This is a genomic window from Aliamphritea spongicola (assembly GCF_017051665.1).
GTDB lineage: Bacteria > Pseudomonadota > Gammaproteobacteria > Pseudomonadales > Balneatricaceae > Amphritea > Amphritea spongicola.
In genome coordinates, this window is sequence record NZ_JAFIDL010000001.1 from 55,370 (window position 1) to 978,115 (window position 922,746).

832 protein-coding genes, 11 tRNA genes, 3 pseudogenes and 1 riboswitch (2 of these 847 only partly in view) are annotated in these 922,746 nt (G+C 51.1%); of the genes and pseudogenes, 423 read left to right on the top strand and 423 right to left on the bottom strand.

Annotated elements, in window-relative coordinates:
- The 5 genes from JYB63_RS00315 to JYB63_RS00335 all read left to right on the top strand — a co-directional run.
- Positions 1–200, top strand: the final stretch of a protein-coding gene (locus tag JYB63_RS00315) for a TetR/AcrR family transcriptional regulator (RefSeq protein ID WP_205655750.1). It extends 460 nt beyond the left edge of the window; 200 of the gene's 660 nt are visible here — the last part of the coding sequence; the start codon falls outside the window, past its left edge; the stop codon is at positions 198–200.
- 1 nt (position 201) lies between these two features.
- Positions 202–681 (top strand): L,D-transpeptidase, encoded by a 480-nt coding sequence (locus JYB63_RS00320; RefSeq protein ID WP_205655751.1) that lies wholly within the window; start codon positions 202–204, stop codon positions 679–681.
- Between the two features lie 108 nt (positions 682–789).
- Positions 790–1,806 (top strand): beta-N-acetylhexosaminidase, encoded by a 1,017-nt coding sequence (nagZ, locus tag JYB63_RS00325; RefSeq protein WP_243431763.1) that lies wholly within the window; start codon positions 790–792, stop codon positions 1,804–1,806.
- Positions 1,807–1,841: 35 nt separating this feature from the next.
- Positions 1,842–2,951 (top strand): mechanosensitive ion channel family protein, encoded by a 1,110-nt coding sequence (locus tag JYB63_RS00330; RefSeq protein ID WP_205655752.1) that lies wholly within the window; start codon positions 1,842–1,844, stop codon positions 2,949–2,951.
- Between the two features lie 233 nt (positions 2,952–3,184).
- Entirely contained in the window at positions 3,185–3,712 is a 528-nt protein-coding gene (locus JYB63_RS00335; protein WP_205655753.1) for a hypothetical protein, read from the top strand.
- A gap of 75 nt (positions 3,713–3,787) precedes the next feature.
- Here JYB63_RS00335 and yddG read toward each other — a convergent pair whose 3' ends face one another.
- The 5 genes from yddG to mfd form a co-directional block, all read right to left on the bottom strand.
- Positions 3,788–4,669 carry an aromatic amino acid exporter YddG gene (yddG, locus tag JYB63_RS00340; RefSeq protein WP_205655754.1) on the bottom strand — a complete coding sequence of 294 codons (882 nt, stop codon included), beginning with the start codon at positions 4,667–4,669 and terminating at the stop codon, positions 3,788–3,790.
- A gap of 97 nt (positions 4,670–4,766) precedes the next feature.
- On the bottom strand, positions 4,767–5,543 hold the full coding sequence (locus JYB63_RS00345; protein ID WP_205655755.1) for a helix-turn-helix domain-containing protein: 777 nt from the start codon (positions 5,541–5,543) through the stop codon (positions 4,767–4,769).
- Positions 5,544–5,588: 45 nt separating this feature from the next.
- Positions 5,589–6,146 (bottom strand): gamma-glutamylcyclotransferase family protein, encoded by a 558-nt coding sequence (locus JYB63_RS00350; protein WP_205655756.1) that lies wholly within the window; start codon positions 6,144–6,146, stop codon positions 5,589–5,591.
- 137 nt (positions 6,147–6,283) lie between these two features.
- Positions 6,284–7,030 carry a CsiV family protein gene (locus tag JYB63_RS00355; protein ID WP_205655757.1) on the bottom strand — a complete coding sequence of 249 codons (747 nt, stop codon included), beginning with the start codon at positions 7,028–7,030 and terminating at the stop codon, positions 6,284–6,286.
- A complete protein-coding gene (gene mfd / locus JYB63_RS00360; protein ID WP_205655758.1) occupies positions 7,027–10,473 on the bottom strand; it encodes a transcription-repair coupling factor in 3,447 nt (1,148 codons plus the stop codon). The genes JYB63_RS00355 and mfd overlap by 4 nt, the downstream gene beginning before the upstream one ends.
- Positions 10,474–10,772: 299 nt before the next feature.
- Between mfd and JYB63_RS00365 the strand changes: the two genes are divergently transcribed.
- The 10 genes from JYB63_RS00365 (at position 10,773) to sthA (ending at position 21,316) form a co-directional block, all read left to right on the top strand.
- The gene (locus JYB63_RS00365; protein WP_205655759.1) at positions 10,773–12,221 is read left to right on the top strand and encodes a glyceraldehyde-3-phosphate dehydrogenase; all 1,449 of its coding nucleotides are present in this window, start codon (positions 10,773–10,775) and stop codon (positions 12,219–12,221) included.
- Between the two features lie 330 nt (positions 12,222–12,551).
- On the top strand, positions 12,552–13,883 hold the full coding sequence (locus tag JYB63_RS00370; RefSeq protein ID WP_205655760.1) for a Na(+)-translocating NADH-quinone reductase subunit A: 1,332 nt from the start codon (positions 12,552–12,554) through the stop codon (positions 13,881–13,883).
- A gap of 2 nt (positions 13,884–13,885) precedes the next feature.
- Positions 13,886–15,091 (top strand): NADH:ubiquinone reductase (Na(+)-transporting) subunit B, encoded by a 1,206-nt coding sequence (locus tag JYB63_RS00375; protein WP_205655761.1) that lies wholly within the window; start codon positions 13,886–13,888, stop codon positions 15,089–15,091.
- On the top strand, positions 15,084–15,863 hold the full coding sequence (locus JYB63_RS00380) for a Na(+)-translocating NADH-quinone reductase subunit C (protein ID WP_205655762.1): 780 nt from the start codon (positions 15,084–15,086) through the stop codon (positions 15,861–15,863). Before JYB63_RS00375 ends, JYB63_RS00380 begins: the two co-directional genes overlap by 8 nt.
- Before the next feature lie 2 nt (positions 15,864–15,865).
- Positions 15,866–16,525, top strand: coding sequence for an NADH:ubiquinone reductase (Na(+)-transporting) subunit D (locus JYB63_RS00385; RefSeq protein ID WP_205655763.1), 660 nt, complete (start codon positions 15,866–15,868; stop codon positions 16,523–16,525).
- The gene (gene nqrE / locus JYB63_RS00390; RefSeq protein WP_205655764.1) at positions 16,525–17,133 is read left to right on the top strand and encodes an NADH:ubiquinone reductase (Na(+)-transporting) subunit E; all 609 of its coding nucleotides are present in this window, start codon (positions 16,525–16,527) and stop codon (positions 17,131–17,133) included. The genes JYB63_RS00385 and nqrE overlap by 1 nt, the downstream gene beginning before the upstream one ends.
- A 33-nt stretch (positions 17,134–17,166) precedes the next feature.
- A complete protein-coding gene (gene nqrF, locus JYB63_RS00395) occupies positions 17,167–18,399 on the top strand; it encodes an NADH:ubiquinone reductase (Na(+)-transporting) subunit F (RefSeq protein ID WP_205655765.1) in 1,233 nt (410 codons plus the stop codon).
- Between the two features lie 6 nt (positions 18,400–18,405).
- Positions 18,406–19,461, top strand: a complete 1,056-nt coding sequence (locus JYB63_RS00400) for an FAD:protein FMN transferase (RefSeq protein ID WP_243431764.1) — start codon at positions 18,406–18,408, stop codon at positions 19,459–19,461.
- Positions 19,462–19,544: 83 nt separating this feature from the next.
- Entirely contained in the window at positions 19,545–19,778 is a 234-nt protein-coding gene (gene nqrM, locus JYB63_RS00405; RefSeq protein ID WP_205655766.1) for a (Na+)-NQR maturation NqrM, read from the top strand.
- Positions 19,779–19,915: 137 nt separating this feature from the next.
- Positions 19,916–21,316, top strand: coding sequence for a Si-specific NAD(P)(+) transhydrogenase (gene sthA / locus JYB63_RS00410; RefSeq protein ID WP_205655767.1), 1,401 nt, complete (start codon positions 19,916–19,918; stop codon positions 21,314–21,316).
- Positions 21,317–21,388: 72 nt separating this feature from the next.
- Here the strand turns inward: sthA and JYB63_RS00415 are convergent, their stop codons facing one another.
- From JYB63_RS00415 to JYB63_RS00425, 3 genes are read right to left on the bottom strand one after another with little or no spacing between them, the layout of a single operon-like run.
- Entirely contained in the window at positions 21,389–21,691 is a 303-nt protein-coding gene (locus JYB63_RS00415; RefSeq protein ID WP_205657054.1) for a hypothetical protein, read from the bottom strand.
- Positions 21,692–21,702: 11 nt separating this feature from the next.
- Positions 21,703–22,548: a DNA replication terminus site-binding protein gene (locus JYB63_RS00420; RefSeq protein ID WP_205655768.1), complete on the bottom strand. Its 846-nt coding sequence runs from the start codon at positions 22,546–22,548 to the stop codon at positions 21,703–21,705.
- A complete protein-coding gene (locus tag JYB63_RS00425; RefSeq protein ID WP_205655769.1) occupies positions 22,548–23,129 on the bottom strand; it encodes a PilZ domain-containing protein in 582 nt (193 codons plus the stop codon). Before JYB63_RS00425 ends, JYB63_RS00420 begins: the two co-directional genes overlap by 1 nt.
- Positions 23,130–23,225: 96 nt before the next feature.
- Between JYB63_RS00425 and JYB63_RS00430 the strand changes: the two genes are divergently transcribed.
- Positions 23,226–24,470 carry a lipoprotein-releasing ABC transporter permease subunit gene (locus JYB63_RS00430; RefSeq protein WP_205655770.1) on the top strand — a complete coding sequence of 415 codons (1,245 nt, stop codon included), beginning with the start codon at positions 23,226–23,228 and terminating at the stop codon, positions 24,468–24,470.
- Positions 24,463–25,152: a lipoprotein-releasing ABC transporter ATP-binding protein LolD gene (gene lolD, locus JYB63_RS00435; RefSeq protein ID WP_205655771.1), complete on the top strand. Its 690-nt coding sequence runs from the start codon at positions 24,463–24,465 to the stop codon at positions 25,150–25,152. The genes JYB63_RS00430 and lolD overlap by 8 nt, the downstream gene beginning before the upstream one ends.
- Positions 25,153–25,188: 36 nt before the next feature.
- Here the strand turns inward: lolD and JYB63_RS00440 are convergent, their stop codons facing one another.
- Positions 25,189–25,713 (bottom strand): DUF2062 domain-containing protein, encoded by a 525-nt coding sequence (locus tag JYB63_RS00440; RefSeq protein WP_205655772.1) that lies wholly within the window; start codon positions 25,711–25,713, stop codon positions 25,189–25,191.
- 79 nt (positions 25,714–25,792) lie between these two features.
- Here JYB63_RS00440 and JYB63_RS00445 point away from each other — a divergent pair, with 79 nt between their 5' ends.
- The 6 genes from JYB63_RS00445 to kdsB (JYB63_RS00470) all read left to right on the top strand — a co-directional run bounded on the left by JYB63_RS00445 (position 25,793) and on the right by kdsB (JYB63_RS00470) (position 31,236).
- Positions 25,793–28,120 (top strand): DNA internalization-related competence protein ComEC/Rec2, encoded by a 2,328-nt coding sequence (locus JYB63_RS00445; protein ID WP_243431765.1) that lies wholly within the window; start codon positions 25,793–25,795, stop codon positions 28,118–28,120.
- 79 nt (positions 28,121–28,199) lie between these two features.
- Positions 28,200–28,820 (top strand): MotA/TolQ/ExbB proton channel family protein, encoded by a 621-nt coding sequence (locus JYB63_RS00450; protein WP_205655774.1) that lies wholly within the window; start codon positions 28,200–28,202, stop codon positions 28,818–28,820.
- A gap of 9 nt (positions 28,821–28,829) precedes the next feature.
- On the top strand, positions 28,830–29,252 hold the full coding sequence (locus JYB63_RS00455) for a biopolymer transporter ExbD (protein ID WP_205655775.1): 423 nt from the start codon (positions 28,830–28,832) through the stop codon (positions 29,250–29,252).
- A gap of 1 nt (position 29,253) precedes the next feature.
- A complete protein-coding gene (gene lpxK, locus JYB63_RS00460) occupies positions 29,254–30,261 on the top strand; it encodes a tetraacyldisaccharide 4'-kinase (RefSeq protein ID WP_205655776.1) in 1,008 nt (335 codons plus the stop codon).
- A 9-nt stretch (positions 30,262–30,270) separates the two neighbouring features.
- On the top strand, positions 30,271–30,456 hold the full coding sequence (locus JYB63_RS00465; RefSeq protein ID WP_205655777.1) for a Trm112 family protein: 186 nt from the start codon (positions 30,271–30,273) through the stop codon (positions 30,454–30,456).
- Positions 30,457–30,468: 12 nt separating this feature from the next.
- Positions 30,469–31,236 (top strand): 3-deoxy-manno-octulosonate cytidylyltransferase, encoded by a 768-nt coding sequence (gene kdsB / locus JYB63_RS00470; protein ID WP_205655778.1) that lies wholly within the window; start codon positions 30,469–30,471, stop codon positions 31,234–31,236.
- Positions 31,237–31,303: 67 nt separating this feature from the next.
- Here the strand turns inward: kdsB (JYB63_RS00470) and JYB63_RS00475 are convergent, their stop codons facing one another.
- Positions 31,304–31,612: a DUF1272 domain-containing protein gene (locus JYB63_RS00475; protein ID WP_205655779.1), complete on the bottom strand. Its 309-nt coding sequence runs from the start codon at positions 31,610–31,612 to the stop codon at positions 31,304–31,306.
- Positions 31,613–31,758: 146 nt separating this feature from the next.
- On the opposite strand from JYB63_RS00475, the gene JYB63_RS00480 reads away from it, so the two are divergent.
- Both JYB63_RS00480 and murB read left to right on the top strand, forming a co-directional pair.
- Positions 31,759–32,247 (top strand): low molecular weight protein-tyrosine-phosphatase, encoded by a 489-nt coding sequence (locus tag JYB63_RS00480; protein WP_205655780.1) that lies wholly within the window; start codon positions 31,759–31,761, stop codon positions 32,245–32,247.
- Positions 32,247–33,272: a UDP-N-acetylmuramate dehydrogenase gene (gene murB, locus JYB63_RS00485; protein ID WP_205655781.1), complete on the top strand. Its 1,026-nt coding sequence runs from the start codon at positions 32,247–32,249 to the stop codon at positions 33,270–33,272. The genes JYB63_RS00480 and murB overlap by 1 nt, the downstream gene beginning before the upstream one ends.
- Positions 33,273–33,369: 97 nt before the next feature.
- On the opposite strand, the gene rne is transcribed toward murB, so the two are convergent.
- Positions 33,370–36,441 carry a ribonuclease E gene (gene rne / locus JYB63_RS00490; protein ID WP_205655782.1) on the bottom strand — a complete coding sequence of 1,024 codons (3,072 nt, stop codon included), beginning with the start codon at positions 36,439–36,441 and terminating at the stop codon, positions 33,370–33,372.
- A 769-nt stretch (positions 36,442–37,210) separates the two neighbouring features.
- Here rne and rluC point away from each other — a divergent pair.
- The 4 genes from rluC to JYB63_RS00510 all read left to right on the top strand — a co-directional run bounded on the left by rluC (position 37,211) and on the right by JYB63_RS00510 (position 41,300).
- Complete coding sequence (rluC, locus tag JYB63_RS00495; protein ID WP_205655783.1) at positions 37,211–38,203, top strand: 23S rRNA pseudouridine(955/2504/2580) synthase RluC; 993 nt, start codon at positions 37,211–37,213, stop codon at positions 38,201–38,203.
- Between the two features lie 61 nt (positions 38,204–38,264).
- The gene (locus JYB63_RS00500; protein WP_205655784.1) at positions 38,265–39,368 is read left to right on the top strand and encodes a DNA-binding protein; all 1,104 of its coding nucleotides are present in this window, start codon (positions 38,265–38,267) and stop codon (positions 39,366–39,368) included.
- Positions 39,369–39,549: 181 nt separating this feature from the next.
- Positions 39,550–40,524: an HTH-type transcriptional regulator CysB gene (gene cysB, locus JYB63_RS00505; RefSeq protein ID WP_205655785.1), complete on the top strand. Its 975-nt coding sequence runs from the start codon at positions 39,550–39,552 to the stop codon at positions 40,522–40,524.
- A gap of 29 nt (positions 40,525–40,553) precedes the next feature.
- Complete coding sequence (locus JYB63_RS00510) at positions 40,554–41,300, top strand: SDR family NAD(P)-dependent oxidoreductase (protein WP_205655786.1); 747 nt, start codon at positions 40,554–40,556, stop codon at positions 41,298–41,300.
- A gap of 9 nt (positions 41,301–41,309) precedes the next feature.
- On the opposite strand, the gene JYB63_RS00515 is transcribed toward JYB63_RS00510, so the two are convergent.
- Positions 41,310–41,885: an acyl-CoA thioesterase gene (locus tag JYB63_RS00515; RefSeq protein ID WP_205655787.1), complete on the bottom strand. Its 576-nt coding sequence runs from the start codon at positions 41,883–41,885 to the stop codon at positions 41,310–41,312.
- 179 nt (positions 41,886–42,064) lie between these two features.
- Positions 42,065–43,456: an aminodeoxychorismate synthase component I gene (gene pabB / locus JYB63_RS00520; RefSeq protein ID WP_336510831.1), complete on the bottom strand. Its 1,392-nt coding sequence runs from the start codon at positions 43,454–43,456 to the stop codon at positions 42,065–42,067.
- Positions 43,457–43,708: 252 nt separating this feature from the next.
- Here pabB and JYB63_RS00525 point away from each other — a divergent pair, with 252 nt between their 5' ends.
- The 6 genes from JYB63_RS00525 to prpF all read left to right on the top strand — a co-directional run bounded on the left by JYB63_RS00525 (position 43,709) and on the right by prpF (position 51,703).
- Positions 43,709–44,569 carry an alpha/beta fold hydrolase gene (locus tag JYB63_RS00525; protein WP_205655789.1) on the top strand — a complete coding sequence of 287 codons (861 nt, stop codon included), beginning with the start codon at positions 43,709–43,711 and terminating at the stop codon, positions 44,567–44,569.
- Positions 44,570–44,900: 331 nt separating this feature from the next.
- Positions 44,901–45,611, top strand: coding sequence for a GntR family transcriptional regulator (locus JYB63_RS00530; RefSeq protein WP_205655790.1), 711 nt, complete (start codon positions 44,901–44,903; stop codon positions 45,609–45,611).
- Between the two features lie 36 nt (positions 45,612–45,647).
- Positions 45,648–46,541 carry a methylisocitrate lyase gene (gene prpB, locus JYB63_RS00535; protein ID WP_205655791.1) on the top strand — a complete coding sequence of 298 codons (894 nt, stop codon included), beginning with the start codon at positions 45,648–45,650 and terminating at the stop codon, positions 46,539–46,541.
- A gap of 53 nt (positions 46,542–46,594) precedes the next feature.
- Positions 46,595–47,725 (top strand): bifunctional 2-methylcitrate synthase/citrate synthase, encoded by a 1,131-nt coding sequence (gene prpC, locus JYB63_RS00540; RefSeq protein WP_205655792.1) that lies wholly within the window; start codon positions 46,595–46,597, stop codon positions 47,723–47,725.
- Between the two features lie 141 nt (positions 47,726–47,866).
- Entirely contained in the window at positions 47,867–50,455 is a 2,589-nt protein-coding gene (gene acnD, locus JYB63_RS00545) for a Fe/S-dependent 2-methylisocitrate dehydratase AcnD (RefSeq protein ID WP_205655793.1), read from the top strand.
- 69 nt (positions 50,456–50,524) lie between these two features.
- A complete protein-coding gene (prpF, locus tag JYB63_RS00550) occupies positions 50,525–51,703 on the top strand; it encodes a 2-methylaconitate cis-trans isomerase PrpF (protein ID WP_205655794.1) in 1,179 nt (392 codons plus the stop codon).
- Positions 51,704–51,778: 75 nt separating this feature from the next.
- Here prpF and metA read toward each other — a convergent pair whose 3' ends face one another.
- The 3 genes from metA to JYB63_RS00565 form a co-directional block, all read right to left on the bottom strand.
- On the bottom strand, positions 51,779–52,861 hold the full coding sequence (gene metA, locus JYB63_RS00555) for a homoserine O-succinyltransferase MetA (RefSeq protein WP_205655795.1): 1,083 nt from the start codon (positions 52,859–52,861) through the stop codon (positions 51,779–51,781).
- 9 nt (positions 52,862–52,870) lie between these two features.
- Positions 52,871–53,707, bottom strand: a complete 837-nt coding sequence (locus tag JYB63_RS00560) for a hypothetical protein (protein WP_205655796.1) — start codon at positions 53,705–53,707, stop codon at positions 52,871–52,873.
- A 195-nt stretch (positions 53,708–53,902) separates the two neighbouring features.
- Positions 53,903–54,367, bottom strand: a complete 465-nt coding sequence (locus JYB63_RS00565; protein ID WP_205655797.1) for a hypothetical protein — start codon at positions 54,365–54,367, stop codon at positions 53,903–53,905.
- Positions 54,368–54,568: 201 nt separating this feature from the next.
- Between JYB63_RS00565 and JYB63_RS00570 the strand changes: the two genes are divergently transcribed.
- Positions 54,569–55,378: a sterol desaturase family protein gene (locus JYB63_RS00570; RefSeq protein WP_205655798.1), complete on the top strand. Its 810-nt coding sequence runs from the start codon at positions 54,569–54,571 to the stop codon at positions 55,376–55,378.
- On the opposite strand, the gene phaC is transcribed toward JYB63_RS00570, so the two are convergent.
- The 3 genes from phaC to JYB63_RS00585 are packed head-to-tail and all read right to left on the bottom strand — an operon-like array spanning position 55,372 to position 58,314.
- Positions 55,372–56,439, bottom strand: coding sequence for a class III poly(R)-hydroxyalkanoic acid synthase subunit PhaC (gene phaC, locus JYB63_RS00575; RefSeq protein WP_205655799.1), 1,068 nt, complete (start codon positions 56,437–56,439; stop codon positions 55,372–55,374). The two genes, JYB63_RS00570 and phaC, sit on opposite strands and share 7 nt — an antisense overlap.
- Positions 56,429–57,382, bottom strand: coding sequence for a poly(R)-hydroxyalkanoic acid synthase subunit PhaE (locus JYB63_RS00580; RefSeq protein WP_205655800.1), 954 nt, complete (start codon positions 57,380–57,382; stop codon positions 56,429–56,431). Before JYB63_RS00580 ends, phaC begins: the two co-directional genes overlap by 11 nt.
- Before the next feature lie 56 nt (positions 57,383–57,438).
- The gene (locus JYB63_RS00585) at positions 57,439–58,314 is read right to left on the bottom strand and encodes a LysR family transcriptional regulator (protein ID WP_205655801.1); all 876 of its coding nucleotides are present in this window, start codon (positions 58,312–58,314) and stop codon (positions 57,439–57,441) included.
- Positions 58,315–58,575: 261 nt separating this feature from the next.
- Between JYB63_RS00585 and leuC the strand changes: the two genes are divergently transcribed.
- From leuC to asd, 4 genes are all read left to right on the top strand, one after another.
- Entirely contained in the window at positions 58,576–59,997 is a 1,422-nt protein-coding gene (gene leuC / locus JYB63_RS00590) for a 3-isopropylmalate dehydratase large subunit (protein WP_205655802.1), read from the top strand.
- A 12-nt stretch (positions 59,998–60,009) separates the two neighbouring features.
- Positions 60,010–60,657 carry a 3-isopropylmalate dehydratase small subunit gene (leuD, locus tag JYB63_RS00595; RefSeq protein WP_205655803.1) on the top strand — a complete coding sequence of 216 codons (648 nt, stop codon included), beginning with the start codon at positions 60,010–60,012 and terminating at the stop codon, positions 60,655–60,657.
- A 56-nt stretch (positions 60,658–60,713) separates the two neighbouring features.
- Positions 60,714–61,796: a 3-isopropylmalate dehydrogenase gene (gene leuB, locus JYB63_RS00600; protein ID WP_205655804.1), complete on the top strand. Its 1,083-nt coding sequence runs from the start codon at positions 60,714–60,716 to the stop codon at positions 61,794–61,796.
- A 309-nt stretch (positions 61,797–62,105) separates the two neighbouring features.
- Positions 62,106–63,218, top strand: a complete 1,113-nt coding sequence (gene asd / locus JYB63_RS00605; RefSeq protein ID WP_205655805.1) for an aspartate-semialdehyde dehydrogenase — start codon at positions 62,106–62,108, stop codon at positions 63,216–63,218.
- 52 nt (positions 63,219–63,270) lie between these two features.
- Here asd and JYB63_RS00610 read toward each other — a convergent pair whose 3' ends face one another.
- The gene (locus JYB63_RS00610) at positions 63,271–64,155 is read right to left on the bottom strand and encodes a DMT family transporter (protein ID WP_205655806.1); all 885 of its coding nucleotides are present in this window, start codon (positions 64,153–64,155) and stop codon (positions 63,271–63,273) included.
- Between the two features lie 26 nt (positions 64,156–64,181).
- The gene (locus tag JYB63_RS00615) at positions 64,182–64,643 is read right to left on the bottom strand and encodes an Lrp/AsnC family transcriptional regulator (protein WP_205655807.1); all 462 of its coding nucleotides are present in this window, start codon (positions 64,641–64,643) and stop codon (positions 64,182–64,184) included.
- Between the two features lie 384 nt (positions 64,644–65,027).
- Between JYB63_RS00615 and JYB63_RS00620 the strand changes: the two genes are divergently transcribed.
- The 4 genes from JYB63_RS00620 (at position 65,028) to JYB63_RS00635 (ending at position 75,847) form a co-directional block, all read left to right on the top strand.
- Positions 65,028–69,836, top strand: a complete 4,809-nt coding sequence (locus JYB63_RS00620; protein WP_205655808.1) for an NAD-glutamate dehydrogenase — start codon at positions 65,028–65,030, stop codon at positions 69,834–69,836.
- A gap of 167 nt (positions 69,837–70,003) precedes the next feature.
- Positions 70,004–71,470 (top strand): sodium/proline symporter PutP, encoded by a 1,467-nt coding sequence (putP, locus tag JYB63_RS00625; RefSeq protein ID WP_205655809.1) that lies wholly within the window; start codon positions 70,004–70,006, stop codon positions 71,468–71,470.
- A 171-nt stretch (positions 71,471–71,641) separates the two neighbouring features.
- Complete coding sequence (gene putA / locus JYB63_RS00630) at positions 71,642–75,253, top strand: bifunctional proline dehydrogenase/L-glutamate gamma-semialdehyde dehydrogenase PutA (RefSeq protein WP_205655810.1); 3,612 nt, start codon at positions 71,642–71,644, stop codon at positions 75,251–75,253.
- Positions 75,254–75,619: 366 nt separating this feature from the next.
- The gene (locus JYB63_RS00635; RefSeq protein WP_205655811.1) at positions 75,620–75,847 is read left to right on the top strand and encodes a DUF1127 domain-containing protein; all 228 of its coding nucleotides are present in this window, start codon (positions 75,620–75,622) and stop codon (positions 75,845–75,847) included.
- A gap of 112 nt (positions 75,848–75,959) precedes the next feature.
- Here JYB63_RS00635 and csiR read toward each other — a convergent pair whose 3' ends face one another.
- The gene (gene csiR, locus JYB63_RS00640; protein ID WP_205655812.1) at positions 75,960–76,643 is read right to left on the bottom strand and encodes a DNA-binding transcriptional regulator CsiR; all 684 of its coding nucleotides are present in this window, start codon (positions 76,641–76,643) and stop codon (positions 75,960–75,962) included.
- 155 nt (positions 76,644–76,798) lie between these two features.
- Here csiR and glaH point away from each other — a divergent pair, with 155 nt between their 5' ends.
- The 3 genes from glaH to JYB63_RS00655 all read left to right on the top strand — a co-directional run bounded on the left by glaH (position 76,799) and on the right by JYB63_RS00655 (position 79,584).
- Positions 76,799–77,752 (top strand): glutarate dioxygenase GlaH, encoded by a 954-nt coding sequence (gene glaH / locus JYB63_RS00645; protein WP_205655813.1) that lies wholly within the window; start codon positions 76,799–76,801, stop codon positions 77,750–77,752.
- Positions 77,753–77,777: 25 nt separating this feature from the next.
- Positions 77,778–79,001, top strand: coding sequence for an L-2-hydroxyglutarate dehydrogenase (gene lhgD, locus JYB63_RS00650; protein WP_205655814.1), 1,224 nt, complete (start codon positions 77,778–77,780; stop codon positions 78,999–79,001).
- A gap of 76 nt (positions 79,002–79,077) precedes the next feature.
- Complete coding sequence (locus tag JYB63_RS00655; protein WP_205655815.1) at positions 79,078–79,584, top strand: invasion associated locus B family protein; 507 nt, start codon at positions 79,078–79,080, stop codon at positions 79,582–79,584.
- 2 nt (positions 79,585–79,586) lie between these two features.
- Here JYB63_RS00655 and JYB63_RS00660 read toward each other — a convergent pair whose 3' ends face one another.
- Entirely contained in the window at positions 79,587–79,901 is a 315-nt protein-coding gene (locus JYB63_RS00660) for a hypothetical protein (RefSeq protein ID WP_205655816.1), read from the bottom strand.
- A gap of 288 nt (positions 79,902–80,189) precedes the next feature.
- Here JYB63_RS00660 and JYB63_RS00665 point away from each other — a divergent pair, with 288 nt between their 5' ends.
- The 3 genes from JYB63_RS00665 to JYB63_RS00675 all read left to right on the top strand — a co-directional run bounded on the left by JYB63_RS00665 (position 80,190) and on the right by JYB63_RS00675 (position 85,811).
- A complete protein-coding gene (locus JYB63_RS00665) occupies positions 80,190–80,885 on the top strand; it encodes a M48 family metallopeptidase (protein ID WP_205655817.1) in 696 nt (231 codons plus the stop codon).
- A gap of 200 nt (positions 80,886–81,085) precedes the next feature.
- Positions 81,086–82,735 (top strand): methyl-accepting chemotaxis protein, encoded by a 1,650-nt coding sequence (locus JYB63_RS00670; protein WP_243431766.1) that lies wholly within the window; start codon positions 81,086–81,088, stop codon positions 82,733–82,735.
- Positions 82,736–82,976: 241 nt separating this feature from the next.
- Entirely contained in the window at positions 82,977–85,811 is a 2,835-nt protein-coding gene (locus tag JYB63_RS00675; protein ID WP_205655819.1) for a bifunctional diguanylate cyclase/phosphodiesterase, read from the top strand.
- Between the two features lie 87 nt (positions 85,812–85,898).
- Here JYB63_RS00675 and JYB63_RS00680 read toward each other — a convergent pair whose 3' ends face one another.
- Positions 85,899–87,629 (bottom strand): DEAD/DEAH box helicase, encoded by a 1,731-nt coding sequence (locus JYB63_RS00680; RefSeq protein ID WP_205655820.1) that lies wholly within the window; start codon positions 87,627–87,629, stop codon positions 85,899–85,901.
- 190 nt (positions 87,630–87,819) lie between these two features.
- Here JYB63_RS00680 and JYB63_RS00685 point away from each other — a divergent pair, with 190 nt between their 5' ends.
- Positions 87,820–88,131, top strand: coding sequence for an MGMT family protein (locus tag JYB63_RS00685; protein ID WP_205655821.1), 312 nt, complete (start codon positions 87,820–87,822; stop codon positions 88,129–88,131).
- Between the two features lie 28 nt (positions 88,132–88,159).
- Here the strand turns inward: JYB63_RS00685 and JYB63_RS00690 are convergent, their stop codons facing one another.
- The 4 genes from JYB63_RS00690 to purM are packed head-to-tail and all read right to left on the bottom strand — an operon-like array spanning position 88,160 to position 90,922.
- Entirely contained in the window at positions 88,160–88,423 is a 264-nt protein-coding gene (locus tag JYB63_RS00690) for a YfcL family protein (protein WP_205655822.1), read from the bottom strand.
- A 46-nt stretch (positions 88,424–88,469) separates the two neighbouring features.
- Complete coding sequence (locus JYB63_RS00695) at positions 88,470–89,195, bottom strand: DUF3108 domain-containing protein (protein ID WP_205655823.1); 726 nt, start codon at positions 89,193–89,195, stop codon at positions 88,470–88,472.
- Positions 89,196–89,197: 2 nt separating this feature from the next.
- The gene (gene purN, locus JYB63_RS00700) at positions 89,198–89,863 is read right to left on the bottom strand and encodes a phosphoribosylglycinamide formyltransferase (protein ID WP_205655824.1); all 666 of its coding nucleotides are present in this window, start codon (positions 89,861–89,863) and stop codon (positions 89,198–89,200) included.
- Positions 89,864–89,866: 3 nt separating this feature from the next.
- On the bottom strand, positions 89,867–90,922 hold the full coding sequence (gene purM / locus JYB63_RS00705; protein ID WP_205655825.1) for a phosphoribosylformylglycinamidine cyclo-ligase: 1,056 nt from the start codon (positions 90,920–90,922) through the stop codon (positions 89,867–89,869).
- Positions 90,923–91,090: 168 nt separating this feature from the next.
- On the opposite strand from purM, the gene JYB63_RS00710 reads away from it, so the two are divergent.
- The 8 genes from JYB63_RS00710 (at position 91,091) to JYB63_RS00745 (ending at position 97,650) form a co-directional block, all read left to right on the top strand.
- A complete protein-coding gene (locus JYB63_RS00710; protein ID WP_205655826.1) occupies positions 91,091–92,161 on the top strand; it encodes a DUF2066 domain-containing protein in 1,071 nt (356 codons plus the stop codon).
- A 29-nt stretch (positions 92,162–92,190) separates the two neighbouring features.
- Positions 92,191–93,321, top strand: a complete 1,131-nt coding sequence (locus JYB63_RS00715) for an AI-2E family transporter (protein WP_205655827.1) — start codon at positions 92,191–92,193, stop codon at positions 93,319–93,321.
- 157 nt (positions 93,322–93,478) lie between these two features.
- On the top strand, positions 93,479–94,183 hold the full coding sequence (gene hda, locus JYB63_RS00720; protein WP_205655828.1) for a DnaA regulatory inactivator Hda: 705 nt from the start codon (positions 93,479–93,481) through the stop codon (positions 94,181–94,183).
- A gap of 39 nt (positions 94,184–94,222) precedes the next feature.
- Complete coding sequence (locus tag JYB63_RS00725) at positions 94,223–94,471, top strand: RNA-binding protein (protein WP_205655829.1); 249 nt, start codon at positions 94,223–94,225, stop codon at positions 94,469–94,471.
- A 5-nt stretch (positions 94,472–94,476) separates the two neighbouring features.
- Positions 94,477–95,211, top strand: a complete 735-nt coding sequence (locus tag JYB63_RS00730) for a TIGR01621 family pseudouridine synthase (RefSeq protein ID WP_205655830.1) — start codon at positions 94,477–94,479, stop codon at positions 95,209–95,211.
- The gene (locus JYB63_RS00735; RefSeq protein ID WP_205655831.1) at positions 95,208–95,423 is read left to right on the top strand and encodes a hypothetical protein; all 216 of its coding nucleotides are present in this window, start codon (positions 95,208–95,210) and stop codon (positions 95,421–95,423) included. The genes JYB63_RS00730 and JYB63_RS00735 overlap by 4 nt, the downstream gene beginning before the upstream one ends.
- 16 nt (positions 95,424–95,439) lie before the next feature.
- Complete coding sequence (gene tcdA / locus JYB63_RS00740) at positions 95,440–96,240, top strand: tRNA cyclic N6-threonylcarbamoyladenosine(37) synthase TcdA (protein ID WP_205655832.1); 801 nt, start codon at positions 95,440–95,442, stop codon at positions 96,238–96,240.
- Between the two features lie 138 nt (positions 96,241–96,378).
- Positions 96,379–97,650, top strand: coding sequence for a diguanylate cyclase (locus JYB63_RS00745; protein ID WP_205655833.1), 1,272 nt, complete (start codon positions 96,379–96,381; stop codon positions 97,648–97,650).
- Here JYB63_RS00745 and JYB63_RS00750 read toward each other — a convergent pair.
- Positions 97,642–98,508 (bottom strand): LysR family transcriptional regulator, encoded by an 867-nt coding sequence (locus JYB63_RS00750; RefSeq protein ID WP_205655834.1) that lies wholly within the window; start codon positions 98,506–98,508, stop codon positions 97,642–97,644. The genes JYB63_RS00745 and JYB63_RS00750 overlap by 9 nt on opposite strands.
- 173 nt (positions 98,509–98,681) lie before the next feature.
- Here JYB63_RS00750 and JYB63_RS00755 point away from each other — a divergent pair, with 173 nt between their 5' ends.
- Complete coding sequence (locus tag JYB63_RS00755) at positions 98,682–99,557, top strand: HalD/BesD family halogenase (protein ID WP_205655835.1); 876 nt, start codon at positions 98,682–98,684, stop codon at positions 99,555–99,557.
- Between the two features lie 62 nt (positions 99,558–99,619).
- On the opposite strand, the gene JYB63_RS00760 is transcribed toward JYB63_RS00755, so the two are convergent.
- The 4 genes from JYB63_RS00760 to arsC all read right to left on the bottom strand — a co-directional run bounded on the left by JYB63_RS00760 (position 99,620) and on the right by arsC (position 102,747).
- Positions 99,620–101,296: a SufS family cysteine desulfurase gene (locus JYB63_RS00760; protein WP_205655836.1), complete on the bottom strand. Its 1,677-nt coding sequence runs from the start codon at positions 101,294–101,296 to the stop codon at positions 99,620–99,622.
- An 85-nt stretch (positions 101,297–101,381) separates the two neighbouring features.
- Positions 101,382–101,774 (bottom strand): DUF2069 domain-containing protein, encoded by a 393-nt coding sequence (locus JYB63_RS00765; protein ID WP_205655837.1) that lies wholly within the window; start codon positions 101,772–101,774, stop codon positions 101,382–101,384.
- Positions 101,775–101,799: 25 nt separating this feature from the next.
- Positions 101,800–102,399, bottom strand: a complete 600-nt coding sequence (gene wrbA / locus JYB63_RS00770) for an NAD(P)H:quinone oxidoreductase (protein WP_205655838.1) — start codon at positions 102,397–102,399, stop codon at positions 101,800–101,802.
- Positions 102,400–102,747, bottom strand: a complete 348-nt coding sequence (gene arsC, locus JYB63_RS00775; RefSeq protein ID WP_205655839.1) for an arsenate reductase (glutaredoxin) — start codon at positions 102,745–102,747, stop codon at positions 102,400–102,402.
- A gap of 196 nt (positions 102,748–102,943) precedes the next feature.
- Between arsC and JYB63_RS00780 the strand changes: the two genes are divergently transcribed.
- A complete protein-coding gene (locus JYB63_RS00780; protein WP_205655840.1) occupies positions 102,944–104,239 on the top strand; it encodes a virulence factor BrkB family protein in 1,296 nt (431 codons plus the stop codon).
- A gap of 50 nt (positions 104,240–104,289) precedes the next feature.
- Positions 104,290–104,742: a hypothetical protein gene (locus tag JYB63_RS00785; protein ID WP_205655841.1), complete on the top strand. Its 453-nt coding sequence runs from the start codon at positions 104,290–104,292 to the stop codon at positions 104,740–104,742.
- 12 nt (positions 104,743–104,754) lie between these two features.
- On the opposite strand, the gene JYB63_RS00790 is transcribed toward JYB63_RS00785, so the two are convergent.
- The 11 genes from JYB63_RS00790 to JYB63_RS00840 form a co-directional block, all read right to left on the bottom strand.
- Complete coding sequence (locus tag JYB63_RS00790; protein WP_205655842.1) at positions 104,755–105,747, bottom strand: adenosine deaminase; 993 nt, start codon at positions 105,745–105,747, stop codon at positions 104,755–104,757.
- Positions 105,748–105,898: 151 nt separating this feature from the next.
- The gene (locus JYB63_RS00795) at positions 105,899–106,861 is read right to left on the bottom strand and encodes an isopenicillin N synthase family dioxygenase (RefSeq protein ID WP_205655843.1); all 963 of its coding nucleotides are present in this window, start codon (positions 106,859–106,861) and stop codon (positions 105,899–105,901) included.
- Positions 106,862–106,991: 130 nt separating this feature from the next.
- The gene (locus tag JYB63_RS00800) at positions 106,992–108,071 is read right to left on the bottom strand and encodes a BMP family ABC transporter substrate-binding protein (protein ID WP_205655844.1); all 1,080 of its coding nucleotides are present in this window, start codon (positions 108,069–108,071) and stop codon (positions 106,992–106,994) included.
- Between the two features lie 74 nt (positions 108,072–108,145).
- Positions 108,146–108,631 carry a xanthine phosphoribosyltransferase gene (gpt, locus tag JYB63_RS00805; protein ID WP_205655845.1) on the bottom strand — a complete coding sequence of 162 codons (486 nt, stop codon included), beginning with the start codon at positions 108,629–108,631 and terminating at the stop codon, positions 108,146–108,148.
- 38 nt (positions 108,632–108,669) lie between these two features.
- The gene (locus JYB63_RS00810) at positions 108,670–109,251 is read right to left on the bottom strand and encodes a DUF3750 domain-containing protein (RefSeq protein ID WP_315983220.1); all 582 of its coding nucleotides are present in this window, start codon (positions 109,249–109,251) and stop codon (positions 108,670–108,672) included.
- 5 nt (positions 109,252–109,256) lie between these two features.
- Positions 109,257–110,183 (bottom strand): ABC transporter permease subunit, encoded by a 927-nt coding sequence (locus JYB63_RS00815; RefSeq protein ID WP_205655846.1) that lies wholly within the window; start codon positions 110,181–110,183, stop codon positions 109,257–109,259.
- Between the two features lie 2 nt (positions 110,184–110,185).
- Positions 110,186–111,271, bottom strand: coding sequence for an ABC transporter permease (locus tag JYB63_RS00820; RefSeq protein ID WP_205655847.1), 1,086 nt, complete (start codon positions 111,269–111,271; stop codon positions 110,186–110,188).
- Entirely contained in the window at positions 111,268–112,833 is a 1,566-nt protein-coding gene (locus JYB63_RS00825; RefSeq protein WP_205655848.1) for an ABC transporter ATP-binding protein, read from the bottom strand. The genes JYB63_RS00820 and JYB63_RS00825 overlap by 4 nt, the downstream gene beginning before the upstream one ends.
- A gap of 154 nt (positions 112,834–112,987) precedes the next feature.
- The gene (locus JYB63_RS00830; RefSeq protein ID WP_336510832.1) at positions 112,988–113,575 is read right to left on the bottom strand and encodes a lytic transglycosylase domain-containing protein; all 588 of its coding nucleotides are present in this window, start codon (positions 113,573–113,575) and stop codon (positions 112,988–112,990) included.
- A 10-nt stretch (positions 113,576–113,585) separates the two neighbouring features.
- On the bottom strand, positions 113,586–113,894 hold the full coding sequence (gene hmuQ / locus JYB63_RS00835; protein ID WP_205655849.1) for a heme-degrading protein HmuQ: 309 nt from the start codon (positions 113,892–113,894) through the stop codon (positions 113,586–113,588).
- Between the two features lie 106 nt (positions 113,895–114,000).
- On the bottom strand, positions 114,001–115,722 hold the full coding sequence (locus tag JYB63_RS00840) for a proline--tRNA ligase (RefSeq protein WP_205655850.1): 1,722 nt from the start codon (positions 115,720–115,722) through the stop codon (positions 114,001–114,003).
- Between the two features lie 191 nt (positions 115,723–115,913).
- On the opposite strand from JYB63_RS00840, the gene JYB63_RS00845 reads away from it, so the two are divergent.
- Complete coding sequence (locus JYB63_RS00845; RefSeq protein ID WP_205655851.1) at positions 115,914–116,420, top strand: DUF3087 domain-containing protein; 507 nt, start codon at positions 115,914–115,916, stop codon at positions 116,418–116,420.
- An 18-nt stretch (positions 116,421–116,438) separates the two neighbouring features.
- On the opposite strand, the gene JYB63_RS00850 is transcribed toward JYB63_RS00845, so the two are convergent.
- The gene (locus tag JYB63_RS00850) at positions 116,439–116,963 is read right to left on the bottom strand and encodes a 2-thiouracil desulfurase family protein (protein ID WP_205655852.1); all 525 of its coding nucleotides are present in this window, start codon (positions 116,961–116,963) and stop codon (positions 116,439–116,441) included.
- A 366-nt stretch (positions 116,964–117,329) separates the two neighbouring features.
- Here JYB63_RS00850 and JYB63_RS00855 point away from each other — a divergent pair, with 366 nt between their 5' ends.
- The 4 genes from JYB63_RS00855 to JYB63_RS00870 all read left to right on the top strand — a co-directional run bounded on the left by JYB63_RS00855 (position 117,330) and on the right by JYB63_RS00870 (position 121,682).
- Positions 117,330–118,499: an acyl-CoA dehydrogenase family protein gene (locus JYB63_RS00855; protein ID WP_205655853.1), complete on the top strand. Its 1,170-nt coding sequence runs from the start codon at positions 117,330–117,332 to the stop codon at positions 118,497–118,499.
- 136 nt (positions 118,500–118,635) lie between these two features.
- Entirely contained in the window at positions 118,636–120,288 is a 1,653-nt protein-coding gene (locus tag JYB63_RS00860; protein WP_205655854.1) for an AMP-binding protein, read from the top strand.
- Positions 120,289–120,387: 99 nt separating this feature from the next.
- Positions 120,388–120,810, top strand: coding sequence for a PaaI family thioesterase (locus JYB63_RS00865; RefSeq protein ID WP_431193905.1), 423 nt, complete (start codon positions 120,388–120,390; stop codon positions 120,808–120,810).
- Positions 120,807–121,682 carry an alpha/beta fold hydrolase gene (locus JYB63_RS00870; RefSeq protein WP_205655856.1) on the top strand — a complete coding sequence of 292 codons (876 nt, stop codon included), beginning with the start codon at positions 120,807–120,809 and terminating at the stop codon, positions 121,680–121,682. The genes JYB63_RS00865 and JYB63_RS00870 overlap by 4 nt, the downstream gene beginning before the upstream one ends.
- Here the strand turns inward: JYB63_RS00870 and JYB63_RS00875 are convergent.
- On the bottom strand, positions 121,669–122,280 hold the full coding sequence (locus JYB63_RS00875) for a response regulator transcription factor (protein WP_205655857.1): 612 nt from the start codon (positions 122,278–122,280) through the stop codon (positions 121,669–121,671). The two genes, JYB63_RS00870 and JYB63_RS00875, sit on opposite strands and share 14 nt — an antisense overlap.
- Before the next feature lie 11 nt (positions 122,281–122,291).
- The gene (locus JYB63_RS00880; RefSeq protein ID WP_205655858.1) at positions 122,292–123,803 is read right to left on the bottom strand and encodes a PAS domain-containing sensor histidine kinase; all 1,512 of its coding nucleotides are present in this window, start codon (positions 123,801–123,803) and stop codon (positions 122,292–122,294) included.
- A 208-nt stretch (positions 123,804–124,011) separates the two neighbouring features.
- Between JYB63_RS00880 and JYB63_RS00885 the strand changes: the two genes are divergently transcribed.
- Together JYB63_RS00885 and JYB63_RS00890 are read left to right on the top strand one after the other, a co-directional pair.
- A complete protein-coding gene (locus JYB63_RS00885) occupies positions 124,012–125,640 on the top strand; it encodes an acyl-CoA synthetase (RefSeq protein ID WP_205655859.1) in 1,629 nt (542 codons plus the stop codon).
- Between the two features lie 97 nt (positions 125,641–125,737).
- Positions 125,738–126,202, top strand: a complete 465-nt coding sequence (locus JYB63_RS00890; RefSeq protein ID WP_205655860.1) for a DUF302 domain-containing protein — start codon at positions 125,738–125,740, stop codon at positions 126,200–126,202.
- Positions 126,203–126,290: 88 nt separating this feature from the next.
- Here JYB63_RS00890 and JYB63_RS00895 read toward each other — a convergent pair whose 3' ends face one another.
- Positions 126,291–127,730, bottom strand: coding sequence for a M48 family metalloprotease (locus tag JYB63_RS00895; RefSeq protein WP_205655861.1), 1,440 nt, complete (start codon positions 127,728–127,730; stop codon positions 126,291–126,293).
- Between the two features lie 230 nt (positions 127,731–127,960).
- On the opposite strand from JYB63_RS00895, the gene JYB63_RS00900 reads away from it, so the two are divergent.
- Both JYB63_RS00900 and JYB63_RS00905 read left to right on the top strand, forming a co-directional pair.
- On the top strand, positions 127,961–128,197 hold the full coding sequence (locus tag JYB63_RS00900; RefSeq protein WP_205655862.1) for a sulfurtransferase TusA family protein: 237 nt from the start codon (positions 127,961–127,963) through the stop codon (positions 128,195–128,197).
- Positions 128,198–128,217: 20 nt separating this feature from the next.
- The gene (locus tag JYB63_RS00905) at positions 128,218–129,291 is read left to right on the top strand and encodes an AI-2E family transporter (protein ID WP_205655863.1); all 1,074 of its coding nucleotides are present in this window, start codon (positions 128,218–128,220) and stop codon (positions 129,289–129,291) included.
- 70 nt (positions 129,292–129,361) lie between these two features.
- On the opposite strand, the gene JYB63_RS00910 is transcribed toward JYB63_RS00905, so the two are convergent.
- Positions 129,362–130,288 (bottom strand): DMT family transporter, encoded by a 927-nt coding sequence (locus JYB63_RS00910; RefSeq protein ID WP_205655864.1) that lies wholly within the window; start codon positions 130,286–130,288, stop codon positions 129,362–129,364.
- 145 nt (positions 130,289–130,433) lie between these two features.
- Between JYB63_RS00910 and JYB63_RS00915 the strand changes: the two genes are divergently transcribed.
- Positions 130,434–131,342 (top strand): LysR family transcriptional regulator, encoded by a 909-nt coding sequence (locus JYB63_RS00915; protein WP_243431767.1) that lies wholly within the window; start codon positions 130,434–130,436, stop codon positions 131,340–131,342.
- Between the two features lie 14 nt (positions 131,343–131,356).
- Here the strand turns inward: JYB63_RS00915 and JYB63_RS00920 are convergent, their stop codons facing one another.
- Positions 131,357–131,824, bottom strand: coding sequence for a peroxiredoxin (locus tag JYB63_RS00920; RefSeq protein ID WP_205655865.1), 468 nt, complete (start codon positions 131,822–131,824; stop codon positions 131,357–131,359).
- Between the two features lie 517 nt (positions 131,825–132,341).
- Here JYB63_RS00920 and bamC point away from each other — a divergent pair.
- The 3 genes from bamC (at position 132,342) to JYB63_RS00935 (ending at position 135,131) form a co-directional block, all read left to right on the top strand.
- Positions 132,342–133,724, top strand: a complete 1,383-nt coding sequence (gene bamC, locus JYB63_RS00925) for an NlpB/DapX family lipoprotein (RefSeq protein WP_205655866.1) — start codon at positions 132,342–132,344, stop codon at positions 133,722–133,724.
- A 77-nt stretch (positions 133,725–133,801) separates the two neighbouring features.
- On the top strand, positions 133,802–134,752 hold the full coding sequence (locus JYB63_RS00930) for a 2-hydroxyacid dehydrogenase (protein WP_205655867.1): 951 nt from the start codon (positions 133,802–133,804) through the stop codon (positions 134,750–134,752).
- 19 nt (positions 134,753–134,771) lie between these two features.
- A complete protein-coding gene (locus JYB63_RS00935) occupies positions 134,772–135,131 on the top strand; it encodes a thiol-disulfide oxidoreductase DCC family protein (RefSeq protein ID WP_205655868.1) in 360 nt (119 codons plus the stop codon).
- Here JYB63_RS00935 and JYB63_RS00940 read toward each other — a convergent pair.
- The 4 genes from JYB63_RS00940 to JYB63_RS00955 form a co-directional block, all read right to left on the bottom strand.
- Positions 135,128–135,517: a YacL family protein gene (locus JYB63_RS00940; RefSeq protein WP_205655869.1), complete on the bottom strand. Its 390-nt coding sequence runs from the start codon at positions 135,515–135,517 to the stop codon at positions 135,128–135,130. The two genes, JYB63_RS00935 and JYB63_RS00940, sit on opposite strands and share 4 nt — an antisense overlap.
- Positions 135,518–135,542: 25 nt before the next feature.
- On the bottom strand, positions 135,543–136,184 hold the full coding sequence (locus tag JYB63_RS00945; protein WP_205655870.1) for an RluA family pseudouridine synthase: 642 nt from the start codon (positions 136,182–136,184) through the stop codon (positions 135,543–135,545).
- Positions 136,184–137,623, bottom strand: a complete 1,440-nt coding sequence (gene rlmD / locus JYB63_RS00950) for a 23S rRNA (uracil(1939)-C(5))-methyltransferase RlmD (RefSeq protein ID WP_205655871.1) — start codon at positions 137,621–137,623, stop codon at positions 136,184–136,186. The genes JYB63_RS00945 and rlmD overlap by 1 nt, the downstream gene beginning before the upstream one ends.
- A gap of 132 nt (positions 137,624–137,755) precedes the next feature.
- A complete protein-coding gene (locus JYB63_RS00955) occupies positions 137,756–138,535 on the bottom strand; it encodes an adenosylcobinamide-GDP ribazoletransferase (RefSeq protein WP_205655872.1) in 780 nt (259 codons plus the stop codon).
- A gap of 194 nt (positions 138,536–138,729) precedes the next feature.
- Between JYB63_RS00955 and JYB63_RS00960 the strand changes: the two genes are divergently transcribed.
- On the top strand, positions 138,730–139,731 hold the full coding sequence (locus JYB63_RS00960) for a glycosyl transferase family protein (protein ID WP_205655873.1): 1,002 nt from the start codon (positions 138,730–138,732) through the stop codon (positions 139,729–139,731).
- 22 nt (positions 139,732–139,753) lie between these two features.
- Here the strand turns inward: JYB63_RS00960 and JYB63_RS00965 are convergent, their stop codons facing one another.
- Positions 139,754–140,923: a cation:proton antiporter domain-containing protein gene (locus JYB63_RS00965; protein ID WP_205655874.1), complete on the bottom strand. Its 1,170-nt coding sequence runs from the start codon at positions 140,921–140,923 to the stop codon at positions 139,754–139,756.
- Positions 140,924–141,117: 194 nt separating this feature from the next.
- Here JYB63_RS00965 and nfuA point away from each other — a divergent pair, with 194 nt between their 5' ends.
- From nfuA to JYB63_RS00990, 5 genes are all read left to right on the top strand, one after another.
- Positions 141,118–141,711: a Fe-S biogenesis protein NfuA gene (gene nfuA / locus JYB63_RS00970; protein ID WP_205655875.1), complete on the top strand. Its 594-nt coding sequence runs from the start codon at positions 141,118–141,120 to the stop codon at positions 141,709–141,711.
- Between the two features lie 393 nt (positions 141,712–142,104).
- On the top strand, positions 142,105–144,531 hold the full coding sequence (gene lon, locus JYB63_RS00975) for an endopeptidase La (protein ID WP_205655876.1): 2,427 nt from the start codon (positions 142,105–142,107) through the stop codon (positions 144,529–144,531).
- Between the two features lie 129 nt (positions 144,532–144,660).
- Positions 144,661–144,936: an HU family DNA-binding protein gene (locus tag JYB63_RS00980; RefSeq protein ID WP_205655877.1), complete on the top strand. Its 276-nt coding sequence runs from the start codon at positions 144,661–144,663 to the stop codon at positions 144,934–144,936.
- A 141-nt stretch (positions 144,937–145,077) separates the two neighbouring features.
- A tRNA-Asp gene (locus JYB63_RS00985) sits at positions 145,078–145,154 on the top strand.
- 68 nt (positions 145,155–145,222) lie between these two features.
- The gene (locus tag JYB63_RS00990) at positions 145,223–147,100 is read left to right on the top strand and encodes a SurA N-terminal domain-containing protein (protein WP_205655878.1); all 1,878 of its coding nucleotides are present in this window, start codon (positions 145,223–145,225) and stop codon (positions 147,098–147,100) included.
- 108 nt (positions 147,101–147,208) lie between these two features.
- On the opposite strand, the gene JYB63_RS00995 is transcribed toward JYB63_RS00990, so the two are convergent.
- Positions 147,209–148,102 (bottom strand): LysR family transcriptional regulator, encoded by an 894-nt coding sequence (locus JYB63_RS00995; RefSeq protein WP_205655879.1) that lies wholly within the window; start codon positions 148,100–148,102, stop codon positions 147,209–147,211.
- Between the two features lie 106 nt (positions 148,103–148,208).
- Here JYB63_RS00995 and JYB63_RS01000 point away from each other — a divergent pair, with 106 nt between their 5' ends.
- A complete protein-coding gene (locus JYB63_RS01000; RefSeq protein ID WP_205655880.1) occupies positions 148,209–148,934 on the top strand; it encodes a TSUP family transporter in 726 nt (241 codons plus the stop codon).
- Between the two features lie 125 nt (positions 148,935–149,059).
- Here the strand turns inward: JYB63_RS01000 and acnB are convergent, their stop codons facing one another.
- Positions 149,060–151,654: a bifunctional aconitate hydratase 2/2-methylisocitrate dehydratase gene (gene acnB / locus JYB63_RS01005; RefSeq protein WP_205655881.1), complete on the bottom strand. Its 2,595-nt coding sequence runs from the start codon at positions 151,652–151,654 to the stop codon at positions 149,060–149,062.
- A gap of 642 nt (positions 151,655–152,296) precedes the next feature.
- Between acnB and JYB63_RS01010 the strand changes: the two genes are divergently transcribed.
- Complete coding sequence (locus JYB63_RS01010; protein ID WP_205655882.1) at positions 152,297–153,019, top strand: YebC/PmpR family DNA-binding transcriptional regulator; 723 nt, start codon at positions 152,297–152,299, stop codon at positions 153,017–153,019.
- Between the two features lie 73 nt (positions 153,020–153,092).
- Here JYB63_RS01010 and JYB63_RS01015 read toward each other — a convergent pair whose 3' ends face one another.
- Positions 153,093–153,704, bottom strand: coding sequence for a LysE family translocator (locus JYB63_RS01015; RefSeq protein WP_205655883.1), 612 nt, complete (start codon positions 153,702–153,704; stop codon positions 153,093–153,095).
- A gap of 172 nt (positions 153,705–153,876) precedes the next feature.
- On the opposite strand from JYB63_RS01015, the gene JYB63_RS01020 reads away from it, so the two are divergent.
- From JYB63_RS01020 to JYB63_RS01055, 8 genes are all read left to right on the top strand, one after another.
- The gene (locus JYB63_RS01020) at positions 153,877–154,578 is read left to right on the top strand and encodes an aspartate/glutamate racemase family protein (protein ID WP_205655884.1); all 702 of its coding nucleotides are present in this window, start codon (positions 153,877–153,879) and stop codon (positions 154,576–154,578) included.
- 75 nt (positions 154,579–154,653) lie between these two features.
- Positions 154,654–155,091, top strand: a complete 438-nt coding sequence (locus JYB63_RS01025) for an SRPBCC family protein (protein WP_205655885.1) — start codon at positions 154,654–154,656, stop codon at positions 155,089–155,091.
- A 5-nt stretch (positions 155,092–155,096) separates the two neighbouring features.
- A complete protein-coding gene (locus JYB63_RS01030; protein WP_205655886.1) occupies positions 155,097–155,288 on the top strand; it encodes a CPXCG motif-containing cysteine-rich protein in 192 nt (63 codons plus the stop codon).
- Positions 155,289–155,355: 67 nt separating this feature from the next.
- Positions 155,356–156,537, top strand: coding sequence for an aminoacetone oxidase family FAD-binding enzyme (locus JYB63_RS01035; protein ID WP_205655887.1), 1,182 nt, complete (start codon positions 155,356–155,358; stop codon positions 156,535–156,537).
- Between the two features lie 487 nt (positions 156,538–157,024).
- Positions 157,025–158,116 (top strand): DUF3800 domain-containing protein, encoded by a 1,092-nt coding sequence (locus JYB63_RS01040; RefSeq protein WP_205655888.1) that lies wholly within the window; start codon positions 157,025–157,027, stop codon positions 158,114–158,116.
- 233 nt (positions 158,117–158,349) lie between these two features.
- Complete coding sequence (locus JYB63_RS01045) at positions 158,350–159,069, top strand: hypothetical protein (protein WP_205655889.1); 720 nt, start codon at positions 158,350–158,352, stop codon at positions 159,067–159,069.
- A gap of 7 nt (positions 159,070–159,076) precedes the next feature.
- On the top strand, positions 159,077–159,772 hold the full coding sequence (locus JYB63_RS01050) for a hypothetical protein (RefSeq protein WP_205655890.1): 696 nt from the start codon (positions 159,077–159,079) through the stop codon (positions 159,770–159,772).
- 223 nt (positions 159,773–159,995) lie between these two features.
- Positions 159,996–160,454, top strand: coding sequence for a hypothetical protein (locus JYB63_RS01055; RefSeq protein ID WP_205655891.1), 459 nt, complete (start codon positions 159,996–159,998; stop codon positions 160,452–160,454).
- Positions 160,455–160,614: 160 nt separating this feature from the next.
- Here JYB63_RS01055 and JYB63_RS01060 read toward each other — a convergent pair whose 3' ends face one another.
- Positions 160,615–161,547 (bottom strand): hydrogen peroxide-inducible genes activator, encoded by a 933-nt coding sequence (locus JYB63_RS01060; RefSeq protein ID WP_205655892.1) that lies wholly within the window; start codon positions 161,545–161,547, stop codon positions 160,615–160,617.
- 323 nt (positions 161,548–161,870) lie between these two features.
- On the opposite strand from JYB63_RS01060, the gene JYB63_RS01065 reads away from it, so the two are divergent.
- The 11 genes from JYB63_RS01065 (at position 161,871) to JYB63_RS01115 (ending at position 172,059) form a co-directional block, all read left to right on the top strand.
- The gene (locus tag JYB63_RS01065) at positions 161,871–162,353 is read left to right on the top strand and encodes a Na+/H+ antiporter subunit E (RefSeq protein ID WP_205655893.1); all 483 of its coding nucleotides are present in this window, start codon (positions 161,871–161,873) and stop codon (positions 162,351–162,353) included.
- The gene (locus JYB63_RS01070) at positions 162,350–162,616 is read left to right on the top strand and encodes an MrpF/PhaF family protein (RefSeq protein WP_205655894.1); all 267 of its coding nucleotides are present in this window, start codon (positions 162,350–162,352) and stop codon (positions 162,614–162,616) included. The genes JYB63_RS01065 and JYB63_RS01070 overlap by 4 nt, the downstream gene beginning before the upstream one ends.
- A gap of 23 nt (positions 162,617–162,639) precedes the next feature.
- Positions 162,640–162,972 carry a monovalent cation/H(+) antiporter subunit G gene (gene mnhG, locus JYB63_RS01075; protein ID WP_205655895.1) on the top strand — a complete coding sequence of 111 codons (333 nt, stop codon included), beginning with the start codon at positions 162,640–162,642 and terminating at the stop codon, positions 162,970–162,972.
- Positions 162,972–163,955 carry a DUF4040 domain-containing protein gene (locus tag JYB63_RS01080; RefSeq protein WP_205655896.1) on the top strand — a complete coding sequence of 328 codons (984 nt, stop codon included), beginning with the start codon at positions 162,972–162,974 and terminating at the stop codon, positions 163,953–163,955. The genes mnhG and JYB63_RS01080 overlap by 1 nt, the downstream gene beginning before the upstream one ends.
- The gene (locus JYB63_RS01085; protein WP_205655897.1) at positions 163,952–164,311 is read left to right on the top strand and encodes a cation:proton antiporter subunit C; all 360 of its coding nucleotides are present in this window, start codon (positions 163,952–163,954) and stop codon (positions 164,309–164,311) included. The genes JYB63_RS01080 and JYB63_RS01085 overlap by 4 nt, the downstream gene beginning before the upstream one ends.
- Entirely contained in the window at positions 164,311–165,861 is a 1,551-nt protein-coding gene (locus tag JYB63_RS01090; RefSeq protein ID WP_243431768.1) for a monovalent cation/H+ antiporter subunit D family protein, read from the top strand. Before JYB63_RS01085 ends, JYB63_RS01090 begins: the two co-directional genes overlap by 1 nt.
- Complete coding sequence (locus tag JYB63_RS01095) at positions 165,858–167,387, top strand: monovalent cation/H+ antiporter subunit D family protein (protein WP_205655898.1); 1,530 nt, start codon at positions 165,858–165,860, stop codon at positions 167,385–167,387. Before JYB63_RS01090 ends, JYB63_RS01095 begins: the two co-directional genes overlap by 4 nt.
- Positions 167,388–167,642 (top strand): hypothetical protein, encoded by a 255-nt coding sequence (locus tag JYB63_RS01100; protein ID WP_205655899.1) that lies wholly within the window; start codon positions 167,388–167,390, stop codon positions 167,640–167,642.
- Positions 167,635–169,350 carry a Na(+)/H(+) antiporter subunit D gene (locus JYB63_RS01105; protein ID WP_205655900.1) on the top strand — a complete coding sequence of 572 codons (1,716 nt, stop codon included), beginning with the start codon at positions 167,635–167,637 and terminating at the stop codon, positions 169,348–169,350. Before JYB63_RS01100 ends, JYB63_RS01105 begins: the two co-directional genes overlap by 8 nt.
- A gap of 243 nt (positions 169,351–169,593) precedes the next feature.
- Positions 169,594–171,318, top strand: a complete 1,725-nt coding sequence (locus JYB63_RS01110; RefSeq protein WP_205655901.1) for a protein adenylyltransferase SelO — start codon at positions 169,594–169,596, stop codon at positions 171,316–171,318.
- 159 nt (positions 171,319–171,477) lie between these two features.
- Complete coding sequence (locus JYB63_RS01115) at positions 171,478–172,059, top strand: restriction endonuclease (RefSeq protein ID WP_205655902.1); 582 nt, start codon at positions 171,478–171,480, stop codon at positions 172,057–172,059.
- A gap of 65 nt (positions 172,060–172,124) precedes the next feature.
- On the opposite strand, the gene JYB63_RS01120 is transcribed toward JYB63_RS01115, so the two are convergent.
- Positions 172,125–172,358, bottom strand: a complete 234-nt coding sequence (locus JYB63_RS01120) for a YecH family metal-binding protein (protein ID WP_205655903.1) — start codon at positions 172,356–172,358, stop codon at positions 172,125–172,127.
- Positions 172,359–172,645: 287 nt separating this feature from the next.
- Between JYB63_RS01120 and JYB63_RS01125 the strand changes: the two genes are divergently transcribed.
- Positions 172,646–172,864 (top strand): hypothetical protein, encoded by a 219-nt coding sequence (locus tag JYB63_RS01125; RefSeq protein WP_205655904.1) that lies wholly within the window; start codon positions 172,646–172,648, stop codon positions 172,862–172,864.
- A 130-nt stretch (positions 172,865–172,994) separates the two neighbouring features.
- Here JYB63_RS01125 and aotJ read toward each other — a convergent pair whose 3' ends face one another.
- A complete protein-coding gene (aotJ, locus tag JYB63_RS01130; protein WP_205655905.1) occupies positions 172,995–173,771 on the bottom strand; it encodes an L-arginine-binding protein AotJ in 777 nt (258 codons plus the stop codon).
- 147 nt (positions 173,772–173,918) lie between these two features.
- Positions 173,919–174,878, bottom strand: coding sequence for an arginase family protein (locus JYB63_RS01135; RefSeq protein WP_205655906.1), 960 nt, complete (start codon positions 174,876–174,878; stop codon positions 173,919–173,921).
- Positions 174,879–174,997: 119 nt separating this feature from the next.
- On the opposite strand from JYB63_RS01135, the gene JYB63_RS01140 reads away from it, so the two are divergent.
- Positions 174,998–175,882, top strand: a complete 885-nt coding sequence (locus JYB63_RS01140; protein WP_205655907.1) for an ArgP/LysG family DNA-binding transcriptional regulator — start codon at positions 174,998–175,000, stop codon at positions 175,880–175,882.
- A gap of 134 nt (positions 175,883–176,016) precedes the next feature.
- On the top strand, positions 176,017–176,640 hold the full coding sequence (locus JYB63_RS01145; protein WP_205656986.1) for a LysE family translocator: 624 nt from the start codon (positions 176,017–176,019) through the stop codon (positions 176,638–176,640).
- Positions 176,641–176,866: 226 nt separating this feature from the next.
- Here the strand turns inward: JYB63_RS01145 and JYB63_RS01150 are convergent, their stop codons facing one another.
- The 3 genes from JYB63_RS01150 to JYB63_RS01160 form a co-directional block, all read right to left on the bottom strand.
- Complete coding sequence (locus JYB63_RS01150) at positions 176,867–177,427, bottom strand: LbetaH domain-containing protein (protein ID WP_205655908.1); 561 nt, start codon at positions 177,425–177,427, stop codon at positions 176,867–176,869.
- Between the two features lie 149 nt (positions 177,428–177,576).
- Positions 177,577–179,526: a threonine--tRNA ligase gene (gene thrS, locus JYB63_RS01155; RefSeq protein ID WP_205655909.1), complete on the bottom strand. Its 1,950-nt coding sequence runs from the start codon at positions 179,524–179,526 to the stop codon at positions 177,577–177,579.
- A 143-nt stretch (positions 179,527–179,669) separates the two neighbouring features.
- Positions 179,670–181,022: a dihydroorotase gene (locus JYB63_RS01160; RefSeq protein WP_205655910.1), complete on the bottom strand. Its 1,353-nt coding sequence runs from the start codon at positions 181,020–181,022 to the stop codon at positions 179,670–179,672.
- Between the two features lie 521 nt (positions 181,023–181,543).
- Here JYB63_RS01160 and JYB63_RS01165 point away from each other — a divergent pair.
- Positions 181,544–182,335: a formate/nitrite transporter family protein gene (locus tag JYB63_RS01165; RefSeq protein WP_205655911.1), complete on the top strand. Its 792-nt coding sequence runs from the start codon at positions 181,544–181,546 to the stop codon at positions 182,333–182,335.
- A 100-nt stretch (positions 182,336–182,435) separates the two neighbouring features.
- Here JYB63_RS01165 and JYB63_RS01170 read toward each other — a convergent pair whose 3' ends face one another.
- The 3 genes from JYB63_RS01170 to JYB63_RS01180 all read right to left on the bottom strand — a co-directional run bounded on the left by JYB63_RS01170 (position 182,436) and on the right by JYB63_RS01180 (position 185,616).
- The gene (locus JYB63_RS01170) at positions 182,436–182,603 is read right to left on the bottom strand and encodes a hypothetical protein (protein WP_205655912.1); all 168 of its coding nucleotides are present in this window, start codon (positions 182,601–182,603) and stop codon (positions 182,436–182,438) included.
- A gap of 116 nt (positions 182,604–182,719) precedes the next feature.
- Complete coding sequence (locus JYB63_RS01175) at positions 182,720–184,489, bottom strand: sensor domain-containing diguanylate cyclase (RefSeq protein WP_205655913.1); 1,770 nt, start codon at positions 184,487–184,489, stop codon at positions 182,720–182,722.
- A gap of 224 nt (positions 184,490–184,713) precedes the next feature.
- Entirely contained in the window at positions 184,714–185,616 is a 903-nt protein-coding gene (locus JYB63_RS01180) for a LysR substrate-binding domain-containing protein (RefSeq protein WP_205655914.1), read from the bottom strand.
- A gap of 104 nt (positions 185,617–185,720) precedes the next feature.
- Here JYB63_RS01180 and JYB63_RS01185 point away from each other — a divergent pair, with 104 nt between their 5' ends.
- Both JYB63_RS01185 and JYB63_RS01190 read left to right on the top strand, forming a co-directional pair.
- Entirely contained in the window at positions 185,721–186,887 is a 1,167-nt protein-coding gene (locus JYB63_RS01185) for a DSD1 family PLP-dependent enzyme (protein WP_205655915.1), read from the top strand.
- A gap of 1 nt (position 186,888) precedes the next feature.
- Positions 186,889–187,803 (top strand): ornithine cyclodeaminase family protein, encoded by a 915-nt coding sequence (locus JYB63_RS01190; protein ID WP_205655916.1) that lies wholly within the window; start codon positions 186,889–186,891, stop codon positions 187,801–187,803.
- A 39-nt stretch (positions 187,804–187,842) separates the two neighbouring features.
- Here the strand turns inward: JYB63_RS01190 and JYB63_RS01195 are convergent, their stop codons facing one another.
- Positions 187,843–189,405, bottom strand: coding sequence for a right-handed parallel beta-helix repeat-containing protein (locus JYB63_RS01195; RefSeq protein WP_205655917.1), 1,563 nt, complete (start codon positions 189,403–189,405; stop codon positions 187,843–187,845).
- A gap of 215 nt (positions 189,406–189,620) precedes the next feature.
- Here JYB63_RS01195 and JYB63_RS01200 point away from each other — a divergent pair, with 215 nt between their 5' ends.
- Complete coding sequence (locus JYB63_RS01200; protein ID WP_205655918.1) at positions 189,621–191,804, top strand: OsmC domain/YcaO domain-containing protein; 2,184 nt, start codon at positions 189,621–189,623, stop codon at positions 191,802–191,804.
- Between the two features lie 135 nt (positions 191,805–191,939).
- Here the strand turns inward: JYB63_RS01200 and JYB63_RS01205 are convergent, their stop codons facing one another.
- Complete coding sequence (locus tag JYB63_RS01205; RefSeq protein ID WP_205655919.1) at positions 191,940–192,845, bottom strand: LysR family transcriptional regulator; 906 nt, start codon at positions 192,843–192,845, stop codon at positions 191,940–191,942.
- A gap of 120 nt (positions 192,846–192,965) precedes the next feature.
- Here JYB63_RS01205 and JYB63_RS01210 point away from each other — a divergent pair, with 120 nt between their 5' ends.
- Complete coding sequence (locus JYB63_RS01210; RefSeq protein WP_205655920.1) at positions 192,966–193,913, top strand: NAD(P)H-dependent oxidoreductase; 948 nt, start codon at positions 192,966–192,968, stop codon at positions 193,911–193,913.
- Positions 193,914–193,995: 82 nt separating this feature from the next.
- On the opposite strand, the gene JYB63_RS01215 is transcribed toward JYB63_RS01210, so the two are convergent.
- Positions 193,996–194,865, bottom strand: a complete 870-nt coding sequence (locus JYB63_RS01215; RefSeq protein WP_205655921.1) for a LysR family transcriptional regulator — start codon at positions 194,863–194,865, stop codon at positions 193,996–193,998.
- Positions 194,866–194,959: 94 nt separating this feature from the next.
- Here JYB63_RS01215 and JYB63_RS01220 point away from each other — a divergent pair, with 94 nt between their 5' ends.
- From JYB63_RS01220 to JYB63_RS01235, 4 genes are read left to right on the top strand one after another with little or no spacing between them, the layout of a single operon-like run.
- Positions 194,960–195,718 (top strand): SDR family NAD(P)-dependent oxidoreductase, encoded by a 759-nt coding sequence (locus JYB63_RS01220; protein ID WP_205655922.1) that lies wholly within the window; start codon positions 194,960–194,962, stop codon positions 195,716–195,718.
- Complete coding sequence (locus tag JYB63_RS01225; RefSeq protein ID WP_205655923.1) at positions 195,715–196,170, top strand: RidA family protein; 456 nt, start codon at positions 195,715–195,717, stop codon at positions 196,168–196,170. Before JYB63_RS01220 ends, JYB63_RS01225 begins: the two co-directional genes overlap by 4 nt.
- Positions 196,171–196,228: 58 nt before the next feature.
- Positions 196,229–197,182 carry an LLM class oxidoreductase gene (locus JYB63_RS01230; protein ID WP_243431770.1) on the top strand — a complete coding sequence of 318 codons (954 nt, stop codon included), beginning with the start codon at positions 196,229–196,231 and terminating at the stop codon, positions 197,180–197,182.
- Complete coding sequence (locus JYB63_RS01235) at positions 197,175–198,092, top strand: nitronate monooxygenase (RefSeq protein WP_205655924.1); 918 nt, start codon at positions 197,175–197,177, stop codon at positions 198,090–198,092. Before JYB63_RS01230 ends, JYB63_RS01235 begins: the two co-directional genes overlap by 8 nt.
- 68 nt (positions 198,093–198,160) lie before the next feature.
- On the opposite strand, the gene grxB is transcribed toward JYB63_RS01235, so the two are convergent.
- From grxB to JYB63_RS01250, 3 genes are read right to left on the bottom strand one after another with little or no spacing between them, the layout of a single operon-like run.
- Positions 198,161–198,832, bottom strand: coding sequence for a glutaredoxin 2 (gene grxB / locus JYB63_RS01240; RefSeq protein WP_205655925.1), 672 nt, complete (start codon positions 198,830–198,832; stop codon positions 198,161–198,163).
- 8 nt (positions 198,833–198,840) lie between these two features.
- Positions 198,841–199,716, bottom strand: a complete 876-nt coding sequence (locus JYB63_RS01245; protein WP_205655926.1) for an MBL fold metallo-hydrolase — start codon at positions 199,714–199,716, stop codon at positions 198,841–198,843.
- Positions 199,717–199,746: 30 nt separating this feature from the next.
- Entirely contained in the window at positions 199,747–200,196 is a 450-nt protein-coding gene (locus JYB63_RS01250; RefSeq protein ID WP_205655927.1) for a cupin domain-containing protein, read from the bottom strand.
- A 106-nt stretch (positions 200,197–200,302) separates the two neighbouring features.
- On the opposite strand from JYB63_RS01250, the gene JYB63_RS01255 reads away from it, so the two are divergent.
- On the top strand, positions 200,303–201,205 hold the full coding sequence (locus tag JYB63_RS01255; protein ID WP_205655928.1) for a LysR family transcriptional regulator: 903 nt from the start codon (positions 200,303–200,305) through the stop codon (positions 201,203–201,205).
- A gap of 42 nt (positions 201,206–201,247) precedes the next feature.
- On the opposite strand, the gene pdxR (JYB63_RS01260) is transcribed toward JYB63_RS01255, so the two are convergent.
- Complete coding sequence (pdxR, locus tag JYB63_RS01260) at positions 201,248–202,732, bottom strand: MocR-like pyridoxine biosynthesis transcription factor PdxR (protein WP_205655929.1); 1,485 nt, start codon at positions 202,730–202,732, stop codon at positions 201,248–201,250.
- A 255-nt stretch (positions 202,733–202,987) separates the two neighbouring features.
- Between pdxR (JYB63_RS01260) and JYB63_RS01265 the strand changes: the two genes are divergently transcribed.
- From JYB63_RS01265 to JYB63_RS01310, 10 genes are all read left to right on the top strand, one after another.
- On the top strand, positions 202,988–203,725 hold the full coding sequence (locus JYB63_RS01265) for an enoyl-CoA hydratase/isomerase family protein (protein ID WP_205655930.1): 738 nt from the start codon (positions 202,988–202,990) through the stop codon (positions 203,723–203,725).
- A gap of 20 nt (positions 203,726–203,745) precedes the next feature.
- Positions 203,746–205,326, top strand: coding sequence for an acyl CoA:acetate/3-ketoacid CoA transferase (locus tag JYB63_RS01270; protein WP_205655931.1), 1,581 nt, complete (start codon positions 203,746–203,748; stop codon positions 205,324–205,326).
- A 47-nt stretch (positions 205,327–205,373) separates the two neighbouring features.
- A complete protein-coding gene (gene dctP / locus JYB63_RS01275) occupies positions 205,374–206,414 on the top strand; it encodes a TRAP transporter substrate-binding protein DctP (protein ID WP_243431771.1) in 1,041 nt (346 codons plus the stop codon).
- A 71-nt stretch (positions 206,415–206,485) separates the two neighbouring features.
- The gene (locus tag JYB63_RS01280) at positions 206,486–207,100 is read left to right on the top strand and encodes a TRAP transporter small permease (protein ID WP_205655932.1); all 615 of its coding nucleotides are present in this window, start codon (positions 206,486–206,488) and stop codon (positions 207,098–207,100) included.
- A gap of 4 nt (positions 207,101–207,104) precedes the next feature.
- Entirely contained in the window at positions 207,105–208,409 is a 1,305-nt protein-coding gene (locus JYB63_RS01285) for a TRAP transporter large permease (RefSeq protein ID WP_205655933.1), read from the top strand.
- Between the two features lie 526 nt (positions 208,410–208,935).
- Positions 208,936–210,303, top strand: coding sequence for a molecular chaperone (gene yegD, locus JYB63_RS01290; RefSeq protein WP_205655934.1), 1,368 nt, complete (start codon positions 208,936–208,938; stop codon positions 210,301–210,303).
- 117 nt (positions 210,304–210,420) lie between these two features.
- A complete protein-coding gene (locus tag JYB63_RS01295) occupies positions 210,421–211,335 on the top strand; it encodes a DMT family transporter (protein ID WP_243431772.1) in 915 nt (304 codons plus the stop codon).
- Positions 211,328–212,038, top strand: coding sequence for an AzlC family ABC transporter permease (locus JYB63_RS01300; RefSeq protein ID WP_205655935.1), 711 nt, complete (start codon positions 211,328–211,330; stop codon positions 212,036–212,038). The genes JYB63_RS01295 and JYB63_RS01300 overlap by 8 nt, the downstream gene beginning before the upstream one ends.
- Positions 212,028–212,321 (top strand): AzlD family protein, encoded by a 294-nt coding sequence (locus JYB63_RS01305; protein ID WP_205655936.1) that lies wholly within the window; start codon positions 212,028–212,030, stop codon positions 212,319–212,321. Before JYB63_RS01300 ends, JYB63_RS01305 begins: the two co-directional genes overlap by 11 nt.
- A 102-nt stretch (positions 212,322–212,423) precedes the next feature.
- Positions 212,424–212,954 (top strand): hypothetical protein, encoded by a 531-nt coding sequence (locus JYB63_RS01310; protein WP_205655937.1) that lies wholly within the window; start codon positions 212,424–212,426, stop codon positions 212,952–212,954.
- A 47-nt stretch (positions 212,955–213,001) separates the two neighbouring features.
- On the opposite strand, the gene JYB63_RS01315 is transcribed toward JYB63_RS01310, so the two are convergent.
- Positions 213,002–213,886 (bottom strand): U32 family peptidase, encoded by an 885-nt coding sequence (locus tag JYB63_RS01315; protein WP_205655938.1) that lies wholly within the window; start codon positions 213,884–213,886, stop codon positions 213,002–213,004.
- A gap of 11 nt (positions 213,887–213,897) precedes the next feature.
- Positions 213,898–214,893 (bottom strand): ubiquinone anaerobic biosynthesis protein UbiU, encoded by a 996-nt coding sequence (gene ubiU, locus JYB63_RS01320; protein WP_205655939.1) that lies wholly within the window; start codon positions 214,891–214,893, stop codon positions 213,898–213,900.
- 183 nt (positions 214,894–215,076) lie between these two features.
- On the opposite strand from ubiU, the gene ubiT reads away from it, so the two are divergent.
- A complete protein-coding gene (gene ubiT, locus JYB63_RS01325; RefSeq protein WP_205655940.1) occupies positions 215,077–215,604 on the top strand; it encodes a ubiquinone anaerobic biosynthesis accessory factor UbiT in 528 nt (175 codons plus the stop codon).
- 115 nt (positions 215,605–215,719) lie between these two features.
- Here the strand turns inward: ubiT and JYB63_RS01330 are convergent, their stop codons facing one another.
- Positions 215,720–216,589 carry an MBL fold metallo-hydrolase gene (locus JYB63_RS01330; RefSeq protein ID WP_205655941.1) on the bottom strand — a complete coding sequence of 290 codons (870 nt, stop codon included), beginning with the start codon at positions 216,587–216,589 and terminating at the stop codon, positions 215,720–215,722.
- Between the two features lie 123 nt (positions 216,590–216,712).
- On the opposite strand from JYB63_RS01330, the gene JYB63_RS01335 reads away from it, so the two are divergent.
- Positions 216,713–217,165: a MarR family winged helix-turn-helix transcriptional regulator gene (locus JYB63_RS01335; RefSeq protein ID WP_205655942.1), complete on the top strand. Its 453-nt coding sequence runs from the start codon at positions 216,713–216,715 to the stop codon at positions 217,163–217,165.
- A 34-nt stretch (positions 217,166–217,199) separates the two neighbouring features.
- Here the strand turns inward: JYB63_RS01335 and JYB63_RS01340 are convergent, their stop codons facing one another.
- The 7 genes from JYB63_RS01340 to JYB63_RS01370 form a co-directional block, all read right to left on the bottom strand.
- Positions 217,200–217,799, bottom strand: coding sequence for a MarR family winged helix-turn-helix transcriptional regulator (locus tag JYB63_RS01340; RefSeq protein WP_205655943.1), 600 nt, complete (start codon positions 217,797–217,799; stop codon positions 217,200–217,202).
- Positions 217,800–217,889: 90 nt separating this feature from the next.
- Positions 217,890–218,360, bottom strand: coding sequence for a peroxiredoxin family protein (locus JYB63_RS01345; RefSeq protein WP_205655944.1), 471 nt, complete (start codon positions 218,358–218,360; stop codon positions 217,890–217,892).
- Positions 218,357–218,638 (bottom strand): DUF2024 family protein, encoded by a 282-nt coding sequence (locus JYB63_RS01350; protein ID WP_205655945.1) that lies wholly within the window; start codon positions 218,636–218,638, stop codon positions 218,357–218,359. The genes JYB63_RS01345 and JYB63_RS01350 overlap by 4 nt, the downstream gene beginning before the upstream one ends.
- Before the next feature lie 74 nt (positions 218,639–218,712).
- Positions 218,713–219,462, bottom strand: a complete 750-nt coding sequence (locus JYB63_RS01355; protein WP_205655946.1) for a hypothetical protein — start codon at positions 219,460–219,462, stop codon at positions 218,713–218,715.
- Between the two features lie 61 nt (positions 219,463–219,523).
- Complete coding sequence (locus JYB63_RS01360) at positions 219,524–219,766, bottom strand: thioredoxin family protein (RefSeq protein WP_205655947.1); 243 nt, start codon at positions 219,764–219,766, stop codon at positions 219,524–219,526.
- Between the two features lie 377 nt (positions 219,767–220,143).
- Positions 220,144–220,728: a YceI family protein gene (locus JYB63_RS01365; RefSeq protein ID WP_205655948.1), complete on the bottom strand. Its 585-nt coding sequence runs from the start codon at positions 220,726–220,728 to the stop codon at positions 220,144–220,146.
- Positions 220,729–220,773: 45 nt separating this feature from the next.
- The gene (locus tag JYB63_RS01370; RefSeq protein WP_205655949.1) at positions 220,774–221,622 is read right to left on the bottom strand and encodes a hypothetical protein; all 849 of its coding nucleotides are present in this window, start codon (positions 221,620–221,622) and stop codon (positions 220,774–220,776) included.
- Positions 221,623–221,836: 214 nt separating this feature from the next.
- Between JYB63_RS01370 and JYB63_RS01375 the strand changes: the two genes are divergently transcribed.
- From JYB63_RS01375 to JYB63_RS01410, 8 genes are all read left to right on the top strand, one after another.
- The gene (locus JYB63_RS01375; protein ID WP_205655950.1) at positions 221,837–222,562 is read left to right on the top strand and encodes a response regulator; all 726 of its coding nucleotides are present in this window, start codon (positions 221,837–221,839) and stop codon (positions 222,560–222,562) included.
- A gap of 3 nt (positions 222,563–222,565) precedes the next feature.
- Positions 222,566–223,939, top strand: coding sequence for an ATP-binding protein (locus tag JYB63_RS01380; protein ID WP_205655951.1), 1,374 nt, complete (start codon positions 222,566–222,568; stop codon positions 223,937–223,939).
- A 241-nt stretch (positions 223,940–224,180) separates the two neighbouring features.
- Entirely contained in the window at positions 224,181–224,942 is a 762-nt protein-coding gene (locus JYB63_RS01385) for a hypothetical protein (protein WP_205655952.1), read from the top strand.
- Between the two features lie 54 nt (positions 224,943–224,996).
- Positions 224,997–225,476 (top strand): hypothetical protein, encoded by a 480-nt coding sequence (locus JYB63_RS01390; protein ID WP_205655953.1) that lies wholly within the window; start codon positions 224,997–224,999, stop codon positions 225,474–225,476.
- On the top strand, positions 225,476–226,186 hold the full coding sequence (locus JYB63_RS01395) for an SDR family NAD(P)-dependent oxidoreductase (RefSeq protein ID WP_205655954.1): 711 nt from the start codon (positions 225,476–225,478) through the stop codon (positions 226,184–226,186). Before JYB63_RS01390 ends, JYB63_RS01395 begins: the two co-directional genes overlap by 1 nt.
- A 157-nt stretch (positions 226,187–226,343) precedes the next feature.
- Positions 226,344–226,949 carry a cytochrome b/b6 domain-containing protein gene (locus JYB63_RS01400; protein WP_205655955.1) on the top strand — a complete coding sequence of 202 codons (606 nt, stop codon included), beginning with the start codon at positions 226,344–226,346 and terminating at the stop codon, positions 226,947–226,949.
- A 35-nt stretch (positions 226,950–226,984) separates the two neighbouring features.
- Complete coding sequence (locus JYB63_RS01405; protein WP_205655956.1) at positions 226,985–227,380, top strand: DUF1924 domain-containing protein; 396 nt, start codon at positions 226,985–226,987, stop codon at positions 227,378–227,380.
- A 3-nt stretch (positions 227,381–227,383) separates the two neighbouring features.
- A complete protein-coding gene (locus JYB63_RS01410; RefSeq protein ID WP_205655957.1) occupies positions 227,384–227,926 on the top strand; it encodes a hypothetical protein in 543 nt (180 codons plus the stop codon).
- Positions 227,927–227,980: 54 nt separating this feature from the next.
- On the opposite strand, the gene JYB63_RS01415 is transcribed toward JYB63_RS01410, so the two are convergent.
- Positions 227,981–228,577, bottom strand: a complete 597-nt coding sequence (locus JYB63_RS01415) for a short chain dehydrogenase (RefSeq protein WP_205655958.1) — start codon at positions 228,575–228,577, stop codon at positions 227,981–227,983.
- 124 nt (positions 228,578–228,701) lie between these two features.
- Between JYB63_RS01415 and JYB63_RS01420 the strand changes: the two genes are divergently transcribed.
- Positions 228,702–229,604, top strand: coding sequence for a LysR family transcriptional regulator (locus JYB63_RS01420; RefSeq protein ID WP_336510833.1), 903 nt, complete (start codon positions 228,702–228,704; stop codon positions 229,602–229,604).
- 3 nt (positions 229,605–229,607) lie between these two features.
- Here the strand turns inward: JYB63_RS01420 and JYB63_RS01425 are convergent, their stop codons facing one another.
- Positions 229,608–230,426, bottom strand: coding sequence for a helix-turn-helix domain-containing protein (locus tag JYB63_RS01425; protein ID WP_205655959.1), 819 nt, complete (start codon positions 230,424–230,426; stop codon positions 229,608–229,610).
- A gap of 190 nt (positions 230,427–230,616) precedes the next feature.
- Here JYB63_RS01425 and JYB63_RS01430 point away from each other — a divergent pair, with 190 nt between their 5' ends.
- The 8 genes from JYB63_RS01430 (at position 230,617) to JYB63_RS01465 (ending at position 239,720) form a co-directional block, all read left to right on the top strand.
- Positions 230,617–231,990, top strand: a complete 1,374-nt coding sequence (locus tag JYB63_RS01430; protein ID WP_205655960.1) for a glutamine synthetase family protein — start codon at positions 230,617–230,619, stop codon at positions 231,988–231,990.
- Positions 231,990–233,279 (top strand): NAD(P)/FAD-dependent oxidoreductase, encoded by a 1,290-nt coding sequence (locus JYB63_RS01435; RefSeq protein ID WP_205655961.1) that lies wholly within the window; start codon positions 231,990–231,992, stop codon positions 233,277–233,279. The genes JYB63_RS01430 and JYB63_RS01435 overlap by 1 nt, the downstream gene beginning before the upstream one ends.
- Positions 233,280–233,423: 144 nt before the next feature.
- The gene (locus JYB63_RS01440; RefSeq protein WP_205655962.1) at positions 233,424–234,161 is read left to right on the top strand and encodes a DNA/RNA non-specific endonuclease; all 738 of its coding nucleotides are present in this window, start codon (positions 233,424–233,426) and stop codon (positions 234,159–234,161) included.
- Positions 234,162–234,348: 187 nt separating this feature from the next.
- Positions 234,349–235,308: a tripartite tricarboxylate transporter substrate binding protein gene (locus JYB63_RS01445; RefSeq protein ID WP_205655963.1), complete on the top strand. Its 960-nt coding sequence runs from the start codon at positions 234,349–234,351 to the stop codon at positions 235,306–235,308.
- Positions 235,308–235,856, top strand: coding sequence for a tripartite tricarboxylate transporter TctB family protein (locus tag JYB63_RS01450; protein ID WP_205655964.1), 549 nt, complete (start codon positions 235,308–235,310; stop codon positions 235,854–235,856). Before JYB63_RS01445 ends, JYB63_RS01450 begins: the two co-directional genes overlap by 1 nt.
- Before the next feature lie 24 nt (positions 235,857–235,880).
- On the top strand, positions 235,881–237,398 hold the full coding sequence (locus JYB63_RS01455) for a tripartite tricarboxylate transporter permease (protein WP_205655965.1): 1,518 nt from the start codon (positions 235,881–235,883) through the stop codon (positions 237,396–237,398).
- Between the two features lie 142 nt (positions 237,399–237,540).
- Positions 237,541–238,977, top strand: coding sequence for a sulfatase family protein (locus tag JYB63_RS01460; protein WP_205655966.1), 1,437 nt, complete (start codon positions 237,541–237,543; stop codon positions 238,975–238,977).
- Positions 238,974–239,720 (top strand): sulfite exporter TauE/SafE family protein, encoded by a 747-nt coding sequence (locus JYB63_RS01465; RefSeq protein WP_205655967.1) that lies wholly within the window; start codon positions 238,974–238,976, stop codon positions 239,718–239,720. The genes JYB63_RS01460 and JYB63_RS01465 overlap by 4 nt, the downstream gene beginning before the upstream one ends.
- A gap of 164 nt (positions 239,721–239,884) precedes the next feature.
- Here JYB63_RS01465 and JYB63_RS01470 read toward each other — a convergent pair whose 3' ends face one another.
- The 7 genes from JYB63_RS01470 to JYB63_RS01500 all read right to left on the bottom strand — a co-directional run bounded on the left by JYB63_RS01470 (position 239,885) and on the right by JYB63_RS01500 (position 247,953).
- Positions 239,885–240,298 carry an aconitase X swivel domain-containing protein gene (locus tag JYB63_RS01470; protein ID WP_205655968.1) on the bottom strand — a complete coding sequence of 138 codons (414 nt, stop codon included), beginning with the start codon at positions 240,296–240,298 and terminating at the stop codon, positions 239,885–239,887.
- Positions 240,299–240,308: 10 nt separating this feature from the next.
- Positions 240,309–241,559 (bottom strand): aconitase X, encoded by a 1,251-nt coding sequence (locus JYB63_RS01475; RefSeq protein ID WP_205655969.1) that lies wholly within the window; start codon positions 241,557–241,559, stop codon positions 240,309–240,311.
- Positions 241,560–241,598: 39 nt separating this feature from the next.
- Positions 241,599–242,498 carry an amidohydrolase family protein gene (locus JYB63_RS01480; protein WP_205655970.1) on the bottom strand — a complete coding sequence of 300 codons (900 nt, stop codon included), beginning with the start codon at positions 242,496–242,498 and terminating at the stop codon, positions 241,599–241,601.
- 264 nt (positions 242,499–242,762) lie between these two features.
- On the bottom strand, positions 242,763–243,971 hold the full coding sequence (pcaF, locus tag JYB63_RS01485) for a 3-oxoadipyl-CoA thiolase (RefSeq protein ID WP_205655971.1): 1,209 nt from the start codon (positions 243,969–243,971) through the stop codon (positions 242,763–242,765).
- 11 nt (positions 243,972–243,982) lie between these two features.
- Complete coding sequence (locus tag JYB63_RS01490; RefSeq protein WP_205655972.1) at positions 243,983–245,164, bottom strand: CaiB/BaiF CoA transferase family protein; 1,182 nt, start codon at positions 245,162–245,164, stop codon at positions 243,983–243,985.
- A 3-nt stretch (positions 245,165–245,167) separates the two neighbouring features.
- A complete protein-coding gene (locus tag JYB63_RS01495; protein ID WP_205655973.1) occupies positions 245,168–246,388 on the bottom strand; it encodes an acyl-CoA dehydrogenase family protein in 1,221 nt (406 codons plus the stop codon).
- 23 nt (positions 246,389–246,411) lie between these two features.
- Positions 246,412–247,953: a class I adenylate-forming enzyme family protein gene (locus tag JYB63_RS01500; protein ID WP_205655974.1), complete on the bottom strand. Its 1,542-nt coding sequence runs from the start codon at positions 247,951–247,953 to the stop codon at positions 246,412–246,414.
- A 281-nt stretch (positions 247,954–248,234) separates the two neighbouring features.
- Here JYB63_RS01500 and JYB63_RS01505 point away from each other — a divergent pair, with 281 nt between their 5' ends.
- Positions 248,235–250,337, top strand: a complete 2,103-nt coding sequence (locus tag JYB63_RS01505) for a 3-hydroxyacyl-CoA dehydrogenase NAD-binding domain-containing protein (protein ID WP_205655975.1) — start codon at positions 248,235–248,237, stop codon at positions 250,335–250,337.
- 18 nt (positions 250,338–250,355) lie between these two features.
- Here the strand turns inward: JYB63_RS01505 and JYB63_RS01510 are convergent, their stop codons facing one another.
- Positions 250,356–251,330 carry a LysR family transcriptional regulator gene (locus tag JYB63_RS01510; RefSeq protein WP_205655976.1) on the bottom strand — a complete coding sequence of 325 codons (975 nt, stop codon included), beginning with the start codon at positions 251,328–251,330 and terminating at the stop codon, positions 250,356–250,358.
- A gap of 142 nt (positions 251,331–251,472) precedes the next feature.
- Here JYB63_RS01510 and JYB63_RS01515 point away from each other — a divergent pair, with 142 nt between their 5' ends.
- The gene (locus tag JYB63_RS01515; protein WP_205655977.1) at positions 251,473–252,075 is read left to right on the top strand and encodes a hypothetical protein; all 603 of its coding nucleotides are present in this window, start codon (positions 251,473–251,475) and stop codon (positions 252,073–252,075) included.
- Between the two features lie 133 nt (positions 252,076–252,208).
- Positions 252,209–253,198, top strand: a complete 990-nt coding sequence (locus JYB63_RS01520) for an aldo/keto reductase (RefSeq protein WP_205655978.1) — start codon at positions 252,209–252,211, stop codon at positions 253,196–253,198.
- On the opposite strand, the gene JYB63_RS01525 is transcribed toward JYB63_RS01520, so the two are convergent.
- Together JYB63_RS01525 and JYB63_RS01530 are read right to left on the bottom strand one after the other, a co-directional pair.
- Complete coding sequence (locus JYB63_RS01525) at positions 253,195–254,268, bottom strand: sterol desaturase family protein (protein WP_205655979.1); 1,074 nt, start codon at positions 254,266–254,268, stop codon at positions 253,195–253,197. The genes JYB63_RS01520 and JYB63_RS01525 overlap by 4 nt on opposite strands.
- Positions 254,269–254,385: 117 nt before the next feature.
- Positions 254,386–255,267 (bottom strand): AraC family transcriptional regulator N-terminal domain-containing protein, encoded by an 882-nt coding sequence (locus JYB63_RS01530; protein ID WP_205655980.1) that lies wholly within the window; start codon positions 255,265–255,267, stop codon positions 254,386–254,388.
- A 217-nt stretch (positions 255,268–255,484) separates the two neighbouring features.
- Here JYB63_RS01530 and JYB63_RS01535 point away from each other — a divergent pair, with 217 nt between their 5' ends.
- The 5 genes from JYB63_RS01535 to JYB63_RS01555 all read left to right on the top strand — a co-directional run bounded on the left by JYB63_RS01535 (position 255,485) and on the right by JYB63_RS01555 (position 260,838).
- Entirely contained in the window at positions 255,485–255,943 is a 459-nt protein-coding gene (locus JYB63_RS01535) for a (2Fe-2S)-binding protein (protein WP_205655981.1), read from the top strand.
- A gap of 6 nt (positions 255,944–255,949) precedes the next feature.
- Positions 255,950–258,151, top strand: a complete 2,202-nt coding sequence (locus JYB63_RS01540) for a xanthine dehydrogenase family protein molybdopterin-binding subunit (protein WP_243431773.1) — start codon at positions 255,950–255,952, stop codon at positions 258,149–258,151.
- A 68-nt stretch (positions 258,152–258,219) separates the two neighbouring features.
- Entirely contained in the window at positions 258,220–259,251 is a 1,032-nt protein-coding gene (locus JYB63_RS01545) for an XdhC family protein (RefSeq protein WP_205655982.1), read from the top strand.
- Positions 259,241–259,849 carry a nucleotidyltransferase family protein gene (locus tag JYB63_RS01550; protein WP_205655983.1) on the top strand — a complete coding sequence of 203 codons (609 nt, stop codon included), beginning with the start codon at positions 259,241–259,243 and terminating at the stop codon, positions 259,847–259,849. The genes JYB63_RS01545 and JYB63_RS01550 overlap by 11 nt, the downstream gene beginning before the upstream one ends.
- Before the next feature lie 152 nt (positions 259,850–260,001).
- A complete protein-coding gene (locus tag JYB63_RS01555) occupies positions 260,002–260,838 on the top strand; it encodes a response regulator (protein WP_205655984.1) in 837 nt (278 codons plus the stop codon).
- A gap of 71 nt (positions 260,839–260,909) precedes the next feature.
- Here the strand turns inward: JYB63_RS01555 and JYB63_RS01560 are convergent, their stop codons facing one another.
- On the bottom strand, positions 260,910–263,738 hold the full coding sequence (locus tag JYB63_RS01560; protein ID WP_205655985.1) for a bifunctional diguanylate cyclase/phosphodiesterase: 2,829 nt from the start codon (positions 263,736–263,738) through the stop codon (positions 260,910–260,912).
- 522 nt (positions 263,739–264,260) lie between these two features.
- Positions 264,261–265,742 carry a sigma-54-dependent transcriptional regulator gene (locus JYB63_RS01565; protein ID WP_336510834.1) on the bottom strand — a complete coding sequence of 494 codons (1,482 nt, stop codon included), beginning with the start codon at positions 265,740–265,742 and terminating at the stop codon, positions 264,261–264,263.
- 243 nt (positions 265,743–265,985) lie between these two features.
- Between JYB63_RS01565 and JYB63_RS01570 the strand changes: the two genes are divergently transcribed.
- On the top strand, positions 265,986–267,512 hold the full coding sequence (locus JYB63_RS01570; RefSeq protein ID WP_205655986.1) for a SpoIIE family protein phosphatase: 1,527 nt from the start codon (positions 265,986–265,988) through the stop codon (positions 267,510–267,512).
- A 15-nt stretch (positions 267,513–267,527) separates the two neighbouring features.
- Here the strand turns inward: JYB63_RS01570 and JYB63_RS01575 are convergent, their stop codons facing one another.
- The 9 genes from JYB63_RS01575 to JYB63_RS01615 form a co-directional block, all read right to left on the bottom strand.
- Positions 267,528–268,244 (bottom strand): CpsD/CapB family tyrosine-protein kinase, encoded by a 717-nt coding sequence (locus JYB63_RS01575; RefSeq protein WP_205655987.1) that lies wholly within the window; start codon positions 268,242–268,244, stop codon positions 267,528–267,530.
- A 43-nt stretch (positions 268,245–268,287) separates the two neighbouring features.
- A complete protein-coding gene (locus JYB63_RS01580) occupies positions 268,288–270,405 on the bottom strand; it encodes an SLBB domain-containing protein (protein ID WP_243431774.1) in 2,118 nt (705 codons plus the stop codon).
- Positions 270,402–270,923, bottom strand: a complete 522-nt coding sequence (locus JYB63_RS01585; protein ID WP_205655988.1) for a hypothetical protein — start codon at positions 270,921–270,923, stop codon at positions 270,402–270,404. The genes JYB63_RS01580 and JYB63_RS01585 overlap by 4 nt, the downstream gene beginning before the upstream one ends.
- Positions 270,924–270,954: 31 nt before the next feature.
- Complete coding sequence (locus tag JYB63_RS01590) at positions 270,955–271,269, bottom strand: STAS domain-containing protein (RefSeq protein WP_205655989.1); 315 nt, start codon at positions 271,267–271,269, stop codon at positions 270,955–270,957.
- Positions 271,270–271,518: 249 nt separating this feature from the next.
- Entirely contained in the window at positions 271,519–272,223 is a 705-nt protein-coding gene (locus tag JYB63_RS01595; protein ID WP_243431775.1) for a sugar transferase, read from the bottom strand.
- A 70-nt stretch (positions 272,224–272,293) separates the two neighbouring features.
- Positions 272,294–273,493 (bottom strand): glycosyltransferase family 2 protein, encoded by a 1,200-nt coding sequence (locus tag JYB63_RS01600; protein WP_205655990.1) that lies wholly within the window; start codon positions 273,491–273,493, stop codon positions 272,294–272,296.
- Positions 273,490–274,593: a glycosyltransferase gene (locus tag JYB63_RS01605; RefSeq protein WP_205655991.1), complete on the bottom strand. Its 1,104-nt coding sequence runs from the start codon at positions 274,591–274,593 to the stop codon at positions 273,490–273,492. Before JYB63_RS01605 ends, JYB63_RS01600 begins: the two co-directional genes overlap by 4 nt.
- Before the next feature lie 25 nt (positions 274,594–274,618).
- Complete coding sequence (locus JYB63_RS01610) at positions 274,619–276,115, bottom strand: GumC family protein (protein ID WP_205655992.1); 1,497 nt, start codon at positions 276,113–276,115, stop codon at positions 274,619–274,621.
- A 28-nt stretch (positions 276,116–276,143) separates the two neighbouring features.
- The gene (locus tag JYB63_RS01615; protein WP_205655993.1) at positions 276,144–276,620 is read right to left on the bottom strand and encodes a hypothetical protein; all 477 of its coding nucleotides are present in this window, start codon (positions 276,618–276,620) and stop codon (positions 276,144–276,146) included.
- 332 nt (positions 276,621–276,952) lie between these two features.
- Here JYB63_RS01615 and JYB63_RS01620 point away from each other — a divergent pair, with 332 nt between their 5' ends.
- Positions 276,953–277,285 (top strand): hypothetical protein, encoded by a 333-nt coding sequence (locus tag JYB63_RS01620; protein WP_205655994.1) that lies wholly within the window; start codon positions 276,953–276,955, stop codon positions 277,283–277,285.
- Positions 277,286–277,312: 27 nt separating this feature from the next.
- Here JYB63_RS01620 and JYB63_RS01625 read toward each other — a convergent pair whose 3' ends face one another.
- The 8 genes from JYB63_RS01625 to JYB63_RS01660 all read right to left on the bottom strand — a co-directional run bounded on the left by JYB63_RS01625 (position 277,313) and on the right by JYB63_RS01660 (position 288,288).
- The gene (locus JYB63_RS01625; protein ID WP_205655995.1) at positions 277,313–278,482 is read right to left on the bottom strand and encodes a glycosyltransferase; all 1,170 of its coding nucleotides are present in this window, start codon (positions 278,480–278,482) and stop codon (positions 277,313–277,315) included.
- Positions 278,479–279,294: an acyltransferase gene (locus tag JYB63_RS01630; RefSeq protein ID WP_205655996.1), complete on the bottom strand. Its 816-nt coding sequence runs from the start codon at positions 279,292–279,294 to the stop codon at positions 278,479–278,481. Before JYB63_RS01630 ends, JYB63_RS01625 begins: the two co-directional genes overlap by 4 nt.
- Before the next feature lie 61 nt (positions 279,295–279,355).
- The gene (glmS, locus tag JYB63_RS01635; protein WP_205655997.1) at positions 279,356–281,161 is read right to left on the bottom strand and encodes a glutamine--fructose-6-phosphate transaminase (isomerizing); all 1,806 of its coding nucleotides are present in this window, start codon (positions 281,159–281,161) and stop codon (positions 279,356–279,358) included.
- A 170-nt stretch (positions 281,162–281,331) separates the two neighbouring features.
- Complete coding sequence (locus JYB63_RS01640; RefSeq protein WP_205655998.1) at positions 281,332–282,708, bottom strand: O-antigen ligase family protein; 1,377 nt, start codon at positions 282,706–282,708, stop codon at positions 281,332–281,334.
- A 2-nt stretch (positions 282,709–282,710) separates the two neighbouring features.
- Positions 282,711–284,222, bottom strand: coding sequence for a lipopolysaccharide biosynthesis protein (locus JYB63_RS01645; protein WP_205655999.1), 1,512 nt, complete (start codon positions 284,220–284,222; stop codon positions 282,711–282,713).
- 291 nt (positions 284,223–284,513) lie between these two features.
- Positions 284,514–285,575 (bottom strand): DUF4114 domain-containing protein, encoded by a 1,062-nt coding sequence (locus JYB63_RS01650; RefSeq protein WP_243431776.1) that lies wholly within the window; start codon positions 285,573–285,575, stop codon positions 284,514–284,516.
- Between the two features lie 203 nt (positions 285,576–285,778).
- Positions 285,779–287,239 (bottom strand): archaeosortase/exosortase family protein, encoded by a 1,461-nt coding sequence (locus JYB63_RS01655; protein ID WP_205656000.1) that lies wholly within the window; start codon positions 287,237–287,239, stop codon positions 285,779–285,781.
- The gene (locus JYB63_RS01660) at positions 287,236–288,288 is read right to left on the bottom strand and encodes a glycosyltransferase family 4 protein (RefSeq protein WP_205656001.1); all 1,053 of its coding nucleotides are present in this window, start codon (positions 288,286–288,288) and stop codon (positions 287,236–287,238) included. The genes JYB63_RS01655 and JYB63_RS01660 overlap by 4 nt, the downstream gene beginning before the upstream one ends.
- A gap of 392 nt (positions 288,289–288,680) precedes the next feature.
- On the opposite strand from JYB63_RS01660, the gene JYB63_RS01665 reads away from it, so the two are divergent.
- The 5 genes from JYB63_RS01665 (at position 288,681) to JYB63_RS23475 (ending at position 295,945) form a co-directional block, all read left to right on the top strand.
- Complete coding sequence (locus JYB63_RS01665) at positions 288,681–289,673, top strand: NAD-dependent epimerase/dehydratase family protein (RefSeq protein WP_205656002.1); 993 nt, start codon at positions 288,681–288,683, stop codon at positions 289,671–289,673.
- 196 nt (positions 289,674–289,869) lie between these two features.
- Positions 289,870–291,876, top strand: a complete 2,007-nt coding sequence (locus JYB63_RS01670; protein WP_205656003.1) for an EAL domain-containing protein — start codon at positions 289,870–289,872, stop codon at positions 291,874–291,876.
- A 140-nt stretch (positions 291,877–292,016) separates the two neighbouring features.
- Positions 292,017–293,294, top strand: a complete 1,278-nt coding sequence (gene nosR, locus JYB63_RS01675) for a response regulator c-di-GMP phosphodiesterase, NosR family (protein ID WP_205656004.1) — start codon at positions 292,017–292,019, stop codon at positions 293,292–293,294.
- Between the two features lie 80 nt (positions 293,295–293,374).
- Positions 293,375–294,193, top strand: a complete 819-nt coding sequence (locus JYB63_RS01680; RefSeq protein ID WP_205656005.1) for a phosphate/phosphite/phosphonate ABC transporter substrate-binding protein — start codon at positions 293,375–293,377, stop codon at positions 294,191–294,193.
- 30 nt (positions 294,194–294,223) lie between these two features.
- Entirely contained in the window at positions 294,224–295,945 is a 1,722-nt protein-coding gene (locus tag JYB63_RS23475) for an ATP-binding protein (protein WP_205656006.1), read from the top strand.
- 198 nt (positions 295,946–296,143) lie between these two features.
- Here JYB63_RS23475 and JYB63_RS01690 read toward each other — a convergent pair whose 3' ends face one another.
- Positions 296,144–296,506 carry a winged helix-turn-helix transcriptional regulator gene (locus JYB63_RS01690; protein WP_205656007.1) on the bottom strand — a complete coding sequence of 121 codons (363 nt, stop codon included), beginning with the start codon at positions 296,504–296,506 and terminating at the stop codon, positions 296,144–296,146.
- A 155-nt stretch (positions 296,507–296,661) separates the two neighbouring features.
- On the opposite strand from JYB63_RS01690, the gene JYB63_RS01695 reads away from it, so the two are divergent.
- From JYB63_RS01695 to JYB63_RS01710, 4 genes are all read left to right on the top strand, one after another.
- Entirely contained in the window at positions 296,662–297,072 is a 411-nt protein-coding gene (locus tag JYB63_RS01695; RefSeq protein WP_205656008.1) for a GFA family protein, read from the top strand.
- Positions 297,073–297,218: 146 nt separating this feature from the next.
- Positions 297,219–298,259, top strand: a complete 1,041-nt coding sequence (locus JYB63_RS01700) for a PLP-dependent cysteine synthase family protein (RefSeq protein WP_205656009.1) — start codon at positions 297,219–297,221, stop codon at positions 298,257–298,259.
- Between the two features lie 109 nt (positions 298,260–298,368).
- Positions 298,369–299,790 (top strand): mannose-1-phosphate guanylyltransferase/mannose-6-phosphate isomerase, encoded by a 1,422-nt coding sequence (locus JYB63_RS01705; protein WP_205656010.1) that lies wholly within the window; start codon positions 298,369–298,371, stop codon positions 299,788–299,790.
- Between the two features lie 81 nt (positions 299,791–299,871).
- Positions 299,872–300,774, top strand: coding sequence for an MBL fold metallo-hydrolase (locus JYB63_RS01710; protein WP_205656011.1), 903 nt, complete (start codon positions 299,872–299,874; stop codon positions 300,772–300,774).
- Between the two features lie 48 nt (positions 300,775–300,822).
- On the opposite strand, the gene JYB63_RS01715 is transcribed toward JYB63_RS01710, so the two are convergent.
- The 10 genes from JYB63_RS01715 to JYB63_RS01760 all read right to left on the bottom strand — a co-directional run bounded on the left by JYB63_RS01715 (position 300,823) and on the right by JYB63_RS01760 (position 312,009).
- Positions 300,823–301,236 carry a VOC family protein gene (locus tag JYB63_RS01715; protein ID WP_205656012.1) on the bottom strand — a complete coding sequence of 138 codons (414 nt, stop codon included), beginning with the start codon at positions 301,234–301,236 and terminating at the stop codon, positions 300,823–300,825.
- A 13-nt stretch (positions 301,237–301,249) separates the two neighbouring features.
- Positions 301,250–302,476 (bottom strand): cation:proton antiporter, encoded by a 1,227-nt coding sequence (locus JYB63_RS01720; protein ID WP_205656013.1) that lies wholly within the window; start codon positions 302,474–302,476, stop codon positions 301,250–301,252.
- Between the two features lie 80 nt (positions 302,477–302,556).
- Positions 302,557–303,534, bottom strand: coding sequence for a 2-oxoglutarate and iron-dependent oxygenase domain-containing protein (locus JYB63_RS23590; protein ID WP_205656014.1), 978 nt, complete (start codon positions 303,532–303,534; stop codon positions 302,557–302,559).
- A gap of 105 nt (positions 303,535–303,639) precedes the next feature.
- Positions 303,640–304,632 carry a GlxA family transcriptional regulator gene (locus tag JYB63_RS01730; RefSeq protein ID WP_205656015.1) on the bottom strand — a complete coding sequence of 331 codons (993 nt, stop codon included), beginning with the start codon at positions 304,630–304,632 and terminating at the stop codon, positions 303,640–303,642.
- A 52-nt stretch (positions 304,633–304,684) separates the two neighbouring features.
- Positions 304,685–306,016 (bottom strand): MmgE/PrpD family protein, encoded by a 1,332-nt coding sequence (locus tag JYB63_RS01735; RefSeq protein WP_205656016.1) that lies wholly within the window; start codon positions 306,014–306,016, stop codon positions 304,685–304,687.
- Between the two features lie 66 nt (positions 306,017–306,082).
- Positions 306,083–307,105: a glycine betaine/L-proline ABC transporter substrate-binding protein ProX gene (gene proX / locus JYB63_RS01740; RefSeq protein ID WP_205656017.1), complete on the bottom strand. Its 1,023-nt coding sequence runs from the start codon at positions 307,103–307,105 to the stop codon at positions 306,083–306,085.
- Between the two features lie 61 nt (positions 307,106–307,166).
- Complete coding sequence (gene proW / locus JYB63_RS01745; protein WP_205656018.1) at positions 307,167–308,102, bottom strand: glycine betaine/L-proline ABC transporter permease ProW; 936 nt, start codon at positions 308,100–308,102, stop codon at positions 307,167–307,169.
- Between the two features lie 52 nt (positions 308,103–308,154).
- On the bottom strand, positions 308,155–309,333 hold the full coding sequence (gene proV, locus JYB63_RS01750) for a glycine betaine/L-proline ABC transporter ATP-binding protein ProV (protein WP_205656019.1): 1,179 nt from the start codon (positions 309,331–309,333) through the stop codon (positions 308,155–308,157).
- A gap of 410 nt (positions 309,334–309,743) precedes the next feature.
- Positions 309,744–310,646, bottom strand: coding sequence for a DMT family transporter (locus JYB63_RS01755; RefSeq protein ID WP_205656020.1), 903 nt, complete (start codon positions 310,644–310,646; stop codon positions 309,744–309,746).
- A gap of 136 nt (positions 310,647–310,782) precedes the next feature.
- Positions 310,783–312,009 (bottom strand): aromatic ring-hydroxylating oxygenase subunit alpha, encoded by a 1,227-nt coding sequence (locus JYB63_RS01760; protein ID WP_205656021.1) that lies wholly within the window; start codon positions 312,007–312,009, stop codon positions 310,783–310,785.
- A gap of 306 nt (positions 312,010–312,315) precedes the next feature.
- On the opposite strand from JYB63_RS01760, the gene JYB63_RS01765 reads away from it, so the two are divergent.
- The 6 genes from JYB63_RS01765 to JYB63_RS01790 all read left to right on the top strand — a co-directional run bounded on the left by JYB63_RS01765 (position 312,316) and on the right by JYB63_RS01790 (position 319,739).
- Positions 312,316–313,314: a LysR family transcriptional regulator gene (locus JYB63_RS01765; protein WP_205656022.1), complete on the top strand. Its 999-nt coding sequence runs from the start codon at positions 312,316–312,318 to the stop codon at positions 313,312–313,314.
- A gap of 255 nt (positions 313,315–313,569) precedes the next feature.
- The gene (locus tag JYB63_RS01770) at positions 313,570–314,502 is read left to right on the top strand and encodes a dihydrodipicolinate synthase family protein (RefSeq protein ID WP_243431777.1); all 933 of its coding nucleotides are present in this window, start codon (positions 313,570–313,572) and stop codon (positions 314,500–314,502) included.
- A gap of 3 nt (positions 314,503–314,505) precedes the next feature.
- Positions 314,506–316,023, top strand: a complete 1,518-nt coding sequence (locus tag JYB63_RS01775; protein ID WP_205656023.1) for an aldehyde dehydrogenase — start codon at positions 314,506–314,508, stop codon at positions 316,021–316,023.
- A 114-nt stretch (positions 316,024–316,137) separates the two neighbouring features.
- Positions 316,138–317,481 carry an NAD(P)/FAD-dependent oxidoreductase gene (locus JYB63_RS01780; protein ID WP_205656024.1) on the top strand — a complete coding sequence of 448 codons (1,344 nt, stop codon included), beginning with the start codon at positions 316,138–316,140 and terminating at the stop codon, positions 317,479–317,481.
- A 130-nt stretch (positions 317,482–317,611) separates the two neighbouring features.
- A complete protein-coding gene (gbcB, locus tag JYB63_RS01785; RefSeq protein WP_205656025.1) occupies positions 317,612–318,718 on the top strand; it encodes a glycine betaine monooxygenase reductase subunit in 1,107 nt (368 codons plus the stop codon).
- A gap of 91 nt (positions 318,719–318,809) precedes the next feature.
- The gene (locus JYB63_RS01790; RefSeq protein ID WP_205656026.1) at positions 318,810–319,739 is read left to right on the top strand and encodes a LysR substrate-binding domain-containing protein; all 930 of its coding nucleotides are present in this window, start codon (positions 318,810–318,812) and stop codon (positions 319,737–319,739) included.
- A 90-nt stretch (positions 319,740–319,829) separates the two neighbouring features.
- Here JYB63_RS01790 and JYB63_RS01795 read toward each other — a convergent pair whose 3' ends face one another.
- Complete coding sequence (locus tag JYB63_RS01795) at positions 319,830–320,735, bottom strand: LysR family transcriptional regulator (RefSeq protein ID WP_205656027.1); 906 nt, start codon at positions 320,733–320,735, stop codon at positions 319,830–319,832.
- Between the two features lie 121 nt (positions 320,736–320,856).
- Between JYB63_RS01795 and JYB63_RS01800 the strand changes: the two genes are divergently transcribed.
- On the top strand, positions 320,857–323,688 hold the full coding sequence (locus tag JYB63_RS01800) for an FAD-binding and (Fe-S)-binding domain-containing protein (protein WP_243431778.1): 2,832 nt from the start codon (positions 320,857–320,859) through the stop codon (positions 323,686–323,688).
- A gap of 85 nt (positions 323,689–323,773) precedes the next feature.
- Here JYB63_RS01800 and JYB63_RS01805 read toward each other — a convergent pair whose 3' ends face one another.
- Together JYB63_RS01805 and JYB63_RS01810 are read right to left on the bottom strand one after the other, a co-directional pair.
- The gene (locus JYB63_RS01805; protein ID WP_205656028.1) at positions 323,774–324,532 is read right to left on the bottom strand and encodes an SDR family NAD(P)-dependent oxidoreductase; all 759 of its coding nucleotides are present in this window, start codon (positions 324,530–324,532) and stop codon (positions 323,774–323,776) included.
- Positions 324,533–324,544: 12 nt separating this feature from the next.
- Positions 324,545–325,321 (bottom strand): SDR family NAD(P)-dependent oxidoreductase, encoded by a 777-nt coding sequence (locus JYB63_RS01810; RefSeq protein ID WP_205656029.1) that lies wholly within the window; start codon positions 325,319–325,321, stop codon positions 324,545–324,547.
- Between the two features lie 258 nt (positions 325,322–325,579).
- On the opposite strand from JYB63_RS01810, the gene JYB63_RS01815 reads away from it, so the two are divergent.
- A complete protein-coding gene (locus tag JYB63_RS01815) occupies positions 325,580–325,972 on the top strand; it encodes a YybH family protein (RefSeq protein ID WP_205656031.1) in 393 nt (130 codons plus the stop codon).
- Positions 325,973–326,081: 109 nt separating this feature from the next.
- Here the strand turns inward: JYB63_RS01815 and JYB63_RS01820 are convergent, their stop codons facing one another.
- Positions 326,082–327,428, bottom strand: coding sequence for an aspartate aminotransferase family protein (locus JYB63_RS01820; protein ID WP_205656033.1), 1,347 nt, complete (start codon positions 327,426–327,428; stop codon positions 326,082–326,084).
- A gap of 227 nt (positions 327,429–327,655) precedes the next feature.
- On the opposite strand from JYB63_RS01820, the gene tyrS reads away from it, so the two are divergent.
- Entirely contained in the window at positions 327,656–328,945 is a 1,290-nt protein-coding gene (gene tyrS / locus JYB63_RS01825) for a tyrosine--tRNA ligase (RefSeq protein ID WP_205656035.1), read from the top strand.
- A gap of 21 nt (positions 328,946–328,966) precedes the next feature.
- Here the strand turns inward: tyrS and JYB63_RS01830 are convergent, their stop codons facing one another.
- Positions 328,967–329,683, bottom strand: a complete 717-nt coding sequence (locus tag JYB63_RS01830; RefSeq protein ID WP_205656037.1) for a helix-turn-helix transcriptional regulator — start codon at positions 329,681–329,683, stop codon at positions 328,967–328,969.
- Between the two features lie 662 nt (positions 329,684–330,345).
- Here JYB63_RS01830 and JYB63_RS01835 point away from each other — a divergent pair.
- From JYB63_RS01835 to JYB63_RS01860, 6 genes are read left to right on the top strand one after another with little or no spacing between them, the layout of a single operon-like run.
- Positions 330,346–337,728, top strand: a complete 7,383-nt coding sequence (locus tag JYB63_RS01835) for a DUF642 domain-containing protein (RefSeq protein ID WP_205656038.1) — start codon at positions 330,346–330,348, stop codon at positions 337,726–337,728.
- Positions 337,729–337,781: 53 nt separating this feature from the next.
- Positions 337,782–338,312, top strand: coding sequence for a toxin-activating lysine-acyltransferase (locus tag JYB63_RS01840; protein ID WP_205656040.1), 531 nt, complete (start codon positions 337,782–337,784; stop codon positions 338,310–338,312).
- 54 nt (positions 338,313–338,366) lie between these two features.
- On the top strand, positions 338,367–340,097 hold the full coding sequence (locus JYB63_RS01845) for a type I secretion system permease/ATPase (RefSeq protein WP_205656042.1): 1,731 nt from the start codon (positions 338,367–338,369) through the stop codon (positions 340,095–340,097).
- Positions 340,090–341,388: an HlyD family type I secretion periplasmic adaptor subunit gene (locus tag JYB63_RS01850; protein ID WP_205656043.1), complete on the top strand. Its 1,299-nt coding sequence runs from the start codon at positions 340,090–340,092 to the stop codon at positions 341,386–341,388. Before JYB63_RS01845 ends, JYB63_RS01850 begins: the two co-directional genes overlap by 8 nt.
- Positions 341,389–341,446: 58 nt before the next feature.
- The gene (locus JYB63_RS01855; RefSeq protein ID WP_336510836.1) at positions 341,447–341,866 is read left to right on the top strand and encodes an ester cyclase; all 420 of its coding nucleotides are present in this window, start codon (positions 341,447–341,449) and stop codon (positions 341,864–341,866) included.
- Positions 341,867–341,899: 33 nt separating this feature from the next.
- Entirely contained in the window at positions 341,900–342,397 is a 498-nt protein-coding gene (locus JYB63_RS01860; protein WP_205656048.1) for an MEKHLA domain-containing protein, read from the top strand.
- 33 nt (positions 342,398–342,430) lie between these two features.
- On the opposite strand, the gene JYB63_RS01865 is transcribed toward JYB63_RS01860, so the two are convergent.
- The 13 genes from JYB63_RS01865 to hpaA form a co-directional block, all read right to left on the bottom strand.
- Positions 342,431–343,921, bottom strand: a complete 1,491-nt coding sequence (locus tag JYB63_RS01865) for a tripartite tricarboxylate transporter permease (protein ID WP_243431779.1) — start codon at positions 343,919–343,921, stop codon at positions 342,431–342,433.
- Between the two features lie 14 nt (positions 343,922–343,935).
- On the bottom strand, positions 343,936–344,547 hold the full coding sequence (locus JYB63_RS01870) for a hypothetical protein (protein WP_243431780.1): 612 nt from the start codon (positions 344,545–344,547) through the stop codon (positions 343,936–343,938).
- A 103-nt stretch (positions 344,548–344,650) separates the two neighbouring features.
- Positions 344,651–345,610: a tripartite tricarboxylate transporter substrate binding protein gene (locus tag JYB63_RS01875; RefSeq protein ID WP_205656050.1), complete on the bottom strand. Its 960-nt coding sequence runs from the start codon at positions 345,608–345,610 to the stop codon at positions 344,651–344,653.
- A 57-nt stretch (positions 345,611–345,667) separates the two neighbouring features.
- Positions 345,668–346,159 carry a universal stress protein gene (locus JYB63_RS01880; protein ID WP_205656052.1) on the bottom strand — a complete coding sequence of 164 codons (492 nt, stop codon included), beginning with the start codon at positions 346,157–346,159 and terminating at the stop codon, positions 345,668–345,670.
- Positions 346,160–346,527: 368 nt separating this feature from the next.
- The gene (locus JYB63_RS01885; RefSeq protein ID WP_205656054.1) at positions 346,528–347,940 is read right to left on the bottom strand and encodes an aldehyde dehydrogenase family protein; all 1,413 of its coding nucleotides are present in this window, start codon (positions 347,938–347,940) and stop codon (positions 346,528–346,530) included.
- A gap of 81 nt (positions 347,941–348,021) precedes the next feature.
- Positions 348,022–349,311, bottom strand: a complete 1,290-nt coding sequence (locus JYB63_RS01890; protein ID WP_205656056.1) for an alginate export family protein — start codon at positions 349,309–349,311, stop codon at positions 348,022–348,024.
- A gap of 218 nt (positions 349,312–349,529) precedes the next feature.
- Positions 349,530–350,444, bottom strand: coding sequence for a PDC sensor domain-containing protein (locus JYB63_RS01895; RefSeq protein ID WP_205656058.1), 915 nt, complete (start codon positions 350,442–350,444; stop codon positions 349,530–349,532).
- 497 nt (positions 350,445–350,941) lie between these two features.
- Positions 350,942–351,220, bottom strand: coding sequence for a hypothetical protein (locus JYB63_RS01900; protein WP_205656060.1), 279 nt, complete (start codon positions 351,218–351,220; stop codon positions 350,942–350,944).
- A 309-nt stretch (positions 351,221–351,529) separates the two neighbouring features.
- On the bottom strand, positions 351,530–352,552 hold the full coding sequence (locus JYB63_RS01905; RefSeq protein ID WP_205656061.1) for a phosphotransferase enzyme family protein: 1,023 nt from the start codon (positions 352,550–352,552) through the stop codon (positions 351,530–351,532).
- A complete protein-coding gene (locus JYB63_RS01910; RefSeq protein WP_205656063.1) occupies positions 352,545–353,867 on the bottom strand; it encodes an aspartate aminotransferase family protein in 1,323 nt (440 codons plus the stop codon). Before JYB63_RS01910 ends, JYB63_RS01905 begins: the two co-directional genes overlap by 8 nt.
- A 111-nt stretch (positions 353,868–353,978) precedes the next feature.
- The gene (locus tag JYB63_RS01915) at positions 353,979–354,683 is read right to left on the bottom strand and encodes a helix-turn-helix transcriptional regulator (RefSeq protein WP_205656065.1); all 705 of its coding nucleotides are present in this window, start codon (positions 354,681–354,683) and stop codon (positions 353,979–353,981) included.
- Between the two features lie 139 nt (positions 354,684–354,822).
- On the bottom strand, positions 354,823–355,761 hold the full coding sequence (locus JYB63_RS01920; protein ID WP_205656067.1) for a flavin reductase: 939 nt from the start codon (positions 355,759–355,761) through the stop codon (positions 354,823–354,825).
- Between the two features lie 230 nt (positions 355,762–355,991).
- Positions 355,992–356,915, bottom strand: a complete 924-nt coding sequence (gene hpaA, locus JYB63_RS01925) for a 4-hydroxyphenylacetate catabolism regulatory protein HpaA (RefSeq protein WP_205656068.1) — start codon at positions 356,913–356,915, stop codon at positions 355,992–355,994.
- Positions 356,916–357,216: 301 nt separating this feature from the next.
- On the opposite strand from hpaA, the gene JYB63_RS01930 reads away from it, so the two are divergent.
- From JYB63_RS01930 to JYB63_RS02000, 15 genes and pseudogenes are all read left to right on the top strand, one after another.
- On the top strand, positions 357,217–358,389 hold the full coding sequence (locus JYB63_RS01930) for a p-hydroxyphenylacetate 3-hydroxylase oxygenase component (RefSeq protein ID WP_205656070.1): 1,173 nt from the start codon (positions 357,217–357,219) through the stop codon (positions 358,387–358,389).
- Between the two features lie 84 nt (positions 358,390–358,473).
- Entirely contained in the window at positions 358,474–359,424 is a 951-nt protein-coding gene (locus JYB63_RS01935) for an AEC family transporter (RefSeq protein ID WP_205656071.1), read from the top strand.
- 160 nt (positions 359,425–359,584) lie between these two features.
- Entirely contained in the window at positions 359,585–361,045 is a 1,461-nt protein-coding gene (locus JYB63_RS01940) for an NAD-dependent succinate-semialdehyde dehydrogenase (protein WP_205656073.1), read from the top strand.
- A gap of 277 nt (positions 361,046–361,322) precedes the next feature.
- A complete protein-coding gene (hpaH, locus tag JYB63_RS01945) occupies positions 361,323–362,126 on the top strand; it encodes a 2-oxo-hept-4-ene-1,7-dioate hydratase (RefSeq protein WP_205656074.1) in 804 nt (267 codons plus the stop codon).
- A 10-nt stretch (positions 362,127–362,136) separates the two neighbouring features.
- Positions 362,137–362,976: a 4-hydroxy-2-oxoheptanedioate aldolase gene (hpaI, locus tag JYB63_RS01950; protein WP_205656075.1), complete on the top strand. Its 840-nt coding sequence runs from the start codon at positions 362,137–362,139 to the stop codon at positions 362,974–362,976.
- A gap of 15 nt (positions 362,977–362,991) precedes the next feature.
- The gene (locus JYB63_RS01955; protein ID WP_205656078.1) at positions 362,992–363,642 is read left to right on the top strand and encodes a fumarylacetoacetate hydrolase family protein; all 651 of its coding nucleotides are present in this window, start codon (positions 362,992–362,994) and stop codon (positions 363,640–363,642) included.
- Between the two features lie 10 nt (positions 363,643–363,652).
- A complete protein-coding gene (locus tag JYB63_RS01960; protein ID WP_205656085.1) occupies positions 363,653–364,423 on the top strand; it encodes a fumarylacetoacetate hydrolase family protein in 771 nt (256 codons plus the stop codon).
- A gap of 21 nt (positions 364,424–364,444) precedes the next feature.
- A complete protein-coding gene (gene hpaE / locus JYB63_RS01965; protein WP_205656087.1) occupies positions 364,445–365,968 on the top strand; it encodes a 5-carboxymethyl-2-hydroxymuconate semialdehyde dehydrogenase in 1,524 nt (507 codons plus the stop codon).
- A gap of 94 nt (positions 365,969–366,062) precedes the next feature.
- A complete protein-coding gene (locus tag JYB63_RS01970; RefSeq protein WP_205656089.1) occupies positions 366,063–366,449 on the top strand; it encodes a 5-carboxymethyl-2-hydroxymuconate Delta-isomerase in 387 nt (128 codons plus the stop codon).
- 235 nt (positions 366,450–366,684) lie between these two features.
- Positions 366,685–367,695 carry a TRAP transporter substrate-binding protein gene (locus JYB63_RS01975; protein ID WP_205656091.1) on the top strand — a complete coding sequence of 337 codons (1,011 nt, stop codon included), beginning with the start codon at positions 366,685–366,687 and terminating at the stop codon, positions 367,693–367,695.
- Positions 367,696–367,727: 32 nt separating this feature from the next.
- Positions 367,728–368,243 carry a TRAP transporter small permease gene (locus tag JYB63_RS01980; RefSeq protein WP_205656094.1) on the top strand — a complete coding sequence of 172 codons (516 nt, stop codon included), beginning with the start codon at positions 367,728–367,730 and terminating at the stop codon, positions 368,241–368,243.
- Positions 368,244–368,302: 59 nt separating this feature from the next.
- A pseudogene (locus tag JYB63_RS01985) lies at positions 368,303–369,631 on the top strand (TRAP transporter large permease).
- A 20-nt stretch (positions 369,632–369,651) separates the two neighbouring features.
- Entirely contained in the window at positions 369,652–370,134 is a 483-nt protein-coding gene (locus JYB63_RS01990) for a universal stress protein (protein WP_205656096.1), read from the top strand.
- 109 nt (positions 370,135–370,243) lie between these two features.
- Positions 370,244–371,062 carry a hypothetical protein gene (locus tag JYB63_RS01995; protein WP_205656097.1) on the top strand — a complete coding sequence of 273 codons (819 nt, stop codon included), beginning with the start codon at positions 370,244–370,246 and terminating at the stop codon, positions 371,060–371,062.
- Between the two features lie 150 nt (positions 371,063–371,212).
- Positions 371,213–372,010 (top strand): hypothetical protein, encoded by a 798-nt coding sequence (locus JYB63_RS02000; RefSeq protein WP_205656099.1) that lies wholly within the window; start codon positions 371,213–371,215, stop codon positions 372,008–372,010.
- Here JYB63_RS02000 and JYB63_RS02005 read toward each other — a convergent pair.
- From JYB63_RS02005 to hpaR, 4 genes are all read right to left on the bottom strand, one after another.
- A complete protein-coding gene (locus JYB63_RS02005) occupies positions 372,007–373,209 on the bottom strand; it encodes a multidrug effflux MFS transporter (protein ID WP_205656101.1) in 1,203 nt (400 codons plus the stop codon). The two genes, JYB63_RS02000 and JYB63_RS02005, sit on opposite strands and share 4 nt — an antisense overlap.
- Position 373,210: 1 nt before the next feature.
- Positions 373,211–373,639 (bottom strand): GlcG/HbpS family heme-binding protein, encoded by a 429-nt coding sequence (locus JYB63_RS02010; protein WP_205656103.1) that lies wholly within the window; start codon positions 373,637–373,639, stop codon positions 373,211–373,213.
- 65 nt (positions 373,640–373,704) lie between these two features.
- Positions 373,705–374,556, bottom strand: a complete 852-nt coding sequence (gene hpaD / locus JYB63_RS02015) for a 3,4-dihydroxyphenylacetate 2,3-dioxygenase (protein WP_205656105.1) — start codon at positions 374,554–374,556, stop codon at positions 373,705–373,707.
- Positions 374,557–374,830: 274 nt separating this feature from the next.
- Positions 374,831–375,253, bottom strand: coding sequence for a homoprotocatechuate degradation operon regulator HpaR (gene hpaR / locus JYB63_RS02020; protein WP_205656106.1), 423 nt, complete (start codon positions 375,251–375,253; stop codon positions 374,831–374,833).
- A gap of 232 nt (positions 375,254–375,485) precedes the next feature.
- Here hpaR and ygiD point away from each other — a divergent pair, with 232 nt between their 5' ends.
- Positions 375,486–376,418, top strand: a complete 933-nt coding sequence (gene ygiD / locus JYB63_RS02025; RefSeq protein WP_205656107.1) for a 4,5-DOPA-extradiol-dioxygenase — start codon at positions 375,486–375,488, stop codon at positions 376,416–376,418.
- 75 nt (positions 376,419–376,493) lie between these two features.
- On the opposite strand, the gene JYB63_RS02030 is transcribed toward ygiD, so the two are convergent.
- From JYB63_RS02030 to JYB63_RS02050, 5 genes are all read right to left on the bottom strand, one after another.
- The gene (locus JYB63_RS02030; protein WP_205656108.1) at positions 376,494–377,249 is read right to left on the bottom strand and encodes a hypothetical protein; all 756 of its coding nucleotides are present in this window, start codon (positions 377,247–377,249) and stop codon (positions 376,494–376,496) included.
- A 53-nt stretch (positions 377,250–377,302) separates the two neighbouring features.
- Entirely contained in the window at positions 377,303–378,022 is a 720-nt protein-coding gene (locus JYB63_RS02035) for a tyrosine-protein phosphatase (protein ID WP_205656109.1), read from the bottom strand.
- Positions 378,023–378,058: 36 nt separating this feature from the next.
- Positions 378,059–380,278, bottom strand: a complete 2,220-nt coding sequence (locus JYB63_RS02040) for a GumC family protein (RefSeq protein WP_243431781.1) — start codon at positions 380,276–380,278, stop codon at positions 378,059–378,061.
- Positions 380,279–380,371: 93 nt separating this feature from the next.
- Positions 380,372–380,905 (bottom strand): polysaccharide biosynthesis/export family protein, encoded by a 534-nt coding sequence (locus JYB63_RS02045; RefSeq protein ID WP_243431782.1) that lies wholly within the window; start codon positions 380,903–380,905, stop codon positions 380,372–380,374.
- Positions 380,906–380,924: 19 nt separating this feature from the next.
- Positions 380,925–382,121: an outer membrane beta-barrel protein gene (locus JYB63_RS02050; RefSeq protein ID WP_205656112.1), complete on the bottom strand. Its 1,197-nt coding sequence runs from the start codon at positions 382,119–382,121 to the stop codon at positions 380,925–380,927.
- Between the two features lie 383 nt (positions 382,122–382,504).
- Between JYB63_RS02050 and JYB63_RS23595 the strand changes: the two genes are divergently transcribed.
- The gene (locus JYB63_RS23595; RefSeq protein ID WP_205656113.1) at positions 382,505–383,032 is read left to right on the top strand and encodes an SH3 domain-containing protein; all 528 of its coding nucleotides are present in this window, start codon (positions 382,505–382,507) and stop codon (positions 383,030–383,032) included.
- A gap of 64 nt (positions 383,033–383,096) precedes the next feature.
- On the opposite strand, the gene JYB63_RS02060 is transcribed toward JYB63_RS23595, so the two are convergent.
- Together JYB63_RS02060 and JYB63_RS02065 are read right to left on the bottom strand one after the other, a co-directional pair.
- Positions 383,097–383,987 (bottom strand): O-antigen ligase family protein, encoded by an 891-nt coding sequence (locus tag JYB63_RS02060; RefSeq protein WP_243431783.1) that lies wholly within the window; start codon positions 383,985–383,987, stop codon positions 383,097–383,099.
- Between the two features lie 523 nt (positions 383,988–384,510).
- Positions 384,511–385,029, bottom strand: coding sequence for a RodZ family helix-turn-helix domain-containing protein (locus tag JYB63_RS02065; protein ID WP_205656116.1), 519 nt, complete (start codon positions 385,027–385,029; stop codon positions 384,511–384,513).
- Positions 385,030–385,541: 512 nt separating this feature from the next.
- Between JYB63_RS02065 and JYB63_RS02070 the strand changes: the two genes are divergently transcribed.
- The 10 genes from JYB63_RS02070 to JYB63_RS02115 are packed head-to-tail and all read left to right on the top strand — an operon-like array spanning position 385,542 to position 395,736.
- Positions 385,542–386,987, top strand: a complete 1,446-nt coding sequence (locus JYB63_RS02070; protein ID WP_205656123.1) for an undecaprenyl-phosphate glucose phosphotransferase — start codon at positions 385,542–385,544, stop codon at positions 386,985–386,987.
- 1 nt (position 386,988) lies between these two features.
- Positions 386,989–388,134 (top strand): hypothetical protein, encoded by a 1,146-nt coding sequence (locus JYB63_RS02075; RefSeq protein WP_205656125.1) that lies wholly within the window; start codon positions 386,989–386,991, stop codon positions 388,132–388,134.
- On the top strand, positions 388,109–389,296 hold the full coding sequence (locus JYB63_RS02080) for a capsular polysaccharide export protein, LipB/KpsS family (RefSeq protein ID WP_205656127.1): 1,188 nt from the start codon (positions 388,109–388,111) through the stop codon (positions 389,294–389,296). Before JYB63_RS02075 ends, JYB63_RS02080 begins: the two co-directional genes overlap by 26 nt.
- Positions 389,297–389,308: 12 nt before the next feature.
- On the top strand, positions 389,309–390,382 hold the full coding sequence (locus JYB63_RS02085) for a glycosyltransferase family 4 protein (RefSeq protein ID WP_205656129.1): 1,074 nt from the start codon (positions 389,309–389,311) through the stop codon (positions 390,380–390,382).
- 2 nt (positions 390,383–390,384) lie between these two features.
- Entirely contained in the window at positions 390,385–391,401 is a 1,017-nt protein-coding gene (locus JYB63_RS02090; RefSeq protein WP_205656131.1) for an NAD-dependent epimerase/dehydratase family protein, read from the top strand.
- A complete protein-coding gene (kdsA, locus tag JYB63_RS02095; protein WP_205656133.1) occupies positions 391,392–392,237 on the top strand; it encodes a 3-deoxy-8-phosphooctulonate synthase in 846 nt (281 codons plus the stop codon). The genes JYB63_RS02090 and kdsA overlap by 10 nt, the downstream gene beginning before the upstream one ends.
- Complete coding sequence (locus tag JYB63_RS02100; protein ID WP_205656134.1) at positions 392,237–392,779, top strand: KdsC family phosphatase; 543 nt, start codon at positions 392,237–392,239, stop codon at positions 392,777–392,779. Before kdsA ends, JYB63_RS02100 begins: the two co-directional genes overlap by 1 nt.
- Positions 392,776–393,540, top strand: a complete 765-nt coding sequence (gene kdsB / locus JYB63_RS02105) for a 3-deoxy-manno-octulosonate cytidylyltransferase (protein WP_205656135.1) — start codon at positions 392,776–392,778, stop codon at positions 393,538–393,540. The genes JYB63_RS02100 and kdsB (JYB63_RS02105) overlap by 4 nt, the downstream gene beginning before the upstream one ends.
- An 8-nt stretch (positions 393,541–393,548) precedes the next feature.
- A complete protein-coding gene (locus tag JYB63_RS02110) occupies positions 393,549–394,475 on the top strand; it encodes a KpsF/GutQ family sugar-phosphate isomerase (protein WP_205656137.1) in 927 nt (308 codons plus the stop codon).
- Between the two features lies 1 nt (position 394,476).
- On the top strand, positions 394,477–395,736 hold the full coding sequence (locus tag JYB63_RS02115; protein WP_205656139.1) for an oligosaccharide flippase family protein: 1,260 nt from the start codon (positions 394,477–394,479) through the stop codon (positions 395,734–395,736).
- A gap of 19 nt (positions 395,737–395,755) precedes the next feature.
- On the opposite strand, the gene galE is transcribed toward JYB63_RS02115, so the two are convergent.
- Both galE and JYB63_RS02125 read right to left on the bottom strand, forming a co-directional pair.
- The gene (gene galE, locus JYB63_RS02120; RefSeq protein ID WP_205656141.1) at positions 395,756–396,772 is read right to left on the bottom strand and encodes a UDP-glucose 4-epimerase GalE; all 1,017 of its coding nucleotides are present in this window, start codon (positions 396,770–396,772) and stop codon (positions 395,756–395,758) included.
- A 79-nt stretch (positions 396,773–396,851) separates the two neighbouring features.
- Positions 396,852–397,748 (bottom strand): LysR substrate-binding domain-containing protein, encoded by an 897-nt coding sequence (locus tag JYB63_RS02125; RefSeq protein ID WP_205656143.1) that lies wholly within the window; start codon positions 397,746–397,748, stop codon positions 396,852–396,854.
- A gap of 359 nt (positions 397,749–398,107) precedes the next feature.
- On the opposite strand from JYB63_RS02125, the gene JYB63_RS02130 reads away from it, so the two are divergent.
- From JYB63_RS02130 to JYB63_RS02150, 6 genes and pseudogenes are all read left to right on the top strand, one after another.
- Positions 398,108–399,289, top strand: a complete 1,182-nt coding sequence (locus JYB63_RS02130) for an aromatic ring-hydroxylating oxygenase subunit alpha (RefSeq protein WP_205656144.1) — start codon at positions 398,108–398,110, stop codon at positions 399,287–399,289.
- Positions 399,290–399,310: 21 nt separating this feature from the next.
- Entirely contained in the window at positions 399,311–400,744 is a 1,434-nt protein-coding gene (locus JYB63_RS02135) for an aldehyde dehydrogenase family protein (RefSeq protein WP_205656146.1), read from the top strand.
- A 143-nt stretch (positions 400,745–400,887) separates the two neighbouring features.
- Positions 400,888–401,049: pseudogene (locus JYB63_RS23600) on the top strand (rubredoxin); the annotation flags it as partial.
- Positions 401,050–401,106: 57 nt separating this feature from the next.
- Entirely contained in the window at positions 401,107–402,261 is a 1,155-nt protein-coding gene (locus tag JYB63_RS02140) for an NAD(P)/FAD-dependent oxidoreductase (protein WP_243431826.1), read from the top strand.
- Between the two features lie 256 nt (positions 402,262–402,517).
- Positions 402,518–403,696, top strand: coding sequence for a porin family protein (locus JYB63_RS02145; RefSeq protein ID WP_205656150.1), 1,179 nt, complete (start codon positions 402,518–402,520; stop codon positions 403,694–403,696).
- A 9-nt stretch (positions 403,697–403,705) separates the two neighbouring features.
- Positions 403,706–405,706, top strand: a complete 2,001-nt coding sequence (locus tag JYB63_RS02150) for a FecR family protein (protein ID WP_205656152.1) — start codon at positions 403,706–403,708, stop codon at positions 405,704–405,706.
- A 13-nt stretch (positions 405,707–405,719) separates the two neighbouring features.
- On the opposite strand, the gene JYB63_RS02155 is transcribed toward JYB63_RS02150, so the two are convergent.
- Entirely contained in the window at positions 405,720–406,484 is a 765-nt protein-coding gene (locus JYB63_RS02155) for an MBL fold metallo-hydrolase (protein ID WP_205656154.1), read from the bottom strand.
- 167 nt (positions 406,485–406,651) lie between these two features.
- Here JYB63_RS02155 and JYB63_RS02160 point away from each other — a divergent pair, with 167 nt between their 5' ends.
- Positions 406,652–408,856, top strand: coding sequence for a CHASE2 domain-containing protein (locus JYB63_RS02160; protein WP_205657000.1), 2,205 nt, complete (start codon positions 406,652–406,654; stop codon positions 408,854–408,856).
- Positions 408,857–408,900: 44 nt separating this feature from the next.
- On the opposite strand, the gene JYB63_RS02165 is transcribed toward JYB63_RS02160, so the two are convergent.
- The 5 genes from JYB63_RS02165 to JYB63_RS02185 all read right to left on the bottom strand — a co-directional run bounded on the left by JYB63_RS02165 (position 408,901) and on the right by JYB63_RS02185 (position 415,313).
- Entirely contained in the window at positions 408,901–410,493 is a 1,593-nt protein-coding gene (locus JYB63_RS02165; protein WP_205656156.1) for an HD domain-containing phosphohydrolase, read from the bottom strand.
- A gap of 19 nt (positions 410,494–410,512) precedes the next feature.
- Positions 410,513–412,489: a bifunctional diguanylate cyclase/phosphodiesterase gene (locus tag JYB63_RS02170; RefSeq protein ID WP_205656157.1), complete on the bottom strand. Its 1,977-nt coding sequence runs from the start codon at positions 412,487–412,489 to the stop codon at positions 410,513–410,515.
- Between the two features lie 235 nt (positions 412,490–412,724).
- On the bottom strand, positions 412,725–413,486 hold the full coding sequence (locus JYB63_RS02175; RefSeq protein ID WP_205656158.1) for an ABC transporter permease: 762 nt from the start codon (positions 413,484–413,486) through the stop codon (positions 412,725–412,727).
- A complete protein-coding gene (locus JYB63_RS02180; RefSeq protein WP_205656159.1) occupies positions 413,483–414,436 on the bottom strand; it encodes an ATP-binding cassette domain-containing protein in 954 nt (317 codons plus the stop codon). The genes JYB63_RS02175 and JYB63_RS02180 overlap by 4 nt, the downstream gene beginning before the upstream one ends.
- A 229-nt stretch (positions 414,437–414,665) precedes the next feature.
- Positions 414,666–415,313, bottom strand: a complete 648-nt coding sequence (locus JYB63_RS02185; RefSeq protein WP_205656160.1) for a glutathione S-transferase family protein — start codon at positions 415,311–415,313, stop codon at positions 414,666–414,668.
- A 120-nt stretch (positions 415,314–415,433) separates the two neighbouring features.
- Between JYB63_RS02185 and JYB63_RS02190 the strand changes: the two genes are divergently transcribed.
- Entirely contained in the window at positions 415,434–416,027 is a 594-nt protein-coding gene (locus JYB63_RS02190) for a TetR/AcrR family transcriptional regulator (RefSeq protein WP_205656161.1), read from the top strand.
- Between the two features lie 37 nt (positions 416,028–416,064).
- Here the strand turns inward: JYB63_RS02190 and JYB63_RS02195 are convergent, their stop codons facing one another.
- From JYB63_RS02195 to dctP (JYB63_RS02205), 3 genes are all read right to left on the bottom strand, one after another.
- Positions 416,065–417,366 carry a TRAP transporter large permease gene (locus tag JYB63_RS02195; RefSeq protein ID WP_205656162.1) on the bottom strand — a complete coding sequence of 434 codons (1,302 nt, stop codon included), beginning with the start codon at positions 417,364–417,366 and terminating at the stop codon, positions 416,065–416,067.
- A complete protein-coding gene (locus JYB63_RS02200; protein WP_205656163.1) occupies positions 417,366–417,908 on the bottom strand; it encodes a TRAP transporter small permease in 543 nt (180 codons plus the stop codon). The genes JYB63_RS02195 and JYB63_RS02200 overlap by 1 nt, the downstream gene beginning before the upstream one ends.
- Positions 417,909–417,970: 62 nt before the next feature.
- Positions 417,971–419,014: a TRAP transporter substrate-binding protein DctP gene (gene dctP, locus JYB63_RS02205; protein ID WP_205656165.1), complete on the bottom strand. Its 1,044-nt coding sequence runs from the start codon at positions 419,012–419,014 to the stop codon at positions 417,971–417,973.
- Positions 419,015–419,238: 224 nt separating this feature from the next.
- Here dctP (JYB63_RS02205) and JYB63_RS02210 point away from each other — a divergent pair, with 224 nt between their 5' ends.
- From JYB63_RS02210 to JYB63_RS02240, 7 genes are all read left to right on the top strand, one after another.
- Positions 419,239–419,802 (top strand): flavodoxin family protein, encoded by a 564-nt coding sequence (locus JYB63_RS02210; protein WP_205657001.1) that lies wholly within the window; start codon positions 419,239–419,241, stop codon positions 419,800–419,802.
- The gene (locus JYB63_RS02215) at positions 419,802–420,068 is read left to right on the top strand and encodes a hypothetical protein (protein WP_205656167.1); all 267 of its coding nucleotides are present in this window, start codon (positions 419,802–419,804) and stop codon (positions 420,066–420,068) included. Before JYB63_RS02210 ends, JYB63_RS02215 begins: the two co-directional genes overlap by 1 nt.
- 24 nt (positions 420,069–420,092) lie before the next feature.
- Positions 420,093–420,782: a class I SAM-dependent methyltransferase gene (locus tag JYB63_RS02220; protein WP_205656169.1), complete on the top strand. Its 690-nt coding sequence runs from the start codon at positions 420,093–420,095 to the stop codon at positions 420,780–420,782.
- Positions 420,779–421,183, top strand: coding sequence for a DUF1801 domain-containing protein (locus tag JYB63_RS02225; protein WP_205656171.1), 405 nt, complete (start codon positions 420,779–420,781; stop codon positions 421,181–421,183). Before JYB63_RS02220 ends, JYB63_RS02225 begins: the two co-directional genes overlap by 4 nt.
- A gap of 450 nt (positions 421,184–421,633) precedes the next feature.
- Complete coding sequence (locus tag JYB63_RS02230; protein ID WP_205656173.1) at positions 421,634–422,521, top strand: hypothetical protein; 888 nt, start codon at positions 421,634–421,636, stop codon at positions 422,519–422,521.
- A 147-nt stretch (positions 422,522–422,668) separates the two neighbouring features.
- Positions 422,669–423,259 (top strand): hypothetical protein, encoded by a 591-nt coding sequence (locus JYB63_RS02235; RefSeq protein WP_205656175.1) that lies wholly within the window; start codon positions 422,669–422,671, stop codon positions 423,257–423,259.
- A 137-nt stretch (positions 423,260–423,396) separates the two neighbouring features.
- Positions 423,397–424,650, top strand: coding sequence for a hypothetical protein (locus JYB63_RS02240; protein WP_205656177.1), 1,254 nt, complete (start codon positions 423,397–423,399; stop codon positions 424,648–424,650).
- A 279-nt stretch (positions 424,651–424,929) separates the two neighbouring features.
- On the opposite strand, the gene JYB63_RS02245 is transcribed toward JYB63_RS02240, so the two are convergent.
- Entirely contained in the window at positions 424,930–426,594 is a 1,665-nt protein-coding gene (locus JYB63_RS02245; protein WP_205656179.1) for an alkaline phosphatase D family protein, read from the bottom strand.
- A 275-nt stretch (positions 426,595–426,869) separates the two neighbouring features.
- Here JYB63_RS02245 and JYB63_RS02250 point away from each other — a divergent pair, with 275 nt between their 5' ends.
- Together JYB63_RS02250 and JYB63_RS02255 are read left to right on the top strand one after the other, a co-directional pair.
- Positions 426,870–427,202, top strand: coding sequence for a PBPRA1643 family SWIM/SEC-C metal-binding motif protein (locus JYB63_RS02250; protein WP_336510838.1), 333 nt, complete (start codon positions 426,870–426,872; stop codon positions 427,200–427,202).
- Positions 427,203–427,297: 95 nt separating this feature from the next.
- The gene (locus JYB63_RS02255) at positions 427,298–427,747 is read left to right on the top strand and encodes a class I SAM-dependent methyltransferase (RefSeq protein ID WP_243431784.1); all 450 of its coding nucleotides are present in this window, start codon (positions 427,298–427,300) and stop codon (positions 427,745–427,747) included.
- A gap of 89 nt (positions 427,748–427,836) precedes the next feature.
- Here JYB63_RS02255 and JYB63_RS02260 read toward each other — a convergent pair whose 3' ends face one another.
- A complete protein-coding gene (locus JYB63_RS02260) occupies positions 427,837–428,436 on the bottom strand; it encodes a DUF4253 domain-containing protein (protein WP_205656183.1) in 600 nt (199 codons plus the stop codon).
- Positions 428,437–428,903: 467 nt separating this feature from the next.
- On the opposite strand from JYB63_RS02260, the gene JYB63_RS02265 reads away from it, so the two are divergent.
- From JYB63_RS02265 to JYB63_RS02345, 16 genes and pseudogenes are all read left to right on the top strand, one after another.
- Complete coding sequence (locus tag JYB63_RS02265) at positions 428,904–429,299, top strand: hypothetical protein (protein WP_205656184.1); 396 nt, start codon at positions 428,904–428,906, stop codon at positions 429,297–429,299.
- A 594-nt stretch (positions 429,300–429,893) separates the two neighbouring features.
- A pseudogene (locus JYB63_RS02275) lies at positions 429,894–433,351 on the top strand (YobI family P-loop NTPase).
- 124 nt (positions 433,352–433,475) lie between these two features.
- The gene (locus JYB63_RS02280) at positions 433,476–434,201 is read left to right on the top strand and encodes a hypothetical protein (RefSeq protein ID WP_205656187.1); all 726 of its coding nucleotides are present in this window, start codon (positions 433,476–433,478) and stop codon (positions 434,199–434,201) included.
- Between the two features lie 229 nt (positions 434,202–434,430).
- Positions 434,431–435,309 carry an NAD(P)-dependent oxidoreductase gene (locus JYB63_RS02285; protein WP_205656188.1) on the top strand — a complete coding sequence of 293 codons (879 nt, stop codon included), beginning with the start codon at positions 434,431–434,433 and terminating at the stop codon, positions 435,307–435,309.
- 2 nt (positions 435,310–435,311) lie between these two features.
- Complete coding sequence (locus JYB63_RS02290; protein ID WP_205656189.1) at positions 435,312–436,877, top strand: aldehyde dehydrogenase family protein; 1,566 nt, start codon at positions 435,312–435,314, stop codon at positions 436,875–436,877.
- Positions 436,878–436,954: 77 nt separating this feature from the next.
- Positions 436,955–437,737, top strand: a complete 783-nt coding sequence (gene epsC, locus JYB63_RS02295) for a serine O-acetyltransferase EpsC (RefSeq protein WP_205656190.1) — start codon at positions 436,955–436,957, stop codon at positions 437,735–437,737.
- A 4-nt stretch (positions 437,738–437,741) separates the two neighbouring features.
- The gene (locus JYB63_RS02300) at positions 437,742–438,644 is read left to right on the top strand and encodes a VOC family protein (RefSeq protein WP_205656191.1); all 903 of its coding nucleotides are present in this window, start codon (positions 437,742–437,744) and stop codon (positions 438,642–438,644) included.
- A 27-nt stretch (positions 438,645–438,671) separates the two neighbouring features.
- A complete protein-coding gene (locus JYB63_RS02305; protein ID WP_205656192.1) occupies positions 438,672–439,838 on the top strand; it encodes a M20 aminoacylase family protein in 1,167 nt (388 codons plus the stop codon).
- Positions 439,839–439,865: 27 nt separating this feature from the next.
- Entirely contained in the window at positions 439,866–440,789 is a 924-nt protein-coding gene (locus tag JYB63_RS02310; RefSeq protein WP_205656193.1) for a LysR family transcriptional regulator, read from the top strand.
- A gap of 60 nt (positions 440,790–440,849) precedes the next feature.
- Positions 440,850–441,461, top strand: a complete 612-nt coding sequence (locus tag JYB63_RS02315) for a LysE family translocator (RefSeq protein ID WP_205656194.1) — start codon at positions 440,850–440,852, stop codon at positions 441,459–441,461.
- Between the two features lie 256 nt (positions 441,462–441,717).
- Complete coding sequence (gene yafN / locus JYB63_RS02320; protein WP_205656195.1) at positions 441,718–442,017, top strand: type I toxin-antitoxin system antitoxin YafN; 300 nt, start codon at positions 441,718–441,720, stop codon at positions 442,015–442,017.
- Entirely contained in the window at positions 442,017–442,412 is a 396-nt protein-coding gene (locus JYB63_RS02325) for a type II toxin-antitoxin system YafO family toxin (RefSeq protein WP_205656196.1), read from the top strand. Before yafN ends, JYB63_RS02325 begins: the two co-directional genes overlap by 1 nt.
- Before the next feature lie 219 nt (positions 442,413–442,631).
- Positions 442,632–443,333 (top strand): MOSC domain-containing protein, encoded by a 702-nt coding sequence (locus JYB63_RS02330; protein ID WP_205656197.1) that lies wholly within the window; start codon positions 442,632–442,634, stop codon positions 443,331–443,333.
- A 14-nt stretch (positions 443,334–443,347) separates the two neighbouring features.
- The gene (locus JYB63_RS02335) at positions 443,348–444,238 is read left to right on the top strand and encodes a LysR family transcriptional regulator (protein WP_205656198.1); all 891 of its coding nucleotides are present in this window, start codon (positions 443,348–443,350) and stop codon (positions 444,236–444,238) included.
- Positions 444,239–444,357: 119 nt separating this feature from the next.
- Entirely contained in the window at positions 444,358–445,287 is a 930-nt protein-coding gene (locus JYB63_RS02340) for an AEC family transporter (protein ID WP_205656199.1), read from the top strand.
- A 133-nt stretch (positions 445,288–445,420) separates the two neighbouring features.
- Positions 445,421–446,110, top strand: coding sequence for a hypothetical protein (locus JYB63_RS02345; RefSeq protein WP_205656200.1), 690 nt, complete (start codon positions 445,421–445,423; stop codon positions 446,108–446,110).
- A 31-nt stretch (positions 446,111–446,141) separates the two neighbouring features.
- Here JYB63_RS02345 and JYB63_RS02350 read toward each other — a convergent pair whose 3' ends face one another.
- Positions 446,142–447,068, bottom strand: a complete 927-nt coding sequence (locus tag JYB63_RS02350) for an EamA family transporter (protein WP_205656201.1) — start codon at positions 447,066–447,068, stop codon at positions 446,142–446,144.
- Positions 447,069–447,222: 154 nt separating this feature from the next.
- On the opposite strand from JYB63_RS02350, the gene JYB63_RS02355 reads away from it, so the two are divergent.
- The 4 genes from JYB63_RS02355 to JYB63_RS02370 all read left to right on the top strand — a co-directional run bounded on the left by JYB63_RS02355 (position 447,223) and on the right by JYB63_RS02370 (position 449,414).
- Positions 447,223–447,441, top strand: a complete 219-nt coding sequence (locus JYB63_RS02355; protein ID WP_205656202.1) for a hypothetical protein — start codon at positions 447,223–447,225, stop codon at positions 447,439–447,441.
- 40 nt (positions 447,442–447,481) lie between these two features.
- Positions 447,482–447,880: a fosfomycin resistance glutathione transferase gene (gene fos / locus JYB63_RS02360; RefSeq protein WP_205656203.1), complete on the top strand. Its 399-nt coding sequence runs from the start codon at positions 447,482–447,484 to the stop codon at positions 447,878–447,880.
- 148 nt (positions 447,881–448,028) lie between these two features.
- Positions 448,029–448,325, top strand: coding sequence for an ArsR/SmtB family transcription factor (locus tag JYB63_RS02365; protein ID WP_205656204.1), 297 nt, complete (start codon positions 448,029–448,031; stop codon positions 448,323–448,325).
- Between the two features lie 117 nt (positions 448,326–448,442).
- A complete protein-coding gene (locus JYB63_RS02370) occupies positions 448,443–449,414 on the top strand; it encodes a permease (RefSeq protein ID WP_243431786.1) in 972 nt (323 codons plus the stop codon).
- Positions 449,415–449,485: 71 nt separating this feature from the next.
- On the opposite strand, the gene hmpA is transcribed toward JYB63_RS02370, so the two are convergent.
- The gene (gene hmpA, locus JYB63_RS02375; protein ID WP_205656205.1) at positions 449,486–450,673 is read right to left on the bottom strand and encodes an NO-inducible flavohemoprotein; all 1,188 of its coding nucleotides are present in this window, start codon (positions 450,671–450,673) and stop codon (positions 449,486–449,488) included.
- 50 nt (positions 450,674–450,723) lie between these two features.
- Positions 450,724–451,083, bottom strand: coding sequence for a hypothetical protein (locus JYB63_RS02380; RefSeq protein ID WP_205656206.1), 360 nt, complete (start codon positions 451,081–451,083; stop codon positions 450,724–450,726).
- A gap of 320 nt (positions 451,084–451,403) precedes the next feature.
- Between JYB63_RS02380 and norR the strand changes: the two genes are divergently transcribed.
- Together norR and chrA are read left to right on the top strand one after the other, a co-directional pair.
- Positions 451,404–453,011 carry a nitric oxide reductase transcriptional regulator NorR gene (gene norR, locus JYB63_RS02385; RefSeq protein ID WP_205656207.1) on the top strand — a complete coding sequence of 536 codons (1,608 nt, stop codon included), beginning with the start codon at positions 451,404–451,406 and terminating at the stop codon, positions 453,009–453,011.
- Between the two features lie 216 nt (positions 453,012–453,227).
- Positions 453,228–454,451 (top strand): chromate efflux transporter, encoded by a 1,224-nt coding sequence (gene chrA, locus JYB63_RS02390; protein WP_243431787.1) that lies wholly within the window; start codon positions 453,228–453,230, stop codon positions 454,449–454,451.
- 107 nt (positions 454,452–454,558) lie between these two features.
- Here the strand turns inward: chrA and JYB63_RS02395 are convergent, their stop codons facing one another.
- Positions 454,559–455,251: an outer membrane protein gene (locus JYB63_RS02395; RefSeq protein ID WP_205656208.1), complete on the bottom strand. Its 693-nt coding sequence runs from the start codon at positions 455,249–455,251 to the stop codon at positions 454,559–454,561.
- Positions 455,252–455,672: 421 nt separating this feature from the next.
- On the opposite strand from JYB63_RS02395, the gene JYB63_RS02400 reads away from it, so the two are divergent.
- The 6 genes from JYB63_RS02400 (at position 455,673) to JYB63_RS02425 (ending at position 461,158) form a co-directional block, all read left to right on the top strand.
- Positions 455,673–456,767, top strand: a complete 1,095-nt coding sequence (locus JYB63_RS02400) for a TRAP transporter substrate-binding protein (RefSeq protein ID WP_243431788.1) — start codon at positions 455,673–455,675, stop codon at positions 456,765–456,767.
- Between the two features lie 63 nt (positions 456,768–456,830).
- Positions 456,831–457,367, top strand: a complete 537-nt coding sequence (locus tag JYB63_RS02405) for a TRAP transporter small permease subunit (RefSeq protein ID WP_205656209.1) — start codon at positions 456,831–456,833, stop codon at positions 457,365–457,367.
- Positions 457,368–457,379: 12 nt separating this feature from the next.
- Entirely contained in the window at positions 457,380–458,669 is a 1,290-nt protein-coding gene (locus JYB63_RS02410; protein ID WP_205656210.1) for a TRAP transporter large permease, read from the top strand.
- Positions 458,670–458,797: 128 nt separating this feature from the next.
- On the top strand, positions 458,798–460,162 hold the full coding sequence (locus tag JYB63_RS02415) for a cache domain-containing protein (RefSeq protein WP_205656211.1): 1,365 nt from the start codon (positions 458,798–458,800) through the stop codon (positions 460,160–460,162).
- A gap of 23 nt (positions 460,163–460,185) precedes the next feature.
- On the top strand, positions 460,186–460,836 hold the full coding sequence (locus JYB63_RS02420; RefSeq protein ID WP_205656212.1) for a response regulator transcription factor: 651 nt from the start codon (positions 460,186–460,188) through the stop codon (positions 460,834–460,836).
- Positions 460,837–460,873: 37 nt separating this feature from the next.
- Complete coding sequence (locus JYB63_RS02425; protein WP_205656213.1) at positions 460,874–461,158, top strand: hypothetical protein; 285 nt, start codon at positions 460,874–460,876, stop codon at positions 461,156–461,158.
- Between the two features lie 38 nt (positions 461,159–461,196).
- Here JYB63_RS02425 and JYB63_RS02430 read toward each other — a convergent pair whose 3' ends face one another.
- Both JYB63_RS02430 and JYB63_RS02435 read right to left on the bottom strand, forming a co-directional pair.
- Positions 461,197–461,628 (bottom strand): TrmO family methyltransferase domain-containing protein, encoded by a 432-nt coding sequence (locus JYB63_RS02430; protein WP_205656214.1) that lies wholly within the window; start codon positions 461,626–461,628, stop codon positions 461,197–461,199.
- Positions 461,629–461,651: 23 nt separating this feature from the next.
- A complete protein-coding gene (locus JYB63_RS02435) occupies positions 461,652–462,539 on the bottom strand; it encodes a DMT family transporter (protein ID WP_205656215.1) in 888 nt (295 codons plus the stop codon).
- A 104-nt stretch (positions 462,540–462,643) separates the two neighbouring features.
- Here JYB63_RS02435 and JYB63_RS02440 point away from each other — a divergent pair, with 104 nt between their 5' ends.
- Positions 462,644–463,246 (top strand): TetR/AcrR family transcriptional regulator, encoded by a 603-nt coding sequence (locus JYB63_RS02440; RefSeq protein ID WP_205656216.1) that lies wholly within the window; start codon positions 462,644–462,646, stop codon positions 463,244–463,246.
- Between the two features lie 54 nt (positions 463,247–463,300).
- On the opposite strand, the gene JYB63_RS02445 is transcribed toward JYB63_RS02440, so the two are convergent.
- From JYB63_RS02445 to JYB63_RS02465, 5 genes are all read right to left on the bottom strand, one after another.
- The gene (locus JYB63_RS02445; protein WP_336510839.1) at positions 463,301–465,130 is read right to left on the bottom strand and encodes an ABC transporter ATP-binding protein; all 1,830 of its coding nucleotides are present in this window, start codon (positions 465,128–465,130) and stop codon (positions 463,301–463,303) included.
- Between the two features lie 54 nt (positions 465,131–465,184).
- Positions 465,185–466,402 carry a bifunctional alpha/beta hydrolase/OsmC family protein gene (locus JYB63_RS02450; RefSeq protein ID WP_205656217.1) on the bottom strand — a complete coding sequence of 406 codons (1,218 nt, stop codon included), beginning with the start codon at positions 466,400–466,402 and terminating at the stop codon, positions 465,185–465,187.
- 208 nt (positions 466,403–466,610) lie between these two features.
- Positions 466,611–468,197 (bottom strand): alkyl hydroperoxide reductase subunit F, encoded by a 1,587-nt coding sequence (gene ahpF, locus JYB63_RS02455; RefSeq protein WP_205656218.1) that lies wholly within the window; start codon positions 468,195–468,197, stop codon positions 466,611–466,613.
- A gap of 92 nt (positions 468,198–468,289) precedes the next feature.
- Positions 468,290–468,847 (bottom strand): alkyl hydroperoxide reductase subunit C, encoded by a 558-nt coding sequence (gene ahpC / locus JYB63_RS02460; RefSeq protein ID WP_431193906.1) that lies wholly within the window; start codon positions 468,845–468,847, stop codon positions 468,290–468,292.
- 314 nt (positions 468,848–469,161) lie between these two features.
- Positions 469,162–470,577, bottom strand: a complete 1,416-nt coding sequence (locus tag JYB63_RS02465; protein WP_205656220.1) for an aminotransferase-like domain-containing protein — start codon at positions 470,575–470,577, stop codon at positions 469,162–469,164.
- A 347-nt stretch (positions 470,578–470,924) separates the two neighbouring features.
- On the opposite strand from JYB63_RS02465, the gene JYB63_RS02470 reads away from it, so the two are divergent.
- The gene (locus tag JYB63_RS02470) at positions 470,925–471,821 is read left to right on the top strand and encodes an EamA family transporter (protein ID WP_205656221.1); all 897 of its coding nucleotides are present in this window, start codon (positions 470,925–470,927) and stop codon (positions 471,819–471,821) included.
- Positions 471,822–471,846: 25 nt separating this feature from the next.
- Positions 471,847–472,308: a GNAT family N-acetyltransferase gene (locus JYB63_RS02475; RefSeq protein WP_205656222.1), complete on the top strand. Its 462-nt coding sequence runs from the start codon at positions 471,847–471,849 to the stop codon at positions 472,306–472,308.
- A gap of 42 nt (positions 472,309–472,350) precedes the next feature.
- On the opposite strand, the gene JYB63_RS02480 is transcribed toward JYB63_RS02475, so the two are convergent.
- Positions 472,351–473,136 (bottom strand): PhzF family phenazine biosynthesis protein, encoded by a 786-nt coding sequence (locus JYB63_RS02480; RefSeq protein WP_205656223.1) that lies wholly within the window; start codon positions 473,134–473,136, stop codon positions 472,351–472,353.
- Positions 473,137–473,385: 249 nt separating this feature from the next.
- Between JYB63_RS02480 and JYB63_RS02485 the strand changes: the two genes are divergently transcribed.
- Positions 473,386–474,810, top strand: a complete 1,425-nt coding sequence (locus tag JYB63_RS02485; RefSeq protein WP_205656224.1) for an aminotransferase-like domain-containing protein — start codon at positions 473,386–473,388, stop codon at positions 474,808–474,810.
- A gap of 25 nt (positions 474,811–474,835) precedes the next feature.
- On the opposite strand, the gene JYB63_RS02490 is transcribed toward JYB63_RS02485, so the two are convergent.
- The 7 genes from JYB63_RS02490 to JYB63_RS02520 all read right to left on the bottom strand — a co-directional run bounded on the left by JYB63_RS02490 (position 474,836) and on the right by JYB63_RS02520 (position 481,470).
- A complete protein-coding gene (locus JYB63_RS02490) occupies positions 474,836–476,083 on the bottom strand; it encodes an NAD(P)/FAD-dependent oxidoreductase (RefSeq protein WP_205656225.1) in 1,248 nt (415 codons plus the stop codon).
- A 102-nt stretch (positions 476,084–476,185) separates the two neighbouring features.
- Positions 476,186–476,623, bottom strand: coding sequence for a hypothetical protein (locus JYB63_RS02495; protein WP_205656226.1), 438 nt, complete (start codon positions 476,621–476,623; stop codon positions 476,186–476,188).
- Positions 476,624–476,906: 283 nt separating this feature from the next.
- Positions 476,907–477,899: a TRAP transporter substrate-binding protein gene (locus tag JYB63_RS02500; RefSeq protein ID WP_205656227.1), complete on the bottom strand. Its 993-nt coding sequence runs from the start codon at positions 477,897–477,899 to the stop codon at positions 476,907–476,909.
- A gap of 83 nt (positions 477,900–477,982) precedes the next feature.
- Complete coding sequence (locus tag JYB63_RS02505) at positions 477,983–478,330, bottom strand: transposase (protein WP_205656228.1); 348 nt, start codon at positions 478,328–478,330, stop codon at positions 477,983–477,985.
- Positions 478,330–479,772 (bottom strand): aldehyde dehydrogenase, encoded by a 1,443-nt coding sequence (gene aldA / locus JYB63_RS02510; protein WP_205656229.1) that lies wholly within the window; start codon positions 479,770–479,772, stop codon positions 478,330–478,332. The genes JYB63_RS02505 and aldA overlap by 1 nt, the downstream gene beginning before the upstream one ends.
- A 70-nt stretch (positions 479,773–479,842) precedes the next feature.
- Positions 479,843–480,103: a cupin domain-containing protein gene (locus JYB63_RS02515; protein ID WP_205656230.1), complete on the bottom strand. Its 261-nt coding sequence runs from the start codon at positions 480,101–480,103 to the stop codon at positions 479,843–479,845.
- A gap of 74 nt (positions 480,104–480,177) precedes the next feature.
- Positions 480,178–481,470: an NAD(P)/FAD-dependent oxidoreductase gene (locus JYB63_RS02520; protein WP_205656231.1), complete on the bottom strand. Its 1,293-nt coding sequence runs from the start codon at positions 481,468–481,470 to the stop codon at positions 480,178–480,180.
- A gap of 318 nt (positions 481,471–481,788) precedes the next feature.
- Between JYB63_RS02520 and JYB63_RS02525 the strand changes: the two genes are divergently transcribed.
- From JYB63_RS02525 to JYB63_RS02535, 3 genes are all read left to right on the top strand, one after another.
- Positions 481,789–482,625 carry a helix-turn-helix domain-containing protein gene (locus JYB63_RS02525; RefSeq protein WP_243431829.1) on the top strand — a complete coding sequence of 279 codons (837 nt, stop codon included), beginning with the start codon at positions 481,789–481,791 and terminating at the stop codon, positions 482,623–482,625.
- Positions 482,626–482,832: 207 nt separating this feature from the next.
- Positions 482,833–484,101 carry a glycosyltransferase gene (locus tag JYB63_RS02530; protein ID WP_205656233.1) on the top strand — a complete coding sequence of 423 codons (1,269 nt, stop codon included), beginning with the start codon at positions 482,833–482,835 and terminating at the stop codon, positions 484,099–484,101.
- A 32-nt stretch (positions 484,102–484,133) separates the two neighbouring features.
- Complete coding sequence (locus JYB63_RS02535) at positions 484,134–485,048, top strand: AEC family transporter (protein WP_205656234.1); 915 nt, start codon at positions 484,134–484,136, stop codon at positions 485,046–485,048.
- 23 nt (positions 485,049–485,071) lie between these two features.
- Here the strand turns inward: JYB63_RS02535 and JYB63_RS02540 are convergent, their stop codons facing one another.
- Positions 485,072–485,977, bottom strand: coding sequence for a DNA-3-methyladenine glycosylase family protein (locus JYB63_RS02540; protein ID WP_205656235.1), 906 nt, complete (start codon positions 485,975–485,977; stop codon positions 485,072–485,074).
- 239 nt (positions 485,978–486,216) lie between these two features.
- Between JYB63_RS02540 and JYB63_RS02545 the strand changes: the two genes are divergently transcribed.
- Complete coding sequence (locus JYB63_RS02545; RefSeq protein ID WP_205656236.1) at positions 486,217–487,161, top strand: LysR family transcriptional regulator; 945 nt, start codon at positions 486,217–486,219, stop codon at positions 487,159–487,161.
- Here the strand turns inward: JYB63_RS02545 and JYB63_RS02550 are convergent.
- The 5 genes from JYB63_RS02550 to JYB63_RS02570 all read right to left on the bottom strand — a co-directional run bounded on the left by JYB63_RS02550 (position 487,143) and on the right by JYB63_RS02570 (position 492,839).
- Positions 487,143–488,678, bottom strand: a complete 1,536-nt coding sequence (locus JYB63_RS02550) for a tripartite tricarboxylate transporter permease (protein WP_205656237.1) — start codon at positions 488,676–488,678, stop codon at positions 487,143–487,145. The two genes, JYB63_RS02545 and JYB63_RS02550, sit on opposite strands and share 19 nt — an antisense overlap.
- Before the next feature lie 65 nt (positions 488,679–488,743).
- Complete coding sequence (locus tag JYB63_RS02555) at positions 488,744–489,265, bottom strand: tripartite tricarboxylate transporter TctB family protein (RefSeq protein WP_205656238.1); 522 nt, start codon at positions 489,263–489,265, stop codon at positions 488,744–488,746.
- 14 nt (positions 489,266–489,279) lie between these two features.
- Positions 489,280–490,224 (bottom strand): Bug family tripartite tricarboxylate transporter substrate binding protein, encoded by a 945-nt coding sequence (locus JYB63_RS02560; RefSeq protein WP_205656239.1) that lies wholly within the window; start codon positions 490,222–490,224, stop codon positions 489,280–489,282.
- 57 nt (positions 490,225–490,281) lie between these two features.
- A complete protein-coding gene (locus JYB63_RS02565; protein ID WP_205656240.1) occupies positions 490,282–491,745 on the bottom strand; it encodes a sulfatase family protein in 1,464 nt (487 codons plus the stop codon).
- Between the two features lie 179 nt (positions 491,746–491,924).
- Positions 491,925–492,839, bottom strand: a complete 915-nt coding sequence (locus JYB63_RS02570; RefSeq protein WP_205656241.1) for a LysR family transcriptional regulator — start codon at positions 492,837–492,839, stop codon at positions 491,925–491,927.
- Positions 492,840–493,023: 184 nt separating this feature from the next.
- Here JYB63_RS02570 and aspA point away from each other — a divergent pair, with 184 nt between their 5' ends.
- Together aspA and JYB63_RS02580 are read left to right on the top strand one after the other, a co-directional pair.
- Positions 493,024–494,868, top strand: a complete 1,845-nt coding sequence (gene aspA / locus JYB63_RS02575; protein ID WP_205656242.1) for an aspartate ammonia-lyase — start codon at positions 493,024–493,026, stop codon at positions 494,866–494,868.
- 14 nt (positions 494,869–494,882) lie between these two features.
- Positions 494,883–496,367 (top strand): aldehyde dehydrogenase, encoded by a 1,485-nt coding sequence (locus tag JYB63_RS02580; protein ID WP_205656243.1) that lies wholly within the window; start codon positions 494,883–494,885, stop codon positions 496,365–496,367.
- Positions 496,368–496,469: 102 nt separating this feature from the next.
- Here JYB63_RS02580 and JYB63_RS02585 read toward each other — a convergent pair whose 3' ends face one another.
- The gene (locus JYB63_RS02585) at positions 496,470–497,432 is read right to left on the bottom strand and encodes a DMT family transporter (RefSeq protein WP_205656244.1); all 963 of its coding nucleotides are present in this window, start codon (positions 497,430–497,432) and stop codon (positions 496,470–496,472) included.
- A gap of 186 nt (positions 497,433–497,618) precedes the next feature.
- Here JYB63_RS02585 and JYB63_RS02590 point away from each other — a divergent pair, with 186 nt between their 5' ends.
- A complete protein-coding gene (locus tag JYB63_RS02590) occupies positions 497,619–498,581 on the top strand; it encodes a LysR substrate-binding domain-containing protein (protein ID WP_205656245.1) in 963 nt (320 codons plus the stop codon).
- Positions 498,578–499,921, top strand: coding sequence for a histidinol dehydrogenase (gene hisD / locus JYB63_RS02595; protein WP_205656246.1), 1,344 nt, complete (start codon positions 498,578–498,580; stop codon positions 499,919–499,921). The genes JYB63_RS02590 and hisD overlap by 4 nt, the downstream gene beginning before the upstream one ends.
- Before the next feature lies 1 nt (position 499,922).
- Here hisD and JYB63_RS02600 read toward each other — a convergent pair whose 3' ends face one another.
- Complete coding sequence (locus tag JYB63_RS02600) at positions 499,923–500,816, bottom strand: LysR family transcriptional regulator (RefSeq protein ID WP_205656247.1); 894 nt, start codon at positions 500,814–500,816, stop codon at positions 499,923–499,925.
- 138 nt (positions 500,817–500,954) lie between these two features.
- On the opposite strand from JYB63_RS02600, the gene JYB63_RS02605 reads away from it, so the two are divergent.
- Positions 500,955–501,509, top strand: coding sequence for an NADPH-dependent FMN reductase (locus JYB63_RS02605; RefSeq protein ID WP_205656248.1), 555 nt, complete (start codon positions 500,955–500,957; stop codon positions 501,507–501,509).
- Positions 501,510–501,550: 41 nt separating this feature from the next.
- Here JYB63_RS02605 and JYB63_RS02610 read toward each other — a convergent pair whose 3' ends face one another.
- Positions 501,551–502,606: an MBL fold metallo-hydrolase gene (locus JYB63_RS02610; protein ID WP_205656249.1), complete on the bottom strand. Its 1,056-nt coding sequence runs from the start codon at positions 502,604–502,606 to the stop codon at positions 501,551–501,553.
- A gap of 157 nt (positions 502,607–502,763) precedes the next feature.
- Between JYB63_RS02610 and JYB63_RS02615 the strand changes: the two genes are divergently transcribed.
- The 3 genes from JYB63_RS02615 to JYB63_RS02625 all read left to right on the top strand — a co-directional run bounded on the left by JYB63_RS02615 (position 502,764) and on the right by JYB63_RS02625 (position 505,391).
- Positions 502,764–503,369, top strand: a complete 606-nt coding sequence (locus tag JYB63_RS02615) for a TetR/AcrR family transcriptional regulator (RefSeq protein WP_205656250.1) — start codon at positions 502,764–502,766, stop codon at positions 503,367–503,369.
- Positions 503,370–503,471: 102 nt separating this feature from the next.
- Positions 503,472–504,140 carry a class I SAM-dependent methyltransferase gene (locus JYB63_RS02620; protein ID WP_205656251.1) on the top strand — a complete coding sequence of 223 codons (669 nt, stop codon included), beginning with the start codon at positions 503,472–503,474 and terminating at the stop codon, positions 504,138–504,140.
- A 168-nt stretch (positions 504,141–504,308) separates the two neighbouring features.
- Complete coding sequence (locus tag JYB63_RS02625; protein ID WP_205656252.1) at positions 504,309–505,391, top strand: mandelate racemase/muconate lactonizing enzyme family protein; 1,083 nt, start codon at positions 504,309–504,311, stop codon at positions 505,389–505,391.
- Between the two features lie 234 nt (positions 505,392–505,625).
- On the opposite strand, the gene JYB63_RS02630 is transcribed toward JYB63_RS02625, so the two are convergent.
- Entirely contained in the window at positions 505,626–507,017 is a 1,392-nt protein-coding gene (locus JYB63_RS02630) for an aminotransferase (RefSeq protein ID WP_205656253.1), read from the bottom strand.
- Positions 507,018–507,318: 301 nt separating this feature from the next.
- Here JYB63_RS02630 and JYB63_RS02635 point away from each other — a divergent pair, with 301 nt between their 5' ends.
- Complete coding sequence (locus JYB63_RS02635) at positions 507,319–507,714, top strand: DUF1761 domain-containing protein (protein ID WP_205656254.1); 396 nt, start codon at positions 507,319–507,321, stop codon at positions 507,712–507,714.
- A 35-nt stretch (positions 507,715–507,749) separates the two neighbouring features.
- Here the strand turns inward: JYB63_RS02635 and JYB63_RS02640 are convergent, their stop codons facing one another.
- Positions 507,750–508,526 (bottom strand): substrate-binding periplasmic protein, encoded by a 777-nt coding sequence (locus JYB63_RS02640; protein WP_205656255.1) that lies wholly within the window; start codon positions 508,524–508,526, stop codon positions 507,750–507,752.
- Positions 508,527–508,548: 22 nt separating this feature from the next.
- Positions 508,549–509,310 (bottom strand): dimethylarginine dimethylaminohydrolase family protein, encoded by a 762-nt coding sequence (locus tag JYB63_RS02645; protein WP_205656256.1) that lies wholly within the window; start codon positions 509,308–509,310, stop codon positions 508,549–508,551.
- A 276-nt stretch (positions 509,311–509,586) separates the two neighbouring features.
- Between JYB63_RS02645 and JYB63_RS02650 the strand changes: the two genes are divergently transcribed.
- Genes JYB63_RS02650 through JYB63_RS02665 form a run of 4 tightly spaced genes read left to right on the top strand, consistent with a single transcriptional unit; the run spans position 509,587 to position 513,217 of the window.
- Positions 509,587–510,462, top strand: a complete 876-nt coding sequence (locus tag JYB63_RS02650) for a DMT family transporter (protein ID WP_336510840.1) — start codon at positions 509,587–509,589, stop codon at positions 510,460–510,462.
- Between the two features lie 21 nt (positions 510,463–510,483).
- Positions 510,484–510,759, top strand: a complete 276-nt coding sequence (locus tag JYB63_RS02655) for a TMEM165/GDT1 family protein (RefSeq protein WP_205656257.1) — start codon at positions 510,484–510,486, stop codon at positions 510,757–510,759.
- A 44-nt stretch (positions 510,760–510,803) separates the two neighbouring features.
- On the top strand, positions 510,804–512,015 hold the full coding sequence (locus JYB63_RS02660) for an MFS transporter (RefSeq protein WP_205656258.1): 1,212 nt from the start codon (positions 510,804–510,806) through the stop codon (positions 512,013–512,015).
- Between the two features lie 17 nt (positions 512,016–512,032).
- Positions 512,033–513,217 carry a D-alanyl-D-alanine carboxypeptidase gene (locus JYB63_RS02665; RefSeq protein ID WP_205656259.1) on the top strand — a complete coding sequence of 395 codons (1,185 nt, stop codon included), beginning with the start codon at positions 512,033–512,035 and terminating at the stop codon, positions 513,215–513,217.
- 110 nt (positions 513,218–513,327) lie between these two features.
- Here the strand turns inward: JYB63_RS02665 and JYB63_RS02670 are convergent, their stop codons facing one another.
- From JYB63_RS02670 to pdxR (JYB63_RS02690), 5 genes are all read right to left on the bottom strand, one after another.
- Positions 513,328–514,230, bottom strand: a complete 903-nt coding sequence (locus tag JYB63_RS02670) for an ABC transporter permease (protein WP_205656260.1) — start codon at positions 514,228–514,230, stop codon at positions 513,328–513,330.
- 11 nt (positions 514,231–514,241) lie between these two features.
- Positions 514,242–515,108 (bottom strand): ABC transporter permease, encoded by an 867-nt coding sequence (locus tag JYB63_RS02675; protein ID WP_205656261.1) that lies wholly within the window; start codon positions 515,106–515,108, stop codon positions 514,242–514,244.
- A gap of 2 nt (positions 515,109–515,110) precedes the next feature.
- Positions 515,111–516,217 carry an ABC transporter ATP-binding protein gene (locus JYB63_RS02680; RefSeq protein ID WP_205656262.1) on the bottom strand — a complete coding sequence of 369 codons (1,107 nt, stop codon included), beginning with the start codon at positions 516,215–516,217 and terminating at the stop codon, positions 515,111–515,113.
- A 139-nt stretch (positions 516,218–516,356) separates the two neighbouring features.
- On the bottom strand, positions 516,357–517,439 hold the full coding sequence (locus tag JYB63_RS02685; protein WP_205656263.1) for an extracellular solute-binding protein: 1,083 nt from the start codon (positions 517,437–517,439) through the stop codon (positions 516,357–516,359).
- Positions 517,440–517,704: 265 nt separating this feature from the next.
- Positions 517,705–519,231, bottom strand: coding sequence for a MocR-like pyridoxine biosynthesis transcription factor PdxR (pdxR, locus tag JYB63_RS02690; RefSeq protein WP_205656264.1), 1,527 nt, complete (start codon positions 519,229–519,231; stop codon positions 517,705–517,707).
- A gap of 210 nt (positions 519,232–519,441) precedes the next feature.
- On the opposite strand from pdxR (JYB63_RS02690), the gene JYB63_RS02695 reads away from it, so the two are divergent.
- From JYB63_RS02695 to JYB63_RS02710, 4 genes are read left to right on the top strand one after another with little or no spacing between them, the layout of a single operon-like run.
- Positions 519,442–520,554 (top strand): mandelate racemase/muconate lactonizing enzyme family protein, encoded by a 1,113-nt coding sequence (locus JYB63_RS02695; protein ID WP_205656265.1) that lies wholly within the window; start codon positions 519,442–519,444, stop codon positions 520,552–520,554.
- Between the two features lies 1 nt (position 520,555).
- On the top strand, positions 520,556–522,058 hold the full coding sequence (locus tag JYB63_RS02700; RefSeq protein WP_205656266.1) for an aldehyde dehydrogenase family protein: 1,503 nt from the start codon (positions 520,556–520,558) through the stop codon (positions 522,056–522,058).
- A gap of 42 nt (positions 522,059–522,100) precedes the next feature.
- Positions 522,101–523,417, top strand: coding sequence for an NAD(P)/FAD-dependent oxidoreductase (locus JYB63_RS02705; protein WP_205656267.1), 1,317 nt, complete (start codon positions 522,101–522,103; stop codon positions 523,415–523,417).
- A gap of 49 nt (positions 523,418–523,466) precedes the next feature.
- Positions 523,467–525,119: a GMC family oxidoreductase gene (locus tag JYB63_RS02710; protein WP_336510841.1), complete on the top strand. Its 1,653-nt coding sequence runs from the start codon at positions 523,467–523,469 to the stop codon at positions 525,117–525,119.
- 163 nt (positions 525,120–525,282) lie between these two features.
- Here JYB63_RS02710 and JYB63_RS02715 read toward each other — a convergent pair whose 3' ends face one another.
- Entirely contained in the window at positions 525,283–525,789 is a 507-nt protein-coding gene (locus JYB63_RS02715; protein ID WP_205656268.1) for an ester cyclase, read from the bottom strand.
- A 130-nt stretch (positions 525,790–525,919) separates the two neighbouring features.
- Between JYB63_RS02715 and JYB63_RS02720 the strand changes: the two genes are divergently transcribed.
- The gene (locus JYB63_RS02720) at positions 525,920–526,813 is read left to right on the top strand and encodes a LysR family transcriptional regulator (RefSeq protein WP_205656269.1); all 894 of its coding nucleotides are present in this window, start codon (positions 525,920–525,922) and stop codon (positions 526,811–526,813) included.
- Positions 526,814–526,880: 67 nt separating this feature from the next.
- Here the strand turns inward: JYB63_RS02720 and JYB63_RS02725 are convergent, their stop codons facing one another.
- From JYB63_RS02725 to JYB63_RS02735, 3 genes are read right to left on the bottom strand one after another with little or no spacing between them, the layout of a single operon-like run.
- Positions 526,881–527,882: a cytochrome d ubiquinol oxidase subunit II gene (locus JYB63_RS02725; protein ID WP_205656270.1), complete on the bottom strand. Its 1,002-nt coding sequence runs from the start codon at positions 527,880–527,882 to the stop codon at positions 526,881–526,883.
- Positions 527,879–529,300: a cytochrome ubiquinol oxidase subunit I gene (locus JYB63_RS02730; protein ID WP_205656271.1), complete on the bottom strand. Its 1,422-nt coding sequence runs from the start codon at positions 529,298–529,300 to the stop codon at positions 527,879–527,881. Before JYB63_RS02730 ends, JYB63_RS02725 begins: the two co-directional genes overlap by 4 nt.
- Before the next feature lie 51 nt (positions 529,301–529,351).
- A complete protein-coding gene (locus JYB63_RS02735; RefSeq protein ID WP_205656272.1) occupies positions 529,352–529,894 on the bottom strand; it encodes a GbsR/MarR family transcriptional regulator in 543 nt (180 codons plus the stop codon).
- 135 nt (positions 529,895–530,029) lie between these two features.
- Between JYB63_RS02735 and JYB63_RS02740 the strand changes: the two genes are divergently transcribed.
- The 5 genes from JYB63_RS02740 to JYB63_RS02760 all read left to right on the top strand — a co-directional run bounded on the left by JYB63_RS02740 (position 530,030) and on the right by JYB63_RS02760 (position 532,300).
- Positions 530,030–530,437, top strand: a complete 408-nt coding sequence (locus JYB63_RS02740; protein WP_205656273.1) for a VOC family protein — start codon at positions 530,030–530,032, stop codon at positions 530,435–530,437.
- Between the two features lie 31 nt (positions 530,438–530,468).
- Positions 530,469–531,185, top strand: a complete 717-nt coding sequence (locus JYB63_RS02745; protein ID WP_205656274.1) for a pseudouridine synthase — start codon at positions 530,469–530,471, stop codon at positions 531,183–531,185.
- Positions 531,175–531,591 carry a GNAT family N-acetyltransferase gene (locus JYB63_RS02750; RefSeq protein ID WP_205656275.1) on the top strand — a complete coding sequence of 139 codons (417 nt, stop codon included), beginning with the start codon at positions 531,175–531,177 and terminating at the stop codon, positions 531,589–531,591. Before JYB63_RS02745 ends, JYB63_RS02750 begins: the two co-directional genes overlap by 11 nt.
- A gap of 79 nt (positions 531,592–531,670) precedes the next feature.
- Positions 531,671–531,967 (top strand): DUF1330 domain-containing protein, encoded by a 297-nt coding sequence (locus JYB63_RS02755; RefSeq protein ID WP_205656276.1) that lies wholly within the window; start codon positions 531,671–531,673, stop codon positions 531,965–531,967.
- A 3-nt stretch (positions 531,968–531,970) separates the two neighbouring features.
- Positions 531,971–532,300, top strand: a complete 330-nt coding sequence (locus tag JYB63_RS02760; protein ID WP_205656277.1) for a hypothetical protein — start codon at positions 531,971–531,973, stop codon at positions 532,298–532,300.
- A 43-nt stretch (positions 532,301–532,343) separates the two neighbouring features.
- Here the strand turns inward: JYB63_RS02760 and JYB63_RS02765 are convergent, their stop codons facing one another.
- Together JYB63_RS02765 and JYB63_RS02770 are read right to left on the bottom strand one after the other, a co-directional pair.
- A complete protein-coding gene (locus JYB63_RS02765; protein ID WP_205656278.1) occupies positions 532,344–533,018 on the bottom strand; it encodes a DJ-1/PfpI family protein in 675 nt (224 codons plus the stop codon).
- A 22-nt stretch (positions 533,019–533,040) separates the two neighbouring features.
- Positions 533,041–533,475, bottom strand: a complete 435-nt coding sequence (locus JYB63_RS02770) for a carboxymuconolactone decarboxylase family protein (protein WP_205656279.1) — start codon at positions 533,473–533,475, stop codon at positions 533,041–533,043.
- A 106-nt stretch (positions 533,476–533,581) separates the two neighbouring features.
- Between JYB63_RS02770 and JYB63_RS02775 the strand changes: the two genes are divergently transcribed.
- From JYB63_RS02775 to JYB63_RS02785, 3 genes are all read left to right on the top strand, one after another.
- Positions 533,582–534,529 carry a LysR family transcriptional regulator gene (locus JYB63_RS02775; RefSeq protein WP_205656280.1) on the top strand — a complete coding sequence of 316 codons (948 nt, stop codon included), beginning with the start codon at positions 533,582–533,584 and terminating at the stop codon, positions 534,527–534,529.
- Between the two features lie 160 nt (positions 534,530–534,689).
- A complete protein-coding gene (mtnK, locus tag JYB63_RS02780) occupies positions 534,690–535,904 on the top strand; it encodes an S-methyl-5-thioribose kinase (protein WP_205656281.1) in 1,215 nt (404 codons plus the stop codon).
- A 50-nt stretch (positions 535,905–535,954) separates the two neighbouring features.
- Entirely contained in the window at positions 535,955–536,743 is a 789-nt protein-coding gene (locus tag JYB63_RS02785; RefSeq protein WP_205656282.1) for an autoinducer binding domain-containing protein, read from the top strand.
- Positions 536,744–536,971: 228 nt separating this feature from the next.
- On the opposite strand, the gene JYB63_RS02790 is transcribed toward JYB63_RS02785, so the two are convergent.
- From JYB63_RS02790 to trmJ, 7 genes are all read right to left on the bottom strand, one after another.
- On the bottom strand, positions 536,972–538,111 hold the full coding sequence (locus tag JYB63_RS02790; RefSeq protein WP_205656283.1) for an HlyD family secretion protein: 1,140 nt from the start codon (positions 538,109–538,111) through the stop codon (positions 536,972–536,974).
- A gap of 2 nt (positions 538,112–538,113) precedes the next feature.
- On the bottom strand, positions 538,114–538,461 hold the full coding sequence (locus tag JYB63_RS02795; RefSeq protein WP_205656284.1) for a DUF3302 domain-containing protein: 348 nt from the start codon (positions 538,459–538,461) through the stop codon (positions 538,114–538,116).
- 26 nt (positions 538,462–538,487) lie between these two features.
- Positions 538,488–539,165, bottom strand: a complete 678-nt coding sequence (locus JYB63_RS02800; RefSeq protein ID WP_205656285.1) for a DUF3313 domain-containing protein — start codon at positions 539,163–539,165, stop codon at positions 538,488–538,490.
- Between the two features lie 224 nt (positions 539,166–539,389).
- Positions 539,390–539,953 (bottom strand): hypothetical protein, encoded by a 564-nt coding sequence (locus JYB63_RS02805; protein ID WP_205656286.1) that lies wholly within the window; start codon positions 539,951–539,953, stop codon positions 539,390–539,392.
- 192 nt (positions 539,954–540,145) lie between these two features.
- Positions 540,146–541,741 (bottom strand): isocitrate lyase, encoded by a 1,596-nt coding sequence (locus JYB63_RS02810; RefSeq protein WP_205656287.1) that lies wholly within the window; start codon positions 541,739–541,741, stop codon positions 540,146–540,148.
- 681 nt (positions 541,742–542,422) lie between these two features.
- On the bottom strand, positions 542,423–543,583 hold the full coding sequence (locus JYB63_RS02815; protein ID WP_205656288.1) for a cupin domain-containing protein: 1,161 nt from the start codon (positions 543,581–543,583) through the stop codon (positions 542,423–542,425).
- Positions 543,580–544,374, bottom strand: a complete 795-nt coding sequence (gene trmJ, locus JYB63_RS02820; protein ID WP_205656289.1) for a tRNA (cytosine(32)/uridine(32)-2'-O)-methyltransferase TrmJ — start codon at positions 544,372–544,374, stop codon at positions 543,580–543,582. The genes JYB63_RS02815 and trmJ overlap by 4 nt, the downstream gene beginning before the upstream one ends.
- A 233-nt stretch (positions 544,375–544,607) precedes the next feature.
- On the opposite strand from trmJ, the gene JYB63_RS02825 reads away from it, so the two are divergent.
- Positions 544,608–545,558, top strand: a complete 951-nt coding sequence (locus JYB63_RS02825) for a hypothetical protein (protein ID WP_205656290.1) — start codon at positions 544,608–544,610, stop codon at positions 545,556–545,558.
- Positions 545,559–545,651: 93 nt separating this feature from the next.
- Here the strand turns inward: JYB63_RS02825 and JYB63_RS02830 are convergent, their stop codons facing one another.
- From JYB63_RS02830 to JYB63_RS02845, 4 genes are all read right to left on the bottom strand, one after another.
- Entirely contained in the window at positions 545,652–547,253 is a 1,602-nt protein-coding gene (locus JYB63_RS02830; protein ID WP_205656291.1) for a methyl-accepting chemotaxis protein, read from the bottom strand.
- A gap of 15 nt (positions 547,254–547,268) precedes the next feature.
- Positions 547,269–548,213, bottom strand: coding sequence for a cytochrome-c peroxidase (locus JYB63_RS02835; RefSeq protein ID WP_205656292.1), 945 nt, complete (start codon positions 548,211–548,213; stop codon positions 547,269–547,271).
- Positions 548,214–548,681: 468 nt separating this feature from the next.
- Positions 548,682–550,910, bottom strand: a complete 2,229-nt coding sequence (locus tag JYB63_RS02840) for an NADP-dependent isocitrate dehydrogenase (RefSeq protein WP_205656293.1) — start codon at positions 550,908–550,910, stop codon at positions 548,682–548,684.
- 289 nt (positions 550,911–551,199) lie between these two features.
- On the bottom strand, positions 551,200–552,267 hold the full coding sequence (locus tag JYB63_RS02845; RefSeq protein ID WP_205656294.1) for a 3-deoxy-7-phosphoheptulonate synthase: 1,068 nt from the start codon (positions 552,265–552,267) through the stop codon (positions 551,200–551,202).
- 393 nt (positions 552,268–552,660) lie between these two features.
- Between JYB63_RS02845 and dsbD the strand changes: the two genes are divergently transcribed.
- The 8 genes from dsbD (at position 552,661) to JYB63_RS02880 (ending at position 560,007) form a co-directional block, all read left to right on the top strand.
- The gene (gene dsbD / locus JYB63_RS02850; protein WP_336510842.1) at positions 552,661–554,553 is read left to right on the top strand and encodes a protein-disulfide reductase DsbD; all 1,893 of its coding nucleotides are present in this window, start codon (positions 552,661–552,663) and stop codon (positions 554,551–554,553) included.
- Positions 554,554–554,759: 206 nt separating this feature from the next.
- Positions 554,760–554,927 carry a hypothetical protein gene (locus JYB63_RS02855; RefSeq protein WP_205656295.1) on the top strand — a complete coding sequence of 56 codons (168 nt, stop codon included), beginning with the start codon at positions 554,760–554,762 and terminating at the stop codon, positions 554,925–554,927.
- 37 nt (positions 554,928–554,964) lie between these two features.
- Positions 554,965–555,393, top strand: a complete 429-nt coding sequence (locus JYB63_RS02860) for a MerR family transcriptional regulator (RefSeq protein ID WP_205656296.1) — start codon at positions 554,965–554,967, stop codon at positions 555,391–555,393.
- Between the two features lie 198 nt (positions 555,394–555,591).
- On the top strand, positions 555,592–556,002 hold the full coding sequence (merC, locus tag JYB63_RS02865; RefSeq protein WP_205656297.1) for an organomercurial transporter MerC: 411 nt from the start codon (positions 555,592–555,594) through the stop codon (positions 556,000–556,002).
- Positions 556,002–556,217 (top strand): GDCCVxC domain-containing (seleno)protein, encoded by a 216-nt coding sequence (locus JYB63_RS23485; protein ID WP_272873530.1) that lies wholly within the window; start codon positions 556,002–556,004, stop codon positions 556,215–556,217. Before merC ends, JYB63_RS23485 begins: the two co-directional genes overlap by 1 nt.
- Before the next feature lie 585 nt (positions 556,218–556,802).
- Complete coding sequence (locus tag JYB63_RS02870) at positions 556,803–557,927, top strand: ATP-grasp domain-containing protein (RefSeq protein WP_205656298.1); 1,125 nt, start codon at positions 556,803–556,805, stop codon at positions 557,925–557,927.
- A 65-nt stretch (positions 557,928–557,992) separates the two neighbouring features.
- The gene (locus JYB63_RS02875; protein WP_205656299.1) at positions 557,993–559,297 is read left to right on the top strand and encodes an S-methyl thiohydantoin desulfurase domain-containing protein; all 1,305 of its coding nucleotides are present in this window, start codon (positions 557,993–557,995) and stop codon (positions 559,295–559,297) included.
- Positions 559,294–560,007 (top strand): aspartate/glutamate racemase family protein, encoded by a 714-nt coding sequence (locus JYB63_RS02880; protein WP_205656300.1) that lies wholly within the window; start codon positions 559,294–559,296, stop codon positions 560,005–560,007. Before JYB63_RS02875 ends, JYB63_RS02880 begins: the two co-directional genes overlap by 4 nt.
- 80 nt (positions 560,008–560,087) lie before the next feature.
- On the opposite strand, the gene JYB63_RS02885 is transcribed toward JYB63_RS02880, so the two are convergent.
- The 5 genes from JYB63_RS02885 to JYB63_RS02905 all read right to left on the bottom strand — a co-directional run bounded on the left by JYB63_RS02885 (position 560,088) and on the right by JYB63_RS02905 (position 566,685).
- Entirely contained in the window at positions 560,088–561,491 is a 1,404-nt protein-coding gene (locus JYB63_RS02885) for a TRAP transporter large permease (RefSeq protein ID WP_205656301.1), read from the bottom strand.
- Positions 561,488–562,123: a TRAP transporter small permease subunit gene (locus tag JYB63_RS02890; protein WP_205656302.1), complete on the bottom strand. Its 636-nt coding sequence runs from the start codon at positions 562,121–562,123 to the stop codon at positions 561,488–561,490. The genes JYB63_RS02885 and JYB63_RS02890 overlap by 4 nt, the downstream gene beginning before the upstream one ends.
- A gap of 75 nt (positions 562,124–562,198) precedes the next feature.
- Positions 562,199–563,206 (bottom strand): C4-dicarboxylate TRAP transporter substrate-binding protein, encoded by a 1,008-nt coding sequence (locus JYB63_RS02895; protein WP_205656303.1) that lies wholly within the window; start codon positions 563,204–563,206, stop codon positions 562,199–562,201.
- 272 nt (positions 563,207–563,478) lie between these two features.
- A complete protein-coding gene (locus JYB63_RS02900; protein ID WP_205656304.1) occupies positions 563,479–564,381 on the bottom strand; it encodes a methylenetetrahydrofolate reductase in 903 nt (300 codons plus the stop codon).
- A 339-nt stretch (positions 564,382–564,720) separates the two neighbouring features.
- On the bottom strand, positions 564,721–566,685 hold the full coding sequence (locus JYB63_RS02905) for an acetoacetate--CoA ligase (protein ID WP_205656305.1): 1,965 nt from the start codon (positions 566,683–566,685) through the stop codon (positions 564,721–564,723).
- 137 nt (positions 566,686–566,822) lie between these two features.
- Between JYB63_RS02905 and JYB63_RS02910 the strand changes: the two genes are divergently transcribed.
- Together JYB63_RS02910 and JYB63_RS02915 are read left to right on the top strand one after the other, a co-directional pair.
- Entirely contained in the window at positions 566,823–567,731 is a 909-nt protein-coding gene (locus tag JYB63_RS02910; protein WP_205656306.1) for a LysR family transcriptional regulator, read from the top strand.
- Between the two features lie 269 nt (positions 567,732–568,000).
- Positions 568,001–569,707: a methyl-accepting chemotaxis protein gene (locus JYB63_RS02915; RefSeq protein WP_205656307.1), complete on the top strand. Its 1,707-nt coding sequence runs from the start codon at positions 568,001–568,003 to the stop codon at positions 569,705–569,707.
- A gap of 100 nt (positions 569,708–569,807) precedes the next feature.
- Here JYB63_RS02915 and JYB63_RS02920 read toward each other — a convergent pair whose 3' ends face one another.
- Positions 569,808–570,383, bottom strand: coding sequence for a TetR/AcrR family transcriptional regulator (locus JYB63_RS02920; RefSeq protein WP_205656308.1), 576 nt, complete (start codon positions 570,381–570,383; stop codon positions 569,808–569,810).
- A 132-nt stretch (positions 570,384–570,515) separates the two neighbouring features.
- On the opposite strand from JYB63_RS02920, the gene JYB63_RS02925 reads away from it, so the two are divergent.
- The gene (locus JYB63_RS02925; RefSeq protein WP_205656309.1) at positions 570,516–570,962 is read left to right on the top strand and encodes an HPP family protein; all 447 of its coding nucleotides are present in this window, start codon (positions 570,516–570,518) and stop codon (positions 570,960–570,962) included.
- Positions 570,963–571,032: 70 nt separating this feature from the next.
- Here JYB63_RS02925 and JYB63_RS02930 read toward each other — a convergent pair whose 3' ends face one another.
- Both JYB63_RS02930 and JYB63_RS02935 read right to left on the bottom strand, forming a co-directional pair.
- A complete protein-coding gene (locus tag JYB63_RS02930) occupies positions 571,033–571,638 on the bottom strand; it encodes a DUF2889 domain-containing protein (RefSeq protein WP_205656310.1) in 606 nt (201 codons plus the stop codon).
- A gap of 169 nt (positions 571,639–571,807) precedes the next feature.
- The gene (locus JYB63_RS02935; protein ID WP_205656311.1) at positions 571,808–573,028 is read right to left on the bottom strand and encodes an EAL and HDOD domain-containing protein; all 1,221 of its coding nucleotides are present in this window, start codon (positions 573,026–573,028) and stop codon (positions 571,808–571,810) included.
- Positions 573,029–573,225: 197 nt separating this feature from the next.
- On the opposite strand from JYB63_RS02935, the gene ylqF reads away from it, so the two are divergent.
- From ylqF to JYB63_RS02950, 3 genes are all read left to right on the top strand, one after another.
- Positions 573,226–574,167, top strand: coding sequence for a ribosome biogenesis GTPase YlqF (gene ylqF / locus JYB63_RS02940; RefSeq protein ID WP_205656312.1), 942 nt, complete (start codon positions 573,226–573,228; stop codon positions 574,165–574,167).
- A 26-nt stretch (positions 574,168–574,193) separates the two neighbouring features.
- Positions 574,194–574,442, top strand: coding sequence for a hypothetical protein (locus JYB63_RS02945; protein WP_205656313.1), 249 nt, complete (start codon positions 574,194–574,196; stop codon positions 574,440–574,442).
- 163 nt (positions 574,443–574,605) lie between these two features.
- Entirely contained in the window at positions 574,606–574,866 is a 261-nt protein-coding gene (locus JYB63_RS02950) for a CDGSH iron-sulfur domain-containing protein (RefSeq protein ID WP_205656314.1), read from the top strand.
- A gap of 99 nt (positions 574,867–574,965) precedes the next feature.
- Here JYB63_RS02950 and JYB63_RS02955 read toward each other — a convergent pair whose 3' ends face one another.
- Positions 574,966–576,069, bottom strand: coding sequence for a phosphoribosylaminoimidazolesuccinocarboxamide synthase (locus tag JYB63_RS02955; RefSeq protein WP_205656315.1), 1,104 nt, complete (start codon positions 576,067–576,069; stop codon positions 574,966–574,968).
- A gap of 413 nt (positions 576,070–576,482) precedes the next feature.
- Between JYB63_RS02955 and JYB63_RS02960 the strand changes: the two genes are divergently transcribed.
- The gene (locus tag JYB63_RS02960) at positions 576,483–576,950 is read left to right on the top strand and encodes a DM13 domain-containing protein (protein WP_205656316.1); all 468 of its coding nucleotides are present in this window, start codon (positions 576,483–576,485) and stop codon (positions 576,948–576,950) included.
- Between the two features lie 222 nt (positions 576,951–577,172).
- Entirely contained in the window at positions 577,173–578,570 is a 1,398-nt protein-coding gene (locus JYB63_RS02965; RefSeq protein WP_205656317.1) for an MFS transporter, read from the top strand.
- Between the two features lie 24 nt (positions 578,571–578,594).
- On the opposite strand, the gene ppsR is transcribed toward JYB63_RS02965, so the two are convergent.
- A complete protein-coding gene (ppsR, locus tag JYB63_RS02970) occupies positions 578,595–579,413 on the bottom strand; it encodes a posphoenolpyruvate synthetase regulatory kinase/phosphorylase PpsR (RefSeq protein ID WP_205656318.1) in 819 nt (272 codons plus the stop codon).
- Between the two features lie 510 nt (positions 579,414–579,923).
- Here ppsR and ppsA point away from each other — a divergent pair.
- From ppsA to JYB63_RS02985, 3 genes are all read left to right on the top strand, one after another.
- Entirely contained in the window at positions 579,924–582,323 is a 2,400-nt protein-coding gene (gene ppsA, locus JYB63_RS02975; protein ID WP_243431790.1) for a phosphoenolpyruvate synthase, read from the top strand.
- A gap of 103 nt (positions 582,324–582,426) precedes the next feature.
- Entirely contained in the window at positions 582,427–582,897 is a 471-nt protein-coding gene (locus JYB63_RS02980; protein WP_205656320.1) for a hypothetical protein, read from the top strand.
- A 579-nt stretch (positions 582,898–583,476) separates the two neighbouring features.
- On the top strand, positions 583,477–583,794 hold the full coding sequence (locus JYB63_RS02985) for a hypothetical protein (RefSeq protein ID WP_205656321.1): 318 nt from the start codon (positions 583,477–583,479) through the stop codon (positions 583,792–583,794).
- 169 nt (positions 583,795–583,963) lie between these two features.
- Here JYB63_RS02985 and JYB63_RS02990 read toward each other — a convergent pair whose 3' ends face one another.
- Positions 583,964–584,665 (bottom strand): endonuclease, encoded by a 702-nt coding sequence (locus tag JYB63_RS02990; RefSeq protein WP_205656322.1) that lies wholly within the window; start codon positions 584,663–584,665, stop codon positions 583,964–583,966.
- A gap of 424 nt (positions 584,666–585,089) precedes the next feature.
- Here JYB63_RS02990 and JYB63_RS02995 point away from each other — a divergent pair, with 424 nt between their 5' ends.
- From JYB63_RS02995 to JYB63_RS03035, 9 genes are all read left to right on the top strand, one after another.
- On the top strand, positions 585,090–585,425 hold the full coding sequence (locus JYB63_RS02995; RefSeq protein ID WP_205657055.1) for a DUF1499 domain-containing protein: 336 nt from the start codon (positions 585,090–585,092) through the stop codon (positions 585,423–585,425).
- A complete protein-coding gene (locus JYB63_RS03000; RefSeq protein WP_205656323.1) occupies positions 585,307–585,561 on the top strand; it encodes a DUF1499 domain-containing protein in 255 nt (84 codons plus the stop codon). The genes JYB63_RS02995 and JYB63_RS03000 overlap by 119 nt, the downstream gene beginning before the upstream one ends.
- Positions 585,561–586,067 carry a M48 metallopeptidase family protein gene (locus JYB63_RS03005; RefSeq protein ID WP_205656324.1) on the top strand — a complete coding sequence of 169 codons (507 nt, stop codon included), beginning with the start codon at positions 585,561–585,563 and terminating at the stop codon, positions 586,065–586,067. Before JYB63_RS03000 ends, JYB63_RS03005 begins: the two co-directional genes overlap by 1 nt.
- 235 nt (positions 586,068–586,302) lie before the next feature.
- The gene (locus tag JYB63_RS03010; RefSeq protein ID WP_205656325.1) at positions 586,303–587,883 is read left to right on the top strand and encodes a BCCT family transporter; all 1,581 of its coding nucleotides are present in this window, start codon (positions 586,303–586,305) and stop codon (positions 587,881–587,883) included.
- A 672-nt stretch (positions 587,884–588,555) separates the two neighbouring features.
- A complete protein-coding gene (locus JYB63_RS03015) occupies positions 588,556–591,543 on the top strand; it encodes an MFS transporter (RefSeq protein ID WP_205656326.1) in 2,988 nt (995 codons plus the stop codon).
- Positions 591,544–591,652: 109 nt separating this feature from the next.
- Positions 591,653–592,210: a hypothetical protein gene (locus JYB63_RS03020; RefSeq protein WP_205656327.1), complete on the top strand. Its 558-nt coding sequence runs from the start codon at positions 591,653–591,655 to the stop codon at positions 592,208–592,210.
- 805 nt (positions 592,211–593,015) lie between these two features.
- Positions 593,016–594,134, top strand: coding sequence for a choline metabolism transcriptional regulator GbdR (gene gbdR / locus JYB63_RS03025; protein WP_205656328.1), 1,119 nt, complete (start codon positions 593,016–593,018; stop codon positions 594,132–594,134).
- A 119-nt stretch (positions 594,135–594,253) separates the two neighbouring features.
- Positions 594,254–594,607, top strand: coding sequence for a 5-carboxymethyl-2-hydroxymuconate Delta-isomerase (locus tag JYB63_RS03030; RefSeq protein WP_205656329.1), 354 nt, complete (start codon positions 594,254–594,256; stop codon positions 594,605–594,607).
- A 61-nt stretch (positions 594,608–594,668) separates the two neighbouring features.
- Complete coding sequence (locus JYB63_RS03035) at positions 594,669–595,139, top strand: CreA family protein (RefSeq protein ID WP_205656330.1); 471 nt, start codon at positions 594,669–594,671, stop codon at positions 595,137–595,139.
- A 51-nt stretch (positions 595,140–595,190) separates the two neighbouring features.
- On the opposite strand, the gene JYB63_RS03040 is transcribed toward JYB63_RS03035, so the two are convergent.
- The 7 genes from JYB63_RS03040 to JYB63_RS03070 all read right to left on the bottom strand — a co-directional run bounded on the left by JYB63_RS03040 (position 595,191) and on the right by JYB63_RS03070 (position 605,292).
- Entirely contained in the window at positions 595,191–596,768 is a 1,578-nt protein-coding gene (locus JYB63_RS03040; protein ID WP_205656331.1) for an alkaline phosphatase family protein, read from the bottom strand.
- 146 nt (positions 596,769–596,914) lie between these two features.
- Complete coding sequence (locus JYB63_RS03045; protein WP_205656332.1) at positions 596,915–597,772, bottom strand: LysR family transcriptional regulator; 858 nt, start codon at positions 597,770–597,772, stop codon at positions 596,915–596,917.
- Between the two features lie 218 nt (positions 597,773–597,990).
- Positions 597,991–599,199, bottom strand: a complete 1,209-nt coding sequence (locus tag JYB63_RS03050) for an MFS transporter (protein ID WP_205656333.1) — start codon at positions 599,197–599,199, stop codon at positions 597,991–597,993.
- A complete protein-coding gene (locus JYB63_RS03055; protein WP_205656334.1) occupies positions 599,200–601,050 on the bottom strand; it encodes an IucA/IucC family protein in 1,851 nt (616 codons plus the stop codon).
- Positions 601,047–602,246, bottom strand: coding sequence for a type III PLP-dependent enzyme domain-containing protein (locus JYB63_RS03060; RefSeq protein ID WP_205656335.1), 1,200 nt, complete (start codon positions 602,244–602,246; stop codon positions 601,047–601,049). Before JYB63_RS03060 ends, JYB63_RS03055 begins: the two co-directional genes overlap by 4 nt.
- Before the next feature lie 8 nt (positions 602,247–602,254).
- Positions 602,255–604,072: an IucA/IucC family protein gene (locus tag JYB63_RS03065; protein ID WP_205656336.1), complete on the bottom strand. Its 1,818-nt coding sequence runs from the start codon at positions 604,070–604,072 to the stop codon at positions 602,255–602,257.
- Positions 604,069–605,292, bottom strand: a complete 1,224-nt coding sequence (locus tag JYB63_RS03070) for an ATP-grasp domain-containing protein (RefSeq protein WP_205656337.1) — start codon at positions 605,290–605,292, stop codon at positions 604,069–604,071. Before JYB63_RS03070 ends, JYB63_RS03065 begins: the two co-directional genes overlap by 4 nt.
- A 125-nt stretch (positions 605,293–605,417) precedes the next feature.
- Between JYB63_RS03070 and JYB63_RS03075 the strand changes: the two genes are divergently transcribed.
- From JYB63_RS03075 to fecE, 7 genes are all read left to right on the top strand, one after another.
- Entirely contained in the window at positions 605,418–606,005 is a 588-nt protein-coding gene (locus JYB63_RS03075) for an RNA polymerase sigma factor (RefSeq protein WP_205656338.1), read from the top strand.
- A gap of 13 nt (positions 606,006–606,018) precedes the next feature.
- Positions 606,019–607,017: a FecR family protein gene (locus JYB63_RS03080; RefSeq protein WP_205656339.1), complete on the top strand. Its 999-nt coding sequence runs from the start codon at positions 606,019–606,021 to the stop codon at positions 607,015–607,017.
- A gap of 114 nt (positions 607,018–607,131) precedes the next feature.
- Entirely contained in the window at positions 607,132–609,549 is a 2,418-nt protein-coding gene (locus tag JYB63_RS03085) for a TonB-dependent siderophore receptor (RefSeq protein ID WP_205656340.1), read from the top strand.
- A gap of 81 nt (positions 609,550–609,630) precedes the next feature.
- A complete protein-coding gene (locus tag JYB63_RS03090) occupies positions 609,631–610,569 on the top strand; it encodes a Fe(3+) dicitrate ABC transporter substrate-binding protein (RefSeq protein ID WP_205656341.1) in 939 nt (312 codons plus the stop codon).
- On the top strand, positions 610,566–611,594 hold the full coding sequence (locus tag JYB63_RS03095; RefSeq protein ID WP_205656342.1) for a FecCD family ABC transporter permease: 1,029 nt from the start codon (positions 610,566–610,568) through the stop codon (positions 611,592–611,594). Before JYB63_RS03090 ends, JYB63_RS03095 begins: the two co-directional genes overlap by 4 nt.
- On the top strand, positions 611,591–612,541 hold the full coding sequence (locus JYB63_RS03100) for a FecCD family ABC transporter permease (RefSeq protein ID WP_205656343.1): 951 nt from the start codon (positions 611,591–611,593) through the stop codon (positions 612,539–612,541). The genes JYB63_RS03095 and JYB63_RS03100 overlap by 4 nt, the downstream gene beginning before the upstream one ends.
- A complete protein-coding gene (fecE, locus tag JYB63_RS03105) occupies positions 612,541–613,311 on the top strand; it encodes a Fe(3+) dicitrate ABC transporter ATP-binding protein FecE (RefSeq protein WP_205656344.1) in 771 nt (256 codons plus the stop codon). The genes JYB63_RS03100 and fecE overlap by 1 nt, the downstream gene beginning before the upstream one ends.
- Before the next feature lie 184 nt (positions 613,312–613,495).
- On the opposite strand, the gene JYB63_RS03110 is transcribed toward fecE, so the two are convergent.
- Positions 613,496–614,398 carry a helix-turn-helix domain-containing protein gene (locus tag JYB63_RS03110; protein WP_205656345.1) on the bottom strand — a complete coding sequence of 301 codons (903 nt, stop codon included), beginning with the start codon at positions 614,396–614,398 and terminating at the stop codon, positions 613,496–613,498.
- Between the two features lie 173 nt (positions 614,399–614,571).
- Positions 614,572–615,462: an alpha/beta hydrolase gene (locus JYB63_RS03115; RefSeq protein ID WP_205656346.1), complete on the bottom strand. Its 891-nt coding sequence runs from the start codon at positions 615,460–615,462 to the stop codon at positions 614,572–614,574.
- 398 nt (positions 615,463–615,860) lie between these two features.
- On the opposite strand from JYB63_RS03115, the gene JYB63_RS03120 reads away from it, so the two are divergent.
- From JYB63_RS03120 to JYB63_RS03155, 8 genes are all read left to right on the top strand, one after another.
- Positions 615,861–616,286: a DUF1761 domain-containing protein gene (locus tag JYB63_RS03120; protein WP_205656347.1), complete on the top strand. Its 426-nt coding sequence runs from the start codon at positions 615,861–615,863 to the stop codon at positions 616,284–616,286.
- Between the two features lie 487 nt (positions 616,287–616,773).
- A complete protein-coding gene (locus tag JYB63_RS03125; protein WP_205656348.1) occupies positions 616,774–618,141 on the top strand; it encodes a penicillin-insensitive murein endopeptidase in 1,368 nt (455 codons plus the stop codon).
- A 415-nt stretch (positions 618,142–618,556) separates the two neighbouring features.
- The gene (locus JYB63_RS03130) at positions 618,557–619,711 is read left to right on the top strand and encodes a dimethylsulfoniopropionate demethylase (RefSeq protein WP_205656349.1); all 1,155 of its coding nucleotides are present in this window, start codon (positions 618,557–618,559) and stop codon (positions 619,709–619,711) included.
- A complete protein-coding gene (locus tag JYB63_RS03135) occupies positions 619,711–621,039 on the top strand; it encodes an O-acetylhomoserine aminocarboxypropyltransferase (RefSeq protein ID WP_243431791.1) in 1,329 nt (442 codons plus the stop codon). Before JYB63_RS03130 ends, JYB63_RS03135 begins: the two co-directional genes overlap by 1 nt.
- Before the next feature lies 1 nt (position 621,040).
- Complete coding sequence (locus JYB63_RS03140; protein ID WP_205656350.1) at positions 621,041–621,823, top strand: alpha/beta fold hydrolase; 783 nt, start codon at positions 621,041–621,043, stop codon at positions 621,821–621,823.
- Between the two features lie 29 nt (positions 621,824–621,852).
- Entirely contained in the window at positions 621,853–624,171 is a 2,319-nt protein-coding gene (locus JYB63_RS03145; RefSeq protein WP_205656351.1) for a 3-hydroxyacyl-CoA dehydrogenase/enoyl-CoA hydratase family protein, read from the top strand.
- A gap of 80 nt (positions 624,172–624,251) precedes the next feature.
- Positions 624,252–625,880 (top strand): long-chain-fatty-acid--CoA ligase, encoded by a 1,629-nt coding sequence (locus tag JYB63_RS03150; protein WP_205656352.1) that lies wholly within the window; start codon positions 624,252–624,254, stop codon positions 625,878–625,880.
- 10 nt (positions 625,881–625,890) lie between these two features.
- Positions 625,891–627,255, top strand: coding sequence for a malonyl-CoA decarboxylase (locus JYB63_RS03155; RefSeq protein WP_336510843.1), 1,365 nt, complete (start codon positions 625,891–625,893; stop codon positions 627,253–627,255).
- Positions 627,256–627,310: 55 nt separating this feature from the next.
- On the opposite strand, the gene JYB63_RS03160 is transcribed toward JYB63_RS03155, so the two are convergent.
- Positions 627,311–628,513: an NADH:flavin oxidoreductase/NADH oxidase family protein gene (locus tag JYB63_RS03160; protein WP_205656353.1), complete on the bottom strand. Its 1,203-nt coding sequence runs from the start codon at positions 628,511–628,513 to the stop codon at positions 627,311–627,313.
- 160 nt (positions 628,514–628,673) lie between these two features.
- Between JYB63_RS03160 and JYB63_RS03165 the strand changes: the two genes are divergently transcribed.
- Positions 628,674–629,564, top strand: a complete 891-nt coding sequence (locus tag JYB63_RS03165; RefSeq protein WP_205656354.1) for a LysR family transcriptional regulator — start codon at positions 628,674–628,676, stop codon at positions 629,562–629,564.
- A gap of 265 nt (positions 629,565–629,829) precedes the next feature.
- Entirely contained in the window at positions 629,830–630,810 is a 981-nt protein-coding gene (locus tag JYB63_RS03170; protein ID WP_205656355.1) for a cytochrome-c peroxidase, read from the top strand.
- A 77-nt stretch (positions 630,811–630,887) separates the two neighbouring features.
- Here the strand turns inward: JYB63_RS03170 and JYB63_RS03175 are convergent, their stop codons facing one another.
- The gene (locus JYB63_RS03175) at positions 630,888–631,292 is read right to left on the bottom strand and encodes a Cif family virulence factor (protein ID WP_205656356.1); all 405 of its coding nucleotides are present in this window, start codon (positions 631,290–631,292) and stop codon (positions 630,888–630,890) included.
- Between the two features lie 147 nt (positions 631,293–631,439).
- On the opposite strand from JYB63_RS03175, the gene JYB63_RS03180 reads away from it, so the two are divergent.
- A complete protein-coding gene (locus JYB63_RS03180; protein ID WP_205656357.1) occupies positions 631,440–632,333 on the top strand; it encodes a LysR family transcriptional regulator in 894 nt (297 codons plus the stop codon).
- A 119-nt stretch (positions 632,334–632,452) separates the two neighbouring features.
- On the opposite strand, the gene JYB63_RS03185 is transcribed toward JYB63_RS03180, so the two are convergent.
- Positions 632,453–633,055 carry a LysE family translocator gene (locus JYB63_RS03185; protein ID WP_205656358.1) on the bottom strand — a complete coding sequence of 201 codons (603 nt, stop codon included), beginning with the start codon at positions 633,053–633,055 and terminating at the stop codon, positions 632,453–632,455.
- A 168-nt stretch (positions 633,056–633,223) separates the two neighbouring features.
- Between JYB63_RS03185 and JYB63_RS03190 the strand changes: the two genes are divergently transcribed.
- Positions 633,224–634,675: an aminotransferase-like domain-containing protein gene (locus JYB63_RS03190; protein ID WP_205656359.1), complete on the top strand. Its 1,452-nt coding sequence runs from the start codon at positions 633,224–633,226 to the stop codon at positions 634,673–634,675.
- Here the strand turns inward: JYB63_RS03190 and JYB63_RS03195 are convergent.
- From JYB63_RS03195 to JYB63_RS03215, 5 genes are all read right to left on the bottom strand, one after another.
- Entirely contained in the window at positions 634,672–635,430 is a 759-nt protein-coding gene (locus tag JYB63_RS03195) for a spermidine synthase (protein ID WP_205656360.1), read from the bottom strand. The two genes, JYB63_RS03190 and JYB63_RS03195, sit on opposite strands and share 4 nt — an antisense overlap.
- Positions 635,431–635,510: 80 nt before the next feature.
- Complete coding sequence (locus JYB63_RS03200) at positions 635,511–636,896, bottom strand: TRAP transporter large permease (protein ID WP_205656361.1); 1,386 nt, start codon at positions 636,894–636,896, stop codon at positions 635,511–635,513.
- Positions 636,896–637,426 (bottom strand): TRAP transporter small permease subunit, encoded by a 531-nt coding sequence (locus JYB63_RS03205; protein ID WP_374730433.1) that lies wholly within the window; start codon positions 637,424–637,426, stop codon positions 636,896–636,898. The genes JYB63_RS03200 and JYB63_RS03205 overlap by 1 nt, the downstream gene beginning before the upstream one ends.
- Before the next feature lie 105 nt (positions 637,427–637,531).
- Positions 637,532–638,599 carry a TRAP transporter substrate-binding protein gene (locus JYB63_RS03210; RefSeq protein WP_205656363.1) on the bottom strand — a complete coding sequence of 356 codons (1,068 nt, stop codon included), beginning with the start codon at positions 638,597–638,599 and terminating at the stop codon, positions 637,532–637,534.
- Between the two features lie 79 nt (positions 638,600–638,678).
- Entirely contained in the window at positions 638,679–639,455 is a 777-nt protein-coding gene (locus tag JYB63_RS03215) for a 3-hydroxybutyrate dehydrogenase (protein WP_205656364.1), read from the bottom strand.
- A 276-nt stretch (positions 639,456–639,731) separates the two neighbouring features.
- Here JYB63_RS03215 and JYB63_RS03220 point away from each other — a divergent pair, with 276 nt between their 5' ends.
- A complete protein-coding gene (locus tag JYB63_RS03220; protein WP_207758284.1) occupies positions 639,732–641,147 on the top strand; it encodes a sigma-54 interaction domain-containing protein in 1,416 nt (471 codons plus the stop codon).
- Here the strand turns inward: JYB63_RS03220 and JYB63_RS03225 are convergent.
- Positions 641,144–642,019 carry a LysR family transcriptional regulator gene (locus JYB63_RS03225; RefSeq protein ID WP_205656365.1) on the bottom strand — a complete coding sequence of 292 codons (876 nt, stop codon included), beginning with the start codon at positions 642,017–642,019 and terminating at the stop codon, positions 641,144–641,146. The two genes, JYB63_RS03220 and JYB63_RS03225, sit on opposite strands and share 4 nt — an antisense overlap.
- A gap of 144 nt (positions 642,020–642,163) precedes the next feature.
- Here JYB63_RS03225 and JYB63_RS03230 point away from each other — a divergent pair, with 144 nt between their 5' ends.
- A complete protein-coding gene (locus JYB63_RS03230; protein ID WP_205656366.1) occupies positions 642,164–643,276 on the top strand; it encodes an alcohol dehydrogenase family protein in 1,113 nt (370 codons plus the stop codon).
- Between the two features lie 35 nt (positions 643,277–643,311).
- On the top strand, positions 643,312–644,421 hold the full coding sequence (locus JYB63_RS03235; protein ID WP_205656367.1) for a mandelate racemase/muconate lactonizing enzyme family protein: 1,110 nt from the start codon (positions 643,312–643,314) through the stop codon (positions 644,419–644,421).
- 8 nt (positions 644,422–644,429) lie between these two features.
- On the opposite strand, the gene JYB63_RS03240 is transcribed toward JYB63_RS03235, so the two are convergent.
- Together JYB63_RS03240 and JYB63_RS03245 are read right to left on the bottom strand one after the other, a co-directional pair.
- Positions 644,430–645,665 (bottom strand): M24 family metallopeptidase, encoded by a 1,236-nt coding sequence (locus JYB63_RS03240; protein ID WP_205656368.1) that lies wholly within the window; start codon positions 645,663–645,665, stop codon positions 644,430–644,432.
- 84 nt (positions 645,666–645,749) lie between these two features.
- The gene (locus JYB63_RS03245; protein WP_205656369.1) at positions 645,750–646,634 is read right to left on the bottom strand and encodes a LysR substrate-binding domain-containing protein; all 885 of its coding nucleotides are present in this window, start codon (positions 646,632–646,634) and stop codon (positions 645,750–645,752) included.
- 155 nt (positions 646,635–646,789) lie between these two features.
- Here JYB63_RS03245 and JYB63_RS03250 point away from each other — a divergent pair, with 155 nt between their 5' ends.
- Entirely contained in the window at positions 646,790–647,185 is a 396-nt protein-coding gene (locus JYB63_RS03250; RefSeq protein WP_205656370.1) for a GFA family protein, read from the top strand.
- Between the two features lie 59 nt (positions 647,186–647,244).
- Here JYB63_RS03250 and JYB63_RS03255 read toward each other — a convergent pair whose 3' ends face one another.
- Entirely contained in the window at positions 647,245–649,782 is a 2,538-nt protein-coding gene (locus tag JYB63_RS03255) for an EAL domain-containing protein (RefSeq protein WP_205656371.1), read from the bottom strand.
- Positions 649,783–650,322: 540 nt separating this feature from the next.
- On the opposite strand from JYB63_RS03255, the gene JYB63_RS03260 reads away from it, so the two are divergent.
- Together JYB63_RS03260 and JYB63_RS03265 are read left to right on the top strand one after the other, a co-directional pair.
- Positions 650,323–653,946 carry an EAL domain-containing protein gene (locus JYB63_RS03260; RefSeq protein WP_205656372.1) on the top strand — a complete coding sequence of 1,208 codons (3,624 nt, stop codon included), beginning with the start codon at positions 650,323–650,325 and terminating at the stop codon, positions 653,944–653,946.
- A 629-nt stretch (positions 653,947–654,575) separates the two neighbouring features.
- Positions 654,576–655,421 carry a substrate-binding periplasmic protein gene (locus JYB63_RS03265; protein ID WP_205656373.1) on the top strand — a complete coding sequence of 282 codons (846 nt, stop codon included), beginning with the start codon at positions 654,576–654,578 and terminating at the stop codon, positions 655,419–655,421.
- A 3-nt stretch (positions 655,422–655,424) separates the two neighbouring features.
- Here JYB63_RS03265 and JYB63_RS03270 read toward each other — a convergent pair whose 3' ends face one another.
- Positions 655,425–657,062 carry a diguanylate cyclase domain-containing protein gene (locus JYB63_RS03270; protein WP_205656374.1) on the bottom strand — a complete coding sequence of 546 codons (1,638 nt, stop codon included), beginning with the start codon at positions 657,060–657,062 and terminating at the stop codon, positions 655,425–655,427.
- Between the two features lie 279 nt (positions 657,063–657,341).
- Between JYB63_RS03270 and JYB63_RS03275 the strand changes: the two genes are divergently transcribed.
- Complete coding sequence (locus JYB63_RS03275) at positions 657,342–658,448, top strand: adenosylhomocysteinase (RefSeq protein WP_205656375.1); 1,107 nt, start codon at positions 657,342–657,344, stop codon at positions 658,446–658,448.
- Between the two features lie 240 nt (positions 658,449–658,688).
- Here JYB63_RS03275 and JYB63_RS03280 read toward each other — a convergent pair whose 3' ends face one another.
- Positions 658,689–659,729 (bottom strand): hypothetical protein, encoded by a 1,041-nt coding sequence (locus JYB63_RS03280; protein WP_205656376.1) that lies wholly within the window; start codon positions 659,727–659,729, stop codon positions 658,689–658,691.
- Positions 659,730–659,914: 185 nt separating this feature from the next.
- Between JYB63_RS03280 and JYB63_RS03285 the strand changes: the two genes are divergently transcribed.
- On the top strand, positions 659,915–660,445 hold the full coding sequence (locus JYB63_RS03285) for an SRPBCC family protein (RefSeq protein WP_205656377.1): 531 nt from the start codon (positions 659,915–659,917) through the stop codon (positions 660,443–660,445).
- A gap of 20 nt (positions 660,446–660,465) precedes the next feature.
- Positions 660,466–661,344 (top strand): AraC family transcriptional regulator, encoded by an 879-nt coding sequence (locus JYB63_RS03290; protein WP_205656378.1) that lies wholly within the window; start codon positions 660,466–660,468, stop codon positions 661,342–661,344.
- On the opposite strand, the gene JYB63_RS03295 is transcribed toward JYB63_RS03290, so the two are convergent.
- Positions 661,345–661,722: a VOC family protein gene (locus JYB63_RS03295; RefSeq protein ID WP_205656379.1), complete on the bottom strand. Its 378-nt coding sequence runs from the start codon at positions 661,720–661,722 to the stop codon at positions 661,345–661,347.
- Positions 661,723–661,862: 140 nt separating this feature from the next.
- Here JYB63_RS03295 and JYB63_RS03300 point away from each other — a divergent pair, with 140 nt between their 5' ends.
- Positions 661,863–663,509: an amidohydrolase gene (locus JYB63_RS03300; protein ID WP_205656380.1), complete on the top strand. Its 1,647-nt coding sequence runs from the start codon at positions 661,863–661,865 to the stop codon at positions 663,507–663,509.
- 18 nt (positions 663,510–663,527) lie between these two features.
- On the opposite strand, the gene JYB63_RS03305 is transcribed toward JYB63_RS03300, so the two are convergent.
- Complete coding sequence (locus tag JYB63_RS03305) at positions 663,528–664,427, bottom strand: LysR family transcriptional regulator (RefSeq protein ID WP_205656381.1); 900 nt, start codon at positions 664,425–664,427, stop codon at positions 663,528–663,530.
- A 107-nt stretch (positions 664,428–664,534) separates the two neighbouring features.
- Here JYB63_RS03305 and JYB63_RS03310 point away from each other — a divergent pair, with 107 nt between their 5' ends.
- From JYB63_RS03310 to JYB63_RS03325, 4 genes are all read left to right on the top strand, one after another.
- Entirely contained in the window at positions 664,535–665,527 is a 993-nt protein-coding gene (locus tag JYB63_RS03310; protein WP_205656382.1) for a zinc-dependent alcohol dehydrogenase family protein, read from the top strand.
- Positions 665,528–665,548: 21 nt separating this feature from the next.
- Positions 665,549–666,526, top strand: coding sequence for an LLM class oxidoreductase (locus tag JYB63_RS03315; RefSeq protein WP_243431792.1), 978 nt, complete (start codon positions 665,549–665,551; stop codon positions 666,524–666,526).
- 2 nt (positions 666,527–666,528) lie between these two features.
- Positions 666,529–667,332, top strand: a complete 804-nt coding sequence (locus JYB63_RS03320; protein ID WP_205656383.1) for an SDR family NAD(P)-dependent oxidoreductase — start codon at positions 666,529–666,531, stop codon at positions 667,330–667,332.
- A 194-nt stretch (positions 667,333–667,526) separates the two neighbouring features.
- On the top strand, positions 667,527–668,942 hold the full coding sequence (locus tag JYB63_RS03325; RefSeq protein WP_205656384.1) for a multicopper oxidase family protein: 1,416 nt from the start codon (positions 667,527–667,529) through the stop codon (positions 668,940–668,942).
- A gap of 72 nt (positions 668,943–669,014) precedes the next feature.
- On the opposite strand, the gene JYB63_RS03330 is transcribed toward JYB63_RS03325, so the two are convergent.
- The 6 genes from JYB63_RS03330 to JYB63_RS03355 form a co-directional block, all read right to left on the bottom strand.
- The gene (locus JYB63_RS03330) at positions 669,015–670,013 is read right to left on the bottom strand and encodes a YncE family protein (RefSeq protein ID WP_205656385.1); all 999 of its coding nucleotides are present in this window, start codon (positions 670,011–670,013) and stop codon (positions 669,015–669,017) included.
- Between the two features lie 26 nt (positions 670,014–670,039).
- On the bottom strand, positions 670,040–670,306 hold the full coding sequence (locus JYB63_RS03335) for a DUF2933 domain-containing protein (protein ID WP_205656386.1): 267 nt from the start codon (positions 670,304–670,306) through the stop codon (positions 670,040–670,042).
- Positions 670,307–670,370: 64 nt separating this feature from the next.
- Positions 670,371–670,769, bottom strand: a complete 399-nt coding sequence (locus JYB63_RS03340) for a hypothetical protein (RefSeq protein WP_205656387.1) — start codon at positions 670,767–670,769, stop codon at positions 670,371–670,373.
- A gap of 94 nt (positions 670,770–670,863) precedes the next feature.
- Complete coding sequence (locus tag JYB63_RS03345; protein WP_205656388.1) at positions 670,864–671,415, bottom strand: c-type cytochrome; 552 nt, start codon at positions 671,413–671,415, stop codon at positions 670,864–670,866.
- On the bottom strand, positions 671,405–672,664 hold the full coding sequence (gene soxC, locus JYB63_RS03350; RefSeq protein ID WP_205656389.1) for a sulfite dehydrogenase: 1,260 nt from the start codon (positions 672,662–672,664) through the stop codon (positions 671,405–671,407). The genes JYB63_RS03345 and soxC overlap by 11 nt, the downstream gene beginning before the upstream one ends.
- 183 nt (positions 672,665–672,847) lie before the next feature.
- Positions 672,848–674,071: a MalY/PatB family protein gene (locus JYB63_RS03355; RefSeq protein ID WP_205656390.1), complete on the bottom strand. Its 1,224-nt coding sequence runs from the start codon at positions 674,069–674,071 to the stop codon at positions 672,848–672,850.
- A 196-nt stretch (positions 674,072–674,267) separates the two neighbouring features.
- Between JYB63_RS03355 and JYB63_RS03360 the strand changes: the two genes are divergently transcribed.
- Positions 674,268–674,675, top strand: coding sequence for a rhodanese-like domain-containing protein (locus JYB63_RS03360; protein WP_205656391.1), 408 nt, complete (start codon positions 674,268–674,270; stop codon positions 674,673–674,675).
- On the opposite strand, the gene JYB63_RS03365 is transcribed toward JYB63_RS03360, so the two are convergent.
- Complete coding sequence (locus JYB63_RS03365; protein WP_205656392.1) at positions 674,651–675,238, bottom strand: sigma-70 family RNA polymerase sigma factor; 588 nt, start codon at positions 675,236–675,238, stop codon at positions 674,651–674,653. The two genes, JYB63_RS03360 and JYB63_RS03365, sit on opposite strands and share 25 nt — an antisense overlap.
- 66 nt (positions 675,239–675,304) lie before the next feature.
- Positions 675,305–676,294: a permease gene (locus JYB63_RS03370; protein WP_243431793.1), complete on the bottom strand. Its 990-nt coding sequence runs from the start codon at positions 676,292–676,294 to the stop codon at positions 675,305–675,307.
- Between the two features lie 279 nt (positions 676,295–676,573).
- Between JYB63_RS03370 and JYB63_RS03375 the strand changes: the two genes are divergently transcribed.
- The gene (locus tag JYB63_RS03375) at positions 676,574–676,885 is read left to right on the top strand and encodes an ArsR/SmtB family transcription factor (RefSeq protein ID WP_205656393.1); all 312 of its coding nucleotides are present in this window, start codon (positions 676,574–676,576) and stop codon (positions 676,883–676,885) included.
- A 590-nt stretch (positions 676,886–677,475) separates the two neighbouring features.
- On the opposite strand, the gene JYB63_RS03380 is transcribed toward JYB63_RS03375, so the two are convergent.
- The 19 genes from JYB63_RS03380 to JYB63_RS03470 form a co-directional block, all read right to left on the bottom strand.
- Entirely contained in the window at positions 677,476–678,081 is a 606-nt protein-coding gene (locus tag JYB63_RS03380) for a hypothetical protein (protein WP_205656394.1), read from the bottom strand.
- A complete protein-coding gene (locus tag JYB63_RS03385; protein WP_336510844.1) occupies positions 678,081–683,885 on the bottom strand; it encodes an RHS repeat-associated core domain-containing protein in 5,805 nt (1,934 codons plus the stop codon). The genes JYB63_RS03380 and JYB63_RS03385 overlap by 1 nt, the downstream gene beginning before the upstream one ends.
- Before the next feature lie 56 nt (positions 683,886–683,941).
- Positions 683,942–684,322 carry a hypothetical protein gene (locus tag JYB63_RS03390; RefSeq protein ID WP_205656396.1) on the bottom strand — a complete coding sequence of 127 codons (381 nt, stop codon included), beginning with the start codon at positions 684,320–684,322 and terminating at the stop codon, positions 683,942–683,944.
- Between the two features lie 288 nt (positions 684,323–684,610).
- The gene (gene gspD / locus JYB63_RS03395) at positions 684,611–686,638 is read right to left on the bottom strand and encodes a type II secretion system secretin GspD (RefSeq protein WP_205656397.1); all 2,028 of its coding nucleotides are present in this window, start codon (positions 686,636–686,638) and stop codon (positions 684,611–684,613) included.
- Positions 686,639–686,672: 34 nt separating this feature from the next.
- Positions 686,673–687,224, bottom strand: a complete 552-nt coding sequence (locus JYB63_RS03400; RefSeq protein ID WP_205656398.1) for a hypothetical protein — start codon at positions 687,222–687,224, stop codon at positions 686,673–686,675.
- Entirely contained in the window at positions 687,221–687,817 is a 597-nt protein-coding gene (gene gspM, locus JYB63_RS03405) for a type II secretion system protein GspM (RefSeq protein WP_205656399.1), read from the bottom strand. Before gspM ends, JYB63_RS03400 begins: the two co-directional genes overlap by 4 nt.
- Complete coding sequence (locus tag JYB63_RS03410) at positions 687,807–688,691, bottom strand: PilN domain-containing protein (RefSeq protein WP_205656400.1); 885 nt, start codon at positions 688,689–688,691, stop codon at positions 687,807–687,809. The genes gspM and JYB63_RS03410 overlap by 11 nt, the downstream gene beginning before the upstream one ends.
- Positions 688,692–688,890: 199 nt before the next feature.
- Positions 688,891–689,721 carry a type II secretion system minor pseudopilin gene (locus JYB63_RS03415; RefSeq protein WP_205656401.1) on the bottom strand — a complete coding sequence of 277 codons (831 nt, stop codon included), beginning with the start codon at positions 689,719–689,721 and terminating at the stop codon, positions 688,891–688,893.
- The gene (locus JYB63_RS03420) at positions 689,711–690,292 is read right to left on the bottom strand and encodes a prepilin-type N-terminal cleavage/methylation domain-containing protein (RefSeq protein WP_205656402.1); all 582 of its coding nucleotides are present in this window, start codon (positions 690,290–690,292) and stop codon (positions 689,711–689,713) included. The genes JYB63_RS03415 and JYB63_RS03420 overlap by 11 nt, the downstream gene beginning before the upstream one ends.
- The gene (locus JYB63_RS03425) at positions 690,282–690,665 is read right to left on the bottom strand and encodes a type IV pilus modification PilV family protein (protein ID WP_205656403.1); all 384 of its coding nucleotides are present in this window, start codon (positions 690,663–690,665) and stop codon (positions 690,282–690,284) included. The genes JYB63_RS03420 and JYB63_RS03425 overlap by 11 nt, the downstream gene beginning before the upstream one ends.
- Entirely contained in the window at positions 690,652–691,110 is a 459-nt protein-coding gene (locus JYB63_RS03430; RefSeq protein ID WP_205656404.1) for a prepilin-type N-terminal cleavage/methylation domain-containing protein, read from the bottom strand. The genes JYB63_RS03425 and JYB63_RS03430 overlap by 14 nt, the downstream gene beginning before the upstream one ends.
- A 19-nt stretch (positions 691,111–691,129) precedes the next feature.
- A complete protein-coding gene (gene gspG, locus JYB63_RS03435; protein ID WP_205656405.1) occupies positions 691,130–691,561 on the bottom strand; it encodes a type II secretion system major pseudopilin GspG in 432 nt (143 codons plus the stop codon).
- A 13-nt stretch (positions 691,562–691,574) separates the two neighbouring features.
- Positions 691,575–692,786, bottom strand: a complete 1,212-nt coding sequence (locus tag JYB63_RS03440; RefSeq protein ID WP_205656406.1) for a type II secretion system F family protein — start codon at positions 692,784–692,786, stop codon at positions 691,575–691,577.
- 1 nt (position 692,787) lies between these two features.
- Positions 692,788–694,521, bottom strand: a complete 1,734-nt coding sequence (locus tag JYB63_RS03445) for a GspE/PulE family protein (protein ID WP_205656407.1) — start codon at positions 694,519–694,521, stop codon at positions 692,788–692,790.
- Between the two features lie 183 nt (positions 694,522–694,704).
- Complete coding sequence (locus JYB63_RS23605) at positions 694,705–695,931, bottom strand: tyrosine-type recombinase/integrase (RefSeq protein ID WP_205656408.1); 1,227 nt, start codon at positions 695,929–695,931, stop codon at positions 694,705–694,707.
- Between the two features lie 1,556 nt (positions 695,932–697,487).
- Positions 697,488–697,772 (bottom strand): hypothetical protein, encoded by a 285-nt coding sequence (locus tag JYB63_RS03455; RefSeq protein ID WP_205656409.1) that lies wholly within the window; start codon positions 697,770–697,772, stop codon positions 697,488–697,490.
- Between the two features lie 110 nt (positions 697,773–697,882).
- Positions 697,883–698,551, bottom strand: coding sequence for a response regulator (locus tag JYB63_RS03460; protein WP_205656410.1), 669 nt, complete (start codon positions 698,549–698,551; stop codon positions 697,883–697,885).
- Positions 698,552–698,661: 110 nt separating this feature from the next.
- On the bottom strand, positions 698,662–699,102 hold the full coding sequence (locus JYB63_RS03465) for a response regulator (protein WP_205656411.1): 441 nt from the start codon (positions 699,100–699,102) through the stop codon (positions 698,662–698,664).
- A gap of 56 nt (positions 699,103–699,158) precedes the next feature.
- Positions 699,159–699,764: a DNA-binding protein gene (locus tag JYB63_RS03470; RefSeq protein ID WP_205656412.1), complete on the bottom strand. Its 606-nt coding sequence runs from the start codon at positions 699,762–699,764 to the stop codon at positions 699,159–699,161.
- Between the two features lie 168 nt (positions 699,765–699,932).
- On the opposite strand from JYB63_RS03470, the gene gap reads away from it, so the two are divergent.
- Positions 699,933–700,937: a type I glyceraldehyde-3-phosphate dehydrogenase gene (gap, locus tag JYB63_RS03475; protein ID WP_205656413.1), complete on the top strand. Its 1,005-nt coding sequence runs from the start codon at positions 699,933–699,935 to the stop codon at positions 700,935–700,937.
- Positions 700,938–700,981: 44 nt separating this feature from the next.
- On the opposite strand, the gene JYB63_RS03480 is transcribed toward gap, so the two are convergent.
- From JYB63_RS03480 to thiB, 3 genes are read right to left on the bottom strand one after another with little or no spacing between them, the layout of a single operon-like run.
- Positions 700,982–701,581, bottom strand: a complete 600-nt coding sequence (locus JYB63_RS03480; protein WP_205656414.1) for an ATP-binding cassette domain-containing protein — start codon at positions 701,579–701,581, stop codon at positions 700,982–700,984.
- Positions 701,582–701,589: 8 nt separating this feature from the next.
- The gene (locus JYB63_RS03485) at positions 701,590–703,155 is read right to left on the bottom strand and encodes an ABC transporter permease subunit (RefSeq protein ID WP_205656415.1); all 1,566 of its coding nucleotides are present in this window, start codon (positions 703,153–703,155) and stop codon (positions 701,590–701,592) included.
- A 42-nt stretch (positions 703,156–703,197) separates the two neighbouring features.
- A complete protein-coding gene (gene thiB / locus JYB63_RS03490; protein ID WP_205656416.1) occupies positions 703,198–704,202 on the bottom strand; it encodes a thiamine ABC transporter substrate binding subunit in 1,005 nt (334 codons plus the stop codon).
- Positions 704,203–704,391: 189 nt separating this feature from the next.
- Between thiB and JYB63_RS03495 the strand changes: the two genes are divergently transcribed.
- The gene (locus JYB63_RS03495) at positions 704,392–705,201 is read left to right on the top strand and encodes a phosphotransferase (RefSeq protein ID WP_205656417.1); all 810 of its coding nucleotides are present in this window, start codon (positions 704,392–704,394) and stop codon (positions 705,199–705,201) included.
- A gap of 38 nt (positions 705,202–705,239) precedes the next feature.
- On the opposite strand, the gene JYB63_RS03500 is transcribed toward JYB63_RS03495, so the two are convergent.
- The 11 genes from JYB63_RS03500 to JYB63_RS03550 form a co-directional block, all read right to left on the bottom strand.
- Positions 705,240–705,313 (bottom strand) — tRNA-Cys (locus JYB63_RS03500).
- Between the two features lie 18 nt (positions 705,314–705,331).
- Positions 705,332–705,407 (bottom strand) — tRNA-Gly (locus JYB63_RS03505).
- A gap of 58 nt (positions 705,408–705,465) precedes the next feature.
- Positions 705,466–705,541 (bottom strand) — tRNA-Gly (locus JYB63_RS03510).
- Positions 705,542–706,120: 579 nt separating this feature from the next.
- Positions 706,121–707,755 (bottom strand): P-loop NTPase fold protein, encoded by a 1,635-nt coding sequence (locus JYB63_RS03515; protein ID WP_205656418.1) that lies wholly within the window; start codon positions 707,753–707,755, stop codon positions 706,121–706,123.
- Positions 707,756–708,257: 502 nt separating this feature from the next.
- Complete coding sequence (locus JYB63_RS03520; RefSeq protein ID WP_205656419.1) at positions 708,258–708,755, bottom strand: hypothetical protein; 498 nt, start codon at positions 708,753–708,755, stop codon at positions 708,258–708,260.
- Positions 708,756–709,029: 274 nt separating this feature from the next.
- Positions 709,030–709,116, bottom strand: a tRNA-Leu gene (locus JYB63_RS03525).
- A 6-nt stretch (positions 709,117–709,122) separates the two neighbouring features.
- Positions 709,123–709,196: transfer RNA gene (locus JYB63_RS03530), tRNA-Cys, on the bottom strand.
- Between the two features lie 40 nt (positions 709,197–709,236).
- A tRNA-Gly gene (locus tag JYB63_RS03535) sits at positions 709,237–709,312 on the bottom strand.
- 177 nt (positions 709,313–709,489) lie between these two features.
- Positions 709,490–710,038 carry a CDP-diacylglycerol--glycerol-3-phosphate 3-phosphatidyltransferase gene (pgsA, locus tag JYB63_RS03540; protein WP_205656420.1) on the bottom strand — a complete coding sequence of 183 codons (549 nt, stop codon included), beginning with the start codon at positions 710,036–710,038 and terminating at the stop codon, positions 709,490–709,492.
- A 77-nt stretch (positions 710,039–710,115) separates the two neighbouring features.
- Positions 710,116–712,005 carry an excinuclease ABC subunit UvrC gene (gene uvrC, locus JYB63_RS03545; RefSeq protein ID WP_205656421.1) on the bottom strand — a complete coding sequence of 630 codons (1,890 nt, stop codon included), beginning with the start codon at positions 712,003–712,005 and terminating at the stop codon, positions 710,116–710,118.
- 117 nt (positions 712,006–712,122) lie between these two features.
- Positions 712,123–712,434 (bottom strand): excinuclease ABC subunit C, encoded by a 312-nt coding sequence (locus JYB63_RS03550; RefSeq protein WP_205656422.1) that lies wholly within the window; start codon positions 712,432–712,434, stop codon positions 712,123–712,125.
- Positions 712,435–712,591: 157 nt separating this feature from the next.
- Here JYB63_RS03550 and JYB63_RS03555 point away from each other — a divergent pair, with 157 nt between their 5' ends.
- Positions 712,592–713,533 (top strand): DUF1853 family protein, encoded by a 942-nt coding sequence (locus JYB63_RS03555; protein WP_205656423.1) that lies wholly within the window; start codon positions 712,592–712,594, stop codon positions 713,531–713,533.
- 70 nt (positions 713,534–713,603) lie between these two features.
- Here the strand turns inward: JYB63_RS03555 and JYB63_RS03560 are convergent, their stop codons facing one another.
- Positions 713,604–713,741 (bottom strand): hypothetical protein, encoded by a 138-nt coding sequence (locus JYB63_RS03560; protein WP_205656424.1) that lies wholly within the window; start codon positions 713,739–713,741, stop codon positions 713,604–713,606.
- A 123-nt stretch (positions 713,742–713,864) separates the two neighbouring features.
- Positions 713,865–714,740 (bottom strand): NAD(P)-dependent oxidoreductase, encoded by an 876-nt coding sequence (locus JYB63_RS03565; RefSeq protein ID WP_205656425.1) that lies wholly within the window; start codon positions 714,738–714,740, stop codon positions 713,865–713,867.
- 139 nt (positions 714,741–714,879) lie between these two features.
- Here JYB63_RS03565 and JYB63_RS03570 point away from each other — a divergent pair, with 139 nt between their 5' ends.
- Positions 714,880–715,416, top strand: coding sequence for a TlpA disulfide reductase family protein (locus JYB63_RS03570; protein ID WP_205656426.1), 537 nt, complete (start codon positions 714,880–714,882; stop codon positions 715,414–715,416).
- Positions 715,417–715,482: 66 nt separating this feature from the next.
- On the opposite strand, the gene mtnN is transcribed toward JYB63_RS03570, so the two are convergent.
- The 3 genes from mtnN to JYB63_RS03585 form a co-directional block, all read right to left on the bottom strand.
- Entirely contained in the window at positions 715,483–716,235 is a 753-nt protein-coding gene (gene mtnN / locus JYB63_RS03575) for a 5'-methylthioadenosine/S-adenosylhomocysteine nucleosidase (RefSeq protein WP_205656427.1), read from the bottom strand.
- A gap of 52 nt (positions 716,236–716,287) precedes the next feature.
- The gene (locus tag JYB63_RS03580) at positions 716,288–717,295 is read right to left on the bottom strand and encodes a thioredoxin fold domain-containing protein (protein WP_205656428.1); all 1,008 of its coding nucleotides are present in this window, start codon (positions 717,293–717,295) and stop codon (positions 716,288–716,290) included.
- A gap of 70 nt (positions 717,296–717,365) precedes the next feature.
- Positions 717,366–718,121 carry a pseudouridine synthase gene (locus tag JYB63_RS03585; protein ID WP_205656429.1) on the bottom strand — a complete coding sequence of 252 codons (756 nt, stop codon included), beginning with the start codon at positions 718,119–718,121 and terminating at the stop codon, positions 717,366–717,368.
- Positions 718,122–718,349: 228 nt separating this feature from the next.
- Here JYB63_RS03585 and JYB63_RS03590 point away from each other — a divergent pair, with 228 nt between their 5' ends.
- From JYB63_RS03590 to JYB63_RS03630, 9 genes are all read left to right on the top strand, one after another.
- On the top strand, positions 718,350–719,033 hold the full coding sequence (locus tag JYB63_RS03590) for a Bax inhibitor-1/YccA family protein (protein ID WP_205656430.1): 684 nt from the start codon (positions 718,350–718,352) through the stop codon (positions 719,031–719,033).
- 165 nt (positions 719,034–719,198) lie between these two features.
- A complete protein-coding gene (gene tusD, locus JYB63_RS03595) occupies positions 719,199–719,591 on the top strand; it encodes a sulfurtransferase complex subunit TusD (RefSeq protein ID WP_205656431.1) in 393 nt (130 codons plus the stop codon).
- A 23-nt stretch (positions 719,592–719,614) separates the two neighbouring features.
- Entirely contained in the window at positions 719,615–719,983 is a 369-nt protein-coding gene (gene tusC, locus JYB63_RS03600; RefSeq protein ID WP_205656432.1) for a sulfurtransferase complex subunit TusC, read from the top strand.
- A gap of 1 nt (position 719,984) precedes the next feature.
- Complete coding sequence (gene tusB, locus JYB63_RS03605; protein ID WP_205656433.1) at positions 719,985–720,281, top strand: sulfurtransferase complex subunit TusB; 297 nt, start codon at positions 719,985–719,987, stop codon at positions 720,279–720,281.
- A 12-nt stretch (positions 720,282–720,293) separates the two neighbouring features.
- Positions 720,294–720,629 carry a TusE/DsrC/DsvC family sulfur relay protein gene (locus JYB63_RS03610; protein WP_205656434.1) on the top strand — a complete coding sequence of 112 codons (336 nt, stop codon included), beginning with the start codon at positions 720,294–720,296 and terminating at the stop codon, positions 720,627–720,629.
- A 28-nt stretch (positions 720,630–720,657) separates the two neighbouring features.
- A complete protein-coding gene (locus JYB63_RS03615) occupies positions 720,658–721,596 on the top strand; it encodes an NAD(P)-dependent oxidoreductase (RefSeq protein ID WP_205656435.1) in 939 nt (312 codons plus the stop codon).
- Positions 721,589–722,365 carry a hydroxypyruvate isomerase family protein gene (locus tag JYB63_RS03620; protein ID WP_205656436.1) on the top strand — a complete coding sequence of 259 codons (777 nt, stop codon included), beginning with the start codon at positions 721,589–721,591 and terminating at the stop codon, positions 722,363–722,365. Before JYB63_RS03615 ends, JYB63_RS03620 begins: the two co-directional genes overlap by 8 nt.
- Before the next feature lie 15 nt (positions 722,366–722,380).
- Entirely contained in the window at positions 722,381–722,920 is a 540-nt protein-coding gene (locus JYB63_RS03625) for a chemotaxis protein CheW (protein ID WP_205656437.1), read from the top strand.
- Between the two features lie 283 nt (positions 722,921–723,203).
- Positions 723,204–724,748 carry a methyl-accepting chemotaxis protein gene (locus JYB63_RS03630; protein ID WP_205656438.1) on the top strand — a complete coding sequence of 515 codons (1,545 nt, stop codon included), beginning with the start codon at positions 723,204–723,206 and terminating at the stop codon, positions 724,746–724,748.
- A 61-nt stretch (positions 724,749–724,809) separates the two neighbouring features.
- Here the strand turns inward: JYB63_RS03630 and JYB63_RS03635 are convergent, their stop codons facing one another.
- Together JYB63_RS03635 and JYB63_RS03640 are read right to left on the bottom strand one after the other, a co-directional pair.
- Positions 724,810–725,217, bottom strand: coding sequence for a secondary thiamine-phosphate synthase enzyme YjbQ (locus JYB63_RS03635; RefSeq protein ID WP_205656439.1), 408 nt, complete (start codon positions 725,215–725,217; stop codon positions 724,810–724,812).
- A gap of 43 nt (positions 725,218–725,260) precedes the next feature.
- A complete protein-coding gene (locus JYB63_RS03640) occupies positions 725,261–726,205 on the bottom strand; it encodes a DMT family transporter (RefSeq protein ID WP_205656440.1) in 945 nt (314 codons plus the stop codon).
- 117 nt (positions 726,206–726,322) lie between these two features.
- Here JYB63_RS03640 and JYB63_RS03645 point away from each other — a divergent pair, with 117 nt between their 5' ends.
- Complete coding sequence (locus tag JYB63_RS03645) at positions 726,323–727,231, top strand: LysR family transcriptional regulator (RefSeq protein ID WP_205656441.1); 909 nt, start codon at positions 726,323–726,325, stop codon at positions 727,229–727,231.
- A gap of 26 nt (positions 727,232–727,257) precedes the next feature.
- Here the strand turns inward: JYB63_RS03645 and JYB63_RS03650 are convergent, their stop codons facing one another.
- The 13 genes from JYB63_RS03650 to JYB63_RS03710 form a co-directional block, all read right to left on the bottom strand.
- Positions 727,258–728,034: a TatD family hydrolase gene (locus JYB63_RS03650; protein ID WP_205656442.1), complete on the bottom strand. Its 777-nt coding sequence runs from the start codon at positions 728,032–728,034 to the stop codon at positions 727,258–727,260.
- Positions 728,035–728,153: 119 nt separating this feature from the next.
- Entirely contained in the window at positions 728,154–728,504 is a 351-nt protein-coding gene (locus tag JYB63_RS03655; protein ID WP_205656443.1) for a PilZ domain-containing protein, read from the bottom strand.
- A 116-nt stretch (positions 728,505–728,620) separates the two neighbouring features.
- Positions 728,621–729,631, bottom strand: coding sequence for a DNA polymerase III subunit delta' (locus JYB63_RS03660; protein ID WP_205656444.1), 1,011 nt, complete (start codon positions 729,629–729,631; stop codon positions 728,621–728,623).
- A gap of 24 nt (positions 729,632–729,655) precedes the next feature.
- Positions 729,656–730,300 (bottom strand): dTMP kinase, encoded by a 645-nt coding sequence (gene tmk, locus JYB63_RS03665; RefSeq protein WP_205656445.1) that lies wholly within the window; start codon positions 730,298–730,300, stop codon positions 729,656–729,658.
- A gap of 13 nt (positions 730,301–730,313) precedes the next feature.
- Positions 730,314–731,360 (bottom strand): endolytic transglycosylase MltG, encoded by a 1,047-nt coding sequence (gene mltG / locus JYB63_RS03670; RefSeq protein WP_205656446.1) that lies wholly within the window; start codon positions 731,358–731,360, stop codon positions 730,314–730,316.
- Between the two features lie 16 nt (positions 731,361–731,376).
- Positions 731,377–732,222, bottom strand: a complete 846-nt coding sequence (gene pabC, locus JYB63_RS03675) for an aminodeoxychorismate lyase (RefSeq protein ID WP_205656447.1) — start codon at positions 732,220–732,222, stop codon at positions 731,377–731,379.
- An 84-nt stretch (positions 732,223–732,306) separates the two neighbouring features.
- Positions 732,307–733,548: a beta-ketoacyl-ACP synthase II gene (gene fabF, locus JYB63_RS03680; RefSeq protein WP_205656448.1), complete on the bottom strand. Its 1,242-nt coding sequence runs from the start codon at positions 733,546–733,548 to the stop codon at positions 732,307–732,309.
- An 86-nt stretch (positions 733,549–733,634) separates the two neighbouring features.
- Positions 733,635–733,868, bottom strand: a complete 234-nt coding sequence (gene acpP, locus JYB63_RS03685) for an acyl carrier protein (RefSeq protein ID WP_205656449.1) — start codon at positions 733,866–733,868, stop codon at positions 733,635–733,637.
- Positions 733,869–734,026: 158 nt separating this feature from the next.
- Positions 734,027–734,770 carry a 3-oxoacyl-ACP reductase FabG gene (gene fabG / locus JYB63_RS03690; RefSeq protein WP_205656450.1) on the bottom strand — a complete coding sequence of 248 codons (744 nt, stop codon included), beginning with the start codon at positions 734,768–734,770 and terminating at the stop codon, positions 734,027–734,029.
- Positions 734,771–734,807: 37 nt separating this feature from the next.
- Positions 734,808–735,737 (bottom strand): ACP S-malonyltransferase, encoded by a 930-nt coding sequence (gene fabD, locus JYB63_RS03695; protein ID WP_205656451.1) that lies wholly within the window; start codon positions 735,735–735,737, stop codon positions 734,808–734,810.
- Between the two features lie 142 nt (positions 735,738–735,879).
- Complete coding sequence (plsX, locus tag JYB63_RS03700) at positions 735,880–736,890, bottom strand: phosphate acyltransferase PlsX (RefSeq protein WP_205656452.1); 1,011 nt, start codon at positions 736,888–736,890, stop codon at positions 735,880–735,882.
- 17 nt (positions 736,891–736,907) lie between these two features.
- A complete protein-coding gene (gene rpmF / locus JYB63_RS03705; protein ID WP_205656453.1) occupies positions 736,908–737,090 on the bottom strand; it encodes a 50S ribosomal protein L32 in 183 nt (60 codons plus the stop codon).
- Between the two features lie 25 nt (positions 737,091–737,115).
- The gene (locus JYB63_RS03710; protein ID WP_205656454.1) at positions 737,116–737,646 is read right to left on the bottom strand and encodes a YceD family protein; all 531 of its coding nucleotides are present in this window, start codon (positions 737,644–737,646) and stop codon (positions 737,116–737,118) included.
- Positions 737,647–737,768: 122 nt separating this feature from the next.
- On the opposite strand from JYB63_RS03710, the gene JYB63_RS03715 reads away from it, so the two are divergent.
- Positions 737,769–738,347 (top strand): Maf family protein, encoded by a 579-nt coding sequence (locus JYB63_RS03715; protein ID WP_205656455.1) that lies wholly within the window; start codon positions 737,769–737,771, stop codon positions 738,345–738,347.
- Here JYB63_RS03715 and JYB63_RS03720 read toward each other — a convergent pair.
- The 3 genes from JYB63_RS03720 to JYB63_RS03730 all read right to left on the bottom strand — a co-directional run bounded on the left by JYB63_RS03720 (position 738,344) and on the right by JYB63_RS03730 (position 740,647).
- Positions 738,344–738,751, bottom strand: a complete 408-nt coding sequence (locus JYB63_RS03720; RefSeq protein WP_205656456.1) for a GFA family protein — start codon at positions 738,749–738,751, stop codon at positions 738,344–738,346. The genes JYB63_RS03715 and JYB63_RS03720 overlap by 4 nt on opposite strands.
- A 4-nt stretch (positions 738,752–738,755) precedes the next feature.
- Entirely contained in the window at positions 738,756–739,862 is a 1,107-nt protein-coding gene (gene sppA / locus JYB63_RS03725; protein WP_336510845.1) for a signal peptide peptidase SppA, read from the bottom strand.
- A 104-nt stretch (positions 739,863–739,966) separates the two neighbouring features.
- Positions 739,967–740,647: an HAD-IA family hydrolase gene (locus JYB63_RS03730; RefSeq protein WP_336510846.1), complete on the bottom strand. Its 681-nt coding sequence runs from the start codon at positions 740,645–740,647 to the stop codon at positions 739,967–739,969.
- Between the two features lie 261 nt (positions 740,648–740,908).
- Here JYB63_RS03730 and JYB63_RS03735 point away from each other — a divergent pair, with 261 nt between their 5' ends.
- Entirely contained in the window at positions 740,909–741,337 is a 429-nt protein-coding gene (locus JYB63_RS03735) for an RrF2 family transcriptional regulator (protein WP_205656458.1), read from the top strand.
- A 1-nt stretch (position 741,338) separates the two neighbouring features.
- Here JYB63_RS03735 and rraA read toward each other — a convergent pair whose 3' ends face one another.
- The 4 genes from rraA to ydiJ form a co-directional block, all read right to left on the bottom strand.
- Positions 741,339–741,827, bottom strand: coding sequence for a ribonuclease E activity regulator RraA (rraA, locus tag JYB63_RS03740; RefSeq protein ID WP_205656459.1), 489 nt, complete (start codon positions 741,825–741,827; stop codon positions 741,339–741,341).
- A gap of 100 nt (positions 741,828–741,927) precedes the next feature.
- Positions 741,928–742,506, bottom strand: coding sequence for a class I SAM-dependent methyltransferase (locus JYB63_RS03745; protein WP_205656460.1), 579 nt, complete (start codon positions 742,504–742,506; stop codon positions 741,928–741,930).
- An 84-nt stretch (positions 742,507–742,590) separates the two neighbouring features.
- Positions 742,591–742,815, bottom strand: a complete 225-nt coding sequence (locus JYB63_RS03750) for a hypothetical protein (RefSeq protein ID WP_205656461.1) — start codon at positions 742,813–742,815, stop codon at positions 742,591–742,593.
- 15 nt (positions 742,816–742,830) lie between these two features.
- Positions 742,831–745,890 carry a D-2-hydroxyglutarate dehydrogenase YdiJ gene (ydiJ, locus tag JYB63_RS03755; protein ID WP_205656462.1) on the bottom strand — a complete coding sequence of 1,020 codons (3,060 nt, stop codon included), beginning with the start codon at positions 745,888–745,890 and terminating at the stop codon, positions 742,831–742,833.
- A gap of 191 nt (positions 745,891–746,081) precedes the next feature.
- On the opposite strand from ydiJ, the gene JYB63_RS03760 reads away from it, so the two are divergent.
- Together JYB63_RS03760 and JYB63_RS03765 are read left to right on the top strand one after the other, a co-directional pair.
- A complete protein-coding gene (locus JYB63_RS03760) occupies positions 746,082–747,014 on the top strand; it encodes a LysR family transcriptional regulator (protein WP_205656463.1) in 933 nt (310 codons plus the stop codon).
- Positions 747,015–747,192: 178 nt separating this feature from the next.
- Positions 747,193–748,794: a methyl-accepting chemotaxis protein gene (locus JYB63_RS03765; protein WP_205656464.1), complete on the top strand. Its 1,602-nt coding sequence runs from the start codon at positions 747,193–747,195 to the stop codon at positions 748,792–748,794.
- A 53-nt stretch (positions 748,795–748,847) separates the two neighbouring features.
- Here the strand turns inward: JYB63_RS03765 and JYB63_RS03770 are convergent, their stop codons facing one another.
- Entirely contained in the window at positions 748,848–749,717 is an 870-nt protein-coding gene (locus tag JYB63_RS03770) for a DMT family transporter (protein WP_205656465.1), read from the bottom strand.
- A 330-nt stretch (positions 749,718–750,047) separates the two neighbouring features.
- On the opposite strand from JYB63_RS03770, the gene JYB63_RS03775 reads away from it, so the two are divergent.
- Complete coding sequence (locus JYB63_RS03775) at positions 750,048–750,965, top strand: hypothetical protein (RefSeq protein WP_205656466.1); 918 nt, start codon at positions 750,048–750,050, stop codon at positions 750,963–750,965.
- Position 750,966: 1 nt separating this feature from the next.
- Entirely contained in the window at positions 750,967–751,374 is a 408-nt protein-coding gene (locus tag JYB63_RS03780) for a hypothetical protein (protein ID WP_205656467.1), read from the top strand.
- A gap of 6 nt (positions 751,375–751,380) precedes the next feature.
- On the opposite strand, the gene JYB63_RS03785 is transcribed toward JYB63_RS03780, so the two are convergent.
- Entirely contained in the window at positions 751,381–751,617 is a 237-nt protein-coding gene (locus JYB63_RS03785; protein WP_205656468.1) for a VF530 family protein, read from the bottom strand.
- A 206-nt stretch (positions 751,618–751,823) separates the two neighbouring features.
- On the opposite strand from JYB63_RS03785, the gene JYB63_RS03790 reads away from it, so the two are divergent.
- On the top strand, positions 751,824–752,633 hold the full coding sequence (locus JYB63_RS03790; protein ID WP_205656469.1) for an ion transporter: 810 nt from the start codon (positions 751,824–751,826) through the stop codon (positions 752,631–752,633).
- Between the two features lie 58 nt (positions 752,634–752,691).
- Here the strand turns inward: JYB63_RS03790 and JYB63_RS03795 are convergent, their stop codons facing one another.
- A complete protein-coding gene (locus tag JYB63_RS03795; RefSeq protein ID WP_205656470.1) occupies positions 752,692–753,471 on the bottom strand; it encodes a substrate-binding periplasmic protein in 780 nt (259 codons plus the stop codon).
- 1,141 nt (positions 753,472–754,612) lie between these two features.
- On the opposite strand from JYB63_RS03795, the gene JYB63_RS03805 reads away from it, so the two are divergent.
- Positions 754,613–755,503 carry a hypothetical protein gene (locus tag JYB63_RS03805; protein WP_205656471.1) on the top strand — a complete coding sequence of 297 codons (891 nt, stop codon included), beginning with the start codon at positions 754,613–754,615 and terminating at the stop codon, positions 755,501–755,503.
- A gap of 80 nt (positions 755,504–755,583) precedes the next feature.
- Positions 755,584–756,054: a hypothetical protein gene (locus tag JYB63_RS03810; protein WP_205656472.1), complete on the top strand. Its 471-nt coding sequence runs from the start codon at positions 755,584–755,586 to the stop codon at positions 756,052–756,054.
- A gap of 233 nt (positions 756,055–756,287) precedes the next feature.
- Here the strand turns inward: JYB63_RS03810 and JYB63_RS03815 are convergent, their stop codons facing one another.
- The 7 genes from JYB63_RS03815 to JYB63_RS03845 all read right to left on the bottom strand — a co-directional run bounded on the left by JYB63_RS03815 (position 756,288) and on the right by JYB63_RS03845 (position 762,541).
- Positions 756,288–757,079, bottom strand: coding sequence for a hypothetical protein (locus JYB63_RS03815; protein WP_205656473.1), 792 nt, complete (start codon positions 757,077–757,079; stop codon positions 756,288–756,290).
- Positions 757,080–757,396: 317 nt separating this feature from the next.
- Positions 757,397–757,939 carry a hypothetical protein gene (locus JYB63_RS03820; RefSeq protein WP_205656474.1) on the bottom strand — a complete coding sequence of 181 codons (543 nt, stop codon included), beginning with the start codon at positions 757,937–757,939 and terminating at the stop codon, positions 757,397–757,399.
- An 80-nt stretch (positions 757,940–758,019) separates the two neighbouring features.
- Positions 758,020–758,598, bottom strand: coding sequence for a hypothetical protein (locus JYB63_RS03825; RefSeq protein WP_205656475.1), 579 nt, complete (start codon positions 758,596–758,598; stop codon positions 758,020–758,022).
- A 78-nt stretch (positions 758,599–758,676) separates the two neighbouring features.
- Positions 758,677–759,192: a hypothetical protein gene (locus tag JYB63_RS03830; RefSeq protein WP_205656476.1), complete on the bottom strand. Its 516-nt coding sequence runs from the start codon at positions 759,190–759,192 to the stop codon at positions 758,677–758,679.
- 857 nt (positions 759,193–760,049) lie between these two features.
- Entirely contained in the window at positions 760,050–760,313 is a 264-nt protein-coding gene (locus JYB63_RS03835; RefSeq protein ID WP_205656477.1) for a helix-turn-helix domain-containing protein, read from the bottom strand.
- A gap of 561 nt (positions 760,314–760,874) precedes the next feature.
- Positions 760,875–762,134, bottom strand: coding sequence for a Y-family DNA polymerase (locus JYB63_RS03840; protein WP_336510847.1), 1,260 nt, complete (start codon positions 762,132–762,134; stop codon positions 760,875–760,877).
- A gap of 2 nt (positions 762,135–762,136) precedes the next feature.
- On the bottom strand, positions 762,137–762,541 hold the full coding sequence (locus JYB63_RS03845; RefSeq protein ID WP_205656479.1) for a LexA family protein: 405 nt from the start codon (positions 762,539–762,541) through the stop codon (positions 762,137–762,139).
- 494 nt (positions 762,542–763,035) lie between these two features.
- Here JYB63_RS03845 and JYB63_RS03850 point away from each other — a divergent pair, with 494 nt between their 5' ends.
- The 3 genes from JYB63_RS03850 to hyoA all read left to right on the top strand — a co-directional run bounded on the left by JYB63_RS03850 (position 763,036) and on the right by hyoA (position 769,316).
- The gene (locus tag JYB63_RS03850) at positions 763,036–763,836 is read left to right on the top strand and encodes an endonuclease I family protein (protein ID WP_205656480.1); all 801 of its coding nucleotides are present in this window, start codon (positions 763,036–763,038) and stop codon (positions 763,834–763,836) included.
- Between the two features lie 621 nt (positions 763,837–764,457).
- Positions 764,458–764,859, top strand: coding sequence for a hypothetical protein (locus tag JYB63_RS03855; protein ID WP_205656481.1), 402 nt, complete (start codon positions 764,458–764,460; stop codon positions 764,857–764,859).
- Positions 764,860–765,035: 176 nt separating this feature from the next.
- Entirely contained in the window at positions 765,036–769,316 is a 4,281-nt protein-coding gene (hyoA, locus tag JYB63_RS03860; RefSeq protein ID WP_205656482.1) for an NACHT domain-containing antiphage protein HyoA, read from the top strand.
- Positions 769,317–769,447: 131 nt separating this feature from the next.
- Here hyoA and JYB63_RS03865 read toward each other — a convergent pair whose 3' ends face one another.
- The 5 genes from JYB63_RS03865 to JYB63_RS03885 form a co-directional block, all read right to left on the bottom strand.
- Entirely contained in the window at positions 769,448–770,575 is a 1,128-nt protein-coding gene (locus tag JYB63_RS03865) for a hypothetical protein (protein ID WP_205656483.1), read from the bottom strand.
- A gap of 186 nt (positions 770,576–770,761) precedes the next feature.
- A complete protein-coding gene (locus JYB63_RS03870; protein WP_205656484.1) occupies positions 770,762–771,934 on the bottom strand; it encodes a hypothetical protein in 1,173 nt (390 codons plus the stop codon).
- Between the two features lie 121 nt (positions 771,935–772,055).
- The gene (locus tag JYB63_RS03875) at positions 772,056–772,844 is read right to left on the bottom strand and encodes a hypothetical protein (RefSeq protein ID WP_205656485.1); all 789 of its coding nucleotides are present in this window, start codon (positions 772,842–772,844) and stop codon (positions 772,056–772,058) included.
- Positions 772,844–776,719 (bottom strand): VPA1269 family protein, encoded by a 3,876-nt coding sequence (locus JYB63_RS03880; protein WP_205656486.1) that lies wholly within the window; start codon positions 776,717–776,719, stop codon positions 772,844–772,846. The genes JYB63_RS03875 and JYB63_RS03880 overlap by 1 nt, the downstream gene beginning before the upstream one ends.
- Entirely contained in the window at positions 776,716–778,404 is a 1,689-nt protein-coding gene (locus JYB63_RS03885) for a tyrosine-type recombinase/integrase (RefSeq protein WP_205656487.1), read from the bottom strand. The genes JYB63_RS03880 and JYB63_RS03885 overlap by 4 nt, the downstream gene beginning before the upstream one ends.
- A gap of 93 nt (positions 778,405–778,497) precedes the next feature.
- Between JYB63_RS03885 and JYB63_RS03890 the strand changes: the two genes are divergently transcribed.
- A complete protein-coding gene (locus JYB63_RS03890) occupies positions 778,498–778,794 on the top strand; it encodes a S24 family peptidase (protein WP_336510858.1) in 297 nt (98 codons plus the stop codon).
- Between the two features lie 5 nt (positions 778,795–778,799).
- The gene (umuC, locus tag JYB63_RS03895; protein WP_205656489.1) at positions 778,800–780,074 is read left to right on the top strand and encodes a translesion error-prone DNA polymerase V subunit UmuC; all 1,275 of its coding nucleotides are present in this window, start codon (positions 778,800–778,802) and stop codon (positions 780,072–780,074) included.
- A gap of 33 nt (positions 780,075–780,107) precedes the next feature.
- Here the strand turns inward: umuC and JYB63_RS03900 are convergent, their stop codons facing one another.
- On the bottom strand, positions 780,108–780,758 hold the full coding sequence (locus tag JYB63_RS03900; protein WP_205656490.1) for a glutathione S-transferase: 651 nt from the start codon (positions 780,756–780,758) through the stop codon (positions 780,108–780,110).
- 115 nt (positions 780,759–780,873) lie between these two features.
- On the opposite strand from JYB63_RS03900, the gene JYB63_RS03905 reads away from it, so the two are divergent.
- Together JYB63_RS03905 and JYB63_RS03910 are read left to right on the top strand one after the other, a co-directional pair.
- Positions 780,874–781,959 carry a site-2 protease family protein gene (locus JYB63_RS03905; RefSeq protein WP_205656491.1) on the top strand — a complete coding sequence of 362 codons (1,086 nt, stop codon included), beginning with the start codon at positions 780,874–780,876 and terminating at the stop codon, positions 781,957–781,959.
- A gap of 47 nt (positions 781,960–782,006) precedes the next feature.
- The gene (locus JYB63_RS03910; protein ID WP_205656492.1) at positions 782,007–782,183 is read left to right on the top strand and encodes a hypothetical protein; all 177 of its coding nucleotides are present in this window, start codon (positions 782,007–782,009) and stop codon (positions 782,181–782,183) included.
- 77 nt (positions 782,184–782,260) lie between these two features.
- On the opposite strand, the gene JYB63_RS03915 is transcribed toward JYB63_RS03910, so the two are convergent.
- The 3 genes from JYB63_RS03915 to JYB63_RS03925 all read right to left on the bottom strand — a co-directional run bounded on the left by JYB63_RS03915 (position 782,261) and on the right by JYB63_RS03925 (position 784,106).
- Positions 782,261–782,722, bottom strand: coding sequence for a flavodoxin family protein (locus JYB63_RS03915; protein WP_205656493.1), 462 nt, complete (start codon positions 782,720–782,722; stop codon positions 782,261–782,263).
- Between the two features lie 290 nt (positions 782,723–783,012).
- Complete coding sequence (locus JYB63_RS03920; RefSeq protein ID WP_205656494.1) at positions 783,013–783,615, bottom strand: FMN-dependent NADH-azoreductase; 603 nt, start codon at positions 783,613–783,615, stop codon at positions 783,013–783,015.
- A gap of 107 nt (positions 783,616–783,722) precedes the next feature.
- Entirely contained in the window at positions 783,723–784,106 is a 384-nt protein-coding gene (locus JYB63_RS03925; protein ID WP_205656495.1) for a VOC family protein, read from the bottom strand.
- 106 nt (positions 784,107–784,212) lie between these two features.
- Between JYB63_RS03925 and JYB63_RS03930 the strand changes: the two genes are divergently transcribed.
- Together JYB63_RS03930 and JYB63_RS03935 are read left to right on the top strand one after the other, a co-directional pair.
- Complete coding sequence (locus JYB63_RS03930) at positions 784,213–785,061, top strand: SDR family oxidoreductase (protein ID WP_205656496.1); 849 nt, start codon at positions 784,213–784,215, stop codon at positions 785,059–785,061.
- Positions 785,062–785,096: 35 nt separating this feature from the next.
- The gene (locus JYB63_RS03935; protein WP_205656497.1) at positions 785,097–785,399 is read left to right on the top strand and encodes an antibiotic biosynthesis monooxygenase family protein; all 303 of its coding nucleotides are present in this window, start codon (positions 785,097–785,099) and stop codon (positions 785,397–785,399) included.
- 45 nt (positions 785,400–785,444) lie between these two features.
- On the opposite strand, the gene panD is transcribed toward JYB63_RS03935, so the two are convergent.
- Positions 785,445–785,885 (bottom strand): aspartate 1-decarboxylase, encoded by a 441-nt coding sequence (gene panD, locus JYB63_RS03940; protein WP_205656498.1) that lies wholly within the window; start codon positions 785,883–785,885, stop codon positions 785,445–785,447.
- Positions 785,886–786,345: 460 nt separating this feature from the next.
- Between panD and metH the strand changes: the two genes are divergently transcribed.
- Positions 786,346–790,074, top strand: a complete 3,729-nt coding sequence (gene metH, locus JYB63_RS03945) for a methionine synthase (protein ID WP_205656499.1) — start codon at positions 786,346–786,348, stop codon at positions 790,072–790,074.
- Between the two features lie 143 nt (positions 790,075–790,217).
- Here the strand turns inward: metH and katG are convergent, their stop codons facing one another.
- Positions 790,218–792,413, bottom strand: a complete 2,196-nt coding sequence (katG, locus tag JYB63_RS03950; protein WP_205656500.1) for a catalase/peroxidase HPI — start codon at positions 792,411–792,413, stop codon at positions 790,218–790,220.
- 208 nt (positions 792,414–792,621) lie between these two features.
- Between katG and JYB63_RS03955 the strand changes: the two genes are divergently transcribed.
- Positions 792,622–792,981 (top strand): DUF2750 domain-containing protein, encoded by a 360-nt coding sequence (locus JYB63_RS03955; RefSeq protein WP_205656501.1) that lies wholly within the window; start codon positions 792,622–792,624, stop codon positions 792,979–792,981.
- A 31-nt stretch (positions 792,982–793,012) separates the two neighbouring features.
- On the opposite strand, the gene mtgA is transcribed toward JYB63_RS03955, so the two are convergent.
- The 3 genes from mtgA to JYB63_RS03970 all read right to left on the bottom strand — a co-directional run bounded on the left by mtgA (position 793,013) and on the right by JYB63_RS03970 (position 797,694).
- Entirely contained in the window at positions 793,013–793,747 is a 735-nt protein-coding gene (mtgA, locus tag JYB63_RS03960; RefSeq protein ID WP_336510848.1) for a monofunctional biosynthetic peptidoglycan transglycosylase, read from the bottom strand.
- A gap of 78 nt (positions 793,748–793,825) precedes the next feature.
- Positions 793,826–794,704: a DMT family transporter gene (locus tag JYB63_RS03965; protein WP_205656502.1), complete on the bottom strand. Its 879-nt coding sequence runs from the start codon at positions 794,702–794,704 to the stop codon at positions 793,826–793,828.
- A 68-nt stretch (positions 794,705–794,772) separates the two neighbouring features.
- Positions 794,773–797,694, bottom strand: coding sequence for an insulinase family protein (locus tag JYB63_RS03970; RefSeq protein ID WP_205656503.1), 2,922 nt, complete (start codon positions 797,692–797,694; stop codon positions 794,773–794,775).
- Positions 797,695–798,013: 319 nt separating this feature from the next.
- Here JYB63_RS03970 and JYB63_RS03975 point away from each other — a divergent pair, with 319 nt between their 5' ends.
- Positions 798,014–798,751: a phasin family protein gene (locus JYB63_RS03975; protein WP_205656504.1), complete on the top strand. Its 738-nt coding sequence runs from the start codon at positions 798,014–798,016 to the stop codon at positions 798,749–798,751.
- A gap of 174 nt (positions 798,752–798,925) precedes the next feature.
- Here JYB63_RS03975 and JYB63_RS03980 read toward each other — a convergent pair whose 3' ends face one another.
- The 6 genes from JYB63_RS03980 to JYB63_RS23610 all read right to left on the bottom strand — a co-directional run bounded on the left by JYB63_RS03980 (position 798,926) and on the right by JYB63_RS23610 (position 806,931).
- Positions 798,926–800,134 carry a UbiH/UbiF/VisC/COQ6 family ubiquinone biosynthesis hydroxylase gene (locus JYB63_RS03980; RefSeq protein ID WP_205656505.1) on the bottom strand — a complete coding sequence of 403 codons (1,209 nt, stop codon included), beginning with the start codon at positions 800,132–800,134 and terminating at the stop codon, positions 798,926–798,928.
- 112 nt (positions 800,135–800,246) lie between these two features.
- The gene (gene serS / locus JYB63_RS03985) at positions 800,247–801,518 is read right to left on the bottom strand and encodes a serine--tRNA ligase (RefSeq protein WP_205656506.1); all 1,272 of its coding nucleotides are present in this window, start codon (positions 801,516–801,518) and stop codon (positions 800,247–800,249) included.
- Between the two features lie 20 nt (positions 801,519–801,538).
- A complete protein-coding gene (crcB, locus tag JYB63_RS03990; RefSeq protein ID WP_205656507.1) occupies positions 801,539–801,913 on the bottom strand; it encodes a fluoride efflux transporter CrcB in 375 nt (124 codons plus the stop codon).
- A 9-nt stretch (positions 801,914–801,922) separates the two neighbouring features.
- Positions 801,923–803,266 carry a replication-associated recombination protein A gene (locus JYB63_RS03995; RefSeq protein ID WP_205656508.1) on the bottom strand — a complete coding sequence of 448 codons (1,344 nt, stop codon included), beginning with the start codon at positions 803,264–803,266 and terminating at the stop codon, positions 801,923–801,925.
- Positions 803,266–803,955 (bottom strand): outer membrane lipoprotein periplasmic chaperone LolA, encoded by a 690-nt coding sequence (gene lolA / locus JYB63_RS04000; RefSeq protein ID WP_243431796.1) that lies wholly within the window; start codon positions 803,953–803,955, stop codon positions 803,266–803,268. The genes JYB63_RS03995 and lolA overlap by 1 nt, the downstream gene beginning before the upstream one ends.
- A gap of 3 nt (positions 803,956–803,958) precedes the next feature.
- Positions 803,959–806,931, bottom strand: a complete 2,973-nt coding sequence (locus JYB63_RS23610; protein WP_336510849.1) for a DNA translocase FtsK — start codon at positions 806,929–806,931, stop codon at positions 803,959–803,961.
- A gap of 301 nt (positions 806,932–807,232) precedes the next feature.
- Here JYB63_RS23610 and trxB point away from each other — a divergent pair, with 301 nt between their 5' ends.
- From trxB to infA, 4 genes are all read left to right on the top strand, one after another.
- Positions 807,233–808,180: a thioredoxin-disulfide reductase gene (gene trxB, locus JYB63_RS04010; protein WP_205656509.1), complete on the top strand. Its 948-nt coding sequence runs from the start codon at positions 807,233–807,235 to the stop codon at positions 808,178–808,180.
- An 80-nt stretch (positions 808,181–808,260) separates the two neighbouring features.
- Positions 808,261–808,971 (top strand): leucyl/phenylalanyl-tRNA--protein transferase, encoded by a 711-nt coding sequence (gene aat, locus JYB63_RS04015; protein ID WP_205656510.1) that lies wholly within the window; start codon positions 808,261–808,263, stop codon positions 808,969–808,971.
- The gene (locus tag JYB63_RS04020) at positions 808,968–809,681 is read left to right on the top strand and encodes an arginyltransferase (RefSeq protein ID WP_205656511.1); all 714 of its coding nucleotides are present in this window, start codon (positions 808,968–808,970) and stop codon (positions 809,679–809,681) included. Before aat ends, JYB63_RS04020 begins: the two co-directional genes overlap by 4 nt.
- A gap of 106 nt (positions 809,682–809,787) precedes the next feature.
- A complete protein-coding gene (gene infA, locus JYB63_RS04025) occupies positions 809,788–810,006 on the top strand; it encodes a translation initiation factor IF-1 (RefSeq protein WP_205656512.1) in 219 nt (72 codons plus the stop codon).
- A gap of 150 nt (positions 810,007–810,156) precedes the next feature.
- Here infA and clpA read toward each other — a convergent pair whose 3' ends face one another.
- The gene (gene clpA, locus JYB63_RS04030; RefSeq protein ID WP_205656513.1) at positions 810,157–812,418 is read right to left on the bottom strand and encodes an ATP-dependent Clp protease ATP-binding subunit ClpA; all 2,262 of its coding nucleotides are present in this window, start codon (positions 812,416–812,418) and stop codon (positions 810,157–810,159) included.
- A 13-nt stretch (positions 812,419–812,431) separates the two neighbouring features.
- Entirely contained in the window at positions 812,432–812,785 is a 354-nt protein-coding gene (gene clpS / locus JYB63_RS04035) for an ATP-dependent Clp protease adapter ClpS (RefSeq protein ID WP_205656514.1), read from the bottom strand.
- 253 nt (positions 812,786–813,038) lie between these two features.
- Here clpS and JYB63_RS04040 point away from each other — a divergent pair, with 253 nt between their 5' ends.
- On the top strand, positions 813,039–813,275 hold the full coding sequence (locus JYB63_RS04040) for a cold shock domain-containing protein (protein WP_205656515.1): 237 nt from the start codon (positions 813,039–813,041) through the stop codon (positions 813,273–813,275).
- 84 nt (positions 813,276–813,359) lie between these two features.
- On the opposite strand, the gene icd is transcribed toward JYB63_RS04040, so the two are convergent.
- A complete protein-coding gene (gene icd, locus JYB63_RS04045) occupies positions 813,360–814,616 on the bottom strand; it encodes an NADP-dependent isocitrate dehydrogenase (RefSeq protein WP_205656516.1) in 1,257 nt (418 codons plus the stop codon).
- A gap of 143 nt (positions 814,617–814,759) precedes the next feature.
- On the opposite strand from icd, the gene JYB63_RS04050 reads away from it, so the two are divergent.
- A complete protein-coding gene (locus JYB63_RS04050; RefSeq protein ID WP_205656517.1) occupies positions 814,760–815,431 on the top strand; it encodes an rRNA large subunit pseudouridine synthase E in 672 nt (223 codons plus the stop codon).
- Positions 815,432–815,443: 12 nt separating this feature from the next.
- Here the strand turns inward: JYB63_RS04050 and JYB63_RS04055 are convergent, their stop codons facing one another.
- Complete coding sequence (locus JYB63_RS04055; protein WP_205656518.1) at positions 815,444–815,905, bottom strand: molybdenum cofactor biosynthesis protein MoaE; 462 nt, start codon at positions 815,903–815,905, stop codon at positions 815,444–815,446.
- Positions 815,906–816,021: 116 nt separating this feature from the next.
- Between JYB63_RS04055 and JYB63_RS04060 the strand changes: the two genes are divergently transcribed.
- The 4 genes from JYB63_RS04060 (at position 816,022) to purB (ending at position 819,805) form a co-directional block, all read left to right on the top strand.
- On the top strand, positions 816,022–816,468 hold the full coding sequence (locus JYB63_RS04060) for an NUDIX hydrolase (protein WP_205656519.1): 447 nt from the start codon (positions 816,022–816,024) through the stop codon (positions 816,466–816,468).
- Between the two features lie 69 nt (positions 816,469–816,537).
- Positions 816,538–817,641, top strand: a complete 1,104-nt coding sequence (gene mnmA / locus JYB63_RS04065; RefSeq protein WP_205656520.1) for a tRNA 2-thiouridine(34) synthase MnmA — start codon at positions 816,538–816,540, stop codon at positions 817,639–817,641.
- 7 nt (positions 817,642–817,648) lie between these two features.
- Positions 817,649–818,314, top strand: a complete 666-nt coding sequence (hflD, locus tag JYB63_RS04070; RefSeq protein ID WP_205656521.1) for a high frequency lysogenization protein HflD — start codon at positions 817,649–817,651, stop codon at positions 818,312–818,314.
- 126 nt (positions 818,315–818,440) lie between these two features.
- On the top strand, positions 818,441–819,805 hold the full coding sequence (purB, locus tag JYB63_RS04075; RefSeq protein ID WP_205656522.1) for an adenylosuccinate lyase: 1,365 nt from the start codon (positions 818,441–818,443) through the stop codon (positions 819,803–819,805).
- 104 nt (positions 819,806–819,909) lie between these two features.
- On the opposite strand, the gene JYB63_RS04080 is transcribed toward purB, so the two are convergent.
- From JYB63_RS04080 to JYB63_RS04135, 12 genes are all read right to left on the bottom strand, one after another.
- Positions 819,910–821,154: a hypothetical protein gene (locus tag JYB63_RS04080; RefSeq protein WP_205656523.1), complete on the bottom strand. Its 1,245-nt coding sequence runs from the start codon at positions 821,152–821,154 to the stop codon at positions 819,910–819,912.
- Positions 821,148–823,493 (bottom strand): EAL domain-containing protein, encoded by a 2,346-nt coding sequence (locus tag JYB63_RS04085; RefSeq protein ID WP_205656524.1) that lies wholly within the window; start codon positions 823,491–823,493, stop codon positions 821,148–821,150. The genes JYB63_RS04080 and JYB63_RS04085 overlap by 7 nt, the downstream gene beginning before the upstream one ends.
- Before the next feature lie 10 nt (positions 823,494–823,503).
- A complete protein-coding gene (locus JYB63_RS04090; RefSeq protein ID WP_205656525.1) occupies positions 823,504–824,178 on the bottom strand; it encodes a cupredoxin domain-containing protein in 675 nt (224 codons plus the stop codon).
- A 275-nt stretch (positions 824,179–824,453) separates the two neighbouring features.
- Complete coding sequence (locus tag JYB63_RS04095) at positions 824,454–825,743, bottom strand: NAD(P)/FAD-dependent oxidoreductase (protein WP_205656526.1); 1,290 nt, start codon at positions 825,741–825,743, stop codon at positions 824,454–824,456.
- Positions 825,744–825,932: 189 nt separating this feature from the next.
- Positions 825,933–826,271 (bottom strand): hypothetical protein, encoded by a 339-nt coding sequence (locus tag JYB63_RS04100; protein WP_205656527.1) that lies wholly within the window; start codon positions 826,269–826,271, stop codon positions 825,933–825,935.
- Positions 826,272–826,410: 139 nt separating this feature from the next.
- Positions 826,411–827,703 (bottom strand): ATP-dependent Clp protease ATP-binding subunit ClpX, encoded by a 1,293-nt coding sequence (clpX, locus tag JYB63_RS04105; RefSeq protein WP_205656528.1) that lies wholly within the window; start codon positions 827,701–827,703, stop codon positions 826,411–826,413.
- A 167-nt stretch (positions 827,704–827,870) separates the two neighbouring features.
- Complete coding sequence (gene clpP, locus JYB63_RS04110; RefSeq protein ID WP_205656529.1) at positions 827,871–828,491, bottom strand: ATP-dependent Clp endopeptidase proteolytic subunit ClpP; 621 nt, start codon at positions 828,489–828,491, stop codon at positions 827,871–827,873.
- Positions 828,492–828,621: 130 nt separating this feature from the next.
- Positions 828,622–829,962, bottom strand: coding sequence for a trigger factor (tig, locus tag JYB63_RS04115; protein WP_205656530.1), 1,341 nt, complete (start codon positions 829,960–829,962; stop codon positions 828,622–828,624).
- A gap of 243 nt (positions 829,963–830,205) precedes the next feature.
- A tRNA-His gene (locus JYB63_RS04120) sits at positions 830,206–830,281 on the bottom strand.
- A 31-nt stretch (positions 830,282–830,312) separates the two neighbouring features.
- Positions 830,313–830,397 (bottom strand) — tRNA-Leu (locus tag JYB63_RS04125).
- A 10-nt stretch (positions 830,398–830,407) separates the two neighbouring features.
- Positions 830,408–830,483, bottom strand: a tRNA-His gene (locus JYB63_RS04130).
- A gap of 26 nt (positions 830,484–830,509) precedes the next feature.
- Positions 830,510–830,586, bottom strand: a tRNA-Arg gene (locus JYB63_RS04135).
- A 441-nt stretch (positions 830,587–831,027) separates the two neighbouring features.
- Between JYB63_RS04135 and JYB63_RS04140 the strand changes: the two genes are divergently transcribed.
- From JYB63_RS04140 to JYB63_RS04150, 3 genes are all read left to right on the top strand, one after another.
- On the top strand, positions 831,028–833,163 hold the full coding sequence (locus tag JYB63_RS04140) for a dihydrolipoyl dehydrogenase family protein (protein WP_205656531.1): 2,136 nt from the start codon (positions 831,028–831,030) through the stop codon (positions 833,161–833,163).
- A gap of 395 nt (positions 833,164–833,558) precedes the next feature.
- Entirely contained in the window at positions 833,559–835,943 is a 2,385-nt protein-coding gene (locus JYB63_RS04145; RefSeq protein WP_205656532.1) for a bifunctional diguanylate cyclase/phosphodiesterase, read from the top strand.
- Positions 835,944–836,027: 84 nt separating this feature from the next.
- Entirely contained in the window at positions 836,028–836,828 is an 801-nt protein-coding gene (locus JYB63_RS04150) for a substrate-binding periplasmic protein (protein ID WP_205656533.1), read from the top strand.
- Here the strand turns inward: JYB63_RS04150 and JYB63_RS04155 are convergent.
- The 4 genes from JYB63_RS04155 to cysS form a co-directional block, all read right to left on the bottom strand.
- A complete protein-coding gene (locus tag JYB63_RS04155; RefSeq protein ID WP_205656534.1) occupies positions 836,805–837,521 on the bottom strand; it encodes a glycosyltransferase in 717 nt (238 codons plus the stop codon). The two genes, JYB63_RS04150 and JYB63_RS04155, sit on opposite strands and share 24 nt — an antisense overlap.
- Before the next feature lie 14 nt (positions 837,522–837,535).
- Positions 837,536–838,447, bottom strand: a complete 912-nt coding sequence (locus JYB63_RS04160) for a radical SAM protein (RefSeq protein WP_205656535.1) — start codon at positions 838,445–838,447, stop codon at positions 837,536–837,538.
- Positions 838,438–839,121, bottom strand: coding sequence for a TIGR04282 family arsenosugar biosynthesis glycosyltransferase (locus JYB63_RS04165; protein WP_205656536.1), 684 nt, complete (start codon positions 839,119–839,121; stop codon positions 838,438–838,440). The genes JYB63_RS04160 and JYB63_RS04165 overlap by 10 nt, the downstream gene beginning before the upstream one ends.
- Positions 839,122–839,185: 64 nt before the next feature.
- Positions 839,186–840,571 (bottom strand): cysteine--tRNA ligase, encoded by a 1,386-nt coding sequence (gene cysS, locus JYB63_RS04170; protein WP_205656537.1) that lies wholly within the window; start codon positions 840,569–840,571, stop codon positions 839,186–839,188.
- A gap of 433 nt (positions 840,572–841,004) precedes the next feature.
- On the opposite strand from cysS, the gene ftnA reads away from it, so the two are divergent.
- The gene (gene ftnA / locus JYB63_RS04175; protein WP_205656538.1) at positions 841,005–841,538 is read left to right on the top strand and encodes a non-heme ferritin; all 534 of its coding nucleotides are present in this window, start codon (positions 841,005–841,007) and stop codon (positions 841,536–841,538) included.
- A gap of 78 nt (positions 841,539–841,616) precedes the next feature.
- Here ftnA and JYB63_RS04180 read toward each other — a convergent pair whose 3' ends face one another.
- The 3 genes from JYB63_RS04180 to JYB63_RS04190 all read right to left on the bottom strand — a co-directional run bounded on the left by JYB63_RS04180 (position 841,617) and on the right by JYB63_RS04190 (position 844,695).
- Positions 841,617–841,991, bottom strand: coding sequence for an acyl-CoA thioesterase (locus JYB63_RS04180; RefSeq protein WP_205657019.1), 375 nt, complete (start codon positions 841,989–841,991; stop codon positions 841,617–841,619).
- A 173-nt stretch (positions 841,992–842,164) separates the two neighbouring features.
- The gene (bluB, locus tag JYB63_RS04185) at positions 842,165–842,905 is read right to left on the bottom strand and encodes a 5,6-dimethylbenzimidazole synthase (RefSeq protein WP_336510850.1); all 741 of its coding nucleotides are present in this window, start codon (positions 842,903–842,905) and stop codon (positions 842,165–842,167) included.
- Between the two features lie 104 nt (positions 842,906–843,009).
- Positions 843,010–844,695 carry a glutamine--tRNA ligase/YqeY domain fusion protein gene (locus tag JYB63_RS04190; protein ID WP_205656539.1) on the bottom strand — a complete coding sequence of 562 codons (1,686 nt, stop codon included), beginning with the start codon at positions 844,693–844,695 and terminating at the stop codon, positions 843,010–843,012.
- 192 nt (positions 844,696–844,887) lie between these two features.
- On the opposite strand from JYB63_RS04190, the gene JYB63_RS04195 reads away from it, so the two are divergent.
- The gene (locus JYB63_RS04195) at positions 844,888–845,415 is read left to right on the top strand and encodes a peptidylprolyl isomerase (protein WP_205656540.1); all 528 of its coding nucleotides are present in this window, start codon (positions 844,888–844,890) and stop codon (positions 845,413–845,415) included.
- 1 nt (position 845,416) lies between these two features.
- The gene (locus JYB63_RS04200) at positions 845,417–846,139 is read left to right on the top strand and encodes a UDP-2,3-diacylglucosamine diphosphatase (RefSeq protein WP_205656541.1); all 723 of its coding nucleotides are present in this window, start codon (positions 845,417–845,419) and stop codon (positions 846,137–846,139) included.
- Between the two features lie 51 nt (positions 846,140–846,190).
- Here the strand turns inward: JYB63_RS04200 and JYB63_RS04205 are convergent, their stop codons facing one another.
- The gene (locus JYB63_RS04205; RefSeq protein ID WP_205656542.1) at positions 846,191–846,799 is read right to left on the bottom strand and encodes a MiaE family protein; all 609 of its coding nucleotides are present in this window, start codon (positions 846,797–846,799) and stop codon (positions 846,191–846,193) included.
- Positions 846,800–846,901: 102 nt separating this feature from the next.
- On the bottom strand, positions 846,902–847,345 hold the full coding sequence (locus JYB63_RS04210) for a YbaN family protein (RefSeq protein WP_205656543.1): 444 nt from the start codon (positions 847,343–847,345) through the stop codon (positions 846,902–846,904).
- A gap of 169 nt (positions 847,346–847,514) precedes the next feature.
- On the opposite strand from JYB63_RS04210, the gene JYB63_RS04215 reads away from it, so the two are divergent.
- Positions 847,515–847,928 (top strand): immunity protein Imm33 domain-containing protein, encoded by a 414-nt coding sequence (locus JYB63_RS04215; protein ID WP_205656544.1) that lies wholly within the window; start codon positions 847,515–847,517, stop codon positions 847,926–847,928.
- Positions 847,929–847,989: 61 nt separating this feature from the next.
- Here the strand turns inward: JYB63_RS04215 and JYB63_RS04220 are convergent, their stop codons facing one another.
- From JYB63_RS04220 to JYB63_RS04285, 14 genes are all read right to left on the bottom strand, one after another.
- Positions 847,990–849,870 carry a methyl-accepting chemotaxis protein gene (locus JYB63_RS04220; RefSeq protein WP_205656545.1) on the bottom strand — a complete coding sequence of 627 codons (1,881 nt, stop codon included), beginning with the start codon at positions 849,868–849,870 and terminating at the stop codon, positions 847,990–847,992.
- A 294-nt stretch (positions 849,871–850,164) separates the two neighbouring features.
- On the bottom strand, positions 850,165–851,124 hold the full coding sequence (locus tag JYB63_RS04225; RefSeq protein ID WP_205656546.1) for a tRNA dihydrouridine synthase: 960 nt from the start codon (positions 851,122–851,124) through the stop codon (positions 850,165–850,167).
- 129 nt (positions 851,125–851,253) lie between these two features.
- A complete protein-coding gene (gene purF / locus JYB63_RS04230) occupies positions 851,254–852,771 on the bottom strand; it encodes an amidophosphoribosyltransferase (protein WP_205656547.1) in 1,518 nt (505 codons plus the stop codon).
- A gap of 33 nt (positions 852,772–852,804) precedes the next feature.
- The gene (locus JYB63_RS04235) at positions 852,805–853,323 is read right to left on the bottom strand and encodes a CvpA family protein (protein WP_205656548.1); all 519 of its coding nucleotides are present in this window, start codon (positions 853,321–853,323) and stop codon (positions 852,805–852,807) included.
- A 106-nt stretch (positions 853,324–853,429) separates the two neighbouring features.
- Complete coding sequence (locus tag JYB63_RS04240) at positions 853,430–853,981, bottom strand: SPOR domain-containing protein (RefSeq protein WP_205656549.1); 552 nt, start codon at positions 853,979–853,981, stop codon at positions 853,430–853,432.
- Between the two features lies 1 nt (position 853,982).
- Positions 853,983–855,275, bottom strand: a complete 1,293-nt coding sequence (gene folC, locus JYB63_RS04245) for a bifunctional tetrahydrofolate synthase/dihydrofolate synthase (protein WP_205656550.1) — start codon at positions 855,273–855,275, stop codon at positions 853,983–853,985.
- Between the two features lie 114 nt (positions 855,276–855,389).
- On the bottom strand, positions 855,390–856,253 hold the full coding sequence (accD, locus tag JYB63_RS04250) for an acetyl-CoA carboxylase, carboxyltransferase subunit beta (protein WP_205656551.1): 864 nt from the start codon (positions 856,251–856,253) through the stop codon (positions 855,390–855,392).
- Positions 856,254–856,286: 33 nt separating this feature from the next.
- Positions 856,287–857,090 (bottom strand): tryptophan synthase subunit alpha, encoded by an 804-nt coding sequence (gene trpA / locus JYB63_RS04255; RefSeq protein WP_205656552.1) that lies wholly within the window; start codon positions 857,088–857,090, stop codon positions 856,287–856,289.
- A 38-nt stretch (positions 857,091–857,128) separates the two neighbouring features.
- Positions 857,129–858,313: a tryptophan synthase subunit beta gene (gene trpB, locus JYB63_RS04260; RefSeq protein ID WP_205657021.1), complete on the bottom strand. Its 1,185-nt coding sequence runs from the start codon at positions 858,311–858,313 to the stop codon at positions 857,129–857,131.
- A gap of 19 nt (positions 858,314–858,332) precedes the next feature.
- A complete protein-coding gene (locus tag JYB63_RS04265; protein ID WP_205656553.1) occupies positions 858,333–859,013 on the bottom strand; it encodes a phosphoribosylanthranilate isomerase in 681 nt (226 codons plus the stop codon).
- A gap of 224 nt (positions 859,014–859,237) precedes the next feature.
- Positions 859,238–860,080 carry a tRNA pseudouridine(38-40) synthase TruA gene (truA, locus tag JYB63_RS04270; protein ID WP_205656554.1) on the bottom strand — a complete coding sequence of 281 codons (843 nt, stop codon included), beginning with the start codon at positions 860,078–860,080 and terminating at the stop codon, positions 859,238–859,240.
- A gap of 40 nt (positions 860,081–860,120) precedes the next feature.
- Positions 860,121–862,892: a motility hub landmark protein FimV gene (locus JYB63_RS04275; RefSeq protein WP_205656555.1), complete on the bottom strand. Its 2,772-nt coding sequence runs from the start codon at positions 862,890–862,892 to the stop codon at positions 860,121–860,123.
- A 491-nt stretch (positions 862,893–863,383) separates the two neighbouring features.
- A complete protein-coding gene (locus JYB63_RS04280) occupies positions 863,384–863,956 on the bottom strand; it encodes an HD domain-containing protein (RefSeq protein ID WP_207758286.1) in 573 nt (190 codons plus the stop codon).
- Between the two features lie 61 nt (positions 863,957–864,017).
- A complete protein-coding gene (locus JYB63_RS04285; protein ID WP_205656556.1) occupies positions 864,018–864,809 on the bottom strand; it encodes a helix-turn-helix transcriptional regulator in 792 nt (263 codons plus the stop codon).
- 184 nt (positions 864,810–864,993) lie between these two features.
- Between JYB63_RS04285 and JYB63_RS04290 the strand changes: the two genes are divergently transcribed.
- From JYB63_RS04290 to JYB63_RS04305, 4 genes are all read left to right on the top strand, one after another.
- Positions 864,994–866,067, top strand: coding sequence for a TauD/TfdA family dioxygenase (locus JYB63_RS04290; protein ID WP_205656557.1), 1,074 nt, complete (start codon positions 864,994–864,996; stop codon positions 866,065–866,067).
- Positions 866,068–866,244: 177 nt separating this feature from the next.
- The gene (locus JYB63_RS04295; protein ID WP_205656558.1) at positions 866,245–867,120 is read left to right on the top strand and encodes a putative selenate ABC transporter substrate-binding protein; all 876 of its coding nucleotides are present in this window, start codon (positions 866,245–866,247) and stop codon (positions 867,118–867,120) included.
- Complete coding sequence (locus tag JYB63_RS04300) at positions 867,120–867,776, top strand: ATP-binding cassette domain-containing protein (RefSeq protein WP_205656559.1); 657 nt, start codon at positions 867,120–867,122, stop codon at positions 867,774–867,776. The genes JYB63_RS04295 and JYB63_RS04300 overlap by 1 nt, the downstream gene beginning before the upstream one ends.
- A 7-nt stretch (positions 867,777–867,783) precedes the next feature.
- Positions 867,784–869,316 (top strand): PhnE/PtxC family ABC transporter permease, encoded by a 1,533-nt coding sequence (locus JYB63_RS04305; RefSeq protein WP_205656560.1) that lies wholly within the window; start codon positions 867,784–867,786, stop codon positions 869,314–869,316.
- 1 nt (position 869,317) lies between these two features.
- Here the strand turns inward: JYB63_RS04305 and JYB63_RS04310 are convergent, their stop codons facing one another.
- From JYB63_RS04310 to JYB63_RS04375, 14 genes are all read right to left on the bottom strand, one after another.
- Positions 869,318–870,118: a substrate-binding periplasmic protein gene (locus JYB63_RS04310; RefSeq protein WP_205656561.1), complete on the bottom strand. Its 801-nt coding sequence runs from the start codon at positions 870,116–870,118 to the stop codon at positions 869,318–869,320.
- 153 nt (positions 870,119–870,271) lie between these two features.
- A complete protein-coding gene (locus tag JYB63_RS04315; RefSeq protein WP_205656562.1) occupies positions 870,272–872,290 on the bottom strand; it encodes a methyl-accepting chemotaxis protein in 2,019 nt (672 codons plus the stop codon).
- Between the two features lie 280 nt (positions 872,291–872,570).
- Positions 872,571–873,770 carry a hypothetical protein gene (locus JYB63_RS04320; RefSeq protein ID WP_243431797.1) on the bottom strand — a complete coding sequence of 400 codons (1,200 nt, stop codon included), beginning with the start codon at positions 873,768–873,770 and terminating at the stop codon, positions 872,571–872,573.
- 2 nt (positions 873,771–873,772) lie between these two features.
- The gene (locus JYB63_RS04325) at positions 873,773–874,579 is read right to left on the bottom strand and encodes an outer membrane lipoprotein-sorting protein (RefSeq protein ID WP_205656563.1); all 807 of its coding nucleotides are present in this window, start codon (positions 874,577–874,579) and stop codon (positions 873,773–873,775) included.
- On the bottom strand, positions 874,566–876,944 hold the full coding sequence (locus JYB63_RS04330; RefSeq protein ID WP_205656564.1) for an efflux RND transporter permease subunit: 2,379 nt from the start codon (positions 876,942–876,944) through the stop codon (positions 874,566–874,568). Before JYB63_RS04330 ends, JYB63_RS04325 begins: the two co-directional genes overlap by 14 nt.
- A gap of 95 nt (positions 876,945–877,039) precedes the next feature.
- A complete protein-coding gene (locus JYB63_RS04335) occupies positions 877,040–877,783 on the bottom strand; it encodes a TetR/AcrR family transcriptional regulator (protein WP_205656565.1) in 744 nt (247 codons plus the stop codon).
- 164 nt (positions 877,784–877,947) lie between these two features.
- Entirely contained in the window at positions 877,948–878,421 is a 474-nt protein-coding gene (locus tag JYB63_RS04340) for a LabA-like NYN domain-containing protein (protein ID WP_205657024.1), read from the bottom strand.
- 32 nt (positions 878,422–878,453) lie between these two features.
- A complete protein-coding gene (locus JYB63_RS04345; protein WP_205656566.1) occupies positions 878,454–880,034 on the bottom strand; it encodes a DEAD/DEAH box helicase in 1,581 nt (526 codons plus the stop codon).
- Between the two features lie 152 nt (positions 880,035–880,186).
- Positions 880,187–880,555: a DOPA 4,5-dioxygenase family protein gene (locus JYB63_RS04350; RefSeq protein ID WP_336510851.1), complete on the bottom strand. Its 369-nt coding sequence runs from the start codon at positions 880,553–880,555 to the stop codon at positions 880,187–880,189.
- A gap of 58 nt (positions 880,556–880,613) precedes the next feature.
- Entirely contained in the window at positions 880,614–880,919 is a 306-nt protein-coding gene (locus JYB63_RS04355) for a S24/S26 family peptidase (RefSeq protein WP_205656567.1), read from the bottom strand.
- Between the two features lie 49 nt (positions 880,920–880,968).
- Positions 880,969–881,469 carry a superoxide dismutase, Ni gene (gene sodN, locus JYB63_RS04360; RefSeq protein WP_205656568.1) on the bottom strand — a complete coding sequence of 167 codons (501 nt, stop codon included), beginning with the start codon at positions 881,467–881,469 and terminating at the stop codon, positions 880,969–880,971.
- 104 nt (positions 881,470–881,573) lie between these two features.
- Positions 881,574–882,002 (bottom strand): DUF2753 family protein, encoded by a 429-nt coding sequence (locus JYB63_RS04365; protein ID WP_205656569.1) that lies wholly within the window; start codon positions 882,000–882,002, stop codon positions 881,574–881,576.
- Positions 882,003–882,012: 10 nt separating this feature from the next.
- Positions 882,013–883,389 carry a class II fumarate hydratase gene (locus JYB63_RS04370; protein ID WP_205656570.1) on the bottom strand — a complete coding sequence of 459 codons (1,377 nt, stop codon included), beginning with the start codon at positions 883,387–883,389 and terminating at the stop codon, positions 882,013–882,015.
- Positions 883,390–883,415: 26 nt separating this feature from the next.
- Positions 883,416–883,769, bottom strand: a complete 354-nt coding sequence (locus tag JYB63_RS04375) for a hypothetical protein (protein WP_205656571.1) — start codon at positions 883,767–883,769, stop codon at positions 883,416–883,418.
- Between the two features lie 315 nt (positions 883,770–884,084).
- Positions 884,085–884,305: riboswitch (FMN riboswitch) on the top strand.
- 147 nt (positions 884,306–884,452) lie between these two features.
- On the opposite strand from JYB63_RS04375, the gene ribB reads away from it, so the two are divergent.
- Positions 884,453–885,118, top strand: a complete 666-nt coding sequence (gene ribB, locus JYB63_RS04380; protein WP_205656572.1) for a 3,4-dihydroxy-2-butanone-4-phosphate synthase — start codon at positions 884,453–884,455, stop codon at positions 885,116–885,118.
- Positions 885,119–885,166: 48 nt separating this feature from the next.
- Here the strand turns inward: ribB and JYB63_RS04385 are convergent, their stop codons facing one another.
- From JYB63_RS04385 to speB, 6 genes are all read right to left on the bottom strand, one after another.
- A complete protein-coding gene (locus tag JYB63_RS04385; protein ID WP_205656573.1) occupies positions 885,167–888,619 on the bottom strand; it encodes an EAL domain-containing protein in 3,453 nt (1,150 codons plus the stop codon).
- Between the two features lie 292 nt (positions 888,620–888,911).
- Entirely contained in the window at positions 888,912–889,946 is a 1,035-nt protein-coding gene (locus JYB63_RS04390; protein ID WP_243431798.1) for an extracellular solute-binding protein, read from the bottom strand.
- Between the two features lie 20 nt (positions 889,947–889,966).
- Positions 889,967–892,720, bottom strand: a complete 2,754-nt coding sequence (locus JYB63_RS04395; RefSeq protein ID WP_205656574.1) for an EAL domain-containing protein — start codon at positions 892,718–892,720, stop codon at positions 889,967–889,969.
- A 172-nt stretch (positions 892,721–892,892) separates the two neighbouring features.
- Positions 892,893–893,579 (bottom strand): hypothetical protein, encoded by a 687-nt coding sequence (locus JYB63_RS04400; RefSeq protein WP_205656575.1) that lies wholly within the window; start codon positions 893,577–893,579, stop codon positions 892,893–892,895.
- A 183-nt stretch (positions 893,580–893,762) separates the two neighbouring features.
- Positions 893,763–894,881 (bottom strand): polyamine ABC transporter substrate-binding protein, encoded by a 1,119-nt coding sequence (locus tag JYB63_RS04405; protein WP_205656576.1) that lies wholly within the window; start codon positions 894,879–894,881, stop codon positions 893,763–893,765.
- Between the two features lie 157 nt (positions 894,882–895,038).
- Positions 895,039–895,974, bottom strand: coding sequence for an agmatinase (gene speB, locus JYB63_RS04410; RefSeq protein ID WP_205656577.1), 936 nt, complete (start codon positions 895,972–895,974; stop codon positions 895,039–895,041).
- Positions 895,975–896,113: 139 nt separating this feature from the next.
- Between speB and JYB63_RS04415 the strand changes: the two genes are divergently transcribed.
- From JYB63_RS04415 to JYB63_RS04425, 3 genes are read left to right on the top strand one after another with little or no spacing between them, the layout of a single operon-like run.
- Positions 896,114–897,028 carry a LysR family transcriptional regulator gene (locus JYB63_RS04415; RefSeq protein WP_205656578.1) on the top strand — a complete coding sequence of 305 codons (915 nt, stop codon included), beginning with the start codon at positions 896,114–896,116 and terminating at the stop codon, positions 897,026–897,028.
- A 30-nt stretch (positions 897,029–897,058) separates the two neighbouring features.
- Positions 897,059–897,346, top strand: a complete 288-nt coding sequence (locus JYB63_RS04420; RefSeq protein WP_205656579.1) for a BrnT family toxin — start codon at positions 897,059–897,061, stop codon at positions 897,344–897,346.
- The gene (locus JYB63_RS04425) at positions 897,343–897,567 is read left to right on the top strand and encodes a BrnA antitoxin family protein (RefSeq protein WP_205656580.1); all 225 of its coding nucleotides are present in this window, start codon (positions 897,343–897,345) and stop codon (positions 897,565–897,567) included. Before JYB63_RS04420 ends, JYB63_RS04425 begins: the two co-directional genes overlap by 4 nt.
- Positions 897,568–897,625: 58 nt before the next feature.
- On the opposite strand, the gene JYB63_RS04430 is transcribed toward JYB63_RS04425, so the two are convergent.
- On the bottom strand, positions 897,626–898,678 hold the full coding sequence (locus JYB63_RS04430) for a GlxA family transcriptional regulator (RefSeq protein ID WP_205656581.1): 1,053 nt from the start codon (positions 898,676–898,678) through the stop codon (positions 897,626–897,628).
- A gap of 283 nt (positions 898,679–898,961) precedes the next feature.
- Here JYB63_RS04430 and JYB63_RS04435 point away from each other — a divergent pair, with 283 nt between their 5' ends.
- From JYB63_RS04435 to JYB63_RS04480, 10 genes are all read left to right on the top strand, one after another.
- On the top strand, positions 898,962–900,191 hold the full coding sequence (locus tag JYB63_RS04435) for an aspartate aminotransferase family protein (protein WP_205656582.1): 1,230 nt from the start codon (positions 898,962–898,964) through the stop codon (positions 900,189–900,191).
- Positions 900,192–900,200: 9 nt separating this feature from the next.
- The gene (locus tag JYB63_RS04440) at positions 900,201–901,454 is read left to right on the top strand and encodes a hydrolase (RefSeq protein WP_205656583.1); all 1,254 of its coding nucleotides are present in this window, start codon (positions 900,201–900,203) and stop codon (positions 901,452–901,454) included.
- Positions 901,454–902,470 carry an arginine N-succinyltransferase gene (astA, locus tag JYB63_RS04445; protein WP_205656584.1) on the top strand — a complete coding sequence of 339 codons (1,017 nt, stop codon included), beginning with the start codon at positions 901,454–901,456 and terminating at the stop codon, positions 902,468–902,470. Before JYB63_RS04440 ends, astA (JYB63_RS04445) begins: the two co-directional genes overlap by 1 nt.
- A gap of 58 nt (positions 902,471–902,528) precedes the next feature.
- Positions 902,529–903,557 (top strand): arginine N-succinyltransferase, encoded by a 1,029-nt coding sequence (gene astA / locus JYB63_RS04450; protein WP_205656585.1) that lies wholly within the window; start codon positions 902,529–902,531, stop codon positions 903,555–903,557.
- A gap of 1 nt (position 903,558) precedes the next feature.
- Positions 903,559–905,028 carry a succinylglutamate-semialdehyde dehydrogenase gene (gene astD, locus JYB63_RS04455; protein WP_205656586.1) on the top strand — a complete coding sequence of 490 codons (1,470 nt, stop codon included), beginning with the start codon at positions 903,559–903,561 and terminating at the stop codon, positions 905,026–905,028.
- 134 nt (positions 905,029–905,162) lie between these two features.
- Positions 905,163–906,515 (top strand): N-succinylarginine dihydrolase, encoded by a 1,353-nt coding sequence (astB, locus tag JYB63_RS04460; RefSeq protein ID WP_205656587.1) that lies wholly within the window; start codon positions 905,163–905,165, stop codon positions 906,513–906,515.
- A 74-nt stretch (positions 906,516–906,589) separates the two neighbouring features.
- Complete coding sequence (locus JYB63_RS04465) at positions 906,590–907,474, top strand: PhzF family phenazine biosynthesis protein (protein WP_205656588.1); 885 nt, start codon at positions 906,590–906,592, stop codon at positions 907,472–907,474.
- A 146-nt stretch (positions 907,475–907,620) separates the two neighbouring features.
- A complete protein-coding gene (locus tag JYB63_RS04470; RefSeq protein WP_205656589.1) occupies positions 907,621–909,108 on the top strand; it encodes an SPM autocatalytic domain-containing protein in 1,488 nt (495 codons plus the stop codon).
- A 188-nt stretch (positions 909,109–909,296) separates the two neighbouring features.
- Positions 909,297–910,256, top strand: a complete 960-nt coding sequence (locus JYB63_RS04475) for a helix-turn-helix transcriptional regulator (RefSeq protein WP_205656590.1) — start codon at positions 909,297–909,299, stop codon at positions 910,254–910,256.
- 111 nt (positions 910,257–910,367) lie between these two features.
- Positions 910,368–911,000 (top strand): cytochrome P460 family protein, encoded by a 633-nt coding sequence (locus JYB63_RS04480; RefSeq protein ID WP_205656591.1) that lies wholly within the window; start codon positions 910,368–910,370, stop codon positions 910,998–911,000.
- A 1-nt stretch (position 911,001) separates the two neighbouring features.
- Here JYB63_RS04480 and JYB63_RS04485 read toward each other — a convergent pair whose 3' ends face one another.
- Both JYB63_RS04485 and JYB63_RS04490 read right to left on the bottom strand, forming a co-directional pair.
- Positions 911,002–911,421 carry a GNAT family N-acetyltransferase gene (locus tag JYB63_RS04485; protein WP_205656592.1) on the bottom strand — a complete coding sequence of 140 codons (420 nt, stop codon included), beginning with the start codon at positions 911,419–911,421 and terminating at the stop codon, positions 911,002–911,004.
- Positions 911,421–911,903, bottom strand: coding sequence for an Lrp/AsnC family transcriptional regulator (locus JYB63_RS04490; RefSeq protein ID WP_205656593.1), 483 nt, complete (start codon positions 911,901–911,903; stop codon positions 911,421–911,423). Before JYB63_RS04490 ends, JYB63_RS04485 begins: the two co-directional genes overlap by 1 nt.
- A 329-nt stretch (positions 911,904–912,232) precedes the next feature.
- Here JYB63_RS04490 and astA (JYB63_RS04495) point away from each other — a divergent pair, with 329 nt between their 5' ends.
- Positions 912,233–913,285 carry an arginine N-succinyltransferase gene (astA, locus tag JYB63_RS04495; protein WP_205656594.1) on the top strand — a complete coding sequence of 351 codons (1,053 nt, stop codon included), beginning with the start codon at positions 912,233–912,235 and terminating at the stop codon, positions 913,283–913,285.
- A 75-nt stretch (positions 913,286–913,360) separates the two neighbouring features.
- Here the strand turns inward: astA (JYB63_RS04495) and JYB63_RS04500 are convergent, their stop codons facing one another.
- The 3 genes from JYB63_RS04500 to JYB63_RS04510 all read right to left on the bottom strand — a co-directional run bounded on the left by JYB63_RS04500 (position 913,361) and on the right by JYB63_RS04510 (position 915,673).
- Positions 913,361–914,191, bottom strand: coding sequence for a hypothetical protein (locus JYB63_RS04500; protein WP_205656595.1), 831 nt, complete (start codon positions 914,189–914,191; stop codon positions 913,361–913,363).
- 124 nt (positions 914,192–914,315) lie between these two features.
- The gene (locus tag JYB63_RS04505) at positions 914,316–915,107 is read right to left on the bottom strand and encodes a DUF1338 domain-containing protein (protein ID WP_205656596.1); all 792 of its coding nucleotides are present in this window, start codon (positions 915,105–915,107) and stop codon (positions 914,316–914,318) included.
- A gap of 146 nt (positions 915,108–915,253) precedes the next feature.
- Positions 915,254–915,673, bottom strand: a complete 420-nt coding sequence (locus JYB63_RS04510; protein WP_205656597.1) for an Lrp/AsnC family transcriptional regulator — start codon at positions 915,671–915,673, stop codon at positions 915,254–915,256.
- A gap of 197 nt (positions 915,674–915,870) precedes the next feature.
- On the opposite strand from JYB63_RS04510, the gene lysA reads away from it, so the two are divergent.
- The gene (gene lysA / locus JYB63_RS04515) at positions 915,871–917,142 is read left to right on the top strand and encodes a diaminopimelate decarboxylase (protein ID WP_205656598.1); all 1,272 of its coding nucleotides are present in this window, start codon (positions 915,871–915,873) and stop codon (positions 917,140–917,142) included.
- An 82-nt stretch (positions 917,143–917,224) separates the two neighbouring features.
- Here lysA and JYB63_RS04520 read toward each other — a convergent pair whose 3' ends face one another.
- Positions 917,225–918,172, bottom strand: a complete 948-nt coding sequence (locus tag JYB63_RS04520) for a DMT family transporter (protein ID WP_205656599.1) — start codon at positions 918,170–918,172, stop codon at positions 917,225–917,227.
- Positions 918,173–918,353: 181 nt separating this feature from the next.
- Between JYB63_RS04520 and JYB63_RS04525 the strand changes: the two genes are divergently transcribed.
- From JYB63_RS04525 to JYB63_RS04535, 3 genes are all read left to right on the top strand, one after another.
- Positions 918,354–919,277, top strand: coding sequence for a LysR substrate-binding domain-containing protein (locus tag JYB63_RS04525; RefSeq protein ID WP_205656600.1), 924 nt, complete (start codon positions 918,354–918,356; stop codon positions 919,275–919,277).
- A 197-nt stretch (positions 919,278–919,474) separates the two neighbouring features.
- Positions 919,475–920,221 (top strand): HDOD domain-containing protein, encoded by a 747-nt coding sequence (locus tag JYB63_RS04530; RefSeq protein WP_205656601.1) that lies wholly within the window; start codon positions 919,475–919,477, stop codon positions 920,219–920,221.
- A gap of 282 nt (positions 920,222–920,503) precedes the next feature.
- A complete protein-coding gene (locus tag JYB63_RS04535; protein ID WP_205656602.1) occupies positions 920,504–922,156 on the top strand; it encodes a methyl-accepting chemotaxis protein in 1,653 nt (550 codons plus the stop codon).
- A gap of 137 nt (positions 922,157–922,293) precedes the next feature.
- Here the strand turns inward: JYB63_RS04535 and JYB63_RS04540 are convergent, their stop codons facing one another.
- Positions 922,294–922,746, bottom strand: partial view of a LysR substrate-binding domain-containing protein gene (locus JYB63_RS04540; protein WP_205656603.1) — the 3' end only. The gene runs 546 nt beyond the window's last position; 453 of the gene's 999 nt are visible here — the last part of the coding sequence; its start codon lies off the right edge, out of view; it ends in the stop codon at positions 922,294–922,296.

The following is a 922,746-nucleotide window of genomic DNA, read 5'->3' on the forward strand; positions in this document are numbered from 1 at the left end:
ACAGTGAGTTCTTCTGGCGTCTGCACTTCCTGCTGGGTTCTGTCGTCTTTACCCTTTCTAATTTCCAGACACTGGTTGCCATTGAGATGCGTGAATATGAGCGCACCGCTGAGATTGAGAAAACCCTGCACCGGATGATTCCTGTGCTGGTTGCCGGTTTCAGTGCCCGGGCAGACAGTGCACCTTTCACCCGTATCTGATATGAAGCTCAGTGTATCCGTTGCTATGCAGACTCTGGGTCTGTATAGCGATACCGGCACGTTGTTGGCTGAATATCCTGTATCAACCGCACTGAATGGTGTCGGTGAATTAAAAAACACCGGTCAGACACCCAGAGGTGCGCATTATATCCGGGCAAAAATCGGTGACGGCCTGCCTGATAACGCGGTGTTTGTTGGTCGCCGTTTTACCCGGGAGCTTTATACGCCTGAACTGGCTGAAAGTTACCCCGGCCGTGACTGGATACTCGGCCGTATCCTCTGGTTATGTGGTCGGGAACCGGGAAAAAACCGGCTTGGCGATGTCGATACTATGCAGCGCTATATTTATATTCACGGTACACCTGATACTGAACCAATGGGAATTCCGTTGTCCCATGGCTGTATCCGGATGCGTTGTGCTGATGTGGTTGATCTCTTCTCAAAAGTGCCTTCCGGTACACCTGTAAATATCCTTGAATAACAGCTGTTAAGCCGTTCCGGCTTTGTTAGTATGCTGTTTTAAATCTGTATCTGTTCCGGCCTGGCAGCTGTCTGGTCCGTATTGTCTGTGTAAATAAGAGAGAGTTATATGTCTGGTTGTTTAATGCTTGATGTTGAAGGTCTGAGCCTGACCGATGAAGATCGTCAGTTGCTTAAAGATCCTCAGGTAGGCGGTTTGATTCTGTTTGCCCGTAACTTTGAATCATGTGAACAGCTGGATGCACTGGTGAAGGATATTCGTCGTTGTAATCCTGGGATTCTGATTGCAGTGGATCAGGAAGGTGGCCGGGTGCAGCGTTTCCGGGAAGGCTTCATCCGTATTCCGCCAATGGGGAAGCTGGGCAAGGTATATGTAACCGAGCCTGAACGCGCCTGTGGTATGGCTGAGCAACTGGGCTGGCTGATGGCCAGTGAATTGCTGGTCTACGGTGTGGATATCAGTTTTGCACCGGTGCTTGATCTGGACTTTGGACGCAGTGAAGTGATCGGTGACCGTGCTTTTGCGGCGTCAAAGGACGATGTGACTGCGTTGAGTACGGCGTTTATAAAGGGCATGCACACAGCAGGTATGGCGGCAACAGGTAAACACTTCCCCGGGCACGGCTGGGTAGTGGCGGATTCCCATCATGAGATTCCCCGGGATGAGCGGGGTATGGCTGAGATTGATGACCAGGATATGGCTGTTTTCCGGGCGCTGGCTGCACAGGGGCTTGATGCGGTAATGCCTGCCCATGTTATTTATTCTCAGATAGATGAACAGCCGGCCGGTTTTTCTGAGCACTGGCTACAGCAGGTTTTACGGGCGGATCTTAACTTTGACGGGGTTATTTTCAGTGATGACCTGACGATGGAAGGGGCCAGTGTTGCCGGTGATTATCGTCAGCGGGCGGAGCGGGCGCTGGAAGCTGGCTGTGATATGTTGTTGGTTTGTAACGACCGGGTAGCGGCGCTGCAGGTTTTGGATTATCTGAATGAAATCCAGCATCAGGGATCTGAGCGTATTGCTAAAATGCTGGCCCGTCAGAAACCTGAGCAGGAAGCTTTGCGTGCAGATCCCCGCTGGCAGACTGCCTCGCAGACGGCAAAGTTACTGATGGAAAGCTAAGTCTGAGATTACAGTGAGTCATGATGGAGAATAAGATGATTGCGTTTGAGCAGTGGTGGCAAAACCTGATTGCCGGCCATGTTGATAACAGCTGGATTGTGGTTGTTTTCAGTATCGTTTTTCTCACAATGCTGGCCAATTTTTTCTCAAACCGGATGTTTAACCGTCTGGCTGAACAGCTGGCTAAAACCCGTAATATCTGGGATGACATTTTGTTGCTGGCTGCCAGGAAACCGGTTGCCCTTATGATTTGGGTAATTGGCGGCAGCTGGGCGCTGAATGTGGTGGATCGCAGCACAGGCTCTGATTTTATGAGCGTTGCAGATCCTGCCCGCCGGGTACTGGTTATTGTCACGATTGCATGGTTTCTGATTCGCTTTATTCGCCGGGCAGAAATTGCGCTGGTCAGCCCTGAAAAAACCACTAAGCCTATGGACCAGACCACGGTTGGCGCCATGGGTAAGCTGTTAAGAGCGTCGATTTTTGTGACGTCTGCGCTGGTGGTCTTGCAGAGCTTCGGCTACAGCATTTCCGGGGTGCTGGCGTTTGGTGGTATCGGTGGTCTGGCCATCGGTTTTGCAGCCAAAGATCTGCTGGCGAACTTCTTTGGTGGGTTGATGATATATCTGGACAGGCCGTTCAAGGTAGGGGACTGGATCCGTTCACCTGATCAGGAAATCGAAGGTACTGTTGAGGATATTGGCTGGCGGCAGACCTGTATCCGTACCTTTGATAAGCGTCCGCTGTACGTACCGAATGCCACGTTTACCAATATTTCTGTAGAAAACCCTTCCCGGATGACTAACCGGCGTATCTATGAAAATATTGGTCTGCGCTATGAAGATGCGCCTAAGGTGGCGGCTGTGATTGCTGATATTAAAGCGATGTTGCAGCAGCATCCGGATATTGATGCTAATCAGACGCTGATTGTGAATCTGAACAGCTTTGGTGCTTCATCGCTGGATTTCTTTATTTATACCTTTACCCGCACGACTGACTGGGTTCAGTATCATGAGATTAAGCAGGATGTGCTGAGCAGGGTGATTGACATTGTTCAGTCCAATGAGGCGGATTTTGCCTTTCCCACTCAGACGGTACATATTCCGGACGCTGTACGCCTGGCGGAAGCTTCCGGGCCGGAGTAAGCAGGCAGGTTTTGGCGGCTCGGTTGTTGAGTGTATCGTTACTTCAGTGGAAGTAGTGCTGGTTGAATATTAATACGTGCTACTGTAGATTATTGCGATAATGCCGTGCCGGTATACATATGGATTAGCCGGTTTGATCGATACGCGATTGCAAGGATAGTGTTATCGATGGTGTGTTAAGTCGCTACCGTTTTTGGTAGCGGTTCTGAAATACAGTCATACAGGGATGTGATATGGCGAATTATACAGGCATGGATTTGCCTAAAAAAATGCATGTTAAACGCAGATATAATCAGGTAGAGATTGCTTATAACTGGTTCCGGTTAAGTAATATTCTGTTCAGTATACTGATTTTAGCTGTTCTCTATGGGGCCGGTTCTTTTCTTGGTTTTCCATTTCCTGTCTGGGTTGTCCTGGTTCTTCTCTGGGCTTATTTCTTTATCGTTGGCTGCGTCAACAAAACCAATATTCTGATAACGGATCAGCATATTAGTGTTGGCTATTCTCCGCTTCCCTGGGTTGGGGTTAAGCAGGTGGAGACACGTGATATCAAGCAGTTGTATGTGCTGAAGAAAAAGGCATTTTCTGCCAGTGGCTATTCAGTTTTATTCGTGGTGTACGCTGTACCTCATACCGGTGAAGATATCCCTTTAACAGAGGGTTTTGCCGAGAAAAAGCAGGCGCTGTATATCCGGCAGGAAGTTGAAAAGTACCTGGGGATCGACACCAAAGACTGGCTCACCCGTGAGATCTTCCAGTAATCGCTGAGCCTGCTGTCAGCCAGTGGCCAGATATAATGTGGTCAGCTGGCTGAGCTGAAGTTTGAGGTGCGGGCTTCAGGTGGTTTTTATTCGACCTTTTTTGGCGGTGCCGGCAATCAGTGATCCGGCAACAATGGTCAGGCTGGCAATGGCAAGCGTCCAACTGGCGTCTGCTAAGCCGGCAGCGACCAGTAGCAAGGTTGATATAAGCGGTGCGGCATACGCCAGTACGCCGAGTAACTGAAGGTTGCCCCGTTTGATACCATAATCCCATGTAAAAAATGCGATGCCTACCGGGCCAATGCCCAGGCCGATAATGCCTGCCCAGTGGCTGGCTTTTTCCGGCCAGACGGTGGTTTCCAGCGTGAGGTGGCAAAGCAGTGCAAGTATGGAAGTTGCTGCGCAAAACCAGGCAACCGTATCGGTTGATACCTGGCTGATCAGTCGACTTAGTACTGAGTAGCCTGACCAGATAAAGGCACAGCTTAATGCCAGTAAGTAGCCGTTGATATAACGGCTGTCGAAGCCGCTATCCGGTTTACTGATCAGCAGCCAGCAACCCAGCAGTGCCAGCAAGGCCCCACCGATATGTTTCAGTGTCAGGGATTCCCCAGGCAGCATACCTGCCAGTAAAACGATCAGTAATGGCCACAGATAGGCGAGAAGGCTGACTTCGACTGCCGGCGCCAGTTGCATCGCGCTGAAAAAGCAAAAGTGGTAGCCGAAATATCCACCGATTCCCAACAGCCATACCCGTTTAGGCTGTTTCAGGTGCCGCAGGCCTAGGTGCCCCTGGAATATAAACCGGCTCAGCATAAGCAGGAAGGCAATTCCAAAGCTCATTGCCATGAGCTGAAACGGCGGGATAAGTCCGTCAGTCAGTCGCGTGAAGAGGGCGAGGGTTCCCCAGAGCAGTATCGCACTGAAGCCAATCAGTGTGGCCTGGTGTTGTTTCATAGCATTACCTGATAAGGATGATTAAGTACTGCCAGTGTATGTGAATGTATTTGCTGCGGCTTTGTCGTAACGGAGGAATATTTTGCTGCGATGGAGTTTATTCGCCGTGCAGGCGGAAGTAACGGGGTGAATGACCGAAATGTTTACGGAAGCGGTCGCTGAATGCAGCCAGGTTCCGGTAGCCGACTTTGTCTGCAATGATCTGTATCGGTTCCTGTGTGTTACTGAGCAGCAACCAGGCAGTTTGCATGCGTTTTTCCAGCAAGTATTGTTGGGGTGTCATGCCCGTTTCAGCTTTAAATATCTGGCCCAGCTGTCGTGGGCTGAGGTTAGCTGTTGCTGCAAGTTGCTCGGCTGTTACGGCTTCGGCGTAATGGGTATCTATATAGTGTTTAACCGCAGTAATTCGGGCGTCAGGGTTAATCTTTGTGTTGGCGAACCGTTCGTTCAGCAGCTGGATCAGCAGCAATAACATTTGTTGCTGGCTGGATGGCGGCTGCTGCGTTTGCTGGCTGGTAATCTGGCTGTGCAGGAACTGCACGTAGTGGCTGAGGCTGTCATCCAGCTCAATAAAGGCGGGCAGTTGTTCGAGTTGTCTGGCAAGGGAGTAAGGGATATCTGCCACCAGAAAGTGATTGCTTCCTTCAGCTGCGAATTCATGAGCAGCGCCGGCGGCAATAATAGCCCCCTGGCAGGTATCTACCTGACCGCTGGTGTTGTCTATCCGGATATCCAGATTGCCGGATACGGGTAACACCAACTGGTGATAGTCATGGCTGTGGGATTTGGAATCAGCAGTATAGCTGCGTACATCCAGCTGTAAACCTGTCAGTACGCTGGTATCAAAGCTGGCAGGTTTTTCTGTGTTATCCATAGGGGCGTTATACCTTAACGCCCCTATTACAGGCAACTGGCCGTTTTAAAAGCTTTCTTCCAGGCGCTCTTCAGGTGTGTGGTTATCAGGCAGAGTGTTGGCTGATAACCGGGATTTTTGAGTCTGGTTTTCTTTTACCAGCTGTTGCCAGATGACATCAGCTTCATCAATGGTCATGGTGCCATACAGCGCCATATAGCGTTCACACATGCTCATGAAGGTTGGTTTTTCATCCCTTTGCCAGCATGTCAGGTTCCATTCGGGTGTGTTGGCTTCAATGGGTTCTGAACGGTTGTAAATGGCGGTAATCAGTGAGCCGTCGGTCAGTTCGGCCTGTAGCTCTCCAAAGCCGTATTCATCCCCCTCGTAAAAATTAATCCGGTCAAAATCGGTTTCTGTCAGTCCGTATACAACTTCCCCGGTGGCAAAGTTGCCGGGGCTGGACTTGAGCAGGGGAAAGCTTTCGTTGGGGTACGTGTGAGTTGCAAAGTCAGCCAGACGGGCAGGGCAGACCATATCGGGGTCGATCTCACGGCCAAGCACGCAGCTGAGGATGTCTTTGTCCAGCAAGCTGCCGTAAATGAAGAGTGGATGTGGCTGCATAGTGATACCTGTCTGTAAATGGTTCAGCCGGACAATTGTACTTGATGATATTTTGAGCAGGTAGTCGGATGTCGCAAATGGAACAGTGGGGGCCTTGTCCGCCGACAGCTGTCGGCGGAAAGTATCAGAGGGGGGGATCAGTTGCCCGGTTCGTAGCGGGTAATGTAAACAAGAATGCCCATCAGTGGGTGATCAATATAATGAACTTCATCACGACGCATGCGTCGGCCACTTTCCATCTGGGCCGTCAGAAAGTCTGCGACTATGTTGTTGGTTGGAATGTCGTTAATGATGGTGGTTTCGGGTGAATCACCAAATACAGTAGAAATAGCTGGCTGTTCCGGTTCAGTGACTGCCTCAGGAGCTGGCTGATTCATGCGGATCAGGCGCTGGCTCTGAGCGGGTGTTAGCTGGCGGTTGATAAACAGATTGTTACGGAAGTGCAGGTACCGGCCTTTATCAACAGAGATGTAGCCATCCAGCTCGTATAAGCCGTTGTCCAGAATGCTGCCACCGGTAATGCGGATTGTATGACGGCCTTTGGTGCTGCCAACCGGTTGAATCCAGGCTTCATGAAACAGTACCCGATAATCAGGGCTGTTGCTCAGTGCGGCCTGGCGGCGGGTCATGCTGAGTGAGTTGCGGCCAAGGCGGGTAAAGTAGCCGCTGCCATTTTCCCGGTAGCCAAGGCTGCGGGCATTAGGAACTTCCGGGATGCTGGTGATTTCAGGCCAGGCTTCGTCGTCCAGTGTATCGCTTCCTTCATAGCTGAATACCATGACTTCTACTTTATAGTTTGAAGTGGCTGCCCAGGCCTGGCTGGCAGCCAGTGATACTGTCAGGCTTAGGGTGATGAGAATGTGGCGTAATGTGTTACTTATCATGATTGTTTGGCCAGTTGTGTAAGCAGTTGTTCTATAAAGTTAAAACGTTGCTCTATTTTATCCATGTTCGAGGTGAACTTTAGCTGACTGGCACCTTCCAGTCGGTACTTTTGCGGGTGTTTCTGTACCATGGTGACCAGTGTGAACGGGTCGACCCTGGTGTCTGTCGCAAACTCAATACGTCCAGTTTCGCTGCCTGCATCAATTTTTACAATACCCAAGTTGTCGGCCTGAAGTTTAAGCAGGGTCTGACGGAACAGGTTCTTGCTCTGTTCAGGCAGGATGCCGAAACGGTCGATCATTTCGATCTGCAGTTCTTTGAGCTCAATGTCGTTGCGGGCATTAGCAATCCGTTTATACATGATCAGCCGGGTGTGAACGTCTGGCAGGTAGTCATCCGGTATTAGCGCCGGCAGTCTCAGATTGATTTCCACGCCCTGTTTCAGAGGCTGTTCAAGATTCGGAGTCTTGCCTTCTTTAATGGATTCAACCGCCTGTTCAAGCATTTCCATATACAAAGAGAAGCCGATGCTCTGAATCTGTCCGCTCTGGCCTTCACCCAGCAGTTCGCCGGCACCGCGGATTTCCATGTCATGGGTTGCCAGCGTGAAGCCGGCGCCAAGATCGTGGGCCGACTCGATGGCCTCGAGGCGTTTGTGTGCGTCGCTGGTCATGGCTTTTGGATGGGGGGTCATCAGGTAAGCATATGCCTGGTGATGTGACCGTCCGACACGGCCACGTAACTGGTGCAGCTGCGCAAGGCCGAATTTATCCGCCCGGTCGATAACGATGGTATTGGCATTCGGAACGTCGATGCCGGTTTCAATAATGGTGGTGCAGACCAGTACGTTATAGCGCTTGTGGTAGAAGTCAGTCATGACCTGTTCAAGTTCACGTTCACGCATCTGACCGTGACCAACGCCAACCCGGGCTTCAGGAATCATTGCGCGGATCTCTTCAGCGGTCTGTTCGATGGTTTTAACTTCGTTATGCAGGTAGTACACCTGGCCGCCACGCATAAGCTCCCGGAGAATGGCTTCTTTTTTCAGCGGTGTATCTGCCTGGCGCACAAAGGTTTTGACTGACAGGCGTTTCGCCGGTGGGGTGGCGATAATCGACAGGTCGCGGATACCGGACATTGCCATGTTCAGGGTGCGCGGGATCGGGGTGGCGGTCAGGGTCAGAATGTCCACCTGTGAACGCAGTGACTTGAGGCGTTCTTTTTGCTGCACCCCGAAGCGGTGTTCTTCATCGATGATGACCAGTCCGAGGTCGGCAAATTTAATATCGTTCTGGATCAGTTTGTGGGTACCGATAACAATATCGATTTTACCTTCTGCCATTTTATCCAGTACGGCATTGGTCTGTTTGCCGCTGCGAAAGCGCGAGATCAGTTCCACATTGACCGGCCAGTCGGCGAAGCGGTCTTTAAAGTTTTCATAGTGTTGCTGGGCAAGCAGGGTCGTAGGTACCAGTACTGCGACCTGTTTACTGCTTTGTACGGCCATGAAGGCAGCCCGCATGGCTACTTCAGTTTTACCGAAGCCAACATCACCGCATACCAGGCGGTCCATTGGCTGTTTGGCGGTCATGTCTTTGACGACCGACTGGATAGCATTGGCCTGATCGACAGTTTCTTCGAACGGGAAGGCTGCGCTGAAGCTGGCGTAGTGTTCATCCGGTGCACTGAAGCGGAAGCCTTTTCTGGCGGCGCGACGGGCGTATATATCCAGTAGTTCGGCGGCGGTATCGCGAACTTTTTCGGCGGCTTTGCGACGGGCTTTGCTCCACTGCTCGGTTCCCAGGCGGTGCAGCGGGGCCAGATCATCACCGGCACCGCTGTAACGGCTGATTAGGTGCAGGGAGGCAACCGGTACGTACAGTTTTGATTCATTGGCATATTCCAGCATCAGGAATTCTGAAGTCTGGGCATCCAGTTCCAGTGTTATCAGACCCTGATAGCGGCCGACACCATGATCGATGTGCACCACTGGTGAGCCAATGTTCAGTTCGGTCAGGTTACGGATGACCTGATCAGACTGTTCCTGGTCCCGGCTACGGCGTCTGCGCTGGAATACTTGTTGGCCAAACAGCTGGTTTTCACTGATCAGCTGAAATTTGCCGGGCAGTGACAGGCCTTTTTCGAGTGGATATATAGTGATGCAAATGGTGTCGTCCGCAGCGACAAAGGTTTCCAGGCTTTCTGTGATGACCGGTTTAATGTCGATCCGTGCCAGTAATTCCAGCAGTGCTTCCCGGCGTCCGGCGGATTCGGCACAGAACAGAATCCGTTCCTGGCAGCTGTCGAGAAATGCTTTGAGATCTGCCAGTGGCTGGCTGTGCTGGGCATTGATCGTCAGGGTTGGTGGCTCAGCGCAGCTCAGGTTGTAGCGGCCGGCTTTGTCAGTCAGGTCGTCTGTTTGTAGCTGAACCCGGCGGGCAGGCTTAAGTGTGCTGAACAGATCCTGGCTGGAAAGAAACAGTTGCTGCGGTGGTAAAATCGGTTTTTCGATGTCGTAGCGGCGTTCTTCGTAACGGTTGCCTACTTCCTGCCAGAAATGTTCTGCGTGCTGTTCAAGATCATGTTCGGCAAGCACTAAGGTGTTATTCGGCAGGTAGTCGAACAGCGTGGCGCTGTCGCCAAAAAACAGTGGGTGATAGTACTCAATACCTGGAGGCGTGATACCCGCGCTGACATCCTGATAAGTCGGGCAGTGTTTGTAGTCCACGTCAAAGGTTTCCCGCCAGTGCTGTTTAAAGGCTCTGATGGCGTCAGCATCAAACGGGAATTCTTTGGCCGGCAACAGACGAATGCTGTCTACTTTATCCAGTGAGCGCTGGGTTTCCGGGTCAAAGGTGCGCAGTGTATCTATTTCGTCATCGAAAAGGTCAATCCGGTAGGGTAGCTGGCTGCCCATCGGAAAGATGTCGATGATTGAGCCACGGATAGTAAATTCGCCGTGTTCATAAACGTTATCGCTTTGCCGGTAGCCCGCATCGGTCAGCTGATGACGCATTTTGTCGGTGTCCAACGTCTGGCCGGTATCCAGCATCAGTGCGTTACCTGCAAGAAAGCGCGGCGGCGCAATCCGGTGCATCAGTGTGCTTAACGGGACAATCAACACGCCTTTTGTCTGTTGGGGCAGGCTGTAAAGGGTGCTGATACGCTGGGATATAATGTCCTGATGAGGGGAAAAGCTGTCGTAGGGCAGGGTTTCCCAATCGGCAAACAGGAGGGGAGCAGGTGTGTTCTCCGGACTGAAGAAACGTATTTCGCTTTCCAGCCGGGTGGCGGTATCGGTGTCGTTCGTGATGCACAGCAGTAAACCGTCATGCTGGCGGGCGATATCGGCAATGAGTAATCCACGGGCGCTGCCGTAAAGGGAGCCTATGCGGCGGATATCGCCATCTTTTTCCGGTAGCTGGTATTCTGCGGCAAACACGTGCACTGATGTCCTGTTAAATCTGCTAAAAGGCTGCTTATGTTACGGTGGAATTCCAAAATGTACATATGTTGTTGTCAGCGTAGCGGAAAAGCTTTGTATTTTTACTACAAAAATTGCTGAAAACGTTTTTTTGCCGGGGTTTCATCAGAGTTGCTCAATTATGACAAGTCTACCTTTTGACGATAAAAATTCCCGATTGGTATTTGCCCGCAGCCTGAGAAAAGAGGATAATGCCGGCCAGCAAACATTGCTGCTATTTTGACTACCTTCTATATTGCCTATTTTTGGAGCAAGCCGTGAGCCAAGAACAAGTGTTAGCTGACTGGAAAGGTCGCGAAGCATTAGCTGAAGAGATGATCCCGCTGATCGGACGTCTGTACCGTGATAAAAACATTGAATCGTCTGTGTACGGTCGCCTGCTTATCAAGCGTTCAGTCGTGAATGTGTTGAAGGCCCACCGTTTTGTACGTCAGGTTGAAGATCAGGAACTGTCTGTTTTTGATACTTTCCCGGTACTTCAGGCACTGGACAAGATGGATGTAAACAGCGCTCACGTTGACGTGGGTAAGCTGGCTGTTAAATTCCGTAAGGAAGGTAACGGTGCGTCTCTGGAAGACTTCCTGGCTGAAGAGCTGGCTCCGGTAATCGGTGCTGAAGCATCTCAGGGTACTGATGTTGTGCTGTACGGTTTTGGCCGTATCGGTCGTCTGCTGGCGCGTTTGCTGATCGAACGTACCGGTGGTGGTCAGTCACTGCGTTTACGTGCAATTGTTGTACGTAAAGGTAAGGCTGCCAAAGATCTTGAGAAGCGTGCCAGCCTGCTGCGCCGTGACTCTGTGCACGGTTCTTTCCGCGGTACTATCCGTGTTGATGAAGAAAACCAGGCAATCATTGCTAACGGTAACATGATCAAGGTTATCTACTCTGACGGTCCTGATCAGGTTGATTACACCGCTCATGGTATTAACAACGCGCTGGTTCTGGATAACACCGGTATCTGGCGTGACAAAGAAGGTCTGTCTCTGCACCTGAAATCCAAGGGTGTTGCCAAGGTTGCTCTGACTGCACCGGGTAAAGGCGTTAAGAATATCGTTATGGGTGTTAACCACGGCGATATCGAAGACAGCGATACAGTTCTGTCTGCAGCTTCATGTACAACTAACGCTATTTCTCCGGTACTGAAAGCTATCGACGCTGAGTACGGCGTAACTAACGGTCACGTTGAGACTGTTCACGCGTACACCAACGACCAGAACCTGATTGATAACTACCACAAAGGTGACCGTCGCGGCCGTGCTGCGGGTCTGAACATGGTTATCACTGAGACAGGTGCGGCGAAAGCGGTATCCAAGGCGCTGCCACAGCTGGAAGGTAAGCTGACCGGTAATGCGATCCGTGTACCTACGCCAAACGTTTCTATGGCTATCCTGAACCTGAACCTGGATAAGCCGACTGATAAAGAAACGCTGAACGCGTTCCTGCGTCACCAGGCGCTGCACTCTCCACTGCAGAAGCAGATTGATTACAGCAATTCTCCTGAAGCGGTATCCAGCGACTTTGTCGGTTCCCGTGCAGCCGGTGTTGTTGATTCTCTGGCGACAATTGCTGAAGGTAACCGTTGCGTACTGTACGTTTGGTACGATAACGAGTTCGGTTACAGCTGTCAGGTTATCCGCATGGCGCACCGCATGGCTCAGTGCACATTGCCGGCATTCCCTAAGGCGACCCGTCACCCTGACGCTTAATTGTCTAAAAAATATACGAAAAACCGTCCTTTTGGGCGGTTTTTTTTGGTTTTTAATTTATATATCATTTTGGAATATATCTATTCCTTATTGATATATGAGAGTTACTCATTTCTTGATCTAAAACCGTCGTTTATAGGACGGTTTTGTAGAAAATTTACCGCCTGAACCTTATACTAGACCAGTTTTAAGGTTGGGATAGCTCCACCCGAATTCAGAGCCTGGCATACGGCTATTTTTTTGCCTGAAAAGTGAACAAATAGTTGTGCGTCAGACCCCTGATGAAGGGCCGGAGTCCTGAAAAATTATAATAGAAATTGGGTGAGGCGGATGATCAAGATCAACAAGGGTCTGGATCTACCTATAACGGGCGCGCCTGAACAGTCTGTATCTGCAGCTGTTGAGGCAAAGACCGTCGCCGTGATCGGCTTCGATTACATAGGTATGAAACCTACGATGCAGGTCAAGGCGGGAGACCGGGTTAAACTCGGTCAAGTGATCTTTACCGACAAAAAAACGGTTGGTGTTAATTACACAGCCCCTGCGGCAGGTGTGGTTAAAGCAATTAACCGTGGTGAGAAAAGGGCTTTGCAGTCTGTTGTGATCGAAGTCGATGGCGATGAAGCTGTAGAGTTTGCAAAATTTGATGCCAGTGAGCTGGCGTCAGTGACGGCGGAACAGGTTGAAGAAAACCTGGTTGCGTCTGGTCAGTGGACCGCGCTGCGGACACGACCGTTCAGTAAAGTACCGGCTCCCGGTACAAAACCATCATCAATCTTTGTGACAGCGATGGATACTAATCCGCTGGCGGCAGACCCTGCCGTGATTATCGCTGAGCAGAAAGAAGCATTCAGTCACGGTCTGACACTGCTGGGTAAGCTGGCAAAGGTTCACCTGTGTAAAGCATCAGGTGCTGATGTGCCGTCTGCTGATGGTGTTAATGTTGCCGAGTTCTCAGGTGTACATCCGGCGGGTAATGCCGGTACGCATATTCACTTCCTGGATCCGGCTTCTGAAAAGAAAACTGTCTGGACGATCGGTTACCAGGATGTCATCGCAGTCGGTAAATTGTTTACTACAGGTAAATTATTTACAGACCGTGTCGTGGCACTGGCGGGACCTCAGGTAAGTGCTCCGACTCTGTTGCGTACCCGTGTAGGCGCAGATCTGGAAGAGCTGACTGCAGGCCGTCTGGTAAGCGGTGATAACCGTGTGATCAGTGGTTCAGTCCTGAACGGCCGTAATGCCAAGGGTGCGTTTGCATACCTGGGCCGTTATGCCAACCAGGTTTCTGTGCTGCTGGAAGGCCGTGAGCGTGAGTTCATGGGCTGGGTTGCACCAGGCAGTGAGAAGTTCTCTGTCCTGAATATGTTTGCTTCGATGTTCTCGAAAGGCAAAAAGTTTGCATTCACCACAACCACTAACGGTTCTGAGCGTGCAATGTTGCCTGTAGGTCAGTTTGAAGAACTGATGCCACTGGATATCCTGCCAACTCAGTTGCTGCGTGCGCTGGTTGTCGGTGATATGGAGAACGCGATTGCGCTGGGTTGTCTGGAGCTAGATGAAGAAGATCTGGCACTGATGACGTTCGCTTGCCCTGGCAAATATGAGTATGGCCCGATCTTGCGGGATAACCTGACAACGATCGAGAAAGAGGGCTGAAGATGAGCTTACGTAATATTCTCGACAAGATGGAACCTCACTTCCATAAAGGCGGTAAGTACGAAAACTGGTACGCCCTTTATGAGGCTGCGGATACTATCTTCTACACGCCGGGTCACGTCACCAAGGCAGCTGCGCACATCCGTGATGCGGTTGACCTGAAGCGTATGATGATCCTGGTATGGATGTGTACTTTTCCAGCGATTTTAATCGGTCTTTACAATGTTGGTCTGCAGGCCAATATGGGTATGGCTGAGCTGGGTATGACCGAAGTTGAAGGTTGGCGTGGAGCAATTGCTGGCGCTCTGACCGGATTCGATGCAAACAGCATCTGGGATAACATTATCCACGGTGCGGTTTACTGGTTGCCTATCTATGCGGTTACCTTTGTTGTGGGCGGCTTCTGGGAAGTCCTGTTCGCCATGAAGCGTGGCCATGAAGTAAATGAAGGTTTCTTCGTAACTTCTATTCTGTTTTCCTTGATTCTGCCAGCAACTATCCCGCTGTGGCAGGTTGCTCTGGGTATTTCTTTCGGTGTTGTTATCGGTAAGGAAGTATTCGGCGGCACAGGTAAAAACTTCCTGAACCCTGCACTGACTGGCCGTGCATTCCTGTTCTTCGCATATCCTGCGCAGATGTCAGGTGATGCAATCTGGACTGCAGTTGACGGTTTCTCCGGCGCTACCCCTCTGGGTCTGGCTGCACTGGGTGGCGTTGATGCGATCATGGCACAGGGTGTTAGCTGGATGGATGCCTTCCTGGGCTTCATTCCGGGTTCTGTTGGTGAAACGTCTACCCTGGCAATTCTGATTGGCGGTGCGGTTATTCTGTTCGCCCGTATTGCGGCCTGGCGCATTGTTGCCGGTGTCTTCCTGGGTATGGTTGCAACCTCTACGCTGCTGAACGTGATCGGTTCTGATTCGAACCCAATGTTCGCGATGCCTTTCTACTGGCACTTCGTACTGGGTGGTTTCGCCTTCGGTATGATGTTCATGGCTACAGATCCTGTATCTTCTTCCATGACTAACGTGGGTAAGTGGTACTTTGGTGCGCTGGTGGGCATCATGGTTGTACTGATCCGTGTAGTTAACCCTGCGTTCCCGGAAGGTATGATGCTGGCGATTCTGTTCGCTAACCTTTTTGCGCCGCTGATCGATAACTTCGTCATGCAGGCTAACATCAAGCGGAGGATTGCACGCAATGGCTAGTAATAACGATACCATTGGTAAGACGCTTACCGTTGCCGTTTCGCTGTGTGTGGTCTGTTCGATCATTGTATCTGCGGCGGCTGTTATGTTGCGTCCTGCTCAGCAGGCCAACAAAGACCTTGACCGTAAATCCAACATCCTGGCAGCTGCCGGTATCTCTGACAGCAGCAAATCGGTAGATGAACTGTTCGAGCAGATTTCTACCCGCATGCTGGATATGGAAACCGGCAAGTTCACCGATGCTGTTGAGGCTGAAGGTTACGATGCCCGTCAGGCAGCTAAAGATCCGTCTCAGTCTATTCAGCTGACCGCTGATCAGGATATCGCCAGTATTCGCCGTCAGGCCCGCTATATGCCGGTTTACATGGTTGAAAACCAGGGCGAGATTGAGAAATTGATTCTGCCGATTCACGGCTATGGCCTGTGGTCTACACTGTACGGTTTCATCTCTCTTGAAGGTGACCTGAACACCGTTGGTGGTTTTGGCTTCTATGAGCACGCTGAAACACCGGGTCTGGGTGGTGAAGTAGATAATCCTGTCTGGAAGAGTCTGTGGCAGGGTAAGTCTGTTTATGCAGAAGGTTCTTACACCCCTAAACTTGCTGTGATCAAGGGTAAGGTTGGTGCCGGTACCGCTGATGCAGAGTACAAGGTCGACGGACTTTCCGGTGCGACTCTGACCAGCGTAGGTGTGTCGAATCTGGTGCAGTTCTGGATGGGCGAGAATGGTTATGCACCATTCCTGGCTAATCTGAAAGCGGGAGGTGCTTAAGCATGTCTAAGACGAATGAAGTGGTTATAACACCAATCTTCAAGAACAACCCGATTGCTTTGCAGATTCTGGGTGTATGTTCTGCCCTGGCGGTAACCAGCAGCATGTCTGTTACCGTGGTTATGTGTCTGGCACTGACCAGTGTAACAGCGTTTTCTAACCTGTTTATTTCCAGTATCCGTAACCATGTACCCGGTAACATCCGTATTATCGTACAGATGACCATCATTGCCTCTCTGGTAATCGTGGTTGACCAGGTACTGAAGGCATTTGCCTATGAGATTTCCAAGCAGCTGTCGGTATTCGTTGGTCTGATTATTACCAACTGTATCGTAATGGGCCGTGCGGAAGCCTTTGCTATGAAGAACCCTCCGGGCATTTCGTTCCTGGACGGTATCGGTAATGGTCTGGGTTATTCTGTGGTTCTGCTGAGTGTTGGTTTCGTCCGTGAACTGTTCGGGTCCGGTAAGCTGTTTGGCATTGAGATTCTGCCACTGGTTACCGATGGCGGCTGGTACTACAGCAATGGTCTGTTGCTGTTGCCACCAAGCGCCTTCTTCCTGATCGGTATTTTCATCTGGATTCTGCGTACTGCGTATCCTGACCAGGTTGAAAAGCCAGAGTTCGAAATGGCGCCTAACACTAAGAAGGAGGCAGCGTAATGGAACATTATATTAGCCTGCTGGTTAAAGCCATTTTCGTTGAGAACATGGCGCTGGCCTTCTTCCTGGGTATGTGTACATTCCTGGCGATTTCCAAGAAGGTACAGACAGCAATTGGTCTGGGTATCGCGGTAATTGTTGTACTGACAATTACAGTGCCGGTAAACAACCTGATTTATAACTACCTGCTGAAAGACGGCGCGCTGGCGTGGGCCGGTATGCCGGATGTGGATCTGAGCTTCTTGGGTCTGATCTCGTACATCGGTGTAATTGCAGCGATGGTACAGGTCCTGGAGATGTTCCTGGATAAGTATGTACCGGCGCTGTATAACGCACTGGGCGTATTCCTGCCGCTGATTACTGTAAACTGTGCAATCCTTGGTGCTGCACTGTTCATGGTAGAGCGTGACTACAACTTCGGTGAAAGTGTGGTTTACGGTGCAGGTGCAGGTGTCGGCTGGGCGCTGGCAATTGCGACGCTGGCAGGTATCCGTGAGAAGTTGCGTTATAGCGATGTACCGCATGGTCTGCGTGGTCTGGGTATCACCTTCATTACTGTTGGTCTGATGTCTCTTGGCTTCATGTCTTTCTCAGGTGTTCAGCTTTAACAGGCTGCATGAACAACGAAAGGAATTAATGCGATGAATGCAGAAATTATTCTTGGTGTTGTCATGTTTACCGCAGTGGTGCTTGCACTGGTTGCGGTAATCCTGGCAGCCCGTGCCAAGCTGGTAAACAGCGGTAATGTGACCATCGAAATTAACGGTGATCCGGAAAAGACAATTCAGGTGCCAGCAGGTGATAAGCTGCTGCAAACACTGGCGGGTCAGGGTGTATTCCTGGCATCAGCCTGTGGTGGTGGCGGTACCTGTGCACAGTGCTCATGTATTGTTGAAGAAGGTGGCGGCGGTATGCTGCCAACTGAAGAACCTCACTTCACTAAAGGCCAGGCCCGTGAAGGCTGGCGTCTGTCATGTCAGGTTGCTGTTAAGCAGGACATGAAGATTGAAGTTGAAGATGACGTCTTCGGTGTTAAGAAGTGGGAATGTACAGTTGATTCTAACCCGAACGTTGCAACGTTCATCAAAGAGCTGACTCTGCGTCTGCCTGAAGGTGAAAACGTTGACTTCCGTGCCGGTGGTTATGTACAGCTGGAATGTCCTCCGCACGAAGTACACTACAAGGATTTTGATATCCAGGAAGAGTACCGTGAAGACTGGGACCGTTTCGACCAGTGGCGCTATGTGTCTAAGGTTGATGAAACCACTATCCGTGCTTACTCCATGGCTAACTATCCGGAAGAGAAGGGTATTGTTAAGTTCAATATCCGTATCGCGTCTCCACCTCCTGGTGGTCCGGAAGGTATTCCGCCGGGTAAGATGTCTTCTTACGTGTTCAGCCTTAAAGAAGGTGACAAGATCAATGTATACGGTCCGTTTGGTGAGTTCTTCGCCAAGGATACCGATGCAGAGATGGTGTTCATCGGTGGTGGTGCAGGTATGGCGCCTATGCGTTCCCATATCTTTGACCAGCTGAAGCGTCTGCACTCTACCCGTAAGATGTCTTTCTGGTACGGTGCCCGTAGTCTGCGTGAAGCTTTCTACAATGAAGAGTACGATGCACTGGCTGCTGAAAACGATAACTTCGTTTGGCACCTGGCGCTGTCTGACCCTCAGCCAGAAGATAACTGGGAAGGTTATACCGGTTTCATCCATAACGTACTGTATGAAAACTATCTGCGGGATCATGAAGCCCCTGAAGATTGTGAGTACTACATGTGTGGACCGCCAATGATGAACTCAGCGGTTATCAAAATGCTGGAAGATCTGGGTGTTGAGCCTGAGAACATCCTGCTTGATGACTTCGGTGGATAAGCATTAATGATGCACGATTATCATAAGGTAATCATACGGCTGGCAGCTTCGCTGCTGGCCGTTTTGTTTTTAACTGCCTGTGAAAAAACGCCTCAGCCAGAGGTGGTTGGTTTTACCGGCGGTACGATGGGTACCAGCTACAGTGTTAAATGGCTGGCGGCTGACAGTGCTGGCTCTGATCAGGTTATCAAGCAAACTGCAGCACTGAGCAGTGCGGCTGAAGCAATGCTGGCAGATGTGAATCAGTCGATGTCGACGTATATTGCTGATTCTGAGCTGTCATTGTTAAACCGGGCTTCGGGCACGGTGACACAGCAACTGTCTGAACCGTTATTCCAAGTGCTGGAATTGTCCCAGCAGATCAGCCATGGCAGTAATGGTGCATTTGATGTCACCGTTGGGCCGCTGGTTAATTTGTGGGGTTTTGGCCCGGATGGTCGGGTAACGAAAGCGCCATCACCGGCTGATATTCAGGCGTTACGGCAGAGCATTGGTTATCAGAAAGTGAAGCTTGACGCTGAGCGTTCAACGGTAGAGCGTGCTGAAGGGGTGTATATTGACCTGTCAGCAGTGGCGAAAGGTTATGGTGTTGATCGGCTGGCTGAGCTGATGGAATCTCACGGTATCACTGATTATCTGGTTGAAATCGGTGGTGAGTTACGGGCCAGTGGATTAAAGCTCAATGATGAGCCCTGGCTGATTGCCATTGAGAGCCCTGTTTCCGGTAAGCGGGCGATTCAGCGAATTATTGCTGTTAATGATGTGGCAGTCGCAACGTCCGGTGATTACCGAAATTATTTTGAGGAAAACGGTATCCGTTTTTCGCATACAATAGATCCTGCAACAGGCCGGCCGATCAGTCATAAACTGGCGTCGGTTACAGTGTTGCGTCCTACCTGTGCCGAAGCGGATGCACTGGCAACTGCGTTTACGGTCATGGGTGAGGAAAAGGCTTACGAATATGCGATAGCCAATGGCATTGAGGCCATGTTTATCGTGAAAAGTGATACTGGTTTTGTTGAGAAACAAACCCCGGGATTTGCTGCTTATTTAGTAGAGTGATCCTGGTCAGTGTCAGATGTTATGAAGTTAAGTACAATGCGTGCTGCAGTAGACAAGCGCGTATCTATTTCAGGTGAGTGAAAATGACTGAATTGATTTTTGCCATAGTGATAATGTTGTTGCTGGTTGCCGGAATGGCAATTGGTGTAATTCTCAAAGGTAAGCCTATCACCGGTTCCTGTGGTGGTATGAGTGCGCTGGGCATGGATACTGCCTGTGATGTATGCGGTGGTAATCAGGAAATCTGTGAGACTGAACAGCAGAAGAAGCAGTCTGCCTCTGCTGACGCGGCTGATCTGGGTTACCAGGCTAAGTAAACCGTCATCATCACGAAGCTTTTATGTCGCAGTTAGTGTGTCAGGGTTTAGCTCTGACAGGTTTTGCCGTAGCATAAGCTAACTTGTTGTTAAGTATTAATTTACGGTGTTGAAGTAAATCAGAATAGGGGAATGTAATGGCTGTATATGACTACGATGTCATTGTAATAGGCTCAGGTCCTGCCGGCGAAGGTGCGGCGATGAACTCCGCAAAAAAAGGACGCCGGGTAGCGGTTATTGAAGTACAGGATTCTGTGGGTGGTAACTGTACTCACAAGGGTACTATTCCTTCTAAAGCGTTGCGTCACTCTGTTAAACAGATCATTGAATTCAACACCAACCCGATGTTCCGTGATATCGGTGAGCCACGCTGGTTCTCTTTCCCTAAGGTACTTAAGCGTGCTGAGAAGGTTATCTCTAACCAGGTAATGATGCGGACCAACTTTTATGCCCGTAACCGGGTAGATCTGTTCTTTGGTCAGGCAGAGTTTGAAGACAAGAATACTGTTCTGGTGAAGGGAACTGTGAAGGGTGATGAGCGCCTGCGTGCCAAGAATGTGGTAATTGCCACCGGTTCACGTCCTTATTCACCGACGGATATTGATTTCAGCCATCCTCGGATTTACAACAGCGATACTGTTCTGAATCTGGAGCACACTCCCAAGACAATGATCATTTACGGTGCCGGCGTAATCGGTTCTGAATATGCATCTATCTTCAGTGGCCTGGGTGTAAAGGTTGACCTGATTGATTCCCAGAGTCGTCTGCTGTCCTTCCTGGATGCAGAAATTTCTGACAGCCTGAGCTATCACTTGCGTAACAGCGCGGTGAAGATCCGTCATAATGAAACCTATGAAACAGTTGAAGCGGACGAGCGCGGTGTAACGCTGACGCTGCAATCCGGTAAGAAAGTCCGTGCGGATGCGTTCCTGTGGTGTAACGGCCGTACCGGCAACACTGACATGCTGAAGCTGGAAAATATCGGTCTTCAGGCAAACGGCCGTGGTCAGATTAAGGTTGATGAGTTCTATCGCACCGAGTGTGAAGGCATTTATGCCTGTGGTGACGTCATTGGCTGGCCGGCGCTGGCTTCAGCGGCGATTGATCAGGGGCGTTCTGCATCTTCTGATATGCTGGATGCGGATGACTTCCGTTTCATCAACGACGTGCCAACCGGTATTTATACCATTCCTGAAATCAGCTCAATCGGTAAAACGGAAGAGCAGCTGACGGAAGAGAAAGTACCTTATGATGTTGGGCAGGCATTCTTTAAAGATACCGCCCGTGCCCAGATTTCCGGCGAGCCTGTTGGTATGCTGAAAATTCTGTTCCACCGGGAAACCCTGCAGATTCTGGGTATTCACTGTTTCGGTGACCAGTCGTCTGAGATCGTACACATCGGTCAGGCGATCATGAATCAGAAAGGCGAAGCAAACACGATTAACTACTTCGTGAATACTACCTTTAACTACCCAACCATGGCTGAAGCCTACCGTGTAGCGGCTATTGCTGGTCTGAACCGGGTGGCGAATCTGTAATTTTGCAGGTCTTGCAGTATAAAAAAAACACGCCTTCTGGCGTGTTTTTTTGTATCCGGGTTTAGAAAAAGATCAGTTACTTTTTTCTGTATCGTCTTCTTTCTTATAGAAGCTGTCTTCGTAATAAATACCTTTGATCGCCAGTCGGCGTTCCAGAAAGCGGTTGTAGTATTTCCAAAGCAGAAAGGCCGGGGTCATGCTGACCATGATGCCTACCATCAGCGCAGAACCGGTATATTCTTCATCAACCAGGCTGGTCGCCCATTCCAGAAAGCCTGATGCGTCGATAATCAGGTAATACGCGCCGAGGCCGGTCAGGCCCAGTGCCACGCCAATATGGTGCAGCATTTTTTGCCGCTTTTCAGGTTTAGTCATGGTATATCAGATCAGTTGATGTATTTGTGGACACGCAGGCTGGGCAGGAATGGTACAGGATCAATTTTAAGGTCGCTGCGCAAACTGCGGCTGCGTTGTTCAGGGGGAGATGATAGCGGTTGGTTATGCTCGGGTAAAGTTTCCCCGGGCTGAAGGGGAATCAGCATAGGTAAAGATACGTTTTGCGCTTTACGGATCATCTGATCATTTTGTTTCCAGAGCAGATTGGCTCGCATCACCGGTACCTGCGACTGTAGCTGAGCCAGCATATCGCCGGGCATCAGGTGTCCCAGTGCATCAATCTGCATCTGGATGTGTGTCTGGCTGGTATCCATTTTCTGTAAACGCTGCAATGCCTGCTCCGGCGTCAGCTGTTTAATGCTCCGGCCGCTGGTATACCAGCTGAAGCCAATCTTGACCGGTCTGCCTTCGATGATGGGGATCTGCCGGTAACACTGCCGCAGATGTATTCTTGAATAGCCGTGATGCTGAAGCGTTTCGGCCAGCAGAGATTCCCGCCGGGTAAGTTGATTCTGTAAATCACTGTCCTGGCTCAGCCGGTGGTGGGTGGCCAGCGTCTGAAAAGCCTGTTTAGCGGCATTGACGCTAAGGGCTTTTTCAATCAGTGATTTGTCAGCCCCGATTAGGCCGTGCTGGGTACGTGTGACCCTGCCATCCTGGCCGTCCCGGTACCAGATATCGTTAAATAATGCTGCACAGCTGGGCAGGTCGCAGATCTGTTCGTCAGGTAGCCAGAAGGGAAGTTTGCTGTGGCAGAGTTGTGCGGAAAAAGCATTCAGGCGCCGGAGCAGGGTGTCCAGCGCTTCTATTAATTCGTAGGCAGGTGTCTGAGCCATCAGTCCAGATCGATGTTGCCCTGCAGCTGCAGTTCCTTGGATTGCAGTGCAATAATGTGGCGGGCAATGATCATACGGCTGCTTTCCGGCATACGGCAGAACTGAATACCGACATTGCTGCTGTCTGAGCCATCTTCATTGGCGGTTGAATAGAGTACTTTGCCGTAAAGTAGCAGGCCGATGCAGGCTTCCTGAAAAACCAGCTTAAGGGCCAGGTATTCGCCGCTGCTGACCTGGCGATGTGTGTCAAAACTCAGTCCGCCTTCGCTCAAGTTGATTTCCTGAGTTTTAATGTCGTCAAATTCCACACCGTGACTGGCGATTGTTTTGGCAATTGCATCGATCTTATTGGTGGTGACTTCCAGAAAAGTCCCCATGGTTGGATCTTTTTGTGCAATTTTGCGCAACAAATGAGTTGTATCGGTGTCAAGTTCCTGTAGCTGACTTAACAGAGTAAAGAAAGGCGAGACCTTAAACTGCGTTGGCAGAGAGCTGGCCTGCATTTCCTGTTCGCTGATAACTTGAAAATCCAGGGATACGTTCTCGCTGATACGATAGTACTCACGGCGTTCGGGATTCAAAGCATGCTCCTGAGCAAGTTAATACAAGTTTGAGTATAGCGAATATTATTCTGATTTTGTTAGAGAATTTTTCGAGTCTATGATTTAATCCGAGCCATGTTTAGACCATTTTCTATTTATGTAGGTTTGCGCTACACCGCAGCCAAACGCAGCAATCATTTTATTTCCTTCATTTCATTGGTTTCTATGCTCGGGCTGACACTTGGTGTCGCAGCGCTGATCCTTGTTTTGTCGGTTATGAATGGTTTTGACCGTGAACTTAAAGGCCGTATTTTAGGGATGGTGCCTCATGCCACTATTACCGATTATGGCCAGCCTCTGCTTGACTGGGAAACACTGGCCAGTCAGGTTGAACAGGAGCCGGATGTTAAGGGTACCGCACCCTTTATTCAGGCGCAGGGTATGCTGACAAACCGTGGTGTGGTTCGCGGTGTTGTGATCAACGGTATTAATCCTGAGCTGGAACAGAAAGTTTCTATTATCGATGATCATATGAAAGCGGGCAGTCTGGATGCTCTGCAGCCGCGTAAATATGGCATTGTGCTGGGGGCTTTACTGGCTCGCTCAATGGGCGCATCCATTGGTGACAAGGTGACGGTGGTTCTGCCAGAGGCGTCTATCAGTGTGGCCGGTGTTGTTCCCCGCTTAAAGCGTTTTGAGGTTGTCGGTTTATTTGAAGTAGGTGCTGAGCTGGATGCCAGCCTGGCATATATTCATATTGATGATGCTGCACGTATTAAGCGAATTGCGGAAGGTGTGGATGGTCTGCGCCTGGAGTTTACGGATCTGTTTGATGCGCCGCGGCGGATGACTCAGATCGTTTCAGCGACAGGTAACTATTACCGTGCCAGTGACTGGACCCGGACCCACGGAAACCTGTTCCAGGCGATTCAGCTGGAAAAGCGTATGATCGGTCTGCTGCTGTTTCTGATTGTTTTTGTAGCGGCGTTTAACATTGTGTCGACATTAGTAATGGTGGTGACTGACAAGAAGGCTGACATTGCTATCCTGCGTACGCTGGGCGCAACGCCTGGCCGGATTATGCGAATATTTATGGTGCAGGGCACAGTGATCGGTGTTATCGGCACGCTGCTGGGGACTGCTCTGGGTGTTTTGCTGGCCCTGACCGTGACGGATCTGGTGGCATGGGTTGAACGAACCTTTGGTATTCAGTTCCTCAGTGCTGATGTTTACTTTATCAGTTATTTGCCTTCACAACTTCAGATGAGTGATGTCTGGGTGATTGTGACGACAGCTTTATCAATCAGCTTCCTGGCGACCTTATATCCGGCGTACCGGGCTTCAAAAACTCAACCTGCGGAGGCGCTGCGTTATGAATAATCCGGCGGATCTGGTTCTGCAGTGTGTATCGGTTAAGAAGGTCTATGGTGACGGCGACGCACAGGTAGAGGTTCTGAAAGATGTCAATCTGGATGTGGCTAAAGGCGAGCAGCTGGCTATTATCGGTACCTCAGGTTCCGGTAAAAGTACTCTCCTGAACTTGCTGGGTGGACTGGATGTTCCCACTTCAGGTGAGGTGAAGGTCGCTAATAAGCCACTGTATCTGATTAATGAAAAACAGCGGGCAGAGTTGCGAAATAATGCGCTGGGCTTTGTTTATCAGTTTCATCATTTGCTGCCGGAATTTAATGCGCTGGAAAATGTTGCCATGCCGCTGCTGATTCGCGGCGAGCCAATCAGCAGTATTAAAACCAAAGCCAGAGAGTTGTTGGTGGCTGTGGGTCTTGAGCATCGTATCGAACACAAACCTTCCATGCTCAGTGGTGGTGAGCGTCAGCGGGTAGCGATTGCCCGGGCGCTGGTCGCGAACCCAGCCTGTGTGCTGATGGATGAGCCGACTGGTAACCTGGACCGTAATACTGCTGAAGATATTCAGGCACTGATGCAGCGGTTGAATGAAGAGCTGGAAACTTCCTTTGTGGTGGTAACGCACGATCCTCAGCTGGCGCATAAACAAGGCCGAGTGCTGGAGTTACGAGACGGTTGTTTACAGCCGGTATAAAGTTAAAAAAGCCGCGTTTATCGCGGCTTTTTTATATCAGGGCTTCTTATTGTTGTTCTTGCGACGGTGTTTCCAGCTGCGGTTTACCTGCCAAACCCAGAATGCCTGCATTAGAAAATAACCCAGAATGCCGGCAACAATGCCACAAATGACAGAACCAAGCAGCAGTGGTTGCCATATGTGGTTCAGGCCACTCGACAGCCAGTCCACACTGAGTTCAAACTCAATTGCCTGCGCCGGTAAATCCATTAGCCAGACACCTACCAGATAAGCAAAGTAGAAAATCGGCGGCATGGTGATCGGGTTGGTGATCCAGACTAGGCCGACAGATATAGGCAAATTACTGCGTACGAAAAGCGCTAAAACCGCGGCAACAAGCATCTGGGCAGGGATCGGCAGAAAGGCGCAGAAAAGCCCGACCATGAATGCCCTGCAGACTGACTTGCGTGTCAGGTGCCACAGGTTAGGGTTGTGTATGTGATTACCCAGCCAGCTAAGATGCCGGTTTTGCTTGAGCTTTGCCTCGTCGGGCATGTACTTGCGAATTAATTTGCGCGGCATTCGTGACGCACTTATATTGTCGAATGGGAGCGTCATTATGCCTACTCCCGTTGCTTAAGCCAACACTGTGAGATCAAGGATGATCGGTTTTTCTATCGCTATAATTCTGAGCAACTATTCTTTTCTGCCCGCTGCCGGTTGGTTATGGCCTGTGGCAGCGCTTTTCTGTGCTGCTTTTCCTGTTTTTCGCCGTTTCGGTTTGTTCGCCTTCTGCCTGGGAATGGCTTATGTGTTTTTCTGGGGACAGTGGCAGTTAAGTCATCGTCTGCCTTTGGACGACAGCCCTTATGATGGCATTGTCAGCGGTGTGGTGGTGGGCTTGCCGGATGAATTTCCGGACCGGGTCCGGTTTGAGTTGTTGCTGGATGCGTCACCTGTTGGCGCTGATTCGCTGAGAAAGATCCGTTTAACCTGGTACAGGCATACACAGAATATTAGCCCCGGGCAGCGCTGGCGTTTCTCTGTTCGCCTTAAGACACCGCGAAGTCTGGTTAATCCGGCGGGATTTGATTTTGCGGCCTGGCATTTGTCCCGGGGAATAGATGCTCGTGGGTATGTCCGGTCTGACTTGTCACCTGAGTTATTGGCTGATGATGCTAAAGGCTTGGTACGGCTTGACCGGCAACGCTATAGGCTGAGCAAGTGGTTGGAAGGGGTTGGTTTTAGCAAACTAACATTGGCGACCTTACAGGCGCTGTTGCTGGGGGATAAGCGTTTTCTTTCTGATACGCAGTGGCAGCTTTTGCAGGATACCGGCACTGTGCATCTGGTGGTTATCAGCGGATTGCATATCGGCATAGTGTGTCTGCTGGGTTACTGGCTTGCAGCACTGTTACAGCTGCCACTGGTTATGCGTCGGATTCAGGTAGCAGATCTTCGGCGTGGAAGAATAGTGCTTGCTTTAGTGTTTGCCACTGTTTATGCCTTTTTGGCCGGCTTCACAATACCGACTCAGCGTGCACTGATCATGGCGGCTGCATTATTGCTGCCGCCGATTTTAGGGGTTGTCATATCTGTTTGGCAGCGGTGGTGGCTTGCTATGCTGCTGGTTTTACTGATTCAGCCACTTAGTCCTTTACAGGCCGGGTTCTGGCTATCCTTTTTTGCGGTGGCGGTTTTGCTGACGGTGGCGACCGGAGAAACTGGTCAGGGGCGTTGGGGTGTATTCAGGCGGATGTTGCTTTCTCAGCTGGCCATTTTTGTAGGGCTTTTTCCGATACTGCTGATTTTTACCGGTAATGTTTCGCTGATTTCTCCGCTGGTGAATATTGTCGCTATTCCTTATATCAGCCTTATCGTGTTGCCGGCTTTGGTCGTGATCATAATGCTGGTAGCGCTTGGGCTTACCGGGTTGTCGGTAATGCTTGCTGAAGAGTTGCTGTCATTGTTCTGGCGGGGCCTGGCATGGGGAGATGATCTGTTAAATCAGTCTGGCTTTATTGTTCAGGCAGAAGAAAAGCTGACTGAACACTTTACGCCGGAGCCCGAATATCTGCTGTTGGCAGTTGTGGGTATTGGTCTGCTGCTGTTGCCGCAGGTGTTTCCGTTCAGAATCATTGGTGCAGTGTTGTGTCTGCCTCTGTTGTTTGGCCGGGGGGATACTGTTCAGCAGGGAGATTTCAAAGCCTGGGTGCTGGATGTGGGGCAGGGGCTGGCTGTACTGGTTAAAACCTCCGAGCATTCTCTGCTATTTGATACCGGCGCCAGCTATCCCGGTGGCAGCGTTGCTCAGAGTTTTGTTATTCCGTCTGCGGGAAGGTCCGGTGTGAATAAGCTGAACTGGCTGGTGGTGAGTCATGGAGATAATGATCATTCCGGCGGGTTTGCGGATGTAAACAGGCAGCTTAAGCCCGGTGAAGTATTTTTTGGCAGCGCTGAATGGCAGGCGCGTGTGGAAAGTGACAGCGGGAAGATACTTGCCTGCGGCGCCGTAAAGGAATTGCAGGCGGACGGGGTGCGGTTCAGGTTTGTTCAGCCGGATAGTAAGTGGTCGGTAAATGAGAATAATAAATCCTGTGTGCTGCTGGTTGAGAATGATAGCTGCCGGCTGGTATTGCCGGGGGATGCTGAGGCAATTATTGAAGAGCAGATTGTAAGAGAAAACGACCCGTTAGCGGCTAAGCATACCTGGCTGGTGGCGGGGCATCACGGCAGTCAGACATCAACCGGTGATCTGTGGCTGGAATGGTTGCAACCCCGACAGGTGATTTTCAGCAGTGGTTATAAAAACCGCTATGGGCATCCTTCTGAAAAGGTTATCGAGCGGCTGGAGCACCGTTTGGTACCATGGTTGGATACAGGCCAGCATGGGGCGGTGGCGTTATCAGCGCAGAATAATAACTGCAGTGCCTTGGCAGCGCGTCAAGTTAAGTGGCGATATTGGTTAGTGGATTCTATTCGCCAATGAGTCGCTATGTTACAGTAGCCCAGCTCTAATTTAGCGGCTTGGTTTTAGCCTGTATCTGCAAGTTTCTGGGAGGCAGTAGGTGTTTGAATTACTTCAGTCCGGCGGTTGGTTAATGATTCCGATCATCGGTTGTTCTGTGATTGCTCTGGCGATATGTCTGGAGCGCTTGTGGGTACTGCAAAAGGACCGGGTTGCGCCGGCTAACCTGTTAGCACGGGTCTGGGAGCTGGCACGTAAAAAAGAACTGGGTGCTGAGCAGCTGAACCAGATTCGCAACGAAAGCGCATTGGGTAAGATTATTGTTGCCGGTCTGAACAGTTCTTCCCATGGCCGGGAGATTATGAAAGAGAGTATTCAGGAAGCTGCCAGTCATGTTGTGCATGAGCTGGAGCGTTTTCTGAGTGCGCTGGGTACCATTGCCTCAATTGCACCTCTGCTGGGCTTACTGGGTACGGTTATAGGAATGATTAAGGTGTTTTCTGAAATCATGCTGCAGGGAACCGGTAACGCTAACGTGCTTGCCGGAGGTATTTCGGAAGCTTTGATTACGACAGCCGCTGGTCTGGCTGTAGCCATTCCGGCGCTCATGTTCCACCGCTACTTCCAGCGTAAGGTCGATACCCTGCTGGTGGAGATGGAACAGGAAGCGATCAAACTGGTTGAAATCGTCCACGGCGACCGTGCCGTTGATTATGAATAAGGCTGTCCTGTGAAGTTTAGACGTAACCGGCCCGCTGATGTAGATGTCAATCTGACCCCTTTGATTGATGTGGTATTTTTGCTGCTGATCTTTTTTATGGTCACCACAACCTTTACTAAAGAAACGCATCTGGCGGTTGAATTGCCGGAAGCGGATGGTCTGGTCGCAGAAGCACCTCTGGATATTCTGGAAGTAGTCGTCAGTGAAGCTGGCAGCTACAGTGTTAACGGCTTGGCGCTGATTAACAGCCAGGCGGATACTTTACGCCGGGCATTGCTCAAGGCTGCCGGTGAAAACCGGGCGTTACCTTTTGTGGTCACTGCTGATGCCAATACGCCCCATCAGGCTGTTGTAACGGTGATGGATGTGGCCGGCAAAATGGGTTTCTCCAGCCTGAGTATCACGACCCAGAAACCACCGGCGGAGCAATAGCTTGGCACTTGAGCAGGCGTGGTACCGGAAGGCCTCCTGGCTGATTATGCTGCGGCCGTTATCTGCTGTGTTTACGGCGCTGGCAGATCGTCGGCGTCGTCAGTACCTGAACGGCAGTAAACCGGTCTGGCGCGCATCTGTCCCGGTGATTGTTGTTGGCAATATTTCTGTCGGCGGAACGGGTAAGTCTCCACTGGTGATCTGGCTGGTTAACTGGTTACGCCAGCAGGGCTATAAGCCGGGTGTTGTCAGTCGGGGCTATGGTGCGAAACCTCCCGCTTTTCCTTTTATTGTCACCCCCGCGACCCTGCCTTCTGAAGGAGGGGATGAGCCGGTCATGATTGCCCGGCGAACGTCTGTACCTCTGGTAATTGATCCGGATCGCCCTGCAGCGGTCAGGCACCTTCAGCAAAGCTTTGATTGCGACATAATTATCAGCGACGATGGCATGCAGCATTATGCCCTGGGGCGTGATATTGAGATTGCTGTTATTGATGGGCAGAGGGGGGTTGCGAACGGTCGCTGTTTACCGGAAGGGCCTTTACGTGAGCCGGTAGAACGCCTTGCAAGTGTTGATCTGATCGTGGTCAATGGCAAAGCAGCGCAGCCCTCTGGCTATTCCTATAGTGAAATGCATTTGCAGCCGGGCAGGGTGCATTCTGTTGATGTAAATAATGGTGTATTACCTGATTTTCTGCATAATTTTGCTGAAACGCATCCGAGCGTGCACGGTGTTGCTGCGATCGGTAACCCTGAGCGGTTTTTCAGTGTGCTTGAAGGGCACGGGTTAACGGTTGAGCGACACGCGTTTTCTGATCACCACGCCTACCAAATGGAGGATTTTTCATTTGTCGGTGGGGAAAGCATTATCATGACTGAGAAAGACGCTGTAAAATGCGCACATCTTCCACTTAAAAATGCCTGGTATCTGCCGGTCGATGCACAACTTGATGACGGGTTTGCAGAACAGTTGACAGAGCGTTTACAGGCGTTGAAATACGACAAATAAGGTTATTACATGGATAAGAAGCTGCTTGATATTCTGGTGTGTCCGGTATCCAAGGCACCGGTTGAATATAATGCCGAGACGAATGAGCTGATCTGCCGTGCCAGTGGTCTGGCATATCCGATACGTGATGACATTCCGGTTATGCTGGAAAATGAAGCGCGTACGCTGAGTGCTGAAGAACGTCTGGAAAAGTAAGGCGGACTTATCATGGGTTTTTCTATTATTATCCCTGCGCGTTACGCTTCATCTCGTTTGCCGGGTAAGCCGTTGGCGGATATTGCCGGTATGCCGATGATTCAGCGGGTGTATCAGCAGGCGCTGAAAAGTGAAGCCCAGCGGGTAGTGATTGCCACTGATGATCAGCGTATCTACGATGTTGCCACAGGCTTTGGGGCAGAAGTATGTATGACCCGCGAAGATCATCCTTCCGGCACTGACCGTTTGCAGGAAGTGGTTCAGCAGCTGGGTTTCTATGCGGATGATATCGTTGTAAATGTGCAGGGGGATGAGCCACTGATCCCGCCCCGGGTGATTAACCAGGTCGCACATAACCTGATGGCCAATCTGGATGCTAGCATAGCGACGCTGAGCGAACCGGTCAGTGATATCGAAGCGGTGCTGAATCCGAATGTTGTTAAAGTGGTCAGCGATACACAGGGGAAGGCGCTGTATTTCAGCCGTGCGCCAATTCCGTGGCCGCGGGATGAGTTTGCTGATCCCCAGGCACGTAATGTGTTACCTGAAGGGGTTAATTTCCAGCGTCATATCGGTATTTATGCTTACCGGGTAAAGTTGCTGAATGACTTTGTACGCTGGGAACCCGCGCCGCTTGAGACAGTTGAGTGTCTGGAGCAGCTCCGGGCTATGTATAACGGTGCGGTAATCCATGTTGATGTGGCGGACGAACTGCCGCCTGCCGGAGTAGATACCGAAGCTGATCTGGAGCGGATACGGGCGCTGTTCAGTGCATCCTGACCGTTATTGAAGCTGTGATCCGAAGCGCTTTATCTGAAGAAGATACAGCGCTTTTTTTATACCCGCTTCAGCGTTCCTGAGGTGTCAGGTGTTTGGTGGTGGCTGAAAATGCACGGATTTCCGCTTCGCTGTAAGGAGTATGCTTTCGGTTTGTGCCGGCAGGGTGGTGTTTAAGGCTGACACCCTCCCGGTGGGCAGTCACCGGCCGGATAGGGCGGGGGCAGAAATTACCGCCGCAATTCGGGCATACGTTTTCCAGTACAGATTCAACGCACTGCCTGCAGAAGGTGCATTCATAGGTGCAGATGCAGGCATCTGCCGAGTCTGGTGGCAGGTCTTTATCGCAGTTCTCACAGTTAGGACGCAGTTCAAGCATAATTTCAGTTCCTGTATAGAATAAATCTGTCAGAAGATGGCCATGCAGCGTATATAATGGCGATATTCATTGGGCTGCATAGCGGCTATTTTTGCAAGATTGTTTACAGTGTTCTGGTAGGTTCTTGTGCTTTTTCAGAGGTATAAATGGAACAGAAAAAAACGAAGGTTCTTTTTGTTTGCCTGGGTAATATTTGTCGCTCGCCAACGGCGCATGGTGTGTTCCGACAGCTGGTTGAGGATCGGGGCCTGTCTCACCTTATCGAAACGGATTCAGCCGGCACCGGTGCTTATCATGTTGGTGAGCCGCCGGATCACCGGGCCACTGCAGAGGCGGCAAAGCGCGGTTATGATCTGAGTGATTTGCGTGCTCGTCAGGCGGTTGCGGCGGATTTTGGATATTACGATTATGTAATCGCGATGGATGTGCAGAACCTGGGTGGCTTGCGCAGCATTTGCCCTGCGGATTATTCCGGTTACCTGGGAATGATGACAGATTTCACCGATAACTATGAGGGTGATGTACCGGACCCGTATTTTGGCGGTGCTGCAGGTTTTACCCATGTGCTGGATATGCTTGAAGATGCCTGTGGTGCTTTGCTGGATCAGATTGCTGCCCGGGGAGTGTCCGGTTAATGGAGTTTTCAGAAAACTATTCCCTGAAAGGTGTTAACAGTTTTGGCTTTGATGTGTCAGCTGAGTACTGCTGTGAGGTAACCAGTCTGGAGGAGCTTCGCGAGGCGCTGGCATTTGCAGACAGTAAAGGTCTTGATGTGCTGGTACTTGGTGGTGGCAGTAACCTGATCTTGGTGGATGATATACCGGGTCTGGTGATTTTGAATCGCTTACAGGGTATTACGGTTAAAGCTGATGCGGATGATCCGGCGAAGGTATGTGTGACAGCTGCGGCCGGTGAAAACTGGCATGATTTCGTACGGTACACACTTGAGAGTGGCGCTTATGGCTTGGAAAATCTGTCGCTGATTCCGGGGACTGTGGGTGCTGCGCCTATGCAGAACATCGGTGCTTACGGTATTGAGATCAAAGACCGTATGCTTAGTCTCAGGGCGCTGGACAGGGAAACCGGAGAGCTGTGTGAATTTACCACTGAAGCCTGTGAGTTTGGTTACCGGGACAGTATTTTTAAGCAGCGTGCTGCAGGGCGTTACATCATTACCGAAGTAACTTTTATGCTTAGTCGGAAGTGTCAGCCAGTGCTGGCATATGCCGGTCTGGCGGATCATTTTGCCGGCTTGGGTATTGAGTCGCCTGACGGTTTGCAGGTCAGTGATTATATCTGTCAGGTTCGTCGTGCTAAGTTGCCTGACCCGGCAGATATCGGTAACGCGGGCAGCTTCTTTAAAAACCCTGTTGTGTCAGCGGCGCGGCGGGAGGCGATTCTGAAGGACTATCCTGATCTGGTCAGTTTTGCAGACGGTGACGGCTATAAGCTGGCCGCTGGCTGGCTGATCGACCGTCTGGGCTGGAAAGGCCGGAGCCAGGGAGATGCCGGTGTGTATGATAAGCAGGCGCTGGTGCTGGTGAATCATGGCGCGGCGAGTGGTGCTGATATTCTGCGGTTAGCCGGGGCGATTCAGGAGGATGTGTTTAGCCACTTTAATGTGCGCCTGGAGATTGAGCCGCGTACTTTTCCTCAATAACAGGAAGGACAGCAAAAAGTGTGAAAATAAAAAAGCCAGCTCTTTAGCTGGCTTTTTTGTGTGCTGACACCGGGCTGGCCGGTGTCGTTACGCGGTATCAAACTTCAGTGGTTTCACTGTCCGTCTGATTGTTTGCCGGTGTTGCCTGCTGGCGGCTGCGCGGGTCATTCGGCGCGCGACGCTGGCGACGCTGGCGTGGAGCAGAGTCCTGATCAGCAACAAGCGGTGCCGGACGGCGTGGTGCGACTGGCTGCGGCTCGATAATTGCTGATGTTGCCGGTTTTGCCTTGCGGGCAGGGCGCTGGCGTCCACGACGCTTGCTGGCAGAAGGTGCTTCTTCTGCTGGCTTGGCGTTGTCTTCAGCAGCGGTTTCCGGCTGATCAGCTTCTTCTGCTGTTTCCGGCTGTGCTTCAGTCGCAGGTGCTTCTTCAGCGACAGGTTCTGCTTCAGCTTCTTCAGTAGTGGTTTCTTCAGTAGCAGCTTCTTCAGTTACTTCTGTTTCGGCCTGCTCAGCTGCTGGCTCCTCAGTAGTAGCTTCTTCAGTAGCAGCTTCTTCAGTAGCAGTTTCTTCGGCTACTGCTTCTTCAGCAGCAGGTGCTTCAGTAACTGTTTCTTCGGAAGCAACCGTTTCGGCTGTTTCTTCAGCAGCTTCAGCAGCTTCAGCTTCCGCTGCAGGCGCTTCAGATGCAGTTGCTTCTTCAGCCGCTTGCGGAGCTGCTTCTTCAGCGACGGCTTCAGTCACTTCTGCAGCAGGAGCTTCTTCAGTTGCAGCCTGTGTTACTTCAGCTACCGGTGTTTCTGCCTTTGGTGCTTCCGCTGCGGCTTCTGCTGGCTCAGCATTTTCAGCTGCAGCAGTTGCGGTTGCTGTTTCAGCATTTTCAGCGACTGCTTCAGTTGTCTCTTCGCGCTTGCGATCCTTACGCGGACGGCGCTGGCGACGCTTACGTTTTGGTTGCTCTTCGTCAGAGGCTGTTGCTGCAGTATCTGGCTTAGGTGCATCAATGGCTGCTTTAGCCGCACTTTCAGTCTGAGCATCTTCAGCATTTGCTACAGGCTGTTCAGTGTTCAGTGCGTTTTCCTGTTGCTCTGAACCGCTGCGACGGGCGTTACGCTCACCGCGACGACGACGTCCACGACGGCGTTCACCGCGGTTGCGGCCATCTTCCTGAACTTCATTTTCCTGTTGCTGCAGGTTTTCTTCCTGAGCTTCAGGCTTGTTGCGTTTCTGATCGCGGTCACGGTCATTGCGACGACGGTTACGTGAACGGCCTTCGCCACGTGGCTTATCGCTGCGGGACTCCTGCTGTTCATCCTTGCTGGCATTCTGCGACTTGTTTTCACCGCGTTCGCGGTCGTCTTTGCGGCGACGGTTACGGCGGTTGTTAGAGCGCTTACGCTCACCGTTATCTTTGTTACGCGGTTTCTTTTCCTGTTCTTTCTTGTCTTCTTCAGGGCTGCTGAACAGGCCAGTAATGGCGGAGATCAGGCCGGACAGGAAAGATTTCTCTTCGCTTTTAGCTGGCTTGCTGGCAGGCGCTGCAGTTGTTTCAGTGCTGACCGGTGCCGGTGTTGGCGGCGCGACGGTACGTACGGCTGCTTTTTCCCGGGCAGGGGTGTTAGTAACTGTATCCGGCTCAGCGATGTCTTCAGGCTCAGGCTGCATTGTATAGCTGGCGTCATTAGTGTTGATCACGGTGTGATCATCACGCAAACGGACAACTTCGTAGTGCGGTGTTTCCATGTTCGGGTTAGGAACAATGACTACCCGTACGTTCTGACGCTGTTCGATATCATGAACTTCGCTACGCTTTTCGTTCAGCAGGAAGGTGGCGACAGAGACCGGCAGAATTGCACGGATCTGTGCGGTCCGTTCCTTAGCAGACTCTTCTTCGATCAGACGCAGAATAGACAGTGCTAGAGACTCGGTGTCACGGATGGTGCCCTGACCGTTACAGCGTGGGCATACAGAGCCGCGGCTTTCGATCAGTGACGGACGCAGACGCTGACGGGACATTTCCATCAGACCAAAGCGAGAGATGCGACCCAGTTGTACGCGGGCGCGGTCGATCTTCATCGCATCGCGCATGCGGTTTTCAACTTCACGCTGGTTCTTGATCGGTGTCATATCGATGAAATCGATAACGATCAGACCGCCGATATCACGTAAGCGCAACTGGCGGCCGATTTCTTCAGCGGCTTCCAGGTTGGTGTGCAGAGCGGTTTCTTCGATGTCGCTGCCGCGGGTTGCCCGTGCGGAGTTGATGTCGATAGACACCAGTGCTTCAGTCGGGTCAATAACAATTGAGCCACCGGAAGGCAGTTGTACTTCACGCTGGAAAGCAGTTTCGATCTGAGTTTCGATCTGGAAACGGTTAAACAGCGGTACCTGTTCGGTATACAGCTTGATCTTCTGTTCGTAGCTAGGCATTACCTGCTTAACGAAGTTCAGTGCGTCCTGGTGGACTTCTTCACTGTCGATCAGTACTTCGCCGATGTCCTGGCGCAGGTAGTCGCGGATCGCGCGGATAACAACGTTGCTTTCCTGGTAGATCAGGAAAGGTGCCGGGCGTTCGCTGGATGCTTTAGTGATGGATTCCCACAGGATCAGCAGGTAATCAAGGTCCCATTGCAGTTCTTCAGAGCTGCGGCCAACACCTGCAGTCCGGACGATAACGCCGGTTTTCTGCGGAATTGTTACGCCGTCCATTGCTTCTTTCAGCTGTTTACGGTCGTCGCCTTCGATGCGGCGGGAGATGCCGCCGGCACGTGGGTTATTAGGCATCAGAACCAGATAACGGCCCGCCAGGCTGATAAAGGTGGTCAGGGCTGCACCCTTGTTGCCACGCTCTTCTTTGTCTACCTGAACGATAACCTCGGTACCTTCAGCAACAACGTCTTTGATGCTTGGGCGGCCGCCTTTGTCGCTGCCTTTGATGAAGTATTCGCGGGAGATTTCTTTCAGTGGCAGGAAGCCGTGACGCTCTGCACCGTAGTCGACGAAAGCGGCTTCCAGGCTTGGTTCTACGCGGGTAATTTTACCCTTGTAGATGTTGGCTTTTTTCTGTTCGCGGGAACCTGACTCAATGTCCAGGTCATACAGGCGCTGGCCATCGACCAGTGCGACGCGCAACTCTTCGGGCTGAGTTGCATTAATGAGCATTCTTTTCATGTTGTGTTAGCGTTCTCTTATAACACTAACGTATTTCATCGCTATGGCTGTTTACGTATGGGGACAGGGCATACCCTGTCACGTGAGTCCAATCTTCGTAACGACATCAATAGTTCAGTTTTTTGCCTGTCTGGTGTGTATTACAGCGCAGACGGGTCTTATCGACGGTGGAGGAAACAGCAGCCTCTATCAGTTTTAGTATCTGATCGTAGCTGTTACTGCGGATCTTTCAGTCCGGTTCAGGCAGTCAGGTTACTTAATCTCTGACTGTTTTCCGTTCTGATGGCACGCAGGTTCCGGGCTGGCGACATCTCCACCTCCAACTGGCCAAAACAGTACCAGAAGGATGAAATACGTAGTTAATTCTGTTGTTTTGATGTTGGTCTTTACGTGTCTGCCTCTGGCAGTGTCTCCGTAGCTGGCTTCTGGCAACCGGTTCGCTTTATGACGTCAGCCTGTGTTTGGTAACAGTGCTGTTTAGCGGGGGTTGCGGAAGCTTTTCGGGCCTTTACTCTGGCTGCTTCGGGATAAAAATACGTAAATATTTCATCATCTTCTGTGCAGGCTGTTGAATAAATCCCTGATTTGGTTATTGACATCAGGTTATTTATCCATAAAAGCAAATTAGCTAAAGCCAAAGGCCTGCAGCAGCGCTAGAATATAGCAGCTATTAACAGGTGCATCAATTCATAGATGTGTCTGAATCTGTCTCATTCAGACAGTTTTGAATAATTTACTTCAGTATCTGTACGAGTGCCGAATTTTAAAGATGTCCGAAAATAATGATGCCCCGAAAAGCCAGGTTCAGTGGTTTGATGTTGATGCTGATCTTGCAGGGCAGCGCATTGATAACTTTTTGCGTACCAAATTAAAAGGCGCCCCTAAGACGCTGGTGTACCGAATCCTGCGCAAAGGTGAGGTAAGGGTTAATAAAAAGCGTATTAAACCGGATTACCGGTTGCAGGAAGGTGATCTTGTCCGGGTACCGCCGCTGCGCCTGACAGAAGCGCGTCAGGCACCGGTGGCCAGTGCCGGCCTTGCTGCCAGCCTGGAAGAGGCTGTGCTTTACGAAGATGCAGATATGATGGTGATCAATAAGCCCAGCGGCCTTGCTGTGCATGGCGGCAGTGGTATCAGTCTCGGGTTGATAGAGACGCTGCGTCAGATTCGTCCTCAGGCTAAGTTTCTTGAACTGGTGCACCGTTTAGACCGTGATACTTCCGGTTGTATTATGGTGGCCAAAAAACGCAGTGCCTTACGTTTCCTGCATGAAGCATTGCGCCAGAAGAAGGTTACCAAGATTTATAATGCTTTGGTGGATGGTAAATGGTCGACCCGTAAAACCAAGGTTGATGCACCACTGCAGAAAAATGAACTTAAGTCCGGGGAGCGCGTCGTAAAGGCACACCCGATGGGTAAGGAGTCCCTGACAGAGTTTAAGGTGCTGCAGCGTTTTGCTGGTTATGCAACCCTGGTTGAGGCCCGTCCGGTGACGGGAAGAACCCATCAGATTCGTGTACACAGTCAGTTTGCCGGCCATCCGATTATCGGAGATGATAAGTACGGCGTGGATGATACAAATAAATTTATGCGCCAGTTTGGCCTTAAGCGTTTATTTCTGCATGCGGTTGAGTTACGCATGCCGCTGCCTTCCGGTGGTCGCAAAGTGATAAAAGCCCCCCTGGGGGATGTGTTACAAAAAGGTATGAGTAATTTGCAGCAACACCTCGCTGAGCGTAATCAGGCGAAGGATGCTGAGTAGTTAGCTGTTATATAATATTAACCTGCAGGTGCGCAGGTGTGGTTTCTATCAGGATGTATCAATGAGTGACAGGGTTGACCCGACTATTTTTAATCTGACTGCAGACAGCATGTTGCAGCGGGGGGTAATTCCAACAACTGAGCTGATCGCTGCTGAGTTAAATACTGAGCCGGATTGCCTTGCGGATATGCTGGCTGAGTGGTGGGACAGCCTCTCCGGCCGCTTACAGGCAGTGAACGGTGACATGATTGCGATCCCGGATGTGCCAAGTAGCCTGAACAAGTCTTTCCAGACTTTATGGAATCAGGCGCTGCAGGAAGCTCAGGCACTGGTTATGAGCGATAAGGAAGACCAGATTCTTGCCGGTGAAGAATCTCGTAAGCACAGCGAGCAGGAATTAAAGCGTCTCTACGAAGATCAGACTGAGCAGGAGAATAAGTACCGTCACCTGCGGGCGAAGCTGGAATCCGAAACCAGTCAGATTCAGGCACTGGAAGCTGAAATTTCTGTGCTGAAAATTAATCTTGGTGCAGTCACGTCAGATCTGAAAACTGCTGAACAACGTTATCATAACGTTGAGCAGGAGATGGCGTTATTGCAGAAGAAGCTGGATGATTCCAAGCGTACTTTCGATCAGCGGGTTAAAGATGAACAGCGTCACAGCCTTGAGCAGGTAAGTAAGGCCGAGGCGGATGTCCGTTATTACCGCGGCTCACTGGATAAGATCCGTGATGAAAGTGGCCGTAAAGAGTCCGCGCTTACCAAAGAGATTCATGATCTGCAGGCCGTGGTGGCCAAGCGGGACGTGAAACTGGATTCCCAGAAGAATCAGGTCAAAATTCTTGAAGATGAGCTGAAGCGTTATAAAACAGATGTTGATCTGGGTTCCCGTCAGCTGAATAAGGTGTCTGGTTCGATTTTGTCTGAGCAGAATAAGAACAAGCGTCTGTCTGATAAAGTAAAAGAGCTGACTGAAGAGACTAAGCGTCTGAATCAGAAGCAGCTGGCTGCAGCCAATGAGGCTACCCGCCGTGAAAGCGCCCTGCGTGGCCAGGTTAAACTGAAAGATGATGAGCTGATCCGTGCGATTGGCCGGGTGACCGGTCTGGAGAAGCGTATCACCTCTCAGGAAGAAGAAATCCGCCGTTTAAAATCCCGTCTGTAAGCCTTTCCTTAAAATAGCCCCTGCAGTTGACTGCAGGGGCTGGCAACCACACGAATTCTGTGTGAATATACGTCCTATATAATTATTAGTTATTAATAATGCTTTTGTTACTTCTGTTTTGCTGATTTTCGAGCGGGGTGCGTTCAGCGGGACAGTTTTTGATCCGAGTCTGGAGGTTTGCATGAAGTTGCAACAGTTGCGCTATATCTGGGAAGTTGCCCGCCATGATCTGAATGTTTCAGCAACAGCTCAGAGTTTATATACATCGCAGCCGGGTATCAGTAAGCAGATTCGCTTACTGGAAGATGAGTTAGGGGTAGAAGTTTTTGCCCGCAGTGGTAAACACCTGACCCGGGTAACGCCGGCGGGTGAAAAAATTCTGGAAGTGGCCGGTGATATTCTGCGTAAGGTAGAGAGTATTAAGCAGGTTGCGCAAGAGTTCAGTGATGAGAAGATGGGGAGCCTGGATGTTGCCACGACCCATACTCAGGCACGTTATGCATTACCGGAAACGATAAACGGTTTTATGCAGTCTTACCCGGATGTGTCTTTGCATATGCATCAGGGTACGCCTATGCAGATTGCTGAAATGGCGGCAGACGGTACCGTGGATTTCTGTATCGCCACAGAAGCCATGAGTCACTTTAATGATTTGATCATGATGCCCTGTTACCGCTGGAACCGTTCGGTTGTGGTGCCTAAGGACCATCCGCTGGCGCAGGTGTCACGTCTGACCCTGAAAGATATCGCTGATTATCCGATCGTTACTTACGTATTTGGCTTTACCGGCCGTTCCAAGCTGGATGATGCCTTCATCCGTGAAGGGCTGGACCCGCGGGTCGTCTTTACGGCGGTAGATTCAGATGTGATCAAAACCTATGTCCGTTTAGGGCTGGGGATCGGCATTATTGCTACGATGGCATTTGATGAGGCGGCAGATCACGGTCTGGTGTGTCTGGATGCCAGTCATCTGTTTGAAGCCAGTTATACTAAGATCGGCTTCCGTAAAGGTACCTTCCTGCGTGGTTATATGTATGACTTCATTCAAAAGTTTGCCCCGCACCTGACGCCGGACGTTGTCCGTGAAGTTCAGGCCTGCAATAACCGGGCTGAGGTGGAAGAGATGTTTGCCAATCAGGTGTTGCCTGAGCTCTGATACCTGAGGCATTCGTACGGAGAATATTGATGGAGTTATTTGATCTGACCGGTAAAGTGGCGCTGGTGACCGGTGCTACCTCGGGGATTGGCCAGCAGCAGGTTATAGCGCTGCGCAGTGCCGGTGCCTCGGTTGTTGCGCTGGGGCGCCGCCGGGAGCGGCTAGATCAGTTAGCGGCAGGCGACTCTCAGGTGGTGCCAGTGGTGGCAGATCTGGCGGACACTGACCAGTTGGATGAAGTTGTCACGCAATGCCTGCAGGTATTTGGCCGCATTGATATTCTCTGTAACACCGCCGGGGTAAACCTTCGTCAGCATGCGGATGATGTTTCCCCTGAAGATTGGGATCTGACTCAGGATCTTAATCTGAAGATTCCTTTCTTTCTGGCGCAGAAGCTGGTGCCACAAATGGCAGAGCGGGGCTGGGGAAAGATAATCAACGTGGCTTCTTTGCAGTCCCGTCGTGCATTTGCCAATGGCATTGCTTATGGTGCCTCAAAGGGTGGTGTGGAGCAGCTTACCCGGGCCATGGCGGAAGCCTGGTCGTCACGGGGTATAAGCTGTAATGCAATTGCGCCGGGATTCTTTCCGACTGAGCTCACGCAGGCAGTATTTGACAATGATTCGCTGAGTGAGCAGCTGGCGCAGCAAACGGCTATTGGCCGCAATGGCCAGCTTGAAGACCTTAATGGTGTGTGTATTTTTCTGGCCAGTCACGGGTCGGATTACATCACCGGCCAGACAATCTTTATCGATGGCGGTTTTACTGCCAAGTAAAGCCGCGTCTTACATCGAATCATTTTCCAGCATATCTTTTAACCGGGCATCGATTTCTTCACTGGAAAGGTCATCGACGTGCTCGGTCCATTTATCATGAATTTCTGCCAGACGCTGATCATGTTCGTTGCGCAGTTGCTTACGCAGTGCGGCAGCAATGTAACGGGCTTTGCGTTGCGGCGTGTTCAGTTCCAGGCGGGGAACGGTGGTTGATTTGCCGTCATCGTCCACGGCAACCATGGTGAAGTAGCAACTGTTTGTATGCCGTTCTTCGCCGCTGTGAATATCTTCAGCAATTACCTTTACCCCGACTTCCATAGTAGAACGGCCGACATGATTAATTGAGGAGTAGAAGGTGACCAGTTCACCTACTCTCACCGGCTGTTTGAAGTGTACCTGATCAACAGACAGGGTGACGACGTAGTGTTTGCTGAAGTGGCTGGCACAGGCATAGGCTACCTGATCAAGAATTTTAAGCAGGGCGCCGCCGTGGACGTTGCCGGAAAAGTTGGCCATGTCCGGGGTCATCAGCATGGTCATGGAGATCGAATCTTTGCTCTTACTACCGGTGAAATTGCTGCTCATAGCCTACCTCTTGGGTCAGTTTCGAGATCGATGAGCACCAGTATAGGCAGTGATTCTGAAGAAAGTATATCCGGATCAGAGGCTTGCGAGGGGTATAGCAATCAAAACGGGTAGTAAGCCTCAGCCTGGCAGTGCAGGCTGAGTTTCAGGGCGTTATGTGAATAGCGAAGAGGCAGTGCTCAGTTCAGGCCGTCTTCCAGTGCCTGTAACAGGTTGTTTACCTTGTTATAGGTTTCCTGATATTCATCGGCAGTTTCTGAATCGGCAACGATGCCACCGCCAGCCCAGCAGTGAATCTGGTTGTCATGGCAGAGCAGTGTGCGAATGGTAATGCTGCTGTCAAACCGGCCGGAGAAGCTCAGGTAGCCGATAGAGCCGCAGTAAATGGAACGGCGGTTATGCTCCAGTTCTTCAATGATTTCCATCGCGCGGATTTTAGGTGCGCCGGTGATGGAGCCTCCCGGGAAGCTGTGTTCCAGCAGGTCCAGAGGCGTTTTGTCTGTATCCAGCATGCCGGTCACCGTGCTCACCAGGTGGTGTACATTGGCGTAGGATTCAATATCAAACAGCTTCGGGACTCGTACAGTGCCATGCTGGCACACCTTGCTGATATCGTTACGCAGCAGATCAACGATCATCAGGTTTTCGGCGCGGTCTTTTTCGCTGTCGAACAGTTCCTGCGCCAGATTCTGATCTTCTTCAGGGGTTTTGCCCCGTGGTCGGGTGCCTTTAATTGGCTTGGTGGTGACCTTGCCGTTGTCTACTTCCAGAAACTGTTCCGGTGACAGGGACAGAATGCTGCCCTGCGGGGTTTCAATATAAGCCGAGTAAGGAGTCGGAGCCTTGGCACGCAGTTTCAGGTATGCCTGCCAGGTGTCACCTTCGTAACCGGCTTTAAAGCGTTGGGCAAAGTTCACCTGATAGCAGTCGCCAGCCTGAATATAGTCACTGACTTTGTCCAGTGCGTCGTAATAGTCCTGTTCCGTCAGGTTGCTGCTGAAACGGTTGGTCAGAGTAAATTCACCTGCAGCGGCCGGTGCTTCAAGTGCTGCTTCGATCTGTGTTTTGATGGCTTCGGCAGAAGGCTGGTCAATCAGCGGTGTGGTAACCAGCTGGGTGCGTTTTTTCTGATGGTCGACGATGACCGCCCAGGGATAAATGGCAGCCTGCATATCCGGCAGTTCCTGATCCTGCGGGTTTAGCTCCGGCAGGTCTTCGAGGCTGCGTCCCAGATCGTAGGAGAAATAGCCGATCATGCCGCCACAAAACGGCAGCTGGCCGATTGTTTCGTCGGCAGGCGGCTGACAATGTTCAGCGTAGGCCTGATACATGGCTTGCAAGTGGCTGAACGGATTGCCGCTGAGAGATTCTGTATTGTCGGCTTTGGTCAGTGTCGTGATGCCATGCTGGTAGCTCAGCTGAGCGACCGGTGAGGCTGCAATGATATCGTAACGGCCAAAACCTGAGCGGGGCTTACCGCTATCAAGAAAAACCGGCGCATTGTGCTCACGGATTGCTGCAAAGTAAGGGCAGGCATCATCTAGATAGGGAAGAGGGAACAGTCTGTACACCGGGTAAGCCTTTTGTTGTAGCTGCAAGATATAGTTACTGCTTAACGGACAGACTAGCCCTTGTGGGGCGCTGTGTCCGGTTAAAGAGGGCGATTGTAACCATCTGGCCCTATGAATGCGAGTATATTGGCGGGAATAAGGCACAATATTACGCATCCAGAGCAGTTTGCAGGCTTTAGCAGAACCGGACCTGTTTCGTGTACACTTATCAGGCTGATTTTGCGTGATTTTTCTGAGTGTTAATGAGTCATTATGAAGTTTCCCTATACCCTGCATACCGATATTTTCCCACAGCCTGATCAACAGATTTTTTACCGGCTTTACCGTCACCGGGATAATCTGACAGGCCGGCGGCTGGTATTGCTGCACGGTGCCGGTGTGGCGGGTGAAGATACCTGGCAGGCGCTGCTGGCTCAGCTGGATATGTGGTCAGAGGTACTGGTACCTGATTTGCGGGGAATGGGGCAGACGGTTTCCCCGGATGGCATTGAGTATCCCTATACTGCTCAGGAGGTTGTGACAGATGTGGCTCAGTTGCTTAATCATCTGGGCTGGCAGTGTTTTGACCTGGCTGGGTATTCTATGGGTGGACTGATTTCGATGCTATATAAGCAGCAGTACAGCCAGCATGTTGAAAAGCAGTTTTTGCTGGAGTCTGCAGCGGTTGACCGTGGCGACTGGCAGGCCAGTCTTGAGTTGCGGGCGCAGTATATGCAGGCGGCTGAGCATCTGGGTACTGACGCTGAGAAAGGTGTGCGGCAGTTTCTGGATACAATCTCACCTAACCGCAAAGTGTCACCGCTGGTGGAGAAGGTCACAATTGAACGTCTTGCCAGCCGTCCCCTGGGATTTGCCCATGCACTTAAATGTGTCACCGATGCATTGCATGACGTGGACCGGGAAGCGCTGCTGGCGGCTCAGGGAGATGTCAGCAGTTTTATCGGTGGCAACAGTGTGGCAGCGATGCATGAATACCAGCGTGCATTAGCGGAACGCCTGCCTAACTGGCATTATTTTATGGTGGCCGGGACGGATCATTCCCTGCCATTCCAGAAACCGCGGCAGATTGCTCAGGTGATGCAGGTTGAGCTGGAGCGCTATCTGGCTGGCTGAAATCTTTTCATAAAGTGTCGACAGTTTTGGTTTTTGTTAAGATTGTCGACAATTTTGTTTTTCTATCCTTTCGTCTTTACTTATCTTTTAACGGTTTTTCCCTTTATTGCTGCAGGCCTTTATTTGTAAGGGATTGTGGCTTTTTGATGTATTGCTTTTAACCTGTGTTGAAGGATTTGTTCCGGTTAATTACAGGGTGAAAATCTCCTAGGGATTACCCTTATACTTTTGTATCATGTTGACAAATCGCCCTTAAAACCGTCTTGACGGGCTATAATATGGACTGTATCGTTAGTTCACAATTTAGATTGTCGACAATCTGGAAAATAATATGACTGAAGTCTCTGAAGTTGAAGTAACAGAGCAACCAATCAGCAACAGCGAATTGCGCACGCTGGCTGATAAGGTTTGCGAGCAGTTAGTAACTGCCATTGTTAAGGGTGATATTCCGCCGGGCCATAAAATCAGCGAGCCGGAACTGGCACGTACTTATGGCATCAGTCGGGGGCCGTTGCGGGAGGCGATTCGCCGCCTGGAGGGTTTACGGCTGGTGGTGCGTGTACCTCATGTGGGTGCGCGGGTAGTGTCCCTTAATACGGATGAGTTACTGGAAATTTATCACGTACGTGAAGCCCTTGAAGGCATGGCAAGCCGCCTGGCGGCGGTGAAAATGTCGCAGGCAGAAATCGACAGCGTACGGGAGTTATTGCATGAGCATGAAGCCAGTATCGAGAAGATCGACGGCCATGCGTATTTTCAGAAAGAAGGGGATCTGGATTTCCATTTCCGGATCGTGCAGGGCAGTCACAATGACAAGCTGATGGAACTGTTAGGCGGTGAGCTTTATCACCTGGTGCGTATGTACCGCTATCAGTTCAGTGTGTCCAAGTCCCGTCCGCAACGTGCCCTGAAAGAACATCACAGGATTCTGGATGCCATCGAAGAGGGTGATGGTGAACTGGCCGAAATCCTGATGCGTCGCCATATCAGTACTGCGCGGCGCAATATAGAAGTTAAGTTGACCGATCAGCAAAAAGACTGACCGGTCTGAATCGAGTACCTACATAGGGAGTCACTTATGTCGCAGCAACTGACCGCCGGCGGACGTTTCCGTCAGGCTCTGGCCGAGACCAAACCACTACAGATTCTGGGCACCGTGAATGCCTACCATGCAATGATGGCGGAGCGGGTTGGTCATAAAGCTATTTACCTTTCCGGTGGCGGTGTTGCGAATGCGTCTTATGGATTACCTGATCTGGGTATGACTTCGCTGAACGATGTGCTGGAAGATGTTCGCCGTATTACCGATGCGGTTGAAACCCCGTTGCTGGTGGATATTGATACTGGCTGGGGCGGTGCATTCAACATCGCGAAGACCGTGCGCAATATGACCAAGGCTGGTGCCGCTGCGGTTCATATTGAAGATCAGGTGGCTCAGAAACGCTGCGGCCACCGGCCAAATAAAGAAATCGTCAGCCTGGAAGAAATGGTTGACCGGGTGAAAGCGGCGGTTGATGCCAAAACTGACGATGACTTTTTCATCATCGCTCGTACCGATGCATTTCAGCAGGACGGTCTGAATGCCGCGGTAGAGCGGGCGCAGGCCTGTCTGGAAGCCGGCGCTGACGGTATTTTCGCTGAAGCGGTTCATACCCTGAGTGATTACCGGGCGTTTGCGGAAGGCATTAATGGTGCTCATCTGCTGGCGAATATTACCGAGTTTGGTGCAACGCCGCTGTTTAATAAGCAGGAGCTGGCTGAGAACGGTGCCACCATGGTGCTGTATCCGTTATCGGCGTTCCGTGCAGCCAATAAAGCCGCGCTGAATGTCTATGAAGCGATCCTGCGGGATGGCGATCAGAAAGCGGTTGTCGACAGCATGCAGACCCGGATGGAGCTTTATGATTTCCTGAATTACCACGACTTTGAGCAGAAGCTTGATGCGTTGTTTCAGGAAGGCAAAAACAAATAAAAATCAGTGTGTTTTGGCCGGTGTGATTCCGGCCCGGTGTGAGGAGACATATCATGGCTGAAGCGAAGAAGTTGGGCGGTGCCGGTCTGCGGGGGCAGTCTGCCGGTGAAACGGCACTGTGTACAGTAGGTCAGTCCGGTGCAGGGCTTACCTACCGTGGTTATGACATTAAAGAACTGGCGGATAAAGCGCAGTTTGAAGAAGTGGCTTATCTGTTGCTGTACGGTAAGTTGCCAAATATGGGCGAGCTGGAAATGTACAAGGCTCGCCTTAAAGAGATGCGCAGCCTGCCTCAGGCGCTGCTGACGGTACTGGAAAATATTCCGGCGGATGCCCATCCGATGGATGTGATGCGTACCGGCTGTTCAATGCTGGGTAACCTGGAAACCGAGCATGACTTTGCGGAACAGCATCACCATATCGACCGTATGCTGGCTACATTCCCGGGGATTATCAACTACTGGTACAACTACAGCCACCATGGCAAGCGGATCAATGTAGAAACTGATGCAGATTCCATTGCTGAACAGTTCCTGTGGACCCTGCATGATGAAAAGCCGGAGCCACTGCACGTTCAGGTTATGCATGCTTCCCTGATTCTTTACGCAGAACATGAGTTCAATGCTTCAACGTTTACAGCAAGAGTATGTGCGTCCACCCTGTCAGACATTCACAGTTGTGTGACTGCGGCGATTGGTTCGCTGCGTGGGCCGCTGCACGGCGGTGCCAACGAAGCTGCGATGGCGATGATCGAAAACTGGCGCAGTGCTGATGAAGCGGAAGCAGAAGTCATGGGCATGCTGGCCCGTAAAGACAAGATCATGGGCTTTGGTCACGCGATCTACCGTGAATCTGATCCCCGTAATGCGATCATCAAGGAATGGTCGAAGAAACTGTCAGAACAGGTCGGCGATGAATATCTGTATGCGGTTTCTGAGCGGGTTGAGGCGGTTATGTGGCGCGAGAAGAAACTGTTCTGTAATGCGGATTTCTTCCATGCGTCTGCCTATAACTTCATGGGCATTCCGACCAAGCTGTTTACGCCAATTTTCGTTTGTTCCCGTGTTGCTGGCTGGACGGCACACGTGATGGAGCAAAGAGCGAATAACCGGATTATCCGCCCGTCGGCGGACTATACCGGTCCTGATTCCGCTGACTGGGTAGCGATCGAAGATCGTCCATAACCCGGACTGAGCTGAGTCACCGTTACTCTGGCCGTATATGCCGGGGTAACGGACCACTTCTAATAACAAAGGGGAGCCGGCACCGAGTTTCTCGTGTGCAAGGCTTCGCTCGTGTAAAAAATACTGACGGGTCCTGATGCTATGAATACTGCAAACCGTAAACCCCTTCCGGGGACGCAGCTGGATTACTTTGATACGCGTGCTGCGATCGAAGCCATTCAGCCAGGCGCTTATGCCAGCCTTCCTTATACCTCCCGTGTGTTAGCGGAACAGCTGGTACGCCGCTGTGATCCGGCGGTGCTGACCGACTCTCTGAAACAGATTATTGAGCGTAAGCGGGATCTGGATTTTCCATGGTATCCGGCCCGGGTTGTATGTCATGACATTCTGGGTCAGACCGCGCTGGTGGATCTGGCGGGCCTGCGGGATGCGATTGCAGATCAGGGCGGTGACCCGGCGAAGGTTAACCCGGTGGTACCTACCCAGTTAATCGTCGATCACTCGCTGGCGGTTGAACACGGTGGTTTTGATCCTGAAGCGTTTGAGAAAAACCGCGCCATTGAAGACCGTCGTAATGAAGACCGTTTCCATTTTATTGAGTGGACTAAAACTGCATTTGAAAATGTAGATGTGATTCCGGCCGGTAACGGCATCATGCACCAGATTAACCTGGAGAAAATGTCACCAGTGATTCAGGCCCGTGATGGCATTGCCTTCCCGGATACCTGTGTCGGGACCGACAGCCATACCCCACACGTCGATGCACTGGGTGTCATCGCCATCGGTGTAGGTGGTCTGGAAGCAGAAAACGTGATGCTTGGCCGTGCGTCTATGATGCGTCTGCCGGATATTATCGGTGTAGAGCTGACCGGTAAACGTCAGCCGGGCATTACTGCCACCGATATCGTACTGGCACTGACTGAGTTCCTGCGTAAAGAGCGGGTAGTCTCGGCTTACCTTGAGTTCTTTGGTGAAGGTGCCCGGGATCTGACCATCGGTGACCGTGCGACCATTGCCAATATGACGCCTGAGTTCGGTGCCTCTGCCGGTATGTTCTATATCGATGAGCAGACCATTGATTATCTGAAACTGACCGGCCGCGAACCGGAGCAGGTAGCGCTGGTTGAGAATTACGCGAAAACCACCGGCCTGTGGGCGGATGATCTGGTTGCTGCTGAATACGAACGGGTACTGACCTTTGATCTCTCTTCGGTATGCCGCAACATGGCCGGTCCGTCTAACCCACACCGCCGTCTGCCTACGTCCGAACTTGCTGAACGGGGCGTTGCTGGCAGCTGGGAAGAAAAGCCTGGTGAAATGCCGGACGGTGCAGTCATCATCGCAGCGATTACCAGCTGTACCAATACCAGTAACCCGCGCAACGTAGTGGCTGCCGGTTTGGTGGCCCGCAAGGCCAATGAATTAGGTCTGCTGCGTAAGCCCTGGGTGAAATCTTCTTTTGCGCCGGGCTCTAAAGTTGCCCGTCTGTATCTTGAAGAAGCTGGTCTGTTATCTGAGCTGGAAGCCCTTGGTTTCGGCATTGTCGCCTATGCCTGCACCACCTGTAACGGCATGAGCGGTGCGCTTGATCCGGCAATTCAGCAGGAAGTGATTGACCGCGACCTGTATGCCACAGCGGTGCTGTCCGGTAACCGTAACTTTGATGGCCGGATTCACCCGTATGCCAAACAGGCATTCCTGGCATCCCCACCACTGGTGGTGGCTTACGCCATCGCCGGTACAGTACGCTTTGATATCGAAAAAGATGTACTGGGGACAGATAAGAACGGTAACCCGGTTACCCTGAAAGATATCTGGCCAAGTGACGAAGAGATTGATGCGATTGTCGCTTCCAGTGTGAAGCCGGAGCAGTTCAAGCAGGTATACATTCCAATGTTTGATCTGGGTAAGGCGGAGCAGGCAGAAAGCCCGTTGTATGACTGGCGTCCGCAGAGCACATACATCCGCCGTCCGCCGTACTGGGAAGGTGCCCTGGCCGGGGCCCGTGGCCTTAAGGGTATGCGTCCGCTGGCGGTACTGGGGGATAACATTACGACGGACCATCTGTCGCCTTCCAACGCGATTCTGGCCAGCAGCGCGGCCGGTGAGTATCTGGCGCACATGGGGCTGCCGGAAGAAGACTTTAACTCCTACGCAACCCACCGTGGTGATCACCTGACGGCGCAGCGGGCAACATTTGCTAACCCTAAGCTGCTCAATGAGATGTGCCGGGATGATGCCGGTGAGATTATTCAGGGTTCTTTGGCACGGGTTGAGCCGGAAGGGCAGCAGACCCGTATGTGGGAAGCCATCGAAACCTACATGGAGCGCAGCCAGCCGCTGATCATTGTGGCCGGCGCGGATTATGGTCAGGGGTCATCCCGTGACTGGGCGGCGAAGGGTGTTCGTCTGGCCGGTGTTGAAGCCATTGTTGCGGAAGGTTTCGAGCGTATTCACCGTACTAACCTGGTGGGTATGGGGGTTCTGCCGCTGGAGTTTAAGGCTGGTGAAACCCGCGAGACCTATGGCATTGACGGTACCGAGACATTTGATGTGCTGGGTGAGCGTAAGCCGCGTGCCGAGCTGACTCTGCTGATTCACCGTGCCAATGGTGAGACCGTTGAAGTGCCAGTCACCTGCCGTCTGGATACCGCAGAAGAGGTATCGGTCTATGAAGCTGGCGGTGTGCTGCAGCGCTTTGCCAAGGACTTCCTTGAAGGTAACGCGTAACGCGTAACAGCTAATGTAAACGGCCCGCTGCGGTTTAACCGTGGCGGGCATTCAATCAGGAATTGAATTATGGCGCATGTTCCTCAGATCAGAATACCGGCAACCTATATCCGTGGTGGTACCAGTAAAGGGGTGTTTTTCAGCCTTGAAGAATTGCCGGAAGTGGCTCAGGTACCGGGGCCTGCACGGGATGCGTTGCTCCAGCGGGTGATCGGCAGCCCGGATCCTTACGGAAAGCAAACCGACGGTATGGGCGGTGCAACCTCCAGTACCAGTAAAACGGTCATCCTGGCGAAGAGCAACCAGCCGAATCATGATGTGGATTACCTGTTTGGTCAGGTGGCCATTGATAAGCCTTTCGTGGACTGGAGCGGTAACTGCGGCAACCTGTCGGCGGCGGTAGGGGCGTTTGCCATCAGCAAAGGGCTGGTGGATGCTTCGCGGGTGCCGGAGAATGGTGTTGCTGTCGTCAGAATCTGGCAGGCGAATATTCAGAAAACCATTATTGCCCATGTACCTATGACCGCCGGTGAGGTACAGGAAACCGGTGATTTTGAGCTCGATGGTGTGACCTTTCCTGCGGCAGAAGTACAGGTGGAATTTATGTCCCCGGCGGACGGTGAAGGGGCAATGTTCCCTACCGGAAATCTGGTGGACGAACTGGTTGTGCCGGGTGTCGGTAACTTGTCCGCCACCATGATCAATGCAGGTATTCCTACTATTTTCGTCAATGCAGAAGAGATTGGTTATACCGGCTCGGAACTTCAGGATGACATCAATAACGATGAAGCTGCACTGGCGAAGTTTGAGGCCATTCGTGCTCACGGCGCAGTACGCATGGGGCTGATCAGTGATATCAGTGAGGCGGCGGGCCGTCAGCATACCCCTAAGGTGGCTTTTGTGGCCCCCCCGTCTGATTACGTTTCTTCCAGCGGTAAATCGATTACTGCAGGGGAGATTGACCTCCAGGTGCGGGCGCTGTCGATGGGTAAGTTACACCATGCCATGATGGGCACGGCTGCGGTGGCAATCGGCACGGCCGCGGCGATTCCCGGTACACTGGTGAATCTTGCTGCCGGCGGCGGTGAGCGCAGTGCGGTCCGCTTTGGACATCCTTCCGGAACCTTGCGGGTTGGTGCAGAAGCTGCCTGTGAAAACGGCGAGTGGACTGCGACCAAGGCGGTAATGAGCCGCAGTGCACGGCTGCTAATGGAAGGCTGGGTAAGGGTTCCCGGTGACTGTTTCTGATATGAACTGTTTAGTTACCTGATAATAAAAAAGGACTCATGTGAGTCCTTTTTTTGTGTCTTTTGCTGATGTCTTTTACTTGCCGGAATAGAGCCCCAACGGATCGTTCGGGTCCAGTTGGTCTTCGAACTGCTTGGTGCGGTCGACGTTGGTGGTCTGGTAAACCTGACCCAGCCAGCGGTTGGTAAAGGCGTTAGCCGTATCTTGCCAGCTGTTGTGTACCAGTGGTGTGACATGCTTTTCCGGGAATTCCGGCAGTTCAGTACCATTGGTCATCGCGTTGGTCAGGCGCAGCTGGTACTCCTCCAGAATCGCCTGGGACTGCAGCGACAGGTAGTTCGACGGGAATGGCGGATAGTCGCCACGGTCACCGCTGACATAACGCATGACTTCACGTTTATATTCTTTCAGCAGGCTGATGGTGTCATATTCCGGGTGCCCCTGCAGGAAGATAATCCGGAAACCGTCTTCACTGACGGCCAGATGCGGGCCGGCTTCTTCCGATTCCACCAGTACCTTCAGACCGGCTTTACGCATCGCATCACTGGACACTTCATTGTGTCGCGAGTGACAGGCATCAAACCGGCTGTTCATGCCGTGTACCAGCGGGTGAGTAGGGTCGCTGACCGTATGGTTGAACAGGCCCCAACATTTTTCAGGCAGCGGCTGGCGGTCGATGTCGTACTTTATTTTCAGCAGTGCATGGGATGCCAGGCACGAACAAAAAATAGAAGTGACGTTGTCGTACGCCCAGTCGACTACTTCTTTCAGCGGTTCCCAGAAGTCTTCGTCCTGAATGTTTTTATTGGCTACGTTTGCACCGGTAATGACCAGCGCGTCCAGGCCTTCCAGTTTCAGCTGTTCAAAGTCGTCGTAGTAATCCGCCACGTATTGCTGGATTTCCGGACTGCGCTTTTCCACGTTGATCGTAAATGGGTGGAAAATAAACTGGGCGATCTGGTTACTGCTGGCGATAAGACGCAGGAACTGCCGCTCGGTTGCGGTGAAAGCCGCATCCGGCATCATGTTAAGGAAGCCGATATGCAGTTCACGAATATCCTGAGTGGTGGCGCGTTCATGGGTGAGAATCGCGAAACCTTCAGCTGCTAATTTTGAATAGCTGGGTAAGACCCGGCTTGAAGGGGTAATAATCGGCATAATAAATTCCTAGCGGCGGGCGCTGGCAGTAATAATATCAATAAAGTCTGCTTCAGATTTGCAGGTGGCCAGTTCGCTTGCCTGAACAGTATAACCATAGTTATCTGCAATGTGCTGGTAGCGCGGCAAACGGGAGTGGAACAGGTTCGGGAAAACCCAGCGGATAAAGTCGTCCGGTTCCATCATGGCCAGGTAGTCAAGATTCCGCTCTTCCTGATACTTCGCCAGCTGTTCCAGAATGAAGGCCTGACGGTAGTACAGGGGCTTCGGGCTTTTCTGCGCCCGCTCGATCAGCTTGATCTCATCTTCCGGAGAGGTCTTGATGTACAGAATCAGCGTGTTCTTCGCCAGTACTTCAAATACTCCCGGTTCATCAATTTCACACAGGCTGCCGGTGGAATCATTGATAAAGTGGTTGTGGCCTTCTGCATGGGCTTTTTCAATGAATTTCGGTACGTCGTAGGCGGATGCGATTTCTGCTTCCAGGTAGAGTTTCTGGCGACGTAAAAACTCTGGCAGAGCCAGGCCCTCTTTCTCCGGGTTACCCAGCTTGCCCAGAAATGCAGATACCGAACTCAGGTTATTGATGGTGACGTTGTTACTGATACTGATTGAGTCATTTTCAAGCAGTTCACGCAGAAACGGCACGGTCATGGCCTTGTCGCGCAGGTTGGCTTCTATATCGCTGTTCAGGTACTTGTGGCCAATCCGGTAGTCTGCTGAAAAGTGGTACCAGTTTTTCTCTTCCAGAATGTTGGATATGTAGGTTTTACCTACTCCGGACATCCCCATCAGGGTAACTGCTTTATTCGGGCTGGCGAGAAATTCGTCAATGTTCATACGCATAAAGATCGTGCTCGGTTGATAGGGTTGACGGTGAACCGGAAGTGACAGATAACGCAGTAAACAGTGGTGTTAAGTATCTGACGGACCGGCAAATACTATACCAAAGCGAGGATCTGAAAAAGGGGTGAATGCGACCTGCTGACCGGATTAAATAAGGGCAACAGGTGTATCTGTACGGTAACCGCTGGAGAGATGTCAGCTGGCCTGTAACTTAAGCGCCAGCTTATTAAAGGCAAGCTTTCCTTTCTGGATACTGTCCACTGCACGGCCATGGTAGCGTTCGTCGTTATCGTTCATGGCTTTTTTCAGATCCAGGCCAATCTTAAGAACGTTCTCGAACAGGGTGAAAAGTGGCAGCAGCCGTTTACGGGCCAGATACGGTTTGTTCTGGTGGAGTACAGCGGCGTAATGGTTTTTCAGATCAATGTAGGCCGGCGTCCAGGTCAGGTTACGGTAAGCGACATAACCGTCCGGGTCATTTTTTGATTTGTGTTCATCGTAAGCGTTTTCAATGTCATTGAGGCTGCGTTCGTAATCCTCTTTAAACACGCTGACAAATTCTTTGATATTCAGATCAGATAGCTGGGGGATCGGACGCACAACTTTTGCTTCCGGTTCTTCATTACTACAACCGTGTAACAGCAGAACCAGACATGTCATGAAGATGCCTGCGAGAAGGCGATACGGCTGAAGCATAATTGGTTTTCCTTGTACCCCGTGATATACCCATTTTTATCGAGTGGTAAAGAAATGAAAAGCAGCAGATTGCCCAAACTGAGTTTTGCCGGCAGTGAACGGTATGATCTGTTGATTCAGCGCAGGGTTGACCGGGGACTGCTTTATGTGTGAAACAGGTGTGGAATGATGGACTGGCTGAGTGCTGAGCCTCTGTTGCGTATCGCTTTCCCCGGATTGTTATTCATTCTGATGGGGTTCTGGGAGTGCTTTCACCCTGCCAGAAAGCTTACTTTTAGCCGACGCTACCGCTGGAGTCATAATCTACTCCTGGTTACCCTGAATACGCTGCTGGTCCGGTTGTTAATGCCGGTGCTTCCGGTGACTGCTGCGCTGTATGCTGCCCAGGAACAAAGCGGTGTGTTTCATGTGCTGGGTCTGTCTTACATTGTCAGTTTGATTGCCGGGTTGGTTTTGCTGGACCTGACCCTGTATTTACAGCACCGTATTTTTCACCGGGTGCCTGTGTTGTGGCGTTTGCACCGGATGCATCATGCGGATCAGGATGTGGATGTCAGCACCGGGTTACGCTTTCATCCGCTTGAAATTGTGCTGTCTGTATTGATTAAGGTGCTGGTGGTCTGGTTGCTGGGCGTGCCGGCCGAAGCTGTTATTGCTTTTGAGGTGCTGCTCAGCACCATGGCGGTTTTTAATCATGCCAATGTGACATTGCCCCAGCCGTTTGAACGATGGCTTCGCTGGTTGGTGGTGACGCCGGACATGCACCGGATACATCATTCTGCTGACCTGCGTGAAACCCATACAAATTTTGGCTTTAATCTGTCCTGCTGGGACCGCTGGCTGGGGAGTTATTGCAATGATGCCCATTCACCGTTGCGGATCGGTGTGAACGGACTGACAGAATCCGGGGAACAGCGCATTGACAGGCTGCTTACCCAGCCGTTCAGGAATGTATCGCAAAGCAGTGATCAGTGATCGCGGTCGGTCAGCCACTGGCTGATGGCCGGTGCCAGGGTTTTCCGTGACTTCTGTGAGACAAACACACCGATGTGGCCGGACTTTATTTCCAGTTCCCGGTAGTCGCTGCTGGCAGTCAGGTCTTTCAGTGCTTTTGATGCAGCCGGCGGGACCAGGTGATCATAGCTGCCGTATACATTGAGAATGGGTTGCTGAATTTGTTGCAGGTTTACCTGTCGGTCACCGACCCGGACTGAGTCCTGTATAAAGCCGTTACCTTTGAAAAACTGAGTCACAAACTCCCGAAACATTTCACCGGCCTGATCCGGGCTGTCATTAATCCATTTTTCCATTCTGAGAAAACCGGCGGCCTGTTCTTCAGTGGCGCACTGAGCGGGCATATTGAGGTATTTCTGCAGGCTGAGGCGCATGGGCATCAGGGCGGCGTAAGCGTCATTGAGCATCTGCCCGGGAATGTTGCCCAGAGTATCTACCATCAGATCTACGTCGGTTTGCTGAATCAGGTGGCTGAGCATGTTTCCCGGGGTGTGGAAGTCCACCGGGGTGACCATCGTGATAAGGTTTTTGATATTGTCCGGCTGCAGGGCGGTATAGCTCAGGCTCAGGCAACCACCCTGGCAGATGCCCAGCAGGTTTATCCGGGGCTGGCCGCTGTGCTGTTTAACCTGTTCAACGCAGTTATGCAGATAGCCGTTTATATAGTCATCCATATCCAGAAAACAGTCGGCCGCATCCGGGTAACCCCAGTCGATCAGATAAACCGGAATACCACTGGCAGTCAGCCGGGCAATGAAAGAGCGCTGTTCATCCAGATCCAGCATATAGGGCCGGTTGACCAGTGCATAGCAAATCAGAAGTGGTGTCTGGCAACTGTCTGCCACCTGCGAACGGTATTTATACAGGCGGAGTTTATCTTCCTTATATATACAGTCTTTTGGGGTAGGGCCTACTTCACAGTCTGTCAGTGATTGCAGGGTACGGTAGCTGTCCGCCAGTTGCTGGTTAAACTGGCTGATTTCAGCGGCTATCTGCCGGAGCGTAAAAGGTTTATCGCTCATGATCGCCTCCGGAAGTCTGCTCCCCTGAGGTGTTCTTCAGCTGTGATTCTAACTGGCTGAGCCGTTGCTCCAGTTTTGCGATTGTCTGTGCCTGAGTTTTCACCTGTTTACGTAACAGATGTTGTTGCTTAAGGCTTTGCCGGTAATCCTGCTGGCTGACAAATCCTGACTGTAATGGCAGCGCCTTGTCTGGCTGGCAAAGTGATTGCTGCAGATTAATCAGTTTTAACAGGTTGTTATTAAAAGCCGCGTGTGTGCTTTGGTATTCAGATGTGAAAACCTGTTGGGAGTATGCCTGTTCGTAACAGTCAGTCCATTGATCCAGTAGCTGCTTTAGGCTTTCCGGTGGCTGGCTCTGCAGTTGTTCGCGGAGGCTTTCGGTGGTGCTTTCCAGAATGGCCTGATGTTGCGTATTCAGACTGGTAAAGGCATCCCGGCAGGACTTGCAGTGTTCTTGGAATGTTTTCAGCTGGTCTTTGTGGGTCTGGCTGATCAGGTTGTCGGGCAGGCTGGCTGCCTGTTCGCTAAGCTGCCGGAAATAATCGTCCAGTGCCTGTTGCCATGCCTGCAGTGATTGCTGGCTTTGGGGTTTCAGCAGGCTGCTCAGTTGCCAGTTTTTTGCAAACAGGCTGCCGGCTTTATCTTCCAGTAATGTCTGTAAACCGTTAATCAGCGTCTGTAACGAAGCGTTGCTGTTGTCTGCGCTGGCCTGACGGGTTGCGAAGTTTCTGTAGAGGTCTGCAAATTCGGCAGCCAGTTGCTGATTCTGGCTGAGCAGTTGTGTGAGGTTGTCGTTTTGCGCTTCAGCTCTGAAAGGATTAGCCTGCATAAACGTCTGCCAGTCTGAAACCGGAGGAGCAGGCTGGCCTGCCTGCAATGCTTCCCAGAACGCCTGTTGCTGTTCCAGCCAGAGGTCGGTGGGCGTTTGGCCTGGTTTGGTCATTACAGGGCTTCCTTTTAAGCACGGATGATTGTTTAGCTTAACGAATTCAGCGGGGCTTAGGTACCGCTGTTCGCTTCCAGCATTTCAATGAAACGCTGGGCGGCTTTGCTCAGGGTGCGTTCTTTATGACTTATATATCCCAGCTGGCGGCTGACCGGCGGTGCATCAACGTTCAGAACGCTGAGGTCTTTATTGATCATGGTGTCCGGGAGCAGGCTCCAGCCAAGACCGATGGTGACCATCATACGGATGGTGTCCAGATAGTTGGTGGACATAGCTGTTTTCAACCTCAGTTCCGGATGGCTGAACTGCTGGGCGGCAATTTGCCGGGTGAAGGTCGCTGAGCCGGACAGAATCGCATTATAGGCGGTCAGTTCTTCCAGGCTGACGCTGGACTTGCCGGCCAGAGGGTGGTCCGGGCTGACCACATAGCGTAGCGGGTCATCCCAGACTTTTTGTGCATGGATCTGCTTATGGGGCTGGGGGGATAATGTAATAAGGGCCAGTTCAAGGTCGCCTTTCAGTACGCCTTCGTAGGCGATTTCTGAAGCATCAAAGCGCAGGTCCAGATCCACTTCCGGGCATTCTTTGGTGAAACGGCGCAGTACCGGGGGCAGTCTGTGCAGGCTGATATGGTGGCTGGCGGCCATCGACAGGTTACCGCTGACCTGACCCTGCAGGTCGTGCAGCGAGCGTTTGGCATCCTGCAGCTGGCGCAATATCTGCCGGGCCTGGGGCAGCAAAGTGTTGCCAGCTTCTGTGAGGCTGACTTTGCGGCCGATCCGGTCGAACAGTTTGCTGTCCAGTTGCTCTTCCAGCAGGGCGATGCGTTTGCTGATCGCTGACTGGGTCAGAAAAAGCTGTTCAGCCGCCAGAGAAAATGATTCGTTGTCGGCGACGGTGACAAAGGCTTGCAGGCTGTTACTGTCCATAGGCGTTCCGGCAGAAAAAAGATGGTCATGGGATCAGTATTTTCTATTCCTGATTGGAATGCAATCTATAAAAAATATGAATTTGTTTTATCAGAAACCTTGCACTAGGATATGCGCTATCCAAGGAGTCTTTCCCACAGTGCTGGTCCTGAATCAGGGCGTTTTCTGTGCTGTAGAAAAGACTTTTTAAAGCCCGCAGCAGACGGGCAGCAATAACATTATTAGGTTCGGAAGTGAGCCTGATGCCGACAGGAGCTAAAAATGGCTGGCAAGACGTTATATGACAAGTTGTTCGAGCAACATCTGGTCCGCATGAATGAAGACGGCAGTGCGTTAATTTATATTGACCGTCAGGTATTGCACGAGGTGACTTCACCGCAGGCATTTGAAGGGCTGCGCATCGCAGGCCGTCAGCCTTGGCGGATTGATGCGAACATCGCAACCCCGGACCATAACGTACCGACCACGGAACGTTCCGGTGGTGTGGAAGAGATTGTTGATCCGGTTTCCAAGATTCAGGTGAAAACCCTGGATGAGAACTGTGATGATTTCGGCATTCTGGAATTCAAAATGAACGATCAGCGTCAGGGTATCGTTCACGTCATGGCACCTGAGCAGGGTGCTATTTTACCGGGTGTAACCGCCGTTTGCGGTGACTCCCACACAGCAACCCTGGGTGCACTGGGTGCGCTGGCGCACGGTATCGGTACGTCTGAAGTTGAGCACGTTCTGGCAACCCAGTGTCTGATCACCAAGAAAATGAAGAACATGCTGGTTCGCGTTGATGGCGAGCTGGGCATCGGTGTGACGCCTAAGGATGTCATCCTGCACATCATTGGTGTGATTGGCACCGCAGGTGGTACCGGTTATGCGATTGAGTTCGGCGGTGACGTATTCCGCAACATGACGATGGAAGGCCGTATGACGGTCAGTAACATGGCCATTGAAGCCGGTGCCCGTGTAGGTCTGGTGGCGGTTGACCAGACCACGATTGATTACGTTGAAGGCCGTCCGTTTGCGCCGAAAGGTGAGCAGTGGGATGCCGCAGTTACTGCCTGGCAGGATCTGGTGTCTGATGCGGATGCTGAGTTTGATGCAGTGGTTGAAATCAACGCTGCTGATATTGAACCACAGGTTACCTGGGGTACTTCACCGGAAATGGTGGTTGGCGTTTCTGAGCTGGTGCCGAATCCTTCAAATGAAGCGGATCCGGTTAAAGTTGACGGCATTGAGCGTGCACTGAAGTACATGGGGCTGGAGGCGGATCAGAAGATTACGGATATTCAGCTGGACCGTGTGTTTATCGGTTCGTGCACCAACTCCCGGATCGAAGATTTACGGGATGCTGCGAAGGTTGTTGAAGGCCGTAAAGTCGCCGGCAACATTATTCAGGCGCTGGTGGTACCGGGTTCCGGTCTGGTTAAAGAGCAGGCGGAAGCGGAAGGTCTGGATAAGATCTTTACGGAAGCGGGTCTGGAATGGCGTGAGCCTGGTTGCTCTATGTGTCTGGCGATGAACCCGGATAAGTTAGGTGCCGGTGAGCATTGCGCTTCTACCTCTAACCGTAACTTTGAAGGCCGTCAGGGCTTCGGTGGCCGTACCCATCTGGTGAGCCCGGCAATGGCAGCAGCGGCAGCGATTGCAGGTCACTTTGTAGATGTTCGTGAAATGGTTAAGGCATAAGGGGAAGCAATCATGAAAAAGTTTAATCAGCACAGCGGGATTGCCGTACCTTTAGACCGTGCCAACGTTGACACGGATATGATCATCCCGAAGCAGTTTCTGAAGTCTATCAAGCGTTCCGGTTTTGGCCCGAATCTGTTTGATGAGTTGCGTTATCTGGATGAAGGTTTGCCGGATCAGGATTGCAGCGGCCGTCCTGTAAATGAAGAGTTTGTCCTGAACCTGCCCCGTTATAATGGTGCCAGCGTGTTACTGGCCCGGGAAAACTTTGGTTGTGGTTCCAGCCGTGAGCACGCGCCGTGGGCGCTGGATGACTACGGCTTCCGTTCGGTGATTGCACCGAGCTTTGCGGAAATTTTCTACAACAACTGCTTCAAGAACGGTTTATTACCAATCGTCCTGAGCGAAGCAGAGGTTGATCAGCTGTTCACAGAAGTGGCGGCGAACGAAGGTTATGAACTGACAATCGATCTTGAGCGTCAGGTGGTTGTTACCCCGTCCGGTGCGGAAATGTCATTTGAAATCGATGACTTCCGTAAGCACTGCTTACAGAATGGCCTTGATGATATCGGTCTGACGTTACAGCATGCGGACGATATCCGTGCTTATGAAGAGAAGGCCCGTGCGGCAAGCCCGTGGTTGTTTGACGCGATTCGCTAACAGGATTTATAAGCAGCTGAGGTGTCGGCTGCTTTCGATATTAGAAGGGTTTAAGAATGTCTAAGAATGTTTTGATTTTGCCAGGTGACGGCATCGGTCCTGAAATTGTTGCTGAAGCCCGCCGTGTGCTGGAGCTGGTAAATGAGCAGGATAATCTGGCACTGGAGCTGTCTGAAGCGCGTGTAGGCGGTTGTGCGATTGATGCGGACGGTGTACCACTGCCGGAAGCGACACTGAATGCGGCTAAAGATGCCGATGCAATCCTACTGGGTGCCGTGGGTGGCCCGAAGTGGGATACTAATCCTGATTTTCAGATCCGTCCGGAAAAAGGTCTGCTGGGGATCCGTTCTAATCTGGAGTTGTTCGGTAACCTTCGTCCGGCGATTCTGTATCCGCAACTGGCGGATGCCTCTTCCCTGAAGCCTGAGATTGTTGCCGGCCTGGATATTCTGATTGTCCGTGAACTGACTGGCGGTATCTATTTCGGTCAGCCACGGGGTGTGCGCGAGAAGGAAGGTGGTATCCGTGAAGGTTACAACACTTATGTATACGACGAGAATGAAATCCGCCGCATTGGCCGGGTAGCATTCGAAGCGGCCCGTGCCCGTAACAAGCGTCTGTGCTCTGTCGATAAGGCTAACGTACTGGAAGTAACCGTACTGTGGCGTGAAATTATGGATGAGCTGTCCAAAGAATATCCGGATGTTGAACTGAGCCACATGTACGTGGATAACGCTGCCATGCAGCTGGTTCGCGCGCCGAAGCAGTTTGACGTAATGGTGACCGGTAATATGTTCGGTGACATTCTGTCTGATGCGGCGGCAATGCTGACCGGTTCAATCGGTATGCTGCCATCTGCATCTCTGGATGAGAGTGGCAAGGGTATGTATGAGCCATGCCACGGTTCTGCACCGGATATCGCCGGTCAGGGTATTGCGAACCCGCTGGCAACGATTCTGTCTGCGGCAATGATGCTGCGTTACTCCCTGAATGCAGGTGAAACGGCGGACCGTATTGAAGCTGCTGTCAGCACCGTGCTGGATCAGAATCTGCGTACCGCTGATATCTGGTCTGAAGGCATGACTAAAGTAAGCACCAGCGAAATGGGTGATGCGGTTGTAGCTGCGCTGCAGGCATAAAACATCATCTGTGCCTGTTTTCAGGTACAGAAACGGCACCCGTTGCCAGGTTACGACCTTGGTATGAGTGCCGTCTTGACCCGGAGATGGCTTTTGATGGATCTTGATCCGGGTCAGCGTTATGTAAAAGTCGTATGAAGCTATATAGTTTATGTATTAGAAATATTGCATAATACTGAGTTCGCTTACTGCGATTGGGTAAGTAAGTTTCTTCTGTACTTAATAAAACAGAAGGGCAGACAGGCTGGTGTAGCAATACAGGCACCGGCTTTTGTCGTTTTTTAAATCCTTAATTTGGTGATTAATACAATGAAGCGTGTAGGTTTTGTTGGTTGGCGCGGAATGGTTGGTTCTGTGCTGATGCAACGCATGATGGAAGAGCGGGATTTCGATCACATCGAAGAGCCGGTCTTTTTCACGACATCCCAAGTAGGTCAGGCCGGTCCGGATATTGGTAAGACGATTCCGGCGCTGAAAGATGCGACATCCATTGAAGATTTAAAACAGATGGATGCCATTATTTCCTGCCAGGGTGGCGACTACACGAAACAGGTTTATGCTGATCTGCGTAAGGCAGGCTGGCAGGGGTACTGGATTGATGCGGCTTCTTCCCTGCGTATGGAAGATGATGCCATCATCGTCCTTGATCCGGTAAACATGAATGTCATCAAAGATGGTCTGAGCAAAGGCGTAAAGACTTTCGTTGGCGGTAACTGCACCGTATCCCTGATGCTGATGGGCCTGGGCGGCCTGTTCAACGCCGGTCTGATCGAATGGATGACTTCCATGACCTATCAGGCTGCTTCCGGTGGCGGCGCCCGTCACATGCGTGAGCTGATTACTCAGATGGGTATGATCAAAGAGTCTGTGGCGACTGATCTGGCGAATCCTGCCAGCGCAATCCTGGATATCGATCGTCAGGTAGCTGACATCATCCGTGAAGGTCTGCCGACTGATAACTTCGGCGCACCGCTGGCTGGCTCCCTGATCCCGTGGATCGACAGCCCGGTTGATAACGGTCAGAGCCGTGAAGAGTGGAAGGCATACGCGGAAACCAACAAGATTCTGGGGCTGAACGACAGCCCGATCCCAATCGATGGTACCTGTGTACGTATCGGAGCCATGCGTTGTCACAGCCAGGCGTTCACCATCAAGCTGAAGCAGAACGTACCGATGGATGAAATTAACGCCATGCTGGCAGAAGCCAACGACTGGGTTAAGGTTATCCCGAACGAGCGTGATATCACTGCAGCTGAGCTGACGCCTGCGAAAGTGACCGGCACCCTGAGTGTACCTGTAGGTCGTCTGCGTAAGATGAACCTGGGCGATGAGTACCTGAATGCATTCAGCGTGGGTGACCAGCTGTTGTGGGGTGCTGCTGAGCCGCTGCGCCGTATGCTGCGAATCCTGATGCAGGGTTAAGCACTACGGATTAAAAAAACCGCCTTTATGGCGGTTTTTTTGTGGTTTGGATTTATGCCGAAGAGGGACGCTGTCTGATTTGCTGGAGCAGCACGCCGCTGATAATCAGCGCAAAACCGATCAGGGTTGAGTAGAGCACTTCTTCACCCACGACTACCGCCAGCAGTACCAGCGAAATTGGCGGTGCCAGATACACCAGGTTACTGAGCTGGGCGGTATTGGTTGCCAGGCGCAAAGCACTCATCCAGCACAGAAAGGCAAAACTCATCTCGAAAGCACCGATGTAAATACCGCCGGCGATTGCCGCCAGTGGAATATCAGTGAAGCCGTTCTGCCAGAGCATCATGCCGGATAGCATTGGCAGGCTCAGGCCGAAACACAGTAGCAGGGTGATTACCGGGTCATGGGGATATTTGGTGTTCAGAATCCAGTAGCTGGAGAAAAATATTGAACTGCCCAGCCCCAGAGCAACACCTAATGGCTGCTTGAAATCCAGTGCCATCAACTCTCCCTGAGTGGCAATGACCAGTACGCCGGAATAGGCGATGATGATGCTGAACAGGTTTACCCGGGTGAAGGTCTGGCCCAGAAAGGGAACCGCAAGCATGCTCAGCATAACCGCCCAGGTATAATTCAGTGCCTGTGCCTGCTGAGCGGGCAGAATGTCATAAGCCGCAAACAGGATCAGGTAATAGGCGGTTGGATTAAGAAACGCCAGTAACAGAAAAAAGCCTGGAGATTGCTTCAGTAATTGCCAGGCCGGTTGCAGCTTTTGTTGCTTCCAGGCAGCAGCGCCTAAAATCACCACCCCGGTAGCGACTGCCAGCCAGAGCATTTGCAGCGGTGTTACCAGCGACAGGGTCAGCTTAAACGCGCTGGCTACTGTGGACCACATCAGTACGACACACATCGCCAGCAGAAATGCTTTGCGGTTCATGTTTTCTCTTCCTTAAGTGTGCCGGGTTAAACCAGTTTGGCTTCGATATCTTTAACGTCTTCCATGACCACGAAGGTGCTGGTCTGGGTGACAAAGGGTAATGAGGATATCTTTTCGCCCAGTACCGCCCGGTAGGATTCCATGTCGGCGGTACGGACTTTCAGCAGGTAGTCAAAATTAGCGGCAATCATATGGCACTGTTCGATTTCCGGAATGCTCCGTACAGCATCATTAAATGCCTGCAGTGCTTTGGTGCGGGTATCGCTCAGGGATACCTGAACAAAGGCTACGTGTTTGGTGCCAAGTTTCTTCTGATCAACCAGAGCAATGTAACCCAGGATATAGCCCTGATCTTCCAGCCGGCGCATGCGGATCTGGCAGGGAGTCTTTGAAAGGCCAACCCGTGAAGCGAGTTCGGTGATAGTGATCCGGGCGTTTTTTTGCAGTTCACGGAGAATTGCAATGTCTAATTTATCCAAATTGTCCATGTGTAGGCTTCTTTTTATGTTTTTGTAATTCTATGCTGCAATAGCGAAAAGGATACGCCTATATTTTCTCAGATTACAGGGAAAAAGACTTGTTACTTTTTCATATAATTTCCTGCTTTAGTGTCACATGACAAAAATTGTTGGCCGGAAAAAGTCGCTTTTGGTACCAAAGCCGTCGACACAAGGGTGCCAAATCTGATTTTTTTCCTATAAAAGCCAATAAAAACCAAATACTCAGCCTAAGCGTCTTTAATCGTCCAGACGACTTAGGTAGAGTGGCGCTAGGAATAATAATAAAAAAGCTCCGGTTCGGAGATCGCATTTCCTGACCAGGGCTTTAAAGCAAGTTCGCGCGACGTAATTGCTATCTGGAGTCAAAAAAATATGCATCAACTCGCTGGTCTGACCAAGGCACAGATCATGGATCTGTTGACCGAAAAATTATGTGCACAGGTCGATTCATCCCTCGCACAGTCCATTACTCACTATGCTCACCAGTTTTTCAGTGTTTCACCCCCCTCAGATTTGCAGCGCAAATCTCTAGAAGATCTTTACTCTACTGCTTATTCATACTGGCAGGTTATTCAGAACTATGACGGTACCAAGCCGGAAGTGCGGGTGTTTAACCCGGATTTTGAACATTATGGCTGGCACTCAAACCACACAGTTGTACAGATTCATAACGTAGATATGCCATTCCTGGTTGATTCAGTTCGCATGGAACTGAACCGCCGCGAAGTGGCTATTCATAATATCAACAACTGCGTGATGGCGGTTGAACGGGATAAAAAGCATCAGCTGGTCAATGTGACTACGCCTAAAGAGCGCAGTGATGCAGCGCGTATGGAATCGGTGATTTGCCTGGAAATAGACCGGGATTCTGATCCGGCAATGCTGGATGAATTGCGCGACACCCTGGCCAGTGTGCTGGAAGATGTACAGTATGTGGTTCAGGACTTCCGTGAATTGCAGGATCAGGTACAGGTTGTTAAAGAGCAGTTGAAAGAGACCGATGCCAACAACCCGGAAATTAAGGAAGCCCGTAAATTACTCGACTGGATGCTGGATGAACATTTCATCTTCCTGGGTTATGAGAATGTAAGTTACAAGCATGCTGGCGAGAAAGTCACAGAAAACGCCGATGTGAAGAGCCGTCTGGGTATTCGTCGGCTGGCGGCCGATAAGAAGGCCAGCCATGTGCTGACTGACTGTGAGCGTGATTTTGCCTGCAACAGTGATCTGGTTAGCTTCAGTAAAGATACCATCCGTTCCACGGTTCACCGTCCGGCATACCGTGACCTGGTCATCGTTAAACAGTTTGATGCCAAGGGTAAGGTGACCGGTGCGCACCGTTTCTATGGTTTGTACACCTCTTCAGTATTCTTCGCCAAGCCGATGAGTATTCCGATGGTTCGCCGCAAGGTTATTCAGACGCTGTCTGAGTGCGGTTTTGAGCCTGGCGGTCACAGTCATAAGGCGCTGGTACAGCACCTGATTGATATGCCCCGTGAAGAACTGATGCTGGCAAGTGCTCAGGAACTGCAAGACACTGCGATGGGCATCTTTAACCTGCAGGAGCGTCGCAAGGCTTGCCTGTTTGTGCGTCAGGATTCCAGTAAGCGTTTCTATTCATGCCTGTATTACATTCCCCGCGATCTGTACACCACTCAGTTACGTCGCCGGATTCACAAGCTGCTGGTTGACGGTTTCCATGCGCTGGACTCTGAGGTTAACGCCCAGGTATCTGAGTCGATCCTGTCCCGTACCCATTTCGTACTCTATGTGGATCCTGAACAGCAGAAAGATGTTGATATCAAGACCATTGAAGCGCGCATTCTGGAAATGTCCCGTTCATGGCCGGATGATCTGCAGGCCAATCTGATTGAAGCCTTCGGTGAAGAGCAAGGCAGCCGTTATAACACTAATTTCCGCAGTGCATTCCCGTCGTCCTATATGGAGAACTTCTCAACGGGCAATGCTGTATCGGATATCCAGCATCTGGACAGCCTGAGTGATGACCGTCAGATTTCCATGAGCTTCTACCGCTCGTTTGAGGAATCCAGCGGTATCCTGAAGTTCAAGCTTTACAGTGCGAACGAGTCTCTGATTCTGTCCGATGTGATTCCGGTTCTGGAAGATCTGGGGCTGCGGGTACTGAATGAGCATCCGTACCAGATTAAAGCGGCTGACGGTAACACGTACTGGGTGAGTGACTTCCTGGTGAGCTATGGCCAGGAAGATGCGATTGAACTGGAACAGGTTAAGACCATTCTGCAGGACACCTTTATCAGTGTCTGGGAAGGCCGTGCTGCCAGTGATAAATTTAACCGTCTGGTTATCGGCGGTAACCTTGCGTGGCGTGAAGTGGCGATGCTGCGTGCCATCGCCCGTTACATTAAGCAGCTGCGTTTTGGTTATTCCCAGCCGTTTATGGCAGAAGTACTGCACCGGAACATTGCGATTACCCGTCAGCTGACTGAGCTGTTCCATGCCCGTCTGAATCCGGAAAAATCCGGTGACGAAAGCCGTGTTGAAGCCATTGAAGCAAGCATTCTGGAAGCGCTGGAAGGTGTGGCGAGTCTGGATGATGATAAGATTCTGCGCCGCTTCCTGGTGGTGATTCAGGCGATTCTGCGGACTAACTTCTTCCAGATGGCGGAAGACGGTAAGCCGAAGTCTTATTACTCATACAAGATTGATTCCCAGTCGATTCCGGATATCCCTCTGCCTAAGCCTGCATACGAGGTGTATGTCTACTCACCGCGGATGGAAGGTGTACACCTGCGGTTTGGTAAGGTTGCCCGTGGTGGTTTGCGCTGGTCGGACCGTACCGAGGATTACCGTACCGAAGTACTGGGTCTGGTAAAAGCACAGCAGGTGAAGAACTCAGTTATCGTACCGGTGGGTGCGAAGGGCTGCTTTATCTGTAAGAAGATGCCGGTTAACGGTAGCCGTGAAGAGATTCAGGCAGAAGGTATCGAGTGTTACAAACTGTATATCCGCGGCCTGCTGGATATCACCGATAATCTGGTGGGCTCTGATGTGGTGTACCCGCCGCACGTTGTCCGTCGTGATGAAGACGATCCGTATCTGGTAGTTGCAGCGGATAAAGGTACTGCGACTTTCTCTGATATCGCTAACTCGATTTCTGAAGAGTATAACTTCTGGCTGGGGGATGCTTTTGCGTCCGGCGGTAGCCAGGGTTACGACCACAAGGGCATGGGTATTACCGCCCGTGGTGCGTGGGAGTCTGTGAAGCGTCACTTCCGTGAGAAAGATATCAACACCCAGAAAGAAGAGTTCTCGGTGATTGGTATCGGTGACATGGCCGGGGACGTATTCGGTAACGGCATGCTGTTGTCTGAGACCATCAGTCTGGTGGCTGCTTTCAACCATATGCATATCTTTATCGATCCGAATCCGGACGTTGCACCGGCATTTGCCGAGCGTAAGCGGATGTTTGAACTGCCACGTTCTTCCTGGACCGATTACAACGCCAAGCTGATCAGCGAAGGCGGCGGTATTTTTGAGCGCAGTGCGAAGTGGATCAAGATCAGCCCGCAGATGAAAGCGCGCTTTGATATTGAAGAAGACCGTCTGGCGCCGACCGATCTGTTAAACCGCCTGCTGAAAGCGCCGGTGGATATGATCTGGAACGGCGGTATCGGAACCTACGTGAAAGCGACCCAGGAAAGCCATGCTGATGTGGGCGATAAGGCCAACGACAGTCTGCGGGTGAACGGTAATGAGCTGCGCTGTAAGGTGCTGGGTGAAGGCGGTAACTTAGGTTTCACACAGCTGGGCCGGATCGAATTTGGTCTGAACGGCGGTTCTTCCAACACTGACTTCATCGATAACGCGGGTGGCGTAGACTGTTCCGACCATGAGGTAAACATCAAGATCCTGCTGAACGAGCTGGTCAGTCAGGGTGATATGACGGTTAAGCAGCGTAACCAGCTGTTACGTGATATGACCGACGATGTTGCTGATCTGGTACTGAAGAACAACTACCGTCAGGCTCAGGCGCTGAACATTGCTGAACTGCATGCAACCGGTGCGATGGATGATTACATCCGTCTGATCCGCCGTCTGGAGGCAGAAGGTAAGCTGGATCCGCAGCTGGAATTCCTGCCGAGCGAAGATGAGCTGCAGGAGCGTAAAGAGAAAGGGCTGGGCTTCACCCGTCCGGAACTGTCTGTACTGATTTCCTATGCGAAGATCGAGCTGAAGCAGGCGCTGATTAATTCCTGGATCACTGACGACCCAAGCTTCTCCCGTGAAATGGAAACCGCTTTCCCGCAACGTCTGCTGGAAGCCTTCCCTGAAGCGGTACGTAATCACCGTCTGCGCCGTGAAATTACGGCGACTCAGATTGCCAACGATCTGGTTAACCGTATGGGTATTGTTTACGTCAACAACCTGCGTACGGCAACAGGCCTGGATTACAGCGATATTGCTGCGGCGTATATGATTGTTCGTGAGCTTTACGACATCGATACCATGTGGGGTGAAGTTGAGTCTCTGGATTATCAGGTACCATGTGATACTCAGGTCACCATGATGCGTGACATGATTCAGCTGCTGACCCGCGGTAGCCACTGGCTGTTACGTAACCGCCGTGACGGCTTGCGTCTGGAGCCTTGTCTGGAAAGCTACAAAGCAGCAATCGATGATGTGGTTTCCAGTGCTGAGAAGATCAGCAGCACTGTACCGGATAACCGTATGTCTGAACGCTATGAGGATTATAAGACCGCAGGTGTGCCTGAGCGTCTGGCCGCGTTTGCTGCGGCCACAGAAAGCCTCTACTGGTTGCTGGATGTGATCGATGTGGCCTCTGAGCTGGATGAAAGTGTGGAAGTGGTTGCACGGACATACTTCGGTCTGGGTACCCGTCTGAACCTGGTAGGGCTTGACCGTAAGATCCGTGAGTTCAAAGCGGCTAACCACTGGCAGGCACTGGCGAAGAACAGCTACCGTATTGAGCTGGACACCCAGCAACGTGGGCTGACACTCAGTGTGCTGCGCAGCAGTGAATCTGATCAGACAGTTGAAGAGCGTCTGACCCAGTGGAGCGAATCCCATAAGGATCTGCTGACCCGTTGGAACAATACGCTGGCAGACATTGAAAACACCAAGCTGGTGGACTGTGCCATCTTCTCTGTGGCGCTCAGCGTTCTGCTTGAGCTGGCATAACCGGTGTTTCTGATCCGTTGAATCAAAGCCCCTGCTTCGGCAGGGGCTTTTTTGTTTCTGCCGGATATCTGTGATTAAAACAGCTCCAGGTTAGCTAAATGCTTGAATCTGTAGTGGGAAATTTGTCATATTAATAAGCAGTATTAAGAATAATAACGAGGGCAAATATGCTGGCAGTGGCATATGCAGTGTACCTGGCGCTATTGGTGCTGATTGGCTATCTGGCGTTCCGGCGTAACGAAGATCTGTCGGACTATCTTCTGGGTGGCCGGAGCCTGGGTGCCTGGTCCTGCGGGTTAAGTGCCGGCGCCAGTGATATGGGCGCCTGGCTGGTATTGAGTTTGCCCGGGCTGGCGATGACCACCGGGTTCCATGTGCTCTGGCTGGTAGCAGGTTTGCTGGTGGGCATGTGGCTCAACTGGGTGTTTGTGGCTCGCCGCTTGCGGGTTTACTCTGAACTGGCAGGGGATACCCTGACGATTCCCGCGTATCTTGATAATCGCTTTGAAGATAACAGCCGGCTGATCCGGCTGATTGCCGCGATATTTATTCTTGGCTTTATGTTGCTCTATACCAGCGCAGGTTTGCTGGCGGTAGGGCAATTGCTGGCCGCTGTTTTTGGCTGGGATTCACGTATTGCGATCATCATTGCCGGACTGGTGGTTGCTTCATATGCGCTGTTGGGTGGATTTCTGGCGGTGTCATGGAGCGATGTTTTTCAGGCATTGCTGGTACTGGCTGCCTTGCTGGCGGTGCCGCTGACACTGATCGAAGATCCGGATCATCTGGCAGCAAGTTTCAGCGCCCTGCAGGCGGCTAATCCTGCTATGGTGGATATGTTCAGTAATCCTGAAGGGCAGGCGATTTCAGCGATTGGTATCATTTCCCTGACGGTGTGGGGGCTTGGGTATTTTGGTCAGCCTCATGTGCTGGCGCGCTTTCAGGCGATCTCTTCAAAAAACAAAATCATCTGGGCACGATATATTGCTGTGAGCTGGGCAGCACTGGTAATGGTAGGCGCCTGTCTGACCGGTTTGCTGGCCCTGATTACCTTGCCGGATACATTTACGGATTCTGACGGAGTGCTGACAGCGATGCTGAATGCACTGTTCAGCCCCTGGGTGGCCGCTTTGCTGTCACTGGCGGTATTGGCAGCCATTATGAGCAGTGTGGATTCTCAGTTAATGGTGGCGGCATCGACCGTTGCTGAGGACTGTAATGCCCTGTTTTTTGACCGTGAGGCCGAAGACGGCCTGAGTGCTGATATTGGCCGCTTTGCGGTATTGCTGCTAGTAGCAATGGCCGTCTGGCTGGCGATCGATAAACAGGCGGATATTCTTGAATATGTTGCCTATGCCTGGGCCGGGCTGGGGGCTACTTTCGGGCCGGTGATGTTGCTGTCTCTTTACTGGCCGCTGATGAACCGTGTCGGGGCTGTCGCCGGGATGCTGGCCGGGGGGATTACGGTTGTGGTCTGGCGGCAGATGGAAGGTGGCTGGTTTGAGCTGTATGAATTGCTGCCGGGAATCGTAGCAGCGACGCTGGCTGCGGTTATGATGAGTAAGTTGTTTGGTCCCCCCAGTAAGTCGGTACGCTGGATGTTTGCTAAAGTTCAGGTAAAGCTGCGGGACTGATAGAAACAGATCGTTTTTTAAGTTATTCCTATATTTGGTCTTTAAAATTAGTTTTTGTCTTCTCTTTAGCTTTGAAGTTAGATGTAAGATGGTGCTTATCTTTATAATTTAGAGAAAGCGTCTTTCGTGTTGCAGCTAGAATGATTGCATAATAATTTTAGAGGTGACCCTATGCATCCGCGTATTCAATCTTGCCGCGAAGCTATCCGTGAACATTACCTGGCTGATGAGGCCGGGGTGATTTCAGACCTTATTGCCAATGCCCGTCTGACTGCCGGTGACCGTGAGGTTATTTCCCGTAATGCTGCTGATCTGGTGCGTAAGGTGCGTACCGAGAGCAGCCCGTCAATGATGGAAAAGTTTCTCGCGGAATACGGCCTGACCACTAAAGAAGGTGTTGCCCTGATGTGTCTGGCAGAAGCACTGCTGCGGGTGCCGGATACTGTCACGATTGATGCGCTGATTGAAGATAAGGTTGCGACCGGTAACTGGCGCGAGCATCTGGGTCATTCTAATTCCTCTTTGGTGAATACTTCTACCTGGGCGTTACTGGTTACCGGCAAGCTGCTGGCACCCAGTGAAAGCCGTTCACTGGGGCAGACCGTCAAGGGAATGGTTAAGCGTTTAGGTGAGCCTCTGGTCCGGACTGCAGTTGCACAGGCAATGAAAGAACTGGGGCGTCAGTTTGTGCTGGGCCGGGATATTCAGGAAGCCACCCGCCGGGCGGCGAAGCTGGAAGCTCAGGGCTACTCTTATTCTTACGATATGCTGGGCGAAGCTGCCCGTACCGATGCCGATGCGCTGCGTTACCACCGTGCATACAGCGATGCTATCAGCGCGCTTGCACAGGCATGCGTACATGATGATATTCGCATGAATCCTGGCATTTCAGTGAAGCTGTCGGCCTTACATCCCCGTTATGAGTTCGCCAAGCGCGAACGGGTGATGGAAGAGCTGGTTGAACGTACACTGAGTCTGGCTGTTCAGGCCAAAGAAGCCAACATGGGCTTTAACATTGATGCTGAAGAAGCGGACCGTCTGGATCTGTCGCTGGATGTTATCTACGCCGTGCTGGCCCGTCCTGAGCTGAAAGGCTGGAGTGGCTTTGGTGTAGTGGTACAGGCATTTGGCCAGCGGGCATCCTTTGTGCTGGACTGGCTGTATAACTGCGCCGAAGAACTGGACCGTAAGATTATGGTGCGTCTGGTGAAAGGTGCTTACTGGGATGCTGAAATCAAGCGGGCTCAGGTATTGGGCCTGGATGGCTTTCCGGTCTTTACCCGTAAGCTGAACTCTGATGTTTCCTACATGTGCTGTGCAGAAAAGCTGCTGGGCATGACCGACCGGATTTACCCACAGTTCGCCACCCATAATGCTCACTCAGTGGCGGCAATCCTGCACCTTGCCCGGGATATCTCTAACGATCAGTTTGAGTTCCAGCGGCTTCACGGCATGGGTGAGTCTCTGCATGACACTGTTCTGAAAAGCCAAAATACCCGTTGCCGGATTTATGCACCGGTAGGCGCACACCAGGATCTGCTGGCCTATCTGGTTCGCCGCTTGCTGGAGAACGGTGCCAACAGTTCTTTTGTGAATCAGATCGTTGATACCCGGATTCAGCCGGAAGACATTGCGGCGGACCCTTTTACAGCGGTTGCTGCGCTGGAAGGAAAAATTGCCAGCCAGACCATTTCTAAACCTGCAGATATTTACGGTGCAGAGCGCAAGAATGCAATGGGTTGGGATATCACAGATCCGTTGGTGGTAGCTGCACTGGATGAACAGCGTGCCGCTTTTAAACAGCACCAGTGGAGCGCCGGACCGATGATTGCTGGCGCTGAAGCTGCCGGTAATGCGGCGGCCGTTATGAATCCTGCACTGGAAGCAGATCAGGTGGGTACTGTTATCAGTGCAACTTCTGAAGATGTGCAGCAGGCAATTGCTGCTGCCCGTGAAGGTTTCAGTGAGTGGTCGGCTTTTTCTGCTCAGGAACGTGCCGCAGTACTGAATAAGATTGCAGATGTGTATGAAGCGAATGCGGCTGAGTTTTTCGCACTGGTTTGCCGGGAAGCCGGTAAGACCATGCTGGATGCCGTTGGTGAGGTCCGTGAAGCGGTCGACTTTGCCCGTTTTTATGCGAACGAAGCGATCCGTATCGGTGATCAGCAGCCTGGCCGCGGTGTGCTGACCTGTATTTCGCCGTGGAACTTCCCGTTAGCCATTTTCTCCGGTCAGGTGCTGGCCTGTCTGGCGGCAGGTAATGCGGTGCTGGCTAAGCCGGCGGATCAGACGCCGCTGATTGCAGCCCGGGCGGTTGAATTGATGCGTCAGGCTGGCGTACCGGCGGCAGCTTTACAGCTGTTGCCTGGCAGTGGCCTGGAAGTGGGTGTACCGCTGACATCTGACAGTCGGATCGACGGTGTTTGCTTTACCGGTTCAACTGCAACTGCTCAGTCCATTAACCGTATGATGGCGAAAACCATGTCACCTGAAGCGCCGCTGGTTGCTGAGACCGGTGGCCTGAATGCCATGATTGTGGATTCAACGGCGCTGCCAGAACAGGTGGTGCGTGACGTACTGATTTCCTCATTCCAGAGTGCCGGTCAGCGCTGTTCTGCATTGCGGGTTCTGTATCTGCAGGAAGACATCGCTGAAGAGCTGTTAGAAATGCTCTATGGCGCAATGGATGAGCTGACACTGGCTGATCCGTGGGAGCTATCTTCGGATATCGGACCGGTGATTGATCTGGCTGCAAAGCAGAAGATCGATGCTCATTGTCAGGCATTTGCGGATCAGGGCCGTGTACTTAAGCGTCTGCCAGTACCATCTGAAGGACGTTTTGTTGCACCCACTGTTATCCGTCTGGATTCGATTGCTGAATTGCCGGAAGAAATCTTCGGGCCGGTGCTGCACGTGGTTACCTTCAATGCAGAACAGCTGGATGCAGTGGTTGATGAAATTAATGCTCAGGGTTATGGCCTGACGTTCGGCCTGCACACCCGGGTGAATAACCGTGTCGAGCAGGTGGTCAGCCGTATTCAGGCAGGCAATATGTATGTTAACCGTAACCAGATCGGTGCGGTGGTCGGTTCACAGCCATTCGGCGGTGAAGGTATGTCCGGCACCGGGCCTAAAGCCGGTGGGCCGCAATATGTACAGCGTTTTAAGCAGGTAGCGCAGTATACCGGTGTTGCTGAACAGTCGGTTGAAACGGTTTCGGCTCAGACGCTTCAGGCCATGATAACAGACGTTAAGCAGCTGCCTGCTGTAGTCCCTTCAGCTGATCAGCTGGCAGCCCTTGCTGATGTGTGTCAGCTACCGTTGCCTGAACTGGACGCTGAACACAATATGCCGGGGCCGACCGGTGAACTTAATTTGCTGACCAACCATGCCCGTGGTGTGGTGCTGTGTCTGGGACCGGATCTGGCTAGCCTGCGTGAGCAGTTACTGATGGCGCTGTCGCAGGGGAATGCGGCCATTGCTGTGGCCGCCGGTGCTGCTCAGTTGGTAGACAGTCTGCCGGAAGGTTTTGCTGTGAAAGGTATTAATGGCAGTCTGGATGACGTTGCCCTGATCGGCTGTGAAGGGTTTGCCGCGGTTGCCAGTCAGGCGAAGCCGGCTAAGTTGCAGGCATACCGTCAGGCGCTGGCTGAGCGCAGCGGTGCGTTACTGCCGCTGCTGACTGAACCGGGTGCCGTGGAACGTTACGTGATTGAGCGTCATTTGTGTGTTGATACAACAGCAGCGGGGGGGAATGCCAGCCTTATCGCTCAGGTCGAATAAGGCGGATATTGCTGTTGCCAAGCCCTCCCTGTGAGGGCTTTTTTGTGTCTGTTTAATAAAGTTACTTGATCTGTTGTACAAAAGAGATTTAAATGTCTGCTGCTGACATCCGTTCAGCAGTTTCTTTTTTGTTTATTTTGAATTGGAATCCGGCCGCAATGAAAATGCAACGTTGCTTTAACGTCATTTCATACCGACAAGTCAACCGCCACATTATGTGGAATCCGGTTGCGTGTCTGCGTGCCTGTACTCTGATTACTGAATAAATCATTTTACAGTTGCCGCGGGACATGAAGCGGCGCTGTAAAACCTTTCTTAAAGATTTTCCTGCTTTTGCTTTTTGTCTCCGGCTAAAAGGAGATAGTCATGTTGTTAATTACTGTTCTGGCCGGTATTACCGAAAAAGTTAACGGGTTTTTCTCTGCGCGTATTAATGCCCAGCGCCTGGAATACCTTGATGATCACTTGTTGCGTGATATTGGTCTGGCCCGTGAGTTTGGCCGTATCGTTAGCTACGATTTCCGTGATGATGAATTAAGTAAGTCCTACGCGGAGAAGGTACCGGAAGATGATCTCAAGGGCGGTGGCGGCTGAAGCCAGCTGTCGGCAAAGGAGTTTGCCGGCAGGGTAAATACTCAGGGGCGGGTTGATCCTGCCCCTGTAGCAGGCGGTCTTTTATCCGCCAGGGTGTGGCCGTCTGTGACGGCTACACTGTTTTATCCGGGATTATCTGACTTGCCAGCAATGCTTTGCTGGGGCTTAGCAAGTGATGCTCAATAAGTTGGCACGCGGTGTCTCGGTCACGCTTCAGCAGTGCATCTGTAAGCAGGTCGTGTTCTTTGCGGTTGGCGTCAAAGAAATCAGTCTGCTGCATATTGTCAGTCAGCCACAGGTTACGGTAACGGGAGGCTTTCTCGTACAGTGAGCGTCTGACAGCCAGAAGTGTGGGGGAGTTACAGCCAGCAACGATCGCACTGTGAAACTCATGGTGACGGCGTTCCCATTCCTGCGGATCCGCTTCCATAGCGGAACTGAACTTATGCATTTTATGGGCAGCAGCAAGAATGCTGGCTTCCCATTCATCGTCACCCTGGTCAACAGCCAGGCCAACACATAATGCTTCGATCCGGGCCCTGGTCTGATAGATGTCCAGCATTTCTTCTTTGCTGATGGGATGTACCCGGAAGCCACGCTGATTCTCAACCACCACCAGTTGTTCGATTAAAAGCTGCGAAAGGGCTTCTCTGAGGGGGCTTACCCCAACGTTATAGCGCGCTTTCAGGCGTGCCATTGCCAGTTTTTCCCCGGGGGCAAAGAAACCCTGCAAAATATCCTTTTTCAGGTCGCCAACTACACGACCGGCACTGTTGTCTTTGTTATCACTTTGCATGCTGTCTGATCACTGAAAATGTCAGACTGAAGTTTACGGGATGTATGGCGTGAATCAAATATATTAATCGTAAATGTTGACGCAAACTAAAAATGTCGACATTATTGTGATTCGTCGACAAAAATAATGTCAGTTTTGCTACCGGAGGAAAGAGTATGAATGCCGTACTGCCAGATATGATCACTACGCAGGAGTGTTGCGGGTTTACCACCAAACCGTTTGCGGATAATCCGCGACTGCAGGTTGTCACTTTACAGGCTGATGTAATGCAGCGATTTGCGGAAGGATCGGAGCACTGGCCATTACAGGCACTTGAATACAAACCTTTCCTGCGTTTTGCAATCGCGGACTTTCTGGATGAGCTGACTGAAAACAGCCTGGCTCTACTGCTGAATGCCATCATGCGCAGCCGGGATACCGGTGCTTTCCTGCTGAATTATGCTGCGCCTGTTGAAGGGCTGGATGCTGAGCAGGCAACCGAGCTGGATATTAAACTGTCCACGGCGGTGTCACACCTGATCGGCGTGCCGAACCATGACGCGATGTATGGTAAGTTTTATGCCCGTTTCACGGTAAAGAATACTGATAACTCAGACAGTTACCTGCGTCAGGCCCACCGGCGGATGGAGTTGCATAATGATGGTACCTATGTGGATGAGCGGACGGACTTTGTGCTGATGCAAAAGCTGGCTGAAGTCAACATGGAAGGGGGAGATTCCCTGTTACTGCATGTGGATGAGTGGCAGGAGCTGGAAAAGTTCTATCATCACCCGCTGGCCAAACAGGATATTCTCTGGGGGGCGCCAAAGTCCAAGAACGTCAGCACAAAGGTTCAGCATCCGGTATTCTTCGAAGAGGATGCGCAGGGTAAACCGCATATGTTATTTATCGATCAGTTTGCAGAACCGCAGAATATGGCGCAGGGGCGCTATCTCTATGAAATGGGCGAGTCGCTGGAAGCTGATCCGAATTTTGTCAGAGTGCCGTTGCCGGTTGGTTCAATGCTGGTTGTGCAGAATCATTGCTGGCTGCACGGCCGGGATAAGTTTGTCGCCCATCCGGAGCTGAGTCGCGAGTTGCTGCGCCAGCGTGGCCATTTTTACCAGTAACGGCGTGTTATATACAGAGAAACAGATGAAATACGATTACATTGTTATCGGCGGCGGAATCGTCGGCGTATCCACTGCCTGGCAACTGCAGCAGCGCTTTCCTGATAAGCAAATAGTGTTGCTGGAAAAAGAAGCGGCGTATTCACAGCATCAGACCGGTCATAACAGCGGTGTGATTCATGCCGGGGTCTATTATGCCCCCGGCAGCCTGAAAGCAAAGTTCTGCAAAGCAGGTGTGGCCGCGACACTGGCGTTCTGTCGGGAGAATGATATTCCTTTTCAGCAGTGTGGCAAGTTACTGGTTGCCACCACACCGCTGGAAGTGGAGCGGATGCAGGTGCTGTACAAGCGTTGCCATGACAATGGTATTGATGTGCAACTGCTTGATGCTGCTCAGTTAAAAGCTGAGGAGCCGAATATCGTCGGTCTCGGCGCTATTCTGGTGAATGATACGGCAATTGTTGATTATCGCCTAGTCACAACCCGTATGGCTGAGCGGTTTCAGGCGTTGGGCGGGCACATCCGTTTATCCCATGAGGTCGTTGCTCTGGAAGAAACTTCTGAATATGTCAGGGCGACCGCAAAGTATAACGGGCAGCGTGTGACTTTTGACGGTGAGTTTCTGATTGCCTGCTCAGGTCTGATGGCAGACCGGACTACCCGAATGCTGGGGATTGAAACGGATTTTCAGATCATTCCGTTCCGTGGTGAGTATTATCAGTTACCGGAAAAATATAATGATGTGGTTAAACATCTGATTTACCCGATTCCTGATCCGGATTTGCCGTTTCTCGGGGTGCATCTGACCCGGATGATTGATGGCACAGTCACAGTCGGGCCAAATGCCGTACAGGGGTGGAAGCGTGAAGGTTACGGCCGGTTCAATTTCAGCTTCCGGGACGTTGCAGATATGGTTCGCTTCGGAGGTTTCTGGCGGGTACTTAAAAAGCATTTCCGCACCGGTCTGGTGGAAACGAAAAATTCTCTGTGGAAACCCGGCTATCTTAAATTGGTGCAGAAGTATTGCCCGCAAATCCGCGTAGAAGATTTGCAGCCTTATCCGGCAGGTATCCGCGCTCAGGCAGTGATGTCCAACGGTGATCTGGTGCATGACTTCCTGTTTGCAGGCAGTCCGCGCAGTCTCCATGTGTGTAATGCGCCGTCTCCGGCGGCAACGTCTGCAATCCCGATCGGGGATTACATCTGTGAGCAGGTTTTATCCCGACAGTCTTCTGGCGGGCATGAATAAAACCTGCCATACATACCGGTTTGTGTTTGAATAAGGCTACAATAGGAGTATCTGAATAACTTACCAGGGTGGTGTGATGCTTAGATCAGGTTGGACGCAAATGTTGCTGTTGGCGGTAAGTCTGGGGCTGGTGTTGTCAGCTGTGACGGTTCGGGCAGGTGAGATTGACGGAAAAACGTTCAGGGACTGGCGGGGGCAGTGTGAGACTGCTCCGGATGGCCGGGAGTATTGTTATATCCTCCAGCGTCTGCAGCGGGTTGATAATGAACGAACGCTAATGATCACCCAGGTTGGTTATCATCTGGAAACAAAAGAAGCGCTGGTGATGTTCCATTTACCACCGGTGCTGGACCCAAAAGAAATGTTGCTGTTTAAAACCGATGATAATACAGCCATCAGCGTTGGCTACAGTTGTGATTCACAGCGGTGCCGTGGCGATATGGTTCTGGATGATCGTCTGTTGTCAGAGTTGAAAAAAGGACGGCAGGGAGTGGTTGCTTTTGTTCATAGTGATAATGGCAAACAGGTTTTGTTTCCACTGTCTCTGATGGGGTTTACGGCAGGTTTTAAGTCTCTGCAGTAGGCTTACTCTTCTGTCCAGATAACCCGTAGTGGCTCGCCGAAATCATCATAAATGACTTTCTTGCGGTTGCGGGGGCGGCGTACGGTTGCCGGTGCCTGTTTCTGAGAGCGTCGGGCGTCCATCGTAGCCATTACGCTTGTTAACGGCGTGCGTTCCTGACGGGGCTCCGTGAAATTAAAATTGCGGGTGTTATATGCGCCGTCAATCAGCCCGGATGCACCACTGTTTACTTCACTCACCACACCGCCCTGGCTAAGGAATGCCTGGGTATGCTGTGCAAGCTGCGCACGTATTTCGGCTTTTGTCGGTCGCTTCATGACTGTCTCACAGGGTGTACTTATTCTGAAGGTATTACATAACTGGCTAATTATGCACCAGCTACCGGGCTGACTGCAAAGATCTGTTACCCGGTTTGTGGCTCAAAAGCAGCTCTTTGGTCGGGGTGTGTCACTGAAGTTCGCAGTTACCCTTTGTTTTTGCTCATGAAGCTTTGTGGCGAATCGCAGAGCTTGCCGGTAAAAGTTTTTCCGTAAATATGTGGTGCCTGTTGGAAAAGAGGTACAATTTCCTGCCATTATTATCAGCGGTTAGCGGAGACAGGCGGTTTGGATTATCAGTTGCGGCGCAGCAACCGACGCAAGACAGTGGAGATACAGGTTCGCCCGGAAGGGGTGCGTGTGCTTGCGCCTCAGCATATCAGCCAGCGCTGGATTGACAATTTTGTGGCATCTCGCCGGGTTTGGATTGAAACACGTCATGCCGAACTGCAGCGTCAGCTGCAGCTGATTGAAGCGCATAAGGCTGAAATAACTGAGGCCAGCCAGGTTTTATACCGGGGCAGCGCTTATCCTCTTAAGGTTTTGTCTGATGCAGATCAAAGCCAGGTCTGCTTTTCGGACGGTGTGGTGACCATTCAGATCTCCCGCCGTGTTCGTAAGAGTAAGGAAGAAGCCTGCCGGCAGTTACTTGAAACGTGGCTCAGGCAGCAGGCTGTCGCGATTTTCGAAGAAAGAGTCGCTGAATGGTCGGGCCGTATGGCACTTTTTCCTGCATCAATCAAGGTAAAAAGCTTTCGACGAAAGTGGGGTTGTTGCGATTCAAGGGCTGAAGTACGGTTTAACTGGCTGCTGATTATGGCCCCGGATGAAGTGCTTAATTACGTGGTAATTCACGAGTTGGCTCACTTAAAGCATATGAATCATTCCGCTGCATTCTGGATACTGGTGTCCCGGTACTGTCCGGATTATAAGCGCTGGCAAAACTGGCTGAAGCAACAGGGCGCTACGCTGGTTCTGCCCTGAAAATACCGGCTCAGCAGCGAGAGCTGTCATGATCAGTGAACATTCCATGGTCTGTTTGTGAACTGATATCTATGAATCTGTATGATGCTGTTGAACGAAACTGCTTTTTCACGCTTACCCGAAAGATTATCGGAAACGTCCTTTTTCTGATCTCTCCCGCCGTTCTGCTTTGTCTGTTCGTTGTCTATTATATGGCCGGGATGCAGCAGCAGACGCTACCTGCCGAGGCCCGGGTTCTACTGGATGAAATGTTGCTGGTGATCTGGGGGGTTGTGGGTTTTACAGTATTTGTTGCGGTGTTTTCGGTCTTTTTTATGCGCCACCTCTTTCTTCGTCCGATTAAGGAAATGATTGTGGTGCTCAGCGCTATCCGTAATCAGGATGGTGATATTTCTGCCCGCTTACCGGCATTTACCCATGATGAAATTTCCCAGATGGCCAGTGATTACAATGGTTTCTCGGACAGCCTTAAGCGGATTATTTCCAATACTCGGCATAAGAGCGTCAATGTTGCACTGAGTGCAACCCGGTTGCAGCAGGTGTTGCTGTCAGCCTATGAAGCGACCAGTATTCAGCAGGCTCAGGCGCAGCAGGTGCTGGAGGCGAGTGCTGAGTCAACCGCGGCAATCGATGAGGTGGCGAAGAATACGCTGAATATTTCTGAGTTTACGGCAACCAATCTGGAGGAGATACGTCAGTCTTCGGCGGAGCTGACCGGCGTGCTTGATCAGGTGCACAGCATCACTGAGCTTTCACAGGGGTTTCAGTCCACCTTGCAACAGCTGAGTGCCAGTTCGAATAATATTACTGAAATCCTGGTGATGGTTAAACAGTTTTCTGAGCAGACTAACCTGCTGGCACTGAATGCTTCTATTGAGGCTGCCCGGGCGGGTGAGGCCGGACGGGGATTTGCAGTCGTTGCTGATGAAGTAAGAGGGCTTTCCCTGCAGGTTAATCAGGCAACTGATGCAATTGACGAGAATATTTCGCAGATGGCCCGGCTGATGGGGCAGACCCAGAAAGGGGCGGAAGATATTCTTGAAAATATTGAGCATGCTGAGAGTTTTATCGGCAATACCAACCAGCATTTTCAGCGTCTGGTGAATGATTTTGAAGAGGTGAATGGTCAGCTCGGTAATATCAGCAACAGCCTGGATCAGCTGTCTCACGTCAACCGGGATGCCCATGAGAATGTGGAAAAAATTGCTGAGGTCAGCTGCGATATCCGCGAAGGCATGGAGTCTTCAAGGGTGTATTCAGGGGATCTGGAATCTGCCACAGAAGATACTCAGGAACTGCTTTCGCGATTTAAAATCGGTTATGGCAGCTTTGAAACCATCATTGATGCCGGTAAGCGCTGGAGTCATGATTTGCAAACCGCGCTGGAAGCGATGGCTGATGAAGGGCTGAATGTATTTGATCAGCAGTATCAGCGGCTTAATAAAGGTCAGGAGCCGGCTAAGTTTGATCTGAGTTACACCGATATCTACGAAAAACGGCTTCAGCCTGTCATGGATGGTTTTCTTGAAGAGTTGCCGGATGTTATCTACGCCATCGGCGTAAATAGCCAGGGATATGCGCCGGCACATCATGCGAAGGTTTCCAAACCGCTGACCGGTAATTTTGAGACGGATAATCTGCAGAGTCGTCACCGCCGTATTTTCTTTGCCTCCCGGGCTGAACAGCGCCGGGCAACCCATGATTCCAATTTCCTGTTACAGACGTTCATCCGGGATACCGGTGAAGTACTGAACGACTTATCGTTCCCTGTGTATGTGAAGGGTAAGCGATGGGGCAGTCTTATTATGGGCTTCAATGCTGAGCTGCTACTGGATGAGACCGGGGACTGATTCCATATTTTAGGCAGCAAATCACCGCTTCAGGCTAACAGGCTGATAATTTTGAGCTATGGTTGTTTATTGTAACCTTCGTGTTACAGAAATGGATTTCTGCATGGCAATGCAAAGCATGCAGACCGGGCTCAAGGTTGTATGTTCTCTGTGGGATGTTTAATAACTGTCTTTCAGTTTGCTGGCAGCCGGGCTGCTTTCCTGGTGCTCAGGGGCAGTCCTATGACTACGGGCGGTGGGTATGGCAGTAGTGTGGCGGCTTATATGGATAATGCTTTGTTTTGGAATGCTCAGTCAGCAGGCTGCGCTGGGGCATGTTCCGGATACTGCCGGGCCGGAGCAACTGGTCACATTCCTGCTCAATCAGCCAGAATCCTCCCAGGTTATTAATCCGTCTCCTTCCTGGCATATTCACTGGGAAGCGCTGAGCGGTTATCTTTTAATTTTTGCAGGCCTTACCGGGTTTGTTTTTCTTCTCGTTTTACTCTGGAATACCCGTCTCAGAAGGGAGGTCAGCCGTCGCCGTCAGACGGAAGCTGCACTGCGTGAAAGTGAGCAGAATTTACTGCATTCCCAGCGGATAGCGGCAATTGGCTCGTGGCAGCTTTCGGTGACTGACCGGGTGATGACCTGCAGTGATGAAATGCACCGGATACTGGGAGTAGAGCCTGCTGATGCCGGAGATTGTTATAAGCAGTTTCTGAATACCATTCATTGTGACGACCGGCTGCGGGTCGAAAACTACTTTTATACTACTTTGCGTTATCAGAATGAGCTGGACTGTCAGTTCCGGGTAACCGGTGATGATGGGGCAGTACGCTATGTGAAATGCCAGGGTAAAGTAACCGCCGAAACGGTGCACGGTACCCTTCAGGATATTACTGAGCGGCATTTATCAGATTTGTTCTTCCAAGGGTTTGCCCGTCAGGTAACCGGGCATCATGGCACGGATTATTTTAATGCGCTGGCCGGTTTGCTGGCGGAAACATTTAACGTGGCTTATGTACTGATTGGTGTCATCAGTAAAACCGAGCCCGGGCGGGTAGACAGTTTATGTCTCATTGCTAAGGGGAAGATTGTTAAAGACTTTTACTATTATCTGGCGGACACTCCCTGTCAGAAGGTAATAGAAAATCATGTCTGTTTTTATGCCAGGGATCTGTTATTACATTTTCCTGATGTTGAAGTCTTGCAGCAGATGGAAGTGGAAAGCTACGCAGGCATTCCGATGTTCAGTTCGGAAGGTACATGCAGCGGTCTGATAGTGATGCTGGATCAGAAACCTATGCTCAACGAGCAGGCTGTTCTTTCGCTGTTGCAGGTGGCGGCCAGCCGGGCCAGTTCTGAGTTGCAGGAACTGGAAGCAGAGCGGCAGCTGAAGCTTACATCTCTGGTGTTTGAAAATACCCAGGAAGGCATCATCATTGCGGATGCCAATGGTTGTATTATCCGGGTGAACAGAGCGTTTACCCGGATGTCAGGCTTTTCAGAATCCGATGTGCTGGAAAAGCGTCCGGAGTTTCTCTACAGCCGGGCCCATCATGATCATCACTTTGTTTTTCATTTACGCCAGGTGCTGAATAAGCAGGGGCGCTGGCAGGGGGAATTATGGAATCAGCGTAAAGACGGTTCTGTTTTTCCAGCGCTGCAGAGCATTGAGCGAATCTGTGACAACAGTGGCAAGGTGCAGCATTACATCAGTGTTTTTACAGATATCACGGAAAAGAAAGCTGATGAGGAGCGGATTCAGTATCTGGCCCATTTTGATGCTGTGACCGGGCTGCCAAACCGGGTGTTGTTCAATGACCGGTTACAGCAGTCAATTCAGCGGGCCAGGCGTTTTAAGCGTCAGGTAGGCCTGATGTTTCTTGACCTCGATCGCTTTAAATATATTAACGATACCCTGGGGCATCCTGTTGGAGACTTACTGCTGGAGCTGGTGGCCAAGCGCCTGCAGGACAGCATTCGCCAGTCTGATACGGTAGCAAGGCTCGGCGGTGATGAGTTTGTTGTGATTGTGGAAGATCTGGATGGGCAGGACACCCTGCGAGTGCTTGCCGGGAAAATCATGAAGTCCCTTTCTTTACCGGTTCAGCTTGAGTCCCACCGGGTCAATGTGCATTGCAGTATTGGTATGAGCGTTTTTCCTGAACATGGCAATGATGCGGACCAGTTGGTTAAACATGCCGATATCGCTATGTACCATGCCAAAGAATCCGGGCGGAATCAGGCAGTGCTGTACCTACCGGAGCTGAGTGTCCGGACCTATGCGAACTATTCACTGGAGCGTAGCCTGCGTCATGCGATTGATACTGCCCAGCTGCGTTTGCATTACCAGCCGCAGGTGCGGCTCTCCAGTGGCAGGCTGGACAGTATCGAAGCGCTGGTCCGCTGGCAAAAAGAAGACGGGCAACTGGTTGAACCGGACCAGTTTATCCCCCTGGCGGAGGACAGCGGTCTTATTGTTCCGCTGGGTAAGTGGGTATTGCAACAGGCGTGCAGGCAAATGAAATGCTGGCTCGATCAGGGGCTGACGATGCGTGTGGCTGTGAATATTTCCGGTTTGCAGATAATCAACAGTAACTGGCCCGGAACGGTTAAGGATGTGCTTGAAGAAACCGGTTTACCGGCCCGGCATCTGGAACTGGAAATTACGGAAAGCTACGTGATTCAGCATCTTGATCAGGTGGCTGAGGTTCTGGAACAACTGCGTGAGCTGGGGATTCGCATCAGTATTGATGATTTCGGTACCGGGTATTCTTCGTTGAGTTATCTCAAACGGCTGCCGGTTGACGCGCTGAAGGTTGACCGCTCCTTCATCCGGGATGTGCCGAAGAGTCCGAGTGATGGCAAAATTATTTCAGCGATCATCGCGATGGCGGCACAGCTGGGGCTGGAGGTAGTGGCTGAAGGGGTTGAGAATGCTGCTCAGCTCAGTTTTCTGTCACAGCGGGACTGTGATCTGGTGCAGGGATATCTGATCGCATCACCTCAGTCTGCAAGTGAACTGAATGAATGGATTGTGCGCCATTACCGGCAGGAATCTGAACCTGCCGGAAGGTTGCTGGTGAAGTAGTTTCAGTCTGTGCTTAAAAGATAAGTTTTAAGACAAATTTAGAAGGCAAAAAAAGCCCTGCATGTGCAGGGCTTTTTAATATTTATCTTACTCGCCGCGGTCGTCACGACGGCGCGGGCGGCTCTTGTCGTGATGACGTGGCTTGTTACCTGAGCGAGGCTTGCGTGGTGCGCGCGCAGGCAGTTCGCCTTCGAAAAGTGTGATATTGGTTTTCTTACGGCAGATGTAAACATTCTGCAGATGCTTCAACGTTTCAGCAGGCATGCCTTTTGGCAGCTGAACAGTACTGAAGTCATCGTTCAGGCGGATATCACCGATGTGGCGGCTGTTGATGTCCGCTTCATTAGCAATAGCGCCGACAATGTTCTTCACCTGTACACCGTCATTGCGGCCTACATCCAGACGGTATACGTCCATATCGGCGCTTGGCATGCGCTCACGACGCTTTCCGTCACGTTCAGGACGGTCACCGCGCTCACGGCGAGGGCGTGGTTCCGGCTCAGGCGGCAGGATCAGTGGTTTTTCTTTTTGTGCCATGTACAGCAGGGCAGAGGCCAGGTCCAGTGTTTCCAGTTCAGTATCAGACGCCAGCTGATCAACCAGCTCACGGTAAACCGACATGTCTTCATTGCTGAAGATGTTGGCAATCTGTTCACGGAATGATTCCAGACGCTTGTTCTGGACCATATCGCGGGATGGCAGATCCATAGTCTGAATTGGCTGGCGGGTAGCCCGTTCAATCTGCTTCAGCAGGCGGCGCTCGCGAGGAGCAACGAACAGAATCGCTTTACCTTCACGGCCCGCACGGCCAGTACGGCCAATACGGTGTACGTAAGCTTCGGTGTCGTAAGGGATGTCGTAGTTAACAACCAGACCAACACGTTCAACGTCCAGACCACGGGCAGCAACATCAGTGGCAACCAGGATGTCCAGCTTGGCGTCTTTCAGGCGTTGTACAGTACGTTCACGTAACTGTTGGTTCATGTCGCCGTTCAGGGCAGCAGCAGCGTAACCGCGGGCTTCTAGTTTCTCTGCCAGTTCGGTGGTGGCTGTCTTGGTACGGGCGAAGATGATAACGCCGCCGTACTCATCGGTTTCAAGAATCCGCGCCAGCGCGTCCAGCTTGTTCACCCCGGAAACAATCCAGCACTTCTGCTCGATGTTTTCCATGGTAGTGGTTTTGGAAGCAATTTTAACTTCCTGAGGGTCGTTCATGTAGCGCTTGGTAATGCGGCGGATCTGTTCCGGCATGGTTGCTGAGAACAGCGCTGTCTGACGGCCTTCCGGTGTTTTCGCCATGATGGTTTCAACATCATCGATGAAGCCCATGCGCAGCATTTCGTCGGCTTCATCCAGAACCATGGCTTTCAGGGTGTCCAGTTTCAGGGTGCCACGGTCAAGGTGGTCCATGATACGTCCCGGCGTACCTACAACAACGTGTGGGCCACGGCGCAGCTGCTTGAGCTGGATGTTGTAGTTCTGACCGCCGTAAATTGGCAGTACGTGGAATCCCGGAATGTGGCGGGCATACGCCTGGAATGCTTCTGCAACCTGTACAGCCAGTTCGCGGGTAGGTGCCAGCACCAGTACCTGAGGCTTGCTGACGGATAAGTCGATACGGCTCAGCAGCGGCAGTGCAAAAGCAGCGGTTTTACCTGTCCCCGTTTGCGCCATACCCAGTACGTCCTTGCCGGACTGTAACAGCGGGATACAGCTGGCTTGAATCGGAGACGGCGTTTCGTAACCGAGTTCGGTAATAGATTTAAGGACGGCAGCAGGTAGATCAAGATCGCTAAAGGCGACTGGGGTATCGGACATATCAGGTAACACCGGGGGAGTTTTCGAAAGAGGCAGTATTATACGCATGAAAGTAAATAAAAGCCCGTACTATTTATGATTATTATAGGTTTTTCGCAGCCTCCGGGGAATTTTGGCAGCACAGTGTTGTCGTGATTGTGTGCCGCTCAGTATGATGCGGGTTAAAAATGTGGCAGATCGGATAAGAAGAATGGCTGTAAATGAAATGCATCAGCGTATCTGGCAGGTACTGGGACAGATTCCGCCGGGAAAAGTAGTCACCTATGGTCAGGTGGCTGAGCTGGCCGGGCTGGCCGGTAAGTCCAGAATGGTTGGCCGTTGTCTGGGGCAGTTGCCGGAAGGTTCCCGTCTGCCCTGGCACCGGGTCATTAATGCCCAGGGAAAAATTTCTCTGCCGGTGGGCAGTGAAGGATACGACCGTCAGGTAGGCCGTTTACAGGAAGAGGGGGTGGTGGTGCTGAATGGCAGGGTGAAGCTGTCTGAGTTTCGCTGGCAGCCCTGATACAGCTCCGGGCCACCTGCGTGCTGGTTTAGCCAGCGGTATTCAGTTGCTGCCAGACGCTGAGAATATCGGCTTTATCTTCGTCTTCCAGATAATCAACCTTAAAAGCGTCTTCCAGGCTTTGTTCAACACTGCTGATAAACTCTTCTGAGGTGTTGCCTTCTGCGCTGCTGATCAGGCTGATGTGGCCTAGCAGGTAGCTGTAGGTAAACAGCTGTTCGCTGCTGGCATTGGCTTCCATGTTCAGCAGTTGCTGATACACAGTTTCGGCGTAAGTATGGTAATCGGTCATAGTTGTAACGGATGTCGTTTACGTTAAATGGGCTGGCTGGTCCGGATTATTTTAGTTCTTTTAGAACCAGAGAATATTGTTTGCCGTCCTTTTCGCTTTGCAGCAACTTAACTAACTGATAGTTAAGTTCAGGCGCGAACCAGATCCAGGTTTGCCGTTTGCTGTTTGTGCCACGGTCACGGCGCAGCTTTACGGCTTTGAACGTGCCAAGTTCCGTAGTGATGTCTTCCTCACCTTCACGTACAAAACGGTAGGTCTTCAGCTTGCCGTCGTCCGCAACTTTGTATTCAAGTGCTTCCCGCCCGTTGATCAGGTCGAGGCGTAGCTGCAGCTGATAGCTGAGCTTATCCAGTGCGCCGGTAGGAACGTCCAGTTGCCAGGGGTCATCTGTGATCTGGCTGTTGGCCTGATGGTTTTGCCAGTCAAAGCTCAGCGCTTCACGGGTCTTTTTGCCCAGCACTTTGCGCTGGTAGCTGTAGCTGCGGGGTTCGACACCTTCAGGGCTGAAGCGAAGCTTGCTGCTTTCGCTCAGGCTGGCGACCATGGCGCTGGCATCCAGGCTCAGTTGCCAGCCATTGTCCAATCGTTGCAGTTGCCGCACGGCTTCTCCGTTGAGTGAAAAGCCTAAATCCCATTCAGAGGCATAGACGGCCTTGTAAGGCTCAACCTGTACACCGGCGCTCTGAGCTGCTGAAACGGGTAACAGCAACAGGCACAGTGCGGCTGTCTGTCTGGCGGTTTTCTGGAAGGTGTGGCGAATGCTCAGAGGCATATTTACTCCGTGAACTGATAACCCTGGCTGTCCAGACTGGAGCCGTCGAGCTGAACCTGTCCTGAAACAAGCTGCAGGCGGTCATTACAGAACCATTCAACAGCCAGTGGGTAAATCTTATGTTCCTGAGTGTGAACCCGCTGTTGCAGGCTATCGGCAGTGTCGTCCGGCAGAATGTCCACGGCAGCCTGAACGGCCAGTGGTCCGCCATCCAGTTCTTCTGTGACAAAGTGTACGGTACAGCCATGACGGGCTTCACCGTCTTCAATGGCGCGCTGATGGGTATTCAGGCCTTTGTACTTAGGCAGCAGAGAAGGGTGGATATTCAGCATCCGGTCGGAATAGCGGTTTACGAATTCCGGGGTGAATATACGCATGAAGCCGGCCAGAATAACCAGATCCGGTGAATGACTGTCGATTTCGGCAATCAGTGCCTGATCGAAGCTGTCACGGTCGCTGTAGTCAGTATGGCGGATGACGCAGCCAGGAATATCGGCCTGACGGGCCCGTTCGAGACCGTAGGCGTCATCCTTATTGCTGATGACCATTTCGATTTTGCCGTTAATGCGTCCGGCATTAACGGCATCAATGATGGCTTGCAGGTTAGAACCGCTGCCCGAGATCAGGACAACGATTCGTTTTGCTGCAGCCGGCACAGGGCTTGTCATGTATTATGCTTCCACGCCCAGCAGTTCTACCTGTTCTTCATTGGCGTCTGCCGCTGCAATGTGACCGATAACCCATGGGCTTTCACCGGCATCCTGCAGAATCTGCAGTGCAGAGTCTGCCTGATCAGCAGGTACAACGACAACCATGCCTACACCGCAGTTCAGGGTGCGGTACATTTCGCGGTTTTCAACGTTGCCCAGCTGCTGAATCCAGCGGAAGACTTCAGGCATGTTCCATGACTGGGTGTCAATCACGGCTTTAGCGCTTTCAGGCAGAACGCGCGGAATGTTTTCCAGCAGGCCGCCACCGGTGATGTGAGACAGGGCATTGACCTGGCTCTTCTTGATCAGTTCCAGTAATGGCTTCACATAAATGCGGGTTGGTTCCAGCAGGGCTTCGGTCAGTGGCTTACCGTCCACTTCACCGCTCAGGTCAGCGCCGCGAACTTCGATGATCTTACGGATCAGTGAGTAGCCGTTTGAATGCGGGCCTGAAGATGGCAGACCAATGATGGCATCGCCGATGCTTACTTTAGAACCGTCGATGATTTCAGATTTTTCAACCACACCGGTGCAGAAACCGGCCAGATCGTAGTCTTCACCTTCGTACATGCCTGGCATTTCTGCGGTTTCACCGCCAACCAGTGCCGCACCGGCCAGTTCACAGCCTTTGCCGATACCGGCAACCACGTCAGCTGCTATGTCTATGTTCAGCTTGCCAGTGGCATAGTAGTCCAGGAAGAACAGGGGTTCAGCACCGGCAACAACCAGATCGTTAACACACATGGCTACCAGATCGATACCGATGGTGTCATGTTTGTTCAGATCCATCGCCAGACGCAGTTTGGTGCCAACACCGTCAGTGCCGGAAACCAGTACTGGCTGTTTGTAGCCAGCAGGGATTTCACACAGGGCTCCGAAGCCGCCCAGGCCACCCATTACTTCAGGTCGGGCTGTGCGTTTTGCAACGCCCTTAATGCGGTCAACCAGGGCGTTACCTGCGTCGATATCAACGCCGGCATCTTTGTAGCTGATAGAGGTATTGTCAGTGGTAGACATAGTGTGTGAAAACCCATTCTAGGAGGTTACTGAAAAAATGTGGCGGTATTCTATCAGGTTGCTTTAAGGGGAGCTATGTGTGGTAGAGTTTGAAGCCTGTTTTTTTGGTACTTATTTTTAATCGTTATCTGCCGGGCGCGGGCGTCAGGTTAAGGATGAATTTTGTTCATGAAAGGTTTTTTTAGCAGTACCGTACTTACTTTATTGCTGTTGGCGGGCAGTCTCGTGCAGGCTGCGGTCGTCGATAATCTTTACCGTTCGGAGTTGCTGGTGCCTGAGCAGTTGGCTCAGCCAACCGATGCACAGCTGAGTAAAGCGCTTCAGGGCGTGCTGGTTAAAGTCTCCGGGCGCAGTCAGGTAGCGGGGAATGCACGGATCAGCGAAGCCTTGCAGACACCGGCTGCGTATTTACAGGGGTTCTCTTATGAGTCGACCCAGACTCCTGTAGCAGCAGGAGATGGCCGGGAAGTGCTGGGGCTGCGGTTACAGCTGACATTTGATGAGCAGGCGATCAGCCGGTTACTGAACGAGGCCGGTTTATCCGCAGCTGGTTCCGGGCGGCCGGGAGTATTGGTATGGCTGGTAGCAGAAGGTCCGGAACGTCCCCGGGATTTTGTGGCTGCAGAAAGCGAGATTGTTACGGAGCTGCAGGGCCTTGCGCAGTTGCGGGCTTTACCTGTGATGCTGCCATTGCTTGATCTTGATGACCAGCAGGCAGTTACGCCAGGTGATATCTGGGGAGCATTTCAGGAGCCTGTGACCCGGGCCTCAGCCCGTTACCGTGCTGATGCGGTTTTAGTCGGACGGTTGCAGCGTCAGGCCAGTGGGGCCTGGCAAACCCGCTGGCAACTGACGTATCAGGAGCGAAACCATAATCTGGCTCCGGCAGGTAATCTTGGAGAACAACTGAAGACTGTGGTGGATTCCGTTGCTGATCAGTTGTTAGGTAAAACAGCCGTGGTTGAGAATACTTATGTTGAAGAGGGCATCGTGCTGGAGATCAGTAAGCTTGATTCAATTGATGACTACTTGCAGTTACTGACATATATGCGTGAACTGCAGCCCGTTGAAAAGGTCTTACCTGCTCAGCTGGAAAATGACCGCGTAACCCTGCGGGTGAAAGTGCAGGGTGGCGTACCGGCACTTGTTGAAGCTATCCGGCTGAATCCCCGTATGCAGTCTGATTCTGTTCTGCCCTCTGCGCAGGCGGCAGGGCCGCTGTATTATCGCTGGCAGTAACCGATTGTTGATAAAGGAATGACAATATAATGCAACTGACTGATTCACAGCGCTGGATGTTTATCTGTGTGCTGGCGGTGACCGGCGGGCTGGTGTATCTGCTTCAGCCGATTCTTTCACCCTTTATGGTGGCAGCACTGCTGGCGTATATGTTTGATCCGCTGGCTGACCGGCTGGAAGATAAAGGTATGTCACGTACCGGTGCGGTGATCATTGTCTTCGGCATTATCAGTGCGCTGGTGATGTTTCTGTTGTTATTGCTGTTACCGAAACTGGGGCATCAGATCCAGGTGATGGTGAAGACCATTCCGGCGGTGATTACCTTATTTGAGACCAAAGTTGTTCCCTGGATGGAAGTGAATCTGGGCATTTCACTGGCCAGTTTTGACTGGCAGAGCGTGCGGCAGATTCTCAGTGGTAACTGGCAACAGACCGGCAATGTATTAAAGGATGTAATGAACAGCATCGGGCAGTCCGGTATGGCGGTTGCTGCCTGGCTGGCGAATCTGGTGCTGATCCCGGTGGTGATGTTTTATCTGTTACGTGACTGGGATGTCATGATTGAAAAAATCGGTCACCTACTGCCCCGTAACGTTGAGCCCAGAGTCAGTCTGTGGGCCAGCGAATGTGATGAAGTACTCGGTGCCTTTGTTAAAGGTCAGTTACTGGTAATGACAGCGCTGGGTGCGATTTACGCAATTGGCCTGTGGCTGGTAGGGCTTGATCTTGCGCTGCTGGTGGGCATGATTGCTGGTCTGGCCAGTATCGTGCCGTACATGGGTTTCATTATCGGCATTGTGGCGGCAATTATCGCGGCAATGCTGCAGTTCAATGACCCTACCGTACTGGCCTGGGTCGGGCTGGTATTTATTATCGGACAGATGCTGGAAGGCATGGTGCTGACCCCGTTACTGGTAGGGGACCGGATCGGTCTGCACCCTGTGGCAGTTATTTTTGCCATTATGGCGGGTGGCCAGTTATTCGGTTTTGTCGGGATTCTGATAGCCCTGCCTGTTGCTGCAGTGATCATGGTGCTGCTGCGCCATTTACATGACGGGTATCAGCGAAGCAGCCTCTACGGTGAAGCGAAAACGGCTGAAGCGCCTCCCGGTGATACAGAGAGTGTTACCGATAGCCAAAAGGATCTTGCCGGGGATTGAACAGGTACCTTTTTTTGCGTATCGAGGCGTAGTAAGATACGCCAAATTTTTTGACAGGCCGGTCCGGAATTGATTGATTGCTGGATAGTATTTCACCGGCAGGCCTGTTGAGTCCGATCTGATTTAACTGGATTTGCCAGCTCCGATTGTTGAATACATGAATAACCCTGTACCTATCCAATTACCTTTAGGCATTGCGTTACGTGATGATGCCAGGTTCGAGACTTATCTCAGCCGGGGTAATGAGCTTGTCTGTAACTGCCTGGCACAGGTGGCAATCGGGGAAGGTGACATTTTCCTGTATCTCTGGGGAACCCCGGGCGTTGGATGCTCGCATTTGCTGCAGGGCGCCTGTCATGCCAGTGATCCTGCCGGACGTACGGCGGTGTATTTGCCGCTGGATGAACTGACCGATCTGGGGCCGGGCGTACTGGATGGTATGGAGCATCTGGATCTGGTGTGTCTGGATAACCTCCAGGCCATTGCCGGTAACCGTGAATGGGAAGAGGCGCTGTTCCATTTCTTCAACCGTATTCGCAGTGAAAATAATTTCCTGGTGGTTGCCGCTGACCGTCCGCCGCGTCAGTTAGGTATTCAATTACCGGATCTGGCGTCACGGTTTACCTGGGGCATGGTCTTTCAGGTTCAGGGTTTGGATGATGATGGCAAGGTGATTGCGCTTCAGGTACGTGCACAGAGCCGCGGATTTGAACTGTCTGAAGAAGTTGCACGCTTCCTTATTCACCGGGCCAGCCGCAGCATGCAGGACTTGTTTGACCTTCTTGATCAGCTGGACAATGCCTCCCTCAGTGCGCAGCGCAAAGTCACAATTCCTTTCGTAAAGCAGGTACTTGGCTGGTAGTCGCTATACTGTGTGTTAGCAAACATACCAGGAGGGGCTGTGAAAATAATTCTGGAAGACTTACCCCGTGACGTTTCTGATGATGACATCAGAGAATTTCTGAAAGGTTATGTGGAAGTGCTGGATGTTGAGATTTACACCAGCGAACAGCGGGATCATGCCAGTGCCTGGGTGACCATTGCTGCCACTCACGCAGAAGCACACTGGGCAATTGGCCGTCTTAATGGCCGTTACTGGCGGGAATGCACAGTAAACGTCTATATTTCTCTTTTTTCGGATAACCGCTGACCTTGATGCCAGACATTCTGCCAAATGAAGCCTGCTCTGCAGATATTACTACCGTCGCGGAGACGGATGATTTTCTGTTGATTAATAAACCTCCCGGAATCTCTGTTCATAAAGATGATCAGGATGCCGGATTGGTGATGCTGTTACAGTCTCAGTTGCAGCTGCAGGAGTTATATCTGGTGCACCGGCTGGACCGGATGACCTCGGGCTTGTTATTGCTGGCTAAGCGCAAAGCTGTGGCCGCCGAGTTGGGGCGGCAGTTTGCTGAACGGCGCATGGTAAAGTTTTATATGGCGCTGAGTCAGGCAAAACCGAAAAAGAAACAGGGGCTGATCAGTGGCGATATGCTCAAAGCCCGCCGGGGGAGCTGGAAGTTAGCACCTTCGGCAGAAAATCCGGCCCGGACCCAGTTTTTCAGTCATGGTCTTGGCGGTGGTTTGAGAGTGTTTCTGCTCCGGCCGGTGACCGGCAAGACCCATCAGTTACGGGTGGCCCTTAAGAGCATCGGTGCGCCGATTCTGGGTGACAGTCGTTATGCCGGTGCGGAGGCTGAAAGGGGCTTCCTGCATGCCTGGTATCTGGGGTTTGAGCTGGAAGGTAAGTCTTACCGGTACAGTTTTCTACCGGAAGAGGCCCGGTGGAGACAGGAAGACTGGCCCGCTGAATGGGCAGAGCCGGAAGCGTTACCCTGGCCTGAAATAAAGAAACAGCACGTGAAAAGCAGTAAGGAACTCCCATGAGTGATGAGCGGATTGAACGGGACTTTATGGCCCGTGATGAACAGGAGCGTCAGGCGTTTCTGGAGCAAACCTGGTGTGATAAATGTTTGCAAGAAAATCTGGGCATGAATACCCCGCTGGAATATGAGTTTAAAGGCATTGTATTCATTGAGGGTAAGTGCAATCAGTGTGGCGAAGTTGTGCTGACTGAGCTGACGGACGAAGAGTTTTAGCAGGAGAGTTGACGGCGTGACGAATCAGACTGATCCGCGGTTTGGCGGTATTGAGCGGTTGTATGGCGCGGCAGGTTTGCGGTTGTTTCAGCGGGTAAATATCTGTGTAATCGGGATCGGCGGCGTCGGCTCCTGGGTAGCGGAAGCGCTGGTTCGTTCAGGTGTTGCAAAGATCACTCTGATCGATCTGGATGATATCTGCATAACCAATGTTAACCGTCAGATTCATGCGCTCACCGATACTGTCGGAGAGTCCAAGGTTGAGGTGATGGCACAGCGGCTTAAAGAAATAAACCCGGCCTGTGAAGTAACTGAGATTGATGATTTTATTACCCGGGAGAATATTCCTGAGCTGATCGGTGAACAGTTTGATTATGTGATCGACGCTATCGATAGTGTGAAAGAAAAAGCAGCCCTGATTGCACACTGTAAGCGGCGTAAGCTGGGTATTATTACCGTCGGTGGTGCCGGCGGGCAGATGGACCCGACCCGGATTGAGATCTGTGATCTGAGTAAAACCAATCATGATCCGCTGGCGGCTAAGGTGCGCAGCTTGCTGCGCCGGGAATACAATTTCAGTAAGAGCGGCCGCCGTTTTGCGGTCGACTGTGTCTATTCCACAGAACAGCTTGTTTATCCTCAGCCGGACGGTTCAGTGTGCCAGATGAAGTCCGTTCAGGATGGTAATACCCGTCTGGACTGCAGCGGTGGTTTCGGCGCATCAACCTGTGTCACCGCCAGTTTTGCCTTTGCAGCGGTATCGCGGGTATTACAAAAGCTGATTGAAAAAGCCCGCCGCGAAAACACTTTAGTGTAAGTTTCCCCTCTGATTTTTTGTTATTTACGTTCGTCCGGCGAGTAATGCCGGACGAATGGTGTTTGAGTTTTATACAGTTATGTGGTCTAAATAACGTTCACTGCCAGTGGTTTTTTGTGAATGTTCAGGGCCCTTACTGTGTGCGATACCTTTCCGGATACTGAGTTCTATACTGCGATGCTGAATCATAGCAGTGACGGCCTGTGTCTGATTGACCGGAAAGAGGGTACCGTTCGGCTGGTGAATGAGCCTTTATGCCAGTTGCTTAACCGTGTATCTGACAGCCTGAAGGGGAAGTCTTTCGGGGCTATTTTCAGCTATGACTGGTCCGGTGAGCCGGATACCCGTCAGGTGCAATACCTGGGAGGGCTCCAGCCACTTTCACTGGAAATAAGTATTCAGCCGTTTTCCTGGCAGGGTGAGTGTTACGGTGTCGTCAGCGTCCGGGATATAACCGCTCAGCTGCACAGCCGTGAAGCGCTGGTGGAAACTGGCCTGCAACGTAACTTTGCTCTGAACGATATTCTTGATGGTTTGTGGGAAATAAATCTGCAAACCAACGAGGTATATATCTCTTCTGAATTTAAACGCATCATGGATTTTCCTGCTGAAAAGACCCATTTTGGTTTGGGGGAGTGGCAGCAGCAGATACATCTGGATGACTGTGTGGCGGTCATGGATATCATGAATGCCCATTTGCGGGGCGAGATTCCCCGTTTTGATGCTGAATACCGGTTGCAGACTTTTTCCGGTGAATATGTCTGGGTACATGATCAGGGGCGGGTATACGAACGGGATGCCCAACAACAGCCTCTGAGAATGGTGGGTATGGTGCAGGATATCAGTGCCGCCAAGGCGCAGGAGGTTCTGTTACGGCGCCAGGCCAGCCATGATTATCTGACGGATCTGCTGAACCGCCGTGCCGGTTATATGCATTTTCGTAAACAGCTCAGCTATGCGCAGCGCTACGGGCGGCAGTTCAGTGTCAGCCTGATCGATCTTGATCACTTCAAAAGCATCAATGACACCTATGGTCATCAGGTTGGTGACCAGGTCCTTAAGCATCTGGTGGCCGGTATTTCTGCACAGCTGAGACAGTCCGATACACTGATGCGCTGGGGCGGTGAAGAATTCCTGTTGCTGCTCCCCAATACTGATTCAGACGGTGCTTTTCAGTTAGTCGAGCAGTTGCGTAAACGTGTGGCGGAGCAGCCTATGCCATTGTCCGACGGTGAAGTGCAATACACATTCAGCGCCGGGGTTGCCAGTTTTCCACAACATGCTGAACAGATGGATATGCTGATTAAAGCGGCAGATGATGCGTTGTATGTCGCAAAATCTGCCGGCAGAAATCAGGTCAGCGTCAGTGATGAAGTGACCGGGATTGCTCAGGGAGAGCTGTCAGTCTGATTCAGTTGGCTGTTGTTGCGCAATTGCTTTCAGGCCTTTCAGGGTCGTTTCAATCAGTTCACTGTCGCTGGGTGATTCCTGATACACCAGATACGTCGGGCGCTGGAAGACCGGTGCCTCCTCAACCCTGTACAATTTTCCTTCCCTGATTAGTGGTTCAACCGAGCTGGCGATAAAGTACCCGGACCCGCCGTGGTTAAGAATGTGTTGTAAACCGACGCTGCTCAGGCCAACGGTTAGTTTGGGCACCGGAACATCGGCGAATGCCAGGCTGTGTTGGGCCCGGAAGCTGTCGCCCCAGTCGACAAAGATATAGCCCGGCACTCTGCCGGGCACCACTTCACGGGGTTCAGTAGACACCAGAATCAGCGGTTCACTCATATAAGGTTCAATGGTCAGTTCAGGACGCTGTTGCGGATCGTAAAGAATAGCGACATCCAGCAGCCGGTCCCGCAGACGTTCCATGAGTGTGGTTGAATACTCTGCCAGTACATGGGTCGCAACGTTGGGCGCTTCCTGTTCCATCCAGGCCAGCCAGGGCGGGGCGATCTGCTCCCAGTGGTTGAGCTGCAGGCCAAGATTCACAATGGCTTTAAGGTCGTCGGGTAGGGCAATTTCCTGACGGGCCCGGTCCCAGGCCCGCACGGATGTCAGCGCATGACGCCGGAAATGATGACCGGCGGCGGTCAGTTCGGCACCGTTACGTCGGCGCAGAAACAGCTCCCGGTTAAGGCGGTCTTCCAGTGCTTTGATTCTTGCGCTGATAGTCGACTGAGTGACGCAGAGTTTGTCTGCTGCCAACTGGAAACTGCCGGTTGCTGTCACCTCCAGAAAGGCGCGCATGTGCTCTATGTTCATAACACCTCTTAAACAGGGCTTGCCGGTGCTGTTACCGGACTGAAATGATATCGGTTATTTCGATATTAACATTAGATTATATTTGTTTGTTTTATGGAAGCGGTTGTTTGATATTTATGTAAACGGCATGGGGATGCCGCTATATAAAACATCAGATGTGGAGTTAGAAGATCATGAACGGGCAAACGGTGATTCAGGCAGAAGGTATGCAGCTGGGAGACATTGTTGATCTGCAAAAGTATCCGATTGATCAGTTGGAACACCCTGAAATCCAGGCGTTGTTAGCACACTGCCGTAAAGAGCTGGATGAAATCGGCTGTGTGGTTATCCGTAATTTTGTGAAGCCGGAATCCCTGCAACGGATGACCGCAGAGGCAAAACGTCTGCTGCCGGAAACGTTCTGGTCACAGGGGAGCCATAATCCCTATTTCACACCGGATGATGAAAGCCTTCCAGCAGACCATCCCAAGCGCTTTTTTGAACGCCGTGAGAGCGGTTATATCAATTCCGATGTACTGGAAGAGAGTTCGGACCTGCGTGCGATTTATGAAGACCCGCAAATGCTGCGCTTTGTAGGCGAGTGCCTGAATATCTGGCCGCTGTATTGCTGGGCAGATCCGCTGGGACGTAATCCGTATTCAGTCATGGATTCAGGGCATTATTTCCCATGGCATTTTGACGGCAATGAATTCACCGTGAGTATTCTGGTGCAGGAGTCTGAAGCCGGCGGTTGCTTTGAATTCGCCCCGGATATCCGTAATCCTGAAGACGAGCGCTTTGATGATGTAAAGGAAGTGCTGGCCGGTAACAGTGATAAGGTGCATCAGTTACAGTTACGCCCGGGGGATCTGCAATTGTTCAAGGGGCGTTTTTCCATGCACCGGGTCACCCGTATCGAAGGGGATACCATGCGTATTATCGCGTTGCCGACTTATTCAACCGATCCGTTTACGGTTAACCGGCCTAAGCATTCAGAGCATTTATATGGCCGTGCGATGCCGATTCATTATGAGCGGGAAAACATGCGGGTGGATAGTCTGACTGACTAGCCACTGTTTGTTAAAACCCAGTTAACGTAAATAGCCTGCCTTCCCGGTCCCGTCCGGGAAGGTCAGGCAGATGCGATCTCCCGGATACGTGCGATGATCGCCAGTAAGCCGTTGCCCCGGGAAGGGCTGAGATGTTTCATCAGCTGCAGACGCTTTAAATACCCTTCAATATCAAACTGCAAAATATCTTCAGCGGTTTTACCGTTAACGGCTGCCAGTACCAGGGCAATCAGCCCGCGGATAACCCTGGCATCCGCATCGGCACTGAACCAGTAGTGGCCATCAGCATCTTTCTGATAGTCCAGCCAGGCAGAGCTTTCGCAGCCTTTTACCAGATGTTCGCTGACTTTTGCTTCACTGGTCATGTGAGGCAGTTGTTTGCCCAGCAGCATGATTTCCCGGTAACGGTCATTCCAGCTGGTCAGAGGCTCAAGCTTGCCGAGTATGGCGTCTGAGTCTATATCTTTGCCGAACGGGTTATCGGTAAAGGCTTTGTCACTGCTGACGGTTTCAGCTACGGGAAAGAAGCCGCTGGAGGTTAGCTGTTGCAGGATTTCAGCAAAACGTTCCACGTCTTCCGTGGTGTTATAGGCTGCAAATGAGGCACGGATCGTACCGGGTAGCCCAAGCTTGTTCATCAGTGGCATTGCACAATGATGACCAGTTCGTACTGCAACACCGTGCTGATCAAGGATAAGTCCTACATCCTGCTGGTGGTGGCTGGTTAGTTGAAATGACAAAATGGCCGCGTTGGCGGTTGGGGCACCGATCCGGGTAAAGCCTTTTACCTGTTCACAGCACTTTATTGCATGCTGTAACAGTGTCTGTTCGTGACTGGCAACAGCACGGCGGTCCAAACTGTTAAGCCAGTTAACCGTAGCCATCAGGCCAACAGCACCGGCGATATTCGGGGTGCCGGCTTCAAACTTAAAAGGCAGGTCGTTGTATTCGGTGTGGTCAAAGCTGACGCTGCGGATCATCTCACCGCCACCCTGCCAGGGAGGCATTGCTTCCAGTAAGGCCTGGCGGCCGTAGAGTACGCCGGTACCGGTTGGGCCATACATTTTGTGGCCGGAGAAAACATAAAAATCACAGCCCAGACGCTGCACATCAATGTTCATGTGCGCGACGGCCTGAGCACCGTCGACAATGACAGTTGCACCAGCTGCCTTGGCCTGTCGGACCATGGCGGCCAGTGGGTTCACTGTTCCCAGCGCATTGGATACATGGGTCAGCGAGACAATTTTTGTCCGGCTGTTAAGCAGGCTGCCAAAAGCTTGCTGATCGAGATCGCCGTTTGCCAGAATCGGAACAACTCTGATCACTGCGCCGGTGCGCTGGGCCAGCATTTGCCATGGGACGATATTGGCGTGGTGTTCCAGTTCGGTAAGCAGGATTTCATCATTTTTATGAATCTGGCCAGTGAGGCATTGGGCGATCAGGTTAAGGCTTTCTGTGGTGCCCCGGGTCCAGATGATCTCTTTTTCACTGGCGGCATTGATGAACTGCCTGACGCTTTGTCTGGCCGCTTCAAACTGCAGGGTTGCCCGTTCGCTTAAATGATGTGCGCCACGGTGGACGTTGGCGTTATCTGAACCGTAATAGTTGTTGATTGCCTGAATGACGGCCGCCGGTTTCTGGGTGGTGGCGGCATTATCCAGATAGACCAGTGGCTGGTCATGAATCTGCTGATCCAGCAGCGGAAACTGCTGGCGAATGTCGGCAACTGAAAAACTCAACGTCACAACTCCGGGGCCTGAATTTTATGGTTTGGAAATCGCCGGCGCTTTCTTCTGCGGAAAGCGCCTGAATATCTGTCGCGGTTTAGTCTGCTTTTGCAGCAGACAGTAATTTATTCAGTTTACTCTGCCAGCGGGTGAACATCATGGCCGCTGTAAACAGGCTGGCAACCAGTAAGCTTTCGGCCAGTGCCAGTAAGCTGTTAGGGCCGCCAGCCATGGCAGTTTGTACCGCATGCATAAAATAGATGCTGAGGAAGAAACATAGCCAGATGTGGCCGCGCAGGTTTTTCTTGATAACAACCGGGTAAAACAGCGCCAGAGGCACCGTCTGTACCGCCCAGATAACATAGGGATTGGCAGTCGGTGGTGGAGAAATCAGAAGATACCAGGCGGTCAGTAACAGGATCAGTCCAAAGTAACTGAGCAGTGTGGCAGCCCGGCTGATATTTACCAGACGCTGAAGTTTTGCTTGCATGGGAAAGTTCTCGTCCAGTGGTTAATTAGCGGCCGTTCTGCAGCTGCGTGGCCAGTCGGCCCAGACGCTTGCCCTGTGCCAGGCAAAGGTTGCGTTCAGCGGTGTCCAGCTCCTGGCCATCCTGTCCGGCCACATGGGTTGCGCCGTAAGGGGTGCCGCCCCGGGTTGTGCTGAGCAGCTCAGATTCAGAATAAGGAATACCCGCCATCAGCATGCCGTGGTGCATTAATGGCAGCATCATGCTCAGCAGGGTAGTTTCCTGGCCACCGTGTAAGCTGGCGGTGGAGCTGAACACGCAGGCTGGTTTGTCGATCAGTGCGCCACTCAGCCACAGGCTGCTGGTACTGTCGATGAAGTATTTAAGCGGTGAGGCCATGTTGCCAAAACGGGTCGGGCTGCCCAGTGCCAGACCTGCGCAGTTCGCCAGATCCGCTTCGGTGCAGTAGATATCGCCCTCTGCAGGGATAGCTGGTGCAGACTGTTCACATTCGGCAGAAACTTCCGGGACCGTACGCAGACGGGCGTCAATGCCGCTGGCTTCGATGCCCCGGGCGATAAGCTCAGCCATGGTGCGGGTAGCACCATGGCGGCTGTAGTAGAGAACCAGTACGTAAGGTGAGCTCACTCAGAGGATCTCCAGTACGGATTCCGGCGGACGGCCAATACGTGCCTGGCCATCTTTGATGACGATCGGGCGCTCAATCAGTTTCGGGTATTCAGCCATCAGTTCAATAATCTGGTCTTCGCTGAGGGTTTCATCCGCCAGGTTATTATCTGCATATTCAGCTTCACCGGTACGCAGCAAGTCACGCGCGCTGATGCCCAGTTGAGTGATAACTTCCTTGAGTTCCATTTCGGTAGGTGGGTTCTCAAGATACAGGCGAATTTCCGGTGTGATACCGTTTTCTTCCAGCAGGGCAAGAGTGGCCCGGGATTTGGAGCAGCGTGGGTTGTGGTAGATTTCTGCAGACATAGCACCATACCTTTTAAAGACAGTGAGCAAACAGGCCGTTACTTTTGCAACGGCGCAATTATAATAATGATGCGTCAGGCCTATGATATATATGTTTAAACAGGTGGCGCTGACAGGGCTTATTGTATACAGCTTGGCGTTGGGTCTAAAGCGTCAGAAGCGATGATTTGGCAGTTTTTAACGGGGTAAACAGAAGATGTCCGGCAGAAATATTCCTGATGAAAATAAACCCTTCATCAAGTTACGTGCAGCGGCAGCATTTGTGCGCTATCTGTTTGTGCAGTTTATCGAAAATAAAGGCATGCTGAATGCCTCTGCACTGACCTATACCACCCTGTTTGCCGTGGTGCCGCTGATGACTGTGACTTATGCCATGCTGGCAATTGTTTCTCCGTTTCAGGGGGCTGGTGAGGAACTGCAAAGCTGGATTTTCGATAACTTTGTACCGGCAACCGGCAATGTGGTGCAGGAATATCTGAACAGCTTTGCGGCCCAGGCCCGGCAACTGACAGTGGTTGGTATTGTGTTTCTGGTGGTCACGTCGATCATGATGATGAAAAACATCGAGGCGGCGTTTAATCGTATCTGGCGGGTAGGGGAGCCCCGCAAGGGGCTATCCAGCTTTTTGCTGTACTGGGCGGTGCTGAGTCTGGGGCCGATCCTCATCGGTGTGGGTCTGTTTGTTACCTCCTATGTGGCATCCCTGTCACTGTTTACCAGCGCGACTGAGCTGGTGGGGCGGGGGCGCTTACTGTCGATGCTGCCGATGCTGTTGTCAGCGGCTGCTTTTACCTTACTGTATGCGGCGGTGCCTAACTGTAAAGTACCGCTGAGAAATGCATTGATCGGCGGCATTGTGGTGGCGCTGTTATTTGAAACAGCCAAGCGAAGTTTTGCTTTTTTTGTTACCCAGTCACCTTCGTATCAGTTAATTTACGGTGCTTTTGCGGCGGTGCCTCTGTTTCTGCTGTGGATCTATATCAGTTGGGTAATAATTCTGATCGGAGCTGAGCTGACCCGGGCCCTGAGTGTATACCGGCAGGAACTGGAGCCGGCAGAGTATTCAAAACTGCATACGCTGCTGGCGGTACTTCACCGGCTCTGGCAGGCGCAGCAGCGTGGGAAGTCTGTGGATGAGCGGATTCTCCTGCGGCAGGTAGAAGGGCTGGATCAGAGCCGCTGGGATGAGTTTGTCAGGTTGCTGACCCCCGGTATTCTGCGGCGTACAGATCAGGGGGAGTATCTGCTGGCCCGGGATCTGGGCAGTCTGACACTGGATCAGCTGCAACAGCGTTTACCCTGGCCTTTGCCTGATGCTGCCGCCGTGGCGGCGATGGAAACCTGGCAGCGGCGACTGAACGGCCGGCTTGATGATGTGACCGAGCACCGTAAAGTTGCGCTGGATGTCAGTCTGGAGGCGTTGTTTGCTGAAGCAGTAACAGACGGGACAGATACGAAATCTGCGGCTAAGCTGAATAGCCCCGGTAATTAATACTGTTTTTTAGTTTTTTATTAAAGTCAGGCTATTGCTAAGGAAGTTGTATGGCGCGCACCACCAATTATGTTCTGGAAAACGATGATTTACCTTTTGCCCGGGATTTCGTCCGTAAGCATATTACCCAGGCGGGTGGGCTTAACGATGGCCAGTTGGTGAACGCAATCGATGAGATGGATACCGTGCTGCAGCGTCGGGAAGTGCGCCTGCTGAGCAAAGAAGAAGCCGTAGAAGTGTTTGCCAGGAATCTGCAGTGCTTTGATGTGCATCCGGAATTTACTGGGGTCATGGGTAAGTTGCGTAATGCATTAAGGGTACGTAACTACCGCCGCCGTAACGGTTCCCGGAAGGCATCTCAGAAAACTATAACCATCAGTCACGAGGCCTGGGCGGTGCTGAAGACCATGGTAAAGCACAGTGACGCGACGAACCTTTCCGAGGCGATTCTGAAGCTGGATATTCCTGCTGATGTGGTTGCCAGTATCAGCAGGAAGTCCTGATCCTCTGTTTACTTACAGGGCGTTAATTTTTTCCAGATGCTGTGCTTGCTGCTCCTCAGGCAGGAAGCTGGCGGTAATACTGTTAACGGCCAGTTGCTTTAGCTGAGCTTCGTTCATGTTGAGCGAGTCTGCCAGCGCCTGGTAATTCGCATTTACATATCCACCGAAATAAGCTGGATCATCGGAATTAACCGTTACCCGGACGCCTTTTTCCAGTAATTCCAGAATATTGTGTTCAGCCATATCATTGAAGACTTTCAGCTTGGTATTGGACAGTGGGCATACCGTGAGTGGGATACGGTGCTGTACCAGATAGCTCACCAGCTGCGGGTCCTGAGTGGCGGTTACCCCGTGATCAATCCGGCAGACATTGAGCAGGCTGATCGCATTCCAGATATTTTCCGGCGGGCCTTCTTCACCTGCGTGGGCGACGGTTCGCAGACCGGCTTCCCGGGCGGCGGCAAAGACCCGTTCAAATTTCTCCGGGGGATGCCCCAGTTCGGAGCTGTCCAGCCCAACGGCGATAAAGTGTTCTTTATAGGGCAGTGCATCCCGCAGGGTATTGAAGGCATCCTCTTCACTCAGATGGCGGAGGAAGGACAGTATCAGGTAACTGGTAATGCGCAGTTGTTTTTCGCCGTCAGCCAGTGCCCGGCTGATGCCCTGAATGACCGTACCCATAGGAATGCCCCGTTCCGTATGGGTCTGGGGGTCAAAGAAGGGTTCGGTATGTACCACACCGTCTGCCTGACAGCGAAGTAAATAGGTCCAGGTCAGATCGTAAAAATCTTCTTCGGTCTGTAATACGTTGGCCCCCTGATAATAAATGTCGAGGAAGTCCTGCAGATTGCTGAATTCGTAGGCGGCCCGAATGTCTTCAACGGTTTCGTAAGGCAGGGTAATGTTGTTGCGTCTGGCCAGCTCAAACATCAGTTCCGGCTCAAGGCTGCCTTCAAGGTGGAGGTGTAATTCGGCTTTGGGAATGGCTTGGATTAATTGCTGCATCTGATCTCCTTTCGGCTGCGTTCCGGTGTCTGTTACTGCAGCTCTCTTTGTGTTCAGCGCTGTTGTGTATGAGAACTCTTTGTTTTTACAGATTTTGTTTTAAGGAACTATAGCAGGCCAGGGCCTATGAAGCTGGCCTGCTAAACCGTTTTTATTCAAATTTTTCCCTGTATTCATAGGTGGCTGCAAAGCGCGACAGCAGGTATTCCCCGGCGCTGATCTCCGGATACCTGATCGGATTTTCATCGCTGTAACACCCTTCCAGTGCGCTGATTTGGGTATCAAAGTTAGGTTCGACGAAAAATGGCATGGAGTACCGTTCCTTGCCGCTGGGGTTGATCACCCGGTGGGGGGTAGAGGTGTAACGGTCGTTACTCCAGCGGGCCATCATGTCACCGATGTTGATGACAAAACTGCCTTCTACCGGCGTGGCGTCCAGCCATTCACCGTCACGGTTTTTGACCTGCAGGCCGCCCACCTGATCCTGATGCAGAATTGTGATGCAACCGTAATCCGTGTGTGCTCCGGCACCGATTTGTTCAGCGTCCGGTTTCAGTTCGATTTCCGGGTAGTGAATAAAGCGCAGTACACTTATCGGTGCAGTGAATTTGTCGGCAAAAAAATCCGGGTCAATTTTCAGGGCGATGGCCAGTCCACGTAAAATGGTTTTGCCCAGTTCGATCATGTCCCAGTAATGGGTTTCCATGAGTTCTTTAAAGCCGTCAATATTTGGGTAGCGGTTCGGGCCATGCAGGGGCTTTTCAGCGAGTACATCCGGATGGTCTTCCGGCAGGTTGCGGCCCATGTCGAAGGTTTCTTTAAAGTCTCCCGGGCGTTCGGGGTCCAGCTGTTCGGTGCCGAAGCTGCCATAGCCACGATGGTAAGGGGTGGCGGTTATGTCAATTTTCAGTTTTTCTTCGTGGGGCAGGGCGAAGAAGGTTTCGCTCAGCTGGCGCAGTTGGGCTATTCGTTCCGGACTGATGTTATGGCCGGTGATATAAAAGAAACCGCTGTTCTGGCAGGCGGTATCTATCTGGGTGGCGACTGTCTGCCAGTCGGCCGGATCAGAGGAGTAAAGCGGGGAAATATCAATTTGAGGGATATAGGGTGTCATGTAACACACCTCCTGATTAAAAGAGTTGGCACCCGGCCGGAATGCGCCGGGTGCCAGTGTGTTATTTGTGAGGGCCGCACCACAGCCCTGCTTTTCAGCTTTTTGCCGGCTGATGATTCAGCCGCGGGTGTTATTTAGGGATATCGCCCTGAACACCTTCAACATACCAGTTAATGCCCAGCAGGTCTTTAATTGGCATACGCTCGCCAGCAGCGACCATCACTTCACCTTTCTGGTTCTTGATCGGGCCTGTCCACGGGAAGAACTTGCCACTGGTGATATCAGCAATGATCTGATTACCTTCGGCTTTTACTTCGTCAGAAACATTGTTGATTTCCGGTACGACAATATCGCCTTCGGCCATGCCGCCCCAGTAGCTTTCAGGCTTCCAGGTACCGTCCATGACTTCCTGTACACGCTTGATGTACAGTGGGCCCCATTCGTCCACAACCGACATCAGGTGAGCATTCGGGCCGAAGCTGGACATGTCAGATGCCTGACCCACGGCGAATTTGCCGCGACGTTCAGCGGCCTGCATAGCTGCAGGGCTGTCAGTGTGTTGCAGGATAACGTCTACGCCCTGGTCCATCATAACGTTGGCGGCATCCGCTTCTTTACCCGGATCGAACCAGCTGTTAACCCAGACGATCTTCATTTCCGCTTCAGGGTTATATTTGTTCAGTGCCAGCTGTACGGTGTTGATGTCGCGGATAACTTCCGGAATCGGGAAGGAGGCGATGTAACCGATTTTGTTGGTTTTGGTTTTCTTCGCAGCAACAAAGCCTGCTACATAGCGGCCTTCGAAGGTCTTGGACAGGTAGTTACCGGCGTTCTTTGAGGTTTTGTAACCGGTAGCGTGCTCGAATTTCACCTTAGGAAACTGTTTGGCAACCTTGATCGTCGGGTTCATGTAACCGAAAGACGTGGTGAAAATCAGGTCGTTACCGGCTTTTGCCAGGTTACGGATAACCCGTTCTGCATCCGCACCTTCCGGCACTGATTCAACATAGGTTGTCTCGACCTTATCACCGAAGTGCTTTTCGATAGACAGACGTCCCTGATCGTGCTGATAACTCCAGCCATGATCTCCAATCGGACCCACATACACAAAGCCAACCTTAAGCGGTTCTTCTGCCTGTGCGAGCGGTGCGCTGGCGATTCCCACGCCAACCGCAACAGAGGCGATAAGATGTTTGATGCTGTGTTTCATTTCAGCTTCCTCATTGGTTTTTAGTGTTCTTATTTAGTGCGCTTGTTTGTCGAGCTTACCGGCAAAGCCGGCAATTATTTACGGTCTGCCAGTGGGGTAGAGAAGGAGTATTCCATATCCCACGGGAACCGGATCCAGGTGTCCTGGCTGACTTCGGTGACAAAGGTGTCAACCAGTGGCCGGCCGGAAGGTTTGGCATAGATTGTAGCAAAGTGAGCTTTGGGCAGAAGTTCACGGACATACTGGGCGGTTTTGCCGGTGTCCACCAGATCATCAACCAGCAACATGCCTTCGCCGTCACCGGCGGCGCCTTTAATCAGCTCCAGTTCGCCACGGGCTTTGTCGCCATCGCCTTCAGTGGAGCTGTAGCTTGAAATGCAGACTGTATCGATCATGCGGATGTCCATTTCCCGGGCCAGAATCGCAGCCGGCACCAGACCGCCACGGGTGATGGCGATGATGCCTTTCCATTTCTGCATATCCAGCAGGCGCCAGGCCAGTGCCCGGGAATCGCGGTGAAGTTCGGCCCAGGAGACCGGGAAATCCTTGTTATATGACATGTGAGTCCTCGTTGTTCAAAAATTCCGGGATCACCCGGTTAATTCTGTGCCTCTGGTGCGGGTTTATACTTGCTGATGTAACCGCTGCCAATGGCGGAAAATGGCATTTTGAGATTCAGTTCCGGTACCTGACTGGCGACCCAGGCAACAAAGGTGTTGCTGTTTGGTCCGGGAAAAACCTTGTACTCATGTTTCCAGGGATAGCTCAGGGCTGCCTGGCGGATTTTTGCGATCATTGCCTCAGCCTGGGGGCCGGTATGGGAGACGAGCAGTTCAGGTTTCGCGCCGAACCAGTGACGGTCAGGCACGTCCTGATAAATACCCAGAACCGGGCGGCCGTTGCCGCCCCGCCAGCCAATGACATCATAGATGGTATAGCGGCTTTCACCGCTCTGTTTGGTGGCGATCCATGGGTGAGTGGCAAACCAGCCCCGCCAGCCCCAGGCGTCGGCTGTATACACATGCACCACTGCTTCGCTGAAACGGGCAGGATCCGGTGCCAATCCGGCGGATTCCCGGCTGGCGGTTCGCCAGTCAGTATCAGTGGAGCAGGCGCTGACTAAAACTGCCATCAGGGGCAGTAATAATCGGTATTTGCCGGACATCCACTGAAATGACACGGTTTTTAGCCTCCCGGATGGAACGGTTTACCCAGCCACATTGGGGTGTGCATTTTACTTTTAACCACGTTACTGGACAGCATGACCAGTACCATAACCGTAGCAGCGTACGGCATCATGGCGAGGATATTTGGTGACACCGGGTAACCCAGCCCCTGGGCCACCAGGTTAAGGATGCTGGCCAGACCAAACAGGTAAGCCCCCAGAATGATACGTTCTGCACGCCAGGTGGCAAAGACAACCAGTGCCAGTGCAATCCAGCCCCGGCCGGCGGTCATGTTCTCGGTCCACAGCGGTGTGTATGCCAGTGACAGATAGCCGCCGGCCAGACCCGCCATGGCGCCACCAAAGGCCACTGCCAGATAACGGGTACGCATCACCGGCAGGCCGATAACATTTGCAGCATGGGGATTTTCCCCCACGGCTTTAACGGTTAAGCCGGCACGGCTGGATTTAAAGAACCAGTAAATCGCAGCAAACAGGCCAAAAGAGAGATAGACAATCAGATCCTGGGCAAACAGCATTTTACCGATCAGCGGAATATCGCTGAGGAAAGGGATCGCGTAAGGATTCAGGCCTTCAATTGGCTGGCCAACAAAGTCCGCACCGATAAAGGCGGACAGCCCGGTACCAAAAATCGTCAGCGCCAGACCGGTAGCGACCTGGTTGGCGTTCAGCCCCAGTGCAATGCCGGCAAACAGCATGGACATAACGACACCGCTGAGAATGGCCAGAATAAAGCCCAGCAACAGGCTGCCGGTGGTCAGGGTGGCAATAAAGCCGATAACCGCGCCCATCAGCATCATACCTTCCTGACCGAGGTTCAGAACGCCGGACTTCTCACAGACCATTTCCCCCAGTGCAACAATCAGCAGGGGGGTACCGGTACGTACCATGGCATAGAGTATATTGGTGATCAGATCGATATCCACGCTCAGTTCCCCATTGCAGCGTTATTGGCGGTGGCCGTTTTCAGCCGGATCCGGAAATTGATTAATACATCGCATGCCAGCAGATAAAACAGCAACATCCCCTGGAACAGTGCAGTCACCGCCAGTGGCAGGTTCAGTTCAATTTGGGCAAGCTCACCGCCCATATAAATCAGGGCCATCAGAATACTGGCAAACAGGATGCCGATCGGATGCAGCCGGCCCAGAAAGGCAACAATGATCGCTGCGTAACCATATCCTGGTGAAATGGACGGAATCAGCTGGCCAATCGGGCCGGTGACTTCGCTGGCACCGGCCAGACCTGCCAGTGCGGCACTGATTACCATGGCAATCCAGACCAGGTGTTTGTGTTTGAAGCCTGCCAGTTTGGCGGCATTAGCGTCCGCACCCAGAACCTTGATCTGGAAACCGATGAAGCTGCGCTGCATCAGTACCCAGATGCTGACGGAGGCCAGCAGGGCAAACAGAATGCCGATATGGATACGGGTGTCTTCGATCAGAATCGGCAGCGTCGCGGCATCGCTGAACAGGGCGGATTCCGGGAATCCATAGCCATCCGGATCCTTCAGTGCACCGTGTACGAAGTAAAGCAGCAGGTATAGGGCGATGTAGTTAAACATGATAGTGGTGAGGATTTCATTGGCGTTAAACCGGGTTTTCAGCCAGGCCGCCAGTAACCCCCACAGGCCACCACCAATCATGCCGCTGATCAGTACGGTGGGTAAAATCCAGAAGCCCTCGGCTTCGCCAAACTGCAGGGCAACCGCACTGCCGACCAAACCGCCCATTAACAGCTGACCTTCAGCACCGATGTTCCATACCTGGGCTTTAAAGGCAACCGCCAGGCCGACGGCACAGAGCATGATCGGTGCTGCTTTTACGCAAAGTTCAGCAATGCCATAGATATCGGAGACCGGAGCAATCAGGAATACTCCTAAGGCATGCAGTGGGTCGAGGCCCAGTGCAGCAAAGAAAATACCGCCGGTGAAAAGGGTAAGCAGGCCGGCAAGCACCGGTGACATATAGGCCATGGCACGGGACTGTTCACCACGGGGGACTAACTTAATCATACGGACTCCTGTGGTGCAGCGGGTGCTTCAGTGTCGAAAATACCGGTCATCCAGCGGCCCACTTCTTCAATGCTGGTTTGTTGCGTCGGTTTGGAAGGCGATACTTCACCGTTACAGATGGCGCACAAACGGTCACTGATCAGGAACAGCTCATCAATGTCTTCTGAAATGACCAGAATGGCTGCACCTGCATCCCGCAGTCGGATCAACGCTTCATGGATGGCGGTGGCGGCGCCGATATCCACACCCCAGGTCGGGTGGGCGGCAACCAGCAATTTCGGGTTCTGCAGGATTTCCCGGCCAATAATGAATTTCTGCAGGTTACCCCCGGAAAGGCTTTGTGCAGCGGTGTGCTGATTCGGGGTTTTGACGTTGAAGTCATCAATGATTTTGTCTGCAAACCGGCTGGTGGCTTGTCGGTTAATGAAGCCGTTACTGACGAGCCCTTGCAGGAAACCTGTCAACAGACCGTTATCCTTCAGGCTCATTTCCGGTACCGCGCCCCGGCCAAGCCGTTCTTCCGGGACGAAGCCCAGACCGCGCTGACGGCGCTGTTTCGGGTCAAGGTGGCCAACCGGTTCACCGGCAAACAGAATCTCTTCTGCCCGGGCTTCCAGGGTTTCACCGCTGAGGGCTGCCAGCAGCTCTTCCTGACCGTTACCCGCAACACCGGCAACCCCCAGAATTTCACCGCTGCGTACTTCAAAATCAACGTTTTTCAGATTGATACCAAAGGGGTCATCCGTTACCTGAGATAAACCATGTACCTTCAGGAAAATGTCGTTGCCTTCGGCTTTCGGATAATCCGTGCTGATAGGGGTGTCATCACCCACCATCATCCGGGCCATGTTAGTAGCACCCGCTTCGGCAGGAATACAGTCACCGGTGACTTGGCCGGCACGCAATATTGTTGCGCTGTGGCACAGGTCCTGAACTTCTTTGAGTTTATGGCTGATAAACAGAATGCTGCAGCCTTCTTCAGCCAGCTGACGCAGGGTAACAAACAGGGTGTCTACTTCCTGCGGGGTCAGTACTGACGTGGGTTCATCCAGAATCAACAGCTGGATGTCCTGTACCAGGCAGCGAACAATTTCTACCCGCTGGCGTTCACCCACAGAAAGTGAATGTATATGTCGTTCAGGGTTAAGTTCCATACCGTAACGTTGTGAAACGGTACGGATCTTGTCGGCAAGTGCTTTCAGGTCACCGGCATCTTCACCTAATGCCAGGGCGATATTTTCGGTAACCGTCAGGGTTTCAAACAGTGAGAAGTGCTGGAAAACCATGCCGATGCCCATACGGCGGGCGGTGGCCGGGTCTTTAATGGTGACCGGGTTTCCCTGCCAGTAGACCTGGCCGGCATCAGGCTTGGTGACGCCATAGATGATCTTCATCAGGGTGCTTTTGCCGGCGCCGTTTTCCCCCAGCAGGGCATGTATTTCGCCGGGCTCGATCGCCAGATTGATCCGGTCATTGGCCAGACAGCCGGGATATTGTTTGGTAATCCCCTGCAGCCGCAACCGTAAATTCAGGTTGTTGCCGGCATCATGGTGCGTGTCCATTGGTGGAGTGTCCTCATCAACGGAGGCATGCTGACATGCATCCGGAATGGTCATAATGACCAGAGTGTTATTATTTTTTTACACGAGGCAAAAATATATTCAAAAACTGATTCAAAAGACAGGTTTTTCTTGTTTGTCGTGTAAATTGAAAGAGTTATTCCATGTAACGTTTCTGATTCTTAAATACTTTTTCCGGATACCAGGTTTTACCGTAGCTGCCGTTGTAGCGGGCCAGCGCTTCGGTGAGGTTACCTTTGGAGCGTTCCAGATAGTGCTTCAGTATGGTGGAGCCGTAACGGATATTGGTCTGAATGTTCATCAGATTGTCCTGCTCGCGGCCAATTTCTTTCTTCCAGAAAGGCATGATCTGCATGAGTCCCTGGGCACCGACGACTGATACCGCAAAACGGTCGAACAGACTTTCGGTATGCATCAGACCCATCAGCAGGGATGGAGGCAAATCAACCCGGCGGGCTTCAGCATGCAGGGTGCGCAGGATTTCAATCCGTTCCAGTTCGTCTTCCACGTAGCGGGCAGTACGGCCGGACATGTCTGTCAGCCAGACTTCTGCATCGAAGCGGTCATCAAAACTGTCACTCTCAGCAAAGGCGTCCTTCAGTGCCTGACGCAGTAAAGGGTCAGGTTCCGTTTCCTGAGCTATGGCGCTCAGTGGTAACAGGCAGGCAAGTATGAAACCGGTCAGTAACTGCCGGATTATTTTGGCGGGTACGGGAGCAGTCACGGTGTGCTACTCAGAGTACGCTGTTGAAACCTTCAAACTGCGGCGGCCCCAGATACAGGCCTTCCGGTCGGCTTTTGCCGGCGTTGGCATGGGCCTGTTTAAAGGCATCGGATTTCAGCCAGGCATCAAAGGCGGCTTTGTCGCGCCAGATGACGTGAGAGGCCATCAGGGTATAGGTTTCGTTGCGTTCACCCTGAACCAGCCTGAAAGATTCAAAGCCGTCAACTGTATGTAGCTGGCTGTCACGGTTGCGCCAGATATCGATAAACTCCTGCTCTCTGCCAACGGCTATTTTGAAGCGGTTCATGGCGATATACATGCGTGTTCTCCCTGGTCCCTGTACGTATCTCTGAGCATAGCAAAGTGCATTAAACGGCGGTCAGCCAAAACAAACACCCCGGCGCATGGCCGGGGTGTGAGGGGTATCAGACAGACAGAGCGTTCAGAATAAAGGCTTCTGCCTGATCTGCTGCGATTTCCTGTTTGTCGGCATCACGGCGGGCCTTGTACTCATAGGTACCGGCACCGATACCGCGGTCTGAAATGACGATACGGTGTGGGATACCCATCAGTTCCATATCGGCCATTTTAGCGCCCGGGCTAACCTTAGGACGGTCATCCAGAATCACTTCAACGCCTGCGGCGGTCAGGCTTTCGTACAGGGCGTCTGCCTGTTGCTGAACCGCTTCGGATTTTTCATATTTCAGCGCCACAATAGCAACTGTGAACGGCGCGATTGCTTCCGGCCAGATGATGCCCTTGTCGTCGTTGTTCTGCTCAATAGCAGCGGCAACGACACGGGTAACACCGATACCGTAGCAACCCATGTCCAGAATGGCAGCTTTACCGTTCTCGTCCAGAACAGTGGCATTCATTGCTTCGGCATACTTCTTGCCCAGCTGGAAGATGTGACCCACTTCAATGCCGCGCTTGATGCTGATGGTACCGTTGCCGCAAGGGCTCGGATCACCTTCAACCACGTTTCGGATATCCGCTACTTTAGGCAGTGGCAGGTCACGTTCCCAGTTAATGCCGAAGTAGTGCTTGCCTTCGATGTTGGCACCGGCGCCAAAGTCAGCCATTTTCTCAACGGTACGGTCGATAATAACCGGGATTGGCAGGTTAACAGGACCCAGAGAGCCCGGGCCGGCACCAACCAGTTTACGGATGCTGTCTTCATCAGCCATCACCAGCGGTGCAGTAACTTCCGGCAGTTTCTCTGCCTTGATTTCGTTCAGGTCGTGATCACCCCGTACCATCAGCGCGACAAAATCGGCTTCGCATTCTTCTGAGGCAACCACAAACAGGGTCTTAACGGTTTTCTCGATATCCAGACCGTGTTGCTCAACCAGCTGTGCAATGGTTTTGGCGTTAGGCGTATCAACCAGGGTCATTTCCTGAGTGGCAGCGCCACGTTCGCAGGCAGGGGCCAGGGCTTCGGCTTTTTCAATGTTTGCGGCGAAGTCGCTGCCGGTTGAGAAAGCGATGTCATCTTCACCGGAAGACGCCAGCACATGGAATTCGTGTGAAGAATTGCCACCGATTGAACCGTTGTCGGCCAGTACCGGACGGTAGTCCAGACCGATGCGGTCAAAAATTTTGCAGTAGGTGCTGTGCATCAGATCATAGGTCTGTTGCAGGGATTCCAGTGAATTATGGAATGAGTAAGCATCCTTCATGATGAATTCACGGGAGCGCATCACACCGAAGCGCGGACGAACTTCGTCACGGAATTTCGTCTGAATCTGATACAGGTTCGTCGGCAGTTGCTTGTAGCTCTGGATTTCGTTGCGGATCAGATCGGTGATCACTTCTTCATGGGTCGGGCCCACGCAGAATTCACGTTCGTGACGGTCTTTCACCCGCAGCAGTTCAGGGCCGTACTGTTCCCAGCGACCGGATTCCTGCCACAGCTCAGAAGGCTGAATGGCTGGCATCAGTACTTCCTGAGCGCCGGACTTGTCCATTTCTTCACGCACAATGCGTTCTACTTTGCGCAGGGTACGCAGACCCAGGGGTAACCAGTTATATAAACCGGCAGCAACTTTACGAACCATACCGGCACGCAGCATCAGCTGATGGCTGATGACTTCGGCGTCAGATGGGGTTTCTTTCAGTGTGGCTATCAGATATTGACTGGCGCGCATAGGATACTCTAGTGATCAACAATGAAATAAAAGCCGATATTTTAGGGGGGCGGGGCGTTCGGGACAAGTAAATAATCATTGCTCTGTCGCTATCCGCCCGGCGGCCGTATAATTCGCGCTGTGTTTTTAAACCGTTTTATTGTCCCGGAGCTGAGCAGCTCAGGTATACCGTTAAGTTTTCAGGAAAAATCATGCAGTTACAGGAAATTGATAAAGCACGTTACAGCAAGCATTTTAAAATGGTCTTCGTGGCTGTTGCGGTGGTATTGCTGGTGGTATCGCTGGCGGTGTCGACGCCACTGATTTATTTCCTGACTGACGGTGAGGGCAGCCATTTCTGGCTGAATCTGACGGGGGTAGTGGTTGCTGCGCTGGTTACCGGCAGCCTGCTGCGACATTACCGCCAGCATCCGTTTATGTATGAAGTAATGTATGTCTGGGATCTGAAGCAGGTACTGAATAAGATTTACCGCAAGCAGAAACAGGTTAAAGCAGCGATGGCTGAGGGCAATGCGGATGCTATGCAGATTATGTACTTCAGTTATCAGGGCTCAAGACAGCTGTATCTGCTGGATAATAATACCCTGACCATGGATGAACTGAATAAGTCGGCCGCTGAACTGGATGCCCTGGCTGAAAGTTTTAATGTGTCACTTGATACCGCCCGCTTCAGCCCGGCCATGCTGGATGCATTCTGAGCCGGGCAGCTAAGTGTTTCAGGCGCTGTGGGGAAGGTCTTCTGCGGCGTCTTCAGATACTGAGTTATCAAAGTTTTCCATAAAGTCGATCAGCTGTTCCAGCTGCCGTTCATTGAAAACCGGAACGCCGTTGCGCATCAGCTCATCGGCCGTTGCACCGGAACCGGGCACAATCGTGCCGTTGAAATGGCCATCATAAATTTCCACATTACCGCATGAAGGGCTGCGTGATTTAAGCAATGCACAGCAGCATCCCTGTTGTTGGGCCAGCTTAACGGAATGCTCAGCCCCGGCAAGGAATTCCGGAGTCACGTCTTCGCCACCATCCGTCACGATGTGCAGTGGAAATTTATTGAGAATTTCAGCAGGGGCGCGGGGTGTCGGTAAACCGCCGGCTATTTCAGGGCAAACTGGAACCATTCTGCCTTCTTCCTGCCAGCGATGAATAACCGGGTGGTCCAGCAGGTTGTCGCGACCGTCATATCTTACTTTGTTGCCCAACAGGCAGGCGCTGATAAGGATCTTATTGTTCTGTGCTTGCATCGTGGTTGTACCGTTTTCTGAATGCCTGAGAACGGCAAATCTTCATTGTCTTCAGGCAGTGTAAAAGTCCGTTTACTACAGCGCGGCTATTCTAGGTTAAATCACTCTTAAGTGACAGGTGAAGATCATTACCTGGGTCAGTTTTATGGTCTTTTTATGCGGCTGATCACGTATTTTTGCTGCTCTACGCTGAGTATTCCGTAACAGGGCTGATCGGCAGAGTATTAGACTAAGTGTGTATGCGCAGAGTTTCAGTGAGACTTTACCTTTACTGTTTTGTTAGGGTATATAATTAGGGGTATACCCTTATGTCTGTGATTGTTTTATCGTCATAGGTATACCACCGGTAACAGACAGGAATACGTAATGGATTTAAGTCTCACTGAAGAACAGCTGATGATTCAGGAAACAGCCCGGCGCTTCGCAGATGCTGAGCTGGCGCCCCATGCCGCTGAGCTGGATCTTACTAAAGATTACAGCAGGCTTGCGGCTAACTGTCGCAAGCTGGCGGAACTGGGGTTTATGGGACTGAATATCCAGGGCGAATACGGTGGCAGTGAAGCAGGTACCGTTGCATTCAGTCTGGCGATTACCGAGGTCGCTCGGCGTTGCGCATCCACTGCGGTGACTATGTCTGTGACGAACATGGTGGCCGAAGTCATACAGGCGATGGGGACTGAAGCCCAGAAGCAGCAGTACTTACCAGAGTTGTGTAGCGGAGCGTTTACCGCCGGCAGTTTTTGCCTGACAGAATCCAGTGCCGGTTCTGACCCTGCCGCTATGCGCAGCCGGGCGGATGCGGTTGAAGGTGGCTGGCGTCTCAGCGGCACCAAACAGTGGATTACCAGTGCTGAACTGGCCGGTGTGTTTGTGGTGTGGGCGGTGACTGATCCCGAAGCGCCTAAAGGGAAAGGCATCAGCTGTTTTCTGATACCCGCAGATGCTGATGGTATCACCATTGCCCCGGCGGAAAAAAAAATGGGCCAGCACGGTTCGCCGACCAATGAAGTGCACTTCGATAATTGCTTTGTGCCTGCCGATGCTCTGCTGGGCAAGCTCAATGACGGTTTCCGTATCGCCGTGGGGGAGCTGGCCGGCGGGCGTATCGGCATTGGTTCGCTGGCGCTGGGCATTGGTCTGGCGGCAATGGAGTATGCGTCTGCTTATTTGCTGGAGCGCCAGCAGTTTGGCAAACCGCTGGCGGATTTTCAGGGGTTGCAGTGGATGCTGGCGGACTGTATGACCGAGCTTGAAGCTGCAAGGTTGCTGTTAATGAGTGCCGCCTGGCAAAAGGACAGTGGCCAGGCATTTTCAAAGCAGGCGTCTATGGCGAAGCTGTTCAGCAGTGAGAAGGCCAATCATGCCTGTTACACCGCATTACAGATGCTGGGTGGTTATGGCTATATGCAGGAGTATCCGCTGGAACGGCTCAGCCGTGATGTGCGGATTACCACCATCTATGAAGGGACCAGTGAGGTTCAGCGCATCATCATTGCCAGAGATCTGCTCAAGGAGGCAGCCTCACAGCAGACCTGATTTCTTTTGACGTGCCTGATTGACCGACTTACTGACAGGCACGTGCTTACACCGATTTTTTATCCGATATGTCGTGAGCACAGGGATGTAACCCGGAATGTGCCCGCAGAAATAATAAATATAAGAGGCAATTAACATGGAAAACTATGGGGCGTTTTACGGTGATTTCAGTGCGGATACAGTTGAAACGCAACTGATAGGTAATCTAAAAGACGGTTTTAATGTCTGCAGTGAAATATGTGACCGCTGGGCTGATGAAGACCGGATAGCGCTGTATTACGAAGGGGTTAACCGGACTGCATCGAAGCACAGTTTTGCAGAATTGCAGGCGGCTGCGGCGCAGTTTGCTAACTTCCTCACCGGACAGGGCATCGGCCGTGGTGACCGGGTAGCCTGCATGCTGCCCCGCACACCGGAATTGTTGATCGTTGTATTAGGCGTTTTGCGGGCGGGTGCAGTGTATCAGCCCCTGTTTACCGCATTTGGCAGCGGTGCGATTGAGTACCGTTTGACCCGGGCGGAAACCAAACTGGTGGTGACCGACGGAGATAACCGACACAAATTTGATGCGGTGAATGCCTGCCCGCCGGTATTACTGGTTAATCGTGATAATGCTGCTGCCGAATATCAGCAGGATATGGATTTTCAGCAACAGCTTGATCAGCAAAGCGATGAGTTCACGCCGGTTGTTATCGGTGCGGATGAACCGTTTCTGCAGATGTTTACCTCCGGAACCGTCGGTAAGGCGAAAGGGGTGGCGGTACCTGCCAGAGCATTGTTGTCGTTTTATGTATACATGCGTTATGCCATCGGTTTGCGGCCTGAAGATAAGTACTGGAATGTGGCTGATCCGGGCTGGGCGTATGGGTTGTATTACGCAGTGGTCGGGCCGTTATTGCTGGGCAATGCAACCCATTTCAATGAGCACGGGTTTACCCCGGAAACCACCTACGCAATGCTGCGCAAATATGACATTACCAATCTGGCCGCTGCGCCGACCGCATACCGGATGCTGATGGCCCATGATGATGTGCTGGATGGCGAAGAGCCGTTTAATCTGCGGGTGGCCAGTAGTGCCGGTGAGCCGCTTAATCCTGAGGTGATTGGCTGGGTCGGTCGCCGGCTGGGTTGCCCGGTGATGGATCATTACGGGCAGACTGAAACCGGGATGACAGCCTGTAACCACCATGAACTGGAGCAGACGGTGGTGCGCATTGGTTCGATGGGCTTTTCGATGCCCGGTCACCGGGTGGTGGCACTTAATCCGGATCTTCAGGAAATTGGCGAAGGTGAAGTAGGGGAGCTGGCCATTGATATGGAAAACTCGCCGCTGTTCTTTTTCCCCGGCTATACCTGGGGAGAAAAGAATCCGTTCCGGGGCAAGTATTATCTCACCGGGGACGTGGTGGTCAGCCATGGGGATGACAGTTATTCCTTTAATGGCCGGGATGATGACATTATTACCACTGCCGGGTACCGCGTCGGCCCGGCGGATGTGGAAAGCACGTTGCTGGAGCATGAGGCGGTGGCCGAGAGTGGAGTTGTCGGTAAGCCTGATTCAGAACGGGGGGCAATTCTGAAGGCCTATGTGGTGATTAAGGCCGGTTTTGAACCGGATGAGGGGTTGGTCGCGCAGCTGAAAACCCTGGTGCGTGAGCGGCTCTCAACCCATGCGTTTCCCCGGGAAATTGAGTTTGTCGCGGATTTGCCGAAAACCCCAAGTGGCAAAATTCAGCGGTTTATTTTACGTAACCGGGCCAAAGAAGAGGCGGATGCCCTGACGGTTTAAGTCAGGTCTGCTCTGTTGAATTGTGCTTGTATGCCAGTGTTTGTGATGCGTGCATATGTGAGTATCTCTGACTGAATGAGACTGTATAAGGAGTCGTCTGTGCAGCCAGTAATGTCGATTGCAGATTTAAACGGTTTTCTTACCGAACATTTTCCCCAGGGTGAGCGCTTCGGTGTGCTCACCGGACTGGGGGATGGCTGGGCGGAAATGACCCTGCAGGTGGGCGATGAACACCTGCGTCCCGGAGGCACCGTGTCCGGCCCGGTGATGATGGCACTGGCAGATGTGGCTATGTACGCCGCTTTGCTGGGCCAGATTGGCACGGTGGCGCTGGCGGTGACCACCAATCTGAATATCAACTTTATGCAAAAGCCTTTGCCGGACTGTGACCTGGTGGCGCGCTGCCAGATCATGAAACTCGGCAAACGGCTGGCGGTGGGCGAGGTCTGGATCCGTTCCGCCGGCTCAGACGATGTGGTGGCCCACAGTACCCTGACATATTCGATTCCGGAGCGTACATGAGTGAGTATCTGAATGCAGAGCGGCGGCAGCATTATTACGCAGCTGCGCTGAACTGGCAGGAAGGTTATCTGACCCCGGAAGCGGGTGGGCGGATTCATTACATTCACGGTCGCCATGGCAGCGAATATCAGCCGGATAAGCCTGTGCTGGTGTTATTGCATGAAGCGCTGGGCCATCTGGATATGTGGAAGGACTTTCCCTCCCGGCTGGCATTGGCTACCGGGCTGGATGTGTTTGCGTATGAGCGCCAGGGCTATGGCGGTTCCGGTAAACCGGATGATGTTCGCCCCGATGATTACCTGCAGCGTGAAGCGCTGCAACGGCTCGGGCCGGTTCTGAATGCTGCCGGGCTGGAGTCAGTCATTCTGGTGGGTCATAGTGATGGCGGTTCAATTGCCCTGGTGGGGGCTGCAGAATTGCCGGACAGAGTAAAAGCGATTGTGACGATGGCGGCCCATGTACGGGTAGACCCGCTTACCCGGCGGGGCGTTCTGGCGGCCCGCAGGCTGTATAAGGAAACTGATTTACCGGAACGTCTGGCCCGCTATCACGGAGATCATACTGATCAGCTGTTCTGGCTGTGGAATGATACCTGGCTGCGGGATTCTTTTCAGGGGCTGGATCTGAGTGGCTGGCTGAGCCGGGTTGAGTGCCCGGCGTTGATTATGCAAGGGGTTGATGATCAGTACGGAGAGCCCGCTCAGGTTGATGAGATTTGTACCGGCATTAACAGTAGTGGGAATAGCGGCGGTGGGGTTCAGGCTGAAGCACTGATGCTGGAGGATTGCCGGCATATTCCCCACCTGGAAGCCAAAGATGCCTGTGTGGCGGCGATCAGTGACTTTGTAACGTGCCGGCTCAGTTCAGGCTAAGTTGTTCTGCCTGTTTTACCAGTTCCGGCAGGCTGCCGGCACGCATCTTACTCATTACCCGGGAACGGTGAACTTCCACGGTTTTCGGGCTGATGCCCAGTTCTTCCGCAATTTCCCGGTTAGCCCGGCCGGCAACCACTAATGCCATAACCTGCTTTTCACGGCGGCTCAGGCTGTCGTGCAGGTCCTGAATTTGCTGTTGTTGCTGCTGGTTTTCGAACAGGGTGCTGCTGTGGGCAAGGGCGTTTTCCACCAGAGGTAGCAGTACTTCGTCATCGAACGGTTTTTCCAGAAAGTCCAGCGCGCCGTTTTTCATCGCCGTAACAGCCATCGGGATATCACCGTGGCCACTCAGTACAACGATTGGCAGGCGGATATCCCGCTCTTTCATGATTTGCTGCAGGGCCAGGCCGTTGATTTCCGGCATGCGCACATCCAGCAGCATGCAGCCGGCTTCGCCCTTGTAGCTGCTCAGAAAATCCCGGGCCGAGGCGAAACTGCTGACGTTCAGATCAGCACTTTCCAGCAGCCATTGCATGGAGTCACGGAAGTCATCGTCATCGTCTACTATGAATACGTTGCCAGGGTGTTTCTGCATGGTACTTGCCTTCAGGTTTTTGCCGGTAATTTAATGTAAAACCGGGTGCCGGTTTTACCATCACTCTCTGCCCAGAGCTGTCCGCCGTGGGTTTCTATTATGGTTCTCGATATCGATAATCCCATCCCGAGCCCGGTGGCTTTGGAGGTGAAAAACGGTTCAAAAAGCTTGCCCAGTACGTCTTTGGAGATACCTTTTGCCTCATCCGATACCGAAATGTATATGCATTCATTTTGCTGTCGGGTGGCGATAATAACGGGTCGGTGATTTTTTTGACAGCCGTTATATGCCTCAATGGCGTTACGGAACAGGTTCAGCAGTACCTGTTCGATCTGTATTTTATCGGCAAGAATCTGCAGGTCATCGTCTGCCAGCTGAAATTCAAATACAGTACCGTGGTCAATGGCTTCCTGTTTGAGGAATTCGGCAATCTCATGACAGCTGTCATTCAGTGAGAAGGTCATACGCTGATATTCAGTCTTTTTCACAAAGCTGCGCATACGTTTAACAATTTCTGCGGCCCGTTTGGCCTGCCGGGTAATCAGCTCCATAGATTTACCCACTTCACTGATACTTTTAAAACGGCCTTCTTCGATCCGGCGCATTGAGCCCCGGCAGTAGTTGAGAATGGCTGCCAGTGGCTGGTTGATCTCATGGGCGAGGCCGGAGGCCATTTCTCCCACCGACAGTAGCCGGGAGATATGGGCCATTTCCAGCTGGTGGCGCTTCATTTCTTCTTCCGCTTTGCGGCGCAGGGTGATGTCCCGACCGATAATCGAGTAATACTCAACGGACATATCATCGTTCAGGTTACGGTGGGCGATAATCTCCCGTACTTCAGCGTTGCGGGGCTGGTTATTGGGCAGTTTCAGAGGGATGCTGCCGTACCAGGTGCCGTGTTCTGCTGCGTGACAAAGGGCGTCGTGTAGCAGACTGCTGTACACCTGAGGTTCGAACAGTTGCTCCAGATAGAACACCACCGGGTTTTCTTTTTCGGTACCAAAGGTGATGTAGCTGGCCTCATTCATGTAGGTCAGTTGCCGGGTGTTGTGGTTACAGAACATGATCATATCCGAAGAGGCTTCCACCACTCTGGCCAGCCGGCGGGTAGCCTGCTGGGCCAGGGTCTGTTCGGTGACATCTCGGGATACACAGATAATTTCAATGGGCTTTCCGTCTTCGTCCCGCAGAGTCCGGCTGGTGGTTTCCAGCCAGATATAGTGGCCCTGCTTATGTTTGTAACGGTAAACGTTAGTGTACATACCCCGGCGGTAGCGCACGGAGGCGGACCGTTTAATCAGATTATCCGCATCTTCCGGGTGAAACAGGTCGTAGCCCCGGGTACCAATCATTTCTTCCACGGTGTAGCCGAGCATCCGCTCAACCGCCGGGCTGACATCCAGAAAGGTCCAGTCCTGGCTGGGGGAGTGACGGGAGATCATGTCGGTGGATTGCTCCACCAGAAAACGGAAGCGCTCGGCTTCGTCGATGTCATCCAGATGTCGGAGTTTACTGTCGGTCATATGTTCGCTATCCGGTAATTGATGCCCTGATCCTAGGATAAACCCTGATAAAAAATCAATTCTTAATGCGGTCAGGCCGGGTATGACTTTAGGATAGTATCCCGTATAGGTAATTACCCTTAATATCAGGCGATGTTCTGTTATCGGACTTTGTTGTCAGATTTTGTTATCAGATATAAGTCCCGTGCGTTTTGAGAAGGAGATCCCTATGCCGACCCCAAGCAGCCCTTACAGTTTTGGTCTGGATAAAAATGTTGCCAATTTCGCCGCGCTCAGTCCGCTTGGGTTCATTGAGCGGGCGGCCAGCGTGTTTCCTGACTATCCGGCGGTGGTGCATCAGCAAACCCGCCGCAGCTGGTCGGAAACCTATCGCCGTTGCCGGCAGCTGGCCGGCGCGTTGCATAGCCGGGGTATCGGGAAAGGGGATACGGTGGCGGTAATGGCGCCGAATATTCCGGCAATGTTTGAGGTGCACTTCGGGGTGCCGATGTCCGGTGCGGTGCTCAATGCACTGAATATCCGTTTAGATGCTGAGGCGCTGGCGTTTATTCTGCAGCATGCTGAAGCAAAGGTCGTCATTGTTGACCGGGAGTTCTCAGGGGTTATTGAGCGGGCGCTGAATATGCTGGAACACCGGCCGCTGGTGATTGATATTGATGACCCGTATTACGAAGGCGGGCAGCTGATCGGCGAGTGTGATTATGAGGCACTGCTGGCGGAAGGCAGCGAAGACTTCGACTGGCAAATGCCTGACGACGAGTGGGATGCGATCAGTCTGAACTATACCTCCGGTACCACCGGTAACCCGAAGGGAGTGGTATATCACCATCGCGGCGCGTATCTGAATGCGATGAGCAATATTGTTTCCTGGAATATGGGACAGCATCCGGTGTATCTGTGGACCCTGCCGATGTTCCACTGTAATGGCTGGTGTTTTCCCTGGTCGGTGGCGGCTGCGGCAGGCGTTAATGTGTGCCTGAGGCATGTGCGGGATGATGCTATCTATACGGCCATCAGGAAAGATAAGGTCAGCCATTTCTGTGGCGCGCCGATTGTGCTGAATATGCTGAATAATGCCTCTGCTGAACTGAAGGCAGGCATTGATCATCCGGTGAATGTGATGACTGCCGGGGCTGCGCCGCCAGCGGCGGTGATTCAGAATATGGAAGCAATGGGCTTTACCGTGACACATGTGTACGGCCTGACTGAAACCTATGGGCCGTCGGTTGTGTGTGAGTGGCATGACGCCTGGAATGAACGGGAGCAGGATGAGATAGCCCGGCTTAAAGCCCGACAGGGGGTAAGGGCACCCATGCTGGATGGGCTGATGGTGGCTAACCCGGATACCCTCGAACCTGTTCCTCGGGATGGCCAGACCATGGGGGAAATCTTCATGCGCGGTAATCTGGTAATGAAAGGGTATCTGAAAAATCCTACCACCACTGAGGCTAGCTTTTCGGGTGGATGGTTCCATTCCGGTGATCTGGCGGTCTGGCACCCGGATGGTTATATCGAAATTAAGGACCGCTCCAAAGACATCATTATTTCTGGCGGTGAGAACATTTCCAGCATTGAAGTGGAAGATGTGCTTTATCGGCACCCTAAGGTGATGGAAGCTGCTGTGGTGGCTAAAAATGATGAAAAATGGGGAGAGGTGCCCTGTGCTTTTATTACCCTGAAAGAGACCGCTGATATCAGCGAAGCTGACATCATTGCATTCTGCCGGGACAACATGGCGCATTTTAAAGTGCCGAAGTGTGTGATCTTTGGACCATTACCGAAGACCTCCACGGGTAAAATTCAGAAGTTTGTGCTGCGGGAAAAGGTCAGCCTTTAGTCGGTTGTTTTATGTGTCTGAGGAATCTTCCGGGCAAAAATGTGGTCAGAGTATTGCCAGGTGAACCACATTAATTACCCAGATATAAAGGATTATCATGAAGAAGTTTCCTCAGGTTGCCGCAATTGCCGGCAGCATTTTACTTGCGACTGTCGCGCTGAGTGCCCATGCCGATGACGGCCTGATCCGGCTGAAGAGTGCATCATCTGTAGCGCAGACTGCCGATAAACTTGAAGCGGTATTGAAAGCAAAAGGGATGACGGTATTTACCCGGATCAATCATACAAAAGGGGCGGAAAGTGTCGGCCTCTCGCTGCGCCCGACAGAGGTTGTGGTGTTTGGTAATCCGAAGATCGGTACCCTGCTGATGAACTGCAGCCCGCAGATGGCGATTGATTTGCCGCAGAAAACGCTGATTCAGGAAGATGAGCAGGGGCAGGTCTGGCTGAGCTATAACGATCCGCAATACCTTGCCGAGCGGCATGATATTCAGGGTTGTGAGAAGCCACTTAAAAAGGTTGCCGGTGCACTGAATGCATTTGCTCAGAAAGCAACGCAATAGTTTATCGGAGTGGGCAAACGCCTTTCGGTTAAATTAACAGCTAAAAAAGGCGCCGGTTGGCGCCTTTTTTGATTGCGGGTGGAAATCGTTACAGGGCTTTAATCTGTTCGCGGATTTCTTCAGCAGACTGTTTGCGAAGATTCAGGTTGGTAATTTCATGGCTGCTGAGCCCCGGGTTCTTCAGTGCGATCTCGATCTGTTGCATCGCTCTGTCTACCTGACCGACGGCCAGAAAGTATTCGATCCGGGCCAGGTGCAGGCCTTTGGTATCCCCGGCCAGACCATAGAGTTCAGCCAGTTCATACCAGAGACGGCTGTTCTGTGGCTGTGATTCGGTCAGGCTTTCGTAAAAGCTGACTGCTTTTTGATATTTACCTGCATTCATCAGTGCCCGGCCATAAAACAGGCGTACCGGATAGCTGTCAGGGTAGAGCTGGTACAGGCTGTCGAGTTTTGCCAGTGCCGCAGGATAGTCTTTTTTAGCCAGCTGCAGTTCCACATAACCGATGTTGACGGCCAGTTCGTTTTTGAAGCTGGCCGGCAGTTTGTTGTAGGCCTGCATTGCTTTATCGAACTGCAGATTTCGGGTTGCCGCCAGCATGATGCCGTACTGGCTTAAAGGGTCCTGACTCTGGGCTTCATATTCTTTGATCAGATCCGCTGGCTGTTTGCTGTAGCTGACTCTGATGCGGGTTTTAATCAGGCCGAATTCCGGGGTGTAAGTCCGGTGTCCGTTGGAGGCCAGTTGCTTGGCGCGGTTTTTGGCATCGGCAATCCGTGATTCGGTGACCGGGTGCGTCAGCAAAAACTCCGGCGGACGCTGGCCAAGAAAGCGGCTGGAACGCTGCAGCTGGCCGAACATCTGGTGCATGGCGTTAGGATCGTAACCTGAGGCAACCAGGTTGAGCATGCCGATGCGGTCGGCTTCCTGCTCGTTACGGCGGCTGAAGTTCAGACTGAGCTGTTTGCCGGCAGCGATACTGGTGGAAAGACCTGCAACGCCGGCCTGACCACCGGAGGCGGCACCGGCAACAATGCTGGCCAGCACGCCAGCCAGTATCAGTGGCTGATTAATCCGTTGCTGTTCCAGTTGCTGGGCATAATGCCGCTGTGATAGGTGCGCCAGTTCGTGGGCCACCACGGAAGCCAGCTGTTGTTCGTTTTCTGCCGCAAGTACAAGTCCGGCATTAATGCCGACAATGCCGCCGGGAACCGCAAAGGCGTTAAGGGTCGGGTTATCCAGAACGATCAGTTGCAGCCGGCGGTCAACTAACTGGCTGGTTGCTGCCAGGTTCCACAGGGTATCGGACAGGTAGTTATAGACAACCGGGTCGTGATATTCACGGGTGCTGCCACGCAGGAGTCGGGCCCAGGTACGGCCTAACTGGTATTCCTGTTGCAGTGAAATCACCGAAGATGTGGTGTCGCCAATCGTTGGCAACTGGTTGCTGGCAGGAACACTCACCGGTAGCAGGCAGAGGGCTGCGCTGCCGGCGGTGATCAGGCCGCGCTGAAAAATCTTTTTCATGGTCACAACTTTTTTTATCACAACATTTACCGTCACAGCTTAACGCCTTTATTGCTGCTTTAATGATATCTGTCAGGCAGTGTATAGCAGCACGCAGAAAATAACTTTGGTGTCATAGGTTATTGAGGCTTTTTATTATATATTGCTCAACTTGTTATTAGCATTATGGTTTTAACCGCCACTGTGGTTTTGTTATCCGGGTGTTGGCGAGTGTTATTCTGAGAGTATGTATGATGTCTGAGTTAGTTGATCAACACCTTGATGCCCGCGGTCTGAATTGTCCGCTACCGTTACTGAAAGCCAAACAGGCTTTACATGCTTTAACACCGGGGCAGGTGCTGCGGGTGGTCGCGACAGATGCCGGCTCAGTACGGGATTTTAAAGCCTATACAGATCAGTCCGACCATGAATTGCTGGAAGCGTTCACCGAGGATGATGAATATATTTACGTGATTCGCCGCGGTTAACGGCTGAGGAGCTCCCGGGTTTGAAGAAGATTTTTTCTAAATGGATTGAAAGTTACTTCTCCAATGAAGAAGTAATGTTGCTGCTGGTGCTTCTGGTGGCGTCTTTTGGCGTCATTATTTATCTGGGGCAGGCACTGGCACCGGTATTTACCAGTATCATACTGGCGTTCCTGATGCAGGGGATTATTGTCTGGCTTAAGGAAAAAAACGTCCCGCATCTGGTTTCGGTTGTATCAGTGTTTCTGGTGTTTGTCGGGGTGCTGCTATCGGTCATTCTGTTTATTCTGCCGCTGGCGTGGAAGCAGTCGGTTAATCTGTTCAATGAGCTGCCGAGGATGGTCACTGAGGCACAGCATGTATTGCTGTTGTTGCCGCAGCAGTATCCGGAGATATTCTCTGAGCACCAGATCACCCAGATCATTGATATTGCTACCACAGAGCTGAGTAAGGCAGGGCAGTGGGTAGTTACCTTCTCGCTTAACTCTATTACCGGCCTGATTGCATTACTGATTTATCTGGTTCTGGTACCTATTCTGGTATTTTTCTTCCTTAAAGATGGCGGTGGTCTGGCCCGCTGGTGGGTGTCTTTCCTGCCGGAAAAGAAAGAGATGCTGACCAATGTCTGGCACGAAATGGATGATCAGATTGCCAACTATGTGCGCGGTAAGGTGATTGAGATCATCATTGTTGGCGGGGTCACGTATGTGGTGTTTGTCTTCCTGGGCATTAACTATGCAGCACTGCTGGCCATTATGGTTGGCCTGTCGGTATTAATTCCCTATATCGGAGCAGCGTTAGTGACGCTGCCGGTTGCGTTGATTGGTTTTGTACAGTGGGGCTGGACGAACGAGTTCTGGTACCTGATGGTGGCGTACGGCATTATCCAGGCGCTGGACGGTAACGTACTGGTACCTTTACTGTTTTCCGAAGCGGTGAATTTACACCCGGTATCCATCATTGTGGCGGTGCTGGTATTTGGTACCGTATGGGGGTTCTGGGGTGTGTTCTTTGCTATTCCGCTGGCGACCCTGATTAAAGCCATTCTCAATGCCTGGCCGAAGAGTCATGCCCTCGGATCGGGGGCGACAGAGTAGACCGGGTTCAGTGATTAAGAACCGCATCGGGTGAAGCCTGATGCGGTTTTTTTACGCCTTTTGAAAATGTTCAGGCCGGGGCCTGTACCTCTTTGCGGGTACGGATCATCAGGGCGATACAGATAAGCAGCATGGCGGTGATTTCCGGCTGGCCCAGCGGTTGCTGCATAAACCAGGTGCCGGTCAGCATGGCGATAATCAGTTCACTGGCGCCGATAATGGCTACTTGCTCAGGGGCGGTGCGTTTTACGCCGGCCAGAAACATAAACTGAGGAATGGTTGCCGCAATGATTGAAATTCCCAGCAATCCATATAATCCACTGATGCTTTGTGGCAGCAGCTGCTCAGGGGGTGACAGCAACATCATGGGGATGAGAATCACCAGATGACCGGCAGAGCTCCAGGCAATACGGCCGGTAGCAGGGATATGCTGCGCCGGTTTTGCCAGATACTGAATGTGACCGGCAAATACCAGAGGAGCGATGGCACAGCTGAGGATTGCACTGGCAGGTACGCCGCGCAGTGTTTCCGGCGTGGCGACCAGTGATACTGCTATCAGGATCAGCATGGCAGCCAGTGATGCGTTACGGCAGGGGCGGCGCTTACGCCAGCCCCAGCCGATGATCACGCAAAATACCGGGTAGGTGTAATAAATCAGGATTGCCAGGCTGACAGGGATTGTCTGCAGGGCATCAAAGTAACAGTAAGCGCCGATGCCATTGAGCATACCCAGCCCGAGCATCCGGACGGCTTCCGGCCACAGTGCTCGGGCAAGGGGCAAAAATGCGGCGCAAATAAGTCCGGGAATGGCGAAGCGATAGAAAGTTGTGGTCAGGGTGTCGAAGCCTTCCTGAGCCAGAAACTGTACGAACAGCGGGTTGAGCCCGAAGCCGCAGGCGGAAGCAAAGATCATTAGCGGTCCCGCCAGTTGAGAGAGGTTACTGTGCTGCGGGCTGCCGTGCAGTTTACAGGTTATTTCCGGTGCAGAGCTTTGCATGATGTTGTCAGAGTCCTTTTACTGCATGCCTGTGTTGATGGAATGCCTGCATCCTAGTTATAAAATGATGAATTAAATATTGAATAATTCTGCTAATTGATTAGTTTGATGCATGTGTTAGATTTTTAAATTTGGGAGGCTGCTTATGATGCGGCTGGATATGCGTCACTGGGAGATGCTTCATCAGGTTTGCCAGTGCGGCACGTTGCGTCAGGCTGCGCAGGTAATGGGAATCAGTCAGTCGGCGCTGAGTCATCGTCTGGCCGAAGCCGAACGGCGCCTGGGAGGCGCGGTTTTTGAACGTCAGGGGCGGGTGCTGAAATTAACCCCCGCCGGTGAGGTGCTGGTACAACAGATGCAGCAGGTTTTGCCGGTGCTGCAACGTGCCGAGCAGGACTTCATACAGCGTCAGCAGAATGATGGTGTGACCCTGCGAATCGGTGTGGCTGCTTATAACTGCTATCACTGGCTGGCGGATTTTATGGCTGTGTTAAGGCAGCAGGCCCCCGGAATTGAAATCGAACTGATTGCTGCTGCTACTCACCGCCCGCTGCAGAGTTTGCTGGAAAGTGAAGTGGATATGGTGCTTGCGCCTGGCCATATGACCACACCGGGGGTTGAAGCGATAGCCCTGTTTGAGGATTGTCTGGAACTGATTGTGCCGGTTAATCATCCGCTGGCTTCAAGGGACAGGATACAGCCGCAGGATTTACAGACTGAGAACTACCTGACCTATAGCCGGACCACTTTGCCGGGCTTTGAGTATGAGCGGTTTATTCGGCCTGCGGGGGTGGTGCCGGGCCGGCTCAGTGTGGTGGAAATGACGGACGCCATTGTTGAGCTGATCGCTGCCGGTTTTGGGGTGAGCATTCTGTCCCGCTGGGCAGTATCGGAAGCGCTTAGCAGAGGTAAGGTTGTGGCGGTTACGCCGGGGAGTGGCTTGTCTTTACAGTGGTCTGCACTGGTCAGGCGGAATGAGAAATCTTCGTCTGAGGTACGGCAACTGGCCGGTATGCTGCAAACCTGGTTTCAGGCTGGCAGCCACACCGGCTGAGGAGGCAGAGCTGCTTACAGGGCTTTAACGGCTTCCAGTACTTCGTCGGCGTGACCGGCAACTTTCAGTTTGCGCCATTCGTTACGCAGGACGCCTTCAGCATCGATCAGGAAGGTGCTGCGCTCAATGCCCAGGTGTTCTTTGCCGTACATCTTTTTCAGCTTGATAACATCAAACAGCTTACACAGATCTTCTTCTTTATCGCTGATCAGCTCAAACGGGAAGGATTGCTTGGCTTTAAAGTTTTCATGGGCGCGCATACCGTCACGGGATATACCGAAAATTTCAGTGTTGGCTGCCTGAAACTCCGGGTACAGATCCCGGAAGTTCTGGCCTTCTGTGGTGCAACCCGGGGTACTGTCTTTCGGGTAGAAATAAATCACCACGTTTTTGCCTTTCAGCTCACTCAGGGTGACAGTGGTTTCGCTGGTGGCGGCAGCGGTAAAATTGGTAACGGCTTCGCCGATAACTGGCAGGCTCATAGTTGGCTCCTTTCAAAAGACAGGCGGTGCTTGAATCAGGCGGTTTTCAGTAAGGTAAACCACCGACCGTAAAAATCAGGCGTACATTCAAACAAAGTATGGATACGAAGAAAATCCCCGGATGGATTTTTTCACCGTGAAACAGCTTGTTAGTCGGGTCATTGTGCGACTGAATCCGGCGGGTCATGATGCTTTGTGTAAAAAGCAGGTTTTTATGTAAAAAGTGCTGAACTATTAAGCCTTTAAATACACAAAGGTTAGTCAGTTATGACTTTTTGTTATTTTACTGGTCAGAGGCGTTGAGTGATCTTCGTTGGCCAAGTAGTATTAGGCACTTTCATTTACATCTGTAGCTGTCGTGGTGGCCGGAAACTGTACCGGTAACCGGACAATGTCGGGTTAAGGCACGAATAACCGCAACGGTTTTCGGTGAGTGATCCGGTCGTCATATCTGCAGGGGTAAAGGGCGTCTCGAACGATGTATGTGGTTGCCTTTAATTTTAGAACGGAATTAAACATGCGAAATATTGTGTTGTTGCCACTAGCGGCAGCTGTACTGACTTTGACTGGATGTGGCACATCGAATCCCATCTATGGTGAGAACGGTCTGATCAAAGACCGCAGCCAGGACTATGAAAAGTCTCAGACCAGTCAGCGGCTGGAAATTCCGCCAAGCCTGCGTGACGATACAATTCAGATGAGTGACCGTCTTGAAGTGCCGACCGTAGGTCAGACATCTGTCGCCCGAAAGCAGGAATTTACGGTGCCGCGCCCTGAGTTCTTCTATGCGGAAGCAGGCGGCGAAAACGTTGCCATGAAACGTGACGGCCTGGATAAAGTGTTAATTGTTGATGAGCCGATTGCTGATGTCTGGACCCGGGTGCAAAGCTACTGGGCCAGCCGTGGTATCAAACTCAGCGAATCTTCCCCCCGTGAAGGTGTGATGGAAACCGAGTGGGTAGATACCGCCGGTAAAGATTACAGTTTCTTAGACAGCGTGGTGAATACGGTGACGTTCCGCGACGTGGAAGGTGACGTGAGTGATAAGATCCGTGTCAGCCTGCGTCCGGTGGAAGATGATTACCAGCGTACCGAGATTGTAATGGATCATAGCCGTGTGCCCCAGGAAGCACGTCCGGCTACAGTTGACTGGGAAACGAGCACGGATAACGCCTACAAAGCGAATCAGATGTTTGAGATGCTGCGTTTCCTGAGCCGTCCGGCGCACAAGCCGACCACTCAGCGTGAGCTGGCGGTTGAAGCGCAGCGCGTTAAGCGTCCGCAACTGGGTCGTGATGCCAACGGTTTCCCTGCACTGAAAATTTCCGGCACTATCGATCAGGCATGGGGTGAAGTTAACCGGGCACTGGATAACGCCGGTCTGGACATCGGTACCCGTGATCAGCAGTTGGGTGTGATTTACATGACCTACGCGACCACCACACCATTTGAGGAAGGTCCGACACTGGGCTTCTTCGAGTGGCTGCACTCCGACCGTGAGGAAATTAAGCTGGATACCAGTGGGTTGACTGAAGTTCTGGGTCTGGGTGAGGGTGAGCAGGACGATAATATCGAATACTCATCTGTCGCCGAAGGCTTCCAGCCGGGCAGCCGTAAAGGTGAAGAAAAGCCGTGGACCGACCCGAACGATCTTTCCAAGCGTAAAGGCTATAAGATCTGGTTAGGTAACAAAGTTATCTACGTGTTTGGCGATAATGAAGGTGTGATTAACGAAAATACCGGTGACTATGAACACATCGGCCGTTATCAGCTGCAGCTGCGCCGTACCAATGATGGTGCCTTCCTGGTGGTTAAGACAGATAAAGATGTATCTGCTCCGAAAACCATTGCTGAGGAAATCCTCTGGGAAGTTAAGGATAACCTGAATCAGGCCGGTTAATGCCCGGTAAGATTATGCTTAGAAAAAGGGCCTGAGAGAGGCCCTTTTTTTGTATCTGTCACAGGGAGAGAATCCTGATGAATGTTGTATTTCTGGATCTGGCGACATTGGACTTTGATGATTTAAATCTGGCTTCGTTACAGCAAGGTGACTGGCATTTCAGCAGTTATACGTCCACCGAGCCGTCACAGGTTGCCGGGCGTATCCGTGATGCAGATGTGGTTATCGTCAATAAGGTGGTGCTCAGTGAAGCCTTGCTGGCCGGTGCTGAAAAGCTGCAACTGGTCTGCATTGCTGCAACCGGGACCAATAATGTGGACCTGGCCGCCGCGCGGCAACTTGGCATAACCGTGACCAATTGTCAGGCTTACGGTACCCGTTCAGTGACCCAGCATGTGATGGCGATGATGCTGGGGCTGCATACTAATCTGATTGCATATGACCGGGCGGTGAAGCAGGGTGACTGGGGCCGTTCAGAACAGTTTTGTCTGCTGGATTATCCGGTTTCAGAACTGGCAGGTAAAACCCTGGGATTAGTCGGTTATGGTGAGCTTGGACAGGAAGTTGGCCGGTTGGCTGAAGCCTTTGGTATGCAGGTATTGATTGCACAGCGTGCCGGAAAGGAGCAGCCCGGACGATTGTCTCTGGACGATCTGCTTAGGCAGGCGGATGTGCTCAGTCTGCATTGCCCACTCACGAAAGATACCCGGGACCTGATAGATGCCGCCGCACTGGCTAAAATGAAACCGGGTAGCTTTTTAATCAACACTGCCCGTGGTGGCATTGTGAACGAAGCGGCGCTGGCAGATGCGTTGCGTTCGGGGCATCTTGCCGGCGCGGCAACGGATGTACTCAGTGTGGAGCCGCCAAAAGAGGGTAATGTGTTACTGGCTGATGATATTCCTAATCTGATTATTACGCCCCACAGTGCCTGGGGTAGCCTGCAGGCCCGGCAGCGGATTGCAGATCAGGTGGTGGAAAATATTAATGCACATGTATCAGGAGATTTGTTACGGGTGGTTAACTGAGCTTTCAGGAGATCAATGTATGGCCAGATTAAAAGTGTTTTATGATGGCAGTTGTCCCCGGTGTCGGCGGGATCGGGCTGATTATGAACGCCTCGATCCCGATCCTGCGGGAGTGGAGTGGTTTGATATTACCGGTCAGGATGCGTATCTGATTGCTCTGGGGATCGATCCTTATCTGGCGCTGACCGAACTCCATCTGCAGGCTGAGGACGGGCGGGTGCTCAGGGAGCTGGATGCCTACATCGTGTTGTTGCAAAGGATTCCCCGGTACCGCTGGCTCAGCTGGCTGATAGGGTTGCCGGGGATCAGGCAGATGCTGTCGTGGTTGTATCGCTGGTCGGTAAAGCGTCGGTTGCGGCGGGAAGGGCGGCTGGATTAGCCGCTGTTTTCACGGACGAAGCTTTGCCAGTCTTGCAGTGCGTCAATAAAGTCTTCCAGCCCACAGTGGCTGTCTGCTTCTTCATCGTAGAAGTCGAAATCTTTTTCCAGGCCGGCGTCGGCCAGACCGTAATCGTCAGCGAGACTCTGGTGACGAATCCGGGCGCTGCCGTCTTCCAGTGTTAGCTGATATTCGTCAGATGTATGCTCCCAGTTCATTCGGGCACCGGCCAGCACTGATTCCGCCTGGCTGATAATCTGGCTTAGTTCAGCGTCGTGTTGTGGCTGATTAAGGCCGGCGTTCAGCCAGTGGCCGAAAGCTTCATGGGGCATTGCAAAGGTTGCCTGGCAACCGAGAATGTAATCCTGATTAAACTGATAATCCACGTGTGTTCCGTTATGGCGGTTGGCGTCAGAAATCCGCGGGGGCGGTAAATGTCAGTGATTCGCCACTGACCGGGTGGCTGAACGTCAGTTGTTCAGCGTGCAAGAGCAGGCGGGGAGCCATTGCCTGCTGGGCTTCGCTGGCATAGAAGCGGTCGCCGAGAATCGGGTGACCGAGTGCCAGCATGTGTACCCGCAGCTGGTGTGAGCGGCCGGTAATCGGATAGAGATTTACGTGGCACCGGTCGTCCATCCGCTGTGTGATTTCCCAGCGGGTCTGGGCTGGCTTCCCCTGTTCATGGTCGACCATCTGCAACGGACGGTTATCCCAGTCACAGCGCAGGGGCAGGTCGACCAGCCCCTGATCGTCAGCAGGTGAGCCGGCAATGACTGCCCGGTAATATTTATCAGTTTCGCGGTTCTGAAACTGCATGCTCAGATGGCGGTGGCTTTCGGCCGTCAGGGCGATCACCATTACGCCGGAAGTGGCATAGTCGAGACGGTGTACGATACGGGCCGTTGGGAAATCTGTCTGGGCACGCCGCCACAGGCAGTCCTGTTTGTCTTCACCCTTACCCGGTACAGAGAGCAGATCGGCAGGTTTATTCACGACGATCAGCTGATCGTCGCTGTACAGTATCCGTTCTGCTGCCAATGACGGGTAAATCATTACCGGCGTCTCCACAGGCCCTGTTTCACCGGCTTGCTGCTGCTTTTACGTTTTTTCTGGGAATCTTCCCGCAGGTGGCTGTGCTTGCCCAGCAGCTTTTCCTGCTGTTCGGGTTTAAAGTCCGGGTCCCGCTCGAACAGTGCAACGGATTCAATATGATGGGTCTGGGGGAACATATCCGCCAGCATAAAGCGGCTCAGCTTATAGCCGTGGCGTTGCAGCTGGCCACCGTCGCGGGCCAGTGCCCCCGGGTTGCAGGCAATGTAGAGAATCTTTTCTGCCTTCAGCTTGCATACCTGTTCGATAATGTTTTCTGCACCTGCACGGGGCGGGTCCAGCAGAACTTTATCGTAGCTGTCTTTGTACCACTGGGTATGAATGATGGTATCGGCCAGGTTCGCGCGGAAAAAACGGCAGTTCTCAATGTTGTTGGCTGCCGCGTTTGCGGATGCCTGTTCAACCATGGCATCGCTGCCTTCCACGCCGGTTACCTGCGCGGCTTTGCGGGCCAGCGGTAATGAGAAGTTACCCAGCCCGCAGAACAGATCGAGCACCTTGTCTTCAGACTGAATGTCCAGCAGGGTCAGGGCCTGATCTACCATCTGGCGGTTGATGTCCCCGTTGACCTGAATAAAGTCGCCGCTGTGGAAGTCCAGGTTTACATCACCGACCTGGTAGCTGGCACTGTGACGGTCGCTTTTTTCGTACTGCAGTGTCAGGCCGTAGGCATCACACACCGAAGTAAAAATGGTCAGTTCTTCTTCGTTGAGCGGTTTAACATGGCGAACACTGAACAGTCCGCCAGTATCTCCAAGGCTGATATCCAGGTGCGTCAGGTGTTTAACGGTCGGCAGTACCTCAAGGGCATCGCGAAGGCTGGCGCAGATGTTATCCAGCCGGGAGTCCAGAACCGGGCAGTTATCGATCTGGGTCAGCAGGTTGGATGAACGGCGACGGAAGCCGATAATCACTTCTCCGTCGGCCCGCTGATTGATGCCGATGCGGGCGCTGCGGCGGTAATTTTGTGCAGGTCCCTGTAATGCCGGCAGCGTTTCTTCCGGCGTCAGGTTGCCGATGCGGGAAAGTTGCTCCAGTACCTGGGTTTGTTTGTGGCTGACTTGAGCTTCCTGGCTGAGGTGTTGCAGGTCGCAGCCGCCGCAGGTGTGGTAATGCTCGCAAAAAGGCTCCACTCTGTCAGCGCTGGCGCTGAGCACTTCCAGGCAGTCAGCTTCATTAAACTTTGATTTGGCGTTGTGCAGCTTGGCAATAACAGTTTCACCGGGCAGCGCATTGCTGACAAAGGTCGCTTTGCCGCTGAGGCGTCCGACACCACGGCCATCGTGGCTGAGTGAGTCGATAACCAGCTCGGCCGGTTCGCTGGAAACGGGCTTGTTTGGCTGGCTTGATTTGGAACGGTGACGTTGATTGGCTCGGCGCATGACGGGGCTCTGGTCAGGAAAAGTTTGGCTAGGCCCGTAGTTGTTGCTTTAGAGCAATCTGATCGTTAACCGGCGTCTTTCCGGCAGGCCTTCTGGACGGCGGATTTTACCAGTGTCAGGCGGGAAAGCAATTTATGTGAGCAGCCAGCAGAAATAGAGATAGATGCTCAGCTCGGACAGTTGCTGGCAGGCACCCAGGCAATCACCGGTATAGCCGCCGATTCGTTTCAGGAAATAACGCCGGCAGGCCAGTGCAGTGATAACAGCCGGTAACAGGGATAGCCAGATGCCAGAAACTGAGTATGCATCACTGAAAATGGCGCTGATGATCAGAATCAGTATGACTGGCAGGGCAGCAAAGCTCAGTCCACCAATACTGATTCCCCGGCTCATGGTACGGGCTTTACTGCTGTTATCTGCCCGCACGTACTGGTCCATGTAGATCAGCAGCAGCGGGCTGAAGCGGCTCAGGGTATGGGCAAGGATCATGACCAGAATGATATCTGTCAGGGTTGTGAGAGTCAGAAATTTCAGGCCCAGTGCCAGCAGCAAAGCGATACAGCCGTAGCTGCCCAGTTGCGAATCTTTCATGATGGCCAGTACCTGGGACTTTTCCCAGCCACCGCCAAAACCGTCGGCGCAGTCAGCCAGGCCGTCTTCGTGAAGTGCGCCGGTCAGCAGAATGCCGGTGGCGATCGCAAACAGAATGCCGATAGTATTACCGAACAGATAACCGGTGATGGCAAAGCTCAGAGCGCAGGCACTGCCGATCAGCAGGCCTATTACAGGCAGGTAACGGTTAGCCAGCTGACTGTTTTTCTGGCTGTATTCGATACCGTCAGGGGCGGGCAGGCGGGTAAAAAACACTAGTGCGTTGAAGAATAAATGGTAATGCTGTTGCAGAGTTTTCATGTGCACGCCATGCCGGGTCGGTGACAGGCAATTGTGCCGGTCAACAAATGTTAATTTATACCTTTGCGCTGTGCATTCCAGCCTTTAGAATTCAACAATATGTGGCGTCGCTGTTTCAGGCTGATAATTACTGAAAAATGTGCCGGCGCTTGCGGTAACTCCGCGCACTTTAATTTAATCAATCGAGAAGGTCTATGTCCCTGGAACATCCTTTTGCTCAATATGTACGTATTCTTGGTAAAGGTAAGAAAGGCTCCCGTTCACTGACTCAGGAAGAAGCCCATGATGCCATGCAGATGATCATCCGGGGTGAGGTTGAGCCGGAACAGCTCGGGGCATTTATGATGTTGCTGCGGGTGAAGGAAGAAGCACCGGAAGAGCTGGCGGGTTTTGTATCGGCAGTACGCTCTGAAATGCATCCGCCACAGGATTTGCGGGTGGATATCGACTGGTCAACCTATGCCGGTAAAAAGCGTCAGCTGCCGTGGTTCCTGCTCAGTGCACTGGCGCTGGCGGATGCCGGTTACCGGGTATTCATGCATGGTGCCCGTGGTCATACCCATGGCCGGATGTACACTCAGGAAATGCTGGCGATGTTTGGTCTGGAGGCCTGTCAGGACTGGCAGCAGAGTGCTGCTGCGCTGGACCGTGATAACTTCGCGTTTATGTCTATTGAACAGCTCAGCCCGAAAATGTCGAAGATTATCAACCTGCGCAACATTATGGGCTTACGCTCGCCGGTACATACCCTGTGCCGCCTGCTGAACCCATTGCATGCTGAACATACTGTGGACGGGGTGTTTCACCCGGCGTACGGACCGATGCACCAGAAAACAGCTATGTTGCTGGGCGTTAAGCGCGGACTGACCATCAAGGGTGATGGTGGTGAAGCGGAGATCAAGCCGGACAGCGATTGTGATCTGCAGTGGACTTTTGACGGTGAATATCAGGCGACTCAGTGGCCACGTTATTACCCACGCCGGCTGGTGAAGCAGGATCTGAATCTGGAAGAACTGCTTGGCCTGTGGCGGGGTGAGGTTGAGCATGAGTACGGTGAAGGTGCGGTGATATCCACTCTGGCAACGGTATTGCAGTTGCTCAGTGATAAGGCGCCGGAACAGTCTGATGCGGCGGATTATATTGCCAAAGCTGAACAGATCTGGGCGAACCGCAATAAACAGAAATTTAACGGTTAAGCATCAGGACGCACGCCGGGCATCAGTCCCGGCGTAACTTATCGGATACCGCAATGGGGTTCGGGAAGTTGAAAATAACCACATAGGTGGACAGCAGGAAGGTCAGAATGGCTGTGGCCTGAATAACATGAGACGCCGCCTGACCAATCAGCGCTGTGCTGGTGGCCAGATAAGCAATCAGCAATGAAAACTCACTGATCTGCCCTAATCGGAAACCCACCTCCCACGCAAGTTGTTTGCTCTCACTGATACGGCGCAGCAGTACCCGGAAAACCAGCGGCTTGAGCGCCAGTACCAGAACTGCCAGTACCAGGGCAGGCACCAGAATTTCACCCAGCAGGGCCAGGTTGAAGCTGGCGCCGATTGAGAAGAAGAACAAAATCAGGAAGAAATCCCGCAGGGGTTTCAGACTGGTTGCGATGTACTGTGCGATGGGGCTGGTTGCTACTGCTACGCCACCGATAAATGCACCGATCTCGGCGGATAATCCGGTCAGCTGAGCAATTTCAGCCATGCCCAGACACCAGCCAATGGCCACCAGGAAGATGTATTCGTGAAAGCGGTCAAAGTGATGAATCAGCGGTAACAGGCAGAAGCGTACGAAGAGGAACGCTGCGACGATAATTGCAGGCAGGGCAAAGGCTGTTTGCACGAACATCATCGGATCACTTTCTTCTGCGCCGGTGCTGTTCAGAACCAGCAGGACCATAATGGCGATAATATCCTGCAGCAGCAGTAAACCGACTACAAGTTCACCGGTATGTTTGTGATGCAGTACGGTGGTGGGCAGTAACTTGATGCCAATAATCGTACTGGAAAACATCAAAGCGACACCTATGATGATGGCTTCGGTCTGGGTGAAGCCGAAGGCGATACCGACCACATAGCCAATGGCCATAAATATAAGTGCGCTGAGTATGGCCACAAGGGTAGCTTTGCGAAGCATCTGCACCAGATGGGAAGGTTGCATATCCAGCCCGAGCAGAAACAGCAAAAAGATAATGCCGATATGGGAAATGTCGGCCAGCAACTTGGTATCGCCGATAAATTCGAAGCCGTAAGGGCCGAGCAGTGCGCCCAGGACAATATAGGCGACCAGCAGAGGCTGACGGGTATACAGAGCAATAGATGCCAGAACCGCCGCACCGGTGAAAATCAGGAAAAACGAAAATACCAAGCTTTGTTCTGCCATTTGCCGGTGGGCCCTCGGGTGAACGGGTCAAAAATCAACAGTTTAATCAATCGTCGCTGACTTATGAAGCGCCCTGCTGATTTAAAGCGGGAATAAAGACAGAGAACCGTTGTCTAATAACTGATCAATTTACTCGGGTATAGAATGGGTGTATCCTGCACGCCACAAGAGTTGTATTTGCCACAGGAATATACATGAATATTACGGTTACTGAGTCGGCCGAGAGCTATCTGGCCGAACTGTTGGAAAAGCAGAACGTTGAAGGCATTGCCGTGCGTATGTTTGTGACCCAGCCAGGTACCCCATACGCTGAAACCTGTCTTGCTTACTGCCGGCCGGAAGAAGTTGTTGCCGACGATGAATTATTAGAGCTGAGCAAGGTTAATTTTTACTTTGAACATAACAGCCTGCCTTATCTTGAAGAAGCGACTGTTGATTATGCCACTGACCGTATGGGCGGCCAGTTAACGATTAAAGCGCCAAATGCCAAGGTACCTAAGGTATCTGCAGACAGCCCGATGGACGAGCAGATTACATATGTACTGTATGCAGACATCAACCCGGGTCTGGCGTCTCACGGCGGTGAAGTGAAACTGGTTGAACTGGTAGAAGAAGAAGCAGGGCACATTGCTATTCTACAGTTTGGTGGCGGTTGCCAGGGCTGCAGTGCTGTTGATATGACCCTGAAGGACGGCGTTGAGAAGACGCTGATTGAGCGTGTGCCGGGTCTGATCGGTGTACGTGACGTGACCGACCACTCGGTACGTGACAACGCTTACTACAAGTAAGCAACATGAAGTTGAAGAAAAAAGGTTCCTGAGGGAGCCTTTTTTATTGCCGGGAAACCCTGTCTGAAAGGCGATTCTGTATGCTTTTTAAACAGTTTTGGCTGTCGCTTCCCCGGATGAGAATTATTCCCATAATGGTAGATTGTATCGCTGTGTCTGAGCTGATATAAACTGAATGGCCTGATTTTGTTGAATAATAATCAGGTTGAACCGTTGGGGCACACAACATATTGACCTTGAAAAAGAATTTCAGATTATTTTTATTTTCAGTGCTTGTAATCTGAATTGCGGCCCCCATCTAGATTTTAAACGTTTTGTTGCACATCTATCTAACCTGCCTTTTGGTTTCCGGCAGAGTTTCATAGGCAGTATCTGAAGAAGGAGAGGGTCCCCATGGCACCACTCGAGAATAATACTGAGATCACTACCACGCTGCCGGTTTTACCCCTGCGCGATGTTGTTGTTTATCCGCATATGGTTATCCCACTGTTTGTGGGGCGCGAAAAATCTATTAAAGCCCTTGAGTCTGCCATGGAGCAGAACAAAGAAATTCTGTTAGTGGCGCAAAAGAATGCCTCTGACGATGAGCCGGTGGGCAGTGACCTGTTTTCTGTCGGTACTGTCGCCAGCGTATTACAAATGCTGAAACTGCCGGACGGTACAGTAAAAGTACTGGTCGAAGGTGATTACCGGGCCAAAGTTGAAACCCTGAGCGAAGACGGTGAGTTCTTTACCGCTGACATTTCTGTACTGCCGGTTGCTGAACTGAATCCGGCGGAAGGTGACATTTATAAGCGTACGGCGCTGGATCAGTTTGAACGTTTTGTGCAGGTAAACAAGAAGATCCCGTCTGAAGTACTGAGCTCTCTGTCCAGCATTGATGAAGTGGGCCGTCTGGCGGATACCATTGCTGCACACATGGCGCTGAAGCTGGATGAAAAGCAGAGCATCCTGGAAATGCTGGATGACCGGGCCCGTCTGGAACACCTGATGGCGCTGATGGAAGCGGAAATTGACCTGGTTGAGGTTGAAAAGCGCATCCGTGGCCGGGTTAAGAAACAGATGGAAAAGAGCCAGCGTGAGTACTATCTGAATGAGCAAATGAAGGCCATTCAGAAAGAGCTGGGCGATCTGGACGAAAACGGCACCACCGACATCGAAGAGCTGAAAAAGCGCATCGATGAAGCGGGCATGCCAAAAGAAGCTTACGACAAGACCATCAATGAGTTTAATAAGCTGAAGATGATGTCGCCGATGTCTGCTGAAGCAACGGTTGTTCGTAGCTACGTGGACTGGATGCTGCAGATTCCGTGGGCGAAGCGCAGCAAAGTTCGCCACGATATGAAGCGGGCGGAAAAAATCCTTAACGAAGATCACTACGGCCTGGAAGAAGTTAAAGACCGTATCCTTGAGTACTTAGCCGTACAGAAACGGGTACGTAAGCTTAAAGGGCCAATTCTGTGTCTGGTCGGACCACCGGGTGTAGGTAAAACCTCACTGGGCCGTTCCATTGCCCGCGCCACTAACCGTGAATATGTCCGTATGGCACTGGGCGGCGTACGTGATGAAGCTGAAATCCGTGGTCACCGCCGTACTTACATTGGCTCGCTGCCGGGTAAGTTAATTCAGAAAATGGCGAAAGTAGGCGTGCGTAACCCACTGTTCCTGCTGGATGAAATCGACAAGATGGGTATGGATCAGCGTGGTGATCCGGCGTCTGCATTACTGGAAGTACTGGATCCGGAGCAGAACAGCACCTTCAACGATCACTATCTGGAAGTGGACTACGATCTTTCCGATGTGATGTTCGTCTGTACATCCAACTCCATGAACATTCCGGGTCCGTTGTTGGACCGTATGGAAATCATCCGTATTCCGGGTTACACCGAAGATGAAAAGCTCAACATCGCGAAGAAGTATCTGACGCCTAAACAGATGAAGACCAACGGTCTGAAAGCGAAAGAGCTGGAAATCGAAGATGAAGCGGTTCTGGATCTGGTGCGTTACTACACCCGTGAAGCCGGTGTTCGTGGTCTGGAACGTGAGATTTCCAAAGTTTGCCGTAAGGTCATTAAAGAGATCACTCTGGAAGATAAAAAAGACGCCAATATCGTTGTGAATTCAGAGAACCTGGAACAGTACAGCGGTGTGCGTAAGTTCAACTTCGGCATTGCTGAAGAAGAGGATCGTATCGGTCAGGTGACCGGCCTGGCGTGGACCTCTGTTGGTGGTGATATTCTCACCATAGAATCCGCTGTGGTACCGGGTAAAGGCCGTCAGGTGCATACAGGCTCTCTGGGTGATGTGATGAAAGAGTCCATCCAGGCAGCGCTGACAGTGGTTCGTAACCGTGCTGAGGCTCTGGGCATTGCGGCTGACTTCCACGAAGAGAGCGATATCCATATTCACGTACCGGAAGGGGCAACGCCGAAAGACGGTCCGAGTGCCGGTATCGGTATGTGTACTGCGCTGGTGTCTGTGCTGACCAATATTCCGGTTAAGTCGGACGTAGCAATGACCGGTGAGATCACTCTGCGTGGTCAGGTGCTGCCGATCGGTGGTCTGAAAGAGAAACTGCTGGCTGCTCACCGTGGTGGTATCAAGACAGTTATCATTCCGCACGAGAATACCCGTGACCTGAAAGAGATTCCGGACAACATTAAGGCTGATTTAAGGATCTGCCCGGTTAAATGGATCGACGAAGTACTTGAAGTTGCACTGAAATATCAGCCTGAACCGTTAAAAAAGGCTGAAAAACCAAGCGTAACGACAAAGAAAAAGCAAGCAAAAACTGAGCGCGGACAAATAAAAACGCATTAATGGCAAATATGGGTAAAAGTGGCTGAAAGCCGCTTGACACCTGAATCTGCCACTTGGTATAAATTGTCCGACTATATTGCTGGGCATGGATTAAGAACATATAAAAATGATTGGTAAAAGGGGAACAATGTGAATAAATCTGAACTGATTGATGCAATCGCGGCTTCTGCTGATATTCCTAAAGCGGCTGCTGGTCGCGCACTGGACGCAACTCTGGAATCTATCTCTGGCGCTTTGCAGAAGAACGATTCTGTTGCTCTGGTTGGTTTTGGCACATTCAGTGTTAAAGAGCGTGCAGCACGTACTGGTCGTAATCCACAGACTGGTCAGCCAATTGAAATTGCTGCTGCTACTCTGCCTACTTTCAAGCCTGGTAAGGCTCTGAAGGACGCTGTAAACAAGTAAGATTTCTGTTATTCCGGTTCGTTAATTCGTCTGCTTCCTGGTGTGACTGTTCAGCCTTTGCTTAGCACTGAACATTTACGGTTTGTAAACAGAGAATCAACGAACCAGCTTAACTGCTTGTAGTAAAGGCGAGTGATTAAAGGAGCGGTAGTTCAGTTGGTTAGAATACCTGCCTGTCACGCAGGGGGTCGCGGGTTCGAGTCCCGTCCGTTCCGCCAATATCAAAGGCGCATTCTATAAGGATGCGCTTTTTTTTATCTGAAATTATTAGAGGTCCGGGAGGATCATGCTTCAGAGTATCCGAGATAATTCAAAAGGCATTGTCGCTAAAATCATCGTAGGCCTGATTGCCGTGACCTTTGCTTTGTTTGGTGTTGAGTCTTTAGTTAGCCTGACCGGTGGCTCCAACGCGCCGGCAACTGTTAATGGCGAAGAGATCAGCGAGCGTGATGTGCTTCAGGGCGCAGATTTACAGCGTCGGCAGCTGCTGACCCAAATGGGTGAAAATGCCGATCCTACCTTATTAGATGACAATCTGATCCGTAAGGCTGTACTTGAAGGGCTGATTGAGCAGGAAGTGCTGCGCCAGTCTGCAGTGAGCCAGGATATGACCATTTCCGATCAGCAGCTTGATCAGCTGATTGTGAGCACACCGGATTTCCAGGTTGATGGTCAGTTTAACCGTCAGCAATATGAAGCTGTGTTACGTAACGCCGGTTTCTCACCGCTGCTGTACAAGCAACTGCTGCTTAAAGATAAGCTAATTGAGCAGGAGCGTGCAGGTTATGTACTGTCTGCATTCACGCTTGAAGATGAAGCTGAGCAGGTTGTTGCGCTGGACCGTCAGACCCGTGATTTTGCAGTCATCACCCTGTCTGCTGAAGACTACAAAGCGCAGCAGAATGTAACCGCAGAAGACATCACTGCGTATTACGAAGACAACAAGTCCGATTTCATGACTGAAGAGCAGGTTGTCATTGAATACCTGTTGCTGAATAAAGCGGATCTGCGTGGCGACGTTGAAGTCGATGAAGCTGAGCTGCAGTCACAGTTTGATCAGCGTCTGGCGGCTTTCCAGGCACAGGAAGAGCGTCGGATTTCGCACATCCTGATTGAGCTGGGCGACGATGACGCGGCAGCTGAAGCCAAGGCAAATGAGCTTTATGCTCAGCTGCAGGGCGGTGCTGATTTTGCTGAACTGGCCCGTGCTGAATCTGATGACCCGGGTTCTGCTGATGCCGGTGGTGATCTGGGTGTTTATTTCCAGGGTATGATCCCGGGTGCATTTGATGACACCGTTAACAGCCTGACTGAAGGCGAGCTGTCTGCGCCTGTACGTACTGACTTCGGTTATCACCTGGTGAAAGTGAATGAGATCACTAACTCAGAGCCGCCAAGCTTTGAGTCGCTGAAAGATCAGCTGATTGAAGAGCAGGTCGCTAACAAGGTTGAGTCTCTGTATGTAGAGAAGCTGGAGCAACTGGCTGACCTGACATTCTCTGCCGGTGATCTGCAGGATCCGTCTGAAGAACTGCAAATGGAAATCATGACCGCACCGGCATTTGGCCGTAACGGTGGTTCTGATGAGCTGACAAGCAACCAGCGTGTACTGCGTCAGGCATTTGATCAGGAGCTGATTCAGGACGGCATCAACAGCACGCCGATTGAGCTGGATTCAGGCCGTACCATGGTGCTGCGTGTTAAGGAACATATCCGTCCGCGTCAGGAAGCTGAAGAAGAAGTGGCTGCGGTTATCCGTACCCGTCTGATTGACCAGGGCGCTGCTGATGCACTGCAGTCAGATATCGATTCTGAGCTGGCTAAGCTGCGTAACGGTGCTGAGCGTACTAGTATTCAGGGTGCTGACTGGGTTGTTGCGGATCAGGTAAACCGCGCTAACCGTGAACAGCAGCCACAGGTTGTACAGCAGGTCTTCAAGATGGCTCAGCCGTCCGGTGATGTTGCGACTTACGCCAGCCTTGATCTGATCGATGGTAATAAAGCTATCATTGCGCTGACCAAGGTTAATAATGCTGATATCGCAGAGCTGACTGAAGAAGAGCGTGCTGCAATGCAGGCAATGCTGGCACAGCGTATTGGACAGTTTGATTATCAGGCACTGCTGAAAGCCCGTCAGGCAGCTGCTGAAATCGAACGTCTGTAAAAAAGTTTTTCAACTGCATGTGCTTAATGCAGACCCGCTGCTGATTATCAGCAAAGCGATATAGTCAAAAACGCCCCAATTAAGGGGCGTTTTTTTTGCCTGTAAAATTTAAGAAGACTCAGAAGTTAGCAACTCCCAGAGTTTCACGGCCTGAGGGCTGTGCAGCCGGTCTTTAAGGCGAATCAGATAGATCGGATTCAGCAACCGGGACGGGTAATTGCTGATATCCAGCTGTTGTAATTCCCCGGATTCCAGCTCTGCTTCAATCATATGTCTGGGCATACGGGCCCAGCCCATGCCTGCCATCAGCAGGGTCTTCTTCATGTGATAGTCGTTTACATACCAGGCCTGGCCGCCCGGAATAACGTGGCGGTGCGGTATCGGTGCCACCGAGCCGCTGTCGGTGATCAGAATGTGTGGGCGGTTGCGCAATACGCTCTGGCTGATCGGTTGCCCTGATGCAGGCAAATCAGCGTCGCTGATAAAGCCTCTGGTCGCCACTGTCAGGGTCTCTGTCTGGTCGATCACCGTAAATTCAAAACGTTCGTCCAGCCCTGTATGGGGGCCAATGGCGAGGTCGGAGATTTCAGTATGCAGTTGTTCGGGAACCCCGGATAAGTGTTCAGTATTGATGGTCAGACGCAGATCTGGCCGCTGCAGACAGAACTGACGGATGGTTTCCAGCTTAGGCAGCTGGCTGAAGTTAGCGCTGATACTGATGTGCAGGGTGGGTGTGCTGCGGTGCGCCAGCTGATGGCCCAGTTGTTCCAGTTCTTCGCTTTGCTTTATCAGTTGTCTGGCTTGCCGATAGAAAGCGCGGCCGGCTTCTGTCAGGCCTGGCCGGTAGCTGTCCCGGTCCAGCAGTTGTAAATCAAACTGGCTTTCAAGATTCCGGACCGCTGCGCTGACGCTGGGCTGGGTTTTAAAGATTGCGTTCGCTGCCGCGCGGAAGCTGCCGTGTTCGACCACCGCGATAAATGCTTTTAGCTGATCATGGGTCATGAAAGTAAATTCCTTTCATTTTGATAAAAAGATGAAATTATTTTACTTTCGAATTTAGGCGTAAGCTATACCCCGTTCTGAAGTTGCTGAAGGGGAGAAAGTCTTAGTGGGATTCGAGCTGATTATTCTGACGGTGGCCGGTTTTCTGACCGGATTTTCTAAATTCTCTGTAGGTGGCATGGGGTTGCTGATTTTACCGGTGCTGATGCTGGCATTTCCCGGCACGGCGGCGCTGGGAATCATTGTTCCTCTGTTTATGATGACCGACGCGCTAACGATGTGGCCTTACCGTAAAGGGGCTGACTGGCGTTTTATCAGCCGGCTGGTACCAATGATGCTGCTGGGTATTCTGGCGGGCAGTGTGTTGCTGGCAGACATTGATGTGCAGCTGTTTTCATTGCTGCTGGGCGGGCTGATTCTGCTGGCGCTGATGCTTGGGTTTGTGTTCGATCGCATGGGTGCTGGCTGGTTGCGAAAGCCGTCTGTGGTGGCGGTGATGGGATTTTCTACCGGCATTGTGGGTTTGCTGGCAAATGCGGCAGGTCCGTTGGTGAGTCTGTTTTTGCTGGAGCAGAAGCTGAGTAAGCATAGCTATGTATCCACCCGGTGCTGGATGGCAACCCTGACCAATCTGGCTAAGGTACCGGTGCTGATGTATCTGGGCATTCTCACCCAGGATTCACTGGAAGTGAGTTTGCAGGCGGTGCCAGGGCTATTGCTGGGTGGTTTGATCGGTTACTGTTTTTTAGGTGTGCTGAGTGCGGCGCAGTTTAAGTGGATTATTCGCGGGCTGGCAGCTGTAGCTGCAACAAAATTACTGTTGTTCAGTTAAGTCTGAAGGTTGTTCTGCAGGTTTTGATATTCGGAATTAATAAGATATATCAGGCAATAAAAAACCCCGCATCAGCGGGGTTTTTTTATGGCTCTTTTTTATGAGCCTGTGTCAGTGCAAAGCGTTTACGCGGTAGCGATTACGCTTGAAGCTGCATTGGTGTAAGAGTCGATCTGGTCGAAGTTCAGGTAACGGTAAACATCTTCAGCCATGCTGTCGATCTTAGTCGCGTATTCCATGTACTCTTCAACAGTCGGGATCTTACCCAGCAGAGCAGCAACTGCAGCCAGTTCCGCAGAAGACAGGTAAACGTTAGCACCTGTACCCAGACGGTTCGGGAAGTTACGTGTAGAGGTGGAAACAACAGTGGTGTTGTCGCCTACACGTGCCTGGTTACCCATACACAGGGAGCAGCCTGGCATTTCCATACGGGCGCCGGCTTTACCGAAGATGTTGTAGTAACCTTCTTCAGTCAGCTGAGCGGCATCCATCTTGGTTGGTGGAGCAATCCACATGCGGGTTGGCAGAGTAGTGCCTGCCGCATCCAGCAGTTTACCTGCTGCACGGAAGTGACCGATGTTGGTCATGCAGGAACCCAGGAATACTTCGTCGATCTGTACGCCGGCAACTTCAGACAGAGTCTTAACGTCATCCGGATCGTTCGGGCAAGCCAGGATAGGCTCTTTAACGTCAGCCAGATCGATTTCGATAACAGCTGCGTATTCAGCGTCTGCATCGCCTTCCATCAGTTCTGGGTTTGCCAGCCATGCTTCCATGTTACCGATACGACGCTCGATCGTGCGTGGGTCACCGTAACCTTCAGACAGCATCCACTTCAGCATGGTGATGTTGGAGTTTAGGTATTCACGGATAGGCGCTTCATTCAGCTTGATAGAACAAGCCGCTGCAGAACGTTCTGCGGCAGAGTCAGACAGTTCGAATGCCTGCTCAACTTTCAGATCCGGCAGACCTTCGATTTCCAGAATACGGCCAGAGAAGATGTTCTTCTTACCGGCTTTAGCAACGGTCAGCAGGCCTTGCTTGATCGCGTAGTAAGGAATCGCGTTAACCAGGTCACGCAGAGTAACGCCAGGCTGCAGGGTATCGCCCTTGAAGCGAACCAGTACAGATTCAGGCATATCCAGTGGCATAACACCAGTCGCTGCAGCGAATGCAACCAGACCGGAACCGGCAGGGAAAGAAATACCGATTGGGAAACGGGTGTGAGAGTCACCGCCGGTACCGACTGTGTCAGGCAGCAGCATACGGTTCAGCCAGGAGTGGATTACACCGTCACCAGGGCGCAGGGAAACGCCGCCGCGGTTCATGATGAAGTCTGGCAGAGTGTGGTGAGTCTGAACGTCAACCGGCTTAGGATAAGCAGCAGTGTGACAGAAAGACTGCATGGTCAGGTCGGCAGAGAAGCCCAGGCAAGCCAGGTCTTTCAGCTCGTCACGGGTCATCGGGCCGGTAGTGTCCTGAGAGCCTACGGTAGTCATCTTAGGCTCGCAGTAAGTACCAGGGCGAACACCTTTAACGCCGCACGCTTTACCAACCATCTTCTGTGCCAGGGAGTAGCCCTTGCCAGTGTCAGCAGGTTGCTCTGGCTTACGGAACAGGTCAGATGCACCCAGACCCAGTGCTTCACGGGCACGTTCAGTCAGGCCACGACCGATGATCAGTGGGATACGGCCGCCGGCACGGACTTCGTCCAGCAGTACAGGTGTCTTCAGACCGAATTCACACAGGGTTTCACCGGTTTCAGCGTTCTTGGCAACACCTTCGTACGGGTAAACGTCTACTACGTCGCCCATGTTCATCTTGGAAACATCCATTTCGATTGGCAGGGCGCCAGCATCTTCCATGGTGTTGAAGAAGATTGGTGCAATCTTGCCGCCGAAGCAGTAACCGCCGGCACGCTTGTTCGGTACGTTCGGGATGTCATCACCGAAGAACCACAGTACAGAGTTAGTTGCAGACTTACGGGAAGAACCTGTACCTACAACGTCACCTACGTATGCAACAGGGTGGCCTTTAGCTTTAACTTCTTCGATTTGCTTCAGAGGACCAACGCTGCCGTTGTTAACCGGCTCGATGCCTTCACGTTCCATTTTCAGCATGGCATTCGCGTGCAGCGGGATATCAGGGCGGGTGAACGCATCCGGTGCAGGAGACAGGTCATCAGTGTTGGTTTCGCCCGGTACCTTGAATACGGTAACGGTGATTTTTTCAGCCAGTTCAGGCTTGCTGGTGAACCACTCGCCGGCAGCCCATGATTCCAGGATCTGCTTCGCGTAAGCGTTGCCTGCATCAGCCTTGTCTTTTACGTCATAGAACGCATCAAACATCAGCAGGGTGTGGGATAGCGCTTTAACGGCAGTCGGTGCCAGTGCGTCATTGTCCAGAGATGCGATCAGTGGTTCGATGTTGTAACCGCCCAGCATGGTGCCCAGCAGTTCAACCGCTTTAACCTGATCAACCAGTGGTGAAGTCGCTTCACCTTTAGCAACTGCAGCCAGGAAACCGGCTTTTACATAAGCTGCCTGGTCAACACCGGCAGGTACACGGTTTTCCAGCAGATCAAGGATAAATGCTTCTTCGCCAGCTGGCGGATTCTTCAGCAACTCAACCAGTGCCGCTGTCTGATCAGCGTCCAGTGGTTTTGCCGGCACGCCTTCCTGGGCGCGTTCTTCTACATGTTTACGGTAAGCTTCAAGCACGATATAGCCCTCATCTGTTGTCTCTTTCCGGCTCCATAGAACAGCCGGTGGTCGAATGGCCCGTATTTCGGACGATTCTTGAATTTGGCGCGTGAATTCTAGCTCAAACCGGTGAAAAAGTTAAGTTTTGTCAACAATGTTTATGTTAATACTTTCAGCTTAGACTGATTCTGCCCTGACAGGCGAACCGTCAGGGCTTTGGCACGGATAATATAGGGTTAGTGATATTTAACTATTTGTAATATAAGAACTTTAACTAAGCGTGTTTGCTGTTTAAAGGATCTTTTTTTATCTAGAAAGGGATCACTTTAAAGAAATAGCTTGTCAGTGTGCGACATCGGTCAGAATGCAAAAGTGTAGACAGTCAGGGCAAAAATGGTTTTTCTACAGGGGTTTTAGGGCTGGATTGTCGACAATGTGAGTGATCAAAAGGTTTTTTAAAATTTTTATGAATTTTTTAGAACAGGCAGGTGACGATCCGGTGTTTTGTCAGCAAACCAGCTCTCTAATGCGATAAACTGTCATCTGAATCAGTTTAATACCTAAGAATCAGGCATATTTGCCTGTCGGGGTAGTGATAATTGCCGTCAGGCATTAGAATCCCTGTCATTGCTTTGAGTATCGGATGAAAGAGTATTTCTAATGGGAAGAAGTTTTGAAAATCGTAAAGCATCTATGGCGAAAACCCAGGGTGCTAAATCTAAGTTATATGCCAAGTACGGGAAAGAGCTTTATGTTTGCGCAAAAAGTGGTGGCGTAGACCCGGACGGCAACTTGTCTCTGCGACGTTTGATCGAAAAAGCAAAAAAAGATCAGGTTCCGGCCCACGTAATTGAAAAAGCGATGGACAAAGCCAGCGGTGGCGGCGGTGAAGACTACGCTCACGCCCGCTATGAAGGCTTTGGCCCGGGTGGCTGCATGGTGATTGTTGACTGTCTGACGGATAACAACAACCGTACCTTCGGTGATGTGCGTACTGCATTTAACAAAGGTAAGGCGAAGCTGGGTGGTCAGGGCGCGGTTGCGCACATGTTTGATCACCGTGCAGTGCTGGTATTTCCACACGGCGACGAAGATGAAATTCTTGAACTGCTGATGATGGCAGACGTAGACGTGGCGGACATCGAAAGCGAAGACGGTAAGATCACTGTTTACGCACCGCACACTGAATTCTTTAAAGCGAAAACCGCGCTGCATGAAGCACTGCCGGACGTTGAGTTCGAAGTGGAGGAAATCACCTTTGTTCCTCAGACCATCAGCGAACTGAGCGGTGAAGATGTAGAACAGTTCGAGAAGTTTATGGATCTGCTGAACGACTGCGATGACGTTCAGGAAATCTACCATAACGCTGAAATTGCTGAGTGATATAAGCAATCACGTTCGTTAAAGTAAAAAAGCCCTGCAATGCAGGGCTTTTTTGTGTCTGTCAGTTTTGTTGCTAGAGGGTAACCACCCGGATTGCCAGTGCCAGCAATACCAGCCCGGTGATCCGGTTAATCCACTGGCTGTTGCGCTGTAAGCGGGTTAATACCGTGCTTCTGGAAAGCACCAGACACACCAGTGTGTACCACAGGCCATCAACCAGGGTGGCGGTAGCAATCAGAATCAGTTTATCGGCCTGGCTGGCATCGGCAGAAACGAACTGGGAAAACAGCGCAATGAAGAAAATCGCCAGCTTTGGATTCAGTAATGAAATCAGCAGACCTTCCTGACCGGCCTGTAACAGAGACATCTGGCGGCTCGCGGCGACATTCAATGCGCCGGCAGCACCTGCTCTGATCGCCTGTACACCAATCCATGCCAGATAGGCAGCACCCGCCCAGGTAATCAGGGTAAACAGCTGGCCGGACTGGCTGATCAAAAGAGATAAGCCCGTGACGGTGGCAAACGCCCATAATCCAACGCCAGCTGCATGGGTCCAGCTGGTAAGTAAACCGTGCTGCCGGCTGTTATTGACGGTTTGTTTCAGCACGACGGCCAGGCTGGGGCCGGGTGACATTGCACCCAGACAACAGACCAGAAAAAGTGAAAGCCAGGCGGTGAAAGTCATGTACTGATCCTTAGACGGTAAAGGTTCCTTAGGGAGCTGCATTTAAGCCTTATGGCACGTGGAATGCAACTGCCGGATGCGGCGTTATTGTATGTCAGGCAATAAATAAATTGTGTCATTCAATGCGCCGTGCCAGACTTTTTTTTGCACTGAATCAAAGCAGGGAGGTGTTATGAAAACAATCGGTATGCTGGGTGGCATGAGCTGGGAGTCCAGTGCGGACTATTACGCAGCCCTTAACCGGGGTGTTAAGCAGAAGCTGGGCGGCCTGCATTCTGCCAAGGTCTGTATGCTGAGCGTGGACTTTGCTGAGATCGAGCAGTTACAGCACGCCGGGGACTGGCAGCAACTGGCAGATATACTGGCCCGGCAGGCGGCAGCAACCGAACGGGGCGGTGCCGACTTTCTGCTGATTGCCACTAACACAATGCATAAGGTGGCTGATGAAGTGGAAGCCGCCATCAGTATTCCTTTATTACATATTGCTGATGTGACCGCTGAAAAACTCCTGGCGGACGGTGTTAAAACCATCGGTTTATTGGGCACCCGTTTCACCATGGCAGAAGACTTTTACAAAGGCCGGCTAACCGACAAGTTTGGCCTGCAGGTGCTGGTACCCGATGCTGATCAGCAGGATGATGTTCACCGCATTATTTACGAAGAGCTGTGTCAGGGTGAGGTGCATGATTCTTCGCGGCAGGTGTATCTGAAAATTATCGATGATCTGTTTGCCCGTGGCGCCGAAGGGGTGATTCTTGGCTGTACTGAAATCGCCATGCTGGTGAAGCCGGAGCATACATCTGTATCGCTATATGACACCACCGCACTGCATGCCGAAGGTGCCGTTAAGCTCGCACTGGCAGAGGATTTTTAGCAGGCCGCCCAGAGGCTGACTAAACTGTAATTCAGACAGCATCTGAAAAACAGTTACAGTCAGCAGGAGGCGGTTATGATCATCAACCATCAGGTGGGAATTGCCGGCAGTGCCACGGACATCTATGAAGCACTCACCACCAATGAAGGGTTAATGGACTGGTGGACCAGTGATGTCACCGGTGCCGGCGAAGTGGGCTCAGTTATACAGTTCAGGTTTAACGGTGGCGGGCCGGATTTTCAGGTCACCGAACTGATACCGGATCAAAAGGTGGTCTGGCGGCATCATGGCAATATGCCGGAAGCCTGGGTCGGCACAGAAGTCAGCTTCGATCTGATCCCTCGGGATAATCAGGTGATGGTGCGTTTCAGGCACGCCAACTGGGAAGAAGCGACCGACTTTATGGCCCATTGCACCACCAAGTGGGCAGTGTTTCTCCTCAGCCTTAAAGCTCTTATCGAGACCGGCACCGGACAGCCGTTTCCCGATGACATTCACATCGACCACAGCTGATCATTATGCAGTGCCTTGAAGAACGGCGGGTGGAGTGTCCTTATTGTGGTGCAGGTTTTACCTGCCTGCTGGATTGCAGCGCCGGCAGCCAGCAATACATTGAAGACTGTCAAGTGTGCTGTCAGCCCATTGTCTTTGATCTGTTTATTACGGACGGAGAAGCGGAGATACAGCTGCGCCGTGAAGATGAAGCCTGAAACACTGTTTCAGGTTCCCGTATCTGTGTACACTACGCGCCTTTCAGATTGACAGAGACAACACACAGTGGAAAGCCGCGACGTAGTAATTATTGGTGCCGGAGCCTCAGGATTAATGACGGCTGCAACTGCCGGATACCGGGGCAGGGACGTGCTGGTTTTGGAGCACACCAAAAAGGTTGGCCGTAAGATCCTTATGTCCGGCGGTGGTCGCTGTAACTTCACCAATATCTATAACGGCCCGGATAACTTTCTCTCTACCAATAAGCACTTTTCCAAGTCTGCCCTGAGCCGTTATAAAGCCGCTGATTTTATCGAATTGGTGGAACGTCACGGGGTGGAATTCCACGAGAAAACCCTGGGTCAGCTGTTCTGTAATGAATCCAGTAAAGAAATCCTGCAACTGCTGCTCACTGAATGTGACTGGGCCGGGACGGAAATCCGCACTGAAACCAGCGTAAACAAGGTTGAAGCTCTCGCTGACGGCGGCTACCGGCTGGAAACTACCTCCGGTGAGTTGCAATGTCAGTCGCTGGTGATTGCCACCGGCGGGCTGTCGATTCCTAACGGCGGTGCAACCTCCTTTGCCTATGATCTGGCCCGCCAGTTCGGTATGGAAGTCACTGAACTGCAGGCGGCACTGGTGCCGTTTACCCTGCAGCCGAAAGATCTGGAACACTTTAAACCGCTGTCCGGCGTATCCCATCCGGTAACCGCCCGCATCGGTAAAGTCAGCTTTCGCGAGAACATGCTGTTCACCCACCGGGGCATCAGCGGTCCGGCGATTCTGCAGATCTCTTCATACTGGCAGCCGGGCACGGAAGTAACCATCGACCTGTTCCCGGAACTGGACCTCACCGACTGGCTGATTCAGGCAAAAGCCCAGCACGGCAAAGCGGATATAGTAAACCAGCTTGCGCAACTGATGAGTAAGCGGATGTCGCAGACCTTCTGTGAACTCTGGAATATCAGCGGCCCGATGAATCAGTTCGATAATAAAAAGCTGGCGGCCATTGCTGATCAGTTTCATAACTGGACTGTTAAGCCCAGCGGCACAGAAGGCTACCGCACCGCCGAAGTCACCCTTGGCGGTATCGTCACGGATGAAGTGTCTTCAAAAACCTTTGAAGCCAAAAAAGCCCCGGGTATGTACTTCGTGGGTGAGTGCCTGGACGTAACCGGCCACCTGGGCGGCCACAACTTCCAGTGGGCCTGGGCCTGCGGCTTTGCAGCAGGGCAGTTTGTGTGATGTTTGAGCGTATTTAACGTTCGCGCAAAAGATAGTTGAGAGTCAGATAAACGGGAGGTTGTCTGACTTTTTAGTGTTAGCTGAGTTATTTATCAGCTGCTCTCTTAACAGGGAGATTGCCCGTATCTCAAGTTGCTGCTTAGTGCCAAAAGCGGACATGCCGGTTCAGGCTCTCACCAGTAATAAGCATCCCGAATCAGCCTGCATCCTGATAACTCTCATTTATAAGTTTGCTGTCTATCAATGACAGCCACATTTCAGTCTTGCCTTTTCCATTAACTGGTTACATATTAAGCACTTAGGGATTTTATTGTACTGGCCTATGTTCACAGGCAATTATCGAAATACGCATTTGCATTTTTTCTGAGAAAATTGAAAGTGTCGTTTAAAATAATTCAGATTAAATTTTTTACAGCTAATTCTGTATTCTGGGTTGAGAGAAAAATTCCCACGCTCGTTATTAAAATATTTGCTCCAAAGGATAACTATGATACTAAATTATTATATTGATGAGAGTGGTAATTCTGGAGATGTATTGAGCACAGGTGAGGATTTTGATTTTTATGGACAACCTGTTTTTTCTTTAGCTTGCATTGGTATAAATGATACTCGAACTCTGGATGAGTTAGTTTTGGAATTAAGAAAAAAACATCGGATTCAAGGCTCTGAATTGAAGTCATCAAAGATATATCGGAAGAAGCCGAGGTTTATTAGTGATCTTGTAAATTTATTAGATAGAGAAAATATTCCTATATTTATCGAAGTAGTGGATAAAAAGTACTTTATTGCTGCGAATCTTGTTAATTGCCATGTAATGCCAGCTTATTCTTCTCCTCCAGAAACTCCTGAGTCACAGATGGCGAGAAATCATTGTGCGGACTTCATATATGAACATGCACCAAACTCTGTGTTTAATAAGTTTATTGTTGCCTGTGAAAATCCCTCAAACGAAACATTGTTAGAATCATTCAATGAGATTCGTAGTTTTACTGAGAACTATTTGCCTAGAAGTTATCTTTCTGATTTTATATCGAATAATATTGATGATAGCATCAAGGATTACGACGAGTTAAGATCAATCAATGAAAAGGAGGCCTATTTAAAATTTATTCCTATTTCAGATACTAGTAAAAAAGGGAAATGTATATGGATGCTTCCAAACTTAAGTTCGTTTACAAATATATATGCTAGGATTAATTTGTACTTGAATGGAGATATATCTGAAGCAAGTATTGTTCATGATGAACAAGCTCATTTTGATGAAATTATCGCTATCAATAAAAAGCTCGTGGAAGAACTAGATACGACTAATACAATAGCAGTAAGGACAGCGAAGTATACTTTCTCAGATTCAGCTTCTTTGGAATTCTCAGAATCACATAAGCATAGCTCGATACAAGTTGCAGATATATTAGCCGGAATGGCAATGAGATATGTGCAGGAGAAGATTGAGGGTGTTAGAAGTAAGCCAGAAATAGCTAATGCATATGATAGTATCTTGCGCATGTCCAACCCGTATCGTGGTGTTGGAGTGAATTTGGTGACAACAGCCAAGGTTCACTATGAATTGCATTTCTGAATTGAGAACTAACTAGTGCGTCAAATACGCACTCTTTACGCGGGTATTAATCCGCTTCGTGTCGGAAGAAGACCTGAGTCAAGTCTCAAACTGTCTGAAGAACCGCTGCGGATACACTTAGGGCCAGGTCTTGTTTTTTGCCAGCTTATCAATATATGCAAAAGGAAAGACCTGACCCTGCGACCCGAGGGCAAGGTTGTGCTCGTTTATGGGGTTTAGAATAGGAAAGCGTTATGAAACTTAGTAAGTTTCTTCGAGAAAATAAGAAAAATCTAACTGACTATAGTCTAAGTGGATTGGGGAGCTTGGTTGAGGATTTTTTTACAGAGCCTGAATCTCTTCTACATAAAGCTGAAAAAAAATTGGTAGAAAATGACGATTTAGCCGGCGCTCATGAGTTATTAACTAAATCAATAGAGACTCAAACAGTTACCCTGTTAAATAAGCTGGGAATAAAAGCATCACATGTTTTTAGTGAACAGATTTCATTAGTAAATCAGCTGGGGATTTTAGCTCCAAGAATTTTATTGAAAATTGAATGCTTACATAACAGTTTAGAAGCTCATGCCGAATATGAAAAAAAAGAAAAGCTGGAAAACCAATTAGATATAGCTAGCCTATATATAAAGATCACAAAAAGGTTTATGAATAATTTCTTTCAAGACTTTGAGATGAGCTTTCATGAAAATAACCCAAACTGGAATAAAATCAATGAATGTAGCTGGCTAGGAAGTGCCAAACACGGTTTCAAAATTTTATTTCATGAAAAAGGGAGGCCCCACATACAAGTTATAGGCGTTGTCGATTATTTAGAAATCATGAATTATAGAATTAACAGTTCAAAGCGTGACTTCATCCCTTTACTTCGAGCCTTTGTAAAGCTCAGTTTATGGGATATTCACCCTGATTCTGTTTTTGATGAATTATGCCGCGAGGTTCTAGAAGAAGCTTAAGGTTATTATGCGTTTAAAAGAGTTTTTAATAAATTACAATCAACCATTAGATTGCTATGAAAGGATGTCGTTTACTGACCTAGAGTTTCCATTTGAAATACATGCGCAACACTTCCTTGATATTGCAGAGGAAGATCTTTTAACGAATGATCTTCGTGGTAACATCAATGCCTTGACTAATGCTAAAAGAGCTATTGATTGTCAAGTTGAAGCAGTTATTGAAGTTTTGTCGCTTAAGAAGGCTAGGCAGTTTCCCGTAAAGTTAGAAAAAATTAATGAAATAGGGTTGGTAGCGCCTAGGGTTCTCAAAAGGTTAAACAAATTAAGAAATTCACTTGAGCATGATTTTGTATCTCCATCAAGAGATGAAGTAGAAGATTTTATTGATGTGGCAAGTTTATTTATAGAGCTATCAAACGGATTATTTAGAATGTATGCATGGCAGTTTGCTGTTTATGATAAACAAACATATGGAGACAAAAATGGGTTTCAGGTTAACTTAAATAGAGATGATAACTCCATGGAAGTAAATATGTATAAAACAAACGGCAAAGTGACTACATATGTAGTTAGACCTGGTGAACATGAATACATCCCCCTAGTAAGACTCGCAATCAAAACCGACTGGGGGGACTCGATTGAAACTGATGAGCAGCTGATACAAAACATGATTGAGAGTATAACCTCACCAGAACAAGACTAAAGACAAAGCTAACAAGTTGTTTAAATGGACAATAAAACAGTTGGCGTTTGTTCGAAAAGTATATGGGGTCAAAAGTACATGGGGTCAGGTCTTGTCTTTTGCCAGTCTAATAGAAAAGCAAAAAGAAAGGTCTGACCCCAAAACACTTAAAAAGAAAGACCTGACCCTAAAATACTTATGACCCCAAAATAATTACCTTGGCTTTATATTTCTTGAGGTGTTTATGAGTAAGTATCTTTTTATGTCATGGGCGCTTATAGTTTTGTTTTCGTCAAGCGCGTATTCCGAGCCCACAAAACCAGGTACATACAACAATTTAGAAGCAGAGAAGTCAGGAAAGGTTGGGGAATTACGACTCCATCCTGTAAAGGATAATTACTTTTTATTTAGCCTAAAACTAAATAGAGGTAAGCCTTCCTATAATTCTGGAAATTTATATGGCGAATTGAAATTTAAAAATAATATTGGTGTATATGAGAGCGCTGAATATAAATTTAAAGATAAAATATGCACTTTAAAATTTGAAAATAAAGGCGATTTAATATCAATTGTAACTGTTAACTTTAATAAACAATGTGGTTTTGGTTTTGGTGTGTATGCGGATGGTATTTATCAGCTTACTTCAGAGAAAGTTCCAGAGAATTACGTGGATATATTGGGCAATACTGTGAATTTCCCGTAAAAACATACATTACAGAAGGGGCAGGCCCTTGTCTTTTGCCAGCTTAATTAGGAAAGCAAAAAGAAAGACCTGACTCTATCAACCTTGCCACACCGCCGCAGCGACTCTGGGCGGTATCCTCACTAATGAAGTGTCTTCGCAATCCTTTGCAGTCGTGTGTTCAAAAACTTAATTTGGCTTCAGCCAGATTGGTTTTCACCAATGAGCGGATCAGCTCGGCTAATTGTCTGTAAAAGCCCCGGTTCGGTGAGTTCTGCCGCCATGCCAGTACGTGGGTGCGGTGCAGATTGAGGTCTTCTATATCCCTGACGACCAACCCCTGAGGCTGGTGAATTTCAGAATACATATAAAGGGAGGGTAAGAAGGTTAATCCCATCTGCATGATCACCATCTGTCGGAGGGCATCCAGACTGCTTCCTTCGTAATCCCGGGCGATTGTCGCACCCAGTTCGGAACAGAGGATTTCCATCTGCTGATAGCTACCGTACTGTTTTTCCAGTGTCAGTATATTCTGGCCTTCCAGATTCTCGGATCGGACTTTTTTCAGCTTAGCCAGCGGATGATCATCCGGTGTGATCAGTTTCATGGGTTCGTCAAACAGCACTTCTGTGGTCAGGCGAGGGTTGCCAAAGGGTTTTGGAATCAGTACCAGGTCCAGTCGCCCTTCAAGCAGGTCAAGCTCTAAGGCCTTAGGTGTGTTTTCCCGTACGAAGAGTTTAAGGGATGCATAGGTGTGATGTAGCCCCGGCAGGATATGCGGCAGCAGGTAGGGGCCGACGGTGGGGGATACCCCCATGCGGAAGGTACCTCCGGGCCCGTGATTTATCATGGCTGCTTGATCCAGCAGGCCATTCATTTCCTCAAGCACCTGACGGGCGTTCAGCAGTATATCCCTGCCTGCCGGGGTCAGGGTAGCGCCGCTGCGGCTGCGTTCAATTAAGGTCAGGTTTAACGTTTTTTCCAGATTATAGATCTGCGCTGTCAGCGTTGGCTGACTGATTTTGAGCTGTTCTGCAGCGCTGCGGAACGTCGTGGATTCGGCCAGACATACAAAGTATTCCAACTGCTTAATGGTAGGTGTTTTCACGGCCATAGTTGTGGTTCTTTAGTATCATAACTTTTATATTGATAGGATTATCCTATCAATAAAATTAAATAATCTCTATTGAGCTATCAGTTGTTGGATCGCAATATTACGGCCCTTAGTTGATCTGGACTAACGAATAAGTCGCAATTTATTGATAGATTGAGGCTTTATGAGGTTCCGGAGAACTTCGTGTGCGAAATGTAAAAGTCTGCCTGCTTGGTTCCATTTATGGTTAACAGCCATTAAGCTTGGGCGTCTGCAGGCTTGACCCCGGTTACCCTAGCCGGACAAAACAAGAATAATTTCGGGAAAAATTGGAGCGATATTACATGCATATCGTTAAGTGGGCGGGAGTACTATCAGTATTCTGGTTGTTACTATCCGGCTTCATCGAACCTTTATTACTGAGCTTCGGTGTCATTTCAGTTGTTATCGTACTCTTTGTACTGAAACGAATGGATGATGTCGAAACTGAGTCTGCGCCGATCGGCACAAGCCTTCGGCTCATCCGCTATCTTCCCTGGCTGATTGGGCAAATCATCAGTTCCAGTGTCCATGTCACGAAACTCATCTGGGGTTCACCGGATAAGCTTTCGCCAGCTATCGCAAAAATAAGCTCAAAAGAGATTCCGTTAAGCAGCCGTGTCCTTTATGCAAACTCAATCACACTGACTCCCGGTACGTTGAGTGTGGACATTGAAGATAAAGATGATGAAGTAATCGTCCATGCACTGCACAAATCTTCTATTGATGATTTGAAAGAAGGTGAAATGGAAAGAAAGATTACGGGCATCTGGGGCAAAAACAAATGACAGGTATTCTGGCAGCAGTATGTGTTGCGATTCTGGTCGTCATGGGGATTGCCCTGGCCAGAGCATTTAAATCACCTACGGTTTACGACCGTATCCTTGGGGTCAATATGTTTGGCACCAAGACCGTTCTGTTTATCGCGGTTTTAGGATTTTTGATGGGACGCCCGGACTTTCTGGACATCGCCATTGTATATGCGCTGATAAATTTTATTGGGATGGTCGCGGTGCTTCGATTCTTCGAATATACCTCACCAATTGAATAACAACTGAGTATAAGTGGTAAGCCATGCTTTTAATTGACATTGTCAGTAGCATACTGCTTCTCGCAGGCATCTTTTTTGGGCTGAGCGGCGCTGTCGGACTGTTCAGATTTCCTGACTTTTTCACCCGGGTACACGCCGCCAGTGTCACCGATTCTATCGCCGCCGTGTTAATTATTGGCGGTTTACTGTTACAGACTTCATTCGATCTGAATACCGCCAAGTTAGGGTTTATTTTACTGTTTTTAATGGTAACCAGCCCCACAGCATCCCATGCACTGGCAAAGTCTGCCCGTCATGGCGGTTTGCTTACGCTGGCAGAAACCCGACCTAAAGATAAACAGGAGCATACTCAGTAATGGCAGAGTTTATTGATCTGGTGCTGCTGGCAATGCTTGCACTGACCGCCTTATGGATCATTTTCTTAAAAGATCTGTTTGCCGTGGTAATGTTGTTCGGTATCTACAGTTTCCTTTCCGCATTGATTTTTGTGAACCTTGATGCGGTTGATGTTGCCTTCACTGAAGCGTCAGTAGGGGCGGGTATATCGACCGTTCTGATGCTCGGTACGCTGGCGCTGACCGGCCGGCAGGAGAAAGAGCGACTGAGCACCCGCTCTAAGCTGTTGCCGCTGTTTGTGGTCACACTGACAGGTGCAGCGTTAATTTATGGCACGCTCGATATGCCTCCTTTCGGGCATCCTGATAACCCGGTGCATCAGCATGTCGCACCCCGTTATATAGAAGAGTCACCGAAAGAAGTTGGCTTGCCGAATATGGTTACGTCGGTGCTGGCGAGTTATCGCGGTTTCGATACGCTGGGCGAAACGGTCGTAGTATTCTCGGCATTCATAGGCGTTTTCTCCCTGCTGGGCGTAAGACGTAAGAAGAAGAAAGACCTGGAGTCGGGTCTGGAATCACACCGGGTGCTGCAAGTCATTGCAAAAGTCATTATCCCTCTGGTGATCCTGTTTGCCTTATACGTCCAGTTCCATGGTGACTTCGGCCCTGGCGGCGGTTTCCAGGCAGGCGTCATTGCGGCAGCGGCTTTCATTTTGTATGCCCTGGTGTTCGGCCTGCCCAAAGCATTTGCCGTCGTTGGGCCAAAGTTCTTACAGTGGATGGCTGCTTTTGGCGTGCTGCTCTATGCCAGTGTCGGTTTGTACAGCATGTATAAGGGCGGTAATTTCCTCGATTACAACCAACTCGCCGCAGACCCGATAGCTGGCCAGCACTATGGCATCATCATTATCGAGCTTGGGGTGGGCTTTACCGTGTTTGCGGTCATGCTGAATATTTTCTATGCCTTTGGCAGTCAGGCTGAGAGGTCAAACGTCCAGTGAACTTTATCCTCGACTATTACAACTACTGGATCGTCGTTTTTCTGATGATGGCCGGTTTTTACATTGTTATTTCTGCGAACAATCTGGTTAAGAAAATTGTTGGCCTGAACGTTTTTCAGACCTCTGTTTTCATGCTCTATATATCTATGGGTAAAGTGACCGGAGGTACCGCACCTATCGTGGTTGAAGGAGTTACTCAATACTCCAATCCGCTTCCTCACGTACTTATTCTTACCGCCATTGTTGTAGGTGTTGCCACAACAGCGGTGGGTCTTTCATTGATTGTCCGGATTAAACGCGCTTATGGCACCGTTGAAGAGAATGAATTTGATAATAAGAAGGATGATGCAATCTGATGCTTGAACAACATTTGGCTGCGCTTCCTATCATACTGCCCCTGATCGCAGCACCTATTGCACTTATTCTGGGCCGCTCAGTACTTTCCTGGGGTTTTGCCACCCTGGTCAGTGGTCTGGCATTCATATTCTCCTGGCAACTGCTGGCAGCAGCGCTGTCTGATGGTGTGCTTAGCTACGCCGTTGGCGGCTGGGCGCCACCCTGGGGAATCGAGTTACGGGTTGATGTTGCTAATGCCTTTGTCTTATTAGCAGTAACGGCCATCTCCACACTGGTGCTGGTGTATTCGAAAGACAGCATCGAGAAAGAGGTGAAAGTTGCCAATCACTCGCTTTTCTACACCGCACACCTGCTATGCCTTGCAGGCCTTTCAGGCATTCTGATTACCGGCGATGCGTTTAACTTGTTCGTGTTCCTGGAAGTCTCTTCACTGGCGACCTACGCCTTAGTGAGTCTGGCTTCGGACCGCCGTTGTCTGACAGCAGCATTCCGTTATCTGGTCATGGGTACTATCGGTGCGACCTTTATCCTGATCGGTGTTGGTTTGCTCTACATGAAAACCGGCACCCTGAACATGCTGGATCTGGCGGTCAGAATGGATGCTTACGAGAGCAGCCGTACGATCAATACCGGTCTTGCGTTCATTATGGTGGGTGTCAGTCTCAAGCTTGCACTGTTCCCGTTACACATGTGGTTGCCGCCGGCATATACCCATGCGCCTTCGGCAGTGACAGCATTCCTGGCCAGTACGGCTACGAAAGTGGCTGTCTACGTGATGATCCGCTTTATCTTCACTGTTTTCGGCATTGACCATGTCTTTGTAGATATGGGAATGGGCCTGATTCTGATGGTGCTGGCGGTTGTTGCTATCTTCCAGTGCTCTTATTCGGCAACGGTACAGAGTAACGTTAAGAGCATCCTTGCTTACAGTAGTGTTGCTCAGATTGGCTATATGATTCTTGGCCTTAGCCTGGTCAGTGTGGCGGGGCTCATGGCCGGTATGATTCATATCTTTAACCACGCGCTGATGAAGGGAGCCTTGTTTATGGCTGTGGGTGCCGTGTTCTACCGCGTTGGCTCTGTTGATATCAAAGCGTTTGCCGGGCTTGGTAAGAGAATGCCTCTGACAATGGCGGCGTTTACCATTGCTGGCCTGAGTATTATTGGTGTACCGCTTACCGCTGGTTTTGTCAGTAAATGGTATTTAGTGACAGCAGCACTGGAGCAGGATAACTGGCTTGTAGCAGCGCTGGTGTTGCTCGGTTCTCTGTTTGCGGTTGTCTATATTGGCCGGGTTATTGAAGCGGCGTATTTCCAGAAACTGCCTGACTCACAGGGTTCGAAAAACATCAAAGAAGTGTCCTGGCTGATGCTGGCTCCGATGTGGGCACTTGTGATTGCCAATGTCTACTTCGGCATTGATACGTCCCTGACGACCGAAGCGGCGAACAGCGCTGCAGAGTGGCTTTTCCAGGCTGACGCCATGTCAGTCAGTAATACACAGGAAGGTCAGATGTCAGATGTAGTTGTGCAGGAGGTTTCATCATGAATCTCTGGCAGGCATTCGAACCGGCGCAGTTAATTGCGCTATCTATCTGCGTTCCTTTTATTGGTGCGCTACTGGTTGTCGCGACGGGGAAATTCCCTAATCTGCGTGAAGCGGTGACGCTGACAACCGCCGTTATATTGTTCACGATTGTGCTGGCAATTACGGATTACACCTTCAGCGGAGTTGCTCTCCAGTCCACTGTGGTTGGGATGTTCCCGGGGCTTGGTATCAGCTTTAATGTTGAACCTTTGGGCGTGCTGTTTGCGATTGTAGCCAGCTTCCTGTGGATCGTTACCAGCATCTATGCCATTGGCTATATGCGCGGCCATAATGAAGATAACCAGACGCGTTTCTTCTGCTGTTTTGCATTATCAATCAGTTCAGTGATGGGTATCTGTTTTTCAGGCAACCTGCTGACGCTGTTCATTTTCTATGAGGTACTGACGCTTTCAACTTACCCTCTGGTCACCCATGCCGGCAACGATGCGGCGAAGCAGGGTGGACGGGTCTATCTGGGCATTTTGCTGAGTACTTCAATTGCATTCCTGCTATTCGCGGTGCTTGGTACCTATGCTCTGACCGGCACGCTGGATTTCCGGGCTGGTGGTATCTTTGATGACTCCCATAATAAGGTGGTTCTCAGTGTGCTGCTGGTGCTGTTCTGCTACGGCGTAGGTAAAGCGGCTATCATGCCTTTCCATCGCTGGTTGCCCGCGGCGATGGTTGCACCTACTCCGGTAAGTGCCTTACTGCACGCGGTTGCGGTGGTAAAAGCCGGTGTGTTCAGCATTCTGAAGATTGTTATCTATATCTTCGGCATTGACAGCCTTAAGGAGCTGGCGACAACTGATATTATGTTATACATCGGTGCGGCGACTATCGTGCTGTCATCCTGTATCGCCATGACCAAGGATAACCTGAAGGCCCGTCTGGCTTACTCAACAGTGAGTCAGCTGAGTTACATCGTGGTCGGTGCTTTGCTGGCATCTTCCATCGCCAGTGCCGGTGCTGCCCTGCACATTGCGACCCATGCGGTCGGTAAGATCACGCTGTTCTTCTGTGCCGGTGCCATCATGGTCGCCAGCCATAAGAAAAATATCAGCGATATGGTGGGTCTGGGCCGTAAAATGCCGATTACTTTTGCCGCATTTACTATCGGTGCCATCAGTATTATTGGCTTGCCGCCGATGGCAGGCACCTGGAGTAAATGGTATCTGGCCATTGGTGCGTTAGAGACGGATAAACTTATCATCGTGGCAGTGCTGATGGTCAGTTCCCTGCTGAACATTGCTTACCTGTTACCGATTCCGATCAAGGCGTTCTTCACCAAGCCTGCTGAAGGTGCACAGCCATGGTCCTGGTCAGAAACCAAGGAAGCACCGTTACCAATTCTGATTGCGCTGACGATCACGTCTGTTGGTTGTCTGGCACTGTTTTTCTATATGCAGCCCCTGGTCGATCTTATTAATATGATTCCGGGAGTCTCAACCGATATGACAGCTGCAACGAATATGGGGGAGGGCTAGATGTCTGATAAGCATGATTCAGATGGCTGGTTTGATAAGCCGGAAAACATTAAAAAAATGTTAAAAGTTTTCTATGTTATCTGCGGCCTGTTAGTTCTGGTTGATTTTATGGTACACCGGCATATCTATCATGACTGGGAGAACATCCCGGCATTTTATGCCATCTATGGTTTTATTGGTTGTGTTGTTCTGGTGCTTATCGCAAAAGAGATGCGTAAGTTCCTGATGCGTGGGGAAGATTACTACGATGAATAGTGTTATACCGTTTCTTCCTTTGCTGCTGGGTGCACTGGCGGCGATTTTTCTGCGGGGCTGGCTGCGCAATCTGATAATGATTGCGGCACCAATTCTGGGAGCTATAAACCTGATGGGGATGGACCATGGTGTGTTCTGGTCCCTTGAGTTTATGGGCTATGCCCTGGAACCGGTAAAGGTAGACAAACTCAGCCTGATGTTTGGTTACCTGTTCCATCTCGCTTCGCTGATAGCTGTTATCTATGCGCTGCATGTTAAAGATACCGTGCAGCATGTGGCTGGCCTGGCTTATGCAGCAAGCGCAGTAGGTGCGGTGTTTGCAGGCGACCTGCTGACGCTGTTTATCTTCTGGGAACTGCTGGCGCTGACGTCGGTATTCCTGATCTGGGCCCGCCGGACAGACCGTGCTTACTCCTCTGGCGTTCGCTACCTGATCATTCAGGTATTGTCTGGCGTCCTGTTGCTCGTGGGCCTGTTGATTTTCGCCCAGGTAAATAACAGCCTGCTGTTCACTCAGATCGGCTTGCAACATGAAGGTATTGCTCAGATCGGAGCCTGGTTGATTTTCTTTGGCTTCGGTATCAAGTGTGCGTTCCCGTTTATGCACAACTGGCTGACCGATGCGTATCCTGAGGCTACCCCAAGCGGTACAATTTTCTTAGCGTCATTCACAACGAAGGTAGCAGTATACGCCTTTGCCCGAGGTTTTCCGGGTGAGGAAATACTGGTCTGGATCGGCGTCACAATGGCGTGTTTCCCAATCTTCTTTGCGGTAATTGAGAATGATCTGCGACGGGTACTGGCCTACAGTCTGATTAACCAGATCGGCTTTATGATCGTGGGTATTGGTATCGGTACTGCTATCGCGTTGAATGGTGCCGTCGCACACGCCTTTAATGACGTTATCTTTAAAGGCCTGCTGATGATGACCATGGGTGCGGTATTGCACATGACCGGTAAGATCAACGGCTCCGAGCTGGGTGGCTTATATAAAAGCATGCCTAAAACCACGGTGCTCTGTATTGTCGGTGCTGCCTCTATCTCGGCTTTCCCGCTGTTCAGCGGTTTCGTATCCAAGTCGATGATTATGGCTGCCGCGGTTGCCGAAGGCTATGATGTGGTCTGGCTGTTGCTGTTGTTTGCTGCTGCAGGTGTATTCCATCACGCGGGCATCAAGATCCCTTACTTTGCATTCTTTGCTCACGATTCAGGTATCCGTACCACTGAGCCGCCTAAAAACATGCTGGTCGCCATGACGCTGGCAGCCGTAGCATGTGTTGTTTTAGGTACTTTCCCGGCCCAGACGGTTTATGCCCTGTTGCCGTGGGAGCATAGCTATCAGCCTTATGATGTGACCCACGTGTTAACTCAGCTGCAGTTGCTGTTCTTCTCGGCGCTGGCGTTTGTATGGCTGAACCTGAAGAATATGTATCCGCCTGAGCTGCCATCGACCAATCTGGATGCAGACTGGTTCTACCGTAAGCTTGCGCCGGCTGTGGTGAAACGGGTGGCGAGCACAACCTACGGTGCTTATGTCAGCGTTGAAAATTCTGTCATCCTTTCAGTGAAGCGAATGGTTCAGAATTCATATGATGCCGAGGCAGGCGAGCCAAAGGGTTACTTTGCCAAGCTATGGCCAACTGAAACCATGGTTGTCTGGGTAGCGATATTGCTGGTGGTCTATCTGCTGTTTTATTACCTGCACTGATTATCCTGAGTACTGTTCAGCTTCAGATAGCAGTTTCAGATAGAAAAATTGCGGATTAAACGCCATTCTGGCGTTACCCCGGCTCTCCGGGTAGCCAGTAAAGAACCTCTCAGTCTATTCTTAGGCTGAGAGGTTTATTTTCTGGAAGGCTTATTTCCTCAAAAGAAGTACCATTTTCGTTTTGCTGATTTTACGGGCAAAATTCGCAGTCTTCGTTCATTCATTCCCGTGTGAGGCTCCACCATGATAAAGCCATTGTCCTCAGATACTTCTTCAGGCATTACGACGCTTGATGAGTTGTCTAACCTGGCTGATTACTCGTTTCTGGAGACACTTAATTGTGATCCGGATGCGGACGAAAACGGGGCTGAACAGGCTCCGCGGCAGGTCTTTACCGGGCATTATGTGCCTGTCACTCCTACACCTATTCAGGATCCTGAGTACGTTGCTCACAGCACAAGCTTTTTCCGGGAACTTGGCTTTGCCGACAACCTGGCGCAGTCGGCTGAGTTTATGCAGATGTTCTCCGGTGATATGGCGCAGGTACCTGCGCCAATGCGCAATACTGGCTGGGCGACAGGGTATGCGCTTTCTATTTATGGCACTGAATATTATCAGCAGTGTCCGTTTGGCACCGGTAACGGTTACGGCGATGGCCGTGCACTTTCTGTACTGGAAGCGGTTCTTAACGGGCAGCGCTGGGAGATGCAGTTAAAAGGTGCGGGTCGCACACCTTATTGCCGTGGGGCAGACGGGCGTGCGGTTCTGCGTTCCAGTGTCCGGGAGTTTCTGGCACAGGAGCATATGCAGGCACTGGGTGTTCCTACGTCCCGTTCACTGAGTTTGTATGTGTCTAAAACGGAGACAGTTAACCGGCAGTGGTACTCAGAAGGCTCCCGGTCGCAGAATCCGGATCGGGTTATCGCTGAACCGGTTGCGATTTCGACACGGGTGGCACCTTCATTTATTAGGGTTGGTCAGTTAGAGCTGTTTGGGCGCCGCGCCCGCAAAGAAGAGCATCCTGAAGCGCTGAAGGAGCTTGAAATGCTCGTCTTACACCTGATTGATCGTGAGTACGCGGATGTTATTGACAGCCAGTTAGAGACGGAAGAGAAGTTACTGCTGCTGGCACAGGCGTTTCGTGATCGCTTGAGCTCACTGGTGGCGAACTGGATCCGTGTAGGTTATTGCCAGGGTAACTTCAACAGTGATAACTGTGCAGTGGGCGGTTTTACACTCGACTACGGTCCGTTTGGATTTTGCGAACTGTTTAATCCGCGCTTTCAGCCCTGGACCGGTGGTGGACTGCACTTTTCATTTTACAATCAGCCTGTGGCCGCAGAGGCCAATTTCCATATGTTCTGCAGCGCGCTGAAGCCTTTGCTTGCTTCACATCCAACCGCGTTACAGCAGCTGGACGAGATTCAGGTGGGTTTTGCTCAAACAATACAGGCGAAAATGGAACAGATGTGGGCGAGTAAGCTGGGTCTTGAGCATTTTGATGGTGCTTTATTAGACGAGCTGCAAACACTCATGCTGGAAACCGCCGTGGATTACACGATTTTCTTCCGTGAGCTCTCGGGGATTCCCGAAGATATTGAACCACTCAAAAAGAGCTTCTACAGAGGGCCTGCTTACAGAGAAGATCCTGATGCAATGGATCTGCGCTGGTCACAGTGGCTGACAAAATGGCGCTCGCTTATTGAAGCAGCTGAGTCTTACAACAGAGACTCGCTTTCTGCGCAGATGAAACAAGTCAACCCCAAATACAGCTGGCGGGAGTGGCTGGTTGTGCCAGCTTATCAGCAGGCCAGCATGGGTAATTACGAGCTGGTGCGCGAGCTTCAGGAAGTAATGACGCAGCCATATGCGGAGCAGTCACAGGAAGTAGAGGACAAGTACTACAGGCTTAAGCCGTTTGAACATTTTGAAGTCGGTGGCATGTCGCATTACAGCTGTTCATCGTGATGCTTTAAAAACTTATTCCCGTAACGGCTCACTACTGGGCTGTCCTTTATTTGTCCGGATGTTTCAGAGATTGAGGAAAGTGCGGGCTACAGCCGCATATTTAAGTTACTTATAGTCTGCTCCGTCAGGGGGCAGCAGAACACAAAAGGTAATCAGTTTATGGCGTTTAAAATGGCTAAAGGGTCGTTGTTTGCAGTGTTGTTGCGATCCAGCTGGTGGTACAGTGTATCAATTGGTCTGTTCATTCTGGTGGTCAGTCTGGCCCTTACAGACGCCAAGTATGTGGTTTTAAGTCTCACAGGTTCGCTGCCATTTTTTATCATCGGTGCGATTGCTGCCTATAAACAGCTTCAGCAACCTTCTCAAAAGCGGGTGTTGGAAGTGGTTCAGCAAGCTAAAAAAATGCCGGCCGGAGTTATCTCCGAGAAAATAGCCGCTAATTATATAAAAAGTGGTTTCGAGACCAGCGTGTTTAAAGGCAATGGCGCTGATCTGGCGCTGACGCACGGCAGTAAAAAGCTATTGCTGAGCAGCAAGCGGTTTAAAGCGGCGAATACAGGAATAGAGCCGCTGAAGTTATTAGTTGCCGCAGGGCAAAATACCGAAGCAACGGGGTTTCTCTACGTGACCTTAGGTGAGGTTTCCGATGCCGCTGTTAAATATGCACAAGAGCATAATATTGAGCTGGTTCAGCCGGGCAGGCTTGCGGTGCTGTTTGATGGCAAGGCGAAGGTTAGCTGATTTTTGCTGAATAAAAACCGGCTGTTGTAATTATCAGCCGGTTCCTGAGGTGTTCTGCTATTTGCTTAACCGCCGCAGCCGCCACAGCAGGGGGAACCTGACTGTTGTGGAACGAACTTGCCACGCTGCACCAGGAATTCGATCGCCTGGGCTGCACTCATATCGTTGATTGAGCAGGAATTAAAAACGGTATCTTCACTGAAGTGACTGATAACCGCTTCCTGCAGCTCTGCAACAGAATATGCCTTATCAGACGCATGTATCATTTCTAAAATTTCATGCACATGTGCTTTGAACATAACAACTCCGGTTTAATGTGTTGGGAGGGGCATTTGAGCACGTAATCTGTGCTTAAACATTGAGGATGATCAAGTCCGCAGTGACTCCTGATTCGCTTCTTTTTCATTTTATGATTAGTGTTAAAATGCCTGCCGAATTATTGTGGCTATAAACGTGTTTTATCTGGCTGGGTCTCCCGGCAGATGCTTGCAGGAAAGGCGCACAGCGATACCTGCAACTGCATCCCTTGGTATGTAAGAGAAGCAGGCACAGCGTCCACCGACGTATATTTTTTAGGAGGTTTCAGATGGTGTTGTTCTTTCCTATTCAGCAAGAGCTGGATTGCATCAGCAGTAGCGGTCGCATTCTTGGGAAGATTAAGTTTGATGGCTCTGTATCCGAATACAAGTTCTGCCCTGACGACGAGTCAGTGGAGCTGACCGGTGTGGAAGAAGCGAGCATTGTGGAACGGCTGACGGGCCTTGCTTCCGGTAAGTATTCACTGGCGATGGAAGATGACGACTGATTCATTCAGCGAGAATAGACAAGGGGAGGGAGCAGATCTTATCACTGCATTTCTCTGTTAACCGCAATGGTTAACAAAGAAAAAGAAAGACCTGCTCCTGCAAGCTGTGTAGATGTGATTCGGTGTTTACTTAATTCCCGTAAACATCGAAGTTAAAGTATTTGTCGTTAATTGCTTTATAAACGCCGTTTGTGCGGATGGTTTTCAGTGCCTGATTGAATTTGTCTTTCAGGTGAACGTCATTCTTTCTGATGGCAATGCTGGCCCCTTCGCCAAACCAGCGGGGGTCTGTCAGGCCCGGCCCCACAAACTCATAATCTTCACCGCCTTCAACATCCAGGAACCCTGAGGCAGCGTTTACCGAATCAGCCAGTAACAGGTCCAGACGGCCTGCTTTCATGTCCAGATAAGCATCGGTCTGGGTGCCGTAGCGCTTAATGGTGATGAGGTCACCGTAGTTATCTGAAAGGTAAGTATCGAAGATGGTTGAACGCTGCACACCGATACTTTTGCCTGTCAGCCCTGATTTGGAAATTTCAATGCCGGCACCTTTTTTAGCGATAAACTTGGCCGGTGCATGATGGTATTTATCCGTAAATGCTACCTGCTTTTTACGTTCTTCAGTGGCGTTCATTGAGGCAATAATGGCATCAAACTTGCGGATCATCAGTGCCGGGATCATGCCGTCCCAGTCCTGTGAAACCAGCGTACATTCCACTTTCATTTCATGGCACAGGGCGTTGGCAATATCGATATCGAAACCTTCGATATCACCGCTGGGGGTTGCATAGCTGAAGGGTGGGTAGGCACCTTCCACGCCTATGCGCAGCTTGGTTATTTCGTCTGCAGCTGCGGTGCCTGCAAAAACCACCGTTGCCAGCATCAGTGCCAGAGCATTCTTTTTCATTGGAAGCCTCCTGAAAAACGCTTGTTGTTATTTTAGTGTGATCGGGTCTCACCGGAAGAATTGCCGGGTGGAATTCTTCCCTTTGTGTTCCGGTGCAGACTGTCAGGCGCCCGGAACAGCGAAAATGCAGGTATTACTTTTTGAGGTTTATTTGTCCCGGCCCGGTCCCCAGGTTGCACCGATGGCGTTAATGATCAGGCGCCCGGCGGTGATGCTGGTGATGTTATTTGGCAGGTCAATTGACGGTGCTATCTCGACGATATCCATGCCCACTAACTGATTGTTTCTGGCGATTGCATGAATCAGCGCAGTAACCTGTTCGGTATACAGACCGCCGGGAACCGGGCCGAGTACTGCGGGCATGTGGGAAGGGTCCAGCCCGTCGGCATCAATGGTCAGATAAACCAGCTGATCTTTAGGCAGCTGCTGAATGACCGCTTCAACGCCGTCTCTGTGTACCTGAGCTGCGGTGATGATGTTGGAACCCCAGGCCCGCGCTGCTTCCACTTCAGGCTGGCGGGCACTGCCGGTGCCGCGCATGCCAATCTGGGTCATGCCGGAGATCCAGGGCAGTTCACTGGCCCGTTTCAGTGGGCTGCTGTAACCGCCTTTTACGCCCTGTACGTCGTCCCGCCAGTCGAGATGGGCATCTATATGCACGACATGTACGTCTTTATTGAGTACGCCCAGTGCCTGCAGGGCCGGCGTAGTAATGCCGTGATCACCACCCAGGGCAAATACCTGCATGTTGTTTTTCCAGAGCGTTTCGAAAACGCTTTTCTGCCAGGCGGCGAAGGGTTCGTAGTCTCTGCCGTCATAGGTCAGGTTGCCACAGTCGACGGTTTGTAGATCCAGTGATGAAAGTGTGGTGCCGATATCAAAATCCCAGTGGGTTGCACCGTCACAGAACTGACCGGACTGAAGGCGGATAGCATCAGGTGCATTGGCCTGATCATTCGGCACAGGGTTGCCCGGATACACTTCACTCTGGGCAACGCCCACTACGGCAACATTGCCTTGCCACTGTTTGGGATCAGTAACAACCGGCCAGTTGAGAAAGCTTCTGACGGGCAGTGAGGTTGGTTTCATCTGGGCTGATTGGGACATCGTTATTCTCCGGGTTTGTCTTTAACCAGATGCTAGTGTCAGGTATATTTTTAATAAACCTAAAAATTTTTAATTAAGTTTAATTTAGCTAAAGATGTAACGGCCGGGGGCAAAACGTCATGTTTGATCATCGTGAGCTTGTGACACTCATTGCCATTTTCGATGAGGGCAGTTTCGAGGCTGCAGCAAAAGTTCTGCACGTCACCACGGGGGCGGTTTCCCAGCGAATCAAAAGTCTGGAAAACTACATCGGAAAACCGGTTTTAATCCGCAGCAATCCGCTGCAACTGACCGGTGAAGGCGAGAACATCATGCAGTTAGCACGGAAGATAAAGTTACTGCAGGATGAAGCCATGGCGGTGATCGCTGGCAATGATCATTCAGAGGTGCAAACACTGCCGGTTGCTGTGAATCATGACTCTCTGACCTGCTGGTTTTCAGAAGCAGCCAGTAATATCGCGACCGGTTTAGACGGGGTACTGATTGATATTAAAACCACGGATAAGGTGTCGACCAATCAGGTGTTAAAAAGTGGCAATGTGATTGCAGCAATTACCGCACTGGATAATCCTGTACCGGGGTGTAAAGTGCGCCGGCTGGGGGCGTTGGAGTACTTTGTGGTTTGTTCCAGAGAGGTGTATTCAAATAGTCTGGCGGAGAAGGTCAGTGTTCGGAGTCTCAGTACCGTACCGCTTATTCTGTTTGATCATGATGATCATTTGGATGAACAGTTTTTTAAAAGGTTAGACGGCTCACCTGAGGGTATAAAGAAGCACTTCATTCCGGATTCCCGTGAGCAACTGAAAGCTGTTCTGAAAGGTGTTGGCTGGGGAATCGTACCCCGGCAAATTATTGAAGAGTATCAGGGAGATGAATTGGTTTACTTGAGTAGAGAGCCCGTTTATGTCGACCTTTACTGGAAGGCCTGGGATGTTTCTTCGCAACTGGTTGCTGAAGTAGAAAGGCAGGTAGTGAATGAAGCGCTGAGGCAGCTACACCAGTAAGACAGAAAAGGACCCGGAACGTTTTGCCTGATGGTGCGTTGCTGGCTGAAAATAGCGGGTGAGAATAAACTGGGAATGCTGTTTCAGGCCGCTTATCATTGTTGGCTTTATACCCGTTCTGCAGGGATGTGATGATGGATTTCATAGCTTTTTTAATCTTTATACCGGCATGTTTTGCTTTAAACATGTCTCCGGGGCCAAACAACCTTCTCTCCATGAGTAATGCCAAGCGTTACGGGCTGAAAGTAGCCGTGGCAGCAGGCTTAGGCAGGCTGACGGCGTTTGCCGGCATGATTATGCTGGCGGCATCCGGTCTGGCTGTGATTCTTTATGCATCTGAAAAGATTTTCTTTACCATCAAGGTTGCGGGTGCCTGTTATCTGTTCTGGCTGGCTTATAAGCTTTGGGTAGCAGATACGTCAGGTGCTGATGAGCAGATCTCTGCAGACAGTAAAGGTATTTTGAGCCTTGCCCGACAAGAATTTTTACTGGCGGCGGGTAATCCTAAAGCTATTCTGATTTTTACCGCGTTTTTGCCGCAATTTATCAATCCTGACGGGCAGATAGGCTTTCAGTTTTTTATTCTGGGCAGTGCTTTTCTGGTGCTGGAATGGATAGCAATCGCAGCTTACGCTTGCTTTGGTGTCTATCTGCGAAAGTGGTTTTCTGCACCCCAAAAAAGAAAGCTGTTTAATCGTGGCTGTTCTGCCATGCTGGCCAGCGCCGGTGTCGGTTTGCTGGTGGCCCGCAGAGGCTGATTCAGTTTTTCCATCTCCAGGGATTTGGGCTGTTAGTCTGGCATGGGTGGTAGCAGCCTGGTCTTACCGTTTTTGTCTGTCCTGAATTGCCCTGAACTCCCTGCAATTGCAGCTGAGTTCAAGGCATTGTTTGGGAGCAGTCGTGGTTTTTGTGTCTGATATGTCCGGATGGCTTTTACCTTTGAATGCACCGGGTAAATGGATGCCAGAATCCGGATATAGCAGCTTACAGTTCGTTAGCCAGGGTTTTATACCCCTCTACCAGCGCATGGTTCGCGGATACCACTGATTCCGAAAACGAAGAGTATTCCGGCGGGACTTTATCGATTGTATTCAGATCGAAATCAGGCCCGATCGCAGTGACTGGCGGAACGTGGAAAGCTTCGGGCAGATCCAGGCCGTCGATCACGCAGTTATGCCGGATGACACTGCCATTACCGATATGGGTGCGGAATACGACGCTGTTAAAACCGATGAATACATCGTCACCTACGCTGCACGGACCATGCACGATGGAGCGGTGCGCAATGGATGTGCGGGCACCAATGGTAACGGCGGCACCGCCTTTGGAATGGATGACCACGCCGTCCTGAATGTTCGAGCCTTCCTGAATGATGATCGGCTGCATATTGCCGTCTTCATCCACTTCATCTGCACGTATCACTGCATAGGGGCCGACAAAAACATTGTCCTGAATAGTTACCCGGCCACAGATGATGGCGGTCGGGTCGATGAAGGCTTTTTCTGATACGTCCGGGTAATAGCCTGCGGGGCATTTTCTGAGCATGTTCACTCCTGATGGTAAATGGGTTATGTCCGGTTTGCCTGCTGGCACCACTTACGGTGCCGGGGTTTATAAATGGCTGCCTGTGTGCTTCCTGTCGCGTGTGCTATGTTGTGACGGAAAGGACCTGTCTGTTTACTTATAGTTTGCGGTTAGCATTTTTGCCGGGTGTTTTGAGTGGGGCGGGTGGCCGCGTTTTTCAGGAATTCTGTTGCTTCTTCAAGCGTCAGATCCGTGATGTTTTCACCGTTTAACAGCCGTAAACTGATCCGCTTTGTTTCGCTTTCCTGTGCACCGATAACCACCATAAATGGCACTTTGCTGAGCGTATGCTGACGGATCTTATGACCGATCTTTTCCCGGCCGGCATCAAATTCTGTTCGCAGTCCTGCCTGCCTGAAGGTTTGATACACCTCTTCTGCATAGGTGTTTGATTTATCAGATATCGGCAATACAGCAACTTGCACCGGTGCCAGCCAGGCAGGCAGTTTGCCGGCGTAGTGTTCAATCAGAATGCCGGTAAAGCGTTCCAGCGAGCCAAACAGTGCCCGGTGCAGCATGACCGGGGTTTGCTGTTCACCCTGTTCGTCAATGTACGAAAGTCCGAAACGCTCCGGCAGGTTCATATCTACCTGAAGGGTGCCGCATTGCCAGTCGCGGCCAATGGAGTCCCGTAGGGTGAATTCCAGTTTAGGTCCGTAGAATGCACCTTCACCTTCATTCAGAGCGTAGGGTAGCGACAGGCTTTGCAATGATGTGATCAGCGCAGATTCCAGGGTATCCCAGGTGGCATCATCGCCAATGCGGTTATCCGGCCGGGTGGAAAGTTTGATGTGCACATCATCAAAGCCAAAATCCCGGTAGATGGACAGCACCAGTTCAATCACTTTGATGCATTCTTCCTGTACCTGATTCAGCGTGCAGTAAATGTGTGCATCGTCCTGGGTAAAGTGGCGTACCCGGAGCAGGCCATGTAACGCACCGGAGGGTTCATAGCGGTGTACTTTACCGAATTCAGCCATGCGTATTGGCAGGTCCCGGTAGCTTTTCAGACCGTGATCATACATCAGTACACTGCCGGGACAGCTCATGGGTTTGAGGGCCATGGTGCGGCCGTCCGGGGTTGTGTTGGTATACATGTGGTCCCGGTAGTTTTGCCAGTGGCCGGACTTTTCCCACAGGTTACGGTCCATCAGATCCGGGGTATTAACTTCCTCGTAGCCCTCGTTCTGTTGCTGGTCTCGCATATAGCCAAGCAGTTGCTGAAACAGTGTCCAGCCTTTGGGGTGCCAGAAAACAGCACCGGGAGCGGCATCAGAAAAGTGGAACAGATCCAGTGCTTTCCCCAGGCGGCGGTGGTCACGTTTTTCGGCTTCTTCCATCATGGTCAGGTAAGCCTGCAGGGCTTTTTTATCTTCCCAGGCGATGCCATAAATCCTTTGCAACTGCTCATTATTGGCGTCTCCCCGCCAGTAAGCACCGGATATTTTTGTCAGTTTAAAATGCTTCAGAAAGCGGGTGTTCGGGACATGCGGGCCGCGGCACATGTCGATATATTCCTGATGATGGTAGAGCGCCATCGACGGCACATCCGGCATGTCTTCAATGAGCTGAACTTTGTAACTTTCTTCCCGGGCGGAGAAGACTTTTATGGCTTCATCCCGTGGCACGATTTCTTTTTTAACTGGGTAATTAGTGTCGATCAGCGCTTTCATCCGCTGCTCAATTGCTTCCAGATCGGCCGGTGTAAACGGGCGCTCGGCACTGATGTCATAGTAAAAGCCGTTGTCTATGACAGGGCCAATGACCATTTTTGCGGTTGGAAAAAGTTGTTTAACAGCCTGCCCAAGCATGTGGGCACATGAGTGCCGGATAATTGCCTGACCTTCCGAATCTTTAGGGGTAATAATGCGTACCCGGGCGTCAGCGGTAATCAGGTCGCAGGTATCGTAAAGCTGACCGTTGACTTCACCTACCAGGGTGTTTTTGGCAAGGCCGGGGCCGATGCTTTCAGCGATCTCCATAACGGTTACCGGGCCAGGAAAGTGGCGGACCGATTCATCCGGAAGGGTTACAGATACAGTGGTGTTAAGGTTTGTCATTGTCAGGTCTTAGTCTTTTTTTGAAGCGTGTCAGTGTGGTTTGATCCGGTTTTTGGCTGTCATCCGGCCGATGTTTGTAAGGCCTGTAGGAATCAGGGGCATGTTTGTATGATTCTGTTCAGGCCTTACCGGTATTCCAAAAGTTAATAAGTCTTGTGCAGGTTAGCCGCGTCTGAAAACTGCAGTGGCATTGCACTGTTGCTCAGAGGAAGCACCTGATTTCCGTCAAATACTTGCTGGCCATTCACCCAGGTGCCGCAGATCCGGGATGAGAAGGTAGTGCCATCAAAGGGTGTCCACTGGCAGTGATACAGGGAATTGCGGTGTGAAACCGATGTGTTCTGTTGCGGGTCGACCAGTACCAGATCCGCATAATAGCCTTCGCGGATATAGCCCCGTTCTGCAACCCGGTAGCGTATTGCCGGGTTATGAGCGACTTTCTCAACAACCTGTTCGACGGACAAACGGTTCTGCTGTACGTGTTCCAGCAGGCTGAGCAGCGCGTGCTGTACCAGTGGTAAACCTGCCGGAGCTTGCGGGTAGGGCTGTTGTTTTTCCGCCAGGGTGTGCGGGGCGTGATCGGTGGCAATGATGTCGATCTGGCCGGTATGCAAGGCGTGAATCAGTGCATTGCGGTCCTGTGTTGTTTTGACCGCCGGGTTGCATTTAATCAGATTGCCTCGTGACTCATAATCCTGATCGCTGAACCACAGATGGTGCACGCAGGCTTCAGCAGTAATCTGTTTTTGATGGACAGGTCCCGGGCTAAACAGGCTGAGTTCTTTTTCAGTGGTGATGTGCAGCACGTGGAGCTGGCTGTTGTATTTTTTGGCAAGCTCAACAGCATAAGAAGAGGATGCATAGCAGGCTTGTGCATCACGGATTACCGGATGATCCTGAATCGTTGCTTCATAGCCCGGAGGAAACTTTTTTAAGTTATCCGCAATCACCGGGCCACTTTCACAATGGGTAGCGATTAACACCGGGCATTCCCGGAAAATAGCTTCCAGCGCAACCGGGTTTTCAACCAGAAGGTTTCCTGTGGATGCCCCCATGAATACTTTTACGCCGCAAGACGTTGTTGGGTCCAGCGCTTTGATTTCATCCAGATTATCTTCCGTTGCACCCAGATAGAATGCGTAGTTTGCAAATGAATGCTGCCGGGCAATCAGGCTTTTTTCCCGAATGGCACTTTGGGTGGTCGTGGCTGGGTTTACGTTGGGCATTTCCATATAGCTTGTAATGCCACCGGCGACAGCAGCCCGTGATTCACTGGCAATGCTTCCTTTGTGGGTGAGTCCGGGTTCACGGAAATGAACCTGATCATCAATCATGCCCGGTAAAAGCCAGCGGCCCTGCGCATCTATGATGGTTTCACTCGGACGGGCGGGGATGTCTTTTCCGATCAGGTCAATCCGCTGACCGTCAATCCGCAGGTCGGCTTCGCGTACTTCTCCTTCGTTAACGATGCGTGCGTTTTTAATCAGTGTTGTCATTTTATGAGGTGTCTGGCCTGTGTGAGTTTAGCTTGCAAGAGATCATAGCATGATAATTATGTTATAATATAACATTTGTTTAATCTGCTATTGAGAAAAGCCACTCATGCCCGCACCGGCCAGTTTCAGGTAAATAGAAATCGTCCTTTTGCTGTGTTGCTCAGGTTGTTTTTGATGGTGATGTTAATGTTCTGAAACGATCAGTTGAGCCTGTTCTGATCACTGATTTACCTGAGCGACTCAGTTTTCTGAAAGAACTGATAAAAGATCAGTTAAATCTGAAGCTTATGGCGGGATCAGTTCTGTTTTCGTCGCAGATAATAGCGTTTATTTTCCGTGCTACTACTTTATAATGCGAGTGAGAATGATGCTCATTCTCTCTGTTGGCAGAATTGTGTTTCGGTTACTTTGTGCCCCGTTTCTGGAATGCCTCTGCTGTATTTGATTTTCAGGACTTATACCTGAGCAGACTGCCTTTGCAGCATATTTACCTGCTGAAGGGCGTTATTGGAGAAACACTATTGTCTGAGTTAGCACCTACGGGAATGGATGCACATAAACCCGCAGAAATTACCCGCCGCATTCGCCTTACCGGCATTGCTAAGGCCGAAATGGCACTTGTTCCGCTAATTACCCTGTCGATTCTGGCGGGCATTTTTATCGGTTTCGGGGCACTTTTTTATACAAAAACTACCTCCGGTCTGGATGTTTTGTATCCACCGATTGTACTGCTCGGAGGACTGGCGTTTTCGCTGGGGCTGATACTGGTTGTGGTATCCGGTGCTGAGTTATTTACCGGTAACACGATGATCGTCATGGCGGTGGTGGACGGAAAAGTCAGCCTCGCTAAGCTGTTGCGTAACTGGTCAATTGTGCTGCTTGGGAATCTGATCGGCAGCATGGTGATTCTGGCGCTGGTCTACTGGGCCGGTTTGTTTAAGGGGGATGTTGCCGAACGGGCGATGCAGGTGGCGATCGGGAAAACATCACTTACCTGGGTTGAGGCATTTTGCCGGGGGGTTTTGTGTAATGCTCTGGTGTGTCTGGCGGTCTGGATGACTGTTTCTGCACGGACCACTTCCGGCATGATCATGGCGATTGTCTGGCCGATTACCGGCTTTGTGGCCATGGGCATGGAGCATTCGGTCGCGAATATGTACATGATTCCGGCAGGTATCCTGTCCGGTGCGGATATCAGTTTCAGCGCTGTGCTGAATAATATTTTCCCGGTGTTACTGGGGAATATTGTGGGTGGTGCCGGCGGTGTCGCGCTGTTCTACCGCATCGCCTATGGAAATACTGCTGCAGAGTGATTATGACCGACCGGTGAAGGGAACCGGTTTACGCTTGCTGGCTGAAGGTGAGAGGTATTTCGGCCAGCAATGTTAGCTGTTGGATGTTAGCCGGTTCCGGTTACTGATCTTCTCTTGGCGGTACAAAAACGATGATGGATACAACGATCAGAATAATTGCGCCGGCGATGTAACCGAGGCGTTCAAGGCTCAGGCCAGGCATATCGTGCGCCTGATAGAATAAAAACAGTGCCAGACAGACGGCGACTACCGCTCCCAAAATTTTCATATAAATTCCAGTTAGTTGTGATGATTGTCTTAACAGCATGTTACTGAATTCACCGGCGCTGGCAATATGCTTTGTACAATGGCAGTTCAGTTTCTTTTGCCGGTCTACCGGCAGTGTCAGCTTGCTGATCTTTCTTCTGCTTCCTGACACTCGCTGCAGTCGCCGGTTCCACTGATCTGATTGCGGCCCCGTGACTTGGCCCGGTACAACGCCTGATCAGCCTGATCAAACAATACTTCAGGGGATATCTGCTTTAAGTGCCGGCTGACGGCATAGCCAACGCTGATGGTAAGGATCTTTTCAGGCACAGCCGAGGCCTGATGGGTTATTTCCAGCGCAGAGATATGTTCACGCAAGCGTTCGGCCGTCTGGCTGACATAGGTGCAGCTGGGGGCTGAAAGAATGATGGCAAATTCTTCCCCGCCATAACGGGCGATGAGATCACCCGGCCGGCGCAGAACACCGGCATCCTGCAGGGCCTGAGCAACGTGGCGCAGACATTCGTCTCCCTGTAGGTGGCCATAATGGTCGTTATATTCCTTAAAGTGATCAATGTCGATCAGCAGAATCGCCAGTGGTTTCTTGTCCCGGCTGCATTGCAGCCATTCACCTTGCAGGTGAGCATCAAAGCTGCGGCGGTTTGCCAGTTGGGTCAGACTGTCTGTGGTGGCCTGTATTTCCAGTTCGCGATTGGCTGATTCCAGTTGTTTCCGGGTGGCATCCAGTTCAGCGGTGCGCTGTTCAACCAACTGTTCCAGTATGTCCTTGGACTGCTCTAAGTAGCGTTTTTTCGCCTGCTGGCTGCGAATAATATAGACCAACAGCAGTAAAGCCATGAGTGTGATGAGGCTCAGTACTCCGAGTACGGTCTGACGGGTTTGATAGTAAGATGTCAGGCCTTCCTCAACGTCTATTTCTGTGGTGATTCCAAAGCCCAGGTCGTGATCCCACAGCCAGGCTCCGAATACAGGGACGCCGCGGTAATCCCGGTAGCCATCCACATTAATGCCGGATATTCCACGGGTAGCCTGCGCGGCCATTAAGGTCAGGGGCTGTTGCCGCGGTGGCATATCCGGTACATGGCCTTCCAGCAGATTCCCGCCGGGGTCAGTTATCCGGATATTCAGAATGCTGTTGCTGTCCGGGCTGATCAGGTTCTTTTTACGTAACTGATGTTCAAAGCGGCTTTCGGTGATCATCATGCCCCGTTCATCGAAGGCATAGGTCTCGCCGGTATCCCCCAGACGGGCCAGGCCGGAGACATGGTTAAACAACGTGTTCAGATTAATCCGCAGGGCCAGTACTGCAATGATTTCGTCTCCCTGCCTGATAGGAGAAACCACAAAGATAGTCAGGGAGCGTTGCTTGTCATTGGCGGCTCTGCCTGACAGCGGCACATCTGAGAACAGGGTTGGGATAAACAGTGTTTCACCGTTAAAAGCCCGGTTCAGGTAGCCGGGTCTTTGCATGTGAATCAGGTTCAGACTGTCCAGATTATTGTCACGCATGGAACCGATGTTCAGACGGGCAGGAGAAATAACAAAGAATCCCAGATCATTTTCTTTGTGCAGCTTGGGTGCCAGATACTCACGCATACGGGTCAGTGCCAGTGACTGTTCTTCAGTGTTACCTTCGAGGAGTTCTGTCGTCAGGTTAACGATAGCAGGGGTTGTTGCCAGTTCCTTAACGTCTCTTTTACGGTACTGAATCCAGACCTGATACGTCGTAACGGTGGTTTGCAGAACCGTTTTCAGGGAGGTACGGATCTGTTGCTTGGTGGCCTGTTCGATATTATTGATGGCGTAACTGGTGATACCGGTTACGACTGCCAGGAACAGCAGTGTCAGCAGGGAGATAAACAAAGGATATTGCGCAATTCTGGGCATTCTGGCAGATTCCGGAAAGACTGACTTTCCTGCCAGTCAGAATGATGCCATACCTTGGCTATATCAATGGGCGTAGTATACCGTGTTGCGGCCCACTCATTCCAACGAAAAGTGTTAAAAAAATGCAACTCAGGGTCGGGTTTGTATTCTGTGTGCTTTTCTTGTCGTACCTGAGTGCTGAAGTGATGCTGCAGCATCAATTACCGGCCCTGATTTTTCAGAATTCAAACAGATATTGCTAACCGATCTTTCAGTAAAGACAGAAAACCTGCCACCCGTGCTGAGCGTTTGGTTTCCGGGGTGCTGAGCAGGGCCACAATGTTTGCATCCGGCAGACTGTAATCGGGCAGTAGGCGCATCAGTTCGCCACTGTCCAGTTGCGGCTGAACATCCCACTCAGAGCGCATAATGATGCCTAAACCGGACAGCGCCCAGTCCTTAATAACCCGGCCTTCATTGCAGGCGAGGGTGGGTGTTACCCGGACCGTTGTTTCTTTACCGGATTCCCGGTGGGTAAATTGCCACAGGGTGACGTCTTCATTGTTTTCCCGCAGTGCAATGCACTGGTGTCTGATCAGATCCCGTGGTGTTTCGGGGCAGCCCATTGCCTCAATGTATTGTGGAGAGGCACAGAGAAAACGCTGATTAGCCCGCAGGGTGACCATCTTTAAGGATGAGTCATTTAACGCGCCGATATAAATAATGATGTCCCATTTATGGTGGCTGGCCCAGTTAGGGTTGTCGGAGAGCTCCAGTTCTATATCCAGTTGCGGATACTGCTGTTTGTATTCGCCAAGGAGTGGGGCGATATGGTCATTACCAAAGCCTAACGGCGCCAGAATTCTTAATTTTCCCCGTACTTCCTGTTTGCGTTCGTCGAGCTGGTCCCGGAGTTCATCCAGTTCCTGCAGAATTGACATACCTTTATCCAGCAGCAGCTGGCCTTCTTCCGTCAGACTGACCGTTCTGGATGGGCGCTGAATCAGAGTAACAGACAGTTTTTTCTCGATATGCTGAATTCGCTGCGTCACCGAAGGAGGGGTAATGTTCAGTGCTCTGGCGGCGTCAGCCAGCGTTCTGTGGCTGGCGATATTCATGATGAAGCGCAGATCTTCAGTGGTAATCATTAGGTTGTGTGTTAATTAGTTTGTTAGTAAAGATTAATGTACAGCTAAATATGGTTTTTAGATACTGAGGATTACATATTCAACTGATCTGCAGGAACGTGATCATGCTCAATATCAGCCACCTCAACGCAACACAGTCAGACACTTATCAGCATTTGGATACGCCCTTTCTTTGTGTAAATAAGCAGACGTTTCTGAAGAATCTGGACCATCTGCGTACCAGAACTGAAGCGCTTGGGGCCAGTTTAAGGCCGCACTTTAAAACAGTGAGGGCCGCAGAGGCTTTACAGTATTTGTTGACGGATAAGTCATCCCCGATCACGGTCTCGACGGTTAAAGAAGCCGAAGCGTTAATGGACGCAGGCTATACCGATGTTATTTATGCCGTGGGTATTTCTGCAGCAAAACTGCCGAGGATAAAAAAATTGCTCAACCGGGGCCAGAATATCCGGGTACTGGCGGATACCCCTGAACAGGCGGAACAGGTGAACCGGTTCTGCGAAGAGAATCACTGTTCAGTACCGGTATTACTGGAGGTTGACTGTGACGGGCATCGTGGTGGTGTGCGGCCGAAAGATCCGAAACTGATTGAAATTGCACAAGCACTGCATAGCGGCGCAGCGGACTTTAAAGGGGTCTTAGCCCATGCCGGCGAGTCTTACCATTGCTTAACCACTGAGACTTTGCGGGAAGCGGCAGCAAACGAAGTCCGTGCTGTGCTGGAGGCCGTGACGCGATTACAGGCAGCGAACATCCCGTGTGAGATTGTCAGTACAGGCTCCACGCCCACCGCGCACCACTATGAAAATCTGCAAGGGGTCACGGAAGTCAGGGCTGGCGTATACGGTTTTTTTGACCTGGTTATGACCGGCATTGGTATCTGCGATCTGAATCAGATAGCAGCAACGGTTGTGGCTACAGTTATTGGTCATAATCATGAAAAAGGCTGGGTGTTTGTGGACGCGGGCTGGATGGCATTATCCGGAGACAGGGGGACGGCTAAACAACCACATGACTGCGGTTATGGTCTGGTAAGCGACGAAGCCGGTCAGTTGCTGGAAGGGATGCAGGTTAGTACGGTCAATCAGGAACACGGCATTATCACCATGACAAATGGCCGGACACTGGAGCCGGAGAATTTTCCTGTTGGCTCCCGGCTGAATATTTTGCCGAACCATGCCTGCGCGACAGCTGCAATGCACAGCCAGTACCATGTTTTTGATACGCAGGCTGAAACCCATGAAGTATGGAACCGGATTCAGGGGTGGTGAAATGATGTATTTAAGCGAAGCACAAACAGCACAGTTGATTTCACATGAGTTGGCGTATCAAGCCGTGAAGGAAGCTTTTGTGGCCGCCATCGGCGATCAGGCTGAACTATTTCCGGTGGTGAATGCATCCGGTCCGCAAGCGGGCTCGGTGTTTTCTCTGAAATCTGCATCTACGCCGTCACTGGTTGGCTGGAAAACCGGTTCCTACTGGCCCGGTAATCAGGCGAAAAATATACCTTGCCATGGCTCTACCGTATTTTTACTCAGCCCTGAAACCGGTGAGCTGGTGGCGGCCGTTGCTGCAACAAAGGTTAACGCTTATCGCACGGCAGCTGCCGATGCTGTCGCGGTTGATTATCTGGCCCGAAAGAACGCTTCGGTCCTGACGGTCTTTGGTACCGGCCATCAGGCTGAGTACGAAGTGCTGGCGGTTGCACAGGTACGGAATCTCAGCCGGGTAATCGTCGTCGGAAGAAGTGAAAATAAGGTACAAAAGTTTACTGAAAAACTGATAAAACAAGGGGTTAACGCCGAAGCTGGCAGTGCCCGTGAAGGGTGTGAACAGGCTGATATCATCGTGACGGCAACAACCGCTACCGAGCCATTATTTCAGGCAGACTGGGTGCAGCCGGGTACGCATATATCTGCAATGGGCGCCGATAAAGCAGGGAAACAGGAATTACCTGTAGAGCTTTATGCGAATGCTGCACTGTTTTGCGATTATCAGCCGCAATCGGAAGTGATTGGGGAGTTTCAGCACGCCGGTAATGTTCATCTCACTGAGATGGGCAAGGTCATTACCGGGCAGGCTACAGGCAGAAATTCTGATGATGCCATTACCATTTTTGACAGTTCCGGCATTGCGATTCAGGACCTGTTCGTTGCTGAAAAAATACTGGCAAAAGCATCCGCCTGATCCGAGGGGGATGCTCAGTTAAAGATCAGTGTTCATGCACTACGGATAGGCTTTAAACTCAGGGCCTTTGACAAGCTCATCTCCCTGATATGCACCGATAATCACTTTACAGTGCTTACTCTGCTTGCCGGCTTTGTCGACGACCCAGGGAAGGCTGAATATATCTTTCAGTGATTTGCCCTCAACTTGCCTGGACTTCTTCAGCCTGAGGTTGCCTTTTTGAGGGTTCTTAAACCTAAAGTCGGGGTCGTACTTTCCTTCTTTTTCCTGATGATGTGATTCGCACAGCTCGCCAAAGCGGGAGGTGGAAATATCATGATCAAAGTAAAGCTTGCAGGGCCATTCGCCGTTTTCCGGGAATTTCTTCGTCAGGGTTTTCCGTGTAACGCACAGGCAAGGCTGTTCGTCGTAGCTCTGCGGCTCACAAAACTGGTAGGCATTGTTGTAGTGATGAAAGTGGTCAATGTTGCTTTTCTTAATCACAAACGAGCGGGTATACCAACTGTTATTGAAGATGTAGCTGTCTTTGGTGGTCGTAGCTTTTTTGCCGAACTTGAAAATCTTACCGCCACGGCCGGTTTGGTAAGGCCGGCCTGGCTGATCATCAAACCAGCCGATATTGCCGTAAATCAGCCAGTGGCCGCCGCTGACATTATCAAATGAGAAGGGCGCGTGGTTGTTAAAAAAACGGTTGTGGTACATATGCCAGTTCAGGGCATGGCCTTCCGGTTCGATGGCGTTATCCCGTATGTAGCTGAAGCGGTTGCTGTACACCTGCACATTGCGGTTAAAGGCTGATGCATCGTCGCTGTCGATGGCCATCCGCAGACCATTAAAGGCATATTCGATTTCGTTGTTACTGAAAATGAGGCCGGTGGTGAAATTCAGGCTGCCAAAGAAACCACCGTTCATATAGGCGTACTGGGTGTGATGGGTGTACAGCCAGTCGATGTCCTGCCAGATTGCTTGTGTCGGATCCTGTTTCCAGTAATTGTTATCAACGGTGAAATCACTGCAGCCCGGCCCCGCAAAAATCGGATAGCGGCCATCTTCCACATGGAGTTTTTCTATGCGGATATGCTGGCTGTTTTCTGCGATCAGAAAGCTGGGCCAGCAGCCCTGAACACTCAGGTTGCGGATGGTGACGCCTTCGGTATCTTTTATCTTGAAAAAGGCAAAGTCCTGCATATCCGGCAGGTCGGGGTAAATCTTCCCTGGCTGGTTGGTGCCGCAAAGTATAGTTTTGCTGCCCATGCCACTGATGGTCAGTGGTGTATCCTTGCGGGTATGGTCTTTGCTGATGGTGACCGGGCGGTAGTACTTCCCCGGTAACAGCTGAATACGGGTGCCTTTGCCGGCAAAGCGCATGGCTTCTTCAAGGGTATATGTCTGGCAGGGGAGCTGGTCAGCACTGTTCAGTGGCCGGGTCGGAAACTCATCGGGATTGCCGGTGGCAATGAAGGCTTTGGGTAAGACGCGGGTATCTCCTTCGGGGCTGCAGAAAATCAGCCAGGGCACTTCCCGTTCACCATCACAAAACAGCATGCCGCGGTGAACCATCGGGGCGATTTCTTCCAGTGCATCACAACTGTTCTCTGACATCCTTTTCTCCTGCGCCTGTTGAATACGAACTCCTGCAACCTTAGCGCAGTGAAATGCAATGATTCAAGGGAGTATCAGGTGTTTATGTCGTGTAATGAGGGGCTATGATTGCTCCGGCATCATGCACAGTGTAAAGTCTGCCCATCTGAGAAACGTATCAATCTGCCTGTACTTCTCCCCCATATTGCATTCACCGACGCCGGAAAGACTATCCCATGGAAATCAAAGTTAATTTTTTAGAAAACCTCAGACTTGAAGCAAAGTTTGATGATTTCACTGTGACTGCAGACCAGCCGATTCGCTACAAAGGCGACGGTTCTGCGCCGAGTCCGTTTGATTACTTTTTGGCATCTTCCGCGTTGTGCGCAGCGTACTTTGTAAAGGTGTACTGTAAGGCACGGGATATCCCGACAGAAGATATCCGTCTGTCGCAAAACAACATTGTTGATCCGGAAAACCGTTATAACCAGATTTTCCAGATTCAGGTTGAGTTACCGGACGATATTTCTGAGAAAGACCGTGCCGGTATCCTGCGTTCGATCGATCGCTGTACGGTGAAGAAGGTGGTCCAGACGGAGCCTGAATTTAAGATTGAGACCGTCGAAAACCTGGATGAAGATGCATCCATTATGGCCATGGGGATCGATGCGGATCATGAAACCCGGATTCTGGGTAAAGATTTACCGCTGGAACAAACCATTGAGAACATGACCGGCATGCTGGAATCTCTGGGTATGAAGATCGAAATCTCATCCTGGCGGAATATCGTGCCGAATGTTTGGTCCCTGCATATCCGGGATGCGGCTTCTCCGATGTGTTTCACCAACGGTAAAGGGGCCTCGAAAGAGAGCGCCCTGTGTTCGGCGCTGGGTGAGTTTATTGAGCGGGCCAGCTGTAACTTCTTCTATAACGACCAGTATTTCGGTGAAGAGATCGCCAACAGCGAGTTTGTGCACTACCCGAATGAAAAGTGGTTTGAACTGACCGAAGATGATGCTATTCCTGAAGGCTTGATGGATGATTACTGTCTGGAGATTTATAACCCGGACGGCGAATTGCACGGTTCTAACCTGATCGATACTAACTCCGGTAACTTTGAGCGGGGTATCTGCGCATTACCTTACGTGCGTCAGTCCGATGAAGAGACTGTGTACATTCCTTCGAACCTGCTGGAAAATCTGTTCCTGAGTAACGGCATGAGTGCCGGTAACAACATTCATGAAGCCAAGGTGCAGTGTTTATCCGAGATTTTTGAGCGGGCGGTGAAGCGTCAGATCATTGAAGACGAAATTGTTCTGCCGGATGTACCTGAAGAGGTACTGGCGAAGTACCCGGGTATTCAGGCGGGCATTGCCGGTCTGGAAGAGCAAGGCTTCCCGGTACTTGTTAAGGATGCTTCCCTGGGCGGTCAGTTCCCGGTGATGTGTGTGACGCTGATGAATCCGCGCACCGGCGGGGTGTTTGCTTCCTTCGGTGCTCACCCGAGTTTTGAAGTGGCGCTGGAGCGCAGCCTGACAGAACTGTTGCAGGGCCGCAGCTTTGAAGGCCTGAATGATGTGCCGGCGCCGACTTTCAGCAGCGAAGCGGTGTCTGAGCCGAATAACTTTGTCGAGCACTTTATTGATTCTACCGGTGTGGTGTCCTGGCGTTTCTTCAGTGCGGCCAATGAGTATGAATTCTGTGAGTGGGATTTCTCCGGCACCAATGAAGAAGAAGCTGCCGGTCTGATGGCGATTCTGGAAGAGATGGGCAAGGAAGTGTATGTGGCGACCTTTGATGACTTTGGCGCATCTGCTTGTCGGATCATCGTGCCGGGCTACTCCGAAGTGTATCCCGTGGAAGATCTGGTGTGGGATAACACCAACAAGGCGATTCACTTCCGGGAAGAGATTCTCAACATTCATAAGTTGAATGAAGAACAACTGGCTGATCTGGTGGAACGTCTGGAAGAGAGCGAAGAAGATAACTACACAGAGATTAAAACCTTTATCGGTATTGAGTTTGATGAGAATACCGTCTGGGGACAACTGACCATTCTGGAGCTGAAGATCCTGATTTATCTGGCGCTGCAGCAGCACGAAGAAGCCCGTGAGCTGGTGGAGAACTTCCTGCAGTACAATGACAATACCGTTGAACGGGGGCTGTTCTATCAGGCTATGAATGCGGTGCTGGAAATCGTGCTGAATGACGACTTGGAACTGGATGATTACCTGTACAACCTGCGCCGGATGTTCGGTGAAGAAGTAATGAACAACGTAGTGGGCTCGGTAACCGGCGAAGTCACTTTCCACGGTTTAACCCCGACCAGCATGAAGCTGGAAGGTCTGGACCGTCACCTGCGCCTGATTGAAAGCTATCAGAAGCTCCATGCTGCACGGGCGGCCAGAGCTGCAGGCTGATATGAAGCAAGTTGAAAAACCGGCCCTTAGTGGCCGGTTTTTTTGTATAGAAAACGTTGTCGGGAATGGTGCGAGTTATCAGCACTCCCCGGTATTTCACTGATACATACCTGGAAGTGCGGTTCAGTTGAGGGCTTAACCGGAACGGGATTTTTCCAGCAGGAAGTCAATCAGCACCCTGACGCGCCGGGCTTTCTGACTGTTCTGAAGAAAGTACAGATACATACCCGGATAGGTGGGCCAGTAATCCTGCAGAACAGGTATCAGGCGGCCATCATCCAGATATTCCTGTACCAGCGGTACTAACATCCGGCCAACTCCAAGGCCATTCAGTGCACCATCAATCAGGGCATTGGTGTCATTCACGATCAGTCCGCAGGGCATGTTAACGGCAATGCTCTGGCCGTTATGATTCAGTTCCAGTGGCGCCAGCTGATTAGATGCGATGAAGCGGTATTGCACCAGTTTATGTTGTTGGAGGTCTTCAGGCGTTAGTGGCTTTCCAAAACGTTGCAGATAGTCTGGTGACACAAACAGCGCCTCAAGGCCGGGAGGAATCAGTTGGTGAGCCACCATGCCCGGCTCCACAAGATTACCAAAGCGAATGCCCAGATCATGGCCACTGTTCAGAATATTGATGCTTTCATCAGACACTGATATTTCCAGCTGGATATCTGGATAACGGCGACAGAACTCCGGGTAAATCTGACGGAAATAACTCTGATACATAAAGTGCGGCAGGGTGATGCTTACCTTGCCGGAGGGCTTCTGGCGAAGATCCTGCACGCTTTCCAGCGCATAATCCAGCTCCTGCATGGTGCTGCAGGTTGTTTCGTAAAGTTGCTGGCCAGCTTCGGTCAGCTCTATGCGTCGGGTGGTTCTGCTGAACAGGGGAAGCCCCAGATGTGCTTCAAGCTGTTTAAGTGCCAGGCTGACAGAAGGTGCGGCCATTTCCAGTTGGCGTGCTGCGCCACGGATACTGCCGGAGCGGACAATCATCTGAAAGATATGAAGCTTGTTGTATGCCGAACCTTTATTCATAGAAAATACTATTGTTAGCTTTTATCTAACAGTTATTGAGATATTGCTGTACTAAAACATACTTATAAGCAGGCGTAAACTTTTTGCATTCCATCAACCAATCAGATTTACGGAGTGCTTATGAGCCGGGTAGTAGTGATTTCAGGTCACCCTGATTTAAAAAAGTCGAATGCGAATACTGTTGTGCTGGAGGCGTTACACAGTGGGCTGGAAAGTACCGATATTCGCCGTCTGGACAGCCTGTATCCGGATTATCGTATTGATGTAGCCGCTGAACAGCAGGCTTTGTTAGAGGCTGAAGTGATTATTCTGCAGTTCCCGTTTTACTGGTATTCGGTGCCGGCTTTACTGAAGAAATGGCTGGACGATGTATTAGCCTATGATTTTGCTTACGGTGCCAACGGCGACAAACTTAAAGGTAAGGATTTAGTGTTATCTTTTACCATCGGAGGCCCGGAGGAGGCCTATGACCCTCAGGGGTATAACCATTTTCCAATCGCTGAACTGATTAAGCCTTTGCAGCAGACAGCCTATCTGGCGGGAATGAACTTTCAGCCCCCGGTATACAGCCATCGCATGGTGTACATCCCGGGAGTTTACAACAAACTGGAAGATGTTCAGCAACAGGCCGAAGACCACGGCAAGCGGCTTGTTGACACGGTTCAGGCCAGACTGGACTCAGGGGACAGCCAACTGAAAAACTTCGTTACCCAGTGGTTTGCCACTTTCGACCAGTTGCCGGAAGATCCGCAGTATTTCCTTAAGCACCTGGCACAGGATGTTCACTGGGTTATGCCTGAAGGTTCATACCAGGGCCATCAGGGGTTTCTTGACTGGTACACAGAGATCCGGAAAAGCATTAAGCCCGGCTGTGTCCATCAGGTAGAGCAGGTGAGTATTCAGAAAGAAGGCGCTGATGTACAGATTGAGCTGCGGATCAGACTGCTTGCGGAAAGATTTGAAGATGGCCAGCCAATAAATATGCTGGTTAACGAATACTGGCAGGTAAATCACACAGATGATCATTTGATTATCAATGACTACCAGGTAGAACAAATTAACGGCTGATACCGGTTTTTGTAACAATATCGCCCATGCAAGTAAGTAAAAACCGGCCCTTGGTGGCCGGTTTTTTGTGTATGGGGAATTGTTAATTCTGTTTTCGTGGCTGGTAGTTTTTATACTGATTCAGCAGGGTCTGATAAAAGGTTGCCACATGGTCGGACGGCGCTGTGTCGGTGATAGCGACGCCAATACTGCGGTGAATCCCGATTTCTTTTAGCGGGATAAATGCGACCGGGTAGGGAGTGCGGCGGTTTGTAATGACAGACACGCCAAGATTGGCAGCAACCAGTGACAGTACAAATTCGTCACTGTCGGACTGCATAACCGTATGTGGGCTGATCTGCTGTTCGGTGAAAACCCTGTTTACATCCTGCCAGAAACTGCAGTTAACCCGTTCGATAAACAACTCGTCACTGAGCACATTCAAATCGACAGACTTTTCCTGTGCCAGCCGGTGATCCCGGGGGACTACCAGACAGAGTTCTTCTGCAAACAGCGGTGTAAAGTTGCTGACACCCGTGCTGCTGTTGGCGATGATCAGGTCTACCGTTTGCTGTTGCAGCATATCTTTCAGTGCCTGACTGTCCGCCACGACCAGCTCAATCAGAACGTGAGGATGGCTGGCACGGTGAGCGCGGATAATGCTCGCTACGTGATCCATATGGATGTTGGTCAGCACGCCGATGACTATTTTGTGTGGATCTTCCCTGAGCCGGGATTTAATACTGTGTAACTGATTAAACGCCTGGCGGGCCGGTTCCAGAAACTGTTTTCCGGCGGTTGTGAGTGTGGCCGCGCGGCTGCCGCGGTTGAACAGCGTGACATCCAGAGATTCTTCCAGTTTACGGATACCTGCTGAAAGTGTCGGTTGGCTGACATGCACATTGTGGGCCGCCGCAAGGAAGGTACCGCTGTCGACGACTGCCAGAAAGTACTTGATCTGTTGTAAATCCATATAGATATCTTCTATATAATTTAAAGAAAAAAACAGTTATTTCTATATTTTAAATCTTATTAATATGATTTCTCAACTTAATGAGGAATTTCATATGCACATCAATAAGACGGTTATCATCACCGGAGCATCTTCCGGTATGGGCAAAGCAATCGCGCAGGCATTAGTGGAGGCCGGCGCCAATGTGGTGATCAATGCCCGTAGTAAAGAAAAGCTGGAAGCCTTCATAGCCGCTAATCAGGCCTATGCAGATCAGATCAGAACAGTGGTCGGGGATATCTCGCAGCCCTCAACAGGTAAGGCTTTGCAGCAGACTGCGCTGGAAGCATTCGGTGCTATCGATGTACTGATTAATAATGCCGGTACCTTTGTACCCAAGCCATTCCTGGAAGTAACGGAAGATGAGTTGGACGGGTATTACGGTACAACTGTGAAGGGCAGCTTTATGACCGCACAGGCGGTGATTCCGGCGATGCAAAATCAGGGAGGCGGCAGCATTATCAATATCGGTTCCATGTGGGTTGAGAATCCTATCGAAGTAACGCCGGCTGCAGCCTCACAGGTTGCTAAAGGTGCGATGCATACCCTGACGCGCCATTTGGCTATCGAGTTTGCCAAAGACAACATCCGGGTGAATACCATTGCGCCGGCGGTGATTGATACCCCTCTGTACGATCAACTGATGGATAAGGAAAAGCTTCAGCAACTGGCCGGATTACACCCGCTGCGCAAGCTTGGTCAGTTGGAAGATATTATCGCCTGGGTACTGCATCTGATCGGGACCGGCGGTAATTTTGTGACCGGCCAGACGCTGTTTGTGGACGGTGGTATTACAGCAGGTTCCCACGCATGAATATCCGGCAGTTGACTGAACAGGCAGGCTACCGGTTACCTGCTGCGCCGCAGCCAGTGGGTAACTACCGGGCTGTTATCGAGGTTGGCAAATTGGTTTATGTTTCCGGACAGATGCCGCTGCTGGACGGCGAGCTGATGTTTCGGGGAGCTCTGGGAACAGATCTGAGTGTTCAGCAGGGGCAGCAGGCGGCTCAGTTGTCAGCACTCAACCTGCTCAGCCAGCTGGATCAGGCACTTAACGGACGCCGCATCCGTTCTCTGGTTAAGGTTGAAGGTTACATCTGTGCCAGTGACACCTTTACGGAACATGCGGCGGTACTCAATGGTGCATCGGATCTGCTTTTTCAGGTGTTGGGTGAACATGCCGGGCATATCCGTACAGTGATTGGCTGCAGCAGTTTGCCGCTGGGTGCTGCGACCAAAGTATCGTTAATTGCTGAATTGGATTAACGGGTATTTTAGGGGGCTTTACTGCCGGTTTGGCCCCTCTGTCTGAAGGGTGAATCCTATGACTGATTTTAACGCCGGATATCAGGCTATGTTTAAGCAGGGCCACCTGACACTGGGCCTTTTCATGCCACTGGAATCGTATGCCGGGGATGTGCCAGTGATGGCAGATCAGGAACAGCTCGCTGCGCTGGCAGAAGAATATAAGTTCGCTGCCCTCTGGTTCCGCGATGTGCCGCTGCGTGATCCGACTTTCGGAGATGTGGGACAGATTTTTGATGTCTGGGTGTATTTGGCATGGATCGCCGCTCACACACGGAAAATAGCACTGGCAACGGGTTCCGTTGTTTTACCGTTGCGCCATCCGCTGCATGTGGCAAAGGCTGCGGCATCCGTCGACAGATTGTCCGGCAGCCGTCTGGTGCTGGGGTTAGCATCCGGAGACCGTCCGGTCGAGTTTCCGGCCTTTGGTATTGAGCGAGACCACCGGGGTGAACTGTTCCGGGAATATTTCTTGGGGCTGCGGCAGGCCTTAACTGAGGACTTTCCTCATTTTTACGCCAGCTACGGTCGTCTTAACGGCTCGGCTGATACATTGCCGAAACCGGAAGCTTGTGTGCCGATGCTGGTGACAGGGAATAGTCAGCAAAGCCCTGACTGGATAGCTGAACATGCGGATGGCTGGATTACTTACCCCCGATCACCTGCTCATCAGGAACAGTTGCTCAGAGGATGGAATACTGCCGTTGCAGAACAGGGGCAGGGGCCGTTCAAACCGTTTGCCCAGTCACTCTATATTGATCTGAGTGAAAACCCGGAAGAACCATCCCGGCCAATCCACCTTGGTTTCAGAAGCGGTCGCAATGAGTTGCTGCGTTTTCTGCTTAAGCTGGAGCAGATTGGTGTGAATCATGTTGTTCTCAATCTGAAGTATGGCCGCCGGCCGGCTAAGGACGTTATTCAGGAACTGGGTGAAGAGGTGCTGCCCCTGTTATCAGGAACGTGTAATGACTGAACAGATTCCTTACATGCTGGGCTGCAGAATATCGGAGTTAAGCGGTACCCGGGTGCCCGTCTTTCAGGGAGCATTGCCAGGGTTTTCCGGCCCTGAGCTGGCCGCCGCGGTATCAGATGCCGGCGGTTTGGGCCACATCGGCGGCTGTTTCTCACAAGCTGAAGATGTTCGCTTGGCAATAGAACAAGTCCGCCGGTTAACTGCAAAGCCGTTCGGTGTCTATCTGATTCCGCAACACAGCGACCATACAACGTTCAGGACCTGTCTGAAGGAGGTAATTAAGGAGCGTCCTCAAATACTGACCCTGTGTTACGGTTATTATGGTGACGCCATTCGTAAGGCCCGGGCTGCCGGGATCTGTGTCGCGGTTCAGGTGCGATCTCAGGCAGAAGCCCGTATGGCGCTGCGTGACGGAGCACAGATTTTGATTGCACAGGGAGAGGAAGCGGCCGGCTACATTCCGGGGCAGATCGGGCTGATGGCATTACTGCCGGAGCTGATTGCGCTGGCCGGCGATGTGCCGGTGATGGCTGCGGGATCGGTTCATGACTGCCACAGTGTTCGTGGGCTGATGGCAATGGGGGCTGCAGGGGTATGGTGTACTGCGGGATTTGCTGTTTGCCATGAGAGCAGTGCTGGCAAGAAAGTAAAGCAGAGGCTGCTGTCTGCTGAAACTGGCTCAGAGCGTTTATGCTGCGAACCGGTGCCTGATGTTGAGCAGCAAGCCCCATCGCCGCATAAAACTCTGCGCCAGAATAGTCTTCTGCGCCGGTTCTTATCCTCGTCAGCGGAAAAAAATCATACGGATCAGCATCCCTTACGCTTTTACTGGGGGCAGGGGCTTGGACAGATAAGCAAAGCGCAGCCCGCAGCTCAACTGGTCGCTGAGCTGGCGAAAGGTTTCCGTTAAGGCGTGTGAGCCTGGTTAAGATGAACCCTGAATGATGCTGTTCTATTCATTTGACTGATTTGCGGTGCTTATCCGGGTGGCCTGTTACCGGAAAAGAGGTGGATACCGGTGGCCTCCGCCATTTTGTGAAGATAGGCTGATATCAATTCCGGGAAGCAGAGCGTCTCTACCATCGTCAGGTTGCGCAGTTCTGCAAAGGCACACAGATCATCAATGCTGACTGGTCGGCGGTTTTGCAGATACGCCGGAACATCAATGATGGCTAAGAGTTCCTGAAGCTGTTGGTTGACGTGTGGCAGAATATCTCCGGTCAGCGCCAGTGCCTGTGGCAGGGGCATGCCGAGCCGGTCGCTGATCATGTTGTTAAAATGTACTCTTGCCTGCGTCGTTGCCAGTTCCGGCAGATTCATCTCCTGCATGCGTGGATAGCACAGCAGGGCTGTATTCGGCTTCATGTTGCTCAGCCAGCAGGTGATCACTTCACCTGGGTTATGATCCTGTAGCAGGGGGTGTCCGTTCAGGCTATCCAGATAACGGATGATGTCGGCGCTGTCCTGCAGCAATATACCGTTGGCCGGATCTTCCAGTACCGGCACAGTTGTGCCGGTGAGTTGCTGTTGCAGGTGCTTCGGAAAATCGCCTACGGTGATATAGGTAATTTCACAGGGAATATTTTTAAGACCGAGCAGAGCAATGACCCGGACAGAAAAGGGACAGCTGTTGAATGCATACAGTTTCATGTGAGCCCCTAATTACCATGCCAGATGGAATAGGCCATGCGCTCAATGTGACCCGGCAGATTTTCCTTATAGCCACGCCAGTGTGAGAATTCTGGCAACCGGATGCTCTGTTTAAGTTCTTCGGTGGTTTTGCCAGCCTGCATACCTGCCCAAACCGCATCGAACAGGGCCTGGACAAAGCGGTAATCTTCTTCGAACTGTTCCGGTGAGGATGTTGGCGTATGGCCGCTGATGACGGTGTCGTATTCCAGTTCTGCCCGTACCTTTTTGAAGGTGTTGAGAATGCCCACGTAGTTGTGTGCCGGCAGGCGGTGGGTCTCGTTAACATAGCCGGGCAGATGCCAGTCGATGCCCACTAAGACTTTTTCTTCCGGCAGATGGATAACGCTCATGCAGCTGCCGTCATTAGGCCCGTAGTAGTGCAGGTCGATGGTTTTGCTGCCAGACCTGATACGCATCTGATCCTTATAGGTAAGATCCGGCTGGATGACCTTGTTTTCTAAATCCCGGCCTAACAATTCCTGACAGCCTTCTTGCGTAATGAATTGTGCGCCTTCATCCTTAAAAATCCGGCCGCCGCGACTGTGATCGAAATGGTCATGGGAGTAGATAACCTTCGTGACCGGCAGCTCGGTCAGCTTGCTGATTTCAGCGCGCATATCGGCGGCCCGTTTAGCCCCGGAAGGGTCGGTGATTACAACCCCTTCTTCGGAGATGACAATAAGGCTGTTGTAGAAAAACTGGCTGTACTGATAAACACCCTCTTTCAGTTTGGTCATGACGGGCTTAGCCGGGTTGAATCCGGTTTCGGCAGCGTGTATCTGGCTGGTTACCAGCCCCATACTGAGGCTCAGCGCAGCAACGGTGGTGATCAGTTTTTTCATGGGAATTGCCCTGTAAAGTTGTGTGAGTTTTCAGTCCTGTGGTGACAGTTTCGGGCCAATAATTTTGACGCCAAACTGCTCAGCTATTTCTGTGAGCTCAGCCATTGGCATACCGGCCTGTTCTGCCTGAGGCACATTACGGATAAAGCCGTCATGGATGCCCGGGGTAAGTACGCTGATTAACTGGCCGTTGCTTTCTTTCCCTTCGTAGAGAAAACAATGGGGCGTGTTTTTCGGGATATGAACCGTGAAGCCCGGGCCACCGGTGAGCTCGTCATCACCGGCACGGAAACGGAAAGCACCGCTGATAACATGGAAGGTTTCAGCCTGTTCCGTATGTATGTGCAGGGGTGTTCCTTCGCCGGGTTTTACTTCTTGCACTCTCAGGGATAACTGGCCGGAGGTTTCTTCTCCGAGCAGGGCAACGTTGTAGCGTGCCCGGGTCTCTTCAGCCTGGGTGACGATAATCTGGTTACTCATGATGGGCTCCGTGTGTGCTTGTAAGATCAATGGATTTATCTTAATTTTGATATTTATGATTAACAATTGGTCTGAATGTATGCTCAGAATATATTTGGAGTATTGAATGGATAGGCTCAGAGACATGCAGTTGTTTGTGAAGGCTGTTGAGAAGGGCAGTTTTTCTCAGGCAGCTAAAGTGGTTGGTTTAACACCGGCGATGGTCGGACGGCGGATTGCTGCACTAGAAACCGAGCTGGGATTTATGCTGTTTAACCGGACAACCCGGCGGATGGAGCTGACGCCCGGCGGCCGGAATTACTATGAAGGCTGCACTGCCATTCTCAGGGATGTTTCTGAGCTGGAGGCATCGGTTACTAGTGCGCATCAGAGCAATCCGCAGGGCCAGATTCGCTTATCAGCCCCTGACGGGCTGGGCAGCCCGTTTCTGATTGAAGCCATGAAGCTGTTCCGTCACCGGTATCCGCAGGTCAGTTTTGACCTTGATCTTAGCAGTGAACCGCTGGATCTGATTAAGGAGCAGATTGATCTGTCGGTCCGGCTGGCATTTGAACTGAACGATTCTTCAATGGTTGCCAGTCGGCTGGGGCGCACCTCCTTTGGTTTATATGCATCACCGGACTATATCCGCGAGCGGGGAAGGCCCGTCACTCTGGAAGACCTGAAGCAGCATGATTGCCTGCATATGGGCCGCAGCAAATACGGTGATTACTGGAATATTCTCAATGATGGGAAAGTGGTAAGTTTTCGTCTGCAGTGGGCTCTGACCGTGCCAAATACCGAATGCCTGATTCAGGCGGCAGCTGAAGGGATGGGAGTCGCTATGATTCCAAAACTGTTTGCTCATGAGGCCGTTAACGCCGGAAAAATAGTGCTGCTTGAAGGGATTGCAGAGTTTCCCGCGCTCAGCATTTATGCCATGTATCCAACCCGAAAACACCTGCCGTACCGGGTGAATCTGTTCCTGGATTTTCTTAAAGAGTGGGCGCCGGATAAGTTAATGGGGTGAAGTCGGTTGTCGAGTAAAAATTGCTGATGCCTGAATCACCGTTCAGGCATTCAGCAAGTTGTTAACGTGCTTACTGATGATCGCGATACCTTCCGGAATCAGTGACTGATTGATTGAGGAGTAGCCAAGACGAAGGTAATTCTTGTTCTGCTCTGAATCTGCAAACATTGCGCCGCCCGGTTCAAACCAGACACTGTCCTGCTTACATAAACGCTGCAATTCCAACGCGTCGATTGGTTCAGGCAGTTTTACCCAGAAGCTGCCACCTCCAAAACTGGGGGCAACGGCGCTGCCCGGCAGATAGTGCTCCAGGGATTGAGCCATTATCTGGCTCCGTTGTTTATATTCCCGGGTCAGCTTGGTGACAAAACGGTCAAAGTATCCCCGTTGCATGAACAGGGCGACACTGCGCTGATTGTTCACCGGCGGATGGCGAATAATATGATGGCGCAAGGCTTTGGCTTCACGAATAAAATCTCTGTCTCCCACCATGTATCCGATGCGAAGCCCCGGCAGCAGGGATTTCGACAGGCTTCCTGTGTAAATTACATTCCCCCAGTTATCCAGGCTTTTGAGTGCCGGCGGTGGGGTATCGTTAAAGCTGATTTCTGCTTCGTAATCGTCTTCAATAATGAAGGTGTTACTTTGCCGGGTCAGTTCCAGCAGTGCCTGACGCCTTTCCAGTGGCATGGTTACTGTGGTGGGAAAGTGGTGGCTGGGGGTCGTGTAAATGCAGTCACAGTCTTTGATCTCATCCGAGATGATCAGCCCTTTATGGTCCACCGGGAGGGTTCGGATGTTCATGGATTCCATGAGTGCAATGTTCATAACGTCCGGGTAACCCGGATCTTCCATTGCAAAAGTACTGCCTTCACGGAGCAGTGTTTTTATCGCGATGTACAGTGCCTGCTGGCCACCGATTGTGATCAGAACCTCATCCGGATGTGCAACTAATCCCCGTTTTGAAAGGACGCGCTGAACCAGTTGTTCCAGCAGAAGTGGATCATCGATGCGGGAAAAATCAGCCGCCCAGTTTTTAACTTCAATGACATTGACTGAATCACGGATACATTCCCGCCAGCTTGCGATGGGAAACAGCGTCGGATCGACCAGCCCGCAGATAAAAGGATAGTTGTAACGGACCAGGCAGTCACTGGGCTTGGATATGCGCGGCAGATTATAGGAACGGCTGAGAAAGAAGTTTTGGTAGTCGAAACTGTTTTCTTTGTTCGGGGGGATCAGGTCAGCGTATTTTTCTGACGGACTGTGTTCCTGATATATATCCTGATTGATAAAAAATCCGGAACGGTCACGGCTGCAGATGAAACCGTCCTGCTTCAGCGCTTCATAGGCCAGTGCCAGCGTATTGATACTGACATTGAGTTCACCAGCCAGTTTGCGGATAGATGGCAGTGGCTGATGTAAAGGCAGCTGCCGGTTAATGATGGCGATCGCAATCTGACGGCGTATCTGTTTCTGCAAACTTTCATGTGAGTTGCGGTCAACCCTGAACATATTTTCGTACATAGCCCGCTCCGTAATTTCCTGCTTTTTATGCTAGCGGCTGACTGCTTAAAGACAACCGAATTACCTAACTGTACTCACAGTTAATCCGGTTTGTATCTACTTGATCCCCGAACCTCTTCATATAGTGGCTGCACAGCTGGTTACTTTTTTCTGTTTGCTGCACCCAGACAAAGAGATGCCACCAGACCTGTGTATTTAACATCGCTCCTGATACGTGAGTGATAAGAAGAGCTAACAATAAAAGAAGGTAACTCTATGATTCTGTTTGAAATTGTTCAGAACGTAGCCTGGATTACTCTGAACCGGCCGCAATGCCGTAACGCCATGAACAGTGAAATGCTGGGGCATCTGGAAGAGGCTGTTGCCCGCTGTGCCGAAGACTCAGACATTAAAGTTGTGGTCATCAGAGGCATGTCGCCGGCGTTCTGTGCCGGCAGTGATCTGAATGAGCTGGGTCAGCTGAATATGGATCAGATCTGTGCGCTGGAAGCCCGTAAAGCTGCTTTTTTACGCAGCATTGCGCTGCTTGAAAAACCGGTTATTGCCAGTGTTGAAGGGGCTGCTGTTGGGGGCGGTGGTTTCCTTGCCGCGACCTGTGACGTGGTTATCGCCACAGAAACCTCCCGTTTCCAGTGTATGGAAGTGCCTAACGGCTGGATTACGCCATGGGGGTTGTTTTCACTGGATGCCCGTATGCCTGCCCAAACCGCTAAGAGAGTTGCTTGGGGTTACGAGCCAGTTTACGGGCCGGAAGCACTGGCGCTGGGGCTGGCGGATTATCTGGTGGCCGATGATTTACTGCATGCGAAAACAGAAGAGCTGGCCGGACAGCTGGCATCAATACCTGCAGTCAGTGTGCAGGCAACCAAGCGCTGGTATCAAAATGCCTGCCTTGGTGATGCGGCAGTTCAGGATGCCCACCTTAACAGTCTGTTTCGCGAGCATTGTATGAGCGAAGAATCCCAGGCGACCCTGCGTCGTTTCACTAAATAAGTGTTTGCACGAGATAAATCATGAACAAGTTTTATAGCTTACAGGATGCCGTTGCGGATATTCCTGATCAGGCCACTGTTGCCTCTACCGGTGTGATTGGCTGGATTACGCCGGATGCATTGTTAAAAGCCATCGGTGACCGTTTTGAAGCAACTCAGGCGCCCCGGAACCTGACGTTTTATTTCCCGTGCGGTACCGGAGATGCCATGTACATCGGCGGTATGGACCGGGTCGCGAAAAAAGGGCTGATGAAGCGGCTGATTGCCGGTTCGTATATCAACCCGCGTCATCCGGAAACCGGGGAAAGACCCAAGGTCATGCAAATGATCCATAAGGATGAAATGGAAGCCTATACCTGGCCGATTGCAACGTCGATGCAGTGGCTTCGGGAAGTGGCCCGCCGCAGCCCCGGTTATCTGACCAAAACCGGTCTGGGGACGTTTATTGATCCGGATGTGACCGGCGGCCGGTTTACACCTTCCGCTACCGACGACCTGGTTGAAAAGGTGTCGTTTAAAGGCGAGGACTATCTGTTCTATCCGACCTGGGATCTGAACTACGGCATTATCCGCGCCACCAGTGCAGACGCGAATGGCAACCTGTCCTTCGAGAATGAAGCGCTGGTGTCTTCCAATCTGGCCATTGCCATTGCCGTAAAAGCCAGCGGCGGAACCGTGATCGCGCAGGTGGAGCGGGAGGTGCCAAGAGGCTCCCGGAATATCCACGATGTACAGCTGCCGGGCAGTCTGGTTGACCGGATTGTCGTGGTCGAGGATCAGGCGTTTTGTACTGAACTGGAGCGGGACCCTAATTACCTGGGTGAACAGCGGATTCCTGTGTCTGATTTACCTAAGCCACCACCGGGTGCTGACAAGATCATTGCTGCCCGGGCTGCTGAAGCGGTGCGTAAACATGAGCTGACTATCTTTGGTTTCGGCGCCTCCGGTGACATTCCTCTGGTGATGGCTGAACAGGGGTTGTTAGCCGGTGATCAGGTCTATGACTACGAATTTACCACCGAGCACGGTTCCTATGGCGGTGTGGTCATGAGTGGCTGGCAGTTCTCCGCAAATATTAATCCTGAAGCGGTGATAGACGGCATAACCCAGTTCGATGTGATCGAAGGCGGCCTGTGTAAGCTGGCGGCACTGGCGTTCGCTGAATTTGATGAAGGCGGCACGGTGAATGTCAGTAAGTTTGGTACGGCTAATCCGGGATCAGGCGGCTTCGTCAATATCGCGCATAACGCAGAGCGGCTGGTATTCACCGGTACGTTTACGACCGGCGGCCTGCGTACCTCTGTGGCCAACGGCAAGTTGTGCATTGAGCAGGAAGGCAAAGTTAAGAAGTTTGTTAAACAGGCACAACACATCACCTATCAGGTTAAGGAGGGGATTAAGGAAAGAAACCAGCAGGTCTTCCTGGTGACAGAACGGGCGGTTTTCGAGGTGGACGAACAGGGACTGGCACTGATCGAAATTGCGCCGGGTATCGAGCTTGAAAAGGACATTTTGCAGCAGATGGAATTCAGGCCTTACAGAATTGCTGAGCCTTTACCGCTCATGGATGCCAGCCTGTTCCGGGAAGATTACGTCGAATAATTTTATTTCCAACAACACAACCAATAAAAATAACTAAGGAGACAGTTATGTCTATCTCTCATATTTGGCAGGGCATGAACAAGCTTGGCCGGACCTCCGTAGCCGTTGGTGCGCTTACCCTGGGTAGCCTGTTTGCCGGCGTTTCTTCTGAAGCGGTGGCGGGTAAATTTACCCTGGCACATCCGGGGAATCAGGATCACATCTACAGTCAGATGTCGGAACGCTTTCTGGATAGCCTGGATGCAGCCGGCGCCGAGCACCTGAAAGTAAATTACCAGCCCGGCGGTACGTTGGGTGACTGGACGTCAATCTTCGAACAAACCATGCAGGGCGCGATTCCTATGTCCCTGACCTGGGGTGCCTCTGAATTTGATGGCCGTCTGGATGTCCTGTATCTGGCTTACGTGGTTGATAACTGGGCCAAAGCCACCGACGTTTACGGTCCGGGCGGGCAGATGCTGGATGTGTATAACGAAATCCTGGCGGATCTGGGGCTGGTGGCCATCGGCACGATTCCGACTGATTTTGGCAGCATTGCGATTCGTAAAGGGGTGAACAAGTTACCGCTGAATTATCCTGAAGATGCCGCCGGGATCAAAATCCGGGTACCGGGGTTACCGGTAGCCGTAGAGCGTTTTAACGCGCTGGGTTTCAGCCCTGTGCCAATGCCTTTATCGGAAGTGCATACCGCGTTACAGCTGGGCACAGTGGATGCAAGGACCTTTGCGCCACCGGTAGAGGTGTGGCAGATGCGTGATGTTCTGGAATCTTACATTCTGACCCGTGATTACTTTGAGCATGGCTTCTGGCTGGTGAACAAAGACTGGTGGGATGGCCTGAGCCAGGAAGATCAGACCCTGATCAACACCGCTGCCAACGATGCTATCAGCTGGGCCTGGCAGGATGCCGAGAAACTGGGCGAAGAGTTTTTGCAGAAGATCAAAGGCGCCGGTATCAACGTTGTTGAGCTGAGCCCTGAACAACTGGCAAACACTAAGCGGCTGGTATACGAAAACGAGTGGCCGTTCATGGAAGAAAAGCTGGGTAAGAAAATCATGGCTGATTTACGGGCGATTTCCGGACAGTAAGTTGCACCTGTGATGCTAAGGAGGCTGCCTGCAGCCTCCGTTATTACAACTATAAAAAATCCGGAAGCCCTATGAATAAGCACACGCAATTATCGGCGCAAAGCCAGTCGGAACATACCTTCAGTTTTGATCCGGAAGTCAGCGAAACCTCTGTAACAGCACATGCGGAAATCGCCTCTACCGGACATCCTCTGTTACTGGCGCTGGAAAAAAAGTTAAGCCGGACGCTGGAAGTCATCGCCTTTACCGCGATGGCTGTTCTGGCGGTCTCAATGTTTACGCAGGTGATACTGCGCTACGTCTTTAATAACCCGTTTTTAGGTATAGAAGAAACCTCGATCCTGCTTGGCGTCTGGATCTATTTTGTCGGTATGGCGCTGTCTGTACGCCGCAGGGAAAGTATTCACGGCGGTATTCTTACTCTGGTAACCCGTAACGCAACGGTGATCCGGGCGGTCCGGCTGACCGGTTCAGTGATCTGTCTGGCGGCTGTTTTTATCTTTGGCTGGATGGCTATTGAATATGTTCTGTTCGCTTTCAAAGTCGGCAAGCTGAGTCTCTATCTGGGCTGGCCCAAGTCTATCTGGTCGCTGAGTATGGCAACCGGTTTCTGCGCAGCATTTATCTATTTTATGTTTCAGGTACACGCTGAATATCTGGACCTGAAAAATAATAACAAGGTTTAATCTTATGGTGTTTTTTCTCATTTCGATGCTGGCCATCGTCGGCATGCTGTTGTCTGAAATACCGGTGGCGTTTGCATTTGGTCTGGGGGCGTTGCTCTTTGCCGTGCTGACTGAAAGCAACATCAGCTTTCTTATGCCTCATGGTTTTCAGACTTCCAGTGGTTTTGCTCTATTGGCGTTACCCCTGTTCATCATGGCCGGCACTCTGATGGGTAAAGGCGGTATTACCGAACGCTTACTGAATTTTATTAATGCCTTTGTCGGCCGTACCAAGGGGGGCTTAGGTGCCGTAACGGTGCTGGCCTGTGCAATGTTCGGGGCGATTTCAGGCAGTGCGACTGCAGCGATTGCGGCGATTGGCCAGATCATGGTGCCGCGGATGGTCAAGGAAGGCTATCCGGAAGGGCATGCGACTGCACTGGTGGCTTGCTCATCGGTGCTGGCGATTATGATTCCGCCAAGTATCCCGATGATTGTCTTTGCCATTGCCGGCGGCATTTCGGTGGGAGCGGCGTTTTTGTCGACCCTGATTCCCGGCTTGATGCTGACGACCATCTACTGTTTGCTGAACTTTGTGTTCCTGCGCAATAACGACACCATTGTGATTGCGCCCAAACAGCCTTTTACTGAGACTGCCCGGGAAATTGCGACAACCGGTTCCCAGGCATTCTTCTCTCTGCTGATGCCGCTGATCATTTTGGGCGGGATTTACAGTGGCGTATTTACGCCCACTGAAGCGGCAGCGGTCGCGGTGATTTATTCAGCGGTGGTGGCAATGTTTATCTACCGGGGAATGACGCTGGCAGGTCTGTACCAGGCGATTGTCAGCTCAGCGGTGATTACCGGTTCTATCATGGCGGTGCTGTTCTTCCTGTTCATCATGAGCCGCACTATGGTACTCGAACAGATTCCGAATCAGCTGGCGGATCTGCTGATATCCATTTCGGACAACAAAATTATTATCCTGCTGATGATCAACGTGCTGTTGCTCCTGATCGGCATGATCGTTGATGACGTTTCCGGCGGTATTCTGGCAGCAGTTATCTTCCTGCCGGTGATTAAGGCGATCGGTGTGGATCCGGTGCATTTCGCTGCCATTGTCGGTACCAATCTGGGTCTTGGTAATATTTCTCCACCCTGTGCACCGTTGCTCTATATGGCGGGGGCGATTAATAAGCTTTCGTTAGATAAGTACCTGAAACCCACTTTAAAGTTTTTGGTATTTGGTCATTTACCCATGGTGTTTATTGTCACCTACATTCCTGAAATCTCACTGTTCCTGCCTGAACTGGTACTTGGAAAGTTCTGATTTCGGATGCTGGCGGTCAGCTTACTTAGCGTGATGAAAGCTGGGTAAGCTGCCTTGTCAGCCTGTATCTGATATCTGTTCGGCCGTCATGCTGAGCTGGATATGAAATAACGGGAAACCGGGAGTACAGCGATGAAATGCAACCTTTGTGGTGCTTACACCAGTATTAATTATTCCGACAGCGATTGTGTTAAATGTTTGTTCTGTATGGATACAGAGGGATCTAAGCCTGTTTCAGAAACGTTCCGGGAGTCTCTGGAAGAGGGGACTTCTGACCTTGAAAATGAGCTCGTACCTTTAGCAGCACCGGAAGCGACTACCGGGAAAAAGGGCTAAAACTGCTGTTGACTGACCCGTATGGGACACTCATAAAAATATATCCACCTCTTAGCGGTTTTCCGTTATACTCCGCCGCCGTTTTTTAATTGGCCTCCTGTAGCATTCTGCTGCTTGACCTGACTAAAGGTTCAGGGCTGAACATAGCGGGTTTCGGTGATTCAACCGGTCATATCAAAAGAGGTGAGTGATGGCGATTGGCTTTGATTTCGGAACATCCAACTGTTCTGTGGCACATGTAGTGAATAAAGGCGCGACCGGTGCCCAGGTTGAAACCATACCCCTGACAGATAACGGGCCACTAATGTTATCTGCTATGTGTGCACCAACCCGTGAGTCGGTGCCGGAATATCTGTTCAGTTGTCTGGATATCAAGCCCCTGAGCAGTGTCGGGGAAGATCTGCTGCGCCGGGCGATTGCTGAAAACCGGGCCGAAGGGCTTAAGGTAAAAGCAGAAGATGTGTTTTTTGGTCAGCAGGCCCGGGACCTGTACCTGGAAGATCCGGATTTTGTCTATTACGTAAAGTCTCCTAAGTCGTTCCTCGGTACTCTGCAACTTCGAGAAGCGCAGTTGGTCATGTTCGAAGACATCGTCTGCGCCATGATGGCCAATGTTAAACGCCGGGCAGAAGCACATCTGCAGCAGGAAGTAGCGGAAACCGTGATTGGCCGGCCGGTTAACTTCAACAACCGTGGCGGTGAACAGTCAAATATTCAGGCAGAAGGGATCTTGCGTCGGGCAGCGACCCGGGCGGGCTTTAAGCATATTGAGTTTCAGTTTGAGCCGGTGGCCGCCGGGCTGGATTTTGAATCCGGCCTGACAGAAGAACAGAACGTGCTGGTGGTGGATATCGGTGGTGGTACCTCAGACTGCTCAATGATCCGTATGGGGCCGCAATGGCTGCAGAAAAAGGACCGCTCTGAAACCCTGCTGGGCCATGCGGGCCGTTCTGTGGGCGGGAACAATCTGGATATTGCCATTGCCTTCCAGCGGTTTATGCCGGAGTTCGGTAAAGATGGTCAGACGGTTTCTGGCACAACATTGCCTTCTATGGCGTTCTGGAATCCGGTGGCCACCAATGACGTGAATGCCCAGCGCAGCTTTTATTCCTATGAGAATCTTGATGCACTTAAACAGCTCAAAATTGAAGCCCGTCATCCGGAAAAAATTGCCCGTCTGATTCAGGTGTATCAGAAGTCGCTGGGGCACCTTGTCGTGGGGGAGGCTGAAAAAGCCAAGATTGCCCTGTCGGATGCGCAACAGTGTACCGCCAGCATTAACCTGCTGAATGAAGTGCTCGAGGTGCCGGTATTGCTTGAGCAGATGGAGCAGGCCATCACTGAGCCCATGCGACAGGTGAACGGCCTGATTAAAGATATTCTCGCGCAGAGTGAGGTAAAACCGGATGTGGTGTACATCACCGGCGGTTCGTCTCGCTCTCCGGTGATCCGCAAAGCGGTTAAAAACCTGTTGCCTGATACACCGATCGTCAGTGGTAATTATATGGGCTCCGTCACCGAAGGGCTGGCCCGCTGGGCGGATCTTTGTTTCCGATAAACGATACGCTGTGTAACGTTTAATCGAAGTGTTCAAATTCCTGACTGAGCAGCCTTGACCTGTCTATTGGTTCATACCTGATGATGGCGTATTCGTTTACGTAAGAGGTGTGAAATGATGAGTTCAATGTTGGCCAGAGGTAACAGGTTTAAGACGCTGTTGCAGGGGAGCATCCCTGCGCCTCTGCAGGGCATTCTTCTGGCGCTGGTATCGACAGCGTTGTTTGTCTGGGTGGGCGTGATCGTCCGGATTCTGAGTGATAGCGTTGATCTCTTCCAGATATTGCTGGTTCGGCAGGTCGTTTTTCTAATTGTACTGATCCCGGCGATTGCCGTGTCTTTGGATGTATTGCTGAAGCCCCGGCGGATGCACTTACATCTGTTACGTATCAGTGGGGCGTTCGCGGCACTGTACCTCGGTTTTTTAACTGTCAGCAATATTCCACTCGCTGATGCAACGGCACTGGGGTTTACACAGGTTCTTTTTGTTGCGTTGATTTCCCGGCTGGCGTTATCTGAAACAGTGGGTATAAACCGTCAGATCACCGTTATTGTCGGGTTCATAGGTGTGATGTTGGTGGTACAGCCCAGTTTTTCCGATACCTCCTGGATATTTAGCCTGACGGGATTAGGCGGTGCTCTGGGGGCTGCGGTCGCGGTGGTGTGTGTCAGGTGTATGTCACAGACCGAATCACGGATTGTGTTACTGACCTATCAGGCGGTATTCGTGGGGTTACTGGCACTGGTGCCGAGTATTTACAACTGGCAGTGGCCGACATTATATGAATGGGGATTGCTGGCCGGGGTCGGGGTTATATCTTCTGTCGCACAATGGATCGGTGTAACCGCCTATAAGCTTGGCGAGGCAAATGTGATTGCTAATGTTGAGTATGCCAAGATCATTTACTCACTGATATTTGGCTATTGGCTGTTTGCAGAAGTACCTGACTTTATGGCGATTATTGGTGTTGTAGTCATTGTTTTCAGTGCCTGTCTGCCGTTTGTGTTTAAAGCTGGACGTCAGCGTGTTTAGGTCGTTTTTTTATCCCGGAGAATGCACCGGGTCATTTCTGTGTGGCGCCCGTGAAGTGCTGCCGCTGGCATTAGGAGCGGCGGTTTATGGGCTGGCCTTTGGTTTGTTAGCAACGCAGGCCCGCATGACTGAGCTTGAAGCAGGCCTGATGGGCGGTTTTGTGTTTGCCGGTTCTGCGCAAATTATCGCGCTGGAACGTTTGATTGCCGGTGCCGGAGCAGCAGTGGCTGTTATTGCCGGTATCGCGCTGAATCTCAGGTTGTTGCTGATTACAGCGTCGCTCCGGGATGTATTCGCTGGCCGGCCGTGGTGGCAGGTGGCGTTAGGGGTGCATCTTACGGTGGATGAGAACTGGGCACTTATTTTATCCGCCAGAGCAAAGGGGCAGAATGCCGGTTACAGTTATCTGATCGGGGCGGGAATAACGGTATTGCTCGCCTGGTGTTGGGCTTCCGTTGCAGGGGTATTTTTTGCCACAGCATTGCCTGAGCCGACTGCTATAGGAATGGATTTTGCGTTTGTTGCTGCGTTTATCGCAATTTGCCGTTCTCTGTGGCGGGGTAAGCAGGATATAGCCCCCTGGTTTGTCGCCTTTATTGTGGTGTTTTGCAGCATTCGTCTGGTGGAAGTTGATCCGTCCTGGGCACTGATTCTGGGCGGGTTATCTGGAGCGTGTATGGCGGGCGTGTGTAATGATGAGTGATATTGGCTGGGTGACTCTGGGGCTGGCCTGTGCAACGTTCGGTATCCGGATAAGCGGTATTTTATTGGGGCGACGTATTCCACAAACCGGTTTTTGGGCCAGGGCGCTGCAGGGGTTACCCGGAAGCCTGATTGTCGCGCTGGTAACGATGTCCTTAATGAGCGGCAGCATTGAAGAATGGCTGGCATCAGGGGTTGCCTTACTGGTGGCGATCAGAACCCGCAGTCTGCCGCTGGTTATGCTCTGTGGCATCGTCACAATATGTGTGCTGAGAGCGATCTAATCAGATTATCTGTAAAGTATGTCATTCCGGCTTGACCTGTCTATAGCTTCATCCCTGAGCATTGGTTTTTCTTTCTGAAGTAATTAAAAACCGGAGTAATCAATGAATACAGTTTTGTCAGATAAAAAAGTGGCTGAAATGCAGCAGGCAGGGCCACAGTATCTGCGTCGGGTTATTACCCATCGTCAGACGTTTCAGACAACACCTGAAAAGCTATTTCCCTTGCTGTGCCCGACGACTGAATTTGACTGGATGGATGGTTGGCACTGTGAGCTGATTTATTCTAAGTCTCTGTACCATGAATATAATGCAATTTTTAAAACCAGCTATTTTAATCTGGATGAAACCTGGGTCGTTTCTCATTTTGAACCCTGCCGGGTCATTGAGTTCGTGCGGGTATCTGAACACGTTTCAATTAAGGTCGATGCACGTATTTGCGATAATCTGGATGGTACCTGTACCGGTAGCTGGATTGTCAATGCGACTGCATTAACGGCTCAGGGGAATGATGCGCTGGCGCAGATGAATCCTGAAAATGAACCGATTGGTATCCTGATTGATGCGCTGGATCATTACATTAATCACGATGAAATCAAGCCGTTACCGGATGGCATTTTCAATAAGAAAGGCTAAGGAACAGGCACCATAGTATTGTTCTCACTATGGTGCTTGCGTACCTGTTAAGTGCTCTGCATGCTCATACCGGCAATCTGATGCCAGTAACCGTTACATTCCAGATCCTTTGTCAGCGGGGTATAAACCGGATTTGTCAGCTGTTCGCGGAAGGCTTCCAGCTGTTGCAGTGTGTCTGTGGATTCCGGGCTGAGCCGCATGACATCAACCCCGAGCTTTTCCATAGCGCCCACTTCATTGATCAGGTTATAGCAGTAACCGGACATGGTCTGGATACCGTTCAGACGGAAGACTTTTTCCGCTTCTCTTGATTTCATCATTAACCCGTTAGGGTGGTTGATGCAGCAGTAACGGCAGTCATCCTTGGGCCGGTTTTCCGCCCGGGCAGTGAAGCAGCGGGCTGAATAGGCCAGCGGCATGTGGCCATAGCTGAAAACCTCTGTTTCGAACTGATCACGGATGCCGGCTTCCTTCGCTTCCTGTAACAGCCGGCCAAGCCAGTCACCGGATAATTCCACCGGCATTACCCAGCGGCGCATGCCCTGATTTAGCAGTACCTTCAGGGTGGCCAGGTTGTAACAGTTGATGGCCGGGCCCACCACAAAGGGCAGCTTCTTCTGCCTGGCCAGTTCAACGGCAGACAGGTCATTGGCTTCGATCATAATGTCATGATTGTCTACCAGCTTTCGCAGGGTGTTCAGTTCGGTGGGGGATTCCAGTAAAGCCATGGTTGAGAGCACCACTTTTTTGCCACATTCGCTGACTTCCCGTGCGAGGTTAATCCAGTCGTCGGCCTTTAATTCCCGGCGTTTTGAACAGACGGTTTCACCCAGATAAATGATGTCGGCGCTGCTGCTGACTGCCTGTTCATAGAAGTGGCGGATATCGTCTTTGGTCCAGAAGAACAGCACCGGGCCTAATGAAAACTGCATAAAATTCTCTCCTATTGCCAGCTGCGGTGGTATGCGCCCAGGGTGGTCTGGCTGCCTTCAGACAGGTTTGCCAGGGTTTTATGCCACTGTTCGGTGACGCTGAAGTTGTCAGGGTTTTGCTGATAACTGTCGATGGCCTGACGCCAGGTGCGGGTGATCTGCTCCACGTAGGCGGGGCTGCGCTGACGGCCTTCAATCTTGAATGACACGATGCCGGCGGCCGCCAGTTTTGGCAGTAATTCCAGTGTGTTCAGGCTGGTGGGTTCTTCCAGTGCATGGTAGGTGTTGCCTTCTACTTCAAAGCGGCCTTTACACAGGGTGGGGTATCCGGCGGATTCGTCCGGGGCGTACACATCAATCAGTACTTCGTTAAGGCGGGCTTCGGTGCCCTGATCCGTTTCCTGCCAGCGGACATATTTTGCCGGGGAGCAGGCACCGGCGGTATTTGGGGATTCACCGGTCATATAAGAAGAAAGATAACAGCGGCCTTCGGCCATGATACACAGGCTGCCAAAGGCAAAGACTTCCAGCGCCACCGGGCTGTTTTTAGCCAGTTGCATAACCTGCTGAATCGACAATACCCGGGGCAGGACGACGCGGTCGACGGCAAAGTTGTTATGGTAATAGTTGATGGCTTCCAGATTGGTGCATGAGGCCTGTACGGATAAATGGCGCTCAACATGCGGATAGGTATTAGCGGCGTACTCCAGCACGCCGATGTCAGAAATGATCAGCGCATCGCAGCCGATATCCACGGCCTGATCCACCGCATGCTGCCAGCGTGACCAACTGTTTGGCTGGGCAAAGGTATTGATTGCGACGTGGAGTTTTTTACCGTGCTGGTGGACGTAGTCAGAGGCTTTTATCAGTTTCTTGTCGTTAAAGTTTAAACCGGCGAAATGACGGGCGTTGGTGTCATCTTTCAGGCCGATATAAACCGCATCAGCGCCATTATCGATGGCGGACTTCAGTGCGGGCAGGTTACCCGCAGGACAAAGTAATTCCATGCTGTTACCTGAGTCAGAGAATGAGTAAGTGGGGGAACGGGGGCACATCTTAAGCAGGGTTTGGCGGTTACTCCTTGATAAATGACAAGTTACGGATACCCGTGAGGGGGCAAAAGCCGGTTGATGCATATCAAGTGTGCTTGCAGAGCAGTGGGTATAATGGATTTTTTTGCCAGAGGATTGATGATGCTTCTAACCCTGCAACAGCATCTGTCTGCGGCCGGTGCCGGCTTGCCTAACCCTGTGTCATGGCTGCGCCCCGGGCATTTTAAACCGGCTTTAAAAGTCGTTCCGTTTGCCGTCATTAAAACCGGCCTGCAGGCCACGCTGGAACGGTTATTTGCCGAAGCACTGGAGGACGGTGATTTTGAGTGCCTGACGGATCAGTGGCTGCGCATTGATATTACCGATCTGGGACTGAGCTGGTTGATTACCTATCGTGATGGTCGTTTAGTGGTGGCGGATGCCCTGCGTGAAAGCACGGTGGCAAAGGTGACGTTCCGGGCCAGCAGTGAAGATCTGTTACTGATTGCTGCCCGTTATGAAGATCCGGACAGTCTGTTCTTTCAGCGCCGGCTGATTATAGAAGGGGATACGGAACTGGGGCTGGAAATTAAGAACATTATCGACAGCGCTGATCTGGATTGTCTGCCGGGGCCTGTTAGCCGGATGGTGAACTTTGCGGCCGGGCAAATCAGTCCGCAGGCTTAGTCTGCGGTTATTATTCAAATTCCGGAGCCGTTACACAGGCATTTGCTGATACCTGTGTAACGGTTGCTTTATCACCGTCAGCTGATAAATCGTCCGTGGTTAAACTTTTTACCGTTTAACCACCGTGGAAGATTGAGAAAATCATCCGTTCCACATGAGCCGGCAGGTGGTCGTAGTTTTTGAAGTCTTTGTACTTATCCAGTTTTACCTGTTCCGGCAAAGTAGACATCAGCGCTATAACTGCCGGGTAGCCTTCCGCCATTGCCTTGCTCAGTGCCGGTTCGACCGCCGCATACAGGTCGTTATAAAAATCGGCTGCCAGTTGCAGCTGCTCCGGGTCCAGTTCTGCCGAATGGGTGGTGATGGCATATTCAGGCTTGAACTCAGTAAGGGCATTCAGCAGTTTACGGCTGCCCAGATAGTTTGAGTCTGCTAACCAGCGCTGGTCGGTTAACTGGTTGGTTTCGTACAGGTCAGCCGTAAAAACAACTTTCTCTGCAGGCAGGTGCAGTGCCAGCATGCCAACGCCATCCGCAGCCCCGTAGTGCAACAGGTCTACTTGAGTTTTACCTATCTTTAAGGTGGTGTTGTCCTGCACGTACTGATCGACGCTGGCCGGTGCCTGGCCTGTTGTATCAATTCTGAATACCGGGCGGGTCGCCTGATGGGCATAGATCGTTGCGTCTTGGAATACTTCGGTACCGCCAACATGATCGTAGTGTTCATGGCTGAGTACTACCTGAGTGACGGGCAGGTCGGTCAGCTTAGCGATTTCAGCCTGTAATGCTTCTGCCCGGGCCGGGTTGGCCGGGTCTGTGATGAGTACACCTTTGTCACCAACCACTACCAGCGAATGGTAGTAATCCAGGAAGACTGCGTACACGTTTTCAGAGATCTGAGTGACTTTAGCGTTACTGGCCGCCATGGTGAGCGGGCTGAGTAACAGGGTGAGCAGTACAAAGACCGCTGTGCTGATTTTTTTCATGGGAACGCCTTTCTGATTGATTTGTGAATAACTACATGCAAGTGCATCTATATTAATCTACATGCAGTTGCATCTATAATCAATGTATATGCACCTGCATGTTTTTTAATTTATAATCCGGCCATGAGTGAAAAGATTGAAGAATATGTTGTAGATGCCTGGATAGCCTTGCTCAGAGCAAAGGATTCCTCGCTTGCCTACGTGGAAAAATCCCTGAAAGACAACGGCTTGCCGCCTTTTGCCTGGTATGACGTGCTGTGGGAACTGGATAAAGCCGGTGAAGCAGGATTAAGGCCTTTCGAGATTGAGCAGCAAAAGCTGCTGTCTCAGTACAGCCTGTCCCGTTTGCTGGGCAGGCTGGAAAAAGCAGGCTATCTGGTGAAAACCCAGTGCGAGACGGACGGTCGTGGTCATCTGGTGACCATTACCCCGCAGGGACGGGAAATTCGGGAAAAGATGTGGGCGGTGTATTCCCGGGGAATACAGACGACAATCGGTGACAGGCTGGATGAAAAGCAGTGTCGTCAGTTACGGCAAATACTGGGGCCACTGATGCATGAAATTACCGACAGTTAAGCCGGGCAGCGATACGGATATTTTCCGGGACTGATCAGTGCTTGTCCTTAGCAAGATGTTCCGGGCAGTCCAGACGTAAGTCCTGTGGTGGCAGGGGAACCTGCATCAGTTTGCAGAAACTCTCTTTATCTCCTTCAGCCGGCTGATAATACTGACAGCTGTAGCACATCCGTACCGGAATATCAGACGGGTTCAGCGCTTTGAACAGGGTCAGAATACCCTGCCAGATGATCAGGCAGTCTGCTTCCGAGAGCTTATCCAGTGCCAGGTCGAAGGTTTGTGTCAGGGGATGAAACGCCTGTAGCTGTTGCTTCCCTTCAGCGGTCAGGCATACCGAAAATTTACGGGCATCCAGAGAGTCCTGTATTTTTTCAGCCAACCCTTTTGCTATCAGGGTTTTAATGGCATCGCTGACGGTGGCCCGGGTCAGGGCAAATTCTTCTGCAATCGCTGAGGGAGAACTTGGCCGGGGGTGAAAACCAATAAACAGAATGATCTGCACCTGCAGCGGGGTCAGATGATGCTTCTTAGCCTGATCCTGTAAGCCAAAGCGAAATAATGTTGCAAGCCGCTCAATTCCCACGATGATCTTCGTGTGAATATTTTGCTGCGAGCTGTCAAAGCCATTATTCATAAGGCACTCATGTTTCGGGCGTTGTACTGATTTTCGGCGGCCAGTGTGTCATAAGTTCTCCGGATGCTCAAACGGACATACCTTGAAATCCTACTCTTCAGCAACCAGCGCCATGATCTCAGAACCCAGCTGCAAATCAGGAATATGGCCAAGATGTTGCCGGGTAATCAGCCCCTGTTTACTGATCAGTATTGTCGTCGGGGTTCCCTGTAAATTATAGGTCTGCATGGTTTTCGGTATCGGTGAGTTTTCACCGGGCCGGTCAAGGCCGACGGGGAAACGGATCCGGTTTTCATACAGAAAGGCTTCCAGCGTCGCCTTTGTGACCGCACTGTGGTGTTCAAACAGAGTATGCAGGCCCAGCACCACTAAATCCTGTTCTGCAAACAGTGCCCGGACCCGTTTTGCCTGGGGTAACCCCAGCTCAACGCAGGCGGGGCAGAGCATCTGAAAGGCGCAGATCATCACTGCACGCCCCTGCAGTGCAGAAAGGCTGATACCGTGCTGGCTGTTAAGCCATTCGCTGACCTCTAACGGTGGTGCAGGCATTAACGGGGTCATTTGGGGCCTCCGTAAGGATTAGGGCAACCTTCCATTTGCAGGATGAAATGGCCGTGTTCGGCAATTTCTGCAGCAATTCGCGGGTTGGTAATTTCGGAATGACAGAAGTTACACAGTTGCTGGTTAAGATTGCTGTGTTTTTCTTCCAGTGTAGCTAAAAATGCATTGGCAAAATTAACAGCGGTTGCCTTGTTTTCGCCACTTGGAATAAACACATCAAAGTGAACCATTTTGCCTGTGGAAAGGGTGGCGTAAGTATCATAAACATCGATTTTCATAATGACCTCATGGGGCTGGCAGAACATATCCGCCCCGGGGCGGATATGTTCCGGTGTCAGAGTAACAGTGTGTTTTACTGGACAGTGCCGGGTAAGCTCAGGTCACCTGACGCGATATCCCAGACATTGGAGATACAGGCCAGCGGTGCGTGAACGTTCTCGTTAATTTTCAGCACCGAAGTGACTGCATCAAACTTAAAGTCCTTCGACAGGCCAACCTCTTTAAGCGGCACCCGGATCAGCGCTTCACCGTTATGCAGCGCCCAGTCGTAGCCCGGACTATCGATATAGATTGGCAGCTCCGGCCAGGTTGCCGGCATTTTCGGTGAGGTTCCTTCCGGAATATCCCGGATCTTCAGCCCGCCCTGGCCACAGCTGTCGTCCTGTGTCAGAACGACCCAGTGGCTGTGCCATTTGTCGCCGTCATTATTTTTGTCACCATCATTGTCTTCGTCATAAAGTGGGGTATCGTCAAAGTCCGGATGGATGGTTAATGCCAGTGCTAGGATGCCTTTATCCGCTTCAAAACCAACGGTGCTGCTGTCCAGTGTGGTTGGCCATACGTAGGTGTAGATTTCTGAACCACCGAGCTGGCCAACTTTTTTCGGTACTGATTCGCCAGCGGTACCGCGGGCTTCCTGATGAAAGATCAGATGTGAACCGTCGGTAACAACACGGGCTTTCAGAATGTCAAAACTGGGGTCAATCTCATTACTGGCCGGTGAATCAATGTGGGTTCCGCCGGCCAGTGTCAGGGTTGAAGCGGCCAGTGTCAGTGCACAGGCGGCTGCCAGTAATGTGTTCGTTCCGTTTTTTGCATTCATTGTTATAAACCTTTTAATTCAATGCTTACTTAATGTTGTGGGTCTGTCTGAACTCAGGTGGTCAGCCGTTTTTAACGTCTTCCATGCTGGCGCCAAAGTTGATGTGTAAAACCTCACCGTCGATAACCAGAGCAGGCACTGATTTAACGCCGTGAGCTTCAGCTTCCGGGATGCGGTTAGCCTGACCTTTACCAAAGTGAACGATTTCAAGATTCACCTTATTATGGTCGATGACGTCCAGAATCCGGGATTCAGCAGACACGCATACCGGGCAGCCGGCGTGATAGAAAATGGCATTACTCATAACGTACTCTCCGTGTGATTGATTTGTTTTTAGTAAGGAGTCCTAACTATTGTTTCGATAGTAATTCATGAATCAGTATCTGGCTGTTTTATCTTTTCTATCGGCGTTGTAGTTTTTAGCTATAACTAGTTAGTAGTCCTTATTTGTTTGCAAGCGGTTACGCATCAGAAAGCCACGTGGATGGGACGTAAAAGAGAACAGAGAAAGAAGACCGGAGAGAGAAGAGCAGCCAGAGAAAATGGAGAAGAAGAAAACGGAACGGAGCAGAGAAGGAGCTAGCGCAAAATTATGGGAGGGCTATTACCCGGATCCGGTTGCTGCGGGGAACCGATACCGGTAACGGAAACGCCGGGGATGGCGTTTCCGCTGATGCCGGATTACTGGCGGATGCCTTCCAGTTCCAGGCGCAGGGCGATATCGTCGCCGATCATTGGTGCGCCGTATTTCATGCCGAAATCGCTGCGCTTGATCGTGCCGGTGGCGGTAAATCCTGCTACCTGCTTTTTATTGAACGGGTGCGGACCAACCTTGTTGACGGTCAGGTCCAACGTAACCGGCTGTGTTACGCCGAGTAATGTCAGTTCACCTTTCAGTTGAGCGGTGTTTGCGTCCAGCTTGGTGACGGAAGTGCTGTTAAAAGTCATTTCCGGGAATTCAAGGGTGTTGAAAAAGTCCGGTGAACGCAGGTGATCATCGCGTTTTTCATGGAAGGTGTTAATCGAGGCGGTCTGTACTGTCACTGATACAGTGGAGTTCTCGATGTTGTCTTCATCAAACATCAGGGTGCCGGCAACGTCGCCGAAACGGCCGATCATAGTGCTCAGGCCAAGGTGGTTGACGTCGAACAGAACATTAGTGTGTGACATATCAATGTCATAGCCGACCGGGGCTGCCTGGCTGAGTGGGGCAGTGATCATGGCAGCGGTAAGAGCAGATGCTGTTAATAGCGATTTCAGGTACATGTCTGGATTCTCCGGGAGAGGTTACAGGGATGAAAAAAAGGTATTTCAGTACGCCATACCGGCAGGCTCTGCCAATAGGACGGCGCTGCCGATTGCCAGTGGCAGCAGGGCAGCGGCAAGAATGCTCAGGCACACAGGCCGTGCGGCCGGGCTGTTATAGGATCTGATAAAGGTGATTTTTTGCTGGATACTGTCAGTAAACAGTAACGGCAGTAACAGCAGCAGGGCGATGCCGCTGGCCTTGGTAAAAAACAGGGCCTGCGCCAGCAGGGCTGTTAGTACGGTAATGATGACCAGCTGTGCCGTGGCACCGAATGTAAAACGTTGTTTTGGCCAGTTAAGCAGCAGAAATCCGCCGATAGCAGCACTCAGTGCAAATGCGGTCTGACCGATCAGGGCAGAGGCACCGATAATGGTCACGGCCCCTAAACCGATGCTGACAAAGAGCAACTTAACAGCACCGTTGATGCCTGCATTGCTAGCGGCACACTGGCGCCGGGCAACGACTGCCGCGAGAATGATGGCGGCAAAGTAGCCCCAGCCAGGGGCGTCAATGCTGCTGATCCGGCCACCGAACAGCCAGGCCAGTACGGTGACCGGCATAATCACCGACATGGTTTGCAACATTCTGCTGCGGGTGTTCAGTGTATCGATCAGTAATCCGGCAAAGCCGGCGATCATAATCAGATAGGGCAGTTTTTGTGAGGCAGACCGGGGCATGGCGGAAAATCCCTGAATCTGAATAATGCTGATCAGCAGGCTGGCAGCGATCGACACAGCGGCAATTTTCTTCCCGGCATCGCAGCTGAAGCCGATGGCGGCGGTCAGTGCAAGGCTTAGGAGCAGGGGCAGTAAAGAGCTTTGAATCAGCGGGTTATTCAGCAGTGTTTCCATAGTAAATCTCTTACGTGACAGGTCGGCTTAACAGTGAATGCGCCAGTTATTTCAGCGTTAAAATGTCACCAGAGTTTTTCAGTTCAGGCATATTTTGTCGCAAGTCTTATCAGACAGATCGACTGATACAATTTGATACATTTTTTTCATTGTTGTGTGCCCCCCGGAACCGATATCCTTGCAGCAGTGATAACCCCTGTGGACCCGCCCGGCTATGCAAAACACCTCTCATATTCTCGTCGTTGATGATCATCAGGACATCCGTGATCTGGTGGCACGTTATCTGACGGAGCATGGCTACCGGGTCACAACCGCCAAAGACGGCAAGTCGATGAAAGCCGTGCTTAACAGCAGTGCGGTGGACCTGGTGATTCTGGATGTCATGATGCCCGGAGAGGACGGTTTAAGCCTGTGCCGCCATTTACGTGAACAGGGCCAGTTACCGGTGATAATGCTGACCGCCATGACGGAACAGACAGACCGGGTCGTGGGGCTTGAAATGGGGGCAGACGATTACCTGACCAAACCTTTCTTCCCCCGGGAGTTGCTGGCACGGATTAAAGCGGTATTACGCAGAACCGCTGCGTTGCCGCCACAGAAAGAAGCGCTGGCGTCGCAAACCCTGAAATTTGACCGCTGGTTATTGGATGTCAGCCGCCGGGAGTTACTGGATTCTGACGGCGTGGCGGTGCCCCTGAGTACCGCAGAATTTAAACTCTTGTCGACCTTTCTCGCCCATCCTCATCATGTGCTGAGCCGGGAGCAATTGCTGGATCTTACCCAGGGCCGGCAGGCGGATGTGTTTGACCGCAGTATCGATAATCAGGTCAGCCGGCTGCGCCGCAAGGTGGAACAGAATCCCTCCAAACCCAGCCTGATAAAAACCGTCTGGGGTGGCGGCTACACCCTGACGGCAGATGTATCGAAGTATGAGCAGTAAGTGATGATTGAATATCTCAGAAAGAGCCTGCCGGGCCGGGTAATCGGCCTGCTGATTTTAGGCTTTGGCCTGCTGAATGCAGCGACTGTGTACGTATTCTATGAGGAGCGGGGCCGGGCAGTCCGGTTAAGTCAGATGGAAGATCTGGTGGCACGCAGCGTATCGATGGGCCGGTTGCTGGATGAAACGCCGTCTGAATTACACGGGCAGATACTGGCAGCTATCTCCACAGAACGGCTGCAATTTACGCTGGATCACACCTCCAGAGTGAATCCGGATAATATGGCAGCGCCGGACCATCCGCTGTTTCAGCAGCTGCTGGCGTCCAGCCCGGTAAATGATGCGGATAACAGTTTGTCGATCAGCCCCCGTTATTACTGGTGCTACAGCTGGATTAAAAACCTTACTGTGCCGGATTTTACTTTTGGTGAAAATGAGGGGCGCCGGCCGATTGCTATTGTCTCTATTCAGCGGGAGCCGGGTAACTGGCTCAACGGGGTTCTGATGACGCCCAGCTCTTTTCCCGGCTGGATTGCGGCAGTGTTGGTGGCGTTAGCGCTGTTTACCCTGTCGGTGGTGATGGTGGTGCTGATTGTACGGCGGGTCACCCGTCCGCTGGCGGAACTGATTGATGCCACCGATAAGATTGGCCGGGGTGAGCTGGATGCCTCCATTCCCCTGCGGGGCCCTGAAGACGTTCGCCGCACAACCCGGGCGTTTAACCGCATGCGTGACCGGATAGAACGCTTTGTGCAAAACCGTACTCAGATGCTGGCCGCCGTTTCCCACGATTTACGTACCCCGATGACATCCTTACGGCTGCAGGCTGAGTTTGTGCCGGATCAGGCTGTTCGAGAAAAAATTATCCATACGCTGGATGAAATGCAGGAAATGACGGAAGCCACCCTGGCATTTACCCGGGAAGATGCCACCCGGGAAGAAAGCCGGCTGGTGGATTTGTCGGCACTGATTGGCAGCCTCTGCGATGACCTGCAGGATATTGGCCTGAATATAGAGTGCAGTGTGACAGAGCGTTTACCCTATGTTTGCCGGCCGGTGGGGCTGAAACGGGCGGTGAATAATCTGCTGGAAAATGCCTGTTATTACGGTGGCGTGGCGAAAATCCATGTCCGGCAGGCGGCAGATGAAGTCATTATCAGTATTCGGGATAACGGCCCTGGCATTCCGGAGAAGGATTGGCAGCGGGTGTTTGATCCCTTTGTGCGCCTTGAGGATTCCCGTAACCGTAATACCGGTGGCATCGGGTTAGGGATGGCCATTGCCCGTTCCATTGTCCATGCCCACGGTGGCGATATATATCTGCAGAATTTAACCCCACAGGGTTTTGAGGTGCAGTTACGGTTACCTCTTCAATAAATCACAGGCTGTCAGATTGGGGATTAGAGTATAAAACAGGGTTGCTTTTGTGTGTTACAGCTGAAAAAATCCACGCATATTCAATTTGTTAGCTTATTCGGGGCAGGTAACGGAACGTACTTGTCCGTGATTGTTTAATCAGGTTTCTTTCTTACACGTCAGAAACCACAGTTGTCGCCAGGGAAAAGGTCCGTTCATGCATTATTTCCGCTGTTTTTCTGTTTTTCGTCTGTTATCTGTTATGGGCCTTCTTCTTTTGCTGGCCGGCTGTAACAGCCAGAATGAAAAGCCCCGTACCTACGACATCATGTCCTTATATTCAGAACAGGATATACAGGATGTGATTGAAATCTCTGCCTCAGAAATAGAACGCCAGTCTGGCCATGAGCTGGTACTGCCGGAGATTAATTTCGTGACCGTTACCGAGCTTACGGACATGTTCCTCAAAGATGACGGAGAGGAAACGGCTGATCAGGAGTTACTGCACTATGTCCGTTCTGTGGGGGCAATCTATGATGATGACCGTAAAGCCGTATTCATTGTTGCAGAGAACTTTAATATCACAGCAAGCAACGAACGGGGCGCCAGAGATGAAGCTTACTATCATTTGCTGGGGACCATGACCCATGAACTGGTACATGCGTTACAGGATCAGCTTTACGGGCTGAAATACAGCGAAGAAGACTACAGCACTCCGGATGCCAGAGCAGCGCTGCGCATGACCATTGAAGGTCATACTGAGCTGATCACTGCACTGGTATTACAGCAAATGGGTGTCATAGGTGAACTGGAAGATTATCACTCAGAAGCTGAGCATGATGTCGATCCCAGTGACCCTCAGGCGGTCTATGAAAACGACATGAGTGATATTTACCGCACCGGCTATGCCTTCTTCATGTATCAGCATGGAATTGGCGGCACTGCGCGCGCCTGGAAAATTCTCCGTAACCCGCCAGACCGGACAGAAGTTTTACGCAAACCTGAACTGTTTGAGTTTCAATAATTTAGAACGGTACAGCGTGAAGCTGTATTGACTGTCGATAAGGATATTTAACTGATGAAATTAACGTTTGCCAGAGCCGCTGTTGGCGCTTACCTGAGTATTGCATTATCCGGTTGTGTTGCGACCAAACCTGTCGTGGATTATACCCCTGAACAGCTTGAGGTATTAGAGATCGCGCTGGACGGTGAAGGTATGGTCAGGGCCGGGGTTTATACGGATAACATTAATGATCTGATCTGGACCTGCCAGCGGGAATTTCCGGTCCATCTGGATGTAGATGTTAAGGATATGAAGGCTAAGGTGAAGCTGCAGGTCAGCGGAAGATATGTCCGTTCAGAAGCCCGTATGAATCACCTGGGTGAAATCACCACGGTGGCTAATGTGACGTCCTATGAAGAAGACGGCACCAATGCATACAGTTTTAAAACTGAGGTACAGCTGCGTCAGCAACGGGCGCGGGTTACTGTGGGACGCGGAGGCTCTACACTGGCAGGGTGCCCAACAGGCTGGTTTGATCTGGCGAAGGCTGAGTGATGAAACTGGCCATCATAACTGGTGGTTCCCGTGGCCTGGGGGCGGCACTTGTTCAGCAACTGGCTGATGATGGCTGGCACATTGCGGAGCTGTCCCGTTCCGGAAAGGGTGAATGGCATCACGACTGTGATCTGGCGGATACCGCTGCCGTCACGGCACTGGCTGCAGAGCTGTTACCGGCACTGGCGAAGCGTTCATGGGATGAAGTGCTGTTTGTAAATAATGCAGGGTATTTGCAGCCCATCAGTTCGGTGCAGCGCCTGACACCGGAACAGATCCGTAACAGCATTACGGTGAATCAGGTATCACCCATGATACTGATGGCGGGGTTTGTTACTGCATTCCGTCGTTTTAGTGGCCGCAAAACGTTGGTGAACCTGTCATCCGGGGCGGCACTGAAAGGCTATGCCGGCTGGTCCATGTACTGTGCTTCCAAAGCGGCGGCAGAAAACTTTATTCATGCAATGGTGGATGAGGAACAGCATCAGGCTGAGCGGTTCACTGCAGTGAATTATGATCCGGGGGTGATGGATACCGCCATGCAGACCGAGATTCGTCAGGCCGATGAGGCGGATTTTCCTGCTATTCAGCGTTTTCATGATTACCATACCGACGGTGTGCTGCGGCCTGCCGAAGCGGTTGCCACGGATCTGCTGACTAAATACCGGCGGGGCTTCAGTAACGGCATTCGCTATTCCGTGGCGGACTGACTCTTTTTTCTTTCCCACTGCTCCGAGAGGGTTCGGGGCAGTGCTTTCTACAAGTAAGCCCTTCATCCATAAGCTTTTCGAAAATTAATTTTTCTTAAGATTGCCTTAAGTATTCAAATTTAGTCTGGCATCAGATCGAATTTACAGGGCAATTCTGATGCAGAACCTTTCCAAATCTTATTACCAAACCCAGGCGGCTGAGCCTGCGGGGCAGATTAAAGTCTGGGATCCGCTGGTACGTATTTTTCACTGGTCGCTGGTGGTTTTGTTTTTCACGGCGTATATCTCCGAAGATGATCTGCAAACCGTGCATTTCTATGCCGGCTACGGGGTCGCATTTTTGATTACCTTTCGTCTTTTATGGGGGCTGATCGGCAGCCGCTATGCACGCTTCAGCAACTTTGTGACCTCTTACGCTGAGTTAAAAGCCTATCTGAAAAGCCTGTTGTCCCTGCGGGTAAAACACTATACCGGCCACAATCCTGCCGGTGGTTGGATGGTTGTACTGCTGTTAGTGACGCTGACTTTACTGAGCGTCTCCGGTTTGCTGCTGGCGGCTGCAGAAGGTGAAGGCCCGCTGGCGAGCTGGTATGTGGCAGGGCACTGGCTGATGTCGGAGTCTGTCATGGAACCGCTCCATGAGTTTGCCGCTAACTTTATGATTTCACTGATCGTTATTCACATCGCCGGTGTTCTGTTCAGCTCTGTCCTGCATAAGGAAAACCTGATCCGGGCGATGATTACCGGCAACAAAAAACACTGATTATTCAAACGAATCTGGAACACGTGGTGACCGTTATGATGACTGCAAACCGTTTAAGCCTGACCTTTGGTTGTATTGGTATTCTGTTGTTGAGCAGCAGTGTTTTCGCTGCCCCGGCCGATGATCTGCTGAGCAAATATAAGGGCCAGGGGGTTAATACCGTCAGTGCTGAAGCGGGAAAGGCGCTGTGGTTTAACAAATTTGCCGGTCGCAGCTGTACGGATTGCCATGGGGAAAGCCTCACAGAAGCTGGCCAGCATAACCGTACTGCTAAGCCAATTGCGCCAATGGCACCTTCAGTGAACGCGTTGCGGTTAACGGATGAGAAAAAGATCGAAAAGTGGTTTCTGCGTAACTGTAAATCAACCCTGAAGCGGGCGTGCAGCCTGCAGGAAAAAGCCGATGTACTGGCCTGGTTAAAGGAGCAATAAAATATGCGTACAGTACTGTTCCGAACCGGCTGGCTGGCGGCCAGTGGCCTTTTACTTTGCGGTGTGTATTTTGGTGTCAGTGCGCTGGCATCTGTGGCCACGGCATCTGATAAAAGCGCAATGGTTATGAAAGGACCGGTTCCGCCGGGGTACGAAAGGGCCTGTGGGGACTGTCATATGGCCTATCCTCCGGTGTTGCTGCCCGCCAGAAGCTGGGAAAAACTGATGGCCGGTCTGGAAAATCATTTTGATGACAATGCTGAACTGTTACCGGATGAACACGCGAAAGTACTTAAATATCTGATCAGCAATGCTGGCTTCGAAGGGCAGGGGTTATTACAGGATATGCAGGGCAAAGCGCCGTTGCGCATTACACATTTACCTGAATTCAGATACGAGCATGATGAACTGTCTGCAGCGATGACCACTGAAAATTCGGGTGTGATTAGCATGAGTAACTGCGATGCCTGTCATCAGGATACGGCACTGGCCCGGTTTGAAGAGGACATGATTAACATTCCCGGCTTTGGTTCCTGGGAGGACTGAAGACTCTGCACTGGCAGAGGCCCGCAGCAGCTGGCTGCTGCGGGCGCTTATCTGTCAGAGGTAATCCCGTACATCCAGAGTTTCCCCGTGGTGGCCGGTCAGCGCTGCAATGTAGCCGCTGGCCGTGTCCGCCGCACTGATGCCGGTGCTGCTGTCCATGCCCATCATTTCCATGGTTTCCTTCACGAAGGCAGGAGCGACAACATTGAGGTTAATACGGGTTTCTTCCAGCGCGGCTGCCAGAACAAAGCTTTGCAGCGCACCGTTGGCCATGGCAATGCTGGCACTGCCTGGCATAGGTTCTTTGGCAAGAATCCCTGAGGTCAGCGTGACTGAGCCGCCATCGTTGATGAACTCGCTGCCCAGGCGAATCAGGTTAATCTGGCCCATCAGTTTATTATTAAGTGCTAACTGGTAATCGCTGTCCTGCAGTTGTGTCAGCGGTGCGAAATTAGCCAGGCCGGCGGTGGAAATGACTGCGTCGACAGGACCTGTGGTTGCAAACATTTCACGGATGCTGGCCGGATTGCCCAGATCGACCTGAATATCGCCGCCACTGTAGGCCGCCCGGATCACCTGATGCTCTGCTGAAAGCTTGTCTGCAAGTGCTTTGCCGATAGTACCTGTCGCGCCAATGATAAGAATTTTCATGTGTCTTTCTCCGTTAAAAATCTGAATATTGATCGGTTGATTGTTATGCTAGTGTTGTGCGTTAATCAGAAAAACAGTGTGTTTGTGAAAAGATATTTCTCTAAATCAGAATAATGGTGCTGAAGTGGATCTGTTAAAGGCAATGCATACCTTCCGGACGGTGGTTGAACAGGAAAGCTTTTCGGCGGCTGCCAGGAAACTTAATGTGGTTACTTCGGCGGTCAGCCGGCAGATTAATGACCTGGAAGCACATTTTGGTTGCCGGTTATTACAGCGGACAACCCGTTCCATGACCTTAACGGAAGAAGGCCGGGAATATCTGGCGGGTTTCAGTGAGATCCTCGACCGGCTGGCATCATTGCAGGACGATATGAGCGAGCGGCAGCAAGTCGTGGCGGGAGAGTTACGGATCACTTCCCCGATGCATTCACTGTGTTTTGGCTTACAGCCGCTGATCAGCCGTTATATCCGTGAATATCCGCAGGTGAAAGTCTCCTGGACGATCATGAACCGTTTTGTCAATTTAGTGGAAGAGGGCATCGATCTGGCTATCCGGGTAGGGGATCTGCCGGATTCCGGACTGGTCGCCCGGCGAATCGGAACCATGGCTGTTTATTGCGTGGCAAATCCGGATTATCTGGTAAAACACGGTGTGCCTGAGCATCCGAAGCAACTGGCGGATCATCACTGTATTCTCGATGCATCTATCCGCCAGCCGGGCCGTTGGCGCTTTCAGGTGGATAACACAACCCGTTATTTCAGTGTCCGTCCGGTGCTTGAGGTGAACGGCGGAGAGCCGGCAGCAGAGTTTGCCGCAGACGGGCTGGGCATCGCGCTGTTACCGGACTTCCTTGTACGCAAGTATCTGGATAGCGGACGGCTGGTCAGAATACTGGATGACTATCTGATGCCGCCGTCTCCGGTGTCGGTTGTTTACCCGGCGAACCGGGTGATGAAGGCAAGCCAGCGGGCCATGATTGATTTTCTGGTGGCCAATCCGCTTTCGGAAACGCCGGAAACATCTTGAAGCTCAGAAACGGGGCGTAAACAGCTGTTCAGTGTCAGTCATATCATTACCGATGCCCTGCTCCACAAAGGTCGGCAGCGATTCCTGCTGACGGTCCACCACGCCACATTTTGCCAGTGCCTGTCGCAGGTCCGGTGTTTTACCAAGGTACTCCCAGACGGTACGGATACAGCTGATTTGCTGACTTCCCTCTGCAGAGAAGCCGACCAGCAGGCCGGGTAAATAACGTGGCTCACTGTGCTCGGAGGGGTACAGAAATGTAGCGTTCAGGCTACGCCCCTGACCCTGTTCCCGCTCGTAGATAGCGATACGGTTACAGCCTTCCATAATGATCCCGGAGTATTTAAGGGTGGCCGGCAGCATAAAAAGTTTATCCATTTGCCGTTCCACGGTTTTCACCAGCCATTTGCCATCTTCCTGATAGATTCTCGACAGCGAGCGGATGCAGTGCCCCTTTACCGGGTCCGGAATGATGTAGGCGTGATAATACCCTTCGTGTCGCTCAAAGAAGCCCGCTGTGGTGTGTTCGCTGGTTGTGAGGTCTTCAACAATGCGCTGAAAACGGTTTTTGCGCTGATTAAACCGGGGAGGCCTTAAACGGATAATTTCCCGGAAACTGTCGGCGCTGAGCAGAATTTCATGTTCTTCTACACCGAAAAAATCACAAATTTTTCTCAGACTCGCCAGCGAAGGTTCGGAATGCCCGTTAAGGTATTTACTGAATTGCTGCCGGTTAATGCCTGCCCGGCGGCAGATGTCGGATATGGAGTGGCCGTAGCTGCACAGCAGGCGGATATTTTCAGACAGCGCTGACAGAGGCATAACAGGTCATCCTGTAAATTAACTGTATTTATATCGTATTTATGCCAGTTTATGCTCTTAGCGTTCAGTTAGCATCAGTTATTTGCTGCTTAACCCATATCAAATTCGAATGATGCTTCATATCATAGATACATCTGCCGGTACTTATTAAAGCAGCCGGCGCTGATAACCAATATTCGGGAAGTGTTCTATGTCTGCTGATTCATCTGCAAAACCTTCGTATAGCGCTGAGCTGGACTGGCTGGCCGCCAATCCGGAAATTAAACATATCACCGCCGGGGTAACTGATCTTAACGGTGTGCTCAGGGGGAAGCGGTTGCCGGTATCGCAGGCCGGTAAAATTCTCAGTGGCAGCTTGCGTATGCCGCCGTCCAGCCTGTCCAGTGATATCTGGGGGGGCGATATCGAAGATAATCAGTATGCGGATCTGACCGGCGATGGCGACGGCATTTGCCAGTACACCGGCCGTGGAGTGTTACCGGTGAACTGGACCGCGGCTCCCCATGCATTTATCCCTTTGTGGATGACCGATGAACAGGGAGAACCGTTTCCCGGTGATCCCCGTGGCGCACTGGCTGCGGTGCAGAAAGCCTATGCTGATCTGGGACTGACCCCGGTGGTTGCCACCGAACTGGAGTTTTACCTGTACAGCCTTGAAGACGGCCAGCCGGTGGCACCGTATTCGCCGGACGGGCAGCGCCAGTTTGATACCAGCGGGCTGCTTTCCATCGATGAAATGGATCAGATGGAAGTGCTGTTTAATAAAATATATGAAGCCTGTGAAGCACAGGATATACCGGCGGATGCGGCCATTTCCGAAGGCGGGGCGGGGCAGTACGAAATTAACCTTAACCACCTGGCAGACCCGCTGAAAGCAGCGGATAACACCGTCCTGTTCAAGCGTATTATCAAAGGGGTGGCCCGCCAGCTGGGCTATGGCGCAACCTTTATGGCGAAGCCTTACGGTGACCGGGCCGGTAACAGTATGCATGTACATTTCAGTGTGCTGGATGCTGACGGCAATAATATTTTTAACGACGGCACGGAAAAGGGCAGCGACAGCCTGTTGCATGCCGTCGGTGGTTTACTGGAAGCCCTGCCACAGCTGACCCTGATTTTTGCACCCCATTACAACTCTTACCGCCGGTTGCGGCCCCATTCACTGGCCCCGACCAGCGTGACCTGGGGCTATGAAAACCGTACCGCTGCCATCCGTATTCCCGGTGGCCCAGCAGTTGCCCGCCGGATTGAACAGCGGGCTGCCGGTGCGGATGCTAATCCTTATCTGGTACTGGCTGCACACTTGGGTGCTGCGCTGGAAGGCATGCAGCAAAAGCTCGATCCGGGTGCGCCGGTGGAAGGGTGGAACTATGAAGCAGAGGCACCGAAAATTCCAACGGAATGGGCCAATGCGATTGATCTGTTTGAGCAGGGCACCATGGCACAGAAGGTATTCCATCCGGCGTTGCACAAGCAGTTTATCAGCCTGAAGCGGCATGAGCTGGTGGCCTTTAAGCAGCGGGTATCGGAATTTGAATATGCCAGCTATCTGGAGGACGTGTGATGACACCGGCATCCGGCGGATATCCTCACAGTTACTATGCAGACAGCGTTGACCTGCCACCCCGGCGGGCTGCGCTGGAAGGGAGTCAGGAAGCGGATATCTGTATTGTCGGTGCCGGTTTCAGCGGGCTTGCTGCCGGGCTGTTTCTCCGGGAACGGGGTTATCGGGTCATCCTGCTTGAGGGCGAGCGGGTTGGCTGGGGCGCATCCGGCCGTAACGGTGGTCAGCTGATTAATGGTTTCAACGGTGGCATTGATTTTCTGCATGACTACTTTTCTGACTGCGGCACTTCAGTGGCAGAGCTGCACCTGGCCGGAGGGGATATTCTCAGAGAGGTAACAGAGCGTCACCGGATCGACTGTGATTACCGACCCGGTCATGTGACGGTGGCCTACACCCAAAAACACATGCAGGGGCTGGCTGAAGAAGCAAAGCTGTGTCAGCGGCATGACATCCCCGGCTATCAGCTGCTGGATAAAGACCAGCTGCAGGAATATGTGGGCTCCGGCGTGTATGCCGGTGGTTTACTGGATGGCCGTGGCGGACACTTACATCCGCTGAAGCTGGCGCTGGGTGAGGCCCGGGTGCTGGAGCAACTGGGCGGACAGATCTTTGAACACTCACCGGTTACAGGGATTGAAGAGAAGGGGGATCGTCAGGTGGTGAAGACCGCCAAGGGACAGGTGATCGCCCGTCAGGTGATCCTTTGTGGCAATGCCTATTTGGGAGAATTGTCCAAACCGCTGGCGAAGCGGGTCATGCCTGCCGCCACTCAGGTGATGGCCACCGAGCCGCTACCGGAAGCCCTGGCAAAGCAGCTGTTGCCGGCGGATATGTGCATCGCAGATTGCCGGTACATTCTGGACTATTACCGCCTCTCTGCTGACCGGCGGCTGTTATTCGGCGGCGGCACTGTATATGGCGGTGTGGCCCCGGATGACATTATCGGTAAACTGCGGCCCAACATGCTGAAAGTGTTCCCGCAACTGGCAGATGTCAAAATCGATTATGCCTGGAGCGGCAACATTGCCATTACCAATAACCGCCATGCTCAGTTGGGTAAGCTGCGGCACAATCTGTATTTTGCCCACGGTTATTGCGGTCATGGTGTCAATGTCACCCATCTGTTCGGCAAACTACTGGCGGATGCCATTGATGGTGATACTGAACTGTTTGATATTTTTGCCGGTGTGCCTTGGTCGGGTTTCCCCGGCGGTCAGCGCTTTCGGGTACCTTACTCGGTAGCCGGTTCCTGGTGGTACGGCCTGCGGGACCGGATCGGAGTTTAAGTTTTCCGGTGGCTGATCACAGCTGCTGAGTTTGCAACCAGGGAGAGTGCTCCTCCCCGGGTGGCTTATTTCTCTTACAGGGCCTTGAATTTATTTGATGTAGCACGGATTATTCGTGGCGATGATCAATCAGGAAAGATCGCTATGAAAACCTCCGTATTTGTTTCTGTCCTTATGTTCAGCAGCCTGGCATCTGCTGAAATTCTTTCGGTTCACTGTCCTGTGGGCTGTCCGGAAAGCCCCGCCGGCAATGATATGCTGTTCGGCCATTTATACGCCTTATCGAATAATCCCGACACCAAGTTTGCCGACTGGGTTGCCTATGAAGTGGATGTGGTGAACTTTGGTACCTCGCCGGGCCGGGAATGGGCCACTGATCCTCTGCTGGATGAAAACGAGACCCTGGAAGCCAAAGACTACACCGGAGCCCGTAACAGTGATCTGGAAGCAGACCGGGGCCATCAGGCACCGCTGGCGTCCTTTGCCGGTTCCCGTTACTGGCCGGAGCTGAACTATTTCAGCAATATCACCCCGCAGGATAAACACCTCAATCAGGGGCCGTGGAAGGCGCTGGAAGATGCGGTGCGTGCCGGGGTCAGCTATGGCAACTCTTTATATGTGATGACCGGCCCACTGTATGATCAGAACATGCCGGCCCTGCCAAAAGCCGATGAACCCCATCAGGTGCCCTCCGGCTATTTCAAGCTGGTGTATAACCTGAAAGGGGAGTCCGCAGGTTTCATTATGCAGCAGAGTGCCGGCCGTAAAGATGACTTCTGTGCCAGTGCAGTCAGTTTTACAAAAATTCAGGCGCAAACGCCATTTGAACTGCCAGCCCTTAAAGATTCAGCGGTGATTGCCAAACGGCTGGGATGCCAGTAAAGCCGCTGCTTGTGTCTGTTCAGTATATGATTTTTCCTGGAATTTTTTAGATATATAAAAAAACGATAGTTTTGATATTTATATAGTATTTCATTAGTTCTCTTCCGCTTTGCTATGGTTATCCGTATCGGGTGTTAAAGTTATCTCAGAACGCTCGGGATATCAGAACAATAAGAGAGGACCCATTATGAAATTTCGTTCCCGGATTGCTTCACTGGTTGCAGGTACTGCCCTGGCACTGTCTGCAACGGCTACCACAGCCGTTGCGGCTGATTTTCCAGACCGTCCGATCAACCTGATCGTGGGCTATAAAGCCGGCGGTGGTGTGGATACCTATGCCCGTGCGCTGGCAAAAGTTGCCCCGCAGTACCTGAATGACCAGCCGGTCGTGGTGGTGAATAAGCCCGGTGGCGGTGGCCTGATTGGCGGTCGTTTCGTGGCAGATCAGCCACCAACCGGTTATTCCCTGTACCTTTCATCTGCCGGTTCCATGGTGTTGCGTAATCTGGCCAAGCGTCAGGTGGTGTCCAGTCAGGACTTTAAACAGGTCGCCACCATCGGTGAGCTGACGGCAGGTGTGTTCGTGCCGGCCAGTTCCGAAATTAAGACCCTGGATGAACTGATTGCCAAACTGCAAAGCAGCGATACTAAATTACGCTGGGGCCACACCGGCCGGGGTAATGTCTGGCATGTGGCCGGTGTAGGGCTGCTGGATAAAAATGGCCTGAAAGCCAAAGATGTACCCTTTAAAGGGGGTTCCGGGGTACGTTCTGCGGTAATTAGCGGTCAGGTGGATTTTGCCGTGATCGGTGCCCATCTGGGCCGTGGTTTTGAAAAGGATATCCGTCAGTTGGCGGTATTGTCTGATAGCCGTCATCCGGCGGTACCGGAAATCCCGACTGCAGCTGAGCTGAATGTTGAATACACCAAGGTATCCAGCCCGATTGTGGTGATGGCACCAAAGCGGGTCAGTGATGCGACTGTCGGTAAACTGTCTGAGGCGATTACTGCCATTGCCAAAGATGCCAGGTTCGCTGAAGTACTGTCCAATGCCGGTTTGCCGACTGTCAGCCTGGATGCGTCTGAAAGTCAGGACCTGATCGATAATGCCCGGGCTAACTGGAAGCCTTTGCTGGGTGCTAAGTAATGAGTACTCAACCAGACATGCAAACTGAAGCTCAGGCTTCGTCGCAGTCCGGTGCCGGCGCGTCCCCCCGGGGACGCGCAGACCTTGTTACCGGTCTGGTGATTATGGCGCTGGCGGCGTTCTTCTTTAATGAAACCTTTGCCATTCCTTTTGACCCTGAAGAAGGGGATATCAGCCCGCGTTTTTTCCCGCAGAGTATCTGTCTGATGCTTGGCTTGCTGGGAGGCATTCTGGCCTTTCAGGGCGGCCGGGGGATCACCGCACCGGATGATAACTGCAGCTTTGATATGCAGGACTTTCTGTTCAAAGTGCTGCCGTTGTCGGTGCTGAGCTTTGTTTACGTCTGGCTGTTTCAGGGTTTCGGTTACATTCTGGCGACCATCGTGACGCTGGCAATCGCCTGTTATCTGTTTGGTGTGCGCGGCTTGCGTCTGCTGATTTTGCCACCGGTGGTGTCGGTAATCTTTTATTACCTGTTCTTCGGTCTTATGGGGGTGTTCGAGCCTCCGGCAGAGATCTTTGATCTGCTGGCCATATTCAGATCGTAAATGAACAGTGTGAGGGTATAAAAGATGGAATTAATTAACGGTTTTATAACCATTTTCTCCCAGCCTGTAACGATGCTGTTCATCGTCTGCGGTGCGTTTCTCGGGGTCGTTGTCGGCGCAGTGCCTGGCCTGACGGCGTCTGCTGCAATCGCCATGCTGGTTCCGATTACCTACTACATTGATCCGCTGTCAGCGCTGGCGTTTCTCTATGTGATCGGTAAAGCCGGCCGTTTTGGCGGATCTATTTCTGCGATTCTGTTTAACACGCCGGGTACAACGGCAGCTGCTGCGACGGTACTGGACGGCCACCCGATGACCCGCAAAGGTCAGGCGGGTAAGGCGCTGAAAACTGCTTCGCTGGCATCAGCCATTGGTGATTTCACCGGTGAAATCCTGCTGATCTGCGGGGCGCTGTTCATTGCCACCTATACCCGTCAGCTCGGGCCGCCGGAATATTTCGCCATTTATGTCTGTGCATTTCTGATTATCGGCAGTGTGATTTCCAGCTCTGTGCTGAAGGGCATTATTTCCACACTGCTTGGAGGTTTGCTGGCGATGGTAGGGCTTGACCCGATCACCTCGGAACCCCGTTTTGATCTGGGTATGATTGAGCTGTACAACGGTTTGTCGCTGGTGCCGTTACTGATTGGTCTGTTCGTGATTTCTGAGGTATTTACTCAGGCTGCACGGGGGCTGGATCAGGGGCACCATGACACCATTAAGGCGAAAAAACCGGAAGATGACCAGTTATCGTTCGCCGAGGTAAAACGTTGCTTGCCGTTTATCGGTAAAGGCTCAGTCATTGGTTCTGTCGTCGGTCTGTTACCGGGCGTCGGTTCTGCTGTCGCCTGCTTTGTGGCCTACGGTGAAGGTCGCCGTAAGGCACATAATGCCGAGCAGTGGGGCACCGGGGTAGTGGAAGGTATTGCAGCACCGGAAGCGGCGAATAACGCAGTATCTGGCCCGAGTATGATTCCGCTGCTGGCCTTAGGCGTGCCGGGCAGTACCATTGCTGCAATGTTGCTGGGGGTCTTTATGATTCACGGTATTCAGGTGGGGCCACAGATCTTTGAAACATCCGGCGACATTGTGTACGGGCTGTTTGCCTCCGGTCTGATCGGCATTGCCCTGTACTTTGTCATTGGCTGGTATGGCTCTGCTTTTATTGGCCGGGTGATCGATAAGATTCCTGCCAACCTGATTTATCCGTCCATCATGGCGGTGGCCTGTATTTCTGCCTATACCGCCCGTTCCAGCCTGTTTGATGTGGGGCTGGCCTGTCTGTTTGGACTGGTGGGTTACCTGATGAAAGTGATGAACCTCAGTGCGGCGGCCACGGTTATTGCCTTTGTGCTTGCTCCTGGAGCAGAACAGGCGCTGCGCCAGTCACTGCTGCTGACCGATGATGGCTTTGGCATCTTCCTGGACCGTCCGGTGGCGTTGGTGTTCTTTGCCATTCCTGTGCTGGCCATTGGTATGCGGCTTTACAATCGCCGACGGCAGGCGAAAGCCGCCGGGGTGCAGGTGCCGGATACCGCCTGACTCGGTACCTTTCTGCCCCGGTTCATTCCGGGGCTTACCTTTCTGTCTTCTTTCAAATCTCAGTAAACGGCGCCGGCTGAACGGCTGCTGCGGTCGTTTACGTCCTCAGTAAGTGCCTTTTATACAGGGCAAGGTGAGTGTTATGTCTAAGAAAAATATTCTGGTGATAATGTCCGATGAGCACAGCAATAAGTTGCTCAGTTGTTATGGACACCCTCTGGCGAAAACCCCTCATCTGGATGCACTGGCTGCCCGTGGTTGCCGCTTCAGTTCTGCGTACAGTAATTCGCCGATTTGTCTGCCTGCCCGGGCCGCTTTTGCCACCGGTAAACATGTTCATGAGACCCGCTACTGGGATAACGCCCACCCTTATGAAGGCGCTGTCGACAGCTGGGGGCATGTTATCCGCCGTGAAGGTGTTCGCTCGGCATCGGTTGGCAAGTTGCATTACCGCAATGAAACCGATGACGTGGGGTTTGATGAACAGATCCTGCCAATGCATGTGGTTGGCGGGCAGGGGGATGTTTTAGGGTCCGTCAGGGATGAGCTGCCCCGGCGGATGCGCTGTAAATCACTGGCGGATAATATTGGTCCGGGTGAAAGTACCTACACCGAATATGACCGGAACATTACCCGGCTGAGTTGTAACTGGCTGCAGGAAAATGCCACAGACGGCCCATGGGTACTGTATGTGGGGCTGGTGGCACCGCATTTTCCTCTGATTGCTCCGCAGCAGTTTTACGACCTGTATGCGGATCTGGATATAGCGTTACCGAAAATGTATGCCGACGATGACCGACCGGATCATCAGTGGCTGCAGCAGTGGCGCAATTGCTGGATTCACAATGAGTTCTTCACTGAAGATAAAGTGAAAATTGCCCTGAAAAGCTATCTGGGCCTGTGTTCTTTCATGGATGACAATGTCGGTCAGATTTTACAGGCACTGGAAGCCACCGGTGTGGCTGCTGATACGCAAATCATTTATACCTCGGATCACGGTGATAACTTAGGGGCGCGAGGCTTGTGGGGCAAGTCGACCTTCTTTGAAGAAGCGGTGGCCATTCCAACGATTATCGCCGGTGAAGGCGTCGCGCCGGGAACCGTTTGCGATACCCCGGTAGCACTGACCGATGTCGCCGCGACCATCGTGAAAGAAGCGGGTGCGGATATACCTGATGGCTGGGCCGGGGAGTCGTTATGGGATATTGCGGCTGCGGACTATGATCCGCAACGGACTGTGTTTGGTGAATACCATGCGGCCGGTGCCATCAGTGGTGCCTTTATGCTGCGCAAGGGGCGTTATAAGTACATCTACTATGTAGGCTTTGAGCCTCAGCTGTTTGATTTGCAGGTAGATCCTGAAGAGCTGACAGATGTTGCCGGTATGGCTGAACATCAGCCGTTACTGGCGGAGTTTGAGGCTGAACTGCGCAAGATCTGTGATCCTGAAGCGGTGGACCGGTTGGCGAAAAGCGACCAGAAGAAACTGGTGGATGCCAACGGTGGTCGCGAGGAAGTGGTTGCCAAAGGGGGCTTTGGCGCAACGCCGGCACCGGGTACCCAGGCAGAATACAGTTGATCAGTTCACTGTTAGCGGGTCAGCAGGAGTGGTTTATTCTGCTGTATCCGCTGGTGAGTCTGTTTGCCGCACTGGCCTCTGCGCTGGTGGGTTTTGGCGGCGGCATCATTATGCTGGTGCTGTTGTCACCTTTCACCGAGCTCAAAGTGCTGGTTGCCCTCGTTGCGATGGTACAGCTGGCATCATTGGTTTTCCGTTTTTACATTTACCGGCAGGGGATCGATTACCGGCTCACGGGGTTATATCTGCTGGGGTCTTTTCCCGGTATTGTCTTGGCTGCCTGGTTATTTGAGGCGGTGAACAGTCAGCAACTGGGCATTGTCCTGGGGATTTATCTGATGTATTCCGCCTGGCGGCCGGACGGTCTTCCTTTGGCGAATTCACGTCTGGGCATTCCTTTAAGTGCTTCAGTGATGGCATTTGTCTCTTTCTTCGTGGGAGCGCCAGGGCCTGCCATTGCCAGCCTGATGTCCCAGTTAAATCTGGCCAAAATTGCCTTTCTTGGCACGCTTTCCGCCTGTCTGCTCGGGCAGACGCTCATGCGTCTGGGGGCTTTTTTTTCCGTCGGTGTTCAGCTTGAAAACTGGCTGGTGATTTCCGGCCTGATGGTCATGACCAGTCTGGCCGGGAGTCTGGCGGGCCAGCGCCTGGTCACCTATCTGGATACCGAAACCGTGTTCAGACTGGTACGTATTCTGATGTTGCTCGCCGGGCTGAATTTGCTGTACAGGAATCTTTGGTAAATCAAAGGACGGTGCCTCCGGGAAACCCGTCGATAATTTCCCGGAGGCACCTGTTGGCTGGCATGATGAGGTGTCGATTGTCTGATGGCTGTGCGAAGTAGAAGTGCAGCATGATAAGCGTGCTGCCACGTTTCGCCGTAACAGGCCTGCAATCGGCCGGGCGGTCAGCCCGGCACTGTCAGTTGGCCGGTTACCGGGTCGAGAGTAACCCTGCAACCGGAGTTCAGCTGACGGGTAATATCCTCATTAAAGCCATCCAATAAGGGAATGCCGGCGAACGCTGCTGCCTGCACCATAACGGGACCTGCATTGTTAAAAACCAGCGCCGCCGGCGCGGTGCCCCGGCGTGTCATTTCGTTCAGCAGCCAGGAGGTGGCAACGCCGCCCTTCGCGCGGTCGGCGATCAGAATGCAGCCCTTTACACTGGTGCCCGGTTCCGCAATGCCGGGGCGAAGAAATTCACCGGTGGTGATATCCAGGTCGTACCGGGCGGAAAATGCTGACTGCAAAACCAGTGCGGGACCGCTGACAGGCTGTCCTAATCCGGTTTTAGTGCTCTGAATGCTGAAGTTAGACATAATTTCTCTCTTATTTTTGTGTCAGTGGCTGGTCAACAACCCGGCCGGCAATGGCTGACGCGATACAGGTATCCAGTGATGCTGCACTGGCCTGATAGCCTGCCCCGTTAAGGATGTTGCCCAGCTTGGGGGACGGGGTGAGGGCGGTTTTCCAGCCGTTATTTTTGCGCATCGGTTCGGAACCGGACTGGAAGAAGTCGATTCCGTCCAGTAAACGGCACCCGGATGCCCGAAGTTCCGAAGTTACTCCCAGTGAGGTGGCGCAATCCAGGCTGCCCTTGTCAGTGAAGGCAAGAAAGGTGACATCCGGGTGTATCAGCTTGTTTGCAAGCTTCTCATGCAGTTCCAGTACTTCGCTCCAGCACATTTGCGGTGCGCCGGTAACCACCAGGTCAAGTGGCTGCTCTGCAATGTTATCGGGGGTGAGAATCTGTAACAGATCTGCCCGGCTGATCTGATCTTCCGGAAGTTGTAAGTCGTGATACAGATGGGCTTCCGGGGTTACACCGGCGATATGGAACAGGCCCACTGCGCCGTAGCTGGCCATGGCTGCGCCCAGGTGGCTTAGCGCCAGTGCCCCCGGATGAGCACTGATGCCTGAGATCAGTGGGATGTCATCTATATTTTTCAGCATACCGCCGATCACAGCCCCCAGGGCGCCCCATTCGGTCAGGGTTTGCGGCGCATCAGTAAGATGAAAACGGCGTTTTGGCCGACGCATCCCGGGTAAGTGCAGCCCCCAGCAGGGCACGAATCCGGTCAGGGCTGCGGCCAGCCCCGCAGGGCCGGCTTCAAAGTTAGTACGGGCACCCAGTGCTGAATTTGCATAAATCGCCGAAGGGGTTGAGCCCATGGCGATGGATTCCCCAAAACAGGGAGCCGGCACGGAGTGATGGTTAATATGGTTGTAATCCATATGACAGCCCAGCCGGGCAATGGCATTCAGGCGGCGCTGATCCAGCGCCATAAACCAGTCTGGCAGGCCGTATTGTTGCAGCTCACTGGCGGTATGACGGCTTTCCAGATAGAAGTTGGCCAATGGCTGGCGTTCGGCCGCCGGTGCTTCGGCCAGTTCTTCCAGAAAGCGGATACCGGCTTCCCCCATGGCGTCGGTGTCGGCCATAAAGAATGCATAGCGGATTGGCGTCAGGGATTCGGCACTCAGCACCCGGCCGGTGTCCAGTTGGAATTGCATGGCCCAGGCACGGCTTGCGCCCATCTCACCTTTGAGCATGCGCTCCTGATAAGCGTTTAACTGCATAGTGTTTCCTTCTTATTCTTCACGTGGCTTGGGCGGCTGTTACGCAGGAAAGTCATAGAGCCTGGCCGGGTTATCGGCCAGGATTTTCTGCCGCAGGTGTGCGTCCGGTGCCCAGTCGGGCAGCATGTTCAGCAGCGCGCCGTCTTCGGGCATCGGAATATCAAAATGTGGGTGGGGCCAGTCACTGCCGTATACCACCTGATCCGGGTTGGCGGCGATGATTGTCCGGGCAAAAGCAGTGACATCGCTGTAGGGGGCTTCCTGTTGCCCGGTAAAACGGTAACTGCCGGACAGTTTCGCCCAGGATTTGCCTTCGCTTATCAGGCGCAGCATGGCCTGAAACCCCGGCTGGTTAATACCTTGCTGAACCGGCATGTGCCCCATGTGATCGAATACGGTTGGCACCGGTAAATCCGTCAGCGCACTGTACAGATCGGCGAACTGGCTGACATCAATCAGCAGTTGCAGGTGCCAGCCCAGTTCAGCCAGCTTGGCTGCCAGGCTTTTCAGGTTGCTGATCTGCATATTGTTGATTTGGGCGCTGCTGCGGAACAGTAAGTTGACCCGTGCGCCCCGGGCACCGGCAGCATGCATAGCACGCAGTTCAGTCATGCTGATGTCTTCACCGACGACAACAACCGCACGGAAGTTGTCACCGCCGTCGGCAACGGCATTCAGGGTGACTGAGTTATCTGTGCCGTAAACGCTTGGCTGAACAATCACACCGCGGCTAAAACCAAGTGTACTGAGCAGGTGCCGGTATGCTCCCAGGCTGGCCGGAGGCGGCGTATAGCTGCGGTCAGATACCAGCGATGCTTCACGGGCCTGGGTGAAAACATGGGCATGGCAGTCACAGGCGTGCGCCGGCATGGTAAACCCGGTGTTGGTAATATCTGTTCTTGCCGGGGCACACAGGGGAATGGTTTCGGTGACAGGCATAGTGATTGCTCTCGTTATATGACACGTACTTTGGCAATCAAAAAAAACGGCAGTCAGCATCTGTCAGGGCAAGGTTGGAATCTGTTCATGACAGGAGGCTCATGGGCTGACTGCCGGATAAGTAATGATTGACCTGTTCAGAGTAGCAAGCAGTTTTGTGATTAGAAAATACTATATAAATATACGCATTATCGTATTTTTATATTGCATGATTGCAGTTGGAGTCTGCCCGGCACTGGCCGTGCCGGGAAAGTCTGCCGGGGTTTAAACCCGTTCAATGATGATGGCGATACCCTGGCCGACGCCGATGCACATGCTGCACAGCGCGTAACGACCGCCGGTTGCTTCCAGCTGGTGGAGGGCGGTGAGTACCAGCCGGGCACCGCTGGCCCCCAGTGGATGGCCCAGTGCGATTGCACCGCCATTGGGGTTAACCCGCGGATCATCGTCTGACAGGCCCAGCCCGCGAAGGCAGGCCAGCCCCTGAGCGGCAAAGGCTTCGTTCAGTTCGATCACATCCATCTGTTCAAGAGTCAGGCCGGTTCTGTTCAGCAGTTTGCTGATTGCCGGTACCGGGCCATAGCCCATGATGCGTGGTTGCAGGCCGGCGGTGGCCATGCCAACGATCCGTGCCCGGCATTCAAGACCGTGCTGTTCGGCTGCAGTTTTGCTGGCAATCAGCAGGGCAGCAGCACCGTCGTTGACGCCGGATGCGTTGCCGGCTGTGACACTGCCACCCTCACGGAAGGGGGCACGAAGCTTGGCCAGATTTTCCAGCCGGGTATCCGGGCGTGGATGTTCATCCTGACAGACAACCACCGGATCCCCTTTTCGCCGGGGAATTTCCACCGGCACGATTTCCCGCTCAAAGCGGCCGGCTTCCAGTGCCGCAGCGGTTTTTTGCTGACTGCGCAGGGCAAACAGATCCTGATCTTCCCGGCTGATGTTATAGGCTTCAGCGACGTTTTCGGCGGTTTCCGGCATGCTGTCTACGCCAAACTCAGCCTGCATTTTCGGGTTGATAAACCGCCAGCCAATGGTGGTGTCCTGCAGACCGTTGGGTTCACGGGAGAAGGCGGTTTCTGCTTTACCCATAACGAACGGTGCCCGGGACATGGATTCACAGCCACCGGCAATCAGCAGGTCTGTTTCGCCGGACTTGATGGCCCGGGCAGCAATGCCGATGGCATCAATGCCGGAGCCGCACAGGCGGTTGACAGTATTGCCCGGTACGTCACAGGGCAGGCCCGCCAGCAGGGCGGACATTCGTGCGACATTACGGTTGTCTTCTCCGGCCTGATTGGCGTTACCGTAAATAACATCGTCCAGTTGCTGCCAGTCTACCTGAGGGTTACGCTGCATCAGCGCCCGCAGGGGAATGGCTCCCAGATCATCCGCCCGGACGCTGGCCAGGCTGCCGGCATAGCGACCAAAGGGAGTACGGATACCGTCGCAGATATAGGCTTCAGTCATGGTGTTACTCCTCAGATGATGTCCCGGTTACGCAGCGTTGTGATCGCTTCGTTGCTCATGCCCAGCCCGCCGAGTATTTCGTCGGTATGTTCACCTTTATCCGGCGGTGGCAGGCGCAGATCATCCAGCCCGGCGGAGAATTTCACCGGATAGCGGACCTGAAAGCTTTCCGGCTGATCGTCATTGCCCGGTAGGGTGTGCATCAGATCCCGGGCCCTGATGTGCGGGTCTTCAAAGAAGCGCATATCGCGAAGTACCGGTGCCCATGGCAGGTCGGTCGGGCCGAACAGGGCATCCCATTGGTCCAGAGTCTTGCTGGCGAAGACTTCTGCCAGCAGATCATTCACTTCCTGCTTACGCTGATTGCGCAGTTTAGTGGTGGCGTATTTTTCTTCGCTCAGTTGCGGGAATTCACCGGACAGCATCTCAGCCATCTGTTTCCAGAACTTGTTCTCGAACAGGCCGATTGCCAGGTGTTCGCCGTCGGCGGTGGCGAAGATGTCATTGTCCGGCATGACGAAAGGCATGCGGTCCGGGTCGCTGTCGCATACTTCGTGTGCCACCCGCAGCAGTGGTGCAGACCATGCAGTCATGGCATCCAGAATGGCAACATCCAGATACTGACCAACTTTAGATTGTTTGGCGCTGGCAATGGCAACGCTCAGCGACAGCGCGGCATACATTGAACCGGCGTAGTCACTCAGACGCACCTTCGGGCGGGCGATTTTGTCGTTCACCTGTGAAGGCACACCAAAGTAGCCGGACAGGGCCAGAAAATCGATATCGTGACCGGCACGGTTCGCGTACGGACCAGTCTGGCCGTAACCGCTCAGGGAGCAGTACACCAGCGCCGGGTTGATGGCTTTTACGTCTTCGTAAGAGAAGCCCAGACGCTCCATAGCTCCGGGGCGGAAGCTTTCCACCAGACAGTCAGCACTGGCCAGCAGTTCGCGGAGAATCTGCTTACCTTCTTCGGTTTTCAGGTTTACCGTCAGGGATTTCTTATTGCGGTTCAGGCGGGCAAACATGTCTTTGCCCAGTACCCGGCCAGTATCACCTTCTTTCGGTTCTTCAATCTTGATGACTTCAGCGCCAAGATCCGCCAGTAGCTGAGTGGTCATCGGACCCGGCAGCAGGCGGGACATATCGATGATGCGTACATCATTCAGAAACGACCAGTTGTTAGCAGTCATTGATCAGGCCTCCCCGGCAGTGTTATTGGCGTTTTCGGTTTTCCAGATTTTATTGATGCCCTTAGCGATGGTGTTGCGCTGCACTTCACTGGAACCGGTTAATACCCGGAACATACGCAGACGGCGAAATACCCATTCCACAGGATCACCCTGAGTCATGCCTACGGAGCCGTGAATCTGGATGGATTTATCAGCAATCTGGAACGCGTTTTCGCCAACGAAAACCTTACACATGGAGGCTTCGTTGCGGATGTCTTCGCCCCGGTCAGCTTTGGCCGCGGCGGATTCGATTATGCTCTGGCAGGCGAACAGGCTGGTTTTCATGTCTGCCAGCATGTGCTGGATCGCCTGAAAACGGGCAATCGGGCCGCCGAACTGTTCCCGGCGGTTGGCGTAATCCACCGCCCGTTCAAAGGCGAACCTGGCGTGGCCAAGCATTGTCGGGCACTGCAGCAGGCGGTTGATGTTGATCCGTCCCATGCCCAGTTTAAAGCCGTTACCCAGGCCGCCGAGAATGTTGCGGGCCGGTACGCGAACGTCTTTCAGGTAGATGTCGTTATCAATGTGCTGGCCGGACATCGGCAGGTAATCCCCGGCGATTTCGTAGCCTTCGGAAGCGGCATCCACCAGAAATGCGGTGACGCCGTCGGTACCGGCTTCAGGATCAGTCACGGCCATCACGATGGCGTAATCTGCCGTACGGGAGGCAGTAATAAAACGCTTGTGGCCGTTCAGTACGTAGTCGTCGCCATCTTTTACCGCAGAGGTCTGAATGCGGGTGGCATCAGAGCCTGCCTGGGGTTCTGTGAGTGCAAAGCAACCGGCACGCTCACCGCGGGCGGTGGGCAGGAAGTATTCTTCCAGCTGGCCTTCGGTGGCCTGACCGAGGATATAGCCTATGCGCATCGGCCCGCCGTTTTCACCCAGTACACAGCCATACAGCGCAGCGTTGGAGTAGGTGGCATCGGTTTTCAGGATGCACAGCTGGCTGATGGACAGACCCAGCCCACCGTATTCTTTCGGCAGGTTACAGCCGTAGATGCCCAGTTCGTAAGAACGGCGCCAGATGCTTTCCAGCAGTTCGCGGGAGAAACAGGTTTCGTGCGTCAGGCCCTGTTCTTGCTCCAGCGGGATCAGCTCATCGTAAATGAAGTGATGAATTTTCTCTCGCAGGGCAGCGAATTCTTCCGCTGGCAGGCCTGCATTTTGTTGATTCAGTTGCATAATAAATTACCTCTCAGCCAGGTTTAAACCTGACGGTCCTGACCGGCCCAGTATGGATCGCGGACAGCTTTACGCTGGATCTTGCCGCTGTTGTTCTTTGGCAGTTCAGCGACGAAATCTACGGAATGCGGGCGCTTGAACTTGCCCAGTTCTTTACCGCACTGTTCGACTAATTCTTCCTGGGTTGCCTGCTGGTTATCTTTCAGGACGACGACTGCCTTGATGGCTTCGCCCATATCGGCGTCTGGTACACCGACAACACAGGCTTCGAAGACGGCAGGATGGTGATAGAGGGCGTTTTCCACTTCATTCGGGTAGATGTTGAAACCGCCGGAAACGATCATTTCTTTCTTACGGTCCACGATGAACAGGTAGCCTTCGTCGTCGGCATACGCGATATCGCCGGTGTGGTAGTAGCCGTCGATTAATACGGCTTCGGTCAGATCCGGGGCATTCCAGTAGCCCTGCATGATGTCCTGACCGCGAACCACCAGTTCGCCATGCTCGCCAACAGGCAGTTCATTGCCCTGTTCATCGACCACCTTAACTTCAGTATCGAACAGTGGGCGGCCGCAGGATTGCAGCAGCGCTGGCTTATCACCAACCGCGCGGGCATGGTCCGTTTCGGTGAGCATCGTCACGGAAGAACACATTTCACCGCCGCCGTAAGCCTGGTTCATGATCGGGCCGAAGAACTCAATGGCTTCGCGCAGACGGGCCGGAGAGATTGGTGCGGCCCCGTAACGGATCATCTTCAGGGTGCTGATGTCGTAGTTGTGGCGGTTTTCTGCAGTCACAATGCGGTTGATCATGGTGGGCACCAGATAGGTCTGGGTAGCCTTCTCGTCCTGTACGGTTTGCAGGAAATTATCAGCATCAAAGCGGGGCAGAATGATGCTGGTGTGACCCAGCGACATCAGCGGCAACAGGGACATGCCGGATACGTGAGTGATCGGGCCAACATGTACGCATATTTCGTGGTTATCAGCCGTCAGCTTGTTACGGAAAATCAGTTTGCGCAGCATGGTCTGGCGGTTACCCACTGAGTGAACCGCGGCTTTCAGCACCCCGGAAGAACCGGACGTATAGTGGTGCACAGCGATATCAGAAGGATCCATATCCGGCAGTTTCAGATCAGCGCTGGCGTTAAACAGTGCCTGTTCGTAGCTGTTGTCGTCGCCCATGACCAGAATGTGCTCTACGTATTCCGATTCGCTCAGGGCCTGCCTGGCTGCTGCTTCATGCTCCGGGTCAACGATGATGACTTTTGCGAAAGAGTCGTTGCTGACGTGAACCGCTTCCTGAGCGGATAAGCGGGCATTCATCGGTACACGTACAAAGCCGCCTTTCAGCAGGGCGACTTCCACTTCAGCAATTTCACTGCGGTTCCAGGCAAATACTGCAACCCGTTCACCTTGCTTCACACCCAGATCAGACAGGGCGTTCACCAGACGGTCAGTGCGCTCGTCCAGCTGGCGGAAGGTTACTGTGGTACGCGGGTCTTTTAGCGCAATGCGGTCGCCCCAGAAACGGGCGCTGCGGCTGACTAAGCTGCCTAGATTCATGACAAGTGTCTCCATGATGTTGCGGTTTACCGCAGGCCCGGCAATACAAAGCACAGACAGCGGCGTGTTGTATGACAGGCTAATAGAGAAGCTTGTATAAGAAAAATATTGAATATGTCTGTGTGATATAGGATTTAAATATATCTTCAGTGATGTTTCAGGAATTTATGAAGGTATATGTAATAGTGATAGCGGGAAGATGGAAATAGTATTTTTTGCAACCTGATCTGCTTTGCTACTCTGCCGGTAATCACGATTCAAAGTGTTAAGAAGAGGTTTATATGTCTGAAGTGACGGCAGCAGTAAATGTACAGGTAACAGCCGGGATAGCGCTGGTCAGTGTCTGCAATCCACCGGTTAATGCAATTTCCCAACGGGTACGTGCTGGCTTGCTGGCGGCTGTCAGAACAATAGAAACCGATGACAGTATTACTGCTGCAGTGATTTACTGCCCGGGCAGAACCTTTATGGCCGGTGCTGATGTACGTGAATTCGGTAAACCGGCACTGGACCCGTCATTACCGGAAGTGACCGCTGCAATCGCGGCGTGTAGTAAGCCTGTCATCGCAGCTATCCACGGCCAGGCGCTGGGCGGCGGGCTGGAAATTGCGCTGGCCTGCAGCCATCGGCTGGCGGTGGCTGGCGCTAAATTAGGTTTACCGGAAGTGAAGCTGGGCCTGATTCCCGGTGCTGGCGGCACTCAGCGGTTGCCGGAAGTTGTCGGGTTAAATAAAGCGATTGAGATGATTACGTCCGGTAAGCCGGTGACTGCTGAAACAGCGCTGGAACTGGGGCTGATCGACAGTGTTCTGGAAACCGATGGCAGCGACAGTGATGCACTGGCGGCACAGGCGGCAGCGTATGTACGTTACATCAGTGATGCTGCAAATACACTGCAGAAAGAACGTTTTACCCCGGAGCAGCTGGCAGCGGAATGTACAGAGGAACTGATTGCCGGCTGGCAGGCTAAACTGAGCATGGGCAGTGCCGGCAAGCCGGCACCGTTAGCGGCCTTGCATGCCATTCAGACCGGTGTGCAACAGGGCATTGCTGCAGGCCTTAAAGCAGAGCGGTCAGCCTTTCTTGAATTACGTGAATCCAGCCAGGCAAAAGCTTTACAGCATCTGTTCTTCGCCGAAAAACAGGCGGCTAAGCTCAGTGAAAAGCCAACCGGTCCGGTGACCGAAATCCGCACGGTTGCAGTTGTGGGGGCCGGTACCATGGGTAGCGGCATCGCACTGGCATTCGCCGGTGCGGGGGTAAATGTACTGTTACTGGAAAACTCGGAAGACGCCCTGCAGCGTGGCCTGAGCAGCATTGCTGCCAGCGTTGATAAGGCGGTGGGCCGCGGCATCTTTACCCCGGCGAAAGCAGAGACAATTCTGGCGGCCATCCAGCCAATGCGGGATAAGTCTGAACTGCAAAGCGTGGATATGCTGATCGAAGCGGTCTTCGAAGATATGCAGGTGAAGCAGAAGCTGTTCGCCGGGTATCAGCAGCATTGCCGTGACAATGTTATCTGGGCAACGAACACCTCGTATCTGGATATCAATGAAATCGCGACGGCGGTTGAGCGTCCTGAAAATCTGCTGGGCGTACATTTCTTCAGCCCGGCGAATATCATGCCGCTGGTAGAAGTTGTTGACGCTGATAAAACCTCAACAGAAACCCTGTCGACAGTGATGAACCTGCTGAAGAAAATGCGCAAGATCAGCGTGATCAGCGGTGTTTGCCACGGCTTTATCGGTAACCGGATGTATCAGGCCTATCAGCGTGAAGCTGGCTTGCTGCTGATGAACGGTGCAACACCACGTCAGATCGACAAAGCCCTGACTGATTTTGGTATGGCGATGGGGCCGTTTGCGGTCGTCGATATGTCCGGTATCGATATCGGTTACATGATGCGTCAGTCGCTGGCGGAAGGTGCTTATGAAAAGCATGCTTTTCTGGTTCATGACCGCTTAGTGGAAACCGGACGTAAGGGCCGTAAGACCGGTGCCGGTTTCTATAACTACGACGATGGCGGCCATTTACAGGATGATCCTGCTGTACTGGAACTGATTGAACAGATCGCAGCTGAGCAGGGCGCTGAGCGCCGGGAAATCAGCGATGCAGAAATTATCGATCGCTGTATTCTGGCGTTGATGAACGAAGCCGGACACATCCTGGATGAAGGCATTGCCCGCAGTGCAGCGGATGTGGATGTGGTCTTCGTTAATGGTTATGGCTTTCCACGGGCTAAAGGTGGCCCGATGTTTTATGCCCAGAGCCGCGGTTTGTCCGCTTGTGCAAAGAAAGTAGCTGAATTTGCCAGCACTCAGGGGCCGCGCTGGTGGCGGCCCTCACAGGCACTGGCTGCAGCGGCCGAAGCCGGGCGCTGGTAAACCGTTCAGTACTGTTCTTCAGCTGACCGGCTGGTGTTCCTCGGAAGGGTCGGTCAGCTTATCACCAAGAATGATGCCCTCATCGTAGAGGGTATCAATTTCTGCTTTCAGTAAGTCTTTCACGATGGTGGATGCAGTGTTCAGCGGGTAATTTTTTGACCAGGCAATAAAGATGGTTCGGCGGATATCCGGCTGAATGATCGGCCGGGCAATAATCTCCCCCTGTTTCCACATATGATGGATAGACGGCCAGGGCATTACGGAACCCGCAACGCCGTAACGGGTATAACTGCGGATCAGGGAAGAGGACTCGGTTTCCAGCTTTATATTCAGCGGCAGTTTCTTCTTCGCAGAAATCTCTTCGAGAATCGACCGTACCGCATGCTGTTTCTGACTCAGTGCCAGTGGTGTTTTGGATATTTCCCGGAAGCTGATCGGCTGCATATCGAGCTGATCCTTCATCGCAGCATCAACCGCTTTTGTGACAAAAAACAGTGGCTCCTGGTAGAGCTGGAAGCTGTGCAGTTGTCTGGGCGGGGTGTCACTGGCACTGGCAATCAGCCCCAGATCCGCCCGGCCACTTTCAACCAGGGTGTAACTTTTCAGGCTACGGGCTTCAATGATCCGAAGCTGAATCTGGGGATACAGCTCACCGATCCGCATCACCATCCGGGGCGCCAGATAACCGGACAACATCGGCGGCAGCACCAGTGCCACATCTCCTTTGGGCGTATTCGCCTCAAGCCGCACATCATCTTTAGCATGTTTTAACTGGGCAGAAATCTTGCGGGCATGCATCAGTAGCACTTCACCGGCACTGGTCGGCGTCACCCCACGGGGTGTCCGGATCAGCAAATGGGTGCCCAGCTCATCTTCAAGATTGGCAATATGCTGGCTCAGCGCCGGCTGGGCAATCCGCAAAACCTTGGCCGCTTTTAAAAAACTGCCCTGTTCAACAATGGCGATGAAGTAGGTGAGCTGACGCAGATTCATGGCGACTTCCAAGTTATATGTAATTGTGATGATGGTAGATCAGGACTTTGAATAAACTATAACACCTGTCTGCTGAAAACCCTATCCGGAAGTTCTTCAGGTCAATGCTTAACAAAGGAATTTTCAGGTCTACACTTAAGGGATGGATGATTTACATGACTGGAAGATGGATAAAGAAAAGGAACAGGCAATCGCCGCTTCGATGAAAGAAGCCAGAGAAAAGGCCAGAGGCTATGCCGATTTTTTCGGCTGGGCAATTGACAGAGATTGTGAAGAGCTGGGGGTTGTTTACAGCCTGAATGAATCACTGGAAATGTCTGGCGGTCTGGCTTTTGCGGATATTCAGTCCAGAGGCCGGGGCAATGATCCGCCTGATTGTGAAGCGGTTGTATCCGGACAGCGGGTTGCTATAGAAATTACCGAGTTAGTCAGCGGTGATGCAATACGCGCTTATAAAGCAGGCCTGACGTATAAATGGGCCCGGTGGAGTAAAACCAGTTTTCAGGCTGCCGTGTCTGAACTGATCGCCAGGAAGAATTCAAGATTTCCTGCGTTACAGGGAGCCCCTTATACCGGCGGCTATGTACTGGTAATTTTTACCGATGAGCCCTTGTTAGACCGGAATACCGTTGCGGATTATTTACAGGATTTTGAGCTCCGGGACAGCGATAATCTGACCGATATCTATTTTCTTATTTCCTATGATACTGAACTGGAACGGTGCCCGTTTTTCAAACTTAAATAGTTGTCCGGGTTAAACCGGGTAGGCCTCACTTGCTGATTCTTGCGATTTGGCAGGCTGGCTCATATAGTTGTTCGCTTTCTGTCTCTCCTGACGTTAACTTACTCCGGTACTCTCTTACATTTAAGGAAGCCCAATGACAACCCGCCGCATCGGTTCACTGACTGTTTCACCTATTGGCTACGGCTGTATGAGTTTGTCCCATGCGTACGGTACGCCGCCGTCCCGTGAGTATGCAGAACAGATGCTGAACCGAGCACTGGATGCGGGTTATACCTTTCTGGATACCGCTGCCCTGTATGGCTTTGGTGCTAATGAAACCCTGATAGGAGAGGTGCTGAAGGGGCGTCGACAAGAGTTTGTGCTGGCCAGTAAGTGCGGCATGTTCCGCAATGATGCCGGTGTGCGTGAGATTAACGGGCGGCCTGAGGCGATCCGTAAGGTCTGTGAAGCCAGCCTGAAACGTTTACAGACCGATGTCATCGACCTGTATTATCTGCACCGCTGGGATCGTAACGTACCCATTGAAGAGAGTGTTGGTACCCTGGGGGAACTGGTGAGGGAAGGGAAGATCCGTGAGGTAGGGCTGTCGGAAGTATCCGCGGAAACCCTGCTTAAAGCCCATAAGGAATACCCCATTGCAGCGGTGCAGAGTGAGTATTCCCTGTGGAGCCGTAACGTGGAAATTGCCGTACTGGATGCCTGTAAAGAACTGGGTACCACGCTGGTGGCGTTCAGTCCGCTGGCCCGCAAGTTTCTCACCAATACCCTGCGGGATCTGAAGCAGCTGGAAGAGAATGATTTTCGCAGCAATATGCCACGCTTCAGCCCGGAAAATTATGCCCGCAATTTACAGTTACTGGATGACTATTTGCCGCTGGCAGAAGAAGCTGGCTGTACACCGGGCCAGTTGGCACTGGCCTGGCTGCTGAAGAAGGCTGAACACATTGTGCCAATTCCGGGAACGGCGGTGCTGGCGCATCTGGAAGAGAATATTGCAGCGGCTGAAGTGAACATCAGTGAAGATCTGTTTACCCGGATTGATGCGGTTATTAATCAGCAGACTGTGGTGGGAGAACGTTACCCTGCACAGGCCCAGTCTGAAGTGGATACCGAACGCTTTTAATCTTTGTTTAAAGGGTGCTGAGTGTCGGTGCTGATAGTGTTTTGCGATCTTTTTAAATGTTTAACAACCGGTGCGAATGCAAACTTAAACGGCAGCAGATACAGCGCCATGCAGGTGGTGTAAATATTGGGTTTTGTTTTGCTGATGCCAAAATGCACATCTTTGTTTGTTTGTGGCACTTCGTAGGTTTTGAACAATACATCCCAGAGGGGAAACATAAAGGCAAAGTTTTTGTCGATATGATCCGGATGGCAGCTGTGATGAATCTGATGGTGGGCCGGAGAGCCGAAAATCATGGCCCACTTACCCGGCCAGCGCAGCCAGATATGTGAATGGCGCAGGTTATAGCCCAGCAGATTGAACATAAACATCAGCACGGGCACACCCAGCAAAACCGGCATACTGGGCAGATATCCCAGCAGTTTATAGCTCAGTCCCATGAACAGTCCCCCGGCGACCCCGTTGGTCAGTGAATACACCACATTATCGACCGGATGTTCTCTGTAGTTGGTTAAGGGGTGCATCACTTCGGCGCTGTGATGCACTTTGTGAAACTCCCACAGAAAAGGAATCCGGTGCTGCAGCATATGAATGAAAAATGCGATGAAATCCAGAAAGGCGATCAGTCCGATCATATACAGGACAGACACCGTTGTTGAATAGGTATTGCCTTCCTGTCCGGTAAGAATGCTGACAACACTGCTACCGGTCAGCAGGGTAAAGCTGATATCAATAGTACCGGTCAGAAACGTTGTATAGATAATCAGCCGTACCAACTGATGAAAGAAGAAGTACCGTACATCCAGCCAGGCGGAAGGGTGCTGCCAGACTTTTTTAGGGAAAAGAAAACGTAGGAAATGCGTTGCAGAACGCCGCTGGCTGCGTGTTGACCACAGGTAAACTAACAGCGCACCTAACAGCGAGGTGAGCAGATAGAGCCAGTAAATTCTCTGGGAAGTATTCAGAGGGTAAAGAAAGACCTTGTAGAGCTGGGTTAATACGACTTCCAGGACGGTGAGAAATTGAGTGTGCAGATACTGCAGAATGCTGTCTGAACCTGTTTCTGTCATCTGAACCGTCCCCTTTGAGTCAGTGCATCAAAACACCTGTACGTGTTTGATTTAGCATAGACCGTGATTGGCAGACTGGCAGATTTTTCCTTGTGACTGGGGCTCGGTCAGCAGCGATCAGCCAGCCCGCAGAGCCTGAATTTCCCGCGGCGAGTCACCAAAGAAACGCTTGAATTCCCGGCTGAATTGGGAAGGACTTGAGTAACCCACACTGTATGAGGCTTCACTGGCCTGGGTGCCGCTCAGTAACAGGGAATGGGCCCGGTGAAGGCGCAGGCTTTTGACAAACTGCATCGGAGTCATAGAAGTGATCTGTTTGAATTGTTCATGCAGGGTTGAGCTGCTCATGCCGGCGAAGCGTGCGATGGTGTCGATATCCAGCGGCTGATGGAAGTTCTTTTCAATGTAATGCACTACGGGGGCAATCCGGTTGGCACCGGCATTGTTCGAGACGCAGTTACGCAGTACGTCGCCGTGGGGGCCTTTTAGCACTTCATAGTAAATTTCCCGGATCAGCCCCGGGGCCAGTACTTTGCGGTCCATTTCATCGGGCAGGCATTCCAGCAGGCGGATAAAACTGCTCTGCAGTTTATCGGTGGCCGGGCTGGAAAGAATAATCTCATCGGAAGGGAGCTGTTCCGGCTGTTGATCCTGCTGTTCCATTTCGATCAGCAACTGGCTGATCACATAGCTGTCTATGCGCAGGCTCAGGCCCATGTAAGGTTTGTCTTCTGCGGCCCGGACCACTTCACCTTCCACCGGCATGGTAACGGAATTAATCAGGTAGTTATCCGGGTCGTATGAGCATTCCCGGGTACCGAAATGCACCCGCTTCTTGCCCTGGGCTATCACACAGATACTGGGGTTATAGACCACCGGCTGACGGGGCATGATCTTAGCAGAACGGTACAGAACCAGGCCGGGCAGACCGGTCTGGCAGATGCCGTCTTCCTGATGAAAACGGCCAATACTGGCGGCTAATTCTGAATCAAACTGCACGTTAATGCTCCCGGCTTATCAGGTTGTCATGCAGAGGATTATGCCATTTAGCTGCCGATTTTAACCAGCACCTGGGCCTGTTTCCGGAGTTTTGTGCAAGTAGTACGGAGGATCACACTAACAGCTGATTGCTGATTCCGCGCATATTAAAAAAACACTAACGCAGCGGGCAATACCCTATGCCAATGAAACGGTATTGCTGAATCAGGAGATGTTCATGTCTGTTACTCTTCGTGTTAACGGTGTCGACCAGCAGGTTGATGCCAGCCCGGATACCCCTTTGCTCTGGGTGATCCGCGACCATCTTAATCTTACCGGTACCAAATTTGGCTGCGGGCTTGCCCAGTGCGGCGCCTGTACCGTGCATATGGAAGGCCAGCCGATCCGTTCCTGTGTGACACCGGTGTCCAGTGTGGCCGGTAAAGACATTACCACCATTGAAGGGCTGGCAACGCCGGCTGCGCAGGCGGTACAGACTGCCTGGAACGAACTGGAAGTACCACAGTGCGGGTATTGTCAGTCCGGTCAGGTGATGGCTGCCACGGCATTACTGGAAAGCAACAAAAATCCAACCGACGCCGATATCGATGCGGCGATGTCCGGCAATGTGTGCCGCTGTGCCACGTATGCACGTATCCGCCACGCCATTAAAGATGCCGCCGAGAACCTGGAGTAACCGATTATGTTTAACAGACATGCCCTTGCAATGGTTGGCCACAAAGCCTCAGCCGTCACAACCAGCCGTCGTGGCTTTCTGAAGCTGGCCGGCGCCGGTGCCGGTTTATCGCTGGCCATGAAGTTGCCTGCCGCTGAACAGGCTTCCGGTACGCAGCAACCGGATGATACCTTTGCCCCGAACGCCTTCTTACGGATTACCCCGAATAACCGGGTAACCATCGTGATGAAACACTTGGAAATGGGGCAGGGCAGCTATACCGGGCTGGCCACATTGGTAGCTGAAGAGTTGGATGCCGACTGGGATCTGATTGACCTGGAAGCGGCACCGGCAGATGCCGCCCGCTATAAAAACCTCCACTGGGGGGCTCAGGGCACCGGCGGCAGTTCGGCGATCGCCAACTCCTTTGTTCAGATGCGTGAAGCCGGCGCCACGGCACGGCAGATGATTTTGAATGTAGCCGCTGAACAGTGGGCGGTGCCGGTGGGTGAACTGTCAACAGAAAACAGCGTGGTTATGCATGCTGCCAGCCAGCGCTCTGCCACTTACGGAGAACTGGCGGCTCAGGCTGCAACACTGGCAATGCCAGCGGCCGAGCAGGTGAAGCTTAAGTCACCGTCGCAGTTCCGGATGATCGGCAAAAAAGTCAGCCGTAAAGACCGGGGTAAGAACAACGGCACGGCCATTTTCACCCAGGATATTCAGCTGGAAGGTATGCTCACCGCAGTAGTAGCGCATCCTCCCCGTTTCGGTGCAGTGTTAACGAGCTTTGATGGCACTGCAGCCCGTCAGGTAAAGGGCGTGGTGGATGTGGTGGCGATTCCGTCCGGCGTGGCGGTGTTGGCGAAAGACTTCTGGTCTGCCAAAACCGGCAGAGACAAATTACAGATTACCTGGGACGAGCAGAATGCGATCCGTAAGGGCTCAGATGAGTTGCTGGCAGATTACCGGCAGCTGTCAGCCACACCAGGACTGGTAGCCCGTCAGGAAGGAGATGCAGCAACTGCATTACAGGCCGCTGAAGATCAGTTAGCGCTGGAATTTGAGTTTCCTTATCTGGCCCACGCAGCAATGGAACCGATGAACTGTGTGGCGAAAGTCACTGCCAATAGCTGCGAGATCTGGAACGGTGATCAGGTGCAAACCATGGATCAGGGGGCAATAGCCGCCACGCTGGGTTTGAAGCCGGAACAGGTGAAAATCAACACCTTACTGGCCGGCGGCAGCTTTGGTCGCCGGGCGAATCCGGTGTCTGACTATGTGCTGGAATCGGTGCTGATCGCGAAAAGCCAGCCGGGTGTTCCGGTCAAGCTGGTCTGGACCCGCGAAGATGATACCCGGGCCGGTTACTACCGTCCGCTGTATTTGCACAGCCTGAAGGGCAGTGTGGATGCACAGGGCTACCCTAAGGCCTGGCAGCAGCGGATCGTTGGTCAGTCGATTCTTAAGGGTACTGCCTTTGAAGCTTTCATGGTGAAAGACGGTATTGATGCGACTTCCGTTGAAGGGGCGGCGGATCTGCCTTATCAGGTGCCGGATCTGCAGGTTGAGCTGCATACCACTGAAAATCAGGTGCCGGTGCAGTGGTGGCGTTCAGTGGGGCATACCCATACGGCATTCTCAACGGAAGTGTTTCTGGATCAGCTGGCCCGTAAGGGAGGTAAAGACCCTTATGAGTTGCGTAAGGAATTGCTGGCCGGTCACCCCCGTCATCTGGGGGTACTGAAACTGGCGGCTGAGAAAGCCGGCTGGGGCCGTGAACTGCCTGCCAACCGGGGGATGGGCATTGCCGTACATGAGTCATTTAACTCCTATGTGGCAGAAGTGGCGGAAGTATTAGTGGCAGACGATGGCAGCTTCAGGGTTGAAAAAATTACCTGTGCAGTGGACTGCGGACTGGCAATCAACCCGGACATCATCGAAGCACAGATGCAAGGGGGTATTGGCTATGGCCTGTCCGCTGCACTGATGGGTGAAATCACCCTGGAAGACGGGCGGGTGAAACAGTCCAACTTCCATGATTATCAGGTACTGCGTATCGATCAGATGCCGGAAATTGAAGTGCATATCGTTGCTTCGGCTGAGCCGCCAACAGGGGTGGGCGAGCCGGGAACTCCGCCGGTAGCACCGGCAGTTGCCAACGCCCTGAGTGCAGTAACCGGTGAGGTGTATACCCGCCTGCCGTTACCCCGCAACCTGAAGGCATAAATTTACCTGGGAAAGGGCAACGCCGGCAGCGTCTGCTGTCGGTGGTTACCCTGTGGAGGAGTCAGTGTATGGCGAATCAGTTATCCGGCTTGCTTGAACAGTGGTATCCCTGCCGGGATGAACTGGAATGGGTGCTGGGGGCAATCTATCAGACCCATGGCCCCTGTTATCGCAAAACCGGCGCAATGATGTTGTTTAACAGCCTTGGACAGCAGTTCGGTATGCTCAGCGGCGGTTGTCTTGAATCGGATATTCAGACCCACGCCCGCCGGGTGATGCAAACCGGGCAGGCGGTAACACTGTGCTATGACGGCAGCGATGAAGATGATCTGGCCTTTCAGCTGGGCATAGGCTGCGGCGGCACCGTACATATCGTGCTGCAGGCGGTAACGGCAGACAATCACTACCTGCATCTGGATGCCGTGCAGGAAAGCCTGCGGCAACGACAGGTGGCGGGTTTGCAACTGCAGATTCCAAATGCTGCATCCGCGCCTATGAGTGGCGATTTAAGCCGCTTTGTGGCCGAACATGAAGCGCCCGTTAAAAAGACGGCGCTGATCACAGAGAACAACCGGCAATGGCTGCATATCCGGATTAAGCCGGAACCGCATTTGCTGGTGATCGGTGGCGGGGTTGATGCCCGGCCGGTGGTATCGATGGCGAAACAGCTGGGCTGGGAGGTAAGCCTGTGGGACCCGCGTCCGGCGAACGGTCGCCGGGAATTCTTTCCGGAGGCGGACAGTATTCTGAGCTGTGAAGTAACGGAGCTGGCAGGCTTTGTGGCTGAAAAACGGGTCAGTGCGGCTATTCTGATGTCGCACAATATCCGTCTGGATGCCGCCGCTCTACAGCATCTTCAGGGCGCTGAGCTGTCATACATGGCACTTTTAGGCCCGCTGAACCGTAAGGCCGATGTACTGGCAGAAGCCGGGCTTAAGGAAACACAGCTGACCACACCGGTTTCCGGCCCGGCGGGGCTGGGGATTGGTGGTGAGCTGCCGGAAAGCATTGCCCTGTCGATGCTGGCTGAATGCCATCAGGTGTTACATCAGCCAAAGGCGGCCACGGCAAATATCCGGCTGAACAGCTATGCAGCCTGAGGTGCAGGCTTCCGCAAGGCCTCTGGGCATTCTGATTCTGGCGGCCGGTAACAGCAGCCGCTTTGGCAGTTGTAAACTGCTGGCAGATTGCAAAGGCCAACCCCTTATCAATTATGCCCTGCGCACGGCGCTGGCATTTCCCCGTGCTCAGACTCAGGTGGTTACTGGTGCCTGGCACGCCGAAGTAGATGCGGTAATGGCCAGCGGCACGGTGCCGCGGCTTCCGCTTTTGTTCAACCGGGACTGGCAGTCAGGCATGGGCAGTTCGGTGGCACTGGGTGTGTCAGCAATGGCAGAGTCATGCAGTGAGATCCTGATTCTGCTGGCGGATCAGCCGCTGGTCACGCCGGAAGACTGCCGGCAGCTGCTGACAGCGGACAAACTGGCAGATATCTGTTGTGCCGAATACAGCGGGAACTGGGGTGTACCGGCGCTGTTCCGTTCAGCGACCTTTGCTTCACTGATGCAACTGAAAGGACAGCAGGGGGCTAAAAAATTGCTCAGTGACCCTGCATTCAGCGTCGCCGGCGTTGAGTTGCCCCGGGCAGCTCAGGATATTGATTATCCCCGGGATCTGAACCGCCTGTTCCCGGAGTAAAAAAAGCACGTATTTATCCCGGTTTGGGTAATTTCCTCTTCTTAATTCCCCCGTTTTCCCTTAATTCCCGATATGCTGAAAGGATTGTAATACGAGCGTTTTGACAGGTTCAGTGTTCCCGGGCCTGTCTGGCATCTAAGGAGATGATCGCCATGGAAAAACGGATGTTACTGGTGGATGACGACCCGGCAGTGGTTGCCTCATTACGCCGGGTGTTGCGCCAGCAGGATTTTCAGTTGCAAACCGCCTGTTGTGGCAGTGAAGCGCTGGAGATGCTGACGGAGAATCCCGCTCAGGTGGTAATGAGCGATTTTCGTATGCCGCATATGAACGGCATTGAGTTTCTCACTGAAGTAAAACAGCGCTGGCCCGATGCTGCCCGGCTGATGCTCAGTGGCCAGTCTGACTATGACAGCACGGAAGAAGCATTGGCAGCAGGGGTGGTGGATTATTATCTGACCAAGCCCTGGGATAACGAAGAACTGCTGGCGATTATCGACAAGGCCTTTCTTGGCAGAGGCAGCACAGCAGAGGCCAGTACTGATACTGATGAGAAGCCTGAACAGAAAGTCTCCCGGGCGGCTGTGATTGCGGTGGATGCAGTAGGTGCGACGGAAGACAATAGCCCGATACCGGAACTGCCCGCTGTATTTTCTCCTGATGTACTGGCGAAGCTGGGCCAGGATGTAGGCGCGGATACACTGCCGTCGCTGATCGATATATTCCTTAAGGATGCCACCACCCGGTTACAAAGCCTTGAAGTCAGTGCTGCTGCCGATGCCGGCAATGTGAAGCATCAGCTGCACACCCTTGGCAGTAGCTCGGCACTGTACGGGCTGATGAAAGTCTCGGCGCTGGCACGGCGGCTGGAAGGGCTGTGTGACAGTGATATGGAAAAGGTGATGGCTAATTTGCCGGCATTTGTGAAATTAAGCCGGGGATGCCTGCAACAACTTGAAGACTACATGGCTGAAGCGGAACCCCGCTGATCCAGTAAACTCCCCCTGACTTGTTAAGACAGGGGGATGCTGCAGGCTAATGGTGATGCCGGCTCACTGGGTTACACCAGCAGGGTTTCTGCCCGAGCATAGCGCTCAGTAATTCGTGCAGCGGTTACCGGTTTGGAGTGCAGGTAACCCTGAATGAAGTCACACTGCAGCTCCTGAAGAATGCTTTGCTGGCCTTCAGTCTCAACTCCCTCAGCCACCACTTTGTACCCCAGTTCTTTTGAGAACTCGATGATCAGCTTAACAAAGGCGGCATGGGTGTCATCATTGGTCAGGTCGTGAATAAAGCTGCGATCAATTTTAATTTTATCGACCGACAGGCGTTTCAGGTAAGCCAGTGAGCTGTAGCCGGTACCGAAATCATCAATACTGATATTGATACCGATGCCTCTGAGGCGTTTCAGAACACCTGTGCTCATGCTGGTGTTTTTCATGGCTGAGGTTTCAGTGATCTCGATTTCGATCATATCCGGGCTGGCACCGGTTGTGCTGAGCACGCTCTGAATACGCTCAACCAGCTCAGGGTTACTGAATTCCCGGGCGGATAGATTAATCGCCACCGGCAGGGTAAAGCCCAGTTCTTCCTGCCAGGCCAGCGCCTGTGCACAGGCCTGTTTAATTACCCAGTCACCCAGATCGAGAATCAGGTTACTTTCTTCTGCAAGCGCGATGAAAGTGTCAGGTGTCAGCAAGCCTTTTTGCGGATGACGCCAGCGTATCAGCGCTTCTACCGAGACGATTTCTCCGCTGTGTGCATCCACAATCGGCTGATACAACAGGAACAGCTGGTTATCATGAATTGCCTGTACCAGGTCCTGCTGTAATTCCCTTGAATCGTTCAGCTTTCTGCCTTCTTCCGCATCATAGAAGTGATAATGCCCCTGGCCTTCTGATTTAGCTTCATACATAGCCATATCGGCGCGTTTCAATGCCTGCTGAACACAGTCAGCATCTTCCGGCAGCATGCAGATGCCGATACTGGTGCCGATTGAAATCTGAATATTGTTGATCAGGAAAGGTGTTCTGAAGCTTTCGAGAATCGCTTTGGCGGTTTGTTCAACGTCTTCTTTACCGGCGACATCATGCAGCAGAATTGTAAACTCATCGCCGCCGATGCGTGACACCGTATCGGTTGCTTTGACCAGGTCTGTCAGACGTCGGCTGATATGCTGCAAAAGGGTATCGCCGATGGCGTGTCCGAGGGTGTCGTTGACCTGTTTAAACTGGTCCAGGTCAAGGTACATAAAGGCTGTCTGAATATTGCCCGCTTTGATGCGCTGCAGAGACTGTTCGATTCTGTCGTACAGCAGAGTCCGGTTAGGCAGTGCGGTGAGTTGGTCGTAATACGCCAGCTGTTTGAGTTGTGTTTCAGCGGTTTTCAGTGGGGAAATATCGGAGAAAATACCGATGTAGTTCAGTACTTCTCCCTTGTCATTGTGCATGGCAGAGACTGACAGCCACTTAGGAAAGTTCTCACCGTCATAACGTATGCCATTGATTTCGCCCTGCCAGCTGCCGTGCATTTCGATGGCTTCCCACATGGCTTTTAAGGTTGCCGGTTTATGCTCGCTGAGATCTCCGAATTTAGCTTTTGCACCAATGACCAGTTCTGGCCGGGTGTTCATAATTTTGCAGTAGGCGGGATTGACCTCAAGAATTGTGAGGTTAGGGTCGGTAATCAGTATGGCTTCGTTGGCTGAGCCGAATACCTGACCGGACAGCCGTAACTTCTGTTCAGCCGCGGCTCGCTGTTTGATTTCTTCCTGCAGTTTTGCGGTACGCTCTTCGACGGATCTTTCCAGTGTTTCCTGCTGTACCCGGAGCGCCTTGCCGGTTGTCTGTAACTCGCGGAGCATGTTGTTAAAAAGATGGGTGAGTTCGTCTACTTCTTTAATAACGATTTGTGACTGATGTTTTACCGGAGAAATGCTGGAGATTTTATCGGTGGCGATGCTGGCGACGCTTCGGCTGATCCGTTCGATCGGCTGTGCCAGATGCCGGGCGGCGATCCAGCTTAAAAATGTTGAAACAGTTAAGCCCATCAGGGAAATAATAATCACCGCCAGATGGACATCATCGGCGTTGTCTGTCAGTTCTTCGATGGGTTGAGGCACCATAATGCCCCAGCCCTCACCGGGCACGGCAGTGTGTCCGGCGATCATTTCAGCCTGCATCGGTGGTGAGTAAAAGGTGCTGACGCCGGTCGTGCCGGCCATCATTTTTTTCACGACCGACAGGGCAGAAGCGTCTTTGGACGTGTATTCCCATTCTTCATTTGGATGGGCGACAACCTTGCCGGTGGCATCAACAATCATTGAGTGGCCGCGTTCGCCAAACGCAATGGATCGCTGACTTTCTTTGATATAGGTGGTTTCTAAAACCCCGACGGCCCTTGCCTGATTGTCCAGCGCCTTGCTGATCAGAAATGCCGGGCGGTCGTTAATCCGTGTCAGATCTGAAAGCTGAGTATTACCGGACATGTTTCGCAGCACCGTTTTTTGCTCCGGGGTCAGTTCAAAGGAGCAGGGGGTATTGCTGAATCTGTTTGTGGGGGCTTTATCAGGGAAAAAGATACAGGCTGCGGTGATGCCATATTTACTCAGCAGCGCTTTGCTATAAATATGATTTTCAGGCGGAATCTGCACGGAGTTAACAAAACTGAAGGCAGACTTTGTGTCAGTGATATAACGCTGAAATTCCCGGCTGAGATTTTTGGCGATGATTAAGTGCTTTTCTTTAACCGCCTTAAATTCGTTGTCCAGAGAATGTTGCTGAACCCACAGCCCGAGAAGTAATACCGGAATCAGGGATATCAGCACCAGACAGCTGAAAATGATCGTGTGAAGTCGAAATTTGGTGCCTGTAAATGCAGAAGAAGGCATTAGCTATGAATCCTGTCATATGCAAAGCAGATCCCGTGTTTGCAAAGCAAACTGACGGTTGTAACAAACGACTGTTGCGGGACCTGGGTTATATTTTTTTTATATTTATTATTGATATTCGGTTTGGCGGATGATCAGCGGCTTGTGTCTACTCCGGTACTTCCTTTACCCGGGGTTTACACCGACTGAACAACCCGGAATGTTAAACCGCTCGGTAAGTTAACTGGAATCAGTCGCATTCGTAAATACTTGATATCAGAGAAAAATATAACTTTCGGGTCAGTTTGGGGAGTGAATTTGTAAACAGAATGCCTTAAACACTGATGCCAGCTGGCTTGAACAGCAGAAGCTGGCAGCGAAGTGGTCAGAATCCGATTATGTATTCGGTTACCCATTATGAGTAACAGTTGTTTGAAAAAGCCCTGTAAGTGGCAATAAAGAATGATTTAAGGGCATTTTTTTTGTGCAGCCTGCAGAGAATGCAGGCTGCCTGTGATTGCTTAACTTACTGACTGAAAAGACTTATTCCTTCCAGCTGTTCCGTTTCCGGTAAATTGTCGCGGCACTGATCTCCAGATAATGGGCGGCTTTGGGGATGTTGCCCTGACACAGGTCTATGGCCCGTTCGATGGCTTCACGCTCCAGTTCGGCAATAGGGCGGATGAGCTGAGACAGATCACTGCTGTTGCCCGGTGCCTGCTGTGGCGGTGGGCTGAAGCTGGCTGCCGGTGTGTAGCTGCCAGTGGCGGGTTGTACAGCAGCAGGGGACACCGGCGCTACCGGTGGTGGGGTAACAGTACGGGGCTGTGCTGCACTGATACCGGCCATGCCATCCAGTGGTGCCGGCAGCATAGAGGTGGTTACCCGGTCACCGCTGTGCAGTACAACGATGTTGCGGATAACGTTCTGTAACTGACGGACGTTGCCGGGCCAGTCATAGTTGCTGAGGATATATTCGCAGTCCGGTTCGAATCCGGCGAAAGCTTTCTGTTCCTCGGTTGCGTACTGGGTGAGGAAGTGATTGGCAATCTCGATAACGTCGTTGTCCCGTTCCCGCAGCGGCGGCAGGTGTACCGGCAGCACGTGTAAACGGTAAAACAGATCTTCCCGGAAGTTACCGGCCTGGACTTCCGCCAGCGGGTCTTTATTGGTGGCGCAAACGATGCGTACATCAACCTGTTCGGTTTTGTCGCTGCCCACTTTCTGCAGGGTGCCGGTTTGCAGGAACCGCAGCAGTTTGGACTGCAGCGACATATCCATTTCACAGATTTCATCCAGAAACAGGGTGCCGCCCTGGGCGGCTTTGGCTGCACCGTCCCGTTCGCCCACCGCGCCAGTGAAGGCGCCTTTAACATGACCGAAGATTTCGCTTTCGATCAGGTCTTTGGGAATCGCACCGCAGTTCAGGGCAATGAAGGGCGCTTTGCGACGGCCACTGTGCTGGTGGATTGCCTCGGCGCAGACCTCTTTACCGGTACCGCTTTCGCCGGTGATAAAGATGGTGGCTCGGGAGTCGGCAGCGCTGTCGATGATCTGATAGACCCGTTGCATGGCCAGAGAAGAACCAATGAAGCCGCAGAACTGGTGGCGGTCAATTTCGTTGTGATAGGTCTCAACGATGCGTTTCAGGTTCTGGCTTTCAAAGGTGTTTTTCAGGGTGGTGAGCAGGCGTTCCTGATCGAAAGGTTTGACCAGATAGTCCCGGGCACCCAGTTGCATGGCCTCAATGGCGGTATTCATCGAACAGTCGCCGGTGGTGATGATGACTTCAGCAGGCTGTTCTTCGCTGCTGATTTTCTTAAGAATTTCCAGCCCGTTCATGTCCGGCAGGCTCAGATCCAGCAGGACGCCATCAAAGCTTTTCTGGCTGAGGGCCTGCAGGGCTGCGCTGCCGTCGGCAACGCAGTGAAGGTCGTATTCCTGATCCCGAAGATAGCTCTGACATACCGCTGTCATGGTCGGGTCGTCTTCTACAAGCAGCAGTGTTGGGGTCACGTTTGGCACAGCAATTCCTCTGCAGAAAGTAAGCTGATTTCCGGGTGTTACAGAGGCAGTAAGTTGCCAGTCTGGCAGGTTCAGAAACCGCTTAGATTGTGATCCTTGTAGCACGTAGAGTAAGCTAGAGATATAAGCGGATCAACCAGTTATGGATGTCTGGCTGACCGGAATGAGTAGTTATTACTGTTTTTCAGAGGTTATTTTAAGGATAACTTTTAAGGAGTGCTTTTCCGGCTAAAAGGAGGCGATATGCAGGTACTGGCCGAATGGGAATTTCAACCGGATCTGAGTGCAGCGCGGGAATTGCGTAACAAGCTGGCAGCCTTGCTGGAAGCACTGCCGCCGGAGCAGTCGGTGGCCAACGTTCAGGGATTTCTGCTGGCCTGCAGCGAACTGGTGGTGAATCTGACCCGCTATCCCCAGCCGCGGCCGACCGCCGCCACGCTGCGTTTTTGTCAGGATGAATTCTACGATCAGCTCGAGTTACTGGACGATGGCGGCAGTTTCATCAATTTTAGCCAGCAGTTACAGGATACTTCGCCGCTGCAGGCTGCCGAGAACGGCATGGGGCTGAAACTGCTGGCGGCCAGCTTTGATGATCTCAGTTATGTGCCGGCCTGTTACCGGGATGACGCCCGTAATCTGATGCTGGTGAAGCAGCAGCGCTGCCACCCCCGGCCAACCCTACTGGTGGTGGATGATGACCCCGTATACCGGGCGGTGGTAAGTGCCTATCTGCAGTCTGACTACCGGGTGCTGGAAGCGGCGGATGTGGCCATGGGGTATGAACAGGTATTGCAGCACCGGCCGGAGCTGGTGATCTGCGATATCAGTATGCCGGAGGCAGATGGCCCGGTACTGTTCGACCGGATGCGCCATATTCCGGAGGTTTCCGGCACGGCGTTTATTTATCTGTCGGGCTGTCAGGATGATGACGTGATCAGCCGGGCACTGCAGCGGCCCATTGATGATTTTCTGGCCAAGCCGGTGGCACGGGATAAGTTACTGGTCAGTGTACAGCGGACACTGCTGCGGCGACGGCACCTGACCGAACAGTTGCAGGCGGAACTGGATCAGAAGATTACCCTGGGCCTGCAGCCTTCCTTGCCCCGTGAAATCGGGGAATATCAGGTGGCCCTGCGCAGCCGGGTACCGGAAGCCGGCGGTGGCGACATGGTGCTGTTGCGTGATCAGTTGGTTATTTTTGCGGATATGATGGGGCATGGGGTGACTGCAAAAGGCTATGTGTATGCACTGGCCGGTTATTTGCGGGGGCTGTGTGCCGCGGTAGGTAGCGGTGCACAGTCCAGGCTGGCACCGGCGCAATTGCTGACGCTGGTTAGTCAGGGCTTCAGCGATGATCCGGTACTGGCTGAAACCCTGGCAACCCTGATGGCGGTGCAGCTGAATCCTGAGGGAGAGATACTGATCGCCAATGCCGGTCAGCCCCGGCCGGTATTATGCAGGGCGAATACAGAGAGCGATGATGCGGTTAGGCAGCTGGATATCGACGGACCGCTGCCCGGGCTGAGTTTGCAGCAGGGAGCCGAAACAGCCTACCCGGAATACTGTTTACAGCTCGGTGACGGGGAACGGTTACTGATTTATTCCGACGGGGTGCTGGATGCTGCCGAAACACCGTCTGAAACATTTATCAGCCGGATACATGACAGTATGGGAATGCCATTGCCTCAGGCGGCGGATTACCTGATGCAGCAGCTGCCTGCCGATCCTCAGGCCGATGACATTACCCTGATTTTATTAGGACGGCTGTAAGCGCTGTTATTTAAGTTATAACGGCTGGTTAATCAGGTCAGAGGCTTCTACTTTTTTGCGCAGATAGCCCGCCAGCCGTGGCAGCCATTTATCCAGCCGTTTGATCTCGCGAAGCATTTCTTCCCGCAGGCCCGGTGAATAGCGGTCATTCATGACGGCACCACAGAGAGGAATGTTGGCCTGTTTCAGCACCTGCTGGGCTTCATCAATCTGGCTTTCTGTTGTCACGTGTGTGACGACGTTCAACATGCAGGTTTCGCATACCGACGCGATGGTCACGCCGCAGATTGCGCCATCACTGGAATGCAGCAGTGGCGGGGTGTCGCAGATGATGATGTCAAAGCTGTCCAGTGCCTGGCCAAAGAAGCTGCACAGTACCTCGGTATTCCGGAATTCAATGTTATCCGGATGGGTCTGGTCGTGGAGTGGGGCGGTCAGCACCATCAGCCCCGGGCAGCCGGTTTTCTGCAGAGCGTCCTGCCAGCTGTTGTCACAGGGAAGCCAGTTGCTCTGGCGGGTTCCCGTACGCTGATGGAGGCTGGGGGACTCATTATTAAACTCAATCAGTAAGACCCGTTTTTCCGCCTGCGCCATTCGCTGGGCCAGTGCCAGACTGAGCAGGGAGTTGCCGCTCTGAGGGCTGGGGCTGGCGATGGCCAGCAGACAGGTACGATTGCGGATCAGCTGGTTATAAATGGCATCTACTGACGGTGATGTATGTAACTGATGCATGGTCGGACTCCTTATTCAATGATGCGTCCTGTGGCTGCCGGGGTTACAGCCCCAGCAGCTTGGCAAATGAAATCACGGTGACAGATTCCTGCAGGGTGCTGACAAAGCGGTGCCAGTTGCTCTGTTCACGGCTTGGGACATACAGGGTGTCACCGGCCTGCAGTACCGGCAGCATTCTGTAGTCACCGCTCTTGGCGAAGGCAACCAGATCGAATAGTCTTGAATGCGCTTCACCGTCGATCCGGTTAACCACCATGATACGGTCCTGCAGGGCATTGTTTTGCGGGCCACCGGCTTCTGCTAACAGATCCAGAATGGTCATGTTGCTGTCAAAGCTGTAACGGCCGGGGCGCTGTACGGCACCCAGTACCCGGACCACAGTTTCCTTAGGCTTTTCTAACCAGGCACGGTCACGCTCAGGAATGAAGATCACATCCTCGGTGCTCACCACTGGCAGCATGGTTTCGTCACCGGTGTGGAAGTAGTTGTGCAGGTTCAGATGGGTGACTTCATCGCTGCCGCTGCCCCGGTGGGTAATGCGCACGTTAGACAGGTCCGCACGGGCGGTAGGCCCCTGTGCAGCAGACAGAATATCCAGGAAGTTCAGCTCATCGTTAAAGGCATAGCGGCCCGGTGCGCCGACCTGTCCGAAGATATAGATGGAACGTTCACTGGACTGACGTACCCACTGGGAACGGTTGTCATTAGGGTCTTTTGGCAGTTCAGGTACCACAATGGTATCGCCGGCATGAATGCGCGGGATCTGACGGATATCACCGCCTTTATCCAGAAAACGTTTCAGGTCAAACGGAATGGATTCAGTGATATGACGCTTGCCTTTTTCGTGGCTGGCGGTCAGTACCTGCAGGTGAGCGGTGTCGGCACCGGCCAGCGGACCACCGGCGTGGGCGATGAGATCCATCAGGGTCATTTCAGGGGCCCACTCATAGCGGCCCGGACGGTTGACCGCACCGATAATGCGGATGGCACGGTTGGGATGAATATCCAGCCAGCTCTTTTCATTCATGTCGGATTTTTCCGGCACCAGAATGGCATCACCGGGGTTAATGCTTGGAATCTTGCCGCGCTTCTGGCCATCCATATAGCCCTGCAGATCAAAAGGTTCCACACCTCCGTCGGCCCGCAGAATGCGGATCTGACGGGTTTCCGCAAAGCGGGTCGGGCCGCCGGCAGTGGCCAGCAGGTCATAAAAACTGCTTTCTTCTTTCATTTCCATGGCACCGGGTTTGAAAACCTCACCCATGACGTAGACGGTACGGGCGCCGCCCTGAACCTGGTCAGACGCCTGTGGAATGAAGATGGTGTCGCCCTCCAGGATCTCCGGCAGCAGGGCCTGATTACCGGTATCCAGATATTCGCGCATGTTAAACGGGAAGGGCTGGCCGTTATGAATCACCCGGATCTGTTCGATGCCGGCATAACGGGTCACGCCACCGGCGCGCATGATCATATCCATGACCGAAGGGGTACCTTTAAAGGCGAAGGTACCCGGGCGGTGTACTTCACCGAATACCTTGATGGCGGTATCACCTTCACCGGCATCACCGGAAGCGGTCAGGGTACGGGCATCAAATTCAACCTGTACGTTACCGATCAGGGGAGACGCAGGCACGAAGATGGTATCCATCGGCTGCAGTTTTGGCAGTACGGCCAGGTTGCCGCTGTCCAGATAATGCTTGTAGTCGAACTCGATTACTTTACCGTTACGGCGGATCTGCAGTTTATCCAGTTGGGCACCCTGTGCCAGGCCGCCGGCATGGTTGATGGCCATTTGCACGTTCGAGCGCAGGGGCAGATCAACCGGGCCAGGGGTCTTTACATAGCCTAGTACGATGACACTCAGGCGGCGTTCCATCAGCACCAGATCAAGGTTGTCCAGATCCCGGTAGATAACCGCCAGCGTGGCACGGATCAGTTCCCGGGCTTCGCCGATGCTCTGACCCCGAAGGTTCAGCGGGCCGGTTTCAGGCAGGTTAATGCTGCCCTGATGATCCAGCTGAAACGGCTTATCGAAGCTGCTTTCACCGGGGAACTTGATCTGTACCAGATCCCCCGGACGCAGTTCAGTTGTCGCGGCCTGAAGGTTCAGGGCAGTGAGCAGGCTGGTGATTGCCAGCAGCATAATCATTAAGCGTTTCATAGGATAATCTCCTGATCAATGGAGCGTACGGCGGTGCCGTTGTCCCTGTTGGGTAAATCTTCATGTTCGGGGGCAGGTGTGTCGCTGCCGACCGGCTGCATGTCGGTGAAGACGTCTTTATCAGCCTGTTTCAGCAGGTACTCAGCGGTATCCATCGCCTCGTTGGCCTGCGGATAAAAACCGGCAACATGCAGGCGCAGGCTGCGGGTCAGTAACAGGTTGATATGCTGGTAAAAGTGCGGATATGTCACCGTCAGCCCCTGTTTGTGGTGCACTTTCTTGAGGGCCTGGCAACGGCCCAGGCGGAACATAAAGCGCTGTTTTTCCAGGCTGGTTTCCGTATGGGGCCAGCTGTCTGTCTGGGGGTGAACCCCCGGCGTCAGATAGTTTTCCGGCTGAGTGAACCGTTCAGCAACCCCGCCCTGACCCGGTTCCACCATGTAGAAACAACCGCTGCTCAGCAGCAGGCTGCTGCCGAGTAACAGGGCAGGGAATGATGTAAAGGTTAGCTGTGGCATGGTCTGACTCCTTACCGGCTTAACGGGCGGCTTATGCCTGATCCTGCTGTTCAAACAGGCTGATGCATTTGTCGATGCGCAGGTAACGCATCAGCTCCAGAGGCTGGCCGTGTACGCCGGTAATTGACAAGTTCAGATCCTGACTGCGCAGGCGTTTGAACAGAAAGACGATGGCGCCAATACCGGAGGAGTCGATAAAGGTCACGTCCTGCATGTCGATGATGACGTCCTGCTGCTGTTCAGTCAGGCTGTCGAATTCGCTGCGCAGTTCTTCAACGGCCAGTGCGTCGAAGTCTCCGCTGAGGTTGATGCTAAGCATCTGATTTGAAGTGGCTGGAGTTGTCATGGAGCTTTCTCCTTAAAGGTTGAGTCGCTTACCTGTACAGGAGCAAAGGCCGTGCCAGCTTGCTATGTTACTGATTTATAATGAAAACGAAGGGCGTCTTCAGGAAAAAGGCCGCCTTTACAGATGGGATTCGCATTTTGCGAGTCAGTATTAGAGACGAAACCGTGAAGCACTGATTTCGTGATAAGAGAGTAACGTGTTCGGAGGATGCCCGGCGGATGCCGGGCATTCTGCATTCATTGCTGAAGATTACTGGCCACGGCCGCAAACCATCACTACCACGGTTTGAACCATGATGCGCAGGTCGGTGCCCAGCCAGGTCATGAAATTACTCAGGCTCAGGGCATAGGCATGGTCGTAGCCCACTTTTGAACGGACATCTTCAATGTCCCGGTCATAACCCTGATTCACCTGTGCCAGACCGGTGATACCTGGTTTTAAGCCAAAGGTGCGTTCGGCGAAGAAGGGAATCGCCGTTTCCAGTTTCTGATAAAAACCTGGACGTTCCGGACGCGGACCGATCAGGGACATATCGCCCCGTAATACGTTGAACAGTTGTGGCAGTTCGTCCAGACGGGTCTTGCGCAGGAAACGGCCAAGTGCAGTTACCCGCGGATCGCCTTTGGTGGCCCATACCGCACCGCTGGTGGCTTCGGCATCCACCCGCATGGTGCGGAACTTAAACATCCAGAACAGGTGGGTGAAGTTGGCTTCCGCATGGCCGATGCGCAGTTGGCGGAAGATCACCGGACCGGGGGAGTCCAGTTTGATTGCCAGGGCAATCAGTGGCAGCAGGAAGGCACAGGCCAGCAGACCGGTGGCAGCCACTGCAATGTCCATGGCCCGCTTGGCCAGCAAGACGGTTTTTGGCACATAGCTGTTGAGATCATCATGGCGTGCCGTGTGCGGTTGCTGATCAGCGGTTTGAGTAACTGTGTTAATGGTCATATTCATGGTCGTTCTCCCGGGGCGGGTTTAACTGCCCGTTATATGTCATGTACGGATTATTCGTTGCTGTTTGTCTTTATTGGCTGTCCTTGCTGACAGGCTTCCAGCAGCCCCGCTCAAGGCCGATACAATAGCGGAGCATGCCGGTGAAGCTGGCGCGATAGCCGTTAGCCAGATAAAAAAGGGTTTCAATTTTGCCGGGCAGCATACCTGCCGGCAGCTGTTTGCTCAGGGCGGCGCAGGCGAAGCCCAGCGGTTGCAGAATGCTCAGGGCCAGCAGCAATTGTGACTCTGCAGCCAGCAGGCAGCACAGTACCCACTGCAGCGCCAGAATCGCTGGCATCAGTGCCCGCAGTGCTTTGCCTGAAGTGAAGGTAAAGGCGGTGCCTTTGTAGCGGGGCAGGGTGAGCCGGGCCAGACGTAACAGTTGCTGCAGGTTACCGGCGGCGATGCGTACCCGGCGTTTTTCATCCATTTGCAGGCTGGCTTCTTCCAGCTCCAGGGCAACAATATCCAGCAGGTAAACCCCTTTGTAGCCGGCCATCACCATCTGCATGGGCAGAATGAAATCATCATTAATGGTGTCAGCGGGCAGCGGGCTGAACAGCTTGCGGCGGAAGAAGTACAGGGCGCCGTGTACGCCCACCGGGCTGCCAATATTTGCTTCATTGCACTTGATACGGGTCTGGTACTGCCAGTAGTCGGCTTCACCCTGGCTGCCGGGGTTCAGCAGCTTGTAGGTGGCAGCCACAAAACCGGTCTGATTATTCTGAAAGGCCTGGCTGGCCTGCAGCAGGGCGTCAATGGAGATCAGTGCGGAGGCATCGCTCAGGGCAACAATGTCGCAGTCCAGTTGGCTGATAATGTCGTTAAGTACCGCAACTTTTCCGCGATTTTCCTGAAAGTCCTCGATATGTATATGTATCTGGCGGCATTCAGCTTCCCGAGCCGTGCGGCGGGCAATGTCTGCGGTGGCATCGCTGCAGCCGTCACAGGCAATGATCAGCTGCAGTTTGTCTGCCGGGTAATCCAGACTGGCCACGTTACGGATTTTATCCGCGATCACCGCCGCTTCGTTGTAGGCCGGAATCACCAGGCTGATGGTCGGCTGCCAGTTTGAGGTGGCCGGCTCAGTGACGGTACGGCGTGTGTTTCGGCTACCCAGTCGACCCAGCAGCCATGGGTACAGCAGGTGGTGATAGATAATCAGCCCCCAGCAAATAGCCAGCAGGGAGAATAGCAGAGTGGATAGCTGTGTGAAGAAAAGTGTGTTCATGATGCACCTCCTAACTGTAACAGTGAGAAGTACGCCCGGGCAGTATTCTCAAGGTTGGCGTTGGTGAGAACGAACTTGCGCGGGGTAAACTGGCTGCTGCGGTGCTGACAGCTGAGAATGCCGCTTTCCAGTGCGGCGGCATCTCCGGCGGGTACCAGCACGCCACTGTTTTTACAGACGATGCTGCTGCAACCCCCCACGTCGGTGATCACCACCGGTACCCCACTGGCCTGTGCCTCCAGAGGTGACAGGGGCAGCCCTTCATTCAGAGACGGCAGACAGAAGATATCAATGGCCTGATAAAAACTGGTCATGTCATCCAGCGCGCCGAGAAAATAGACCCGGTTGCTGATGCCCAGACGTTCTGCACTGGCCTGCAGTTCTTCGCGCAGGGAACCGTCACCGGCCAGCGCCAGAATAAAGCGGGGATGCAGGCGGCTGAACGCTTCCAGCAAAAACTGATGACCCTTCACGGTTTCCAGCCGGGCGGCACAGCCGATCAGGGTACCGTACTGGGGCAGGTTGAACTTTGCCTTCATCAGGCATTGTTCATCAGGGTGCACCGGGGTGAACTTATGAGTATCAATGCCGTTAAGAATGACCTGCGGCTGACTGCGGGGAAAATAGCGGGTCAGCACATCGGCGACCGCATCACAGTCGGCCACCAGTGTTGGCTTAAGCAGGCCGATCAGCATGCGCTGTAAGCGACGGTTCGCCCGGGCGTTCAGGTGCCAGGCGTCATGTTCGGTATGCACGTGGATTTTCAGACCGGCCAGTTTGGCGGCCATACCGCCATACAGCAACGGGCCGATATGGTGGGTGTGAATGGCGGTGGCCTGCAGTTGTTTCAGTAAACCGGACAGAGCAATCACCGCATCCGGACGCAGCCCCGCCGGTTTATTCAGAAAGTGCAGTTTCTGGCTGTAAGGCTTCAGCCGTGGCCAGGCAGCCAGTGCCTGTTCTGCGGTGCCTTCAAGGCTGACGATATGAGTTTCACAGTGGGTATCCAGAGTGCTGATATGGTTTAACAGATCCAGCGCCATGGTTTCGATACCGCCGGGACGCAGGTGTTGTACCAGTTGAATGATGACCTGACGCATTGTCCTATCCTCCTTGCCGGTCCGCTTATGAGCCGGACTGGCTGAACGGGTTTTCTGAATGATTGTTTGCTGGCTGAACCGGAATCCGGGCCAGTACCGGCACGGAGAGCATCTCACTGAGGGTGTCGCGGCGGCGGATGCTGGTGTCCAGCAGTTCAACCACGGTGGCCAGCCCAAAGCCCAGACCGATACCGCCAAACAGGCCGGCGAGAATAAAAGCGATCAGGGGCAGGTTGCTGGGAGCCAGTGGTTCATATGGCGGGTCAATCAGTTTTACCCGCTCGTTTTCTTCGTTTTTGCCAAGGGAACCGGTGACCTGTGCCAGTTCATAGCGCTCGGCCAGGTCGTGGTAAACCTTCTGGCGAATCTGAATGTTGCGGTTCAGCTCGTTGAGGCGGCGCTCATGCTGGCCGAACTCGTTAACCCGGTCCTGCAACTTGCTGATCTCAGCTGTCAGGGAAGAGACTTCCTTCTCCAGTCGCTGAATGTGGTCGTCGGCTTTCTGTAGACGTTCCAGCTGGGAGACCAGCAACATGTGTGGTGTGTGGGGGCCGGCGTCCTGACCGTTTGATGTAGCCAGCGCCCAGAGGCGTTCCAGCTGTTCACGGTCCAGGCTCTGGGTGTCTAGGTTACGGGTGGCGGCCATAACGCGGTTGCGTTCTTTTTCCAGGGAACGCAGGTGCGCCAGTACACTCTGAACCTTGCTGTGATTATCGGTATAGCGGGCCCGCAGCTGGGTCAGTTCTGCCATTACGTTAACGATGGCTTCTTCGATTTTACCCACCACCGGGTTGGTCTGTGACAGGCGGATCGCCAGGCTGGCCTGAGCGGCTTTGGCACCGTCCAGTTCGATACGGCGCTCACCCAGCAGGCCTTTTAGCGCAGACAAACGGGCAACATTGGCAGAGTGCAGGGTTGGCAGCTCGCTGGCGAAGCGGTTTTTATATTCCGCCAGTGCGGTTTCAGCGGTAATCAGATCTTTACTGCGTTGTTCCAGCTCCTGGGCCAGAAAGGTTTCAGACTGGGCGATGGAAGAACGCTGCGGCGCCAGTACCCGTTCCACGAAGAACATGCTGACCGTAGACAGGGTTTCTTTCATGGTGGTTTTATCTTCAGAGGTATAGGTAATCCGGATCAGGTTTTCACCCACCAGCTGACATTTCAGCGACTTGGATAATTCGCTGATGATGGTGGCTTTTTCCTGCTCATCCATGTCTTCATTGAGCAGTTCCATTTTCCAGGCAACGCCGGCCAGAATGTGACGACTGTGCAGCAGGGCATTGAGGGCTTCCATCCGGCCTTTGAGGTTGGTGGCAATGGAGAGGTCTTCAAGAAACGGGTTATGCTGGGCCGCTTCCTGAAACAGAATGGTGGTGGAAGTGGTGTATTTTTTAGGTGAAATAACCCCTACTACAGCGCCCAGTACCGGCATCACCAGTATCGGTAGCATGATCAGGTAACGGCGTCGCCACCCGGCCCATAGCAGGCTGGCGATGTTACGAATCAGTGTGCTGCGTAGCATAGTCATTCACCTTCTCCGAAAGAACGGATTACTGAGCAACCAGGATCTGGTTGTGGGTCAGCTGCGGCTGCATATGTACTTCAGCCTGCAGTGCCCGGGCATCAAAAAAGCGGGACACACGAATACAGCGGTTCATGCCCTGTGCCATGGCGGTAAAGCTGTCGCTGGCATCAGAGGGGGCGCACTGCAGACGTACCGGCTTGTGGTAATACTGGTTGGCATACGCGTTGAGCCGTGCCGACTGCTGTTCAGAGAGCTCCATCTGCTTTGGGCTGAAAGTCAGGGTCAGCTGAGCCGGGACCTGGCCGTCTGAATCTGTACCGCTCTGATGACGGGCATTGTTCAGCAGTTCAGTGATACTGATGGCACCAGCCTGGGCACTGTCACCGGTCTGGTTCAGGATGGCCTGGGGTGTCATTTGCTGGCTGCCACAGCCGGTCAGCAGCAGGGCGCTGAATATCATGCCGAGGGTGGCGGTGCTGAATGTCTCTGGCTGTCTGTTCATGGTCCTTCTCCGTTTTGCCTTTCTCAGGCCAGGCGGTTTTTAATTGTTTACCTGTAAAGAGGGCAATAAGCGGGCCAGAAATAGGGAAGAATGCCTGCGGGCCATGTTTCATGGCGCTTGCAGGTGTTTACTGATGTGTTGCTGATGGGCTCAAACCGTCAGAAACTGTTGCAGTTTCAGGGAAATCTCAGATTGTTTCTCAAAATGAGAAGGACATTGCATGCCGAAAGAGCAGTGGCATATTGTCTCCGTCCGGTTACAATGCGCCGGACAGCATAAAAACGGCAGCACAGGTAAGTAGCCGCCAGTTAAGACAGCACAGGGAGTGCGCCATGACATCCGTTTCAGCCAGAATCGACCGTTCCCGGACCGCGATTATTAATTTACTCGGTTCTGTTCAGCAAAATGCCCGTATCTGTAGCCTTACCGACCGGATTCACTACATTGCCTTTCAACTCCGCGAGGATGATATCCGGGCCTCAAATACTGTACGGCAGATCGTCATACTGATAGAAAATCATGCTCAGGAATGCACAACATCCGGTTCGTTTCTGCAGTGTCTGCATGCCTCGGGGAAGTCTCCCTGCAATGTTTTCGTGTGTATAAATGATCAGTTGGACAGGCTCGCGCTGATCGCAGGTAAATACCGGTGTGCCGGTAATTAATGCCGGCACCCGGTATGTATCCCTTTTTTACAGTGCGTCCAACAGGCTTTTCAGTTCCTGACCCCGTTGTTGCCAGCTTTCTTTTTCTACCCGTTGCCGGCGGATCATCCGCAGAGCATTACGATCTTGCCGGCTGCGGTAAATCACTTCCAGCTCTTCTGCAAACCCGGCGGCGCAGTCGCTGACTTTCACCAGGTCCCGGTAACCGTCCAGTGCCGGAAAATCAGTACTGACAATGGGGCTGCCAGCTGCCAGGTATTCACGTAGTTTCAACGGATTACAGGCCTTAATCTGCGGATTCTGCAGGAACGGCAGCAGGCTGACATCCCAGTGCTGGCTGTAACGGGGCAGCTCATGATGAGGCTTGCTGCCAAGCCAGCGGATATTTGGCTGTGCCAGCAGGGTCGTAATATCTGTTTTGGCCGGGCCGATTAACACGAAGGTCCAGTGAGGCAGCAGTTTCGCCAGGACCGCAAACAGTTGCTGATCAAACCAGCCGGCAAGAGAACCGTAGAAACCGGCCACCGGGCCATCGGTGGGCAGGTCATCGGCACGGGGGGCCGGGGTGCTGAACAGGCTGGTATCCACTCCATGTGGCAGCAACCAGGTTTTATGGTCCGGGAACTTGGCGGCCAGTTTTGAGCTGGCGGTGATAATCAGCTGGCTTTTGCTGGCCAGCTCCTGTTCCATTTTACTGACCGGACCGTGATCAACCCCGTCCAGTGCGGCGAAGTCATCACAGCAATAATAAACACAGGCCCGCTCATTCAGTTTTCCCACCACATCTACGGCGGAGGGCAGAGAGGTCCACAGCAGTGGCGATTTACGGCCGGATTGTCCGGATTCCCCCAGTAATGGCAGCAGTTGCCGGGTCAGCAGCTGGCGGCTGAGGCTGCGGGCCAAGGGATTGCCAGGCCAGGAGATGGCCCGCGGGTTCACAATCTGTAACCGTTCCGGCAGGCTGTTGGCTGTTGCAGAGCTGTCAGCGGTTACCTGATGCTGACCGGCCTGGCCGATCATTTTGCTGATTTTCTGCCAGGCCCGTCGCAGGTCGGCGCTGTTCAGGCGCGGACGGCGCAGCCCCAGTGAGTTAATCCAGAGAATCTGCTGTTCCGGCAGTAACTGGGTGATCAGATGCTGGGTGCTGCTTGGATGCTCGCCCCAGTCTTCACCAAACACTAACATATCAATATTCATGCGACGTCCTCCTCTGTCAGCAACTGTTCACGGCTTTCTGTACGGCTCTCTTTTCTGAGCAATGCTTCCTTTTCGGCAGCTGCCTGTTCCGGGCAACTGATAGCTTTAATCACTTTGGCGGGCATGCCGCCAGCAATGACACCGGCGGGCAGGTCATGGGTCACCACACTGGCGGTGGCCACCACGGTACCGGCGCCTATGGTGACACCTTTCATAACCGTGACGCCGGAGCCCAGCCAGACATCCTGTTCCAGAATGATGTCACCCACCTGATCATCGGTATCCGGCAGGCCTTTGGCGCGGGCAACCGGGTCCAGCGGGTGGCCCGGATAGCCGGCCAGAAAACAGCGGCCGCCCATACGAACGTTGTCACCCAGAACCACCTTGCTGCCAACCGCAATGGTGGTTTGCCAGGAGATACCCACGTTATTGCCGACGATCAGCATCGGAGTTTGCTCGCTGCGCCAGCGGCCACTGAAGGTGGTCTGGCCGCTGAGCCGGCAGTGACGGCCCATTTCAATGATCAGATTGCCCTGCACCAGCGGCATGCCGCCGAACAGATAGAGCTGATTACCCAGACCCTGGGGGCCATGGCGTAAACGGGTACGGAACATTGGCGTCCAGTACAGAATCCGGGCGGTTTCACTGGCCAGTTGATTCAGTGCCTGATGCAACAGGCGCAGGGGCTTGTATACGGGAGACAGGGCCGGTACTTCGAATTCACGCCAGCCGGTATGCAGTCCGCGGATCGCCGCACCCAGTGGGTGGCGGGTGGTTTTAACCCAGCGTTTGACGTTATGCAGTGTATTCATGGCATCACCTTTAAGTCTGTGGCCGGGCAGTGGTCTGCCCGGCGTGGCAATGATGGGGCGGTTACTCTACTGTGACGGACTTGGCCAGATTACGGGGCTGGTCGACATCGGTACCCTTGGCCAGTGCAGCGTAATAGGCAATCAGCTGCAGGGCGGCGACGTACAGCAGCGGGCTGGTAAACGGATCAGACTCAGGTATCTCGATGCATTCCACCTGATCATCCCCGCAGGCTTTAATGCTGTGTTTGTCGCCGAGCAGGATACAGCGGCCACCCCGGGCAACCACTTCCTGCATGTTGGAAAGGGTTTTCTCCAGCAGATCATTGTTTGGGGCGATCACGAATACCGGCACGCCGCTTTCGATCAGCGCGATAGGTCCGTGCTTGAGTTCGCCGGCACCGAAACCTTCGGCATGGATATAGCTGATTTCCTTCAGCTTCAGGGCACCTTCCATGGCGATCGGGTAGCTGCTGCCCCGGCCAATGAAGTAGGCGTCGCGGGCATCTGTCAGGCTGTTACCGATGGCTTCAAGCTGGCTCTCCATGCTGAGAATCTGCTCCAGTTTCTGAGGTACGCCGGCGAGGGTGGTGAACGCCGCCCGGGCCATTTCCGCGGAAAACTGACGCCGTTGTTGTGCCGCCTGAATGGCCAGGCTGCCCAGTACACTCAGCTGTGCAGTGAAGGCTTTGGTGGATGCCACGCCGATTTCCGGGCCCGCCTGGGTCTGCACCGACATATCAGCTTCTCGGGCGATGCTGCTGGCGGCAACGTTAACCACTGCCAGGGTTTGCTGTTGGTTACTGCGGGCATATTTCAGAGCTGCCAGGGTATCGGCGGTTTCACCGGACTGGGAAATAAACACCGCCAGGCCGCTATTGCTCATTAATGGTGAGCGATAGCGAAATTCTGAAGCAACATCGATGTCCACCGGCAGGGCTGCCAGTTGCTCAAACCAGTACTTGGCCACCATGGCTGCGTAGTAAGACGTTCCGCAGGCGATGATGCTCAGGCGGTCGATCTCCATGAAATCCAGCTCCAGCTGATCCTTCAGGTGATAGCTGTGTACCAGGGTACGGGCAACAGTGTCCGGCTGTTCATGGATTTCCTTATGCATGTAAAAACTGTGGTTCTGTTTACCAGTCTGTTCATGGTCGATATCGTTATCCACCCGTTTACGGCTTACAGAACGGCCGAAGGCATCTACCAGTACTATATCCTGCTGGCCCAGCCGGGCCTGATCACCTTCTTCCATGTAAATAACCTGCGCAGCGCGGTTGCCCAGCGCCATGGTATCTGATCCCAGGCTCATTTCGGCATCGCCGCAACCGAGTACCAGCGGGCTGCCACGGCGGGCGGCATAGATATGATCGGCATCGTCATTGAACAGTACACCTAAGGCAAAGGCCCCCTGTAAACGTTCCAGCGCCTGATTAAGGGCCTGATCAGGATCATTGCAGCGGCTGTAGTAATAGCTGATCAGATGGGGGATTACTTCAGTGTCAGTCTGGCTCTGGAAGATAAAACCTTCCGCACTCAGCCACTGGCGCAGTTCATGATGGTTTTCGATGATACCGTTATGTACTACAGCCACATGATCATTGGTGTGGGGGTGGGCATTACGGGTATTCGGCTCGCCGTGGGTTGCCCAGCGGGTATGACCGATCCCGGCATGGCCGCTGATCAGTTGCTGGCTGAGCAGGTCCCGCAGGGCCTGCAGTTTTCCGGTTTGCTTTACGGTTGAGATACCGCCTTCTGTCTGTACAGAAATGCCGGCTGAGTCATAGCCGCGGTATTCAATATTGCTCAGGCCGTCCAGCAGTTCAGGGACGACGTTTGAATGACTGATAGATCCGACAATTCCACACATAATATTTCTCCTTTTAACGGTTACAGTCATTAGTGCAGAAGCCGTGCCAGTCTTGTTTTTACTTTAATATCAGTCGGTTAGTGTTTTTGTCGTGCTTGCTAAGGTGCGCTTTCGCATTTTGAGAAAAGTTTTGCGAGGCGTAAGCGTTTTCCCGGTGCCGCCGGACGTTATCAGAGCCGTCCGCTGGACTGGCGGTGCAGGTATTGGGAAAGGGCCACCGCCAGTGCGAGCATGATGTACAGGGGCCAGGTAAAGCCCATGGTCAGGAAGGTACCGGACACACAGAAGCCCGCCAGCCCGGCCTGTACTGACTGAGCACAGGCAAACAGAACCGGGTCATAGGTTTGGGCAGTGTGGCCATTGCCGGGGGCGAAGTAACGGCGGCAGCGGCTGCTGATACGGGCAACCGCTATGATGATGGCAATGAACACTGCAAACCCCAGCAGGCCGGTTTCCGCCAGTACGCCGAACCAGGTGCTGTGCACGGCATGGTTTTTACCGTCCCAGTGGGGGCTGTAATCGAAATAGTTAGAGATAAAGTTATTCAGCCCGACGCCGGTTAACGGGTGATGTATGGCCATGCCGATCGCGGCCTGCCAGGCATAGATCCGGCCCATGGCGGATTCATCGATGCCTTCTTCGTGGGCACCGCCGGAGGCCCGGTCGGTGATGCCGGCCAGTACGAACAGTACCATCAGTGCAGCACCGCCCATGGCGATCAGCAGGGCTTTGTTCTGTACCCGGTGCCAGGCATAAATGCCGCTGACCGCACAGATACCCAGTAAGCCGCCACGGCTCTGGGTGGCGATGACGGCGCAGGCCACCAGCAGAAAACACATCAGCCCTAACAGTTTCCAGAGTTTGCCAAAGCCCGGTGTCAGCAGCAGGGCCAGAGCAAAACTGGCAGGGAAGAGTAACACCAGAGACAGGTCGTTCGGGTCGCCCAGCATGGAGCCGATACTGCGGCCGATGGTGACCCGGGTGCCTTCCACCAGTTCCAGCCCTAAGTGTTTATTACGCAGGGCGACGATGGCCACACAGATACCGGAAACAATCATGGTCAGTAACAGCCAGAAGAATTGCCGGCTGTGTCGCAGTAACCAGCTGATCGCGAATACCATGGCCGCAATCTTGATATAGGTGCCGGTCAGGCTGCCCATGGCGGCACTGCGGTTGGTGGCCAGCAGGCTGCCGATGATCACCAGAAACAGGAAGAAGCTGAATACCGACAGTTCCCGGCTCCAGAACATATTAATGCGTTTGGTCAGCATGTTAACCGCCAGTGAGCCCAGCGTACCCAATGCCAGCAACTGGGGAATGTGCAGGGGATACAGTGCCGGGAATACCTCATGGAGGCGGAAAAAAGAAAAGGCAATAAAGGCCAAACAGAGTAAAAAGGGCATCTGTAAACCCGCCGCCAGACAGGCCGGCAACAGTGCAATGGCGGCGATTAGCGGGCTGGGCACTTTCACCCAGACCAGCGCGATCAGCAGCAGAAAGCTGCCAGCGAGCATGATCTGGGTACGACGGCGGTTAACAGGCAGCATGATTATTTACCTGTGTTGCCGGGCAGGCTCAGTTTGCGGTGCAGGGTATGCAACCGCTGTTGCAGTCTTGCCGGTAACAGACTCAGGGGAATCAGCCCGCTGCTGATAACGGCAGTGACAAAGGCTGTAAAAATCAGTGGATACAGCCCCAGTGTTGCCCAGCTGAGCGGTTGCTGAGGTGTCAGGCTGATCAGTAACAGGCTGATGACCACCAGCAAGGTCAGACGGCGTAGCGGATAGGGTAAGGGCAGGATCCGCTGGCTGATATAGAGAGTGACCAGACAACGGCTTACCAGTGCAATGCTGGTGGCGATAATTGCGCCCCAGGCCTGATACAGGGGAATCAGCAGCAGGTAACCGGTGAGCGCCAGAGCTGCGGCACTGCAGTCCACAGCCGCAGGACGCCAGGTACTGCGCTGGGTCATGGCACCGAAGTTCAGCGTAGCGGTGATGTTGTGAACCGCCGCCAGCGCGGCGAGCCAGGGAATATAGTCAATGGCGCCGTGATACGCTTCAGGGGTTAGTAGCCTGACCATCAGCGGGCCTGCTGCGGTGATAAACAGGGCCGCGAACAGGGCAATGATAATGCCGATGGCCGCGAAACGGGCACAGGCCTGTGGGCCGTCGGCTTCCTTCAGGCGGCTGAAGCGGCGGGCGTGCCACCACAGATCAAACGGCTGGATCAGTACGGCGGTAATCAGGCCAAACTTGGCGGCCAGCGCATATTCAGCCATTTTTGCGGTACCGACACTGTCTGCCAGAATCCAGCGGTCAAAGCTGCCCAGTACAAAACCGGCAATGCCGACAAAAATCAGCGGGCCGCCGTAGACGGAATAACTGCGGAAGCGGGTGAAATCAAACCGGATACCGGTGTCCTGATACTGTTTGTAAATCAGATAAGCGGCCAGAACAATGGCAGAAATCAGGGTGGCACTGAGTACACCGGTGACACCGAATCCCAGAGTCAGTAACAGGACGCTGATGGCCACTTGCAGGGCTACTCTTCCTGCAGTGCCTGCCAGATACAGCCAGGCAAAATTTTGCATCCGCAACCATGCAAGTGGTACCAGAATGGTGCCGCATAACGCCAGGCTGAAGAGAATCAGACGGGTATCGGTTTCGCTGATATCACCGGGTAATAACCGGGAGACCGGTCCGGCACATAGCTGACCAAGCACCAGGGCAAATCCTCCAAGGCACAGGGCCATACCAAAAATATTGGCGGCGGCTGCATTACGTTCTTCAGGATTATCGGCGCTGCCGGCGTAGCGGTAGAGGGTTTCCGCCAGGCCCATACCGATGAGAATACTGAGTAAGTCTGCAAGGGTTTGCAGCACGTCGAGCCGGCCATAATCAGCCGGGGTCAGGTAGTGGGTGGCGACCGGCACCATTACCAGTGCCAGCCCCTTGGAAAGGCCGAGTGCCGCCGCGTAAATCAGGCTGTACTGTAACGCCTGGGGCAGGTTGTTAAACCGTCGGACAACCGGATTGCTGATGTGTAATCTGCCTGACATGGTGCTGACCCTCCGTGAAAACTGGTATGGAAGGTTTACTGCGAGATTCAGGCCATAGTTGTTAATTTGTTTTAAAACATGAAGTTATGGTGTTGTTGTAAAGTCAGATATAGCTTGAATTCAACGTGTGGTGAGGGTTTTCGCATTTTGCAAAACAGAATGTGAGTGATCGTGGTGATAAGGCGTGATGGCAAAAAAACACCCGGCCAGTGGCCGGGTGTGCCTCCCTGACGGGGGGATGTCGGGAGGAGTGGGGAGACCATTTTTCAGTTTTTGGTTTATGTTCTCCTGTTATGAACGGATCAGTGAGAAGCGTGAAACCAGTCCGCGACTCAGTTGCTTAACAGCCAAACCGATACCCGCCAGCAGGATCAGCAATACACTGGCTGCGCTGTTGCCCAGTTTCGGCATAGGGGCCGCCTGCATGCTGATGACGGTTTCAGTTGACGGGATGTCCGCGAACATCGCGGTGACCGGGTCGGTCCGGATACGGAAAACTGCGTCATTGAAATCGTTATCACCCCAGGGGCGTTTCAGATCCTCAAAACCCAGGATGTAGTCGTTGGTGGCTGACAGGCTGGACATCATGGCCACGTGCCGGGCGTCTTCATCAATACCGGTACTGATGTAAGCGTCGCTGCTGTTTTCCGGATTAAGGAAGTCGATGGTGTACATCGCCAGGTTGTCATGACCGGTATCCCAGCCTTTCACCTGCGAACCGTTCCAGGCATTCTGGATCAGGAAAAAGCCCATGTTGGTACCTTCGCTAAAGGTTTCACCGCCGGTCATTTCAAAGTCAGTGCCGACCACATTGGTGATGGCTGCCCCACCCAGAGTGACGGTATCACCGGCATTCAGGCTACCGCCGCTGCCGCTGGCTGAAACATTGTTGAAGATCATCCCGGCATTCACGCCACTGACGTTTTGTAATTCACTAAGGCTGATATTACCGGAGCTGTTGGTATCAATGCTGCCGAAGCTGATGTTATCGAAGCTGTTGTCTTCAAAGGTAAAGTAACCCAGTGAGTTGCGGTATCCGGCACCTTCCGTCAGAAAGGTAACACTGACGTGTGCCTCTTCATTGAATGTCAGGTTCGGATTGTAAGAAGAATTCAGAAATTCCTGATTAACGTCCTGGCCTTCCGGCAGGGCGTTAGTGACCTCCGTGAGCAGGCCGGCGGGCAGATCGATGTTTACCAGCGTGTCAGTGGCATCATCGGCTGCCAGTGCCAGAGGGCTGCAGAATAAGCTGAGCACGATAAATTTTTGGCTCAGACTGTGAAGTGTACCCAGACGCATCATATACCGGCGCTGTCCGGGCGTTCGGAACGGAATGGATGTGTGTGTTTGCATAGCAATCCCCTTTGTTTACCGGTGCAGATGCACCCGGGTACCGACAGATATGGTTGTCTGTCTTAACAGGCGGTATGCCTGTAGTAATATCTGCAGTTATTGTGCCAATAGTTAACTCCTTGTTTTTAATTGGTTTGTACGTTTCTGTTATCACTTTACGCATTGCAGAATGCGAAAAAGCATCAGTTTGTTAACCGTATTTCTCATTTTGCGAAATAACTGAGCTGTTGCTGCAGGGTGAAGTTGGCTGCGATTTCGTCTGCGATCCTGCAGGCGCCGAACTCCACAAAAGCCACCGGGCCGGGAAATTTTTCAGCAGTGAATTGCAGGGCGCCGGCAGGTTGAAAAATACGGTTGATGCTTCCGGACAGGCTGCTGACCTGAAAGCTGATACGCCTGATCAGTACTTTCAGTTCCGGGTATTCCGGGTACAGTTTTCCGGCAAAAATAACGCCCCGGGTAACCTGTCTGCTGGTATGGCTGATCTGGGTGTCCAGCATGTTTTCCAGAATGTGGGCGCCTTCGGCGTTGCGTTCCAGCGGTAACAGGGCAATGCTGCCATTACAGGTGTTATGGGCAAAGCCGCTGACCCGGTAGTTGCCCCGGTTAGCCGGTGACAGTTCGCCGAGCTTGCGGACCGGTAATCCTTCCACACCCTGAACAGCCACTGGCGCATCGGCTGCCACAGAAGTCGCAGCTGCGGTCGAATTAATCTCTGTGATGCGAATGGCCGGTGCGATCAGCAGAGCCGTTGCCAGTAAGCCCAGTGCCGGTGCTTTTAGCCCCGTATTCTTAGGGGGCGTGTTTGTACCGGTGAGCAAAGGTTTGTCTGTATTGGGTGAAGCCTGTGGCTGTTTTTTTCTGACCGGGCTTACACAGAGCACCGGGGTAATGAACAGCAGGGCGTCGACAATCAGCATGCCATCGCCATCATGAATATAGGCATACAGCTCTGGGCCGGTGGCCATCAGGGCCAGACGGACACCGTTGATTATCAGTACGGCCAGACACAGTATCCCGGCCCGTAGCAGGTCTGTTTTATTCAGCCGCTGGTGGTACCAGAGGCTGACGCTGAGCCAGAGCAGCAGGGCCAGGGACAGGTTGGTAAATGCGGAGCAACCCGTCAGAATCAGCAGGCTGAAGCCGTTAGCCTGATTAATCAGGTTACCGGACACGCTGTACTGATCACCCGCGGGTAAAAACAGCGCCGATAACCAGGTGTCGAATCCCAGAATCTGATCCGTAAAGCCGTTCAGTAATAGCTGGGTAACCGGTTCACGTACAGCTATCGATATCATCAGCCAGGCTGCCGCCCGGGCGTACGGTTGACGACTGTTCCGTAACCAGCAGATGGCAGCTGCGGCACATACCAGCCAGCTGAGCAGTGCGATGGGCAGCAGGAGGGTTAAAGTCAGTATCCCGGCAATACAGGCATCAGTGATACTTCTGTTCAGACTGACCGGCCGGTGCCCCGGCTGTTCATGACGGGCTTTGCGGCACAGCAGATAAGTGATCAGCAGGCTCAGCCAGATGACCGGGCTGCGGCCAAAACCTTCTGCCAGTGCCTGTAGCAGCCCCTGACTGTAAATGGCCGTCAGGGCTGCGGGTAACAGGGCATTCAGCGCTGCCAGCGCGCTCAGCGCTGCAAAGAAGCGACTGTTCATGAGCGTTCTGCCATCCGGGCCAGCGCCGGCAGCGCCTGACGGTATACGTCGATGATTTTCGGGCCGACCACGTCGCAGCTGAAGCGCTGACGAATGGTCTGATATGCCAGCATCGACATGCGGGTATGGTCGCATTCACTGCTTTGCAGCCAGTTCTGGATCACTTTCTGAAAACGGATAAAGTTCTGCGGCGTAATCAGCCAGCCGTTGTAATCATCTTTAATCAGCTGGGGCAGAGCGCCAACCGCGAAGCTGGCCACCGGTATTCCCCGGGCCATTGCTTCCAGGGCAACCAGTGGCAGCCCTTCGCAGCGGCTGGTAATGCACAGTAAGCCGATATCCTGCCAGTGGTCTTGCATATCAACCTGACCGTAAAAGGTCAGATGGGCGTATTGTGCTTCCAGCTCTGCCCGCATCGGGCCGTCACCAAACACGGCTACTTCCGGGTGCGCTGCTGAGGTGTTGGAGGAAAAAAGTGTGGCGGTTATCTGGGCAAAACAGTCCGGGCCCTTTTCATGGGACAGGCGGCCGACAAAAGCAATTTTCTTGCCGGTGTTGGGGCGGTAGCGCTCAGTGGTCACAAAGTTGGGCAACTGGCTGCAGTCGCAGGGCAGGCGGTCGGCAATTTCCGGGCTGACGCTGATGACCCTGTCAGCCAGGGGGGCGCTGAGGGTGTCCAGCATACTGTAGAGTTTCAGTCTGCCTTCCCCCAGATCGCCGGCGTGGTAGGTAGATACCACCGGTACCCGTGCCAGCCGGGCGGTAATGCGGCCAAGAATGCCTGCTTTGTAACCGTGGGTGGCCAGCATCGACGGATGACGGCCCAGCATTTTCCAGAGGCCGTGCCAGCCTGGGCTGATCTGCCATTCAATACCTGCCGCGTCTAACTGATCTTTCAGGGGATGCGGACCGTAATCCTTTATAAAGATGACCCGTGTCTGATAACCGCGGCGCTTCAGCCAGCCGGACAGATTGAGAATATGGGTTTCGATGCCACCGCTGTTGCGGCTGTCGATCAGCTGAAAAATGATCCAGTCATGTAAGGACATAGTCAGATCTCCTGTCACAGTTTCCATTTCTATAAGAGGTGTTTCCTTTACCGACAGCCCGGTTACAGATTCAGGCCGGCAGCTTTTATACAGGTAATTACGCAATTTCATGGCCAGCTGATAAAAACTGTCGGTTAATCATGAAGTTAGCTTTGATGTGATCAGGCTGAACGGACGGGGGCTAACGGTTATCAGGCAGTAATCGCTTAAATTGCGAGGTTGTTTAGCAAGTTGCGCGGATATTTCGCATTTTGCGAATCAATTTGTAAGCTGAAACCGGAGGGTGTTTTTTAACTTATTGAAATAATTGTGTATTTCGAGTTGGCGAGGCTTTTGCACTGTACAGATCAGCGATTCATTTTCGCTCTGTTGAGAGCAAAAGGAGAAAGCCCATGAAATATTTAGTGACTGGTGGTTGTGGTTTTATTGGTTCGCACTTGTGCGACTCGTTACTTGAAAAAGGTTACGAGGTTCGGGTGCTGGATGACCTGTCGACAGGGTGTGTCGGTAACTTGCCGGATGACGCAGAACTGATTATCGGTGATGTTGCCAACCCTGAAGTGGTGCGTGCTGCAATGCAGGGGGTTGTTGGCTGTTTCCATCTGGCGGCGGTCGCTTCGGTTGAACGTTCATCGACAGACTGGGTTGGTTGTCACCGTATCAACCAGCAGGGCACGGTGAATGTACTGGATGCTGCCCGTACCGCCAATAACGGTAAACCGGTGCCGGTGGTATATGCATCATCTGCAGCGGTATATGGCGACAATGCTTCGGTGCCATTGAGCGAAGATACTTTACCCCGGCCAATCAGTGCTTACGGGGCGGATAAACTGGGCAGCGAACTTCATGCCCGTGTGGCCTGGTTAGTACATGGTGTACCCACTGTTGGGATGCGATTCTTCAATGTGTATGGCCCGCGCCAGGATCCGCATTCTCCCTATTCAGGGGTGATCTCAATTTTCATCGACCGGATTATCAAAGGCATTCCCCTGACTGTTTTTGGTGACGGCAAACAAACCCGTGACTTCATTTTTGTGACGGATGTGGTGCGCTTTCTGGTGGCGGCCATGATGAATCACCGGCAGGAAGCAGCGGTATTCAATGTTTCAACCGGTCAGATGTCATCCATTCTGCAGTTGAGCCAGACCTTGAAGCTGGTGGCGGGCTCTGAATCGGCAATTCGCTTTGAACCAGCCCGTACCGGTGATATTGCTTCTTCGCTGGGAGATCCGGGTAAGGCAGTGGCACGGTTCGGCTTACGGGCGAAGGTAGATTTGGGCTTAGGGCTGATGCTGACATTGGAAGCACTGCGCCGGGAAGATGCCGGTTATCAGCTGGAGCCAGAACCGTTTCTGTGTGAAAAAGTAGAACTGGATGAGTTATGAGTCGTGGGCCGTCGTACATCCGCTATGGGGTTTATAGTGGGTGTACGACGTTTTATCTCCCTCTTTATTTTTTCCTCAGTCTCCCGCTTTGGGTAACCGGCACAGGTTATCTTTGCAGGCTGTGCTATTACATATAAGTGGTTGTTTTAGCGAGAGTTGGCGCTTAACAAAACCAATCATCAAAAGGAAACAGGGAATGCTCAGACGGATTTTGTTAGTGGATGATGAAGCAAAGATGCTTTCAGCCCTGCAACGGCAGTTACGCGGTACCGGATATGACGTACTGGTGGCGGGTTCTGGCAAGGAAGCGCTGGAAATTCTGGCGACGACCGAAGTACAGGTGGTTGTGTCTGATGTGCGGATGCCGGAAATGACCGGTGATGAGCTGATGACCCGGATAAAACGTCAGTATCCGGATGTCGTCGGCATTCTGCTGACCGGCTACGCTGAGCTGAATGCAGTGATCCGGGTGCTGAATGAAGGGGCGGTGTTCCGCTTTCTTCAGAAACCCTGGGAACCCGAGGCTTTGCTGGACTGCCTGCACGATGCATTTGTTAACTGGCAGGAAAAGCAGCAGGTGAATGATCAGCATACCTATCTGGAAAATCACGAGCATGCTCTGGTGGAAACGGATGCGGAAGGCCGCGCCCTGTATGTTAACCAGAAAGCCTGTCAGTTGCTGAACGTGAATGAGGATATAACCGGGGCGACTCTGGAAGACGTATTGCCGATGCTTCGACCGGAACAGTTGCTGTATCTGGCCAGCGGCGAACAGCGGCAACTGGAAGTTCAGAGTGTCACCAGCGGGCAGATGCTGAGGATAAGCTGCCAGGCGTTGAACAGTGAACGCCGGATGTTCAGTATTGAGCCACTGTTCGAACTGGATATTCTGGCGATTCCTGAGCTGCTTTCCCGCCAGGAGCTGCTCTTTCAGCTGGACCGGTTAATACTTGGCACTGATGAACCGGTTACCGCTATTTATCTGGACATTAACGGTTTTCGCCGTTTTAACGACAGCCTGGGGTATCAGCAGGCCGACCAGCTTTTGGCGATGATCGCCACAGAGCTTCTGAAGGGGAAACCGGAGGGGGCCAGCCTTGGGCGGATGAGCGGTGATGAGTTTGCGCTGATCTTCTCCGGCCCGGTTAGCTCCGCTGATAGTTGCGAACAACTTGAAGAAATGCTGCTGCCGTTCCGTAATCTGATTCATTTTGCCGGCCGTGAACTGCATGTGGCATTCCGGGTGGGTTATGCCTGTTCGCCAGCAGATGGCCGTGACGCAGGTGAATTACTGCGCAATGCGCAGGTTGCTGCGAATACAGCATCCCGTGGCGGAAGCCGAACAATTGCCTGTTATCAGAAACACATGAACAGCCACGACAGTGAATTTGTATTCCAACAGTCGGATTTATACCGTTCACTGGAGCGGGATGAGTTGTTTGTCCTGTATCAGCCTAAAATCTCGATGCGGGATGGTCGGATTGCTGGGGCTGAAGCACTGATCCGCTGGGAACACGGTACCAAAGGCGTCATCTCCCCGACGGAATTCATACCCATGGCTGAGGAAAACGGTCTGATTGATCCCATCGGTAACTGGGTGCTCGCTGCTGCCAGTGCCCAGAAACGAATCTGGGAAGCACAGCAACTACCGGATTTTGTATTGTCTGTGAACCTTTCCGGCAGACAATTGGAGGATGACACTTTGCTGGACCGGGTCAGTGATCTGATTAAGCAGAATGCGTTACATGCCTCGCAGATTGAGCTGGAAATCACAGAGACGTTTCTGATGCAGGATATCAGCCACAGCCTTGGGCTTTTGAAAGGGCTTAAAGCCTTAGGCGTACGGCTGGCAATTGACGATTTCGGTACCGGTTACTCATCGCTGAATTACCTCCATCAGTTGCCTGTCGATACCCTGAAGATTGACCGTTCCTTCATCACCGGATTAGGCCAGAACCGGGAAGCTTATGAACTGGTAAAAAACATCATTCATCTTTCCCACGACATGGGTAAACAGGTGGTGGCAGAAGGGGTGGAAACCCGGGATCAGCTGGATATTCTCACCGAGCTGCAGTGCGATGAGATCCAGGGGTATTTCTTCAGCCCGCCGGTATCGGCAGACCGTTTCCGAGCGTTACTGGAAAATCAGCCGCTCATCATGCTGGACGTAACAACTGAAGGTAGTGTTCCGTCCCGGATTTAAAAGAATGAAAGCTCGCTTTGGGTAGCTGAGTACTGGTCAGGGTTTTTGAAGTACGTTTACTATGTACTATAAGAAACAAACAGTTAGGTGTCTGGAATCCGTTTTCGGCGCCGACATGTTAACAAAAGGATGCAACGGGTATGGAATTTCCTGAGCGCAGTTTATTGCTGGTCGATGATGAAACTTCGGTGCTGAATGCGCTGAAGCGGGTTTTGCGCCGGATGAAATGCACGGTACATACCGCGGAGTCAGGTAAGGCCGGGCTGGCTGTACTTGAAGAACATCCGGTAGATCTGGTGATCAGTGACATGCGCATGCCGGAAATGGGCGGTGAGGAATTTCTCGCCATTGTGGCCGAACGCTGGCCGGACACCGAACGTATCGTCATGAGTGGTTATTCTGATACCCAGGCCACCATTGATGCTATCAACAAAGGCAAGATTAGCCGTTTCATGACCAAACCCTGGAAGGACGACGAAGTGCTGAGTGTCGTCGCCAAAGGGTTTGAGCTGACAGAACTGCGTCAGCGGGCTGATAAGCTGGAAGCGGTTAAAGAACAGAAAACCCGGGAACTGGCCCAGCTGAATAAAACCCTCGAACAGAAGGTTGAACAGCGCACTCAGCAGTTACGGGACAGCCACCAGAGTTTGCAGAACAGTTACCGTGCAGTGGTGCGGATGTTCTCCTCGATAACGGCCCGCCGGATGGGGCAGGACAGCCGTTATAACCAGAACCTGAACAAATTGCTGCTGTTAATGGCAGACCGGCTGAATATTACCGGTGCCGACCTCAAGCAGCTTTTCTATGCCTGGCAGTTGCGCAACATCGGCAAACTGAGTTTCGATGATGAACTGCTGAAACCCGCTTATGTGGATCTGAACGCTGAACAGCAGCGCCGTTTTCAGCGTCATCCGGTGCTTGCCAATGCTTCGATGGTGCTGGTTAAACCTTTGCACGCGGCCGGGCAGATCGTGTTGCAGCACAAAGAATATCTGGATGGCAGCGGCTATCCCAGTGGACTGACGGCAGAACATATTAGCCGCGGTGCACAGGTGCTGGCGGTGCTGAATGACTTTGTCGAGCTGATCAACGGCCGTTATCAGCCAAGACCTTACAGTTCTGAAGAAGCGCTACAGTTTCTCCGTGAGTTTGAAGGCCTGCGTTACGACCCCCATCTGATTGAAACGCTTGCCGGTGCAGTCGCAACCCTGGCAAAAGAAGGGGACGCCATTCAGGACGAACGGATTCTCAGCCACGGCATGAAGCCGGGAATGTCCCTGACCCGGGACCTGCTCAGTGAGCAGGGAGTGCTGTTACTCAGTGCCGGGGCGAAACTGGATCAGGACACCATTAACCGCTTAACCGAAATGGAAGAAAACCTGGGAGAACAGCTGGAGATATACGTTGACGCCAGTTAATGGCGGCAGCGGGTAACAGACGTCACCGGCGGATACACAGAGTAGCGGCCGGAAAATAAGGAAAGACTTCAAGGAGCAGCATGATGAAGAAGCTACACAGTTTATTGATTGCCGGTGGATTGTTACTCAGCCTGGGTGCCCAGGCAGATACCTTCACTTTTGGCATCGTACCTCAGCAATCTGCAAAGAAACTGGCCAAGCTCTGGACCCCGGTAACGGCGTATCTCAGTGAGAAGACCGGCCATGAAATTAAATTTACCACCGCCAAAAACATTCCGACCTTTGAAAAACGACTGCAAAAAGGTGAGTACGACATCGCCTATATGAACCCGTATCACTTTACGGTGTTTAATCAGAAGCCGGGTTACAAAGCGATTGCCCGGCAGAAAAATAAACGCATCAAAGGCATTATGGTGGTGCGTAAAGACAGTAACTATGCCGACCTTCAGGGGCTGGACGGCTCCAAACTGGCGTTTCCGTCCCCGGCTGCTTTCGCTGCCAGCGTAGTACCCCGGGCTAACCTGACCCAGAAAGGCATCGAGTTTGATCCCAAATATGTGTCTTCCCATGATTCTGTTTACCTGAACGTAGCCAAGGGTATTTTCCCAGCCGGTGGCGGGGTTATCCGTACCTTTAACAACACCGATCCGGCGGTCCGTGACCAGCTTAAAGTGCTCTGGACCACTGACGGCTATACGCCTCATGCGGTTGCTGTAGGCCCCAATGTCAGCAGTGAGGCAGCGGCCACATTGCAGCAGGCGCTGGTGGACATGGGGGCAGACCCGGAAGGGGCTGAGCTGCTGAAGAAGATTAACTTCAAAGCCTTCACCCCGGCTGAAGATGCGGACTGGGATGATGTTCGCGGGCTGAACATTACGCTGCTTGATCACATGCTGTAACCGGCAGGCAGAGGAACAGAAGCAGCAATTATGTCTATCCGGCTGAAGACCATCCTTGGGGTGGCGCTGATTGAGGGTTCATTACTGATCGTCCTGCTGGTGACGATGATGAACTTCATGCGTGATTCGAACTACGAAGCACTGGTGAAGCGCGCCCAGACCACAGCGACATTGTTCGCCACCACCACCAAGGATGCCGTCCTTTCCTATGATCTGGCATCGCTGGAAACCTTTACCGATGAAATGCTGAAGAACCCGGACCTGGTCTATGCCCGGGTACTGTCAGCAGAAGGGGATGTGTTTGCTGAATCCGGGGATATCAGCCACCTGAAAGAACCTTTTCTGGCGGATACCGAAGTCAGCCTGGTGGATGACGACGTATTTGATGTCATTGTCGATATCGAAGAAGGCGGTGAAGTTTACGGGCAGGTAGAAATTGGCATTCACATTGCCAGCATTAATCAGGCGATTAATCAGGTGTATACCTGGGGTATGACCCTGGCGTCGGTGGAAATGCTGTTGGTTGCCCTGTTTTCGTTCTTGCTGGGGGGATATCTCACCGGCCAGTTGAATGTGCTGCAGCGGGCGGCGAAAGTCATTGGTAGCGGTAAGTTCAATATCAGCATTCCTGTGAAGGGCAAAGATGAAATAGCCGTGGTGGGTGAAGCCTTCAACACCATGGCCAAAAACCTCACTAAAACCAGCCAGCAAAGGGACAGCTTTGAAGCTGAAATCCTTGAGCTTAACCGTTCTCTGGAAGCCCGGGTTCAGCAGCGCACTGAAGAACTGCAGAAGAAACATGGTCAGTTGGTAAAGGCATTTAAATCCGTGAAAGAGACCCAGGCGAAACTGGTGCAGTCTGAAAAAATGGCCGGGCTGGGTACCATGGCGGCGGGTGTGGCCCATGAAATTAATAACCCGGTGGGCTTTGTAAAAAGTAACCTGGGCAGCCTGCAGGCGTACAGTACGAACCTGACTGGCTATGTACACCGGATCGATGAACTGCTGAAAGAACATGACGATATGCAGAGCTTGCGTGAGGCACTGCAGGCCGCCCGCGAAGAGTTTGATATTGAATACACCGCAGAAGACATCGATCCGTTGATTGTGGAATCGCAGGACGGGGTTAACCGGGTGGAAGCCATTGTCTCTGGCCTGCGCAGTTTTGCCCGTGAAGACGATGAACAGATGGCCCCGGCAGATATTAACGGGGCGCTGAAAAGCACCCTTAAGGTCGCGGCCAATCAGCTTAAATACAAATGCACAGTGCATGAAGATTATGCTGAGCTGCCGGCCCTGACCTGTAACATAGGCCGGCTCAATCAGGTATTCATGAATCTGCTGGTGAATGCCGGGCAGGCCATTGATGAAAACGGTGAGATTTTTATTGGCACCCGTTTCATTAACAACGAGGTGATTGTCAGCATCCGGGATACCGGCTGCGGAATGTCACCCGAGGTGCAGAAGCAACTGTTCAATCCGTTCTTTACGACAAAGGATGTTGGCTCAGGTACCGGGCTTGGGCTGTCTATCAGCCACGGCATTATTGAAGAGCATGGCGGCCGTATTCAGGTTCAGAGCGTGGAGGGTAAGGGCAGCCGCTTTATTGTGCGTTTACCGGTGCAGAGTCAGCAATCCACTGCGGCACCTGAGCAGCAAGATCAGGCTGAAAAGACCGGACAGGTGCAGGCAAAAGCCACCTCAAAACCGGCTGACTCGGATCAGCAAACAGAAAACAGCCTGTCTGTTTAACCGTATATATTTTTTTGCTACTGAATTTATACCGTTATCTATATAGATATTCAGTATTTAGTTGGGTGCCTCCTCTCCGGTAAACAGGTCGGTGGGGTGGAAGGTGTGGGTGTTTGCTGGGATGTGCTGGTGACAGGTGGATGGGAGGTATTGCTTCAGCCGATTAATACTGTGAGTGAGTGCTTTGGGGATAGCGGATTACTGAGATTCCATAAACCATTCCGGGGGAATCCATGTGCCATCTATGTGTTGATTGCCCCAGCGTGAGATGGCCTGGAGAATTGGCAGGGTATCTTTGCCTTTTTGGGTGAGTAAGTATTTGTAACGTTTGGGCTTTTCCTGGTACAGCTGCTTGGTTAACAAGCCGTTGGCTTCCAGCATTTTAAGCCGTTCAGCCAGCCGGTTAGTGGGTATACCTTCCGGGGAACTGGCTAATTCTGAATAGGTTTCTTTCCCGCAGATTAAATCCCTGAGGATGATCAGGGTCCATTTATCGCCGAAAATGTCGAGCCCGTTAGCAATGGGGCAACCGGAACGAAGAAATTGCTTATCTGCCGTCATTGTCTTGTCTTTCAACTGTTGAGGGTAAATGTTAACCCAGTCACTTGTGTTTTTGAAGTGACTTGAAAAGCCTGTGCCTGTCAGCTAATCTCATGTAACTTCAAAAACGTAAGTTACATATTTGTTCTTAACACAGTTCAGTCAGGAGGAAGGTTATGGCAACGTTAACAGGGGAATGCCTTTGCGGCGAAATACGTTATGAGTGTACTGAGCAACCGGTCATGGCCGGCCACTGCCAATGTAAAGACTGCCAAAAGATAAGTGGCACCGGGCATATCTCGAGCATTGCCCTGCCAAGGGGAAGCCTGGACATTAAGGGCACCCTGAGTTTCCATGAGAAAAAAGCGGCCAGTGGTAATACAGTAAGAAGAGGGTTTTGCCCGGGTTGCGGCTGCCACATCTATGCGGAGAACAGCGGCTTTCCTCAATTTGAATTTATCCGTGCCGGCAGTTTGCACGATCCGGAAGTATTCAAACCGGGTATGGTTGTCTATACCAGCAGTGCTCCATCGTGGGATTATACAGACCCTGAACTGCCGGCATTTGAAACGATGCCTGAGATGTGATCTTTTTTACACGAACCTGATCGGTTTTAGGGCTTTGTTCCGGGTGATACAGACATCCGGAATGAACCTTAGCTTCGTCTTTTTAAACCGGTCATCGTCATAACAGAAATGAAGATCCTCCAACCATAAAAATAAGGAATAACTGCATGAACACCTGGGTGAAAGAGGCTATCAGCCGGATTAATGCCGATGCTCACCGCTCGGCGGATACACATCTGTTTAAACTGCCGTTGCAGTCACTGCCCGGGGTAGATATATACCTAAAAGATGAAAGTACCCATCCCACCGGCAGCCTGAAGCACCGGCTGGCCCGGTCACTGTTTCTGTATGCCCTGTGTAACGGCAAGCTGAAAGAAGGCATGACCGTGGTGGAAGCCTCTTCCGGCAGCACGGCGGTGTCGGAAGCGTATTTTGCCCGTATGATCGGTTTACCCTTTATTGCGGTTGTGCCAAAAAGCACAGCCCAGACAAAGATAAAGCAGATCGAGTTTTATGGCGGTAAATGTTATTTCGTCGATAAGTCGTCTGAAATGCATGAAGCATCCGTGGCGCTGGCTGAATCCATCGGTGGTTATTTCATGGATCAGTTCACCTATGCCGAGCGGGCGACGGACTGGCGGGGGAATAACAACATTGCGGAAAGTATTTTCAGGCAGATGGCCTGTGAGCCTCATCCGATCCCGTCCATGCTGGTCATGAGTGCAGGTACTGGCGGTACGTCTGCCACCCTGGGTCGGTTTATCCGTTACAAGGGCTATGACACGGAACTGACGGTGGTGGACCCGGAAAATTCCGTATTCTACGACTGCTACCTGAGCGGTGATCGTCAACTGACATCTTCAGCGTCCAGCCGGATCGAAGGCATAGGCCGGCCGAAGGTGGAGCATTCCTTTCAACCAGATGTCATCGATCACATGATGAAAATCCCCGATGCCAGCAGTATTGCTACGATTCTCTGGCTGGAAAACCTGATTGGCCGCAAGGCCGGGGCATCCACCGGGACCAATCTCTGGGGCGCATTGCAGGTGGCGCAACAGATGGTACAGAACGGCCAGAAAGGCTCAATTGTTACTTTGCTGTGCGACAGCGGTGAGCGCTATCTGGATACCTATTACGACACGAGGTGGGTGCAGGATAATATCGGTGACCTGAGTGAACCTGCCGCTGTATTGGCCCGTTTCACCTAGGTTGTACCGCACAGGTGAATACATTCAGGCTGACTAAGTGCACATTTTGCTGGTTGGCCGCTGTTCAGGCTTATAGAATGGCGGCTTCCCGTATCTGTTATATGCCGTTATGAAAGCGATTATTCTTGCCGGGGGCGTCGGTGAACGCCTGTGGCCGCTGTCCCGCCCGCAACATCCCAAACAGTTTTTAAATCTGCATTCAGAACAGAGCATGTTGCAGGATACCCTTGCCCGTGTGCAGGGGCTGGAGGTGTCCGGTTATACGGTTGTGGCCGCGGAAGATCACCGGTTTCTGGTGGCCGAGCAGTTGCGGCAATTGCATCTACAGGCAAACATTCTGCTGGAACCGGCAGGCCGTAATACCGCGCCTGCGATTGCGCTGACTGCTCTGCAGACCCGGCCGGATGAGGTTTTACTGGTGCTGCCGGCAGACCATGTCATCAGTGAACCTGAAGTCTTCCGCACGGCGGTTAAACAGGGGCTGGAATCCACGGAAGCCGGAAAGCTGATTACCTTCGGCATCGTGCCGGATTCACCGGCCACCGGGTACGGGTATATCCGTACTGATGTTGGTGGGCAGCAATCAGACTCTGTTTTACCCGTCGCTGAATTTGTTGAAAAACCGGATGTTGAACGGGCAGAGGCGTATCTCGCCAGTGGCGAATATCTCTGGAACAGTGGCATGTTCATGTTCAGGGCAGACCGTTTTCTGAGTGTTCTGGAACAGTACCGGCCGGATATTCTGGCCGCCTGCCGGTCAGCCTTGCAAGGTTGCCGACAGGATCTGGATTTTCAGCGTATTGATACCGAAGCATTTACAGCCTGCCCGGCGGAGTCGGTGGATTATGCCGTTATGGAACCCCTGTGTGCAGATGATCCTGAAGCGGTGGGCGTGATTCCGTTAGCGGCCGGCTGGAACGATCTGGGCAGCTGGCCGGCGCTGGCCGGTGAACTGGAAACGGATCAGCAGGGGAACCTCACCGAAGGCACTGTGCTGGCATTTAACAGCCGTCACTGCCAGGTTCACAGCAAGTCCCGGCCGGTGGCGACTTTAGGGCTGGAGAATCTGCTGATTGTTGATACTCAGGATGCGCTGCTGGTGGCTGACCGGGCTCAGAGTGAATCCATGAAGGCGTTGCTGGCAGAAGTAAAAGCCGACAGCCGCTTCAGTGATCTGCTTCACGGCACCGTGCACCGGCCCTGGGGCAAGTACCGCTGTATCGATATGGGCAATGGCTATCAGGTGAAGCGTATTACGGTAAACCCCGGTGGCCGCTTAAGCCTGCAAAAACACCGGCGGCGGGCAGAACACTGGGTGGTGGTGTCCGGGATTGCCGAGGTGACCAAGGGAGAGCAGTGTTTCCTGCTGGAGAAGAACCAGTCTACCTATATTCCCATTGGCGGCGTTCACAGCCTGGCGAATCCCGGTAAAGCGCCACTGGAACTGATCGAAGTTCAGTCCGGTGAGTATCTTGGTGAAGATGATATTGAACGACTTGAAGATGTCTATGGTCGCAGTAAAGAGGGCTGAGCAGGCGGTTCGACTGAAAACCTGGACTAAGCTGTAAGCCTGAGATCTTTTTTCTGAGCAGGAATTCCGGGAGACACGGGCATGATCAAACGACTTATCCAAGTAACGTCACTCTGTTTGTTGACCCAGGCGGGTATGGTGATGGCAGACAATCATGAGCGGTTTAAAGACGTTAAGATCGCTTCCACACAGGTCAGTGAAGGCCTCTATATGCTCACCGGTGCCGGCGGCAATATGGCGGTATCTGTTGGCAAGAACGGCACCTATCTGGTAGATGATCAGTTCGCGCCACTGACTGAGCGTATTCTCACGGCAATTAAAGATCTCGGCGGCGATGTCCCTAAATTCCTGCTGAACACCCACTGGCACGCTGACCATACCGGCGGTAATGAAAACTTCGGTAAGCAGGGCAGTATCATCGTTGCTCACGATAATGTGCGTGAACGTATGTCATCCAATCAGTTCATCAAAGCTTTTAACCGCAAGGTCGAGCCGGCTCCGGAAGTGGCACTGCCGGTGATCACCTTTGGTGAAGGGGTGAACTTCCACTGGAACGGCGATGTACTGCGGGTACGGCACCAGCCAAATGCCCATACGGATACCGACAGCTTCGTGCAGTTTAAAGCTGCTAACGTGATTCACACCGGTGACCTGTATTTCGCCGGTATGTATCCCTTTATTGATGCCAGCAGCGGCGGCTCCATTACCGGGGTGATTGCTGCCGCTGATCAGATTCTGGAAGTGGCTGATGTGAATACCAAAATAATTCCCGGCCACGGCAAACTGTCGAACAAAGCAGAACTGACTGAATACCGCGATATGCTGAAACTGGTTGAAAGCCGTATCAGTAAAATGATCGCTGAAGGGAAAACCCGCCTGCAGATTGTGGAAGCCAAGCCGACGGCGGATCTGGATGAGAAATGGGGTGGCGGATTTATGAAGCCCGATAAGTGGGTGAGTATTGTCTATGACGGCCTGAATTGAGAAATAATAAAAAAGGCACCCAGTGGGTGCCTTTTTTAATGCCTTGGTTTAGGCAAACATCTCCTGTTCATCGCTGAAACTCTTAAACTCCAGTGGGTTGCCGCTGAAATCCAGCACGAACATGGTGGCTTGCTGGCCCGGCTGACCGGCATAACGCTGTACCGGTTTAACAATGAACTCCACACCGGCAGCTTCCAGGCGTTGCCGGGTATCCTCAAATTCTGACGGGCTGAGTACCGCGCCGAAATGGGGAATCGGTACCTCAATGCCATCCACTTTTCCGCAGTAATCCAGTGTTTCAGGCATCTCAGCTACATGGGCGGATAACTGGTTGCCCCAGAAATCAAAATCGACCCAGGTATCCGTTGAGCGGCCTTCTTCACATCCGAGAATATCAATATAGAAACGGCGGGTACTGGTAAGATCCTTCACTTTAAAGGCGTAATGAAAAACGTTGGCCATGGGGTATCCTTTTTTAAGATTCAGTTGGCTTGCTAAGGGTTTTCTTAACCAGCCACGGATTAGTCGTGGCCTGTACCAGCAGAGTAAACAGTACCACACCAAAACCGATAGACTGAATTGTCCACCAGTAGGGCAGCTCGGTGGGCAGGGACAGCACCAGCGCAATGGTAACCGCACCGCGCAGGCCGCCCCAAATCATAATGGGCGGATAGCGGCTGTCGGTGGCTTGTCCGACAGTTACTCTGTTGAGCCAGACAGACACATACACCGCAACTGTTCGGGCCAGCGTCGCGGCAATGATCGCCAGCGCAATAGCAATCCAGCGTTCGGTAAACATCTCAACGGTGATCACTAGCCCCAGCAGAACAAACACAAAGACGTTGGCGATAAAGCCAATCGACTCCCATACGTGATGAACCTGAGGCTCCAGCTCAGCCAGCTGCCCAGCGGCGACTTTCTTAAACACGATTGCTGCAAACAGCACCGCCACTATGCCGGACACATGCAGGAAATGCTCGCCAATATAAAAACTGCCGTAAGAGAGCACGATGGTCACCAGAATCAGCCCCGGCAGGGTAACGGTGAAAATGTGTAGTGTCAGAGCAAACAGGTAACCCATCACCACGCCAACAGCGACCCCGCCAAAGAAGATCTTCATAAACTGGATCACGCCATCAGTAACATCCGCCTCAACGGTACCCAGGCCGATGCCTACCAGAATTGTGAACAGTGCGATGGCTGTAGCGTCGTTAAACAGGCTTTCACCTTCTATCAGGACATTCAGTTCAGCAGGCGCATTCAGGGCTTTAAGCTGAGCCACCACGGCCACTGGGTCGGTGGCTGAAATCACCGCACCGGTTATCAAAGCAGCAATGAAAGGGAATCCCGGATGCCCGATGCCATAGAAAATAAACACGGCAGTTGCCACGGTAGAGACCAGCAGGCCGATGGTCGCCAGCGTCAGTACATTGGGCATGAACCGGAACAGTAGTTTTGAATCCAGCGAGAACGCCGCTTCAAAAATCAGCACCGGCAGCAACACAAACAGCATCAGATCCTGAAAGTTGCTGGCCCGGATACCACTGTCCCAGCCAAAGGCTTCTACAGACAGCGCCAGAACAAATCCCAGCCCCACCAGAATCAGCGAATAAGGCAGGTTCACCAGCCGGGTAATGAACAGCCCGATAATCCCGGTGGCCGCAAAAATCAGCAGTACAGCAATGATGTCAGTGACTGGCATGTTGGGGTCCTATAGTAAAAGCCGATAGCCTTCACTATAGGATATTGCCCCACAGTTAAAGCACCCGTTGAGCTTTTCAGTTACTCACCCAGATGTTCGTAGCTGTCGACGAAGCGTTTGTACTTGTGCTGACCGCAGGTATAGGGCTGGTATTTTGCCGGGTTAGTGTCGCTCTGGCAGGTGGGTACCACGCTGACTTCGGCATCGAAATCCAGATCGATGAAGAAGGGCAGTGAATAGCGTTCCCGGCCGCTGGTGTTGATGACCCGGTGCATGGTGGAGATGTATTTGTCGTTGGTGAAGGTTTGCACCAGATCACCGATGTTGACGATAAACGTATCTTCAACCGGTGGAGCGTCGATCCATTCTCCCTGACGGTTCTGTACCTGCAGGCCGCCGTTGTTGTCTTGGCCGAGGATGGTCAGGAAGCCATAGTCGGTGTGGGCGCCGATACCGATTTCTTCCTGGCGGATATCGCCGGATTGTGACGGGTAGTGCAGCAGCCGCTGAATGGTAATAGGGTTCTGCTGCAGTTTGGCGAAGTAGTCTGCGGGCAGGTTCAGGCTGAGGGCGATGGCGCTGATCAGCTTTTCCGCCAGCTTCATCATAGCGCCGTGGTAGCGTTCAAAGGTTTCGCGGAATGCAGTCGGTGTATCCGGCATCAGGTTCGGGCCATGGAAAGGGGTTGTTGCTGGCCCTTCGGCACCGAGGTCGAAGCATTCTTTGTGGTCTTTGGTATTTTCCGGGTCGACGTTTTCCGCATACATGGGAATGTAGCCCCGCAGGGTTTGCCCGGAGTGGCTGATGTGGAGTTTTTGTTTCTCAGATATTGGCAGTCTGAAGAAGGCTTCGGCCTGTTCGTAGGCGGCTTGTATCAGCGCTTTGTCGACGCCGTGGTTGCGAATATAGAGAAATCCCACGTTTTCACAGATGTCGCCGATCTGATTGGCAACCTGTTGCGGATCAGAGCCGTCGATTAACGGTCCGATATCAATAATGGGAATTTCATGGAAGGATGTTGATTTACTCGCGAGTCGGGAGTCTGTCTGCGTAGACACGTTGGCACCTGTCGGTTTTAGTTGTTATTTGAGGTGCCAGTATTGCTGTTTTATGGGGTGGGGTTATATCAAAAATGCGAAATTCTATCTTAGCGGTGCGAGAAATTATTCCTGACGCAGATGTGAAGGCTGAATATCGTAAAGATCTTTAAAGCATTTACCGAAGTAGCTCTGTGAGCTGAAGCCGGTTGCCTGGGCGATGCTGGCGATGCTGAGGTTGGTTTCTTCCAGCATCCGGCGGGCATGTTGCAGCCGCAGTTTCAGGTAATAGCGGTTAGGCGTGGTGTTCTGATGGCGCTGAAACACCATTTCCAGATTACGCCGGGTGGTACCAATGCGCTGAGACAGGTCTTCGATGCTGTAGGGCTGGTCGATGCTTTTTTCCATCAGTTCGATGGCGGCTCCCAGGCAGGGGGATTTCATCGACAGGGCCAGCATGCGCTGGCTGGCCAGTACTTCTTCTCCGGAGCGGATGCGTTCCTGCTGGAACCGCTGCGCCACGTTATGGGCGAAGGTTTTGCCCTGATCCAGACCGATCAGGTAGAGCAGCATGTCCAGGGTGGCAGTGCCGCCGGCGCTGGTCAGTACATTGCCGTTAACCGTATAGATGCTGTCCTGTAAGGGAATCGACGGGTAAAGCTCGGCAAAGGTGCTGCGGTGTTCGTGCACCAGGGTGCAGCCTTTATCCTGTAGTAATCCGGCTTTGGCGAGGACGAAACTGCCGCCACTCAGGGCAACAATGCGCACGCCTTTCTGGGAAAGACGGCGCAACTGGCTGAGCAGTTGCGGGTCTTCTATTGTGGCTGCGCCTTTATAGGCACAGATAAACACCATTTCAGCATTGTCGCAGGCTTCCAGGCCTTTGCTGACTTCAACAGGTACGCCGTTAGAGCTGATGACTTTACCCGGGTGTTTATCGTCAGTCAGGCTGCAGATCTCATAACTGTAGATCGGCTGGTCGTCCAGACCGTTAGCAACACTCAGGGCTTCAATTGCCAGTGCAAAAGACGTCAGTGCAAAGCCGGGTAGCAGAATAAAGCTGATTTGCTTTGAGACTGTTGTCACGGTGTCGCCGGGATGTCTGCTCAGGGTGTTCATGCTGTGTTTTGTCCTTCCTGCTCCGGTCCGGAGCAGGTATCTACTCCGGTCTTTAATGCATCAGTAATTCAAACAGTTCACTGCAGGATTCCGCTTCCGACAGTGAATCAATGGCAGTACAGATGGCATCGCGGCGGGCCTGTGGCAGGTTTACTCCGGCCAGTAAATCAAACTTGGCGCGGAATTCTGCCTGGCTCATGGCCGTTGCCGGGTCACCTTTTGCCTGAGTAACCGGGCTGGTGAAACGGCTGCCGTCCTGCAGCTCAATGGTCACCCGGCTGAGTATCTCTTCCGGGAAGCGGGCCGACAGGTCATCTGCTTCTGTAATGGAGATTAGCTTACTAACCTTCAGGATCTGTGCATCTCTGATTGCGTCACCTGTAACCTCATTCGGACCAACTTGCCCCCGGGTGATGAGTGCCGCCAGCGGAAAGGCAAGGCCATACTGGGCTTCATCGGCATTGGCCGGAAAGTGCCCCTGCAGGCGCATGGATTCGTGAAAGGTTTCTACCTGAATATCGGTAACCGTGTCGGCGCTGATTTGCGGATGTTCACCCAGCATAGCGGTTACGGCGGTCAGGGCCGGCTGTGCCCAGCGGCATACGGGCCAGGGCTTGAAGTACTGGGCGTCGATTTCCCAGCGCTGGCCGAGATCATCCCAGCAGTGTTTGATTTTATCCTGTTCTACGGTTTCGGCCGGGGCACCGGTAATGCCGGCTTCAGCCATGAATAATGCATTTACCCCTGCGTATGCACCGGCGCCGTGGGCGTCCCGCAGCATGGAGGGAAAATCCACTAAGCGCATCATCGGACAGCGCGGCCCGAAGTATTCGGCAATGCCCAGTGCATGCATGAACTGTTCTTCGCTCATCTTCAATAACCGGGCACCGCCACAGACGACTCCTAAGCCGGAGAATGCACCGGAGGCGTGATATTCAGCCGCGGTATCCATCAAAGCAACGCCGGCCCGCAGCCCGGTTTCGTAAGCAACCGTCACAGCCGCCAGAAATTCAGCGCCAGTGATGGCTTTACCCTGTGCGTGACAGGCATCAGCGATGGCCAGCAGGGCAGGTACCACGGTGGCTCCGGCATGGCCTTTGGAGGTGAAGTGTCCTTCGTGGGCATCCAGGCTGTCGGCGGTAAAACCTCCGGCCCAGGCAGCACCCATGGGGTGAACAGCGCGGCCATCAAATAGCAGCCGGCTGCTCAGCCGGGTGGCCGGATAGTGATCGGCGGCGTAATTACGGATGTTTTCACTGGTGGTATTGCCCGTTGCCCCGGCCATCACGCCGATGATATCCATCAGTGAGGTAGTGATCAGTTGTTGGGTGTGGGCAGGTACGTCGCTGAAGGTCAGGCCGTTGATGAAACTGTAGAGGGACATTGCTCTTCCTTTCAGATAAACAAATAAAGGCACCCGCAGGTGCCTTTGGTATTCAGGGATATGTGTTTAGTTAGCCGCTGCGCGGGCTTCGTCCAGCCAGCTGTCGTAAGTGCCGCGGTTAGCCTTAATCCATTCCTGTGCGTGACGCTTGATGTCGTCAGCGGATTTTTCACCATCCTGCATTTTCAGGTTCTGGGCGCTTTCATCGCTGGCGCTGATCTGTACCAGAGACAGCAGTTTGGTGGCTGCAGGGTTCTCTTCAGCGAAGTCTTTGTTCACCACAGACATAATCTTGTCGACGGCAAAGCCCAGGTTCTTGCCGTTGAAGCTGGTGTTCACGTCGTTGTTGCCATCCGGCAGGTCTGTTTTAGGAACTTCCAGCCATACCACGTCTTTGTCTTCAACCAATACACCGGAGATCCACTGTGGCACCCAGGTGTAGTACAGGATTGGCTTGCCTTCGTTGTAACGGGTGATGGTGTCAGCCATCAGGGCAAAGTAAGAGCCGCGGTTATGGTTGACGGTATCGCCCAGACCATAGGCATCAATGTGGTGGTCGATAACCAGTTCACAGCCCCAGCCTGGGTTACAGCCGGTCAGATCGGCTTTGCCATCGCCGTCGGCGTCAAACAGCTTGGCGATTTCCGGCTTTTTCAGATCTTCCAGTGATGTGATGTTGTGGGCATCAGCGGTTTTTTTGTCGATCAGGTAACCCTGCAGTACGCCCGGAATCACGTCACCGGCTTTTACCATGGTGTCGTCGCCACCGGCCTTTTTGTAGAAGGTGTCGTGCAGTTTGTCCCACAGGTGAACGGTGAAGTCAGCGTCGCCGTAAGACAGTGCCAGCATCATGGTGGCGTATTCTGTTTCTTTCGGTTCTTCAACTTCGTAACCCAGTTCCTGCAGGCCGGCGATAGCGATTTCACCACGGAAACGTTCTTCAGCAATACTTGGGAAAATAGGGGTGACTTCCACACCTTCGCCCGGTTTGTCAGCTGCGATTACAGAGCTGGCAGAGGTTGCCAGAGCGGCAGCGGCAGTTAACTGAATAATGCTTTTAGACAGTTCTTTGAAGCGTGATTTGATCATCGCTGGGTCCTCATTTTATTTAACAGTTTTATTGTTGTTGTAAGCAGTTGTGTTGCCGTTTTTATTTGGCTGTCAGGCTGCGGTAGCTGCGTACCAGCAGGCCTGCCGGGCCTGTTTCATACCAGTGCATGCCGTGGCTTGCTTCGGAACGGTCGCCCATGGCCTGGGTCAGGCGGTCCAGGAAGATCGCCAGTAATACCAGGCCGACACCGCCAACGGTGGCCAGGCCCATATCCAGACGGCCAATGCCGCGCAGTACCATCTGACCAAGACCGCCCACCGAGATCATGGAGGCAATCACCACCATCGACAGGGACAGCATCAGGGTCTGGTTGATGCCCGCCATGATGGTTGGCATAGACAGAGGTAACTGAACTTTGAACAGCATCTGGCGCGGGGTACAGCCAAAGGCACGGGCGGCTTCGATCTTGTCAGCCGGTACCTGACGGATACCCAGGTTAGTCAGACGCACCAGCGGTGGCAGGGCGAAGACGATGGTCACCAGAACACCCGGTACGTTACCGATACCGAACAGCATCACCACCGGTACCAGATAAACGAATGCCGGCAGGGTTTGCATGGCGTCCAGCGCCGGGCGAACAAACTTTTCCAGGCGGTCGCTGCGGGCAGAAGCAATGCCCAGCGGAATGCCGAAAATGATGCAGAAGAACAGGGAGGTCAGCACCAGTGACAGGGTGGTCATGGACTCAGACCATACGCCGATCAGACCCAGGAAAATCAGTGTCAGGGCGCAGAAAATGCCCATTTTTTTACCGGCCAGCTGCCAGCCCAGCAGGGATGACAGGATAATGCCGATCAGCGGCGGAATGGATTGCAGTACGTATTCTGAAAAATCCAGTACCTGATCAATCGGCCAGCGGATGGCGCGGAAGAAGCCGCGGAAGTTCTGTACTAAGTAGTTCAGCAGACTCTCAACCCACTCACCGAGGGGGATGCTGAGGAACTGAAACGGGTCTAATAAACTGAATTCAGACATGATGGTTCGGTCTCTTTTATTGTTGTATTCGGCTTAACTCAGGCTCTCTGGCTCAGGAATGGCTCAGGGTCTGCAGCAGCTGGTCTTTGCTGATGACACCGCAGAAATTGCCGCTGCGGTCGACCACCGGCACCGGGTAATCGCTGTTGGCGACTTTTTTCACCACATCTTTGAGCAGGTCATCGCTGTACACCTGATGGTGATTGTTCAGCTGCGAGGCCTGTAGGGAGGCCAGTGTTACTGTATCGCCGTCGGTGGCGGTTAATGGCACAACCCCCTGGAGCTGATTGCCGTCATCCAGCAGGTAACCGAAGCTGTGCTGGCTGCTGTCGAAGGGCTGTACGCTGCCGTTAATGCGGATGGCGCAACCGGTGTCGGCGCAGGCAATGTCGCCGGCTTTGAGGATCTTGGTGACATCCACGCCCTGGAAGAAGGTTTCCACGTAGTCATCAGCCGGGTTGCGCATAATCTCTTCCGGCGTGCCGATCTGTACTACCCGGCCACCTTCCATAATGGCGATCCGGTCGCCGATGCGAATGGCTTCATCCAGATCGTGGGAAATAAAGATTATGGTACGTTCCTGTTCCTTCTGCAGACGGATCAGTTCGCCCTGCATTTCGTAGCGGATCAGAGGGTCGAGGGCAGAGAAGGCTTCGTCCATCAGCAGGATGGTCGGGTCGTTAGCCAGTGCGCGGGCCAGGCCTACACGTTGCTGCATGCCGCCGGATAACTGGTGTGGGTAGCTGGCGCTGTGTTCGCCAAGGCCTACCTGATCCAGCGCTTCCTGAGCGCGGCGGTTACGTTCTTCTGATTCAACGCCGGAGATTTCCAGCCCGAAAGCGGCGTTTTCCAGTACTGACATGTGTGGCATCAGCGCGAAGGACTGAAATACCATGCTCATTTCCTGGCGGCGTACGTCCAGCAGGTCTTCATCGCCCAGGTTGGTGATGTCTTTACCGTTCAGTTCAATGCTGCCGGCGGTAGGTTCGATCAGCCGGTTAAGCAGACGTACCATGGTGGATTTGCCGGAGCCGGACAGGCCCATGATGACGAAAATCTCACCTTTTTTGACTGAGAAGCTGGCATCGAAGACACCGACGGTCTGGCCGGTTTTTTCAAAGATCTGATCCTTGTCTGCGCCATCGCGCAACATCTGCATCGCTTTGTCCGGCTGCTCACCGAATACTTTGTAAACGTTGCGAATCGACAGGATATCTGTGTTGTCTGTCATGCTGTCCTCGTTTTTATTATTGGATTACATATGTTCAGCAGGCCTGAACCTGCTGACTCACCTTGCTGTTAACGGGCTACTGACCACAGTTCCCATCGGCAAGGTGTAAAGAAGTTCTGTTATTTAAATTAGAGATTTTGCAAAAAAGCGTCCAACGACATTATTTGCCTAGAAACCATAACCTGGCGTTATTGTTCAGGGTCTGGCGAACGAAATGCGTCACTTAAGTAATCAAAGATCCCGGTTTACGACAGAATTGAGGCTGAGGGTAAGTGCGCCGGCGGGGCGTGCCGAAAGCAGGTTTGCTGAGTTTCAGGCCATCACAGGCAGCCCAGGCTGATCAGTTCAGAGAAGAAAATGGGAAGAGGCAGCCAGCGATAAGCTGACTGCCAGAGCAGGCTTTGCAGGTGTTACTTACGTGCCAGCGTAATGGCTGCGGCCAGTACCAGCACACCGCCCAGCAGGGTACCGACAGGCAGGGATTCGCCGATCATCAGCACGGCAATGCTGATGGCAACCACGGGTTCCAGCGTGGAGATCGTTGCTGCATTGGCGGCACCGGTTTTGGGGGAGCCGCTGATAAAACAGATTGCCGGTAGCAGGGTGGCAAAGCCGGCAAGGCCGACAGTGGCCAGCCAGCTGCTACTGCCGGACGGCAGACTGACAGGAATACCTGTGTCTAGCAGCGTGCTGCCAAGGATAGCAACGCCGAAAATCAGTGCGCCGCCCAGCATGATGACACAGCTGTCTGCCAGCGGTTGTTTGCTGACCGCATTGTGGCTGCCGTAAATAATCGAAGCACCATAACTGAGGGCCGCAAACAGGGCCCAGCCGATGCCACCGAGATCCCCATGAATGTCGGAGCCGGCCGCCAGTATGACGCCGCCAAGCCCCATCACCATGCTCAGAATACGGGATGTTCGTGGCGGGTCTTTGAGAACCACCATGGAATACAGGGTGATAAACGCCGGAAAGGTGAACATCACAATGACCGCCAGGCTCACAGAAGTACTCTGGCTGGCGGTGTAGTATCCCAGTGCGGCACAGCCGTAACCGACTCCGATGATCAGATACTGGCCAAAGGCTTTGCCCGCAGGCAGGCTGATGTTGCGCCAGCGCAGCCAGGCCAGTAACAGCGTGAAGGCGATGATGTAGCGGCACAGGAGCAGCCCAAGTGGCGTCGCACCATCTGCATATGCCTGAAAGGCAAACAGGGGCTGCAGTCCATAGCTGACGGCTGCAACTATCACCAGCAGGTAGCCCTTAAGATACGCCCCCGGTGGAGGCAGTGTGGTGGAAATCGTGTTTTGCATGGGTCATCCGTTACAGTGATCTTAAAAAGCCCTGCCGGTGCCAGTCAGGACCGGCAGGGAAGACGGACAAAACGCTGTCTGATCAGGCCCCGGAAAGCTTCCGGGGTGATCGTTGGCCAGAAAACGGGCACTGAGTTTATTTACTCAGTCGGGTTTCCATTGTGTCGCAGTACCAGTCGACAAACTGGCACACGCCGTTTTCGGCAATGTCTGAGAACGGGCCCGGGGTATAGGAAGGTGATCCCGTGCCCCGGAAGGTTTCTTCCACCAGTTCCCGGTCCTGATCATTGGTGGCCAGCCACACTTTGGTCAGGGTATCCAGGTCGTAGTCGACTCCTTCCTGTGCATCTTTGTGTACCAGCCATTTGGTGGTAACCAGCGTCTGGTCATGGCCCAGTGGCAGAATCCGGAAGCTCAGGGCGTGATCCCCCAGGAAGTGGTTCCAGGTTGACGGATAGTTGAAGTACAGCAGGGCACCGATATCTTCCAGATGCTTACCGTCAGTATTTGGGGTATCCAGCCGGCCATTCACTGCGGGTTTGCCGTTCATGGTGTAACTGACAGCACCGGCGGCCAGCGGGATGCGGGTCATGCGGTACTGGCCGTTCGGGTCCATGACCAGCCGGCTTGGGAAACCGGCGGCTTCACAGCTGTCCCAGTGGGCGGTCAGTTCCGGGTCATCATTGCCGCCAACGCCGGCCACGGAGAGGTTCTCAACGAAGGAATTCAGTAGCTCCGGGTGGTTGGCGTCACAGTGATAGCATTCCCGGTTGTTTTCGAACACCAGCTTCCAGTTGCCTTTTTCGATGATGTTGGATTCAAAGGCTACCTTGCAGTCATCCAGATTATGGGGCGCAATAAACGGCGTCACATCGGCGCGGAAGGCTTCAAAATCCGGCGGGGTTTCAGCAACACACAGGTAGATAAAACTGTTCACCACTTCACAGTGGACCGGCAGCAGGTTGTGATCGGCATTGCTGAAATCCGGGCCCATGTTGCCGGCGAACAGCAGCTTGCCGTCCAGCCCGAAGGTCCATTTGTGGTACGGGCAGACCAGCTTGGCTGATTTACCTTTGGCGGCAGAACACAGCCGTGAGCCACGGTGGCGGCAGGCGTTATGGAAGGCATTAATTTCACCCTTGTCGCCCCTTACGATGACCACCGGATAGTCGCCGATCTGCAGGGTCAGGTAGTCACCGGCTTTCGGCATCTCGAAAGTATGGCCGGCAAAAATCCAGTGGCTGTGCCAGATCTGTTCCAGATCCTGCCGGTAGACATCCTGGCTATGATAAAGGGCGCTGCTCAGTGCATAGCGGGGTGGACGCTGGCGGATTAGCTCAAGGGTTTTGGCCTGATCAGACATAGGATGACTCCTGTAAACACACGTTTATTGTTGTTAGAAACACAGTTACGGCACACCCTGATAAAAAACATGGCTATTGTTTTTCAGACCATCTATCGTTTTTAATGCAGCAGGTAATGGCATAGTCAGATGCCGGAAACCGAATACTCAAACTCCGCTGAAATGGCCAGTACAGAAGGGTTTGCGAGGATTCAGCACGGCACAGACAGTACCGCTGCGAACAGGGTGAGACAGCGGGGCCAGTGTATTTTTGGCCCGAAAATCGGTAAAGCGACTTTTTATTTAGAGAATTGAATACCTGACGTTATGGTTAAACACGTAGAACCGGATCAGATACTGGTCAAGATGCCCTCGTTACGGGCGGTTAAGTCGTTTGTGGCGGCGGCAAAGTATCAGAATTTCACCCGCGCAGCTGAAGCTTTGTGTGTGACTCAGGCGGCCATCAGCCGGCAAATCCGTGAGCTGGAAGCGGCCTTGGGTGTCACGCTGTTCAAGCGGTCGGGCCGGGCGGTGGAGCTGACAGAAGCCGGCAGTATTTTTTATGATGCTGCCTATCTTTCCTTCGTGAATATCGCCCAGGCGGCCCAGCGGATTCAGAACACCGGTAAGCGCCGGCAGGCCCTGACCATTTGCTGTACGCCGGCGTTTTCAACCTTCTGGCTGTCGTACCGGCTGCCGGAGTTTATTGCGCTGCATCCGGAAATTGATGTGAATATGGTCACCACCAATAACTTCCTGCAAATGGAACCGGGGGTGCGGCCGGATATCTTCATTAACAAGGCCAGTGACCCGCGGGAAGGTTATCACTCAGTACCGTTGTTTTATGATCTGATCTACCCGGTGTGTTCGCCCCGGTACCTGGAAGAAAATCCTGACATCGTCACTCTGGAAGGTCTGCAGCAGGCGGTGCTGCTGAACCTCAGCCCCTTTGGCCGTTCCCAGGTGGCGGAGCACGTGGACTGGGGTGTGTGGTTTGCCTTCCATGATATGGAACTGGATCAGAGCGATGACAGCCAGTTGCGGATATTCAATGCTAACGATTTCAATATGCTGGCGCAGATGGCGCTGAACCATCAGGGGGTCTGTCTGGGCTGGAACCAGTTGGTTGAGCATATGCTGGCGGAAGGCCGGCTGGTCCGGGTGGGGGATCACAAGGCGGTATTTAAAGAAAAACTCCACTACCTGACCTACACCGAAGACAAGAGCTCCACGCCGGCCTTCAAAGCTTTTATGGACTGGTTTATGGATTGTATCCGTGATGAACCGACCTATGTTGGCAGAGAGGAAGATGAAGCTGCATCCTGACTAATCGTATCTGCTTTGAATAACGCCATTCTGATTCAGCAGAATGGCGTTTTTTTATGCCTGTTTGCCGGATATGGCTACCCCTGAATCATTACCTGAGTGATGCTTTTACGGTTTTTACCGGTCTTTGATAACTTGCGGTTATGATTTTTGCGACAAAAAGGTTGATTGTGGGAGTTGCTGTCTCCTCGTTAAGATTTTCAGTATGTCGCTGTCTGCGCAATGGCTCAGGCGGCAGGAACAATAAGAATCTTAATGGGTAACACAACTATGCATTTTGAGGGGATTTATACGCCGGTCATTACCCCGTTCGGCGAAGATCACAGCATCGACTATGATGCCTTTGCTGCACAGGTACAGTATCTGGTAGACGCCGGTGTACAGGGCCTGATGGTTGGCGGCACCACCGGTGAGTACTACGTGGAAAGCCATGAAGAACGGGTGAAGTTGCTGGAGATCTCCAAGCAGGTCGCCGCTGACAAGGCCATTGTTATTTTCGGAACCGGCTCCGTGAACCCGGATCATTCCATCAAGCTGGCGGAAGACGGCGCTAAACACGGCGCGGATGTCATCCTGCTGGCAACCCCGCCGTATTCACTGCCAACCCAGCGTGAACTGGCGTTGCATGCTCTGACCATCGACCGGGCGGCGAACCTGCCGATCATGCTTTACAACTACCCGGACCGTATGGGTGTGAACATGGAAGAAGAATTCTTCGACCGTGTTGCCCGTTCTGCCAATTTCCAGGCGATCAAGGAAAGCTCCGGCGACATCAACCGTCTGCATATGCTGGCGCGGGATTATCCGCACATTCAGACCGCCTGCGGTATGGATGATCAGGCGCTGGAGTTCTTCGCCTGGGGGGCGAAAAGCTGGGTGTGTGCAGGTTCTAACTTCCTGCCGAAAGAACACTTAGCTTTGTATCAGGCCTGTGTACTGGAAAATGATTTCAACAAAGCTCGCCGGATCATGTCGGCGATGATGCCGCTGATGCGGGTACTGGAGCAGGGCGGTAAGTTCATCCAGAGCGTTAAATACGGTGTCACGATGGATGGCCGCTATTCCGGTGAAGTCCGCCGTCCGTTGCGCGGTCTGAACAAAGACGACAAGCGCGCCATGAACCAGGTTGTTAAAACTCTGAAAACCACCATTGCCAGCATTCTGGCAGAAGATTCTGCGGAGCAATAAGCCATGACTGATCTGTTAACTCTTGAAGAATATCAGGCCGTTGCTGCCGATCTGAACCCTGCCAGCATGAGCTTTGTGGATGGCGGTTTCCGCCCGTCTGTGTCCGGCAATACCTTTGAATCGACGAATCCGGCTACTGGCGAACTGTTGGCAAATGTTGCCGCCTGTAACGCGGAAGATGTGGACTTTGCGGTACATAAAGCCCGCGAAGCTTTTGAAGATGGCCGCTGGAGCAAGCTGCACCCGGGTGAGCGTAAAGAAGTCTTAATCAAGCTTTGTAAGCTGGTTAAGCGTAACTCATGCGAGCTGGCGGTGCTGGAAAGTCTGGATTCCGGTAAGCCGATTGCCGACTGTGAAAGCATCGATATTCCTGAATTTATTCATACCCTGACCTGGCATGCGGAGCTGATTGATAAGATTTACGACCAGACCGCACCTGTCGGTAATGATGCCGTTGCCATGGTCGTCCGTGAACCCATCGGCGTGGTGGGTGCGGTGCTGCCGTGGAACTTCCCGCTGCTGATGCTGGCCTGGAAGATCGCCCCGGCTCTGGCGGCTGGCTGCTCAATGGTGGTGAAACCTGCTGAGCAAACATCGCTGACGGCTCTGCGCATTGCTGAGCTGGCGATGGAAGCAGGCTTGCCAAAAGGTGTCCTGAATGTGATCACCGGTGGCGGTGCTGAAGTGGGTGAACCGCTGGGTATGCATATGGATGTGGATATGGTGACTTTCACCGGTTCCACAGTAACCGGCCGTCGTTTCCTGCGTTACGCGGCAGATTCTAACCTGAAGAAGGTTGTGCTCGAGCTGGGCGGTAAGAACCCGTGCATCGTACTGAATGACGCGGAGAATTTGGATAAAGTGGCAGAGCAGGTAGTGGCTGCTGCATTCTGGAACATGGGTGAGAACTGTTCTGCCGGTTCCCGTCTGATCGTTGAGGCAGGGGTTAAAGATGCCCTGCTGGAACTGATTAAGGCCCATGCCCGTGACTGGAATACCGGTAACCCGCTGGACCCGCAAAATCAGCTGGGTGCGATGATTGATGCCGGTCATTTTGCCAAGGTAGACGGTTACCTGCAGCAGGGTAAAGCCGACGGCCATGATGTGGTGCTGGGGGGCGAAACCGAGAACGGTACCTTTATCCAGCCGACCATTTTCGACGGCGTGAGCAACAGCGACAAGCTGGCTCAGGAAGAGATCTTTGGTCCGGTATTGTCGGTCATCACTGTCAACAGCTATGACGAAGCAATCGCCGTGGCGAACGATACGGAATACGGGCTGGCAGCATCGGTATTTACTGCCAATGCGAAAAAAGCCATCCGTGCGGCGCAGGCGGTACGGGCCGGTACGGTAACGGTTAACTGCTTCGGTGAAGGGGACATTACCACGCCGTTCGGCGGTTATAAGCAGTCCGGATTCGGTGGTCGTGATAATTCCATTCATGCCCATGACCAGTACACCGAACTGAAAACCATCTGGATCGATCTGAGTGACGATGCAGTCGATGGCAGCGTAGACTGATACGCCGCTGTCGCATTTACAGGCCCTGCCGGATTAGCGGTGGGGCCGGGTGTGCCGGTTATCTGTCCTTACCGTAAGGGCGGATGACAGGACTGCCCCGTTAGGAGCGATTATATGAGCAGAACAATCAGGGTAAGCCAGGTACCGAAAGAAACCGGTCCGGCCGCCTGGAATGAGATTCTTGACGATTCGCACAGTTTTCCGCAGGCCAGTGGCAGTATTGAAACCGACTGGCTGGTGATCGGTGGCGGGTTTGCGGGCATTGCTGCAGCACGGCGTCTGAGCCAGCTGACCGGCGATGATATTGTCCTGCTGGAAGCCTGCAGAATGGCCGAAGGCCCGGCAGGCCGTAACAGTGGGTTTATGATCGACTTACCCCACGACCTGAATTCAGAAACCTATGCTGGCGGTAAAGAGGCGGATCTGAAACAGATCATGCTTAACCGTGCCGGCATTGAGTTTGCGGCAGACATGGCCCGTGAGTTTGGCATGTCATCGCAGGTTTTTGACCCCTGCGGCCGGGTGACCGGTGCTGCCAGTGAGCGGGGCATGGCGCACATCGACAGTTATGTGAAGCATCTGGATGGACTGGGTGAGTCTTACAATCTGCTGTCTGCTTCAGACATGCAGAACCGTACCGGCATCAGCTATTACCAGAAGGGGCTCTATACCCCGGGTGCGGTAATGATTCAGCCGGCGGCCTATATCCGTCAGGCGGCCCGTGGGCTGAGCGATAAAGTGCGGATTTTTGAACAGTCCCCAGTGGTGGAAATGAGCCCCGGTACGCCGCACCGGTTACGTACGCCTAAGGCCCGTATCCGGGCGAAGAAGGTGATTCTGGCGGTCAACGGCCATGTGCAGTCGTTTGGCTATTATCCGCGCCAGCTGTTACATGTTTTTACCTATGCATCTATGACCCGGGCGCTGTCCGGTGAAGAGCTGCAGCGGTTAGGCGGCGAGGCTGACTGGGGTGTGCTGCCAGCAGACCCGATGGGCACTACAGTGCGTAAAACGTCGGACTATATGGGCAGCGGCCACCGTTTAACGGTGCGTAACCGTTTTACTCTGAATCAGTCGATGGAGATCAGCCAGAAGGATATCGACAGCATTGTTAAGGTGCATGATAGGGCCTTCACTTCCCGTTTTCCGATGCTGGCGGATGTGCCGCTACAGCATCGCTGGGGCGGGCGCTTATGTCTGTCTTGGAATTCTGTGCCGGCCTTTGGTGAGCTGGAACCGGGCATCTGGTCGGCGGCCTGTCAGAACGGGTTGGGTACGGTAAAAGGTACCTTATCCGGGATGCTGGCGGCAGAACAGGCGGTATTGGGTGATACCGAACTGGTCCGTGAATTCAGTAACTATGCTGAGCCTAAACGCTTGCCTGTGGAACCGTTTCTGTCGGTCGGGGCAAACGTTAATTTACGCTGGAAAGAGTGGCTGGCGGGTAAGGAACTCTAGCCCGCCCGCAATCAATAATTATAAGACCTGCAGGGCATTCACCTGCACATTTCATCAGATACGTAACAGCATCAGCCTGACGAGAAAAGTTGGGCTGATGCGTGCCTGTTGCTGATCTGTGGAGAAAGTTATGACCGATTTTAATACTGCTGATTTTCTGAACCCTGTTGCGACCCAGACCTGGAGCAATGGCCGCCATCTGGTGCGCTGTTCCAAGGTGATTCATGAAACCCATGATGTCTGCACGTTCACTTTCAGCATGGGACAGCCGGTGCTGTTTTTCTTCAAGCCTGGGCAGTTTGTCACCCTGGAGCTGGAAATAGACGGCGAACGGGTGATGCGTTCCTATACCATTTCCAGCTCACCGTCGATTCCCTATAGCTTTTCAATCACCGTGAAGCGGGTGCCGGGCGGTGTAGTCAGTAACTGGCTGCACGACAACCTGAAGTCTGGGGATCAGATCGCAGTACACGGCCCGGCGGGGCAGTTCAACTGTCTGGACTTCCCGACGGATAAAGCCCTGCTGCTATCAGGCGGTGTGGGCATTACACCGGTCATGTCGATGGCCCGCTGGTGGTTTGATACCGACTCTGAAGTCGACATGGTATTCGCCCACAGTGCCCGCAGCCCGGCGGATATTATCTATGCCCGGGAACTGGATTACATGTCTACCCGGGTGGAAAACTTCAAACTGCACCTGATCTGTGAAAAGTCAGAAATCGGCCAGGCCTGGGCCGGTTACCGGGGCTATATCAATGAGAACATGCTCAAACTGATCGCCCCGGATTTTCTGGAGCGGGAAGTCTTCTGTTGTGGCCCTGATCCGTATATGAAGGCGGTTCGCAAGCTGCTGGAATCCCTTGGCTACGATATGAGCCGTTACCATGAAGAATCCTTCGGGGCGACGCCGGTGGAAGATGCCAAAGATGCCGAACAACATGCGGATGAGGCGGATCAGCAGGAAGTCACCGGTGAAATGTATCAGGTGAGCTTCACGGATTCCGGTAACAGCGTCAGCGTGGTGGCGGGCACTAACCTGAACGAAGCGGCCAGCGAAGCCGGGGTGAATATCTCCAAGGCCTGTGGCATGGGAATTTGTGGTGCCTGTCGGGTACAGGTGACCAGTGGTGAATACGAAATGGCTCACAACGGCGGCATTACCGAAGAGGAAGAAGCCCAGGGCTATGTGCTTTCCTGCTGTACCAGCATTCAGGGCGATATGACCATTGACTACTGAGTGGCTGACCGGAGGACAACAGGAACTGTACTGCACTTGGTCAGCTTTTAGGTTACTTTAAGTAAACTCTGGCTGAGCGGACGAACCTTAAATGCAATCCCGACGACTTGATCTGCCATCGTTAACGGCCATCCGTGCCTTTGAAGTGGCTGCCCGGCGGCAGAGCTTTAAAGATGCGGCAGATGAGCTGTGCGTGACGCCGGCGGCGATCAGCCGGCAGATCAAGCAGCTGGAAGCGCAACTGGCGACCGTGCTGTTTGTCCGGGGTCACCGGCAGGTGACCCTGACCGCAGCGGGGGAGCGGCTGTTCCGGGCTACTAATACTGCCTTTGATGAAATCACCAGTGCCGCCCGGGAAATTCGTGGTCAGGTGGCCGACAGCTACCTGAACCTGCATGCTACCAGTTCATTTTCCCGCCTCTGGATGGTGCCCCGGCTGAGCCGGTTACGGCAGCTGTATCCTAACTTGCATTTACATCTGATCAGTGTGGAGTCGACCCCCGGTGAAGCGGATAAATTCGATGCGGCTGTTACCCTTGGGCTGCATGAGCTGGCGGGATATCAGGCTGAGTTTCTGTTTGCGGAAGAAATATTCCCGGTGTGTACCCCCGAATTTTTAAAAGATAACCCTCAGGCGGATTCCCTGCAGGGGTTACAGCAATTGCCGTTACTGGACCTTGATCCGGCATTCTGGCAGGCCCGCTGGTGGTCCCCGGTGGACTGGCATTTCTGGCTGCGCCACTGTGGTGTGGAAAATCCCCAGGTGAAAGCGCAAATGTATTTCAGCCATTTTCCCATGCTGCTGGATACGGTGCTGGAAGGCCTCGGGGTTGGACTGGGCTGGCGGCATCTGACGGATGATCTGCTTCGCAGCGGTCGCCTGATACGCCCGGTAGCGGAGAGTTATGCCGCGCCGGAACGTAAGCATTACTTCGTTTGCCGGCAAGAACTGGCAAACGAGCCGGGCATGCAATTGTTAAGGGACTGGTTGCTGGAAGAGACTGCAGGTTTACGCCGGTGAATCAGCTGGCCAGCCTGAACAGTTCTTCCGCTGATGAGGTAACGGAGGGATGGTTCAGGCTGCCGGAGAATTCCTGTGAGTACGCCTGACTCAGTGAAATTCACAGCCCTGTTTTACGTAATGTTTGATCAGCAATTCGATAAATGCACTGATTTTTCTGGGTACATAGCGGATGTTTGGATAGATGGCGTAGATTCCTACGTCTCTGTAGATGCTTTCTCTGAGCACCGGTATCAGCTGGCCTTTCTGAATTTGTTCCCGGACTAAATAGACCGGCATGAAGGCAATCCCCATGCCTGCCACTGCCGCTTCCCGCAGGCTGACCAGTGAGTCTGCCTGAAAGCGACCACTGATTTTTATGCTGCCGGGTTTGCCTTTTACGGTGACCGGCCATTCATTGACGCCGGTTTCCTGATAGCTGAATTGCAGGCAGTTATGCCCCGCAAGGTCTTTCACCGATGCCGGTGTACCTTGTTGTTGTAAATATTCCGGGGCGGCGTATGCATACCAGCGGGAATTGACCAGTTGGCGGGCGCGCAGGGTGGAATCAGATAATGTGCCTGTGCGGATCGCCAGGTCAAAGCCGGATTCAATCAGGTCCTGATAGCTGTCCTTGATCGCCATCTCCACTTTCATCTGCGGATATTCCCTGAGGTACTGGTCTATAACGGCCGGCAGAAAATATTGCCCGGAAATCATGGGGGCAGCCAGACGCAGCACCCCTTTGGGTTCTTCTGCATGTTGGGAAACAGCCTGCTCAGCCAGTGCAACACCGCTTTCAAGCTGCTGGCAATGCTGGAAGAATTCGCTGCCGGCTTCAGTGAGACTGAGTTTTCGGGTGGTGCGGATTAACAGTTGAACACCCAGATGCTCCTCTAAACGGGAAATATGCTTACTCACGACAGAGCTGGCGATGCCTTTTTGTTCAGCCACTGCCCTGAAAGATTTTAACTTCACGACTTGAGCAAACAGCAACATGTCATCCAGCTGATTCATAGCCAACCTATTATGTGATTTTTGGAATCAATCAATTTCAATTATGCGGATTTATTAGGATATCGTAATAGGGTTAATCTGTCACAAATGATAATAACGACGTACAGACTGACGGGATCCCATGATGCAGGAACAGGATAATTATCAGACATTTATAAGCAGGGCTTCTGAATTTATTCCACAACAGCGAATTATTACTGACTACCTTCGCACCCTTGCCTATGGCACAGACGCAAGCTTTTATCGGTTACTGCCCAGGGTGATAGTGCAGGTAGCGAATGAAAACGAAGTGATCAGGCTGATGGCGCTGGCAACCGAACTTGAAGTGCCGGTTACCTTCCGTGCATCCGGTACCAGTTTGTCTGGCCAGTCGATTACGGATTCAGTGCTTCTGTCGCTGACGCCTGACTGGAAACGCTATGAAATACTGGATGACGGTCATCAGATCCGCATGCAGTGTGGTGTGCTTGGCGGTGATGCCAACCGGTATCTGGCGCCTCTGGGGCGGCAACTTGCACCAATGCCGGCATCCATTGATGCCGCGACGGTTGGGGGAATTGCCATCAATAACGCTGCCGGAATGAATTCCATGGATACCTACGGTGTTATGGCGTCTGCCCGGTTTGTATTCCTTGATGGTACGGTTCTGGATACGGGTTCAGAAGCCAGCCGCTCTGAATTCAGAAAGCGTCAGCCTGAGATGATCGCCGGGGTGGAGAGGCTTTCAAAGCGGTTGCGAAGTAATCCGGTTCTGAGTAAGCGAATTCTGCGTAAGTACGAGGTTAAAAATACCACGGGTTATGGTCTGCGCGCATTGCTTGAGTGGGATGACCCGGTGGACATGATTGCCCGCCTGATGATCGGCTCAGAAGGGACGCTGGGGTTTATCTCGGAGATAACCCACAACACCATCCGTAAATATCCGCTGAAAGCGTCTGCATTTCTGGTATTTCCGGATATCCGCACCGCCAGCCTTGCTGTTACCCGTTTTAAGCTGAAAAGCACACCGGTTTCAGCGGCTGAGATGATTGATTATTTTGCCCTTAAAGCGGTTCAGAATATGGACGGTGTGCCTGACTACATTGTGGGTTTGCCGGAAGGGGCAACCGCAATTCTGGTACAGGCGGAGGCTGACAGACAGGAGGTTCTGGAAAGCTGTATTGATACGATTCTTGCCGACATTGAAGGGCTGGATTTAGTGGTACCCGCCAGTTTTACTGATAAGCCTTCTGAGTATCAGGCGTACTGGAATATACGTAAGGGTATCTTCCCGGCGGTGGGGGCCACCCGCCCGAAAGGGACAACTGCACTGATTGAAGATGTCGCCTTTCCCATAGAATCACTGGCTGACGCGCTGACTGACTTGCAGCAACTGATGCAAAAACACGGCTATGCAGATGGCGTGATATATGGGCATGCGCTGGACGGTAATCTGCACTTTATTTTCTCTCAGGGGTTCGGCAGCGCTGAAGAGGTTAACCGTTACGAACGTTTCATTGATGAAGTTTGTGAAGTGGTGGTGAACAAATATGACGGTTCGCTCAAGGCAGAGCATGGCACCGGCCGCAACATGGCGCCCTTTGTACGTAAAGAGTGGGGGGATGAAGCGTACGCTGTCATGCTGGAGATTAAGCGGCTCTTTGATCCGCTGGGCATCCTTAATCCTGACGTGATGATCACCCGTAACCCCAAACTGCATATCAGTAATCTCAAACCTATGCAGGCGGTGAGTGATATTGTCGATCAGTGTATCGAGTGTGGTTTTTGTGAGCGGATGTGTCCTTCCCGCAATCTGACATTAAGCCCAAGGCAGCGGATCATCGGCAAGCGTGAACTGGCGCGGCTGGATGGAGAGCAGCAACAGGGTTTTGCCGATGAGTATGATTACATGGCCATTGATACCTGTGCCGGTTGCGGTTTGTGTTCAACCGTGTGCCCGGTGGGCATTAATACAGGTGATCTGGTCAGGCAGCTTCGCCATGACCGGTACGCCAGCCGGGAGGGCATGTCTGAATGGATTGCCAGTCATTTCGGAACGGTGGCCGGTGCTGCAAAAGCAGCGTTCCGGATGGCTGACGTAAGCCATGGGGTGCTGGGCAGTAAAGTGATGGGCCAGGCAACGCGGGCAGCACGAAAGTTATCCGGTGGGAAGATCGGCTACTGGAGCCCGGAGATGCCAACGGCAGCTCCAAAAGTGATTGTCAGTGACCGGCAGGGTGTTCAGGCTGAAAGCGTCAGCAGTAATCTTAAGGTCGTGTACTTACCAAGTTGTTCAAGCCGCACGATGGGGCCTGCAAGGGGGGCAGAACAACAAACATCACTGGTTGATAAAACGGAAGCGTTATTACGCAAGGCCGGTTTCGAAGTGATCTACCCTGAGGGGTTAGAGGCGCAATGTTGTGGCATGCCTTTCAAGAGTAAAGGCATGTTCCGCCAGGCCGAGTCCAAGGCGAATGAAACCGTACAGATGCTTCTGGAAGCAAGTAACAACGGTGAGATTCCCGTTTATTGCGATACCAGCCCGTGTACCATGCAGTTAAAGGATCATCTGGACCCGCGCATCAAGTTGTTTGAGCCGGTGGATTTCATCCATACCTTTTTGATGGATAAGCTGGAATTCGAACCTGTTGCAGAAAAAGTGGCGCTGCATATTACCTGCTCAGCCCGCAGAATGGGGCTTGATAAGAAGATAATTGAGGTGATGCAGGCCTGCAGTTCTGACGTGGTGATCCCCGATCAGATAACCTGCTGCGGCTTTGCCGGCGACAAAGGTTTTACCACCCCTGAGCTGAATGCATCCGCGCTGAGTACGCTGTCTCATCAGGTTGAAGGCTGTAAGAGTGGCTACTCCACAAGCCGTACCTGTGAAATAGGGTTGAGCCATCATTCCGGGATCGATTATCAGTCTGTCGTGTATCTGGTTGATCAGTGCACGCAGCCTAAGGTTATGTAACCGGGTCAGAGGTAGCCGGTTTTCATATGAAAATCCTCCCAAAACCTTCTCAAAATATCAGAGTCAGTTTGGGAGGGGATGGGTATTAAAACGGCAAAGGGAGTTTAGCTGTCCGGCCGCCGTCGACAGTGAAGGTCTGGCCGGTGACAAACCCGGCTGCGTCACTGGCGAGAAACGCCACCATTGCGCCGATATCCGCCGGCTCACCGGTGCGGCCAATGGGGTGCATGGCGTACAGGTCCTGCCAGGCCTGATCAGGGTTTTGCTGAGTGTTAATGTAGTCGTTGCTCAGGTCTGAGTTGATCCAGCCGGGCGCAATGGCGTTGCAGCGGATGCCGTCATTACCCAGGTCAACAGCCAGTGCGCGGCTGAAGCCATGAACACCTGCTTTGGAGGCGCAGTAAGCCGCGTGAAGCGGATTGGCACCGATCCCCTCAATGGAACCGATATTAATGATGCTGCCACCGCCTTTAGCACGCATCTGGCCCAGCAGGGCTTTACACAGGAATACAGGGGCGCGCATGTTCACCGTCATCATGCGGTCCCAGTCGGCTTCGGTCATATCATCCAGCGACATTTCAAACATGAAGCCGGCGTTATTCACCAGTATGTCGGCACCGCCCAGATTTTCAGCAGCTGCCGCAATTTCATAGGGGGCTTGTTGTTGCAGCAGGTCGGCCTGAATGAAGGATACGCCGGGATGGCTGTTCAGTTCATCATCCAGTGGCTGGCGCTGGGCAATCAGAACCCGCGCCCCGGCTTTGAGTAACTGTTCGCTGATACCCCGGCCAATGCCCCGGCCACCGCCGGTGACAATGGCCAGTTTGTTATCAAGATTAATCATGTTGCGTTCCTTTTATCCGGAAACCGGTTTGGCGCCGGTGACTTCAACGGTTTCTCCGGCAATGTAGCGAGCTTCGTTCGAGGCCAGAAAAGCGATGACATCGGCAATGTCTTCCGGCTCGGCAATTCGACCCAGGGGGACGGTTTTATTGAGTTCCTCCACGGCTTTATCCGGGTCCAGGCCCCGACGTTCAAAGCCGGAACGGATCATTGGCGTATTGATTTCATGGGGGCAGACGGCATTCACCCGGATACCCAGTGGTGCGCAGTCCCGGCCGAGGTTTTTAGTCAGTGCTGCCACCGCTCCCTTGCTGGTGCAGTAGGCTACGTGTGCCGGGCCGGGGTAGGTGCCCCATACGGAAGAGGTGTTCACGATGGCACCGCCGTTTTTTTTCATGTGCGGGACGGCAGCACGGCACAGGAAAAACACCGCGTTAAGGTTTACGTCCATGGCGGTGAACCACATGTCATCGGTGGTTTCTTCAACCGTGCCCCGGGGAATGATACCGGCGTTATTGAGCAGAATATCCAGACCACCAAAGTGTGTGACGGTGTGTTCAACCACTGCATCACAGTATTCCCGTTCTCTGAGGTTACCGGCTAAATAGCTGATGCTTTCCGGGCTGCGGCCGGTTGCTTCAGCTGTACGGGCTGCCACGTCAGCACATGCCTGTTCATTCAGGTCGGCAATCATGACGTTTGCCCCTTCACGGGCAAAGAGTCTGACCAGAGTCTGGCCAACACCGCCGGCACCGCCGGTGATCAGGACGGTTTTATTTTCAAATCGCATAGTGTTCTCGCACAGTTTGTTTTTTTGGCAGTGTGCGATGGAAGAGCGGGGGCGACAAACGACTTATGCAGCGCTTTCAGATAACTTCAGGTTAAGTGTGCTGAGGTTTTTCTGCGGTTATTGTCAGGAGTGAAAAAGTGGCGGAAAAGGCCAGTATCAACAAGCTGTAAGTGAGTTTAAATCAAGTTGAAAGGGAAGGTTTTGGTCTAGTTTTATTATTCAGGGATGTTCAAAAACCTTAACGCTAAGGAGGCAAGTATGAGCATTTCAATGGAAGTCATGAATGAAATAAGGGCGGCGGATGACGCATTAGCAAAAGCCTATCATAACGGCGATACTGCGGGACTTGCGGCCCTTTATACGAAAGATGGCGAGTTTATGGCGCCGAATACCGATATGGTAAAAGGACGTTCGGCCATCGAAAAGCAGTTTCAGGCATTTATGGATATGGGAGTAAAAGAGATCAAACTGGAAACCACCGAGCTGGATGGTTTTGGCAATACTGCTTTTGAAATTGGTAATTATATTCTGGAAGATGCTGCCGGTAAGATGCTTGATAAGGGTAACTATATGGTTATCTGGAAAAAAGAAGCAGACCAGTGGAAGCTGCACAGAGATATGATCAGCACCAATATGCCCGCAATGCATTAGAGCGAACTCTTTGTTTTAGAGGGGAAAAGACGACTGCCCGGGAATCACCGGGCAGTCGGAAGCTCACGCTTAATAACAGTGCTTAGTCTCAGCTGTTATTTATCGGCTGTTATTTGTCGACAGCGGCAAAACCCTGATGCAGGGCATGCACGATTTTATCGACTTCTTCAGTACCGATGGTCAGCGGTGGCGACAGGATAATCTTGGTGCCGACTGGGCGGACAATTACACCTTCCTGCAGTGCAACGGCTGCTACCTGATTTGCAAAACCACTCATCGGATCAATCGGCTGGCGAGTCTTCTTATCGCTGACCAGATCCAGCGCAATCATCAGACCTTTACCGCGGATTTCACCGACGGACGGGAAGTCCAGCAGCTTCGCCTGCAGTTTTTCTAACAGATCCGCACCCTGACGGCCGGCATTTTCCGGCAGGTTCTCTTCTTCAACGATGTTCAGCGAGGCCAGTGCGGAAGCACAGGCCACCGGGTGACCGGAATAGGTGTAACCGTGCATCACTGCACCGCTGAAGTTGTCACAGGTTTCAATACCTTCAGCAACCCGCTGGTTAATAACCGTAGCGCCCAGTGGTACGTAACCGGAGTTAATGCCTTTGGCGAAGCACTGGATATCGGCAGCGACACCCCAGCCACGTACACCGAACATGCTGCCTGAGCGGCCAAAGCCGGTGACCACTTCATCGGCAATCAGCAGCACGCCGTATTTATCACACACTTCACGCACCAGAGGCCAGTAGTTAGCCGGTGGGACGATCACGCCGCCGGCACCCTGAATCGGTTCGGCGATGAAAGCGGCCACGGTATCCGGCCCCTGGAAAACGATTTCTGCTTCCAGTTGCTTAGCCGCCAGTTCACCCAGCTCCTGCGGGTCTTCAGTGTTCCACGGATTGCGGTACAGCCATGGGGTATCGATATGGATGCAACCCGGCAGTACCGGCTCATAGTTGGTCCGGAAAACAGTGTTACCGTTCACGGACGCGCCGCCAAAGTGGACACCGTGGTAACCCTGTTTCAGGGAGATGAATTTATAGCGCTGGGCCTGACCCACGGCTTTCCAGTACTGACGGGCCAGTTTCAGGGCGGTTTCAACGGAATCAGAGCCGCCGGAGCTATACATCACCCGTGCCATGCCTTCCGGCTCCAGCATGCTGATGATTTTATTGGACAGTTCCGTTACCCGTGGGTGGCTGATGCCGTCGAAGATCTGGAAATATTCCAGTTCATCCAGCTGATTTTTGATGGCGTCTTTTACTTCGGTGCGGTTGTGGCCAACGTTGACGTTCCACAGGCCGCCGACACCGTCGACCAGCCACTGGCCTTCCTGATTCTGAACGTAGTTGCCGTCACCCTTTGTTATCACAATGCCGTTGCGTGCCCGCGGGTCACCCGGGTGCACCATCGGATTCCAGAATGTCTGTGCTGGGCTGTTTGTACTCATTATTTGCTCCAGTGTTTTAGTAATTGTCGGGAGAAAGTTTCAGTGCTTGATCGCGGCCCTTTCTGCTGAGTTAAGTATCTCCGGGGCGGTTCAGATGTATATCAACCAGATGGTTGATGTGCCTGGCAGAGAGCATCCTTTACCATCGCGGTAAGCGCTGAAAATGGGCGGCAAAATCCGCTTGCCAGCGTATATAAAGAAACCTTCTGAAAAGTGATAAACCTTCAATGACCACCGACACCACACGCCTGCTTGATGATTTGCAGCAACGCAACCTGATCGCCCAGAAATCCGGAGATGATGAGGGTTTCAGAGAGTATTTCTCGGAGCCGGGGCGGGTGGTGTATTGCGGATTCGACCCTACCGCCGACAGCCTGCACGTGGGGCATCTGGTACCGTTACTGATGCTCAAGCGGTTTCAGCTGGCGGGCCATAAACCGCTGGCACTGATCGGCGGAGCGACAGGTATGATTGGCGATCCGAGCTTTAAAGCCACGGAGCGCAGTCTGAACAGTGCCGGGCTGGTGGCTGAGTGGGTGACAAAACTGGGGCAGCAGATTAACGGTATTCTCGACGCGGATACGCCGGACAGTGCTGCCCGTATCGTCAATAATGCTGACTGGATGGGCGGCATGGATGTACTGACGTTCCTGCGGGATGTTGGCAAGTATTTCTCTGTTAACAGTATGATCGGCAAAGAATCGGTGAAACAGCGGATTAACCGGCCGGAACAGGGCATTTCTTTTACGGAATTTTCCTACAGTTTGCTGCAGTCTTATGATTTTGCCGAGCTGAACCGTCGCTATGACTGTGCGTTACAGATTGGCGGGAATGATCAGTGGGGCAATATTACCGCCGGTATCGACCTGACCCGGCGGATGAACCGGCAGCAGGTATTCGGTATGACCCTGCCGCTGATTACCAAATCAGACGGCACCAAGTTTGGTAAAACTGAATCCGGCACAGTATGGCTGGATCCGACAAAAACCTCACCGTACAGCTTTTATCAGTTCTGGCTGAACAGTGCCGATACCGATGTCTATGACTACCTGAAGTACTACACATTCCTCAGTGTTGAGGAGATTGGCTGCATTAAGGCAGAGGATGAACAGCGTAGCGCTAAGCCTGAGGCACAGCGGATCTTAGCAGAACAACTGACCTTACTGATTCACGGCGAAGAAGGGCTGGTTCAGGCACAGCGTATATCCCAGGCAATGTTCAGCGGAGATCCCCGTTTACTGACGCCTGAAGAACTGCAACAACTGAGTCTGGATGGTGCGCCTACATTGGCGCTTGATTCTGATGTCGATCTGCAGGATACACTGGTTGCTGCAGGGTTGGCGGGTTCGAGAAGAATAGCCCGTGAGCTGATCGGTGCCGGTGCGGTGTTGTTAAACGGTGTGGTGGCTGAATCTGCTGATATCCGGCTGGACAAAGCGCAGGCACTGCACGGCCGGTACATTCTGATCCGTAAGGGGAAGAAGCATTTTTGTCTGGTGGAGCTTAACCGACGTTAAAGTCTGTGGTGGCTGCCAGTTCTACAACTGGCAGTTCTGGCTGTATACCAGGTTAGCCACTTCCGCTTTGCTGTTAACTGCCATTTTGCTGAAGATGTGTTGCAGGTGAGTTTTGATCGTCGCCAGGCTGCAGCACAAGTTCTGTGCAATGGATTTATTGGGCAGGCCCTGAATGACCAGCTGTACCACCACCCGTTCTTTGGCCGTGAGCTGGTAGTTGTCGCAGAAGTCATCAAAGCTGGTTTGGGTCGGGGTGGAGAGGTTCTGTTCCAGAGAGTATTCGATAAAGCGGTGCAGGTGCTGAATCTTTTTAAGATCTCCGCTCATCAGTTCCGGCTGGCCTTTAGAGGTAAACAGCGCCGCACCGGCAATCAGTTTGCCATCCACGTGGAAAAACAGTTCAACGATGTCCTGAATGCCCCAGGGAGTGACAAAATCCCGGTAATAAGGGTGGGTGTTGCGGCGGTAGGGCTGCACCAGATCGTTCATTTTCACCACGTCAGCATGGCTTTCTTTGAAGTTGGCCGGATAGAGAGGGTCTGACTTATAGAAGTCGGTCAGATATTCCCGGTGCATCAGCGGCTGCATTTGATGGTTCTTGTAACACATAGGCTTTGCGCGATCATCCAGCAGATAAGTAACCGCATGACTGGCATCTGTGACGCCGGTTAGCAGCGTCAGGCATTCGTCCTGAAACTTATATAAGCCTGAAAGGCGTTGTTGATTGATCTGGCCCATAGCAGTTACCTCTAAGCATAAGCTGTACGTCTTACTATGAACTGAGATTAGCTTAATTGAAATAAAAAGTTAACATGTTAATTATAATTTTGTGATTATCTGCATCAGAAAAGTTAATGCATCTTTTCAGTGCACCGGATAGCAGATGTGAGGATTGGCAGGGCGGTTTGGCAGCCTGAAATGCACAGATGTTAATGAAGACGTTTTTATTCGCTTACTTATCAGACGTTTCAGTGTTTTAACGTTACTTTGTTGACCCCTGAGTCAGTCTCTTCTGTGTGAAGTGCTGCATCATAATGGTGCAGATATATAAGAAATATCGATTAATATATCACTTTTTTTAATGCTTAATTCGCTCTTTGGTCTAATTGAAAGTTTTGTGTTTTTGTAAACGTTTTATTTTTCTCTGCAAGATTAAACTTTTGTCTGGTTGCAATTTGTACACTCCTGAAACTCCTTCACTCCATACGTGGTGCCGGTTTGATCAAAAATCAGCCACTTTCAGAATGACTGACCCGCAAGTCAGAATGTAATAAAAATGTAAAAAAATCCGATATTTGTTGGTTTTTTCCTTAAAAAACAGTCACTGGTCAATTTTTGACAGGTTAAGGAAAGCTGTCTTAGTCTCTGGCCTCCCATACCGTTCAGGAGACAATAATAAAATGTCCGGTGATACCCGTAATGTGGCTGATAACAGTTTAATTTTTGGCGAGTTATTCGAAAAACACTTCGGTGCAACTGATCAGGGATTTGGTCCTCAGTTTGCTAATTCACTGCCTTCACTGCAGTCCTGGGGTGGTTCGGGATGGGCACAGGGCTTTAACAAGCCGGAAGGCCTGATCTGGGCATCATCGGCGGTATACCGAAAATTCAAAGATGATTTTGAATCCATTGGTGACGTTGGCGCTGTTGGTCGGATGCGTGCTGATTTTCGGTATGGGGAGTATCTGGCTGATGCCTTGCGCGGCGTATCAGATCCTTCTGCTTATCAGGGGAAAACGGACGCATCTACTCAGTCTGCTATTGCTTCAAATGTATTCGCCACACTGGATTTCATTCCCAATCTGATTGATGCCTATACCAGCTATAAAATTGAATCTGCGTTCCGCGACATACGGGCCTTTCATGCGGATGGCGGGCATGACGGATATGGCTATAAAGAATCAGAGCTGGAGCAGTTAGCAACCGAACCGGATTTTGCCAAGTTGGTGGAGCTGCACAAAGCGGTTCTGCAGCGTAAGCAGGATACCATCAGCGTTCAGCTTGCCAGCCTTGAGGCAACAGTAGCGGAAGCTCAGAAAGCCGTTGCCGATCAGATTGCTGCGAAAGAATTACAGAAAGATGCATCGCTGGTGACCTATCTGGCGCTGGAAGCAGGGCATAGCCTGGGTATTGATGGTGAAATCGATGTAACTGAATACATGATTTCAGAAGATCAGACCGCGCTTACCCAGAAGCAGGGCCGTATCGCTGAGATAGAAGCCCGTGCCGGAGATGACGGCACAATCACTCAGGAGCAGGCTGATGAGCTGGTGACATTGCGCAGCGAGACAGCAGACCTTGAGCAAACTCTGGTCCGCCGCAATGCTGAGCTTGAAAATTACCGTGAAACCAAGGTTCAGGTTGATAATCTGCTGCTTCAGGATGCCGATGCAATACAGCAGCAGATCGACAGTCATAAGACCAGCTATCAGAATCTGGGTGACGAAGTCTATCAACTGATGAAAGACAAGGCTGCGTTGCCATATACCGATGAGTACAGCACCCAGCGTAAACAGCTGGAGACGAATCAGCAGAACATCGATATTGATCTTGCGGATGCAAACTCTTCACTGGCAACCCATAAGTCTCAGGAGTTGCTGAAGTCAGGCCTGGCCATTGGCAGTAACCTGCTGACGGTTGCATCCAGTGCTGCCGGGCTGGCTAAAACCATTCAGGAAGATGGCAGTACTGTTGCGATTGCTCAGGCATCTACCGGACTGGGCGGATTTGTTGCGGACACGATTGCCAGCTTTATCGATTTGAGCAGCGCCAAGTCTGCCGGTAAGGCCAGTGCCGCATTTGGCGCGGTGGGTGCCGCGGCGGGTTTCTCGGCCAGCGTGGTCGGCATCACTGAAATATCCAAGCAGCTTAATGACCCGAATATTTCTGCCGAACAAAAAGAGTATCTGAAAGCCGAAATCGGTTTGCAGGGCGCGGTTGCTGGCTTATCTGCAGTGGCTGGTGGTCTGGCGGTTGCTCAGGCGCTGGTGAAAGCGGGCAGCACCGCGGCCACTACGCTGGGTAAAGCAGTACCGATTGTTGGTGCGATTGCTTCAGTGGCATCTGCAATTAACCCGGCCAAATGGTCTGAATTCAATGAAAAGCAGGACCGTATCGACAGCCTGAAGCAGAGCGATGATTACTCTGCAGATCTGCTGTCGGGTTTGCTTGACGATACGCTGGTGGCTGAAAAAGGATTCTATGGCGCAACCACGGCACTGAATGCGGTTACCGGGGTTGCCAGCGCAGCCCTGGCGGCAACCGGTGTGGGTGCCGGTGTTGCGGTGCTTGTAGGCTTAATTGGTGGGGCTATTTCAGCCATTGTCGGTGCATTCGAACAGGTTGCACTGGAAGATATTGCAGATAAATACGCCGATAAAATCCGTCACCGGGATGACGGTTCAGAGCGTACCGTTGAGGAGTTCTTTAAGGGCAGTTTTGATCAGCAGCAGGAAAAGTCAAAGCAGGCTTATCAGGATGTACTGCAGGAGATCATCAATGATCAGGGCTTTGACAGTGCTGTGACGCTGGGAAGCCAGCTGTTGTCAGCGACGGATCTGGAACTGGCTGCGAAAAGTAAAACCCGGGGCGAGCTGGAGAAAACAGCGCGGCATTACTTTGAAGAATATAAGGATGGCGGTGGCTGGCAGGATCAGACTGTTCGCCTGGATGAGCGGGTGGGGGATGATCATATCAATCTGCCGGATGCGGCCAACACCGCCAATCCGGAAAATGTTTATGTTTCTTTCCTGACACCGCTTCTGGCAAGTGGCGACCAGAGTACTTCGACCACGTCTACCGGTAAAAACAGTAATCATACGTCGGTCACAATCAGTGATCTGGCAGGCTGGGTGGTGAATGACGGCGCCGGAAAGAATACTACCTTTAACATGAATCGGATCATTAACAGTGCTCAGGACCGGGCCGGTAATGATGTTTCAGTCGATTTCACGATCAATGCCGGCGATGGCGATGACACCTTGTTCGCTTACGACAGCGAGATCACGTTTAACGGTGAAGGGGGAACGGACACCGTTTCCTATACCAGTTTCGGTGCAGATAACCTGGCTGGCGGGATAACCGTTAATAAAACCACAACCGGTATCAGTGTCGATAAAAGTCTTGCGGCCGGTTCGAAATATTACAAAGAGTCGATTGGCAGCTATGAAACTTCACACGGTAAACGTACGGAAACGGTTGAGTACCGTCAGGTAGAAGTGCTGGAGCGTGGCAATGTCACCAATGTTACGGATCAGTTCAGTGGCATTGAGATCATTCAGGGTTCTGCTAAAGATGACACCTTTAACCTGCTGACGGACACTGAAATCCTGCAGATTTTCGGCTTCGATGGCGACGACGTGATTTTTGCCGGTGAAAATACGGAAGTTATTTCCGGTGGTACCGGGAAAGATGTTATCCATATCAGTGATAACCTGCTGGCAAGCAAGACCGGTACGGATCAGCTGTATGTGGATGGCGGTAAAGGGCACTCCGATACACTGGTTATCTCTCAGAATACCCTGTCTACTTTGGCTGAACAGCATGCTGCGGAACAAACCAATATCAGCATCGCTAATTCAGTTGCCGCCACTCTGGTAGGTGCCAGCGGCAACCTGCAATCAACCGCCAGCAGTCTGGCGACGATGCTGAACAAGGGTAACCAGAATATCGCGCAGAATGTTGTGCTGAATGACATTGAGCGGGTACAGGTTGAACTGGAAGCTACACCGTCGGTGAATCCGGACAATGTGGACGGGACAGGTATCTTTCAGACTGCTGCGCTCAACGGAGCACACGCGGGCAGCGCTAAACTCGACAGTCTTTATTACCTGTCTGATTACGAAGCCATTGTTAATTCCCAGCTTTCCAAAACCGCATCTCAGGAAGCATTTTACGGCCTTGAGAATGCCCGGGTTGCAAGCTATCAGAATGCGTCGGCCAGCAATCCGGCAGCACTGGAAGCCTGGGTACAGAGTCATACCGCGTCATCGGTGGCAGATGCCGACAAACTGAGCGGTGAAATAGCCGTTAATGAAATCAAACATATCAGCGGCAAGATGTATGTGGTTGAAGGCCGCAGCTACTCTTTCCGGGAAGTGGTCGATGACTATGCCTACCTGACAATCGGTGGCCAGACCATCATCAGTGATACGGTGCATAACAATGCCTCCACCGGGACTTATCAGGCGACGTCAACCGGTTTTGTGGACTTGGATTTTTATGTGCTGAACACCGGTGGCCCGGGGCACTATGACTTACGGGGCCGGCTGGAAAACCCGCTGCCGGAAGATCTTGGCACCCTGCAGAATATTCAGACGCAGGTATTTCAGAATGCCAGTGTGACTGACCCTGCTGATCTGCCTGCCTTCGCCGCAGCCAACACCGGTACAGGCAATGCTTCTGTAGATCTCGCGGCGACCAATGCTGCCGGTACCCTGACAAAAATTACCGGACAGCTGGATGTTGTTGAAGGACAGGTATACAGCTTCCAGGCGCTGGGTGAAGTGGTCAGCTATCTGCGCATTGATAATAAAGAAGTTATCGGCAACGGCAGTGCCGCTTATCAGCAGCAGGGCAGTTTTAAAGCGACAGCAACCGGTACCGTGGCACTTGAATATTATGTCTACAGTGCAACGGTGCAGAACCATAATCTTGTCCAACTGTTACAGAATGGTCCGGCGAACAGTACTGCTGATCTGAAGATTCTGAGCACCAGTGACTACAGCAATCTGCCGACATCTGACCTGTTGTATAACCAGGGCGATATTGTTGCGGAGCTGGGTGGCCGGCAGCCATCGGACAGGTCTCTCAGTGGCGATCTGACCGGCACCATTGCTACGGATTCGGCTAAACATATTCAGGCCAAACTGTATGTGGAAGCTGGCCATACCTATTACTTCACTGAAAAAACAGATGACTTCGTACATCTGATTGTTGATCAGCAGGTAATCCTGGATGACCGGCAGTGGAACGTTACCACTGACGGTGCGTATCTTGCCCAGAAGAGCGGTTATGTTGATGTCGACTATTACGTCTTTAATGGACCGGGGCCGGGTAACTATGAGCTGACGGTAACCGCCAGTGTTAACCAGACTCATACACCGACCAATACCAGCCCGACAGCCAGTGATAGCGACAGTAACAGCTATCCGCGCCTGTTTGTTACCCCTGAAGCAGAACAGCTGCCGAGCGATAAACTGTCAGTGGATGTTACCGCTGAAGGTATCGGTCACGGCGTGCAGGTGGTAGGCACAAACCTGAACAACGGCATTACTGGCAGCAGCCATGCCGATATTCTGTTCGGTCATGGTGGCAACGATACGCTGGAAGGCGGGCAGGGTGATGACATCCTGATCGGCGGTGCCGGTAAAGATACCTTTGTCTTTAAAGGCGATAACTTCGGCCATGATGTGATTGTCAATCTGGTGCAGGGCGATGCTGACCGGGATGAAATAATTTTTGAAGGCACCACCATGACGTCGATCTGGCTGTACCGGATGGGTGATCACCTGGTGGTGAAACCCAGTGATCAGGGGGCTGTGGTGATCACACATGTGTTCGGTGCGAACGCAGTAGGTGATTTTGAACGCATTGTGTTCCGTGATCAGAACGGTAATGAGCCCTGGGTCTTCACACCGGAGCAGTTCGTTGCCGGCGGTGAGTATGAAAATATTCAGACGATATCAGCCGGCCATGCGGTGTATGACCGGATTATGGCCGGAGATGCGGCGGATGAGCTGGCGAAGGCTGAACAGAATGTCGCTAAATCCACCGATGAGTTGCTGGCTGAGTCCGAAGCGGCCAAGCGTCAGGCGCTGGTGGAAGCAGAGCTTGGCCGGAACGGTTTTGAACTGGGGGCGGAACTGCTTACTAACGGTGGTTTTGAAACGGCCGGAGGCTGGAGCCATCCTAATGCGCTGGAATACTGGAACGACGGTTCCTACGGGGTTTATACCAGTGCCGACAGCCAGCGGTATATCGAGCTGGATCACGCAGGTGCTCTGGATTCGATCTCCCAGCAGTTTGCCGGTACCGCCGGTGATAAATATCTGCTGTCGTTTGATGTAGCCCGCCGGGGAAGCGGTAATGATGACTCGAATACCGTACAGGTGACTTTCAACGGCACTGTGCTGGGCAATTTCGTAGCACAGGGCAAAAACATCTTCGAACGTTATGACCTGGTGGTAGATGCTGCAGCAATGAATACCCTGCAGTTCTCCGAAACCGCCAGCGGTAACGATACCGTAGGGCCGTTACTGGATAATATTTCTGTCCGTAAGATAAATCAGGTGCAGGGTGAAAATCTGCTCAGCAACGGTGGCTTCGAGTTCTCGGGCGCGGTTGAATCTGAAGTGCACCGCGCCAGTATTGATGGTTGGCAGAGTGATAATGCGTTCCACTTGTTTGCAACGGCAAACAATGGTGTTACGCCACAAAATGGCTCTGAAGTGTATCTGAAACTGGACCGGACCGATGCGGCCGACAGCATTACTGCTCAGGCAAATTTACAAACCGGTAAAAGCTACCGGGTTGAGTTTGATATTGCTGCCGATACCGGTGTCAGTAACGAGTCGAATGCGGTACAGGTCTTGCTGAATGGCGTTACCCTTGGGACGGCGTATGCAACAGGCAATGGCTGGCAAACGGTCAGCTTTAATGTTGAGGGATCTGCCGGTGCAGATAAGCTGACAATTCGCGAGTTTGCCGGCGGTAACGACGGTGCCGGTGTCTATCTGGATAATGTGCGGGTCTTCCAGGATACCGCCAGTAACCGGCTGAGCCTGGCCACCATCGGTGCCAGCCTGGTGCTTAATGGCAATTTCCAGACTGATACACTGCCTGACGGCCAGAGCAGCCAGACAACAGCTTCCGACTGGGCGTTGGGTAATGGCGCAATACTGGCCCAGAATCCTGCGGATAGCACCGATCAGGCGATCAATCTGGATGCAGTGTCCGGCTCACAGCAGGCTCATGTGGGGCAGCAATTTGATGCCGGTACCGGACAGGAGTATCAGCTTAGCTTCACGCTGGCCGGTCAGGGGACTGAGATCAGCAACACCGTTGAAGTATGGTGGAACGGTTCGCAGGTAGGGACTGCTTCGGTGGCTGCTAACCTCACCGAAACTTTCGAGTTCAGTGTGACGGGGGCTGAAGGCCATGACCTGTTACAGATCGTTGAAAGCAGTGTGGGTAATGATGGCGCAGGGCTGTATCTGGATGATGTCAGCCTGACGGCACTGGATTTACCAACAACATCTGAAGTTCTGTTGGGTGAAAACCTGCTGGAGAACGGTGACTTTGAAACCAATGGGTTTGACGGTAGCGGTGTAATACCTGTATCTGCGGTGACCGGCTGGGATTCTGCCGCCGGTAATCTGACCGTGGGTCAGGAAGATTATGCTGCACACGAATCAAGCCTGCGTGGCCGTTATCTTGAACTGGATCAGACGGCGAACAGTCAGGATCAGGTCTGGCAGGATGTGGCCGCTGAAACCGGCAGTTACTACCGTCTCAGTTATGATCTGTGGAATGATCAGACAGGGGCTGCCGACGGCGCGCCGGAAATTCGCTGGAACAATGAACTGGTAACAGCGTACAGCGAGAATCAGTATGGCGAAGCGCGTCATTTTGAATACATCGTCAAAGGGGCTGACGGTATGGACCGCCTGACGGTCACCGAAGCGGGTGGTAATGATGACGGGCAGGGTATCTATCTGGATAACTTCAGCCTGCAGTACATTGCTGCTGATAAGTATGATGAATTTAACTTCACCTTCTCGTAAATCTCAGTTTGCGGGCCGGCTATCCGGCCCGCACATATTGCCGGAAACTGAATATGAATCAGAAACAGCTTCTTGATCTTGGCCGTATCTCCTGGCTTTGGCAGAACTCCGAACTCCATAAAGAATGGCAGGTGGGGGCAATGTCCCGCTATGTACTTCCTGCCGTTGCTTCTAATCAGTATCTGATTATTGAGCATGAAGGTACCCCGGTGGCTTATTGCTCCTGGGCATTATTTGATGAGCAGGCCGAGAGTGAGTACGTGGTTGATCCGGCCAGCCTGTCTCCCCAGCGTTGGAATTGCGGTGAAAGGCTCTGGTTTATCGACTGGATTTCGCCTTTTAATCCGCGTTTTACCTGGATGCTGCGGGCAGAACTGAATAACCGGTTTCCGGGGTATCTGGCCCGGGCAATGCGGGTTAAGAAAACCACGGATAAAGCCAGAATTGCATCCTTCTCCGGTAAGGGTCTCAGCAGAGAAGAAAGCCATGCACTGCGCCGCCAGTACTTTGCCGATATGGTGGAAGGTGTGCAGGAAGTTCAGCAGGCCGGTGCTGATATCAACGTTCATACCATATCTGGCTAGAACAGCCAGTGACCGGGCCACGGAAGGCTGTGTCTTTGCAGGTACCTGATCTAAATGGCTTCACAAAAAAATACCTACCTCAGTGATGCGCTTAACCTCGTTCGTGGTGCATTCTTCTCTGTAGCAGGCTTCAGCTGCTGCATAAACCTCCTGATGCTTGTCCCGGTTATTTACATGTTGCAGGTATATGACCGGGTGGTTACCAGTGGCAGCCTCAGTACCTTGCTGATGTTAACCCTGATCATGGTTGCCTTGCTGCTTGCAATGGGGTGTCTGGAATGGTGCCGCTCAAAGATTCTGATCCGCGCCGGTGCCCGTTTCGACCGTTTACTGGCGGCTAAAACCTTTGACGTCGGGTTTAAGCAGTCATTGTATTCCGGGGGCCGCAATAACACCGCTGGCAGTATTCAGGACCTCAACGGGTTACGTAGTTTTATGTCCGGTAACGCATTGTTTGCATTCTTCGATGCCCCCTGGATGCCCGTTTATATCGGTGTGATGTTTATATTCCATCCTTTGTATGGCTGGGTAGCGGTGTTCAGCGCGATAGTGCTGGGGGTGCTGGCTGTCATTAATGAAAAGCTTACCCGGAACCTGTTACAGGAAGCCGGTAAAGAAGTCAGCCTGGCCAACGAATCAGTGACCCGTACCTTGTCAAACGCTGAAGTGATTGAGTCCATGGGCATGCTTGGCCGTTTGCGTCAGCGCTGGCTGATGCGGCAGGACAAAGTCTTGCTATGGCAGAGCCGTGCGGCAGAGCGGGGTGCCAGCATTGCCTCGGTATCTAAAACCATCCGGATTACGGTTCAGTCGCTGATCCTGGGGCTGGGAGCCTATCTGGTGATTCAGCAGGAAATTACCCCGGGCCTGATGGTTGCCGGTTCTATTCTGCTAGGCCGTGCCCTGGCTCCGATTGATCAGATGATTGGTGCCTGGAAAGGCTTTGTGATGGCGCGTTCGCAATATAACCGGCTGCGTGACGGCTTACAGAAACTGCTCCCGGAGCAGGAAAATATGGCGCTGCCAACCCCTGTTGGTGAAGTGAGCATTGAGCATTTATCTGTGACACCGCCCGGTGCAGCCAGCCCTATTCTTAAAGATATTTCCTTAAAGGCATCTCCCGGAGAGGTGTGGGGAATACTGGGGCCAAGTGGTGCAGGAAAGTCTTCACTGGCCAGAGCCTTGCTGGGGATCTGGCCACCCTCTGCCGGTAAGGTACGGCTTGATCATGCGGATATATTTACCTGGGACAGAGAGGCGCTGGGGGCCAGCGTCGGATATCTGCCACAGGATATAGAACTGTTTGATGGCACCGTAAGTGAGAATATCTCTCGCTTCGGTGAGATCGATTCTGAGCAGGTTGTGCAGGCGGCTCAGATCGCCGGGATGCATGAAATGATATTGTCCTTTCATGATGGCTATGACACCCGGATCGGTAAAGACGGCCTGATGCTTTCAGGCGGGCAGAGGCAAAGGCTTGGTCTGGCACGGGCTATTTACGGATCGCCGGTATTGCTGGTACTGGATGAGCCTAATTCCAATCTGGATGATCTGGGAGAGCAGGCGTTAACCCGGGCATTGCAGACGGTTAAACAGCAGGGCACAACCATATTTATTATTACGCACAGGCCCTCTGTGCTGGGGCAGGTTGATAAACTAATCATGCTCGCTAACGGTGCTGTTCAGTTACAGGGGCCGAGAGACGAAGTGCTGAGCCGGCTTAAACAGGCACAGGCTGCGATGCAGCAGGTAGCACAGAATAATCAGGGGGCTGTTAATGGATAAGCCGGAACAGCAGGTTAAAACCGGAGACCGGTATATCCGTTTGTTTGGCCTGACGGTCATTGTTCTGACCTTCGGAGTATTTGGCAGCTGGGCGTTTCTGGCGCCACTGGACAGCGCCGCACTGGCACAGGGCGTGGTGAAAGTGGCTGGCAACCGCAAGACTATTCAGCATCTGGAAGGCGGCATCATTACAGACCTTTATGTGCGTGACGGTGACAGGGTTAAACCCGGTGATCCGTTAATCCAGCTCGATGCCACACAGTTTCAGTCGGAATTACAGGTGCTGAAAACCCAGTTGGTGATTTACCTTGCCAATGAGAGCCGCCTGCGGGCAGAAAGGGATGATACTGACAGTATCCGTTTCAGTTCTGAGCTGGATGATACTGATGCCCGTGTTATTGATGCCAAGCAGGCAGAAGTTCAACAGTTTGAGTCACGGCGGGCCGCCCGGTTAGGTGAAATTGATGTCTTCAGTCAGCGTATCCGGCAGCTTGAGGCACAGGTTGATGGCCTAAAGGGGCTGATTGCCAGTAAGCAGGCGCGGATTGCCTCCTATAACGATGAGATTGATGATTACCGTTCTCTGCAGAGCCAGGGGTATGTGGATGCTCGGCGCATCCGGGAATTACGTCGCTTAAAAGAAGAAATTGCCGGTGAAGTGGCAGAACATCAGGCCGGTGTTGCCGGGGTAAAAGTACAGATTGGTGAAGCCCGGTTACAGATCCTGCAGTCCAGTAAAGAATTCAATAAAGAAGTGGTTAACCAACTGGCGGATATACAGGCAAAGATTTTTGATATCCGTGAACGTGTGGTCGCCGTGGAAGATCAGGTGCGTCGAACGCTGATGATCGCCCCTGTGGAAGGCATTGTACTGGGGCTGGCTTTTCATACCATCGGCGGAGTGGTACCGCCGAGCAGTCCGGTACTGGATATTGTGCCCGAAACCAGTGAGCTGATAGTTGAGGCGCAGGTGTCCCCTATTGATATTGACCGGGTCTCAGTGGGAATGAAATCGGATATCCGTTTCAGTTCCTTCAAGAGTACCATTACGCCGGTGCTGACCGGTGAAGTGATCAATGTGTCTGCAGACAGTTTATCGGTAGAGGGTGAGGCGGCTTATTACCGGGCTCAGGTAGCCATTAAAGACTCTCTTGAAAAGCTGCCTGCGAACACCCGTCTGGTACCGGGTATGCCTGCCGAAGTATTGATCAATACCGGCTCCGGGACATTGTTTGATTATCTGATGCAGCCGGCGACAGATGCCATTGCCCGGTCGTTTATTGAAGATTAGCCCTGGGGTATGCTTCACCGGTAGCCGACAATGACACAGCGGGATGCGGAGGATGATCGTGCAGACACCAGAAAATCATAAGCAGCAGGTACGCAAATTCTATGAAGTGCTCTGGGATGCCCATGATAAACAGGCGATCCCTGAGGTATTGCATGAGGATTTTATATTCCGCGGTTCACTGGGGCAGGAGAAAACCGGCCATGCCGGCTTTGGGGAATATGTCGACATGGTGCATCTGGCGCTGGGTGAATATACCTGCATCATCGAAGAGCTGGTGGCAGAAGGGGATAAGGTGTTTGCCAAGATGTCCTTCACCGGCATCCATCGCAATGATTTTATGGGCTATGTCCCTACCGGGAAGCGTCTGACCTGGCACGGTTGCGCACTGTTTACCTTCAGGGGCAGTAAAATTGCTGAAACCTGGGTGCTGGGGGATCTGAAAACCCTTGAAAACCAGTTGGCACAGAACTTACAGTAAGTCTTGAGTTTTCTGCCTATTCAAAGGTTTTATATGTCTGCACCGGATACCCTTCATACTCTTCAGTCACCCGAAATGTTACGTCATCTGGACAACGTAACAGCCAGCTATGCGCGGTTTTTTAATGAGCCACTGATCAGTGAATTAACAGAAGAAAACGCAAGCATTGCTGAGCAACTCTGGCGGGCGGATTTTGTGTTGTTGTCCCATGGGGGCGGTGCCGATCCGGTGTTTAATTTCGGTAACCGCATGGCGCTGGAGCTGTTCGAGATGGACTATGCCGCGCTGACTGCACTGCCTTCACGCAAATCTGCGGAGCCGGTTTCACAGGAAGAGCGAAATCATCTGCTGGCACAGGTCACTGAGTTTGGCTGTATTGATCATTACCGTGGCGTCAGAATCTCTGCTACCGGGAAGCGTTTTTATATTGAAAACGCCCGGGTCTGGAATCTGTATGACCCTGAGGGTATCTATACCGGGCAGGCCGCCATGTTCCGGGAATGGACACCGCTGGAAGATCAGCCGGCCTAAACGCAGAACCGGCTGTTATCTAATGCTTACCTGTTACGGCGTGACCGCCTGCCGGCTTTTCAGCTGACTCCAGGCATAAATCAGAATGGAACCGACCGTCAGCGACAGCAGTGTCAGACTGATTGGCCGGGTCAGGAAGATACTCAGGTCACCGTTGGATACTCCTAAAGCCTGTTTAAAGCGGGTCAGGAATACCGGCCCCAGCACCAGCCCGAGAATGATCGGCACCGCCGGAATATCGTTTTTACGCAGCATATACCCGAAGACCGCAAAGCCCAGCGCGATCAGTGCATCGGAGAACTGATAGTTCTGGCTGTAACTGCCGATGAAGCCCAGTACCAGAATAAAGGCACCGATAAACCGGCCCCGGATGCGGGTCAGGTTGACGATCCAGCGGGTTGCCACGGACAGGTAAAGGAACACGATCACGTTCATCATGAACAGGGAAATATACAAACCGGAAATGAACTCAGGCCGTTCGGCAAACAGGGTTGGCCCCGGAATGTAGTTGTGCACCATGAACACCGCCAGCAGCATGGCCATCAGCGCATCCGCGGGAATACCGAAGGCCAGCAGTGGAATCATTACCGACGCGGTGACCGCGTTGTTGGAGGTTTCTGAAGCAATCAGACCGGCCGGTTCGCCGTTACCGAAGTTTTCCGGATTATTGGAAAACTTCTGCGCCAGGGTATAGGAGAAAAACTGTGAGCCGAATTCCCCTACGCCGGGTAACAGACCCATCACAACCCCCAGTGTGGCGGAGCGGATCACGGTGATTTTATGTTTCAGCAGGGTCAGTGCGCCGCCGAAGAAGCCGTCGCCGGTGAGTTTAGTAACCTGTGAGTCGCCACCTTTCTGGGATAACAATACAAACGCCTGGGACATGGCAAACAGGCCGATAACCGCCGGTACCAGCGGAATGCCCCCCAGCAGCCATTCCTGATTAAAGGTGTAGGTCTGGGTGTTATAGGAACGGTCTAAACCTACGGTGCCAAGAAAGATTCCCAGCCCCAGCATCATAGCGGCTTCGAGCACATGTTTACGGTGTGCAAGTACCACGAAGATCATCCCCAGTACCGCCAGCATGGCGAACTCGGCAGAGCCGAAATGGGTCGCGATCTGTGACAACAGCGGCGCCAATAATACCAGAGATAAAACACTGATGACGCCGCCAACGAAAGAAGCCGTGTAGGCAATCGACAGGGCTTTCTTGCCTTCGCCCCGTTTGGCCATGGGGTAGCCGTCATAGGTGGTTAACACCGCTACCGGGGTGCCGGGGGTATTCATCAGAATGGCTGGAATTGCACCGCCGTACCAGGCACCGCCATAAACCCCCAACAGCAGGGTAACGCCGGCCAGAGGTTCCATTGAAAAACTCAGTGGCAACAGAATGGCCATTACACCGGCGGGTTCCAGCCCGGGAATCGAGCCGATGGTGACGCCGATCAGCGCGCCGATAAGAATCGCCAGCAGCACATTCATGTTGCTGACTTCAGATAAACCGAGCAGTAAGGTTTCCATCATAAATCACCTGAACCTTATAAATACTGATTGGCAAAATTTGCCAGCTCTTCCGGTAACAGCTCATAGAGCCAAACATCCGGTAACCAGACACTGACGCCAACCCTGAAGATCAGAATCAGGGCGGTCACCGTGCCGAGGGTGCAGGCGAACCAGAACCGGTCCAGTAAGCGGCTGAGCCACAACAGGGTGGTGACGAACATCAGGGTCGCCAGGGCAAAACCGAATACCGAGAGGGTATTAATGTAAAGAAAGAATAATGCGCTGGAAAACAGGGCTACCCGGTAGTTACTGAGGGTAGCCAGCAGGCTGTCGATCGGATCAATGCTGCGTAACCAGATCAGCCGGAAGGAAATCATCAGCCGCACGGCAGTGAAAATCATCAGTACACTGAGGCCAATCGCCGGACCGATCATCGGTTGGGTATACCAGCCCCGTTTGGTGTTGACCCATTTGGCTTCTTCGGGCAGCAGGATCAGCAGGGCAGCAGCCACGGCCAGTAACAGCCAGTAAATACCGAAAGTACGTTGTTCCACGAGCGGGGTGTCATGTTCAGCGCTGGCGGAATTGCTGGCATCACTGCTGGCAGGCCCGGCAGGTTTGTCTAAAGGGCTGTCTGTCGCGTTCATAGGCAGGTCGCTCCTGGCAGGGTAAATCAGACATAGCAGAAACAAACAGGCCTGCCGCCGGTTTTAACAGAGGGATAACCGGCGGCAGGCGCTGCGTTTGCAGTTACTGCTTCATGAAGTCCAGCAGATCCTGAGCGGCATCGTAGTCGTCAGAGACAACCTGTTCCGCTTCCGCGCCGGCGATCCAGTACACACCAGCACCGGTGGTTTTCGCCAGTTCCTGAGCGCGGTCTGAGGCCATGGTTTTGGCGGCGATTTCAGCAATGCGTGCCTTGATTTCAGGAGAGGTACCCTGTTTAACAAACAGGCCGTTCCAGGTGGTCTGGCTGACGCCGGTTTGCTCATTCAGAGTCGGTACTTCAGGGGCGATGCTCAGACGGTCACGGGTGATGGCAGACAGCAGTTTTACATCACCGGATTTCAGGCAGGCAATGATCTGCTGAGTGGTGGTGTTAATCACGTCCGCATCGCCGTTAGCCAGGGTAGAGCAGTCGTTGGAATCAAAAGGTGCATCGGATGAGAACTTGATGCCGATTTTATCCGCCGCTTTAAAGGTAATAGCGGTTGGCAGGGCCTGATAACCGAAGTGGCCCAGAGATACCGCGTTGTTTTGAGAGTATTCCGCCAGTTCGCCCATGGTGTTGTAAGGGGAATCCGCTTTGGTGGCGATAACAAACGGGTAATCCAGGAAGATGCCGACAGGTTCAAAGGTTTCTTCATTAAACGGTGCATTGCCCGCCAGTACATGGGTGGTCAGGATATCAGCCACGAAAGAGCCGATAGTCAGGCCGTCAGCCCGGGCGCGGGATACATCAGATGCGCCCACCACGCCGGCACCGCCTGGCTTGTTGACCACGGAAGCCGGCTTACCGGTTTCTTTGGCCATGTCTTCGGCCACCATACGGGTGAGGATGTCTTCCAGGTCGCCGGCAGGCCATGGCACAACAAATTTCACCGGACGGTTAGGGTAATCGGCTGCCTGTGCCTGGGACATCAGTAAAGGGGTTGCAGATACACTGGCTGCAACAACAGCAGTAGAAACCAGATTTATTATTTTTTTCATAATTACCTCTTCTTATTATGGGGTTGCGCATCCTCGCTGCGCGTATGATTGAAACAGTTATTTTTCTTTTCTCAGGGGCACGATCAGCACCGGCACCTGGCTCTGATGGATAACCTTCTGGGCAGTTGAACCCAGGAATATCCGCGAGATACTGTTGCTCTCGCGGTCGCCCATGACGATCATGTCTGCTGCCATGGTTTTGGCTTTATCCAGAATGATTTTGTGAGGCTGACCGATGGATACTTTGATGATGGCCGGTTTGGGCAGGGATACACCGGCCTCCAGTTCACTCTGAACGAAGGATTCGATGCGTTCTGTGATCCGCTGCTTGCGACTTTGCATGATCTGCTCGCTGTGTTTTTTGCTGAGTTTTTCCGGCAGATAGTCTTCGATAATGTCTTCGGTGAGCTCGCTGATGGGCTCCACCGCATGTAAAAAAATGATTTCAGCGTTGTGCTTAATGGCTTCATTCACCGCATAGCGGAATGCCGGCCGGCTGCCCTGGCCAAGGTCAGAGGCATAGAGAATTCGGTTAATGGTTTGCAGCATGGTTATACCTTCGCAACGCTGAGTATCATTGCTATCTATTAGAGAGGATCGGTACCACAAAAAATATCAACCGGATGGTTGATATGTGCAGATTCACGTGGTGCAGGCGAGGGCTTGATAAGGCATAAAAAAAGGGCCCGAAGGCCCTGAAAATACTGCCAGAAGGCAGTAGCAGATTTACCGGTTTGGAGATCAGTGCCAATACCTGTAACGGCACCTGTAAAGGTACCTGTAACGGGGCAGTGCAGGCCCGGTTACCGCTGTATTGCCAGAGTGTATGTCTGAGGCCGGCCTGCGTGATGTGGTACCGGCCATACAAACTGTGCTGTGTTACTGCTGGCGCTCAGGGGGAACACAGCACAGGGTAATTACTTGTTGATGTTGATGATTTGCGGCACGGTGTACTCCAGCAGACCGTCTAGCCCGAATTCCACCCCGAAGCCAGACATCTTGCAGCCACCAAAGGGGGCATGGGGCAGCACTTCTGCGTGGCCGTTAATCCACACGGTGCCGCATTCCAGCTGCGCCGCAATGGCCTGAGCCGCATCCAGATCTTTACCCCAGACAGAGCCCCCTAAACCTACGGAGCAGTCGTTGGCCATGCGGATGGCATCGTCGACTTCGCTATAGGCGATAACCGGCAGGGCCGGGCCAAACTGTTCTTCATCCACCAGACGAGTGCCGTTGCTGACATTGGCAACAATGGTCGGCGGGTAAAAATAGCCGTCGCCGGACAGGGCTTCGCCGCCGCACAGAACCTTACCGCCATTCGCAGCTGCATCGGATACCAGTTCGCTGACGATCTTCAGTTGGTTGGCGTTCTGAACCGGACCGAAGGTGGTGGTGTCAGCCATACCATCGCCGACGGTCTGTGCCTGCGCCAGTTCAACCAGTTTGTCGCATACCGCCTGATATTGGCTTTCATGCACGTACAGGCGTTTCAGGCAGGCACAGGTCTGGCCCATATTCAGAAAGGCTGTCTGGAACAGGCCTTCAGCAATGGCGTCGATATCACTGTCTGGCAGGACGATCGCCGCATCATTACCACCGAGCTCAAGCGTCAGACGCTTAAGGTTGCCGGCGGCACTCTCCATGATGCGCTGACCGGTTGCCGTTGACCCGGTGAACACGACTTTCTGAATATCTTTATGGGCGCTGATGGCGTTACCGATTTCCGCTTCACCGGTGACGATGTTCACCACTCCTGCAGGCAGCACTTCATTCATCAGTTCCACTAACCGCAGGGTATTCAGCGGTGTCAGGCCGGAAGGTTTACAGACAACTGTATTGCCTGAGCGCAGTGCCGGAATGATGTGCCAGATAGCAATCATCAGCGGCCAGTTCCACGGGGTGATGGAAGCCACCACACCCAGAGGCTTACGGTGATTCTCAATGCGCTTGTTGGGGCTGTCTTCAATTACTTCAACAGGAATGTCCAGATCCGCAGTGTAGCGAGCCCATGCCAGAGCACCCTGAACTTCCATATTGGCCAGAAACAGCGGTTTGCCCTGTTCCTGGACAATGATTTCAGCCAGTTCATCCCCGTGCTGCTCAATCTTATCGGCGATCTGACGAATCAGTGTCTGACGGTTTTCATGGCTGCTGTGCTGCCAGGTTTTAAAGGCAGCACCGGCTGCTGCTACAGCTTCGTCCAGCTGGGCCACAGAGGCCAGCGGCGCCTGGGCAACCGTCAGTTCAGTAGCAGGGTTAATCACATCAAACTGGCCGGCGGCACCGGCAACAGAATGTCCGTTGATGGTCAGTTGAATTGCGTCAGACATAGTTTTTCTCCCGGGTGACGGCCAGAACCTTATGAGGGGAATCTGCAACTGGCGTCACCGTATTATGGTTGTTGTTAAGGATCAGAAGGGCACGATGGCCAGTAACTGGAAATAGGTGTTGGTATCGGTGTTATCGACCACGCTGGTTTTGCTGTCCGGGGTATAGAAGCCCAGCAGCGGGCTGATGATCAGATGATCATTCACCACCCATTCGGCATAGAGGTTAACTTCCCGCGCGTCGGAACGTTCCGCCCGGCCGGTGGTGTCTTCAAAGTCGAAATACAGCGCACCGACAGTCAGCGTGTCAGTTGGGTTGGCTTTCACGCCAATGTGATGAACATCAACGCCGGTGTTACCCGGGCCGGCTGCGGAGTAGTTGGCCCAGACTTCACCCTGGAACCAGGTGCCGAAGCCACGGTTAAAACCGGTGAACAGGCTGTCGTAGCCCTTATCAAAAGTGCTGTAGCGGTAGTTCACACTTGGCGACCATGGCAGGTCGGCGAAGGTCCAACCGGCTTCCGTGTACCAGGCGTCGGCATCGGCGGTATTGTTGCCCTGTTCCTGGGTGGCGAACTCGGCGGACAGAAACAGATTTTCTACTCCGGCGTTGCCCTGATAGCGCACACTCATGGTTTCCTGACCATCACGCTGCAGGTTATCGAAGTTACCGTCGGCAATGCCGGTAGGGTCGGTATCCAGTCCTTTCAGGTAAAACGCGCCAAAAGTGCCAATGTCGCTGACATGTTCAACATTGATACCGGCCATTTCCGGGCGGCCCTGAACCTTGTTATCAGATTCCAGCCAGAAAATATCAGAACGTAATCCTGTATCACCACCGAGTTTCAGTACGGCGGTTTTATCAAATGCCTTGCGGCCGGCCAGCCAGTAGGCACCGCCACGGTTCAGGTCGGTATCGACGCCGTTACCGAAGTTGAGGGCGTCATCATTGAGAATGAAGCCGTCGCCGATGGTGATGATCTGACGGCCGATGGAGAAATCCACCATGTCATCACGCCAGCCACCGTATACCTCTTCAAAGCGGGTCTGACGTTCGTCACCCAGGGTGGTGCCGGAGGCTTCACCGTCACCCCATGCGCCGGTGGTCAGAGCGTTGATCTTGCCGTAGAACTGGCTGTTGTTGCTGAGGGTGGTGTGCCCGGAAAAGCCGTATTTAATGGCCGCTTCCTGCCACTGGGGACTGCTGTCCGCATTGCCGTATGACTGGTCACTGCTGAAAGTACCGAAAATGGCTTCGATATCCAGATTCAGCTGGTCACCGTCTTTGTCGATTAAATTAAGTGCATAGCCCGGGGTGCTGATGGTTGCTGCTAACAGCAAAGATGAAAGGTAATGACCTTTTTGCAGTCTCATCAAGTTTTAACCTCTGTCTTATTATTGTTTGGTTAGCTGGCAGCAGGTACTGGCAGCCTGAGGTCTATTTAAGAGCAAAGCGTAAAAGGGGGTAATCAACCAGATGGTTGATCCGGGTGGATTTTTCCGGATGAAAGATTCGGTGGATGTTGAAGGTAAAGAGTTGAGAGAGGAGGTTGCTGACCGGAGGGAATACCGGCCAGCAGAATCAGTTTGGCTTATTCTTTACTGAGTTTTAGGTAGACGCCCAGTGCCATCAGCAGGGCGACAGCGGCCATCATCATCCATACGGCGTTGAGCACCTGGGTATCGCTTTCTGCCAGCAGGGATTTAAACATCAGTAATAAGGATTCAATCGAGATCGCAATGACGATTGCCGACATAAACCGGGTAATGGTCCGCCGGGAGGTATCGTGGTGGTGGATGTCTTTGTTAGACAGCACTTCTTCTTCGAGGATGGTTTTGCCAAGGTCGAAAATAGCCAGCCCGAGGGTAATCAGGATGACGATACCAAAGGCGCCGGTAGTGACGTCGCTGGTGAGCTGAAATACATCAAGTAATGATTTGCTCGCACCTGCCAGTAGCAGCAGGGAAACGATGACCAGCAGGCCGCCAATGATGGCGTATACACCCTGAAAAGCCGGATGTACCCGCTCCCGTAACTGGTCTCCCTTGAGATAAGAAATCAGCCGCTGCAGGTTAAAATTCAGCACCACGTAGCCGGTGACTTCGCCGTTGCTGTTCTGAATCGTTTGCACACAGGAGATGGCCAGCTGGTGGGTGGCGCTGGACAGATAGGGTTCCGTGACGCTGACTTCACGGTCCCGGTGTTGCAGGATCTGCATGTAGGGCCGCTGGCTGCGGTCGCGGCCTTTGCCGGGCTGGCGGCGCTTGCGGTAACTGACATGGGGGCTGAATACGGTATCCATCAGCTGCACGCCGTGACTGTCCAAACTGTACATCAGTTCGATGAAGGGATAGTTCTTGCTCAGGCGCCGTACCGCCTGCTGTTGCTGTTCCTGATCAGAGAGCAGCTGTGCGCCGCTGAGGCTGGCCATCATGGATTCCATGAGGCTGTGCACAGCCTGTCTGTATTGCTGGTAGTGCTCCAGCAACCGTAAATGGTTCTGCATTGTATGTACTCTTCATTAAGCCCTCTGGCCGGATGGAAGGCCGAGTGCTGTGGGTCAAAGGTCCAATTAGTTCAGTGAGAGTACAAAGCAGCGGTCGTCAGGCCAGATCTGCTGTCTGAGCCTTTCTTTGGTTGAAGAGGGTGAAGCGTTTTGAGAAGAGAGGGCCGGTTGCGCAGGAGCAGGTTCCGCAGGTTCTTCAGGGCTGGGTTCCGGCTGGTTTGGGGTAACAGTATTCTGTTGCATGGTGTAACTCCGCATAGATCTTTATTATTTTTGACAGCTGTTCATAGCCGCCTGATAAAAAGCTTACCTCAGCCCGGATGGGCGATTGGCTTGAAATCGCGGCATCTGTGGCTGATTGAACTGAATTTATACTAACTAACCGGTACTAAAGTCTATTGATGAATATTTATTGGGAGATAAAGTTTTCTGATAAAGCTTGCGGAGATAAAGCGGGCTCAAAAGGCCCGCTGGAGAGATAAGGTCAGGTTGAAGTGTCATCCGGCCCTGCGCCTGCCACGGGAAGCAAACTCTCCCAGGGCGGCATTGGTCCGTAACAGAAGGGCGAGAAAATCCTCCTGAGACATAACATCTGCGATAGGTTCAGTGCCACGCTGAATATCGTCGACCTTGTCCAGCTGGCTGCCGTAAATTATGTAATCAGCAGGGTGGCCATAAGGAACCACCTGCAGTCTGCTTTGAGTGTACAGCGCGATTAAACGCTGAATTTGATCTGCGGGTACGCCAATAAGCGAAATGCGTTTGCCTTTGAGCATAATATATTCATCCTTGAATAGTTGTGTTTAAAGCGTCCCGGAAATGATAGGTGGCCTGTTACTTTGATGCAAAATAAATGTGCTACATATCTCTGCAAAATGGGTATTCGGGGCCTGTTTTTCCCGGGTTTTCGGGCTTTTTAAGACCATTGTATTAGAGTTATCAGGCGAAATTAGGTTCAGATGCTTGTTGCTGAAGAGAGATGAAGGGCGTGAAATCTGAGTAAGGGAAACGCCGGTGGTAACTGTAACCGGCGTTGTTTTATGAAGCTGTTGCTGGTCTAAGTGCTTTGGTTTAAGTGTTTTGGTTTAAGTGCTTTGTGAAAGGTACTTTTCAGCCTGATGGCAGGCCCGGCTGATCAGGTCAGTGGTCAGTTCCCGGGCGGTCTCTGTTTCCTGACGGTCCTGAATCCAGCCCAGATAAGTGAAGCCCCGGGCAGTGAGGAAGGTTTCCAGTAACTGCAGGTCTTCGTGCTTCAGGAGGCGTAACTGGCAGTACCCTTCAGTCAGGGCGGTTTTTGCCGTTTCATAGTCCGGTTCCCGGAGCACAAAATACAGAGCGGTTGCCAGTTCAAACATATGCCAGCCGAAACCGGCATCGTCGAAATCCAGCAGGCGCACAGTGTCACCGTCGGTCATCAGATTCTCCGGCACGAAGTCTGCGTGGATCAGGCTGTAGTTCCGGGGGGATTTTTCCAGCGTACACAGTACATTTCTGACTTTGTCTCTGGCCTGTAGCAACAGTGCCCGCTGATCCGGTGTAAGCTGCGGCAGCTCCCAGAAACGCCCCCAGAAGGGCTGTTCCCCCACCAGACCTTCCGCATCCCAGGCCTGCCGTTCAAAGCCGTCGGGCAATGGCCACTGGCTGGCCTGATTATGCAGCTGTGCGGCGATCAGGCCGATTTGTCGGTAGGTGCGGTGAATGCTTTCAGCATCTTTCCCCAGGCCGTGTTCAACACTGCCCAGCTGCTCGCCACTGATCCAGGCGAACAGATCAATACAGCGGGCTTCCGGCACGGCATCAGTCTGGACACTGACCAGTAGTTGTCCGTCGGCAGTGGGGATGACTTTGGGTACCGCGATGCCAGCTTCATCCAGCGCGGCCATCCACTGCAGTTCAGAGCGAAGCGCTGCACTGCTGTGATACCCCGGCCGGTGGATGCGCAGGGCGAAGGTGTTATCTGCGGTGATCACTTTAAAGACGGCATTTTCCCGGTATTTGATCAGGCTGATGCTTTCAGGCGTCAGATCCCAGTGTTGCAGGGCATGCCGGGCCAGCAGGGTGAGCCGCTCCGCCTGCTGGTCCGGGGTGAGTTGGTAAAAATCATCCATGAGCCATTTCCTCCGAGACCTGCTGCAGCACCTTGTCCAGTGTGTGGATCAGCAGATCAGCGTGTTCCGGCTGAAAAGGCATGGGCGGGCGAAGTTTGAGAATAGAGTCATGTACGCCGATCACGCTGATCAGCACACCCTGTTCCTTCATAAGGTTGATGATGCGCCGGGCCTGTTTGTTTGCCGGCGTTTTGGTGACGGGGTCGGTGACCAGTTCAACCCCGAAGAACAGGCCCCGGTCACGAACTTCGCCGATAAGGGGATAACGGGTTTGTAAGCTGCGTAATCCTGCTGCGACGTATTCACCGGTACTGACGGCGTTGGCCAGCAGGTTATCCTGTTCAAGGGCATCCAGCACCGCCATACCCACGGCACAGGACACCGGGGTGCCGCCAAAGGTGTTGAAGTACATTGAATGCTCGGTAAAAGCATTTATCAGCTCACCGCGGGCAACCACACCTGCCAGCGGATGACCGTTGCCCATGGGTTTCCCCAGGGTGACGATGTCCGGTGTAATGTCGTACCACTGATGGGCCCACCAGTGTTTGCCGGTCCGGCCAAAGCCGGCCTGTACTTCGTCGGCAATCAGCACGCCACCAGCCTTGTGCACCAGCGCCGTGGCTTTTTCCATAAACCCGGCAGGGACGTTAAGCAGGCCTTCGTTGGCAAAATCCGGGCAGACCAGCATGCCGGCAAACGGGATACCTTCAGCGGCGAATTCATCAATGGCGCGGGCGATTTGTGCGGCATAGGCATCCGCCAGCTGATCTTCTGTTACACCGTCGATACCCCTATAGCTGTCCGGAATGGCGAAGGCTTTTACCCGTTTGGTATGACGGGCTTCCGGCATGAAGCCGGTGCCGATTTCGGCTACCGCTTCGGTGTTTCCGTGGTAGGCAAAATCCGTGACGATAATGCCCTGGCCACCGGTGTAATGCCGGGCCATGCGCAGGGCCAGTTCGTTAGCTTCACTGCCGGTGCAGGTCAGCATGGCCATGTTAAGGGTATCCGCGAAGGTGGCGCTGAGCCGCTCGGTGTAATCAATGATGTTGTTGTGCAGATAGCGGGTGTGCACATTCAGAGTGCTGGCTTGGCGGTGCATGGCTTCCACTACCCGTGGGTTACAGTGGCCCACGTGGGGAACATTGTTATAAACATCCAGATAACGTTTGCCGCTGTGGTCATACAGCCAGACATCTTCTCCGCGGACCAGATGAAGTGGCTCGTCGTAAAACAGGGGAGTATGGGGGCCGAGGATATTTTTTCTGCGGGCCAGCAGTTCCTGAGCTGCAGAATACGAAGGGGAGTTTTGCATAACAGATACCGTCAAACTGTTGAATCAGCGTTCGAGTATCCGCTTTATTCTGTCTGAGAAGCATCCATCAGATGGTTGAGAGTGGGGTTTAATATAGTTTAACGGAGAGGATCAGCTGGCCTGTAAAAGTTGCAGGCTGCGGCTGACCAGTTCTGCCCGTGACTGTACGCCGGTTTTCTGAAAAATGTGGTGCAGGTGGGTTTTTACCGTGGCCAGACCCAGGTTAAGTTCCGTGGCAATTTGCTTGTTATTGGCACCGCTCATCAGCAGTTCCAGTACATCCAGTTCCCGTTCGGTAAGCTGATACTGCTGGTGGAACCCCTGACGCTCCTGTTGCCGGCGGGGCAGATACACCGTATTCAGGCTGTACTCCATGAAGGGCTGAACACTGTTGAGCAGTTCCAGTTCGGAAGCTGTGAAATTGCCCAGGCTTTCCGCCCGCAGGATACTGAGAATGGCGACGATCGTGCCCTCAAGGCGGAAGAACATGTCTGCCACGTAGCGATGTTCATTGGGCAGCATGAATTCCTGATAGTAGCGGCTCTGTTTCAGCAGGTGTGGGGCAATCTGAGAGTCCAGCGTGGCGACCCGGGTGTCTTTGTCGCGGAAGCGGTCCGGGCTGAGTGGGTCCATAGTACTGTACTTCTGGGTGTACTGCTTCTCCATATCCTGAGCGCCGTTGAAGATCACCGCCCCCCGGTGCTGCATACCCGGTTCAACCAGAAAGAAAACCGCATTGCTGACCGGTAACAGACTGCTGATCAGGGACAGGCTCTGGTGCTGGAACTGATGGGGAATAAGCGGGGATGCAGTCATACAGACATACCTGACCGGGATTAAACAGATAATAATTCGGTTAACATATTAACTATGTTTGCGGATTGCAAGATTAATAACCGAAAGATTCCCCCGCGCAAGGCGGGGGAATAGTGACAGTGCTTTTAAGAGAGTGCTTTTACAGCTTATCGATCAGTTGCTTCAGCTGGCTCTTCAATGTCGCCGTTTGCTGTGGGCTCAGGTCGCTGAGCAGCTTCGCTTCTTCTTCCAGTGCCAGCTTCTGCAGGCGGCGGGCCATCTCTGCACCGGATTCAGTGGCTTTAAGGGTGTCTTTGTCTTTGTACTGAATCAGGCCTTTTTCCATCATCCAGTCGGCGGTCTGGCGCAGGCTGATTTCCGGCTGCATAACCAGATCGGTTAACTGGTCGATGGCGACTTCAGGCTGGTTCACCATGCGGGCCAGGATGCGCCATTCTTCCGGGGTGACATCGCATTCATGGTTCAGTTTCGGATACAGCTGGGCGCTGAAACGCTGGTAAGTTTCCCGTACCAGATATAACAGATAGTCTCCCACAAAGTCGTTTTCCGGGGCGGTAACCGTTTCGGCCTGGTTCTGCATCATTTCTGGGTGCTGGGCAGAGACTGCATAGCTGCCACGGGCAAATACCAGCGGCTCGGTTTCACTGTGGTGGCGGTATTCTTTAACTTCACCTACCAGAATCAGGTGGTCGCCGCCTTCGTAAACTGCCCAGGTATTACATTCAAACTGAGCGGCGTAGTCGTCCAGCAGCGGTACACCGCCAATGCCGGTGTGATACTCAGCGTTGGCAAACTTGTCTTCACCGCGGCTGGCAAAGTTATTAGACGTGCTGACCTGTTCGCGGCCCAGTACGTTTACCGCAAAGTGCTTGGCATTCTGAAACGCGCTCAGGCTGTTGGCGCCTTTATCGATACTCCACAGAACCAGTGCCGGTTCAATGGATACAGAGTTGAAGCTGCTGGCGGTGACGCCAACCGGATTGCCGGACTCATCCAGCGTGGTAATAACGGTGACGCCGGTGGGGAACTGGCCCAGTGCACGGCGGAAATCTTTAGCATCGAAACCTGAAGCAGACATAGATATTACTCATTATTGTAGTTAGTTGGGCGGTCTGATGTGGCTGGCTGATACCCGTTCAGGTCAGCATGGCTGTGTAAAGCACCAGAATACGCATTACCTGAGAAAATTATAGGCCCGTTGTGAAATCTATGAATATAATTTTCATGGCTTCACTGGTACTTTTCATGTGGGTGCGTTTTGCCGAAGCTGCAAAAAGTACCAGATTTTAAAACGGTATCCATCTGTATTTACAGGTTTTTACGTTTGTCACGGTATTCGCTGGCAGTAACGCCTGTATTTCTGCGAAAGAAACGGGCGAAATACGCCGGGTCTTTGAATCCCAGGTGATAGCCGATTTCCGTCACCGGTGCAGTTGAATAGGTCAGCAGGCGGCGGGCTTCCTGCACCAGCCGGTCCATAATCAGCCGTTTTGAAGGCTGACCCGCAAGGCGGCGACAGATGTTATTCAACCGGGCTTCGGTAACGCCTATCTGATCCGCGTAGTGGTCCAGCGTCAGGTGTTCCCGGAAATGGTTTTCGATCAGTTCATTGAAACGGTGAAACACCCGCACATCTTCCTTTTGGGTATTCTGTTGCGGCTGGCCCTGATCCGCCAGGCGGGATATATCTATCAGTACCAGCTGCAGCAGGGCCTGCTGGGCCCGGGCGTGTTGCAGGCTGTCCGGGTTGTTCTCGGCAGACATCATTTCAAGCAGCTGCAGCATACGGCTGGCGGCCGCATCATTACCGGACGTTTGCAGTTCAACACATAAAGGCTGGCTCATTACCCCCTGGCTGTTTGGCTGGTCGATTCCCCCGAGCATTTCCCAGATCAGTTGCTGACGAACGGTAATCACATGGCCGCTGGCCTGATCATCAGTAATAAAAGCGTGCGGAACAGTGGGCGGGGTGAGAAAGAACATTGGTGCCCGGGCGCTGTAACTGACTTCATCCAGATGGACCCGCACGGTACCGCTGAGCACCACGTGTAACTGGTAGAAACGGTCGTGATAATGCACCGGCATATTCCGGCCAAAGAAGTCCGCCAGATTTTCCAGACGTTCATAATGAATGTCCGCTTCTATGTAGCGCTGATCATATACCTGACCAATATGGATGTTGGGAATAGCATCCTTCTGGCGGGTTTTGAGGGCAGTGGTCCGGGTATTCATGGTTCGCTGTAAAGTCCTGTCAGACGTTTTTTCTAACCTATATTTGTGCAAGCTGATGATTCAGGGTTTTGTAAGCAATTCTTGTTAACTTATTAAAATATAGGGTTTTTTATGTTTTTAGATAGAGCTTGTAGTATCTGTTTTTATTAACATGTTAAGTTCTGTGTCTTATCAAAAGTACAACAAAGCCACTGAAAGATCCATTCTCCTGAGTGACTGTGCGTTGCAAACTGTCATCATCACGCAGCAACCGTTGCCCGGTGACTGCCTAAAACAAGAATCACAGGAAGGTAGCAATATCATGCACAGGCCAAACCCATTACTCGACAAGCTTCAGGAAATTCTGCCGCGGATTGCGGAGAATGCAGCACAGGCTGAAGAAGCCCGTACCGTGCCGGACGAGAACATCCGTCTGCTTAAGTCCATTAAGTTTCACCGGGCGCTGCAGCCTAAAGCCTATGGCGGTCTGGAAATTTCCCTGCCGGAACTGACCGACTGCATCGCGGCCATTGCCGGTGCCTGTGGCGGTACTGCCTGGGCAGGCAGCCTGCTGGCAACCCACAGCCATCAGATGGCGATGTTCTCCAAACAGGCTCAGGACGAGTTCTGGGGAGATGATCCGGATGCGACTGCCAGCAGCAGTATCGCACCGTTCGGTAAGGTAAAGGAGACCGAAGGCGGGGTGCTGTTCAATGGCGATATGAAGTGGAGCTCCGGCTGTGATCATGCGGAGTGGGCCATTCTCGGCTTCCTGCGGGACGGCGAAAACGGCGAGAAAATATATAGTTTCGGTGTGGTGTCCCGGGATGACTACGAAATTGAGGACGACTGGTATGCCGCCGGCATGCGTTCCAGCGGTACCAAGACCCTGAAGATCAAACCGGATACCTTCATTCCTGAACACCGTATTGAAGCGGCCAAAGATATGATGACCGGCAAGTCCGCAGGTTTTGGCCTCTATCCGGACAGTAAGATCTTTTATGCGCCTTACCGGCCGTACTTTGCCTGTGGCTTTGCGGCCATCGGTCTGGGCATTGCCGAGCGAATGCTTGAGGTATACCGCAATATCACTAAAAACCGGGTGCGTGCCTATACCGGTGCCAAAGTAGGGCATGCCACTCCGGCGCTGATGCGTCTGGCAGAGTCCACCCATCAGGTGGCAGCAGCCCGGGCCTTCATGGAAAAAACCTGGGATGAACATAAGGAAATGGGTGAGCTTAAGCAGTATCCGACGGATGAGCAGCTGGCCTTCTGGCGCACCAATCAGGCCTATGCGGTGAAGATGTGCATTGAAGCGGTAGATCGTGTCTTTGAAGTGGCCGGTGGCAGCTGCTGGTTCAGCGATAACGAAGCCCAGCGTCTGTTCCGGGATTCCCATATGACCGCTGCCCATGCCTACACCGACTATGACGTCTGTAAACAGATTCTGGGCCGTTCCCTGATGGGGCTGGAGCCGGACCCAACCATGGTCTGATTCATTCTAAATCTGTAAAGAAAACCCGCGGCTCGAAAGAGTCTGCGGGTTTTTGCGTCGGTAAATTTTCAGGAAATCTCTGATATGCAGGATTTTACTTACATTCTTTCACTCACCAGCCCGACATTCTTGCTGATTGGACTGGGCTTTCTGGTGGTCCGGCTGGGGTATCTCAGCCGGGATGCAATCCGTACCTTTGGCTGGTTTGTTATCAATATCGGTTTGCCGGCGGCGATGTTCAAAGCGCTCAGTTCCCGGTCGTTTCAGGATATTCTGCATTTTGATTATCTGCTGATTTTTGGCCTGGGTTCGCTGTTGTCATTTCTGACGCTGTTTGGCATCGCCCGTTTACGGTGTAAGTCACTCACTGAATGCGCCATGTTTGGCCTGGGCGGCAGCTTGTCGAACAGTCTGATGATCGGTTTTCCCATCATTATGCAGCTGTTTGGCGAAGCCGCGCTGGTGCCGTTTGCTCTGACGCTTATCGTTGAGAACTTCTTTATCCTGCCATTGGCGCTGGCACTGGCGGATACCGGCCAGCAAAGCAGTGATGGCTTCTTCCGCTCACTGGGCGCAGCACTGCCGCAGTTGCTTAAAAATCCGGTGGTAATGTCCATCGGGGTAGGGCTGGCCAGTGCGCTGACCGGGCTGCAGCCACCGGAATTCGTGGACAGGGCAATCGATATACTGGCAATGACAGTTGGTGGTCTGGCCCTGTTCACTATCGGTGGCATGCTGGTGGGGCTGCGGCCGGCGGGTATGGTGACGGATATTTCGGTCATTGTGCTCGGTAAACTGGTTCTTCACCCTTTATGCATTGTACTGATGATCCTTCTGATGCCACCCATGCCGGCACTGTTTCAGTCGGTGGCGCTGGTACTGGCCTGTATGCCTATGTTCAGCATCTATGCGGTGTTTGGTCTGAGATACAACATGGGGGAGCTGTGTTCTGCGGTGTTGTTGCCGGCAACCTTGCTGGCATTTTTCAGCATTAATCTGATGATCTGGATCGTGGATGTGACAGCGACTTCATAGCTCGTCGTTCGCCTTTATGATGAATATTATAAAATTAGTTAACTTGTTAACTAGTTTTAATTAGAGTACCCTGCAGTAAATACAAAAACGCTTATCAGTGGGCAGCCAGAATATTATCGGTTGCCGGCTAAGATGATAAATAAATGAATACGGGTAAGTTATGAAATTAGAATTACAGGACAGCACACTGCTGAAAACCCAGGCCTTCATTAACGGTGAATGGGTGAACGGTGATGAGGGTAAGAGTTTCGCGGTATACAACCCGGCCAACGGTGAGAAAATTGCCGACGTTGCCAGTGTGGGTCAGGCGGAAACCCGCCGTGCGATTGAGGCAGCAGAAGCAGCAATGCAGAGCTGGAAAGCCCTGTCAGCGGCACAGCGTTCTGCTGTACTGGAAGCATGGCATGGCCTGATTCTGGAAAATCAGCAGGATCTGGCGGCGCTGATGACCCTTGAGCAGGGTAAGCCGCTGTTCGAATCGGTGGGTGAGGTTGCTTACGGCGCGTCTTACCTGAAGTGGTTTGCTGAAGAAGGCAAGCGGGTGTATGGCGATATTATTCCGACCCCGCAAACTAACCGCCGCGGTGTGGTGGTTAAACAGCCGGTAGGGGTGGTTGCTGCAATTACACCCTGGAACTTCCCGAATGCAATGATCGCCCGTAAGGTGGCCCCGGCCCTGGCGGTGGGTTGTGCCATTGTGCTGAAGCCGGCGGCGGAAACGCCACTGTCGGCACTGGCGCTGGCTGAGCTGGCGAAGCGTGCCGGTCTGCCGGATGGCCTGTTTGCTGTGCTGCCATCATCAGATGCAGCGGCGGTGGGCGGTGAAATGACTTCCAACCCGGTGGTGAAAAAAGTGACCTTCACCGGTTCAACCCCGGTGGGCAAACTTCTGATGAAACAGTGTGCGGATACCGTTAAGCGTACCTCTATGGAACTGGGCGGTAATGCGCCGGTGATCATCTTTGACGACGCAGATCTGGATGCGGCCATCGAAGGGGCACTGGTGTCCAAGTACCGTAACTCGGGCCAGACCTGTATCTGTGCCAACCGCCTGCTGGTGCAGGAAGGTATTTACGACGCTTTCGTTGAGAAGTTTACCGCTGCCGTGAATGGCTTCCGTCTGGGGCAGGGATTTGATAAAGAAACCACCCATGGCCCGGTGATCACTGAAAAAGCACTGAACGACATTCATGCCAAGGTAGAGAACGCCGTGGCGGAAGGGGCAACTGTGGTCACCGGCGGTAAGCCATCTGAGCTGGGAGGTAACTTCTATGAGCCTACAGTGCTGACGGATGTGAATACCGACATGCGGGTGTTCCGCGAAGAGATCTTTGGTCCGGTTGCACCGGTGTTTAAGTTCTCTACGGAAGAGGAAGCCATCGCGATGGCTAACGATACTGAGTTTGGTCTGGCGGCCTATGTGTATACCCAGAATATCGGCCGTGTGTGGCGGGTATCAGAAGGCATCGACTACGGCATGGTGGGGGTGAATGAAACCGCTATCAGTTCTGAAGTCATCCCGTTTGGCGGAGTGAAAGAATCCGGCCAGGGCCGTGAAGGTTCCAAGTACGGTCTGGACGATTATCTGGAAACCAAATACATCTGTATGGGTGGTCTGTAAGCATCGCCTGATGCACAGCCTGGTGTCAGTGCCGGGCTGATCCGTTTTATCTCTTACTGAGCGTATCTGTATAACCCCTTTGTGGGGGATGGCCAGTTTTATATAAATACTTAATATATTAATTAGTAGAAATTGATTAAGATGTTAAGTATATTCAGTTAAAGATAGTTAAGATGTTATCTATTTGTTGGGCAGATGAAGCACTCAGCACAGATAACCGGCCGGCAACTGTTGTGTGCCAGGCCTGAAAACAAACATATTTTAAAAGGGCACATATATGTTAACTCCGGAACAGATCAGCGATGCCGCTGAACGCCTTTATAACGCAGAGAACGGCCGGCAGCAGATCCCGGCACTCACCCTGGATTACCCCGGGATGGATATGGACGATGCTTACAAAATTCAGAAAACCTGGGTAGACCGTAAGATCGAAGAGGGTGCCAGCGTTAAGGGTTACAAGATTGGCCTGACATCCCGTGCCATGCAGATGGCCGTGAACATTGATCAGCCGGACTACGGCGTGCTGCTGGATGACATGTTCTTTGCGGATGGTGCAGAAATTAAGGTCGATGACTTCCTTGATCCGCGCATCGAAGTTGAACTGGCATTTGTGCTTAAAGACTGTCTGGAAGGTGACAATATCACTATCTTTGATGTGCTTAATGCCACGGATTATGTGGTACCTGCGCTGGAGCTGATTGCTGCCCGTTGCCACCGTACTGATCCTGAAACCGGCTACACCCGCAAGGTACTGGATACCATTTCAGACAACGCTGCTAATGCCGGCATTATTCTCGGTGGTCGCCCGATCAAGCCTATGGAAATTGACCTGCGCTGGGCCGGTTCACTGTTGTACCTCAATGGTCAGATCGAAGAAACCGGCATCGCCGCCGGGGTGCTGGGTCATCCGGCGAACGGTATTTGCTGGGTGTGCAAGCGCTTTGCCCCTCACGGCGTCGCGCTGGAACCGGGTCAGGTGATTCTGTCCGGATCTTTCACCCGTCCGGTACCGGTAAAAGCCGGTGATACCGTGCATGCAGATTACGGCCCGCTGGGCGGTATCTCTGTGAAGTTTGTCTGAGGATCGGCTTATGTCTTCAGAGTTGCAAAGCAATTACAGCACTCAGTTGCCGGTCAATGCATTCAAGCAGGGTCTCAAAGGCGACCAGCCTTTGTGGGGGCTCTGGCTTGGGCTGCCGGATTCAAGCTGTGCTGAAATCCTGGCCGGTGCCGGTTTCGACTGGTTGCTGATCGACGGTGAACACGCGCCGTTCGAACTGGACAGCACCATGCGTCACCTGCAGGCAATGGCCCCGTATCCGGTATCGGCCATTGTGCGACCGGAAGAGGGGCGCACTGCGTTACTGAAACGCCTGCTGGATATCGGCGCACAAACCCTGCTGATTCCCATGTGTGACACCGCTGAACAGGCCCGAGAACTGGTGCAGGCGGTGAAGTATCCGCCGCAGGGCATCCGTGGTCTGGGCAGTTCACTGGCCCGTGCCGCCAAATGGAATAACGTGCCGGGCTATCTGCAAAAAGCCAACGATGAGATCTGTCTGATCGTTCAGGCAGAAACCACCACCGCCATGGGAAACCTCGCTGAAATTGCCGCGGTTGATGGGGTGGATGCGGTGTTTATCGGGCCGTCTGATCTCTCTGCCTCTATGGGGTACGTGGGTAATCCGGACCACCCGGAAGTGGTTGCCACCATTGAGCAGGGCATCGCCACCATCAATGCCGCCGGTAAAGCCGCAGGTCTGTTGTGTATCAATCCGGCGAAAGCCAATGACTATGTCGCCAAAGGGGCCCGTTTTGTGGGCATTGGCGTAGATACCCTGTTGCTGGGCAATGCCGCCCGGCAGTTAGCGAAAAGTTTTAAAAACTGCACTGCAGGCAGTGCTGACGCTGGCCAGTCCAGCGGTTACTAATCAGGTACAGAAACGATGAATAGCAATCCGATTATTAAAGGCAAGCTGGTCTGTGTGGCATTAAATGACGCACAGCAGCTGGCCGCCATGCAGGCTGAATTCAACCAGCCGCCTTATAAAGCAGCACCGACTCAGCCGGTACTGTATTTCAAGCCTCATAACACCTGGAATACCGACGGTGCTGCTATCGAGTGGCCAGCCGGTGAGACTGACATGGTCGTGGGTGCCAGCCTGGCGGTGGTGATCGGTCAGGAATGCTGTCGGGTCAGCACAGAAGATGCCCTGAACTACGTTGGCGGCTACACCCTGTTACATGATTTCTCTCTGCCGGAAAAAAGCTATTACCGCCCGGACATCAAGGGCAAATGCCTGGACGGGAGTGCGCCGGTCGGTGCAGCGGTAGTGGCTGCGGATCAGGTGGCTGACCCTGCTGCGCTGACCGTTGTTACTCAGGTGAATGGCGAGACTGTCAGTGAATTGCCAATGACCCAGCTGGAACGCAGCGTGCCGGAACTAATCAGCATCATTTCCTGCATCATGACCCTGCAGGCCGGTGATGTATTGGCGGTGGGCTTCCGCGGTGAGCGTACGCCTGTACAGCGCGGCGACCGCGTCACCTCGGCAATCGCCGGTGTGGCAGAACTGAATAACCAATTGGCTGATTAAGGGGCAGACGATGAAACACGCACGCGTATTACATAACGGTGTTGAGCTGGATATCACCGTAGATGATGCTGACCGTCTGTTACTGGCGGATGGCACCGAACTGAATGAAACCGAAGTGACCTGGCTGTGCCCGGTTAAGCAGCCGGGAACGATTTTCGCGCTGGGACTTAACTATGCGGATCACGCTTCTGAACTGGCCTTCGAGCCGCCAACCGAGCCGCTGGTGTTCTTAAAAGGTGCCAATACCCTGACCGGTCATAAGCAGCCGTCTTACCGCCCGGATGATATCGAATTTCAGCACTATGAATGTGAGCTGGTGGCAGTGATTGGCAAAGAAGGGAAGAACATCGCCCGTGAAGATGCCATGGACTACATCGCCGGTTACACCGTCTGTAATGACTTCGCCATCCGCGATTATCTGGAAAACTACTACCGGCCGAACCTGCGGGTGAAAAGCCGCGATTCCCTGTGCCCGATCGGCCCGTGGCTGATCGATAAAGACGATGTGGGCGATATCAGCAACCTGAAACTGACCACCCGTGTTAACGGTGAGCTGACGCAGGAAGGCACCACCGCAGACATGATTTTCGATGTGCCGTTCCTGGTGGAATACCTGAGCAAGATCATGACTCTGCAACCGGGCGACATGATTGCCACCGGTACCCCTAAGGGCCTGAAGGATATGCAGCCCGGTGATGTGGTGGTGTGTGAGATCGAAAAGGTTGGCGCACTTGAAACCCATATCGTGTCGGAACAGCAGTTCTATGGCGACAAGTATTAATTAAGACCCGGAGACATAACGATGAGCGAAGCATTACAGCAAAACATTGCCAAAGCCGAAGGCTACCTGGCACGTTTTAAAGACAACACTCTGGGTCACTACATCAACGGTGAATGGACCCAGGGGGCAGAAGGCCAGACCTTCGAAAACACGACGCCGACCGATAACACTTCACTGGGGTATGTGGTGAAAGGCACTGAGGCGGATGTCAACGCGGCCTGTGAAGCAGCCCGTAAAGCCTCCGCTGAATGGGCTGAAATGCCTGGCGCTGCCCGTAAGAAAATTCTCCATAAACTGGCGGATGAAATTGAAAAACGTGCGGAAGAGATTGCCCTGGTTGAGTCCATGGACTGTGGTCAGGCGTTGCGCTTTATGCGTCAGGCGGCGGTGCGCGGTGCGGCTAACTTCCGGTTCTTTGCAGACAAGGCCCCGGAAGCCCGTAACGGTTTATCCCTGCATCAGGATCAGCACACTAACTTTACGGTGCGTAACCCCATCGGCCCGGTGGCGGTGATTACCCCGTGGAACACACCGTTCATGCTGTCTACCTGGAAGATCGCCCCGGCGCTGGCGGCGGGCTGCACCGTGGTACACAAGCCTGCAGAACTGAGCCCGCTGACCGGTGCGATTCTGGCGGAATGCGCGGAAGCGGCAGGCTTGCCAAAAGGTGTCTGGAACATGGTGAACGGTTTCGGCACAGAAGTGGGTAAGGCGTTGACTGAGCACCCGGCCATTAAAGCCGTTGCGCTGGTGGGCGACTCCGCCACCGGTAAGCTGATTCAGGCACAGACCGCCTCAACCCTGAAGCGTCTGCATCTGGAGCTGGGCGGTAAAAACCCGGTAATCGTGTTTGATGATGCTGATTTCGACCGTGCACTGGATGCCGTGGTGTTCATGATTTACAGCCTGAACGGCCAGCGTTGCACCAGCTCCAGCCGTTTACTGGTGCAGAGTGGTATTAAAGACAAATTCATGGCGGCGCTGAAAGAACGGGTTGCCAATCTAAAGGTGGGTCATTCACTGGATCCGGAAACCGAAGTGGGTCCGCTGGTACACACCGGTCACTACGCCAAAGTCACCGGCTACTTTGAAACTGCTAAAGACGATGGCGCAACCGTGGCGGTGGGCGGCCATTCCCTGCGTGACGAACTCGGCCCGGGTAACTATGTCGCCCCGACCCTGTTTGTGGATGCCAATAACAGCATGCGCATTGCTCAGGAAGAGATCTTTGGCCCGGTATTAACCGCCATTGAATTCGATACCGAAGAGCAGGCAATTGAGCTGGCAAACGACACCATTTACGGCCTGGCCGGTTACATCTGGACGGCTAACACCGGTCGCGCCATGCGCATGGCTAACAAGGTTGATGCCGGCATGCTGTGGGTCAACTCGGAAAACAACCGTAACCTGCCATCGCCGTTTGGCGGTGTGAAGATGTCCGGTGTGGGCCGTGACGGTGGTGACTGGAGTTTCGATTTCTACATGGAAACCAAGAACGTCTGTATCGCTCACGACCTGCACAACGTGCCGGTACTGGGGCGTTAATGCAGCCTGTATGAACGGGGTTTGGCAGCCTGCCTAATCGTGGGATTGGCTGCCGGGTTTAACCTGTCATTATGAGGCTTAACAGGAGGCAAGCATGCCACATTTTATTATGGAGTATTCAGCCAATCTGGACGACGATCTGGACATTCCGGCGTTATTTGAACAGCTGAATGACACGGCGATCGCCACTGGGGTATTTCCCATTGGTGGCATCCGTACCCGGGCTATCCGCTGCGAATATTACCGTATCGGAGAGGGGGATCCGGAGAACACCTTTGTGCACCTGACGGCCAAAGTGGGCTCGGGGCGTGAACCGGAAGTGCTGAAAGCTGCGGCAGATAAGGTGTTTGCTACCTTCACTGAATGCCTGCAGCCGGTGTTCGATAAGCGCTACATGAGCATCGGTTTTGAGATGACTGAGCTGCATCCGGTGCTGAATTACAAACAGAACAATATCCATCAGAAACTGGCCAGCCGCTGAGGCGCTGGCTGATCCTCTGAGGATGCTGTGATTGACCAACCGCCTGTGCTGAAACGCAGGTGGGAAGCAGGATTCTGAGTACCTGCCGGGAGCAGAAAAAGACCCATAAGAAGAGCCTTTAGCAGATTGGGCCTTGGTCGTATTTCTTCTCACTGTCAGGCACATAGAATTGAATAATTAACATATTAACTTTATAAGTGTGCGAAAGCTGAAATACATCTTTGAGGACAGAATAATGAGTATAAAAAAACTTCTCACAGCAGGATTACTGAGCGCACTGGCCAGCGTTGCCAGCGCAGAAACAACTTTACGGGTGGCGAGCTGGTTACCGCCGACCCATACCCAGAATACCGTTGTCTGGCCGACCTGGGCCAAGTGGGTGGAAGATGCCACCGAAGGCCGGGTAAAGGTTGTGGTTGAATACGGCATGGGCCACCCGAAAACCATGTTTGAGCTGGTAGAAGATGGCGTGGTGGATGCCTCTTTCAGCTATCACGGCTATGTACCGGGCCGTTTCAAATTAACCCAGATGGTTGAACAACCATTGCTGGGCACCAATGCCGAAGCCGCCTCCGTGGCGCACTGGCGGATTCATCAGAAGTATCTGGCCGAGGCGAATGAGCATGATGGTCTGGAAGTGATCGGTCTGTTTACCCACGGCCCGGGTCAGATTCAGCTGGTGGAACCGATTGAATCCCTGACGGAACTGAAAGGTAAGAAGATCCGTCTGGGTGGCGGTGTGCAGGGGGAAATCGGCCATCGCATGGGTGTGACCGCTGTTGGTGCACCGGCACCAAAAGTGTATGAAATGATGCAGCAGGGCGTAATTGACGGCGTATTTATCCCGCTCATTGACCAGAAAGGCCTGCGTCTGAAAGAAGTGGCCCGCAATGTTGTCGCACTGCCAGGTGGCATGTACATGGGTAGCTTCTCTATCTTCATGAATCCGGACTTCCTGGATGATCTTGATCCGCAGGACCGTCAGGCGATTCTGGATGTGTCCGGTGAAAAACTGTCAGCAATGGCCGGTCGTGCCTGGGATGCCGGTGACAAAGATGGTCTGGCCGCTGCTCAGGAAGCCGGTGTTAACGTCATCATGGTGAAGCCGGATGATGCATTCGCACAGGAATTCGTCACTCTGACCAAAGGCATGGACGATGCCTTCATCGAATCGGTTGCAGACCGCGGTGTGGATACCCGCAGTGCGCTGCAGGAGCTGCGTGAAGTAGCCCGTACCTATAAGTAATACGTGTAACCGACAGATGTGAGGTAACTCCTATGGCATTAACTGCCTGGGTGAACGCGCATTACGAAGAGCAGGGGCCGGTTATCTGGCTGGCCTTTGCGCTTGAGCTGATTGCAGCCGTTACCCTGTTTTTTCTGATGGCGCTGACCTGCGCCGATGTGATTGGCCGTTATTTCTTTGCGGATGCAGTAGACGGCACCACTGAACTGACTGAAATGGCCATTGCTGTGCTGGTATTTGCTGAAATGCCGGTGGTCACCTGGCGTGGCGGCCACGTGGTGGTGGACATTCTCGACCGCTGGCTGGGCAGCCGGATGATTCAGATACTGGGTCTGGTATCAGTCTTACTGATCAGCGGCTCGCTGTATTTTCTGGCGGTACGGATCTGGGAGCTGGCGGCCCGTTCAATACGTCGTGGTGAAGTCACTGAGTACTTGCAGGTGCCGGTGGGCTATGTGGTGGAATACATTGCCATCATGAGCTGGATAACCGCTGCAGCAATGCTTACCTACGGTGCCTACCGGCTGATTACTCAGCCCCGTGATTAAGATAGGCATTAAGGCAGACAGTTCAGAATTAGCGCCACTGGCGCATGGGGTATTCACTCATGATGATTGCATTAACCGGCTTTTTTATCCTGCTGGCGATGATCGTTATCGTCCGGGTACCCATTGCATTTGCGATGGGGCTGGTGGGTTTTTTCGGCTTTGCATTTCTGCAGGGCCTGACGTTCGACAATATGCTGGATTTCCGCTGGACCGGCGCGTTATCCATGGCTTCTAAGCGGGTAATTGATACGGCACAGGAATACAGCCTGTCCGTGATTCCGCTGTTTATTCTGATGGGCAACCTGGTGACGAAATCAGGTCTGTCTCAGGAACTGTACCGGGCATCTTAGGCCTTTCTGGGCCACCGTAAGGGCGGCCTTTCAATGGCGACGGTGGTTGCCTGTGGGGGATTCTCGGCGATCTGTGGCTCCAGTCTGGCGACCTCGGCGACCATGGCTAAGGTTGCCATGCCGCCAATGCGTCAGTATGGCTATGCGGATTCACTGGCCACCGCTTCGATTGCTGCCGGTGGCACCTTGGGCATTCTGATTCCTCCCAGTGTAATTCTGGTGATTTATGGCCTGCTGACAGAAACGAGTATCCGCGAGCTGTTTGCCGCTGGCTTTATACCCGGCATGTTGGGCATTCTGTTGTATTTGGGTGCGGTGCGGTACGTAGTCTGGCGTGATCCGGAGGCGGGCCCCTGTGGCGAGAAATTCAGCTGGCCTGAACGGCTGGAAGCATTGAATGGCGTCTGGGGTGTGCTGATTCTGTTCAGCGTGGTGATGGGCGGTATTTATCTGGGCATCTTCACCCCAACAGAAGCGGCAGGCATCGGTGCCGGTGGTGCATTTCTGATTGCTTTAATGCGCCGCAGCCTTAACTGGGGCAGCCTGTTTGAGATTCTTACGGATACAGCGCGTACCTCAGCCATGTTGTTTGCGGTATTAATCGGCGCGCTGATTTTCTCCAACTTCATTAACCGTGCGGGATTGCCCGCAGACTTGCTGGCCATGGTGAACAGTCTGGAGCTGTCTCCGATGCTGGTGATCGTGTTTATTCTGCTGATCTACATTGTGCTGGGTATGGTGTTCGAAAGTCTCTCGATGCTGTTGCTGACGGTGCCGATCTTCTTCCCGCTGGTGCAAAGCATGGGCTTTGATCTGGTGTGGTTCGGCATCGTAGTGGTGGTGGTTACTGAAATCAGCCTGATAACGCCACCGGTAGGGATGAACGTGTTTGTGCTCAGTGCGGTATTAAGGGACGTGAAGGCCGGTACCATTTTCAAAGGGGTTACCCCGTTCTGGTGTGCCGACATTATCCGTCTGGTGCTCATTACTGCCGTTTCATCCGTTGCACTGTTCCTGCCGGAACTGCTGTACCGCTAGCAGCACAAAAGGAGTGATACATGATTAACCGAATGAAAAAGGTGCTGTATGCATCGGATATGGAAGAAGGCTCCCGGCCGGCACTGCGGGCAGCAGTGGCGGTGACCGGCGGCCATCCGGCGGAAATTACCTATCTGCACGTGCTGGCGTCCACCCATAAAGACAACATGGTACTGCAGACGTTGCTGAAAGATGACGACATGCGGGACATGTACCAGCAGAGCCTGACGGACCTGAAGCACAAGCTGGAACAGCGGATTGCGGGTTTTCTGGCGGATGAGTCTGCCGACAGCCCGTTGCCTGATGCACTGGAAGTGAACTCAGTCATCACTGAAGGCACACCGTGGAAAGCTATCGTTAAGCAGGCGGCTGCCATGGAGGCAGATGTGATTGTGATGGGAACCCGTACTCATTCCACCCTGGGCAGGGTGATCCTGGGTTCAACCGCTACCAAGGTGATGCAGAATGCCGGGCGACCGGTATTAATTGTGCCGCTGGATTAGTCGTTGTAAGCCATTTTGTTCCGGCCTTTTCAGGCTGTGCTATGTTTAATACTGTTCATTTGGAGCACATAAATTGCCCGGTGAGCGGTATTTAACATAGTGGCGCAAGATGGAATCGATGGTTATGGATGACTTCAGAGCAACAGCTAAACTCCCCGTCTTAGAAATTTTTCACCGTGCGTTTGCATTGCCAGTCACGCATTTCAAAATGCTGTTACTGTACGGTATGCCGGCTATTCTGTGCATTGTGGTTGCTCAGTTTGCTATTGCCACTCTCCATGAACTGAGTAGCTCCAGTTCACTCTTCATATATATTTTCATAGGTTTGTTGATACTAAACCTTAGCATTCCTCTGGTCGTGGTCAGTTATCACCGGATTTTTCTGCTTGATGAAGAAGTCGCTTCTAAAGCAAGAGTATTCCGCTGGACCATGACCGAGATGCGATTTGTCATCTGGTGGGTGTTAATTGGAATTGCTGCAATGGTGGTTACTTCACCTTTTATGATGTTGATACTTCCGGTTATGACCGGTGTTTGGAATCCGCTATCCGGTAACTTGTATGTTCTCTGGTTACAGACATATCTTATCTATCTGCCTTTTATTTATCTGTTCGTCCGCTGTGTACTGATATTCCCGGCAATTGCTATAGATGCGGAGGAGCGGGGGCCAGTAATGGCCTGGAGGTTGAGCAAAGGGAATGGCTGGCGTTTAGTTTTCCTGATTGCTTTGTTACCGATGCTGACTGATCTTCTTGGCATAGCGCTGCTGGATTACGCCGGAGCAGTGGCAGAAGCGTTACAGATAGTTGTCTGGGCTGTGTGTGGGGTAATAGAAGTAGGCCTGATATCTCTCAGTTATGCCTGGCTTCGGGATAACAATTCAACAGCTGAAGATGAGGTGCTGCATGATATTGCTGACTCGGTTTAAGAACCTGACACAGAAGAAAACTGTTTTGCAGCTGATCAAATATATAACCGTTAGATAACTATGCCGCTTTATTGGTCTTCTCTGGCATGAAGACAGGTCACGTAAGGAAGCTGTTTGTGACCGGGTAACGGCAAAGGACAATTGTGACTCATGGACAATATCAGGAAATCTAAAAAACTGCCGGTTCTGGCAATCTTCTGTGAAGCACTTCTTCTGCCTCAAAAACATTTTAATTTGTTGATTCGTTATGGTCTGCCGGTCCTGATTTTAGGGATCCTGTCGGCAACAGTGTCGTCATTCAGTTCTTACGGTGGAAGCGATATAGGATTCTTTGAGGGCATCTTCAGCCTGGGGTTCGCTCTGAGTCTGGTGATGGGGGGTGTGAGTTGTCACCGGGTCTTTTTATTGGATCGCGATGTTGTGCTTAAAACCCCAGTGTTACGTTGGACCATGCGGGAAACACGCTATTTAATTGGCTGGATTACGATTGGTGTGATCGCGTTAGCCATAGGGCTGTCGGTAATGCCACTTGTTGTACCAATGCTGGATAACCTTTCAAATTCCGCTGGCAATGATGGAGTTCAGTACTGGTTAGTTTCCAATGTTCTGTATCTGCCCCTGATGTATATTGTTTCCCGCTGGATGCTGATACTTCCAGCCATTGCCGTTGACTCCTCAAGACAGAGAATGGGGGCTGCATGGGCGCTAAGCAAAAATAACGGCTGGCGTCTGACAGTATTGATTTGTTTACCGGCTTTTTTGTCTGGTCAGTTGTTCACCCTGCTTGAGTCGTTTGAAACTTTTACGCTGTATATTCTGCAATATTTCTTATGGTTATTTCTGGGGGTGATTGAACTGGGAATTCTGTCACTCAGCTATGCCTGGCTCCGGGATAAAAGTTCACTTGAAGCACAAAAAAACACGGTTGATGCTCAAAAGCCGGTTTAATGATTCCGGCTAAGCAGAAAGGCTCCCGCAACAAACATCACCAGCGTGGCTGCCAGCCATACTGTTCCCAGTTCTAAAATCAGTGACGCAATCTGGGTGACCAGCGCGCCGGTGATCAGTTGTATAAAGCCCAGTAAACCGGAAGCTGCTCCCGGGGCGATGTCGCTGCTGGCAATGGCGGCGGACTGGTTATTGGGCTGACTGAGCCCGCGGCCATAGGTATAGAGCGCCATCGGCAGGAAGAGTAGAAGATAGCTGAGTGTGGCGGCTGAAAGACCTGCGATCATTAATCCTGCTAACAGGCTGAGCGCCGCACAGCCTGAAACAGCATTCCCCAGAAATATCATCCGTGCAATGCCAAGGTTTGCCGAGAGTCTTGCGGCGGTAAAGCTACCTGCCATAAAGCCCAGCGCGACGATTAAAAACCAGTTACCGAAGTCCGCTGAAGTACCCTGCATCTGGTTGGCAACTATGTAGGGGGTAGTCCCGATGAACAGGTAAAAACCGCAGGCAATCAGGGTGGCTGAGGCACTGTAACGGAGGTAGCTGCGGTTACAGATCAGTTGCTTATAGCGCTGTAAAACAGTGCTGATTCGAATGCTGGTGGTCAGGTTGATGGCGGTTTCAGGAATGATGAGTAATACGATAAGCCAGGAGACACTGCTCAGCAACAGTGAGAAGTGAAACAGCACCTGCCAGCCAAACAGTAGGTTAAGCTGGCCGCCCAGTGTCGGGGCAACGGCCTGTGCCAGTGCAATAGACAGGGTGATGTAGCCAATCTTGCCGGCTGCCTGGGAGCGGCTGTAACAATCCAGCATGATGGTGCGAGCGAGCACCATGCCGGTACAGCCCCCGGCGGCCTGTAACACCCGGGCGAGCAGTAACGACTGCAGGTCATCAGCAAATGCCCCCAGCAAACAGCCAACGAAGTGCAGGGCGATGCCGGCTAGCAATACAGGTTTTCGGCCAAAGCGGTCTGCCAGCGGGCCACAGATTAACTGGCCGAATGCCAGAGTCAGCAGATACAGGGTCAGGCTGAGCTGCACTTCATCGGTACTGACATTCAGGTCGGCAGCAATGTCCGGCAGGGCGGGCATCAAAATGTTCAGCGCCACCGGGCTGACCATCGACATGACTGTAAACCAGGCGATACCGGGGAGTTGTCCGGTTGCCGGGTTTTGTTGTGTCGCCGTGGTCATATCATTGGCTCTGTAATTCAGGAAGGGCAGCGATGCCGGCAGCGGCACAGGCCTGATCCTGGGCTTCACTGGCGCCGGATACGCCAACAGCACCAACCAACTGACCGTTGTACGTTACAGGCAGGCCGCCGCCGAACAACACCATGTCTGGCTGTTGGGTAAGGCCGGATAGCAGGTGGGGTTTATCCGCCAGCCGCTGTTGCCACAGGTGGGTACCGAAGCCAAAACTGACGGCGGTGTATGCCTTTTTACGTGCGATGTCTGTGGATGGCAGCGGGGCGTGATTAATCCGTTGCATGGCCAGCGGGTTGCCGTGTCGGTCCAGTACACACACGCAGATTTTCAGATTATGTTCGCTGGCATACCGGCAGGTGGCCTGGCAGATCTGTGAGGCACTTTCCCAGCTAAGGGATGTTTCTTCGGTGAGCATGACTGTTTCCACGTATAAAAAATGGCCGGGCAGTCAGGCTGGCCGGCCATTCAGTGTTGTATGTATTACAGGCTGAATACGACGTTCACCTGACCGGTACCGGAGCTTGGGAAGTATTCACCGATGACTTCGCCTTTACCCTGATATTCATCCCAACCCAGTGCGCCGAACAGCATGGCGGTGTCGTGCATGCCACCTTCACCGGAACACAGTTGGGCATAATCAGGCAGCATCTTCAGGAAAGTGCTGATGTCACCCTGTTGCCACAGATCCAGTACCCGCAGATCCACCTGACGGTTGAATTCTTTAGAGATGGTGAAGGTGCCGTTGTTGGCTTCGTAATCGTCATTGTCCCAGATCCGGTGAGACAGGGAACCGGAGGCCAGCAGCATGACGTTGCTGTCACTGGCTTCAATGGCTTCACGAATGGCTTCACCCAGAAGCTTGGAAGATTCCAGGCTGTGTACGGTACACCAGCCGGCAACTGAAACCACTTTAAGGTCTGATTCCGGGTTCATGTAGCGCATCGGCACTAAGGTGCCGTATTCCAGATCCAGTGTTTCTACCTGATGTGACAGGGTAAATACGCCTTTTTCGGTGGCTTTTTCGGCGATCAGGTCGCCAAGTGCCGGGTTACCCTTGTATTCGTATTCCAGGTTCTGAATGAAGTGCGGGAACTCGTGGCTGGTGAAGCTGCCTTTGAAGTGTTCCCCTGAATTTACGTGATAGCCGGCATTTACCAGCCAGTGAGTGTCTATGACCACAACGGTGTCAGCACCGGCTTCGCGGGCGCGGCGGGCAATTTCTTTGTGGCCGTCAATGGCTTGCTGGCGGCAGCCTTCCAGTTTACCCGGACGTTCAGAAAGCAGCATGGTTGGAACATGGGTGATTTTTGCCGCGAGTACAATTTTTCCCATTGGAGACCTCTCAATCGTGTTTATTCTTTTTAAAAGTAGTGTCAAAGGGTGACAAGTTAAAATCAGTATATAGTTATTAAGTTAATATGTTAACTAATTTTATATAGTCAACGATCTGAAAATTGATCTGCATTAGTAATTCAGGGAAAAGTACAAGAGATAAGGCTGAAAGTACCAAAGGCGCGGGTACCGGTGATTGGTAAGGCTACCATCCGGTTGTGAAACAGCCGGATGGTTGGGCGGAGGTGAGCCTGAACGGGATGTCGTAGCTGATTCAGGGCTCCAACTCAGAAAGCTCTTTAAGCATGCTCATCAGTTCTTCCAGTTTTTCTTCGCTGTAGCGGTTAATGAATGCAGCATAAGCGGCTTCCACTTCAGGGCTCAGGCGTTCGAACAGGTCATAGGCTTTGTCAGTCAGGCTGATCAGCGCCCGGCGCTGGTCTTCATGGCATTTACGGCGCTGGATATAACCCTGCTGGGCCAGGCGTTTCAGAATACCGGTCAGGCTGGGGCTGAGAATGCAGCAACGTTTGGCCAGTTCCTTGGACTCCAGCTCCTTATAGTTATACAGCGCCCGCAGGATTCGCCATTGCTGTTCCGTTAAAGAGTTGTCATGTAACAGCGGGCGGAAAAACAGCATGGTGGCTTCCCGTGCCCGGAGAAGTTGAAGGGGTAATGAGTCTTCAAACTTGCGCATATGTCATCGCTTAAAAGTAATTAATGTATTAACAAAGATGGTATCGGGGCCACTCTTCAAAGTAAACGGCACCGGGCGGTGGGAGCCGGTATAAATGGTCGTAATGGTGAATAAATCCGCATTTTTATATGTATGGCGCATGATGGAAATAATCATTATGCATTAGATGAATGTTCAGTCAGTGGATACAGTGAATACTGAACTACTTAATATATTTACTGATGAGGTGCTTATGCCTGTATCCCGCCGTTGTTTTACCGGCCTGGCCGGCCTTTGGGCTGCGTTATCTGCTTTGCCTGCCTGGGGTGCTAAACAAACAGGTACTGACGCGGGAGCTGATAGCGGTTCCGCTTCAGAAGTGACAGGGCGAAGGGCACCGGCACTGTTCATTGGTCACGGTGATCCGATGAATATCCTGCAGGATAACCGCTTCACCCGGGACTGGGATGCGCTGGCTGAACGCTTTGGAGCGGCTGCGACAAAGCCCCGTGCCATTCTGATGGTATCTGCCCACTGGGAAACCCGCGGTGTTGCGGTTTCAGTGGCAGAAAAGCCCGCCATGATTTACGACTTTTACGGTTTCCCGGATGAAATGTATCAGCAGAATTATCCGGCTCCCGGTGCCCCGGAAATCGCCGGTAGCCTGACAAAAGCACAATTCTCTCAACGGATCATTGCTGATGCTGGTCAGGGGCTGGATCATGGTGCCTGGTGTGTGCTGATGCGCCTGTTCCCTAAGGCGGATGTGCCGGTGTTTCAGTTTAGCCTGTCCCGTAGTATGAATGCAGCAGAGCACTTTGCGCTGGGGCAGGAGCTTCGCCAGTTGCGGGAGCAGGGGGTGATGATCATCGGTTCGGGCAACATCACCCATAACATGCGTAGCTGGCAGCAGGATTACCGCATGGGCCGCACCCATCTGGTACATGACTGGGCAAAGTATTTTGATGCGAAAGTGACAGACCGGATCAATAACCGTGAGTACGCAGCTCTGGCGGATTATCTTCAGTATGGCCGGGCAGCGCAGATGTCGGTACCCACGCCTGAGCACTATCTGCCGTTATTGTACGTGGCAGCCAGTGCTTATGCATCGGAGAAGGCGGAGTATTACGCAGAAGGATTTGAGGCGGGGTCGTTTTCGATGCGTTCGGTGCTGTTTAATGGCTGAAGCTTTGGGCTAACAGAGGTTTCCGTTAGCCTTTACACAGCTCTTTATTTGCAGAGCCCTTTATTTACAGACTCTTTATTTGCAGAGCTTTGCCTTCTCTTTCGAATCCGGCAGCTTGTCACACAGCAGGGCAGTTTGATTGACCTGCGTGGCAATGTTGCGAATTTCTTTATAGTTACGCTTCAGGCCGCGGTCGATGTTGGCAAGTACGGCTTCCTGCTGTGCCTGTGGCAGGTAGCGCCAGCTGAGTAGCCCAGCTTCAGCAATGCTGATGTTCACGGCATTTTCCCACGGGCCATAGAGTACAGAGTTATCGATTGCCTGAAAAAGCTCTTCATCCATCTGGCTGAGTTTGGCTTTGCTCAGTGCCAGCCCGGCCCAGCTGTAAGGCCAGTGGGGGCGCAGCGTGCTTGCCTGCCGGTAAAGATCGAGACTCTGGCTCATTAACTGGCCGTAATCCCGCCAGCGGTTTTCATTCTGAGCATGCAATGCCTGATAGTAGCTCAGGCTGGCTTTAATATCGTAGTAATCACCGTGATCAGGCCGCCAGCTTATAGAACGGTCGATAGATGCCTGAGCCCGTTCAAGCTTTTCGGCCGGGACCAGTTTCGTCGGGTCCTGCTGGTTGATCAGTGCGTTACGGGCAGGGTAGCTGTTAATGTCTGCCATCATCCAGCGAATACTGTAATACGCCATCACCGTGAGCAGCACAATTCCGATAAGTGCCAGCGTTTTACCCAGGGGGCCAGGCTTTTTTCGGGATGAGCGGCGCGAAGAGTGCCGGGAGCGGTCAGCAGAGGATGTTTCAGAAAATGAGGCGTCTGTGGTCATGTTGTTCAGTGATCCGGGAGTGGCTGTATCAGAGTCGCTGCTAAGAATGGCTGTTAATGCAGGCCAATCAGTCTGGCAGGGTTGTCATACACCAGTTGACGGGCAGTGGCTTCACCAACAACCTCTGTAGCAGCATGCATCCCTTCAGAAAGCACTGGCGGGCGGCGGTTGGTATTGTGAGCATCGGTAGCAATGATGGTCGCCCAGCCATTTTGCAGAATCTCCAGCGCCCGTTCGTGGGCAACATCTCCAAACTTACCGGCAACAGACATGGAGGTTAACTGGAACAGGCAGCCACGGCTGACGAAGGGTTCTATCTTTTCCAGCTTATGCATGATGTCTTTGTTGCGCTCCGGGTGGGCGATCATCGGCAGAATGTCCCGGGCCAGCAGCCAGTCCACCAGTTTGTCGCAACCGGGGGGGATGTGGCTGTGAGGTAATTCCAGCAGCAGAACTTTGCGACCTTCCCATTCACCCAGAAATGGAATCTGGTTGGTGGGAATCATCGCCAGCATCTCTACTGAAATCCGCACTTCTGCAGCCATACCCAGTTCCAGCGGGATGTTACGTTCAACGATGGCGTTCTTCAGGGCTTCATAGGCAGGGGTGATGCTATGGATGTTATTGTCATAGCGGCCCGGATGGATGTGCGGGGTGGCAACGGCATGGGTAATACCGTCGGCAGCCGCCATGGCTGCCAGCTCTACCGCCTCTTCCAGGCTGGCCGGGCCATCGTCGATGCCCGGCAGTAAATGACAATGCAGATCAATCATTCGTTACCCTGTATTTAAGTACTGAACGGCGGCAGATCAGTTACCGCCGGTGTAGCCGTAGCTGTCGTAGTAGCCGGAATAGTCGTAGCCGTACTTTTCAGCTTTCTTCACATCCAGCTGGTTAAGCACCACACCGATCACCGGTGCATTGGCTTCTTTCAGGCGCTTCAGGCCGTTTTTAGCCAGCTGCTGGTTGGTAGAGTCGGCCTTAACGGTGTAGATCATTGCGCCAACGATCTTACCGATCATCAGGGCATCACTTACCGCCTGCGTTGGGGCTGTATCAATTACGATGCGGTCGTAACGGCCTTCCAGCTGTTCAATGACCTTAGCGAACTTCTGGGAAGACAGCAGCTCCAGCGGGTTAGGCGGAATAATACCGGCGGTCAGTACATCAATGTTAGCGTCTTCGATGGTGTGAATGCATTCTTCAACATCCGCCGTGCCGGCAACCAGGTTAGAAAGCCCAGCCGCTTTTCCATCAATGCCCATCGCTTTGGCAATGGAAGGGCGGCGCATGTCAGCATCAATCAGCAGGACTTTTTCCATCTGGCCCAGTGAGTAAGCCAGGCTTAGAGATGTTGAGGTTTTACCTTCACCTGGAATGGAAGAGGTCACACACAGTGTTTTGTGCGGATTATCCAGCGCAGATAGCACCACTCCGGTACGGATAGTACGAACCGCTTCTGCAAAGGCAGACTGCGGCTCCTGCAGATACTGAGTGTAGCTTGGGTGCGCATGTTTACGGCGCTTAGGCAGCAATGGCAGCAGACCCAGCAGGGTAGCGTGAAGTTTTTCTTCCACGTCTTTCGCCGACATGATGGTGTTGTTTAGTGCCTGAAGTAAGAAAGCAACCATGATGCCGAACATAATGCTTACTATGAATGCCAGTGCAACAATCAGTGCTTTCTTAGGTTTAGCCGGTTTACGGGGGGCAATGGCCGGGTCTGAAATACGGGCATTGGCACTCTGTAAATCGCCGGTAGCATTGGTCTCGTTCAGGCGGCTGAAGAAGGTATCATAAAGCTGGCGGTTGGCTTCCACTTCCTGCTCCAGTTCCTTCAGGCCGTATTCTTTACGGTTGATCGACTGCAGTTCAGACTTGGTTTGGTTAACCGCAGATTTCAGAGAACCTTCGCTGGCAACCGCTGCACGGTATTCGCTTTCGATACCGTTGACGACTGCCAGAATTTGGCTGTTCAGGCTGCGGCGGGCGTTATCCAGTTCAGACTGTGCAGCCTGCATTTTAGGATGCTTAGCGCCGTAACGTTTAGCCAGTTCAGACTTTTTCAGCTCAACAACCAGAACCGAACCTTTCAGGCTCTGTACCAGAGGGTGCTGCAGTACAGCAGGGATACGTTCAAAGGCAGAAGGGTTGTTCTTGCTGATGGCACGAACCTGGCGGTACACACTTTCCAGTGCAAGTCGGTCACGGCGCGCATCAACTAACTTATCAGAAACCAGTTCCAGTTCGGTATTGGCAATATCAAGGCCGCCGTCCTGGCCAACAATGCCCTGGGAGTCGCGGTATTCCTGTAAGCGGCGTTCAGAAGCCTTAAGGGTTTCACGCAGGCCACTCAGTTGTACAGTTAACCATTCAGACGCTTTTGAGGTAAGAGCCAGGCGGGCTTCGAGGTCGTTATCAATGTATGCATCAGCAATAGCATTAGCAATTGTTGCAGACAAAAGACGGTCATGTGCTTCGAAGCTGATCTTAACTAACTGAGTTTTACGGACAGGAGAGACGTTCAGTTTCTTCAAAAACTCATCCGTCACTTCCTGAAAATGTTCAGCGGCCAGCTCTTCATCGGTTAGTTCGACCTGAACGATATTTAAATGATCTTCAAGTAATTGATTAATACCCAGACTTTCGCGCAGTTCTGCCACTTTACTGCTTATAAAACTCGGTTCCGGATTGAACTCCGGATTGTTTAGCAGGTTTAGCTCGGTAATAACCTTTTCGGCCAACTGGCGTGATTTAAGAATTTCGAACTGGGTGAGGTAGTACTCGTTGTTAGAAGAATCGACCCCGTAGACCTCTTCAATGGATACAACGTTTGCCTGCTGCGCTTCAATCAGAAGGGTAGTGGTAGCCCGATAAGTCGGTTTAATGCTGAATACCACCATAATGGTCAGCAGGGTCACTACCAGAGCGAAGCTTAAAATACTCCATTTGCGCTGCATAATGGTCCGCCAGTATTGGCGAAGGTCGATGGTTTCTTCTTCAATGACAGGTGCAGCAAATTGATTATTCATTGTATCCATACTTTTTTATATCTGTTAAAGCGGCAAAACCGGATCACTTTTTTGGGTGATCCGGTTTCAGGAAGGAGCTGATTCTGCAGTTAATCAGAAAAAGCTCTCTTCAATGGTAATAATGTCACCGGGCTGAATAGTCGCGTTTAGTTTTACCCGGTTTGGTTCACCGTTCTGGTCTTCACGGGCAACAAACAGTTTGGTTTTCGAAGCCCGCTCGGTAAAGCCGCCGGCAATAGCGACGGCTTTTTGCAGAGTTAAGCCTGGCTGGTAAGGGTAGCCGCCGGGTTCTTCCACTTCACCGTTAATGAAAAACTCACGGTATTCCGCAACGGTAATGCTGACGGTTGGGTTAATCAGGTAGCCATCCGCCAAGCCTGCTTTTATGGTGTCTGTTAATTCACCAACGGTGTTACCCAGCGCATTCAGCTCACCCAGAAACGGGTAAGGGATAGTACCGGCATCACTGAGGCGGACTTCCATACTCAGTTCTTCTTCGCCATATACCTGAATGCTCAGCAGATCACCGCTGCCAATGCGGTAATTAGACAAGTCTGAAGCGTTGGCAGACTGAAGGGTAAACAGGAGTACACACAAACTGCTAAGCAGCGACAGCAAACTACGCATAGTAACTACCATTTCTATATTACAGAGACGCATCAACAGTAAAGAAGATAACGTTCTTGTCAAAGCTCACACCGCTGATGTTAGAGCTGGTGTCGTTATAGGTATAAGACAGACCCAGTGATAACCAGCGACGCATGTCATAGTTAAAACCGGCACTGTAGCTTTTAACTTTATCTTCACGGTTATTAGCGTCGCCTTCATAGGTTTCTGTGGCATGGCTAATACCCAGGTCTGTGCTGACAAAGTCATTCCATTCATGGTTCCAGTCTAAACGTACAATTTCGGCATTAATAAAGTTACCGGTACCGTTACTTTCTTTGTCTTCCTGACCGGTGGTAAGCGTGAACACTGAATAGGTCCTAGGCGCCCATTTTACAGCCGCTTCCCAGCTCACACCGTCATCATCTTTACGGGATGAATCGTCGAAGTCTTTATCGAAGTGACCAATCTTAACCGTACCAGTCGTCTTCGCGGTGGACTCCCAGGTCGCACCCACAAAATAACGCCAGGTGTTGCTGTCCAGAGTGGTAGTGGACAGATCGTAATCGACATCTTTGTTACGGGCTTCAAACAGTAATGAAGTTTTCGGTGCTACACGGTAGTAGAAGATAGCGCCGGCAGTACGTTCCTGGTTGTCACGGCCTTCAGTAATGCTGCGGAAGTTCTGGTATTCACGATCCAGTAACTCACCGTAGAGCTCAATACGGCCTGTGGCTTCGTCACCGCCAAACTGATAGTTGAAAGAAACTGCTTTGGTATCGTATTCCAGTGGCTCAGTTACAGCATTGGCAATACCGCCGTTGGCACTCAGGCCGGTACCCCGTGCTTCATGGCCACGGTTATATTCAGCACGTAAGTCCAGTTTGTTGCGGGAGTTAAATTCCAGATGTGCATCCAGTGCGAAGTTGTGATCCAGGTAGTTATCTTCGGTGCTGTCGGCAAATACACCCTTGCTCAGGGTATAGCTCATGCGGTAAGCATTAAGGCCCTGCTCGGCAACCAGCTGAACGCTTGGCGACAGAACAGTAACCATGCTTGAAATTTCATCAGTGTTTGCGCTGAGGATGTTATCGTCGTAGCCAATTTGCATATTAACTGTTGGTACCAGTTCCATTTCACCAACCTCAATGGAAGCCGGTTCAATAGCTGCAAAAGCAGGGTTACAGAGCGCAGAGATTGCGATGGTTAGAGGAAGAATTTTGCCTGGAAAGCTCATTGCAAATGTCCTTTTTAGTTTTAATGATTGCCATACAGTCGGCTGACGATGGTATAAACCACTAAATGTCACGTCCTGTGTGCTCTGTAATCAGATTTGAGTTGGCGCATATTAGCACATCACATAATGTGAGCTACAGTCCTTGACACACAATTCTTAAAAAAAACTTAAACGATTTTGTTAAGACGCTGTCGCAAAGAAAAATTTCAGTAAAAAGCCGTAAGTTATTCAAAAATATGTCAACTTGGGTAGTCGTTGTAGTTTACTTTTCAGGTTTTAAGTTACAGGTATGAAACATATGCTGATCTGGCAAAGGTTAGCCTGAAGGTAATTGGTTTGATAACATGCAGCACAATTGTGTCGTGGCATAGATGAGGTGGGTAGTGAATAAGTTTACCGGACTGGTTTGTTCAGTGTTGTTGGCAGGATTGCCAGTATTAGCGCACGCAATTGATTCCTTCAGCATGAAACAGTCCAGTGCTGTGAGTGCAGAGCCAAACAGTAACAGTGATGTCCTTGCGCAATTGCGTGCCGGCCAGGTAGTTTTGAAAATTCAGCAGTCTGAAGGCTGGGCGCAGGTATTCTTTATGAGCGACATTGACGAGCCCGTGAAGGGCTGGGTGCCTGCTACCATGTTGGCTGTGATTGGTGAAGCAACAGGTGAGTCTGCGCTCTATGTACCAAAAGTGCCCGACGACATCGGTGCAGAAGCCTATAACAGCAGAGTAACGGCAAACAGTTTGCGGGTGCGGGCTGGAGCAGGCACGAGTTTTGGTGTGATAGGTCGGCTGGTCAATGATCAGCAGGTGATACGCCTTAAGCAAAATGCGGACTGGTCGAATATCCGTTTTAAAGAGAATGGTGTCTGGCAGGAAGGCTGGGTGGCCAGCAAGTATCTGGCTGCGATGTAATTCAGTATCAAGTAATAAACGCCGCATTAGCGGCGTTTTTTGTGGGTGTCTTTTACTCTGCGACTTAGCGTGAAGTCTTCTTCTTATAAAGCGCAATGTAGCCACAGCTTAAAAGCACAATAAAGGTTAACGCGTTAGCCGGAATTTGCAGGTTAAAGTCAACCGTGGAGTGGATGGCTAAAGCAATAATTGCCATTAAACAGCTAAAGGCAATGCCACGGAGCAAAGGGTCTTTGCGGGTACGCATTGCCTGCATGGCGGTAAAGGCACACAGCCCAACAGCGAACAGCAATAATACAGTAATGGGGATCCCGTATTCACTGGCAAACTGGAAGTAGTCATTATGGGCTTCTGCGTAAAAAATATCACCTACATTAAAGTCACGGTGTTTTGGGAAGTCGGTATAGAAGGTGCCTGCGCCACTACCGGTCAAAATGTGCTCATTAATGGCATTTAAGGTATAGCTGTTAACTTCATCGCGGGTTTCTGTGTTGGCGGAGGTATTGCTTAGCCGCTCGGCGACCTTATCAACCCCAAAGAAAGTACCTACAACGAATATATCGATAATGATCAGGCTGGTGATCAGGATCATTACAGACTTAAGGCTGCTTTTAAGAAGAATAAGCGCCAGCACTCCGGTAATTGAAAGGCTGGCAAAGAAGGCGGTGTTACCCATTCGGGAATGGGTCATAACCAGGCCGGCTACCATAATAATCAGTATCAGCCGCAGGCTGGCTTTGCTGCTAAGCAGGGTTGTTAGCAGGCGTTTTGCTCGTGCCCGCCAGTTTTGCTCACTGTTGAAATTCAGTTTAGCGATCATCATGCCAACGCCGAGCGAGAGGGTAAGTACCAGATATCCGGCTAAGTGATTACGATTGATGAATGTGCCTGTGGCAACGCCTGTGTAGGTATCTTTTGGTACAAAGAACAGGTACTCAATACCCGTTAAAGTCATCAGGCTACCGTATACCGCCTGAAATAGGCCACTGCCAACCAGGGTGTAGCAAAGCAGCTTAATCCTTCGGGTGGAGGTGCATAGCAGGAGGCACAAGTTAAATGCCAGTAACAATGCGAACCCCAGCAGCATGTTGTTAAAGCTGTTTGATGATGAAAGGCTGAGTGACGGTAGCGAGCCCTGCGTTCCTGCCCATAGCGGTGTAAGTATTAATATTAGGCTAACAGGCCAGGCTTTTTTACATGCCTGATTTATTTGTGTCTTTCCGAACGCGAAGAGAGTAAGCCAACTGATGGCCGTTATGATAAGTAAAAATGAAACGAGGCTTAGTGACCACTCCCGGTTGCTACCAAGGGGGAGTGGTACCCATACAAGGATAAAGAGGAAAAAGTAAAACAGAGGGCTGTTTGCTGTTTTGCGGCTTGTAGATGGTGCCATTCAAAAAAATCCGGAAAGCTGATTGGATATATTGCAGCAACAAAAAAAGCGCAATTAAGCGCTTTTTTTTATGTGTGATGCAAAATTAACTTGGGCTAGCGGTTCCACCACCGCCGGAGCCGCTGCTGGAACCGTAAGAAGGCGTGTTGTTCAGGGTGTTACCTGTGTTTCCAGAAGGGATACCTGAACCGGTGTTGCCACCTTCGTTACCGGCCGCTGTGGCACCAAGTACATCAGTGGAATCAACATTAGCTGCGAAAGACGCTGCTGCTACTGTACCCAGAGGTACGTTCGCAGAGCTTGCCGCACGGCCGATAGCTGCCTGTACAGCTGGGTTTGAGCTGTTCAGGCCCAGCGCTGCAGTAATAACTGCCTGTTGTTGTGCTTCAGGAGTTGAAGACAGCAGGGTTTGCATCGCCGTCTGAATTGCTTCAGGAGTTGTAGCGCCGTCCAGCGCCTGTGCAACACTTGCAACGATGTCCTGAGAAATGCCTGTATCCAGTGCGGCTGCTTCAACGGCTTGCTGATCAACGGCTGCAATGGCTGTTGCGGCTGGTAGAGTTAGGGTAGCTGCGATCGCAACAGCTAACAGTGAACGGCGCATATTTTATCGCTCCATGAATTAAATTGTGTCGTGTACTGCCTGAATAAATCAACACGTATTGGTTTAGCGCAACTTTAGAGTAAGTTATGTTGGAATTCAAACGGTTTTGTCGCTTTTGTTTGAAATAATTACTGAAGTTTCAGGTCTGTGCTGTAGCGCAAGGGTTGAGTGTTGCAGGGCTGCGCAATGGCGTCGCAGATTACCAGTGCGAAAAAGGTTTGTATGAATTATTCAGCAAAAGTTCAGAAAAATAGAAGAAACTTTGTTTTGACTTTGTTAATATGCGCGCTCTTCGGGGGGAGAAAACGTTCTGCAAGCTAAGGCTTGTGCTGGCTGATATGTTCATATCAGGCATCTTTCCCCCGCGACTAAAGGTTGATACGAGTGTTAAGTTTCAAACGGTTTGAAGCTTTCGTAGTCGCTAAAGAATTCGTATTGTAAGGAATCATTTGCCCAAGGGTCTCGACGGGCGAGCTGCATTTGTTATGCAGCAATGATGCAAGGAAAACGCCATGACTGCGCACATTAATACCATACAGGTATCACGCTCGCACGCACGTAAAAAACGTTTGCTGAGCAATCATCGTTCCCTGGCCCACTGGGTGCAGATTCTTGCTGACCTTTGTGTGATTGTGGCCAGCTTACTTTTTCTTACCTATCTGAAACATTCTGCAATTAGCAGCGAATACCGTGTACTGGCGACGGTGTCAGTACTGTTAATGTTTATTGTTTACCCTACTCAGGGTTTATATCGTCGTTCTGGTGGGCATCTGAACAACCTAATGCGATTAGGTGTGGCCTGGGGGCTGGTTTGTCTCTTACTGGCGCTGGCAGGTTTTGTCACAAAAACCAGCGAAATGTTCTCCCGTGAAGTGCTGTTGCAATGGGCAGTGGTTGCTTATCTGCTACAGGGTATCAACCACATTGTTTTACGTACTTTGTACAAACACTACAAAGTAATGTTTGCCCGAGAGATTCCAACCCTTGTAGTTGGTACAGGAGATTTAGCAAAACACCTGGTCAATAACCTGAATTCAAATAACTGGTTGCCAGATCGTGTTTCTGGTTTTGTGTTTGTTAACGACAAGCCCCGTGATTCTGAAATTCAGGAAGCTTTTTCCTTACCCATTCTTGGTCATGTTGATGAGCTGCGGCAGATCATAAAGCAGCAGAATATCCGCCGTGTATACATCGCCTTACCGGTGAAGTCCTCAGAAACCATTGAAGCGCTTCACATCGACTTGCTGGATATGAATGTAGATGTGATATGGGTGCCGGATATTTTTGCGATGAGCTTATTAAACCATTCAGTACGGGAGGTGGCAGGTATGCCGCTTATATCGTTGAATGAAAGCCCAATGACATCCAGTAAAACATCCATTTTTATGAAAGGCGTGATGGACCGTTCAATTGCGCTTATCAGCCTTATTCTGCTTAGCCCTGTATTTATGGCGGTAGCGATTGCAGTGAAGCGATCTTCACCTGGCCCCGTATTCTTCAAACAGGAACGCCATGGTTGGGATGGCAAGGTAATTAAAGTCTGGAAGTTTCGAAGTATGAAGCTTCATGAAGATGCCGAAGTAAAACAAGCAACTAAGGGTGATAGCCGTATCACAAAAGTAGGTGCTTTTATCCGTCGTACCTCAATTGATGAGCTTCCTCAGCTTATAAACGTATTGCAGGGAACTATGTCGCTTGTAGGTCCTCGCCCCCATGCGGTTGCTCATAACGAATATTACTCTGGCAAGGTAGATGCCTATTTGGCACGCCACCGCATCAAGCCTGGCATTACAGGCCTTGCACAAATTAGTGGCTGCCGTGGTGAAACAGAAACGATCGATAAAATGCAGAAACGTGTGGAGTTTGATCTTAGTTATATCAATAACTGGTCTTTGATGGGCGATATAAAAATCCTAATCAAAACGCCATTAAGCTTGTTGAGTAAAGATATTTATTAATATGGAAGATGTTTTGAAAAAAGGTTTGCTATGTAAGGCGATTATTTATGCATACATATTTGTCTACTTTTTTATGCTTAAATCTTTTGAGTTTAATTACTTTGGGAGTTATCAGGAGGTTTCATATTCGCTAGGGCCGTGGTTTTTGCAGCGGTATATATTATTAGTAGTTAATGTTTTTTTTGTCTTTTTGTATCTTTATTTCTACGGTTCTGATCGTAAAATTTATATTTGGATCAGTATTGCTATGTCGATTTGTTTGATTCAGATTTATTATGAAGAATATACAGGGTTGTATGTGATAGCTGGTGGTTTGGCTGCAGTATGTTTGATTAATGGAGCAAAGTATATAAGATTTAATCGATTAGAAAACTTTGTTTTAATCGTTTTTTTGGTTTCATATACGCTTCAATACTTGGTTTTTAGAATAAATGATCGCGTTACTGGTTCATATTTAGATCCAAATATATCGGGTTATTATTTGTTTCTTGTGTATCTTGTTGTACGAATGAAAGAAATTAAAACGGTATCTATCTATATATTGGTTGTAGGTTTGATCAGTTTAAGCAGAAATTTTATATTGGCTGTGATGCTATTTGAATTGTTGAGTGTTTTAAATCGATCACAAAAAATAAGAAGAGTGTTTGAGTGTTTTTCAATAAGGCTTATAACACTTTTAAGTATTGGTGCTATTACTGGTTTATCCTACTTTTATGTAGGATTTGTTGATTTTAGAGAAGATATAGGAGGGTCGAAGGAGAGGCTTACTACTATCGCTGATTCTTCAAATTATCTTAGGTTTGCAGCTAACATAGATTTTATTGACCGGGTTGCTGAAGGTGATTTTATAATTGTTGGTAACGGATCTAATATCGATGATAGAACCTCCCATAGACCGCATAATGCATTTTTCAGAGCAGGGTATAGGTATGGTATTTTACTAAGTATTTTAGCTGTGTTTATATATTTTTATGTTGTAAAAAAATACTACAGGGAAACTATACCAGTAATATGGTCACTGTTTGCTTACTACTCGTTTCTTAATGATTTTATAACTGGTAACGAAATTGTATTACTTGTGGTGATTTTAGTGATTATATTACAAAGGGATGCCGAGAGACATGAATGTTCTAATAAATATATCTAACCCAGAAGACTATAAGTTTTTTGCTAGAATGAATGACTATTTTGATGAGAATGGTTGGAATGTCGAATACTTAGCAAATAATTTAGCTATTTGGTTTTACTTGAAAATTAATTTTAAGAAAGTATATGTATTAAAAAAAAGTAAAAAAATACAAAATACACAAGACTTTAGTCAAAGTTTTTCTGCTCTTACAGGGCGGTTGACTGCTGATGAATGTGGTGTTGTGTATAATTCATATTATGATTTCTTATCTGAAAAATATAAGTCTAGAAAGTGGGATGTTATCGTTATACCCAGTGGTAGATTGATAGGGCAGTTAGCTATCAAGGATTTTTCTAAAAAATATAAGATTAAAACAATATATGTAGGCTATGGGAATATTCCAAATAGGACATTCGTAGATCCTGCGGGAACAGATATGCAAAGCTATTTATATAAATATCCCGAGATACTAGATGAATATGATTTAGATTATAAGGAATATGAAAATTGGAAAAACACTTATTTGAAGAATAAGTTTGAGCAGCATGTTATTGGTCAGGCTCGCAAAATTAATGTTGGTTTTTACTTGAAGAAAGTCATTCAAGTCGTAGCTTGTTATTTAGAAAGGTGGTTTCAGCTAACATCAGAAAACTCTTATACGTATAAGAATATTTTTGATGTAAAGAAAGTGAGTCATAAATTTGATGAGTTAGATCCTTCTTGTGAATATTATTTTTTTCCGATGCAGGTAAGTACAGATGCTCAAATTATATTGAATTATGATAAGGATTCAGTTATTGAAGCATTAAAGGAAGCTATTAATATGGCTTCTAAAGATAAAGTAAAATTAATTGTAAAACCTCATCCAGCTGAGATTGATTATAAAACTTTATCTGAATTAAAAGAAATGCATGAGAATAAGTTATTCACGTTAGTAAATGATAATACTTTTGAATTAATTAAAGGTGCTAAAAGAGTTATTACGGTAAACTCAACTGTAGGACTAGAAAGTATGATTGTTGGTACGCCAGTAACCTTCTTGGGTAATTCTTTTTATTCGTCATTTGATCATGACAGGCTAGCTCGATATGTAATGAATTATTTGATAAAAATAGAATATTTTTCTAGTAATAAGATATCGAATAATGATGTGAATCATTTCTTTTCAAGAGCTAAGTAAGAATAGATGAACATGAAAAATAATATATCTGTTATTCATGTCGTTGAGGCGACAGCTACAGGAACGCTATCAATGGTCAGTTTGTTAGCAAATATCCAAGTACGCCAAGGATATAGTGTTTCTGTTATATATTCGTTAAGAAGTGAGTCTCCAAAAAATATAGCTGATTATTTTGATTCTTCTGTCAGTCTGCATCAGATTCAAATGTCTAGTCCTTTTCTCAAATTATTAAGCTTCTTTAAAATAAGAAGGGGCTTGTTATATAAGAATGCCGATCATATTTTCTTACATTCTTCTTTTGCTGGTTTTATAGGAAGGGTGGCATCAATAGGTATAAACGGTAATTATTATTATATTCCTCATTGCATTTCATTTATGAGGAAAGATTTGTCAAAAAATAAAAGGAAGGTGTTTGTATTTCTAGAAAAACTGGCTAATTTGAAAAAATGCACCTACCTTGCTTGTTCAAATAGTGAAAGAGAAGAAATACAAAAGGAGATACCTAACGCCTCGGTATTATTACTCGAAAATGCTGTAGATGTGCCGTTTTGGGAGAGTACAAGGGATAGCGAGAGAGAAAATATTATAATAAATGTAGGTCAAATACGGATACAAAAAAACCCAGTTATGTTTGCAGAAATTTGTAAGCTAACTAAAAAGCTAAATAAAGATGTACGGTTTTTTTGGGTGGGTGATGGTGATGAATATTATAAACAAGTTTTGGTGGATTCGGGAGTAGAAGTCTTAGGTTGGAAATCAAAAGATGAAGTAAAGGACTTACTCGAAAAATCAAAAATTTACTTGTCTACATCTTTATGGGAGGGCCTTCCTGTATCACCAATTGAAAGTATGATAGCCGGTGCCGTACCTGTTTTGTCTGATTGCTCTGGAAACAAAGATTTAATTTCTAATGGTATAAATGGATTTACATTTGAAGCTGCACAGAAAGCAGTGGATCATATTGTACGACTTATTGATAATGAGGAGTTGTTTAATAGTATATCCTTTGAAGCCGAAGGTACCAGTAAAAATCGGTATTCCATAGAGCGATATCAAAATCAAATTACAGATATTATGGGAGTATAGATATGGCTGATGGTTGTGCTGTTATTTTTGGTGGATCTGGTTTTATAGGTTCTCATTTTTCTCAATACCTTTTGGATAATCATATAGTTAGTAAGGTATTAGTATTTGATATAGAACCGTTAGATATTGAAAGAACAACATTAGAGTATAAATTGTTTGTTGAAAGCGAAAAAATCGAATATCAATATTGCGATGTTCGAGCTGAAATTGATTTACATGCTGAGAATGTAGAGCTTGTAGCAAACTTTGCAGCTGTTCATCGTGAGCCTGGTCATCAAAACAATGAATACTATGAAACCAATCTTTTAGGAGCAGAAAATGTCTGTTCTTGGGCTGAAAAAACTGGATGTGAAAGCATTATATTTACAAGCAGTATAGCGCCGTATGGACCGTCCGAGGCTGTCAAAGATGAAGAGTCTGTGCCTGCTCCAGTCACTGCGTATGGTGCATCTAAATTAGCAGCGGAAAAAATTCATCAAGCTTGGCTTTGTAAAGATATCACTAATAGAAAACTTGTGATTGTTAGACCTGGAGTGGTTTTTGGAGCCGGAGAAGGTGGTAACGTCTCTAGACTAATCAAAGCTACACTGAAAAAATTCTTTTTTTATATGGGTAACAGAGATACCAGAAAAGCTGGCGTTTACGTAAAAGAATTGTGTAATGCAATGATTTGGGTATTAAATAACAAAACATCTAATGGGTTTGCATTATTTAATATGTCTATGAACCCGGGACCTACAATACAAGAGTATGTTCAAATAATCTGCGAGACCGCTGAAGTTGAACGATTTGTTCCTAGCGTTCCATATTGGTGTATGCTTTCAATTTCTTATCCTATTGATATTCTGGCCAAGCTTTTTGGAATTAATCAACCTATCAGTCCTGTTAGAATTAAAAAGCTAGTAAGGTCTAATAATATTCGTCCTGCTTTTTTGTATGATAATGAATACCAATATAAATATACTTTTTCGCAAGCTATGTTGGACTGGAAAAGAGATAAACCATCTGAATGGAATTAGATATGAGTTTTTTGACAAATATTAGTAATGATAACCCATTTACACTGTTTGGTGGTGTGAATGTTCTCGAAAACATGGATTCAACTTTACAAGTTTGTGAACATTTTTTAGAAGTTACTAAGAAGCTAGATATCCCTTTTGTTTTCAAAGCATCTTTTGACAAAGCTAACCGTTCATCTATTGACTCTTTTCGGGGTGTAGGTTTAGACGAAGGACTAAGGATTTTTGAAAAGCTAAAGTTAGATTTAGGTGTCGAAATTATTACAGATGTTCATGAAACCCCTCAAATTAGAAGTGTTTCAGAAGTTGTAGACATTATACAAGTGCCAGCATTTTTAGCCAGACAAACTGACTTTGTATATGAAGTCGCTAAAGCGGGTAAACCTGTAAATATAAAAAAACCACAGTTCATGAGTCCTGCCCAAGTAAAGCATATTATTAAAAAATGTCATTCTGCCGGAAATTCACAAGTATATATATGCGAACGAGGTAGTTGTTTTGGTTATGATAACTTAGTAGTCGATATGCTAGGTTTTCGGCAAATGAAAGATGTTACAGAAAATGCTCCAATCATTTTTGATGTAACGCATAGTTTGCAGAATCGCGATCCTTTAGGGGACGCTTCTAGTGGCCGGCGTCGGCAGGTGCTGGAGTTGGCTAGAGCTGGAATGGCTGTTGGACTTGCTGGATTGTTCTTGGAAGCTCATCCTAACCCTGACAAGGCGTTATGTGACGGTCCTAGTGCTTTACCTCTTGAGAAGTTAGAACCGTTCTTGGAGCAGGTAAAAGCCGTCGATGATCTGGTGAAATCTTTCCCTAAAGTGGAAATTGATTAATGAGTAATTTCCAGAACTTAAAGCTTGTTCTGTTTGATGTTGACGGTGTGCTCACGAATGGTGATATTTACATTAATGAAAATGGGGAAGCATTCAAACAGTTCAATGTTAAAGATGGTATTGCCATTTCTCTTTTAAAAGCTCACGGCATTATGACAGGTGTGGTTTCAGGAAAAGAAAGTCTTTCTTTAAAGAAGCGTTGTGATCAGCTTGGATTTGATGTGGTATATACCGGATGCAGTAATAAAATAGAAGCATTAAAGCTTATTTCCAAGAAATATTCATTAACATATGAGGAAATAGCTTTCGTTGGTGATGATATCATAGATATGCTGGTTTTAAGATCTGTTGGTTTTAGTTTTTCACCCAGTGATGCTCATCCTTCAATTAAAAATTGTGTAGATCATTTGATGAATTTGCCAGGCGGTAGAGGAGTGGCGCGGGAAATAGCAGATTATATCTTATTGAATAGAGGTCTTAATTTGGAACAGGCATATAAGCCTTTACTTGATCAATGGAACAATTTGGATGTAGTTCAATGATTGATTATTCAAATGTTCATATAGTTATTCCTGCTCGGTTTTTATCTAGTCGTTTGCCGGGTAAGCTTGTTGCAGATGTTGCAGGTAAACCGTTGATTGTGCGAGTTTACGAGAATGTTATTTCAGCTACCTCCAAGATTGATGTTATTGTGGCTGTAGATGACATAAGAATTGCAGATATTTTAACTACTTATAATATTCCTTGGTGTATGACTTCAAGCAGTCATGACTCTGGGACAGACAGGATAGCTGAAGTTTGCTCTAGCATGGGGTGGCCGGAAACTGATTTAGTTATTAATGTTCAAGGTGACGAACCTTTATTGCCCAAAGGTGTTATTAATGACTTTATTAGTTTTTGTAAAGAGAATGATAACTTTGAAATGGCAACGATTACTTCGCCCTTTGGTGACCTAGACGATATATTTGATACTAATGTAGTTAAAGTCATTTCAAATAAAAATAATTTTGCAAACTATTTCTCCAGAAGTGTCATTCCGTTTGATAGAGACTCTATTCTAAGTCAAGAATATATCCAAAGTTATCAGAAACATATTGGCGTGTACGCTTATAATGTTGCTACTTTATTTGAGATAACAAACTCAGAGTCAGTTGCAAATGAGAATCTAGAAAAATTGGAACAATTACGTGCTTTATGGTTGGGTATTTCTATCAAAATTATGAATGTAGATTGCCAAATTCCACATGGCGTAGATACTTCTGAAGACTTGCAAAAGGTAGTTGAATTCTTTAAGGATAAGTGATTTTTAATATGGATTATTCAAGCATAGCAATTAAGGTTTTTGAAATTGAGTCTCAGGCGGTTTTGGATTTAAGTAAAAAATTGAACTCTGACTTTGATCGCTCAATACGTAAAATTATAGACACTTCTGGTCGTGTGATAATTTGCGGAATGGGAAAGTCAGGAATTATCGGGAAAAAGATAGCAGCTACATTAGCGAGCACAGGGACTCCCAGTTTCTTTATGCATCCTGGTGAAGCGTTTCATGGAGACCTTGGTATGGTGACTAGTAATGATGTTTTCATTGCTATTTCCAACTCAGGCGAAACAGATGAAGTGCTTAAGCTCATTCCGTTCCTTAAAGATAATGGAAACTTTATCATTTCTTTAACAGGAAGCCCGTCCTCTACACTCGCTTTATCGTCTGATAGCCACTTAAATGTTGGCGTTTCGGAAGAGGCTTGCCCCCTTAAGTTAGCCCCTACATCATCAACTACAGCAACACTTGCAATGGGAGATGCATTAGCAGTCACTTTAATGAAGGCGAGAAATTTTCAACCAGAAAATTTTGCAAGGTTTCATCCTGGAGGCTCATTAGGACGGCGTTTATTATCTCGCGTAAGTGACGAAATGTACTCCGAAAACTTACCATTTATTGACTCTTCGGCTTCTTCCAGTGAGCTTATAAGTGTAATGACTGAAGGACGGTTAGGCATTGCAATTGTTCAAGATGCCAATTGTATGGCAATAGTCACAGATGGAGATGTGCGACGTTCTATCGAAATTTATAATGAAAAGTTTTTTTCAAAACGCGTCTCCGATTTAATGACATCTAATCCTCAATGTATTAGCAGTACAGCAAGGGTTGAGGATGCATTAGTTTTGATGGAAGCAAGTAGTATCACCACTTTGTTAGTGACAGAGGGGAGTGATATTGTTGGAGTGTTCAAAAAGTAACATGAGCTTCGATTTTATAAAGCATGTTTTAGTTGTAGTGTTTGCGCGAGGGCTTGGTGCTATTTCAATGTTTTTATTAAACTTTGTTGTAGCTTATACCATGCCCTTGAAAGAAGCAGGAGTTTTCTTTTTCTCTCTAACAATTTTGATGGTCTTAGCGCCAATATCCTTGCTAGGTTTGCAACAAACGGCAGTTAAAATTGTTGGGGCTTCATTTGAGCAGAACGACTGGTCCAAGATAAATTCTTTTTTTAAATTGAGTATTAAGTACTCTTTAATGTGCTTGCTAGGGCTCTCAGCGGCTATCTTGCTTTTATTCGAGCCCTTGATAAGTCATTTATTTGTTAAAGAGTTCACTAAATTACATTTGTTTTTTTTGCTGCCAATTGTTACTGTGTTTGGTATCACTATTTTAATAGCACATCACTTTCAGGGGATAAAACTACCTCTGTATGCTGTATTCCTTTCATCTATATGTGTGCAGTTTGTTGCATCAATTTTAATTTTTTCTTTTGGTGTAGATTCAGCGTTAGAGGGTCTTTACTGCCTCTTTGTTAGCTCTTTATTGTCTTTTGTTCTAGCTTTATATCTTTGGATAAGTAAATCACAAAGTCATGGAGGGTCTGGTGAGAACTTAACAACTAAGTATATCTTTGAGAGTGCAACTCCGCTTTGGGTTGTTGTTGCAATGAATCTCTCTGTGCAATGGGGAAGTCAACTTGTAGCAGGCATTTTTATCAGTCCCGAAGATTTAGCCCTTTTGTCAGTTGCTCAAAGAATAGCGAATTTAGTCAGCTTTGTATTAATAGCTTTAAATTTGGTTGTCAGTCCTAAATTTTCAGCTTTAAATGTAGAAAAAAAGTATAGTGATTTAACTTCCTTAATGTATAAATCATCACTTTTTTTAATCGTTATAACCACGCCTGTTATAGTCTTTATTGCTATATATCCAGAGTTATTACTTGGAGTGTTTGGTAATGAATTTATTCAAGCCGGAAATATTCTTATTATATTATCTGTAGGTCAGTTTGCGAGCGTGATTGTCGGGCCTACGAATATGTTTTTGGCTATGACTGGTAATGAAAAAAAATTACGAAACATTACTGTTTTAAGTGGTTCTGTTTCAATCATATTTTCGTTTGTTTTTATTTATAGCTTTGGGGTGGTTGGCGCTGCTTTTGCAACGCTATCTGCCTTGTTAATCCAAAGTATATTGTCCTTTGTGTATGTCCAAAAGTATTTGAGAAGTCTCACTGTTTAGTTGACGAAATAATATGTTCTTAATACCCCATAGGATTCTGTTTCTGCCAGTTCCAGTGGTCTCTTACCATTTCTTCCAGTGAGTACTTGGTTTTCCAGCCCAACTCTTTCTCGGTAAATGTCGGATCAGCAAAGAATTCAGCGATATCACCGGCACGGCGTTCTGCGAACTTATAACTGATAGTTTGTTCTGTCACGCGCTGGAATGTATTTACAACGTCCAGAACCGAGTAGCCATGACCCGTTCCCAGGTTATAGGCAACGCAACCATGTTTACCTGAGTCTTTAGTGATCTTTTGCAGCGCTGTCAGATGGCCCTGTGCCAGGTCCACGACATGGATGTAATCGCGGATACCTGTGCCATCCGGAGTAGGGTAGTCGTTGCCAAAGATACTCAGGCATTCGAGTTTACCGCTGGCAACCTGTGCAACATAAGGCATCAGGTTGTTTGGTATACCTTCCGGATCTTCACCAATTTTACCTGTATGGTGCGCGCCAACCGGATTGAAGTAACGCAGTAAGGCTGTATCCCAACGTTTGTCTGCCATGGCTGCGTCGCGAAGTACTTCTTCTACCATGAATTTTGTGCGGCCGTAGGTATTAGCTGGTCGCAGTGGGAAGTCTTCCCTCAGTGCCGGCGTATCAGGTTCGCCGTATACAGTGGCCGACGAGCTGAAAACAAACTTAAAGCATTCATGTGCGGCCATTACCTCACACAGTGTAATGGTCGCAGCCAGGTTGTTTTGGTAATACTTCAGCGGAAACGCCATGGATTCACCCACCGCTTTATAACCTGCAAAATGAATGACTGCTTCGATGTCATTTTCTCTGAAGATGATGTTCAGCAGTTCAGCATCCGCGACGTCGCCTTTGGCAAGTCCCGGGCGGGTGCCGGTGATGGTTTCGATGCGGTTAAGGACTTCCGGTTTGGCATTACTGAAGTTGTCGAGAATGAGTACGTCGTAGCCTGCCTGAATGAGTTCTACACAGGTGTGGCTGCCAATGTAGCCGGCGCCGCCGGTAACCAGAATTGTCATTTTGTATCCTTATACCTTGAGTGTGTTATCCGTTTTTCTTGAGCAAAATTATACAGGTGTTTCGTGCCACTGATAATTGCTATATCAACGATAACAGCCACTTTCTGAAATACTCTGCGCCTTGTTTGGGGCGGGCGGTTTGTTCTGGTTCCAGCATCAGGAACTGGGAGGTGGTTTCTACGCTGGTGCTGACGGGTTTGATTAACAGGCCGCTGGCCAGGTAGTCATCGACCAGGTTTTCCCAGCCCAGTGCCAGGCCCTGGCCGTTCAGTGCTGACTGTATTACCAGCAGGTAGTTGTTGATGTTCATCCGCGGGCCCGCGTCTGCTTTGTACTCAATGTTGCAGGCCCGGAACCATGCTTGCCAGCTGAGCCATTCTTCACCGACTTCCAGCGTGAGCAGGGTGCCTTTGAGCATGTCTTCGGTGTGTTGGATATGCGGATTCTTTTCCAGATAGCCCGGGCTGCACACCGGGAATACGTTTTCTGCAAACAGTGGGGTAGCGGTGAGATCTGCTGGCGCTTCGTGACAGAAGAACAGGGCGATATCGAATTCGTTATGGCGGATGTCTTTTAGGGAGTCGACCGCCAGTATGCGTACGTCTATATCCGGGTGGAGTTCCTGAAAGGCGTTAAACCGGGGCAGTAACCAGAAGGAAGCCATCGCATGGGTGGTAACGACGGTGACCTGTTGGTCGCCTTGCCATTGCAGGATGTTCCCGGTTGCACCTGCCACCAGTAACAGGGACTGTTGAATGCTGTCGTAGTATTCCATCCCTGTGCTGGTGAGGCTGAGGCTGCGTTTATCGCGGATAAACAGCTTGCGGCCCAGGTAATCTTCCAGATGGCGAATCTGGCGGCTGATGGCACCCTGGGTAACGTTAAGTTCGTCAGCGGCACGGGTGAAGCTCAGATGCCGGGCGGCGGATTCAAATACCACTAGGCTGTTCAGCGGTGGCAGGGGGCTGATACGCATAGAATTCTACAGGCTCTTATTGTTATTTTTTGTAATAGATCGTGGCCGTTTTTATATTTTTCAGTACCTGAAGAAGGTTCTTATGTCGGTACTGTTAGCCATATATCCTTTTATAATCCGGCAATTTAGAGGCTTTCTTCCGGTTTTTCAATGTTGTTTGTTATGTATTACATTTTGTAATGAGTTGAGAGCGAATAAGTCGTTTGTCAGCTTTCCCGCTGCGCCGCTACTATTGACGGATAAACAGGGTATGCTTTGGCCATCCATCAGCAGTGCAACACTGCAAGGCTTAACAGCGTGCCTGAAAATAAGAATCCACCGGTTGTTGTATGTTTGCCGGTTCTGTTGAGAGCACACTTATGACTGATTCAATGCAGCAAATCCCTCTGGCGACTCTGGACGCCGTGCGTAAACCGATCGCTGAAGCCAATGGCATGCCGAATGCGGTGTATGACGATCCGGCGATGTTTGAATACGAGCGCGATAACGTGCTGGGTAAAACCTGGGCGGGTCTGGCATTTGGCAGCGAGTTACCGAAAAAAGGCTTTGCGAAACCAGTTGATTTCATGGGCTTGCCGCTGGCGATCATGCGCAACCGCGATGGCGAAATCAATGTGTTCCATAACATCTGCAGCCACCGGGGTATGATTCTGCTGCGGGAAGAAACCGAAGTGGAAGGTATGGTGCGTTGTCCGTATCACTCTTGGACATATGATCTGAACGGTAACCTGAAAGGCACCCCACACATCGGCGGTGTTGGCGTACATAAGGCGGAAGGGTTTGTGTGTGAAAAGCACGGTCTGCGTAAGGTACGTTCAGCCATGTGGAATGACATTATCTTCATTAACCTGTCCGGTGACGGTGTACCGTTTGAAGAGTTTATTACCCCGTTGGTACAGCGCTGGGAAGAGTTCACCGGTAAAGGTGGCTTTGACAAGGTTCATGTAGCGCCGACTGGCAGCGCAATGGAACTGACAGTAATGGCGAACTGGAAGCTGGCGGTTGAAAACTACTGTGAAGCGTACCACCTACCATGGGTTCACCCGAGCCTGAATACCTATTCACCGCTGGATCAGCACTACAACCTGATTGTGAATGACAATATGTCCGGGCAGGGTAGCTACACCTATAACCTGTCTGACGTTGCCGGCACCAGCCTGCCACAGTTCACCGACTGGCCGCAGGATAAGATCCGTCAGGCAGAGTATGTGTCTCTGTATCCAAACGTGCTGTTAGGTGTACAGGCGGATCACGTTTTCTCCATTATTCTGCAACCGCAGGCGAATAATAAGACCCTGGAAAAACTGCAGCTGGCTTACGTGGGTGAAGAAGCCTGCGGTGATAAGTATGCTGCTTGCCGTACCTCCGTGCTGGAAAGCTGGAAGGTGGTATTCGGTGAAGATGTATTTGCTGTGGAAGGTATGCAGAACGGCCGTAAATCGCCGGCGTTTGAAGGCGGTGTATTCTCTCCGGTACTGGATGGTCCGACCCATCACTTCCACCAGTGGGTGGCGAACCGTTATGCTGAGTCGATGGCCTGATCAGACTGACTGGAGTAAATCATGACAGAAGTGAAACACTGGCAGAATTTTATTGCTGGCGAATGGGTTGATGGCAGTGAAAGCATTGACGTATACGACCCGGCAACCGGAGAAGTATTTGCCAGCATGGCGGCTGCTGATGCCGCTGATATCGACCGGGCAGTTCAGGCTGCCCGGGCCTGTGTTGCCAGCGGTGAACTGACGGACTGCCGCCCGGCAGTTCGCGCTGAAATGCTGCATCGCATTGCCGCTGAGATCCGGGCGCTGGCGGAAGAGGGCGCGCCGCTGCTGGTGCAGGAGAGCGGAAAATCCCTAGACGATGCCATGGGTGAGTTCACCACCGCGGCCCGTTACTTTGAATACTATGCCGGTATGGCGGATAAGATCGAAGGTAAATCCATTCCACTGGGTAATGACTACGTCGATTTCACCTATTACGAACCGATGGGTGTATCTGCACAGATAGTCCCGTGGAATTTCCCGGTAGATATCTGCGCCCGTTCACTGGCCCCCGCACTGGCAGCCGGTAATGCGGTGGTCGTGAAAACACCGGAAAACACACCGCTGGCAATGCTGTTGCTGGCGAAAGCCTGCCAGAATGCCGGCCTGCCGGACGGTGCTCTGAGCATCATCAACGGTTACGGCCACAGTACTGGCGCACAGCTGGTGGCGCATCCTGGCATCGACCAGATCGTGTTTACCGGTTCAGTAGCCACCGGGCAGGCTATTCTGCGCTGCGCCGCAGACCGCGCGCTGCCATGCGTAATGGAGCTGGGCGGTAAGTCTGCCGCCGTGGTGTTTAATGATGCGGATATGGATCAGCTGTTAAGCAGCGTGAAGTGGGGCATCTTCTTCAATGCCGGGCAAGTATGTTCTGCTATGTCGCGCATGCTGGTGCAGCGGGCTATTTATGATCAGGTGGTTGCAGCGGTTAAAGATCTGTCCGAAAGTTTGCAAATGGGCGCTGGTATGGACAATGCCGACCTGACGCCACTGGCCTCTGCGGATCAGCAAAACCGGGTTGCCAGTATTGTTAACCGCGCTAAAGAAGAAGGGGCGCGTCTGGTGACGGGCGGCGATGTACCACAACGGGCCGGTTACTTCTTTGAAGCCACCGTGTTTGCTGATGTGACCCCTGACATGAGCATCTTCCGGGACGAAGTGTTTGGCCCGGTACTGGCTATCACACCGTTTGATACCGAAGAAGAAGCCTGGGAACTGGCGAACGGCACCGAGTTTGGTTTGGTTGCCGGTGTATTCACCCACGACCTTACCCGTGCCATGCGGGCAAGCCGCAAGCTGCAGGCCGGTCAGGTGTTCGTTAACGAGTGGTATGCCGGTGGGATCGAAACGCCGTTTGGTGGCATTAAGTTATCCGGTTATGGCCGTGAAAAAGGCCAGGAAGCACTGTACAGCTACGTACATACCAAGAACGTGGCAATCCGTGTGACCTGATGTGACAGCCCGGCGGTTTTACCCGCGCCGGGCTTTTGTGTATTAACGCCATGTTTTGAACAGTTGATTGTTTTAACTGGCGAAAAGGGCAATTGTTAGTTTTAATCAGAGGAAACAGGGGTTTCCGGGGAGAGGAGTAGCGCGTGAGAAAATGGCTCTGTGTGGTGTGTGGTTTGATTTACGACGAGGCCACAGGCTGGCCGGATGATGGCATTATGGCGGGTACCCGCTGGGAAGACGTCCCCGATGACTGGCTGTGCCCGGATTGTGGCGTCGGTAAAGCCGACTTCGAAATGATTGAAATCACTGAGTCACCGGTAGCTGCTGCCGCTGCGCCTGCTGAATCTGTTTCTGAATCCCCAATGGCTGCTGTGCTGAACGATGAGCCGCCGGTTGTGATCGTTGGCAGTGGTTTTGCCGGTTATACACTGGCAGAAACCCTGCGCGAAAAAGCCCCGCAGAAACCAATTATTGTTTTCACCTCTGATGACGGTGCTAACTATTCCAAGCCGGGCCTTTCTAACGCCCTGACCCGCGGTAAAACTGCACCCGAGCTGGTGACGGAAACCGCGCTGCAAATCGAGCAGCGGCTCAACATTCGCGTTTACACCCGTGTTCAGGCTGAACGCATCGATGCTGATGCCCATGTGCTGCACACGGATATTGGCGAACAGGTCTACAGCAAGCTGATTCTGACCACCGGCGCGGCACCAATACGTTTACCGCTGGCAGGCACTGGCGCGTCAGATGTGCTGAGTGTTAACGACCTGACGGACTACCGGGTGATGCGTGCCCGCCTGGAAGGAGCCAAAAAGGTATGCATTATCGGTAATGGCCTGATTGGCTGTGAGTTTGCCAATGACCTGAGTAATCAGGGGCTGGATGTCACCGTAGTCGGCCTGGGTGATTGGGCCATGCAGGGCCTGATTCCCCAGCAGGTGGGTGAAGCATTGCAGGCGAAGCTTTCGGCTCAGGGTGTCAGCTGGCAGCTGCAAACCAGTGTTGAGATTGTTGACCAGGCAGCATCCGGTTACCGCCTGACCCTGACCAGCGGCGAAATTGTTGAGGCCGATCTGGTTATTTCCGCAGTAGGCCTTAAACCGCGTACTGAACTGGCACAAACCGCCGGTGTCGACTGTGGCCGGGGCATTAAGGTGAACGGTGGTCTGCGCACAAATGTTGCCGATATCTATGCACTGGGTGATTGTGCTGAACTGCAGGGTAAAGTGCTGCCGTATATCGCACCGATCAACTTTGGCGTACGTGCGCTGGCCGATTGTCTGCTGGGCCGGCCAACCATGGCGCAATACCCGCATATGCCGGTTGTGGTGAAGACGCCAGCGCTGCTGTTAACCATTCAGTCTCCGGAAGTAGGTTTAGAAGGTGAATGGCAAACAGAAGCCACCGATGACGGCCTTCGCAGCCTGTTCCGTGACTCTGCCGGCATGCTGAAAGGTTTTGTGCTGGCAGGCAGCTGTACTGCGGAGAGGCAGCAGTGGCTAGATCAGCTGATCTGATCAGGCCTTAGTTACCCAGAGTGGTGGCGTAACACATAGTCTTGATATTCCCGGATTGTTAGTATGGACAACAGTCTTTGAATGAAAGGATGCATGTGTGAGATTGCAGTATTTTTCCAGTCACAGGGGCATCTTAAGGCCCTTACTTGCGGGGAGCCTTCTAACCGCAGCAAGCCTGTTCAGCAGTGTTTGCTCGGCTTCACTTGAAGAGCTCTCCCAGTTCGTCGACGCTGGCCAGTTCGGAAAGGCGTATCAGTTGGCGAATACTATGCTCGCTGAGCATGAAGGCGATCCCGCGTTTGATATTCAGTATGCCGTTGCTGCCATTGAAACCTTTCATCTTGAGGAAGGGGTCTTTGCGCTGGAGCGGGTTTTGCTGGTGGACCCAAATAATCAGTTAGCCAGGCTTGAACTGGCCCGTGCCTATTATCAGCAGCGTAAGTTTGATCAGGCCACCGCTATGTTCAATGCGGTTAAAGCCAAAAATCCTCCGCCACGGGTTGTTACCCGTATAGACCGTTATCTTGCTTTGATAGAACAGCGCAGGGTGAACCGCTTCACCCGGGTGCAGGGGTTTGTCGAGCTGTACGCCGGTTACGACTCCAACGTGAATTCGGCGCCAGGTAGCCAGCTAACCCGCGTTGTGCTCAGTGATGATGCCCTTGGCAGAGGGGATTCTTTCATGGCCCTCAAAGCCGGGGCGGATGTTGAGCATCGCTACGCGGAAGACCGCTCGCTGATTTTCGAAACCCGTCTGGATATCCGCTATTACGACACCGAAGAAGAGCAGGACAATTCCAACTTAACCCTGAAAGCGGGCCATCGCTGGTATGAAGGTAAGAACCAGTATCAGTTTAATGTGGTACGTCAGGATTACCGGCTGGATGAAGAAGGTTACAGGGATTTAATGGGCATCAGTTTTGATTGGAACCGGCAACTGAGTAAGCGCAGCCTGTTGCGTTCCTATCTGGCGGTGAATGATCTGAAATATGTATCCAGCGAGTGGAGAGATTCCCGGCAATACAGCTTGGGCAGTAATTACCTGTATGCCGGTGATGGAAACTGGAAGCCGGTCTATGTGCTGGGCGGATTCATTGGTAATGAAAAGCCGGATGAGCCGGGCACTCTCGCCGACGGTGACGTTGACCGTAATTTCTATGGTGTCAGCCTGGGGGTGCAGATGACGCCTCTTCAGGATCTGACGTTCATGCCCAGTCTGGTGTATCAGGTCAGTGAATATGCCGGTGAGCACTGGATTTATAACCTAAAACGTAAAGATAAGTACGCGGCGCTGAATCTGAATGTGAACTGGCGCTTTAAACCTGACTGGTCGTTGCTGGCTACTTATAGCTATGCCGATGCAGACTCCAATATCGAACTGAATGAATTCCGGCGTGAGCAGATTAATTTCGGCCTGCGCCGTGACTTTAAATGAGGTGGCGACATGTTATATGCACGTGCAATAACGCAAGCGCCTTTTGGCCGACCTGAGTTTATTTCTGTTTTATTCCTGCTGGCGCTATTGCTGGCACCGTTTCCTGCCGTTGCGGCTGATGCCGTCGGTAAGGTGATTCTGAGTATTGGTCAGAATCAGGCGGTCGGGCCTGACGGTCAGGTACGCAAACTGGCCCGTAAGGCTGAAGTGTATGCTGATGACTTACTGGCTACCGGGAACAAAGGGCGCTTACAGGTGCGCTTTACCGATGGCTCCCGGCTGTCGCTGCGTTCCGGTACCGAGTTTAAGATTACTGAATACCGGTTTGATGCTGCAGAGCCCAAAGAAGGTAAGGCCATCTATAAGCTGCTGAAAGGGGGCATGCGTACTTTATCCGGTCAGATCGGTAAGGAAGATAAAGAGGACTACCGGCTGGATACAGCAGTGGCCACCATTGGTATTCGCGGCACCGATTTTGTCATCATCAGCGAAGGTGATTCAGTGACCGGTTCCGTGAACAGCGGTGAAATTAATGTTGCTGGTAATGAAGGATCACGCAGCGAGAACATTACTGCAGGTAATTCCTTCGTGATTCAGACACAGGGTGCGATACAGGTTTTTGAAACGCCGCCTTCTTCTGAAACCGGTGAAGGTTCGTCTGAAGATGGCTCATCTGAGGAGTCCGAAGAATCTGAAGAATCTGAAGAAAGCGAGAGCTCTGAAGAAACTGAGAATTCTGAAGAAAGCAGTGACAGTGAAGAAGCCGGTGACTCCGAAGGCGCTTCTGAATCAGAATCAGAAGGTACATCTAGTGAAGAAAGTACTGGCGGTGATGACAGCGCCTCAACTGACGGCAGTGGTTCCGGTGAAACCACCCAGGAAGGCACTGATACAACTGCAGATACCGGCTCTGCCGGCACCGGTGATTCATCCACCGGTGACAGCTCTGTAAGTGTTGGCGGTGACGATACCGGAACGGTAACGCTGAGTATTGAAACAGCAGACGCAACCGTTGGTGATACTACCTTACCTGCTACAGACCCTCAGGAAACGACAACCACCACCTCGGATACGGTTACTGAGACAGGCGGCAGAATACCTCAGGCACCGAACCCAACTGGTAATGCGGTGCTGGCGCCGGAAGGAAGTGTTGTGGCGGTTGCGTTTACCAGTACGGATGCCGGGATCTACAGCAATGCGAATGATAATGTCCGGATTGAAAAACGCTCTGCCGCGATGGTGGACTCAAACATTGTGACCGGTGTCCGGTTTGTTCATACAGACGGGATTTCTAACAGTGAATGTTCGCCCTGTTTATTTACCGGCTCCGATTCTCTGAGTGATGTTAAAGACTCAGGTTTCACTACTATCGGTTCCTCAACTGTATCCTGGGGCCGCTGGGATTCAGGGTTTTCAGTGGTTGCCAATGACGTAACGGTTGAAACAAGTGGTGGCTTCAGCTTCATGTATGCCAGCAGCTTCACAACTGACTCACAGATTGCTGACGTAGCCGCGGCGAAATCAGGCTCATATGTGTACGCGTTTGGCCAGGGATCCGCCCTGATGACGCCTCCACAGATAGAAACCGGCCAGACCGGGACGCTGATTGGCTATGGCGACGGTAACGTGGCCCGGGATGAAACTCAGCTGTATCACGGCACGTATATGGTCATTGACTGGGATTCTCAGAAAATCACCGAAACCTCGGTGGTCGCTCAGGTGAATGACAGTACCGGATTACGAACGTATAACCTCAAAGATACCGGTGCGGCTTATCTGAGTGATGTACTGGATGGCGGTCAGTTGGGCATGGTCGGTTATTGTGAAGGAGGTGCCTGCACCGTGGGTGGAAATGATACCAGTATGAACGGTCAGATGACGGTGGATCTGATTGGGGATGCTGCTGAAGGAGCAGTCACATCTTATGGTGCGAAAGGAACAGCGCCGGATGGTACCGGTGTGACCATCTCAGGTACAGCGGTACTGCAGGATAATGGTTTAGCACCCTAAAGATTGTTTATCTTTAACGAAGTGGAAGTTGCAGGCTGCCATGGACCAGCCTGCGAATATTCCGGTTGGGTAGCAGGGTCTGGCAGCGTTCCATGATTTCTGATTCAAAGCCCGGTTTCAGATGGGTAATCATGATTGGGCAGTCATGGCTGAAGTGGCTGAGCTCTTCAGCCAGATGGGAAGGTGTCAGGTGGCCGCTGAGGCGGGCCAGTTCGTCGACATCATCGGTGAAAGACACATCGATAATCAGCAGATCTGGCCGGCGGTCACTGAGAATCGGCCAGAGTTGTTCATTAATGCCATTGTCGCCGCTGAAGGCAAAGCTGGTGGTGGCGTTGCTCAGCAGATAGCCCACAGTGGGAGTCGGGTGTTCTGCCGGTAATACTTCAACGGATTTGTTTTCCAGCTGAAGAGTATCGCCCACGCTCAGGGTGTGCAGCCGCAGAATAGGATTTGCTTCCGGCAGGCAGGTATAGTCCGGCCAGATGACCCAGTTAAAAATATGGGTTTGCAGGGCATCAATGACTTCTGGCAGGGCATAGACATCAATCGGTGCCTGATGCTGATCGAAAATGGTTGCCAGCATCAGAGGGAGACCAGTGATATGGTCAACATGGGCATGGGTGATCAGGACCGTACGGATTTGCAGCATCTGCTCGAGGGTCAGGGATTCAACACCGGTACCGGCATCCAGTAACAGGGTATCGTCGACCAGAAAGGTGGTTGTTTTGAGTCCTTTTCCGATGCCACCGCTGCAACCGAGGATATCGAGCTTCATCTGATCACCTGTTCCTTACTGACCGGCCTGAAAGTATCTGCCGAACACAAACAGCCGACAGATGATTGAATCTAACGATACAAAATATTGAGTCACAATACTATGCAACAGAAGCCCGGAAATACCCGCTATGACAATACCTGTTTGACAGGGGAGAATTCTCTGTGATGAAAGGCTTCAGTTTTGGCCAGCGGATGGTGCGAAGCGGCTTGGGTTTGCTACTTACCCTGCTGATGCTGGTGCCGCTGATTCAGGATAACCGCCCGGTATTGCTGGAGCGCTTTGAGTCGGATCTGTATGACCTCAGATTACGGCAGTTTCTGGCAGATGATCAGGACCCGCGCATCGTGATTGTGGACATTGATGAAGCCAGCCTGGCGGAACAGGGCCGCTGGCCCTGGGGCCGGGCGACGTTGGCAAACATGCTGAATAATCTGTTTGATGAATACGGCGTGGCGATTGTTGGTTTCGATATGTTGTTCGCCGAAGCTGATCGCAATGTCCCCATGGAAGCATTGCAACAGTGGCTGGACAGCCGCCCGGCAACAGCAGGCAGTGAACTCAGTGAGCAACTGGACAGCCTGAATCCGGATCGTTTATTTGCGGCAGCACTGGAAGAGCGGCCGGTGGTACTGGGCTATGTCTTTGATCGCAGTGCCCAGCAACTGAAAGTGGGTGATCCCGGCAGCCCTGTTGCCGGTGCCGAAGAGTTAGCCGGTATTCCTGTGCCACGTGCCAGCGGTGTGGTAGCAAGTCTCGACGCGCTGCAGACCGAAGGTACACGCAACGGTTTTATTGATAATCCGCGGGTAGATGCAGACGGGGTATACCGCCGGGTGCCGTTGTTACAGGAATATCAGTCACAGTATTACCCGTCCCTCGCACTGGCCATGATACTGGCCCTGTTTGAAGAAGATCAGGTAACGCCGCTCACGGAAAGTGACGGTGATAGCGCCGTGCTGGTGGCAGTAGACGCTGCAGGCATCAGCATTCCGGTCGATAACGGTGGTTCAGTGTTGGTGCCATACCGGGGCCGGCAGGGCAGCTTTCCTTATGTTTCCGCGACGGATGTCATTAATGGCCGTGCCAGTGCCGATGTGCTGGAAGGCGCCATCGTGCTGGTGGGAACCAGCGCAGCGGGATTGCTGGATTTACGGGTAACACCGGTTGGCAGCCGGTATGCCGGTGTTGAGGTGCATGCCAATATCATCGCCGGTATTCTGGATGAGCAGATCAACCACCGTCCGGATTACACCTTAGGGGTTGAACTGTTGCAGGTATTGCTCAGCGGCTTGCTGCTTTCATTGCTGATTCCCCGTACCTCAGTACTGGTATCGGGGCTGTTGACCCTGCTTTGGGTGGGTATGTTAACCGGTTTTAACCTGTATGCCTGGCAGTCGTTACAGTGGGTAATCCCTCTGGGCTACAGCCTGTTTCTGGTGGTGTTGCTGTATCTGTTTTTACAGATTACCGGCTACTTCTTTGAGACCCGTAATATCCGTAAGCTGGAAGGTCAGTTCGGCCAGTATATTCCACCGGAAGTGGTGGCAGAGCTGAGTGAGCAGGGAGATGCGGTGCAGTTATCCGGTGAAAGCCGGGAGATGACCGTGTTTTTCTCGGATATCCGGGATTTTACCAGCCTCTCGGAACAGCTCACCCCGCAGCAGCTGACCCGGATGATGAACATATATCTGACCGCCATGACCGCTGAAATTCACCAGCGGCGGGGTACCGTTGATAAATACATTGGTGATGCGGTAATGGCGTTCTGGGGGGCTCCTCTTGAAGATGCCGCCCATGCCCGGCACAGCTTGCAGGCAGCAATGGATATGCTGGATGTACTGCCGGAGCTGAATCGGCAATTAGTGGCAGAAGGCTTGCCAGAAGTGTCTGTAGGGATGGGCATAAATACCGGACAAATGAACGTCGGTAACATGGGGTCCAGCTTCCGGATGGCCTATACCGTTATGGGCGATGCTGTGAATCTGGCGTCCCGGCTGGAAGGGCTGACTAAGTTCTATAACTGTCCGTTGTTGGTCAGTGATGAAACAGCAGCCAGCGTACCGGAGTATGGTTTTCGCTATATCGACCGGGTAAGGGTAAAAGGCCGTTTTGAGCCGGTGGATTTGTACCAGCCGATTGGAAAACGTTCAGAACTGACGACGGAGCAACTGAGCAGTATCGATGAATTCTGTGAAGGGGTACGGGCGTATCAGCAACAGCGCTGGGACGAGGCTGACGCAGCTTTCCGTCGTTATCTGCAAACCGACAGCGAAGATTACTGCGCACAGATGTATTTACTGCGCATTGCCGAAAGCCGGGAAGCCGGACAACACCCGTGGGACGGTATTTACAGCCACCAGCAAAAATAGACTGGTGGGCTGTTTACCTGAGCGGCTAAGCTTAACTATTCAGACTAGCTATTCAGACCTGGCAACGTGGTGTCATCGAATGTATCGATCTGCCGCGGTGACATATGCCTTTCGGCATAGGTTCTGTAAGTGCCGCTTTCTACAAAGAGCCTGAACAGTTGCGGGTCCAGATGGCCGTCCTCAACCATACGGCCGAGAATGTTCATGGCTTTAGAAAGTAACATGCCTTTCTTATATGGGCGGTCCGGAGAGGTGAGGGCCTCAAACACGTCGGCAATGCACATGATCCGAGCCCTTAATGACAACTGATCGCCCGTCAGGCCACGGGGATAACCGCCACCGTTCATGTGTTCATGATGGTTGCAGGCGATTTCCGGTACTTCAGCCAGCTGACGTGGGTATTTGAGGGACTCCAGCATGTCGATGGAAACTTTGATATGGTCGCGCATGATCTGGCGTTCATCTTCAGTCAGTGTTCCGCGGCTGATACACAGGTTTTTGATCTCGTCTTTCGTGAGCAAACAGTGGATGCCGTCTTCATCTTCCCAGCGAAGTTCGCCGATGGCATTAATCCGTTGCTGATCTTCTTCAGAGGTGAATTCTTTACCAGTATTGGTAGTGCGCAAAAATGCCAGATCATCATTCAGTTGCTTAAACTGCTGATCCAACGCTTGCTGCTGAAGGGCGGTTTCCTGTGCTGACCATTCAGACATTTGCTGCAGAAAGTTGAGCTGCAAATGTTGCCGGTAGATTTTAAAGCGATTGCTGATCAGTTCGATTCTGTCGAACATGGTATGCAGCTTGGTGGCTTTATCGATGATGTATTCCGGAGTGGTGATTTTGCCGCAGTCATGCAGCCAGGCAGCAATCCGTAACTCGTAGAGTTCCTGTTCGTTAAATTCTGTATTGGCAAATGCACCCTGGGCGGCGTTGTTAATCGCATCCGCCATCAGCATGGCGATTTCCGGTACCTGTTCACAGTGTTTACCGGTCACCGGGGACTTATGGTCAATGGCCCGGCCGATCAGTTTAATGAAGGATTCGAACAGTTCCCGCTGGGCATCAATCAGGCGCCGTTTGGTCAGCACGGTAGCGGCCAGCGAGGCAAGGGACTGCACCAGCTCAAGATGGGTCTGGTCAAACTCAATAATGTTATCGTCTTCATCCAGCGCGTTGATCAGCTGTAACACACCGATGGTGACATTCTCATGGTCATTCAGGGGCACGCACAGAAAAGACTTTGAGTGATAGCTCAGCTGCTTATCAAAGTTACGGGTGCCGGAGAAATCATAATCTGTGCAGCTGTAAGCGTCCGGGATATTGATCGTTTGTTTAGACACGAACGTCTGTACCGCCACCAGCTTCGACGCCTGTTGGCGGGAATTATAAATCTCGATGGTCGGGAAGTTACTCGGTTTGCCGTGAATACCCAGAGAACGGTTATGCAGAATGGCAATGTTCAGATCGTTATCACTGTTCTCGTCAAGGGTGTAGAGGGTGCCACCATCAGCATTGGTGAGGCTCATGCAACCCAGAATAATCCGGTCCAACAGCCGTACATGGTCGGTTTCTGAAGTCAGGGCACCGGTCAGATCTGCTAAGTGTCCGATGATTTCCTGGGTTGATAAATGGCTCATAAGTAGGTGTCCGGGCTGGCTAACCAGCAGCTTTGTTATTGGTCGGGCTGTTCTGTATGGCACAGACTTTCACAGCCTTCTGCTTTGTATGATTGTTTTTAAGATAACGGATAGCAAATACGTCGCCGGGTACCGGTTTGCCGTAATAGTATCCCTGGCCGAAGTCACAACCTTCCTGGCTGATGAAACTGTCCTGTTCGGTGGTTTCAATTCCCTCGGCAACCACCTGCAGGTCCAGGCTGCGGGCGATGGATATAATGCTCCGGACCAGCTTCTGATCCTGGATATTATCGACGGTATTGGCGATGAAACTGCGGTCAATCTTTAGTGTGTCAAAAGTATATTTTTTCAGATAACTCAGTGATGAGTATCCGGTACCAAAATCATCCAGTGAGGTACGAACCCCCAGTTCCTGAATAGTACGGATGGTCTTAATGGCCCGGTGTTCATCTTCGATCAGTACACCTTCGGTGATTTCAATCTCCAGGTACCGGGCGGGCAACTGATAGCAATCGAGCAATTCAGCGATGTAATCGGCAAACTGATCATCTTTGAACTGTATCGGTGAAATGTTAACGGCGATGCGGAAATCAGCCGGATACTGTTTATGCCAGCGGCTGGCCTGCCGGATGGCACTGCGCAGGACAAAATTACCGATCTGAATAATCTGACCGGTTTGTTCGGCTACATGGATAAACTGATCAGGCCGGACATTACCAAGTACCGGGCTGAACCAGCGGAGCAGGGCTTCAGCCCCCACAGTAGCGCCGGTTTTGGTACAGATCAGCGGCTGGTAATGGAGCATCAGTTCATCGTTTTCCAGTGCGTCCGCCAGATGAGTCTCCAGCAGGTAGCGCTGATTAATGAGGGCTTCTGTGGCCTCGCTGAAGAAACCGTAATTCAGTTCTGCTTCTTTGCTGGCGGCCATTGCTGCCCCGGCTTTCTGGATCAGTGCAGAGGCTTCAAGGCCGTCATGGGGGGCCATTGCAATGCCGATATTGGCAATCACGGTGATTGAGTGGCCGTTAATATGAAATGCTTTCTGACAGAGTTTGCTGATCTGCTGAGCCAGATCCAGAGTTTGTTCTTTGAAATCCTGACATGTGGTTTGTTCAGGTTTTGATGGCTGCGTAATGATGACAAACTCGTCGCCGATAATACGTGCTGCAAACTGGTGGTGATCAAGGTTGTTCTGAATCCGCCGGGCCAGTTCCCGCAGTACGGTATCGCCAATGACATGGCCGTAACTGTTATTAATGGACTTAAAATTAGTCAGGCTCAGATACAGGACAGCAATGCCTGAGCGAACAGGGTTGAGCTGTTCGAGCTGGGCTTCAAGGCTGTGCATCAGCGAGCTACGGTTTGCCAGGCCGGTGAGGGCGTCATATTGCTGGTTATACTGCAGGGTGTGTTCACTGGCGTTACGGCGGTCAATCTCTTTGCTGAGCTTACGGTTCAGATCTTCCAGTTCCTGCGTGCGTTCAGCAATGCGCGCTTCAAGTTGCAGGTTCGCCTGTTCAAAGCTGTGCTTCTCAAAGATGATCCGTAAATCGGTCTCAATGGTTTCCCGGAAACGGTCCAGCAGTTTGAGGGCTTGCGGTGTATAACAGTTCTCTTTGCTGTCCAGCATACAGATGGTGCCAAACGGCTTGCCGTCAGGCCAGTTAAGAGGCAGACCACAATAGGAAATCATACCCAGAGCAATATCCGGATTTTGATTCCAGTCGTTATTGATGAGGGCGTTAGGCACCAGAAGTTGCGATTGCTCAGCCACAACCGTTTCGCAATAAAGGCCCTGACCAAGGGGCTCTGTCATCCCGCGGTCATAAGGGTTATTTTCGGATTCGCTGGTGGCAAAGACCTGAATACTGTCGTGGCTGATGCGCATGATCAGCGCGGCCGGAATGCTCGCCAGTTCGGCGATTAGATTAACGGTTTGTTGCCATCCCTGAAATATCCCGTCAGATACCTTCAGTTCTTCACTGTTTGCTTGCATTGATACAGTCCAACTCCTTCAGACATCACCCAGTATCTGCATTAGTAGCAGACTCTTGGGGGCTGGAGAAGTAAAGACGATACCCGAATATCTCATATTGGTTATATGCAGTGAAAACGGAACTGTTGTTTGAAAATAATGAGGCCGATGTGCAGAAAAGTATGTGTTTCGGATACGTTTAGGGCGAAAAAAAACGCAGCGTATAAGCTGCGTTTTTTGGAGTAATTTCTGCTGCTCAGGTCTTGATCCGGTAACCGGTTTTGAAGATCCACCAGACACCGCCCAGGCACAGCAGCAGGAAGCCGAACGTCATGCTCAGGCTTACTGCAACGTTAACGTCGGATACCCCATAAAACGCCCAGCGGAAGCCGCTGATCAGGTAGACTACCGGGTTAAACAGGGTCAGGGTCTGCCATGGTTCCGGCAACATTTTGATGGAATAAAACGCACCGCCCAGGAAGGTTAGTGGGGTAATCACCATCAGCGGGATGATCTGCAGTTTTTGGAAGTCATCCGCCCAGATACCGATCATAAAGCCGAACAGGCTGAAGGTAACGGCGGTTAGCACCAGAAAGGCGACCATCCATACCGGGTGAGCAATCTCATAATCCACGAATATTCTCGCGGTAGTGAGAATCAGCAGACCCAGCAAAATAGACTTGGTGGCCGCGGCCCCCACATAGCCGGTGACGATTTCAAACGGCGACACCGGTGCCGAGAGCACTTCATATATGGTGCCGGAGAATTTGGGGAAGAATATCCCGAAGGCCGCATTGGAAATACTCTCACTTAACAGGGAAAGCATCACCAGGCCAGGGATGATGTAGGCTCCGTAGCTGACGCCGTCGATTTCACCCATCCGTGAACCGATCGCGGTACCAAACACCACAAAGTACAGGGTGGTGGAGAGTACCGGGGAGGCGATGCTCTGCATCAGGGTACGCCAGGCACGGGCCATCTCGAATTTATAAATTGCTTTTACGCCATAGAAGTTCATGCCTGCTCTCCCTGCCGGTGTACCAGATTCACGAATATTTCTTCCAGCGAACTCTCACTGGAGTGCAGGTCTTTTACATCGACGCCGGCTTTGCTCAGCGCCCGCAGTAATTCAGCGATGCCGGTATGTTCTTCAGAGACATCAAAGCGGTAATCAATGGAATAACCGCCATCATTAATATCCAGCTGGAACTCATCCAGTTCAGCAGGAATTTCACTGAGCGGCGTCTGCAACTGAATGCGCAGGTGTTTCTGGCCTAACTGACGCATCAGCTTCTCTTTCTCTTCCACCAGCATCAGGGTGCCCTGACGGATAACGCCAATACGGTCAGCCATTTCTTCGGCTTCTTCGATGTAGTGGGTGGTCAGCAGAATCGTCACGCCCCGTTCACGCAGCTCGCGAACCATCTCCCACATATCCCGGCGCAGTTCCACGTCAACACCGGCGGTGGGTTCGTCGAGAAACAGAATGTCCGGTTCATGGGACAGGGCCTTGGCGATCATTACCCGGCGTTTCATACCGCCGGACAATTCACGGATACGGGCATTCTTCTTGTCCCACAGGGAAAGCTGGCGTAGCAGCTTTTCGATGTATGCCGGGTCCGGGGCTTTACCGAACAGCCCTCGGCTGAAGTTAACCGTGGCCCAGACGCTTTCAAAGGCGTCGGTGCTCAGTTCCTGCGGCACCAGGCCGATCTTGCTGCGGGCTTCACGGTAGTCTTTAACGACGTTGTAGCCATCCGCTAGTACTGTGCCCTGGGTCGGGTTGACGATGCCACAGATGATGCTGATCAGGGTGGTTTTACCGGCGCCGTTTGGGCCGAGCAGGGCGAAGATTTCGCCGCGCTGTATTTCAAGGTTTACATCTTTGAGGGCGCTGAAGCCCGAATCATAGGTTTTATGCAGCGCCTGCACGCTGATAATCGGTTGTTGCTCAGGGGAGTTTTGCACTTGTGCTCCTTATGCAAATGGCCATATATGGTAATGGAGGCCGGAAAACAGGTAATTGTCAGCAGGGAAGAGTTCTGCCAGATGACCCGACGAAGGTCGCAGAATGCTGAAGTAAAACACTAGTTTAGCGGTAAATTTTAAGAAGTCAGCATCTTAAATGCGAACATACCCGTCAGAATATACGAACAATCGACGGGTATGGGGGGAATTGTTGGCAATATGAGTATCTTTAGGAGCGGGAAATCAGCACCTGCTTGCCCGAATCCCGGGCCTGCATGCGCTCAGTCCAGGCTTTTAATTCAGGGGTTGCTGCCAGTAGCTCATCAGCATGGGGCAGACCGGAGAGATAATCCAGCATCGGGGTGAGAATGGTATCTGCCATGCTGTACTGTTCGCCACAAATAAACGGTTTACCCGCCAGCTGATGTTCCAGTAACCCCAGCATGTCGATCACTGCCGGCTGATGCTCTGCGACTTTATCCATTCTGATGCTGCCGTCCTCGCCTTTGGGAAACGCAAACTCCAGCAGGTAGTTGCGCACCAGCGCCTGATCCACGTAGCAGCTCAGAGCCGCCGACCACTCATCTACATAGGCCCGTTCAACAGGATCTTCCGGCTGCAGGGCTGGCCCCGGAAAGGCGGCGTCCAGATACCGGCAGATAGCTGTGGTTTCAAAAATAACGTGCTCATCATGCAGCAAGGCAGGGATTTTACCGAATGGGTGCAGTGCCAGATGGGAAGGCCCTTTGAACTCGATTTCCTCACCGCCGGGCTTTAACCCGTAGCGATAGCTGATGCCTTTTTCCTCACAGGCCAGACAGACACTGCGTACAAAGGTGCTGAACTGGGGGCCAAGAATATGAACCTGAGCAGACATGGTATTTCTCCGTTAACCGTTGCTGGGTGATGCTGTCAGATTAGAAGTTATGACAATATGATCAAGAACATATTTTAGAAATATAATAAGCTAGCGGGCAGACGTTAGCGGAGACACATCATGGCCTGGCAGAAAGACCACAAACAGAAAACCCGACTCAAAATCTTAAAAAGTGGCGCTAAGCTGTTCACTCTAAAAGGGTTTGATAAGGTCGGCATTAACGACGTGATGGCCGATGCCGGCCTCACCAGAGGGGCGTTCTACAGCCATTTTTCATCCAAGGCCGAACTGTATGCGGAATCCATGCGCACGGCCGGTTCACGGCGGGCCAAAAACATACTCAACAGATCGCCAGAAGAAAGCACCGCTGCCTTGCAGGCACTGGTGAATGGGTACCTGAGCCAGGGTCACCGTAAGAGTGAAGAGGGCGGCTGCCCGCTGGCATTTCTGGTGACGGATATCACCCAGCAGGATGAACAGGTACGCGACGTTTACACCGAAGTGTTCCGGGGCTTTATGGATATGCTCGGCTCAAGGCTGGGTATGTCTGAAGCGGCAGATGCGGATGCGCAGAAAAGTCAGGTGCTGCAAAAAACCGTGATGATGGTGGGCGGCATGGCCATTGCCCGGGCTCTGAACGACGATGACCTGGCAGAAGAACTGCTGCAGGCCTGCAGGCAGGGGATGTTAGAAGATATACCGGCAACAGCCTGATCTGTTTAAAGCAGCTCAGGCTGTTGCTGAATTTATATTACTGAATATCCATCAGCAGGCGCGGCAGGAACAGCGCCAGATCCGGTATGAAGGTTACCGCCAGTACCACTGGCAGATGGCCCAGCAGAATGAACATCAGCGTAGGTTTGAGATACTCATTAAACTGCGCTTTACCCACTGAGCCGGCCATATAGAGGAGCGGCGCACAGGGGGGCGTGATGTTGCCCAATCCCAGATTGGTACCGACAATGGCCGCAAAGTGAATCGGGTGAACCCCGAGATTCACCGCCACCGGCATCAGAATGATCGAAGCCAGAATGCTGCCGGACACATCATCCACCAGCATGCCAATGCCCAGCAGAATCACGTTAATCAGCAACAGGATGATGATCTTATTATCTGACAGGGCGATCATGAAATCAGACAACTGCTGCGGCACCTGCTCCATGATCATCACCCGGCTCATGACGAACAGGAAAAAGATCATCGCGATAATCGATCCGGTGCTGATTGCCCCGTGCAGAATGGCCTTGCCGGCGGTCTGCATGGTCAGGCCTTTGTAAATAAAAAAGCCAACCGGCAGGGTGTAAACCAGTGCGACCGCTGCGGCTTCGGTTGGCGTAAAAATGCCGCCGTAAATCCCGCCGAGCATGATCACGGGCATCAGGATTGCCCAGCTGGCTTCTTTACTGGCGAGGGTAATCACCTTGGTGCGTTCCGGGAAGCTGACCTTCTTCTCCACCTTAATGTTCTTACGCTTCAGATATACGTAGTTGATCAGGCAGTAAATCAGGCCGATAACAATGCCGGGAATAATGGTGGACAGAAATGCCGCCGCCACTGACAGTCCGCCGGTCAGTGCGAAGATGATCATCGGCACGCTGGGAGGAATCAGCAGGGCAAGTACGGAAGAACAACCTACCAGTGCGGTGGCATAGCCCCGCGGATAGCCCTGTTCGGTCATCTTCGGAATCATAATCGAACCGATGGCTGCAATGGCGGAAGCCCCGGAGCCGGCAATGGCGCCGAACAGCGCGCAGGTGGCAATGGTTACTGCGCCAAGGCCACCACGGATCGGCCCGACAAAGGCGTTCACGAAGCGGACTAAGCGGTCTGAAATACCACTGGCCCCCATCAGCGCACCGGCAATGATAAACAGCGGCAGAGACAACAGCGCAAAGCTGCCTAACTGCCAGAATGCATGGGGCACCAGGTAACTCATACTTTTGCCGGTCAGCAGTACAAAGCTGATGGCGCCCACGCCAAATACGTAGGCCACCGGCATGCCGATTAGCAGCAGGGCAACAATTAGTAACAGGGAAATACTTAAGGTAGCCATTATTGACTCTCCTTCAGGACTGCGTCCCGGGCGTGCAGGGATTTATTATCGTACTGGCTGTAGGTGTTGGAATGGCTGAACAGGTCCCGCAGTTTGTAGAGGGCCATCAGGGTAAATCCTGCCACAGCAGCGCTGACCCACAGCGCCGTTGGCCAGCCGAGATTGGTGCTGGCACGGTTAATTTTCATGATGAATAACAAGTACTTGGTGGCATAAAAGCCAAAGAAGCAGATAACCGTCAGGCCCACGAGATCATTAAAGGCTTTGATCAGGGTACGTTGTTTTGGGGTGAGGTTGAGCAGTTCCATAATGCCGCCGGTCAGGTGGCTGCGTTCCCGGGTAACCAGCACCATGGCAATGAAGTACAACCATAACCCGGTGAGAATGCTGATCTCTTCAATGGCGGGGAAGGCCTGATCAAGCCCGTAACGGAGAAACACCGCGGTGGCCATCAGGCCGGTGAGGAACAAACACAGAAAAATAAGAAGTAGCCGCGACAGCCGGGCAAAACCCGCGTCCAGGCGACTGAGTAAACTAAGCATGGGATATCTCCCGAAAACAGGCAGGGGCCGGTGCAGAGTGCACCGGCCGGTTGCAGAGGGAATTACAGATTAGCGGTAGCGGCGCGGACCTGATCCACCAGGTGCTTGCCAACGGTTTCTTCCATCCACGGCCATTCATTGTCCTGAATGATGCTGCGTAGTTTGGCCTGTTGCGGGCCGTCCAGCTCAACCACGTTGATGCCGTAAGCTTTGATGTCGGTGATCAGCTTTTCACTGATGGTTTCCGCTTCTTTCCATGCCCAGCGGCCAGCATCATCAGCGGCTGCCTGCAAGGCTTGCTGCTGTTCAGCGTTCAGGTCATTCCACCAGTCCATGTTGACCAGGAAAGCGCCTTGCTCGAAGTAGTCGCGGGAGAACACGTAGGTTTCCAGCACGTCACGCATCTGCCAGATTTCAGACGGTGGTCCGAAGGTACGGCCATCAACACTGCCCAGTTGCAGGGCGGTATACAGCTCAGAGAATGGCAGCGGAACCGGGTTAAAACCCAGGAACTCAAAGCGCTTAATGGCGGTTTGCATTGGCGGTACGCGGACTTTCAGGCCTTCGCCGTCTGCCGGGTAGTTTACCGGCACCTTGCCGATGCCCTTACGGATGGCGATGCCGCCAAAGTCCACCGGCAGAATCGCCAGCAGCTTCATGTTCAGGCCCGCGTAAATCTCGCTGTAGGTGTCCACCATTGAACCGCCGGGGCCATAGATCTTGCTGGCTTCGTCCCAGTTACCGGCAACCATACCCATGATGGAAATATTCAGGCGCGGGTCGAAGTCCGTCGCCGGGAAGGTCATGGTCATGCCGATCTCACCGGCAATGGTCTGTTCAAACTGAGACGTCCAGTCGCCCAGGTCACCGCCGGGATGGTAGCGGATGTTAAATTCGTTAGGCGCCTGTGCTTCAAGGGCAGACATAAAGCGGTCGGCAATCGGGTTAAAAATATGTTCCTGAGACATGGCATGGGCAAGGATCACATCTTCCTCAGCCTGGACCGCTGAACCAAAGGTTGCCAGCGCCACTGCACTGGCCAGTGCCAGCGACTTCAGTGGCTTGCAGCCTTTCAGGGATTTCTTCAGGGTAAAGTTATGCAGCATGGTTAACGCTCCGTAATTATTATTGTGTGGAATGTTTGAAGAGCAATGAATCACTCTGAAACCGAGCATAACCAGTTCTGCGTTGTTAGAATTTTTTTGATTGTTGTCATTTCGGCAACGGCTGACAGCCGCCCACAGCTGTGTTTATATGCATTAAGCACAGGCTTTATGTGCCGGATTGCGGGCAACCGCTCAGGTACGAAACAGGTTAAGGAATGGCGGTGATGAAAGTAGCGGTGGTGTATTTTTCCCAGACAGGCGTAACAGCCAAACTGGCAGGCGCGGTGATGGAAGGGCTTGGCAGCCATGACAATATTCACGTAACAGAGCACCGGATTAACGGCACTGAAATCTTCGAAGGCCGCTTCAGAAATCAGCCATTACTGGACGAACTGAACGGCTGTGACGGCATCATCTTTGGCTCACCCACCTACATGGGCAGCGTAGCGGCACAGTTTAAGGCTTTTGCGGACGCCACCAGTGACCAGTGGTGCGAACAGCTCTGGGCCGGCAAACTGGCGGCCGGATTTACCTGCGGCAGCGGCCTGAACGGTGATCAGGCAGCCACACTGCAATATATGGCGACGCTGGCCAATCAGCAGGGCATGCTCTGGATGGGGCTGGACCTGCCGAAGAATGATCCCCGGGAAATTAACCGGCTGGGCTGTCAGGCAGGGGCCGTTGCTCACTCAGCGCACGGGGAAGCAGACCCCCGTGATCTGGATACCGCCCGCTATCTCGGCGAGCGGTTTGCAAAGCAGGTGTCCCGGCTGAAGGGGAATTCATAATGCGCTACATGTTAGGTGTGGTTCTGCCGGTAATTCTGCAATGCCTGTTTGTGCTGGTGGTCGTGGAAATGAACACTGGTAATGGCTCCTGGGTGGGGCTGGGCGTGTTCTTACTGGCGATATTTGCCATTCCCGGCACGGCCATTATCAATGCGCTGTATATCCGCAGCCATCCGGATTTACATACCTTATCCGTCATTAATCGCTGCTTCCTGCTGGCGCTGGCGGTACCGTTACTGACGCCGCTATTTCTGTTTGCCCTGTAACCCACAGCAGAGGATGCTGACCTGATGACCAAACTCAGTGATAAAACCATTCTTAAATCCTGGCAAAAGAATGCAGCCCCCTGGGCGGATGCAATCGCCGGGCAAACGATCCCCAGCCGGGTAATGGTTACCGACCGGGCGATCACCGACACCATTACCGAACTGGCCCCCAAAACCGTGCTGGATATCGGCTGCGGTGAAGGCTGGTTAGTTCGGGCGCTTGCCGGTGCCGGCATGCAGGTCACCGGGACTGATGCGGTGGCAGAGCTGATCGACAAGGCTCGCGCCGCCGGTGGCGGGACCTTTGAACAAATTGCCTATGAACAGCTCGCCTATGAAGAGCTCTCCGCAAGCAGATTCAGCAAACGGTTTGATCTGGCGGTGTGTAATTTCTCATTGCTGGGCAAAGAGTCCGTCGAACAGGTATTTACAGCCGTGCCTGATTTATTAAACCCCGGCGGCCACTTCGTGGTGCAAACTCTACATCCGGTAACCAGCAATATTGACAGAGTCTATGAAGATGGCTGGCGGGAAGGTTCCTGGGCGGGCTTCAGTGATGATTTTACTGACCCCGCCCCCTGGTATTTCCGTACCGTAGACTCCTGGCAGGCACTGTTTACCAGCAACGGTATGCGGATAGAGAAGGTGCAGGAGCCACTCCACCCGGAAACAGACCAGCCGGCATCCCTGATCATTACCGGCACTGTAAAATGAATCCGGAAGTAGCAGCAAAATTTGCCACGTACCCTGAAGACGTTCGCAATACCTTGCTGGCCATTCGCACGCTTATTTTCAATATCGCCTCAGAGCATGAACTGGGCAGGGTAGAAGAATCCCTGAAATGGGGCGAGCCCAGTTATGCAGTAAAGGGCGGCAGCCCGGTAAGAATTAACTGGCAGGCTAAAGCGCCGGATCAGCTAGGTGTGTATTTCAACTGCAGCACCTCGCTGGTAGCGACATTTCGGGAAGTATATGGCGATGAACTGCAGTTTGCCGGTAACCGGGAACTGACCCTCAGCAGGGCAGAGCCATTACCGTTAAAACTTTTGCAACACTGTTTGGAAGTGGCCCTGCGGTATCACAACTTGAAAAATCTGCCGTTACTGGGCATGTGAATGTATGGCTGGTAAGAAACCTTCAGTTTTTAAAGGCATCAAAAAACCGTACTTTCTGATCGGTGTAACTGAGGATGTCAGGTTTGTGCCAGAAGCAGACAAAAATGGCGGCTTTCTTCGTGGGTAGACAGCGGCCTATTTATGAATATTCGTACAGTATGCTTGGTGGCTTTCAAAATTATAGCTCGATTTGACAGGCAGATAAGCTCAAAAACCTGTTGGAAATGCATGCAAAATGTTGCATTATCAATGACTTAGAAAGTTTTTTGCTTGGGGTGCTGTGCCAAGCATTCCTGAAATATACGCTGGCTCGTTTTATGAAAGAAAATGAAAGACGCTTTCTTATTTTTCCTTACTCTTCATACGCTTATCTATCTTTGATAGATATATCTAAAACGGTAAACCAAGCCAGCTCAGTATTAAAAATGTTAGGCATTCACAAGGAAAAATATGAGCTGGGAAAGAAGTGACGTAATAGCTCTTGCAGCATTGGGTATAGCAATACTGTCTAGTGTATTTTCATTTTTTACTTACTGGGATCAAACTGCAGAGCGGATTGGAATTTCAATTGAGGATTCTGGTTTCGAGTACCTGCATGCTTATACGATCAGAAAAGATAAAGTTCATGACTCATATGTAAGCCATGTTGGTCGGTGGTACAAGTTAACTTTATCAAATAATTCAAAAAAGACAGTATCAGTCACAAAACTAAAATTTAGTGGTGATAACAAGGGTGTATTAGATAGGCCTATTTTCAAAAAATTAAGCATAAGTAAAAAGACAGTGAAAATTGGTGGGCCAATTAGCTTTCCAATTAAACTAGATTCTGGTGAAGTGGTTTCTGGTTATGTATTACTTCCTGTTAGAGTAATACCTGAATATGGAAAAATTATCCTCAAAGAATTTAGGGTTCCTGGAAACCCAATTGACACTAGTATTGAGAAAATAATATATGATCCAGGTTTTTTGGAAAAATATGAGAATGATATAACGAGAGAAATGAACAATAGTTCAATTGCTAAAGTGGGTATCGAAACCAAGGTAGAATTTCCTGGAATGAATCTTAACAGACCTATATTTCAGGAGCTTTCAGAGGGAGTCTTTCAGTTTAGTGATAATACTGACAAGTACGACTTTGGTTTTACGCATAGTGCTGATTCTACAGTTATGAGTAATGCAATTGATGTAATTCTATCCGAGCAAAATTTAAGTATCGACATTACATCCCCGATGAATCGTATATATGTTGTATCAGTGATTACTGGTAGCTTGCAAGAGCATCAAATAAAGCTAAAAAGCGGAGCAAACTCTCTTGATACTCTTACAGAGATAAATTAATGATATGCCTAAGAAACGAGTGAAAGATGACCAGTTACTCAAAAGGACGCAAAACGCTTGGCTTGTGCTCCTTTGTCGCTATTATAGCCAAGCATTTTTACGCCCATAAATAAGGCGTTAGCCCTCAAACTGTAATATGGAGTAATTGTGAGAATTTTAGCTTTACTTACTATTTTTTCAGCCCTATGTGGTTGTGTTGGATTAGAAACCAATAATAAAACGTCACCAGTTGATGAAGCGTTAAAGTTCTGTGGTTTTGGTTACAATTCAGAGCTAGGAGGTATGCTTGAAGCGTCATATAACTATGCTGACAAAAGTGATAGTAGTGCCGAATTTGGGGCTAAATTGGAAAAGGGTTTAGAAACTCAGTTATCCGCCATGGTGAAAAATGAGACATTTACAGAAAAGTTGGGTGAAGGAGAAATGCTTCAATTGTTAAGAGAGCAACAGCAATGTGCTAAAGACTACTTAATTAATAGTCGGCCGAATACAAGAAAAGATCTCCTAAAAGTGTGCATGGAGGATCTACAAAACAGACTTGCTGGCAATGGTAGCCGTAGAAAAGTTGTAAGTATAAGAAACTATCTTGTATATGCTGGCCATAGTATGCACAGCGAAGAAAGCCCTGTAGTAGCTCTCACTATTGATGACGTTGTTTCAGAAAGAAATATTATGGTTCGTTGTATTTCCAATAATAATGTATATCAAGATCTCGAGGTTGTTAAAAATGAAGGTTAACAAATAAATCAAATTCGTGTCATTGGCGCTGGACGCAGCAAAGCTGCGTCTGTTATCGAGGCGTTAGGCATACTCTGGCTTGCCGAATAAGTGACTACCAGAACTATATTTTTAAAACTCCATAAAAAGGAAATGAAGTGACTGAAAACTTACCAGCTATATTAGGCGAGCCATCAAAAGATAATTTTCCGGCCACAGTTGATGCAGAAATAGGATATTTGTCTCAAGCAAGAAAGTTGCTAGATGCCGGATTTCCAGATCACTCTCTTTTAGACATTTGGAATGCAGCTGTTCATAACCTGCGACGCAGGATGGAAGCTTATGGAATTGAGCTATTCACATCAGCTGTTAAAGAAGAGGCCGGAAGGAAGAAGTTCGATAAAGATGGCGAAACTCTAGGTGAGCGCTGGTCTGGTGTTGATGATTTAACACTGATAAATGGCGCCACTAAACTTGGTGTTCTGAACAAGAAAGCTGGCAAATCGTTAGAAATGATAAATTGGATGCGAAACCATGCATCCCCAGCTCACGGAAGTGATGATTCAGTAGAAGCAGAAGAGGTATTTGGACTAGCCTTAATGCTTCAAAAAAATCTATTTGAAGCTGAGATGCCAGATCCAGGCCATTCTCCTTCAGGGTTATTTGAACCAATTAAGAGTTCTGAGCTTTCGGAAGAAAACCTGGACGTGTTAAAGGATCAAATTAGGGCATTTAAGCCTGGTGACATTCGTCTCACGTTTGGCTTTCTCATGGATATGATTTGTAAAGGGGAAACACCCTCTCATGAGAATGCAATTAAGCTGTTTCCAGAGGCCTGGGGTAAAGCTAATGAAGATCTCATGAAGTCTGCAGGTCAAAGATATCATTCATATTTAATCGACCCCGACTCCGATACCAGTGATGATAAAGGTGCAAAGATTAGGGTACTAGAAACGCTTGTTAAGGTGGAAGGAATAAAGTTTATTCCTGATGCAGCTAGAGCGAGCTTGTATAGGCACACCATTAAACAACTTGCTAAAGCAAAAGACACGTCTTACGGATGGACGGATGAGGATAAAGCAGCGAAGGCTCTTGCTCAGTTTGGCCCGCATGTTCCTTCAATTGCATTTGAGGATGTCTATCAAGAAATTTTAGCTGTCTGGTGTGGAAACTACTGGGGGAGATCGGATGCATATCTAACCCTTAAACCTTTTGTTGATGCCCTGAATAGCACGCAGTTAATGAATCTGGCAAGAATGTTTAAAGACAACGAACGAGCTAATGGTGAGCTCTTTCAAGCCAAGCCTAGTGCAAAAGCAAAAGCTCTTCTTGATTACATTAAGGACAAGCTAACAATTCAGGCTAGTATCGATGAAATCGATGAAATAAAAGGTTTAATTGATGACATGTAAGAGCCTAACAAGTCAAAGCACCCGGACGCAGCAGGGCTGCTCCGGTGTTTGACGCGTTAATACCTGCTCGGGATGGTAAAAAACACTCCATATATTGTCAGCTGCTGGCACAAAGTTGTCATTCGGTTCACACAGCAACCAGTACCAGACTTGTGCCGAAAGCAGGCATTGTCTGTCAGATTAAGTCCTGACTTTTACACTTAATACGATGAGTTAACGAATCATTCGATCAATTATCAGCCTGACCATTTTTGTCTGCCCAGGCTGATAAATATCGTATTACTCCCCGGTCAGTTTGATGCGTTTCTGCGTCAGCTCACCGTCGTCACCGGCGGGCCAGTAGAGGTCTACGCTGACACTGGCGCTATCATCTTCGAGATTCGTATTCACCATCAGGAAGTTATGCTGGCCCGAGAGGGCATATAACCGGGTGGCGTAACCGCCTTCATAGCCGGTAATTTTGCCGGTGCTGCGGATCAGCATCTCTGCTTTGGCCGGAGCGGGCTTTCTGGAGATGGCGCTGGAGGTAGCGTTGAACACTTGAGCGTTAGGGAATTTATCCCGGTTCTCCAAATGATAGACACTGGCGCTGTGCACATCACCACTGAGTACCGTCACCGGGCAGCCCTGTTCATGGGAGCATTTCAGCATGGCATCCAGCAGAATATTCCGTTCCTTATGGTTGGTTTCGTGCTCCCATTCGTCCCGCAGGTCGTCTTTAACCGAGCCGATATCCATCATGGACACCAGCGCCCCCCAGTGCACCACCGGTACCGGCGAGACAATGAACAGGCTCTTGCAGCGCTGGCTGGCAGACTCCAGCCACTCCAGCACCCGTTGCATCTGCTTAGCGCCCAGCAGGGCGGTGCCGTCTTCATGGCGTTCATAATCGTGATGGCCGCGCATGTCCAGCACATAGAACCCGTGATCCCCCATGCGGAAGCTGTAATCCCACTGGCAGTCTTCATTGTCTTCAGGCTTCAGGGAAACTGGTGTCTTCGGGTTATGGCTGTGCTGATACTCGAAGTAGACCTGCTTGGCTGCTTCAAACATCAGCTGGATTAACTGGTCGTTGGTGGCTTCATCGTCGTCCTGAAAGAAGCGGTTCAGCAGCTTGCTGCGTTCCTCCTTGGTATAGGAGCCCCAGCCATCCATGATTTCATGGTCATCCCAGATCATATAAGTAGGGAAGCGCTGGAAGGTTTTCTTCAGATTCGGGAAATTCCAGTACAGGCGGTAATAGGTCCGGTAAACCTCAGCGAAGTACTTAATCAGCGCCTGCTTTTTCAGTGCGCCGTTTTCAGAATATTCTTTGATGATGGCGTTCTTGTAATCCCCCAGCCAGTCCCACACGGAGTACATGTCTTCTTTATCGTTGGTATCGATATACACCTGATCACCGCCGCCGATGGAAAACAGGCCGTTACGGTTCACCATGGTCTGGTAATACAACGGCCAGGCGCCTTCGCTGTGGCTCACGGAACTGAACGGATCGTGGCAGCTGAAGTAGCCGAATGTCAGGTTATTAAGATCAGCGGGCAAGGCATGGAAGAACTTCTTCCCCTGGTGGCCAATCTCAGTGCGGCGGGGAATACGTTCAGCATCCGCCAGATCAGCAATGACCGCGTAATAGTATTTGCGGCCGGCCTGTAAACCGGTGACGTTAAACACCGCTGTGTTATCGGTGGATGCGTCGATTTGCTTCGCCTGAGAGAACACGGGGTTCGCCGCTTGTTTTACCAGAAACTCATCAACATTCAGGCCGTCCAGCGTATCCAGATCTCCCTGTAATGGCTTTTCTGTGACGATCAGCCACCATTTAGCTGCACAGTACATACGCACCCAGAGGCGGCAGGTTTTGGCAGTCATATGGCCGATAATGGCTAGCGAGCCGAGTTTAGGGTGATCCTGTTCAACATTGGCGGGATTCCGTGGGAAGTACATATCTATCTCCTTATAGTTATATACCTGCTGCACTGAATGACACGGGCAGCAGAGGCTGAATCTTGTCAGTGTGCCCGGGCGGGCAAGGCCTATAAGGATAGCTGTTAATGCATGGAAAAGGGTAGCCTGAACCGGAAGCTGTTTGTGCTGCTGATCAGGCATTTCCAACGGATCTGCTGAATATCCGTTACTTCAATGCTGAATCCGTTATAATGCGCGCCCCTATGCTGTGCGCCTGCGACGCACGGCAGGTTATGAAGTAGCAGGAGCGAGCAGTGTCTAAGTTTTTCTTTAAAGGTACCCCGGACATCATGGGGAACTACGGTAAAAGCGGTTACAACCCAAAGCCAAACGTAAAAGCGGGCAGCGAAGCCCATCCGCTGGCGATATCCGTGCAGACTGAAGCCCGCAAAGAAGAGGTTGCAGCACTGCTGGTGGAACATGATCTGGTGGGCAACATAGACGTGAACCCGGAAGCGCCGGAGAACCTTGCTGAACTGGAAGCCATGATCAACACCCCGGAAACCCAGCGCTTCGCCCCTAAACCGGCCCGTAACGAACCTTGCTCATGCGGCAGCGGTAAAAAATACAAGAAGTGCTGCGGCTGAACACCTTGTCAGTCTTTGAAATAGCACTGCTGCTGATCACGCTGATTATTTGTTTATCCGTGGTCTGGAGTACGGTGTGGCTGGGGATCTCCCCGATGCCCAGCTCAAAAAAAGCCCGGCAGGCAGTGCTACAACTGTCGGCCGACACCGGCACCGGCCCGGTGTATGAACTGGGCAGCGGCTGGGGCAATTTACTCATCCCACTGGCACGGCAATATCCTGAGCGAAAGATCGTCGGCTATGAGCTCTCGCTAGTGCCCTGGCTAACAACACTGATACTGATAAAGCTGCTGCGGCTGAAAAACGTAGAGCTGCACCGGCAGAATTTCCTTAAGGCAGACCTTTCTGAAGCCTCCGTACTGTTGTGCTACTTATTCCCGGAAGGGATGCAGGCCATTGCCGACCGGCTGGCAGCAGGGCATATGACGCCCCAGTATCTGATCAGTAATAATTTCTCACTGCCGTCACACCACCCCGTAAATGTGCTGCACCTGACGGACTTTTATAAATCCCCGGTTTACCTATATAAGGTTTCCAGTTTGTGAAGCTTGGACGGCCTGATATCCATCTGGTTTAAGTCAGACCTGAATTGATAATGATGCTTGTGGATGTTGGCTTAGCTGATGCTGAGTATTTAATCCCACCACAGATAAACTGAGTTCGCTTGCCTAAGGTAATTGCCAATATCGTTAATATCACCTGATCCCTGGTCGATGATATCCGGGCAGAATGCGTAGATCTCTTCCTGAAAGGCCGCTATGTCGTCAGGTAAGGTTTTAAAAGTAAGTTGTATGGTGTCACTTTCTGCCTGCCATATATCAATCCCGTACGCTTTATCCCACGATTCGAGCCGGCTTACGATTAAGTCGTTTGTTAAATCATGATTAATGCCGTCAGTCTGAGCGACTTTTAAGATATCGAGTTGGTTGTCAGAGGCGAAAACGACTAATTCAGCTTCCCCTGGTCCTTCCGGTAGAATTCGTGTGGTTCCTATAAATGCGATAGCACCCTCAGGAAGTACTTTGCGTACACGTTCAAGAGTTTGCTCTACATCGTTTGTCGGAATCAGAGCAGATACTGCTTTTAAGTATTGTTCTCTTCCAAAGTTCTGAGTAGAAAATTGCCGTACAGGGGATGTCACTTGAGTGGAAAGGGATGCAGACAGCTCTTGTAACGTGGGGGCGGCAATACAGATTTGGCTAATCAGAGCCAGAATAAACGCAGAGAACTTCATTGGTACATCCTTTTAAATAGCGGTGATGTTTTAATCCGTTAAAACGGGCATGGGGTGTTCAGCGATAACTCATTGTCCGAAGTTTCGCATTGCATACTTTTTAATTTGAACATGTAACTGAACAATAGAAAAACAGTTCTTGCTCTAATCCTAAAAGTCTCCTGATTCATTTCTCTGTAAGCCCCGTCATACCTACCTGTAACACGAAAACACCCAAGTTGACCGCTCAGTTGAATCAGCTTTATAGTCCTTAGTGAGGCGTCGAAACCTCATTTACAAGCGGACAGCCAACACCGTTATGTTGGTTTTTTTGTGCCACAAATGTGGTACAAACTCCCGTATGTCGGGAGGGCGGTGAATATAATACCCTTATGGGGAAATAAGCCCGCGGTCTCTTGTAACCGTTTCGAACCTCCCGGCACCCCACGGATTGGGGCGTATTTCGAAAAAATACAAGGAGGCCAGGTATGGCTAACCATCAAATCGATAACGTGGTGTACACACTGCGTTCCTGCTTCAACGACTCTCAAGACACAACACCGCTCACCACACTGGATGCCCGCATCAACCTGACACGGCTGTACGACTACCGCGTGCTGGATATCGGCACCATGGGCATGTTCGGCAGCGTACAGGGCGAGCTGATTCACATGCTTAACGATTGGGATGCCGGAACCATCCCCAACCCGGAAGAACTCCGCAACCTCATGTGGCGATACGCCAGCGTACTGCGCTGCATCGACTTCGCCGACCGCTTTATGCTGGTTCACAGTGAACCGCTGGAGCCGAATAAAGAAGTAGAGGAGCTGCGTAAGCGGCTGAGTTCACAGCTGCATAACCGAACGCAGGTGGTGATGTCGTAGGGGGCTGGTCTGTTTCAGATAATTTCCTGAAGCTTGAGAAGGTTGAAGTATGTAAATAAGCTGCTGTAAATCTTAGGAGTCTGGGTCAGGAACTAATTTGGTTCTGGTTCTGACTCCAAATATCTTGGGATTAAAGTGGGATTTTATCGTTTGCTTTATCCCAAAGTAGAAAAAACGTTTCAGATTAATTGTGTCTTGTATTTCTTTTATGCAAACTGGGCTAGATGGACATGTACAGTATATCTCTGTACTCATTGATCAATGAGTTACTCAAAGATCATGGATGAGAATGCAGTAGCTATCTTTAGCTTTTCTCTTATAAAAATGAAATTTGGAAATTAGAGGGCTGTAAATTTTTGCAGTCGCTTTAAAGGTTTCATGTCATTTCGTTTCCTGAAGGTAACATTAAGTTAATATCGTATGATTAAGACTATCATCTCCCTAATACGCTGGTCTGCCAACAGTCTCAATCGCATTGTGTTTTGGCTGGAAAGCAAAGACTATTCTGTCGATATACAATCTAAGTACGTAGATCTAGCTCCAACAGATGAGGCGGATAAAGCTGGCGTATATTCTGAAGCGATTCTGTATGCGATGAATAATGCGAAGGTTTCTAATATTGCCTTAACCGGTCCCTATGGATCTGGAAAAAGCAGCATCATCCAATCTTTCTTGAAGAATTATCGGCATCCTGCACTTCATATTTCTCTGGCTGCATTTGTTCCAGAGGCGGATCCTGGTGAGGAGAAGGTGAGTCGTCAAGAAATTGAGAGAAGTATTCTGCAGCAGATGCTGTATGGTGCTGACGCAAACAAGCTTCCGCTATCAAGGTTCAAAAGAATTCGGTCTCCCGGTGTTTGGTCGGTATTTAAATCTTTTTACATGATGGTTGGAATTGCCGCGCTTTGGTATGTTTTTGATCAGAGTGAGGATATCTTCAGCGGTACTTTCTTCCTTCCGCTCGAGCTTAGTAATTGGCTCAATCTAGGGAGCTTCGCACTCGCAGCAATTTTTCTCTGGATGACCTTGCATCACTTTTATGTTGCTAGCTTTGGTCTGTCACTCAAGAGCATTTCTTTGAAAGATATTGAGATAAAGCCAGCTCGTGATGATCAAGAGTCAATACTAAATCGTCATTTAGACGAAATAATCTATTTTTTCAATCTACCGATTATGACCTTGTAATTATTGAGGATTTGGATCGTTTTAACGATGCTGAAATCTTCGTAACCCTACGAGAAATTAATAGTCTTGTTAACGAAAATTCAAGTGTAAAGCGTAATATTAGGTTTCTCTATGCTCTGCGTGATGACATGTTTGTTAACACAGATCGAACCAAGTTCTTCGAGTTCATTATTCCTGTGATACCGATCATCAATACATCGAATTCTATTGATATGATACTGCATCAGGGGAGGAGACTCGAGCTCGATGATCGCTTAGATCGGCAGTTTCTGCGAGAGGTTTCACGATATCTGAATGACCTGAGATTAATTCAGAACATATTTAATGAATTCGCTATTTATGTGACCAATTTAGAAACTGATGGAGAGAACTTGCTTGATGCTAACAAGCTTCTTGCGATTTTGATTTATAAAAACGTTTACCCAAGGGATTTTGAGCGACTGCATCGTGGTACGGGTATTCTTGCTGAAATATTGAATCTTCAGGAGGAACTCATTGAAACGGGTGAAACCACGTATAGAAGAGAAATTGCGAAACTTGAAAAACAGTTGGAAATCGCAGAACAACAGGTTCCTTCGGATCTGAGAGAGTTGAGACAAATTTATGCTATGGCTCTGATTGAGAAACTGCCAGCAAATCATGACAGCGTTAGTGTTGATAGACGCAATTGGATCAAGCTTTCCAAGTTGAGCAGCCACGATGAACTAGAGCTATTTATTAGTGCTACACGTCTGTCTAGCCGTAATGACTATTATAATAATGAGAGTCAGATTGACGTTTCTACATTGCAGAATGAGGTGGATTCTCAAAGAACTTATCATCAACGCATGACTGAGATTGAAAATGGCGCTACTGATAATAAGAATAAAAGTTTGCGTGAAATACATGAGTTAAGATCTAAGCTTGCAGTTATTCGTACGACTAAGCTAGATGAGTTGTTGCGTTTGAACACTAATCATGCGCATGGACTTTTTGAAAAGTTTGGGGAAAATGGTGAGCTGGCCCGTTTTTTGGTTTTAGAGGGTTATCTCGATGATACTTACTATCAATATACATCACTCTTTCACTCAGGCCGCTTGTCGCCTAATGATAATAAGTTTTTAATCCAGATAAGAGCATTCGTAACCCCTGAACCTCTTTTTCCAATCGATAATCCAAAAGAAGTTATTGCAGCGATGCGAGATGAGGACTTCCGGCAAAGTTATGTCTTGAACATTAAACTTGTTGATAGTCTTTTGAGTGGCGAAAGCAATTACACCGACCAAACGAAGAAACTGTTTGAGTTTCTTTCGAATGAATTTGAGACCTGTGAAGAGTTTTTTGATGTCTATTATACCAGTGGGCGAAATATTTTAGCTCTGCTTTCGGGTTTGTTAGATTATTGGAAAGGTTTTATTCCCGCTGTTATTTCTAGCCCCAATAATATCGTCCATGTTTCCCAACTAGTTGCAAGCCTACAAGAATCTAAGCTCAAAATGTTAGCAAAGGACTTTGATGGGGTTCCTAAGTTTGTTTCGGAGAAACTTCCGGAGATATTGGTAAACGTACCTGAGTTAGAACCGGAACGCCTTCTATGCCTCAATTTTGAGGTCAAAGATCTAAATTCCATCAAAGAACATTCAGAAATTGCACGTTTCATGTTTGAGCAAGGGCTCTTTGAGCTTACGATTGCGAACATAGAATACGTTTTTGAAGTAATTTTAGGAGAAAAGAATTTAGAGTCATTACGTACCAGAAATTACACTACTATTCGTTCGGCGAGTAACGCTGTTTTGAAGACACGTGTAGAACGCGATTTTGACAGTTACTTGCGTGATATCCTTTTGTGCCTTCAAGATAATTTAGAGGAAGACGCTTCTGCAATTCTTGCTGTCATACGTCACGATAATCTTGATCAGGTTGATCTTCAAGGGTTTCTCGAACGGCAAATAACTAAGTTGCCAACATTAGAGAGTGTGCCTGAGAGGTTGTATGCATTGTTGTTTCAACTGTATAAAATTGAACCAGCTTGGGATAGTTGTCTTACTTTTATGGAGATTGATGAGTTCGATGCAGAGATTTTTATAGGCTATCTCGATCGAGATGATGTACGTCATAAAATCTTGGAATGTCCTATTCCAAGCGAGCCAGACTTCTTTCAATTGCGCAAATTTCTTTTTGAAGCGGGTGCTCTTTCTGATGAAGCCTATAGAGGATATGTGTGCGCATTACCAAACCAGTTCGAGATGCCATCAATAGGAATTGAGTCAACTAAGCTCAGGATTCTTATCGAGGAAAGAAAAATCATATTTACTCCTGAGAGTCTTGCTGAAATTGATGATGAAAGAGAGTTGCAAGTACTTTTCGTAGCAATGAACATTGATATATTTCTTGATAGTCCAGATGAGTTTGAATTGGACGATGATCTTTTAGCAGATCTACTTAAGTTTGAAATTAAGCCTTCGGCTAAGCTCAAGATAATTGAAATGATGGACTTAGAAGCGATTATAGATCTTCCTGAACGGGCTGCTCTTATTGGTCCGATTCTTAATGGCATTGACGCGACCATCTCCAACTTGAACGGAGATGTGGTGCATTCCTTAATATTGAATACTATGCCTTTAGCTTCGCAGATCTCACTTTTTAATAAGTACCACTCATTTATGACCGATGAAGAAGTACGTCAAGTCTTGGCTAACCTTCCGGGGCCATATTGTGACATTAAGACCGGTTACTTTTCACCTAGACTAAAAAACAACGATGAGAATATGAATTTAGTAAAATGGCTCGATTCAAGAAAAATAATTTCATCATGGAGTGAGAGTGGTTTATTCTCTAATGATATAAAGGTGAACCTTTATAGACGCTTATCAGAGAACGTTATATAACTTCAGGTCTAATTCACTAAACTTAAAAGAAAAATTCAGGTCTTCCGATATTTTTGCATGATAATCAGAATAAATCATCCAATTTGATAATGTTAGTTTTTTAAGGAGCTTTGTATCAAAATATTTGGAGGATGAGAAAGAGCGAGCTAAGGCGTTCGCTATAGCTCCGGTAATTCCTATTGCTATTATGAGCCTGACAGGGGTTCCAGCGACCTTACTTATCTTTCTCATTGGGGCGCCTGTTGCCTATGCTTGTGCGGTAATCATTGGTATTCCCCTTTATTTATTCTTTAGTAAATTTAGAATTTACGGCTGGCCGTATTTTGCTTTGGGCGGTGCTTTATGTGCTATTCCGGTGGTGTTTGTTTTTACGAAAGACAACGTACCAATTGTTTATAACCTTCAGTCGTTCAGCAGCCTGGCGCTTATTGGTGCCGTCGGTGGCTTTGCCTTTTGGTGGCTTTATCCCCGAAAAAAGTTCAGTGAAAACCGCGTGACCAATCTGCCCGGATTAATTCTTGTGATCCTGATCGGAGGAGTGCTGTCTTATGTACATGTCCTTGGTGAGGTCAAATATATCGATGGGAGAACCCTGTCGGTTACACACCCATTTGTGAGCGAACATGACACGGTGGTTACCATTGAGGCGGAAGGGGAAACAGTAGAGGCGTGGGTACCGAAGGGGGTACCTTATCGCACTGATTGCAGAATACTTGTGGTTGTCTGGCGTGAGTTGTTTAGCCACAGAAAAGTCTATTCAATCAGCCTCTACCCGGACTCTCCGTTGGCGCATCAGTATGAGTGGTTAACGATAGAAGCTCAGAACGCCATCAGTAAGGCATGCAGCTAATCTAATCGGGCAGGGCTACCTGAATCTTTATTCTTACTCTATACCTATCCCACTAAATACTTACCAACGAACAAGTTCCACATTTAAATTTTCCAACTCCCAATCTTCTCCTACACTCTTTGTGTTGCCTTAATCAGAACAATAAACCAAATCTAATCTCCTTATTCGTAACAGGTTGTTGGGCCAGAATGGGGGAAATGTGATTCTCAATTATAAGAAAAGGTAAATCATGGCGAAGACGATGGTAGGTGTAATCGGCCTGGGTGCAATGGGTTATGGCATGGCTAAAACCCTGTTGCGGGAAGGGTTTCAGGTGGCTGGTACGGACCTGAGTGAAGCGCAGCGTACAGCGGCGGCAGAGTTGGGGGTGCAGGTAGTCGACAGTATCGCTGCACTCTGTGAACTGACGGATACCTTTGTGTTGTCGTTGCCTATGGCGAAGCACGTGCAGGCGGTGATTCAGGGTGAGGGCGGTCTGCTGGAGCATGCACCGGCGGGCAGTCTGATGATTGATACCTCTACTTCTGAACCGGAAATTACCCGTGATCTGGCTGGTTGTCTGGCCAGCAAGGGCCACCAGATGCTGGATGCGCCTGTAAGTGGCGGGCCAGCAGGCGCAGCTGCCGGCACCATGGTGATGGTGGTGGGTGGTGAAACCGCCGCGCTGGACCGGGCCATGCCAGTACTGAACGCCCTGAGCAGCAAGGTTGTGCATCTGGGTGACAGCGGCAGTGGCCACGTGGCCAAGCTGATCAATAACCTGTTGTGTGCGGCTCATCTGATCACGACGGCTGAAGCGGTAGCGCTGGGTAAGCGTGCCGGACTTGATCCTGCGTTGTTGATTGAAGGTCTGAATGCCGGTTCCGGCCGCAGTGCCATCAGTGAAGTGAACTTCCCCCGCTGGATTCTCAATGAAGGCTTTGATTCCGGCTTCACCATGCAGCTGATGCGTAAAGATGTCCGTCTGGCGAAGAAACTGATGGCTGATATGCAGCTGGATTTGCCAGTTGCCGATCAGATCGCGCAGATCTGGGCAGCCAGTGAAGACTGCATTGCAGACGCTGACGATTTTAACTGCATTATCAAGAACGCCGGGCTGGGAGAATAATCATGACCGTATTAGCCAAAGAATTTACCGTTGAACAGAACGGTGCCGCTCAGGTGGCTGAGCTACTGAACAGTTTATTTGATGACAACCGGGCCGCAGCTACCTTTGGTAGCTGGGTCAACGGTGCAATGCGTACCGGTAATGGTGAGGCTATCAGCCTGATTAACCCGGCCACTGGTGCAGAGTTTATGAGCTATGCCGACGCCGGTGAAGCGGTGGTTGAAGATGCCGCCGCTGCTGCCAGTGCCGCGCAGAAGCAGTGGTGGGCATTACCTGCCAGTGCCCGAGCCCGTGCGATGTGGGCCTGCAGCACCAAGGTACGTGAGCATGCAGAAGCGCTGGCCCGTCTTGAATCTGTGTCTGCCGGTAAGCCGGTTCGGGATTGCCGGGTAGAGGTGGCTAAAGTCGCTGAGATGTTTGAGTACTATGCCGGCTGGTGCGACAAGATGACCGGCCAGGTGATTCCGGTGCCAACGTCACACCTGAACTATACCCGCCATGAACCGTACGGTGTAGTGACTCAGATTACCCCGTGGAATGCGCCGGTATTTACCTGTGGCTGGCAGATTGCGCCGGCGATCTGTGCCGGTAACGGTGTGCTGCTGAAACCGTCTGAACTTACCCCTTTAAGTTCGACGGCACTGGTGAAATTGATTGAAGATGCGGGAATTCCGAAAGGGTTGGTCAACGTGATTAACGGTCTGGGCCACAGCACCGGTGCGGCGGCCATCAGCAACCCTGTGACCAAGAAGGTTGTGTTTGTTGGTTCTCCGAAGACCGGTGGGGTGATCGCCGCGGCTGCTGCACAGCGGGTGATTCCATGCGTACTGGAGCTGGGCGGCAAGTCTGCCAATATCGTCTTTGATGATGCGGATCTGGACCGTGCGGTTGTAGGCGCACAGGCGGCAGTGTTTGCTGCTGCAGGGCAGAGCTGTGTATCCGGTTCCCGCTTGCTGGTGCAACGCGGGGTGTATGACGAAGTGGTAGAACGCCTGGCGTCTGCCACCAATAAGATTCCGGTGGGCCTGCCGTGGCAGGACGACACCATGGTGGGGCCGATTAATAACCTGGCTCAGTTCAGTCATGTGTCTGCACTGGTGGAGCAGGGTAAGGCTGCCGGTGCCCGGGTTGCTGCCGGTGGTTGCGGTGCGGATATCGCCGGAGGAGAGGCCGGTTATTTCTTCCGCCCAACGGTGCTGGCGGATGTCGATAACAGCATGGCAGTGGCTCAGGAAGAAATCTTTGGCCCGGTGGTTTCAGTGATTCCGTTTGACGATGAAGAAGATGCCATCGCGATTGCCAACGATAGCCGCTTTGGCCTGGCCGGTGCGGTCTGGACGGCGGATGTCGGTCGTGCCCATCGCATGGCCGCAGCCGTGAACGCCGGTACCTTCTGGGTGAACAGCTATAAGGCTATCAACGTGATGTCGCCGTTCGGTGGTTTCGGTGAGAGTGGTTACGGCCGTTCAAGCGGCTATGAAGGCTTGCTGGAATACACCCAGACTAAGAGTGTCTGGGTAGAAACCGCGAAGGATGCAGCCATTCAGTTTGGCTATTCCATCGAATAATCGCGAAAGCGCAGTGCCGGCCTGTTCAGATGTAAAACCTGAGCAGGCCGGGCAGGCGTGAAGAAGAGGTATATCTTATGACCGATTATAAACGCGAGATAGATCTGGCAACCCTGTGGCCAACAGTGGTGGCGGAAGCTGAAGCAGCAGCCCGTGCCTTTCCGATGCTGGCAGACTTTTACCGCCGCAACATTATTCAGCACGATGGTTTTGCCGGGGCACTGGCGTTTGTGCTGGCCGAAAAGCTGCTGGACCGTGATGCCGGTGGGGCTGCTGAGCAGGCAGAACAACTCAAGCAGTGGCGTAAGTATTTAGCAGCACAAATGGCCCTTGATCCGGCAATTGAAGCCGCAGCTATGCGGGATCTGCTGTGCCAGCTGCAGAGCAACGCCAGTATCAAAGACCATTACACGCCGCTGTTACACTTTGCCAGTTATCAGGCGTTGCAGTGCCACCGTATTGCGCATCATTGCTGGCACAGTGGTCAGCGGGCGATGGCCAGCTATATTCAGGGAAGGGTGGTTTCCCTGTTCGGGGTGGACATTCATCCCGGTGCGAAGGTAGGCAGCGGCATTTTCATTGATCATGCCGTGGGCGTGGTGGTGGGTGAAACCGCTGTGATCGAAGACAACGTTACCCTGTTCCAGAATGTCACCCTGGGTGGCACCGGTAAGGGCAGTGGCGACCGCCATCCGAAATTGCGCGAGGGCAGCTTTGTCGGTTCCGGGGCGGTGATCTTCGGCAATATTGAAATTGGGGCCGGTGCCAAAGTGGCCGGCGGCGCAGTTGTGATTAATGACATTCCTGCCGGCACAACCGTAGTTGGGCCAAAAGGCCGGGTGCTGAACAACAGAGACTGAAACAATGAATAATAAAAATGCTGAGAATCATCTGGGAATCGACCATCCGCTGGTGGCGGTGCGTGATATGGATAAGGCCTGTGAAGATTTTGCCCGGTTAGGTTTTTTTATTAACCCCCGGCACCATCATCCGTGGGGGACTGACAACCATTTGTTGATGTTCCCGGAAAACTTCATTGAGGTGATCAGCATCTATGATCACAGTAAGCTGGACCTGACCAACGAGAAGGGTTTTGCCTTTGGCCGCTTTATCAGTAACTCCATTGAGCGCAAAGAAGGCATTTCACTGGTAGCGCTGCACAGTAAAGATGCCCGGGCGGATCATGCCCTGATGGAAGCCCGTGGGGTGGAGAATATGGGCATTGTGGATTTCCGTCGGGTGGCTCACCGGCCGGATGGCAGTGAAGAAGAAGCTGTGGTTTCGCTGGTGATGCTGATAAACTCCGATGCCCCGTCGGTGTCACATTTTTTCTGCCATCAGCATAAACCCCATCTGGTATGGGTAGAGGACTGGATGACCCACCCGAACGGCGCGAATGGCATTACCTGTGTCAGTTACGTAGCCCGGGAGTCGGCGTCTCTGGCGGCCCGTTTCAGCGGCATTTACGGCTCGCAGGCGGTGAGCCAGGAAGACGGTTATCTGAAGGTTCAGACGGACCGGGGCATATTCGAAGTGCTGACACCCGAGCAGGCGGCGATTCGCTTCCGTGGTGTGGACGTACCCGTCAGCGATGATCAGCTGCCTGGCGGCGTGGCCATTCGGGTAAGTACAGCATCACTGCAGCAGGCGAGCGACCATCTTGATGCCGGAGGCGTTGAGTATATCCGCACCGACGATGGCGGCCTGCGCATTCCGGCACACTATGCCGGTAACACCATTATTGAGATTTATCCGGACTGCGGTTGAACAACCGCAGCCCACAGGAGAAGACAGATGTCACTGATTGAACAGGAAGGCCAATTACATCAGCAAATGCGTGACTGGCGGCGGGATTTACACCGCCATCCGGAAACTGCGTTTGAAGAACACCGTACCGCGAAAATTGTGGCCAGCCTGTTAACGGAGTTTGGACTGGAAGTGCATACCGGCATTGCAACTACCGGTGTGGTGGCCACCCTTAAAGGCAATCTGCCGGGGGAAGATGCCATTGCCCTGCGAGCGGATATGGATGCCCTGAATCTGCAGGAGCTGAATACCTTTGATCACTGTTCGGTGAATCCGGGCAAGATGCACGGCTGCGGCCATGATGGCCATACCTGCATGCTGCTGGGGGCGGCAAAGCACCTGGCGGAACACCGGGATTTTGCCGGTACCGTGGTGTTTATTTTCCAGCCCGCCGAAGAAGGCGAAGCCGGTGCCCGGGCCATGTGTGAGCAGGGGCTGTTTGAACGTTTCCCGGTGAAGGCCGTTTATGGCATGCATAACTGGCCGGGGCTGGAAAGCGGCGAGTTTGCCGTACATTCCGGGCCGGTGATGGCCTCTATGGATGTATTCGATATCACCATTACCGGTAAGGGCTGCCACGGCGGTATGCCGCATCTTGGGGTAGACCCGGTGGCGATTGCCGGTCAGCTGATTACCAGCCTGCAGAGCGTGGTCAGCCGGACCATGAACCCGCTGCAGTCCGGGGTAATCAGTATCACCCGGATGAAAGGTGGTGAAGCTTATAACGTGGTGCCGGACAGCGCGACCCTTTCCGGTACCTGCCGGGCATTTTCTAAAGAGACTCAGGATCTGATTGAATCCCGCATGCGCCGCCTGGTGGAAAGTATCTGTCAGGCCTACGGTGCTACAGGTGCGCTGGATTACCGCCGGGTGTATCCGAGTACGGTGAATGATCCGGAGCATGCGGATATCTGTGCAAACGTTGCTAAAGGGTTGGTAGGGGAAGAGAAAGTAAACCTGACCCCGGACCCGAGTATGGGGGCTGAGGATTTTGCCTTTATGCTGCAGGAACGCCCGGGCGCGTATGTCTGGGTAGGTAACGGCTCCAGTGAAGGCGGTAAGGGCCTGCATAACCCGTATTACGACTTTAACGATGACATCCTGCCACGGGGTGCGAACTACTGGGTTGAGCTGGCCCGGGCTCAGCTGGCCTGAACCGGGTTAGCCGGGTAGTCATTCAGCATGAAGGCGATTAACGAAAAACGGGTAGCCTATCTCTATGAGGCGGTTACCCTGGGCACAGTCAGGGCGGCGGCAGATAAGCTGAATGTCGCACCCTCGGCGGTGAGCCGGCAAATCGCCTTACTTGAAGACGAACTGGCTATGACCCTCATCGAACGGCACCGTAAAGGCGTTACCGTGACGGAAGCCGGTGAGCTGGTGTTACGTTACTACCGTGAAAGCCTGGCCAATGAAGAAGACTGTGTGGCCAAGCTGCAGGCCCTTAAGGGGTTGCAGCGGGGGCATATTCAGTTAGCGGTTGGCGAAGGCTTTGTCGGTGACTTAATGGCTGGCCCGTTGCCGGAGTTTCATCGCCATTATCCGCAGATTACCGTGGGCATCACCACTGCCGGCAGTAATGAGGTAGTGCGCATGGTGGAAAGTGACGAAGCCCATATCGGGTTGCTGTTCCAGCCGGGTAATCATCCCGGTATCCGTTCCCAGGCGATCAGTCGTCAGCCTACCTGTGTCATCGTGCATCCCGAACATGAACTGGTGGCTCTGGCCGGGCAGGGGGCTGTTAGTCTGGCGCAGTTGCTGGAATATCCGGTGGCGTTACCGGAAAGTCATTTCGGTGTTCGTCAGTTACTGGCTATGGTGGAGTTCCGGGAGCAGTTCCGCTTTACACCGGTAATGACGAGTAATTCCATCGCTGTGCTTAAGCATTTTGTCCGGGCTGATATGGGCATTACCCTGTTGCCGGAGTTTGTGGTTGCGGCGGAGATTGCTGATCAGCAGTTGGTGGCCATCCCGGTGGATCACAGTCTGCTGGCCAGCGGCGAAGCCCACATGATTACCCGTCTGGGACGGCATCTCTCAGCCGGCCCGCATAAATTACTGCAACATCTAACCGCATGGATGCGGGCATTCAGGCCTGCCGGATAAAAGGTTTATTTTCCCTAATTCCTGACGTACATTGGCTGTCTGATTTTCGGAGATTTTCTGATGGCACTTGATACCTGGCTGATCTATTTACTGGCGGTTGCCGGCCTTACCCTGACCCCCGGCCCGAACAGCCTGCTGGCGCTGACCCATGGCGCACTTTACGGGCACCGCCGTACCTGCCTGACTATTGCCGGCAGCTGTACGGGGTTCATGCTGATTGTGGCACTGTCTCTGCTGGGTATCGGTGCGTTGTTGCAAACCAGCGGCAGTATTCTGCTGATTATGAAGTGGCTTGGGGCTGCTTACCTGATCTATCTGGGCATTCAGGTGTGGCGCAGCCCGGTGATGTCCATGAATCAGCCTGCAGAACCAAAGCGGCGGAGTAATCTGGCGCTGTTCCGTGCTGGGTTCACGACGTCGGTTTCTAATCCTAAGGTTATTCTGTTTTTTGCGGCGTTCTTTCCGCAGTTCATCGACCCTGAACGCTCACTGCTCACCCAGTTTGTGGTGATGGCCCTGACCATCGGCATGATTGAAGTAATTATAGAGTTCACCCTTGCCCGGGCAGCGTTCCAGCTGCGGCCAGTGCTGGAGCGTTCCGGCAAGATCTTCAACCGCTGCTGCGGCGGCATGTTCGCGGGGATTGGATTGGCCTTACCTTTTAGTAACTAAGAGCCGTTTAGTAATTAAAATCAGGTGTGGTTAGGGGGATCAGACTGATCCCGGAAGCCGTGGCGGTTCTTCTAAACAACTTAACTCTCTATTGTTTTAAGCTGACCCTGCGCTGTCTGGTTGTCTCGCTGATATATTTGGGCGTTTTGTGGTCACCTGATGATTAACGACAGTTTGTAGTATTCCGTTTATGAGTACATAATTATGTACATTACTGTGCATAAAATTATGTGCGCGGGATTTACGGAGAAAGCAAATGAGTACTCAGGCAATCTACGCTGAGCAAACTGTCAGTATTACTGAAGTGCGTAAGAATCCTTCTAAATATTTCACTGAGCAGCCAGTAGCGGTGTTGTCGAACAATAAGACTGCCGGTTACATGGTCAGTGCTGAAACATTTGAAATGCTGATTAAAGCGGTTGAGGCACAACAGGTACCGGCAGAGTTCAGAGCCAGCTTTCGTCCAAGCGCTGCCCGGCTTGAAGCGATTGCAGCGACAGGCAGGGAAGTATTGGAAACTGTCTCAGATGATGAATTGGGTGAATTCACTGAATAATGCGTATATTCAAAGGAAGAGTGCTTCAGGCACAGCTCACGGAACAAGAGCAAAACGCGTTAACCAATGACTTCAGACGCTATAAAATGACTGGCGAGCTGCCTGATACGTTTGGCAGAGACGCAGCATACGACCATCCGCATACACCACCGCTGATTCAAGCCGAACAGGTTCAGCATATACACCTGTTGGATAAATCCTGTCAGTGGGCCGTACATACCATCCAGTTCTACCGAACCAGTGACAAACATCTGGTGTATTGCCCGGGCGCTTTACATGACGATTGCTTTTTACTGATGGCTATCCTGTCACCGGACGCCCATGCTCAGGCAAAAGATGCCAATGTCATGAGAAAACTGGGACTGATGGCTGAGAAGTTCCGAAATATCTATTAAAGATGCCGTTTATTTTGTTTGCTTCCACAGAGGCTGGCTACTGCTGGAGAGTTGTTTTGCGATGTTTTGCGATGATTTATCGCAGACTGCCCGTGAGCCAAAAGCCTGCCTTTCCGGGCAAAAGTTAAGATACAGGCGATAGCGATTCGCGATGCGAAGTAATAGGATAAGCCTCTGGCCATTCACTGCCAGATATTCGTATGTAGAAGGAAGTCAGTTATGAACCATACAGTACCAGGGAAAGTTGAAGTCGTATTAACCGGTAAGGCTGCCCCTTACAGCCGGCCGGGCAAATCCAGCGCCATTCACAAAATCCCGGTGACCGGTGCGGTTGAAGTGATGGAGCTTGGGCTTGCTGGCGATGAACAGGCAGATTTACGGGTGCATGGTGGGCCTCACAAAGCGGTGCATATTTACCCGCGGGAGCATTACAGCGATTGGCAGGAAGCGCTTGGATATCGTGCGGTGCTAGAAGAGGCAGGTGCCTTTGGTGAAAACCTCAGTAGCCGTGGCCTGACGGAAGAAACCGTGTGTATGGGAGATCAGTACAGAATCGGCTCGGTACTGTTCGAAGTGTCTCAGGGGCGTCAGCCGTGCTGGAAACTGAATGACAGGTTTGACTGCAAAACCATGGCGAAGCAGGTGCAGGATACACGGCGTACCGGCTGGTATTTCCGGGTACTGGAGCCGGGCACCTTGCAGGCGGGTGATGATATCGTGCTGGTTTCGCGGCCGTGGCCACAATGGTCATTGGCCCGGTTTATGGGGCTGATCTATGACGGTGTGCTCGATGCTCCACAGTTACGGGAAGCGCTGCAGCTGCCACTGGTTGAGTCGTGGGAGAAGCTGCTGAAAAAACGTCTGGAAAAAGCCGAAGTGGAAGACTGGTCTCCCCGGATAGACGGGCCGGCTAAAGACTAACAGGCAGGTAAAACATGTCACTGAAAACACTGCGCACACTGACAGCCATCGCCCAGCAGGGCAGTTTTGCCGCTGCCGGAGAGAAGCTGGGCCTGACCCAGGCGGCGGTCAGTATTCAGGTTCGCCAGTTGGAAGACGAACTGGGGGCGCGGCTGTTTGATCGTATTGGCCGTAATCAGGTGCTGAATCCTGACGGTCGCAAGGTGCTGGAACGGGCGGAAAAAATCCTCGGGCTGTACGATCAGTTAGGCGAGGGCATTGGCAGTGAAAGCCAGTACCGGGGCGAGCTGTTACTGGGGGCGGTATTCAGTATCCAGACCGGCGGGCTGGGTTTGGTCCTGGCGCGGCTGCGGGAGCGCTTTCCCCATCTGAAAATTAAGATTCTGCGGGGCATGTCTATTGATCTGGCAGCCCGGGTGGAAAACGGCGAACTGGATGCCGTGCTCATCACCGAGCCGCAACAGGCAATACGTCCGGAGTTTTGCTGGCAGACGCTGGAGTCGGAGCCGTTTTACGTGGTTGGCCATAAAGATGTGCCCGCGCTGTCAGACAGTGAGATCCTGAGTCAGTATCCGTTTGTCCGGCTCGATCCGAGAGCCTGGGCGGGCAGCATGATCGACAATGAGTTGCGCCGCCGCCAAGTTCAGACCAACGAAATGATGGAGCTGGATTCGTTGCAGGGGGCGCTGAACATGGTTAAGCAGAATCTCGGTGTCACGGTGATGGCGCTGGGTAAATACCGCAGTGAGCAACTGAGCAGTGAATTCCGGCTGGTGCCTTTCGGTGATCCGGTCATCTATCGGAATATCGGCATTTATCAGCGCCGTGATCATGCCCGGCAGGGGCTGATTCAAGTGTTGATCGATGAATTCACCGAAGCCTTTATTGAAAGCTCAGACGTTTGAGTTAATTCATAAAATAATTTTAACAATTAAGCTAAAAAGTATAATTTTTATTATTTGTTAAGCAGGCGTAAGCTAGGCGGAAATTACTTCTTCTGCTATGTGTTTAGTCGGAGCCTGCCATGCCTCTTGCCATCGAAGCCCTTATTCCCGTTACTCTGACCGTGTTCATCGGTTTTTTGGCCCGCCACCATTTTAATGTGGGTGAAAGTGTCTGGGCGGGCATTGAAAAGCTGACTTACTATCTGTTCGCGCCTTCGTTGCTGGTGGTGTCACTGGCGAATAAATCCCTGCAGGATCTGGCCTGGTTTGAAGTGTTTGCCACCCTGGTGATGGCGCTGTTGCTGTGTAGCGCGGTGATCGTGTTGTGGCAGAGCCTGATCCGGCCGGTGGATATGCCGTCTTTCACTTCGGTGTTTCAGGGGGGAGTCCGGTTTAACAGTTTTGTGGCGCTGGCACTGGCGGATAACCTGTTTGGCGCTCAGGGGCTGATGGTCGGTGCGCTGGCAACAGTGGTAATCGTCATATCCGTGAACATTCTTAGTGTGTCTGTTTTCTCGGTGGCGAACCGTCGTCAGGGGAACTGGCTGCAGTTGCCGTATCAGTTAATTACTAATCCGCTGATTATCGGTTGCCTGATTGGTCTGACCCTGAACCTCACCGGTATCGGTCTGACAACCTCGCTGGACAATCTGTTGCTGATGCTGGGTAAAACCGCACTGCCCATGGCGTTGCTGGCGGTGGGGGCGGCGTTACGGCTGGGCAACATTGGTAGCAGCATTGAAATGATCGCTTTTACCTCGGTGATGCAGTTTCTGTTTAAACCGGTGGCGGCGTTGCTGATTGGCCAGTGGCTGGGCCTTGAAGGGCTGACGGTGATCATCGTGGTGATTTTTATGGCGGTTCCTACAGCACCCTCAGCGTATGTACTGGCCCGGCAGCTTGGCGGAAATGCCCCCGCGATGGCGTCGATCATTACCGTTCAGACCCTGATTGCCTTCGTGACCTTACCCATTACCCTGAGCTTATTGTTACCCATGCTTAACGCCTGAGTGGCCGAAACAGAATTCGCTGGGAATTTGCGCAATTATTAAGCTGTTTTGTCGTATTCAGTAAGCGTTGGGATTCACCTTTTGCTATACTCCCGCGCCTTCACGGCCCGGCCGTATCTGCTTAAGGTTAACAATGATCACTCACGATTTTTTATACAATGCCGTCGGCATGCTCAGTTCGCTGATGTTTCTTGGTTGTCTGTTCGGGTTGGTTAAACAGTACCGCCGTATTAACAGCCGTAAAAAAGAGGTTCAGGCAGGGGAAGCGGGTTACGCGACCCGTTCTCTGTCGGTGAACAGTTTCTTTTCAAGCTTTATCGCTTTCTATGCGTTCTTCCTGTATTCCATCATGCTGCAGGAGATTGATTACTATCTGTTTGTGACCCGCTTACTGGCGGCGTCCATGACCCTGGTGGTGCTGTTTGAGATCTTCCGCGACCGTAAACCGCTCTCACAGCGTTTGCCGTTTTTATCCGGTGTGCTGTTAATGGCGGTTGCTGTGCTGTGTATCGGTGTCCGAGAGGATATGCTGTTTATCGGCCGTTCGGCCTCTATCTTCCTGGCGGTGGGTGCGACGCTGATTATGCTGCAGGGCGGGATTCAGCAGATCCGTAAGATCCGGCAGGAACAGTCTGTCGGTGCATTGTCACTGTCGATGAATGTGATTTTTGCGCTGAAAGATGTGTCTAATATCGCCTTTGGCCTGGTAATCGGTTTTGCTGATGGCTGGCCGCTGATCATGACCGGCACCGTGAGTGCGCTGACCAAAGCGGCGGTGATCATGCAGTTTTATTTCTTCAGGGAAAAGCCGGTCGCGGCTTGATCCCGGCAAATAATAACAGGGGGCCCAGCTCTTAGCTGAGCTCCTGTTTTTTATTGTGCTGACGCACGACCCATTCTGCCAGGCCGATCCCGGCCAGCACCATGACCAGTCCTATCATGTGATAGATCTTAAAGGCTTCACCCAGCACTACCACTGCCATCAGAGCACCGAAGATCGGCACCAGATTAATGAAAATCCCACCCCGGTTAGCGCCAATGCGCGCCACCCCTTTGGCATAAAACAGCTGCGCCAGGAAGGACGGGAAAATAGCCACATAAATAATCAGCAGAAAGTTATCTGCGGTGATTTCCGGTAAGCCCCGGCTCTGGGTATTCCAGGCAATCAGTGGCATCAGCACAGCCAGCGAGACTACCGCAAGAGAGAATATAAAGCTCAGGTCGTGAATTTGTGGCCGCCAGCGCAGGCTGACGCTGTACACAGAGTAAAAGACGATGGCGATGATCATGATGGCATCACCCCGGTTCAGGCCCTCATTGAGCAAGATGGCCGGGTTGCCCTGGGTGACGGTGATCACAACACCGATGGTGGCAATTACCACGCCGAGAATCTGCAGGCCAAATACCTGCTGGCTGAATAAAATACGGTTCAGCACCATGATGAAGACCGGAATCGCTGCCTGCTCGATGGAGACATTAATGGCACTGGTGTAGTGCAGGGCACCATACAAACAAAGGTTAAAGCCGACAAAGCCGAAACCGCCCATCAGGCACAGTTTCCACCAGTTCTCCCGGATGACTGGCCAGTCTTTTTTCAGATGGCTACGGGCAATAAAGCCGATCAGGGCGACCGCAAATACCCAACGCAGGAAAGTAAATTCAATGGCGTTCCACTCAGTAGCGGCCAGTTTACCTACCACCGCATTACCGCCCCAGAACAGCGGGGCCAGTGTCAGCAGCAGGTAAGGAGACGATAAAGCGGTATTACGTGAATCTGACACTTGGTTCATCCGTGGGGCCAATTGAGAAACCGACAATACTGAAGTAAAAATACATACTTGTCAGCACAAAGTTTGCGGGTATGCTTTTGGCAGGAACCAGAGTTTCAGGTCTGGATGAACGGAAGCAACTGAACAGATGTTCAGGGAGTCTCAAATGGATTACTTAATCGCCGCTATTATTGCACTGCTGGTGTTTTTATTGCTCAGACATTTGCTGTTAAGGCCTGGCTCTGAGAAGCCGGTACGCTATACCGCCCGTGAGAGTAGCAGCGCTGACCGTAGAAGAGATAATAGGCACGATACAGGTGGCAGTATTGAAGCCAGCCGTACAGATTACAGCGATTCTGGCGGTGATGGTGGCGGCGGAGACTGAATAAATAGCAGACTGAATAGCAGACGGATCAGGAGGCAGCATGTTAAAAGGGTTGAACCATATAACGCTGGCGGTCAGGGATGTGGATGTATCCCTGGCTTTCTATGTTGATCTGCTGGGTTTTACCGGCCATGTGAAGTGGGACCGGGGCGCGTATCTTTCCGTGGGGGAACTGTGGCTGTGCCTGTCACTGGATGAGCCTGATGTAAGGCAGGATTATAGCCATATTGCCTTTGATGCCAGTGAAGCAGACTTTCCCCGGATTACACAGTGTTTACAGAATGCCGGTGTGACCTGCTGGAAAACCAATCAGAGTGAAGGGGATTCCCTGTATGTGCTTGACCCGGACGGGCATAAACTTGAGATCCACTGTGGTAATCTTCGCTCACGTCTGGAAGCGCTGGAGAAGGAGCCCTATACGGGGCTTGTCTGGCTTTAAAATTAAAAATTACTAATATTATATTTCAATAAATATTGAAATATGGTTTCTGCTGAACTATTCTTGCCACAGCTGAACAGTTGCTGTGGTTGGTTGCTGGCTCACAGAAGTCGGTTCAGCTCAGCAATACAACGCGTATGGAATGACAATGGAACATGAACTGGCCGCACAGCGGCTTGCGGAATTAGGCCATACCACCCGTCTGGCGGTATTCAGATTGTTGGTAAGAGCTGGCCGTGATGGTTTGCCGGTTGGGGATATTCAGAAGCATCTGGATGTCGCCGGGCCGACTCTGTCTCATCACATCAACCGGCTCAAAGGCGTAGGGCTACTGACCCAGCGACGGGAAGGGCGCACGTTGTACTGTGTGCCACAGATGGATGCGCTGCGGGAGCTGACCGGATTCCTGGAGTCAGAGTGCTGTACCCTGAATGTATCTGAGTAAGCCATTGCCGTTAGCAGACTGTTAAGCGCGACATAACGCAGCCATCGCCGGCTGCATTTTTTTAGCTATATATTTTGATATTTATTGAATTGTAAAATTAAAGTAGAGGATACTGATATGTCTGCCGATCGCTTTCTGACACCAGACATGCAGGCAATGCTTGCAGAAAGCAGCCTGATGTTTCTGCAGTTGTTTACTGAGCTGACTGTTCTGTTTCTGGCGATCAGCTTTGTAGTAGGGCTGATTAATCAGAAACTGCCTGCAGAAAAAATACAGCGGTTACTAGGCGCCCGCAGTGGCAGGGGCTACCTCACAGCGGCGGGGCTGGGGGCGGTGACGCCGTTTTGCAGCTGCTCGACCATCCCTATGCTGGTTGGGTTGTTGAAAGCCCGGGCGGGATTTGGGCCGACAATGACCTTTCTCTTTACCTCACCGTTGCTCAACCCGATTGTGATTGCGTTGTTCATTCCGGTACTCGGGCTGAAAGTTACCCTCTGGTACGCGGGGCTGGCGCTGACAGCATCGCTGCTGGCTGGGTATCTGCTACAGCTTTTCCGTTTTGATCGCTTTATTAAGGCTGAGATGCTGGAATCACAACCGTCTGGCTGTGGTTCCAAGTCATCCGGCAGCAGCTGTTCATCTGACGGTGGCGGCTGCAGTACGCCGGCACCGGTATCTGTCTGGCAGAAGGCATGGGCAGACAGTTGGAGCCTGTTTAAGAGCATGTTTCCGTATATGGTCATCGCCATGCTGATTGGTGCGTTTGTACACGGCTTTGTACCGGCGGACTTCTTTGCAGAAGTGGCCAGTGCAGATAACCCGGCAGCGGTGCCGGTGGCGGCACTGATTGGCATTCCGCTGTATATGCGGGTCACAGCGATCATGCCACTGGTGGGCTCTTTTCTGGCCAAAGGTGTGAGCATGGGGGCGATTATCGCACTGGTGATTGGCAGTGGCGGTGCCAGCCTGCCGGAAGTTATTTTGTTGCGGCGGTTATTTTACTGGCCATTACTGGCCGCGTTTCTGGCGGTGATTTTCAGTATGGCGGTGATCGGCGGTTTTGCTTTTGACCATATCATTGTGGTTTAGGAGGTGGTTCATCTTTAGGGGAATGGAAAACGCCGCAGCACTGGCTGCGGCGTTTTGTGATTCAGCGGTTATCAGAAGTCCTGATGGGGGCCGAATACTTCGTAGTGGATCTGGTCTTCAGCAGCGCCCAGGTTGAGCAACTGCTGCTTGATAAAGCGCATGAAAGGCGTTGGACCACACAGGTAGAAGTCGCCATCGTTTAGCGGCAACTCTTCTTTGATCAGGCTCAGGTCCATCAGGCCGTGATGGGTGTTTGCTGCGTCGCTGTGATCCTGGTTGTACCAGGTGTGCGCGGTCAGCGGCAGTACCTCTGCAAGCTGGTTTACCCGTTTACGGAAAGAGTGTTGCTCAACGTTTTCACAGGCGTGCAGGTAATGAATCGGCTGGCTGTAGCCCTGTTTGGCCAGGGTCTCCAGAATGCTGATCATGGGTGTCAGGCCGACACCGGCTGAAATCGCTACGACCGGGCGCTGACGGTCGGTAAACAGGAAGTCACCGGCCGGTGCCAGCAGTTCCACTTCCTGATTCAGCCGCAGGCCGTCGTGCAGGTAGTTAGACACCTGACCGGGTACCCCCATGGCTTCACGTTTGACGGAGATCCGGTAGGTTTCACCGTTGGGGGTGTCTGACAGGGAGTACTGGCGGATTTCAATATGCTCGCTGGTGGTCGGTTTTACTTTCACGCCCAGGTACTGTCCTGGCTGATAACCGATGACCGGCTGGCCATCGACCGGTTCAAATACCAGGCTTTTAACCAGTTCTGATTCAATGCGTTTTTCGATCAGGCGGAAACGGCGGGGGCCGCTCCAGCCGCCGTCTGCTGCTGCACGCTCAGTGTACAGTTCGCTTTCACGGCCAATGAATACAGAGGCCAGCAGGCCATAGGCGGCGACCCAGGCTTCTTCGATTTCCGGTGTGAAGGCATCCGCAGCCAGTTCACGCAGGGTTTCGATCAGGTGGTGGCCGACAATGTCATAGTGCTCCGGCCGAATATTGAAGCTGGTATGTTTCTGGGCAATGCGTTCGACAGCGGCCGTTAATACCGGCAGATTATCAATATGGGTGGCATAGGCGGCCAGTGCGTTGAACAGCGCCACTGACTGACCACCGCTGTGCTGGTGGCTCATGTTAAAGATGTCTTTCAGCTCTGGGTTATGCGTAAACATCCGTACATAAAAATGATCGGTAATCTGACTGCCAACACTCTCCAGCAGGGGGATAGTGCTTTTAACGGTGTCGATGTGTTGCTGGGATAGCATAGAATTTCCTTCTTAGGTATTGCTTGTTATAGGTCGGCTCTGCTGGCGCGTTATGCGTTGCACAGGCCGTATTGGTTTTCTTTTTTACGCTGGTTTGCGGTTGCTTCTGTATGCATATGAATCTTGCGGATCCGGTGCTGGCCAGTCAGTCGCAGGATGTAGCCGAACTTCAGGCCGGTGGCGAAAATCAGCATGCCGATGTGGCTGAGAATCTGGATCTGTAATGTCACCTTTTCAGGAATAATATAGGCAATGAAAATGGTGGCTAACAACATAAAGACCGAGCAGAAAAGCAAACTGTTACCGGCGCTGATCAGTGTGTTGGCGCGCTGTAATTCCAGGCCTGCAAGTGCAGCTGCCGGTATGGCAGAGGAAGGGGCTTCGAACGGTTTTGTAGTGTGTTTTGACATAATAGTTACTTCCCTATTCAGCCGTGTCAGAAACACTGGCTTACATTGCATAGACTGTTTTACACCTGTGCCGATGCTTTATGTCTGAGTAATTACAGTATTCGTGCCAGTATTTGGAGATTATTTAAAATCAGTATCTTATGTGTGTTTATTAGTGTTAATTATATTTAGAGGTGTCAATTTGACTTCCAAATAAAAGAGTCTTTTTGACTTGTTGGTGTGTTTTTGATTTATATCCGTTTATACTTCACTACGTATTAAAACTGCCTCAGAAAATGGTTAAGACGGCAGTGATTCTGATCTCTGAATTGAGGGTTTTTATGAGTCCGCTATCACACAGTGCGTTGTTACAGCTGGCCGTTGATATGGCGAACAGTGTCACCGCCAGCGACCGTTTTGAGCGCTTGCTGAATACCGTGCGCAGCCATATTCAGTGCGACGCGGTAGTGCTGCTCCGGTTACAGGGTGGGGTACTTAAACCACTGGCGCAGAAAGGGTTACACCGGGAGATTCTGGGGCGGCGCTTTGTGCTGGCAGAACATCCCCGGCTGGATACCATCTACAGTTCTACTGTGCCGGTGAGATTCTCTGCTGACTGTGATTTGCCTGATCCTTACGACGGTATGCTGCCTGAGCATGAGGGTGACCTGCCGATACATGCGTGCATGGGGCTGCCGCTGCTGGCGGATGACCGGATCATCGGCGTACTGACCATGGACAGTATGCTGCCGGGGGCTTTTGACGATATCCCCGGCCGCTCGCTTGAATTGATCGCGGCGATGTCCGCCGCCACACTTAAGACGGCGGTATTGCTTGAGCGGCTGGAGCATCATTCCCAGCATGTGGAGAGTGTGGTGGCAGAGCTGACTCAGGAAGCGCTGAATAAAGATGGCGGCGAGCTGATCGGTGACAGCCCTGTGATGCAAAAGCTGCAGCGGGAGATTTCACTGGTGGCCCCATCAGATTATGCCATCCTCATTGAAGGTGAAACCGGGGTGGGTAAAGAGCTGATTGCCCGCACCCTGCACAGCCGGTCTAATCGAAGTCAGGGGCCGCTGGTGTATGTGAACTGCGCGGCCATTCCGGAAAACCTGGTCGAAAGTGAATTGTTTGGTCACGTAAAAGGGGCGTTTACCGGCGCGGACCGTAACCGGGTGGGTAAATTCAGTCTGGCGGACGGCGGCACGCTGTTTCTTGATGAAATCGGCGAGTTGCCGCTGGCAGCCCAGAGCAAGTTGTTGCGGGCGTTGCAAAGTCAGGAGATTCAGCCAGTGGGGCAGGACAGTGTTGCCCATGTGGATGTTCGGGTGCTGGCCGCGACGAACCGGGTGCTGGAGGAAGAGGTGGCTGAACAGCGCTTCCGGGCGGATCTGTATCACCGGCTGAACGTCTACCCGGTGAAGGTGCCGCCGTTGCGCGACCGGCAGGGGGATGTGGCGTTGCTGGCCGGCTATTTCTGTGAGGCAACCCGGCGCAAGCTGGGGATGCGTCAGCTGTTACTGGCGGAAGATGCTGTGCAGAGGCTGGATGCCTACAGCTGGCCGGGGAATGTCCGGGAGCTTGAGCATGTGATCAGCCGGGCGGCGCTGACGGCCCGAGCAGGCACTTCGGCGACCATTGTTCAGGTGCGGGCTGAACATCTGGGTCTGCTGGTGCCGGCCGTGACAGAGCCTGTTACAGAGCTTGCGGCGGAACTGGCCGAAGACGATTCTGTCCGCGATGATTCAACGGTCAGGCTGCCGGATACCGGTGCCGGGCTGAAAGCGGCGACGGAAGCGTTCCAGAAGCAGCTCATTGTCACAGCTTTACAGGCGAATGACGGTAACTGGGCGGCTGCCGCCCGGGAGCTGAAAACGGACCGGGCGAATCTGGTACGGCTGGCCAAGCGGCTGGAGGTTGAGGTGGTCAGGGAAATTGTCAGTCGCTAGCAGACATTTTTTTCACATTTTCATCGGTATGATTGCCGCCGGCACGGCTGATGGCGGCAAAATGACAGCAATAAACAGTTTGCTGACATGTCTCTGTCATCTTTCCCCCGTAGTATTGCCGCTTTTGTTGGTAGCTGTTTTTACAGTATTTTTCTGAGCGTTGAAGGTATTCGCTCTACAGGTATTCTTTCAGGTTAAAGTTTTACAGGTTTTAGTATGCAATCTCCCCATTCCATGTCCGGTACGGACGCTGCAGGCAAGTCTTCAGGCTCAGCTTGGCAGGTATTCCTGACCTTTCTGAAACTGGGTTTTACGTCTTTTGGTGGGCCGGTAGCCCATATCGGCTATTTTCGTACCGAGTTGGTTGAGAAGCAGCGCTGGTTGTCGGACAGCCAGTTTGCTCAGTTGCTGGCGATTTGTCAGTTTTTGCCGGGGCCGGCGAGCAGTCAGATGGGCTTTAGCCTGGGGTTAATGCGGGCCGGTTGGCGCGGTGCCTTTGCGGCTTTCCTGGCCTTTACTGCACCCTCTGTGGTGCTGATGATGTTATTCGCCCTCTGTTTGCCGTATTTTTCCGGCGAGACAGGTGCGGCGGTAATTCACGGGCTGAAGATTGTCGCGCTGGCGGTGGTTGCGCAGGGCGTGCTTGGGATGTCACGTCAGCTGTGTCCGGATAATACCCGGGCGGGTATGGCGTTGCTGGCCGCCGCGGTGGTGCTGATAGTCGGTACGGCCTGGGTGCAGCTGTTACTGGTTTTACTGGGCGCAGTTGCAGGTATCTGGCTGTGCCGCGAGGTTAAGCCTGAGCCGGCAGCGGCTCTGCAGGTGCCGTATGGCAGCCGGTTTGGTATTGCCTGCCTGGCAGTGTTTGCCCTGTTGTTTGTTGGTTTACCGTTGATGAGCGGTGGTGAAGGGATTGTTGCTGCCATGCAGGGCTTCTATCAGGCGGGCGCGCTGGTATTTGGCGGCGGGCATGTTGTACTGCCGATGCTGGAGGATGCGGTGGTTGCCCCGGGCTGGGTCAGTGCCGAGGATTTCCTCGCCGGTTACGGTGCCGCGCAGGCATTGCCTGGCCCGATGTTTTCATTTGCGGCCTATCTGGGGAGTGTGCTGCCTGACGGCATGGGCGGCATCAGCGGTGCCTTGTTGGCGGTGCTGAGTATTTTCCTGCCGGGCTTTCTGTTGCTGGCCGGTTGTCTGCCGTTATGGCAGAAAGTATCCCAGGGGGCTTCTGCTGCCCGCGGGATCGCCGGTGTGAATGCAGTGGTTGTAGGCTTGCTGGGGGCCGCGCTGTTCGACCCTATTTTTATCAGTGCTGTGACTGAGCCGGCGGATCTGGCAATTGGCATTGTTGGCTTTTTAATGCTGGTAATCTGGCGTCTGTCACCTTTGTGGGTTGTGTTCTGGTGTGTGGTGGCGAGCCTGACGCTGGCACTGGCCTGATCGCCTTTATCCGGCCCTGAACGAAAAAAAGCGGTGCTGGCTTTCCGGCTTAAAGCCTTCCTGCCAGACCGCTTTGGGGACGTTTGCTGAATTGCTTAAAAGTCTGATCAGAAGCTGTAACGCAGGCCCAGACTGAAAGCGTCAAAATCAAGATCGCCATTCTGGCTGGTGGTCTGAATGCCCCCCGGACCTCCACCAAAACGGTCCAGGTCGATGTCATCGATTGCAACATAGCGATATTCTGCAAAACCGGTCAGCTGTTCTGTGAACTTCACGTCCAGCCCGGCCTGAATCTGGTAGGCGAATGCGCTGTCACTGTCATCAATGTTAGCCACCGGGCCATAGCTGATGCTGCTGTCCACATCCGCATAGCCGATACCAACACCCAGATAGGGGGTGAAGGTGTCAGAAGGGGTGTTAAATTCCTGGGTGACGTTAAGGAACAGGGCGCGGGTTTCCAGGCTGCCGCCGACCGTCTGGCCATTGGCCGGGAAGTTGTTGCCATTGAAGTTAACGCTATCGGTGTCGTTATCGGTTGCCAGATATTCCGCTTCAATGCGGATATTCCCCAGGCTGTTAGCTTCATAGCTGTAGCCGCCAGCAATGCTGAAGGCGGTGTCTTTATCAAATTCCGCGGTGACATTACGCCCGGTGCTGTTTAATGATGTGTCATCAACATCGGTGCTGAGAATACTGATCTCGCCGTACCAGCCCTCATCGGCCTGAGCCATAGGGGCTACGGTTGCAGCTGCCAGAATCATGGTTGAAATAATACTGCCTTTCATAAATGTCTTTTGCATTTGATCTTCCTGTCAGGTGCCGGTTTGTGGCACCTGCTTAATAGTGCTCGTAGGGTGGATCAGGTTCACTTCGCATTAATTTAATTGCGCGCAATTAAATTGTGAATAATATGAGTGACGCTTTTGAACAAAGTTCACAGAAGTTACAAAAAAATTTTTGCCCGGGCGGGGCGGAGGTAAATATACGCTCTAAGTAGAACTACGCAGAAAACCAGAAAACTACGTAGTGGGTATACGTAGTTGTTCGTGGGTAGTTTCAGTTGGCTGGCTGCGAAGTATTGCGAATATTTAGCTTGTGCGGGCTTTGTCAGACTTGAGTCATGGGGGTTGCGTCTGTTTTCAGTAAGAAGCAGATGCAGCTGTTCTTTGATGATCAGCGGCAATCAGGTGAGACCGGTTTGCTGTGAGGATGATAATAACAATGCTAAACCTTAAAACTCTGAAGATTAAAGCAGCTAAAAAGCTGGCACTGGTTGCGACCTGTGCAGCGGTGCTGGCAAGCCCGGCAATGGCAGCGGATAAAGTATATCGCCTGAAACTGGCAGAAACCTGGCCAACTAACTTTCCGATTTTCGGCGATGCCACTAAGAACATGGCAGCGCTGGCGGAGAAAATGTCTGATGGCCGTCTGAAGATCACCATCGATTCCAAGAACAAGCACAAGGCACCTTTCGGCGTGTTTGATATGGTGCGTTCCGGTCAGTATGACATGGGCCACTCGGCGTCTTATTACTGGAAGGGCAAGGTACCTAACACCCTGTATTTCACCACCATGCCTTTCGGTATGACGGCACCTGAACAGTACGGCTGGTTCTACTATGGCGGCGGTCAGGAGCTGATGGATGAGGTGTACGGTAAGTACAACCTGATGTCTTTCCCGGGCGGTAACACCGGTAACCAGATGGGCGGCTGGTTCCAGAAAGAGATTAACTCTCTGGAAGACCTGCAGGGCCTGAAGATGCGTATTCCGGGCTTTGCTGGTGAGGTACTGGCTAAGCTGGGTGCCAAGCCGACAAACATTCCTGCCGGTGAACTGTATACCGCACTGGAGCGCCGCACCATCGATGCACTGGAGTGGGTAGGTCCGTCTCTGGATTTACGGATGGGTTTCCACAAGATCGCGCCTTACTACTACACCGGCTGGCATGAGCCTGCGACTGAGTTGCAGTTCCTGATCAACAAGAAGAAGTTTGAGCGTCTGCCTGCTGATCTGCAGCAGATTCTGAAAACGGCTATGCGTACCGCGGCTTACGATATGTACATCCAGTCTTACCATGCATCTGCAGAAAACTGGGAAAACATGAAGAAAGAATTCCCGAACATCGAAGTGAAGTCTTTCCCGGAAGATGTGGTAACGGCTATGCGTAACGCCAACGATGAGCTGCTGGCTGAGAAAGCTGCTGCTGATCCGCTGGCGAAGAAGATTCTGGATTCTCAGGCTGAGTACATGGGTAAAGCCCGTGCCTGGACTGATATTTCTGATAAGGCCTATCTGGACAGCGCCGCTGCGCAATAAGCATTTTCAGCTCAACTGGCCTGCGGACCCGGTCCGCAGGCTGTCAGAAAGTCAGGAGCAGTTATGCTGTTAGTCCGTCTTGAGCAGATCATCAACGGGTTTTCCGACCTGTTGGGTAAGGTATCTGCAGTCCTCTTCGTCGCCATGCTGTTTAACGTCTTTTACGACGTCGTCATGCGCTATCTGTTTAATGATGTTTCCATTGGTATGCAGGAGCTGGAGTGGCATCTGTATGCAGCTGTATTCCTGCTGGCGGTGCCTTATACCCTGAAGGCCGGTGGCCATGTACGGGTTGATCTGATTTATGAGCGCCGCAGCCCGGCAACCAAAGCACTGATCGATATGTTCGGCACATTGATTCTGCTGGTGCCTTTTTGTGCACTGGTTGGCTGGTACGGCATCGGTTTCGCCTATGAAGCCTGGGAGCTGGGTGAGACCTCCGGAGATCCGGGTGGCTTGCCTTATCGCTGGGTCATTAAAGCGGTTATTCCGTTTGCGTTTTTTGCCATGCTGATCAGCGGCATTGGCCTGTTTCTCAAATCACTTAACGTTCTGCTGGGCAACAGCCAGCCGGACGAATACCAGCCACCGCAGCATTAAGGAAGCATTATTATGATTGGTATAGTCATGTTTATTGTCGCCCTGCTGATGCTGTTAGTGGGCTTCCCTGTGGCGTTCACCTTTGGGGGGATCGCACTGATTTTCGGGGTCTTTGCTGAAGGACCTGAAATGTTCGCCTTCATGCCGTTCCGTATTCAGAGCATTATGGAAAATACGGTACTGATGGCCGTTCCGCTGTTTATTTTCATGGGCATTGTGCTGCAGAAGACCCGCCTGGCGGAGCAGTTGCTGGAGTCCATGGGTAAGCTGTTTGGCGGTGTCCGTGGTGGTCTGGCGATCTCAACCGTGCTGGTTGGCGCGTTACTGGCGGCTTCTACCGGTGTGGTAGGGGCGTCTGTAGTAGCGATGGGGCTTATTTCCCTGCCGGTGATGCTGAAGTACAAATACGATAAGTCGCTGGCCTGCGGCACTATTTGTGCGTCCGGTACCCTGGGGCAGATTATTCCGCCATCGATCATTCTGATTATTCTCGGTGACGTGCTGGGAATTCCGGTGGGGGATCTGTTCAAGGCCGCCGTAGGGCCGGGCCTGATTCTGATTGGCGTATACGTGGTGTATATCCTGATCTACACCTGGGTTAAGCCAGAAGCTGCGCCGGCACTGCCGCTGGATGAAGATGTGGCCAGTAAGGGTGAACAGTACCGTAAAGCGCTGAAGGCGATTGTGCCGCCGCTGGCACTGATTCTGGTGGTACTGGGTTCGATCTTTGCGGGCATTGCTACGCCGACAGAATCGTCTGCACTGGGTGGCGTGGGGGCCATTGTGCTGGCGGCCCTGTACCGTCAGTTCAGCTGGAAGATGGTGTACGACTCTGCGCTGGAAACCGTGAAGGTAACGGCGATGGTATTTGCCATCCTGCTGGGGGCGACTGCTTTCTCAATGGCGTTTACCTACACCGGTGGTGATTACATTGTTGAGGAAATACTGACTGGTTTGCCAGGCGGTGCTACAGGCTTCCTGATTCTGTCGATGATTGCCATTCTAATTCTGGGCTTCTTTATCGACTTTGTGGAAATCAGCTTTATTATCGTGCCGATTCTGGCGCCAGTGGCGGATGCGCTGGGCATTGCGCCGGTCTGGTTCGCGATACTGATCGCCATGAACCTGCAGACGAGCTTCCTGACGCCGCCGTTTGGCTTCAGTCTCTTTTATCTTAAAGGGGTGTCGCCACCGTCGGTGCGGACGGTTGATATTTATAAAGGGGTGATGCCGTTTATCCTGATGCAGGTGGCAGTGGTGATATCCATACTGTTGTTCCCTGAGTTTTACGGACTGACCTGATGGTTTGTCATTTGCCCGGTGTACGTAAAGTGCACCGGGCTTTTTTCATTTTACGGTATACTGCAGCTCATTAATGACATGCAGTTTTGTCACCGGAAACTGCCCATAAGGGTAATGTAAGGCGTTCCATGAAACGTGTGATCAAGTCTTTAAAAACTAAAATCCTGTTGCTTTCCATTATCCCGCTGGTACTGGTAACAGCGGCGATTACGGTTATCAGCCTGAGCCAGGCGAAGAAGTTATCGGAACAGGAAATTCAGACCTTTGAGGAAAACCTGCTGCGCTCCAAGCGGCAGGAGCTGCAGCATTATGTGGGTCTGGCGATGACCTCCATTTCCCATATTCTGGCGGACGCCGACACCATTGATAAGTTCTCTGAAGCCCGGGTGAAGGCAATCCTTCACAGCCTGACCTACGGGGATGACGGTTACTTTTTTGTGTATGACATGCAGGGCCGCAACCTGGTGCATCCGATACAGCCTGAGCTGGTGGGGCAGAACCTGTATGACCTGCGGGATACCTACGGCAATTTTGTGATCCGGGATTTGCTGAAGCTGGCGGAAGAAGGGGGCGGCTTTTACCGTTACGTCTGGCGTAAGCCTTCCAAGGGCGGCCTGGAAGACAAGCTCAGTTATGTGGTACAGATTCCTAAGGTTAACTGGATGCTGGGCACCGGTCTGTACATTGATGATATTGCCAAGGAAGTGGCGGCTACCCGGGATAAGGTGACGGCGAATATCCGTAATACCTTTGTGACTGTGGTGATTATTCTGGCGGGGACGGTGGTGATTATTGCCCTGCTGGGGGTTGGCATTAATGTGCATGCTTCTCAGCTGGCGGATACCCGGCTGCGGGAAGTGGCTCACAGCTATGTGCAGTCACAGGTGAGCCAGCGACGTAACTTTGCCCGTGAGCTGCATGACGGCATCAATCAGTTAATGGTGTCGGTAAAGTTTCGCATTGAGCTGGCAAGGGATAAGCTTGAGCAGCCGGAACAGCGGGCACTTGCGGAGCTGGAAAAGGGCAGTGATGTGCTGAATCAGGCGATTCAGGAAGTGCGGCGGATCTCTCACGATCTCCGGCCGATTCTGCTGGATGATCTGGGACTGGAGTCAGCGCTGCACAGTATGACCGATGATTTTGCAGAGCGCACCGGTATTACCGTGGATGTTAGCCTGGACTTGCCGGTTCAGCGGCTGACGGACGATATAGAGATTACCCTGTACCGGGTAACCCAGGAGGCGCTGACCAATGTGGAGCGCCATGCGAATGCCCGTCAGGTATGGCTGACGGTGTGGCAGAAAGACAGCATGATCTGGGTTGAAGTAAAAGATGATGGCAAAGGCTTCAGTTGTTCTGCGCAGGGCAGTGATGACTGTGGCATAGGTCTGATGAATATGCGGGAACGGACCGAGATTCTCAGCGGTGACTTCAGTGTGCGCAGTAAGCCGGGGATGGGAACCCGGGTACGGGCCGGGCTGGCACTGGTATAGATTCGGGCTTGGAAGGATAAGACATGAGCGACAGTAAAATCAGGGTGGTACTGGTGGATGATCATCCGCTGGTGCAGGAAGGCATTATTGCCCGGCTGGAAAATGAAGATTCACTTGAAGTGGTGGGGGCGGCCAATGACGGACAGCAGGCGCTGGCGCTGATTGCTGAAACTAAACCGGATGTAGTGCTGATGGATATTTCCATGCCGGTGATGACTGGCTTTGAAGCCACCGAGCGTTTACGCGCTGAACAGCCGGATGTGCGGGTGCTGATCCTCAGTATGCATGAAAACCGTGAGTATATTCTTAAGCTTATTCAGTGCGGGGCTGCGGGTTATGTGCTGAAGGATGTTTCCTCCGGTGAGCTGGTTACTGCGATTCAGACCGTGCACCGTGGCGGTACCTATTTTAGCGCAGGTGCTTCTCAGTCGTTGTTTGGGCAGGGAGACGCAGCAATGTCTGCCAGCTCGGGTGAAACAGAAATGCTCACTGGCCGGGAGCAGGAGGTCCTGAAGTTGCTGGCGGAAGGCGCCAGTAACAAAGAGGTGGCCCGGGAGTTGGATATTTCCGTCCGGACCGCAGAAACCCACCGGCAGAATATTAAAAATAAGCTGAAAATTCAGACATCGGCGGGTCTGGTACGTTACGCAATAGACAATAAGCTGATAGATTAGCGGACCGGCTCTGAGTAATAGACAGGTTGAGTGTTACATGGAAAACAACAAGAAACATCAGGCATATGCTGTTCTGGAAGACGGCCGTAAGGTCGCCATTGATGCAAAATCACTGGTTATTGAGATGGCGTGCGGTGAAGCGGTAGAGATTGACTTAGACGTCGCGCCGTATCCCGGTGCCGGCCTTGCAGTTGCCACGCCACCCTATGCCGACAGGGATCAGCGCCCTCCACTGGGTTGGCCAAGAATCGTGGTGCGCCCCGGTGCCGCCAATTTACTGGAACTCTGTATTGAGTCCGCAACAGAAAAAGCCGAAGACTGATTCTTCGGCTTTTTTGTCTCCGCTTTTCGGACTTATCGCTACGATGCTTTACCTGCTTCCAGATAAATTGCCGGCTTAATGTCCAGCAGGCGGGTGTTGTTCAGACAATCCAGCCCGCGCACAGTAATTTCCCCGTCGCTTATCTGCTGGATAGGCAGTACCGCCGCACCGACAGGATTGGGCCGAAGAGGCGTCCTGAGGGCAAAGGTGCCAGAGCGCTTCGAATCGGTGTCATCACATCCTCCGGTACCTGTGTAACGGTAGGGCTGATTGACGGACTCATCCGGGTTCTGCAGCCAGTAGAGAATCAGAATATTCTGACCTTCATTCAGCCCGCTGAGCTCACGGCGGTATTCAGGTTTCAGTTTTAGCTGGCATGCGGGGCCCTCAAAGGAAATGTTGTTAGGGCAGGCATCCAGTGTGTTGTATGGGGTAGATATGTGGCCAATGAAAGTAAGTTGTCGGTTCATTTATGCTTCCTCGTTTCTTGTCTTTAGCGGCCTTCTTTTGCAGCTGACATGGCGTAAACCAGGATGGTGATCAGGATGACTGAGCCACCGATGATGCTGGTAACCGGCGGAACTTCACCAAAAAAGCCAAATGCCCATAGCGGGGCAAACACCGCTTCTATCATCAGGATCATGCCGACTTCCGGTGCCGTGATGTAGCGGGTGGCAACCTGAGACAGCACCCGGCCAAACGGTGCGGTGAATAATCCCATTACACCCATGATGATCCAGGTGCTCATGCTGAAAGACCCGGGTGAGGCCAGGAAGAACATCACGATTGCCAGGAAAAATCCGCCAAGGCCAACGCTGGCCATACGGCTGACGCCTTGATACTTGCGCAGTAGCGTCTGGTTCAGTGACAGGCAGGTGACTGCGAACAATGCCAGCGCATCCCCCAGTAAATTACCGGATTCGAATGAGCCGGAGACCACGATTGCGATACCGATCATCACGGAAACAATGGCGATCCAGGTAGAACGACGGGTAACTTCACCGAGGAATATCCGGCTGAAAACCGCCGCCAGTGCCGGTGCTGCGCTTAGAATTACAAAGGTATTGGCGATCGAGGTGTTCTTAATACTCAGCACCAGCGCTGAGGCGCTGCCGAGCATCAGAATGCCGGATAGCACGACTGGCCAGCCGCTTTCCCGAACGGCTTTAACCACACCACGTTCATCCCGCAGCTGGATGAATACTGGCATAGATATGGCTGTGAACAGGCCGAACAGAAAGGCTGTATCAAAACCGCTTACCCCTGAAAAACGGATAAAGATCGGATCGAAACTCATCAGTAGTGCGCCGGCAAGGGCAATTAATATACCGCTGGCGCGGGTGTTTCCTGCGGTAAGTTTTTGGGTGAGGGAATAGTTCATTGTTGTATCCTTAATAAATCATACTGGCTGGTATGATTTATTAAGTTTGCAGGCTTGTCAAGAAAATCATACTATTAGGTATGATTTTTGGTTGAGGCGGAATAATGGGCAAAATCGAGCAGAATAAAGAGAAAAAACGCCGGGCAATTTTGCAGGCAGCGCAGGAGGTATTTCTGTCAGAGGGCTTTGTGCAGGCGGGGATGGATAAGATTGCCGCGCAGGCACAGGTGACCAAGCAGACGGTGTATCGCTATTTCCCATCGAAAACCGAACTCTTTAAGGCGACACTGCAGTACATGGGGGAAAGCTCTGAGCCGGATGTAATGGCCCATCTTACTGATCCGGATACTGAGCAGGCGCTGCATAATTTTGCCCTAGGGTTCCTGCGTTTTCATATGACCGATGTTCACCTGGCGACTTTCAGGCTGCTGGTGGCAGAAGGTGGCAAAGCCCCGGAAATGACCGCAACTTTCCGTGAAGTGGGCCCGGATGATACATCCGCAAGGCTGGAGGCGTTCTTCCGTGAGCGTATGGGGCTCAGCAACGCCGGGAGGGTTGTCCGGCTATGGACCGGTATGCTGTTGTCATTAAGAGGGGGCGTGCTGATGGGGATGGCGCGCCCGGATGATGCTGAGATTGAGCAGCATGCCCGAAGCGCGACGGAATTTATGCTGGCAGCGGTGGCTGCTGAGCGTGCCGGAAATTGACCGGTTTTGGCTAAAAAGCCTGCTGACGGTTGTCAGCAGGCCTGCAGCAAGAGATCAGTCTTCGCCGAGAAAGTCGCCGCTCTGGTGTGCCCATAGCTGGGCGTAGATGCCGCCTTTATCAAGTAGTTCCTGATGGCTGCCTTCTTCAACGATGCGGCCTTTATCCAGCACGATGAGCCGGTCCATTGCCGCGATGGTTGAGAGGCGGTGGGCAATGGCGATTACCGTTTTGTTCTCCATCAGACGGGTAAGGTTCTGCTGAATGGCCGCTTCTACTTCTGAGTCCAGCGCGGAAGTGGCTTCATCCAGCAGCAGAATAGGCGCATCTTTCAGCAGTACCCGGGCAATGGCGATCCGCTGGCGCTGACCACCGGAGAGTTTTACGCCCCGTTCACCTACCTGAGCATCGTAGCCGGTACCGCCCTTCGGATCGCTCAGGCTGTCGATGAACTGGTCAGCCTGGGCTTGCGCGGTAGCGGCACGCATATCTTCTTCACTGGCGTCCGGGCGGCCATACATGATGTTTTCCCGGATGCTGCGATGTAGCAGGGAGGTATCCTGTGTAACCATGCCCAGATGACTGCGCAGACTTTCCTGACTGACGTCGGTAATGTCGGTACCGTCGATGGTGATTTTACCGGCATCCAGATCGTAAAAACGCATCAGTAGGTTAACCAGGGTGGACTTGCCTGCACCGGAGCGGCCCACTAAGCCGACCTTTTCGCCCGGGCGGATGCGCAGGTTCATGGCTTCGATTAAGGGGATGTCCTCGCCGTAATTAAAGCTGATGTTGTTAAAGTGGATTTCACCACTGCTAACCTGCAGTGCCGGGGCATTGGGTTTGTCCTGTACACTTTGTGGCTGAGCCAGGCTGGACATGCCATCTGCAACGGTACCGATGTTTTCGAACAGGTTGCTGACTTCCCACATGATCCACTGGGACATGCCGTTGAGGCGCAGCGCCAGGCTGACTGCAATAGCGATTGCACCGGCGGTAATGGCGTTGTCATTCCACAGATACAGTGACAGGGCGGTGATGCTGAAGACCAGAAAGTAGTTATTGATCTGCACCAGAACATTCAGCTTGGTGACCAGTCGCATTTGCCGGTAAACCGTATCCAGGAAGCCCTGCATGCTGTCTTTGGCGTAAGCTTCTTCCCGGTCCGTATGGGAGAATAATTTCACGGTAGCGATGTTGGTATAGCTGTCGACCACGGCGCCGGTCATCATTGAGCGGGCGTCTGCCTGCTCCGTGGAAACCTTCTGTAAGCGGGGCAGAAAATACTTCTGAATGGCCACATAGCACACCAGCCACAACATCATCGGCAGCAACAATAACAGGTCTGCCTGGGCGATTAGTACCATCAGCGATGTGAAATAAACTATAATATAAACAAAGACATCCAGCACCTTTGTGATGCTTTCTCTTAATGCCAGAGAGGTTTGCATAACCTTGGTGGCGATGCGTCCGGCGAAGTCATTCTGATAAAACGCGATGCTTTGTTTCAGCAGGTAACGGTGCATGGACCAGCGGATGGCCATGGGGTAATTGCCGAGAATGCCCTGGTGGATGATCGCTGAATGGAAGAAGACCAGCAGGGGTAAAACCACCATCAGCAGGATGCCCATCAGGGTCAGATGGGTACCGTGCTCGGCCAGAATTTCGGCGGTGCTTTTGCTGGCGATCCAGTCAACCAGATCCCCCATAAAGCCAAACAGGATCACTTCACTGATGGCCAGTGAAGCGGTCAGTAATGTCATCAGCAGTAGCTGAGGTTCAGCACCGCGGGTGTAGTAGCGGCAAAAGGCAAACAGTTTGTCAGGCGGTTGCCGGTCGCCATGATCGGGAAAGGGAGCGATCAGTCCTTCGAAAAACTTCAGCACAGAGTGTAGCCTGTAAAATATGTCTGATTAGCGGCGGCTCTGCACTGAGAGCCGTCATTCCACGAGCGCAGATGTTATGCGAATCGGGCCTTCGAGGGTTCGGTGAACCGGGCATTTATCAGCGATTTCCAGCAAACGCTGGCGCTGCTCCGGGGTCAGGTCGCCCTTAAGGTCGATCATACGTTCGATGACATCAATACGCGGGTTGTTTTCCTCTGCCGCCTGGCAGTCGCTGCAATGCTGGCGGTAGTGCTTAAGGCTGACGTTTACGGCGTCCAGCGGCAGATTTTTGTGGTTGGCGTACATGCGTATTGTCATCGACGTGCAACTGCCAAGCGCAGATAATAATTGTTCGTAAGGGTCAGGGCCAGCATTACCGCCACCGACATTAACCGGTTCGTCGCTCAGCCATTGGTGATGGTCGGTATGAACCACTCTCAGGAACTGTTTATTGCCTTCACGGATCAGTACTTCACCTTTTTCGATCTGTTCAGCCGGCGCATCCGGTAATGGTGTTGAATCCAGATATTTTTCTGACCAGCTGCTGATGATGGATGCCGCATAAGCTGCATCGGCTTTGTCTGTGAGCAGATGATCGGCGGTATCCAGGGTAATAAAGCTCTTCGGATGCTTTGCCCGGCGGTAGATATGCTCTGCCTGCTGAATCGATACGGTGGTATCCAGCGGGGAGTGCATCACCAGCAGGGGGACACGCAGCTGCTCGATGTCATCATTGGTGTTGCGTATGTCGTCGAGAAACTGTTTTTCAATGGTGAAGTTGCGGCCGCCCAGGCTGACATCGGCTTTGCCCTGGGTGTCGATTTCTTCAACATGGGCAGCAAACTGTTTCTCCACATGGGCGGCATCCGCCGGTGCGCCGATGGTGGCGACAGCGGCAACTTCCGGAATCCGGTTGGCTGCTGAAAGGACTGCCCGGCCACCCAGGCTGTGACCGATGAGTAATGCTGGCGCCTGATGGTTTTCCCGCAGGTAATCAGCAGCGGCGACCAGATCATTCACATTGGATGAAAAATTAGTGTTGGAGAAGTCCCCGTCACTGCCGCCAAGGCCGGTGAAGTCAAAGCGCAGAACTGAGAAACCCAGTGATACCAGGCTCTGGGAGATTCGGGTGGCGGCGAGGACATTTTTGCCGCAGGTGAAACAGTGGGCAAACAGGGCGCAGCCCCGGGAGTTTACTTCGGGTGTTTCAAGTAATCCGGCCAGCTGATGGCCGTTACTGGTAAAGGTGACTTTCTGGCGTTGGGCAGGCATGTGTAATTCCTTATCAGTCAGACAGTTTAGAATATGACCGGTTTTGTTGGCCGTTGTTCCTGTGCTTCATTTTAGCTATGCGCGCAGTGTGCTGATTTCGTGGGGGAAGTGAGGTGTTGTGTCAGAAGAAAAAAGGCCCTCCCGCCCACAGGTCCATGGCCGTGGAAACCCGTGAGCAGGAGGGGGCCTTTGTTCGCTGTGGCAGTGATCAGGCCACTGCTTCCAGTTCCTGATCTGCACTGCTGCGGATCAGATGATCAAACGCGCCAAGGGAGGCCGTTGCACCGGAGCCCATCGCAATGATGATTTGCTTGTAGGCGGCATCGGTGACATCGCCAGCAGCAAAGACGCCCGGAACTGAGGTCTGACCCCGGTTGTCAACGGGGATCTCGCCCCGGTCGGTCAGGGCAATGCTGTCGCCCAGCCATTCGGTATTCGGCATCAGGCCGATCTGAACAAAGATACCGGCCACGTTCAGCTGGTTTAGCTGGCCGTTGGTGCGGTCTTCCCAGGTCAGCCCGGTTACCCGGTTGCCGTCGCCCAGTACTTCAGTGGTCATAGCGCTGCTGATAATGTCGATATTCGCCATCGAGCGGGCTTTGCGCTGCAGGACTTCATCCGCCCGCAGGGTGTCGGCAAATTCCAGCACGGTGACATGCTCAACAATGCCAGCAAGATCAATTGCGGCTTCAATGCCGGAGTTACCGCCGCCGATGACGGCCACTTTTTTACCTTTAAACAACGGGCCGTCGCAGTGCGGGCAGTAAGCGACACCTTTACCGCGATAGGTCTGTTCGCCGGGTACGTTCATTTCTCTCCAGCGTGCGCCGGTGGAAATGATCACCGATTTACTCTGCAGGCTGGCGCCGTTCTTAAGCTCGACGCTGATGCCGTTGCCGGTTTGGGTTAGGCCGCTGGCCAGCTGGCCGGTCATGATATCGACTTCGTAATCTTTAACGTGGGCCTCAAGGTTCGCGACCAGTTTAGGCCCTTCGGTTTCGCTGACGGAAATAAAGTTTTCAATGGCCATGGTGTCCAGTACCTGACCACCAAAGCGGTCTGCCACGATACCGGTTCGGATGCCTTTACGGGCCGCGTAAATGGCGGCAGATGCGCCTGCCGGGCCGCCACCGACGATCAGTACGTCGTAAGGATCTTTGGCATTCAGGGCGTCTGCCTGCTTTTCTGCGGCACTGTCATCCAGCTTGTCGACGATATCGTCAGCGGTCATGCGTCCCTGGCCGAACAGTTCGCCATTCAGGTAAATGCTGGGTACCGCCATGACGTTTTTGCTGTCCACTTCCTGCTGGAACAGCGCACCGTCAATCATGGTGTGCTTAATATTCGGATTCAGCAGGGCCATCAGGTTCAGGGCCTGCACCGTTTCCGGGCAGCTCTGGCAGGACAGGGATACATAGGTTTCAAAATTACGTTCCCCTGGCAGGTTCCGAATCTGCTCCAGCAGTGCTTCATCTACTTTTGGCGGATGGCCACCGGCGTAGAGCAGCGCCAGTACCAGTGAGTTGAATTCATGGCCCATCGGTACGCCTGCAAAGGTTACCCGTGGTGCTTCACCGGCCAGCGCAATGCTCATGCTGGGGGTGCGGTCCTGTGAAATCGCTTCCTGTAATGTAATGTGCTCAGACAGGCTGCTGATTTCAGTGGCCAGTGTCAGTAATTCCTGAGATTTGGCCTGACGCTCCGCAGAGGTATCCGTAGCAACCGTAATCTCAATGGGACGCACGATGTTTTGCAGGTAAGTGTTCAGTTGTGATTTGAGGTTTGCATCTAACATGTGTGATTCCTTATCCGGTCTGGCTGAGACCATATGCAAAGTGATATCCGGAGCAGTGCCGCTTTATGCGGCACTGCGGGTGGTCAGGCGGCTCAGATTTTGCCGACCAGATCCAGTGAAGGGGCCAGCGTGGCTTCGCCTTCTTTCCATTTGGCCGGGCATACTTCACCCGGGTGTGCCGCGATGTACTGTGCAGCTTTGATCTTGCGCAGCAGTTCAGAAGCATCGCGGCCGATGGCGCCGGCATTGATTTCGATGATCTGGATCTTGCCTTCCGGGTTGATCACGAAGGTGCCGCGCTCCGCCAGACCATCTTCTTCGATCATTACACCGAAGTTGCGGGTGATTGTGCCGGTCGGGTCACCGATCATCGGGTAGTTAATCTTGCGAATACTGTCCGACGTGTCGTGCCATGCTTTGTGGGTGAAGTGTGTATCGGTTGATACTGAGTACACTTCAACGCCCATGCTTTGCAGTTCTGCGTAGTGGTCTGCTAAATCTTCCAGTTCCGTTGGGCATACAAATGTAAAGTCGGCCGGGTAGAAGAACACCACAGACCATTTACCTTTCAGGTCAGCGTCGGATACCGGAACAAATTCACCGGCTTTGAAGGCTGTTGCCTGGAAAGGTTTTACTTCTGTATTGATCAGCGAGTGGGACATGTAACTCTCCTTAAGTGTGCAATTGATTTGCTGTTTCGTAACCTTGGAGAGATATTAAGAAATTAAATTAATTAATTATAATTGATAGTTTTTACGGTTCTTATAGGTTTTTGTAATCGTAAGTTGTTGATAAATAACGGCTATTGGCTCGATAGGGAAAGGCTAATTATGTGAGAGGGTGTGATGTGGAGAGTGATATGACCCGATGAGCTTAAATTGTGAGGTGCTTTATAAGGAAGCGTATGCAGGCGACGGCGTTATGCCGGTCACCTGCGAAATGCCTGGTGCTGTAAAAGGTGTACTCAGATGATACTCCAGTCGGCATCCTGTCCGGAGTCTTCCAGGCACTCTCTGATGATTTCCAGCCCGCGGATGAAATCTTCTGTATTAACTGAACCGGCCAGGCTGATGCGAATTGCATGGGCCGGCGGGGTGCTGTCCATACAGAACGCTTTGGCCGGGGCAATTTCAACATGGTGGTTTTTCAGGCTGCTGGCTAAACGGTCGGCGCTGATATGTTCCGGAAGCGCCAGCCAGATATGGTAGCCCGGTGCATGACCGCTGATTGTGTAGCCGCCAAGAATTTTCTGGCACAGGCTAAAACGGTGTTCCAGTTCGGCAATCTGCTTGTCCAGTAAGCGTTTTGCTGAACCATGCAGAATCATGTCGCAGGCAAGACTGCTGAGAAAGGGGGATACCATCCAGTACTGACTCTGCTGGGCGACCACCATTTTCCGGTAATTGCGTCCTGATGCGAGCAGGGTTCCCAGCCGTAATCCGCCGGCCAAGATCTTGGAGAAACTGAACAAATAAATACAGTGTTCCGGTGCCAGTGAATACAGTGAAGGCAGGCCGTTTGCTGGCATGTGCAGGGCCCCATCTTCAATGATCAGAAAGTTGTGCTTCCGGGCCAGTTCAGCCAGACGTTCCCGGCGGGGCAGGCTCATTACTGCGGTGGTCGGGTTGTCATATTCAGGGGTGATATATACGGCGCTGACGGTTTGTTGCCCGAGCAGTGTTTCCAGGTCATCAATATTCAGGCCATCTGCGTCCTGACCGACTGTCGTCAGCGTCCGGCCCAAAAGATGAGCTGCCTGTTTGACGCCAGGGTAAGCTTGCTGGCCGGTGACAATTACGTCTCCGGTATTCAGCAGGTATTGCAGTATAAGGTGCAGGCCCTGCTGGGCGCCGGATGTCAGCAGCATGTCGTGGGTGTTGGCGGGGATGCCCAGTTCATTCATAAAGCGGGCGATAATGTCCAGCTGCGGCTGGATGATGTGCTCTGGTGCCTGGTAGCTTGTCATCAGGTTGAGTCGCTGTATCTGATGGGCCAGCCGGCCCATGGCGTTGCTCAGTTCTGTGCCGCGCTCCTCCAGTAACAGCTGTTCATTCAGGCTTAAATCAATTGTATTGCTATTGGGTGGTATGAATGTTTCACCGAGTGTGGATTCTTCGTTAACGGACTGGCGCCATTTGACGTAAGTACCACTGCCTACCCGGGAATATACCAGCTGACGACTTTCAAGCTCAGAGTAGGCTTTCTTGACGGTATCAAGTGCAACACCAAGATGCTCGGCCAGTAATCGCAAGGCTGGCAGGCGTTCATTGTAGATGTACTCATTGCTTTTAATCAGTGCTTCGAACTGATTGGCGACAGCCATATAGATGGGGTAGGTATTATTCGGGGCAATAGCGATCTTATCAATTTTGTTTGTCATGATTGTGTTGCTTTTGTTATTATTTGTATGCATTATGCCTGAATTGTGTTGCTTTGGTATGGTTGTGCTGCAAGCGTAATGCATAGCGCCGGGTTACATCTATACGGAGTACGGCTTCACACTTCTGTCGGCGCACAGAACTGTGTTACTCAGTATAGAGTTAAAAGAGGGACCGGGATTTCCGCCCTCTGTATCCGTTACATAGTAACAAAGAGGTTTACAGAATTCATCGCGGCAACCGTCCCGGATTCTGTCAGTTCATTTCAGTGACAGCCCCTAGGCCTGAAGCGTTATACACGCTCTTAAACAGAGTTTCCCGGGCTTAAATCAATTAGCAGGTTAAGATTGTGAATTCACGGTTGGCTGGCGGGGTATTAGCGACCCTGGCGGCACTTTTCAACGGAACGGTTGGTGTTATCAGCGTTAATCTGTTTACAGCGGGGTTATCAGCGCAGGCGGTGGCTTTCTATAAATGTTTACTGGCACTGGCTGTGCTGGGGGCAGTGTTGCTGGTAAGCGGCCAGTGGCCAGCGGTGATCCGTTATTTGCAGGCTAAGTGGCGGCACGCAGCAGTTTGTGCCTTTTTTGGTTTTTTCATGCTCTACAACTTTGAGACTGCTGCCTATCAGTATGTGAATGTGGCGGTGGTTGTGTTTTGTCTGTTCGGTACTTCCACAGTGACGACGTTTATCTTCAGTGCCGTGCTTGAAAAACGGGGGCTGCGTGCCGCTGATGTATTTTCAGTGGGGGTGTCGCTACTGGGTTTGTCGCTGATTTTTCTGGATGTGGGCAGTATCGGCGTGGGCAGTTATGCCGGGATAGGCTACGGGGTGTTGTCTGGCATCGGTTACGGGGTATTTCTGGTTTTATCTAAACGTTTTGAGCTGGGTGGCGGGCTGGTTGCGGTATTCGCACTGATGTTGTTTGGTGTGGCTTATCTTGCTGTGCCGTTCGCGCTGGCCGGTTTGAGCGTGCCTGCTGCTGACAGTCTGCCTGTTCTGTTATTACTGGCTGTGCTGCCAACCATTGGTGGCTTCTGGTGTACTGTGAAGGCGCTTACTTTGCTGAACAGTCAGTCTGTACAGCTGATCGAGCTGACTGAGCCGGTGTTTGCCATGGTGATTGGTTTTATGGTGTTGGGGCAGGTTACCACGTTGCTTCAGGCATTCGGCGGTGGGCTGATTTTGCTGGCGATTGCCGTTCATGAATGGTTGCAGCGCAGAGCTGCACAGGTAACGGGCTAACCATTTTACTGAATGCGAGGGGAGAATGGAGTTTATCTTGCTGGCCGACCGGCCACAGGCGCGTCTTACTATAGCGGACTGGTATAGCCGGGAATGGGGTTATTTGCTTGAAGTGCCCCCGGCAGACTATTTTGCTGTGCAGTTAAATGATTATCTGAACCGTGATGCGGTGCCCCTGATAGTGATGGCGGTTGACGGTGATGTGCTGATGGGTGCTGCACAGTTAAAGTACCGGGAAATGAGTATTTACCCGGAGAAAGAGTTCTGGCTGGGCGGGGTGTATGTCGATGCGCCTTACCGTGGCCGGAAAATTGCCTCAGCGCTGGTGGCCAGAATAGAAGACAAAGCCCGGCAACTGGGAATTACCAGGCTGCATCTGCAGACAGAGGACTTAACCGGAGGCCTTTACACCCGCTCAGGATGGCAGGCAACTGAGCAGGTTGATTATCGCAATACTGATGTACTGGTGATGACCAAAGAGCTGTAATGACCTGTGCTTTAGCCGGTGGCTGGCTGCCACCGGTACGGATTACAGATAAATTTCACCCTGCATAAACAGTACCGCTTTGCCGCTCATAGTGACCCGTTCTCCCTGATGCTGGCAATAAAGGGTGCCGCCGCGGGCAGAGAGCTGGCGGGCGAGCAGGGTATCTTTTTCAAGCCGTTCCGCCCAGAAAGGGATCAGTGTGCAGTGGGCTGATCCGGTGACCGGGTCTTCCGGAATGCCTGCCAGCGGGGCAAAGAAGCGGGATACAAAGTCTGCTTCATCACCTTTGGCGGTGGCAATTACTGCAAAGTGGCTGTTCAGTTCCTTAAAGGCCAGCATGTCAGGTTCCAGCGCCAGGATGTCCGCTTCATTTTCATACACAAGCATCAGATCACGGGACTGCCAGGCTTCAGCAGGGGCTTTGCCCATGGCCTTAATGGCGGCGTCTGTGATTTCCGCCGGGGTCGGTTTTCTGGCCGGGAAGTCCAGACTAAGGCGGTCTTCCGCTTCGCGGTTGACCGTCAGAGTGCCACTTTTGGTGCTGAAGCTTACGGTCTGCAGTGCCGGCTCAATAAAACGGAAGATAATATAGGCCGCCGCCAGTGTCGCATGGCCACACAGGTCTATTTCAACGGCGGGTGTGAACCAGCGCAGATCGTAGCCGTTTTCTGTGGTAACAATGTAGGCGGTTTCTGCCAGGTTATTCTCAGCAGCAATTTTTTGTAACAGCTCATCTGCAGGCCAGCTTTCTAAAATACATACTGCTGCCGGGTTACCGCCGAACAGGCTGTCTGTGAAGGCATCGACCTGATAAATAGGGATCTTCATTGTTGTATTCCTTTGATCGCATAAGTGATGTTTTGGGTGCCTGTTGCTCTGTGTTACAGGGGCTATCCAACAGGGGCTTTGCAGTACAGGGCTGTCTAGTACAGGGCTATCCAGTACAGGGCTTGTGCTGTATGAAAAGTATATTTGGGGTATAGTGTTTCAATACAGATTTAAATAAATATTTTTTGAGCAGTACAGTTTAGATTGAATTAAAAACTGTACTGGACTTGGCTTTAGGAACTGTACTGCATGGCGTTATACCGGGAAGTGGCTGGCCGAATTCAGCAACAGATAGACAGTGGCTTGTTCAGCTTCGGGGAGCGTTTGCCCGGGGTGCGTAAGCTCAGCCAGAGTATGGATGTCAGCGTGTCTACTGTGGTTCAGGCACAGCGCCTACTGGAAGATAACGGTGTCATTGCGGCCCGGCCACGTTCCGGGTTTTATGTGTGTCAGCCGTCCATGCCTGAAACAACCTTGCCGGCGGCGGGTTTGTCTGCGGCTCAGCCGGTACCGGTTACCACCGGTGAGGTGACCCTGTTTCTGGGGCAGCTAAGCCAGCAGAAGGAGTGTGCTCAGTTGGGCTTTGCCATTCCGCATACCGACTTTTTACCTATGCGGGCGTTGCAAAAGTCCCTTAGCTCGGCAGTGCGTCAGTTCGATGAACGGGCAGCGGGTTACACCTCACCGGGCGGCAATGAAGCGCTGAAGCAGCAGATTGCCCGGCGCATGCGTTTTGCTGGCAGTGAGGTGGATACTGAAGATATTCTGATCACCGGCGGTGCGCAGGAAGCTTTAACCCTGGCGTTACGCAGCATTGCGGAACCGGGAGATGTGATTGCCATTGAGTCGCCCACTTACTATGGACTGTTACAGGCGGTTGAGTCACTTGGTATGAAAGCTATTGAAGTAGCGACTGATCCTGTAGAAGGGATCAGTTTACCGGCGTTGGAGATGGCAGCCCGGCAGTGGCCGGTAAAGGCCTGTTTGCTGATGCCAAACTTCCAGAATCCGTTGGGTGCCAAACTTAGCGATGATAATAAAGAAAAGATAATCGGTTTGGCTGAACGCTTTGATTTCATGCTTATTGAGGATGATATTTATGGCGAGCTGAGCCAGACGGATCAGCGCCCGCGCAGCCTGCACAGTTATGATGATTGTGGCAGGGTGATTTATTACAGTTCATTCTCCAAAACCGTATCCCCCGGGCTGAGGATCGGCTGGCTGATCAGTCCGCCGGCATTACGGTTAAAGTTGCAGCACCTCAAGCAGATTCTCAACCTGTCCAGTAATTCACTGGCGCAGCTGGCGCTGACGGATTACCTGCGTGACGGAGGCTATGAGCGGCATTTGCGTGACGTCCGGCTCCGTTACCGGGAGCAGATCCAGCGAATCAGTCAGGCGGTGATTCGGTATTTCCCAGAAGGCACGCGGATCAGCCAGCCCTGCGGCGGGTATGTACTGTGGGTCGAACTGGCAAGAGGTTTTGATACGCTGGCGCTGTGCCAGCGGTTATTTGAGCTGAATATCAGTATCGCACCGGGTCAGCTGTTCTCCGCGAATAAGCAGTACCGAAACTGTTTACGGCTTAACTGTGCGCAGCCATGGAATGCTGCGCTGGATCAGGCATTGTTTTGCATCGGACGGGAAGCAGAAAAGCTGCTTAGTAAAGGCTAGGGCTATCTCTGTTAACGCGCCTTCTTCAGTTCTTTGTTTGTTTTAAGAGCGCTTTGAGTTTTATGTCCGGATTACACAGCTGGTCAGTATCCGGCTGGGCATCCATCTCTATCAAGCGTTGCAGAACTTTCACATCCGCCGCGGCAGCGGTGCCTTCAGCGATGCTGACGACTGTGTTGAGTTTGCCGCCGGTAAAGCCCAGATGGATCTCCTTCCGGTCTGATTCCAGCGTGCCGCGCTGTAACCATTGCTCCGCTTCAGCAGGGAAGCCCAGTGTCTGAATTTGCCAGTGATACTGGTCGGACCATAACCAGGGGACCGGGTTGTATTCACTGTGTGTGCCGAGAATATTGGCAACAACATTTTCTGCCTGCAGGTTGGCATTCTGATAAGACTCCAGCCGTTGCTGGCGGGCGTAACGGGGCAGGTAGCTGGCCGCACAGTCACCGATGGCATAAACATCCGGAACACTGGTCTGACCCCGGGCATCTGTCAGGATGCCGTTATCACAGGCTAGCCCGGCGGTTTCTGCCAGCTGTGTGTTCGGCGTTACACCGATGCCGACGATGACCGCATCAACTTTCAGTTCGCTACCGTCCTGAAACTCGACTGCGGTGACCTGATCTTTACCGTTAAAGCCTTTCAGCCCGGCGTTGCAGTGAATCCGGTTGTCCTGGCTGGTATGTAACTCTGTGATTTTGTCCGCAAGGAATGCAGGCAGGCTGCGTGACATGATGCGTGGCCCGGTTTCCATTACGTGGGTGGCTATACCGAGGCTGCGGGCGCTGGCGGCCACTTCCATGCCGATGAAGCCGGCACCAATAATTGCGATCGTGCTGGCATCCTGCAGCTGGCGTTTAATGGCCATGGCATCAGCATCAGTGCGTAGTAAATGGACGCCCGGAAGGTCGCTGCCCGGCAGCGGCAGAGGGCGGGGTGTTGCCCCGGTAGCGAAGACCAGAATATCGAATTCCAGCGTTTGTCCGTTGCCGGTGTGTACCTGTCGGTTTGCAAGATCGAGCTGTTTGACACGGGTTTTCAGGTGCAGGGTTATGTCCTGTTCTGAGTAGGCTGCGGCGGGGCACAGTAACAGATCTTCCGTGGTTTGCTTGCCGGTAAGTATTCCCTTTGATAAAGCCGGTCGTTCATAGGGGGCGGAAGATTCTTCCCCTAACAGATCAATGCTGCCGGTGAATCCTTTTTGCCGAAGCTGAAGCGCCAGTTGCCCGCCTGCCTGTCCGGCACCGATGATAAGCACGCGTTGTTGTGACATAGCCTGATCTTCCGTGTGTATTGTTATTGGTTATGTCTCGGAATATAGAGCAGTTCTGTAACACATAGAAGTATCAGGCTGGATTTCAGAAAAACCGGATACTCAGATCAGAAGGTCTGAATAAAAGAAGGGCATCCAGACCGTATTGTGGCTGATGTTCTGCACCATACCGTTATGAAAGGTTATCTGATAGGTGGTCAGGTTTGAGTCGAGAAATAACAGGCTGATTCGCCGGGCTTTAATGGTAACGGTCTTAATACTGTTAATAGCAACCCCCTGGTTGTTAATGCTCCGGGAATTGCTGACCAGTTCAGGGTTGCTACCGGAGTACCATATTTCATGGCTAATTTCGCTTGCGGTGATCAGACGTTTAATCTCGCTGAAACAATTAAGGTTAGCAATGCTGGTTTCTGTAAGTGCGGTTGGTAACGGACTGTAAAGGGTAATGCTGTTCAGAGTTCTGCTGAGCGGGTTGTCCGTGGGCAGGCTGTGAATGACCAGAGTGGCCAGTAAGAGTAATACAAAAATAGCTTTATTCATGGTCGGCCTCCCGTGGTACTGAGGGAGACTGAAATCTGAAAAATACGTATGAGAAAAGTGTCATGTGCTGCATCCGTGCGCTTTATGAGTTGTATATATAGTTATCCTGCTGGCCGGTTAAGTTCAACTTTTAAGCTTTCTTCTAAGCTTTCTTCGATAAAAAAAACAGGCATCTGAGAGGATGTTTTTCTTTGTTGGTAATACGAGTGAGTTGAGTAAAAAAGCCCGGCGCAGGGCCGGGCAGAAGCATAAGAGCAGCGTTTGGACGATGCTGTGAAGCGGTTTAGATTTCGTCGCGACCCAGGGCGCGCAGAACGTTGTTGATTTTGTCTTTACCACCAACGCTGTCGTAGTACTTTGGCCACACTTCAGTAGTAGCCTTGCTGATCCATTCGGCTTCATCCACCTCAGCCCACTGCATACCTTTGCTCAGCAGGTTTGCTTTGGCAGAGGCTTCCTTGCTGCGCAGGAAGTCTGCGCTGTGCAGGGTGGCTGCTTTGCCGGCTGCCAGAATGGCATCCTGAATGTCCTTTGGCTGATCCTGGAAGATGGCTTCAGACATGATCATCGGTTCCAGCAGGAAGTTGTAGTGAATGTTGGAGATGTAAGTCTGCACTTCGTTGAATTTCACCGACTCGATGTCTACCAGGGACAGGTCCTGCCCGTCGACAACTTTCTGTTGCAGAGCGGTGAACAGTTCAGACCAGGCCATCGGTGTCGGGTTGATGCCCCATGCCTTATAGGTATCAATCATGATTTCGTTTTTCGGTACCCGGATCACCAGATCCTGCAGGTCACTCAGGCTGCCGACGGGGTGCTTAGAGTTGGTCAGCACGCGAAATCCGGAGAAGGTCCAGCCGATGATGCGAACGCCGGCGTCACGGACGGTGTTATCAACCAGTTGCTGAGCGGCAGGGCTTTTAGTCAGTTCCACCGCTTCGTCCAGACTCTGAATCATGTACGGCAGGGTGAATACCCCAACGGTAGGAGAGAAAGGAGTGATGTTATTGATGGCGACAACGGAGAAGTCCAGCACACCCAGTGCAGCATCGTTGATGGTGTCCTGTTCGGAGCCAAGCTGACTGTTGTAAAACATTTTAGCGGTGGACTTACCGTCGGTATTTTTTTCCAGTTCGGAAACAAACTTACTGGCCAGTGCATGCTGGGAACCACCTTGACCGCCGCCAAGGGCAATCTTGTATTCAGCAGCCTGCAGGAAAGGGCTGGCACAGAACAGGGCGCAGCTTAACAGTAAAGATTTAGTTGTTGTTTTCATCTTTTACCTCTGGGTCGCGTATCTCAGGCGCGACATGTTAATGGTGAAGCGTATCGGCTTCACAGTTTTTATATGCCCTGAGCTTATTTTAGTAACATTAGCTGTCGGGCACGGTTATTGGTTACCGGTTGTGATTCCAGTATTCCGGGAACCTGCTGTTCCCGGTGTTCGGTTTGCAGGCTGTTACAGAGAACCTCCTGCAAAATCTGTTTATCCAGGCTCAGTTGCTCAACCTGTTTTTGCAGCAGGCGGTTGCGCTGCTGCAGGTCAGTTAACTGATCAATGGCGGCGGCATTCAGACCGTTAAACCGGCGCTTCCAGTTATAGAAGGTGGTGTCCGTGATCTTAAGCCTGTCGCAGATGGTGCTCGCAAGCACACCGCATTCCGCCATAAACAGGGCCTGCTCGATGATTGCTGAACGGCTTTTCATCAGCGTGACTGCCAGTACACCACCTGGGTTTCGGTGTATTCATACAGGCCGTGCTTACCGTCAGCGCCGCCGATGCCGGATTTGCGGGTACCGGCGTGGTAGCCCTGCATGGCTTCGAAGTGCTCGCGGTTCACATAGGTTTCACCGAACTTCAGTTCACGGCAGGCTTTCATGATTTCGTCTGCATCCTTGGAAAAAATGGAGGAGGTGAGGCCGTATTCGGTGTCATTGGCGTATTGCAGTGCTTCATCCAGGCTGTCGACGATCATGACCGGCAATACTGGGCCAAAGATTTCCTGTTGCATCAGCGGGTGCTGATTGCTGTCGACTTGCAAAACAGTGGGCTGGTAGTGATGGCCGGCAACATCCGCGACCACTTCTCCGCCGCAGAGCACGTTAACGCCGTCGGATTTTGCGGCATCGACCATGGCAGCAACTTTATCCAGCCCCTGACGGTTAACCAGCGGCCCCATTTCGATGTCTGCATCCTGCAGCGGATCGCCATATTTTGTCGCCGACATAGCAGCGGTGATTTTTGACAGGAATTCGTCCGCAACGGGTCGCTCTACGTAAACCCGTTCAGCACAGTTACAGACCTGTCCGGTGTTGATGATGCGTGAGTCGCGGATGGCTTTTACCGCCAGATCGATATCCGCGTTGGCGGTGACAATGGCAGGGGCCTTGCCGCCCAGTTCCAGATTGACCTTGGTGACATTAGCTGCACAGGCCGCCATGATGCGTTTACCGGTCTCTACGCTACCGGTGAAGCTCACCATGCCAACGTCTTTGTTGTCACACAGGGCGGCGCCGCTGGCACCTGTACCGGCAACCAGATTGAAAACACCGGCGGGGAGATCGGTTTCAGCCACCAGTTTGGCAAACTCAAAAGCATTGTTTGGAGTTTCTTCACTGGGCTTGATCACAATGGCATTACCGGTGACCAGTGCCGGCGCCAGTTTGCGGCCAATCAGGAAGAACGGGAAGTTCCAGGGCAGAATGCCGCCAATCACCCCAATGGGTTTACGCTGTAAAAAGATAGTTTCATCCGGGCGGTCACTGGTGATGACTTCGCCTTCAATGCGACGGGCCCACTCGGCCATGTAGTCCAGATAATCGGCGGTGAAGTTAACCTCAACCTCTGCAAGCCCCATGACTTTGCCCTGTTCCGCGACAATGGTACGGGCCAGTGCCGGGACGTTTTCCCGCAGTTTGGTAGCGATACGGCGCAGGTATCCGGCGCGCTCAATGGCGGGCTTACGTGCCCATTCAACCTGTGCGGTTTTGGCAGCTGCTACTGCCCGGTTAACATCATCGGCATTGCTGTCCGGTATGGTTGAGAGAAGTTCACCGCTGGCCGGGTTAACAACGTCGATCCGGTTGCTGGAAGCGGCGGCAACAAACTGGCCGTTAATATAGTTTTGGTAATGTTCAGTGCTGCTCATGGAGAGGGCTCCTTTGTTATTGTTCGCAGTTGAAGTAGGTGTTTGCGGTCGTGTTTTTCTGAAGCCTGTTCTAGAAAAACTTGAAGTGTTTACGAATGGGCTGGCGGATATCCCAGTTCACGACCACGCCCGCTTCCACGGTGACGAGGTCTCCCTGACGGATGGTTTTGTCGATGCCGCAGGCAGTGGTCAGCCGGGCTTCGCCGTCGAGGATGTAGAACATTTCAGTGGCGGTGTAGTCTTCGTCAAAGTTGCAGGCTTCTTTTTCCCAGACCGGCCACTGAGTAGCTGTTTCCAGTTGTGAAGCATCCGGGGAATGAACAGATATCATGTTGATGATCCTTTTATATTTGTCTTTAAATCAGTAGGTTAGGTTCCATTTGTGATGTTGTTCCTAGCTATTGGTTAGCCAGTCCGGGTATCAATGGCATCCCGTAGCTCGTAGTACTTAATGGCGCTGTAAACCCCCAGCCGGTGCAGGCCGTGGAACGGAAATGCCTTAAAGCCGGTGGTGGGAATGGCCAGATCTTCAGGGGCTTTTCCCTGTACCCGTTCGGCCAGAATCCGGCCCATGACGGTACCCATTGCCACTCCGCGGCCGTTGTAACCCAAACCGGCCAGAATGCCTGGTGCCGGTTCATGAAGGTGGGGCAACACTTCCGGTGTGAAGGCCAGACGACCACCCCAGTAGACGTCCAGATCGGCGGCGCTGAACTGTGGGAATACATGGTGAATGGCTTTGTGCAGGCGCTTTCGGTCTGCGGCGTTACATTGCTCACTCATTCCCAGGCTGCCGAACAGCAGACGGTTGTGGTTGTCCTTGCGGCAGTAGTAGATCACCCGGCGGGTATCAGAGAGGGTATGTCCTTCGGGCAGGATGGCATTGTATTCGGCATCACTCAGTGGCCGGGTAACCGCCTGAACACTGATCAGCGGTACGATGGTTTGTTTCAGGCCCTTAAGCGTATCGTCGGTATAACCGTTGGTGCAGAACAGTACCCAGTCGCTGGTCACTTTGCCTGCCGGTGTGGTGACCTGCCATTGTCTGTTGTCCGGTGTCACACTGATGGCCGGGCTGCAGGAATAGATGTCGGCACCCTGTTCAGTGGCCACCCGGGCAAGCTCCCGGCTGTAGGAGAGGGGCTGGATGCAACCGCCGGACTTAACCACGGTGGCGGTTTTATAGGCATCGGTACCGCTCAGGTCACGTAATGCCTGGCCTTCGATGAAACTGATGTCCAGACCGTATTCTGACCAGCCCTGATGCATGGCTTCCAGGTCTTTAATGGCTTCAGTACAGTGTGCCCCCCGAAGCCAGCCGTTCTGTACGGAATCGCAGTCCAGTTGGTGTTCAGTAATCAGATCAAACAGTTCGTTACCTGAATTGATATAGCTTTCCAGCATACGCGGGCCGAAGGTGTTGCCTAACTGGGCGATGATTTTTTCCGGGACCGCATGGGCCAGGGGATTGACCTGGCCGCCGGTGCGTCCGGATGCGCCCCAGCCCGGTTCATGGGCGTCCAGTAATGCGACTGATGCGCCTGACGATGCCAGTTCCAGTGCTGCCCGTAATCCGGTGATACCGGCACCGATGATGGTGACATCACGGCGGATTTCTTCCTGCAGGGTTTTACCCGGTGTGGCTGCAACAGCGGTCTGGGTCCAGAAGGAAGGGTTTGTGGATTGCGGCAGGGACATCGTTAGCTCCGGTATTGCTGTGTAGCGGGTTATCTGAGTACCGGTTCAGACTATCAGCGGACCCTGCGCTGCAACCATTTGGCAGCTTTGTGCGTAGTGCAGCTTCAACGCTGCAGTTTTTGTGCGCTTATGATGCAGCGCTTATAAAATTTGTGCTTTTTTGTCGGTTTTGCTTATGTTTTACGGTAAGTTTTAAAGTAGGTTTTAAGGTGACTTCCGGAGTGCACAGGGATTCGCTGTGTGCTTCAGGTACAACGGCAGGCCGGGATTTGTTAACTGCCGGCGTTAATATTGGTAAGCATTCAGGAGAGGCTGGTGATGCAGTCAAATGATGATCTGGAAAATTTTTCGACCAATCTGCAGTTTTTGTGCGGGTTCTACAGTTCTATTTCCGAGGTTTGTCGCCGGCTTGAAATAAACCGCCAGCAGTTTAACCGTTATCTGAACGGCAAGGCGTTTCCGTCGTTTAAGAACCTGAAGAAGATCTGTGACTTTTTTGGTGTGGAGAGCGAAGAGATCGTTGAACTGCCGGCGGTGTTTCAGTCCAGAGTATCACCGCCGGATACGGTGAATGCTCAGCAGGCTATTCCCCGCAATCTGGCGAATATCATTCTGCCACTGCTGAAAAGCCCGAATCAGGGGCTTGAGCGGTATGAGGGCTATTACTACCGGTATTTTTATTCGTTTGGTTTTCCTGGCTTTATCTTCCGCTCCTTTGTGAAGATTTATAAGAGTGATGATATTTACTACATGAAGCATATAGAGCGCTCCAGCGGAAAGAATCCGATGTTAGGCGCGCGGCTGACGATCAAATATCATGGTCTGGTGTTCTTGCTGGCTGACCGGTTGTTTCTGGTGGAGTCGGAGCCGGAGCTGAATTCCACGGTTTCTGAAACCATTCTTACTCCCAGCTACCGGCCAAATAATCCATACCTTTCAGGCTTAATGATCTGTGCATCCAGTTGTAGCGCCCACCAACCGGGAGCTGCCAGAACCATGTTTGAATATCTGGGAAAAAATATTGATGTGCGCAAAGCGATGAAAAAATGTGATTTGTTTCATCATACGGATGACAGTATTCCCAAGAATATCCGTCAGGCAATTGGCAATGTCATTACCCCTGAAGAGTTTACCTTTCATCCTCCCCGGGGCTGAGAGGCAATGCGGGGTGGCAAGGCTGTTTTTGAACAGGGGCGTTTATCCGTCTTAAGTATTAATCTGGTCAGTCCGGTTGTTTCTTAAACGTTTTGAACACAACTTTTTTGCGTAAAATTTAGTAACATAGGGGCTGTATCCGGGGAAATTATGTGTTTGTTTACTGTTATCCTTCCGGCCCTGTTTGTATTCTGACAATGGATTTTTATGTCTCTTAAGTTGTTGATTATTGGTTATGTCTGGCCTGAGCCCCGGTCATCCGCGGCGGGCAGCCGGATGATGGAGTTAATCGACTTTTTTCAGCAACATGGATATGAAGTTACCTTCGCCAGCCCGGCGGCCCTGAGTGAGCATCGTGCAGATCTTAAGTCTTTGGATGTTCATGAAGTTGCTATTGAGTTGAACAGCGAAAGTTTTGATGGCTGGGTGCGTAATCTTAATCCGCAGATCGTGATGTTCGACCGGTTTATGATGGAAGAGCAGTTTGGCTGGCGGGTGGAGCAACAGTGCCCACAGGCGCTGCGGATTCTGGATACTGAGGATCTGCACAGCCTGCGTCAGGTGCGCCATCAGCGGTTTAAAAAGCTGGATCCGGCTGAAACCCTGGATAAACAGTTTGATGATAAACACACGCTGTTTCTGGAGATGTCCGAGCTGGATATCGCCCAGCGTGAAATAGCAGCCATTATGCGCTGTGATCTGAGCATTATGATTTCCCGTTTTGAAATTGAATTGCTCACGGAGTGCTTTGGTGTTCGTCATGAAAACCTGGTGCACCTGCCGTTTATGCTGGAGCGGGAGAATATAACCCTGCCACGTTTTAAAGCCCGTAAACACTTCGTGACCATCGGTAATTTCCGCCATGCCCCCAACTGGGATTCCGTGCTGTGGCTGAAGCAGGTGATATGGCCACGGGTAAGGGAACAGCTGCCCAAGGCTGAGTTACATGTTTATGGCGCCTATCCGCCGAAAAAGGCCACCGATCTGCACCGGCCTGTTGACGGGTTTTATGTGGATGGCTGGGCACCGGATGTTCACCGGGTGCTGAGTCATGCCCGGGTATGTCTGGCACCGCTGCGGTTCGGTGCCGGCATTAAAGGTAAGTTTACCGATGCCATGCTCAATGGCACCCCGGCAGTTACCACGCCGGTAGGGGCAGAGTCCATGCACGGGGATATTCCCTGGTGTGGTGAGGTAGCCGAGTCCGTTCCGGCCATTGTTGCCGGTGCCGTACGCCTGTATAAGGACGCGGAGTTCTGGCAGGAATGTCAGCAAAACGGTTTTGATATTCTTGAAGCGGAGTTTTCCCGGGAGAAGATTCAGGCCCGTTTTCTGCAGCAGGTGGAATCGACCATGGCTAACCTGACGGTTGCCCGTAAAGAGAATTTTATGGGGCAGCTGTTACGCCACCATCATCATAAAAGTACCAAATATATGTCCCAGTGGATCGAAGCTAAAAACAAGCTTTTATCCTGAGCGTCAGTCGCCCCCATCTTGTAAGGAATACTATGTTAGCTGCTCTCGCCAATCCGATTTTGCCGATTTTTACGGTGATCTTTCTCGGAATTGTGTTTGGCCGTAAAGGGATCTTCACACCGGAAATGGCAAGGGCGCTGAATGCCTTTGTATATTACATTGGTCAGCCCGCGCTGATTTTCCTGCTGGCTGCCCGTTCGCCGCTGGGTGATTATGATGTGGCAGCACTGGGCAGTTACTTTGCCGTGGAAGTGACGCTGTATACCATCGTGGCCTTTGTTGCCGTTCGGGTGTTTGGCACCTCGCTGGGGGAAGGCCTGGTACTGGGGATGACCACGGTTTTTGTAAACCATCTCTATTATGTATTGCCGATTGTGACCCTGCTGAAAGGGGAAGTGGCCGCGATTCCGGTGGAAGGGGCGATCTTTACCGATCTGGCGGTGCTGTATTGCGGTACGGTGTTTATCGTTGAACTGATTTCCAGGGGCGGTGCCTCGGTTTCCCAGGTGCCGCTGATTCTGGCCCGCAACCCGGCGCTGTGGGCGTTACTGCTGGGCCTGCTGGCAAACCTGTCCGGTATCGGTCTACCGGGCGGCCTGTATACCTTTGCTGACTTTGTTGGCCGTACAGCACCGGCGACTCTGTTATTTGTGCTGGGCATTACCATGGCCAATGTCCGCCTGTTCAGCCTTGATAAGCTTACCTGCATTGTGATTGCACTGGCGTTAGTGGCGCAGCCGACCCTGATGTACCTGCTAGGGAATGTTAACGGTGCGGATGTTCAGTGGCAGGCGACGCTGATTTTGCTGGCGGCCGGCCCGTGCGGGGCAATGCCATTTGTTATTGCGCTAAAATACGGCATCCCCACTGACCGACTGGCGCGGGCCATTCTTGCCGCCACGGTGCTGTCACTGCCAAGTCTGGCGTTCCTGACCGGTTTTGTCTGAGAGATATCACCTCTGATTCCGGCTTAGCCCATCTCCCACAGATGGGCGGCTACCAGTGAACGGTAGGGGCTGAACTGTGCCAGCCATTCTGCTGTTTTACCCGGCGTGATTTTGTCCTGATTCAGCAGGCGTGCCAGGTTGCGCCTGACGGCGGCGTCGGTTTCCAGTGATTCATCCAGCCAACCGAAGCCTCTGAGTAAACCGTAGTTGATGGTCCACGGGCCGATGCCTTTCAGGCTGAGCAGGGTCTCGCGCACCTTGTCTGTACCCAGCGTTTCCAGCCAACGGTCACTGAAATAGTCCTGCTCTGAAACATGCTTGCTCAGGTTCAGCAGGCAATTGGCTTTGCTGTCGGAAAAGCCACATTCACGCAGGGTCTGATAGCCCAGCGCACTGACATGTGCGGCATCAGGAAAACAGTACATATCGCTGCTGTGACGAATGCCGGCGGCCTGAATAAGCTTGCTGCGGATACTGATGGCGGCGGTCACACTGATCTGCTGACCGGTGATGGCCCAGGCAAACGCCTCGAATGGGGTCGCAACAGTCGGGATACGCAGGCCGGGGTTTAGTTTAATCAGATTGCTGAGCAGGGGATGTTCGGCGTATTTATCTTCAAAGGCTGCAACATCCTGATGCAGGCCAAGCATGCGTTCAGCGAGGGCTGTCAGTTCTTCTTCCGTGGGTACTGTCGTGCTGTTTGTATGTAGGCTGACTTGTGCCTTGCTGTCCGAAAACCTGACCTGCAATACGGCAGGGTGGCTGTGCCAGAGAATGCCTTTATCCATACCAGATTCCTGAGTCTCTCCGGAGGAGTCCTGCTCAAAAATACGTTCCGCCAGTTGCTGTTTGTCCCTGCGGTGGTAGGCCAGAATGCTGGCTGTGTGGAAGTTTGGGGGCAGGTTCAGCAGTACAGTCTGTGAAGTCATGAATCGCCTTAAAGAAACAATTACGCTGTTGCCGACTGTAACAGGCTGTCTGTGCTGAAACACTCAGTTTCTTGCGCAGGCATTCTTAATGGCAGGAAATGTAGCCTTAATCAGCGTTTCCTATTGCAGTCATCAGGAAAACTTTAGCAGGGCATTTGAATTAGATTTTGCTATTTAAAGCTTTCTTTGCTTAAATTTTTTTAATTCTAATAATAATCGTTCTTGCTGAGGTTCGTGTAATGCATTTTACTCTTAAACAGTTGCGCTATTTTGTTACCGCGGGTGAATTTAACAGTGTGACAAAAGCTGCAGAAACCCTGCATGTATCGCAACCTTCCATCTCTTCAGCGATCCTCCATCTGGAAGATGTCACCGGGTTACAGCTGTTCGTTCGCCACCACGCTCAGGGGCTGTCACTGACACCTGCTGGGCGCAAGTTTGTACTGAAAGCTAAGCAGTTACTGCAGGATGCCGAAGGGCTGGGGCATTACGCCAGTACCCTGGGTGAGGATATTGCCGGTTCCTTACGGATTGTGGGCTTCCCTACGTTTACGCCGATTCTGATGCCGTCGCTGATGAAAGCCTTTGTGGATGCTTACCCGGAGGTAACCATTCAGTGTGATGAGAATCACCAGAAGGATCTGATTCAGAGCTTGCATGAAGGGCGCTACGAACTGGGGCTGACCTATGATCTGCAGATTCCCGCGGATATTGAGTTCGAAGCGATTATCGAATTCCCCCCGTATGCGGTACTAAACAATGCCCACCCACTGGCGGACCGGGAAGAGCTGTCCCTGAAAGAGTTGGCTGAGTATCCCATGGTAGTGCTGGACTGGCCCATGAGCCGGGACTATTTCTACTCGCTGTTTTTAAGCCAGGATCTGGAACCGAAGTTTGCCTACAAGGCGCAGTCGTTGGGAATGGTGCGGGGTCTGGTAGGTAACGGCTTTGGTTATTCTCTGTTCAACTCGCCGCTGGCCAGTAATCTGGCTTTGGACGGCACCGAACTGAAAGCCATTCCGCTGAAAGATAAGCTGCGACCGTTACGTATGGGAATAGCAAAAGTAGGCCAGCTAAGGCTGACACCGGCGGCCCAGGCCTTCGTGCAAATGCTGAAGACCCAGACCACCGAGCTGACCGATGCGGTGTTTACGGATAAACGTTTTCACAAAGCTTTGGACTGATCCTCTTCGCTGCTTTGTGTTGCCGACGCCGGTGGGGTGTCTTTACGGGCAGCAAACCGCCAGATAAAGAAAATAGTCAGCAGCATGAACGGCAGGGCCATTGGCCGGGTAAAGAAGATCAGCACGTCATTGTCGTGCAGTACCATGCTTTGCCGTAATACCTGTTCCAGCATCGGACCCAGCAGAAAGCCAATGAACAGGGCGACAATGGAAAATCCGGTTTTGCGCATGATGTAACCCAGCCCGGCGAAGACGAACATAATACCTACTTCGAAGAACGAGTACGCCGGAATATATACACCCACCACGCAGAGTATCGTCACGATAGGCAGCACAATGGCTTTGGGGATCTGGGTAACCTTTACCCAGAGAGGAATGCCCAGCCGCCCGACAATCAGGTGAGCGAAGTTTGCCATCAGCATGGAAGCGAATATGGCGTACACCAGATCACCGTTTTGCTGCATCATGAACGGGCCGGGGGTGATGCCATGGATGATGAACGCACCGATTAATAGTGCCGCAGCGACATTGCCCGGAATGCCCAGTGCAATGGTGGGAATCAGGTTCGCTCCGGCAACCGCGCTGTTCGCCGCTTCAGTGGCAGCAATGCCTTCCAGATGACCTGTGCCGAACTTTTCCGGTGTTTTAGAGGCCCGTTTCGCGGCTCCGTAACCCAGAAAGGCCGCCAGCGTTACGCCTAGTCCGGGTAACATACCGACAAATGTACCAATGTAAGCCGAACGGAACAGGGTTTTAATGCAGGCCCTGAATTCATGAAAGTGCAGGGTTTGCAGAGCTTTATCGAAGCGGCTCTCAATCTTGAGTCGCTTATCCAGATCCTGCCAGTGATCGAACAACTGGCTGATGACGGAACTGAAGGCAAACAGGCCGATGGCCATGGCGTTCATGGAGATGCCGTCGTACAGGTCGACAATGCCGAATGTCATTCGCTGGGTGCCGTCCTGTGCATCCAGGCCGACAGTGGCAAGAAACACACCCAGGGCAGCGGCCATTAATCCTTTCAGCAGTGATTTACCCGCCAGACCGGCGATCAAGGTAAAGGCCAGCAGAATGATGGCGGTAATTTCCGGTGGGCCAAACAATAGCGCCAGTGCGGCGAAAGGAGCAGCCAGCAGAATCAGCACCACATCGGAGCAGGTATCACCGAACACCGAGGAATAGAGGGCCATTTTCATGGCTTTCATGGGTTTGCCCTGTTTTGTCAGGGGGTAGCCGTCCCGGGCGGTGGCAACGTTTTCAGCACTGCCAGGCGCGTTGATCAGAATGGCCGGAATGGCGCCGCCGGAGGTACCGCCTTTGGTAATGCCGATCAGGAATGCCAGTGCAGTCACCGGTGACATATAGAAGGTGACAGGTATCAGCAGGGACAGGGCGGTGATGCTGCCAACGCCGGGCAATACGCCGAACAGCAGGCCGGTGGCAACACCGAGAAAAATAAAGCACAGATTGACCAGAGTAAAAGCATTACTGAAGCCAAGTATTAACGCATCTAGCATGAACTCACCTGATTATTATTATGGTGGTGGTATTGGCGGGCGGAAGTCTGTCCGCCAGGCAGTTGTCATTCGCCCAGGCTGATGCCCGGCATATCAATTGTCAGCCCGTACCAGAGGGCGGTTTGCAGTAGCAGTGGCACAGACACCGCTAGCAGGATAATCAGCCAGTGTGGCCGGATACGGAATACCCACATAATGCCGGCAAGGGCGCAGGTGGATGTGATTGCGAATCCCAGTGACTGAAACATCAGCATGAAGCTGGTGGCGTAGACTGCGAACACGCCCAGATACAGACATTCCTGTCCGGCGAACTGCAGATCATCGCCGTCTTCACTTTCTTCATCCATGGCGGGCATCCGGGTAAAGCGGATACGCAGAGATTTAATGAGCAGCAGTGAGGCCAGTAAACATACACAGCCGGCGGCTACCTGTGGCATGAAGGCCGGAGACAGGCCAAAGGCCTGCTCCGGATCGGTTGCCACATACCGGGGGATCAGATAGAACCAGCTGATCAGTCCGGTCAACAGCAGGGCTGAGGCGGCGATGATGTTAAAGCTGGTGAGATCCCCGTCAGTATGATGGTGCATAAGCAGGCCTCCGGTTATTTCTTGCTGGCAACCAGTTTCAGGCTGGCCTGGGATTCATCGATAATGGTCGTAATGTCTGCCGCGTTAATCAGCTGTAGCGGCGCTTTCATACGGTCCTCGACGATCTTGCGGAAGTCTTCTTCAGTGGCCGCTTCCAGGATGGCCTCTTCAAGAATCTTCACGGTGGCATCGTCAACCCCGGCTTTCACCATGAATACAACGTGGGCCGGAATGGCCAGGTTATAGCCGGATTCAGCGAAGCTTTTTTTGGTTGGGGAGTCGTTCAGGCGCTCTTTGTTCAGGGAGCTGATCACTTCAAACTTGCCTGGGTAAGAGCTGTGAATACCGCCGCTGTAGCCCACGTCGATCTGGCCGGCAAGCAACAGCTGAACAATTTCGGCACCGCCGGAGGCAGTGATCATCCGCAGGTCGAGGTTTTCTTTCTCGGCCAGCTGTTTCAGCATCAGCTCACTGATAGCACCCTGATGGGCAATCTTAAGGCCCGGATTCTGACGGGCGTATTCCACCATCTCTTCGAGGGTTTTAAAAGGCGCATCCGCATTGGCGATCAGTGCGTTCTGGAATTCGGTAACCGCCGCAATGTGACGGAAGTCTTCGAATTTATAATCCACTTCCTTGGTCAGAGGGATCCAGGTTGAAATTTCACTGGCGCCCACCAGAACACTGTAGCCGTCCGCCGGGCGGTTTTTAACGTAAGATGCTGCAACGGCGCCACCGCCACCCTTACGGTTTTGCACCACCACCGGTTTACCCAGTTGTTTCTGCATGGCTTTAGCTATGATGCGGGCCATCACGTCGGTTGCGCCACCGGCTTTGTAAGGCACGATGATGTTGACCGGTTTAGTCGGGAAGTCAGCCGCTACCGCAGTGACACTGCCGGTTACCAGGGCCATAGAAATCCCGAGTGTTGTGAGCAAACGTTTGCCGATTGTTTTCATTATTTTGTCCTCTGACGTTGCTTAATTTTAGTTGAGATGTGTTATCGCAGCAGTTGATTACTCCGGTAACGGGGTATAGTTGAAGGCGCGCCATTCCAGACAGGCCTGTTTACCGCCCAGCTCATCGATCTTCACTTGCTGGTCACGGAAGGCCTGTTCATTGACCGCTTCCGGGTCACAGACTTCACGGAGTTTTGCCATGCACTGAGCGCGAATGTCCTGATGTACTTCTGAGCCTCCCAGATCATTCTGTTCCAGGGGGTCATCTTTCAGGTTGAACAGTTGCGGCGGGCGGCCTACATAGTGGGTGAATTTCCAGTCACCCATACGGATCATAAAGAAGCCGGTGGTGCAGCCGCCGTCGTGGTATTCACTGAGCAGGGTGCGGTCCGGCACAAAACCGTTGGCCATATCTATCAGTGAATGACTGTGGGTGGCGGCGTCCTGCTGTGTTTCACCCAGCACGCTGTGCAGTACCGTCCGGTGGCAGTCGATCAGTGAAACAGGTGTGTCGATCCGCTGGCCGGCAGGAATGCCCGGGCCACTGATGATCATTGGAATGCCCACTGACTCTTCATACATGACGCTCTTGCCCCAGAGCCCGCGGTTACCCAGCATTTCACCGTGGTCGGAGGTGAAGATAATGCGGGTGGAGTCGTACAGGCCGGCATCTTCAAGCGCTTTGATCAGCATGCCTACGTGGTGGTCCAGATAAGAACACAGGCCATAATAGGCGGCCCGGCCTTTACGCAGGGACTCTTCACTGAAGTGGTCGTCGTAGCTCCAGAAGCGGGCCATGGCAGCCACTTCAGGATGCTGAGGGCGTTCTTCCTGCGCGTAGTTCAGGGGCATATCCACGCTTTCCGGCGGATACATGTCATAGTATTTCTGCGGCGCAATCAGCGGGTAATGGGGTGCGACGAACGAGCTGAACAGAACCCAGGGTTTGGCCGTTTCAGATGCGTCCTGCTGTTTACCTGCGTCGGCGATCCAGCGGCAGCTTTCAGCGGCGATCTTTGCATCATAGCGGGTGTAGTCCGATTCACCGGCACCGACATTCTGTGCCATTTCCGGCGCACCGTCGTAGCTGTAGATCTGATCTCGTAACAGACCGATCGGCCAGCCGATATTACGGAAAACATGCATCGGCATGATTTCTTCGCTGAAACCGTTGTTATCTTCTGCGCTGCGGTAATGCAGTTTACCCACGGAGGTAACCGTGTGGCCTTTATCCAGCAACTGGTGGCCCCAGCCGGGAACTGAGCCGTCGTAAGGTTCGGCGCTGCTCCAGGTACCTATCTGGTGCACATACTGCCCGGTGGCCAGGCTGGCACGGGTGGGTACACAAATGGGCGAAGGGGTATATGCCTGAGTGAAGCAACTGCCTTCACGGACCAGGCGATCAATATTTGGTGTTTTAACCAGTTGGTTGCCGTAACAGCTCAGTGACTGGCGGCTCATTTCATCACAGATAATGAACAGCACATTGGTGGGCTTAATTGCAGGTGTGGTATGTGTCATAGCGTACCGGTTTATTGTTATTTTTACCCCGGTAATACGGGGTGTTTATCAGGTACAAATACGCTAACGGTGGATTAATAAATAAACCAATCGAAAAAATTTATAGATAAAGGATATCTTTCTATTGATGATGGAGGAAGGTTAAGAAAGATATTTTAACTGATTGATTATAATCGGTTTCAAGGGTTCTCTGGCAGGCTGAAATTATCGGCCTGGGCGATAAGTATCTCCCGTAACAGCTGGATCTGAACCGCCATTGGCCGTTTAACCTGGGACACAATGCCGATATTTACTTCAGAGCCGGCAGCCTGCAAAGGTTCCATTCGTAATGACTCATGAAGCTGTACCGGTAATCGCATCCGGGGGACCACACTGATGCCCAGATCGCTCTGAACCATATTCATCAGGGTGCCGATATGGCTGGCGGTAAACTTTATACGCAGATCGATGCCGTCCCGGGTACAGAGCTTACTGACCAGCTGGCCCGGGTCACTTTCCCGGGTGAGGCCAATAAAGTCATATTGTGCTAACGCCTGAAGGTTGATTTCTTCAAGGGTTTCCAGGGGATGGCCCGCTGGAAAGAGGACATAGAGCTGATCGGTTTGTACCGGTACGTAAAGGAAGTCCGGATGGTCCTGCCAGTAGGATGTAATGCCCAGATGTGCAGCTCCGGATGTCAGATGTTCGATGACCCGGCTGTCGGTATCGTCGAGAATAGAAATGCTGGTATGGGGGAAGCGTTCCTCAAAACTGGTCATTACCGGTGCCAGCATGGCGGCAGCCACGCCTTCTGAACAGGTGATGACGATTCGGTAGTTATCCTCCTGACACAGTTGCTGCATATGCGCCAGGGTGTGATCCAGATCCTGCAGCAGACGCTCGGCATTACTGAGAATTTTCAGCCCGGCTTCAGTCATGTTCACCCGGCGGGAACTGCGCTCAAACAACACCGCACCGAGCTTTTCTTCCAGTTGCTGCAATTTATAGGAAAGTGCCGGCTGGGAGAGGTTCAGCTGCTCAGCAGCCCGGGTAAAGCTCAGGGTATTTGCCAGAGCAATGTATGCGCGGATTTCCTGAATAGTAATATTGGTCATAACGGTGTCCGGTAGTTCTGGCAGGGTATTGCAGGCAAAGTACCCCGAGCCGGGGAAGATGGCAATTCTTAAATCAGAATTTCTGATACAGCGACAAGCTATATAATATTTTACAAATCCAGCGGGTATTTTTAGTCTGAATCGACGGGGTTATCCGTTTAATCAAACTAATCGTTGCTGAAAAATGAATGCCAATAATAAGAAGCTGATCAAATCTGTTCTGTGTGGTGATGCTCTTGAAGCGTCCGAATTCTCTGAGTTAACTAAATTTTCAACCCTTCAGTCATTCGCAGCAGGAGAGGCGTTTACCCTTGCTGACAGTGATGAACTGGCGATTCTTCTCAGCGGTGATGCTGAGGTTACCCAGCAGGGGCTTACTGTTCAGTTGTCCGCCCAGGTGAACCTTAATAGCCTCAATCCGACGGATGACTCCGTTCAGGGTTGTACGATTTCGGCGGCTGTGGTGCTGCGTTTACAGCGGGACGCTTTAAGCAAGTGGCTTGATCACTCGCCGCAAACGGCTGCGGTGGCGGTGCGATTACTGCGGCTGGATCGCCAGCGCAGCGCCGTTCTGGCTGACGCCCGCGATACCCAGGCTGAGCAGGCGACACAGACCCGGTTGGAAAAAGACTTGCTGGGTGAGCGTCAGGTGCCTTCGGACGCTCTCTACGGTGTACAGACCCTGCGTGCCGCTGAAAACTTTGCCATTACCGGCATTAAGCTGATGCACTTCCCTAAGCTGGTTACCGCACTGGCAATGGTTAAGAAAGCGGCGGCCCGGGCCAATAACAAGCTCGGCTTACTGGATAATGATGTTGCTGCGGCGATCAGCAGTGCCTGTGATGAAATCATTGCCGGCCAGTGGCATGAACACTTTGTGGTTGATGTGATTCAGGGCGGGGCCGGTACCTCAACCAACATGAATGCCAATGAGGTGATTGCCAACCGTGGTCTGGAGATCATGGGCCACAAGCGGGGTGAGTATCAGTACCTGCATCCGAATAATCACGTCAATCTTTCTCAGTCTACCAATGATGCATATCCGACGGCCATCCGGCTGGGCATTCTGTTAAGCCATCAGGAATATGTGTCAGCGTTGGCGAACCTGTCCTATCAGCTGAAACAGAAAGCGGTTGAGTTTTCTGACGTGGTAAAGATGGGACGTACCCAGTTACAGGACGCGGTGCCCATCACCCTCGGTCAGGAGTTCGATGCCTGGTTCTCAACCGTGAAGGAAGACATTGAGGAAGCTAAGGATGTGGTGGAGTTCTTCCGGGAAATCAACATGGGTGCCACCGCCATCGGCACCGGTATTAACTCAGATCCTGAGTACTCCAGCCTGGTGATTGAAGAGCTTTCACAAATTTCCGGTAAGGAACTGGTACGGGCCCGGAACCTCATTGAAGCAACGTCGGATATGGGCGCATTTGTCACCTTCTCCAGTGTGCTGAAACGCAATGCCGTTAAGCTATCTAAAATGTGTAATGACCTGCGTTTGTTATCCAGCGGGCCACGGGCCGGTTTGCAGGAAATTAATTTGCCACCGATGCAGCCGGGTAGCTCCATTATGCCGGGCAAGGTAAACCCGGTGATTCCGGAGATGGTGAATCAGGTGGCGTTTCAGGTAATCGGTAACGATATTACGGTCACCATGGCCGCAGAAGCAGGGCAGTTGCAGCTGAACGTTATGGAGCCGGTCATTGCGTTTAATGTGCTGCAGTCTTTGCGGTTGCAGGTGCGGGCGATCAATACCCTGGCAGAAAAATGTATTCAGGGGATCACCGCCAACGAACAGCATTGTCTGGATGTGGTGAATAACAGCATTGGCATCATCACCGCGCTGAATCCGTTTATCGGTTATGAGAACGCCACCCGGCTGGCGAAGACCGCCATTGAGAACAACCGCAGTGTACGTGAACTGGTTCTGCAGGAAGGACTGCTTTCAATTGAAGAACTTGACGACGTGCTCAGCGTAGAAAACATGACTGCACCGCGCCGTATGCGCAAAGCTGCAGCGAGTGCACTTTAAGGGGTATAAAAATAATGAGCGTACAGAATAAAGATTACTGGCTGAGCCTGAAGGCTTCTATCACCTTACAGGATAAAGCTTTCATCGACGGCCAGTTTGTGGCGGCCAGCGATGGCGGCACCTATGAAGCCATTAACCCGGCCACCGGCGAAGTGCTGGTAAATGCCGCCGCCTGTACTGGTCAGGACGTGGACGCAGCAGTTGCTGCTGCACGCCGCACCTTCGACAGCGGCATCTGGGCCGATCAGGCACCGGCAGCCCGTAAGGCAGTGCTGAAGCGTCTGGCGGCCCTGATCATGGAAAACCATGAAGAAATGGCCCTGCTGGAAAGCCTGAATGTAGGCAAGCCGGTACAGGATGCCATGAATATTGATATTCCGGGGTCTGCCGGCTGTTTTGAATGGTACGCCGAAGCAATCGATAAACTGTACGGTGAAGTGGCACCGACCGACGGTAACAATGTTGCCACCATTACCCGCGAGCCAATCGGTGTGGTTGCGGCGGTAGTGCCGTGGAACTTCCCGCTGGATATTGCTGCCTGGAAACTGGCCCCGGCCCTGATCGCCGGTAACTCCGTGGTTCTTAAACCTGCGGAACAGTCGACTCTGACCGCGCTGCGTCTGGCTGAGCTGGCAAAAGAAGCCGGTATTCCAGACGGTGTACTGAACGTGGTTACCGGCCATGGTCACGTGGTGGGTAAGGCGCTGGGTCTGCATATGGATGTGGACTGTCTGGCCTTCACCGGTTCGACCGCGGTGGGCAAGTTGTTCATGGGCTATTCTGCCGAATCCAACCTGAAGCCGGTATGGCCGGAAACCGGTGGCAAAAGCCCGAACCTGATCTTTGCGGACTGTGATCTTGATGCAGCGGTTGAACACGCTGCCATGGGCATTTTCTTCAACCAGGGCGAAGTGTGCTCGGCTAACTCCCGTATTCTCATTGAAGCCAGCGTGAAAGACGCATTCGTTGAGAAGTTCGTGGCGAAAGCGGTTTCGATGAAGGTAGGAGACCCGCTGGATGCCGATACTCAGGTGGGTGCCCTGATTGATCAGCAGCATGCCTGCAACGTTCGTGAATTCATTAAACAGGCGCAGTCTGAAGGTGCACAAATGCTCACCGGCGGCGTTGGCGACGAGAATACTGCGGTGGTTGCCCCAACCATTTTTGACGGTGTCAGCGAAGACATGCAGATCGCCCGTGATGAAGTATTCGGCCCGGTTGCCGCGCTGATGACCTTCGACAGTGAAGAAGAGGCGATCCGTATTGCCAATGATTCCCTGTATGGGTTGGCGGCGTCTTTGTGGACCACCAACCTGAACCGTGCACACCGTGTGGCTAAGAAACTGCGGGCCGGTACCGTTTCGGTAAATACAATGGATGCGCTGGATTTCAGTACGCCGTTTGGCGGTTACAAGCAGTCCGGTTTCGGACGGGATCTGTCGCTGCATGCGCTGGACAAGTTTACTCAGCTGAAAACCACCTGGATCAAGCTGGGTTGAAACCTGTAAAGGGAGACGCGCAACGCCGGGGTTTACTCCGGCGTTTTTATATCAGCTGAGGCACGTTTTATTAGTTGTTTAATGACTGGCGTCAACCGGCTATCAGGAACAGGTAGGCTGTTGCTGACGGGCCGGGCGAATCCGTGGTAACAGGTTATTGGCTAACAGGGCGCTGACCACCAGCAGCATGCCGTAAAGCTCCATCGGGTCGATTACCTTGCCCTGCAGGAAAGCAATGATGAAGGCGGATACCGGGATCATATTCATGAACAGCAGGGCGTTAATTGCGCCCACCCGGGCAACACCGCTGGCCCAGCATGAAACCGCCAGCACACCGGCCGCCAGTATCAGGTAGCTGATTTCAAAGCTGACCATGCGGACATCGCTGAGTGTCGGTAAATAGGCAGCACCGCGCCAGCCGGCAATCAGGTTAACTGCCACGATGGTGATTAGCCCGGCACAGCAGGACATGGCGGTATAGCGGCTGGCATTCCAGCCCGGAACCTGGGTAATCCCCATGGAAAATATGACCCAGCAGGTCACGCCGAGGATGATCATCAGATCACCCTTGATGGCGCTGAGCTGCAGCAGGTTATCGATGTTGCCCCGGGAAATGACCAGTACGACGCCGGCAATGGCAACCAGTGCGCAGATAAGGGTAGCGGGATCAGGGCGCTTTCCTTTGGTGACCCAGGTGATCAGGGCGCTGATCAGGGGCATGAGTGAGGCGATGACTGCTCCATGCTCGGCGGGCGCGTATTCCAGGCCGTGAAATAACAGGACTGAGAATCCGCAGAATCCGCAGGAACCGTACAGCCAGACTTTGACGAAGTGGCCGTCGAAACCGAATCCGCTGCGGCCCTGTTTAAGCCACAGCAGCAGGCAAAAAAACAGCGCGCCGAAGCCGTAACGGACCGTTGTAAGGGTGTAGGCGTCCAGATGCTGAAGCGCGGTTTGTGAAACCCCGTACATGCCGCCCCAGGCGACAGCGGCGATGAGCAGGTTGGTGCTGCCCAGCAGTGAACCGGAGGCATCAGCGGGGGAAGTATATGCCTGTGAAGTCATAGAGAAACAACCTTAATGGGACTGGCTGGAAAAGGAATAGAGGGATTGTAGGGCGTGCTTGCGGGGCAGATAAGCACACAGCCTGAAACAAGATCAACGAAAAATTTGAAGATGTCGTTGCGGTACACCTGTAGGCGACATTTCTGAACAGTTTGGCCTGTTTTCCGGTGAATGAAGGCCTGTGACATGGGAGTAAAACAGATGGTGGTTTCGGTTAAACCTGAGTACCTCCGGGTGCTGATCGCGGTGGAGAACAACGGCAGTTTGTCTGCCGCGGCGTCAGAGCTGGGGGTAACGGTCTCCAGCGTCAGTTATGCGGTTCGTCAGCTGGAAGAACAGCTGGGGCAGGCATTGTTAAACCGTGACAGTTACCGGGTCTGCCTGACACCGGCGGGAGTGACCGCCAGAGATTATGCGGAGCAGATTCTTAACTTACATCAGAGTCTGGAAGCCCATGTGCGGCAGGTGGGTGAAGGCTGGGAACCGGAACTGAGAATTGCCTTCACCAACATGATGTGCGGCGAGGTGCTTTACCAGTGGCTCAGTGAGTTTTATCAGCTGAACAGCCGCACCCGCATTAGAGTAGTCCGGGAGGTCTATCAGGGCACCTGGGATGCCCTGTACGACCAGCGCGTGGATCTGGTGATCGGTGCCGTGGGGCAGCCACCCCATGAAGTGGACATTGAATATCTGCCGGCAGGACGACAATCACTGATGCTGGTGATGGCACCGGATCATGCACTGGCAACCGATAACCGGCCGCTGACCATCGGTGAGCTGAGTTGCCACCGGCTGGTGGATGCCGGTGACAGCAGCCGCCTGATCCGGCCGGGTAAGGGCCAGCAGCAATTGTGCGAAGACGTACTGATCGTGCCGGATCTGTTTGCTCAGCGTGAGGCCATTTTAAGTGGTATTGGCGTGGGCTTTATGCCGGAGCATCTCATTGGTGATCTGCTGGCCAGCGGCGGTCTGGTCAGCCGTGAAGTCATTAATTATGACTGCAGCAGTGAGCTGTTCGTGGCGTGGCGTAAGTCATCCCGCGGGCAGGCACTCAACTGGTTCCGGGAGCGGCTGCAGGCCGGAGAAATGCGGACAAGTTTTTTAAAACCGATTTTAAAGAAGCGTCAGGAAAAGGGTGAGGAAGTATGACTGACAAACGAACAATCAGCGTCTGGGAGCTGAATACGCTCAGCGGACAGGAAAGAGAACAGCTGTTACAACGCACGGAATCAGACATGTCGGAGTACCTGCAACAGGTCAGCCCGATCATTGAAGATGTCCGGCAGCGGGGCGACGTGGCGCTGGCAGAATATGGCCGCCGTTTTGATGGTGCAGATATCAGTGAAGCGGATTTGCAGGTCACCCCTGAAGAGTTTCAGGCGGCGGCTGCACAGGTTGACGGGGACACCCGGGAAGCCATTGAGTACGCAGCAGATAATATTCGCCGTTATCATGAAGCGCAGAAACCCGGTGAAATGACCATGCAGGAAGTCCGCCGGGGCAGCTTCGTGGGAGAGCGGTTTCTGCCGATTCCTTCGGTGGCCTGCTATGTGCCGCGGGGTAAGGGTTCATTCCCTTCAGTGCTGCTGATGAATGCTATTCCGGCAGTGGTTGCCGGTGTGAAGCGGGTCATTGTACTGACACCACCCGGTGTAGACGGCAGTGTAGATGCAGCGACACTGGTGGCAACACAGCTGATTGCTGAAACCCTCAGCTGCAGCATTGATGTATTCAAATGCGGTGGTGCCCAGGCGGTCGCAGCGGTTGCTTATGGAACGGCTACGGTACCTCGCTGTAGCAAAATTGTTGGCCCGGGCTCGCCCTGGATGGTGGCTGCCAAGCAGTTGCTAAGCAGCCGTATTGATCCGGGTATTCCGGCGGGGCCGTCTGAGTCCATTGTGTTTGCGGATGATACGGTAGATGGCGGTCTGGCAGCGCTTGATCTGCTGATCGAGGCGGAACACGGCCCGGATTCTTCTGCGTTTCTGGTGACCACATCAAAACAGGTGGCTGAACAGGCCATTGCCGCGATGCCGGATCACTGGGAGGCTATGTCTGAACTGCGGGTAGATTATTCCGCCACGGTTATCTGCGGGCCGATGGGTGGCATTGTGATAGCCGAAGATCGCCAGCAGGCGTTTGACTTCATCAATGATTATGCGCCGGAGCATTTACAGATTCTCAGCACCGATGCCTGGCAGTATCTGGGGGACATCGAAAACGCCGGTGAAGTTCTGTTAGGTCAGCACTCACCGAGTACACTGGGTAATTTTGTGCTGGGCTGTAATGCGGTGCTACCGACTTCCGGCAAGGCTGCTACGGTTTCGCCACTGTCGGTGATGGACTTTATGAAGTTCATGTCCGTGGCCTATGTAACTGAATCCGGTTATCCGGAAATGGCAAAACAGGCAGAGCGGCTGGCTACCTATGAAGGCTTTGATGGCCATGCCCGGGCGGTATCGGCAGCGCGTAAGCCTTATTTACGCTGAGTTACCAGTTGTCCGCCAGCTTGCTGATGTAGAAGTCCATCCATAAACGGGCCTTGTGCGTCAGCCCACGCTGGCTGGGGTAGAGGATATACAGGTTGATTTCCGGGGTGTGCCAGTCCGGCAGGACCCGGCACAGCTGACCGGATGCAACCTGTTCATGAACCAGATAAGCCGGCAGACAGGCGATACCGGCGCCGCCGGCAACCACGGTTGTCAGGGTGGTCATATCGTTAATCTTCATGCTTGGGGTGACATTCAGCGTGTGAGCTTCCCCCCGATTGTTCTGCAGCCGCCAGTTAAGTACGTTACTGGCATCGGACATGACCAGTATCCGGTGTTCGTGAAGGGCTTCGGGATCCGCAGGTGTGCCATGTTTTTTTAGGTAGTCAGGGGCTGCAAACAGGCCGGCGCTGCCACCGCCTAATTTACGGCTGATCAGGTTTGAGTCTTCCAGTTTACCGACCCGGACCACCAGGTCGAATCCTTCGCTGACCACATCCACCCGGCGGTTACTCAGATCAAGATCAATATTCACCAGTGGATACAACTCAGCAAATTCACTCAGGTGCGGCGCGATCAGTTTTTGCCCGGTAGTAACCGAGGCGCTGATCCGCAGCTGGCCCCTGGGTGTCTCACTCAGTTGCTGTACCGCATGTTCGGCGTTTTCAACCGCTTCGTTAATCTGCTTGCAGTGCTGATAGTAAATACGCCCGGCCTCAGTGAGATGAACCGCCCGGGTGGTACGTTCCAGAAGCCGGGCACCGAGGGATGCCTCCAGCATGGCCATTCGGCGGCTGACTTTGGACTTTGGTAAGTTCAGCGCTCTGGCGGCTGGAGAGATTCCCTGTAACTCCGCTACCTTGGCGAATATCAGCATGTCGTTAATATCAGGCATGGTTAATCACTACAGTCGTTCTATTTTCAGAACAGTATTTTGCAGTTGTGCTTACTAGTCAAATAAATTGGAACGGTTAAGATGTTCATATCGCTTCAGTAACGAAATACTGATAACCGGACAGGCAGGAGAACAGGCATGAAAGTATTAGCATTTGCAGCATCCAACAGTAAACAATCCATTAACAAACAACTGGTAGGCTATACCACTGGTTTAATCAGCGGTGCTGAGATTGAAATTCTGGATCTGAATGACTACGAAATGCCGTTGTTCAGTGTGGACCGTGAAGCAGAGCTGGGCCAGCCGGAACAGGCGCAGGCTTTCTTCCGTAAAATCGGTGAAGCGGACGCGCTGGTGATTGCTTATGCAGAGCATAACGGTTCTTACACTGCCGCCTGGAAAAACCTGTTTGACTGGACTTCCCGGATTGATCAGAAAGTATTCCAGAACAAGCCGATGCTGTTGCTGGCCACATCACCGGGCCCCGGCGGCGCACGCAATGTGCTGACCCAGGCGAAAACCTCAGCACCGTATTTCGCCGGTGAGGTGGTGGCGGATGTTTCAGTGGCCAGTTTCTATGATGCTTTTGATATGCAAAGCGGGCAGATGACTTCAGAAGAGGCTGCTGCTGAAATTAAAAGTGCCGTTGCAGCGCTGGCTGAACAGGCGGTGGCAGTGGCAGTTACGGCATAAAGTACAAAAGCCTCTTACCGGACCGGTAAGAGGCTGTTTTCTCAGTTCCGCGCCAGTTCGCGCCACCAGTAAGCATTATCTGCCATTTCTCCTAAATCCAGCCGCTGGCCGATCTCCGGTGTAACCAGTTTTACTCCGGCAGCGTCTGCCAGTTCACTGATCCGTTCAAAGGGTTCATACCACGGGTGCAGGGCCAGATCGAAGGTGCCGTTATGCACCGGCAACAGGGCCGTTCCTTTCACATCCAGATGGGCCTGCAGGGTTTCTTCCGGCGTCATATGGACCTGTGACCAGTCTTTGTCGTAGGCTCCGTTTTCAATGAGTGTCAGATCAAACGGACCAAGTTTTTCACCGATCTCTTTAAAGCCTTCAAAGTAGCCGGTATCACCGCTGTAAAAGATATTCTGGTCCGGGGTTTTAATGGCCCATGACGCCCACAGGGTTTGATTACCGCCGGTGATGCCCCGGCCGGAAAAGTGCTGTCCGGGGGCCGCGGTGAGTTTTAGTTTGCCAATATTAACGTGCTGCCACCAGTCCAGTTCGTGAATCTGTTGCGGCTCGACACCCCAGTCCAGCATTAACTGACCCACACCCAGCGGAGTTACAAAGTGCTCAGCCATGTGACTGAGTTGTTCGATGGTCGCCTGATCCAGGTGATCGTAGTGGTCATGGGAAATAATCACGCCTTTAATGTCCGGTAACTGATCATATTCCACCGGGACAGGGTGGAAGCGTTTCGGCCCCATCCACTGAACAGGAGAAGCGCGTTCTGAGAATACCGGGTCGATCAGCCAGAATTCACCTTCAGTGGCTAATAGCATGCTCGAATGACCCAGGCGGTAAAGCGCGGTACCGGTTTGGTTATCGGCCTGCAGCTGAGCTTTTGTCAGGGGCGTCAGGGGGATGTCAGCCGAGGGCAGGGCGTCAACCCGCTTTTCAGTCATGTAACGCCATGCAATTCGGGCCAGGGTGCCTGAATCATTCATGACAAAGTCTTTTTGATTGTGGAATTTACCATCAACAAACTGTGCCGAAGCCGAGTAGTCCGGGCTTTCAGGTTTGTTGCTGAAGATGCTGCAGCTGAATAATGATGCCATCAGAGTGCCTCCCAGAAGGACTTTGCCGAATGATTTAAGACGCATAGTTATATTTCAATAAGTAAACTGTACGGTGCAGTTTACTTGTTTTTATGTAAAAGTAAACTCGTTAGTGTATATTTGCTCCGTAAGCGGATTTTACGATGGAGCAACGGGTATGACACGGCAGACTCTCAGCCAGCGAAAGCGGGCAGCAATTGTTGAAGCAGCAGTGCTGGAACTGAGTGACAAAGGCTTTCAGGCAATGAGTATGGATGCCCTGGCTGCAAGGGCAGAAGTATCAAAACGGACGGTGTATAACCATTTCGCCAGTAAAGAACTGTTGTTTCAGGAAATTGCCAAACTGATTTTTGAGCAAAGCAGTGAAGTGACGGCGATACAGTATCAGCCAGATGTGGCAATTGACGGGCAGCTCACGGCCTATGGCCGTAATGAAATTGAATTGCTTAAATCCCGGCGTTTCCGGGATCTGTGCCGGGTAATGATTGCCGAGTGCATCCATTCACCGCAGCTGGCAGCCGAGGCCATGGTTAAGTTTGCCGAACAGGAACAGACGCTGGATCAGTGGATCAGCGCAGCCATTGCAGACGGTAAGCTGCAGTCTGTTGATGCCAATTATGCGGCTAACCAGTTTCACGGGCTGATTAAGGCGCAGGCATTCTGGCCGCAACTATTAATGGGCCAGCCATTTCCTGATGATGAAACCTGCGAACAGATAATCAGCGATGCTGTTGTCATGTTTACCGGCCGTTACGGGGTGTGAAACAGGCACCGTATGATCTGCCTGACTGGCTCTGTCAGGCGCTGAGCAGATGCGTTTCAATTGGCCTTCTTTTTATAAATTCAGTCATGCCGGAGTTTACCTATGTCTCAGCTGTTTGATGCCATGCCAGACCCTTATGAACAGTGGTTTTTGACTCCGCTGGGAGCCGTCATTAAACAGCTGGAGCTGGATCTGATCATGCAGCTGGTGCAGCCGCAGCCCGGTGAACATATTCTGGATGCCGGTTGTGGCAGCGGCATTTTCACTGAACCTTTGGTGACTGCCGGCGCCAGTATTACCGGCATTGATGTCTCCCGGCCAATGCTTGAGTGGGCTGAAAAACGCTTACCGGAACAGCAATTTCTGGCAGCGGATATATGCGACCTGCCATTTGCTGATGGCCACTTTGATAAAACTGTGTCCATTACGGCGCTGGAGTTTATTGAAGATGCGCAACGGGCCATGGATGAGATGTGGCGGGTAACCAAGCCCGGCGGACTGATGGTGGTTGCTACCCTGAATGGAAAAAGCCCCTGGGCGGCACGGCGCAAGGCGAAGGCCGCGGCGGATAAAGATTCGCTGTTTAATCATGCCTGGTTCCGCACGCCGCAAGAACTGGCTGAGCTGATGTCTGTATCCGGTGAAATTCACACTGCCATTCATTTTGAAAAAGATGCCGATCCTGATACCGCGGTGCAGGTTGAGGCGCAGGCGCTGGCCAACGGCGAAGACAGCGGTGCTTTTTTAATCGGCTGCTGGCGCAAGCCTTAATTCTGCCTGATCGGTTGCTGGCGCAAGCCGTAACCCTGCTCAGGGGGATTCTTTTACGCTGCTGTTATCTATAAACCCTTTGGTGCCTATCGAAAATCTGCTTTGCAGATTCACCGGCTATCTGCTGTTATTGCTGTAACCCATTGTTAATTATGAACAGGTTGCAGTATGAAGGTTACCGGCTATCAAATCATCCAGGTTTCAGTCCCACTCAGTAAACCGCTGATAACAGCAATCCACCGTACGGAGGCTGTCGGCTGTGTTTTGCTCTCCATTGAAACCGATGCGGGCCTGTGTGGTGAAGGGTATGTATTTGCCCTGAACCAGCAGCGGCTGGCTGCGTTTACCTCTATGATCGACAGCCTGATGCCTCTGATTGTCGGCCAGAACCCTCTGTATATTGAAAAGCACTGGCAAGCCATGTGGCAGGATGTGAATCCGGCAGGCCTGAAAGGTGTCACGGTGTCGGCAATGTCCGCCATTGATACGGCCCTCTGGGACATTGTGGGCAAGCGGGCAGGGCTGCCACTGTATCAGTTGTTCGGTGCATCCCGTGATGAAGTTAAAACCTACGCCAGCAGCGGCCTGTGGCTGAGCCAGTCCATTGATGAGCTGATTGCCGAGGCCCATGAATTTGTGGCGCAGGGCTTTCGAGCTGTTAAGTTACGGCTGGGCAAGGACGATATCAGAGAAGATGTTGCCCGGGTAAAGGCATTACGTGAGGCTCTGGGGGAGTCTGTAGAGATTCTTACCGATGCCAATCAGTCGCTGACGCCCCGCAAGGCGATCAGTCTGGCCCGGCAGATTGCCGACTACGATATTACCTGGCTGGAAGAGCCGGTCGCGGCGAATGACTTCGCCGGTCATCGCCGGGTGCTGGAGGCGATCGATATCCCTCTTGCCAGCGGCGAAACCGAATACACCAGTTTTGGCATGAAGGATATGCTGGAACAACGCACGGTGGACGTGCTGATGCCGGATTTACAGCGTATCGGCGGGCTGAGCGAAATGCGTAAATCTGCAGCCATTGCTGCCAGTTACCATGTGCCAATCTCCACGCATATCTTTACGGAGCAGAGTCTGAGCATTGCCGGTTCTGCTGCTAACTGTATTTCCGTTGAGCATGTGGACTGGTTTGCGCCGCTGTTTAACGAGAAGATCGCCGTGAAAGACGGCTGTATTCCTATGCCACAGTCGCCGGGGCTGGGCTTCACCTTTGACTGGGATACGGTTAAACAGTTACAGCTGTAAGCGTAAAAAAGGAGAGCCGCAGCTCTCCGAAAACCACAGTAGTATTAAAGGTCCTGGGAGAAAGCCTTGTTACTGTGACGACGGACGGACAAACTCCGGCAAGCTCTCATTGCGGATTATCCATACGTGAGAAAAGGTGGGATAAGCGGTTTCCGCCAGGGAAACCGCCTGAGACAAAGTGACCGGGAACGGTCACCCATGTCTTTTTAGGGCAGGAAGCCTTTACTGAAAACCTTACAGGAAGCCTTCGTTTTGCAGGTCAGCCATGGTTGCTTCGATGGATTCACGCAGGGTAGCAACCAGGAAGTCGACGTTTTCCTTGCTCAGGGTCAGTGGCGGAGACAGTACGTTCATGTGCGCCAGCGGACGTACGATCAGGCCGCGTTTCTGACAGTGATCAGCAATACGGTTACCCACTTTAGCATCCGGGTTGATCAGTTCCTTGGTCTCTTTATTCGCAACGTTTTCGATACACATCATGAACTTACGGCCACGAACGTCACCGACGATCGGCAGGTCGATCAGGGTTTTCACCTGTTCTTCGAAGTAGGCGCCCATGTCTTTTACATGACCACACAGGTTTTCACGCTCCATGATTTCGATGTTCTTAACACCGGCAGCACAGCTGACAGGGTGACCTGAGTAGGTGAAGCCGTGGGTGAAGATTGCACCGTCTGCCTGTGGCTTGCTGATCACTTCATACATTTCTTCTGAAATGATGGTAGCACCCAGTGGCAGGTAACCGGAAGTCAGGCCTTTGGCACAGGTGATGATGTCCGGCACGATGCCGAATTCATCTTCAGAGGCGAACATGTGGCCAAGACGGCCGAATGCAGTTACCACTTCGTCGGATACGTACAGAACACCGTACTTGCGGCACACTGCCAGGGTTTTCTGGTGGTAGCCTTCAGGCGGTACGATTACGCCGCCGGCACCCAGAATTGGCTCAGCAAAGAAGGCTGCAACGTTATCAGGGCCCAGTTCCAGAATCTTGTCTTCCAGTTCCTGAACTTTTTCGTCGCAGAATGCTTCCAGAGACTGGTCTTCCGGACGGCGATACGGGTTAGGGCAGGAGATGTGGTGTACCAGTTGCTCGTCGATATCAAAGCCGATGTGGTCGAACTTAACACCGGTAATGGACATCGCCATGTAGGTGCTGCCGTGGTAACCGTCGATGCGGGAAATGATTTTCTTCTTGGTCTTCTTACCCAGCTGGTTGAAGTAGAAGTGGATCATCCGCACTGCGGTGTCGTTAGCAACAGAACCGCCGCAACCGTAGAAAACGTGGTTCAGGTTGCCCGGTGCCAGTTCAGCCAGTTTTGCCGCCAGCTGGGCAGCCGGTACGGTGGTGTGGTGACCGAAGCAGGAGTAATAAGGAATCTGACGAACCTGTTCTGCAATTGCCTGGGCCATTTCCTCACGGGCATAGCCGATGTTTACGCACCACAGACCACCGATGCCATCCAGGTATGAATTGCCGTCGCCGTCTTTTACGTGGACGTTGTCACTGTCAGCCAGCACCATAGAACCGGTTTCTTTGAAGGTAGAGAAGTCTGTCCAGGGATGAATGTAGTGGTCTTTATCCTGTTGCCACACGGTGTTCATATCGATGTTGTTATCGGACATTTTCAGGAACGCTCCTTAATTTTAATTGTATTTGTGCAGCCACAGATCGCTGGCGGTATACAAGTTTCACCCTTAGAAAACCGCTGAACCGTACATGGCTGAAGTGTCGAATCACTGATTAGATGATTACAAGGTATGCGCTAACTGAGCATAGGTAAAATACTAAAAATTGTACGCCTGCATCAGAAAAATTAATTCAGCCTGTGTTTGCATCCGTTTTGATGATTAACAGGCCGCTGGCTACACTGAAAAAAGACGGTGTTAAGGCCGATGTGAAGGGTGAAGAGTGAAGGAGTGATGGATGATGGAATTCAACTGGCTTGGTGTGTTTGTGGCAACGCTGCTGAGTTTTGGACTGGGGGCGCTCTGGTATTCCCCCTTGCTGTTCATGCAGCGCTGGTGCCGTGAGTCCGGGGTAGATCCCGGAAAAGATATGGCCAGTCCGGTGAAAGTCTATGTAACCACGTTTCTGTTAACCCTGATGTCTGCATTTACCCTGGCGTTTCTGCTAGGGCCATACCCGGAGGTGGGGAATGCACTGATGGTGGCAGTGATGATCGGTGTCGGGCTGACGGCCGCTTCCATGGGCATAAACTATCAGTTTGCCGGTAAAAGTCAGGTTTACTGGTTTATCGATGCGGGCTTTCATGTGTGCCGTTTTGCTGTGATAGCCCTGACGCTGGCACTTTGGCCTTAAATTCTGATCTTAGTGTCTGGACTCCATTTCCGGATTCAGCCTCTCTGTAGCAGGTGATTCAGATATGTGCGGCGAATTTCCGCAATCCGTCCGTTAAGGTGCATGTCCTGCAGGACTTTATTCAGTTTCGGTATCAGGGCTTTATGCCGGGAATGGACATAGTGATACAGGTTGAGATTCAGCAGGGGCGTGGCAAGGGGGGTTATATCTGTGACTTCCATTTCACGGATAATCTGCAGGCCGTTCGCCTTACCTACCAGTGCGATATCAATTCTTGATTTTTCCAGCATATTAAATAGCTGACGGTTACTGTCCACCCGCTGAGTGGTTTCACTCAGAGGCAGATGGACGTTGAACCGCACACCACGGCGGACACCCAGACGGTAGTTTTTCAGTGATTCCAGGTTCATTTCGCTGTCGCCATCGGTTCGGCAAAAAGCGACTACCTCCACCCGGTTAACAGGGGTGGGAACCTGTAACAGGTGGGGGTAGTCTTCAGTTATGCCGGCGATACGGTAAAGCTCGCCGTCATACTGACCATAACCTGCCATCATCAGAGACCGGCTGGCAGGCAGATAATCCGCATCCACTTCGATACCGAGTTTTCTGTAGGCTTCCCTGATGACCTGAAAGCTGATCTGGGAGTTAACAGAGTTTTTAATCGTGGCAAAGGTCAGATGCTTTACATCTGCACTGGCCGTCCCTGCCACTGAAGACAGTGCAAGTAGCAGGGTTGTTATTACACCGGTGATGCGATGACGCCATTTATCCGCAATCCAGCTGATATGTTTGACAGTGTCTGTCCGCTGCATATTGTCGCCTGTATTGAGTGTGTCAGAAACGCAGGGACAGGCAGCTGATACCGCCGTCAATTTTTTCAAATTCACTGATATCAATGGTTTTAACCGGGTAGCCCTGTGCTTCCACCATCTTGCGGGCCCGGGGATAGCCTTCCGGCATCAGCACGGTGCCGTTAATCAGCAGGCAGTTAGCTGCGGCGGCTTCCTCGCTGGGTAAATGAATCTGATGAAATGCAGTGAACTCCGGTTTATCGGTGAACTCACCGCTGACCAGCATATCGCCGTTATCCAGATAGCCCATACCGGTTTTCAGATGCAGCACCGTATTCAGCCTGACCACTGATCCGGTCATGCCATAGCGGGACAGTATATTGATTAGCTGTTCGGCACCGGCACGGTTAGTACGGGTGGACAGGCCGATATAGTAATGTTCGCCGGCCAGCAGAATATCGCCGGCATCCAGCATGCCCGGGGCATCAATAATTTCGACGGATTCATAGTATTCCTGAATCACCGGCGCCATGGCGATCACTTCTTCGGTGCGGCTGGGTGCACCCGGGCGGGTAAGAATTGCGCACTGGGGCGTCAGAAGGGCCACATCTTCAACGAAGGTGGAGTCAGGAAAGTTTTCGTCGGCGGGCAGCTCTATAACATCCAGACCGCAGTCCCGCAGGGCATCTGTGTAGGCGGCATGTTGTGACAGGGCAGCCTGATAGTCCGGCGGCCCCATATCAGACGTGGTCAGGGCGTTAATTATGGCGTTACAGGGTTTGCGCACAATGGCTTGTGTAATCATTGGCTTTTCTTCCTTGATGAGCCCGGGCAGCTGAATCTGGTATTACGGGTAAAAATATCGGATCACGATATGCATTCAGTTGCCTCAGGACGCAATTTAACAGGTATTGTATTACTGCTGACTGTAACTGTAGCAACGATTTTACGGATCACATGGATGAGATTGGCAATATGGGTACATGTGTTGTTATATGTGCCGGATATTTTGGCTGGTGCTGTTCGTCCTGAGCTGATTAAATAGCGCATTTTCAGTTGTTTACTGCATGGGAAAATAACGGTGCTCAGAATTATTCTACTTACCAGCATAGCCATGCTGGCTTTCGCCGGTAATTCGGTATTGTCCCGTCTGGCACTGGCTTCGGGCAGCATTGATGCCGCCAGTTTCAGCAGTATTCGTCTGGTTTCCGGCATTGTGATGCTGGCAATTCTGTTGCCACTGGTGGCAAAGGTGAAAGCTGGCGAGAAAGGCCACTTGCAACAGATGTTCCGCGGCAGTTATAAAGCAGCGGCTTATCTGTTTATTTATGTGATTGGCTTTTCCTATGCGTACCTGATCCTGGATACCGGTGTTGGCGCCCTGATTTTGTTTGGGTCTGTCCAGCTGACAATGATTCTGATCAGCCTGTTTACCGGGGCCAGGTTCCGCCAGCTGGAATGGATTGGTCTTCTGTTGGCCATCGTGGGATTTGTATATCTGGTCTGGCCGAGCCTGACAGAGCCTTCGCTGGTGGGGTTTGTGCTGATGACTGTCGCAGGCATTGCTTGGGGCCTTTATACCCTCAAAGGCCGGGGGGCCGATCAGCCGGTGCGGGATACGGCGTATAACTTCATTAAAACACTGCCTATGGTGGCGGTTCTGACCTTACTGACACTGGCTGATGCCCGTTTCGATCTACAGGGTGTGTTGCTTGCGATGGCATCCGGCGCACTGGCTTCAGGGCTGGGTTATGCCATCTGGTATATGGCGCTGCCGGGGCTACAAAACGTGCAGGCAGCGGTGGTGCAACTGACGGTTCCGGTGATTGCTGCAGCCGGCGGTGTGGTGTTTGCAGGGGAGCTGATTGATCAGCGCCTGATTGTGGCTTCCTTATTGGTCTTAGGAGGCGTATTGTGCGTGTTTTTAAGCAGGCATCAGGCTGCCAAAACTGCCTGATTGATAAGTGAGACGGTAAGCGTGGATTACAAGGTATTTCTGACAATATTTGGTGTGGTGTTTATGGCAGAACTGGGCGATAAGACCCAGCTGGCCACGATGTTATTTGCCGCAGACGGTGAAACCAGCAAAATGACTGTGTTTCTGGCAGCTTCACTGGCACTGATTGTTGCCTCTGCGATTGGTGTACTGGCGGGTAGCTTGCTGTCTGCGTATATCAATCCTAAAACCCTTTCTTATATTGCCGGTGTGGGCTTTATCGCCATCGGTGCTCTGACGTTGTATCAGGCAGGCTAACCCGGAAGTTATTAACCTTCAGGCACAGAATCAGAGGAGGCAGTGTGAATTTTCCGGTTGTTTTCTTTGGTTTTGTGCTGACCCTGTCATCCAGTTTCGGACAGACCCATTTTATCTCCCTGTTTAACGAATCCTGGCGGGCCGAATTCGGTCTGAGCCATGGTGAAATCGGTGCACTGTATTCAGCTGCAACCTTATGCAGTGCCGCCTGTCTGATCTATCTGGGTAAGCTGATCGACAGTATAGATCTGCGGCTATACACCTGTGTTGTTATGCTGGGGCTGGGTGGAGCTGCCTGGTTAATGACCGGTGCGGATTCCCTGTTACTGCTGGGTATAAGCTTCTTTTTATTGCGGCTGACCGGGCAGGGGTTGTCAGGCCATGTGGGGCTGACCACTGTCAGTCGGTATGCTGAGCAGCGCCGGGGCATGTCCCTGAGTATTTGCGGGCTGGGCTTCTCTGTGGGGGAGTCAGTCATGCCTGCCGCCATTGCACTGCTGCTGGGCTGGCTCAGCTGGCGGCAGGTCTGGCAGGGAGTTGCGCTTGTGGAAGTGCTGGTGGCTCTGCTACTGGCCATGTGGCTGTTACAGCGGTTTTATCCGGTTAAAGAATCTGGCCAAACAGGTGCAAAAGGCGAGACAGCAGACAGCGGCTGGCGACGGGGGCAGGTACTGCGCGACAGCGGTTTCTGGTTAATGGCCCCGGCGATGTTTGCACCATCAATGTTTATTACGGCATTCTTTTTTCATCAGCAGAGTCTGGCAGACTTTAAAGGCATTGAATTTCCGTTCTGGGCAGCCACAATTGTGGGATATTCAGTGAGCAGTTTTGCGTTGTCGCTGGCCGGTGGTGCTGCGGTAGACCGCTGGGGTGCTAAGCGAATAGTCAGTTTAATGCTGTTACCTTTGCTCGCCAGCTGCTGGATGGTGGGTACTGATCTGCCCTGGGTATCCTTACTGTTCTTTGGCCTGATGGGCGCGACTCAGGGGTTGTACGTACCGGCCAGTGGCGTGCTTTGGGTTGAGTTATATGGCACCCGGCATATCGGTGCAATACGGGCACTTATTCATGCCTGTATGGTCTTTTCCAGCGCGCTGGGTCCGGTGAGTTTTGGCTTGCTGCTGGATGCCGGTGTTGGCTGGTCCGGTTTACTCTGGATTAGCATGATATGGATTGTAATAGCCTCGCTGATGCTACTGGCGGGCCTGAAAAAGGCTGGCATGACTGCAGTGAAAGCATCGCCGGCACAGATTTGAATTTTGAGTAGGTATACATGCAACACTGGCTGAAAAAGCTTTGTTTCACAGCGTCCGTTCTGTTTTCGTCTCTGGCCTTTGCCCAGCAGCCAAATCCGGTGCTGGCGGATCATTTTTCCCGTCTGAAACCGATAAAGAAAGTGGCGCTATTGGTACAGAATCAGGATGAAGACTGGGCGCTCCGGGCGGATAAATCACTGGTACCGGCTTCCACCCTGAAGATTGTATTGGCCTCACTGGCCATTAAACGCTGGGGGCTGGGTCACCGCTTTACCACAGAGTTTTACCGCGAAGGCAATGTGCTTTGGGTGAAGGGGCTGGGGGATCCGTTCCTGACTTCAGAAGAAATAGAGCTGATTAAAATTCAGCTGGGGGCCCGGACGGATTTAACGACGGTTACCGAGATCCGTCTGGATAACAGCTTTTTTCCGGAATTACGTCTCGATGGCCGCAACAAAAGTGATAACCCATATGATGCCGGTAATGCGGCGCTGGCGATCAATTTTAATACCGCCGCAGTGCGTTACCGCAAAGGTAAGCTGCTGCCCGGTGAGGCCCAGACACCACTCACACCGCTGGCGGTGGATCTGGCGGATGATATTCCCACGGATAAGCAAAACGGCGAACGGCGCATTGCCTTGCCTGGGGGCAGGGATATGTCAGCCCGGTATTTTGGCGAGGTGTTTTCTGCCCTGATGTTCAACCGCCAGCTGCCATTACAGATCATGCCGGTGAGTGCGTCTGCCAAAGCGGTTTATACCCACAGGAGCTCACGGACCCTTGAGGATCTGCTGCTGGCCATGCTGAAGTATTCGAACAATTTCATCGCTAATCAGCTGTTTTTGTTACTGCCTGGTAGGGAAGTGAGCATCAGTGCATCACAAAAGTATGTGATGGCGCAGCTCGAGGCTGAATATGGCTGGCAGGATTTCAATGTCAGCGACGGTGCCGGGCTGTCCCGTCAGAACCGTCTGAGTGCCCGGCAACTGATGGCCGTGCTGGAGAGTTTCCGGCCATGGGCGTATCTGTTGCCTGCCCGCGGTGAGCGGATACAGGCCAAAACCGGTACCTTCTGGGATAACCACAGCTATGCCGGCTATTATCTGGATGAGCAACAGGAATGGCAGGCTTTTGTATTGCTGATCAATACCACTATGAAAGCCGGTTACCGCTTCCGGTTTGCGGATGCGCTGATCCGCTGAAGTCTTTCTTCTTTCGTTTAGGCAAAAAAAAGACCCGCCGGTCAGGGCGGGCCAGGCAGATAATCTGCAGTTTGGACGAGATTCTTTTAAGCTGAGTGCCTGTCTGGCACTCAGTTCTTATCCCTCTGTACTATGACACTCAGCAGGGCCAGCAGGCCTGAACCAATCATCAGGAAGAACGACACAGCGTTCAGTACCGGCGTGGAGCCGACTTTAGCCATACGGTCATACATGGTGATGGTCAGTGGCGCATCGGAGCCGACTAGCATCAGTGTGGTGTTGAAGTTCTCAAACGAGATCAGGAAACCTACAACCCCTGCACCGATCAGCGCCGGTTTAAGGAACGGCAGGGTAACGGTACGCAGAATCCGACCCCGGCTGGCGCCCAGATTCAGTGCTGCTTCTTCCAGCTGAATATCAAACTTCTTCAGGCGGGCCGCAATCACCAGTGTGGTAATGGTGGTGATAAAGGAGAACTGACCCAGAATCACCAGTAACAGACCCGGCCGCAGGGATTCAATATCAATGCCCCAGTTATCTTCCATGCCGTTAGCGATATCACTGGCAAACACCAGAATGGAGATACCCAGAATTACCCCTGGAATAACCAGCGGAATCACCATCATGATGTAGCAGAAGCTTTTGAACGGAAAATCCATCCGTTCGAACAGGAACGCATTGCAGGTACCCACAATGATCGACATCACTGAGACAATGATGGCAACCCAGAAGGAGATGCTCAGGCCGCTCAGTAAGCGACGGTCATGGAACATACCCAGTTTCGGCTCGGTATCACTGAAGAACCAGTCCAGAGTGAAACCCTGCCAGGGCAGCGCCGGGAACATTGAGTCATTGAAGGCAAATGCGCCGGCCGCAATCAGCGGCGCTGCCAGATAAATAAAGAACAGCACCACGTAACCGGTAAAGCAGTTCCGCAGGAAGCGTACCTGATTAAAGGCCGCAGGTTTTGGGTTTACAGCTGCGCCACTGATCGTGTTGGTATTAGATGACATGGTAAACCTCCTTAAGTTTTAGCCACGGTGGATGAAAGGGTCTGGCCGGAAAGGCGCAGTCCGATCCATACAGTGATGGAGGTGAAGATCAGCAGCAGTACCCCGAAGGCCGCACCGGATTCCCAGTTGAAGCGGGTAATAAACTGCTCGTAAATCTGTTCCGTAAACCACTGGCTATTCTTACCGCCCAGCAGAATCGGGGTCAGATAGCTGCCGGCCGTCAGCATGAATACCACGATGCAACCGGAGATAATGCCTGGCATTGCGTAAGGAATGATAATCCTGCGCAGGACCGTCAGACGGCTGCCGCCCAGATTAAAACCGGCTTCAATGAGGCTGTCATCCATGCCGTCCAGTGTGGTGACCAGCGGAACAATCATGAACAGCATAACGGTGTATACCAGACCGACAACCACGGTTGCGTCGTTGTAGAGGAACTCTACCGGGCCGTCTACCAGACCGATGTATTGCAGGAATGAGGAAACGATACCGGTTTCCCGCAGTAATACGATCCAGCCGAAGGAACGCACCAGATCGCTGACCCATAACGGAATCAGGCAAAGCAGGAACAGGCCTGCCTTGGCTCTCTGGCGGGCGATCTTGGCGATGTAGTACGCAATCGGAAAGCCGATAATCAGGGTGACAAACGTCACGAAAATGGACATAACTGCGGTACGCAGCAGGGTGTTCCAGTATACCGGTTCGTTAAAGAACTCAATGTAGTTGCCCAGGCCGTATTCATAGGCGCCCATGCCGACCTTTTCTTTTACTGACAGGATAAATACACCGATATGCGGCAGTACTATCAATAGTAAAATCCACAGGAAGAAAGGGGCAAACAGCAATAGAAACGCCAGGCGTTTTTGTGCGTGATTCATAATTACCCCCGGAAGCACAGGCTCTGAGACTGGGCCCAGCTGATGCCGATCTTATCGCCGCTGCGCAAAGTTGAATGTTCACCGCGCTGTGGCAGATCCACTTCGATCCGCTCACCGGAATGGGTGTTCACCAGAATCCGGCTGTTGGCGCCGTTAAACAGCATGCTTTCAACGGTGACAGGCATGTGGTTCAGGTCGCCGCCGGCGTTGGCCAGCTGTGCGGCATCGTCACCCAGGTGAAGCTGAACCGCTTCCGGACGGACGAAGATACTGATGTCTTCACCGGCATTTACAGAGTCCCCGGTGGCAGACTTACTCTGCAGGGTCAGGCCGGAGTCTGTAGTGGCAGTAATGATGCCGTTGTTAACGTCTTTAACCTTGCCGCTCCAGCGGTTGCTGTCGCCTACAAACCCTGCCACAAAAGGTGTTTGCGGATTGTGGTACAGATCCTGCGGAGAGCCTACCTGTTCAAAGCGGCCATCTTTCATCACGGCGACGTTATCAGACATTACCAGTGCTTCTGACTGATCGTGAGTGATGTACACAAAGGTGGTATCGAACTCATGCTGCAGGGCTTTCAGTTCGATCTTCATATGTTCACGGAGTTTAAGGTCCAGAGCGCCGAGGGGTTCGTCTAACAGGAGAACGTCCGGGTCGAGCACCATGCAGCGGGCAATCGCGATACGCTGTTTCTGGCCACCTGAAAGCTGGCTGATTTCTTTGTTGGCAGAGTCCGGCAGGCCGATACGCTCCAGAACTTCACCCACTTTACGGGTAATTTCATCTTTGCCGGCACCGCGGCAGCGCAGGCCGTAGGCAATGTTTTCGTGGACATTCATCATCGGGAACAGCGCCAGATGCTGGAATACCATTTTTACGTTACGGCGGTTTGGTGGCAGCGCGATGACCGAGTCACCTTTAATGCGGATATCTCCGGAGGTGGGTGTTTCAAAGCCGGCAATCATGCGCATCAGGGTGGTTTTACCGCATCCGGAAGGGCCTAAGATAGAGAAGAAAGAGCCACTGGGTATATCGAATGAAACCTGGTCAACGGCGGTAAAGAGATCGAATTTTTTAGTTATATTATCGACGGTCAGATCATACTGCATAGCATTATTCCGGTATTTACGAAGCAATCACAGCTTGGGTGTGAATCAGGAGAACAGGCAGCGGGAGCTGCCTGAAAGGGGGCCGGCGTGTGGCCCCTCCGGCAACGGTTAAACCGTTACCGGGCGTTGTAGCAGAAAATCAGCTGCCGGAAGCGGCTTTGATTTTCTCCAGTGCCTTACCTTCCATGTCTTCAACTCCTGGTGGGATGTTGGCGAAGAACTTCAGGTTTTTGATATCGGCAGGGGTGAATGCAGCTTTCAGAGCTTCACGCTTGTCGTCCGGCATCAGGTCAATACCGCCGTTAACCGCGGCAACAGCACCGGTGCTGGCAGACATCAGCGGAATGATTTCCGGAGACATTACGAAGTTGATCCACTTGTATGCGGCATCATCAGCTTTACCCTTGCGTGGCAGGGTGAAGGTATCGATCCAGGCCAGGGCACCGGTCTTCGGCGGAACGAAGACAATGTTCTTGTTCTGGTTGTACAGTTTGAATGCGGTGGAGTCCCAGGTCTCAGAACCGACGATCTCACCGGACAGCATCATGGCGGACAGGTCGTCACCACCTTTCCAGTAAGCTTTGATGTTGTCTTTACAGTCGATCAGTTTGTCGGTGACTTTGTTAAGAATACCCTGATACTTGTCGAGATCACCGTAGGCAGCAAACGGGTCTTCGCCCATATCAAAGGCCATGGCCAGCAGGATGGTCCGCTTCAGGCGCATGGAGGTTTTGCCTTTGTACTGCGGATCACAGATGTCGCCCCAGCTGTTGAAGTCCGCAGCCATCGTCTTATCAGCCATCAGACCGGTAGTACCCCACTGGTGAGGCACAGAGAATACTTTGCCGTCGATGGTGGTGTTGGCTTTTACGCCATCCAGAAGGGTGCTGTCGACGTTGGACAGGTCAATTTTGGACATGTCCAACGGCTTGTAAATGTTGTATTCAAGCTGAGCGGAGTGGATACGGTCGTGGCTTGGTTGTGCCAGGTCAAAACCTGCGCCGCGGGTAGCACGCAGTTTAGAGATCATCTCTTCGTTGTTGGAAAAGGTTACCTCTACTTTGATATCCGGGTACTTCTCTTCAAACATCTGTACCACTTTGTCCGGTGCGTAGCTGCCCCAGGTGAGCAGTCGCAGAGTGGTTTCTGCACTGGCATTAACTGACGTCAGCAGCGCCAGACCAGTTGCAGCAGCGATGAGGGTTTTCTTATGTTGGGACATCGGGTTTCTCCCTGATTATTTTTGTTGTTCGACATAACTGAAAGCCACCTTAAGTTATCTTTGGTTTTAAAAGAATAACCATTAACGTTAATTTTTAGATACCAATTTAACGGGTGCTCAGATTGTCACGATCAATCCGATTCCGGCAAAGAATGCCGTAGACGAACACAAACATATCCCAAAAAAGAACAATAAGAAAATAAATTGTTCGAATATATTCGCAAAAGAATAATCAGGGTTGGTTTCAGCCCTGTGACACGTACCTTTACACTTTTGTGACAGCCCTGAAAGCGTCAGCGAGTGTTGCACAGGAAGCATCGAATTCATGGGGCCGAATACAGCCGTAACCCAGAGCAATGCCCCGTTCGCTAACCGGCGCGGCACAATAGTTTGCCAGTGGCCGTACCAGAATGCCCCGGTCTGCGGCGGCCTCTGTCAGGGCTGCTTCATCGGTTTCCTGACGGAACAGGTTAAGCAGATGAAAACCGGTGGCGGTGGGAATCGGGCTGATGAACTCCGCAAGATGTTTATCAATGTTGTGCATTAATGCGTGATTGCGTTCTTCATAGAGTTTTTTGGACCGGCGAATATGGGTAGCGAAATGGCCGTTCTCAATGAATTCAGCCACTGCGGCCTGTACCGGCAGGGGAACCGCCGGCAGAAAACTGTTGATGACCTTATCGACACTCTCAACCAGATGTTCGGGTACCACAAAATAGCCAAGGCGCAGAGCCGGAAAAATGGTCTTGCTGAATGTTCCTACATGAATGACCCGCTGCTGCTGGCTGAGGGAAAACAGGGTAGGCAGAGGCTCCTTGTTATAGAAGAGTTCGCCGTCGTAATCGTCTTCAATGATCCAGGCATTGGCCTGATCGGCTGCTTCCAGCAGGGCCAAGCGGCGGGCCAGTGTCAGCAGTACCCCCCGGGGTTGCTGGTGTGAGGGGGTAACAGTGGCAAGGCGAAAGTCCCGTGTCAGTTGCTGGCCGGCCGACACATTGATGCCTTCATCGTCTACCGGCACGGGGATCAGCTCAGGTTCGCTTTGCAACAGGCCATTACGGGCCACCCGTGAACCGGGGTTTTCGATCCAGACCTTATCGCCTGGGTCCAGCAGCAGATGCGCCAGAAAACTGAACGCCTGATGGGCGCCACTGGTGATGTAAACCTGTTCGGCATCGCACACCAGCCCCCGGTCGGTATGCAGGTGGCTGGCGATGGCGTTGCGCAGGGCCGCAGATCCTTTACTGGAGTTATAGCGGGTCAGGTTCGGCAGGCGGCTGTGTTTGGCCACCAGCCGTGCCCAAAGGGGCAGCGGGAATGCATCGATGGCCGGAATCGCGGTGGAAAATGACTGGCTGACACTGTGGGCAACCGGGGCCGGTAACTGGCTGGCTTTTTTCAGGAATGAGCGGGATACCATGGGCCGGGCAGTGCTGTCAGAAGCTTTGCTTTGTGCTTTGTCTGGTGCTTTGTCTGAGGTGTCGCGGTGCTGCAGGCTGCTGATGAGTTTTTTTTGCTGGCTGAAAACATCTTTTACAAAGCTGCCGGATCCGGTTCGGGATTCCAGCAGGCCTTCACTGGTGAGGCGGTCAAATACGCTGATCACCGTGGTGCGGGATATCTTAAGTTCCTCCGCCAGCACCCGTGATGCCGGTAGCCGTTCACCACCGTGCAGACTGCCGTTAAGAATCATATCCCGAAGGGCGATATACAGCTGGTACTGAAGGCTATGACCGGCTTTCTTGTCGAGGTGGATTGAGCTGAGTAATGAGCCGCCGCTACTTTTCGCCATGGTTATAACCTCTGAATCATGGTCCCGGATTTAAAATTGGTATTTTGTGCTGTATCTAAATGGATATTTTTATATGGCCAATGTTGCGCCATGATGCCGGCAAACAAACATAAATAACAGCTGTTCAGCGTAAATATCCTCAGGGGGTTAATACACACACCGGTGATTACGGTGTTACCGGACCGGTCTGACAGCTGCTAAGGATGAGCCATGAAAATCAGTCGCATTGAAACATTCTGTACCGAAGATATTGGTCTGGTAAGAGTTACAACCGATACCGGGCATCAGGGCTGGGGGCAGGTATCTACCTATCACTCAGATATCAGCTGCACCGTGTTACACCGTCAGGTAGCGCCCTGGGTGATGGGCCGGGACGTCTCTGAACTCAGCCAGATCGGTGACATGTTTGATTATGTGTTCGAGAAAGAGCATAAATTCCCCGGGTCATATATGTGCCGGGCGGTCTGCGGTGTGGATACTGCACTGTGGGATTTGCACGGTAAGTTACAGGAAAAATCTGTTTGTGAGTTGCTGGGGGGAACACCCCATCCGATCCGTGTATACGCGTCCAGTATGAAGCGTGACATTAGCCCGCAGGATGAGGCGGACCGTTTCGCCCGTTTACGGGATATTCATGGCTACGATGCGTTTAAATTCCGGGTGGGCGCGGAGTGTGGCCGTAATCAGGATGAATGGCCCGGCCGTACTGACGCCATCGTGCCGGCGGTACGCAAGACCCTGGGTGATGACGTAGATCTGCTGGTAGACGGTAACAGCTGCTATCGCCCGGAAACCGCCATTGAGGTCGGTAAGCTGTTGCAGGACAACGGCATCTGTCACTTTGAAGAGCCATGTCCGTACTGGGAATATGAATGGACCAAACAGGTCACCGATGCGCTGGATATCGACGTTACCGGCGGTGAACAGGACAACAATCTGGCGCTGTGGAAATACATGATTGATAACGACACCGTTGATATCTATCAGCCGGACATCTGCTACATGGGCGGGATAGAGCGCACCATGCGGGTGGTGAATATGGCTCAGGAGGCAGGCAAGATTATTACTCCCCATGCGGCCAATATGTCTTTAGTGACCGTGTTCACCCTGCACATGATGGGAGCGATTAAAAACGCCGGGCCGTATGTCGAGTTTTCCATTGAAGAAGCGGATTACTACCCTTGGCAGTATGGTATCTACGATGAGTTCCCGGTGGCCAGAGACGGCAAGGTGCAGATCCCTGAAGGACCGGGTTGGGGTGTAAATATTCGCGAGAGCTGGCTTGAAAAAGCCCAGTATCAGGTTTCTGAGTGGGAGAAGTAAAATGACAGGCACTGCAGATATACAAACAGCTGATCTGGCGGCCAGAGTACTGGCCGGTGAACAGCTGGATAATTTACCCAGTCAGCATTTTATCGACGGTACATGGCAGGCCTCTGAAGGTGGCGCCATGCTGGATACCTATGATCCGGGCTGCGCAGAGGTCTGGCATCAGATCCCGGCCGGAACAGTTGGGGATGCTGAGCAGGCGGTTGCTTCTTCACAGCAGGCGTTTGAGCAATGGCGTAAAACTACCCCGGCGCAGCGGGCCGAAGTGATGCAGAATGCGGCCCGGCTGATCGGTGAAAATGCTGAGCGGCTGGCTGTTATTGAGTCACTGGATTGCGGTAAATCACTGGTGGATGCGGAGTGGGACATCGGAACGGTTCAGAAGTATCTGAATTACTATGCCGGGGCAGCGGATAAGCTCGAAGGGGATACCATCCCCCTGGGCCCGGATATGATGTCCTTTAATATTCTCGAACCGGTGGGTGTGACCACCCATATTATTCCGTGGAATTATCCCATATCCACCATGTTCCGGGGCATTGCACCGGCGCTGGCTGCAGGCTGTACGGCGGTAGTCAAACCGGCGGAAACCACCTCGGTTTCAGCGCTGGTCGTGGCTGAGTTACTCAGTAAAGCCGGTTTGCCGGATGGTGTCTGTAACGTGGTGACCGGTCTGGGTGCTGAGGTTGGCGCGCCCCTGTGTCAGCATCCGGATGTACGGCACGTAACCTTTACCGGTTCAGTGCCCACCGGCTCAGCGGTAATGGGTATGGCGGCTAAAAACATCGCCAGTGTCACCCTTGAACTGGGCGGCAAGTCACCAGCCGTGGTACTGGCGGATGCTGATATCGAAGCTGCTGCAGAAGATCTGGTCATGGCCATTTATGAAAATGCCGGGCAGGTATGCTCAGCAGGCTCCCGTCTGGTCATTCACCGTTCCGTCCATCAGCAGTTTATCGAAGTCTTTATGGCTAAAGCCCGTCAGCTGACCCTTGGCCACGCGCTTCGCCGCCCGGATGTAGCGGCCATCAATTCTGCTCAGCAGCTGGCCAAAGTAGCCGGTTATGTCGAGGGAGCCAAAGCCCGGGGGCTGGAAATCCTGATGGGGGGCAATACCACTACAGACCCGGTATCCGGTAAAGGCTGGTTCTATGAGCCGACCCTGATTTATGACGTGCCCCACGAAGACTGCATTGTTCAGGAAGAGATTTTTGGTCCTGTGCTGGCTGTGCAACTGGTGGATTCTGATGAGCAGGCGCTGGCCTATGCCAACGGCACGGATTTTGGCCTGGCAGCCTGTGTGTATACCCGGGATATTACCAAGGCATTGCGTATGGCCCGGGATTTTGACGCCGGTATCATCACCATTAACCAGTATTTTGCCGGCGGTGTATCCACGCCGTTTGGGGGTAATAAAAAATCCGGATTTGGCCGTGAAAAAGGCCAGGAAGCATTAAGGGCTTATTGCCGGGTGAAAAGTATTACCGCGAAAATCTGATAGCCGGTGGTTGATTTAAGAGAACGCTAAAGAGAGCAGTTTATGTTCCCCCATGCAGAGCAACACCCAGAACCTTCGTCACTGAAACTGACCCCTTGGTGGCATGACTCAGCAGACCGGGATATCTGTATCTCGGTTACGGAGCAGGCATTGCCGGCAAAGGCGGATGTGGTTGTGGTCGGCTCAGGTTATACGGGTCTGCATGCAGCACTGGTGTGTGCCGAAGCGGGCAGGGAAACCCTGGTGGTGGATAGTTCAGAACTGGGTTTTGGTTGCAGCAGCCGCAACGGTGGTCAGATCAGCAGCAGTATTAAACCGGGCTTTGACGTACTGAAAAAACGCCACGGTGAATCTGTTGCGCTGGCCATCCATCAGGAAGGACATCGCTCACTGGAATGGATCGGTAACTTCATTGAACAGACGGGTCTGGATTGTGACTTTGATCGCTGTGGCCGCTTTCATGCAGCGCATAATAAAAGCGCTTTCAATAAGTTACGTCACAGAGTTAATTCAGAACATCCGAAGCTGGCCAGCGGTGCACAACTTATCAGTCAGGCTGAACAACAGGCCTATATTGGCAGTAATGCTTATTTCGGCGGCGCGGTATTTCCCCGTCATGCCAGTGTGCACCCGGCCAAGTATCACCGTGAACTTGTACGGCTTGCGGCTGAAAAAGGTGTCCGTTTTATGGCTGGCTGCCGGGTTGAAAGTGTTCGCGGCGAAGGTCCGTTTCGGCTGCTGACTTCCCGTGGTGAAGTGCTGGCGAATGAAGTGGTCATGGCTACGAATGGTTATACATCTGCTGTGACACCACAGTTGCAGCGAAGGGTGATTCCCATCGGCAGTTACATGATTGCCACCGAAGAGATCGAACCTGAGCTGCTGAACCGGCTGCTGCCAACTGACAAGATCATCAGCGACAGCCGCAAGGTGGTGTATTACTACCGTAAAGCACTGGATGGCCAGAGAATCCTGTTCGGCGGTCGGGTATCCGGCAGTGAGACGGACCCGGCGGTCAGTGGCCCGTTGTTACAGCGGGAGCTGGTGAATCTGTTGCCAGAACTGGAAGGGATCGCCATTAGCCATTCCTGGTCCGGGCTGGTGGCATATACCTTTGATGAGCTGCCGCACATTGGTAAGCAGCAGGGTATGCACTATGCAATGGGGTATTGCGGTGCGGGTGTGGGCATGGCCAGTTATCTCGGTAATAAACTGGGCAAGCAACTGGTGGGTGATCCGGACGGCAAGACCGCTTTCAGTATACCGTCTTTCCAGACCCGGCCCGGTTACCGGGGTAAGCCGTGGTTTTTACCCGCAGCGGTACAGTATTACCGCCTGCGGGACAGGTTAAATATCTGATTCTTATCAATTCTCTGATATAAACAACAATAATTCAGGATCACCGCGGGTGATCAGGTTTGGAGATGTGTGCATGCACGGACAACAGGCAAGTTACGATTTTCTGGTGATCGGCGCAGGGTCTGCGGGCTGTGTGCTGGCGAACCGTTTGTCGGCTTCAGGTCAGCACAGTGTCGGTGTCATTGAGGCCGGCGGCAGCGACTGGCGATTCTGGGTACAGGTGCCGATCGGCTATGGTAAAACCTATTATCAGAAGGCGGTTAACTGGATGTTCGAAACGGTGCCCCAACCGGGCCTGAACGGCGGTGTCAGTTACTGGCCCCGGGGTAAGGTCTGGGGCGGTTCCAGCTCTATTAATGCCATGGTGTACATCCGTGGTCACCAGAAGGACTACGATGACTGGGCCGCTCAGGGTAACCCTGGCTGGAGCTATGAAGATGTCTTGCCGTATTTCAAACGTTCAGAAACCGCCCAGGTGGGTGACAGTCAATACCGGGGCAAAGACGGCCCGTTGTATGTGTCAGATGTGTCCAAAGACATGCATCCGCTGACTAAAACCTGGGTGGCTGCCGGTGAAGAATTGGGCATTAAGTACAACCCGGACTTTAACGGCGAGAACCAGCAGGGAATCGGTCATTATCAGCAAACTACTAAAAATGGCTGGCGGGTATCGGCGGCCAAGGCTTACCTGCATCCGGCGAAGAAACGGCCGAATCTGACTATCACCAGTCATGCTCAGGTCACCCGTGTGCTGTTCGACGGGAAAAAGGCCATCGGCGTGGAGTATCTGCGTAAAGGCAAACTGGAGCAGGTATACGCCCGTAAGGAAGTTATTCTCAGTGCCGGCGCGGTACAGTCGCCACAATTGCTGATGCTGTCCGGTGTGGGGCCACAGGAACATCTGACAGAAATGGGCATTGAGGTGGTACAGCACAATGCCCATGTGGGACAACATTTACAGGATCACCTGGGGGTGGATTTTCTTTACAAGTGCAAGGTGCCAACTCTGAATGATGAGCTTCACTCGGCCTTTGGCAAGCTTTGGGCCGGGCTTAAGTTTATATTTCTGCGTAAAGGGCCGTGCCGGCTCAGTGTGAATCAGGGCGGTGGCTTTGTGCGGTCTTCTCCGGATAAGGATCAGCCGGATTTGCAGTTGTATTTTTCACCGGTGAGCTATACCCGTGCCCCGGCGAAAACCCGTCCGCTGATGAATCCTGATCCGTTTTCAGCGTTTCTGATCGGCTACAGTAACTGCCGGGTGAAGTCAGAAGGGGAAATCCGTCTGGCCTCAAAAGATCCGCTGGCGGCACCGGTGATTGATCCGAAATATTTCAGCCATGAAGACGACATAAAACTGATGCTGGAAGGCTCAAAGCTGATGCGCAAACTGGCGCAGACCGAAGCCTTCAAAGACATCATTACGGAAGAGATCCGCCCGGGTAAGGAAATGGATTCCGATGAAGCACTCATTAAGGATATTCACAGTTACGCCTGGACGGTGTTTCATGCCTCGTGTACCTGCCGGATGGGGCCGGATGCAGACCAGTCAGTGGTAGATCCGCGGTTACGGGTGCACGGGCTGGAAAATCTGCGGGTGGTGGACGCTTCCATTATGCCGTTCATGGTGTCAGGTAACACCAACGCCCCTACGATAATGATCGGCGAAAAAGGCTCAGATCTGATTCTCGAAGATCATCGTTAAATAACGGGGAATACCAACGCGGCTTATACTACGGGCTTTAGCACCAAGAGTAATAATGATCGGCGAGAAAGGCTCAGATCTGATTCTGAAAGATCACAGTTAGCCTGGTAACAACAAAGCCCGCCGGAAAGGGGATTCCGGCGGGCTTATTTGTATCTTTCTTTTATTTTGCCTGAGACAGCTGACGCATGGCTGTGGCCCAGTCTTCAATGTGGTATGACGTTTTCACTTTGCCATCTTCAACGGTATGCATATCAATAGACATGATCTTAAAGCTGTTGCCGCTGTGTGGCACACCGAAGAAGTCGCCTGCAGGTGTACCGGTGGCTTCACCGCGGACAATCACTGTGTCACCGGCCACTTTGATGTCTTTAATCTCCCAGTTCAGGTCCGGAATTAACTGACCGATACCGGACAGGGTCTCAATGGTCTGATCCAGACTTTTAGAACCGGCATTATCGTAGTAAGACTGCCAGTCGCTGTGAAATGACTGACGGGCTTTGTCTGCCTGCTGAGCATCAGTCGGGTTGCTCAGGAAGTCATAGAACGGTTTAACAATGGCGCTGCCTTCTTCAACGCTCAGCGCCAGCGCATTGGCGGACAGGATCATAGCGGCTGAAGCAGCTGTTAACAGTTGAACAGGCTTTTTGAATTGTTTTTTCAGAAACATGATGAATTCCTTCAGTGTGTTTATTTGCATCTGGAGTCATTGTGCTGAATCTGATTTGATCCGATAAGACCAATAATGGGTAACGCTATGTACTGTTTTTGATACGTATGGTTAAAGATATAATCCCGGCATGAGTATTGAAAATATCCGACAGTTAAGGGCACTGGCCATCTTTGCGCTGGTTGTGGAGAGCGGCAGTTTTGCTGCAGCCGCAAAGAAACTATCGACCAGCCGGGCCCGGACCAGCGAAACAGTCGCCAGCCTGGAAAAGGAACTTGGCACCCGTTTGCTGAACCGTTCCACCCGCAAGCTGACGCTGACCTCTGAAGGGCGCAGCGTTTACCATCACGCAGCACAGTTGCAGCAGGTGCTCGACAGCGTAGAAGCCGACACCAACCAGCATACGATGGCCGGGAGAATCAGCATTACCTGTACCCATGACATCGGTGTAAAGAAACTGGCAGGGCATCTCGCTGCATTTGAACAGCTTTATCCGGATATCAGCGTTGAATTGCAACTCAGTGACGAACCTGTTGATCTGATCGCCGGGGAAATTGATTTGGCAATCCGGGTAGGCATTCCAAAAGATTCATCTCTGGTGGGGCGCAGCCTGTTTCAGGAGCCCATGGGGATTTATGCCAGCCCTTCGTATCTTGAGCGACATGGTGTGCCGGAATCACCGGAAAGTCTTTCTGCCCATCGCTGGGTGCTACTGACACAGTATTCAGGCCGTAAAACGGTTGAGCTGGAGTGTGGTGATCAGCGGTTAAAGGTTACGCCTGAGTTTGTGCATCTGTGCAATGCGCCGCTAATGATGCAGAAGATGATCAGTTGTGGGATGGGGCTGGGCATTTTGCTGCCATCGACAGTGACCGCTGAAATAGAAAAGGGAGAACTGGTGCCGGTATTACCTGACTGGCACGGCGGGGTGCTGACATTTTCACTGATGTACCCGTCACGTAAACACTTGCCGTTACGTACCCGGCGGCTGGTAGAGTATCTGATTGAGCATTTCGAGCAGTAAAAAAAACGGCGCCAGGTAAGGTTGAGAATACCGGACGCCGTGGACAAAAACTGCCAAGGGTGAGAAATCAGTAATTCAGTTTGCGGGTCTTGCCCCGGAATACCCGGTAAGTGAACGCGGTATAGGCCAGGATCACCGGCAATACCACAGCGGCGCCGATGAAGATAAACCACAGGGATTCCCGGGAGCTTGCGGCATCCCAGATGGTGATTTTCTGCCACACAATATATGGGAAGAAGTTGTAGGCCAGCCCGCAGAAACACAGCACAAAAATAATGCTGGCACTGGCAAAGGGCACCCAGCATCCCAGATCATTTTCCAGCGGCACCCGCTTCAGGTACACATGGTTCAGCAAGAACAGGAAGCCCAGCAGCAAGCCGGTTGGCAGCAGCACGAATACCTGCGGGAAGCCCAGCCACTTATCCATGATGATGTCACTGAGTAACAGGTTACTGATGGATACCGCGACAATGCCCAGTGCCATCAGCAGATTACTGTATCTGGCCCAGCGGGCAGCGCGGATCTGCAGTTCCCCTTCGGTTTTCATTACCAGCCAGGCAGAGCCGATGAAACAGTAACCGGCGGTGACACATACTGCAGACAGCAGGGCAAAAGCCAGTGCGGCGTTGGTTTCTTCAAAACCGGTCACATAACGGCCCAGCATATAGCCCTGGGTAAGGGTGGCCAGCAAAGAGCCCAGTTTGAATGCCAGATCCCATTTCTGCTTGAACCGGCTTGGAGCCTTGGTGCGGAAGTCGAATGCAACACCACGCAGTATCAGGCCAGCCAGCATAATGGCGGTTGGCAGGTACAGGCCCTGCAAGATGTAAGAGTGCGCGCTGGGGAAGGCAATCAGCAGCAGGCCGATGGCCATTACCAGCCAGGTTTCATTGGCATCCCAGAAGGGGCCGATGGAATAGATCATACTGTCGCGCTGGGCCTGATTATCCCGTGGCAGCAGTACACCCACTCCCAGATCGTAGCCGTCCAGAATGGCGTAGATCAGGAAGGACAGCCCCATGAGAGAGACGAAGGCCAGGGGGAGCCAGTCATATTCAGGAAAGATCATGCCTGCTTCTCCAGATTAAATTGCTTTTCAGACATACCACCGCCTACTGCTGCCGGGTCAGTCTGCATATCGGATACATGCAGGTTGTTGGCTTCGAGACGGATTGCCCGGTGTGCCATAACAAACAGGGTGCTGATGTAGGCAACCAGTAACAGGAAGTAGATCGACAGATACATGGCCAGTGACAGAGCGATATTGCCGGACGGTATCTGCGTGGCAGCATCGGCGGTGCGTAATACGCCACTGACCAGGAAAGGCTGACGGCCAATTTCAGTGACGTACCAGCCCGCCAGTGTGGCGACCCATCCGGAGAAGGTCATGGCGATGGTGGCTTTCAGCAGCCATGGCGGATACTGATTTTTACGCACAAAGTACCAGCAGCCAAAGCCTGCAGTCAGCAGCATCAGAACCCCTGTGCCGACCATCACCCGGAAGCTGAAGAAAATGGGCGCGACCGGTGGCGCAGCGTCCGGGAAGTCATTAACCCCCTGCAGTTCGCCGTCCACTTCATGGGTCAGAATGATACTGGCCAGATTAGGGATGGCGATCTCATATTTGTTAGAGCGGGTTTCTTCATCCGGAATGGCAAATAGCAGCAGTGGAGCACCTTTTTCGGTTTCCCAGATACCTTCCATAGCGGCAACTTTTGCCGGCTGATACTTAAGCGTATTCAGACCGTGGAAGTCGCCCACCAGAATTTGCAGCGGTGCCAGAATAGCCGCGGTAATGATGGCAAACTTAAGGGCCAGTTTTGCTGAATGTTTCGGGTCACCTTTGTAAATCCGGTAAGCGGATATACCGGCCACAAAGAAGGCCGCCGTCAGGCCGGATGCCAACAGCATGTGGGTGAGGCGGTAAGGCATAGACGGGTTGAAAATTACTTCCCACCAGTCGGTTACATAGGCAACGCCGTCCCGCATTTCAAAGCCTGCAGGGGTCTGCATCCATGAGTCCAGCGACAGTATCCAGAACGCTGACATACTGGTACCCAGGGTAACCAGCGCAGTGGCAATGGTGTGGGTACGGTCAGATACCCGCTCAATACCGAACAGCATGATAGGCAGGAAGGTTGCTTCAAGGAAGAAGGCGGTCAGTACTTCATAGCCCAGTAGCGGTCCGGCGATATTGCCGACGGTTTCCATGAAGCCGGGCCAGTTAGTGCCGAACTGAAAAGACATGGTCACGCCGGTCACAACGCCCAGCGCAAAGGTAAGAGCAAAGATCCGGACCCAGAAACGGTACACCCGTAGCCAGTTATCATCCCCGGTGGTGGCGTAGCGCACCTTGAAGAACAGGAGCATCCAGCACAGGGCAATATTGATGGTTGGGAAGAGAATGTGAAAACTGATGTTGGCGGCAAACTGAATGCGCGACAGCATCAGGCTGCTGACCCCGGGGTCAGTGGCTAACTCAAGCATAGAACACCTCGATATCCGGGACCGGGGTAATACCCCGAGTCTTCTCGGACGTTATTTATTTAGGAGTCGGTCTTTGGCCTCAAGGATCTTGCTTAACCCGGAGCCCAGGGTCAGCAGGGTGGCCAGCTTGCCGGAAGACATGTTTTCCAGTTCGCCTGACCAGCTGGAAATCATTTCCATGAGGTCATGCATTTCGCGAATCCGTTGCTGGGCGTATACATCCTCAGATGAAGAGGGTTCCTGCACCAGGGCATCGCGTAATGAAGTCAGGGTAGGGTCAAGCTCACGTTTGCGGCGCTCAACCAGCAGAGTTTTGGCAATCTCCCAGACATCTTCCGGGGCGGTGAAATATTCTTTACGGTCGCCGGGAATGTGCTGCAGTTTAATCAGGTTCCAGGACTTGAGTTCTTTCAGTCCCATGCTGACATTAGAGCGGCTGATCTGCAGGGCTTCGCTGATCTGATCGGCGTTCAGAGGTGCTTCGGTTAATACGATCACGGCATACATCTGACCCAGGGTGCGGTTAAGACCCCAGCGGGAACCCATTTCACCGAAGTGAAGAACCAGTGACTGGCTAAGTGGCGTTAATTTCATCGGCTTTTGTCTTTTCTGAATTTTCAGTAATTTCTGAAAATTATAAATTTTAGTTGATCTGTGTCAATCAAAAACTGATAAGCTAAATTAATGACTGGCATAGAAAGTCGCTATTAAGGGCGAAAGGAGGCGGTAATGAGCAACAGTAATACGCGATCAGTGAATCTTTATGGCATACGGGTCTTTGTTGATGACTGGCCACTGGCCTGTGACTTTTACGAGCATAAACTGGGCTTAAAAGCAGAATACAAGAGTGTGGAATTCAGTTGGGCGGAGTATGCCACCGGGGCTGCCAAACTCTGTGTTGAGGGTTATGGTGAAGAAGAAACCTCAACCGGCGACCATCCGGATGAATCCGCAGAGCTGCTTGTAGGCCGGTTTTTAGGCGTGATCCTGCAGGTTGAAGACATCGCGGCCAGTTATTCAGACCTGTGCGCGAAAGGTGTTGAATTCACATCGCCCCCGGAAAAACAGCCCTGGGGCGGAAGTCTTGCGCACTTTAAAGATCCCAGTGGTAATATTCTCACCCTGATGAGTGAATAGGCTCTGCAATACATTTCCGGAAATTCAGTTAATGCGTCTCGACCGTTTCATACAACGTAATACCCTGCACGGTAAGCAGGCCTGCCGTGAGCTGATCACCGCCGGTTGCGTTCAGGTTGGCGGTGAGGTTTGCCGTGACCTGCACCGGGAGATTGATCCCTTTACCACCGTCTGCATCGGTGATGAAGTGCTGCAGCAGCGTCAGGCGCGCTACCTGATGTTGCATAAACCTGCCGGTGTAGTCAGTTCCACGGAACATGATGAGCATCCGACGGTGCTGGATCTCCTGCCCGAAGAGCTTCGGGGGGATTTACATCTGGCCGGGCGGCTGGATCTGAAAACCACCGGGCTGATGCTGCTAACCAATGACGGCGCGTGGTCCCGTAAGGTGACCCAGCCGGAAGAAAAAATACCTAAGGTGTACCGGGTTCAAACCAAAGATCCGGTTGCGCCGCAGACAGCAGAGGTCTTTACCCGGGGCATCTATTTTGCCACGGAAGATATCACCACCTTACCGGCGCAACTTGAAACCATCGACAGCCATACCTCCCGGCTAACCATTTATGAAGGACGCTACCATCAGGTGAAGCGGATGTTCGGGCATTTGCGAAACGAAGTGGTGGGACTGCACCGGGAAAAGGTCGGCCAGTTAAGTCTGGGGGATCTAAAACCGGGCCAGTACCGGGAACTCAGTGAGGTCGAAAGGTTACATATATTTAATCAGAGAGAGGTGCACAGTGATCCGTGATGCTACCCCTGATGATGCCAGGGTAATTCATTTGCTGACGTCTGATCTTGGTTATTCAACGTCTCTGGAGACGGTCAGCAGCCAGCTCGAGTATCTGTTGAGTACTGAAGAACAGAAGGTGCAATTATTTGAACATCTTGAACAGCCGGCGGGTTGGATACAGTTCGGCAAAACCTTCCGGGTAGGCAGTGACCCCTTTGTAGAGATCACTGGGCTGGTGGTCAGCAAGCGCTTTCGCCGGTTAGGCATTGCTACAGCGCTGGTGAATCAGGCAATGACCTACGCCGCTTCTGAGAATATGAAGCTGAGGGTGCGCTGCAACAGCCAGCGGGAAGACGCTCACCGGTTTTACCGGTCACTGGGATTTACCGTTAACAAACAACAAACAGTTTTTGAACTGGTCTGACGTTTTTTAAGGACGGAGCTTTTAAGAAGAAAGTTTTTAGGACAAAGATTTTAAGGACAAAGCTTTTAAGGAAAAGCATATGTACGAAATGCTGATGGCGATGAACATCACCGATGACGAGAAGTACACAGCCTACAGAGCAGCCATGACTCCGGTGCTGCATGCCCACGGGGGGAGCTTTGGCTACGACTTTAAAGTGTCTGAGGTACTGATCAGTGAAACACCGGAGCCGGTAAACCGGGTGTTTACCATCCGTTTTCCGGATACAGCGGCCAAAGATGCGTTTTTCAGCAATGCAGATTATCTGCAGATCAAAGCTGAGTACTTTAATGTGTCTGTATCGGCGGTCACCATGATCGCCGATTATCAGAAATAAGCCGTGGAGATTTTAGCAGCACTGCAGGTGCTTGCCGTTTACGGTGAACAGCAGGATCAGGCCTTCGAAGCACTGATTGATAGCCAGGATGGCGCTTTACATCTGGTCAGTCTCAAAGATGTTTACACAGTGCTGGACCGTTACCTGTCCGGCTCGCTTACTGAGGATGATCTGGAAGACTGGGCCATGCTGCTGGACAGCAGGGATGAGTTTGATTGCAGTACCGTTGAGGATTACATCTACGCGCTGAATAATCCGGACCTGATGGGCGGCATCAGCCATAGTGCAATTGCGACCATGGCTGATTTGGTCCGGGAGCAGCTAACCGGCTGAGCCTGGCTTTATCTGGCTCATGGTCAGCTGCTCAGCTTGTTTCTCAGAAATACACCTTGTCGGAAAAGCGGTTGTACTGGATGGTGTCGGCCACTTCTTCAGCCTTGGAGCGGGAGGTCATTTTGCTCAGCAGCATCAGTGCTGCCTGATAGCTGACCAGACTGCCGTTTGAAGTAATAACCCGGCCATCAATCACCACATTGCTGTCGAACTGAACGTCCACCTTTGGGTAAGCATCCTGAAGGTCAGCTTCGCCGCCCGCCCAGGTGGTGGCTTTTTTGCCGTCCAGAATGCCTGCTTCACCTAGCAGAAATGATCCGGAGCAGTTACTGGCCATCCATTCAGCCGATTCGGCCGTGTGGCGGATGTAACTGATCAGTTTTGGATCATCCAGCAGCGGGTCCATGTCATAGCTGGAAGGGACGATCAGCACATCAACTTCAGGGTTAGCGCCGATCCAGCTGTCAGTCTTTAGCATCAGGCCTTCTTCAGTGGTAATGCTGTCGGTATCTTTTACCGCGATCACAACCGGGGTGTAGTCGCTGAACCAACTCTGGCGACTGGCGACGCCGAATACTTCCAGCGGGGCGGTAATGTCGGATGTAAGGACGCCGTCAAACACCAGTATGCCGATCTTCTTATCTTCCGCGGACACTGACTGGCTTAAAGCGAGGCAGCTAACAATCAGTAAGCATGCCGTACGTATTAGGGTTTTCATAGTAATTCTCCTGTCAGCCTGTTCAGTGTTCCATACCGGTTGCGATTGCTATGCGGTTCCAGCCATTAATGAGGCTGACTTGCATAATGCAGCGGGCCAGCAGGGGTTCACCCAGCGTTTCCAGTGCATCCAGATAGGTGGTGGTTTTGAGGCCTTTGAGATGTATTTGAGTGACCTCATCGGTCAGTGCCAGCACGGCCTGTTCCTGTTTGTTAAACAGAGAGGAGGTGGTCCAGGACTCAATGGCGCTGATTTTGGCTTCACTGAAGCCCAGTTCCTGTGCCCATGGCATGTGCATTTCCAGACAGTAACGGCAGTTGTTGATCATCGATGCCCGCAGTTTGATCAGTGCCCGCAAGTCATCGGGAATCTGGCTTTCTGCCACGGCTGTCTCAAGGTTGAGCATTGCTTTGAAGGCTTCGGGGGCCTGTTGCTGAATGTTCAGACGGTTACTCATAGTCGTACTCACTATTTGTCAGTTATTGAATTGCAAACAGTGTATGAATTACCGTTGAGTGGAAAAATATCTTGTCTGGCATTTAATTAATGAATAATCTTCATTAATGGATAAGTTTAATTCGCTTAAAATGTTCCTGGCCGCCCATGATCACGGTTCGTTCGGGGCTGCGGCCAGTGCGCTGGGTACAGATCCCTCGACGATCAGTAAGGCGATTACCCGGCTTGAAGAAAGCCTTGAGTATCAGCTGTTTTACCGGTCTACCCGTAAGCTGCAGATTACCGAAGCAGGCAGGACCTATCTGGAAACGGTCAGGCGGGTACTGGCGGAGCTGGATACCTGTGAGAACCAACTGCTCAGTGACAATGAGACGCCGTCCGGTACGCTCCGGCTGAATCTGCCGGTCTCTTATGGCCGCAGCAATATTCTTCCCCTGTTATCGGCGTTCTGTCGTCAGTATCCGGACATAAAGCTGCATGTGACCTTCTCTGATGAATACGTCGACATTATCGAACAGGGCATTGATATTTCCATTCGCAGCGGCACTGTTGCCGACAGCCGTCTGGTGATGCAGAAGCTCAGTCCGATGGACTTCCTGATAGTGGCTTCGCCGGAATACCTGCAAGAAAACCCCATATCCGGGGCAGAGCAGCTGGCGGAACACCCCTGGGTACGCTTTAAGTTTAAGCAAACCGGTAAACTGATGCCCATGCTACTGGGCAGTGGCGATAAGGTGCCACCGGCTTTAGAAGCCTGCAGTGATTATGTGGTGGATGACGGCAAGGCGCTGGTGGACTTGTGTGCTGCAGGACTGGGCCTGATGCAGGCCCCGCATTTTGTACTCAGAAAAGCGTTGCAGCAGGGCAGGCTGGTCTCTCTGTTTCCTGCCACCGAGGCTGAAGGGTTCAGTGTGTGTATGCTTTATCCGAAACGGCGTTTTCTGCCGGCAAAGGTGGCGGTATTTATTGAGTTTGTGAAGCAGTCACTCAGTGATATGAATGAGACTTCCGGTCATACCTGGGCCAGAGACATTCACCCTATACTGAAATGGTGAGCGGGTTTTAGTGATGTGAATGGTGTGGTTCAACAGGTGTTTGCCGGGGCTGTTATTGAAGCACATAAGCATAGCGCCAGAATCTATGGGTGAGCGGTTCCATCTCTCAGACTGATTTGTAACAATGCAGTAACTTTTTTGGAATAACGGACATATAACTATGAGTTTTAAGCAGTTTTCCACTGATCAGGATGTCATTGACTTTGTTCAGACCCACACCGCTGTGTTTAATAACAGCCCTGATCTGACGGTGACCGAGATTGGTGACGGTAATATCAATTTTGTCTACCGGGTGGATGACGGCAACAACAGCCTTATTGTTAAACAGGCATTGCCATACATTCGGGTTATCGGTGAAGCCTGGCCGTTGTCTCAGGACCGTATCCGCATCGAAGCCAAAGCATTAAAACAGAGTGAAGCATTTTCGCCGGGCAGTGTCCCGGAGGTGTATCACTATGATGCCGCCAGCTGTGCAATCATCATGGCGGATATCGGCCATTATCAGAACATGCGTGAAGCACTGATTGGACGGCGACCGCTGCCGGGTGTTGCCGAGGAGCTGGGCGTACTGCTGGCCCGTAATCTGTTTTACTCATCGGACTTTTATCTGAGCAGCAGTGCCAAAAAGACCATGGTGCAGGAATTCATTAATCCGGATTTATGCCAGATCAGTGAAGAAGTGTATTTCTGGGACCCGTTCTGCGACCACGAACGCAATAACGTGAATCCGCCGCTGGCTACTCGTGCCGCGCAGTGGTGGCAGGATGATGAATTGAAACAGGCCGTTGCCCGCCTGAAAATGAAGTTCCAGAATCAGTCACAGGTTCTGCTGCACGGTGACCTGCATACCGGTTCGGTGTTTGTTGATCCGTCGGCGGAAAACAAGGTGAAAGTCATTGATCCGGAGTTCGCCTTTGTGGGTCCGGCGGGCTTTGACCTTGGGGTATTGGTGGCAAACTATCTGCTGAATCTGGCAGGGCAGGCCCGCGCTGCCGGTGATCCTGCTGAGCGTCATGCTTATCAGCAAGCACTGCTCACTGATCTGAATACCCTGTGGCAGAGCCTCACGGAAAACTTCCGCAGCCTGGCGGCTGACCATACCCAGGATCCCTGTTTGCAGGGTGAGGCCATAGTTGATGCCTGGCTGGCTGAACTGCTTACTGACAGCCTTGGGTTTGCCGGTGTGGAAATGACCCGGCGGACACTGGGTGTTGCCCATGTGGCGGATGTTGAGCAGATCGAAGATGAAGTTGCCCGTGCCGAAGCGCAGACAATGTGCCTTGATATTGCTGATCTGCTGATCAAGCACGCTTCTCAGTTCAGCGGCATGCCGGTGATTACTGCGGCGGTTGCGGAACTGAGTTTTTGCCGCTGAACGAAGCGGTAACTGTTCCGGTGTTATGAAGCCCTGTTGGCAGATCGTTAATGGATAACACCGGAACCTCTCCTCAGTTAAAGCTTTTGCTGGCGGATTTCGTCCTGGGACTGGAATCCGCCAGTGATGTACAGGCCTGTTTTGATTTGCTGGCTAAAACCAGTGAAACTCTCGGGTTTTCCGGGCTGGTTTACACCTCTATTGCTACCGGCGTAGCGCCCCTGGAAGCCCGTGGTCCGCTTTTTTTCCGTTCTGACGGGTTCAGTGACGCGTTTCTTAGCCATTATCAGGAAGCGGATTTTGCCAGTCAGGATTTCACCATCAAACGGATCATGGATGATGATCTTCAGGCCGTGAACTGGTGGCGGGAAGCCGGTGCCGGACGGTTGTCTGCAGATGAGCAGGAAGTCATTGATGTGGCCCGTTATGATTACGGCATGACCCATGGTTTGTCGGTGCCGTTGCTGAAAAACGATCATCATATGGCGGGCTGCAGTGTCGTCAGTGATGATAATAATGAAACCTTCAGCCAATTGCTGGATGAGCGGCTGGGGCTGCTTAAAACCATTCTGCGGCTGTTTCATGACCGGGTCTATGCAAGTCCTGAGTTTCAGGCGCAGCTATATCTTCCTCTGTTGCAGCAGCTAAACAGTACTGAAAGAACCGTATTACGGTTTCTGGCCAGCGGTCTGCCACTCAAGTCTATTGAAGCCGTGGCAGGTATCAGCCCCAGTTACGCCGGGAATGTACGTACGGTGCTGTTCCGTAAGCTGGGTGTTAAGAACGTTTCGGAGTTGGCTTACATTGTCGGGCTTCACCGGATTCTGGACCTGCTGTAAGCCGACTTTCTGCATACCTGTTTCACATTTATTTCGTGCTGCCAATGTGAAAATTGTCACACTGTTCCCACAGGGTAAAACCGGTACTATACAGCGCATACGTCGTGGAGAGATTTCCGCTGCAACAGGCAGGGATGCGGGGACTGCACGGGGACGTAAGAAGGGAAGCGACTGCGGCGCCCGGAACATGGAGTTCCGGGCGCCGTTTTTTATGGGTGTCAGAAAGGATTATTTAACCGGGAAGACGTAGTTCAGCCAGCCAAGCATACGCAACAGTACTTTGCGCATCACCGCGACATGGGTGAACTGATCCGAATAGATAACCATTTTTCCCTGTACACCAAGGGGCAGGTTGTATTTGTTCAGGTCTTCCTCACTGACTTTCATCAGCGCAATTGCCCGGCCGTGACGGCTGATTTGGTTGGCAGACAACAACTCACCGGAAGCCTGATACTGGCCTTCACTCATTGCCGGCAGGACGCTGATAACTTCCCCTTTAAACACATGTCCGGGGACAGCGTCCAGAATCATTTCTGTTTCAAATCCGGGCTTCATCATGCTCAGTGAGTTTTGCCAGAAACTGCCGGCGAATACCCGGTCCTGATCAGGAATAAAGACCATTGCCGGTCTCAGCGGCAGGGGAACCGCCATGACGCCAGGCTTCAGGGCTATCTGGGTGGCAATGCCGTCGGAAGGGGCTCTGACAACGGTGCGTTCCAGGTCGTAGCGGGCGGCTTCAAGCTTGTTCTCCAGCTCAATCACCGCTGTATTCACGCCGTTAATATTTGACTCATAGGCGAGGGTAACCCGTTGCAGATCCGCTTCTGCAGCATCCGCACTGGCTTGCGCAGCGAGGTACATTTGCCGGCTGTCGTCTACGGTTTGGCGGGCGAATGCGGCGGCATTGTTTTTACTGCCTTTGCGGTAACGGTTATAGGCCGTGCGGGTACGGTCCCGTTCTGCCAGTGCCTGTTCGACCTTGGCTTTGGCAAACTCTATCTGCGCACCTAACTGACGGGCGTCCTGCCGGGCTTCAACCAGCGACGCTTCCAGTTCACTGACTTTCAGCTGATAGGGCTTCGGGTCGACGGTAAACAGGATGTCATCTTTCTTTATAGGTGTATTGGGCGTTACTTCTACGGTCTGAACGATGCCTTTAACCGGCGGCACGATAGGTACAACGGCGTATATTTCTTTACTGAATTTTGCATAGGGATGATTAAAGTTCATCAGTAAAATCATAGTACCTAACAGGGCGATGCCACCGAGGATTGCGGTGGGTACACTCCATTTATTCAGCGGGATTTTGAACAGCTTAAAAATAAGCACACAAAACCCTGCGTAGATCAGGATAATCAGCAGATCCATATTCAGCGCTCCTGTTGGTCTTTAAGCTGGCTAAGCTGTTGCTGAAGGTCGGTCAGCTGTTGCTGCACGCTGGCCAGATCCGCATGCTCCGCTGTTTGTCCTTCAGTGTGGCCGTGCTTAAATCCCCAGCCGCGGTCTTCGCGGTACAGGGTTGACCAGATCCAGAGGAAGGGCCACAGAACATGCAGCGTGAACAGGCTGATCCAGCCAGCCACATGGATGGCATCCTGATGGGGATGATTGCGGTGAACAGCGATCTCATAGGGGATGTCGTGAATCACAATCACCGCATAGAACACAAAAATGCCTACAAAAAAGATCAGAAATAAAGCGGCATAATCCAGAAACATATTACTCTCCTTGCTGAATGGCTCTGTTACTGATGGGCCAGATCCCAGTTTCTGCGGAAACGTTTCACCCAGTAGTCGAGTGTCTCATCCAGAGACTTAATATCTGAGGCGCCGGTATTAACCGTGGTTTCATCGCTGCTGCGCTGATCTACCATGGCAATAAGACGGTCACCGGTAACGGCGTCATAACCTTCCGCCTCCAGGCTGGCTTCATAAAAGATTTCTTCCTGATCCTGAATACTGTTGGCCAGGTTCTGACCGGCACTGATCAGCAGGGCAATCGGGATGTAGCCAAGCGCGCCGCGCTCAGGGGATTTTTTCTGCAGGCCAGTAAGTGCCATGCGTACGACCAGCACGTCTTCAGCGGCAACATCGACAACCGGATATTGTGGCTCAAATTCAGCCCTGAACTTTTCTTCAAGGCGGGAGGTGATATAGGCGAGTTCTTCGGGGTTGATGCCTTTGTATTCGGCGTTTTGTGAGTACCAGACTTCAATGGGCAGAAGCATGATTTTGTCGTACTTCTTCAGCGTATTCAGTTCGCTGCCAGGGGGTAGATAAACCTTGGCACCGTCGCTCCAGCTGCGGTCTTCAAAGCCGTCATAGTTACCAAGAAAGCCTGAGCCTTTAACAGCATTGCCCTGACAACCTGATAGAAGTGTCACTGAGAATAGCAGTGACAGTACTGCACAGATGTTTTTCATAGAATATTCCCTTATTGATATGCACTCGTTTGAGTATAGGAAGGAATATTTAATAAGATCAGCGATTTACAGAACAATTTCACCGTAATGGGTAAATGGTAGCGCGGGCAGATTTTCGAGAGTTTTGTGGTAGGAGGAAATAAAAAAGGGCAGATATAATCTGCCCTTGTTCAGGGTGTGCCGCCTACCCGGTTCACCCTGAATACGGTCATGCCAGTGGCATGTTATTCGGTGATAAGTGCGATACTGGCTGTATCAATATCCGCATCGTAATAAGCCATACCCAGCTTGTTCAGGTACTCCATACGGTCGGCACTCATCAGGTCAATTTCCGGCGCGCTGAGGTTGTTCGCTTCATAAACAGCAGCCAAGAATGCCATGAATTGTTCGCCTTCTTCTACCAGCAGCAGGCTGGCTGCGCCAACATCCGGGCGTACTTTGGCGTTCAGTTCATCGCTGAAATTAACGCTGAAAACCACCGGCAGCTCGTCACCTTCAATGCGTACGCTGCGGTTTCTGACGGTTTGCTGAGCCCAGTAGAACGCCAGTTCTTTACTCTGGGTTAAAAATACTGGTTCAACGGATTCTGTATAGCTGTTACCGATGGTGGCCATGGTCTGCTTAGCGGCGGCTTTAAGTGCTTTATCACCGGAACGTTTCAGGCCCTGCTGTCTGATGGAATCAACCAGTGCTGATGATGTGCCGTGGTACCAGGTGTTGCTGGCGGTAAATCCCTGTTCGGTTAACAAGTCCTGTGCATCTTTAAGGAAGGCTGGTGTATCAGTCATATTCGAAATCACTTAATCAGTTGCAGTAAAAAGCAGCCTGGAATCTTACCGTAAAATGCGGTCTGTTTCTGTTAGCGATTGGCTAACCGGCCGAAAAAAAAGGCGGCACCCCGGGGAAGGGTGCCGCCTGTTCATCCGAAGATGGACGTTGCCCTGAAAGAGTAACTCTGGTCAGGGCTTTCTAAGCAGATCTTAGCTGAACTGGTTAGAAGTGTTTTTAGCACCACCGGCTTTCAGAGCGTTCTCACCAGCGTAGTACTCTTTGTGATCATCGCCCATGTCGGAACCGGCCATGTTCTGGTGCTTAACGCAAGCGATACCCTGACGGATTTCTTTACGCTGTACGCCAGCAACGTAGCCCAGCATACCCGCATCACCGAAGTACTCTTTCGCCAGGTTATCAACTGAAAGGGCAGTTGTGTGGTAAGTCGGCAGAGTGATCAGGTGGTGGAATACGTTCGCTTCACGAGCAGTATCCGCCTGGAAAGTCTTGATGCGTGCATCAGCCGCTGCAGACAGTTCAGAATCGTCGTAGTCAGCAGACATCAGGTTAGAACGGTCGTAAGCAGAAACGTCCTTACCTTCAGCAGCCCATGCATCGTAAGTCTGCTGGCGGAAGTTCAGTGTCCAGTTGAAAGAAGGTGAGTTGTTGTACACCAGCTTCGCATCCGGGTGAACTTTACGAACTTCGTCCATCATGCCCTTGATTTCGTGAACTGTAGGTACTGCAGTTTCGATCCACAGCAGGTCAGCACCGGCGTTGATTGCTTCAACACAGTCGAATACGCAACGCTCGTGGCCAGTACCCTGACGGAACTGGTACAGACCGGAAGCCAGACGCTTAGGACGAACCAGCTTGCCGTTACGGCTGATCAGTACGTCGCCTTCAGCAGTATCTTCTGGTGCAACTTCTTCAACGTCCAGGTAAGAGTTGTAGATGTCACCCTGGTCGCCTGGCTCTTTAACAACAGCGATTTCTTTAGTCAGGCCAGCACCTTCAGAGTCGGTACGTGCAACGATAACACCGTCATCGATACCCAGTTCCAGGAACGCGTAGCGAACAGCGCGCAGTTTAGCGTGGAAGTCAGCGTGAGGTACGGTTACTTTACCGTCCTGGTGACCACACTGCTTCTCATCAGCAACCTGGTTTTCGATCTGCAGACAGCAAGCACCGGCTTCGATCATCTGCTTAGCCATCAGGTAAGTTGCTTCAGCGTTACCGAAACCGGCATCGATGTCTGCAACGATAGGTACAACGTGAGTTTCGTGGTTGTCGATAGCAGCCTGTACTTCAGCTTCTTTCGCTGCATCGCCAGCTTCACGTGCTTTGTCCAGTTCACGGAACAGACCACCCAGTTCACGTGCATCAGCCTGACGCAGGAAGGTGTACAGTTCTTTAACCAGGCTCGCTACAGAAGTCTTCTCGTGCATAGACTGATCCGGCAGAGGGCCGAACTCAGAACGCAGCGCTGCAACCATCCAGCCAGACAGGTACAGGTAACGGCGCTCAGTGCTGCCGAAGTGCTTCTTGATAGAGATCAGCTTCTGCTGACCTACGAAACCGTGCCAGCAGCCCAGAGACTGAGTGTACTTGGTCTTGTCTTTGTCGAACTCAGCCATGTCGCGACGCATGATAGCCGCAGTATATTTAGCAACGTCCAGGCCAGTCTTAAATTTGTTCTGTGCACGCATACGCGCTGCTGATTCCGGGTTGATAGCATCCCAAGGGCTACCAGCTACTTCTTTCGCAGCAGCAACTGCTTGAATGTTTTCTTGATATGTAGACATGACCAAACCTTCTATTTTTATCGCTAAAGTTTGAAATAAGTCCCCGTTCCACCGATGTCACAGCCTCTCATGTAACACCGGTGAAACGTTGACTAGCACTCGATTCAGGACGCCACTATGGGGGAGGAGAGTGGGCCTGGTCAAAGGATTTTTGTGCAGAGCAATATAGCTGTAAATATACTACAAACAGTGATTTACACTGCCCGGTAAAAAAACTACAGAGCGTTTGCGGTATAAAAAAACAGAAAAGGCACGTTTAATCAGGGCTTCAGTGCCGGTTATATTTTGATCACCGACTTTGGTGTAATAGAAATCCGGTGATTTTTATCTGTTATTACAAGAATATAAAGCAGGCTTTTAATTCCAAAATTTTATAAGCGTTTTCTCACTACATTTTTGGAAAAACCTGTTAACTGTCGACAGAGATAAAAAACGATTTTTAATCAAAACTGAGTTTTGAAGTGCAAATAGACTGTTTTTAGGCGATTTAATGTCTAAAAATCCATTATCTTGTATTTGGTGGTAATTTAAATATCAATATTGTCGACAATCCTGGTGTGTTTTTATGGTTTTTCGCGCTTAAAAACACTGATTGTTGACAACTGTGCTGCTGACACAAAAAAGCCTGCACGAAGGCAGGCTTTAACATCGGGTACTTATAAAAAAGTATAACTACAAAGGCTATTCAGCCAGATAAATGCTGCCCCGGTTATAGAGGCTCACCAGTAAATCAAGCTGATCATCAGACCACTTACCCTGATTGATGATCAGGTTCGGGGTTTGGCACAGCAGTTTAGCCAGTTGAATGCAGCCGCCATGACATGGATATGTCTGACCATCAATAAACAGCAGTACTTCACCGTTACTCTGTTCAGTGAAAGATACCCGGCTGCCTTCGTTACGCACGAATGCCAGTTCGCTCTGGGCGAGGGCATCGGCCAGCTGCTGGCTATCGATTTTGTCTTCCGGGCTGTGGTCCAGTTCCGGGTATTTAGGATCCGTGACGTACTCGCCAAACCAGGTGGCCAGTTTTTGCTCATCGTTCAGGAATGCACTGAAGATGTTGCGTACCTTTTCCAGTGCTTGCGGGGTAATTTCACCGGGGTGTTCCTGTACGGTCAGTTCAGGATCTGCATAGCGGGATTCTGAGGTCAGCTGCTCACCGACATAATCCGTAAAGCCGCGGAGGATTTCTGCCTGCGACGGTGCGCGGAAACCCACGGAGTAAGTCATGCAATCATCGGTAACCGCTACGCCGTTGTGGCCAACCTGTGGCGGCACGTAGAGCATATCGCCTGGCTCCAGTACCCAGGTCTGTTCCGGGTGCCAGTCAGGGATGATCATTACCGGAGTATCGTCCCGGCGGGGAGAGTGCTGATCGAAATGTCCGCCCACTTCCCAGCGCCGTTCACCCTGTGTCTGGATCAGGAATACGTCGTAGTTGTCGTAGTGGGGGCCAACACCGCCGCCTTCACTGGCAAAGCTCACCATCAGGTCGTCGTAGCGCCAGTTAGGGATAAAACGGAACTGTTCTACGAGGTCTGAAGCTTCCGGTACCCAATTGTCGACGGCCTGAACCAGCAGGGTCCAGTGGCTGTCCGGTAGTTCTGAAAACATCTCTTCATTAAAGGGACCATGTTTCAGTTCCCATGAATCGTTATCCGGGGCGGTAATCACCAGTCTTGATTCAACGTCTTCTTCGCAGGCCAGGCCTGCCAGTTCGTCGGCGTCTACCGGCTGCACAAAGTCTTTGTATGCTCCACGGACCAGCAGAGGCTTCTTTTGCCAGTATTCGGCAAGAAAGGTTTCGATGGAAATATCACCAAAAGGGGACTGGCTCATGACTTTGCTCCGTTGTCCTGATTGTTTTGTTGATGGCTGCTTTCGGCCGGGGTGTTGTCGGTGGGGAGAGTTTGCTCGGCACGGGCAGCGGTTTCATCCACCGAACGTAAAATGCCCCGTAGCATGTTCAGTTCAATCTGTTCCGGACGGCTGCGGTTAAAATAGCGGATCAGCTTTTTCATAACCTTGCCTTCATGCTGAGGAATGATGAAGCGGGTTTTGCGCAGGGCTGATTCCAGATGTTCGTAAAACAGCTGCATTTCTTTATGCAGCGGATATTCGGCAGGGGCTTCTTCTTTCTTGTCCTGCTGGCTGGCCTGCCAGATTTCATAGCACACCAGCTGAATAGCGGCAGAGACATTCAGTACCGGGTAGTCCGGATTGGCCGGAATGTAGACGTGATAATTACACTGTTCCAGTTCGTGATTGTGCAGGCCCATGGTTTCACGGCCGAAGATGATGGCGACTTTTCCGTTAGCCGCTTCTGATACAACTTTTTCACCGCAGGTGCGGGCATCAAAGATTGGCAGATCAAATGAGCGGTTACGGGCACTGGTGCCGATAACCAGCTGGCAGTCAGAAATAGCTTCTTCGAGGGTATCGACCACGGTGGCCTGATCAAGTACGTCTTTAGCGCCTGCGGCACGGGAATCTGCTTCTTCACTCGGGTAGATACGGGGTTCCACCAGATACAGCTGGCTCAGGCCCATGTTCTTCATGGCACGGGCAGCTGCCCCGATATTGCCCGGGTGGAAAGTGTTGATCAGTACGATACGAATGTTGTCCAGCATACAGCTATGAATCTCCGGAAAAGTCACCAAAACGCCCGTTCATCAGGCGACGGGTATTGTATTGCACTGTGCATGATAAATATATCGGTGTGGCGTCGTGGATCCGGAGTCTTTGATCTGTGACAGACAGATAAAATTAATACAGCTGTATGAATTTACTGTGTGTCGCCTTAAAATGCCGGACTTTCAATTGCTTATAACTGATCGGACACGCCAAACATAACGGAGATACTATGACTGCCCAGGCACTGCTTCAGAGAATGGACCGGATTAAACAGGCTGTACCCCTGCGCAGTGCTTTGTACAGAGTCATGGATGAGCTTTATGGCATGGCAAACAGCACTGCTTATTCGGTAACTTTCACTGCCGCCAATAACCCGAACACGGTGCCGGTCTATTCGGCAGAAGGCTATGCCGGCTATTCAGAAGACAGTGGGCATGAACTGGTAGGAGCACATGTGACGTTTAAGGATGACCTGCCCAGTTTTGTCCATGAGCTGACCCATGCCCGCTGTATTCAGTGCTATAAGTCTGAAACGGTTAATTATGCCCCCAGTGGCCCGAACACTGCGGTGATGACCTTCGGCAAGGGGGCGATGCCCGGTGCGCCTGCCCATACGGTTTCGTTGGTCGCGGAAAGTATCATGGCCCGCCGTAAGGCCTGGTACCGGCAGGACTATAAACTTATTCTGGAAGGGAATCTGACCCGCCTGAAAGCCATTGCTGAGGTGGAAGACTACGAGGATACAGAAAACAAGTTTATGACCCGTGAGCAGAAGCGTCAGCTTAAAGCCACGCCGACTAGTGTTGCGCAGATGAACGATCAGCAATCCCTGGCCCATGAAATGCAGTATCAGGGGCGGGTGGCAAAAACCCTGCGTACCTGGAAACCGGGCACCGAAAACACCCGGCGCTTACAAACCGAAGCAGAGCGCAAGAAACGCTGGATTCTGGAGCGAATTAACTACGGTAAAAATGGCATGGGCGGCCTGGGGGATGTGCATTTTGAATATGACACCGTTGTCAATCAGATGTTGGTACAGATGCATGCCTGGGGCTTTGATGATGACAGTGATCTGTTTGTGGCAGTGTCCGCTCTGGCGCAGGAAACCCATGAGCGGCGAATGAGTGCCATGGCGCCGCCACCCAATGCTATTCCGGGTCCACGGTCGGTACTGACCTGAGTGGTAACGCTTTAATAAAAACAAACCCCGCATAAGCGGGGTTTTTTTATGGCTGTTGAGCTTATTAAGCCCATTCGTTGAATAGTGGCGTTATCAGAGTTTGAATTGCGCCATATTGCCGGACACTTTAGAAAGGGCTTCTTCTAACGCTTTGCGGCCGTCCTGCAGGCTATGGGTTACGCCTTCAGTTTGGTCAGCAACAGTACTGACATTGCTCATGTGGCTGTTGATTTCCTGCATGCTGGTACGTTGCTGCTCCGTTTCACTGGAAATACCCAGATTAATGGATTCAATCGCAGCTGCATTTTCTGCCATGCTTTGCAGGGCGTCGCTAACCGCCTGGCTCTTACTGACACATTCCAGTGCCAGCTGCTGGCCCTGATCCATCACGGTACGGGTGTTCTTCACCCCTTGCTGAATATTGCAGACGGTTTGCTGAATATTCTCAGTGGACTGGCGGGTTTTCAGTGCCAGTGAACGTACTTCATCGGCAACCACCGCAAAACCCCGGCCAGCTTCACCGGCACGGGCCGCTTCTATCGCAGCGTTCAGTGCCAGCAGGTTAGTCTGATCCGCGATCACTTCAATCACCGTCAGCAGTTCGCTGATGGATTCGCTGGCGCTTTCCAGTTCTCGGGTGCTCTGGCTGGCATTGGCAACTTCCTGAGCCAGTTGGCCAATGCTACCGGCGGAGTCTTCAACCAGTGTCAGGCTGGAGCGGGTGTCGGTGTTAATCCGCACGGCCTGTTCTTTGGCATCGAACGAATGATCGGCGACCAGTTCAACGGTCTGATGCATCTGTTCAACGATGTCTGCGGTTTCGATCAGATGATTTTTCTGCTGCTTCACGCCTTCGCTGGTTTCTGCGGTGAGGTTACCCACTTCAGACAGGGTGTGGCTGGCCTGTTCAACGGAGTCACGGGTTTCGCTCACCAGTTGATGGATGCGGGCAATAAAAATGTCCACCTCACCGGCAAGCTGGCCTATTTCATCTTTACGCTTGAAACCAAGCCGGCGGGTCAGGTCACCCTTGCCATGGGCCAGATTTTTAACCGCGCTGAGCAGTTCACCTAATGGCAGGGTCAGGCTGCGGGCAATCAGCAGGGCAAGGATAATCCCGGTCAGACTTGTCAGGCCGAGAATGATGTTGTTAATGTTTTGCACCTGACGGGTATGGGCAATGGTTTGTTGCTTATGTTCGTTGGCAGCATAGAGGCTGCTTTCCACCAGTTTCAGCAGTTCATCCCCCAGTTGCATATCCAGCTGGTTAAGGATGCGCTGATCGGTTAGCTGGTATTGCTGGGCGCTGCCGATCCGCTGCAGGTTCAGGCGGTACCACTGGTCAGCCCACTGGCGCAGCTGAGCGGTTTCGCCCTGAACCATCAGTGCAGATGTTGCTGATACAGCCTGTTCCAGTTGTTGATTAAAGGTTTGCTGGTACTGGTTAAGGGTGTTTTCTGCTTCGCTGGCATCCATAAACTCGATACGGGCAAGCTGACGGTTAACCAGATCCCGGCTGTTTCTGAACGTATCCCAGGCGGCACGGCTCTGATCCACTGCAGTCAGCGGATGTTCAAAGGCTGCAACGGCTGTATTTCCCAGCAGGCCAAGCTGATAGCTTTGATACAGTCCCAGGCCGCTAAAGATGCTGATTAACAGGCCAAATCCGAGCCATAACTTATGTTTAATGGTCATTTGTCTGGTCTCCGGTCAGTACGGCAAGATTGGCAGGCTGACGGGCTGATCTTCACCGGTCAGGCTTTCAAGGAAGCTGCGTAAATCTGTAATCTGCTGAGGGGTCATCGGCCGGACGATCATCTTGTCTGACCGGCTGGGGCGGGGTGTGCCGCCAGCGATGTAATGGATGATCACCTCATCAAGGGTTTTCATGCTGCCGTCGTGCATATAGGGTGCCCGTTGCTGAATGTTCCGCAGGCCCGGGGTTTTGAATGCATGTTTGTCGGCGGCGTTCCCGGTGACCGTTATGCGGCCTTCGTCAGCAGAGCTCAGACCAATGTCATAGAATTTGTTATCGCTGAAGTTCCAGCCGGTATGGCACTCACTGCAGCCGGCGCCGTTATTGAAGAACTCAAAGCCCCGTTTGGCAGACTCACTGATCGCCTGTTCATCTCCCATGACCCAGCGGTCGAAGGGTGCTGTGCCGGATACCAGGGTACGCTCATAGGTAGCAATGGCTTTCATGATGCCGTCGCCGGTAATGCCTGCGCCCGGAAAGACCCGCTGAAACATTTCCTGATAACCGTTTACCTTACTCAGGCGCTCAACAACCTCATCCATGCTGATGTTCATTTCATTAGGGGATTCAACCGGTCCGCGGATCTGGTCTTCCAGTGTCGGGCTGCGGCCGTCCCAGAAAAAGCTGTCGCTCCAGGCCATATTGAGAATAGTGGGGGAGTGACGGTCGAGGAATTTGCCCTGTCCGCCAAAAGCGCCCGGCACACCGTCTTCCCAGCCTAAGGAAGGGTTATGACAGGTCGCACAGGTCATATTGAAGTTCTTGCTGAGGCGCTGATCAAAGAACAGCATTTTGCCAAGCTGGGCTTTTTCGGCGCTGTAGAGATTATCTGCCGGAAACGGAATATTATCGGGCCGCTGATACTGAGCCTTAAGAGAGTTAGCAGAGGTATCTGCCATGGCTATCTGCCCAGAGCTTAGAAGGATGGTTGCTGCTACCGCGGCTCTGAATTTGGCGATATAGGACATTTTCGGGTTATCTCCATAAGAGAAACAGCTACAGCTTTAAGCGGTGTCCTTCCGCAATAAAGACAGTAGTTATTACGCGTTTGTATTACATGACCGGCTGAGCCCGGTCATTTAAATTCCTCCCCCCAGAGTGCTTTCAGAGTACCGTTGTGCGGATTTTCAGCAACCGGCAAAGTCCCTGATTTGGTAAGTGTTTTAGCATTTTTAAGGGCTTTAAGTTATTAATTAATAACATTAAATTGTAAAAATAATCATAACCTGATTTTGAATGAACAGATCTGTTCATTGAGCATTGTGCAAAAGCTATGTACGGTAAATTACAAGCAAAAAAATACCCCGCACAGAGGCGGGGTATTATCAGTTATTGCTGTTCGCTTTTATGCGAACACAACTGTTGTTTTAGCCGTTAGCACGGGCCAGCGCAGCATTAAGGGTTGCGCTTGGACGCATAACTTTCTTAACCATGTCGCGGTTAGCGTGGTAGTAGCCATCCAGTTCAGGGGCAGAACCCTGTACGTCTTTCAGCTCACCGATGATCGCTTCTTCGCCGCTGGTCAGGTCTTCAGCCAGTTGCTTAAACTGAGCTGCCAGTTCAGCATCTTCAGTCTGGTTAGCAACAGCCTGTGCCCAGTACATGCCCAGGTAGAAGTGGCTGCCACGGTTGTCCAGTTCGCCGGTCTTACGGGAAGGTGACTTGTTGTTTTCCAGCAGCTGGATAGTGGCTTCGTCCAGAGTCTTGGACAGCAGACCGGCACGGGCATTGCCCTTCAGGCCCTGTTCTTCCAGAGACACGGAGATCGCCATGAATTCACCCAGGGAATCCCAGCGCAGGTGGTTTTCTTCCTGTACCTGCTGAACGTGCTTAGGTGCAGAACCGCCAGCGCCTGTTTCATACATACCGCCGCCTTTCAGCATTGGTACGATGGACAGCATTTTCGCAGATGTACCCAGTTCCATGATCGGGAACAGGTCAGTCAGGTAGTCACGCAGTACGTTACCGGTCACGGAGATAGTGTCCAGACCGCGCAGCTGACGTTCCATAGAGAAGCGGATCGCTTCGTTGTAAGACATGATGCGAATGTCCAGACCTTCAGTGTCGTGGTCCTTCAGGTATTCTTTTACCTTCGCCATCAGCTGTACGTCGTGAGCACGCTCAGGATCCAGCCAGAAGACAGCAGGGGTGTCAGAGTTACGTGCACGGGTTACACCCAGCTTAACCCAGTCACGGACCGGCTCGTCTTTAGTCTGGCAAGCACGCCAGATGTCGCCCACTTCAACTTCGTGAGACATCAGTACGTTACCGTCTGCATCAACAACACGCATGGTGCCGTCCTGCTCGATCTCAAAAGTCTTGTCGTGAGAACCGTATTCTTCAGCTTTCTTAGCCATCAGACCCACGTTAGGTACAGTACCCATAGTCGTCGGATCGAATGCGCCGTTGGTCTTACAGAAGTTGATCATTTCCTGATAGATACGGGCATAGGTGCTTTCAGGCATAACGGCTTTGGTGTCTTTAACCTTTCCGTCAGGGCCCCACATCTTACCGGAGTTACGGATCATTGCCGGCATAGAAGCATCAACGATTACGTCGCTTGGTACGTGCAGGTTAGAAATGCCTTTAACTGAGTCAACCATCGCCAGTTCAGGGCGGGATTCGTAGCATGCCTGGATGTCTTCTTCGATTTCTTCACGAACCGAGTTAGGCAGGCTGGCAATCTTTTCGTAAACGCTGCCCAGACCGTTGTTCGGGTTAACACCCAGCTTGGCAAACAGTTCAGCGTGCTTCTCGAACAGGTCTTTGTAGAAAACAGTTACCGCGTGACCGAATACGATCGGGTGAGAAACCTTCATCATGGTCGCTTTAACGTGCAGAGACCACATAACGTTAGTTTCTTTAGCATCGTTCAGAGACTGTTCGAAGAATTCACGCAGGGATTTGCAGCACATGTACATGCTGTCCAGTACTTCACCTTTTTCCAGGCTCAGTTCTTTCTTCAGCTGTACGTCGCCGTCTTTGGAAACGAATTCAATACGAACGTCCTGAGCTTCGTTAGAAGTGATGGACTGTTCGCTGGAGAAGAAGTCACCGCCACGCATGTAGTCAGCGTGGGTGCGGGATGCTTTGCTCCATTTACCCATGGAATGTGGGAATTTACGTGCGTAAGCTTTAACTGCAGCAGGGGCACGACGGTCAGAGTTACCTTCACGTAATACTGGGTTTACAGCACTGCCCAGAATCTTGGAGTAACGTGCCTGAATTTCAGCGTCAGTGTCGTTGGCAGGTGCTTCAGGGTAGTCAGGGATGTTGTAACCCTGGCCTTGCAGTTCTGCAATACAGGCTTTCAGCTGTGGGATAGATGCGCTGATGTTAGGCAGCTTGATGATATTAGCATCCGGGTCCTGAGTCAGTTTGCCCAGGAACGCCAGGCCATCAACTACTTGCTGATCTTCACTCAGGTTTTCGGGGAACGCAGACAGTACACGACCAGCAAGAGAAATATCGCTGATTTTGACATCGATGCCAGCAGCAGAGGTGAATGTTCTGATAATAGGGAGCAGAGAACAGGTCGCCAATGATGGTGCTTCGTCGGTCAGGGTGTAGTACATCGTTTGTTTATTGGTTGTCATTTTATCCCCTTTTGTTTCGACAGAGAGACGGTGGTTTATTATAGGAAACGACGAAGACGTGAGTTCGCATCTCCCGAAGCGGGTGTCGCACCACCGAATGATTTTTACGCGGGGGCGATTATACGTTAAAAAACTACTTAAATTGAAGCGGGACGGTAATCTGAGCGGGGATTTTTCGGCTAAAGTAGCAATAGACTGTAGTATTACTACTCCAAACAGCCGGTAATTTTATCCGGACTATAAAAAAGGGCTTAATATAAGCCCTTTATTTTACTGGTTTTTTTGCTGCTTACCGGTTTGGTAGTACAGTCTTCAGTTTTTCATGCATATCCAGCAGGGTCTTTTCTGTAGTATCCCAGTCGATGCAGGCATCAGTGATGGATACACCGTACTGCAGGTCAGCAGGATCAGCAGTCATTTTCTGGTTGCCGGCACCCAGGTTGCTTTCTACCATCAGACCCACGATGGTTTTGTTGCCATCGATGATCTGGTTGGTCACGTCGGTCATAACCAGTGGCTGCAGGTTGTGATCCTTGTTGGAGTTCGCGTGGCTGCAGTCAACCATGATGTTGGTGGATACGCCGGCTTTTTCCAGTGCCTGCTCACACAGGGCAACGTTTACAGAGTCGTAGTTAGGCTTGCCGTTACCGCCACGCAGTACAACGTGACCGTACTTGTTACCTTTAGTACGTACAATAGAACACTGACCTTCTTCATTAATACCCAGGAAGTTGTGCGGGTGCGCAACGGATTCCAGAGCATTGATAGCAACGGTCAGGCCGCCGTCAGTACCGTTCTTGAAGCCAACTGCGCCGGACAAACCGCTGGACATTTCACGGTGTGTCTGGGATTCAGTGGTACGGGCACCGATTGCAGACCAGGAAATCAGATCCTGCAGGTACTGCGGTGAAATAGGGTCCAGTGCTTCAGTGGCCAGTGGCAAACCGGCTTCAGCCAGTTGCAGCAGCAGGTCACGGCCGATGTGCAGGCCTTCTTCGATCTGGAATGAATCGTTCATGTGCGGATCGTTGATCAGACCTTTCCAGCCAACAGTGGTCCGTGGCTTTTCAAAATAGACGCGCATAACCAGATAAAGAGTGTCTTCGACTTTGGCAGCCAGTTCTTTCAGGCGCTGACCATATTCGATAGCCGCTTTGGTGTCGTGAATTGAACATGGGCCAACCACCACAAAAAGACGCTTATCTTCGCCTTTAAGGATGTTCTTAATAACCTGACGGCCTTCCATAACAGATGCAGCAGCAGTTTCGCTCAGCGGCAGTTTGTTTTTCAGTTCGGCAGGAGTCAGGAGGACTTCATTACTCTCGATATTGAGGTTTTCTACGCGTTTATCAGACATCTTATTTCCTTCATGTGATCCTATAAGTCGTTCAGCTGGACCACCACGCCTTGCTTTGGCTTAACTCTTGTTAACTTACTAATAAGTGGAGACTCTTTGTATCACATAAGTTGTTACTGTTTAAGGGGGCAAACGGCGAATCCCGGACCTTGGACGGAATAAAACGTTGTCAGGCGGGTAAAAGAGAATAAAATCCCTTCTACAGATTGAATTGCCTGCCTGCAGGGTAGTGGTAAGGCTGTGTGTTACAGAGCATATGTTTATAGCGAAATTTTCTGATCTGAATCAGCTAAAGACGGCTGTTTTTAAACAGTTTTATCCGCTTTAAACAGAACTGTTCGCTAAAATGGTTGTCCATTAAGCCAACCCGTATAAATCACAATAGGAAAAACCGTGTTGCAAAGAATCCAGCAATGGCTCAGCTATCTGCTAGCTTGCACCTTTTTAATTCTCTCGACGGTACCGGCCGCTCAGGCAGGCTTGTTCGATAATGCTGATCTGTTCGGAGCCAGTGATGGCCCGGTAGATGTAGAAGAAGCATTTGTTTTTGACTACGAACAGGAAGAGAACGGAAAGCTTAAACTTGTCTGGATCGTTAAGGACGGTTACTACCTGTACCGGGACAATGTTGAGCTGACCTACAGCGATAACATTGAGATCCTGTCCGAAGAGCACTCCACTGCCAAGCTTAAAGCTGACCCGCTGTTTGGCGATGTGTATGTGTATTACAGCCAGGGCGTCATGGATTACCAACTGAGCAGCACCACCGGTTCCACGGTCAGCGATAAGATGACCGTGTCCTATCAGGGCTGCTGGGATGGTGGCATCTGTTATCCGCCGGTTCAGAAGACCATCGACCTTAAAGATATCCCTGTGGTACAGGCCTCGGTTATTCCTGCGCTGGTAGCCACTGATCCGGCAATGGCGAATGCGGACAAAGTTATTCAGGCGGTTGTTCCTCAGCAGCCGCTGACCAGCACTGTCAGTGAACAGGATCAGTTTGCTCAGTTGTTGTCTTCAAGCAGCCTGATGCTGATCCTCGGCGCTTTCTTTGTGGCCGGTCTGGCACTGGCACTGACGCCGTGTGTATTCCCGATGATTCCTATTCTGTCCAGCATCATTATCGGTCAGCAACAGCCGGTAAGTACCAAACGGGGCTTCTTTCTGTCGCTGGTGTATGTGCTGTCTGTGGCCGTGACCTATACCGTGCTGGGCATTGTTGCCGGTCTGTTTGGTGAGAACCTGCAGGCGGCTTTCCAGAATGCCTGGATTATCGGTACCTTCAGTTTCATCTTTGTGTTGCTGTCACTTTCTATGTTTGGCTTTTATGACCTGCAGCTGCCAAACAGCCTGCAAACTAAGCTGAATGAAATGAGCAACAGCCAGCAGGGCGGCAGCATCATCGGTGTGGTGATTATGGGGCTGCTGTCGGCACTGATTGTGGGGCCGTGCATGGCGGCGCCACTGGCAGGTGCACTTATCTATATCGGCCAGACCGGTGATCCGGTACTGGGCGGCGCAGCACTCTTCAGCCTGAGCATGGGCATGGGGGTTCCGTTGCTGATTGTAGGGGCCTCGGCCGGTAAGTTGCTGCCAAAAGCCGGCATGTGGATGGAGAACGTTAAAGCCGGCTTCGGTGTGCTGATGCTGCTGATGGCCGTATGGATGCTGGATCGTGTAATTGCTGATGGCATTGCGATCTTCCTTTATGGTGTGATTCTGCTGGTAAGTGCAGTGTACATGAAGGCACTGGATTCTCTGGCAGAGGCAGCCAGCAAGTGGCAGCGTTTCTGGAAAGGTACCGCTGTGCTGATTCTGGTGTACGGTGGCAGCCTGGTGATTGGCAGCCTGGCGGGTAGCCAGAGCCTGTTCCAGCCACTAAAAGGCCTGGTTGCCGGTGGTGGCACCGTTGCCGCTGAAGCCAAGGTTGAATTTGTGAAGGTGACCGATGAGCAAACGCTGGATCAGATCCTGAATACCGCCCGGCAAAATAACCAGCCGGTGATGTTGGATTTCTATGCCGACTGGTGTATTTCCTGTATTGAGCTGGACAACATCACCTTTGTTGATGCTGGCGTTCAGCAGTCTCTTAAATCCTTCATCAGTGTAAAGATTGACGTGACTGCGAACGATGCTGACTCAAAAGCGCTTTATAAGCGCTACAGTGTCATTGGCCCGCCGGCGCTGATCTTTTATGACAAACAGGGCGGCATTCAGCCAAATATGACCCTGATCGGTATGGTGCAGCCGGACGACTTTATCCGGCACGTGCAACCGCTGATCTGAGTGACCTCCTTAAATGATAAACCGGGCCTGTGCCCGGTTTTTTTATGCCTGCGACCTATTGGCCGTGATGGTCTCTATTACTTCTGTCATTGCTGCTATCAGCGGTGTTTGCCGTTGTCCGGTCAGTAATACTGTAGTGGATACCGGCAAGGCTGGCAGGCCGTCTTTGTGATCTAAAATCCGTATTCATTCTGATTGACGCCGGTATGGGATATGACGCCGCACTGACGTTTCTGGTCGCCGGTGGAATCACCAGTGCCTGGGCTGCGGTGCCTGTATTTGCACTGGTGAGGGGCAGAGTGTTTCTGTTGTATCTGCTGTTAGCCTTGCTGGCTTCAGTACTGGTGGGCTTTGTTAGCGGTTTGTTTTTATAATTCTGTTTGTCTGTTAATAAACTCAAGCAGTGAATATATGTCGGTTACAACAATGACCATCAGTGTGCTCGCTTCTCAGGCCGGTGTTGGAGTGGAGACGGTGCGTTACTATCAGCGCACCGGGCTTATGACTGAGCCCGTGAAGCCATCCTCAGGTTACAGGCAATACGGTCACAGTGATCTGAACCGCTTGCTGTTTATCCGCCGGGCAAAGCGGCTTGGCTTCAGCCTCAAAGACATTCGCGCATTGCTGGCGCTTGATACTGACGCAAACTGCCAGACGACCAGAGATCTGGCAGTGGCTCGTCTTCAGGATGTTCAGGCCCGTGTGCACGATTTACAAGTAATGGCAAAAAGCCTGGAAAGCATGGTAGCCAGCTGTGATCAGAATATTGCAGAGGGTGCCGGTTTTTGTCCCGCAATCGATAATATCATTTCAGATCCTTCAGACGATTCCGCCCGCTGAGGGGGGCCTCAGCCCGCTGAAGGCTCTCTTTTCAAACTGCTGAGGGCTCTTTTCTCAGACAGCTGAAGGCTCTCTATTCAGACTCTTTCAATCCAGCCCGCTGAAGGCTCTATAAAACACAGTTATTAGCGATTGACTCCGTACCCGGGTACGGAGTTTATAGTGGTGCTATGTGTTTCTGAATCGATGGAGCCAGCTATGCGGCTGACACTTTTTACTGAAAAAATCGGTGTGTTCGGCGCGATCATTGCGGCGATGGGATGTGCCTCGTGCTTTCCTGCGCTGGGCGCATTGGGTGCAGCAGTGGGGATGGGCTTTCTTGCCCAGTTTGAAGGCCTGTTTATCAATACGCTGCTGCCATTCTTTGCCTGGCTGGCACTGATTGCAGCTCTGATAGCTGGGGTTAAGCACCGGCGCTGGTGGCGTTTACTCCTGTCGGTTGCTGGTCCCCTGATGATACTGGCTACACTGTATCTGTTCTGGACGGATAGCTGGAGCACTCCGATGTTCTATTTCGCAATTGCGCTGATGCTTGTTACCGGAATAGCAGATCTGATCAGACCGCCGCAGCGCCGCCAGGATCCGGTACCGGCTGAGGAGAACCGATAATGAGTGAAACTGTAAACCTGAAATCTGTTCTGACCTGTCCCGAATGCGGCTTTGTTAAGGAAGAGACAATGCCTACTAATGCCTGCCAGTGGTTCTATGAATGCAAGTCGTGTGCATGCCTGTTAAAACCGCTACCGGGTGACTGCTGCGTGTTCTGCTCGTATGGCACGGTGCCCTGTCCGCCGATTCAACAGGATAAAAAGTGTTGCACGTAACTTTCGTCCATAAAATGGGTAATTGTTTTTTAAAAATGTATTTTGAGTGAATATTTAGTCAGGCTGTTTAATACTTTCGTATAGTGTGGGTGTTTATTATTTAATTGTAAAAAATTTATACTGGATATATTCAAACAAATCTGGCTCTTGCTTTTATCTATAAATTATTTTGCAGATTCAGGTTTAGCGTTATTTTCTTAAACTATAATAAGGAAATAAAGGCATGTGCATCACACTTGTTTTTTACTTTGCAGTTTGCCTATGGAAAACAATAGAGACAGTTTAATACTTATGTTTCAATAGTTTGTGGCTTTCATGTAATGTGTCACATCACTCCTTAACAGGTCGTTAAGCCTGCTGTTTTTTTCTTAAATCATCTTGTAACTTTCTTTTATTCGCATAGCGGATTACCTCTGTTTTAAGCATAAGAAAAAGGAAATTATGATGATTAAAACGATATTTATTCTGTCGCAAACCTATCTTCATTACGCATCTGAGGAAGCGTTTGACAGGATTCGACAAAATACTAAAACTATTCTTTTTTTACCGGTTGGTGAAATTCCAGATAAACGTATAACGGCATATATGGATGAAATAATTCATGTAGGCGGAGACTGTTTATCTACCCTCCGGCCGGCACTGGAATTCGGTGCCATTGCTGAAAGAATTGAAGCTGAAATAGGGTTGCTGGGTTCTGCTGAGGGCATCAGTATTTACTGTCAGCAGGAAGATAATCTGATGGTGGCTGCCCGGTTACGGCAGGCGTATGGTATTGCCGGAGACCGGCCTGAACAGGTTGAACTGTTTCGCGATAAGCTGGCAATGAAAAACCGGGTTGGCCAGAGCATTATCGGCAGTATTCCCAGACACCGGCGGTTCGATATGCAGCGTTACCGGGATAATTGCCACGGATACTTTCAGATACTCAGCGAATACCTCGGGCCGCGTATGGTGATCAAACCTGTGTCCGGGGCAGGCAGTGTGAATGTTGCGATCATTGAGTCTTACAGTGATTTTGAAGCATTCGGGGCATTGTTGGATGAAACCCACTATGGCTTTGAATATGAAGTAGATGAGTTCATATCCGGCACCATGTATCAGTGTGATTCTGTCATCGTGGATGGCGGGGTGAAGTTCTCATCGGTATTGGAGCTGGGCTGTACTAACTTTGAATTTGTCCAGGGCCAGCCCCTGAGTTTTATGCCGTCAATTCCTGCAGAGCTGAGTGACTTACTGAAAGACTTTAACCGCCAGGTACTAGCTGCCCTGGGCCTGGAGAACGGCATTACGCATCATGAATTCTTCTATGATCATGAAAGCGGCAAGATAACCTTCCTTGAAATAGCCATGCGGGTACCCGGCACCATAGTTGTGCCACTGCATGCAGATAACTGCGGCATCAATCTGATGGACTGCAGCCTTTACCTTGCAGCAAATAAGCGCTGGCTTAATACCCTGCAGACAACTGTTAAGAATGACCGCTTTGCGGCGCTGCTGCCTGTTGGCCACGGCGAGGTTACCCGTCTGCACCAGCCAGATCTGGAAAGTGATTTCGGCATCGACTGGTTTGTCAGCGAAGGTACTTCAGTGGACCTCACCGACACGGTACAGGATCAGGCCGGCGTGCTGCGGGTATATAACACGGACCCCCGGGCGCTGCGCCGTGACTTTAAGCGCTTGCAACACTTCACCGCGACAACCTGTCGCTAATCTACGGACATCTCCGGCCCGGCCGGAATGATTCTCTGAATCTATCTCACAGATGAGGCTTTCTCATGGAAGACGTACGTTATTTTTCCTTTCAGGATCTTGAAGACATCCTTCGTGGCGCACACTTTTATGCCAGTGGTGGCGGTGGTGCGTATGAAAACGGTAAACAGCTGCTGGAACAAACAATCCATATTCTCCGCGAGCGTGGAGAGAACGGTCTGGCGTATTTGGAGCCAGGCAAGAATATTCCCGATGAACTTTGGTGTCCCTTTGTGGGGGCGCTGGGAGCACCGGCAAAGTATCTGAGTGAAGGCTTTGAGCATGCCCCGTTGCGGGCACTCAGACTTCACGAAGAAGCGCTGGGTCAGAAGCTGGATCAGCCCGGACTAAGGTTCTCGGCCGTCAGTGCCGTTGAGACTGGCACAATCGCCTACGGCATGAACATGTTACTGGCAGCCCAGCAGGGGATTCCCATGATCGATGCTGACGGCTGCGGCCGGGCCGTGCCGGTTATTCCGATGCTGGGGCTGGCGCAGCCGGTTGATATGGCGCCACAGCTTTCACCCATCGCTCTTGTATCTGAACAGGATGAGCTGGAAGGGGGAGCGCAACTGGTGATTAACACCCGTAATACCCATAACCTCAGCGACATGCTGCACGGCATCATCACCTTCGATGACGGCTTCGATCAGCGCTCGGCATTCAGTTGTTATGCGGCGACCGGAGCGTCACTGAACAGTACAAAACCAGGCTTTATTGTGCCCGGCGCAATGACAAAGTGCTTGCAGCTTGGCCGGACATTACGCATCCATCAAAACAATGAACAGGCTATGGTTCAGGCAGTGGCTGAGCTGACCGGCGGTATTCACCTTGGCCGTTTGCGTCTGTTAGGGCTCGATGAAGAAACCCGTGACGGCTTTGACTACCTGCAGGTTGAATTACTGGATGACCGCGGCAACCGCTACCGGGTGCAGGTGGAAAATGAAAGCTTGCTGGTATTGCGGGAGGATCTGTACGGCCAGTGGCAGCCAATTGCTATGGCGCCGGATCTGATCTGCTATCTGTGCAGTAACGGCGACACCATTACCAATGCTGAACTGGCAACCACTCAGGCAGAGTATGCAAGGCAGGGCAAGCCCCTGATGCTGAACCTGTTTGTACTGCCGGTGCCTGATGAGCTTAATACGGCGCATTTCCGTAAGTTGTGTATGGATGAGCTGGCTACCATCGGCTGGCCGCAGTCGAAGATTGTCTCGCCGTTTGCAGATTATCCTGAAACTGACAGCAGGGGAAGTGAAGGTCTGTTGGTGGATGTTCCAGGCAATTCACTCAATCCGGATATCGCAGCAGAACAGGGAGTATTGCTATGAAATTACTGATTTTAGTGCCGGTAAATACTCAGGCGTTTAATGATTCAATTCTTGGTCATGCCCGCGGGGCTGTCGGTGAGGGGACTCATGTGTCAGTGCGTAATCTGGATGCGGGCACCCGCTGTATTGAATCCAGAGCAGATCTGGCCATTAATGCCAGCCACGTCATCCGTGCCGTTCAGCAGGCTGAAGCGGACGGTTTCGATGGCGTGTTTGTGACTGATATGGATATGTGCGGCGTTGAAGCCTCGCGGCAGCTGGTCAGTATTCCGGTAATCGGAGGTTACCGGGCCAGTGCCTATACGGCGATGATGCTCAGCCAGCGGTTTGCCATCCTGACCATTGCTAATGCAGATGACATGCAGCGTGAACACGCCCGTATGTTTGGCATCGACAATAATCTGGCGACGGTGCTGCCGTTGCCACTGGGGGTGTATGACCTCACCGATGAAGCTGAGATCAGGCAGCTGCTGGTAGAGTACGGCCTTAAAGCGATCCGTGAATACGGTGCTGAAGCCATTACTTTTGGCTGTACCGGTTTCGTTGCCTATGCGGATTATCTGTCAGATGCTCTGCAGGAGATTCTTGGCAGCTATATTCCGGTCATGGACCCTAACCGCTGTGCCATTAACTATCTGGAATTACTGGTTAGAAACCGGCTCTCACAGAGTCAGAAAACCTATCCGCTGGTATTGCCGAATCTGGCATAAACAGAAACAGGGTTAAACCGCTGAAAAAACAAAAGCCGCTGATGTCAGCGGCTTTTTCGTAAGGTATGTCTGAAGTGGTATCAGCCAATCAGTGACGGTAACCAGAGTACGATTGACGGGAAGGCAATCAGTACGCCGATGGTAATGACGTCGGCTACAAAGAATGGCGTCGCGCCGCGAAATACATCCTGTACTGAAATGTCTTTACGGACCCCGGCCACCACAAAGCAGTTAAGCCCGATCGGCGGGGTGATCAGACAGAGCTCGGCCATTTTCACCACAATGATGCCGAACCAGATGGCACAGCCCACACCGGAAACCCCGAAGGCTGAATCAGCTGCGGCAACCCCTTCGCCACCATTCAGTGCGATTACCGCCGGGTAAACCACCGGCAACGTCAGCAGCAGCATGCCAATAGCATCCATAAACATACCCAGAACGGCGTATGCCAGCAGGATCAGCAGCAGCGTTAGCATCGGCGGCTGATCGAGCGCGGTGATCCAGTCTGAAAACGCAGAGGGCAGATCGGCAAAGCCCAGGAAGCGTACATATAGCAACACCCCCCAGATAATGGTGAAGATCATTACCGTCAGTTTGGCGGATTCAATCAGGGCATCTTTAAGGTTGTGCCATTTCATACCCTGATAAAGGGCCATGATCAGCACTACGAATGCGCCCAGTGCGCCGGCTTCTGTGGGTGTGCCCACGCCACCGTAGATGCACACCATAATGATACCGACCACAAAGAAGATAGGCAGCGCGCCGGGCAAAGACGCAAAGCGTTCGCCCCAGCTGAAACCGCTCACCGGAGGCCCCAGATCTTTACGCCACTTAGCCAGCAAAATCACCAGACCTGCATAGATGATGGCTGATACTACACCCGGCAGAAAACCGGCCATCAGCAGGGTGCCAACATCCTGCTCCACGATAATCGCGTAGATAACCAGAATTGCAGAAGGGGGGATAAGGGATGCCAGGGTACCACCTGCGGCAACAACACCGGCAGCAAAGCGTTTGTCGTAACCGATTTTAAGCATTTCCGGGATGGCGATACGGGCAAATACTGCAGATGTCGCCACGGAAGCGCCTGATACCGCTGCAAAACCAGCGGTAGAGAATACGGTCGCAACCCCTAAACCGCCCGGTAACCAGCCTACCCAGCACTTGGCCGCCCGGAACAGGGCCTTGGTCAGTCCGGCGTAATAGGCCAGGTAACCAATCAGAATGAATGTTGGTATCAGCGACAATGACAAGGTGGTGGCTTTGGAGTGAGGAATGGTGCCTGCCATTTTTACGGCAACACCGAAGCCTTTTTCAAAGCCCAGCTTAGCTGAGAAAATCCATAACAGGCCGAAAAAACCGGCGCTGGCAGCAGCGAATGCCACCCGCACGCCAATGATGACCATAAACAGCATGAAGGCGGTTACGATCAGACCAATATCAATGGAACTGAGTTCGCCCATAGCAGTGAACAAATCGCTCATGAACGGCCTCCGTTATCTTCCTGTTCCATACCGGAAACACTCTCTGCTTCGTGGGATGCCTGAGTGGCGGCATCTTCGATCAGGGGAACGGCTACCGGGGTATCGCCACCTTCTTTTAATGCCCGGATATAGCCCCACAGTTGCAGGATCAGGCGCAGTGCCAGCACAGTCAGCGCAAAAGGCACCACCAGTTTTGCCGGCCAGACTGGCAGACCAATATCGATTGAACTGTCACCGTTGGTGTAGGCCCGCAGGAAGTGCAGATAAGAGCCGTAAATAAGCACAACGGTGACAAACAGCATCAGCACGGTGGTAACCAGTTCGCTGAACCACAGGCTGCGGCCGTGCAGCTTACTTACCAGGATATCCATACGGATATGTCCGCCCAGTCGCTGACAGTAGGCGATGCCAAAAAATGCAAAAATCGCCATAAACTGTTCCACCCAGTCAATGTAACCGCTGACCGGCAGGCTGAAGAACCAGCGTCCGAGGACATTGACCACCGCCAGCAGAACCAGCAGGAAAATTGTTATACCGCTAATCAGGGCCAGCCATGATTCCGCGACGAAGAAAGCCCGGTCCAGCCGGCTGAGAAGAGATGAATCACTGAGTACAGCAGAGGATCCAGCCATAAAAGCGTACCTTTACAGGAGTACTTGCAGAAAATAGCCCGTCCGGAGACGGGCCGGGTATCAGAGATAACTCTTTTACTGGGTAATCATGCCATTAACCAGATCATAGAGTTCCTGAGCAGGAATGCCTTTGGCAGACATGTCTTTAATCCAGGCTTCGCGGGTTGGGCCGGCAACCTTGGATTTAAACTCGGCAATTTCAGCATCAGAGAATGTGATGCGCTCAATGCCTTTCTCATCCAGTTTAGGGCCCCAGGCCTTCATGGTTTTGCCGTTATAGTTGTCGATGTAATAGGCCAGCGCCTCATCAACAGATCCCAGCAGAGCTTCACGGTTAGCGTCGCTCAGGCTGTCCAGGGCGTCAGTATTGACTACTACAGGGCAGTTTACAGTGCCTGGGTTCAGGTTGGTGGTCCACCACTTGGCGGACTCAACCGTACCGAATGCCATGTGCGCGTGCGGTGCGAAAGCAACAGCGGAAATTACGCCGGAATCCAGCGAGGTCCGTACTTCAGTGGCTGACATCGAAGTTGGTACCGCATTCACGCCGGCCATCGCTTTACCGATGCCGCCGGTTGCCCGTACCCGCATGCCTTCAAAATCGCCAACTGTTTTCGGTGCATCTCCCACACCGGCAATGTTGTATTGCGGCATTGGGGAAGGCATCAGCAGCGTAGCACTCCAGCGGGCCAGGTCTTTAACCACCGCAGGGTGCTTATACAGAGCCTGAGCGATTTTAGTTTCCTGTTCCAGTGATGACACACCCAGGAACGGCAGTTCCATTACAGTGATTGTCGGGTTCTTGTCCCGGTGATAGCCAGCACAGAACTGGGCCATTTCAAAAGCGCCGATGGAGATGCCATCCAGGTTTTCCTTGTTCTTGGAAAGACCGCCGTAGGACAGATTGAGTTTGAAATCACCGTTGGTTTTGGTTTCTACCAGCTCCGCCAGTTTTTCAACGTGGGCGGTGAATGCGCGGGGCTTACCCCAGAGTGAAACGTTCCATTCAGTGGCAGCTTGCACCTGAACTGCGGTCAGCATGCCAATAGCGGATGCCATGGCAAGGGTTTTAAAGTGTTTCATAGCGTTCTCGTAATTATTGTTTTTGTTTAGACGATACAGGCAAGTACTGCAATATGTCGCTTCCCTGTTCGACCAGATTGAGTTTTAAAACAAGTACATAGGTAACGCATCGGGTAAATAACGTCAAGTTTGACCAGTTGGAAAATGCAAATATACAAACGAAAGCAGCGTTAGCAGGCAGATAAAAGAGGGAATGAAGGCGGGCAAACAGAGGGGTATAAAAAAGGCCTCATAAGAGGCCTTTTACATGGGCAATCGGTATAACCAGCTGATTAGCTGATCTTGTTGATGGTGTCGAAACCACCTTTCTTGTTCATAACGATACGGCCGTCAGCAACTTCATAGCTCCATTCAGCAGTACGGCGCAGGCCACCTAACGGGTACATGTGTACGCCAGTGATACCGCAGTTAGGATCGGTTGCCTGGTAGTTAGCCAGATCAGCAACCTGCTTGTCAGGAGCGTTAACAACCAGCAGCTTGGTCAGGTTTTTCGCCTGCTTGGTCAGAACTTTCATAGACGGGCCAACACCACAGTGCTTAGCATGCATCAGCAGGGACTTCAGAGTAGCCAGTCCAGGAACACCAATGTGGATTGGCAGTTCGTTACCTTCAGACTGCAGGAACTTGTCCCACTGGATGATTGGGTCAACGTCGAATGCGAACTGAGTCACCATATACATATCGGTACCGGTTTCTTTGGCATAGGCATTCTTCCAGCGCATTGCATCCAGAATGGCTGAATCAGGCATGTCAGGGCTGCCTTCAGGGTGGCCGGCAACTGCAATCTTGTTGATGCCGTGCTTCTGGAACAGGCCAGTTTGCAGCAGCTGCATTGAGTCAGAGAAATCACCCAGTGGCTTGTCTACAGCACCGGCGATGGTCAGAACCCAGTCTACACCGGCTTCACCAACAACACGCTTGATGTTTTCTTCCAGAACTTTCTCATTGGTGATGCTGCGTGCAGCAAAGTGAGGTACAGGGATAAAGCCTTCTTTGCGCAGACGAACCGCAACATCAACCGTATCATTAAAGTCCGAACCCGGCAGGAAGGTGATGTAAACAACGGTACCTTCGCGCAAGTGCTCACGGAAATCAGGAATCTTGGCTGCGCCACCTGGGGTAGTTTCCGCTGTAAAGCCCTTGATAAAGTTCTGAATGATTTCAGGATTGGACATAATTGTTATTACCTTGACCAGTTATCGGCGACCTGTTGCGGGCTGTGCCTGCTGCGTTTTGGCGGATACCGATAGGTTGATGTAGTTGTTAGTCAGCGGGCATATTGCTCACTGTGTATCTGATAAGCCGCTAGTGTCCTCTTTCATGGCGCGGATTAATTATCTGAAGACGTCAGAAAAGCGCCAAAATACGGCATGGATATGTCGCTCAAGGCAAAAGTTTTGCTGAACTTTGATATAGCGCAATCAATCAGTTGCAGAAAAAAAGCGCCTTATACAAAGGCGCTTTCTGAGGAGGTTATCCGGATGCCGTAATCAGGCAGATTACGGCGGGGTGGTTCAGTCCTGCTGCAGTTCAGGAATTCCGGCGAACAGTTCCAGCGCCTCCGGGTTGGCCAGCGCTTCTTTGTTTTTAACCGGGCGGCCGTGGACCACATCCCGTACAGCCAGCTCGGTGATCTTGCCGGAACGGGTGCGGGGAATGTCGGTGACAGCAATGATCTTCGCTGGCACGTGGCGTGGCGTACATTCACTGCGAATACGGCGCTTAATGGCGGTAATCAGGTCATCATTCAGGGTGACACCCTCAGACAGGCGCACGAACAGCACCACCCGGGTATCCGCATCCCATTCCTGACCGATAACAATGGCTTCCTGAATTTCATCAAAAAGTTCAACCTGACGGTAGATTTCAGCGGTCCCTATACGGACACCGCCAGGGTTGAGGGTGGCATCTGAACGGCCGTATACAACCACACCGTTGTGCTCAGTAATTTCGATAAAATCACCGTGGGTCCAGATGTTGGCATACTTATCAAAATAGGCGGACTGGTATTTCTCGCCACTGTCATCGCCCCAGAAGCCAACCGGCATATTCGGGAATGGCTTAGTGCAGACCAGCTCGCCACGGTCGCCCCGAACCGGGTAACCGTCATCATCAAATACCTCGATGGCCATACCCAGGCCGCGGGCCTGAATTTCACCCCGCCATACCGGCCCGGTAGGGTTACCCAGAATGAAACAGCCACAGATATCGGTACCGCCTGAAATAGATGACAGCTGTACATCCTGCTTGACGGACTCATAGATATAATCAAAGCCTTCGTCTACCAGAGGCGAACCGGTTGAACAGATGGCGCGCAGGTCTGACAGGTCGTGGGTTTCTGCCGGTTTGAGGCCGGCTTTACGGCAGGCATCTATGTATTTGGCTGACGTGCCGAACAGGGTAAAACGCTCTTCAGCGGCATAATCATAAAGCACGTTGCCGTTCGGATAGAAAGGTGAGCCGTCGTAGAGCATAACGGTTGCGCCGGTGCCCAGAGCGCCGATCAGCCAGTTCCACATCATCCAGCCGCAGGTGGTGAAATAAAACACCCGGTCTTCAGGGCGCTGATCACAGTTGAGCAAATGTTCTTTGCGCAGATTAAGCAGCATGCCACCGGCACTGTGGGTAATACATTTAGGCTTACCGGTGGTGCCACTGGAATACATAATAAACAGGGGATGGTTAAACGGCATGGAGGCGAATTCGATCTCACCCGCTGAATAAGACGCCGTAAACTGTGCCAGGGTTGCGGTGGGGCGTGTTTCATTAACAGAAGTAACATCCGGTTCTGCATCCAGCAGCGGCAGTACAACCACCTGTTCAACAACTGGCAGATCCTGCAGGATTTCAGCAACCGTATTCAGGCTGCTGTGGCCTTTACCGTTATAGAAGTAACCATCAGCACAGAAAAGAACCTTAGGCCGGGACTGGCCAAAGCGGTCCAGTACGCCGTTTACACCGAAATCCGGTGAGCAGCTGGTCCAGATCGCACCCAGTGATGCAGTGGCCAGCATGGCAATGATGGTTTCAGGCATATTCGGTACGAAACCCGCTACCCGGTCACCGGGCTGAACACCTGCATTTCGCAGGGCCTGGCTGAGTAATGACACCTGATCATACAGCTGATTCCAGCTTATGCGGCGGTTAACCTTATCTTCCGCGCGGAAGACAATTGCATCGGTGTCATCCCGGCGCTGCAGAAGGTTTTCAGCGAAGTTCAGTCTGGCATCCGGAAAGAACTGTGCGCCTGGCATTTTGTCGCCATTGATCAGAACCCGCTCACCGCGCTGCTGACTTTTAATCTCAGCGAAATCCCAGAACGCGCTCCAGAAGTCTTCCGGGCAGTCAACGGACCATTGCCACAGGCTGTCATAATCCGGCAGTTGCAGATCAAAACGGTTTTCACACTGCTGGCTGAATGCCCGGATGTTTGATTTTGCGACAGCTTCGGCGGTGGGGTTCCACAGTGGCTGGTTCATTAGGATGCTCCGAATACTTATTGTTAATTTTTTAGCAGTGTCTGTCAGTCAGCTTTATAAATCCAATAAAAAGATTTGAATAACTTATTTAGTGAATTTATAAATGTATTTTGGCTGGAAACAGGGCACATCAATACATGCGGAATATCACGCTTAAGCAGCTACGGGCATTTGTGGCGGTTGCACATACACGAAGTTTTACGGAAGCCTGTGCAAGGGTCCATTTGTCCCAGCCTGCCCTGAGTATAGCCATTAAGAATCTTGAGGAAGAGGTGGGCGGTGAGCTGCTGGCACGGACCACCCGTACCCTGGCGCTGACCCCGGAAGGGGAAGAGTTTTACCCAGTGGCAGAGCGGATGTTACTTGACTGGGATAATGCACTGGACGATTTGCAACAGCGCTTTGCCCTTAAGCGGGGGCGTATTGTGATCGGTGCGATGCCATCCTTTGCCAGCAGCCTGCTGCCGGCATTGCTGAAGCCATTTCGCAATGAGTTCCCTCATATAGCGGTGACGGTTCAGGATGTGGTGGCGGAAAGTGTTGTTGATCTTATCCGGGAGGGACGTATTGAAATCGGTTTCAGCTTTGACCCCGGTGAGGCGGAGGATCTTAACTTTACGCCGTTGTTCCGGGACAATTTTGTCGCGATTGTTGACCGTCATCATCCGCTGGCATCGGCAGAGACGATCGACTGGAAAGACCTGCTGGCAGATCACTTCATCAGTTTGCAGAAACCTTCCAGTATGCGTCAGTTACTGACCGACAGCCTCGCCGAGCACGGTATGCAGCTGATACCGGAACTCGAAAGCCACCAGTTAGTGACCGTTGGACGTATGGTGTCGGCAGGGCTTGGGGTGAGCGCTGTCCCTTCAGTATGTATTCAGCAGATGCAGGAAATGTCGGTGGTTTGTAAACCTTTGCAGGCACCGCAAATATCCCGACCGGTGGGCATTATTACCCGCAAACGGTATCCGTTATCCAGTGCTGCCAGGCAGTTTCTGGATATTGTCGGTCAGCAGGAAAGCTATTTCCCGGAAGGTCTTTGAGGCCTTTATAGACCATCAGCGAGAACTCATACGTATGTTTTACTCAAAATAAGTAATGCCACATGGCAATGTCGGTTTGCACTACTAGACTTACGTGGTGCAGGTGCATCAAAACGCTTACTTTTCAATAATTAAGCTATTTCACCGGATGGAATGGTGGGAAGTAAGGTTTTCATGGATCAGCCTAAGGATGGGGACTTTTTGTTCATGTGAGTGCACCGTTTATCACAGAACCCCCTGAATTTTTGTAACACTAATTAGGATGAGTTATGAAAATCAGAACGAAGCTTGTGAGTGTCTTTGGTTTGTCTATGGTACTGATCGGCGCTGCTCTGGTGGCCGAGAAAGTTGCTGTACTTAAGAATGACTATCAGCTTGTTGTCAGTGAAAAACGTCATTTATCCAATCTTATTGCAGGTGAATTCCTGAACAGTTCTAAAAACCTGACCCGTCTTGCCCGTACTTACGTGGCAACGGGTGATCCCGCATACGAAAATGCTTACTGGGACATCGTAAAGTGGCGCAGCGGAGAAATTCCCCGTCCGGCCAACATCGATCCTGCTCTGTATCCCGGAATGATCAAGCCCCAGGTTGATATCATGAAAGAGCTGAACTTCACCGCCAGCGAGTTCGCGTTACTTGAAGAAGCCGGTCAGTTATCAAATAACCTGATCAAAACTGAAGAACAGGCGATGAGCAGTATTCGTCGCGGAGTGGTTGTCCCCGGGCCATTCAAACCCCTTGAAGGTGAAACCACAGGGGCATTTGCCATCCGGATTCTGTTTGATGCCAACTACCATAACGAAGTAACCAAAATCATGGGGCCGGTGGATCTTTTTTATAACGAGATCGACCAGCGCACATCTGCTGAGCTGATTGCCGCTCAGGCCGGTGCTAACTTCTGGATGAATGTTGCATTTGTCTTCCAGCTGCTGGTGGCAGGGGCACTTGTTGGGGTTATTTTCATGACCCTGCGCTACGTGCTGACTCCGTTAAATCACGTTGTCACAGCCATGCGTGAGATTGCAGAGGGTGACGGGGATCTTGGTCGTCGCCTTGAAGAAAAGGGTAATGACGAAATTACCGATCTTTCACGCAGTTTTAATATGTTTGCCGCCAACGTCATGGCGGTTGTTCAGAAGGTCGGCACATCTGTTGAGAATATTTCCGCTTCCTCAAACCAGCTGGCTTCTACGGCTGAAAAGGCAGATTTCGCCATTAATCAACAGAAAATGTCTATTGATCAGGTGTCTTCTGCCAGCCATCAGATGGTCAGTGCAGTACAGGAAGTGGCCCGTCATGCTACTTCTGCAGCGGCAGCTACCAGTCAGTCTGATACTGAGGCAACTCAGGGAATGCAGGTGCTGGACAGTGCTATTGAAGAGATCAACGTGCTGACTGAGGAAATTCATCAGGCATCCGGTGCTATCGGTCAGCTGGAGTCTGACAGTAATACCATCAGCTCAATTCTGGATGTAATCCGTGACATTGCCGATCAGACGAACTTATTGGCACTGAATGCTGCAATTGAGGCTGCCCGCGCCGGTGAGCAGGGCCGTGGATTTGCGGTTGTGGCGGATGAAGTGCGTAACCTTGCCCAGCGCACTCAGGATTCAACCCAGGAAATTCAGGGAATGATAGAGCGTTTGCAAAACAGTGCTATGAAGGCTGTGAATGTGATGCAGCGCAGTCAGGACCAGGCGCAGAGCTGTGTGACTCAGGCTGCTGAGGCGGGTGAATCTTTACAGAGTATTACCCAGGCGATTTCAGCCATTAACGATATGAACAACCAGATCGCCACTGCCAGTGAGCAACAGGGGATGGTCATGGAGGAAATCAGCACCAGCATTAATGCCATTCTTACCCAGGTGGATGAAACCTCCGCAGGTTCACGTAATACGGCCGTCAGCAGCGACAGTATGCGGGCTTTATCAATGGAGCTTAAAACACTGGTAGGTCAGTTCAAAGTCGCTTAAAAAGAGTCGCTTAATAAGAGCAGCGTAACAAGAGCCACCTAACAAAAACCACCTGACAGATCACAGGTGAGGAGCAAAGGCCTTCAGTTGAAGGCCTTTTTTATGTGGCAGGGCGGGTAAGCGTTTCTATCAGAGGGATCAGCTTACTGGCGGCCTGCGGGTCTTCCTGGACCATGGCGGTGGTAATCGCACCTTCCTTAAGCAGGCACAGGGTGTCGGCTAACTGTTCAGCTGCAGCCCTGTTCGGGCTGACCATGAGCGTATGTTGCATAACCAGTGCGTGAACGTGTGCTTTGTGCGCTTTACAGGCCTGATGTACCGGGGTTTGCGGATCAGTGTATTCGCCACTGGCATTGATGAAAAAACAGCCCCGGAAATTACCCAGCGCTTCAGCATGGTCGTTAAACCAGTCATCCAGCCCGTGAAACATGGCAATCAGCGCCGGCTGGCCAGGTTTAGCAGCGGACATAATACCGCCCAGCCAGCCCATAAAAATTTCATCACGGTAATGGAGGGCAGCCAGAATCAGCGCTTCTTTACCTGAAAAGTAGTTGTACAGGGTTTTCTTGGCGACACCTGATTGCTGGATAATTTCATTGATGCCCACCGCATGGATTCCCTGGCGGTAAAATAACTTCAGAGCGGTGCGGATAATAAGCTGTTGTTTTTCGGTCATGGGAGGTCAGGCAGAGCTGTTTGCGACACATATTAACCTGTATGTTGACAGAGGTAGACAGACTTGTCTACTATGCAGAAAAAACGGTAGACAACTCTGTCTACCTGCGTTGTTAACAGGTGAGGAATCTCCATGCTGGATTCAAAGTTTTTTCCGCTGGTTGCCGGTGTAGCGGCTGCAATTACTATTTCCATACTGGCTTATCTTGAAGCGTTTACCGGTCAGGGATTGTGGCTGATGGCACCATTCGGTGCGTCCACCGTACTGGTTTTCGGTATTCCTAAAAGCCCGCTGGCCCAGCCTAAAAATGTATTTTTTGGCCATGTGTTGTCAGCGTTGGTTGGTGTGGTATTTGTTACTTTCGTGGGTGTGGAGCCGTGGTCGCTGGGTCTGGCAACCGGCGTGGCCATTGCCCTGATGCTGGTGACTAAGACAACCCATCCACCTGCCGGTGCTAACCCGGTACTGATTATGCTGACCGGCCAGAGCTGGAGCTTCCTGCTGACACCGGTAGCTGCGGGTGCGGTGGTGATTATTGCAATGGGCTTCCTGGTAAATAAGCTCGTTCACAAGCAGTAACAGCCAGCGGCTGTTAAAAGTGCTAATAAAAAAAGGGATCCTATGATCCCTTTTTTTGTGGCTGAAGAGTTTAAGATAGCTCTTTTGCAGGGATAGGCTCTGCAGGAATAAGCTCTGCAGGGATTTGCTCCCCCTGAAAATAATCAGGCCAGTGCTGTTTTACCACCTGACCACGGGTGTTTAGTGCATGGCAGTTATCCAGCATAAAAGGTTTTACATCCGGCATATGTTCGATGCGGGCCAGCTGTTCCTTATGGGTGGCCTGGAATGCGGTTGTTGCAATCGGGCCGAGCAGTTCAAGTAAATGGGTGCAGCCGCTGATGCCGGAAAACAGTTCCCGGGTCTGGCGGGTGAAACCTGAAGCAATGCGCAAGCCGATGAGCTTTTTATACTGAACAGTAATGTCCGGACACAGGCGATAAGGTGTCAGATCCATGCTGCTGGCAACGTCATGGATATTCATATCAAGATCAATGGTGATGCGCAGGCTCAGATCATGAATCGGTTCGCCGGCAGGTACCCAGCCATCATTACGTTCTTTCAGGGGAATGGCGATGGTTTTAATATCGGTGAGGTGGCCCTCAATATCCCATAAACCGTCGTCACGTTTGTAACCGCGGCAGGTAACCGTACGTGTATGCTGCAGGGCGCGGGGCGCCGGAGGTGGTAATGGCATAGGCTGTATATCTTATTTGTTATGTATGTGTGCTCTTGCTGCAATGCAACAAGTTAAACCTAAGACTGGCGTTTGTAAATACAGTGTCATGGGGGGATGTAACCAAAACGTCCTTAATTCGTTTCAGTTACATTGACGGCAAGAATGGCTGTGGAATGATCAGCCAGCGTTAGTTAGACATGGATAACATTGCGTCTTTACTCCAGTCGAGTGCAGCGCGGTAAGATTCTTCATAGGCATCAATATCGATGTCATTGGGCAGGAGATCCCAGTCACCAGCTTCATAATGGGTGACATGTTTCAGAATATCTCCCATTGCGCCGGCATGATCTTTAATGGCTGACTCAATGTCTTCACCAAGCGGGACCTGTTCCAACATGGTTTGCTGATCAATATCCAGCATGACATGCAACTGAGACAGCACACCGGTCATAAAATAACTGCTGTTGTTGTGGCAACCCTGGGATGCCGCGATGGCTTCGCACATCTTGCCCCGTAACAGTAGTGAACGGCAGATTTCTTCCGGTTTGCTGGTACGGTTTGCCAGCGCAATCATGGTTGCCCAGCTGCGGATCTGATCCATGCCCAGTAGCACAATGGCTTCTGATAGCGACTCAACCCGACGAATCAGTGAATAGGCCGCTGAGTTAACAATGCGCAGCAGTTTATAGGTCAGTACCGGATCCTGGATAATCAGCTCTTCAAGGCGTTCAGGTGTGGTACGGCTGTTCTGCAGCTCGCTGACCAGCATCAGCAGGTTGGCGTGGTTAGCTTCCAGTTTACGGCCCTTTATCAGCTTGGGTTTGCTGAGGAAGTGTCCCTGAAACAGCTTAAAGCCCAGTGCGTGGCAATGTTCCAGAACCTCTACAGTCTCAATTTTTTCAGCCAGCAGGGTGACGTTAAATGGCCGTAGCAGTTTAACTTGTTTGGCGATTTCTTCCTGTGACATACCCAGCACGTCAACTTTTACGATGTGGGCCAGCTTTAGCAGGGGATCAAATTCCGGGCTGTAAACAAAGTCATCCAGCGCGATGCGATAGCCTTTCTCGGCCAGACGGGTAACGGCGGCAATGACTTCATCGTCTGCAGCGATGTCTTCAAGTACTTCAATAACAATCTGTTTACGGGGCAGTTCCGGAAAATCATCGGATACCAGAAGATCCCGGGTCATGTTTATGAAAGCAGGAACACTTTTCTTGCTGCCGTTGTCCGCAATGCTGGTGTAAACATTAAGAATCACATCACAGGTGGCGCTGGAGTCGTTAAATAATGCGTGTTCTGTGTCTGCTTCATTACGATAAAGCAGTTCATACGCAACAACCCGTTGCTGACAGTCAAAAATAGGCTGTCTGGCCATTAATACCTGCGAATGTGTCGCGGTGGTGGTCATATATGAATGTTCCTTAAACTATCCCCGATATACGTAAGTCCTAGGGTATATCCAGTTGTCCGGCAAGTCAGTAATGGCAGTACTCATGATGTGGACTTAATAATTGGTCAGTTTTTCGTGTTACTGGCGTAATTTCCGTTACTTAGGGCTAAGCTGTCTGTATAATTGCAGACCGCATTTTTTTACGATTATCGATTATGAGTATTAACTGGTTTCCGGGTCACATGCATAAGGCGAGAAAAGAAATCGCCGAAGTGATGAAGGATATTGATGTTGTTATAGAAGTACTGGATGCCCGCTTGCCGGTTTCCAGCGAAAACCCGATGGTGTCGTCTCTCCGCAAGGGGACGCCGGTGATCAAGCTTTTAAACAAGTGTGATCTGGCAGACCCGGAGCGCAGCCAGCAGTGGTTTGAGTACTTCAACAGCCTGCCGGATACCACCGCAATGCTGATCGATTATCAGCAGAAGAAGCTGATCAGCCGGATTCCGGAACTGTGTAAACAGCAGGTGCCTTCCCGGGCAAATGCCGGCCGGCCGGTACGGGCGATGATTATGGGGATTCCTAACGTAGGTAAATCCACCATGATAAACGCACTGTTAGGTAAGCGGATTGCCAAAGTCGGTAACGAGCCTGCGGTCACCAAAGGACAGAAGCGTTTTACCCTTAAAAACGGTATGGCACTGTCTGACACGCCGGGCATTCTCTGGCCAAAGATTGAGGACCGGGATTCCGGTTACCGTCTGGCAGCCAGTGGTGCGATAAAAGATACCGCCATCGAGTATGAAGATATCGCACTGTACGCGGCGGGTTTTCTGCGTGAAGACTATCCGGAACTGCTGTGTCAGCGTTACAAGCTCAAGGCGTTGCCGGATACTGCAGAAGAGGTGCTTGAAAGCATTGGCCGTAAGCGGGCAGGGCTGAGGCCTGGCGGTGTAGTTGACCTGCATAAAGCTTCAGAAATTCTGCTGAATGAATTACGTTCCGGGCTTATCGGTAACATCAGCTACGAAACAGTTGAAGAGTGGCAGGCTAAATGGGAAGCCCAGCGGCTTGAGGCGGAACGGCTTGAACAGGAGCGTCTTGAAGAAGAACGCCTGTCAGCCGAACAGCAAACAGATAAATCGTCCCGTCGCTGAGTGCGACGGGCAGTAAAGGTAATACTATGTCACGAGTTAAAAAGAAACGTACCGGTGGTCAGCCGGTAATCTGGCTGGATGTTCCGCGCCGCAGTGAAAAACTGGCGGACCCGGACAGCTATGAAAGCCGCAAGCGCAAAAACCTGGACAAGAAGAAAAAGGTTAAGTCGGTTTATGATAAACACCAGGATGATCAGAATCAGGGAGAACGCGGTTCTGAACAGCGTAAAACCCGTCTTGCTGATAAAATCCGCAAGCTGAAGAAAGACGACTGACAGCAAACTTCTGAGCCGTCCGCTGTTCTGGCGGACGCTGATTTTTCCGGCGGTATTCTGCGCCGAATCCTGATTCCTCAACTTGTGTTACCCGGCAGAGAATTTGCGCGATTGCGCAGGCTCTTCTACGGTTATTGCATGCAATAACCCCAAGGAGATTATTATGTCTCATGCCGAAGTACGCCGTGCCGGCGATGCCCCCATGAAACTGGATCTGGTTGAAGGTGAGACCTATTGCTGGTGTGCCTGCGGGCGTTCATCTACCCAGCCACTGTGTGACGGTTCTCATCAGGGTACCGGTCTGGATCCGGTTGTCTTTGTTGCCCGTAAATCAGAAACCGTTTGGTTATGTACCTGCAAACAGTCAGAACATGCGCCTATGTGTGACGGCAGTCATAAAAAGCAGTCAAAGAAATCAGCGTGAATTATCTGCAGGAAAGCAGATTGAGTTAACAGGGCGGGAAAGCGGTCAGGTGTTAAACCGGCGAAGGGGGCCAACGCCGGTTATATCAGATGATCAGGCTCAGTCGATCAGACCGTACTCATCTTTCAGAATGGCGATAATCTCAGCTTTTGGATTATCGGAGATGTTGAGTTTTTCACCGGTAATTTTTTCGGCAATACCCACATAGGTTTCAGATACCGCGTTCAGTACATCTGCCGGCAGGGCGTTATCACGGGCCAGTGCCTGTCGCTCATCCATACGCTCTTTATTGAGCAGGATATCCGGATCAGGGAAGTGGTTCAGCAGTAACTGGCGGAAACCTTCTTTTGAGTTCTCCAGTACTTTACCGTCACGGTATGCCGGACCGTCCCAGATACGGGAAGAATCAGGTGTACCCACTTCATCCATATAGATCAGCTTTTCGCGGCCAGCGGCGTCGGTGACATAGCCGAATTCAAACTTGGTATCCACAAATACCTGATCCAGTTCTTCCAGAGCACCACTGATCAGATTAAAGCCTTCTTTCAGCAGCTTCTCGTAGGCGTCGATATCTTCAGGTTTAGTGAAGTTGAATGCTGCAAAGTTATTGCGGATGTCATCACGGGTGATGTTGACGTCATCGGCTTCAGGTACACCCGGAATGCCTTTCAGAATGCCTTTTGTGGAAGGGGTGATAAGCAGCTCTTCCAGTTTCTGATCTTTCTGCAGGCCGTCGCTCAGCTCGATGCCACAGAATTCACGCTCACCTTTGTCGTAAGCACGCCACATAGAGCCGGTAATGTACTGTCGGCAGATGGCTTCAATCATCACCGGCCGGGCTTTCTGTACGATCCAAACCAGTGGGTGGGGGATGTCCAGAATGTGGCTGTCTGCCAGGCCATTTTCGCGGAACAGGCGGAACCAGTGATTGGAAATCGCGTTTAACGCTGCGCCTTTACCCGGTACACCACGCATACCGCCTTCACCGTGCCAGATACAGTCAAAAGCAGAAATACGGTCACTGATCACCATGATGGCCAGCGGTGCATCACTGGCGACGTCGTAACCCCGTTCAGCGATCAGTCGGCGGCTGTCGGCGTCTGTCAGCCAGTAAACGGAACGTACTTTACCGCTGTGAACCGGGCTGCCTGTGCGGATAGGCAGATCATCATTTACCGCTAAAACCTTATCGGCAAGACTCATGTGTCGGTGTCCTGTATTGCTAATTCAGAATATGTGTCTGTATTTTGTGCGGCCGGTATGGCACCGGATCTTTATCGCTAAAATACAAAAAACGCGGATCTTAACAGATGTCAGCAGAGCTGGCATTTATTTTCCGGTGCGGTTTTAATGAGACGGTCTGGGTAATAAATATTTCGCATATTATTCAATCAATTAGATGAGTAATGTGATGAGGTTTGAACAACAACACGTTAAGCTGTCATGCTGAAAATATCTGACTGAAAGGTCAAAAAACATGCCAGTAAGACAGGGCGGTTTATTCCTCAATAACAGACATGTAACATGTGTTTCATTCTTGATAAGCAGATTTGATAAACCGTTTAATAAACAGATTCATCCCCTGAACAGCTACGGACAGTTACGGATAAACAATCATGAAGAAAATACTTTTACTGGCAGCATTTTTAGGCACTCTGGCAACAGGTTTTGCGGCCGGTATCTATGCATTACCTATCATGATCGCGCCGCCGTCACCGGATAATGCGGTGCTATCAAAAGTCATCGCTGAAGCGGAATACACCGCAACCTTTGAGCCTGACATTCCGGGCAGTGACTTCCTGCACTGGGGCGAAGGGCGCGTAGGCATCAGCAACAATCAGGTAGCCTTCATCGGTGAGCTGGCTCCGGGTCCTGACTACCGTGTGTATCTGGTGCCTCAGTATGTGAATTCTGATAAGGAATTTCTGGCGGTAAAATCCAGTGCTTTGCAGCTGGGTGAGGTGAATACCTTCAAGAACTTCCTGGTTGAGTTTGATCAGCAGGTGGATTTCACCCAATACAATACTGTACTCGTGTGGTGCGAAACCTTTCAGAAATATATCTCTGCCAGCCAGTTCCGTTAAATCCTTTTTCAAAAAACAGGTGAAAGCCGGTGCAGTAAATACCGGCTTCATTAATCTTTTTGTTCGTCAGAGTGATATAATCTCCTGAATTCTTTCCTGCACCCTTGCTGGCGCCTACCGTCAGTCACGGGGCTGATCTCTTACAAGAAACGGATATCTGCACCAGCCTGCACTTTCAGGTTGCGTACGCAGCATTCTGCTCGCTGATTAAAAGGTATTTCCATGCAACAGGCTGATACTCAACAGCCACCCTGGTTAGCACTGTTCAGTATATGTCTGGCGGCTTTTCTGGTGCCGATGGCAATGGCTGCTGTAAACCTTGCATTGCCCAGCATTGCTGATGATCTGCATATCGATGCGGTGTATCTGAGCTGGGTGCCCAGTGCGCCGCTTTGGGGATCCGTTGTACTCATGTTGCCGGTTGCACGGCTGGCTGACCTGTACGGTCGCCGCCGCATTCATCTGTACGGTCTGGCGCTGTATGCCGGATCATCAGTGGTTGTTGCCTGGGTCGATCAGATTGAATGGCTGCTTTTTTACCGGGTCTTACAGGGGCTGTCGAGCTCGTTCATATTTGCCACCTCAATGGCCATGGTTGCCAGTCTGGCGGGCAGTGCCCGGCGGGGGATGTTTCTTGGCATCGTTTCTACATCTGTTTATCTGGGGCTGACGCTGGGGCCGGTCGCCGGCGGTTGGCTGACAGAATTACTGGGCTGGCGCAGTGTCTTCTGGTTACCGGTTCCCGGGATTATCCTGGCGCTGGCTTTGGTTTTGCGATTCGTACCAACAACGCCACGTACTGAACAGGACAGCTCGCTGTCTTTCAGTCAGCGTCTGGATTTGTCAGGCAGCCTGATTTTCATGCTGTGTACCAGCTGTCTGTTCTTTGGTATTACCGGCTTACCCGATCCCCGTTTTATGGGCGTGCTGTTCGCCGGTATCGTGCTTTGCTGGTGTTTTGTCCGCCATCAGCGCCAGGCTAAAGCACCGCTGGTGCGCATTGATGCCATGCGGCAGAACCGCATTTTTACCCGTTCCATTCTGGCCAGTATCTGTATGTATGGTGCCAGTTTTCCGGTGTTGTTTATTCTCAGCCTGTATCTGCAGTACATTCAGGGCCTGTCGCCGGGTGAAGCTGGCAGCATTATTCTGATTCAGGCGTTGTTGATGGCCTGTATCGCGCCAGTGGCGGGGCGGTTATCGGACCGTTATGAAGCACGGGTGATCGCCACCGTTGGCTGTGGGATGTTTGTACTTGGCTTTGTGGTGCTGTTCTTCGCGGGTATGAGCTCGCCGCTGTGGCAGATCAAGCTTGGCCTGTGTTTGCTGGGTATTGGCTTTGGGTTGTTTTCATCGCCAAATAACAATGCCGCCATGGGATCGGTTGATCCGGCCCGCCTGGGGATTGCCGCAGCGCTGCTGAACCTGGCCCGTACCGCAGGGAATATGTTCAGTACCACCATTATGGTTGTGATCTTTAACCATTACTTCGGTGAAAAAGTCCTGCAGCCGGAAGACTATCCGCAGTTGCTTGTGGTGGTGAAGATAGCTGTATTACTGGGCGGGGCGTATGCACTGGCCGGCGGGTATTTCTCTCTGACCCGCGGCCGGATGCGTTAAAACGTTCTTTTGTCAGCAGGCGGGTCAGTCGATCCGCCGGTCCAGATCCATATGGGCCATGATCTTGGTGGCAATCTCTTCAATGGAGAAACTGGTGGTGTTAATGCTTGGCAGTTTTTCCCGGCGCAGCATTTTCTCAACACTGCGTACTTCAAACTCACACTGATCAAGAGAAGCGTAGCGGCTGTTTGCCCGGCGTTCATGGCGGATAGCCGCTAACTGGAACGGGTCGATTGTCAGGCCATAAAGCTTGTCCCGGTATGGCCGGAGAATTGCTGGCAGATCTTCTTCATCCAGGTCTTCTTCGGTAAGGGGGTAGTTTGCCGCCCGGATGCCGAACTGCAGTGCCATATACAGGCATGACGGGGTTTTACCGCAACGGGAAACGCCGATCAGAATGATATCTGCCTGATCATACTGGCGGGTCCGGGCACCGTCATCATTGTCCAGCGCAAAGTTCACCGATTCGATCCGGTCCTTATAGCGGTCCATCTCGTGAATACCGTGGGAGGTACCGACGCTGTATGAAGAATGGCAGCCAAGTTCCAGCTCAAGGGGCTTGAGGAAGGCTGAAAACACATCAATTTTGTAAGAAATGCTGCTACTGATTTCTTTGCGGATGGTTTCATCTACAACCGTGTCGAAAACAATGGCTTGCTGGCCATCAGATTCGCTGGCCTGATTAATGCGTTTCACCGCATCGTGGGCTTTATCAATGCTGTCGATATACGGCAGGGTGATCTTGTCGAAGTTAATGCCTTCAAACTGAGCCAGTAGGCTGTTGCCCAATGCTTCGGCGGTGATGCCGGTACCGTCGGAAATAAAAAATGCTGTACGTTTCATGGGCTTATATCTTTGAGTAAAACGGCATTATTGCCACTTTGAAGATAATTGCAAAGCAATACCTGTGTATCGGCTGACGCTGATATATCCGCCAAAAGTCGAATATTTCTATAACACGGATTTATTGGTTACTCATTCCTGATAAAAGGGTATGAAGGAATGCTTTTAGTGTCAGAGGGTTTATAGGGACAGATGATCACCCGCTACAGGATGGTTGTATCCCGCTGTAGCCCGCGGTTTATTAATACTTTTCGTACTTGCAGACGTGGCGCGCCACGGGGCCGGAGCGGGTTTTGGGTGCAGTCCATGACAGAATTTCGCAATCGTCATACTGATCAGTTTCTGCACAGAGTCTGCTGTAGGGCAATACTTCCGCTAAAACAGGGGCGGATACCTCTCATAATCTGATGATAATTACAGTATTATGGCCGGGCTAACGGGTGTTTTGTCCTTAAGCGGTTTACCCGACCGTCAGGATTGACTGCACACCGTGTTCATACCCCGGAACAAATGACAATAAGGAGAAAGACTTTGCACAACTATGTGATTTCGTTAGCCCAGGTGGGCATGAAGGATGTCGATAAAGTTGGTGGGAAGAATGCCTCCCTGGGGGAGATGATAAGTCAGCTGAGCGATGCCGGTATCAGGGTACCCGGCGGATTTGCCACAACAGCTGAAGCTTTTAATGAATTTCTTAATTATCACCAGTTGGGTGATAAGATCTCTGCGGCACTGGCCGCCCTTGACGTCGACGACGTTCGCGAACTGGCCAGAGTTGGTGCAGAGATTCGCGGCTGGATTGAAGCCGAACCTCTGCAGCCTGAGCTGGAAAGCGCTATCAAAGCTGCTTACGAAGAATTGTGTGACGGTCAGGACATCAGTGTTGCCGTTCGTTCATCCGCTACCGCAGAAGACTTGCCGGATGCCTCCTTTGCAGGTCAGCAGGAAACCTTTCTGAATGTCCGTGGCTATGAAGCCGTGGTGCAGTCAATCAAATCTGTATTTGCATCACTGTATAACGACCGGGCAATTGCCTACCGGGTACATCAGGGATTTGAGCATGATCTAGTATCCCTGTCTGCAGGTGTTCAGCGCATGGTACGCAGTGACATCGCCACCAGTGGTGTCATGTTCTCTCTGGATACCGAATCCGGTTTCCAGCACGTGGTCTTTATTACCTCCGCCTACGGCTTAGGTGAAACCGTGGTTCAGGGTGCAGTTAACCCGGATGAGTTCTACGTTTATAAGCCAACCCTGCGACAGGATGTACCGGCTGTACTGCGCCGCAATCTGGGCACCAAAGCCATTAAGATGGTATATAACGAAGCCGCAGGGGAAGGTGAGAGCAGTGTTAAAACCGTTCCGGTTGATCAGGCCGAACGTATGCGCTTCTCCCTTAACGATGACGACATTCAGGAACTGGCTAAACTGGCTGTTACTATTGAGCAGCATTACGGCTGCCCGATGGACATTGAATGGGCAAAAGACGGTGAAGACGGCTTACTGTACGTTGTGCAGGCCCGCCCTGAAACGGTTAAGAGCCGTTCACAGGATGCGGTTATTGAGCGTTATCTGCTGAAAGAAACCGGTGAAGTGCTGGTCGAAGGCCGTTCAATCGGTCACCGTATTGGTAACGGCCCGGTGCGTCTGGTTGAAGACATTTCAGAGATGGATCTGGTTCAACCCGGTGATGTGCTGGTTACCGACATGACAGATCCGGACTGGGAGCCGGTCATGAAACGGGCCTCCGCTATCATCACTAACCGGGGTGGCCGGACCTGTCATGCGGCAATCATTGCCCGTGAGCTGGGGATTCCCGCCATTGTTGGTTGTGGCAATGCTACTGAAGTTCTTAAAGAAGGTCAGTTGGTGACCGTCTCCTGTGCGGAAGGTGATACCGGTAAAGCTTACTCGGGCAAACTGGACTTCGAACACCAGACAAACCGTGTTGATTCCATGCCATCCCTGCCATTCGACATCATGATGAACGTGGGTAACCCTGACCGCGCATTTGATTTCCAGGCGCTGCCGAATGCCGGTGTAGGCCTGGCACGGCTGGAGTTCATTATTAACCGGATGATCGGCATTCACCCCAAAGCACTGCTCAATTACGATCAGTTAAGCGAGGGGCTGCAGCAGGTTATCGACCGCCGTACGGCCGGTTACAAAGACCCGATCGATTTCTACGTATCCAAGCTGGTTGAAGGGATTTCAAGCCTGGCGGCTGCCTTCTATCCGAAGAAAGTCATTATCCGGATGTCTGACTTCAAATCGAATGAATACAGCCATCTGATCGGCGGCGACGCGTATGAAGCCCGGGAAGAAAACCCGATGCTTGGCTTCCGGGGTGCCAGCCGCTATATCGCTGAAAGTTTCCGTGACTGTTTTGAGCTTGAATGCCGTGCGATGAAGTACGTGCGTGAAAAAATGAAGCTCAGCAACATTGAAATTATGATTCCTTTCGTCCGGACGCTGGGTGAAGCCAAACAGGTTATCGATCTGCTGGCTGAAAACGGCTTACGCCGCGGTGAGAACGGCCTGCGCATCATCATGATGTGTGAGTTACCTGCTAACGCGCTGCTGGCTGAGGAATTCCTGGAGTACTTCGACGGCTTCTCCATCGGCTCCAATGACCTGACTCAGCTGACACTGGGACTGGACCGGGACTCCGGCGTCATCGCCCATCTGTTCGATGAACGTAACGAAGCGGTTCGGCAGTTGCTGGCCATGGCTATCCGGGCCTGTAAGAAGCACAACAAGTATGTAGGCATCTGCGGTCAGGGACCATCCGACCACCCGGATCTGGCCCGCTGGCTGATGGAAGAGGGCATCGACTCTGTATCCCTTAACCCGGATACCGTACTAGATACCTGGTTCTTCCTTGCCAATGGCGGTACTTCTGAAGAGTAAACAGCCTGAATATACTGATAACAACGCCCGTTCCTGTAACGGGCGTTTTTGTTTGTGTTTTCAGTACACGAGCATTGTTATTTTTCTGAGGGCGTACGATATTATGCGCCAATGGAAACATAAGGATGATCAGGTTAAAGGATTGATGATGCAGTTCGACTGGAAAGGTACTTTTTATTCGCGTTTTGAGTTTGCAGGGTTAATTTACAGTGCCATTGCGTTTGCTATGGGTTGGTATTTAGGTTTTGAAAACACTGCGGTAAAGATCGGCTTAGTCGTGATTGTATTTTTGCCTGTAGGTGCGACTCATTTATGGCGTGATTACATTAATGGGTTGGATGGTTCATATGTGCTTATACAGGACGGTGTTTTTCATTACGCAAAGCCAAAATTAAATTATGAGGTCGAGTTCCCTGTTGCTGATATAGAAAAGATACGGGTTATTGATTTGTGGGTGTACAACGCGCTGATTCTGAATATCAAAGACCGGCAGTATTTGTCCTTTTACTTCCATGACGTTCAGGCTATCAGGCAGCACCTTCAGACGCTCCGTCCGGAGCTATCGTTCAGATGAAGTGTCAAAAGTGCGGTAATCCAACGCGAATTAACTGGGGCAGCGGAGAACTGGTGTTGTGTAAAACACATCAGGACTGTGCGGCCGAGTTTGATCATCAGGTTCTTGAGCTGCGGCAGAAGCGAGTTGCTGAGTATGATAGGCAAACCTATAAGGCAAGTAATACAACGAAATCTGCCCTGACGTCAGGGTTTATACATCAGGGGATGGTAACAGCCTTTTCTCAGGCAGTCGGATTTTTAATCGCCATACCGCTTCTATTGCTATGAGTATTTTCTGGTATAACCTGGATCCTCTATGCAGGATTGTTTTTAGCTTTAAATGGATTGTCGTCAGATGCCCGTGCGCTGATTGTTTGCAGCCGGATGTTTAAATCCTCACTCTATACACTCATTGCAGGTCTTTTCATTTGTTTGTCTTTAGGCTTTTTTAGCCCGGAAGGCGCAGCATATACTTTATCGGCTGTCATATTTCTAGTGTGGTATTCAGTAGCTGTTGCAAATATAGAAGAGCTGTATGAAGTATTACACGGCGATGGCAGTTGAACCGTTTTAAGTTTCCTAAATGGACTTTATTAGTATGAAAAATAGGATCATCGCCGGGCTTAGCTATGTTGCTTACGCTGTTTCTGTACACTTCTTTATAGTCAAAGCATTTGAGTACTACGAATTGGATGAAGCTTTCAGTTATGGGGCGCATTCTGATGAAGTACTTATTCCCTTGCTTATCCCTGTAGCAGCTGTCGGCATACTGGCTGGCTTGTTATGGTTGCTCCGACGTCGGAAAGATTACTGGGGCAAGTTCTTCGTAACTCTGACTGCAGTAAATATTGCTGGTGCAGCTTTCTATTCATTTACGATCTATTTGATGGACTGGTCGATGACAAACGGCGTCTGACTGAAGACTACATCTCGCTTGGTTGGTGAAAGTAGGGCTTAGTCACGTGTGTAGTTGAATCTTGTCGATCAGGAGGTTTTGTAGAAGTCTTCTATATATTCACAAGCCCTGCCATCGCAGTACATCAACCTGTTGAACGATGTACTGCGGTTTAGTTTTTTATACCTGATTATGAGAGAAGGATTGAATCCATTAACTCATTGTCATCAAGTAATTGAAAAGCTTGGACAGGGTTATTGTAGTCAGCAACAAAAGGATTCCGAATACCTAACTTCTGATGGACCCACTCATTATATTTCAGCTCCCATATATTCGGTGGATCTACCTTGGCCCACCGACGATAGATATTGAGGTGCTCGCCGTAGAGCTCGTTGATATCGTAAATTAAGCACATATAGAGAATGGATCGGGCAATATCACCTTGGGAGCGGATTGGTACAACCCATTCATTTTCATCATCAAAGCCGAAATCAGAATAGATACCTTCCATATTGATCGTATAACTCCGAACAATACGATCGTCTTCCACATCGAATGGCCAGTTACGCCTAGCTGAATTTATGTTGCGATGGCAGGCAGCGAAGTTAAGAGGGTTGGTTGTGGAACCTTTGATGATTTCTTCGTTGTTATTATTGTTCGACAAATATGATTTTAAAAATGATTTTGGGATTATGTGCTCAATGCTGTATTTCTTCTTACGCTGAAGAGTATCTATATTTACCCCTGCATATACTGCGTGAATATAGTCATCGGTATCGTCATCGAAAAAATCCCAGAAGTACTCGGCTTTTTTATTACCGCTCCATTGTGTGTAGTACTGATTATTTTTGAAAATACCACCGGCGATTTCGATGAAGTCATGTCTGTTCATGTTGCCTTCCTTGTAACAGAGTACGTTAGCGATCTAAAAATTATTGTTAGTTGGTATAAATTCAGCGTTTCATCTTTCTAGTAGATAAAGCAGGATTCGTCCAATATTGAGGTGGCTTTGATTAGAATGGTTCAGTTGTGACGACTATGTGAGTAACTAATTAACTGCTAAAAAGAATTGAGCGTGGCTGCCATGTCTCTATTGCAGAAGAAGTTATATGGCAGTTGTAATCATCCTGAGGAGCTCTGTACAAATATATTTATACCGTTATCTTTTAAGAAATATGGACTGAAACCCTGCCACACGGCTCTGTAATCAGTTGAGTGGGGCGTGCGTATGTGTGGCAGCTAAATTCCCCGGCTATTCTTGTATTGTCTGGTGCCAGTAAAGATAATGGCCTGCGAATTTTACGGCGGATACCTCTATGTTGCTTAAATCTGTAATTTTTATAGTGATCCTGTTGCTGATTACCATGTTCGTTAAGGGCTGGTGGTCACATAAGGGTAGCGCACCGGGTCTGCAAAACGGTCAGTTAGCGCAGTGCCCTGATAAACCGAACTGTGTAAACAGTGAAAGTTACAGCCCGGCAACAAGACCTGAAGCAAAAGTAGATCCTGTTCCGTTACCGGATAAGCCCCTCGATGAGTTACAACTGGATATTGTTAAAACACTGGATCGCATGGGGGGCGGACAGTCCGGGATGGCAGGGGAGTTATCTGGCGACCCGGTTTACCAGCCGGATTTTCCGTTTCGTCGATGATTTTGAATTACGGATTAATGAATCAGCAGGGGTGTTGCACATCCGCTCGGCTTCCCGGGTAGGCAGAAGTGATTTCTCCGTTAACCGTAAGCGTTATGACGCCTTCCGGGAACATCTGAAGAAGGCAGGTTGGTGATGACAGCAAAACGTTTTCTTAACGGCTATCCGGCGCATCTTCAGGAACAGGCCGAAGCACTACTGCAGCAGAATAAGCTGGACGCATATCTGAGTAAGCGATACCGGCCAGGGCACGACATTCGTCAGGCCAAAGCCCTGTATGAGTACGCCATGGATATCAAGCAGGCCTATCTGCGTCAGTCGCCGGCACTGAGCAAGGTTATTTATGACGATAAGATTGATGTCATTCATAACGCACTGGGCTTACATACCCAGATCGCCCGGGTACAGGGCAACAAACTCAAATCCAAACGTGAAATCCGAGTCGCCAGCCTGTTTCGCGATACGCCAGAGCCTTTCCTGAAAATGATCGTGGTGCATGAACTGGCGCATTTGCGGGAGAAGGATCACAACAAGGCGTTCTATAAGCTTTGCTGCCATATGGAGCCGGATTACCACCAGTTAGAGCTTGATTTGCGTCTGTATCTGACTCTGCTCGACCATCAGGGCCATGTTAACTGGTGACGTCCTGCGCAAATAATTTTGTCTCCCAGCGACTCCGAAGTCCTTAACAGGCAAAAGCTTGTCGCAGATCAACCGCTTTGTCGAAAACGGTCATTTCCCGTCACATACATGTCGTTAACTGCAATCATCTGAATGACGTATCTGCCTAGTATGGTGCGGGCATTTTTGCGGCCTGGCGCTTCGGTTAGGCCTGTCGTTCAAAGGTGCCAATAATAACAACAAATTGGAGTCGTTTATGTACGATAACTCTAAAAGCTCGCAAGGCTCTGGTACGGAATATGATTCTGATTATCAGATAGGGCAAAGTAACGTCCAGATGATGGGTATGGATGTCCATAATCCGGTGTTTGCGATCAGTGCTGTAGCTATCTTGCTTTTCATTGTGTTTGCCCTGATTTTCCCGGCTGACGCAAAAGAAATGCTGGTTGGCGCTCGTACCTGGTCAATTCAGACGTTCGACTGGTTATTCATGATCGGTGGTAACGTTTTCGTCTTGTTCTGTTTAGCTTTGATTGTCCTGCCGGTCGGTAAGGTAAAGCTTGGTGGTAAATCAGCAAAAACTGATTTCAGCACCATTTCCTGGTTGTGCATGTTATTTGCTGCCGGCATGGGCATTGGCCTGATGTTCTGGAGTGTTGCTGAACCTGTTGCGTATTACACCAACTGGTACGGCACGCCTCTGAATGCGGCGCCAAACACCCCTGAAGGTGCTTCTGCAGCGATGGGCGCGACTATGTTCCACTGGGGTATGCACCCATGGGCCATCTACGGCGTTGTTGCGCTGGCACTGTGCTTCTTTACCTATAACAAAGGTCTGCCACTGACTATCCGTTCTGCGTTCTACCCACTGTTGGGTGACCGTGTATGGGGTCCGATTGGTCACGTCATCGATATCGTTGCTGTACTGGCAACTATCTTCGGTCTGGCGACGTCTCTGGGTCTTGGCGCAAGCCAGGCGGCCGGTGGTCTGAACTTCCTGTTTGGTATCGAGAACAACATTTCAACTCAGATCGGCATCATCGTTGCGGTAAGCGCGATTGCTATCTTCTCTGTTGTTCGTGGCCTGGACGGTGGTGTGAAACTGCTGAGTAACATCAACATGATCATCGCTTTTGCGTTGCTGATGTTTGTTATTTTCGCCGGTTCTGTTGCTGCGTTCCTGTCTAACTTCTTCGGAATTCTGGGCAGCTATGCAGAGAACATTGTACCGCTGAGCAACTGGGTTGGTCGTGAAGACGACACCTGGTTCCACGGCTGGACTGTGTTCTACTGGGCCTGGTGGATTTCCTGGTCTCCTTTCGTAGGTATGTTCATTGCACGTATCTCCAAGGGCCGTACTGTTCGTGAATTCATGATCGCAGTACTGCTGGTGCCTACCCTGGTATCTGCAGTATGGATGGCAGCCTTTGGTGGCAGCGCGCTTGATCAGGTTCAGAACGGTGTTGGCGCACTGGCTAACGGTGTTGGTGACGTGTCTCTGGCGATGTTCCAGATGCTTGAAAACCTGCCATTAGTGGAAATCACTTCTTTACTGGCGATTATCCTGGTTCTGGTGTTCTTCATTACATCTTCTGATTCCGGCTCATTGGTAATCGACTCGATTACTGCGGGCGGTAAAGTTGATGCACCTGCACCACAGCGTCTGTTCTGGGCGGTACTGCAGGGCGTTATCGCCGGTGTACTGCTGTACGGTGGCGGTTCTGAAGCGCTGACTGCTCTGCAGGCTGGTGCAGTAACAGTAGGTCTGCCGTTTACGGTGGTTCTGCTGTGCATGTGCGTAAGCCTGTATAAAGGTCTGAAAGACGAACCTCGTTAAGCGAGATCTTACTGATCCAACGGTGTTTATAACCGTTAAAAAATGATCAGAATAAAGCCGGCGCAAGCCGGCTTTTTGCTGCCTGCAATATCCCTCTAAGGTCTTATCAATTAAGGCATTTTTAGTGCTTTTTCCCGCCTGATATGACAGTCCTGTTAAAACTTCACATACAGATATTTATGTGACGCATTTAAGCATGTTTTTAAAGGCGCAAAGATTGCGGGTTAAGCAATAAACCTTTACCTTTGCGCCCCATAGAAACGGTTCATTTCTGACCAGTTCTCCCGGCGCTTTCCGACCGAAAAATTTACCTGCAAGACACGCTTTACTGGATGCTCATTTGAGTGTTCAGGTGCCGTTATTGGTTTTATTCTTCTATAAAATCTAATGGCATGGCTGAGTTTTCCTGCTGCCAATGAGGCGCAACGAAAATAAAGCCGAAGGGTTTCGGGTTAAAGCGGCAGAGTTTTCAGAACTGAACCTACAAACGGGGATAATTCCCTTTGACGTTTCAGACCAAAACGCTATGTTTTACAGAGATGTAACGCATCCTTAGCGGCCGGTAATCCGTTTCCGGTCAGCACCACAGTATGCTGCGCACCTTGCTGAGAAAACCGGCAATAAGGCCTGACAGTAAATATTAACGAATTATTGAAGTAGAGAATTCCTTAAGTGCGCGCAACTATTCTGCCATTGATAGCGTTGTTCACCAGCTGTTTCATTCTGTATCTGGGTAACGGACTGATTAACGTCTTTCTGCCGATACGGATGGAGCTTGAGAGTTTTGATGCTAACTCCATCGGTATGGTGTTATCGCTGTATTCTGTCGGCGCATTACTGGGCGCACTTTACAGTAAAGAGCTGATCAAGCGGGCAGGGCATATTCGTATGTTTGCCGGTTGTGTTGCACTGGGTACCATCAGCGTCCTGATCTGCAGCCTGTATACCGACCCAATCCTGTGGGGCGCAATGCGTGTCTTCATTGGCTTCTGTAACGCTTCAGCTGCTACGGCGATGGAAAGCTGGCTCAGCGGCAGTTCTGACAAACAGACCCGCGGCAAGGTACTTGGTGTATATAACGCAGTCGTACTGGGCGGCCTGTTCCTGGGGCAGTTCCTGCTGAATGCGGCCGACCCTGCCGGCACTGTCTTATTTGTTGCCACCGGCATTTTGCTGTGTACCGCGATTATTCCGATGGTACTGAGTAAGAACAAAGGCCCAATCGTTGAAGATGTGACTTCAATGTCGATTAAGGACCTGTACAAGGCATCTCCTCTGGGTGTTATCAGTTGCTTTGCTTCAGGCATTATCTACCAGGCTATTTTTAACATGCTGCCGATCTTTGCCAACGACTTTGGCATTGTGAACTTCCAGCTGTCACTGTTTATGGGGGCGGCGATCTTCGGTGCGTTTGTGCTGCAGTTCCCGGTAGGCTATCTGTCTGACCGTTTCGACCGCCGTACAGTACTGATGTACCTGCTGTTAGTGTCTTCAGGTGTGGGTGTGATTGTGTCGGTATTTGCACCGCTGGGACAGATCTGGATTGCTTATCTGGGTGCTGCGATTACCTGCGGGATTATTGCCTGTACCTATCCGTTAAGTGTGTCGCAGACCTTCGATACCCTGAAACAGAATCAGATGGTTGCAGCGTCCGGCAAGCTGATTGTTATTTTCTCCATCGGCGGCATCATGGGCCCATACATCGCGTCCATGACGATGGATGCCTTTGGCAGCACCGCACTGTTTTACTTCCTGGGCCTTGTCCAGTTCTGTCTGGCAGGTTTTGTAGCCTACCGGATGACTGTACGGGATGCGCTGCCGGTAGAGCAGCAGGAAAGCTTCGTAATGCAGGCCACCGGTACCAGTGTGGCGGTAGAGCTTGACCCGCGTACTGAGTACAAAGAACCAGTTATGCCAATGAGTAAAGAGGCTAAAACTGCGGTTGCGATTGCTGAAGTAGATCCTGCAGCGGCGGTTAAAATGGCCCGTGCCATTGCGATGTCCAACCCAGCCAAGGGTACTGAAGTGGCTGCTGCGGTTGCCGAAGTACAGGGCATCGATGTACTGCGTCTGTACGAAGTCATGAAAGAAGTGGTGCCTTATCAGATTCTGGACATCACCCGCTCAATCGTAACGGCTAAACCTGAGCTTGCTTATGAACTGGTCACCAAGCTGGCTGAGACCCATCCTAATCAGGTGGTTTCAATTGCAGCTGAAATTGGCCGTGCGCTGCCGGATATTCGGGTAGAAATGGCTAAGGTAGCAGCCGAAGCTGCACCGGAATCCGTTACCCAGGTCGCTGAGTACTATGCTCAGGTGCTGGCAGAAGAACTTGAAGCAACCCGTCCTGCGGATATGGAAGATGATACCAGTGTCCAGGATGCAGCAGACATCGCCAGCGAGCTGTGGGAAGCTGCTCCTGAACAGGCAATGGATGTTGCGGTAGCTATGGTAGATGCAGTACCTGAAGCGGCGGTTTCTGTTACCGAAGGCTTCATGGCAAACGCCATGCCGGATGAAGAAGAAAGCACCGAAACTGCAACAGAACAGCAAGACGAGGCTGAAGAATTGTCTGAAGCTGAGCAGGCTGCTCAGAACGACACAGTTGAACTGGTTACCCGTCTGGCTGAAGTTGCGCCTGAACAGGCGGTTGATGTGGCAGTTGCTGCCGTTGAAGCCATGCCGGAAAGTGCGGCAGACGTGGCTGCAGGTGTCGCTGCAAGTATGGTGAGCAACCAGGCTGATGAGGAACAGGCTGCGGAAGATACTGAACAGCGTAGTGATGTTCAGGACGATGACCAGAGCGAAGAACAGACTGGCAACGAAGCCGCAGTTGAGCTGGTACACCGCATCAATGAAGTGGCACCGGACGAAGTCGCCGTGGATGTTGCGGTAGCGGTTGTTGAAGCCATGCCTGAATCCGCCGCCGAGGTTGCTGCTGAAGTGGCGTCTGAAATGGCCAGCCAGCAGGAAGATACTGAAACTGAAGCTGATTCTGAAACTGCTACAAACGCAGATGCCGGCACTCAAACTGATTCTGTCAGCGAATCTCAGGATGAAACTGCGCTGTTGGCTGCTGATATTGAAGCTGAAGCTGAAGCCGAAGCTAATATTGAAGCTGAAACTGAAGTTGAAGCTGAGCAGACAGTATTCGATAACGAAGCCGCAGTAGAACTGGTACAGCGGATTAACGAAGTAGCACCGGATACAGCTGTAGACGTAGCTGTTGCCGTTGTTGAGGCCTTACCGGATGCAGCTGCCGATGTTGCCGCCGGCGTAGCAGCTGACATTTCAGCAAGCCATGACGAATCTGCTGAAGAGGAAGCAGAAGCTGAAACAGAAACGGTTACTGAAGCTGCAGAGGAAACAGTCGCTGAAACTGCATCTGAAGAAGACAGCGAAGCTGATAGCGAAGCTGCTACTGAAACCGTCAGCGAAGCTGCGGTGGAACTGGTGCAACGTATTGCTGAAGCGGCTCCGGAAAACACCGTTGATGTAGCTGCTGCCGTTGTCGAGGTTCTGCCTGAATCTGCATCTGACATTGTTGATGCCATCAGTGCTGGTGACGAAGCAGCCGACGGCGAATGGGCGCAAAGCATCGATGATGCGCCTGAACAGGCCACTGACAGCGAAGATAACACGGACAAACCTACAAGCTAATCAATTCCTGCTCCGGGAATTGCAGTTACCGGGCCAGGGCTTATAATGCCGTCACTCAGAAATCGCCGCCTTTGCGGCGATTTTTTTCGCTTAAAATAAGGACCGTACCATGTCCCGTATCAGTATCTATACCGACAGCATTCCTCAGCTCAGCAAACTGCTGGCCCGGATACCGGAACTGGAAGATCAGTTAAATTTGCTGACCGAAACGATCGAAGCGGACGGGGTGCTTAGCCAGGAAAGCCGGGACTGGGTTCTGTGGGCCGCCGTGCATGCCTTACGTGATGACAAAATCATGAAGTGGGCAAATCAGCAATTTGCAGCACCAGCTGAAGAGATAAACAGGGGAGTGATACTTGCCAGCAGCAGAATGGCAGTGACGAACCCTTATTTCATGGCACGAAATATCCAGCCGCTACAAGCCGGTGGCAGTCTGCAGGACCTGCAAATGCGTCCGTTTGACGATCTGGATGTGAGCAACGCCTGTGGCTACCACTATGCCTGCGTGGCGGTTTCAGCCATTAACAGTGGCTTTGTCTGTTACAACAGCCACCTGCACAGTTTGCGGCAACATGGTGAAAGTGATGCCGCCATTGATCAGGCATTACGGCTGGTAGCAGGGTTGATGAGTTTCCGGCAAATGGTGTTTAACGCCGGTGCTGTTTAATACCCAGAGCTTAATAACCAGAGTTCAACACCCACAGAGTTAGTATCTGCATTATTAATTTCAGGTATTGATGACTGAAAACAACGGACAGATACATCACTGTAATGGCTAATCCGGGTGTGATTTCCGTTGCCAATCGGAAACCTCTGAATCACACAGGAAATGCATTTTCCGGGCTTTTTTTTGATAAAGCGTTTAATAAAAAAACGCCCGCAGGCCTCGGCTGATCAGGCCGTAGCCGAAAAACGTAAAAAGTCTGTCGCTATTCGGCGAAAATAATTTTTAATGTCGCTATTTGATAAAATCTCGAGCCAAGATGTCGCTTTTTCGTATTCGACTTTCAGGGGAGTGATTAATATATCTCCTCATCTTATCCGCTGCGGAAAGATCAGAGCGAAACAGGGCATTTAAAAAAACCACCAAAGCCCGGTTTTCTGATCGGAAACCTTCCGGGTCTGCTTCAGGCTCTTCTTAAGCGATACGGTTAAGCTGTTTACGGATAAATAGCATCAGGTTCAGATTTTAAAGTCTGTAAAGACTTAACATTGAATTCTTGGGAGTACCCGGATTCATCTCAGGGTATGAATTGAGTGTTGCTGTACACTGCTGGCTGACTGACAGCCGAGAGTATCGCACTTCGGACATGTATCTCACAGGTTAACCCGATGGGTTACGGCCAGTGCCGGCCGTTTGCCTGAATATACATAACCACGGGTGCAGCAGAAGCGTAAATATCTGAATTAATAATAATATTAGTGACTTGTGTCGTGCGGTAACGACCAAGGGGCGTCTGAGAGGGCATACTATGACTTCAGTTGTTATGCGACACCCTTTTAAGGAAACAAAAGAACAGACCCGTGTGGGCTTTCTGTTGCTGGACAATTTCACCATGATTGCCCTGGCGTCAGCGGTTGAACCGTTGCGTATGGCCAATCAGCTATCCGGTGAAGAGCTGTACAGCTGGCACATGATTTCTGAAAACGGCGAACAGGTGCGTGCCAGTGACGGCCTGTGCTTTACGCCGGATGCCAGCATCAGCCACGCACCGGATGTTGATATTCTGATCGTTGCCGGCGGTGTAAACATTACCCGCAGCTACCGTCCTAAGCAGATCAGCTGGATACAGGCACAGGCCCGCCGCGGCATTGTCATTGGCGGTATCTGCACCGGCCCTTATGCACTGGCCCACGCAGGCCTGCTGGATGACCACGAATGCAGTGCGCACTGGGAATGTATCGCAGCACTACAGGAACGCTATCCGAAGGTTCGCTGTAATAATCGTCTGTTCACCATTGATCAGAAGCGTATGACGTCCTCCGGGGGCAATACGCCGATGGATATGTTCCTGCACCTGGTGTCATTACAGCACGGCTCCAAGCTTTCCAGTGCCGTTTCAGACATGTTTGTCTGCGACCGTATCCGCAGTGAATTTGACCAGCAGCGTATTCCGTTGCGTCAGTTACACAACAACGGCCAGCCTAAGCCGAAACTGGTAGACATCATCGAACTGATGGAAGCCAACCTGGAAGAACCGATCGAGCTGGACGAACTGGCCCGCTTTGTTGACGTATCCCGCCGTCAGCTGGAGCGTATGTTCCATAAGTACCTGAACTGCTCGCCGTCCCGTTACTACCTTAAGTTACGCCTGGACCGTGCCCGTCAGCTGCTGAAGCAGTCGAGTATGTCGATTGTTGAAATTGCCAGTGCCTGTGGCTTTGTCTCTACACCGCACTTCAGCCGCTGCTACCGTAAGCACATTGGCATTTCCCCACGGGACGAGCGTAAACGTGTCTGGGGTAAAGGGCAGGAGACTGTGATGGGCGATCCGGCCGCCGATGAGCAACTGATAGCCCGGGCTGCCCGTTCATCTTCAGCGTTGACTGAAGCACAGGCTGAACCGAGTTTTGGTTCCGTCACGCTCTGATAAAGAACACAACACAGAACACAATACTGATAACCCGGACAGCTGAACGGCTCTCCGGGTTTTTTGTGCCTGCAACTGCTATGATGCCGGCTCACAGGATTCACAAGGATTGATAACCCATGCCCCATTGCATACTTGAGTGCAGCCCGGAGATCTTAAAACACTGTGATCAGCAGGTGCTGATGCAGCGCTGTTTTGATGCAGCGATCTCCAGCGAACTGTTTTTACCTGAGGATATCAAGGTGCGTATCCAGCGGCTTGAAAATCAGAAGATAGGCGAAACCGCACTTACTCAGCTGCATACTGAAGTTAAGATTCTCGATGGCCGTACCGTGGAGCAGCGTAAGCATCTGTCTAAAAAAGTGCTGCAGGGGCTTCACGCTTACCTGAGTGAAACAGGGCTTACTCAGGTATCCCTGAGTGTTGAAATCAGTGAGATGGAACGGGCCAGTTACTCTAAGGTTATATTCTGAAGCTTGTATTTAATATATGACTGTAACTTGCTGAAATTAATTGCTTTTAAGGAAGTAAAAGATGCTTTTTTCTAAACGGATATCGCTGTTAGCCGGTGTGTTATTCAGCGCAGTGTTTGCCACCACAGCCATTCAGGCTGAAGAGATTGGCAGTGTGGATACCGTGTTTAAACTGCTGGGAGCGAACCATAAAATTGTTATTGAAGCTTTCGATGATCCGAGAATCCCCGGCGTAACCTGTCACCTGAGCCGGGCAAAAACCGGTGGCATCAGCGGCAGCCTGGGGCTGGCGGAAGATACTTCCGATGCCTCCATTGCCTGTCGTCAGGTTGGCCCGATAACCCTGCCGGCTGATCTTAAAAACGGGGAGCGGGTGTTTAAGCAGAAAACCTCCATTCTGTTCAAAAGCATGCAGGTTGTCCGTTTTCTGGATCAGAAACGTAACGTGCTTATATATCTGGTGTATTCCGATAAACTGGTCGAAGGTTCACCCAAGAACAGCATCTCCAGTGTGCCGATCCGCCCCTGGTAACAGCGCAAAGCCGGGCAGATACAGTCTGCCCGCCGTTCTGTCATTCTACCTTTAACGTTTAAGGTTACCCCGCTGATGATCCGCCCGGTAAGAAGGGCCTTCCGGGTGATAGTGCCAACCGGTAAGAGTACGTTCATTACTGTTCATCCGCCAGCTGAGCATTTGCTGCGCATATTTCAGCGCTACCTGAGCATAATCGGGATTGTCAGCCAGATTATTCAGTTCACCGGGATCAGCCTGCATATCAAACAGCAGGGGCGGTAGCTGGTTAAAGTGTACATATTTGTACTTTTCATCCCGGATAACCGCCAGACTGCACTCATCCAGATTCAGCCCCAGCTGTGATTCTGGCTCACCGGTGACAATGTCTCTGAAGTCATGTTCCCAGTGGGCAGCGGAGCGCCAGTTAACATTTGTCTGGCCTTCCAGAAAGGCTTTTAAGCTGTAACCGTCGCACTGCAGGGGAATATCGCCACCCAGCAGATCCAGCACCGTGGGCATGATATCAATATTTTCCGTAAACCGGTCAACCTGCTGGCCACGACCGGCATCCCATTCATGGCCGGGAGCGCGGATGATCAGCGGAATGTGGTAAGACTGATCAAAAAAGCCTTGTTTGTCCGACAGGTAATGGTCCCCCAGTTGCTCCCCATGATCACTGCTGAATACAATCAGGGTGTTTTCTAGCAGCCCTTGTTCCTTAAGAAATGCATAAAGTTCGCCGAACTGGGCATCAACTTCGCTCATCAGGCCATAGTAGGTGGCCCGTAGCTGGCGCAATTCTTTTTCAGACATATCCGGCCCAAGGCCTTTATCGTCGATAACATTCCAGTATTTTTCCTGTGACAGTGCGTTTTGCAGGTAAAAATCCACGTAAGGATGCTGTGCCATTTCCTGTTCAATGCTTTCGTGCCTCACAGGCATGTCCACATCCGCAGGGTCATACATGCTGTTGTAGGGCTCAGGGGCCACAAAGGGCGGGTGAGGCTTTATCCAGGACAGATGAATAAACCAGGGGTTTGATGACTGTCGGGTAATATAGTCCTGCGCCTGTAACCGCAGAAAAGCAGTTTCTGTTTGCTCGGCACTGTAACAGGGGACTCCGTAGGTAGCGCCCCGGTCAGCTTCATCTGCTTGTTTCAGCGGCGTATAAATACTGTGAAAGTCACTGGCATCCGGCACACTGACGCCTTGCTCAGCCAGCCAGTCGAACCAGTTCAGGGGCACTTCCGTGAGTAATTCGCCGGTACTGTATCCGGGCAGCACGGTTTCATAGCTGCGAAAATCCGGTGAATTATCGTCTAGGGTCGCCGGATCCAGCGCGGTATCCGTATAGCCGAACAGGGTCGGATCATAGTTTAGTTTGCAGGCTTCCAGCGCCAGGTTGGTAAAGCGCCGGTGCAGCGGTGTGCCGTTACGGCAAACCCGGTGGTTATGCTGGTACATGCCGGTATGAATTGACGCTCTGGAGGGGCTACAGGGCGTAGCCTGAGAGTAGTGACGGGTAAAGGTGACACCTTCACTGGCCAGTCGATCCAGATTAGGGGTTTTAACAACAGGGTGACCAAGGGCAGAAAGGCAGCTACCGCGCCACTGGTCAGCGGTAATCAGCAGAACGTTTTTTATCATGATTAAGATCCGGACAGTCTGAAGCGTTAAACGGCATCATACATCTGGTCTATACCACAGAAAAGGGGTGTGACCTGTTGTCACAATACCTTCAACAGAATGTAATACCGGGCGTCACCTGCCTGAAACCGTTACACGGGGAAACGCTAAACGCCGGAAAACTGATCTGCCAGCCAGCGCCACACTTCACGGCCGGCGGGTGGTAGCTGCGAACTCCCGGAACACAGGGCAAAAAAACCTTCATCGGTATCGCAGCGGGGTAAACCGAGATCAACCAGGGTGGTGCTGGCTGAGTGATGTTCCATAAAGCTGCTGCGGGCCAGCACGATTCCTAAGCCCTGGGCAGCCATCTGATAAGCAATGATGGAGTTATCAACGGACCGCTGTGGCCGGTTCAGCAGTTCCGGCTGGCCGGTCTGCTTGGCGTACCACTGCCAGCCGGAACGGTAGCCCAGTACGTTTATCAGCGGCAGTTTAGAATGATCCTCAACACCGGTACCCACCGCCGGATACAGTTCATCACGGGTAAGGCGCATGGCGCTAAAGCCTTTCCACGGGCCCATGCCATAACGGATATCAATATCGCCGCCCACTGGCTCGCGGTTAACGTCCCACACCGTATGGGTCATCTCCATTTGCAGATCAGGAGAACGCTGGTACAGATCCGCCAGCCGCGGGCTGAGCACCCAGTGAGCAAAACTGATATTCACTCTGAGCTGCAACACACCGCGCTGCCGCAGACCGAACAGATCCTCGGTGGCACCGTCCAGCGTATTCAGGGCAGCCTGCACCTCAATCAGATAACGCTCTCCAAGTTCAGTGAGGCTGATCCCATGGGCTTCCCGGTTAAAGAGAGGCTGATTAAGGGCCTGCTCAAGGGCGCGCATCTGTTTGCTTACCGCAGCCTGCGTCAGGTTCAGGCTTTGCGCTGCTTTAGTAAAGCTCTTCTGCTGAGCGGCACAGGCAAAGGTCCGCAGCCAGTGGAGAGGCGGTTGTGTGTTCATAAATTCAGGCTTACAGTTTTTGTCTTATTTTTAAGAAGTTATATAACACTAAAACTGACATTAAACCGAATAAAATTACAGACAGCCAGGTACAAAGTTACGGAGCGTTTAAAGGCAGGAAGGTAGCCGCAGGTAAAAAAGGAAAGGCGAACAGGAAGTGATAAGAAAGGAAAGACAACCGTATTACAGTTGCCTTTCCTGCTGTCAGACTTTGGCGTTCAACGTTCCGCCGGAACAGGCTCGTAACTGCGGTTAAGCAGGGACCAGACCATCATCAATACACTGGCAGCAAGCAGGTATACTGCTGCGGCTACCGTAAAGCCGGTCTGATAATCCCACCAAACCAGTAGCAGGGCACCACTGCTGACACCTGCAAGGTTACCGATTTTAATATTACGCTGGGCGCGACCAATCAAAAGCCCCTGTCGGGATTCTTCCGCAAAGGTAATCATCAGTGCCTGGATCATGGGTAGCATCGCCCCCAGACAGAGCCCCCAGACAAGGCGAACCAGCAACAGCAACAGCCAGTCCGTCTGCAGGTGCAGGAAGTAACACAGGCCGGCGATGGCTGTAATAAACGCTAATACCAGCGGCTTACTGGCCTGCTGTAATTTATCAAAGTAACTCCCCCACAATGGCGCACTCAGCATCATGCCGATACCGGCTGAACTGAACAGTAAACCGGTCATAAAGGGCGTGATTTCCAGATAAGACTCTGCATATAAGGCAAAGAACGAACTGGGTAATGCCTTAGCCGTTTGCAGCAGAAAAATGACCAGCAATCCCAGACCGATTAACTGCGTGTTTAATGACGGGACACTGTCCGGCCGGTGCTTTTTCTTCTGTTCACCGGAAGCAGAAAGGGGCGGCTGTTTTAGCCCTGCAGCCAGCACCAGCGCAATCAGCAGACAGGCCATTGATGCGGTGGCAAACAGCGCAGAAAAACTGAGCCACTGAATCAGTACGCCGCCGATTACCGGGCCTAAAATCGCCCCGGCAGCGGTAGCCGAGGTTAATTTACCGATGACGGCAGAGCGCTTCTCAGTGGGTGTAATGCTGTTAGCAAAACACAGTACCGCGGTAATAATTCCCGCCAGCGCCCCCTGGAGCAACCGTAATGCCAAGACTTCCCACAGTTCCGTGCAGAAAAACAGTAACCCCTGTGTGATGGCCAGCCCGAGCGAGGCCCTTAAAACCATTTTTTTATGGCCATAGCGGTCACCCAGCTTCCCCCAGTAGGGGGCGACTAAACCGGAAACCAGTAAGGGGGCGCCATAAATGATCGCACTCCAAACGGTTATATTGACGGTTTCCGGTCTGAGCTGTCGCAGGAACAGTGGCCAGAAAGGCTCACTCATTTCCATGGCCGCAATCGAAATAAGCTGGCAACACCACAGTAGCCAGACCTGCTTTTTCCAATTCAACATTTACAGAACAACACCTTCAGTCAGCGGGTTAGGGATCTCCTGACTTCGGGTATACTCAGACTGATCCTGCAGCCGCATGCGAATAAACGCAGTTGCGGGCCAAGGCTGCCGGAAGAATGCCTCCATTTCCTGTTCCAGAATCGCCTCGCCGTTCTCAAGACGGCTGCAGGTACGCTGTAAATGTTGCTCAAGCAGAGCAGACACCCGTTGCCACAGGTTACCGGCCGTTAAACCGTAATAGCCATCCAGCAGTTTGATTAACTCACCGATATGGCTTTGCATCACCGTGTGAGAAAGGTTTTTCCGGGCAGCGTCATAACTGTCTACCAGTACCGCTGAATCCGTGAAGTTCACCGGCCAGCCCTGTTTGGCAAGCGCCTCCGTGTACAAACAAATGCCACCCACATCACGATGTATAAAGCCGCGCAGTTCGCCGGCTTCCGTGAAGATCGCCAGCATATTCTGCTGATGGGCTTCCAGTGCCAGACCGTATTCAAGATACAAATCGATCACTGCAGTAAACAGTGTGCTGATGTATTTGCTGAACCACTCAACCGCCTGACGATAATTATTAACGCCAGCCTGCTGCATCAGTTCCAGGTAAAGGGGAAAGCCGGTTATCGGGCTGGTCTGAAACAGGGCAGCAATGACAACCCCGTGCTCGTCATGACGCAGAACAGTGGCCGGATTGCGCCGGAAAATGACAGATAAATACCTGTCATGATCCCGTTCAGCGGTATCAACACAGGTATGCAGACCAAGATCATCCCACTGGAACCGTAATGCGCCGGCGATATCCGGACGGTGCAGCAGAATATCCTGCAAAATAGCGCCGATACGGGGAGCATTATCAACGGATGAAGACGACAGATTACGCATCGAACTGGTCATCTGCGCAGCCACCGGCAGCTTAATATAGGGCTGATCACAATCCAGCCCCGGCGCCAGAGTACGGCAGGAAAGCGTTGCCAGTGCTGAAAACTCAGGGCCGTTTAACCGAATCAGTCCGTTGCGTATTTCATCTGCAAACAGCTCCGGCAGGCGATGCTTTAACTGCCATGGGTGTACCGGTACTGGCAGGTAATTATCAGCGTCTGATGCCTCAAACTGCAGTAACCATTCCCCGTACCAGTCCGGATAATGGCGACGAAACCATGCCCGGTAATTTAAATCCGGACAGAGTGAAGAAACCTTGAGGAGCGACTGGTGTATGGCAATCAGCGTCAGCGGTACATCATTACCAAACTCTGGCGCATAGCGAAGCACTTCCTGTTCAGAAAAGCCCAGCTTGGTTTTACTGCCCGGATGGTACGGGTGGCCGGCAGCAGCCCACTGTTCGATCAGAATTGAACTGTTGCCTACTTCTCTGTACTCAACAGCTGCGGCAAAACGGCTCCACGCTAACAGGCTGTTTAAATTACTGGCCAGACATTCAGCCCGGATAGCGTCATTCTGTTGTGCTTGCCAAGCAATGGTGAGGGCTTCATTCTGCTGGCTGTTAATCAGCTCATCGATAATGCGTTGCCAGGGATCGTCCTGCGGTTGCGGTACGTAGCCGCTGATTTCCAGCATTTTCTGTAACGCTTCCGCCGGCTCACACACAGGCTTTTGCAGTGTTTCCGATTGCCAGAGCAATTCAGAATAGCGCAAAAGCCCATCAAGGCAGTCATATTCAGGTTGTTGCAGGACTAACTTGCCAGCCGGGCCTTCCATGCAGAGTCCCTGTTCATGAGGTTGCCAGTCAAACAGCTCCTCACGCAGCACGCAGCGCAACAAGCGAAACAAGCCATTCAGACCGGCCTGTGAAAACGCCGGATCTGTGACGGGTACGGACATCACCGGTGCATTCATAAGCTGTACTCCAGATAATGAAACTCCGGTGCCGGATGACACAGAAACTGCTGATGGGAAATATTCCAGGCATAGGCTCCTGCCAGTGGCATAACCAGCAGGTCGCCGACCGCGATATGTTTAACAGGCGCTTGCCGGGCGATAATATCTTTTGGGGTACAAAGCTGGCCGGCGATGGTCACTTCCGTATCGTCCAGGCTGTCTGCACCCGGCCGGTGATTATTCAGACACGCGAAAGGGTGACTGTGGCCCTGGGCGGCGGGTAAGCGGAACTGGTGTGTACCGCCGCGGCAAATGGCAAAGTGCTCACCGTGGTTCTCTTTCAGATCCAGCACTTCCATCAGATAGTAGCCACAGGCAGCGGTAAGATAGCGGCCCATCTCAAAGCGTAGCCTGAGCTGTTTGTAAGCAGGCCGGGATGCCAGTTCCCGGATACCGTCTGCAAACACTGGCCAGACATACTGAGCATCGGTTTCCCGGTAGTTGATGCCAATCCCGCCGCCGAGATTAACCATGCGCAAGTTAACATTGTGTGCCGCCGCTAACTCGGTCACATGATGTAACAGGTAATCCAGCATCCGCAGGTGCCGGCCGGCATCTAACTGATGGGACAGCGCATGAACATGAAAACCCAGCAGTTCCACACGGTCACTGCTTTGCGCCAGCTGCACAGCATCACTGATGGCGGCTTCATCGATACCAAATGCCGTGGCCCGTCCCGCCATGGTTAGTGTGGTTTGCATACTGTCCGGTAACACCGGATTGATCCGTAATAAAATAGACTGAGTTTTGTTATGTTTTTCTGCAATTGCGATAACCCGGCGTAATTCGCCGATGCTTTCAACATGCAGGCAGTCAACGCCACAGGCCATCGCGCTGTCGATATCAGAATCCAGCTTGCCAGGGCCGCCAAAAATGAAAGGCTTCCCCTTTAGGTAGGGCTGAATCAGTTCCAGCTCACCACCAGAGGCAATTTCCAGCCCGGCAGTAAAGTGTGCAACCTGTTCAAGAATCCGTGTATCGGGGTTAGCTTTAACCGCGAAGAACAGCTCCACGTTATTGGGCATATCCCGGTGGATCGTCTCTAAATGGCTGCGTAACGCCGGTAAATCATAAATGTAGGCCGCCAGTGGTTCTGCACTGGCTTTCTGCAGGCCAAGTGCGGCCTGCCGGATAGTTTCGGTCAGTTTAATCACTGTTATTCTCAATGCTTAGCGATGGCGAAAGGACTGTTCAGGTATACGTAACCAGCCTGGCGGTCCGGGTGCTTTTTGATGCGTACCAGCAGGTTGGTTTTGCTGGGAATGGCTTCACCGTTTAACAGGGCTGTCAGGTGTTCCCGTGCCAGTGCGTTCTCAGTACTGTTCAGATAGGCACTGATAACCTCGCGGATAATCAGCCACAGTTGCTGCTCGGTTTGCGGGTTATCATCCGCCAGAAAGCTTACCGCCTCAGAAAGGTTATTAATCAGCAGGCAGTATCTGACCCGGTTCCAGCCCTGTGTAAAGCTGTAGCGAACCGATTGCCGCGCCCGGTCGTTGAGTTCTTTAAGGTCGGCGTCAGACCAGCGGGAGTCAACCAGCTTTACGCCTTCGAAGTCCCGTACGATTACCCCGGAAGGTAGGCCATCCTTCAGGCAGATGACGGTATTCTGCAGATGTGGTTCGAAAATCACCCCGTATGCAAAGAAAGCATGCAGCATCGGCAGGACAATTGCCTCAGCATAGTGCTGTAGCCAAAGTGCCTTGTTGGGAATGCGGACGGCGTCCCGTAACGGGTTACCTTCCTGGAATAATGCACCGGCCATGACAGCTTGCTCGCCGTCTGACAGTACCCGGTTGATGTTCTCGCGGAACACCACACCAAAGCCTTCCTGAATAAGGGTATTGTCGGCGCTGTCCAGGCCAGGTAACTGAACCGTCATGAATCCCGGCTCTTCAAGTAGCCGGAAACCCTGATGCTGGCTCTGCAGATCCGCTTTTATTTCTGTCAGCCGGCTGTTCAGAGCGAGGGCTGTTTCCAGTTCATAAATGGCGTTTTTACGGACACAGTTCGTAATACGCACATTTAGCGAGCCTTTGATAAACCAGGGTGTGTCCCGGTTGTACAGGGTTCTGACAGAAGCCGTTGCAGCATATTCATCCCCGGCTGAGCCAAGGTATTCGAGGGTTCCGGACTCAACAGCCCGCCGCGTAACCGGCAGAGACAACACATACTGCGCCTGCTCCGGATGCACCGGGATCAGGCATTCATCATCAGCAGTCCAGATATCTGCTGGGGCGATGTCCGCCAGTAACTGAGTAGGAGACAGTGGCTCAACGGTTTCACAGCGCAGCAGTGTTCGGGGTACTTTGAACCAGTGCAGTTGGAAGTAGCTGCGGTACTCCGGCGCGTAACCGGCTTCAGCACCGTCAGCGTGCCACTGGCGGCTTTTCGGGGTTGGATGGAATGCATGACCGAACGCCAGCGACTGCTCAGAAAACAAATACAGATCTTGCGGCGCATCGGTGCCGGGAGGGTGCTGTAACCGATGGGCAAGAATATTGGCCGTATTTTCTAGGCTAAGTTTGATTTGCTGAGTGAACTCCAGATTAAAAGGCATACCTTCAGCATCACATAAATCCGCCACGAGCCAGGTGGTCATTTGCATGGCATCCAGCTCTGCCCAGGCAGCGCCGTCTCCAGCGGTGCTACGTCCCAGCACCGGATACGCATAGCGATAATTCCCCAGCAAAGTATGGCGGCTCACAGCAACCATCAGTTGCTGGCGGCTGTGCTGTAAATCGATTAGTAACCAGCGCTGGCTGCGCTGTTTCTGCCGCCAGCCCAGAGGCAGTGTCTGTAAAATGTGTGCCCCGGGAGATGTAATTAAGGTGCCACCGGGAATCGCCACTTCCCGCAGGTAGCAGTTAAGCAAGGTACGGATAGCGCTGCGCTCAGCATCCCGGCGTGCCCGGCCACCGGGCAGCAGAGTTGTCGTATCATCGTAAGAGGGGCTCAGGGAACTGTTAAATGCGTTCATGGTGCCACCTGCGCAACGGTTTCATCATTAAAGCGGACGGCGAACTCATCCATCAGATCCCGCATCACCTGGCTGAGAACAGACTCTGAAGGCCCGGTGCCCCGGAAAATACTCAGGTAATCACGGTTGGAATTATCAAGGCGGTGGTGCTGTCCGGCGACACAAAGGGGTTCGTAGTACACCTTGCAGCCGTCACGCTCGACAGAACGACTTTCAGGAACGGAGGTGATCTGGCCGCTGCGGTCAGCAATCTGACAATGAATCTGGGCGTAGTGCGAATCTGCAGGTGCCAGAGGCATAGGTAAACCGAGATAAAGGTCTATCACCGCAGCAAACAGATTGTACTGCAGGGCCTGAGACATCAGGAAATCAGACTGATCACCGATATTGCGGTAATTGATCTCAATCAGCCGTGGTCCACGTTCTGTAATGACAAATTCGGTATGACAACTGCTAAAGCCAACACCGACCGCACGGATCTGGGCCAGCAGCGGCTCAAGTACATCCGCAGGTAACTCGCGGTTAAACGTCTGGCCCAGTTCGATAAAGTAGGGCGGTTCTGACAGGAAGGTTTCGAAGCTTCCCAGTACCTGTATTTCCTGGCCATCACCCAATGTTTCTAGGGTGCGCAGCGGCCCTTCAATAAACTCCTCAAGTAACAGTGCCTGGCCGGGATTACGCTCCCAGAAAGCTGAGCAGATAGCCTGCAATTCAGCTTCGCTGTTGACCAGGCTGACATTTTCACTGGCCACACCTTCAACAGGCTTAGCGATACAGGGGAAGGGGATGGCTGAATCGGCAAGGTCTTTCTGATCCGATACCGGCTTGAACCAGAGCGAATCGAGCCCGGCGGCCTGTATGGCCCGCCGCATTGCCAGCTTATTTTTGGCACGGTAACAGGCGTGCCAGTCTTTTGCCGGTAACTGATAATAATCCGCGACGATGGCAGCAGATGTCTGCAGATGATCACTGTTGGTAAACACTGCTGCCGGTTCAATAAAGTGCTGGTTAAGAATATTCAGTACCGCGACCGGATTAAATACGTCTGCAGGCAGGATCTCACTGGCATCCAGTATTCCTTCATCAACCAGTGCCTGATGACGTTCAGGCTGATCGGTCACAACAATCAGAGGTTGTTCACGTTGGCGTAACTCAGGAATAAAGCCTTCAGTAACGGATGCTGTGGGCACGTGGGCCACAATGACAAAGTAGTTTTTCAACGGATTCTCCGGGCATTTTGTATGGAAATAATAAAAAACAGATCTATGTATAATTGCGAATTATTATTATTAACGATTACAATGACGCCTCACTGAGAAATTACCCAACCTGGGCAAACCATAAAATGAATAGTTTTTTTTGTGATTCACCACTGCATCAGGATGAAGCAGGGGATGCTCGCGGGCAGAAGGACGAATCCGGCAAACTACAGAACAGGGCAGATGTCAGCACGTTATATACAACCTACCGGCAAGACCTGCTGCTGCATCTGCAATCAATGGTTAAAGACAGGGACATAGCTGAAGAACTGCTGCACGATACCTTCATCCGGGTGTCCAAGCTGCCAGCAATCAGCGCAATTCGAAAACCCAGACCTTTCCTCATCAAGACGGCCAGAAACCTGGCGCTGGACTATTTACGCCAGCAAAAAATCCGGCCGGCAGCGGATATGGAAGAAGTGGACACAGAACTGATGGCTGCAGATCCGGAACATCTGGACCAGTTGATTAAAGAACGACGGCTGCAGCAGCTTAAGTGTGCCGTTGCTGATTTACCGCCCCGGGCTAAGGAAGCGCTGATGTTGGCCAAGTACCGGGAAATGACCCTGAAAGAGGTCGCCAGAGAAATGGAGATATCTCAGACAATGGTCGAGAAACATCTGAAAACAGCTCTGCAAAAGTGTCGTACAGCACTGATCTCAGAATCGCACTAGTTTGGGAACAACAATGACAAGACAAGAACTACAGCCTGCCAGCCCGGTATTCGAGCAAGCCAGCGACTGGTTTTTAAAACTGCAAAACAGTGAAGATGCACAGCTGCTGGAAGAGTTTCAACACTGGCTTGACAGCAATCCAGACCATGAAGACGCCTATCTTGAAGTGCTTTCCCTGTGGCAGGAAATGGATCAGCTGACGCCGGAAGCTTACGGAACAACAGCGGTAAAACCTGCTTCTGATGTTGTATCACTCGCAGACATAAAACAAGAAAGCCATTTAAAAACAGAAGGTAAGAGTGCTTATGTGAAGCGCTTTGTGCAAGGGTTTGCTCTTGCTGCCTGTATGGCACTCCTGGCAGTGTTAACCCCGGTACATATCTGGCAGCCCGCTGATTATTCAACCGCGACGGCTGAGCAGCGCATCGTCGAACTTGATGACGGCAGCAAGCTGCACCTCAGTGCACAGTCCGCCGTGAATGTTGATTACTCATCCACCGGACGGCACATCGAACTGCTGTACGGCGAAGTGTTCTTTGAAGTAGCCAGTGACCCAGAGCGGCCATTCCGGGTGCGGTCAGAAAATCAGACCGCTCAGGCTCTGGGTACTGCCTTCAATATCCGGCTGCTGGATGACAACATCCAGACCACGTTGACCGAAGGCACGCTGAAGCTTGACCTTGATGACCAGGCAACACTGATCATTAATGCCGGTCAGCGGGTTGAATGGGACGGCACAGGTAAACACCGGCTGCTGAAAGGGGACTACCCGTATCTGCCCAGCTGGAAACGCAATATCGTGCGTCTCGACCGTATGCCACTCACTGATGTGGTTGAACTGCTGAACCGTAACTATGCGCCGGCATTCCGTATTGCTAACCCTGAACTGAGGGATCAAACCCTGCAGGGAACCTTGCCGTTGAATAATCTTGAAACCGTTATGAAAGTGCTGCAGGGCGCATTAAAGCTGGAGTTTACCAAGGTTTCAGATCAGCTGATTTTGCTTTATTAAAATTTTTTTACAAAAACAGGTTGGGTTATTCCGGGCCGCTCCGTCTTATTAGTACAAATAATCTGAATGACAACGATTTGCATTCATAAGCAGTAAGACAATTTGGAGTACCGGATGACCCTTCCGCGTTTCACAGCCCTGTACACCGCTATGCAGGCATGCCACAAATCAAACTACAAACAGCTCCTCGCCCGGGGCGTATTCTGCTCGACGGTTCTGGCTGCGGCGTTACCCGTTCAGCAGGTAACCGCAGCGGATGCAAATCTGCAGCAAAACTACACTTGGAATATTCCGGCCCAGCCTCTGAATGTATCCATTACTGACCTGGCAGAACGGGCCGGGCTGGTAATTCTGTTGCCACCGGAACAGTTCAGCAATGTGAATGCCAGTGCTATACGCGGTGATATGACCGTGACAGCCGCACTGGAACAACTGCTTGAAGGCACCGGCTATACCTATCAGGTTGATAATGGCAACACGCTGACCTTGCGGGAGGGCAGCAGTGATCTGCCCTTAGTCAGGCCCGAATCTATGGTGGTAACCGGTAACTGGCTGGACAACGTAGGCGAAACAACCGTGCACGAATTCCCCGGTGCCCGGAATATCCTTACGGCTGAAGAGATCGAAAAATCCGGAGCATCATCCCTGACTGAGGCCTTCCGCAAGATCCCAGGGGTACAGGTACGTATCCCTTCAGAAAGTTACGGTGCCAACCATGCACTGAGTGTGGGTGTACGGGGTCTTAAATCCCGTTTCTCTGAGAAATCCACCATCCTGCTGGACGGTATGCCACTGGCATTTGCCCCTTACGGTCAGCCACAGCTGTCTATTGCGCCGGTTGGCCTGGGCAACCTTGCAGCCATTGATGTGGTTAAGGGTGGTAGCTCGGTACGTTACGGGCCACAAAACGTGGGCGGTATCATTAACTTCGTAACACCGGAAATTCCGGAAGAACTCACCACTCGCCTGAAACTGCGTACCGAAGGTGCAGTTGATGACGGCCGGGGCGGCATGCTCGGACAGACCAACCTGTTTATTGGCGGTGCTACCGGTGAAAGCAGTGGGCTGGCACTGATGTATTCCGGTAGTCATGGCAGCAGCTACCGGGAAAACTCCGATGAAAGCATCGATGATCTGATGATCAAAGCTGAAACCTGGCTGGACGATAATCAGAAACTGGAAGGGCACATTCGCCGTTTCCAGGCTGAAACGGATATTGCTGGCGGCCTGAACGAAGCTCAGTATGCGGAAGACAGATATCAGTCCCGTTATGACAATAATCACTTCGACGGTGACCGCACTGAAGCCCGGGTGAAATACACCAACTTCATCAGCGATACCCAGGAATTCGAAGTGCAGGCGTTTGCTTCAAACACCTCCCGTTTATATGGCCTGCAATTTAACCCGGATAACCGCCAGCGCTACGACGAATGGGACCGTGAATACGACGTTTACGGCGTAGAGCCGCGCTATAGTCAGGTATTCGAAGCAGGGGACACAGAACACGAAGTTTCCGTGGGTTACCGTTTTATCAAGGAAGAAGCCGACCTGACCCGTCACCGCTGGAACGGCTTTGCAGCAGGCAGCGATCCAAGAACGGTGACCGGCGTGCTGCGCACCAAGGATGAAGCAGGCACCACCGCGCATGCAGTGTATGTAGATGACCGTATCAGCTTTGGTGACTGGATCGTTACCCCGGGCGTACGTGTGGAAGATGTTGAAGTATTCCGTGACAGCAAGATCCGTAAAAACGTAGCCAACGACTTCAAAAACGAACAAAGCTACACCGAGGTTCTGCCATCTCTGAGTGCCAGCTACCTGCTTTCACCGGAAGTCACGTTGTTTGCTAACTACAACACTTCATTCGGTACGTTGCAGCACCTGCAGTTGGCAGATACCACCGACAACGATCTTGAGCCGGAAATCGCCAAGACCATTGAACTGGGTAGCCGCTACCAGAAAGGTGGCCTGAGCGCCGAACTGACCCTGTTTAACATCAACTTCGATAACAAACTGCAGTGGGATGACACCCTTGAGCACCACGTCAACAAAGGTGAAACCCAGCATTACGGCTTTGAAATGGCCGCAGCCTATGCGTTTGAGAACACCGGTATGAGCGTATACGGTAACCTGGCGTATACCGAAGCGGAGTTCAAAGAAGGGGACGTAAAAGGTAATGACCTGCCGTACTACTCTAACTGGGTGGGTAACCTGGGTATGCAGTACGAAACCGGGCCATGGACCTACAACCTGGAAGCGTACGCCCAGTCCAAACAGTACACAGATAACGAAAACACCGAAGAACTGACGGTAGTGAACGACACATACTACCGCGGTGAGATGCCTAGTTTTGTTATCTGGAATACCCGCGCCAGCTATCAGTTCCAGCCAGCCACCCGGGTATCCTTTGGCATCAAGAACCTGTTCAACGAGAAGTATTATTCTCTGAGTGGTCCTGATCAGCCATACGGTGCCGGCATCAGCCCCGGGGCACCGACAACCGCTTATCTGGAACTGGAAATGGAATTCTGATCTTTACATCAGTTAAGCACCCAGCAGCCCGGCGCTTTCAGCGTGCGGGCTGCCTCTGTTTTACGCTGAACGGATACGCCCATGAGATATTTTATTAACGCCCCGGTTTTACGGGTTTTACTGCTTTGCGTCTGTACGCTGCTGTCTCTGTATAGCTCTGCACGCACAGTGACGGATCAGGGAGACGGCTTGAACATTGAAGGCATACCACAACGGATCGTGGTGCTGGAATACTCCTTTCTTGATGCCGTGGTGCTGGCGGGTATCAGCCCGACGGGTATTGCCGATGACCAGCGCCCGGAACGCATCTTGCCTGAAATCCGCCAGCAACTGGAAGACTACACCTCAGTTGGTCTGCGTGGCCAGCCGGATCTGGAAACCATTGCCAGCCTTAAACCGGACCTGATCATTGCGGACAAATACCGGCACGAAGCCATTTACAAAGAACTGAAGAAAATCGCTCCAACGCTGTTACTGCGCAGTTATGGTGCTGAATACAGCGATTTACTTGAAGATACCGTCACCATTGGTGCCGCACTGGGAAAACCCGAAGAGATTAACCGGGCGCTGGCCCTGCATAACCAGCGTATGGATGCCTTAAGTAAACAGATCACCGAAGGGGCCGGCGACGGTATTAACAACCAGTCATTATTATTTGCAGTTACCAACCACCGGGCGATGACCCTGCATGGCAGCAAAGCCTTTGCCAGTGGAGTGATGCGGCGGCTGGGGCTGCAGCATGCTACGCCTGTTAACGATGAACGTGCATACATCCAGATCGGTTTCGAACAGCTGCTGGAAATGAACCCTCAATGGCTGATTATTGGTGACTACAGTGAAGCGCAGGGCGGCTCAGATATCCTCAACCGCTGGCAGCAACACCCGCTGTGGCAGCACCTGAATGCGATTAAGTCAGACCATCAGGTCCGGGTGGACCCTAAGGTATGGGCACTCGGCCGCGGTGTAATGGGTGCAGAGCGGATAGCTGCGGACCTGAGCAAGGCGCTGAAACAACAATGATCTCCCGTGTGTATTTAAGCTTTCCGCTGGCTTCATTGTTCCTGCTTGCCGGGCTTGCCAGTGCCACCGTCGGAGGCTCGGCTTTTGAACTGCATTTCTCACAGTTAAGCGACGTGTTGCTTAGTTATATGCCCCAGTACTTCGGGTCGCAGAACCTGAACAGTGATCTGGGAGCGCAGCTCATCGCCACCGTCAGGCTGCCACGGGTACTGATCGCCGCAGGAGCTGGGGCAGCACTGGCCATAGCCGGCGCACTCATGCAAGGCCTGACCCGCAATCCACTGGCGTCACCTGCACTGTTTGGCATTAATGCCGGAGCCGCCTGCATGATGGTACTGGCACAAACCGGTGTGCTTCCGCTGTTGAGCGAGTTACCCCTGATCATCAGCACAGCCCTTGGGGCCGCGCTCGCCGGTATTTTGGTACTGGCGCTGGGCGGTGGCCTGAGTGGCCGGCTGCATCCCACCCGGATGGTACTGGCCGGCGTTGCCTTAAGTGCATTATTACTGGCACTGACCCGGGCATTACTGATTCTGGATGAACAGTCTCAGGGGGTGCTGTCATGGCTGGCCGGATCTTTGACCGATACAGGCTGGGACCACTGGCAGCAACTGTGGCCATGGTTACTCTCAGGCGGTTTGCTGGCAATGCTCCTCAGCCAGAAACTTAATCTGCTGGCACTGGGGGATGAAATTTCAACCGGGCTGGGCGCACCGGCATTACAGATTCGCCTCTGGGCTTCACTGGCAGTCATCATGCTGACAGCCAGTTGTGTTGCGATCACCGGGCCAATTGCCTTTGTTGGCCTGCTTATTCCCCATCTGGGCCGAAATATTGTCGGTCACGACTACCGGATATTGCTGCCGTTCTGCGGGTTACTGGGGGCAGGCCTGCTGAGCTGGGCCGATCTGATCTCCCGTTATATGGCATTTCCGTCGGAAACCCCGGTAGGCCTGGTAACGGCACTGTTAGGTGCACCGTGTTTTATCTGGCTGGCCAGCTGTCGCAGGGAGCATAGCCGATGAACACTCAAAAACTGATGTTACCTGTCATTCTGCCCGGGCTGCTCTTTCTTGGGGCGCTTGCCGGATTGTATCTTGGCAGCCTCAGCTTCAATGAAGCCATGGCGCTGGATGTGATCGTCGGGGATTTACGTTTCGCCCGGGTGCTGATCGCCATACTGGCAGGAGCAGCACTGGGTCTGTCGGGTTGCCTGATACAGGGTGTGGTCCGTAACCCACTGGCAGCACCGGACCTGATTGGCGTCAGTGCCGGAGCAGCTGTGGCTGCCACCGCGTTACTGTTGTTGTTTCCGCAGCTGTCACTGCACTGGCTGATTCCGGCAGCAATTGGCGGCGCGCTGGCAACCCTGTTGCTGTTACTCCGGCTGTTACGCAACGATGCCCTGAGCCCAACCCGGCTGGTACTGACCGGTGTCGCCCTGAGCATCTGGCTTTCTGCGTTAACCGACTGGCTGCTGGTCAGCCATCCCCAACAAACCAATGCAGCTCTGGTGTGGTTAACCGGCAGCCTGTGGGGCCGGGGTTGGGATCAGCTCTGGGTATTACTGCCATGGTTCGCGGTGCTGTTGCCGGTCAGCCTGATGCTGGCACTGCGGCTTGATTTGCTGACTCTGGGGGATGACGCCGCCGAAAGTTTAGGTGCCGGGGTACTGAACACCCGCAAAACAGCACTTCTGTTAGCGGTTGCACTGGCGGCCATCAGTGTTGCTGTGTGCGGAACCCTGAGCTTTGTTGGCCTGATTGCGCCCCATCTGGCCCGCTTGCTAGCAGGGGGCAGTCATCTGAGACTGTTACCGGCCGCCGCTATGATCGGCGGATTACTGGCACTTGTTGCTGACATTCTGGCCCGAACCCTTGCCGCACCACTGGAACTGCCAGCAGGGGTCTTCACATCACTGATCGGTGCCCCGTATTTTCTGTTTCTGTTAACCCGCTACCGAGGCTGGTAATGGCATATCTGAGTATAAATAACCTGTCGTTCACCTATGGGGACCGGCCGGTACTGCAAAACCTTAATCTGACTATCCCTCAGGGGAAAATCACCGCCCTCATCGGCCCTAACGGCTGCGGGAAATCCACCTTACTTAAATGTATCGCCCGGATACTGCAGCCGCAGCAGGGGGAAATCACTCTGCAGGGCAACAGTGTTCACCATCAAAACACCCGTCAGCTGTCACAGAAGATGGCACTGCTGCCACAGGCTCCGGTAACCCCTGAAGGCGTCAGTGTGCAAGACCTTGTGGGCTACGGCAGAGCTCCCTGGGGAAACCGCTGGGGCCGTCTCAGTGCAGATGATAAAGACATCGTCAGCGCAGCTCTGACGGAAACAGGATTGACTGATCAGGCCGGCCAGACCGTTGCCGAGCTCTCCGGCGGCCAGCGCCAGCGCGCCTGGATCGCCATGATCCTTGCCCAGCAGACCGATCTGGTACTGCTCGACGAACCCACCACCTGGCTGGACATCGCCCATCAGGTCGAACTGCTGCAACTGATGCGCAAGTTAAATAAACAAGGGAAAACCGTCGTTGTCGTACTGCACGATCTGAACCAGGCCTGCCGCTATTGCGATGAATTGGTCATACTCAGGGAAGGGCGGTTACAGGCACAAGGCACACCCTCAGAAATCTTCACCCGTGAACTGCTGGAAGATACGTTCTCGCTCTCTGCAGAAATTCATCCCGACCCGGTGTCTGGTTCGCCCAGTTTGTTTGCGTTGTAACGGGTATCACAGCCGTAGCTTATCGGTTGTTACTTAGTTCATTATTACCCGCACGTTAAAGATACAGACCCGCTATGGAGGTTAAGTATTTGTAAGGGGTAGAAGGGACGATAGGTGAGCCTTAAGCAATACAAATCAGCGTCTGTCAGAATGTTAAGATAGATGCTGAATTTTAGAAGAACCATCAGTGCTTAGTCTGCTCACGGTATTCTGTCGGAGTCACGCCTACCTTATTTTTAAACAGCCGGGAAAAGTATTGTGGGTATTCAAATCCTAAAGCATAAGCAATCGTCGCCACTGAATCGTCAGACCCGAGCAATAAATTCTTTGCACGGTTTATCTGGTAGATATGAATATTCTCCAAAGCCGTATGTCCCGTTTCAAGTTTGAGTGCGTCACTTAGGTACCGCGGGGTCATATGCAGGTTTCCTGCAATCTCCTCAACGGTGGGCATATGATCTGTGTTAAAGACTTTAAGGGCATCGTTGAAACGGTTTTCCAGGGATGTAACCTGGCTTTCTTTTCTCTGCTGAAACTGGCGCTGGTAGAAACGTTCAGCATAGGTAAGTAAGGTTTTCAGCTGTGAAAGCATAATCTCTTTACTGAACGCGTCGTGATGCTGTTCGTACTCTTGTTCCAGCGTATCGAGAATACTGCTGATTAATGACCCTTCCCGTGGCGATAAGTGAAGTGCCTCGTGAACGGAATATGAAAAGTAATTTGCCGCTTCTATATCTTTCTGGATCGGGGTACCGCGAAGAAAGTCTTCATGAATCAGTACGAATTTACCTCTGGATTTTACCTTCAGGCCCTTCGTCTGGACGACCTGTCTGGGAGCAAGACATATCAGACATCCGTTTTGAAAATCATACTTAGTCTGCCCGTAGAAAATAGCTCCTTCCAGGATATGCTTGAGGCTTATCGCATAGAAATCAGTACTGATTTCAAGATCAGTATCAGGACAGTTAATTTCATCTGTGGTATCCGATTGAATGTTAACCACTGAAAACAAAGGATGCTCCGGCGCGGCTATTCCCAGAAACTGGTGATAATCATGCAAATTTGAAAAGTGTAATTTCTCTGTCATGGCCTTGCCGTCACTTCAGAATACGATTCAGCAACTTAATCAGCTCAGCTGAAAATTGATATTGGGATAAGCGCTAACGTTAAAGATACATGCTTTTTGGTATTGAAGCCTGTTTTCAAAAGTAGCCCTGTCAGAGTTAATCATCTGCAGCAGGGCTCCATGGAAAGTAAGGATTACTTATTGAAGAAAGCCGCTACAGTGTCCGCAGATTTTTCTACCGCCTCTGGCTTGTAGTAAAAATCAACATGGCTGAATCCACCAAATGCTGATACTTCAGGGTCATTGGTCAGTCGGTCGATAAATGCAGTTGAACAAATCGCGGTAGGCGCATCCTGACCGTAAACAACCAGGGTGGGTTGCACAATCTTGTCAGCATAGTGTTCGCAAAGCGAAAACAGCGACTGCATGGCCTGATCACCTATATGCATATTGGAAAAGTTTTCGACCGCTTTGGGCCCCCGGAAACCGTCTCTTCCGTAGTAATCATAAGATTCACCAGCCATGGCCGGATAGGCCGCCGCGCTGACGAACTCTTCTTTCGACTGATCATCGTTCAGGCCAAAAGGCGCAACGTAGTCTGGCTCACCGGTTTCGTAAATCTTCTGCGCTGAAATATTGGCAGCGGCAATCATTTGATGTGCCACGTCTTTATCAGTCCACTGGAATGGATCTGCAGCCATCATGCCGGAAACTGTAGCGAGTTTTTTAATTCGGTGATCTGTGACTGCTGCTGAGGCAATAATTGATCCGCCCTGGCATACACCGAGGCCGTAAATTTCTTCCACATAAGGCAGTGTTCCTAAATAGGATACGGCATCCCAGGTATTTTCTATCAGCCTGAACATGTAGCGGGACTGTTTAAACTCACCGGCCAAAGCGGGCGAATCCCCCATCCCAAGATAATCAAAGGCTAAAAACACAAAACCTCTTTTGGCCATTTCCGGACCGTAGGTACCTAAGACCTGTTCTTTAACTTGTGGAAACGGGCTTGCACCAACAATGGCTTTGTATTTTTTGTTGGCATCAAAATCCTCAGGCAGGTACAGGTTACCCACCAGATCCACGCCAAATGATTTAAAGGTTACGCTTTTAATGCTCATATCATCACCCTTAGGTTTGGGGCAGTTAACGGAGAAGAGGCCCTGCCAGTTATCAATCGGTATGCAGAGCATTCTAGGGGCCAGCCATTCCGGACTAAATAAACATAATTACGTTTCTTGTATACAAAAATACAATTGTTCAGGGAAAGTGAGTTAGAAGCGGTTTCAGGAAGCACATGGTCATAAGAGAGGAGAGGGGCGGACTCGATTTTTTGCCAGATCATCAGGACAAATTAAAGCAAAGACCTGCCCCCCCATTAAAATGACTGCCTGGGCAGGCTTTCGCTTCCGGCACTTCGCACCTACACTACATTGTCGCTGTTGGCGGCATTAAGCTTCGAAAATAAAAGTCAGGGAAAGATATGAACTGGATTTCAGAATTACAAAACCTGAATTACATGGCTGTAGCAATTGCAGCCATTGCAAGCTACGTCCTTGGATTTGCCTGGTACCATTGGGCGGTTTTTGGTGAGGCATGGGCGAAAGCTTTAGGCCTCACAAAAGAGGAGGCTGACAATACCGAAGGCCTTGGTGGCGCTTTCGTCATCTCTTTAATTTCAGGGCTATTGAAAGCTGTATGTATCGCATTGCTTATGGCAGCCGCAAACATATCAGGTCTTTTAAGTGGGGCATTATTTGGTGTACTGATCTCAGCAGTATTTATTGTCTTGTCGCTGGGCTACTACAATAGCTTTGCCCGCGTGCCATCGAAGCTAACATTAATAAACTCAGCCCATGGAGTTGTTGAACTTGCTGTAATGGGTGCAGTTATAGGCGTATTTTCATAGCAAAGCTTGCCTGATCAAGTGATCAATCTGAGGTATTTCTGTGCTTGTTTTTGTGTTTGAATGGCACAGCACTCACAACTGTAAAACCGCAGTTTTTGGTGGCGTTGGTAACCTCTATGAGCCAGAAGAGGACATGTATCAATACCCGCCCGCATATACGTATCTTTAGGTAACGCTAATCTTGTTGAGTCATATCATTGCTTGTTGTAGCTCGTTTTTACCCTTGCCTTTTCCTTAAATCAGTTACATATTGAGCACTTAAGGATCTTGCTGTGCCAAAATACGTGCACAGTCAGTCGTCAAAATGCGCATGCTTGTTTTTATCGGAAGAAAATGACGGTGCTGTCTAAAAGATATTTAGGTTCAATTTTTTACAGCTATTTTACTTTCTGGGTTAGCAGAAAAACGCGCATACTTTTTATAAAAAATTAGCTTGGTAGAAGTAGTAATCTATTGTTGTTAATTAGGTAAAGTAAGGAGCGGTAAAATGAATTTAAATGGATTAAAAATTAGTGCGCTGATTGAAGACGTTTATGATTTAGCTATTTGTATAAATGAGCTGACAGACTTATCTAAAGAATCTAATTCTAACTATGTCTTACCTATTCTAGATGCAGAGCTAAATGCAACATCTTGTTCACCTCCAACGCCTGAGTCTGATCTTAACAACTATAGAAGAAATATAGAGGGTTACTCTAGGTCTGTTTCCAACGCTATAAATGGAATTGGTGCTAGAGGCTTACAGATGGGGGAGTTTACTAGGGCGAGGAATAATTTTGTTAGATATTTTAATACTTTACCAAGTGACTATTGTATAGGATCTTCAAATAGAGATGAGTTCAATGCTTTACGAAACTCGATTAGTAATGGGATAAACCAAATAAATCGAGGAATAAATATTTTTGAGAGCAACTACAGCTCCTATGTAAATCAAGCTGTACCTTTATTGAATACCCTAAACAGAGAGTCAAGTCGAATAAGCCCTTCATCAAGGGACTATACTCCAGTATTGTTAGCCCTTTCTCAGTATAATTCTTTCGCATCCGGATATAGTTTAGAAATATGGAATTTATCTCAACAAATAGAAAACCTAAGTTTAACGTTGTCGTCTGCTCTTAATTCAGCTAACAATGTATTTCGGAGATCATTCGAGCAAATAGAAGCAAATGTAGAAAGCGAGTCTAGAAAGTTTATATCTGAAAATACTGCTGCGGAAAATGCTTTTAGAGAATGGGAAAATATTAATGGAAAAACTGGATATGAGAAGTTTCGAGATATTGTTGTTCATGTATCCCGAGTAATGATTCCAAGCTTCAACTCATTTTTACAGAAAGTCCCTAGAACTCAAAGAATTCAGGAAGCTGCGGGTAGAGCGCAAGAAGTAGTTACTCATATAGAGTCTGGATATCAAGCATTTCCAACGTTTAATAAACTCCCCAGCCCATCAACTTCTTTTCCTTATGAAAAATATGGAAAAGATGAGCGAAAATATGGCGAGCAAAGACTCATAGATTTCTTAAAAAGTGTTTCTTTAACGCATTTTAATGACACCGGGAAAAAGCTTTATTTTGGGGATATGCAGCTTGAACATGGAGGAAGAATTAGTCCTCATGTTTCTCATAAAGAAGGAATAGATGCTGATATTGATCCAGTAGAGGTCGGAAATGTACCAAACAACAACAAAACATTAGCTCTAGCCACAGCTAAAAGATTCTTATCTGGGGGGGCCAGAATAGTATTCTATGCTGATGAAGATGTTGTAAACGATGCGAACACATGGGCTTCTCAAAATAATATTTCGGGAAGGCTTAAGAAAGAAGATGGACATAAAAATCATTTCCATATTAGATTATAAACAGACAATTAGTTTAAGAGCGACTTACCTCTCAGCGGAAATGGAGGTTAAGCCAAACTATTTCTGCTCCTGACACAACACAGACATCAACCTGCCCGAAAGCTCTTCCAGTTAAGCGGGCAGGCACAACTCCTCACTCACTCATCCAACTAGATTAATTACACATACCATCTCATTTAAAAAAGCCCATTGGCCGCAACTTTCCATCCGAAAACCACCCAACCCAAAACATCCTCCATAACCGTCTAGCCACACCGTTTAGCCTGAGTTAGCATTCCCATAATTATCTACCCATAACTAAAACAGGGTCTCAGGGTTTAACTTATTCGTTTGAGGCCTTCAGTGGCACGCGACTACTATTAGGGAAGTTACTTACTATAAACCAACAATAATATTCTATATTCAGGACGCAGCCATGATGCCAGCGCTAGCCGTATCCCGACGTACCCGCAGTACGCCTTTTACCAGCCGTGTCGAAGCCATGGGAGTTCAGGCTTACACCGTTTATAACCACATGTTGTTGCCAACTGCCTTTCAGGGCATTGAAGAAGATTACTGGCACCTGTGCGAACACGTACAGGTGTGGGACGTTTCCTGTGAACGTCAGGTGGAGATTACCGGCCCGGATGCTCAGAAACTGATCCAACTGATGACTCCGCGGGATCTGAGTAATGCCCGCGCAGGGCAGTGTTTTTACCTGCCGCTGTGTGATGAAAAGGGCATGCTGATTAATGATCCCATAGCGATCAAGCACAGTGATGACCACTGGTGGCTATCCATTGCAGACAGCGATGTAAAGCTCTGGGCAAAAGGCATCGCAACCGGCATGCAGTTAGATGTGAAGGTCTGTGAACCGGATGTCTGGCCACTGGCGGTACAGGGGCCGAAAGCAGAAGAACTGATGGCCCGGGTATTCGGTGAAGAAGTTAAGGATATCCGTTTCTTCCAGTACCGTCATCTGAACTACCGGGATACCGATATGGTGGTTGCCCGTTCCGGCTGGAGCAAGCAGGGCGGTTTTGAAATCTACGTCAACGATGCAGAACTTGGCTGCATGCTCTGGGATGATCTGTTCAGTGCCGGGGAAGACCTTCAGGTAGCTCCGGGTTGCCCGAATCTGATTGAACGCATCGAAAGTGGCTTATTGTCGTTCGGCAACGATATGGATTATTCCGACACGCCGCTGGAATGCGGCCTGGATAAATATGTCAGCCTTAGTGCAGACATTAACAGCCTGAGCATTGAAGCCCTGCGCAACAGTACACCGCGACATCAGTTAGTGGGTCTGGTATGCCAGGGCAAGCACAGCTTTACCGCTACCGGGGTGTATATGGAGGAGCTTTGTGTCGGTGAGATCACCTCATGGGCATGGTCACCGAAGTATGGTGTGACACTGGCCTTCGCCCGTTGCAACCCGGCAGGGATGGATGAAGGTGTGAGCCTAACGGTGAATAGCGACAGCGGCGCTCAGCCCGTAGTATTGAGCGGATTGCCATTTAATTTTAACGACTTAGGACTGACTGCTCATGAGGCGGGTCAGTCTGAGTCAGTTACAGGGAAGCCAGTTTAATGAGTAAGCAAAACAACCGATCGTCGTATCTGGGGGCTGACACAATCGCCCTGCATGCCGGCTATCAGCCTGAACCGGAACATGGTTCGCGCGCCGTTCCCATTTATCAGACAACCTCCTATGTATTCGAAAGTGTCGATGCCGCATCGGCGCTGTTTAACGTCGAACAGGGCGGTCATATTTACAGCCGCATTACCAACCCCACCGTTGCCGTGCTGGAACAGCGGGTTGCAGCACTGGAAGGGGGCACCGGCGCTGTCTGTACCGCTTCTGGCATGAGTGCACTGTTCGTCACCTTTGTATCCCTGTGTTCCGCCGGGGATCATATTGTCAGCGCCGGGCAGATTTACGGCTCCACAGTCACCTTGCTGAAACATACCCTTAAACGGTTCGCGATTGATGTTACCTTCGTTGATATTAACGACAGCCAGGCGGTCGCCGGTGCGATTCAGAGCAATACTAAACTGGTGTTCTGTGAGTCCATCGGTAACCCGGGGCTGGAAGTATCCGATCTGCCTTCAATCTCTGATGTAGCGCATCAGCATGGCATACCACTGGTTGTGGATGCTACCTTTGCAACCCCTAGCCTGTGCAGGCCACTGGAACACGGTGCAGATGTGGTGGTGCACTCCCTGACTAAATGGATCGGTGGCCACGGTACGGCCATTGGCGGTGCGATTGTCGACGGCGGCAAATTCGACTGGGCTGCCAGTGGCCGCTTCCCGACGCTGACCGAGCCTTATGAGCCTTTCCACGGCATTAACTTCTGGGAAGAATTTGGCCCCGCAGCGCTTACCATGCGTATCCGCGCAGAAGCCATGCGTGATTTCGGCGCGGCCATGAGCCCGCACAACGCCTTCCTGTTATTACAGGGCATTGAAACCCTCAACCTGCGGATGAAACAGCACGTTGAAAACGCCAGACAACTCACAGAATGGCTGCAGCAGCAGGATAACGTTGCCTGGGTAAATCATCCGGATCTTGAATCCAACCCCACCCATGAAATTGCTTCACAACTGTTTCCGAACGGAGCCGGCTCCATGCTGTGCTTCGGCGTGAAGGGCGGCAGAGCCTGTGGGGCTGCGTTTATCGATGCACTTCAGCTTTCTTCCAACCTTGCCAATGTGGGCGATGCACGGACGCTAGTGCTTCATCCGGCCAGTACTACCCACTCACGGCTGGACGATGAAGCCATGATTAAAGCAGGCATTGGTCCGGATATGATCCGGGTATCCGTGGGCATTGAATCCATCCGTGATATCTGTGCTGATTTCTCTCAGGGGCTTAAAGCCGCTGATAAAGCATGGCAAAAGCAGCAGGAGGCATAAGATGCGGATTTCCGTAAACAATCAGGACGTATTCATTGCCACCGGCGGTAAAACGTTTAATCCCGAACTGCCATGCGTGGTCTTTCTTCACGGCAGCGGGCTGGATCACCGATGCTGGGCGCTGCAGGCCCGCTGGTTTGCCTTTCATGGCTACAGTGTCTTCGCGCCGGATTTCCCCGGCCACAGCCTGTCAGCCGGTGAACCGCTGACCAGCATTGAAGCCATGGCCGACTGGCTGATTGACGCACTGGAAGCTGCCGGTGTGCAACAGTTGCATCTGGTGGGGCATTCCCAGGGCTTTCTGGTGGCACTGGAAGCAGCACCGCGGCTGCAATCAAGGCTGCTCTCGCTGACAGCGATTGGTACCGCCGCGGCTATACCGGTGAATCCGGCATTAATCGACACAGCCAGAGAAGCACCGATGAAGGCCGCCGATATGATGCTGCAGTGGGGCTTTGGCCAAGCCACACAAATGGGCTACAGCGCGGTTCCCGGGGTACAACCCATTGCCGTTGGCCGTCAGATTATGGCGGCTAATCCGCTGGCAGAAGACCTGCAGGCCTGTAATGAATACACATCAGGTACTGAGCGGGCAGCAGAAATCAGCTGCCCGGCGAAGGTCATTCTGGCCGGACAGGACCGTATGACCCCCTATAAAACCGGGCTTGAGCTGGCAAAACTGCTGAATACCGAAGCTATCCGGATTGAATCGGGCCATATGCTACCGATTGAGGCCCCCAAAGCCTGTCTCGATGCCATGAAACAGTTTTTTACCCGTCTTTAACTGCCGGTAACCGAATAAGAGAACCCATTATGTCTACATCTACATTCAAAAAAGTTGCCGTTATCGGTGCCGGTACCATGGGTGCTGGCATTGCCGGACAGGTTGCCAATGCGGGTATTGAAGTCTGGCTGTTGGATCTGGCCTCAGAAGGCGAACGTGTTAATGCCCTGGCTGAACGGGGCATGGAACGCCTGCAGGACCCGGACGCACCGGGCCTGATGAGCGATGCTGCGGCGGAGAACATTCATCTGGGCAACATCCGGGATGATTTTGATCAGTTAGCGGACTGCGACTGGATCGCTGAAGCGGTGGTAGAACGGTTGGATATTAAGCAGGACCTGTATCGCCGTATCAATGATGTTTGCCGTGATGATGCCATCATTACCTCCAACACCTCGACGATTCCCATCAGCTTACTGACACAGGGTATGCCGCAGTCTTTCTGTGAGCGTTTTGCTATTACCCATTTCTTTAACCCGGTACGTTTCATGCGCCTGCTGGAACTGGTTCGCGGCGAACAGACCCGTGATGACGTCATGGAACAACTGGATGCCTTCTGTGATCAGCAACTGGGTAAAGGGGTGGTGCACTGTGCCGATACCCCGGGCTTTCTGGGTAACCGGGTTGGTGTCTATGCCATCCAGTGTGCGTTACACACGGCATTTGAAATGGGCCTGAGCCCGGCGGAAGCGGATGCGCTGTTTGGCCGTCCTATGGGCATTCCTAAAACCGGTGTGTTCGGCCTGTATGATCTGATCGGCATCGACCTGATGTCTGACGTGGTTAAGAGCCTGGTGAATATTCTGCCTGCGGAAGATGACTTCCATACGGTGGCGGCTGAAATCCCGTTGATGACCACCATGATAGCCAACGGCCAGACCGGCAACAAGAATGGTCAGGGCTTCTTCCGCGATGTACCAACTGATAACCCGGATATCACCAATCGCGAAGTTCTTGACCTCAGTAACAATGAATACCAGCCCTACACACGTCTGGAACTGCCACTGGCACTTCAGGCTGAAGCGCAGGGCGTACAGGTGCTGTTGGATGATGACAGCCGCTACGGAGAATACGCCTGGCAGGTGCTCTCACGTACCCTGTGTTATGCCGCTTCACTGATCCCGGAAGTGGGGGACAATATTGTCCCGATCGATGATGCCATGAAACTGGGCTACAACTGGGTACAGGGGCCGTTTGAGCTGCTGGATCAGATTGGCACCGAACGTTTTGTCAGCCGCCTTGAGTCTGAAGGCCGCCCGGTACCTGCATTGCTACAGCAAACCCGTGGTGATCAGTTTTACCGGGTTACCGGGAATCAGCTCTGTGCCCGCCGGGCAGACGGCAGTTATCCGCCGATTCAGCGGGCCGAAGGGGTGCTGCGCTTCTCTGAGCTGCGCCGTACGCTGGAACCACAGAAAAGCAATGCTGTTGCCAGCTGGTTTATTGTCGATGACGCCGCCATTGTGGAATTCCACAGCAAGGCCAATGCGCTGGATGGCGATTCAATGGCCATTCTGGAAGATGCCCTGCAGCAAGCCGCAGCCCGTGGTTTACGTGGCGTTATCGTTCACAATGATGCCCAGCATTTCTCCTGCGGTGTGAACCTGGGCGCGGTGCAGAGTTTCTATCAGGCGGAAGACTATGAAGGTCTGGATCACTTCCTCAATCACTTCCAGCAGGTTGTGCTGGCCATGCGTAACAGCCCGGTACCGGTAGTCGCTGCGCCATCCGGCCTGTCTATCGGTGGTGGTTTTGAAGTAGTGCTGCATGCGGATCAGGTTATCTGCCATGCGAACTCCGTTACCGGGCTTGTTGAGTCTCTGGTGGGTGTTGTTCCCGGCGGCGGCGGGGTTAAGGAAACCCTGTACCGCAATCTGACTAAGTTCGGCGATATCGAAAAGGCCAGCTGGAAAGCGTTCATGAATCTGGGCTACGGCCGTACCGGCACATCACCCATCATCAGTCAAAAACTGGCCATGCTGCGGGAGCAGGACCAGTGGCTGATGAACCGGGATCGCCTGCTAAATCATGCCCTCAATGCACTGGATCAGGTTGAGAAAGCTCCGGCCCGTGAACCGGTCGCACTGGCCGGTGAGCCACTCTATACCCAGATGTGTGACTGGCTGCATCAGGCCCGCGAAGATGGGCTGCTGTACCCCCATGATGTGGTCGTCGGCACTGAGATTGCAGGCATTCTCACCGGTGGCCAGTGTGCAGCCGGTACCGTTCACACCGAGCAGGACCTGTTTGATGCTGAACGCCGGGCATTCCTGAGACTGGTTAAAACACCGGAAACCCGTGCGCGAATCGACAGCATGCTGGGCAGCGGCAGCAGCATCCGCAACTGATGGTATGAAACCGCAGGATTCCGGCGGCGGGTTAAACCGTCGCCGGAGTCCGGACCAGAATAAGAATAAGGAGTACAACCATGCATTCAGATTATCAGGCGCTGAACATGAATGCGGCAAACTATGTTGGCCTGTCCCCAATATCCTTCCTGCACCGCAGTGCAGATGTCTATCCTGATTACGAAGCGGTTATCTACGGTGAGCGCCGTTACAGCTGGCAGGACGTCCGCCAACGGTGCAACCGAATGGCATCCTCACTGGCTGAAATGGGTGTCGGTCTGGGGGATACAGTGGCAGTACTGGCCTTTAATACCCCGGAGATGTTCGAGTCACACTTTTCTGTACCGATGACCGGCGGGGTGATCAACACCATTAACACCCGGCTGGATGCCGAAACCGTGGGGTATATTCTTGACCACGGAAAGGTGCGGGTCGCCATCGTCGACCGGCAACTGTATCCCGTTTATAAAGCCGCGCTGGAATTCGCCGAAAGCCGTCCGCAATTGGTGGTCATAGATGACCCGGCAGCCGGCGAACGCCCGGATGTCGAGATCCCACACCACAGTTATGAATCTCTGATCAGCAGCGGCAATCCGGACTTTAGCTGGCAGCCACCAGAAGACGAATGGCAGGCCATTGCCCTGAACTACACCTCCGGTACCACCGGCAGACCAAAAGGGGGGGTCTATCACCACCGGGGCTCTTATCTGATGAGTATGGGCACCGTGATCGGCTGGAACCTGCCGAATCACCCCCGATACCTGTACTGTGTACCCATGTTTCACTGTAACGGCTGGGGGCATGCCTGGACCATGGCCGCGGTTACCGGCACGGTTATCTGTATGCGGGCATTTGAGCCTGGCTTACTGTTTCGCCTGGTTGACGAACATCGGGTAAGCCATTTTGGCGGCGCGCCGATTATTCTGAATATGCTGGCTAATGCCCCGGAAGAACAGCAGATCCGTTTTGACCGCAGCATTAAAGTGATGACCGCCGGCGCACCGCCACCGGCACAGGTTTTGGCCCGCATGACCGAGTTCGGCTTTGATGTGATGCACGTTTACGGGCTGACTGAAACCTACGGCCATATTCTCCAGGCTGCGCCACAGCAAAGCTGGGAAGCTGAGGACAACAGCCGTCAGGCAGAGCTTAAATCCCGGCAAGGCGTGCGCTTCCCCATGACAGAAGCAGTGATCGTTCAGGATACCGATACAGGATTACAGGTACCGGCTGATGGCAGCAGCATCGGCGAAATCCTTATACGGGGTAATACCTGCATGAAAGGCTATCTGAATAACCCTGAAGCCACCGCTGAAGCCTTTGCTGATGGCTGGTTCCATAGCGGGGATCTGGCGGTAGTTCATCCGGACGGTTACATCCAGATTAAAGACCGTTCCAAGGATCTGATCATCTCCGGCGGGGAGAACATATCCTCGGTAGAAGTGGAGAATACCCTCTACAAACACCCAGCGGTGGGTGAAGCAGCCGTAGTTGCCATGCCCGATGAAACCTGGGGTGAAGTGCCCTGTGCCTTTGTGGAAGTGAAGGGCGCAGAACCTGTTACTGAAGCAGAATTAATTGATTTCTGTAGCACTCACATGGCACGCTTTAAGCGACCAAAGCGGGTAATTTTTGGCCCGCTGCCGAAAACAGCCACCGGTAAAATTCAGAAACACGCATTACGCGATCAACTGAAACCGGCTGAATAAGGATCTGCCCGTGCTCGATAATCCAAGCAGCCTCTGGCAAAAAACCATCCAACACCTGATGCCTCTCTGGCGGGAAGCATTAGGGAATAAAGACGCTCTGGACAGCCTGACGCTGACCCCGGATCTGGAAAGCTCCGACCACGAACAACTGCTCACCTGGATCGATGCCTGTATCGACGGAGCGGGGGACGTGGCCGCCCGTAACCGCACCGCGCAACTTGGTCGCTGTTATCTGGAACTGAATGAAACCGGCCGGGTGACATTCTTCACTCTGTTATGCCAGAAATACGATATTCAGGAACAGCAGTTAAGTGAACTGATGCAAGCCTGGCAGGCCGCCGACAGTGACAGCCGCCCGGCACTGACCCGCAAGCTTCGCCACCAACTGGAACCGCCAAGAATGGTACTTTTGCGTCAGTTCAATGAGCTGCCGGAAGGGGTTAAATTCCTGGTGGATATGCGTGCCGAACTCCTGAAACTGAGCCGCCAGCATCCCCACTTAAAACCTCTGAAAGAAGATTTAAAACGTCTCCTAACCAGTTGGTTTGACGTAGGTTTATTACAACTGGAAGAGATCACTTGGCACTCAGGGGCCGACCTTCTTGAGAAGCTCATCGAGTATGAGGCGGTACACGAAATACAAAGCTGGAACGACCTGAAAAACCGTCTGGATTCAGACCGTCGCTGCTTTGCATTCTTCCATCCGAACATGCCGAACGAACCACTGATCTTCGTGGAAGTGGCACTGGTTGAAGGGCTGGCCGGAAACGTTCAGACCCTGCTGGATGAAGATGCGCCACTGGCGGATCTGAACCAGGCAGACAGTGCAATCTTCTATTCGATTTCCAATACCCAGAAGGGCCTGCGGGGCATCAGCCTGGGTAACTTCCTGATCAAACGGGTAGTAAACCAGCTGCAGCATGACTTCCCGCAACTGAAGCAGTTTGCGACCCTCTCACCGGTGCCGGACTTTACCCAGTGGCTGGATAACCTCAGCGAAGAAGAACAGCAGACGCTGGCCTTCAGCAGCAACTCTGAGGAACTGAGAAAACAGCTGGTACAGGCGGATCAGACCGAGCGTGAAGCGTTGAGAGAACAGATTGAACCGCTGGCGCTTGCGTACTTCACTGAAGCGAAGCATCCCCGGTATGCGCCGTTTGTCAGGGATCCGGTGGCACACTTCCATCTGACCAATGGTGCACAGCTGGCCCGGATCAACTGGATGGCTGACCAGTCAGAGAAGGGCCTGCAGCAATCTCTGGGGTTGATGGTGAATTACCTGTACGAACTACCGCACATTGAGTCCCGCAGCCAGGGCTATACCGGTAACGGTGATATCGCACTGTCAGCGGCGCTCAGTAAACAGAAGAAATAACGTTTCTTTCCTGTTACGCCCTCCGTCCGGGACAACCTGACGGAGGGCTGTGCACTTACCCCAGCCAGAAAGCATCTTTCCAGCGCGCAGTTTTAAGGGCATCCCGCTCCTCATAAATACGCAATGCCGTGGGCAAATCCAGCTCAAAGTCAGCCTCTTCGTCATTCGCCAGCGCTGTCAGCAGCAGGGTGTACCAGGCGGTTATGCCGCCGGGTGGATTTGTTTCGAAGCGGGGAAACACCGGATTACCTTTACCTTCCTGCCAGTCACGGGCCAGCGTCGGATTAAGAATAGTGGCCCGCGCCACACCAATCAGGTCAGTACTGCTGCTGGACAGTGCATCAGCAGCTTCTTCCCGGGATTTAAAGCCACCGGTAACCATCAGGGGAATATCTGTTACTTGCCGTGCCTGCGCTGCAAACTCAAGGTAGTAGGGGCCTTTAGCTGCACTGTCCGAACTGGACTTTGCACCTGGAAAATAGGTACCGCCGCTCAGCTCGATGAGGTCGAGGGATGTTTCATCCAGCAGCTTAATGGTTTGCAGTGCGTCCTGTTGGGTCAGGCCTCCTTCAAGCAAATCCGAGGTGTTAATCTTGATGCCAATAGGGAAGGAGGAGCCGAGCGCTTCACGTACTGCTGTAATAATCTCCGTCACAATCCGCGCCCGTGCAGCAACAGAGCCGCCGTACTGATCATCCCGGCGATTAAACAACGGCGACAGGAACTGACTGAGCAGAAAACCGTGGCCGGCATGGATCTGCACACCGGTAAAGCCAACCTCTTTAGCCAATGCCGCTGAACGGGCATAGGTTTCAGGTAAGGCCAGAACCTCTTCCAGGGTCATACCGTCACACTTAAAATCACCGATGTGTAGCGCAGAAGGCCCTTTAGGCTGATACACCGGCGCATGTGACAACGCACCGCCATGACCCAGCTGGGGCCAGATATGCGCACCATTAACCGATGCCCGGGCGGTCAACTCCCGCAGGCTGTCCTTATCAGACTGTTCCCATAGCATGAGATTACCGGGCTTTTCCGGATAGCGCGGATCAGACTGCACCTCGCCAATCACTGACAGCGCCAGGCCACCCTGAGCCCAGCGCTCATAAAGCCGGATCTGTGCAGCGGTGGGGTTACCCGTACCGTCACCCAGTGAGTCTGACATCGCAGACTTAACAATTCTGTTCTTAAGTACTGCACCGCTGGGCAGCTGTATGGCATCACTTAACTGTGGGGCTGATCCGGTCTGTGTATTCATGGTGTCTTCTCATGTTTTATAAGGGCGCACAGGCTCTGAAAACTCAGGCTCTTAACTTAAACGCCTGACTAAAGCGCCTGACTGATGGAGACATTATTGATGAACTTATCTAAACTAAAAACGCACCAATCAAACAAACACTATTAAATAAAATTTAATAATGAACATCTCTGACCTGACCCTGTTTATCCGCATTGCAGAAACCGGCAGCATCACTGAATCCGCCAGACAACTGGGCATTACCACCGCAGCCGCCAGTCTGGGGTTGCGCCGGTTGGAAGCCCAGCTGGATGTACAGCTGTTTATCCGTACCACCCGGCAACTGAGGATTACCGCCGCCGGCGAGAAATTCCTGTTTCACTGCCGGCAGGCGCTGGAAACCCTGGCACAGGGCATGGCAGCCGCCCACAGCAACTTAAATGACATCAGTGGCAACCTGCGGTTTTCCGTCTCATCTGATCTTGGCCGTAACCTGGTGTTGGGCTGGGTAGATGAAATGATGGAACAGTATCCGGCACTGAGTATTGATCTGAATGTGAGTGACAGCCTGTCCAACTTCTTCCAGGATCAGGTAGACGTTGCCCTGCGTTACGGTAAACCCCAGGACTCCACCATGGTGTCTTTCCATATCGCCACCCTGAAGCGCATTACCTGCGCATCGCCTGAGTATCTGGCAGACGCGGGCGTACCGGCACATCCTGATGAGCTTAAAGATCATAACTGCCTGCTGTACCGGCTGGACGGCCGGCTGTTTAATCACTGGGAATATAGCGGTGAAACCGGCAAACACCGGATAAAAGTCAGCAGTAACCGAATCAGCAATGATACGGATATCGTCCGCCGCTGGGCGGTGGCCGGAAAGGGCATTGCCTATCGCTCACAGATTGATGTGGCGGCAGATATCAGACAGGGCAACCTAGTCACCCTGTTTGAAGACTATCAGTCACCGCCCGTAGAACTGTATCTCCTGTGCCCGGGCAGAAAGCAGGTAACCCCCGCAGTGATTGCATTCCGGGAGATGCTCAGGGAGAAGTGCGCGGCACTGGTTTAAGGTGTGACAGCCAAAGAAACAGCAGATAAAAATTGCCTATGAATCACATAGATAAAGCTAATTAAGATCATTGATACAGGTCAGAATCCCGTTTGTGCTGAAGCTCTACTCTGCCGGTACCGGTAACGGTAAAGAAGCAATTCAGCCTTTGAATCCGCTAAGGCTGAATAAAACGGAACCGCGCAGACGACCGAATCACCGTCTCAACTGGCAGGCTGTGCCGGTGATTCAGCCAGACTGCGGGCTCACAACGGAGATTTATACCATGAAACAACGTTCTGGTCTGGCCCTGTTGGGCCTTCTGACCGTATTTCCTGTAATGGCCAGTGAACCTATCCAACCTGTCGAACCCTATACAGTAAAAAGCCCGGCAAAAGTGGAACTGGGAAAGCAGCTGTATTTTGACCCAAGACTGTCAAAATCCGGCTTTATATCCTGTAACTCATGCCACAACCTCAGCATGGGTGGGACCGACAACATGCCTACATCCATAGGCCATAACTGGACACTCGGGCCGATCAACGCACCCACGGTACTGAACAGCAGCCTTAACATTGCCCAGTTCTGGGATGGCCGGGCCAAAGATTTACAGGAGCAAGCCGGAGGACCGATCGCCAACCCGATAGAAATGGGTTTCAGTCACCAACTGGCAGTTGAGGTGCTGGATACAATTCCGCAGTACAAAGCGTCTTTCAAAACGGTTTACAACACGGACGCCATCGTCATTGATCAAGTCACCGATGCCATTGCTGCATTCGAGGAAACCCTGGTAACACCGAATGCACCGTTCGACCGGTATCTTAAAGGAGAAAACGATGCCATTTCAGATATCGCCAAAGCAGGGTATGAGCGCTTCAAAGCCACAGGCTGTACTGCCTGCCATAACGGCGAGGCGGTAGGCGGAAACTCATTTCAGAAAATGGGACTGGTAAAACCCTATAAAACCGATAACCCGGCGGCAGGGCTGTCAGCGGTAACCGGCCAGGAAATTGACCGTTTCAAGTTCAAAGTGCCGACACTGCGCAATGTCGAACTGACCTATCCGTACTTCCACGACGGTGCCATCTGGACCCTTGAAGAAGCCGTCAACATCATGGCTGAACTGCAGCTGGGTAAAGCTCTGAAGCCGGAAGAAACCGATGAGATAGTTGCCTTCCTGAAAACCCTCACCGGCGACCAGCCAAGCTTTAAACTGCCACAGTTGCCACCCTCTACTAACAAGACGCCACGGCCTGATCCGGCCTGACAGCTCAGTTTTAATAGCTACACTTAGCAATGCCAAAGCAGCCCCCGGGCTGCTTTTTTAACGGTCCTTAAACAACCTCAACCCTCTGACAGCGGACGCAAGAAGATCTGCTCCCGCAGTATCTGCCAGCGGTTGTCTTCAAAGCGCAATTCTATATTGCACAGAAGCTTCATCTCTTCGCCGTTCATGCCGCTGTGTATCCTGCTGAGCACGCACACGGCACTGTCACCCAGGATGTGAAAGTCATGCCAGTCTGCCCAGGGATTTAGCGGGGTGGGGTTCTGTTTGGCCTGCTCTTCAAAATGATCAATAAAGGCCTGTTTGTCGTAGGTTTGTACCTGACTGTCCGGCATGACCAGTGTGGTATGGAAGTCATCGTGATAAATGCTGTACAGCGCTTCTGTGTCGAAGTGAGTGGCACGGTCGATCAGATGATCCATTGCTGCGCGGATATCTGCCTGAGTATGGGTAATGGCTGTCATGAAAACCTCTGAACAGGATTGTTATTTATGCTGGTCAGGATGACACAGCGGATAATTTGCAATCTTATCCGTGAGGAAAACCGAATAGAATCCAGTTAAACTTCATAGCTTCTATTCCAAATACGAATATTAGTTAAGAGCACTGTTATGGATCAGCTAACGGCAATGCGAATCTTTGTTAGGGTTATTCAACTGGGCAGTTTTTCCGCAGCGGCACGGGAAGAAAACAGTACCCAGGCCACTGCCAGTAAAAAAGTAGCGGCACTGGAACAGAAACTCGGTGTGAAACTGATCAACCGCAGTAGCAGGGAACAGTCCCTCACGGAAGCCGGCAGTCATTATTTTGAGCAGTGCCTGAGCGTACTGGGCGAAATAGATGAAATGGAAGCGTCGGTGCGCGCCCGGACAACATCACCGAAAGGCTTGTTACGGATTACAGCACCGGTCCCGTTTGCCCGCCTCGTGCTGGCACCTTTACTGCCTGAATTCCTGGCACAGTACCCGGACATCAAAATCGATATGCCACTAGAAGAAAGACACCTGGACCTAATCTCAGAAGGAATCGATGTGGCGATCAGAGCCCGTAAGCTGGAAGACTCATCCCTGATCGCCAAACCGCTGTTTGATAACCCGCTAATACTGGTGGCATCCCCGACGTATCTGTCCGATAGGGGAATACCGGTGTCGCCGGCTGACTTAAAAAGTCATGACTGCATCGTCTACAGCCTGAATAAATTCCTCAATAACTGGCACTTCAGTAAAGACGGATCAGACCAGACGGTCGCGGTATCCGGTACATTTCGCAGTAACAGCGGCGAGACCAATTTGGCACTGGTGCTGGCCGGACAGGGGATCACTCAGATCCCGGTATGGATGGTGGATGAACACCTGCGGAAAGGAGAACTGGTACAGCTGCTCAGCGAGTATGAAACTGATCATATGCCGATTAACATCGTTTACCCGCAAAGCCGTTACTTACCGCTAAAAGTGCGCTGCTTTATCGATTTCATCAGTGACAAACTGGGCGATCGTTACAGATAGTTCATATGAAAAATGACTAAACGTGAATATTAGCAATCTGTAAAGTTCTGATTAATCCACTTGCTATAACAGTTCTGTATCCCGCGAGCATCAGCCCGCGGTGGTATTTAATGAAATGCTCAGATCCACAAAAACAGTGCGCATCCTGCCGTCAGCCCGCCGGTCGTCCAGGTAAACAGCTTCCAGCGCAGTTCCGTTGACAAAAACCGGCGGATTGCCCGGCCCGCGACGGCCCATGGGGTAATCGAAAGAAAGCTCAGCGGCGGGATGATCAGCAAGACCAGCCAGATCAGCTCAGGTTTCTGCTCAATCGCCACCAGTACCAGGCTGACCAGCGCAAGAGTGGCACTGATCGCCTTCGGATTGGCGAACTGGAATAATACCGCCATGACAAAACGCATCGGTTTTTCCACCTGCCTGTCACCGCCGGACTGCCGGGCTGTTGCCATTTTCCAGCCGATCATACACAACCATACGCTACCCAGAACCTTCAGAACCAGCAGGGTTTGCGGCCAGGTATCAATCAGAGGTTTCAGCCCCAGCACCGCCAGTGAATTAAGCAGTACCGTGCCGGCCAGAATGCCAAAAATATGCGGCAGGGTAGCCCGCACTCCGAACTTCGCACCGGAATAAACCAGCATCATGTTATTCGGCCCCGGCGTCGCCCACATGGTGTAAGCAACCAGAACGAAGGGCATCAGCAACTCTAAATTTGTAGACATCAGATTTTCCGGCTCTGCATTGGATGAGCAAACAGTATAGGAGCAGAGCTAACAAAGGACACAGACACACAAAGCTTAATAATTAATGGACACAGAGTTTTTCCCTTTGCATACTCAGCCGGGCTGATAAGCTTTACAAACACACACAGTGACAGGCTTCGGGACATCATGACCGGAAACACCCAGACGCAGATTCAGACACAGACCGGCCAGCCGCAGTATTTACAGATTGCCGGATTAATCGAACAGAAAATCCGCAATGGCGAGCTCATCCATGGCAGCCGCTTACCTGCTGTACGCCAGTTGGCGGCGGATTATAATGTCAGCATCAACACTATTCGCAGCGTACTGGATACCCTTGAACAGCAAGACCTGATCAGCCGGCAACCCCGGCAGGGCACACGGGTCAACTTTCAGTCCCAGCCTGCCCAGCATTTCCGACCGTTTGAGCCCTTTAAAGCCGATCCCAGGCTGGCACCCCAGGCACAGAAATGGCTGGATGCCTCAATTCTCAATGGCCAGTCCAACGGACAGTTCATTAACATGGTGCTGTCACCGGAGCTGGAAATGTTCCGTTCCTTTCAGCGCCACTATCACAAGGTGCTGTTACAGCCATCCAGACGGGGGATGGAAAGCTCAGCGGGTTATCTGCCATTAAGAGAAGCCCTGTGTCGTCTGTATTCCCAGCGCCAGACTCACGTAAATCCAACCCAGGTACAGATTACCAGTGGCTGTCAGCACGCCATGGAACATGCGCTGCGGGTTGTCTGCCGGCCCGGTGATAATGTCGCTGTGCCCACGCCGGCATTTCCCGGCTACCTGGCATTACTGGGGCAACTGAATCTCAACGCGGTGGAAATTCCTATGACACCGGCAGGGCCGGATTATGAGTCCCTGAAAGCAGTCATGCACAGTGGCGAAATTGCCGCACTGATCATCAATCCTGTCTGCCATAATCCCACCGGGGTGACCATCAGCGATGACTATAAACGGGACATTGCTCAGTGGGCCAACAACCTGAAAATTCCGGTGATTGAAGACGATATTTGCGCCACCCTGAATTTCTCAGAGGCCTTTCCAAGACCGGTTATCAGCTATGACACCGACGGCTGGTGTATGCTGGTCAGTTCGATCTCTAAAATCGTCGGCGACAGTGAACGGCTTGGCTGGTGCCTGCCGGGCCGGTTCCGCGATGCCTATATGACCCAGGTTGCCATCAGCCAGATAAGCGGGCCGTATTTTCGCCAGAAAGCCCTGGCGAATTATCTTAACGGCTCCCGTTATGCCAGCCAGTTACGCAACTGGCGCGGCCAGATGAAAGCCTTTCTGAATGATGCCAGCGAATATCTGTCTGCGGAACTGGGCAGTGCAATCGAGATAACGTCTCCCAGCGGCGGTTATGCACTTTGGATCCGGCTGCCGGATTATGTGGATGTAACAGAAGTACGCCGACAGGCCGGTGAACAGGGCTGTGATTTCCTGCCGGGTGAAGTGTTCAGTCTGGCGCCGCGGTTCAAACAATACATCAGGCTGGTACTGATCCCGCCGCAGGATGAGCGCTATGAAAAGGCGCTGAAAAAGCTGACGGGAATCCTTAAACCGTTACTGACAAAAAGCTAAACCACAACCTGCAGCCGGTTCAGTAACCGCTGCAGCGGCACATCAAGGTGGCTGCCAAGCTTCTTGGCTTGTGTTTGCAGGCGGCGGGGGTGGGGGTCCAGCTGAATATCCTTGCCCACAAAAACAATCACATTGCCTTCCTGGGTGCTGACCTGTAACGGCTGAGAACCGAACACTTCCTGCAGGGTATCCATGCAGAGGGGCAGGATTCCTTTACCCTCATCCCAGAGGTTGATGACCATCACACCTTCATCGCGCAAATGCGCATAGCTGGCCTCTAGGAAGGCAGGATCAACTAACTGATCCTGTAAGCCGTTATCCAGATAAAGGTCGACGAATAGCAGATCCTGCTGACCCGCCGGCAGCAGTGGCGCCTGAATATGCTCAAAGGCATCACCAATATGCAGTGTCAGCCGCGTTGAATCCGGCAAAGAAAACCAGTCACGGGCCGCCAGTGCGACCTTTTCCCGCAGCTCGACAACGGTCAGCTGCAGATTGTCATCGGCCAGTAACAGGGCTTTAGCCAGTGAACCAGCCCCTAACCCCAGCAGAGTTGCGCCCCGGGCAGCCGGTGCCATTAATAACGCCAGCATCATGCACTGGGTGTACTGGAACAGCAGGCGGTCAGGCTGATTTACCTGCATACCGCTTTGCTCACCGCCGTTTCCGAAGGTCAGGTAGATATTGTCGTTGTCACTGAGAACATGAATGGGGCCCCATTCATCGTGGTAGCGGCTAACTTCAAACGCGCTCATACAGTGGGTTTCCTGCTGCTGTTACTGCTGGCATAAGCGGCTGAGTATATACAGCCGCCCACGCTTACTCCAGCACGTTTTTAGCCGTATGCAGTAGCCGGTAACCAAAGTACCAGCTGTGGCCAGAACACCAGGATTAACAGGCCGGTCAGCTGCAGAATGATAAAGGGCGTCACACCTTTATAGATATCCGTAATCTTTACATTTGGCGGGCATACCCCTTTCAGGTAGAACAGGGCGAAGCCCACCGGCGGGGTGAGGAAGGAGGTTTGCAGCGCCATGGCGACGAGCATCACGAACCACACCAGCTCCGGGTTATCCACCACACCGTAACCGTTGATATCCAGCCCCAGAGCGGAAATCACCGGCGCCAGCAGCGGCAGGATAATCAGAGTGATTTCGATCCAGTCCAGGAAGAAGCCCAGCAGGAAGATCACCCCGAGGATAAAGAAGATAATGCCGTACGGGCCGAATGGCAGGCCGGTCAGGAAGGATTCGATCAGTTCATCACCGCCTAGCTCGCGCAGCACCAGCGCAAAACAGGTGGCACCGATAAAGATCGCAAAAATGTACGCGGTAGTGTTGTAGGTACCGGTCATGACTTCCTTCAGCACTTTAAAGCTGAACTTACGGTTGTACATCGCCAGCAGGGTGGCCCCGAAAGCTCCCACACCGGAGGCTTCAGTTGGCGTGGCAATACCGGCGAAGATCGACCCCAATACCACGAAGATCAGCGCTAATGTTGGCAAAACCGCCTTTAGAACCGAAACTAAGGTGGCCATGGTCACCGGTTTGGCATCAGCTGGCAGCGGGGCTGATTCAGGCTTGATGAAACCGGTAATCAGAATGTAGGCAATGTACATAGCACCCAGCATCAGGCCCGGAAAAACAGCCCCCATGAACAGGTCACCCACGGACAGACCCAGCTGATCCGCCATGATTACCAGCATGATGCTCGGCGGAATAAGTATTCCCAGAGTACCGGCGCTGGCGATGGTGCCCAGTGCCAGCGGCATGGCATAACCCTGTTTGGTCATGGATGGCAGTGACATCACCGCTAACAACACAACCGATGCACCGATGATGCCGGTGGAGGCCGCCAAGATGATACCGATCGCGGTAACCGTGATGGCCAGACCGCCACGAACGTTACCGAACAGCTCCTGCATGGACTTCATCAGTCGCTCAGCCACACCGGATTTATCCAGCATGATGCCCATGAATATGAACATGGGGAGGGCCACCAGAATCCAGTTATCCATGATCTTCCAGAGGCGGTTCACCACCAGGCCGAGGGTCAGATAGTCCAGCCCGGTAATGGTGTCAAAATAGGTGTCGGCAATGTAGCCGATACCGGCAAAGATAACCCCGATGCCGCCCAGTACCCAGGCGACCGGGATGCCGGTGAATAACAGTGCGATGAATGAAACGAACATCGCAATGACAAGAATTTCATTAATTTCCATTAATCAGTCCCTCTGAACAGCAACACGGTATCGCGATACAGGCGGGACAACGCCGCCAGAATAAGCATCGCCATACTCACGGGAATCACACCTTTAATCAGCCAGCGCCAGGGCAGGCCGGAAGGGGATTCAGAATGTTCGTTGATGCGCCAAGCGTCAGCAACGAAATCCAGACTGTGCAGAAAGATCACCGTAATAAACGGCAGTAACAGAAACAGTATGCCGAAGATCTCGACAAGGTATTTGGTCCGGGCACGAAAGCCGGTATAGAAGAGGTCCACACGGATGTGGGAATTGGTGGTCTGGGCGTAGGCAAGGCCAAACATCACCCCGATGGCATACAGATGCCATTGCAGCTCTTCCAGCACAATCAGCCCGCTGGAAAAACCTTTACGCAGAATAACCTGCGCCATAATAACCAGAATCAGCAGTACATAAGCCCAGGCTATCAACCCGCCGACTTTCTGAATCAACCGGTCTATACCGTCTGACAACCCCACTGGAGGCAGTGTATTGTTTGCGTCATTCACCCGATGCATCCTTTATTGTTATTGTCGAATGTCCGTTCTGATATCGCACAAAAACAGTGCAACAGCCGGGGCTGAAGCACTGTACGATACTCAGTCAGTATGGGGCTAATTTGTCTTGCGTGGCAAGAAAGCGTTTGCTTCCCACAGATCGTATCCTTTACGGAAGGTACTCAGATCATCCCAGACCTTAGTGAAGAATGGGTCCGCAGCGGTTTTGTCAGCCACCACTTCCAGCCATTTCTCATTGAAGGTATTCAACATGTCATCGCTCCAGTAACGGATGTTTACACCGTTTTCCTGAGCTTTGGCCATCACCTCAAACTGCATGGATTCACCTTCAGCAATGGCGTTGGTCATAGAGGCTTTACAGGCATTTTCGACAATGGCCTGCTGACCGGCAGACAGCTTGCCCCAGGCATCTTTGTTCACCAGCAACTCAAAGATGGTCGCCTGCTGGTGCCAGCCAGGGAAGTAGTTGTACTTCACGATCTTGTGGAAGCCCAGACGCTGGTCGATGGCTGGCTGAGAGAACTCAGAAGCATCAATCGCACCTTTCTCAAGTGCCCCGAAGATTTCACCGCCCGGCAGCTGAGACGTAGATACACCCAGTTTCTCCATCACGGAAGCACCCAGGCCGAAGAAACGCATGTTCAGACCGTTCAGGTCTTCAGGGCTGTTAATTTCTTTGCTGAACCAGCCTGAGGTTTCCGGCGAAATAATCGCACACGGAATGACTTTTACGTTGTAGCCGTTGGTGTCATACATTTCCTGATACAGTTTCAAGCCATTACCGTAGTACAGCCAGGCCATGTATTCACCGGCTTCCGGGCCAAAAGGCACCGCCGAGAAGAGAGCTGCAGCAGGCATTTTACCCTGCCAGTAACCGGCGGTTGCGTAGCCGGAATTCACCTTACCGGAAGATACGGCATCGAGAATTTCTTTAGGAGCAACCAGTTTACCCGGCTCATAGATTTTCATCTTAATTGAGCCATCACTCATCAGTTTAAGCTGTTCCGAAACCCACTTAATAGGTGTACCCAGTGCAGGCAGGTGAGAACCGAATGCAATCGGCGTTTTCAGCAGGACTTTATCTGCGGCAGATGCAGCAGTGCTGCCGGCAGCCATTGCGGCGGTTAACAGTGATACAGCGAACATCGATTTTATTTTTTTCATGATGGTTCCTTGTTTATCAGATGATGTCGTTAAAAAATTCCGGGTATAACGTATTTCCACTTGAACTGAAGAAAATGGCTTACTGGGCGCTCCAGGCACCGTCGATCGGCAGGGCTGCACCGTTAATGCCACGGGCAGAGTCACTGCAGAGAAATACCACCATGTCGCCGATGGCATCCGGTTTAATCAGATCCGGATAGGCTTGTTTGTCGACCACCAGATCATGCTTAGCCTGTTCAGCAGAACGGTTTTTCTCAGTGGCAATCGCTGCGATCTGATCATTAAGCAAAGGGGTATCAACCCAGCCAGGGCAAATACAGTTAGCCGTAATGCCTGCGGCGGCGTTTTCCAGTGCAACTACCTTGGTAAAGCCCACCAGGCCATGTTTGGCAGCGCAGTAAGCGGCTTTATTAATGGACGCTACCAGGCCATGAACGGAAGCAATATTGACGATGCGGCCAAAACCCTTCTGCTGAAAGTGCGGCAGGCACAGGCGCGTGGTATGAAAGGCGGCAGACAGGTTGATGGCAATGATCTGATCCCATTTTTCCGGTGGGAACTGCTCAGTGGGGGCGGTGTACTGGATTCCGGCATTGTTTACCAGTACATCCAGCGTATCAAAATGCTCAAGTGTTGCTGTTATCAGAGATTCCAGCTGGCTGACGTCACTTAAATCTGCCGGATGATAAGCACATTTAACAGGGTACCGGGCGAACTGTTCGCACAGTTGCTGGCCAAAGGCTTCATCTTCAAGGCCGTGAAGCATGATATTCATACCGCTGGCTGCAAGCCGGTGGGCGCATGCCAGACCAATACCGCTGCTTGAGCCGGTTACCAGGGCCGTTCGCGTCTGCATAGAGAGTCTCCGTTATTATTCTGTGCGCGTGACCGGCAGACAGCCGCCTGTTTTCCGGTCATGAGGGCTGAGCCTCAGCGCGAATTTTATTAACGTCTTTATTGCAGTCTCTATGCCAGATCTATAAGTCATTGATTTATAATAGACTCTAGTTAGGGATTAGTTTTTGACTCAGGAAAGAGGCGTTTTATGTCTGAAAAACAAGACACTTACTGTCTGACTTTTCAGACATATGTGTTTATTATTCTAGACAGAATAATCACAGGGCTGACAATTATGATTTGGGATGACATACAACAGGCATCACACAAAAAGCGGGCGATGGCATTTCTCAGCCAGTCATTCGACAGCTTTTATCAGCACTCCATTTCGACCGATGCCCGGGGCGTAATTGTCTGGATCAGTGAAGCCTACTTTGATTTTCTCAGGCTGAAGGAGTCACCCCTCGGAAAGCATATCAGCGAGATTATCCCAACCAGCCGGTTGCCTTCTGTGATAGAAAGCGGCCAGCCAGTGTTTCTGGATTTGCTGTATATCAGTGACCAGTGGGTAGTGATCAGCGTTATCCCTCTGAAAGACGACAACGATAAAATCATTGGTGCGTTTGGCTTTGTTGCTACCGACAGCATCAACCCATTAATCAATAAATACAATAAGTTACAGGATGAACTTCAGGCTGCAAAAGACAAGCTAAACAGTGACAGACCCCGCTACGGGCTGTCCCGTGTTATCGGTAACAGCCCGGTGATGGGCCATGTAAAAAAGCAGGTACGCCAGGCCGCCCGGTTTGATATATCTGTATTGCTCACCGGGGAAACCGGCACCGGTAAAGAACTCTTTGCCCGGGCATTACATGACTTATCACCTCGCAGCAGCGCGCCTTTTGTCAGCATAAACGTAGCGGCTATTCCGAATGACCTGATCGAAGCGGAGTTCTTCGGCAGTGTCGCCGGTGCTTATACGGGTGCAAGCAAGGCCGGCCGGAAAGGTAAACTGGCACTGGCAGACGGTGGCAGCCTGTTTCTGGATGAAATCGGGGATATGCCTCTGAACGTTCAGGCCAAGCTATTGCGGGTTCTGCAAGAAAAAGAATTTTCAGCTCTGGGGTCCAATGACATTCAGACCATCGACATACGGGTAATTGCAGCAACCAGCCGGGATCTGGCCGCTATGGTAGAGCAGGGGGAGTTTCGGGCCGACCTGTATTATCGCCTGAATGCCATGCCGATCGAGCTACCGCCCTTAAGGGAACGGCTGGAAGACATTGAGTCACTGTGTGAAAGCATCATTGATGACATTTGCCTGAACCTGGGTATACCCGCCAAACAGCTGAGTTTTGCTGCCCTGCAGCTGCTCCGTCATCAGAGCTGGGTAGGGAACGTCAGGGAGCTGCGCAATGTGCTTGAACGTACCTGTGTGATGCATACCGATACCGTGATAGAAGCAGAATTTCTCAGCTCAGTGTTGCCACCCAGTAAGCAGTTGCCCGCTGAAACTGTACCGGTGCCGGTTGCCGAAGTCCCCAGGCCTCTTGCACAAAGCATTGCCGATGCCGAACGTCAGGCCATCATCAGTGCCCTGAACTATCACCGTGGCCATAAAGCCAATGCCGCCCGACAACTGGGGATTTCCAGGGCAACCCTGTATACAAAAATGGACAAACTCGGCCTCGGTAGCGGCGCAACTAATTAACCATCAGTTTTACTGAGAATCCGGCTGGCCGCTTCCCTTAGCCGTTCTGTCAGTCGCTGGCTGATCCGCGGGTCGATAGCCGAGGAGCAGATCATATTCATTTTCAGCACCTGATTATTATCCAGCCGCGGGTCGTCAAGGGGTTTAACGGTCGAAGAGCGTACCGAAGATTCCGGCAGTAAAGACACTGCAAAGCCGGCAGCCACCGCCGCAGCGATGTTTTCCAGCACGGTACTGCTGAACACCCGCTCATAGGGAATCTGACAGGCCTGCAACTGTTGCAGTGCCAGATCCCTGACAATGCAGTTTTCTTCCAGCAGGGCAAATGGCAGGGGCTTTGATTCCGTGCACTGATGCCCGTATGAACCACACCACTGTAACCGTTCCGTCCAGATCAGCTGTTCATCCCGGTATTGTTCTTCACCGGCGACAATGGCGATATCCAGTTGTCCTGCGGCCAGCATCTGGCGCAGGTTGCGGCTGCGGTCACAGACGATCCGGGCATCAAGATTAGGCATTTCAGCCGCCAGTACCGGCAGAAAGTCCTGCAGAAAATCCTGGGCATAATCCGTGGGAATACCGAAACGGACCTTACCGGCCAGCGGCGTTTCCGCCAACGCACCGAAGGTTGCTGCATTAAGCTTAAGGAACTGTTCGCAGTAGCCCATCAGGATCTCACCGGATTCCGTCAGCCGGATTCCCTGATTATTCCGTTGCATCAACTGGCAGCCCAGCTGTTCCTCAAGGCGTTTGATTTGCATGCTGACGGCGGCATGGGAACGGTGCACGGTTTCGGCGGCTTTTTTAAACTCGCCGGTCTGTACAACAGCAGCAAAGGTGCGTAACAAATCAAGATCAAGCAGAGGAAGCATAACAGGACCGTTATTTAGTTTTTCTGAATCACAGATTCTAAATTATTTGTTTGCCTGAATAACAGCTGTTTTTTAAGCTGACTATCAACCTAAGCGTTAAAACTAATCATAAGAACTCATTATAAAAACTTTGCGGAGAATCCGATGTCTGGCAACAAGTCTGAATTACCTCAAACAATGGCTGCTGTGCTGTTAACCGGTCACGGTGGCTTTGATCAGCTCAGTTACCGTACGGACGTGCCTGTACCCGCACCGGCGGCCGGGGAAGTGCTGATAAAAGTCGGGGCAAGTGCGATTAACAATACCGACATCAACACCCGTATCGGCTGGTATTCAAAAGCCGTCAGCGGTGATACCAATGCCGGCGGCAGTGAAGGGTTTGATGAGATTAATGATGACGATGCCTCATGGTCCGGTATTCCGCTGCAACTGCCACGGATTCAGGGCTGCGATGTTTGTGGTGAAATCGTTGCTGTCGGTGAAGGCGTCTCACCGGAACGCATAGGTGAGCGTGTTCTGGTGCGCAACCTGCAGCAACCGCCGGGAAGCGACAACCCGTTTGAATGCTTTACCTACGGCTCCGAATGTGACGGCGGTTATGCGGAATATACGCTTTCCCAGTCCCGGGAAGCTTTCTCTGTAAAAAGCTCTATGACCGATGCTGAGCTGGCATCCTTTCCCTGTGCTTACTCAACCGCAGAGAACATGCTGGACCGGATGAATCTGAGCAGCGGCGAAAGGGTGCTGATCACCGGTGCTTCCGGTGGTGTGGGATCTGCAGCCGTGCAACTGGCCAAACGTCGTGGTGCACGGATTATTGCCGTGTGCAGCCCGGCTAAAGCAGATGAGCTGCTTGCGCTGGGGGCCGAAGTAGTCATTAACCGGGGCGACAACCTGATCAAAGTCCTCGGCAAAGACAGCCTCGATGCCGTGGTGGATCTGGTAGCCGGTGATCAGTGGCCTGAATTACTGGATATTCTCCGTCCGGGGGGCCGTTACGCGGTAGCAGGTGCAATTGCAGGGCCGCTGGTTGAGCTGGATGTACGCAGCCTGTACCTCAAGGATCTGACATTCTTCGGCTGCACCTACCAGCCCCGCCATGTGTTCGAAAATCTGGTGTCTTATATCGAAAAGGGCGAGCTAAAACCTCTGGTGGCCAAACGCTATCCGCTGGAGTCCATTGTTGAAGCACAGCAGGCATTCCTGGATAAAGGCTTTACCGGCAAACTGGTATTACTGCCCCAGCGTGACAGCTGAACTGACAGAGCATCCGGTTATTCAGGAGTGAACATATGAAAATCCGTCAAATCGATGTCTGGCAAAAGGATCTGCCCATTCAGGGACCTGCCTATAAAATGGCACTGCAAACCCTCACTGAGCTGGATACAACCCTGGTTCGCATCACCACAGACACAGGCCTGCAAGGCTGGGGAGAGGTGTGTCCGCTGGGGCCCGCTTATCAGCCTCAGCATGCTGCCGGGGCACGGGCCGCTATCGGTGAGATCGCGCCCCATTTGCTGGGTGAAAATCCACTGCATACGGAACGGATAAACCACCGTATGCATCAGGCCCTGTGCGGCAGCCTGTATGCTAAGTCTGCCATCGACATGGCCTGCTGGGATATCAGCGGCAAGGCTTACAACAGCAGGGTCTGTGATTTGCTGGGCGGCGCAGTACGGGAAACCATTCCGTCATACTATGCCATCGGCCTGAGCAGCCCGGAAGACGCTGCCAACGTCGCTGTTAAGAAGCAGGCAGAAGGTTACTGCCGGTTGCAGCTTAAAGTGGGTGGCCGCGCACTGGAAGAAGATATCGCCTGCGTTAAAAAGGTAGCTGAAGTACTGACGGCCGGCACTGCACTGGCGGTTGATGCCAACCGTGGGCTGAACGTTAATGATGCTATACAGCTTTCTGCAGCCTGCCGTGACATCCCCTTTATATTTGAGCAGCCGTGTCAGACCTATGAACAGTGCCTGCACCTCCGGGGGAAACTGCACCATCCGCTGTGGCTGGATGAAGTCATCGACGACCTGAACGCCCTGTTACGCGCCGTCCGTGATAACGCTGCTGAAGGCTTCGGTATGAAACAGAGCAGAATAGGGGGCATCAGCCAGATGCGTACCGCCCGAGAAATCTGTGCGGTTGCCGGCTTACCCATGACCTGTGATGACAGCTGGGGCGGTGATCTGGTTGCCGCTAGCTGCGTGCACCTTGGTGCAACGGTGACAGGCAACCTGTTTGCCGGCAGCTGGATTGCAGCCCCGTATATTGACGGGCACTACGATAGTCAGAACCCTGTGGTGATAAATAACGGTGTGCTGAAAGTGCCGGCAGGAGCAGGATTAGGTGTCATACCTGACAGCGCACTGCTGGGTACGCCGGCGATGTCTCTCAGTCTCTGACAGGCCACTCAGCTGAGTAAAACCTCCTCAAACGGGTAACGGCTGATGGTTTCGCAGCCATCTTTCGTTACCCGTACCATCTGTTCAAGTTTAACCCCTTCACAGCCGTTATCCGCGCCGGAATAACTTTCTACGCACATCACCATGTTTTCCTGAAGTACATCATCATAAGTGTTATGCCGGCTGTCTTCAGGGTAATAGATCTTAGGGTACTCATCAGACAGGCCCGCACCATGAAATGCACAGACATAGCGACGTGCCCGGTATTGTTGTTGCCGGGCAAACGCCAGTTCAGCCAGCTCATTAAAGCCGACACCGGGGCGAATCAACTCAGTGTTGTACTGAATTTCTTCCCAGGCATGGCGGTAGGCGTCTTTCTGCTCAGTACTTGGTGGCAAGTCGCCGCACAGCCAGGTGCGAGAAATGTCTGCCAGGTAGCCGTGGGGGCCGATCATATCCGTATCAAAGGCCACCAGTTCGCCAGACTGAATCACCCGGTTAGTGGCTTCCTGCAACCAGGGATTGGTACGGGGGCCGGACGCCAGCATCTTGCCTTCAATCCAGTCGCCGCCGTGGGCAATATTCACCTGATGCAGCACCGACCAGAGCTGGTTCTCGGTAATACCCGGCCGCAACGCCTGCTGCATCTGAGCAATGCCGTACTCGGCAACTGCCACGGACTGCTCAATACAGGCCAGCTCGACAGGGTGTTTAATCATCCGCGCCTGTTCCACCAGACATTCAGCATCTGCCAGCTGAAACCCTTCATGCACCAGCTGCTGGGAAATCAGCGGTGAAAGCCGCTCCAGTGCCAGCACGCCGTCACAGAGTCGGTGCTTATCCATGAATACACCGATATCCGCCACCAGTTGGCGGCAGTTTTCGGTCAGATCTACGCCGCCATCAAACGGGGTTACAAAGCGGGAAGGGCAATAGTCATCCACCAGGCTGTAATGCCGCTGGCTGGCACCAAACAGGGTGACCGGTCCTTCAAGGGGAATGAACAGATACGCGGTGGGAATATGTGCCTGAAACATCTGATATTCAACAAAGTTGACCGCATACCTCAGGCTCACAGGGCTTGCCAGCACACAAAGACTGACGTCTTGCAGACGCATTTGCTGACGTATTCTTTCCAGCCGGTAGCTGTGCATTTCTGCGAGTTGTTTGTCAGGTATTGATGATAAAACCAGATTCTCTTCCACTGGGTAGTCTCCGTTGGTGCTGATTGCAGAACCAGCCATACTGCTTGCCGGTCATGTTCAGTATCAGCAACCGGTCATGAGGCAACAAACGGAATTTCCCACAGCAGCCATCGGAGTTTTCGATCAGTTAAGCTGGCCTGCCAGCCAGTGACTGAACGCTTCAGCCATCGGATTGGCAGTGCCCTCAGGCCAGACAAGATAATAGCGATAGGGGGACGCCAGAAGCTGCTGAGTATCGCCGAGCAGGGGGACCAGTGCGCCGGCGCTCAGTTCCTCACGTATATGCACGGTATGAATTAGTGCAATTCCCTGACCGTTCAGCGCCGCCCGGACTGCCAGCGCCTCGGTAGGCAGGCTTAACTGACGCCCACAGGCTGGAGAAGTCATGCCTTGTAATTCAAACCAGTCATTCCAGCGGGGGAAGTCTTTTATACGGGCGGGCCAGTCCACTGTTATGAACGTGACAGGTTCTCCCCGGGAAAAATCAGCCGTCAGCGCAGGGCTGGCAACCGCAATATACCGGTCAGCCCCCAGAGGTAGGGCGGTACAGCCCGGATACCGTCCGAGCCCCTGACGCACCGCGACATCCACCTGATCCTGGCGAAAGTCCACCAGATGGTTTGAGACAAGTATCCGGGTATCGACACCCGGAAAGGCATTCTGAAACCGGTCAATGTGACTCATCAGAAACTGTTCGGCAAAGGTAGTTGTGGTACTGATGGTAAAAACAGAGCGGGCCTGTAACTGTTTAATATCTGCAATGCCTTCGTTCAGCAACGTAAAAGCCTGATGGGTTTTGGTGGCCAGCATTTCACCCGCTTCGGTCAGGCTCACCCTGCGGGTATGCCGTACAAACAGTTCGGTATTCAGCAGTGACTCAAGGGCACGGATTCTCTGACTCACCGCCGCAGGGCTGACACAAAGCTCATCCGCAGCTTTCTGAAAACTGAGACGTCTGGCTGCGGCATCAAAAAAACGCAGCTGCTCAACGGGAGGTAATGATGACATGTTCGAAACCTGTTGGGATCTGAGAACCAAAAGCGTACAGGAGCGCCTTCTTACAGAAAAGCATAACTTAACTATAGAGACATAGATTGTCGTTTGTCCCTGTTACCCGGATCACCTAGGCTGTCCCGTAAAATTATCCCAGAGGAGTTAAGCGAATGCCTGAACAACATCGGGGCAGTTGCCTGTGTGGTGAAGTGAGTTATGAGATTAGAGGGGCACTCCGCCCGGTAGTTGCCTGCCATTGCCGGCAGTGCCAGAAAACCAGCGGCTCATATGTGATGGCCAGTCAGTGTCAGGCTGCTGACCTTGTCATTATCGGTGAGAGCCTGAAATGGTTTACCTCTTCAGAGACTGCAGAAAGAGGCTTCTGCGGTACCTGTGGCAGTAACCTTTTCTGGCGGCGGTTTGGCAAAGATTATGTGAGCATTTTCGCAGGCGGACTGGATCTGCCTACCGGTCTGGTGCTTGAAAGCCAGATTCACTGTGAGTCAAAAGGGGACTACTACAGCCTGCCTGAAGTACAGCAGGTGGAACAAAGCCAGCTTAACTGAAAGCGGGCTCTGCGGAAGGAAAGCAGGCCTGCACATTAGCAGGCCTTAATCGCATGTGATTATTCCTGAACAGCCGGAACCGGAAGCATCATTTCCAAGATACGTTCAGGACTCACCGGTTTGCTGAAGTAGTACCCCTGAATCTGATCACAATCTTTATCTTTCAGAAACGCCATCTGCTCAGCGGTTTCAACACCTTCAGCAACCACTTTAAAGCCAAGGTTTTTGGCCATCAGGATGATTGTTGAGACCAGCATCTCGCTGTCCGGATCCCCCGGAATTCCCTGCATAAAACTCCGGTCGATCTTCAGAAAATCGACCTGCAACTGTGTCAGCATGCTGAGGCTGGAAAAGCCGGTGCCGAAATCATCCAGCGAAATACTTAAACCCAGATTGCGTAAATGCCGCAAGCTTCTGCTCACAGACTTGAGATCTTCCAACAGGCAGCTTTCGGTAATTTCTATGTCCAGCAAGCTGGGTTGCAAATGACTGTGCTTCAGGGCTTTTTCCACCTGGCCAATCACCGCCTGCTGCTTGAACTGCAGCGCAGAAACATTCACTGATACATGCAGATCTTCAATGCCCTGAGCCTGCCAGCGCTGACACTGCTGTGCAGCCTGATCCAGTACCCAGCTGCCAATTTCATTAATCAGCCCCAGATCTTCTGCCAGGGGTATAAACTGATCCGGCGGTACCCGGCCCAGCTCTTTGTCCTGCCAGCGAAGCAGGGCTTCTACGCCGACGATCCGCTCACTGTCCAGCGCCCGTTTGGGCTGATACTCCAAAAACAACTCATTATTGGCCAGCGCGCCTCTCAAGCGGCTTTCCATTTTAAGGTGCAGATGAGACAGCTCATCCATTTTTGAAGAGTAGAAGTGAAACGTATTGCGGCCAGTCTGTTTTGCGCGGTACATGGCTATATCGGCGTTTTTAAGCAGAGTTTCCCGGTCTTCGCCATCTTCCGGATAAATTGCGCAGCCAATACTGGCCGAGACATAAAGTTCATTATCCTCAACAATCACCGGCTGCTGCAGACATTCTGAAATGCGCTGCACCGCACGGCCAACAGTGTCCGCATCGGATACTTCTGTGAGCATCAAAATCAGTTCATCGCCGCCGATACGGGCAAGGGTATCGCCTTCACGGATAATATTCTTCAGCCTGTCTGCGGTTTCTATCAGGACTTTATCGCCAATGGTATGCCCCAGGGTATCGTTGATACGCTTGAAGTGATCCAGATCGATAAACAACAGAGCGAGGTTACAACTGTCACGGTGTGCGCCGGCCAGCGCCACATCCAGGCGGTCAAACAGCAATTGTCGGTTAGGCAGCTTGGTCAGCGCATCATAATAAGCCAGGTTTTCAATGATCTGCTCGGACTTTTTACGCTCGGTAATGTCACTGAAAATACCGGCATACAGAGAACGGCCACTGTTTGGTTCCAGAATGCGGGTAATGGTCAGCCATTCCAGATATACCTCGCCGTTCTTACGACGGTTCCAGATTTCACCTTTCCACTGGCCCTGGGTATTAATGTAATGCCACATCTGCTGATAAAACTCAGCATCATGCTTGCCGGAACTGATCAGGCTTGCCTTCTGACCAAGTGCTTCCGACTCTGAATAGCCGGTAAGAATACTGAAGGCCGGGTTGATCGACTCGATAATGCCGTCATCATTAGTCACCATGATGCCGTCCATGGAAGCCTCTATGAGTGTATGGGCCATGTGCAGCTGCTGAGCGGCATCCTGCAGGTCCGCGGATTGATTCGCCAGTGCAGCGCGCAGGCGGCGAACGTAAGTCTGCTCGATATTATTGAGAATATCGCCGAAAGAAATCAGCCCGGCGAACTTTCCGGCATCATCATTTACGCCAATATGGCGGATACAGCGTTTCTGCATCAGAGAACGGGTGGCCAGCAAACTCATCGAGCGAGGCACACTGATCAGCGGTGTGCTCATCACATCAGCCAGGGGAAGATCACGGTAACCTTCACCGATCAGACGCACCAGATCCCGTTGGGTCAGCATGCCCACAGGTTCACCCCGGGCGGTAACAACCAGGGCATCCTGTCCGTGCTCACGCATCAGGGCCACTGCTTCACTGAACATCTGTTGCTGGTCCAGTGTGACCGTATGCCTTACCGGCAGCAGGGAATCTATCTCTGTCATGCTGAGGAAAAACTCAGCGTTCTGATGCATAACCACATCCGTCTGGGACAGCATTCCCTGCAGCTCACCGTTTTCAGTCGTCACGATCAGGTGACGGATATTCTGCCGGCGAAACTCCAGGGCGGCATCGTCCAGCGTTGTTTGCATATCAATGGTATACAGTGACGTGCTCATAAACGCAGACACTGGCCGGTTAAGCGAAGCGGTATCCGTAAAATCCACCCGTAATGCATCTGCCTCTGTCCAGATGCCTACCGGAATCTGATCAGCAACAATCACAATGGAACTGCAGTTTTCGGCCTGCATCATCGCAGTGGCTGTTTTAAGACTGATATCCGGCGTACAGGTTAAAACCTGGCACTGCGCCGCATCCCTGACGAGTTTGTCTGAACGGGCAGAAGAGGGGGTAAACGTTGAAAAAGACACAGTAATCCATTTTCTGTTGCTGGAAAGCGACAGAGTGTACTGAAAGCCGGATTCTTCAGTTTAGATTCAGGTCAATTTTTGTTTGATTTGAGAGGCTTTTTCATTCTCAAACCCATATTAATATTCAAACACAGAAGTGAATATTAAGAAGATTACCCATATCGGGCGAAGTAATTGATCAGCGCCGCATATTTTACCGCCAATGCATCGTACGATCGTGGTTTACTGCACAGAAAGAGCTTTCAGTGCAATTATCCAATAGTGGTGTTTTTGTTAACAAATTCAAACAAAACAAGCTATCTTTACAAGACCACAGGGACAGATTAACAGCAGCGGATGATAAAGGTTTATACGACTCAGTAGGTAGATCCTATCAAAACTTCAGGCACGTCTTTACACCGAAAGGAATCGGTTACTGCCAAATCGGCCAGCGGGCGGATCAGGTTAGTTATTGCCTGTTTTGCACTGCTTATTGTCGTCGTCACACTGTATAGCTGGTCCAAAGCGGAAGCCATTTATACCCTCCAGCACGAAAACGAAGTGCGCGAGCAGACCCTTAAACATCTGCTCAAAATCCGCGACAGGCTGGAACACAACCTGGCCAGTGATCTGCAATTATCCAAAGGGCTGGTTGCCAGCATTTCCGTTAATCCGACGATGACGCAGCAACAATTTGAGAAAATAGCGGAAACCCTGTTTAAGGAAGACAGCGTCCTGCGCAATATAGCTGCTGCCCCGGGCATGAAAATTAAACTGATGTATCCCGTGAAAGGTAATGAGCAGGCAATCGGACTTGATTACCGCAACATTCCTGCCCAGTTCCGTACCGCTGACCTTGCCAGGCAAACCCGTAAGGTTGTCCTGGCTGGCCCTGTAGACCTGGTTCAGGGTGGATCCGCTTTCATTGCCCGCTTTCCCATTTACCTGCGAAATGATTATCGCCCGGACTACTTTTGGGGCGTGGTCAGCAGCGTTATCGATAAAGAACAGTTATTCCGTATCAGCGGGCTGTATGACCCGATGCCGGTTGAAATCGCTATCCGTGGGAAAGACAGCCTGGGAGAAAGGGGGGAGGTATTTCACGGTAATCCTGAACTGTTTACCGAAGATGCCGTTCTTGCAGACATTCAGTTGCCCATCGGAAGCTGGCAGCTCACTGCCGCTGCCCGGGGGGAATGGGCAACTGAACCTACAGGGCTGAGTATGATAAGTCTGGGCTTCATAACCCTGATACTTATCATTCTGGCCATATTTATCTTTATTGTATTCAGCCTGAACTCACTGAACCGTGCCAGACAAAAAGCCGAAAACGCCCGGCAACAACTGAGTGAATCCCTGCGCTCACTGCATGAACGTGAAATGCTGCTGCAATCCGTGGTGAACGAAATTCCTGATGCCGTGCTGCTCAAAGACAGTGATAACCACATCCTGCTGGGAAATCAGGCGGCTGCAAAACTTTATCGCACAACCCCCGAGGACTTTATCGGACGCCCTGAGAGTGACTTCAGCGCCCCCAGGCCTCTGGCCGAATACTTTGCCCGGGAATTGCCCAACAGCGACAGCCGCAGTGAAGCCCGTATTCTTTTACAGCTTGACCGGCAGCATCATCATTACCGGGTAATTAAAAAAGCCATTACCGCTCCCGGTGGTGAGCACCGGCTGCTAGTGATTGCACAGGATATTTCTGACATTGTCAGCGCGCAGGAGCAGGTGATTGAAAGCGAATATAAGCTGCGTACCATCCTTGATAATGTTGATGCCTATATCTACCTGAAAGATACCGAAGGGCGGTATCTGTTTGCCAACAAAGCAGTACGGGAGCTGTGGCGTGCCGCCATGGAAGATATTATCGGCTCGCCGGATGAGCGTTTTTTCGATGCGCAAACCAGCCAGAATATCCGCCAGAATGATGCCCGGGTGCTGATCCATGGTGAAACCATCCAGGAAGAAGAAACCAATACAGTTCCTGAAACCGGTCAGACAACCACATTTCAGTCCACCAAACTGCCACTTAAACGGGATGACGGCAGCATTTATGCCCTGTGTGGCATCTCAGTAGATATATCCCGGCTGAAAGATATCGAAAAAGCCCTGAGAGAAAGTGAGCAGCGCTTTATGATTGCCGGACAGGCTGCCTATGATCTGATCTACGAACGCCATCTCAGCAGCGGCCAGCTAATCTGGTTTGGCGATATCAACAGCATTCTGGGCTACCCGGAGAGCATCGAACTGAACCGTCCCGACCAGTGGATGAGTCTGATACATCCGGATGATCAGGGAGCTGTCAGCGAAATGCGTGATGGTTACCAGACTTTGTCCCAGCCGCTGAAATATGAATACCGGATTCTGCATCAGGACGGTGGCTACCGCTACTGGAGCGATCATGCGTTGCCGTTACTGGACGACAGGGATAAACCCTATAAGTGGATAGGGGTGTGTAAAGATATCACTGATTTTAAGCGGCACCAGGCCGAGCTGGAGCACGCTGCCTACCACGATAAGCTTACCGGCCTGCCCAACAGGGATCTGCTCTCTGACCGTTTGCAACAGGCTATGGGTCAGGAACGCCGCCGTGGTGAAACTCTGGCCGTTGTATATCTTGATCTGGACGGTTTTAAAGAAGTTAACGACCAGTATGGCCATGAAACCGGCGACAAGGTACTGATGGCACTGGGTAAGCGCTTCCGCCTGATTCTCCGTGAAGGCGATACCATCGCCCGCCTGGGAGGCGATGAGTTTGTAGCAGTGCTGCTGAATATGGACCGGGATCACGATGCCATGCCGCTCCTCAAGCGGTTACAGCAGACCACCACACAACCCATTGAAGTGGACGAGCTGACGCTGAAAGTATCATCCAGCCTTGGGGTAACCTTTTACCCGCAACATAACGGTGTAGAAGCCGACCAACTGATCCGTCAGGCAGATCAGGCCATGTATCAGGCCAAACTGGCGGGTAAAAACCGTATTCACTTCTTTGATCCGCACCGGGAAGACAGTATCCGTGGTCAGCGTCAGAGCCTTGAGCGTATCCGTCAGGCCCTGAGCAACAACGAATTTGAACTGTATTACCAGCCAAGGATTAATATGAAATCCGGCGAGCTAAATGGTGTGGAAGCCCTGATTCGCTGGCAGCATCCAGAGCAAGGGCTGCTGCTCCCGGGGGATTTCCTACCAGCACTTGAAGATCATCCTCTGTGTATCAGCATCGGCCAGTGGGTACTGCGTACCGCGCTGAGTCAGCTTGCCGGCTGGAAAGAAGCCGGGCTTGATATTCACATGAGCATTAACATCACGGCGCTGGAATTACAGCAGAGTCAGTTTGTAACGAATCTGCAATCCATGATTGATGCTCATCCGCATATTTCACCGACCGACATTGAACTGGAGATCCTTGAAACCTCGGCCCTTGAAGATATTGAGCAGGTTTCAGACGTAATGCGTCAGTGTCAGAATATCGGTATCAGTTTTGCCCTCGATGATTTCGGCACTGGCTACTCTTCACTTAAATACCTGAAACATCTGCCGGCAGCGGTATTAAAAATCGACCGCAGCTTTGTCCGCGATATGTTGCAAGACCCGGATGACCTGGCGATTCTGGAAGGCATTATGGGCATGTCCAACGCTTTCCGCCGGACGGTGGTGGCAGAAGGAGTGGAACAAACAGACCATGGTACCTTGCTGATCCAGCTGGGCTGCGAACTTGCTCAGGGGAACATGATCGCCCGGCCGATGCCGGCCGCTGAACTTTCTGAATGGCACGCCCAATGGACAGTACCTGCCGAGTGGCAAAACCAGCGCCGGATTAACCATGATGATTTCTCACTGCTGTTCTCAGCAGTTGAACATAAAGCCTGGGTAACCCAGATCGAAAAATATCTGGATACCGCTGCAATAAATGACCCGGCGCCGCATCTGCTTAACTGCCGCTTTGGCGAATGGCTGAAAGGAGAGGGCAAGCTAAGTTATGCAGAACACCCCAGTTTCAGTAACCTGCTTAACCTCCATGAAGACATTCACAGTATGGGACAGTCTGTCTGCGACCGGTTTAACCGCGGGGAGAATGATGCTGCCCGGGAACAACTGCCCGAACTCAATACCCAGGTAGATATTATGTTCGGCTGCCTCAGAGATCTTCTGCAAAGCAACTCACATTCCGAGCGTTAGACACATTTAGACGAAGATAAACACAAAATGGGCACGGTTATTTGAAAAATATCCGCAATACTGCTGTCAGACAGAATACATGAGCTAATCTTATTTCAGCAGCACATTTTCCCCGTGCGCTGAAACAGTGGTTCAGTAAAAAGGAGATTTACTATGACACTATCACCGGAAGTTATGGAGCTCGTCAGGCGGGCGCTACACAGAACAGATTTTAAATCAGACCATCTGCAATCTGTGGAGCATAAACTGCATGACAAACTGATTGCATCTGGTTTTTATCAGAGCCCTGATTATCAGCGTATGTGCGACAAACACAATATCCCTTCCTATCAGCGTTAGAATCCAGCCAAGCATACTCTTTAAGAGTATCTTTTAGCCCCGCAGACGGGGCTTTTTTTATGCCTTTTCACGGTGAAAACTACTCTGTACTCCGCTCATACACAGCCACAGCCAGTCCCTCCATAAACTGCCAAGCTTTGTGTCAATGACAAACCATCCCGATACATTGCCTATACTCAGATAACAGAGTGATTTCGGAAGGCAGCGCTTAAGCGGTTTTCTCAGACCCTGGAAAACCAGACACCATGCGTACGCCATAAGCTTCTCACAAAGAAGCAAGGAAGGTGATAATGCACCGTGTGCAGCAGTTTATCCTGTGCCTGATATTAAGCCTGGCCTGGCTGCCGGCATTTGCCGACACACCCACACAGCCGGTGGAAGTAACCATATATGCCGACGACAGCTATCCTCCATATTCCTACGTTGAGAATAATATCCTTAAGGGGCTGTATACCCGTATTCTGAGCACGGCATTCAGCCGCATGCCTGATTACCGGGTCAGGCTGATGCCTGTTCCATGGAAGCGGGGGCTGATGCTGCTGGAAAAAGGCACTGGCTTCGCACTCTACCCACCGTATTTTCATGTCAAAAAACGTCCCTACATCTGGCCGTATTCTTTACCCCTGGGGGATGAAACCGTTGTGGTGTACTGCCACCAGGACATTCTGCAAACACGGGCACGGCCCGACTGGCCAACGGATTACAAAGGCCTGCTGATTGCACTGAATTCAGGTTTTCATCTGGGCGGTGAGCAGTTCTGGAATGCGGTAACCGCCGGTGAAATAGAAGTGATGGAGGTGCGGGGGAACCGTGAAGGCGTGCTTACCGTGAGAAAGAAAAGAGCAGACTGTTATATGAATGATCAGCTGTCGATCATCATTGAAATAGAGATGCTGAAAAAAAGCGGTGAATACTGGCAGGGAGGGGTAAACGCGAGGATCTTACCCGGCCCAACTGTCACCCGTGAACAGGCGTTTCTGGGCTATACAGATACTGATAAGGGTCTGTTTCCGTTCAAGGAAGCCTTTATAAAATCACTGGACACGGAAATTTATGAAATGCGCCGCAGCGGTGAATTGGACAAAATAGTGAAGCAGTTCATTAATGAACTACACGGTGACAATAATCCGCAATGACAGTTATTCGCTACTGAACTCACAATAACGTCCGGCATCACGCTTGGCGCGGTACATGGCTTCATCCGCTTTCAGTAAAAGTTCTTCTGCGCTGCCGGCATCGGAAGGGAACAGGCTGATCCCGATACTGGCGGAAATAATCGTCTGATCCTTGTCATCCAGCACCAGAGGCGGATCCAGACTCTTAAGCACTTTTTCGGCAACCGCTTTTGCCTGCTCAGGATTTTCAATGTCCACCAGCGCGACAAATTCATCGCCGCCGATTCGGGCCAGAGTATCCGTAGAGCGGAAGCAGCTTTGCAATCGTCCCGCTATCTCAATCAGCACCTTATCGCCAACTGCGTGGCCATACTGATCATTTACGGGCTTAAAGTCGTTCAGATCGATATACATAACCGCCAGCTGCGATAACTGCCGCTCCGCACGGATAATGGCGCTCTCGAGACGGGAATAAAAAAGCCGGCGGTTTGGCAGATTCGTCAGGGAATCCTGATAAGCGATATGCAGCAGGTTTTCTGCAATTTCCTGATGAGTTTCTTCATCACGGATGATCAGCACATATTTGTTCAGTTGCTCAAACTGCCCCTGAACAAGATTAACTGTCGCCAGTAAGCTATTGTTTTCACTACTGGAACAAATTTCACCATACCAGCTGCTGGTATCGCCAAGCAGAGCATTAAGATCCAGTCTTGCCACAGAGGGACAATGGAACAAGTCATTAATATCCAGCTTTTGATAATCACTTTTAAGCTGATCAAAGCGCTTAATAGCCGCCTCATTACAGGAAATGATACTGCCTTTGTTATCGAAAATGATGCACGGGTCAGGGGTGGTATCAAACACCAGCGAAGCCATCAGCAGGTTTTGTTCCGCTTTACGCTCATAGGTTACGTTACGGCCAATGCCAAGCACGCCGGCCTCGGGTCGGTCTTTTTCCAGCAGAGGGAGCTTATACATATCCAGCAGACGGCGACGGCCATCCTGGTATTTAACCCATTCATCATAACGCTGCGCTTCGTGGCTCTGCCTAACCTCTTTATCGCGGCGGTTGATATAGGCGGCAGACTCAGCAGACATCAGCTCGTAATCGGTTTTGCCAATAATATTTTCTGCTGAAAAACCGAGAAACTCTTCAAAACTTTTATTACAGACCTGGTACACACCGTGATGGTCTTTGGCAAAAATCAGATCGGGAATGGCATTGATGATGGTATTCAGCAGTTCCTGCTTCTGTTCGGTCGCCTCTTTGGCCCGGACTATCTCAGTTACATCACGAACCACAACCGCAACGCCTGGCCCCTCTGTAAGAGGGCCCCGGTAACAGGTATGTTTAACATCCAGAAAGCGCAATTCACCCCGGGAATCCGGACGCCAGAAACGGAAGGTATGTTCCTCACCGCGCAGTGTGCGGTCAATTTCAGCTTTTATGTGTGCTTCAAAAACCGCTTCACCGTGAACCTCACTGATATGCTTACCAATGATCTGGCTGTGTTCACAGCCGAAAAAGGTTTCGTACCCCTTACTGACAGCACGATAGCGGTAATTTTTATCGACAACAGATACCAGATCATCAATATAACTGAGTATTGATGCATCCATCTCGCAGGACTGATTCTGGGTTAACTTAACATCTGAACTCATTTCAGTTTGACTACCTGTTAGCCTCGGAACCGGCATTTAAATATCTTTCCTGACCTGTGTATCGGCAGGGGCTGCTAAAACTGCAAGACAGAACTGATAGCCAATAGCAGCTGCAATGAAGCAAATGACACCGGTCAATTCTACATCAATCCGCAATGAATAGCGCAATTGTGCTGACCCGAAAATTAATACAAGTGTTTGATTAAAACAAACATTTGTACTCTTGAGAACAATCTTTTACACAGTTGTACGACAAAATCAGCCCTAAGGAGTAAGGCTATGAATCCCTTGTTTATAAAAAGCAGACATTTCTTTGAAGATATCCAGCCACAACACAACGCCAGCCTCAATCTGGTAGTGGTGACGCATCTGCTGGATACCCCAACTTGCTATCTGGATTGCCTGGAACGTTTTGCGCGGGTCTCAATGGTGGTGCCCAAACCCCGCAGCATCAGCCACAGCACACTGGAACAGGTTGAAAAGAAGTTTCCGGTGGTCATTAAGAAGCGCGACCAGCTGCAATCAGCCGAAGTAACCGCAGCAGTTATCAATGACCATGTGCCAGAAGGGGATCTCATCATCATTGATATCGGCGGATATTTTGCTGCCTCGGTGAACCACCTGCCGGAAATGCTGCAAGCTAACCTGAAGGGCATTGTTGAAATTACGGAAAACGGTCATCAGCGATATAACAGCCTGCCGGCGCTGCCTTTGCCGGTCATATCCATTGCCCGCAGTCCGCTGAAAGGGCCGGAAGACTATCTGACCGGGCAGTCCATCGTATACTCCAGTGAAGCCCTTATGCGGCAATGCCATCACATTATGAACGGCGGCAATGCGGTGGTATTTGGCTACGGCAAAATCGGCAGCTCCATTGCCAAGGCGCTGCACGCGAAGAATATTAATACCAAGATCGTTGAAATAGACCCGATCAGAGCCATAGAGGCCCGCTCCAGAGGCTTCGACCTGATACAGAAAGATGAAGCTTTGCAGCAAAGCGATGTGATTTTCTGCGCCACCGGTAATCAGTCCCTGAGCAACCACGACTTCAGCCGCATCAAAAACGGTGCTTTCATATTCTCGGTGACCTCATCAGACGATGAGCTTGATCTGAAGAGGGCAGATAACAGTTTTAATATCACACCGGTTACGGAATACGTCAGCCAGTATGAACGGCTTGGGCAGTATTTTTATCTGGGCAATTATGGCAACGCCATTAACTTCATCCATAACGCTGAAGTCGGGCCCTATATCTACCTAGTGCAGGGGGAGGCGATCATGGCCGTCGATCATTTACAAAATAATCAGCTACCACCCGGTATCAGCAACCTTTCGACAGAGCAGCGTCGCCAACTGGCGACGAGCTGGCTGGCACACTTTGGCTGAACACGTAAATCCTGCACCACCCTAATACCTTAAATTACCCCTGATACGGCTGAGACAGCGCAATCCACCACCAACCCATACCGTATACAGAAAGGGAGAGTTCTTTTCCGGAAGAACTCTCTTGGATCGGATGCCTGGAGCGAATGCTCATTCCTGCGACCGGCACCACCGGAATCTCAATCTGCAACGCAACCTGAAACACATAATGATTTTCTGTACAAAATGAGAAGGGGATCTCTTTTAACTCTGTAACAGCCTGCGACGGGGAAACAGCAGATAAAAAATGGCCCCCAGCAGCAAAGCAGCTGAAATGCCTGACCCCATCTCCGGCACCGGAGCTGCCCGCATACCGCCGCCACCCCTCGCAAGCAGGGTATCTACCTCATAGATGCTCCCTGGCGTGTTTTCCGTGTCGTACGGACTGCCGGCTTCTTCAAAACTATATGCGTCATTGAAAAAGCTGTTCTGCGGATCTGTCACGCCTTTATTTGCTTCAAAGATCAGATTACGAAAGATGTTCTTTTCCAAGCCGAGATTGCCGTAATTCAGCGCAAACTGAATGGAGTTACCGTCGACTCTGGCGCGGATATCAGACGAACTGCCTTCACTGGTCAGTTCTGCATAACCGCTGGTGTCTTCATCCGTAATGCTCAGCCCGGTACCGGTTACAGCGCCGTCAGAAGGGTCATCAAACCAGATCTGAGTGCCTGCAGAGGAACCACTGTCATTAAAACTCCCCGAAACGTTGCCTGACGGGTCTTTCACGCCAATCATATAGCTGGAAACTTCGCCATCTTCCGAGGCAAAGTTACGGTTTGACGAAAACCTGATCCGGTAGTTATCGCTGAACCCTTTAGATACAGAAGAGCCATCGGAGACTTCAGCATCACCGGTAAGATCAATAGAGAAATAAGCATGTTCGCTAACTTTATCAATAGCAACGCTACCGGTGCTGATATCAATAAACTCGTAATAGGTGTCTGATGCCGGCTTACTGCCAACGGTCTCATCCATTGAAGCAACTGGCCGTTCGTATAGCTCCTTTGAATACACATCTGCTTTGTTATCAATGGTCCACAAAGTAGAGCCGCCACTGGCATTATCGTCAGTACGGGCATCCTCATAGGTAGTTACTTTAAACTGGGACTGCCAGTCATCCGCATAGGTATCTGCCCTGACTGCACCGGCCTGAAACATGACAACCATACCCAGCAGGAACGCACTGAACCTTACCGAATGGAGCATTTCCAGAACACACTGGCCGCGAAACTTATTCATCATTCGTCACCTCCGTTTATCAGTATTTCATTTAGCACAGCAAATACTGTTCCAATCACCACCGCGAGCAACCAATAACAACCGGCAAAGACAGCAAGAAATATCAAAAAACCTGTCTGCGTCTTTTCTATAGTGCTCCTCAACAGCTAACCGTTCACCTGCAGAAAGACTGGTAACAGGCTGCAAGCATGAACCTGTCCCCCGGACTGATTGAGGAATTCAACATGAAGATCGTTAAGAAAATCACGATTAATAAGCCAGCAGATGCCATCTGGAAAATCATTGCCCATGATTTTGATAAAGCCTATGAGTGGATGGGCCCCATCCCTCATTCTTACGGTATTGGCACCGATAAAGGCGTCGACGGAGCACCGATGGAAGGGCGGATCTGTCACCTGAGCAACAATCCGGACGGCGCCAAGGCGAAGGAAATGATTTCCTATTACAGTGAAAAAGACATGACGCTGACCTTCGATATTTCATCGATCAACGTACCGGCAATCGTCCCGCTAAAGCGGAACCAGGTCACCATGCAAGTCACGGCAATGGGCAGCAACCAGTGTGAAGTGACCTGGATTGCCAGACCACAACTGAAAACACCGGCGTACATCGTATACCCACTACTGCGGATGGCACTGCCAATGGCTTTTGGTAAACTGCTGAATGGCTTAAAAGAATTTGCAGAGCAGCCGGCAAGCCTGTCAGCATCTGCCAACTAATGTTTATTCAGGTTAATGATATGCAGCGCTTTTTTAACAGTATCGACTTTATTGAACAGCATCTGTACGACAAGATTTCGGTCCATGAAATCGCTGCCGCCTCCCATTACTCCACCTACCATTTCAGCCGGATGTTTAAAGCCATGGTAGGGGAGACACCCAAGGAATATCTGCGCAAACGCCGCCTCACGGTTGCCGCCAAACGCCTGCTGAGTGATGAGGCCAGTATTCTGGAACTGGCGATGGACTGTCAGTTTGATTCCCAGGAGGCTTTTACCCGGGCGTTCAAAGGGCTGTTTAATATGACGCCGGCTCAGTACCGTAAGGCACAGGATCCGTTCCGGCTACTCTATAAGGATCAGTTCAGCCCGAACGACCTGCATTACCTGCACAACCTGGTCACCATGGAACCGGAGATCATCCTGCAGCCAGCCACCAAACTGATCGGCATTGCCAGTGAATACGATAACGAAGCGTTAAGCCTGCACAAACTCTGGGGTGCTTTCGGCCCTAACCGGGACCGGATTCCCAACCGGCAGGGGGATAATTTCTTCGGTATTTATGAATCCTATGAAGAGCACACTGCAACAGAGAACGCATCTGATGATGCTACTGTCAGCTTTGTGTATGTCTGTGCTGCACCGGTGACGGATATTTCAGATGTTCCCGAAGGCATGGTTGCCCGGGAGCTGCCGGAACAACTCTACGCAAAATTCATCCACCGGGGACCTGTAGCCAACCTTGATCAAACCCTCAGATATATCTGGGGAACATGGTTACCGAAAAGCGATTACGACTATATTGAAAAGCCTGACTTTGAACTCTATATGCCAGGCTTTAATGATGCTGATCCGGACAATGAGCTGTATCTGCATATACCGGTTCAGCTGAAAGACTGATTATTCAGAGGCCTCATGCATCACATGCAACTTGTTGCCGTCCGGGTCCCGGCAGTAGGCACCGTAATACCCCGGACGGTAACGGTATCCCGGCGCGCCGTCACAACTACCGCCTGACTCCACAGCCATCTGATAAAAGGCTTCAACCAGGGCATTATTCTCCGCCTGAAAGGTCACCTGGGTGCCATTGCCCCGGGTTGCCGATTGCTGATCGTAAGGGGTAAGTATCCAAAAGCAGCTGGCACCACCGGCGGGGCCATAACCCACTTCATTATCCGCTTCCATTGTCCTGACCATTCCAAGGGTACCCAGGACTTTATCGTAAAACTCAGCTGCTGCAAGTAAATCGTTAGTCCCCAGACATACTCCAAGAAGCATATTCTTATCCTCAATTGATATAAAAATCAGTGACATACTAGCGATTATTACACCTATAGCCTAGCCTAATAAGGGAACAAAGCCGCGCAAAATTAATCAGAACAATACGTGCCACAAATCACATTTCAGCGGAGAAGACCATGAAACTGCCCGTCAGCATTCTGTTTATCAGCCTTAGCAGCACAGCTTTCAGCGCTGAGCTGGTACTCAATAATGGCAATATTCTGCAGGTAGACTCCGGGTTTAACACAGCCAGCGCGGTCGCCATCGATGCCGGTAAAATTGTGGCGATAGGTTCCGATAAAGAAGTATCCACCCATATAAACGACAGTACTGTAGTCATTGATCTGGAAGGGCGGACGGTCATCCCCGGACTCATAGATAACCACATGCACCTGGTACGTGCTGCGCAAAACTGGGGCCACCAGGTTCGCCTTGAGGGCATTACGGATTATCAGCAGGCACTGAAACAAATTGCAGATACCGCCGCCAGAGCCAAACCGGGACAATGGCTGGTCGCCAGCGGCGGCTTTGTGGAGCGCCAGTTCGCCGGCCGGCCAAAGGCAGGCTTTCTGCGTACGGATCTTGATAAAGCCGCGCCGGATAATCCGGTATACCTCCAGCACCTGTTTGACTGGGGCTATGCCAACAGCGCGGCATTGCAAACCATTGGTGTCAATCCGGACAGCCCACCGCAAATGCCTGGCTTGCTGCTGGATGGAAACGGCCTGCCGCAAGGCCCTGTCACTAAACGGGCTCAGTTTCTGCTGGAAGAACAGCTCACCGCTAATACAAAGCAGAATCGCCTGGAACAAAGCCGCAAGGCACTGAAGGATTTAGCCCGCTCAGGCCTGACCACCGTGGTGGATGCCGGTGGCTTTGATACGGTGGATTCCCTGTATGAACCTTTTGAAACGCTTAACAGCAAAGGCGAAATGCCCATCCGGCTGATGTATATGAAACAGGTCATCCCCTGGGGCCGGGATAACCTCAGCCCGGACCTGAGCAGGCTGGACGGTGTTAACTTCCGTTCCGATGATAACTTTTTCCGTGCTGTCGGCGTTGGCGAGCAACTGATGCTTCCGGTGCAGGACACCGCCGGCCGTGCGGCCCGCAGTTCTGAAACGGTTAAAACAGCTTTCCTGAGCAACGCCACTGAACTGGCAAAGCGGGGGATTCAGCTGCACCTGCATGCGGTGAATGATGCCTCCATCAACCAGCATCTGGATGCCTTTGAAACCATCAATGAAACCTACCCACTGGCACCGTTACGCTGGACCTTTGCCCATATCGACGGCATACAGCCGGATACCATTGAACGGGCCAGAGCGCTGGGCATCCTGTTCGCCATACACAGCCGTCCAGTGCTCATTGGCTACCGGTTCCAGAGCAGTTTCGGCAATGCCGCCATGAATATGACACCGATGAAAACACTCACCGAAAAAGGTGCGCTGTGGGGCCTGGGCTCCGACAGCCCGGTGGTGTCTATCTATAACCCGTTCCGTACCCTGTGGTGGGCGGTAAACGGCAGAATGGTTGATGGCACAAAGGTGTCGGAACAGAACGTGGACCGCCGTCAGGCACTGGTTGCCCACACCATCAACAATGCCCGGCTGGCTTTCATGGAAGACAAGATAGGCTCCCTGGAGACCGGCAAACAGGCGGATCTGCTGATCCTTAACGAAGACTATATGAGCGTTGATAGCAGCAAGATTGCCAGTGTCAAACCGCTGGCCACCATGGTAGATGGCCGCTGGGTATACAAAGCAGGGGAGCTGGGCTGGTAAACCTGGGCAGAACCGCTGTTACAGCCGCTCATCCCAGTAGATGGGCGGAGCAAAGCAGGCAGCATAATAATCGATAAAAGCCCGGACCTTCGGTGCCAGCTGGCGGGAACTTGGGTAAACCGCCCATATGGCAGCATCGGAGACCAGCGAATAGTCTTTGAGAATCTGCACCAGCTCACCACTAAGCAGGTGCTGGTACACACTCCAGGTAGAATTCACCGAAATACCGGCACCGGCAACACTGGCATCCCGCATGGTTTCACCGTTATCCGTCCGTAACCGGCCAGTGGCTTTTACCGTTACCGGCCCGTCAGGGGTCTGAAACACCCAGTTTTCCAGCCCGGTAAGATTTACACAGGCATGATCTTTCAGCTCAGCAGGGGTCTGCGGCTCGCCATGTCTGGCTAAATAATCCGGAGACGCACAGAGAATACGGCGGTCAGGTGCCAGTTTACGGGCGATTAAAGAGGAATCTTTCAGCTGGGCATTACGGATCGCAATATCAAACCCGCCTTCGACCATATCGATAATCGAATCTGAAAACCTGAAATCAACCGACAGATCCGGGTAACGGTCCAGAAAACCTTCCAGTGCCGGTACCAGATGCATCCGGCCAAAGGAAGCAGGTGCTGTCACCCGCAGCGTACCGGAAGGAGAAACCTTACCGGCACCGACAGACGCCCGTGCCGCCTCAACACTGGCCAGCACATCTTCCGCATGGGGTAAAAACGCCAGACCTTCTTCTGTCAGCGAGACCTTACGGGTCGTGCGATGCAGCAACCTGACACCCAGACCGTCTTCAAGTTTATTTATGTGCAGGCTGGCAACCGCCGGCGACAGGCCAAGTTCATAGCCGGCCTGGCTGATATTTTGTGTGGTAGCAAGACGCACAAAGAGTTTCAGATGCTCAATATTCATAGCAAATTATCAATTTAATATTGAAAGTGATTCCATATTCTAGCCAATTATCACCGCTTAGCAAGTAAATATAATGAGCCTCATACACAAAACAGAGGCACTATTTCATGAAAGCAATGATCATTCGTCAGTTCGGCGGCCCGGAACAATTTGAACTCAGCGATGTTCAGCAACCACAACCGCAAGCAGGTCAGGTACTGGTTAGCATTGCTGCTACCAGTGTGAATACTGTTGATACCATGTTGCGCCAGATGGGCGAAGACCTGCCATTCGCGCCGGCCTTACCGGCAATTCTCGGCATGGACTTTGCCGGTACAGTGGCGGCAGTGGGTGAAGGCGTTACGGAATATAAACCCGGCGATGAAGTATACGGCTGCGCCGGTGGTCTTGGAGACCGTCCCGGTACACTGGCCGAATACATGCTGGCCGATGTTGAACTGATTGCGCCGAAACCCGCCAACCTGAGCATGCGTGAAGCGGCAGCGCTGCCACTGGTTGCCATTACCGCGTACGAAGGCCTGAAGCGGGCAGGCATCGCTGCCGGTCAGAATGTACTGGTTCATGGCGGTGCCGGCGGTGTTGGCCATGTGGCCCTGCAGCTGGCTAAACACTGGGGAGCCAATGTTGTTTCAACCGGCGGCAGTGACGCGCACCTGAAACTGATCAGCCAGCTTGGTGCAGCACCGGTTAACTACCGTACAGATACTGTTGCAGACTATGTGGCTGAGCACACAGCAGGTAAGGGCTTCGATCTGGTATTCGACTCCGTCGGCGGAGCCAATATCAGCAGCTCCTTTGAAGCAGCTGCGCTGAATGGCCAGATTGCGACAACCGTTTCTCTGGTGGAAATGGATCTGAGTGCGGCACACATGAAAGGCTTGTCCCTGCATGTGGTCTTCATGCTGATTCCTATGATCCATAATTATGGTAAGCAAGCTCATACAGAAATCCTTCGGGATATCAGCCAGATTGTGGAAGCGGGCGGGCTGACGCCGGTACTGGACGAACAGCGTTTCAGCCTGACAGAAGCGGGCAAGGCACACCAGCACCTGAACAGCGGTACGGCCACCGGTAAAGTGGTTATCGATATCGCTGAATAATCCGGCACGAAGGAGATCAGAATGGATATGTCAGTTGCAACTCAGGAATTCCGACAGATTAACCGGGGATACAACCGGGTGTTTCGTCAGGGAAAACTGAGCATTGGTCTGGTTGCCCCGATAGAGAACTATGCTCACAGCCCGGTTCCGGCATTAACCGATCACCTGGCGCGGATCCAGCTGGCAGAAGCACTTGGCTTCGCTGCGGTTTGGCTCAGAGATGTACCGTTTAACGTGCCATCATTTGGTGACGCCGGGCAACTGTTTGATCCCTTCGTATATTTAGGTGCACTGGCGACCGCAACCCATGAAATTGCTCTGGGAGTTGCCAGCATTGTTCTGCCACTGCGGCACCCGGCCCACGTGGCCAAAGCAGCCGCCAGTGCGGATGTGCTTTCCGGCGGACGGCTGATTATGGGCGTTGCATCCGGAGACCGGCCGGAAGAATATCCGGCACTGAACCAGTCATTTCCAGAGCGCAGTGCTCGGTTCAGGGAAAGTTACGCCTACATTCGTCACATGGGTAATACCGGGCCACACATCAGCAACAGTTATGGCGAGCTGAGCGGCGATATAGACATGTTGCCCAAACCGGTGGGCAGTCAGTTACCACTGCTGATTACCGGTGCCAGCCAACAGTCTGCAAGCTGGATCGCACAGAACGGTGATGGCCGGATGCTGTACCCCCGTGAAGCAGGGTTACAACAACAGATCATCAGCCAGTGGCGCTCAGAAACCCATGCTGCCGGCCGCAGCATACAGCCGGTTATGCAACCGCTGTATATCGATCTGACGGAAGATCCGGAAGCGTTACCCCAGCCGATACATCTGGGCTACCGGCTGGGCATTCGGCAGTTACACTTACATCTGCAAGCCCTGCAGGATGCCGGCGTAAACCATGTTGCGCTGAACCTTCGCTTTAACAACGCAGACACCCTGACAACCTTAAGACTGCTGGCCGATGAAATCCTGCCAGACTTCAGCCATCACGGAGAATGAACATGCGCAAAACCATACTGATCACCGGCTCTACCGACGGCATCGGCCTGTTAACGGCTGAAAAACTTCTGGCAGCGGGGCACAGTGTCATACTGCACGGCCGCAGCCAGGCCAAACTTGAGCAGGCACAGGAACGTCTGGCCACAAACAGCACAGGGAGCCTGAGTGGTTACCTTGCAGACCTTTCTGATATGGCACAGGTCAGGGCTCTGGCGGCAAAAATACAGCAGGACCACCCACAGCTGGATGTGCTGATCAACAATGCCGGCATTTACAAAACCTCGGTGACCCGCACCAAAGATGGCATGGATATCCGTTTTGCGGTCAATACAGTGGCCCCTTATCTCCTTACAAAGGAACTGCTGCCGCTGCTGGGCAGCAACGGCCGGGTAGTAAACCTGTCATCTGCGGCCCAGGCACCGGTAGAACTCAGCGCACTGACAGGGGAAACACACCTGGCGGACGGGCCGGCGTACGCCCAGAGCAAACTGGCACTCACCATGTGGTCACGTCAGCTAGGCCTTGAATACAAAACAACAGGGCCGATGATTGTTGCCGTTAATCCCGGCTCACTGTTGGCAAGCAAGATGGTGAAGGATGCGTTCAATATTTCCGGATCAGATTTAAGCATCGGTGCTGATATTCTGATCAGGGCAGCGCTTTCAGAAGAATTTGCCAGCGCATCGGGAGAATACTTCGACAACGACGCCCGCTGCTTCAGTAATCCCCACGCAGATGCCCTGAATACCGGCAAAGCCGGCGCCGTGACAGATACCATTGAAGCACTACTGGCCAAAAACGCCTGAAAAAACCGGTATTTTACCGCTAAGCCAGCAATTCCCTTTACCCCCGGAAAAACTCCGGGGCAGACTCTGAATAGTTAATCACTGCAGCCATCAGCACCGGCATGCATACTCCGGTGAGCACTAAAACCTGCTTTTATCTGACATGATAAGGCAGGTGCTATGGACAGAGATTAAACCTGAAGGGAATTACAATAATGGATTTAAAACGCCGTGCATTTCTCAGGCTGGCAGGTACAGGGATATGTACACTGCCACTGACAATATCCGGGCTGACGCAAGCCGGGCAGGCAGCAGCAAAAAAACAAGCTGTACAGCAAAGGCTCATCACTCTGGAACCGGAACAGGCTGAATGGTTCAGCCAGTCGCCGCCAACCGATCTGTGGGGAATGGGGCAGGACATACTGGAGCTGGAGCAGCATGTACCCGCAGAGATAACCGTCCGCAACCGGCTGCCGGATCCCAGTAGCGTCCACTGGCACGGTATGCGGGTCCCCAATAATATGGACGGTGCCAGCGGTCTGACCCAGCAGGCAATCGAGCCGGGCAGCTCACATACCTACCGTTTTACACCCCGGGATGCCGGTACCTACTGGGCCCACAGCCATCACAACACCTATGAACAACTGGCCCGCGGGCTTTATCTGCCACTGATCGTCGAAGAAAGCACCCCGTATCCGGTAGATCATGATCACTTACTGGTACTGGATGACTGGCGGGTTAACAGCACAGGTCAGCTTGATCTTGAATCCCTGGGAAGCATGCACGAATGGACCCATGGCGGCCGGATGGGAAATCTCCTGACGGTAAACCGGGAGATCACTCCCAGGCTGCAGGTAGAGGCAGGCTCAAGAACAAGACTGCGGATACTCAACGCAGCAAACTCAAGAATCATGACACTGGAACTGAACGGTCTGCAAAGCTGGATCATTGCCAAAGACGGCCAGCCACTGACAAAACCGCTAAAAACAAACGGCTCTCTGACAATCGCCCCAGCGGAACGTTACGACCTGATTGTTGATATTCCCGCGGACTGGCAGGGCGAGCAGCCCATCTATGAAACCAGCAGCAAAACCCAGCTGACTGGTGCTTTCTGGCAGGTCATTCCGGGTAATGAACGGTCTGCAGTACGGCAGGATCCACAATCTTTACCCGCCAACCCTGTGCCCGTTCTGCAGGGTAAACAGCCGGATCAACAGGCACAGTTGCTCATGACCGGCGGTGCCATGGGCGGCATGCGAAGTGCAGTTTACCGCAACACCCGCATGAGTGCTCAGAAGCTGTCAGTCAATAAACAGGCCTGGGCATTTAATGGCGTGGCGAATCTACCGGATACACCGTTGCTCAGCGCCCGGTCTGGCGAAACCGTTGAGATCGAAATCATTAATGACACCCGTTGGCCTCACGGTATGCATTTGCACGGCCATCATTTTCAGCAGCACGGATCAGACCGCTACGAAGCAGGGATATGGCATGACACAGTGCTGATGGAAAAGAACGAAAAGCTGACCATTCGCTTTCAGGCCGGCGAACCTGGCAAGTGGTTATTACACTGCCATATGATTGAGCATCAGGCCGCCGGAATGGCAACCTGGATAGAAGTAACAGCTTAACAAATCGATACAATAAAGCTCTGTATTTATATGATAAATATAGAGCTTTAACCGACAAAAACGCTGATGTCATTAAGGTATTACCGCCATCTGATGACCTTCGCCAGCCGGCAGAGTAAAGCTGTTAACCACCTCAAACGACTGCTGATCTACAACCCAGATTGTCGGCTCTGACCGGCTGGACACATACACCTTACCGGCACCTTTAACTGTATTCAGGTGATACGGTTTGGGTGCCAGGGGCACAGCAACTTTCTCATCTTTCTCAGGCGTATAGACAAACAGCTTGCCTGCTGTGGTACTGCTGATAAACAGGTGACGCCCATCATCACTGATGTCCAGCCCGTGCAAACTGTCACTGATCGGTATTTCTTTTCGCTGCTCCGGCTCCGCCAGAGGAATAATAGAAAGGGCGCCTTTACGGGCATTATTCACGTACAGTTTGGACTCATCACCGGACAGCACCATGTGCTCCGGAGAGCTGCCTGCCGGGAAGCTGCGAGTAACCCGCCATGTGACCGTATCAATCTCCTGAACAGTACCAGCACCGCTGTTACTGACATAGGCCTTGAAACCGTCCTTTGTAACCCGCACAAAATAAGGCCCGTTATCGGTTTCAATCAGTTTAACCTGAGCACCGGTTTGCACATCCACCACACTGACATGATTACGGACAGGGTGCGTTGACAGCACATAGCGGCCATCCGGTGTAATTGCCTGATGATGAGACCAGCCTGACACCGGTATCGTCTGCATGACATGTCCATGGGCCGGGTGCACCAGATACAGTTCGCTGTTCAGATCCTCACCGGCGGCGGTTTTTTCTTTGTCCTCAGCAATGCTGCCCGCCAACAGGAATTCACCATCGGGAGTGGCCACCAGCCCGTGGGGATTTTTAACCCCTGTGAAATGCTCGGTAACTGTATCCGTGGCGGCATCAACGGCAACAACGCCGTTACCGGAACCCAGCGGAATATAAACGGTAGGGGCTGAGAGCGCAGGTAATGTATACAAGCTACCCGCCATACAGGCCAAACTCAGTAATATGCGTCCTGAAAATATACTTTTCATAACAGATCCTTCTGTAAAAATGCTGATTAAAAATCTTTGTGCACCGGCGTGCTTTGTTTACCTGGCTGAACAGCTTCCTTACCGGATTCACCGGAAGTTTCCGGCTTCGAATGGCAGTCATGCCCCATGCCTTTCATCATGAACAGATGCATTAAGGGGCAGGCCAGAAACAGTAAGGCCGTCTCCAGGCGCGTATCGGTGAACAAAAACAGGTATGCGGCAATTGCGACACAGCCAGCCATCATCAGGTTATGGCCGTTTTTCCACCAGGGTGTGTGGTTCTCAGTTTTCATGGTGATTTCCTCTGTTAAAGGTGTGATTTTTCTTTTGGTTCAGTCAGAACAGGCTATGAAGGAATCAGCCAATAGGCGGCCGTAACAGAGGTTTGAAGGAAACAGCGAGAGTTTTGTCTGTATCAAATGGCCCGAAATTAGCGGAGCCTGATAACAGTAGATGACTGTGAGGCTGAATAATATTTGCCTGCGAAGGGCTGCAGGACGTGGCACATACCACAGAACAGATAAGATCATTACCTGGCTGCTGATCCGGGCAATGCTCAGCGATCTGAGCACTCAGTAATCCAGGCTCAGCGACATACAGGCATTCAGAAAGCTCCGTTACCTGCGCGCGGTGCGACTGGCTGGCAAACGGGCTCGTAAACGTAAGCTGGCTGGTGAACATCACCAGAAAAAGGGCACACAGAATAGTGGTAAGCAGGCATTGCCGGGGCATTATCTCGTTAACATCCATTGTCATCCGAATACCCTTAAACTGACCTGCAAGTACGCTGATAGTTCAGCGCCCGGCAGGCAAATGCGCAGCAACCGAACGGTTGCTGCAAGAAACGCTGCTAATACTCTGGCAAGCGGTAATGCTGTTCCTCTTCTTCCCATTTATTCCGAAAATACTGGCTGGCCGGCATTTCAACCTGGGGCAGGCTGTTCTGATCCATTATTTCCTCAGCACTGACCAGTTTATTCATTTCCAGAATATAAGCGGTGACAGCGTAGACCTCATCATCGCTCAGCTGTTTAACGTTATAAGGCGGCATAGCGCGGCGGATATAATCAAACACTGACGTCGCATACGGCCATGAATAGCCCATTGACCAGTCACTGCCATGTTTGGGTTCACCCACCAGTGACGGAACGTGATACTGGCGATTACCAGCCCCGTCCGCCCCATGACAATGCGCGCACTGGGTCTTATATATAACTGCTCCAGAAATTGCGTTACCGCTACCGGATGGCAGGCCTGTGCCGTCGGGAAACACCGTCGTGCTGATAGCGGCAACATCCTGATTACTCAGTTCCCGGCCCAGGTCAGGGGTCTCAGCCCCATGCGCCGCGACAGCAAACAGGAGCGACGAAAATACAACAGAAACGGTGAAATCAGAATGCATTGTTAACCCCTCCGTGCTGATCAATATGCCAGGTTTGAATGGCGTTATAGTGCTTTGGCGACCCCTGATAATAGCTTTTACGCCACTGAGCATGAGTTGGCTGCACATTGCCGTAATCATCCATTGCACGGCTCTGTAACTGAACCGCTTCGCCCGTCCATTTCCAGGGCAGTGAAAAGCGGGTCAGGGATTTAGTGTGCACCGGCCCGTCCAGCGTTGCCGATATCCAGTTTTTACCGCCATCCACTGAGACTTCAACAGCTTTAACCTTGCCAAAGCCGCTCCATGCCAGGCCTGCAATCTCGTAATAACCTTTATCCGGTAACTGCTGTCCGGCAGATGGATGAGTAATGACCGATTTAACTCCCATATACAAACTGAAGTTCTGCAACCGGCCGTCTCCCAGAGTATCGGAATATGAGCGGTTTTCGTTCTGGGTATAGGCAGGCCGGTCTGTCACTTCCAGGCGGCGCAACCATTTGACGCTGACATTGCCTTCCAGCCCCGGCATAAATAAACGCATAGGGTAGCCCTGTGAAGGCCGTAACCGTTCACCATTCTGGTACAGGGCAATAATGGCGTCATCCATGATCCGTTCGAGGGGAATGCTGCGGGCCATTGATCCGGCATCGCTGCCTTCAGCAATCACCCACTTAGCCCCGGGTTTTACACCGGCTTCTTCCAGCAAGCGGCGCAGGGAAACACCGTACCATTCAGAGCCGGACACCAGCCCGTACAGTTCCTGTAAGGTTTTTTGTTCGGCATTGGGAAAGACAGCCTGCGGCCAGGTGTTACCGCTGCACTCCAGAAACATATGGCCGCCAACCATCGGATACCGCAGCAAATCGCTGACAGAAAACTTCAGGGCTTTTTCGGTCATACCGTGGATATACAGGCTGTGGCTGTCCGGATCGATATCCGTTAAACCAGAGTGATGCACGCTGAAATGCAACCCAGAAGGGGTGATGGTGCCTTTTTGCTGATGTAATGGCGCATAAGTATAAGTCAGGGCAGACATACCATTCTGTGGTGTCACCAGACGTTTTACATTACTTTCATAAACGGAGGGATTACCGTATTCATCTGCATTACCGCCCGGTGTCAGCATGGATTCGGGCATTTTGACTGTCCCGGCAACCGCTGAGGAAACGGCAGCGGGTGCGGATATAGCCGTTAAAAACGTCGCGCCGGACCGTAAGAAACGGCGTCTGGGCAGCATTTCGGATTTAAGATCTTCATTGTTATTCATATATTTTTACCTTCGGTCATAGAGGGTATCTGAATGCGAACATTCACCCAGATAAGACGAAGCAGAAATAAAAAGACGATTTACAGCGCCAAACAGCCATCAGGACAGACAAGAAAAAGAGCAGGGAGAGTTTTGAAATTCAGAAAGCAGGGCCTGGAACAACCCTGCCAGGAGGATAACTGACTAGCAACAGCTTCGTGTTTTATCAGACTCTGTATCGGTGGGCTGCGGTTGTGCAGCCACCGGTGCTGTTAAAACATCTTTTAATCGCCGGAAGGCAGCTTCAATGTCCTCTTTAGGCACAGCAAAGTTCATACGGGCAAAGCCACTGGCTTCGCTGTCGAACCAGCTGCCGGGTGACGCGCCAAACCCGGCTTCACCCAGGGTTTTAACAAGGGCTTCACCGGACAGCCCCGTTGCAGAAAAATCCAGCCAAACCTGATATGTACCCTCTACCGGAAACATCTTTACTGCTGGCAACTCTGATTCCAGAAAGTGACTAATCCAGCGGATGTTCCCCTGCAGATACTCCAGTAGCCCATCTACCCAGCCATCCCCCTGATTAAAGGCCGCAATGGTCGCAAAGGTGGTGAAGGCATTGCCGTGATCCAGATACATTGAGGAGGACACCGCGCGCATACTCTCCAGAAGTTCTGAATGTTGGGTGTAGATGTAACCGTCAGAAATACTCTGCATACCGAAGGTTTTAGACGGCGAGCCGATCAGGGACACATGATTCGCCGGATCAACCGCCATCAGACTGGTAAAACGGTGCCCTGAATAAATAATATCCGCATGAATTTCATCACTGATAATCACAACACCGTGTTTGTTCGCGATATCCGTCAGTGTTTTCAGCTCATCTGCAGTCCAGACGCGACCGACCGGATTATGCGGATTACACAGAATCATTACCTTTACATCCAGCGCACTGAGCTTGACTTCAAGATCGGCAAAATCCATCGCATAGCGACCATCATCGACCTTAAGCGGACTGGTAACGATATTGCGGCCGGCTGAGCTGATCATTTTCGAAAACTGATGATAAGCAGGGGTCTGCATCAGCACACTGTCGCCTTCATCCGTCAGTTCACGGATCAGCAAAGCAGCCGCCGTTAATACTCCTGTGACCTGTACAAAATTGCCTGTATCCAGATCCAGATTATGGCGACGCTTAAACCAGCCACTGACCGCTGCAAACACACCGGCTGAATTGAACTCATACGCAAACTGCCCACGCTCAGCCAGGCGCCGGAGCTCGGCCTGCACGGGGGGCGCTACTTTAAAATCCATATCAGCCACCCAGAAAGGGGTGACATCCGTGGTACCGAATATTCCCTGCAACATGGATTCGCTGTTACGGATAAAACTGTTCTGACTGTTACGCGCCGGTTGTTCAAACCCCATATTATTCTCCTGATATCTGAACGGATGTGTAAACAAAGATTGCTCTGTAAGCCTGTTCTGTAAGACGAAGCAGAAAACGAAAGACGATCAGCCGGATACAAATGTCCGCATCACACAAAACAATTCATCTTTTGAATATCACTGCGTCTTATAAGCAAACATTCACAAAGAGGCCGGCCAAATGCCGGAGCAAAGCATGCAAAGAATTACTAAGGGTATACAGGTATTAACAGCATCTGCAGAAAAAACCGTGCAGGCAATAACAGTTCAGGAAGCAATAACACGCTTAAACGATGAGGATTATATTTTTATTGACGTACGTGAAGCACAGGAACGCAGCAAGCTGGGTGTCATCCCCGGAGCATTTACCTGCCCAAGAGGCATGCTGGAGTTTCTGATAGACCCGGAATGTCCGGCACATAACGCGATATTTAATCAGGACAAAACCTATGTGTTTTACTGCGCACACGGGCTGCGTTCACTGTTTGCCGCAGAACAGGCAAGAAAAATGGGCCTGCAGCCAGTCAGAAACCTGACCGGAGGCTTTGCAGAATGGCAACAGTATGAGGGAGCGGTTATTCAGGAAGAAACACACCCGGCCTGAGCCCCCTTTGAGCTGACCAGTGAGCAGGGCGCGGACTTATCAGGACGAACGCTGAAATCCAGGATCTGACCGCGCCGGTCCAGTGAAATCTCACAATACTCATGAAATAACCCGTATAACATCTTCCTGGCCTTTTGCACCCTGGATTTAAAGGTCGAATAACTGATTCCAAGACGCGCTGCATAAGCTTTCTGAGACTGTCTCTGAATATCAATTGAATAAATCAGATCCGCTATATCTTCAGGTAAGTCACGAAGCAATGGCTCAATACAGGGAGAGAAAACATGTTCCGGATCGGCAAATGGGTCTGCATACCAGAGATCATCCGGGTGAGGGCATTGCTGTACATGTTTCTTCCGGTAAAAGTCGATCACCAGATTGTGTGCAATACGGTACAGCCAGGCTCTGGCTTTATCTTCAGACTTTAACGTATCAATGTTCATGAACGCACGCAGGGCAACTTCCTGTAATAACTCCTCCACATCTTCCGGGCTGGAGATCTTAGTATGTAAAAAGGCTTTAATGCTTGCCTGATTACTGAACCAGAGCAATTCAATTGTCATACACTCACCATAAATTCGCAGGCTGAGACAGCACTACCGCCAGGATGACGGTAGCGCACTGAACAGTTACATAAACAGGTTAAACATCAGACCTGCCAGAATGGCCATACTGAGAATGACAAACAGGAAGGCGGCAATCATCTGGTTTTTGAAAATAGCCTTCAGCAAAATCACTTCGGTGAGGCTGGCACCGGCACTGCCGATAATCAGCGCCATCACAGACCCAAGCGCCATGCCTTTTTTAACCAGCGCAGCACTCAGAGGGATGACCGCTTCCGCACGGATATACAGAGGAATACCTATTACTGCTGCGACAGGAATCGCATACCAGGTAGCATCACCGGCGTACTTAGCAATCAGATCCGTTGGGATAAAGCCATAGATAAATGACCCAAGGCAGATACCCAGCAGCAGATAAGGCACGACCTGCTTAAAGTCTTTCCAGGTCGCTTTCCAGATACGCACCCAGCGACTTTCAACAGCCTGGGCTGGGGTGTCGGATGAACCGCAGCCAGTGCTGGTAGTCTCGCCACAACTGCTAGTGACAGTTTCACCGCAACCAGTGCTTGCAGCAGCACCGCAACCACTGGCAACCGGCTGCTGATACGCCTCTTCACGTACATAGCGCTCAAAGCCCAGCTTTTCCAGCACGAAACCTGCGGTTACAGATACCACCAGTGCAACGCTGAAATACATAACAGCAACCTGCAAACCGAAGGTGATTACAAACAGGCCGATGATGACCGGGTTTAGTAGCGGACTGGAAAACAGGAACACCATCATCGGCCCAAAGCCAGCCCGGGCACGCAGCAACCCCTTAAGAAAAGGAATGGTCGAGCAGGAACAGAAGGGGGTGATTGCCCCCAGTAAAGCAGCGATCACATAGCCTTTACCTTTGCGGGAACTGAGAATTGACTGGATTTTCTCCGGCGTAATGAACTCCTGCAGAACCCCCACCAGATAACTGATAGCCAGGAACAGCAGGGTTAACTCAACAGCCAGAAATGCAAACATACCGAGTGCATCTTCAAACATCTGAATGGTTTCAGGGGACATATATACTCCGTAATACGAGTTGTTTATCTATATTTCCAGAATTATAGAAATAAATAGCAGCGCGTCAATCGATATTTCTGGATTTATAGAAACATATAAATACTCATCAACCGATAACGGTTTAGCAAGAGAACCTACATATCAAAACAACCCATTGATTTTCATGTATAAAAGCCAACATGACTCTGGCTTTTGAAGATAAAAAGGATAACGTATCTATGCTTTTGCGTTTTAAAAATACTTCGATTAATATCGAAATAGTTTAACGAGGAAACAGAGATGCAGACACAACTTGCCGCAAAACGCCTGGCAGAGCTGGGCCACGAAACCCGCCTGGAAGTATTCCGGTATCTGGTTAAAGCCGGGCATCAGGGGGTACCTGTAGGGGAGTTGCAAACCAACCTTGGCATACCGGGATCCACCCTGTCGCATCATATCAGCCGGCTGGTATCTGTCGGTCTGGTAGAGCAGCGCAGAGAAGGGCGCACACTCTACTGTGTGCCTCAGTACGATAAGTTACTGGCGCTGGCCACCTTTCTGATTGATGAGTGCTGCAGTAAAGAAAGCGGGGAAAAGCCAGATAACGGATAAGAGAGGCTGTAGTAACCAGAACATACTCTGACTGTACTCAGGTACGCTCCCGGTTGATTTCATATTTTATTAAATAAAAAGTGACGTATGCTAAGTACAGGTATGGTGCTAAGAAGACCAGCAAAAACAGATATTTATCACCCACAATAATGGCCAACAACACTATAAAAACACATTTAAAGCCAAACTCTTTAAGCACATCAATTACAAGGGCATAGTATGTGATTGAGTAGAACAGGGATAAAACGAACACCAATGCATATGACAGATAGCCAGAATCGTCATCTATAAAGAACATTACTGCTGCTGCAGCCAAACCAAAAAACAATCCAACCCATAGAATAACTATGTATTTTACCGGTTTAATTTTGGTACTTTTACACATATATTTTGAACATTAAAATCTCCAGAAAAATACAAATCAGATCAAAAAGAATCTAACAATTAAAAACCACTATTTAAAATAGATTCAATCAACAGAATTTTCATAATAAAAATCAAAACAACTAGAAATGGTACAGGCCTTATGTTTAATGATATGAAAGACAAGACCTGATCCCATTAACCCCTGCACAACAACAATATTTATTTTAGTTAGACTGGCATAATCTATCCTTCATTTCTCTCACCCAGTCATTTAATAATAATTTAGGATCCTTCCCTTCTAATATGGTTTGTTTCACAACTGCACAGTCATCAATTATTTGTTTTCTATTAATAGGCAAGTTCAATGATAATATTTTATCTAAATGATAAACTGACTCATCAAGTTTATCTAAAAGTATTAAGTTTAAAGCATAATCTTTATGGATCCATTCGTTATTTAACAACGCTTTATTATGTTCAATGTAATCATTTAAATAATTCATATTAGATTTTCTTTTAACTTCATCAACGTCAGGAGTAATAATAGATATTATCTGATCAACAACATTGCTATTCTTAGCATTATCTTTATTAATAAAACCTTTAGGATAAGGGATGCTTTCGGAGAAATTTAAATTAAACTCATATTGCCTATTAAAAAGTGGATGTATATATTTGTGAATATACACACCACTTTTAGTTTCTTCAAAACAAAAACCTCCAACCAATGCCCCCTCTACTGGCAGTAAATATAAGTACGAATTAAAAAAATCACATCCTCCTAATAAATCCTTAATTGATGCTTGGTTTTGTTTATTCAATATAATCATTATCTAACCCACATAAGGTAAAGTACTGTATTACTTGGTAAGTTTTGCTTGTAATTGTTTATTTGTCTATCAGACACAAATGCGAAATACCCTGTTTTTAATTCTATAGCAAACTCCGGTGCCGCAGGTAAACCATAAATTGCATCAGCTCTACTTGAACCTTTACGTCCATGATTAACTCGAGAACCATTTAAGTAGCTAACCTCAGCATCAAAGCCATTACCAGCTAATTTCACTTTGTGCTCAAATAGTTTATGTATTTTAGCACCTCTGACCCAAGGGATATGACAGTCAAATGTGCACGTATCGTCAAATTCCTGTGCAGCTTCTTCAGCTAAGTCCTGTAAAAAAGCAACTTTAGCCTCATGTTCTTTTGCGACATGAAGACGTGGCTGCCATCTTCTGTTCTGTCTACTCTCACTTTGTTCATCCGCATTTACAGTGCCTATACCAGCGATTCCTAATGACTTAGAAAAATTAACTGTGACATTTAAATGCCCGGGAAACACAGCAAATAGAACAGTGTCAGAGACTTGGTTTTGATCTGAGGGGAGACCAAACATAGTTGATTGGTTACTGGATATATTATGAGCGTTTTCTTTATCGAAATACCCACTCGGATCCACCATACTCAGCGGATTATTCCGCACATAACTAAATCTATTATAGCTCTGTGGCTTATAAGGGTAGGGAACCATGATATCGGCAGAGATCATCCGACCTAATTGCGGATCATACAGGCGACCATTCATGTGTATCAGACCGCTTGGCAGTTGCTCATGGCCTGTATAGCTACGGGTAAACTGCGGCGTACTGAAAGGGCAGTCGCGCTGACCGAAGGCGTCATAAGTACAGTCCTGAATACTTATGCCGTTTGCATCGGTAACGGATAACAGACTGCCTAACACATCCGTATGCCAGTAATAGACATCAGTCTGAAACCAGGACTTAACAATAACAGCAACAACCTGACCGCCAGCAGTTATATAGCTGCGCTTATCGCCAAACTCATCTTCTTCATAGAACAGACTTGCTCCCATATTGCCGTGCATGTAGTAGGTAGTCTTACTTGGCTGTACCTGCTTCACCCGCTGATGATCGGTGCCATATTCATAGCTGACAGTGTTACTGTTCGCAGTGATGGTGTCTGGCTGGTTAAAGCTGGTCCAGGTCATGGTGCGACCACTACCGGTGAGCATATTACCGTTGGCATCGTAGGTGTAGATCGAATTAACACTACCGGTCGTCCCCATTACGGCATGTGGCTTAGAACCTGGCAGGTAGAGATAACTTCCCACATCTGACTTGCTGTCGATGTTGCCATTGTCTGCATAACTCATCGCAAGTAACGGATAACCGGTACCTGTTGTGTTAATCAGACGGCTGACACTGTCGTAGGTAGCGGTTTCCTGATAGAACTGCACATCATCCTGACGGCTGGTGAGGTTGCCCAGCCAGTCATAACCATATGACTGATCAACCACAAAGCCTGTTTCGATATCCGTTAAACGTCCTGTCGAAGTCTGATAGGTACGGTCTTCCGTTAAGTTATTACCCAGGCTGGCGCTTGAAAGCTGCTGCTCAGCGGTCATCGCCGTTGCCTGCCAGTAGGTTACCGAGCCGCTGCTGTCAGTGACTTTTTCATGGTAGCCCCGGGCGGTGTAATGGTTTTTGATGACATCTCCGGAAGGGTATGTCACCTGATTAACCCTGCCATTTGAGTCATAGGTCATACTGGCAGTAAAGTTAAAGAAGCCCATGCTGGTTGTCATACCGCTGGGGCGGGCCAGCGAGTCGTAGGTATGGGTTCGGCTAAAGCCGGTATCGGTTTCTTCTTCGCACAGCTGGCCAATGCCTTTAGGGCAGGAACCACCCGCTTTTTTCGTATCGAAATACCAGTTTGAGGTCAGATCCACTTCTGTCCGCTGGGTCATCCGGTCCAGCAGATCATAGTCAAAGGTGGTGATATCACCGTTTGCGCTGGTTTGTTTAACTAATAGGTTCAGCGGGTTGTATTCATAGGTCCAGTATCCTTTGTCCGGGTCATCCAGGCTGATTTTCCGGCCCAAAATATCCAACTGAATATCGGTAACTGTACTGGTGCCGGATGTGGTTTTCGTCAGATCACCAAAGCCGTTGTACTCATAACTGGTTGTATAACCAATGCCATCGGTAACCTGCACGATATCACCGCGGCTATTCTTCACGCTGACTGATTGCTCAAAATCAATGACGTTCTTATAAGCTTTGGTTGTTTGGGTTAAGCCGTTATAGGCATAGGTCGTCAGGGCACTGTTTGCCTGGGTTTCAGTTAATACTCTGTCCAGTGCGTCGTATGTGTAAGTCGTCCACTGGGGTGTATTTCCGTCGTAAAACGGTCTGGATTTACGTTTAACCCTGCCACGGTCGTCATATTCTGTGTAGGTATAAATCAGGGTTGCTGAACCCAGCGGATCAAAACCTTCAATTACATGTGCGACTTCCCGGTCCAGCTTGTCATAATGAATCCACTCTTTAGCACCATTCTGCGTGACATCATTATTGGCCCTTGGGGTTTTCTGTACAAAGTAGTAACTGCCGTTTACACAATTCGTGTTACAGACAGCCCAGCCATTGCGAACAATATTTCCATTGGGGGTCAGGCTGATAAAATTCAGGCCTAAATCAGAATAATAACTTTGTGTTAACCGTCCATTTGGATCTGTTTCTTTTTGCTGTGCGCCAAACCAACTGTCATAGACCCGGGTAGTCTGGTGATTAAGCGCGTTGCTCAGCGTAATCGGAAAACGGCCACGGGGATCATAACTGTATTGCTGACTACGACTGGCAATAGCCTGATTACCGGTTGCAGGGGAGGAGACTGTTTCCTGGCTCATATTGCCAAACACATCATGCTGATAAACCGTATCCAGTCTGAGCTGATTATTATCCGGCTCAACCGTTTCTTTCGTAAGAAGGCCGGTATTGGCATGATATTCATAGGCCTTGGTGCGGGTCACACCGTCTGCTGTTAGCTCAGAACGGGTCACCTGACCAATCAGCCAGTCAGTGCTGTTATTAGCAAAAGTCTGATCCAGAGTCTGAGATATACCATCGGAAGCACTGGTAACTTTCTGCGTCAGGTTACCGTAGCAATTGGTCGGCGTAGCCGTACAGTCGTAGGTGTTCTGTACATTAACGGTTGGTAAAGCCGCCTGATTTAAATCCCAGGAAGATTCCGTCCGCTGATCCATATAGACAAAACGGGAGTTTGTAGTCGGGCTGGCCTGCGCAAATGTCTGACTGACCTGGCTAAGCTGATTGCCGTTATGCCAGGAAGATGAGGCCGACATAGCACCGATGAATGGCCAGCTCTGCAGATACTCCTGATGCCGGGTAATACCGCTGGTATTGTCGACTGATGTGATTTTTCCAAAGCCTAAGAACCCACGACCGTAAACATTAGCTTTGGCCGCTTCGTAACTGAAGTCTCGGGTATTCTGGCCACCGATGCCGTTATCACTGGAGGTGCTGCTCACCATGTACAAAGGAAGTTGCAGATCACGGTCCGGATAGGTAGCACCGGTTCCTTTTGTGTAGAAACCCGGCGTTAAATCTGTCAGTGATTTATAGGTAATTGCTGTTTCGGCATCCAGTCCGCTGATGACTTTATTTATCAAGTCAGGCTTCTGATTACTGAAACGAAGCGAGTAAATATTACCGCTGCTGTCAGGGGCTACAAATGCTTCCCGGCCATCACCGAAAATATCTCCCATCTGCATACCCTGACCATGGGTGTTCTCAGCATCAGTCCAGTTGTATAGTTGATAAGGACTGGGCTGGAAAGATATTGCGAAATGCTCTCCATTACCTTTATAGGTGTAATAAAACTTACGGCCAACCCCAAAAATATCAGCAAACTGAACGCCTTCAGGGCCAACTGGCAGATCTACACCCACAGTGTATGAAGAAAAACTCAACGCGTTAGGAGTAACCGGGTGTGGATTGATCCGCAAATGCCGGGCAGCAGTTGCATTCGTTGGTGGACTGTCACCCGATAAATCGTAACGGGCCATGAAAAATGAGTCCCGGCCGATACCGAATAAATCAACCATTTCCCACTGGCCATCGTAGAGCACATTGTCATCAATGTTCCTCTGACTCTCGTAGTTATCGACTGAACCATCTTTATTTAAGCGGGATATTCTGAACGAGAGGTGGCCGCTGCCATTGTTATAATTATTACTGATAACATCAGTCGGTTTTGAGAAAATCGTCAGGAATACGCGACGGCCTTCACCAAACGGATCTGCCAGACGCCAGCCGGCATTTTCTGGTGCAAAAGCACCGGTCCATGTCCAGTTTTGCTTGGTACCATCACTGTTGAGCTGAGTTGCGTAGTGAGTCCCTGATGAATTGTGTGTATAAAATATGTTACGGCCTTCACCAAACAGGTCTACAAGCTCTGAGACACCGCCGACAGGGGAATGGCCTCCGTTCCAGGTAAAGTTTTGTACGGTACCATCTTTATTTAATCGGGTAGCTTTGTGTACACCGCTGCTGGTAACTGTATGGAAAACATCACGGCCATCTCCGAATAAATCCGCCAATTTCCATTCAGAGTTCGCAACGCTATGTCCACCGCTCCAGGACCAATGCTGTTTTGTGCCGTCTGCATTGGTTTGTGTGGCATGAAACTGACCAGTTGTATTCGTAGTAACATACAATTTACGGCCTTCAGCAAATAAATCTGCTAACTCCCAGCCTCCACTTAAGACAGCCTGAGCACCTGACCAGGTGTGATTATTAGCGTAGTCTGCAGACTGCCATTCAAATTCAGTAGGAAGAATACAGTTAGAGGAACTTCCTCCACCACACTGACTTATACTGGTTAACCTTAACCGGTTCGTTGCCGGCGCTGAGTCATATGAAAGCCAGTAATCTTTAACGGTGTTCGTTGTATTTTTTGTACGAATCCCTGCCAGCAAAGTGTCCATTTCACCAAAACCATACAGGACCGGTATTCTGATGCTGCCTAACGGACGACTTGAAAAGTATAAAAATTCAACACTGTTATAGGTCGCCAGTCCGCTGTTACTGTTACCTGTATAATTAATCACTGTTGGCCAAAAGACCTGATCACTAGTGGGATCAGTTGCGTAAGAAACGGTGTAGTAGTTACCGCTGCGATCCCGAACCTTATTCAGCGCCCAGTTGATTGCTGTATCGCCTATAGCGGAACCCAGGTTGTACTTGATCCGGGAGTCATTCGTATTACCGTACTCGTAAATCCGTCCATCTTTAGCTTCCACTTCGAACCACTCAGGGCCATTACCAAATGTTCCATGAGATGTAATCCGTGCAAAGCTATCCATCTCCGTCCGGTAAGTCGTACCGTCAGCTCCATAAGTGCCGGATACACTCATCAGACGCTTCCCATTCAGACAAAACCGATCGCTGGATGTGTAAGAAATACTGCCTTTAACACCATCCTGAGCAATTGTTTTTGCACACCGGCTAATCACGCCAAGGCCTGAAACAGACCACCCCATACCTACTAAGCCATCTCCACGGTGACTGTTATATTGAAGGGCGATATTAGGGGTCATACCTGCAGTACCGGGAGGGACTTCGATCGGTACTCTGTATGTAGCGGCTCCGCTGGGATCAACAGCAAAACTACCCGGTATATGAATTTTATTAACCGCGAGTGCCATCGAGCTGGATATTAAGACAATTAAGCCTATCAATAAAAGATAAGCTTTACAGGCTCTGTTACTTTTAAATGAGCCGTAAGAAGTGAGGGATGAGAGTAAAGTATTCATAACTAAAACTCCTCCATAAGCTTTAATTAGTTATCTAAAAAGAAATGTTCTGAATATTACTGGCGCTTTGAATTAACCTGGTCAATTTCATCAAGGGAAAATGACTGACCGATCGTTTCCTGTTTATCAGGAGGCAATGTGATAACGCCAGTCTGTGACTTACTGATTAATTCGCTATTATCAGAGCTTTTACTTTCGGCAGGCTTTAGTGAATATAACTGATCAGCATTCTTTTTTGGCTGACCAATCATGCCCAGCTTTTTTTGCTGCTTATCAGATAAGCGACGCGACACCTTTGCCTCGGATGTGGCTGAAGTGTATGTTTTTACGTGTTTTTTATCTTTAACAGCAGCTGTGTCCGCGTGTATACTGGTCGTTGAAAGGCCAACGGTTACTGCAAATAAGAGCGTCAATGAGGGGAGAGCAGAGAAAGACATTTTTCACCTTCCTTGATTTATTACTGACAATCAAAATAATTGCCAGGGTCCGTTAAATCTGTAGTGAAAAATATAGTTAACTGATTGAAGCACGCAATTTAATTCAAATGAAAATATTTCATAAACACTTAATAATTCATATTAACAATGACTTAAATAAACATGTATTTACTTAGCCACTTAGGCACTCATTAAATATTTGATAAGTAAAATATATATGCAGTTAACAACTAAAAACAGTTATTAACTGTAAACAAAAACAAGATACTCTGTTTAAGTATAATTTTATTACAAACTTAACCCTTTCATTTTTAACTTAAATTCTTCTGTTACCTGTATAGCTTCGTTTTGATTACGAATTGCAGTCGGTGTAATCAATACGACTAATTCTGTTCTGCGGCTTTTCTTACCTGCCGACCCGAACAGTACACCAACACCGGGTAAATCCTTCAGGCCGGGGATACCACTGGTGCCTGAATCCTTGGTTTCCCGTATGAGACCACCCAGTACTAAGGTGTTACCACTTTGCACCGCCACGGTTGTCTGTATTTGCCTCTGATTGATCGTAGGGGACTGAATGCCAGAGGAGGTCGTCACGGATGCATCACTGACATCCTGGTTGATATCAAGCACAACCAGCCCACCGTTTTTAATTTGCGGCGTAACCTCCAACAGCACACCGGTATCCCGGTATTGCACGGATGTGGTTATCAGGTTGTTATTGTTGTTTGAAGTGTTGACGGTTTCCGACGTTGAAACAGGCACCTGATCGCCCACTTTTATCGTTGCAGACTGGTTATCAAGCACCATCAGGGAGGGGGAAGAGACAATATTAATACGGTTATCAGAAGCCAGTGCTGTAAATAACGCCCTGATATTGCCGGATGTATCCAGAATACGGTAACTGAATCCCGTGCTACTTTGTGGGCTGGTCAGCCGGGTTTCGCTCCCCAAACCCTCGCCGCCAAAGCCATTCTTAAAAAACCAGTCGATACCGTAGTTCAGGTCGCCGCTGAGGCTTACTTCAACAATTGTCGCTTCTACCAATACCTGATGGGGCAATATATCCAGCTGCTGAAGCGATAAAAGAATGCCTTCGTAATCAGACTCAGTCGCCATTATCAGTAATGAGTTATTTTCTTTGTCTGCGATAACCCTTATGCCACCGGGCGCTACCCCGGATGGCTGCTGATACTCGGTATTTCTGATTCCTTCCGGCAATGACAGCTCAGCAGAACCGGACGTTACTGATGGCCGTTTCTTCACCCTGAACAGTTTATCGAGCAACGATGCCAGATATTCAGCCTTGCCGTATTTAACCTTATAGACATGAAGCGTCGGACTGGCATTCTGACCTTTACGGTCAAGCCTTCCAACCCATTGCTGAACACTGTCCAGATACTGTGGCTGAGGCGTAATAGCCATGACAGTATTCAGCCGCTCAATCGCTACAAAACGCAGCAAACCGGCTACAGGGCCTGTTGCTGTATCACCGAATACTGACTCAAGCTCACCAATAATTGTTTCCGGCGTCACATAGCGCAGCTGAAACAGCCCAATGGACATACCTTTAAGCTGGTTTACATCAAATGTACGTATGGTTGATAACAGGGTCGCCAACTCTGTTCCTGAGGCCGTCAGCAGCAACAGATTGTTAGACTGGTCAGAGTCGATTACTGCGCTATCTGATGCAACTGTGCGCAGTATCTTCTCCATTTCTTTCACTGAAATATATCTCAGCGGCACAACCAGGGTTTGATAGCCCTGCGCATTATCCAGCTGCAAACGGGGCACTCCGGCACTCTGAACCGCATCTGCAGGCAGCACTTCTATCAGTGTGCCATTGTCGTGCAGCACAGCACCGTGCATATAAAGCAGGGAGTCCAGCGTGGGAATCAGTGATTCCTGAGTAATTGCCTGACTGGTATTCAGTGACACCTTGCCACGAACAGAATCATGAATGACATAATTCCGGTTCAGGATCTCCCCAAGTATGGTTCTGACTACTTCGTGAAGGTCCGTCTGGTTGAAATTAAGCATAATATCGCCGCCTTCGCTGGCGGTTCTTACTGTATTTTCAGTCTTAAAAAACTCTCCCTGCTTAGGAATAATTTCATAGAGGGGCGCTTTTGTACGCTCCAACTCTGGCTGATTACCTATGGAATACGGTGCAGCATCATGGTTTCCGGCCACCTTAATCCCCACCGGTTGATGCGAGGCAAAAGACGTATCGTTTTTATCAGGAAAATATGAACATCCGGAAGTAATAAACAGATATAGCAGGAGAGTCGCCAGATTCTTATTGTTAACCTTCATGATGAATTCCTTCCATCGTTCATATCCGATTTCGCTATTCGTTTAACCGCGTATACAGGGACCGGTGTGGTTCGCCCGGCTTATCATGTTGTCTGATAAACAATTCCTGATGCTGATCATCCCAGAGCAGAACCACGCCCAGACTTGTTACCTGCTTAATCTTCCAGCCATTCAGGGACATGCCATTTTCCAGCGCAACTGACGTGTTATCGCGGCGGGACTGAAACAGAGCAATTTGTTTGTCATCTGAGATGATGGTGCCGGTCAGAATCCAGTCTGAAACAGACGGCGGGGAGGGTTTTGCAATGACCGGTGCAGCAGGGCGGACGTCTTCGACGGGCAGTACGGATCGGGATGCACTGAACAGAAAATATAATTCGGCATCGGCAGCATCTTTATTAGCATCGCCCCGTCCACCAGCAGGGATGACAGGCATAACCACCTGCTTTATTTGTACCTCAGCTGTCGCAGACTCAACTGAATCAACAGATGGCTCAAGCCAGTTACTAAGAATGCCGGCTATCAACATAACGGACAGTATTAACTGCAAAAGGGTGAGTCGGGACAGATAACGGCTATCCATCATAACGGCTCCGCTTGCTGGCTATAACCACTGATGGTCAGCAGTACCTCAAGAGTCTGCCATTGCTGCTCCGCCCCCCGAACCGGATTAACGGTGAGGTGCTTAATCTGCAAGATCGGCCGGTGTGTTTCTAATATGCGCAGCAGCTCAGTCAGTTGGGCAATGCTCATCGTTAATTGCACCCGCTGACTGATCTCCTGAATGCCGTAGCCGGCGAGAGATTCATCCTGCTTTATACTGCTGAGTAACTGGGAGGTTCTGATCTGGCTGCCGACCGACTGCACCTGCTGCTGGATCAGCTGCAGCATTAATGCCTCCGTAACTGCACTACTGTCACCCACCAAGAAATTCTGTTGTTGAGCGACAACCTGCTGAATCGACTCATGTTGCGCATCTATTGCCGCCCGGGAGTCTTGTATCTGCTGATATTTTCCCAGCTGAAACCGTAACGCTTCAATCTGTTGAGACCTGTCACGGAAAGCATCCGTCAGGGGATAAACAATCACCAGATATACAAAGCCGAGGCCGATAATCAGAGAAATAAATGCCAGGTATGGCTGATAACGATCTTGCCAACGACTTACGTCATAAGTCATTTTCAACCTCCTTCAGCAACCTGGCCCGGGCGACAAAACGTTCGGTACCGGATACCGGATTCCGGCTGACCGGTGCATCAAACCGCGTTTCACTTAATACTTCAGTGCTTTCCAGTAATGGAATGATCGCTGCGGCATCGGTACTTTCACCCCAGATGCGTACAGCATTCTGGTCTATCACCAGCTTTTGCAGCCAGGTATGCTGAGGCAATTGACGGGACAGCTCAGCTAACACTGTCAGTGAAGAAGGGTAACCAGCAACATACTGATTAAAAACGGACTGCTGATCAGCAATATTCTGAGCCTGTTTTTGCACCGCCATAACATCTTCAGCGGCACTGCGAGCCAGGTTCAGTTCAGCCTTAAGTTGATGCACTTCCAGCTCTGAGTGCTGCCAGGGCAACCATAACGCTGCAACCAGCAGCAGAATATTCACGGAGAATAAAATCAGCTGTAATGATCTGTACCTTCGCCTGAAGACAGGGGCTTCAGATTCAGGTAAAACATTGAAGCGCTGGCCATTAAACTTCACCGCCTTAGCCGTAGTTATCAGGTCCGGCGTAATTCCGTGATTACTGAGTTCTGATAAATGTCTGGCAACCGTTTTTCGGGGAATAATCTGTATAGCAACTTCTATTTCATCTTTGGATATTCCGGAAGGGCGCGAACAGAAATCAAACCATACATCACTGGCACTGAATGGCGTTATACGGTCCATTTCATAACGAATGACATCAGCCAGGTGTTTTTCTGTACGGGCCGGTAAAGATAAGCGGGTTTGTAATACCTGATCATCAGGTAAGTACAGTATCGTTAAATGAGCCCGACGAATAAGCCTGCGCGCTTCATGGTTCAGTGTTTCGGTATTAATCATAAACCCGTCCGGTCCAGCCATGTCTGCGGAGCGCGCATAAAAAGCTTCGTTCTGATAACGAACTTCTAAAACCGAGGCAGATGAGAACAGAACTCGCTGCAAAAAACGAGGACAACACTGCTTAATACCAGCTATCCACCAATCCAGTGCTGACACAGCCTGTGCCTGTAATCCTGATAAGCCCGGTATATGCATAAGACTAGCTCCCGGCCCATTGGGGAACATTTGGTTCGAATCCATCCCAGCTCAGGTATTGAAACGGCTGATCGGGATCATGAGGGGTGAGTTTCAATGTCATGTTTAACTCTGTGCCTGCAGATTCAGCGGATTCTGGCAACGCACGGATACTGATGATCCGGTTGCTGCCCGGATTCATAAAAGATCCATTGTAATTAGCTGTATCCAGCCCCAGCGCCTGAAGCATAGGCAAACCGGCACTGTTCTGATTAACCGTAGACTGTCCGCTGTGGAGTGTGAGCAAAGGCCTGAGCTTTTGATAAATTGCTGTATTCATACCCAATACCCGCTGCAGTTCACTGAGGTGTATAAACGGGCGGTTTGCCGGCAAGAAGGGATGGTCAGCGGCTCTGTAATCCTTTTCTTCCGCGCCATTTAGCCTGACGAGGTCATCCGGATCACGCCAGTCGAGAATGGCATCCGATAAGTTCTGGGCCTGTTGCGGGTCAGGTACGACCGCTGTGATGATGCGGGTTAACACCGTACCGGATACATAATTCAGATCAGCCTTACCATCGGTGGCACTTAACTCAACAGCAACAGAGATACCGTTTATCTGTTGGATCAGGGGAGACGGAACGGATGCAGGATCTATCTGGCCGGAATAAAGCTGATATAGCGTCAGGTAAACCGCCGCTTCAAGTGCGTTTTCCAGTTTTATCTGCTCCTGCTGTGCCAGGGTAGCGGTTGTCAGATAACGCAAACCAACGCTGTGTATGCTCAGTAGCACAACCATAATGCTCACAACCCATAAAACGTTAATCAGAACAAACCCGTTTTGATTAGCTTTCATAACCACCTCTGCGTATTGCTACCGTCAGTGGGGGCAAGAGATCCTGTGCTGTAAACTTGATTCTGATTAACGCGGGTAAATGAGGCTTATCCTGCCACTGGGTTTGCCATTCCGATTCTGCTTTATGATCTGTCTTATAAGTAATCTGTAATGGTCCGGAGTCTTTCAGGGTAAACATTTCGCTGTGATGAACTTGCGGTTGATACGGTGTTACCACTAATTCAGAATCCTGAATGCCTGAACTGAGCTGATATTTGTAAAGGCCAGCATGCCCCTGCAAAGGTGGCAGGGCAGATACAAAAGTGAGACTCCGGCTATCACCTGAAAAGACTGAATGACCGGACTCAGGGATATCAACGGCTTTCTGTAACTGCAGCCGCAAATGCTTATAGATAAGATTAAATCTGGACGCTTCATTGTTGATTTTACTGATTTTATTGACGCCGAAAGATGACTGATAGAATGATCCGTACAGTACGGCCAGCAAGACAGAGGTAAGAGACAAAGACATCAACAGCTCCAGTAACGTGAAGCCATTCATACGGGAAGGGATCTCCGATTTATTCCACATATACAGCTCCCAGACGCATGGTTTGCAGTGATACGGGGTAATCCGCCCGGTTATTCCAACTGACCTCTACACGGATACGGTATAAGCGAAACCGAGTTGTAATATCGTCTTCAGACAGAACACTGACCTGGCTCTTCCACCGGTAACTTCCGGAAACGCCTGACTGATTCCCCGGCATAAGGGGCTGTCTTGAAACCACTTCTTCCAGCTGCGATTGCGCAAGACTAAGGCCGTACTGGTAATGACGGTTAAGCTGAACGTTTTTAGCGGAATCCGCCAAAGACATCAGCACAACAGCCACGCTCACCGATGCAATGGACAGTGCTACCAGCACTTCCAGTAATGTGAACCCACGGGCATTACAGGGCAACATCCCTGATCTCTCCGGTTAACCAGTTAACCGTCAATTCCCGCGACTCAAAGGGATAGGCTGTTTCATGTAATCTGAATTGCCCTCCGGAATTTCCACCAGCAGGTAAAAAAGTAATAAATTCGCGGGAAGGGGTTAATGCTGATGCGCCAGCCAGCGTCAGAGTGACAGAGTCGGACCATGTAAAAACAAGCTTATCTTCAAGTAACAGACTACGCTTTTCCGCATCTACGCTAATCCGTACCGGCCGACGGTCAAGATTCGCCAGATATTGCGCCTTAGCTATTACCGCATTCAATTGTTTATGAAGCTTTCCTATCTCAGATGCATCAGTGTTAAATCCAAACCTGGCAGAAACAAGCGCTGACACTGTCGCTACTATGGCTAAAACAACCAGCAACTCGAGCAATGTAAAACCCTGATGTTTCTTTTGACCGATCGTTAACATAACAAAACCTTCCGTTCCGTTATTGCCAGCTGACAATGTCAGCATTTTCGCCTTCACCACCCGGCAAATTGTCCGCCCCGAGAGAGAACAAGTCATATTCACCGTTATCACCGGGATACTTATAGTGATACTGGTTTCCCCAGGGATCTGGCCGGATAACTTTTTTCTTCAGATAAGGGCCATTCCAACCTGAAACGTCCGCAGGTTTCTCGATGAGCGCAGCCAGACTGTGCTCTGACTTTGGGTAGCTGCCAACCTCCAGCCGGTACATATCCAGCGCTGCACCGAACTCATCAATCTGCAACGACGCTGCCGTCACCTTAGAACTGTCCAGATGCCCCAGCAGCCGGGGCCCGACCAGCCCCGACAGCAATCCTAAAATCACCAGTACAACCAATATTTCCAGAAGCGTGAATCCTTTTTGCGAGAGACTTCTAACAGTGACGGACATGATGAACTCCTTCTCATAATGCAATATCGTTAATACCAACAATGGCAGACAGCAATGAAAGTATGAGCACTGCAATGATGACACCGAGCAACACAATCATGGCCGGCTCAATTAAACTGAGCAGCTTTTTAGTTCGGATGGCTAGCTGGCGATCATATATATCGGCCACCCGGAGTAACATCGATCCTGTCTCACCGGTTTCCTCGCCTATCTGAACCAATTGCAAAAGCAGCGGTGGAACATAATTAACCCTGGCTAAATGTTCTGACAAAGCACCACCTTCTTTCACCTGGCTCAGGGCTCGCGTGACGGATACTGATAATTCGTTCATCGTCAAACTGCGGCAACCGATACTGAGAGCCTCCGGAAGCGGGACACCATTGCAAAGCAGTGCACCGGAGCAACGGCAAAAGCGGGACAATTCAGACTGAATGAAAATCTCCCGCCACCAGGGGACCGCGGTTTTGCAATAATCCAGCAGGGCGTTTAATCGTCCTGCGAGAAACAAATAACGGCACACAATCACCAGCACAGTTAAAGCAACCAGAACAAATACACCGTATTCAGTCGTCACTTCACTGAGCCAAAAGACTAGCTGGGTTTCCGGAGGGAGGTTATCTGCGGTTCCTTCAATGATGTCCGCAAACTGAGGCACGACAAAAACAAGAATCATAAGCACAGAAAGCAGGGCAACGGTGAGTAAAACAACGGGATAAACCATCGCCTGTGAAAGTTGCTCACGAAGCTGTCGGCTGCGCCGCAGATAATCATTGAGCGTCGTCATACCTGCAGCAATATTACCTGTTGCTTCAGCGCCCCGGATCAGACTTATATATACAGGTGAAAAGACCAGGCGATGCTTGTCCAGTGCAGCGCTGAACGTCTGGCCTTCACGGATACTTTTCAGAATATCCTGCACCAGGTCATGCAGTCCGTCGTTGTGCTGGCCATGTAACAAAACCTCCAGAGACCGGTCCAGCGAAATGCCAGCACTGAGGAGATACATCAGCTCTTCATTAAACGTTTCAACCAGCTCAGTCTGAGATCTGTTGAAACGAATGAAACGCTTATCTGACAAACCGGAAACCGGCTGACTTCCGATATAAACAGGAATAGAACCTTCGGCACGGAGCCTTGTAATTAAGGCAGACTCTGAAACTGCATCCGCATTACCATCGACTAACTGGCCTTCACGATCCACTGCACGGTAGAAGAAACTGTCCATTTCATACCTCCCGTGTAACCCTGATCACATCTTCTATGCAAACCAACCCAGCCCGGGCCTTACTCAAACCATCGCTGATCATTGGTTGCATATTTTCCTGCAATGCCAGCTTGCGAAAGGCATCTGCATCAGCCAGTTTCAGCATGCTTTTGCGTAACGCATCACTTACCGTCAGGACCTCAACAATCGCAATACGGCCGGATACCCCACGGTTATCACATTCAGCGCATCCTGCAGGCCGGTAAAAACATATATCCGGCTCTGATTCAGATATATATTCAGGGGCTAAAGCAGCCAACACATTTTCATCCGGTGTATAGGGTTCAGCACAATGCGGACAAAGCCGCTTAACCAGCCTTTGTGCGACCACGCAAAGCAAGGTAGAGGCGAGCAGGTACCCCTCGATCCCCATATCAATAAGACGTGTAATGCTCGAAGCAGCATCATTGGTATGTACAGTACTCAGTACAAGGTGCCCGGTCAGTGCCGATTGCACCGATATACGGGCCGTTTCATGATCCCGCATTTCACCGACCATAATAATGTCCGGATCCTGACGTACGATTGAACGTAATACAGTGACAAAACCTAAGCCGATATCAGTATTCACCGGTATCTGATTAATGCCATCAATCTGATATTCGACGGGATCTTCAACAGAAATGATCTTACGTTGCTCACTGTTCAGCAGTTTTAATGCCGCATAAAGCGTTGTTGATTTGCCGCTACCGGTAGGGCCGGTTACCAGCACCATGCCGGTTGGCTGACGCAACGCCGACAACAACTGATCTAATGCACCATCACGAATACCGAGATCATTAAAATCGAGTGTTAGCTGATCAGTTCTGAGTAGCCGTAACACCATGCTCTCACCATGAACCGTCGGTAACGTTGAGATACGAATATCCAGATGATGGCCCTGCACCTTAATATTAATGCGACCATCCTGCGGCAACCGACGCTCAGCAATATTCATTCCGGCCATAATCTTAAGTCGGGAAATGACAGCAGCAGTAAGATTGGCAGGAGGGGATTCAACCAAAACCAGTTCGCCGTCGCAGCGAAAACGGATCTTCAGCACACCGTTAAACGGCTCAACATGAATATCTGATGCATTCCTTTTACACGCCTGCTGTATCAACAAGTTCACAAGCTGAATTACCGGTGCCTCACTGGCCATATCCCGGAGTTGATCTACATCTTTTTCGTAGTCAATTACTCCAACAGACGCCTGTTGACTAAGATCTGAAAGATGAGAATTCGCATCTCCGGAAAGCGCTTTCAGAAATATGTCCAGATCTGTTTTTGAAATGACATATAAGCGCACTTCCCGGGCACCGGTGGCCATTTCTGCACAGTGGATCGCAAAACTATTTCCCGGATCGAATACCGCCAGCGTTAATACATTGTCGTCAAAACTGACTGGTGCAAGTTGATGTTGCTTTAAAAAATCCGGTGCCAGTAACTCAGAACAACTGAAGGCCTGTGAAAGCGCCTCATCAGTTATTACCGACAAATTACTGAGCTCAGCCAGGTACGCAGCAAGGTCTGCCGCACCGACAAAACCAAGCTTATATAACAGGTGAGGAAGGGATGTGTCCGGTTGTTCCGCCAGGAGCAGCTTGCATTTAGCCATTTCATCAGGCGATATTTTCTGGCGACCGATCAGTAAATCAGCAAGCTGAAGGTGTAAATCGTGAATGTCTGATAAAACACTGCCAACGTGATTACCCATAGCTCCGATCCCTTGGAAAGAATCCCTTTTCGCCACAGGATGCGATTCTCTGCGGCACATTAATCACTTAACACAGTGTAGAAGAGATCAGACATTCTGCGTAATGCCTGCAGAGAATCACCGGAATGGGGAATTAATCAGCAATAAGCAGATACAAAGGACACACAGGAAACCGGTCGATATCTAAACATCCTGACCTTTAGCGCTGGATGCCCGTTCCATGTTGTCAGAATCCACATACAGCTCATCTGTGGTACGGATGCTGCCGTGTCCCAGATCCGCCTGAACGTGGGCAAGATTGCGACCTGCTGCAACTTCCATTGAAGCACCGGTATGCCGGAGCCAGTGGGTGGTCGCCGCTCGCAGTTCTGAGGCTTCCACTTCAAAACCGTCTTTTAACAGTGATTCACAGCTCTCTGTGAAGGCCGCTTCAACGATATTCCGCAGCTGACGGCTGCCAATACCGCGTTTTTTAACCCGGGATTCAATAACAGGCTCACTGGAATCTTTGGAAGGCAGGGGGGGTAGGCCACGGTATACACGGTAACGTTTGAGAAACTTCAGATACTCATCAGATATCGACACATCCCGTTCTTTAGAGCCTTTACCAAAGGTGCGGTACCACCAGTTACCTTCATGATCCCGATGGAAATGTGACATAACCGGTAACCAGTTGGGCCGCTCAGACAGTTCCGAGATGCGAAGTTTAAGAGACTTAAGGGTAGCAATAACAAACAGAGTCCGTTCATGGGTCTGATCCGCATCCGCCATGGCCACAGCCGTGCTGAGCAGGTATTCCCATTGAAGTTCAGACAGGCGTTTAGCGGTATTAATGCCGGTTTCCTGCCGTAAATAAGGGCAGTTTTTCTTTACGATAGGAATGTGATTACCCGGCGCGTAATCTTCAGCCATCAGGTAATTGAAATAAACACTGAGATTGGAAAACAGCCCTTGCCAGGACTTAGTGTTGAGGCGGCCTTTACCGGCGCCGGCCAGACGGAAAGGGCGCCAATCTTCATTAGGTAGGCGCTGACCGCCCGAACTCAGAAAACGCCGTACGGTTGCCGGTGCCTGCCAGTTGCTGTCGGGCTTTGCGACGAAGTCCGTGTATTCTTCCAGATCACGCCGTCGCAGCGCTACAACTGACTTTCTTTGAATCAGCCAGGCCCAGAGCAGTAAACGTTCAGCGTCACCGCGGAATTTATCGTAGGTATCCTGACTTTTCTTACTGTAGCTGGCCAGAAAGTCACGGGTATAGCGGTAGTCATCCAGCGCGCCATCAATATCAAGGCTAAGTACAAACTCTTCGACAGCCGGTGACTGATCAGGAAAGACCGCATTTCTGGGGATCTGATTGAAGTATTTTGCAGAATCAAAAAGCGGTAAACCGGGAAACGATTTATCAGACACGGATCGAAACCTCAGAATGTAATTCATTGGTGCTGAGTATATGGATTAACACACTTAACTTCCAGTAGTGTCTACTACTGGAAATACAATATAACCTCAAATGTAGAGCTATCTCCCTGATTATCTGATGAATTAGCCTTGATGCGTTAACCTTACTGCTTCTTTATAACCAGCCTCTGAATACATACCAGGTAATCAGATAGTAACCAGATAAACCGACGTCTTTACTGATAAACCGTAACTTCAGCATCACTTACACTATTAACGGCTTGTAGCTTTAACTGATACTCAATCCGTCACATCTGAATTTCAGTTTCTAGTCTTAGTGGCAACTCTGTTCTTGCAAGCCGTTTGCACTTAAGAATCTCACCGACAGTTTGATTTAGTAAGCAACACCCACATTTGTTACATGACTGAATACTGCAGCTGATTACTTCTATAACGTAAAGCGAATGTACAAACCGTTGCTGGAGATCTCCAACATCACAACCAAACCTCACGTTGTCCGCAAACATCTCCGGTAATCCGGACGTAGAACTCGTCAGCACAACAGAACGGCGCGGACAGGCCGAAGAAATAAAATAGTGGAGCTGTAACCTTAAGCAACACGACTCTCTGTACAGGGCACTGAACTGAAGCGGCCATCGATAACCATGTAATACCAGACGGAGCTTTCCGTTTTCCTTTCAGCATGAATTTCGGCTTTCCTGTCAGCCTGAAAAGACCTGAACGTTTCGGGCAAAGTTCGACTGACTCACAGTGCAGATTTCTGAACTGGAATGCTGAGGAAGCGCAACACTAATGAGGAGACTGAGACAACGAATACCTGGCAGAGGAAAGCATTAATCATTTCACTGCAAAATGATTAAGGTCATTACCAAGCCTTTCAAAAAACACGCGACGCTGTGTGCACAGACCGTAGCTCAGTACCCGAAATTAAAATTAGCGACGCTCTCCGCACGAAGAAAAGCGCCTCAATCTGTGATCTAGTATTCCTTACATATCAAAACAGTACCTTTCTGCAGAACAGGTGCCATACGGATACAAAAATCATTACTCTATTTAACATAATATATATTATGCGAAACCTTAAATATCTATATTCAGGCGTCATAAAATTGGCTAGCGCCAACCAACTTATCTATAAAGACACTTCTTTTGAGCTTATCAATCAGTCTGTATGCACCAATGGAAAAGCCTAGTAATCAGGATTACCTTTTCTGCCAATTAACATTGCAACTACCGAACACCATCAATCTTCGCCAACAGACATACAGCTTTTAACAAGCCTGCTCGCTATACGGGAAACAAATCGATTCTTGGAAAGAAAACAAATAATCATTACGACGTGAAATGATAAATAGCAAATTTATAATCGTGCGCTACGTGCATGAAACTATACTCACCCCACGAAAAAATAATTAGCGGCACTCTCCGCACGAGAATTTTGAGCCACAAAAAGTGATAATTCAGATTCACTGAAAGCCAGATTGGCCCAAAAGTGACAGGCACAAAAAAACCCGGATTAACCGGGCCTCTTTGTAATGATGCGTTATTCAAACCATTTGTATCGGCGTTGGCGCCTGTTCGTAGCTGCATACCTGGTACATTGAAACATTCACAAGCTCACCGGTTTTGTATGACTGGACCACCAGTGTTTGCGCGCCGCCCAGAGCTTCGACTTTATTCAGAACCTGATACGGAACAGCTTTGCAAAGCTTGCGTTCGCCATCCATGTAATGATCGGCATCGATATAGATGTCATCACCAATCTGAATTTCGCGCCACATAAAGTCAGCCTCAACAATAAGGTCTGACTGATCCTGCCTGATTGGATTCATACTGGCCTCGCTTTCGCTGGGTTTTATTGGCGTTACTATGCCATTAAGCATAGCTGAAGCTCGCATTTTTAGTGCCATATTTATGCCTGAACCATTTCTGCCTGAACTATTTATGCCTGGACGATGTTGTGACGAATCGCCATGTGAACCAATTCAGAGTTATTGCTAATCTTCAGTTTCCGTAAAATATTCGCCCGGTGCGCATGAACCGTCTTCGGGCTGAGAAACATTTTCTCAGCAATATGCGCAACCGGCTGCCCCTCTGCCAGGCATGAAAATATCTGGAATTCACGCTTCGTCAGCAGACCAAAAGGCGTACCTTCTTCGCCGCTGCCAGGTGAAAGCTTTTCTTTGATACTCTCAGCAAAATATGTCTTTCCGCTGGCGACTTCACAAACAGCCATTAAAAGCTCATCCGGTGCGCAGCGCTTGGTTAAATAACCACTGGCACCCGCCTGAACAACATGGGCCGGAAACGGCTCACTTTCCATAACCGTTAAAACCAGAACTTTGGCTTTAGGGTCTTTTGCACGGATTTTTCGGATAGCCTCTAACCCGCCATATGCCTGTATGCCTTCCTTTTCGGAATCATCCTGGGGCATTGAAAGGTCCATAATTATCACATCAGGCTGGGTCTCGAAGTATTTTTCAACAGCTTCCTGACCGCTACTTGCTTCAGCGATAATGTCGATGCGGCTATCATTATCAAGCAGTCTCTGAAAACCTGCCCGCACTACAGGATGATCATCCACCAAAAGTACTCTGATCAATTCACTCATAATATTTACAAAGGGTTACGCTCGATACGTATTGATGTTACTGAGAATAATCAAGTTAAACTACCGCAGAGTACCTATTTTGAAACCTTATTCTTTAAAAAGAATTATTCTCATTTAATGATTGCGTCTGCGCCGCGGTATACGCCAAAAGTTTCTACATCCAGGGCGACGGCCGGCGATACATCTTCCGGATCAACTTCAGCCGGCATTGCAACCAGCTCATCGCTGTAGCCAACAAGCTGAACACCCTCTTTCTTACAGTGCATCAGCACTTTTTCGAGGGCCCGCACAACTGAAGCCTGCCGGGTACTCAGCTGGCAATCTGTCGGCCGGTCTTCTTCCGGGGTTTTGCTTGTCACCTGACGAATTGCAAACCCCTGCTCGTCAACAAGCTGAACCGTTACGCCCGCCTGCTTTTCTTTGACCAAAACATCTTTTGCCAATGCAAAAACAGCATCTTCCGTACAACAGACTGCCGCGTTTGCACCAACTTCACGAATAGCTTCCAGAACGTCCTCATATGTGGCGTTTTTTTCCAGATATATATCCATAGTATTCCAGGTCACATAGCTTGGTATTCATCGCCGCTTCACCACGGCAGTAATCGTTATTTATTCAGACTCAGGATCAGCGAATGCAGACGCTGCACTTCCTGCTCCCTGGCAGTTTTTTCTGCGTCCAATGACTGAAGCCGCAAATCCTGCTGAATAATTTGCTGTTGTGATTGCTGATATGCATCACGCAAATTCGTCAGTTCGCCTTCAAGTCTTTGATTATGCTGCGAGAGCCGTAAATTTTCATCCGTTAATTGAATTACTTTCTGCTCGCTTTGTGTATCCGCTGCTGAAAACCCGGTCACTTTGTTTGATATCAGGGTTGCTTCCCGGGCGTTCAGGGCGGCCAGCTTATCGGCATATTCCATTTCCAGAGCCTGCCTTTTGGCTGAAATTTCAGCCTCTGAATGAGCCAATGCTTTCTCCCAGATTCCGTTTGCCATCTCGAAAATATGCTCCGGAATATCCGGTCGCTGACGCTGCATTTGCAGCCGCTCACCCAGGCTCTGCCACCATGCATTCAGGGCTTTATTGATGGTTGTCAGACTGCCGGTGCCCAATAAATCCCGCACCGACTGCTGTGTAGGACGCTGTCCATTTGCCAGCAATTCATCCGCCGCAATAAAGACTTTCTGATAGGTTGAATCGTGTTCGCTCATGATATTATTAATACACAATACATATTGAATGATATGTATCATACCAGTGTTAGTAACAACTAACTAGCGCCAGAGTGTCGACAATCCTTATATTCTTTGAAAAACTGCTTTTAATTCAGTGCGTTTATTCATATTCTGAAATTACCTGCCTGAAAAAGGAGAAGTACTATGACTACACGTGTCGCAATCAATGGTTTTGGTCGCATCGGTAGAAACATATTGCGTGCTTTGTATGAGTCAGGACGACAGCACGATATCAGCGTAGTAGCCATCAATGATCTGGGAGATCCGGCCAGTAATATTCACCTCTGCCAATACGACAGTGTGCACGGCAGATTCGCCACCCAGATACAGCTTTTTAATAATGAAATGCACGTCGGAATCGACCGCATTACCATGCTCAGCGAAGCAGAGCCCCATGCACTACCCTGGTCTGAACTTGATATAGATATTGTGTTTGAATGCACCGGCAGATTCACATCAAAAGAAGCGGCCTCAGTCCATCTGAATCAGGGCGCAAAACGGGTTCTGGTATCCGCACCCTGCACCAATGCCGATGCCACAATCGTGTATGGCGTTAACCATGGAAGCCTGAGCGCCGATCACAGAATCATCTCCAACGCATCGTGTACAACCAACTGCCTGGCGCCTATGGCAAAAATACTGAACGATTCAATTGGTATCCGGCAGGGTGTGATGACCACCATCCATGCCTATACCAATGATCAGCACCTTTCTGATACCTCCGGCGGCGATCTTTACCGTGCCCGGGCAGCTGCACTTTCAATGATTCCCACCAAGACAGGTGCCGCTCAGGCTGTCGGGCTGGTATTACCGGAAATGAACGGCAAACTGACCGGCATGGCCGTACGGGTACCGACAGCTAACGTATCTCTCGTGGATTTAAGCTTTATACCTGAACGGGCCACAAGTGCCGATGAAATCAACAGTCTGATGCAGGCCGCTGCAATGGATCAGTACCATCAGATACTGCATTACAATGAGTTACCGCTGGTATCCGTTGATTTTAATCACCACCCCGCTTCGTGCATCTTTGATTCAACGCAGACCCTGTATGCCGACGGCCTGGTGAAAGTTTTTGCCTGGTACGACAACGAATGGGGATTCTCAAACCGTATGCTGGATACCTGCAAAGCCATTGCAGCCCTGTAAAATACCCTGCATAAAAAAACGGGCCGTTTAACGGCCCGTTTTTTTTATCCGGTAATTATAATATTACGTTGCGAAAGCCTGGCCACGTCTTCATCCTGATGTGTAACCAATATCAGCGTCTTACCCGAAGCTTCCACTTTCTCCTGAACCCAATCAGCCGCCAGCTCGCGGGTTTTAGCATCTAACTCTGCGAAAGGCTCATCAAGCAGCACCACAGGCTCAGGCCTTAGCAGCGTCCTCAGCAAAGCGACACGCTGACGCTGCCCGCCAGACAGTTGAGCAGGCATTTTCTCAAGCAGCTCATCCACGCCCAGCCGCCCCGCCTCTGTAAGGATTAAGGCCTCATCTACGCCCTGCAGGGCCAGAGTCAAATTCCTGATAACCGATAAATGCTCAAACAGATTATGCTCCTGAAACAGCATTGCAACCGGCCGCCTGTCAGCAGGCAAAGTCAGAAGCGGCTCGTCATTAAAACTGACAGCACCGGACTCCGCTTCCACAAAGCCGGCAAGACACAGAAGCAACGTCGTTTTACCTACACCGCTCTCACCCTGAAGCGTTACCCGCTCACCAGGCGCAATCGTCATGTCATAAGCAAGCAACTTATGATCACGACGCACTTTAAGAGCTTCTATCTTTAACATATTGATATTTATCGCTTATCTTTAACTTTGTAAGGTAACTTCTGAGCCACGAAGAGCTTCATTAACCCGGCACACATCAGCAACAGAACCAGCGAAGCCATCGCCGCCTCATCCATTCTGTAGGTGCCAGCATAACTGTAAATCAGCCAGGGCAGCGTGATCAGCTCCTGGTGACCAAAGATTGCAAATATCGACACATCTCCAATGGCCAGCAACAACCCTAACGCAAACGCATTAATCAGCACCTGCCGCAGATATGGCAATTCAACCTGTAAACGCATAAAAGGTGAAAACTTCAGGTTACGCACCAACTGGTCGTACTGCGCATCATATTGCAGTAAACGCGGCCGCAACTGTTGTACAACAAAAGGCACTACCGCCAGCGTATTCAGCACTACCACAAGAGCCAGACCGTACTGATCAAGATCCACTTGCGGCAGCAACAGTACGTAGAGGCCAACACTGGTCACCATTGCTGGCGCAATCAGTGTATGGGTGGCAAGCCACTCAACGAGCCACTGCCGTCGTGTCATGCCGCGATAGCGAGCCTCACGGACCGGCAACAGTAATAAATAACCGATAACCACGGCAAAACAGGCAGCCATAATGCCCAATAATGCTGATAACAGCACAGGCTGCAGCAATGCCAGATAATCAAAACTGAGCAGATCGTTCCGCGCCGCCTGAAACACCAGCGACACCAACGGCAGTAACAGAAACACCCACACCAACCCATAGCATGCCCGGTATGCGTTACCGGCCCATTTACCCGGTAACGGCCGCCAGTGACTCTCAGGCAGATCCACACTCAGCCAACCGCCGCTGCCTTTACGGTACAGCACCACAAACAATCCGCCGGCAATGACCAGCTGCGTCCAGGCAAAGCTCAGTGCTTCAGGTATATTAAAATCGTACTTCAGTGCCTGATAGATCGCGACCTCAAGGGTCGTTGCCTGCGGCCCGCCACCCAGCGCTAGCACCACCGCAAAACTGTTAAAACAAAGAATGAAAACAAAGCCGAGCAGCATCACCAGCACCGGACGCAGTACCGGTAATTCTATATAACAAAAGCGCTGCCAATCAGTGAGTTTGAGCTGTAGCGCCAGCCGCCATGCCGGATCAGGTATATTGTTATATTGCTGTCGTAACATTCTGATAGCAAAGGGCATATTCAGATATATATGTGCCAACAAAATGCCATGCAGGCCATAGAGATTCCAGTCATCAGGCAGCAGCGGCAGCAGCCATCCGGAACGACCAAACAGTACAACCAGTCCGGTGATCAGCACCAGAGTTGGCATTACAAATGCCAGCAGACAAAGCTGAAGAAAAGATTGCTGGCCCCGCAGTGCAGGCAGGAAATACAACCCCCGGGCAACCGGCCATGCCAACAGCACGGACAGCACCGCACTCAGCACAGCCTGCTTTACAGAAAAGGAAAGTACGCCCCAGAAATAGACGTCACTGAAAATACTGAGATCGGCTCCCTGCCCCGAAAAGCCGATAAGCCCCTGAAAGGCCAGTACTGACACGGCGATGTTGCCGGTCAGTACCAGTAATGCAATTACCAACATATACAGTACTGCAACGCTGGCAGGACAGCTTCAACCATCATGTTATTTAGCTGCAGCGCTGCGCCATTCGCGGATCCATGCTTTACGATGCGCAGCTACTTCCTCTGAAGTGAAGCCAATGCGCTCAACATTGGCCAGGCGACCAAACACTTCAGGCAACTCAGTATTCTTAGCTACCGGCAGCATCCAGTTTGTCACTGGCAGAATTTCCTGCGCTTCAGGAGACACCAGGAACTGCACAAACTGTTGCGCCAGCGCTGGCTGTTTACTGGTGTTCAGTACCGCCGCAACCTCAACCTGCGCCACATGGCCTTCGCTGAATGCGGCCGCTTTGTAATTATTTTTTTCTTCTACAACAACATGATAGGCCGGAGATGTCGTGTAACTCAGCACATAATCAGCACCGCCTTCCAGGAACATGCTATAGGCTTCCCACCACCCCTTGGTGACGGTCACAGTGTGCTGACTCAGCTGCTTCCAGGCCGCTTCAGACTCATCGCCGTAAACAGACTCAACCCACATCATTAAACCCTGACCCGGTGTACTGGTACGGGGATCCTGATAAATAACACTGGCATCACTGTTAATCAGCTCACGTAAAGACTTAGCAGGCTCGGCAATCTTGTCCGCATCATAAACAAAGGCGAAGTACCCCATATCAAACGGAACGAACTGCTTATCCTGCCAGTTAAGCTCAGCCCGCAGCTCAGGCAGTTCCACCTTATGCTCAGCAATCAGACCGGTAGCACGGGTCTCTTCCAGCAGCGCATCATCAATACCCATGATGACGTCAGCTTTATTCTTCTCGCCTTCAACCCGCAGACGGTTAAGAATGCTGACACCGTCATCAACCGCAATAAAGTTCACATCACAGTTACACTGAGCTTCAAATGCCGCCTCAAGCTTTGGACCCGGGCCCCACTCTGAAACAAAGGAATCATACGTATATACATTCAGCGGTTCTGCCTGAGCAGCTGTCGCCGACAACATTCCTCCCGCAGACAGTGATACAGCAGATGCCAACAGCGCCGACTTAAACTTAGCCATGTACGATTCCCCGAAAATTAATTTGATTTACCGGGCGCCATATTACTCTAAACAGTGAGCTTACCCAAGCAGTTACAAGTCACACATAAGCCTATGATTTTAACGGATTGCTTTACCCGGAATTTCACCGACAGTACACTGCACTGAAAGCTGACAATAACCCGACCATCATCTGACAAAAGACCTCACGTGCAACTACCTGACGACCTGCAACACTGCTATGCACATGCTTGCTCCCAGCTAAAAACCTCTGACTGGCACCCACTTAATACTCAGGGAACCAGTAACTATCTGTTTCGGGAAAATACGGGCCAGCAGATCCTCAGAATCAACGCACCGGCAGAACGCGCCGTGGGTGTATGCCGCAGCAGAGAAGCCGGTATTATGTCGTTACTTCAGAATCAGCCCTGGATGGTAAACGTCATCAGTAACCAGCCGGATAGCGGCTGGTGCTGTCTGCATGACTACGGTGAACACAGCAGCTCGGAGATCATGAACGCTGCACAGGCGCAGCTACTGGAAATTATCCGGCAGTTACAGACAGTCCCCGCCAGCGCGCAAACACTTAACTTTAAATTTGAGGCTATCTGGCAGACCTACGAACAGATAATTACAGAACATCAGGGCAACAAAGAAAAACGGGCTGCGTGCCAGACACTCCGGCAGGAACTGCGCAACACAATTGAACTTCAGCAGCAGCTCCCTTCCACCCCTGTCGTATTAGGCCATCAAGACCTGCACCCGGGTAACCTGAGCCTCAACAATGGTCAACTGATCTTACTGGACTGGGAATACGCCGGCCTTTGCCAGCCCTGGCTGGACGCTGCCGGCCTGATCACGCAATTCAATTTCACATCTGAAGCAGTCAATCAGCTACCCGCCTTCAGTCATTTAAGCGAAGAACAGTTTTCAAAAGCCGCCGACACCGCCGTCAGGTTTAACAAACAACTGGAAGTACTGTGGTTTCAGGCACGGGAAATCGCAGGCGAACAGGAGTAAGCACTGTAAAAAAGCTGAAATGATTAAAGGGAGAGAAATGGAGGCGCGAGTCGGAATCGAACCGGCGTTCACGGAGTTGCAGTCCGCTGCATAACCACTCTGCCATCGCGCCTTGAAATCTTTAAGGGATTGGAGCGGAATATCGGGCTCGAACCGACGACCTGAACCTTGGCAAGGTTCCGCTCTACCAACTGAGCTAATTCCGCGTAGATCCTGACCAGGATGATCAGTTTGCATCAAAGATTATACACCACTTACAAGAAGTGGAGCGGAATATCGGGCTCGAACCGACGACCTGAACCTTGGCAAGGTTCCGCTCTACCAACTGAGCTAATTCCGCTTTTCTATCAAACACTTGCCAGTTATATCTCTCATAAAACTTGGTAATCTCATGAGCTACCCGGCGTTTCGATGCGCTGTATATTAGGAAAATCGCCCCTCTATTTCAACTGATATTTTCAGTTTTTTAACAGCAGCTTATGTCTGTTCAGAAAACACACTGTAGTTATCGCTACTTACGCTGACGGATATGCTTCTAAACAAGAGATGCACCACAGAAGAAACACCATGATTTCAGCATTATTGTATGACTTTGCATTCCAGGAGTTTACTAAACTCAAGCCATGCCCCTGCTTCCTAAGCCCTCGGGGTTATCCAGCAGCAGTGCCAAAACAGCGGTCTTTAACCTGGTTAACGACCGCTGCTGACTCTCTCAAAGCTTGCTTCACTACATCGCATCTTTCACAAATTCAACCCTGATATTTTCCTGCGAAATAACACCTACTGACAAAGCAGTTATCATCTCGCGTATTTCTATTAGCCTCTTCTTTTTGCGCCCTGCATTCAGGCGTCAGACGCCCCTACCACTCAACTTAGGAAGCTATAGAAATTGCAGGGATCTTCTCTCCCTCCTTTACTTTCACCTTCTAAATTTAGCCAATCTTGATCTATTCAAAGGACTAATTTCTGCTATTCTCTCTAAAACTCTTCCTGTCCTTTGAGATAAATCTTTGTTACTACCCGCAAGTAACATAAATGCCCTTATATAGCCTGTTAACTCTTCTCCTTTAAAACTCATAAACAAATCAAATATCTGATCTTCCTCAAGTCTTGCCAATATTTCTACTTCTGACGTGTTATAGGAGTTTGCCCCTAAACGTAATTTAAGAATTTCCATAACGGTTGGTTCTGGCTTATGAGCTAAATAGGCTTCCTTAAGCCTTACTTCAAATGCTTCGTCTTCAATACCAAATGAAAAAACATTATCAACATTAAATACTTCAGGCTCTTCCTGCCTCACCTCAATAAAAAACTCAATCAATTGATCTGCTAGATCGTTCCTATCAACCTTACGAAGAATCTTTACTCCTTGGCTATATTGTGAAGCAGAACTATATTGGGCGACATCTCTCATACCTTCCTCAAAAGCTTTAGCTATATCGCCTTCGTTACTATCAAAAGATCCGTGATATAGATTCCAAGCATCGTTCCACTTTACACTTGCATTAGCAACGTCAACTTCTTTCTGTTTTTGCCTACATAGTTGTAGCATCAGATCAACATCGATATAACCTTGCTCAATAGCACTCCCTACAACTAGATCTAAATCATCTGAACGTGCATATCCATACTGCTCTAATTTAGCATTCCAAGGCTTTATCTTATCGTCTGTCCAACCCAAGTCATCATTTGCTTTTCTCGAGCCACCTTGATTAACAAAAGAAAATTCAGGTATATTCACCTGATCAGCCCCATGACAATAGTAACTCCAGCATAAAACAATAGCTGAGTGTATTATTTGCATCTTAATACTTTCATCAAGGTCTTCAATAGGCTTTAAAAACTCACTTATATGCTCAACGATTTTTCTTAATACACGTTTATTACTTATATTTAAACCAATACAACAATCACGTATATAGCCTTTATAATCAAAATCATCATTGAAGATAATGTCAAATGATTCAGATGGTGTAGGTTTAAAATCTAGCTGCCTGTCAACAATTTTTTCTTTATATTTTCTATAGTCATCGAAAGATTCATCACCAGCCTCTTCATTTAATAGCAAAATAACTTTGCAGTTTTTCTGTTCTTTAAAGAAAGAAACCAATCCCATAAAGTCCTTTATTGTAACCTTTTGACTATGCCGCTCTATGTCATCGAAACAAATAATAGTATTACTCATAGAGAGCTGGGCCACAGAGTCTATTAGATTGCCTATTCCACCAACATATCTACTAACATAAGGGATTTTTGTATCTTTAACCAAATCAGCAATTTTTCTTGAATAACCTTTTAAATTTGGTGAATCACCTATTTTTCTTGTGTCAATTGTATTAAGAAATGCAACCTGTTTGATCTCGCTAATTGAATTCAAACCAAAGAGCGATACATAGGAATATGTCTTCAACGCACAGTCGTCTCGATACTCTTCTATATATTTCTCCCAGCTATGAGTTTTCCCAACTCCCCACCCTCCTTTGATCGCCAGTACTTCCGGCGTTTCTGACAAAAGAAACTTTTGAATTTGAAGCTTCACAAGATCTATAGACATTTATTAAATTATCCCTTTTAAATCAATACTCTAAGAGTACAGCAGGCTCTATCCTAACCAACATATTCTATAGTTGATTTGAGTCAAATATCTCACTAATTTCGATTACTTACTAAACATAAATACTCAACTACTGGAAGAAGGTATTTATATCGAACAAGGCAATACCGGCAAGGCTCAGATTAAAGCTTGATCCCCTTACCTGCAGGCAGCCATCAAGGTTGCCGAGTCATACCAGGTGACCAACTCAGTCAGGTGATTGCAAACAAACAGGGACAGCCGTTGAGCTATGCTGCTCTCATAGCTCGCAGGCTGAAGGTAAAGAAACTAGTCGCCAACAACCACCCAAATCTAGATTTTGATTTCACTTTCCACGACATAAAAGCCGAAAGCATCAGTAACTGGGAGGGCAATAAACAGACATTCAATGGCCACCGATCACATCAGATATCAATACCTATGACCGGAAAACACCCGTCGTAGACACACATGAGTAATGATATCAGCCAGCCAGATTAGTCACTGACTCCATACCAAACTTATAAAGGTAGGAAAGCGCATCACCGGCAAGCTCGCCTACCTTATCAACTGCTGCACCATTAACCGCATCAATAAGGGCATCACCAAAGCTTCGGGACTCTGCTTCATCCGCCAATGCTGCCGGAATTACTTTCAGAAGCTCCAGAGCTTTAGGGCTCAAAGTAACTACTCCCTCAAACCCACCTGAGGTAGCCCCAACCCTTCCAAGCAGATAACCGGTTTCGTGAAGCCAGAGCATCGTTGCCCTAAGGCATTCAAACTCTTCTGTGAAATCTTCCACGATTCCTCTTTCAGTACTGAGATATCGACCTGTCCAGAAACCCGAAGCATACGTTTCATCTGACTCAGTACAACCTATTATTGCCGGCATATCGACCTGAATTTTTACAGGAAAAGCCTGATACAGCTGCGCAAAAACAGCCCCGACATAATAATTAAACCTGCCTATATTTTTAGCCATTTATAGTCCCTTATTAACTCTCATACATGCGGATACCCACGATAATATTAGCTATCGGATATAACGCAATATCACAGCAAATTTTAATGAGGAAAAGCTTACATAAATGACATTCATCAGGGTTTTAAGCATCGATTTAAAACCACTGTATATTCTGAAATGAATTCTGAAATATTCGGAAAGGCGTTTTTCAGCGAAACTGGCAACCCAAGCCCCAAACAACAAAAAACCCCGAAAGCCTGAGCCTGCGGGGTTTAAAGTGACCATGTGACAATGGTGCCCGGAGCCGGACTTGAACCGGCACGCTGTTTCCAGCGGGAGATTTTAAGTCTCCTATGTCTACCAATTCCATCATCCGGGCTGGACATGGAGGCGCGAGTCGGAATCGAACCGGCGTACACGGAGTTGCAGTCCGCTGCATAACCACTCTGCCATCGCGCCTAGGTAACTTTTACGTTGCAGCTCTTTAAAGAAAAGAAATTGGAGCGGAATATCGGGCTCGAACCGACGACCTGAACCTTGGCAAGGTTCCGCTCTACCAACTGAGCTAATTCCGCCTGCTCCGTAAGAGTGGTGCGTATTATAGACAGATGCCCTTTTATGTCAACAACTTTTGGCTTTCACCCCTGCTTAGAAAAAACTAAGCAGATTAATAACTTAGATTGCCGGCAAACGGACAAAAAATAACCAGCACAAGGCTGGTTATTATTAATTTTTGGCGTGCTTTAACGCACTCAGATATCGTGGGTTAAATCCGCCCACGATGCAGCCAGATAAATGTACATCGACCACAGCGTCAGCACTGCTGCCAGATACAGGCATACGATGCCCGCCCAGGATACGGTGGAGTAAGGAATACTAACCAGTAACAGGAGAATCGACAGCATTTGCAGCGATGTCTTCACCTTACCGATATAGGATACCGAGATATTCGCCCGCTTACCCAGTTCAGCCATCCATTCACGCAACGCAGATATAACAATTTCACGGCCAATGATGATAATCGCCGGAATGGTAATCCAGAGATTGCCATAGGTCTCAACCAGCAGTGTTAATGCCGCCGCAACCATCAGTTTATCCGCCACCGGATCCAGAAACGCACCGAACGGCGAGCTCTGATCCAGCTTACGGGCCAGATACCCGTCCAGCCAGTCAGTAACAGCCGCCAGCGCAAATACAAACCCCGCCCCTGCTGCGCTCCAGCCATAGGGAAGGTAATAAATCATCACGAAGACCGGAATCAGAACGATACGTAATGAGGTTAAAATATTAGGGATTTTCATCAATTATCCAATACAACAGGGTTTTATCGACAACCCTTTAAATATCATGCCCTTTCAGACCGCAGCTAACATATCAGTTACGGGTCCGGATGTAACGCGGCATAGATATCCTCAGCAATTTTGCGGCTAATACTAGAGACTTTTGCAATTTCTTCAATACTTGCTTTCTCGATCGACTGAATACCACCAAAGTGTTTCAGCAATTCCCGGCGACGCTTGGCTCCCACACCGGCAATACCTTCCAGCGGGGAGGTTTTGCGTGCCTTGGCACGGCGCGCCCGGTGCCCGGTAATCGCAAAACGGTGCGCCTCATCTCGGATATGCTGGATCAGGTGCAACGCCGAAGAATCACCCCGCAGGGTAATTTCAGTATTTGTTTCCGCCATGACCAGGGTTTCCAGACCGGCACGGCGATCACTGCCTTTGGCCACACCGACAATCAGCACCCCTTCGATCTGCAGTTCACTGAGCACATCAACCGCCTGGGAGACCTGCCCTTTACCACCGTCGATCAGCAAAATATCCGGCAGCTTCCCTTCACCTTTACGCAAACGCGTATAGCGACGGGTTAATGCCTGATGCATGGCGGCGTAATCATCACCGCCGGTGATGTCAGTAATATTAAAATGCCGGTAATCACTCTTCAGCGGCCCGTTATGGTCGAATACCACACAGGATGCAACCGTTGCCTCACCGGAGCTGTGACTGATATCGAAGCATTCAAGCCGCCTTGGCACATCGTCCAGCTGCATTGCCTCCTGCAGGGCCAGGAAGCGGTTATAAATATTCTGCTTACTGGCCAGATAACTTTGCAGATGCTGTTCCGCATTGGTTTGCGCCAGCCGCTGCCAGCCGGCTTTCTCAGCCCGCACCCGTTCGACCACAGCAACTTTCTTGCCGCGACGTTCAGCCAGCGCCTCTTCAAGGCAATCCTTATCATCCAGCGGGAAACTGGTAATGACTGAATCCGGAATTTCCCTGCCAGCCCCCAGATACCACTGGGCAATAAAGGCAGATAACAAATCACTTTCAGTATCTTCAACAGACACTTTAGGGTGATGCACTTTAGAACCGATAATCCGCCCACAGCGGACAAACAGCATATGCAGACACACACCGCCGGGCTTAATCGCACAGCCAATGACATCTGCATCACCGCTGGTACCGGAAACATACTGCTGTTCCTGCACCTTTTGCAGGCTGGAAATCTGGTCCCGGAAATGCGCGGCGTCTTCAAACTTCAGCGCCATGGACGCCTCTTCCATCAGTACCGCCAGCTCATCCATAATCGCGGTACTTTTACCTTCCAGGAACATACTCGCCCGGCGAATATCTCCCTGATAGGCTTCCGGCGAAATCAGCCCGACACAGGGCGCTGTGCAGCGTTTAATCTGATGCTGCAGGCAAGGCCGTGAACGGTTTTTAAAGAAACTCTCTTCACACTGCCGGATCTGAAACACCTTCTGCAGAATGGCAAGACTTTCCCGTACCGCCCCACTGCTGGGGAACGGCCCGAAATACTTCCCCTTCGCCCGCTTGGCACCACGGTGAAACCTTACTGCGGGGTATTTCTGTGTATCTGACACAAAAATATACGGATAGGACTTATCATCGCGCAGCAGAATGTTATATGGCGGCCGGTTTTCTTTGATCAGATTCTGCTCAAGCAGTAATGCTTCGGTTTCGCTGTTCGTTACCGTAATCTGAATATCGGCAATGTGGCTGACCAGCGCCTGAGTTTTAACATTCAGGCCCGTAGAGCGAAAATAACTACTGACACGGTTTTTAAGATTTTTTGCCTTGCCCACGTACAACAGCTCTTCTTTGCTGTTATACATCTGATACACGCCTGGGCGCCTGGTCAGGCGGGAAAGAAAGGCCTTACTGTCGAAAGCCTGCTGTGAGTTATCGCTGGTGTCCGCTGCTTTAAAAACAGCATCATCGTGGGGGGAATTATTATCAACCATGCAGCCGTATTCTACTGAGCACCCAACGGGTGGCAAGCCATAAATCTTCCGGACAGGAAAAGAACATCACCTGCCCGCCAGCAGTATTTCCTGCTAACGGGGAACAGTGCTTAACGCTTAAACATCAATGATATTATTGAGCTTATTGGCATCCATATGGACGTGGGTGGCTTCCTGATGAATCTCTTCCAGCCGCTGCCGGGTATCATCCAGAATGCCTGAATCACGGGAGAGGGACACCTCAAGAAATACCGCTATCTCAGCATAGTAATACAGCCGGGCATTAAAGCTCTGCGCCCTTTTCAGTTTGCTCAGAGCGGTTTGTGCACCATTCACCAGAATCATATTAATGTCATTGGTAGTCATTAAAGGATGACGGTCTTTCTCATCAACCACCTGAGTATCCTGCTGTCGTCTGCTCTGGGTCATTATATGTACCTTATAAAGGGCGGTTCGCCCGGCTTTCGGTTGCGTTATCAGTGACATGCCTGAGGTATGCGCTGAAAAGGAGTTCTCAAACACGCACAATAACTGCTACAGTTTCACTACTTTAGGGATTTTTCCCAGCAATGTGAATGCTTTGCGTATGAAGACTGAAGTAAGCATGGCAAACTTCCGCCACGGAATTGTCAGAGATCTGGCCTGGCTCGCCCGCAGCCCGGACATTATGACTCTACCTGAATCACTCTGTGCCGACTGGCTGTTTGATATAAACAACCTGCAACAACACCTAGAATCCCTCGACAGCCATCCCGAATCCGTCATCAGCCAGCTGCGACAGCAAGCCTGTTACAGACTCGGTTATTACTTCGAAGACCTGGTTAAAATATACCTTAAACAGTTCATACAACCTACTGAAATAAAAACTAATATTCAGGTATTTAAAGATAAAACTACCGTGGGTGAATATGACTTTCTGATCCGCCTGAATAACGGTAAAAAAGTTCATCTGGAGACCGCCGTAAAATTCTACCTGTGTACCGACACCCGGGCGCAGGACCTTAGCCACTTTATCGGCCCTAACCGTTCCGATCAGCTTTCACGTAAATGGCAAAGGCTTAATGAACATCAGTTACAGCTGTCCAGCACGCTTGCCGGTAGCCGGCAGGCAGAAAAACTTGATCTGTTCCCTGATGTGCACAGCCTGCTGCTAAAAGGTTATCTCTTCTACCCTTACGCTGAATGGCAGGATGCAAATAACTGGATTGAACCGATCAGCCCGCAACACGCCCGGGGCTGGTGGCTGCCGCTCAAAGCCGCCCAGGAACTGCCAGCTAATCAGAACTTCCGCTACGGCATCCTGATGAAACCGCAATGGCTGGCACCGGCGCGCATGTGCTTCCAGGACAGCCTGAGCCGTCATGAGCTTCTGACGAACATTGATGATTTATCGTCACCGCTGCTGATTGCCCAGCTGAATGAACACCCGGAACATGGCTGGCAGGAAGTGAGCCGTGGGTTTATCGTGCCTGATGACTGGCACCAGAAAGCAGAAACACCGCTTCATAAAAGCTGCGTAACTAATTGAAAATCAGATAAAAAAGAAAGGAATGATGCAGGTACCGGACAGCACCTGCAGATATCAAATAAGCAGTAACTTATTTACGCTCAGCAGCAGCGGCGTCTTTAGCAATGCTCTTCTTCAGAAAAGATACACCTAAAACAACCATTACCAGCATAGCGCCAACAATTGCAATGCTCGGCGCGAAAGAGATTAAGCTGTACTTATCTACCATAGAACTGTCCTCGTTTCGGGGTTTTAACCCTTATTTATAATTGGCGCCGATTATAGAGAATCGGCACCAATCATCAAGAGACAGCGGTAATTTTGTGCAAACTTTAATCAACCGCACTGAATTTTATGACTGACGGTTACGGTTCAGACGCTTAACCAGGCTGGATGTATCCCAGCGGTTGCCCCCCATGCCCTGCACATCCGCATAAAACTGATCAACCAGACCGGTAACCGGTAACTGAGCACCGTTATTGCGGGCTTCATTCAGAGCAATGTCCAGATCCTTACGCATCCAGTCGACAGCAAAGCCAAAATCAAACTCGTCATCGATCATGGTCTGATGACGGTTTACCATCTGCCAGGAACCGGCTGCACCGTGCTGAATAACATCAAATACAGCCGCCACATCCAGGCCCGCCTGCTGGGCAAAGTGAACCCCTTCAGATAAGCCCTGAACCAGACCGGCAATACAAATCTGATTCACCATCTTAGCCAGCTGGCCACTACCTGCCGGGCCAAGTAACTTGCTGGATTTAGCAAAACAATCAATCACCGGCTCAGCTTTGGCAAATACCGAATCACTGCCGCCAACCATCACACTCAGCACACCGTTCTCAGCGCCCGCCTGACCACCGGAAACCGGCGCATCCAAAAAACCGAAACCCCGTTCAGTGGCAATGGCATCAAGCTCACGGGCCACATCAGCAGACGCTGTTGTATGGTCAACCAGGATGGCACCGGCAGCCAGACCGGCAAAGACCCCCTGTTCACCAATAACCACTTCCCGCAGATCTGCATCATTACCAACACAGGTGAACACGATTTCAGCGCTCTGAGCGGCAGCCTGAGGCGTATCAGCACGGCTGCCCGGGTAAGTCTCCAGCCACTTTTCAGCACGGGCCGCAGTACGGTTATACACGCACACGTCATGACCGGCACGGGCCAGATGACCCGCCATTGGAAAACCCATTACTCCCAAACCAACAAATGCAACCTTCATGTGTTCTTATCCTCTGACACGCAATATAAACTGCGCCTAGCCTATACCAAGCGCAGCCAATGCAAAACTCTTTGTTTAGACTCGCGCCGTTATCGGGCAGAATATGTGCAACGGTGTTAATTCTCACGGACGCAAATTTATGATCAGCATGCAGCAATTAAAAACATTTCCACGCGTAATGATTACTTCAGCCATCCTGACCTTCTGCTCTGCCACAGCGGCGTATGCTGAAGAGAACAGCTCTGAAGCACAGACAAAGCAACTGGAACAGCTATCATTGTCTGACATGGAAAATAACACCCGCTCACTCAGCGAATACCGCGGCAAACCCGTACTGGTGAACTTCTGGGCTTCCTGGTGCCGGCCATGCGTTAAAGAAATGCCTGCCCTGCAACGTTTACAGGACGCGTTCAGTTATGATGAATTTCAGGTTATTGCGGTCAATATCAGTGAAAATCAGGCCAACATTGAAAACTTCCTCAACCAACAGGAAACCCGGCTTTCCATGGACATTCTGATTGATGAAAAAGGCACTGCGCTGGGTTCAAAACTGATTGATGTGATGCCTTCCAGCTTTGTTCTGGATGCTGACGGCAAAGTGTTGGAAAAGATCGTTGGTATCCGCGAATGGGATCACCCGGAAAACATCCGGGCGGTCAGAGGTCTTATCCCTTAACTTAAGCCTCAATAAGCAGACACAAAAAAGCCGGCAATTGCCGGCTTTTTTATTCTCTCTGCATCTTTATGCGGTGTGCAGATCTTCAACAATGTTCATTACCATTGCCGCGGAATGCTTAGCCGCTGTTACCAGGAATTCCTCAAATGACAGGTTGGATTCCTTACCGGCGATATCAGACAGCGCACGGATAACAATGAACGGCATATCAAACTGATGACAAGTCTGGGCAATTGCCGCTGCTTCCATCTCAACCGCTTTCATTGTCGGGAAGTTTTCACGGGTTTTGGCAACGCGATCCGGACAGTTCATGAATGAATCACCGGTAGCAATCAGGCCCTGAACGGTCTTCATACCTTCCATACGCGCGATACAGCGCTCCGCCACCTGAGCCAGATGCTCATCCGGCAGGAATGCTGCTGGCAGGCCCGGCACCTGGCCGTGTTCGTAGCCAAAGATGGTTACATCCACATCGTGATGGCGCACCTCAGAAGAAATAACAACATCACCTACTTCCAACTCCGCCGCAAAACCGCCGGCAGAACCGGTGTTAATCACACAGGTTGGCTGAAACGTCTGCAGCATCAGTGTGGTGCCAATCGCCGCATTTACCTTGCCGATACCTGATTTAAGCAGCACAACTTCAACGCCGTGCATCTGACCGGTAAAAAGCTCATAACCGGCAATTGTATGATCTTCACGGTTCTGCAGTGCCTGCTTAAGGATTTCTACCTCTTCATCCATCGCACCGATAATGCCTACTTTAAGCGCGTTATTTTGCTGCTGAAGGCGGCTTGCAAAACTGGTTTGTGCTGTCATGTTATACGTTTCCCAATTAAAATTACCACGCGTAATGATTAAATAATCATTATCACTCTAATATATCGACGCTGTTGCCGCTTTTACGAATCTGATCAGCCTGATCATGAAGATACCGCTGAAACTCGGGCTGACCTTTGTATGCGCCGGAAGCAACATACTGCAAAGCACTGTTAAAGTGAAATGCTCTTACGTAAGCATCCACCCGAAACTGTTCCTTACCCGCTGAATCCAGAAAAATCCAGGCAGGTAAATACGAGATACCCAACTCCCGGGCCCACTGACCTGCGGCAACCGTCGTACCATCCGGAAGCTTAACCATGGGGTTCTCCGTCAGATTAACGTCCAGCCGCCGATAGCCGGACAGCAACGCCTGCGTATCCTCTCTGGACAACACCTCTTTACTGAAGCCTTCGCAGGCAGCACAGTCTGTGGCAACCAGCTGAACAGCCACTGGCCGGTCTGCTTTCATCCCCAGATCAATAATCTGATCCCCCACTCCCTCTGCAGCGGGCAGTGCACTCTTGCCATTAACCAGCCCGGTGACCAGCTCGAGAAATGCTTCCGGTGGCCGGTAGCCGTCTACCCGGCGTTCCGGTGTACCTGTTTCATCCAGAAAAATAAGGGTCGGGGTGTACTGAACTTTTAACATGGCCGCCAACTGTCTTTCTTCCAGTTCAGTGCCGTCCTGCAGGGTAACAATCCGTGAACCCCAGATATCCAGCTCTATAAGTTCATAATTGTCAGCCATCAGAGCATCAACCCGGGGCTCCGGAAACACCTGAGTGACAAGGTTATAGCAATAAGGGCAACCTTCCTGATGGAAGTACAGCACTATCTTATGGCCACGTTCCTTTGCCTCGGCAACATCATCGGCAAGTTCCAGAAAACCATCCAGATACCAGCTGAGCTCAGGGATTTCCTGGTTATGATCAACCGCCTGCATTTCAATCGCCGGCTTACCATCCGGGTTAGCAGCATGCACGCTAAACGCCATAACCATAACTGCGGCTAACCAGCACAGCCGCTGAATACACTGTTTTATACCTTGCCTGAACATAACTGATATCTCCTTCGTCTCAGCTCTGCTTTAAATACGTACCCGAACAACAAGTATATCCAATTCGCCCTTACGAACCGGCCATCAGCGCTACATCCGCCCAGCCTAGCTCAGCGAACAGAGACCGTTCCCACTCGCCCGGCTCAGCGGTTATACAAATCCGGTCACCGGTGTGAGGATGGGTAAATTCAAGCCGGGTTGCCAGCAACAGTAGGCGCTGCAAGTCGAATTTATCACGGAAGATCCGGTTATGATGGCCGTCACCATGCTTGGTGTCACCGATAATCGGGTGAAAAATATGCTTCATATGACGGCGAATCTGATGTTTTCTGCCCGTCTTAGGTCTGACTTCAACTAGCGAGTAACGGCTGGTTGCAAAATTTCCGGAAGGAACGTCCAGTTCCGCATGCCCAAGCGTCCGGTATATGCTTACGGCATCTTTCGCTGGCTGATCAGGATTGGCAAATTTATCAGCAGCCTTATCCAGTTCTTCTTTCAGCGGGTAATCGATAACACCCTCTGCATCTGTATATCCGCGACACACACACAGGTAGGTTTTCTCTGTTTCTCTGGCGGCAAACTGCTCACTCATCGCCCGGGCGGTCACCGGATCCTTAGCAAACAGCAATACCCCGGAGGTCGGACGGTCCAGACGATGAATTGTGTAGGCCTTGAAATTCCGCTGTTCACGCAACAGGGCCACAGCATTTTCCGCCCGCCTTTCAATCGGGCTCGGATGCACCAGTAGCCCGGAAGGTTTATCGATTGCCAGCAGGTAATCGTCTTCAAAAAGGACATTCAGTTCAGTCGCGCTTGTTTCAGTCACTCATCATACCGTTTTGTCAGTTTGCCGGGCTTTGCGGGCCACATCAGGCGCCGTATGATACGGATCGCCTGCTTTCAGGTACAGACTAAACCTAAGAAAGCTGGTAGGCCTATAATTTGTAAGGATTTTTGAATATTTTTTTCTTTTTTTTCATGCTCTCAGAGTTGAAATAACAACAAAATCCTATATATATAAAGCAACATCATTAAGATTTTATCGAGGGATACAATGCGTAATATCGATACTATGGCTGCCCCGCGCTCGCAAGAGTCGATCCTGGCAACCAATAAAGTAATCCGTAATACCTACATGCTGCTGGCTATGACACTGGTCTTCAGTGCCGTCACTGCGGGTATTTCCATGGCAATGAATCCTCCGTTCATGCTCTACATCGGCAGTGTTATTGTCAGCTTCATCATGATTTTTGCTCTGAACAAAATGCAGAATTCTGTTTGGGCGCTACCAATGGTATTCGCCTTTACCGGCCTGATGGGTTTTGGTCTGGGACCATTACTGAACCACTACCTGGCAATGTCTAACGGTGGTCAGATCATCATGACCGCACTGGGTATGACCGGCGCAGTATTCATGGGTCTGTCTGCATACGTGCTGACCAGCAAAAAAGACTTCAGCTTCATGGGTGGCTTCCTGGCTGCCGGTATGATGGTTGCCCTGATCTCTATGGTTGCCCTGATCGCCCTGCCTTTCTTCGGCGTTGAAGTTGGCGCATTCAGCCTGGCATTCTCTGCTCTGATCGTGATGCTGATGGCCGGTTTCATCCTGTATGACACCAGCAACATCGTTAACGGCGTTTACACCAACTACATCATGGCGACTGTCAGCCTGTACCTGAACATTTACAACCTGTTCGTACACCTGCTGAGTCTGATCGGTGCTTTCAGCGACGACTGATCCCAACAGATAAAACGGCCTGGCCTATTTCTTCAAATGGCTAAGCCTTGTTAAACTAAAGCCCTGCAATTGCAGGGCTTTTTTTTGCCATCACGTTTTGGCTTTCACGCAGTACACATTACCGTATCACTGCGAAATGTTTTATTAGCACAGATACCACAAACTATGATCTTCTCTCTGCTTATCACCGGCGCGCCTTACAGCAGCCAAAGTGTCGCAACCGCGCTTCAGTTCGCCCGGGAAGCACTGCAACAGGGCCACAGTATTCACCGGGTTTTCTTTTATGCTGACGCCGTACACACCGGCTCAAAACTGGCGACGCCACCTCAGGATGAAATGCATATCCCTGACGAATGGCAGCAACTGGCCAAAGACCACGAACTTGATCTGGTGGTATGCATTGCCGCAGCAGTGCGCCGGGGTGTACTGGACGATGGCGAAGCCAAGCGGCACGAAAAACCGGCCGGTAACCTGCAGGACAACTATCAGCTCTCCGGCCTTGGCCAGTTAGTAGAAGCGGCAATGATTTCTGACCGCATGATTACCTTTGCCCCTTAACTCAGCAGCCCAGAGGAAACCCCATGAGTCAGATTAAAAAATCCTTTCTGCTGATTAACCGACAGGCCCCCTACGGTTCCTCAGCCGCCCGTGACGCACTGGATGTAGCGTTAACAGCGTCTGTCTTTGAGCAGGACATCAGCCTGTTATTTCTTGCTGACGGCGTCTTTCAGCTGCTGAAAGATCATCAACCGCAGGGAATTGGCCAGAAGAATCTTGCGGCAAACCTGTCTGCCCTGCCAATGTACGACATTGACCAGATTTTTGTTTCAGCCAGCGCAATGAAAGAACGGGGGCTGGATAAAGCTCAGTTAAGCCTTCCCGCTGAACTGCTGGATGACCAGCAAATAGCCGCACTGATCAGCCGCCACGACCAGGTAATGAGTTTCTGATATGAGTCTACATACCCTTAATAAAGCGCCCTCCGGCAGCTCCGCTATCCAGGATTGCCTCAGTGCTCTGCAGGCAGGCGATGCACTGTTACTGATTGAAGACGGCGTTTATGCCGCACTGGATGCCTACAGCCCACTGTTTCAGCATGCAGAAAGCCTAGCGGTTGATTGCTATGTACTGTCAGCGGATACTGATGCCCGCGGCCTGAGTACACTTAACCCATTGTTTAAGGCTGCCACTTACAGCACCTTTGTTGAACTTAGCTGCCAGCATCACCCTGTTGTCAGTTGGGCTTGATACGGAATCTACATGTCACAGTTAATCATTGATGGCCAGACCATCGAACTTGATAAAGAAGGCTATCTGCGCAACCTGAATGACTGGAACCGGTCTGTTGCCGAACAGCTTGCCTCAGCCGAAAACCTGACACTGACAGACGATCACTGGCAGGTTATCGAAATACTGCGGGATTTCTATCACACCTACGAACAGTCTCCGGCGATGCGACCACTGGTTAAAGCGGTGGGCTTAAAACTGGGTGCAGACAAAGGTAAGAGCATGTATCTGATGCAACTCTTTCCGGGCAGCCCGGCCAAACTGGCCAGCAAACTGGCAGGCTTACCCAAGCCAACCAACTGCCTCTGATTTCTGACACTTACTTTCTGGAGCCAATATGCGTATTGCTTTTCTGGGTATCGGCCTGATGGGACACCCCATGGCAACCAATCTGCTGAACGCAGGATTCAGCGTCATCGTCTGGAACCGCACTGCCAGTAAAGCCGAGGCCCTGCGCCAGCACGGCGCAGAAATTGCCGACACGCCAGCCGGTGCAGTGAAACAGGCTGACATCGTGATTTCCATGCTGGAAAACGGTCCGATCGTAGATGACGTTTTATTACAGCAGGCGGGCATCAGCAGCTTTAAGCCTGACGCCACAGTCATAGATATGAGCTCCATTCCTCCGGAAATGGCCAAACAACACGCAGCCACATTTCAGTCAGCCGGCATCAACTATCTTGATGCTCCGGTATCCGGAGGAACCGTCGGCGCCGCGCAGGCTACCCTGTCGATTATGGCTGGCGGCAATAAACAGACATTTGATGCGGCACAGCCGGTATTTGATGCGCTGGGTAAATCCACCTACATCGGCCCGGCCGGTTCCGGGCAGCTGGCCAAATGCGCCAACCAGGCCATTGTTGGTATTACCATTGGCGCCGTCTCTGAAGCCCTGTTACTGGCCGCTGAAGGCGGTGCAGATCCGGCGGCCGTCAGAGAAGCACTGATGGGCGGCTTTGCCAGCAGCAGAATCCTTGAGCTTCATGGCCAGCGTATGATCGACCGGCAGTTCAATCCCGGAGCTACTTCGCGGGTACAACTGAAAGACCTGCGGACAATTCTCGACACTGCCAGAGCAGAGTCACTGACCCTGCCCCTTTCCCAGCGGGTATATGAGCAATACCAGGAAATGGTTAGCAAAGGTTTTGAAGAAGTAGATCACAGCGGCTTATTGCTGCAGCTTGAAGCACTGAACCAGCCAGCCCGTCTGAACGATAAGCCCACATCAGCCCCTGCGGTTACACCCAGATATAACATGGAGCACCAGGATGCCTGATTTTGCTGTCAATCTGAACATGCTCTTTACTGAGTTGCCGCTGAAACAACGCTTTCGTGCCGCAGCCGAGGCCGGGTTTCAAAAGGTTGAAATACAATTCCCTTATGAACTGAGCATTGCAGAAATAAAAGAAGAGCTGGAACAGCATAAGCTGGAGCTGATACTGATTAATGCCCCTGCCGGTGACTGGGCAGCCGGAGAACGGGGAATTGCCTGCCATCCGGACAGAATTGATGAACAACAGCAAGGGGTTGCCAAAGCAATTCGCTATGCAACAGCCCTGAACTGCAAAAAAATTAATTTACTGGCGGGCATTACTCCCCAAAATAGTGAAAAAGCCCAAGTAAAATCAACATTTATCCGTAATCTATACGATACGGCTGTAGCATGTGATACAGAAGGTATTAGCCTGGTCAGTGAAGCGATAAATACTCAGGATATTCCTGGTTTTTTCCTCAACACCAGCGACCAGGCATGGCAGCTGTTTGCTGAGGTTGGACATGCCAATCTGAAACTGCAGTTTGATATTTATCATATGCAGATTATGCAGGGGAATCTGATTAAGACCCTGCAGGAAAACATTGACCGGATTGGCCACATACAGTTTGCAGATGTACCTGGCCGTCATGAACCAGGTACCGGTGAAATTAACTTCACCAATGTTTTCAATGCAATAGACGCGACATCTTATGCTGGATCTGTCAGTCTTGAATATATACCACTGGCCGGTACCCTCACGGGGCTCAGTTGGTTAAATCAATCAAAATAAGGTTGTAGGTGAACTATGAGTTTAGAAGAAGCCACGAAACACCTTCAGGAACTGGAGCAGTTAAGTGACTCCGAACTGGAGAAAAAAGGCCAAACTCAGGAAGAAATGAAGCAATGGGCTACTTTTACCGTAGCTGAAGAGCTTTATGGCATTGATGTAATGCAGGTTAAGGAAGTTCTGCGTTATACCGAGATCACCCCTGTTCCGGGTTCATTGCCTGGCATTCTGGGCATCATTAACCTGCGGGGTAATGTCGTCACAGTTATCAGCACCCGCGATCTGTTCAACCTGCCAGCTTCTGACATCAACAACGATACCCGGGTCGTGGTAGCAGAGTTTGATGATGAAGAAGTTATCGGCATGCTGGTGGACGGTGTTGATGAGGTTATCAACCTGCCAATCAGTGAAGTTGACCGCGCGCCGAACCTGGGCCGCGACGAAACCGCCCGCCATTACGTACAGGGCGTATGCTACCGGGATGAACAACTTATCATCCTGCTGGATCTGGCTAAAATGCTGTCAGGTTACCGCAGCCTGAGCCCTGATTACGCCTAATCAGAACACGGCTACATCATTAAACCCCTGCCCTTTGGCCAGGGGTTTTTTATTGCTTCAAAATTACCTTTATTTAGCGTTTTCCAGCACACCACCGACACCACTTAATCTCATCATGACTGTAAGCTGAATAATTAGTCGTAGATATCATCATTTTGGTGATAATTGCTTTGCTTATTAGTTAATCTAATATTACTCTTCCGCCATTTTCAGACACAAGTAACGTGTATGTACATTACCCGGCAAGCCCCATCCGCCGGTGCTTTGCGAGGAGATATCCAGGTTGACCAGTAACACCGAACGCCAGTACTCAGCATCCACCCGACTGATATCCACCACGGACCTTGATGGTCGGATTACATATGCTAATCAGGATTTTGTTGATGTATCCGGCTACAGCCTGGAAGAACTGGTCGGACAACACCACAATGTAGTCCGTCACAGCGATATGCCTAAAGCCGCATTTGCCGATTTATGGCAACACCTGAAACAGGATCAACCCTGGATGGGCCTGGTAAAAAACCGTTGCAAGAATGGTGATCATTACTGGGTAAGGGCCTTTGTCACGCCTATTTACGATAAACACGGCACCAAAATCGGCTACCAGTCTGTACGTACCCGCCCAAGCGAGGAAGAAAAACAACTGGCCACCCGGCTTTACAAACGCCTGAATAACGATTCCAGAGTATCCTTCACACGACAAAGCCTGATGGTAAAAATAGGCGCTACCCTGCTGGCAGGCATTGCCGTGGCAGGCTCTGTCAGCTTTATGCCGCTGGATACCACCGGCAAGCTGTTCGTTCTGACAGCAACCACCGGCGCCGTAGGCTATACGGCTTTCCGCCTGCTGAGCCCGCTGCAAAAGCTGCTAAACAATTCCCGTGAGGTGTACGACAACCCCGTCGCACAACTTGCAATGACCGGTCGCATGGACGAAACCGGCGCTGTTGAAGTCGCAATGCGAATGCAAAAAGCACAGCTGCGTACCATTACCGGACGGATTGAAGATGCCATCGGCACACTGGACGGCGTCATGCATACCACCCGGGATGCTCTGATCAAAACCAGCTTTGGTATCGAGCAGCAAAACAATGAAACCGACATGCTGGCCGCCGCAGCTGAACAGATGTCGGCCAGCGCCGATGAAATAGCGGCCAACACCCGCCAGACGTCCGATGAAACCCAGCGGGTCGTTACCCAGACACAGTCTGGCAAAAACATCATCAACACCATGCACAACAGCATTGAAGAGCTGGTTGCCGATGTCAGCACGGCCTCTCAGTCATCAGAGCAACTGCGTACCCAGGCACAGGAAATTGGTGCAACCATCAGCATTATTGACGATATTGCAGATCAGACTAACCTGCTGTCACTGAATGCGGCCATCGAAGCCGCACGGGCCGGCGAACACGGCCGCGGATTCGCGGTGGTTGCGGACGAAGTCCGGGCGCTTGCTCAACGCACTCAGGAGTTCACCGGCGAAATACATCAAACCATCGACGGTATTCAGAAGCAGGTTAACATCACTGTCGAAACCATGGAGCAGAGCCAGCAGAAAGCTCAGAACAGTATCGACCAGGCACTGCAGGCAAATCAGGCATTTGAAGACGTGGCGACCTCCATCGATACGATCTCTCAGGGTACCTATCAGATCGCCAGCGCAGCGGGCCAGCAAAGCGCGGCTGCCACAGAAGTCAGCAACAGCATTATGTCGATACGCACAGTTTCAGAACAAAGCAGCGAATCCGTCAGCCAGACAACCGACGCCAGTGAAGAACTAGCGACGCTGGTGGCAGATCTTTCCCAAATCGTCAGCCGGATAAAATAACTGCCTGAACAAACAGAAACGGCCGCAAAAGCGGCCGTTTTTAATTTCAGATCACTGCTCTCTAACCACCGATATGCACTGCGATACTGCGGCGATGGCTGCCATGGCGATGCTCCCAACAAAACACGCCCTGCCAGGTCCCCAGCATCAGCCTCCCTCCCTGAACCGGTACCGACAGACTGGTTGCCGTCAGCGCCGCTTTGATATGCGCAGGCATATCATCAGCCCCCTCAAAGATATGGGTATACAGTGAGTCATTTTCCGGTACTAATCTGTTCAGCCAGCGCTCCAGATCATGCTGGGCACTGGGATCTGCATTTTCCTGAATGCACAGGCTGGCACTGGTGTGCCGGATCATAATGGTGCACAGCCCCTCTGAAATACCACTGCGGCTCACCAGCGCAGCAAGCTGTTCCGTAAATTCATATAACCCCTGACCACGGGTATTAATGTCCAGTGTTGTTACCATTTACCTTACCTGTACCGCCTGTTATATGCGGCAAGCATACAGCTCAGCGGGCCGGCACACCAGTTACAACGCGCAGCTTCTCAAGCCAGGCGATTGCGGCGACGGTGATTACGCAACCGATCAGTTGCAACGGTAACAGCACCTCCCCCAACCACAACCAGGCAAACAACAGCGTCATTGCCGGTCCGGCCAGAGCAACCCTGCTGGCCCGTTCTGCACTGGCTAGACGAATAGCTTCGTGCATTAGCAAAAACGGCAACACCGTACACAACACCGCAATTAAAGCACTCCACATCACACCTTCTGCGCTGTAACTCAGATCAGGGCTGCCCTGGAACAGATAGAACACAATCATCAGCAATAAAATAAAACTGCCGCTGGCTGCTGAAAACAGCGCTGAAGACATATATTTCATCACTCGCTGGCTATACACCAGATAGACAGCATAAGACATGGCAGCCACCATAGCCCAACTAATACCCTCTGCCTGGTTCACATTGCTCTCAAGACTTGTTCCGGCACCGCCCTGAAACATCACCGTTACCAGGCCCGCATAGGCCAGTAACAGTGCCAGTATCTGTAACCCTCCTGGTATAGCCCGGTTCAGCCCGGCATTAATAAGCACAACAAAGACAGGAAAAGTAAACAGGATCAGGCGGGATAGTCCGGCATCAATCAGTACAAGCGCCTGAAAATCCGCATAGGTCGCTGAAAAAAACAACGCACTGGCAATCATTAACTGCTTTACCTGCCGCATTTTCGGCATGGCTGCAACGGACTCTCCAGCCGGTTTTGCTTTGCCCCGTGAGTAGCCATACCACAACCAGAACAGAGGCACGGCCAAACCAAAGCGCAGTAGAAGCAATACCGTTACATCCGTTCCCGCCGCATAGACAAACTTGGCCAGTATCCCCTTAAGCGACAATGCCGCTGTCGCGATTAATATCATCAACAAAGCCTGCTGCTCTGCTGTCTGTATTGCTTTCATCAGAAAATTTTCCGGATTCAGTGAATGTGTCCGGATATTATTTGCGCGCACGTCACATAAATCGATATCATGACTTATCTATCAGATATTACATATTTGCATATCTAAGTCATAATCATGGACTCAAAACACTTACGAAGCTTTCTGCACATTGCTGAATTGGGCAGCCTTAGCCAGGCCGCTGCCCGGCTGGATATCAGTCAGCCCGCACTCAGCCGCCAGCTCAAAGCACTTGAAGATTCTGCCGGCTCACGCCTGCTGCACCGGACAGGTCGCGGAGTACAACTCACGGAAGCCGGTGAGATACTGGCTGAACGGGCACGCATTATTATTGATGAAATGGAAAAGCTCAGCAGCGAGCTGGCCGGCTTACAGGGTGAAGTGCGTGGCGCCCTGTGTATCGGCTTTCCCCCAACAGCAGGAAGCCGGCTTGCCGGACCGGTCGTTGAAGCATTTCACAAACGCTATCCAAACGTGCAGTTACGGGTCGTACAGCTACTTTCAGGGGCACTGGAACGTGCGTTACTGGAAGAACGTATTGATATGGGTATCCTCTACAAAGGCGCCCTCAGCGCAAACCTGAGCACTGAACTGCTCTGGCAAGAGTCCATGCAGCTGATTGCCCCGCCCGACACGCACCCGATTAACGGTGATTATCCGGAAATACAGGGCAATGAAATATCACTGACCGATGCACTGAAACTTCCGCAGATTCTACCCAACCGCCCTCACGGTCTGCGGGCATTACTTGAAAGGGAAGCGTTCCGGAACAATCAGCCCCTGAATACAGTCATCGAAGCTGAATCCATGCAGATTCAGATTGAGCTTGCCCGACGGGGGCTTGGCTATACGGTGATGCCAGAAGGCATAAAACTGCCTGAAGAAGTACGTACGCTGAAAATCAGCAAGCCAGGCCTGCAACGGCAATGCCTGCTGGCCTGGTCAAAGGATCATCCGCTGAGTAATGCAGGTAAAGCGATGCGAACCATCCTGCAGCAGCACATTGAGGATATCAAAGCCGGCTGAATGTACCGGCACAGAATATTTCGAGGTTAATCAGCCGCCCGGCTGAACAGCCGATAGAAGTTATCCGTGGTGATTCGCGCCACATCTTCGACACGCAAGCCTTTAATATCAGCAATGCATTGCGCGACTTCAGCCACATAAGCCGGTTCATTTTGCTTACCCCGGTACGGCACCGGTGCCAGATAGGGTGAATCTGTTTCGATCAGCATCTTATCCAGCGGCGTCTGCTTCACAACTTCGCGGAGCTCAGCGGCATTTTTAAAGGTAATAATGCCGGAGAAAGACAACAGATAATTCATATCCAGCGCCTGCCGCCCCATATCCCAGCTTTCAGTAAAACAATGCAGAACACCGCCTACTTCAAAGTCAGCATGGTGCCGGAGAATATCCAGAGTATCCTGGCGTGCATCCCGGGTATGCACGATAACAGGGAGTTTACTTACCTTTGCCGCATCCAGATGATTAATAAAGCTTTGCTGCTGGATCTCAACAGTATCCTGCTGATAAAAATAATCCAGCCCGGTTTCCCCCAGCGCGACCACTTTCGGCAATTCTGCTTTAGCCAGCAACTCATCTACCGTAACCGGTGATTCTGCAGTATTCAGTGGATGCACCCCCACTGAAGCGTATACCTGATCAAGCCCGGCAATCTGATCATACATCGGTGTAAAGTTCTGCATATCAACACAGACACACAGCATTTTGCTGACCTGACGCTCAGCGGCGCTCGTCAATACACGGGAAAGGGTATCGCCAGAGGAGAAATCCAGTTTATCTAAGTGGCAATGGGAATCTACAAACATCGGACCTGATCACAACATGGGAAAAAAGTGCCGGCATTGTAAGGGAAAAGACACAGAAAGTAAGCAGCAAAATAGTGCTTAAAAGGGAGAAATGCGTGGCTGCAATATTATACAGCACACTACATAGTGTCAGTACGGCGACCGGAATTCAGAGCACCGGTCAGGTAGGTTTCAATCTTTCGTACCAGGGTTGAATCTTCCTGTGATAATTGAATGCCGATACCGGGAATACGTCCACCCTGGGCTGCACGGGGCGTTACCCAGACAACTTTTCCGGTAACCGGAATCTTGTCATCCTCTTCCATCAAGGTCAGCAGCATAAACACTTCTTCCCCTAACTGATATGTCCGGGGAGTCGGAATAAACAGACCGCCGTTAACGATGAACGGCATGTAGGCCTTATACAAATCCTCTTTGGTATTGATCGATAATGACAATATGCCATGGCTCATGCGAGGAATTACTGACATCTGGCCAAAGTCTCCCTGATCTGAATACTTATTCGAATACTGTCCTGTCCGGTGACGGTATGTAACAACCGCTCACCGTGCACACAGCTTACTGCATTGGCTGCCAAGATTAAAGATTAACGCAGGCTCTGCCAGCCGAACAGAAGCTTCTCTAACAGCAATTGCTTATTGGGATTTAACCGAAACATCACAGACTTACGTGCTTCATGCACTTCATCCGCAAAGGCAAACAGCTGCTGCGGGTCAGCCCGGCGGGAAACCGCCAGCAACATATTCTGAACATCCCTGTGACGCAGCAGCTCAGTATCTTCCTGCCCGGCAGCCAGACGGGCAATATCATTCACCAGCCCGTAAAGCCAGGCCAGGATCAACTCCAGATCTTCTTTATGCAGGGCCTGCGCCACTTCAATGGTACTGCGGCGGTTTTTCAGGATATCAGCCAGACCGGCCAGCACCTTGCTCCGCAGCCCCAGATAATCCTGCTGCTTGTAAGCCATAGCCTGCAACGGAGAATTATGCGCAATACGCAACAGCTGTTCAGCATCCCGGGGTTCCATTTCCAGCTGAGTTGCCAACCACTGGGCAGCCATTTGTCCGTCAGGCGCCACACAGTCAACGCGCTGACAGCGACTCTTAATCGTCGGCATCACCTGACCTGAACGGTGGGTAATCAACAGCAGAACAGTATCCTTACCCGGCTCTTCCAGCATTTTTAGCAAGGCGTTAGCAGCATTCACATTCATGCTTTCCGCCGGATCAATAATCACCACCCGGTAGCCGCCCTGCTGGGCCGTCGAGTAAATAAACTCCGTAAGCTCACGGATCTGGTCAACCTTAATAGGCTTACCCGGCTCATCAGGCTGCAAATGGAACAAATCCGGATGACCGCTGCTCTGCGCCAGCTCACAACTGCGGCAATGCCCACAGGCAGCGTCATTCTTTGGCGACTTACATAACAGATAACTGGCTGTTGCCATCGTAAAACAGGCTTTACCGATCCCCTTAGGGCCGTTCACCATCAGCGCATGGGGTAACCGCCCCTGCTGCTTAAGGTTGCACAGATACTGCCAGCGCTCCTTAAGCCAGGGCAGCACTACCGGATGATCTTGCCAGAGCTCTTCACTCATTTGGAATTCCTGCGAAATTATCTCTTAAGCTGTCAGATGCCGGTCAAGAAAAGCCGTCATCACCTTACGGATCTGCGCCTGAACATCCGCCAGCGAAACCGAAGCATCAATAACAGCAAACCGCTGAGGGTCATCAGCCGCCCGCTGCAGGTACGCTGCACGCACCCGCTCGAAGAAGCTCACCTGCTCCTGTTCAAAACGGTCCAGCGCACCGCGCTTAGCTGCCCGGGCAAGGCCGATTTCTACCGGCACATCCAGCAACAGGGTCAGATCCGGCTGCAAGCCTTTCTGCACCCGCTGTTCAAGATCCAGAATCAGACTCTGATCCAGCCCCCGGCCGCCGCCCTGATACGCAAAGGTAGCATCCGTAAAACGGTCACACAAAACCCACTGCCCGTCATTCAGAGCCGGCTTAATCACTGCCTGCAGATGCTGCGCACGGGCAGCAAACACCATCAGTAACTCAGCATCATCAGCAACCGTCTCCTCACGGGGCGACAGCAACATTTCCCGCAGCTCCTCTGCCAGCGGTGTACCGCCCGGCTCCCGGGTCAGCGAAAAACTGACACCGGCCTCTGCCAGCATACTTTCAATGAATGCCAGATTCGTCGACTTACCTACGCCTTCTGTACCTTCGAGTGTAATAAAACACCCCTGACGATCACTCATATACTTCCTTTGTTTATTCAGGTGCGGAACGGTATGACGCTTTACGCTTTAACTGATACTCACGTACCGCTTTGTTGTGCTGCTTAAGGGTAGCGGAGAACTGATGACTGCCATCCCCTTTGGCGACAAAGTACAGCCACTTTTCACCTTCCGGATGCAATGCAGCTTTAATGGCTTCACGGCCGACCATTGCAATCGGTGTTGGCGGCAATCCGGGGATTGTATAGGTGTTGTAAGGCGTAGGGGTACGTAAATCTTTTCGGCGGATGTTGCCTTTATATTTATCACCCATACCATAAATAACGGTCGGGTCAGTCTGCAGGCGCATACCGATCTGCATCCGGCGCACAAACACCCCGGCAATCACCGGGCGCTCCGAACTCAAACCGGTTTCTTTTTCAACAATAGACGCCATGATAAGCGCCTCATAAGGATCCTTATAAGGTAAAACCTTACTTTCAAACTTTTCTGCGCGGGCCTGCCACTCTTCAGTCAGCACTTTTTCCTGCAACTGATAGGCTCTGCGTAACAAGTCCAGGTCCGTCATCCCACGCTGGAACTGATAAGTATTTGCCAGGAAGCGCCCCTCAGGATGTTGTCCTTCCAGCCCCAGCGCAGTCATCAGCTGCTCATCACTGAGACCATCGGTTTCATGAATCAGCACTTCGCTCTCAGCTAAACGCTGGCGCAACTGCTTAAAGGTTGAACCTTCAATCAGGGTAAAGCGGTAGGAAATACTTTTGCCTTCTACCAGTTGAGCAACCAGCTGCCGCGGAGTAACACCTGGCTCAATCTGATATTCGCCGGCTTTCAGCAGATGTCCAACCTTTTGCATACGTACATAAAACGCCATCCAGTCAGGTTTCGACAACAGCCCCCTTTCAGCAAGCTCACGCCCTACCCGCGGAAAGCTGCTTCCGGACTTAACCAGCACAATTTCCGGCTGATCAAGCTGCAAAGGCTCATCAAGATAACCATTAAGTGAACGCCAGCCAAAATAAAGCGCCAGAGCGACGACCGCCAGCGTTAACAGAAATGAAAAGGCGATTTTACGTAACATATACTTCCCGTTGTTATTATTGCTCTTCAGCCAGCCACTGATTCAGCTGACGGCTTAGAGTACCGATCTGCCAACGCTGCTGTAAACCGGTTGATACACACTCAGTGACCGGCCAGATACCAATGACACTGTTAGTCAGAAATACTTCATCGGCATCCAGCAGATCTGCAGGCTGGTAACGGCCGATATTCACTTTAATCTGTAATTCCCGGGCCCGCTCAATCAGCCGCTGCCGAATAATGCCGTCTATTCCACAGTAAGTCAGATCAGGCGTAAACAGCTCACCGTTTCGCGTCCAGAACAGGTTACTCATGGTTCCTTCAACCAGATAACCTTCCATATCACAGACCAGGCCTTCAGAGATATCAGGCTGCTGCCATTCACTGCGGGCCAGAACCTGCTCAAGCCGGTTAAGATGCTTTATTCCTGCCAGCTGAGGATTCAGCCCCAGACGGGTTTCGCACAGCATTACCCGGATGCCGTTTGTCTGCGGATCTGCCGGCCAGACTGGAAAAGGATTGAGTTGCAGAATACGGTTTGGCGTCAGCGGTTCTGTTACCGCATAGCCTCTGCCGCCTGCTCCGCGGGTGAGAATCATTTTAAGAACTGTACGTTCAGGCAATGATTCAGTGGCTGCTAACAGCTTAACCAGATCATCAGACAGAGCATCTGACAGACTGTTATCAAAGGGAATACCCAAACGCTCAGCGCCAAGCGCCAGACGCTGCATATGCAACTGCCAGCCCTGCGGCTTACCTTCTATAAGCGTCAGGGTTTCAAACAGCCCCTGACCGTATGCCAGCCCCCGGTCCTGCACACTGAGCGTGCTGGCCGGCTGACCATTGACGATACAACTAAGCATGGGAATTCTCTCTAACGATACAGCGCGCTTTACGCACAGCAGAAATAATAAAGGCGTGCCTGGCACGCCTTTATTTTATACCGCTCAGACTTTTCGGAAAATCAGGGTACCGTTAGTACCGCCGAATCCGAAGGAGTTGGATATTGCCGCTTCGATCGTTGCCTGCTGTGCGGTATGCGCCACATAGTTCAGGTCACAGCCCTCAGACGGGTTATCCAGGTTGATGGTTGGCGGTGCAACCTGATCACGGATAGCCAGCACACTGAAGATCGCCTCAACAGCACCGGCAGCACCCAGCAAATGACCGGTCATCGACTTGGTGGAGCTCATACGGACATTTGCCGCAGCTGCTTCACCCAACACCAGCTTGGCAGCATTGGATTCAGCAATATCACCCGCCGGCGTTGAAGTACCGTGGGCGTTGATATAGTGAATCTGTTCACCATTCAGACCAGCATCACGCATAGCATTCGCCATAGACAGTGCTGCACCGCTACCATCTTCCGGCGGTGAAGTCATGTGGTGTGCATCATCACTCATACCGAAGCCAACGACTTCTGCATAGATTTCTGCACCACGGGCTTTCGCCGCTTCATACTCTTCAAGCACCATCACACCGGCACCGTCACCAAGCACGAAACCATCACGGTCACGGTCCCACGGACGGGAAGCCGCTTGCGGATCATCGTTGCGGGTAGACAGTGCACGTGCCGCAGAGAAACCGCCAAGACCTAAAGGTGTGGTAGCCATCTCTGCACCACCGGCGATCATCACGTCAGCATCACCGTACTGAATCATACGTGCCGCCTGACCGATATTATGCGTACCTGTCGTACATGCAGTAGTAATAGCAATGTTCGGGCCCTTAAAGCCGTACTTAATCGCCAGGTTGCCGGCAATCATATTAATGATGCTGCCTGGCACAAAGAATGGTGAAATCCGGCGCGGACCACTCTTATTGAGAATATCATGGGTATTTTCAATCATCGGCAAACCGCCGATTCCGGAACCTATCGCGACGCCGATACGCGATGCGTTCTCTTCAGTGACTTCAAGACCCGCGTCCTGAATCGCCTGAATGCTTGCCACCATGCCGTACTGGATAAATAAATCCATTTTACGGGCGTCTTTAGGGTTCAGATAACCGTCAAGACTGAAGTCTTTAACAGACGCTGAAAAACGTGTACCAAAGGCAGATGCATCGAAATGAGTGATTTCAGCAGCACCACTAACGCCGTTTAGTATATTCGCCCATGTCTCCTGGACAGTGTTACCTACCGGGCTAAGCATGCCCATGCCGGTGACGACAACTCTTCTACGAGACATTCAGATCCTCCTGGGGTTTGGTGACAAAAAGAAAAGCCGCACTATATCGCTATAGTTGCGGCTTCTCGGTATTCTGGGTATGTCGATTACTGATTTGCGTTAATGTAATCGATTGCCAGCTTAACGGTAGTGATCTTTTCAGCTTCTTCGTCAGGAATTTCAGTTTCAAATTCCTCTTCCAAAGCCATCACCAGTTCAACGGTGTCCAGAGAATCTGCACCCAGATCTTCTACGAAAGAAGCTTCAGTGGTAACTTCGTCTTCTTTTACACCAAGCTGTTCAGCGATGATTTTTTTAACGCGCTCTTCGATGTTGCTCATAACTCTTCCTATTTTTTATCGACAGTCACATCCGTAGATGCGAACAGGGATTTTATTAGAATCCGCCGCCTTGGATCAAGCCTAACGGCAATTTTATCCAGTGAGCTGCGGCCCATTATCAACAATTTGACAAAAAAAACAATTCCCGTGAGAGAACTTTAAGACATATACATGCCGCCATTGACGTGGATCGTCTCACCCGTCACATAGCCGCCTGCGTCACTGGCTAAAAAACCAACAACAGATGCAATTTCTTCAGGCTGTCCCAGACGCCCCAGAGGGATCTGTGACTGCAATGTATCTTTGTGCTCCTGCGGCAAACCACTGGTCATATCGGTATCGATAAAGCCAGGTGCTACACAGTTCACAGTGATGTTACGGGAAGCAACTTCACGGGCCAGTGCCCGGCTGAAACCTTCCATACCGGATTTGGCAGCCGCATAGTTTGCCTGACCGGCATTACCCATAGAGGCAACCACTGAACTGACGTTAATAACACGGCCCCAGCGAGCCTTAGTCATACCGCGCAGACAACCCTTCATCAGACGGTACACAGATTTCAGATTGGTATTCATAACAGAATCCCACTCGTCTTCTTTCATACGCATCATGATGTTATCCCGGGTGATACCGGCATTATTAACGATGATAGCAACCGCACCGTACTCATCCTGTACAGTCTTTACCACCGCCTCTACTGATTCATTGGATCCCACGTCCAGGTTCAGACCGGTACCGCTGACACCTGCCTGCTGCAGGTATTCAGCAATGGATGCCGCACCGTTATCACTGGTTGCAGTACCGATTACCACAGCACCCTGGCGACCCAGTTCCAGCGCAATCGCCTTACCAATTCCCCGTGTGGCACCGGTAACCAGGGCTACCTTACCTTCAATGCTCATACTTTTCTTCCTATAATCACGATTCTGACGACCGTGTTTAACTTAATGCTTTTTCAAGTCCGGCCGGCTCATTAATTGCAGCCACATTCAGCGGACGGTGTACCTTCTTATTGAGGCCGGATAACACCTTACCCGGACCACACTCAACAATGGTTTCAATTCCTTCAGCCACCATATTCTGGACACTGTTGGTCCACAATACCGGGCTGTACAGCTGCGCAAGAAGATTCTGTACCAGCGCATCAACGTCTGCTGCAGGCTGTGCGGTAAAATTCTGCACAACCTTGATATCAGGCATACGGATTTCAATATCAGCAAGCGCCTTTTCCATCTGCTCAGCAGCAGGACGCATCAGTGCACAGTGAGACGGCACACTGACAGGCAGTGGTACAACGCGCTTCGCACCCGCTTCTTTGCAGGCTGCGCTGGCACGCTCAACAGCATCTTTATTACCGGCAATAACAACCTGCCCCGGGCAGTTGTAGTTAACCGCCGAAACAACTTCATCACCTGCAGACGCAGCACACGCCGCTTCAATAGCATCATCCGCCAAACCCAACACCGCTGCCATCGCACCTGTACCCGCCGGCACGGCCTGCTGCATGAATTCACCGCGCAGCTTCACCAGATTTACAGCATCTTTAAAGTCAATCGCACCGGCACATACCAGTGCCGTATATTCACCCAGACTGTGACCCGCCATTACAGCAGGAGTTTCACCACCCTGCTCCTGCCACAGGCGCCATAAAGCGACACCGGCGGTCAGCAGCGCAGGCTGGGTACGGTCAGTCTGATTAAGATCCGCTTCAGGACCTTCCTGAGTCAGCGCCCACAAGTCGTACCCCAGCACTTCAGATGCTTCAGCAAAGGTCGCTTGAATAACAGGATGAGATTCTGCCAGCTCAGCCAGCATGGAAAGGTGTTGGGAGCCCTGTCCCGGAAAAGCAAACGCAAGAGACTGCTGCATTATTACCTCAATTCGCAGATGAATGCCCGAAACCTGTAACAACAAAATAGAATAACTACAGGCTCAATTGACAGCGTAGTTTACAGTATTCCCCTGAAAATAAAACGCCTTAACGGCTCAGGGAGATCTTTTCAGACGGTATTTAATCGCTATGGATTTTTTCCAGCTGACGGTTAATACAATTAGGCACATCCATGCTGACTTCAGCGACCGCCTGATCAATGGCATAACCGAAACATTGCCGGTCAGCCCCGCCATGACTTTTAACCACAATGCCCTGCAAACCCAGTAAGCTGGCACCGTTACGGCGGGCCGGATCAATGTAGCTGGCAATATCCTGCAGCACAGGCTTCACCAGCCAGCCCAGCAAACGCCGGAACACGCTGCCACTAAACCCATCCCGAAGCTGTCGGCCGATCAGCCTGGCAACCCCTTCGCTGCTCTTCAGCGCAATATTGCCAACAAAGCCGTCGCAGACCACCACATCAACCTTGCCGGCACAGATATCATCACCTTCAATAAAGCCGGCGTAATTAATGCCGCCATGCTCTTTGATCAACCGTGATGCCAGCTTTACCTGCTCATTCCCTTTAATTTCTTCTTCACCAACATTCAGCAGCCCCACTTTCGGCTCAGCAATGCCGGCAACTGCCTGGGTCATCACTGATCCCATAATGGCAAACTGCAGCAAATGCTCAGCACTGCAGTCCACGTTTGCCCCCAGATCCAGCATATAGCTGTCACCTTTACGGGAAGGAATTGCAGTAATGATTGCCGGCCGGTCAATACCGGGAAGCATTTTCAGCACAAAGCGGCTCAGCGCCATCAGCGCACCGGTATTCCCCGCACTGACACAGGCCTGCGCATGGCCATCAGCCACCAGACACAATGCTTCATGCATAGAGGTTTGTTTGCGCTGCCGCAGGGCATGAGAAGGCTTATCCGTATTACCGATTACTTTATCGGCATGCAGAACCGTCAGCCGATCAGCAAACTGCTGTCGCTCGGCAGAAGGAATATAAGCAGAAATTTCATCCTGCTGACCCACTAAAGTCAGGGATAAATGAGGATGACGCGTAAGCGCATCAATACAGGCGGGAATAACAACGCGGGGACCGAAGTCCCCGCCCATCGCGTCAATCGCGATTCGCATATAGTCAGACCGACTTATTACTCGTCGTCTTGCTGCGCAACAACCTGCTTACCACGGTAGAAACCGTCAGCACTTACGTGGTGACGACGGTGAGTTTCACCAGTAGTTGCTTCTACAGATAGAGTTGGGTTGCTCAGAGCGTCGTGAGAACGGCGCTGACCGCGACGTGAACGAGTTACTTTGCTCTTTTGTACTGCCATGGGTTGTAGCTCCTATTATCAAAGCTTAATCAAGCTTACCGCCTTTCAGTGTGGCTAAAACACTGAAAGGGTTAGTTTTATCTGAATCTGTGTCTGTCGAAGTGTCCGTTACTTCTTCACCGAAGGAGGTCTGGATGCTGCAGTCATCATGGTATGGCACAATTGGCAGCGTCAAAATTAACTCTTCTTCAACCATTGTCAGCAATTCAAGCTCATCCCCTTCTACGATCAGCGGATCATAGTACTTAGGCAGATTCTTGGCATGCTCCTCAGTCGGCGCAATGGCTAGATTGAACTTCGCTTCGACATCAATCTCAACCGGTTCCAGACAACGCTGACAGGTCATTGCTAACTTGCCACCTGCACTGCCCTGAACCGTACGTATCTTCAGTTCATCACGATCAAACTGTAAATCGATCCACACCTCAGCCTGATCATCAACTAACATTGATGTCAGATTTGGCATGAATTTCAGTTCAGTTGAACCTTCAATTCGTACTCCCCGCTCAGCAAGCTTACGCGGGTCTATTTTCTTTGGTATTGGGACGTTCGACATAAGCGCGCCATGATAGGGATCAAAATCCCTGCTGTCAAAGGAAATAACCCTTTGCAAGATAAAAAAAACCGTTAATATCTACCGCTCGCCTATCCTGTTAATCTGATTGGAATATCTGCCCGATGCCAGCGCTTATTTTAGCCTCATCTTCACCCTACCGACGCGCCCTGCTTGAACGTCTGAATCTGCCGTTCAGCTGCGCATCTCCGGACATTGATGAAACCCCTCAGCAAGATGAATCACCAACCGATTATGTTGCCCGCCTGGCGCTTGAGAAAGCCCGCGCACTGGCCCCTCAACACCCGGATGCCATTATCATTGGCAGTGATCAGTGCTGTGTACTGGACGGCACCATTGTCGGCAAGCCCGGTAACTTTGACAACGCAAGCAAGCACCTGCAGGCATGCTCAGACAAACACGTTACCTTTCTGACCGGCTTGTGCGTACTGAATAGCGCCGATAACAGCCATCAGGTATGCGTAGAACCTTATCACGTACATTTCCGCACCCTAAGCCAGACAATGATTGAAAACTACCTGAACGCAGAGCAGCCTTATGACTGCGCCGGCAGTTTTAAAATGGAAGGACTGGGAATTGCGCTGTTCAGCAAACTGGAAGGAGATGACCCTAACAGCCTGATTGGCCTGCCGCTGATCCGCCTGATCAGCATGCTGGACCAACAGGGACTACGGGCTATTTAACCGTCAGAACCTGCCTGATAAAACGCTGCCCGGGATTCCTCCTGCGGCAGCACCTCCCAGGCAGCTTTTGAACCGACATATATATGCATACCGATTTCAATATCCGGGTCACCGTCAACGCAGCCAAGCGTAACCCCGTGAATCCGCCCGTCATAAATACCGGTCAGTGTTGAGCCACAAACTTTACAGAACTGCAGCCCAAATCCCTGCTCACCTATGTAACTGGTCAGGAGTTCTTCACCGGACGTCCAGCTGAACACTTCTTCATCAAGCAACGCATAGGCAGATGCCTGGGCACTGAACGCTTTGCGACACCGGGAACAGTGGCAACTGCGCGCATCCCGCAAACTGCCCTCTACCCGGTAGCGGACAGCCCCGCAAAAACACCCACCGGTAATTGCCAAAGGATTATTGCAACCGTACCGGGGTATCCAGCCCTAACTGGGTACTCATCGCTTTAGCAAAACTTACACCCAACTGATCCGCCAGTTCTTTCAGCGGTGACACCTGAGGCGAATACTCAATAAGCTGCTCAGCGCCAACAATATCCCGCGCTACGGTACTGCTGCTTGCCAGACCATCAACCAGCCCCAGCTCAAGCGCCTGTTCACCGGTCCATACCAGACCCGTATACAGATCCGGATTATCCTGCAGCCGCTCACCACGACCCAGTTTTACCTGCTCAATGAACTGCTTATGGGTCGTATCCAGAACGGTCTGCCAGAACTGCCGATCCTCTTCCCGTAACGGCGAGAACGGATCCAGCAACGCTTTGTTATCACCGGCAGTCAGAGCACGGCGCTCAACCCCTAGCTTGGACATCAGATCAACAAACCCAAAGCCGGATGACACCACACCGATAGAACCTACCAGGCTGGCCTTATCCGCATAAATTTCATCCGCTGCAGCGGCAATGTAATACGCACCGGACGCTCCTATATCGGTAATGACTGCATACAGTTTCTTTTCCGGATACAGCAGGCGTAATCGCTTAATTTCATCGTATACATAGCCTGACTGCACAGGGCTGCCGCCCGGGCTGTTAATCCGCACAAGCACTGCCTTTGAATCCTCAGCTTTAAAAGCACTGCGCAACGAATGAATAATGGCATCCGCATTGGCATCCTGTCCGTTAGCAATCGGACCATTTACCTGAACGACCGCAGTATGTGGCGCACTGTCCAGCGCGTCCGAAGAAAACGGAGACTGCAGCAAAAAAACGCCCAGAATGGCGAACAGATATAAAAATGTCAGGGATTTAAAGAAGATCCCCCAACGTCGGGACTTCCGCTGCTCACTCTGCAGGCTCATGATCAGCCGTTCAATCAACCGCCACTCTTTGGTTGCCCGCAGTTTTTTCTCTTCAGCGTCAGCGTTAACCGCTACCTTCTCAGCTCCGGCGGTCATATTTTCTGCCGACTCTGCTGAAGCCTGCTCTGTTAGATTATTCTCTGCTGTTTGATTATGCCCGGCAGCCTCATCCTCTGGCGCTGCCTGCCAATGCTTATCTGACACGTAACTCTCCCGGCACAGCCTGCATTACTGTACCCTTCTATAACTATATTTTAGACCTGTAAGCGCTATATCCATAACCGCTTACCGCCACAAACCACTTAAAACTAAACTTCCAGATAACGGCTTTCCAGCCAGTTCACCATCTCAGTAAAACTGTGTACTTCTTTCACTGGCTTAAATGGTTGCATACGCTCCAGGGTATGCACCCCGTAACTTACTGCCAAACCATCCACGCCGGCATTCGCTGCCATTTCCATATCATACTCAGTATCGCCAATCATCAGCGCATGCTCCGGCGCAACACCCGTCTCTGCAAGAATTTCATGAATCATCAGAGGATCCGGCTTCGAAGCAGTTTCATCCGCCCCACGGGACGCTACAAAAACGTCACCTAATCCGGTAGAAGCAAATACCTTGCCGATACCCCGGCGACTTTTACCGGTTGCCACCGCCAGCACAAAGCCCTGACGCTGCAGCTTCTCCAGACCTTCCCTTACACCGGGAAACAGTTCTACAGGTGTAGGATCATCTCCCAGAAAGTAATACCCGTAACGCTCCCGCATAGGCTCGATCATATCATCGGCAATACCGGGAATCAGAATGCGGAACGCTTCCGGCAAACCCAACCCGATAATGTCACGGATTGCAGCATCCGTTAATTCAGGCTGCTGTAAGTCTCTCGCTGCATGCTGCATACAGGCAACAATCCGCGCAGCGGAATCCATTACAGTTCCGTCCCAGTCAAAAATCAGCAGCTTATACAAGCGATACTCCTTAAAACCCACAAAATCTGGCCGGCATACAAACGTTCTCTGACGGCCGGCACAACAGATAAAACACGAAAAATCAGCTGCCTACATTATATGAATGCCCCCGAAAGTAAACCGGGCAATTCACGTCACAGGACTTGTATGCACTGTTAGACTCAACTAGGCTAGTGAGTTCACTCAGAATTCTCTGACACGCCAGCTTCTGCCAGCATCCGGCCCTGCCGGACAAGCACTTCGGAACAGCCAGTCAGAACAGTGACTCAGGCAGGATAAGTCATGCAGCTCAGCCGCTTCAGCGATTACAGTTTACGTGTACTCTTCTACACAGCCACCAACAACCACCGCTTGTGCCAGCTTGCAGAAATTGCTGACTTCTTTGATATTTCTGTAGAGCACTTACGCAAGGTCGTACACGGGCTCGCCAAATCCGGCTATCTGGAAACATTCAGAGGAAAGAAAGGTGGTATACGGCTGGCCATTGCGTCTGAAGACATTAATCTTGCCGAGGTCATTGCCCTGACGGAAGGTATGCGACCACTGGTCGACTGCACCGGACAGGAATGCTGCCTGTCACCCGCATGCGGCCTGAAAAATATTCTCGCCCAGGCCCAGGCTGCCATGATGAAAACCCTGGCTCAGTATTCACTGGCAGATATTTTAGACGACCCGCAGATGCAAAGCCGTCTGATCGTCACCAGCCGCTGATTTACTCAGCCAGTTCCAGTTTCTCACTGGCAACAATTACACCGTTGTTGTCAGCATAAACATAGTGACCCGGTGTAAACGTAGCACCGCCAAAATTCAGCGCGACATTCAGCTCACCCACACCTTTCTTTTCAGTCTTCATCGGGTTAGGTCCCAGCGCCTGAACACCCAGATCCAGCTCACCGATAGCATTCACATCACGGATACAGCCGTAAATAATGATACCTTCCCAGCCATTCAGCGCAGCCTTCTCTGCCAGCATATCGCCCAGCATGGCACGGCGCATTGAGCCGCCACCGTCAACAACCAGCACCTTACCCGCACCCGGCAGTGCAACCTGCTCACGAACCAGCGAGTTATCTTCAAACGCTTTCAGAGTGACGATTTCACCACCAAAACGCTCACGCCCGCCATAATTGCCAAACATTGGCTCAACGACCTGAATTTTTTCCGGAAACTGGTCACACAACTCTGGTAATAAATCGTCCACGAAGCACTCCTTAATTATCTTTATACGAATACATATCAGTTACCGCATCATCCTCGATATCAGCCGCTGATGCACTACCACTTAAGAGGGAAAAACAGGGTTATTCAGCATCTTTTTCGAACAGATAACTGTCAATCCCACCTTCATCATCATTATGACTGCGGTATTCCAGCAGCGTCAGCCCCGCCTGAGGCTGACCAGAAAAATCACAGAACTCAGCATCGCCAAGGCAAAATCTTGCCGAAAAGCCCTGCTGCTGATGCTGCCTCTGATTAAACGTCGCCAGCCAGATACGGCCTCCCGGCGTCAGCAAGCCGGACAAGGCTACCAGCAGCTCCGGTGTTGGCCTGAAATAACTCATCACCACATTGTCAAAACGGCCCAGCTGCTGCAATACAGCCGTGTCATCAAGATCCACACAACAGGTTTTAACTGCCAGCCCGGCATCTTCAGCAAAGCCCGCCAGACGATTCAGTCCTGTTGCTGATATATCCGCAGCGGTTACTGCAAAACCCTTTTCGGCAAGAAACAGGCTCGCAGCACCGTCACCACTGGCAATGTCCAGCACAGTACCGGATTTAAGAAACGACCATTCGGCCAGAAGAGTTTTTGGCGCCCCGGGCGGGACTGAAGGCTTACCGGCATAACGCTGGTCCCACTTAATACGGTCTTGCTGCATAACGGCTGATAATCCACGACTGAAACAGGCCGAGATTATGCGCACAAGCAAAGAGACGGGCAAGCAATGCCTGCCCTGCGTGATTCAGGAACCTGATTTATCACGGGCAGACAACTGCCGGTCCATCTCCCCGTACTGGCGCTCATAGGCCTGCGGATCTGACTGCCACAAGCGATAAAGCTTGCGGTCATTTTTAGCCATCGGGGGCACCTGCTGATGCCGGCGTTTCCAGGCCCGCCAGCTAAGCGGACCAAACACCAACAGAATAAATATCAGCAACAGTGGCCATGAAACATCACTATCAATCATTACAGCCTTCTTAATTTAACGGCTCAGATACAACAGTCTCTGCAACGGATGAGGAATCTGCTGCTGATCCTGCCTCTTCACCTGACTCCTGCAAGAGTAGCCCGTGGCAACCAGACGATCACGGTTTTCAGGGGCATTCACCACCCCGGACCAGCTCATTTTATAGATTCCCGCAGAGGTGTCAGCATTTTCTGCTTCATGGCCGTAGGTGCCGGACATACCACAACACCCGGTAGCAGCCTGAGTCAGGGTCTGGCCGCAATCCGCAAAGATCTGCTGCCAGCCTTTCATGCTGGCTGCCGCTGAGGTTTTTTCCGTACAGTGCGCCAGCAACACAAACTCACCAGCCCCCAGATTATAATCCGCCGCATAGCCTTTTAAGGCATCACTCTGCCCTGCCAGCCACTCCTGCAACAACTGCACCTCAACCTGATCCCGCTCAGGGTTATCACGGTATTCCTGGCGATAGGTAAGCGTCATGGCCGGATCTATCCCCACCAGTGGTACACCGGTACTCTCCAGCGCCTTCAGCATTTCCGTGTTCCGATCAGCGGTTTTTTCGAAGCCTTTCATAAAGCCATGAACATGCAGCGGCTTACCGTTTGGCATAAACGGCGCAAGCAGTACATTAAATCCAAGCCGTTGCAGCAGTTCGATAACATCCAGCACCAGCTGCACTTCGAAGTGACTTGTAAATGCATCCTGCACCAGAATCACACTGCGAACACGGTCTGCCTGATTCAGACGGGCAATCCCGCTGACCGTTGCCAGCTCAACCGCCTGCGCCTCCAGCTGTCCGGCCAGACTCTCCGGAGACATTGCCGGGTTATCGATCAGCCCCAGCAACTTAGCAGTTGCTGCCCGCATTGCCGGCCGCTGAGTCAGGGCATTATACAGTCCCGGCCATTTCGCTAAGGCCGGCAACAAAGGCTCCAGCCCCGCCAGCAGATAATCCTTGACCGGGCGCATATAACGGCCGTAGTACAACTCGAGAAAACGGGCACGGAAATCCGGTACATTGACTTTAATCGGGCACTGCGCCACACATGACTTACAGGACAGACACCCCTGCATTGCCTCATAGACTTCATGGTTAAAATCATACTGGCCACGCTTCAGTGAAAGCGTATTAAGTAACCGGCCGGGCAAGGTAAACAGAAAATTAGACGCACGGACCTTATGATACTCCGCCACAGGATCAGTATTATGCTCAGCCAGCTGCTTCAGCCACTCCCGCACCAGTGAAGACCGCCCCTTGGGAGAATGCTTACGCTCCCGGGTTACCTTCCACGAAGGACACATTGCATCCTTCGGATCGTAGTTATAACAGGCGCCGTTACCGTTACAGAACATCGCCTGACTGTACTCATCTCTGGCTGCCAAAGGAATCAGACGGTCTTGCTGCCCTCTGGTAGGAACCTCATCAATTTTCAGCAACTCAGCACCGCTGTCAGCCGGCGTGGCGATTTTGCCCGGATTCAGCTGATTAAAGGGATCAAAGCCCGCTTTCAGGCGCTGCAACTGAGGATACAGCTCGCCAAAAAATGCCGGGGCATATTCAGAACGGACGCCCTTACCATGCTCCCCCCAGAGCAAACCGTTGTACTTCTGCGTCAGCGCCACCACACCGTCGGTGACCGTCCGCACCAGAGCCTCATCAACCTCATCCTTCATATCCATCGCCGGACGCACATGCAAAACACCAGCATCCACATGGCCAAACATGCCATACGCCAGCCCGTGCTGATCCAGCAACGCCCGGAACTCTGCAATAAAGGGGGCCAGATTTTCCGGCGGCACCGCGGTATCTTCCACAAAAGGAATCGGCCGCTGCTGCCCCTTGGCATTTCCCAGTAAACCCACAGCCTTCTTACGCATAGCCCAGACTTTACTGATTTCTGCACTGCCATAAACCACAGAATAGCCGAAGCTTTTTGCCGGCTGTTGGTTCACCTCATCCAGATACGCAGTCAGCCGTGCCACACCGGCTTCCAGCTCAGCCTGACTTGCTGCGGTGTACTCAACCAGGTTAATACCTTTAATCTCCGGCTCAGCAGCATCCTGTGGGAAATAGTCTTCAACGGTCTGCCAGACAATATCCTGCATCGCCAGCGACAGCACTTTTGAATCGATGGTTTCGACTGAGGTCGGGCCACAGCCCATTATTTGCTTGGCATCCTCAAGGGAATCCTGAAAACCGGCATATTTAATATTCACCAGCGCCGCATATTCAGGAATCGGCAACACATTCAGCTTTGCCTCTGTGATAAACGCCAGGGAACCTTCCGCACCACAAAGCACCGAATTCAGATCAAACAAACCTTCTTCGGTACGGATGTGGGCAAGATCATAACCAGTCAGGCAACGGTTAAGCGGAGGAAACACATCAACGATAAGCGCCCGGTTTTCACTGTGAATCGCATCAACCAGCCGGTGCACTTCGCCGACTTTATCATTACGCTGCTTTACTGCTTCCAGCTCAGCATCCGTCATAGGTTCCGACAACCACTCGCTGCCGTCCAGGAATACTGAATTCAGCGCCAGCACATGATCCCGGGTTTTACCGTACAGACAGGAGCCCTGACCGCTGGCATCGGTATTAATCATGCCACCGATGGTGGCCCGGTTACTGGTGGACAGCTCAGGCGCAAAGAACAACCCGTGTGGTTTAAGCGCAGCATTCAGCTGATCTTTAACCACCCCGGTCTGCACCCGGACCCAGCCTTCCTCTGCATTGATTTCCAGAATCTGATTCATATGACGGGAGATATCGACCACAACCCCGTCAGTCAGCGACTGCCCGTTGGTACCGGTACCGCCACCCCTCGGCGCCAGAACAACGTCTTTAAAACGCGCTTCGCTGGCCAGCTTTGCAATCATCACCAAATCGGATGTTTGCTTTGGATACACCACCCCCTGGGGCAGTACCTGATAAATACTGTTATCCGTTGCCAGCACAACCCGGTTGGCATAATCAGGATTCACATCACCGGCAAACCCTTTAGCAGTTAACTGATTGAAAAACTCCAGATACAGACTCTGTACCGGATTCAGATTATCAAGACGGGGGATCATACAATCACTCTTTATAATTTATTAACAATCACTTACAGCTAAAATTAAAACTAATACATAACAACCTGAAAAGCTGTAAACGATGTTATTTGGCTCTTATAGCAATAGTCTGAAGCATGATAATTAATTACTCAAACGATTTAATTTGATAAATTAATCATAATTAACAATTAATAATTCAGGCTGCGCATATGCCAAACAGCAACCATTTATCCATCCGGCACCTTCGGGCATTTCTCCGCATTGCCGAAACAGGCAGCTTTACCCGGGCAGCCGAAAGCCTGCACCAGACCCAGTCAACACTGACCGCAACCATCAAGCAACTGGAACAGCATGTCGGCCTGTCACTGTTTGACCGCACCACCCGTCGCGTCATACTGACCCAGGCAGGGGAACGTTTTATGCCCCAGGCAAAACAACTCATATCCGATTTCGATACAGCCATCGGTGATCTGCAGGCCATATCTGCCCATCAGCAAGGCCTGGTAACCGTTGCCGCCTCCCCTTCAACCGTCAGCAGACTGCTGCCCAAGCTTGTACAACTTTATAAGGCCGAATATCCGGACGTGGACATCTGCCTGCGGGACGACAATGCCGCTCAGCTGGAACAACTGGTTATCAGCAATGATGCCGATTTTGCAATTGCAGCCAGCCACAGCCAGCATCCGGACCTGGAATACCGGCAGATTCTTTCCGATGACTACGGTGCTGTACTGACCCGACACCACCCGCTCAGCGATATGACAAACCTCTCTTGGCAACAGATCGCCGGCGAACCGCTGATTCACCTCAGCAAAGACAGCGCAATACGCCAGCAGCTCACTGAATACATCCCCGCCTTTTCCAACCCACCGGGACTTGAAGTATCTACAACAGCAGGCCTGGCCGCACTGGTGGAACAGGGGCTGGGCATCACCCTGTTACCGGCACTTGCCGCCAGCACTACCGCTTTTCAGAATCTCAGCTTTGTGCCACTGAACGAGCCAGCAATCACCCGCCGTATCTGTATCATCACGCGAAAATCCCGCTCCCTCAGCCCCGCTGCGGCGAGCTTTCTGCAACTTATAACTGAATACATTGAACATGCCCGTCTGCCCGCGCATGTTCGCCTGACCCGGGAATGAAAACATATGTCATTTTGGGATATGCATGCCGTCATGCAGCCGCCTGATCGTATATCTGAGTGAATTCTTTCTATAGGCTTAACGGACAAGCTCAAAATGGGTAATGGAATAAGGATGAAATTCCGTACCAACTGTCCTAACTCTCAAGCCTTATGTTGCAGGAAGATTAGCGCCTATTATGAAAATAAATATCACCCACAAAGCTTCGATCGGATACCTGATTATTCTGATCATGACGGTGGTCGCAGCCGCCATTCTGTATAACGCCACCCACCTGATCCGGGACAAGGTAAATGTGTTTGTTGATGACACACTACCCGCACTCAATCACATTCAGGACATCAACCTGTCCCTGAATGAGCTGGAAATAACCGCCTATGAGCTTTACGGCACCAGCATCAACCCTGAGCAGTTTGCTGAGCGTGCCGCCGCTGAACTTGAACATATTAATGCGGCAGTGACCGCCTATCAGGCCATTCGTGGTAATGACATGGGCCAGTTACAGGGCATAGTCGACTCCGTCAGCAACTCTCTGGGGCAGTTACAGCAAACCATGTCTGCCAGCAGCAAAGACTGGGACAAAGCCCGTAACCAACTGGCTGATCTTTCCGCCCGCGCCACTGACGGCAAGAACCGGATTGTCGAAATTAAACAGATGATCCAGGAAGACGCCAGCGCCGGTGCTGCAGAAGTCAGTAATATGCTGGGCAACGAAATCCAGTTGTTAGTGATACTGATTATTCTGATTCTGGCGGTTGTTATCGCCGCATTTGTTGTTACCAAACGGCTGGTGGCAACCCCTATCCTGTCACTTTCCAACGACATTGACGTAGTCGCCAGCAGCTACGACCTTCGCCATGAAGTAAAAACCTTTGCTCAGGACGAAATCGGCGACACCGCACAGCGTCTTAACGCCCTGCTCGGCACGTTCCGTTCCGCCATGGCCGAAGTAAACAATGCTGCTCAGGGTACACAAAATGCCGTTTCAACACTGAGCTCCGTAGCGACTACATCGGATCAGCAAATCGACAACCTCAGTCTGATGATCGATGAACTGATGAACACTACCCGTGAACTTGAAGGCCACATTCAGGATCAGGTTGTTCGTTCTGAGGCTGCCGCAGAAGCTGCCAACAAAGGCGCTGACGAAGTCGACAAAGGCGCTTCTCAGATGCAGCGCACCTCTGACAGCATCGATGAACTGGCCAATGACGTAGAAAAAGCCTCGAATGAACTGATGCAACTGCATGAAACCAGTAATCAGGTTGGTCAGGTGGTCAGCACCATTGCCGACATTGCCGAACAAACCAACCTGCTGGCACTGAACGCCGCCATTGAGGCCGCACGGGCCGGTGAATCTGGCCGCGGCTTTGCCGTTGTTGCCGATGAGGTACGCACCCTGGCGACCCGTACCCACCAGTCCACTGCTGAAATTAACGACATGCTGGCAGCGCTTGTGCAGTCAATCAATACGGTGGTGAACTCCATGCAAAGTGGCCGTGAAAAAGCCTCTGAATCAGTAGAACTGGGCCAGAACATGGTAACGGTACTGAATGAAATCCGCGCCTCTATCCTGTCCCTCAGTGAAGAGAGCCATCAGGTGGCCACTGAAACAGAACGGGCCGGCCAGCAGGTTTCCAGCATTGCCGACGACGTCCAGCAGTTCTGCTCTGTCGGTAAAAGTGTTGCTGAAGACTCCCAACGTATTAAAGCTGAAGCACAGAGCCTGAATGATCACGGTAACACGCTGAACAACACAGTTGCCCGCTTCAAAGTCTGATTAATCAGCAAAGACCAAAAAGCCTCTGCAGCTCGCTGCAGAGGCTTTTTTGTTTAACGCCTGCGCAATACCAGATACACACCAAACACCGTCACGCCAATCGCCCCCAGCTGAATCAGCGTCAGTTTCTCATCAAACAACAACCAGGCTTCAATAGCCGCCGCCGGCGGCACCAGATAAAAGAAGCTGGCAACCCTGGCCGATTCACCCTCGCGAATCATCAGCATCAGCAACAGTATGGCTGCCACAGAAAGTCCGAACACCAGCCAGGCCATTGCCAGCCACAGCGTCGGCGTCCACTGCACCACCCGCTCCTCAAACAGAAACGCCAGCAAGCCCATAAAAATCGCCGTCGAAATGTACTGATAAACGGAACCTGCCAGCAAATCCACCTGACCGCCAAAGCGCTTCTGGTACAGCGTCCCCAGCGAAATAGCAACCAACGCCACACCAACCGCCACAAAGGCGGCAGCGCCCACGTTCAGATTTGCCCCTGCCTGCTGGCCACTGAGAATAACCACACTCACCCCCAGCAAACCCAGAACCATGCCAAGCCACTGCATACCCAACAGTTTTTCACCAAACCAGCGCCAGCTCAGTAATGCCGTCAGCAAAGGCTGCAGACCAACAAAAATAGCCGTCAGGCCCGCCGGCATATCCAGCTTAATCGCCGCAAACACGCCACCCAGATAACAGCCATGCACCAGAAACCCGGTCACCATCTGATGGCCGGCCGCCGCAGGGCCCGGCCAGCGTGGTTTAAACACAGCACACAACCCGGCAAACACCACCAGGGTAAACAGCATACGGATAAACAGCAGATAAAATGGCTCAATATAGGGCAGCGCATATTTAGCACCGATAAAGCCAGTACTCCACAACAGCACGAACATCCATGGAACGAACGCAATGGCGCGATTCATATAGGCATCCTTAACAAAACAAACCGTGGAAAAATCTTCAGAAAACAAGCATGAACGCCGCATCATATCGAAAATATATGACAGGCAATACCACCAGATCAGCGTAAAAACATTACTTAACCAGTATTCGTGCATCATCAGCGAATATTGCAATTAAGCCTTTCAGCATTAAGGCGTGTAAACCCTCCTGTCAGGTTGACGCTCCGGCACTCCCTGAGTTACAAATAAAATGCCGCCACACACTTTCTTCAGCTAACATCTACATACAGCTGACGTCATAAGTTTCTGATAATCAAAATAATAGGCGGCCAGAGGTATTAAGAAGTATTTATGAGCAAATTCTACACTGCCGAACGCGTCACCATTAACAGCCTCAACGACCTTACCCAGCGGCCCGGTTTCAGCGATACCGTCCGGCCACTGCGATCCGAATTCCGGTACGTCGTTGCTGCATACTCATTCCCCCGCAAAATTGCCAGCTGCTCGGTCACAAACTGCTACCAAAACCATAAGAAAGGCTTTCTGGTGCACACTGCGCACGGACGGGAATGCTGTCTTTGCGACAGCTGCGCCCGCAAACTGATGCCCGCAGAAATGCTTAAGCCGCCCCGCGCAGCCAAAGTCAGCAACCGGCCAGCAACACCCAAAACAAGAACAGTTACCAAAAACACCCCGGCAGAACCTGCAGCAGATACAGTTGTGCTCAGCCTCAGTGAGATCCGGCAACGCTGCTCTGACACCAAAACCCGTGTAGACACCCTGAAGAAACAACCCAGAGGGGCCAGCTGGCTCTATCAGTCAGTACGTAACTTCCGTCAAACCTGCCCTTCCGAATTATTTGAAGCACTGAAAAGCCTGCATCAGCAAGGCGAAAACAGCCCGGTAATTGAGCAAATGATTGAAGCAGACGCCAGTGATGCTCAGTTAGCGGATATTGAAAACCTTCAGGGACTGGGGGTCTTCAACGGTGACATCCGTCAACTACTCATCGACACCTGCCTGAAGGGCATTACCGAACTGGACAAGAAGCTCAGCCGATATAACGACTCTGATACGCTTCAGTTGCCGGAAAATTGGTTCGATGAAATCAGTCAGGCACTGGCCAGTGGTGAACAACTGATCGCTGAAGCCAGCCTGTTTTTCACACCGGAAAACCTGCAACGCCTGGCCAGCCTGCCCTTAGAGGACAAAGCCCGGCAAAAAATCCGCAAGCTGCAGTGGGACTGCGATAAAGGGACAGCACGCTGATATGGAGTTTATCCATACCGATAACTTACCCGCGCCGGAGCGGCTACACGAAGACCTGTGCTGGTTCCATCACCACAGCCCTCTGGGGCGCTCAACGCTACTGATATATGCCACAGAGCGGGATTTTCTGTCCGCTCCCAAAAGCTTCGCGGTACTGGAGCTTTCCGGTGAATCCGCGCCGGAAATTCACCAGATGAATGCCGCCGACTACCTGCAGCAACTTGATCCGGAAAACCCGCTCACGACAGGCCTTTACCGAATGACACTGGATGAGTCCACGGAGATTCTTCTGTTACTGAGCCAGCAGTCGGCACTGGAGATTACCTGTCAGACACATCAGCTGAAAACAACCCTTTACCACTGCGCAGACAGCCAGCAGGCACTGCAACAGTACCTGCAGACCGCCTGAAAACCATCAGTCTTTTTTACCCCAGGGGCTGTTCTTAGTATCAATATACAACTGCTCAACCTTACTGCGGGCCCAGGGCGTACGGCGCAAAAACTTAAGACTGGACTTAACGCTCGGGTTTGACTGAAAACAGTTAATATCAATTAGCTGCCCAAGACGCTCCCAACCGTAATGCTGCTCCAACTCTACAACAATCTGTTCCAGCTTAATGCCGTGCAAAGGGTTATTCGGTTGCTGATCCATAAATTTCCGGCCGGGTAGTTAATATAGTGGCGCAATTATACGGCCTAACAAAGCTGCCCGATACCCAATACCAGTGCTACGGAGCCGCAAGCTGTTCCGTGATTCCGGTTATAACAGACCGGCAACCTGGCGTTTTCCTCTGCATTTCTGCTGGGTTACAATGCCCGGCCTGAACATCAACCCTTATCAATAAGCTGTTACCTGATATGACTTTTGATACGCTGCAACACAATTTTTACCGCCTCCGTAACAACCGTATATTCGAATGGTTCGTGGTTGGCATCATCATCTTTTCCGCACTGGTCATCGGCGCAAAAACCTACGACATTCCGCCGCAGGTATTACAGCTGATCGGCTGGCTGGACAGCGGTATCACGGTATTCTTCCTTATCGAAATCAGCATTCGCTTTATTGGTGAGCCGGATAAGCGCAACTTCTTTAAAAACCCCTGGAACCTGTTCGACACCCTGATCGTTGTCGTCAGCCTGATACCGATTCAGGACAGCGAAATGGCCCTGATAGGCCGCCTGATCCGTATTTTCCGGGTGTTGCGGATGGTTTCGATCATTCCTGAATTACGCCTACTGCTGAACTCACTGATTAAAGCCCTGCCGCAACTGGGCTATGTGATCCTGCTGATGTTCATTATCTTCTATATCTATGCAGCGGTCGGTGCATCCTTCTTTGCCCACATTAATGAAACCCTGTGGGGCGACATCTCCATTGCCATGCTGACACTGTTCCGGGTGATGACCTTTGAAGACTGGACCGACGTCATGTATGAAACCATGGCCGTTTACTCCTTTAGCTGGGCCTATTACCTGAGCTTCATCTTCCTGACGACATTTGCCTTCCTGAACATGGTTATCGGTATTGTTGTGAATGTGATGGAAGCAGAACATGCTGATGAGCGTAAAGAACAGGACATGGCTGACGGCGTACCCACCATTGAAGATCTGCACAGAGAAATCGTGGAACTGAAAGCATTGATCAGAGATCAGCAAAACCACCGGTAAAACAGCGCAGCACAAAAAAAAGCCTCATCATGAGGCTTTTTTTATATTCGACCGGTTTTCAGGGCTTGAGCGCCTGCCCCTGGGAACTAATCTTCACCAGATCCGAGAATCCGGCACCGGTATGCTGCTGGTAAACCTCATCAAGGCTACCGTCCGCATGCATTGCACCGATTGCATCATCGATACGGCGCATTTTTTCGCGCTGTCCAACATTAAATGAAGGATACATCGGCTGCGTGCTGAACACCGGCAGCATAGGCTTCAGTGTCAGGCCATGATCGCGGATCGCCTGCTGCATCACCACCACATCAGCAAACACCAAATCCAGGCGGTTTTTCATAATCATTTTACCGGCAACTTCTTCCGTCGGTACCCACTCGATCACAGGAAAACCGGCATTAAGAATCTTGGCCGAATACTGAAACCCCTGCATCAGGGCCAGACGTTTATCGACCAGCTTGCCAACATATTCATAGGGGCCGTAATCATCCCCCTCACGTAACCAGAACGCCTGAACATACAAAGCATTGGGGTGATCGCCGTGAATCAGCCCCGGACGCTCAACCGCATCCAGAGCAAAATCATATTCGCCCCGCTGTACCATCACGATACACCGTTGCCAAGGCAAATTACGGAAGCTGATATCGAACCCGGCCCGTTCTGCTGCAGCCTTCATTATATCGACGGTAATTCCGCCAGGCTGACCATCAATCATCCGTGTATAAGGGGGCCACTCCACAAAACAGGCTTTAAGCTTGTCAGCAGCAAAAACCTGCGTGGCACCAAACAGAACAACAACCAGAACTGAACGAATCAGACAGTCGAAAAGTGTGCGCATATAACGTTTCCTTTTGGCTATCAGAATGAATCTGTCACTGTTTCGACCAGTATATAGCAGCCACTGCAAGGGTTACACGGGGTATCCATGAAGGACTGCCCAGATCGGGGGAATGTGCCGCAAACAGTCAAGAAGCACGTTGCTTGCCCAAGAAAAGAAACATTAATATACTGTATAAATTTACAGTTATTTAAAATACAGCTTCTGACGCCTATGAAATGCCAGCTTATTGCCCGCTACCAGACAACACCGCCCGCCTGTATAGCCATCCCGCTGTTCAGTGAAACCGTACCGGCAGGCTTTCCCTCACCCGCACAGGATTATGTAGAACGTAGCCTGGATCTGAACGAACTGTGCATACAGCACCCCGCCGCCACTTTTCTTGAAGGGAGACCAAAAAGATTTACGAGTTATCATTCATGCTCATAGCCATTGAAAATTAAGCCTATTTCCAGTCAATTGATTCATAAATTTATGAGTTTCTATTTCCAAATCACGAATAGGGCCTATATTTCTCATCCATATATCACCTGTAAAGCGTATCATTTTTTATCAATTTCTTGTCACGATGAGTTCGCAGATATATCAAATGCCTTTTGGTTATCAAGCCATTCCCACAATAATATCCAACTGTCGAAATCAGGACCGGACTTAGCAGAATCCATCCGAGCAGGTATAGCCTAGCATGCCCGCTTTGCGCCAGAAGCGGACACGTTTGCCAGTGATTGATACGCGTGGTAGAGCTTTTCTTAGCCCTTCAAGAATTTTGCGCCAGTCAATGCGTTTTTTCTAAAGCTTGCCGTTTATCCAAACGCTGTAGCAATCAATACGGTTACTACGATATAGTTCAATTTGGTGGGTAACTGGAGTACCCGTATTGTAGTCTGTGATTTTGATTAACCTACGTAACTTAGGCAATTCAGACGGATATTCAGGATGAGTACAATTGATCCTTTTTTCCTCTCTGGCAGCTCGTGCCTTTGTGTATTTCTTTACATTTTCCTGAAACTTACAGCTTCTACGATACTTTTTTACCCGCCCCTAGATATAAATGTACCTTACAAGGTAGTAGAGCTTGCAAGTTTTAGAACCGTGCATGAGCGCAATAATAAATTGTTAGGGAAATCAGGGATTAGCAATATTGAGCAAAATTACTTCAAAGAAAAAGAACAAAGAGCGCTTGGCACCTAAACCGTCAACACTGAGGAAAATTCATATCTTGTCAGGTAATCAATGCGCTAAGCCTGGCTGTAATACTGTTTTAGTTAATTCTAATGGCACATTTGTGGCGTCAGTTTGCCATATATACGCAGCAGAGAAGAATGGGCCACGCCCAAATAACAAGTTGAATCAAGAAGAAAAAAGATCACCTGAAAACTTAATCTTATTGTGTAATATCTGTCACAAAATAGTTGATTCCGAGGAAGACAAATATCCAGCAAAGCTGCTTAAAAAGTGGAAAAAGGACCGAGAAAAGGTATTCTCAGAAATAGGTAGCTCATTGAAAAAGAGCTATTTAAATCAAATATCTGATGAACGGGATTATTTTGTTAATAGACCGTTAAAGAATCTAAACAGATATATAAAATATCTCGATCGGAATCACTGCTCTCACTCAATAGATAATACTGAAGTAAAAGAACTGAATACATACATTGAAAAACTAAGGCAGCTTACACTGAATGACCGCTCGTTGTTAGCGAAGATTGTCGAGACTGCACTATCTATGCCCAAGATTCCTGAAGGTGAATATGGGATTAACATACACCCTGATGATCTTAAGGTCCTGAGAATTAATGACAAGCCACTCTCAGATTACAAAATAAACAAATTCGCAAAGACATTGGAAAGACATGAACTTGGTTTCTTAGATCATGAATACGCGCCGAAATTGAGAATATTAAGTCCGTTTTACTATATGGGTTGGAGTGATCTAAAGGCGTTTGCATTAGATAATAGCAAGGACTTTTGTCAATATGTCAGCCAACTGGATTTTATTGATCTAGAAGAGTTAAATGAAGGTGCAGTATAAGTTCCTAATAAATAAGTGCATGTGACAGCCGCCGTTTTACCTTGCCTGCATATGACCTGAGCGTTATGCACGGAGATAGAATGAGAAATATTCTGAGTATCAACCCAATCGGAGAAAAAGTATTTCAAGCTCTAGAAAAATTTTTAGAGCATGATTCCTTTCTTCTAGAAATTGATGCTAATGAAAGAAGCCTTACTCATCGAGTAGCAATTTATCTACAAGAGTTATTTCCTGAATTAGATGTAGATTGTGAATACAACAGAGATAATCACGACCCTAAAGAATTATTAATTCCAGGCGGTGATCCGGATACATACGATACCGATGCACAAACAGTGTATCCAGATATTATCATCCACAAAAGAAAGACAAATAAAAACCTTCTTGTCTTGGAGTTTAAGAAAACTTCTTCTCGTGTAAGCGATAAGAAAGATTTTATGAAATTAAGAGAATACCAAAGACAGCTTGGCTATAAGCATGCATTGTTTATTGAGTTTGGCGTAGGGTATGGAAATGAAGGTATTAGCCGCGTAGAGTGGATAAGTCCATAACTAGGAAAGGCAACCGACCTCAGGCAACTATCGCTTTGGGTCGGAAGACGACTTGAGTCAATTCTCAGGCTGCCTGATGACCAACTACGTGTCAAAAGCGGACACATCTGACATTCACTTGAGAATCAACCAATAATGCAAAGCAGATACTAATGTCGCATTAACATTTATTATATAAGCTTAGCTTTGGACTAAATCCCTTCTGTGTTCAAAATAATTTTCAAATGATTCTATTACTCTGCTAACACATCCAATTGTTTTATTGCTATATAAGTATAGAGTTCAAAAGCTGGTTTATAACCATTTTCATCAACAGAGATTTTCTCTTTGGTGAACTGACGTATTAATAGTTTGGCTTTACGCTCAAAATATTTCTGGGAGTATCTATCTATATGTTCGCTATTATCGAACTCTGACTTTTCCATCAACGCATCATGTAAATTGAAACGCTGCTGATCAGAAGAACTACCATATATGCCAGATGTACTCGTTCTTATTTGATCATTAACGACTTCATCTATAACTCGATACACATAAAATTTTACAGCTGCATCTTCAGAACTTTTCAACATTTCCGAAAGTTTCTTTAGTTCTTCATTTTTCTTTCCTAAGCCAAGCTGTAATTTGTGTAGTTGTGCCTTTTTATTGTCTATCTCACTATTTTTATGCTCAAGTTTCAACTCCGTCTCAGATAATATAATCTCAGTTTTATTTAATCGTTCGTTAACGCTATCTAAATCTTCACTCGTTGCTTTTAGTCGATTACCTGCTTCTTTAAGATCTTCAGAAACTTTTTCTAGACTTTCTTTTGTATCACTTAGCTTGCTTAAAGCAATCTTTCTATCTTCTTCGAGGGATTTAACATCTGCTGACAATGTCTCGACTAGAGAACTTTTCTCATTTAGCTCCTGCTGCTTATCAAAAATAGGCTTTACTGAAAAAACATATGAATATGAAACTACTATTAACATGGCTGGAGCGCACAACTTATACACTCTATCTATATATAGATCTTTATTATTCATTACTAATTTCCAAATTTTATTTTTCCCGGATCAAAACATTTTATAAAATAAGGATTATTATTTATACCAAGATAACAATTAATTTTATCTTCAAAAACATCAAATACACGGATTATTACGTCAGCAAAGCTATTTGCTGTGATGAAATATACCAACCTCCAGGGAGGGAGATAATTCATCCTGATTTGGTCGTCAATATATCTTATACTTACCAATGGTGCGACTTGGTTGTCATATCGGATCTTCTCGCGTATCTCATCTTCAGAGGTATTATATATTAACCTAAACTTAAATCGTTTTTAGACATCCACCAGACCTTAACACTCGTCAAAATGATGAGCCAACGGAGTGAACTTGATAAGATACCTGAGCAGATTGTTATAAAGTTTTGTAATGCCATTATGTGAGAGCTGCAGAGTACGTAAAAGTGGATATTTTTCAGGGATTGCATTCTTAGCCACAATTCCACACCCAATCACTTTTTGGCGAATCTCTGCCACTAACTCATCGATAGATATTATTTTGGCACCAGCTAGCTCGTCCCGGTCTTTTGGGTGCGAAATAAGTATGGCTACTTGTTCTATTTCCGTGCATGGATTTAGCCAAGTAAAAATCTCACTGAAAATATACTTCTTTGCCGCACCAAACTTTTTCGAAAATCGTTCCTCTCTTTTAGCCCAAGAATGAGCATCAATTGATGGTTCCAAATGTACTAAATGTCCTGAATGAGGATCAAACGCTATTACATCCAGCTCCATTTCCCAGCCCCCGTGGCTGAGCTTGCCAACCTTAATGTTTCGTTTTATCAGATAACCTTTCCAGTCATAGTATTCAGCTATCAAATTTTCTAAATGTGACATAGTTTCCCTAAGTTATTGCCTCCCGACAACCGGAGCAGCTTTACTACGTTGCTGCCGTGTGTAAAAAGTTGATTAACTTGTTAGGTACTTGACTGCGAGTGCAGCTGATCCAATAATAAATCTTCTGCCTGATTTAGTTTCTCAAATAAATTATTAGCAGCAGCATTTGCCTCTTTAGGAACATCTGGACCTGTGATCTCAAACTTACTTTCGCCCGCAATACCAATGGAATAGCTTAGTAAGTCTTTCACTTCTTTGTCTAGGACTGCCCCATGCTTAGACAAATAGGAGCCAAGCATAATTTCAATTTTATGGAAATTATGAGCTATATCATTGCATGCCTCATGCCAATCCATATCAGGATAAGCATGCCTTGGCAGAAAACTTCTTCTTAGTGCCACATATTCGGATACGGCCTCATATTCTTTCTCAAAAATAAACTCTGACTTTTTAAGCTTAACCTTATAACTTTCGGTGTCGTGAGTAAGTCTATTTCTTAGTGATTCCAGCTCTCGAGAATGCTCAGCTTTTTCATTTTCCATAAGCTTATTAGCCCACACTTTCCCTAACCAATTTGAAAATCCAAATATGATTGCGGCCCCGCCACCGAGAGCACCTAATGTTACACTCGCGATCTCTATTAGTTCACTAAATTCCATGGTTATTCTTGCTCACCTAGTGCTAAGACTTTATCTTAACGATAAAGTACTACATTGTGCCATTATTTTTATAAGTTGTTATAGTAAACGATTATTATTCTTTAATCGTTCAAACTCTTCTTCATAACTAGCTTCGTATTTTTTACGAAATTCTTTTTCTTTTTTTTCAAAGTATTGACGTTTATCCAAATTTAATTTCCACATATGGCCTATAGCTACTGTCGTAGCAACAATTATTGTTGCACTAGACCACGTAACCTTTTCATTAACAAGCAACTTAGCCAAGTTATAGATTGACTCTAAATTTAACTCAATTAGATCGGCATGCAAAAAGACGGAGTAGCCAAACATGAACACCCCAAGTGACAATAAAATTAAGACTGTGAAATTACCAATAAAATAAAGGACTGTCCCAATTAGTAACCATAAATTCAAAAGTTTAATTGGAATTGAATTTATTTTATCAGCTATAAATATATCAACCATACGCAGTTTCTCTTGGTCCTCAGACGACACAAAGGGGCGAGCTACGAATGATATGATCCATATCCCTAACATGACTTTAAACAAGACCCAAGCCCACTCTAAATACATATAAACCTCTCCGGGTAATAACGGCAAACTAATCAGCAAGAAAGCCATACAAAATTTAGATAACCAGCACACAAAATAAACAATCGTCGATTGCTTTGATAGCTGTTGTAAAGAGCCAATATAAAAAACGACAACTGAGATAGTGAAGCCAAAACGTTACTCAGTCAGCAATTAGATGAAAGAACCCTAAAGGAAAATGAAGTTGCCCATGACACGGCCAATGTGAACAATATTGGTTTAGTCCTTAACCTCAGCCCGAACCACCTGACTTAAAATTACAAAGCATGATACAGGAGCTTAACTTCCCCATCCAAATGAACTATATCTTAGTAACCATATTGATTTCTATAGCTTTTGGTAAACGGCAAGTCTTAGAAAAACTCTGTTTAGATCAGACTTTAGTAGACACCTCATTGCGTTAGAATAACGCCAATAGCTGGTTCCATTAATCCCACCCATTTTACAAAAAAGTTTGAGATTAGAGTCATTCAACAAGTTGCGAAACGAGGTAATCTCATATCTGCGGTTGCTCGTCGTGTAGATGTTTCAAACACCAGTGGTACTGCTGGCTTAAATGCTATGACAACCAAAATGGACATCACCAGAAGTGATCAAGATAGAGAGATTGCGCGATTCCAAAAAAGCACGCTGTATTAACGTCGAAAGTTGACACTATCTACCAGCTTCATTCGAAGCTTCAACAACTCAATCTATACCTTCGAAACAAATCATTGAAAACGCTTTAGATAATTCAAAATAAACACTACATCTTCACCCTAACCAGCATAGACTCTTCGCATGTAGCCTTTGTAGCCATATAGCTCAAGCATTAGACAGCTATTCAATGAATTCTTAAATTATTTCGCATCAACAGATATAAGTTGCAATAAAGGAACATTAAGAGCTAAGGCTATTGCGACCACATAACCAATAGAAATATTGGATTCTCTTCCGTTCTCAACAGAGGACAAATGTTTTTCAGAAATATCAGCAGCTTCTGCAAGTTTTTCTTGAGTAATCCCTTTTCTCTTTCTCTCTTGCTTAATAAGTTTGCCTATTTGAGCAGACACTCTTGCTGTTTCAAGCCTTTGCTGCTCAATGCTTATCCTTTTGATTTCCATAGTAACCCTCATAACTAGGGTTACCTATATTCAGCACGCTACGGCCACATGAACACCAGATATATCTTACCTTACTGCTTTTCTTTATCTAGAATGAGAGTTAACTCATTATTGATGGTGAATCACTATGTTTCTTACATCTAGCAAGACAGAGCTTTCATTCCCCCCTGAACTTCAACAACCAGGTGTAACTTGTTGGCAGCATGTTTGGCATGACACACATATACCCTGGTTACACATTTCATTTACAATTAAAGACCGATATGGTGAAACCATCAGTCGTGTTCTAATGACCCCCGTAATCAAAGATCTATTAGCACTCGTTGATCAAGCGGATATTAGTCTCATTGAGGTAAACTTGATGTCTCCAGGCAGCATCAACAAATCAGGCCATTGGAAACTAGATTGTTTAGATTCAATTTGGATCAAAAATTCTGAACTTTGCTGTTACGCCTACATGCTAGAAAACAATGTATTTTTTAGCGAACTTCCATATGATGACGCTAAGATTTCGGAATATACGGCGATATGGGAACGAGCCTGAATACATAAAGTAACGTCTTAACACTGAATCCGCGGGATATCACTCAAACGGGTAGTATACTGGGGAGACAAAAATTCCCGTCGCATCGCAAACTTCTGCTGAAACCCTTGACTGGCTACATGTACCGTATTCCGGCCATACCGCATATTGATCGCATCCATACAAGCCATCAGATTAGAATTATCAGTAAACTGCGTGAAAAAATCTTGTTGAAACATAGCTTTATCACATAAGTCAATCAAGCCAACACCGCATCGATAGAACGATACTCCTTTACGAAATATCTGCTCAACAGCTTGACGACATATGTTCGCGATTACCGTCGTATCCTGCGTTGGTATTGCAAATCGATGCGTAATAGACTTTCGATAGTACCCCTGAGCATCATGAGGTGAGTTTGTTGCAAAAATAACCGCCACACATGCCAAACTGTTCTGCCGGCGCAACTTCGCTGCGGCAATTCCGGCATGCTGAATTAATGCCTGACATAACAAATTCTTCTCAAGTATTCGCTGACCAAAACTACGAGTACTGTAAATTTCCTTCTTCGGCGCTTTTACATCGTCCCAGGTTAGCTTAACGACTCCTTGCAACTCATATACAGTACTCTCAACCAAAACGGAAAACTGCTTTCGTATCAAGCTTGGATTCGCATGCGCAAGCTGCCAAGGTGTATAAATATTTAAGCCCTGTAACCGTTGCGCTAAACGACTACCAATCCCCCAAATATCAGTCAGTTCCATATTCTGTAATATATGTTGACGAGTCTGTTCATTATCGATCACCGCTACACCGCGATAGCCTGCAATCCTTTTAGAAGCATGATTCGCTGCCTTAGCTAACGTTGGTGTCGGACCTACCCCAACACCGATAGGTAATCGCACCTCAGTCCACACAGCTCTACGAATCGCTCGCGCATGCTGAAACCATCCCTCCGGTGGCTCCCAGCCATCGTAGTTATGAAAAATTTCATCTATTGAATAAATATGACTATTGGGGGCAAACCGTGAACAAGTATCCATCATCCGCTGACTAATATCTGCATATAGTTCATAGTTACTCGAGCGAATCACCGCCCCCGCCTTTTCCAGATCATCCTTCACCTGAAAGTAAGGAATAAACTTCTTTCCAACCCCTAATCGTTTAGCAATATGACATGCCGCACAAATACACCCATCGTTATTTGTAAGTACGACCACCGGCTTATCCCTAATCGCAGGATCAAAAATTTTCTCGCAGCTGGCGTACATACTATTAGCATCACACAACGCGTACATAGTCAGAAAGCTTTTGATAATGGGCGATGAAGACGAATAGATCGAATCACAACACCTTCAATCTGGAAATTATCACCCTCACGAAGATGATAAGGTTTATTACCAGGTGCAGAAGAAAGCAAAACCCCCCGACGTTTATCAATCTTCTTGCACACGAAAACACCGTTTAGATTTGCTACTACCACATCTTGGTCTTTTACAGTCTCGGCCCGTGAGATCACCAACAAGTCACCAGAGAATATTCCGTCCCCAACCATAGACTCTCCTTCAGCATACCCAAGGTAGGTAGCTGCAGGATCGTCAATAATCAGGTCACTCAAGTCCAGTGAAGACTGTGTGTATTCCGCAGCAGGTGACTCAAAACCAGAAATCCCTGCTTGCGCAGCAATAGGAATAAAATGAAGCATAACCAATCCAGATACTGTTTATTTATACAGGCTAATTCACATTGTAACGTATGATTCACGTATGACAAATAAAATGTCTCTGGCATCAACATGGAGCAAGGAGCTCAGTCAACCAACTTCCAACAAGCACTTACGTTTCAGAAAAACCTCAAAAAGTGCATAGATAGAAGTAAACGAGTCAGAAAAAATAGACTCAAATCATAGGAAGATTTGAATCAAAAATTGCTTCCTAGTAGAGTAAGGTATCCAAACTAAACCCAGTATGGTTCCAGATAGACCTCTCATCTATCGGTGTAAAGAGCCGCTCTTCTGAGCGGCTTTTTAATAAGTCGCATCAGAGAATCTGCTAAGACTCAAATATGAAACGACTTATCTGCGGATACCATGGATAGAACTCTGACAGTTTAAGCTCTCTTCTCCTGTGCCTCTAATGATTGGAATCTAAGATTCTCTGTATTATCGTTTAGGGATTAATCGACTAAAGGAACTAACCGATGAAATGCATTTTGTTAACTACCGCACTCTCCCTGCTATCAGCAACAGCCGCTGCTACTTGTATCAAGCCTGATATCAAGCCTTACGACCCGGATACTTACTACTCATCCATCACAAATCAACAAGGTACAGAACTCAAATCAGCTCTAAACAAAATCATTCGTGGCCACACACGTTTTTCATATAAATGTACATGGACGATCTTAAAAGAAGCCGATGAAGACCCTAATAATAGTAACAATGTTATTGGTTTCTATACTCAACGATCTATTCCAAAGGTTAACCAAGATCAAGGTGAGAATGACCCTGACTTTTGGAATCGTGAACACATCTGGTCTAAGTCACATGGTTTCAGAAGTAAGAAACAACATGCATATACCGATGCTCATCACTTAAGAGCAGCTGATCGTTCGGTGAACTCCGATAGAAGCAATAATGATTTTGCTAATGGCGGTAAGCCAGATGATGAATGTACCTTGTGTAAAGAAGGTAAAGGCACCTGGGAAGTACCAACAAAGCAAAAAGGTGATACTGCCCGAATGATGTTCTATATGGCGACAAGATACGAGGGTAACGATAAATCTAAAACGGACGATCTCGAATTAGTTGACAGAACGACTTCATCTGATGAACCTTTTTTTGGAAAACTCTGCACGTTACTTGAGTGGCATGAGATAGACCCTGTTTCAGATGAAGAACGTCTAAGAAATGACGTGATTTACTCTTGGCAAAAAAATAGAAATCCATTTATTGATAATCCTGAATACATCCAAAGAATTTGGTCTACTCAATGTATCTAAATGTATAAAAAACATTATTACGTCAGATTAACTATAATTTAATCACAAACTTCAATTTAGAATAATGCCGAACTATAATTCTCATAAGAAATTATTATACTGTTTCAGTTTTTATTTATTTTTTGTTTCTGAATCTGCATCAACTCATTCGGGAGGACTTGATTCAAATGGCTGTCATGGCGGCTCTAAACCATACCATTGCCATAGATCGCAATCTCAAATGGTAGGTAATCGATTACGCTGTAATCTCGGAAGTCAGTCAGTAGAATGTGGTTCCTCTAGCACCTCTACATCCTCTACATCCTCTACATCCTCTACATCTTCTGTTACTACAATAAAGAAACCAGCTCAAAATAAAAACTTGGATTCATTTAATTCTAAAATTCAGCCCTACTATAAATTTGACAAATCGAAAGTACCGACATCATTAACTGTAGATCAAATAAAGAGTATTCAAAGACAACTAAAGCTACTGAAGTTATATGACGGACATATTGATGGATTATTCGGACCATCTACCGCTCTTGCTTTAGATATCTACATTATATCAAAGGGCTTTAATAGCAATGACTACTCATCAAAGCAGCTTTTAGAAGCTTTAAATATTAGATAGGTAACAATTTGAAAAACATCATAACTTTCGTATTCTTATTAATATCTTTTCCTGCAATAGCTCATACAACAGAAGAAATAATAAAACTCAAAGCAGCTAATGACGCTTTAGTTTTACGAGTTGCTGAGTTGCTTGAAGAAAATAAAAACCTCAAAGAGTTTGCTAAGAAAGCATTAATTTCACAGTCACAAGGAAAAAAAATACGTTCAGGCTGTGATCCACAAAAGCTTCGAGAAGTATTAGTAACAAGTGATGGTCGATATCAAGTAGCTGAAAAATGGATGAAAGAAAATCAAAAAGAATGCAACAAAGAAGAATTAACATATATATCCAGAAATATTCAGAGTTGGTCAGGATATGGTATGTCCAAAGTCATAAGACTAATTAACTACTACATAGATAACCGTTAACAGTTATATATAACACATACAGACCATGTTTATCTTCTTTTGAAAAAATATTCAATCAAATTAAACTCAGCAAGAATTGATACAAAGACAGCCCTGTAATTTTGTTGATGAAATATTATATCTAGCTGATTTCTAGGACTTTAAACTTCAGCAAGCCGCGTGATTGGAAGTACATAATGGACAGTTATATTCAATTAGACCGCCAGTTTAAGACCATTTCTCATAGCGAAGAAAGTACCCTCAACTCAAGTTTACTTTCTACTTTTGGATTCAATACAGGGCTGAGCTGGGAGAATCTCTTAAAAAAATATCGATGTGTCATACTTGCTGAAGCAGGAGCTGGTAAAACCTTTGAACTAAAAACAATGGCAGAAACACTTGTTAAACAAAACAGGTTTGCCTTTTTTATACGTATAGAGGACATAGATGCAGATTTTACAGACGCCTTTGAAGTTGGTAGCGAGAGTGCATTCGAATCTTGGGCACAATCTACTAAGGATGCATGGTTCTTTTTAGATTCTATAGATGAGGCAAGGCTCAAAGAACCTAGATCGTTTCAACAAGCACTAATAAAGTTCTCAAAAAAATTAAGAAATTGTGGTCAGAGAGCGCATATTTACATATCCAGTAGACCTTATTCTTGGAAATCAAATAGTGATCGATCATTTGTAAATAAAACGCTGCCATATTCAAGCCCTGAGAACAAAGAATCGCAGAGCAACTTATCCTTATATGTCATGCAACCACTTGATAGGGAGAAGATCCGTGACTTCTGCTCTGCAAAAAAGGTATCAGACATCAATAGCCTCATGCGAGAAATAGAAAAAACGGGGCTATGGAGTTTAGCCGAGAGGCCTTTTGACCTTGATCTGATCATTTCTAAGTGGGATAAGGAAAAAAGCCTTGAGAGCCGATTAGAATTACTACAGCACAATATTAGTGAGCGACTTAAAGAAAGCCACAATCAGGACAGAGCAGAGCGCCATGCTCTATCGCTTACCAAAGCAAAGGAAGGCGCTCGCAGGCTAGCTGCAGCTGTTGTGCTTACAGGTAAAGCTAATATTCATCTGCCAGGAACTTCTCAAGTTGATTTAGCCCTAGATGCTGGTGATCTGCTACCAGACTGGACTCCTACTGAGATACTTACCCTGCTGAACACTGCAATATTCAATGATATTGTGTTTGATGCTGTTCGTTTCAGACATAGTGACATCAAAGAAGTTTTAGCTGCAGAATGGTTCTCTGACATTCTATCTCCTGGAAGTAGCAGAGTTAAAGTTGAGAAATTAGTATTTAGAGAGAAATACAATAAGCAATTCATAACAACGAGATTACGTCCCGTTGTGTCTTGGTTAATCATTTTCGACCAAGTAATACGTAAAAAAGTACTGAGCCAATATCCAGAAATAGTCTTAGAAGGTGGAGACTCTTTACATTTACCTCTTGAATCAAGAAAAATCATACTAAATAGAATGATATCACTGATTGCAGAAGATAAAGATAGTCGCGCTACAAGAGATAACAGCTCAATTGCAAGAATTGCAACATCCGACCTTTCATCTGAAACTTCAAAGCTGATTGCCAAGTACAAAGACAATAATGATGCTATATTTTTTCTAGGCAGACTTGTCTGGCAAGGAAATATGTCAACTTGTGCTAATCAACTGATTGATTTGACAGTTAGCATTAAGTTAAACATATGGTCTAGGATTGTTTGTGCAAGAGCTATCATGACAACAGGGACTCTTAAAGAAAAACAAACTTTATGGGAAGGCCTCAATCATAATAAAAATAAACTCCCAAGAGAAATACTAGCAGAGATAATTGAAGAATCAGATATAAGTGATTTTAACATTCGCCAAATAGACCTATCTCTAAAAAAAATACCCAACTATGAAAGATTTAAATCAACAGGCCTGACCAGCGCATTAAAAACATTCTCATCAAAATTTTTAGTGGGCTCATATGATGCGGAGGCCGCTAGGTATTTAAGTCTTTTGCATACTTACTTGCATGAAAAGCCCTACCTAAATGAAAGGCATGTAACAATTTCCAAAAAGTATTGTTGGTTATCTTATGTAGCCATTCATTTTATTGAAGAGATAGTAAAGGCTTATAATAATTTATCTCTTAGTGAACACTGCATTTCTATTTTAATACTCTTAACAAAATTTAACTATTGGAAAAGTAATGATTTTGATCGCATTGAAAGTGGACTTAAAACAACAATTCCGCAATGGCCAGAATTAAATGACCTATTATATTGGAGTTCTATTGAAGTTGAAAAAGAAAAACATTCTCAACCTCTAACAGATGATTTTGAAATTAGTTATACCGATACATTCTGGGGATTCGATGAAGATTCACTACCTAGATTATTAGGATATATCCAAACAAAAGAATGTGAATATGATAAGCAGATTGTTCTAAGTACCGCCTTGACAGTTAGTCTTCGATCAGATAGATCCGATGAATGTATAGATCTTATTAAACAGGCAGTTAATAATAATGAAATACTGTCCAATATTTTATGTAAGATGCTTGACCCCACTCCGACAAAAGAACAGAGGGAGCATCTAGAAATTGCAGAGGCCCGTAAGAAAATATACAAACAAGTCTCGCAAGAAAGAAGCTTGAGTCGTGAACTGTGGATCAAAAGACTCCGTAATGCCCCTGATAAGATACGTACCCCTCCTGGAATTAAACCAGGCCAATGGAGTGAAGATCAATATAGGCTATTTAGGGAATCTCGAGGAAAGAACGCACCTTATAATAGAGGGAAGTCAGGTAAATGGGAAAGACTAATACCAGACTTTGGGATAGAGGTTGCAGAGGCTTATCGGGATGCCTCTGTAAAATTTTGGCGTTACTATAAACCTTCTATTAGATCAGAAAATCAGCAAAAAAGTTATCGTGTTTCTTACGAATTGCTGTTTGGTTTAACTGGTATTGAGACCGAGGCAAAATATGTATCAAATTTCCCATCATCCTTAACTGAGGCAGAAGTGTCACATGCCTTAAGGTATCTTACGTGGGAAATTAACGGCTTTCCTAGTTGGTTAGAAACCATATATAACCATTTCCCAGATCTGACACTTGAAAAGATTAAAAAAGAGGTTTACTGGGAACTCAATAACACAGGAGTGGAGACAGAATCGAGCTATATCCTTAATGATATAGCATTTCATGCGCCTTGGCTTCACGAAAAAATCGCAACTATGCTACTTGAATGGTTCGATGCAAAGAAAGTCCCCCTAGATAATCAACGCTGTTTTATCTTAACTATACTTCAAAATGCTGGTATAGATTCTAAGTGCCTTTCAAAACTCGCTACTAATGCAATAGCTCAATCTGATAATAATTCACAGTCAATTGCATGGTGGTTTGCAGTCCTAATTGATAATAACCCGAAACAGGGTATACAAGAACTTGAAAACTGGCTATCTGGCTTAAATAAAAAGACAGCGATCGAATCGAGCCAACAATTTATAACAACCTTACTGGGTACAAGATTCGGTAATAGTTATGAAATCAATTTAACAACAGGGTTATATATGAACCCTTCTGACTTAAAGTCCCTGATCAAGATAATGCATTCTTTTATCTTGATCGATGAAGACATTGATAGAACTAAAGACATCTCTTATACATCAACGCATAGAGATGATGCACAGGACGCCAGAGACAGACTTCTCAGACACTTAGCTGATATACCTGGTAAAGAAACCTATACTGCTCTTCAAGAACTCTCGCAACTTCCGGCTCTCAAAAAAATTAAAGGTTGGATTGAGCGAGAGGCTGTAACTCGCGCAGAAAAAGATGGAGATTTAGAGTTGTTCACCAGCCAGCAACTCTATACTTTTCACGAGACTCAAACATTGATACCTGAGAATCAAAATCAACTTTTTGATCTGATCGTAGATCATTTAAAGGAGATTAAAAACTGGGTCGAGACAGGAAACGATAGCCCATATACAATATGGCAGAGAGTACAAAACGAAGCAGAAGTACGCAACTTAATATCTGGAGCAATGCGACAGCTATGCAATAGCCGATACGTTAATGTTCAAGAAGCAGAACTTGCAAACGCTCAAAGACCAGATATTACATTTCAAAATTCAAAAGTTACTTGCCCAATACCTGTGGAAATTAAACTTTTGGATAAAGGTTGGTCAGGTAACAAACTTTGTGAACGCTTAGAAAACCAACTAATCGGAGACTATCTGCGAGAAGCAGATGCTAAACACGGTATATTTCTACTAGTTTCAAAGCATTTACCGCAGACTAAATACTGGATCATCAATGACAAACGTACATGTATTACCAACCTATCAGATGAACTAACTTTGTTCTGGAAGAGTATTGCATACAAATATCCTGAAATAGAGCAGATTGAAATTATCGTCATTGACATGAACATCCGTGCTCAAGCCAGTATAAATCATGAAAAAATATAGTTATTCAAGTTTAATCTGACCTCCCTGTGCAGTCATATCAAAACAGAAAGCTTCCGCTGCTGGTCCAAAACAGATCTTAAGGCCCATAGCAGCGGTAAACGTCAGTTTGAGTACTTAAGTATGCTTAACAATCAACTCTCTGACTCATTTATAGGTCGAGTTACTAAAGCAAAACGCTTCTCAGATATTTTCTCCTCTGGCTGGAAAAAACCTTGAAGATCTTTTTTATTATCTGAAGAATCGTTAGATAAAATTAACGCATCAGCTCTTGCATCATAAAATGAAGCTAAACTAATGCAATAACGGTATGTAGGGACAAGAACAACAACAATGAAAACGGTTATAACGATCGAGCCAATCCTATCAAGCAGTGCAGTCATCAAGGAATTAGATGCCTCTTGCACAATAACCTGAGCTTTATCAGGCATAGTTATCAACTCAGACGTTGCTGTTTTGCTAACAGCTTTTATTATTTCAACTGTGGCTTCATATTTTTTTTCATTTGAATCAGACTCCATCTCAAAGGAGCTGTTTAGTGCATAGTCGTAGCTAACCAAAATTTCCTGTAAATCCCTTATACTCTCCGCAACATCTTGATTAGATTGTCTAAGATCATCAGAAGCATTTCTAAACCCGTTCGACTCATAAGGGTCAGAAGAATAGTAGAAAAACGTGAAGCTAACAGCACAAGTAGAACCTATTAAAAGAAGAATCAGGGAAGCTTGGTTTCGAAGCTTAGTAGCCCTTCCTCTTAGCTCTGCAGTTAACGCTACTTTCCTCTCTTCGATACTTATATCCTCAGAAGGAGAATATCCTTCTGAGCTCCAGAAAGCTGAAAATGCTGATACAACTAATAGAATACTAGCTCCTACAGCACAAAGAATACCTATTTTTATTAGCCAATACGATTGATTGTAATTTTCTGAGAACTGATCAATATATTTAACCGAATTGTTAACGAAGAACTCTATAAACCCTGGCGTAGCTAATAAGTTATAGATGATTTCGATTGTTCTTGAATCTCCTCCAAGAGGTAGTTGCTGAGACTGTAGAGGAGGTTCAGATTTATCTTCAGCTTTAGGCAGTTTTTCGAGAGCGATAATTAGTGAATCTTGAAAAGCTTTTTCTTCTGATACATCACTAATCCAAGAAGAGAAATACCTACCTAAATCTGGTGTTAATATATATGCCGATGAAAGTGTTATTGCTGAAAAAAAGTAAAGTAAAACTGAAATTTTTGTTAAGGATTTTCTTACCACTATAATGTACTCCTTTCTAGATTCTTGATTTTCCGTAAGACATATCTTCAATATGATACCGGCTTCTAATCAGCTAAAGACCTAATTACAATACCTATGTTGGTTTTGACTATAAGTCATCTAATATATTTAACCAACGAAATACTCGAGAAATGTAGTAGAAGCTCTTTAATTGATAAATGCTAGCTATGCCTTCAAAACATATATTGGTATTTCTCCATCCCACAAATCACCATTACCCCACTCTAACTTTATATTTGCCTTAAATCGGCTATGAGTTAATTCAAGGCTAGGTATATCGACGCAAGTGAAACGTTTGACAAAATGTAAAGACGGTCTTTTATCGCTAATCCCCCCCTGATCCATAGGTATTAAAGATAAACGAACAAGTTCTAGGAGTATGAGTCGACTAAGTAATTCAAGGTCATGTTTGTATTCGTTGTAATACAGTGTTGCCAATGAGCCCAACTCTTTTGCAAAACTTATTTCACCTTTGATAGTGCTCATGCAAGTAGAAATTCTTTGCTTAGCATTATCGATTCCTTTAACCATTGCAATGGTTCCATTCTTAATATAAATATCGCCTGTATTATCAAGCGCCATATTTGCTCCCAAGTCATAAGGATTAGTTGCTACGGGTTTATTATCTACACTAATACATAAAATAAATTTTCCAGAAGAAGAAATTTCAATTTTTATGTCTAGGATTCTTCTCGCATCTCCCTGTGACTCAATAACAACATATGCTTCAGGTTCAATCAAAGAATCAAACTCTAATACATAGTTATTCAATAATTCCTGACTTCCTACTAATGGTGCCACTAATTCAAAGCTCCAATTTTGTGCATGTATAGAATTCCAATGAACAAAATAAATTAGCCCGCTACCTAATTGAATTAAAGTTGCATCTCTATTTACAAACTCTTCAGTTGGTAATTTAAGGCTATCTGCAGCTCTTTTTTCAGCCTGCGCTTTCCAATCGAGTAAAGTGCTTGCGGAATATACTGTATAATCAGTATCAATTAAATTTCCATGATCTCTACACATCCATATTCCATTTGAAATATGTTTTCTTTCTTCAGGGGTCATCTGAGGATTATATCTAGGCCCTCCTGAAGCAGCTGCGTGTATGTGTGCAGCAATGCCATTATTAATTCTTTTAGTTGGATCATCGGAATGAGGGCCAACTGTATTTCTGCCACACCCTGGGAATGAGCACTTCCAACTGACACGCTCGGCCATTATTCGTTTATTATTGGGGGTAAAATCATCCCGATTACTACCACTCATATCTGTACAATCCCAGTATAAATATAATTTTTTAATATTTGGTTCGTGCAAACTCTGCTTGCCTTGCAAAATCTCCACCCCGTTATGTAAGGATTGATAAACTCAAGGTACCAAAGAAAATATTTTTAATATGATGCACTGTTTTTACATAAACAGATACAGGCTTTAAATCAAACACGAAAAGAAAAAATCAATATCGAGAAACTTTATCTAACCAATCAATAATCAAAGGAAGTTCTTCTTCAGTAATAAGGGTCGTATCATCTATTTCAGTTTCAGAATGCAAATATCGAAAACCTCCATAGTCCTCCCACTTTACTGTAGAAACATCTCTATCTGGATCATCAGGGTCAATCATGCTTAATAACCGTTGCATAACATTAACGACCTCTTGCGGACATTTCAATGCGCCAGCGCTAAGAGATACTCCACTGCCTTGATCTTTTACCAAATATTGATGCTTTTCAGGTATTGGCAAAGCTCCAGTTGATGGATCAATACCTAGTCTAATAACTTCAGCTGTATCATGTGGTATTATTCGCGTATCAAGGATTGCTCGCTTTTTAAGATCCTCCATCATTTCTTGTAGCAACCGATTACGTTGTTGTAAATCCATAACCATACGCCGCGTCGATGGCTCTAAGCTACTAAGATCGATTGAACGACAATCTGTTTTGGGTCGAACTTTTTTACTGTAACTTTTCCTAGCAACCTCATACTCTTTCTTACGCAGATCAATATACGGCTTAGCTTTAGCATTTTGATTAGCGATAGTACTATAGCCCAAATACCCAAAATGCTCCGTACTCACATTTACAATGGTTCGATAACTCATCTTGCCATCAAACTCTGTTATTAGATCACAAGATTTTTTCACTAATTTCATTGTGGATTTTAATTTAGCACTAGCAGCAGGGTCAGTTATGATCGCAGAATAAAGTTGTTCCGCAGTTAATGTTAGAGTTGGAACGATGCTCATCAAGGGTCCTCCTTACTATGCTTGCGATCTTTGCCGGGTACTACATTAATTCGGATCTGTTGTAAGTTACTAAATAGGCCTTCAGAATCTGGCGTCGTCAAACTCGGTTGCTTACATAAGGTTGTAATCCCTTGCTTTAGGTTGGTATTGAAACCCAATTTTACTTTACCTTCCGCCGCATCTTGTGCTTTTTCATCTCCAAAAACATCAGCTACCAAACTGGCTAGCGTAGCAGTTAACCAACTTTCTACCTCTGCTGAACGAGGTTCGTTATAAGACAACAAAAGCTCCTCTGCTTCAGCACTAAAGATACTGTTCAAAAAATTCTTGACTAGACGGCGACAGTCTTCAGGTACCTCTTGCCCGGTCCTGACATAACATAAGGCTTGTTCCAATACTGTTCGCGCCAGACCAAAATCATTGTTTGAAATAACTTCAGGGCTATAGTCAATTTGTTCACTGTCTCCAATCAACACCATTGGAGTTGCCAATTGCTGATCGTTTACCTCAAGTGCCAAAGCCTGAGAATTAGTAAAGTCTTGCCAACGTTGGTACCACTGTATCACTAAAGGTGCTAATGACTCGTCTTGTTCCACCAAGCGATCCTTCGCAGTGTTGAAGCGTAAAACAAGCCTGTCATGCCTCTTTCGAACATTAACTATGTCACCTTCGACTTTGCTCATTCGCAACTCACGACTGAGTAAATTAATTTGCTTGCTAAGCAACTTAAGATTTTCTTGAACCGTTTTTCTCTCACGTGCTTTGGTCCGTAGAAGAAGCATCAACTTGTTAGCTTCCAATGCCTGTTGTTGTATAAAATCAGGACCTGTACGGTAAAAACGCCCCCCTGCACAGCCACCAAGTTGTTCTGTGAAATGCACAACCACTTTACCGCCAGTCTCAACTTCTCGAGTAGTAACGCCGCACATATCACAGTGAGAACCTTTGCCCCCCATCACACAGACACCTCCTGGCACAGGAGCTAAAGCGGCAAAATCAGGTGGTAGATCCTCAATATGCTGGCGAACCCTTTCACTTACAGGCAGTAAGCTTATCTGACCTTCGTGATTAGCAAGCTGCTCAATGACTGATTCAAAGCCGTCAATAAGATCACCCTGGAGGAACGCTTCCATTAGTTTTTTGCGCATGTACATTGGAGTAGTTTGAAAATAACGCATGGTCATAACTACCGTTTGATGACCGGCTATATATTCAGACACCAAATGTGCTGGCACGCCTAATTCAATCAAACGACTGATACCTGCTACCCGTAAAGAATGAATGTCATATTTAGCTTTTCTACCTTCAGAGTACGTTCTTCGTGGATGATCTGTTTTGACAGTCAATTTGAAACGTTCGAGACGCTTGTCTTGACATAACTTTCGTTCGACATGCAGACATAAAGCGTTGTATAGCCTTTCGATCTGAAACTTAGTAACCGGTTGTGCTGCTCGGTGAGTCTGACCATTCGGCCAAGTAATAGTTAACTCGTGATGGCCTATTTGACGACAAAGAGGTACAAACCAAGGCGCTCGCAGACTTAAATCATCGTCTATAGGCATGTTTCTTCTATCTTCAGGTACATGGATAAAAGTAAGAGGACCTGGATCAGGATCATTCTTTTCCATGTAGGTGTACTGATATCTTAGAACTTCATACACACGTGCTAAATGATGACCACGTTTCTGTAAGTCCACGTCATCACTTAAAATTAGTAATTGCCCATCAGGCCAAGGCAGTGCATAGCCAGTGTTTTTACTTCCCCCCCATAATGCGGTCTTATTGGTCGAGCTCCAAATCACCGGTTCTAATGCAGAGTTCAATTCATCAAATTGCAACTGCAGTGCTCCTGAGCCTGATCCATAAATTTCTTCATGACTCTGTCCATTCTGATAGCGAAAATTGGCTAAAGAATGAGTATTAGGAACCATACGTTGACTCGTTATATTGAAAACCTCATTATCAAGTAAACCTTGATCTAACCAACGGACTTGTTTTCCCCTTAGCGGCATCAACAATAGTAATGCTAACGCTACAGCAGAGGATGGGTTCCACTGCCAAACTCCATCACGCAAAAACCAATCTGATGATTGAACCTTTCGCCCATCAGATAAAGTCTCGGCAAAGTGTTTAGCCCAAGCAAATGTTGGAACTCTTACCTGTACTTGAGTTGGCTTTTTTTCTAACAAATACTGTCCATCGTCACCAATAATAGGGTAATCATATTTGTCTCTTCTAGGTAAAAAGACATCCCGTATTTCGGTTTTCAAACCCAGAAGTTCTTCAATTAAAACCTCCTGAACCTCTGTCAACATTCGGCTTCGAGGGGTTTTTTGACCAAATTTTGTCGTGAACTGTTTAAAAACTTTTTCTATACCGATGAAAGGACTTACAAAGTTTTTTCTTGCCTTCAACGATTTAGGATATTTTCTTAAGCCAAGTTCATCGGGCAATTGAACTGCATTGTAAACAATAGCGAAGATACGAGCGCAAAACTGCCAGGTATCAGCTGCAGCATTCGAATGTTCATTACCAATTCGTTGATTTCTTCTCTTCAGAAAATTGCTAAAACTATTTTGATCTTTTGGATCATGGACATTATGCAAATGTAGAGTAGTGATGTCCCAAGGTTCAATTTTTTGCTCTTTACACCAAGTCAACAAGGGGGTTATTTTTAGTCGCTGATGCCTTGTAAGATTTGTATGAGATTGCTGCCATAAGGAGAAAAAAAATGCCCAATCTGAAGATAAATTTTTAGCTGCCCAAGCAGCGGAATATTTTTGTATTTCTTCTGGTTTATGATTGGGTCGACCATCAAAACAATCATAGGGAAATGGAGGATCTTTTCGGTGAGAGTCAAGAAGAGTCTGTACTTTTAATACTGAGATCAGTGATCCATCTTTAAATCTTTTAGGTACAGCAACAAACAACTCTTTAGGTGTGTCATCTATTTCACGCAAAGTGCTACAACTGTAAAGCTGGGACAACCATTTATGGGTACGAATGCTACCATCCAGAACCCTATCCCAACTTCGTTTCTCAGCAATCTGTGGTAATAAAGTTTTTGATGTAGATAAAAATGAAGCAGAATTATAGGGAAGTAACCAACTTCCTTGTAACGCGCCCAAATAGAGCCATTGACTACAAGCAAGCTGGAATCGAACCCATAAGCTCCAACTTTGCGGGCTATCAGTAACTGCAAGATATTCTGATATTTTTGGAGCCAATCGACGCAAAACAATACCAACAGAGGACGCGAGTAAAACATCCCGCGCTTGCAAGAAGACAGGTTTATCTATCGAACAATGACCGCGAAATCCTTCTGGAATAAATATATTTGCGCTTGCATTGTGCACCAATAATAAATCAGCTAACAATTTAGTCAGCGGTTCTCTACGAACTATAGAAAAATCTAACAACAACGTTGCCATTGACTCAGGCAACTTTCTTGCTCTAGAGATCCATACGTGAGCAATTCCAGTATTTATCCACTCATCGTACCATGCTGCACAAATGGCTTTGTGCACCTCTCTCCCACACCCAAAGTGATCTACCATTTTATTATAGGTTTTAGTTATTAAAACATTACCAAGCCTTGATCTAACATAATATTTATCTAACTTAGGCAATTTGTCCCAAAATAAAATTCCATCAGTAGGTTTTTTTTTATGAAACATAAAACATCGTTTATCTTCTAGCCATTTCGGAAGATTTTTCCTCTGAAACCTGATCAACTGCCTGATAGTTCGGAACGAAGAAACAGATTTGTCAATCACGATGACCTTATCAGTTTTATTTACCTGCACAGTGTTACCACTCCAAAAACCAGGATAATGCATAGTATTTTTGTGCAATGGCTGATCAATAGGTTTCATGAGAAATTACTCTCGAGCGTGTGGAGTACAACCTTGGGAAGCCTATCTGCGTTGTTCTTTAGCTGTTCAAGGCGAGCAATCCAAAGCTCATATTGCTCGTTTGACCAGTGATCAGGAAATTGAGGAACACGGCTTCCTTTAGTAAATAAATGTGGAATCAAGTCTTCTCGACCAGAAGCTTTAAGGTAAGCTGAAGTGATTGATTCACGTACTTTACCGTCACTCAGATGGAAATAAGCCTCTGTCGAACTAAGAGAAGCATGATGCATTAGAATCTGCACCTGTTCAGTCGAAAGGCATAGAATATTAGCGCAGTAATATCCAAAGAAATGGCGTAGGCTGTGCCAGCCAAGCCGATAGTTTATTCCTAGACGATGTTTCAACCTGCGCCAAATTGCTTTAACAGCAGACATGCTCAAGGGCATTCCATAATTATCTCCAGGCTCAATGATTATAAATAACCAAGGATGCCGTAAGGTAAGTACTTCGCCGGTATAAGGATTATGTTTTAAATATTTATCTTCGTATTCCTTAAAAAGTTGATACCAATAGGCACCAATTCGGGGGTCGCACCACCAAAGATAATGAATGTCATAATCCCGAGCATCTATGCCATCAACCATCATTTTCTGCTCACCAGCACTCAAAGTCATCGCCTTAAAACCACTATGCAACCCATAGTGATAACGATCTAGCTTGTTGCGTGGAGCTAGATGTCGTAAGGGATGTGTAATAGGAACATCCTTGTTAACGGCACCCCAATAACGTTTAAAATAATCTTCGCGAGTACCAGAAGTTAGTTGCCCTTCATTATCTATCCAATCAGTCATTCCTGTTTGGGGATGGGACAGTCGGATTTTTGCCTGTCCCATAACATCGAGCCCTTCAACATCACTACGAAAAAGGTGTAAGGGCTCAGAACGTCGCAAACTCCCACCAAGCATGATCAGCATTAACAACTTGTCGCGAACATTTACCGCTGCAGAATCAACTAATTCTACAATCCGGTTCGGAGGGAATGCTTTCGGATTTTTTATATGGTGGCGACCCCGCTCCGCGGCATTCAACCTCTCATTTATATATTGCCCGTAGACCACTTTCGTATGATTTCGAGAATGATAGAGATGCAACTTCATATCCCATTTAGTGCGCTTCTTGAAGTCTTGGAAACGCTCCCATGCACTCATGAAGCGCCTTTCAACGGAATTTAATCGAATAGAACCATGATGAGTATGCTGCCAATTATCAAACTCAGTGATAGCCTCTACATAGTTACGCAGAGTACTCCCTTTGGCTCGTCGACTTAAAAGCAAAGGCTTCCAATGTAATCCTAGATACTTTAACCAGCCCCAACGTTTTGAGCGACGAGTACAGAACTCATCTGTACCATACTGCTTAGCATCGAGAAAATTAGCTACTAAATTAGCTGATTCGGCATCTGTTAGAGCTCGTGTACCATAGCGAGCGCAAGTAAATGCATACAGGTGGCATAATCCTCGAACATACAATTCAAGTTTGCTGTGACTAAAGCCACGCACCATCAAATCATAAATGTATTGATTAATTACGTATCCAGGCTGACCACCCGCTAAATAAACTAGTGGAAACAGTCGTCCCCGAAACTCATTATCATAGATCCATACTATCTCATACCAAGGATTGCCTTTAATGATATATCCACTCATAAGATAAGCCCTGTAGATCTTACGAAGTTGTAAAATTGGTTGTTAACGAAACTGTCAATATAGAACGATTTCTTCAAAGGTCTATTTATAGCCATTCGTAAACTAGATAGGTCCCCCTTATACTTCGTAAGAGCCCAGGGCGAATCGATGCAGGAAGGCGGAATTTTCGACGGCGATATACTGGTCGTAGACAGATCCCTGAAAGCCCGCCACAAAGACATCGTAATCGCCTGCCTGGATAATGAATTTACCGTTAAACAGCTGCACACCCGGCCACGGTTACGCCTTATGCCAATGAACAGGCAATTTAAAGCAATTGAACCGGCACAGGACTCAACGCTGGAAATATTCGGCGTTGTCAGCACGGTCATTCACCAGCTGCGCAGGTAACAGGTATGACGGATACCTGCTTTGCCCTGGTGGACTGCAATAACTTTTATGCCAGCTGTGAGCGGCTGTTCCGGCCAGACCTGCGCAACAAACCGATTGTCGTGCTCTCAAACAATGACGGCTGCATCGTTGCCCGAAGTGCCGAAGCAAAAGCACTAGGCATATCAATGGCTGTTCCGTTGTTTCAGGCACAGGAAATCATTGACCGGGAGCAGATCGCTGTTTTCTCTTCAAACTATGCCCTCTACGGTGATATATCCGCACGGGTCATGAGCCTGCTGGAACAGCTTGCTCCCGCCACCGAAGTGTACTCCATCGACGAAGCATTTCTGGATCTGAGTGGCATCGGTGCATGCCAGCCGCTCAGCCAGCTTGCAACCAACATAAAACAACAGGTAACCGACTGGACCGGCATTCCGGTATGCATCGGCATTGCCCCCACAAAGACACTGGCCAAACTGGCCAACCATGCAGCCAAAGCGTATCCAAAAACCGGTGGCGTTGTTGATCTGAGTAGTCCGGCCCGGCAGCAACGGCTGTTGCAACTGCTGCCCGCCAGTGAAGTATGGGGCGTTGGCCGGCGTATTTACCGGCGCTTGCAGGCATATAATATCCATACAGCCAGGCAACTGGCCTGCTGCAATACCAGCTGGATACGCAAGGAATTTTCCGTCACCCTCGAACGCACCGTCCGGGAACTGCAGGGGCAAAGCTGTTTTAATCTTGAAGAACTACCACCGCCGCGACAACAGATCCTCTGCAGCCGCAGTTTTGCAAAACGGATAACCGATTACCCCTCCATGCACGCTGCTATCTGTCAGTACACTGCCCGGGCAGCAGAAAAACTGCGCGAACAGGGTGCAACTGCACGGGTCATCAGCATTTTCATCCGTACCAGCCCTCACAGCCATACCGGCCAGTACTACAGCCCTTCAGGCAGTCACCGCCTGACAACGCCCAGCGATGATACCCGCACGCTGATAACAACCGCCATTAAACTGCTCGACAGTATCTGGCAGGACGGTCACCGTTTTATCAAAGCAGGCATCATTTTGACGGACCTGTATACACCCGGACACTTCCAGCCCACCCTGTTTGACCCGCCACAGCGGCATAACAGCAAAGCACTGATGGACACCCTGGACCGGATCAATCACTCAGGGCTTGGTAAAGTCTGGTTTGCCGGAGAACAGCTGACCCGGGGCTGGCAAATGCAACGCAACAAACTCTCTCCGGCCTATACAACCCGCTGGAATGAGCTGCCGGTTGCAAAGCTATAAAAAACCTAAGAAACAATATGTAAGCTATTGATATCAGAAAATAATAGGATCATCAGCTTCATCCCAGGGAGCAAACTTTGGCATCACCTTCCGAAACAGATCAGAGTCACAGAAGCCGCTGACCCAGGCCTGTAAGTGTGGATATTCGCTACTGTAAAACCAGTCCCGGTCAACATGGGCAAACTGCCGTACGAAAGGCACAATGGCCATATCCGCCAGAGTCATCCGGGGCAGAACCAGATACCCGTCATACTTCGCCAACCGGGTCTCAAGCTTCGCCAGGCTCACCATACACTGGTCACGGTAATACACCTGTGTATGCTCCGGATGGCGTTCAAAATACTTGTAACGATCAAGATGCTGTTTGAAGACAAAATCATTTTCCTGAATCAGCCCCTGCATATCCCACTGTAAATCAGCGTCACTGTTCAGCAGCCAGTCCTGAGGGTCATTCTGGCGCAACGCCCAGCGCATAATATCGAAACTCTCATCGATCACTCTGCCGTCCGGTAACACCAGAACCGGCACCGTCCCTTTTGGAGAAACGTCAAGCATTGCCCGGGGCTTATTCCGCAGCACCACTTCACGTAGCTGAACCTGCTGCTGACTATAAGCAAGCGCTAAACGGGCGCGCATTGCATAAGGGCAACGCCGGAAAGAATACAGAACAGGCAAATCAGCCATACACATAAAATCCAGATCATCAAAAACGCCCAGTATACCCGGTAATCCTGCGGTGCTTAACCGAGCAGCTATGTTATGATCCCGCCGATAAGCAATAACTGTATAAGAGCACCCTGTGGAATTACTTAATATTCAGTGTCTGGGAAAATCACTGCGCCTGGAAGGTTCAATGGCCGGCTGGCAGATCCTCTACTGGGATAACACCCCGGTCTCCCGTATTGATGCCAGCGCAAACTACAACGGCGCATCAGAGCACAGCTTTGAACTTAAAGCCGGCGAGCAGATAATCACCTGCCGGCTGGCGATTGACCTGAACTGGCAACCTTTTACCCTGCAGCATCAGCTCTTCATTGATGATCACGCAGTCAGTGACGGCAGCCGTAACAGCAAAGACATTGAACGTCAGCAACCGGTTGAAGCCCCGCAGCCGGCAAAAAAACCGTTTAACATTATCGGCCTGGCAGCACTCGGCCTGAAACTCCTGAAAAGCGCCAAGCTGATTAAAGTCGTACTGGCCGGCGCCAGCCTGGCCGCCTACTCCTGGTTCTTCTCACTGCAATTCGCACTGGCGCTGATCGCCTGCCTGGTAGTACATGAATACGGCCACATCCGGGCGATGAAACACTTTGGCATGCAAACCAAAGGGATCTACCTGATTCCGTTCCTTGGCGGCCTGGCCCTCAGTGATGAGAAAATAAACACCCGCTGGCAGGACGTCGTCATCTCCCTGATGGGGCCGGTATTCGGTCTGGGTATGTCAGTACTGTGTCTGTTAGCTTACTGGATCACCGGCGAAGCGTTTTTTGCCGGGCTCAGTGCTTTCAATGCCCTGCTTAACCTGTTCAATTTGCTGCCAATCCTGCCACTGGATGGCGGGCACGTACTGAAAAGCATCGCTTTTTCAATGAACTCGCTGGTCGGCCTGCTGCTCTGTGCAGGCGCTGCAGGTGCCGGTATTTTTATCAGCTACTCTCTGGGGCTTGCCCTGCTGGGCTTTCTGCTGATTGTCGGCTGTGTTGAGATCGGTTTTGAATGGCGCAGCCGCTATATGACCCATTTACTGCCACTGGACCGCTATGGCCAGATCTTCTCAACAGTATGGTATCTGGCAACCGTCAGCGGCCTGGTCGCTATCATCTGGTATTTTGCCGGCACCGGCGATGCCTTACTGGGTTTGCCGTTACAGGTATTACGCAGCTAGAATGCACATATCGCGGGCGAGCGGCGCCCGCTTTATGAGAGCAGAATATGAGTGATAACGTCGTCGATATCAGTAGCAAACGGGATGAAGCCCGCCATAAACGCAAAGAACAGCGTATGGATCAGATGAAAGACCGCTTCGAAAAAGCCATGCCCACAGAAGAAACCGATCCGAAGAAAAAGCTGCTGAATATCTTTAAGAAGAAAAAACCTAAGAAGCGCTGAATCCCTGCAACTGCGGCTACAGCGCTTTCATACGTACTTAAGCCCACTGCAAAGGTTTACAGCAGATACAAACCTGCTCAGTAAATTCCCGCGTCCAACCCTGCCGCGAGCGCCATCCCCAATTCTTCACACTGCTCTTCGAAACTGTCCTGCCACTCTCCCCGGCACAGCAGCGGCTCCTGAACCCAGCTCCATCGCAATCCTGTGCAGATTGTTTCTGCCGCCCGACGGGTACCGGTGCCGTCATGACCGGCACGGATATACATCGCACAGGGTAATGCCTGGGTCTTTTCCAGACAGGGGTAATAAATACGGTCAAAAAAATCCTTCAGCGCACCGCTCATATACCCCAGATTTTCTGTGGTGCCGAGAATAATGGCATCACAATCCAGAACATCTTCTGGCACCGCTTCCAGCGGCGGCACCCAACGGCAACTGACACCGTCAATATCCGGATGGTTAGCACCCCGCAACACAGCGTCGACCATACGCCGGGTATTTTCCGACGGCGCGTGCGCAACAATAAGCAGTTTCTTCATGACATATTCCTGAATCCGATACTTCTGCAGCTTAACATAGCCCCGAAACGCCGTCCTGTCAGACTCACCATACAAACAGATCATGCAAATCAGTCACTTAAGCTTCAGCAAACTCCCCACCCTCTGCCTCCTGATTACCGGAAAGAATGCTTCTGCTGCAGTTCACTGCTGATTTTAAAAAGCAAATTACTTCAAAAGATAACGGTATAAATTTAAATATGAACACCTGACCACCAGCATTCAGGCATAAAAAAAGCAGCCATATGGCTGCTTTCTAAGAGACAGATAAATTAAGCAATCTCGATGCTGTCTATCAGTGCCAGCGCCGTATTTACACCCTCATCACCACCTTTGATATCTTCAGCAGCAATGAAAGTCACATCCCTCAGGCCAATAAAACCAAGCACCGTCTGTAAATACGTAGATTCATGGTTCAGCTCCGCATAAGGGCTGCGGGAAGAGTAATTCCCTCCCCGACTGCTCAGCACATACACTTTCTTATTCGTCAGCAACCCGGCCGGACCGGTTTCCGGGCTGTACTGAAAGGTACGCCCTACCCGGGCAACCTGGTCAAAATACGCTTTAAGGCCGCCAGCAATTGTAAAATTGTGCATAGGCGAACCGATGACAATCACATCAGCCGCTTCCAGCTCAGCAATTAACTGATCAGACAACCGCGTTTTCTGCAGCTGTTCAGGGGTTAACTCGTCAGCAGGGGTATAAAACGCACCGATCGTCTCAGCATCAAGATGAGCCGGCGGCTCAAGCCCCACATCCCGATAGGTGATTTCAGATGCTTTACCTGAAAAACGGGCCACCAGCGCAGCTGTCAGACGACGGCTGACTGAACCTTCTGCAGACGGGCTGGAATTAATTACCAATAAACGGGCCATATAATGCTCCTCAAGTCAGATATCCTGTGATGAGGCGCATTATTAACCACAAAAAAGCGAATTAATATCGCATAAAATAGCCGATTTAATTCGTTTAAATAGAAAGATTACTGATCTGACCAGACAGCAAACTCATTGCCACAGGGCTCTTTGAAGTGAAAACGCCGGCCACCGGGAAACTCAAATACCGGCCGGGACACACTGCCCCCGGCCTGTTCAACCGCCTGCTGAGTGGCGGCAAGGTCCCGGCTATAGAAAACAATGAGTACCGCACCGGCATCAGCATCTGAGCATGCATCCGCCCGGTAAAAGCCCCCTTCCACACTGCCGGTATGCGGCTCCTTAAATGCACAGTAATCGGGGCCATAGTCCACAAAGGTCCAGCCAAACACCTGGCTGAAAAACGCTTTGGTCAGCGCCGGGTCCCGGGACGGAAACTCCAGATAATTAATACTCCCATGACGTGGTCCGGATAAAGACTCATTACTCATATGACCTCCCTGATAATCATTGTCATGAAACACTTAACTTCAGACTAGCAAAACAATTCGGGACGGTATACGGTGCGTACAACTCATTAAGCTCTGACAGAAAACTATGAACAAAAGCATTCTGATTACCGGCTGTTCAACTGGTATTGGCTACCATGTAGCAAAACAACTCAGCCAGCGTGGCTATCAGGTATTTGCCACCACCCGTAAAGCGGAAGACGTCGCCCGCCTGAATAACGAAGGGCTGAACAGTTTCCAGCTTGACCTGGACAACTCAGAATCAATTCAACTGGCAACCGACTGGGTATTGGAACAGACCAACGGGAAGCTCTATGCGTTATTCAACAATGGCGCCTACGGCCAGCCCGGTGCAATTGAAGACCTTAGCCGTGAAGTACTCAGAGAGCAGCTGGAAACAAACCTGCTGGGCTGGCACGAGCTGACCTGCAAGCTGTTACCGGTGATGCGCCAGCAGGGTGAAGGCAGAATTATTCAGAACAGTTCAGTACTTGGTTTAATCACCATGAAATTCCGCGGCGCTTACAATACCAGCAAATTTGCACTGGAAGGTTACAGCGACACCCTGCGTCAGGAATTGGACGGCACCGGCATACACGTCTCGCTGATAGAGCCCGGCCCGGTACGCAGCGAGTTCCGCGCCAATGCCTATGCCAAATTCCTGGCCAACATAAACATTGAAAACAGCCCGTTCCGCAGCACCTATGAAGGGGTAATCAGCCGGCTAAGCAATACCGATCCGAAAAAAGAAGATCCCTTCACCCTCGGACCGGAAGCAGTACTGAAACGCGTCATCCACGCACTGGAAAGCAAACGCCCGCAACCACGCTATTACGTGACGACCCCTACTTACCTGCTGGGCTGGCTGAAACGTTTCGTCTCTACCCGGGTACTGGACAGAATCCTGATTAAAGCCTCCGGTTCAGAAAACTCATAATCCCCCCAGACAAAACACTTCAGGAGCCCACCGCAATGTACGCCGTTATTTTCCGTGCCAAAGCCGCGAATCAGGACAAAGCTTACAGTGATACCGTCGCCCGGATGCGGGAACTGGCTTTTGAAAAGTATGGCTGCCTGGACTTTGTCGCTGTCACCGAAGGTGAAGATGAGATAGCCATTTCATACTGGCCGGACGAAACGGCAGTTCTGCGCTGGAAGCAGGATCACGAACACAGCCTTGCTCAGCAGTTCGGCCGGAAAAAGTGGTACCAGAGTTACCGGGTGGATGTGGTAGAAGTAAAACGCAGCTACAGCTTTAATCCGCAACCGGAATAGCCACAGGCAGGGCCAGCATACCGGCCCTGCATTCAGGTACGTCGCTTACGCCAGATCACTCATCTGGGTCGCAATCGCATTTTTAATACCGGTCAGGGTATTACGGCTGTGCAATTCAGCATCGCTTACCTGCCCGGCATCATTCTCGTTACGGGCATTTTCAAAGTAACACAGGGTAGGCTCGAAACCTTCCGCTTCCTGCTCATCCAGCTGCACATACGCACAGATAATCAGCAGGTCCCCTTTATTCGCTTTGTGTGCGGCCGCACCGTTTACAGAAATAATACCGCTGCCATCTTCGGCACGGATTGCATACGTACTGAAACGTTCGCCGTTATTAATGTTATAGATATGTATCTGTTCATATTCGCGAATGCCGGAGCTGTCCAGCAGCTTACCGTCGATGGCACAGGAGCCTTCGTAATGCAGTTCGGCATGGGTAGCAGTGACCCGGTGAAGTTTTGCTTTCAGAAATGTTTGCAACATAGATACAACCTTAATCTTGCGCCACAGAATGTCTCTGCGGCTTTCCCAGGAACAGTCTGATATCAGAACTGTTCATCTAAAGTCATGTCTACGCCCGCTCCGGTTCAGAACCGTCTGATCTGTTCTGGCGCGATACACGGACGCCGACAGACCTGCCCAATAAGTGCCGCCAGGCAACACTTCTTCACTGCCTGAACATCAGACAGCGGTACTTCCGGCGCTGATTGTAACAGCTGAAAAAGGGATTAAAAGCGCTAATTTGTCGCTAAAAATCAGCATATTGAACCATTATTCGGGTTAGCGACGCGAAAGCAACAAACACCCCCACCAGCAATTAAATTCACGCATTTCTCAAGTTACTTTAATTTCATTCATTTTAACCTGAGTCGAAATCACCCAGCAGCACACAAGAAGCCCCTAGAATAAACGCCTTTATCGACACGCAGTAACGGAAACACCTATGACAACCGCCCCTACCCAGCCACCGGCACATAACATCACCGATACACTTCGCACTGCACTTAAACAGCGCATTCTGATGCTGGACGGCGCCATGGGCACAATGATTCAGCAATACCCACTCAGTGAAACGGATTTCCGCGGCCAGCGATTCAGCGACTGGCCAACCGACCTGAAAGGCAACAATGACCTGCTGGTACTGACCCGTCCGGACATCATCCGGGAAATCCACGGGGCATTTCTGGATGCTGGCTGCGACATTATCGAGACCAATACCTTCAATGCCACATCCATTGCCATGGCTGACTACGACATGGCACACCTGAGCAAAGAAATTAATTTTCAGGCGGCAAAACTGGCCCGGGAAACTGCGGAGCAGTTCAGCACAGCGGAACAGCCGCGCTATGTTGCTGGCGTACTCGGCCCGACCAACCGTACCTGCTCACTGTCACCGGATGTAAACGACCCGGGCAAACGTAATATTCACTTTGATGAACTGGTTGCAGCTTATACCGAATCACTGGAAGGCCTGATTGAAGGCGGCGCTGACCTGATCCTGATCGAAACCATCTTCGATACCCTGAACGCCAAAGCCGCCATATTCGCTTTCGACAAATATTGCCAGGATCACAGCCTGGATATTCCCCTGATGATTTCCGGCACCATTACCGATGCCTCCGGCCGGACACTATCCGGCCAGACCACTGAAGCATTCTGGAATGCAGTCCGGCACATCAGGCCGGTATCCATCGGTCTGAACTGCGCCCTTGGTCCTAAAGAATTACGCCAGTATGTGGCCGAACTCTCCCGGGTCGCTGATACCTTTGTATCAGTACATCCTAACGCGGGTTTACCGAATGCCTTTGGCGAATATGACGAAACCCCGGCAGAAATGGCAGAAGAAATCGGTGAATGGGCCGCCAGCGGACTGGTTAACATTGTTGGTGGCTGTTGCGGCACCACCCCTGAGCACCTGAAAGCCATCAGACAGGCATGCCAGCAACACTCTCCCCGCCAGGTACCGGAGTTACCGGTCGCCTGCCGGCTGGCCGGCCTGGAACCGCTTAACATTGATGCCGACAGCCTGTTTGTAAATGTCGGCGAACGTACCAACGTCACCGGCTCTGCGGTGTTCCGCCGCCTGATTAAAGCCGGTGATTACGAAACCGCCTTAGAGGTAGCCCGGCAGCAGGTTGAAAACGGCGCCCAGATCATCGATATCAACATGGATGAAGGCATGCTGGACGCAGAAGCCGCCATGGTTCGTTTCCTTAACCTGATTGCATCCGAACCGGATATCAGCCGGGTACCGGTGATGCTGGACTCCTCCAAGTGGGACGTCATAGAAGCCGGCCTTAAATGTGTACAGGGTAAAGGCATCGTCAACTCCATCAGCCTGAAAGAAGGCGAAGAAGCCTTTATCAGACAGGCCAACCTGCTGCGCCGTTACGGTGCCGCTGTGGTGGTCATGGCATTTGACGAAACCGGTCAGGCCGATACCTACGAGCGCAAAATTGAGATCTGCCAGCGTTCTTATCAGTTACTGACAGAAATCGTCGGTTTTCCCGCCGAAGACATTATCTTTGACCCGAACATCTTCGCGGTCGCCACCGGGATAGAAGAACACAACAACTACGCCGATGACTTTATCCGTGCTACCGGCTGGATCAAGCAGAATCTGCCCCATGCAATGGTATCCGGCGGTGTATCCAACGTCTCTTTCTCGTTCCGCGGCAACAATCCGGTACGTGAAGCCATACACTGCGTTTTCCTCTACCATGCCATCCGCCAGGGGCTGGATATGGCCATCGTTAACGCCGGCCAGCTGGCGATTTATGATGATTTGCCTGCAGAACTGAAAACCGCAGTGGAAGCAGTGGTACTGAATACCTCAGATGATGCCACCGAGAATCTGCTGGACATAGCCAGCCGCTACCTGAATGACGACAATCAGGCTGATAACAGCGAGCAGCAAGCCGCCTGGCGGGAACTGCCAGTTGAAGAACGGCTATCCCATGTACTGGTAAAAGGGATTACTGACCATATCGAAGCAGATGTGGAAGAATGCCGCCAGCATTACGCCCGGCCTATCGAAGTGATTGAAGGCCCGCTGATGGCCGGCATGGGTGTCGTCGGCGACCTGTTTGGTGCCGGCAAAATGTTCCTGCCACAGGTAGTGAAGTCAGCACGGGTGATGAAAAAAGCCGTAGCCTGGCTCATGCCTTACATTGAAGCAGAGCAGAAAGGTGGTGAAGTCCGCAGTAACGGCAAGATCCTGCTGGCAACGGTTAAAGGTGATGTTCATGACATCGGCAAGAATATTGTCGGCGTGGTACTGCAATGTAATAACTACGAGATTATCGACCTCGGCGTGATGGTATCCGGCGAAGAGATTCTGCGCACCGCCCGGGAAGAAAACGTCGACATCATTGGTCTGTCCGGACTGATCACACCGTCACTGGATGAGATGGTCAGTGTCGCCAAAGAAATGCAGCGTCAGAACATCAGTCTGCCTCTGATGATTGGTGGCGCCACTACCTCCAAAGCCCATACCGCGGTCAAGATTGAACCGGGTTTCAACCTCGATCAGGTGGTTCACGTCAGTAACGCATCGCGTGCCGTCAACGTAGCAAGCAGCCTGCTATCAGAGGACAACAAATCACACTATATCAACGAGATACAAGAAGAATATCAGGCGATACGGGAACGTTTCACGGAGCGTCAGAAGCTGGGCCGCCGGGTCAGCTTACAGCAGGCACGTGTCAATAAACTGACAACTGACTGGGATACCTATACCCCGCCGACACCTGCCAACCCCGGGATTCACAGCTTCAGAAATTTTGATCTGAACAAGCTGGTGGACTTCATTGACTGGACCCCCTTCTTCCGCAGCTGGGAGCTGGCCGGACGCTACCCGGCCATTCTGGAAGATGACGTTGTCGGTGAAGCAGCCAGCAAACTTTTTGACGATGCCACAGTTATGCTGGATGACATTATCAGCAACCGCAAAATTACCGCTCATGCCGTTGTCGGTTTACTGCCGGCCAGCACCCGGGATCATGACGATATCGTGGTCTACGAAAACGAACAGCGCAGAGAAGTAAAAATCACCCTGCCCCAGCTGCGTCAGCAGATCGAAAAAGCCGCAGGTAAAGCTAACCTGTGCCTGGCTGATTTCATTGCGCCTGAAGACAGCAACAAAGACGATTATCTCGGCATATTTGCGGTCAGCGCCGGACACGGCGTCGACAAATTGGTTGAAAGCTTCGAAGCAGACAACGACGTTTACAGCAGCATCATGGTTAAAGCACTGGCAGACCGGCTGGCCGAAGCATTTGCTGAATATATGCATCACCATGTACGGACTGAACTGTGGGGCTACGCCAGCCAGGAACAGCTGGACAACGAAGCACTGATCCGTGAGGAGTACAACGGTATCCGGCCGGCACCGGGATATCCTGCCTGCCCGGATCACCGGATTAAAGCCCGTTTGTGGGAATTACTGGATGTTGAAGAACATACCGGTATTACTCTGACCGACAGTTACGCCATGTATCCGACAGCCGCTGTCAGTGGCTGGTATTTCAGTCATCCGCAAAGCCAGTATTTCGGCGTTGCCAAAATCAGTGAAGATCAGGTCGGCTCCTATGCTGAACGCTGCCAGATCAGCCAGCAGGAAGCAGAACGCTGGCTAACCCCGAACCTTGGCTATGAGCCCGAAGAAGGTTAAGACGCTTTCCCCAACCGCGTCCCTTTGCAGCTATCGGCAAAGCTATTTGCCGATAGCTGCCTTTTTTTCTGTTGCTACCTAACAAAAAAACGGCACTCCAGAGTTATCTGAAATGCCGTTAGCATTATTAAGAGACCAAAAACCTAGTTAAGGTCAAACCGGTCGAGATCCATCACCTTCGCCCAGGCCGAAACGAAATCCGCTACAAACTTCCCGCGGGCATCATCACTGGCATAGACTTCCGCAATAGCCCGCAGCTGAGAATTTGAACCGAATACCAGATCCACTTCGGTTGCAGTCCACTTCAGCTGGCCGGTCACACGGTCACTGCCTTCAATTACGCCCTCTTCAGTAGCCGACCTCTGCCACTGGGTACTCATATCCAGCAAGTTCACAAAGAAGTCGTTCGACAGGGTATCAGCCTGCTTCGTAAATACCCCGTGACGGCTCTGCCCGGTATTAGCATTGAGCATCCGCATACCGCCGACCAGAACAGTCATTTCCGGTGCAGTCAGAGTAAGTAGCTGTGCTTTATCCACCAGCAACTCTGCCGCCGGACGTACATGATTAGGCACCGTAAAGTTACGGAAGCCATCAGCCACCGGCTCCAGGGCACTGAAGGATTCAACGTCAGTCTGTTCCTGGGTCGCATCAGCACGGCCCGGATTAAACGGTACGCTGACATCAAAACCTGCATTTTTTGCAGCCTGCTCGATTGCAGCGGCACCACCAAGAACGATTACATCCGCCAGTGACACCTGCTTATCATTAGACAAAGAGCAGTTAAATGCCTGTTGCACACTGACCAGCGACTGCAGTACGCCTTCCAGCTGTGCCGGATTATTCACGCTCCAGTCCTTCTGAGGCGCCAGACGCAACCTTGCACCATTCGCACCACCGCGCATATCACTGCCACGGAAAGTGGAAGCAGACGCCCATGCAGTGGAGACCAGCTGAGAAACGGTTAGCCCGGTCGCCAGGATTTCCGCTTTAATATTCCGGGCGTCCTCCTCATCAATCAGCGGATGCGACACCTCAGGCACAGGATCCTGCCATAACTGCGGCTCTGCCGGCACCATAGGCCCAAGACCGCGGACATACGGCCCCATGTCCCGGTGGGTCAGCTTGAACCAGGCTTTGGCAAACGCCTCCGCCAACTCTTCAGGATTCTGATGGAAACGCTGTGAAATAGGTCCGTATACCGGATCAAGTTTCAGCGCCATATCAGCGGTGGTCATCATCAGCGGTTCCCGACGGTCAGCATCGTGGGCCGCAGGCGCTCCGGATGATTGCGAAGCTGCAGTCGGCGTCCACTGATGGGCGCCGGCAGGGCTTTTGGTCAGCTCCCACTCATAGCCCAGTAATGCATCAAAAAAGCCGTTATCCCACTGTATAGGATTACTGGTCCAGGCCCCTTCAATACCGCTGGTAATAGCATCACCGCCCTTACCGCTGCCCATGGTATTTTTCCAGCCAAGCCCCTGCTCTTCGATGCTTGCCGCTTCAGGCTCGGCCCCCACATGAGAAGGATCACCGGCACCGTGGGCTTTACCAAATGTATGACCACCAGCCACCAGCGCGACGGTTTCTTCATCATTCATCGCCATACGGGCAAAGGTTTCCCGGATATCACGGGCAGATGCCAGCGGATCAGGATTGCCGTTCGGGCCTTCAGGGTTTACGTAAATAAGCCCCATCTGTACAGCACCCAGCGGGTTCTCCAGTTCACGGTCACCACTGTAACGCTGATCCCCAAGCCATTCGGTTTCAGGGCCCCAGTAAATATCTTCCTCAGGCTCCCAGATATCTTCACGGCCACCGGCAAAACCAAACGTCTTCAGGCCCATGGTCTCCAGTGCACGGTTACCGGCAAAAATCATCAGATCGGCCCAGGAAATGGCTTCACCGTACTTTTGCTTAACCGGCCAGAGCAACCGTCGCGCTTTATCCAGGTTACCGTTATCCGGCCAGCTGTTCAGTGGCGCAAAACGTTGTGAGCCTGTACCGGCACCACCCCGTCCGTCATGAATACGATAGGTACCTGCACTGTGCCAGGCCATACGGATAAACAGTGGTCCGTAATGCCCGTAATCTGCCGGCCACCAATCCTGAGAATCTGTCATGAGGGCATCCACGTCTTTCGCCAGCGCATCGAGGTCCAGCGCACTGAAAGCTTTCGCGTAATCAAACCCCTTTCCCATCGGACTTACTTCAGCGGTATTCTGACTCAGTATCTTAAGGTTCAGCTGGTTAGGCCACCAATGACGGTTTGCCGTACTGCCGGTTGCCATCTGCTTACCTGCCCCATGCATTACGGGGCACTTACCCTGTTCACTCATCAGCCTGATCTCCTGTCATTATTAGAATCTCCCCGCTATGCTCAGTACGGGAGTAATGAAACTATAGAAACAGATCACGAATTTGGATAATTAATAAATTTTCTGGAATTAATAGTTTTTTATAAATGAACGATAAGCGCGACTAATTGACCCGGCCACCAAAGCCGGGCAGTATGCGCGCCTCTTATCTTCAAACTCAGTGAACAATATGACTCAGCAAAACAACGAACAGGATTACAACGCCTTTCTCAGCGCCGTGGCAAACCAGAAGGAAGTCTGGATTCTTACCGATCAGCATGGCAGCGTAATGCTCAACACTGATGACGAAGACTGTGTACCGGTATGGGCCAGCGAAGCAGAAGCCGCCGCCTGGATCAGCGACGAATGGAATGATTGTGAGCCGGAAGCAATTCCACTGAAAGTCTGGCAGCACCGCTGGACAGCAGGCCTGGAAGAAGACGAGTTCTGTGTGGTTGTATCACCGAAAGAAGATCAGGACGGTCTGGTGATTCACCCGGAAGACCTGGATGCAGACCTGAGAAAAGCAATTAAGAAAGCCAACGCATAAGCACCGCTTTCCTGCCTTAACAGTAGCCGGCTCAGCTCTGCAGTCCGGCTACCGTGCCTACCCCAAGCTGGCGCATTTGCCGCATGATCCAGCGCACCCTCTTCTGCATGTATTCGCTCGGTGCCGAGACATTAAACCGATATGGATTTGGCAACACACTGGCCAGTAATGCCGCCTGACGAGCCGTTAACTGTTTAGCCGAACGGTTAAAAAAGTGCTGGCTGGCAGCCTCCACACCATAAATTCCCGGCCCGAATTCTACAATGTTCAGGTAAAGCTCAAGAATACGCTGTTTATCACACATGCCATCCATGATAACCGCCAGACCCGCTTCAAGCCCCTTACGCACATAACTCTTTGCCGGCCAGAGAAACAGATTCTTCACTGTTTGCTGAGTAATGGTACTGGCGCCGCGGGTACGTTTACCCGCCTTGCGGTCGGCCAGGGCTTTATCGATAGAATCCCAGTCCAGGCCATCATGTTCCGGGAACAACTGATCTTCACTGGCAATTACCGCCAACTGCATATTATCTGAGATATCTGCCAGATCAACCCACTGATGCTGAGTCACTTCAGGATAATTATCCGGGGTATCGATCCAGCGCTGAATCTGCCAGGACCATACCGGCGGATCAATAAACTTCACACTGGCAACCAGCGCAAATGGCAGCAGGCACAACAACAGCACTGCACCCAAAATCCATCGCTTAAAGCGAAGCTTGGCGCGCTGAATACGCTTTCTGATGCCTGAGATTGTTAACCGCACTGCAATAAACCTACCTGACTGCTGTACAAAAATTCGCCATCATACCGACTTATACGTCATACAGAAAGTGAATTCCGATCAGGCAGCGCGTGCTTTACCCAACATAGCAACAAGGCCCGCACCGCAAATCAGACCGATACCGATCCAGGTATAGGTTGCCAACACCTCATCCCAGATCAGCCAGCCAAGCAACACTGCAAAGGCAACCGAACCATAGGTAAACGGCCCCAGCTGCCCTGCTGGCGCCATTCCGTAAGCTTTACTCAGCAGCAACTGTGCCAGTGTTGAACAGGCCGCCACGACCACCAGCAAACCAAATAACGGCCAGGTCAGCGGTTGCCAGCCAATAACGGCAGGCACAAAGGCAATCAGCGTACTGAAGAAAGAAAAGTAAAACACAATCCGCTGGGCCGGTTCAGTACTGCGCAGATTACGCACCGTTACCTTTGCCAGCGCCCCCAGAAATGCACCACCCAGCGCTACCAGAACTACCCAGTTAAACACGCCCTCCTGAGGATTGAGGATCATGTAGACGCCACTGAAACCGATCAGAATAGACACCTTAACCAGCCAGCCAATTCGCTCCCCCAGCCAAAAGAACGCCAGCACCGGCATAAAGAAAGGTGCCGTCTGTTTGAGCAATGCCGCCTGTGCCAACGGCAAATGCCCCCAGGTATAAAACAGACATCCCATCGCGACCACACCTACACCGGCCCGCATAAAGTGCAGATGCAAGCGGCTGGTACGGATAGCACTGAAGCCATTATTAAGTAGCCAGGGCAGCAACAGCATCACGCCTAACAAGTTACGGAAAAAAACAATCATCTCCACCGGTAACTGATCACCGATCTGTTTGATTGCCATGCCTGAACCCACAAGAAACAGTTCAGATATAAGAATCAGCGCAGCGCCCTGATAAATGCTTCCCTTGCTTTCAATCACACTACTGGCGGACATACGCTTCACTTTGCAGAAAAAAGAAAGGCACTGAGAACATCAGTGCCTTGATCAGAACGGAACAGGTATCAGATACTGATGACGTCAAAACCCTGTAACTGCTCAGCGCCATTCGGGCTGGTAACAACAGCCACACTGGCCTTTTCAGGTTGCAGGTACTGCGCAGCCACCCGTTTCAGGTCGGCAATGCTGACCTCCAGAATACGCTGGCGGAACGCTTTGCGCTGCTCCGGGGTACGACCAAACAGCTCACTGTGATAAGCCTGCTTGGCTTCACCCGCCGGAGAACCCGGCTTATCGATGCTGCTGACAATACCCAGCACGGCTTCTTCCAGCTTCTGCTCGTCATGGTCATTATCCGCCAGCCATTTCAGGGAGGCGTCGAAATCATCCAGTGTTTCACTCAGCCGCGGATCGCGGTAGGAGAAGAAGCGGAATACCGCATCTGCAGAATCCTGACCGGCACCGCTACCATAGGCACCACCCTGTTCACGGATTGCCCGATGCAGGAAGCCATTTCGCAGGAAGTCACCCAGGACCGTTAACGGCGCGGCATCAGGATGCTCAACCGCAACAGTCGCGTAAGCTTTGGCCGCAAAGTTCACCTGTGTGCTGGTGGTCCATGCCTGCTTAACCACCTGACGGGTTTCTGCCAGCGCCAGTGGTGCAAAATCACGGGACTCATGCCCCTGCCAGCGCTCACAAAGCTCAGCAACCAGCTCTGCTTCATGTTCAGGCTCAGCAACCAATAAGAAACGGCGCGGCGCATCAGTAATTTTACTGTGCAGTGCCTCAAGCTGTTCACCCAGTTTTTGCAGACGGGCATCATCTGCCAGCGCATCATCCAGCACTTTAACAGCCTTAATGCTGGCCAGACCCCGCTGCAGATGGCTGACATTAGCAGCCGGTGCAAGCTCACTGCAGGCAGCAGCAATTGCCAGACTGTGTCCCTGACCGGTGATGCTCTGCTCCTTACGGGTGCGGCGCTGGGAAACCAACTCACGGATTTTCGCCAGCTCGTCAAAACGTACGGTTTCCAGTGTTTCTTTCAGCAGCTCAGTTAATGCCTGCTGCTTGGTAACCAGCGCTTTACCTGACACCACAAAGTAGCCGGAAACACTCTGCTCACTGTCAATGCTGCCCCGCAGCGTACTGTGGGCGTAAACCCCACCGGATACCTGTGACTGCAGCGCCTGATTCTGCTGGTAATCACGGCCACCGCAACCAAGCTCTGTTACACAGTCACTGTACAGCGGCAGCAACTCAATTTCTTCGGCGGTCAGCGCCGGTAACGGCATAATCACCTGCTGGTATACCAGACCGTTGGTACCCTGGGCGTAGAAGCTGTAATCAACCTTATCCTGATGATCAGTGCCGGTCGGGATGCGCATTTCAGCCGGTACATCAGCAATGGTCACCTTAGGCAGTACGGACTCATCATCCTGCTCATTCTGACGGGCTTCAAGAGCTGCAGCCTGATCAATAACCTGCTGTTTTTCTGCATCTGAAAGGCTTGCCTTGATCTTCGCCAGACGGGCCGCTTCAGCAGCGTCCTTACGCTGGCTCAGCTGGGTATCCGGACGCATAGTCAGACGTACCTGATGGGCATTATCCAGCAATAATTCACGGATCAGGCCCGGAATAAAGTCTTCATGCTGAATTTCATCACGCAGTTTTTCCAGCACAGGATCCAGATTCAGCAGCGCAATCGGGTCGCCGCAGTGAATCGCAGAAGACAGTGAAGAAAGGATCAGGTTCATACCGTATGGGTAACCGTCACCGCTCAACTCCCGCTGGCTCAGTTCTAACTGATGCAGTGCCGCCTCAACATGGCTCTGGTCGATTCCTTCATCAACAACCTTTTGCAGGGTATCCATTACCAGCTGTTCAAACGCAGCGGCATGTTCCGGGTTACTGCCTTCCAGACCACACATGAAAGCCATCTCACGGTTACTGTCTTCAAGACCGCACAACGGTGAAGGCGCCAGTCCCAGGTCGGTAGATTCCAGCGCGTAACGCAACGGAGATGAACTGTTATCTAATAAGACTCTGGATAACAAGTTAGCCTTAAGTTGTTGTTCTAATTCAATACTTGGGCCGATCAGCCAGGCAAGAACATGGTGGGTTTTATTCTCAACATCATCCTGGTCAAGTGCATAGGCTTCTTCGACACGGACCGGTGAGTGATAGCGTTTTTCATCACTGACACTGATGGTCGTATCGAGTTTTTCAAACCGTGACAACGCCAGCGTTTCCATACGTTCCTGCAGTTCAGCCACCGGAATATCGCCAAATGTCATGAATACCGCATTGGTCGGGTGGTAATGGCTGCGGTAGAACTCTACCAGTTCTTCATAACTCAGATCAGGAATACATTCCGGATCACCACCACTGTTATAGTGATAAGTGGTCGTTGGGAACAGGTGTTTGGTCAGGGTTTGCCAGACAGTGGAAACCACTGAACTCATGGCCCCTTTCATCTCATTGAACACAACCCCTTTATAGACCAGAGGGCTGTCCGGGTTACCCGGCTCTTCAAATTCAATACGGTGGCCTTCCTGGGCAAAATCCAGCGGATCAAGGCGGCTGAAAAACGCTGCATCCAGATATACATCCAGCAGGTTAAAATAATCTTTACGGTTCTGGCTGGCAAAAGGATATGCCGTCCAGTCACTGCTGGTGAACGCGTTCATGAAAGTATTCAGGGAACGGCGAGTCATCATAAAGAACGGATCGCGGACCGGGTAACGCTCACTGCCACACAGCGCAGTGTGCTCGAGCATATGTGCTACCCCGGTGCTGTCCTCAGGCACAGTACGAAACGCCACCAGGAAAACATTTTCCTGATTTTCACTCTGAATATGGTAATGCAGTGCGCCGGTCTGCTTATGCTGATATTCCTCAATAACTATATCCAGCGATTCGATCGGCTGACTGCGCTGCAGTTGAAACGCAGAATGACAGGCCTGTTGCGTAGCTGCTTGGTTCATAAATCATATGCCTTTTGTAAAACCGTTTGGTGCATTGTAATCCGAAATGTCCCGGAACGCTTGGGTTTGATGACTAAGTTTGATAACTAATTTACCGACTAAGGTGTTGAAAAATATCCGGGAAACTTCACCCCTTCCGGATATGACAGTTCTATCACGGTTTCGTCATGCCATTGCAATAAAAAAGTGCCACAGTTCAGTTACGACCAAAGGCTACCTTGTGCAGCGCACAAAAATGTTTGACTTGAAGTAACACCATGCTTATATTTTAACCAACTTTGTTGCACTGCAACATTACACTACTGCGAAGGTGAACAATATGTATGAGAATATGTTTAAGGACGTTCAGGCATCATTCCGCCCGGTGATGGACATGGTAGAAATCAACCAGAAAGCAGCAGAAAAGATGTTTGCGCTGCAATCGGATTACATGAACAGCCTGATGAATACTACTCTGTCTCAGATTCAGGAACTGACGGTAGCCACAGATCCTCAACAGTTTCTGGATCTGCAAGTTAAGTTTTTCAAACGCATGGAAAATCAGTTTTCTGAAGTGGCTGAACAGGAGCTGGCAACCATTAATGAAGCGTCCGGTGAACTGACCGATATTGTTAAGACTAATCTCGACAACATCACCCAGACCGAACTGCAGTATATGGACGAAGTAGGCAAACTGCTGACCATGACCGGCCTGCCGGACTTTACGGCAGCAGGTGCAGCACCAGCCGCCAATACAGCAACCGCAGCAGCACCGGTAACCAAAGCAGCGCCGCGTACCGCGCCTAAAAAAGCAGCGGCTAAACCTGCAGCCAAAAAGACTGCGGCAAAAAAGCCAGCACCTAAAGCGTCAGCCCAGCCTGCAAAAAAACCTGCGGTAAAAACAGCTGCAACGCCGGCTAAAACCACAGTTGCCGCCCCTCAGCCAACAACAAAGGCTGCTGAAGCGGATAAATCAGCACCGACAACGCCTGTCGCTAAAACAACCGCTGCAACTGCAGCCAAACCAGCAGCACCTAAACAACCAGCAACAGCGAAACAGCCTGCGACAAAACTGTAATTTGTCATTTAAATAAGGCTTTAAATAAAGGTTCAGAATAGAACCCCAAAGATTTGCTCAGCAGCGGTGCCTGTTCCGGCCTGGCCACATCCCCTTTGATGTAACAGACCCGCTGCATCCTTCCTAAACGGCAAGCACTGCCGTTCTCCACACCCTGTTATGCAGGGTGTTTTTTTAACGGCGTGCCAGCTCTGGCATCGGACCTTCAAGCCCCATAGCGAAACGCATAACCTTGTTACGGGCCGGCCCCAGCTTACCGGCAGCCCCCAGGCCAATATTACGCAGCAGCTTAAGTGGCAGATGATCATTACTGAACAGCCTGTAAAAGCTATCCATAACCTGCATCATCAGTAAGTTTTGATTGCGTCTCTGAGCCTCATAACGGCCAAGCACCTGTTTGGCGGTGATATCTTCACCTGCACGAGCGGCATCCAGTAACACTTCAGCCAGAGCAGCGGCATCCAGTAAACCAATGTTTACCCCCTGGCCCGCCAGAGGATGGATTGTATGGGCAGCATCACCCACCAGAGCAACACCCTCCTTAACGTATTCCTGTGCATGCTGACGGCGCAGCGGAAATGCCGCCCGTCCCAGCAACCCGGTAATACCGCCGAGACAATCCGGAAACTGGCTATCAACCGCCGCAAGAAAGGCGTCATCACTCATCGCAAGTAACTTTCGTGCCTCAGCCGGCGTGTTGTACCACACCAGTGAGCCCTGATGCCCGCTAAGAGGAAGGAATGCCAATGGCCCTGTCGGCGTAAACTGCTGCCAGGTAATGTCCTGTTGCGGTAGCTCAGTAGCAACAGAAGCCACCAGCGCATGCTGTTCATAATCCCAGCTGTGGACACCAATCCCCACCTGACTGCGGACTTTCGACTGAGCACCGTCTGCGCCAATCAGCAAACGACCAAACAATTGCTGTCCATCCGCCAGGGTGATAATGCTCGCACCGGCTGCATAATCAATAGTGGCAATATCTGCCGGACAAATCAGGTCTACGTTGTCGCATTGCTGAAGCTGCTCTAACAACCCGAGCTGAATAACCCGGTTTTCAACAATATGCCCCAGATGATCTTCGCCGATATCTGCGCTGTTAAACTCAGTGGCAGCCCGTTCGGCATCAACCTCCCAGGTTTTCAACCGGCGATAGGGACACAGACGCTTATTCTGCAAACCTGACCAGGCACCGACATTACGGAGAATATTTTCCGATGCCAGACTGATAGCTGACACCCTCATATCATGAGCCTGATCATGGTCAAACGGCTCTGGCATGCGCAGCTCTATAACCCCAACACTGAGTTCAGTGCCACCCAGGGCACAGGCAATGGTTGCCCCTACCATGCCACCGCCCACAATCAGCACATCATATTTTTTCATCGTCTGTTAACCGTTCACCCGGTGAATTTTATCTGCTGCAGATACAAAAAGAGCGATCCTCAGATCGCTCTTCTGCCCTTACAGAGCAACCATACTTCCGCTTACCGGAGTATTAAAGCTCAGTAATACCGCCCATATACGGCAGCAGTGCTTCAGGTACTTTTACCTTACCGTCAGCAGTCTGGTAGTTCTCAAGAATTGCAACCAGAGTACGGCCAACCGCCAGACCGGAACCGTTCAGAGTATGCAGCAGCTCAGGCTTACCGGTTTCAGGGTTACGCCAGCGCGCCATCATACGGCGGGCCTGGAAGTCTGCCATGTTGCTGCAGGAAGAAATTTCACGGTATTTCTGCTGACCCGGCAACCATACTTCGATGTCGTAGGTTTTCGCTGCACTGAAGCCCAGATCGCCGCCACACAGGGTAACCACCCGGTACGGCAGGTTCAGCTTCTTCAGAATGGTTTCTGCATTGCCAATCAGTTCTTCCAGCGCATCCCATGATTTGGAAGGCTCAACCACGTGTACCAGCTCAACTTTTTCAAACTGGTGCTGACGGATCATACCGCGGGTATCACGGCCGTGGCTGCCCGCTTCGCTGCGGAAACACGGTGTGTGACAGACAAACTTCATTGGCAGCTGATCTGCATCGACAATTTCATCACGGACGATGTTGGTCACCGGTACTTCAGCGGTCGGAATCAGGTAGTAATCCCGCTCGCCAGGTACTTTAAACAGATCTTCTTCAAATTTAGGTAACTGGCCGGTGCCGCGCAGGGAGTCGGCATTGACCATGTAAGGAACGTACGTTTCCTGATAACCGTGGTCACTGCTGTGGGTATCCAGCATGAACTGGATCAGCGCACGGTGCATACGGGCAATGCCGCCACGCAATACCGCAAAACGGGCACCGGTGATTTTTGCAGCTGTACCGAAATCCAGACCACCGCTCAGTTCGCCCAGATCAACGTGATCACGGGGTTCAAAATCCAGCTGAGTTGGCTCACCCCAGGTGCGAACCAGTACGTTGTCGTCTTCATCTGCACCTTCGGGTACATCTTCGTGCGGAATGTTCGGCACGCCCATCAGAATGGCGTCCATCTGTTCCTGAATTTCACGCAGGGACTCTTTACTGCTGTCCAGCTTTTCACCCAGCTCACGGACTTCAGCTTTCAGCGCTTCAGCATCTTCACCTGCTGCGATGGCCTTACCGATATTTTTCGATCGGGTATTTCGCTCACTCTGCAGCTGCTCAGCCTGTACCTGCACTTCACGGCGCTGCGCTTCCAGCGCGTTAAACTCATCTACAGGAAACTGGTAACCTTTTTTAACCAGTAACTGTGCGACTTCCTCAGGATTTGAACGAATAAATTTAGGATCTAGCATGATGTCAGATATAACCTTAATCAGATTAAGCGGGTAAACCATAAACCGGCATATAACGCCAGCAGGCACAGTAAAACACTAAGTAACACATACACTGCGGCAGACATTATATGCCCTTCTTGCAACAGGGTCACGGCTTCCAGCGAGAAGGTAGAAAAAGTTGTGAAAGCGCCCATAAAACCTACCATCAGCAACGGCCTCATCTCCGGGCTGAGCTTGGCTTTTTCCAGCACCAGTACGAAACAGACCCCCATCAGGAATGAGCCCAGCACGTTACACAGCAGCGTTCCGTAAGGCAGTTCATAACGGGCATTACTGACGATATGGTTGCTGACCCAGTAACGGGCCAGAGCGCCCAACGCGCCGCCTAACGCAACAAACACCAGCTGCAGCATACTGTCTCCTTAACGGTAGCGCTGTTTATCACTGGCAGCATCCAGTGCACGCAGGTATTCAAGCTTGTCGGCAATTTTAATTTCCAGCCCGCGGGGTTCCGGGTGATAGTAGCGACGCTGGGCAATTTCTTCCGGCAGGTAATTTTCGCCAGCCGCATAGGCTTCAGGTTCATTATGAGCATAACGATACTCAGCACCATAACCCAGATCAGCCATCAGGCTTGTTGGCGCATTACGCAAATGTTCCGGCACTTCATAGCCAGGATCTTCACGAACATCTGCCTTCGCCTGATTAAATGCCATATACACCGCATTACTTTTAGGCGCACTGGCACAGTAGATAGCCGCCTGAGCAATCGCCCTTTCACCTTCTGCCGGGCCGACACGCTCAAATGCATCCCAGGCTGACAGAGCAACCTGCATCGCCCGGGGATCCGCATTACCGATATCTTCGGAAGCAATCGCCACCAGCCGACGGGCCACATAAAGAGGATCACAACCGCCATCCAGCATCCGGCAATACCAGTAGAGGGCACCGTCCGGTGAAGAGCCCCGCACGGATTTATGAAATGCAGAAATCATGTCGTAAAACAGGTCGCCCTGTTTGTCATAACGACGGGCGCTGGATTTTAGGACTTCTTCGATAACTGCCTGGTCGACGTGATAACCGTCAGGCCGATGCTCAGCGAGGTCGGCGGCTATTTCCAGCAGATTCAGACCGCGGCGGCCATCGCCGTCAGCAGCCTGAGCCAGCTTATTCAGCGCACCTTCGCCGAAAATAAGCGGTTGCTGGGACACCCCTTTATCAGGGTCATTAATGGCCCTTTCCAGCAATTGCAAAATATCACTGTCATTCAGGCTGCGCAGCAAATACACCCGCGCCCGTGACAACAGTGCGTTGTTTAATTCAAATGAAGGGTTTTCAGTGGTGGCACCGACAAAAATAAAAGTGCCATCTTCAATGTACGGCAGGAAAGCATCCTGCTGGGATTTATTGAAGCGGTGCACCTCGTCGACAAACAGAATCGTTTTGCGACCTGACTGGGCCTTTACCTGCTGTGCCTGATCTACCGCTGCACGGATATCCTTAACCCCGCTCAGCACTGCAGACAAAATGATAAAGTGCGCATCCACATGATGCGCCAGCAGCTTGGCCAGCGTGGTTTTACCCACTCCGGGCGGCCCCCAGAGAATCATTGAGTGCACAGCGCCCTGCTCAAGCGCCTTACGCAGCGGCTTGTCGTCCCCCAGAAGGTGCTGCTGTCCACAATAATCAGCCAGCTTCACTGGCCGCATTCTTGCCGCCAGTGGCTGATAGGCATCATTTTCCAGATCGCTGAACAGATCTGCCATTAATTCGCTCCGTCAATACCGTTTTCTGCGCCGTGATCGTACATTACGTCAGTACCTTCGGGAACATCAAAACGGAACTGAGATTCACTGATAACAGGATTCAGCTGCTGCTCAAAAAACTGAACTGAGCTGCGCTGACCCAGAGAATCTTCCAGTTGTAACTCAGCAATCACGCCTTCAGTAAAGAGCAGCCGTACCCGGGTGAAAATTTCCTGATCACTTTTCGGCAGCAGCTCAAACAGCTTATTATCACCTTCTTCATGAATCAGGCGGATTTTGTAAGTCTCGCGCAGCTCATCAACCTGACCATTGAGAATCAGCGCCGGCACACCGGCATTTTGCTGATCGGCCTTTTTACGGGTTGCCTGCTCAAGGTCCGGATCATAAATCCAGATGTATTCACCATCGCTGATAATCTGTTGCGGAAATGGCTCCTTCGCCAGCCAGCTGAAGCGATCAGGTTTAGCAACCACCAGCTCCCCGCGGGACTGTTCAGTACGGCGACTGTCACCGGCCACTGAAACTTGCTCAAACTCAGCGCTCAGGCTGTTAAAACTGCTTAATAACCCCTGCAGCTCAGCGCTGGCATCTTTATTCAGATCCGCTTCCGCTGAAGCAAATCCCACCCAACCCGCCAGTGCCACGGCACCGGCCAGCTGCATACCGCGTTTTACAAACGTATTTAACATGCATTAATCCTTAGGCGGAGGCGGCGCCAGCACCTCACGGGCACCATTACTGCCGGCGCTGGAAATTACGCCTGCCGCTTCCATTGTTTCTATCATTCTTGCTGCACGGTTATAACCGATCTTCAACCGGCGCTGTACCGATGAAATCGACGCTTTACGGGTCTCTGTCACAAAGGCCACCGCTTCATCGTACAAAGCGTCCTGCTCATCATCGCCACCAAAGCTACCGCCACCACTGCCACCACCTTCGACCATTTCAGACAGATCGTGAATCAGGTATTCAGGGCTGCCAATCTTCTTCCAGGCTTCCACCACCCGGTGCACTTCATCATCACTGACAAACGCACCGTGAACACGGTTCGGCAGGCTGCTGCCAGCCGGCAGATAGAGCATGTCACCGTTACCCAGCAAATGCTCGGCACCGCTTTGGTCCAGAATCGTCCGTGAATCAATTTTTGAGGAGACCTGGAAGCCTATCCGGGTCGGTACGTTGGCCTTGATCAGGCCGGTTATAACATCAACAGACGGCCGCTGGGTTGCCAGAATCAGGTGAATACCGGCTGCCCGTGCTTTCTGAGCGATACGGGCAATCAGCTCTTCAACCTTCTTACCCACGACCATCATCATGTCAGCAAACTCATCGATACAGACCACGATGTATGGGAAAGATTCCAGATAAGGTGCTGGCGAATCCGCCGGCAGCCCCTCTTCTTCCGGATTCCACAGTGGGTCGAGAAGCGGTTCACCACGGTCCCGGGCTTCCTGCAACTTATCGTTAAAGCCGGCAATATTACGCACGCCCATCTTGGCCATAATCCGGTAACGGCGTTCCATCTCCGCCACACACCAGCGCAAACCACCGGCAGCTTCTTTCATATCGGTGATCACCGGTGCCAGCAGGTGCGGGATACCTTCATAAATTGAAAGCTCAAGCATCTTCGGGTCAACCAACATCAGACGCACTTCTTCCGGAGTCGCCTTGTACAACAGGCTAAGCAACATGGCATTAACCCCGACTGACTTACCGGAACCGGTGGTACCTGCCACCAGCAGGTGAGGCATCTTCGCCAGGTTAGCAACAACCGGGTTACCTGCAATATCGTTACCCAGCCCCAGCGTTAGCTTGGAGGACGCCTCAATATACGGTTTGGAATTCAGTACTTCACTGAGGCGCACCATCTGGCGCTCTTCGTTTGGAATCTCTATACCGATGACCGACTTACCGGCAATAACCTCAACCACCCGCACGCTCATCACGGCCATGGAGCGGGCCAGATCTTTCGCTAAATTAGTAATACGACTGGCTTTCACACCCGGTGCTGGCTGCAACTCAAAACGGGTGATAACCGGACCAGGGTTCACTTCAACCACTTCGGCCACAATGCCAAAGTCTTTCAGCTTGCTTTCCAGCAAACGGGACATCTGTTCCAGCTGCTCATCGGTATAACAGTGTTCCTGCTTCAGTTCAGGCGGATCCATCAGATCCATTGAAGGAATTTTACGGCGCGGCTGGCGGCGTTTGGTCATTGCCGCCTTATCAAGCCCAAGTTCGTTATCCTTCATAGGCACATGCGCTTCTGACAGCGGTACAATTTTCACACCCTTACGCTGCTCACTGTCAGCATAAGCAGCCTGCTGAGCAGTTGCGGCAACAGGCGCAGTCGGCGCAGCAGTTTCCATACCCACGATTGGCACAGAATCCGGATCAATCTCAGCTTCAGCCGGCGCAGCCTGACGGGCTGCTTCAGTCCGCTGAACTGTTGGCTGTGCAGCTTGCTGAGCACTTGGCTGAACGGCAGGCTGACGGGGTGCAAGCGATTCCGGGCGACTAAGCGCATCCTGAGTAGGTACGGCCTCCCGCTGCGGCACTGCCCGTTGCAGAATATCCCCTACCGGTTGTGGCGCCTGCTCTGCCACTGGTTGCGAACGCTGTGATGGCGGCCGCGCATCAGCCGGTCGACGGGATGCTGCAGGTTCCAGTCGCAAGTTCAGATCCTGTTGCTGTTCAGCACGGCGTGGTTGTTGATCAAGGGGCGCAAACAAAGGATCGTTAACATCAGCAGCCTGGGTCTGCTCCAGATTAAAGCTTGGCTCGCGACGTCCACCACCCTGCAAGTCAGTGCCATCATCAGTTACATATTCATCGACTTCAGTATCTGCCCGCTTGCGGGAAAACAGTGACTTCAGTTTATCCAGTACCGACGGGCGCTCTTCAATCATAAACTCTGATTCGGATACCGGCGTTTCCTGTACCGGCGGCTCTTCAACGATCGGTAGTGGTTTGGCAACCATTTCAGGCTGATAGGCAATTTCAGAATCAACAGCTGCATGTTCCTGAACAACATCATCACTGGCGACGTCACGGCCTAACACTTTGTCTGTCAGATTAAGGGCAAAACGCCCCATACCTTCAAGCACCGCCACCCAGGACACTTCAAGAAACAACGTCAGGGCAAATAACAGCAGCGTCCACAGAACAACGGTGCCACCCACCAGACTGAACAGGCTGACAGTCAGATCAGAAATAGCCTGACCAATCACGCCGCCCATACTGAACGGTAAAGTATCACCGGCATTGGAAAGATGCGTGGCAGCCAGCGTCGCCAGACAACACAGAAACAGTACCAGGCCAACTAAACGCACCATCACAAACGGAATGGCATCTATCAGTGTTGCCTGTTTACGGAAGAAAAATTTAATCGCCGGATAGACCAGCAGCGCGGGAACAATCCAGGCAGCCACACCCACCATGGAGAACAGCAGGTCCGCCAGCCAGGCACCGGTTTGTCCGGTAAAATTTCGCGCTTCAGGCTGATAGCCTAAATGTGACCAGCCGGAATCACGCCTGTCATAGCCAAACATCGCTAACTGCATAAAAACAGCTAAACCGATCCAGAGTATGATGCCGCCTTCTTTCATCACCCGGGCGACAAGATCTGTAAAAGATTCGGTGCTTAACTGATTGTTTTGACTCAACGAAATTCCCTCACACACAAACATAAAACATATACCGGAAAAATAGCATAATTGCGCCGCCAGCCCCACAGCCTGCGGTAATTAATTAGCACTTAAACAGGTGTTTTATGACCATCGGCGGAATTGATGACGGACAATTTGTCTCGAAACGGAAAACAGGCATAATAGGCCACTGATTTTATGCCAGATTATCCGCCGGAATCATGACCGGCTGAACGGCCTCAGGCACATTTGTAACACGTTCTTTATCCTGCCTGACTTAACCCTGGCTTTTACCCAGCTATCTGAGTGGACGTTTCTTATGAGTGAAGTACAACATCACCGCCTTATTATCCTTGGTTCAGGTCCGGCCGGTTACACCGCTGCTGTATATGCAGCCCGCGCTAACCTTAACCCGGTCGTCATTACCGGTATGCAGGCCGGCGGTCAGCTGACAACCACCACTGACGTCGATAACTGGCCCGGCGATGTTGACGGCGTACAGGGACCTGAACTTATGCAGCGTATGCAGGCCCACGCTGAACGGTTTGATACCCAGGTACTGTTCGATCACATCCACACTACCGAACTCACTCAACGCCCTTTCCGCCTGGTGGGCGACATGGGTGAATACACCTGTGACGCACTGATCATTGCGACCGGGGCATCGGCCAAATATCTTGGCCTGCCATCAGAAGAAGCCTTTATGGGCAAAGGTGTCAGCGCCTGTGCCACCTGCGACGGCTTTTTCTACCGGGGCAAAAAAGTAGCCGTCGTTGGCGGTGGTAACACTGCCGTTGAAGAAGCACTGTACCTGTCTAACATCGCAGCAGAAGTCACGCTGATCCACCGTCGTGACAGCTTCAGCGCCGAAAAAATCCTTCAGGATAAAGTGCTCGACCGTGCTGAAAACGGCAACATCAACATCATCTGGAATAACACTCTGGATGAAGTACTGGGCGATGAGATGGGTGTTACCGGCATCCGGATTAAAAACAAACTGGATGACAGTACTCAGGATCTGGAACTGGAAGGTGTATTCATTGCCATTGGCCACCAGCCAAACACCGGCATTTTCGAAGGCCAGCTGGATATGAAAGATGGCTACCTGACCATCAACTCCGGCACCAGTGGTAACGCGACACAAACATCCATTCCTGGCATTTTCGCCGCCGGCGATGTTGCAGACCACGTGTACCGTCAGGCAATCACATCTGCAGGCTTTGGCTGCATGGCGGCTCTGGACGCAGAAACCTTCCTGGATAACTGATCTTTATCAGGCCTTTTGCTATACATTAACGGCGTCTTTCAGGACGCCGTTATTTTTTAATCAGGATTTATAGCCTCACCATGATTCCCTGGCTTACACCCGAATGCAGCTTCCCGCCAATTGAAGAAGCACTGGAAGAACCCAACGGCCTGCTTGCTGCCGGCGCCGACCTCAGCCCGGAAAGACTTTTAAGTGCTTACCGTCAGGGCATCTTCCCCTGGTTTGCCGATGATGAGCCTATTCTCTGGTGGTCTCCCAATCCCCGCTGCGTGATGCGTCCTGAAGCCATCCATTTGTCCAAAAGCCTGCGCAAACGCATACGCCGCGAGGGCTTTGACGTCAGTTTTGATAACGACTTCGCTGCAGTCATAAAAGCCTGCGCTGAACCGAGACCCGGCCAGCCGGAAACCTGGATCACTGAAGACATTCAGCAGGCATATATCAATCTTCACCGGCTGGGGCACGCACACTCTGTGGAGGTTCGGGAAGACGGCCAACTGGTCGGCGGCCTCTACGGCATTGCCATCGGCAAACTGTTTTTCGGTGAATCCATGTTCAGCCGCCGCACGGATGCGTCGAAAATTGCATACGTATTTTTTGCCAAACAACTGCAAAAATGGGGCTATGCTTTAATTGACTGTCAGGTTTATAACGATCACCTGGCGAGCCTGGGAGCAGAGGTCATCCCCAGAACGGAATTTAAGCAATACCTTGATCGCTATCTGGATATGCCCTGCACACATTCCTGGCAATTCGATTTGGCAACAGACGACATAGTGAGCAGCCAGTGACGAATCTCAAAACGTTACACTTCTATACTACGCCGGAACATGAATGCAGCTATCTGGACGGCGTTCAGGCAAAAACACTGTTTGTGGACCCCCACGAAATCATTGCCACTGATGCCTACAGCCAGCTATCCGATCTTGGCTTCAGACGCAGCGGCAAACATATTTACCGCCCTTACTGTAACCACTGTCAGGCATGTATTTCTGTGCGTATTCCTGTCAGGGAGTTTCACCGCAGCAAAAGCCAGCAACGAATCTGGAACCGTAACAAAGATTTACGGGTAAGCCAGTCAGCCACCCGCTTTACCGATGAATACTATGATCTGTATGCCCGTTACATTGAGGCCAGGCACGCTGATGGCGATATGTACCCTCCCAGCCAGAGCCAGTTCAGTACCTTTCTGGTAGAAAGCCAGCAACAGGGATGCTTTATCGAATTCAGACTGCCGGATAAGCAGCTGATCGGCATCGCGGTGATTGATGACCTGATACAGGGGTTGTCTGCGATCTATACGTTTTTCGATCCGGAACAGACCCGCCGCAGCCTCGGTAGCTATGCAATTTTATGGCAGATTGAAGAGGTACTTCGCCAGGATAAAGACTATCTTTATCTGGGTTACTGGGTGCGCGATTGCCAGAAAATGTCATACAAAACCAGCTTCCGACCACTGGAAATGTTGCTGCAGGGGGAGTGGTTAAACGTAGATGTATGATCCAAATCGACATATGCAAAGAATATGCAGAGAAATCTCTTTGATATACCAGACAAATGAGGCAAAATACGGCGCTTCAAATATTAGCAACCTAGGTAGGTACTGAATGTCCAAAGAAGATAGTATTGAAATGGAAGGCGTTGTCACCGACACACTGCCTAACACCATGTTTCGCGTAGAACTTGAAAACGGTCACGTTGTGACTGCACATATCTCCGGCAAAATGCGTAAAAACTACATCCGCATCCTGACCGGCGATAAGGTAAAAGTTGAGCTGACACCTTACGATCTGACCAAAGGCCGCATCACCTACCGCGCCCGCTAATTACGGTTTTCCGGCTCTGCAACTTATTAGCTAACTGCTGTTTACTGAAGCATCAATAGCTGTCCGCCAGCGCCGACCTTAATAAAAAAAACCGCTTGTTCTCACAAGCGGTTTTTTTATGTCCTGGCTTTGCCAGCGGAGCAACAGCAATTAAGCCATTGCTGCCACCACATCAAGCACCAGCTCATTGTTATCATCAACGCTGATTTCGACTTCACCGCCCTCTTCAGACAATTCGCCAAACAGAATCATTTCCGCCAGCGGCTTCTTCAACTGCTCCTGAATCAGACGCTGCATCGGACGGGCACCCATGGTTTCATCATAGCCCTTCTCAGCCAGCCAGGTGCGGGCTGCATCATCGATATTAAGCTGAACGCCCTTATCATCAAGCTGAACCTGCAGCTCGGTAAGGAACTTATCAACCACACCTTTAATAACATCCATCGGCAGCGCCTTGAACTGAATAATACCGTCCAGACGGTTACGGAATTCAGGGGTGAACATCTTCTTAATAGCCTCCATACCGTCAGTGGTATGGTCCTGATGCGTAAAGCCGATTGAGGCACGGCTCATCTGTTCAACACCGGCATTGGTGGTCATTACCAATATAACGTTACGGAAATCCGCCTTACGGCCGTTGTTATCCGTCAGGGTACCGTTATCCATTACCTGTAACAGCAAGTTGAAGACTTCCGGATGGGCCTTTTCAATCTCATCCAGCAGCAATACAGAATGCGGAGACTTGGTAACCGCTTCAGTCAGCAGACCGCCCTGGTCATAGCCAACATATCCCGGTGGTGCACCGATCAGACGGGAAACCGTATGGCGCTCCATGTACTCCGACATATCAAAGCGAATCAGCTCGATACCCATGATACGGGCCAACTGAGTAGTTACCTCCGTTTTACCCACACCGGTAGGACCAGAGAACAGGAATGAACCTACTGGCTTATTCGGCTCTTTAAGGCCCGCACGGGACAACTTAATAGCCGCAGACAACGTATCGATTGCCTGATCCTGCCCCAATACAACCATCTTCAGATTCTTATCCAGCTTCTTCAGCTGTTCTTTATCTGAAGCGGTCACGTTGTTTACCGGAATACGGGCAATCTTGGCAACCACACTTTCTACTTCAGCCACATCGATCAGCTCGGCACGTTTATCTTCAGGCACCAGGCGCTGATAGGCACCGGCTTCATCGATCACATCGATTGCCTTATCCGGCATATGTTTATCATTGATGTAACGGTCAGCCAGCTCTGAAGCGACCCGAAGCGCATTATCAGTATAAGAGATTTCATGATGCTCTTCGAAACGGCTGCGCAGCCCCTGCAGAATGCGGTAAGTATCATCGACCGACGGCTCAAGCACATCTACCTTCTGGAAACGGCGCGCCAGTGCACGGTCTTTTTCGAAGATGCCGCGGAATTCCTGGAAGGTTGTAGAACCGATACAGCGTAACTGACCGGAACTCAGCAAAGGCTTGAGCAAATTGGAAGCATCCATGGAACCGCCGGAAGCAGCACCCGCACCGATAATGGTATGTATCTCATCAATAAACAGGATCGCATGGTCCAGCTTACGGATTTCATTCAGCAGGCCTTTAAGGCGCTTCTCGAAATCACCGCGGTATTTAGTACCGGCCAGCAATGCACCAAGATCCAGAGAATACACCGTGCTCTCGGAAATCACTTCCGGAACCGAGCCTTCGATGATTAACTTTGCAAGACCTTCAGCAATGGCTGTTTTACCGACACCGGCTTCACCCACCAGCAACGGATTATTCTTACGACGGCGGGACAGAATCTGTACTACCCGCTCAATCTCATCATCACGGCCAACCAGCGGATCAATATTACCCGCTTCCGCCTCTTTATTAAGATTCACCGCATAATTCGCCAGCGGGCTCTTATCTTTCTCAGTGGAAGGGTTCGCTTCACTGAGATCATCCAGCGCAGGCGGCTCTTCTGAATCAGAAACTTTGGAAATACCGTGAGAGATATAATTAACGATATCAATTCGTTCAATGCCCTGTTGCTGCAGAACATACACAGCCTGACTTTCCTGCTCACTGAATATAGCCACCAGCACATTAGCGCCGGTTACTTCAGACTTACCGGAAGACTGTACATGGAATACCGCCCGCTGAAGCACACGCTGAAAACCAAGCGTAGGCTGGGTTTCAAGGTCCGGGATGTTATCCGGCAGTAACGGGGTGGTATCTTCAATAAAAGATGACAGGGAGACTCTTAACTTATCTACATCTACGCCACATGCCTGCAATACAGAATGGGCCTCTGAATTATCTAACAAAGCCAGCAACAGATGCTCAACCGTCATAAATTCATGACGTTTTGCACGAGCACTATTAAAAGCCACACTTAGCGTATCTTCTAATTCTTTATTCAACATAATTATCGCTCCGCTACGCTTGCTCGACTTCACACAGCAACGGGTGCTTACTCTCCTTAGCGTACTGATTCACCTGTGTTGCTTTTGTTTCTGCGACATCCCGGGTATATACACCGCACACAGCTTTACCCTTAGTATGGACCGTTAACATAACTTGTGTGGCTTTTTCTTGATTCATAGAGAAAAAAACCATTAGTATTTCCACCACAAAGTCCATCGGAGTATAGTCATCGTTCATCAATAGTACTTGGTACATTGAAGGACGTTTTAGTTCAGGCTTTGCAACCTCTTCGACTACGCCGGTACCATGATCATGTGGATCCTGATCGTCGGCAGAGCAACGGATTGCTGCTTGTAAATGACGCATATCACATTTCACAATATTTACCAATTTTTATATCTCATAATGGGGAGTCTTGTAATGCTCGTCTAAGTCCGAAGAATGTTATAATTTTTTTTGCAGGAGGAATAATAAATTTGTTGTATCGGTAGTCCCTGCGAGACATTTTCAGAAACATGGAAGCACCTCAGCTGTAGTACATTGTATCAACAGAGGTCGTTCAGTTAACAGACCCACGGAGCTTAGGGTCACAGTTTTAATCGGAAATTGGGGGACACCAATGTACACAGGGAAAGTCAAGTGGTTCAATAACGCCAAAGGCTTTGGATTTATTATATCGCAAGAACATGATGAAGACTTATTTGCTCACTACTCGGTCATTCTGATCGATGGCTACAAAAGCTTAAAAGCTGGCCAGGAAGTGAGTTTTGAGACGACACCGGGTCCTAAGGGTATTCACGCGATCAACATCAAACCTATTGAAGTTACGGCACTGGAAGAAGCGGAAAATTCATAAGCAACTTCCTACCACTTCAAACGATAAAAGGCAGCTTACGCTGCCTTTTTTGTGCCCGATTCTAAATCAGCGCCATACCTGCCCTCACCCCATATGGTTGATAATTGCCTCGCCGAAACCTGAGCTGGAAACCTTAGTCGCGCCGTCCATCAGACGCTCAAAGTCATAGGTAACAGTTTTAGCCGCAATAGCACCATCCATCCCTTTAATGATCAGATCAGCCGCCTCAAGCCAGCCAAGATGACGCAGCATCATTTCGGCAGAGAGGATAATCGACCCTGGATTAACCATATCCTTACCGGCATATTTTGGCGCCGTGCCGTGAGTCGCCTCAAAGATAGCAACCCGGTCAGACAAATTGGCACCGGGTGCAATACCAATACCACCCACTTCTGCAGCCAGCGCATCTGAAAGATAATCACCATTAAGATTCAGGGTCGCAACAACATCATATTCAGCTGGCCTCAGCAATATCTGCTGCAACATTGCATCCGCAATGACATCTTTAACCACTATCTCACGCCCGCTGTCCGGATTTCTGAAACTCATCCACGGGCCTCCATCCATAAGCTGCGCACCAAACTCTTCTTTCGCCAGTTCGTAACCCCACTCCTTAAAAGCACCTTCAGTAAACTTCATGATATTGCCTTTATGGACCAGCGTGAGAGACCTTCGATCATTATCCACGCAATACTGTAACGCCTTACGCACCAGGCGCTTGGTACCTTCTTCTGAAACCGGTTTAATGCCTATACCGCACATCTGATCAAAGCGGATTTTGGTAACCCCCATTTCCTGCTGCAGAAAATCGATGACTTTTTGCGCCTCAGCGGTACCCGCCTGCCATTCAACGCCGGCATAAATATCTTCGGAATTCTCCCGATAAATCACCATATCAACATCACCGGGATTCACCACCGGACTGGGCACGCCCTGGAACCAGCGCACCGGACGCTGGCACACATACAAATCCAGCTCCTGACGCAGGGCAACATTCAGTGAACGGATTCCCCCGCCTACCGGTGTCGTCAGGGGGCCTTTAATGCCTACTGCAAATTCCTTAAATGCCTGCAATGTCTCATCCGGCAACCAGGTGTCCTGATCATAAACCTGCGTCGCCTTCTCGCCTGCATACACCTCCATCCAGGCTATTTTCTTACTGCCGCCATAAGCCTGCTTTACCGCAGCATCAACAACCTCAATCATTACCGGCGATACATCTGTTCCGATCCCGTCGCCTTCGATAAACGGAATCACCGGCCGGTCAGGCACCTGAATCAGGTTGTCGCCGGTAAATGTTATTTTCTCACCCTCAGGAACACGAATATATTGGTATGCCATAGCTTACTCCACGTATACTTACGTCCGGAAAATTCTGAGTACAGGTCAGAGCCGTTAATCCATAAGCTTCGGCACAGAAGAATACGGAATCCAGCTTCCGTCCAGTCAGATTTAAATATAGTTTTCAGGTTACCGTCCTACAAATGTCCAACGTCATACTTTTTAATAAGCCCTTCCAGGTGCTCACCCAGTTTACTGACAACGAAGGACGGGGCACCCTGGCTGACTTTATCAATCAGCCCGGTGTTTATGCCGCCGGCCGGCTTGATTACGATTCCGAAGGATTATTAATTCTCACCGACGACGGTCAGTTACAGCACCAGCTTGCCAACCCTAAATTCAAAATGGCAAAAACCTACTGGGCACAGGTAGAAGGCGAGATTGACGAAGCTGCTCTGAAGAAACTGCGCGAAGGTGTCGAGCTGAAGGATGGAAAAACCCGGCCGGCAAAAGCACGACTGATTAACGAACCGGATATCTGGCCCCGTAATCCTCCTATCCGCGAACGTAAAAACAAACCTACCAGCTGGCTTGAGCTGACCATCAGTGAAGGTAAGAACCGGCAGGTAAGGCGCATGACGGCAGCCGTCGGCTTCCCGACACTGCGACTGATCAGAGCCAGTATTGGCGACTGGAAGCTGGAATCCCTGAAACCCGGTGAAAGCCGCACTGAAACGGTCTTTTTGCCTGCCACGCAAACAGACAAACCAAACCGCCGCTCACCGTCAAGACACAGTAACAGCCGCAAGCAAACAGCGAGCCGTGCAAATAAAAAGCCCGGCAACAGAGCCGGGCGCAATCATTCCAAACGTTAATTTTTCTGTAAACTATTTGTCCCAGGCATCGGCACGCTCCAGGTCGCTGTCCTTTGCAGCTACCCAGGCCTCACCCTGCTCGGTAATCTCTTTTTTCCAGAAAGGCGCGTCACGCTTCAGATAATCCATAATGAACTGAGCCGCTGCAAAACCAGCAACCCTGTGAGGACTGGCCACACCCACAAATACAATATTGTCATTCAGCGCCAGCCTGCCGACACGGTGAACAATCACGATCGACCCCAGATCCCAGCGTTCCCGGGCTTGCAACGCAATCTTCTCCAGTGACTTCTCAGTCATGCCCGGATAATGCTCAAGTTCCATGGCGAGCAGCCCAGGGCCGCTGGCCATTTCCCGGACGATACCGGTAAAGGTGACTATCGCCCCATGACTACCATCATCGTCCCGGATTAAGGCATTTAAACCGCTGATATCGAAATCTTCCTGCTGAACTTTGATGATATTGCTGACCACCTGAAACTCCGTACCACAAACACAAAAATGACTATTTAAAACTCAGGAAAAGCATGACCAGAAATGCTAAGGTTGTCCACCTAAAAAGTCATAACCTATATGGATATTTTACACCCATGCGCTGGACTCCACACGCCACCGTTGCCACCATCGTAGAAGATCAGGGACGCTTCCTGTTTGTAGAGGAACACTCCCCTACTCTTAACAAACTGGTAATTAATCAGCCTGCCGGCCACCTGGAAGCGAATGAAAGCTTCATCGAAGCAGCCAGACGGGAAACACTTGAAGAAACAGGCTGGCATGTGGAGCCTGAAGCACTTCTGGGCATGTACGTTTACAAAGCACCGGGTAACGGTACGGTATATCACCGCTTCACCTTTATCGCCCGGGCAATTTCAGAACAGCCGGATGCTGAACTGGATACAGGCATTGAACGAGCCTTATGGCTGACCTATGACGAACTGATCGCCCGCAGGGATGACCTGCGCAGTCCAACTGTTCTGCAATGCCTTGATGACTATCTGGAAGGTCAGCGCTATCCGCTGAATTTTATCCATGATTAAGCTTTAATATTGCCACCCGCATCCCCATATTAGAATTTTGCACACAGCCATTACGAGCCAGTATTTTTTATGAGTAATAACGCCAATACCAAAGTCATTGTCGGCATGTCCGGCGGTGTTGATTCATCTGTTTCCGCTCTGCTTTTGCAGCAACAGGGCTATCAGGTTGAAGGCCTGTTCATGAAAAACTGGGATGAAGATGACGGTACCGACTATTGCACAGCCATGGACGATCTGGCAGATGCACAGGCGGTTTGCGACAAGCTGGGCCTCACCCTGCACACCGCAAACTTTGCAGCTGAATACTGGGATAACGTCTTCGAACATTTTCTTGAAGAATACAAAGCCGGCCGCACACCGAACCCGGACATTCTGTGTAACCGTGAAATTAAATTTAAGGCCTTCCTTGAATACGCCCAGACACTGGGTGCCGATAAAATCGCCACCGGTCACTATGTACGCCGCAGCGATATCAACGGGCACGCCTGCCTGCTGAAAGGCCTGGATAACAACAAGGATCAGAGCTACTTCCTGCATCAGGTCGGCAGCGAAGAACTGGCAATGACCCTGTTCCCGGTGGGAGAACTGGAAAAGCCGGAAGTCCGTCGCCTGGCCGAAGAACACGATCTGATCACGCACAACAAAAAAGACAGCACAGGCATTTGCTTTATTGGTGAACGCCGTTTCAGCGACTTCCTGAAACAGTACCTGCCGGCACAACCGGGTAACATCGAAACCCCGGATGGCGACGTGATCGGCAAGCACCAGGGACTGATGTATCACACTATCGGCCAGCGTCAGGGCCTGGGCATCGGCGGCCTGAAAAACTATCCGGAAGTCCCGTGGTTTGTTGCAGAGAAAGATCTGGACCGTAATGTACTGATCGCCGTACAGGGCACCTCCCACGAACTGCTGTTCAGCGACTGGCTCACCGCCAGCGACATTTTCTGGATTTCAGAAGCACCGGCTGAATTGCCACTGCGCTGCAAAGCCAAAGTCCGTTACCGTCAGGACGATCAGGCATGCACGATAGAAGCCGGTGAAAACGGTGGCTACCTGATCCGCTTTGATGAACCACAACGCGCCGTCACACCTGGCCAGTCCGTCGTTTTTTACGCAGATGAAGTGTGTCTTGGCGGCGGCGTCATTGAAACAACCGGTAAGCGAGGCTAGACACATCATGTCACAGGCAACACATAATCAGGCAATTGCGCTGGCCGGCCTGTTTCAGGCAGCCAGCCTGGTCGAGCAGATCGCAACCCGTGGCATGGTGCAGCAAAGCAACCTGGAAACCTGTATTCGCAGCGTGTTCATCACAAACCCGGACAGCACTGCAGAAATCTACGGAGGTGAACGCGCCCTGCCGATCAACCTCGGTCCGGGCTTCCGCCACCTGCAGGAACTGATCGACAAAGACCGCTCCAAGCAGAATCAGGACGTCATCCGTTACGCCCTCAGCCTGCTGCACCTGGAAAAGAAGCTCAATAAACAGCCCGAGCTTCTCAATACCATTGCTGAACGGCTGCTAAAAATTGAACAGCAGGCAAAATACTTTAATGATCAGGAAAACCTGATTGATAACGCGGCGACCCTGACACACCCGACGATCATTGCTAATCTGGCCAGCCTTTATCAGGATACCCTGAGCACCTTTAAATTCCGCATTCAGGTAACCGGCGAACCCCGCCATCTGCAAAATGCGGAAAACGCAGATAAGATCCGTGCATTGCTACTGGCAGGCATCCGTGCCGCAGTACTGTGGCGCCAGAGTGGTGGCAAGCGCTGGCAACTGCTATTTTTTAAATCCCGCATTCGCCCTGCCATTACGGATATCACCGGACGCTGAACCGGCAATATAAAACTTGCCAGTGCAACTTATGAATGTGTAAAAAGACGCTGGGCGGATTTTCCTCTCCCGGCGTTTTCGCTATAATTCGCGCTCAAAATTTAATTCATCAGGTAATGCCTCGTTATGGATCTCTCTTCTTTAACTGCTATTTCCCCCGTCGACGGCCGCTACGGCAGTAAAACAGCTGACCTGCGTCCGGTATTCAGCGAATTCGGTCTGATCAAAGCCCGTGTTGAAGTGGAAGTACGCTGGTTGCAAAAACTGGCCGCTCACCCACAAATCACTGAAGTACCGGCACTGAGCGATGCTGCGAACGCCGTGCTGAACCAACTGGTTGATAACTTCGGCGAAACTGAAGCTAACCGCGTTAAAGAAATTGAGCGTACCACCAACCACGACGTTAAAGCGGTTGAATACCTGATCAAAGAACGCATTCAGGACAACGCTGAGCTGGCTGCAGTGAGCGAATTCGTACACTTTGCCTGCACGTCAGAAGACATCAACAACCTGTCTCACGCACTGATGCTGAAACAGGGTCAGGCGGTTATGCTACCACTGATGCAACAGGTTACTGACGAGATCGCTAAACTGGGCCGCGATTTTGCAGAACAGCCAATGCTGTCCCGTACCCACGGCCAGACTGCTTCACCAACCACGGTCGGTAAAGAAATGGCTAACGTTGCTTACCGTCTGCAGCGCCAGATCAAACAGCTGCAAAACGCTGAACTTCTGGGCAAGATTAACGGTGCTGTCGGCAACTACAATGCTCACCTGTCTGCTTACCCGGATGTAGACTGGGCGCAGAACGCACAGGAATTCGTAGAAAGCCTCGGCCTGAGCTTCAACCCTTACACCACACAGATCGAGCCGCATGACTACATCGCAGAAATGTTCGATGCAGTATGCCGTTTCAACACCATTATCATCGACTTCGACCGCGATGTATGGGGCTACATTTCACAGGGTTACTTCAAGCAGAAAACCATTGCCGGCGAAGTAGGCTCATCTACCATGCCGCACAAGGTTAACCCGATCGACTTCGAAAACTCTGAAGGCAACCTGGGTATCGCAAACGCCATCATGCAACACCTGGCAGCGAAACTGCCTATCTCCCGCTGGCAGCGCGACCTGACTGACTCCACCGTACTGCGCAACATGGGTGTTGGTTTTGGCTACAGCATGATTGCTTATCAGGCCAGCCTGAAAGGTATCAGCAAACTGGAACTGAATGCTGCACGCCTGAACGACGATCTGGAAAACGCCTGGGAAGTACTGGCTGAGCCAATCCAGACTGTTATGCGCCGCTACGGCATTGAAGAGCCGTACGAGAAACTGAAGGCACTGACCCGTGGCCAGGAAATGAATAAACAGACCATTCAGGCGTTTATTGATACTCTGGAAATGCCTCAGAGCGCGAAAGATGAGCTGAAGGAACTGACACCGCACAGCTACATCGGTAATGCACCAGAGCAAGCTAAAGCCATCTGAGTTTACTCAGTTGATGCCACTGAGCATCATGCATAAAAAAGCAGGGCCATTGCCCTGCTTTTTTGTTTCTGCAGTATAAAAAAATATCTGCTTAAAAGTATTTTCTAAAAGAAATACCTGACTGCCAGCAACAGCTGCCGCTCTTCACGGTCAGCAGGCTCACCGGCATAGACACGCCCCGGACGGTCGGAATTAATCCAGGTATGCTCGACCGACAGGAACAAAGGCTTTGAATACCGATAGGTGTAATTCAGCGTCGCCGCAGTTCCGTATTCATCATTATTATCACCTGCCGTCTGATCTTTATCGGTCACTGAAAATTCTTCAATACGGCCGGTAAACCGATGCTTCCCGACACGTTTACTCAGCATTAAAAAGGCACTGCGGTAATCATTATCGACCACCGGCCTGCCATATACATCATTCATCAGGGTATCACCGGTCATATACTGGGCTGTCAGCTCCAGTTTCTTATCCAGCAACCAGCGCGCACCGACATAATAAAACCGGGTAAGCCAGGTATACTGGCCATGCTCAACGATATCTGTCCGGGCATTATTATTATAATAACCGGCATTGATTTCCCCCTGACGGGACCAGCGCACCTGAGTCTGCAAATGATACCCAGGACGGTCATCCAGCTCTAAAAAAGGGTCCGATTCAGCAGCCTGCGGCTCAAGCTTAAAGCCACTCTGACGTGCTTCCAGTGGCGGTATCTTGCGCTTCTCACCCCACAGGGTTTGACGCGAACTGCTGGTCCAGCCATGCCAGGCTAACAGCGCACCGGTGGGATCATTATTAAAGAAACCTGATGCAGTAAAACTCAAGTCATAACCGGCATCATTAAGCTTGCCTAACCGGGTCCAGGTTAGCTCCGCCCCAAGCAAACGGATCTCTTCGCCGATCCAGGTATTCAATGTCGAACTGTTAAGGGTATTTTTGGCAGCCCAGGCAAAGGCTTTATTTTCCAGTGAAATTGCCGGATAAAACAAACCCACTTTTGACTGAAGCCGGTGGCCGGATTCATTCGGAATGCCACGGTACCTGAAGAAGGATTCCGTTATACCCAGCCCGTTGTCTTCCCCGTCGTAATAACCGTTGGCCACCGTATGAAAACTCAGACCGGAATCCCATTCCAGAACCCACTGCAGGCCGGCCTGACCAAGATACGCCTGGCCACCATTGTCTGTACCGAACTTACCAACACCACCCTGACGGTAGCTGTCAGAGGTATCACTGTGCGCTAACCGGTAGTCGATAACGCCATTTAGCTTACTTTCCAGTGCGCTCACCTGAGTGACCGCTCCGGCACTTACGATTGCCGCAAATACAGTGCCTTTGTTTAGCACGCCTCCTCCCGGGGATTAAGCTGGGCGTGGTCCTTTAGCCATGGCGTCAACGCATCAACAGCCTGAGGGCGGCTGATATGATAGCCCTGCGCCAGTTCACAATTATTAGAAGTCAGCCAGTCCAGGGCAAACTCATCTTCAATACCTTCCGCCACGACACTCAGCCCCATACTGTGGGCCAGCTCGATAGTGGATTTCACAATGATCTGATCGGACTGATCATCACTGAGGCGCTGAATAAATGACTTATCAATTTTAAGTTCATGTACCGGTAGCTGCTTAAGCTGAGCCAGCGAGGAATAACCGGTACCATAATCATCAATGGAAATGCGCATACCCCAGTCTTTAAACCGGCTCAGCAATGTAATGGCCGACTCAGGATCTTCAACCACGGCACTTTCTGTCACTTCCAGGGTAATTTTTTCAGCAGGTACCGCCAGCTCCTGAATCGTTTCACACAGAAAACCGTAAAAATCCGGATCTTTAAGATTAGCGGCAGAGATATTAATGGCGACACCAAGATCCAGCCCCTCAGCACGCCATTCGTTGTACTGATTCAGCGCAGTACGGATAACCCAGCGCGTCAGTGCATTAATCTGCCCGGTCTGCTCAGCAATATGAATAAAGTTATCCGGCGGCACCATGCCCATTGTCGGGTGAATCCAGCGAACCAGCGCCTCAACATGGGTAACTACCCTGCTCTGCAGATTCAGTTTTGGCTGATAAAACAGCACTAACTGATCACCACTGATCGCCTGCTTCAGATCATTGATCAGATTCAGCCGTTCTACACTATTCACATCAAGCTCAGGGGCAAACCACTGCACTTGCTGGCTGGTTGCCCGCGTATGATGCAACGCGATATCCGACATTCTCAGCAGGCTGTCAGGGGTTTTGCTGTGCTGAGGGTAGAGCGATACCCCGCTGCGAACCTGCAGCTGGAATCCCAGCCCCTGATAATCAAAAACAGGCTCAAGTGCCGCATCCAGATTATCAAGGCAGCGCTGCACGCAACTCTCTGCTTCAGCCAGCGGGCAGTTTTCAGTCAGTACCACGAATTCATCAGCCCCCAGATGGCACACCAGCTGAAAACCCTGCACACTGCGTAGACGGTCAGCCAGCGCCTGAATGACATAATCACCCACCTGATGGCCCAGCGTATCGTTAACATCCTTAAGGCGGCTCAGATTCAGCTGAATCACACCAAAAGCCTCTTCCTGCCCGCACAGGGAATCCAGAATGATCTTCAGGAAGTTGCGGTTTGGCAGATCCGTCAGGGGATCATGGTTGGCCCGGTGGGACAATGCCTGCTCACGACTGAGCACCGCATCTTGCATAAGATTAATCTCATCAGCCAACTGACCCAGTTCGCTTTGGTCATCAAGCTTAATGGTCTGATTATAATCACCGCTGGCGACTATTTTGGCCTGCTGAACCAACCGCTTTACCGGCCGAGTGATAGAGGCAGAAATCCAGTAAGCCCCTGCCAGTGATAACACCAGGGTGCCGACCGCAAGAATCAGCAGCTTCCACCACTGCTCCTGCAAAACTTCAACGAAATTTGCCCGCAGCCCGTACATGGCCACGCCAAACCGCAAATGCTGGTCTTCAGAAATCTGATGGCCGACAACGATATACTGGTCATCAACCGGATCACCGTTGATGATGCTTCCGGAAAACTTCACATCCGCGGTCGGTGATGAAGACGCCACCAGCCACCAGCCGGCATCACCTTCCACAATAAAATCTGTTTCAAGACCGGTAATGGTCATAAACTCGGTCGCCAGACGCCCGTCAACCTGGAAGCCGAACACCACCCAGCCAATCGTTTTAGCGCCAACTTTCACCGGCGACAAACTTAACTGGTAGACATTTTTGCCAATCGCATACAGGTGGCCCCGTTCAGGATTCTTTAGCCAGCCTGGGTAACGAAACTCAGCACCAACCTCATCACCCCGGCGAACTTTACGCCCGCCGTCATCTTCTTCAGCACTGACCAGCTGAGCATTGATAACACCCTCAGCAGATACCGTCATCGCTAAATCCGCATTAATTCGCTTACGGTGATTATTCAGCGCAACCAGCAAACTGCGCTGATCTTCGTTAAACACCTGCTTGATGCCATAGTCTTTGGATACGGTTTCAGCGAACGCTGCAAGATATTCGATCCGACTGGAAAACAACTCAGTGAAAACAGTTTTAGCAGTGGTAAGCCGGTTACTGATTTCCTGCTTTTGTTGATTCTGATTACCTGCATACAGGGTCCAGAACGCCACCCCCTGCACTAATAACAGAAGCAGTACAAAGAATGTAAATATTTTACTTTGTAAGCTTTTCACACAAACTCACTTAATACTCTGACAGAAAATCAAAATCATCATCGCTCTCCTGCGCCGGCGCCTCATCCATACGGCTTGTCAACTGAGCGGTTACCTGCACCGCATTTTGCACATCCACTATCTGCGCTTCTCTGTTTTCGTCAGCCAATAGCTGAGGGTGCCAGACAGTTACCTTATAGCGCCCGGTGACAGGGGTATCAAAGCTCACAGAACCAGTTTGAGAGGTTTTCCCAAACAGAGGGGTATCCACCAGCAGCAGATAACCGGACATCCAGTCATGAATGTTGCAGCCCATTGCCACTTCTCCGCTCTGATCCAGACCGCTTTGCAGGCGTTGCTCCCCTGCTTTGATCTTGAATGAAAAACGGGCATCGCTGTCGACAGAGTAAATATGGTGGGTAATGTCATCCTGGTTATCAAACAGCACGTCATTACCAGCCTGAGACACACTGACATAAGGCGCGAAAGATTTACCTTTCTGGCCCACACTGATGACTTTATCCGTCGCTGGTAACTGCTGACCATCAAGTGGCTCAGCATATACGACCATATCTTCCAGTGGCTCTCCGGAGGTACTCAGCACCTGAACATTCAGTTCAATTGCCCAGGCCGGCACAGACATCAGCAGCCCAAGAATACAACCGACACCGCTTCCGGCAGTTACAGTCCAATCTAACTTTGCCACTGAAATACACTCCTTATCCGCTCAGAAAAACCTGCTACAACACACCGCTGAAGCAGCTTTATTCACCCGGGATTCATCTGAAGCCCGATCAATTCTGACCTGAATATACAGTATTATTCACCCGCAACTTGTTGCAGAAAGTACATTTTTACGTAAAAAACATCTCACTTTGTGTTTATGAGAATCGCCATACGGCGGCCTGTTCAGATAATAATCAGACCATCGAGTGAGTAAACTGAAGCACAAAAAAAGCCGGCAATTATGCCGGCCTGTTATCAGTGCAATTTTATCTTCGGCTGAACCATGTGCCCCACTTTCTGCGCAAGAATCAGACATGCCCCTTTTAGCCAGCCATGAATACTGAGCTGGTGCATTCTGTACAGAGACATATACATCAGGCGGGCGATCTTACCCTCCACAAACATTGTCCCGCCACTGAGATTCCCCATCAGGCTGCCTACCGTGCTGTAGCGACTGAGATTCACCAGAGAGCCATGATCTTTATACAGATAAGGCTTAACCGGCTTACCTTTCATCTGACGCCTGATGCTGCTGGCAATATGGCTGGCCATCTGATGAGCTGACTGCGCCCGGGGCGGTACCCAGGAACCATCTGGCTGCTGACAGGCAGCACAGTCTCCCAACACCCAGATGCTATCATCCACACTGGACTGCAAACCAGGCTTAACCACTATCTGACCGCCACGACCCAATTCAAAATAATTCAGATCACGGATAAAGTCCGGCGCCTTAACACCGGCAGCCCAGACCATCAGATCTGCGGCGATCAAATCTCCGTTCTGATCAACGTAGCCCTGCTCATCCGCCCGGGTGACCCGGGTATTTTCTCGTACCACGACTCCCAAACGCTGCAGCTCGCGCCGTGCAGCCTGAGAGATACGCGCAGGCAACGCAGGCAATATACTCGGCCCGGCTTCAAGCAAATCTACCTGTAAGCGGCTCGCTGACATTTCCGGCATACCGTACTGCCTGAGCAGGTTGGCTACATGGGTCAGCTCTGCAGCAAGCTCAACACCGGTGGCTCCGCCACCCACGATTGCCAGCCGAAGCTTCTTTTCCGCCCCCTGCTGATTTACCCGCATAAAACTGTTCAGAAGGCCTCGCTGAAAACGCTCAGCCTGCTGATGAGAATCCAGAAAATAGCTGTGCTCAGCAACGCCTGGCGTTCCGAAATCATTACTGACACTGCCAACAGCCATAATCAGAGTGTCATAGCTAATGCTCCGCTCAGGCAGTACCTGCACGCCATACTCATCATCGACGGCAGCCAGATGAATCTGCTTGTCAGCAGCATCCAGCCCGGTCATGGTGCCCAGCTGAAACTGATAGTGATGCTGACCGCTGTGCGCCCGGTAAGACACACCGTCGATACTCATATCCAGAGATCCTGTTGCTACCTCATGAAGCAAAGGTTTCCAGATATGATTCGGATTCCGGTCTACGAGAATAATCTTCGCCTGTTTCTTCTTGCCTAATCGGCTACCTAAACTTGCTGCCAGTTCAAGGCCGCCGGCCCCTCCTCCTACGATTACAATTGTTTGCATGTTTAATCCTCAAAATAAAGTCAGCTTAAGCCACTGCCTGATAAACAAAACAATGACTTAAGCTCACCTTATTCAGAGCGATAAGCTTACTGCCTGCGTCAGCTGAAAACAGATACACACAGAAAAAAACCTACCAGGACATACAATAGACGAAAGTATAGCGAGCCGCTATACCCAGAAATGAATAGCTCATTTGCTTATAGAATGGCACTGACCGGACATCAGTTGATTCGGCTCCGCCGGCCGGTTTATATCCAGCGTGGATACCGGCAACAGTGCCAGATTCGATAGCCGGTTAAAACCGAGGGTCTGCTTATTCAGCACGATTACGGTCAGCCCGTTCAGCATACTGTAATGCCTGAACATACTGCTCTCATAACTTACCTGGCTATCATAGAGCGCAAAATAGTCTTCACTGGCCGCAAGTTTGCATAACAATTGCTGATCTGCTGCGAAAGCAGCTAAAGAAGATCCAAACAGCCAGAACACAACACACATACGGCATACTCCGGCAACAACTCTGTTCATAACAGCCTCACAGTATCTGACGATAACTGCGCCTCACTGATTAAAACCTCAGTATAGTGCGGAACCAGAAGCCCGACGTGAGGGGATTTCAGGCATAAAAAAAGGCAGCCCAAGCTACCTTTTTTAATTGAAATACTGATTATTCTTCAGCGGCCGCTTTAGGCTGCTCAGTATTTTCGTAGATCATCATTGGCTCAGATTCGCCGGTAATTACGCCTTCATCAATAACAACCTTGCTGACATTTTCCTGAGAAGGTAATGAATACATGGTATCCAGTAACGTTTCTTCAAGAATAGACCGCAGGCCACGGGCACCGGTTTTTCTTGCCAGCGCTTTCTGAGCAACCGCGTGCAGTGCAGACTCACGGAAGTCCAGCTCGGCACCTTCCATTTCAAACAGCGCACCGTACTGCTTGGTCAGCGAGTTCTTAGGCTCAGTCAGAATCTGAATCAACGCATCTTCATCCAGCTCTGCCAGCGTCGCCAGCATCGGCAGACGGCCAACAAATTCAGGAATAAGACCGTACTTCACCAGATCTTCAGCTTCCAGATCACGCAGCATATCCGTGACGTTCTTGGAATCGTCTTTACTGCTAACCGTCGCACTGAAGCCGATAGAGCTCTTTTCACTGCGGTTACGGATAACCTGATCTAGGCCGGCAAACGCACCGCCACAGATAAACAGGATGTTTGAAGTATCAACCTGCAGGAATTCCTGTTGCGGATGCTTACGCCCACCCTGTGGCGGCACAGAAGCAACAGTACCTTCAATCAGCTTCAGCAGCGCCTGCTGAACACCCTCACCGGAAACGTCACGGGTAATAGAAGGGTTATCTGACTTACGGGAAATCTTATCGATCTCATCGATGTAAACAATGCCCAGCTGAGCTTTCTCTACATCGTAATCACACTTCTGCAGCAGCTTCTGAATAATGTTTTCAACATCTTCACCCACATAACCGGCTTCGGTCAGGGTTGTTGCATCAGCAATGGTGAACGGTACATTCAGCATCCGCGCCAGCGTCTGAGCCAGCAGGGTCTTACCGCTACCGGTCGGCCCGATCAGCAGGATATTACTCTTGCCCAGCTCTACCTCAGTATTGCTGGCCTGCTGGAAGCGCAAACGCTTATAGTGGTTGTAAACAGCAACCGATAAAACCTTCTTTGCACGTTCCTGGCCAATAACATACTCATCCAGGTTATGCTTAATTTCAGCAGGGGTCGGCAAATCATCGCTTTGCTCAACATCTTCATTAACCTGCTGCGTTTCCTCTGTAATGATGTCGTTGCACAGGTCCACACACTCATCACAAATGAATACAGAAGGACCTGCAATCAGCTTTTTAACTTCGTCCTGACCTTTACCGCAGAACGAGCAATACAGCGTTTTGCTGTCATCGCCGCCATCTTTGCCGTTGATATCGTCTGACATTCAACTACCTCTTTCCTCAGGCAGCCAGTGCTGAACCCGGCTACCATCTAATATATATCTTCCGCCATGCTGAAAATTATAGCGGTTCATCACTTCGGAGCAGTACACAGCAACCGTATAATAAACGCTACAACTGTAGCATACAGCCGCCATCACTACCCTGAAGTTTAGCGACGTTCCATCACCGCATCAATCAGTCCGTACTCAACCGCAGCCTGCGGAGACATGAAGTTATCACGGTCAGTATCACGGGAAATCACTTCAAGATCCTGATTTGTATGGTGCGCCATAATACCATTCAGACGCTCACGGATAGACAGAATCTCTTTTGTATGAATTTCAATATCAGTTGCCTGCCCCTGATATCCGCCCAGCGGCTGATGAATCATCATACGTGAATTAGGCAGACAGTAACGCTTGCCTGCTGCGCCACCGGTCAGCAACAGCGCCCCCATGCTCGCCGCCTGACCAATACACATGGTGCTCACATCAGGCTTAATAAACTGCATGGTATCGTAAATCGACAGTCCGGCAGTCACTGAACCGCCCGGAGAATTAATATACAGGTGAATATCCTTATCCGGATTTTCAGACTCCAGGAACAACAGCTGCGCTACCACAAGATTCGCCATGTGATCTTCAACCTGGCCAACCATAAAAATCACACGTTCTTTAAGTAACCGGGAGTAAATGTCATAAGAACGCTCGCCGCGAGCAGTCTGCTCAACAACCATAGGTACCAGGCCACTGCTGGTGATCATTGTTGGGCCATTATAAGTTTGCGACATACCTATTCTCTCCTTTGATCCTGAACTTGGTGCCCTACATACAAATTAAAAGCACCCTGAAAAGCAAAAACGGCGGCCGACTTTACGCCGACAGCCGTTATTTTATAAACGCAAATCAAGCAGTTGGCAATTATGCTTCAGCTTCTGCGTCTTCTTCCTGTGCTTTTGGCTCAGCAGGCTTGATAGCATCTTCGTAGCTCAGCTCTACTTCTGTAACCTTAGCGGATTCCAGCAGCAGATCCAGTACCTGATCTTCCATCACCAGACTCTTAACCTGACCCAGCATTTCTTCATTGCTGTTGTACCAGTCGATAACCTGCTGAGGATCCTGGTAAGTAGCAGCCAGTTCTTCAATGGTTGTCTTAACGCGATCTTCGTCAACAGTCAGTTCGTTTGCCTTGATAACTTCGTTAACCAGCAGACCAACTTTAACGCGCTTCTCAGACTGCTCCTGGAACATTTCCTTAGGCAGCATTTCAGGATCGATGTTAGCTTCTGCACCACCGAACTGCTGAATTGCCTGACGGCGCATTGCATCGATTTCGTTGTCAATCAGAGCCGCTGGAACATCAATTGCGTTCAGCTCAACCAACTGACCAAAAACAGCTTCTTTCAGCTTGGTTTTCAGAGCCTGCTTAACTTCACGCTCCATGTTCTTGCGAACTTCAACTTTGAAGCTGTCTACGTTGTTTTCTTCCAGACCGAACTTAGCGAAGAACTCTTCGTTCAGTTCTGGCAGCTGCTGTTCAGATACAGACTGTACCTTAACTTTGAATACAGCAGCTTTACCTTTCAGATCTTCAGAGTGGTAGTCTTCAGGGAAAGTAACATTCAGTTCAACGTCAGCGCCTGTTTCAGCACCGTCCAGACCTGCTTCGAAACCTGGGATCATGGTGTTAGAACCCAGAACCAGGTCCATACCTTCACCCTTACCGCCTTCGAACGCTTCACCGTCGATGAAACCTTCAAAATCGATCTTAACCTGGTCGCCGTCTGCAGCAGCGCGCTCTACAGCAACCCAGTCAGCCTGCTGCTTACGCAGAGTTTCGATCATCTGTTCCAGATCTTCGTCTTTTACTTCAGCGCTGTTCTTTTCGATTTCAGCCGCAGAGAAATCAGCCAGTGCGATTTCAGGGTAAACTTCAAAAGTAGCGGTGTAAGAGAAATCTTCACCTTCTTTGTCGTTCTTGAATTCGATGTTCGGACCACCTGCAGGCGTCAGGTTTTCCTGCTGAGTAGCCTGGTAGAAGCTTTCCTGAATAACTTCACCGATGACTTCCTGACGAATTCCCTTGCCGTAGCGCTTCTTAACTACTTTGGCCGGAACCTTACCAGGACGGAAACCGTCAATACGAACAGTACGGGCAGTTTGCTGCACGCGCTGAGCAACATCATTGTCTACACGCTCGGCCGGTACAACAACAGTCACTTGACGTTCTAGACCAGTAGTCGTTTCTACAGAAACTTGCATGGAATTCCTCGCAAAAAATTATTTGTATCGTTACAAATCAAAACACTTACAACCTGCATGCTATTGAAGCTAAAGCACTCTTACGCAAACAGGGCCAGAATATCTAAAGGCGGGAATTTTCCGGCAAGCAGCGGGATTAGTCAAGTGAAAAGCACTGAATTAGCCAGTAAACAGCAGATACACGAAAAACTGCAAAATCAGCAGCATTTAATTACATAAAAGAGAAGTATGAGATAAGGAAATTGGGGTGGACGATGGGGCTTGAACCCACGACCGCCGGAATCACAATCCGGAGCTCTACCAACTGAGCTACGCCCACCATATTTCCTATGGAAAGGAGTCTTACTAAATGGTGCGGACGGAGAGACTCGAACTCTCACACCTCGCGGCACTGGAACCTAAATCCAGCGTGTCTACCAATTTCACCACGTCCGCATATATGTATTGGGGTGGACGATGGGGCTTGAACCCACGACCGCCGGAATCACAATCCGGAGCTCTACCAACTGAGCTACGCCCACCACTACATACATTTGCTTTTCCAAACTGGCGGGCCAAGAAGGATTCGAACCCTCGACCACCGCCTTAGAAGGGCGGTGCTCTATCCAGCTGAGCTATTGGCCCATATTGGAAAGCTTACTCTATGAATCAGATAACTGCTTTACAGCAACCAACCTCTTCAATGAGTTTCAGGCGTTTTAATTCCCGAACCCCTGAGCCTTCAGCCCTCCGCATTGCTGCGTTGTGTGCCTCGCCTCAAGGTGGTGCGCATATTATATATGCGCCCCTTTGGCGTCAACACCCTTTTTGATTTTTTTAACGAAATAAGCCAGTTAGCCAGATTTTCCTGTATCTGCTGTTTATTTCTCAGCCAACCCCAAAGCCTTGCGGTTAAAAACCATACAACTCACTGATGAAGCACATCATTTTCAGTTTAGTTTCAGCCCCTCGCTGCAGGATAGTGCGATATTTGTAGCCCGGTTTAAAAATCAATACCATAGCGAATCTGGCCGATGCCACCATCCCGGCAACGCAACTATTGCTTGCTTATATAAGGACACCGTCATGAACTGGAAAAAAGGCCTGCTGATTGCAATCATTGCACTGGTCGTTATCGCATTCTTTATTTACGACTTAGGCAGCTACCTCAACCTTAGCTATATAAAGTCACAGCAAACGTCACTGCAAACCTGGGTTGACGATAACCTATTGTTATCCGGCCTGGTGTTTATGGCTGTCTATATAGCGGTTACCGCCCTGTCCCTGCCAGGTGCCGCCGTTATGACACTGGTCGCAGGTGCTGTGTTTGGCTTGCTGTCCGGCCTTATCCTGGTGTCCTTTGCCAGCACCATCGGCGCAACCTTCTCTTTCCTTATAGCGCGCTATTTATTAAGGGAACCGCTGACCAATAAATTCCAGTCTCACATCGACCCCATTAACAAAGGCATTGCCAAAGACGGCATGTTCTACCTGTTCACTCTGCGTTTGGTACCTTTGGTCCCGTTCTTTGTGATTAATCCGGTCATGGGCCTGACCACCATGCGGGCCAGAACCTTTTACTGGGTGAGCCAGCTTGGCATGCTGCCGGGAACAGCTGTTTATGTGAATGCCGGTACTCAGTTAGGCGCAATTGAACAGGCCGGCGACATTGTTTCACCCGGGCTGTTACTGTCCTTCTGTTTACTGGGTATCTTCCCATGGATCGCCAAAGCCATCGTTGGCGGCATCAAGGCCCGTAAAAAGTACAGCGCATTCAGCAAGCCAGCCTCATTTGACACCAACATGGTGGTCATTGGCGCCGGAGCAGGCGGCCTGATTACGTCCTATATTGCGGCGGCCACTAAAGCCAAAGTCACGCTTATTGAAAAACATAAAATGGGGGGCGACTGCCTCAATACCGGCTGCGTACCTTCTAAAGCCCTTATTCGCAGCACCCATTTTCTGGCAGATGTCCGGGACGCCAACAAGCTCGGCATTAAGAAGGCAGAGGTTGAGTTCGACTTTGCAGACATCATGGCACGGATCAAACGGGTCATTACAACCATTGAACCCCATGATTCAGTAGAACGGTACGAATCTCTTGGTGTTGACTGCGAAACCGGTGAAGCTACCATCCGCTCACCGTGGGAAGTAGAAGTAAACGGCAAAGTGATTACAACGCGTAACATTGTCATTGCCACCGGTGCCCGCCCTTCTGTTCCAAACATTCCGGGAATCGAAAACCTTACTCCCCTGACCTCTGACACTATCTGGGACCTTCAGCAGCGCCCTGAACGCCTGCTGGTGCTCGGTGCTGGCGCTATCGGCTGTGAGCTTGGCCAGTGTTTTGCCCGCCTCGGCAGCCAGGTATCGCTGGTTTACCGTAAACCTCAGGTACTGACCAATGAAGATCTGGATGCCGCGAAGGTTGTTGAAAGCCACCTGCTGGAAGACGGTATCAGCCTGTGCGCAGAACACACCCCTGTTCGCTTCGAAACCAGCGACGGCCAGCACACGCTGATCTGTGAACACATGGGTACAGAACGACGCATCGACTTTGACCAGCTTCTGGTTGCCACCGGCAGAACACCAAACCTGCAGGGATTCGGCCTTGAAAACCTTGGCCTGATCAAACAGGGAGATAAACAACTCGAGGTCGACGAATATCTGCGTACCGAACTGCCTAACGTATTTGCCTGCGGTGATGTTATTGGCCCGTACCGCTTCACCCATGCTGCATCACATCAGGCATGGTATGCAGCAGTTAACGGACTATTCGGCCAACTGAAACGGTTTAAGGTTGATTACAGCTACATACCGTTCACAACCTATACCAGCCCGGAAGTTGCCCGGATTGGCATTAATGAAAAACAGGCCATCGATAAGGGCATTCCCCATGAGGTTGTTAAATACGATCTGGACGATCTGGACAGAGCAATTACCGACGAAGCCGCTTACGGATTCGTAAAAGTGCTGGTGAAGCCTGGCAGCGATAAAATTCTCGGGGTCACTCTGGTCGGTGAACATGCCGCGGAAATGTTGCCGGAATTTGCCCTCGCGATGAAACACAAGCTCGGGCTGAATAAAATTCTTGGCACCCTGCACGCCTATCCGACGATTAATGAAGCAAATCGCTTTGCAGCCGGCGTCTGGAAAAAACGCCACGCGCCTCAAAAAGCACTGGCCTGGCTTGAAAAATTCCACCGCTGGATGCGCAACTAATCTGTTACCAACCTCACCTGCAGTCTTTACCAGCCCCTCATACCTGTGAGGGGCAAACAACTATCTGAATAAATCACCAGCCACCCGCTGTCTTTTTAGTCTCTGCCCGACAACTTCTTACCAGATCAGCCATTTCCGGCACTGACGTCTGAAAAAACACCTTTCACAGTTTATTCTTCAACATAATGAGTAACCGCTTAGCATTATTCGGTTGTTTCTGAGCGATCATTAAGCCAATATGCTATAAACGCATGGACGCAAACTAATACCCATTAGTCTTAGTTTTGGTTCAATATTGAGTTCAGTTACCCGCCACTGTTTTCTCTTTTACGGCACAAGAACTCGGTTCATTGATACTGAGTAGGTATATTTTTGTGATTTCAAAAAAGTCTCAGATGTCCGGCGTTACTGGGCTGAGTAAAAGAATACTTTTCTACATTCTGATCTGCAGCTCCTCAGTCACCCTGATTCTGACGCTGCTTGAGCTGTATTTTGAATACCGCATTGATGTAAACCTGCTTGAACAGCGTTTCAAATCCATTGAAGTCAGCTACCTGCCCAGCCTGAGCGAAAATATCTGGCTGTTTAACACCGATGTTGTTGAATCTCAGATCCGCGGTATTTATAACCTTAATGATGTCATCTATGTCAGCATCGTCGACGAAACCAACACCATCGTTAACGCCATCGGCGACAAGCAAGCGAAGCACATCATTTCTCAAACCTACCCTATCATCCGCGAACAGCAGGGAACCATTAATCAGTTAGGCCATATGGAAGTCTGGGCCACGCTGGATAATATCTACGCCAGCCTGCAAAACCGTCTGGCAGTTATTCTGCTGGGCCAGGGAGTTAAAACTTTTCTTGTCTCTTTTCTGATCCTGCTGATCATATTCAAAATAATTACCAGCCGGGTATCCCGTATCTCGCAACTCGTCAGCAGCATTGACCTCTCAGATGATCAGAAGAATCAACGGGAATTGTCCGTTCATAAAGCCATTGCGCGCCCTAACCGTGCTCATGATGAGCTTGACGAGCTGGCCCAGACAATTGATTCCATGCACGGCAAGGTTCGACAGCTCTATCTGCAAAGTGATGAACAGCGGCGTAAACTCAGCACCATATTTGAAGGCTCCCATGACGCTATTCTGATTGTCGACCTGACCACCAACAGCATTATCGACTTCAACGGTAAAGCCTGTGACATGCTGAACTTCTCTGATGAGCAGCTCAGGGATCTGTCTTTCTATGCCCTTTACAGCGGCGCCCACACACACATCCGCAACTTCCTGGATGAAACTCAGCGGACCGGCTGGAACATTCAGGAACTGACATTTAAGTCACGTCTGGGGAATCTGATTCCCACAGAGACCTCTGCCTCTATTATCGAGATCAATGACCAGCCGCACCTGCTGACCATTTGTCGGGATATTCGTGAGCGTAAGCAACAAGAAGCCAAGATCGATAAAATCACCAACTTTGACCAGCTCACCTCCCTGCCTAACCGGGTACTGATGCGTGACCGGATTAACCAGACAATCATCCGTAATCAGGCATCACCTAACCGTTATGCGGTAATGATTGTCGATATCGATAACTTCAAAAGCATTAATGACACCCTCGGTCAGGGTAATGGTGACTTGCTGATCAAAGCGACCGCCAACATCATTCAGTCTATCGTTCCTAAAAGTGATTCGCTGGGACGGCTAAGTTCAGATGAATTCCTGCTTCTGGCTGAACTGCCGGAATCAGATATCACCATTGCCCGTAAAATCACCGCCAGACTTGCCGAACAGATTCGCCAGGCCTTTGATGAAACCATGCTGGTTGCAGGCTCACTGATTAAAGTATCCGTCAGCATCGGCTGTGCAATGCTGGAAGAAGATGGCAATAGTTTTGATGAGCTACTGCGGCATACTGATCTGGCACTCTGCAAGGCCAAGGCCGACGGCCGTGACCGGGTGGTATTCTTCAGCCCCGGCATGGATGCAGAAGCGAACCAGAAACTGATTCTGAAGACCGCCCTGCACCGCGCACTCAAGGCCAAAGAATTCGTACTCTTTTATCAGCCAATCATTGACCTGAAAACCCGCCAGACAGTCTCTGTCGAATGCCTGCTGCGCTGGAAGACCCCGGATGGCAATATGATTTCGCCCGCTGAATTCATTCCGGAACTGGTTTCCAGCGGTCTGATCATCGACGTGGGCGCATGGGTCATAGAAGAAGCCTGCAGCACCATGGCAAAACTTGATGAACAGGTGCCGATTGCCGTCAACGTCAGCCCCTGTCAGCTTGAATCAGATGCCATCATCACCCATATCGAACAGGTTCTGGAAGAAACCGGGCTGGCACCTGAAATGCTCGTCATAGAAGTCACAGAAGACCTGATCATTCAGGACAAAGGCTGGGCAATCGAGCGGCTTAACCGGCTCAGCAACATGGGCGTTAAAATTGCCCTTGATGATTTCGGTACCGGTTACTCATCCCTCTCCTACCTCAAGATCCTGCCCGTCGATAAGCTTAAGATCGATCAGAGCTTTGTCCGGGATATGCTGACTGACCCTGAAGACTCCGCCATTGTGGCAACCATCATCTCCATTGCCAAAACCCTCAATCTGGATCTGATTGCAGAAGGTGTGGAAACTGAGCTGCAGGCACAGCACCTGCGCCATCTGGGCTGCGGCAAAGCTCAGGGCTACCTGTATCAGAAGCCTCAGGGCGATTTGATTAAAAGTATTCATTATCAGGAAGACGAGCTGGAAAAAATAAGTAACCTGTAACCCGCAGTTCAGTGCACTGCTGTATGCACTGGGATTATCATGTTTCCGGCTCATTTTTTTTGCGATCACAAAAAAAGGATGACTATGAAAGCAATGATACTGAGCGGGCTGTTCTTGTTTATATGCCTGCCCCCTGCACAAGCCAGCCAAACAATCGTACTGAGCACCATCCAACGTCTGCCAATATCTACCAACCTTCAGACAGGCCTGGCCGACCGTATCGCAATTGAAGCATTTCACCGCATAGGCATTCAGGCGATCATTAAGAAAATTCCGGCGCGCCGGGCATTAAGGGATGCTAACGCGGGCTTACATGATGGGGATCTTGCCCGCATCGCCGGTGTTACCCGCACGTACCCAAACTTGCTGCCCGTTCCGGAAATCACATGGGTGGCAGAAATTGTTGCCTTCAGTAAAAACCAGCAGATAACAACACCTGACTGGACGAGCCTTGAAGAACACAGGATATCTTATATCCGGGGCTGGGTAGTGTTCGAAAACAACCTGCCGGATACCCCAATGGTTGATAAGGTAGCGACCCCTGAAGCCCTGTTCAAAATGCTGAAAATGGACCGCGCAGATTTAGCGTTATACGAAAAAAAGATGGGATACGGGCTGCTCAGTCAACAGCAAAATACTGACATTCATGCCCTGCAGCCTGCACTGAGCATAGAACCGATTTACATCTACCTGCACCGCAAACACGAAAGCCTGCTACCTAAGCTGGCAACAGCAATCCGGGACATGAAACAGGACGGCAGCTATCAGGCCATCCTTAAAGATTGTCTGGGACAAGTTCTGCCCCCTTCATCCCTGGAAGACTACATAAGGCTGCAACAATCCTACGACACCTCTGTTTCGCTACAGAAAACGCCGCTTCAGTAAACAAAGAAACTCCGGCCAGGCCTGTTTAAGCCAAAGATACTGGTACCTGAGCGTGAGCTTCAACCAGCCATGAGAGGCATACTTACGGGCACTGGTAGGTAACGCAATTCCGGTTGAACACAGCGTTATCCCGGCCTGACGGGCGTACCAGACCAGCAGATGATCCTCACCATACTCAGCCTCCTCAGGATATCCACCCAATTGTCTGAACTGCCGGGCTGATAAACAGAACGCCTGATCACCGAACGGTACTCTCAGGAGATTTGAGCGTACGTTCGCGCCCCACTGGTTCAGCCTCATCGGCCCGGCACCATCACTCTTAAACGCCAGCGGAAAATAGTGAAGGGCTTCGCTGTTCTGAAGAATCCGCTCACTCAGGCGTAAACAATGTAACGGCTCGATATTTGAATCCAGATGCAGAAACCAGATAAAACGCCCGGTTGCCGCTGCAGCCCCGGCATTCATCTGCTTTGCCCGGCCAGCTTCCGCGTACAACACGGTCACCGCGGATATCTGCGATAGCTGCTGTTCCAAATGCCGGGATGCTTCACACAACACGACGATGATTTCCCAGCGCTTGAGCAGCAGGCCCAGACCTGAAGTATGACGAAACACCTGCAGCAAACTGAACGGCAAATCACCCAGTTCTTTTTCCGCAGGTCCGACAGGAATGACGACAGAAAGACTAGACACCGGTCACCTTAAAATCAGGTTTCACTGCAGGAAGAACCATACTTAAAACAACTGAAACAACGGTGGTGCCGCATACTGATCTTCTGCTCCAGCGCAGCGGCAAGATCATCCCCCAGATCATATTCCGCATCATCGTCCACCAGCGTGCAGGCATACACGCGCATCCGACCTTTCTGCTTGACCAGCATTTTGCTGAAAGCACACATAAAACTGCGACGGGAGTCTTCCGTGTGATACTGCGTCATACAATTGGTGGTGATATCAGGTCCATGCCCCATACTCCCTGGCGGAAGAAAGTCCGGAAACGCGACAAACTTAATATCGTCCGGCAGGCCATAATCCCGTAAAACTGTCCGGTATGCCTGCTCCACTGCGGCGGTATCCTCACCGTCGGCCATATGACGGGCGAGTGATACACTGAAGCCGCGCTCATGGAGCATTTTCATCCCCGTTAACGCACTGGCAAACATACCTTCACCACGACCCTGATCATGGGTTTTCTCGTCCGGCGAATCAATGCTCACCCGAAAACTGACGGGGTATTTAGCATCATGTAACACATCCAGTTGCTTAATCCGCTTCTGCAATGCATCGGTTCCGTTGGTCAGTACCAGACACGGCGCATGTTCAGCGGCAGCCTGAAGTATCTTAACCAGATCCTTAGCCAGAAATGGCTCGCCACCGGTAAATGAAAACTGCTGTACGCCTAAAATTACTGCCTGTTTAATATAAGGCTCAGCATCCACCAGCTTAATCAGCTCAAGGCGCTTGTCACCGGGCCCGGAACCTTCAAGACAAAAATCACAGCTTAAATTACAGGCGGTGCCTGTATGAAACCAGAGCTCTTTAAGCTCATGCGGTGCAATATAACCCCGTGCGGTACCGTCTTCAGTCTGATACCAGCTACGACTGCGAATTACTTCCATCCGTCATGCTCCTCCAGCAATTGACCGGTTATCCGCAACAGCGTTTGGCGCGCTGGCCGCGGATCATCTCGTAAAGTTTTCTGTAAGCGCTGCAAGTCACTCAGCTGATCAACATCGTAACAGCCAGCTGCAAATCCGACTGACAGACCTGCGGCTTCGGCCTGCTGTCTGAGCGCTTCACCCAACTGATCGGTACTCCAGGGCAACACTTCAAGTTCACCCCAACCCGCCGCTGAGCCCATTGCCGTGACACCACCATCTGCCGCCGGCGTAAGCACCACATCATAATCAGACATCAGGGCAGCCAGTTGCTCATAAACATCCTGATTATGTTCCGGTGCATCACTGCCGATATAAATAATCCTGCTATGCCCTTCAGCACGTAGCTGATCATCCACCCTGAGAATACGTGTACCCAGATTACCTTCAGACTGCGGCACGACTTTATAGTTTCCCTCACCCAGGCCTGCAGCCCATTCAGCGTCACTTTCACTGGCAGGTGATAATACGACCGGGCCGGGCCACAAAGCAGCATCTTCCAACACACAATCCAGCAGCGCTTCGGCTACCTGTAACGCAGCTGCCTGACCCACGCTGGCCGCCAGACGCTGCTTACCCTGACCGAGGGCAGGTCGCTTACAAAAAATGACTAAGCTAATATCCTTTGCGAACAAGTGATACTCCAGATACACAAAAGGCAGAGGGTTAGCTCTGCCTTTTTAAGATTACAGGGTGAATTTAGCCTTCCCGATACCAACTGGTGCCTTCGCGGGAATCTTTAAGAATAATCCCCTGAGATGCCAGCTCATCACGGATCCGGTCAGACTCGGCATAATCCTTGTTGGCCTTGGCATCAGCACGCTGCTGAATCATCGCCTCAATGGCGTCGTTGCTTAATTCACCTTCTTTAGCCTCACCCTGCAGGAAGTCAGCCGGACGCTGCTGCAGCAGACCCAGAATCCCACCCAGCTGTTTAAGCTGAGCAGCAAGAGCCGATGCTTTTTCAGGATTATCCCGCTTGGCAGTATTCAGTTCGTTAACCAGCTCGAACATGACTGCGAATGCCTGCGGGGTGTTAAAGTCATCATCCATCGCCGCATCAAAACGCTGCTGGTAATCGTTGCCCTCAGCAGGCTCACCCAGCTCAACATCATTCAGTGCCTGATAGAAACGCTCCAGCTTACTGCGCGCCTCTTTCAGGCTCTCTTCTGAGTAATCGATATAGCTGCGGTAATGTACAGAAGACAGGAACATCCGCACCACTTCTGCGTCGTACTTTTCCAGTACGTCACGGATCGTGAAAAAGTTACCCAGTGACTTGGACATCTTCTCGGAGTTTACCCGTACAGCACCAGCATGCATCCAGGTATTCACGTACTTCACACCGTTTGCCGCTTCAGACTGGGCAATTTCATTCTCATGGTGCGGGAACGGTAAATCCGGACCACCGCCGTGAATATCGAAGGTATCACCCAGGCAGCACTTAGACATTGCAGAACACTCAATGTGCCAGCCCGGACGGCCTGCGCCCCATGGAGATTCCCAGCTCACCTCACCTTCTTTCGCGCCTTTCCAAAGCACAAAATCCAGCGGGCTTTCTTTTGCATCATTCACTTCAATACGCGCACCGGCGCGCAACTCATCAACATTCTTGTTGGTAAGCTGACCGTAGGTAGCAAATTTTTCGACACGGTAATACACATCACCGTTATCTGCAGGGTATGCAAAGCCTTTATCGATCAGCGTCTGGATCAGTTCCTGAATACTGTCGATGTGCGCAGTTGCTTTTGGCTCCTGAGAAGGACGCAGCACATTCAGTTTGGCTTCGTCTTCATGCATCGCCGCAATCATCCGTTCAGACAGCTCAATAGCTGCTTCGCCATTCTCAGCGGCCCGGTTGATGATCTTGTCATCAACATCGGTGATGTTACGTACATATTCTACTTCCCAGCCACGCGAACGCAGGTAACGTGTGATCAAATCAAATGACACCATCACCCGGGCGTGACCGATGTGACAGTAGTCATAGACTGTCATACCACAGACATACATCTTGATCTTGCCTGCTTCAATCGGTTGAAAAGGAGCTTTCTCTTTCGTCAGGGTGTTATAGATTTGTAGCATTTGATTTCGCTTATAACTAGACAGTTCGAATTGAGCTGAACATTATAAAGAAAATTACCCGCCATGCACCCGATTCGCAGTATTTCTTTGCACTCAGATCAATTACTTGCATAACTCCTTAAACATATTCTTCTCCCGGTACAGAAGCTGAAAGAAGTTCAATTGCAAAACATTCTCAATTACAAATATAATCCCGGTTTTCGCATATCCCGCTCAGTCAGCAGGTAAGTAACTTGTCATCTTCATTTAAGCCAAAAAGCCTTTGCAAGCTCAGCAAAGACAACATAGCCAAACATTTTGATGAGCTGGCAGCCGTCACCCGCCACAGTGAGTATCTGTGCCAGAAATGTGCGCGCTCAGCGAAAGCAAAAAAATGGCTCTGTAAGCCAATTGCGATATAATCAGTTTTTAATTCTGTATCAAGGACATAACCATGCTCAGCCCATCCATGCTTGAGAAACTTAACAGCCAGATCAATCTCGAATTTTACTCATCCAATATGTACCTGCAGATGAGTTCATGGGCTGAATCTAAAGGCTTTGATGGCTGTGCCGCCTTTCTTATGCTTCACGCTGACGAAGAAATGCAGCACATGAAGCGCCTGTTCACCTATGTGAATGAAACCGGCGCAATGGCAAGAGTAGGTGCAATTGAGGCTCCAATTGAAGAGTTTTCTTCCATCAAAGACCTGTTCGAAAAGGTTTACGAGCATGAGTGCCTGATCACCCGTAAGATCAACGAACTGGCCCACACTGCATTCAGCAACCAGGACTACTCAACCTTTAACTTCCTGCAGTGGTACGTTGCCGAGCAACACGAAGAAGAAAAGCTGTTCAAAGGCATCCTGGACAAGATTGAGATCATCGGTGAAGACGGCAAAGGCCTGTTCTTTATCGATAAAGAAATCGGCCAGATGGCTAACGGTGAAGCCGGCGGCAGCATTCTGGAAGCAGACGCTCAGGTATAACCCCTTTCCCTTCAGTAGGGATAACATAACCAAAAAAGCCTGTGATTATCACAGGCTTTTTTATTCAGGATCCAAAGCTTAGAACTCGTTATCGCCCAAGACATATTCAGGCAACTCATCTTCCGCCGGAACCGGCACCGGATTACCGTTATCGTCAATGGCGACAAACTTAAAGATTGCCTCGGTTACTTTTTCACGCAGACCGATACGGCCCCGGCGTACCCAGGCCTCTACATGAATCTGCATAGACGTTCGCCCTACTGACAAGGTCTCGGTATAAACCCCAAGAATATCCCCTACCTTTACCGGCCGGATAAAGCTCATACTGTCCAGCGCGACGGTGACGACCCGGGTCTGCGCCCGCTGGCCAGCACAGATGCCCGCTGCCATATCCATTTGTGACAACACCCAGCCGCCGAATATATCCCCTGCCGGGTTAGTATCGTTAGGCATGGCAATGGTGCGTGTTGTGAGACGCCCGCGGGTTTTATCTTTTACTGCAGCATTCTGCTTCTGCGTTGTTGTGTTACCTGATTGATTCGACACAGTGACTTCCGAATATTAGTAATTATCTGAGACAGATATATAACTATGCCACATCAGCAACTGTCTTGCTGAAGCAATCGTTACTCACTTTCGCTGCGACGGATCAGTTCGTCGAGTAAAGCCTGATTTTCTTCGTTGTCTGATTCCTGATTATCCCAGCGGTCAAACATCACCTGCTCTTCTACCGCCAGGCGCTTGCGCCAGCCCACACTTTCAAGTTCAGGTTTCTGATAAAAGAAGTCCACATAACCCAGACAAAGATAGGCAACAGGGGTAACGTGTTCAGGCAGATTCAGCAGCTTTTTCAGCTCAGCTTTATCGAAAATACTCACCCAGCCGGTACCCACGCCTTCAGCCCGGGCAGCCAGCATCAGATTCTGCACCGCACACACCGTACTGTAGAGATCCATTGCTTTATCATGGGTACGGCCCAAAACGACAGGGCCGGCTTTTTCAGAGTCACAGGTAATACAGATATTCAGAGGAGACGCCATGATCCCCTCAAGTTTTAACTGCTGATATAAGCGAGCCTTTTCTGACTCAAACATCTGCGCGGCTTCTTCATTCGCCTTAGCAAATAACGTCTGCACACCCCGCTTTACTTCATCAGAGCGGATCAGCATGAAATTCCACGGCTGCATAAACCCAACCGATGGCGCATGATGTGCCGCATCAAGAATCCGCCCCAACACATCAGCAGGAATCGGATCCGGTTTGAACTGCCCCCGTACATCCCTTCGGGTATATATAGCTTTATAAAGACCTTCTAACTGTTGCTCAGTAAAACCATCATCGGTCTGATGCATCATAGGATCGGTCAAAACGCACTCCTGACTCAAAACAACGTATTCAGCGCCGGCACGCTCAGCCAGCGTAACAGGCATAAAAAAACGGCTAAAAAGCCGTTTTTTTAGCAAAGTCTAGATTACTTCTTCACCCAGCTGTCTTTCAAGCCAATGGTCTTATTAAATGTCGGTGTGGTGACATCGTGGTCGTAACGGTCTGCTACAAAGTAGCCTTCACGCTCAAACTGAAAAACAGTTTCCGGTTGCGCATTAATCAGATCAGGCTCAGCCCAGCAGTTGTCCAGTTCTACATAAGAATCAGGATTAATGTCCGCGAGGAAGTCATCATCGTTTGGTTTTTCAACACTGAACAGACGATCGTAAACGCGCACTTTAACCTGCTTGCCATGTGTCGCAGATACCCAGTGCATCACTCCCCGTGGCTTCATTTCAGCCGGCGGGTTTTCACCAACGGTACCCGGCACCAGAGTCGCTTTGATTTCAGTCACTTCACCACTATCATCTTTAATCACTTCTTCCGCTTTAATGACATAGGCACTGCGCAGGCGCATAAAGTCACCCGGCACCAGCTTCTTGAACTTCTTACGGGACAGGGTGCTGTCTTCGTTAAAGTCATTCCGGTCAATATAAATTTCCCGGGTGAATGGCAGGCTGCGGCTGCCCATTTCTTTTTGCGGGTGCGCCGGTGCGGTCATCATTTCCACTTCACCTTCCGGGAAGTTAGTAATAGTCACCTTCAGCGGATTCAGTACGCACATTGCACGGGCAGAGTTTTCATTCAGGTCTTCACGGACGAAGAACTCAAACTGCGCCATATCCACTACACCGTCGGTCTTAGCCACCGCCAGGCTGTCACAGAAGTTACGCACGGCCTGCGCTGAATAACCACGGCGACGCATACCGGAAATGGTTGGCATCCGCGGATCATTCCAGCCACTTACCACACCTTCGTCCACCAGCTGCTTCAGCTTACGCTTACTGGTAACCGTGTAGTTAATGTTCAGACGGCCAAACTCGTACTGACGTGGCTTGCTTGGTACTGGCAGGTTTTCAATAAACCACTCATACAGTGGGCGGTGATCCGCAAATTCCAGCGTACAGATAGAATGCGTTACCCCTTCAATGGCATCTTCCTGACCATGGGCAAAGTCATAGTTCGGGTAGATGCACCATTTGTCACCGGTCTGGTGATGAGACTGTTTGCGAATACGGTACAGAATCGGATCACGCATGTTCATGTTTGAAGACGTCATGTCAATTTTGGCACGCAATACCCGGCTGCCTTCCTCAAACTCACCCTGCTTCATTCGCTCCAGCAGATCCAGACTTTCCTCAGCACTGCGCTCACGGAACGGGCTGTTTTTACCAGGCTTAGTTGCCCAGCCACGGTACTCACTGGCCTCTTCCGGAGACAAATCACAAACATAAGCATTGCCGTTACGGATCAGGTGCTGCGCCCAGGCATAAAACTGATCAAAATAGTCAGACGCATAACGTACTTCACCGGCCCATTTAAAGCCTAACCACTGCACATCTTCTTTAATGGCATCCACGTATTCCTGATCTTCCTTAGAAGGGTTCGTATCGTCGAAACGCAGATTACACTCGCCGTTATATTTTTCAGCCGTACCGAAATTCAGGCAGATAGACTTGGCATGACCAATATGCAGATAACCGTTTGGCTCAGGCGGGAAACGCGTAACAACCTTGCCACCGTTCCGACCCTCCTGGATATCCTGCTCAATGATCTGATGGATAAAGTTAGTCGGCGGTGTATTTGTTGTCGAAGCGTCGTTATTACTCATAGTACGTCTTTGATTCCGTTATTGTATTCACCTGACTGCAGCCAGGCTCAAAAGTGAGCAGCATTATAAATCAGCCTCAGAGCAACTGCTACATCACTCAGCATTCAGCTGCATTAATTTTCACCTGACGCAGCCCATTGCCTGACGTATAATCCCTGCTTTGTTTTATTAGGTTTAAAGGTAATTAAAACCATGATCGTTCTGCAGACTAACTTCGGGGACATTTCCCTGGAACTGAACCATGAGAAAGCACCAAAGACAGCCGCTAACTTTGAAAAATACGTCAAAGAAGGCTTCTACGACGGCGTCATCTTCCACCGTGTCATTGATGGCTTCATGATTCAGGGCGGCGGCTTTGAACCGGGCATGGTCAGCAAAGAAACCGCTGACAGCATCGAAAACGAAGCAGACAACGGTCTGAGCAACAAGAAATACACCGTTGCTATGGCCCGTACGATGGATCCGCACAGTGCTTCTGCTCAGTTCTTTATCAACGTCAGCGACAACACCTTCCTGGATCACACCGCCAAAACAATGGAAGGCTGGGGTTACGCAGTTTTTGCTGAAGTTGTAGACGGTTTTGACGCAGTAGACAAGATCAAAGCAGTGACCACCACTTTCCGTGCCGGCCATCAGGATGTTCCGACTGAAGACGTGATCATCAAGTCTGCATCCATTGCCGACCTCCCGGACCTGGAAGAGATCGACGTCGACGAATAACATGCGCTGCCTGTTTATTTCCGACCTGCATCTGCAGGCCTCACGCCCGGATCTTACCCGGGCGTTGCTGACCTTTCTGAACAATGAAGCCAGCCAGTGCCAGCAACTTTATATCCTTGGCGATCTTTTCGAAGCCTGGATCGGTGACGATGCAATTCCTCCGGATATGCAACCTGTCATAACAGCCCTGCGTAATTTACATGACCAGGGAACCCAGCTGTTTTTTCAGCACGGTAACCGTGATTTTCTGGTTCAGCAGACCTTTGCCGAACTGACCGGCTGCACCCTGTTACCGGAAGCCATAACCGTTAACCTACCCGCAGGACGCGCTCTGCTCATGCATGGCGACCAGCTGTGCACGGATGACTATGAATATATGGAATTCCGCAAACTGCTGCGTAATCCTCAATGGCAAAATGACTTTTTGAGCAAAAGCATTGCAGAACGCTTAGAAGTCGCCCGTCAGTTGCGCGCAGCAAGCCAGAGCAAAAATGCCGAAAAATCCATGACCATCATGGATGTTAATCCACAGGCTGTGACACAGGCAATGACTGATGCAGACGTAAGCCTGCTCATTCATGGTCACACTCACCGCCCGGCTGTTCACGAAGACACTCAGGATTTGCGACGCATTGTTCTGGGAGACTGGGATACTCAGGGCTGGTATCTGGAATGCACAGAAGCAGGTGAATCCCTCATCAGCTTCCCCATTACAGATACCTGAGCATAAAAAAACCGGCATATAGCCGGTTTTTTTATCATGACTGACGAAGCTTCACGCTGCCGAAGGGACACCGCTGTGGAAACGGAACTCGGTATCCGGAGACTCAATCAGATTACGTTCGACTTCACGGAACATTGCCACCCGCTCACTGATATCCTCACCCGCTGCATCTTCAGCCAGCTTCAGATAATCCTGATAATGACGCCCTTCAGACTTAAGTAAAGAACGATAGAATTTTGCCAGCTCATCATCCAGATAAGGCGCCAGCTTGGCAAAACGCTCACAGGAACGCGCTTCAATGAATGCGCCGATAATAGAAATATCAATTAACCGGCCTGGTTCACTGGTCCGCACATGTTCACGCAAGCCACCGGCATAACGGGCTGAACTCAGATGGCAGTACTGGATACCCCGGTCTTCCATTAGCGCCAGCACCTGCTCAAAGTGAATCAGCTCTTCACGTGCCAGACGGGACATTTTATTCAGCAAATCACTGTTATCGACGTAACGGAACATCAGCGTCATCGCGGTGGATGCCGCTTTCTTTTCACAGTGCGCATGATCGATCAGTAACAGATCCTGCTGCTCAAGCGCAGCCTGAATCCAGCTATCAGGGGTTTCACAGGCAAGAAATTCTTTAATCTCGTCCAGAGCAGACATGTCATAATCCAACTGAAATTTAGCGAGCCGGGATTATACCCCGCAGCCAGTCAGTAACAAACCGGCAGGGCCTGATTCAGGGCAATAAAGTCAGGAAAATCTTTACTCAGAAGGTCCGTCAGCGGTGCGCCAGATAAATATCAGCAACCCACACATCATTGTAATGAGCATAACTTTCAGAATCAGATACTTAACAATGAAAGCAGAGACGCTGAAGCTAAGCACGATGAGCACGGTAGCAAGGCGTTTGGTGCCAGGGACAATGCAGCGGTATTGCTGCCAGTCCCGGATTGGCGGCCCAAGCTTGGGATGATTCATCAGCCAGCCGTGGAACCTCGGTGATGACTTAGCAAAGCACGTCGCGGTCAGCAACAGGAATGGCGTGGTCGGCAGTAACGGCAGAAAGATACCAATCACGCCGAGAATCAGCGATAACCAGCCTGCCAGCATCAACAGAGGCCGCCAGAATGAGGAGACAGTGGCCACGTCATCACTGATAACAGATGACTCGGGGCCGGAAACGGATGAATCTTTTAACGGGTTCATAACCAAACAGCATAATTACAAGCTGCCCACAAACCAAGTTGTAAATACTCATTACGGCCATTTATTTTCATAATCAGACTATATTCCCCCTTTGGCTTAAATCCCGGGGCTAAACTCAGCCTCCCGGACAGGCTATAATGCGCTCCTTTTCAACTGACAGGATCTGCGCATGACAACCAGTGACACTCAAAATCCGGAAACCAATCAAACCAAAAACGGATACCTGGTACTTGCCTCGCGCATGATTTTCGATGAAAAGCTACCGGTTCGCTTTATGTACAAAACCGTACCTGAACACCTGAATGATACCGGCTGGCGCCTGTATACCGGCTATGAGACACCGGAATACCTTGAAGATGACATTGCCAACATGGCAACGGTTCCTATGGAGAAAATCACTAATCTGGACCCGTCACTTAAACCCCTGCTTGAATATAATGCAGGTACCGTCTGGGAACGGACACCGGATTCAACCGAATGGCAGCGTGTGTATGATTTCAAAATCCCCACCACCAGCCCGGACGTTGAAATCACCAACGACCTGGAACGCTTCAGCGTTAAAGAAGAAGATCTGGATATCTGACTCCCTCCTTCTGACAAACACAAAAAAAGCGCCCTGAGGCGCTTTTTTTATTTCCGAATGCTTAAACTTTGAACTGGTTCAGACCCGCATCCTGCTTCTGAGTCAGCTCAACCATGCCATGGCACAGCTGTGACTGTTCGTTAGCACTGTCAGATACTGTCTGACTGATGTCACGAATGTTAGTCGTATTACGGTTAATCTCTTCAGCTGTTGCACTTTGCTCTTCAGCCGCCGTTGCAATATGAATGGTCATTTCACTGATACTGCGGATACTGTCACGAATATTCAGCAATGCACCATTCGCTTCACTGGCCAGTTCACTAGTTTCACTGGCCATATTACGGCCCTGGCTGATGGTTTGCTCAGCATTGGTTACACCGTTCTGCAGCTGATCAATCATTTCCTGAATTTCTTCAGTGGACTGCTGCGTCCGCGATGCCAGCGCACGCACCTCATCAGCAACCACGGCAAAACCACGACCAGCTTCACCTGCCCGTGCAGCCTCAATCGCCGCGTTAAGCGCCAGCAGGTTAGTCTGCTGAGAAATTCCGGTAATAACAGTCAGGATAGATGCAATGTTGTTACTGAAATCAGCCAGCTCGTTGATGGTATTCACCGCATTGTCCATATCAACCACCAGCTTCTCGATAGAAGATGTGGTCTGGGAAACAATACCTGCGCCCTGCTCTGCAGCACGGTCTGCCTGGTTTGCCGCGTCAGCTGTATGCTGAGCGTGCTGAGCAACATCCTGAGCCGTCGCCGACATTTCATGCATCGCCGCCGCAAGCTGGTCCAGCTCACTCAGCTGCTGAGTCAGACGGGATACGGACTCATTAGCTGAACCGGCGGTCAGCTCAGTATTCGTCAGAATATCTGTGGAAGTAGTTTTCACATCCAGAATAAGCGCCTGAAGATGCGATACGAATTCGTTAAAGTCGACCGATACCTGACCGAATTCATCCTTGCTGTCGACTGACAGACGATGCCGCAGGTCACCTTCACCGGAGTTAATATCGATCAGTGATTCACGCAGATTCTGTAACGGCGTCAGCAGACGGGTTGTTGTCAGATACAGTACAACTGAACAGATCAGCACGCTCAGTACAGTCACCACTAACGCCCGTACACCCAACGCAGTCGCTTCTGCCATGACAATGTCTTTCTCAAGAATCACACCAATCAACCAGTCACTGCCGTACAGGCCTTCCAGCTTGGTGAATGAGGTCAGTACTTTCTCACCCTTAAAATCAACTTCCTGCAATTGATTGTTCAGCTGCGGCTGATCAGCAGTAAACACATCTGACAATTGCTTGCCATCGAACTCACCACCCGGATAGCTGATGATACTACCGTTGCTGTCCAGCAGGAATGCATGACCCGCACCGTTGAAATTCAGTGTGTTCACAGCATCAGAAATAACCTGCAAACTCAGGTCACCACCAAATGCGCCCTTGAATACACCGTTGTCGGTAAACTTGGTTACCGCAGACACCAGCAGCAAGCCGGAAGCAGCATCATTGTAAGGTGCCGTCAGCACTGCCCGGTTATGTTCCTGAGCATATGGATACCACGGACGTTTACGGGCATCCCAGCCGGCAGGATTCCAGCTCGGATCATTGGTGATCCGCTTACCGTCAGTCGCCAGACCACCAAAGATCAGCTCGAATTCACGCTTAAGAATCGGCGCATCAAACGTCTGCTGAATTGCCTCAGGTGTAAAGTCAGCATCAATTACCTGCGCTGTCATATCAATCAGCGCCAGTTTGGCATTCAGCCAGTTAGTAATCTGAGACGACAATGCCTGCGTCGCTTCCTGGGTGTTACTCGCCGCGGTGCTATACAGTGAGTCACGCACAGACGCGTACTGAAACCAGGAAAAAACAGTAAAGATAACTGCAACAACAGCCGATGCCACCACTGCAATTTTATGGGAGACTTTCATAGAACCTCTTTATGCTACTCATGTCAGCGAAAAAAATTACCCGCGCCGGAACTAATTCTTGTTGTCGTAATCAGACAAGTGGGTATTTAGCGAATACTACTTTTGTCGAGTAGCACGGACAATCGACTTACATCACAGATTGGGTACTGCAAGCCACGGAAAATGCAGTCTATAGAGCTGAATCAATAAAAACTGAAGATCAGAAAGCTTCTGAAACACGACTTTTGTATGAATGGCAGCCGTCGCAAAACGGCATGTATAAAGGCCACTGAGAACTCAGTGACCCGAACTGTTTCAAATTGCCTGCGCTTTATACGCCTGCAAAAAATCTCGCACTTCCCCCACCTCTTTCAGGGTTCGCATTTCCTGTAGCATCTGTTCAGCCTGCGGATAACGTCGCTGCATCATTTTCAGCCATTGCTTCAGCCGACCATGAACGTACTTAGGTGCCATCTGCACCACTACCCGCTCCAGATAATCTTCCAGCACTGACAACATGCAGGGCCAGCTCATCGGCTCAAACTCTTCACCCCGGTTGTGGCTGTTAATCAACAGACCCAGATCCGGTGACGCAATCAATCCCCGACCAATCATGACATCGTCACAACCGCTGACCTCCCGGCACTTCAGATAATCCTGATAATCCCAGACTTCACCGTTAGCCGTTACCGGGATATCAATTGCTTCCCTGATCCTGGCTATCCATTCCCAGTGCGCTGGCGGTTTATAACCTTCAACCTTGGTGCGCGCATGTACCGCCAGGCCATCGGCACCGGCATCAGCAATTGCACTGGCATTTTCCAGTGCGAGCGTTTTATCTGCAAAGCCCAGCCGCATCTTAGCGGTGACAGGCACATCCGCCGGCACTTCATCACGGACCTTTTTAACAATGCTGTAGATCTCTTCAGGAAACTGCAGCAATACAGCCCCGCCACGGTTTTTATTAACCGTTTTGGCTGGGCAGCCGAAGTTCAGATCAATCCCTGGCGCACCCAGTTTAGCCGCACGACAAGCATTCATTGCCATGACTTCCGGGTTATTGCCCAACAGCTGGACAATGACCGGCACACCGCTGGCGGTTTTACCACCGTTAAGCAGCTCCGGAGACAGCCGATAAAACACTTTACGGGGTAACAGACGGTCAGAGATCCGCACAAACTCTGTCACACACTGATCAACACCACCAATGTCCGTCAGCATGTGCCGCATGGTTGCGTCCACAACACCTTCCATCGGCGCTAAAACAATCTTCATAAGCGAGACTTTATACCCGGAATACGGCACCGGCAGATATTACGATGCCCCTTAAATGTAAAAAGGAGTGCCCGGCTTCCCGATCACTCCTCTGTTCTGACGGCACCGGCAATTACGCCGGTAAACACGTTAGCTGATCTTGGTTAGCAGATCAGTGGAATCATTACCGTCTTTTTTATCTTTGCCCGCTTTAGCAGCATCATTACGCTTCGCTTCAATGCGGTCCAGATAGGCCTGATCGATATCACCGGTGATGTATTCACCGTTAAACACAGAACTGTCGAAGTTATTGATGTCTTCATTACCGGCACGGACACACTCTTTCAGGTCATCCAGATCCTGATACAGCATCCAGTCACAGCCAATCAGCTCACCAACTTCATCATCGGTACGGCCATGGGCAATCAGCTCATCAACCGACGGCATATCAATACCGTAAACGTTCGGGAAGCGAACCGCAGGCGCAGCAGATGCAAAGTACACCTTCTTCGCGCCCATGTCGCGAGCCATTTCAACGATCTGACGGGAAGTGGTACCGCGAACAATCGAGTCATCAACCAGCATCACGACTTTGTCTTTAAACTCCAGCTCAATCGGGTTCAGCTTACGGCGCACAGACTTCTCGCGCATTTCCTGACCCGGCATGATGAAGGTACGGCCAATGTAACGGTTCTTAATGAAGCCTTCACGGAAATTCACATTCAGATGATGAGCCATTTCCAGTGCCGATGTACGGCTGGTATCCGGAATCGGAATAACCACATCAATGTCATGATCCGGGCGCTCACGCATCACTTTTTCTGCAAGCTTTTCACCCATGCGCATACGAGACTTGTATACGTTCACTTCATCCATAATGGAGTCAGGACGGGCCAGATATACATACTCAAACAGACACGGCGCAAATTCAGCCTTAGGCGCACACTGCAGTGTGCTAACTTCGCCATCCTGGGAAATATAAATCGCTTCACCCGGCGCAATATCACGTACCAGGGTATAACCGGAAATATCCAGCGCAACGGATTCGGAAGCAACCATGAACTCGGTACCTTTCGGCGTTTCACGCTTACCATATACCAGCGGGCGGATACCGTTAGGATCACGGAATGCCACGATGCCATAGCCAGTAATAACAGCAACCACAGCATAACCACCAGTGCAACGCTCATGCACAGCTTTTACCGCAGTGAAAATATCATCAGCGGTCGGTACCAGTTTACCGATCTGCTGCAGTTCATGAGCAAAGATATTTAACAGGATTTCTGAGTCAGAGGTGGTGTTAATGTGACGCAGGTTCTCATTACGCATCTGCTCAGCCAGCTGCTCAGCATTGGTCAGGTTACCGTTATGCGCCAGCGCAATACCGTAAGGAGAGTTCACATAAAAAGGCTGGGCTTCTGCAGAGCTTGAGCTGCCCGCTGTCGGATAACGGACATGACCGATACCCTGATTACCTACCAGGCGCTTCATGTGCCGGGTACGGAAAACCTCATTGACTAAACCATTATCCTTACGCAGAAAAAAACGATCTTCATCGCAGGTCACCATACCTGCAGCGTCCTGGCCACGGTGCTGGAGCACTGTCAGTGCATCAAAAATCGTCTGGTTTACATAGGACTTGGCAACCACGCCAACAATACCGCACATTTAAGACACCTCAGCTAAGCAATTACAGCAAAGTTAGTTATTATTGATCCCGTCGACACCTATATTCCAGATCAGCGAGCCAATATCAGTGGCTGTGTCCCGGGTCCAGGTTTCTAACAACAGGAAGTGGGGAATTAGCTGGGACTCATTCCACCACTGATCACTGACGACCGGTGAACGCACCAGTAATGCCGCCAGCACGACAACGATTAATCCGCCACGCACCACTCCAAAGCCTACGCCCAGAATACGGTCCGTGCCACTCAGACCGGTCGCTTCTACTAGCATTCCGATCAGATTATTAATGATAGCCCCCACCATCAGGGTAGCGACAAATAAGAGAATAAAAGCACCGCCGATACGCACTGAAGGCGTGCTGATAAAATCATCAAGTAAGGTGCTCATTGAAGGAGCAAAAAGACGCGCGATAACAAATGCGGCAACCCAAGTGACCAGCGACAGTGCTTCCTTCACGAAACCACCGCGCAAGCTGTATAGCCCCGACAAAACAACGATACCGACAATGGCCCAGTCGGCCCAGTTCAGTGTCATAACAATCAGTTACCCAAGCCCTGATACAGGGACTGTCAGTAGGCTGAATCAGCCTGTTATCTGCAATGCCGCGGATTCTACCAGAGCCTGCGGCATTACCCAATGCCTAACGCGTGGTAAAACGCACGATTATGCCGTCCAGACCAAACTGCTCTTTGATCCCGCCCTGCAGCGACTCCAGCCGGGTCTTCTGAACATCCGGTCCGACAAACACCTTGATCAGGCTGCCATTCTTACGGGTATATACTTTATATCCCGCTTTAATCAGCTGACGCCGGAGCGCCTTGGCATTATCTTCATCTTTAAAGCTGGCCAGCTGCAGCGTCCAGGCAACGGTTACCCCTTCCGCATCAAGGGTTGGAGTATCTGTACTCAAATCTATTTCCGGGGCAACTTTTTCAACCGCCTCGGCCAGAACAGCCGGCTTAGCTTTAATCGTGACAGCAGGTTGCGGCTCAGCAGGTTCGTCAGTATCCGGTAAACGTTCATTCACCGGCTCACTGATAATCACCTCAGCAAGTTCAGGTTCTGCAGGAATACGGCTGTCCAGATGCCGTTCTTTATAACCGGCACCGTCGAACAGTACAGGCAGCAGAACAACTGCTGCCAGAATTACGATTACTGCACCTACCAGGCGCTGTTTGAGCACGTCTGTCACACTAGCCTTCCAGTTCAAGTGCCGCCAGCGCACCACTGACGGTAAAGAATGAACCGGCAATCACAACCCGATCGCCGGCGCTCAGTTGAGGCGCGAGCCCTTCCAGAGCCTGCGCCACATTATCATAAGCAGTTTGTCGTTCGCTGGCGACCCCTTGCTGCTGAAGCATTTCAGCCAGCGCTACACTGGTTTGCCCCCGGGGAACATCCAGGGTAACCAGCAACCACTGATCAGCAAGATCCTTAAGGTGGCCAAGCACCTCTGTAATATCTTTGTCTGCCAGCATCCCCAGCACCATCCAGGTTTTACCTGCACAGGGCTCAGAATTCAGTCTGCGGGTAACATACTCCGCTGCCTGCGGGTTATGGGCTACATCCAGCGTATACTGGCAACCGTTCCGCTCGATTCGCTGCAAACGACCTGTCAGCGTTGCCGCTGCCAGACTGCCAGCCAGCTCACCTTCTTCAGGGGAAACCCCAAGTAACTGCAGTACTTGGATCACAACGGCAGCATTTGGTTTCGGTAAATTTATATCCGGCAAGCCGCTGTAATTTATAACATCGCCACCGGCAGACTTACCCTGCCAGTCCCAGCTGCCGTCGGCATGTTCGGTAAGCTGAAAATCTGTACCGCGGGCACAGAGCTCAGCACCAATTTCAGCTGCATAATCTAACAGCATTTTTGGCGCATCCGGATCACCGCATACCGCCGGACGTCCGCTACGGTAAATACCTGCTTTCTCATAACCGATTTTTTCCCGGTCATCGCCTAGCCAATCAATGTGATCAACAGCTACCGTGGTAACCACAGAGATATCCGCGTCAACAATGTTGATGGCATCAAGGCGACCACCCAGGCCGACTTCCAGCAACATCACATCCGGCTTGGCATCCGCAAACACAATCAGTGCCGCAAGCGCATTGTATTCAAAGTATGTCAGTGAAGTATCACCGCAGGCCGCATAAATACGCTCGAACGCACTGACCAGCACATCATCCTGAGCCTGCTGACCGTTCAGCTTGATCCGCTCGTTGTAACGAAGAAAGTGAGGCGACGTAAAGCAACCAACCGTTTTACCGGCATCACGCAATGCCTGATCAAGCATCGCAACCGTTGAGCCCTTACCGTTGGTACCACCAATAATAACGACCTTCGATACCGACAGATCCAGATTCAGCCGCTGGTAAACTTCATTAAGCCTTTCAAGACCAAGCTCTATTTCACTGGGATGGGACTGTTCAATCCAGCTCAACCACTGTGCCAGATCTTTTTTATTTGCTGTTTGCTCAGACATACTTACTGCCATCAATTACGACCTGAAAACGGTCTGCAATGCTAAAAAACCATCAAAAACAAGAAAGCCGACTTGCTAAGCAAAATCGGCCTTCAAAGTGTCTGCCTCTGCAACTTATGCTGCCGGCTTACCCTGCATCATACGCAGAATGGAAGATAAACGGTCACGCATTTCGCCGCGGTTAATAATCATATCAACCTGACCGTGCTCCAGCAGGAATTCGCTGCGCTGGAAACCTTCCGGTAACTTCTCACGTACAGTTTGCTCAATAACCCGCGGGCCGGCAAAACCAACCAGCGCGCGAGGCTCACCTACGTTCAGGTCACCCAGCATTGCCAGACTCGCTGATACACCGCCGTAAACAGGATCAGTCAATACAGAAATATACGGAATACCCGCATTTTTCAGCTTCTCCAGAGCGGCGCTGGTCTTAGCCATCTGCATCAGGGAGAACAGCGCTTCCTGCATGCGGGCACCACCACTGGCAGCAAAACAGATCAGCGGAATGCCTTCTTCCAGAGCAACATTAGCAGCACGTACAAAACGCTCACCAACAACCGCGCCCATTGATCCACCCATGAAGCGGAACTCAAATGCCACCGCCACAACCGGCAGACCATTCACTTCACCGCGCATAGCAACCAGCGCATCTTTCTCACCGGTTTCTTTCTGCGCAGCCGCAAGACGGTCTTTATACTTTTTGGAATCTTTAAACTTCAGACGGTCAACCGGTACTACATCCGCACCGATTTCCTGACGCCCGTCTTCATCCAGGAACATTTCCAGACGCGGACGCGCACCAATACGCATATGGTGATCACACTTCGGACATACGCTCAGGTTCTTTTCCAGTTCCGGGCGATACAGTACCGATTCACACTTTGCACACTTCTTCCACAGTCCTTCAGGAATGTTGGTACGTTTCTTCTCCGAAGAACGCGCCAGAGAAGGTACAATTTTTTCCAGCCAGTTACTCATTATGACTCCACTAACCGCATTTCTTCAGCGGGTTTATTTATCCATGGCCTGACGCATGCTACCGGAAATTGCAGCCACTGCTTCAGGAATCTTATCTTGCTGATCAGCCAGTTCGGCGATCTTATTAACCAGTACGCTGCCCACGATCACACCGTCAGCAACTTCAGAAATTGCCCGGGCAGAAGCATCATCGCGAATACCAAAGCCCACACCCACAGGCATATCAGTATGCTTACGGATGACATCCAGCCGGTCTGCCACTTCACCGACATCCAGACTGGCTGAACCGGTTACACCTTTAACAGACACGTAATACACGTAACCGCTGCCCGCAGCACAGATCTTCTCAATACGGGACTCAACAGTCGTCGGTGCCAGCAGGTAAATGACATCAATCTCTTTTGCCTTCATCAGCGGACCGAACTCAACCGCTTCTTCAGGCGGCAGATCGACAGTCAGAACACCATCTACACCGGCATCAGAAGCCGCCTGGGCAAATACTTCATAACCCATCACTTCAATCGGGTTCAGGTAGCCCATCAGTACAACCGGCGTTGTCTGATCTGTCTTGCGGAACTCAGCCACCACCGCCAGCACATCCTGCAGGCTGGTGTTATGACTCAGCGCCCGCTCACATGCCAGCTGAATCACCGGGCCATCAGCCATCGGATCAGAAAACGGCACGCCCAGCTCAATAATATCAGCGCCGGACTCTACCATCGCATGCATTAACGGCAGAGTAACACCCGGGGCCGGATCGCCGGCAGTTACGTAAGGAATCAGCGCCTTACGACCTTCAGCCTGCAACTTGTCAAAACAGGAACTTATACGACTCATAATATTCAGTACTCTTTCGCTGTCTGCGTAAACCGTTGTTAAACCTTAATACCATCAATCGCAGCAACGGTATGCATATCTTTATCACCCCGACCTGACAGGTTGACCAGTAAAATCTGATCCTTATCCATCGTCGGCGCCATCTTCATCGCCTGAGCGATTGCATGGCTGGATTCCAGTGCCGGCATAATACCTTCAACCAGCGTCAGACGACGGAAAGCATCCAGTGCTTCATCATCATTGATCGCAGTATATTCAGCCCGGCCAATATCTTTCAGATAGGAATGCTCAGGACCTACACCCGGGTAATCCAAACCGGCAGACACTGAGTGAGTACCCAGAATCTGACCCGCATCATCTTCCATCAGGTACGTACGGTTGCCGTGCAGAACACCTGGACGACCGGCAGTCAGCGGCGCTGCATGCTCACCGGTTTCGAGACCGTTACCGCCCGCTTCAACGCCCACCATACGAACATCTGCATCTTCAATAAACGGATGGAACAGACCAATAGCATTCGAACCACCACCGACACAGGCGATCAGCGCATCCGGCAGTTTACCGGTCTGATCAAGACACTGTTTACGGGCTTCACGACCAATAATTGACTGGAAGTCACGCACCAGCTTCGGATACGGGTGCGGACCGGCCGCAGTACCGATAATGTAGAACGTGTTGTCTACATTGGTTACCCAGTCACGCATGGCTTCGTTCATGGCGTCTTTCAGGGTTTTAGTGCCGGAACTGACTGAAATAACTTCAGCGCCCAGCAACTTCATCCGGTAGACGTTCATCACCTGACGGCGAACATCTTCTTCACCCATGTAAACCTGGCACTTAAGACCCAGACGGGCAGCAACCGTAGCACTGGCAACGCCATGCATGCCGGCACCGGTTTCTGCAATAATCCGTGGCTTACCGGTATGCTTGGCCAGCAATGCCTGACCAATGGTGTTATTTACCTTGTGGGCACCGGTGTGGTTAAGATCTTCACGCTTCAGATAAATCTGCGCGCCGCCCAGTTCACGGGATAAACGCTCCGCGTGATATAACGGTGACGGACGACCAACATAGTGAGCCAGATCGCGGTCAAATTCTTCCTGAAACTTCGGATCAGCCCAAAGGGTTTCATAAGTTTGTTCAAGATGCTGCAAAGCAGCCATCAGGGTCTCAGATACATAACGACCACCGAAGTCACCGAAGTGACCACCCTGATCAGGCATCTGCTTTGCGATTGCAAGTTCAGCTGTAGTTGGCACGTGCCACCTCACTCATAAAGGTATTGATTTTCTCAGGTGACTTTCGCCCCCTGACTCGCTCTACTCCGCCACTGACGTCAACCGCAAACGGGCTGACCTGGGTGATAGCGCGATAAATATTGGACTCATCCAGACCGCCCGCCAGAATTAATGGCTTCGGCAGGTCTGCAGGTATACGTTGCCAGTCAAAGCTTTCGCCGGTACCACCCGGTACACCTTTGCGATAAGCATCCAGCAAAATTGCCCGGGCCGAGGGATACTCAGCAGCTGCCAGGCTAACATCAATATCAGCAGACATGCGCAGGGCTTTGAAATAAGGACGGCTGAACTGCTCACAGTAAGCAGCAGTTTCTTTGCCATGGAATTGCAGGAGATCTATCTGGGTCAGTTCGACAACAGCCGTTACATCTGGCGCCGGCGCATCCACGAACAGGGCAACCGTCGTAACAAAGGGAGGAAGCTGGCGAATAATCTCTGCAGCAGCTTCAGGGCTGACATAGCGGGGGCTTGGCTCATAAAACACAAAACCCAGTGCATCAGCGCCTGCATCAATAGCGCTAAGCGCATCTTCAAGACATGTAATACCACAGATTTTCACCCGGGCTACCGTACCGGATCCGACGTTATTCTGTTCTGAATTGCCAGTAGCCGTTTCAACCGCCAACTGCAGTTCTCCTGCTTATCTGTTACACAGCCTGCAAGGCAGGCTCAAACAATGATTTCTGTATAATTCACATGCAACCTGCACGTGTATTACACAATAATCTTATATCTATTTGTAAAGCCGAACATACTACCAGATAGATCCGCCAAGCACAGCCCCAAGAGACGTTTCAGAGAGGAAAAGAAACGCCATGCTCCCGCAGGCCGGATCAGCGTACTGACCACCTAACAGGATATAAAATACGGCCCCAGATCAGACGCCGGCAATTCGTATTCTGCCGGATACTTAACATCCACAAAGTACAGACCAAATGGCGGTGCAGTAACACCGCCCAAACGGCGATCCCGCGCTTCCAGCACTTCTTTAGCCCACACAGGCTCAGCCTCACCCGCCCCGATCGTCATCAGTACACCGGCGAAGTTACGGATCATATGATGCAAAAACGCATTAGCCCGCACATCCAGAACAATCAGATCTCCTTCACGGTAAACATTGAACTCCCGAACCTCCCGCACAGGACTTTTTGCCTGACAGCCTACCGCCCTGTATGAAGTAAAGTCATGCTTACCAATCAGGTACTGAACCGCTTCACGCATCGCCTCAATATCAAGATCTTTATACGTCCAGGTAACCCCTTTATTAAGTACAGCGGGCTTCACCTTCGCACTGTATATCAGGTACCGGTAACGGCGCTCCAACGCTGAAAAACGGGCATGGAAAGTCGTATCAACAGGCTTCGCCCATTTAATGGCTATATCATCAGGGAGCTTAGTATTCGTCCCCATTACCCAGCCGCGGACATCGCGCTTTGCATAAGTATCAAAATGGATAATCTGATAGGTACCACTGACCCCGGCATCAGTCCTGCCGGCACAGACAACACTGACGGGCTCATTGGCAATCTTACTCAGCGCAGCTTCAACTTCAGCCTGGATGGTCGGGACGTTATGTTCCGGCTGGATCTGCCAGCCCCGGTAATTTCCACCGGCATACTCAACACATAACGCAAAACGATAAGGGGCGACTAACGTCGCCCCTTCTGAATGGGTATTATCCCTTTGTGACATATCTTTTTACTTAATATCCTGAATGCTTAAAACCCTGTCTTCAGACAAGTGATTCCAGCAGAGAGTTAGCTTCCTGCTTTTGATTATCACTGCCTTCCTGCAGAATTTCAGCCAAAATATCTTTTGCACCGTCGACATCTTCCATATCGATGTAGGCACGTGCCAAATCAAGCTTAGTCTCAACTTCATCAGCACCGTCCAGCAAGCTGATTCCATCAAGGCCTTCATCACCGGAAGCCGGTGAAGCACTATCATCACCACTGAGCAGCGCTTCCAGCTCAGAATCAAGATCAGCATCCAGATCCTGAGAGAAAGTTGCTTCCAGATCATCTGCAGCAGAGCCGCCGGCAAAAGCTTTCTCATCGAGCACTACTTCATCGTTGTCAGCAACCGCTTCTTCAAGCAGGCTTTCAACTTCAGGGTGAACAGCTACATGCTCAGGCACCGGTGAAGCAGCCTCAGCTTCAGACTCCGTTGATTCACCCAGCAGCTCATCCAGCGAAACCATATCGCTGTCTTCACCATCATCTTCCGGCAGCTCATCAGCCGACTGAAGATCAGCCATCAGATCGTCGATATCAACAGATTCATCTTGCGCTGCAACCGGCTCTTCCGGTGGCGCATCATTCAGCAGTGAATCAAGATCAACCAGATCTTCATCTTCTTCAGCCGCTGATAAATCAAATTCAAGATCATCTGCGTCATCCACTGCTGCTTCAGCAACGGCTTCCGGCTCATCATCAGGCAAAGCCTGCGGATTAAACTCCAGATCATCGCCATCAGTTTCTGCCAGTACATCATCCAGATCTGCTATTTCTTCTTCAGCTTCTTCAGCGATTGGCTCTGCAGTGAACTCAAGCTCATCATCATCGATCTCAGCCAGAACATCATCGATTGACGCGTCATTACCTTCATCAAGGATGGCATCAAGGGCATCGTCAACCTCCGGCTCTGCCAGCTCATCAGCCAGATCATCAGCCTCAGGCTGCTCTGCTGCGGCAGTAAATGGCTCATCGATATCCATGTCCAGATCAAGGTCAAACTCATCTTCCGCTGAGTCAGTTGCCGCCGCTACAGCAGCAGGCTCGACAGCCTCTTCCACATCTGCAATGTCCAGCTCAGCCAGATCCGCATCCAAGTCATCATCGCCCAGCCCCAGATCGAACTCCTGATCATCAATGGTTTCGTCTAAAGGATCAGCTTCGGACTCTTCAAGTGGATTTTCTGCAAAGCTGTCATCAAGATCCATTTCCAGATCCAGCTCAGTCAGATCTTCAAGATCATCCAGATCCACATCTTCGGCTACAGCGGCCAGCTCTTCAGTTTCTTCCGGCGCCTCAGCATCCGTATCTGCGTCAGTGTCTGCAGCTACAGCTTCTTCAGCGACATCATCAAGCTCACCGATATCTGCTTCAGCATTAGCCACTGCCTGTTCCAGCTCACCGCCTTCTTCCTCTTCTTTATTCTTACGACGACGCAGGAAGAAAATCAGACCAGCAATCAGCGCCAGTAAGCCGGCGCCACCGGCAGCAATATAAAGACCAAAATCTTTCAGCACCTTCATGATAGTCGGCACCAGACCGCTTTCAGCAGCTTGCTGGGCGGCAAGTTCAGCATCTAACTGCTGTTTCTTTGCCGCATCAAGCTCGGCCTGAAGCGCAGCAAGTTGCTGATCCTTAAGCTCAAGTAAACGCTGTAAACTTTCCATCTGCTGAGCCAGTGCATCAACCCGGCCAGATAATTCCTGATTCTCACGCTGAATCTGATCGACAGTTTCAAGCGCAGCAGATAAATCTGTTTCTAACTGGGTATTCTTGGCTACCAGCTCAGAATCCTCAGCTTTTGCCATTTCACCACTCTGTCCATCAGCCATCGCAGCCGAATCACTCTCAGTGGCAGATGCAACTATTTTAAGCTGGCCTGACTCAGCAACAGGATCTGCAGGAGCCGCCGTTTTTACACTGACATCACCTTTATCAGAGCTATCCAGCTGTTGCTTTTTTGCTGATTTACCCGTGCTCTGCTTCCACACTGCAGTCTGCCGCCAGAACTCTTCTTTCGCCTGTTTAGCCGTGAGTTTCTGAGCTTCTTCCTGTGTCGGCATTTTAAGCACCACACCGGCTTTCAGCTGATTAACATTACCGTTGGTAAATGCATCCGGGTTTTTACGCTGAATCGCCAGCATCATCTGCGCTTCAGAAATGCTGTCAGATGGTCGGTTCTGCTGTGCTATATGCCAAAGGGTATCGTTTACATCGACATATACTTCAGATTTGCCGTCCGCACGGGTCTGAATATTGGAAACAGGCTTTGAAGGTGCTGCAGGCTGGGATTGTGGCTGGGAAAGCGGTGCTGCTGCCATTGCCTCTGAGCGGATTTTAGGCGGCTGCGCTGCAACCGTTGCCGGTGTCGGATCATAAACCGGCGGATCGAGCAGAACTGTATATTCACGAACCAGACGTCCGCTAGGCCAGTTCACCTCAACCAGAAAATTCAGAAACGGTTCTTTTACCGGTACAGCAGAAGAAAGATAAATAACGCCGTTACCGTCAGGACGGATCTGCACATTAAACTGTACATCCGTCAGAAAACGCAGTTTCTCGATACCCGCTAATGCGAACTCGTCAATACCAGCCATTCTTGGCTGTACTTGCTGGGGGTTTAACTGCCGCGCCTGGAGAAGTTGTATCTCAGCCCTTAACGGCTCGTTCAACGCCGACTTAATTTGGATTTCACCCAGTCCCAGTGCCCGGGCTGTGGTGCTACTCATTGCTCCGGCAATTGCCAGGCTAAGAGCCAATTTACGCAGCATATTTTGCTTCCTTATATCCCCACTCAAAAATACCTGAGCGAAAACCTTATATATTCAGAAAGTTACAAAGCGGACTATCACAGCAGAGTATTCATTAAAACCAGTGTTTAATCAACAACTCAGGACCAACTGACACCATAATGGTCAGTAAAATTGTTACATTTGTGCCATTTGGCCCCTAAATTATTGATTTGCTGCACATATCTTACGTCCAACAGAGGGATTCCGGGGCTTTTCCCCGCTAAAATCAACCTGACGGTTTCAGGCGAAAACCAACCGCGCCTGACCATAAACTACAAAATATTAATCTCCGCCAAACGAACGATTATTCATTTTTATTATTTAAGTTCACCGCCCTTCCACCAGCATAATCATGCAACCATCCGTCTGTATTATCGGCCCGTCACCAGTACCAGGTTGGCTCCGGTCACTAAAGCAATAAAAAAAGCCGCTAAAGGCGGCTTTTCAGTGTTCACAAAAGAAAAATAATTTTACTGAAGACGTAACGCTTCCAGCATTGGGCGGTAGTACGACACTTTATGAATTGTCCGCCCTGCAACCTTACCGTCATCATCGTAATACCGCAGGCGCACAGCATCTTTATGGTGTGGATTAGCTTCAAATTCGGCAACTTCTTCTGCAGACATTTTACCGCCCTGCAGATTCAGTGAGTTAATTGACGCCGGTGACAAACGGTCATAATACGTTTCATCAACAGTACACAGATAACGCTTGGCAGCGACATGCAGACGAACCGGCTCACTGACTTCCGGCGGATAAAACATTTCAAGAATCGCACCACCGGCATCTTCATGTAAGTTATCCGTTCCGTTCTCCAGTGCATCCAGCGGAAAATCACCTATGAAATGCCCGATATCATGCAACAGTGCGGCAATCACCAGTGAATCCGGCGCACCATCTTCAACCGCACAGGCCGCTGACTGCTCCATATGATCAGCCATTGATACAGGCTCACCCAGATAAGATTCAGGTCCGCGAATCGCAAACACTTCCAACAGATAATCGACAATATTGTCGCGGGTTACATCACTCTTATTAATCATTTTCCTCACCAGTAATAAAGTTGCCCGTCATATGGACACTCACTCAGTGTTCAGCCATTGCTCACTGGCTGCCTAAATCAAACTGTTTAATTTTCCGGTATTCACGGGGCGACAATCCGGTATATTTTTTGAAGATCCTCGAAAAATATAACGCATCCTCGTATCCGCAATGTCGCGCCACCGCCTCAATATTCTGGCCGCCAAACAGGAGTAGTCTGGTGGCAGCTTCTACCCGCTTCTGGATTACATAACGCTTAGGAGACACCCCCATAACATTATTAAACCAGCGGCTGAAATGCCCATCACTGAACCCCAGCTGGGAAGCCAGATCAGTCATATCCAGATTGGTCAGATGCCGGTCAATATAACTGAGCACCTTCTGCATTCTCACTTCATCCTGACCGGACTCTCCCCGGGTCGTGGACACATCCAGCAGAGGCGCCAATAACCTCAGCACAGCCCCCATTGCCAGCAGCGTACCGCCAGGCTTTTGCTCTGCCTCTATAACATCCCTGAAAAGCTGCTCGTCTGTCACCGCAACCGGATTATCCGGTACACGGTACAAATCAAACACATCTACCCCGGGCGACATCTGCAAGGTAAACGCACAGGCCCCGATTTCCATGGGTTCAGTGCAGTGATAATGACACTCACGGTTCAGAGGCACGACAACCATGCTGCCGGGCAACAGTTTTAGCCGCCGCCCTTCAAGCTCAACGTATCCCCGGCCACTGCGGGTATAAATCAGCCAGTTGTACGGACGCTGATAGCTCGGATATGCCCAGTCCAGATCCGCTTTCTGCCAGTATGAACGCACCAGAGACAAGCTTAAATTTGCATCAGTCAGTTGCATAGACCAAACCGTCAAACGTCATTAAAACTTCACATCTATATCAAAAAAGTCCATATTTATATCCATAAAATCCATATGAATAATCATAAAACCGACATACCATAACAATCATAATTCAACACCGTCAAGCAACGGTCTGAATCTATTTGCCAGCCCGTCGGATAAACTTTCAAGAGACTCTGTTATGCAAGACATACTTACTTATAAAAATCAGCGCTTTCACAGTCTGTGGCTACGGGATAACTGCCAGTGCCCTGAATGCCGCCATGAAAACGGCCAGCGTCTTCATGAAACCTGGCAACTGCCTGCGGATGTTAAAATTGCAGAAAGCCGTGAAACCGACACTGGCCTGTGGGTCCGGTTTGCTGAACCACATGCCCACGAATCAGAATTTATCGACGCTTACCTGACTGAGCACGCTTATGACCAGCCTGCTGCGAAACCTGAAACAACCTCTCTCTGGGGAAGCGATCTGGAGCTGGACAGCATCAGTTTCGAATACGCGGACGTCATCAGCGATGACCGCACCAAGCTGGCCTGGCTGGATGCGCTTATCAGCCACGGCATCACCAAGCTCAGCGGGGTACCCGCACAGGCAGGAATAATCCTTAAAGCTGTCGATCTGTTTGGCTTTGTTCGCCAGACCAACTACGGCACTCTGTTTGAAGTTAAAACTGAAGAGAAGCCTCAGAACCTGGCATATACGCCTATGCCACTCAGCCTGCATACGGACAACCCCTACCGCGACCCGGTGCCAACTCTGCAATTACTGCACTGTCTTGTTCAGGCTCAGGAAGGCGGTGTCACCGCACTGACAGACGGCTTTGAAGCGGCACGGATTTTACGGGAGGAGTACCCGGAGAAGTTCGCACTTCTGAATGAGCAGATCGTCCGTTTCCGCTTTGCCAGTGAAGATGCAGAACTTGAGCATCAGGACACAATGATCACCACCAACACCCGTGGCGAAATCATTAAAGTGCGGATCAATAACCGCTCATCAGCCCCCTTCCAGGTGGACTTCGATATCATGCCGGCCTTTTATGATGCCTATCAGACCTTCATGCGCATCGTACAGGGAGACCGTTGCAAACGGACCCTGAAACTTCAGTCCGGTGACCTGATCCTGTTTAACAATGAACGCGTTCTCCACGGCCGTGAAGTACAGGCCATCGGCGCCCGCCACCTGCAAGGCTGTTATGCTGATATCGACAGCCTGCGCAGTACCGCAGCCGTGCTGCGCAATAAACTGAACGGCTAAAAGACTGCAGCTAATGCAACCTCAGCACCAACCCGGCACAGAGGTTGCTATATCGCGGCATTTTTTCATAAAAAACCGCTATAACTCTCGAGCTTACCCCGCAGATATGTAAGAATGCGCGCCGCTGAATCCGTACTGATTCAGCGGCCTGTTATTCTGTTCATCAATGAGCTCACAATGAAACTGAAACACACTCTGATTGCCTGTCTGGCCGCGTTATCCGGCAGCCTGGTGCATGCCGCACCCACTTTAGTTTTTTCTGCTATTCCGGACCAGGACGAAACCCGTCTTAAGGAACGTTTTGCCAGAGTATCCGAGTATCTGGAAATCCAGCTTAAGACAGACGTCCGCTTTGTACCGGTTAAATCATATGCTGCTGCCATCACAGCATTTCGCAATAATCAGGTACAGCTGGCCTGGTTCGGCGGCCTTTCCGGCGTTAAAGCACGTCAGCTGGTACCCGGCGCTCAGGCAATTGCTCAGGGCATTGAAGACCCTAACTTCAAATCTTACTTCATCGCCCATAACAGCACCGGCCTGACCGAAAATGCCAATCCTGAGGCAACTACCCTGCCAGCAGAAATTCAGGGCAAGACATTCACTTTTGGCTCCAAAGGATCAACTTCAGGCCGACTGATGCCGGAATTTTTCCTGCGCAAACAGTTTGACCAGTCCCCTGATGATATTTTCAGCCGGGTAGGATTCAGCGGTAACCATTCACGTACAATTGCCCTGGTTGAGTCCGGTGCTTATCAGGTAGGTGCAGTTAACTATAAAGTATGGGACAGCAACGTAGCCGCCGGATCCGTTGACACCACAAAGGTAAATATCATCGGAAAAACACCGGGATATCCGGATTACCAGTGGACAGTACGTGGCGATCTCGACAGCCAGTTCGGTGAAGGTTTCACTGAAAAGCTAAAGCAGGCACTGCTCAGTATGAAAGACCCGGAACTGCTTAACAGCTTCCCGCGCAAAGGCTTTATTCCTGCGACCAACGAAGACTTCCAGCCAATACTTGAAGTTGGCAAACAGGTAGGGCTGATTGACTGATGCCAGCCCTGGCCCTTGAAAACCTCAGCGTTCATTACGGCAAACAGCAGGTCATCGGACCGGTTACCCTGCATCTGAATACTGATCAGCTGACTGTTTTCATTGGCAAGAGCGGCGGTGGTAAATCATCGCTGCTCAACCATATCTATGACCGCCTGTCTTCTAACCGGAGCATTGCGCTTATCCCACAGGATCTCGGGCTGGTCGACACCCTTTCAGCGTATCAGAACGTCTATATGGGCCAACTGTACAGGCATTCAACCCTGTATAACCTGACGAACCTGATCCGCCCCAGACAAACTGATATTGCCGCCGTCCACGAACAGCTGAAACAACTGGATCTGGCAGATAAATGCTGGCAACCGGTTGGCGAACTTTCCGGTGGACAACAACAGCGCATCGCCATTGCCCGTGCACTTTACCAGCAGGCTGACCTGTTGATTGCAGACGAACCCTGCTCTGCACTTGACGGCCCCAGGGCCAACCAGGCAATGCAGCTGCTACGCCAACAATATCCGGGAGCCATCATTGCCCTACACGATCTGGATGTGGCGCTGAAGTATGCAGACCGCATCATCGGCATCGCAGACGGCCAGATAGCCCTTGATCAGCCCACCGCCCGCCTGACACACCAAAGCCTGCTGGATTTTTACTGATACCGGCATGAACACCAGCCAGCAACCGGGCTTACTCAGCCACGCTCCCCGCCTGCGAATCAGTATCTGGTTTTTACTGATTGCCACCGGCTGCCTGTTTCTTGCAGACATATCCATCACCAGCATCAACCCGATGCTGGAAATGCAGCGTTTTTTCAGTGCCTGGTTACAACCGGATCTGAATATCATTGGCACCGCAGCAGGGGCACTGGTCATCACCATTGCATTTGCGCTCATAGGCGTGGCACTGGCGGCAATCTGCGGCCTGTTTATAGCAACTCAGTTTCAGCGCCGCTGGCTACGGACGCTCTGTGCAGCGCTACGCTCCGTTCACGAGTTATTCTGGGCACTCATATTTCTGCAATGTTTCGGTCTCCATCCGCTTACCGGCCTGCTGGCTATCGCACTGCCTTACAGCGGTGTTTTCGCCAAAGTATATGCAGAGATTCTGGAAGAAACCTCTGCCAGCCCTGAACGGGTTATAGCTGGCAATAACAGCCGCCTCACCAATCTCTGTTACAGCCGGATTGCCCAGGCCTGGCCACACCTTGCAAGCTATACCCGCTACCGGTTTGAATGCGGCATCCGCTCCAGTGCAATCCTTGGTTTTATTGGCTTACCCACCCTTGGCTACTATCTGGAAGCCTCTTTCAGCCAGGGATACTATTCTGAAGTGGCCAGCCTGCTGCTGCTATTTTTTGCGCTCATCGCCAGCATCAGATTCTGGTGCCACAAACGTCTGCTACCGCTGTGGCTGCTGACCAGCCCCTGGCTGATCATCTCTGACCATTTCAACCCGGCAGGACAGACCAGTATTCAGTGGCAAAACATTGAGCGCTTTTTTACTTCAGACATCATACCGGCCCCGTTACGAAACGCCGACACCTGGTGGGAAGCGGAAACACTGGCGGTATTTCTGCAATGGTTTGAAAATATCTTCAGCCAGCAGATACTGCCCGGTATCTGGAATACGCTGATACTGACTCAGATCGCACTGGTCGTGACCGGCATCATCGCCTTACTGCTTTTCCCACTAGCATCAAAACTCTTTGTGAATACCATCGGCCGCAGCGGCGGTAAACTGCTGCTGATCGTTGCCCGTTCAACACCGGAATATCTGCTCGCCTATATACTGCTGCAATTGTGGGGCCCTTCCATGCTGCCGGCCATTGCCGCGCTGGCACTGCACAACGGGGCACTGATCGCTCACCTGCTGGCCAAACGCAGTGAACATCTTCCGTTGCGTAAAGATGCTGCCACCGGGCTTGCCCGCTACGGATACGAAGTGCTGCCGCGAATTTATAACCCGTTTATGGCCATTCTGTTTTACCGCTGGGAAGTCATCATGCGCGAAACTGCCATACTCGGCATCCTGGGTATCCACACCCTGGGATTCTTTGCAGACAGCGCCATACAGGAGATTCGCTTTGATGTTGCCATGCTACTGATCATCAGTGCGGCAATGCTGAACATTCTTGCGGACCATGTCGCCGGAATGCTGCGTAAGAAGCTTAAATTACAACAGATGAGCAGTTGCTGATTTATTCCGTCACAGCAACGGGCAGTAAACGGCTGGTGAAACTGTCTGTAATTTCCAGAACCGTGCCTTCACGCCACATATCCTGCAGATTCTTGTTCACCGCCTCAATCAACAACTTTTGGTTAAGCGGAGACTTTTTGGAAAAAATCATATAAGCGGGACGGGGCTCATGCAAAGGATTGCCTAACGGCACTATTTCGTTACTCATTCCCAGCTCATACAAGGCATACAGGCCTACATGCCGCTCATTTACATAAGCATCCACACGGCCACTCATAAGCATCTGGAAACCACTGGCAATAGAGTTCGTTTCGTAGGAGGTAAACAGACCACTTTGCCTGGCCTGATCGAACTGCGGATTAATACTGAACCCAGCAGGTACACTGACCCGCTTACCGGCCAAATCCTCAACAGACTCCAGAGAAAATCCCTCCCCTTTACGCACAAACACACTGAAAGCCGTCAGGTGAAGCGGCGCTTTAGGATACGTAGCAAACTCCTCACGGTCAGCCGTTTTATAGGCAGTCAGCAAAACATCCGCTGATCCGTTTTTAATATAATGGAGGGCACGCTTCCATGGAACACACTCGATCTCATACGCCATTTCAAGCCGGTCAAACAGCTCGGCAATCAACTCGATATCGATACCTTCCGCCTGATCCTGCTCGCACCAGATGAACGGCTTAAAATCTGTCAGGGCAATAACCCTGAGCGGAGACTTTTCGCTGGCAGATACAGCGACAGATATAAAAGATAAAACAATACCAACCCATAACAACAAACATCTTGCTGTCTTAGTCATACTGTTATTTTCCTGCGGTCAGCCAGTGAGAAAGGATACTGCAGAGCAATCAAGCAGCACATCAATATCACTTAAAACTAGCGGCTGACGGGGAATGGGTCAACTGAAATGTTGCCGGCATGCGGTACAGCAAACCGACAACAATAAACAACCTCAGATACGGAACTGGCTTACCTGCGCCTGCAGCGCCCGGGCAGACGCCTCCATCTGCTGACTGGCATCAGAACTGGCATGGGCCTGCTCTGCCGCCTGACGGGAACGCAACTGCAACGACTGACTGCTCTGGCTGATCTGCTCAGACGCACAGCTTTGTTCTTCTGTGGCACTGGCAACATCAAGCATCCGCTCACGTACCCGCTGGGTCGCCGCCTGAATCTGACCAAGCAGCACTTCAGCAATGCCGGCTTTCTCAACACTCTCCGACACCCGGGACTCACCGGCCCGCATACGCTCAGAAGCCTGCTTGGCGTTCAGCTGTAACTTGGCAACCACCTGCTGGATTTCCTTGGTTGAATCCTGAACCCGCTGCGCCAGCGTACGTACTTCATCTGCCACCACGGCAAAACCACGGCCCTGCTCACCGGCACGGGCAGCTTCGATCGCCGCATTCAGCGCTAACAAATTGGTTTGCTCAGCGACGGCATTGATCACTTCAACCACATTACCGATATCAGCACTGTCCTGTTCAAGCTTACCAATTGAGCCCACTACCTCAGCAAACTCTGCATTCAGCAGGTTAATCGATTGCTCAACCCCGGCAACCGCCTGCTGCCCTTCTGTTGCTAACTGAGAGGTTGTATCTGCCTCTGCAGAAACTGAGCTGACGTTTTCTGCTACATGATGAATTGAATCAGCAACCTGAGTAATTGCTGCCGACACCTGTACAATCTCTTCACTGCTGGCCTGAGCAGCTTCCTGAAGCTGATCGCTGCCAGCATAAATTTCACCGGATACATGGGCTACGTCATCACCGGATGCCCGAACTTTGGCAATTACATCAGAAAAAGCCACCAGCATAGCGCTTACCCGCAGCTGCAGACGCACCAGCTCATTTTCACTCTGTGCGTCCGGCGCCCGCTTAAAGCCGGCGGTAAGATCTCCCTGTCCCACCAGTGTCAGCACCCGGCCAACCTCTTTAAGCGGTGCCAGTGCGCGGCGCAAAAATACTGACAGCAAGACCACCATCACCACTACAGCAATGCATGCCATCGCCATAAGCAGCCAAAGCAAAGGCTCTACCTGACGGGTATATTCATCTTTATAACTGACCGCAAATACCGTCCACGGACTGTTGCCTGCCTGACGGTAACTGACCCGTACACCACCCTCATGATTTTCATCGCTGTACTCGAATGCACCACTGGCATTATCCAGCACATCTTTGTAAGCGGTATTCGTATAAACGGATATCAGTGACTCCCCCTGATTGCGCTGATCGGCAATCAGTTTACCCGCCAGTTTGTTTTCACCGTTATAAACAAGCCCCGCATGGCCTGAGTCACCAAACCGGGTCATTAACAAGTTGTTACGCAATTGCTTAAGCAAATCAGATGTCGGGAAGCCCACATACAGAATCGCAACCACTTCACCGTTCGCCATCACCGGCGTGTATTTGGTCATGTAATCAGTGCCAAACAGACGGGCTTCACCCAGGTAAACTTCACCGCGCATTAACTGCTGATAACCGGGATGCCCCTTACCCAGCAGCGTACCGATTGCGCGTTTGCCCTGCAGATTCTTCAGTGATGTGGTGACCCGCAGGAAATCATCCTGGTAACGGATAAAGACTGTCGCATTACCGCCGGTCATCCGGGCAAACCGGTCGACCTGAGAAAAATTCAGATTCACCACTTCTCCGTTGTGGGTGACCTGCGGGCTGGCATAATCACCGATCTGAACTGTTTTATCCCGATCAAAAACCAATGCGTCGGGATACAGCCCTTTAAACGTGGTGGCCAGGCGTTCGGTATTATCAATGATGGTGCCATACGCTGTATCCAGCTGCGACGCCAGCACCTCAACCTGCCGATCCTGCGACTGCTCCGCCTGACTGATCAGCACAGTACGGGTTTCGTAACCCACCACACCAATCAAAATGGCCATGATTACACCCACCAGCACAAAAACCCCCAGGCTCAGTTGCCTGGTAAGGGGCCAACGATTAATTGCCATTTCATTCCTCACTACTGCTAGATAAACGGCTCTCGACTGAACCGTCTGACTGTTTTTCCAGGTTGAAATAAACCTGTCATATTTGCAGCGCACTATATAGAAATGAGATTCATTTTCAACAACTCCCTAATACATATATGTCAATTTGGGTAATAGAAAATAAACAGATGATTTACATCATATTTTTTACAACAATGAAGCGTCAGGAAAAGCGTCCGAAAAAGCATAAGGCATAAAAAAACCGGAGCAGGCTCCGGCTTTATACGTTTGAAAAGTAATTTCAGAAGTAGCGTTCAACCGTCAGCTGAATGCGATCATCCTCTGAAAGCGCCACTGCAGGATCAGCGGCTTTATCAGTACTGAAGAAACGGCCATCCAGGCTGACTTTCCAGTCTTCACCCACCCGCCGGCTGGCTTCAACAAAAAAGCTGTGGCTGCCGTAGTCCGCATCAATACCGCCACCCAACAGAACTTCTGTACTGGCTTCGTCATTAAGCGTAAAACGGGTACCGATGAACACATCATTCTGTGCAGCTGAGGTTGCATCTTTACCACGCTCATCCCAGCCATACTCCAGCAATAAACCTAAATCTGTGTTGGTTTCACTGATGCCGTAAAAGGTATATTCAACACCGCCCTGAAAAGCGGTATAGCGATCATCCTTACTGTCACGGATAATGGTTTCAACCTTCCAGAGCCAGGAATCAATGGTCGCCTGACCATCAAACCCTAGCTGATCGATTTGCTGATACACCGGTACCAGTTCCGTTTTACCGCCAATGCTGCGGGTTTGCAGCAGCGGCTCACGGTTTGTACCACGGAACCAGTAAACACCCAGATCGAATACATCAATGCTGTTGCTCCAGCGCAGCGCCAGATCCACGTGCTTATCTTCCGCCGACGATTCGTACTCTGCTTCATCAGTATTAACGACCAGACCAGAACGCAGACGACCGTCCTGTCCGGCGAACGTCCGCTCCCGGAACCCCGGCAGAATGAAGGCATCAACGATACCCCAGTCGTACACCAGAGACAGGTTCAGCATGGGTTGCCCTAGCTTTTCCTCACCGTCAAAACTTTCAACACCGTCCGTCTGGTTGATGATATCTGTCAGGTGCTGGAACTCCGTCACCCCCCAGAAAACCTTGCTCAGACCGGCCCGGAATTCCCAACCATCACCCACTCTCAGCCAGTTCAGTTCGCGGATATCGCCATGGGTCCGCTCGCTGTCCTGCTCGTCGTAGCGATAAAAAGGCTCAAAGATGATTGAGTCTTCACCGTCATTCCATTCCCAGTAGAACTCAGGCTCGATACTGAACGACAGATTCGTATCGTAGTCCTGGCCGGCAAACTGCGCATCTTCAGTGAAGCCCTGCAGCTGCCCGGCGACCTTACCCGACACCTCAAAAAACACATCCTCAGCACTGGCAGCCACCGGCGCGAACGCCAGTGCTGCGACAGCCATATGCCTGAACGCCATGATTAACGCGCCCGCTTCAGAGTATTTTTATTAAAGTCAGAGTCTTTCAGGCCAGTACGGAAGGTATAACCGGACCACTCAAGATCAGTGCCTTTGCCGTTCTGGTGGTTAACCATTGTCTGAACGTCTGCACGCCAGTACTTACCCAGATACTGCTGATAGCCATCAAAGGTCAGGGTTTTCAGCAGACTGTCTTTACGGTCATAAAACTCAACTTTTTCTGTACGGTATTCCGCCTGATCCAGCCACACCACACGACGGGTATAACCGGAGTTTTTATCAACCGGATATTGCTCAATCACGAAGCACTGGCCCAAATCACAGGCCTCATCACGCAGGTACTTATAGGTGTACTTTTCAACCTCAAATGAACTCAGGTCTTCAAAAGCAAACTCAGACCCCATAAAAGGACCGGATTTATTACGGGATGCAATACGCTTAACCCGCTTCAGTGCCGGCAGATACAGCCACTGATCATCTGCTCCCACCGGGTGAGAGAAACTCAGGAACGCGGTTCCTTTAACATCACGGGGCTTATCGAAAACCGTCAGGCTCTTATCACCGTCGTTTTCCATTTCCAGGTTTTTAATGCGGATCTCCCGGACACTTTCCTCACCCTGCTTGTTACGCAGCACCATCAGCATCTCGGCCTGCATGTCACCCCAGCCAAGGTCACGCTGCTTAGCTTCTTTAGAAATTTCCAGGCCACGCTCTTCAGCTGTCTGCGCCAGCGTCAGAGAACTCATCAGCATTCCGGATGCCAGCAAACCGGCACCCAGGACAAAATTTAAAGACTTAGTTACTTGCATGTTGCTCTCCAGCAGCCACAGTAGCAGTGACAGTAGCGGTTTCAGTTTCAGATTCTTTTTCAGCAGCATCTACAGGCGCTTCAACCCGGCCGGCATCCAGCTTCATCAGCAGCGGCGGCAGGAAGAAGAAGTCCACAATCAGAGCGATCAGAATGGTCACAGCGGTAAGCAGTCCCATATCAGCATTCAGCTTGAAGGTAGACAAAGACAGCACCAGGAAGCCGGCAACCAGAACAAATGTGGTAATCCATAAAGCCCGGCCAACGCTGCCAAATGCATAGCGAACTGCCGCTTCAGGTTCTGCCTGCTTATTACGGCGGGCATGCAGATACTTACTCAGGAAATGAACTGTATCATCTACCACAATACCCAGAGTCATACCGGCCACAACCGAAAGACCAAGTCCCACCTGACCGTCGATCAGGAACCAGACACCAAAGCCCATAGCCGCTGGCGCCAGGTTAGGAATCAGACTGATCAGGCCGAAACGTACGGAGCGTAATGCAAAGCCCAGCAGTACCGAAATCAGCACCAGTGCCATCGCAATACCGGATAACATACTCTGAATATTACGCTGGCCAATATGCGCAAACATCAGGTTTGGTCCGGTGACTTCCACTTCAATATCCGGTGCATTGGCAATAAACCAGCCCTGAATACGCTTTTCAACCTGTATGAGTTCATTACTGGTCATATTGGTCATGGTGGCAATAATACGGGTCGCAGACTTATCAACGTTAAGCTGATTGTTCAGATCCAGCCCGTACGGCAACGACATCTCATAGAGCAGCAGATACTGTGCCGACAGCTCACGGTCATCCGGCAAACGGTAATAGCTTTCATCATCTGCGTGCATGTTCTTATTCAGACGCATCAGGGTATCAGACAGCGTATTCACGTGGTCTGTTTCCGGCTGCTCACGTAACCACGCACTGAACTCACCCAGGACTTTCAGGTAAGCAGGATCGTTGATACCGCTGGATTCACCGCTACCCAGAGAAATCTCAAGCTGTGTCATACCGGACAGGTTGTCCTGCATGAAATCAGTCGCCTGACGGAACGGCACAGACTCATCAAAATACTTAACGAAATCATCGTTCAGTTTGTTCTGCGGCAGGAACACGATCAGGCTCGCCATGATCACACTCATCACCGGTAACAGCACACGGCGGTTATTGGTCACGAAAGCCGCCAGAGAACGCATTGAATCACGCTCCTCTTCCTTACGTACTTTCACCCGTACCGGCAGAATCATCAGCAGCGCCGGGAACAGCGTCACAGACAGAATAAACGCCAGCATCACACCCACAGCAACGATGTTACCCAGGTCGCGGAACGGTGGTGAATCTGAGAAGTTCATGCTCAGGAAACCGATTGCTGTGGTTACACTGGTCAGCAGGATCGGCTGGAAGTTAACCCGCAGGCTGTCCAGAATCGCTTCACGTTTTGCCACACCCAGACGCATCTCATATTTCATGGTACTGAGAATATGAATACAGTCAGCAACCGCCAGGGTCAGGATCATTGTTGGCGCGCTCGCTGAAGGCCCGGTCAGGAATAATCCGGCCCAGCCTGCCAGCCCCATCGCACCGGCAATACTGGTGGCAACAATCAGCACGGTCGAAAGTGTACCGGTGATACTGCGCAGCAGCAGAATCATGGCAATAATAACAACCAGGAACATGCCGGGAACAAGGGTGGCATTATCCTTTAAAGACGATTCGGCAAAGCTGTTATTCATCATCACGATGCCAGACAGCTGAATACTGATATCAGGGTTTGCCTGCATGTATTTCTGCTGAATTTCACGGACCTTGCTGACAACCTCAGGTACTTCTGTAACCGGATCGATACCCGGCAGACGTACGGTGACATTCACAACCGCCACGTGACCGGTTTTGGAAATCTGGTTATTCAGCAATAACGGTTCGTTGACAGCTACCTCACGCACCCGGTCAAGTGCCGCCTGATCCAGCTCAGCGCCTTCCAATACCAGATCTTCAACGATCATGTCGTCTTCTTCAGCCCAGGTATGCTGGAAGTTAGTGATCGAATCAACCCGGGTAGAATACGGAATCTGCCAGGCCTCTTCAGTAATCTGACGGATCATCTCCAAACGTTCCGGAGTGAACACATCCCCATCAGCCGGAGCAATTACAAAAGAAGCATTATCACTCTTGTTGTAAATGTTCTGCATCGCTTCATAGGCGAGTAACTGCGGGTTATCTTCACTGAAAAACACCCTGTAATCGCTCTTAAATACCAGATTCTTAGCACCGTATGCAGCACCCACTATCAACAGAATTGACAGTAAAGCCACCCATACAGGATGCTTAAGCACCGTTGAGAAAAGTTTCTCTTTCATTTCTCTGCCTTTTTGACGAATCGTCATTATAAAGGTTTAAAAAAACGGCATTTCTGCCGCACCTGTTTTTGTTATATTGCCTTTAAATCAAACAGTTAACCGCCGCAACGGGCCATCAGCAACTGTACTTCTGTTGCAAAATCTTCCCGCTTTAAACGTTCAACTGTCTGTTCAAAATTGTAGTCCCGCAGTAATGGTAGCCACTGCAGGCCGTCAAGGTGTGTATGCACCGAAGTCATCACTACTTGCTGGGGGCACAACTCTCCCCGCACGACACAATCATCAGCACCTTTTACCATCAGGGTAATTGCACCGAAGGCTGTCGCCCAGCCGGTACAGGCAATCACTTCCAGACTAAGACCGTTCGGATTCTTACAGTCACCGTTATCCAGTGCATCCTGAATAATGCCTCCAACACTGGCAAACAGCGTCTGCTCCAGTTCATGATGGTCAGCCCGGCGCTTATCAGACGCCTTTTCAATGACCCCCGGCGCCTTCGCACTGATCACCAGCATGAAAAGCATCGGATATATCTGCGAATAAATCAGATACGCAAACATCAGTGCCAACATCCGTTCCCGGGTACTGCCATCAAACAGATATGCCCGGCGGAAATAACCAGCCAGAAGCCCCATACCCCGGTTGCACAAGGCCAGTAAAACATCCTCTTTACCGGTAAAGTGGCTGTATACCGTACCTTTGGAAAACGGCACTTCCTTCACCAGCTTATCCATGGTCAGACCTTCCACGCCGATCTTTTCGATCAGCAACGCTGCCGCATCCAGCATTTGCTGTTCACGGTCATGGAGGGTACGTTCATCAACCTGGCGAGGACTCATTTAAATCTCTTTACTTAACTTACCGGATACATATGTCAGCCACATGAAGCTTTAGTGACGAATCGTCAATTATAGAGATAAAGCATCTTATGACAACTAAAAAAGTTCAGTTTATTTCTGATTGTTGAGTAAATTTCAGGAAAACACAGATACAGCCTGCGCGGTTACAGCAACAGGTCACTATCGATAGGAAAGAAAGTATTTACACTGTTTATCAGAGAGTTAGCCGTAAGACCGGGCACACCGTAAGCATCAGCCACCACACCATGGTGTTGCTGAATATGTTGCATGAGCAGATCAAAATCGCCGTCGCCGGAAAGTAACACTACCCGGTCCACTTCAGCAGCGGCCTGCATCACATCAATGGTAATCCCCACATCCCAGTCGCCCTTGGCGGTGCCGTCACTGCGCTGGATATAAGGCTTGAGCTTCACATCAAAACCGATATGCCGTAATGCCTGCTGAAACCCCATTTGCTTATCATCACCACGGTGAATCGCATAAGCATTAGCCAGTACAATTTCCCCTTCAGCACTCAGTTGCTGCCAAAGCTTACGGTAATTGAACTGGCGGTTATACGCCTGGCGGGTGGTGTAATAGAGATTTTGCACATCAGCAAATACGGCGATCTTCATCACTTTCACCTTTCTCCCTTACACCTTTTCAGCGTTTAAACAGCCCGGTTTCCGGACGCAGCACGTTTACGGGGCGCATTACTTGCCGGGCGCTGTGCAGCGGACTGATCGTTACGGCGTTGATTACCCTTAGCCGAACCACGGGAACGACTGTTGGTATTTGCCGCCTGCCCCTGCTCAGCCCTGTTACCGTTTGCAGCCTGCTTAGGCCCTGAACGACGGCGACGGTTTGCAGGTTTGGCCGAATCTGCAGCCTGACCATCACGCTTTTGCCCTGAACGGGCTTCGCCCCGGCTATTACCTTTAGCCTGGCTATCGCTGCGGTGTCGTTTATTCTTACCTGCAGGTTTATGGCCTCGCGCATTATCCGCCGAACGCTGACCGTCCTTGTGCTCACCGGACTGGCGTTCACCACCTGCCCGTTGCTTAGGCTTTTTAGGCTTTTTCTTCTTCAGGGCTTTTAAAGGCTTTTCCGGTAGAGGTTCAGACGGTTCAAAACCTTCTACAGACACCCGCTCAATAAGTTTTCCGATCAGGCTTTCGATGCCAGTCAACTGGTCCAGCTCTTCAGCACAAACCAGTGACACAGCTTCACCACTGGCACCGGCACGGCCGGTACGGCCAATACGGTGAACGTAATCTTCGGCCACATTCGGCAAGTCGTAATTGACCACCTGCGGCAGTTGTTCAATATCCAGGCCACGGGCCGCAATATCAGTCGCCACCAGGGTACGTACTTCGCCGGCTTTAAAATTCGCCAGCGCCCGGGTGCGTGCGCCCTGGCTCTTATTACCGTGAATCGCCGCTGCAGTAATCCCCTTGGCTTCCAGCTGTTTTGCCAGACGGTTAGCACCATGTTTGGTTCGGGTAAACACAATCAACTGCTGCCAGTCGTTTTCTTTAATCAGCTTGATCAGCAACGGTGCTTTACGGTTTTTATCAACCGGACTGAGCCACTGCTTCACGGTTGTTGCCGCAGCATTACGGGGGGTTACCGAAATTTCCACAGGATCATTCACCAGCCCTTTGGCCAGCTGACGAATCTCATCGGAAAAGGTCGCAGAGAAAAGCAGGTTCTGGCGGCGCGGCGGTAACAGCCGCAGGATCTTACGAATGTCATGGATAAATCCCATATCCAGCATCCGGTCCGCCTCATCCAGCACCAGTACTTCCAGCTGATCAAACTTCACCGCATTCTGGTTATACAAGTCCAACAATCGTCCCGGTGTTGCCACCAGCACATCGGTGCCTTTACAGAGCTTTTGCATTTGCGGATTGATCTTCACACCGCCAAACACCACTGCGGAGCTGAGGTTCAGATATTTGCCGTAATCAACCACACTTTCCCCTACCTGAGCCGCCAGCTCACGGGTAGGTGTCAGAATAAGTGCCCGGGCCTGATTCGCTTTCGCCCGCGAACCATCTTTCAGACGCTCAAGAATAGGCAGAGTAAACCCTGCGGTTTTGCCGGTCCCGGTCTGGGCAGCAGCCATTACATCCTTTCCATGGATAACTGCTGGAATTGCTTCCGCCTGAATCGCTGAAGGCTCTGAATAGCCCTGTTCGCTAACGGCATCAAGCAATGGCGTCGATAAGCCTAAATCGGCAAAACTCATAAAAAATGTTTCTCTTGGTTGGCAAGTAATGGCGAGAGATTCACCGGCTGACAGTCATCTGATGTAACCGGCAATATCCGATGTAAAGAACCGGCGCGAAGCTTACAGCAGGCTATCCCATAACACCAGTAAGACTGATGGATAAGGACACTTTAGCGAAACATTTCCAGATTCAGGGGCACAGCATCCCCTAACCAGTATGCATAGTCAGTATGATCTTTGAGATTATCACCGGTTAAACCGTGCACCAGCACACTGAGGCCATTACGGTGTTCATCCAGCCAGCCCACGACTTTATCGAAATCAGCAGCCACGAAACTCAGCTGACAACTCCAGCAAGGATGCGGCCCGACCAAACGTTCATGCACTCTGCCAACCTGAACATTCAGCACCTTGCCAGCCTGCTCACACAATGAGGAGGCGAACGCCAGTGTGCCGGCATCAAAATAGACATGCGCATGGTAAGCAGGGTGAAGATTCCGGGGATAGAGATCAGACATAGCATTAAGTAACTCAGACAAATGACAATCTGAGTATCATAGCAAGTCTGCCCGCGAACAGGGGATTAAATATACTGATTCAGCCGGATACAGGCGAAGGTCTGGCGATATGCCACGCCACACGGCCGATTAGGGTTTGTCTGGGCTGCCAGCCCATCACTTCACTTGAAGTACTGTGCGGGCTGTCACCACTGAGCCACATATCGTGACTGGCACTGAGGTTTGCCACACGTTTAATGATACACCCTAAACGGGGATGCTGAATCACCACAACATCCCCTTTCTTCAGCGGCATAAAAGGCAGAGGCTTAATACAGAGTACATAATCGCCATCGGCAAACGCCGGCAGCATACTCTGTCCATTCACACGGTGAATACTGATCATTACTAAGCCCTGCTCTTCTTTATGTTTCTGAAGCCCTTAACCCGGCTAATTAACCAAGCTTTGGATAGGTCACCTGCATTGCCGGTGGGTAAGGACACTCAGCAGTGAAGGTCTCAACGCCTTTGGTTGCCCAGAAGCTTGCGGCAAACTCATTCACCAGCGACAGCAGTTTTTCACCGTGTTCACGGCCGATGTTCTGCTTGCAGGCAGAGCCGGTCAGCATAATGCTGTGCACCAGTTCATTGGTATTCGGGAACTGATCAAACTGAGGCTGTTTGAAGTAATCACCCCAGATAACCCGAACCTCTTCCTTAGCTTTTGCCGCATGGGTTTCTTTTTCCTGCACCAGACGGCCCAGCTGTGCCTGCTCAGCCAGGGTCAGGCTGTCTTTGTCAGCCAGTTCCTGAATCAGATCCATAAAACGAATCACACTCAGTGCTGCGATCTGAGCAATCTGAGGATCATAAATCTTGCACGGGATATCGCAGTGCGCATCCGCTGCTGAGAACTGACAAATGGCGTCAAGCTGTTTAAAAATACCGTGGATCATTGTTTACTCCTATCATAGTAAAGCGTACAGAGTTATCGGCCCGGCCGGCACTCTGCACTCAGGGGGTATTCCGTTTCCGGAAACTTTCTTATTTCATTGCATTGCTACCCGGCCAGAAGCTCAGCTTCATAGCGGGCCTGCAATTCACCAATCTGCTCTGGACGATGCTGCTGATTAAATTCAAGCAACGCCTGATATGTACGCCGGAGCCCCGATAACAGGGCCTGATACCGTGACGAGTCAGCTTCGTTGGCAATTTCCTGCAACAGGCTATCGTGCACCCGGTTAAGCTCATTGCCTGCCATATCCGTCTGCATCCGCCGTAAATAAAGATCTGCCAGGTTGTGATAACTGATGATCACTACCGCAACCGCTTCGGCAGGATCTTCCCAGTGCCTGAACAACCCCCAGGCCAACTGCTTAGCAGACTGATAATGCGCTACCGCAGCGAACAGCTGATGAGCATTGAAGCACTCGTTACCGGCCTGAACCTGCTGTTGCCAACGCTTCATTTTGAGGATCTGATTGCTCATACATCACTCCCTACAAACCACCTTCTGTCAGCTTCTGCGGATCCAGTAACACCGCCAGTTCTTCCCGGGACAGATCCGTCCCCTCGACAGCCACATCCAGAATCGGACGGCCTTCGCTATATGCCTGCTTAGCAATTTCTGCGGCTCTGGCATAACCGATAACAGGATTCAGCGCCGTTACCAGAATCGGATTACGGTGCAATGCCTCGTTTAACTTCGCCTCGTTCACACTGAAACTGCTGATCGCTTTATCTGCCAGTAATCGGCTGGTGCTGGTCAGCAGGCCAATGCTCTTCAGCAAGTTCGCGGCAATCATTGGCAACATAACATTGAGTTCAAAGTTGCCAGACTGACCACCCACACTGATCGCCGTATCATTGCCCATCACCTGTGCTGCAGCCATAGCCGCGGCCTCAGGAATCACTGGATTAACCTTACCCGGCATAATGGATGATCCCGGCTGCAACGCCTCCAGAGAAATCTCCCCTAGCCCGGCTAGAGGGCCGGAGTTCATCCAGCGCAAATCATTAGCGATCTTCATAATGCTGACCGCTGTTGTTTTCAGCTGACCGGAAACAGCAACAGCCGTGTCCTGCGAACCAATTGCTGCAAACGTGTTATGGCATGGAGAAAAACTGTACCCGGTGAGCGTGCTTAAACGTTGAGCAAACAGGGATGCAAACTGCTCATGGGTATTCACACCGGTACCTACCGCTGTACCGCCCTGCGCCAGTTGCTGCAACGCTGGCAACAGCGCTTCCAGATGCTCACGGTTTTGCCGGATCTGGCTGGCCCAGCCAAGTAATTGCTGATCCATCCGCACCGGCATGGCATCCATCAGGTGTGTCCGGCCGGTTTTACAGAAGCCGGCCACCTCTGCAGCCTTAGTTTCAATTGCTGACTGCAAATGCTCCAACGCCGGCAGCAACTGACTCTGTATCTGTAAAGCGGCACTGATATGAATCGCACTAGGCACCACATCATTACTGCTCTGGCCGAAGTTCACGTGATCATTAGGGTTAACTTCATCCCCCAGTGCTCTGCTGGCCAGGGTGGCAATCACTTCATTGGCGTTCATATTTGAACTGGTGGCTGAACCGGTCTGAAAAATATCCACCGGAAAATTGTCCATCAGTAACGGATCGCTGCTAAGCAACTGACAGCTGTCACTGATAGCATTGGCAATCGCCGCGGGGATGCAGCCCAGTTCCTGATTCGCCTGCGCAGCAGCGTCCTTAATCAGCAACAGGGCTTCAATGAATGGCCGCGGCATAGTTTCACCACTGACCGGAAAGTTGTTTATTGCCCGCTGAGTCTGCGCGCCATACAGCGCGTTTTCTGGTACTTCCAGGCTTCCCATACTGTCTTTTTCAATACGTGTTTTCATAGTGACTCCTTAAGGCCCGGAACGGATTACAGAAAATAATTGCTTAAAACCGATACTTCACGATAACAGCGCCTGACGGCCTGCCGCTGTTGTTCAGATCTGGCCAGCCTGCCGAGAGCAAGCAACGGCCGGTAAATATGATCCATACAGAGCCGGCGCCAGTGAACAGGCACACAGCTGTCGCAGATCGCTTCCAGCAACAGTTCATAACAAAGTATATATGCCTGGCGCTGCACCGGACGTGGCGACTGACTGACCAGCCTGTCGGCTTCATCGAGATACTCTTTGACCAGCTCCGGGCGGTCCGGGCTCAGGCCTAAACGGATCGCCTGTCCGTCCGGAAGATGAACTGAAAGCTGGTCGATGATCTGTTGACTCAAGCGTGTCTCCTTAGCAGATACTCCACCGGCACCTGGCTAATTGCTGCTGAAAGTTTGTCCGTCATGGCAAGGAAAGGATGATCTGCATCATCAAAACACTAACTACAAACGAGAATTATTCGCATTATATTTTACAATATGCTTCAGGTAAACCCATATCAGCCCTGATTCAGGCTAATTAAATCCATGGATTTTCAGGGGTTTTTAATCTTCTTAAGCGGTAAAAACCCTTCCCTGACTTAATAACGACAATTGCGCTGAAAACGGTGGACTCCGCTTTAAAATTAGCCGACTATCCCCTCACCCGGATAACCGGGTAATTCTCAGGGCGGGGTGCAACTCCCCACCGGCGGTGATAAAAGACAAAACATCTTTTTAAGCCCGCGAGCGCCCGGAAAACTGAACCACTGACAGCCTCAGTGACAATCAGTGCCGGGGTCAGCAGATCTGGTGATTTCGCAGAAATAATCCAGAGCCGACGGTAATGTCAGTGTTGTCAGTTAAACACTGCTGAGTCCGGATGGAAGAGAATGAACAACATCCCCTGCGTCGGCCGGTTTGCTTCCTGCTGAGCGCAGCTATGTATGTCATATCTGATGGCGGGGCTTGCTGTGCAAACAGCGGATGCCTGCTGCCGTTCCTTATGCCCTGATTCTGGAACTATTACTCATTTAGGTATAACCATGAATCAGTCTGAAACATTTAAAAATCCATTTACTGAAAGCACGCCCGCGGAACGCATCTGTCTGGCACTGGAAACCCTGCGCAACGGTCAGGGTGTACTGGTGGTCGATGATGAAGACCGGGAGAATGAAGGCGATATCATATTCGCCGCAGAAAGCCTGACCATACCTCAGATGGCCATGCTGATCCGTGAATGCAGTGGCATTGTCTGCCTGTGTCTTGATGAAGACCGGGTCCGTCAGTTGGAACTGCCACCGATGGTCACCGAGAATAACAGCCAGTACGGTACGGCCTTTACGGTCAGTATTGAAGCCAGCAAAGGTGTCACCACCGGTGTATCTGCTGCTGACAGAGTCACCACCATTAAAGCAGCTATCGCTGATGACGCGGTGCCCTCAGATCTGGCACGGCCCGGACATGTTTATCCGCTGCGGGCCCGTGAAGGTGGCGTGCTGACCCGCCGGGGACACACAGAAGCCACCATTGACCTGATGAAGCTGGCAGGATTACAGCCATACGGCGTACTCTGCGAGCTGACCAATCCGGATGGCAGCATGGCTAAACTGCCGGAAATTGTCCGTTTCGGTGAAGCGAATGATATGCCGGTGCTGAGCGTTGAGGATATCGTCGCTTACCGGCTGGCGGCGCTGTCAGCCAGCGCGTAATTCAAACGACAAGGAAAACACCTGCCGGACGGCTCAGCACCTTCCGGCTCAGGCAGGCACCACCTGACTGCACACTGGCGAATAATCAGCTATAAACGCTTCAAGCTCAGCCGCCGGCATAGGCCTGGCAAGATAAAAGCCCTGGGTCAGGTCACAATTCAGCGAACCGAGAAAATCCAGCTGCTTCTGGGTTTCCACCCCTTCTGCAACCACCCGCAGCCCAAGAATATCCGCCATGGAGATGATGGCACTGGTCAGCTGTGCTGCCTCATCACGCTCATCCACATCATTGATAAAGGAGCGATCGATCTTCAGGGTATCAAACGGAAAACGCCCCAGATAACTCAGTGATGAATAGCCTGTACCGAAATCATCGATGGATAACCGCACCCCCATGGCATCAATCACGTTCAGAATACTGTGATTGCGCTCCGTATTATCCAGCAGCACGGTTTCTGTAATTTCCAGTTCCAGCGCCTGCGGCGGAATGTCCACTTCCTGAAAAACCTTACCCACCAGCTCAGCAAAACGCCCCTGCCGTAATTGCTGCACGGAAACATTCACCGCCACATACTGCGGCATGCCAGGCTGCTGCCGCCAGGCTTTAATCCGGGAAGCCGCCTGATACAGCACCCACTCCCCAAGCTCGTTTATTACCCCGATACTTTCCGCCAGCGGGATAAACACATCAGGAGCAACATTGCCAAGGGCTTCATTGTGCCAGCGTAAAAGGGCTTCCACGCCCATAATCTGACCGGTTGTAGTACAGATCAGCGGCTGATAATGCAGCACGAACTCTTCTCGCTGCAAAGCCTTACGCAACTCCAGCTCCATTTTCAGCAGCGCCTGGGCATGGCGGTTCATTTCTTCGGTATAAAAGTGAAAATGGTTACGGCCATCTTCCTTACATTTGTACATCGCGGTATCGGCATTTTTCAGCAGCATCTCCTGGTCTTCACCGTCATCAGGGAATACGGTAATACCGATACTGGCACTCACTGCCACCTCATGCCCCCTGATGAAAACCGGCTCACTGCAGGCCTTTATAATTTTCTCCGCAATCAGCTCCGCTTCCATTGCTTCCTTCAGCTCCGGCAGGATCAGCGTAAACTCATCGCCGCCCAGACGTGCAACAGTATCCCCTTCCCTGATACAACCGGTTAAGCGCCGGGATACCTCCTTCAGTAACAGGTCACCAGCATTGTGACCCAGGTTGTCATTCACGGTCTTAAAATGATCCAGATCCAGCATCATCAGGGCGATACGGGTCTCCTGGCGCTTGGCCCGTGCCATGGCATCCTGTAAACGGTCGAACGCCAGCCCCCGGTTAGGCAGCCCGGTCAGGGCATCATAATTAGCCTGCTCAAATAATTTATCTTCATGATTTTTTCGTTCAGACAGATCAATAACACTGGTAATAATGGCATCACTATTACCGTACAGCGCCACCTGAGAAGACAAAGATGCCCAGAACTTTTCTCCGGCATCCCGCTTCTCAATCAGTAACTCAAAATTATCCAGATGCCGCTCTTCTCTTATCTGTGAACAGAAGCGGCGATAATCTTCAGGTTTGGAAAAATAACCTTCCAGCTGACTTCCATGCAGCGTATCAATAGCACAGCTGAACAGTTTCTCTGCCTGGGCGTTACCATAAATGATCTTTCCGTCTTCCGGACAACTGATAATAATCGCCATAGGGGAAGACTGAGCAATGGCCTGAAAATGCCGCTGACTTTCCCGCAGATCTTCACCCAGACGCCAGTTAAGCCGGCTTTCCCGGTACTGTAACCACAGACTGATACCGATACCGGTCGCCAGCAATAACAACAGAATCAGCAGCAAACGGCTGCTTTGCTCGGGGCGGTTATCATATGCGTTCAGCCGCAGCCACACCGTTTCATTCAACTGGCTGATAGGCAGCACCCGGGTAAGGCCGGTTAACGGTGTCTGCTCAGCATCGCCATAAATAACCTGTCCTTCCCGGTCGACAAAATCCACTTTGTATCTGCTGCGCACATCATCCGGCACCAGGCCATCCAGCAAATATTCAATTTTATAAACTGCCCCTAAGGTACCGAGGAAACGTTCGCCGGTGAAAATCGGCACGTAAAGCTCAAATGCCGGATGCCCCTGAATGACGACGAACGGATTGGTATAGACCGGCTGACGGCTCACATACGCCTCATAAGACGCCCGCTTAGGCTCAGGCAACAGCAGCTTTAACCCCACCACCTGTTTGTTTTCCTCATAAGGTGCCGTATCCCTGATAACAAAATCAGCATCCGCCCAGGTTACGTTTACCAGCCCGGGATGATCATATACATAACGGGATACCCGCTCCTGATAAGAAGTTTTTGAAAGCTGCCCCTGGCTGATTTGCTCTGCCAGTAACTCAAAATACTCCTGATGGGAACTCAACCGCCGGCGAATATCATGCTCGAGGGTCGCCGCCGTATTATTCAGCGCCAACTGCTCACTGGCCGTATCATTACGCTGCATAAACCAGTACAGAGCAACGGTTGCCATAAACAGTGCACAGAACGTAAGCAGCGGCGCGGCCCATGTTGGAGGTCCCGGCTGCGCAGGATGGGTGCTATTGTTTCCATCCGCAGAAGATGACTGAGCACGGTACTGCCGTCGCTGCTGTGTTAAAACACCGGTCACCAGCAGAAAGAAAGCCGCCAGGACACCTTCAAAAATCATGACGGACTGACGAATATCGGCATCAGCCCCGGCGGACGTCATGGCAGCAAGCTCCCACTGGCCATCAATCAGATCAACCCGGTGCACCAGACGCTCATTACTGAACAACTCATCGTCACCGTAAAACACCACCCCCTGGCTATCGCGGATGCCGATCTGCAAATCTGTTTCCGGATTTAATAAACCGGACTCCTGCAACAAAGGCGCCATATCCAGCGCCATCGAAACCAGCCCCCAGAAATGCCCGTCTACATTCACCGCCTGGCGGGCAACAACACCATTGCCGCCCTGTAACAACTGCATCGGTGATGTCAGTGCAATGTCCGACTGACGCATCGCCCGTAACGTTGCATGCCTGCTCGCCAACCGGGTGTCACTCAGCAGATCATGCCCAAGCGCAGACTCATTGCCCTGCAGAGGTATGACTTTGCTGATGACCCCATCCGGCGCCACCGCGAAATTCCGGATGCCCTTTGAGGTAGTCAGTAAGCCGTTAATAAAGGTATCGAGGCGCTGCCCTGAACCTTCAGATGTGACGTCAGAAGACAGCAAGTCTGTTTCCACGTACGAGGTTAAGCCCTGCAACAGTGCAAAGCGCTTGTTGAGAATGTTCGCCAGATTCTGTGCGTAACCGTCAACCTGTTGATCAAACTGCTGAGCACGTTCTTCAACCAGATAGGTTTCAAACCAGTAGGATGCCTGCCACCAGATAACAGAAAAACACAGCAGCAGGGTTACGGAAGCAAAGCTTAAACGTCGCTTGATTGTTGCAGCCAGCAGAGACGGGCTCAGACTCATCAGGGATCACCATTACATCGCGATTCCGTCCCTGGCGCGTACACTAAAACAATATTCAACTATGACAGACAGAAACTACCGGCCTGAATAAACACAACATCCGGCTAAATGCGTTTGATATTTATTTTCAAATAAAATAACAATACTAATAAATATCATAAAGTTACAGCGGTAATCTAAACCATAATACTCATTAAATTACGTTTAGATCACAGCGTGAATTTCTGTCCGCAACATTGTATCCGGCAATCTGAAGTCTGCAATGATTTTTTCTGTTTCCCCTGGCAATTAATCACTCGTCATAACCGACCTTATCAATCAGCTGCAGCGCCTGCTGACGGCGGGCGGCAATCTGCCCCAGTGGCTGATCATCTTCCTTAAAGTCTCCCATATAGGTTTCAATCAGCTCAGCCCGGGGAGTATTCACCCGTACCGGAAACTCAAAATTACCCTGCGCATACATAAACTGGGCCCGCTCAGCACTGAGATACTCCATGAGCCGGATCGCTTCTTCCCGGTGAGGCGCATACCGGCTCAGGGCAATTCCGCTGATATTCATATGCGCACCGCGGTCCGCCTGATTAGGAAACACCAGCCTGACCGCATTCGCCCAAACCTGCTGCTCGGGCTTTCGCTCATTGGTGAGGATCTTGCCGAAGTAATACGAGTTAGCCAGTGCAACATCACACACACCGTCACTGATTGCTTTGATCTGCGCCCGGTCGTTTCCGGTTGGTCGCCGGGCCAGATTGCCTTTAACATCCCTGAGCCATTGCTCAGTCGCCGTCTCTCCGTTAGCCAGAATCAGACTGCTCACCAGCGACAGCATATATTTATGTTTACCGCTGCGGCTGCAAACCCGTCCTTTCCAGCGACTGTCAGCCAGTTCTTCATACCGTCCGATAGCGTCCGCCTCCAAACGCTCTCTGGAGGTATACAAAATGCGGGAACGGGCTGTAAGACCAAACCACTGAGAATCTGCATCGCGGTACTTGGCCGGTATATTTTTCCGTAACACATCGCTTTTAACCGGCTGGATCAGCCTTGACTGTTTCAGCGCATACAGTGGGCCAATATCCGCGGTCAGGATCAGGTCAACCACTGACCGGTCGCCCTCTATTTCCAGCCGCTTCACCAGCCCCTTGCGCACATAAACAACATTCACCTGTATACCCGATTCTTCCTCAAAGGCATCCAGTATCGGCTCAATCAGAAACGGCTGGCGATAGGAGTAGATATTAATTTCAGAGGCAGAAACCGCACTGCTTAACAGCAAAGAGACACCGCCACAAAACATGGCTGCACGTTTCATCAGATCAGTACTCATCAGACACAAACCTTACACATTTACACCGGCAGAGGATTCACCTGCACAGTTACATCCCCTTCAGCGGAATCATCACCCAGCACCCGGGTGTACTCATTCAGCACCAGTGGTTTATAAAACAGAAAGCCCTGTCCGTACCGGCAATCCAGATCCGCAAAAAACTGTTGTTGCTGGAAGGTTTCAATACCCTCCGCGGCAACGGTCAAACCCAGTAACTCCGCCATCTTTACCGTGGCCTGCAAAATAATGGCCTGGGTATTATCCGGTGCCAGCTTACTGACAAATGAGCGGTCAATTTTCAGCCCGCTCAACGGATAGGTGACCAGCCGCTCCAGCGAACTGTGGCCGGTGCCAAAATCATCAATATAAATACCGATACCCATGTCATGCAGGGCCTGCAATTGCTTAATTGCCAGCTCCTCATGGCTGTACAGCGCACTCTCAGTCACTTCAAGGCGAAGGTTGTAAGGCTGCAGCTGGTAGCTGGTCAGTAACTGACTGACCCGCTGAAGAATAGAGTCACTCAGCAGCTGCTTGGGGGATACATTCACATTAACAAACAAACGCTGATTGCCTGTGTGCCTGATAAGACCGGCCAGATCAGCAACCGCCTGCTGTAAAACCCAGTCTCCGATTACCTGGATCATATTCAGCTCTTCCGCCAGCGGGATAAACTCCACCGGAGAGACCTCACCCAATAACGGGCTCGACCAGCGCAACAGTGCTTCACTGCCTTTAATTTTCGAATCGCTCAGTGCCACTATCGGCTGGTGACAGAGCACGAACTCGTTATTTTCAATGGCACTGCGCAAACTGACTTCCAGTCGGATACGCCGCTGGGCTCTGGCATTCAGACGGTCATCATAAAGTACCTGACTGTCCCGACCGTTGCGCTTTACCTCGTACATCGCCAGGTCTGCCTGACGCAGGCCATCTTCGGCACTCTGGCAAGCCTGATCAAGCAAACTCAGCCCCAAACTTGCAGTGGTCTGAAAACAGTTACCATCACTGAAGACAAACGGTTGCTGCATGGTTTCCAGCACCCTGGCGGCCAGTAACTGCAGCCGGGCACTGCCCGCCACATCCGTGACAAATACAGCAAACTCATCTCCGCCAAAGCGGGCTATCAGGTCCGACTCCCGGAAACAATCTGTCAGCCGGGCGGAAAACTGCTGCAACAGCTCGTCACCGATGGCATGACCGTAGGTGTCATTCACCGCTTTAAAACGGTCCAGATCGATGAAAAATAGTCCGGTGCCCATCGCACCGTATGTATTCAGATGGTGATCAATCCGGGCGACAAACGCCGGTCGGTTATAAAGGCCTGTAAGGGCATCCCGTTCAGCCTGATGCTGCAACTTCAGTTGCGCCAGTTTACGTTCAGTGATAACGCTGATAGAGCCTTCGTAGTAACTTTCACCCTGGCCGTCATCGACAATATAAGCGTTTTCAACCAGCCATACCGGCTGACCGGCAGAATCGGTTCCCTGCCACTCAAAATTGACCACCCGCCCGGACGCTTTCAGCTCGTCAACCAGGGCACTGAATACTTCCGGATCATGGTGCAGCTGCCCGGGCACACTCTGAACCTGCTGATGCAAAGCATCCTGGGAACTGAAACCGAACGCCGCTGCAAATGCAGGATTAGCCTTCAGCAAGCGACCGGACACCGACGCCCGGTAAATACCGTCGACCGACAGCATAAACAGCTGGCTATATTCATGCTTAACCGCCCGCAGCCGTAGGGTTCTGTTGGTAAACAAACGCTCTATTTTCAGGGCATAACGCCGGGACGTGTAAATGTACATCAGCACCATGATGCTCACCCCGAGCAACGCCAGCCCCACCAGATTTGACAGGGCAAACCAGCGCATATGCCCGGGCCGGGTCTGATCATAAAACGTAAACCGCAACTGCCGCCCTCCCAGTGTGTAAGCCATAGAGCGCGTTGCTTCAGGGGCAACATCGTACTGGCAGCGGCTGCCGGATAAATAACTGCTGCGGAACAGAACCCCCACATCAGCACCGGTCATATCTGCCACCTGCACACACAGACCGGCCTGAACCGCCTGCTGACCCAGTAACACTTCCATGGCATTACCGATATCAATTGCTGCGGAAACATAACCGTTCAGGGATGAGTACTGCGGGATGCCTGCCTGCGGTTCAAATACACCAAAAACAAGACGGGAAAAGTGCTCGCTGTCAGCAGGGTCATCAACAATGGCAATCTGCAAACCGGCATTTTCTGCCGCCGCCGCAAACGCACTGTTGTATTCAGGTAAGGCCACAAGGTTAGTCCCCAGCGCGATACCATCCATATCAGAAGAGGAACTGTAGAGTAGCGGGAACAAATCAGAAAACGGGATTTGCGGGCCTGTATCCGGCTCACGAACAGCAAAATCAAACTGCCCTTCAGCACGGGCCTGCCGGGTCAGGTCTTCTGCTTCATCTGCGGACACCTTGGGCAACCATTCAAACGAAGCAATGCCGTAATCAGATACATTCTGCGAAACAATAAAGTGATCGAATTCCCAGCGCTTCACCTTGCCGCTGATTTCAATAAAACTGCGCAGGGAAGATAACCCTCCCACCAGCTCATTCAACGCGGCACGCACGACACTGAACTGCCCCGCTGCCCGCTCCTCAAGGGTACGTTCATATTCGCGCTGCTCAAGACCGGCCGTTACACGGTAAGCAGCCCAACTGCTGGGCAACAGAATACAGGTGGCAAAAAACACCATTACAAGCGGGGAAACCGAACGCTTTTTCACGCAATCATTATCTCTCAGATCACACCGGTAAAACCGGGATGACAGGCTGAACATCAGAATGCGCCATTAACAAAATACCAAAGCGCACACCAATAATGATAATGATTTTTATTTAGATAACAAAATACAATTACCCATTTTGCCATTTAGGCCAAAAGGATGCGTCTGCAATCTAAACCAGCGGCCGGCTTTCCGTCGTCATTTGTAACTGCCCGTCCGGAGAAAAACTCAGGCCAACTTCCGGATAACGGGCATTATCATTCAGCAAGTGACTGAACCGTTGCAGAATTGAATCAATTTCTGCCTGCGAAGTGGCAGCATCCAGCTCATCATGCATAGGCTGCAAACTCTGTAATGCGGCAAGATGAGAACTCAACCCGTTAACCGTCGACAGCATCCGGGACATTTCTTCGTCCTGCCCCAAGGCTTCTTTCAGTTGCTCTGCGTATGGATAATCCGCCGGCAGTACAATTTGCCCCTGACTGTCATATTCAATTTTTGCCGGTGGTTCAGGAATATTGTTGGCCGCCAGAAAATCAGGAAAACGCTGACTGATGTGCTGCTGCAGTGCTTTAACATTCTCTGCATTGGGCATCAGTAAGGCACCGGTATCCAGCACGCCGTCTTTCAGATGAGAGCCGGGGTTGAAAAAACGATCCAGATCGACATCTTTACGGCCGGCACCGGTTTCCATTGTATAAACCGCCTGACTGGCTGATATTTCACGGGCCTGCGCCGACACACTGACCGTTTCAGACTGGCCAGATGTTGCCGCCTGATTATGGCTGTTTGCCACTGTAGAGGTATGGGGTGCTGAAGGTACCGCTGGCTGTACCACCGCAGATTGCTGAATATACATAGCTTTTCCTTAAGTCTGCGCCCACCGGATGGCAGGCAAAAATATATCTCAGGAAAAGATAAGCAAAAATAAGACCATATAACCGTATCAGAAAACCATACCTGACACGGTAATGAAAACACCCCTGCCCTGCTGGCCTGTCCGCTTCAGCCAGAGCCTGCAGGCGGCGGGGGTAAACAGCGACTACCGGTTAGCCTTGATCATCGTCCAGGCGCGGGTCAGTAAACGGTCATACTTAGCAGTGTGGGTATTCTGGGTGAACAGGCTGGCTTTAACAGCCTCATCAGGATAAATGCCTTTATCGTTTTTAACTTCATCCAGCAGATAAGGCCCCACCTTATTGTTGGCAACTGCAAAATACGCGAAGTTAGAGACGGCTGCCGCATTCTCGGGCTTAAGAATGTAATCAATAAACTTATGGGCCGCTTCTTTGTGAGGGGCATCCGCCGGAATAGCCATCAGGTCAAACCACACCAGTGAGCCTTCTTTAGGAATACGGTATTCAATCTCAATGCCCTGGCCAGCTTCAACCGCTCTGCTCTGGGCCTGCAATACATCGCCGTTATAGCCCATCGCCAGACACAACTCACCATTGGCCAGATCAGAGGTAAACTGTGAAGAGGTAAACTTGGTGTAATAAGGCCGTACAGACTTCAGCAACTCGGTGGCCTGTTTCAGGTCAGATTTTTTCTCAGAGTTCGGATCCAGCCCCAGATAATGCAGCGCCATGGACACCACTTCCGCCGGGGAATCCAGCACACTGACACCACAATCCTGCAGCTTACTGACTACCTCGGGTTTGAACAGTAAATCCAGGCTGTCAAAAGGCATATCCCCCAGACGCTGCTTTAATGCCGCCACGTTATAGCCCAGGCCGATCGTGCCCCAGGTATAGGGTACATTGTATTTATTGCCGGGATCATGCCGGTCAACCTTGGCCCGCATATCTTCATCCAGATTTCCGGCATTGCTCAGCAGGCTCATATCGATGGGCGCATAAATTCCAGCCTTAGCCTGCCGCTCAAGAAATGCAGCCGTCGGCACAACCACATCATAACCACTGCCGCCAGCCATGAGTTTTGCTTCCAGCACTTCATTGGAGTCATAGACATCATAATTGAGCTTTATACCGGTCTCTTTCTGGAAGTTTTCCAGCACGGCAGGATCAATATAATCCGACCAGTTATAGACGTTCAGCACCTGCTGTTCGGCCAGCACTGAACTACTGACACCCAGTGCCAGCACCGCAGCAGAAATGCCATTCACCAGAGGCTTTAATTTAAGATTATCGAATACACGCATCACAGATCTCCCGGATTATTTTTATTCTCAGAACAGATGCTTCAGCCACAACTCACCCTGTGCAGCTAAGCACATGACTGAAAGCGGATTCAGAAACTAAGCAGAAACCTGCCTGCTACCCTGAGGACGTGGGTAACAGACAGAGAAAGCTCAACGGCTAGACAGCGCCACCGTTAGCGGCCAGAACGTACAGATACTCAAGCGCAAGGGTTGCGCCTGCCAGTGAAGTGATTTCAGCATGATCGTAAGCCGGGGCGACCTCGACCACATCCATACCAATCAGATCCAGCCCCTGCAGGCCACGGATCACTTTCAGGGCACAGTCAATGCTGATGCCTGCTGCCACCGGCGTACCGGTACCCGGTGCAAACGCCGGGTCAAGGCCGTCAATATCAAAACTGACATAAACCCTCTTATCACCCACCCGCTCACGGATACGCTCCAGGGTTTTCTGCGGGCCGTTATCCCCCACCCAGGCAGCATCCAACACTTCAAAAGGATGGTTCTTGCGGTTATAGGAGGTACGGATACCAATTTGCAAAGAATGCTCGGTATCCACCAGCCCCTCAACCACCGCATGATGGAACAAGGTGCCGTGATCATACTTGCTGCCGCCGTCATACGTGTCTGTATGGGCATCAAAATGAATCAGCGCCACCGGGCCGTGTTTCTTGGCATAAGCACGCAGCACAGGCAGCGTAATAAAGTGATCGCCACCAAACGTCAGTGCAGATTTACCGCTTTCAAGAATCTGACTGATATGAGCTTCCAGATTATCCACCAGCGTCTGCGGCTCGCCGTGCTTGAATGACACATTACCGGAATCTTCAACTTTCAGATGGTTATCCAGCGCAAATGACCAGGGCCAGCGTGCACCTTCCCACACCAACTGGGCAGACGCCTGACGCACACCGGTAGGTCCGAAACGGGCACCCGGCCGGCCGGATGTCGCCATATCAAAAGGCACCCCGGTCACCACCACATCGGCATCACTGGTCTGTATATTGGTTACCTGCGGGAACTCCATAAACGTCATTCCCAGACCGCCATAAATAGGCATATCCGCGTCGGCAATATTCATAGAAGCTGACATTACTCACCTCATTACGGGCAGCCTCTTGCTACCCGGCTTATTGTTATTGCTAACCAAGGTAACGCCCGGGTTATAATTAGTGAAACGCATAGTTTAAATACAACTATGCATAAAATTAATAACAGTGAGAAAACTCCCCATGCAGGCCCTCAGACAATTCGACCTGAACCTGCTGATCATCTTTGAAGCCCTGATCAGCGAATGCCATGTCAGCCGCGCTGCTGAGAAAGTCTTTCTCAGCCAGTCAGCCATGAGTCACGCCCTTAACCGGTTACGGGAATACTGCGATGATCCGCTGCTGGTGCGCACTGCCAACGGTTTGCAGGCAACTCCCCGGGCACTGGAAATGCTGCCGGAAGTCCGCCGGGCCCTGCAGCTGATCGACCGTACCCTTGCCAAGCCAGAACCCTTTGATGCAGAGCGCAGCAACCGGGTATTCACCATCGCCTGTACCGATTACTTTGAAGCCGTCATCTTTCCGGGACTCTTCGCCCAGTTACAGCAAACAGCCCCCGGAGTCAGAATTAACGTCGAAATGATCACCGACGCCAGCAGCCGGGAAAAACTGGAAAACCGCAGCGTCGACCTGGTCGTCGGCGTTGATGCCAGCCACAGGCTGCCTAAACATCTCGTTACCGAAGACTGGATCAGTGAACACCTGGTATGTCTGGCCGGCCAGCAGAATACCCGCATCAGTGAGCAACTCAGCCTGCAGGAATATCTGGACATAAATCATGTGGTTTTTTTCGATCAGGTTGGTGATACCGCCAACCCCGTAGACAGCTGGCTGCAAAATCAGCAGCTCAGCCGCCATCACAGTGTCCGTACCACCAACTATATGGCAGCTGCCAGAATCGTGGCCCAAACCGGTGCGATCGCCACCCTGCCTTACCAGATGGCGCGACTGTTCTGCGATCTGCTGCCGGTAAGGATTGTCACCCCGCCGGCCAATATGCCGGTCCTCGACATGCAGATCCTCCATCACCCACTGTTCGATAACGACCCGGGGCTGATCTGGTTACGGGAAACTATCAAACAATACGAGGTGATTTGACATACAGACAAGCGTACATACACTGTATGTATGCTTATTTTTGAATGGAACTCAATTAAAGCTAAATCGAATTTACTGAAACACGGGATATCTTTTACAGAAGCCCAAACAGTGTTCATGGATGATCAGGCACTGCAGTTCTTCGATACAGAACATTCTTCAGAAGAAGACCGGTTTATTATGCTCGGCATGAGCGCTCACACCCGTGTTCTGGTGGTCTGTCACTGCGAGCGGGACACAGGCAATGTTATCCGGATCATCTCTGCACGTAAGGCAACTAAAAAAGAGCACAACTACTATATGGAGCACCGGGAATGAAAGAAGAATATGATTTCGCCGGTATGGAATCACGAAGCAACCCTTATGCTGCGCGATTAAAAAAACCGGTGACGATCCGGCTGGATGAAGAGATCATCAGCTATTTTAAGACGATGTCTTCCGATACAGGCATCCCGTATCAGAGCCTTATCAATCTGTACCTGCAAGACTGCGTGAATCAGCAACGCAAGATAGACATCACCTGGCAACAGGAACAATAATTCCCGTTAGTCTTAGCCCCCAAACCGTCAATAAGTCAGGTCGCCGAAAGATAAACCTTCAGAAAGAATTCCGCGACCGGCCTATCCCACTGGGCATAATGCCCTCGGTAACTTCCACCCGGTTACGTTCTTCACGGGGTGATACGCCGTAATGGTTACGATAAGCAGTGCTGAAATAAGACGCACTGGAAAAACCGCATTCCTTGCCAATCTCGGCAGCCGGCTTGTCGCTCTGGCGTAACAGTTGCCGGGCACGTTCCAGCCGCAGTTCCAGATAATGTTTCGATGGTACGGTTTGCAGATGCTGTTTAAAGAGCCGTTCCAGATGCCGGCGGGAAATGCCCACCAACTCTGCAAGATCTTCACTGCTCAGAGGCTCTTCAAGATTAGCTTCCATCAGGCTGACCGCCTCAATCAGTTTTGGCTGGCTGGCCCCGATCCGGTTTTTCAGTGGTATCCGCTGCTGGTCATCTCCGGCCCGCATCCGCTCACAGATAAACTGTTCCGAAATAGCCCCAGCCAGTGACATATCAAAATGCTGACCGATCAGAAACAGCATCATATCCATCGAGGCTGTACCGCCACTGCAGGTATACCGCTTACCGTCGATCTCAAACAAAGTATTCGTTACCTGGGTCTGGGGAAACTCCGCCTTCAGACTGGCCATATCCCACCAGTGAATGGTGGCACGGTGCTCATTCAGCAGCCCGGCACAGGCAAGAATATAGGAACCGGTACCGATCCCGCCGATCGCCAAAGATGTATTCGCCTGACGGCGCAGCCAGGCAATAATCGCCTCATTGCCAGTCCGGGCGATGGGGCTGGCACCGCAGACAAACACTGCATCCAGCGTCGGCATTGTCGCCAGACTGCAATCCACCAATGTCTGCACACCGAAACTGCTAGCCACCGCTTCACCGTCATGGCTGATCAGTACGGTTTCATAACAGTCTTCTCCGGTCACCCAGTTAGCCATACGCAGGGGCTCAATCGCAGAAGAAAAAGCAATTAAAGAAAAGTTAGGCAGCAGCAGAAAGCCAAAACGGTACGGCCGTTCTGGCTTATTCGCTAAAGTCACTATCTGCTGAGGCGTTATCTGTTCCGCTGCCATCTGTACAACCATTACCTAAATTAAGAACCCTGTTACGCAAATGACAAAAATCTAAAGTCTTCACGAAAACTTGTACTAATCATACGCAGCGACCGGTGCTCTGTCGCGAAGATTGCCCCGTATCAGGCCCAAAATGGCAACAAACTAAAAGTTTATGTCGCAGGACATAAACTTCAGATCTTATCTCCACGATGGGTTTTGTTAGTATTTTAATAAGACAACACGGCTTGCAGATCCACAGAAAGCGCAAGCCCCTATAACAATACTGATTAGGAATATAACGATGACCAGCACACAGGTTACCCGGGCAGATTTTGATGAGGTAATGGTACCTAACTACAACCCACAACAGTTCATCCCTGTACGCGGTGCCGGTTCACGTGTCTGGGATCAGAACGACAACGAATACATCGACTTTGCCGGCGGCATTGCGGTAAATGCACTGGGCCACGCCCACCCTAAACTGGTTGAAACCCTGAAAGAACAGGCCGATAAACTGTGGCATCTGAGCAACACCTGCACCAATGAGCCGGCGCTGCGTCTGGCACAGAAGCTGACGGAAGCCACCTTTGCAGACAAAGTATTCTTTGCAAACTCCGGCGGTGAAGCCAACGAAGCAGCCTTTAAACTGGCCCGTAAATACGCCTACGACAACTTTGGTCCGGAAAAGAACGAAATCATCGCTTTCCACCAGGGTTTCCACGGCCGTACCCTGTTCACCGTATCAGTGGGTGGTCAGGAGAAATACCGGATCGGTTTTGAACCGGTACCGGGCGGTATCTCCCACGTGCCTTTCAACGATCTGGAAGCCCTGAAAGAAGCCATTTCTGAGCGCACCTGTGCCGTCGTGATGGAACCGATTCAGGGTGAAGGCGGCGTACTGTCACCGGATGCAGACTTCATGCGCGGTGTCCGTGAACTGTGTGATCAGCACAATGCCCTGCTGGTACTGGACGAAGTTCAGACCGGCGTTGGCCGTACCGGCAAACTGTACGCCTACATGCACTCCGATGTTAAGCCAGACATTCTGACCACTGCGAAAGCACTGGGTGGCGGCTTCCCGATCGGTGCAATGCTGTGCACTGACAAAGTTGCTCCAAGCCTGAACTTCGGTACCCACGGCAGCACCTACGGCGGTAACCCACTGGGCTGTGCTGTTGCAGAAGCAGCTCTGGACATCATTAACACCCCGGAAGTCCTGAATCAGGTTAGCGCTAAACGGGCCGTTTTCGAATCAGAACTGCAAAAGCTGAACGAAAAATACGGCATCTTTAAAGACGTTCGTGGCGGCGGTCTGCTGATCGGTGCTGAACTGACCGAAGAATGGCACGGCAAGGCGGCTAAATTCCTGGCAGGAGCCCGTGATGCCGGCGTAATGATTCTGGTTGCCGGTCCTAATGTACTGCGTTTCACCCCGTCCCTGATCATCCCGGACGAAGACATTGCTGAAGGCATGGCCCGTCTGGACAAGGCGCTGGCTCAGGTCATTGAAGCTGAACAAGCGGCAGAATAAGGACACCCAATGAGTCACGATCTTACCCAATGGCTAACCTGGCTGGACGATGAATATCCGGACATGCTGGATAAAACCATCGAGCTTGCCAACATTAACTCAGGCAGCCTGAACGTTGCCGGCGTCAACCGGGTTGGCGACAAACTGAAGGAATATGCGCAAGTACTCGGGGGTGAGATCGAAACGCTGCCGATCAGCCCTTATCAGTTGCTGGATGCCAATGGCGTACTGCAATCCCTGCCTCTGGGTGATGCCGTACGGATATCCAAACGGCCTGAAGCACCTTTACAGGTATTTTTCTGCGCCCATATGGATACCGTATTTGCCATCGACAGCGACTTCCAGACAGTTACCTGGCTGGACGACGAGACCCTTAACGGCCCCGGCGTCAGCGACCTTAAAGGTGGCATCATTGTGATGCTCAAGGCAATCGAAACTCTGGAACGCAGCCCTTATGCCGACAAGGTCGGCTGGCAGATTCTGTTTAACCCGGATGAAGAAATCGGTTCGCCGGGTTCCGCAGCCCTGATTCAGGATGCCGCAAAAACCGCTCACCTGGGCATGATTTATGAACCGAGTTTTCCGGACGGTAATCTGGCCGGTGCCCGTAAAGGCAGCGGTAACTTCAGCGTAAAGGCCACCGGTAAAGCCGCCCATGCCGGCCGCGAACACCACCTGGGACGCAATGCCATCCGTGCCATGTGTGACTTCGTTAGTCAGCTGGACGATCTGAATGGCCAACGCGAAGGTGTGACCATCAACCCCGGCTTCATTGAAGGCGGCGGTGCAGTCAATATCGTCCCTGACCTGTGTGTTTTCCGCTTTAATATCCGCCTCGAACGGCCGGAAGATGAAGCCTGGTGTCTGGAACATATTCAGCGCCTGCTGGCTGATATTAACAGCCGCGACGGCATTGAGCTGGAACTGTTCGGCGGCTTTGGCCGTAAACCCAAGGTGCTCACTCCGACCAATACCCGTCTGTTCGAGCTGGCACAGGAATGCGGCAGCAACCTGGGTATGAAAATCGAGTGGCTGCCAACCGGCGGTTGCTGCGACGGCAACAACCTGGCAGCAGCCGGTGTGCCTAACATCGACACCCTAGGTGTTCAGGGCGGCAAAATTCACTCCAGTGACGAATATATGAAAGTCCGTTCGCTGACAGAACGGGCCAAACTCAGTGGCCTGATGCTGCTGAAACTGGCCAGCAGTGAAGACATCAGCTGGCTGACCGATGCTAAAAACAGCTGTGCAGGAGAACACTGATGCTGGTTGTACGTCCGGTTAACTTTGCTGATCTCGCCGGCCTTGAAAGGCTTGCGGTGATATCCGGTGGCAGCATGACAACCCTGCCCGCCAACCGCGATCATATTGGTGAACTGATTAACCGTACCCAGCAGTCATTGCGTAAATCAGTAGAAATGCCCGGCGAGGAAAGCTATCACTTTGTCCTTACCGACACTGACACCGGCGAGATACTCGGCGTGAGCGGCATTGATGCCACAGTAGGCATCACCACGCCGTTCTATTCCTACCGCATTGATGAAGTGATCCACGCCTCCAGCGAGCTGCAGATCCACAACAAGGTACCGGCCCTGCACCTATGTCAGGATTACACCGGCGCTGCCCGGCTCTGCACCCTGTTTCTGGATCAGCAGGCCCGTACAGCGGAAAACCTGCAACTGATCTCCCGTGCCCGGATGATGTTTATCGCCCGGCAGCCACAGCGTTTTGCCAGCCGGATCATTACTGAACTGCAGGGGGTTGCAGATGAAAACCATCAGTCCCCTTTCTGGGAAAGCCTGGGCCGGCACTTCTTCAGCATGGATTTTACCAAGGCAAATTACCTGACCGGCATTAACTCCAAAGGCTTCATTGCCGATCTGATGCCTCACTATCCGGTCTATGTTCCGATGCTCAGTCCGGCCGCCAAAGCGGCACTGGGCAAGACCCGCCCGGATCAGCAACCGGTACTGGACCTGCTGGAAAACGAAGGCTTCCGCTTCCGCAATTACGTGGATATTTTCGATGCCGGTCCGACACTGGAAAGCCGCACAGACGACATCCGTTCGGTCCGGGCCAGCAACAGCCAGCCGGTACAGATCGCTGCTGAGCCAGCCCCCACCGGCAACGAAATCCCCATGCTGATCAGCAATCAGCAACTTGGAGAATTCCGCTGCCTGCTTGCTGAAATTGATCCGCAGCATCCGGCGCTGACAGCTGAGCAGGCGCAGCAACTGCAGTTAAACAATGGTGATGAAGCCCTGCTGCTGGCCGTCTGACACTTAAAATATATTTTAATAAAACATCTTAACGAATTGATTATAGAGGCTTTTTAATATGATGATTGTGCGCCCGATACGGGCTGAAGATCACCAGGCCCTGCGCGAACTGGCCCGCAAAACCGGTCCGGGATTTACCTCCCTGCAAGACAACGACGCCCAGGTAAAAGCCAAACTGGATGACGCCCTGCGTGCCTATGACAGCAACACACCGCCTCAGGACGCCCTCTACCTGTTCGTAATGGAAGACACAGAATCCGGTGAAGTAGTCGGTATCTGCGGCATTGAAGCGGCCGTCGGTCTGACCGATCCATGGTACAACTATCGCGTAGGCACCCTGATTCATGCCTCCCGGGAACTGAAGGTCTATAACACCATCAACACCCTGACCATTACCAACGATCACACCGGCTATTCCGAACTGTGCACCCTGTTCCTGGCACCGGAAGCCCGTCACAGCCGTCAGGGATCACTGCTGTCCAAATCCCGCTTTATGTTCATGGCGGAATTCCCGCACCTGTTCAATGATCACGTGATTGCTGAAATGCGCGGCTACTCCGACGAAAACGGCGTTTCGCCTTTCTGGGAAGGCCTGGGCCGTCACTTCTTCTCGCTGGATTTTTCCGAAGCTGACCAGCTGTCATCCATGGACAAGGTCTTCATTGCGGAACTGATGCCGAAGAACACCATTTACACCAACCTGCTGCCGGAAGCCGCCCAAAAGGCCATCGGCCAGACCCACGAAGCCACTACCCCGGCCCGTAAGCTGCTGGAAAAAGAAGGCATGCGCTACACCGGCTATGTGGACATTTTCGACGGCGGCCCGACACTGGAAGCCCAGACCAACGATATCCGCGCCATTCAGGAAAGCCAGTACGTCAAAGTACAGATATCCGAACGCGCCCCTGAAGGCGAACTCTATCTGGTCAGCACCACGGACTTTGCAGATTTCCGCTGCTGCATGACCGCCCTTACCCCGGTGGGTAAGCACGTCGCCGCCCTGCCACAGGAAGTCGCCGACGCCCTACAGATTAATGACGGAAGCACAGTACGGGTTGTACCGCTTTCATCCGCACGGAGGTTTTAAAATGACTGCATCTTTATACATCAACGGCCAGTGGCTGAACGGCGAAGGCCCGGTATTTTCTTCACTGAATCCATTTAACGGCGACGCTGTGTGGTCATCTGCCGCCGCAAGCCCGGCACAGGTTAACGCTGCAGTAGACGCCGCCCGTGCAGCGGCTCAGAGCTGGGCAGAAGTCAGCTTCAGCGACCGCTGTGCTATCGTGCGTCAGTACGGCGAACAACTGGCTGAGAACAAGCAGCTGATCGCTGAAACCATTGCCTCCGAAACCGGCAAGCCACTGTGGGAAACCCTGACAGAAGCCGCCGCCATGGCCGGTAAGATCGAAATCTCAATCCGGGCTTACGAAGAACGTACCGGTGAAAAAAGCAGTGACATGGCCGGCGCTCAGGCAGTGCTGCGCCACAAACCTCACGGGGTAGTAGCTGTATTCGGCCCGTATAACTTCCCGGGCCACCTGCCTAACGGGCATATCGTACCGGCACTGCTGGCGGGTAACACCGTCATCCTGAAGCCCAGCGAGCTGACCCCAAAAGTAGCCGAACTGATGATTCAGCTGTGGGACAAAACCGACCTGCCAGCGGGCGTACTGAACCTGACTCAGGGTGAGAAAGACACCGGCATTGCACTGGCATCCCACGCCGGTCTGGACGGCCTGTTCTTCACCGGCAGCTCCCGTACTGGCCACCTGCTACACGAACAGTTTGCCGGTCATCCGGGTAAAATCCTGGCGCTGGAAATGGGCGGTAACAACCCGCTTATCGTCGGTGACATCAGCGATGTTAAAGCCGCAGTTCACGAAACCATTCAGTCTGCTTACATCACTTCCGGTCAGCGTTGCACCTGTGCCCGCCGTCTGTTCGTTCCAAACGGCGCCAACGGTGATCAGTTCATTGCCGAACTGAGTAAAGCGGTCAGCCAGATCAAAGTTGGCGGCCAGTTTGAAGAACCGGCACCGTTCATGGGCAGCCTGATTTCTGAAGCAGCAGCCGACGGCATCATCGCTGCACAGGAAAACCTGCTGTCACTGGGTGCCAGCGCACTGGTTGCAGCCACTAAGCTGCAGGCCGGTACCGGCCTGGTCAGCCCGGGCCTGCTGGATGTAACTGCCATTGAACAGCTGCCGGACGAAGAATACTTCGGCCCGCTGCTGCAGGTCGTACGTTATGAAGATTTCGACGCAGCCATCCAGGCGGCCAACAACACCAGCTATGGTTTGTCAGCCGGCTTATTCAGTGACAGCGAAGACCAGTTCAACACTTTCTATAAGAAGATCCGTGCCGGCATCGTTAACTGGAATAAACAGATTACCGGTGCAAGCAGTGCAGCACCGTTCGGCGGCGTCGGTGCCAGCGGTAACCACCGTGCCAGCGCGTACTATGCGGCGGACTATTGCTCATACCCGGTTGCCGGCATTGAAGCGGACAGCCTGGCCATGCCAGCCACGCTGTCACCGGGCCTGACACTGGACTAAGGCACACTGCACAGCCGGTTTTCCGGCTGTGCATGTCGCATCAGGCAGTGCAGACAGCCGCTGCCCAGTGCTACCCTGTTAGCCATACAGGTGCTCACCAATTCTTTTAACGCTTATACATTCAGGTACCTTCGATGACAGCACGCGAAGCCAATTTTGACGGCCTGGTCGGCCCGACTCACAACTATGCCGGCCTCTCCTTCGGTAACGTTGCCTCCGAACAGCATCAGGCGGCGGCTTCCAATCCGAAGCTGGCAGCCAAACAGGGCCTGCAGAAAATGAAAGCCCTGCACGATATGGGTTTTGTACAGGGTGTACTGGCCCCTCAGGAACGCCCGGACATTGCCACCCTGCGCCGACTGGGCTTCACCGGTTCTGATGCCAGCGTACTGGCCAGTGCCGCTGAACAGGCGCCCCGCATTCTGGCGGCCTGCTGCTCGGCTTCCAGTATGTGGACAGCCAATGCCGCCACCGTATCCCCAAGCGCGGATACTGCCGACGGGAAAGTACACTTCACCCCGGCCAACCTGACCAACAAGTTTCACCGTTCTATCGAACACAGTGTGACCGGCCGTATTCTGCAGGCAACCTTCGCTGACAATCAGCACTTTCAGCACCATCATGCACTGCCCGGCGTTGAACACTTCGGTGATGAAGGTGCCGCCAACCATACCCGTTTCTGCCACGACTACGGCCAGAAAGGCATCGAGTTTTTCGTCTTCGGCCGCTACGGTTTTGATATGAGCAAACCGGCGCCGCAAAAATACCCGGCCCGTCAGACACTGGAAGCCTGCCAGGCAATTGCCCGCAAGCACGGCCTGAGCGACAGCCATGTTGTATATGCCCAGCAAAACCCGGCAGTTATTGATCAGGGCGTATTCCATAATGACGTGATCGCGGTGGGTAACGGCAAACTGCTGTTCTGTCATGAAGAGGCATTTCTCAATCAGGCTGACGTTAACGCTCAGCTAACAGCCGCCATGAACAACGACTTCGAGATTATCGAAGTACCGGCCAGCAAAGTGTCTGTACAGGATGCCGTGCAAAGCTATCTGTTCAACAGCCAGCTGCTGAGCAAACCTGACGGCAGCACCCTGCTGGTCATTCCGGAAGAATGTGAAAAGAACCCTGCAGTCTGGAATTACCTGCAGGAACTTGTCAGCAGTGATGCCAGCATCAGTGAGCTGAAAGTCTTCGATCTGAAACAAAGCATGAGCAACGGTGGCGGCCCTGCCTGCTTACGTTTACGGGTTGCCATGAACGACGCTGAACTGGCGGCGTTCAACCAGAATACCCGGATGAGTGACAGCCTGTTTACCACCCTGAATGCCTGGGTAGATAAACACTACCGTGATCAGCTGCTCGAAAAAGATCTGGCGGACCCGCAGTTATTGACGGAATCCCGTACCGCACTGGATGAACTGACGCAGATTTTACAGCTGGGATCAGTGTATCCGTTCCAGCGTGAAGGTCGCTGTCACGGCTAATTACCTGCACACCAGAACATAACGCCGGTATACTGCCGGCGTTTTTCGTTTTTACGGCAGGACAAATGAGGAAGATGACTATTAATCAGGTACAGGTCTATACAGTTAACGCCTTCACCTATCAGGGCAAAGGCGGCAACCCAGCCGGCGTGGTACCGGATGCAGACAGCCTCAGTAGCCAGCAGATGCAGGACATTGCCCGGCAAATGGGCTATCCGGAAACAGCCTTTGTCTGCTCCCCTGAACAGGACTCAGCCGCAAACCTCAAAGTGCGCTTTTTTACACCAACCGCAGAAGTGGATTTTTGTGGCCATGCCACACTGGCGACCTTCAGCCTGCTGTGGAAGCAACAAACACTCTCTGCAGGCAACTATATACAGGCCACCGGTGCAGGCCTTCTGAAAGTCAGCATCACAGAAAACGGTCAGGTATCCATGGATCAGCAACTTCCTGAATTCCTGCAAACCTTCAGTGCAGACGTGATTGCCCCCTTACTGAACCTGCCCGCAACCGAACTCAGTACCGGCTTACCTATACAGGCAGTATCAACCGGCCTGGCTGATATTCTGGTACCGTTGCCGGCAAAAACGCTGAACCGGCTCACTCCCGATTACACAGCGCTCAGTCAGTTCTGCCAGCAGCACAACCTGATTGGCTTACATGCATTTGAGTTACAGCCAGCGGGCTCAGTTTTTAGCGCAGAATGCCGCAACTTTGCGCCCTTGTTCGGTATCCCTGAAGAAGCGGCCACCGGCAGCAGCAACGGTGCCCTGGCCTGCTATCTGCAAACTTACTGTTGCACTGAGCAAACCGAATTCAGTTTCCTGCAGGGGCGTTCGCTCGGCCAGACGTCGCAGGTTAACAGCAAACTTCAGATCCATCAGGAACGCATCAACCGGGTACAGGTTTCCGGTACCGCGCAGCAGATCAGCCAGCAACGAGTCACCGTGACCGAATAAACCGGTATAATCCTCCGAAAATTTTCTCTCTTATATTCAGATTTTTTCTACCGCCGCCGATAACCTGATTATTCACTCATATCTGGCTCTTATATTGATTCTGTGTCTGTTGTTATCACTGCCAGCACTATCAAAGGACGATTCTTGTGAAAATCTCATCTTCAGAGGTGGCCTTCAGGACCCTGCATAACAGAGAAGACAGCCATCATTACGAACAGAAAACCCACGCCTCAGCAGTACGAAGCCGTAGCGGTCTTGGTGTAGGCACGGGCCTCACCCTGACCGAAACCGTCACCGACCTTTCTTATCAGGCGAAAATGCGTCACCGGGAAGGTAATTCTCTTTCCAGCCAGTCAGTTATCACTCAGAACGGCCAGAGCCGGACACTTGAAAATACCCGGAATATTGAAACCCTCACCCGCACAACACTGGGGCTGGATGCCCAGTCGGTCCGTTTCAATTTTCAGCTTCCGGTTCAGACCCAAAGCCTTAACCTCCAGCAAGCCCAGGTGTATCAGAACGTTTCCCAGCTGAATCAGGCACAGACACAACTCACTGCCATCAGCGCAACTGCATCCACCAATGCCCGGGTAGACATTACTGAACAGCATTTCTACAAAGAGGCAGAAAAGCTGCAGGTAAATACTCAGGGAACTGTGACCACCGCCGACGGCCGGCAAATCAATTTCGCCATGGAACTGGAAATGGAACGCAGCTTTGAGCTCGAGGAAAGCATGCAGATCCACCATAGCGAGCGGGAAGTCATGGACCCGCTGATGATTAATCTGGGCGGTGCCGGTGCGGCACTGACCAGCACCAGCTTCAGTTTTGATCTGGATGCCGACGGCAGCGAAGAGAATATATCCTTTGCTACCGGCGGCAGCGGCTTCCTGGCCCTTGATATCAACAACGACAACGTAATCAATGATGGCAGCGAACTGTTCGGTACCCAGGGCACCGATGGTTTTGCTCACCTGGCCCGTTATGATGACGACGGCAACAAGTGGATCGACGAGTCTGACGAGATCTTCGATAAACTTAAAATCTGGAACAAGGATGAAGCCGGCAATGATCAACTGATCAGCCTGAAACAGGCCGGCGTTGGCGCAATTTACCTCGGTGCTGGCAGCGGCAACTTTGATCTGACCGACAGCAGCAACCAACTGCTGGGGCAGGTTAAAAGCAGCGGTGTTTTTCTAATGGAAGACGGTCAGGCAGGCACCATTCAGGAAGTGGATCTGGCCATTCATCCCGATGCCCCGCCGCCACCGGAAATCCCGGAGCAGCCCGGCCAGCCAGCTACCGTCACAGAGATCACCGATACATCTGGCGCCCCCCGGTTTGCCAGCATCTTTGATCTGATGATGCCTGAAAACAACCAGCCACGTGTTACCCGCCGTACTGAAACCACGACGGTAACCGATGGCGAAAAACTAACAGTAAAAAGCGATAACACTGAGGAAGCCCCCAAAGAAGCCAAAAAGGTTCATTCTGGCGAACTGGGTGAAAACATCCTGGAGTCTCTCAACCGGCTGATTGAGCTGTCGCACCTGAAGGATGAAAAAGAATATGATGCGAATCAGCATCTGAAAGACATCATCCAGAATCTGCGCAAACATCACCAGGCGAGCTGACTATCGCTATCCCGTCATGTCCGGCAGGCGCAGCTTTCTGCGCCTGGCTATCGTTGTAAACAAACCCGCTGCCTTTGCATACACAACCTCTGTGGCTCTAAAGCCTCAATTCTGTTGGCTCACGAACAAATCCTGATGCAGAGTTATTATCCCGTTCATAATAACAACAGCTGTAACGGGAGCCTGAAATGACAACATCCCGCCGACCGGAAGTGCCTGCCAACCTGCTTGAAAAGTGGCAGCACGTTATCGATTTGCTGGCCCGGCTCAGCAACACCCCTGCGGTACTGATTACACAGGTCAGGCAGGATGACATCAGCCTGCTCCTGCGCAGCAGCAATGCCGAAAATCCCTTTCGCCCCAGAGGCTTCAATAAACGCTGCAGTGATATGTACTGCGACAGAGTCGTTAAAGATCAGAGCGCCTTGCTGGTCGAAAATTCCCGCCAGACTCAGGACTGGCAAAACGCCCCTGAGGTCGAAAACGGTATGACCTTCTATCTGGGTTATCCGCTTAGCTGGCCGGATGCAGAACCCTTCGGCACCATATGCGTGATGGACTATCAGGCAGATAACCGGGCACTGGATTACCGGCATCTCATGGAAGAATTCCAGTCACTGATCAATCATGATCTGAAGCTGTTGCAGGAATTACAGACCCACCGGCAACAGCAATCCCGGCTCGAACAACACCTGCGAACACTGAATACGGAGATAGACAGCCGCACCAGTGACCTTGATGAAATTAACACGGCTCTGCGGGTGCTGTTACGTCAGCGGGAAAATGACCGTCAGGCACTGGAACAGGAAACCTGTGCAGAGCTCAGCCAGCAACTGTCTCCCCTGCTTGAGCAACTGGCCAGCGAGCCCCTGAGCAATACTCAGCAGGATTGTCTGCAGTTAATCCGCCAGCAACTGGTGCCCGCCGATAATGCACCGCTGCAGAATCTGCGCCTGCTCAGCCCTGCCGAACAGAACATTGTCAGCTATATACAGGCGGGGAAATCCAGCAAAGAAATTGCCGAACTTTTGCATATCAGCAAAAAAACTGTCGATTATCATCGCCAGAACATCCGTAAAAAGCTCGGTCTGAACAGCGCCTCAGTCAGCCTGAAAAGTTACCTCACCCCGTACTTTCCCCGCACTTAACTGGTATTTAATTCCAGCAAACCGCTATTTATGCTGAATATGTGCTTTCGGCCTGCTCCGGTAAGCCGCTGCAGAAGCACGCCTTACAGACATTTGCCCGGAATATAAATAATGAAAAAATGCATAATTACGCACGCCGGACTGACCGGTAAACTGCTTCGCACAGCTGCGATTGGTCTGCTCAGTGCCGGACTCATCGGCAACGCTGCAATCGCCGAAGATCTTCCACCACCGGCTAAATTCAACGCCGACAACCGCCTGGAACTACCACTGGATTATCGGGAATGGATTCAGGTGGGTTCTAATGTTTCACCTAACGAACTGAACAACGGTAAAGCACCATTCAATGAAATGCGCACCATCTATATGGACCGGGGTGCATTCAAACACTGGAAAGAAACCGGTGAATTCCGTACCGGTACCCTGATTTTAAAAGAAGTGATGAGCATTACCCGCTACCAGGGTATGACCGGTACAGGTTATGGCGCCGGTGAAGTAGTTGCCGTAGCAGGTATGCTTAAAGACCCGGTTAAATTTGCCAATGAGCCGGGCCAGTGGGGTTTCTACCGTTTCCCGAAACTGGAAAACAGCGAGTTCTTCCAAAAAACCAGTGAACAGTTCCCAACCGGAAAATGCTCCGGCTGCCACACCGCCGGCGCGCAGGATGACATGGTATTCACCCAGCATTACCCGGTATTAACCGATGCCAAAGGCACCGGCCGGGTCGCGGTACCGGTAGAATAATTTAACTGTCTTTGTGGGCTGACCAGTCGTAAAACATCCCTTCACTACGGGGTCTGGTCAGCCTGAAACCATACTTTTCATACAGCGCCGGCACGTCTCCCATCAGAGTAATGTAAGAATCCTTTGGCGCATTATTTTCTAACCAGGCCATCAGGGCATTCATAATCACCCGGCCCAGCCCCTGTCCCTGACAGTCCGGATCAACCGCTACATCTACAATATCGAAGTTCAGGGCACCGTCACCGATAATCCGCCCCATACCGACAGTTTTACCGCAATCAACAATGCAGACGCCATAGAGGCTGGCCGCCAGCCCGCGGGCCACCGCATCTGCCGGCCGGGGGCTCAGCCCGGTTATCGCTCTCAGACGGATAAAATCCTGCGCGCTCACGGTTTGTTCAACTAAAACTGGCTGTGTCATCAGTTATACCCTTCCCATAACTCATTCAGCGGATAACCACTGAATTCTTTCGGCGTATGCAGTACCACATGGCTGCTGATGTTCACCTCACCGGGCAGTACATCCAGCAACTGATCATTGATGGCGTTATACCGCAGCATGTCCGGCGCAACAATGCGCATAAACAGATCAAAACTGCCACTGACCACATGGCATTCAACAACTTCCGGAATCGCCTGCGCGGCTTCCTGAAAGCAACGAAACGCCTCGGTACTCTGATCCTTCAGGCTGACGGTGGCCACCACAGTCACGCTGCGAAACAGTTTTGCCAGATTAACAATGCCCAGATACGGTCCGATCAGCTCAGCTTCCTGTAACTTACGTACCCGGTTCAGACAGGAGCTTGGTGACAGCCCCACCCGGTCCGCCAGTTCCTGATTGGTAATCCGCGCCTCACCCTGCAGCACCGAAAGAATATTTCGGTCAATACGGTCTAACTGCATTTTATATCTCTTTTCTGCTTTATTTTTATACCGCCAGACATCAGCTATTTGCTGAACACCTGCGCTAAGCCCCAGTATATATTGGTATATCTTCAGGATATACGCCAGAACACTGGCATTTTTATAATAATCGACTAGACGAAATATTATTTCGCGTTACGTCATAATCATGAAGATTCTACCTGACAGGCGGGTAAATTACACAGCTCATTCGGCCACATACCCTTTAAAATAGACGCAATACAAAAGATTACTGAAGCCAGGCCACACGATATTCTGCATATACTGTCACGCAGACCCGGCCGGCTCATTATAAGAAGGTAAAGTCTATGCTGATTATCCGCCCTTGCCAGCCAGGCGATCTGAATGACCTGATGCACATCTCAGCCGTTGTCGGTCGCGGTATGACTTCTATGCCTGCCGATGAGGCCGCATGGAAAAGCAAAATAGCTGCTTCACAAAAAGCCTTTGCCGGAAAAGCCGATGCCAGCAGCACATACTTTATGGTGCTGGAAGACAACCAGACCGGGCAGGTTGTGGGCACCACCGCGATCTACACCGGCATTGGTCTGTCGCAGCCGTTCTATTCCTACAAGGTATCAACCCTGGTCAGCAGCAGCCAGCAACTGGACATGATCCGTCAGGCAAAAGTGCTGAGCATGGTAAATGACTACACCGGTGCCACCGAAATCGGCTCTCTGTTCCTGCTGCCGGAATACCGTAAGCCGGGTGTAGGTAAGTTCCTTTCCCGGGCACGTTTCCTGTTGATGGCAGACTTCCCTCACCTGTTTGCCGACACCGTAATGGCTGAACTGCGGGGCTGGCAGGATGAGAACGGCAACTCACCGCTGTGGCAGCATCTGGGTCATAAGTTCTTTGCCATGGATTTTCAGGAAGCGGTGCGCACTGCCGCGCTGGAAGGTTCACAGTTCATTTCGGACATGATGCCCAAGTACCCGATCTACATTGACCTGCTGCCGGAAGCCGCACGGGATGTCATCGGTAAACCTCACGACAGTTCTGCTCCGGCCCTGAACATGCTGAAGAAAGAAGGTTTTCAGTTTACCGGTTACGTTGACCTGTTCGACGGTGGCCCAAGTGTACAGATCGCACGGGATGAAATTCATACCGTTCAGGAAAGCCGTACCGCAGAGGTAACCACCGTTAAGGGCACCAGCAACGGCCAGCAACAGGAATACATTATCAGTAACGGAGAGCTGGCAAACTACCGTCTGGCACTGACGCCGGCCAGCATCGACAGCAAAGGTCAGTTACATCTGGCCGCTGAAAATCTGGATGCCCTGCAACTGCAGGAACAGGCACAGGTACGCTACGTGGAAGCCCGCAAAGCCCGACCGGAAAGTAACGCGCAAGTGGCTTAAGCCGCTCAGATAGATATTCCCTGATAACCGAAATGCCGGCATAAGCACTTATAACAGTGCTTATGCCGGCATTTTTTATTTCTGAGACTTACCTTCTAAAGACACGCGTTTCTCCATTTTCTGCAAGATCCCCGGCACCAGAGTTTCAGAAAAGCCGGCGACCACCAGCACCAGCATGACCTGCCAGTAGCTGTCAAAACCGGTCAGGGCCACCACCGCACCGGATTTCAGTACAATAAACGCGATTGCCGCGGCCACAAACGATAACAGCAGGCGCTCCGCCCCCAGGAATACGTACTTACGCTTCTGACTGTACTCATAAAAGTTCAGCGTGGAAGCGTTCTTCAGCACACTCATAAACCCACCGAGTGCAGCGGCTAAGAACGAAGTGAAAATCACCCACCATTCATTATCCGGGCTGCGCTGATCCATCAGCTGTAAGCACACCAGAAATAATACCGGCACGGTGACAAAATGCGGCAGCAAATAATAAAACCGATTCTTAGTCGCTTTGGCGTATTCTTCTTCAATAATGTGGATCAGGTGCTTAAAGGTCTGCTCGGCTGTTTCTTTATCCAGCGCGTCATTCTTCAAACAATCTTCTACGGTTTTGGCAATGCGGTACTTCATCGCATTCAGGTTCGGCGAGCGGGCCAGTAAGCCCTTGGCATTGAAATACAAATGCCGGATATAGCTATAGCGTTTATCAATATCCTGACTGCGCGGGTTTTCAGAGATATAAACCCGCAGGCTGTTATTGATATCCGCATCATCTATCTGATACACCATAAACAGCTGACGTTTCACAAATACATGGCTGATCTGATTACCGTAAGCATCTTCACCTGATTCGCAGGCCTTCTGAATATCAGCCGCGAATTCTGTATTCCCTTCACACACGGACATCACCGCCCTCCTTATTCAGCCGGTATCCTTTTCTCATTAAAACAAAGCATAAACCAGAAGGCTTCAGGAATAAAAAAATCCGACAGATCAGAGACCGGCCGGATTCCAGAAAAGCGCTAGTGAATCAGTTAGTTGATTCGAAAATCTTATCCGCGTTTGCCTCAACAAATCCCTGATACACAACCCCTTCAGCATCCGGGTAACGCTTGGCAAATTCATAGAAACAGGTCGGAATTTCCTGCTGTGCGCCGCAACCGAATTCATACACCTGACGGTCTGCCATCGTAGAGCCCTGCTCCAGCAGATTGGCCGGCGTACCTTTCACTTCACCGCCAACAGTATTCACCGCAAAACCAGCATCTTTTACCCGCTGCAGCACTTCAACAATGCTGTCGGTACTGTTCAGATGATTAATGCTTACCGTGAAGTGGTTAACCCGTACCCCAATGGCCAGCAGCCAGGCACCGTACTCACTTTCAGCCATAACTGTCTGATAGTCTTCCAGTGTCGGCATGTCCCAGTGACGGGCCGAGTAAAAGACTGCCGGCGTCAGGGTCTGCGGCTCAATCTGCGCCGTATAACGGGCGATAATTGCCTGTGTTTCTTCGCTCAGCAGTTCCGTCAGTAACTCGGAACAGAAGATTTTTGGCTGCTTCGGATCAGGATGAATAAAGCTGTGTGCCCGCAGTTTCTTTGCTTTGAACTCGTAGCTGTCCTGACGCTCATAGCCCATGCTCAGAATCACCGGTTCCAGATTATCCAGTTGTAACGGCGTACCGGCGAACGTACGGAAAGCAACATGATCATTGATCACCTCACCGTCAGTGGCAACAAACAGTTCCTGAATGCTTTTTGCCTGTGGGGTGATCTGAATATAGTCCTGCCAAAGGTTAGAAAAGAACTGCTCGACCTGCATAAAAACTCCGCTCGTTAGTGCCGTATCACGGGCGTAAACCGCCCTTCTTATTCCCTTAGTGTGGTTGCTGTAGCAGCCTTTATCAACCAAAAAAACTTACCTGCATGAACAATTAAAACTTACTCTAAACTGAAAGCAGATCTTGTTTATACCAGTTGTTCAAATGCCGTTGAGGTGACTATTTTTTCCAGGTCAGGCAGCTCCGATAACTCTTGCCGAATCCGGGTCAGACGTTCCATTGATGCCGCTTCAACAAACAGCAATACATCAGTAGAACCGCTCAAAGCATGGGCCTGACTGATTTCAGGAATCCCGGAAAACTGCTGCTTCACCGCCTGTAAATCAAAAGGCCTGAAGGTCAGTTCAAAATACGCTGACACTTTATGCGCTTGCAGATCACCACCCAGCTCAATGGTATAGCGGCGGATAACCCCACGGTCCTCAAGCTTACGGATACGGTCATTCACCGCCGTACGGGATAAACCGACTTCATTGCCGATTGCCGCCACTGACTGGCGGGCATTTTGCTTCAGCAGGTTGATGATTCCCTGATCAAACTTATCCATACCGCTATCTCTGTACTCTCTGTTTTTATCTTTCAGACCGGATTTGAAGATTTTACCTCATGATTAAACCGGCCAGCGCAGACATTTTCACTGAAATACCGGCATTCTGACACCCCAAGAGGTGATTCTGACAGCAGCCATTCAGCCATCACTTGCGTAAGCTGACCATTACTCAACGACCTTACCCGGAGTAAACCGTGACAACACCTCTGAACGAACAGCTGAACTACCGTGATAACCAGCTGCATCTTGAATCCTGTAGCCTTTCATCCGTTGCTGAACAGGTGGCGACACCTTTTTACTGTTATTCAAAAGCCAGAATCCTGCAAAACACAGCACGGTGTCAGGCAGCATTTTCAGCCCATGATATTGGTATCCACTATGCGATGAAAGCCAACAGCAATCTGCATATTTTACACCTGATCAGCAGTCAGGGCCTCGGCGTCGACACCGTTTCAGCCGGCGAAATACAGCGGGCCATTGCAGCAGGTATAGCGGCAGAAAAAATCATCTTTTCCGGGGTAGGTAAATCTGCAGCTGAAATACGCCTGGCCCTCGACACCGGTATCGGCCAGTTCAATGTGGAATCTGCAGAAGAACTGGCACTGCTAAGCACCCTGGCACAGACATCTACACGCCCGGTAAGGGTTGCCCTGCGGGTGAACCCGGATGTAACAGTCAACACTCACCGGCACATCACAACCGGCACCCGGGGTAATAAGTTCGGCATGCCGCCGGAACAGGCCTTACAGCTGTTTCGTGACTATGCGGATCATGCCTGTCTGAACCTCTGCGGGCTGGCAATGCATATTGGCTCGCAAATCTGTGAAGCTGCTCCTTATCGTCAGGCGGTTTCCAGGCTGTTAGCCCTGACCAAGACCCTTAAGGCAGAAGGCGTTCATATCCGCTGTCTGGATCTGGGCGGGGGCTTTGGCATTGATTACGGCAACGGCAGCAGCCTGTCTTTCAGCGAGGTCGCGCAGGTCATTGCCGATACAATACACACAGAAGCCCCTGACTATGACGGCAAAGTCGTCGTTGAACCCGGCCGTTCATTAGTTGCTGACGCCGGGGTACTGGTGACCCGGGTAAACTTTGTTAAAGAGGCTGAACCCCGGCCGTTTCTGATTCTGGATGCAGCCATGAACGACCTGATGCGCCCGGCGCTTTATCAGGCGGTACATCCGTTACTGACAGTCAGTTACGCTGATAACCGCGTTCAGAGACAGTTTGATGTGGTTGGTCCCGTGTGTGAGAGCACGGATACCTTCGCCCGGGATTATCCCGTTTCAGAAGATATACAGGCAGGCGATCTGATGGCGTTTCTGTGCGCCGGTGCCTACTGCTCCGTCATGAGCAATAGCTATAACAGCCGGGAAATTCCCGCCGAAGTACTGGTCGATGAGAACACTGTTCAGGTCATCAGACGGCGGATCAGCCAGGAAGAGCTCATGGCATTTGAAGATTAAAATAAACAGCTGGCATTGCAGGCCGGAAGACAGCTTCCGGCTTTGCTTTTATCGGTTCAGAGATCTTCGGAATCAATTTAACTTACTGACCGCCTTCCTGCACCGGCTGTAACCCCGCCGGTTCTGAATCCGGTACCGACATCACTTCCAACACACAGGCACTGATAATCAGGGCAGCACCGCACCACGCCACCAGCGACATATGCTCCTCAGGCAGCAGCAGGCTGGCAGATGCCACCGCCACAATCACTTCAGACATCATCAGCAGGCCGACTCTGCCCGGCAGAAGAAACTTCTGCGCCCAGAAAATCGCCAGCACCGCCGGCAAAATAATCCCAATGGCAATCACCGATGTCTGAGGCAATACCGCCAGAATCTGTTCTGCAGTAACGCCGCCCGTCAAATCATAGCCAGCAGAACTGTAGCCAGCACCGGCAATCAGCCCCAGCAATAATGCACCGGTGACGGTAAAACAAAACTGGCTCAGCAACATGCCCGGCAATGGCACACTGTCATAACGCTTGATCATCGCAGCACCAAACGCCCAGCAAACCCCGGAAAAGAAACCAAACACATCACCAATATTAAACGCCGCGGAGCCTTCACCGGACAGCAACAGCGCCATACCGACTAAGCCAGCAACCGCCGCCAGCCAGCGTGGCCAGCCCGCCTTTTCCTTAAACCAGACAATCTCAATCAGGGTTGCCCACACCGGTGTTAGATAGAACAGCAAAGTCGCCCGCACTACTGAGGAGTAAATCACCCCGGAAGAATACAGCGCGATGGCCATTCCGGTGAAAATACCGATTAACAGCATCCGGCCGAAATAGCCCCGGTGGGCACGTAACTGCAGCCCCACTAACAGCAGTAAGGGTAAAATCGCCGGCATATTTAATACCGCAACAGCCATGGTTCCGCTAATACCCTGCTCTTCAAGAAAGCGTAACGGAATCCAGTAAATGCCCCATAACGCGGCAGAGAAAAACACCACAGCCGATGCCAACCCGGCACCTGGAGATCTGATCAGCACTGTTATTCACCCTTACAGTCAAAAGTCATAATGAGGTTTTTATTTGGGAACCAGCGAAGAGGCGTTTCGGACATATTCGCCGGTTCCTTACTCACCCTCTTAGCCTGAATTTTAGGCATCTTATTATCTGCGCGGAATTCATATATTATTTTCTTATCATTAACATTTTCTAAATATTGCTATGAATCAGTCTCTGCCGTCACTGAATACATTAAAGGCATTTGAAGCAGCTGCCCGCCATCTTAACTATCATGCTGCTGCAGAAGAACTTACTGTAACGCCTGCCGCCGTCAAGCAACTGGTCAGCCGGCTGGAAGCTGCTGTCGGCACCCCTCTGCTGACACGCAAAGGCCGGGGGCTGATACTGACACCGGCGGGCATGGCAGGGTTGGACGACCTCAACCAGGGAATGCAGCACATCCGTACATCCGTCGAAAAAATGCGTAACACCCGCCAGCGCCGGCAGTTAACGATTACTGTCGAACCGTCTTTTTCCAGTGCCTGGCTAGTCCCCCGGCTAGCACAGTTTCGCCAGTTACACCCGGATATCAGCGTGTTGATTGATTCCTGCCCCCAGATTATCGACCTGCAACGCAGCAATATAGATCTGGCTATCCGCTACGGCACTGCAAGGAATGACGGCCTGGTCCGTCACCCCCTTTTCAGCGATATTATTCTCCCGGCCTGCAGCCCCACATTTGCAGCAGAGCTGCCGTCACCACCAGCACTCACTGATCTACAGGCCAGTACACTGATTCACTGGGATACCACGCAGCTGGAAAGCGCCAAGTCCAGCCAGCAGTGGTTTCTCTGGAAAGGCTGGCTGGCAAACTTCGGCATCCAGCACATTGCCACGGATGAAGGCATGCATTTCAGTGAGTACAGTCAGGCCCTGCAGGCAGCCATTGCCGGCCAGGGGGTGATACTGGTCAGCGAACCCATTGTCAGCAATCTGTTTCAGTCCGGTCTGCTCACCTGCCCGTTCGCAGAAAAAGCCAGCCCGGCACTCAGCTATGATGTGGTTGCCACGGAAGAATCAGCCCTGCGTCCGGAAGCCCAGGCATTTATTGACTGGATCACCGCCACGGCACACGCCGAACACTGACAAAACAACACGCACAAAAGCCCAATCTGGGCACTTTATACCCACCACCCCACGGAATAATGACCAAAATACCTATCTGGGTCAGGTCTTTGCATTAAGTAGCATTGTCAGCGCTTTAAGGTCTGCAATAATTTTACTAAGACTTTCATAACACGGCTTATAACAGCTGGGCAGAACCACAAGTTTGCAGGACGCCTATGACTACAGCCCGAAAAGCGCGTAAGAAATATCTGAATCTGGAAGCGCTCGAAAAACAGATCGGCCAGTTTCCGATGCTGCCCGGTATTATTCATCAGCTGCTGCAACTGGACCCGGAATCAGACACATTTTTCGAGGCTGTTTTTCAGCTGGCCAGAACCGATCCGCCGCTCGCCTGCCTGATTCTCAGTCATGCAAACTCCGCAACGTCAGCCCCCGGCCACCCTATTTATGACCTGCGGGAAGCCCTTACCCGTATCGGCTCTGAAACTGTTGTAAAACTGGTAACAGAAGTATCTGTCGGCAAGGTATTCATGCCGTCTACTGAAGCGGAAAAAAGCCTGTGGCCCCACTCTGTCAGAGTGGCTGGCGAAATTGAGCGCGCCTGTCAGGATGCAGACAACAAGATCCCACCGGAACTGGGTTACATCTGCGGCCTGCTCCACGATCTGGGGCGCTTTGTACTCCTGCAATTTTCTCCGCAAACCATCAATCAGGCAGCCGCCGCTGGCTGGGAAACACTGGATGACCTGCCCAAAGCAGAACTGCAACTGATCGGCACGACTCATGCCCAGATCGGCTATCTCGCAGCGAAAAAAATGAATCTGCCGAAAATTATCTGCAGCCTGATCAAGCATCATCACGATGCCGCTGTTATCGAAAACAGCAAAGCGCCGGAACGCTTCAGAACCCTGGTGGGAATTACCAGAGATGCTTTATTTTCAAATCCTAACCAGCTTCGGTAAACGGGCAATAAACGTCCTTCTGATAGCAATGATCACCGCACCTTTGCATCCATCAGCAAAAAGCTGAACGGACCAGAAACAGCGCCGATACGGCGTATAAAAAACTGAGCACCGATTTAGCCTTTAGAAAAGGATTAATTTTTCAAAAAAACAGGAAAAATTTATTAATACCAGGGAGGCATCTTTCATTCAAAAATAACGCAATTTCAAAATGATAGCTCCTAAGAGAAAAGCTGTACGGGGGTATATAACTTAAATATCTAACATACGGCAGAGTTAATCATGATAAATGCATTTACCAAACTCAGTATCCGAACACGGCTAACGGCTATTATGCTGTTCATTGGCCTGCTCTTTATCAGCATATGGGTCGTCGCTTCAGTCAACTTAAGCAATGTCAGCGACAACAACCGAAAAGTTAATGAAGCTTACATTCCCGTCTTCAAGAACCTCTTAAAAGCCGACACAGATCTTCATCAGGTAATACTGGCCGAACGCACCGTTTTTATGAACGCGGCCCATGATGCTGATCTGCACAAAAAATACATTGCAGACTTTAATAAAGACATAGGCCAGGCCATTAAGAGGATTCGAAGCTATAAAGAGTTATCCGATGCTGGGATTGCGCCCAACATGGATGAAACCATAGACAAAATTGAAGGCCTGATTATTCAATGGCAAACACAGTCAGTGATTAAACTGAATGAAACCAGCCTTGAAAAACAACGGGATCATTCTCATTTCAGCACCCACACTTCAGAGCCTATTTTTTCTGAGCTCACCGAATTACTGGACACATTACTTGAATCCATCATATCCAGTGTTAATGATGGCGCCAGTACCTCCAAAGACAGCATTGATACGACCAACTGGTCAATGACCCTAGCAGTCATTATCGGATTAGCACTGATAACAGCGCTTGTTTTGTTACTGCCATTAATGATCACCAGAAAACTCAATCAGATTACGCAGCGGATGAAAGAAATTTCTGAAGGTGACGGTGATCTGACCCTGAGGATGAATCTGAAATCCACCGATGAAGTGGGCCAGCTGGCCTATGCATTCGACACCTTTCTCGACAGATTACACCAACTGGTTACTGATATTGTTCAGGTTGTCCATCAGCTCAGTAAACATCAGACACAATTGAATGACGCCGCCAGAGCCTCCCAAGAGGCATCATCTGAACAACAGCAGGATATCGACACTGTCAGCACGGCTACCAACAATATGTCGGTCACTGCCAGCCAGGTTGCCGATAATGCAGAACAGGCAGCAAACAGTACAGACACATGCAAACAGGCCACAGACAGCGGACAGACCATTGTTGATGACACCCGTGATTCCATTGAGCAGCTTTCAAACCAGATGAACAGCGCAGCTCAGGTGGTTAACCAACTCCAGAAAAGAAGCATTGGTGTTAACTCTGTCGTCGAAGTTATTCATAACATTGCCGAGCAAACCAACCTGTTAGCACTTAACGCAGCGATTGAAGCGGCCCGGGCCGGAGAACAGGGACGCGGATTCGCCGTCGTTGCAGATGAAGTACGATCGCTGGCAGGTAAAACCCAGCAGTCGACCACTGAAATCAGCGCCATTATTGAAGAATTACAAAACACTTCTGCGGATGCAGTTAGCGCAATAGAAGACAGTGTGAAACAAACTGAACAGGTGGTGAGTCTGGTAAGTGATGCTGAAGCCTCCCTCAATACCATTTCCCAGACGATTGAAGAAATCAGAACAATGAATGCTCAGGTTGCGGCAGCGGCTGAACAACAAACCGAAATGACAGAGGATATCAACCAGAGAATTTATAACATCTCAGATCAGTCAGGCGTTGCAACCAAGAATGCCAGCCTCAGTGCAAGTGCCAGCCTGGCTGTCAATCAACTCAGCCAGGAACTGCAGGGATTGGTAAGCCGCTTTAAAATCTGAGACAGAACGCGTCGCCTGAGCATGTAAAAGATAATTCAGAGCGGAACACTCTGCTTCTTTTTAACCTTCCAACAAAGCACGCCTGCCAGACAGGCGTGCTTTCACGCATAAAAGTAATTCGATATTATTTTTCAGATTTATTGTTTTTCAGACAGCACGCTGAGATCAGCAATCCGGTGTTTCACTAATGGATTGGCTTCTAACTGCTGCTGTTGCCAGCGAATAAAGTCAGCCACCAGGGTATCACTTTGCAGATCCGCCAACCCATCACTGGCAATAAGCCAGTAACCGGGCATCAGTGCCGGATCCAACTGGCTGACGGTCCAGTCCCCCAGCGGCTGCACCAGCTCGCCAGTCGCCATATGATCCCGGGCAACATCTTCTGACATCAACGCCACTCCTAACCCCTGCAGGGTTGCCTCGATCTGGCTGGCCTGACTGTCCAGTGGCATCGCCTGACGCTCTGCAACCGTATCCACATCAAAATGCTCCAGTACCTGCTTCCACAGATACACCGACAGCTCCGTACAGAGTAAACGGTGATGCAGTAAATCCTGAGGCTCTGCCAACGCTTTACGCTTCAGCAGTGA

What these genes read in the sequence shown, in the direction of transcription:
- JYB63_RS00320 (WP_205655751.1), top strand. Translation starts at nt 202, where the DNA reads ATGAAGCTCAGTGTATCCGTTGCTATGCAGACTCTGGGTCTGTATAGC.
- nagZ (WP_243431763.1), top strand. Translation starts at nt 790, where the DNA reads ATGTCTGGTTGTTTAATGCTTGATGTTGAAGGTCTGAGCCTGACCGAT.
- JYB63_RS00330 (WP_205655752.1), top strand. Translation starts at nt 1,842, where the DNA reads ATGATTGCGTTTGAGCAGTGGTGGCAAAACCTGATTGCCGGCCATGTT.
- JYB63_RS00335 (WP_205655753.1), top strand. Translation starts at nt 3,185, where the DNA reads ATGGCGAATTATACAGGCATGGATTTGCCTAAAAAAATGCATGTTAAA.
- yddG (WP_205655754.1), bottom strand. Translation starts at nt 4,669, where the DNA reads ATGAAACAACACCAGGCCACACTGATTGGCTTCAGTGCGATACTGCTC.
- JYB63_RS00345 (WP_205655755.1), bottom strand. Translation starts at nt 5,543, where the DNA reads ATGGATAACACAGAAAAACCTGCCAGCTTTGATACCAGCGTACTGACA.
- JYB63_RS00350 (WP_205655756.1), bottom strand. Translation starts at nt 6,146, where the DNA reads ATGCAGCCACATCCACTCTTCATTTACGGCAGCTTGCTGGACAAAGAC.
- JYB63_RS00355 (WP_205655757.1), bottom strand. Translation starts at nt 7,030, where the DNA reads ATGATAAGTAACACATTACGCCACATTCTCATCACCCTAAGCCTGACA.
- JYB63_RS00370 (WP_205655760.1), top strand. Translation starts at nt 12,552, where the DNA reads ATGATCAAGATCAACAAGGGTCTGGATCTACCTATAACGGGCGCGCCT.
- JYB63_RS00375 (WP_205655761.1), top strand. Translation starts at nt 13,886, where the DNA reads ATGAGCTTACGTAATATTCTCGACAAGATGGAACCTCACTTCCATAAA.
- JYB63_RS00380 (WP_205655762.1), top strand. Translation starts at nt 15,084, where the DNA reads ATGGCTAGTAATAACGATACCATTGGTAAGACGCTTACCGTTGCCGTT.
- JYB63_RS00385 (WP_205655763.1), top strand. Translation starts at nt 15,866, where the DNA reads ATGTCTAAGACGAATGAAGTGGTTATAACACCAATCTTCAAGAACAAC.
- nqrE (WP_205655764.1), top strand. Translation starts at nt 16,525, where the DNA reads ATGGAACATTATATTAGCCTGCTGGTTAAAGCCATTTTCGTTGAGAAC.
- nqrF (WP_205655765.1), top strand. Translation starts at nt 17,167, where the DNA reads ATGAATGCAGAAATTATTCTTGGTGTTGTCATGTTTACCGCAGTGGTG.
- JYB63_RS00400 (WP_243431764.1), top strand. Translation starts at nt 18,406, where the DNA reads ATGATGCACGATTATCATAAGGTAATCATACGGCTGGCAGCTTCGCTG.
- nqrM (WP_205655766.1), top strand. Translation starts at nt 19,545, where the DNA reads ATGACTGAATTGATTTTTGCCATAGTGATAATGTTGTTGCTGGTTGCC.
- sthA (WP_205655767.1), top strand. Translation starts at nt 19,916, where the DNA reads ATGGCTGTATATGACTACGATGTCATTGTAATAGGCTCAGGTCCTGCC.
- JYB63_RS00415 (WP_205657054.1), bottom strand. Translation starts at nt 21,691, where the DNA reads ATGACTAAACCTGAAAAGCGGCAAAAAATGCTGCACCATATTGGCGTG.
- JYB63_RS00420 (WP_205655768.1), bottom strand. Translation starts at nt 22,548, where the DNA reads ATGGCTCAGACACCTGCCTACGAATTAATAGAAGCGCTGGACACCCTG.
- JYB63_RS00430 (WP_205655770.1), top strand. Translation starts at nt 23,226, where the DNA reads ATGTTTAGACCATTTTCTATTTATGTAGGTTTGCGCTACACCGCAGCC.
- lolD (WP_205655771.1), top strand. Translation starts at nt 24,463, where the DNA reads ATGAATAATCCGGCGGATCTGGTTCTGCAGTGTGTATCGGTTAAGAAG.
- JYB63_RS00440 (WP_205655772.1), bottom strand. Translation starts at nt 25,713, where the DNA reads ATGCCGCGCAAATTAATTCGCAAGTACATGCCCGACGAGGCAAAGCTC.
- JYB63_RS00445 (WP_243431765.1), top strand. Translation starts at nt 25,793, where the DNA reads ATGATCGGTTTTTCTATCGCTATAATTCTGAGCAACTATTCTTTTCTG.
- JYB63_RS00465 (WP_205655777.1), top strand. Translation starts at nt 30,271, where the DNA reads ATGGATAAGAAGCTGCTTGATATTCTGGTGTGTCCGGTATCCAAGGCA.
- kdsB (WP_205655778.1), top strand. Translation starts at nt 30,469, where the DNA reads ATGGGTTTTTCTATTATTATCCCTGCGCGTTACGCTTCATCTCGTTTG.
- JYB63_RS00475 (WP_205655779.1), bottom strand. Translation starts at nt 31,612, where the DNA reads ATGCTTGAACTGCGTCCTAACTGTGAGAACTGCGATAAAGACCTGCCA.
- JYB63_RS00480 (WP_205655780.1), top strand. Translation starts at nt 31,759, where the DNA reads ATGGAACAGAAAAAAACGAAGGTTCTTTTTGTTTGCCTGGGTAATATT.
- murB (WP_205655781.1), top strand. Translation starts at nt 32,247, where the DNA reads ATGGAGTTTTCAGAAAACTATTCCCTGAAAGGTGTTAACAGTTTTGGC.
- rne (WP_205655782.1), bottom strand. Translation starts at nt 36,441, where the DNA reads ATGAAAAGAATGCTCATTAATGCAACTCAGCCCGAAGAGTTGCGCGTC.
- rluC (WP_205655783.1), top strand. Translation starts at nt 37,211, where the DNA reads ATGTCCGAAAATAATGATGCCCCGAAAAGCCAGGTTCAGTGGTTTGAT.
- JYB63_RS00500 (WP_205655784.1), top strand. Translation starts at nt 38,265, where the DNA reads ATGAGTGACAGGGTTGACCCGACTATTTTTAATCTGACTGCAGACAGC.
- cysB (WP_205655785.1), top strand. Translation starts at nt 39,550, where the DNA reads ATGAAGTTGCAACAGTTGCGCTATATCTGGGAAGTTGCCCGCCATGAT.
- JYB63_RS00510 (WP_205655786.1), top strand. Translation starts at nt 40,554, where the DNA reads ATGGAGTTATTTGATCTGACCGGTAAAGTGGCGCTGGTGACCGGTGCT.
- JYB63_RS00515 (WP_205655787.1), bottom strand. Translation starts at nt 41,885, where the DNA reads ATGAGCAGCAATTTCACCGGTAGTAAGAGCAAAGATTCGATCTCCATG.
- JYB63_RS00525 (WP_205655789.1), top strand. Translation starts at nt 43,709, where the DNA reads ATGAAGTTTCCCTATACCCTGCATACCGATATTTTCCCACAGCCTGAT.
- JYB63_RS00530 (WP_205655790.1), top strand. Translation starts at nt 44,901, where the DNA reads ATGACTGAAGTCTCTGAAGTTGAAGTAACAGAGCAACCAATCAGCAAC.
- prpB (WP_205655791.1), top strand. Translation starts at nt 45,648, where the DNA reads ATGTCGCAGCAACTGACCGCCGGCGGACGTTTCCGTCAGGCTCTGGCC.
- prpC (WP_205655792.1), top strand. Translation starts at nt 46,595, where the DNA reads ATGGCTGAAGCGAAGAAGTTGGGCGGTGCCGGTCTGCGGGGGCAGTCT.
- acnD (WP_205655793.1), top strand. Translation starts at nt 47,867, where the DNA reads ATGAATACTGCAAACCGTAAACCCCTTCCGGGGACGCAGCTGGATTAC.
- prpF (WP_205655794.1), top strand. Translation starts at nt 50,525, where the DNA reads ATGGCGCATGTTCCTCAGATCAGAATACCGGCAACCTATATCCGTGGT.
- metA (WP_205655795.1), bottom strand. Translation starts at nt 52,861, where the DNA reads ATGCCGATTATTACCCCTTCAAGCCGGGTCTTACCCAGCTATTCAAAA.
- JYB63_RS00560 (WP_205655796.1), bottom strand. Translation starts at nt 53,707, where the DNA reads ATGCGTATGAACATTGACGAATTTCTCGCCAGCCCGAATAAAGCAGTT.
- JYB63_RS00565 (WP_205655797.1), bottom strand. Translation starts at nt 54,367, where the DNA reads ATGACATGTCTGGTTCTGCTGTTACACGGTTGTAGTAATGAAGAACCG.
- JYB63_RS00570 (WP_205655798.1), top strand. Translation starts at nt 54,569, where the DNA reads ATGATGGACTGGCTGAGTGCTGAGCCTCTGTTGCGTATCGCTTTCCCC.
- phaC (WP_205655799.1), bottom strand. Translation starts at nt 56,439, where the DNA reads ATGAGCGATAAACCTTTTACGCTCCGGCAGATAGCCGCTGAAATCAGC.
- JYB63_RS00580 (WP_205655800.1), bottom strand. Translation starts at nt 57,382, where the DNA reads ATGACCAAACCAGGCCAAACGCCCACCGACCTCTGGCTGGAACAGCAA.
- JYB63_RS00585 (WP_205655801.1), bottom strand. Translation starts at nt 58,314, where the DNA reads ATGGACAGTAACAGCCTGCAAGCCTTTGTCACCGTCGCCGACAACGAA.
- leuC (WP_205655802.1), top strand. Translation starts at nt 58,576, where the DNA reads ATGGCTGGCAAGACGTTATATGACAAGTTGTTCGAGCAACATCTGGTC.
- leuD (WP_205655803.1), top strand. Translation starts at nt 60,010, where the DNA reads ATGAAAAAGTTTAATCAGCACAGCGGGATTGCCGTACCTTTAGACCGT.
- leuB (WP_205655804.1), top strand. Translation starts at nt 60,714, where the DNA reads ATGTCTAAGAATGTTTTGATTTTGCCAGGTGACGGCATCGGTCCTGAA.
- asd (WP_205655805.1), top strand. Translation starts at nt 62,106, where the DNA reads ATGAAGCGTGTAGGTTTTGTTGGTTGGCGCGGAATGGTTGGTTCTGTG.
- JYB63_RS00610 (WP_205655806.1), bottom strand. Translation starts at nt 64,155, where the DNA reads ATGAACCGCAAAGCATTTCTGCTGGCGATGTGTGTCGTACTGATGTGG.
- JYB63_RS00615 (WP_205655807.1), bottom strand. Translation starts at nt 64,643, where the DNA reads ATGGACAATTTGGATAAATTAGACATTGCAATTCTCCGTGAACTGCAA.
- JYB63_RS00620 (WP_205655808.1), top strand. Translation starts at nt 65,028, where the DNA reads ATGCATCAACTCGCTGGTCTGACCAAGGCACAGATCATGGATCTGTTG.
- putP (WP_205655809.1), top strand. Translation starts at nt 70,004, where the DNA reads ATGCTGGCAGTGGCATATGCAGTGTACCTGGCGCTATTGGTGCTGATT.
- putA (WP_205655810.1), top strand. Translation starts at nt 71,642, where the DNA reads ATGCATCCGCGTATTCAATCTTGCCGCGAAGCTATCCGTGAACATTAC.
- JYB63_RS00635 (WP_205655811.1), top strand. Translation starts at nt 75,620, where the DNA reads ATGTTGTTAATTACTGTTCTGGCCGGTATTACCGAAAAAGTTAACGGG.
- csiR (WP_205655812.1), bottom strand. Translation starts at nt 76,643, where the DNA reads ATGCAAAGTGATAACAAAGACAACAGTGCCGGTCGTGTAGTTGGCGAC.
- glaH (WP_205655813.1), top strand. Translation starts at nt 76,799, where the DNA reads ATGAATGCCGTACTGCCAGATATGATCACTACGCAGGAGTGTTGCGGG.
- lhgD (WP_205655814.1), top strand. Translation starts at nt 77,778, where the DNA reads ATGAAATACGATTACATTGTTATCGGCGGCGGAATCGTCGGCGTATCC.
- JYB63_RS00655 (WP_205655815.1), top strand. Translation starts at nt 79,078, where the DNA reads ATGCTTAGATCAGGTTGGACGCAAATGTTGCTGTTGGCGGTAAGTCTG.
- JYB63_RS00660 (WP_205655816.1), bottom strand. Translation starts at nt 79,901, where the DNA reads ATGAAGCGACCGACAAAAGCCGAAATACGTGCGCAGCTTGCACAGCAT.
- JYB63_RS00670 (WP_243431766.1), top strand. Translation starts at nt 81,086, where the DNA reads ATGCAGCAGCAGACGCTACCTGCCGAGGCCCGGGTTCTACTGGATGAA.
- JYB63_RS00675 (WP_205655819.1), top strand. Translation starts at nt 82,977, where the DNA reads ATGGCAGTAGTGTGGCGGCTTATATGGATAATGCTTTGTTTTGGAATG.
- JYB63_RS00680 (WP_205655820.1), bottom strand. Translation starts at nt 87,629, where the DNA reads ATGTCCGATACCCCAGTCGCCTTTAGCGATCTTGATCTACCTGCTGCC.
- JYB63_RS00685 (WP_205655821.1), top strand. Translation starts at nt 87,820, where the DNA reads ATGGCTGTAAATGAAATGCATCAGCGTATCTGGCAGGTACTGGGACAG.
- JYB63_RS00690 (WP_205655822.1), bottom strand. Translation starts at nt 88,423, where the DNA reads ATGACCGATTACCATACTTACGCCGAAACTGTGTATCAGCAACTGCTG.
- JYB63_RS00695 (WP_205655823.1), bottom strand. Translation starts at nt 89,195, where the DNA reads ATGCCTCTGAGCATTCGCCACACCTTCCAGAAAACCGCCAGACAGACA.
- purN (WP_205655824.1), bottom strand. Translation starts at nt 89,863, where the DNA reads ATGACAAGCCCTGTGCCGGCTGCAGCAAAACGAATCGTTGTCCTGATC.
- purM (WP_205655825.1), bottom strand. Translation starts at nt 90,922, where the DNA reads ATGTCTACCACTGACAATACCTCTATCAGCTACAAAGATGCCGGCGTT.
- JYB63_RS00710 (WP_205655826.1), top strand. Translation starts at nt 91,091, where the DNA reads ATGAAAGGTTTTTTTAGCAGTACCGTACTTACTTTATTGCTGTTGGCG.
- JYB63_RS00715 (WP_205655827.1), top strand. Translation starts at nt 92,191, where the DNA reads ATGCAACTGACTGATTCACAGCGCTGGATGTTTATCTGTGTGCTGGCG.
- hda (WP_205655828.1), top strand. Translation starts at nt 93,479, where the DNA reads ATGAATAACCCTGTACCTATCCAATTACCTTTAGGCATTGCGTTACGT.
- JYB63_RS00730 (WP_205655830.1), top strand. Translation starts at nt 94,477, where the DNA reads ATGCCAGACATTCTGCCAAATGAAGCCTGCTCTGCAGATATTACTACC.
- JYB63_RS00735 (WP_205655831.1), top strand. Translation starts at nt 95,208, where the DNA reads ATGAGTGATGAGCGGATTGAACGGGACTTTATGGCCCGTGATGAACAG.
- JYB63_RS00750 (WP_205655834.1), bottom strand. Translation starts at nt 98,508, where the DNA reads ATGAACATAGAGCACATGCGCGCCTTTCTGGAGGTGACAGCAACCGGC.
- JYB63_RS00755 (WP_205655835.1), top strand. Translation starts at nt 98,682, where the DNA reads ATGAACGGGCAAACGGTGATTCAGGCAGAAGGTATGCAGCTGGGAGAC.
- JYB63_RS00765 (WP_205655837.1), bottom strand. Translation starts at nt 101,774, where the DNA reads ATGCAAGCAAAACTTCAGCGTCTGGTAAATATCAGCCGGGCTGCCACA.
- arsC (WP_205655839.1), bottom strand. Translation starts at nt 102,747, where the DNA reads ATGTCTGCAGAAATCTACCACAACCCACGCTGCTCCAAATCCCGGGCC.
- JYB63_RS00780 (WP_205655840.1), top strand. Translation starts at nt 102,944, where the DNA reads ATGTCCGGCAGAAATATTCCTGATGAAAATAAACCCTTCATCAAGTTA.
- JYB63_RS00785 (WP_205655841.1), top strand. Translation starts at nt 104,290, where the DNA reads ATGGCGCGCACCACCAATTATGTTCTGGAAAACGATGATTTACCTTTT.
- JYB63_RS00790 (WP_205655842.1), bottom strand. Translation starts at nt 105,747, where the DNA reads ATGCAGCAATTAATCCAAGCCATTCCCAAAGCCGAATTACACCTCCAC.
- JYB63_RS00795 (WP_205655843.1), bottom strand. Translation starts at nt 106,861, where the DNA reads ATGACACCCTATATCCCTCAAATTGATATTTCCCCGCTTTACTCCTCT.
- JYB63_RS00800 (WP_205655844.1), bottom strand. Translation starts at nt 108,071, where the DNA reads ATGAAACACAGCATCAAACATCTTATCGCCTCTGTTGCGGTTGGCGTG.
- gpt (WP_205655845.1), bottom strand. Translation starts at nt 108,631, where the DNA reads ATGTCATATAACAAGGATTTCCCGGTCTCCTGGGCCGAACTTCACCGC.
- JYB63_RS00820 (WP_205655847.1), bottom strand. Translation starts at nt 111,271, where the DNA reads ATGATTAAGTTAGTCCCCCGTGGTGAACAGTCCCGTGCCATGGCCTAT.
- JYB63_RS00825 (WP_205655848.1), bottom strand. Translation starts at nt 112,833, where the DNA reads ATGGACACGCACCATGATGCCGGCAACAACCTGAATTTACGGTTGCGG.
- hmuQ (WP_205655849.1), bottom strand. Translation starts at nt 113,894, where the DNA reads ATGTATATCGCCATGAACCGCTTCAAAATAGCCGTTGGCAGAGAGCAG.
- JYB63_RS00840 (WP_205655850.1), bottom strand. Translation starts at nt 115,722, where the DNA reads ATGCGCGCCAGTCAATATCTGATAGCCACACTGAAAGAAACCCCATCT.
- JYB63_RS00845 (WP_205655851.1), top strand. Translation starts at nt 115,914, where the DNA reads ATGCAGTTACAGGAAATTGATAAAGCACGTTACAGCAAGCATTTTAAA.
- JYB63_RS00850 (WP_205655852.1), bottom strand. Translation starts at nt 116,963, where the DNA reads ATGCAAGCACAGAACAATAAGATCCTTATCAGCGCCTGCCTGTTGGGC.
- JYB63_RS00855 (WP_205655853.1), top strand. Translation starts at nt 117,330, where the DNA reads ATGGATTTAAGTCTCACTGAAGAACAGCTGATGATTCAGGAAACAGCC.
- JYB63_RS00860 (WP_205655854.1), top strand. Translation starts at nt 118,636, where the DNA reads ATGGAAAACTATGGGGCGTTTTACGGTGATTTCAGTGCGGATACAGTT.
- JYB63_RS00870 (WP_205655856.1), top strand. Translation starts at nt 120,807, where the DNA reads ATGAGTGAGTATCTGAATGCAGAGCGGCGGCAGCATTATTACGCAGCT.
- JYB63_RS00875 (WP_205655857.1), bottom strand. Translation starts at nt 122,280, where the DNA reads ATGCAGAAACACCCTGGCAACGTATTCATAGTAGACGATGACGATGAC.
- JYB63_RS00880 (WP_205655858.1), bottom strand. Translation starts at nt 123,803, where the DNA reads ATGACCGACAGTAAACTCCGACATCTGGATGACATCGACGAAGCCGAG.
- JYB63_RS00885 (WP_205655859.1), top strand. Translation starts at nt 124,012, where the DNA reads ATGCCGACCCCAAGCAGCCCTTACAGTTTTGGTCTGGATAAAAATGTT.
- JYB63_RS00890 (WP_205655860.1), top strand. Translation starts at nt 125,738, where the DNA reads ATGAAGAAGTTTCCTCAGGTTGCCGCAATTGCCGGCAGCATTTTACTT.
- JYB63_RS00895 (WP_205655861.1), bottom strand. Translation starts at nt 127,730, where the DNA reads ATGAAAAAGATTTTTCAGCGCGGCCTGATCACCGCCGGCAGCGCAGCC.
- JYB63_RS00900 (WP_205655862.1), top strand. Translation starts at nt 127,961, where the DNA reads ATGATGTCTGAGTTAGTTGATCAACACCTTGATGCCCGCGGTCTGAAT.
- JYB63_RS00910 (WP_205655864.1), bottom strand. Translation starts at nt 130,288, where the DNA reads ATGCAAAGCTCTGCACCGGAAATAACCTGTAAACTGCACGGCAGCCCG.
- JYB63_RS00915 (WP_243431767.1), top strand. Translation starts at nt 130,434, where the DNA reads ATGATGCGGCTGGATATGCGTCACTGGGAGATGCTTCATCAGGTTTGC.
- JYB63_RS00920 (WP_205655865.1), bottom strand. Translation starts at nt 131,824, where the DNA reads ATGAGCCTGCCAGTTATCGGCGAAGCCGTTACCAATTTTACCGCTGCC.
- bamC (WP_205655866.1), top strand. Translation starts at nt 132,342, where the DNA reads ATGCGAAATATTGTGTTGTTGCCACTAGCGGCAGCTGTACTGACTTTG.
- JYB63_RS00930 (WP_205655867.1), top strand. Translation starts at nt 133,802, where the DNA reads ATGAATGTTGTATTTCTGGATCTGGCGACATTGGACTTTGATGATTTA.
- JYB63_RS00935 (WP_205655868.1), top strand. Translation starts at nt 134,772, where the DNA reads ATGGCCAGATTAAAAGTGTTTTATGATGGCAGTTGTCCCCGGTGTCGG.
- JYB63_RS00945 (WP_205655870.1), bottom strand. Translation starts at nt 136,184, where the DNA reads ATGATTTACCCGTCATTGGCAGCAGAACGGATACTGTACAGCGACGAT.
- rlmD (WP_205655871.1), bottom strand. Translation starts at nt 137,623, where the DNA reads ATGCGCCGAGCCAATCAACGTCACCGTTCCAAATCAAGCCAGCCAAAC.
- JYB63_RS00955 (WP_205655872.1), bottom strand. Translation starts at nt 138,535, where the DNA reads ATGAAAACTCTGCAACAGCATTACCATTTATTCTTCAACGCACTAGTG.
- JYB63_RS00960 (WP_205655873.1), top strand. Translation starts at nt 138,730, where the DNA reads ATGTCCCTGGAACATCCTTTTGCTCAATATGTACGTATTCTTGGTAAA.
- JYB63_RS00965 (WP_205655874.1), bottom strand. Translation starts at nt 140,923, where the DNA reads ATGGCAGAACAAAGCTTGGTATTTTCGTTTTTCCTGATTTTCACCGGT.
- nfuA (WP_205655875.1), top strand. Translation starts at nt 141,118, where the DNA reads ATGAATATTACGGTTACTGAGTCGGCCGAGAGCTATCTGGCCGAACTG.
- lon (WP_205655876.1), top strand. Translation starts at nt 142,105, where the DNA reads ATGGCACCACTCGAGAATAATACTGAGATCACTACCACGCTGCCGGTT.
- JYB63_RS00990 (WP_205655878.1), top strand. Translation starts at nt 145,223, where the DNA reads ATGCTTCAGAGTATCCGAGATAATTCAAAAGGCATTGTCGCTAAAATC.
- JYB63_RS00995 (WP_205655879.1), bottom strand. Translation starts at nt 148,102, where the DNA reads ATGACCCATGATCAGCTAAAAGCATTTATCGCGGTGGTCGAACACGGC.
- JYB63_RS01010 (WP_205655882.1), top strand. Translation starts at nt 152,297, where the DNA reads ATGGGAAGAAGTTTTGAAAATCGTAAAGCATCTATGGCGAAAACCCAG.
- JYB63_RS01015 (WP_205655883.1), bottom strand. Translation starts at nt 153,704, where the DNA reads ATGACTTTCACCGCCTGGCTTTCACTTTTTCTGGTCTGTTGTCTGGGT.
- JYB63_RS01020 (WP_205655884.1), top strand. Translation starts at nt 153,877, where the DNA reads ATGAAAACAATCGGTATGCTGGGTGGCATGAGCTGGGAGTCCAGTGCG.
- JYB63_RS01025 (WP_205655885.1), top strand. Translation starts at nt 154,654, where the DNA reads ATGATCATCAACCATCAGGTGGGAATTGCCGGCAGTGCCACGGACATC.
- JYB63_RS01030 (WP_205655886.1), top strand. Translation starts at nt 155,097, where the DNA reads ATGCAGTGCCTTGAAGAACGGCGGGTGGAGTGTCCTTATTGTGGTGCA.
- JYB63_RS01040 (WP_205655888.1), top strand. Translation starts at nt 157,025, where the DNA reads ATGATACTAAATTATTATATTGATGAGAGTGGTAATTCTGGAGATGTA.
- JYB63_RS01045 (WP_205655889.1), top strand. Translation starts at nt 158,350, where the DNA reads ATGAAACTTAGTAAGTTTCTTCGAGAAAATAAGAAAAATCTAACTGAC.
- JYB63_RS01050 (WP_205655890.1), top strand. Translation starts at nt 159,077, where the DNA reads ATGCGTTTAAAAGAGTTTTTAATAAATTACAATCAACCATTAGATTGC.
- JYB63_RS01055 (WP_205655891.1), top strand. Translation starts at nt 159,996, where the DNA reads ATGAGTAAGTATCTTTTTATGTCATGGGCGCTTATAGTTTTGTTTTCG.
- JYB63_RS01060 (WP_205655892.1), bottom strand. Translation starts at nt 161,547, where the DNA reads ATGGCCGTGAAAACACCTACCATTAAGCAGTTGGAATACTTTGTATGT.
- JYB63_RS01065 (WP_205655893.1), top strand. Translation starts at nt 161,871, where the DNA reads ATGCATATCGTTAAGTGGGCGGGAGTACTATCAGTATTCTGGTTGTTA.
- JYB63_RS01070 (WP_205655894.1), top strand. Translation starts at nt 162,350, where the DNA reads ATGACAGGTATTCTGGCAGCAGTATGTGTTGCGATTCTGGTCGTCATG.
- mnhG (WP_205655895.1), top strand. Translation starts at nt 162,640, where the DNA reads ATGCTTTTAATTGACATTGTCAGTAGCATACTGCTTCTCGCAGGCATC.
- JYB63_RS01080 (WP_205655896.1), top strand. Translation starts at nt 162,972, where the DNA reads ATGGCAGAGTTTATTGATCTGGTGCTGCTGGCAATGCTTGCACTGACC.
- JYB63_RS01090 (WP_243431768.1), top strand. Translation starts at nt 164,311, where the DNA reads ATGCTTGAACAACATTTGGCTGCGCTTCCTATCATACTGCCCCTGATC.
- JYB63_RS01095 (WP_205655898.1), top strand. Translation starts at nt 165,858, where the DNA reads ATGAATCTCTGGCAGGCATTCGAACCGGCGCAGTTAATTGCGCTATCT.
- JYB63_RS01100 (WP_205655899.1), top strand. Translation starts at nt 167,388, where the DNA reads ATGTCTGATAAGCATGATTCAGATGGCTGGTTTGATAAGCCGGAAAAC.
- JYB63_RS01105 (WP_205655900.1), top strand. Translation starts at nt 167,635, where the DNA reads ATGAATAGTGTTATACCGTTTCTTCCTTTGCTGCTGGGTGCACTGGCG.
- JYB63_RS01110 (WP_205655901.1), top strand. Translation starts at nt 169,594, where the DNA reads ATGATAAAGCCATTGTCCTCAGATACTTCTTCAGGCATTACGACGCTT.
- JYB63_RS01115 (WP_205655902.1), top strand. Translation starts at nt 171,478, where the DNA reads ATGGCGTTTAAAATGGCTAAAGGGTCGTTGTTTGCAGTGTTGTTGCGA.
- JYB63_RS01120 (WP_205655903.1), bottom strand. Translation starts at nt 172,358, where the DNA reads ATGTTCAAAGCACATGTGCATGAAATTTTAGAAATGATACATGCGTCT.
- JYB63_RS01125 (WP_205655904.1), top strand. Translation starts at nt 172,646, where the DNA reads ATGGTGTTGTTCTTTCCTATTCAGCAAGAGCTGGATTGCATCAGCAGT.
- aotJ (WP_205655905.1), bottom strand. Translation starts at nt 173,771, where the DNA reads ATGAAAAAGAATGCTCTGGCACTGATGCTGGCAACGGTGGTTTTTGCA.
- JYB63_RS01135 (WP_205655906.1), bottom strand. Translation starts at nt 174,878, where the DNA reads ATGTCCCAATCAGCCCAGATGAAACCAACCTCACTGCCCGTCAGAAGC.
- JYB63_RS01140 (WP_205655907.1), top strand. Translation starts at nt 174,998, where the DNA reads ATGTTTGATCATCGTGAGCTTGTGACACTCATTGCCATTTTCGATGAG.
- JYB63_RS01145 (WP_205656986.1), top strand. Translation starts at nt 176,017, where the DNA reads ATGGATTTCATAGCTTTTTTAATCTTTATACCGGCATGTTTTGCTTTA.
- JYB63_RS01150 (WP_205655908.1), bottom strand. Translation starts at nt 177,427, where the DNA reads ATGCTCAGAAAATGCCCCGCAGGCTATTACCCGGACGTATCAGAAAAA.
- thrS (WP_205655909.1), bottom strand. Translation starts at nt 179,526, where the DNA reads ATGACAAACCTTAACACCACTGTATCTGTAACCCTTCCGGATGAATCG.
- JYB63_RS01160 (WP_205655910.1), bottom strand. Translation starts at nt 181,022, where the DNA reads ATGACAACACTGATTAAAAACGCACGCATCGTTAACGAAGGAGAAGTA.
- JYB63_RS01170 (WP_205655912.1), bottom strand. Translation starts at nt 182,603, where the DNA reads ATGAAAATTTTGGGAGCGGTAGTCGCCGTCTGTCTGGCACTGTTTTTA.
- JYB63_RS01175 (WP_205655913.1), bottom strand. Translation starts at nt 184,489, where the DNA reads ATGCCCAGAATTGCGCAATATCCTTTGTTTATCTCCCTGCTGACACTG.
- JYB63_RS01180 (WP_205655914.1), bottom strand. Translation starts at nt 185,616, where the DNA reads ATGATTACCACTGAAGATCTGCGCTTCATCATGAATATCGCCAGCCAC.
- JYB63_RS01185 (WP_205655915.1), top strand. Translation starts at nt 185,721, where the DNA reads ATGCTCAATATCAGCCACCTCAACGCAACACAGTCAGACACTTATCAG.
- JYB63_RS01190 (WP_205655916.1), top strand. Translation starts at nt 186,889, where the DNA reads ATGATGTATTTAAGCGAAGCACAAACAGCACAGTTGATTTCACATGAG.
- JYB63_RS01195 (WP_205655917.1), bottom strand. Translation starts at nt 189,405, where the DNA reads ATGTCAGAGAACAGTTGTGATGCACTGGAAGAAATCGCCCCGATGGTT.
- JYB63_RS01200 (WP_205655918.1), top strand. Translation starts at nt 189,621, where the DNA reads ATGGAAATCAAAGTTAATTTTTTAGAAAACCTCAGACTTGAAGCAAAG.
- JYB63_RS01205 (WP_205655919.1), bottom strand. Translation starts at nt 192,845, where the DNA reads ATGAATAAAGGTTCGGCATACAACAAGCTTCATATCTTTCAGATGATT.
- JYB63_RS01210 (WP_205655920.1), top strand. Translation starts at nt 192,966, where the DNA reads ATGAGCCGGGTAGTAGTGATTTCAGGTCACCCTGATTTAAAAAAGTCG.
- JYB63_RS01215 (WP_205655921.1), bottom strand. Translation starts at nt 194,865, where the DNA reads ATGGATTTACAACAGATCAAGTACTTTCTGGCAGTCGTCGACAGCGGT.
- JYB63_RS01220 (WP_205655922.1), top strand. Translation starts at nt 194,960, where the DNA reads ATGCACATCAATAAGACGGTTATCATCACCGGAGCATCTTCCGGTATG.
- JYB63_RS01225 (WP_205655923.1), top strand. Translation starts at nt 195,715, where the DNA reads ATGAATATCCGGCAGTTGACTGAACAGGCAGGCTACCGGTTACCTGCT.
- JYB63_RS01230 (WP_243431770.1), top strand. Translation starts at nt 196,229, where the DNA reads ATGACTGATTTTAACGCCGGATATCAGGCTATGTTTAAGCAGGGCCAC.
- JYB63_RS01235 (WP_205655924.1), top strand. Translation starts at nt 197,175, where the DNA reads ATGACTGAACAGATTCCTTACATGCTGGGCTGCAGAATATCGGAGTTA.
- grxB (WP_205655925.1), bottom strand. Translation starts at nt 198,832, where the DNA reads ATGAAACTGTATGCATTCAACAGCTGTCCCTTTTCTGTCCGGGTCATT.
- JYB63_RS01245 (WP_205655926.1), bottom strand. Translation starts at nt 199,716, where the DNA reads ATGAAAAAACTGATCACCACCGTTGCTGCGCTGAGCCTCAGTATGGGG.
- JYB63_RS01250 (WP_205655927.1), bottom strand. Translation starts at nt 200,196, where the DNA reads ATGAGTAACCAGATTATCGTCACCCAGGCTGAAGAGACCCGGGCACGC.
- JYB63_RS01255 (WP_205655928.1), top strand. Translation starts at nt 200,303, where the DNA reads ATGGATAGGCTCAGAGACATGCAGTTGTTTGTGAAGGCTGTTGAGAAG.
- pdxR (WP_205655929.1), bottom strand. Translation starts at nt 202,732, where the DNA reads ATGTACGAAAATATGTTCAGGGTTGACCGCAACTCACATGAAAGTTTG.
- JYB63_RS01265 (WP_205655930.1), top strand. Translation starts at nt 202,988, where the DNA reads ATGATTCTGTTTGAAATTGTTCAGAACGTAGCCTGGATTACTCTGAAC.
- JYB63_RS01270 (WP_205655931.1), top strand. Translation starts at nt 203,746, where the DNA reads ATGAACAAGTTTTATAGCTTACAGGATGCCGTTGCGGATATTCCTGAT.
- dctP (WP_243431771.1), top strand. Translation starts at nt 205,374, where the DNA reads ATGTCTATCTCTCATATTTGGCAGGGCATGAACAAGCTTGGCCGGACC.
- JYB63_RS01280 (WP_205655932.1), top strand. Translation starts at nt 206,486, where the DNA reads ATGAATAAGCACACGCAATTATCGGCGCAAAGCCAGTCGGAACATACC.
- JYB63_RS01285 (WP_205655933.1), top strand. Translation starts at nt 207,105, where the DNA reads ATGGTGTTTTTTCTCATTTCGATGCTGGCCATCGTCGGCATGCTGTTG.
- yegD (WP_205655934.1), top strand. Translation starts at nt 208,936, where the DNA reads ATGGCGATTGGCTTTGATTTCGGAACATCCAACTGTTCTGTGGCACAT.
- JYB63_RS01295 (WP_243431772.1), top strand. Translation starts at nt 210,421, where the DNA reads ATGAGTTCAATGTTGGCCAGAGGTAACAGGTTTAAGACGCTGTTGCAG.
- JYB63_RS01305 (WP_205655936.1), top strand. Translation starts at nt 212,028, where the DNA reads ATGATGAGTGATATTGGCTGGGTGACTCTGGGGCTGGCCTGTGCAACG.
- JYB63_RS01310 (WP_205655937.1), top strand. Translation starts at nt 212,424, where the DNA reads ATGAATACAGTTTTGTCAGATAAAAAAGTGGCTGAAATGCAGCAGGCA.
- JYB63_RS01315 (WP_205655938.1), bottom strand. Translation starts at nt 213,886, where the DNA reads ATGCAGTTTTCATTAGGCCCGGTGCTGTTCTTCTGGACCAAAGACGAT.
- ubiU (WP_205655939.1), bottom strand. Translation starts at nt 214,893, where the DNA reads ATGGAATTACTTTGTCCTGCGGGTAACCTGCCCGCACTGAAGTCCGCC.
- ubiT (WP_205655940.1), top strand. Translation starts at nt 215,077, where the DNA reads ATGATGCTTCTAACCCTGCAACAGCATCTGTCTGCGGCCGGTGCCGGC.
- JYB63_RS01330 (WP_205655941.1), bottom strand. Translation starts at nt 216,589, where the DNA reads ATGAAAAAAATCAGCACAGCGGTCTTTGTACTGCTCACCCTGTTACTC.
- JYB63_RS01335 (WP_205655942.1), top strand. Translation starts at nt 216,713, where the DNA reads ATGAGTGAAAAGATTGAAGAATATGTTGTAGATGCCTGGATAGCCTTG.
- JYB63_RS01340 (WP_205655943.1), bottom strand. Translation starts at nt 217,799, where the DNA reads ATGAATAATGGCTTTGACAGCTCGCAGCAAAATATTCACACGAAGATC.
- JYB63_RS01345 (WP_205655944.1), bottom strand. Translation starts at nt 218,360, where the DNA reads ATGACCCCGTTAATGCCTGCACCACCGTTAGAGGTCAGCGAATGGCTT.
- JYB63_RS01350 (WP_205655945.1), bottom strand. Translation starts at nt 218,638, where the DNA reads ATGAAAATCGATGTTTATGATACTTACGCCACCCTTTCCACAGGCAAA.
- JYB63_RS01355 (WP_205655946.1), bottom strand. Translation starts at nt 219,462, where the DNA reads ATGAATGCAAAAAACGGAACGAACACATTACTGGCAGCCGCCTGTGCA.
- JYB63_RS01360 (WP_205655947.1), bottom strand. Translation starts at nt 219,766, where the DNA reads ATGAGTAATGCCATTTTCTATCACGCCGGCTGCCCGGTATGCGTGTCT.
- JYB63_RS01365 (WP_205655948.1), bottom strand. Translation starts at nt 220,728, where the DNA reads ATGTACCTGAAATCGCTATTAACAGCATCTGCTCTTACCGCTGCCATG.
- JYB63_RS01370 (WP_205655949.1), bottom strand. Translation starts at nt 221,622, where the DNA reads ATGGAAACACTGCTGAATAACCCGCTGATTCAAAGCTCTTTACTGCCC.
- JYB63_RS01375 (WP_205655950.1), top strand. Translation starts at nt 221,837, where the DNA reads ATGCAAAACACCTCTCATATTCTCGTCGTTGATGATCATCAGGACATC.
- JYB63_RS01380 (WP_205655951.1), top strand. Translation starts at nt 222,566, where the DNA reads ATGATTGAATATCTCAGAAAGAGCCTGCCGGGCCGGGTAATCGGCCTG.
- JYB63_RS01385 (WP_205655952.1), top strand. Translation starts at nt 224,181, where the DNA reads ATGGGCCTTCTTCTTTTGCTGGCCGGCTGTAACAGCCAGAATGAAAAG.
- JYB63_RS01390 (WP_205655953.1), top strand. Translation starts at nt 224,997, where the DNA reads ATGAAATTAACGTTTGCCAGAGCCGCTGTTGGCGCTTACCTGAGTATT.
- JYB63_RS01395 (WP_205655954.1), top strand. Translation starts at nt 225,476, where the DNA reads ATGAAACTGGCCATCATAACTGGTGGTTCCCGTGGCCTGGGGGCGGCA.
- JYB63_RS01400 (WP_205655955.1), top strand. Translation starts at nt 226,344, where the DNA reads ATGCAGAACCTTTCCAAATCTTATTACCAAACCCAGGCGGCTGAGCCT.
- JYB63_RS01405 (WP_205655956.1), top strand. Translation starts at nt 226,985, where the DNA reads ATGATGACTGCAAACCGTTTAAGCCTGACCTTTGGTTGTATTGGTATT.
- JYB63_RS01410 (WP_205655957.1), top strand. Translation starts at nt 227,384, where the DNA reads ATGCGTACAGTACTGTTCCGAACCGGCTGGCTGGCGGCCAGTGGCCTT.
- JYB63_RS01415 (WP_205655958.1), bottom strand. Translation starts at nt 228,577, where the DNA reads ATGAAAATTCTTATCATTGGCGCGACAGGTACTATCGGCAAAGCACTT.
- JYB63_RS01425 (WP_205655959.1), bottom strand. Translation starts at nt 230,426, where the DNA reads ATGCCTCTGTCAGCGCTGTCTGAAAATATCCGCCTGCTGTGCAGCTAC.
- JYB63_RS01430 (WP_205655960.1), top strand. Translation starts at nt 230,617, where the DNA reads ATGTCTGCTGATTCATCTGCAAAACCTTCGTATAGCGCTGAGCTGGAC.
- JYB63_RS01435 (WP_205655961.1), top strand. Translation starts at nt 231,990, where the DNA reads ATGACACCGGCATCCGGCGGATATCCTCACAGTTACTATGCAGACAGC.
- JYB63_RS01440 (WP_205655962.1), top strand. Translation starts at nt 233,424, where the DNA reads ATGAAAACCTCCGTATTTGTTTCTGTCCTTATGTTCAGCAGCCTGGCA.
- JYB63_RS01445 (WP_205655963.1), top strand. Translation starts at nt 234,349, where the DNA reads ATGAAATTTCGTTCCCGGATTGCTTCACTGGTTGCAGGTACTGCCCTG.
- JYB63_RS01450 (WP_205655964.1), top strand. Translation starts at nt 235,308, where the DNA reads ATGAGTACTCAACCAGACATGCAAACTGAAGCTCAGGCTTCGTCGCAG.
- JYB63_RS01455 (WP_205655965.1), top strand. Translation starts at nt 235,881, where the DNA reads ATGGAATTAATTAACGGTTTTATAACCATTTTCTCCCAGCCTGTAACG.
- JYB63_RS01460 (WP_205655966.1), top strand. Translation starts at nt 237,541, where the DNA reads ATGTCTAAGAAAAATATTCTGGTGATAATGTCCGATGAGCACAGCAAT.
- JYB63_RS01470 (WP_205655968.1), bottom strand. Translation starts at nt 240,298, where the DNA reads ATGTCTAACTTCAGCATTCAGAGCACTAAAACCGGATTAGGACAGCCT.
- JYB63_RS01475 (WP_205655969.1), bottom strand. Translation starts at nt 241,559, where the DNA reads ATGCAGTTAAACGCTTATCAGGAGCGCATGCTCAAAGGTGAGATGGGC.
- JYB63_RS01480 (WP_205655970.1), bottom strand. Translation starts at nt 242,498, where the DNA reads ATGCCTGTCACCGAAACCATTCCCCTGTGTGCCCCGGCAAGAACAGAT.
- pcaF (WP_205655971.1), bottom strand. Translation starts at nt 243,971, where the DNA reads ATGACTGAAGCCTATATCTGCGACGGTATCCGTACTCCCTTTGGTCGC.
- JYB63_RS01490 (WP_205655972.1), bottom strand. Translation starts at nt 245,164, where the DNA reads ATGACTGCTAACAACTGGTCGTTTCTGAATGATGTACGCATCATCGAT.
- JYB63_RS01495 (WP_205655973.1), bottom strand. Translation starts at nt 246,388, where the DNA reads ATGCAACTGAATCAACAAAATGCAGGCCTGCCAGCGGAAGAATTCGCT.
- JYB63_RS01500 (WP_205655974.1), bottom strand. Translation starts at nt 247,953, where the DNA reads ATGAATCTAGGCAGCTTAGTCAGCCGCAGCGCCCGTTTCTGGGGCGAC.
- JYB63_RS01505 (WP_205655975.1), top strand. Translation starts at nt 248,235, where the DNA reads ATGTCTGAAGTGACGGCAGCAGTAAATGTACAGGTAACAGCCGGGATA.
- JYB63_RS01510 (WP_205655976.1), bottom strand. Translation starts at nt 251,330, where the DNA reads ATGAATCTGCGTCAGCTCACCTACTTCATCGCCATTGTTGAACAGGGC.
- JYB63_RS01515 (WP_205655977.1), top strand. Translation starts at nt 251,473, where the DNA reads ATGGATGATTTACATGACTGGAAGATGGATAAAGAAAAGGAACAGGCA.
- JYB63_RS01520 (WP_205655978.1), top strand. Translation starts at nt 252,209, where the DNA reads ATGACAACCCGCCGCATCGGTTCACTGACTGTTTCACCTATTGGCTAC.
- JYB63_RS01525 (WP_205655979.1), bottom strand. Translation starts at nt 254,268, where the DNA reads ATGACAGAAACAGGTTCAGACAGCATTCTGCAGTATCTGCACACTCAA.
- JYB63_RS01535 (WP_205655981.1), top strand. Translation starts at nt 255,485, where the DNA reads ATGTCTGTTACTCTTCGTGTTAACGGTGTCGACCAGCAGGTTGATGCC.
- JYB63_RS01540 (WP_243431773.1), top strand. Translation starts at nt 255,950, where the DNA reads ATGTTTAACAGACATGCCCTTGCAATGGTTGGCCACAAAGCCTCAGCC.
- JYB63_RS01545 (WP_205655982.1), top strand. Translation starts at nt 258,220, where the DNA reads ATGGCGAATCAGTTATCCGGCTTGCTTGAACAGTGGTATCCCTGCCGG.
- JYB63_RS01550 (WP_205655983.1), top strand. Translation starts at nt 259,241, where the DNA reads ATGCAGCCTGAGGTGCAGGCTTCCGCAAGGCCTCTGGGCATTCTGATT.
- JYB63_RS01555 (WP_205655984.1), top strand. Translation starts at nt 260,002, where the DNA reads ATGGAAAAACGGATGTTACTGGTGGATGACGACCCGGCAGTGGTTGCC.
- JYB63_RS01560 (WP_205655985.1), bottom strand. Translation starts at nt 263,738, where the DNA reads ATGCCTTCTTCTGCATTTACAGGCACCAAATTTCGACTTCACACGATC.
- JYB63_RS01570 (WP_205655986.1), top strand. Translation starts at nt 265,986, where the DNA reads ATGCAGGTACTGGCCGAATGGGAATTTCAACCGGATCTGAGTGCAGCG.
- JYB63_RS01575 (WP_205655987.1), bottom strand. Translation starts at nt 268,244, where the DNA reads ATGCATCAGTTACATACATCACCGTCAGTAGATGCCATTTATAACCAG.
- JYB63_RS01580 (WP_243431774.1), bottom strand. Translation starts at nt 270,405, where the DNA reads ATGAAACGCTTAATGATTATGCTGCTGGCAATCACCAGCCTGCTCACT.
- JYB63_RS01585 (WP_205655988.1), bottom strand. Translation starts at nt 270,923, where the DNA reads ATGCCACAGCTAACCTTTACATCATTCCCTGCCCTGTTACTCGGCAGC.
- JYB63_RS01590 (WP_205655989.1), bottom strand. Translation starts at nt 271,269, where the DNA reads ATGACAACTCCAGCCACTTCAAATCAGATGCTTAGCATCAACCTCAGC.
- JYB63_RS01595 (WP_243431775.1), bottom strand. Translation starts at nt 272,223, where the DNA reads ATGAATATGACCATTAACACAGTTACTCAAACCGCTGATCAGCAACCG.
- JYB63_RS01600 (WP_205655990.1), bottom strand. Translation starts at nt 273,493, where the DNA reads ATGAACACACTTTTCTTCACACAGCTATCCACTCTGCTATTCTCCCTG.
- JYB63_RS01605 (WP_205655991.1), bottom strand. Translation starts at nt 274,593, where the DNA reads ATGCGTCAGGTCATCATTCAACTGGTACAACACCTGCGTCCCGGCGGT.
- JYB63_RS01610 (WP_205655992.1), bottom strand. Translation starts at nt 276,115, where the DNA reads ATGCTACGCAGCACACTGATTCGTAACATCGCCAGCCTGCTATGGGCC.
- JYB63_RS01615 (WP_205655993.1), bottom strand. Translation starts at nt 276,620, where the DNA reads ATGAACAGACAGCCAGAGACATTCAGCACCGCCACCCTCGGCATGATA.
- JYB63_RS01620 (WP_205655994.1), top strand. Translation starts at nt 276,953, where the DNA reads ATGACATCCGTTTCAGCCAGAATCGACCGTTCCCGGACCGCGATTATT.
- JYB63_RS01625 (WP_205655995.1), bottom strand. Translation starts at nt 278,482, where the DNA reads ATGAATATTGATATGTTAGTGTTTGGTGAAGACTGGGGCGAGCATCCA.
- JYB63_RS01630 (WP_205655996.1), bottom strand. Translation starts at nt 279,294, where the DNA reads ATGAATACACTGCATAACGTCAAACGCTGGGTTAAAACCACCCGCCAC.
- glmS (WP_205655997.1), bottom strand. Translation starts at nt 281,161, where the DNA reads ATGTGTGGAATTGTCGGATCTATCAGTCATTCAAACGTCGTCCCTGAA.
- JYB63_RS01640 (WP_205655998.1), bottom strand. Translation starts at nt 282,708, where the DNA reads ATGCTGCCTGTTAACCGCCGTCGTACCCAGATCATGCTCGCTGGCAGC.
- JYB63_RS01645 (WP_205655999.1), bottom strand. Translation starts at nt 284,222, where the DNA reads ATGTCAGGCAGATTACACATCAGCAATCCGGTTGTCCGACGGTTTAAC.
- JYB63_RS01650 (WP_243431776.1), bottom strand. Translation starts at nt 285,575, where the DNA reads ATGCAAACACACACATCCATTCCGTTCCGAACGCCCGGACAGCGCCGG.
- JYB63_RS01655 (WP_205656000.1), bottom strand. Translation starts at nt 287,239, where the DNA reads ATGAACAGTCGCTTCTTTGCAGCGCTGAGCGCGCTGGCAGCGCTGAAT.
- JYB63_RS01660 (WP_205656001.1), bottom strand. Translation starts at nt 288,288, where the DNA reads ATGTCCTTACATGACTGGATCATTTTTCAGCTGATCGACAGCCGCAAC.
- JYB63_RS01665 (WP_205656002.1), top strand. Translation starts at nt 288,681, where the DNA reads ATGAAATATTTAGTGACTGGTGGTTGTGGTTTTATTGGTTCGCACTTG.
- JYB63_RS01670 (WP_205656003.1), top strand. Translation starts at nt 289,870, where the DNA reads ATGCTCAGACGGATTTTGTTAGTGGATGATGAAGCAAAGATGCTTTCA.
- nosR (WP_205656004.1), top strand. Translation starts at nt 292,017, where the DNA reads ATGGAATTTCCTGAGCGCAGTTTATTGCTGGTCGATGATGAAACTTCG.
- JYB63_RS01680 (WP_205656005.1), top strand. Translation starts at nt 293,375, where the DNA reads ATGATGAAGAAGCTACACAGTTTATTGATTGCCGGTGGATTGTTACTC.
- JYB63_RS23475 (WP_205656006.1), top strand. Translation starts at nt 294,224, where the DNA reads ATGTCTATCCGGCTGAAGACCATCCTTGGGGTGGCGCTGATTGAGGGT.
- JYB63_RS01690 (WP_205656007.1), bottom strand. Translation starts at nt 296,506, where the DNA reads ATGACGGCAGATAAGCAATTTCTTCGTTCCGGTTGCCCCATTGCTAAC.
- JYB63_RS01695 (WP_205656008.1), top strand. Translation starts at nt 296,662, where the DNA reads ATGGCAACGTTAACAGGGGAATGCCTTTGCGGCGAAATACGTTATGAG.
- JYB63_RS01700 (WP_205656009.1), top strand. Translation starts at nt 297,219, where the DNA reads ATGAACACCTGGGTGAAAGAGGCTATCAGCCGGATTAATGCCGATGCT.
- JYB63_RS01705 (WP_205656010.1), top strand. Translation starts at nt 298,369, where the DNA reads ATGAAAGCGATTATTCTTGCCGGGGGCGTCGGTGAACGCCTGTGGCCG.
- JYB63_RS01710 (WP_205656011.1), top strand. Translation starts at nt 299,872, where the DNA reads ATGATCAAACGACTTATCCAAGTAACGTCACTCTGTTTGTTGACCCAG.
- JYB63_RS01715 (WP_205656012.1), bottom strand. Translation starts at nt 301,236, where the DNA reads ATGGCCAACGTTTTTCATTACGCCTTTAAAGTGAAGGATCTTACCAGT.
- JYB63_RS01720 (WP_205656013.1), bottom strand. Translation starts at nt 302,476, where the DNA reads ATGCCAGTCACTGACATCATTGCTGTACTGCTGATTTTTGCGGCCACC.
- JYB63_RS01730 (WP_205656015.1), bottom strand. Translation starts at nt 304,632, where the DNA reads ATGAACACCCTGAGCAGACATCCCGGCGACACCGTGACAACAGTCTCA.
- JYB63_RS01735 (WP_205656016.1), bottom strand. Translation starts at nt 306,016, where the DNA reads ATGTCCCTCTACAGTTTCATCAACGGCCTGACCTTCAGCGACGTACCT.
- proX (WP_205656017.1), bottom strand. Translation starts at nt 307,105, where the DNA reads ATGATCAAATCACGCTTCAAAGAACTGTCTAAAAGCATTATTCAGTTA.
- proW (WP_205656018.1), bottom strand. Translation starts at nt 308,102, where the DNA reads ATGTCTGAATTCAGTTTATTAGACCCGTTTCAGTTCCTCAGCATCCCC.
- proV (WP_205656019.1), bottom strand. Translation starts at nt 309,333, where the DNA reads ATGACAGACAACACAGATATCCTGTCGATTCGCAACGTTTACAAAGTA.
- JYB63_RS01755 (WP_205656020.1), bottom strand. Translation starts at nt 310,646, where the DNA reads ATGCAAAACACGATTTCCACCACACTGCCTCCACCGGGGGCGTATCTT.
- JYB63_RS01760 (WP_205656021.1), bottom strand. Translation starts at nt 312,009, where the DNA reads ATGTCTGATCAGGCCAAAACCCTTGAGCTAATCCGCCAGCGTCCACCC.
- JYB63_RS01765 (WP_205656022.1), top strand. Translation starts at nt 312,316, where the DNA reads ATGGTTAAACACGTAGAACCGGATCAGATACTGGTCAAGATGCCCTCG.
- JYB63_RS01770 (WP_243431777.1), top strand. Translation starts at nt 313,570, where the DNA reads ATGGGTAACACAACTATGCATTTTGAGGGGATTTATACGCCGGTCATT.
- JYB63_RS01775 (WP_205656023.1), top strand. Translation starts at nt 314,506, where the DNA reads ATGACTGATCTGTTAACTCTTGAAGAATATCAGGCCGTTGCTGCCGAT.
- JYB63_RS01780 (WP_205656024.1), top strand. Translation starts at nt 316,138, where the DNA reads ATGAGCAGAACAATCAGGGTAAGCCAGGTACCGAAAGAAACCGGTCCG.
- gbcB (WP_205656025.1), top strand. Translation starts at nt 317,612, where the DNA reads ATGACCGATTTTAATACTGCTGATTTTCTGAACCCTGTTGCGACCCAG.
- JYB63_RS01790 (WP_205656026.1), top strand. Translation starts at nt 318,810, where the DNA reads ATGCAATCCCGACGACTTGATCTGCCATCGTTAACGGCCATCCGTGCC.
- JYB63_RS01795 (WP_205656027.1), bottom strand. Translation starts at nt 320,735, where the DNA reads ATGAATCAGCTGGATGACATGTTGCTGTTTGCTCAAGTCGTGAAGTTA.
- JYB63_RS01800 (WP_243431778.1), top strand. Translation starts at nt 320,857, where the DNA reads ATGATGCAGGAACAGGATAATTATCAGACATTTATAAGCAGGGCTTCT.
- JYB63_RS01805 (WP_205656028.1), bottom strand. Translation starts at nt 324,532, where the DNA reads ATGATTAATCTTGATAACAAACTGGCCATTGTCACCGGCGGTGGCCGG.
- JYB63_RS01810 (WP_205656029.1), bottom strand. Translation starts at nt 325,321, where the DNA reads ATGCGATTTGAAAATAAAACCGTCCTGATCACCGGCGGTGCCGGCGGT.
- JYB63_RS01815 (WP_205656031.1), top strand. Translation starts at nt 325,580, where the DNA reads ATGAGCATTTCAATGGAAGTCATGAATGAAATAAGGGCGGCGGATGAC.
- JYB63_RS01820 (WP_205656033.1), bottom strand. Translation starts at nt 327,428, where the DNA reads ATGAGTACAAACAGCCCAGCACAGACATTCTGGAATCCGATGGTGCAC.
- tyrS (WP_205656035.1), top strand. Translation starts at nt 327,656, where the DNA reads ATGACCACCGACACCACACGCCTGCTTGATGATTTGCAGCAACGCAAC.
- JYB63_RS01830 (WP_205656037.1), bottom strand. Translation starts at nt 329,683, where the DNA reads ATGGGCCAGATCAATCAACAACGCCTTTCAGGCTTATATAAGTTTCAG.
- JYB63_RS01835 (WP_205656038.1), top strand. Translation starts at nt 330,346, where the DNA reads ATGTCCGGTGATACCCGTAATGTGGCTGATAACAGTTTAATTTTTGGC.
- JYB63_RS01840 (WP_205656040.1), top strand. Translation starts at nt 337,782, where the DNA reads ATGAATCAGAAACAGCTTCTTGATCTTGGCCGTATCTCCTGGCTTTGG.
- JYB63_RS01845 (WP_205656042.1), top strand. Translation starts at nt 338,367, where the DNA reads ATGGCTTCACAAAAAAATACCTACCTCAGTGATGCGCTTAACCTCGTT.
- JYB63_RS01850 (WP_205656043.1), top strand. Translation starts at nt 340,090, where the DNA reads ATGGATAAGCCGGAACAGCAGGTTAAAACCGGAGACCGGTATATCCGT.
- JYB63_RS01860 (WP_205656048.1), top strand. Translation starts at nt 341,900, where the DNA reads ATGTCTGCACCGGATACCCTTCATACTCTTCAGTCACCCGAAATGTTA.
- JYB63_RS01865 (WP_243431779.1), bottom strand. Translation starts at nt 343,921, where the DNA reads ATGATGGAAACCTTACTGCTCGGTTTATCTGAAGTCAGCAACATGAAT.
- JYB63_RS01870 (WP_243431780.1), bottom strand. Translation starts at nt 344,547, where the DNA reads ATGAACGCGACAGACAGCCCTTTAGACAAACCTGCCGGGCCTGCCAGC.
- JYB63_RS01875 (WP_205656050.1), bottom strand. Translation starts at nt 345,610, where the DNA reads ATGAAAAAAATAATAAATCTGGTTTCTACTGCTGTTGTTGCAGCCAGT.
- JYB63_RS01880 (WP_205656052.1), bottom strand. Translation starts at nt 346,159, where the DNA reads ATGCTGCAAACCATTAACCGAATTCTCTATGCCTCTGACCTTGGCCAG.
- JYB63_RS01885 (WP_205656054.1), bottom strand. Translation starts at nt 347,940, where the DNA reads ATGTCTGACGCAATTCAACTGACCATCAACGGACATTCTGTTGCCGGT.
- JYB63_RS01890 (WP_205656056.1), bottom strand. Translation starts at nt 349,311, where the DNA reads ATGAGACTGCAAAAAGGTCATTACCTTTCATCTTTGCTGTTAGCAGCA.
- JYB63_RS01895 (WP_205656058.1), bottom strand. Translation starts at nt 350,444, where the DNA reads ATGCAGAACCATTTACGGTTGCTGGAGCACTACCAGCAATACAGACAG.
- JYB63_RS01900 (WP_205656060.1), bottom strand. Translation starts at nt 351,220, where the DNA reads ATGCTCAAAGGCAAACGCATTTCGCTTATTGGCGTACCCGCAGATCAA.
- JYB63_RS01905 (WP_205656061.1), bottom strand. Translation starts at nt 352,552, where the DNA reads ATGGATGATTTTTACCAACTCACCCCGGACCAGCAGGCGGAGCGGCTC.
- JYB63_RS01910 (WP_205656063.1), bottom strand. Translation starts at nt 353,867, where the DNA reads ATGCAAAACTCCCCTTCGTATTCTGCAGCTCAGGAACTGCTGGCCCGC.
- JYB63_RS01915 (WP_205656065.1), bottom strand. Translation starts at nt 354,683, where the DNA reads ATGACTGCATCCCCGCTTATTCCCCATCAGTTCCAGCACCAGAGCCTG.
- JYB63_RS01920 (WP_205656067.1), bottom strand. Translation starts at nt 355,761, where the DNA reads ATGTCTGCTTCAGGTTTCGATGCTAAAGATTTCCGCCGTGCACTGGGC.
- hpaA (WP_205656068.1), bottom strand. Translation starts at nt 356,915, where the DNA reads ATGAATACCCGGACCACTGCCCTCAAAACCCGCCAGAAGGATGCTATT.
- JYB63_RS01930 (WP_205656070.1), top strand. Translation starts at nt 357,217, where the DNA reads ATGCACAGGCCAAACCCATTACTCGACAAGCTTCAGGAAATTCTGCCG.
- JYB63_RS01935 (WP_205656071.1), top strand. Translation starts at nt 358,474, where the DNA reads ATGCAGGATTTTACTTACATTCTTTCACTCACCAGCCCGACATTCTTG.
- JYB63_RS01940 (WP_205656073.1), top strand. Translation starts at nt 359,585, where the DNA reads ATGAAATTAGAATTACAGGACAGCACACTGCTGAAAACCCAGGCCTTC.
- hpaH (WP_205656074.1), top strand. Translation starts at nt 361,323, where the DNA reads ATGTTAACTCCGGAACAGATCAGCGATGCCGCTGAACGCCTTTATAAC.
- hpaI (WP_205656075.1), top strand. Translation starts at nt 362,137, where the DNA reads ATGTCTTCAGAGTTGCAAAGCAATTACAGCACTCAGTTGCCGGTCAAT.
- JYB63_RS01955 (WP_205656078.1), top strand. Translation starts at nt 362,992, where the DNA reads ATGAATAGCAATCCGATTATTAAAGGCAAGCTGGTCTGTGTGGCATTA.
- JYB63_RS01960 (WP_205656085.1), top strand. Translation starts at nt 363,653, where the DNA reads ATGAAACACGCACGCGTATTACATAACGGTGTTGAGCTGGATATCACC.
- hpaE (WP_205656087.1), top strand. Translation starts at nt 364,445, where the DNA reads ATGAGCGAAGCATTACAGCAAAACATTGCCAAAGCCGAAGGCTACCTG.
- JYB63_RS01970 (WP_205656089.1), top strand. Translation starts at nt 366,063, where the DNA reads ATGCCACATTTTATTATGGAGTATTCAGCCAATCTGGACGACGATCTG.
- JYB63_RS01975 (WP_205656091.1), top strand. Translation starts at nt 366,685, where the DNA reads ATGAGTATAAAAAAACTTCTCACAGCAGGATTACTGAGCGCACTGGCC.
- JYB63_RS01980 (WP_205656094.1), top strand. Translation starts at nt 367,728, where the DNA reads ATGGCATTAACTGCCTGGGTGAACGCGCATTACGAAGAGCAGGGGCCG.
- JYB63_RS01990 (WP_205656096.1), top strand. Translation starts at nt 369,652, where the DNA reads ATGATTAACCGAATGAAAAAGGTGCTGTATGCATCGGATATGGAAGAA.
- JYB63_RS01995 (WP_205656097.1), top strand. Translation starts at nt 370,244, where the DNA reads ATGGAATCGATGGTTATGGATGACTTCAGAGCAACAGCTAAACTCCCC.
- JYB63_RS02000 (WP_205656099.1), top strand. Translation starts at nt 371,213, where the DNA reads ATGGACAATATCAGGAAATCTAAAAAACTGCCGGTTCTGGCAATCTTC.
- JYB63_RS02005 (WP_205656101.1), bottom strand. Translation starts at nt 373,209, where the DNA reads ATGACCACGGCGACACAACAAAACCCGGCAACCGGACAACTCCCCGGT.
- JYB63_RS02010 (WP_205656103.1), bottom strand. Translation starts at nt 373,639, where the DNA reads ATGCTCACCGAAGAAACATCCCTTAGCTGGGAAAGTGCCTCACAGATC.
- hpaD (WP_205656105.1), bottom strand. Translation starts at nt 374,556, where the DNA reads ATGGGAAAAATTGTACTCGCGGCAAAAATCACCCATGTTCCAACCATG.
- hpaR (WP_205656106.1), bottom strand. Translation starts at nt 375,253, where the DNA reads ATGCGCAAGTTTGAAGACTCATTACCCCTTCAACTTCTCCGGGCACGG.
- ygiD (WP_205656107.1), top strand. Translation starts at nt 375,486, where the DNA reads ATGCCTGTATCCCGCCGTTGTTTTACCGGCCTGGCCGGCCTTTGGGCT.
- JYB63_RS02030 (WP_205656108.1), bottom strand. Translation starts at nt 377,249, where the DNA reads ATGACCACAGACGCCTCATTTTCTGAAACATCCTCTGCTGACCGCTCC.
- JYB63_RS02035 (WP_205656109.1), bottom strand. Translation starts at nt 378,022, where the DNA reads ATGATTGATCTGCATTGTCATTTACTGCCGGGCATCGACGATGGCCCG.
- JYB63_RS02040 (WP_243431781.1), bottom strand. Translation starts at nt 380,278, where the DNA reads ATGAATAATCAATTTGCTGCACCTGTCATTGAAGAAGAAACCATCGAC.
- JYB63_RS02045 (WP_243431782.1), bottom strand. Translation starts at nt 380,905, where the DNA reads ATGCGTAGTTTGCTGTCGCTGCTTAGCAGTTTGTGTGTACTCCTGTTT.
- JYB63_RS02050 (WP_205656112.1), bottom strand. Translation starts at nt 382,121, where the DNA reads ATGAGCTTTCCAGGCAAAATTCTTCCTCTAACCATCGCAATCTCTGCG.
- JYB63_RS02060 (WP_243431783.1), bottom strand. Translation starts at nt 383,987, where the DNA reads ATGACTTTAACGGGTATTGAGTACCTGTTCTTTGTACCAAAAGATACC.
- JYB63_RS02065 (WP_205656116.1), bottom strand. Translation starts at nt 385,029, where the DNA reads ATGCGCCGTTCACTGTTAGCTGTTGCGATCGCAGCTACCCTAACTCTA.
- JYB63_RS02070 (WP_205656123.1), top strand. Translation starts at nt 385,542, where the DNA reads ATGACTGCGCACATTAATACCATACAGGTATCACGCTCGCACGCACGT.
- JYB63_RS02075 (WP_205656125.1), top strand. Translation starts at nt 386,989, where the DNA reads ATGGAAGATGTTTTGAAAAAAGGTTTGCTATGTAAGGCGATTATTTAT.
- JYB63_RS02080 (WP_205656127.1), top strand. Translation starts at nt 388,109, where the DNA reads ATGAATGTTCTAATAAATATATCTAACCCAGAAGACTATAAGTTTTTT.
- JYB63_RS02085 (WP_205656129.1), top strand. Translation starts at nt 389,309, where the DNA reads ATGAAAAATAATATATCTGTTATTCATGTCGTTGAGGCGACAGCTACA.
- JYB63_RS02090 (WP_205656131.1), top strand. Translation starts at nt 390,385, where the DNA reads ATGGCTGATGGTTGTGCTGTTATTTTTGGTGGATCTGGTTTTATAGGT.
- kdsA (WP_205656133.1), top strand. Translation starts at nt 391,392, where the DNA reads ATGGAATTAGATATGAGTTTTTTGACAAATATTAGTAATGATAACCCA.
- JYB63_RS02100 (WP_205656134.1), top strand. Translation starts at nt 392,237, where the DNA reads ATGAGTAATTTCCAGAACTTAAAGCTTGTTCTGTTTGATGTTGACGGT.
- kdsB (WP_205656135.1), top strand. Translation starts at nt 392,776, where the DNA reads ATGATTGATTATTCAAATGTTCATATAGTTATTCCTGCTCGGTTTTTA.
- JYB63_RS02110 (WP_205656137.1), top strand. Translation starts at nt 393,549, where the DNA reads ATGGATTATTCAAGCATAGCAATTAAGGTTTTTGAAATTGAGTCTCAG.
- JYB63_RS02115 (WP_205656139.1), top strand. Translation starts at nt 394,477, where the DNA reads ATGAGCTTCGATTTTATAAAGCATGTTTTAGTTGTAGTGTTTGCGCGA.
- galE (WP_205656141.1), bottom strand. Translation starts at nt 396,772, where the DNA reads ATGACAATTCTGGTTACCGGCGGCGCCGGCTACATTGGCAGCCACACC.
- JYB63_RS02125 (WP_205656143.1), bottom strand. Translation starts at nt 397,748, where the DNA reads ATGCGTATCAGCCCCCTGCCACCGCTGAACAGCCTAGTGGTATTTGAA.
- JYB63_RS02130 (WP_205656144.1), top strand. Translation starts at nt 398,108, where the DNA reads ATGACTGATTCAATGCAGCAAATCCCTCTGGCGACTCTGGACGCCGTG.
- JYB63_RS02135 (WP_205656146.1), top strand. Translation starts at nt 399,311, where the DNA reads ATGACAGAAGTGAAACACTGGCAGAATTTTATTGCTGGCGAATGGGTT.
- JYB63_RS02140 (WP_243431826.1), top strand. Translation starts at nt 401,107, where the DNA reads ATGGCTGCTGTGCTGAACGATGAGCCGCCGGTTGTGATCGTTGGCAGT.
- JYB63_RS02150 (WP_205656152.1), top strand. Translation starts at nt 403,706, where the DNA reads ATGTTATATGCACGTGCAATAACGCAAGCGCCTTTTGGCCGACCTGAG.
- JYB63_RS02155 (WP_205656154.1), bottom strand. Translation starts at nt 406,484, where the DNA reads ATGAAGCTCGATATCCTCGGTTGCAGCGGTGGCATCGGAAAAGGACTC.
- JYB63_RS02160 (WP_205657000.1), top strand. Translation starts at nt 406,652, where the DNA reads ATGAAAGGCTTCAGTTTTGGCCAGCGGATGGTGCGAAGCGGCTTGGGT.
- JYB63_RS02165 (WP_205656156.1), bottom strand. Translation starts at nt 410,493, where the DNA reads ATGAGCCATTTATCAACCCAGGAAATCATCGGACACTTAGCAGATCTG.
- JYB63_RS02170 (WP_205656157.1), bottom strand. Translation starts at nt 412,489, where the DNA reads ATGCAAGCAAACAGTGAAGAACTGAAGGTATCTGACGGGATATTTCAG.
- JYB63_RS02175 (WP_205656158.1), bottom strand. Translation starts at nt 413,486, where the DNA reads ATGAACTTCTATGGCGTAAAAGCAATTTATAAATTCGAGATGGCCCGT.
- JYB63_RS02185 (WP_205656160.1), bottom strand. Translation starts at nt 415,313, where the DNA reads ATGTCTGCTCAGGTTCATATTCTTGGCCCCCAGTTCAGCACCTTTGTA.
- JYB63_RS02190 (WP_205656161.1), top strand. Translation starts at nt 415,434, where the DNA reads ATGGCCTGGCAGAAAGACCACAAACAGAAAACCCGACTCAAAATCTTA.
- JYB63_RS02195 (WP_205656162.1), bottom strand. Translation starts at nt 417,366, where the DNA reads ATGGCTACCTTAAGTATTTCCCTGTTACTAATTGTTGCCCTGCTGCTA.
- JYB63_RS02200 (WP_205656163.1), bottom strand. Translation starts at nt 417,908, where the DNA reads ATGCTTAGTTTACTCAGTCGCCTGGACGCGGGTTTTGCCCGGCTGTCG.
- dctP (WP_205656165.1), bottom strand. Translation starts at nt 419,014, where the DNA reads ATGCTGCATAACTTTACCCTGAAGAAATCCCTGAAAGGCTGCAAGCCA.
- JYB63_RS02210 (WP_205657001.1), top strand. Translation starts at nt 419,239, where the DNA reads ATGAAAGTAGCGGTGGTGTATTTTTCCCAGACAGGCGTAACAGCCAAA.
- JYB63_RS02215 (WP_205656167.1), top strand. Translation starts at nt 419,802, where the DNA reads ATGCGCTACATGTTAGGTGTGGTTCTGCCGGTAATTCTGCAATGCCTG.
- JYB63_RS02220 (WP_205656169.1), top strand. Translation starts at nt 420,093, where the DNA reads ATGACCAAACTCAGTGATAAAACCATTCTTAAATCCTGGCAAAAGAAT.
- JYB63_RS02225 (WP_205656171.1), top strand. Translation starts at nt 420,779, where the DNA reads ATGAATCCGGAAGTAGCAGCAAAATTTGCCACGTACCCTGAAGACGTT.
- JYB63_RS02230 (WP_205656173.1), top strand. Translation starts at nt 421,634, where the DNA reads ATGAGCTGGGAAAGAAGTGACGTAATAGCTCTTGCAGCATTGGGTATA.
- JYB63_RS02245 (WP_205656179.1), bottom strand. Translation starts at nt 426,594, where the DNA reads ATGTACTTCCCACGGAATCCCGCCAATGTTGAACAGGATCACCCTAAA.
- JYB63_RS02255 (WP_243431784.1), top strand. Translation starts at nt 427,298, where the DNA reads ATGCCCAGCTCAAAAAAAGCCCGGCAGGCAGTGCTACAACTGTCGGCC.
- JYB63_RS02260 (WP_205656183.1), bottom strand. Translation starts at nt 428,436, where the DNA reads ATGAAGTTCTCTGCGTTTATTCTGGCTCTGATTAGCCAAATCTGTATT.
- JYB63_RS02265 (WP_205656184.1), top strand. Translation starts at nt 428,904, where the DNA reads ATGGCTAACCATCAAATCGATAACGTGGTGTACACACTGCGTTCCTGC.
- JYB63_RS02285 (WP_205656188.1), top strand. Translation starts at nt 434,431, where the DNA reads ATGGCGAAGACGATGGTAGGTGTAATCGGCCTGGGTGCAATGGGTTAT.
- JYB63_RS02290 (WP_205656189.1), top strand. Translation starts at nt 435,312, where the DNA reads ATGACCGTATTAGCCAAAGAATTTACCGTTGAACAGAACGGTGCCGCT.
- epsC (WP_205656190.1), top strand. Translation starts at nt 436,955, where the DNA reads ATGACCGATTATAAACGCGAGATAGATCTGGCAACCCTGTGGCCAACA.
- JYB63_RS02300 (WP_205656191.1), top strand. Translation starts at nt 437,742, where the DNA reads ATGAATAATAAAAATGCTGAGAATCATCTGGGAATCGACCATCCGCTG.
- JYB63_RS02305 (WP_205656192.1), top strand. Translation starts at nt 438,672, where the DNA reads ATGTCACTGATTGAACAGGAAGGCCAATTACATCAGCAAATGCGTGAC.
- JYB63_RS02310 (WP_205656193.1), top strand. Translation starts at nt 439,866, where the DNA reads ATGAAGGCGATTAACGAAAAACGGGTAGCCTATCTCTATGAGGCGGTT.
- JYB63_RS02315 (WP_205656194.1), top strand. Translation starts at nt 440,850, where the DNA reads ATGGCACTTGATACCTGGCTGATCTATTTACTGGCGGTTGCCGGCCTT.
- yafN (WP_205656195.1), top strand. Translation starts at nt 441,718, where the DNA reads ATGAGTACTCAGGCAATCTACGCTGAGCAAACTGTCAGTATTACTGAA.
- JYB63_RS02325 (WP_205656196.1), top strand. Translation starts at nt 442,017, where the DNA reads ATGCGTATATTCAAAGGAAGAGTGCTTCAGGCACAGCTCACGGAACAA.
- JYB63_RS02330 (WP_205656197.1), top strand. Translation starts at nt 442,632, where the DNA reads ATGAACCATACAGTACCAGGGAAAGTTGAAGTCGTATTAACCGGTAAG.
- JYB63_RS02335 (WP_205656198.1), top strand. Translation starts at nt 443,348, where the DNA reads ATGTCACTGAAAACACTGCGCACACTGACAGCCATCGCCCAGCAGGGC.
- JYB63_RS02340 (WP_205656199.1), top strand. Translation starts at nt 444,358, where the DNA reads ATGCCTCTTGCCATCGAAGCCCTTATTCCCGTTACTCTGACCGTGTTC.
- JYB63_RS02345 (WP_205656200.1), top strand. Translation starts at nt 445,421, where the DNA reads ATGATCACTCACGATTTTTTATACAATGCCGTCGGCATGCTCAGTTCG.
- JYB63_RS02355 (WP_205656202.1), top strand. Translation starts at nt 447,223, where the DNA reads ATGGATTACTTAATCGCCGCTATTATTGCACTGCTGGTGTTTTTATTG.
- fos (WP_205656203.1), top strand. Translation starts at nt 447,482, where the DNA reads ATGTTAAAAGGGTTGAACCATATAACGCTGGCGGTCAGGGATGTGGAT.
- JYB63_RS02365 (WP_205656204.1), top strand. Translation starts at nt 448,029, where the DNA reads ATGGAACATGAACTGGCCGCACAGCGGCTTGCGGAATTAGGCCATACC.
- JYB63_RS02370 (WP_243431786.1), top strand. Translation starts at nt 448,443, where the DNA reads ATGTCTGCCGATCGCTTTCTGACACCAGACATGCAGGCAATGCTTGCA.
- hmpA (WP_205656205.1), bottom strand. Translation starts at nt 450,673, where the DNA reads ATGCTATCCCAGCAACACATCGACACCGTTAAAAGCACTATCCCCCTG.
- JYB63_RS02380 (WP_205656206.1), bottom strand. Translation starts at nt 451,083, where the DNA reads ATGTCAAAACACACTACAAAACCGTTCGAAGCCCCTTCCTCTGCCATA.
- norR (WP_205656207.1), top strand. Translation starts at nt 451,404, where the DNA reads ATGAGTCCGCTATCACACAGTGCGTTGTTACAGCTGGCCGTTGATATG.
- chrA (WP_243431787.1), top strand. Translation starts at nt 453,228, where the DNA reads ATGCAATCTCCCCATTCCATGTCCGGTACGGACGCTGCAGGCAAGTCT.
- JYB63_RS02395 (WP_205656208.1), bottom strand. Translation starts at nt 455,251, where the DNA reads ATGCAAAAGACATTTATGAAAGGCAGTATTATTTCAACCATGATTCTG.
- JYB63_RS02400 (WP_243431788.1), top strand. Translation starts at nt 455,673, where the DNA reads ATGCTAAACCTTAAAACTCTGAAGATTAAAGCAGCTAAAAAGCTGGCA.
- JYB63_RS02405 (WP_205656209.1), top strand. Translation starts at nt 456,831, where the DNA reads ATGCTGTTAGTCCGTCTTGAGCAGATCATCAACGGGTTTTCCGACCTG.
- JYB63_RS02410 (WP_205656210.1), top strand. Translation starts at nt 457,380, where the DNA reads ATGATTGGTATAGTCATGTTTATTGTCGCCCTGCTGATGCTGTTAGTG.
- JYB63_RS02415 (WP_205656211.1), top strand. Translation starts at nt 458,798, where the DNA reads ATGAAACGTGTGATCAAGTCTTTAAAAACTAAAATCCTGTTGCTTTCC.
- JYB63_RS02420 (WP_205656212.1), top strand. Translation starts at nt 460,186, where the DNA reads ATGAGCGACAGTAAAATCAGGGTGGTACTGGTGGATGATCATCCGCTG.
- JYB63_RS02425 (WP_205656213.1), top strand. Translation starts at nt 460,874, where the DNA reads ATGGAAAACAACAAGAAACATCAGGCATATGCTGTTCTGGAAGACGGC.
- JYB63_RS02430 (WP_205656214.1), bottom strand. Translation starts at nt 461,628, where the DNA reads ATGAACCGACAACTTACTTTCATTGGCCACATATCTACCCCATACAAC.
- JYB63_RS02435 (WP_205656215.1), bottom strand. Translation starts at nt 462,539, where the DNA reads ATGAACTATTCCCTCACCCAAAAACTTACCGCAGGAAACACCCGCGCC.
- JYB63_RS02440 (WP_205656216.1), top strand. Translation starts at nt 462,644, where the DNA reads ATGGGCAAAATCGAGCAGAATAAAGAGAAAAAACGCCGGGCAATTTTG.
- JYB63_RS02450 (WP_205656217.1), bottom strand. Translation starts at nt 466,402, where the DNA reads ATGCCTGCCCAACGCCAGAAAGTCACCTTTACCAGTAACGGCCATCAG.
- ahpF (WP_205656218.1), bottom strand. Translation starts at nt 468,197, where the DNA reads ATGTTAGATGCAAACCTCAAATCACAACTGAACACTTACCTGCAAAAC.
- JYB63_RS02465 (WP_205656220.1), bottom strand. Translation starts at nt 470,577, where the DNA reads ATGACAAACAAAATTGATAAGATCGCTATTGCCCCGAATAATACCTAC.
- JYB63_RS02475 (WP_205656222.1), top strand. Translation starts at nt 471,847, where the DNA reads ATGGAGTTTATCTTGCTGGCCGACCGGCCACAGGCGCGTCTTACTATA.
- JYB63_RS02480 (WP_205656223.1), bottom strand. Translation starts at nt 473,136, where the DNA reads ATGAAGATCCCTATTTATCAGGTCGATGCCTTCACAGACAGCCTGTTC.
- JYB63_RS02485 (WP_205656224.1), top strand. Translation starts at nt 473,386, where the DNA reads ATGGCGTTATACCGGGAAGTGGCTGGCCGAATTCAGCAACAGATAGAC.
- JYB63_RS02490 (WP_205656225.1), bottom strand. Translation starts at nt 476,083, where the DNA reads ATGTCACAACAACGCGTGCTTATCATCGGTGCCGGACAGGCAGGCGGG.
- JYB63_RS02495 (WP_205656226.1), bottom strand. Translation starts at nt 476,623, where the DNA reads ATGAATAAAGCTATTTTTGTATTACTCTTACTGGCCACTCTGGTCATT.
- JYB63_RS02500 (WP_205656227.1), bottom strand. Translation starts at nt 477,899, where the DNA reads ATGAAAACAACAACTAAATCTTTACTGTTAAGCTGCGCCCTGTTCTGT.
- JYB63_RS02505 (WP_205656228.1), bottom strand. Translation starts at nt 478,330, where the DNA reads ATGAAAAGCCGTTCAGCAATCATCGAGCAGGCCCTGTTTATGGCGGAA.
- aldA (WP_205656229.1), bottom strand. Translation starts at nt 479,772, where the DNA reads ATGAGCAGCACTGAACATTACCAAAACTATATTAACGGCCAGTTTGTT.
- JYB63_RS02515 (WP_205656230.1), bottom strand. Translation starts at nt 480,103, where the DNA reads ATGATATCTGTTCATTCCCCGGATGCTTCACAACTGGAAACAGCTACT.
- JYB63_RS02520 (WP_205656231.1), bottom strand. Translation starts at nt 481,470, where the DNA reads ATGTCCCTGCCGCAATCCACAAACCCTTCCTTCTGGACCCAGACCGCT.
- JYB63_RS02525 (WP_243431829.1), top strand. Translation starts at nt 481,789, where the DNA reads ATGCAGTCAAATGATGATCTGGAAAATTTTTCGACCAATCTGCAGTTT.
- JYB63_RS02530 (WP_205656233.1), top strand. Translation starts at nt 482,833, where the DNA reads ATGTCTCTTAAGTTGTTGATTATTGGTTATGTCTGGCCTGAGCCCCGG.
- JYB63_RS02535 (WP_205656234.1), top strand. Translation starts at nt 484,134, where the DNA reads ATGTTAGCTGCTCTCGCCAATCCGATTTTGCCGATTTTTACGGTGATC.
- JYB63_RS02540 (WP_205656235.1), bottom strand. Translation starts at nt 485,977, where the DNA reads ATGACTTCACAGACTGTACTGCTGAACCTGCCCCCAAACTTCCACACA.
- JYB63_RS02545 (WP_205656236.1), top strand. Translation starts at nt 486,217, where the DNA reads ATGCATTTTACTCTTAAACAGTTGCGCTATTTTGTTACCGCGGGTGAA.
- JYB63_RS02550 (WP_205656237.1), bottom strand. Translation starts at nt 488,678, where the DNA reads ATGCTAGATGCGTTAATACTTGGCTTCAGTAATGCTTTTACTCTGGTC.
- JYB63_RS02555 (WP_205656238.1), bottom strand. Translation starts at nt 489,265, where the DNA reads ATGCACCATCATACTGACGGGGATCTCACCAGCTTTAACATCATCGCC.
- JYB63_RS02560 (WP_205656239.1), bottom strand. Translation starts at nt 490,224, where the DNA reads ATGAAAACAATCGGCAAACGTTTGCTCACAACACTCGGGATTTCTATG.
- JYB63_RS02565 (WP_205656240.1), bottom strand. Translation starts at nt 491,745, where the DNA reads ATGACACATACCACACCTGCAATTAAGCCCACCAATGTGCTGTTCATT.
- JYB63_RS02570 (WP_205656241.1), bottom strand. Translation starts at nt 492,839, where the DNA reads ATGACCAATATTACTATTCAGGAAATCCGCGCATACATTGCTCTGGCA.
- aspA (WP_205656242.1), top strand. Translation starts at nt 493,024, where the DNA reads ATGAATGCCAATAATAAGAAGCTGATCAAATCTGTTCTGTGTGGTGAT.
- JYB63_RS02580 (WP_205656243.1), top strand. Translation starts at nt 494,883, where the DNA reads ATGAGCGTACAGAATAAAGATTACTGGCTGAGCCTGAAGGCTTCTATC.
- JYB63_RS02585 (WP_205656244.1), bottom strand. Translation starts at nt 497,432, where the DNA reads ATGACTTCACAGGCATATACTTCCCCCGCTGATGCCTCCGGTTCACTG.
- JYB63_RS02590 (WP_205656245.1), top strand. Translation starts at nt 497,619, where the DNA reads ATGGGAGTAAAACAGATGGTGGTTTCGGTTAAACCTGAGTACCTCCGG.
- hisD (WP_205656246.1), top strand. Translation starts at nt 498,578, where the DNA reads ATGACTGACAAACGAACAATCAGCGTCTGGGAGCTGAATACGCTCAGC.
- JYB63_RS02600 (WP_205656247.1), bottom strand. Translation starts at nt 500,816, where the DNA reads ATGCCTGATATTAACGACATGCTGATATTCGCCAAGGTAGCGGAGTTA.
- JYB63_RS02605 (WP_205656248.1), top strand. Translation starts at nt 500,955, where the DNA reads ATGAAAGTATTAGCATTTGCAGCATCCAACAGTAAACAATCCATTAAC.
- JYB63_RS02610 (WP_205656249.1), bottom strand. Translation starts at nt 502,606, where the DNA reads ATGGCATCATTATTCAGCTGCAGCATCTTCAGCAACAAACCTGAAAGC.
- JYB63_RS02615 (WP_205656250.1), top strand. Translation starts at nt 502,764, where the DNA reads ATGACACGGCAGACTCTCAGCCAGCGAAAGCGGGCAGCAATTGTTGAA.
- JYB63_RS02620 (WP_205656251.1), top strand. Translation starts at nt 503,472, where the DNA reads ATGTCTCAGCTGTTTGATGCCATGCCAGACCCTTATGAACAGTGGTTT.
- JYB63_RS02625 (WP_205656252.1), top strand. Translation starts at nt 504,309, where the DNA reads ATGAAGGTTACCGGCTATCAAATCATCCAGGTTTCAGTCCCACTCAGT.
- JYB63_RS02630 (WP_205656253.1), bottom strand. Translation starts at nt 507,017, where the DNA reads ATGTCCGATAACAACATCGATATGAACACCGTGTGGCAACAGGATAAA.
- JYB63_RS02635 (WP_205656254.1), top strand. Translation starts at nt 507,319, where the DNA reads ATGATGGAATTCAACTGGCTTGGTGTGTTTGTGGCAACGCTGCTGAGT.
- JYB63_RS02640 (WP_205656255.1), bottom strand. Translation starts at nt 508,526, where the DNA reads ATGCAGCGGACAGACACTGTCAAACATATCAGCTGGATTGCGGATAAA.
- JYB63_RS02645 (WP_205656256.1), bottom strand. Translation starts at nt 509,310, where the DNA reads ATGATTACACAAGCCATTGTGCGCAAACCCTGTAACGCCATAATTAAC.
- JYB63_RS02665 (WP_205656259.1), top strand. Translation starts at nt 512,033, where the DNA reads ATGCAACACTGGCTGAAAAAGCTTTGTTTCACAGCGTCCGTTCTGTTT.
- JYB63_RS02670 (WP_205656260.1), bottom strand. Translation starts at nt 514,230, where the DNA reads ATGTCATCTAATACCAACACGATCAGTGGCGCAGCTGTAAACCCAAAA.
- JYB63_RS02675 (WP_205656261.1), bottom strand. Translation starts at nt 515,108, where the DNA reads ATGAATCACGCACAAAAACGCCTGGCGTTTCTATTGCTGTTTGCCCCT.
- JYB63_RS02680 (WP_205656262.1), bottom strand. Translation starts at nt 516,217, where the DNA reads ATGCAGTATGATCTGACCGTCGATAATATAACTAAAAAATTCGATCTC.
- JYB63_RS02685 (WP_205656263.1), bottom strand. Translation starts at nt 517,439, where the DNA reads ATGTCCCAACATAAGAAAACCCTCATCGCTGCTGCAACTGGTCTGGCG.
- pdxR (WP_205656264.1), bottom strand. Translation starts at nt 519,231, where the DNA reads ATGGCGAAAAGTAGCGGCGGCTCATTACTCAGCTCAATCCACCTCGAC.
- JYB63_RS02695 (WP_205656265.1), top strand. Translation starts at nt 519,442, where the DNA reads ATGAAAATCAGTCGCATTGAAACATTCTGTACCGAAGATATTGGTCTG.
- JYB63_RS02700 (WP_205656266.1), top strand. Translation starts at nt 520,556, where the DNA reads ATGACAGGCACTGCAGATATACAAACAGCTGATCTGGCGGCCAGAGTA.
- JYB63_RS02705 (WP_205656267.1), top strand. Translation starts at nt 522,101, where the DNA reads ATGTTCCCCCATGCAGAGCAACACCCAGAACCTTCGTCACTGAAACTG.
- JYB63_RS02715 (WP_205656268.1), bottom strand. Translation starts at nt 525,789, where the DNA reads ATGTTTCTGAAAAAACAATTCAAAAAGCCTGTTCAACTGTTAACAGCT.
- JYB63_RS02720 (WP_205656269.1), top strand. Translation starts at nt 525,920, where the DNA reads ATGAGTATTGAAAATATCCGACAGTTAAGGGCACTGGCCATCTTTGCG.
- JYB63_RS02725 (WP_205656270.1), bottom strand. Translation starts at nt 527,882, where the DNA reads ATGATCTTTCCTGAATATGACTGGCTCCCCCTGGCCTTCGTCTCTCTC.
- JYB63_RS02730 (WP_205656271.1), bottom strand. Translation starts at nt 529,300, where the DNA reads ATGCTTGAGTTAGCCACTGACCCCGGGGTCAGCAGCCTGATGCTGTCG.
- JYB63_RS02735 (WP_205656272.1), bottom strand. Translation starts at nt 529,894, where the DNA reads ATGAAATTAACGCCACTTAGCCAGTCACTGGTTCTTCACTTCGGTGAA.
- JYB63_RS02740 (WP_205656273.1), top strand. Translation starts at nt 530,030, where the DNA reads ATGAGCAACAGTAATACGCGATCAGTGAATCTTTATGGCATACGGGTC.
- JYB63_RS02745 (WP_205656274.1), top strand. Translation starts at nt 530,469, where the DNA reads ATGCGTCTCGACCGTTTCATACAACGTAATACCCTGCACGGTAAGCAG.
- JYB63_RS02755 (WP_205656276.1), top strand. Translation starts at nt 531,671, where the DNA reads ATGTACGAAATGCTGATGGCGATGAACATCACCGATGACGAGAAGTAC.
- JYB63_RS02765 (WP_205656278.1), bottom strand. Translation starts at nt 533,018, where the DNA reads ATGAAAACCCTAATACGTACGGCATGCTTACTGATTGTTAGCTGCCTC.
- JYB63_RS02770 (WP_205656279.1), bottom strand. Translation starts at nt 533,475, where the DNA reads ATGAGTAACCGTCTGAACATTCAGCAACAGGCCCCCGAAGCCTTCAAA.
- JYB63_RS02775 (WP_205656280.1), top strand. Translation starts at nt 533,582, where the DNA reads ATGGATAAGTTTAATTCGCTTAAAATGTTCCTGGCCGCCCATGATCAC.
- mtnK (WP_205656281.1), top strand. Translation starts at nt 534,690, where the DNA reads ATGAGTTTTAAGCAGTTTTCCACTGATCAGGATGTCATTGACTTTGTT.
- JYB63_RS02785 (WP_205656282.1), top strand. Translation starts at nt 535,955, where the DNA reads ATGGATAACACCGGAACCTCTCCTCAGTTAAAGCTTTTGCTGGCGGAT.
- JYB63_RS02790 (WP_205656283.1), bottom strand. Translation starts at nt 538,111, where the DNA reads ATGGATCTGCTGATTATCCTGATCTACGCAGGGTTTTGTGTGCTTATT.
- JYB63_RS02795 (WP_205656284.1), bottom strand. Translation starts at nt 538,461, where the DNA reads ATGTTTCTGGATTATGCCGCTTTATTTCTGATCTTTTTTGTAGGCATT.
- JYB63_RS02800 (WP_205656285.1), bottom strand. Translation starts at nt 539,165, where the DNA reads ATGAAAAACATCTGTGCAGTACTGTCACTGCTATTCTCAGTGACACTT.
- JYB63_RS02805 (WP_205656286.1), bottom strand. Translation starts at nt 539,953, where the DNA reads ATGACTGATACACCAGCCTTCCTTAAAGATGCACAGGACTTGTTAACC.
- JYB63_RS02810 (WP_205656287.1), bottom strand. Translation starts at nt 541,741, where the DNA reads ATGTCTACATATCAAGAAAACATTCAAGCAGTTGCTGCTGCGAAAGAA.
- JYB63_RS02815 (WP_205656288.1), bottom strand. Translation starts at nt 543,583, where the DNA reads ATGAGCCAGTCCCCTTTTGGTGATATTTCCATCGAAACCTTTCTTGCC.
- trmJ (WP_205656289.1), bottom strand. Translation starts at nt 544,374, where the DNA reads ATGCTGGACAACATTCGTATCGTACTGATCAACACTTTCCACCCGGGC.
- JYB63_RS02825 (WP_205656290.1), top strand. Translation starts at nt 544,608, where the DNA reads ATGACTGCCCAGGCACTGCTTCAGAGAATGGACCGGATTAAACAGGCT.
- JYB63_RS02830 (WP_205656291.1), bottom strand. Translation starts at nt 547,253, where the DNA reads ATGACCATTAAACATAAGTTATGGCTCGGATTTGGCCTGTTAATCAGC.
- JYB63_RS02835 (WP_205656292.1), bottom strand. Translation starts at nt 548,213, where the DNA reads ATGGCAGATACCTCTGCTAACTCTCTTAAGGCTCAGTATCAGCGGCCC.
- JYB63_RS02840 (WP_205656293.1), bottom strand. Translation starts at nt 550,910, where the DNA reads ATGACAACCAATAAACAAACGATGTACTACACCCTGACCGACGAAGCA.
- JYB63_RS02845 (WP_205656294.1), bottom strand. Translation starts at nt 552,267, where the DNA reads ATGTCTGATAAACGCGTAGAAAACCTCAATATCGAGAGTAATGAAGTC.
- JYB63_RS02855 (WP_205656295.1), top strand. Translation starts at nt 554,760, where the DNA reads ATGGGATATGACGCCGCACTGACGTTTCTGGTCGCCGGTGGAATCACC.
- JYB63_RS02860 (WP_205656296.1), top strand. Translation starts at nt 554,965, where the DNA reads ATGTCGGTTACAACAATGACCATCAGTGTGCTCGCTTCTCAGGCCGGT.
- merC (WP_205656297.1), top strand. Translation starts at nt 555,592, where the DNA reads ATGCGGCTGACACTTTTTACTGAAAAAATCGGTGTGTTCGGCGCGATC.
- JYB63_RS23485 (WP_272873530.1), top strand. Translation starts at nt 556,002, where the DNA reads ATGAGTGAAACTGTAAACCTGAAATCTGTTCTGACCTGTCCCGAATGC.
- JYB63_RS02870 (WP_205656298.1), top strand. Translation starts at nt 556,803, where the DNA reads ATGGATGAAATAATTCATGTAGGCGGAGACTGTTTATCTACCCTCCGG.
- JYB63_RS02875 (WP_205656299.1), top strand. Translation starts at nt 557,993, where the DNA reads ATGGAAGACGTACGTTATTTTTCCTTTCAGGATCTTGAAGACATCCTT.
- JYB63_RS02880 (WP_205656300.1), top strand. Translation starts at nt 559,294, where the DNA reads ATGAAATTACTGATTTTAGTGCCGGTAAATACTCAGGCGTTTAATGAT.
- JYB63_RS02885 (WP_205656301.1), bottom strand. Translation starts at nt 561,491, where the DNA reads ATGAGCGATTTGTTCACTGCTATGGGCGAACTCAGTTCCATTGATATT.
- JYB63_RS02890 (WP_205656302.1), bottom strand. Translation starts at nt 562,123, where the DNA reads ATGGCTGGATCCTCTGCTGTACTCAGTGATTCATCTCTTCTCAGCCGG.
- JYB63_RS02895 (WP_205656303.1), bottom strand. Translation starts at nt 563,206, where the DNA reads ATGAAACACTTTAAAACCCTTGCCATGGCATCCGCTATTGGCATGCTG.
- JYB63_RS02900 (WP_205656304.1), bottom strand. Translation starts at nt 564,381, where the DNA reads ATGTCCAATCCTGAAATCATTCAGAACTTTATCAAGGGCTTTACAGCG.
- JYB63_RS02905 (WP_205656305.1), bottom strand. Translation starts at nt 566,685, where the DNA reads ATGAACCAGCCACTGTGGAACCCCACCGCCGAAGCTGTCGCAAAATCA.
- JYB63_RS02910 (WP_205656306.1), top strand. Translation starts at nt 566,823, where the DNA reads ATGCGGAATATCACGCTTAAGCAGCTACGGGCATTTGTGGCGGTTGCA.
- JYB63_RS02915 (WP_205656307.1), top strand. Translation starts at nt 568,001, where the DNA reads ATGAAAATCAGAACGAAGCTTGTGAGTGTCTTTGGTTTGTCTATGGTA.
- JYB63_RS02920 (WP_205656308.1), bottom strand. Translation starts at nt 570,383, where the DNA reads ATGACCGAAAAACAACAGCTTATTATCCGCACCGCTCTGAAGTTATTT.
- JYB63_RS02925 (WP_205656309.1), top strand. Translation starts at nt 570,516, where the DNA reads ATGCTGGATTCAAAGTTTTTTCCGCTGGTTGCCGGTGTAGCGGCTGCA.
- JYB63_RS02930 (WP_205656310.1), bottom strand. Translation starts at nt 571,638, where the DNA reads ATGCCATTACCACCTCCGGCGCCCCGCGCCCTGCAGCATACACGTACG.
- JYB63_RS02935 (WP_205656311.1), bottom strand. Translation starts at nt 573,028, where the DNA reads ATGACCACCACCGCGACACATTCGCAGGTATTAATGGCCAGACAGCCT.
- ylqF (WP_205656312.1), top strand. Translation starts at nt 573,226, where the DNA reads ATGAGTATTAACTGGTTTCCGGGTCACATGCATAAGGCGAGAAAAGAA.
- JYB63_RS02945 (WP_205656313.1), top strand. Translation starts at nt 574,194, where the DNA reads ATGTCACGAGTTAAAAAGAAACGTACCGGTGGTCAGCCGGTAATCTGG.
- JYB63_RS02950 (WP_205656314.1), top strand. Translation starts at nt 574,606, where the DNA reads ATGTCTCATGCCGAAGTACGCCGTGCCGGCGATGCCCCCATGAAACTG.
- JYB63_RS02955 (WP_205656315.1), bottom strand. Translation starts at nt 576,069, where the DNA reads ATGAGTCTTGCCGATAAGGTTTTAGCGGTAAATGATGATCTGCCTATC.
- JYB63_RS02960 (WP_205656316.1), top strand. Translation starts at nt 576,483, where the DNA reads ATGAAGAAAATACTTTTACTGGCAGCATTTTTAGGCACTCTGGCAACA.
- JYB63_RS02965 (WP_205656317.1), top strand. Translation starts at nt 577,173, where the DNA reads ATGCAACAGGCTGATACTCAACAGCCACCCTGGTTAGCACTGTTCAGT.
- ppsR (WP_205656318.1), bottom strand. Translation starts at nt 579,413, where the DNA reads ATGAAACGTACAGCATTTTTTATTTCCGACGGTACCGGCATCACCGCC.
- ppsA (WP_243431790.1), top strand. Translation starts at nt 579,924, where the DNA reads ATGACAATAAGGAGAAAGACTTTGCACAACTATGTGATTTCGTTAGCC.
- JYB63_RS02980 (WP_205656320.1), top strand. Translation starts at nt 582,427, where the DNA reads ATGCGCCAATGGAAACATAAGGATGATCAGGTTAAAGGATTGATGATG.
- JYB63_RS02985 (WP_205656321.1), top strand. Translation starts at nt 583,477, where the DNA reads ATGAAAAATAGGATCATCGCCGGGCTTAGCTATGTTGCTTACGCTGTT.
- JYB63_RS02990 (WP_205656322.1), bottom strand. Translation starts at nt 584,665, where the DNA reads ATGAACAGACATGACTTCATCGAAATCGCCGGTGGTATTTTCAAAAAT.
- JYB63_RS02995 (WP_205657055.1), top strand. Translation starts at nt 585,090, where the DNA reads ATGTTGCTTAAATCTGTAATTTTTATAGTGATCCTGTTGCTGATTACC.
- JYB63_RS03000 (WP_205656323.1), top strand. Translation starts at nt 585,307, where the DNA reads ATGAGTTACAACTGGATATTGTTAAAACACTGGATCGCATGGGGGGCG.
- JYB63_RS03005 (WP_205656324.1), top strand. Translation starts at nt 585,561, where the DNA reads ATGACAGCAAAACGTTTTCTTAACGGCTATCCGGCGCATCTTCAGGAA.
- JYB63_RS03010 (WP_205656325.1), top strand. Translation starts at nt 586,303, where the DNA reads ATGTACGATAACTCTAAAAGCTCGCAAGGCTCTGGTACGGAATATGAT.
- JYB63_RS03020 (WP_205656327.1), top strand. Translation starts at nt 591,653, where the DNA reads ATGTCCCGTATCAGTATCTATACCGACAGCATTCCTCAGCTCAGCAAA.
- gbdR (WP_205656328.1), top strand. Translation starts at nt 593,016, where the DNA reads ATGACTTCAGTTGTTATGCGACACCCTTTTAAGGAAACAAAAGAACAG.
- JYB63_RS03030 (WP_205656329.1), top strand. Translation starts at nt 594,254, where the DNA reads ATGCCCCATTGCATACTTGAGTGCAGCCCGGAGATCTTAAAACACTGT.
- JYB63_RS03035 (WP_205656330.1), top strand. Translation starts at nt 594,669, where the DNA reads ATGCTTTTTTCTAAACGGATATCGCTGTTAGCCGGTGTGTTATTCAGC.
- JYB63_RS03040 (WP_205656331.1), bottom strand. Translation starts at nt 596,768, where the DNA reads ATGATAAAAAACGTTCTGCTGATTACCGCTGACCAGTGGCGCGGTAGC.
- JYB63_RS03045 (WP_205656332.1), bottom strand. Translation starts at nt 597,772, where the DNA reads ATGAACACACAACCGCCTCTCCACTGGCTGCGGACCTTTGCCTGTGCC.
- JYB63_RS03050 (WP_205656333.1), bottom strand. Translation starts at nt 599,199, where the DNA reads ATGTTGAATTGGAAAAAGCAGGTCTGGCTACTGTGGTGTTGCCAGCTT.
- JYB63_RS03055 (WP_205656334.1), bottom strand. Translation starts at nt 601,050, where the DNA reads ATGAATGCACCGGTGATGTCCGTACCCGTCACAGATCCGGCGTTTTCA.
- JYB63_RS03065 (WP_205656336.1), bottom strand. Translation starts at nt 604,072, where the DNA reads ATGAACGCATTTAACAGTTCCCTGAGCCCCTCTTACGATGATACGACA.
- JYB63_RS03075 (WP_205656338.1), top strand. Translation starts at nt 605,418, where the DNA reads ATGAATAGTTTTTTTTGTGATTCACCACTGCATCAGGATGAAGCAGGG.
- JYB63_RS03080 (WP_205656339.1), top strand. Translation starts at nt 606,019, where the DNA reads ATGACAAGACAAGAACTACAGCCTGCCAGCCCGGTATTCGAGCAAGCC.
- JYB63_RS03085 (WP_205656340.1), top strand. Translation starts at nt 607,132, where the DNA reads ATGACCCTTCCGCGTTTCACAGCCCTGTACACCGCTATGCAGGCATGC.
- JYB63_RS03090 (WP_205656341.1), top strand. Translation starts at nt 609,631, where the DNA reads ATGAGATATTTTATTAACGCCCCGGTTTTACGGGTTTTACTGCTTTGC.
- JYB63_RS03095 (WP_205656342.1), top strand. Translation starts at nt 610,566, where the DNA reads ATGATCTCCCGTGTGTATTTAAGCTTTCCGCTGGCTTCATTGTTCCTG.
- JYB63_RS03100 (WP_205656343.1), top strand. Translation starts at nt 611,591, where the DNA reads ATGAACACTCAAAAACTGATGTTACCTGTCATTCTGCCCGGGCTGCTC.
- fecE (WP_205656344.1), top strand. Translation starts at nt 612,541, where the DNA reads ATGGCATATCTGAGTATAAATAACCTGTCGTTCACCTATGGGGACCGG.
- JYB63_RS03110 (WP_205656345.1), bottom strand. Translation starts at nt 614,398, where the DNA reads ATGACAGAGAAATTACACTTTTCAAATTTGCATGATTATCACCAGTTT.
- JYB63_RS03120 (WP_205656347.1), top strand. Translation starts at nt 615,861, where the DNA reads ATGAACTGGATTTCAGAATTACAAAACCTGAATTACATGGCTGTAGCA.
- JYB63_RS03125 (WP_205656348.1), top strand. Translation starts at nt 616,774, where the DNA reads ATGAATTTAAATGGATTAAAAATTAGTGCGCTGATTGAAGACGTTTAT.
- JYB63_RS03130 (WP_205656349.1), top strand. Translation starts at nt 618,557, where the DNA reads ATGATGCCAGCGCTAGCCGTATCCCGACGTACCCGCAGTACGCCTTTT.
- JYB63_RS03135 (WP_243431791.1), top strand. Translation starts at nt 619,711, where the DNA reads ATGAGTAAGCAAAACAACCGATCGTCGTATCTGGGGGCTGACACAATC.
- JYB63_RS03140 (WP_205656350.1), top strand. Translation starts at nt 621,041, where the DNA reads ATGCGGATTTCCGTAAACAATCAGGACGTATTCATTGCCACCGGCGGT.
- JYB63_RS03145 (WP_205656351.1), top strand. Translation starts at nt 621,853, where the DNA reads ATGTCTACATCTACATTCAAAAAAGTTGCCGTTATCGGTGCCGGTACC.
- JYB63_RS03150 (WP_205656352.1), top strand. Translation starts at nt 624,252, where the DNA reads ATGCATTCAGATTATCAGGCGCTGAACATGAATGCGGCAAACTATGTT.
- JYB63_RS03160 (WP_205656353.1), bottom strand. Translation starts at nt 628,513, where the DNA reads ATGAATACACAGACCGGATCAGCCCCACAGTTAAGTGATGCCATACAG.
- JYB63_RS03165 (WP_205656354.1), top strand. Translation starts at nt 628,674, where the DNA reads ATGAACATCTCTGACCTGACCCTGTTTATCCGCATTGCAGAAACCGGC.
- JYB63_RS03170 (WP_205656355.1), top strand. Translation starts at nt 629,830, where the DNA reads ATGAAACAACGTTCTGGTCTGGCCCTGTTGGGCCTTCTGACCGTATTT.
- JYB63_RS03175 (WP_205656356.1), bottom strand. Translation starts at nt 631,292, where the DNA reads ATGACAGCCATTACCCATACTCAGGCAGATATCCGCGCAGCAATGGAT.
- JYB63_RS03180 (WP_205656357.1), top strand. Translation starts at nt 631,440, where the DNA reads ATGGATCAGCTAACGGCAATGCGAATCTTTGTTAGGGTTATTCAACTG.
- JYB63_RS03185 (WP_205656358.1), bottom strand. Translation starts at nt 633,055, where the DNA reads ATGTCTACAAATTTAGAGTTGCTGATGCCCTTCGTTCTGGTTGCTTAC.
- JYB63_RS03190 (WP_205656359.1), top strand. Translation starts at nt 633,224, where the DNA reads ATGACCGGAAACACCCAGACGCAGATTCAGACACAGACCGGCCAGCCG.
- JYB63_RS03195 (WP_205656360.1), bottom strand. Translation starts at nt 635,430, where the DNA reads ATGAGCGCGTTTGAAGTTAGCCGCTACCACGATGAATGGGGCCCCATT.
- JYB63_RS03200 (WP_205656361.1), bottom strand. Translation starts at nt 636,896, where the DNA reads ATGGAAATTAATGAAATTCTTGTCATTGCGATGTTCGTTTCATTCATC.
- JYB63_RS03210 (WP_205656363.1), bottom strand. Translation starts at nt 638,599, where the DNA reads ATGAAAAAAATAAAATCGATGTTCGCTGTATCACTGTTAACCGCCGCA.
- JYB63_RS03215 (WP_205656364.1), bottom strand. Translation starts at nt 639,455, where the DNA reads ATGCAGACGCGAACGGCCCTGGTAACCGGCTCAAGCAGCGGTATTGGT.
- JYB63_RS03220 (WP_207758284.1), top strand. Translation starts at nt 639,732, where the DNA reads ATGATTTGGGATGACATACAACAGGCATCACACAAAAAGCGGGCGATG.
- JYB63_RS03225 (WP_205656365.1), bottom strand. Translation starts at nt 642,019, where the DNA reads ATGCTTCCTCTGCTTGATCTTGATTTGTTACGCACCTTTGCTGCTGTT.
- JYB63_RS03230 (WP_205656366.1), top strand. Translation starts at nt 642,164, where the DNA reads ATGTCTGGCAACAAGTCTGAATTACCTCAAACAATGGCTGCTGTGCTG.
- JYB63_RS03235 (WP_205656367.1), top strand. Translation starts at nt 643,312, where the DNA reads ATGAAAATCCGTCAAATCGATGTCTGGCAAAAGGATCTGCCCATTCAG.
- JYB63_RS03240 (WP_205656368.1), bottom strand. Translation starts at nt 645,665, where the DNA reads ATGGCTGGTTCTGCAATCAGCACCAACGGAGACTACCCAGTGGAAGAG.
- JYB63_RS03245 (WP_205656369.1), bottom strand. Translation starts at nt 646,634, where the DNA reads ATGTCATCATTACCTCCCGTTGAGCAGCTGCGTTTTTTTGATGCCGCA.
- JYB63_RS03250 (WP_205656370.1), top strand. Translation starts at nt 646,790, where the DNA reads ATGCCTGAACAACATCGGGGCAGTTGCCTGTGTGGTGAAGTGAGTTAT.
- JYB63_RS03265 (WP_205656373.1), top strand. Translation starts at nt 654,576, where the DNA reads ATGCACCGTGTGCAGCAGTTTATCCTGTGCCTGATATTAAGCCTGGCC.
- JYB63_RS03270 (WP_205656374.1), bottom strand. Translation starts at nt 657,062, where the DNA reads ATGAGTTCAGATGTTAAGTTAACCCAGAATCAGTCCTGCGAGATGGAT.
- JYB63_RS03275 (WP_205656375.1), top strand. Translation starts at nt 657,342, where the DNA reads ATGAATCCCTTGTTTATAAAAAGCAGACATTTCTTTGAAGATATCCAG.
- JYB63_RS03280 (WP_205656376.1), bottom strand. Translation starts at nt 659,729, where the DNA reads ATGATGAATAAGTTTCGCGGCCAGTGTGTTCTGGAAATGCTCCATTCG.
- JYB63_RS03285 (WP_205656377.1), top strand. Translation starts at nt 659,915, where the DNA reads ATGAACCTGTCCCCCGGACTGATTGAGGAATTCAACATGAAGATCGTT.
- JYB63_RS03290 (WP_205656378.1), top strand. Translation starts at nt 660,466, where the DNA reads ATGCAGCGCTTTTTTAACAGTATCGACTTTATTGAACAGCATCTGTAC.
- JYB63_RS03295 (WP_205656379.1), bottom strand. Translation starts at nt 661,722, where the DNA reads ATGCTTCTTGGAGTATGTCTGGGGACTAACGATTTACTTGCAGCAGCT.
- JYB63_RS03300 (WP_205656380.1), top strand. Translation starts at nt 661,863, where the DNA reads ATGAAACTGCCCGTCAGCATTCTGTTTATCAGCCTTAGCAGCACAGCT.
- JYB63_RS03305 (WP_205656381.1), bottom strand. Translation starts at nt 664,427, where the DNA reads ATGAATATTGAGCATCTGAAACTCTTTGTGCGTCTTGCTACCACACAA.
- JYB63_RS03310 (WP_205656382.1), top strand. Translation starts at nt 664,535, where the DNA reads ATGAAAGCAATGATCATTCGTCAGTTCGGCGGCCCGGAACAATTTGAA.
- JYB63_RS03315 (WP_243431792.1), top strand. Translation starts at nt 665,549, where the DNA reads ATGGATATGTCAGTTGCAACTCAGGAATTCCGACAGATTAACCGGGGA.
- JYB63_RS03320 (WP_205656383.1), top strand. Translation starts at nt 666,529, where the DNA reads ATGCGCAAAACCATACTGATCACCGGCTCTACCGACGGCATCGGCCTG.
- JYB63_RS03325 (WP_205656384.1), top strand. Translation starts at nt 667,527, where the DNA reads ATGGATTTAAAACGCCGTGCATTTCTCAGGCTGGCAGGTACAGGGATA.
- JYB63_RS03330 (WP_205656385.1), bottom strand. Translation starts at nt 670,013, where the DNA reads ATGAAAAGTATATTTTCAGGACGCATATTACTGAGTTTGGCCTGTATG.
- JYB63_RS03335 (WP_205656386.1), bottom strand. Translation starts at nt 670,306, where the DNA reads ATGAAAACTGAGAACCACACACCCTGGTGGAAAAACGGCCATAACCTG.
- JYB63_RS03340 (WP_205656387.1), bottom strand. Translation starts at nt 670,769, where the DNA reads ATGACAATGGATGTTAACGAGATAATGCCCCGGCAATGCCTGCTTACC.
- JYB63_RS03345 (WP_205656388.1), bottom strand. Translation starts at nt 671,415, where the DNA reads ATGCATTCTGATTTCACCGTTTCTGTTGTATTTTCGTCGCTCCTGTTT.
- soxC (WP_205656389.1), bottom strand. Translation starts at nt 672,664, where the DNA reads ATGAATAACAATGAAGATCTTAAATCCGAAATGCTGCCCAGACGCCGT.
- JYB63_RS03355 (WP_205656390.1), bottom strand. Translation starts at nt 674,071, where the DNA reads ATGGGGTTTGAACAACCGGCGCGTAACAGTCAGAACAGTTTTATCCGT.
- JYB63_RS03360 (WP_205656391.1), top strand. Translation starts at nt 674,268, where the DNA reads ATGCAAAGAATTACTAAGGGTATACAGGTATTAACAGCATCTGCAGAA.
- JYB63_RS03365 (WP_205656392.1), bottom strand. Translation starts at nt 675,238, where the DNA reads ATGACAATTGAATTGCTCTGGTTCAGTAATCAGGCAAGCATTAAAGCC.
- JYB63_RS03370 (WP_243431793.1), bottom strand. Translation starts at nt 676,294, where the DNA reads ATGTCCCCTGAAACCATTCAGATGTTTGAAGATGCACTCGGTATGTTT.
- JYB63_RS03375 (WP_205656393.1), top strand. Translation starts at nt 676,574, where the DNA reads ATGCAGACACAACTTGCCGCAAAACGCCTGGCAGAGCTGGGCCACGAA.
- JYB63_RS03380 (WP_205656394.1), bottom strand. Translation starts at nt 678,081, where the DNA reads ATGATTATATTGAATAAACAAAACCAAGCATCAATTAAGGATTTATTA.
- JYB63_RS03385 (WP_336510844.1), bottom strand. Translation starts at nt 683,885, where the DNA reads ATGAATACTTTACTCTCATCCCTCACTTCTTACGGCTCATTTAAAAGT.
- JYB63_RS03390 (WP_205656396.1), bottom strand. Translation starts at nt 684,322, where the DNA reads ATGTCTTTCTCTGCTCTCCCCTCATTGACGCTCTTATTTGCAGTAACC.
- gspD (WP_205656397.1), bottom strand. Translation starts at nt 686,638, where the DNA reads ATGAAGGTTAACAATAAGAATCTGGCGACTCTCCTGCTATATCTGTTT.
- JYB63_RS03400 (WP_205656398.1), bottom strand. Translation starts at nt 687,224, where the DNA reads ATGATGGATAGCCGTTATCTGTCCCGACTCACCCTTTTGCAGTTAATA.
- gspM (WP_205656399.1), bottom strand. Translation starts at nt 687,817, where the DNA reads ATGACTTATGACGTAAGTCGTTGGCAAGATCGTTATCAGCCATACCTG.
- JYB63_RS03410 (WP_205656400.1), bottom strand. Translation starts at nt 688,691, where the DNA reads ATGATTAATACCGAAACACTGAACCATGAAGCGCGCAGGCTTATTCGT.
- JYB63_RS03415 (WP_205656401.1), bottom strand. Translation starts at nt 689,721, where the DNA reads ATGAAAGCTAATCAAAACGGGTTTGTTCTGATTAACGTTTTATGGGTT.
- JYB63_RS03420 (WP_205656402.1), bottom strand. Translation starts at nt 690,292, where the DNA reads ATGTGGAATAAATCGGAGATCCCTTCCCGTATGAATGGCTTCACGTTA.
- JYB63_RS03425 (WP_205656403.1), bottom strand. Translation starts at nt 690,665, where the DNA reads ATGTTGCCCTGTAATGCCCGTGGGTTCACATTACTGGAAGTGCTGGTA.
- JYB63_RS03430 (WP_205656404.1), bottom strand. Translation starts at nt 691,110, where the DNA reads ATGTTAACGATCGGTCAAAAGAAACATCAGGGTTTTACATTGCTCGAG.
- gspG (WP_205656405.1), bottom strand. Translation starts at nt 691,561, where the DNA reads ATGTCCGTCACTGTTAGAAGTCTCTCGCAAAAAGGATTCACGCTTCTG.
- JYB63_RS03440 (WP_205656406.1), bottom strand. Translation starts at nt 692,786, where the DNA reads ATGGACAGTTTCTTCTACCGTGCAGTGGATCGTGAAGGCCAGTTAGTC.
- JYB63_RS03445 (WP_205656407.1), bottom strand. Translation starts at nt 694,521, where the DNA reads ATGGGTAATCACGTTGGCAGTGTTTTATCAGACATTCACGATTTACAC.
- JYB63_RS03455 (WP_205656409.1), bottom strand. Translation starts at nt 697,772, where the DNA reads ATGAATCCAATCAGGCAGGATCAGTCAGACCTTATTGTTGAGGCTGAC.
- JYB63_RS03460 (WP_205656410.1), bottom strand. Translation starts at nt 698,551, where the DNA reads ATGAGTGAATTGATCAGAGTACTTTTGGTGGATGATCATCCTGTAGTG.
- JYB63_RS03465 (WP_205656411.1), bottom strand. Translation starts at nt 699,102, where the DNA reads ATGGATATATATCTGGAAAAAAACGCCACATATGAGGACGTTCTGGAA.
- JYB63_RS03470 (WP_205656412.1), bottom strand. Translation starts at nt 699,764, where the DNA reads ATGAGCGAACACGATTCAACCTATCAGAAAGTCTTTATTGCGGCGGAT.
- gap (WP_205656413.1), top strand. Translation starts at nt 699,933, where the DNA reads ATGACTACACGTGTCGCAATCAATGGTTTTGGTCGCATCGGTAGAAAC.
- JYB63_RS03480 (WP_205656414.1), bottom strand. Translation starts at nt 701,581, where the DNA reads ATGTTAAAGATAGAAGCTCTTAAAGTGCGTCGTGATCATAAGTTGCTT.
- JYB63_RS03485 (WP_205656415.1), bottom strand. Translation starts at nt 703,155, where the DNA reads ATGTTGGTAATTGCATTACTGGTACTGACCGGCAACATCGCCGTGTCA.
- thiB (WP_205656416.1), bottom strand. Translation starts at nt 704,202, where the DNA reads ATGGCTAAGTTTAAGTCGGCGCTGTTGGCATCTGCTGTATCACTGTCT.
- JYB63_RS03515 (WP_205656418.1), bottom strand. Translation starts at nt 707,755, where the DNA reads ATGTCTATAGATCTTGTGAAGCTTCAAATTCAAAAGTTTCTTTTGTCA.
- JYB63_RS03520 (WP_205656419.1), bottom strand. Translation starts at nt 708,755, where the DNA reads ATGGCTAAAAATATAGGCAGGTTTAATTATTATGTCGGGGCTGTTTTT.
- pgsA (WP_205656420.1), bottom strand. Translation starts at nt 710,038, where the DNA reads ATGAAAATCCCTAATATTTTAACCTCATTACGTATCGTTCTGATTCCG.
- uvrC (WP_205656421.1), bottom strand. Translation starts at nt 712,005, where the DNA reads ATGGTTGATAATAATTCCCCCCACGATGATGCTGTTTTTAAAGCAGCG.
- JYB63_RS03550 (WP_205656422.1), bottom strand. Translation starts at nt 712,434, where the DNA reads ATGACCCAGAGCAGACGACAGCAGGATACTCAGGTGGTTGATGAGAAA.
- JYB63_RS03555 (WP_205656423.1), top strand. Translation starts at nt 712,592, where the DNA reads ATGAAGACTGAAGTAAGCATGGCAAACTTCCGCCACGGAATTGTCAGA.
- JYB63_RS03560 (WP_205656424.1), bottom strand. Translation starts at nt 713,741, where the DNA reads ATGGTAGATAAGTACAGCTTAATCTCTTTCGCGCCGAGCATTGCAATT.
- JYB63_RS03565 (WP_205656425.1), bottom strand. Translation starts at nt 714,740, where the DNA reads ATGAAGGTTGCATTTGTTGGTTTGGGAGTAATGGGTTTTCCAATGGCG.
- JYB63_RS03570 (WP_205656426.1), top strand. Translation starts at nt 714,880, where the DNA reads ATGATCAGCATGCAGCAATTAAAAACATTTCCACGCGTAATGATTACT.
- mtnN (WP_205656427.1), bottom strand. Translation starts at nt 716,235, where the DNA reads ATGACAGCACAAACCAGTTTTGCAAGCCGCCTTCAGCAGCAAAATAAC.
- JYB63_RS03580 (WP_205656428.1), bottom strand. Translation starts at nt 717,295, where the DNA reads ATGTTCAGGCAAGGTATAAAACAGTGTATTCAGCGGCTGTGCTGGTTA.
- JYB63_RS03590 (WP_205656430.1), top strand. Translation starts at nt 718,350, where the DNA reads ATGCGTAATATCGATACTATGGCTGCCCCGCGCTCGCAAGAGTCGATC.
- tusD (WP_205656431.1), top strand. Translation starts at nt 719,199, where the DNA reads ATGATCTTCTCTCTGCTTATCACCGGCGCGCCTTACAGCAGCCAAAGT.
- tusC (WP_205656432.1), top strand. Translation starts at nt 719,615, where the DNA reads ATGAGTCAGATTAAAAAATCCTTTCTGCTGATTAACCGACAGGCCCCC.
- tusB (WP_205656433.1), top strand. Translation starts at nt 719,985, where the DNA reads ATGAGTCTACATACCCTTAATAAAGCGCCCTCCGGCAGCTCCGCTATC.
- JYB63_RS03610 (WP_205656434.1), top strand. Translation starts at nt 720,294, where the DNA reads ATGTCACAGTTAATCATTGATGGCCAGACCATCGAACTTGATAAAGAA.
- JYB63_RS03615 (WP_205656435.1), top strand. Translation starts at nt 720,658, where the DNA reads ATGCGTATTGCTTTTCTGGGTATCGGCCTGATGGGACACCCCATGGCA.
- JYB63_RS03620 (WP_205656436.1), top strand. Translation starts at nt 721,589, where the DNA reads ATGCCTGATTTTGCTGTCAATCTGAACATGCTCTTTACTGAGTTGCCG.
- JYB63_RS03625 (WP_205656437.1), top strand. Translation starts at nt 722,381, where the DNA reads ATGAGTTTAGAAGAAGCCACGAAACACCTTCAGGAACTGGAGCAGTTA.
- JYB63_RS03635 (WP_205656439.1), bottom strand. Translation starts at nt 725,217, where the DNA reads ATGGTAACAACACTGGACATTAATACCCGTGGTCAGGGGTTATATGAA.
- JYB63_RS03640 (WP_205656440.1), bottom strand. Translation starts at nt 726,205, where the DNA reads ATGAAAGCAATACAGACAGCAGAGCAGCAGGCTTTGTTGATGATATTA.
- JYB63_RS03645 (WP_205656441.1), top strand. Translation starts at nt 726,323, where the DNA reads ATGGACTCAAAACACTTACGAAGCTTTCTGCACATTGCTGAATTGGGC.
- JYB63_RS03650 (WP_205656442.1), bottom strand. Translation starts at nt 728,034, where the DNA reads ATGTTTGTAGATTCCCATTGCCACTTAGATAAACTGGATTTCTCCTCT.
- JYB63_RS03655 (WP_205656443.1), bottom strand. Translation starts at nt 728,504, where the DNA reads ATGTCAGTAATTCCTCGCATGAGCCATGGCATATTGTCATTATCGATC.
- JYB63_RS03660 (WP_205656444.1), bottom strand. Translation starts at nt 729,631, where the DNA reads ATGAGTGAAGAGCTCTGGCAAGATCATCCGGTAGTGCTGCCCTGGCTT.
- tmk (WP_205656445.1), bottom strand. Translation starts at nt 730,300, where the DNA reads ATGAGTGATCGTCAGGGGTGTTTTATTACACTCGAAGGTACAGAAGGC.
- mltG (WP_205656446.1), bottom strand. Translation starts at nt 731,360, where the DNA reads ATGTTACGTAAAATCGCCTTTTCATTTCTGTTAACGCTGGCGGTCGTC.
- pabC (WP_205656447.1), bottom strand. Translation starts at nt 732,222, where the DNA reads ATGCTTAGTTGTATCGTCAATGGTCAGCCGGCCAGCACGCTCAGTGTG.
- fabF (WP_205656448.1), bottom strand. Translation starts at nt 733,548, where the DNA reads ATGTCTCGTAGAAGAGTTGTCGTCACCGGCATGGGCATGCTTAGCCCG.
- acpP (WP_205656449.1), bottom strand. Translation starts at nt 733,868, where the DNA reads ATGAGCAACATCGAAGAGCGCGTTAAAAAAATCATCGCTGAACAGCTT.
- fabG (WP_205656450.1), bottom strand. Translation starts at nt 734,770, where the DNA reads ATGAGCATTGAAGGTAAGGTAGCCCTGGTTACCGGTGCCACACGGGGA.
- fabD (WP_205656451.1), bottom strand. Translation starts at nt 735,737, where the DNA reads ATGCAGCAGTCTCTTGCGTTTGCTTTTCCGGGACAGGGCTCCCAACAC.
- plsX (WP_205656452.1), bottom strand. Translation starts at nt 736,890, where the DNA reads ATGCGAATCGCGATTGACGCGATGGGCGGGGACTTCGGTCCCCGCGTT.
- rpmF (WP_205656453.1), bottom strand. Translation starts at nt 737,090, where the DNA reads ATGGCAGTACAAAAGAGCAAAGTAACTCGTTCACGTCGCGGTCAGCGC.
- JYB63_RS03710 (WP_205656454.1), bottom strand. Translation starts at nt 737,646, where the DNA reads ATGTCGAACGTCCCAATACCAAAGAAAATAGACCCGCGTAAGCTTGCT.
- JYB63_RS03715 (WP_205656455.1), top strand. Translation starts at nt 737,769, where the DNA reads ATGCCAGCGCTTATTTTAGCCTCATCTTCACCCTACCGACGCGCCCTG.
- JYB63_RS03735 (WP_205656458.1), top strand. Translation starts at nt 740,909, where the DNA reads ATGCAGCTCAGCCGCTTCAGCGATTACAGTTTACGTGTACTCTTCTAC.
- JYB63_RS03745 (WP_205656460.1), bottom strand. Translation starts at nt 742,506, where the DNA reads ATGCAGCAAGACCGTATTAAGTGGGACCAGCGTTATGCCGGTAAGCCT.
- JYB63_RS03750 (WP_205656461.1), bottom strand. Translation starts at nt 742,815, where the DNA reads ATGATTGATAGTGATGTTTCATGGCCACTGTTGCTGATATTTATTCTG.
- ydiJ (WP_205656462.1), bottom strand. Translation starts at nt 745,890, where the DNA reads ATGATCCCCCGTCTTGATAATCTGAATCCGGTACAGAGTCTGTATCTG.
- JYB63_RS03760 (WP_205656463.1), top strand. Translation starts at nt 746,082, where the DNA reads ATGCCAAACAGCAACCATTTATCCATCCGGCACCTTCGGGCATTTCTC.
- JYB63_RS03765 (WP_205656464.1), top strand. Translation starts at nt 747,193, where the DNA reads ATGAAAATAAATATCACCCACAAAGCTTCGATCGGATACCTGATTATT.
- JYB63_RS03770 (WP_205656465.1), bottom strand. Translation starts at nt 749,717, where the DNA reads ATGAATCGCGCCATTGCGTTCGTTCCATGGATGTTCGTGCTGTTGTGG.
- JYB63_RS03775 (WP_205656466.1), top strand. Translation starts at nt 750,048, where the DNA reads ATGAGCAAATTCTACACTGCCGAACGCGTCACCATTAACAGCCTCAAC.
- JYB63_RS03780 (WP_205656467.1), top strand. Translation starts at nt 750,967, where the DNA reads ATGGAGTTTATCCATACCGATAACTTACCCGCGCCGGAGCGGCTACAC.
- JYB63_RS03785 (WP_205656468.1), bottom strand. Translation starts at nt 751,617, where the DNA reads ATGGATCAGCAACCGAATAACCCTTTGCACGGCATTAAGCTGGAACAG.
- JYB63_RS03790 (WP_205656469.1), top strand. Translation starts at nt 751,824, where the DNA reads ATGACTTTTGATACGCTGCAACACAATTTTTACCGCCTCCGTAACAAC.
- JYB63_RS03795 (WP_205656470.1), bottom strand. Translation starts at nt 753,471, where the DNA reads ATGCGCACACTTTTCGACTGTCTGATTCGTTCAGTTCTGGTTGTTGTT.
- JYB63_RS03810 (WP_205656472.1), top strand. Translation starts at nt 755,584, where the DNA reads ATGAGAAATATTCTGAGTATCAACCCAATCGGAGAAAAAGTATTTCAA.
- JYB63_RS03815 (WP_205656473.1), bottom strand. Translation starts at nt 757,079, where the DNA reads ATGAATAATAAAGATCTATATATAGATAGAGTGTATAAGTTGTGCGCT.
- JYB63_RS03820 (WP_205656474.1), bottom strand. Translation starts at nt 757,939, where the DNA reads ATGTCACATTTAGAAAATTTGATAGCTGAATACTATGACTGGAAAGGT.
- JYB63_RS03825 (WP_205656475.1), bottom strand. Translation starts at nt 758,598, where the DNA reads ATGGAATTTAGTGAACTAATAGAGATCGCGAGTGTAACATTAGGTGCT.
- JYB63_RS03830 (WP_205656476.1), bottom strand. Translation starts at nt 759,192, where the DNA reads ATGTATTTAGAGTGGGCTTGGGTCTTGTTTAAAGTCATGTTAGGGATA.
- JYB63_RS03835 (WP_205656477.1), bottom strand. Translation starts at nt 760,313, where the DNA reads ATGGAAATCAAAAGGATAAGCATTGAGCAGCAAAGGCTTGAAACAGCA.
- JYB63_RS03840 (WP_336510847.1), bottom strand. Translation starts at nt 762,134, where the DNA reads ATGTACGCGTTGTGTGATGCTAATAGTATGTACGCCAGCTGCGAGAAA.
- JYB63_RS03845 (WP_205656479.1), bottom strand. Translation starts at nt 762,541, where the DNA reads ATGCTTCATTTTATTCCTATTGCTGCGCAAGCAGGGATTTCTGGTTTT.
- JYB63_RS03850 (WP_205656480.1), top strand. Translation starts at nt 763,036, where the DNA reads ATGAAATGCATTTTGTTAACTACCGCACTCTCCCTGCTATCAGCAACA.
- hyoA (WP_205656482.1), top strand. Translation starts at nt 765,036, where the DNA reads ATGGACAGTTATATTCAATTAGACCGCCAGTTTAAGACCATTTCTCAT.
- JYB63_RS03875 (WP_205656485.1), bottom strand. Translation starts at nt 772,844, where the DNA reads ATGAGCATCGTTCCAACTCTAACATTAACTGCGGAACAACTTTATTCT.
- JYB63_RS03880 (WP_205656486.1), bottom strand. Translation starts at nt 776,719, where the DNA reads ATGAAACCTATTGATCAGCCATTGCACAAAAATACTATGCATTATCCT.
- JYB63_RS03885 (WP_205656487.1), bottom strand. Translation starts at nt 778,404, where the DNA reads ATGAGTGGATATATCATTAAAGGCAATCCTTGGTATGAGATAGTATGG.
- umuC (WP_205656489.1), top strand. Translation starts at nt 778,800, where the DNA reads ATGACGGATACCTGCTTTGCCCTGGTGGACTGCAATAACTTTTATGCC.
- JYB63_RS03900 (WP_205656490.1), bottom strand. Translation starts at nt 780,758, where the DNA reads ATGGCTGATTTGCCTGTTCTGTATTCTTTCCGGCGTTGCCCTTATGCA.
- JYB63_RS03910 (WP_205656492.1), top strand. Translation starts at nt 782,007, where the DNA reads ATGAGTGATAACGTCGTCGATATCAGTAGCAAACGGGATGAAGCCCGC.
- JYB63_RS03915 (WP_205656493.1), bottom strand. Translation starts at nt 782,722, where the DNA reads ATGAAGAAACTGCTTATTGTTGCGCACGCGCCGTCGGAAAATACCCGG.
- JYB63_RS03920 (WP_205656494.1), bottom strand. Translation starts at nt 783,615, where the DNA reads ATGGCCCGTTTATTGGTAATTAATTCCAGCCCGTCTGCAGAAGGTTCA.
- JYB63_RS03925 (WP_205656495.1), bottom strand. Translation starts at nt 784,106, where the DNA reads ATGAGTAATGAGTCTTTATCCGGACCACGTCATGGGAGTATTAATTAT.
- JYB63_RS03930 (WP_205656496.1), top strand. Translation starts at nt 784,213, where the DNA reads ATGAACAAAAGCATTCTGATTACCGGCTGTTCAACTGGTATTGGCTAC.
- JYB63_RS03935 (WP_205656497.1), top strand. Translation starts at nt 785,097, where the DNA reads ATGTACGCCGTTATTTTCCGTGCCAAAGCCGCGAATCAGGACAAAGCT.
- panD (WP_205656498.1), bottom strand. Translation starts at nt 785,885, where the DNA reads ATGTTGCAAACATTTCTGAAAGCAAAACTTCACCGGGTCACTGCTACC.
- metH (WP_205656499.1), top strand. Translation starts at nt 786,346, where the DNA reads ATGACAACCGCCCCTACCCAGCCACCGGCACATAACATCACCGATACA.
- katG (WP_205656500.1), bottom strand. Translation starts at nt 792,413, where the DNA reads ATGAGTGAACAGGGTAAGTGCCCCGTAATGCATGGGGCAGGTAAGCAG.
- JYB63_RS03955 (WP_205656501.1), top strand. Translation starts at nt 792,622, where the DNA reads ATGACTCAGCAAAACAACGAACAGGATTACAACGCCTTTCTCAGCGCC.
- JYB63_RS03965 (WP_205656502.1), bottom strand. Translation starts at nt 794,704, where the DNA reads ATGTCCGCCAGTAGTGTGATTGAAAGCAAGGGAAGCATTTATCAGGGC.
- JYB63_RS03970 (WP_205656503.1), bottom strand. Translation starts at nt 797,694, where the DNA reads ATGAACCAAGCAGCTACGCAACAGGCCTGTCATTCTGCGTTTCAACTG.
- JYB63_RS03975 (WP_205656504.1), top strand. Translation starts at nt 798,014, where the DNA reads ATGTATGAGAATATGTTTAAGGACGTTCAGGCATCATTCCGCCCGGTG.
- JYB63_RS03980 (WP_205656505.1), bottom strand. Translation starts at nt 800,134, where the DNA reads ATGAAAAAATATGATGTGCTGATTGTGGGCGGTGGCATGGTAGGGGCA.
- serS (WP_205656506.1), bottom strand. Translation starts at nt 801,518, where the DNA reads ATGCTAGATCCTAAATTTATTCGTTCAAATCCTGAGGAAGTCGCACAG.
- crcB (WP_205656507.1), bottom strand. Translation starts at nt 801,913, where the DNA reads ATGCTGCAGCTGGTGTTTGTTGCGTTAGGCGGCGCGTTGGGCGCTCTG.
- JYB63_RS03995 (WP_205656508.1), bottom strand. Translation starts at nt 803,266, where the DNA reads ATGGCAGATCTGTTCAGCGATCTGGAAAATGATGCCTATCAGCCACTG.
- lolA (WP_243431796.1), bottom strand. Translation starts at nt 803,955, where the DNA reads ATGTTAAATACGTTTGTAAAACGCGGTATGCAGCTGGCCGGTGCCGTG.
- trxB (WP_205656509.1), top strand. Translation starts at nt 807,233, where the DNA reads ATGAGTGAAGTACAACATCACCGCCTTATTATCCTTGGTTCAGGTCCG.
- aat (WP_205656510.1), top strand. Translation starts at nt 808,261, where the DNA reads ATGATTCCCTGGCTTACACCCGAATGCAGCTTCCCGCCAATTGAAGAA.
- infA (WP_205656512.1), top strand. Translation starts at nt 809,788, where the DNA reads ATGTCCAAAGAAGATAGTATTGAAATGGAAGGCGTTGTCACCGACACA.
- clpA (WP_205656513.1), bottom strand. Translation starts at nt 812,418, where the DNA reads ATGTTGAATAAAGAATTAGAAGATACGCTAAGTGTGGCTTTTAATAGT.
- clpS (WP_205656514.1), bottom strand. Translation starts at nt 812,785, where the DNA reads ATGCGTCATTTACAAGCAGCAATCCGTTGCTCTGCCGACGATCAGGAT.
- JYB63_RS04040 (WP_205656515.1), top strand. Translation starts at nt 813,039, where the DNA reads ATGTACACAGGGAAAGTCAAGTGGTTCAATAACGCCAAAGGCTTTGGA.
- icd (WP_205656516.1), bottom strand. Translation starts at nt 814,616, where the DNA reads ATGGCATACCAATATATTCGTGTTCCTGAGGGTGAGAAAATAACATTT.
- JYB63_RS04050 (WP_205656517.1), top strand. Translation starts at nt 814,760, where the DNA reads ATGTCCAACGTCATACTTTTTAATAAGCCCTTCCAGGTGCTCACCCAG.
- JYB63_RS04060 (WP_205656519.1), top strand. Translation starts at nt 816,022, where the DNA reads ATGCGCTGGACTCCACACGCCACCGTTGCCACCATCGTAGAAGATCAG.
- mnmA (WP_205656520.1), top strand. Translation starts at nt 816,538, where the DNA reads ATGAGTAATAACGCCAATACCAAAGTCATTGTCGGCATGTCCGGCGGT.
- hflD (WP_205656521.1), top strand. Translation starts at nt 817,649, where the DNA reads ATGTCACAGGCAACACATAATCAGGCAATTGCGCTGGCCGGCCTGTTT.
- purB (WP_205656522.1), top strand. Translation starts at nt 818,441, where the DNA reads ATGGATCTCTCTTCTTTAACTGCTATTTCCCCCGTCGACGGCCGCTAC.
- JYB63_RS04095 (WP_205656526.1), bottom strand. Translation starts at nt 825,743, where the DNA reads ATGCAAACAATTGTAATCGTAGGAGGAGGGGCCGGCGGCCTTGAACTG.
- JYB63_RS04100 (WP_205656527.1), bottom strand. Translation starts at nt 826,271, where the DNA reads ATGAACAGAGTTGTTGCCGGAGTATGCCGTATGTGTGTTGTGTTCTGG.
- clpX (WP_205656528.1), bottom strand. Translation starts at nt 827,703, where the DNA reads ATGTCAGACGATATCAACGGCAAAGATGGCGGCGATGACAGCAAAACG.
- clpP (WP_205656529.1), bottom strand. Translation starts at nt 828,491, where the DNA reads ATGTCGCAAACTTATAATGGCCCAACAATGATCACCAGCAGTGGCCTG.
- tig (WP_205656530.1), bottom strand. Translation starts at nt 829,962, where the DNA reads ATGCAAGTTTCTGTAGAAACGACTACTGGTCTAGAACGTCAAGTGACT.
- JYB63_RS04140 (WP_205656531.1), top strand. Translation starts at nt 831,028, where the DNA reads ATGAACTGGAAAAAAGGCCTGCTGATTGCAATCATTGCACTGGTCGTT.
- JYB63_RS04145 (WP_205656532.1), top strand. Translation starts at nt 833,559, where the DNA reads ATGTCCGGCGTTACTGGGCTGAGTAAAAGAATACTTTTCTACATTCTG.
- JYB63_RS04150 (WP_205656533.1), top strand. Translation starts at nt 836,028, where the DNA reads ATGAAAGCAATGATACTGAGCGGGCTGTTCTTGTTTATATGCCTGCCC.
- JYB63_RS04160 (WP_205656535.1), bottom strand. Translation starts at nt 838,447, where the DNA reads ATGGAAGTAATTCGCAGTCGTAGCTGGTATCAGACTGAAGACGGTACC.
- cysS (WP_205656537.1), bottom strand. Translation starts at nt 840,571, where the DNA reads ATGCTACAAATCTATAACACCCTGACGAAAGAGAAAGCTCCTTTTCAA.
- ftnA (WP_205656538.1), top strand. Translation starts at nt 841,005, where the DNA reads ATGCTCAGCCCATCCATGCTTGAGAAACTTAACAGCCAGATCAATCTC.
- JYB63_RS04180 (WP_205657019.1), bottom strand. Translation starts at nt 841,991, where the DNA reads ATGCCTAACGATACTAACCCGGCAGGGGATATATTCGGCGGCTGGGTG.
- JYB63_RS04190 (WP_205656539.1), bottom strand. Translation starts at nt 844,695, where the DNA reads ATGAGTAATAACGACGCTTCGACAACAAATACACCGCCGACTAACTTT.
- JYB63_RS04195 (WP_205656540.1), top strand. Translation starts at nt 844,888, where the DNA reads ATGATCGTTCTGCAGACTAACTTCGGGGACATTTCCCTGGAACTGAAC.
- JYB63_RS04200 (WP_205656541.1), top strand. Translation starts at nt 845,417, where the DNA reads ATGCGCTGCCTGTTTATTTCCGACCTGCATCTGCAGGCCTCACGCCCG.
- JYB63_RS04205 (WP_205656542.1), bottom strand. Translation starts at nt 846,799, where the DNA reads ATGTCTGCTCTGGACGAGATTAAAGAATTTCTTGCCTGTGAAACCCCT.
- JYB63_RS04210 (WP_205656543.1), bottom strand. Translation starts at nt 847,345, where the DNA reads ATGAACCCGTTAAAAGATTCATCCGTTTCCGGCCCCGAGTCATCTGTT.
- JYB63_RS04215 (WP_205656544.1), top strand. Translation starts at nt 847,515, where the DNA reads ATGACAACCAGTGACACTCAAAATCCGGAAACCAATCAAACCAAAAAC.
- JYB63_RS04220 (WP_205656545.1), bottom strand. Translation starts at nt 849,870, where the DNA reads ATGAAAGTCTCCCATAAAATTGCAGTGGTGGCATCGGCTGTTGTTGCA.
- JYB63_RS04225 (WP_205656546.1), bottom strand. Translation starts at nt 851,124, where the DNA reads ATGAAGATTGTTTTAGCGCCGATGGAAGGTGTTGTGGACGCAACCATG.
- purF (WP_205656547.1), bottom strand. Translation starts at nt 852,771, where the DNA reads ATGTGCGGTATTGTTGGCGTGGTTGCCAAGTCCTATGTAAACCAGACG.
- JYB63_RS04235 (WP_205656548.1), bottom strand. Translation starts at nt 853,323, where the DNA reads ATGACACTGAACTGGGCCGACTGGGCCATTGTCGGTATCGTTGTTTTG.
- folC (WP_205656550.1), bottom strand. Translation starts at nt 855,275, where the DNA reads ATGTCTGAGCAAACAGCAAATAAAAAAGATCTGGCACAGTGGTTGAGC.
- accD (WP_205656551.1), bottom strand. Translation starts at nt 856,253, where the DNA reads ATGAGTAACTGGCTGGAAAAAATTGTACCTTCTCTGGCGCGTTCTTCG.
- trpA (WP_205656552.1), bottom strand. Translation starts at nt 857,090, where the DNA reads ATGAGTCGTATAAGTTCCTGTTTTGACAAGTTGCAGGCTGAAGGTCGT.
- trpB (WP_205657021.1), bottom strand. Translation starts at nt 858,313, where the DNA reads ATGCCTGATCAGGGTGGTCACTTCGGTGACTTCGGTGGTCGTTATGTA.
- truA (WP_205656554.1), bottom strand. Translation starts at nt 860,080, where the DNA reads ATGTCACAAAGGGATAATACCCATTCAGAAGGGGCGACGTTAGTCGCC.
- JYB63_RS04275 (WP_205656555.1), bottom strand. Translation starts at nt 862,892, where the DNA reads ATGCTGCGTAAATTGGCTCTTAGCCTGGCAATTGCCGGAGCAATGAGT.
- JYB63_RS04280 (WP_207758286.1), bottom strand. Translation starts at nt 863,956, where the DNA reads ATGATTAATAAGAGTGATGTAACCCGCGACAATATTGTCGATTATCTG.
- JYB63_RS04285 (WP_205656556.1), bottom strand. Translation starts at nt 864,809, where the DNA reads ATGCAACTGACTGATGCAAATTTAAGCTTGTCTCTGGTGCGTTCATAC.
- JYB63_RS04290 (WP_205656557.1), top strand. Translation starts at nt 864,994, where the DNA reads ATGCAAGACATACTTACTTATAAAAATCAGCGCTTTCACAGTCTGTGG.
- JYB63_RS04295 (WP_205656558.1), top strand. Translation starts at nt 866,245, where the DNA reads ATGAAACTGAAACACACTCTGATTGCCTGTCTGGCCGCGTTATCCGGC.
- JYB63_RS04300 (WP_205656559.1), top strand. Translation starts at nt 867,120, where the DNA reads ATGCCAGCCCTGGCCCTTGAAAACCTCAGCGTTCATTACGGCAAACAG.
- JYB63_RS04305 (WP_205656560.1), top strand. Translation starts at nt 867,784, where the DNA reads ATGAACACCAGCCAGCAACCGGGCTTACTCAGCCACGCTCCCCGCCTG.
- JYB63_RS04310 (WP_205656561.1), bottom strand. Translation starts at nt 870,118, where the DNA reads ATGACTAAGACAGCAAGATGTTTGTTGTTATGGGTTGGTATTGTTTTA.
- JYB63_RS04315 (WP_205656562.1), bottom strand. Translation starts at nt 872,290, where the DNA reads ATGGCAATTAATCGTTGGCCCCTTACCAGGCAACTGAGCCTGGGGGTT.
- JYB63_RS04320 (WP_243431797.1), bottom strand. Translation starts at nt 873,770, where the DNA reads ATGGCGTTCAGGCATATGGCTGTCGCAGCACTGGCGTTCGCGCCGGTG.
- JYB63_RS04325 (WP_205656563.1), bottom strand. Translation starts at nt 874,579, where the DNA reads ATGCAAGTAACTAAGTCTTTAAATTTTGTCCTGGGTGCCGGTTTGCTG.
- JYB63_RS04330 (WP_205656564.1), bottom strand. Translation starts at nt 876,944, where the DNA reads ATGAAAGAGAAACTTTTCTCAACGGTGCTTAAGCATCCTGTATGGGTG.
- JYB63_RS04335 (WP_205656565.1), bottom strand. Translation starts at nt 877,783, where the DNA reads ATGAGTCCTCGCCAGGTTGATGAACGTACCCTCCATGACCGTGAACAG.
- JYB63_RS04345 (WP_205656566.1), bottom strand. Translation starts at nt 880,034, where the DNA reads ATGAGTTTTGCCGATTTAGGCTTATCGACGCCATTGCTTGATGCCGTT.
- JYB63_RS04355 (WP_205656567.1), bottom strand. Translation starts at nt 880,919, where the DNA reads ATGATCAGTATTCACCGTGTGAATGGACAGAGTATGCTGCCGGCGTTT.
- sodN (WP_205656568.1), bottom strand. Translation starts at nt 881,469, where the DNA reads ATGATCCACGGTATTTTTAAACAGCTTGACGCCATTTGTCAGTTCTCA.
- JYB63_RS04365 (WP_205656569.1), bottom strand. Translation starts at nt 882,002, where the DNA reads ATGAGCAATCAGATCCTCAAAATGAAGCGTTGGCAACAGCAGGTTCAG.
- JYB63_RS04370 (WP_205656570.1), bottom strand. Translation starts at nt 883,389, where the DNA reads ATGAAAACACGTATTGAAAAAGACAGTATGGGAAGCCTGGAAGTACCA.
- ribB (WP_205656572.1), top strand. Translation starts at nt 884,453, where the DNA reads ATGAATCAGTCTGAAACATTTAAAAATCCATTTACTGAAAGCACGCCC.
- JYB63_RS04385 (WP_205656573.1), bottom strand. Translation starts at nt 888,619, where the DNA reads ATGAGTCTGAGCCCGTCTCTGCTGGCTGCAACAATCAAGCGACGTTTA.
- JYB63_RS04390 (WP_243431798.1), bottom strand. Translation starts at nt 889,946, where the DNA reads ATGAGTACTGATCTGATGAAACGTGCAGCCATGTTTTGTGGCGGTGTC.
- JYB63_RS04400 (WP_205656575.1), bottom strand. Translation starts at nt 893,579, where the DNA reads ATGTATATTCAGCAATCTGCGGTGGTACAGCCAGCGGTACCTTCAGCA.
- JYB63_RS04405 (WP_205656576.1), bottom strand. Translation starts at nt 894,881, where the DNA reads ATGCGTGTATTCGATAATCTTAAATTAAAGCCTCTGGTGAATGGCATT.
- speB (WP_205656577.1), bottom strand. Translation starts at nt 895,974, where the DNA reads ATGTCAGCTTCTATGAATATTGCCGACGCGGATATGCCTATTTATGGC.
- JYB63_RS04415 (WP_205656578.1), top strand. Translation starts at nt 896,114, where the DNA reads ATGCAGGCCCTCAGACAATTCGACCTGAACCTGCTGATCATCTTTGAA.
- JYB63_RS04420 (WP_205656579.1), top strand. Translation starts at nt 897,059, where the DNA reads ATGCTTATTTTTGAATGGAACTCAATTAAAGCTAAATCGAATTTACTG.
- JYB63_RS04425 (WP_205656580.1), top strand. Translation starts at nt 897,343, where the DNA reads ATGAAAGAAGAATATGATTTCGCCGGTATGGAATCACGAAGCAACCCT.
- JYB63_RS04430 (WP_205656581.1), bottom strand. Translation starts at nt 898,678, where the DNA reads ATGGCAGCGGAACAGATAACGCCTCAGCAGATAGTGACTTTAGCGAAT.
- JYB63_RS04435 (WP_205656582.1), top strand. Translation starts at nt 898,962, where the DNA reads ATGACCAGCACACAGGTTACCCGGGCAGATTTTGATGAGGTAATGGTA.
- JYB63_RS04440 (WP_205656583.1), top strand. Translation starts at nt 900,201, where the DNA reads ATGAGTCACGATCTTACCCAATGGCTAACCTGGCTGGACGATGAATAT.
- astA (WP_205656584.1), top strand. Translation starts at nt 901,454, where the DNA reads ATGCTGGTTGTACGTCCGGTTAACTTTGCTGATCTCGCCGGCCTTGAA.
- astA (WP_205656585.1), top strand. Translation starts at nt 902,529, where the DNA reads ATGATGATTGTGCGCCCGATACGGGCTGAAGATCACCAGGCCCTGCGC.
- astD (WP_205656586.1), top strand. Translation starts at nt 903,559, where the DNA reads ATGACTGCATCTTTATACATCAACGGCCAGTGGCTGAACGGCGAAGGC.
- astB (WP_205656587.1), top strand. Translation starts at nt 905,163, where the DNA reads ATGACAGCACGCGAAGCCAATTTTGACGGCCTGGTCGGCCCGACTCAC.
- JYB63_RS04465 (WP_205656588.1), top strand. Translation starts at nt 906,590, where the DNA reads ATGACTATTAATCAGGTACAGGTCTATACAGTTAACGCCTTCACCTAT.
- JYB63_RS04475 (WP_205656590.1), top strand. Translation starts at nt 909,297, where the DNA reads ATGACAACATCCCGCCGACCGGAAGTGCCTGCCAACCTGCTTGAAAAG.
- JYB63_RS04480 (WP_205656591.1), top strand. Translation starts at nt 910,368, where the DNA reads ATGAAAAAATGCATAATTACGCACGCCGGACTGACCGGTAAACTGCTT.
- JYB63_RS04485 (WP_205656592.1), bottom strand. Translation starts at nt 911,421, where the DNA reads ATGACACAGCCAGTTTTAGTTGAACAAACCGTGAGCGCGCAGGATTTT.
- JYB63_RS04490 (WP_205656593.1), bottom strand. Translation starts at nt 911,903, where the DNA reads ATGCAGTTAGACCGTATTGACCGAAATATTCTTTCGGTGCTGCAGGGT.
- astA (WP_205656594.1), top strand. Translation starts at nt 912,233, where the DNA reads ATGCTGATTATCCGCCCTTGCCAGCCAGGCGATCTGAATGACCTGATG.
- JYB63_RS04500 (WP_205656595.1), bottom strand. Translation starts at nt 914,191, where the DNA reads ATGTCCGTGTGTGAAGGGAATACAGAATTCGCGGCTGATATTCAGAAG.
- JYB63_RS04505 (WP_205656596.1), bottom strand. Translation starts at nt 915,107, where the DNA reads ATGCAGGTCGAGCAGTTCTTTTCTAACCTTTGGCAGGACTATATTCAG.
- JYB63_RS04510 (WP_205656597.1), bottom strand. Translation starts at nt 915,673, where the DNA reads ATGGATAAGTTTGATCAGGGAATCATCAACCTGCTGAAGCAAAATGCC.
- JYB63_RS04525 (WP_205656600.1), top strand. Translation starts at nt 918,354, where the DNA reads ATGAATCAGTCTCTGCCGTCACTGAATACATTAAAGGCATTTGAAGCA.
- JYB63_RS04530 (WP_205656601.1), top strand. Translation starts at nt 919,475, where the DNA reads ATGACTACAGCCCGAAAAGCGCGTAAGAAATATCTGAATCTGGAAGCG.
- JYB63_RS04535 (WP_205656602.1), top strand. Translation starts at nt 920,504, where the DNA reads ATGATAAATGCATTTACCAAACTCAGTATCCGAACACGGCTAACGGCT.